Below are 911250 nucleotides of genomic sequence, written 5' to 3'. Positions count from 1 at the left end.
GCCGGGGCGGGCGTCGGTCACCAGGATGACCATCTTCGTCGCGTTGCTGCGCCAGACGCCGGCGAAGTTGCCGACCTGCGGCCGCCCGGTGGCGGGCAGGTTGTTGACGGCGGTGTTGACCGCCTCGTCGGAGGCTTCGGGTTCGTTGTTTCCGCCGGTCGCGGTCAGGGCGTTGATCTGCGGGGTGACCGTGGCCAGGTTGAGCGCGGTGAGGTCGCTGTGCACGGTGATGTTGTCCTTGAACGTCACCAGGCCCAGCTTGTAGTCGTTGCCGGAGTTGGACTGCACCGCGGTGGCGATGTTGCCCAGCTCGTTCTTGATGTTGGTCAGGGCCGGGCCCATGCTGCCGGTGTCGTCGATGACGAAGGTGACGTCGAGCGGCCCGCACGGCGAAGTGGGGGCCGGGGCCACGGCCGGGGTGGCGGCGGCGGTGAACACGGGCAGGAACGTGGCCGCGACGGCGACCGCGAGCGCGGCGGCGAACGGTCTGCGGCGCCGGTGGCGCAGAGTGGTGCTCATCGGGGTTTCCTCACGGGAGTGGGGGCTGGACTGCCACCGAGCGTCGCCCCGCGTGGTTGTGAACCGGTTGTCGCTCGCGCGCAGATCAGCTGGTTGGCTGTTTTCGCACCGCATCCGCGTGGTTACGCTCGCTGAGCCGTTTCGGCGCGGGAAGGAGCTGGGGGGTGTCCCAACCCGGGGAACTGCGCGTGCTGGGCCCGGTCGAAGCCGTGGGCCCGGCCGGGCTCGCCACGCTGCACGGAACGCGGCAGCGGGTCGTGCTCGGGGTGCTGGCGCTGCACGCGGGCACGGTGCTGCCGATCCCGCGGCTCGTCGACGTCCTGTGGGGCGAGGACCCGCCGCGCACGGCCGTCAAGACGCTGCACAGCCACGTCGCGCGCCTGCGCCAGGCCCTGGACGTCTGCGGCTTCCCGGCCGTCCTGGTCACCCGCGGGCCGGGCTACCTGCTCACCGTCCCGCCCGCCACGGTCGACGCGCACCGGTTCGAGCAGCAGGTGCGCGCGGCCGCGGCGGACCTCGCGGCGGGCGCCGTCGAGCGGGCGGCGACGACCCTGCGGGCCGCCGTGACGCTCTGGCGCGGGGACGCCTTCGCCGACGCGGCGCTGTCCGGCTGGGGCCTGCGCGAGGTGGACCGCCTGCACGAGCTGCGGCTCTCGGCGGTGGAGGACCTCTGGGACGCCGAGCTGCGGCTGGGCCACCACGAGGACGCCGTCCGCGAGCTGCCGCGCCTGCTCGCCGCGGCCCCGACCCGGGAACGGCTGACCGGGCTGCACATGCTCGCGCTGTACCGCTGCGGCCGGCACACGGACGCGCTCGACGCCTTCCAGCGGCTGCGGCGGCGGCTGGCCGACGAGTTCGGCGTCGACCCCGGTCCCGAGCTGCTCACCCTGCACACGGCGATCCTGCGCCGCGACCACGAGCTGGAGCCGCGGGCCGCCGCGGCCGGGCCGTCGCAGCTGCCCGCCGGCGTCGGCCACTTCACCGGCCGCGACGACGAACTCGCGTCGCTGGACGCGGCCCTCGAGGACGGCGATCGCCCGGTCGTGGTGATCTCGGGTGCCGCGGGCATGGGGAAGACCGCCCTGGCGCTGCACTGGGCGCACCGCGTCGCGGCCCGCTTCCCGGACGGGCAGCTGTTCCTCGACCTGCGCGGCCAGGACGCGGCCGAGGCGATGCCGGGGTCCCGGGCGCTCGCGCACCTGCTGCGCGGCCTGGACGTGCCGGAGGAGAACATCCCCGGCGACCCGGCCGAGCGCGCCGCGCTGTACCGCTCGCTGCTGCACGGGCGCCGGTGCCTGGTCGTGGTGGACAACGCCCGCGGCCTCGACGACGTCCTCCCGCTGATCCCCGGCACCGGCCCGGCGCTGCTGGTGATCACCAGCAGGCAGACCCTCGCCGCGCTGAGCACCCGCCACGCGGTGCACCCGGTCGCCCTGGACGCCTTCGCGCACGCCGAATCCCTCGCGCTGCTGAACCGCGTCCTCGGTGCCGACCGGGTGAAGCGCGAGCCGGGGCCGGCCGCCCGGGTCGCGCGGCTGTGCGGCGGGATGCCGCTGGCGCTGCGCATCGCGGCCGCCCGGCTGGTGGGCACGCCGAAGCGGCCGCTGGCCGAGCTCGCCGCCGAGCTGGCCGGGGCCGGCCGGCTCGACACCCTTGCGGTGGAAGGGGATTCACGCACGGTCCGCGCTGTGCTCGCCACCGCGTACCTCCCGCTGGGCGACGCGCAGGCCCGGTTGTTCCGCCGGGTCGCGCTGAGCCCGGGCGCCACGTTCACCACCGCGCTCGGGGCGGCGTTGTGCGGGATGACGGCCGGCGACGGCGACCGCGCGACCGCCGGGCTGGCGACCGCGCACCTCGTCACGGCCGCGGGGGCGGACCGCTTCCGCTTCCACGACCTGATCCGCGAGTTCGCCCGGCAGCGCGCCCGGGCCGACGAACCCGCGTCCGCCCGCGAAGAAACCGGCGACCGGCTCGTCGACTGGTACCTGCTGGCCGCGGCCGCGGCGAACCGGGCGCTCGACCCGAACCGCGACCTCGTGACGCCGGTGCCGCGCCACGCCGCGCCCGCCGTGCCGGTCGGGCCGGACCGGCACGCCGCGCTGGCCTTCCTCACCGCCGAGCGCGACAACCTGCTGCCCGTGGTGCGGTTCGCCCGCGAACACGGCCGCCCGGAGGCCGCCTGGCAGCTCACGTACCTGCTGACCAGCTTCTACGACACCGCCGGGCACTGGCACACGCGCGTCGAGCTGTGCCGCCAGGGCGCGGCCGCCGCGACCGAGATCGGCGACCCGCTGGCCGAAGCCGAGATGCTGCGGGCGCTGGGCGTCGCGTACTTCATGACCCGGCGGCTGCAGGAGGCGCTCGACACCAACGCGGCCGCGCTGCGGACGGCCCGGGCCGCCGGCGACGTCCAGGGCGAGGGGCACATCCACAACAACACCGCCAACGCCTACGCGGAGCTGCGCCGCTTCGAGGAGGCCATCGCCTCGCACCGGCTCGCGGTGGCGCGCAACGCCGAGGCGGGCAACGACTTCGGCCACGCGCTGTCCCAGCGCAACCTCGGCCACACCTACGTCCGGATGGGCCGCGCGCGGGAAAGCCTCGACCCGCTGACGGAAGCGCTGGCGACGTTCCGCGACCTCGGCAACGCGCGTCTGGAGGCCGCCACGCTCGACACGCTGGGCGAGGCGCACCTGCAGCGCGGCGACCACGCGGCGGCGCTCGCCCACCTCGGCGAGGCGATCGCGGTGAGCCGGGCGATCGGCGACCGCTGGCTCGAATGGGAGTCGCTGCTCGACGCCGGCCGCGCCCACCTCGGCCAGGGCGACTTCGCCGTCGCGCTGGCGCACTTCGGGCAGGCGCTGGACCTCAGCCGCGACGTCGGCGACCGGCACGGGGAGGCGTCGGCGCTCGAACACCTCGCCCGCGCCCGGCTGGGCGCGGGCGACCTGGCCGCTGCGCGGGAGCACCTGGAACGCGGGCTGGCGCTGCGGGCCACGGTGCCCGACGGTTACGAGCAGGCACACCTGCACCGCGACCTCGGCGAGCTGGAGGCCCGGCTCGGCCGCCCGGCGGACGCGGCCCGGCAGTGGGCCACGGCCGCCGCGTTGTACACCCAGGCCAACGCGACGGCCGAAGCCCGTGAGGTGGCTAACCGCCGGGCTTGATGGTCACCTCCGTCCGCGCGTTGCCGAGCGTGCCCGCCGAAGGGGAGAACAACTCCAGCACGAAATGGGACTCGCTCTGGGTGTCCAGGAGCTTGACGACGGCGTCGCCACCGCTCGCGCCGACCGGGATGGTGAGGGTCGCGTCCTTCACCGGCACGTACGCCGGGACGCCGTCGCCGACCGGCAGGGTGCGGTAGTGCACGGTCACCGGCGCCCGCACCGGGGTGCTGACGCGCACGCCGATCGCGCAGACCTTCCAGCAGATCTTCCCGCCGTCGGTCGAGACGACCACGAGCGGCCCGCCGGCCCCGTCGTCGTCGAGCACCCCACCCGCGGCGAGGTCGTCGGCCAGGGTCACGCCCACGGGGTCGTAGAGGCGCAGCAGGAAGGGTTCGTTCGGCTCCGGGACGGCGTCCTTGACCACCTGGACGGAGACGGTCCGCGAGCTCGCCTCGCCGCTCCAGGTCAGGCGTCCGTTCACCGGGACGTAGTCGGCGGGGCTGGTCGCGCCGGGGGAGCCGTCCTCGGTCTTGTAGGAGACCGTGCCGGTGGGTACACAGCCCGCGGCCGAGGAGACCGACACGGTGAAGCTGAAGGTGGTGTAGCCGGGATTCAGGTCGGGAGTGCCCTCGTAGAGCGTCCGGTCGGCCACCGACACCGCCGCGGGACCACACCCCTGGGCGGCGTCCGCGGCCGGCACGGGCACCAGGCCGAGCAGGAGCACGACCGCCGCGAGCACCGCTGATCCCATGCGAGCCACCCTTGGGTCCGGGCGCACGGGAGCAGCGCGCCGCCGGGGTATGGCGTACCGCACCCCGGTTGTGGCCGGGTTGTGACACCGTGTGCGGTGTGGCGGAGGAGTTGGCGAGTCGCGCGGCGTCGGCCCGCTGGAAGTGGAAAGCCGAAAGGGCTCGGACCGCCATCACCGCCGCCTTCGAGAGCCGAGATCAGCACCTGGCCGGTGAGTGGTGCGGGTTCGAGGAGTCGACGGGGCTCGGCGAGAGGTTCGAACGGCTTGGTCCGTCGCCCGGCCGGATCATCCAACGGTGGCCGGCGAAACGGCAGTTCGTCGCCGCCCTGCAAGCATGCGGATCCGCGGCGTTCCCCTCGGTCGATGTCCACGTGGTCGTCATGGATGCCCCGGACGCGGGCTGGATCCGGGTCCGGGCCGACCTCGTGGCGGGCGACCTCGCGCGTGCCGTGGGGGAGTGGATGACCGACGGGTTCATCGCGTTCGACCCCGAGGTGGATTCGCTGCTGAGCGTCGATGTCGAAGAGAAGGGCGGCGTGTCCTTCATCGAAACGACGCTCATCGGTGCCGGGTTCGGCGAACTGCGTGCGTGGCTCGGGAAGCGCGGGCCGTCGCCGCTGTGACACCGTGGACCAGGCGCGCCGGCCGGGAGTGGTGTTCCCCGCCACCGGTGCGGGGAACACCACTCCCGGGTCACGTCAGCTCATGGCGACCGCGTTCTTCGCGCGGACCGTCGTCGACGCCAGCAGCTGGTTGTCCTCCGGGCGGGCGTCGCCGGAGTAGACGTTCTCGATGGTCGCCACCACCTTGAACGACGTCCGGCCCGCCGCGGCGTCCGCCGCCGTGTATGTGTAGGCGAAGGGGAAGACCACCTTGCGGCCCGCGGCCGCCGGTACCCACTGCTTGAGGTGGCCGATCTCCTGGTCGTAGCCCTGCTCGTCCAGCCGGTACAGGGTGACCGTCACCGTCTCGTCGTGGCGGGTGTTCGCGACCGACACCTTGATCGGCTTGGTCTGGTCCACCCGCGCGGTCGCCGGCACGGTGAAGTCCGACAGCGCCACGTCGTGCGTGTCGACCTTCAGCGTGTCGAAGCCGGTCCCGGTCCGGCCGTCGGCGGTCGTGCCGGTCACCTCGACCCGGTACTCGCCGTCCGCGGCGTACCGGTGCCGGATGTCGGCGCCGGTGATGGGGGCCGAGCCGCCGTCGCCGAAGCGCACCTCGCCGCTGACGAAGGGCCGGCCGAGGCTGTCGCCCGAGTACGGCGCCAGTGTGACGTCCGTGTACACCGACGGGTTGTTGGGGTAGAAGTTCAGGAACGGCGCCAGCGGCGGCGCCGTCTCGAGCCGGATGTCGAACAGGGACGCGGCATCGACGTCGTCGGCGACGCGGATCTGGTACGTCTCCCCGGCGACGGCGGTGAACACGGCGGCCCGGCGGTCGCCGGAGGCCACGCAGTCCACTTCGGACAGCGAGTCCGCCGACGTGCCCCGGTACACCGTGATGCCCGGGCCCCAGTCGAACATCGCCAGCGCGCTCACCGACCGCGTGCGGTCCGGGGTGAACCGGAACCACACGGACCGGTCGGCGTCCGGGTCGCAGCTCGGCGCGACCTCGCCGGGTTCGGCCGAGGCCACGGTCAGGTCGCCGGCGTACTCCCCGGGCACGGCGGCCGTCGCGGCCGCCGCGAAGTCGTCGTTCGGCGCCGGCGGCACGGTGGTGAAGCCCACCGTCAGGTCGCCCTGGTTGTACTGCTGGGCCAGCATGACGTGGTAGGTCGTGCCGGCGGTCGCGTGGAACGTCGCGGTCCCCGGGTAGCTCCACGTCGCGCAGGCGCCCGGCACCTGCGTCAGCGCACCGCGGTCACCGGTGTAGACCGCGACGAACGGCCGCGTGGAGCCGGTGCTGGACGGCGTCACGCGGACCAACGCGTCCGCGGCCGCGGTGTAGTCGTACCAGACGGTCCACGTCGTGTAGGTGCCGCACGGCGCCGGGTCGTCGGCCGCCTTGGTCGACTCGGTGACGTCCTGGCTCGCCGTGAACGGCAGGGCGGTGACGGCGGTGGCGGAGCCGAAGTCGTCGTTGGACGGCGGGGCCGCGTGGGCGACCCCGGGCGCCAGCAGCACGGCCGTGAGGGCCGCGACACCGGCGAGCAGTGGACGGGCGGACAGCTTCATCTTGTTCCCCCTGGAAGTGGTCAGACGGCGACGATGCGCGAGGCGGGCGGCTTGACGGTCGTGGCGATCGAGATCGCCTCGTTGTCCGCCGGGACGGCGTCGGTCACCGGGTACTGCAGCTGGACCTCGGCGCGGAACGCGACCTTCCCGGCGAGCGTGTCGTCGGGGGTGAAGGTGTAGGCGAACGGGAACCGGACCTTGCCGGTGGCCCGCGCGGGCACCTGCAGGGTCAGCCGGCCGACCTCGGCCCAGTAGTCCGTGGTGCGCTTGGACAGCACGACGGTCACCGACTCGGCGTACCGCGTGTTGCTCACGTCCACCGAGATCGGCTTGCTGACGCCCTGCCGCGCCGACGCCGGGGTGGTGAACTTCGCGATCCCGACGTCGTGCGTGGTCACCGTGACCGGCTGGGTCACCGTCGCGGTGCGCCCGTCCGGGGACGTCGCGTGGAGCGTGGCGGAGTAGACGCCGTCGGCCGCGTAGCGGTGGTACACCGTCTCCGTGCCGAGCGGAGCCGTCACGCCGTCGCCGAAGTCCCACGTCCCGGTCAGCGGTAGGTCGATCGAGTTCCACGACGACGCGGAGAAGCCGGCGTTGTCGAACACCGTCGGGTTCGAGGGGTACACGGACACGTTCGGCTGGAGCGGCGGCGCCTCGTCGACGACCAGCTGGACCGGCCCGTAGCCGCGGTGCACCGCGGTGACGCGCAGGAAGTAGCCGGTGCCGGGACTCGTACGGAACACGGCCGTGCCGGTGCCGCTCCGCCCGCAGGTGACCTGCGTCAGGTCCGGCAGCGAGTTCCCGGCGTACACGGTGACGGCGGCGTAGGACCCGTCGACCCGCGCGGTGACCGAGCGCGCCGTGTCCGAGGCCGGGTAGGAGTACCAGACCGACGGGATGCCCTCGTCTCCCACGCAGCTCGAGTCCGGCTCGCCGGCCTGGGCCGTAGCGGTCGAGAGGTCCGCCTGCCGGGTGAACGGCAGGGCGGTCACCGGCTCGGCGGCCGCGAACGCGTCGTTGGCCGCCGGCGCGACCGCGTCGAGCGCGAACGACAGCGCGCCACCGGGCGCGTCGAGGCCCCCGACCAGGAAGGAGTAGGTCGTCCCGGCCGTCACCTGGAGCGTGATGGCCGGGTCGGTCCCGTAGTCGCAGGCGTCGGCCACGCTCTGCAGCCGGCCGCGCGGGCCGGTGTTCGCGGACAGGATCGTCCGGTGGTCGCTGCCGGCCGTCGTGGCGCGCAGCAGCCCGTCCTGGGTCGCGGTGTAGCTGAACCAGACCGACCCGGCCGCGACGTACCCCGAGCACCAGCCCGGGTCGTCGCTCGTCTTGGTGGCCGCGCCGGTGTCCTCCTGCGTGGTGAACGGCAGGGAGGTGACGGCCACCGCGGTATCGAAGTCGTCGTTGGCCGGCGGTGCCGCCGCGTGCGCGACGCCCGGGGCCACCACGGCCACCGCCGCGATCAGCACCCCGACCACGGCGACACGGCCGCGTGATCGCAATGAATACAGCACGAAGTGCTCCCCCTCGTGAAACGCCCCCGCCCCCATGACGAAGATCCCCTGCCGGACGTATCGACGGCACCCCGTCCGGCGTGACCGACTTCGCGCGAATTACGCCGGATGCCGTAACGGCGCGCCCCGCCGTTCGCCGGGCGGTGTATTTCCCCGGCCGTTCCGGCATCCGATCGGTACCACTCGCCGATGGGGAAGGAACGATCATGCCGGAACACGGGATCCACCACGCCAGGGCCGACGCCGAGCGCGCGTTGCTGCTGGCCGGGACCACGTCGCCGTTCACCGTCACCGTCCGGTTCGCCGGTGGGCTGACGCAGTCGCAGGTGGACGCTTTCGCCGCGGCCGCGGACCGGTGGGCCGAGGTGATCGTCGGCGACCTGCCTTCGGTCGTGGTCGACGGCGAGGCGATCGACGACGTGCTGATCGTCGCCAAGGGCGCCGACATCGACGGCGCGGGCCACATCCTCGGTCAGGCGCACATCACCCACGTGCGGCCGGCCGGTCCCGAGCCCTCGGCGTTGCTGCCGGCCCGCGGCGAGATGACTTTCGACAAGGTCGACCTGGCCAAGATGGAAGCCGAGGGCATCCTCGGCGACGTGATCACCCACGAGATGGGCCACGTCATCGGCGTCGGCTCGCTCTGGGCGGCCAAGGGCCTGCTGGTCGGCAAGGGCACCACCGACCCGACGTTCGCCGGGCCCGGCGCGATGGCCGAGTACCACAAGCTGCGCGGCGGCTCGGGCGACCCGGTGCGGGTGCCCGTGGAGAACACCGGCGGGCCCGGCACCGCGGACGTCCACTGGCGGGAGGAGACCTTCGGCGACGAGCTGATGACCGGCTTCGTCAACCCGGCGCCGAACCCGCTGAGCCGGGTCACCGTCGCCGCCCTCGGCGACCTCGGCTACCAGGTCGACGTCGACGCGGCCGACGGTTACGAGCTGCCCGTGGCCGTCGGCCCCGCGGCCCGCTTCGCGGTGCACGCGTTCGCGGTGACGCCGGTGCCGGCCGAGCTGCCGCGGACCGCGCTGCAGGCCTGAATCCACAGTGGCCGGTTCCCGGACCGGGGAACCGGCCACCGCTTCAACAGCTCGAATACATCTTCAGGTGGGCGATGTCGTTCCACAGCCCGGTTTCGAAGCTCGCCCAGGCGCGGAACCGGTAGCGTTCCGCGCTGCTCGGCATGTTCTGCACGAACTTGCGCCAGTCGCCCCCGATCGGGTGCTCGGTGGCCAGCGAACCCAGGACAGCCCAGTCGGCGTCCAGCAGGTCGACGTGCCAGATCACCCACGCGTCGTCATCGTCCCCGCTGGTCACGGTGCCGTCGAAGGTGGCGGTGCCGTTGGGGAACAGGGTCCACTTGGCCCCTTCGAACATCGTGCAGTCGCCCTTCTTGATCAACCCCCAGGTGAACTCCCACGGTGTCCAGCCGGTAAGCCGTTCCGCGGCGGCGTTCGCCGCCGCCACGATGGTCGAGGGATCCATGACACTGCCTTCCGCTCGATGCACTGCTGCCGCTGGACAGAGGCGCGGAACGCGACCTTGATACGCGTCACCGGCCCCGCGTGGCGGGCACCGCCAAGGCCAGGGCCAGGTTCTCGTCGAGGAACATGAGCCCGCGCGCGGCGAACTCGCGGAACACGGCCTCGACCTCGGCGACCGGCGCGGTGAGACCGAGCTCGCGGTGCACGGCCGCGGCGGTGCGCGGGCGGTCGACGCAGGCGAGGTAGATGCCGGCGAGGGCGTCGTGGAAGGTGTGGGTGCCGGTGCGGTCCGGCCGGCCGTCGTAGATCTGCAGGAAGCCGGGGGAGGTGCGGTAGACGAGGACCGGCCGCCGGTCCGCCTGCCACGCCGCCGTCCACGCCGACACCGCGTCCCCCAGCGGGGCGTAGACATCCGGGTCGAGCGCGGCTTCCGTTTCGTAGTCGAAGAAGTAGGCGACCCGGTCGAGGTCCACTGTGGACGGGTAGACGTGCCGGTAGCTGGGCTCGGGCTCGCGCCGCCGCAGCGGGAACCGGGCCGGCTGGGTGAACAGCGGGCTGAAGCGCTCCAGCCAGACCCGGTCCGCGCCGGCCGGCGGCTGGAGGTGGAGCAGGTCCGGGACGACCGCCGCCTGCGCCGCGTACGCCTCGGCCGTCTCGCCCGGGAACCCCCAGAGGATGTTCCAGCCGACGGCGATCCCGTAGTACCCGGCCCAGCGCAGCAGGTTGACGTTCTGCGCGGCCCGGACCCCCTTGTCCATCAGCCGCAGCACTTCCGAGCTCAGCGACTCCAGGCCCGGCTGCAGCCGGGTGACGCCCGCCGCGGCGAGGACCTTCAGCTGCGCCCGGGTCAGGTTGGCCTTGACCTCGTAGAAGATCTCGTAGTCCCGGGCCCCCTCGGTCATCGCCGGGAACAGCTCCTTGAGGTAGCTCGGTTCGAGGATGTTGTCGACGGCGTCGAACCGGAAGGTGCGGTACCGCCGGGCCTGCCGGTCGAGCTCGGCGAGCACCCGGGCCGGCGACTTGGCGCGGAACCGCATGGTGGTCCCGTTGAGCCCGCAGAACGTGCAGTGGTGCTTGGCGCCCCACCAGCAGCCGCGGGCCGACTCGAACGGGATCGTGACGTGCTCGGTGGGCAGCCCGAGCCGCGCCGCCCGGGCGAAGTACTCGCCGTAGTCCGGCACCGGCAGGTCGTCGAGCCGGTCGTGCGGTGGCTCGGGCGGGGTCGCGACGACGTCGTTCCCGGCGCGCCGGGCGACGCCGGGAACCGCGCCGGGGTCGGTGCCGTCCGCGAGCGCGGCCAGCAGCCGCGGGAACGCGACGTCACCCTCGCCGAGGACGGCGAAGTCGACGCAGTCCACCGACCGCACCAGCTCCCGGCCCATGTCGCCCTCGAAGTTGGCGCCGCCGAACACCGTGATGATGCCAGGGTGCCGCTCCTTCAGCCGCCGGGCGAGCGCGAACGACGCCGAGTTCTGCTGGAACGTCGAGCTGAAGCAGACCACCCGGACCCCGGCGAACTCCCCGGCGACGGCGTCGAGGTACGCGGGCACGTCGTGCTCGCGCGTGCTCAGCAGCCGGGCCGCCGCGGACTCCGCCGGACCGTCCAAGTAGGACAGTTCGGTGCCGAGTTCCGCGAGCAGCTTCCCGTCCGGATCGGGCGCGGCGTCGCCGAACGCCTCGACCGAGAACAGCCAGTCGCCGAGCTGCCGGCCCCGGTGCTCGGCCAGGGATCGGTAGTAGTCCAGGCCGATCCGGACGGCGAAGTCGAGGTTCAGGTGCAGGGTCCGCACCGGGAGCCCGTGCCGGTCCGCGATCGCCTTGAGCAGCCCGAGCTGGATGGACGGCCGCTCGACCTCCAGGAACGGCATCGACACGAGAACGGCCGGCACTGCGGTCATGGTCTTGCTCCCCTGCTCGCGGTGGTGGTCGACAGGCTCAGGATCTGATGAAGCTCCTGATCATCGGGGGGAGCATGTCGGCGAGCCCGACGCTGCCGGACGCGTAGCCGATGACCACCGAGGCCTGGTGCGGGGTGAACGACCCGACGAACCCGTCGGCGAGCGGCTCGTCGCCGCTGGTCGCCTTCGCGGCGAGCCACACGATGCTGTCCAGCAGGTCCTTCTGCCACTGTTCCGCCAGGCCCTGCTTGAAGGTTTCGAGGTCGGCGAAAAAGCTCTGCAGCTGTTCGGCGGTGAGATCGGACATGAACTCCTCCTGAGTGAATCATCCACTGTGTACTTCGGACAGTCGTATGCGCACTTCGTCCGCGTCGGGATGGGCGAGGTGCGTGAGGATGTCGTGGGCTCGCCGCCAACCGGCTCGGGCGGACTCGGTGTCGCCGAGTTCGCGGTGGAGGCTCGCGATGTCGATGTGCAACCGCGCCTCGACCATGAGGCTTCCGTTGCGGTGTACGAGGTCCAGGGCCGTCTCGTAGCAGGTGAGCGCGCGGGCGTGGTCGCCGAGCTGCTTGTGGGCGTAGCCGAGGCTGTGCCAGCTCTGCGCCGCACCCATGTGGTCGGCGAGTTGCGTCTGCAGATCCACGGCCTGGCGGCAGTGGTCGATGGCCACTGCGTGGTCGCCGAGCAGGGTGTGGAACCAGCCGACCGCGTTGAGCGCCGTCGCCTGCCCGGCCCGGTGCTCGGCCGCGCGGAACAGCTCCAGGGCCTGCTCGGCGTGCGCGAGCGCGTCGGCGACAGCTCCCTGTCGGTCCAGCAACCAGGCGAACTGGCGGTGCGCGTACGCCTGCCCGACGACGTCGCCGGCGGCGCGGGACAAGGTCAGCGCGGCTTCGAGATCGTCGTGGGCCTCGGTGTGCCGGCCGAACCGGACGTGCGTGCCCGCCAGGTGCAGGTGGCCGAACGCCTGCTTGCGCTCGTCGCCGAGCCGGTGCGCGGCGGCCGCCGCCACCGTGAGCACGTCGCGCTCGTCGTGCCAATGTCCTTGCATGGAAAGGAAACGCTGCAGCGACCGGGCGAGATCCCAGACGCGGGTGTCGAACGCGGCGCCCGCGTGGACGGCCAGCAGCAGTACGCGGTGCTCGGCCTCGAACCACGCTAGGGCCTGCCGGTGGTCGGTGATCCGGTCGGACTCGGCCCCGGCCGGGAGCGGGGTCAGCGCCGGTGGCACTTCGAGCCGCGGGTCGAGGAAGCCGTCGGCGTGGAAGGCCGTGTGGGCGTAGTGGCCCAGCAGGCGGTGGACGGCCGTCTCGCGGTCGGCGGGGGACTCGACCTCGTGCACGAGCTCGGTGGCGTAGGCGCGCAGCAGGTCGTGCACGGTGTAGCGGCCGGGGGCGTGCTCGGTGAGCAGGTGCGCGTGCGTGAGCTCGGACAGGATCGGGCGTGCTTTGCCGGCCGGGACGCCGGCCAGGCTCGCCGCCGCGCGGAGGCCGACGTCCGGCCCGGGGTGCAGCCCGAAGAGCCGGAACAGCCGGGCCGCGGCCGGATCGAGCCGCAGGTACGACCAGGAGAACACGGCGCGGGCGTCGGTCGCCGGGTCGGTGCCGGAGAACTCGTCGAGGAACCCGCGCGCGTCCCGCAGCTGCCCGGCCAGCGCGGCCAGGCTGAAGCCGGGGTGCGTCGCGGCGCGGGCCGCGGCCACCGCCAGGGCCAGCGGGAGCCGCGCGCACAGGCCGATGATCTCCTCGACGGCCGCGGGTTCCGCGGTGATCCGGCCGGCGCCGAGCCGGCCGCTCAGCAGCGCCCGGGCCTCGGCGTCGTCGAGCAGGTCGACGGTGACGGGGTGCGCGCCCGCGACGACCAGGCCGGCGAGGCGGTCCCGGCTGGTCACGACCACCACGCAGCCCGGCGCGCCGGGCAGCAGCAGCCGGACCTGCTCGGCGTCGCGGGCGTTGTCCAGCACGACCAGGACGCGCCGGTTCGCCAGCAGGCTCCGGTACAGGCCAACCTGGGCCTCGACGGTCGTCGGGATCCGGCCGCCCGGCACGTCGAGCGCTTCGAGGAACCCGCGCAGCGCACCGGCCGGGTCCACCGGGGCGCCGGTCGGGTCGAAGCCGCGCAGGTTCACGTACAGCTGGCCGTCGGGGAACCCGGGCGCGACCGTGTGGGCCCAGTGGACGGCCAGCACCGTCTTGCCCACCCCGGCGGTGCCCGACAGGACGACGATCCGGGTGGCCGGCACCTGCTCGTCGCGCACGTCGTCGAGCCGGCGCAGCGCGCTCTCGCGGCCCGCGAAACCGGGGGTGTCCGGGGGCAGCTGGGCCGGGGTGGTCACCGGCGTGGCCCGCGGCGCGGCCGGCAGCTCGTCCCGCAGGATCGCGCGGTGCAGCGCGCGCAGTTCGGGGCCGGGATCGGCGCCGAGCGCGTCGGCGAGCCGCTGCCGGACCGCGGCGTACCGGTCGAGGGCCTCGGCTTGACGTCCGGCGTTGTGCAGGGCCCGCATGAGGAGCGCTTCCAGCGGTTCCGCGAGCGGGTAGTCCCCGGCCAGGTCGGACAGCGCGCCGAACACGGCGTCCGGGTGGCCGAGGCGCAGCTCCAGCTCGCCCCAGCGCACGGCGGCGTCGAACCGGTGCCGCTGCCAGGTCGCGCGCACCTGCTCGGCCCAGCCGCCCGGGATGGCGGCCAGCGGGGTGCCGCGCGGTCCGAACACGGCTTCGGCGAGCGCCGCCGCCCGCTCGGCGTCGGTGCGGCTCCGGTCGTTTCCGCGCTCGACCAGGCGGCCGAAACGCAGTAGATCGACGTCGTCCGGATCGATTTCCAGCACGTAACCGGCCGTCCGTCGCGCAACGCTCACCGCCTCATCGGTGGAATCGGCGAGATCTTTGAACAGTCGACGGATTCGACTCAGGTGGGAATACAACACATTGCGCGCTTCGGCCGGTGGATCGTCACCCCAGACCCGGCCGATGATCGTTTCGAGCGAAACGGGACGCCCGGCGTCGGCCGCCAGCGCCGCGAGCACCGCCTGCTGCCGGGGCGTTCCGATGTCCAGGGACCGCCCCGCCACCCGGAGCTGCACCTCCCCGAACAGCACGAACTCCATGCGGCGGCCTTCCCGTTTCCGACGCGTCGCGAATGGCGGAACCGATACTGCTCCGTCCGCAAGATTCCCGCAAGGTCGCCGAGCAGGTCGTGGCGGAATCGTGAACCCGGGAACGGAAGAGTTCGAGGAGGGGCCATGTACCACGATTCGCCGGCACCATTGCTGGAAAACGCCGCCCGGGGTGCGGAATGGGCTTGGCGGGATATCGTCGAGCGTTATTCCGCGCTGGTTTCCGCCGTCTGCCGCCACTACCGGATCAGCGGCGCGGACGCCGAGGACGTCCGCGGCGCGGTGTGGCTGAACCTGGTGACGCACCGGGCGCAGATCCGCGACGCCGAGGCGCTGCCGGGCTGGCTGCGCACCACGACCCGGCACGAGTGCCTGCGGGTGCTGCGCCACCGCACCCGGCAGATCCCGACCGACGCCGCGCTGATCGACGACCCGGCCGAGCCGGACTTCGCCGCCGCGCTGATCGGCGAGGAACGCCGGGCCGCGGCCCGGCACGCCCTGGCCGTGCTGCCCCCGCGGGACCGGCGGCTGCTCTCGATGCTGATGTGCGATCCGCCGCGGTCCTACCGGGAGATCAGCGCGACGCTGGGCATCCCGGTCGGCTCGATCGGCCCGTCGCGGGCGCGCTGCCTCGCCCGGGCCCGCCGCACACCGGCGGTGGCGGCGCTGCTCGGCGGCGATCTGATCGACGTCCCTGGACACACCCCTCAGAGCGCGCGGGCGACGGCGTGATGCGCCGAACCGGCGGTATCACCGCCCGTGCTCGCGGCTCCGCAAGCCGAGGAGGAACCACGATGAACCTGTTCCGTACCACCCTGGCCGCCGCGGCCGCCGTGCTCGTCTTCGCGGCGGCCGGCTGCTCCGACTCCACCGATTCCGGGTCCGGCTCCGGCTCCGGTGCGCAGGACGCCACCACGGAGGCACCCCTGCCCACCGGCGCCCCGAGCGCCGAGCCGTCGGGCCCGGAGAGCCCGCGTACCGCCGACGACACCGGGGGCGCGATCACGATCCCGCAGCTGCCGGTCGGCGGCGTCCCCGACAACTCCGGCGCCGAGGACCAGTGCGTGACCGCCAGCTGGCTGCAGGCGGACCTGTTGGCGGACAACGATTTCACCGTCGTCAAGGTCGAGGTGGACCCGCCGGGGGCCTTCAGCCAGGGCGGTCAGTGCGGGGAATCGCCCGCGTGCGCCTCGTTCACGTTCAGTTCGGGGGCCCGCGCCTGTTCCGTCGCGGTGACCGCGCGCGGGACCGGCGACGACGCGACGCTGACGATCAAGGGCCAGGTGGTGTGCGCCGCCGGAAAGGACGCCTCATGCCGGGACCTCCCGACCCGGGTGAGCCCCGGGGTGATCGGGCTGACCCAGCCGGAGTCGCCGTCGACCGAGACCACGGCGACCGAGACCACGGCGACTCCCACCGGGTGAGCCCGGCGGCCGCCGGGGCGCTCGAGCGTTTCCTCGATGCGGGCAAGACCGCGATCCCGCCGCTGACGCTGCTGACCGCGATGCTGTTCTACTTCGGTTACGTCTCCGCGCGGGCGCGGTACGAGTACTTCGGCGTCGACGTCGACACGATCGGGCTCGGCACGCAGGAGTACATCATGCGCAGCCCGCAGCCCCTGTTGACGCCGTTGCTCGTGGTCACCGCGGCCGGGCTCGGCTCGGTCGCGGTGCGCGCCGCCGTCCGGAAGCAAATCCGGACGGCGACGGCGGTGCGCCGGCTGGGCCGGGTCGCGCAGGGGATCGGGCTCGCCACGCTGATCGCCGGTCTCGTGCTGGTGTCCGGTTACACCTTCCTGCGGGACTGGTGGTTGTTCGGCCTGGTGACGCCGTTGCTGATCGCCGTGGGCGCCACGCTCCTGCGGTACGGCGCGACCGTCCGGCGGCCACCGGACGGCGCGCCGTCGTTCCGGCGGAGCTCGGTCGTCCTCGGGTACCTGGTGCTCGCCGTCAGCGTGTTCTGGATGACGGCCACGATCGCGCAGTGGTCCGGCCGCGGGCTCGCGATGGCCGAGGCGAACCGCCTCGACAAACTGCCCAGCGTCATCCTCGACACCAAGGAGAGCCTGTACCTGCGCAGTCCCGGTCTCGAGGAGACGAAGCTGCCGCCGTCCGAAGGCCAGACGTTCCACTACCGCTACCGGCACCTCCGCCTGCTGATCCACGGCAAGGACCGGATGTTCCTCGTGCCGGACCGGTGGTCGGCGAGCGACTCGACGATCATCGTCCCGCTGGACGGCTCGGTGCGGGTCCAGTTCCAGTTCCAGAACCAGCGGCCTTGAGCCCGGTCAGGCCGGGCGGTAGGTGGTGATGGTGCCGCCGTGGCTGAACGTCCGGGTCTCCACCGGGGTGAACGGCCGCGGCCGGAACGGGCCGGTGAACGCCGGGAGGCCGTGGCCCGCAACGACCGGGTAGCGCTTGAACACCAGTTCGTCGATCTCCGGCAGCAGCTCGCCCGCGAGCCGCGCGCCGCCGCAGAGCCAGATGTCCGCGCCGGGCTCGCCCTTGAGCCGGCGGACGGTGGTCACCGGGTCGCCGGTCAGCTCGACGGCGGGGTCGGCGATCGCGCCGAGCGTCGTCGACGCCACGACCTGCCGGAGGTGGGCGTAGGGGCTGGTGACGCCGACGTCGAGCCCCGGCTGGTAGGCGCCGCGGCCCATGACCACCGTGTCGAACCGCTTGTTCGGCACGCCGTCGAGCCCGATGTGCGGCCGCACGTGGCTCGGCATGGTCTCCGGGAACTCCGCCCGGAGGTACTCGACCATGTCCGGCGCCTCCGGGTAGAAGTCGAACTCGCCGCCCGGCCCGGCGATGAACCCGTCGATCGAGACGGCGACGTAGTAGACGAGCTTGCGCATGCGACCCCCGGAACAACTCGATGTGTAGTACTTTGCCTGTAGTGGTTCGACCATAACACTACAGGCGGAGTGGTTACAAGCGATGGCGCGACGCAATCCGGAACGACGGGCGGCCCTGCTCGACGCGGCGATCGAGGTCCTGGCGGCGGACGGCGCCCGTGGGCTGACGTTCCGCGCGGTGGACCAGCGGGCCGCGGTGCCCACCGGCACCGCCTCCAACTACTTCGCCGGCCGCGAGGAGATCCTCACCGGCGCGGGCGAGCGCGTCTACGAACGGCTGGTCCCGGACGAGGCAACCCTGGCCGCCCCGTTCGACGGCCCGCGCGACCGCGCCCGCCTCGCCGAGCTGATGCACGCCCTGGTCGAGCGGGTGGCGGCCTTCCCGACGGGCTTTCTGGCCCTGCTGGAGCTGCGCCTGGAGGCGGCCCGCCGCCCGGAGCTGCGGGAGGTGCTGACCCAGCGGATCCGCGCGGACCTCGACTTCAACGTGGCGAACCACCTGAAGACGGGCCTGCCCGGCGACGCGACGACGGTCAAGCTGCTGTGGCTGGCCCTGAACTGGCTGATCATCGAGCGCCTGACCCTGCCGGACCTGCTGACCCCGCGGGAACGCGCCGGCCTCGTCGACGCCCTGGTCGAGCGCCTCACCCCGTGATCCCGGACGTGTCCGGCTGGTGACCTGAGTCGCCGGGCCGCGACTTCCTGGGGGCGTCCCGGCCCCAACGCCCGGCCCCCGTCAACGAACCTCAGACGCACGGCACTAGACCGGTTCCGCGGTCTCCTCGGCGGGGGCCTTGTGGGCGGCGGCGTAGTGCGCGGTGCCGATCGCGCCGGCGACGGCGAGCACGAAACCCGCGATGGCCGCGACCGTGAAGCCGTCGCGGACGCGGTCGTCCAGGATGGTCACGCCGATCAGCGAGGACACGGCGGTGTTGGTGGTGAACATCGTGGCCGTGACGGCGGTCGCGCGGCCGCGTTGCAGGGCCATCGCGAAGACCACCGCGGCGACCAGGCCGTTGGCGATCATCGCCCAGATCGCCGGGTCCAGCGCCACCCGCCAGGCCGGGCCCGACGTGTCGAGCGTCCGGGCGGAGATGCCGACGACGCTGAAGCCCAGGCCGCCGCAGAAGCCCAGCACGGGCGCCGACCAGCGGTGGTCGTGGCGCTGGACGGAGAAGCCGGTCGCCGCGATCGGCACCGCCGCGGCCAGCAGCAGGTACTTGGCGGCGGTGGGCAGCAGGTGCGCGGGACCCGGGTCCGCGGACAGGCCCAGCAGGACGAGGCCGGTCGCGCCGACGCCCAGCGCGACCCAGCCGGCGGAGGCCAGCCGGATGCCGAGGAACGCGGAGATCGTCGCGGTGACGCCGACGCTGAACGCCAGCACCGACTGGACGAGGAACAGCGGCAGCCGGTGCAGTGCCGCGGCGGCGAAGATGAAGCCCAGCAGGTCCACGCCCACGCCGAGGAAGTACAGCGGCTGGCCGCGCAGGGCGACGAGGTCCTGGGGCGCGCCGCCGTAGGCACCGGCCCGCCGGACGCCGGCGGACTCCAGGATCGAGCCGCTGCCCGACGCGACGGCGGCCAGCAGGGCGAGGACGTAACCGAGGATCACCGGTCGAGTCTGTCAGCCCGCCCGCCGCCGGGATCCGAAAGGCCGGTAAAACCGCTCGCGGCGAGGGCCGGCCGCACCCATAACACCTGGGATAACACCGAGGCGGCGGCGTCGGCCCCTCGTCGCGAACACCGCGTGCTGACCAGCGGATACGTAACGCGGGCCACCGTGCGGCGGGCCGGTCGTTTACTCATCGTTTACCGACTTGCGTCGGTTGTCGGTGATTTTCTCCTGTCGCACAGTGATGGGGCGAAGTTACCGCGGAATGGGTCCGGAACCGTTCCCCGTCGTCCCCCTTTCCCTTTTGTGCAAGGAGAAGCTCGTGGTCATCGCGCTGGACAAACGAATGATGGGCCTGGTTCTCACGTGTGGTGCGGTCGTGGTCACGGCCACGCTCGCGCTCACCCCGGCGGCCGGGGCCCAGCCGGTCGCGCCGCCGGCGCCGAACGGCGTGACGCTCACCCACCCGCTGAGCGACAACAGCGCGTTGCGGCTCCCGGCCGCCGCGAACGCGGCCCGGGACGCCAAGGCCGCGCGCAGCCTGAACTACAGCCAGCAGGTGCAGCAGAACGACGAGTGGTGCTGGGCCGCCGACGGCGCGAGCATCGAGCAGTTCCACGGCGCTTCGACGTCGCAGAACCAGTTCTGCGCCGCCGGCAAGGGCACCACCACGGGCAACTGCCCGAACCAGGCCGCGCAGATCGGCGAGATCGTCAACGGGTTCCGCGGCACCGGGTTCTCCGCGAGCAGCGCCGGCGGCGCGGTGTCGTTCTCGACGGTCACCCAGCAGATCGACGCCGGGAACCCGGCCCTCACCGGGATCTACTGGACCTCCGGCGGCGGCCACGCCGAGGTGATCTACGGCTACGACGCGAGCAACCAGTCGCTGAACGTCGGCGACCCGTGGCCGACCTACCAGCGCTACCGCACGCAGTCCTACAACGACTACCTGCGCAACAGCGAGTTCACCTGGGGCGACACCGTCGTCGGCATCACGGGCGGGCGGTGAGCTAGGCCATGACCAGGTCTGCGGTGAAGGTCCTGACGGCGGTGCTGCTGGCGCTCGCGGGTACGGCCGGGTCCGGTGCGGCGGCCTCGGCCGCACCACCCGCGTGGGTGGCGCTGCCGGCGGCGCAGGTCGCCGCGGCGGTGACCGCGGCCCACTCGGCCGAGGCGATCAGCTTCGCTCGGACCAACTTCCGCAGACCTGGTCAGCCCGACCCGGGCGTCATCACCGTGGCGGACACGGGTGTCCCGGCCTACACGCTCGACCCGGCGTTCGTGCGGGGTGACGGCGCCGGCCGGGTCGCGGTCCTCGAGTACGTCGCGGTCGTCGCGCACGCCCAGGACGGCCGCACCGCCACCATCCAGGCCGCCCCCGGCGCGGCGGGGTGGCGGGTCGGCAGCGTCCTGTCCGGCGACGACGAAACCCGGCTCGCCACCCGGCTGCCGGCCGGCGCCGTCCTGCTCGACGAGCCGCAGATCAACGGCTGGTACGCGCTGGGCGCTGACGGCGTCCGGTTGCTGCAGGCCAGCCTGCCGCAGACGCCGGTCGGGGAGTTCGTCCCGCTGGCGGACTACCAGCGCCAGGTCCACGACCGGTACGCGGACAAGCAGCCCGGCTCCCAGTACCAGCGAGACGGCGGGCTCGGCTTCGCCCAGCACCCCGAAACGACCGCGGCCGGGACGTCGGGGTGGTGGTGGCTCGCGCTCGCCGGGCTGCCGGTGATCGTCCTCATTGCCTGGTTCGTTCGCCGAAAGTCACCGGCCAGGCCCGAAGACGTCAAGATCACGGCCGGAAACCCGTGACGGCGGGGCCCGGGGTCAGGGCGTCCGCAGCCGGTCGCGCAGGCCCGCGGCGAGACCGGCGACTGTCAGCAGGTCGACGAGCCCGCCGCCGTACTCGACCAGCCGCGGGCGGCGCGCGCCGCTGAGCCGGAACCGGAGGTGGACCCGGGTGGTGCCGGGGCCGTCGCCGGTGAGGCGGATCGCCCAGCTGATCTCGAGGCGGCCGCGGGTGGAGCGGTGGACGAGGGTGTGCGGCGGGTCGTGGGTGACGATCTCGAAGGTCGCGTCGCGGCCGCCCCAGTCGTCGATGACGTCGCCCGGGCGCAGGTGCTGCAGCGCGGGGTCGAGGTGGCGCAGGGCGCGGCGGCGCCGGGGGAGGAGCGCCTCGATCCCGGTGGGCAGGTACCAGCCCGCGCGGTTCTTGCCGAGCTGGGCGAACCAGGGCCAGACCCGCTCGGGCGGCGCGTTCAGGGTGAACCCGCGGTCCAGCACGACGTCCGGGTGGGGGACGAGGTCGTCGCCGGGTGCGGGCGCGGCGACTTCGTCCGCGCGGGGTGCCACTCCGAAGCCGATCACCTCGACCACCACCGTTCCGTATCGAATGAAACCGTATCACTCGACGCCCGTTGGGGTAGGGTGCTCGCATGACCGCCAAGCCCAGGACGCGCGCCACCGACCGCCCGGGGGACGTCTCCCCGTTCGCGTTGGGGCTGCTGCTGCGCCGGGCGCACGCCCGCGCGGCGGGGGCGATGGCCGCCGCGATGCGCCCGCACGGGTTGGAGCTGCGGCACTTCGCCGTGTTGATCATCCTGGTGGACCGCGGGCCGACGACGCAGCGGGACCTGGTCGAGGCGACCGGATCGGACAAGGCCGGGATCATGCGGGTCGTCGACGACCTGGAGGCGAAGGGGTTCGCGGTCCGCAATGCCGTGCCGGGGGACCGGCGGGTGCGCGAGGTCGAGATCACCCCGGACGGCGTCAAGGCCTTCGACGCCGCGCACGAGGACGCGCTCGCCCCGGCCGAAGCGCTGCTCTCGCACCTGCGTGCCGGCGAGCCGGCGAAGCTGATGGACCTGCTGACCCGGTTCACCTATCCGCCCGGGGACGAGGCGTAGGCCTCACGCCGCGGCGAGCCCGTACCGCAGGGCCGCGGCCCTGCGAGCGGGCCGCCGTCAACGCCGTTTCGCCGACGGCGATCGAGCCGTCGTCGCCGGTGACATGGCCGGCGCCGGGGTGCCGAACACGACCGCGTCGGTCCAGGGCAGGTCGTCGTGGGTGGCCACCGGGATGTGCCCGGTGCCGGCCAGGTGCTCGACCCAGGCGCCGTTGCGGGCGATCGCCTGGACGGGCGCGATCTCCTCGACGCGCTGTAGCCGCACCGCCGCCCCGGCTCGGACATGACCGCTCTCCTCGCTGATTCACCACTCGGTGAATCCTTCACGGCTGAACGTATCACATGATACCGTCGCGAACGCAACCGAATGACTGCGTCGAGAGGAGGCGTATGGACCTGGACGGGATCGACGCGATCGGGCGGACCGCGTTCGAGGTGGCGCTGCTGCGCGCGGCCGAGGACCGCCGCCCGGACCGGCTGGCCGCCGACCCGTGCGCGCGGCTGTTCCTGGAGGCCGCCGGGATCACCGAAGAGAAGCCCGACTTCGCCGCAGTGATGGGACCGCAGGTCGCCGTGCGGACGCGGTTCCTGGACGACGCGCTGCTGGCCGCCGGGGCTCGGCAGGTCGTGCTCGTCGCGTCCGGAATGGACGGTCGCCCGTGGCGGCTCGACTGGCCCGCCGGCACCGAGGTCTTCGAAGTCGACCAAGCCCCCGTGCTGCGGTTCAAGGAAGCCGCCGCGGCGTCCCTGATGGCTCGGTGCGTCCGGCGTCCCGTCGTCGCCGACCTGCGTGACGACTGGGCGGAGCCGTTGCGGGAGGCCGGGTTCCGGCCCGGCCGGCCCACGGCGTGGCTGACCGAAGGACTGCTCTACGCGCTGGACGAAGCCGCCGCGGACGGGCTCTTGGCGACGATCACCGGGCTCAGCGCGGCGGGCAGCATGCTCGCCTTCGACCACGTCGAAACCAGTGCCGCCCTGCGCGCGGCGATCGGCCCCGACCTCGCCCGGTTGTGGCGGTCGGGGCCGGTCGAGCCGGCGCGGTGGCTGACCCGGCACGGCTGGGAGCCGGACGTGGGCGAACTCGCCGACGTCGCCGCGAAGTACGGGCGGCGGATCCACCCGGCCTACGACCCGGCGGCCGGTGGCACAGCGCGGGCGTGGCTGGGCCGAGCCGTCTTCCCCGGACAAGAAAGGTGATCATGAGCGCACCGAAGTTTCGCCCCCACCGCCCGGCGAGCACCCTGCACGCGGTGAAGGCGTTCGCGATGCCGGGGCTGTTGTTCGAGGTGGACGCGGTCGCGGTGCTGCCGCGCTGAGCGGGGCGGTGCCGGGGAACCCGCCCCGGCACCGCTCACTCCGCTGCTACGTGGCTCGACGCCACCGTGAACTGCCGCACCACCGGGCGGGTGATCGCCCAAGCGGGCGCCATCCGCGCCCGCACCACCGGATCGGCCGTCATCGCGCGGACGGCCGCCGCGTCGGTCCAGCGGGCGTGGTTGACGACCGTGGTGCCGTCGGGTGCGGCGAGCAAGTCCGCCGCCACGAAGCCGGGCTGGTGGCGCAGCACCTCTTCGGCGTTGGCGCGCAACAGGTCCAGGAGCTCCCGCTGCCGTTCGGGCGCGACCGTGAAGGTCGAGATCACCACGAGCACGGCTCAGCGCACCGGGAACATACGCTGCTTGACCGGCGGCAGCGCTTCGGCGAGCCGCAGCACGGTCCGGAAGGCGTGCCGCGGCAGCCGGGACGTCGTCGCCGCGCCGCGGGCGTTGCGGGTGGACAGCGCGAGCGCCGCGTTGGCGTAGGCGCGCATCTCGTCTTCGTAACCCCGCACGCCGCCGTCGCCGGCCAGGTGCCGGCGCAGCGTGTCGGCGTCGCGCAACGCCGTGTTGGCGCCGATCCCGGCCATCGGGGTCATGTTGTGGATCGCGTCGCCCAGCAGGGTGACGGCCGTGGGCGCCCAGCGCGGCAGTTCCGGCATCGTCTTGAGCGGGATCGCCGCGACGGTCGCGGGATCGGTCTCGGCGATCATCCGCCGGAGCGGGGGCGCCCAGCCCGCGGTGCGGTCCTGGACCAGCTCGCGCAGGCGGGCGGGCTCGGCGGTGTCGAGGTCGTCCGGGTAGGTCGAGCGGTCCGCGGCCCACGCCCACACCACGTACCGCGCGTCGGCGCCGGCGTCCCAAGTGGACAGGAACAGCCAGCCGGGCCGCGCGGGCACGACGTTGTTGACGGCGCCGTCGACGAGCGTCGCCGGCAGGGTGCTCGCGAGGCCGGGCGTGAGCCGGACGCGGCCGGCGATGTTGACGATGCCGAGGTCCTGACGGCGCAGGTCCGGCAGCCGCTGCTCGCGGACGCGGGAGTTCGCGCCGTCGGCCCCGACGAGCAGGTCCGCGTCGATCGCGCGGTCGTCGGCGGTGTGCACGCGGACGCCGTCGCCGGTGTACTCGAAGCGCTCGAACGCGGTGCCCCAGCGGATGAAGCCGTCGCAGCCCAGGAGCAGGGCGTCCCGCAGGGCGTCGCGGTTCACCGCCCGCCGGCGCGTGACGGGATCGGCGTTGGCCGGGGTGCCGGTGTGGTCGCGTTCGGCGAGCACCCGCAGGTCCTGGTCGTGGAAGCGGACGACGTCCGGGGCCGGGGCCGACGTCGCGACCAGCCGTGCCCAGTTCTCCCCGGGCAGGCACGCGTGCAGGGCGCGCAGGCCGTCGGCGTTGAGGTGGATGCCGTAGCTGGCGGGCCGGGCGTCCGGGGTCGGGTGGCGTTCGAGCACGACGACGTCCACGCCGCCGCGGCGCAGTCCGTGGGCCAGGCACAGGCCGCCGAGCCCGGCGCCGGCGATGACGACTCGCATGAAGGTTCTCCCTTGTCGGTGGGTCAGGCTTCGCCGGGAAAGGCGAGCCGGGTGAGCAGGTCCAGCAGGAGCCGGACGTCGCCGAGGCCGCCCCGCAGGTGTGCGGCGACGGGCTCGGCGTGGCGGTGGGCGGTGCCGAACACGGCCGTCCCGGCGGGGGTCGGGGTGATCGTGTGCACGCGGCGGTCGCCGGGGCGCGGATCGCGGGTGACGAGCCCGGCGCGTTCGAGGTCGTCGACGACGCGGACCATCGTGGCCTTGTCGCTGCCGACGGCGCCGACGAGCGCCCGCTGGCTCATCGGCCCGCGGTGGTGGAGCGCGACGAGCACGATGAAGTGCCGGAACTCCAGCCCCAGCGGCCGCAGGACGCCCAGCAGCTCCGCGGCGACGCGGTCGTGGGCGCGGCGCAGCAGCAGGCCGAGGGCGAACGGCGACTCGTCGCCCGGTCCGTCCGTCGCCCACGCCGTGTCCAGCTGCATCGTCATGACCGAGAACGTATCAGTCGATACGACCTTGCGCAAGAAGGTTTCATATGAGACGTTCTCTGGTGTGAACACGAACCAGGAAGTCCGCGTCCCGTCCGAACCCGCCGCCCCGCCGCGCAAGAACCGCTGGGAGGCAGTCGTGGTGACCGCCGCGCCGACGGTGGCTTTCGTGGCGGCCAACGCCGTCGGCGACCTCACCGCCGGCCTCGTGACCGCCGCGGTCACCGCGATCGCCGCGTTCGCCTGGCGGCTGTACCGACGTCAGCCGCTGCGCCAGGCCGTGCTGGGCCTGCTGCTGGTCGCGGCGTGCGCGGCGGTGGCCGCCGTCACCGGTGAGGCACGCGGGTTCTTCCTCATCCCCGCACTGATCCCGTTCGCGGTCATCGCCGTCTGCGTGACGACCGTCCTCATCGGACGCCCACTGACGGGCCTCATCCTCAACCGCGTCGCCGGCGGCCCCGCGGACTGGCGCTCGGTGCCCCGGCTACGCCGCATCTACACCGTTTCGACGCTCACCTGCGCGGCGGTCAACGTCGTCAACGGCGCGCTGCAGGTGATCTACTACCGGGGCAACCAGCCCCTGGTCCTGGGCGCGGTCCACATCGCGACGGGCCCGGTGTTCGCCGTCATCGTGGCGGTGACGATCACCTGCGTCCGCCGGGCCCGGCGTGGCTAGGCGTGCCGGATCGCGAGGACTTCCGGCCCGGCTCCGGGTCAGGTCCGCTTGCGGCTCGCGATCTCGTCGGAGAGCTGCTGCACGTGGGCGGGGTCCGCGTCCCGGGCAAGGGCGACGTAGTGGTCCATGACGGCCGGCCGGTAGCGCACGGGCAACGTCTGTCCCGGGGCGAGCCGGGTGAGCTCGGTGATCGTGAGGTCTTCGTCTGCGATTCCGCGGAACGAGAGGCCGCCGGCGGTCTCCACGTCGAACACCAGGACCACGCGTGGATTGCTGTTGACCTCCCGCCAGTCGACGAGAACGCCGAGCGCGAGCGCCCCCGTACGCAGTTCCGCGTTGCGCTTCCGTGCATCACCGCTCAGGAGCGGGTTCGGGGCGACGCCCGGGAAGCCGGGCCCGACGCCGAGCGCTTCCCGGCTCAGGTCGGGCCTGAGCTGCGCCATCAGATCGTCGAGCTTCTTCTTCCGGCCGAACATCCTGCCCCCTCCCGCACGCCGGTGCCGGAATCTCGGCCTGGCGCTTCACCCTCACCGCGATTGTACGTAGCGGCCATCCGGACCCGTACCGCAGCGTGCGTAGGGCGGCTTCACGCGTACGGCGGCGGGCGTAGCCGCGAAGCCGCCTCTCGACCGGCGACGGCTGTGCGTTCATCCCGGGACACTGTGCGGGTCAACACATCCGCGGTGGATCAGAGGTGGCGCTCATGACCGGAACACAGCTCGGTGAACAGCGGACGACGGCGGGCTGGGCGCGGGCGTTGCGGGTCGTCGCGACGGCGGAGGTGCTTTTCCTCCTGGTGCAGGCGGCCACCGCGGGGCAGCTGCTCGAAGGGGTGGCGTCGGCGCGGACGTTGCACGGGGCCGGGGCGATCCCGGTGGCCGTGTTCGCGGTGGCGGAGCTGGTCGTCGCCGCGGTGGTGCGGCGGCGGGGGCGTGGGCCCGCGTGGCCGGTGGGGGCGAGCGGGGGCCTGGTCGTGCTGGTCCTCGTGCAGGCGATGCTCGGCGGGATGGGCAACCGGGCGGTGCACGTGCCGCTCGGTGTCGGGGTGGTCGTGCTCTCGTCGGTGCTCGCCGCGTGGGCGTGGCGGGCGTCTACTGTGGACACATCCGCGCGGTGAAGGTGTGCTTTCCCGGGCCTTCGGTCGTGGTGCCGCCGGGGAGCCGGATCTCGGCGCGGGTGCCGGGCGGGACGTCGACCGTGAGCCGCAGTTCGTCGCCGTCGAGGTGCCACGCGCTGCGGATCGGGCCGTACGGGCTGAGGTGTTCCGCCTCGGCCCGGCGCAGGCCGCCGCCCGGGCGCGGCTGGACGACGAACCGGCGGTACCCGGCCTCGTCCGGGCCGGGGTCCGCCGGGAGCCGGATGCCCGCGATGTGGGTGTACAGGAACGACATCGCGGCTCCCTTGCTGTAGTGGTTCAGCGAACCCCGGACCTCACCGCCGTCGACGGCGTCCCAGCGCTCCCAGAACGTCGTCGCGCCGCGGTCGAGCATCGCCAGCCACGACGGGATTCCCGTCGACAGGAGCACTCGGTAGGCGACATCGAGGTAGCCGTGGTCGGCCAGCGTGGGCAGCAGCAGGCCCGTGGTGAGGAAGCCCGTGCCGACGTGGTCGCCGGCCTCGGCGACCAGCGAGGCGAGCCGCCCCGCCACGGCGTCGCGCAGCCGCGAAGGCACCAAGCCGAACGCGAGCGCCCGGACGTGGTTGCCTTGCGTGGACTCGCCGAGCGTGCCGAGGTACTCGCGCTGCCACGCGTCCCGGGCGCCGTCCGCGAGCCGCCCGAACCGGACGGCGTCCGCCGCGTGCCCGAGCAGCGCGGCGACGCGGCTCAGCACCCGCGCCGAGCGGGCGAGGTAGGCCGTGGCGACGATGCCGTGGTCGGCCGTGGGGTCGGGGTGGGGCGGGACGCCAGGCTCGAGCCACTCGCCGAAGTGCCCGCCGGTGTCCCACAGGAACTCGTCGTGCGGGGCCGTGCGCACGCGGTCCGGGTGCCGGCGTTCGCGGGCGGCCGTGGCTGCGTACTCGACCCAGCGGACCATCGATTCGTACTGCCCGGCCAGGATTTCCCGGTCGCCGTACGCGCGCCAGAGCTCCCACGGGACGAGCACCGCCGCGTCGCCCCAGCCCGCGGACCCGGCCATCGCGTCCGGGAAGGCGTTGCCGGACGGGCCGTCACCCGCGGGGTCGGGTGTGATCGTCGGGACGCGGCCGTCGGGCCACTGGTCGGCGGCCAGGTCGCGCAGCCACTTCCGGGAGAACCCGGCGACGTCGTGGGTGAGCGCGGCGGTGGCGACGTAGACCTGCCAGTCGCCGGTGAAGCCGGAGCGTTCCCGCTGCGGGCAGTCGGTCGGGACGTCGCAGGCGTTGCCGCGCAGGCTCCACACCGCGGCCCGGTGCAGGGCTTCGAGCCGCGCGTCGCCGCACGCGAACGTCCCCGTCTCGGGCAGGTCCGTGTGGACGACCACGGCGGTCACGTCGGACGCGGCGAGCCCGCCGGGGAGCCCGTCGACCTGGACGTACCGGAAGCCGTGGGTGGTGTGCCGCGGCTCGAAGACGTCGTGGCCCGCGGACACGACCGTGTCGACCTGCCCGGCGGGCAGGAGTTCTCCACTCGCGAAGTCGAACGCCCGCAGGTGGTCGGTGGTGACGCGGCCGTCCGGGCCCAGGTGCTCGCCGTGGGTCAGCCGCAGCCGGGTGCCCGCCGGGCCTAGGTCGGCCAGCCGGACGCGGCCGGTGAGGTTCTGCCCGAAGTCCACGACCACGCCGCCGGGGAACCGGGTGATCGACACCGGCGGGATCTCCTCGATCCGGCGGACCGGCGGCGCTTCCGTGAGCACCAGCCGTTCGGGGCCGCCCTCGCGCACCCGTGCCGGGTCCCAGCCGGGCGCGTCCAGACCGACGGAACCCGGTGCGGGGAGCCGGAAGTCGGTCGTCTGGCCGTCCATCAGGTCCGCGGTGATCCGGCTCGGCCGTGACCACCAGCCCGGGCCGGTGGTGACCGCGGTGGTGCCGTCGATCGTCAAGGTCAGCCACGCGGCGACGCGGTCGCCGAAGCCGTCGGCCGCGCGCTCGAAGCCGTGGCGGCCGCGGAACCAGCCGTCGGACACCAGGAACTCGATCGCGTTCACCCCCGGCCGCAGCAGGGCGCCGACGTCGAACGGCTCCACCTGGAGCCGCTTGCGGTAGGCGGTGAAGCCCGGCGTCAGTTCGAGGTCGCCGACGCGGGTGCCGTTGACGAACAGCTCGTAGATCCCGTGCGCGGTCGCCCAGGCCGTCGCGGTGGCGACCGGTCCGGCGAGCGTGAACTCGTGACGCAGCTGGTAAGCCGGGCGCTCGCCGGGGGGCGCGACGACCGGCTCGTGCGGCTCGACCCACGGCGCCGACGTCGTGGGCAGCGTGACGGCGGTCCACGGCGCGGGCTCCGACCAGTCGCTCTCCCCGAGGTCGGTCCAGACGCGGACCTGCCACGCCGTCGCCGGCCGCTCCGGCAGCTCGACGAGCACCGACCGGTCGCTCTCGCACCGGCCGGACGTCCAGCCCGGGCCGGTCAGCCGGACCTCGTACGCGTGCTGGACGGCCGCGCCGGCGGGCAGCCACCACGACAGCCGCGGTCGCGGCCCCGACGGCCGGCCCGGCGTGAGGTGGTCGAGCCGCAGCCGGGTGGGGGCGGTGCTCACGTGAACCGGTAGAGGTCGTAGCGGACGGTGCCGGGCGTGCGTTCCGCCGACGCCACCAGGATCCCGGCGGACAGCCGTCGTTCGACCGCGCCGGAAAGCGTTACGGTGAGCCGGAACTCGTACCGGAACCGCTCGACGTGCTCGCCGCGGGCGAGCGCGGCCAGCACCTCGGGCGGCCCGCTCCGCACCCCGGTCGAAGTGATCGAAACGAGCCCGTCGGTGGTCTCGACGAGGTAGCGCGCCTCGACCAGCGTGGTGCCGTCGGGCAGGAGCCGCTGCCAGTCCGCACCGACCGCCTGGATGCGGCCGGTGAGCCCGGGACCGGTGAAGCTCCCGCCCGTGATCGGGACGACCCGGCGGTGCCCTTCCAGCGTCTCGCCGACGTCGAGGACGTCGCCGAGCTCGACGACCGCGCTGCTGACGTACTCGAGAGCGGGTGGTTCGAACAGTGGCACTCAGCGGACCTTCCGGATCGGCAGGATCAGCACCGCGCCCAGCAGGCCGGCGATCGCGCCCGCGATGAACAGGGCGGGGAAGTTCTGCGGCACCGCGGCGGTCGCGCCGATGGCGAGGATCGCGGGCGCCAGCGCCGGCACGACCGACGTCGGCAGGTTGCCGGCCAGGTTCATCAGCCCGAGGTCCTTGGCCGTGTCGTCGGGGTTGGGGAGCACCTGCGTGATGAGCGCGATGTCGACGGCGAAGTAGACGCCCTGGCCCAGGCCGATCACGCCCATCGCGACCAGGAACAGGGGATAGGTGCTGGTGAACGTCGCGAGCAGCAGCCCGATCCCGAAGATCACGGCCGCGGTGACGACGAACGGCTTGCGGCGCCCGACGCGGTCGGAGACCTTGCCGGCCAAGGGGGCGAACAGCAGCGCCGCGCCGGTGAGCACGAGCGTGGACAGGAAGACCGCGTTCGCGATGCCGGCCGGCGGGATGTGGAAGACGTTCATCAGGTAGAAGGCCTGGTACGCCTGGATCGCGGCGACGCCGAAGAAGATCAGCAGCCGGCTCAGCCAGGTGAAGCCGAAGTTGGGGTGGCGCACGGGGTTCACCCAGAACGTGCGGGGCAGGTCGCGCCACGCGAACGCGGGCCGCTCCTCCGGGGAGAGCCGCCGGTCGCGCATCGTGAAGGTGAGCAGCAGCGTCCCGAGGACGGCGAGCCCGGCCGGCAGCAGGATCATCGCGGGCAGGTTCGGCGCGACCAGCTGGGCGATGAACAGGCCGATGACCGCGCCGACCGGGAGGCTCAGCCCGACCACGGCCGACGCCGGGCCGCGGCGGTCCGGGGGCAGCTGGTCCGGGATGACCGAGGTGAACGCGACGGTGGCCGCGCTCGCGCCGACCGTCGTGCAGCTCGCCGCCAGCGTCAGCGCGAACGTCGTCGAGCCCAGCTGCAGGCCGATCGCGCCGAACGTGAACAGGACGGCGCCGAGCAGGAGGAACGGCCGGCGCCGGCCGAACCGGCCCGTCGTCCGGTCGCTGAGCCGGCCGAAGACCGGGAACGCGATGAGCGAACACAACGCGCTGATGCTGGTCACGATGGAGACCATCGTCGTGGCGCCCGCAGGGTCGAGCAACGTCGCCTTGACCGACAGCGTCAGCACGGCCGGGACCAGGACCGCCATCCCCGCACCGACCGCGGCGAAGGCGAAGAAGAAGAGGAACCCGCGTCGTGGCCCGGGAAACGTCGTTGCGGTGGTGGACTCTTGGCGGAAAGAAGTACTCATCGTTGGGCACCTTTCGCGTCTCGGTCGGCTGACCTGCGGGGAAGGATGGGCGCCTGGCGCGGTGTACCGTGAGGGGGATGCCAACCAATGGAACGTCGATGTCGACATGACCGAGTCCGCGCGGGTGCGGGGCCGCCGTCCGGCCCACGGCGAACCGGTTGTCGACCGCGCGCTTTCCCTGCTCGCGTCGTTCGACGCCGAGCACCGCACCCTCACGCTGGCCGAGCTGAGCCGGCGGGCCGAGATCCCGCCGAGCTCGGCGTTGCGGCTCGCGAACCGCTTGGTGGACTGGGGCGCGCTGGAGCGCGACGACGCCGGCCGGTTCTGCGTCGGCCTGCGGTTGCTGGAGGTCGCGACGCTCGCCCCGCGCGGCCACGGGCTGCGGCAGGTGGCGCTGCCGTTCATGAACGACCTCGCCGAGGTGACGCACCAGCACGTCCAGCTGGCGGTGCGCGACGGGATGCAGGCGATGCTCGTCGAACGCCTGTCGGCCCACCAGGCGACCCCGGTGGACTACCGCATCGGCGGCCGGCTTCCCTTGCACTCCACCGGTGTTGGCCTCGCGTTGCTGGCGTTCGCGCCGAAGGAAGTCCAGGAGGAGCTGCTGTCGAAGCCGGTCTACAGCGAGCCCGACAACCGCCTGATCCTCCCGGACGTCCTGCGCCGCACCCTGGCCGACGTCCGCCGCGAGCGCCTGGCCATCTTCCGGCGGGAGGACGAGCACGAGTCGATCGTCTCGGTGGCCGCGCCGGTGTTCGACCGGGAAGACGCCGTGGTGGGCGTGGTGGGCGTACTGGTGCCGAAACGCGTCGCGCAGCCGCGGCGCCTGGGTCTGGCGGTGCAGACGACGGCGCGGGGCATTTCCCGCGAGCTGGGTGCGGCCCGGGTGCGCCTCTGAGGCTGCCGGGTTCTTTCGCAGCGCTGTGACGGAGGCAGTTCGGGGTTTCCGGCGCGGAGCGTCTCGCGCGCGATCCGGATGCGGCGTGGCGGGTGTTGGTGTCGAAGCGTGCAGCCGCGTCGGCCGGGTCTGACGGTGCAGACGAGGGCGCGGGGGCATCTCCCGTGAGCTGGGTGCCGCCTGGGTGCGCCTCTGAGGCTTGCCATTGAATGGCAGGGCCGTAGGTGCGCCCGACCGCGCGCGGTCATCCTCGGCGCCATGCTCCTTCTCCACGACGACAACGGTGTCGCCTTCCGCGATCTCGACGGCGACGGGGTGATGGCCCCGTACGAAGACCCGCGCCGGCCGGCGGAAGAGCGCGTGCGGGATCTGCTCACGAGGATGACCGTCGCGGAGAAGGCCGGGCTGTTGTGTCACGCGCCGGTGTCCGTGGCGCCGGACGGCGGCCTGGTCGACGCGCCCGCCGGGCTGTTGCCGACCGCGCCCACGACGTCGGTGCTGCGTGACGGGCACGTGCGCTGCCTGAGCCTGATGGCCCCGGTCGCCGCCGGGCCGCTCGCCCGCTGGCACAACCGCGTCCAGGACCTCGCGGCGGGCAGCAGGCTCGGGATCCCGGTGCTGCTGTCGTCCGACCCGCGGCATTCGGCGAACGAGAACCCGCTGACGTCGGTGCCCTCCGGTGGCTGTTCGCGCTGGCCGGAGCCGCTCGGGTTCGGCGCCCTCGACGACGAGGACCTGGTGCGCGGGTTCGCCGGGATCGTGCGGGCGGAGTACGCCGCGGTCGGGATCCGGCTGGCCCTGCACCCGATGGCCGACGTGGCCAGCGAGCCGCGCTGGGCCCGGATCTCCGGCACCTTCGGCGCCGACCCGGACGTGGTCGCGCGCCTGGCCGCGGCCTACGTCGAAGGCCTGCAGGGCCCGGTGCTCGGCCCGGGCTCGGTGGCCGCGATGGTCAAGCACTGGCCCGGCGCGGGGCCGCAGGCGGGCGGGCTCGACGCGCACTTCGCGTCCGGGCCGGACCAGGTCTACCCGGCCGGGCGGTACGAGCTGCACCGCGACCGGTTCCGCCCGGCGCTGCGGGCCGGCGCCGCCGCGGTGATGCCGTACTACGGCCGTCCGGTCGGCGTGCCGGGGCTGCGTGAGGTCGGGTTCGCGTTCGACCCCGAGGTGGTGGCCGGCCAGCTGCGCCGCGACGAGGGCTTCGACGGCCTGGTGTGCACGGACTTCGGCCTGCTGACCGACAGCGTCCTGGCCGACGGGACCGTGTGGCCGGCCCGCGCCTGGGGTGTCGAGCACCTCGACCGGACCGAGCGCGCCCTGCTGCTGCTCGACGCCGGGGTCGACCAGTTCGGCGGCGAGTGGTGCCCCGAGGTGATCACCGGCCTGGTCGCGGCAGGCCGGGTGAGCGAAGCGCGGCTCGACGAGTCCGCGGCCCGGGTGCTGACGCTGATGGTCCACTTGGGACTGTTCGAAAACCCTTACGTGTCCGAAGAAGCCGCGGTCACCACGGTCGGCCGTGCGGACTTCGCCGCGGCCGGTGCGGCGGCCCAGCGGCGGTCGATGGTGCTGCTCGACGAGGGGATCCTGCCGCTCGCCGAGGGCGTCCGGCTCTACGTCGAAGGCGTCGACCCGGCGGTCGCGGCGCGCTATGGGTCCCTTGTGGACACGCCGGCGGCCGCCGAGGTGGCGCTGGTCCGCATCGACGCGCCGTACGAGCCCGCGCGGCAGCTGCCCGAGGCGTTCTTCCACCAGGGCCGGCTCGACCTGCCGGACGACCGCCGCGACCAGCTGACCGCGCTCGCCGCGGCGGTGCCGACCGTCGTGGACGTCTTCCTCGAGCGCCCGGCGATCCTGCCGGAGGTCGCGTCGGCCGCGGCGGCGCTGCTCGGCGACTTCGGCGCCTCCGACGAGGCCGTGCTGGACGTCGTGTTCGGCCGGGCGCGGGCGGAGGGCCGGTTGCCGTTCGAGCTGCCCCGGTCGATGGCCGCGGTCGAGGCGCACCCCGAAGACCTGCCCGGCGGGACGGCTGACCCGCTCTTCGCACTCGGACACCCCCAGAAAGGCTGACCCGCATGCCGATCCACCCCGCCGTGGCCGCGAAACTCCCGCTGCTCGACGGCGTCCCGTCCTTCGAGGCGCTGGTCACCGATCCCGCGTTCCGCGACCGGATGATCCGGTTCATGACGCCGTCGGTGGGTGGCCCGCCACCGGTCGTCGAGACCCGCGACGAGAAGGTGCCCGGTCCGCACGGCCCGGTGCCGGTCCGCGTCTACGCACCCGGTGACGGGCGGCCGTGCCTGGTGTGGCTGCACGGTGGCGCGTTCAAGATGGGCGACCTCGACATGCCGGAGGCGGACTGGGTGGCGCGCGAGATCGCCGTCCGCGCGGGCGCGACGGTGGTCAGCGTCGACTACCGGCTGGCCGTCCCGTACCCGGTGCCGCACGACGACGTCGTGGCCGCGGTCCGCTGGGCCCGCGACACGCTCGCGCCGGAGCGGATCGTGCTGGGCGGCGCCAGCGCGGGCGGCAACCTCGCGGCGGGCGCGGCCCTGCGCCTGCGCGACGCCGACGCCTGGCAGCCCGCGGCCCTCGCGCTGGTGTACCCGGTGCTGCACCCGGAACTCCCGCCGCCCACGGCGTCGCTCACCCAGCTGATGACCGAAGTGCCGCCGCTGCTGCACTTCCCGCCGGCCGAGGTCCGCTCGATCACCGAGGCCTACCTCGGCGGCCCGGTGACCAGCGCGGACGGCTACGCGATGCCGGGCCTGGCGGTGCTGGCGGACCTCAGTCCGACCCTGCTGCTGACCGCGGAGTACGACGACCTGCGCCCCTCGGGGGAGCGCTTCGCGGGCGCGCTGGCCGCGGCCGGAGTGGACGTGCACCACGTCCAGATCCGCGCGATGCTGCACGGCTTCCTGGGCCTGCCCTCGGCGATCGAGCCGGTGGACCGCGCGCTGACGCTCATCGCGGGCACGCTCGCATAGCCCACCCCCCACGCGACCCGCGATCGCGCCGCCGCCCCCAGCGCCTCGAAAGCCGTGAAGGCCTCCTTACCGGCCGTAAGAGCCGGTAAGGAGGCCTTCACGGACGAACCACGGCGGCGGCGCGGGCTGGGGCTCAGCCGAGTGCGCGGAGGAACTGCACCGAGCGGTCGACGATCGCGCCGACGTCCCGGGCGTCCGTCCACATGTGCCGCGCGCCCGGGACCAGGTCCAGCTCCACCGGGGCACCCACCGCCCGCAACGCCGACGCCAGCCGCTCGCTTTGGGCCGGCGGGACGAGGTCGTCGGCATCGCCGTGCATCAGCAGGATTGGCGGGGCGTTCCGGTGCGCGAAGGTGAGCGGGCTCGCCGCCCGTGCTCGGTCGGGGTCGGCCGACGGCGCCACGCCGAGCAGCTCGGCCTCCCGGGAGTCGTCGACCGCGCCGGGGAAGCCGTCGGCCAGGCCCAGCAGGTCGGTCGGCGGGTACCAGGCGACGACGCCGTCGACGTCACCGCCGTCGAGCGCGGCCAGCAGGGCGAGGTGGGCGCCCGCCGACTCGCCCCACAGGAACGTCGCGGCACAGTCCACTTCGGACCGCAGCCAGGTGATCGCCGCGCGGACGTCTTCCAGCTGCGCGGGAAAGCGCGCCTCCCCGCTGAGCCGGTAGTCCGCCGCGGCGACCGCGAAACCCCGCTCCGCCAAGGTCGGGCACAGCGACGCGGGGATCGTCGTCCGCCGCGATCCGCGTCGCCAGCCGCCGCCGTGCAGGTACACGATCGCCGGGTGCGGGCCGGGGCCGGCGGGCAGGTGCAGATCCAGTTCGAGGGGCCGGAAGCCCAGGACTTCGCGGTACACCGTCACGCGGGCGCCTTGTGGAACCGGCCGCCTTGCATGATCGCCAAGAGATTGTCCTTGTCCTGCAACAATGTCACGTCCGACGTCGGATCGCCGCGCACCACCAGGATGTCGGCGAAGTAGTCCTCCGTCACCACGCCGACCGGCATGTCCAGCACCTGGCCGCCGAACTGCGTCGTGGCGCGCAGCGCCTCGGCGGGGGAGTAGCCGAACAGGCGCACGAACAGGTCCAGGTCCCGCGCGTTGCGCCCGATCGGGTTGTTCGGGAAGCCGTAGTCGCCGCCGGGCAGCACACGCAGGCCGCGTTTGCGCAGCTCCGGGTAGAGCTGCTCCATCGCGGCGAGCGACTTCACCGAGCCCATCTTCGCCGCCAGGCCTGGGTCGATGCCGAACTCGGCGCCCTCGTGGACGTTCGCCCACATGATGCCGACGGCGGGGGACAGGAAGATCTCGTCCTTGTGCTCCTCCAGGAGATCGATCGCCTCCTGGTCGGCGTACGAGCAGTGGTACACCGAGCGGAACCCGCTGCGCACCGCCAGCTTGATCGACTCGGGCGACTGCGCGTGGCAGTTGAGCCAGACGCCGGACTCGCGCGCCTGCTCGCCGGCCGCGGCGGCCTCTTCCGCGCTGTACTGGGTGACCATCGAGCCGCCTTCGAAGAAGACGTCGTCGTTGCTCATCAGCAGCTTGACGCTGTCGAAGCCGAGCGCGGCCTGCTCGCGGATGAACGCGCGGACCGCCTCGGGGCCGATCTCCTTGGGCGTCGGGCCGTTCGGCCCCATCTGCACGGGGTTGTTGTCCCGTTCGAACGACGCCGCGCGCATCCGCGGGCCAGGGACCAGCCCGGCGGCGATCCGGTCGCGCAGCCGGACCTCAGTCGGCACCGGCGTCAGCGAGCCGGCGGAGTACGCGCTGGTGAAGCCGTGGTCCAGGAGGATCCGCGCGTTGCGCTCGGCGAGCGCGAGGTGCTCGTCGGGCGTCGGCATGTGGTGGAAGAACGACACGTCCAGCGGCGGGTTGAACGACGGGTCGACGTGGCCGACGGCGGACGGGAACGTCAGGTGCGCGTGCGACTCCACCAGGCCCGGCATGACCGTCGCGCCGCGGCAGTCGACGACCCGGTCACCCGGCTCGGGTTCGACGCCGGTGCGCACGGCTTCGATCTTCTCGCCGCGCACCACGACGTCACCCGGTACCGCCGGAGCGCCGGTCCCGTCGAACACCCGGCCACCGGTGAACACCACTCTGGGTTCGCTCATCTGCTCGTCCTCACTGACGAAGTCATGCACCGATCATGTTGTAGCCGCCGTCGGCGACCATGAAGCTGCCGGTCATGTGGCTCGCGTCCGCGGTGGCCAGGAACAGCGCGGTCCCCGCGAGTTCTTCCGGCCGCGGGATGCGGCCGAGCGGGGTGTCGCCCCGCAGCTGCTCGCCGCGCCCGGACTTCCAGTCCTCGCGGCCCAGCGTCGCCTCGGTCTCGATGAAGCCCGGCGCGAACACGTTCACCCGCACGGTGGGCGCGAAGGCGCGCGCGTAGGACTTGGTCAGGCCGATGATCCCGTACTTGGCCGCCGCGTACTGCGGGGCGCGGGCGCTGCCCCGGGCGACGACCGTGGAGCCGATGTTGACGATCGCGCCGCCGCCCTGGGTGAGCATCCGGTCGCCGAACTCGTGGGTGCACAGCAGCGTGCCCTTGATGTCGACGGCCAGGACGTGGTCGATCGACTCTTCGGTGATGTCCCGCCACGACATCTGCTCGCGCGCGACGTCGCCGACGTTGTTGATCGCGACGTCGAGCCGGCCGAAGTGGCTCCAGACCTCGTCGGCCAGCCGGACGATCTGCGCGCGCTCGGCGATGTCCGCCTGCACGATGAACGCTTTGCGCCCGGCCTCTTCGACGCGCTCGGCGGTGCGCTCGGCCCCGGCGCGGGAGCCGCGGTAGTGCACGGCGACGTCGGCGCCCTCCTGCGCGGCGCGGACGGCGATCTCCGCGCCGAACCCGGTGCCCGCGCCGGTGACCAGGACGGTCTTGCCGGTGAACCGCTGGGGGAAGGTCACGAAATCTCTCCTTAGACGAGGGTGCGGCCGCCGTCGGCGTACAGGATGTGTCCCGTGACGAACGCCGAGCGGTCGGAGCAGAGGAACAGGACGGGGCCGACGAGGTCATCGACGGTACCGAGGCGCCCGGCCGGGACCAGCGACGTCAGGCCTTCGCGGACGCCGGGCTTCTCGAGGTGGTGGCGGGTCAGCCCGGTCTCGGTGTAGCCGGGCGCGACGGCGTTCACCGTGACGCCACTGGCCGCCCACTCCCGGGCCATCACCCGGGCGAGCTGGTTGACCCCGCCCTTCGTGGCGGCGTACGGCGCGTGGTGCGGGTGCGCGAGCAGCCCGGACACCGATGAGAGGTAGACGATCCGGCCGTGCCCGGCCGCCACCATCACCTCGCCCGCGGCCTTGCCGGTCCAGAACGCGCTGCCCAGGTTGAGCGTGACGATGTCGTCCCAGACCTCGTCCGGGGTCTCGAGCACCGGGCGCCGGTCGTTGACTCCGACGGCGTGCACGAAGACGTCGAGCCCGCCCAGCAGCTCGGTGGCGCGGGCGACGCAGTCGCGGCTGCCCTCGGCCGTGGTCAGGTCCGCCCGCAGCGTCTTGGTCCCGACGGCGGCCAGCCGCTCCTCGTCGACGTCGGCGACCACGACGTCGGTCCCCGCCTCGGCGAGCGCGGCGGCGACCCCGCCGCCGATCCCGCCGGCGCCCGCCACCAGGGCCTTCCGCCCGCCCAGCCCGAGCCAGTCCACCCGCACGCTCCTTCACCGTTCTTGGTCCGCCCGACGCTAGGTTCCGGCCGCGAGCCGGGGAACGGCTGTGCCATTGGTTGGCAGATCCGGGCACGCCGGCCGGGGGCGCTGGTGGGATGGCGGCATGAGCAGGCTGCCGCACCTCACGCCCGACGACCTGGACCCCGAGCAACGGGCGCTGTACGACGAGATCACCGGCGGTCCCCGCGCGGCCGGGCCGCAGCGGTTCTCCCTGAAGGACGACGAAGGACGGCTCGCCGGCCCGTTCAACGCGATGCTCGTCGCGCCCCCGGCCGGGCAGGCGCTGCAGGCGCTCGGCGCCGCGATCCGGTACGAAACGACGTTGAGCGATCGCGTCCGGGAGCTGGCGATCCTCGCCGTCGCGGCCCGCTGGGCCAGCGCGTTCGAGCAGCACGCCCACGAGCCGCACGCGCTCGCCGCCGGGCTCACCGGGGCGCAGGTCGAGGCCGTCCGCACGGGCGCGATCCCGGACCTCGCCGACGAGACCGAGCGGGCCGCGCTGCGGTTCGTGTCCGCGCTGCTGCGCGAAGAGGACGTCGACGACGTGACCTACGCCGAGGTTGTGCCAATCATTGGCAACCGGATGGCCGTCGAGCTGACGACTCTGGTCGGCTACTACGCGACGCTGGCCCTCCAGCTGCGTGTGTTCCGCGTGGCCGACCCCGCAGGAAGTGGACTCCGATGAAGCTCGTCACCTTCAACGACAACCAGGTCGGGCGCATCGCCGACGACCAGGTGCTGGAACTCGACACCGCGTCGACGCGCGAGTTCTTCGAACGCGACCGGGACGTGCCCGAGACCGGCCGCCGCTACCCGCTGGCCGACGTGCGCCTGCGCGCGCCGATCGTGCCGAAGAAGTTCTTCCACACCGCCGGGAACTTCCGCGAGCACCACGAGGACCTCGTCCGGGTGAACTGGTCGCACCCGGTCAACAAGGGCATCGTCTTCTTCCAGAACGTCGACGCGATCATCGGCCCGGAGGAGCCGATCGTCTACCCGTCGCACCTGACGTCGGAGCTGGACTACGAGCTGGAACTGGCGATCGTGCTCGGCAAGCCGGGCAAGTTCTTCACCGCCGAGCAGGCGGCCGAGCACATCGGCGGCTACCTGGTCTTCAACGACATCACCGCGCGCGACATCCAGCGCCGCGAGATGGAGTCCGGCGTCTTCTCCTTCTCCAAGGCCATCGAGACGTTCTGCCCGATCGGCCCGTACATCGTGACGGCCGACGAGATCGAGGACCCGCACAACCTGGACATGGAGCTGCGCGTCAACGGCCAGGTCCGGCAGAAGTCCAACACCGGCCGGATGTCCGTGTCGATCCCGCAGCTGATCGCCTACCACTCGCCGCAGACCTACAGCGCGGGTGACCTCATCACCACCGGCACGGTCGCCGGCGTCGCCGCGAGCACCGAGGACCCGTTCGCGAACTACCTCAAGCCCGGCGACGTCGTCGAGGCCGAGATCGAGGGCATCGGCGTGCTGCGCAACCCGGTCGTGTCCTGGCAGGACGCCCACGGCACCCCGCCGCCGGCCGCGGACCAGTGGGTCTGATGCGCCTGTCCACAGTGGACGACCGCGCGGTCCTGGTGGCCGATGACGGCGTCATCGACGTCGCCGGCGCCAGCGACGGCCGGTTCGGTCCCGACCCGATGGCCGTCCTCGAGGAGTGGACGGCGTTCCGGGTGTGGGCGGCGAACGCGGCGCTGCCCGCGGCGGAGCCCCTGGCCGGCCGCGCGCTCGACGCGCCCGTGCCGCGGCCGCGCCAGGTCTTCGCGATCGCCCTCAACTACCCGCCGCACGCCGCCGAAGCGGGCTACCAGCCGCCCGCGGATCCGCTGGTGTTCACCAAGTTCCCGAGCTGCATCACGGGCCCGGACACCACGGTGGAGCTGCCCGGCGACCGCGTCGACTGGGAGGTCGAGCTGGTCGCGGTGATCGGCGTCGGCGGCCACCGGATCCCCGCCGGGGACGCGTGGCACCACGTCGCCGGGCTGACCGTGGGGCAGGACCTGTCCGAGCGTGGCGTCCAGCTGCTCGGCACGCCGCCGCAGTTCTCGCTCGGCAAGTCGTTCCCGGGCTTCGGCCCGACCGGCCCGGCGCTGGTGACGCCGGACGAGTTCGCCGACCCCGGCGACCTCCGGCTGGTCACCGAGCTGAACGGCACGGTCGTCCAGAAGGCGCGGACCGGCGAGATGATCTTCGACGTCCCGGAGCTGATCGCGCGGCTGTCGGCGATCTGCCCGCTGCTGCCGGGCGACCTCGTCTTCACCGGAACCCCGGCGGGCGTGGGCAACCGGATGAGCCCGCCGCGCTACCTCGGGCCGGACGACGTGCTCGTCAGCCGGATCGAGGGGATCGGGGAGCTGCGCACCCGCTTCCGGGCCGCCTGACGCCACGCGGTCCGGGGTCGTCGACGATGTCGCGATCCCGGTCCGCGGGGCCGCTAGTCCCGGTCGCCGGCCGCCTTGGCGCGGTCGTGGGCCCAGCCCGTCAGGACGACGCCGATCGCCGTCACGACCAGGTAGCAGACCAGCGTCCCCGCGAACCCCGCGTCGAGCCAGCCGAGCAGGCCGAGGTTCCCGTGGTCGATCAGCAGCCGGATCGCGCCCTGCGCGCCGGCCACCAGCAGCACCATTCCCAGCACCTGCAGCACGCCGAACTTCATGCTGTCCCCCTCCCGTTGTTGATACGACCGCATCATAACCAGGAGTGACCAGCGCGCTCAACCCCCGCGGGCGCGGTAGCGTGTCCGGCGTGGCGGGGAGCCGGATCACGGTGCGGGTGGGCGAGCGGCAGCTGACGCTCTCGAACCTCGAAAAGGTGCTCTACCCGAAGACCGGGTTCACCAAGGGCGAGGTGCTCGACTACTACACGCGGATCGCCCCCGTGCTGCTGCCGCACATCCACGACCGGGCGATGACCTTCGTGCGCTTCCCCGACGGCGTCACCGGCGGTTCGTTCTTCGAGAAGAACGGCTCCCGGCACGCCCCGGAGTGGGTCCGCACCGCGAGCCTCACCGTCGCCGGCCACGGCAAGGAACCCGAGATCGTCAACTACCCGCTGATCAACGACCTGCCCGAGCTCGTGTGGGCGGCCAACCTCGCCGCGCTCGAACTGCACGTCCACCAGTGGACCGTCGTGGACGGCGACGAGCGGAGCCTGCCGGACCGGCTGGTGTTCGACCTCGACCCGGGCCCCGGCGCGACCGTCGTCGACTGCTGCCGGGTCGCCGAGCGGCTCTACGACGTGCTGACCGACGACGGCTTGACCCCGGTCGCGAAGACCAGCGGCTCCAAGGGCATGCAGCTCTACGCGGGCGTGGTGACCTCCGACGCCGGCGAGACGTCGCAGTACGCGAAGGCGCTGGCCGAGCGGCTGGCCGCCGAGACCCCGGACCTGGTCGTCGCGCGGATGACGAAGACCCTGCGCCCGGGCAAGATCTTCATCGACTGGAGCCAGAACAACCCGTTCAAGACCACGGTGGCGCCGTACTCGCTGCGCGGGCGCGACGAGCCGACGGTGTCCACTCCGGTCACCTGGGACGAGGTCCGCGCCTGCCGGCACGTCGCGCACCTGCGGTTCACCGCGGACGAGGTCCTGGAGCGCGTCGACGAACTCGGCGACCTCTTCGCGGACGTCGAGCGGACGCGCGTGCCGATTCCGGCATTCGGCTGAATTTCGGAAAACGCAATTCCCCGCCGATTCGCCTCCGGTTCTCGCGGTGGCCGCCGGGATACCGCGAAGAATTGCCGGACACCAGCCTGACCAGCGCTATTTGATCGTCCACAACGGACCTGTGCACGTGCAGACGGGCGTGTCGGTGCACGACCCATCGGCCGGGCGGTTCCCGTTGTGCGCCAAGGTGGACGGAGTCGGTACGGTCTACGCGTAAACCGTCAGCATGAGCCGCCGGAGCCGGTCATGAGAATCCAGAAACCACCGCGGCTTTCGCGGGCATTCGGCCGCAGTTCGCCGGGCGCGTTGTGCGAGCCGTTCGCGGTCACCACGGTGCTCGAAGGTGCTCGGAGCACGGTCGTCACCGTGGCCGGTGACATTGATCTCGCCACCGTCGGAATTCTTGTCGAATGTGGGGAAACCGCGATTCGCGCGGGTGGCGTGCTCGTGCTCGACCTCGGCCAGGTGCGGTTCTGCTCCGGGGTCGGCCTGCGCGCGCTGCACCGGCTGCAGGGCGCGGCCGAGGAAGCGGCCGTCCCGGTCGCCTGGGTGGTGCGGACCCCGCGGCTGTGGCGGTTGCTGCGAGGAGCCGGTGCCACCGGCTTCTCCTGCTACCGGGACCGCGCCGACGCGCTCGCCGCCGTCGGCTGATCCCGGCACGACCGGCCGGGCAGGGCGCCCGGGCGGCTTCGGAGGAGGGAAAGGAAACGGGTGTCCGGCCTGATCGACGCCGATCTCGAGTTCTGGTTCCAGCGCGGCTTGCGCGCCTACCTCGGCGAGGTGGCCCGGGCACTGGGCTTCGGCCTCGAGTCGTGCACCGTGGACGTCGACGTCCCGGTGTCGGCCTACCTCGCCGTCGACTGGCGGCTGCGGCGCTTCCCCGAGCGCGACGTCGCCCTGCTGTGGGACGAGGTGCACGGCTGGGCGGTCGCGGTCGAGGCGGCCTGCGGGGAGGAGATGATCGTGCTGGCCTACCTGGGCGGGGCCGACATCCTGCCGGACCCCCGGGTGATCGTCCGGTTTCTGGCCGCGCTGCGCGCCGGTGACCTGGCCCCGGACGGGCTGGGTTCCCCGGTGCTGCGCCGCGCCGGGAGCCACCAGGACTTGCTGCCGCTGCTGCCGACGGGCTAGGCATGCAGGGCGCCATCCTCCACACTGGACGGCATGGCGGGGACGAGCACGGTGCCGGACGCGGTGGCGCCGATGCTGGCCGTCGACGGGCCGCTCCCGGACGACGACCAGCACGGCTACGAGTGGAAGTGGGACGGGTTCCGCGGGTGCGTGCGCGTCGCGGGCACCGGCGAAACCCGGATCACCAGCCGCAGCGGCAGCGACCACACGGCCCGGTACCCGGAGCTGGGCGACGTCTTCGGACCCGCGCTCGGCGGCCGGGCCGCCGTGCTGGACGGCGAGGTCGTCGCGCTGAACCCGGCCGGGCGGCCGGAGTTCGAGCTGATGCAGCGGCGCGCCATGTACGAGCCGACGCCGAAGCTGCGCGCGGAGGTCCCGGTCGTCTACTTCGCCTTCGACCTGCTGTGGCTCGACGGCGAGCCGCTGCTGAACCTGCCGTACGCGCAGCGGCGCGAGCTGCTCGCCGGACTGCTCCAGCCGGCGGACGGCCGGATCGTCGTGCCGCCCTGGTACACCCGCGCCGACATCGCGCCGGCGCAGCTGCTGGCGACCGCGGCCGAGCACGGCATCGAGGGCGTCGTCGCGAAGCGCCTGGACGCGCCGTACCTGCCCGGTGCGCGGTCGCCGGTGTGGACCAAGCGTGCGCTGACCCACACGGCCGAGGTGGTCGTCGGCGGCTGGCGGCCCGGCGCCGGCCGCCGCGCGGGCACCCTGGGCGCGCTCCTGCTGGGCGCCTACGACGACGAAGGCGCGCTGGTCTACCTCGGCGACGTCGGCACCGGCTTCTCCGACGACGCGCTCGACCACCTCAGCGGCGTGCTCGCGTCGCTGGCCCGCCCGGCGAGCCCGTTCGACACGGAGGTCCCGCGCGACCGCGCCCGCGGCGCCCGCTGGGTCGAGCCGTCGCTGGTCGGCGAGGTCGTCTACCGGCGGTTCACCCCGGACCGGCGGCTGCGGCACACGTCGTGGCGCGGCCTGCGCCCGGACCGGACGCCGGCCGAGATCGGGCTGCCCCCGTTGTGAAGCAGCGGAAACTGTCGGTGCCGCGTGGTTGCATGGACACCATGACGACCTCGGTCCTGCACGCCCCACCCACGCGCATCCACCGCCCGGACGTCCCGGTCATGGAGCAGACCACCGCCGACGAACTGCCGAGCATCCAGGAACTCTGGCCGGCGTTCGAGCGGCTCGTCGGGCTGCGCGGCCGCAAGATGTACGGGCGGGCCGACGTCAAAGCGGGCACCTACACGGCGTGCACGCCGATCAAGGAGGAAGACCGGCCGGCGGAACTCGGGCTGGCGACCGGGATCCTGCCCGGTGGCTGGTACCTGCGCGGGAACCTGACCGGTGAGCCGCCGGGCATCTTCGAGAAGATCGGCGCCGGGATGGCGGAGCTCGAGGGCGCCGGGCCGATCGACGACAGCCGCCCGCTCGTCGAGTTCTACCGCCGGTACGACGCCATCGAGCTGTGGGTCCCGGTGTTCCCGGCATGAGCTCGCCGGTGCGGCTGGTCGAGATCACCGACGCCAACCGGGATGCCGTGTGCGCGTTGCACGTGCACCCCGGTCAGCAGCGGTTCGTCGCGTCGGTGGCGCGGTCCCTGGAGGACGCGGCGACGACACCGGAGGGCGAGCCCTGGTACCGGGCCGTCTACGCGGGCGACGAGCCGGTCGGGTTCGTCATGCTCAGCTGGGACGTGCCGCCCGGGCGCCCGGGTGTCCTCGGCCCGTACTTCCTGTGGCGGCTGCTGATCGACGCGCGGCACCAAGGGCACGGCTACGGCCGTGCGGTGCTCACGCTCGTCGCCGGCCTCGTGCGCGCGGACGGCGGCACCGAGCTGCTCACCAGTCACCAGCCGGACGAGGACGGGCCCGGGCCGTTCTACCGGAAGTTCGGGTTCCGGCCGACCGGCGAGATCGACGACGGGGAGGTGGTCCTGCGGCTCACACTGTGACACTCGAAAACTGTGACACTCGAAAGCTGATTCACATCAGCAGGAAGGCCACGTACACCCCGCCGCCGGCGGCGGCCAGGCCGATGAGGAAACCCACCCACCGCGGGATGTCGTAGTCCTCCAGCAGGAATTCGCGCACGAGCGCGACGAGCAGGCCGATCGAGGCGAACACGATGATGCCGATGTCGTTGCCGACGGTGTTGCGCAGGTCCACGACCGTGCCGTTCTTGCGCACGGACACGATGTCGTCCGTCGTCCGCGACACCTGCACCACGACCAGCGTGCCCGGTTCGGTGTCGAGGGCCTGCTGTTCGTCGCCGAACTCGAAGTCCCCGGTCGCGCTGCGGACGGTGATGAAGTAGGTCGTGTACCCGGTCGAGTCCTGGGACGACTGGTGGTACTCGTCCCGGTGCCCGACGACCGTGCCTTCGATGCTGTAGGTCGGCGCGTCGCGCACGTCGAGGTCGTGCACGGCGTAGGTCATGAACCCGGCCGGGAGGCCGAACCAGAGGAGGGTGCCGAACAGGCGCAGCACGAGCATCGTTCAAGCGTGCTCGCGCACGGCGTCCGGCGGGAGGGGACAACGGCCCTCACGGGGGTGACCACGGTCACGTCGATCGCTGTCACACGGACGCGACGGCGGGGGTCGAGCAGGTGACGGACCCGAAGCGCGGGGCCGGAAACCCTTGAGGAGCCCCGATGTCCACCGCTCACCTGATCGTCAGCATCGCCGGTGCCGCCATGGCCGGGTTCTCGGCCTTCTCGGTCTTCACCCACGCGAAGTGGGTCGTGGAGCCGCTCGCCGAGTACGGCGTGCCCCGCTCGTGGTGGCCGTGGCTCGGCGTGGCCAAGGCCGCCGGCGCGGCCGGGCTGATCGCGGGCCTGGCCGTCCCGGCGATCGGCGTCGCCGCCGGGATCGGCCTGGTGCTCTACTTCACCGGCGCCCTCGTCACGGTCGCGCGGGCGAAGTCGTACGCGCACCTGGCTTTCCCGCTGGTGTACGTGGCGCCCGTCGTCGCTTCGCTGGCGCTGGCGTCCTGATCAGCGGCGCGCGAGCCACGCGAGGGCGTCGGCGGCGTGGTCGAGCACCGAGAGGTGCCCGTCGGCCGGGTGCGGCCGGAACTGCGCGGTGGGGCAGTGCGCGGCGAGCCACGCGCCGTGCGACGCGGGGATCAGCCGATCGCGGCCGCCGTGCACCAGCAGCAGGGGAGCGGTGATCAGCGCCGGGTCGCAGCCCCACGGGGTGACGTAGGCGAGATCGTCGTCGATCAGGGCGCCCGGCCCGGCCGCCAGCGCCGGCCCGACGACGTCGTTCAGCCACGCTTGCGAACCGTTGAGCGCGGCCAAGTCCGCGTCGGTGAAGACGCCGGGATCGAACTCGGCGGCGGCCTCGTACTTCTCCTTGGCCACACGACCTTCGGTCGCCGCACGCAGGGAAGCCGCGCCGGCCGGGGCCATGCCGCCGAACCAGTCGAGCCCCGCGGCGTCGAAGGGCGCCATCGCGGAGATGCTCACGACGGCGAGGACCCGCGCCGGCAGCAGCGCCCCGCAGGCGAGGGCGTGCGCCCCGCCACCGGAGTGCCCCACGACGGCGAATTCGTCGATACCGAGCGCGTCGACGACGGCGGCGGTGCACGCGGCGGCGTTCGCGACGTCCCGCCCGGGAAGGGACGTGGAACTGCCGTAACCGGGCCGGTCGTAGGACACCCACCGGACGTCGTGGCGCGCCCGGACGAGCGGCGGGGGCGGCATACCGACGTTGGGCGTCCCGTGGTGCCAGACGACGGTGAGCCGCGCGGGCGTCCCCGTGTCGTAGACGTGCAGGGTCCGCCCATCGGACAGCGCCAGGTCGGCTTCGGTCACCATCCCCGGAGCCTAGCGCCGGCCCTCTCGCTGTAACGAAACCCCGGCGCCGGCCGTCGGAGGACCACGACACCACCACGAAGGGAGCCGGCATGAGCGACGGGAACTACGCGGTCCTGGGTGACGACCGAAACCCGGTCCACGTCTGGTTCGACGAGAAAGGCGGGGAGATCCACCTCACCTGCAACGACCCGCGGCTGACCGACGAGAACGGGGAGAAACCCGGGTTCCGCACGGTGTTCAACGCCAACCCGCGGTCGGCCGACTACAGCCCGGCCAACTTCAACCGCCTCGCCCGCTACCTGCGACAGCAGGGCAAGTCCGCGCCGGCGGAGGCCGAGCTGCACCCGCGGCAGCTCGCCCAGCGCGACCAGGTGATCAAGCAGGCGGGCGGCTGAACCTCCGTCAGCGGGCCAGCCGTTCCGCCAGCCAGGCCAGCGAAAGCGGGTAGCGGTAGTCGATCGCGGCGTGGCCGGCGTCGAACAGCTCGAAGTGCACCCGCTCGTCCGGGACGCCCGCCTTCGCGAGCTGGTCCCGGAACGCCTGGGCGCCGACGTCGAGGTAGTACTCGTCGCGCGTGCCCGCGTCGATCCAGACCGCACGCAGGGACCGGAGTGCCTCGGCGTGGCCGGGTGCCATCCGGACCGGGTCCCAGTCCAGCCAGCGTTGCCACGTTTCCGGGCGCAGCACACCCGTCGCGGGGTCGAACGGCAGCTCCGGGCGGCCATCTTCGCCCGGTGAGAAGCAGGCGGAGACGCCGATCAGCTGCAGCAGGTTCGCGTCCTCCGGCTTGGTGAACGCCGGACGGGCGCGGAAGTCCGCCCACCACCGCTGGATGTCCTGGTCGTAGCCGCGCAGGGCGCGGACGGCGTCGCCGAAGTCCGGGACGTAGCAGAGTTCGTACAGCGTGTCGCCCGCGTGGGTGGCCAGCGCGCCGAACAGGTCCGGGCGCAGCATCGGCGTGATCATCGCGCCGAAGCCGCCCGACGACTTGCCCGTGATCGCGCGGGATTCGCGGTCCGGGATGGTGCGGTAGTGCTCGTCGACCCACGGCACGATCTCGTCGCACAGGTACGAGTGGTACTGCCCGGTGCCGGGCGAGTCGACGAACTGCGAGCCCCCGTAAGCGGTCCAGGCGTCGACGTACACCACGACGCAGCCCGGCGCCCCGCCGGCGAAGACCGCGTCGGCCGTCTCGGGGAACGGCTGCCGGAACGCCGTGCGGTTGGCCCACATCGCCAGGTGCCCGGTGTAACCCTGGATCACGTAGACCGCCGGGTAGCGTTCGGCGGAGTCGTCGTAGCCCGGTGGGACGTACACCCACAGCGGCCGCTCGTGCGGGTCGCCGAGCGGATTGCCGCGCAGCAGCGCGGAGTTCACGGTGTGCCGGTCGAGCCGGCCGGCGAGGTCGCCGTCCCAGGGCAGCATGGCGCCAGTCAACCACGCGCGCCGACCACTTGCAGGGGCTAAGCGATAGCTCTTTTCCTCGCGTAGCGTTGAGCCGCTCCGCTCCGACGTCCGTGTCAAGGGCACGGTGGTGGAGAGGGAATGCGGGGACGATCAGGAAACATCCGGGACCGTTGTTCACCCTGCTCGCGGGCGTCGCGCTCGCCGGTGGGATCGGGATGGCCAACTTGGCGACGGGGACCGGCGCGCCGCCGGTGGCCGGCGCCGCGAACGCCGCGGGCGCACCGCCCACGACGCAACAGACACAGTCACCCACGACCCAGCCGGCCAAGACGGTCGACGCGCCCGCGCGGGCCGACTACGCCGGGCGCGTCGACGGCGGGGGCGCGTCGGTCGCGGTGTCGGTCCGCGACGGCCACGCGATCGCCTACGTCTGCGACGGCAAGAAGATCGAGGCCTGGCTGCAGGGCGTGACCGTCGGCGGGAAGCTGGACCTCAAGGGCACCAAGGGCGCGAACCTCGCCGGCAGCTACGACGCCGCCGCGGTGACCGGCTCGGTCACGGCGGGCGGCAAGACGTGGCGGTTCACCGCGGGCCCGGCCAAGAAACCCGCCGGGCTCTACCGCGCGACGCCGAAGGTGAAGGGCAAGGGCGCGAAGGTCGGCTGGATCGTCCAGGCCGACGGCAGCCAGGTCGGCATCCTCACCACGGATGACGACCAGTCGGCGGCCGCACCCGCCCTCGACCCGGCGGCCGGGATCGCGACGGTCGACGGCGCCCCGGTGACCGCCGAGGCGATCAGCGGGATCGCGGGTGGGTTCTGATGACCGCGCCCGCGAGGAACAACCGCGCCGGGGCCGCGCTCCTCGTGCCGCTGGCGATCGGCGCCGTCGTCGCGGTGGCGCTCGGCGTCTACGGCAACCTGCACACACCCACCGGCGTGGCGATCAACGTCGCGGGCTTCTCGAGCCCGCAGTCGGTGAAGGCGTGGCTCGCCACGGTCGTCGTCGTGCTGGCCATCGTGCAGCTGGTGACGGCGCTCGTGCTGTACGGCAAGCTCGGGAGCGGCGCGCCCGCGTGGGCCGGGCCGGTGCACCGCTGGTCGGGGCGCCTGGCGTTCCTCGTGTCGATCCCGGTGGCGCTGCACTGCCTGTACGCGCTCGGGTTCCAGTCGTTCGACACCCGCGTGCTGCTGCACTCCCTGCTGGGCTGCTTCTTCTACGGCATCTTCGTCGTGAAGATGTTGCTGCTGCGCAAGGACGGCGTGCCCGGCTGGTCGCTCCCGGTCGTCGGCGGGCTGGTCTTCACCGCGCTGGTCGGGCTCTGGCTGAGCGCGTCGCTGTGGTTCTTCACCCAATCCGGCTTGACCTTCTAGGGGGACGATCGTGCGCGAAGAGGAAACGCTGGCCCGCCGGACGGCGCTCGCGGTGCTGGGCGCCGGCTTGGTGGCCGGCTGCAGCACCTACGGCCGCGGCACAAACGGGACGTCCGCACCGTCGCCCGCCGCGGGCAGCGGCACCGAGCTCGGCGCGGCGGACGACGTCCCGGTCGGCGGCGGCAAGGTGTTCGCCGACAAGCAGGTGGTGGTGACGCAGCCCGCGGCGGGGACGTTCGCCGCGTTCTCGGCGATCTGCACCCACCAGGGCTGCGCGGTCGACGCCGTCGCGGACGGCACCATCAACTGCCCCTGCCACGGAAGCAAGTTCAAGATCGCCGACGGCTCGGTGGCGGCCGGCCCGGCGAACCAGCCCCTGGAGAAGAAGACGGTGACGGTCACCGGCGGCAAGATCACGCTGGCCTAGGCGGTGTCCTGTGAGTCTGCTCGATGGGCTTCGTGATCCAGGTGGTTCCTGGCGGTGCGGGCGGAGCGCCCTCGTACCGGGTTGTACTCGGGTGATCCGCCCGTGCCGTCAGGGGCCGCCTGGGCGCGAAGACCGCGAGCTTGACTCGCAGGACACCGCCTAGGCGTAGGCCTTCGCGATCGTCATCGGCCGCAGCGGCGGGGCCTGGTCCGCGGCCTGGACCGTCCACAAGGGATTCGCCGGGTCCGGGTCGCCGTAGAGGAACGTCTTGGCGCTGCAGGCGAACCGGGCGTTGAGGCCGGCCACCGGGGGCGCGCCGCCGGTGACGCCGAGGCACTGCAGGCCGCCGTCCAGGGTGAGGAGGAACGGGTTCGCCGTGCCGTCGCTCTGGGGCGGCGACGGCAAGGTCCCGGTGTAGCTCAGCAGCACGGCTTTCGTCGCCGTCGAGGGGCAGACGACCTGGTGCCGCGCGTTCGGTGCGGTGGCGGCGAAACACGGGTCGTACACCTTGTCCTTGACCGCGCAGCGGTAGGCGTCGTGCCGGCCGGACACCGTCGACGCCGCCGAGCAGGCGCCGGTCGCGGCCGTCGTGCGGATGCCCGTGGCGACGCGCGTGCCGGTCCACGGCCGGTACGCGACGGTCTGGGTGAACCGCTCGGTGCCGCTGCCCACGGTCAGCGGCACTGCGAAGGCAGGGCCTTTCGCGGCGTCGGCGAGCCAGCCGGTCACCGGGCCGATGCCGGCGGCCAGGAAGCTGTGCAACGCGCCCGCGTCCGCCGTGCCGCACGGCGTCAACGCGGCCCAGACCTCGGCCGCGACCTGGGCGAACGGCCGGTCGGCGGCGTAGTGCGCGGCGCCGGCGTCCGCCGCGCAGGCCAGCACCCCGGGGTCCTGCTCGAGCTCGCCCGGCCGGGCGAGCGCCATGCCGAACAGCGCCGCCGCGCGGTGGGCCGTCCACGCCAGCGCCAGCCCGAGGTACGGGCCGGGGTCGGCCTGGCCGCGGATGCTCGCGGGCAGCCGCTCGACCGGGACGTCGTAGGTGACGCCGGCGCCGGGCCAGAGCAGGTCGCGCAGCCGGGGCTGCGGGAACAGCTGGACGGTCGCGGTGCTCGGCGCGGCGGTGCGGGAGCTCGGTGCCGGCCAGCCCGGCGGCGGGACGATCCGGTAGGGCACCCGCGCGTTCGACGTCAGGGTGACGCTCGCGCCGCTGCCGTCCTCGGTCACGCACGCCCCGACCGGTGCCCGCGCGTCGGCCGGCCCGCCCAGTTCCACCGTGACGCCGGCCGTGCTCGCTGCTCGCCCGAGGCACGTCGGCGGCGGATCGGCCGCCGCCTGGGCGACGTCGCGGCCCAGCGCGGCGAAGTCGAGCAGGCCGCCCCAGAACGCGCCCTCGGGGGCCAGGTCGGCGACGATCCGGCGGGTCGACGCGTCGTAGGAGGCGAGCGCGAGGCGCGTCCCGTTCGCGGTGACGACGACCGGTGCGAACCCGGGCGGCGGCGCGGCGGGCACCGCGATCCGCACCTGGACCGGGAGCCGCGGCGGCGCGCCGGCGTCGAAGGTCAGTTCGGCGCCGCCGCCGGTCCGGCGGGCCACCGGCGTCAGCGCGCCCGGCTCCGGCGCGGCGCGCGCGGCCAGCCGGGTGCCGGCCAGCACGGCGTCCGGGGGCACGACGACCTCGACGTCGCCGACGGTCAGCGTCGCGCCGGCCGCCCCGGACACCGCGGCCGCGTCCCCGGTGCCGGCCAGCCGTTGCTGCACCAGCACCCCGGCGGCCCCCAGCAGCAGCGCGACCACGGCCACCGCCAAGGCGAGCCGGGCCGGCCCGTGGTCCGTGCTCATCCGCACCTCCCAGCACCTGCTCGTCGAGTCTCCGGACGGCGCTCGCTCGTTAGCCGTCGTCGCCCAACCGTGACCGGGTCGCATTATGGGCCCCCGGGTGGCGCGCACGCGAGGCTTCGGCCGGGATCACCGCAGGTAAGAACTCGCCGCCGCCCGGTTCGTCTGGCACCATCGGGCGGGTGAACCCGGTCGAGATCGCCTGCGACGAGTCGGGTTCGGAGGGGGAGAACCTCGTCGGCGGCGAGACGGACGTCTTCGTCCACGCCGGGATCCGGATGTCGCCGGCGGCGGCCGAGGCCTGCGTGCGGGAGATCCGCCGCCGCATCGGGTCGCCCGCCGAGGAGTACAAGGCGAACCACCTGCTGCGCGCCAAGCACCGGCCGGTGCTCGAATGGCTGCTCGACCCGGCGGGCCCGCTGGCCGGCCGCGGGCACGTGCACCTGACCGACAAGACGTTCTTCGCCGTGCGTGCCGCGGTCACGCTGCTGGCCGAGCAGGGCACCGCCGCCATGGCGCGCACCCTCCACCGCGAGGGCCCGGCCGCGTTCGGCGCCGACTGGGACTTCTTCCTCGCGGCCTTCACCAGCGTGCTTCGCCTCCGGCCACGCCGTGGCGTGCCGACGTCGCCCGCCGAGTTCTTCGCGCTGGTCGCGAAGCTCGCCGGGACGCCGGGCGAAGCCGGCGAGATCATGGGCCGGTTCGCGGGCGGCGGCGACCGCGTGGCCGCCTACCGGGCCCGGCTGGCCACCGACGCGAGCGTCGTGCCCGTGCTGGATCCGCTGGTGCCCGCGGTGCTGCACACCATCCGGCACTGGAGCGCCGACGGCACCCCGGTCGCCCTGGTCCACGACGAGCAGCTCGCGCTGACGGCCGAGCGCGTGCTGCAGCTCAAGGCCACGCTCGGGTCCCGGCTGGCCGGCGTGCGGTTCGTCGACTCGCGGTCCGACGCCCGCGTCCAGATCGCCGACTTCCTCGCCGGCGTCGCCCGGCGGATCGCCTCCGAGGAGCTGAACGCCCGCGGTGACGCCACCCTGACCGCGCTCCTTCAGTCCTTTGTGGACGCCGACTCGGTCTGGGCCGGCCCGTTCGTCAGCAGGTGACGACCGCGACCGGCGACGACGTCGTGTCGAGCCGCTTGACGTAGGCGGCCCCGGTACGCCGCGCGCACGCGCCTTCCTTGCCGGTGAACGGCCCGTCGAAGACGGCGTACACGTCGGCGCCGTCCACCTGCTGCCGCAGCGAACCGCAGCCGGTGCTCGGCGTGTGCAGGTAGCGCGCGCCGGGGTGGGCGTTCAGCAGCTGCTGGACGTCGGCGCGGTAGCGGGTGGGCGTGACGGCGGAGCCGAGCACGACGACGTAGGAGCCGTCGCACGCGGGCGTGCTCAGCGGCGTCGTCAGCCCGAGGTCGGCGGCGGGGACGACCGACGTCCGCACGGTCACCTGCGTGGTCGTCACCGGTGGCACGCTCGCCGGCGAGGACGTCGCCGGCGGCGGTGCCGTCGTCGAGGAGGTGGGTGCCGCCCCGGCCCGCGACGACGCCCGGTCGACCAGGAACCACGCGGCCACGGCCACCAAGGCCACCAGCGCGACCCCGGCGACCAGCCACGGTGCTTTCGAACTCCGCGGGGCAGTGGGCGCTGCCGTCCGCGTCGCCTGCCGGGTCGGGGGCGCGGAGGCGGGGACCGGGCTCGGGCCGCCGAGCGCGGCCCGCGCGGCGGCGGCCAGCTCCGTCACGCTCGCGAAGCGCTCGGCCGGGTCCTTCGCCATGCCGCGCGCGACGACGTCGTCGAACGCCGCGGGCAGGCCGGGCCGCAGCGCGCCGGGCCGGGGCGGCGGCTGGTGCAGGTGGGCGCCGATCAGCGCCGCGGCCGTGGTCGCCGCGAACGGCTTGCTGCCGGTCAGGCACTGGTGCAGCACGCAGGCCAGGGCGTAGACGTCGACGCGGTGGTCGGCGGGCGCGTCGGTGAACCGCTCCGGCGCCATGTAGTCGAGCGTGCCGACCGCACCGCCGGTCGCGGTGAGCCCGGTGGCGGGCCCGGCCGCGCGGGCGATGCCGAAGTCCACGAGGTAGGCGAAGCCGGTCGGGCCGACGAGCACGTTCGACGGCTTGACGTCCCGGTGCACCAGGCCTTCGGCGTGCGCGGCGGCCAGCGCCTGCGCGACCTGGCCCACGACGTCGACGGCGTCGGCGGGGGCGAGCGGCCCGCCGGCCGTGAGCCGGGTGCCGAGGTCGTCGCCCTCGACCAGGCGCATGTCGAGGTAGAGCCGCCCGTCGATCTCGCCGTAGGCGTGGATCGGGATGACGTGCGGCTCCCGCAGCCGCGCGACGGCGTGCGCCTCGCGCCGGAACCGCTCCTGGAAGTCGTGGTCGGCGGCGAACTCCGGGGCGAGCAGCTTCAGCGCCACGACGCGGTCGTGCCGCGTGTCGTAGGCGCGCAGCACCTCGCCCATCCCGCCGCGGGCGATCAGCGACTCCACCCGGTACGGCCCGAACTGCCAGCTCACGCGTCTTCCTCCACCACTCGCCACCAGGCGTGAGGAGACTACGCGATCCGGACGGCGACCGAGCGCGACCGGGGCACCGGGCGCCGCAGTCCACTGTGGATCATGGCGCCCGGTCCGGCCGGGCTAGGTCCGGGGCGTCCCGAAGTCCTGCGTCCAGTACGCCTTCTTCGCCGAGTCGACGCTGTAGCCGATGCCGATCTCGCGCAGCGAGCAGTCGAGGATGTTGGCCCGGTGCACCGGGCTGTGCATCCACGCGTCGACGACCGCGGTGGGGGTGCGCTGCCCGGCCGCGATGTTCTCGGCCCACTGCGCCCAGCGGTACCCGGCGTCGGTGATCCGCACCGCGGGTCCCTCGCCCTTGCGGCCGGTGTGGCTGAAGTAGCGGTACTTCGCCATCTCGTCGTTGTGCGCCTGGGCGGCCACGGCCAGCTGCGGGTCGCTGGTGAGCGGCCGGCACCCGTTCTGGACCCGGTTGCTGTTGGTCAGCTGGAGGACCTGGGCGGGGTAGAGGTCCGCGGCGGACGCGGGCGCGGACCACCCCGGGGCGAGCGCCGCCACCACCGCGGTCGCGCCGCAGGCCACCATTTTCCGGAACATCACAACCTCCTCGATGGACGGTTTTGCCGACATCAGAGGACTGCGCCTCGGCACCGGGTGGCGAAACCCGCTCATGGGACGGTTCCCGCCGGTACGGGCCGTGCCCGCGGAAGGCGGATTTCACCGGAACCGGAGACCGGCGGCACCGGCTGGGTGGATCTCCGGGAGACCTCGCCGACGAACAGTCGCGGCACGTGCAGGCTCACGTGCGGCGGAATCCCTGACCACCGTCGGCGAACGAAGCGGAATCCGACGGCGAGCGCCGGTCCGGGAAGTCCACGTAGGCTGGTCCGGTGCGGACACGGCCCACCCTGACCTGGACCTCGACGGACGCGCCGCTGCCGCGGACGGCCGGCCTCGACGAGCTGACCGCCGTCGTCGCGCGGCGGCGGGTCGCGGTGCTGAGCGGCGCCGGCCTGTCCACGGAGTCCGGGATCCCCGACTACCGCGGCGAGAGCGGCAGCCTGCGCCGGCACACGCCGATGACCTACGACGAGTTCGTCTCCAGCGACGCGGGCCGGCAGCGGTACTGGGCGCGCAGCCACCTCGGCTGGCGCACGATCGCCCGCGCCGACCCCAACGACGGCCACCGCGCGGTGACCGCTCTGCGTGACGGCGGGTACGTCGCCGGCGTGATCACCCAGAACGTCGACGGCCTGCACCAGGCGGCGGGCACCGCGGACGCCGTCGAGCTGCACGGCAGCCTCGACCGCGTGATCTGCCTGGACTGCCGGCGCACCAGCCCGCGCGCCGAGCTGGACCGGCGGCTGCGCGCGGCCAACCCGGACTTCGAGGGCACGGCGACCCGGATCAACCCGGACGGCGACGTCGAGCTGCCCGAGGACGTCGTGCGCCGGTTCGGCCTGGTGCCGTGCGCGGACTGCGTGTCCGGCGTGCTCAAGCCCGACGTGGTGTTCTTCGGCGAGAACGTGCCGCGCCCGCGCGTCGAGCAGTGCTTCCGGCTGGTCGACGAGGCCGACGCGCTGGTGGTCCTCGGCTCGTCCCTGACGGTGATGTCCGGCCTGCGGTTCGTCCGGCACGCGGCGAACGCGGGCAAGCCGGTGGTGATCGTCAACCACGGCGAGACCCGCGGCGACCGCTACGCGACGGTCCGGGTGGACCGGCCGCTGGGCCAGGCCCTGACCGAGCTGGCGGCCCGGCTGGGCTGCCCGGTCAGCGGGGGTCGCGGCCGAACCGCGTGAGCAGCCGGTCCTGCCGCGACGCCGGGGGCGCGCCGGCCGGCGGGTCCGCGAAGAACCGGTCGACCGCGAGCCCGGCGAAGATGTCCTCGTAACCGTCGTCGACCCAGGCGACGAGGTCCGCGTCGAGCCTGTCGCCGGCGCCGAGGGCGCGCGCCAGGTCCCAGGTGTGCACGACGCTGTCGGCGGTCCGCACGGCCAGGGCCCGCCGCCCGGTCAGCGCGCCCATCGGGTAGTCGACGACGCGGTCGAGCGCGCCGCTCCCGGCGAACGCGGCCGCGCAGGCCTCGGCCGACGCGCTGAACGCCGTGACCGGGTCGTCGCCGAGCGCGTCGGCGTCCCGCTGGGCCAGGAACTCGTCGCGGGTGGCGCCGCGAAGGAGGCCGACGTAGTTGAGGTTGCCGCGCGTCATGTGGTTGGCCAGCTGCCGGACGTCCCACTCGGGGCACGGCGTCGGCGCGCCCCAGCCGTCGGGCGGCACCGCGCGCAGGTGGTGTTCGAAACCCTTGGCCGCGCGGCGGAACCGGTCGAGAACGTCGTCGAAGGTGTCGGCCATACCGCCGAGTCTGCCCACCGCGCGAAGCCCGGGCCGGCGGAAATCGGTCACGGCGTCCGGTGGACGAACCGGCCCGGGCGGGTTGGGGGGAAACGCGCCCGGGCCGGCTCTGCGACGGACCTCCACAGCCAGTCGTTGCCCACAAGACGCCGCGGCCGCCCCGGGCGTTACACCGGCTGCAACCCGTTCCACGACCAGTGCGGCACGGCCAGGCCGGCGGGCACTTCGCCGGCCGGACCCGGGTAGGTGAGCACCTCGGCCACCGCCCACTCCATGTAGGTCCGCAGCGCGGCCCGGAACCCGGGATCGGCGGGCAGTCCCGCGTCGTCGGCGGCGAGCACGAAGCAGTCGACGAACCGGCGGCCGAGGTCGGTCATGTCGCCGTTCCCCGCGTGCATCCGGAGCATCGCCGAGTGGTCCGCGCACTCGGTGGAGAACCGCGGCGGGCCGCCCATCACCTCCGCCCAGTACCAGGCCAGCCGCTCTACGTGCTTCGGGTGCTGTCCCGGGTGGGAGAACGGGTGGTTCAGCTCGGGATCGGCCAGGCAGCGTTCGTGGTGGGCGGCGGCCAGCGCGAGGAACGCGGGGTCGCCGCCGGCGAAGTCGTACAGCGTCGGGCGCACGGGCCGAGCCTGGCACGCGCGGCCCGGCAACACCAGCGCGTCAGCGCATCGCCGCACGTTCCGCCGCGGGCGTGAAGCCGCCGTAGGAGTCGATCGCGGTGCGGACGTCCTCGGTGACGAGGTCGTGGTTGAGCGCTCCGGCGGCGGCCGCGCCCTGCGCTGCGGCGATGATCACGGTGGCCCGCGCGTCGACGACGTTGCCGGCGGCCCACACGCCCGGCACGCTGGTCCGCCCGCTCGGGTCGACCTTGACGACGTCGTTCTCCACCGCGCAGCCGAGCTCGCGCAGGTGCGCGTCGTGCGGGACGGTCCGGGTGCGGATGAACAGCGCCGCCCGCGGCACGAACCGGTTGCCCAGCTCGACGCCGGTGAGCTTGCCGTCCTCGCGCCGCACCGCGGTCACAGTGCCCTCGACGACCCGGATGCCCCGCGCGTCGAGCCGCGTCCGGTCCTCTTCGGACGGCGGCGCGGTGTGGGCGAAGTAGACGACGTCCGGTGACCACTGGCGCACGAGCAGGGCGTGCTCGACGCTCGCGGCTTCGGTGCCGAGCACGCCGAGCGGCCGGTCGCGGACCTCGTAGCCGTGGCAGTAGGGGCAGGTCACCGCGTCGGTGCCCCAGCTCTCGCGCAGGCCGGGGAGGTCCGGGAGGTCGTCGTGGACGCCGGTGGCGTACAGGACGCGCCGCGCGGTCAGCACGCGGCCGTCGGCCAGGCGCAGCGTGAAGCCGGGCTCGAGGCCGGTGACGTCGTCGTCGACGAGGTCGACGCCGTACCCCGCGAGCTCTTCGCGGCCGATCTTGCGGAGCTCGTCCGGCGGCAGCCCGTCGCGGGAGAGGAAGCCGTGCATGTGGGCGGCGGGGGCGTTGCGCGGCGCGCCGCCGTCGACGACCGCGACGCGCCGCCGCGCCCGGCCGAGCATCAGGGCGGCGTTGAGACCCGCGGCCCCGCCACCCACCACCACTACGTCGTAACTGCTGTTCTCGGTCATGCGGCCACCATGACCCCGGCGTCACGAATCCGACAACTTATGTTGCCGTTTCCGGGACGAAGGAGTTTCCTGGGGGCATGACGGACGCAATCAACCAGGCACTGGCCGAGGTGGGCCCGCGGCTCAAGCGGGTCCGCACGCAGCGGCGGGTCACCCTCGCCGACCTCTCGGAGGCGACGGGCATCTCGAAGAGCACGCTGTCGCGCCTGGAGGCCGGCCAGCGCAAGCCGAGCCTGGAGCTGCTGCTGCCGATCGCCCAGGCCCACCAGGTCCCGCTGGACGAGCTGGTCGGCGCCCCGGAGGTCGGCGACCCGCGCGTCCGCCTGACGGCGCGGCGCATCCCGCGCCACAACGGCGCGACGATGACGGTGCTCCCGCTGACCCGCCAGCCGGGCGCGCCCCAGGCGTTCAAGATGATCCTCGAGCCGGAGACGGGCGAGCCGGACCCGCAGGTCCACGAGGGTTACGAGTGGCTGTACGTGCTGTCGGGACGGCTGCGGCTGGTCTTGGCGGACCGCGACATGACGCTGGGCCCGGGCGAGGCGGCGGAGTTCGACACGCGCCTGCCGCACTGGTTCGGCGCGGTCGACGGCCGGCCGGCGGAGATCCTGAGCCTGTTCGGCAAGCAGGGGGAGCGGCTCCACCTGCGCGCGAAGTCCCGCTGACGTTCTGGACTTGCGGGTCCATTTTGGGCTGCCATGCCTCATGGACACCGGGGTCCGGCGGATGCCGGTGCGCACCTGGTCGATGCCCACGGTGCCGGGCGTCGAGGGCGTGGGTACCGTGACGGCGCTGGGCGCGGACGTGACCGACTGATCAAGGCCCGCGGCGGTGCGGTGATCGGGCTGGTGTCCCGCGAGGACAAGGTCCCGATGGCCGCCGGCGCCGACCACGTCCCCACCCTTGAAGCCCTGCTCCGGCGGACGAACGAGATCTTCGGGTTCGTCCGAAGTGGACAGCTGACGCCGCGGATCGGAAAGCGCTGCGCCCCGGCCGGCGCCGCCCGGGCCCACCGCGACCTCGAATCCCGTCGCACGACGGGGAAACTGCTGCTCGTCCCCTGAGCTTGGTGCACCGCGTCAGGCCGGCAGCGGGGCCTGAGCCTCCAGAAGCGGCGCGAGCAGGTCCCCGTGCGTCTCGACGCGGTCCAGGACGTCGTCGGCGGTGAAACTCAGGTGGCTGACGTGCCGGCACGCGCGGACCTCGGCCCACGTGAGCGGCGTCGAGACCGTGGGGTGCTCGCGCCCGCGCAGGCTGTAGGGCGCGACCGTCGTCTTGGCCGGGTTGTTCTGGCTCCAGTCGATGAACACCCGGCCGGCGCGCTGGGCCTTGACCATGACAGCGGTGACCGTCGCCGGGGTCTCCCGCGCGAGCCGTTGCGCCAGCCGCTTGGCGTAGGCCGACGGCGCGGCCGGGTCGTCCGTGCGGATGCCGCAGTAGAGCTGCATCCCTTTGGAGCCGGACGTCTTCGCGAACGGCGTCAGCCCGTCGGCGAGCAGGACGTCGTGGAGGCGTTCGACGACCCGGCAGCAGTCGACGATCGACGTCCCCGGGCCGGGGTCGAGGTCGAACACCAGCCGGTCCGGTGGCCGGCGGGTCGCGCCGGGGCCGACCGTCCACTGGGGAACGTGCAGCTCCAGCGCGGCCAGGTTCGCGGCCCACACCAGCGCGGGCAGCTCGTCGAGCAGCGCGTAGTCGATGGTGCCTTCGCCGCGGCCGGACCGGGAGCCGGTGCTGGGCAGCGTGACGGTCGGCAGCCAGTCCGGGGCGCCGCGCGGGGTGTTCTTCTCGAAGAACTGCTGGCCGCCGACGCCGTCGGGGAAGCGGATGAACGTCACCGGCCGGCCCGCGAGGTGCGGCAGCAGCACGGGCGCGACGCGGGAGTAGTAGTTGATGACCTCGCCCTTGGTGAAGCCGTCGGGGAACAGCGGTTTGTCCAGATTGGACAGTGTCAGCCGCCGGTTTCCGGCCTGCACGGTGATCTTCGGCCCCAGCGGCGGCGCCGCCTCCGAGGGCGCGGGCTCCGGCGCGGCTGGGCCGGTCGAGCGAGGGGCGAGGACGTCGTCGGGGCTCTTGTCGGCCCGCAGGCCCCGCCAGGCGGTGTGGCGGACGCGGCCGGCGCGGGTGAACTGCCGGTAGACGACCTCGCCGACGAGGTGCGGTTCGACCCAGCGGGCGCGGGTGGTGTCCTCGCGCGGCGGCGTCGTGGCGAAGGGGTGGGTCCGGCGTTCGAGCGGCGTCAGCGTGGTGACGAGGTCGGCGCGGGCGGCCTGGGAGAAGCCGGTGCCGACGTCGCCGATGTAGACGAGGTCGCCGGTGGCGGGGTCGTGGGCGCCGAGCAGGAGGCCGCCGAGGGTGCCGGTGAAGCTGCGCCGGCCGGGGCGCCAGCCGCAGACGATGACCTCCGCCGTCTGGATGAACGGGTGCTTGAGCCAGGAGTCGGGCCGGTGGCCGGGTTGGTAGGTCGAGCTGCGGAGCTTCGCGACGACGCCTTCGTACCCGGCGTCGGCGGCGTGGGCCAGGAAGTCGGCGGGGGAGCGGTGGTCGGCGTCGAGTTCGGCGAAGGTGACCGCGCGGACGACGGAAACCTTGTGGAGGTCGGGCATCGGCAGCGTGGTGAGCAGGCGGCGGCGTTCGTCGTAGGGCTCGGCGAGCAGGCTGCGCTCGCCCAGCTGCAGCAGGTCGAAGGCGAGGAACCGGACCGGGAGGTCGTCGAAGGGCTCGTCACGGCGCAGGGAGCTTTGGTGCTTGACGTAGCGGCCGCGGCGTTCCTGCATCAGCTCGAAGTCGATCCGGCCGTCCTCGTTGTAGACGACGACTTCGCCGTCGAGCAGGGCGGCTTGGCCGTCGAGATCGAGGACGCCGGTGACGCCGCGGAACTCGGCGGTGAAGTCGATGTTGTTGCGGCTGGTGAGCACCGTGGTGCCGTCGGGCGCGATCCGCATGGCGGCGCGGTAGCCGTCCAGTTTGTACTCGTAGGCCCATTCGGGGCCGCTGCGCAGGCGCCCGCCGTCGGCCTTGGCCAGCATCGGCTCGACCCAGGCGGGGACGCGGGTGGTGTCGCGCGCTGCCATGCCGGCCTCCGTTCCCCACTCGGTGCTCCGACCGTAACCCGTTCGGCCTAGCTTCGCTGGGTTTGTGCAGGTGAAAGCCGTACTGGCAGCGCGCGGGACCGGGCGTCAGGTCGCTGCCAGCGCCGTGTGCGGCCCGTGCCAGTGGCCCGCGGCAATCTTGGAATGTAATTCCAACGGCGGCCGCGCCTGGGCTCACCGGGCGGCCGCGATCGGCGAAGGAGCCACCATGAACACCCCAGTCACGATCATCGGTGCCGGACTCGGCGGCCTCACCCTCGCCCGCGTCCTGCACGTCCACGGCATCCCGTCCGCGGTGTACGAGGCCGAGCCGTCCCCGATGGCCCGCATGCAGGGCGGGATGCTCGACATCCACGACTACAACGGGCTGCTCGCCGTCGAGGCGGCCGGCCTGACCGAGGCGTTCCAGGACCTGGTGCTGGAGGGCCGGCAGGCGATGCGGATCCTCGACCACCAGGGGAAACTCCTGTTCGAGAAGGTCGACGACGGCACCGGTGGCCGGCCCGAGGTGCAGCGCGGCGAACTGCGCCGGCTGCTGCTCGACGGGCTCCCGGACGGCACCGTCCGGTGGGGCTGCAAGGTCAGCGCCACCCGCGCGTGCGACGGAGGCGGCTACGAGGTGACCTTCGCCGACGGCTCCACCGTCGTCACGAACCTGCTGGTCGGCGCGGACGGCACCTGGTCGCGGGTGCGGTCGCTGGTCACCGACGCCGTGCCGGCGTACGACGGCACGGCGTTCATCGAGACCTACCTCTACGACGCCGACACCCGGCACCCCGCCACGGCGAAGGCGGTCGGCGGCGGCTCGATGGCGTCGAACGGCCCCACCCCGGACCGGGCGATCAACGCCCACCGGGAAAGCGGCGACACCCTGCACGCCTACATCGCCCTGACGGAGTCCCTGGAGTGGTTCGAGGCCCTCGACTTCGCCGATCCGGCCGCGGTCACCGCGCGGATCGCGCGGGAGTTCGCCGGCTGGGCCCCGGAGCTCACCGCGCTGATCACCGACGCCGACACCGCGCCGGTCTTCCGCCCGCACTACGCCCTGCCGATCGGGCACCGCTGGGACCGCCTGCCGGGCGTCACCCTCGTCGGCGACGCCGCCCACGTGACGGCCCCGAACGGCGAGGGCGCCAACCTGGCCATGCTGGACGGCGCCGAACTCGGCCAGGCCCTGGCGGCCCACCCGGGCGACGTCGAAGCCGCGCTCGCCGACTACGAGGAGGCCATGTTCACCCGCACCGCCACCCCCCTCGACGACGCCGCCCTGATGGAAAGCCTCTTCGACGGCGAACTCCCGGAGAGCCTGCGGGAGATGTTCAGCGGAGACCAGCAGAAGTCCTGAGCCCCGACACCCGCGTGTCGACCCGCTGATCACGGGAGCCGGCTCCCGGATCACACGGCCGGGAGCGAAGCCGTGGGCCCAGCACCTTCGGCGCGTGTGCCGGAGAGGTCGGCTCGCGTGATCGGGAGGTTGACACGCGTGATCCCGGGGTCGACACGCGTGATTGCCGGGACGACACGGCGCATCCGGACGACCGGGCGCGGCGGCGTCGGCCTAAAGCCGCCCGTAGGCCGGGGTGGTGTGCCGGGGGACGTCGGGGCCGCGCCAGGTGGCGGCCAGTTCGTGCAGTGGCGTGTCCAGCACCTCGCCGAGGCGGACGATCGTGCCGAAGCCGGGGGAGGGCAGGCGGCCGGTCTCGATCTTGCGGAGGGTCTCCGGCGAGATGCCGGCCGCCTGCGCGACTTCCGCGAGGTCGCGGCCCGCCCGCGCGCGGCGCAGCAGGACGCCGAGCCGCCGGCCGGCTTCGACCTGGGCGGGCGTGAGCGGTTGACGGACCATGCTCCGAGGGTAGGACTGGTATTACTATACCGGCAAGTGCTACGGTCCCGGTATAACTATACCAACCCTGTGACGTGAGGTTTTCGTGATCGAACTGAAGACGCCCGCCGAGATCGAGCGCATGCACGTGGCCGGGCGTTTTGTCGCCGAGGTGCTGACCGAGGTGGGCCGGCTCGCCGACGTCGGCGTCAACCTCATGGACCTGGAGCACCACGTGCGCGGCATGATCGAGCGCCGCGGCGCGGAGTCGTGCTACTGGGACTACGCGCCGTCCTTCGGCAAGGGCCCGTTCCGCAACGTCATCTGCCTCTCGGTCAACGACGCCGTCCTGCACGGCCTGCCCCGCGACTACGTCCTGCGGGACGGCGACGTGCTCAGCGCCGACATCGCGGTCGGCATCGACGGCTGGGTGGCGGACTCGGCGCGCACGGTCATCGTCGGCACCCCGGCCGAGGAGGACCTGCGGATCATCCGCGCCACCGAGGAAGCGCTGGAGGCGGCGATCGAGGTGGCGCGGCCGGGCAACCGCCTCGGCGACATCTCGGCGGCGATCTACGCGGTGGCGTGCGACTACGGCTACCCGGTCAACACCGAGTTCGGCGGGCACGGCATCGGCCGCACCATGCACGAGGACCTGCACGTGTCCAACAAAGGCCAGGCGGGCCGCGGGATGAAGCTCCGGCCGGGCCTGACCCTCGCGCTCGAACCGTGGTTCGCGGCCACGACCGACAAGATCGTCTACGACCCCGACGGCTGGACCATCCGCTCGGCGGACGGCTCCCGCACGGCCCACTCCGAGCACACGGTGGCCGTCACCGACGACGTCCCGCTGGTGCTGACCCGGCGTGCCCCGGAGACCCCGGCGACGCGGGACGACGCCGGCCGGCTGTCCACAAAGGACGCCTGACGCGGCGCGGGCCGCCGCCGAGGTGCGCACGGGCCGGTGGGTGTCGCCGGCCCAGCCGATCACGCCGAACGACGCCGGGGATTCCGGCCGCATGGGCCCGGAGATCGCCGCCACCCACTTCGGCGTGCTGACCGACGTCGTCGGGTTCGGCCTCGGCGACCTGAACCCCGATCAGGTGGCGGACGTCGTCGCCGTGCACCCGCGGGGCGAGTTCGAGGAAGACTTCCTGAGCACCTGCCTCGACGGCCTGAAGAACCGCCCGGAGACGACCAGCGGAACCGTGAACTCCGACGTCCTGGCGCACTTCGTCCCCGGATTCCGGCGGACGACGACCGTCGAGCGGATCATGGGCTCGGGCTGGCCGAGCTGACGCGAAAGGAACCGCCATGCGCGCCATCACCGTACGAGACCGCGACGCCGGCATCAGCGGACTCACCCTGACCGACCTGCCCCACCCGCACGCCGCGGAGAACGACGTCATCGTGCGCGTCCACGCCGCCGGCTTCACCCCCGGCGAGCTGGACTGGCCCGGCACCTGGACCGACCGCGCCGGCCGTGACCGCACCCCGAGCGTCCCCGGGCACGAGGTGGCCGGGGTCGTCGCCGAGCTGGGCTACGGCACCACCGGCCTCACCGTCGGCCAGCGGGTGTTCGGCCTCACGGACTGGACGCGCGACGGCGCCCTCGCCGAGTACACGGCGGTGGAGGCGCGCAACCTCGCGCCGCTCGCCGCCGACATCGACTACACCGTCGCCGCGGCGCTGCCGGTCTCCGGACTGACGGCGTGGCAGGGACTGTTCGACCACGCCGGCCTCACCACCGGCCAGACCGTCCTGATCCACGGCGCGGCGGGCGGCGTCGGGTCGATCGCCGTCCAGCTCGCCCGCGAGGTCGGTGCCCGGGTGATCGGCACCGGCCGGGCCGCCGACCGCGACGTCGTCCGGGACCTCGGCGCGCACGCGTTCCTGGACCTGGCCGCGGATCCGCTGACCGGCGACGTCGACGTGGTCTTCGACGTCATCGGCGGCGACGTCCTCGAGCGGTCGGCCGCGCTGGTCCGCCCGGGCGGCACGCTCGTGACGATCGCGGCGCCACCCACGGTGCGGCCGAAGGACGGGCGAGCCGTCTTCTTCGTGGTCGAGCCCGACCGCGCCCGGCTGGCGGACCTGGCGCAGCGTGTCCGCGACGGCCGCCTGCGCCCCCGCGTCGGCGACGTCCGCCCGCTGGCCGAAACGGCCGAGGCGTTCGCCCGCCGCCGGCGCACCCCCGGCAAGACGATCATCCAGGTGGCGCCGGACCGTCCGTGATCGGTGCCGGGTGCGTCAGCGGCTTGCGGCAACAGGCCGGGTGACCTCCCAGGCGGCCTCGATCATCCCGAAGATCTCGTCGACGGCCGCCGGTGGATCGGCCGCCTCGCGGGACAGCGAGTAGGCGTCGATCACGAACCTGGCGATCGTGCGGCAGGCCGTGGGGGTCCGTGCCAGGCCGGGGTCGGCGGCGATGGCCGCGGCCAGGGATTCCGCGTGGCGCAGCCGCATCGACTCCTCGTATTCGCGCAACGCGGGTGACCCGTCGATCATGCGCCAGATCGGGGCGGCGCCTTCCGCCGTGCAGTGGCGCACCAGGGCGTGAACCTCGCGGCGCAGCGCGGGCATGAGCGGCTCGTGCGGCGCCCGGCCGGTGACCGCCTGGGTGAGGCGTTGCTCGAAGTCGTCGTCGCGCTCGAACACCAGGGCTTCTTTCGCGGCGAAATGGGAGAAGAGCGTGGTCACGGCGACGTCGGCCTCGGCGGCGACGTCGCGGATGCCGACCGCGTCGTATCCGCGCTCCAGGAAGAGCCGCAGGGCGGTGTCGGCGATTTTCTGGCGGGTCGCGGCCTTCTTGCGCTCACGGCGTCCCGGCTCGGTCATGTGATGATGCTATCAGCTACGAAAGCGTAGTCAGTGCAAAACACTAACCGTTAGTGCTAACGTCGGGGCATGAAAAGAGTGAGCTTCGCCGAGTTCGGCGGTCCGGACGTCCTGCGCCTCGAAGACGCCGAGGAGCCGCACGCGGGCGCCGGCCAGGTCCGCGTCGCCGTGCGGGCCGCGGGGGTGAACCCCGTCGACTGGCGGGTCCGGGAAGGCCAGTTCCTGAAGGCCCATCCGCTGCGGCTGCCCGCCGGAGTCGGGATCGACGCTTCCGGGGTGGTGGACGAAGTCGGTGACGGCGTCGGCGGCGTCGAGGTGGGCGACCGCGTGTTCGGGGAAGGTTCGGACACCTACGCCGAGTTCGCGGTGCTGTCGGCCTGGGCCCGGATGCCCGAGGGCCTGACGTTCGCGGAGGCCGCCGGGTACCCCTCGGTCGTCGAGACGGCGTTGCGCGTCATCCGCCAGGTCGGCGTGCGGTCCGGCCAGACGCTGCTGGTCAGTGGCGCCTCCGGTGGGGTCGGGTCCGCGGTGCTGCAGATCGCCCGTGACCGCGGCATCACGGTGATCGGCACGGCCGGGGCCGCGAGCCAGGACTACGTGCGCGGCCTGGGCGCCGTCGCCACGACCTACGGCGAGGGCTGGGTCGAGCGGGTGCGGCAGCTCGGCCGGGTCGACGCCGCGCTCGACCTGGCCGGTTCGGGCGTGATCCGCGAGCTCGTCGCGCTGACCGGCGATCCGGGCAAGGTGGTCTCGATCGCCGATCTCGGTGCGCCCGCGCTCGGGGTCCGGTTCTCGGACACGGCCGGGAGCGTGCCGGACGCGCTCGTCGAGGCGGCCGATCTCATCGCGCGGGGAAAGCTGCACATCCCGGTCGAGAAGTCGTACAGCCTCGCCGAGGCCGCGGACGCGCACATCGACAGCCACGCCGGGCACACGCGAGGGCGTCGGGTCATCCTGATCTGAGCGCGCTGGGAACGTCCAGCGGGCGCGGCGCAAGGGGCCGCTTGCGGACCTTGCCGGCGACACCCTGGCGGCCGCCGGGGCTCAGGTGATCGCCAGGTCCGTCCGAAGTGGACGGCCCTGCATCGCGCACCAGACCGCCGCCGGTGTCAGCGGCATGTCCGCGTGCCGCACGCCGTACGGCCGCAGTGCGTCGACGACGGCGTTGACCACCGCGGCGGGGGAGCCGACCGTCGCGGACTCGCCGATGCCCTTGGCGCCGATCGGGTGGTGCGGGGACGGCGTGCACGTCTCGCCCAGCTCCCACGACGGGCACTCCAGGGCCGTCGGCAGCAGGTAGTCCATGAAGGATCCGCCGAGGTGGTTGCCGTCGTCGTCGAACGCGATCAGCTCCATCAGCGCCATCCCGATCCCGTCGGCGAGGCCGCGGTGCACCTGCCCGGCCACGATCGCCGGGTTGATCCGGACGCCGCAGTCGTCGACCGCGACGAACCGGCGCACCCGGACCTGGCCGGTGCCGGGATCGACGTCCACGACGCAGATGTAGGCGCCGAACGGGTAGGTCAGGCTCGGCGGGTTGTAGACGCAGGACGCGTCGAGCTGCCCTTCGACGCCTTCGGGCAGCGCCAGGTCGGAGTGCGCGGCGCGGGCGATCTCGCGCATCGACCGGCCCTGGTCCGGCACCCCGCGGACGAACCAGCGGCCCGGCTCCCACTCCAGGTCGTCCGGGCTGACCTCGAGCATCGCCGAGGCGACGAGCCGCGCCCGCGCGCGCACCTTCCGCGCCACCAGCACGGTGGCCGCGCCGGACACCGGCGTCGAACGCGAGCCGTAGGTGCCGAGGCCGAACGGCGTGCGGTCGGTGTCGCCCTGCACCACCTCGACCTCGTCCGTCGGGATGCCCAGTTCGTGCGCGACGATCTGGGCGAACGTCGTTTCGTGCCCCTGGCCCTGGGACATGCACGAGAGCCGCAGCACGGCCGAACCGCTCGGGTGCACGCGCAGCTCGGCGCCGTCGGCCATGCCGAGGCCCATGATGTCCATGTGCTCGCGCGGGCCGGCGCCGACGGCTTCGGTGAAGAAGCTCAGGCCGATGCCCATCAGCTCACCGCGTTCGCGCTTCTCCTTCTGCTCGCGGCGGAGGTCGTCGTAGCCGGCGATCTCCTTGGCCAGCGCCAGCGCCCTGGGGTAGTCGCCGGAGTCGTACTCCCAGCCGGTCGCGCAGGTGTACGGGAACTGCCCGGGCCGCAACAGGTTCCGCTCCCGCAGCTCCGCCGGGTCGACGCCGAGGTCGTAGGCGAGCACGTCCATCATCCGCTCGACCAGGTACACGGCTTCGGTGATGCGGAAGGAACACGCGTACGCCACGCCGCCCGGCGCCTTGTTCGTGTGGACGCCGGTGACCGCGCAGTGCGCCACGGGCAGGTCGTAGGAACCGGTGAAGACCTGGAAGAACCCGGCCGGGAACTTCGACGGCTGCGCGGTGCCGTTGAACGCGCCGTGGTCGGCCAGCACCCGCACGCGCAGGCCGAGCAGCTTCCCGTCGCGCGTCGCCGCGATCTCGCCGTGCATGTGGTAATCGCGGGCGAACGACGTGCTCATCAGGTTTTCCGAGCGGTCCTCGACCCACTTGACCGGCCGGCCGGTGAGCATCGTGGCCGCGACCGCGCACAGGTAACCGGGGTACATCCCGACCTTGTTGCCGAACCCGCCGCCGATGTCCTGCGCGACGATCCGGATCTTGTGCTCGGGCAGCCCGGTGATCATCGAGTAGAGCAGCCGGTGCGCGTGCGGCGCCTGCGCGGTGGCCCAGACGGTCAGCTTGCCGGTGACCGGGTCCAGCTCGGCGACCGCGCCGCAGGTCTCCATCGGCGCCGGGTGCACCCGCGGGTAGAGCATGTCCTGCGTCGCGACGACGTCCGCGCGGGCGAAGGCGTCGGCGGTCGCCTCGGCGTCACCGGACTCCCAGTCGAAGATCCGGTTGTCCGTACGGCCTTCGACGTCGTCGCGGATCAACACGGCGTCGGCGTCGAGGGCGGTCCGCGCGTCGGCGATCACCGGCAGCGGCTCGTACTCGACGTCGATCAGCTCGAGCGCGTCTCGCGCGGCGTAGCGGTCTTCGGCGACGACGAACGCGACCTCCTGGCCCTGGAACCGGACCTTGTCGGTGGCCAGCACGGCCTGGACGTCGTGGGACAGCGTCGGCATCCACGCCATGCCGCGTTCGGCCAGCATCGCGCCGGTGATGACGGCCCGGACCTTCGGGTGCGCTTCGGCGGCGCTGGTGTCGATCGCGACGACGCGGGCGTGCGCGTGCGGGCTGCGCAGGATCGCGCCGTGCAGCATGCCGGGCCGGGTCACGTCGTCGAGGAACGTGCCGCGGCCGCGGACGAACCGGCCGTCTTCCTTGCGGGGCAAGGAACCGTGGCCGTTCGCCGTCACGGCTCACCGTCCGGGTGCCCGGCGGCCCAGCGGACCGCGCGGACGATGTTCTCGTAACCGGTGCAGCGGCACAGCTGCCCGGAAATGGCCTCGCGGATGGTGTCCTCGTCCGGGTCGGGGTCGCGGTCGAGCAGCCAGCGCGCGGTCATCAGCATCGCCGGGGTGCAGAACCCGCACTGGACGCCGTGGCAGGCGACGAACCCCTGCTGCACCGGGTCGAGCCGCGGGCCGTCGGCGAGGTCCTCGACGGTCCGGACGCGCTTGCCGTCGGCCATCGCCGCGAGCACCGTGCACGACTTGACCGGCAGCCCGTCGAGCCAGACCACGCAGGTGCCGCAGTTGGACGTGTCGCAGCCCCAGTGCGTGCCGGTGAGGCCGAGGTCGTCGCGCAGGAAGTGGACCAGCAGGAGCCGCGGCTCGACGCTGCGCCGGTACGCCTCGTCGTTGACGGTCACGGTGATCTCCACGTCACCCCGCCCGCCGCGCGTGCGCCTGGTGCAGCGCCCTGGCGGTCAGCTGCGCGACGAGGTGGCGCTTGTAATCGGCGGGCCCGCGCTGGTCGGCGGCGGGGGAGCAGTGCGCGGCGGCGATCGTCCCGGCCTCGGTGAACCGCTCCGGCGTCGCCGGGCCGCCACGCAGGAAGTCCTCCGCTTCGGCGGCGACGAAGTGCGGGGCGCCGACGGCGGTGAGGCCGAGCCCGGCTTCGACGATGACGTCGCCGTCCAGCCGCAGTGACGCGCCCGCCGCGGCGATGGCCCAGTCCCCGGCCCGCCGGCCGACCTTGGCGTACGCGCTCCCGGTGCCGTCGCGGATCGGCAGCCGCAGCTGCACCAGCAGCTCACCCGGCCCGACGGCGGTCTCGTACGGCCCGGTGAAGAACTCGCGCACGGGTACGACCCGCGTCCCGGTGCCGCCCTCGACGACGGCGTCGGCCCGGACGGCGGTGAACGCGGCCGCCAGGTCCTCCGACGGATCGGCCTGGCACAACGAGCCCCCGACGGTCCCGCGGTTGCGCACGATCGGGTCCGCGACCACGCGTTCGGCGTCGTGCAGGATCGGGAACAGCCGCCCGGCTTCGGCCGAATCGAGCAGTTCGGCGTGCCGCACGAGGGCCCCGATCCGCAGCTCCCCGCCGACGACCTCGATCCGGGACAGCTCGCCGAGCTCGTTGATGTCGACCAGGGCTTCGGGCCGCGCCAGCCGCAGCTTCATCATCGGGATGAGACTGTGCCCGCCGGCGATCACCCGGCCCTCGGGGCCGTACTTGGCCAGCAGTTCGAGGGCGTGCCCGACACTGGTGGCCCGCTCGTACTCGAACTGCGCCGGCACCTGCATGACCGCCGATCGTCCCCGCCGGGTGCGCGGTCCGCAATAGTGGATTAAGGGAACTCTGAATCCGGGTGTGCCGACCAGCGCCCCGAGGCGAGGGTCAGACGTCGGCGGGGGCGTGGGTCCATTGCAGTGCCTCGTGCCACTCCGCGATCAGGGCTTCGTCGTCCGCGAACGTCGGTGTCGTTCCCACCGGGACCCACGCCTGGCCGACCAGGTCGCCGTCTTCGACGCGCTGGACCGTGATTCCGGCGTACTTGACCACCTCGCGGCCGAATTCGGCCGGGGCCGAGACCTCTCGGGTGCCCAGCCGCAGCCGCACCTGTCGTTCGCCCGTCACCCGACCACCCTCCCCTTCATTCTCGACAGTGCTGTCGCGAATGAGCCCGGATCTGTAACAGCCCGGGCGGGTGGACTGCGGTGAGCGGCCGGAATCGGCCGGTGGACGGCAGATAAATTAGCTCTCGTGAATCGCACCGAACGGCTGTACGCCCTCGTGGAAGAACTTCGCGCCGTCTCGCCGCGGCCGCGCAGTGCGACCTGGCTGGCGCGGCGGTTCGAGGTCAGCGTCCGCACCGTCGAACGGGACCTCGACGCGCTGCGGGAGTCCGGCGTCGCCATCCGGAGCGACACCGGGCGCAACGGCGGCTACCGCCTGGACCGCGAGCGCACCCTCCCGCCCGTGACGCTCACCGCGCGCGAGGCGCTGGCGATCAGCGTCGCGCTGCGGGCCGCGTCGGCCACGCCCTTCGCGGACGCCGCGCGGCGAGCGGCCCAGAAGGTGCTGGCCGTGCTGCCGCCCGACGTGCGCCGCCGGGAGGACGCGCTGGCCGCGCGGGTGCACCGCGTCGGCCCGCACCCCGACCTGCCGGTGATCCGCGGTGCGGTCGCGGACGCGGTCGAGGACGCCGTGGTGTCGAGCCGGGTGCTGCACGTGACCTACACCGACCGGGCGGGTGCGGCCTCCGAGCGCGACGTCGAGCCGCTGGGCCTGCTCTGGGGGCCGCACGGCTGGTACCTCGTCGCGTGGTGCCGCCTGCGCGACGGCGTCCGCGGGTTCCAGCTGCACCGCATCACCGCCACCGCGCCGACCGGCGAGCGGTTCCGCCCGCGCGAGGCCGAGTGGGCCGCGGAACTCGACCGGCTGGACGCGGAATCCCTGCGGTGAAGTGCCGGGAAATGTGACGCCGAACACCGACAGGACGGTGTCGCGAACCGCTGGAACCGTGGCGGACATGGAAACCAACGAAGAGCGGATGCGGCAGTGGTGCCGCATGTGGAACGAGGACCCCGCGCTGGCGCACGAGCTGATGAGCCCCGCCTGCGTGCAGTGGTCCGGGCAGACCCCGGGCCTCGACAGCGTGGTCGGGCCGGCGGAGCAGGTGCGGTTCCTCGACGGGTACCGCGGCAAGCACGTCAACATCTTCCGCCCGCGGGTGCTCGCCGACGGCGGTGACCACTTCGCCTACCTGTGGGACGTCGACAAGGCGGACGGCCAGAAGCTGACCGGCTTCGACGTCAACATCCGGCACGGCGGCGGAATCGCGGAGAACTGGACGTTCGTGGGGGAGCGGCGCGACACCGCACCCGACCCGGCGTACACCGCCGGCGACGACCTGGACAAGGTTCTCGACGGCTGGCTCCGGTGGCGCGCCGGCGAGCCGGTGGACGTCATCGCCGGGGACTTCGGGTTCTTCTCCGGCGCGGCGGGCCCGCTCGCGCGTCCGGATCCCGCGGTCCTGACGCCGCACCGCGCGCCGATCGTCGATCCGGTCCGGGGCACCGTCGCGTTCCTGTGGACCGGACCCGCGGCCAGCGGCGCCGACCTGCTGTCCGTGCGCGACGGCCGGGTCGCCCGCGCCTGGTCGCTGACCGGGACGCGGTCCTTCCGCTACTGACCCTCGGGTGCGACAGCGCGCCGGACGCTCTCCCGCAGGAGCGTCCGGCGTTGCTCGTGCAGCTCCGGCGCTTCCTCACCGGTGGCGGCGTAGACGTTGCTGACCGGCGACCACGCCATCGACATCGCGATCACCATGGCCATCAAGTCGAACGGGTCGCCGGCCCGGACGAGCCCCGCGGCCTGCGCGTCGGCGATGGCGCCGAGCTTGGCGGCGTCGAGGCGGTCGGCGTCGGCGACGAGGTGCCCGGCGGGGCGCCGCTCCAGGCGGACCCAGGTGGCCAGCCGGATCAGGTCGGGCCGGCGGAGGTACTCGTCGTACAGGCGGACGGCCCAGTCCGCGAGGTCGCCGGCGTCGATCGGGACGCCGTCGCGGATCGAGCCCATCGAGTCCAGAAAGATCGTGTCGAACAGCTCTTCCTTGCTGCCGAAGTAGCCGTAGAGCTGCGCCTTGTTGGTGCGGGCCGCGGCCACGATCCGCTCGACGCGCGCCCCGGCCAGGCCGTACCGCGCGAACTCCTGGGTCGCCACGTCGATGATGCGCTGCTTCGTCGCGGCGCCCCGCGAGGTCAGGGGCTTGTCGGCCATGCGGCCCACGATAACAACAGACCGGTCTGTTTGCCGGATCGCCGATGCTCGGCTACGGTCAAATAGACCGAACAGTCTGTTTGTTTGAGGAGTGAGCCATGAGGACGACCGTGGGCTGGCAGGCCGACCACGCCGGGGACGCGCTGCGGCAGGTGCCGCTCGAACGCCGTGACCTGCGGGCGGATGACGTCGCCGTGCGCGTGGACTACTGCGGGGTCTGCCACAGCGACCTCCACGCGCTGGGCCGGCCCGGCCGGGACACGCCCCTGGTGCCCGGCCACGAGTTCACCGGCGTGGTGACCGAGGTGGGGAGCGGCGTCACGCGGTTCGCCGCCGGGGACGCCGTCGCCGTGGGCAACATCGTGGACTCGTGCGGGGAGTGCCCGATGTGCCGGCGGGGGCAGGAGAACTTCTGCCACCAGTTCCCGACCCTGACCTACGGCGGCACCGACCGCCACGACGGCACCCCCACGCTGGGCGGCTACTCCCGCGAGTACGTCGTCCGCGAGGGCTTCACCTACCCGCTGCCCGCGGGACTCGACCCGGCGGCCGCGGCGCCGTTGCTGTGCGCGGGGATCACCGTCTGGGAGCCGCTGCGGGCGCTGGACGTCGGCCCGGGCACGCGCGTCGCCGTGGCCGGGCTCGGCGGTCTCGGGCACCTCGCGGTCAAGCTCGCCGTCGCACTCGGGGCCGAGACGACGGTCATCAGCCGGAGCGACGGCAAGGCCGAGGACGCCCGCCGCCTCGGCGCCCACGACCTGGTCGTGTCCACCGACGAGCGGCAGCTGGCCGCGGCGCGGGACCGGTTCGACGTCGTCGTCGACACCATCGCGGTGCCCCACGACCTCGCCCCGTACCTGAAGCTGGTCGCGCTGGACGGCACCCTGAGCGTCGTCGGCCACCTGGGCCCGGTCACCGTGCCGATGATGGACTTGCTCGTCGGCCGCAAGAAGCTGGGCTCCGCGGGCAGCGGCGGCCGCCCGGCGACGGCGGAGATGCTGGAGTTCTGCGCCGGACACGGCGTCGCCGCCGACGTCGAGGTGCTCCCGTCGAAGCAGGTGAACGAAGCCCTCGAGCGGCTCGGCCGCAACGACGTCCGGTACCGCTTCGTGCTCGACCTGGCCGACCTTTCGTAGCCCGGACACTGCGGCATTCGGGTCATTCTTTGCGTTTCCGGTGAGAAAGATCGAGGGTTTCCCGCTTCCCGTCGAGCACGCATTGTGCAAATACCCCGGTCCGGCGTCGCTCTGAAGCGTGACGTTTCCCGATCGGCTTTCGACGGCCCGGCCCGGTCAGTACCTGGTTGAGTAGCCCGATTTCCCGGTGATCGCCCATTGAGCGCCTTGACACAGGGCACTCCGGGTGAACCGCGGGCGAAGTGCTAACGAAGCAGGCCATTTTCCGTCTTCCTCAGGCCAGCCACCGGAAATTCTCGAAAGGCAAGTCATGTCCCGAAGATCAGTGTTCGTCGCCTTGACGGCCGTCACGGCGTTGCTCGCACCGACGGCCGTCGCCGCGGCGGCGCCGCCCGGGGTCGATCCGGCCACCGTCGACCTCACCCTCAACGCGGGCCAGAGCACCACCGTGACCAAGCACGTCACGACGTCGGCCGTGCCGCCGAACCCCGACCTCGTGCTGCTCGCCGACACCACGGGCAGCATGGGCGCCGCGATCGGCAACGTGCGCGCGAACGCCAACACCATCACCGGTGACGTGCTCGCCGCGCAGCCGACCGCGCAGTTCGGGGTGGCCGAGTACAAGGACTTCGGCGACCCCTTCGCGTTCCGCGTCAACACGGGCATCACCGGTGACCAGGCGGCGGTCCAGGCCGGCACGAACCAGTGGGTCGCCTCCGGTGGCGGCGACGGCCCGGAAGCCGACCTCAACGCCCTGTACGAGCTGGCCACCGGCGCGGTCACCTTCCGCCCGGACGGCACGCGCATCGTCGCCTGGTTCGGCGACGCGCCGTCGCACGACCCGAGCGGCGGGCACGACCTGGCCCAGACCATCGCCGCGCTGAAGGCGGCGAACATCCGCGTCGTCGCGGTCAACGTGGGCGCGCTCGACCTCGACGGGCAGGCCAGCGCGATCACGTCGGCCACGGGTGGCGTGCTGCTCAACAACGTGCCCTCGAGCGCGGTGTCGCAGGCCATCCTCGACGGCATCAAGTCCATCCAGGTCACGGTGGCCCCGCAGGTCACGACGTGCGACCCGCAGCTCACGGTCACCAACGCGCCCACGAGCGTCAAGGTGGCCAGCGGTGACGTCGCCACCTTCACCGAGACGGTGGCCGCCGCGGCCACCGCCGCGCCGGGGACGTACCACTGCACCGTCGACTACCTGGTCGACGGCGTCTCGCGGGGCTACGTCGAGACGACGACCGTGCGGGTGCTCGGCTTGAGCATCAACGACGTCACGGTGGCCGAAGGATCCGGCGGTGCCCCGGTGCCGGCGACCTTCACCGTGTCGCTGCTGGGCGGAGCCAGCCCGAACCCGGTGACGGTCCACTACGCCACCGCGAACGGCACGGCGACCGCGCCGGCGGACTACGCGGCTGCGAGCGGTGACGTCACCTTCGCGCCCGGTGAGACGACCAAGCCGGTGACCGTGCTGGTCAACCCGGACACGGTCGACGAGCCGGACGAGACGTTCACGGTGACGCTGTCGGCGCCGGTCGGCGCGGGCCTGGTCGACCCGACCGGGATCGGCACGATCACCGACGACGACCGGGACGGCGCGTTCTCCTGCACCGGCACGGCCGCCAACGTCATCGGCATCACGGCCGGCGTCGCCAACCCGGCGAACCTGCCCTGCGCCGACGACAGCCAGACGGTGCTGGGCGCGACGCTCAACGCCGGCCTGATCAAGGTCGAGACCAAGGCGCTGACCGCGTCGACGGACGTCACGCCGGACAACCAGTCGGCGGCCCCGGCCGCCGGTGACCGCGCGCAGGCCACCGCCAAGATCGACAAGACGGTGATCAGCACGCTCGGGCTGACCATCGAGCTGGGCGTGATCCAGTCGCAGGCGTCGGCGACCTGCCAGCCGGCCACGGGCGGTCTCGCCCCGGTGCTGGCGGGCAGTTCGAACATCGCCTCGCTGAAGATCAACGGCCTCGCGGTCACGGTCGGCTCGGCTCCGCTGACCATCCCGCTGGTCATCGGATCGCTGAAGCTGAACGGCCAGACCGTGGTGAACGGCGTCGTGAAGCAGCAGGCGGTCGCGCTGGACACGGCGCTCGCCAAGATCGTGCTCGCGGAGTCCCAGGCCGACGTGCACGGAACCAACGCCCACCCCGCCGGCAACCCCTGCCGGCGCTGACCAGGTGAAGTGAGCGGGGGCGGCCGGTGCATCCGGCCGCCCCCGCCTTTTCAGCCGAGCAGCCGGGGATCCGGTTCGCCGCCGGCCTCGCCCAACGCGCCGAAAACCGCGCGCACCAACGTGGCCAGGTCCTTCGGGTTCTTCTTGTCCAGCCCGCCCAGCAATTGCTTCAGCACGGTCAGCTGGTCGAAGTAGACGCGCTCGGTGACCAGGTTCTCCTGCTCGTCGAAGACGAAGTACGCCGTCATCCGGGTGCGGTGCGTGCTGCCCGTCGGCGGGATCCTGCCCAGCGGGCCGAGGTGGGTGCCCTTCAGCCAGAACTCGACGACCACGGCGTCGGCCGTGTGGCGCAGGGCGATGATCTCGTGGTCCTGGTCGGGGAACGCGACGCGGGTGTCGTGGTAGTAGCCGCGGACCTCGCTGGTGCCGTCGTGGACCGTCATCGACGCGATCAGCTCGTAGTGCGGGTGCGGGAACGTCTCCAGCACGTCGTCCCAGGCCTGGCGCACCTCGTCGTGGAAGTGGTCGAGGACGAGCTTCTCGCGAGCGCGCAGCACGTCTTCCGGCGGCAGGGTGTAGGCGGTCGTCATCCGGGGTCCTCAGTCTTGGTGGGATAAAACCTACGCCGTAGGTATGGGCGACCGTAGACCTACGCTGTAGGTTTTGTCCAGGAGGTGCGGGATGGACACCGAGACAGACCCGCCGCGGCGCGGACGGCCCCGGCGCGGGCAGGAACCCTTGTCGCGCACGCGGATCGTCGACGCCGCGATGGCGCTCGCCGAAGCCGAGGGCGTCGAACGGCTGACCATGCGCGGTGTCGCCAAGCGGCTGGGCGTCGACGCGATGAGCCTCTACAACCACGTCGCGAGCCGGGACGCGCTGCTCGACGCGATCACCGAGGCGGTGCTGGCCGGCCTGCGCCTGCCGGCACCGAGCGGCGACCTCGCCGCCGACGTCCGGGCGGTCGCCCACGCCTTCCGGCGTTCCGCGCTCCGGCACCCGCGCTGCGTGCCGCTGGTGCTGACCCGCCAGCTCGACGCGCCCGCCGCGCTCGGGCCGACCGAGGCGGTGCTGGCCGTCCTCGACCGGGCCGGGTTCCCGCCGGAGCGCGCCGTGCACGCGCTGCGGACGTCGCTCGCCTTCCTGGTCGGCTCGCTGCTGCGCGAGGTGTCCGCGGGGCCGGCGTTCAGCGGCGCCGACGTCGAAGGCGCCGGGCGGCGCGAAACCGAGCTGGCGGCGTCCGGCCTGCCGCACGTCGTGGCGGCCGCCCCACACCTGGCCGTCTGCGACCACGACGCCGAGTTCGCGTTCGGCGTCGACGCTCTGGTCGCCGCGCTGGAGGCCGCCCGCCGCTGAGCATCACCGTGTGTGCCGGGGCGTGCCCCGGCCGGGGTGAACCGGTGGTGCGCCCCGGTGAAAACGCGGCGAAACGGTGATTCCACACCTTGGGGTGAAACGGATTCACGGCCTGGCCCGCCGGGCGCAAACTGCTCGGGGAACAATCCCGACGCGAAAGGTCAAAAATCGATGGGTGCCACCGCGGTCGACCGGATCAAGCTCGTTTTCACCCTCTTCGACGTCGACCGGAACGGCTATCTCGAAGAACGGGACTTCTCGACGATGGCGGACCGCGTGCTGCGGGCGGCCCAGGGCTCCGGCGCCGCCGCGAAGCAGGCGATGGAGGCGGCCTTCCACCGGTACTGGACCACCCTGGAGCGGGAGCTCGACGCCAACCACGACGGCAAGGTGAGCTACGACGAGTACGCGGCCTGCGTGCTGTCGCCGGAACGGTTCGACGCCACGGTGACCGAGTTCGCGGAATCCCTTGCCGCGCTGGGGGATCCGGACGGTGACGGGATGATCGAACGCCCGCTGTTCGTCGCCCTGATGACGGCGATCGGGTTCGACCGCGACAACATCGACGCGCTGTTCGAGGCCTTCGGGCCGTCGGCGGGCGACCGCGTCCGGGTGCCGGTCTGGACCGCGGCGATCAAGGACTACTACAGCCCGGACAAGGTCGGCATCGCCGGCGATCACCTGGTCGCGAACGTGGCCGGCTGAGTGGGCGCGCACCGCGCGCGGCCGGTCGTCGGGCTGGCGGTCGGCCGGGGTACGGGTCCGGAACTGGCGGACGTCTTCGAAAACGTGCTGACCCGAATCGGCCTCCGGCACTCGACTGAAATCGAAATCGTGCGCTCGCCCCGGTTGTACCATTCCTATTTCTCACTGAAGGGTGAAGGGGAAACCGAGCGGATCCGCCGGCTCACCCAGGAGGACGCCGAGCACTACGAGCGGTTCTGCCGGGAGCAGGCGCGGGCCGACGTCCCGGCGATCTTCCGCACGGCGATCAACGCGCAGTCGCTCTACCTGGTCCGGGAGCGGCTGCAGGCGGTCAAGGTCGACCCGATCACGCCGGGCCTGCTGCTGGTCCGGGACCAGGCCCAGGGCTTCTACACCGGCGAAAACCGGCACACGCCGGGTGTGCTGACCCGCACGACGGTGTTCAGCAAGGAGATCACCGAAAAGGTGATCGTGTTCGCGCTGCGCCGGGCCTGGGCGCAGTGGCCCGACGACGGACCCGCCCGGATCGTCCTGGCGTACAAGTTCCACCTGCTCGACGGCGCGCTCGGCGAGTGGGTCGCCGAGATCGCCGGCCGGCTCGGGGTGACCGTCGAGCTCTGCCAGCCGGACACGGTGAACCGCAACCTGATCGAGCACGGCCTCACCCCGCGCACGCTGGTCGTCGCCGGCAACGAGTGGGCCGACATCATGCACGTCGTCCTGCTCGACGCGTTCGGCGGTGAACGTCAGGAGCGCCGTTACACCGAGAACGTCCTCCTCCACCCGGACGTCGCCGGGCTCGTCGAGTACCAGACCGTGCACGGCTCGGCCGACGACCTCGCGGGGACCGGCCGGGTCAACCCGACGGCGACCATCCGGGCCGCCGCGGCCATCGCCGAGCGGCACGCGGGCTGCCCGGGCGCCGTCGCGGCGACCGAACAGGCGCTGAACGCCGCGCGCGACCGCGGCGTCGGCACCCCGGACGTCGGCGGCCGGCAGTCGACCGCCGAGGTCGTGGCCGAAGTCCTGGCCACGCTGGACCCCGCGCCCGGCCGGGTGCCGGTGGCGGGCGCGTGAAGACGGCCCTGGTCGTCGTGGACCTGCAGAACGACTTCTGCGCCGGGCCCGTCGTCACGGCCCGGTACCGCGGCGCACCGGGGACGTTGCAGCGGGCCACGACGAACGCCGCGCGCGCCGTCGACCTCGCCCGGCTGGCCGGCACGGAGGTCGTCTTCGTGCGGTTCCTCGGCGACGTCGAGCACCAGCGGCCGAGCTGGCGGCGGCGCGACCGGGTGCTGGGCAAGCAGCCGAAGTGCCGGACCGGGTCGTGGGGCGCGGAGTTCCACAAGGTCGCGCCCGCGGCCGGCGAGCGCGTCTTCACCAAGTACGCCTGCTTCGACGCGTTCCTGGCGCACGGCTTCGGGCAGTACCTGCGCCGGCGCCGGATCGGGCACCTCGTCCTCGCCGGGGTCTACGCCGACGTCTGCGTGGACTCCACGGCGAGAACGGCGTTCCAGAAGGGATTCCACCTCACGGTCCTGACCGACTGCACGACCGCCCTGCACCGGTCCGACGAGGAAACCCTGCGGTTCATGGAAACCGTCTACGGGGCGCGGACGACCACGCACGACCGGCCCGCGTCGTGGACCCGATTCGCGGAGGAGGACGAGTGGTCACCACCCGAGGCGTCGAAGGCGGCGTCGGCCGGACCGCGCTGATGGTCGCCGCGGCCAGGGCGATCGAGGCGACCCGGCCGGATTCCCTGGCGCACGACGGGTTCGCGCGGCACTTCGTCCGGGCGGCGCGGGCGTCGGGGGAGTGGCCGGTGCACTGGCACGACGTCCCCGGCGGGGCGGCGAACCCGTTGTGGGGCCGGCTCGGGCGCTACTTCGGCCTGCGCACCCGGGTCCTGGACGACTTCCTGCTCGGCGCGGTGCGCGCCGGCGCCGGGCAGGTCGTCCTGCTGGGCGCCGGGCTGGACTCGCGGGCCTTCCGGCTCGCCTGGCCGGCCGGCTGCCCGGTGTTCGAGCTCGACCGGCCGGACGTGCTGGCGTTCAAGCAGGAAGTCCTGGACGACCTGGGCGCGACGGCGAGCGCGGCCCGCAAGTCGGTCGCGGTGGACCTGTGCGAAGACTGGGTCAGGCCGTTGCGCGAGGCGGGGTTCGACCCGCGCGTCCCGACGGCGTGGCTGGCCGAGGGCCTGCTGCTCTACCTGCCCGCGGACGCGGAACGCCGCCTCATCACGACGGTGGACCGCCTGGCGGCGCCCGGCAGTTGCTTGGCGTACGAGGTCAAGCTCGGCGTGGAGTACCGCACCAGCGCGATCTACCGCAGCACGAAGGAGCAGATCGGCGTGGACCTGACGGCGTTGTTCGACGCCGAACCCCGCCCGGACTCGGCGGCCGCACTGCGGGCCTGCGCCTGGGAGACATCGGTCCGCACCCCGTTCGACCTCGCGGTGGAGCACGGCGCGAGCCTGGTTCCGGAGCGCCGTGACGCTTTGGCGAGCAACCGCTGGGTCTTCGCGGCCAAACCGGCGCGGTGAGCCGGGGCGCTGGTGTGGTGAGTCGTTCGGGCGGCCACGCGGCGATTGTCCGGATCCGCGGCGGGTCGGAGCCTGCCGCCGGACCTTTGTAGGTCGGTCGGGGTGGTGAGCCGGGGCCGTGCTCTGGTGAGGAGTAGTGGTGTGCGCCGGTGCCGCGGCGATCGTCTGGATCCGGGGCCGGTTCGGGCCTGCCGCCGGACCTTTGTAGGTCGGTCGGGGTGGTGAGCTGGGGCGGGTTCTCCTGGGTGAACCGGTGGTGAGCCCGGTCCGTGCTCTGGTGAGGGAGTAGTGGTGTGCACCGGCGACGGCGAGGTCGTCCGGGCTCGCTGCCGGCCGGAGCCCGCCGCCCGGGTTTCGTCGGTCTGCCGGAGTGGATCCGGTGCGCAAACCCCTGGCCTTCACCGGCAAACCCGCGCGGTGAGCCCGGCCCGGGCCCTGTCGTAGACTTCCCGCGGGTGGTGAGGGCTGGGAGGCTTTCGGTTGGTCGTGCGTGAACCGGCGTTGCCGGTCGATCCGAGGCTGCCCGGCGAACCGTCGTTCGCCGAGGTGACCGCCACGCGGATGTGGCTTGCGCGGCACGGGGTCGAGGTCGGGTTGCCGACCCGGTTGCTCGCGCTGCGCGTCGGCACCCGGGAATGGCTGCGGCGGCCGACCGTGTTCGCCGTGCTGGTCGTCTGCCTCGTCTTCTGGCCCGGTTTCCGCGCGCCGCGGGAGCTGGAGCTGCTCCGGCCGTTGCTGGTCGGCGTGGTGCTGGCCGCGTTGCTCGTGATGTGGTGGCGCCAGGTGCAGACGCGCGAAGAGCTCGCCGAGAGCCTGACCGGCTCCGGCACCCCGCCGCCGTGGCGTGCGGCGGCGCGGCAGGTCGGCTGGTGGCACCTGGCCGCGACAGCGATCACGTTCGGCGGGGGAGCCGTCCTGTGCGCCCTGCAGTTCCTCACCGAACCGGCCGCGCCCCTGGACGCCGGGGCCCGCACGCTCGGGCTCGCCGCCGGGGCCGGGGCGATCGCGCTGGTCCTCGGCCGGGTGCTGCGTGCGCCGATCATCGCCGAGGACGCCGCGTCCCGCGCCGTCGACGGCGTGCTGCGTGCCCAGGACGCCCACCGCTTCGCCCCGTCCGCCCTGTTCTTCGTCGCGGTGTGGCCCGCCGGGATGGACCTGGACCACCTCGGCGCGCAGGGGTGGTTCGCCGTGTCCTACCTCGTGCTCGCGGCCGGCACGCAGCTGGTCGGCTGGCTGCGCTTCCGCCGCCGGTTCCGGCAGCTGCCCGCGGGCTACTACGGCGACGCGGACCGCGCGGTCAGTCCGCCGCGACACCGCGGGAGCGAAGGACCTCCCGCAACCGCGGGCCGAGGAACTCCGAGCCCACGACACGCCGCAAGTTCGGCAGCAGGGCGAGATCGTCGAGCGAGCTGACGTCGAACAGCTCGTCCTCGCTCGACGACGATCAGCTTGAGGTTGAAGTCGGTGAAGTCGGCCATGGGGGCAATTCATGGGTTAACGTAAACGCGCGAGAAGCTTGAAACGTTTCATGTTCGGCGAGGAGGCCGGCACGATGACAGGCACCCGCAGGCTCCGGTCCGCGTTCACCCTCGTGCTGGCGGCGGTACTGGCGGTGACGCTGTCCACCCCCGCCGAAGCGCGCGCGTTCACCACGACCGTCACCAACTTCGACGCGCAGGGCAACCAGGTCGTCCGCTTCGACACGCGGGGTGACGCGGTCGACGCGCACGACGGCGAGATCGCCCTCTTCGGCGGCACCTACTACCTCTACGGCACCAGCTACGACTGCGGTTTCGCCTGGCAGGCGACGAGTTCGCCGTTCTGCGGGTTCAAGGTGTACACCTCGCCCGACCTCGTGCACTGGACCGACCGGGGACAGCTGCTCGACGCCACGGGCGTCTGGCAGACCCGCTGCAACGGCGCCACCTACGGCTGCTTCCGGCCGCACGTCGGCTACGACGCGGCCACCCGCAAGTACGTGCTCTGGGTCAACGTCTACGACAACAGCGTCGGCTTCCGGGTCCTCACCAGCGCGAACCCGGCCGGGCCGTTCACCGAAGCCCCGGTACCGACGCTCGCGGTGAACGACAACGCCCCGGCGGGCGGGGTCAACAACGGCGACCACGACGTCTTCGTCGACACCGACGGCACCGCCTACCTCGCCTACACCGACTGGCGGGCAGGCGGCGACATCGTCGTCGAGCGCCTCGCCGCGAACTACCTGACCGGCACCGGCGCCTACGCGCGGCTCGGCCAGAGCCAGACCGAAGCGCCCGCCCTGTTCAAGCGGAACGGCGTCTACTACCTGACCTACTCCGACCCGAACTGCGGCTACTGCGCGGGCACCGGCACGTCGTACCGGACGGCGGCGAACCCGCTGGGGCCGTGGTCGGCGCCGGTGAAGATCAGCCAGGACTCGTGCGGCGGGCAGCCGGCGTTCGTCTCGGCGCTCCCGACGACGTCGGGCACCGCCTACGTCTACGCCAGCGACCTCTGGAACAACGGGCAGCGCAACGAAGCCCTCGCCAACTACTACTGGGCGCCGCTCGAGTTCACCGCCACGGGCGCGATCGCGCCGATGACCTGCCGGAACTCCTTCTCGCTGGACCTCGCCACCGGCTCGGCCGGGCACCAGGACCCGCCCCCCGGCGTGGATCAGGCCGACGGCGTCACCGGCTTCCGGACCTACTGCGACGTCGGCGCCGGCGTCGCCCGGTTCCAGACGTTCGTCCCGAGCCGCGGCGGCACGCTGTCCGCCGTCTCGTACACGAGCTTCCAGGCCGGAAACCCCGGCGCGGGCCTCGAAATCGGCGTCTACGCCGCGACGGAGGAGTTCCAGCCGACCGGCGCCGCGCTGAGCACGGCCGTCGTGCCGGCGACGTCGATCGGGTGGTCCCCGCGCGCGGTCACGGTGACGCCGGGCATCGCCGTGACGGCCGGGAAACGCTACGGGCTGCTGGTCCGCTCGGCGACCACCACCGGCTGCTACGGCCTGGAGTACAACGACTCCGGCCCCTACCCGGGCGGCGGCGAGGCCTACAGCAACGACCACGGCGCGACGTTCCGCGCGGAGCCGGGCCGGTCGCTCAAGTTCTCCACCAGCGTCGGCTGAGCGTGAGAGGGCACGGCGGGAGAACGATGATCGCCTATGCTCGGGGACGACCACGCTGCCGGTCCCGCACAGGAGAGAACCGCATGCCGATCCACGACCTCGTCTTCCGGGGACGGCGCCTCACCAGCGACAACGCGCTGGTGATGGCGATCGTCAACCGGACCCCGGACTCGTTCTACGACAACGGGGTGACGTTCGAGGAGGAGCGGGCGCAGGCGGCGATCGGCCGGGTGCTCGACGACGGCGCCGCCGTGATCGACATCGGCGGCGTGCCGGCCAGCCCGGGCCCCGAGGTCACCGTCAAGGAGGAGATCGCCCGGGTCGTGCCGACCGTGGCGTGGGCCCGCGAGCACTTCCCGGACGTCGTGATCAGCGTCGACACCTACCGCGCCGAGGTCGCCGACGCCGTCTGCCGCGCCGGCGCGGACCTGATCAACGACAACTGGGCCGCCTACGACGCCGAGATCCTGGACGTCGCCGCGGAGCACGGCGCGGGCTACATCTGCGCCCACACCGACGGTCTCGACCCGCGCACCGACCCGGTGAAGCCGGTCTACGACGACGTCGTCGCGTCGGTGATCGCCGACACGACCGCACTGGCCGAGCGCGCGGTCGAACGCGGCGTCCCGCGCGAGGGCATCATGATCGACCCCTGCATCGACTTCTCGAAGAACACCCACCAGTCGCTGGCCGTGCTGCGCAACGTCGACAAGCTCGTGGCCACCGGGTGGCCGGTGCTGATGGCGCTGTCCAACAAGGGCGTCGTCGGCGAGACGCTCGACGTCGGCATGGACGACCGGGTCACCGGGACTCTGGCCGCCACCGCGCTCGCGGCCGCGCACGGCGCCGCGATGTTCCGGGCGCACCAGGTCCGCGAGACGCGGCACGCGGTCGAGATGATCGCGAGCATCGTGGGCACCCGCCCGCCGAAGAACGCGGTGCGGTGGCTGTGAAACTCCAGCAGATCTGGCCGCCCGAGAGCGTCCGCGAAATCGGGCGGGACGACCTCGAAGCGCTCTACCGCTTCCCCGACGTCGCGAAGTGGCTGGTCGTCAACTTCGTGTCGAGCACGGACGGCGCGATCACCGTCGCCGGCCGCTCGCGCCCGCTGTCGACCGAACCCGACCGGGTCGTGTTCAAGCTGGGCAGCGACCTCGCCGACGTCGTCCTGCTCGGCGCCGGGACCGCGGTGGTCGAGGAGTTCGACGGCGTCCACCCGGACGAGGAGACCGCGGACCGCCGCCGGCGCCACGGCCTCGAGCCGGTCCCGCCGATCGCCGTCGTCACCACCGGCCGCAGCCTGCCGCCCGACGCGCCCGTGATCACCGGCGCCGCCGTGCCGACCATCGTCATCACCAGCGAGCGGACGCCGGAGGACCAGCGTGACGCCTGGGTCGCGGCGGGGGCCGAGGTGATCGTCGCGGGGGAGGAGCACGTCGCGCTCGACCGCGCTGTCGCCGCCCTGACCGAGCGTGGTCTCCGCCGGATCGACTGCGAAGGCGGGCCCCGGCTGTTCGCGTCGCTGGCCGAGGCGGGCCTGGTCGACGAGTTCCGGCTGACGGTCGCGCCGTTCCTGGTGGCCGGAACGGCGGACCGCGCGGCTGTCGGCGGTGCCTTCGACCCGCTGAAGCTGGACCTCGGCACCGTGCTCACCGACGGGTCGAGCCTCCTGACGCGCTACCTGGTGCCGTAACGCCGATCCGCGGGCCCGCGACGTCTCGGACGGCCCCGGCGACCGCGCCGAAGTCCTTGCGCAGGATCGCGCCGTGGTTGCTGGTGACCTTCGCGCTCACCTCGATGTGCGGGTTCCGGGCGACCGCGGCGTCGAGGCCGGCGCGGATCCGCTCCTGCTCGTCGCCGCGGCTGCCCAGCGACGTCCCCGACGCGACCACGAACCGCGTCGGGACCGTGATCGCGTCGAGCACCGGGCCCAGCTCGCGTTCGCGGGAGAGCACGCCGACCTCGATGTTGCTCTCGGCCTGCTGCTCGGCGCTCATCCGCGGGGCCAGGCCGGTGGGGCGCAGCAGCGGCAGGAACCAGCTCATCCGCTTGAACAGCTTGCGGATCCGCTGCTCCATGGCGTCGTCGAGCCAGTCGTACGGGAAGGCGCCGTCGACCAGGACCGCGCCGATCGCGCGCTGCGGGTTCCGGGCGGCCCAGTGCGCGCCGACCAGCGCGCCGTAGGACCAGCCGACCACCAGCGCCCGGTCCACGCCCCGCGCGGCGAGCACGGCGTCGACGTCCCGGACGGCGACCTCGAAGGAGTAGTCGCCCGAGCGCTTCGACTTGCCGCGCGCCCGCTCGTCGTAGGTGATGTGCCGGAAGCCGGCACCGAGCTCGGCGACGACCCGGCGCCAGTAGCCCTGGGTGGCGAACTGGCCGTTGAGGTAGACCACGGGGATGCCGGGGCCGCCGGTGTCGGTGACCGCCAGGGCCGTGTCGTCGATCGCCACCATGCCGGACCAGGTCGTGCTGTTCGTTGTCATGAGGCGACTGTCGGCGGCTCGCCTGACACGCCCCTGACGCCGTCCTGACACGGCCGCCGGACCGCGGTCCCTCCGGTGACCCAGCAGCTGAGTCAGATCCGGGTGGCGATCAGCTGACGCAGCTCGCCCTCGCCGAGCCCGCCCCAGATGCCGTGCGTCTCCCGCACCGCGACGGCGTGGTCGAGGCACTGCAGGCGCACCGGGCAGCTCGCGCAGATCTGCTTGGCGAGGTCTTCGCGGCGCTTGCGCGCCATCCCGCGTTCGTTGTCGCTGTGGAAGAACACACCGGCGTCCATCCCCCGGCACGCCCCGCGCATCTGCCAATCCCAGTTCTCGCTGACGACCACCGGAAGCCGGGACACTTCGGACACCGGGACCACATCCCCTCGATTTTCGGGCCGCGAACCGGCCACCAAGCGGCGGTTACCCGGTATCCGCGCTGATCACCCACGCCACCGCGAAGATCACCCACGTGTGGTACGCCACGGCCTGCCTCGACGGTTAAGCGAAGGGTTATTCGCTCGTTGCCCTGCGTGTCCTCCAGGTGGACCATCCGATCACCTGATCGACGGCGGAAGCGGGTACGCGTCATGCGGATCGAGTCCGACGGGCACAGCCGGGGCAACCCGCGGCTGTACGAACTCGTCGAGAACGCGCCGAAGGACGGGCCGGGCCCGACCGTCTGGGCGTGGCCCCAGCTGATCGGGTTCCTCAAGGTGGCCGGGCAGCCCGTCGCCGGGCCGTGGCCGCCGCACCAGCGGCCGCGGCCGGAGCCCGAGGAGGACACCCTGCCGGTCGCCGTCCCGGACGAGGACTGAGGACGGAGGACTGACGCCCATGTACCCGACCCGGTTCTCCTACGAGGCCCCGCGCGACCTCGACGAGGCGCTCGGCCTGCTGCGCGACCACGGCGACGAGGCGAAGGTCCTCGCCGGCGGGCAGAGCCTGGTGCCGCTGATGAAGCTCCGCTTCGCCGCGCCCGCGCTGCTCGTCGACATCAACAACCTCCCGGGGCTCGACCACCACGAGGTCGACGACGCCGGGAACCTGCACGTCGGCGCGCTCTGCCGGCACGTGACGCTGGAACGGTCGGACCTGCTGCGCGACACCCAGCCGACCATGGCCGCCGCCGCGCCGCTCATCGCCGACCCGATCGTCCGCAACCGCGGCACGCTCGTCGGGTCGCTGTGCCACGCCGACCCGCAGGGCGACTGGGCGTCGGTGGTGCTGGCCCTCGACGGCTCGATCGTCGCGGCCGGGCTGGACGGACGGCGGAGCATCCCGGCGCGCGAGTTCGTGCTCGGCCCGTTCCAGAACGCCCTCGCCCCGGACGAGATCGCCGTCGAGGCCGTCATCCCCGCGCCGCGCGGGACGCCGTCGGGTGGCTACCTCAAGCTGGAACGCCGGGTCGGCGACTTCGCGACGGTCGGCGTCGCGGTCGCCGTCGACACCACCACCGACGGCCGGGTCAGCCGGGCCGGGATCGCGCTCACCGGCGTCGGCGGCGCCACCATCGAGTGCGCCGACGCGGCCGCGGCGCTCGTCGGCGGCCCGCTGACCGCCGAGACGATCGAAGAGGCGGCGACGCTCGCCGCGGCGGCCGCCCGGCCGAAGAGCGACCACCGCGGCAGCGCCGCGTACAAGCGGCACGTGGTGCACACCTTCGTGGTGCGTGCCCTGGAAGGGACCACCCGATGAGCCTCGTGCACGAAGTCCGCGACGAACCTTCCGCGGGCGTCCCCGAACGCCGGATCACGGTGACCGTGAACGGCCGCCGCAGGGTCATCGAGTGCGAGCCGCGGCTGCTGCTGTCGCACCTGTTGCGGCAGGGGCTGCGCCTCACCGGCACGCACATGGGCTGCGACACGACCAGCTGCGGCGCGTGCACCGTGCTCGTCGACGGCACGCCGGTGAAGTCCTGCACGATGCTCGCCGTGCAGGCCGACGGCCACGAGGTGACCACCGTCGAAGGCCTGGCGACGGCCAGCGAGCTGCACCCGGTGCAGGAGGGCTTCCGCGAGGAGCACGGCCTGCAGTGCGGGTTCTGCACGCCCGGCATGATGCTCGCCGCGAAAGCGTTGCTGGACCGCGAACCCGATCCGTCCGAAGAGGACGTCCGCTGGGCCCTGTCGGGCAACCTCTGCCGGTGCACCGGGTACCAGAACATCGTCAAGTCGGTGCTCTGGGCCGCCGCGAAACTGCGGAAGGAAGACCAGTGACGAAGGCACTCGACGAGGTCGGGATCGGCGGCATCGGCGCGAGCCGCAAGCGCGTCGAGGACAGCCGGTTCATCCGCGGTCAGGGCCGCTACACCGACGACATCGTGCTGCCGGGCATGCTGCACATGGAGATCCTCCGCAGCCCGATGGCGCACGCGCGGATCAAGTCGATCGACACCAGCAAGGCGTGGGAGATCCCCGGCGTCCACCTCGTGCTCACCGGCGAGATGGCCGCGACGCGCAACCTCGCGTGGATGCCGACGCTGTCGTACGACACCCAGGCCGTGCTGGCCACCGACAAGGTCCGGTTCCAGGGCCAGGAGGTCGCCTGCGTCGTCGCCGACGACCCGTACATCGCCAAGGACGCCTGCGACGCGATCGACGTCGAGTACGAGCCGCTGCCGGTGGTCGTCAACCCGGAGCAGGCGCTCGCCGCGGACGCCCCGGTGATCCGCGACGACAAGGCCGGCCAGGACGGCAACGTCGTCTACCACTGGGAAGTCGGCGACAAGACCGGCACCGACCGCGCGTTCGCGAGCGCCGACCGGATCTCCAAGCTGCGCCTGCACTACCCGCGCTCGCACCCGTCGCCGATCGAGTGCTGCGCCTCGGTCGCCGACTACGACCGGGCGACGCAGAAGCTGACCGTCTACATGACCACGCAGGCGCCGCACATCGTCCGGGCCGCCGTCGCGATGATCGCCGAGCTGCCCGAGCACATGATCCGGATCGTGTCGCCGGACATCGGCGGCGGCTTCGGCAACAAGGTGCCGGTGTACCCGGGGTACGTCTGCTCGATCCTGTGCTCGATCCTGCTGGAACGCCCCGTCAAGTGGATCGAGGACAAGTCCGGCAACCTCATCTCCACCGGGTTCGCCCGCGACATGTACCTCGACAGCGAACTGGCGTTGCGCGAGGACGGCAAGATCCTCGGCGTCCGCATCCACGCCGACGCCGACCACGGCGCGTTCTTCGCCGACGCCCAGCCGAGCAAGTTCAAGATCGGCCTGCTGCACTCGGCGTTCGCCTGTTACGACATCCCGGCCGCGCACCTCACCGCGCGCGGCGTCTACACGAACAAGGCGCCCGGCGGCGTCGCCTACCGGTGCTCGTTCCGCGTCACCGAGGCGATGTTCTTCCAGGAACGCATGGTGCACCAGGCCGCGAAGGACCTCGGCATCGACCCGGCGGAGTTCCGGCGCCGCAACTTCGTGCGCGCGGACCAGTTCCCGTACCGGACGCCGTTCGGCTTCCTCGTCGACTCCGGCCAGCCGGAGAAGTGCCTCGACGTCGGCCTGAAGGCGATCGGCTACGAGGACTTCCTCAAGCAGAAGGAAGAAGCACGGTCCCGGGGAAGGCTGCTGGGCATCGGTATTTCGACGATGACCGAGCCGCTGGGCGCCGGCAACAGCCGCGAGTACGACATCCTCGGCATCAAGATGTTCGATTCCGCCGAGCTGCGCGTGCACCTCACCGGCAAGGCGCTGCTGCGCGTCGGCACGAAGAGCCAGGGCCAGGGCCACGAGACGACGTGGGCGCAGATCGTCAGCCACGAGCTGGGCATCCCGGCCGAGGACGTCACGGTGGAGGAGGGCGACACCGACACCGCGCCGTTCGGGATGGGCACCTACGCCTCCCGCAGCACGCCGGTCGGTGGCGCGGCGATCTCGATGGTGTCGCGCAAGATCCGCGCCAAGGCGCGGAAACTCGCGGCGCACCTGCTCGAAGTGTCCGAAGAGGACGTCGAGTGGGAGCTGGGCCGGTTCTACGTCCGCGGGGTGCCCGACCGCGGCGTCACCATCCAGGAGTGCGCGATGGCCGCGTACTCGAACATGCCCGACGGGATGGAACCCGGGCTGGAGAACCACGCCTACTACGACCCGCCCAACCTGACCTGGCCGTTCGCCGTCTACATCGCGACCGTCGAGGTCGACCCGGAGAGCGGCGTGTGGGACGTGCTGAACCTCGTCGCGGTCGACGACTGCGGGGTCCGCATCAACCCGATGATCGTCGAGGGGCAGATCATGGGCGGTCTCACCGAGGCGTACGCGATGGCGAACATGCAGTTCATCACCTTCGACGAGGAAGGCAACTGCGTCGGCTCGAACTACATGGACTACCTGCTCCCCACCGCGTGGGAGACGCCGGGGTTCGAGCTGCACAGCGAGGTCGTCACGCCGTCACCGCACCACCCGATCGGCGCCAAGGGCATCGGCGAGTGCGCGGCGGTCGGCGGGCCGGCGGCGTTCGTCAACGCCGTCATGGACGCGCTCGACGGCACCGGCGTCCGCAACATCGACATGCCCCTGCTGCCGGACCGCGTGTGGCAGGCGCTGCGGACCGGCCGGGACGTCTCGGGCGTGCCGCCGGTCCGGACGGACGACTGATGGACGGCTGGGACGTGCTGGCGGAGGCGGGCGACCGGGCCCGCCGCGGTGAGGCGTTCGCGCTCGCCACGGTGGTGTGGCGCGAAGGCCCGTCGTCGGGCAAGGAGGGCTGCCGCGCGATCGTCACCGAGGACGGCGAGCTGCACGGCTGGATCGGCGGCGCCTGTGCGGAACCCGTGGTGCTGCGCGAGGCTCGGCAGGCGCTGGCCGAGGGCACCCCGCGGTTGCTGCTGCTCGGCACCCCGGACCGGTTCGGGTCGGTGCCCGACGGGATGACCGTCGTGCCGATCTCGTGCCAGAGCGAGGGCGCGCTGGAGATCTACGTCGAGCCGGTCGTCCCGGCCCCGCACCTCGTGGTGGCCGGCCGCTCGCCGCTGGCGCACACGCTGGTCGCGCTGGCGACGGCGCTGGGCTGGCGGGCGGAGCTGAGCGAAGACCTGGCTTCGGTGACCGAACGGTCCTACGTGGTCGTCGCGACCCAGGGCCACCACGACGAGGAGACGCTGGAACGCGCGCTGACGCGGAACCCGGCGTACGTCGGGCTGGTGGGTTCGCGCAAGCGGGGCGAGGCGGTGCTCGGTTACCTCGCCGACCGCGGGGTGCCCGCCGAGCGGCTCGCTCGCGTCCAGGTGCCCGCCGGCGTCGACCTCGGCGCGGTCGAGCACCGGGAGATCGCGGTCGCCGTGCTCGCCGAACTGGTCCGGTTGCGCGCGGCGGCGCGTCCGGTGCGGGTCGTCGAGCGCGTCGCCGAGGAGGCCCTCGACCCGGTGTGCGGGATGACCGTGGCCCGGCGCGATCCGGTCGAGTGCGACGGCGTCGCGTACTACTTCTGCTGCGCCGGGTGCCGCGACGCGTTCCGGCGGGACCCGGCCGCGTACGCGAAGAAGGAGAGCCGATGCTGATCGAGAACGAGTTCGCGGTCGGGCAGCCGATCGACAAGGTCTGGCGGTTCTTCGACGACGTCCCGAAGGTGGCCGCGTGCCTGCCCGGCGCCGAGCTGACCGAGGACCTGGGCGACGAGGCGTACGAGGGCCGCGTGAGTGTCCGGATGGGCCCGGTGGCGCTGAAGTTCGGTGGCACGGCGAAGATCGCGTCCCGGGATGACGCCGCGAAGCGCATCGTCGTCGACGCGGCGGGCGCCGACGAGAAGGGCCGCGGCCAGGCGAGCATGACCGTCACCGCCCGGCTGACGTCGGCCGGCGGCGTGACACGCGTGCACGTCACCCAGGACCTGCAGGTCTCCGGCGCGGCGGCGCAGTACGGGCGCGGCATGATCGCCGACGTCACCTCCGTGCTGATGCGCGACTTCGCGGCCAACCTGCAGCGCGGCATCGACCGCGCCGAACGCGGCGAGGAGGTCGCCGGCGCGGCCCCGGCGCGCGGGTTCAGCATCGGCCTGCAGGCGACGCTCATGGCGTTGAGACGCGTGTTCCGCCGATTCTTCCTGCCCTATACCGCTTGAGGAGGTGCCATGACCATGTGGTGGATCGGCAACGCCGTGCTGCTGTTCGTGGTGCTGCCGGTGGTGATCGCGCTGCTGAACCGCGTCCTGGCCGCGTGCGAACGGATCCGCGCGGCCACCGACGACGTTCTCGAGGGCGGTGTCGAGCTGGCCGGGCAGCTGGAGCCGGTGCCGGCGGCGCTCGCCCAGACCGACCGGACCATCGGCGAAGTCGCCGTCGGCGCGACCCGGTACGCGGGCAGCGTCGCGAAACTGCTGGGCTGAAAGGAGTTCCGTGATGCCGGTCGTCGCCTGGTCCACCCTGGTCATCGCCGCGCTGATCATCCTGTTCGCCGCGGTCGGGCTGCTGCGGGTGATCCTCCACTTGCGACACATCCGCGACACGCTCCGCGCCGTCACCGGCGGCGTGCGGGTGGTCGCCGACCGGACCGCGCCGGTGCCGGGCGCGCTCGCCTCGGTCAACGCGAACCTCAAGCCCGTCCGCGACTTCTGCGAGTCGGTGTGAGCACCGGCTGGGTGGTGGGGTTCGCGATCGGAATCGTGGTCGTGCTGGTCGTCGTCGCGCTGGTGGTGCCGATCCTGCTGCTGGCCCGCGCGATCGGGCGCGAGGCCCCGCTGATCGACGGCGCCCTGCGTGACGCCGTTCGTAACACGGCGCCGCTCGCGGAGCTGAGCACGACCATCGAGCACGCCGAAGCGATCGTCGCCGGGCTGCGGCGCGGCCGGACCAGGCTGGGAGGCTGACATGACGTCGTGGTGGGTGGCGGTGATCGCCGGGTTCGTGGTGGTGCTCGCGGTGGCGGCGCTGCTGAGCGTGCTGATCGTGCTGGTCCGGGTGATCGACCGCCGGGTGGTGGCGGTGCGGGACACCCTGGCCGCGGCGGCGTCGAACACGGCGTCGACGTCGCTGATCCCGGAGACGGCGTCGCGAGTGGACGCGGTGCTCGCGGAAGGCCTGGAGCACCACCTGTTCCTGGGGAGGGCCCGGACATGACGCTGCTGGTCGTCTTGACGGTGCTGGACATCGTGCTGCTGATCGCGGGCCTGGCGTTCTACCTGTTCTGGGTGGGCTCGCTGCTGGCCCGGATCGCGACGAACCTGGAGGAGTGCGCGGAGACGGTGCGCACGATCAACGGCCACGCGGCGCTGATCGTCCCGGGCGTCACGCACATCAACCGGACCGGGGCCGTGGTGGCGGGCGCGCTGCCGCTGCTGTACGGAATGGCGGAGGACATCGTCCGGGCCGCCCCGGCACCGGCCGCCGCGGTGGCCCGCCCGGCCTCGGGCACCCGCCGCTCCCGCCTGCACGACGCCGTCGGCTTCGCACCGCGTTGAGCCGTTTCGCCCCTTTCGCACGGGACGCGCTGGTAGCGTCCGGGCGATGCGAGTGTGGTGGTGCGGCCTGGTGCTGACGGCGGGAGTGGTCCTCGCCGCGTGCAGCGGGGGCCGGTCGGGAAGCGGCCAGGTGGTGCAACAGCCGACGACGCCGGTTCCGTCCACAACGGAATCGACGGTGACTCAGTCGGTCTCGACGACAACGCCTCAGGTGACCACGACGACGGCCCCGGACGACCGGACAACCCGAGCCCACACGACAACGGTGACCCCGAGAAAGACGACCACACACCGCCGAACGACCACCCGCCGGCGGCCGGGCTAGCGCTCGCCGAGTGTGCCCGGCCGCGACCAGGCACACTCGGAACGTTCCTCAGTCCGTGTCCGCTGCCTCTTCGGCGTCCCCTTCGCCACCGTCCTCCACGGCTTCCACCTTGTCCGGCGTGGCGTCGGCGATGCCGGTGTGTTCCGCCTGCTCGGCGGCCTCCTTGGCTTCCTTGATGCTTTCCCGGACCTCGGCGAGCTGTGCTTCGCCTGCGGGCTGATCGGTCACGGCGACTCCTCGATCGACAACAACACTCAACGGCCCCTGAGCTGCGGTTTCGCCAGCCCCAGCGCGGCGCAGACGATCAGGACCACCGCCAGCACCGCCACGATGATCTCCAGGGCCGGCATCCGCGCGGCGGACGTCGACAGCGTGACGATGCTCGACACCAGCAGCAGGACGCCGGCCGCCATGCTGAGCCAGCAGAGCGGCGTGGTCCGCGGGATGACGTGCCAGCGTGTGGCCATCGAACCTCCTCGGTCGGGTCTGCCCGCTGAACTGCCCCGAACCCCCGGTGATCAAACCGGCGGGAATCCGACGTCACCCGAGTTGTCGCGAAACCGCCAGCGGCCGCGGTCCCCGGGCCCGTCTACTGGCGATCATGACCGAACGCCACCCCCGCGCCGTCGCCGCCGTGACGCTCGGGATCTTCGCCATCGTCACCACCGAGATCCTCCCGATCGGTCTGCTGACGCCGATCGCGGACGGCTTCGGCGTCTCGCCCGGGGTCGCCGGCTGGACGATGACCATGCCCGGGTTCGTCGCGGCCGTCGCGGCGCCCGTCGTCACCGTCGCGACACAACGGCTCGACCGGCGGCCGGTGCTCGCCGCGCTGATGCTCCTGCTCACCCTCGCCGGGTTCCTCACCGCCGCCGCGCCCGCGTTCTGGGTGCTGCTGGTCGCGCGGTTCCTCGTCGGCCTGGTCATCGGCGGGTTCTGGTCGATCAGCGCCGGCCTCGCGCCGCGGCTCGCCCCCGCGAACACCGCCCGCGCGACGTCCGTGATCTTCGCCGCCGTCCCGCTCGGCTCGGTGCTCGGCGTGCCGCTCGGCACGCTCGTGGGGCAGCTCGTCGGCTGGCGGACGGCGTTCCTCCTGCTCGCCGTGCTCAGCCTGGCCGCCTTCGCCGCGCTGCTGGCGTTCGTGCCGCCGCTGCCACCCGGCACGGTGACCCGGGCCACCGTCCTCGAGAACCTGCTCCGCCGCCCGGGTGTCCGAAGTGGACTCGCGGTGACGTTCCTCGTCGTCCTGGCGCACTTCGGCACCTACACCTACGTGACGGCCTTGCTCAGTCCCGGCCTGACCAGCGCGTACCTGCTGGTCTACGGCGCGGCCGGGATCGCCGGGACGTTCCTCGCGGGCACCCGCCGTCTCCCGGTCACCTTCACCGCGGCGGCGCTCCTCATCGCCGTGGCCGCCGCGGCGCTGCCGTTCGCCGGCCCGATCGGCGCGTTCCCGCTGCTCGTCGTGTGGGGACTCGGCTACGGCGCGGTGCCGGTCTGCTCGCAGACGTGGTTCGCCCGCGCGGCGCCGGACGCCCCGGAGGCGGCGACCGTCGTGTTCACGGCGTCCTTCCAGGCGACGCTCTCGGCGGGCGCCCTGGCCGGCGGGTTCGTGGTGGACGTGCTGTCGGTCCCGGCCGTGATGGCGGGCGGCGCCCTGGTCGCGGCGGTCGCGGCCGGGACGGTTCAGGGCACGCGGCGCACCGTCGCCCCGGCCCGCAGCGCGCGGGGGATCTCGGCGACGGCGTCGACCGCCGCCAGCAGCCGGTCCAGCTCCTCGGCCGACGCGGGGGAGTCCAGCTCGACCCGGTAGCTGATCCCGGTGGACGCCCAGGTCTCGGTGTCGAAGCCGCCGCCGGCCGTCACGCGGACGCCGGTCAGCTCGACGCCCAGGGGTTCCGCCTCGCGGTACAGGTCGTTGAGGACGCACCCCGCGGCGGCGAGGTTGAGCAGGTGACCGCCGGTGAAGTCGGTCTCGACGCTCACCCCCGCGGGCGTCCACCGGTGGGGGAACGTCACCCCGCTGACGCTGCGCAGCGAACCCGCCCCGGCCACGACCTCGAACGCCGGTGTCACCGGCTGTGCCCGATCCATTCGTCCTCCCAGGCGTGTTCGTACCGTTCGCGGTTGCAGCGCGGCCGGTACACCGCCGCCAGCTCGCGCACGATCTGCTCGCGGTGCGACCGCAGCCCGCCCGGCGGATCGTACGTGCAGATGTGCACTTTCCACCGCGAACCCGCCCGGGCGATCCAGCACGGCGCCCGCGGGTGCCGGAACGGCAGGCCCGCGGCGGCGAGGTCGTCGGCCTGCCCGGCGTAGATCACGGCGTAGCGGCCGGGGTGCGCCTCGGCGTCGGGGCGGCAGAGGATCGCGTAGACGGCGGGTGCGGCGGGCGGGGTCCAGCCGCCGAGCAGCCGGGGGCCGTCGAACGGGTAGCCCGCCGCGATGCCCAGGCGGATCACGAGCGCTCCAGCGCCGGCAGCAGCGCGGCCAGCTCCTCGAGACCGCGCAGGTCCTGGCCGGACACGAGGACGTCGACGTGCGGGCGCACCACGCTCAGGCCGAGCGAGTCACCGCCGGGGTGCGGGTTCGTCCACACGAGACGGTGGCACAGCCGGGCCAGCCGCTCGACCGCGCGGGCCAGGACGTCCGGGTCGCCGCGGTCGAGGCCGTCGGAGCAGACGACGACGATGCCGCCGCGGCACCGGCCCCGCCGGCCCCACGTGCGGACGAACTCGGCCAGCGACGCGCCGATCCGCGTGCCGCCGTCCCAGTCGAAGACGGCTTTCGCGGCGCGGTCGAGGGCCTCGTCGACGTCACGGGTGCGCAGCTCGTCGGTGATCCGCGAGAGCCGGGTGCCGAAGCAGAACACCTCGACGTGCGTGGTGGCCCGGCCCGCCGAGTACGCGAACTGCAGCAGGGCGCGCGAGTAGTCCGCCATCGACCCGGAGACGTCGAGGACGAGGGTCAGCGGCCGGGGCCGGACGCGGCGGCGGCGCCGGTGCAGCCGGGCCGGTTCGCCGGACAGCCGCAGTGACTCGCGCACGGTGGCGCGCAGATCGGCGATCGGCCCGGTGCGGGCGGGGCGGCTCCGGCGGGTCCGCCGGCGCGGGGGCGTCAGCCCCAGGCGGACGGTCATGCGCCGGATCGCCGCCAGCTCGTCGGGCGTGCAGGCGCCGAACGCCTTGTACCGCAGGCTGTCCACAGTGGACGCGGCGAGTCCGGCGGCATGCGGGGTCTCCTGTTCTTCCCCGGGGTTCCCGGACTCCGGCAGGGAGAGCACGGCGTCGGACTCCAGGGTGGCGGTGACGGTGGCGAACTCGGGCGACGCGTCGTCGGCGTCGAGGAAACAGCGGCGGAAGACGACGTCGTAGCGCGCGATGTCCTCGCGGCGGCGCACCAGCGTCATCCGGCCCGCCCAGTAGACGTCGACCAGATCGGCGGGGTCGAGCCGGGCCGCCGCCCGGCAAAAGGTGAGGACGTCGCCGGTGCCGACCGCGAGGCCCTCGGCCCGCAGCGCGCGCCCGAACCCCACGAGGACCCGCGCCAGGTCAGGCACCGGAGGTGAGTTCCGCCAGGTGCTCGCGCACGACGTCGAGGTCGTCGCGGTCCTTGACGACGGCGCCGAGGGTGTCGGTGGCCGAAGCGTGGTCGAGGTCCGCCGCGCCGAGGAAGGTGAGCATCCGCGCCCAGTCGACGGTCTCTGCGACGCCCGGCGGCTTCGCCAGGTCCAGCTCCCGGAGCCGGTGCACGGCCGCGACCACCTTGCGCGTCAACGCTTCCCCGGCGCCGGGCTCGCGGATCCGCACGATCTCGGCCTCGCGCTCGGCGTCGGGATAGTCGATCCAGTGGTACAGGCAGCGCCGTTTCAGCGCGTCGTGCAGCTCGCGGGTGCGGTTGGACGTCAGCAGCACGACCGGGGGCGTGGCCGCGGTGATCGTGCCGATCTCCGGGATCGTCACCTGGAAGTCGGCCAGCAGCTCCAGCAGGAACGCCTCGAACTCGTCGTCGGCGCGGTCGATTTCGTCGATCAGCAGCACCGCCCCGGCGCCGGCCCGGACGGCGGCCAGCAGCGGGCGCTCCACCAGGAACTTCGGACCGAAGAGCTGGTCGACGGCCGTCTCGCCGGCGGCCTCGCGCTCCGGCAGGGCCCGGATCTGCAGCAGCTGGCGCGCGTAGTCCCATTCGTAGAGCGCCTGCGCGGTGTCGATGCCTTCGTAGCACTGGAGCCGGATCAGCCGCTTGCCGAAGACCGCGGCGAGGGTGCGCGCCAGCTCGGTCTTGCCGACGCCGACCTCGCCCTCCAGCAGCAGCGGCCGGTGCAGCGACACCGCCACCAGCAGCGCGGTGGCGAGGCCGCGGTCGGCGAGGTAACCGCCGCCGCGCAACGCCCCGGTGAGCTCCGCGACGGTGTCCGGGTAGTCCATCTACCGGTCCGGGCCGAGCACGAGGTCGCGGACCGTCGAGCCGCCGAGCTTGCCCTCGCGGGCGAGCCGGGCGCGCCACGCGGCGGCCGGGTCGTCGTCTTCGGCGAACCGGTCGAAACCGACGTTCGCCATGTTCTTGCAGGATTTCTGGGGCCCGCGGTCGAGGTCGTCGCCGGCCTGGCCGGTGGCACGCCAGACCGCGCGGAACACCTTCAGCGCGTCGCCGGGCTCGTCCATGGGCGGACGATAACTCGGTCGGACGCTGGGCCGGGGCGCGGATTAATGGTTCGCTTATCCGCGGTTGTGGCGGAACCGGGGTCACGGAGAGCATCTGCGCATGACGTTGGGCCAGCTGAACGCGTTCGTGCTGGTGGCCAGGCTGGGGTCGGTCACCGACGCGGCGAAGGCGCTCGGGGTGAGCGAGCCCGCGGTGTCCCAGGCGCTGGCCGCACTGCGCCAGCACCACGGCGACAAACTGCTGATCAAGCGCTCCGGCGGGATGACGCTGACCGCGGGCGGCAGCAGGCTGCTGCCGATCGCGTCGCAGATGGTCGCGCTCGGCGCGGAGGCCGACGCCGCCGTCCGGCAGGCCAACGGCGTCGCCGCGCGGCTGCGGCTCGCGGTGACCAGCGAGATCGCCGAGTTCGTCGCGAACCCGCTGCTGGAGGCGTTCCGCAGACGGGCGGGCAACACGATCGACGCGAACGCCGGCGTGGCGCGCACGGCCGAGCTGCCGGTCCTGGTCGCCAACCGGCTCGCCGACGTCGCGCTCGGCCCGCAGCCGGGCGCCGAAGGCGGGCAGGGCCTCGACAGCGTGCCGATCTTTCGCGGCTCGCTGGTGGTGGTGGGGTCGCCGCACGGGCGGCACCAGGGCGGCCCGGCGCACTGGCGCTGGCTGCTCGACCCGGCGGGCGCCGACCCGGGCAGCGACACCGGCCGGCTGCTGCGCGCGCTCGGGGTCGCGGACGACGCGATCCAGGTGTTCCCCAACCAGACGGCGGCCTGGTCGGCCGCGGCGAGCGGCGGGGGCGTGTCGGTCGCGCTGGAACACCTGGTTGCGCCGCAGCTGCGGCGCAAGGAGCTGACGGTGGTCCCGACCCGCGCGACCCCGGTGTCGGCGTGCTGGTTCGTGACGACGTTGCCCACGGACCGCCGCACCGGTGCGGCCAACTCGCTACGGCACTTCCTGGGCACGCCGGGCGCGATGCACGTGATGCGGGCGCCGGGCAGCGGGGTGCCGCCGTCCCGCTTCCGGCCGCCGGTCTACGTGACGATCTGGAGCTGACGGCGTTCCACTGGTCGGAACACCGGGCTGTCGCGCGGGCCGGGCCCGGTGCGACGGTCGGGGCATGGCTCCCGTGATGGCGGCGATCGTCGGCCCCGGCAACATCGGCACCGATTTGCTGGCGAAGCTGCGACGCAGTGAAGTGATCGAAGTCGGTTACGTCGTCGGCGTGGTCGAGTCCGACGGGCTCGAACGCGCTCGCGCGCAAGGGATCGCGGCGTCCGCCGAGGGCGTCGACTGGCTGCTGCGCCAGGACCCGTTGCCGCAGCTGGTGTTCGAGGCGACGTCGGCGAAGGCGCACGCCGCGAACGCGCCGCGCTACGAGGCCGCCGGCATCCAGGCGATCGACCTGACCCCGGCGCACCTCGGCCCGATGGTGTGCCCGCCGGTGAACCTCGGCGCGCACCTGGACGCCCCGAACGTCTCGATGATCACCTGCGGCGGTCAGGCCACGATCCCCATGGTGCACGCGGTTTCCCGGGTGACGCCGGTGCCGTACGCGGAGATCGTCGCGTCGGTCGCCTCGCGCGGTGCGGGCCCCGGGACGCGGGCGAACATCGACGAATTCACCCGCACGACGTCCGGCGCGGTGGCCGAGATCGGCGGCGCCGGACGCGGCAAGGCCATCATCATCCTCAACCCGGTCGAGCCGCCGATGATCATGCGGGACACGGTGTTCTGCGCGATCGGGATCGACGCCGACCGCGACGCGATCACCGCGTCCATCCACGAGATGGCCGACGAGGTCCGCGAGTACGTCCCGGGTTACTCGTTGCGCGCCGACCCGCAGTTCGACGACGCGCGGGAAGAGTGGGACGGCAACGCGCGCGTCGGGATCTTCCTGGAGGTCCGCGGCAACGGCGACTACCTGCCGGAGTACGCCGGCAACCTCGACATCATGACCGCCGCGGCCGCCCGGGTGGGCGAGCTGATGGCCCGCGCGAAGCAGGAGGTGCCCGCGTGAGCAGGCCCGAGTTGAAGCACGACGTCCGGATCGTCGACACCACGCTGCGCGACGGCAGTCACGCCATGGCGCACCGCTTCACCGAGCAGCAGGTCCGTGACACGGTCCGCGCGCTGGACCGCGCCGGCGTCGAGGTGATCGAGGTGACCCACGGCGACGGCCTCGGCGGATCGTCGTTCACGTACGGGTTTTCCGCCGTCGACGAGCTGAAGCTGATCGCGGCGGCGCGCGAAGAGGCGAAGCAGGCGAAGATCGCGGTGCTGCTGGTGCCCGGCATCGGCACGGCCGAAGACCTGCAGCAGGCGTTCGACGCGGGCGCGGAGATGGTCCGCGTGGCAACGCACTGCACCGAGGCGGACGTCTCGCCGCAGCACTTCGGCCTGGCGCGCGAGCTGGGCATGGAGACGGCGGGGTTCCTGATGATGGCGCACCGCACGCCACCCGAGGACCTGGCGAAGCAGGCCCGGATCATGGTGGACGCGGGCTGCCAGGCGGCCTACGTCACCGACTCGGCCGGCGCGCTGCTGATGCACGAAGCCCGCGCCCGCTTCGAAGCCCTGGTCGCCGAGGTCGGCGACGAAGCCTGGGTCGGTTACCACGGGCACCAGAACATCTCGCTCGGCGTCGCGAACTCCGTGCTGGCCTACGAAGCCGGGGTCCGCTACATCGACGGGTCGCTCTGCGCCCTCGGCGCCGGGGCGGGCAACTCGCCGACGGAGGTCCTCGCGGCGGTGTTCGACCGCCTGGAGGTCGACACCGGCCTGGACGTCGGCGGCCTGCTGGACGCGGCCGAGGAGGTCGTCCGGCCGTACCTGCGGCGCTGGCCGAAGATGGACCGCAACGCGATCGTCCAGGGCTGGGCCGGGGTGTACTCGAGCTTCCTGCTGCACGCCGAGCGCGCCGCCGAACGCTATGGGGTACCTGCGCAGGCGATCCTGCGGCGGTGCGGGGAACTCGCGCTGGTCGGTGGGCAGGAGGACATGATCATCGACGTCGCGGTGCAATTGGCCGCGGAGGGGTAGCAACCGGATCCGGGATTCGCGCGTGGTGGAGGTATGAAGACCGACTCGACGCGCGCCGACCAGGACTGGACGGACACCCTGCCGGAGCCCGTACGCCGCCGCGACCTGCGCGAGCCCGGCGCGGCGCCGCCCTACCCGAAGGTGCCGTTCTGGCAGTGGGGCGGGGCGTGCACGGTCGACATCCTGCTCCACCTGGCGATCGCGCTCGTCGTCGCCCTGCGCGTGGACCTGCCGTTCGCGGTCACGGCGATCACGGTGTACACCGTGGTGTCGTTCGGCCACCGGTGCCTGCTGCAGTGGTGGTGGGGAGGCACGATCGGGCGAGTGCTCTTCGGCCTTCGCTGTGTGGTCACGGCCACCGGCGCGAAAGCGACCTTCGGCGGGCTGCTCAAGTTCTGGCTGCTGGCGGGATACATCCTCGTACTCACGGTCGTGATCCCCGTGCTCGCGGCCATCCCGTAGCGAACCGGTCCAGGGCGCCGAGCGTCCAGGCCCGCTTCACCGGGCTGCCGCGGTGCCCGGAGTGGTCGTCGATCAGCAGTTCCGCGCCCGGCCACGCCCGCGCCAGCTCCCACGCCGTCGTGACCGGGCAGCTCAGGTCGAGGCGGCCGTGGACCAGCACGCCCGGGATGCCGGCCAAGAGCCCGGCGTCGCGGATCACCGCGCCTTCCTCGAGCCAGCCCGCGTTCGCGTAGTAGTGGGCCGTCAGCCGGACGAACGCCATCATCGCGGCGTCCGGCGGTCCACTGTGGACACGCGGCGTCGCCCCCGGCTCCAGCGACAGGACGGTGTCCTCCCATTCGCGCCAGGCGAGTGCCGCACGATCCCGCTTCGCCGGGTCCTCCAGGAGCCGGACGTAGTCGGCGACGACGTCGTCGGACCCGCCGCTGAACCGCTGCCACGCTTCCGGGAAGAACCGGCCGACGCCGCGGTAGAGCCAGTCGATCTCCGAGCGCCGCGTCGTGCTGATCGCGCTGAGCACGATCTCCGACACCCGGTGCGGGTACCGCTGCGCGTACACCAGCGCGAGCGTCGTGCCCCACGAACCGCCCGTCAGCAGCCAGCGTTCGATGCCGAGGTGCTCGCGCAGCCGTTCCAGGTCGGCGACCAGGTGGTCGGTCGTGTTGTGCGCCAGCGACGTCGCCGGGTCGGCGGCGTGGGGCAGGCTGCGGCCGCAGCCGCGCTGGTCGACCAGCACCGCGCGGTAGCGGGCCGGGTCGAACACCCGCCGCATCCCCGGCGCGCACCCCTGGCCGGGCCCGCCGTGCAGCATGACCGCCGGCTTGCCGTCGGGGTTGCCGCAGGTCTCCCAGTACACGCGGTGCCCGTCGCCGACGTCGAGCAGCCCGTGGTCGTACGGCTCGATCGGCGGGTACAGCTCGGTCATGAACGCGCCCCCGTGTTTCTTGCGGTCACTGTCCGGATCCGACCCGTGATCATTCCGGATCGTCGCCGTCCACACGAGGGGATTTCCCGGCCGGCGGCTCGCCCGACGCGTTGCTCAGTCCGGCGCGACCGGAGAGGTGCAGCGGGCGTCGGGTCTGCTGCACCTCTCCGGTCGAGCACCTCGCCGCGATGAGCCACGCTTCGCTTACCGATGCGGCGGGGGGCGCGCCGGTATCCCGGCGCGCCCCCGTGCGAGGTCAGGCGGGTTCGCCGAACCACCGGCGCAGCGCGGCGTCCAGGCCCGCGGTGCCGCCGTCTTCCCGGGCCCAGGCGATGTGCCCGTCCGGCCGGATCAGGACGCCGGTCAGGGCGGGTTCGGTCTTCGCGGTGAGCACCCCGACCCGATCGGCCCACCCGCTCGCCGTCTCGCGCAGTTCGGCGGACTCGGCGAGGTCCAGCAGCAGCCCCCGGCCGTCCTGGAGGTGCTCGCCGAGGCGGGTGCCGTCGGCGAACGCGAAGTCGGGAGCGGCGCGGCCGGTGAGGTCGTGCTCGCCCTCGATCGGGTAGCGGTGCAGCACGCCGGAGAGCTTCTTGGCCAGGTAGGTCGCGCCGTCGCCGGTGTTCAGCAGGTCGGTGACGACGTGGCGCAGCGCCTGCGCCCGCGGGTCGGTGCGCATCAGCGCGATCTGCGCCCGCGTCCACTCGAGCACCCACTCACCGATCGGGTGCCGCTCGGTGGTGTAGCTGTCGAGCAGCCCGTCGGGTGCCGACCCGCGGATCGTCGCGGCCAGCTTCCAGCCGAGGTTGACCGCGTCGCCGACGCCGAGGTTGAGCCCCTGCCCGCCGAACGGCGAGTGCACGTGAGCCGCGTCGCCGGCCAGCAGGACCTGGCCGCGACGGTAGGTGCTCGCCTGGCGCGCGTTGTCGGTGAAGCGCGTCGCGGTGTGCACCTTCGTGACGCGAACGTCCACACCGGACACCCGTCGCAGGCTGTCTTCCAGCTCCTGCGCGGTGATCGGCGCGTCGCGGTCCTCGGGCGGCCCGTCGAACTCGACGGTCAGGATCCGGCCCGGCACCGGCCCGTGGACGTAGACGCCGTGGTCGGTGTGGTTCCAGCCGGTGCGGAGCGCGTCGGCGCCGGTCAGCTCGACCAGCGCCTGCCGCCCGGTGACGGCGGGGTCGGTGCCGGGGAAGTCGAACCCGGCCCCCTTGCGCACCAGGCTGCGGCCGCCGTCGCAGCCGACGAGCCAGCCCGCGCGGATCTCGTCGTCGCCGAGGTGGACGGTCACGCCGTCGTCGTCCGCCTCGAACCCGGTCACCGCGACGCCGCGGCGCACCTCGACGCCCAGGCCGGCGGCGCGCTCGGCGAGCAGCGCCTCGACCGCCTGCTGCCGGACGACGACCACCCCGGCCGCCGGGCCGACGTCGCGGAACGCCGGATCGTCGAAGTCGACCCCCGCCGAGCTCACCATGATCCCGGCGAAGTGCCCCACGGGCGGCACCGGCCTCGCGCCGCCGGCGCCGCGGCTCTTCAGGAACTCCTGCATCCGCGCGATGTCCTCCTGCACCAGCGCCTGGAGCGCGGGCAGCATGCCGCGGCGGTAGAACGCCTCGGCCGTCGGCAGGTTGATCGACCCCGCCTTGATCGTCTGGTCCGGTTCGGGCAGCCGTTCGGCGACGAGCACGTCGACGCCCGCCAGCCGCAGTTCGCAGGCGAGCATCAAGCCCACCGGTCCGCCCCCGGAGATCACCACATCCCTGTTCATGCTTTCGATGATGCCGACAAATTTGTACCGAGTCAAACTTTGTGCTCGGTCTATACTCTCGGTCCATGGCGGATCACGGACTGCGCGAGCGCAAGAAGCGGGCGACCCGGCAGCTCATCGCGGACATCGCGAGCGGCCTGTTCATCCAGCGCGGCTTCGAAGAGGTGACGGTCGCCGAGATCGCCGAGGCGGCCGGCGTCTCGAAGATGACGGTCTTCAACTACTTCCCGCGCAAGGAGGACCTGTTCCTCGACCGCCACGCCGACCGCATGGCCGACCTGGTCGCAGCGGTGCGCGCCCGGCCGTCGGGCACATCGGCGGCCGCCGCCTTGAGACATCACCAGCACGAACTGCTCGCAGCCGGCCACCCCCTGTCGGGCGCGATCCAGGGCGCGTCGGGCTTCTGGTGGGTCCTGCGCTCGAGCCCGGCGCTGATGACGAGGTTCCACGAGCAGGAGCGCGAGATCGCGGAAGCGCTGGCGGAGGTGCTGTCGGAGGAAACGGGCGAGCCCCTGCGAGCCCGCACGGTGGCAGCGCTGCTGACAACGGCGATCAGCACGATCTTCGCGAACGCGGTAAGCCGCCTGGTAGCGGGCGACGAGGAAGCCGAAGTCCGCCGCGACCAGGTGATGGTGATCGACCAGGCCTTCGACCTGGTGGAACACGGAGTAGGCGACTACCCGGGCTGAGTTTCTCTGCCGCCGCCATGCTGGAGCCTTTACCCGCCACACGGCCCACGACCCGCGCCGCCGCCATCGACCCGGCGGCGGTTGGCGAGCACACGGGGTCGAGCGCTCAAGCTGCGGCGGCACGGTTCACCCGGCTGTCCGGACCAAGCGATCGAGCCGCGCGCTCGACGGCGACGGGTGCGATCGGCGGCCGACCGAGCCCTGGCCCCGGTTGCCGCCCTCCGGTTGCCGTAGCGGCTCTGCCGCAATCGTGTTGGCCGCTCCGGTCAGTGTGTTGGCCGTCGCGGTCGGCATGGTGGCCGCTCTGGGCAGCCCGGCCACTCGCGAACGGCCAACACAGCGACCGAAGTGGCCAACGTGGCGACGGGAGTGGTCGACACAGCGACCGGAAGGGTCAACGTGGCAACCGGAATTCAGCGCAACGCGGCCCTCGCGCCCTTAGTGACCGCGTCCGCCACCGTGGCCAGGCCGGGTGAGTCGAGCTTCCACTGCTGCCAGTGCAGCGGGACGTCGAGTGGGCGGTCCGGCGCCAGGTCCACCAGTGCCTCGCCGCGTGGGGCCGCCTGGATCTCCGGCACCATGCCCCAGCCCAGGCCCGCCGCGACTGCGTCCACAAAGGACTCCGATGCCGGGATGTGGTGGCGTACCAGCGTGAAGTTCCGGCGGCGGGTCAATCCGCGGAGGAAGCGGTCCTGCAGGTCGTCCTTGCGGTCGAACACGATCACCGGGGCCGTCGGGAGCAGCTGGGGGAGCGGGCCGCCGGTCAGGCGGCGCTCGATGAACTCCGGGGACGCCATCGCGCGGTAGCGCATCCGGCCCAGCCGGCGGGACGTGCAGCCCTGCACCGGCTGCGGCGCCGCCGTGACCGCGGCCATCACCAGGCCCTCGCGCAGCAGCGCGGCCGTGTGGTCCTGGTCCTCGCGCTGGAGGTCGAAGCAGATCCCGAGGTTCTCGGGCACGTCGGCGAGCGCGGGCAGGAACCACGTGGCCAGGGAATCGGCGTTCACCGCGATCGTCAGCGTCCGCGTGCCCTCCTCGCCGAACCCCAGTTCGCCGAGCGCGTCCTGCTCCAGCTGGGCCAGCGACCGCGCGAACCGGACCACCACCTGGCCCGACTCGGTGAGCCGCACCGGTTTCGTCCGCAGCAGCAGGACGCGGCCGGTGCGCTGCTCCAGGGCCTTCACCCGCTGGCTCACCGCGGACGGCGTCACGTGCAGCACCGCCGCGGCGGCGTCGAAACTCTGCTCGTCGACGACGGCGAGCAGCGTCCTGACCTGGTCGAGCGGCAGATCCGACATCACGAGCGCTAATGTTACGTAAGAATCTTTAGCTGGAGTAATGCGGCCCTCGGCCCTTAACGTCGGCGACGTGCTCGCTCTCCTCCTGGCCGGGTTCGGCACCGGCCTGTCCCTCATCGTCGCGATCGGCTCCCAGAACGCCTTCCTGCTGCAGCAGGGGCTGCGCGGCGGCACCGTCGCGCCGCTGGTCGCCATCTGCGCGGTGTCCGACCTGGTCCTGATCGCCCTCGGGGTCAGCGGGATCGGCGTCGTCCTCGGCCGGTGGCCGACGGCGATCGGCGTGATCGCCGTCGGCGGTGGCCTGTTCCTGCTCGGGTACGGCGCCCTCGCCGCGCGACGGGCGTTCCGGCCGTCGGTGCTCAGTGTCGGCGACGGACGCACACCGCTGCGCAAGGCGGTCCTCGCGTGCCTCGGCTTCACCTGGCTCAACCCGCACGTGTACCTCGACACCGTGCTCCTGCTGGGCTCGGTCGCCGTCGCCCACGGCGACGGCCGCTGGCTGTTCGGCCTCGGGGCCTGCGTCGCGAGCGCCGTCTGGTTCAGCGCCCTGGGGTTCGGCGCCCGCCGCCTGGCCGGGGTGTTCGCCCGGCCGGCGGCGTGGCGGGTGCTGGACGTGCTCATCGCGGTGACGATGGCCGGTCTCGGTGTGTCGATGGTGCTCAGTCGCGTCTGATCATCCCGCGCCGATCACCACAGCTGGCCGCGGTCTTCGGCCGGTGGACGTTCCAGCTCCAGCAGGAACGCCTTGCGCTTCAGACCGCCCGCGTACCCGGTGAGCTTGCCGTTCTTGCCGACGACGCGGTGGCACGCCACCAGGATGCTCAGCGGGTTGCGCCCGACCGCCGCGCCGACCTCGTGCGGCAGCCCGCCGACGGCCTTCGCGAGGTCGCCGTAGGTGGCTGTCCCGCCGTACGGGACCTGGTCGATCGCGGCCCAGACGTCCCGCTGGAACTGGTCACCCTCGGCGCGCGTCGGGACGTCGAACTCCGTGCGCTGCCCGGCGAAGTACTCCTTCAGCTGCCGGGCGGCCTCCGGGAACGCCGTGTCGTCGCGCTCGCCGAACGCCGTGCGGTCCGGGCGCGTCCAGTGGTGCGGGAAGTACAGGCCGGTGACGACGGTGCCGTCGTCGTCGCCGACCAGAGTCAGCTCGCCGATCGGCGAGTCGATGATCGCGTGTTTCACCAGTTCTCCCAACTGCTGCCGTCCGCCCGCGTGCCACGCAGGCCGGGCAGCGGACTCTCTCCGACGGCGGCCGTGACCACCGTCCGATGTGGACTCCACGACGTCGACGCCGCCAGCCGCCGGGCCATCCCGGCCCAACCGGCCGGGGTCGCGCTGACGACCCAGACGTCCGGTTCGGGGGCCGCGAACCGCCGGGCTTGCCGCAGCCACGACGCCGCTGTTTCCGGCCACGTCACCGTCGCCAGGACCAGGCCGCCCCACGCCGCGGCGATTCGTGCGCCGTCGGCCCGCGACACGGCGTCGGCCGCCGTGCCGAGCACGATGTGCCGCGCCTGCCCCACGAGACGCAGCACCGCGTCGAGTTCCGCGTCGGTCATGTCGCGTCGTGGAACACGAGACCGAGCGTGTGCCGCTGCCCCGAGCGGACCGCCGACACGCCGTGGCGCACCGGTGCCGCCGACCAGCCGCGGGCCGAGCGGACCGGCCGGTCGCGCGTGGTGAACACCAGGCCGTGGCCCTGCGGGATGAGTGTCGCCGTGCCGCGGGACTGCGCCCGCGGCCGTTGCTCGACCAGCAGGAACTCGCCGCCGGTGTGGTCGGTGCCCGGCTCGTTGAGGTTGATCACGACCTGCAGCGGGAACACTTTGTCCCCGTAGAGGTCCCGGTGCAACGCGTTCCAGCCGCCCTCCTGGTAGCGCAACAGGATCGGTGTCGGCCGGGCCTGGCCCGCGTCGTGGCAGATCGCCAGCCACTCCTCGAGGGTGTCCGGCCACTCGGCGTCCCGGCCGAGCCGGGCGGCCCAGTCACGCGCGATCGGCAGCAGCCGCGGGTACAACGCCTGACGCAGCGCCCGAATCGGTTCCGGGAACGGCTCGGCGAAGTAGTGGTAGTCGCCGTGGTCCCCGAAGCGGTACCGCCGCAGGTTCACCGTCGCCCGGAAGTGCTCCGGCTCGCCCCAGAGCGCGACGAGCTGCGCGCATTCCGCGGGCGTGAGCAGCCGCGGCAGCAACGCGCAGCCGTAGTCGTCGACCTCGGTGGCCACCGAGGCCCAGTCGGCCGAGGCGACGCGCTTCTCGAAAGTGCTCATATCTTATAGACGCGCGGGCCGGGTGAAACGTGAGATCGGGTGATCGGCTGTTGTGCGCTTGGGTGCCACCGGTATCGCGGCACTGGTGGCCGCCGCGGGCGACGCCGGCTGCTGTTCTGCCTTACGCCGCCGTGGTGGCTGTTCCGGTCGCCACCGCGGCTGACGAGGCGGCCCGGGACCCCCCGATAGCCAACGCGGTGCGGGGAGCGGCCGACACCGCGATGAGTGTCGCGCATTCCGGAGGGGTGAGCAGCTGCGGCGGCAACGGGCAGCGGTAGTAGTCGATCTCGGTGGCCACCGAGGCCCAGCCGACCGAGGTGACGCGCTTCTCGAAGGTGCTCATATCTGGTAGGCGCGTGGGCCGGGTGAAACGTGAGGTCGGGTGATCGGCTGTTTTGCGCTTGGGGCGCCACCGGTATCGCGCCGACGGGGCGTCCGGTCGACACCCCGCAATAACCAACGCGGTGCCGGGAGCGGCCGACACCGCGACGAGCTTCGCGCATTCCGGAGGGCCGAGCAGCCGCGGCCGCGACGCGCAGCCGAAGTCGTCGGCCTCGGTGGCCACCGAGGCCGAGCCGGCCGAGGCGTTTGCACTTGGGCACTACCGGTCCTGGCGTGGTGCCCGGGTTTCGACGAGCGCGGGTCGCTACGATCGGGTTTCACTACGTCTCACCGCGGGCGATGCTGGCTGCTGTTCTGCCTTACGTCGCGTGATGGCTGTTCCGGTCGCCACCGCGGTCGCCACCGCGACGAGCTTCGCGCATTCCGGAGGGCTGAGCAGCAGCCGCAGCGGCAACGCGCAGCCGTAGTCGTCGACCTCGGTGGCCACCGAGGTCGAGTCGGCCGAGGTGACGCGTTCAGGGACGGAACTCGCAAGCTCAGACCGCGGCTTCCAGGTCGAGCAGGACCCGCTTGGCCTCCTCGCCGCCGGCGTACTGGCCGTACGAGCCGTCGGAGCGGACGACGCGGTGGCAGGGGACCACCACCGGCAGCGGGTTGCGGGCGCACGCCGTGCCCACCGCGCGGACCGCCTTCGGGCTGCCCGCGGCCGTGGCGACCTGGGCGTAGCTCTCGGTGTGGCCGTAGCCGATCTCGGGCAGGTGCTCCAGGACCGAGAGCCGGAACCCGTGGGCCAGCCGGAAGTCCAGGGCCACGTCGAAGGTTTGCCGGCCACCGGTGAAGTACTCGTCGAGCTGGCGGGTGACGGCGTCGAGACGGGCGGGGGCACGCAGGATCCGCGGGCTCACGATCTCGGCCAGCTCGGCCAGCACGGCGTCGTGGTCCTGGCGGTCGAAGGCCACCTTGACCAGACCCCGCTCGGTCGCGGCCAGCAGCAACGGGCCGACCGGGGAGTCGAGGGTGCGGTAGGCGAGGTCCAGCAGGCCCTCGCGCTCGGCGGCGGCGGACAGCCGCTCGTGCATGTGGTGCGGCACGACTTCGTAGCCCGCCCCGGGGTACGTCATGAAGATGTCACTCATGAGTGCGCTCCTTCCAAGCTCGCCGGATAGGTGACCCGCAGGGCCTTGACGCCGTCGGCGGCCGCCCGCCGGGCGGCGTCCGTGCTGCCCCCGATGATCTCCGCGATGTCGCGGTAGGGCAGCCCGGCCAGGTAGTGGTAGGCGACGGCGGCGCGCTGCTTATCCGGCAGCTTCGCCAGCGCGTTCCACAGGTCGCCGTCCCACTCCGCGGCACGGCCGGGCCGATCCGGGACGTCGCCGACCGGGACCGGGCCGCGCGCCTGGGCCCGGGTGACGTCGACGGCCTTGCGGTGCGCGATCGTGACGAGCCACGCCTGGACGTTGGCGTCAGGCGGCAGGTCCGGGTACGCCTTGAGCGCCGAGAGGAAGGTTTCCGACCAGGCGTCTTCGGCGTCCGCCGGCCCGAGCACGGCCCGGCAGACCCGGAGGACCATCGGCCCGTGCTCGGCCACGACTTGCTCGAACGGTTTCACGATCACACCTAGTAGACGCGCCGGACGCGGGAAACGTGAGACCCGATCTTGTCACGCGTACGGGTAGACCCAGTACCCGTCCCCGTCGAGGAGGTGGTTCGCGACGACGAACTGCCGGACGCTCGCCAGCAGCGCCTGGTAGTCCGTGTCCAGCACCGGCTGGACCGCGTAGGACGGCCCCCGCTCGACGCCCGGCGCAGGCAGCGTCGCGCCGTCGTAGGTGGTGTCGAACGGGTAGACCGCACACGTGTTGACCAGCCCGTCCGGCCGGTTCGCGTAACCCGGGCCCCAGCGCTGGGCGCAGGCCTGCTCGGCGGTCGCGCGATGGGCGGCCTGGGCCGCGGTGTCGTGGTGCAGCCGCGTGATCGGGTACGTCCGGCTCGCGCCGGTGCCCTGGTAGCCGGGGTTGCCCGGGACGAAGTGGCCCTGCCGGAGACCCGGGTAGGTGGTCGGGAAGCCGGTCATCGCGGTCCGGACCAGCGCGGCCGACGCCGGGAAGCCGGACGTCGCCGCGTTGTCCAGGACGTAGAGCGGCTGGAAGCCGAACGCGCAGTCGCTGCCGGCCGCGTACGCCGGGTCCAGCAGGCGGGCGACGTCGCAGCGGAGGTACGCGCTGTGCGCGCCGGTCACCAGCGTGGTGCGGCCGCCGGTGTCCTCGGCGACCAGGTGCCGCTCGCCGACGTACCAGGTGCGCTGCTCCGCCCGCACCGGCGGCGAGTCGGCGGGGGACGCGGGATCGGTGCCCTCCAAGGTGAACACACGCGTCTCGTCGGACTGCGCGCGCCAGTCGGCGACGCTCTTGAGCACCTGCGCGCTCGCGGTGTCGCAGTGCGCGGTGCCGGTGGTGTAGCGCGGTCCGCAGCTCATCGAGACGCCGAACTTCATCGCGTCGGTGACCACGCCGGACAGCGACCAGCCGACCATCCGCGTCGCGACTTCGAGGCGCCGTTGCGCGGGCAGCAGGTTGCTGGTCGAGATGACCCGGGCCCACGCCGCGCCGATGACGGCGCAGCCCGCTTCCGGGCAGGCGTAACGCTGGTAGGCCATGTCCGTGATGGTGCAGCCGGCGAACCGGTTCTTCGTCCAGTAGCCGTTCTTGATGTCCTTGCGGCACTCGTCGAACGTCACGGGCGCCGGGGTGTTCTGGTCGGGACCGGACAGCTGCCGGGGTGCTTCCGCGGCGGCCACCGGGATCGCGCGGAAGACGCCGACCGCCCGATCGGGTGCCGCGGAGGCGGTCGCCGAAATGCTCGAGAAAAGGATGGTGGCAATTCCCAGTGAACCGAAGAGCCGTGTTCTGAAAGGCATTACTCCCCCTTCCGCGGATCCGGGCTGCCACGCTAGCGCGGCCCGATCAGCGGGGTCACTCCGACGAAGGAGTGAACGGAAAGTGTTGCCTCACCAGCCACTCACACGATCGAGGCGGTTCCGCTCACGACGGTGGCACCGAGTTCCGCGGAATTGTGTACCCGCGGTGACAGTCCGGCCGCGGCGAAGATTTCCCCGGCGACCGGGGCCTGCCGCTCGCTCGATTCGATCAGCAGCACGCCGCCCGGAGCGAGCCAGCCCGGAGCGCCCGCGGCGACCCGGCGGGCGAGGTCGAGCCCGTCCGCGCCGCCGTCGAGCGCGGTCAGCGGTTCGTGCAGCCGCGCCTCCGGCGGCATGGTCGCGACGGCGTCCGACGGCACGTACGGCACGTTCGCCAGGAGCACGTCGACGCGGCCGCGCAGGGAATCCGGCAGGGCGTCGTAGAGGTCGCCCAGGTACACCGCGCCGGGCACGTTGACGCGGGCGCACTCGACGGCCGCCGGTTCGACGTCGGCCGCGTGCAGCTCACCGGGGGAGAGCAGCGAGGCGAACGCGGTCCCGAGCGCGCCGGACCCGCAGCACAGGTCGAGCACGACCGGGTCCGGCGGGGCCAGCGAGACGGCGACGTCGACCAGGAACTCCGTGCGGTGCCGCGGCACGAACACCCCGGGCGCCACGGTGATCCGCAGGCCGTGGAACTCCGCCCAGCCGAGCAGGTGCTCCAGCGGCAGGCCGGCGACCCGGCGTTCGACCAGCGACTCGAGCTCGGCGGACGTCGTCGCGGCGGCGAGGAGCAGGTCCGCTTCGTCCTCGGCGAACACGCACCCGGCGGCGCGCAGCTTCGAGACGACGTCGGCGTGGGAGGCGTGGGAGGTGTCGGGCACGGATCACCGTACCCGGGGATCAGGCCCGGACCTGCACCGCGTCGCCGACGCCGAGGCCGTCGAAGAACGCCGCCGAGTCGGCGTCGGACAGGTGCACGCAGCCGTGCGACGGCGCGTCCAGCGGCCCGGCGTGGAACGCGATGCCGCCGGCGGCGAAGAACACCGAGTTGGGCATGTTCGTCCCGTAGATGCTGCTGTGGTGGTCCCGGTCCTTCCAGACGACGTGGAACGACCCGGCCGGCGTCGCCTGGTCGGGCGGCCCGAACCCGGCCGGGACCGGGCCGCGCACCACCTGGCCGTCACGCAGCAGCCACGCCAGGTGCTGCGACAGGCTCACGCACGCGCCGGTCTTGACGTCGCACGGCGGCGCGGGCGGCGGTGCCGGAGTGGGTGTGGGGGTCGGCGTCGCCGACGTGGTCGGCGGGAGCGTCGACGGCTCCGCGATCAGGCTGGGCGTCGTCTCCCGCGGCGCGGCACAAGCCGCCGTGACCAGCAGGAACCCCAGGAGGGCCACCGCCCGCGTGCTGCGCATCCATCGTCTCCTCGTGTCGTGCGTCCGCAGTTCAGTACGTCCGAGCGGGCCGAAAGGTTGAGCCGGGCGTGCAACGGGCGTGTCCCTGCGTGCAGCGCGGCTACCGCGACGGGTACCCGGACGGTCAAGGTCGAACCATGACGAAGCTGAGCGCCGAGCAGATCGCCCGGCACGCCTACGACGCCGGGTTCCGCGGCCAGGGCCTGACCACCGCGGTCGCCGTCGCGCTGGCCGAGTCCGGCGGCCGCACGACCGCGCACAACGGCACCCCGCCGGACAACTCCTACGGCCTCTGGCAGATCAACATGCTGGGCGCGCTCGGCCCGGACCGGCGCCACCAGTACCACCTGAAGTCGAACGACGCGCTGTTCGACCCGGACACCAACGCCCGGGTCGCGAAGGACATCTCCGGCGACGGCAAGGACTTCACGCCCTGGTCGACGTACACGAACGGCGCCTACAAGGACCACCTGACCGCGGCGCGCAAGGCCGCCCAGGACGTCACGAAGCACCACGGCAAGCCGTCGCCCGGGAAGTCCGGGAGCACGCCGAGCGGTGCGCTCCGGGTCGACGACACCGTGCTGCACGCCTACGTCAAGCGCACCCACAGCGTCTCCGACGCCCTCGGCGGCGCGGCGGGGCACCTGGGCGACGTCCGCGACATCGCCGGGGACAGCTTCGGCAAGATCGGCAAGGAGTCCGGCTTCGCCGACGCGCTCGCCGGCTTCGGGCTGGCGCTGCAGAAGCAGGTCAAGGGCGTCGGCACGCACGCCACCGGGCTGGCCACCGCCGCGCAGAAGGCCGCCAAGTCCTACCGCGACCACGAGACGGCCACCGCCGCCGCCCTCGACGAACACGCCCGACGGAGCTGACATGGACACGACCGCGCTCGCGCACTCGTTCGCGAAAGACCTCATCGCGCACCGCAACAAGCTCGCCGGGAAGGCGGAGGACGCCGTCCGCGCCGAGTACGCGCTCAACCGGGTGGCCTCGTCGCTGGACGAGCAGCACGCCGCCTACCACAAGGAAAGCACCACCGTCCTGGGTCACTGGGACGGCCACGGTTCCGACGGCTTCAAGCACAACAGCGCGAAGCTGACGAAGGAGCTGAAGGTGACCGGCACCGCGGGGGCGGCGGCCGAGAAGATCGTCGCGCACATCGCGTCCACAGTGGACAGCGGGCACACGGCCGTGCAGCGGCTCGTCGACGAGTACACCGCCAAGGCCAAGCAGCTCCTCGACGCCGGCACCACCGCCGGGACGCAGGCCGCGCTGATGCGGGCCGTCGGGCACGCCGCCGACCTCGCGCCGCACTACACGCGGCAGTCGGCGTCGACCCTGCGGCACGTCGACGCCGAGCTCAAGGCGGCGGCGAAGAAGCTGCACACGTTGCAGAAGGACCTGACGCACGACGGCGTCATGGACAAGGCCGTGGCCAAAACCGAGGCCACGCACGCCAAGAAGCCCCACGGTGGCGGCACGAGCAAGGCGTCCGCCAAGGGCAAGGATGTCGTGCACGCGGCGCGCACGCAGCTGGGCGTCCGGGAGAACCCGCCGGGCAGCAACAAGAACCCGTACGGGCCGACCGCCGCGTGGTGCTCGTCGTTCGCGACGGCGATGTGGCGCAAGGCCGGGGTGAAGATCCCGATCCTGCCCTTCAGCGGCGACGTCTACCACTGGGGCCAGGAGAACGGGCACGCGTACGGCAAGAACTCGCTGCACGACGCGCGCCCGGGTGACGTGCTGATCTTCGGCACCGGCCCGCAGAACACCACGACGAGCACGCACATCGGCATCGTCGAGAAGGTCGAGGGCGACAAGGTCACGATGATCGAGGGCAACTCCGGGGACGCGGTCCGCCGCAACACGCACACGCTCTCGTCGTCGACGTTCTACGGAGGGGTCCACCCGTGATTACCGGAAAAGCCGCCGACCGGACGGTCGCCGTCGAGGTGGCGCCCGGCGGCGCGCTGCAGGAGCTGACGCTGGAGGCGTCGGCGCTCCGCCTCGAGCCGGACGAGCTGGCCCGCCGCATCCTGCTGCTCACGGCGGCGGCGTCCGCTCGCGCCACGGCGTCGCTCCTGCACACCCTGCCGGACGGCGACCTGGACGCGCTCGGCCTGAGCGCGCCCGGGGAGCCGGCGGAAGAGACGACGCCCGAGAGCTGGCGAGCCCAGTGAGCGCCGAGCGCACGGCCGTGGAGCTGGCCGGCGACGCCTTCGCGGCGCCCGACCCGGGCTACGGCGCCCGGCTGGCCCTGATCCGCGCGGCCGCGGCCGCCGACGGCGTCTCGCTGGCAGTGGACCTGCACGGGTCCCTGGTGGACCTGCGGTTCGACCGGTGGGCCCTGAACCGCTCACCAGGGGAGCTGGCGGCCGTGGTGAAGCGCCTGGCGGCCGAGGCCGCGACCGACGCGCTGCGGCAGGGGCGGGAGGTGCTGGGCGAGCTGCTGCCCGAGTCCTCGCCTGCCGAGCGCGTGTGGGGCCCGGAAACGCGCCCCGTCCGGCTGGCGCGGCTGGACCGGGACGACGACGCGTTCGCCCCGGCGACCTGGGCCACCTGACAAGCCGCTAGCGGGCGTCGTCGGTCAGGCGGGTGACGCGGTCGGCGAACCAGGCGTCGTCCGCGGGGGTCACCATCACCCACGGCTCGCCGCCGACGTTCTCCGGTGTGACGGCGTAGCGGCCCGCCGCCGTGTCGAACCAGGCCAGCACCGGCGTGCGGCCGGCCGGGCCGGTCGCGGCGAGCTGGCCCGCGGCGTAGCGCTCCGCCGTCACGAGTGTCGCGAGTGGACGGATCGACCGGCCGGTGATCCCGGCGGCGCCCAGGGCTCGTTCGAACGCGTCGTATCCGGACTGCGCGTACGCGTTCATCGCCGTCGCGTACGCCGCGCGCGGCAACCGGAGCTGCTCGCCGGGGCCCGGGGGCAGCGAACCGAGCATGCGCGTCACCGCCGGCACCAGGTCGGCGGCACGCATCGGTTCCAGCACCAGGTCCCGCTCGTCCAGCACGGCCAGTACCCCGGCCGGGCCCCGGACGGCGGCCAGCAGCCGCCACGGCGCCTCGCCGAGCACCAGCGCGTCCACGCTCAGCGCGGGCGCCCCGAGCAGCACGAACAGGTCCGCCAGCCCCGGGTCGACGGCGTCGCCGTCGGTGAGACCGGCCTCGGTGAGCCCGGCGAAGACGCGCACGCCCAGGTCGTCGCGCTCGGCGTGGGTGGCGCCGTGCGCCGGCACGTCGAACGGGTACGGCGGCGGCCCGCCCGGCCCCAGGTCCTCCCAGAGGAGATCGAACTCCAGATGCGACAGGATCACTCCCGCCGCCGTCGCGGTGCGCCGCGCCATGGTCCCCCTTCCCGTGGGATGCGGCCGCCGTCGGGCACGATGGTGCCGATGGCCGAGCCGCACTCAGTCGACGTACCCGCGACCGGGTACCTCGTCGTCCGCGCTTCGGGCGCCGCGGCCGCCCGCGCGGCCATCCTCGGCGGCCCGGCCGCGCCCGAGAGCGTCCAGCTGCTGCTGCGCTGCCCGGTCCCGCGTGCCGTCGCCGAGTCCGGCGCGAAGCTGACGTTCGCCGACGCGACGCTGCACCTGCAGCCGTCCGGCGTCGTGATGCTGACCGTCGCGGCGGCGAAGCTGTCCATCTCGTTCGCCGAGCTGCGGCCGCTGATGTTCCGGCCCGTCGAGGTGGCCGCGCCGCTGCGGTCGCTGTTCGCCGGCGCGGTCGCGCACGTCCTGGCGGCGGGCCCGCGGCTGGACCCGCACGGCCTGGCCCACCACCTGCTCGGTCTCGCCGAGCTGGTGCTGCGAAGCGCGCTTCGCGTCGAATTGGACCGCGTCGACGCGCTCGCCGCGCGAAGGCGCGAAGCGGTGGAGTACATGCGCGCCCACCTGGGCGAACAGTCGTTGAGTGCGGACCGGATCGCCGAAGCGCTGTACATCTCGCGACGGCGGCTGTACCAGCTGTTCGACGACGGCCAAGGCGTCTCGGAACGGCTGAAGGGGCTGCGGATCGAGCGGGCCAAGGTGCTGCTGGCGGACCCGGCGAAGGCGGGCCGCGGGATCGCGGAGGTCGCGCGCGACTGCGGGTTCATCAGCGCCCCGCACTTCTCGCGGACGTTCCGCCGCGCCACCGGGCGGACGCCGCGCGAGTTCCGGGAGCAGGCGCTGCGGGGCTGACGCATCAGCGTCTCGCACTTCTGGCGGCGCCCGCGCGGGGTTCGGCCGGGGTCAGGTCGACGCCCGCGACCAGCGTCCCGGCCAGGCCCGCGACCTCCAGCCAGCCGCGGCCGCCGGGGGAATGCAGGGTGAACACGGCCGCGCGAGGGCGGTCCGGGTCGAGCACGACGGCCTGCAGCTGCGCACCCGACAGGCCGATCCGCTCGACGATCACCACCGGGTAGCCGCGGCCGGTGCGGGCGCTGCTGACCTCGCGGATGCCCGGCGTCTTGTCGGCGACGAAGTGGCCGAGGTCCGCGGCGGCGGTCTCGTCGAGCAGGCCGTCGACCGTGACGACCCCGGCGATGAGCAGCGCGGGATCGGCGTCGCGGCGCTCGACCAGCGCCAGCAGGCCCGCCCGCTGCTCGTGGGCGATCTCGGCGGACTGCACGGCCGCGGCTTCCAGGCCCAGGTCGCGGGCGGCGTCGGGGCCGCGCAGCCGCACCATCAGCGCGTGCAGCTCGGCGGTCGTGCGCTCGACCGAGGCCAGGCTCACCGGGCTGATCCCCGGCACGGCGGGCAGTTTCACCGGCCACCCAGTGCCGCGGTGAACGCGCCGACGGCGCCGGCGGGCGGCGTGACCGGCGCGACGGGCGCGACGGGCGTCCGCGCGACGGTGACGCCCAGATCGCGACCGGCTTGGGAGAACGTGTCGAGATGGGTTGCCAGGCCACGGAAATCCGGTGCGCTGGGCAGCGGGGCGCCGTCGCCGAGGGACCGCAGCCGTTCGGCGACGCGGGCCGCTTCGGTGCTGTGGACGCGTTCGAGGTCGCGAGCCTGGTCCAGCAGGCGGTCGAGGTCCCGTTGCGCGGCCGCGAGCCGGCTGCGAGCCGCGGTCAGTTCGCCTTCCGCGCCAGGGGAGAACTGGACGGTCGTCTCGGCGCGCTCGACGTCGTCCTGGGCGTCGACGACCGCGCGCCGGGCGGTGCCGGCCCGGTGGTCGAGGTCTTCGGCCTGACGGCGGTGGGCCGCGAGGACACCGGCCCAGTCGTCGAGGACGGCGGCGGCCTTGCGGAGCGCTCCGGGCACGGCGTCGAGGCCCGCGCGGGTGCGCCCGGCGCGGTCGGCGAGGGCCTGCGCGGACCGGCCGGCCCACTCGGGGATCTCGCCGGGCGTGGGAGCGTCGCCGAGCTTCGCGGCGGCCGCGACGCAGCGACGGGCCGCTTCGGCGACGGCGTCCGCGCTGCCGGGGACGGGGTCGAAGCCGAGACCCCGGAACTCAGCCATCGGCACGGCCGGAATCGCCGAAAACGGCCGGGCCGAACCGGTGGGTGTTGCCGGGGTCGGTGCGCCGGGTGGGGGTTCGGCCGAGGTTGTCGCCGAGGGGCTGGCCGGCGTCGGCGGGCTGGTGGGGTTGCGCCGCGGTCTGGCCTGGGGCGGTGGCAGGGGCGTGGTCGAGTTGAGCGGGCCAGCGCGGTTGTGTCGTGGTCTGGCCTGGGGCGGTGGCGGGGGCCTGATCGGCGTCGGCGGGCCGGAGGGGTTGCGCCGCGGTCTGGCCGGGGGCGATGCCGAGGGTCTGGCCGGTGTCGGCGGGCTGGTGGGGTTGCGTCGTGGTCTGGCTGGGGTCGGTTGCGGGGGCCTGGTTGGGTTCGGCGGGCCAGTGCGGTTGTGTCGTGGTCTGGCCTGGGGCGGTGGCCGGGGCCTGGTCGGCATCGGCGGGCTGGAGGGGCTGCGCTGCGGTCTGGCTTGGGGCGGTGGCGGGGGTCTGGTCGGCGTCGGCGGGCCGGAGGGGTTGCGCCGCGGTCTGGCCGGGGTCGTCCGAGCCAGGCTGTGCGGTGATGCGGCCCAGTGCTTCCGCCGCGCTCGCGTCCGCGCCGCGGAACGCTTTCGCCGCCGCGTGGACGCTGTCCGCCGTTGCCGCGTAGTCCGTTCGCACGGCTCGTATCTTTCCCGACCACTCGCCGGTCAGCGCGGTGAGTGCGGCCGCGACCGTCGGGGGGCCGAGGTCGCCGCTTGCCGTCGCCTCGACGTCGGCCGACGCCGCCGCGAACTCGTCGGCCGTGTCCACCAGGCGCACCGCCAAGGCGTCCAGGGCGGCCGGGTCGGCGTGGAACCCGGTCATTCGCCGAACACCGGGGGGTAGGCCGGGGGCAGGTCGTCCAGCAGGTCGTAACCGTTGGCGTACTTGTCGCGGTGCTCGGTGTCGTCCTCGCCCCGCGCGCCGCCTTGGCCGGGCGGGTACATGCCGTAGCCGCCCGCCGAGCCGCGACCGCCGGTCGCGCCCGGGCCGAAGCCGGACGTTCCGGCGCCGAACCGGCCCGTGCCCGCCCGCTCGCCCTCGCCGAGCCCGCCCGTGCCCGCACCAGCACCGGCGCTGGCGCCGCTGCCCGTCAAGCCCGGCATGCCCGCGAAGCCGGGGACCGAGCCGGAACCGGGGCCGCCCGCGCCGATCACGCCGTCGAGACCGGAAAGCCCGGGCAGTCCGCCGACCCCGCCGGGCACGGACCCGGTGAGCGTGCCCGGCAGCACGCCCGCGGTCGTCGTCGAGTCGTCCGGCAGGCCGCCGGAGCCGTGGTCCGGGCCGGGCGAAGGCGTAGGAGACGGCGACGGCGTGGGTGAAGGCAAAGGCGAAGGCGCGGGAGGCACGCGGGGCACCACCGGGTCCTCACCGTTCGCGCTCACCTGCGGCGCGGCGTCGAACGCCGGCGGGAGGCGGTGCCGGACCTCGTGGCTCGCCCCTTCGTACTGCTCCATCACGCGCACGGCTTCGGCCTTCGCGTCGTCGGCCTGCTTCTTCGTGGGGAGCTTGTCGTCGAGCAGGTCGTTCAGCATGTAGGTGCCCTCGGGGCCGTCCAGCCGCTTGACGGCGTAGCCCTCCTGGAACCACCGCTCGGCCCAGTAGTGCACCGGCTCCGGCATCTTCCGCCGGGCCTCGCCGATCGCCGAGGTGTAGGTGTCGAGGCCGTCGCCGATGCTCCGGGCGTTCTCACCCGCCGTCGCGGCCCAGCCCGTCAGCTTCTGGATCGAGTCCGCGGCCTGCGCGGCCGACGGCCCCCGCCACGACAGCAGCAGCTTCTGCACCGTCGCGTGGACGTCGCCGGTGGCCGTGTCGACGCCCTTGGCGAGCTCGGCCCACCGGTGCGCCTGCTCGCCGAGCTTCGGCGGGTCGGCCGACTGGACCATGTCCCACATCTCGCGGTGGTCGTAGCTGTCCCAGTTGATCCGCCCGAAGGCGTCCTCTTGCCGGTTCGCGATCTTCTCCCGGCGGACGCGCCGCGCCTTCGCCTTCTCGCGCTTCGTCGGCTCGTGGTTCGTGGAGTGGTAGTCAGGCATCCTGCGCCCCCGCGCTCGCCGCCAGCGTGGCTGCGGCTTCTTCGTCGTTGCGGCGGTGCGAAGCGGCGACGGTGTCGAGCGCCTGTCGCAGCGAAGCCAGTTCGGTCAGGTAGGACTGCAACGCCGTCTGCACGCCACCGGCCTCGGCGCCCCCGCGCAGCCCGAACGACGCGCGCATCCAGTGCGAGACCGGCCCCTTGCCGTCGGCGAGCGGGACGCCCAGGTCCTGGGCGTTGCCGAGGTAGCGGGCGACCTCCTGGTACCGCTCGTCGAGCGCCTTCTGCGCGGCGGCGATCTCGGCGTAGTCCAGCGCGAGCACGTCACCGCCGTCGGCGACGAGCGTGGCCGAGCCGGCGCCTTCCGGCTTCGCGACGGTCGAGGCCTTCTCCCGCGGTTCGTGCTGGTCCTGCTGCTCCTGCCGCTGCTGCGCGCGCAGCTGCCGCCGCGCGTCGGCCTCGTCGCGCACTGTCGCCATGGAGGTCCTTCCCTACGCCACCCAGGCGTCCATCTTGACCAATGGGCCGCCCGGAGACCAGCGACACCCCCACCGCTGCACAGGTGGACACGAACAGTGCACGAACCGGATAGGGCAGGATGTCCGAATGATCCGCCGCGCCCTGACCGCTGTGCTCGCCTCCGCCGCCGTGCTCCTGCTGCTCACGCCGCCGGCGTCGGCCCACACCGAGCTGACGTCGAGCTCGCCCGCGGAAGGCGCGTCGCTGGCCGAGGCGCCGTCGCAGGTCCAGCTCACGTTCGAGGAGCCGGTCACGCTGCCCCCGGACGCCGTGAAGATCACCGGCCGCGACGGCACCGCCTGGCCGGTCAGCACCCCGGTGGCGGCCGGCAACGTCGTGACCGCGCCGGTGACGCCGGCCGGGCCCGCCCAGGCCTACACGCTGACCTGGAAGGTCATCGCGAAGGACGGCGACAACGTCACCGGCACTCTCCACTTCACCCTCACGGCCGCGGCTTCTGCGGCGCCGGCGACGCGCGCGGCGATCACCGAGGCCGCGCCCACCTCGCCGGCCCCCGTCGTCGGTGTGGACACCAGCAGCTTCCCCGGCTGGGTCTGGATCGTGGTCGCCGTCGTCGGCCTGCTCGCCGTGATCGTCGTCGGGCTGCGCTTCCTGCGCGGCGGCGGCGGCCCGAAGGCCTAGTCCCGCGGCACCGTCACAACCCACCGCTCCGGACGCCGGCGCAGGTAACCCCACCAGTACAGCGCCGCCACCAGCAGCACCCCGGTCGTGATGCCCAGGTCGAGGGCGCTCTGCTCGACCAGGATGTAGACCAGCGCGGCGACGGCGAGCACCGGCACGACCGGCCACGCCGGCATCCGCCAGACGTGCGGCTTCCGGTGCGCGGCCCGGCGGGCGCCGAGCGCGGCGGCCGCGACGCTGAGGTAGAGCGCGACGACGGCGACCCCGGTGACGCCGTTGAGCGTGTCCACCGGCACGAAGCACAGGACGGCCTCGGACAGCCCCGTCACCAGCGTGGCCACCCACGGCGAGCCGTACCGGCGCCCGACCACGCTCATCGCGCGGTTCACCGGCTCCGGCCAGGCCCGGTCGCGGGCCGAGGCGAACAGCACCCGCGAGTTCTGGATGACCATGACGATCACGGCGTTCACGATCGCCGCCGCGATGCACAGGCTGATCGCGACGCCGACGCCCGAGTTGCTCCAGCTCGTGACGAGCGCGCTCAGGTCGAGCCCGGCGAGCGACGCGGCGTCCGGCACGGCGAGGGTGATCGCGACGACCGGGACCAGGATGACCAGCGCGCTGACGCCGAGCGTCCAGAACACCGTCCGGACGACGGTCCGGCGCGGTTCCCGCATCTCCTCGGCGAGGTAGACGGCCGTGCTGAAGCCCTGCACGACGAACAGCGCGACGGCGAGCCCGGCGATCACCGCGATCGGCCCGATCCCACCGGTGCCGAGGCTCGGCTCGACCAGCACGGCCGGGCTCTGTGAGGTGTGCGTGAAGCCGAGCAGCGCAACGACGAAGATGGCGACCAGTTCGATGACCAGGAAGATCCCGGTGATCCAGGCGTTGGAGCGCAGGTTGAGCAAGCCCATCACGGTCGCCGCCAGCATCACGATCGCGCCGGCCACCGACGGGTCGATGGCGACGGCCGCGGCGAGGTAGTCCGCGACGCCGATGGCGATGATCGGCGGCACGACGAGGATGACGATCACCGACAGCATGAACGTCAGCCAGCCGGCGAACCGGTTCGCGACGGTGGTCACCATGGCGTATTCGCCGCCCGCGCTCGGGACCAGGGTGCCCAGCTCGGAGTAGCAAAAGGCGACGCCGACGCAGAGCAGCACGGCGAGGGTGATGGTGAGCGCGGTGCCGGTGCCGAGGTCGCCGAACAGCGGGGGCACCAGGACGAACAGGGACGACGCCGGCGTCACGCAGCTGAGCGTGAGCAGCGTGCCGCCGCCGACGCCGATGGAGCGGGTGAGCGTGCGGGGTCCGGCGGGGGTGGTGGCCGTCGCGGTGCTGGGCGGGACAGGGGTGCGGGGCATGGGCGTTCCCTCCGGCCGGGGCAAGGTGCGACGGATGGAACAGCACTGATTCGGTGTTGTCAACGCCACGAATTCGACTAAATCCGTTGTCTGTGATCGTCAGTGCTTTCGTATTCGGTGACCATCCGTGATCGAATCGCCGGGTTTGCCTCGCGTCGCCCGCGTCAGGGATGATCCCGGGCGTGAGCAGCCAGGACATCCCCAGCCGGCCGGCGCCGCCGGTGCTCGACGACATCTCGCGGCAGATCATCGCGCAACTGCAGGAGGACGGCCGGCGCGCGTACGCGACCATCGGCAAGGCCGTCGGCCTGTCCGAGGCCGCGGTGCGCCAGCGGGTGCAGCGGCTGTCGGACTCCGGTGTCATCCAGATCGTCGCCGTCTCGGATCCGTTGCAGGTCGGGCTGTTCCGGCAGGCGATGATCGCGATCACGGTGGACGGTCCGCTCGAACCGGTCGGCGACGCACTGGCCGAGATGGACGAGATCGCCTACGTGATCCTCTGTGCCGGGCGCTACGACGTGCTCTGCGAAGCCGTCTGCGCCGACGATGAGGCCCTGCTCGAGCTGATCTCGACGCGCATCCGCGCGCTGCCGGGCGTCCGGCACGCGGAGGCGATGGTCTACCTCAAGCTGCGGAAACAGACTTACCAGTGGGGCACTCGCTGACCGTGACGACTAAATCCGAAGGCAAGATCGCTCCTTTGGTCGATAATTAGTTGTTGATGATGGTGACGGCGACCGGATCGCTTGCGTAACGTCGATGGCGCGTGCGATAACCGAGCCATGACCACAACTGCCGACCCGGCCGCCACCGTCGACGCCGCGGCTCTCGCCCAGTCCGCCCGCAGCAACCTCTGGATGCACTTCACCCGCCATTCCGCTTACGACACCACCGACGTCCCGGTGATCGTGCGCGGCGAAGGCGCCTACATCTGGGACGCCCGCGGGAAGCGGTACCTGGACGGGCTCGCCGGCTTGTTCGCGGTCCAGGTCGGCCACGGCCGCGAGGAGCTCGCCGAAGCCGCCGCGCGTCAGACGAAACAGCTCGCGTACTTCCCGCTGTGGGGTCACGCGCACCCGTCGGCGATCGAGCTGGCCGAGCGGCTGGCCGCCGCGTCGCCCGGCGACCTGAACCGCGTGTTCTTCACCGTGAGCGGCGGCGAGTCGGTCGAAACGGCGTGGAAGCTCGCCAAGCAGTACTTCAAGCTCGTCGGGAAACCGACCAAGCACAAGGTGATCAGCCGCGCGCTGGCCTACCACGGCACCTCGCAGGGTGCGCTGTCGATCACCGGCATCCCCGGCGCGAAGGCCGACTTCGAGCCGCTGGTGCCGAGCACGATGCGCGTGCCCAACACGAACTTCTACCGCGCCACCGAGCACGCCGACGACTACGCCGCCTACGGCCGCTGGGCCGCCGACCAGATCGAGCAGGCCATCGAGTTCGAGGGCGCGGACACCGTCGCCGCCGTCTTCCTCGAGCCGGTGCAGAACACCGGCGGCTGCTTCGTCCCGCCGCCCGGTTATTTCGAGCGCGTCCGCGAGATCTGCGACAAGCACGACGTCCTGCTGGTGTCGGACGAGGTGATCTGCGCGTTCGGCCGGGTCGGATACGACTTCGCCGCCAAGCGCTACGGCTACCAGCCGGACATCATCACGACGGCGAAGGGCCTGACGTCCGGGTACGCGCCGCTGGGCGCGGTGCTCGCGAGCGAGCGGCTGATGGACCCGTTCACCCGCGGCGCCACGACGTTCATGCACGGCTCGACCTACGGCGGGCACCCGGTGTCGTGCGCGGTGGCGCTGGCCAACCTCGACCTGATGGAGCGCGAAGACCTCTACGGCCACGTGCTGGCGAACGAGTCCGCGTTCCGGTCCACTTTGGACAAGCTGACCGACCTGCCGATCGTGGGCGACGTCCGCGGCGCGGGGTTCTTCTACGGCATCGAGCTGGTCAAGGACAAGGCGACCAAAGAGACGTTCAGCGCGGCGGAATCCGAGCGCGTGCTGCGCGGTTTCCTGTCGGACGCGCTGTTCGAGGCCGGCCTGTACTGCCGCGCCGACGACCGCGCCGAGCCGGTCGTGCAGCTGTCGCCGCCGCTGATCTGCGACCAGCGCCAGTTCGACGAGATGGAGCAGATCCTGCGCGACACCCTGACCCAGGCCTGGAAACTGCTCTAGCCGCTGCGGCCGATCAGGTGACAGCCGGAGGCGCGGCTAAACCGGGCACCGGTTTCGCGGGTTGCCGTCGTGCCCGGCCACCGAGCCGGGTTCGGGCACGTGTGCAGCGGCGTACCAGTACGCTCCCGGAAACAGCGCGCTGTACTGGCAGTCCTGTTCGTGGGCCGACAACAACGAGGCGTACTTCACCCCCCATCTCGGCAATGCCTCCGACTGCAACTGGATTCCGTCCCGGGTCACCCGTGTGCCTCCATCACCAACTTCGCCGTTCCGGCTCGTTCGGTCCGGCAGACGCCGAGCGACACGTGCGTCCTGCACCGCACGCGGGCGGCTTACGCCTCCGTCGGCTACCCCAACGGCGGCGATGCCGCGATCAGTGACACGCTCCAGGTCCAGTAGCCGGGTGCCTGCCGGGAAAGTCGTGTTCGTGCGGGTCGGTTAGCCCGGACGGGCAACGAATCTGCGGGGCGCCCGCCCGGCTGGGTACCGTGGATCTTGGGACCGGGGGAGCGGCCGTCGCCGGCCCGACTGCGACGTCGGCCGCGCACCCGGGAGGACTCTCGATGACCGCGACCACGGACACCCCGCGCCTGCCGTTCGCGCGGCCGAACGTCCTGGAGATCGCTCCGCTCTACGAAGTGCTGCGGCGCGAGGGGCCGGTGGTGCGCGTGACGACGCCGGTGGGTGATCCGGCGTGGCTCGTCACCGGCTTCGACCAGGTGCGGACCGTGCTGTCGGACCCGCGGTTCGGCCGCTCGCACCCCGCGCCGGAAGAGGCGTCGTCGCTGTCGGACGCGGCGATCCTCAGCCGGCCGCAGGGTGACCACGACACCGAGCACGCCGAGCACGCGCGGATGCGGAAGATGCTGGTCCCGTCGTTCTCCGCCAACCGGATGCGGCGGCTGGCCGGCCACGTCCAGGAGCTGGCCGACGGCTGCTTCGACGCGATGGACCGGGCCCGCGCCGAGCACCCTGGGGAGCCGGTCGACCTGCACGAAGTCCTCTCGTTCCCGCTGCCCGTGCTGGTGATCTGCGAGCTGCTCGGCGTCCCGTACGAGGACCGCGACACGTTCCGGGTGCTCTCGGAGCGGATGGGCCGCACGGACATCGGGACCGGCGCCGACGCCGCGCTCGACGAGTTCGCCGAGTACATGGGCCGGCTCGCCGCGGCGAAGCGGCGCCACTCGACCCAGGACGTCGTCTCCGACATGGTCCGCGCCCAAGCCGACGACCCGTCGTTCAGCGACGACGACCTCGCCCGGCTCGCCGCCGGCCTGCTGTTCGCCGGCCACGAGACGACGTCCAACCGGATCGACCTCGGCGTGTTGTTCCTGCTCACCGACCTCGCCCAGCGTGACGCGCTCGCCGCCGACCCCGAGGGCCGCGTCCACGGCGTCGTCGAGGAGATCCTCCGGATGTCGGCGCCGGGTGGCCTCGGCCTCCTGCGGTACGCGCACGACGACGTCGACCTCGGCGGCGCGGCGATCGCCCGCGGCGACGCCGTGGTCCTGTCGATCAGTGCCGCCAACCGCGACGAGTCCGTGTTCCCCGGCGCCGCGACGTTCGACCCGGAGCGCAAGCCGAACGGGCACGTCGCCTTCGCCTACGGCGGCTGGTTCTGCATCGGCGCCAGCCTCGCCCGCACCGAGCTGCGGGTGGTGTTCGGCTCGCTGTTCCGCCGGTTCCCGGGGCTGCAGCTGGCCGTTGGGGTGGATGAACTGGAGGTCCGGACGAATCGTGTCACCGGGGGAGTGGACCGCGTGCCGGTCCTCTGGTAGACCGAAGCGGCTTCGACGCCGTTATCACCGGAAAGTCAGGACAGCATGGCCCTGTGGGACAAGCTCGGAATGGACGACAAGCTCGTCAAGGTGCTGAAGGAGATCCCACCGGGCCCGGAGGCCGAGGACTTCGGCCCCGCCTTCGTCACGATCCACCAGCTGGCCGTCGAGCTCGACCAGCGGTTTCCCGAGGTGCGCCGGCAGCTGGACGTGCCGTTCGGCGGTGGCGCGAGCCGGCACGCCGGGCTCGTCGAGCTGCTCGGCAAGGAGCTGGTCGACAAGATCAAGCGCTACGGCGACGTCTACCCGATCGAAGCCGCGCAGCTCTCGTCGGTGCGGTTCCGGGAGCTGCGGCTGCGCGGTCCGGGCGGGCGTGACCTGGTCGGCGCGTCGCGGACCGACCTGCCGCTGATCCGCCTGCGGGCCAAAGACAAGCCCGAGGACTGAGCGATGCTCCCACCGCCGCCGGTCCGGGTGATGGTCGCCGAGCGCGACCCCGGCGTGCGGGACCGCCTGAGCGGGATCCTCGGCGAGGCGGACGGCATCGAGGTCGTCGGCTCGGTCGGTGACGCGACGGCGACCCGCGCCACCCTCCGGCGGCGGCTGCCCGACGTGGTGCTGCTGGACCCGCGCCTGGCGCCGCTGGAGCCGGTTTCCCGGCGCCCCGCGGTGGTCGTGCTGGCCACGTTCGACTCCGAGGCGGGGATCCTGCGCGCGCTGCGGGACGGCGCGGCGGGGTTCCTGCTGCGGTCCGCCCGGCGCAACGAGCTGATCAAGGTGGTCCGGCTGGCGGCCGACGGGCACGTGGTCCTCTCGCCGGACGCCTCCCGCCGCCTGGTCTCCGCGGCGACGCGCCTGTCCGGCCCCCGCGACGAGCGGCTGGCGCGGGTCGACCTGCTGTCGGAGCGCGAGCGGGAGGTGCTGGTCGGCATCGGCTCGGCCCTGACGAACGCCGAGATCGCGACGCGGCTCGAACAGCCGGAACCGGTGGTGCGGACCCTCGTCACGCAGGTCGTGAAGAAGCTCGGGTGCGCGCACCGGACGGAGGCCGGGCTGCTGGCCATCGAACGCGGCCTCTGCCGCTGACGCCCCTGCCACTGACGACTCTGCCGCTGACGGAGGCGCCGTGAAGGGCACCCTCAGGGACATAAGAGCCCTGAAGGTGCCCCTCACGACCTTCGTCAGAACCCGCCGAGGCCGTTCGGGACGCCGACGCCCGTGGGGGCGTCGTAACCCGGGGCGGCCACGCACAGGTAGTCGCCGCCGCACTTCGTGCCGCCGCCGACGGGATCGTTGTTCCCGGCCGTGATGTCGACGAACTGCGACGCCCGCGCGTAGAGGTCGGCCGGCTGCGCGACCCCCGCGCGGCCGGACCGGCCGTACAGCCCGGCGACGAACGGCGCCGACGCGCTGGTGCCGTTCACCGGGAGCCAGCCGCCCACGTCGGTGTTGTAGATCGCCAGGCTGTCGGCGACCGCCGCGACGTCCGCGACCGTCCGCTTGCCGCAGTGGGTGTCCTTCTGCCACTTCGGTTTCGCGATGTAGGCCGAGCAGCCGCTGCCGCCGTAGGCCCACGCCTGCTCCGCCCAGCCGCGCGCGGAGTCCGGGTCCCGCGCCAGCGACGTCCCGCCGACCGCGACCGTCGTCGCCAGCGCGGCGGGGTAGCTCGCCGCGGTGAACCCGGAGTCGCCCGAGGAGGCCACCACCGTCACGCCCGGGTGCCGGTAGTGGCTCGCGAACGCCAGCTGCGCGCCGCCTTCGCGCGAACCGTAGCTGTTCGACACCACCTTCGCGCCCAGCCGGACGGCGGTGTCCTCGGTCTCGGCGAGGTCGGCGAACCCGGGGGTGGTGCCCTCCACGACGACGATCCGGCACGACGGGCACGCCGCGGACACCATCGAGACGTCCAAAGTGGACTCGATGGCCCAGCCGAAGTCGGCCGCCGGCAACGGCGTCGCGGCGCCCTGCTGGTTGACCTTCCGGAAGCAGCCGTTCGCCGTGGTGCACGGCGGCAGGCCGTACTGCGCCCGGTAGGTGGCCAGGTCGGCCTCCAGGTCGGGTGCGTCGTAGGCGATCGAGATGCCGACGACCGTGTCGGGCCCGGTGCTCGCAGGCAGCCGGTAGGCCGAGGCCAGGTCGTCGGCACCCCAGCCGACCGGGCCGTCGGCCAGGGCGCGGGTGGCCCCCGGCGTGAACGTGGTGAGGCAGCGCAGGACGCCCGGCCCCGCGTCGGGACAGGCCGCGCGCGGCCCGGGTGCGCCGGCCGCCGCCGGAGCCAGTGCGATCGCCGCCGCGCACACGGCGGTCAGTGTTCCTGCCAAACGGATGTACACAGTGGACACTCCCTTTAGGACGCGTAGACGTGGTAGGCGGCGGTGATCGTCTCCGCGACGGTCGCCCCGGTGGCGTCGGACGCGGTGACCCGCAGCGAGACGTCCGTGCCGCGGAAGGTGTCCGTGGTCGAGGCGAAATCCGCGTGGTAGACGCCGTTGCCGCGGGCCGTGACGGCCGCGTCCTGCCAGGTGGTGCCGTCGGTCGAGTACTGCACGGTCGCCCCCGTGATCGCACTCGCGGTGGCCGACTGCAGGTGCCCGGCCGTGAGGTCGAGGCCCTGCGGCCCGGACGCGGTGGAGCCGTCCGGCCGGAGCCCGCCGACCGCGTACCCCAGCGTCAGCAACGGCTCGACCGCGCAGGACCGGTCCGGCCCGTCGGCCCCGCGCGCGCAGTACAGCGCCTGCGGGAGGGTGCCGCCGTCGACGTGTTGCGACTTCCACGTCCACTCGGTGTGGCCGGCCGTGCTCTGGTGGTACATCGGGCCGGTGCGGCCCGCGTCGAGCGTCAGCCCCAGCGTTGACGGCCCGGCGCCGACCTCCTGTTCCAGGTTGAGCGCGAAGCCGCCGACCGGGTCGCCCTCGGCGACCGTCGTGCCGTCCTGGGTCAGCGTGTAGTGCCCCGTGATCGTGTCGCGCGACTCGCCGTAGTAGCCGAAGCCGGTGTGGCCGGGTTCGTTGTCGCTGAACGGCGTGATGGCGAACCGCAGCAGGTCGCCGGCCCGCGTCGCGGCCGGCTGGGTGTACACGGTGGCGTCGTCCAGTGGCTCGAGGGCGACGGCACCGGCCGGGTGCAGCGGGAACCGGTTCCAGCCTTCGGTGACGGCGGTGCCGCCCCGGTAGCCGTGGAACGCCTCGTACTGGCCGCCGGCCCAGCCGGGGAACGGCCCGGGCAGGACGTACTTCGAGAACCCGCCGAACCAGACGAGGTCCGGGGCGGCCGAGGCGTACTCGGTCTGCCGCCGCGGCAGGTCGATCGGGTGCGACGGCCGCCCGCTGGTGTCCTCGAAGGCGAACATGCCGCTGCGCTGCCGCAGGCCGGCCGAGGCGTACTCGCTGTAGTAGGTGGCGTCGACCGCGGCGACGTCCTTCGCCGTGATCACGTACCGCTGCTGCGGGATCGTGCCGGCGCTCGCCTTCTGCAGCACGTATTCGTACGGCGTGCCAGGTCCGGGCGGGGACACGAGCCGGCTGTACGGGTAGGTCTGCAGCGCCCCGGTGGTGACGGGTTTCGCCGTCGGCGACACCGAGATCGGCACACCGGGACCGGCGTCGAAGTCGACGAGCAGCGCGGGCCCGGTCTTCGCGGCCCGGCGGAACAGGAACCCGGTGTCGTCGAGCAGCGCCGGCCGCGGGGTCACCCAGGTCAGCTTGCTGGTGGCGCGTTTCGCGTCGACCCGGACGGTGGTGTCGGCCTTCACCGCGAACTCGGGCTGCGCGCTGAAGCGCAGTTCGGTCGGGTTGCCGTCGGCGTCGGCGGTCCAGAAGACGCCGAGCGCGCTGTAGTTCCCGTCCGGCGCGCTGAACTTCGCGGTTCCCCCGGCGAAGTAGTTGTAGTTCTCGTTCGGGTCCAGGGTGTTGCCGTCGTCGGTGTTGTAGAGGAACGCGATCCCGGTGTCGGCGGGTTTCCCGCCGATGTCCTTGGCGTCCACCGAAACCGTGCGCATCACCGACCGTGGCTGCGCTTTCGGCTGCTTCGCGCCCTTGAGCGCGAAGCTCGCGCCGTCGGCGAAGAGCCCTTGCCCGCCGAAGTGGCCGCGGGCGTTGTCCTCCTTGAACTGCTTCGCCAGCGCCGCACCGAAATCGGGCTTCGGGGTGTCGACCTGCCCGCCGGCCAGCAGCGCCTTGACGTCGAACAGGCTCAGGTCGAGCCCGCGCCCGAGGTAGGGGAGCGCGGTGCCGGGAACCTCGTAGTCCCGCCCGCCGAGGCGCAGGTGCACGAGCGCGCGGGCCATCCCCTTGGCCGCGGCGGGCTGGACGTCGAAGGTGTCCCGGCCGTCCGGAGCGGTCCGGACGGTGACCCGGTCACCGGTGATGAGCGTGGCGGTGGCCGCCGCGGTCGTCGCGCTCGCGGGTGGCGGGGCGAGCCCGGTCAGCCCCGCCTGGCCGGCGAGCAGGACCGCGAACACCGAAAGAGTTCTTCGCACTGGCGCCTCCGTGTGGTGGTTGATCACCACTACGACGAGCCAGTCGCCGGGACCGTTGAGCCCGGTTCCCGAACCTGCCGGAAGTTACCTCGAACGGCTCAACCACCCAGAGTCAGGAAGAGTGGACCGCCGGCACCGGCCGGGCGACGCCGAAACCGCCGTACGGTCCGGCTTTCGCGCGCTTGCGGACCTCGTCGAAGTGCCGGTGCACCGCCTCCGCCGCGGCGTCCGGGTCGCGCAGCAGGAGGGCGTCCACGATCACCTGGTGCCGTTTCGCGGTGGCCGTCGGCGAGGCGGCCGGGCCGCCCAGCTCGCCCTCCGCGATCCGGTAGACGTCCCAGAACAACCCCGTCAGCTCGCGCGCCAGGTCGAAGCCGGCTTCCGCGCAGATCAGGTCGTGGAACTCGCGGTCGGCCTCCGCCGCGTCCGGGCCCTTGCGGCGCATCCGGGCGACGCACGCCTGCAGGTCCTCGATCAGCTCCGGCCGGTGCTCGACGGCGACGCGGCGGGTCAGCTCCGTCTCCAGCATCTCGCGGACTTCGAGCAGGTCGCGCAGGCGGCCGACGTCGGTGGCGCCGCGGGCGCGGGTGCGGAACAGCAGCCACGTCTGCAGCGACTCCGAGCCCGCCGACCCGACGAACGTGCCGTAGCCGTGGCGGATCTCGACGATGCCCAGGGCCTGCAGGGCCTTGATCGCCTCGCGGATCGAGTTGCGGCTGACGCCGATGTCCTCCATGAGGCTCAGCTCGGTCGGCATCGGCGCGCCCGGCGGGAGCTCCCGTTCGACGATCAGGTCGATGATGCGCTTGGTGATCTCTTCGCTGCGCTGCGGACGGGCCACTGCTGTCCTCCCCGGATGCGTCGTGAGAGGACATCCTACGTCATACGTCCCGGGACTCTTGACCGGCACACGCCCCCGTCCTAAGCTCACGCCGGTCATAGGACGTCCCATGTCCTACCGTTCGAGGCCCGCAGGAGACAGCGATGTCCCAGAGCCCGTCGCTCAGCCGCCGCCAGGTGCTGCGCTACACCACCTTCGCCGGCGCGGCCCTGGCGTTCCCCACCGTGCTCGCCGCGTGCGGCGGTCCGGCGTCCACCAACAAGACCGGCAGCTCGACCGGGTCGCTGACCGCCGTGATCGGTTACGGCAACAACCAGACGTGGGACCCGCTGCAGACGGCGTCCGCCTTCTCGATGGCCGCGATCCTGCACTGCTACGAGTCCCTGGTGGAGGGTGACCCGATCACCCGCGCGCCGTTCCCCGGCCTGGCGAAGGCCCTGCCCGCCGACGCGAGCGGCACCAGCCTGAAGTTCGAGCTGCGTGACGGCGCGAAGTGGCACGACGGGCAGCCGGTGACCGCCGACGACGTCGTCTTCACCTACGCGCGGGCGCTCGATGACCAGGAGAACGTGCTGATCCACAGCTTCTTCGCCACTTGGCTGCGGGAAGTGCGCAAGACCGGCGACCGCGCGGTCGAGTTCGTCCTCAAGTTCCCGTTCCCGTACGCGCTGCAGCGGATCCAGTGCTGCAAGATCGTCCCCAAGCACGTCTACGACGGCAAGTGGGCCGACGCCGCGGCGGGCAAGGTCGTCGGTTCCGGGCCCTACAAGATCGTCGAGCAGGCCCCGCTGTCGCACACGAGCTTCGAGAAGTTCGCCGACTACAACGGCCCGCGCCCGGGCGCCTACGACAAGATGCTGTGGAAGTCCATCGTGGACTCCGCACCGCGCGTCGCCGCGATCTCCGGGGCGGCACCGGACGCGCAGATCGCCGAGAACATCCCGCCCGCCAACGCCGACCAGCTGCGCAAGGCCGGCCGGACCGTCGAGTTCGCCGACGGCGGCAACAACCTCTTCCTGCTGTTCAACACCGCACACGCGCCGTTCGACGACAAGCTCGTGCGCCAAGCGCTGCACTACGCGATCGACAAGAAGAAGATGGTCGAGATCGGCCTGAAGGGCGCCGGCTCGCCCGGGACGTCGTTCATCAACCCGAAGCTCCCGTCCTCGCAGCCCGCGGCGCAGGACTTCGCCTACAACCCCGACAAAGCGAAGTCGCTGCTGCAGCAGGCGGGCGCGACCGGGCTGAAGATCACGCTGTCCACGACCAACACCTCGCTGGTCGCCGACTGCGTCAAGGTGATCAAGGAGGGCTGGGACGCGATCGGCGTCCAGACCACTTTGGACGCCCAGGACACCAAAGCGCTCTTCTCGAAGCTGGACGCGGGTACCGACTTCCAGGTCGTGGCCTCGACCAACAACCCGCTGCAGTTCGGCAACGACCCCGACCTGATGATCCGCTACTACTACGACGCGAAGTCCATCCTGACGGCGAAGTACGCGCGCTGGACCGGCGCCGACGCCCAGGCGCTGCTGGGCCTGCAGGACCAGGCCGCGGCGGAGACGGACGAGGCGAAACGCACGAGCCTGAACAAGCAGCTGCTCGACGAGATCTCGGAGCAGGCCGTCATCTACCCCGTGGTGTTCACCCAGCTCGGGACCGCGTGGGACCCGAAGGCGATCACCGGCGTGCACGCCCAGGGCTACCCGGGCATCTACCTGAACCAGGCCAAGCCCGCCTGAGCGAGGAGAGCCCCCGTGGTCGTCGTCGTGCGGATGCTGCTGAGCCGCGTCCTCGCCCTGATCCCGCTGCTGCTGGGCGTGATCCTGTTCGTCTTCGTCGTGATGCGGTTCGCGCCGACCGACCCGGCGCTCGCCGCGTTCGACGGCGCGAACGCCACCGCCGAGCAGCTGCAGCGGTTCCGGCTGGACAACGGCCTGCTCGACCCGCTGCCGCTGCAGTACGCGCACTTCGTCTGGCACCTGATCCAGGGTGACTTCGGCACCAGCGTCATCACCAAGCAGCCGGTCGGCGAGACGATCGCCACCGCGTTGCCGCTGACCGTGCAGCTCACCCTGCTCGGCCTGGTCATCGCGCTGGTCGTCTCGCTCGTGCTCGGCGTGACGTCGGCGCTGTACCGCGACCGCTGGCCGGACAAGGTGATCCGGGTGGTCACGCTGGCCGGCGTCGCGGCCCCGGCGTTCTGGGTGGCGCTGCTGCTGGTGCAGTGGCTGGCCGTCGACCGCGGCCTCTTTCCGACCAGCGGGTACGTCAGCCCGGCCGACTCGCTCGGCGGCTGGCTGAACTCGCTGACGCTGCCCGCGGTGTCCCTCGCGCTGCCGGTCGCGGCGCAGCTCACCCGGGTGATCCGGACGTCGATGGTCGAGGAGCTGGACAAGGACTACGTCCGCACCGCCCGCGGCGGCGGGCTGCCGCCGGTCGTCGTGGTCGGCCGCAACGTGCTGCGCAACGCGCTGGTCACGCCGCTGACCGTGCTCGGCCTGCGGGTCGGCTACCTGCTGGGCGGCGCGGTCGTCATCGAGACGATGTTCGCGCTGCCGGGAATGGGGCAGAACATGATCCAGGCCGTCAAGGACGGCGACACCGCCAAGGTGCAGGGCTTCGTGATCACCATCGCGATCGGATTCGTGCTGGTCAACCTGATCGTCGACGTCCTCTACCTGATGGCGAACCCGCGGCTGCGGAGCCACTCGTGAAGCGGCTGCGCGGGGGTTGGCCCGCACTCGCGGTGCTCGGCATCCTGGTGCTCGTCGCGGTCGTCGGCACGCTCGTCGCGACGCACAACCCGGACGCGCTGAGCACCGACACCGGCGGCCCGAGCGCCGCGCACTGGTTCGGGACCGACCAGTCGGGCCGGGACATCTTCTCCCGGCTGGTCGCGGGGACACGCTGGTCGCTCGCCATCGGCCTGGGGGCTGTGGCGCTCGCACTCGTGTCCGGCGCGACGATCGGGGCGTTCGCCGCGACGTCGGGCGCCCGGGTGGACGCCGTGGTGATGCGCGTGCTCGACATCATCATGGCGTTCCCCGGCATCGCCTTGGCCGCGGTCCTGGTGGCCGTGTTCGGCCACGGGATCCTGGTGCTGATCCTGGCCATCGGGTTCCTCAACACGCCCCCGGTGGCGCGGGTCGTCCGGGCGAACGTGCTCGCGCAGTACGGCGAGGACTACGTCGCGGCCGAAAGCGTCATCGGGGCGCGCCGGTTCTACGTGCTGACCCGGCACGTCGCGGTCAACTGCGCGGCGCCGGTCCTGGTGTTCGGCACGGTGACGGTGGCCGACGCGATCGTCTTCGAGGCGTCGCTGTCGTTCATCGGCGCCGGCATCCAGCCGCCGGACCCGTCGTGGGGCTCGGTGCTGGCCGACGGCAAGGACCTGGTGCTGACCGGCGGCTGGTGGGCGACGTTGTTCCCCGGCCTGCTGATCCTGGTCACGGTGCTGGCGCTGAACGTCCTGTCCGAGCGCGTCTCGGACGCGTGGGCCGCGCCGTCGGCCCGCGCGGCCCGGGCCGGTGCGGTCGCGAAAGCCGTCGCCGCCCGCGAGGACGCCGACACCGCGCCGGTCCTGCCGATCGCCGGGCTGCGGGAAGCGGGGGAGCGGCTCGCCCGCACCGCCCGCTCGCTGGACCACCGCGAGACAGTCCTCGAGGTGGACCGGCTGGCGATCGCGTTCCCCGGCCGCCACGACGGCGTGAACGTCGTCGACGGCGTCTCGTTCAGCGTCCGCGCGGGCGAGGTGCTCGGCCTGATCGGCGAGTCCGGCTGCGGCAAGTCGCTGACGTCGCTGTCGATCCTCGGCCTCCAGCCGCCGACGGCCACGGTGAGCGGCCAGATCCGGTTCGCCCAGCGCGACCTGCTCGCGCTGCGCCCCGGCGAGCGCCGCCGGCACCTCGGCCACGACATCGCGATGATCTACCAGGACGCGCTCAGCTCGCTCAACCCGGCGATGACGATCCGCGCCCAGCTCAAGCAGTTCACCCGCCGCGGCGGCACCCGCACCCCGGCCGAGCTGCTCGACCTGGTCAACCTCGACCCGGGGCGGACGCTGCGCGCGTACCCGCACGAGCTGTCCGGCGGGCAACGGCAGCGCGTGCTGATCGCGATGGCGCTCTCCCGCGACCCGAAGCTGATCGTCGCCGACGAGCCGACCACCGCACTCGACGTCACCGTGCAGGCCCAGATCATGGCGCTGCTGCTGCGGCTGCAGGAAGAACTCGGCTTCGCGCTCATCCTGGTGTCGCACGACCTCGCGCTGGTCTCCGAGATCGCCGACCGCGTCGTCGTCATGTACGGCGGCCAGGTCGCCGAGCTGGGCGGTACCGCGCAGGTCATCGGATCGCCGCGGCACCACTACACGCGCGGCCTGCTCAGCGCGGTGCTGTCGCTGGAGGAGAACGAGGCCCGGCTGACCCAGATCAAGGGCGTCGTCCCGGCCCCGGCCGAGTTCCCGGCCGGCTGCCGGTTCGCCGGCCGCTGCCCGGCGGCCCGCGACAAGTGCCACGACGAGCCGCCGGTCCGCTTCGGCGAGCCGGTCGACCACCTGGTCGCCTGCCACTTCCCGGCGGTCGACCTCGCCCGCGAGAAGGAGGCGACGGCGTGAACCTGCTCGAACTCGACGGCGTCCACGTCGTCCACCAGATCCGCGGTGCGAACCTGTTCGGCCACGACAGCGTCTACGCGCTGACTGACGCCCACCTCGTCGTGAACCCGGGCGAGACCGTCGGCGTCGTCGGCGAGTCCGGCTGCGGCAAGTCGACGCTGGCGAAGGTGATCGTCGGCCTGCAGCGCCCCACCGCGGGCACCGTGCGGTTCCGCGGCAAGCCCCTGGACCGCGGCTTCGGCCGCGAGGTCGGCATGGTCTTCCAGGACCCGTCGACCGCGCTCAACCGCCGGCTGGCCGTCGCCAAGATCATCCGCGACCCCCTCGACGTCCACCGCGTGGGCACGCCGGACGAGCGCGACGACCGCGTCCGCGAGCTGATGACGCTGGTCGGGCTGCCCGACAGCGTCGCCGACGCGGTGCCCGGCCAGCTCTCCGGTGGGCAGCGCCAGCGCGTCGCCATCGCCCGTGCCCTGGCGTTGGGACCGGCTTTGCTGGTCGCCGACGAGCCGACGTCCGCCCTCGACGTCTCGGTGCGGGCGCAGATCCTCAACCTGCTGCTCGACCTGCGTGAACAGCTCGGGCCGGCGATGGTGTTCGTCTCCCACGACATCCAGACGGTCAAGAAGATGAGCGACCGGATCGTCACGATGTACCTCGGCCGGATCGTCGAAGAAGCCCCGGCTGCGGACCTCCCGCAAGCCGCTCGGCACCCCTACACGCGGGCCCTGTTCTCGGCGACGCCCAGCCTGCTGCACCAGGTCGAGCCGATCGTGCTCACCGGCCCGGTGCCGTCGGCGACGCACCCGCCGAGCGGCTGCCCGTTCCGCACCCGCTGCCCGAAGGCCACCGGCGAGTGCGCGGCCGAGCTGCCGCCGCTCGCCGCGGCCGACGGTGGCCACACCTACCGCTGCATCCATCCCGAGACCCCTGCCGGAGTGAGCGCCTGATGCCGAAGTTCGCCGGAATCGTCCCCCCGCTGTGCACGCCGTTGACCGACGACTTCGGCGTGGACACCGACTCGCTGCGGCGCCACGTCGAGTTCCAGCTCGACGCCGGCGTGCACGGCATCTTCGTCCTCGGCTCGTCCAGCGAGGTCGCCTTCCTCCCCGACGCCCAGCGCCGGGTCGTCGTCGAGACGACGGTCGAGCAGGTCGCCGGGCGCGTCCCCGTGCTGGCCGGCTGTATCGACATGACGACGTTGCGGGTCGCCGAGCACATCCGGGCCGCCGAGGCCGCCGGGGCCGACGCCGTCGTCGTCACCGCGCCGTACTACACGCGCACGCACCCCGCCGAGATCGACCGGCACTTCCGGCTGCTGCACGAACGCACGTCGCTGCCGATCGTCGCCTACGACATCCCGGTGGCGGTCCACACGAAGCTGGACGGCGGCATGGTGCTGGACCTCGCCGCCGACGGCGTCCTCGCCGGCCTGAAGGACTCCAGCGGCGACGAAGCGGCCTTCCGCGCGGTGCTGCTGGGCAAACGCGAACGCGGCCTCGACGCCTTCGCCGTGTTCACCGGCTCCGAACTCGTCGTCGACGCAGCTCTCGCGATGGGCGCGGACGGCGCCGTCCCGGGCCTCGGCAACGTCGACCCGGTCGGGTACGTCCTCATCCACGACCACTTCAAGGCCGGCAACCTCGCCGCGGCCCGCCGCGAACAGGAGCGTCTGCTGAAGCTGTTCTCCATCACGTCCGTGGCCCCGCCGAGCCGGATGGGCCGCGGCTCGGCCGGCCTCGGCGCGTTCAAGGCCGCGATGAAGATGCGCGGTTTCATCGACAACGCCGTCATGGCGCCGCCGCAGCTGCCCCTGGACGACGAGGAACTGCTGCGCATCAAGGAGAAACTCGTCGAAGCGGGCTTGCTCTGACGGTCCCGGCCGTCCGCCGGAGGGAAATCAGGACCACGCCGGCGATGCTGAGCGCGCCGCCGGCGACGTCCACCCAGGTCGGCGTCTCGCCCAGCCACACGAACGCCACCGCCAGCGCGACGGCCGGGACGAGGTAGAGCGCGCCGGTCGCGACGGCGATCGTGTGGCGGGCCACCGCGTACCCCCAGGCGACGAACCCGGCCGCCGAGGGCAGCACGCCCAGGAACACCACGGACAGCGTCGCGCTCAGCGGCGCCGTCTCGACGCCGCGAAGGGCCGCGGGCGCGAGCGGTAGCAGGAACAGCGTCCCGGCCCACATCGCGTAGCAGGCGACCTCGAGCCCGGTGTAGCGCTTCAGCAGAGGCTTGCTGCCGAAGTGGTAGACGGCCTGGACCGCGGCGGCGGCCAGCACGACCCACGCGGCCCCCGAGTAGCCCAGGCCGCCGCCGAGCGCGATGAGCGCGCTGCCGCCGAACGCGACCGCGCTGCCCAGCACCTTCGTCGTCGTCAGGCGCTCGCCCAGGAACGCCGTCGCGAGCAGCACGCTGAACACCGGCGCCACCGAGACGAGCAGGCTCGCCGTGCCCGCCGGCACGCGCACCTCACCCCAGTTGAGCAGCAGCTGGTACGCGCTCATCCCGGCCAGCCCGCACCCCGCGATCAGCGGCAGGTCGGCCGCGCGCGGCCGCCGCACGCCCAGCACCGGCGCGATCAGCAGCAACCCGGCCGACGCCACCGCGAGCCGGGCGAACGACAGCCCGGCGACGCCGTAGCCGCCGAGCCCCACCTTGATCGCCGGGAACGCCGACGCCCACAGCACGACGGTGACGGCCAGGGCGAGGGGTGCCTTGAGAGTGCGCTTCACGACGGCTATCGTCGGCCGGAAGATGCAGAAGTACCAGTTACGGTTTCTTCGCTGAAGAGAAAGTCTGACTTCATGTTGGAGCTGCGCCGCCTGCGCATCCTGCACGGTCTCGCCCAGCACCGGACCGTGGCCGCGACCGCCGCGGCGCTGCACCTGACCGGCCCGGCCGTCTCGCAGCACCTGGCCGCCCTCGAACGCGAAGCGGGCACGCCGCTGCTCGAGAAGCAGGGCCGCACCCTGGCCTTCACCTCGGCCGGGCGGCTGCTGGTCTCGCACGCCGAGGTGATCCTCGACGACCTCGCCGCCGCGGAGTCGGCGATGGCGGCGGTGTCCGAGAACGGCGGCACCGGCACGGTCCGGCTGGCCGCGTTCGCCTCGGCGGCGCGGCAGCTGCTGCCGGCGGCGTGGGCCGGGCTCAGGGAGGCCGGCACGGTCTCGCTGCGCCTGGTCCAGGAGGAGCCGGACGACGCGCTGGAGTCGTTGCGCCGCCAGGACGTCGACATCGCGCTGGTGCACAGCTATTCGCTGCTCCCGCGCAGCATCCCGCCGCGCTGCGAGACCGGCGGCTGCTGGAGGACCCGGTGCTGGTGGCGCTCGACCCGGCTCGCGCCGCCGGCCTGACGCCCGGCGAACCCGTGCGGCTGGAGCGGTTCGCCGGCCACCCGTGGCTCGTCCCCGCCGCCGACCTCTCGTGCCGCGAGATGATCCACCGGGCGTGCGGCGCGGCGGGGTTCGTGCCGCCGGTGGCGGCGGAGGCGAGCGACTTCGCGGTCCTCGTCGCGCTGGCCGCGTCCGGCGCGGGCGTGGCGTTGGTGCCCGCCATGGCGTTGCCGGCCGGGCCGCCGGGGGTCAGCCTCCACCCGCTCGAAGAACCGTTGACGCGCAAGGTGTTCGCGCTGACCCGGACGGGCACCGCGCGGCGCCCGGACATCCGGGTCGTGCTCGACGAGCTGGAGCGGTCGGCCCGCGACTGGGCGGACCGCTACCGCTGAGGCCGCGCCTTCTCCACGGCCTCCAGGAACTTCGCGACCTTCGCGCGCATCCCGTACGGGTAGAGGAACGTGTTCCCGGCCAGCTTGTCGGCGAACAGGGGCACGTTCGCGACGACGTCCGCCGCCGAATCCGGGACCACGAAGACGATCTTGCCCGGTTTCCAGGCCGTCGGCGGCGTGTGCTGGATCTTGCTGATCTTCTCGACCGGGAACCTGTTCTTGGTGTCGCCGGGGATGATGAACCAGCTTTTCGTCGCGACGCTGAGCGTGACGGTGTGCCCGTCGAAACGGATCGACCTGCGCCTGGCCCTCAGATGCACGCGTCCGACTATGGCAGAGCGCGCTGCCTGTGGGACAGGTGCTTCCGGGTGCTCAGAGCGTCTTGCAGGTCAGGGCCGGGCGCGCGGTGCCGTTGCCCTGACCCGTCAACGCGGTCAGGCCGAACGACGTCGAGCCGTTCGCGTCGAGCTTCGCGTTCCAGTCCGCGTTGTCGACCGTGACCGTCGAGCCGTCGACGGTGAAGGTGCCGTTCCACAGACCGGTGATGTGGTGGCCGTCGGGCAGGGTCCAGTAGACGCGCCAGCCGAGCAGCTTGACGGCGCGGTCGTTGTGCACGGTCACCTCGACCTGGTAGCCGCCGGGCCACGAGTTCGTCACCCGGTAGTCGGCCGCGCAGCCCAGATCCGCGGGGGCCGGGGAGCTGGTGGCGGGCGTCGACGGCGGGGGAGTGGTGGCGAACGGCACGGGTGCGGGCGCGGCCACCGTCGCGCTGCTGTCGGGCACCAGCGCCGTGCCGATGAGCACGCCCAGGGCCAGCAGCACCGCACCGGCCGCGCCGGCGAGGACGAGCTTCCGGCGGGGCCGGCGGACCTGCAGCAGGCGCGTCCCGACCTGGGGGACCACCCGCGGCGGCGGCAGCGGGCGGCCACCGGTGACCGCCTCGAACAGCTCCTGCACCTCGGTCATGGCCGGCCGCTGCGCGGGATCTCGCTGCAGGAGCCGGCTGAGCACCTCGGCCAGCGGGCCGCTGTGCTTCGGCGGGATGACGTCGTCCTGGGCGATCCGCCGCAACAGGACGATGGTGTTGTCCTCGTTGCCGAACGGCGGCGAGCCCTCCAGCGCGCGGTAGAGCGTCGCGCCGAGGGAGAAGACGTCCGCCGGGAACCCGGCTTCGGCGCCCCCGGCGACTTCGGGTGCCAGGTAGGCGGGTGTGCCGGCGATGAACCCGCCGCCGGTCACGGTCCCTTCGCCGGTCGCGCGGGAGATGCCGAAGTCGGCGATCTTCGTGACGCCGTCGGGCGCCATCAGGACGTTGCCGGGCGTGACGTCGCGGTGCACGATGCCTTCGGCGTGCGCGGCGGCGAGCGCCGACGCGACCTGCTCGCCGACGCGCGCGACCTGGTCGGCCGGCAGGGTTTCCCGCTCCAGCAGGACTTCGGCCAGGCTCTGCGACGGCAGGTACTCCATGACCAGGTACGGGTCGCCGGCGTGCTCGACGACGTCGTGCACGGTGATGGCGTGCGGGTGCCGCAGCCGTGCGGTGAGCCGCGCCTCGCGCAGGGCCCGCGGGCCGCCCTGCCCGCCGCCGGACGGGTCGTAGCCCAGCTGCTTCACCGCGACGACCCGGTCGAGCCGCTCGTCGCGGGCACGCCAGACGACGCCCATCGCTCCCTGGCCGATCCGGTCGACCAGCCGGTAGCGCTCGGCGATCAGCTGTCCTGCCTCGGTCACGACGATCCTCCGGTACCGGTGCTCGCCCAGGCCTTCCCCGGTGACACGGATCCGGGGACCGATCGGTTCGAGCTTAACGGCCTGCTCGTCGCCTCGCCGACGAGCAGGCCGCCGCCACCCTCACGCGCTGAGCGGGTGCAGCTGGTCCCACGACGGGACGCGCGGGGTGATCCGCAGCTTCATCCCGGCTTCGGCGGGCAGCTTGTCCGCCTTGCGGGCGTTGCAGCTGCGCGCCGTCCCGCCGCACGCGGCGACCGTGTTGAGCCAGTCGGTCCGCGCGCCGCCGCGGCTCAGCGGCACCACGTGGTCGATCGTCGTCGCGCGCTGCCCGCAGTAGGCGCAGCGGTGCCCGTCACGTGCCAGCACACCACGCCGGGACCAGCGTGGCGGCTGCGTATATCGCCACTTCATGACGACGTACCGCAGCAACCGCACGATCTTCGGGCGCGGGAACAGCCCGTAGGCGAGACCGTCTTCGGCCTCGTGGACCACGGCGACGTCGCGCACGAGCATCCGGATGGCGTGCGGGACGGACACGGTGTGCAGCGGCTCGTAGCCGGCGTTGAGGACGAGAACCCCCATGGCGCAACCTCTTTCGGTGAAACGGATGCGAAAAGCCGCCCGGATCGCGGTGATCCGGGCGGCTTTCCGCGAAGCGACGTGTTCATGGTCGCCGAGCTTCGCGAGAGGCGTCAATCGTGTTTCAGTGCAACGGGTGATTCCGGAAGAACCGCCAGATCACCGGGGTCGCGTCGATGACCGTCGGCGTGGCCGAGTCGAGGTTCGGTTTCGTGCTCGGCCAGACGTGCCCCGCGCCTTCGACGCGGTAGTGCTCGACCGTGCCGCGCCGGTCGCAGGCGAGCCACTTCTGCGCGACGACGCCCTTCACCGGCGTCCACGACAGCGGCCCGAACCGGCAACCGTCCCTTGTGGACCACGCGGCCAGCCAGTCGGGGATCGGCGGCAGGCCCTTCTCCGGGACGCCGGTGTAGGGGATGGTCGTGTCGGCGGTGCCGTGGAAGTCGAGGATCGGCACCGGCCGGCTCGGGTGGCAGGCGCCGCCCTGCGGGTAGAAGGCGCCGGACACCGGGGCGAACGCCGCGATCCGGCTCGCCAGGCGGCAGGCCAGCACGCCGACGAACCCGCCGCCGTTGGACTTCCCGGCGGCGAAGACGCGGTTCGCGTCGACGCACAGCGTCCGCTGCAGCTTCGTGATCAGGTCGCTGGTGAGCAGGACGTCGTCCGCGGCGGCCGAGTAGGGCGCGCCGGTCCAGGCGGTCTCGCCGTCGGTCCCGACGAGGCCCTGCGGGTAGACCGAGATCGCGTCCAGCGCGGAGAAACCGGACAGCTCCTCCTGGTACTGGGACGTGCGCTTGTGCCCGTGGAACGACAGGAGCACCGGGTACGGCTTGCGCGGGTTGTAGCGCGCCGGCAGGTGCACGGTGTAGGTGCGGTCGAGGCCGCCCGAGGTGAGGTGCTGCGTCGTCGTCACGCCGGCCGGGACGGGCGCCGGGCGGCCGCAGCCGGTGGTGCGGACGGGGTGGTCGACGACGTGCGACGGGGTCGAGGGGGTCGAGGGGGTCGACGGGGTCACAGCCGCGGCGGGTGCGGCGAAGCCGGTGGTCAGCGCGCAGGCCGCGGCGAACGCGGCCGCCCACCGGGGCCGGGGGAAGCGTCCGGGCACTCGATCCTCCTTGATCGGCAGCAGGGCGTGGCCAGCATCACACCGGCTGTCGCGGCCCGCCTACATTGCGTTCATAAAGTGCGCGGCCGGGTGACGGCCCGGACTGTCGGACCCCCTCGGTACGATCGCACCCGTTCGCCGTGACACCCGGAAGGAAGCCCGTGACCACCCCGATCGAGACGCTCGAGTTCCAGTCCGAGGCGCGTCAGCTGCTCCAGCTGATGATCCATTCGATCTATTCGAACAAGGACACGTTCCTGCGAGAACTGGTGTCGAACGCTTCGGACGCCCTCGACAAGCTGCGGCTGGAGTCGTACCGCGACAAGGACCTCGTCGCCGACACCGCCGACCTGCACATCACGATCGAGTCGGACCCGGCCGAGCGCACGCTGACGGTGCGGGACAACGGCATCGGCATGACCCGCGACGACGTCGTCGGCCTCATCGGCACGATCGCGAAGTCCGGCACCGCCGACTTCCTCGCCAAGCTCAAGGAAGCGAAGGACGCCGCGGCGTCGCAGGACCTGATCGGCCAGTTCGGCGTCGGCTTCTACGCGAGCTTCATGGTCGCCGACAAGGTCACCCTCGTGACGCGCCACGCGGGCAGCGCCGAAGGCGTCCGCTGGGAGTCCGCGGGCGAAGGCACCTACACGATCGAGCCGGTCGAGGACGCGCCGCAGGGCACCGCGGTCACGCTGCACCTCAAGCCGGAGGACACCGAAGACGCGCTGTACGACTACACGTCCCCGGCGAAGATCCGGGAGATCGTGAAGAAGTACTCCGACTTCATCACCTGGCCGATCCGGATGACCGCCGACGCGGTGCCGGCCGCCGAGGGCGAAGAGCCCGCCGAGCCGGCGGTGGAGACGGTCAACTCGATGAAGGCGCTGTGGGCGCGGTCGTCGAGCGAGGTCTCCGAGACCGAGTACAGCGAGTTCTACAAGCACGTCAGCCACGACTGGCAGGACCCGCTCGAAACGATCCGGCTGCAGGCCGAGGGCACGTTCGAGTACCAGGCGCTGCTGTTCCTGCCCTCGCACGCGCCGATGGACCTGTTCCTGCGGGAGCGCAAGCGCGGCGTGCAGCTCTACGTCAAGCGCGTGTTCATCATGGACGACTGCGAGTCGCTCGTCCCCGAGTACCTGCGGTTCGTCAAGGGCGTCGTCGACGCGCAGGACCTCTCGCTCAACGTGTCGCGGGAGATCCTGCAGCAGGACCGCCAGATCCAGCTGATCCGCCGTCGCCTGGTCAAGAAGGTCCTCTCGACGGTCAAGTCGATGATGTCTTCCGACGCCGAGAAGTACGCCACGTTCTGGCGCGAGTTCGGCCGCGCGGTCAAGGAAGGCCTGCTCGACGACTTCGAGAACCGCGAGGCGATCCTCGAGATCTCGTCGTTCCCCTCGACGCACGACGCCGAGAAGCCGACCTCGCTGCGCGAGTACGTCGAGCGGATGAAGGAGGGCCAGGAGCACGTCTACTACATGACCGGCGACTCCCGGTCGGCCGTCGAGAACTCGCCGCACATGGAGGCGTTCGCGGCCAAGGGCTACGAGGTGCTCGTGCTCACCGACCCGATCGACGAGATGTGGGTCGACGCGGTGCCGGGCTTCGACGGCAAGCAGTTCCAGTCCATCGCCAAGGGCCAGGTCGACCTGGACTCGGACGAGGACAAGAAGGCCACCGAGGTCGCGCGCGAACAGCAGCAGAAGGACTTCGAGGGCCTGCTGTCGTGGATGGGGACGTCGCTGGGCGAGGACGTCAAGGAGGTCAGGCTCTCGTCGCGGCTGACGACGTCACCCGCCTGCATCGTCGGCGACACCCACGACCTGACCCCGACGCTCGAGAAGATGTACCGCGCGATGGGGCAGGAGCTGCCGCCGATCAAGCGGATCCTGGAGCTCAACCCGGAGCACGCCCTGGTCACCGGCCTGCGCGAGGCACACGCTTCGCGCCCGGAAGATGCCGGCCTGGCCGAGACAGCGGAGCTGCTCTACGGAATGGCCCTCCTGGCCGAAGGCGGCGAACTGGGCGACCCGGCCCGCTTCATCAAGCTACTGGCGAACCGCCTGGAGAAGACCCTCTGAGGCAGCGGCCCGGGCGGATCGTCTCCGCCCGGGCCCGCTCCTGGCCAGGGCTCTCGTCCGTGGCGTGCACCTGTCCGGCCTGCCGATGGCTCCACGTCTCGGCGTTGCCCGCGCAAGCCGAGACTCCTCCCCAGACCCGCCTGAGGAGGACACTCACCCGAGAGGTCGTCGGGTGAGAGGAGTTCTCGTGTCCTCGTCGCAGGTTTTCGCCAACCGCGAGGACGGCGGCCGCCGGCTGGCGCGGGTGCTCGCGCGGCAGACCTGGGCCGATCCGCTCGTGCTCGGGCTCGCGCGGGGCGGGATGCCCGTGGCGGCCGTCGTCGCGCGGTGGCTCGGGGCCGAGCTGGACGTCGCGGTCGCGTGGAAGATCGGCGCGCCCGGGCGGCGGGAGTACGGCGTCGGCGCGGTCACGCCCCACGGCCCGGCCCTCTACTCCGACGCGAGCCTCCGGGCGCTGCACCTCACCGCCGGTGAGCTGGCGCGGACGGAAGACCGCGAGCGGGCCGAGGCGCGCCGCCGGCTCGCGCGCTACCGCGGGGACCGGGCGCCGGTCGGCTGCGCCGGCCGGGACGTCATCCTCGTCGACGACGGGCTCGCCACCGGCGTCACCGCCCGGGCGGCGCTGCGTGACCTGCGCGCCGGCGAGCCGCTGACCTTGGTCTTCGCCGCTCCCGTGTGCGCTCCGGACGCCGTCGCGCTGCTGCCCGAGGCCGACGACGTCGTCAGCGTCGTCGAGCCGCCGGAGTTCCGCGCCGTCGGCCAGTGGTACGCCGATTTCCGCCAGACGCGCGACGAGGAGGTGCTCGCGCTGCTCGCCCGGTGACCCTCGGCGGTTCCACAGAGGACGCACCGTGACGTGCTGCTCCACCCGGGGAACACCCGATTGAGCGGCTGGGCGGCGGGGTATCACCGGGCGGGGGTACCGACTGATGGGGCAGGTGTCATGGCGGAACGGGACGGACTCGGCGCGCCGGCGCTCGGACTGCGGCAGTACCTGCTGGCCGTCGCGAGCAAGCTCGACGCGCCCGCGTGGTTCTGCGAGGTCGAGGTGCCCGCCACCGCCTACCTCGCGCTCGAACTGCGTCTCGAGCGGTTCCCGGACCACGAGACGGCGCTGCTGTGGGACGAGCAGGACGGCTGGGCCGCGGCCGTCGAGTCGGCGACCGGCGAGGACGTGGTGGTGCTGGCCTACCTCGGTGAGGACCTGCTGCCCGCGCCGTGCGCCGTCGAGGAGTTCGTCCGCGACCTCTACGGGGACGGCTACCCGGGCCGGCCGGACCCGCCGGACTTCCGCAGACCCGGTGCGGCGGACGGCTTCGACGAGCGTCTCGCCGCCTACGCCGGGAAGAGCGTCTGCCTGCCGGAAGGCCAGGCCTGAGGACACCCGTTCGTCTGTCCACATCGGACACAGTGCGCCCGCCGGGTGACGGCTGGACCCGATCGCACTACCCTGGGACGACCAGGAGTGACCAGCGGGAGGCCCAGTGAGCACGGAAGCCGCCGACGCGGTGGTGATCGGCGCCGGGCACAACGGCCTGGTCGCGGCCAACATGCTGGCCGACGCCGGTTGGTCGGTGCTGGTCCTGGAGGCGACGGACCGGCCGGGCGGCGCGGTCCAGACCGCCGAAGTCACCGAACCCGGCTTCCACGTCGACCTGTTCAGCTCGTTCTACCCGCTGGGCGCGGTGTCGCCGGCGATCCGCGGCCTCGGGCTCGAAGAGCACGGCCTGCGGTGGCGGCACGCCCCGGACGTGCTCGCGCACGTGCTGCCCGACGACCGGTGCGCGGTGCTCTCGCGGGACCTCGACCGCACCGCGGCGTCGGCCGACGAGTTCGCGCCGGGCGACGGTGACGCGTGGCGGGCGTTGGCCGCGCAGTGGCAGGAGCTCCGGGAACCGTTGCTGGCGGCGCTGTTCGCGCCGTTCCCGCCGGTCCGCCCGGCGCTGAAGCTGTTGCGGAGCATCGGAACCGCCGACGCGTTGCGCCTGGCGCGGATGCTGACGCTGCCGGCGCGCCGGTTCGGCGAGGAGGTGTTCGCGGGGGAGGGTGCGCGGCTGCTGCTGGCCGGAAACGCCGCGCACAGCGACGTTTCCGTGGACAACGCGGGCAGCGCGGTGTTCGGCTGGCTGCTGGCGATGATCGGGCAGGACACCGGGTTCCCGGCGCCCGCGGGCGGCGCGGGGGAGCTGACGGCGGCTTTGGTGCGCCGGCTGGAGTCCCGCGGCGGGCAAGTCCACTGTGGACGTCCGGTGCGCGAGGTCATCGTCGCCGGCGGGCGGGCGCTGGGCGTCCGCGACGCCGCGGGCGACCCGGTCCGGGCGCACCGCGCGGTGCTCGCCGACGTCCCGGCGCCGATCCTGTACGGCGAGCTGGTCGGCGCGGAGTGGCTGCCGTCCCGGCTGGTCGACGACCTGCGCCGGTTCGAGTGGGACAGCGCGACGGTGAAGGTGAACTGGGCGCTGTCGGGCCCGGTGCCGTGGACGGCCGAGGGCGCGCGCGGCGCGGGCACGGTCCACCTCGGTACGGACCTGGACGGCCTTTCGGCGTTCGGCAACGAGCTGGCCCGCGGCCGGATGCCGCGCCGCCCGTTCTTGCTGTTCGGCCAGATGACGACGACCGACCCGGACCGTTCACCGGCGGGCACCGAGGCGGCGTGGGCGTACACGCACGTCCCGCGCGGCTCGATGGCCGGCCGCGGCGCGCTGGAGCGGCGGGTCAAGCGGATCGAGGAGACGGTCGAGGCCCACGCGCCGGGGTTCGCGGGCCTGATCAAGAACCGCTACGTCCAGGGCCCGGCGGAGCTGGCGGAGCACAACCCGGGCCTGGTGGGCGGAGCGATCAACGGCGGCACGACGGCGATCCACCAGCAGCTGTTCTTCCGCCCGGTCCCGGGCACGGGCCGCGCGGACACCCCGGTGGACCACCTGTACCTGGCGGGCGCATCGGCCCACCCGGGCGGAGCAGTCCACGGCGGCCCCGGAGCCAACGCAGCCCGCGCGGCCCTGACCCGAGCGGGCAAACTGGGCGGCGGCTACGCGGCCCTGATCCGAGCGGCTCACCGAGCGATCTACGACTGAGGCGACGACCGGCGGGCCTGCTAGGTCCCCGTGTTGGCCGTTCCGGTCGCCGTGCTGGCCACTCCGGTCATCATGGTGGCCTTTCACGAACGGCCGAGCTGCCCGCCAACGGCCGACACCGCGACGGGGGCGGCCAACACGTCATCGGCCCGGCGGACATGGCGACGGGAGCGGGCCAACACGACATCGGACCGGCTGACATTGCGACGGGACCGGCCGACAGCGCGACGGGGGACCGAGCCGGCCAACATGGCGATAGGAGTGGCCGGCGCGGCACCGGGAGCGGCCAACCGCTGACAGGAATGGCCGACACGGGTAGGAACGGTCGACGTGGTGCCGGGCACGGCCAACATGGCGCTCGGAATGGCTAACACGGTGACCCGAGTGGCCGACGTGGTGCCGGGCACGGCCAGCATGGCGCTCGAAGTGGCAAACGCGGCGCCAGGATCGGCCAACACGGGGTCGGGAGCGGCCAGCAGCGCCCGGAGTGGCCAACATGGCGACCGGAAGGGCCGACACGGCGCCCCGAGTGGTCGACACGGTGCCGGGATCGGCCAACGCGGCGCCCGGCGTGGCACCGGCCCAGCCGACACGGCGACCGGAGTGGCCAACTCAGTGTCGGCAATGGCCAACACGGTGCCGGGAGCGGCCAATGTGGTGACCGGAGCGGCCAACACGGCGCTCGGGGGTGGCCAACGCGGACGGGAGCGGCCGACACGGTGCCGGGAGCGGCCAACACAGTGTCGGCAATGGCCGACACGGTGCCGGGAGCGGCCAATGTGGTGACCGGAGCGGCCAACACGGCGCTCGGGGGTGGCCAACGCGGGCGGGAGCGGCCGACATGGTGACCGGAGTGACCAACTCAGTGTCGGCAATGGCCAACACGGTGCCGGGAGCGGCCAACACGGCATCGGGACCGGCCGACATGGCGACCCGAGCGGCCGACGTGGCGCCGGGGGAGCGCTAGTTCTCCTCTGCCGCCGGGGTTGCGCAACGGCGCCACTGGACCTGGTCGCCCGTGCGGTCCGCGTGCCAGATTTCGGTGGCCGTGTCCGATTCCCACGTCGGCAGCAGGCGGCCCGTCACCACCTGGCCGCGGGCTACCCGGCCGAACAGTTCGACGCCGTCCGCGCGGCGGGCTGCCGGGATCCATGCCGGGAAGCGGGTCCGGGGGAGCTTTCGTTCGATCCACTCGCGGGCGGAGCCTTCGCTGCCGTGGTCGGACTCGACGATGCTCGACACCGGGCCGTCGGCGCCGACGGTCAAGCCTATCGACGCGCGCCAGCGCACGGTGGGGGCGGTGCTCCGCCGGTCGGGTCCTGATCCGTCTGACATCCCATCCAGGCTCCCGGAAGAACGGGTACGGGGACCACTACACTTTCGGATGGATCGGCGTTCACTCACGGTGCCCCCTGGCGTTTCCGGGACCTCGGTCCCTCAAGATCTTCCCCGCCCGGGTGATGTTTAATCACGGCCCGCGCCGGGGAACCTCCGGGGCCGACCGCCGCGAGCGACCGTGCCAGTACCGTCCACAGTGGACGCGGGAGCCGGACCGCGGCTCAGCGCCCGGTCACGAACCAGCCGGTCTCGGTTACCCGAAGGGGACGATACGGCTACCGTGACGGGGTGAGGAGGTGGTCGCCGTGCCCTTCCGGCGTGACGTCGTGGTGATCGGCGCCTCCGCGGGCGGCGTCGAGGCCCTCCGAACCCTGGTCCAGGCCCTGCCGGCGGACTTCCCCGCGGCGATCCTGGCCGTCATGCACCTGTCGCCCGGCGCGTCGAGCGCCCTGCCCCAGATCCTGAGCCGCGCCGGCGCCCTGTCCGCCGTGCCCGCGCGCCACGCCGGGCCGCTGACCAAGGGTGTCATCCACGTCGCCCCGCCCGACCGGCACCTGCTCATCGCCGACGACGCCCTGATGCTCAGCCGCGGCCCGACCGAGAACGGCCACCGGCCCGCCATCAACGCCACGCTCCGGTCCGCGGCGGTCGCCGCCGGTCCCGCGGCGATCGGCGTCGTGCTCTCCGGCGCGCTCGACGACGGCTCCGCCGGTCTCTGCTCGGTGGTGGAGCGCGGCGGCCTCGCGATGGTCCAGGACCCGGAGGAGGCGCTCTACCCGGGCATGCCCGGGAACGCGCTGGCCCGGACGCCGACCGACCACGTCTACCCGGCCGGAGTGCTCGGCAAGGTGCTGGACAAGCTGGTGCGCGTCCCGCTGGACGCGGTCGCGGTGGACCCGCCGTCGCCGACCCTGCTGCTGGAGGACCGGATCGCGCGCGACGGCGTCCGGCTGGACGCGGTCGTGCCCGGCGATGGGACCCCGCCCTCGGGCTACAGTTGCCCGGACTGCCAGGGCACGTTGCTGGAAATCAGCCGGCCGCACGGGCAGTACCGCTGCCGCATCGGGCACGCGTGGTCGGCCGAAGCTCTGCTCAGCGCCCACGACGCCGAGTTCGAGCGGGCGTTGTGGACGGCGTTGCGTTCCCTGGACGAAAAGGCCGCGCTGGCCCGGCGCATGCAGCGCGACACCAGCCACCGCGGCCTCGCCGGCCTGACCGGCCGCTACGACACCACCGTGCACGAGTGCACGACGGCCGCCGAAACCCTCCGGAGGTTCCTCATCGCCCGTCACCCGGAGACCGGGTCCACGCCGTGACCGCCGACCGCGCGGCCGTGACCCTGGTGCCGGACGTCCGCGCGGGCTCGACCGTCGTGACGGTGACCGGGGTGCTCAGCCTCGACACCTACCCCGACCTGCGCGACGGCCTGCTCAAGATCGCCACGGACGCCCCCGACAGCGTGGTCGCCGACATCCAGGGCCTCCGCGTCGACGACGACAGCCTGGCGAGCGTCTTCTCCGTCGTGGCCATGCGGATCGGCGACTGGCCCGGCGTCCCGTTCGCGCTCGTCTCCACGCGGCCGGAGCACCTGGCCCTGCTGGCCGACCGGTCGATCGACCGGTTCGTCGCGGTCCACGCCGACGTCGGCACGGCCGAGCGGGAACGGGACAACCCGCCGCGCCGCCGCGCGGTGCAACTGCTCGCGCCCATGACGGGCGCGTCGGCACTGGCCCGGCAGTTCGTCGCCCGCGTCTGCGCGGAGTGGGGCGTGCCGGAGCACCGGGAAGACGCCCAGCTCATCGCGACCGAGTTCGTCGAGAACACGATCCGGCACACGATCTCCGCGCCGCGGCTGCGCCTGGAACTGCGGCGCGGCATCTTCACCGTCGCGGTCGGCGACGACGACCCGCGTCCGGCCGTGCGCCACGAGCGGCTCGGTCCCGGGGAAGCCGGTCTCGGGCTGCAGCTGGTCGCGCAGGTCGCCCGGGTGTGGGGCTGCAGCCGGTCCTGGTCGGGCGGCAAGGTGGTCTGGGCGGTGCTGACCAGGCGCGGCCGCCCGGTGAACCGGGCCGGGTAGCGTATCCCCGGTGACGGATCCCGGGCCGGCGGCCGACCGCGAGTTCGAGTCGGTGCTCACCTACCTGAAGGAGTCCCGCGGGTTCGACTTCACCGGCTACAAGCGCACCAGCCTGATGCGGCGCGTCCAGCGGCGGATGAGCCAGGTCGGGGCCGGGAGCTTCGCCGACTACATCGACCAGCTGCAGGTCAACGCGGACGAGTTCGTCTCGCTGTTCAACACCATCCTCATCAACGTCACCGGGTTCTTCCGCGACCCGGACGCCTGGGACTACCTGCGCGAGCAGGTGATCCCCGCGCTGCTGGCCGAACGCAGCCCGGAGGAGCCGATCCGCGTCTGGAGCGCCGGTTGCGCGGCCGGCCAGGAGGCCTACAGCCTGGCGATCGCGTTCGCCGAGGCGATCGGGGTCGACGCCTTCCGGCAGCGGGTCAAGATCTACGCCACCGACGTCGACGAAGAGGCGCTCGCCCAGGCGCGGCAGGCGACCTACACCGCGGCGGAGCTCGAAGGGGTGCCCGAGGACAAGGTCGAGGAGTACTTCGAGCAGTACGGCAGCCGGTACAGCTTCCGCAAGGATCTGCGCCGCTCGGTCATCTTCGGCCGCAACGACCTCGTGCAGGACGCCCCGATCTCGCGGATCGACCTGCTCGTGTGCCGCAACACGCTGATGTACTTCAACGTGGACACCCAGACGAAGATCCTCGAGCGGTTCCACTTCGCGCTCGCCCCGCGGGGCATGATGTTCCTGGGCAAGGCCGAGATGCTGCTCAGCCACGGCCGCATCTTCGAGCCGCTCGACCTCAAGCGGCGGGTGTTCCGCAAGGTGGCCAACTCACCCGTCGGCTACAACCGCTTCGTCACCTACGGCTACCCGGCGCGGCGCCCGGCCGACGTCTCGGGCCTGGACCAGCTGCGTGAACACGCTTTCTCGGCCAGCCCCGTCGCCCAGATCGTGGTGACCGGCGACGAGGTCACGGCGCTGATCAACCAGCAGGCGGAGCTGGCGTTCGGACTGTCCGAACGCGACATCGGCCGCAAGCTGTGGGACCTCGACGTCTCCTACCGCCCGGTCGCGCTGCGCCCGTACGTCGAGCAGGCCCGCCTCGAGCGCCGGTCGCTGCGCATCAAGGACGTCGAATGGCGCCGCGCCGGCGATGTCGTGTGGTACGAGGTGCACATCAACCCCTTGCTGGGCAAGGAGAAGAGCCTGCTCGGCGTGTCGGTGGTGTTCCACGACGTCAGCTGGGCGCGGTTGCTGCTCACCGAGCTCGAGCACTCGAACCGGCAGCTCGAGTCGGCCTACGAGGAGCTGCAGTCGACCAACGAGGAGCTGGAGACCACGAACGAGGAGCTCCAGTCCACAGTGGAGGAACTGGAGACGACCAACGAGGAGCTCCAGTCCACCAACGAAGAGCTCGAAACCATGAACGAGGAACTGCACTCCACCAACGACGAGCTGCAGACGATCAACGACGCCCTGCGTGACCGCGGCGTCGAGCTCGACGACCTCAACGACTTCCTGGAGTCGGTGCTGACCTCGATCCAGGCCGGGATCGTCGTGATCGACACCGAGATGCGGATCAAGGCCTGGAACCGCGGCGCCGAGGAGCTCTGGGGTGTCCGCCGGGAAGAAGCCGAGGGCACCCACCTGCTCAACCTCGACATCGGCCTGCCGCTCGCCGAGCTGCGCCCGGTGGTCCGCGACGCGCTGGCCGACGCCGAATCGCAGGCCGAGCTGACCCTGGACGCGATCAACCGCCGCGGCCGCGCGGTCGTCGTCCGGCTGATGTGCAGCTCCTTGCTCGGGGCCGACGGCCGCAGCCACGGCGCGTTGCTGATGATGGAGGAAACCCGCCCGGGCGCCGGCGGCTCCGCCTAGGCTGGGGCCATGAACGAGTCGCGACGCGCCGGTGGTTCGGAAGAGCTGGCCCGCACGCTGCTGGCCACGGCCCGCAGCGCCGCGACCGCGGCGGTGCGGGCGGGGCTCGAGGACATCGAGGAGCGGCACGGGCAGCACGTCGCCGACGAGGTCGCCGGCCTGATCGACGTCGCCGACGTGTACGCCGGGCTGGCCGACCACGACGTCCGGCCCCGCGGCCGGGCCGACCGGCGCGACCGGGATGACGACGGGCCCTGGGAGTTCAAGCCGGTTTCCGCGGTGTGAGCGGCGCCGGTCACTTCCGCCAGTCGTAGCTGAGGACCGGCGGGTCGTCGGACCCCTTCGTGACGGTCAGGTGCTCTTCGGGGTGCGCGGTGGCGTAGCGGGTCATCTCGTCGTACATCCGGTCGCGCATCCCGACGTCGTGCACCTCGATCGTGGCGCGCTGGCCCAGCCGGCCGGGGTCCACGTCCGGGTCGGTGCGGATCGCCAGGTTCCAGAAGTGCCGTTTGTCGGTGCCGTCGGCGCCTTGGCCGTCGTTGGTGAAGTAGACCTCGCCGCTTTCCTTGTCGTAGATCTGCTGGGTCACCTTGATCTGGTCGTCGCCTTGGGCGGCGGAGAAGTAGCCGGAGTCGTCCCCGGCGTCGCTGGTGTAGAAGCCGACTTCGCCGCCGAACGCGCTGCCGAAGCCGTAGCCGCCCTTCCACAGTTCCAGCCGGTACTGCTTCCCGGTCTCGGGGTCGGTGAACTCCATGTTGTCGCCCTGGGCGTTGGTGCGGTCGAGGTCCGCGCCGATGAGCTGTTCCAGCTTGTCGTAGATGTCGTGCCAGCCCAGGTAGCTCTGCACGGAATGCTCGCCGGTGGTGTAGAAGCCGCCGTCCTCGACGTACTCGAAGCCGAAGTAGTCGTAGATCTTCCGGGCGACCGCGGGGTCCTGCATGATCGTGTCCCAGTCGCCCCTCAGCAGGGCGAGGTCGAGCTTCGGGTTCTTCGCCACCAGCGCGGCGAGGCCGGGGATCTCGGCGAGGATGATCGCGGCGATCTCGGCCGGGTTCCGCTTCTCCGAGCCCGCGAGCTCCCACACCCGGCCCGTTTTGTTGCGGATCTTCAGGCCTTCGACGAGCAGCACCGCGTCGTAGGTGGTCACCACCCGCTGCATGTCGGCCAGCAGGACGAGGGCCCGCCCCTTGATGATCTTGTCCTCCGCCCAGGCGAGCACGACGGTGCCCGTGCCGCTCCCGAGGCCGTGCCACACGTTGTCGAGCTTCGTCTGCAGGGCGTCGGCGTCCGCGCGGTTGCTCCGCGCTTCCAGTTGCGCCTTCGCCAGCGCGTCGCGGACCACCTCGAACGACTTCGCCGACTCCTCGAGATCCTCGGCCTGTTCGTCGCGGTTCTTCTTGAAGTCCTCGAGCGAGGAGAGCGCCGCCTCGCCGGCGCCGCCGTGCCAGCCCTGGCCCAGCTCCACGCGGACGCTCTCGACCAGGGCCTTGGCGTCCTTGACGGCTTCCTTGGTGCTCCGGCAGGCGCGGGCCCGGTCGTCCAGCTCGGTCGTGCTGCCCTTCTCGACCTGGTCGGCGAGCCCGCGGATCCGGTCGAACACCGAGGTCATCGGTCGATCCGTTCGAAGCCGCTGTCGAGGGCCTTCAGGAAGGCGCCACGTGCGTCGGCGTCGGTGTTGTCGTAGCTCTTCGCGGCGCTCTTGATGCTTTCGACGAGACTTTCCACCTGCTGCTGTGCGGCCTGCAGGTCTTCCTGCCGGGTCAGCAGCCAGACGTCGTAGTCGCCCGCGTAACCGGCGGCCCGGTCCGTGCCGCCGACGTTCGGCGACCCGCCGGCCGCGAGCGACGGCGGAGTGCCCGCGCCGAGCTTGGCCGCCGCTTTGCTGATGTCCGCGACATCGACCTCGAACCCCACCGACCATCCTCCCGCGTGACGTTTCGCGCGGGAAACGTAACACCCACGCCGCGGTCAGACGTCCGGTTCGGCCATTTGGTTCCTAGCGGTCCCGCCGCAGGTCCAGCCGCTCGGGGTGCGGCCGGAAGCCGGCCGACGCGTAGGTGGCGACGGCGGCGGCGTTGGCGCTCGCGGTGCAGACGATCGCGCTCGACGAACCCAGCTCCCGGAGCGCGGCGGCCGCGGCGACGGTGATCGCCCGGCCGTGGCCGTGACCCCGGTGGTCGCGGTGCACGCCCATCGGCTCGATCAGCCCGGGCCGGCCGGGACCCGCCGACCACACCGTCACGATCGCCACCGCGTTGTCTTCGCCGTCGTACCCGATCAGGCTCCGGGCGTCGGCGTACGGCGACCCGGCCGCCATCGTGTGCCAGCGGTCCTCGGTGGCCGTCGACCGGTCGAACGACGCCCGCAAGACCGTGGTCCAGACCGCCGCTTCCGCCGGCCCGGTCACCTCGATCCGCAGGTCCACCTCCGGCACGGGCTCCGCGAGATCGCGGTGCAGCGGCGTCCACGGCTCGTCGGCCCGCCAGCCGGCCTCGGCCAGCACGTCCCGCAGCAGCACGCCGTCCGGTGCCTCGACCGACACCGGACCCGCGGGCAGGACGTCGCGCTCCGGGGTGGACACGTCTTCGGCCAGCTGCCGCGCCAGCTCCTCGTCGTGGCGCACGTCCGGCGCGATCGTCAGCCGCACGAGGCCGGGGCCGTCGAGCAGCCCGACGGCGACGATCCGGCCGTCGCGGGTCCAGGTCCGGACCACCGCGGCCGTCGCCGCCGCCCCGAACCGGTAGTTCCAGCCGAGGTCTCCCGGGTGCAGCTGCAGCGGCGCGTCGTCGCTCTGCCACCGCCGCAGCGCGGCCACGGCCTCGGTCAGGCCTTCGGTTCCCGGGGTCTCCACGACGATCGCCATACCCGTGATCACACACCAGCACGCGGCGGTCCGCACCCGGTTTTCGGGTCGGTCCTACGGCGTCACCGACATGAGGTCGACGACGTCCGCGGCGCGTTGCCGCTTCGCGAAGGACTCGCGCTGCCGATCGGCGCCGCCTTCGCCGGCGATCAGGCGTGCCGTTCCCTCCCAGGCGAACTCGCGGTCGCCCGCCGCTTCGAGCGCGGGACCCGTCAGCGTGATCAGGTCGTCGAGCACCACCGAGGCGGGCACGAGGTCGCCGGTGCGCGGGTGCGGGCAGCGGCCGGTGACGCCGTCGCGCGAGGCCCGCCAGAGCTGGCCGCGCAGCACCTCGTTGGGCAGGTCCGGCGGGGGCGCGCTGTCGTCCAGTGCGGTGGCGACCAGGCCGCGCGCCAGCACGGCCAGCAGCACCGCCTCTTCCGGCGTCGCGGCGACGTCGGCGATGCGGAACTCCAGCGTCGGCTGGTTTTCCGAGAGCCGGACGTCCCAGTAGACCATCCCGCGGTCGAGGATCGAGCCCGCGCGCAGCCACGCGTCGACGACGCTCTCGTACTCGTCGAGCGAGGCGAACTTCGGCGGCGGGCCGGCCGAGGGCCAGCGGCTCCACTGCTGGTAGCGCCAGCTGTGGTAACCGGTGTCGTAGCCGTCGGTGATCGGCGAGTTGGCGGTCAGGGTGAGCAGCGCCGGCAGCCACGGCCGCACCCGGTTCAGCACCTGGATCCCGGTTTCCTTGTCCGGGATCGCGACGTGCACGTGGCAGCCGCAGGTGAGCGCGGTCCGCGCGGTGGCGCCGAAGTGCTCGGCCATCTGCTCGTAGCGCGGGGTGGGCGTGATGATCGGTGCTTCCACTTCGGACAGTGGTGCGCAGCCGCTGGGCAGCACCCGCAGCCCGCGCTTGGCCGCCGCGCCGGCGAGATCGGCCCGGAGCCCGCGCAGCTGGCTCAGGGCACCGGAATGGGTGCGGCAGATGTCGGTGGCGGCCTCGGCCTGGGTCCGGGTGAGCTCGTGCTGCAGCTCGCCCTGGTCGCCGCCGGCCGCTTCCGCGGCGTCGACGACGTCGTCGCCGGCGTGCGAAAGCATTCCTCGGCGGTCGACGACGAAGAACTCCTCTTCGACGCCGAAGGTCAGTACCTGGTCTGTCACCGGGGTTCTCCTGGGGGGTTGGGGAACCAGCGGGATACCCGGACGCGGTATGCCGCAAACCGGGTGACGGCGCGACTACGCTTGTGTGACCGCGCGCACCCGGGGTATTCCGGTGGCATGGAGTGGCACGAAGAGCTTCACGAGCAGGCGGACGAACGGGTCGAGCGTCTGGACGAACGGTTGTGGCGGGTGGCGACCGCGTTGCACGCGCGCCCCGAACCGTCCTTCGAGGAGCATGCCGCGGCCGAGCTGCTGACCGGCGAGCTGGCCGCGGACGGCTTCGAGGTCGAGACCGGCACCGCCGGGATGCCCACGGCGTTCGTCGCGCGCGCCGGCACCGGGCACCCGTGTGTGGCGCTGCTGCTGGAGTACGACGCGGTGCCCGGTCTCGGGCACGCCTCCGGGCACAACCTGGTCGCCGCGGCCGGGCTCGGGGCCGCGCTGGCCGCCAAGGACGTGCTCGGCGACAGCCGCGGCTCGCTGCTCGCGGTCGGCGCGCCGGCCGAGGAGAGCGGCGGTGGCAAGCAGGCGCTCGCCGAGGCCGGGATCTTCGACGACGTCGACGCCGTCCTGATGGTCCACCCCGGAGTGCACTCCTGGTCGTGGGCGCCGCTGACCGCGCGGGTCGAGCTGAAGCTGACCTTCCACGGCCGCGCCGCGCACCCGACCGCCGACCCGGAACACGGCGTCGACGCGCTGGCCGCGCTGATCCAGGCGTTCGGCGCGCTGGCGGCCCTGCGCCAGCGGCTGCCCGCGGGCTCGCACGTCCAGGGCATCATCACCGACGGCGGCGAAACGACCACCGTCGTGCCCGACCGCGCCGAAGGCCGCTTCGCCCTCCGCGCGCTCACCGCGGCGGCCCTCGACCAGCTGGCCGAGGACGTCTCGACGTGCGCGCAGGGCGCGGCCCTGGCGACCGGGGCGAAGGTGGACGTCGAACGCCTCGGCCGCGGCTACGCCCACTTCCGTGACAACCCGGTGCTGTCCGAGCGGTTCACCGAGCACCTCGCCGCGTGCGGCATCCACGCCGGGCCGCCCGAGCCGGGGGTGTACCTCGGGTCGTCGGACATCGGCGACGTCAGCCTCCGCGTCCCGGCGATCCACCCGTTCGTGGCGATCGCGGCGGCGGAGTACCCGGACCACACCCGCGAGTTCGCAGAAGCAGCGGCGAGCCCGCGTGGCCGCTCGGCGATGCTGGCGTCGGCGGCCGCGCTGGCCCGCACGGCGATCGACCTGCGGACGCACCCGTCGCTTGTCAGCCGGGCGTGGGACTACTTCCGGGCCCAGGAGCGGAACGGGTCCTGAAAGCCGTGAAGGACTCCTTCCCGGCTCTTAGGGCCGGTAAGGAGTCCTTCACGGACGACCGCAGCGGCACGGTTCGCCGCGCGCGTCCGTCCTCTGTGGACCTTCGGCCGACGTGCCCGGGATGCCGGACTTGACGCATACCCATATGGGCATATGATGGCCGCGTGGCACGAGCAGCGACGACGGCGGACACCTTCAACGCGGTCGCCGAACCCCGGCGGCGGCAGATCCTCGACGAGCTCATGGCCGGCGAACGGTCGGTCGGCGACCTCGTCGGCGTGCTCGGCCTGGCGCAGCCGCAGGTGTCCAAGCACCTGAGGGTCCTGCGCGAGGTCGGGGCGGTGGACGTCCGGGAAGAGGGCCGGCAGCGCGTCTACCGGCTCAACGGCGCCGCGCTCAAACCCATCCACGACTGGGTCAAGCGGTACGAACAGACGTGGTCGGAACGCTTCGAGCTGCTGGACGACGTCCTGGAAGAACTGAAACAACAGGAGAAGTGACATGGTGGAAACGGCGAGCAGCGCGAAGATCACCCTGCCGAGCGACGAACAGATCCTCATCACGCGGGAGTTCAACGCGCCGAGGCACCTGGTCTACCGCGCGTGGACCACGCCCGAGCTGGTGAGCCGCTGGTGGGCCGGGCACCGCGGGACGACCACCGAGGTCGAGATGGACCTGCGCCCCGGCGGCCGCTGGCGGTACGTGATGAAGGCGGACGTGGGCTTCGAGGTCGCCTTCCACGGCGAGTACCGCGAGATCGTGCCGGACGAGAAGATCGTCTTCACCGAGGTCTTCGAGAGCGGCCCGCCGTTGGCGGAGCCGGACGTGCCCGTCAACACCGTCACCTTCGACGCCCTCGACGGCGACCGCACGGTGGTGCGCCTGCTGACCCAGACGACTTCGAAGGCCCTGCGTGACGTCATCCTCGAGTCCGGAATGGAAGCCGGGGTGCAGGAACAGCTGAACATCATCGAGGAGCTGGCGAACTCCCTGCGCTAGCCCGCAGGAACCGCTCGCCCGCCTTCGCCAGCTCCCGGGCGAGCTCCGGCGCGTCGAGCACCTCGAAGTCCACCTCGAGCAGGCCCAGGTACAGCGCGAGCATCGGCGCGTGGTCGGACCCGACCTCCGCGACACACCGGTCCGGCCCCTCGGCCGTGACGTCGACGGCGAGCGGCAGCCGGGCTCGCACGTGCCCGGCCGAAGCGTGCAGCCGGACTTTCGCGTGGTAGCGCCAGGTCGCCGCGCCCGCACTGCGCTGCACGAACCGCACGACGTCACCCTCCGGCGGCTCGCGCGGGGTGAACCGCGGCCCGTTCGGCGTCCGCGGGGTCAGTCGGTCGACGCGGAACGTGCGCCAGTCTTCGCGGCCGGTGTCCCACGCGACCAGGTACCAGCGCCGGCCCCAGCTGACCAGGCGGTGCGGCTCGACGTCGCGGCGGCTGTCCGCGCCCTCGTGGCTGGTGTAATCGAACCGCAGCCGCTCGCCGGCCCGGATCGCCGACGCGATGACGCTCAGCACGTCGGCGTCGACGGCCGGGCCGGTGCCGGGCACCGCGACCGTCGCGGCCTGCAGCGCGTGCACCCGGTGCCGCAGTCGCGACGGCAGCACCTGCTCGAGCTTCGCGAGCGCGCGCACCGACGTCTCCTCGATGCCGGCGACCCCCGCGGCGGTCCGCAGCCCGACCGCGACCGCCACGGCCTCGTCGTCGTCCAGCAGCAACGGCGGCAGCTGCGCGCCCGCGCCGAGCCGGTACCCGCCCTGGACGCCGGGGGAGGCCTCGACCGGGTAGCCGAGGTCGCGCAGCTTGCCGACGTCGGCGCGGACGGTGCGCGTGGTGACACCGAGCCGGCCGGCCAGGTCGGCGCCGGTCCAGTCGCGCCGCGTTTCGAGCAGCGACAGCAACCGCAGGAGCCGTGCGGAGGTCTGCAACATCCTTCGAGGATGCCAGGAATCGCGGAAGGAACCCTTCCGCAATGGCTTCTAGCGTCCTGCTCATGACGAACGACATCCGCCCCTTCCGCGTCGAGATCCCGCAGGCCGAGCTGGACGAGCTGCACCGGCGCCTGGACGCCGCCCGGTACCCCGAGCCGGTGCCCGGCGACGAGCCGGACTGGTCCCGCGGCATCCCGCCCGAGCGCGTCCGCGAGCTGGCCGACTATTGGCGGACCGGCTACGACTGGCGGGCACAGGAGGCCGCGCTCAACGCCTTCCCGCAGTTCACGACCGAGATCGACGGCCAGACCATCCACTTCCTGCACGTCCGCTCACCCCGCGCCGACGCGATGCCGCTGCTGCTCACCCACGGTTATCCCAGTTCCTTCGCCGAGTTCCTCGACGTGCTCGGCCCGCTGACCGAGCCCGGCCCGGACGCCTTCCACGTCGTCGTCCCGTCGCTGCCGGGCTTCGGGTTCTCGACGCCGTTGAGCGGGCCCGGGTGGGAGCTGGCGCGCACGACCGACGCCTTCGCCGTGCTGATGACGCGCCTCGGGTACGACCGCTTCGCCGCGCAGGGCGGCGACATCGGCGCGGGCGTCACCGGCCGGCTCGCGGCGCTCTACCCGGAGCGCGTCCTCGGCACGCACGTGAACAGCGACCGCGGGACCATCGCCCTCGCCGGCGAGCAGCTCCCGATGCCCGAGAACCTGACCGAGGCCGAGCAGGCCGAGCTGGACGCGGCCCGGGAAGCCTGGAAGGCCCGGCGAGGCTACCTGGATCTGCAGTCCCACACGCCCGAGACGATCGCCGCCGGGCTCACCGACTCGCCGGTCGGGCAGCTGGCGTGGATCGCCGAGAAGTTCGAGGCGTGGACGAACTCCGCCGGCGGGATCGGCCGCGACCGGCTGCTGACGACGGTCGGCCTGTACTGGTTCACCCGCAGCGGCGCGACGGCGGCCCGGTTCCTCTACGAGGCCGCCCACTCCGGCCACGGCTGGCTGGCGCCGGCCGACGTCCCGGCGGGCTGGGCCGTGTTCGACAGCTCGCCCGTGGTCCGGCGGATCATGGACCCCGAGGGGAAGATCGAGCACTGGTCGGACTTCGCCGAGGGCGGCCACTTCGCGGCGATGGAGGCGGGTGAGCTGCTCGTGGCCGACATCCGCGCGTTCTTCCGCCAGCTGCGCCTGTGAGTGGCCATACTCGGCGGCGTGCAGTTCGCCATCCTCGGGCCGGTCGAAGCCCACGGTCCCGACGGGACGCCGGTCGCCCTCGGCGGGCCGCAGCTGCGGGGGCTGCTCGCGTTGCTGGCCCTCGACGCCGGGCGCGTCATCAGCGCCGAGCGGCTCATCGACGGCCTGCACGGCGAGCAGCCGCCGGAGGGCGCCGCCGAAGCCCTGCAGTCCCAGGTCTCCCGGCTGCGACGGCGGTTGCGGGACGGCGGCGCGCCTGACGGCCTGGTCGAGTTCACCCCCGCCGGGTACCGGCTGGCCGTCGACCCCCAGGACGTCGACGTCCACCGCTTCGAACGACTCACCGCGCAGGCCCGGGAGACAGCGGATCCGGCGGCCAAGCTGGCGCTGTTCGGTGAAGCGCTCGCGCTGTGGCGCGGTCCGGCGCTCGACGGGCTCGCGGACCCGCCGCGCGCGGCCCGGCTGGCGGAGCTGCGCGCGGCCGCGACCGAGGACCGGATCGAGGCCGGGCTGGCCCTCGGTCAGCACGAACGGCTCGTCGCGGAACTGCGGGAGCTCACCCGCGAACACCCGCTGCGGGAACGGCTCGCGGCCCAGCTGATGCGCGCGCTGCACGGCGGCGGCCGCTCCGCCGAGGCCCTGGCCGTGTTCGCCGAGACCCGGGACCGGCTGGCCGACGAGCTGGGCGCCGACCCGTCGCCGGAGCTGGCGGACGCGCACGTCGCGGTCCTGCGGGCCGCCGCGCCCGCCCCGGCGCGCCGGGTTCCGGTGCCGCTCAGCGGGTTCGTCGAGCGCGCCGAACTGGATCGGCTGCGCACGACCCTGCGGGCCGCGCGGCTCGTCACGCTCACCGGGCCGGGCGGCGCGGGCAAGACCCGGCTTGCCGTCGAAGCCGCGTCGCGCGAGCCCGGCGAGGTGTGTTTCGTCGAACTGGCGACGACGACCGAAGTCCCGCAGGCCGTGCTCGCCGCGTTGGGCCTGCGCGAACAGGGCGTGCTGTCCGCGGCCGCGGCGGCCGGCCCGGCCGACCGGCTGGCCGCCGGCCTCGCCGACCGGCCGCTGCTGCTGGTCCTCGACAACTGCGAGCACGTCGTCGCCGAGGCCGCGCGGCTGGTCCGGCGGCTGCTCGGCGCGTGCCCCGGCCTGCGCGTGCTGGCCACCAGCCGGGAGGCCCTCGGCCTGACCGGCGAGACGCTGGTGCCGGTCGGCGCGCTGGCCGCCGGCGCCGCCGAGCGGCTCTTCGGTGACCGGGCGGCAGCCGTGGTCCCCGGCGTGGTCCTCGATCCCGCCACGGTGTCCCGGATCTGCGCCGCGCTGGACGGCCTGCCCCTGGCGATCGAACTGGCCGCCGCGCGGCTGCGGTCGCTGACCGCCGAAGACGTCGCCGCCCGCCTCGACGACCGCTTCCGGCTGCTGTCGCGCGGCGAGCGCACCGCCGAACCGCGGCACCGCACGCTGCGCGGCGTCGTCGAGTGGAGCTGGGACCTCCTGGAACCCGACGAGCAGCGGCTCGCCGGGCGGTTCGCGGTGTTCGCCGGCGGCGCGCACCTCGACGCCGTCGAGCGCGTCTGCGCCGTCCCGGACGCCGACGACCTGCTCACCGGGCTCGTCGAGAAGTCGCTCGTCGAGTACGACGGCGGCCGCTACCGGATGCTGGAGACGATCCGGGCGTTCTGCGCGGAGCAGGGCACCGGCGACCACGCGGCGCACGCGAAGTACTTCCTCGACCTCGCCCGCACGGCCGAGCCGAAACTGCGGGGCGCGGACCAGCTCACGGTCCTGGCGGAGCTGACCGCCGAGCACGCCGACCTGCACGCGGCGCTGCGCTGGAGCGTCGCCGAAGCGCCGGACGTCGCGTTGCGGCTGGTCGCGGCCCTGACGTGGTACTGGTGGCTGCGCGGGTTGCGCAGTGAGGCCCGGCCGTTCGCGGACGCCGTGCTCGCCGCCGTCGGCCCCGAACCGCCGCCGGAGCTCGACGAGGAGTACGTCGTCTGCCTGATCCACGCGTCGGCCACCGATGTCGGGATCGAGCCGATCCTGCGCCGGCTCACGGGATCGCTGCGGTACCCGTACCTGTTCCTGCTGTGGGCGTTTTCCCCGCGCACCAAGGCATCGGACGGCGAACGCCTCGCCGCGCTGATCGGCCCGGACACCTGGTCGCGGGCGTTCGCGCGGATCGGCGACGGCCTCGGCGCGCAGTACCGCGGCCGGATCGACGAGGCCGAAGCACACTTTTCGGCGTCCCTGCAAGGGTTTCGCGACCTCGGCGACCGCTGGGGGCAGGCGAGCGCGCTGGAGAAGCTCGCGGAGTTCGCCGACTGGCGCGGCGACCACGCGCGGTTCCGCGAGCTGATGGACGAGTCCGTCCGGCTGGCCGGCGAACTGGGAGCGGGCGAGGACGCCGCCGACCTGCTGTGCCGCCGCGCCGACGGGATGCTGCGGGCCGGGGACACCGCGGCCGCGCGGGCCGACTACGAAGCCGCCGCCGAGCAGGCGCGAGCGGTGGGCACGACGTTGACGCTCGCCCGGGCCCGCGGCGGGCTCGGCGAGATCGCGCGGCACGCGGGCGACCTGGCCGCGGCCCGGCGCTGGTACGCCTCGGCCGTCGGCCTGGCCGTCGACCCGGTGACCGGCGGCGAGACGCGGATCGGGCTGTACACCGGCTTCGGCTGGACCGCCGCGGCCGAAGGGCACCTCGACGAGGCGACCGAACTGCACCAGGAAGCGCTGGCGACGGCGTTGGAGCACGCGAACCTGCCGGGCGCGGCGCAGGCCGTCGAAGGGCTGGCCGGCGTGCTCGCCGCCCGGGCCGAGGACGAGCGGGCGGCGTTCCTGCTCGGCGTCGCCGTCGGGCTGCGCGGCACGGAGGTCACCGGAGACGCCGACGTCGCGGCGGTGGCCGGGGCCGTGCGGGTCCGCATCGGCGGCGATGCCTACGTCAAGGCGTTCGAGCAGGGCCGGGAAATGCCGCCTGACCAGGCGCTTCAGGACTTCGGTCAGCCGCGGTTCGCGCTCGGTTCGTGAGCGGTCAGCGGCCGCGCCCACGCTGCTGAGCATGACGAACAACCGAGAAATCCTGATCTCCGGCGCCAGCGTCGCCGGCCCCGCCCTCGCCTGGTGGCTGCACCACCACGGCTTCCGCCCGACGATCGTCGAGCGCGCTCCGAGCCTGCGCGAAGGCGGCTACAAGGTCGACATCCGCGGCACCGCCGTCGACGTCGTCCGCCGGATGGGCCTGCTGGAGCAGGTGCACGCGGTCGCCACCGACATGCGCGGCGCGGGGTTCGTGAACAAGCGCGGCAAGCAGGTCGCGAAGCTGGACGCCGACACGTTCGGCTTCCGCGACGGCGACGACACCGAGATCCTGCGCGGCGACCTGGCGAAGATCCTCTACGAGCACACCCGCGACGACGTCGAGTACGTCTTCGGCGACTGGATCACCGGGCTCGACGAGCGCGCGGACGGCGTCCACGTCACCTTCGCCCACGGCGCGCCCCGCCGCTTCGACCTGGTCGTCGGCGCCGACGGCCTGCACTCCGGCGTCCGCGCGCTGGCGTTCGGCCCGGAGGAGCGGTTCTTGAAGCGGTTCGACGCCTACATCTCGATCTCGACCGTGCCCAACAGCTTCGACCTGGACCGCTGGGAGCTGCTGCACTCGGCGGCGCCGGGCAAGATGGTCAACGTCTACAGCACGGCCCGCGCCGCCGACGCGAAGGCCGCGTTCTGGTTCAGCGGCACGGATCTGCCGTATGACCGGCGTGACGTCGGCGGCCAGAAGAACCTCGTCGCGGACCAGTTCGCCGGCCTCGGCTGGCAGGTCCCGGAGCTGCTGGAGTCGATGCGCGCGGCCGACGACTTCTACTTCGACCCGGTGTGCCAGATCCTGATGGACCGGGTGTCGGCCGGGCGCGTGACCCTCGTCGGCGACGCGGGCTACTGCCCGTCCCCGGCCTCGGGCCAGGGAACGAGCCTGGCCTTGGCGGGCGCGTACGTCCTGGCGGGCGAACTGGCCGCGGCCGCGGGCGACTTCACGGTGGCGTTCGAGCGGTACGAAACCGAGATGCGGCCGTACATCGAGAAGAACCAGGCCCTGGCGAAGTCCGCACTGCGCGGCATCATCCCGCAGTCCCGCGCGTTCGCGTGGTTCAACACCCGGATGATCAAGCTGATGCCCTACATGCCGGGCCGCAACCGCATCCTGGAGCAGATCGCCGGCCCCATCCGCGAGGCCGCGAACGCGTTGGTGCTGAAGGACTACGCGGTCGCGGCCTGACTTCGGAGTGCCGCGCGGACCTGCTCGCCGACCTCCTCCAGCTCGGCCCGCTCCCGGACCCGCCAGTCCGCGCTCAGGACGAAGCCGTCGTCCGCGTGGCGGGGGATCACGTGCAGGTGGACGTGGGGGATCTCCTGGCCCGCGGCGGTGCCGTCGGCCAGGAACAGGTTGATCCCCTCGGTCCGGATCTCCGTGCGGCGCAACGCGGCCGCGAGCGTCTGCGCGATCGTGAACATCCGGGCCCCCGCCGCCGCGGGGAGGTCGGCCAGGCCCTCGTGGTGGGCCCGGGGGAGCACCAGCAGGTGGCCCGTCGACACCGGGCGCAGGTCGACGACGGCGACGAACTCGTCGTCCTCGTGCACGAGGGTCGCTGGGGCTTGCCCGGTGGCGATCGCGCAGAAGACGCACTTGCCGCCGGGCGTGGTCGCGGGGAGGTGGGGAGGCTTGGCCATGCCGCCGACCGTAGCGGGAAGATCAGCCCGCTGTCAGGTGCGCGTCCGCCCAGTCAGCGAAGGACGTCAGCGGGATGCCGAGGGCCCGCGCGAACTCCGGGCGCGCGGGGTGGCCGATCTCGTTCGTCCACTCGTGCCGCACGGTGAACGCGGGCGCGCCGGCCGCCACGGCTTCCGCCGAGGTCATGTCGGGCGCGGTGATCTCCACGCCGTGGACGCGGGAGAGCACCTCCGCGACGCCCGCCATCGTCCGGCGCTCACTGGCGAGTTCCAGCTCGACGCCGTCGAAGCGCGCCGGGTCGGCGAAGGCCGCCGCGGCCGCGGCACCGATGTCGGCGACGGCGACGAGCGAGAGTTCGGTGCCCGGCTTGATGGACGTCACCAGCCCGCCGCCGACGCCGTGGGGGAGCAGGAACGACGGCGGCAGGAAGTTCTCCATGAAGAACCCGGGCTTGAGCAACGTCCAGTGCGCGAAACCGGCTTCGCGGACGCGATCCTGGATCGCGGTCTTCGTCTCCAGGTAGTGCTCCATCGACTTCCAGCGGCCCTCGGCCCAGCCCGGCGCCGAGCGGTGCTGCCCGGCCCCGGAGACCGACGCGTGCACGAACTGCGCCACGCCCGCGTCCCGGGCGGCGTCGACCAGGTTGCGGGCCTGGACCCATTCGGAGTCGCCGTCGAGGTCGGTCAGGTCGGGCAGCTGCACGGAGAACACGCCCCGCACGCCCTTGAGCGCCGGGCCGAGCGAACCGGCGTCGTAGAGGTCGCCGGTGACGAGCTCGGCGCCGAGCGCCCGGACGGCGTCGGCCCGTGCGGTGCCGGGGTCGCGGACGAGGGCGCGGACTTCGGTGCCCGCGGCGAGCAGCGCGCGGGCGGTGGCGCCACCCTGCTTGCCGGTGGCGCCGGTGACGAGGACGGGGGACATGGGAAACTCCTTCGGACGACTAAATGGCGGGGCCCGCCACTTCGTGTCCGCTACGATAGCCATCAAGTGGCGGCCCCCGCCACTTAAACTTCCGGAGGTTCCATGCGGCGGTCCGACGCCCAGCGCAACTACGCGCTGATCCTCGCCGTCGCCGAACGGGAGGTCGCCGAGCACGGCGCGGAGGCGTCCCTCGAGCAGATCGCCCGCACGGCCGGCGTCGGCTCGGCCACCGTGCGCCGGCACTTCCCGAGCCGCCGCGCCCTGCTGGACGCCGTGTTCCGCGAACGCGTCGACGCGCTGGACGGCCGGGCCCTCACTCTCGCCGATGCCGCGGACCCGCGGGCCGCGCTGCTCGACTGGCTCACGGCGTTGACGGAGTACGCCGCCTCCGCACGGGGCATGGCCGCGGCGCTGATCCCGGACGAGGATTCCGGCGGCGACCACGTCTGCGGCCGCCTCACCGACGCCGGCGAACCGGTGCTGCGCCGCGCGATCGAGGCGGGCGCGGTGCCGGCCGGGGTGACGTCGGCGGACCTGGTCGCGGTGGTGACGGGCATCGTGCTGGCGACCGAGCACGGCCGTGACCCGGCGGGGGAAGCGTTGCGGTTGCTGGGGTTGGCGGTGCGGGGGATCAGCCCGTCATGAGAAGTCGTAGGCCGCGGTCAGCCAGCCGCGGACCTCGTCGTCCACATCGGACACTTCCCGCAGGCTCACCCGGTGCCCGACCCGCGGCCCGGCGGTGCCCCACGCCGGGCGGATCCGCGCCGTCTCGACCGGGCTCGGCAGGAACAGGTACAGCAGGACGTCGCGCGAGCGCGGCCGCACCTCGGCGAGCTTGCGCTCCCGCTTGAGGAACACGCCGATCTTGACCGCGTCCTCGTGGAAGCCGCCGAGGGTGCGCAGGTGGGCGGCGATCGCGTCGTACACCGCGCGCTGCGCCGGGGAACGCGCGGCGAACGTCTCGTCGACCGTGCAGCCCGGCACGCACGTGTGCCCCTGACCGGCGCGCGCGAACTCGCGGTCGCACTGCGGGCACGTCCAGCGGGTCGGCACGCCGTCCAGGATGGCACTCGCCGCGCGCCGGGACGAGTTCATGACGCGTTGCGCTGGTGCGCCGACCCGCCGGCCAGGTACCGCTGGACCGTCGGGGAGATCTCTTCGACGAGGTCTTCCTGGCTCAGCGCGACGACCGGCGGCAGGCGCAGGACGTACCGGGTCAGCGCCAGGCCGAACAGCTGCGTGACGACCAGCCCGGCGCGGCGGGGCGCGTCAGCCGGGTCGCCGAAGCGCAGCACCGCCGGGGTGACCTGGCCGGCGAACACCTCCCGGATCTTCTCGACCACGGCGTCGTCGGCCACCGCCGACCGCAGCAGCGTCAGCAGGATCTCGTCGGTCGGCGGCTGCTCCCAGAGCGCGAGGAACTGCCGCGTCAGCAGCTCGCCGACGGTGTCCGGATCGGCCTCGGCGAGGTCCGGCAGGTCCAGTTCGACGTCCACCGCCGCCGCGAACAGGCCGTCCTTGCTGCCGTAGTAGCGCATCACCATCGACGGGTCGATGTCCGCGTCGGCGGCGATCGAGCGGATGGTCGCCCGGCGGAAGCCGTCGGCGGCGAACCGGCGGCGCGCGGCGTCGAGGATGGCCGCGCGGGTGGCGTCCGACCGGCGGGGGGAGGGCTCGTCAACCATGTCAACAAGTGTAGGCCAACACTTGTTGACAAGCCAGTCGGACAGTGCTTACGTGGATGCCAACAGTTGTTGGCAAACTTTGAGGAGACCGCCGTGAACCTGCCGAGCCGTACCGATGTGGTCATCGCCGGAGCCGGCCCCGCCGGCCTCGCCGCCGCGATCGCGCTGGCCGAGGCCGGCGTCGACCACGTGCTGCTGGACCGCCAGGCCGAGGGCGCGAACACGTCCCGGGCCTGCGTGATCCACGCCCGGACGCTGGAAGTGCTCGCCGAGCTGGGCGTCACCGAGCGGCTGAAGGAGCTGGGCGTCGTGGTGCCGACGTTCACGGTCCGCGACGGCGCCGCGGTGCTCGCGCGGGTGCCGTTCGGCGGGCTGCCGACGGCGTACCCGTACACGCTGATGGTGCCGCAGGACGTGACCGAAGCGGTGCTGCTGGCGCGGCTGCGCGAGGCCGGCGGCGACGTCCACCGGCCGTACGAGGTCACCGCGGTCGCGGGCGACGACACCGGTGTCACGGTCACGGCCGGGACCCAGGCGATCCGGGCGCGGTACGTCATCGGCGCCGACGGCATGCACAGCGTGGTGCGCGAGCAGGCCGGGATCGGGTTCACCGGCGCCAGCTACCCCGAGTCGTTCGTGCTCGCCGACGTCCGGATGAGCTGGCCGTTGGCCCGCGAGGAGGTCAGCCTGCACCTGTCACCGGAAGGGGTGACGGTGGTCGCCCCGCTGCCGGGCGCCGCCGACCGCTACCGGGTGGTCGCGACCGTCGCCTCCGCTGCCGAGAAGCCGGGCATCGAGGACATCCAGTCCATTGTGGACAAGCGCGGGCCGGAGGGGGCGCGGTCGCGGGTGACCGAGGTGCTGTGGAGCTCGCGGTTCCGGGTGCACCACCGGGTGGCCGACCACTACCGCGCGGGCCGGATCCTGCTGGCCGGCGACGCGGCCCACGTGCACAGCCCGGCCGGCGGCCAGGGCATGAACACGGGCATCCAGGACGCGGTGGCGCTGGGCGGTCTGCTGGCCCGGGTGCTCGCCGGCGAGCCGGACGCGCTCCTGGACACCTACGAGCAGACCCGCCGCCCGGTCGCCACCGGCATGGTCGCGTTCACGGACCGCATGACCCGCATGGCCACGCTCCGCCCCCGCCCGGCGCGCCTGCTGCGCAACACGGTGCTCAAGCTGGCCTTCGGCCTCCCGCCGGTCCGCGCGAAGATGGCGTACCAGCTGGCAGAACTGGCGGCCCGCTGACCCGCTCCGCCCCCGATACCCCGCCAGACACGCGAGATGCCCCGGCAATCACGCGAGATCCGCCGGGGGTCACGCGAGTTCCGCCTTTAGTCACGCGAGGTCCGTCCCGAATCACGCGAGATCCGTCCCGAGTCACGCGATGCCCCGCCGGTCACGTGAGATGCCCCGGCAGTCACGCGAGATGCCCCGCCGGTTACGCAAGTTCCGCCGGGGGTCACGCGAATTCCGGCTTCAGCCACGCGAGATCCGTCCCGAATCACGTGGGATCCGGCCCGAGTCACGCGAGAACCGTCCCGAATCACGCGCGATCCGGCTCAGCGGGTCGGGGGAACGATCCCGTACTCGTGGATCTTCCGGTAAATCGTCGCCCTCGAAATTCCGAGCAGCTTGGCCGCGCGGACCTTGTTGCCGTCCGCGTCCTCCAGGCAGCGGACGATCGCGTCGCGCTCTATCGACTCGAAGCGGTTCAACGGCCTGCGCGTCACCGCGTGGAACTCGGCCGGGAGGTCGCCCGGGCGGATGGTGCCCGCTCGGCGGCGCTGGGCCACCGTGCGCAGCACCTGGTACAGCTGGCCCGTGTTGCCCGGCCACTCCGCCCGCATCAGCAGATGGAGTGCCGCCGCCGAGCAGGTGAGGCGGCCGCCGTAACCGAGTTTGCTCAGGACCAGCGGGACCAGCTCCGCCAGGTCCTCGACGTGGTGGCGCAGCGGGGGCACGCGCACCGTGCGCGGGAAGAACTTCAGCAGCTCCGCGAGCGCCGGCTTGGTCTCGGCGCCCGGTGCGAGCGTGGCCACCACCCACGGCGCGTCGTCGCGCTCGCGCAGTTCGCGCAGGGCCCCCGCCAACGCCGTCGCGGCGGAGACCGACAGGCGGTCGGCGTGGCAGATCACCAGCGTGCGGATCGGTGTCTGGGCGTGCTCGCGCAGCAACGCGGCCGTCCAGTCCGGGCCGGTCGCGACCGCCGCGTCCACCGTGAGCAGCCGGGCCGCCGGGTGGTGGCGCTGGTGCAGGCCCTTGGCCAGGGTCAGCTTGCCCGTGCCGGGCTCGCCTTCGAGGGCGACCCACTCGCCGCGCTCGTGGCCGGCGTCGAGTTCGTGCCCGCAGCGCAGCCACAGAGGCGCCGAGCCGACGACGCCCGGCAGGTACATCGGCAGCATCGGGATCGACGCGGCGAGCGTCTCCTCGGCCTCGATCAGCTTCACCGACAGCACACCGCCCGCGGTGTCGGTCTCGCGCTGGCCCGGCACGCGGCGGCAGTACACGCGCACGCGCAGGCCGCTCGACAGCGCGAGCATCGCCGACGTCCGGTCGCCGTCGGTCAGCGCCTCGGTGGCGTAGCCCAGCAGCAGCGACTGGTCGGCCGGGTCGAGCAGCTGGCGCGCCCGGTCGTTCATCATCACGATGTCCTCGTTGAACGCCAGCACGATGCCGGTCCAGCGGCGGCACGTCTGCAGGTAGGCCTGGAAGAGGATCATCTCGCGCAGGTCGCTGTGGCGCAGCAGGGCCTGGCGGATCTGCTCGGCGGTCGAGCGGGCCAGCGCGATGAGCAGGCCGCCCGCGTCCTTGTACCAGCAGGTCAGGTCGACGGCGCCGATCTTCTTGCCGGAGATCGGGTGGTGGATCGGGACGCCGGCGCAGGCGAGGTTCTCGAGGTGCTCGGCGTAGTGCTCGTGGCCGAACACGGTCGTCGCGCGGCCGTCCTCCAGGGCGGTGCCGATGCCGTTGGTGCCGACGGACTGCTCGCCGTAGCTGAACCCGGGCACCAGCTCGACGCGCTCCAGGTGCCGGCGCAGGTCGGCGTCGCCGGTGCGCTGCGTGAGGACGACGCCGCTGGCGTCGGTCAGGATCAGGCTGATGGGCTGGCCGTCGAACTGCTCGGTGAGCTTGCCCAGCACCGGTTCCGCGCCGCGCATCAGCGGGATGTCGAGGTTCTGGTCGCCGAGGAAGAGCGGGTCGATCCGGTCGGCTTCGACCTGGAAGTCCCGTGAACGCCGCCACGAGGCGAGGATGGTCTGCCGGACGGTGCCGGCCGGGACCTGTTCGGCGGTGAGGAACCGCACCCGCGTCCGGGCGAGCTCGTCGTCGGCGAGCAGCATGCCGGGCACCTTGTCGTCCACGTGACCTCCTGAATCCCGCGGCCCACGTGGGTGCGGGCACACCCATGTGCCGCCCGTCCAGCCTAAGCGCGTTAGGCCTTTCACGGTGTCTCAAATTGAGACGCTCCGGCCTGTCCGGCGGCGGTGCGATGAGGGGGCCGGGGACTTCGTGTCCGCCCATCCACCAGGAGGTGTGCCAGTGGCCGCCGATTCCGGGGAGACCTACAACCCGTGGACGATCGTGAACCTGGTTTTCACGCATCTGGCCGAACAGGGCCTGCACCCCGTGTTCGGCGGTGAGGGCCACCCCGGCGATCCGGCGGCGGCCCTGCTGCGCGCGCTCGGCATCACGCCGACCGTCGAGGGAGACGCGCGCGTGCGGAACGGTGTCCAGACCGAGCTCGCCGAACTGCGCGCCCGGATGTTCAGCGAGCGTGAAGCGCCCTGAGCAGCGGTTCTGTCTCAGATTGAGACCCGCGTCACGACGGGGCGCCCCTTGAATGGTGAACGCAGGACGTGCGCCCCGACACCCGGCCGGGAAGGGAGCCGCTCGGCCGCCGTAGGCAGGAGCCACGGATAAGGAGTGATCTATGAGCCGCCAGAGTGTGGCGAAAGCCCACCAAAAGATCCAGGAACTGTCGTGGGAACCGGCGTACCACACCCCGGTTTCGCACTACGGGACCGACTACACCTTCCAGAAGGCCAAGAAGAAGGACCCGCTGAAGCAGGTCCTCCGTTCGTACTTCCCGATGCAGGAAGAAAAGGACCACCGGGTCTACGGTGCCGAAGACGGCGCGATCCGCGGCAACATGTTCCGCCAGGTGCAGGAACGCTGGCTGGAATGGCAGAAGCTGTTCCTGAGCATCATCCCGCTGCCGGAGATCTCCGCGGCGCGGGCGATGCCGCTGCTGTTCCGCACGGTTCCGAACCCGGAACTGCACAACGGCCAGGCGATCCAGATGATCGACGAGGTCCGGCACTCGACGATCCAGCAGAACCTCAAGCGCCTGTACATGCAGAACTACATCGACCCGGCGGGCTTCAACTCGAGCCTGCGCAACTTCCAGAACGACTACTGCGGCACCATCGGCCGTCAGTTCGCCGAAGGCTTCATCACCGGTGACGCGATCACCGCGGCCAGCATCTACCTCACCATCGTGGCGGAGACGGCGTTCACCAACACGCTGTTCGTCGCGATGCCGGCCGAGGCCGCAGCCAACGGCGACTACCTGCTGCCGACGGTGTTCCACTCGGTGCAGTCGGACGAGTCCCGGCACATCAGCAACGGGTACGCGACGCTGCTGATGGCGTTGTCGGACGAGAGCAACCACCAGCTGCTCGAGCGCGACCTGCGCTACGCGTGGTGGAACAACCACGCCGTGGTCGACGCCGCGATCGGCACGTTCATCGAGTACGGCACCAAGGACCGCCGCAAGGACCGGGAAAGCTACGCGGAGATGTGGCGTCGCTGGATCTACGACGACTACTACCGCAGCTACCTGGTCCCGCTCGAGAAGTACGGGCTGGTCATCCCGCACGACCTCATCGAGGAGGCGTGGAACCGGATCTGGAACAAGGGCTACGTCCACGAGGTCGCGCAGTTCTTCGCCACCGGGTGGCTCGCCAACTACTGGCGCATCGACCCGATGACCGACGAAGACTTCGAGTGGTTCGAGTACAAGTACCCCGGGTGGTACGACAAGTACGGCGCGTGGTGGGAGAACTACAGCCGGCTCGCGACGCCGAACGGGCACCACCCGATCGTCGCCGAGGACGTCAACTACGTGTACCCGCACCGCTGCTGGACGTGCATGGTGCCGTGCCTCATCCGCGAGGACATGGTGGTCGACGAGGTCGACGGCCAGCACCGCACGTACTGCTCGGAGACGTGCCGCTGGACCGACGCCGAGGCGTTCCGGCCCACCTACCAGGGCCGCAACACCCCGAACATGGGCAAGCTGGTCGGCGCACGCGAGTGGGAGACGCTCTACCACGGCTGGAACTGGGCCGACGTCGTCACCGACATGGGCTTCGTGCGCGACGACGGCAAAACCATGGTCGCGCAGCCGCACCTCGACCTGGACCCGAAGAAGATGTGGACGCTCGACCACCTGCGCCGGATGCCCGAGGTGCAGTCGCCGAACGTGCTGCTGAACCAGATGTCCGGCGAGGAGCGCACCGCGTTCGTGGCCGACTACAACCGCCAGGGCCCGGCCGGGCGCCCGGCGCCGCAGAAGGCCTGACGCGCGACCACAAGGGGCGGCACTTTCACGTGAAAGTGCCGCCCCCAGGTGGGCACTTTCACGTGAAAGTGCCGGAACGGGACGGGGCTGGCATGGCAGAGAAACACCGCGTGCGGTTCGAGCCCGTCGGGATCGAGATCGACGTCGCCGAGGAGCAGACGATCCTGCGCGCCGCCGCCGAGCAGGGCGTGATGCTCATGCACGGCTGCAAGGAAGGGCAGTGCGCGGCCTGCAAGTCGTTCATCCTCGACGGCGAGGACGTCGAACACGACAAGTACTCGACCTTCGCGTTGCCCGACTACGAAAAGGAGGAGGGTTTCACCCTGCTGTGCCGGGCCCACGCCTATGAGGACCTCACGATCGAGCTGCTCAACTACGACGAGGAGATGATCCAGTCGGGGCTGCCGATCCAGGAGGCGGAGGTCGAGGTCGTGTCGAACGACAACGTCACCCACGACCTGCGCCACCTCGTCGTCAAGCTGACGGATCCGGAGCAGCCGCTGAAGTTCTTCCCGGGCCAGTACATGGACTTCGCGATCCCGGACACCGAGGAGTCGCGGTCGTTCTCGATGGCCAACACCTCGGCGCGGGACGGGCTGCTCGAGTTCGTCGTCAAGATCTACCCCGACGGGCTGTTCTCCACGTTCCTGGACACCCGGGTCGCGGTCGGGGACCGGCTGCGGATCACCGGCCCGTTCGGGGTGTTCACGTTGCGGGACAACCCGAGCGCGGACCTGGTCTTCGTCGGCGGCGGGGCCGGGATGGCACCGATCCTGTCGCTGCTGCGGACCATGGCCGAACGCGGCATCGAGCGGAAGGCGACCTTCTACTACGGTGCCCGGCGGCGGCAGGACCTCTGCTTCGAGGCGGAACTGCGGGAGCTGGAGGAGAAACTCCCGGACTTCCGGTACGTGCCGGCGCTTTCGGAGCCGGGTGACGACGACTGGGACGGCGAAACCGGCTTCGTCACCGACGTCCTGCGCGCGGCCGGACTCGACCTGAAGGGCGCCGACGCCTACGTCTGCGGCCCGCCGCCGATGGTCGAAGCCGCGCTGGAACTGCTGCCCGCGCTCGGCGTCGCCGACAAGCGCGTCTTCTACGACAAGTTCACCACCACGGGCGAATCCGACGCCTGACACCCGAGGACGGATCCCATGACAGCCACTTCCGAACGCAGTGTGCCGAAGCCGACGTTCACCGACGCCGAAGCGGGCGCCAAGGTCTTCCCGGACTCCAGCGCCCGCCAGTACAACTACTTCACCCCGGCCAAGCGCAAGCAGAGCCACTACGAAGACGTCACCGTCGAGGTCCAGCCCGACCCGCGGCACTACCTCTCGCAGGGCTGGCTCTACGCCTTCGCCGACGGCAAGGCGGGCTACCCGCTGGAGTGGACCGCGATGAAGGCGTGGGGGTCCGACCGGCCGGTACCCGAGCGCAGCCCCGGCTCCGGCGGCAAGGGCTACGACTGGCCCGCCCACGGCTGGCACGAGTTCCGCGACCCCAACGAGGAGTGGGAGCTCACCCTCTACCGGTACAACGCGAACGTCGTGCGCCAGCTCAACCAGAACATCGACGCGGCGCGCCAGGCCAAGGCGTTCGAGCAGTGGAACCCCAACTGGGTCGACTTCGTCGCCAAGCACGTCGGCGCGTGGATGCACGTCGACCACGGCCTCGGCCTGTACCTGTACGCCAACGCCAACCGCCGCGCCCCGACGAACATGCACAACAACGCGATCTCGGTGAACAGCATGCACCGGATCCGCGCGGCGCAGGACCTGGCGCTGTACACGCTGACGCTCACCGAAGAGGTCCCCGGCTTCGACGGCGGCGCCCACCTGACGACGTGGAACGAGGACCCGGCCTGGCAGGGCGTGCGGGAGACCGCCGAGCAGCTGACCGGGATCTGGGACTGGTGCGAGGCGATCTTCGCCTCGAACATCGTCTTCGAGCCGCTCGTCGGCGAGCTGTTCCGCAGCAACCTGGTGCAGCAGGCCGCGCCGGCGAACGGCGACTTCGTCACCCCGACGCTGATCGGCGCCGAGGAGTTCGACTTCTCCGAACGCGACCTGCGCTACACCAAGGCGATGTTCGACCTGCTGATCAACGACAAGGAGTTCGGCGACCAGAACAAGGCGCTGGCGCAGAAGTGGCTCGAGGACTGGGTCCCGCGGTGCATCTCCGCCGCGCGCGCCCTGCAGCCGTTGTGGTCGCAGCCCGACGCCAAGCCGATCCGGTTCGAGGACGGCCTCGACCGCGTCAAGAGCCGGTTCGCCGGCATCCTGTCCGATTTGGGTCTCAAAGCACCGGAGGAGCTGGGCCAGTGACCGTCTTCAAAACCTCGGAAAGCCCGTACAAGGTCAACAACACGGCCTCGAACATGTGCGGCTTCACCCTGATGAACAACCAGGTCGGCGCGATCATCGCGGAAGTCATGTCCACCAAGGACAACGTGACCGTGACGCCGCTGCCGTCGATGATCCGCGTCGACGCGAAGGGCCGGACCGACCTGGTCTACGCCGAGGTCGACGAGGCCGCCGGCGAGGAAGAGGGCTGGTTCAACGCGGCCGAGTTCGAGGAGAGCATGTCCACCCACTACGGGCGGATGATCCACGAGGACGACCGCACGATCATGTTCGCCAACCCCGAGGACGCGGCCGAGTACCTCGACTTCGACCTCAAAGTGATCAACAAGTAATTCAGGCAAGAAGCACTCGATCCGCTCAGGAGGGTCACCCGTGTACGAAAAAGATGGCGAAAAGTATTTCGTAGTTGACGCCCACACCCATTTCTGGGACGCCAGCCCGGACAACTGGGTCAAGGGGCAGGAGGAATACGCCAAGGGGTGGATCGAGTGCTTCCACGCCTACCAGGGCCTCGGCCCGAAGGAGACGCACTGGCCGATCGACCGCTTCCAGAAGTACTCGGAAGAGCTGATGATGCACGACCTGTTCGAGGTCGGGCACGTCGACACGGCCATCTTCCAGCCGACGAACCTGCGGCAGTGGTACAAGAACGGCTTCAACACGACCGAGGCCGACGGCGCGATGGCCGAACGGCACCCGGGTCAGTTCCTGGTGAACACGACCTTCGACCCGCGTGAAGGCGACGAGGGCATGAAGGCGTTCGAGGAACGCGTCAAGCGGTACGGCTGCAAGGGCGTCAAGCTCTACACGGCCGAGTGGCGCGGGGACTCCCGCGGCTGGAGCCTCAAGGACCCGGAAGCGGCGAAGTACCTCGAGAAGTGCGAGGAACTGGGCGTCAAGAACGTCCACATCCACAAGGGCCCGACGATCTGGCCGCTCGACAAGGACGCCTTCGACGTGTCCGATGTGGACCACGTGGCGACCAACTTCCAGGGCCTCAACTTCATCGTCGAGCACGTCGGCCTGCCGCGCATCGAGGACTTCTGCTTCATGGCCACCCAGGAGCGCAACGTCTACGCGGGGCTCGCCGTCGTCATCGGCGGCCTGATGCACGCCCGGCCGAAGTTCTTCGCGAAGGTCATGGGCGAGCTGATGTTCTGGATCGGCGAGGACAAGCTGATCTTCGGCGCGGACTACGCCATCTGGGAACCCAAGTGGCAGGTCGAGGGCTTCGTCGACTGGAACATGCCGGGCGACGAGGAACTGTCGGACTTCGCGCCGCTGACGGTCGACCAGAAGCGGAAGATCCTCGGGCTCAACGCGGCCCGGCTGTACGGCATCGACGTGCCGGAGGAACTGCGGATCAAGGACCCGGAGAACGTCGAGCCCGTCGGTGTGCCGAACTCATGACGGCACTGGACGAACGGGGTGTGCGGGCCGGCCACGCCGAGGTGTGGTCGGCCCTGGGCACCGTCCGGGATCCCGAACTGGACGAACCCCTCACCGACCTGGGTTTCGTGGCCCGTTGTGAGGTGAGCGCGGCGGGCCACGCCGTCATCCGGCTGCGGCTGCCGACCTACTTCTGCGCGCCCAACTTCGCGTTCCTGATGGTCGCGGACGCCTACGACGCCGTCGCCGGGGTGCCGGGCCTGACCGGGCTCGACATCCGGCTCGACGACCACTTCGCCTCCGACGTCATCAACCGCGGGGTGGCGGCGCGGCAGGGGTTCGTCGCGTCGTTCGAGGGCGAGGCCGTCGACGAGCTCGACACGCTGCGCTACGACTTCGTGCGCAAGGCCGTGCTGGCCGGCACCGACCGGGTCTGCCGGACCCTGTCGGGCACCGGGCTGAACCCGGCGGAGCTGACGCTCGGGCAGGTCCCGCCCGGACCGGACCTCGACCGGCTGCGCGCTCGCCGTCGCGAGCTCGGCCTGCCCGCCGGTGACGGCGACCCGTTGCTGCTCGACCCGGCGACCGGCCGGCGGGTCGACCCGGGCGACGCCAAGCGGCACCTGGCCTTCGCCCGGTTGACCCGCACGAGCATGGAGGCCAACTCCGGCGTCTGCCGGGGCATGCTGCGTGCCCGGTATTCGCTGACCGCAGAAGAGGAGGGCACGGGATGAAGGCCGTGCGGCTGCAGAAGTACCACCAGCAACCGGTGATCGAAGAGGTGCCGGAGCCGCGCGCCACCGGGCCCTTCGACGTCGTGGTGAAGATCGGCGGCGCCGGCGTGTGCCGCACCGATCTGCACATCATCGAAGAGCAGTGGCGGGACAAGTCGGGCGTCACCCTGCCCTACACGATCGGCCACGAAAACGCGGGCTGGGTCCACGAAGTCGGTCCCGCGGTGACGAACGTCGAAGTCGGGGACACGGTCATCCTGCACCCGACGCCGACGTGCGGGCTGTGCCACGCCTGCCGCGCGGGCGACGACATGCACTGCCCGAACGGGAGCTTCCCGGGCATCGACAGCGACGGCGGCATGGCCGAGTACCTGCTGACGTCGGCGCGGGCGTGCATCAAGCTCGACCCGGCGACCCAACCGGAGGACGTCGCGGCGCTGGCCGACGCGGGCATCACCGCCTACCACGCGGTGCGCAAGGCCGTCCCGCTGCTGTACCCGGGCACCACCTGCGTCGTCAACGGCGCCGGCGGCCTCGGGCACATCGGCATCCAGTCGCTGAAGGCGCTGACCGCGACCCGGGTGGTCGTGGTCGACCGCAACGCCGACGCGCTGAAGCTGGCGGCCGATCTGGGCGCCGACGAGACGGTGCTGGGCGACGGCAAGCAGGTCGACGCCGTGCTCGACCTGACCGGCGGCAACGGCGCGGAGGTCGTGCTCGACTTCGTCGCCGAGCAGGGTGCGCAGCAGGACGCGTTCGCGATGACCCGGCGCGCCGGGTCGCACTTCGTCATCGGCTACGGCAGCAACATCGACATCCCGACCATCGACATCATCTCCACCGAGCGCAGCGTCATCGGCAACCTGGTCGGCACGTACAACGACCTGGTGGAGCTGATGGTCCTCGCGCAGGCCGGGAAGGTCACCCTCCACACGAAGAAGTACCCGCTGGACGCGGCTCTCGACGCACTGGCCGACCTCGATGCCGGACGCGTGCGCGGTCGGGCCATCCTCACACCCTAGGAGCAGGAAACATGGCGAAGGAACTTCGGTTCGGCTCGGACGCCCGCGACCTGCTTCTCGCGGGCGTCGACAAGCTGGCGGAAGCGGTCAAGTCCACCCTCGGTCCCAAGGGCCGCAACGTGATCATCGAGAAGATCACCGGTTCGCCGGTGGTCACCAACGACGGCGTCACCATCGCCCGCGAGATCCACCTGAAGAACCAGTTCGAGAACATGGGCGCGCAGCTGGTCAAGGAAGCGGCGATCAAGACCAACGACGTCGTCGGCGACGGCACCACCACCGCCACCGTGCTCGCCCAGGCCATCGTCCACGAAGGCATGCGGGCGATCACCGCCGGTGGCAACCCGGTGCTCGTCAAGCGCGGCATCGACCACGCCGTCGGGTTGCTGGTGGCGTACCTGGAGAAGCAGGCGCACCCGGTGGTGTCCGAAGCGGACTACGCGCGGGTCGCGGCGATCTCGGCGAACGACGACGACACGGTCGGCGCCGTCATCGCGAAAGCCCTGCACACCGTCGGCGACGGCGGCGTCGTGACGGTCGAGGAGTCACCGGCGATCGGGATGAGCGTCGACTTCGTGGAGGGCTTCGAGTTCGACAACGGCTACCTCTCGCCGTACCTGGTCACCGACCCCGGCCGGCTCGAGGCGGTGCTCGACGACCCGTACATCCTGATGTCGGCGGAGAAGATCACCAAGGTGCAGCAGCTGATGCCGTTGCTGGATAAGGTGATGCGGGCCCCGCGGCCGCTGGTGATCATCGCCGAGTCGATCGAGGGCACGGCGCTGTCCATGCTGGTGCACAACCACGTGAACGGCACGTTCCAGTCGGTGGCCGTCCGCGCGCCCGGCTTCGGCGACCGGCGGCTGCACAAGCTGGAGGACCTCGCCGCGATCGTCGGCGGCGCGGTGCTCTCGCGGACGTCCGGCTTCAGCATGGAGACGATGACGCTGGAGCACCTCGGCCGGGCCAAGCAGGTCAGGGTCACCGCGAACAACACCACGATCGTCGGCGGCGGCGGTACCTCCGACGCCGTCGAGTTCCGGGTCGGGCAGCTGCGGGCGGAGCTGGAGCGCGCGCAGTTCGGCATCGACGAGGACGTACTGACCGAGCGGATCGGCGCGCTGACCGGCAAGGTCGCGGTGGTGCGCGTCGGGGCGGCGACCCCGGCCGAGCTGAAGGAGCTGCAGCACCGGGTCGAGGACGCGCTGTCCGCGACGCGGGCGGCGATGGCCGAGGGCATCGTGGCCGGCGGGGGAGCGGCGCTCCTGCACGCCGAGAAGGCCCTGGAAGGTCTGGGGCTGGAAGGCGACCAGGCGATCGGGGTGGAGATCGTCCGGCGAGCGCTGGCGGAACCGGCGTACCTCATCGCCCACAACGCCGGGCACCCGGCGCACGAGATCGTCGCGCGCACCCGGGAGCTCGGCAGCGACGAGGGTTTCGACGCCCTGAACGACCAGTTCGGCGACATGATCGCCTTGGGCGTCGTCGACCCGCTGCGGGTGTGCCGCTCGGCCATCCAGAACGGCGCATCGGTGGCCGGGCTGCTGCTGACGACGAACTCGCTGATCGCCGAGGAGCAGACGCCGTGGGGTGGTAGCGCGGCGCTGATGACCGAGTTCGGCCCGCTGGACGAGGGCTTGCACCAGCCCTCGCCCGACGCGAGCACGCCGCAGTCCCTCGGGATGGGCCCCTCCGTCGGCTGATCTCGGGCCTGCGGAGTGTCGGGGGTCTCCCCGTCGGTGTCCTGAGCACCGGCGGGGGACCTTCGCGTTGTGCAGGGTGCGCCCGGTGCTGTCACCCTGGTGATCATGACGCACTACACGCTCGTCCAGACCCTCGCGACGGTCCAGGAGTTCGAGGCGAAGGGCTTCCTCGGCACGGTGGGCAAGATCGCCGCGGCGACGGTCATCTTCTTCATCGTGATCGGCCTGATCGTGGGGCTGCTGCTGGGCTTCTTCATCGGCCGTTCGGTGGGCCGCAGGCAGGGACCGCGGTGAGCGCTACCGGACCAGGCCGTGCCGCGCGAGTTCGTGGCCGGCCAGGACCGCGATGACGTCCTTGTCCCGCGCTCGCCAGCCCGTGGCGATCTCGCCGGACTTCGCGAGGCGGCGCAGGGGCTGCGTGGTCAGCGCCCGCAGCGCCAGCAGGTCCAGGCCCTCCTCGCCCATCGCTCGGAGCTGGGCGGCCGCGGAGGCGCGGCGGGCGAAGTGCCAGCGCATCGGGAGCCACGTCGCGAGCAGCGTCAGCACCGGCAGCGCGATGATGATCGCCGCCATCCACCACGCCAGGTTCTCGACGGCTTCGATCTGCCAGCGGCCGGCGTCGGCGAACTGGGTGCCGACGTTCGAACCGCCGTGCAGCGCCTTGGCGAGCGCGTCGCCGATGAGCGGGATGCCGTCGGCGGAGTTCGCTGCCGAGTCGAACGTCCCGGTCAGCCCGGTGCCGGCGCTCACGAGCCCGTCACCCGGCGCTCGCAGCTTCATGACCTCGTCGTACACCGTCGTTCCCAGCCACACCGCGACGACGACGAGCAGCAACGCCAGCAGGTCGCTGACGAGCTGGGCGGTACGGCGGATCGGCCGTTCGGCGTAGAGCTGCATCGGGGACGCCTTTCGCGGTGGGGGAGCGCGGCCACGGCAACGTACCCGCGCGCCCCCGGAGCGAACCGCGGGCTAGCTCCGGACGACCTCCGCGAGCCCGGTCAAGGCCTGCGGCAACGGCTCCCGGTGCAGCACGCCGAGCCGTTGCGTCGCGCGGGTGAGTGCGACGTAGAGATCGGCCGCGCTGTCGGCGAGGATCTTCGCCGGCTCCACGACCAGGACGGCGTCGAACTCCAGGCCCTTGGTCTCCGACGCCGGCACCGTGCCCGGCACGCCCGGCGGCCCGATGACGACGCTGGTGCCTTCGCGGCCCGCTTCGTCCCGGGCGAACTCTTCGATCGCCGCAGCCAGTTCGTCGTCGGTGACCTGCCTCGACCACGGCCGGACGCCGCACGCGCGGACCGACTCCGGGGGCCGGACGCCGGGTGCGAAGTCCGCGAGCACCGCGGCGGCGACCTCCATGATTTCCGCCGGGGTGCGGTAGTTCACCGTCAGCGAACGGTAGACCCAGCGGCCCGGCACGTACGGCGCCAGCACCGCGTCCCACGACCGCGCCCCGGCCACCGAGCGGCGCTGCGCGAGGTCGCCGACGACCGTGAACGACCGGCCCGGGCACCGCCGCATCAGCACCCGCCAGTCCATTTCGGACAGTTCCTGGGCCTCGTCGACGACGACGTGGCGGTAGGTCCAGTCCCGGTCCGCCGACGCCCGCTCGACGAGGCTGCGCGTGTCCACCTCGACGAACCGGTCGGCCAGGTCCTCGGCGAACAGCAGGTTCTCGGCGGACAGCATGACGTCCTCGTCCATCTCCTCGCGATCGAGCTTCATCGTCTCGAAGACGCCTTCGGCGTACTCGGCCTCGGCCTTCCGCTCCCGGGTCACGACCGCGGCGGCCGCCTTCTCGGCCGTCTTGTCGCGGCCCAGCAGGTCGGCCAGCTCGTCGAGCAGCGGCACGTCCGACACCGTCCAGGCGTCACCCCGGGCCCGGAACAGCGCCGAATCGGCCGGGGCGGTCTCGTACAGCCGCGCCAGCAGCGTTTCCGGCGTCAGGACCGGCCAGAGCCGCTCCACCGCCGCGGTGAACGTCTCGTCGGCCGCCAGCTCGGCGATCAGGTCCTTCCGCAGCGACTCCCACTCGGCCTTGTCGTCGCGGGACAGCCAGCCGCGGCCGATCCGGCCCATCGCGCGTTCGGTCAGCACGTACGTGACGATGTCGGTGAACACCGCGCGGGCTTCGTTGTGCGGCTGCCCGCTGTCGCGCGCTTCCTGCCGGGCCCACTCCGCCGTCTCGGCGTCGATCCGGACCGTGACGTCGCGCAGTTCGATCGGCAGCGGCTCCTCCGGCAGCCGCTGCCGGTCGGCGACCGCCGCGGCGAGGACGTCGAGGATCTTCAGGGATCCCTTGAGCCGCACGGCTTCCGGCGTGTCCTCAGCGGTGACGTCCAGGCCCGGCACAAAACCGCCGGTGGTCGTGAAGACGACGTCGGTCTCGCCCAGCGACGGCAGGACGCGGCCGATGTGGCTCAGGAACGCCGGGTTGGGTCCGACGACGAGCGCGCCGTGGCGTTCCATCCGTTCCCGCTGGGTGTAGAGCAGGTAGGCGACGCGGTGCAGCGCCACCACCGTCTTCCCGGTGCCCGGGCCGCCTTCGATCACCAGCACGCCCGGGTGGTCGAGGCGGATGATCTCGTCCTGCTCGGCCTGGATCGTCGCGACGATGTCGCGCATCCCCTCGCCGCGCGGCGCGTTGATCGCCGCGAGCAGCGCCGCGTCCCCCTCGTCACCCTCGGCCGGGCGCCCGAGCACCTCGTCGGTGTACCCGAGCACGTGCCGCCCGCGCGTGCGGAACTGCCGGCGCCGGCGCATGTCCTCCGGGTTCGCGCCGGTGGCCGTGTAGAACGCGCGCGCCGCCGGCGCCCGCCAGTCGAGCAGCACCGGGCGGTAGTCGTCCTCCTCGTCGAACAGGCCGATCCGGCCGATGTAGGAGCGCTCGCCCGCGACGGCGTCCATCCGGCCGAAGCACAGGCCGTTGTCCACCACCTCCAGGCGTTTCGCCTCCCGGCCCAGCGCGCGCACGCCGACGTCGCGCTCCATGGCGCCGAGGCCCTTGCCGCCCAGCGCCGCGTCGTACTCGCCCTTCACCCGCGCGCGCTCGGCGTCGAGCCGCGTGTAGAGATCGGCCACGTACGCGCGTTCGGACCGCAGTTCTTCTTCGTACCCCTGTGCAGCCACGTTCCCTCTTCGTTCCGAAACGTCCCCCGGCGGTCAGGCCGCAGGCCTGCCGAACCACTTCCGCAACGCGCCGGGCAGCGCCGCCGCGTCCTCCCCGGCCCAGACCACGTGCCCGTCCGGGCGCAGCAGCACCGCGGGCACGTCCAGCTCCTCGCTGACGTCGACGACGTGATCGACCCGGTCTTCCCAGCCCGCGGCGGAAAGCCCGCCGGTCTGGTCGAGCAGCAGCCCGCGACCGTCGTGCATCAGGTCGTAGAGCCGCCCGCTCTTCAGCTGCACGTCACGCAGCCGCCGGCCGAGCAGGTCGGGCCCGTCGCCGAAGTCGTAGCGGATGTCGACGGCGATGAGCTGCTCGGTCAGGTAGCGGCTCACGTCCTCGAAGTCCATCAGCTTCGCCAGGAGCTGACGCACGGCCTGGGGACCGGGCTCGAGGGACGTCAGCTGCATCTGCGCGCGGGTGTTGACCAGCACCTGCGCGGCGACCGGGTGCCGCTCGGCCTCGTAGCTGTCCAGCAGGTCCGCCGGCGCCCAGCCGTCGACCTCGGCCGCCAGTTTCCAGCCGAGGTTGAACGCGTCCTGGAGGCCGAGGTTGAGGCCCTGCCCGCCCATCGGCGGGTGGATGTGCGCGGCGTCGCCGGCCAGCAGCACCCGGCCGACCCGGTACCGCTCGGCCTGCCGGGTGGCGTCGCCGAAGCGGGACAACCAGCGCGGCGAGTGCACCCCGAAGTCGGTGCCGGCGGTGGAGCGCAGCTGCCGCTTGAACTCCTCGAAGTCCGGCGGCGTCGAGCGGTCCTCGGCGACGCGGTCGGCGGGGACGACCAGGCGGTACAGGCCGTCGCCGATGGGCCCGACCCCGAACCGCTTCTGGGTCTTGCGGACTTCGGTCATCACGGCGGTCAGCGTCTCGGGGTCCTCGGTCAGCTCCATCTCGCCGAGCAGCGTGTCGACGCGGGTGGGCTCGCCGGGGAAGCCGACGCCGAGCAGCTTGCGCACCGTGCTGCGGCCGCCGTCGCAGCCGACGAGGTACCGCGCCCGCAGCTGCGTCCCGTCGGCCAGGTCGACGGTCACGCCGTGGTCGTCCTGGGCCAGCGCGGTCACTTCGGTGCCACGCCGGATCGCGACGTCGAGTTCGCCGGCGTGCTCGGTCAGCAGGCGTTCGGTGACGGGCTGCAGGATGCTGAGGACGTACGGGTGCGAGGTGTCCAGGTGGGCGGGCTGCGGCTTGCTGATGCCGGCGAAGAACCCGTTGAGCGGGTACTTCTTGCCGGCCGCGAGGAATCGCTCCAGCAGCCCTCGTTGGTCCAGCACCTCGATGGTGCGCGCGTGGATGCCGAGCGCGCGCACGACGGGCGAGGGCTGCGGCTCCTTCTCCAGCACGAGCACGTCCACGCCCTGCAGCCGCAGTTCGCTGGCCAGCATGACGCCGGTCGGTCCGCCGCCGGCCACGATCACGTCGAGCACAAAATCCCCTGTCCGTTCGAAGAAAGTCCTGGTCAGTACAGCGCCGGGAAACGTCCCCGGCACGAAGATCACCGGTGGTTCACACGGTCGTGGGCCTCGCGGCCCGGGTGAAGAGCAGGTCGGCGGCCACCGCCGTCCCGTCGGCGCGGATCGTGACGGCTTCCGCGCGCGCCCGGGTTTCGGGCGCCAGCGCGCTCCCGAGCGCGGCCGAGAGGGACGCGACGGTCGGCGCCGGGCCGTCGTGCGCCACCCCGATGCCCAGTGCGGCGACCCGGCTCGCCCAGTACGGCTGGTCCGTCGCCTGCGGGACGACGACCTGGGGCACGCCGGCACGGGCGGCGGTCGTGGTGGTGCCCGCGCCGCCGTGGTGCACGACGGCGGCGCACCGGCCGAACAGCGCCTGGTGGTTGACCTCGCCGAGCACGAAGCAGTCGTCCCGGTCGTCGGCCAGGCCCAGGTCGGCCCAGCCCTGGAGGACGAGGACCCGGCGCCCGTGCGCGCGGACGGCGTCGACGGCGACCTGCGCGACGTCCGCCGCCGCGTGCATGGGCATGCTGCCGAAGCCGACGTAGACGGGCGGCGGGCCCGCGGCCAGGAACGCGTCCAGCTCGGCCGGGAGCGGGCGGTCGTCCGGCACGACCCACGCGCCGGTCTGCACGACGTCGAGGTCCGTGGCCCGCCACGGATCGAGGACCGGGTCCGTCGCCAGCCACGGCCGGGTGCCGATGACGTAGTCCCGGACGTGGTCCACCGCGGGCAGGCCGTGCGCCACCCGGCTGGTGTTGAGCGCCGCCCCGAACAGCGTGTTCACGCTCTCGGCGTCGAGGTCCCACAACGCCCGGTTGCCGGTCACCTCCGGCGGGAACGGCCGGCCCGCGTACGCCAGCGGCGCGTGGTGCGGGGACGGCAGCGTGGAACTCTGGAAGGCCACGAACACCGAGCGGACGCCCAGCAGCTCGGCGATGGACAGCGCACCGGCCGCGGTCGGCAGCATGCCGGTCGCCACCAGGACGTCACAGCCTTCGGCCGCTTCGGTCACCACGTCGAACTGGGCGGCGATCAGCTGCGCCGCCCGCTCGGGCAGCGACGACGGCACCGGTGCCGCCTGGGTCAGCTCCTTCGCCGACGGCCCGACCGGCACGTACGCCACCCCGACACCGGCCAGCCGGCGCGCGAAGTCCTCGTCCGCGGGCGCGCACACCCGCACCTCCGCGCCGCGGGCGCGCAGCGTCAGCGCGAGCCCGACCAGCGGTTCGACGTCCCCTCGTGACCCGTACGTCGACAACAACACACGCACTCGCGAACCCCCGTTTTGGTCGAATCCAGCCGCAGATCCCGGCTGAGGCCGATGATTCTGCGGCACGACCTGGGTCTTGCGGCAAGCCCCGGGGTGCGCTATAAGTTGGTAGTGGAAGGAAGTGGTCACTCCTCCTTCCGGTTTCGCGGGCGTCTCCGCAGCTCCAGCTTGTCTCCCTCCGTGGTCGTTCGTCGAGAGCCGTTCGCGCGAACCTGATCTATGACGGCCGTCATAGTGTGGGCTCGGCCGTTTCGTGCTCTCATGGCACTATGACAGCCGTCATAGAAATCCGGGAGCTGGGCGCCCGCCCGGCCGACCGGGAGTGCGTGGCCGCGCTGGTCGCGGCCTGTTCGCCGGGCAGTCTCCGGCGGCGCTTCATGATGGGCGGCCCGGCCGAGCCGGGCGAGATCTTCCGGCGCTACCACCGGTTCCTGCTCGCCGGCCCGCCCGGCGGCGTCGCGCTGCTGGCGACGTCCGGCGGGGTTCCGGTGGGGCTGCTCAACTTCGTCGCGGAGACCCCCGGGACGGCCGAGCTCGGCATCCTGGTCGCCGACGCGTGGCAGCGGCGGGGGGTCGGGAGTGCGCTGAGCCGGTGGCTGCAGGCGTCCGGGCGGTGGCCGGGGTGGACGGTGCGGGCGACCGTGCAGGCCGGGAACGCCGGCGCCGAGACGCTGCTGCTGCGCCAGGGCTTCCGCCCGGTACCCGCCTACGAACGCGGCGAGCGCGACTTCGCGCTGGTCGTGCCCGGCTGGGCTACCATGACGAGTGTCATGAAGGAGGTCGTCGATGACGAGGACACCACGCGAGCGGATCGTGCTGAGCGCCGCGCAGCTGGTGCGGATCCAGGGCGTCGGGGCGACGGGCATGCGGGACGTGGTCGCGCACGCCGAGGCGCCGCGGGGGTCCCTGCAGCACTACTTCCCGGGCGGTAAGGACCAGCTGATGGCCGAAGCCGTCGCCTGGGCGGGCGGGTACGCCGCCCGCCGCGTGGCCCGGCTCGCGGCCAAGCTCGAGGACCCCACGCCGGGCAAGCTGTTCGCGGCCATGGCCGCGCAGTGGCGCGACGAGTTCACGACGACGGGCTTCGACGCGGGCTGCCCGCTGGTGGCGACGGTCGCCGACGCGGCGGCCACGAGCGAGAGCCTGCGCGACGCCGTCGGCAAGGCTTTCGAGGGCTGGCAACGACCTTTGGCGGAGACGCTGTCGGAGTTCGGCGTTCCCGCGGCTCGCAGCGTCTCGCTGGCGGTGCTCATGCTGAGCACGTTGGAGGGCGCGATCATCCTGGCGCGGGCCCACCAGGACGTCGCCCCGCTGGACACGGTGGTGGAGGAACTGGGCCCCCTGCTCGACGGCGCGGTGGCTGACCGCCGCCACTGAGTTCTCTGACGTGCCGACGCATTCAGGCCACTCCTCCTGACAAATCGGTGACAAACCGGTGCGGGGCGCGGCATTCACTCGTTCGAGTAGCAACGCCCGGCGGCAATCTTGCGCGTGGACCGTCGGGCACGACGAGAGCACGCGGGCGACGCCGGCCCCGACGCCGCCTTGCTGCCCGTCGCCGACTCCGACGAGCAGCGCTCCTTCTCCTGTGGAGCACATTCTCCGGGGAACGGCGGTGCTGACGGACCCCAAGGGGCTGGACCTCGACACGGGCGCCGTTGTGGATGATGAGAGGTCCGGCAACATCGAGGTCAGTCCCGGTCCGAAGAGTGATTGGCTGTATGAGGTCCCCAGCTCCGCGCCGGGAGCGGAAAACCTCGCCGTCGGCTATGCCACCTACTCGTGACGACGCCGGTGAGGATCCAATGTCCTCGGCGCCGCCGTGTCCACTGTGGACTAGAGGTCGCGGAAGAACTCGCGGATGTCCTGCACCAGCAGCTCCGGCGCCTGCAGGGAGGCGAAGTGGCCGCCGGTGTCGTGCTCCGTCCAGCGGGTGATGTTGTTCGACAGTGCGGCCAGGCCGCGGATCGCGTGGTCGCCGCGGAAGTTGACCACCGCCGTCGGGACGCCCGATGGCTGCGGGCGCTCGCCCCAGCCGTCCTGGCCGGCCTCCAGGTAGAGGCGCGCGGCCGAACCCGCGGTGCCGGTGAGCCAGAAGGTCGTGACGTTCGTCAGGATCGCGTCGCGCGACACCGGCGTCTGCTGCGTCGCCGTCGGGTCCCAGTCGACGAACCACTCGAGGTTCCACGCGAGCTGGCCGGCGGGGGAGTCGTTGAGCGCGTACGCCAGCGTTTGCGGCCGGGTCGCCATCTGTGTGGCGTAGCCGGAATGCGCGTACCACCAGACCTGGTTCTCCTGCGCCCGCTTGCGGTCCTCTTCGGACAGTCGCTCGAGGTCGCCGGGCGCGGTCGGGACACCGGCGTTCGCGACGGCGTTGACGTGCACGCCGAGGACTTGCGAGGGGGCCGTCCGGCCGAGTTCGGGGGAGACGATGCTGCCGAAGTCGCCGCCCTGGGCGCCGTAACGGTCGTACCCCAGCCGCCGCATCAGCTCGGCCCACGCCCGCGCGATGCGGCGGGTGTTCCAGCCCGGCTCGGTCGTCGGCCCGGAGAACGCGAAGCCGGGCACCGACGGCGCGACGACGTGGAACGCGTCCGCCGGGTCGGCGCCGTGGGCGCGCGGGTCGGTGAGCGGGCCGAGGACGTCCAGGAAGTCGGCCACCGTGCTCGGCCAGCCGTGGGTGAGGATCAGCGGCGTCGCGTCCGGCTCGGGCGAGCGGACGTGCAGGAAGTGCACGCGCTGGCCGTCGATCGTGGTCGTGAACTGCGGGAACGCGTTGAGCCGGGCCTCCTGCGCGCGCCAGTCGAAGCCCGTCTGCCAGTACTCCGCCAGCTCGGCCAGGTAGGGCTCGCTCACGCCGTAGGCCCAGCCGGCGCCGGGCAGCTCGCCGGGCCAGCGGGTGCGGGCGAGCCGGTGGTGCAGCTCGTCGAGGTCGGCCTGCGGGACGTCGATGCGGAAGGGTTCCATGGCCGTAGCCTTTCGCGCGTGTAGGACAGGATCGGTCCTAGTCGTCTGGCATTCTCGGACGCATGCGGGAAACCCCTGGCCGGCTCCTCCGGCTGCTGTCGCTGCTGCAGATGCACCGGGACTGGTCCGGCACCGAGCTGGCGCAGCGCCTGAGCGTGACGACGCGGACCATCCGCCGCGACGTCGACCGCCTGCGCGAGCTGGGCTACCCGGTGCACGCGGCGATGGGCCCGGTCGGCGGCTACCGCCTCGGCGCCGGCGCCGAGCTGCCGCCGCTGCTGCTGGACGACGACGAGGCCGTCGCGGTCGCGGTCGGCCTGCACGGCGCCACGTCCGGGGGTGTCGCCGGGCTGGAGGAGGCGTCGCTGCGAGCGCTGAACAAGCTGGAGCAGGTGCTGCCGTCCCGGCTGCGGCACCGCGTCGAAGCTTTCGACGCGGCTTCGCTGGCTCTCCCGGTGCGCGGCCCGGTGGTCGAGGCGGCCGTGCTGACCGCCGTGTCGGCGGCGATCCGCGCGGCGGAGACGCTGCGCTTCGACTACGTCAGCCACGACCGCACGGAGTCCCGCCGCGACGTCGAACCGCACCGGCTCGTCTCGTGGGGCCGCCGCTGGTACCTGGTCGGCTGGGACACCGGCCGCGCGGCCTGGCGCACGTTCCGCGCCGACCGGCTGACCCTGCGCACCCCGAACGGCCCGCGCTTCACCCACCGCGACCCGCCGGACGGCGACCTCACGGCGTACCTGACCCGCACGATGGGCCGCGAGCTGTGGCCCTACCGCGCCCGGCTTCGCGTGGCGGCTCCGGCCGAAGAGATCCGCGGCCGGGTCGACGGCGACGTCACACCGATCGACGACCGGAGCTGCCGGTTGGAGCTGGCTTCGGACTCCTTCGACCTCATCGCGTTCGTGGTGTCCACCTTGGACGTACCGTTCACGGTGGAGTCGCCACCCGAGCTGGTGGAACGCCTGCGGACGCTGTCGGCGCGGTACGCCGACGCCGTCACACCAGGCTAGGCACCTGCTCCGCCTCCAGCGGCGGTCCCGGCGGTGTGCCGTCCCCGAAGGGGTGGCCGCCCAGCTGCTCGCGGCCGTGCGGGGTCAGGAAGCCCGACAGGTCCGGGCCCAGCGGGACGATGCCGCTCGGGTTGATGGTGCGGTGCACCACGTAGTAGTGCTCCTTCGTCTGCGCGAAGTCGATCGTGTCGCCGAAGCCCGGCGTCTGGAACAGGTCGCGGGTGTAGGCCCACAGCACCGGCAGCTCGGTCAGCTTCTGGCGGTTGCACTTGAAGTGGCCGTGGTAGACCGCGTCGAAGCGGACCAGCGTAGTGAACAGGCGGACGTCGGCCTCGGTGATCGTGTCGCCGACCAGGTAGCGCTGGTCCGCGAGGCGCTCGGACAGCCAGTCCAGCCGGGCGAACAGCTTGTTGTACGAATGCTCGTACGCTTCCTGCGAGCCGGCGAACCCGCACTGGTACACCGCGTTGTTGACGTCGGTGAACACCTTCTGCGCCACGTCGTCGATCTCGTCGCGCAGCTTGTCCGGGTACAGCTCGGGCGCGCCGTCGCGGTGGTACGCCGTCCACTCGGTGGACATGTCGAGCGTCATCTGCGCGAAGTCGTTCGTGACGACCCGGCCGGTCGGGACGTCGACGAACGCGGGCACCGTGATGCCGCGCGGGTACTCCGGGTCGCGCTTGAAGAACGCCTCCTGCAGGCGCTCGATGCCGAGCACCGGGTCGCGCCCGCCCGGGTCGAGGTCGAAGCTCCAGCTCCGCTCGTCGTGGACCGGCCCGGCCATGCCCATGGACAGCGCGGGTTCCAGGCCGAGCAGGCGCCGCACGATCACCGCGCGGTTCGCCCACGGGCACGCCCGCGCCACGACCAGCCGGTAGCGGCCGGCCTCGACCGGCCAGCCGTCGCGGCCGTCGGCGGTGATCCGGTCGGGGATGTAGTTGAGGTCGCGCTTGAACTCGCCGTCTGTCATCGGTTCCTCAGCAGTCGTCGGTCGGGGGAGTGACGTCCAGCGCCGCGGCCAGCCGGGCCAGTACCGGCCCGGCCGTCCGGATGTCTTCGGCGCTCAGGTGGTCGAACACCGACGCCCGGGCGCGGGCGAGGTGGGTCGGGTAGGCCGCCTCCAGTCTGGCCAGTCCCGCGTCGGTCAGCACGGCGTTGGACGCGCGGCCGTCCTCCGCGCACTTGCGCTTCTCGACCAGGCCGCGGCGGGTGAGGTCGTCGACGACCCGGCTGATCCGGCTGAGCGAAAGGCCGGTGGCCGCGGCCAGCGCGGAGATGCGGAGCAGGCGGTGCGGTGCCTCGGACAGCGCGACCAGCACGCCGTAGTCGGTGATCGCGAGGCCGGTCTCGGGCAGGAACTGGTCTTCGAGCGCCCGCGGCAGCGCGGTCGTGATGCGCATCAGGGACCGCCAGAACGGGGCCTCGTCGTGGTCGAGCGCGGACTGTTCACCCATACCGGCGAGTCTAGCGAAAGCTTGCTTGCGCAACCAGTAAAAATGAGTACAGTGTCGTTGAGCCCTCAATCACTGGGGGGCGCCACCACGAGGAGAGAAGACAGCATGACCAGCGCGACCACCTATCCCCAGCTGACCGGTGAGTACACCCTGGACGCCGCCCACTCGCGGATCGGGTTCAACGCCCGGCACGCCATGGTGACCAAGGTGCGCGGCAGCTTCAACGAGTTCACCGGCACCGCCACGATCGACGGTGACGCCCCGGAGAAGTCGTCCGCCCAGGTGATCATCCAGGCGACCAGCATCGACACCCGCAACGCGGACCGCGACGGGCACCTGAAGAGCAACGACTTCCTGTCGATGGACGAGTACCCGACCATCACCTTCACCACCACCGAGATCAAGCAGACCGGTGAGACCGAGTTCGACGTGACCGGCGACCTGACCGTCAAGGACGTCACCCGTTCGGTGACCATCCCGTTCTCGTTCGAGGGCTCCGCCAAGGACCCGTTCGGCAACGACCGCGTCGGCTTCGAGGGCTCCACCACGATCAGCCGCAAGGACTACGGCATCACCTGGAACGCCGCCCTCGAGACCGGTGGCGTGCTGGTGAGCGACAAGGTCACCCTCGAGTTCGAGATCTCGGCGATCAAGAACGTCTGACCTGTGCTTTGAGCCGTGAACGGCCCATCGGGGGACTCCCTCGACGGGCCGTTTTCGGCTAGCTGGGGACCTTCGTCGCGCGCAGGTTCTCGATGCCGACGTCGAGCGCCGCTTCGAGGTGGTCGATGCGGCCGGTCGACAGCATCACCACCACGCCGCCCTGGATACCGGCCAGCAGGGCGGCCGCCGTGCGTTCCGCGTCGACGTCCGGCGCCACCTCGCCCGCGTCACGCAGGTGACGGATGCCGGCCGCGATCTCGTCCTGCCACTGGCGCAGCATCTCGCCGACCACCGCCTGCGCCCCCGGCGTGGCGCGGCCCAGCTGCGAGATCAGCACGTTGAGCGGGCAGTGCTGCCCCCGGCCGCGGTAGTGCGAGACGACCGTGTCGCGCCAGCGCCGCCACGCCGCCCACGACGTCAGCCGGCCCAGCTGCGGCTGCTGCACGGACAGCACCTGGTCCGCTTCGAACCGGGCCACGGCCAGCAGCAGCTCGTCCTTGCCGCCGGAGAAGTAGTGGAACAGCTGGCTCTTGCTGGTGCCCGTCCGCGCCCGGACGTCGTCGAGGGTCGTGGCGGCGACCCCGCGCTCGCGGATCTCGGCCGCCGCGCCTTCGATGATCCGCTGCCGCGTCGCGGCGCCCTTCGCGGTCAGGGGCTTCACCTGGGTTGGACTCACGGGTCCACTTTAATCCGCTGTCGCCGCCGCGGCCCGGCGGTCACACTGGCGGAATGTCCACCATCGTCCCCTTGCCGGTGCTCGTCACCGTCGCGCTCGTCGCCGGCGTGGTCGTGGCCTGGGTGCTGTCGCGCCGGGACAGCGGCTGGGCCGAGGTCGTCGAGGCGCCGCCGGGATCGGTGCTGGTGCTGGACGAACTGGGTACGCTGCGTGACTTCGCGGAGCGGGCCCAGGTGGATCCCGCACTGCGCCAGGACTGGGTCGACGAGGTGTTCTCGCAGCTGCGCGACACCTCGCACTGGGCCGAGCTGTGGCAGCTCCTGACGTCGCACCTGCGGCCGGGCACGCCGGGGTTCTGGCCGGGCCTGGACCTGCGCGCGGAGTCCCAGGTCCTGGCCGGGACGGATCTGCGAGGGTGCGAGGTGCGCGCCGCGGTGTTCCGGGAGGTGCGCTTCTGGGGCGGCGCGCGGTTCGACGGCCTGGTCTGCACCGGGCCCGTCGGCTTCGAGCGGTCCGCCTTCACCTACCACGCCTCGTTCCGCGGCACGGAGTTCCGCGCGGGCGCGGACTTCGCGGGAACCACGTTCATGGCCAACACGTCGTTCGCGGGCGTGACCGCCGGCGACCGGGTGCGGTTCGACGAGGTCCGGTTCTCGGGCCGCACGGACTTCACCGGCGCGGAGTTCGCGGCCGGCGTTTCCTTCGTGGCCACGGGGTTCGCCGGCCCGGCGACGTTCCGCGACGCGCGGTTCGCGGCGGAGGCGCGGTTCCCGGGCACCCGCTTCAGCAGCCACGCCGACTTCACCGGCGCGACGGCGGGTGCGTTCCACTTCGCCGGGGCGAGCGCTCGCACCGAGGTCCGCGCGGTCCGGACGTGGCCCGACGGCGTGAGCCTGGAGGAGCCGCAGCGGACCGGGCACTGGGCCGAGGTGCGCGAGGTCTAGGACGGGTCGGAGCCGCGCAGGGCGGCCCACCAGAAGCCGAACGCCGCGACCAGGACGGTCACCGCCAGCCAGCCCGCCACCCCGGTGCCGTCGACCAGGGCCCAGAACACGCCGACCACCGGGGCGACGGCCAGCACCGGCAGGTCCGTCCGCAGCTGGTGGCGCAGGGTGACCGGGCGACGGGCCGCCGCCGCTCGTTCGGCGTCCGGCTCGGCCGGGTTGTCGAGGCGACGGCCGCGGGGCTCGGTGGTGCGCAGGCCGCCCGCGGGGTGGAACGTCGTGCCGCCCACGCGCACCAGTACCCGGCGGTCGCCGGTCAGTTCGGCGACGGACGGGGTGGCCAGGCCGATCAGCGCGGGGGAGAAGTACACCGGGAGCCAGGACGGCGTGGGCGTCTCCAGCTCCAGCCACGAGCGGGTCAGCAGCCCGCGCTGCACCTTCACCCGCCGGATCGGCACGGTCCGCCGGGTGCCGCTGCCCACCCGGCCGAACCGGGTCAGCAGCACCAGGACGTCCACCACGAGCACGCCTGCCGCGGCGACGACGGTCGCCGTCGCGTACGTGGTCGTCCGGTCGGTCGTCACCAGCGGGGTCGCGCCGCGGATCGCCGCGCGGCCCGGGTCGGCGGGGTCGTAGAACACCGGGAGGGTGCTGCCGGGGGCGGGCCGGACGTCCACCGCGACGGCGGCCGTCGCGGTGGACCCGCCAGGCAGGGCGAAGCGGATGACCGCCGAATCGCCGTCCAGGTGGACGACGGTCGCGGTCGAGCGGGCCGTCATCCCGCGCAGCTCGCCGGCCGCGGTGGCGTACCCGGCCAGCTGCACCGCGAACACGAGCGCGCAGGCCAGCAGGGCCAGCGCGCTCGTCAGGAGGATGTGCCGGACCGGCCGGAGCGTCAGGAGAGTCTTCACCACTGCCTCGGATACGGCGGGCGGGCGGTACCGGAGCACCGCCCGCCCGCGAAGAGAACCGCTACTTCACGAAACTGATCTTCGCGAAGTCGTACGGGGTGTTCGCGAAGCCGGGCGAACCGTAGTTCGCGACCGTCTTGCGGACCGCGAACGCGCCGACCGACTGGAAGATCGGCAGCTGGTGGCCGACCGCCCAGATTTCCTTGTCGACCTCGTTCAGGTCCGCCGCCCGCTTGCTCTCGTCCAGCTCCTGGGCCGCGGTGTCGTAGAGCTGGTTGATCTTGTCGTCGCCGATGTGGCCGTAGTTCTGGCCGATGTTCTTCGGGTCGTTGTAGTAGATGCCCTGGCCGCCGGCGATCGGGAACGCCGTCGAGATCCAGCGGAACAGCGTCACGTCGAAGTTGCCGACGTTGACGTAGTTCTTGAAGAACTCGGTGCTCGGCACGGCCTGGATGTCCAGGTTCACGCCGATGGCCTTGAGCTGCGACTGCAGGATCTGCCCGGTCTGCTGGCTGATCGGCGTGCCGGTCGGGATGATCAGCCGGACCTTCAGCTGCTTGCCGTCCTTGGCCCGGAAGTCACCGGCCGCCTGCCAGCCGAGCTGGTCGAGCTGCTTCTTCGCGGCCTCGACGTCGAACTTGTACGGCCCCGAGTTGTCGACGTACTCCTTGGCGCCCTTGAGGAAGATGTGGTTGCCGAGGGGCTGGGTGTCCTTCTGCATCTGCCCGAGGATCGCCTTCGAGATGGCGACCGTGTCGATGCCCCGGAAGATCGCCAGCCGCAGGTCCTTGTCGGCCAGGATCGACGAGCTCGCGCCGTTGAAGGTCAGGTGCGTGTAGTCCGGGTAGGTGGACTGCCGGATCACCGTGTTCGGGTCGCCCTGTGCGCGCTTGAACGCGTTGACGTCGTTGTTGAGGTTGTAGAAGTCGATCTGGCCGTTGGCGAACGCGTCCGCCAGCGCCGGGCGCTCGACCTTCTTGAACGTGACCGTGTCGAGCTTCGCCGGGGTGCCCCACCAGTTCGGGTCGCGCTCGAGGACCACGGTCTTCGCGGTCTGGTCGATCTTCTGCACCTTGAACACGCCCGCGGTGATCTTCGGCTCGGTCGCGAACGACTTGTTGAAGGTCTCCGCGTCGGCGTTGAGCTCCTTCGGGTACAGCGGGATGAACAGGGACTTCCACTCCGCGAACTTCTTCGCGAAGGTGACCTTCACGTCGAGGTCGTCGGTGCCCTTCTCGACCTTCGCGATGTCCTGGTAGCCGGTGGTCTGCGACACCTCGTACGCCGGGTCCTTGCCGTTGAGCACCTTGGCCTGCGCGGCGAAGTCCTCCCAGGAGAACGCGCGGCCGTTGCTCCACTTGGCCTTCGGGTTGAGCTTGTACTCGATGACCTGCGGGTCGCTGCTCACCAGCTTGACCGACGTGACGTAGTTCGGGTTCTCACTGACCGTCGCGTCGGCGTTCTGCGTGAAGACGTACGGGAAGACCGCGCCGAACATGCTCTGGCCGTCGAGCGGCGTGCCGTCGACCTGGTTGACGTTCCAGTTGTCCGGCAGCTGGTCGACCGGCCACTTGAAGTCGCCGCCGTCCTTGACCTGGTCGAGCGGCTTCTCGTTGATGTCGGCCGTCTTCACGCCCTGGGCGCCCTGGTCCTGGAGCGCGTTGTTCCCGCCACCAGAGTTGCCACTGCAGGCGGTGAGGGCGAGGGTCAGCGCCACCACCGGGGCGATGACGGCGGCCATCCTCCGTCGGTTCATCGGGTACCTCTCTTTTCCTGTGTGCCAACGGATGCGTGGCTACACGACTTCGCGGGTCTGGGCGTGGTGACAGGCGACGTCGTGGTCGGCGGCGCGCGGCTCGCGCGGCGGCTCGACCTCGACGCACTGCGTGCGGTCCTCTTCGGACAATTGGGCGAACACGAAGCAGCGGGTCCGGAACCGGCAGCCGGACGGCGGGTCCGCCGGGCTGGGCAGGTCGCCGGTGAGGATGATCCGGGTCCGCTCGCGTTCCTTGACCGGGTCCGGGATCGGGATGGCCGACAACAGCGCCTGGGTGTACGGGTGCTGCGGCTGCTCGAAGACGGTCCGGACGTCGCCGATCTCGACGATCTTGCCCAGGTACATCACCGCCACCCGGTCCGCGATGTGGCGCACCACCGACAGGTCGTGCGCGACGAACAGGTACGACAGGCCGAGTTTCGCCTTCAGCTCGTCGAGCAGGTTGATCACGCCCGCCTGGATGGAGACGTCCAGCGCCGAGACCGGCTCGTCCAGCACGATCAGCTTCGGCTCCAGGGCGAGCGCCCGGGCGATCCCGATGCGCTGGCGCTGCCCGCCGGAGAACTCCGCGGGGTAGCGCTCGGCGTGCTCGGCCCGCAGTCCCACCAGGCTCAGCAGCTCCGGGATCCGCTGGTCGATCGCGGCCCGGTCGTAGCCGTGCACCCGCATCGGCTCGGCGATGATGTCGCCGATCGGCAGCCGCGGGTCCAGCGCGGCCATCGGGTCCTGGAAGACCACCTGCAGGTCCCGCCGGATCGCCTTGCGGGCCTTGGCGTCGAGTTTCGCGACGTCCTTGCCGAGCACGGCGACCGAGCCCGCGGCCGGGCTCACCAGCTCGAGGATCTCCATCAGCGTGGTGGACTTCCCGCAGCCGGATTCGCCGACCAGGCCGAGGGTCTCGCCCTCGACGATGTCGAAGCTGATCCCGTCGACGGCCTGCACGCTGCCGACCCGCCGTTTGAGGATCTGGCCCTTGGTCACCGGGTAGTGCTTGACCAGGTCCCGGACGTCGAGCACGGTGGTCCGCTCGGCCCGCGGCAGCGCCGCCAGCGGCGGTTCGCCGACCAGTTCGGCGCCGTAGACCTCGGCCGCGCCGGCGTCCGGCCGGTCGAGGAGGTCGGTGTGGATGCAGGCCGCGCGGTGTGCGGTGTCGACGCCGGCGTCCGGGCGCCCGGCGGTGATGGTGAGCAGCTCCGGTTCCGCCGCGGTGCAGGCGTCGGTCACCAGCGGGCAGCGCGGTGAGAACGGGCAGCCCGGCGGCAGGCTGACCAGCGACGGCGGCTGGCCCTCGATCGGCACCAGCGGCTGCTTCTCGTGCGCGTCCACCCGGGGGATCGAGCCCAGCAGCCCGAGGGTGTAGGGCATCCGCGGCCGGGCGTAGATCGTCTCCACCGGGCCCTGCTCGACCGCGCGCCCGGCGTACATCACCATCAGCCGGTCGGCGAACCCGGCGACCACGCCGAGGTCGTGGGTGATGATCACGATGCCGGCGCCGGTGACCTCCTGCGCGGTCTTGAGCACCTCCAGCACCTGGGCCTGCACGGTGACGTCCAGCGCGGTCGTCGGCTCGTCGGCGATGATCAGGTCCGGGTCGTTGGCGATCGCGATGGCGATCACCGCGCGCTGCCGCATGCCGCCGGAGAACTCGTGGGGGAACGCCTTCGCGCGCTGCGCGGCGTTCGGGATCCCGACCAGGTCCAGCAGCTCGACCGCGCGGGCGTTCGCCTGCGCCTTGGTGACCACACCCTTGCCGTGCACCAGCAGGGCCTCGGCGATCTGCGCGCCGACCGGGTAGACCGGGGTGAGCGCGGACAGCGGGTCCTGGAAGACCATCGAGATCTTCTTGCCGCGCAGCCGGGACAGCTCGGTGTCGGAGCGGCCGATGATCTCGCTGCCCTGGAACCGGATCGACCCGGAGATCCGCGCCTGCGGTGGCAGCAGGCCCATCACCGCCAGCGAGGACACGGACTTGCCCGAGCCGGACTCGCCGACGATGCCGAGCACCTCGCCCGCCGCGACCTGGTAGGACAGCCCGCGCACGGCGTGCACCCGGCCCGACTCGGACGGGAACGACACGTCGAGGCCGGCCACCTCCAGCACGGTCCCGGTCGGCTTGTCGGTCTCCGCGCCCAGGGCGAGTGCGGTGCTGCTCATGAAACGGCTCCAGCGGAAACGGTCTCGGTGGGGGACTTCGTGGCGGCCTCGACGCGCTTGCGCTCCTTGCGCCGCGACCGGCTCGACGCCGGGTCCAGCGCGTCGCGCAGGCCGTCCCCGGCGAAGTTCACCGCGAGCACGGTGACGACGAGGAAGCCCGCCGGGATGTAGAACAGCCACGGGAACGTGCGGACGGCGTCGGACCCGGCCGCGATCAGCGTGCCGAGCGAGACGTCCGGGGCCTGCACCCCGAAGCCGAAGAACGACAGCGACGTCTCGGTGATGATCGCGACGCCGACGTTGATCGTGGCGTCGATGATGAGCAGGGAGGCCATGTTCGGCACGATGTGCTTGGCGATGATCCGCCGCGCCGGCTGGCCCATGAACCGGGCGGCCTTGACGAACTCCCGCTCGCGCAGGGTCAGCGTCATGCCGCGGACGATCCGGGCGGTGATCATCCACTGGAACAACGCGATCAGCCCGACCAGGATCAGCCAGGTCTTGCCGCGGAAGGCCGGCGAGAGGATCGAGATGATCAGGAACGGCGGCAGGATCAGCAGCAGGTCGACGACCCACATGGAGATCCGGTCGGTCCAGCCGCCGAAGTAGCCCGCCGCGGCCCCGACGACCGAGGCGACGCCGGTGGAGAACAGCGCGGCCAGCAGCCCGATGGTCAGCGACTTCTGCAGCCCGCGCATGGTCTGCGCGAACATGTCGCCGCCGATCTGGTTGGTGCCGAACCAGTGCGAGCCGTCCGGCGGCAGCAGGTACGACGTCGGGTCCAGCTCGTCGTAGGCCCACGGCGAGTACCAGGTGTAGGTGAACGCCAGCAGGTAGAACAGCACGATCAGGGCCAGCGCGGCGACGGCCGCGCGGTTGCGCAGGAAGCGGCGCAGCACGAGCTTGCCGCGCCCGGCGCCCGCGGCGGCCGGGCCGGCCGTCAGGTCGACGGGGGCGCCCGCGGGGGTGGCGGTCGCCTCGGCTTCGTTCACGGAGGCGGACATCAGATCCTCACCCTCGGGTCCAGCACGGCGTACAGCACGTCCGACAGCCAGCCGGCGAACAGCACGCAGACGGCGATGAACAGCGTCACCGTCGCCACGATGTTGGTGTCCTGCTGCTGGATCCCGGTGACCAGCCAGTCGCCCATGCCGTACCAGCCGAAGATCTTCTCGGTGAAGATGCCGCCGGTGATGAGCAGGCCGAACCCGAACGCGAACAGCGTCGCCATCGGGATCAGCGCGGTGCGCAGGCCGTGCTTGAACAGCGCGCGGCGCCGGGTCAGGCCCTTGGCCTGCGCGGTCCGCAGGAAGTCCGAGCCGAGCACGTCCAGCATCGCCGAGCGCTGGTACCGGCTGTAGTAGGCGACCTGGGTGAGCACGATCGCCAGCGTCGGCACGATCAGGTGCTGCACGCGGTCGAGCAGCGCCTCCCCGAAGCCGCCGCTCAGCCCGCTGGAGTTCTCGCCCTGGACGATGAAGAACTGGTAGCCGTCGAGCAGGTTGTCGTTCACCGACTGGGCGCCGGCCTTGAGGATCGTCGCGATCACGAACACCGGCGTGGAGAGCACCACGAAGGAGAACGTCGTCGCGAGGTAGTCGCTGATCTTGTACTGGCGGATGGCGCTGACCACGCCGACCAGCACGCCGATCACGATGCCGATGGTGATGCCCAGGACGAACAACCGCAGGCTGACGCCCATCCGGCGCAGCAGTTCGTCGGTGATCGGCTGGTCGGTGATGGTCCGCCCGAAGTTGCCCTGCAGGACCCCGCCGAGCCAGGTGAAGAACCGCTCGGGGATCGGCTGGTTGAGGTAGAGCTCCGCGGCCTTGGCGTCGATCGTCGCCTGCGGGGGCGGCGGGTTGCGCAGCTTCAGCCCGTCGAGCGGGCTGAAAGCCAGCGAGGCCAGGGAGAACGCCGCGAACGTGGCGACCAGGCAGAGTGCGATGTAGTTGACGAGCCGGCGCAGGAGGAATCCGATCACCGTGGTCCCGCCTCGCCCGGGGTGGGGAGCCGCCGGTTCCGCGGGCCGCTCGCCCGCCGCTCGCTCGCTGGAGTTCTCGTCGAAACCACTTGCCGCTACTGCCCTTCATGAGTCATTACGCCCGTCGTCGGCGCAGCATAAAGGGAGCGGACGGTTCATTTCGCGCCCGGCGAACAATCCGATAGTTACGATCCGGCCCTGAATGTGAGCGTCTCGTTATCTTTAGCCGGATACCCGACGTAGGTATGTAGCGCGCGTCGCGCGCGGGGTGTAGCGGCCCGATCGGCAATCGGACGAACGGCCCGTAAAGGACAGTGTCCTCAAGGCTTCCCGACGGGCAGCCACGCGTTGTCGCGCAGGAACAGCGGGATGCGCTCCGCCGGGGCGGGCGCCTCGACGCTCGTCCCGCCCGGGTGCCGGTCACCGGTGACCGCGTCCGTCCACAGTGCACCTTCGGGCAGGTACACCGGCCGGCCGGTGGCGCCGGCTTCGAGCACCGGCGCCACCAGCAGGTCCGGGCCCAGCAGGAACTGGTCGTCGGCGTCCCACGCGCCGGCGTCGGCGGGGAAGTCCACGAACAGCGGCCGCATCGGCGGCACGCCCTGCTCGTGCGCCACCCGCATCTGCGCCATCAGGTACGGCCGCAGCCGTTCCCGCAGCCGCAGCGCGTCCTCGATGGCGGCCAGCGCCTCGGGACCGTACGACCAGACCTCGTTGGGGCCGCCGGTCATCTCCGGCCCGAACGGCGGGCGCGGGTCGCGGAAGCCGTGCAGCCGCAGCAGCGGGCAGCAGACGCCGTACTGGAACCAGCGGACGAGGAGTTCGCGGTACGCCGGCGCGTCCGGGTCGCCGCCGTGGAAGCCGCCGATGTCCGTGGTCCACCACGGGATCCCGGACAGCGCGACGTTCAGGCCGGCCCGCACCTGCGCCCGCAGCGACGCCCAGGTGGCCGGGACGTCACCGGACCACAGCGCGGCGCCGAAGCGCTGGCTGCCGGCCCACGCCGAGCGGCTGAGCAGCACGACCTCGTCGTCGCCCTCGCCGCGGATGCCGTCGTGGAACGCCTGCGCGTGGACCTGCGGGTAGAGGTTGACGACCTCCGAGCCGGGCCCGGCGTGGAAGGCGAGGTTGTGCGGGTGGCCGGGCCGGATCTCCGGCTCGTCGCCGTCCAGCCACCACGCGCGCACGCCCAGGTCGTAGTAGTTCTCCTTGACCTTCTCCCACAGGAACCACCGGGCCGCCGGGTTCGTCGAGTCGTAGAACGCCACCGGCAGCTCGACGTCGAAGCCCTTGTCCTTCCACGGCGCGTGGGCCGCGACCCCGCTCTCGGTGGCGACGAGCAGGCCGTTCTCGTGCATCTCGGCGTGGTTCTCCGAGAGCGGGCTGACCGACGGCCAGACCGACACCATCAGCTTGACGCCCAGTTCGTCCAGCTCCCGCACCAGCCCGGCCGGGTCGGGCCACTCGGCCGGGTCGAACTTCCAGTCCCCGAGGTGCGTCCAGTGGAAGAAGTCCGCGACGATCACCGACAGGGGCAGGCCGCGCTCGTGGTACTCGCGGGCCACGGCCAGCAGCTCGTCCTGGGTGCGGTAGCGCAGCTTCGACTGCCAGAACCCGGCCGCCCACTCCGGCAGCATCGGCGCGTGCCCGGTCGCGTCGGCGTAGTGGCCGAGGATCTGCCGCGGGTGGTCGCCGGTGGTGACCCAGTAGTCGAGCTGGCGGGCGTCGTCGGCGACCCAGCGGGTGCCGTTGCCGGCCAGCTCGACCCGGCCCACGGCGGGGCTGTTCCAGAGGAACCCGTAACCGCGGCTGGACAGCAGGAACGGCACCGACACCTCGCCGTTGCGCTGCACCAGGTCCAGGACCAGGCCCTTCTGGTCGAGCCGGCCGTGCGGGTGCTGGCCGAGGCCGTAGAGCCGCTCGTCGTCGTAGGCGGTGAAGCGCTGTTCGAGCCGGCCGTAGCCGTTGCCCGACGGCGTGAAGACCCGGGCGCCGGGCCACCAGAAGTGCGCGCGCTGCTCGGACAGCAGCTCCGCGCCGGTGTCCGTGCGGACGAACCGCAGCTGCGCGTCGACCCCGGTGTCGGTCTCGGCGATCTCGACGAGCGCGGTGAGCGCGCCGTTCACCACCCAGGCGGACCGCCCGTCCGCGCCCGCGGTGCCGGCGGAGGGCTTCGCGGGCAGGAGCGCGCCGGGGACGTCGTCGAGGATCCGGTGCCGGCCCACCCGGACGCGCAGGCTGTCGGCGCCCCACGGTTCGATGAGCAGCACCTCGTGCCGCACGCGGACTTCGAGCGAGCGGCCGTCTTCGGTCGTGGCGATCACGGGGGCCTCCTCAATCCTTGACGGCGCCGCTGGTCAGGCCGGCGACGACGTACCGCTGGGCGACGACGAGCAGGACGGCCGCCGGGATCGCGGCGAGGACGGCGGTGGCCATGACGCCGTTCCAGTCGGCGGACTGGTTGCCGACGAACCGGTAGATGCCCACGGTGATCGGCTCGAACGCCTGCCCGGTGGTGAGGGTGACGGCGAACAGGAAGTCCGCCCAGGCGAACAGGAACGCGAACAGCCCGGCGGTGACCAGCGCGTTGCGGCTGACCGGGAGGATGATCGAGAAGAACGTCCGCCAGTACCCGGCACCGTCCACCCGGGACGCTTCGGTCAGCTCCCTCGGCACCGAGATCATGAAGGCGCGCAACAGGAGTACCGCGAACGGGATGGTCGCCGTGGCGTCCGCCAGCACCAGCCCGAGGTAGCTGTCGATGAGCCCGAGGTTGCCGAACACCGTGTACAGCGCGTTCGCCATCACGATGCCCGGGATCAGCTGCACGATGAGCAGCACGAACACCAGCACCGGCCCGCCGCGGACCTTCAGCCGCGCCAGCGCGTACGCCGCGGGTGCCGCCACCACCAGCGACACGGCCACGGTGCCGAGGGCGACGACGACGCTGGAGACGAGGTTCGGCCCCTGCGTCGCGAGGGCCTTGCGGTAGCCGTCGAGCGTGCCGCCGACCGGGAAGAACGCCGGGTCCGGCCGCAGGAGCGCGCCGCTGGGCTGCAGGGACGCGTTGAGCATCCAGTACAGCGGGAACAGCAGCACCGCGACGATCACCACGCCGGCCGCGGTCTTCACGCCGCCGCCTCGGCCAGTGACGCCTTCGCCGAGCGCAGGTAGAGCAGGCCGAACGCGGTCGCCACCAGGATCAGCAGGTTGCCGACGGCGGCACCCTGCCCGAACGCGAAGTCGTGGAAGGACAGCCGGTAGGACCACGTGGTGAGCGTCTGGGTCGCGTTCGCCGGGCCACCGCCGGTGACCACCATGATGACGTCGAACACCTTGATCGTGTAGACCAGCCCGAGCATCAGCACGATCCCGGTGACCGGGCGCAGCAGCGGCCAGGTGACGTACCGGAACCGCTGCCACGCGCCGGCGCCGTCGAGCGCGGCGGCCTCGTGCAGCGACGCCGGAATCGCGCGCAGCCCGCCGTGCAGGATGACCAGGTTGAACGGGATGCCGATCCAGATGTTGGTGAGGATCACCGCGGGCAGCGCCCAGGTCGTGCTGCTCAGCCACGGCACCGCGCCGGCGCCGATCAGCCGCAGCCCGGCGTTGAGCACGCCGTGGTCCTGGTCGAACATCCACCGCCACACCGCGCCGCTGACCACGAGCGGCAGCAGCCAGGGCAGCAGGAGCAGTGACCGCAGCAGCGCGCTGCCGAGGAACCGGCCGGCGAAGAACACGGCCAGCGCGAGGCCGATGCCGAACTGGAAGACGAGCGAGCCGGCCGTGAACAGGACCGTGTTCAGCACCGCCGTCGAGAAGAGCGGGGCGGTCAGCACGGCGGCGTAGTTGGCCAGGCCGACGAAGGGCGCTTCGCCGGTGTAGAACGACTTCACCGTGTAGTCCTGCGTGCTCATCACCAGGTTCGCGACCAGCGGGTACCCGAAGAACACCACGACGTAGGCCACGGCGGGCAGCAGGAACGCCCACGCGGTGAACGGGTTCTCCCGCCGCGGTCTTCGCCGCGGCACCGGGGCCGCGAGCGTCACGACCCGGCCGCCTGCTGCGCGGTCTTCAGCGCCTGGTCGGCGGGCAGCTTCCCGGTCAGCGACGCCTGGATCGCGTCGGCCAGCGCCTGCGAGACCTTCGGGTACTTCTCGCCGAGCTCCGCGGTGCGGGAGCGGGCCGAGCCGACCTCGTCGACGAACGCCCGCATCGCCGGCTGCTCCGCGCCGAACTTCGCGGCCACGGCCGTCTTCGACGGGACGTAGGCGTGGGCCTTGCTCCACTGCAGCATGGCCGGCTCGGCGAGGATGCAGGTCAGCACCTTCCCGGCGGCCTGCTGGGTCGGCCCGCCCGTCACCGGCACCGCGCCGACCTCGCCGCCGAGGGCGACCACCGGCCGGATGCCCGCCTGCGGCACCGGGATCGGCACGACGCCGTAGTGCAGCGACTTTTCGCCGTCGAGCCGGGCGAGGTTCCACGAGCCGTTGACCATCATCGCCGCGTTGCCCGCGACGAACTGGTCGGCGACGTCGTTCTGGTTCCACGTCACCACGGACTTCGACGCCGACCCGCTCGTCACGAGGCCGGTGACGTAGGCCAGCGCCTGCGTGCTCTGCGGCGAGTCCAGCCGGGACAGTTCGGCGCCGTTGCTCCAGAAGAACGGGAGGAACTGCCAAGTGCCCTCCTCCGACGGGATCGCGGAGAAGGCGAGGCCGTACTTGCCGTCCCTGGTCAGCTTCGCCGCGGCGGTCTTCAGCTCGTCCCAGGTGGACGGCGGGCGCACCCCGGCCGCGTCGAGGAGGTCCTTGTTGTAGATCAGGGCCAGGCCGTTGACGCCGGGCGCGGCGCCGTAGATCTTGCCCTGGTAGGTGCCGGCCTTGACGATGCCCGGGTAGTAGCCGTCCGCCGAGATGCCGTAGTCCGACAGCGGGGTCAGCGCGCCGGTGGCGGCGACCTGCTGCAGCGTCGGGTTGTCCGTGAAGAGCAGGTCCGGCAGCGTCTTCGAGCTCGCGCCCTGCAGGATCTTCGGCAGCATCTGCGCGGTCGGCACCGTCTGCCGCTCGATCCTGATCCCGGTCCGCGCGGCACAGGCGTCGAGGACCTGCTGCCACGCCGCGGATCCCTGCTCGTCGGCGTAGTAGTCGAGCTCGGTGACCGACGTCGCGGCCGGGGCGTCCGACGGCCGCGGAGCGGGGCTGGGGCTGCAGGCGGCGAGGAGCGCGGCGCTCGCGACCAGGAAAAGGGCGCGACGGGCTACGGACATGGTGATTCTCCTTCGACGGCGGAGCAGAGCCGGGTCAGGTGCGCGGCGCGCCCGTGCTCTCGCGCCGGGTCAGCCGCGGGTCGAGCAGCCGGATCTCCGGCGCGGTGTGACCGCCGAGCCGGCGCATGGTCATCTCCACGGCCTGGGCGCCGACCTCGTCGGCCGGGATGGCGACGGAGGTCAGCGTGACCGGGTGCTGCTCGGCCATGCTGTCCGGGCAGACGGCGATCACCGAAATGTCCTGCGGGACACGGAGACCGCGCTGGCGCAGGTGCGTGAGGAGTCCCGGCAGGACGGCTTCGTTGTGCACGACGAGGCCGGTCAGGCCGGGGTCGGCGGCGAGCAGGTCGTCCACGCAGGCGCTCACGGCTTCGTAGGAGTGCGCGCACGGCCGGTTCGTCGCGCGGACGCCCCGGCTCCGCGCGGTTTCGTCGAAGCCCTGCAGGAACCGCGTCGCGTAGCTGGTGCCACGCCGGTAGACGGCGGGGGAGGGGCCGATCAGCGCGACCGAGCGGTGGCCGAGGTCGGCCAGGTGCGCGACGCACGCCGACCCGGCGGCGGTGAAGTCGAGGTCGACGCAGCTCAGCCCGGCCGGGTGGTCGGGCACGCCGATGAGCACCACCGGCAGGTCGAGCGCGATGAGCATCGGCACCCGCGGGTCGGCGGCCTCGACGTCCATCACCATCAGCGCGTCCGCGATCGCCGACGACGCGACCCGCTGCAGCGCGGCGGGTCCCTCGTCCTTGGTGAGCAGCAACAGGTCCTGGTCGTGGGCGCGGGCCGCGGTGACCGCCGCGGCGACGAACTCCATCACGACGGCGACGTTGAGGTCCGTGCGCAGCGGCACGACCAGGGCCAGCACGTTCGTCTTGCTGCTCGCGAGCGCGCGGGCACCCGCGTGCGGGTGGTAGCCGAGCTTGCGGATGCTTTCTTCGACCAGCCGCCGGGTCTTCGGCGAGATCGAGCGCTTGCCGCTGATCACGTACGACACCGTGCTGGGGGCCACCCCCGCGGCATTGGCGACGTCGTTGATCGTGACCACGGGCGGCCTCCTGGAGACATGGGGCAGGGGAAGTGCGAGTCGAAGCGCATCGACGATGGCACGAAGGTAGGGGAGACCCGGCCGGAACACAAGGACTATTGCCAGTCGGCCAACAATTCGATTCACCTTCGACGTAAGTGTCACACGTCGAATTCGTCGAACACTCTTGCTGCCCGATGTTTCAGCAGGTCGGGGTGGGGTTCTTTGGGAAATCGAGATTACCTGGGAGCGTGCCCAGGAAGACTTGACCTTGCCCGGATCGGGTGCTTATGGCGGCCGCCGATCGAATCGTTTCGACGAATCCTCGCGCGGGTCCGCCTTACAGCGAATCCGGTTTCCGGCCTACTCCCGCGTAAGGCAGGACGTTGATCGCCGGGTCGTCGGACATGTCGCCCGCCCCCTCGGGGTGCCACATCGCGCAGCCGACCAAGCCCGGTTCGACCAGGTCGAAGCCGTCGAAGAAGCGCAGGACCTGGTCGTGGGTGCGCGGGAACGGCTGGTTCTGCTGGTTCTGCCGGGTGGTGTAGACCTGCACCGCCTCGTCGAGCCCGGTCGACTCGGTGTCCGCCGCGACGTGCGTCAGGGCCAGGAAGCTGCCGGGCGCCAGCCGTTCGCGGTAGCGGGCGAGGATGCTCACCGGGTCCCACTCGTCGGGCACGAAGTGCAGCAGCAGCAACATGAACAGGCCGGTCGGCTGGTCCGGGTCGAGCAGCCCGCCCGCGCCCGCGAAGATGTCGTCGACGTCGCGCAGGTCCGCCTGGAGCACCGCGCAGCGGTCGTTGTCCTGCAGCAGCAGCTCGCTGTGGGCCACCGCGACCGACTCCCGGTCGACGTAGACCACGCGGCACGACGGGTCGGCCTGCTGGACGATCTCGTGCAGGTTCCCCACGGTCGGGATGCCCGCGCCGACGTCGAGGAACTGCCGGATCCCGGCGTCGACCATGAACTTCGCCGCGCGCCGCAGGAACGCGCGGTTGAGACGCGCCGCGTCGCGGATGCCGGGCATGATCTCGAGGATCTGCTCCCCGAGCGCGCGGTCGGCGGCGAAGTTGTGGTCGCCGTCGAGCCAGAAGTCGTACACCCGCGCGGGGTTCGGCACCGTGGTGTCGACCTCCGACGGTACCCAGCCCAGTTCCCCGGTCACCCTGACCTCCACCCCTCGCGGATCCGTTGGCGGCATTCGGTTTGCCGGCATTTCAATGACGGCACTCGGTTGACGGCACTCAGTTGACGGCGGAGTGTAGACCCGCTCAGCCGTTCGTGTGGCGGCACTGCCGGTGTTCCGCCCGCCGGTCCTAGGGTGTGCCCGGTGACGAACGACCCGCGCGCCGTCCCCGGTCGCTGGCCGGTGCTCGGGCACACCGTGCCGCTGCTCCGCGACCCGTTGAAGCTCCTCACTTCCCTGCCCGCGTACGGGGACGTCGTCGAACTGCGGCTCGGGCCGCTGCCCGTGCACGTCGTCACCACGCCCGAACTGGCCTGGCAGGTGCTGGCCACCGACGCCGACAAGTTCGACAAGGGCCTGGTCTTCGACAAGATGCGCCCGCTCTTCGGCGACGGCCTGGCCACGTCGAACGGCGAGCACAACCGCCGGCAGCGCCGGATGGTCATGCCCGCCTTCGGCCGGACGCGGATCGCGGGCTACGCCGAGAACACGATGACCGCGCTGGCCGGCGACCTGGCCGGGTCCTGGCGGCCGGGCGAAGTCGTCGAGTTCGACCAGCGGATGCAGGACCTGGTGCTGACCATCGCCGGGCAGACGCTGTTCTCGACGGCCCTCGGCGACGACGTGCTCGCCGAGATCCGCCGCTCGATCCCGGTCATGCTGAAGTACGTGCTGGTCCGGGCGTTCTCGCCGAAGTTCGTGGAGCGGCTGCCGATCCCGGCCAACCGCCGGTTCGACGCCGCCGCGGCCCGGCTGCGCGCGGTGATCGGCGCGACCGTCGTCGCCGCGCGGAAGGAGGGTGCCGACCACGGCGACCTGCTGTCGATGCTGCTGGCGGCGCGGGACGAGGACACCGGCGAGGCCATGTCCGACCGGCAGGTGCACGACGAGGTCATCACGATCCTCACCACCGGCGCCGAGACGACCGCCGTGGCGCTGGCCTGGTTCTTCCACGAGCTCGGGCAGCACCCGGACGTCGAGCGCCGGTTCCACGCGGAGGTCGACGAGGTCCTCGGCGGCCGTCCCGCGCGCTTCGACGACCTGCCGGAACTGGTCTACACGCACCAGATCGTCAACGAGATCGTCCGCCGCACCCCGCCGCTGATCCTCATGCGCCGGGCCCGCGAAGACGTCGACCTCGGCGGTGTCGTCGTCCGTGCGGGCAGCGAGGTCGCGGTCAGCCAGCACACGCTGCACCGGGATCCGCGCTGGTTCCCCGATCCCGGCCGGTTCGACCCCGATCGGTGGACGCCCGGAGAGACTGCGGAACTGCCGAAGGGCGCGTACATCCCGTTCGGCGCCGGCGCGCGGCTGTGCCCCGGGCACGTGTTCGCGCCGACCGAGATCGGCATCGTCGCCGCGACCATCGGCGCCCGCTGGCGGCTGGTCCCGGTGCCGGGCAAGAAGGTCCACGCGCAGCTCAAGGCCACGATGCAGCCCAACCGGCTGCCGATGACGGTCGTGCCCCGGCGGACCTGACGGTGCCCGATCGGCTACCAGGTGTAGTGTGCCGGGGTCCTCAGCTCGTCACCCGTCCGGAGGGAAGAACGGCGTGAGACTGCCGGTCAAGCTGACGTCGGCGTTGGTCGCCGGCGTCGTCCTGCTCGGGTCCCTAACCGCCGCGGTACCCGCCGAAGCGGCCGCGATCTCCTGCGCCGACGCGGATCTGCCGGTCACCGGGCCCGGGCTGCCGCCGCTCGTGCCGGGCGCGCCCGCGTCGGTGCACGGCCGGTTGTGCCTGCCCGCCGGCGCCGTGCCGGACGCCGTCCAGCTGCTCGTGCACGGCGGCACGTACAACAGCGCGTACTGGGACCTGCCCTACCAGCCGGAGCGCTACTCCTACCAGCGCGACATGGCCTCGCACGGTTACGCGACGTTCGCCGCGGACCAGCTCGGCGCCGGCGGCAGCAGCCGTCCGCTCAGCCTGCCGCTGACGGTACAGGCCGAGGCCGAGGCGCTGCACGAGGTGGTCGGCCACCTGCGCGCCGGGCACGTCGGCGGCGCCGCGTTCGCGAAGGTCGTCATCGTCGGGCACTCGGTCGGGTCCGGGGTCGTCGCCGTGGAGGCGGGGACCTACCACGACGTCGACGGCGTGGTCCTGACCGGCATCACGCACCTGCCCGCGCTGCCGGTGCTGGCGCTGGGCGCCGCGCTCGGGCTGCAGCCGGCGCTGCTCGACGGTCAGCTGGCGCACCTGGGCAGCGACCCGCTGTACTTCACGACGCGGCCGGGCGCGCGGGCCGGGCTGTTCTACGCGGCCGGCGACGCCGACCCGGGCGTGATCGCGGCCGACGAAGCCACGAAGGACCAGGTCTCGGTGCCGGGGATGGGCACGGTGGCGTTGTTCGGCATCGTGCTGCCCGCCACGTGGGGCATCACCGTGCCGGTTTTCCAGGTGGTCGGCGAAAAGGACGCGCTTTTCTGCGGGCTGCTCGCGCTTCGCGACTGTTCGAGCGCGGCGACACTGCGGCCCCAGGAGGCGCCGTACTACCGGGATCCGTCGAAACTGTCGATGTTCGTGCTCCCGGGCGCGGGGCATTCCGTTGCCCTGCACCAGAACGCCGGACTGTACCGGGACGCCACCCGGTCGTGGCTGCGTGACCGGATCGGCGTAACCGCACAGGGTTATCACTCGATTGGATGAACACTGATCAGTGCGCGTGACGCCTTTTCGCGCCAAGATATGTCGGTTCCCCGAGCCGGAGTGCGCACTAGACCCCTGGACAGGCTGAAGTGACTGCTCCCCATCCCCACGGTGGCGCCCCGCGCGCGAAGCCGTCCGCCGAACGAGCGGCCGGCCGGCTCCGCACCCTCGCGCGCAAGTGGGGCTACCTGGTCAGCACCACGGCGTACCTGCCGTACACGCCCGACGAGATCGAGCAGGAGCTGTCGATCCTCACCGGCTGGCTCTTCGAGGCGGTCGCGAGCGACCCGCCGGGTGCCGGCGAAGCCGCGGCGGCGGGCGGGCGGCTGGTCGAGCTGCGCTGCGTCGGCCCGGAAAGCCTGCGCCGCAGCATGGAGGTGCTCGGCAAGGGCCTGCTGCGCGAGCCGGAGCTGCACGGTCTCGGCAAGCTGCCGGAGCGGGTCGTGCTGGTGCTCGGCGCGCTGAGCTCCGGCTACAGCGAGGCGCTGCGCGAGGACATCCAGAAGCGGCAGGAAGGCCTGAGCCGCGCGTTGCTGAAGGTGGAGCAGGAGACCCGGCGCAAGCAGGTCGTCACGCGCGCGCAGTTCGAGGAGGTCTTCGCCGGCTCGGCCAGCGGCGTCGCGGTCAGCGACCTGGACGGCCGGGTGCTGCGCGTCAACCCGGCGCTCGCCAAGACGCTCGGCCGCACGCCGGCCGAGCTCGCCGGGCGGACCCTGTTCGAGTTCGTCCACCCCGACGACGTCGAGGTGCTGCGCGAGGGCTACGCGGACCTGCTGTCCGGCCGGCTGCACCGGCTGCGGGCCGGTCGCCGGCTGGTCGGGCGGGACGGCGAGCCGATGTGGGCCACGTTCGTGGCGGCGGTGGTCCGCGACGCCGTCGGCGACGCCCAGCAGCTGCTCACCCTCGTCGACGACGACACCGAAGTGGCGCTGCTGCAACGGCGGCTCAGCCACCAGGCCCTGCACGACGTCCTCACCGGGCTGCCGAACCGGCAGTTCTTCGGCACCCGCCTGGAGAACGCGCTGCGCGAGGCCGACCAGGCCCGCGGCGTGACGCTGTTCCACCTCGACCTCGACGGCTTCTCGCTGATCACCGGCGGGCTCGGCCAGGACCTCGGCGACAAGCTCCTGCGCGGCGTCGCGGCGAAGCTGAAAGTGGTGTTCGAGGGCGAGGACGCGCTCATCGCGCGGATCGGCGGCGACGAGTTCGGCGTGGTGGTGCGCAACGGCGAGGACACCCCGGACGTCGGGACCACGGTCCGCCGGATCAACCGCGAGCTCGCCGAACCCGACTACGTCGACGGCCGCCACGGCGTCGCCCTCTCGGCCAGCATCGGCGTCGTGCACCGGCCGCCGCGCGACATCGCGCCGGCCGAGCTGCTCCGCGCGTCGGACCTGACGCTGCGCCGCGCCCAGCGCGCGGGCAACCAGTGGGGCCTGTTCGACCGCGAGCTGGATCACCGTGACCGCCACGAGTTCGGCCTCGCGGCGTCGATGGCGGGCGCCTGGGAGAACGGCGACGTCGAGATCGCCTACCGCGCGCTGGTGAAGCTGGCCGACGAGGACGAGCCGGCCGCGATCGAGGCGCGGCTGCGCTGGACCCACCCGGTCGAGGGTGAGCTGTCGCACGAGACGTGCGTGCGACTGGCCGGCGAGACCGGGCTGGCGCTGCCGCTGGGCACGTGGCTCCTGCGCACGGCGGCCGAGCATTTGACGGCGGCGGGCATCGAGGTGCCGCTGGTCGTCGAGCTCGGCCCGCACCAGGCCGCGGACCCCGACCTGGTCGGCGAGGTCCGCGGCGTGCTGGCCGACACGGGCATGCCGGCGGAGCGCCTCCGCCCCGGCTTCCCGGCGTCGAGCTTGCTCGCCGAGACGGGCGACGCGGTCGACAACCTGAAGGTGCTCGCGGAGATCGGCATCCCGGCCGAGATCCACGCCTTCGGCGCGGCGGGCGACGTCACGATCCTGGCGGACCTCCCGATCCGCACGGTCCGCGTCGCACCGTCGCTGGTGGCGCGCCGCAGTCACCCGCTGGTGGAGCGGTCGCTGGCTTCCCTGATCGAGGTGGCCCACCTGACGGGCGCGAAGGTGACGGTGGCGGGGGTGGAGACGCGCGAGCAGGCGGCGTGGTGGCGGGAGCGGGGCGTGGACTACGCGTCGGGCCCGGCGTTCGCGGACCTGCCGGACGGCCTGCGTCCTTAGATCCGCACCAGCACCTCGTCCAGGGACTTGCGCCGCAGGTCCGGGACCACGCAGTCGTCCGCCGGGTAGCCGACCGGGATCACCGCGAACGCCCGTTCGTTGCGGGGGCGGCCCAGCAGGTCGCCCAGGAAGCGCATCGGGGACGGCGTGTGCGTGAGCGCGGCCAGCCCGGCCACCTGCAACGCCGTCAGCAGCATGCCGACCGCGATGCCCACCGACTCGTCGACGTAGTAGTGCTTGTGGGTGCCGCCGTCCTCGTCGACGGCGAAGCGCTGCTGGAACACGACGATCAGGTACGGCGCGTCGGTCAGGTGCGGCTTCACCGCGTCCGTGCCCAGCGGCCGCAACGCGTCCAGCCACGCCTCGCCGAGCCGGCCGTCGTAGGAGATCTTCTCTTCGGCTTCCGCCGCCTCGCGGATCCGCCGGCGCACCGAAGGGTCCGACACCAGGACGAACGTCCACGGCTGCTGGTGCGCGCCGCTGGGGGCGGTGGAGGCCACGGCGATCGCGTCGAGCACGGCGTCCTCGGGGACCGGGTCGGGGGAGAACATCCGGACCGAGCGGCGCTGCTCCATGCGCTGCCGGAGTTCGGCGACGTTCGACGTGGCTTCGGCGGCGGGCAGGCGGGCGGGCCGGTAGGGGACCGGGTGATAGGTCATGCCCGGAATTGTGGCGGGGAACACCCTGGGTGCAGCAGGGCCGAACGTACGATTTCCGGCGCAGCGGCGTTCGGCCAGCGGACAGTTAGGGCTACCTTGCCTCCGATATTGCGCCGAAGGGCGCAACGCAAGTGGGCCGTTCGGTCCTGTCGCGTGAAGTGACCCCGTCATTACTCTCCAGTAGAACGAAGTGGTGCCGATCACAGCCGTTCACAGTCGCCGGAGGAGGCCCCATGGCGTCGCGCGTCCGACAACCGGTCTCCGAAGACCGGCGCGATCCGCGGCTCAGGCACATCACCGGCTGTCTCACCTGCACCCTCAAATGCGCGTACTGCGGCCTCCCGGTCCGGCTCGCCGGGCCGGGCGACCACCCCGGCTACGGCGTCGTCGAACAGATCGCCGGCGACGGGCCCACCCCGGACCTGGTGCTGCTGCACCGGTTCTGCCGCAGCGCACTCGGCCGCTGCCGGACGCGGGGGTGCGTGCTGCGGCGCGCCCACCTCGGCCGCGCGACGGAGCAGTACGAAACCGGCCGCCGCCGTCCCGGGCGCTACCAGCGCCTCGGCGTCCGCCGGTCGCCCGACCTCGATCTGTACCGGAAACACTGGCGGGTCGCGAAGATGCGGTACGCGTGCAAAGCGTGCCGCTACTACACCGGCTCGCACTGAGCCGGTTCCCCCAGCGCCTTCCCGCCACGCACGTCACGGAGGACTTGTGCTCGTTCGCCTCATCCTCGGTCTGCTCATGACCGTCGTCGGTCTCGCCGTCGCCGGCAAGCGGGTGGTCTTCCTGTACCACCTGATCAAGGCGGGCCAGCCCGACACCAAACGCTCCGACGACCTGGGGGCCCGCGTCTTCGCGCAGGTGCGCGAGGTGTTCGGCCAGCGCAAGCTCCTGAAGTGGTCCGTGCCCGGCCTGGCGCACCTGTTCACGTTCTGGGGCTTCGTGATCCTCGCTTCGGTGTACCTCGAGGCGTACGGCGCGCTGTTCGACGAGCGGTTCGCCATCCCGTGGATCGGCCACTGGGCGGTGCTCGGCTTCCTGCAGGACTTCATCGCCGTGATGGTGGCCGTCTCGCTGGGCGCGTTCACGGTGATCCGGATCCGGAACGCCCCCGCGCGCAAGGACCGGGCGTCGCGCTTCTACGGCTCGCACACCGGCGGTGCCTGGCTGATCCTCTTCATGATCTTCAACGTCGTCTGGACGATGTTCTTCTTCCGCGGCGCGTCTTCGGCGTCCGGCAACTTCCCGTACGACAACGGCGCGTACGTCTCGCTCGGCGTCGGGAACCTCCTCGAGCCGCTCGGGCACGCGACGACCGAGGTGCTCGAGACGGTCGGGCTGATGCTGCACATCGGCGTCATGCTGGTGTTCCTGTCGATCGTGCTCTACTCCAAGCACCTGCACATCTTCGTGGCGCCGATCAACGTCTCGGCCAAGCGGCTCCCGGACGCGCTCGGCCCGCTGCTGCCGATGGAGTCCGCCGGCAAGCCGATCGACTTCGAGGACCCGGGCGAGGACGACACGTTCGGCCGCGGCAAGATCGGCGACTTCACGTGGAAGGGCCTGCTGGACTTCTCGACGTGCACCGAGTGCGGCCGCTGCCAGTCGCAGTGCCCGGCGTGGAACACCGGGAAGCCGTTGTCCCCCAAGCTGCTCATCATGGGCCTGCGCGACAACATGTTCGAGGAGGCGCCCTACATCCTCAGCGGCGAGGAGCACGCGGACGCGCGCCCGCTCGTCGGGACCGAAGCCGACAACGGCGTCATCGACCCGGACGTCCTCTGGTCCTGCACCACCTGCGGCGCGTGCGTCGAGCAGTGCCCGGTGGACATCGAGCACGTCGACCACATCGTCGACATGCGCCGCTACCAGGTGATGATCGAGTCGGCGTTCCCGACCGAGCTCGGCGGCCTCTTCAAGAACCTGGAGACCAAGGGCAACCCCTGGGGCCAGAACAACTCCGAGCGGCTGGCCTGGACGAAGGACCTCCCGTTCGACGTCCCGGTGTTCGACGGCGAGCTGGCCGACGACGTCGAGTACGTCTACTGGGTCGGCTGCGCGGGCGCGTTCGACGACAACGCCCGCAAGACCGTCCGCGCCACGGCGGAGCTGCTGCACATCGCCGGCGTGAAGTACACCGTGCTGGGCAAGGAGGAGTCCTGCACCGGCGACCCGGCGCGGCGCGCGGGCAACGAGTTCCTGTTCCAGATGATGGCCCAGCAGACGGCGGAGACGCTCAACGCCGTGTTCGAGGGCCGGGAGCCGCGGCTGCGCAAGATCGTCACGACGTGCCCGCACTGCCTCAACACGCTCAGCCGCGAGTACCCGGACCTGGACGGGCACTACGAGGTCGTCCACCACACGCAGCTGCTCAACCGCCTGGTGCGCGGCGGCCAGCTGACGCCGGTCAAGGCCGCTGAGGACGGCCCCAAGGTGACCTACCACGACCCGTGTTACCTCGGGCGGCACAACAAGGTCTACACACCGCCGCGCGAGCTGGTCGGCGCGACGGGGGCCAAGCTCGAGGAGATGCCCCGCCACGCCGACCGTGCCCTCTGCTGCGGCGCGGGCGGCGCGCGGATGTGGATGGAAGAGCAGATCGGCAAGCGCATCAACCTGGAGCGCGTCGACGAGGCCATCGCCACGGACGCCGAGACGATCGTGACCGGCTGCCCCTTCTGCCGCTCCATGCTCACCGACGGGCTGGTCCAGCGCCAGAGCGAGCAGAAAGCGGAGAACGTCGACGTCCGCGACGTCGCCCAGCTGCTGCTGGAACGGGTCAAGGCCCCGGAGGCCGCGCCGAAACCCTGACCTTCGCGTATCTTCCGCCCGTTTCCCGGCTCTGTCCGGAGTCGGGAAACGGTGGGAGGGGCGATGGGACAACGGGAAGCGGCGACGGTCGAGACGGTCGGCGGCGCCGTGGCGAGACTGGCGGTGCGCCGCGGCTCGTGGCTGGTCGGGCGCGGGCCGGACGCGCACCTGAGGCTGTATTCGGACCGGGTGAGCCCGCGGCACGCCTGGCTCCGCCGCGACGCGCGCGGCACGTGGGTGGCCGACGCGGGATCGCGGGCCGGGACCCGGGTCAACGGGGACGCGCTCGCCCCGGGCCGGGCCCGGCTGCTGCGCGACGGCGACCGGCTGGAGTTCGGGCCGATCACCGCCGTCTACCGCGACACCGCGCCGGCGGACGAGGCCGCGCCGCCGGTGTTCTCGAAGGTGGCCCGGACCAGGGGGACCGGCCGGGTGGCGCTGGTGCTCGGGCCGGTCCTCGTGGTGACCGGGTTCGGGCTGGGTGCTTCCAGGCTGCTCCGGTACTTCGCTGCCGGACCGGAGGTGGGCCTGGGCGGCACCCTGCTGACCGTGGGCGTCGTGGTGACGGTGCTGGGGCTGGTGCTGGCTAACCGTCCACAGTGGAAGTGACCACGGCGGGCTTCGTGGTGTCCGCCGGGGTCTTGCTCCCGAGTTCCGCGGTCGGCACCCGGTAGGTCTCGCGGGCCGTCGCGGCGGCTGTCGCGGCCACCACGCAGACCGCCGCCGTGAAGATGGAGACGCCCAGCCAGTCCGACTTCCCGGAGCCGATCGCCGCGACCACGCTCGGGGCGAAACCCGCGACCGCGAAGCCGATCTGCGTGCCGATCGCCATGCCCGAGAGGCGGACGCGGGCGCTGAACATCTCGCCGTACAGCGACGGCCAGACGCCGTTGACGCCCGAGTAGGCGACGCCGAATAGGACGATGCCGAGCACGAACAGCAGCGCGTACGAGCCGATCGAGATCGACCACAGGTAGGGGAAGATCAGCACGCCGCAGGCGAGGCAGCCGGTGATGAACACCGGCTTGCGCCCGACCCGGTCGGCGAGCCGCGCCAGCAGCGGGATCGCCGCCAAGGCCACGATGTTGGCCAGCACGCCCACCCAGAGCATGGGGGTGCGCGCCAGGCCGATCGTGTTGACCGCGTAGCTCAGCGCGAAGACGGTGAAGATCGTGCTGACCGAGGCGATCGTCGCCGCGACGATCACGCGCAGGACGTCGGCCCAGTGCGTGCGGAAGAGGACCGCCACCGGCAGCTTCGCGACGTCGGTGCGGGCGAACACCGGGGTCTCGTCGAGCTTGCGGCGGATGACGAACCCGACGACCACGACGGCCGCGCTGCACCAGAACGGGATCCGCCAGCCCCACGTCAGCAGGTCGGCCTGGGGGAGCGCCGCGACCGGCAGGAAGATCGCGGTGGCCAGGATCTGCCCGGCCTGCGTGCCGCTCAGGGTGAAGCTGGTGAAGTACGCGCGCTGTCGCTCCGGGGCGTGCTCGAGCGACATCGAGTTCGCGCCGGCCTGCTCGCCGGCCGCGGAAAGTCCCTGCATCAGCCGGAGAACGACCAGCAGGATCGGCGCGAGCACGCCGACGGTGGCGTAGGTGGGCAGGCAGCCGACGGCGAACGTCGAGAAGCCCATCAGGAGCAGGGTGAACACCAGGACGCGCTTGCGGCCGAAGCGGTCGCCGACGTGCCCGAGGATGAACGCGCCGACCGGGCGGGCGGCGTAGCCGACGCCGAACGTGGCCAGCGCGAGCAGGGTGCCGGTGGCGGGGGAGGAGGCGGGGAAGAAGACCTTGTTGAACACCAGTGCGGCGGCGGTGCCGTAGATGAAGAAGTCGTAGTACTCGAGCGCACTGCCGATCCAGGCGGCCAGCGCCGCCTTGCGGGGCATCGATGCGGTCACGGGGTGCTCCTGACGTCCGTGCTTCATTGCTCAGAGTCGGCGGGGAAGCGGTGCCAATGTACGATCTGGTTAGTTAACACAGAGTGCGAGAAGGTGCCCTGAGTGTCAAGAGATCCTTTTCGGGCGGCTCGTCGCCCGGGAGGCTTGCCGGTGCGCGGGGTGGGCCCGGGAGTGTCGGCGAGCGGTCGAGTAGTCGATCGCCGGGTCGCTCGGCATCGAGGCGCGCGAGCCGACCCTGCGCTGCCAGTGAACTCACTGGTTCGTACTCTCATCCGAAGGGGTGCACTGCCCACCGCCCGGAATGCCGCGTTGCGCGCGAACTCGGTGCCGCACGCCCGTGACGAACACGGCCAGTTCCCGCATTTCTTCCACGCTCGCGGGCGCGCACGTGTTCTGTGACGTGGTCCGGCGACTCGGCGGCCGGCGCGGTTTCGGCGTCGTCGACGTGCCGGTGCGGGCGGCCGCGCACCGCGCCCGCCGGCACCCGGTCCCACCAGTCGAAACGCTCGCCGAACCGCCGCCCGGGGACGCTCCCGGGGCGGCTTTCTTTCGCTCGTGCCGCGGTATTCCGGCGTGTCGGAATACCCGTTCGGGCCGGTGAAAAACGTCCGGGACGCCATCCTATTCGGACGACTTCCGCCACCTTTCTCCCCGGCACGGGTAACGGTGCGACTACTCCCCGTCAGAGTGCCTGGAGCGATTACAACGTCTTGGCAACCGCCTTGACAGGGCCTGTGGTACGTACCACTCTAACCCCAACATTGGTCTACACCATTTGGGGCGCCTGGCCACCGTGGCCGGGCATCGAAAGGACGGCAACGAGTGAAACGCTGGCTCAAGCTGGCGGCGGGCGCCGCCGCACTGACCCTCGTGACCGCGGGCTGCGCGGGTTCCAGCGGCACCGACACCGCCGCTTCGTCGAGCGGTGCTCCCGCGCAGATCACCGGGGACGTCACGGTCTGGCTGATGACGGGTTCCGCGCCGACCACGCTGACCGACGCGCTCAACAAGGAGTTCGAGGCCGCCCACCCGGGCGCCAAGGTCAAGTACGAAATCCAGCAGTGGGACGGCATCCAGCAGAAGCTGACCACCGCGCTGGCCAGCGGTGCGCCGCCGGACGTGATCGAGATCGGCAACACCCAGACGGCGGCGTTCGCCTCGCAGGACGGCGTGCTGACCGACCTGACCGCCGACAAGGACAGCTTCAACGGTGCGCAGTGGCTGAAGGGCCTCGCGGACTCGGGTGCCTACGACGGCAAGACCTACGGCGTGCCGTTCTACGCGGCCAACCGTGAGGTCATCTACCGCAAGGACATGTTCGAGCAGGCCGGCATCACCAAGACGCCGACGTCGAACGACGAGTGGATCGACGCGATCACCAAGCTGAAGACGAAGTTCGGGTCCGACCCCGACTTCCAGCCCTTGTACATGCCGGGCCAGAACTGGTACGCGCTGCTCTCGTTCATCTGGGACAACGGTGGCGACATCGCCCAGGCCGACGGCAAGAACTTCAAGGCGACGCTGGACAGCGCCGGCGCGAAGGCGGGCCTGGACTTCTACAAGAAGCTCGTCGACACCTCCGGCACCAAGGCACCGAAGGACGCCGACGAGGCCAAGCCGCAGCAGGCGACCGTCTACGGTGCCGGCAAGGTGGCCATGATGATCGGTCTTCCGTGGGAGCTGCCGACCGCGGCCAAGACGGACCCGAGCCTGACCGCCAAGACCGGCGCGTTCGCGATCCCGAGCAAGACCGCCGGCCAGAGCGCCCCGGTCTTCCTGGGCGGCTCCAACCTGGCGATCCCGGCCAACAGCAAGAACGTGGCCGCCGCCAAGGAGTACATCAAGCTGCTCTCCAGCCCGAAGTACCAGAGCCAGCTGGCCGCCGCGGGCGTCGTGCCCGGTACGTCGACCGACCTGACCGGCCTGGACAAGGACCCGCTGGGCACCGTGATGGCGAAGGCCTCCACCAACGGCAAGGCCGTGCCGGCCAGCCCGAAGTGGGGTGACGTGGAGTCCGGCCAGAACCCGGTCAAGGACATGCTGACCGCGTACCTGACCGGCAAGAAGACGCTCGACCAGGCGACCGCCGACGCCAACGCAGCGCTGAACAAGCTCATCGGCGGATGACAGCGACCGCCAATGTGACGATGCCGGCGGGGGCGACCCCGCCGGCATCGCCGCGCGCCACGCGGGCCAAGAAGCGCAGGAAGGGCCGGTTCGGCGACCGGATCCTCCCGTACCTGCTGCTCCTGCCCGCGCTCGCCGCGATCCTCGTGCTGCTCGCCTGGCCGCTGGTCCAGGTGCTCGCGATCAGTTTCCGCAAGCTCGACATCGGCCAGCTGATCTCCGGCAAGACCGTGTGGATCGGCTTCGACAACTACACCAACACGCTGTCGGACCCGGAGTTCTGGACCATCACGGTCCGGACGCTGGTGTTCACCGCGTCCATCGTGGCCGCCACCATCGTCGGTGGCCTGCTGCTGGCCGTGCTGATGCGCCACCTCGACCCGGTCGTGCGGATCATCGTGCAGGTGACGCTCGTGCTGGCCTGGGCGACCCCGGTGATCGCGACGACCACGGTGTTCCAGTGGATCTTCGACGAGCAGTACGGCATCCTCAACAAGACCCTCGACCGGCTCGGGTTCCACAGCTTCATCGGGTTCTCCTGGTTCTCCAGCGGCCCGAGCACGCTGTCGGTGATCGGGCTGCTCATCGTCTGGCAGGCCGTGCCGTTCGTGACGTTCTCGCTCTACGCGGGGCTCATCGGCGTCCCGCGCGAGCAGTACGAGGCCGCCGGCATCGACGGCGCCGGGCCGTGGCAGACGTTCCGCGCGGTCACCTGGCCCGCCATCCGGCCGATCACCACCATGGTGACCTTCCTGTCGGTGTTGTGGGACTTCAACGCCTTCGCCCAGATCTGGGCGATCCGCGAGGGCGGCCCGGACGGCGGGAGCACCACGCTGGCCGTCGTGCTGTACCTCAAGGGCATCGCGGGCAACCACTTCGGCGCGGCGGGCGCGATCGCGACCCTGATGCTGATCGTGCTGGCCCTCATCACCGGCCGGTACATCCAGCTGCTCACCCGGACCAAGGAAGGTGATCTGGCGTGAAGAAGTCGCTGTCACAGCGAATCGTGCTCTCGGTCGTCGGCCTCCTCGTGGCGCTGGCGGTCGTCTTCCCGACGTACTGGATGTTCGTCACGTCGCTGCGCACGCCCGGTGAGATCCTCTCGCCGAAGTACGACCTGATCCCGACGTCGTTCTCCTTCGGCAACTTCGCCACCGCGCTGACCAAGGACAACTTCCCGACCTACCTGCTCAACAGCCTGATCGTCACGGTCGGGTCGGTGCTGTGCGCGCTGGTCGCGGGGACGCTGGCGGCCATCCCGCTCTCGCGGCTGCGGTTCACCGGCCGCAAGGGCTTCCTGGTCCTGGTCATGGTGGCGCAGCTGGCGCCGGTGTCGGCGCTGTTCATCCCGCTGTTCCTGCTGATGCGGGACGCCGGGCTGCTCAACACGCTGCCGTCGCTGCTGCTGATCTACTTCGCCACCACGCTGCCGTTCACGGTCTGGATGCTCTACGGCTTCGTCAACGGGATCCCGTACGAGCTGGAAGAGGCCGCGATGATCGACGGCTGCAGCCAGACCGGCGCGTTCCGCCGGGTGACGCTGCCGCTGCTCGGGCCGGGGCTGGTCACGACGTCGGTGTTCAGCTTCATCACGGCGTGGAACGAGTACCTGTTCGCCCTGGTGTTCATCAGGGACAAGCAGAAGGAGACGCTGCCGGTGTGGCTGGCGTCGTTCCGCACGGCGTTCGCCACCGACTGGGGCGGCGTGATGGCCGCGTCGGTGATCTACGCGATCCCGGCGCTGGTGTTCTTCCTGATCGTGCAGCGCAAGCTCGTGTCCGGCGTGACCGCCGGCGCCGTGAAGGGGTAGCTGTTGTCTTCACCCGAGAAACTCGCCGAGGCCGTCCTCCTGCCCGGGTTCGCCGGGACCACCGCACCCGCCTGGCTGCGCGGCCGCGTCGCCGACGGGCTCGGCGGGGTGATCCTGTTCGGCCGCAACGTCGTCGACGACGAGCAGGTCGCCGCGCTCACCGCCCAGCTGCGGGGTGAGCGTGACGGCGTCGTCGTCGGCATCGACGAGGAGGGTGGCGACGTCACCCGCCTCGACGTGAACACCGGGTCGTTCGTGCCGGGGCCGCTGGCCCTCGGCGCGGCCGACGACCCGGAGCTGACCACGGCGGTCGCCGCCGCGCTGGGCGAACGGCTCGCGGCCTGCGGCGTCACGATCAACCTGGCGCCGTGCGCGGACCTGACCCTGGCGGCCGAGGACCCGATCATCGGCGTCCGGGCGTTCGGGTCCGACCCGGTGAAGGCGTCGCCGCACGTCGCGGCGTACGTCACCGGCCTGCAGAAGTACGGCGTCGCGGCGTGCGCCAAGCACTTCCCGGGCCACGGCGCGGCGACGGAGGACTCGCACGTCGCGCTGCCGGTGCTGCCGCGGACGCCGGAAGAGCTGCGTGAGATCGAGCTGGTCCCGTTCGCCGCGGCGATCCGGGCCGGCGTGCGCGCGGTGATGACCGGTCACCTGGTCGTGCGGGCCTGGGGCGACGAACCGGCCACGCTCAACCGGGTGGCGCTCACCGACGTCCTGCGCGGCGAGCTGGGCTTCACCGGCGCGATCATCACCGACGCGCTGGAGATGGGCGCGGTGTCCGGCGCGTACGGCCGCCACGACGGTCTCGGCCACTCGGCGGTCCGGGCGCTGATCGCCGGCGCGGACGCGCTCTGCATCGGCGGTGCGGCCTTCGAGGCCGACGCCCTGGACGCCATCAACGCGGCGATCGTGGCCGCGGTGGCGTCGGGGGAGCTGCCCCTCGAACGGCTGGCGGACGCGGCCGAGCGGACGGCGTCGCTGGGCACCGACCCGGCCCCGGCGACGGTCGGCCCGGTCGACCGCCGGCTCGGGCTGGAAGCGGCCCGCAAGGCCCTGCGCGTCACCGGCGAGCCGCGGCTGGACGGCCCGCCCCTGGTGGTGGACGTCCAGACCGAGCCGACCATCGCGGCCGGCCCGATGCCGTGGGGCCTCGGCGCGCACCTGGCCGAGCTGGTGCCGGGGACGCGGGCGATCACCGCCGGCCCGGCCGACCTCGACGTGATCCTCGAAGCGGCGCAAGGGTTCTCGAGCGTCGTCGTCGTGACGCGCGAGGCGCACCGGCACCCGGGGGTGCGTGACCTGCTGGCGGCGCTGTCCACTGTGGACTTCATCCGCGTCGAGACGGGCGCGCCGGGACCGGTCACCGGGGACGGCCCGCGGCTGGACACGTTCAGCGGCTCGTACGTCAGCCTGCGCGCGGCGGCCGAGTACCTGGCCTGAGTTCGCTTCACCGGACAGGCCCCGCCTTCCCCGGCGGGGCCTGTCCTTTTTGCCGTATCTCCACGAGCCGCCCGGGCGTTTGTACGGGGCTTGTACCGGCGCTCGTCACTCTGTCGGCACCACGCAAACGACGGAGGACGGACTCATGAGGATTCGCATCGGCAAGCGGGCGGCCGGGGTGGTCGGCATCGCCGCGGCGATCGTGCTGGCCGGCGCCACCCCGGCGCTCGCGGCCACCGGCACGGTGCACACCGACTCGGGCGCGCCGCTGACCGTGCGCTCGGCGCCGAGCACGGGCGCGAGCTCGACCGGCACGGTCGCCGACGGCACCGCCGTCGACATCGACTGCCAGACCACCGGCGAGTCGGTCACCGGCAAGTACGGCACCAGCACCGTCTGGGACCACGTCCCGGGCGGCTACATCACCGACACCTACGTCTACACCGGCTCCGACGGCCGCATCGCGCCGGACTGCACCGGCGTCCCGACGCCGCCGGCGGCGACCTGCTCGACGTCCGGGCTGGGCGACGCGAACACGTGCGCCCAGGCCGTGGCCAAGGCGAAGTCGCGCGTGCACACGAACAACGACCCGGCCTACGACGGCTGGTGCGACCGCATCAACGCGCAGAACTACGGCTTCTCCGCGAGCGGCTCGACCACGGCGTACGTGCACTGGACGCAGATCCCGGCCCAGTACAAGCACGCGGGCAGCACCGACGTCCCGGCCGGCGGCCTCGCGTTCTTCTCCAACGGCGGCGCGGGCCACACGATGATCTCCATCGGCGGCGGCAAGTTCCTGTCGAACGACATCAACGGCGCGGGCACCTACACCGAGACCACGATCGCGCAGATCAAGAGCAAGTGGGGCCAGACCTACCTCGGCTGGTCGCAGCCGTGGTTCAAGGTGAACCACTGACCTCCTGACGCACACCGCGGCAAAGCCGTGAATGCCACATTGAGGGACACTAGGTCCCTCAATGTGGCATTCACGGCTTTCGGGGGGAAGCGGGTCAGCTGCCGGGGTTCATGTGGTGCAGCACGAAGATCCCGCCCAGGGCCGGGCGGTCCAGGCGTTCGTGGTCGGTGGCCACGTACTCGTCCAGGACCGCCAGGATGCGCCGGTCCAGCTCCTTGACCTCGTCGGGGGACAGGTGCAGCAGGAACTTCTCGTGCACCGCCACCGACTCCGGGCCCGAGGCCCGCAGCTCCTCCTGGAAGATCTCGATCGGCGCGAACCGCGTCTCGGGGTCGGCGCCGGCCAGCGGGCCGTCGAGCCACCACGTCTCGTTGTTCGACCGGTACGGCTTCTCCAGCGCGCCGCTGGTCCCCGTGCGGACCGGGGCCGGCTCCAGCAGCCCGGCGGCGACCAGCTGGCGCACGTGGTGCAGGACCGTGCCGGGATCGCGGTCGAGGCGGTCGGCGAGCTGCTTGTTCGTCAGCTCCTCGACCAGGCACATCCGCATGATCCGCAGGCGCAGCGGGTGGCCGAGGGCCTTCGCCTCCCGCGGGGTCGCCGGCCGCCGCCGGCGGGGTTCGGTCATGAACGCAGCGTAGTCCATCGATCGAGTTCCGACACATCGATGGAGAATTCCCCATCGATGTGTCATCCTCCATCACATGGAGACGAAGGGCCTGGGCAGCACCTATTGGCGGCTGTGGACGGCGGCGGGGCTGTCGAGCCTCGCCGACGGCGTCCTGAAGGTCGCGTTGCCGCTGGTGGCCGTCGGCTACACGCGGTCGCCGGCCCTGATCGCCGGGCTGGCCTTCGCCTTCACCCTGCCGTGGCTGCTCTTCGCGCTGCCCGCCGGCGCGCTGGTCGACCGGCTCGACCGCCGGCGGGCGATGCTCGGCGCGAACCTGGTCCGCGGCGGGCTGCTCGCCGTCGTCACGCTCATGACCGTCTTCGGCGGCGGTTCGATCTGGGCCCTGTACGTCGTCGCCGCGGGGGTCGGGTTCGCCGAGACCGTCTACGACACCGCCGCGCAGTCGATCGTCCCGCAGGTCGTCGGGCGGGAGCGGCTCTCGGCCGCCAACGGCCGGATGTACGCCGCCGAGCAGACGGCCAACGAGTTCGCCGGCCCGCCGCTGGCCGGGCTCCTCGTCGCGGCCGGGGTGCTCGCCGCGTTCGTGACGCCGATGGCGTTGTGGGCGGTGGCCGTGGCCGCGCTGCTGCTGGTGCGCGGGACCCACCGGATCGAGCGGACCGGCCACACCACCCTGCGCGCGGACATCGCCGAAGGTCTCCGGTTCCTGGTGCGGCACAAGGTGTTGCGGACGTTCTCGGTCATGGTCGGCACGTTCAACTTCGCCACCGGCGCGACCTTCGCGGTGTTCGTGCTCTACGCGGTCGGCCCGGGCTCGGCGATGGGCCTGTCCGAGCCGGCCTTCGGCCTGGTGATGGCCACCAACGCGGCGGGCGGCCTCGCCGGGTCGTTCCTCGCCGAACCGGTGGAGCGCCGGCTCGGCCGGATCGGCACGCTCTGGGTGTCCTGGCTCGCCGGCGGCCTCACGATCGGCGTGCTCGCGGTGACGACGAACGCCGTCGCCGTCGCCGCCGGGTTCTTCCTCGGCGGCCTGGGGATCGTGATGTCGAACGTCGTCATGGTGTCGCTGCGCCAGCGCCTCACGCCCGACCGCCTGCTCGGCCGGCTCAACAGCAGCTACCGCCTGGTGGCGTGGGGCACCAAGTCCCTCGGCGCCCTCGCGGCCGGTGTGCTTTCCCAGACCCTCGGCCTGCACGTGGTGTTCGCCGTGATGGCCGTGCTGGCTTTCGCCGTCGTGGCCGGGCTCTTCGTGGTGACGGAGAACGCGCTCACGGCCGCGGAACGCGAAGCCGTGCGCGCGTGAGTCGTCACGCGTGCGGGAACGGGAAGACGTTCAGCCGCTCCTCGGGCAGCGGTGCCGGCCGCCAGCCGAGGTCGACGGCGGCGCGCCGGATCCGCCCGTCGCCCCAGAACGGCGCGCCGGCCGGGAAGCGGGGCACCAGTCCCGGCACGATCGTGTGCGCGGCGTGGAACCCGGCGCTCGCGACGTCCCGCGTGGTCAGGTCGACGCTGATCACCTCGAAACCCCGCTCCTCGACGCGTTCCCGGTAGGCCTTGAGCCCCCGTTCGCTCACCGACGGAAGCCCTTCCCACGGACGCACCGGCAGGTCGAGCACCCACGGCGCCACCCGGGTCACGGCCCGCGGGTCGAGGGCCGCGTCGGCGTGCTGCCGCGCGAACCCGTCGGCGAGCGCCTGCTTGGCCGCCTCGAACGCGCCGGGCCGCGTGGCGGTGCCGATGGACAGCCGGCGCCGGGCCCGGTCGAGCACGGCCGCCGCGACGACCGGGACGCCGAACTCGTTGTCCAGCGGGATCAGCGTGACGTCGTGGGTATCGGCGGTGTCGGCGATCAGCGCGCGGAGCTCGGCCGGGACCGGCAGCCGGCGCAACCGCGGCGTGTTGGCCCACCAGAGCATCGTCGTGTCCTGCTCGAGCACGGCTTCCAGGCCCGCGGTCACGGCGTGTTCTCCGCTCGTCCCACCGGCGAGGCCGGCGAGCAGGGGATCGGTGAACCGGGCGCCGTCGGGCTCGGGCCGGTCGGAGACGAGGCACGCGGGGACCCACAGCGCTTCCCGCGTCGTGTGGGAGAAGGCTTCGATCCACGCGCATTCCGTGTCGGGCGTCAGCGGCGCGAAGGGGAACCCGGGGATGGCGTACTGCCGCGGCGAGTAGAGGTTCAGGCGACGCGGGTCGAGCGCGGGCACGCCCTGGCGGCACAGCCGCAGGTAGCTGGCGTGCCGGAGCTCGCGGTCCGCGGGCAGCCAGCTGCCGCAGTAGCGTTCGACGGCCTTGCCGATCGCGGCGTCGCGGGCGACGTCGAAGTCGTGCCACGACGTGCCGACCGCCCGGCGGTCGTTGGCCCAGTCGGCGACCCGGTGCATGTCGGCGACGTCCACGGCGCACACCTTCAGGCGTGCGGGCAGGCCGGGAGCGGGCGGGATCTCGTGGACGGCGGTCACGATGCCGGTCCGGTCGTCGACGAGCAGGTCCGGGCGCGGGCCGCGCGCCTCGATCGCGCGGGTGCGATCCGGGAACGGCAGGACGGGCCGGGGGAGCACGCTCAGCCGGACGGGGTCGAGCTCGAGCTCGCCGGTGGTCGTCTCGGCGGGTTCGCCGGCGAGCCAGCGCTCCAGCTGGACGGCGAGCACGGTCAGCATCCAGCGGGCGTCGATCGGGCGGAACCGCCGGCCGGGCGGCGGGTCGGCGGTGGCGAAGGCGTCGATCACGCGCGGGTCGGGGGCCGCGGACCGCCGCCGGTCGAGCACGTCGGCGAAGTCGGGGCCGGGGCCGCCGGGGGTGATCGCGGGCCCGGCGATGCCCTGGCCGCGTTCGCAGCGGAAGGGCAGCAGCCGTACCCCGCGGTCGGCGCAGAACGCGTCGAGGGCGGTGAGCTCGGAGTACGCCGGGTGGGTGAACGCGGCGACGACGACGGCGTCGGCCGGGTTGACCGGGAAGGGACCGTCGACGTCGGAGAGCGTCTGGACCCGCGCGTACCCCGCCGGGGCGAGGATCTGCGCGAGCGGCGCGGTCAGCTCGGGCGTCCCGGCGATGAGGACGGTGGTCGCGGCGACGCGGCTCGCGCCGTCCGTCGCGGGACGGAGGCCGCCTTCGCCGGTGAGGACGTCGAGCAGTTCCGCGTAACCGGGGTTCACCCCGGCGAGCAGCTCGGCCCGGGTGCGGGTGCCGTCGCAGCGCGCGATCCACGCGCGGACCTCCGCGGCCGGCACCGGGATCGGGTACTGGCCGCCGTTCGGTGTGATGAGCAGGCACAGGGCCGGCTCGAGGTCGTGGACCTCGACCCCGGTCAGTTCCGGGCGGACGTCGTCGGAAGGCATGGCGGATCCCTTGTCGGAACGGAGCGTGCCGCGGCCCCGGGGGCGGGGGCCGCGGCACCGGGGGAGCTGGGGCTGCGACTGCGTTCCCTTCTGTGCGGTTGTGCTGTTGGTGCCAGTTTCGGCCGCGGGCGTGCGCGGTGACGTCTCCTGGAGTGCGATCCGCACGGCCCGGCCCGTGCGGAATCCACGGCCGCCGCATGCGGGGCGCACGCGAAAGCGCCCCGCCGCCCGGAGTGGACGGCGGGGCGCTGCGGACTGCCCGCGGTGGTCAGGCCCGGCAGGTCCGGCCGCGGTTGACGCAGTTGACCAGGCCGCTCATGATCCGCTGCGACATCACGTTCGCGAAGTCGTCGTGGTCGGAGAGCGGGTTGTGGTGCTCCTGCGGGAAGGAGTCCACTTTGTACTGCTTCTTGACCTGGATGTCGTGCGGGATGTCGTAGGTCAGCGTGATCTGCAGCTGCGGCACGGCCTTGAAGCCCTTCGGGCACCAGCCGGCCTGGTCCGGGAACACGATGTGCGTGCGGTGGTTGGCACTGTCGATGTTCTGCCCGTCCCAGCAGCTCGGGAACGTGTGGATGCGCTTGACCTTGCTGTTCTGCGGGCAGATCGGGTACTTGTCGGTGACGCGGTTCTCGAAGCCGCTGCACGTCCAGCTCGCGCGGGCGTTGGCCGGCCCGTTGGTCGACACCTTCGCGTCGCCGTAGAGCACGCGCAGGAACTTCGGCATGGCCACGACCTTGCCCGTCGGGCTGCCCCGGAACGTGAGCTGGACCTTCTGCGGCCGCTGGATGACGCCGTCGTTCTCGGGCAGCTCGTTGTTCTCGTCCTGGCCCGGCAGCGCGCCACCCGCGGTGGTGCTCGGCGGGGGAGTCGCGCCGGTGCCCGGGTCCTTGCCCGGCTTCGGCGCGCAGGGCGCGAGCCCGCCCAGGTCGCGCGGCTTCTGCGTGAAGCGGCCGATCGCGATGGCGATGCGCTCCAGGATCGCGGCGCGCCGGTCCTTGAGCGGCGTCAGGATCGCGTTGCGCACGAAGTCCGCGCCACCCTGGCCCTGCGTCGAGGCGACGCGCTGGTTGGCCTCGTCGGTCTGGCCGTCGAGCTGGTCCAGGTTGCTCTCGACCTCGGCCATCGCCTGGTCGGGCACGTCCGGCAGCTTGCTGGCGACGTCGGGGCAGGCGACCTGGACGGTCTTCGCCTCCTGGTCGGCCTGGGCCCGGTCGCCGTCCGGCGCCTTCGCGGGCTCGTTCTTCGCCTCTTCCTCGCCGGTGTCGATGCGCACGACCGGCCAGTAGTAGGCGGACTTGTCGCCGTTGCGGCAGGTGGTGCCGGCCTTGACGAGGCTCTTGTTGTTCGAGTCGGCGTTCGTCGAGAGGTTGCCGACGTAGTCGTGCAGGTGCTGCGCGCCGTTGCGGACGCCGGGCTGGGCGATGAAGTTGTCGGGGTTGAAGTGGCCGTTCTCGTTGCGGCCGCAGTCGACGGTGAACGTGCCCGTCGCTGCGCCGCTGACCGGCCGCGGGTCGAACTGGTTCGGCGCCACCTTCAGGATGTCGACGAAGAGCGCGGGATCGACCTCGTCGGCGCTGGCCTGTCCGGTGTTGCCGGTCGTGGTGGCGACGACGATGCCGCCGACGGCGATCGCGAGGGCGAGACCGCCGGTGGCGATCTTCGTTCTGCGCGAAAGACGATGCCGTCCTTGGGTGCGGGACATGGATCCTCCGGGTGTCGGGCTGGCGGGAAACGCGACACTGACCGGTACGAGCCCAGGGGCGTACCGATCAGGAAAGGCGTCTGCAGGGGAGGAACGACGCCCGGCCGCCCACTGACCCGACATCAGTGGGACGTGTGGTCACCTGCCCGTGACCACGCCGTCGACCGGGTGGTTATCGTTCCGTTATGGACGCTACACCGGGGTTTGACACCGGGCAAGAAGGTGTTTCCGACCATCACGAACCGTCAGGTCCGGTTTCCGTTTCCGTAGTCGGACGTGGTCGTGAATGGTCCCCGGAAATGCGCGAAGAATGGCGTGCGCGAATAGCGCCGTGCGCGGGACGCGCTCGCGGCGGCCCGCGGGTGCGTCACGCTGGGTAGCCGTTCGTGTACGCTGGTTGCGCTCTCAAGTAGTTGGTGACGGCGGTCATCCTGGGGCCTGGACCGGGTGGTTGTCCAGCTTCCGGGGGTGTGGCGAAACCCGCGGAAATTCTTTGAACCGATCCGAACCGGCAGCCGTATCCCTCAGTGAAGCACCTCGAATGCCCACCGGCGGTATCGCCCGGCGACCCGGGAGAACTGTGTCCGCGGCACGGCCGTCGTATTCTTCGGCGCCCGATCGGTGCGATTCAGCCCCTGTCACATCTGTCAGGCGAAATCTTCCCGGCGACGCCGCTCGACGACGTCAAGGCCGTGCGGCCGCTTCGATGAGCGCGGCCGCCTCGGCGGCCGACCGCTCGGCGGTGTCGACGACGAGGCGGTCACGCGTCCACGGCTCGTACTCGCGGGCCACGATCTGCGGCCACGTCGGCGGCACGTGGCCGGGGATGCCGGTGTCGCGGGTTTCCGCGCGGCGCCGGTGTTCCACCGGGTCCGAGCAGACGATCTCGGTCTCCAGCACCCGCGCCCCGTGCGCCGTTCCGGTGTCGCGCCAGGCGTTCCGGGTGATCTCGACGGAGTTCACGCACTCGGCGATCACGCTGACGCCGGTCCGCAGCAGGTCCGCGGCGACGTCGTAGGCGACGACGTACCCGACCGGCCCGAGCGGGTTGCCCAGCGGCGTGCTGCGGACGATCGCCTGCTCGATCGTGTCGATGCGCAGGTAGGAGAACCCGGTGCGGCGGGCCAGTTCGGTCGCCACGGTGGTCTTCCCGGACGCCGGCAGCCCGCCGACGACGATCAGCACTGGAGGCACCCGGGCATGATCGCACGGGGCGGCCGGTCAGTCCGGGTACCGCCCGCCGAGCCGTCGCCAGTGCTCGGCCAGCGCCGGCCGCACGGGGGCGGCCAGCACCTCGGCGAGCTGCGCTTCGGCTTCCCGGGCGGTGTTTTCGGCCGCCTTCCGCAGTTTCTCGTCGAGCTGGGCGGCCAGCTCGCCCGATCCCGGGTAGGCCTGCTCGATCAGCCGCATCGCGACGCTCTCCCGCAGGCCCGCCTGGGCGTCGTCGATGGCGAGCTGGTCGCTGCGCAGGCCGTCGGCCCGGCCCAGGTCGACGGTGTGCCGGGCGTCGAGGACCAGCCCGGCGGGCGACGCCACCCCGTGGCGGACGGCGATCCGCAGCAGGTCGGCCCCGAAGGCCCGTTCCGCCGGAGCCCAGGGCAACGCGTCCAGCTCGGCCGGGGCGCGCGAGACCGCGTCGCCGGGCGCGGCGCACCAGGACACGGTGCCCGGCGGGCTCAAGCGGTAGAGCATCCGGGGTCCCGTCACGAGGTGGATTCGGCGCTCTTCTTCGCCTGCAGGTTCCGCCGCAGGGTCGTGAGCGCCCGGTGCTGGGCCACGCGGACCGCGCCCGCGCTGCTCAGCCCCACCGCCACCGCCGTCTCCTCCGCGGTCATGCCCAGGATGATGCGCAGCACCAGGATCTCGCGCTGGCGCGGCGGGAGCGTGTCGAGCAGGCCGGACGACCAGTCGAGCGCGGCCGAGCGCTGGACCTCCTCGCCCGTCGGGTCGGTGCCTTCCGCGCCCTCCGAGCGGCCGGTGGGCGGTTCCGCGACCGGGCTGGTGCGGTCGCGGGAGCGGCGGCGGTGGAAGTCGGCGATCTTGTGCGCGGCGATGCCGAAGACGAACGGCAGGAACCCGTCGAGCTCGTACCGGTAGCCGGGCAGCGCGCGCACCACCGCGAGCAGCACGTCCTGGGCGCAGTCCTCGGCGTCGGACGAGCCGTCCTGCCACGACCCGAGCCGGCCGAGGCAGTAGCGGAACACGATCGGCCGCAGCTCGCGCAGCAGCCCCGCCACCGCGGCCCGGTTGCCGGCGACGGCCTGCCGGACGAGCGCGGTGTCGAGCGAGAACGTCGCCGCGGGTGGGGAGTCACCCCCGGCGGAATGCGGCGGCATCGGCCTCACCTCTTCCTTCGGACGCACGCCGGCAACGGACGGTCACGACGGTAGGTCGCGCCGCGTGTCCGCCACACCGGCCGGGCGCCCGTGCGGACCCGGGTCTTTCGGCACTGGCGGACGGCGCCGCCGTGTGGGTTCCGTAGCCGGGCCGGGCCTGGCCGGGTCGAACGGCCCTACCGGCGACCCTCGGCCACGGATCACGCTGGTGGCCGGGAATATTTCACAGGAGAAGCACAGGGACGAGATGGCTGACGATGTGGGCTTCGGGCTCTTGCTCGACCGGGCGCAGTGCCTCGCGCTGCTCCGGACGGCGAGCCTCGGCCGGGTGATCTTCACCCACCGGGCGATGCCGGCCGTCCGCCCGGTGCGGTTCACCGTCGTCGGGGAGAGCGTCGTGTTCGCCGTGCCCGAAGGCAGCTCTCTCTACGCCGGCGCGCGCGACGCCGTCGTCGCCTTCGAGGCCGACGACTTCGCCGCCGACCTCGGCGCGGGCTGGTTCGTCAGCCTGCTCGGCCGGGCCGGCGAGTTCCGGGACTCCTCGGCGGCCGAGATCGCCTGCCTGTGCCCGTGTCCGTCCCAGGCCGGGCGGCGGTTCCTGCAGATCCCGGTCGAGGCGATAACCGGTCACCGAATGGCCTGCCCGGCCGAGTAACAACGCCGTGGCACCGAACGACCCACCGGATGGACGAACCGGCTCGGGCCGACACGGGCAGTGACCTGTGGCACCCTTGACGGCCCGGGGAGACCCCCGGGAGTGGGCGACGCCAGCGGAGTCGACAGGAAAGTGGCGGACGAAATCGGCATGCCGGCGATCCTCGCCGCGGTGGCCGGGATCGCGCGGGAGCTGGAGATGCCGGCGTTGCTCGAACGCGCGGTGACGACGGTGTGCGAGCTGGTCGGGGCGCGCCACGGCCGCGTCGAGGTGACCGGACCCGAGGGCGGTGTGGCCGAGTACGGCCGGCCCGGCACGAGCGACGGCGCGGTCGAGATCCCCGTGCGCGCCGGGCCCAAGACCTTCGGCACGTTCCGGATCGAGCCCGGCGAAGGCGGCTTCGCCGGCCGTCGGCGCGAAGTGCTGGGCGCGCTCACCGCGGCGACCGGGATGGCCGTCGACAAAGCGCTGCTCGTCGACGGGATGCGCCGCCGCGAACGCTGGCTCGAAGCCTCCTACGACGTCACCAAGGCCCTGCTCAGCGCGCAGAGCCTGCGCGCCACCCTGCGGCTGATCGCCGAACGCGCCCGCGTCGTGGCCGGCGGCACCGGCGGCGCGATCGCGCTGCCCGCGGGGCCGGGGTTGCTGGTGTTCGACGTCGTCGAGCCGCCGGGGGAGGACTCCGACCGCCTCACCGGGCTGACCATCCCGACCGAGGGCACCGCGACCGGGATCGCGTTCACCACGCGCCGGCCGATCGTCGTGCGGGACTACGGCGAGCACGTCCAGAACGAGCAGCGCGACCGCGCCGGGCCGATGCCCGCCATGATCAAGGGCCTGGACTCGGCGATCTCGGTGCCGCTGATCGTCGGCGAGGAGACCCTCGGGGTGCTGCTCGTGGCGAAGTTCCGCGACCGCTCGCCCTTCACCGACTCCGACGTCCAGCTGGCCGAGACGTTCGCCGGGCACGCCGCGCTCGCCGTCGAGTTCTCCCGGGCGCAGGAGGCCCGCCAGCAGCTCGCCGTCTTCGAGGACCGCGACCGGATCGCGCGCGACCTGCACGACCTGGTGATCCAGCGGCTGTTCGCGACCGGGCTCGGGCTCGAAGGCGTCAGCAGGCTGATCTCGGACCCGGGGGTCGGCGCGCGCGTCGCCGGGTTCGCCCACGACCTCGACGGCACGATCCGCGAGATCCGCAACAGCATCTTCTCCTTGCAGGCGCCCGCGCAGGCGCAGGGCAGCCTCCGGGCCGAGCTGCTGCGGGTGGCGGTCGACGCCCGGGACACGCTGGGCTTCGAGCCGCGCGTCGGCTTCGACGGGCCGCTCGACGCCGCCGTGCCGGACGCGGTCCGCTCCGACCTGATCGCGTCGCTGCGGGAAGCCCTGACGAACGTCGCCCGCCACGCCGGCGCGACGTCGTGCTCGGTCGAGGTCACCGTGGACGGGCTCGGCACCCGGCTGAGCCTGGTGGTGCGCGACGACGGGACCGGGCCGCCCCAGGGCCCCGGGCGGGCCAGCGGGCTCGCCAACCTGGCGGCCCGGGCCGCGCGGTGGGGCGGGACGTGTGCGCTGGTGGCCGCCGCCGACGGCGGCTCCCGGCTGGAGTGGACGGCCGGGCTGCCGGCCCGGACGGCCGGCGAACAAGGGACTGCGCGATGACGATTTCGGTGTTCCTGCTCGACGACCACGAGCTGGTCCGCACCGGGCTGAAGACCGTCTTCGAGTCCGAGCCGGACATCGAAGTGGTCGGCGAGGCCGGCACGGCCGCCGAGGCCCTGGTCCGGATCCCGCAGGTCCGGCCGGACGTGGCCATCCTGGACGTCCGGCTGCCCGACGGCCAGGGCGTCGAGGTCTGCCGCGAGATCCGCTCGACGCTCGAGCCGCCGCCCGCCTGCCTGATGCTCACGTCCTATTCGGACGACGACGCCCTGTTCGGCGCCATCATGGCCGGTGCGGCCGGGTACATGCTCAAGCAGGTCTCCGGCCGGTCCCTGATCGACGCCGTCCGCACGGTGGCCGTCGGCGGCTCGCTGCTGGACGCCACGCTCACCGCGTCCGTCATGAACAGGTTGCGGGGGGAGACGGCCTCGGCCCCGGATCCGCGGTACGAGCAGCTCAGCCCGCAGGAGCGGCGGGTGCTCGACCTGGTCGCCGAAGGCCTGACCAACCGGCAGATCGCGGAACGGCTTTTCCTGGCGGAAAAGACCGTCAAGAACTACGTTTCTTCCGTGCTGCACAAACTCGGCGTCGAGCGGCGGACGTCGGCCGCGGTCTACGTGTCCCAACGGCGCAACGAACCGGGACGATCGGGCTGATCTCACGACCGATCGGACGAAACCGGTGGGGCGTCCGACGTATCTGGGCGCGAATGGAGTACACCTGTCGGGGTGACCGCACGGGCCGCACGGGACTCGTCGCGGGGTGGAGGGGACGGCATGTCGGGGTTTTCGAGCGGGGACTACGTCACACAGCAGATCCACGCGCTCGCGAAAGCGGTGCGCGAGGAAGGGGCCGGCGGCGTCGGCACCCACAGCTTCCAGCTGGCCGAGCACCTGGCCGCGGAGGGCGGCGTCCACCGCGGCGACATCCTGACCGCGACGGCGACGCTGCTGGCCATGACGGCGTGGTGCGACGGCGCGGCCGACGCGGCGCTGCGGTTCGCGGAACTGGCGGGCGAGTGCGACGACGACTCCCGCGAGCTGGTGACGCACCTGCTGACGCTGGAGATCGGCGCCGACCAGGGCTGGCTGCCGGAGGCCCAGGTGGAGGCGCTGCTGGAGTACGCCCGCCGCAACCGGCGGCGCGACCTCGTGACGCGGGTGCAGGCGCTGGCCACGGGCCCGGGAGGCCGGCACCGCCGGGACTAGGCGATCCGAAGAGCCGCCGGTCGCCGTCGAGCGTGAGGGAGTCCAGCGGAGAAGGTGGACAGGAACTCCTCGGCCCCGTCGAGGAAGCCGGCACCCGCCGCTAGGCGACGACGCCGGTCAGCGCGAAGAACTCCTGCCGCGTCTTGGGTTCTTCGCGCACCAAGCCGTGCAGCGACGAGGTGACGGTGAGCGCGCCGCTCGCCCGGACCCCGCGCAGGGACATGCAGAGGTGCTCGGCCTCGATCACCACGCCGACGCCCTTCGGCGCGAGGTGCTCCTGGAGCCAGTCGGCGACCTGCTTGGTCAGCCGCTCCTGCACCTGCAGGTCGCGGGCGAACAGCTCGACGACCCGGGCGAGCTTCGAGAGGCCGAGGATGCGCTCGCCCGGCAGGTAGCCCACGTGCGCGACGCCGCGGAAGGGCAGCATGTGGTGCTCGCACAGGGACTGCACCGGGATGCTCTTGGCGAGCACGAGCTCGTCGTAGCCCTCGTCGTTGGGGAACGTCGTCAGCTTGAAGTCGCGGGGCCGCAGCATCTCCGCGTAGGCGTTCGCCACCCGCCGCGGGGTGTCGCCGAGGTGCTCCGAGGTCGGGTCCTTGCCCAGCGCCCGCAGCAGGTCGGCCACCGCGCGTTCGGCCGCGTGGAGGTCGAAGGCGTCGCGGTCGGGGACGACACCGAGGTGCCGGAGGGGAACCGGTTCGCTCATGGGTTCGGCTGTCACGGGGAGCCCCTTCGTTCTAAAACCAAGTCGTGCCGACGTTAGAAGGCCGGCCGGGTTTTCGTCAACGGTTATTTGTTTTAGAATGCGGTGATGCACGAACCCCAGGCCGGTGCGCTGGCCGCGGTCGCCGCGCTCGACGAGCCCACCCGGCGCCGGCTGTACGACTACGTCGTCCGCCAGCCCGGGCCGGTGAGCCGCGACGACGTCGCCGCCGCCCTGAGTGTGCCCCGGCCGACCGTCGCGTTCCACCTCGACCGCCTGGTGGACGCCCAGCTCCTCGCCGTCGGGCACGAACGCCGCACCGGCCGCACCGGGCCGGGGGCCGGGCGCCCGGCGAAGCTGTACCGCCGCTCGGACCGGCAGGTGACGGTCTCGCTGCCGGAACGCGACTACGAGCTGGCCGGGCACCTCCTGGCGACGGCGGTCGAGGAGGCCGGCGAGACCGGTGGCTCGGCCCGGGAGATCCTGGCGTTGCGGGCCCGGGAGCTGGGGGAGCAGCGGGGGGCCGCCGCAGCCGATCTCACAGCGGCACTCGAGGCGCACGGGTTCGAGCCCCGGGCCGAGGAGGGTGAGGTGGCGCTGGGGAACTGCCCGTTCCACCGGCTGGCCCGGGCGCACCCGGAACTGGTCTGCGAGATGAACCTCGCGCTGGTGGCGGGCCTGCTGACCGGCGTGGGGGCGCCGGAGCTGACCGCGCGCCCCGACCCGCGGCCGGGCCGGTGCTGCGTGCGGCTGACGGCGTCCTGGGCGCCGTCCTAGCTGCGTGCGGCCAGGACGAACAGGAACGCGCCGAAGACGACCAGTGCCGCCGACACGACGCGGTGGAGGTGCTGCTGCCGCAGCCGCTTCGCCAGCCGCGTGCCGACGAGCGCGCCGGCTCCGGCGATGCCGCCGAGCAGCGTGCCGAGTCCGAAGTGGACGGAGCCGTGTGCGGCGTAGCCGAGCGTCGCGAAGCCGACGAGCGGCAGCTGGATCAGCTGCCCGGCCGCGACGGTCGTCAACGCCGGGACGCCCAGCGCCAGTAGCGCCGGCACGAGCAGCACTGGCCCGCCGGTCCCGGTCAGCGCCGAGCCGAACCCGACGACCACGCCGATCGCGACGGTCGCGGCGACGGGCAGGTCGTCGCGCACCCGGGACGTCTTCGCGCGGAACCACAGGTTGTACGCGCCGGACCCGGCCGTCACGACGGCGAGCACCAGCCACAGCACGGCGGCCGGGAGCAGCCCGTTCACCAGCGCGCCGGCGGCCGCGGCGGGCGCGGCGCCGAGGGTGAGCAGGCCGCCGAACCGCCACGGCATGGCCTGCTGGCGGGCGTACCCGAGGGTGCCGACGAGCCCGGTGAACAGGAAGGCCCAGCTGCTGGTCCCGGCCGCGGCGTGGACGTCGAGCCCGCCGAGCCAGGTGAGCGCGGGCGGCAGCAGCACCCCGCCGACGCCGACGGTCCCGATCAGCACCCCGACGGGCACCGCGACCAGCAGGACGACCCACACACCCCCGACGGTAGTACGGCCCCCGGGACCTGCCTCGCCGAGCCGGTCCGCGACCCCTCAGCCGGAGTCGGCGTCGAACCGCAGCTTCGAGGTGATCCGGTAGCGGTCACCGCGGTACACCGAGCGGGTCAGCTCGACGATCCGGCCGGCGGTGTCGCGGGTGACCCGCTCGACCTGCAGGATCGGCGCGTACACCGGGACGTCCAGCAGCTCGGCCTGCTCGGGGTTGGTCACGGCCGGTTCCATCGTCTGCTCGGCCTCGGCCACGGTGATCCCGAACCGCTCCCGCAGCAGCCGGTAGAAGTTCCCGGCCTCCATGTCGGCCGGCGCCAGCCCGGGCACGAGCTCGGCGGGCAGGTCGAGGCGCTCGATGGCGATCGGCTCGTCGTCGACGTAGCGCACGCGCGTCACCCGCAGGACCGGCGCGCCACCGGCGACCTCCAGCCGTGCGGCGCGCGGGGCGCTCGCCGGCGCCGTCGTGAACGCGACGACCTCGCTGGTCCAGTTCCCCTCCGCCGGCGGCACGCCCAGGCCCGCGGCGCTGCCGGCGAGCTCCTGGGTGACCTTGTGCGGGCTGGTGAACGTGCCGCGGCCGCGCTGGCGGACCAGCAGACCGGTGCGGGTCAGCTCGTCGATGGCCGCGCGGACGGTCGGGCGGGAGACACCCAGCTCCTGCGCCAGGTCGCGTTCCGAGGCCAGCCCGGTGCCCGGCCCCGCCTTCTCGATCACGTTCAGCAGGTGGCGGCGGACCCGGTCCCGTTTCGCGGTGGGCGGCCGGTCGGGTCCGAGCGCGTCTGCGGTCAAGTTCTCGGCTTTCGGAGTGCGGGGAGCCCGCCCGGGAACCGGACGCGCTCCTTCGGCAGGGCGTTCAGCGCGCGCAGCAGATCCAGGTGACCGGCCAAGCGGGCTTCGAAGTCAGCATAGTCGCGCGGGCCCGGGGACCAGGCCGACTCGGCGAGCGCGCACAGCCGCGGGAAGGCCAGCTGCCGCACGTGGTCGGGGGTCGGCGCGTGCTCGGTCCACAGCTGCGCCTGCGTGCCGATGACGCCGGGCCGGCCGCCGTTGTCCGGGTCGGCGGCGGGCAGGTTCCCTTCGAGCGGGTCGTAGGCGTGGACGTCGGCCAGGGTGGTGACGAGCTCGCGCGGCGGCTCGCCCGGCCCGTCGGTCTGCGGGTAGTCGAAGTAGGTCGACGTGTGCGGCGCCATGATCACCTGATGGCCGCGGGCGACGGCCTGCGCGCCGTGGGCGGCGTCGCGCCAGCTGGCCACGGTCATCGCCGGCGGCAGGGTGCCCGGCGAGCGGCCCGTTTCGTCCCAGCAGACCGACTGCCGGCCCAGCTCGCCGAGGAACCCGTGCAGCTCGCCGAGGAACCAGGCGTGCAGCTCGGCGGTGTCCCGCAACCCGAGCGCCTGCGCGCGGGCGAGGGCGGCGGGCGCGGTCTCCCACTGCGTCGTCGGGCATTCGTCCCCGCCGATGTGCAGGTGCCGCGAGGGGAAGATCTCCGCGGTCTGCGCCAGGACGTCGCGGCAGAAGTCCAGAGCCTCGTCGTGCATGCCGAGGATGTCGGGGCTGATGCCCCACTCGGTCCACACCGGCAGCCGCCGCCGCGGGTCGTTGCCGAGCTCCGGGTAGGCGGCCAGCGCCGCCCGGACGTGCCCGGGCAGGTCGACCTCCGGCACGACCCGCACGCCGCGGGCGGCCGCGTGGCCGACCAGCCCGCGCAGCTCGGCGCGGGTGTAGAACCCGCCGTGCGGGACGCCGTCGAAGACCGTGCTGCCGGCCGCGCCGACCATCGACTCGCTGCGCCACGCGCCGACGTCGGTCAGCTTGGGGCGGCCGTCGATCTCGAGCCGCCAGCCCTGGTCGTCGGTGAGGTGCAGGTGCAGCACGTTGTACTTGTGCAGGGCGATGAGGTCGACGAACTCGTGCAGGAAGCCCAGGGGCATGAAGTGCCGGGCGACGTCGAGCAGCACCCCGCGCCAGGCAAGCCGCGGCCGGTCGCGGATCCGCAGGCACGGCCAGCGGTCCGGGCCGAGCTGCCGCAGCGTCTGGACGCCGTGGAACAGCCCGGCTTCCGCACTCGCCACGAGCGTCACGAGGTCCTCGGTGACGTCCAGCTCGTACTCTTCCGGCCCGAGCCCGGGCCGCAGCGACAGCCGGATCTCCGCGCCGTGGCCTACGCCGACGAAGCCGGTCAGGAGGTCGGCCGCGCGTCCGGCACCGGGACCGGCGACGACGCGCACGCCGCCGTCGAGCGCGAAGAAACCGCTGTGCCGCACCAGTTCCACGGGCCGGGGGATCAACGAGAGCACTAGCCCTTCACCGCGCCCGCGGTCATGCCCTCGACGAGGTGGCGCTGGACGAGCGCGAAGAACACGACCACCGGCAGCGCGAACAGCGTCGACGCGGCGATCAGGCCGCCGTAGTCAGTCCCGGTGCTGGTGCTGAACGAGACCAGCCACACCGGCAGCGTGTAGCCGGACTGGTCCTTCATGATCACGTAGGCGAACAGGAAGTCGTTCCAGGCCGTGATGAACGCGAACACGCTGGTCGCGATGAGCCCCGGCAGCACGAGCGGCAGCAGCACCGAGCCCATGATGCGCCCGCGCGTCGCCCCGTCGACCATGGCCGCCTCCTCGAGCTCGACCGGGATGCCGTGCAGGAAGCCCCGCAACGTCCAGATCGTGAACGGCAGCACCAGCGCCACGTAGGTGAGGGTGAGCCCGAACAGGTTGTTGAGCAGGTGCGCGCTCTTGAGGCCGAGGAACAGCGGGATGACCAGGGCGGGCACCGGCACCATCTGCAGGATCAGCACGCCGATGAGGAAGCTGCGGCGGCCGAAGAACCGGAACCGCGTCAACGCCGTCGCCGCGAGGAACGCCACGACGATCGCCAGCAGGACCACCGACACCGTCACGACGACGCTGTTGAGGAGGTCACGGGTGAAGCCCGGTTTCGCGAGCGCGTCGGCGAAGTTGCCGAGGGTGAAGTGCACCGGGAGGAACTGCGGCGTCGGGCTCAGGATGTCGCCGCGCGGCTTGAAGGCCGTGTTCACCATCCAGTAGACCGGGAACACCCACACCAGGCAGAACAGCGTCGCCATGGCGTTGGTCCCGATCCGGCGTCCCCGCATCACAGGTCCTCTCCCGTTCGCACCAGCCGGCGCACGTACACGATGGTCATGGCCAGCAGCAGCAGGACCGAGACGACGGCGATCGCCGCGCCCTGGCCGAAGGAGTTGGTGCTGAAGGCCCGGGTGAACGTCCAGATCCCGAGCGTCGTCGTGCCCTGGCTGGGGCCGCCCTGGGTGAGGATCCAGATCTGGTTGAACACGGTGAAGTCCCAGATCACCGAGAGGATCGTGACCAGGCCGAAGATCGGCTGCAGGAACGGCCAGGTGATCGTCAGGTGCACCCGCCACGGCCCGGCACCGTCCAATGTGGCCGCTTCGTAGTACGAGCGGGGGATCTGCGTCAGCCCGGCGTGCAGGGTGAGCGCCACGAACGGCACCGACTGCCACACCACCAGCAGCCAGACGAGCGTGAACGCCGACGCCGGGGTCGTCGTCCAGTCGTGCTGGGTGAAGTCGCCGAGGCCCAGCTGCGACAGCAGCCAGTTCACCACGCCGTAGCCCGGCTGGAAGAGCCACTGCCAGACCAGGGTGGACGCCACGTTCGGCAACGCCCACGCCGCGATCAGGCTCATCGTGACGGCGACCCGCATCCGGGGCCCGAGCCGCCGTAGCATCAGCGCGACGCCGGTGCCGATCACGAGCGTCCCGGCGACGAGCGCCACGCAGAACCCGACCGTGCGCAGCAGCACCGGGACCAGCTGGTCGTCGCCGAGCACCGCGGCGTAGTTGTCCCAGCCCGCCCACCCGGCCGTGCCGGTGAACAGGGCGCGCAGGCCGTACTCCTGGAACGAGATCAGCAGCAGCCGGACCAGCGGGTACCCCAGCACCAGCCCGAGGACGACGACCGCGGGCAGGAGCAGGCCGTAGGGCAGCAGCGGACGTCGTCGCTTCCGCCGCGGCGCGGGCCGCGGTGCCACGACCGGCGCGGGTCGCTTCAGGACCTTCACGGCGTTCCTCCATCAAGGTGGGTGGGACGCCCGCGGTCAGGGGACGGCAGTCCACCGCGGACGTCCCACCCGGTCACGGGGCGGCGTTGAGCGCTTGGCCCAAGTGGGCGTCGAAGTCCCGCGCCGCGTCGGCCACGGACTTGCGGCCGGTCGCGATGTCGGCGAAGAAGGTGTTGACGGACTTGTCGCTCTCGATGGTCGCCCAGCCCGGGGTGGCCGGCGTGGCGCCGCTCGACTTCGCGGCGGCGTAGAACGCGGCCCGGATCGGCGGCAGCGTCGGCGTCACCTGGTCGATGATCTGCGGTGACACCGGCGTCCAGCCGTCGATGCCGACGATGGCGTCCCGCTGGACGGCCGGGCTCGCCGCGGCCTTCAGGTAGGCGAGCGCGAGGTCCTGGTTCTTGCTCTTCGCCGCGATCCCGAGGTCGGACCCGCCGAGGAACACCGGCTGGCTCTTGCCCGGCGTCGCGCTGGGGAAGGGGAACGTGCCGAGCCGGTCCTTCAGCTCGGGCTTGTTCTTCAGCACGGTGTTCACGCTGGTGTCGAGGATGGCCCCGGCGCCACCGGCGGCGAACATCGCGGCCTGGTCGGGCGCCTTGGTGTCGACGTTGCGCGACGCGGGCGTCGAGTAGGCGGCCTGGAAGTCCTTCCACGCCTGGAGCCCGCGCTGCGCGGCCGGCGATTCGAGCGCGCCGGCCCACTTGCCGCCGGACTCGGTGGCCAGCTCGCCGCCCGCGTCCCAGACGAACTGCAGCGCGCCGTACCAGTACTGCCCGGGGAAGTGGAACGCGGAGAAGCCCGGCTCCGGGTGCTTGGCCTTGATCTTGTCGAGGTCGGCGGTGAGCTCGGCGAACGTCGTGGGCGGCGCGGCGACCCCGGCGTCGGCCCAGAGCTGCTTGTCGTAGATCACCGCGCGGTTGCCGGCGAACAGCGGCGCGGCGTAGATCTTTCCGTCCACAGTGGCCGGTGCCGCCAGGCCGGGCAGCCAGGTCTGGCCGGCGGCGAGGTCGTCGCGGTGCCCGGTGAGGTCGGCCAGCGCGCCGTTGGCGGCGAACAGCGAGACGTCGGTGTTGCCGATCTCGATCACGTCCGGCGTGGTGTCCTGCGCCAGCGCCGTGCTGATCTTGGTGTTGATGTTGTCCCACTCTTGGATCTGCACGGTCACCTTCGCGCCGGTGGCCTTCTCGAACGCGGCGTTGATCGCGGCGGTGGCCTGGTCGCTCAGGTCACCGTTCATCAGCCACACGGTGAGCTGCCCGCCACCCGGCGCGGCGGCCGGTCCGGCCGAGGTGCCGCAGGCGGTCAGGGCGAGAGCGAAGGTGAGCGAGCCGGCCACGGCGGCCAGGGAGCGTCTGTTCACGGGGGCAACCTCCTCGGGTGGTGAGGAGCTTGCAGGTGACCATTGGTAAAGTCAACGAAGTTAGGTCGTTTGGTCTAGACCTTGCTGTTTCTTGACGTGCAGGTCCCGGCGTTGCGTCGGCTGGTGACCATTGGTCACTTCTGGGGATGTTGCGGCCAGGCACCGCGGCCGATGAGGTGCAGGACGAGCGCCGAGACGTTCCACGCGTCGTCGTCCCCGCGGTGGTGCCGGCCCTCCAGGGGCAGCCCGGCCATGGCCAGCGCGCGGTCCATGCCGACGGGCCGGGCCAGGCGGTAGGCGCGCGCGAAGCGGGCCTTCGCGTTGAGGTGACGCAGGCCGAAGGGGTAGGTCGCCGGGTCGGCCGCGCACTGGCGCTCGAACTGACGGCGGTCGTAGTCGCCCCAGCTGGCCCAGCCGCGCCGGGTCGTGGCGTGCTCGGCCGCGAGGATCCGGCACGCCTCGGCGAAGCTGACGCCGGCGTCGACGTCGGCCTGGGTGAGCCCGGTCAGCTCGGTGCAGAAAGCGCCGACGGCCGAGCGCTCCGGACGCACCAGGATCCGGTGCCGGTCGAGCCGAGCCCGCCGCGCGGGGTCGACGACGGTGAGGCCGATCTCGATGATCTCGGAGGCCTCCCCGGCCGGCGGCTCGCCGGCCCAGCACGTCGCCTCGACATCGACGACGTTGAGCAGGGAAGCCACTCCCGCAGCGTATCGGGCGGCCGGCAGGGACGGCTCGGGGTTCCGGGACCGGGCCGCATGGTCTGGGGACAGGCCGGCTGCCCGCCCGGTGGAGTCGCCGGCCGGGGCCATGAGGTCGGAATCGCCTGGCGGATTACCGGGTCACCGCTTGCGCCGTCGTGGTCCGAGGCGAGCCGCCGCGGCTTGCGTCAGACCGCCGGTACCCCACGAGCAGCCGCCCGGGCGGCCGCGGCGTCGCGGCGTTCCTCGAAGCGGGATGCCTGGGCGTTGAGCGTCTTGAGGAAGTCCGCCAGTTCCTGGCGCGCGGTCTCGCCGACCTCGCCGAGGCCCGTCAGGTCGAAGATCTTCCAGTAGCGCAGCAGCGGCATCACGACGTCGTCGTGGTGGATGCGCAGGTCGTAGATGCCCGCCTTGGCGATCAGGGCCGCCTTGCGGACGAAGCTGGGGATGACCGCGCCGGGCATCGCGAAGTCGAGGACCTCGTCGGTGATGGCGCGGACCATGGCGTCGGGGGAGATCTCCAGCGCGGCCTTGACCAGGTTGCGGTAGAAGACCATGTGCAGGTTCTCGTCCGTGGACACCCGGGCGAGCAGCTTCTCGGCCAGCGGGTCCTGCGTGTAGCGGCCGGTGTTGCGGTGCGACAGGCGCGTCGCGAGCTCCTGGAACGACACGTACGCGCAGACGTGCAGCAGCGGCTTGTCGCCGGTCTCGTAGCCGGCCTGCATGGTCTCCATGCGCATCCGCTCGAGCTCGACCGGGTCGACCGCGCGCGTCACGAGCAGGTAGTCGCGGATGGCGATGCCGTGGCGGCCCTCTTCGGCGGTCCAGCGGTGGACCCAGGTGCCCCAGGCGCCGTCGCGGCCGAAGGCGCGCTCGATCTCGCGGTGGTAGCTGGGGAGGTTGTCCTCGGTGAGGAGGTTCACCTCGAGCGCGGTCCGGGCGATCGGCGTGACCCGCGACTGCTCCGGGTCCCACGCCTCCCCGCCGAGGTCGGCGAAGTCACGCCCCTGGCTCCAGGGGACGTACTCGTGCGGCATCCACTCCTGGGCGGCCGTGAGGTGGCGGTTGAGGTTTTCCTCGACCGTGCCCTCCAGCTCGAACATCAGGCGCGTGCTTTCGGGGACCGGCATCACGAACGTCCTTCCGTCACCTACGCGACCGTAACTTACGGTGCCGTAGGTAATGGCAACGTACGCGGGCCCCGGACGGTTCCCGGCACTGGATATCGTGAACGCGGCGGGGGGACGAACGGGAGGGGGCCAGGTGGCGGAACGGACGCGGCCGGGGGAGCGCCAGCCGAGCCTGGCCGATGTCGCGGGCCTGGCCGGCGTGTCGCACATGACCGTCTCCCGGGTGGTCAACGAGAGCGGGCCGGTGCACCCGGACACCCGCGCGCGCGTGCTGGCCGCCGTCCAGAAGCTCGGCTACCGGCCCAACTCGGCCGCCCGGACGCTGGTCACGGGCCGGTCCGGCACGCTCGGCGTCGTCGCGCTGGAGTCCAACCTCTACGGCCCGGCGAGCACCCTCTACGGCATCGAGAACGCCGCCCGCGAGGCCGGTTACGGCGTCGCGATCTGCAGCGTCAGCCGTCCGGGAAGGTCGTCGATCGGCGACGCGGTGGAGAACCTGCGGCGCCAGGCCGTCGAGGGGATCGTCGTCATCGCCCCGCACGTGACGGCGGGGCGTGCCCTGGCGGCGGCGCCCGCGGACATCCCGGTCGTCGCGGTCGGTGGCGGCGAGGGCGCGCCGGTCCCGGTGATCTCCGTCGACCAGTACGACGGCGCCCGTCGCGCGACCGAGCACCTGCTGGCCCTGGGGCACACGACGGTCTGGCACCTGGCCGGACCCGAGGACTGGCTGGAGGCGCGCGACCGCGAACGCGGCTGGCGCGAGACCCTCGAACGCCACGACCTGCGGGTCCCCGACGTCGTCCGCGGCGACTGGAGCCCGCGCTCGGGTTACGACGCCGGCCGCGCGCTCGCCGGGGTGCGCGGGCTCGGCGCCGTCTTCTCGGCCAACGACCAGATGGCGCTGGGCCTGCTGCGGGCGTTCACCGAGGCGGGCCTGCGGGTCCCGGCGGACGTCCAGGTCGCGGGCTTCGACGACGTCCCCGAGGCGGCGTACTTCTCCCCGCCGCTGACCACGGTCCGCCAGGACTTCATCGAGGTCGGCCGCCGCACGTTCGGGCTCCTGGAGACCCGCATGGCCGGCGGCGAGATCGGTGCGCGCCACCTCGTGCCCGCGGAGCTGATCGTGCGCGAGAGCACCGGCCCCCGCTGACCCCGGCCCTCACGACCTGCGTCCGTCCGCACTACCGACCGACCTCCGGCTTGATCCATCCTGGTGTCGTATCTTGACCGCTTCTGTTGAGGTTCCCTAGCGTTCGTGTTCGATTCTGCGTGAATCCGACATTCTGGTTCACCGTCGATCCAGGAGGACCTCGCCATGCGCACCGCCCGGACGCTGTTCGCCGCCCTGCTTTCGGTCGTCTTCGCGCTGGCCGGGGTGCTCGTCCCGCAGCAGGCGTCGGCCGCGCCGCCACCGAAGGCCGCCCACACCGTCACCTACGACGGCTACTCCTTCCTGGTCGACGGGACCCGCACCTACCTGTGGTCCGGCGAGTTCCACTCCTACCGGCTGCCCAGCCCCGACCTGTGGCTCGACATCTTCCAGAAAATGAAGGCCGCCGGCTTCAACGCGACGTCGCTCTACTTCGACTGGGGCTACCACTCGCCGCGCCAGGGCGTCTACGACTTCAGCGGTGTCCGCGACCTCGACAAGCTCCTCGACATGGCCCAGCAGGCCGGGCTCTACGTCATCGCGCGGCCCGGCCCCTACATCAACGCCGAGGTCGACGGCGGTGGCTTCCCGACCTGGCTGTCCACCACCCCCGGGCACACCCGCAGCGCCGACCCCGTCTACCTGAAGTACTCCGACGAGTGGCAGACCCAGATCGACCGGATCATCGCGCGGCACCAGCTGACCAACGGCACCGGCAGCGTGCTCGCCTACCAGGTCGAGAACGAGTACTACAACGGCGACGCCGACGGCCGCGCCTACATGAAGCACCTGGAGGACAAGGCCCGCGCCGACGGCATCACGGTTCCGTTGGTGGGCAACAACAACGGCACCTTCAACGCCGGTGAGGCCGCCCTCGACGTCGACGCCGCCGACTCCTACCCGCAGGGCTTCGACTGCTCGAACCCGGAGAAGTGGAACGGCGTCCCGGACATCAGCTACGACCACGTCCCCGGGAAACCGCTGATCACGGCGGAGTTCCAGGGCGGCGCGTTCGACCCGTGGGGCGGGCCCGGCTACGCGAAGTGCGCCCAGCTGATCAACGACAAGTTCGCGAACGTCTTCTACAAGCAGAACATCGCCGTCGGCGCCACCGGCCAGAGCTTCTACATGCTGCACGGCGGCACGTCCTGGGGCTGGAGCGCGATCCCGCAGAACTACACGTCCTACGACTACGGCGCGGCGATCACCGAAGCCCGGCAGTTCGACCCGAAGTACACCGAGGACAAGCTGATCGGCTACTTCACCCAGTCCGTCGCGCCGCTGACGAAGACCGAGGGCCTCGCCGCGGCGCCGCTGACCGACCCGGCGCTCACCGACACCGCCCGGATCAACCCGGACACCCGCACCCAGTTCCACACCCTGCGGCACACCGACTCGACGTCGAACGCGAAGAACACCACGAGCCTCTCCCTCGACCTCGCCGCGCGCGCCGGTTACAGCTACGACGACCGCGCGACCGAGGTCGGCTACACCGGCACCTGGACGCACGCCGGGCCCGAGGTCGACTACACCGGCGGCGACTACCAGCACACGGAGTCGTTCTCCGAGGTCACCGGCGACAGCGTCAGCATTCCGTTCACCGGCACCGGGATCCGCTGGGTCACCTCGAAGGACCCGAGCCACGGCATCGCCGACGTCTACCTCGACGACGTCAAGGTCAGCACCGTCGACCTCTACGCGGCGAGCAAGCAGAACCAGGTCACCGGCTACGAGGTGCGCGGCCTGCCCGCCGGGGCGCACACGCTCAGGATCGCCGTGACCGGGCAGAAGAACGCGCAGGCGACCGGGCCGTTCGTCGTCGTGGACGCCGTCGACCTGCTCTCGGCGAGCACCGACTACTACCCGGTCGTCCCGCAGCAGCCCGGCACCGGCCTCACGCTCGACGGGCGCCAGTCCAAGATCGTCGTCGCCGGCTACGACCTCGGGCAGACGCGGATGCAGTACTCGACGTCCGAGATCATGACGTCCGCGACGATCGGCGGCCGCGACCTCGCGGTGCTCTACGGCGACCACGGCGGGCCGGGTGAGACCGTCCTGCGGTTCGCCCAGCAGCCCAAGGTCCAGGTCCTCGACGGCGCGGCCACCTCCACCTGGGACGCCGCCCGCGGCGACCTGCGGCTGAACTACACCCACGACGGCCTGACCCGGGTGCTCGTCAGCGCCCCGGGCAAGCGGCCGCTGCTCCTGCTGCTCGCGGACAAGGCGACGGCCGGGACGTTCTGGCGCCAGGACACCGCGGCCGGGCCGGTGCTCGTGCGCGGCACCGACCTGCTGCGCACGGCGACCGCCCGGCCGGGCTCGCTCGACCTGACCGGCGACACCGGCACCGACGGCGCGTTCGAGGTCTTCGGCGCCGGGAACGTCACTTGGAACGGGCAGCCGGTGAACACCCGGCCGACGGCCGGTGGCGGCCGCACGGGCCTTCTGCCGACGGCGAAACCGGTGACCCTGCCCGCCCTGACCGGCTGGAAGCACCAGCAGGAGTCGCCGGAGAGCGCGCCGGGCTTCGACGACTCGGCGTGGCCGGTCGCCGACAAGACGACCAGCAACAGCAGCACCGCCGTCGGCACGAAACCGGTGCTCTTCGCCGACGACTACGGCTTCCACACCGGCAACACCTGGTACCGCGGCCGCTTCACCGGCGACGGCAAGCAGACCGGCATTACCCTGAACAGCCAGAGCGGGGGACCGGCGGGCGCCTTCTCGGCGTGGCTGAACGGCGTCTTCCTCGGCAGTTCGACGACCCAGCAGCACACGTTCCCCTTCCCGGCCGGTGCCTTGCGGCCGGGGGACAACGAGATCTCGGTCCTCACCGTGAACATGGGGCACGAAGAGGACTACGGCGCGGCCAACGGCAGCAAGGCCGCGCGCGGCCTGACGTCGGCGCGGCTGACCGGGTCCGCGCTGACGTCGGTGACCTGGCGGCTGCAGGGCGTCCGGGGCGGGGAGCAGGGCCTCGACACCGTCCGCGGCCCGCTCAACACCGGCGGCCTGTACGGCGAGCGGGCGGGCTGGTCGCTGCCCGGATTCCCGGACGCGGCGTGGAAACCGGCCACCCTGCCGGCGACGGACAGCACGCCGGGCGTCTCGTGGTACCGGACCACCGCGAACCTCGACCTGCCGCGCGGCCAGGACACCTCGCTCGGCCTGACGATCACCGACGACCCGGGGCGGCAGTACCGGGCGCTGCTGTTCGTCAACGGCTGGCAGCTCGGTCAGTACGTCAACTACCTGGGGCCGCAGCACAGCTTCCCGATCCCGAACGGGATCCTGAATCCCAACGGCCGCAACACGATCGCCGTCGCGGTGTGGAACCTGGACGGCAGCACGGACGGTCTTGGTGCGGTGACGTGGACGAACTACGGGTCGCACCGCTCGCCGTTGGTCGTGCGGCAGAACGCGTCGCCGGGTTACGACGGCCGGTACGCGATGCCTGCGGCGCCGACGGCCGCGGTCTCGCTGTCGGTGCCGGACACCGCGACGGCGGGGCAGTCGTTCACGGCGTCGGCCACCGTCCGGGTCCCGGCGGGCGCACCCCCGGCGTCGGACGTCCGGCCGGTCCTGACCGCGCCGGCCGGGTGGACGGTGGGCGCGGCGTCCCCGCCGTCGGTCGCGCGGATCGACGGCGGCGCCTCGGCGACGTTCACCTGGCCCGTCACCGCACCCTCCACAGTGGACACGGCGGCGCTGGCGGTGCGCGTCGGCTACCGGCAGGCCGGGCGACCGGGGAGCGTGACGGACGAGCGGATCGTCGGCGCGGTCCCGGCCGCGCCGCCCGCAGGGCAGGACGCCGTGAGCGACCTGCCGTTCCTGACCGCGGCCAACGGCTGGGGCCCGGTGGAGCGCGACACGAGCAACGGCGAGGCGAACGCGGGCGACGGCAAGCCGATGACGATCGCCGGGACCGCGTACGCGAAGGGCCTGGGCGTCCACGCGCCGGGCGACGTCCAGCTCTACCTGGCCGGCGCCTGCACCCGCTTGACCGCCTCGGTCGGCGTCGACGGCGAAGTCGGCACCGCGGGCAGCGTCAGCTTCAGCGTCTCGGTGGACGGCACCACGCGGGTGACCACGCCGGTCGTGCGCGGCGGCCAGGCGGCGGTCCCGATCGACGTCGACGTCACCGGCGCGCAGGTCCTGGACCTGCAGGTGACCGACGGCGGCGACGGCAACGGCAACGACCACGCGGACTGGGCGCAGCCGGTGCTGACCTGCGTCACGCCGCCTGTTCGGTGAGGACGGGCGCCTGGCGCAGCGAGTACGTCGCGCGGACCGCCCGGCGCTCCTTCCATAGGTGGTACAGCGCCAGCCCGAAGATCACCGTGCCGATGACGTTCGCGATGAAGTGCCACCAGACGCGGTAGGTGGTCAGGCCCGGGCCCGGGTCGATCAGGCCGAAGAACGTCGACAGGCCGATCGCGCGCGAACCGAACGCGACCGACACCGTCAGCGCGAGGTGCTCCAGCCCGTGGATGCCCTGCATCCAGACGCCCATCTTGCCCCAGCGGTGCGCCTGGGTCTTCGTGGCGCGGCGGGTGATCACCATGACGCCGGCCAGCCCGGCGAGGAAGATGAAGTTCCCGGTCAGGTGCAGCAGTTCCATCCCGAACGTCGGCCGGTTCGGCAGCACCATCTGCAGGCCGTTGGCCAGGCCGGTGCCCCACGGCGTCATCCAGGACGGCGAGTTCGGGTGGCCGAGCCAGTACCCGACCTGGGCGACGTGCTCCTGGAGGTGCCCGAGCTGCCCGATCACCCCGACGCCGATCAGCGCGACCGAGCCGCGGTAGACCCACGGGCGCACCGGCCCGCGGTTGGCGTAGGCCAGGACACCGACGGCCGCCCACATGGCGAGCGCCCACAGCACGATCAGTATCGCGCCGGCGGTGTCCCACCCCGACATCGACGACATGGGCATGGTCATGACGGCCTCCAGTTCCCCCGGTCTGGATCAGAGACTAGCCGGACGGCGGCAGCCGAACTTCTTCCACCGTGCCCCCGCGAATCGGGCAAACCGTTACAGGGCAACGCTTTCCGGGTCACGACAGGACAAGCCGGACGGCGAGCGCGGTGATCACCGCACTCGACGCGAGCGCCGTCACGAGCCGGCCGCGCGGCCCGGTCAGAACCCGCCCGAGCAACGCCCCGCCCCCGGCGAGGAGCGCTTGCCAGCTCGCCGACGCGGCGAACGCGGCCAGCACGAACACCGCCTGGTCGAGGGCGGTGACGGCGGTGCCGGCCCGGTCGCCGACGACCAGCGCGGTGAAGTAGACGACCGTGGTCGGGTTGACCAGGGTGATCCCGAGCAGGCTGACGTACGCGCGCCCAGCGCCGAGTTCCTTCACCGGCCGGTTCGCCGCCGGCCCGCGACGCAGGGCGTGCACCGCGCCGCGAATGGCGAGCACGATCAGGATCGCCGCCGAGACCAGCTTGAGCGGCTGCGCGATCGGCGTGATCACCCCGGCGACGGCGGCGCCGCCGAGGACCGCCACCAGCGCGTACACGCCGTCGGCGGTCGCGACGCCGAGCGCGGCGGCGAGGCCGGTGGTGAGCGACGTCCGGGCGGTGAGCGCGACGAGGTAGGTCGCCACGGCACCGACGGGGATGGCGATGCCGTAGCCGGCCAGCAGCCCGGCGACCAGCGCGCCCGTCACGACGCGAGCGGGTCGGACCTCCGCGGCCGGCACGGCTGCTGCTGAACCGGCGCGGCGATCGCGGCGACGGTCGGCAGAAGCGGCATGCGGTGCGTGGTCATGGCGCAGATGGTGCCGCCGATCCGCCGACGACGGCAACCGCTTTTCGCAACTGCCACCCACAGCGGCCACCCGCTGCCCGCAACGGCCAACGCGCCACCCACAACGGCCAACACGGCAGTGTGTTGGCCGCTCCGGAGGCTGGTTCGGCTTCAGCCGGTGGGCGCGCGGAGGCTGTGCTTCAATCGGCCGGAAGCACGGTGACGCGAGAAAGGGCTTTCACGCATGCGGGTCGACCTCAGTGGGAAGACAGCACTGGTCACCGGGTCCACCCAGGGCATCGGGTCGGCGATCGCGAAGGGGCTGGCCGCCGCGGGGGCGCGGGTCGCGATCAACGGCCGCGGCTCCGACAGCGTCCAGGCCGCCATCACGCGGCTGAAGCAGGAGCTGCCCGACGCCGACCTGGTCGCCGCCCACGGGGACGTCTCGGAGGAGGCCGGCGCGGCCCAGGTCGTCGAGGCCGTGCCCGACGCCGACATCCTCGTCAACAACCTCGGCATCTTCGGCGCCCAGGAGCCCCTCGAGATCACCGACGCCGACTGGCGGCGCTACTTCGAGGTCAACGTCCTCGCCGCTGTCCGGCTCACGCGCGCCTACCTGCCCGGGATGACCGAGCGCGGCTGGGGCCGGATCCAGTACATCGCCAGCGACTCCGCGATCGTGATCCCGGCCGAGATGATCCACTATGGAGTGTCGAAGACGGCGCTGCTCGGCGTCTCCCGCGGGTTCGCCAAGCACGCGGCCGGCACCGGCGTCACCGTCAACGCGGTCATCGCGGGCCCGACGCACACCGGCGGCGTGGAGGACTTCGTCCACGAACTGGTCGGCAAGGACCTGCCGTGGGACGAGGCCCAGCGCGAGTTCATGAAGAAGCACCGGCCGCAGTCGTTGCTGCAGCGGCTGATCGAGCCCGAGGAGATCGCGAACCTGGTGGTGTACCTGAGTTCGACGTTCGCGTCGGCGACCACCGGCGCGGCGGTCCGCGTCGACGGCGGGTACGTGGACTCGATCGTGCCGTGAGTGGGTTGCCGGGGTACCCCGCGCGGGGGTCGCCCGGTCGAGCGCGCCGCCTGTCGGGATCCGGTCGAGTGGTTCATGATCATCGGTATGGAGCAGACCAGGACACCAGTGGCCGTACGGCGGGTGCTCTTCGGAGCGGTGATGGTCGCGGCCTTGGTGGCCGCCGCCTGGATAGCGCTCTGGCTGGCCATGCACCTCTGACGGGGCCGCCGCCGGGAGGCACCCGGCGACGGCGGACCGCTACGGGGTGACGGTGATGTTCGTCAGGCCGGACGTCGCGTTCGTGACCGTGTTCGACGCGTACACCACGTTCGGGTTGGCCGCGCACTTCGAGACCGAGCTGATCTTGATCGCGTAGGCGCCGACCCCGCCGAGGTCGGACTTGTTGTTGCGCCAGACGTTGCCGCAGCCGTTGTCGAACGACGGTGACGTGCTGGTGTTGTGGTTCTCGTAGCCGTTGGCGAACACGCCCGGCGGGGCGAACGTGCCCGTGTTGTTCTCGATCGTGTAGCCGATGCCCTTGACGTCGATCCACGAGTCCGCCGAGTTCTCGCCGGAGATGCCGCGGCCGTCGAAGGTGTTGCCGCGGATCAGCCCGCCCGTGGTGCCTTCCTTGACGTCGATCGGCTCGGCCGCGATGAACGGGCCGATGTGGTTGTCCAGCACCTGGATCCGGTCGCCGCGGTCGACGCCGCCGGAGTTGCCGTGGCAGGCCCAGTTCGAGTTGGCCGAGCCGAGGTAGACGCCCTCGCCGTAACCCGGCTGCACCAGGCCCGTGTAGGTGATGGTCGAGTTCTTCAGCACGCTGTCGGCCGACGAACGCCGGAAGTGCACCGCCTCCTCGTCGACGTGGTTGACGTTCACGCCGTCGATCGTCGTGTGCGGCGAGTTGTCGACGACGATGCCCTTCTTCGCCTCCTGCACGGTGAAGCCGGTCAGGTTCCAGTACGGCGCGCCCGACAGCCACAGGCCGTAGCCGGAGTCCCAGCCCGCGGTCGGCACCGGGCAGTCCGGCGCGTCCCCGCTCGGGCCGTCGTTGATCAGGATGGCGCCGGCCGGGCCGGACAGCGTGATCGGCTTCGCCGCCGTGCCCGCCTTCGTCGTGACGAACGAGCCGCGGTACGTGCCGGCCGCGAGCTTGATCGCCTGCCCCGGCGCCGCGTTCGCCAGCGCGGCCTGCAGCTGGGCGGCCGTCGAGACGTTCACGGTGTCACCGCTCGGCGGCGCAGTGGTCGTCGTGGTCGGCGGTGGCGTGGTGGTCGTCGTCGGGGTCGTCGGCGTGGTCGTGACCGGGCCGCCGCCGGCGCACGACGCGCCGTTGATCGTGCACGCGGCGGGCACGCCGGCGCCGGCGACGTTGAAGCCGAAGTTCGCGGTGGCGCCGGGCTTGACCGTGCCGTTGAACCCGGCGTTGGTGAACTTGTAGTGCTGCCCGCTCTGCGTCTTCACCGAGCTCCACGAGCTGCTCACCGACGACCCGGCGGGCAGGTCGAACTCGACGGTCCAGCCGGTGGAAGCCGCGTCGCCGCGGTTGGCGATCGTGTACTCGCCGCCGTATCCGCCGGTCCAGACCGAGGTCTGCGCGAAGGTGGCGGACAGGTTCGCCGCGGCGGCCTGCGCGGGGCCGCCGCCGCTGAGCGCGACGGCGGCGACAGTGGCGGCAACGGTTGCGGCGCCGAGGAAAGCGGCACGGCGGAGCGGACTTCGTCGGGACACCCGTGACCTCCGGGAGAGGGGTTACAGCGGAGGTGTTGCGGCGTACACCCGGACTGTCCCTTTATAGGTCACGGATGTGACATGCGTCAACAAACTGAACGCTCATCACGGATGTGAACGACTACCCCGTGACGCTCGGCGAGCCGGTCTCGATGTGCCCGCTGAACCGGCGCAGGAACTTCGGGTCGGCGTCGAGCGTGGCCGAGAGGTCGTACCAGCCGGACCCGTAGCTGACGGCGTTCCAGTCGTCGGTCACCGTCTGGCCCGCGGCCAGCGCGTACGTCCACGGCCCGTCGGTGCGGTAGTGGTTCGCGGTCACCGTGACCTTGACGGCCGTCGTGCCGCCGTTGCGCAGGGTCAGCCGCAGCTTGTGCTCGGCGGTGTAGCCCGCGGTGACGTCGACCCCGGCGCCCGCGCTGTTCGCGTCCCCGGCGAAGACCCAGCGGAACCGGTTCGGCCCGTGCACCGCGACGCCGTACTTGCCGCCGCCGTAGGCCTGGATCCGCCAGGTGTCGCTGACCTGCTTGCCGGCGGCGACGTCGTAGCCCCACGGGCCGTCGGTCTGCCCGTCGTTGCGGTACGCGGTGAGCTGGACGGCCGCGGTGCCCTGGTTGGCGAACGTCGTGGTCAGGATCTGGTGGTCGGCGCTCAGCGACGTCGTCACGAGCGGCTGGTAGGGGAGCGCGCGGGCCGGGCGGGTGCCCGCTTCCTGCACCGGCGCCTGCTGCTTCCCGGTCGCCGGCGGCGCGGGTTTCGGCAGCTTGCGCTGGGTGTCGTCGGCCTGCTTGCGCAGTGCCGCGGTGTCGGGTAGCAGCGGGATCCGGACGTCGGCGGTGCCGAAGTCGAAGCAGCTCGTCAGGTCACCGCACAGCGCCCGGCGCCACGCGCTGATGTTCGGCTCGGCGACGCCGGTCCAGCGCTCCAGGAAGCGGATCACGGACGTGTGGTCGGCGACCTCCGAGCTGACCCAGCCGCCGCGGCTCCACGGCGAGATCACCGTCATCGGCACCCGGGCGCCGAGCCCGATCGGCTGGCCGCCGACGTACTCGCCCGCGGTGCCCGACGGCGCGATCGGCGGGGCGACGTGGTCGAAGAAGCCGTCGTTCTCGTCGTAGTTGATCAGGACCACTGTGGACTCCCACAGCTTCGGGTTGGCCCACAAGGCGTTCAGCACGGTCTGGGTGTACGCGGCGCCGTCGACCGGCCGCGCCTCGGGGTGTTCGCAATAACCGTAGGGCGCCACGATCCACGAGACGCGGGGGAGGGACCCGCTCGCGCAGTCGGCGGTGAACTCCGACAGGACGTGGTTGACGTCCTTGCCCTTCCCGGAATCCGGGCCCCAGGTCTTGAAGACACTGCCCCGTTTGGACAGTTCGCTGGCGTAGTCCTGGTGGTAGGCCTTGAACAGCCAGAGCGGGTTGTCGCCGTAGTCGCCGACGAACGAGCCGCCCGCGTCGCCGACCTCCTTGCTGGCGTACACCTTCCACGAAACCCCGTGCTGCTGCAGGCGTTCCGGGTAGGTCGTCCAGCTGAACACCGGCTTGTAGTCGGCCGGGTTGTAGTTCGCCGGGCCGCCGGCCTTGCCATCGGCGTCGATCGTGCCGGTGAACAGGTAGAGCCGGTTGGGAGTGGTCGGGCCCTGCACCGAACAGTGGTAGTGGTCGCAGACGGTGAACGCGTCGGCCAGCGCCCGGTGGAACGGGATGTCGCCCTGGCCGAAGTACCCCATGGTCATCTCGCCCTTGGCGGGGACCCAAGCGTTGTTCGCGCCGCCGGCGATGGCCTGGTGCTGATCGGCCCAGCCGTGGCCGAGGTCGCCGAGGTCCTGACCGTCCACCTTGGACGTGTCGACGCGGAAGGGCAGCAGGTACTTGCCGTCGGTGCGGCCGGAGTCGGGCTGGTGGAAGACGTCCTGGCCGTTCGGCTGCACGATCGCCGAGCGGTCGCCGAAGCCGCGGACGCCCTTCATGGTGCCGTAGTAGTGGTCGAACGAGCGGTTCTCCTGCATCAGGACCACGACGTGCTCGACGTCGGACAGGCTGCCGCTCGCGCGCGGTTCGGCGAGCGCCTCAGCCATGCCCGGCGGCAGGGCGCCGAGGGCGCCGGCGGCGGCGACACCGCCGAGGAAGCTGCGGCGGGTGAGTCCGGAACGGTGCGGGTCGGCCATCACAGGAGCCTCCAGGGGGACCTCGGCAGGGCAGCGGGGGTCAGCCTAAGTGATCGAAGCTGCTCGTAACTACCTACGTTCGGACGTAATCGTGCATCCAGTGTTCATGTTCTGTTCGGTTCGCGGTGCCGTCCCGTGACACTTTCCGGTGACCCGGAGGTGAAGCGGTGTGGCGCGGGGAATCCCTCCCAGCACAAACCCCTGGCGTGCAGGGGAATTCCGGGAGGAGAGCACCATGAGGAATCGTATCGCCGCCATCGCGGCCGCGGCCGCGCTCACCGTTTCCGCGGCCGTCGGGCTGGCGGCACCGGCGTCGGCGGACCCTGTACCGGGCAATCCGGACCAGTTCTACGCCTACTGCGCGGTCGACCTGCTCGGCACGCCGCTGAACTGCGCGGCGACCGACGCCGAGCACGCGTCGCACGTCTGCCGGTACGTGGCCACTGTGGCCGGCCTCGGACTGGACTGCATCCAGCGCTGAGCCGCTCCGACCGGCACCGATTGCCCGAAAGTACCCGATGGTCCGGACCATCGGGTACTCGTCGGAAAATGTCCGACCGGTTAGCCTTGTTCTTCGCCAGACACCCGTGGATACTTTGTTGCCATCCACAACAAATAGGGTGCCGGTGAGCCGCCAGCCGTCGCCCGCGGACCGAGAGGGGCGACAACGATGTCGACCGAGAACTCCGCCCGATGGCGGCGGACCGCCCGCCTGCTGGTGGCGCCCGCGGCGCTGCTCGTGGCCGGCGCACTGGTGGCCGCACCGCAGAGCCAGGCCGCTTCGGCCGTCCCCGCCAACCTGCTCGCCAGCTTCAGCGACGACTTCGACGGCCCGGCCGGTGCCGGCGTCGACGGGTCGAAGTGGGGCCACGAGACCGGGGACAACGTCAACAACCACGAACGGCAGTGGTACACCGACGGCACCGCCAACGCGGCGCTCGACGGCCAAGGCCACCTCGTGATCACCGCGAAGAAGGAAAGCAGCGGGAACAACTGCTGGTACGGGCCCTGCGAGTACACCTCGGCGCGGCTCAACAGCTCCGGCAAGTTCGCCGCGTCCTCCGGGCACATCGAAGCCCGGATGAAGCTGCCGCGCGGGCAGGGCATGTGGCCCGCGTTCTGGATGCTCGGCACCGACATCGGCAGCGCCGGCTGGCCCAACTGCGGTGAGATCGACATCATGGAGAACGTCGGGTTCGAGCCGAACACCGTGCACGGCACGATCCACGGCCCCGGCTACTCCGGTTCGGCCGGGATCGGCGCGCCCTACAGCGGGCCGAACTTCTCCGACGACTTCCACACCTACGCGATCGACTGGTCCACGGACAAGATCGTCTGGTCCGTCGACGGGAACGCCTACCAGACCCGCACGCCCGCCGACGTCGGCGGCAACCAGTGGGCGTTCAACCACGAGTTCTTCCTCATCCTCAACCTGGCGGTCGGCGGCTACTGGCCCGGCGACCCCGACGGCAGCACCCAGTTCCCGCAGCAGCTCGTCGTGGACTACGTCCACGTGAGCTGATCGCGCGGTGCGGGGCGGGCCCTCTGCCGTGCGCGCGGCAGAGGGCCTCCCGCGCCACTTTTGGTACAGAACCGGGACACTTCTGGTTCAGACCTGTCGAACAACCCCGACGGGACGGCGATCTTCTCCGGACAGGGTGATCGGTGTGCGCTCGACCAGTGCACCCCGGCACCCGGAGGAGATCCATGGCCCGCTTTCGCATCCCGCCGGTCGCCGGCGGCCTCGCCGCCGCGGCGGCGGTGGCGCTCGCCGCGACCTGCTGGGTGGTCTTCCCGCCGTCGGTGGCGGGGCAGGCGAAACCGGCCCGCCCGGCCGTCGACCTGCCGCTGCCGTGGCCCGCGGAAGGCCAGGCGAGCGCCGAGGTCCAGGGCCTGGGCACCCTCGGCAGCCGCGGCGAGCGGACGCCGGTGCCGATCGCCAGCGTCACGAAGGTGATGACCGCCTACGTCGTGCTCAAGGACCACCCGCTCGCCCCGGGTGACGCGGGCCCGCGGATCACCGTCGACCAGCAGGCCGAGACCGAGTCGACGTCGGCCGAGGAGTCGTCCGCGCCGGTTCGCGCGGGCCGCACCCTCAGCGAACGCGACCTGCTGGCCCTGATGCTCATCCCGTCCGGCAACAACGTCGCCCGCCTGCTGGCCCGGTGGGACGCCGGGAGCCAGGACGCGTTCGTCGCGAAGATGAACCGCGAAGCCGCGGCGCTCGGCATGGGCAACACCACGTACACCGGCGCCAGCGGCGTCGAAGACTCCACGACGAGCACCGCCGAGGACCAGCTGCGGCTCGCTCGCGAGGTGATGAAGGACGACACCGTCCGTTCGATCGTCGCGACGCCGAATCTCAGGGTCGACGGCGTGCCGGGCGCGGTCGTCAACACGAACACGCTGCTCGGCCGCTCCGGCGTGATCGGGCTGAAGACGGGCTCGTCGACCGCGGCCGGCGGGGCGCTGATGTGGGCGGCCCGGGCGTCGAGCGGCGCGCTGATCCTCGGGGTGGTGCTGCACCAGAACCCCGGTGGGACGCCGTCGGCCGGGCTGCAGGCCGCGCTGGCCACCAGCGAGACGCTCATCGCCGCGATCCAGCGGGAGCTCCCGGCGGCGACCCGGTGACCGCGGTGACCGAACCGACCATCGTGCCGCCCGCGCCGGAGCGTCTTCCGGGACCCTGGCGACGCGGCCGCGTCATCGCGGTGTTCGCCGTCCTGACGGCGGTGCTGCTGCTCGCGCACCCGCTGGTGCCGAACTGGGCGGGCAACGCCGGTTCGCTGCTGGAGACCGTCCTGCCGTGGGTCGGGTTGCTCGTGGTCCCGCTGCTCGTGGCGGCGCTGATCCGGCGTTCGGCGCTGGCGTTGGTGGCGCTGCTGCTGCCCGCGCTCGTCTGGGGCGCGTCGTTCGGCGGCCGCGTCTTCGACAAGCGGGGGAGCGGCGGGAACTTCACGATCGTCTCGCACAACGTCAACGACGAGAACCCGGACCCGGCGGGCACCGCGCGTGCCCTGGCGGCGTCCGGTGCGCAGGTGATCGCGCTGGAGGAGCTGAAGCGGTCCGAGGTGCCGAAGTACGAGGACGCGCTCGCCGCCGCGTACCCGCACCACTCGGTGCAGGGGACGGTCGGGATCTGGAGCACCTACCCGATCCACGACACGGAACCGGTGGCGATCATGCCCTGGACCCGGGCCCTGCGGACCACAGTGGACAGTCCACAAGGGCCGGTCGCGGTGTACGTGGCGCACCTGCCGTCGGTGCGGGTGCGGCTCGACTCGGGCTTCACGGCGAACGGCCGCGACACCGCATTGGGCCTGCTTTCCGACGCTGTTGCTTCCGACCCCGCCCCGCGCAAGGTCCTGGTCGGCGACTTCAACGGCACGACCGACGACCGCGCCCTCACCCCGATCACGAGCCGCATGCAGTCGGCCCAGGATGAAGTGGGCGACGGCTTCGGCTTCAGCTGGCCGGCTTCGCTGCCGCTGGCCCGGATCGACCAGATCTTCGTGACGGGCGTCCGCCCGGTGGCGGCCTGGACCCTCCCTTCGACCGGTTCCGACCACCTCCCGGTAGCCGCCACCCTGACCCTGTAACCGTCGTGAGCGGGAAACAGTGTTAGAACACTGTTTCCCCGCGTGATCAGGCCCGGAACTCGCGTGATCAGGCCCGTCACCCGCGTGATCGGGCCCGGAACTCGCGTGATTGGAGCCGTAACTCGCGAGTTCCGGCTCCAATCACGTGAGTTCCGGCCTTGATCACGTGGGTTACGGGTCTGAACACGGCGGTTCCGGCTTTGAACACGGCGGTCGTGGCCGGTGGTGGTCAGTCTTTCACCGAAACTGCTGGTCGAACGCGTCGAAATCGCCGGTGGACCGGCGGGGCACGTGACGAGACCGTTACGCGGGCCGGGCTTGACCCGATCGGTGTTATCGCTAACACTGACTCCTCGCCGTCACCTGAACGAGTGACGGGGACCACGCCGATGTGGACGAAAGGGGCAGTCGGTGGCCGAACGATCCCGCCCTGGCGGCTCCCTCAACGGGACTCGGCAGCCGAGCCTGACCGACGTCGCCGGCCGCGCCGGGGTGTCGCACATGACCGTGTCGCGCGTCATCAACGGGACCGGCCCGGTGCGGCCCGCGACCCGCGCCCGGGTGCTCGCCGCGATCGAGGAACTGGGCTACCGCCCGAACTCCGCGGCCCGCGCGCTGGTCACCGGGCGCACCGGCACCCTCGGCGTCCTCGCGCTCGAGTCCAATCTGTACGGTCCGGCCAGTACGCTCTACGGCATCGAGAACGCCGCCCGCGAAGCCGGGTTCGCGATCACGATCTCCAGCGTCAGCCGCCCCGGCCGGTCGTCCATCGCGGACGCCGTCGAGAACCTGCGCGGCCAGGCGGTCGAAGGCATCATCGTCATCGCGCCGCACGTCACCGCCGGGCGGGCCCTGGAGGCCGCGCCCGAGGACATCCCGGTCGTCGCCGTCGGCGGCGGGGACGACGCGCCGGTCCCGGTGATCGCCGTCGACCAGCGCGACGGCGCCCGCCGCGCCACCGAACACCTCCTCGCCCTGGGGCACCGCACGGTCTGGCACATCGCCGGACCGGAGGACTGGCTGGAGGCCCGCGACCGCGAGGCCGGCTGGCGCGAGACCCTCGAACGCCACGGCGCCCCGGTGCCCAAGGTCGTCCGCGGCGACTGGAGCTCGCGCTCCGGCTACGACGCGGGACGGGTGCTGGCCGGGGAAAAGGACCTGGACGCCGTCTTCGCCGGCAACGACCACATGGCCCTCGGCCTGCTGCGCGCGTTCGCCGAAGCCGGGATCTCGGTGCCACGCGACGTCCGCGTCGCGGGCTTCGACGACGTGCCCGAGGCGGCGTACTTCACCCCGCCGCTGACCACGGTCCGGCAGGACTTCATCGAACTCGGCCGGCGCACGTTCGGCCTGCTCGCCGCGCGGATGAGCGGCGGCGAACGGCACGACCGCGCGCTGGTCGCGCCCGAGCTGATCGTGCGCGAGAGCACCGGACCGCGATAGCGGGCCCCGGCCGATCCCGGTGTGTCCCCTGCGACTGTTAGCGCTAACAAAGGAAGTGAACCGGCAGTGTCAGCAGAACCCCTCGTCGTCGGCGTCGACTACGGCACGCTCTCCGGGCGCGCGGTCGTCGTGCGCGTGCGGGACGGTGCCGAGCTGGGCAGCGCCGTGACGGAGTACCGCCACGGCGTCGTCGACCGCGAGCTCCCGGCGACCGGGCGGGCGCTGCCGCCGGAGTGGGCGCTGCAGGTGCCCTCGGACTACGTCGACGTCCTGCGCACCGCCGTCCCCGCCGCGCTGGCCGACGCCGGTGCGAACCCCGCCGACGTCGTCGGCGTCGCCACCGACTTCACCGCCTGCACGATGGTTCCGGCCACAGTGGACGGAACGCCGCTGTGCGAGCTGCCCGCGTTCGCGGAGAACCCGCACGCCTACGTGAAGCTGTGGCGCCACCACGCCGCCCAGCCGCAGGCCGACCGGATCAACGAGCTGGCCCGGGCGCGCGGCGAGAAGTGGCTGCCGCGCTACGGCGGGCTGATCTCGTCGGAGTGGGAGTTCGCCAAGGGCCTCGAGGTGTTCGAGGAGGCGCCGGACGTCTACGCGGCGATGCGCCACTGGGTCGAGGCGGCCGACTGGATCGTCTGGCAGCTGACCGGCACCTACGTCCGCAACGCCTGCACGGCCGGCTACAAGGGCATCCTGCAGGACGGCCAGTACCCCAGCCGCGACTTCCTCCGCGAGCTCGCGCCGGGCTTCGAGTCCTTCGTGGCCGACAAGCTCGACCACCCGCTCGGGCAGCTGGGCTCGCGCGCCGGGTCCCTCACCGCCGAGGCCGCCGCCTGGACCGGCCTGCCCAAGGGGATCGCGGTCGCCGTCGGGAACGTCGACGCGCACGTCACCGCGCCCGCCGCGCGGGCCGTCGAACCCGGGCAGCTCGTCGCGATCATGGGCACCTCGACGTGCCACGTCCTCAACGGCGCCGACCTGCGCGAGGTCCCCGGCATGTGCGGCGTCGTCGACGGCGGGATCGTGCCCGGGCTGTGGGGGTACGAAGCCGGCCAGAGCGGCGTCGGCGACATCTTCGGCTGGTTCGCCGAGCACTTCGCCCGGGAAAGCCACGACGAGCTCACCCGGCTCGCGGCTCGGCAGGAGGTCGGCGAACACGGCCTGCTCGCGCTGGACTGGCACAGCGGCAACCGCTCGGTGCTGGTCGACCACGACCTCTCCGGCGCGCTCGTCGGGCAGACCCTGGCCACCCGCGCCGAAGACGTCTACCGCGCGCTGCTGGAGGCCACCGCGTTCGGCACCCGCAAGATCGTCGAGACGTTCACCGAGGCCGGCATCCCGATCACCGAGCTGATCGTCGCGGGCGGGCTGACGAAGAACGCCCTGCTGATGCAGATCTACGCCGACGTCACCAACCTCCCGCTGTCGGTCGTCGGCTCGGCGCAGGCACCCGCGCTCGGGTCCGCGATCCACGCCGCCGTCGCGGCCGGGGCCTACCCGGACATCCGCGCGGCGGCCGAGGCGATGGGCTCGGCCCGCTCCGCCGTGTACCAGCCGGTGCCCGCGCACGTCACCGCCTACGACGAGCTGTACGCCGAGTACACGACCCTGCACGACTACTTCGGCCGCGGCGCCAACGACGTCATGCACCGCCTGGCGGCCCGTCGGCGAGCGGTCGCGAAAGGACGGTCCTGATGTCCCTGACCGGCGAAGTCCTCGACACCGTCGCGCAACTGCGGGCGACCGTAGCGAGCCTGCACGGCGAGCTGACCCGCAACGCGCTGGTCATCTGGACCGCGGGCAACGTCTCGGCGCGGGTGCCCGGCCGGGACCTGATGGTCATCAAGCCCTCCGGGGTGTCCTACGACGACCTGTCGGCCGACACCATGGTGGTCACCGACCTGCACGGCGAGCTGGTGCACGGTGACTTGGCGCCGTCGTCCGACACCGCCGCGCACGCCTACGTCTACCGCGAGATGCCGGAGATCGGCGGGGTCGTCCACACGCACTCGACCTACGCGACGGCGTGGGCCGCGCGTGGCGAGCCGATCCCGTGCGTGCTCACGATGATCGCCGACGAGTTCGGCGGCGACGTCCCGGTCGGGCCGTTCGCGCTGATCGGCGACGACTCGATCGGCCGCGGCATCGTCGAGACGCTGCGCACCAGCCGCTCCAGAGCGGTCCTGATGCGCAGCCACGGCCCGTTCACCGTCGGCCGCACCGCCCGCGACGCCGTCAAGGCGGCCGTGATGGTCGAGGACGTCGCCCGCACCGTGCACAAGGCCTTCGAGCTGGGCACGCCCGAACCCCTGCCGCCCGAGGACGTCGACCGGCTCTACGCCCGGTACCAGAACGTCTACGGCCAGCAATGATCTCGATGAGGAGAACGATGACTTCCGCGGCCAAACCGCAGCTCTGGTTCCTGACCGGGAGCCAGGCCCTCTACGGCGAGGAGACCCTCGAGCAGGTCGCCGGCCAGTCCCTGCGCATCCAGCAGCTGCTGGCGGGCGCCGGCGGGCTGCCGGCCGAGATCGTCGGCAAGCCGGTGCTGACCGAGGCGTCGTCGATCCGCCGGGTGCTGCAGGAGGCCAACGCCGACGCCGCGTGCGTCGGCGTGATCGCCTGGATGCACACGTTCTCGCCGGCGAAGATGTGGATCACCGGGCTGGACGCGCTGCGCAAGCCGCTGCTGCACCTGCACACCCAGCTCAACGAGGCGCTCCCGTGGTCCACGATCGACATGGACTTCATGAACCTCAACCAGGCCGCGCACGGCGACCGCGAGTTCGGGTACGTCCAGACGCGGCTCGGCATCCCGCGCAAGACCGTGGCCGGGCACGTCACCGACCCGGTCGTCGTCGCCCGGATCGACGCGTGGGCCCGCGCGGCCATCGGTGCCGACCACCTCCGGAACCTCCGGCTGGCGCGGTTCGGCGACAACATGCGCGACGTCGCGGTCACCGAGGGGGACAAGGTCGAGGCCGAGCTGCGGTTCGGCGTCTCGGTGAACACCTACGGCGTCAACGAGCTGGTCGACATCGTGGACTCCGTGTCCGATGTGGACGATCTGCTCGAGCGGTACGCCGAGGACTACGCCATTGTTCCGGAGCTGGCCGCCGGGGGAGCGCGGCACGAGTCGCTGCGGTACGCGGCGAAGATCGAGGCCGGGCTGCGGAAGTTCCTCGACGACGGCGGGTTCGGCGCGTTCACGACGAACTTCGAGGACCTCGGCGGCCTCCGGCAGCTGCCGGGCCTGGCGGTCCAGCGGCTGATGGCCGACGGTTACGGCTTCGGCGGCGAAGGCGACTGGAAGACGTCCGCGCTGCTCGCCGCGGTCAAGGCGATGGGCACCGGCACCGGGCGCGGGACGTCGTTCATGGAGGACTACACCTACCACTTCGGGCCGGGCACGCCGAAGATCCTCGGCGCGCACATGCTGGAAGTCTGCCCCAGCATCGCCGCCGCGACGCCGTCGTGCGAGATCCACCCGCTGGGCATCGGTGGCCGCGAAGACCCGGTGCGGCTGGTGTTCGACGCCGCCCCCGGGCCCGGCGTCACCCTCGGCCTGGTCGACGTCGGCGACCGGTTCCGCCTGGTGGCCAACGAGATCGACGTCGTCCCGCCCGACGAGCCGCTGCCGAACCTGCCGGTCGCGCGGGCGGTGTGGCAGCCCGCGCCGACCCTGGCGACGTCCGCGGAGTCGTGGATCACCGCGGGCGGCCCGCACCACACCGTGCTCACCCAGGCGGTGGGCACCGAGACGCTGCGGGACTTCGCGAACCTGCTCGGCGTCGAGCTGCTCGTGATCGACAAGGACACCACTCCGCACGGCTTCGCGGACCGCATTCGCTGGAACCAGGCGTACTACCGGCTGGCTCAAGGCTTCTGAGAAAGGAAGAGGAACAATGAAGTTCACCAGAACAATGGCGGGGATCGCCGCCGCGGGGCTCGTGCTCACGCTCTCGGCGTGCGGTTCCAGCCAGAAGACCGCCGACCAGGCACCGGCCGCCAACGCCGGTGCCGCGGCGGGCAGCCTGGTCGGCGTCACCATGCCGACCAAGTCGTCGGAACGCTGGATCCACGACGGTGACAACATCAAGGCCGCGCTGGAGAAGCTCGGCTACAAGGTCGACCTGCAGTACGCCGAGAACGACATCCCGACGCAGGTCAACCAGATCGAGAACCAGATCACCAAGGGCGCCAAGCTCCTGGTCATCGCCTCGATCGACGGCACCGCGATCACCACGCAGCTGCAGGAGGCCGCCGACAAGAAGATCCCGGTGATCGCCTACGACCGGCTGATCCGCAACTCGCCGAACGTCGACTACTACGCCACCTTCGACAACTTCAAGGTCGGCGTCGACCAGGCGAACTCGCTGGTCAAGGGCCTCGGCACCGGCGCCGGTCCGTTCAACGTCGAGCTGTTCGCCGGCTCGCCCGACGACAACAACGCGACGTTCTTCTTCAACGGCGCGATGTCCGTGCTCAAGCCGCTGATCGACAGCGGCAAGCTCGTCGTCAAGAGCGGCCAGACCGACTTCGCCCGCGCGGCGATCCTGCGCTGGGACCCGGCCACCGCGCAGCAGCGCATGGAGAACCTGCTCACCTCGACCTACACCGGCGGCGCCAAGGTTTCCGGTGTCCTCTCGCCGTACGACGGCCTGTCGATCGGCATCCTCTCGGCGCTGAAGAGCAACGGCTACGGCTCCGCCGGCCAGCCGTACCCGGTGGTCACCGGGCAGGACGCCGAGGTCGCGTCGGTCAAGTCCATCATCGCCGGCGAGCAGTACTCGACGATCTTCAAGGACACCCGCATCCTCGCCGACACCACGGTGAAGATGGCCGACGCCGCGCTCAAGGGCGGCAAGCCCGAGGTCAACAACACCACCGACTACGACAACGGCAAGAAGGTCGTGCCGTCGTTCCTGCTGCAGCCGGTGACCGTGGACAAGGCGAACTACCAGAAGGAGCTCGTCGACTCCGGCTACTACACGGCAGGTCAGCTGAAATGACCGAACTGCTCGGCATGCGCGGGATCACCAAGACCTTCCCCGGGGTGAAGGCGCTGTCGGACGTCACGCTGTCGGTGAACAGCGGCGAGATCCACGCGATCTGCGGGGAGAACGGGGCCGGGAAGTCCACCTTGATGAAGGTGCTTTCCGGCGTCCACCCGCACGGGACGTACGACGGCGAGATCCACTTCGACGGGCAGCGGTGTGAGTTCGGTTCGGTGCGCGACAGTGAGCGGCGCGGAATCGTGATCATCCACCAGGAGCTCGCGCTGTGCGGGCAGCTTTCGATCGCGGAGAACATCTTTCTCGGCAACGAACGGAACAAGCGGGGCTGGATCGACTGGAACCGCACCAACCACGAGGCCGACGCGCTCCTGAAGCGCGTCGGCCTCGTGGAGGCCCCCGTGACGCCGGTGCGGGACCTCGGCGTCGGCAAGCAGCAGCTCGTCGAGATCGCCAAGGCACTGTCCAAAGAGGTCCGGTTGCTGATCCTCGACGAGCCGACCGCGGCCCTCAACGACGAGGACTCGGCGCACCTGCTCGAACTGCTGCGCGAGCTGCGGGCCGACGGCGTCACGTGCGTGATCATCTCGCACAAGCTCGGCGAGGTGACCGCGATCGCCGACACCGTCACGATCCTGCGGGACGGGCGCACCATCGACACCCTCGACGCGGCCGGCCTGACCGAGGAACGCATCATCACCGGCATGGTCGGGCGCGATCTCGAGCACCGGTTCCCGCCCCGGGAGCCGGACATCGGCGACGAGGTGCTGCGGATCGAGGACTGGACGGTGCACAGCCCGACGCAGGCGGGCCGGGTGGTCGTCGACCACGCGAACCTCAGCCTGCGCCGCGGCGAGGTCGTCGGGCTGGCCGGGCTGATGGGCGCCGGCCGCACCGAGCTCGCGATGAGCGTGTTCGGCCGGTCCTACGGCAAGGACATCTCCGGGCGGGTGTTCAAGCACGGCCAGGAGATCGACGTCCGGACGGTGCGCGACGCCGTCCGCCACGGCATCGCCTACGCCACCGAGGACCGGAAGCGCTACGGGCTCAACCTCATCGAGGACGTCCAGCGCAACGTGTCCGCGGCGGGGCTGGGCAAGCTGGCCAAGCGGGGCTGGGTCAACGAGCACGCCGAGCACGACACGGCCAACGGGTTCCGCCGGGACCTGCGGATCAAGGCGCCGACCGTGCAGAGCGTGACCGGGAAGCTCTCCGGCGGAAACCAGCAGAAGGTCGTGCTGGCCAAGTGGATCTTCACCGACCCGGACGTGCTGATCCTCGACGAGCCTACCCGCGGCATCGACGTCGGCGCGAAGTTCGAGATCTACTCGATCATCAACGAACTGGCCGCGCAGGGGAAGGCCGTGCTGGTCATCTCCTCCGAGCTGCCGGAGCTGCTCGGGCTCTGCGACCGGATCTACGCGCTGTCGGCCGGGCGGATCACCGGCCAGGCGACCCGTGAACAAGCCACCCAGGAACTGCTCATGCACTACATGACGAAGGAACGGGAATGACCACGACCGAAGCGCGGCCCGACGCGCCACCGGTCGAGCACTCCGCCCGGCGGATCTCGATCAACCCGCGCCAGAGCGGCATCTACGTCGCGTTCGCGCTGATCGTGGTGCTGTTCGAGGTGCTCACCGGTGGTGCGCTGCTGGAGCCGCAGAACATCTCCAACATCATCGTGCAGAACTCCTACGTGCTGATCCTCGCGATCGGGATGATCCTGGTGATCATCTCCGGGCACATCGACCTGTCGGCCGGGTCGGCGGTCGCGATGACCGGCGCGGTGTCGGCGGTGCTGATGGTGAACTGGCACCTGCCGTGGTTCCTCGCGGTGCTGATCACACTCGTCGTCGGCGCCGTGATCGGCGCCTGGCAGGGCTACTGGGTCGCCTACTTCGGGATCCCGGCGTTCATCGTGACGCTGGCGGGGATGCTCGTGTTCCGCGCGCTGACCCTGACGGTGCTGGGCAACCAGGGCATCGGCCCGTTCCCGGACGCGATCCGCACGTTGTCGAACGGCTTCACCGACGGCTACCTGGGCAACATCGCCCTCGGCCCGCTCGGCGGCGCCGACCTGGTGTCGCTGCTCGCCGGGGTCGCGGCCGTCGCCGGGATCGCGTTCACCCAGTGGCGCAAGCGCTCGGCCCGGCTGGGGTACGGCCAGGACGTCGACCCGTTCGCGATCTTCGTGCTGAAGATCGCCGGCGTGGCGGTGGTGGTGCTCGCGCTGGTGGTGCAGCTGGCCCGGTTCAAGAACCTGCCATGGGTGCTGATCCTGCTGGCGGCGCTGGTGCTCGGCTACTCGCTGGTGGCAGGCAAGTCGGTGTTCGGCCGGCACATCTACGCCATCGGTGGCAACCTGCAGGCCGCGACGCTCTCGGGCGTCAAGGTCAAGTCGGTGACGTTCTGGATCTTCGTCAACATGGGCGTGCTGGCGGCCCTGGCCGGGATCATCTTCGCCGGCCGCCTCAACCAGGCGGGCCCGACGGCGGGCGTCAACTTCGAGCTGGACGCGATCGCGGCGGCGTTCATCGGCGGCGCGGCGGTCCAGGGCGGCGTCGGCAAGGTGGTCGGCGCGATCACCGGCGGCCTGATCATGGCGGTCATCAACAACGGCATGTCGTTGATCGGTGCCCCGAGCGAGCGGGTGATGCTGGTGAAGGGCGTCGTCCTGCTGGCCGCGGTGGCCTACGACATCTGGACGAAGCGCCGCGCGGCCTCGTAGCCCCGAAAAGCCGTGAATGCCACATTGAGGGACACTACGTCCCTCAATGTGGCATTCACGGACAGTCGTTACTGCGAGCAGCGGTGGCCGCTGTTGATGCACTTGACGACCTGGTTCATCAGGCACTGGCCCATGACGTTGGCGAAGTCGTCGTGGTCCGAGCGGGGGTTGTGGCTCTCCTGCGGGAAAGCGTCCACTTTGTACTGACCCTTGACCTGGATGTCGTGCGGGATGTTGTAGACGAGCTTGATCACCAGCTGCGGCACGTTCTTGAAGCCCTGCGGGCACTTGCCCTGCTGGTCGGCGAACACGATGTGCGTGCGGTGGTTCGTGCTGTCGATGTTCTTGCCGTCCCAGCAGTTCGGGAAGGCGTGGATCCGCTCGACCTTGCTGTTGGCCGGGCAGATCGGGTAGTGGTCGGTCAGCCGGTCCTCGAACCCGGTGCAGGTCCAGCTCGGCCGGGCGTTGGCCGGGCCGTTGGTGCTCTGCTTCGCGTCCCCGTAGAGGATGCGCAGGAACTGCGGCATCGCGACGACCTTCCGCGCGCCACCGCTGGTGAACGTGATGGTCGCGGACTGGACGCGCTGGATCTCGCCGTCGTTGCCGGCGACCTCGTTCTGGTCGTTCACGCCGGGCAGTTCCGCGGCCGCGCCGTCGGTCTGCTTCTGCTGCTTCTGACCGGCCGACGCGTTCTTGTCGCCGTTGCTGGCCTGGCCGCCGTTGTCGAGACCGCCCTGGCCGCCCTGCTTGAGCGCGCACGCGGCGAGCCCGCCGAGGTTCGTCGGCTTGGCCGCGTTGCGCCCGATCGCCGTGGCGATCCGGTTCAGCACCGCGGTCCGCTTGTCCTTGAGCGGGCCGACGACGGCGTTCTGGACGTCCTGCGGCGTCTTGAGGTCACCCTTGGCGATCCGCTTGTTCGCCTCGTCGATCTGCTGGTCGATCTGGGTGAGGTTGTTGTTGACCTCGTCCATCGCCTGGTCGGGGACGTCTTCGGGCAGCTGGCTCGCGACGTCCGGGCAGTCGACCTGCGTGGACGCGTTGTCCTTGGCCGCACCGGCGCGATCGCTCGCCGGCACACTGGCCGGCGGGTTCGCCTCGGCTTCCTCGTCCTCACCGGTGTCGATGCGCACGACCGGCCAGTAGTAGGCGGACTTGTCGCCGTTGCGGCAGGTGGTGCCGGCCTTCGACAGGCTCTTGTTGTTCGAGTCGGCGTTCGTGGAGAGGTTGCCGACGTAGTCGTGCAGGTGCTGGGCGCCGTTGCGGACGCCCGGCTGGGCGATGAAGTTGTCGGGGTTGAAGTGGCCGTTCTCGTTGCGGCCGCAGTTCACCGTGAACGTGCCGCGCGCGCCTTTCTGCTGCAGCGCTTTGTTCACGAAGTTGCCGGCGGGGACCTTCGCGATGTCCAGGAAGAACGACGGGTCGGCGGGGTCGGCGCTGGCTTCGCCGGTCTTGCCGGCGGTGGTCGCGACGACGATGCCGCCGACGGCGATCGCGAGAGCGAGACCGCCGGTGGCGATCTTCGTTCTGCGGGAGACGCGGTGCCGGCCCGTGGCGGGGGATCGGGACATGGAGTTGTTCACCTCGTTAGGTTTTCCGGGCACGGCGAAGAAAGCTGCGTGCCCGGCTGGGAGAACGCGCGGAACCCGGGGGAGTGGCACCGCGCGCGGTTGTCGGGGACCGCGCCCGGTGTCACTGGTTCCGGCATTGGCTGAAACGGCCAGAAGTCGGGGGCGGTTCAAACCGCGATTCCGCCGTTATCAGTTCGTTATATTGGATTCGGTCGCTGCTGGTGAGGTGACGCGAGCCGGAGGACGGATGACTGCTGTGTGGTCGTTGACCGAGCTGGAGGTCGTGTTCCGGCTGTGCTGGGACGAACGGACGTGCGATCCGTCGGACACGTGGGACGCGGCGAACCCCGCGGGCGGGCACTGCGGCGTCACCGCGATGGCGGTGGCGGAACTCCTCGGCGGCGAGGAGTCCGGCCCGGTGTCGGAGCACGAGCCGATCCGCTGTCCGACCGCCCGGATGGCGACGCGCTACGACCTCTTCGCGTCCCGCGTGCGTGCCCGGCTGGGCGGCTCGGTGCCGGCGGGAATCCCGGCCTGACGGCGTCGATCCGTTCCGCGGCCACCCTCTGAACGAGTCGTGCCACGATGGGCCGCATGGCTCAGGAAACGAGTGAATACGACGGTTTCGCCGAGGCCTACACGGCCGAGAACGAGACCAGCCTGATGAACGCCTACTACGAACGCCCGGCGGCCCTGGCGCTCGCCGGCGACGTGACCGGCCGGCGGATCCTCGACGCCGGCTGCGGCTCAGGTCCGCTCTTCGCGGCGCTGCGGGACCGCGGCGCCGTCGTGTCCGGCTTCGACCAGAGCGCCGCGATGCTGGACCACGCGCGGAAGCGGCTCGGTACGGACGCGGACCTGCGGGTCGCCGACCTGGCCGACCCGCTGCCATTCCCCGACGCCGCGTTCGACGACGTCGTGGCGTCCCTGGTGCTGCACTACCTGGAGGACTGGACACCGACGCTGGCCGAACTGCGGCGCGTGCTGCGGCCCGGCGGCCGGCTCATCGCGTCGGTCAACCACCCGATGATGGTCAACCTCACGCACCGCGCGGAAGGTCCCCGGCCCGACTACTTCGAGCGCTACACCTGGACCGACACGTTCGAGCTGCAGGGCCGACCCTGCCGGATGACGTTCTGGAACAAGCCACTGCACGCGATGACCGACGCCTTCACCGAAGCCGGTTTCCGCATCGCCGTCATCCACGAGCCGCACCCGACGCCGGAGGCGCGGGAGGTGTACCCGGACGACTTCCCGATCCTCGACACGTTCCCGAGTTTCCTGTTCTTCGTCCTGGAAGCGGGCTAGAGCCGCAGGCGGTCGCCCAGCTCGCGGATGTAGGCCGGGTCGCCGCTGCCCAGGTCCAGCTGGCGGTGGCGTTCCGCGGCGAACGCCCGGCCCAGTGCCGTCCGGTCCGATGTGGACATCGTGGTGCGCAGGTCGTTCAGCAGCCCGCGTTCTTCGCCGCGGACGTGGGTGTCGACGAGGTTCTCCAAGCGCTGCAACGCCTTCTCGACGTCGTCCGGGTCGAGGGCGGCCAGGAGGTCGTCGGCGAACAGCTCGCCAGGTGCTTCCGGGCGGACGATGCGCTCGGTCGCCGTCGCGTGGGCGACCAGCAGTGCCGCCAGCTCGGCGACCAGGGCCGGGCGGTCGGCCTCGGTGTTGCGCAGGTCGCGGAACAGCTGCTCGAACCGGCGGTGGTCGGCCAGCAGGACCTCGACCAGGTCCGAACCGGGCGCGACGGCGGCCGGGCCGGGGCGCATCCAGCCGAACGTCAGCTCGACGGCCTGGCGCCAGTGCCCGTACTCGGTGGCGCGCCGCGCCGGGTCCATCGCCGGCAGCCACTGCCCGGCCCGGTGCCAGTTGCGCCGCAGGCCCTCCAGGTCCGGCCAGTACCCGACCGACAGCCCGGCCGCGTAGGCCGCGCCGAGCGACACCGTCTCGGCCACCATCGGCCGGACGACCGGCACGTCGAGGACGTCGGCGACGAACTGCATGAGCAGGTTGTCCGCGGTCATCCCGCCGTCGACCTTGAGCGTCTTCAACGCCAGGCCGGAGTCGGCGTTCATCGCGTCGACGACCTCGCGGGTCTGCCAGCCGGTCGCCTCCAGCACCGCCCGCGCGAGGTGGCCCTTGGTGATGTACGACGTCAGCCCGGCGATCACGCCGCGCGCCTCGCTGTGCCAGTGCGGCGCGAAGAGCCCGGAGAACGCGGGGACGATGTAGCAGCCGCCGTTGTCCTCGACCGTGCGGGCCAGGGTCTCGATCTCCGGCGCGCTGCCGATCAGCTCCAGGCCGTCGCGGAACCACTGCACCAGCGACCCGGTGACGGCGATCGAGCCTTCCAGGGCGTAGACGGCGGGCTCGTCGCCGATCTTGAAGCCGACGGTGGTGAGCATGCCGTGGGTGGACAGCACCGGCGTCGGGCCGGTGTTGAGCAGCAGGAAGCTGCCGGTGCCGTAGGTGCACTTCGCCTCGCCGGGCGCGAAGCAGGTCTGGCCGAACAGCGCGGCCTGCTGGTCACCGAGCGCGGCGGCGATCCGGATGCCGGGCACGACGCGGCTGGTGGTGCCGTACACCTCGGTCGAGGAGCGGATCTCCGGCAGCATCGCGCGCGGGACGTCGAAGAAGTCGAGCAGCTCGACGTCCCAGTTCAGCGTGCGCAGGTTCATCAGCATGGTGCGCGAGGCGTTGGTGACGTCGGTGACGTGCACGCCGCCCTCGGCGCCGCCGGTGAGGTTCCAGATGAGCCAGCTCTCGATGGTGCCGAAGAGGACGTCGCCGCGCTCGGCGCGCTCGCGCAGGCCGGGGGTGCGGTCCAGGAGCCAGCGGATGCGGGGCGCCGAGAAGTAGGTGGCCAGGGGGAGGCCGCACAGCTGCCGGACGCGGTCCGCGCCGGGCTCGCGGGCGAGCTGGTCGAGCATCGCGTCGGTGCGGGTGTCCTGCCAGACGATCGCGCGGCCGACGGGGTTGCCGGTGCGCCGGTCCCACACGACGGTGGTCTCGCGCTGGTTGGCGATGCCCAGGCCGACGACCTGGTCCGCGGTCGCCCCGGCGTCGGCGAGGGCCTGCGGGACGATCCGGGACACGTTGCGCCAGATCTCGGTGGCGTCGTGCTCGACCCAGCCGGGCCGCGGGAAGTGCTGCTGGTGCTCCCGCTGCACGACGGACACGAGCCGGCCGCGGGCGTCGAACAGGATGCACCGGGTGGAGGTGGTGCCCTGGTCGATGGACATCACGTACCGCTGGACCACGGACGCACCTCCTGCACGATCGAGTGGCCGCACGGGCCCGCAGGTAAAGCCGTGAAGGCCTCCTTACCGGCGGTAAGAGCCGGTAAGGAGGCCTTCACGGCTTTCGGCGGGGCGTGTGGGGCGTGGCGGTCCCGGGCGCTGGTGCGGCGTGGTGGCCGGGTCACCATCGGGACGCGCCCAGGTCGCGGGACACCGCGCGGGCCGCGTCGCGGACGTGGCCCAGCAGGCGGGGGGCGGGGCTGCCGTCGGGCTCGCAGATGCGGTCCGCGGCGCCCGACACGCCGATCGCGCCGACCACGATGCCGCCGTGGCCGCGGATCGGGGCGGCGATGCCCGCCTCGTCCGAGATCATCTCGCCGTTCTCCGCCGCCCAGCCCGCTTCGCGGACCTTCGCGCACTCGCGCTTGATCGCCGTCTGGGTGACCAGCGTGCGGCGCGTGTACGCCTCCGTGGTGGCCTTCAGCGTCGTGTCGTAGGCCAGCAGCACCTTGCCGAGCGACGTCGCGTGCAGCGGCAGCAGCGTGCCGACGTCCAGGGTCTGCAGGCTGTCGTCCGGGCGGAACACGTGGTGCACGACCAGGACCCGGCCCTCCAGCGGCGCGCCGATCCGGACCGCCTCGCCGCTGCGGGACGCCAGCGCGTCGGCCCAGTTGATCGCGCGGGAGCGCAGCTCGTTGACGTCCAGGTAGCTCGTGCCCAGGTGCAGCAGCGTGGCGCCGAGCTGGTACTTGCCCGTGTCGCGGTCCTGCTCGACGAACCCGACACCCTGCAGCGTCCGCAGGATGCCGTGCGCCGTGCCCTTGGCCAGTTCGAGGGATTCGGCGATCTCGCCGACGCCGAGACGGCCCGAGCCCCGCGCCAGCAGCCGCAGGATCGCGGCCGCGCGCTCGATGGACTGGATCGGACCCGGCACGTCCGCGACCCTAGCCCGACCGGCCCCGATTCGACAATGTCGAACATCGTCTTCGCCCGTTCGACAATGCCGACCGGCCGCCGTTGACCCGCTGTGACGGGCGGGCTTGGCTGGACGAACCAGGGGGAACTGGTCCTTTGTGGAGGAAGCAATGGTGCGAAACCTCAAGGCCCACGGACTCGGTGGCGAGATGGCCGCGGAGTTCGTGGGGACGATGATCCTCATCCTGTTCGGGTGCGGGGTGGTGGCGCAGGTCGCCGCCGCGGGCATCGGGGACCACGACAGCATCGCCTGGGCGTGGGGTCTCGGCGTCACGCTCGGTGTCTACGTCGCTTCACGGGTGAGTGGCGCGCACCTCAACCCGGCGATCACCGTCGCCCTCGCCGTGTTCAAGGGGTTCTCCTGGCGCAAGGTCGCCCCCTACGCCCTCGCGCAGACCGCCGGCGCGTTCGTCGCCGCCATGCTGGTGCGCTGGAACTACACCGAGGTCCTCAACGCGAAGGACCCCGGCCTGACGATCAAGACCCAAGGGGTGTTCTCCACCCTGCCGGGCAACGGCACGCTCCCGGTGGGTGACTGGGGCGCCTTCCGCGACCAGATCATCGGCACCGCGATCCTCGCGCTGGTCATCTTCGCCATCACCGACCTGCGCAACACCTCGCCCGGCGCCAACCTGGCCCCGGTCGTCGTCGGCTTCCTGGTCGTCGCGATCGGGATGGCCTGGGGCACCAACGCCGGCTACGCGATCAACCCCGCCCGCGACTTCGGCCCGCGACTCGCGTCCTGGCTCACCGGCTACGACACGGCGTTCACCGACCAGTACGGCTTCCCCTATTGGTGGATCCCGATCGTGGCACCCGTGCTCGGCGCGATCATCGGCGGCGCGATCTACAAGTACCTGATCGAGCGGTTCCTGCCCGCCGGGGACCCGCTGGACGCCATGCCCGCCAAGGACTTCGAGCCCGCGAACTGAGAAGGGAACCACCATGCCTGACTTCGTCGGCGCCGTAGACCAGGGCACCACCAGCACCCGGTTCATGATCTTCGACCACGGCGGCAACGAGATCGCCCGCCACCAGCTGGAGCACGAGCAGATCCTGCCGAAGCCCGGCTGGGTCGAGCACGACGCCACCGAGATCTGGGAACGCACCCGCTCGGTCATCGCCACCGCGCTCAACAAGGCCAACCTCACCGCGGGCGACCTGGCCTCGCTCGGCATCACCAACCAGCGCGAGACCACCGTCGTGTGGAACCGCCGCACCGGCCGCCCGTACGGCCACGCCATCGTCTGGCAGGACACCCGCACCGACCGGATCGCCTCGGCGCTGGAACGCTCCGGCAAGGGCGACGTCATCCGCCGCAAGGCCGGCCTCCCGCCCGCGACGTACTTCTCCGGCGGCAAGCTGCAGTGGATCCTCGAAAACGTCGACGGCGTCCGCGAAGCCGCCGAAGCGGGCGACGCGCTGTTCGGCACCACCGACTCGTGGCTCATCTGGAACCTCACCGGCGGCCCGGACGGCGGCGTCCACGTCACCGACCCGACCAACGCGTCGCGCACCATGCTGATGGACCTCGAGACCCTCGACTGGGACGACGAACTGCTGTCGTTCTTCACCGTCCCGCGCCGGATGCTGCCGAAGATCCGGCCGTCGTCGAACCCGGGCTTCTTCGGCACGACCCGCGCGGACGGCCCGTTCGGCGGCGAGGTCCCGATCGCCGGCGTGCTCGGCGACCAGCAGGCGGCCACCGTCGGACAGGTCTGCTTCCGGCCCGGCGAGGCCAAGAACACCTACGGCACCGGCAACTTCCTGCTGCTCAACACCGGGCACGAGCTGGTCCGCTCGAAGCACGGCCTGCTCACGACGCTGTGCTACCAGTTCGGCGACGAGAAGCCGGTGTACGCGCTGGAGGGCTCGATCGCCGTCACCGGCTCGGCCGTGCAGTGGCTGCGCGACCAGCTGGGCATCATCAGCGGCGCAGCGCAGAGCGAAAGCCTGGCGCGCCAGGTCGAGGACAACGGCGGCGTCTACTTCGTCCCGGCGTTCTCCGGCCTCTTCGCGCCCTACTGGCGGTCCGACGCGCGGGGCGCGATCGTCGGCCTGACCCGCGCGACGACCAACGCGCACATCGCCCGGGCGACGCTGGAAGCGATCTGCTACCAGACCCGCGACGTCGTCGACGCGATGCAGAACGACTCCGGCGTCACGCTCGACGTGTTGCGTGTGGACGGTGGCGTCACCGCGAACGAGCTGTGCATGCAGCTGCAGGCGGACATCCTCGGCGTGCCGGTGTCGAAGCCGGTCGTCGCCGAGACCACCGCGCTCGGCGCCGCCTACGCGGCCGGGCTGGCCGTCGGCTTCTGGCGGTCGACCGACGAGCTGGAACAGAACTGGAACGAGGACAAGCGCTGGGAGCCGTCGTGGACGGACGAACAGCGCGCGGAGGGCTACGCGGGCTGGCAGAAGGCCGTCGGCCGGACGCTCGACTGGGTAGATGTGGAGTGAGGACAAGATGAAGAGGAACACCACGACACCGCTTTCCCCGGTGTACCGCGCGGAGACGCTGCGCAAGCTCGCCCGCGAAGAGGTCGACGTGCTCGTCGTCGGCGGGGGCGTGACCGGCGCGGGTGTCGCGCTCGACGCGGCGTCGCGCGGGCTGTCCGTCGCGCTCGTCGAGGCGCGGGACTTCGCCGCCGGGACGTCCAGCCGGTCGTCCAAGCTGATCCACGGCGGGCTGCGCTACCTGGAACAGCTGGACTTCAAGCTGGTGCGCGAGGCGCTCAAGGAACGCGGGCTGCTGCTGCAGACCCTGGCGCCGCACCTGGTCCGGCCGGTGAAGTTCCTGGTGCCGCTGACGCACCGGGTGTGGGAGCGCGGGTACATCGGCGCCGGCGTCACGCTGTACGACACGCTCGGCGGGGCTCGCGCGCTGCCGCGGCACCGGCACCTGTCCAAGCGCGGCGCGTTCAAGGTGGCGCCGGCCCTGGCCGACGACGCGCTGATCGGCGCGATCCAGTACTACGACGCCCAGGTCGACGACGCGCGCCACACGATGACCATCGCGCGGACCGCCGCCGAGCAGGGCGCCTCGGTGCTGACGCGGGCGCGGATGACGTCGTTGCTGCGCGACGGCGAGCGGGTTGTCGGCGCGAAGGTCGTGGACCGCGAGAGCGGCGTCGAGTTCGAAGTCCGGGCTCGCACGGTGATCGCGGCGACGGGCGTGTGGAGCGACGACATGTCCGAAGCGGCCGGGATCCCCGCGCCGTTCACCGTGCGCGCGTCGAAGGGCGTCCACCTCGTGGTGCCGCGGGAGAAGATCGACCTCGACACCGGGTTGATCCTGCGCACCGAGAAGAGCGTGCTGTTCGTGATCCCGTGGGGCAAGCACTGGCTCGTCGGCACCACCGACACCGAGTGGGACCTCGACCGCGAGCACCCGGCGGCGAGCCGCGCGGACGTCGACTACGTGCTGGAGCACCTCAACGCGGTGCTGCGCACGCCGGTCACGCACGACGACATCGAAGGCGTCTACGCCGGTCTTCGGCCGCTGCTGGCGGCGAAGGCGGCCGTGACGACGAAGCTGTCGCGGGAACACGCGGTCGCGCACCCGGTGCCGGGCCTGGTGATCGTGGCCGGCGGCAAGTACACGACCTACCGGGTGATGGCCGCCGACGCCGTCGACGTCGCGGTCGAAGAGGTCGGCCGCCCGACGCCGCCGTCGTGGACCGACCGGCTGCCGATCGTCGGCGCGGCGGGCTACCACGAGCTGTGGGACGGCCGGTTCGCGCTGGCGTCGCGGGCGGGTCTGCCGGTGGCGCGGATCGAGCACCTGCTGGGGCGGTACGGCTCGGCGATCGAGGACGTCCTGACGTCGATCGCGGAGCGCCCGGAGCTGGGCGCGCCCTTGCCGGGCGCGTCCGAGTACCTGAAGGCGGAGGTGGTGTACGCGGTCTCGCACGAGGGCGCGCTGCACCTGGAGGACGTCCTCACCCGCCGGACGCGGATCTCCATCGAGGAACGCGATCGCGGTGTCACGGCGGCCCCGTGGGTCGCGGAGCTGATGGCCCCGCTGCTGGGCTGGGACGCGCACCGCCAGTCCCGCGAGGTGACGAACTACCTCGCCCGCGTCGAGGCGGAGCGCACGGCGCAGGAGGCCCCGGACGACGAGGCCGCGAACGCCAGCCGCCTGACGGCCCCGGCCCTCCTCCCGAGCTGACCTGCTGCGCCCCCGCACCCCCGCAAGCCCCGGAAAGCCGTGAAGGCCTCCTTACCGGCTCTTATGGCCGGTAAGGAGGCCTTCACGGCTTTGGACCGCAGCCGAGTTCGGCGAGGACGTAGCGGGCGTTGGCGGAGATGACGGCGTTCGTGCGGCGGTAGTAGGGGAGCTGGATCACGGCCATCGACAGCGCCCGGCCGCGGCCGCGTGCCCAGGCCGCGTCGTCGGCGCCGACGGCGTCGCGGAAGGCCGGGCGGGTGGCCTCGGTGAGGAGGTTCCACGCCGGGATCAGGTCGCAGGCCGGGTCGCCGATGCCCGCGGTGGCCCAGTCGAGGACGGCCGTGAGGTGTCCATTGTGGACCAGCAGGTTGCTCGGCATGAGGTCTCCGTGGACCCAGCCGTCTGCTGAGACCGGGGCTTCCAGGGCCTCGGACCAGACTGCGAGGGCGGCTGAGGCGTCGAACGGCTCGTCGGTCCCGCGTAGTTCCTCCACGGCGTCGCGGGTCGCGCGGTCGAGGAGCGCCAAGGGGCCGCCGCGGTAGGCCGGGGGACCGTCGGCCTTCGTGCGCCGCACCGCGAGGACGAACTCCGCCAGTCCGTCCGCGGAGCGGCCTTCGAGCGCGGGCTCGCCGTCGAGCCACCGATGCACTGCCCACGGCCACGGGTAGCCCTCGCCGGGTTCGCCGATCCCGGCGACGACCGGGACCGCCACCGGCAGGCCGTCGAGCGTCGCCAGCAGCCGCTCCTCCTTCGCGACGTCCGCGGCGCCTCCGGCGGTCCGGGGGAGGCGGACGGTGAGGTCGTCGCCGAGGCGGTGGACGGCGTTGACCGTGCCGCCCGACGCGAGCGGCACGACCGGGAGTGAAGCCCAGCGCGGGAACTGCGTGCGGACCAGCCGCCGGACGAGCGCGGTGGTGATGGCGTGCATGCCGCTACCGAATCACCAGGTCAAGCCGGGGTCAACGGGTTTCCGTGACCCCGAATTGCACGATGATGCATCGCCGTGCATAATCATTCGCATGTCCAAGGTGCTCACTTCCCTGCCCGTCGGCGAACGTGTCGGTATCGCCTTCTCCGGTGGCCTCGACACTTCCGTGGCCGTCGCGTGGATGCGCGACAAAGGCGCTGTCCCCTGCACCTACACCGCCGACATCGGCCAGGCCGACGAGCCCGACATCGGGTCGGTGCCCGGGCGGGCCCACGCCTACGGCGCGGAGGTCGCGCGGCTGGTCGACTGCCGGGAAGCCCTCGTCGAAGAGGGGCTCGCGGCGCTGACGTGCGGCGCGTTCCACATCCGCTCCGGCGGCCGCAGCTACTTCAACACCACCCCGCTGGGGCGCGCCGTCACCGGCACCCTGCTGGTGCGCGCCATGCTCGAGGACGACGTCCAGATCTGGGGCGACGGCTCCACCTTCAAGGGCAACGACATCGAGCGGTTCTACCGCTACGGCCTGCTCGCCAACCCCTCCCTGCGGATCTACAAGCCGTGGCTGGACGCCGCCTTCGTCACCGAGCTCGGTGGCCGCAAGGAGATGTCGGAGTGGCTGCTGGCGCACGACCTGCCCTACCGCGACAGCACGGAGAAGGCGTACTCGACCGACGCCAACATCTGGGGCGCCACGCACGAGGCGAAGTCGCTGGAGCACCTCGACACCGGTCTCGAGATCGTCCAGCCCATCATGGGCGTGAAGTTCTGGGACCCCGAGGTCGAGATCGCGGCCGAAGACGTCACGATCGGCTTCGAGCAGGGCCGGCCGGTGACGATCAACGGCAAGGAGTTCGCCTCCGCCGTCGACCTGGTGCTGGAGGCCAACGCCGTCGGCGGCCGGCACGGCCTGGGCATGTCGGACCAGATCGAGAACCGGATCATCGAGGCCAAGAGCCGCGGCATCTACGAGGCGCCGGGCATGGCGCTGCTGCACGCGGCCTACGAGCGGCTGGTCAACGCCGTCCACAACGAGGACACCGTCGCCAGCTACCACAACGAGGGCCGCCGCCTCGGCCGGCTGATGTACGAAGGCCGCTGGCTCGACCCGCAGGCGATGATGCTGCGCGAGTCGCTGCAGCGCTGGGTCGGCACCGCGATCACCGGCGAGGTGACGCTCCGGCTGCGCCGCGGCGAGGACTACTCGATCGTCGACACGACGGGCCCGGCGTTCAGCTACCACCCCGACAAGCTGTCGATGGAGCGGACCACGGACTCGGCGTTCGGCCCGGTGGACCGCATCGGCCAGCTGACCATGCGCAACCTCGACATCGCCGACTCCCGCGCCAAGCTGGAGCAGTACGCCAGCCTGGGCATGGTCGGCGGCACCGCGCACACCCACCCGAAGCTGATCGGCGCCGCCCAGGCGGCCTCGACGGGCCTGATCGGCGCGATGGCCGAGGGTGGCGCGGAGGTGATCGCCTCCCGCGGCAAGGCCTCGGGCGGCGACGAGCTGCTGGACCAGGCCGCCATGGAGTCCGGCACCGACTGACCCACTGACCCACTGACCCACTGACCTGCTGGCGAGAGAAGAGACCCGGCCGCATCGGTCGGGTCTCTTTTCGTCCGCGGAATGCGTGACTGGTCACTCACTCGATGGTACGAGGACGACCTTGCCGGTGATCGTGCCCGACTCCGCGAGGGTCAGCGCCTTCGCGACGTCCGTCAGCGGGAACCTCGCCGCCACCTGGGCCTTCACGGCACCCGTCGCCGCCAGGTCGAACACCGCCGTGAGGTCCTCCGCCAGGCGGGCGCGGAACTTCGGGAGGTTTCGCTTGCCGCCCCAGACGTTGTAGAAGTGGGTGCGGCGGCGGTTCGGCAGGGCGTTCCACCACAGCAGGCGGCCGACCAGCTTGAGCACCGCCGGGCGCGGGTTGCCGCCCGTGTCCTTCGTCGACGCGCTGCCGTACGCCACCAGCGTGCCGCCCGGGGCCAGCAGGCGGAACGAGTCCACGATGCCGGGGCCGCCGACGTGGTCGAAGACGGCGTCGACGCCGCCGGGTGCCAGCGCGCGGACCTGGGCCGGGACGTCGCCGCGGTAGTCGATCGCCGTGGCGCCCAGCGCCGTCACGACGTCGGCGTTGCGGGCGGACGCCGTCCCGATCACGTGGATCCCGGCCGCGCGGGCGAGCTGCACCAGCGTGGTGCCGACGCCGCCGCTGGCGCCGTGGACCAGGATCGTGCCGCCGGACCGGACGCGGGCCTTGCGGTGCAGCATCTGCCAGGCCGTGATCCCGTTGACCACGAACGTCTCGGCGTCGGCCGCGTCCAGCCCGGCCGGCACCGGGACGAGGTCGGCCGCGGCCACGACGAGGTGGCTGCTCCAGCCGCCGATCTTGGTCATCGCGGCCACCCGGCGGCCGACGAGCGCCGGGTCGGCCGCCTCGAGCACCGTGCCGACGACGTCGTAGCCCGGCACGAACGGGAACGGCGGCTGGTCGTAGTACTTGCCGCGCCGCATCTGCTGCTCGGCGAACGAGATCCCGCTGGCCTCGACGCGCAGGAGCGCCTGGCCCGGGCCCGGTGCCGGCAGCTCGCGGGTGGTGACGCGCAGGCCGTCCGGCTCGACGAGGCCGGGGAGGACGATTTCGGTGGTCGTGGTCATGAAAATGTCCTTTCAAGGGCGGTGTGTGACTGGTCAATCACTCGTGGGTCGTGCAGAAACTCCCCAGGTGGGGAGTGGATTCAGTGGTGGCGGATGCCGGCGGACAGGACGGCTGCCCAGTCGCCGGGGTGCTCGTCCAGGTCGAGGGTCGTGATGAGGTGGCAGAGCTGGCCGTAGGCGATGAAGCGCTGGACCTGCTCGTCCGGCGCGCCCGAGCGGGAGCGCGCGAACTCGGTCACCTTGGCGAGGCCGCGGCGCACGGCGTCGGCGATCTCGGGGGTATCCGTGGCCGACTGGGCGTGCACCTGCAGCATCAGCAGGTTCCGGTCGGCGATCAGTTCGGCGTAGGCGCCGCCCATCTCGTACAGGACGGCTTCCGGTTCGGCGTCCCCGGCGCGGGCGGCGCCGTTCGAGAGCGCGTGCACGACCTGCTCGTAACACCGGTCGAGCGCCGCCACGAACAGGGAAACCTTGCCGGGGAACAACTTGAACACGTAGGCGGGGGAGATGGCCGCCCGGGTCGCCACCGTGCTGATCGGCGTGCTGTGGAACCCGCTCCGGGCGAACTCGGCGATGGCCGCGTCGACCACGGCGTCCCGCCGGGCGTCCGAGGTGGAGAGGGTGGCACCGCGCTTCGTCATGTGAGTGACCGTACACTCACTCTTCTCGGCAGGCAAGCCGGGTGCCCGGGAACACAGCGACGCGGAGTGCGTGGCGTCCGCCGGCACGGCAGGATCGAGGCCATGACGACCACTGACGGGAGCGCGACCGTCCCGGAACCGCGGCGGGCCTGACCCAGTGTCTACTGTGGACACCGAAGGGGCTTGGCCGGAGCGGGTGGTGAGCGAACTGTTCGACGGCGGCCTTTCCGTCGTCCACCACTGGTACGGGCACACGGTCTGGCCGCTGCTGGGGCACGCCGACGTCGCCGCGCTCCACCTGCGCGGGACGCCGGTGCCGGCGGAGATCTGGCGCACGACACTGGAACCCGCGTTGCGTGACGTCTACCGCCGCGCCTACCCCTACGAAGCCGCGTACACGACGGCGGCCGCGGCGGCCGGCGGGTTCGCCCTGGCCCACGGCTACCGCGAAGCCGAGGCCGCCGAGTACGGCGAGACCTACGCCGCGACGAACACCGACGCCAACGTGGCCGCGCACGCCGACGCCAACGCGGCGGCGAACGCGGCCGCGCTGGCCGCCGCGTTCGCCGCGGCCGACGTCACGGCCTACGCCGCGACCTACCCGGCCGCGTTCGTGCGGGCGTGCGTGCTCGCGGGCGGTCCCGGAGCCCGGCAGCGGCTGGCCGACGGGCTCCGGGCGAGCCTCACCCCTTGAGCGGGCCGCCGTTGATCGCGATGCGCTGCCCGTAGCGGGTGTGCGGGAAGTAGTCGTACACCGCGTGGTGCTGGGCGCAGCGGTTGTCCCAGAACACCAGCGTGTTCGGCTCCCAGCGCACCCGGCAGGCCAGCATCGGCCGGTTCGGCACGAGCGCGAACAGCATGTCGAGCACCGCGCGGCTCTCGTCGGCCGACAACTGCGGGATGTGCGAGGTGTAGGCCGGGTTGACGTAGAGCAGCTTGCGGTCGGTCTCCGGGTGCCGCACGACCAGCGGGTGCTCGCTGCACGGCGGCTCGTAGCCCGGCGGGATCGGGTGGCCGCGGAAGGCGAGCGCGCCGTCGTGGACCGCGGTGAGCCCGTCCAGCAGTGACTTCATCGCCGGCGACAGCATGTCGTAGGCCAGGTACATGTTGGCGAAGAGCGTGTCGCCGCCGCTGCCGGGCTCCGGGATCTCCGTGATGTGCAGCATCGACCCGAGTGACGGCTCGGCGTCCGCGGTGCCGTCGGCGTGCCAGCCGTTGCCGAACACGTTCGCCGCCTCGGGGCTGGTCGCGACCTCGAGGATGTACGGGTCGCCGTGCTCCGGCGGCGGGTTCACCGGGCGCAGCTCGCCGAAGCTCGCGGCCAGCCGCTTGTGGTCCTCGGCGGTGATGACCTGGTCGCGGAACACCAGCACGTGGTGGTCCAGGAACGCGGTCTTCAGCTCGGCGAGCTGCTCGTCGGTCAGCTCCGTGCCGAGGTCGAGGCCGGTGACCTCGGCTCCGATCACGGGGGTCAGCCCCCGCACCGCCAGCGTCCGGTACTCCCGCGCCGGGCGCGTCGTGATCGCCTTGACGGCGTCGAGTTCGTACTGCTCCATGGTTTCCTTTCCTCCCGGGTCTCAGAGTCCCAGATCGAGCAGTTCGGCCAGGACGATCCGTCCCCAGGCCAGGTTTCCGTGGATTTCGTCGTCCGCTTCGCACAGCTCGGGCCGCTGGAACCCGTTCGTGCCGGTGATCCTCCCGCGCAGGTCGGCCACCTCGACGCCGAGGCCCTCGACCGCGCGGCGGACGGTCTCCTGCGCGGCCAGGAACACCGCGGCGTCCGACTGGCCGGGCACCCGCTGCGGCGGCGGCACGGCGATCACCCGCACGCCGAGGTCGCGCGCGTGGCGGTAGAAGGCGAGCGCGTCCCGAACCGTCGCGAGGACGATCGCGTCGAACAGCGCGCTGCCCAGGAACCCGGGCGGGAAGCCGTCGCCGGTCCGGTAGAGGTGCCAGTTCTCCTTGGTGGCCACGAAGTGCGCGGCGAACCCGAACGTCGTCACCAGCGGGACGCCCAGCTCGCCGAGCCCGGCGACGCCGAGTTCGCCGAGGAAGCCGCGGTAGTGCTTCTCGGCTTCGGGCCGGTGGAACTCGACGTCGGCGTCGCGCGCGGTGAAGAAGCGGTCGGTGAACTCGCGGCCGGCGCCGATCGGGCCGCCCAGGAACGGCAACCCGGCCGCCCGCGCCGCGCGGCCGATCGGGCCCGCGTGGGAGTCGCCGAGCAGCAGGAACCTAGCGGGGGCCGTAATAGTCGAGGACGGCGTCGTCACAGACATCTCCTCCCTTCACCCGTGGCTCGCGGCGCTCCTGGACCGGCGCGGTCGCCGTGCCCCGCAGCGCGGACGTGAAGTGCCCCATCACGAACTCGACGCCCTCGGCGGTGACCTCGCGCAGGTTGGGCTCGTAGAAGCCGCTGCGGAACGGCTGCCCGGTGATCAGCTCGTACGCCGGGAAGTAGTCGACGTGGTCGTGCTCCTGGGCCAGCTGCCCGGCGACGCCGCGGAGCACGGACTTCGCGTGGGTGTTCGCGACGAGCGCGTGCTGCGTGCCCGCGGTGGCGGTGAGCGGCACGGGGGAGACCGTGAGCACGAACCGGAGGTCCGGGTTCGCCGCGCGGGCCAGGGCGAAGACGTCGAGCAGGTCCCGGTGCACGTCGGCGAAGGTGAAGGTGCGCAGGGTGTGGCGGGTGCCGTCGAACGTGCCGCGGACCGTACCCGGGCAGGACGGGTGGACGGTGCCGTCGGCGTCGGCCCAGGCCTCGGTCAGGCCGAGGGTGAAGATCAGGCAGCGGGCCCGGGCGACCCCGCGGCGGATCGCGGCGAGGGTTTCCTCGCGGGCGCCGAACACGTCGTCGGCGGAGGCGTACCCGGCGGGCTCGACGGACGGGCGGTACGGGTCGAAGAACCGGCCGTCCCCGGTCCACACCGCGTCCGGCGCCTTCTCGTGGCCGAAGGCCCAGGCGAGCCACTGCCGCAGCACCGCGGCTGTGTAGATGTTGCCGGTGCGGAAGGAGAACTCGCCGAAGTGCCGGGCGCGGCGCTCCTCGCGGGTCAGGCCCGGCGGCGGCGGTTCGGCGTCGAAGAAGTTCATCCCGTGGTCGATCAGCGCGCGCCCGAGCCGCGCGGCGAAGCAGGAGCCCGCGGTGAGCACCGGGTCGTCCTGGCCGATCGCGAACTTGGGCGTCCAGACACCGCCGATCGCGGCGGGCTCCGGTTCGGCGACGGCGGCCCGCCAGAACGCGCGGGCCGGCTGGGACTCGTACGGGTTCACTCGGCTCCGATCGTGATCGCGCCGGCCACCGCGCTGACGTGCGGGGCCCGCACGATGCCGTAGTGGGTGGCGGGCAGCTGCCGCCAGTCGCTCGGTTCGGGCAGGATCGTGTGCCAGCCGTCCGGGTCGGCGGCGGGCGGCAGGCCGGGCTCGACGTCGGCGGCGATCCAGACGTGGCTGGGGGTCGCCGCGAGCTTCGGCAGTTCGTGGCCCGTCATGCTCCGCAGGTTCGCACGGCAGGCGCGGGCGAGGCGTCGCGCGTGCTCGCCCGCCGTGCCACCGGACGCGCCGAGCTCACGCTCGAACACCGCTTCCAGGCGGGATTCGTCGTAGTCCGCGAAGCTCGCGCCCGGGGCGGGCGGGTCGATCAGGTGCAGCGCCCGCACCGGCCGTCCGCCCAGCTCGGCCTCGGCGGCCATACCGGTCGCGACCCACGCGCCGAACGACCAGCCCGCCAGCTGCCAGCGCCACTCGTCGTCGGGAAAGCGCGCCTGCAGCGCGGCGTGGTAGCGGCGGGCGCGCTCGGCGACCGGCCAGCCCGGCGGCTCGGGCCGGCTCAGCGCCGGGTCGGCGATGACGCAGACCGTCAGCTCCGGCCCGAGTTCCCGCACCAGCGGGCGGTACGCGTGGACGTCCCCGCCGACCGGGTGGACCAGGCACACGACGTCACGGCCGGTGCCCTCCTGCCACACCTGGACGGCGACGTCCTCGGGGCCGGCGGCCTCCGCCAGCCGGGCCAGCAGGCCGGTGAGCGTCACTTCCGGGCCGAGCCAGGCCAGCTCGAGGTCGACGCCGAAGAGCCGTTTCACCGAGTCGACGACGTCCAGCAGCATCAGCGAATCGGCGCCGAGGTCGTAGAGCGGGACGTTCGGGTCCAGCGCGTCGACGCCGAGCAGCACGCGCACCTCCTCGGCCAGTTCCGCGGCGGGGTCTTCCTGCGGCGCGGTGACGGCGACCGGTTCGCGCTCGTGGAAGCCGCGGGCGTCGGCGAGGTCGGTCGTCGACACCAGGAGCTGCGGGAGCCCGGCGTCGAGGGCACTGGCGAAGACGCGTTTGCCCTCTTCGGCGGTCAGGCCGACGGCGAGGTGGGCCTGGTGGCGGGCGTCGGTCCGCAGGGCGGTGACGGCCATGCCGGTGTCGCGCCAGACGTCCCAGCCGAGGCTCAGCCGGACGGTCGCCGCGTCCGGGGCGTGGTGGGCGAGGGCGTCGAGGAAGCCGTTGGCGGCGGCGTAGTCGAGCTGGCCGGTGCCGCCGAACTGCGCGGAGAGCGACGAGCAGTAGACGACGAGGGCGGGCCGGTGGCGTTCGATGAGCCGCTCCACCAGCAGCGCGCCGGCGAGCTTGGCGTCTTGGCCGGTCGTGTCCCCCCGGGTCGCGATGAGGCCGCCCGCCGCGACCCCGGCGGCGTGGACGATCCCGGCCAGCGGCGTGTCGATCCGGATGTCGTCGGTGGTGAGGTCGGCTTCGAGGAGGTCGACGCGATCGGCCCACGGCTCGAGCGGTGCGGGCAGCCGCGGGTTGCGGGCGGCCAGCACGACCCGGCCGGTGGTCCTGGTCAGCAGGACCTCGGCGACGGCGGTGCCGATGCCGCCGGTGCCGCCGAGGACGAGATACGTGCCGTCCGCGGTCCGGCCGCCGCCGGGCGTGACCGGGGAGGTGCCTTGTTCCCACCAGAAGCCGTGCCGGAGGGCGACCCGCGCGGGCGGGGTGGGGCCGGTGAGGAGACCCGCGACCGCGGCGTCCCACTGGCCCGCGACGTCGATCCAGTGCCCGGGCACGCCGGTTTCCTGCGGCCCGACGGCGGTGACCCCGGCGAGCAGCCCGGCTTCGGGGCGGGTGACGTCGGTGTTCGCCGGGGCGGCGCCGGCGGAGAGCCACCAGGTGCGCAGCTTGCGGGTCCCGGCGGCGCGCAGGAGGGCGGCGGGGGCGTCGACGCAGGCCCAGCGCGCGTGGGCGAGGGCGGTTTCGCCGACCGGGCCGCTGATGCCGAGGGGGAGGGTGTGCAGCCAGTCGACGTCCCCGTCGAGGGCGGCGAGCACCTGGCCGAGCTGGTCCGCGTCGGCCGGATCGGCTTCGAAGAGGTCCGGCCCCGGGTGGGCGAACGACGTGGCGGCGTGCACGCGAACGACCCGGGTGTAGGCGGTGTCGAGGGCCGGGGCCGGCAGGGGGCCGTTGCTGGAGATGACGAGCACGCGGTCGACGGGGGCCTGGGCAGGGGTGGCCCGCCGGAGCCGCACCCAGGTGGGCTGGTGGAGCCACTCGGCTTCGGGCCGCCGCTGGACGGCGGGCTTGCGCGGGAAGTCGAAGTCCTCGCGGGCGAAGGAGGGCGGCGGGAAGTCCCACGGAGCCGGGGAAGCGGGGACGCCCCAGTCGACGGGCTCGCCGCGCAGCCAGGCCGCCGCGAGTTCCGCCGGATCATCGCGCGGTGTGCTCGTGCCCGTGGGCTCTGCTTCGCGTGGCTCGGCCGTGCGCAGCCACTTCACCGCCGCCGACGCGTCGTTGCATGCCGCGGCCAAGCGCCAGCGGTACTCCTTGCGGCCCGTCTGCAGGTGGCGCACCACGTCCACAAAGGACTCCGGGTGCGCCTCCAGGTACTCGGCCACCCGCAGGGCGTCTTCGCGCAGAGCCGACGCGCTGCTCGCCGACAGCACGACCACCGGCGCGGGAGCCGGACGCGACACGACGGCCGGGTCCGCCTCCAGGACCACGTGGGCGTTCGTGCCGCCGATGCCGAAGCTGCTCACCCCCGCCACCCGCGGACCGGACGGCCACGGCTCCGCGGCCGTCGGCACCCGGAACGGGCCCAGCTCCAGCGCCGGGTTCGGCGCGTGGAAGTCCGCCGTCGGCGGGATCAGTCCGTGGTGGACGGACAGCGCCGCCCGGATCAGGCCGACGACCCCCGCCGCCGCGCCCAGGTGGCCGATCTGGCTCTTCACCGACGACAACGCGCACTCCGCCGACGGATCCAGCGCCTGCCGCAGCGCCGCGACCTCGATCGGGTCGCCCAGCCGGGTGCCCGTCCCGTGGGTTTCGACGTAGCCGAGCGACGTCCGCCCGGCGCGGCGCAGGGCCGCGCGGATCACCTCGCGCTGCCCGGCCGGCGACGGGGCGGTGTAACCCTGCTTCACCGCGCCGTCGTTGTTGATCGCCGAGCCCGTGATCACCGCGTACACCGCGTCGCCGTCGCGACGCGCGTGGCTCAGCGGCTTCAGCACCACGACGCCGACGCCGCTCGCGCCGACCGTGCCGCCCGCGTCGTCGCTGAACGGGCGGCAGTGGCCGTCCGCCGAGAAGATGTGCTGCGGGCGGTACCGGTAGCCCTCGGAAAGGGTGACGTCGACCAGGACGCCGCCCGCCAGCATGACGTCCGCCTCGCCGGTGCGCAGCAGCCCGGCCGCCTGGTGGACCGCGACCAGCGAACTCGAACACGCCGTCTGCGTGGTCAGCGCCGGCCCGGTCAGGTTCAGGTGGTACGCGGCCTTCGTCGCGAGGAAGTCCTTCTCGTGGTGCAGCGCCAGCTGGAAGCCGTCCGGCAGCGCGGCCGGGTCGCCCTCGCGCAGCAGCGACTGGAAGTACGTGTCCTCGCCGCACCCGGCGACCAGCCCGACGCCCTCGCCGGACGTGATCCCCGCGTGGGCCAGCGCCTCGACGCAGCTCATCAGCAGGTGCCGCTGCTGCGGGTCCATCAGCGCGGCGTCGCGGCGGCTGATCCCGAAGTGCTCCGGGTCGAACGCCAAGGGCCTGTCGAGGATGCTGCGCGCGCCGACCAGGCCGTCGCCGGCGGTGAAGTGCTCGATGCCGCGCCCGCCGGACCGCACCAGGTCCCAGAACGCGGCCAGATCCGGCGCGCCCGGCACCCGGAGCGCCATGCCGATCACCGCGATCGGCTCGTCGATGGCGACCTCGCCGGAAGCCGCGGAAACCGAATCGGCCGCACCGGACAGCAGCCGCGCCAGGTCGCGGACCGTGACGTGCTCGAACAGGTCGGCCGCGGTGAACCGCAGCCCCTCCTCGGCGCAGCGCAGGTGGAACCGCATCAGCCCGAGGCTGGACGCGCCCGCCGCGAAGAACGTCTCGTCCGCGCCGATCGACGCGCCCGTCACCTCCTCGAACAGCTCGGCCAGCTGCCGCGAGACGCCCGACAGCCCGGACCGGCGGCCGCGGTGCAGCTCTTCGCCGGGCGTCCGCAGCGCGGCTTCCCGGTCGAGCTTCCCGCTCGGTGTCCGCGGCAGGGCCGGGACGACGAGGAAGCGGTCGACGCGCGCGTGCGGCGGCAGCAACGGCTCGAGGTGCGCGGACAGCTCCGCGGCCGTCGGCGTCCGGTGGCATTCGAGGCAGGCCAGCAGGCTTTCGCCGTCGTGCGCCACGACCGCGTTGACGACGTCGGGGTGGCGCAGCAGCGCGGCCTCGACCTGCCCCAGTTCGAGGCGGTACCCGCTGACCTTGAGCTGGTGGTCGGCCCGGCCGTCGAAGTGCAGGAGCCCGTCGCGGCCGAAGTGCGCGAGGTCGCCGCTGCGGTAGAACAGCTCCGGCGTCTCGACGAACTTCCCGGGGACGTCCCCGAGGTAGCAGCGGGTCGTCATCAGCCCGCCGATGAGCAGCTCGCCGATCCGGCCGGGCGCGCCCGCCGTGCCGGCGACCCGCAGCACCGCGCCCGCCACCGGCCGGCCGATCGCCGGCCGCTCGGGCCAGGTCGTCGGGTCGCCGTCGAGCGTCAGCGCGCTGACCACGTGCGTCTCGGTCGGGCCGTAGTGGTTGTGCAGCCGCGCGCCGGGCAGGCCGGCGAACCAGCGGCGGATCGCGCCGGTGCACACGAGCTGCTCGCCCGCCGTGATCACGTCCCGCAGCCGTGACGGGTAGCTCCCGAGCCGCACGCCGTGCTCGGCCAGCAGCTGCAACGCGACGTACGGCAGGAAGATCCGCTCGATGCCCGCGGACTCCAGCTGCGCCAGCAGCGCCGGGACGTCGTGGCGCCACCCCGGGCGGACCAGGTGCAGGCACCCGCCGCCGCACAGGGTCGTGAAGATCTCCTGGAACGACACGTCGAACGACAGCATCGAGAACTGCTGGGTCACCGCGGGCGGCGCCGCCTGCCACTGCACGAGGTTCGCCAGGGTGCGGTCCGGGACGCGCACGCCCTTGGGCACGCCGGTCGAGCCGGACGTGAACAGCGTGTAGAGCGGCCGGCCGGCGTGCCGGGGCGGGACGTCCGGCGCCGGGCCGTCGGAGAGCGTGACGAACTGCCGTTCGATCCCGGTGTCGATCTCGTCGAACGCGGTACCCGGGGCGAGCAGCACGCAACGCGGCCGGACCTGGTCGAGGACCTGGCGCAGCAACGCCGGCGGGTAGGCCGGGTCCAGCGGCACGGCGGTGATGTTGAGCCGGGCCAGCGCGAGCAGCGCCACGACGTGCTCGGCGGACGGCTCGAAGTACAGCGCGACGTCGGTGGCGTCCCCGGGCAGCACGGCGGCGAGCCGGGCCGCGTGCGCGTCCAGCTCGGCGTAGGTCATCGTGCCCAGCGCCGGGGCATCCGGGGTCCGCGCGACCTGCCGCGCGAAGCCCTCGGCCATCGTTTCCCAGTCCAGCTGCGCCGGTTCGCCGCGGCCGTGGTCGGGCCGGCTCCGCCGGTACGGCTCGGCCAGCTCGGCCGGGGTCGCCGGGCCCGCGTCGAGCAGGTCGAACGCGCGCGAGAACAGCTCGCCGAGCGCCTTGGCCTCCGCCTCGGTGAAGTGGCCTTCGGCGTACTCCCAGAGGCAGTCGAAGCCGTCCGGCCGCTCGAGGACCGACATCGTCAGCGCGCACTTCGCCTCGGCCGCCTCGATCCACTGTGGACTCACCGTGCAGCCCGGCAGGCTCAGCGCGCCGAAGTCGGTGTTCTCCAGCACGAACAGGTAGTCGAACGCCGTGGCGACGTCGGCGAAGGCGACGTCCTGCCGGTCGAGCACCGCGCCCGACGCCGTGCCGAGCCGCCGCAGCTGGGCGCGCAGGTCCTCGTCCGGGGCGACGGAAAGCGGGAGCAGCACGGTGTTGGCGAACATCCCGACGCTGTCCTCGAACTCCCGCACCGGCCGGTTCGCCACCGGCGCGGCGATCCGCGGGCCGGTCTGCCCGGTGACGCCGTAGAGGCTCCAGGCGAAGACGCCGAGCAGCAGCTGGAACCGCGTCAGGCCCAGCTCGGCGCACCACCGGTCGACGCGCTCGGTGTCGAGGGTCGTCCGCCGCAGCCGGCCGGCCATCGACGCGGTCAGCGACGGCTGGTCGTCGAGTCCACTGTGGAGCGACAGCAGCTCGTCGCGCTGGGCGAGGTAGGCGGGGGAGGAGAACCACTCCGTCTGCCAAAGCGCGAAATCCAACGTCGTGCGGGAATCGACCGGCACCGCACCGGACAGCTCGCGGAACAGGACGTTCAACGACCAGCCGTCGACCGCGATGTGGTGCAGGGAAAGCAGGAGCCGCTCACCGTCCCAGGCGGCCCGGAACAGCCGGGGCACGGCCAGGTCGAAGGGCTCGGTGAAGAAGCCGTCCCCGGCTTCGGTCCACGGGTCGTACGCCGGGCCGACCACCTGACGCAGGCCCTCGGGCGTCGCCTCGAACGCCGTCCGCAGCGCGACGTGCCGCTCGACCAGGCCGCGCAAACCCCGGCGAAGCGCCTCGACGTCGACCGGTCCGGTGATCCGGAACGCCAGCGGCACGTGGTACGCCGTGGACGCCGGATTCCGCTGCTGCAGCAGCCAGAGCCGTTGCTGCTCGCTCGTCGCGGGGGCGGACGTCAAGCCCGCGGGCGGCGCGGGCACCGGGTACTGCGCCGTCCCGGCCCCGGCGATCGCCGCCGCGAGGTCGGCGAACGTCCCTTGCCGCACCGCGGAGTGCGGGAGTTCGGTGCCCCACCGCTCCTGGACGGCGAACCGCAGCCGCAACGCCTTGAGCGAGTCGCCGCCGGAGGTGAGCCACGTGTCGCCGGGCCGCGGGTCGCGGGTGCCGAGGACGTCCGCCACGACGTCGAGGACCTCTTGCTGCCACGGCGTCGCGGGTTCGCCGGTACCCGGCCGCCGCCACGGCGCGAGGCCGAGCGCCAGCAGCGCGGTCTCGTCGACCTTGTCGTTCGCGGTGCGGGGCAGGGCGTCGACGCGGAAGACGTGGTGCGGGCGCATGTAGGCCGGCACCGACGCGGTCAGGTGCGCGTCGAAGTCCGCGTACGCCAGGTCCCCGGCCACGACGAACGCGAACAGCTCGACCGGCCCGGCCCCGCGGTGCGCGGCGACGTGAGCCTGCCGGACCGCCGGGTGGGCGAGGATCCGGCGTTCCAGCTCGCCCGGCTCGATCCGGAAGCCGCGCACCTTCACCTGCCGGTCCGTGCGTCCGACGTAGGCGAAGGTGCCGTCCGGCAGTGCGCGGACGAGGTCACCGGTGCGGTAGAACCGCTCGCCGTCGCGCTCGACGAACCGCTGCGCGGTTTCGTCCGGCAGGTTGCGGTAGCCCGCGGCGACCCCGGCGCCCGAGAGGTACAGCTCGCCGTCGACCACGAGCGCGCCGGTGTCCGGCAGCGGCCGGCCGATCGGCACGACGTCGCCGTCGAAGCCGCGCGGGATCGGGTGGCTCAGCGCGAACGTCGTCGTCTCGGTCGGCCCGTAGCCGTTGTGCAGCCGCGTGGCCGAGTCCGGGTTGGCGGCGTACCAGCGGCGGATCAGCGGCGCGTTGAGCTGCTCGCCGCCGATCAGCACCCGGGCCACGGTGGCGAAGCAGGCCGGCACCGTCTCCGCGACGGCGTTGAACAGCGACGCCGTGACGAACATCGTGTCGACGCGCTCGCGGACCAGCGCGGCGGCGAACGCGCGGGGGTCGCGGACGGTCTCGTCGTCGAGCACCACGCAGGTGCCGCCGGTCAGCAGCGGCGGCCAGACCTCGAAGCTGATCGCGTCGAAGGCCGGGTTGGCCAGGCTCGCGTACCGGGCACCGGGTTCGAGCCAGGCCGGGTCGGCCAGCCGCAGGATCCCGGCGTCGCGGACCTCGACGCCCTTGGGGCGCCCGGTCGTGCCGGAGGTGTAGAAGAGGAACGACGTCGCGGCGGCCTCGGCCGGTTCGCCCGCGACGGCGGGAGCGGCCAGCAGCTCGGCCGGGGTGAGCGGCGGCAGGCCGGGCAGGCCGTCGTGGATGACGGCGACCGCGCCCGAGTCGGCGATCATGTGGTCCCGGCGCTCCGGCGGGCTCTGCCGGTCGAGGGGCACGACCTGCCCGCCGAGGCGCAGCACGCCGAGCATCACGAGGATCAGGTCCGCCGAGCGCGGCAGGCCCACCGCGACGGCGTCGCCGGGGCGGACACCGCGGCGGGACAACGACTCCGCGACGGCCGCGGCGCCGGCGTCCAGCTCGGCGTAGGTCAGCGCGCGGGCGCCGTCGGACACCGCGACGGCGTCCGGCGTGCGCAGGGCCTGGTCGTGGACGCGCCGGGCGATCATCGGGCCGCCAGCTCGGTCAGTTCGGCCGTGATCACGTCGGCGACCTGCGGGAGCGCATCGCTCTCCAGCATGTTCCAGTGCCCGCAGTCGGCCGGCTCGATGCGGTACTCGCCGGTCGCGCGGCGGCGCCAGAACTCGTCCGAACCCGGGATCGTGTCCTCGCCCACGGCCTGGACGAACACCAGCCGCGCGCCCGACTCGCCGGGCTCGTGGTCGCGCGCGGTCAGCCGGTTGTGGTTGTACGTGCGGTGGTAGCGGTCGATCTGGGCGTCGTCGATGCCGGGGTACATCCCGTTGAAGCGCACCAGTTTCTCCCGGAACTCGGACGCGGGCACGGGCTCGATCGCGGCTCGCGCGGCCGCGTCGTCGGTGGCGTTGGTGTCGAGCAGCACGACGCTCACCCGCGGGTGGCCCGCCAGCTGCCGGCCCATCTCGTGCGCGATCAGGCCGCCGTAGGAAAGTCCACAAAGGACCAGTGACTCGTCCGGCCGGGGATCGACGAGCCGCAGGTACTCCGCGGCCATCGCCTCGACGCTCGGCAGCGCCTCTTCACCGGGGTTGAGCCCGGGGGACTGGATGCCGAGGACGCCGGCGTCGTCCGGGAGCAAGGCGCTCAGCGGCAGGTAGCAGAACGCCGTCCCGCCGGCGGGGTGCACGCAGACGACGCGTTGCCGCCCGGCGCCGCGGCGGAACTCGATCAGGCTGCCGCCGCCGGGCGGGCTGTCCGCCCGCAGCAGGGCGGCCTGGGCCTCGATGGTCGGGTGCACGATGACGTCGCGGATCGGCAGCTCGCGGCCGAACTCCTCGCCGACCGCGTGGGCCAGCTTGATGGCCGAGATCGATGTGCCGCCGACGTCGAAGAAGTCGTCGGAGATCCCGATCGCCGGGTGCAGCAGCAGCGAACGCCAGATCCGGAGCAGCGCGAGTTCGACGTGGTCGCGTGGGGCGGCCGTGTTGACGACCGCGGGAGCCATCGAGCGGGCGTGCGCGAGCAGGGCGTCGCGGTCCAGCTTTCCGCTGCGGCCCAGCGGAAGCCGGTCGAACTCGGCGAAGACGGACGGGATCATGTAGTCCGGCAGCCGGTCGGCCAGCGCGGCCCGCCACTCGTGCGGGGTCCGGCCGCCGCCGCCCGCGATCCCCGCGACCAGGCGGGGTTCGCCGGTGCGGTCGACCAGGACCGCGGCTTCGCGGACGCCGGGGACGGCCAGCAGCGCGGCCGTCACCTCGCCCGGTTCGATGCGGAACCCGCGCAGCTTGATCTGGTCGTCGCGGCGGCCCGCGTACTCGGCTTCGCCGCCGGGCAGCCAGCGGGCCAGGTCGCCGGTCCGGTACATCCGCTCGCCGGGCACGAACGGGTCGGGCACGAACTGCGCCGCCGTCAGGCCGGGCCGGTTCAGGTAGCCGCGTGCGAGGCAGTCGCCGGCGAGGAAGACCTCGCCCGCGACACCCGGCGGGACCGGCCGCAGCCGCTCGTCCAGCAGGTACAGCCGCGAACCGGGCAGCGGCCGGCCGATCGGGGCCGGCCGGTCCAGGGGGCGCGGGTCGAAGTGGGCGGTGGCGTACAGCGTCGCTTCGGTCGGCCCGTACCCGAAACAGATCCGCAGGCCGGGCAGGGTTTCCTCGAAGCGGGCCAGCGCCGCCTCCGACAGCGACTCGACACCGGTCAGCAGCTGCCGCAGCGCGAGCCCGGCGAGCCGTGAGAGGTCCTCGTCGATCCAGCGGACGTAGGCGGGCGGCAGGAACGCCTGGACGACGTGGTGTTCACGCAACCACCCCAGCAACGCCGCCGGGTCGGGCCGGACCTCTTCGGGCACCACGTGCAGCACGGCGCCGGTGGTCAGCGGGAGCAGCAGCTCGTGCACGGACGCGTCGAAGCCGATGCTGGACCACGCCGACGTCGGCTCGCCCGGCGTCGCGCCGAACCGGCCGAGCCACTGGTCGAACAGGGCCAGCACGCTGCCGTGGGTGACGGCGACGCCCTTCGGCCGGCCGGTCGAGCCGGACGTGTAGATGACGTAGGCCAGGTCCGCGCGCCCGGTCCGGACGACGGGCCGGGTGGTGGCGTGGCCTTCGGCCTCGACGGCGGTGACGGACAGCCAGCCGTCGGGCCGGTCGAGCGCGTCACTGAGCACGAACGCCGGGCGCGCGTCCTCGACCATCGCCGCCAGCCGCGCGGCCGGCTGGGCGGGGTCGAGGGGCAGGTAGGCCGCGCCGGCTTCGAGGATCCCCAGCACGGCCACCACCAGCTCGGCCGAACGTCCACTGTGGACGCCGACCACCTGGCCGGGCCGCACGCCGCGGGCGTGCAGCGCGTTCGCCAGCCGGGTGGCCCGCCGGTCCAGCTCGGCGTAGCTGACCGTCTTCCCGTCGCAGACCAGGGCGGGCGTGTCCGGGTGGGCGTCGGCCTCGGTCGTGAACCGCTCGACGAGCCCGCCGGGCCGGTGTTCGGGGGCCGGGCCGGTGCTCCAGTTCGCCAGGATCTCGTGGCGCTCGGCGTCGTCGAGCAGTTCGTAGCTCGCGACCTCGTCGCCGGGCCGCTCGGCCAGCTGCGTCAGCAGCCGGACGAGGTAGCGGGCGTACCGCTCGGCCGTCTCGTGGTCGTACAGGGCGACGGCGTAGTCGAGCTGCCCGGCGACGCCGCCGGCCTCGTCGGCCAGGGCCAGGGTCAGGTCGAACTTCGCCGGGGCGTACCGGTCGTCGATGGGGTCGACGTCGACGCCGGGCAGCGCCAGGACGCCGTGCTGCGTCGGCACCCAGGCGAACCCGTTCTGGAACAACGGCGTGTGCGCCGGGCTGCGCGGCGGGTTCACCAGCTCGACCACCCGCTCCAGCGGCAGCTCGGCGTGGTCGAGCGCGCCCCGCAGCGTCGCGCGGACCTGCGTGAGCAGGCCGGCGCCGGTGGGGGAGCCGGCGAAGCCGGTCCGCACCGGGAGGGTGTTGACGAAGAAGCCGAGCACACCGGCGTTGACGCCGCCCTTGCCGCGGTTCAGTGCCGGCACACCGACAACGATGTCAGCCTGGGCGGAAAGCCGCGAGAGCAGCAGCGACCAGCCGGTCAGGATGGTCGAGAAGAGGGTCGTGCTGTGGGCGCGGGCCACCGCTTTCAACGCCGTCGTCAGGTCCTCGCCGAGGCTGATCGGCACCCGTGCCCCGCGGTGGTCCTGCACGGCCGGGCGCGGCCGGTCGGTGGGCAGCTCCAGCAGGGGCGGCACACCGTCGAGCCGGTCGCGCCAGTACGTCTCGTGCGGCGCCGGTCCCGGTCCGGCCAGCCAATCTTGCTGCTCGCGGGCGTAGTCGCGGTACTGGCGCGGCTCGGGCAGCTCGGCGGGTTCGCCGCGCAGGAGCGCGGTGTAGAGCACACCCAGCTCCCGCAACAGGATCGTGCGCGACGCGCCGTCGAAGACGACGTGGTGGACGGTCATCAGCAGGACGTGGTGCTCGGGTCCCGCGACGAGCAGCCGGGCCCGGGCCAGCGGGGCGCGGCCCAGGTCGAACGGCGTGAGCGGGTCGGTGCGCCGCAGCTCGTCGAGGTCCTCCGGCCGGCCGGTGACGTCGGTCACGGTGAGCGGCAGCCCGGCCTCGACGGGCTCGATCACCTGTCCGGGGCGGCCCGCGTCGACGACGATCCGGGTCCGCAGCGACTCGTGCCGGGCGGCGAGCGCGGCGAGGGCCCGGGCCAGCACGTCGCGGTCGAGCGGTCCCCGCAGGGCGAACGCCATGGCCTCGTTGTAGGCCGGGCCGGCGCCGTCCAGCTGGGACAACGTCCAGATCCGCTGCTGCGCGGACGACAGCGGGGCGGGAACCTGCATGTAGGTGCGGCCTTTCCGGACGGGACGGTGCGCACCGGGCCCGCGCGTGCGCCGCTGCATCCGTGGCCGGAAAACGCTGTCTGCCTGTCCGGATAGTTAACACCACACCATCGGGTGAACACGAGTTGTGTAGCAGGTTTGCCCGAACTTCCTCGTGTACCGGTGTGTTCGCCGGCCGAACCACGCAAAAGCGGCACCTCCCCGGAGAGGTGCCGCTTTGTGGCGGTGGCTCAGACGCCCGCGGTCGCGGAGATCCAGTCGCGGTACTTCGTGATGTTGATGTAGGCGGTGTACGACTGGCGGTCACTGGTCGAGGCGACGCCGACCTGCTTGCCGCCGGCGTACATCGGGCCGCCCGAGTCGCCGCCCGCGGTGATGCCGTCGCCGCGGTTCGCGCAGACCGAGACGCCGGCCGCGCCGTCCGGGCAGTCGATCGAGGTCACGCTGACCTTCGCCACCTTCAGCAGCTGCGACTGGCACTCGATCTCGGGCTTGTCGGTGCAGGTCGCGCCCCAGCCGTAGACCTCGGCCTGGTCGCCGACGTTGACGTCGCCTTCGGAGCCGAGCGGCGCGTAGTCCGTCTGCACCTGCTGGTCGATCTGCACCAGCGCGATGTCGGAGTCCGGCGCCTCGTGCACCGACGTCGCGTTGACGGTGGTGCCCTTCGTCTGGTCCAGGTCCCCGACGTGGAAGCTGATCTGCTGGCCGTTCGCGCCCTGGGTGCAGTGGCGCGCGGTCAGGATCCAGTCCGGCGCGATGATCGTCGCGGAGCAGATCTCCTGGCCACCCGCGAACATCCGGGCCGCCGCGTGGAGCGAGTCGGCGTTGCCGCCGTCGATGATGGCCGGCTGGGCGGCCAGGGACGGGGCGGCGGTCGCCAGGGCCGACAGCAGGATGCCGGAGACGAGTACGCCGGTTCGCGCAATACGCACTTTGGGATCAACCTCCATCCGCGGGCGGAGACCTCGCGGTGACGGGTGGTCAAGGACGCACCTACCGTCACCGCTGTGAGTGAATCTCGGAACCCGACGATGGTCGGTAAAGGAAATGCGCGACTTTCGTCGTGGTCCGGACGGCTCAGCCCAAGATCGGCAATCGAGTGACATCCGCGCGGTGTGCCCGCGATGTCGGCGATTCGCCCACCGGCCCCGCATCGCCTGGCTAAAGTCCGCCGTCGTGGGGGCGGTCGTCGTGATGGGGTACGACATGGGCGCTGAAGTGCGGTTCCACCTGCTCGGGCCGCTCACCGTGACGGTCGGCGGCCGCGCGCTGCCGCTCGGCGGGGCGAAGCAACGGGCCCTGCTGGCCCACCTGCTGCTCAACGCGAACCGGCTGGTCCCGCCCGGCCAGCTCATCGACACCATCTGGCCGAGCGACCCGCCGACGTCGGCCACGGCCAACCTGCAGACCTACGTCTGGCGGCTGCGCCGGCTGCTGCCGGAGACCACCCTGCGCACCCACGGCCCGGGTTACTCGCTGGCCGTCGAGCCCGGCGACGTCGACGCGCACGACTTCGCCCGGCTCGTCGCCGACGCCGCCCGCGCGGCCAAGGACGGCGCCCCCGAGACGGCGCTGACGCTGCTGGCCGAGGCGGAAGCGCTGTGGCGGGGCGATCCGCTGTCCGACCTGCCGACCGCGCCCGCCTGGGACGCCGAGCTCGGCCGGCTCACCGAGAACCGCTTCGCCGCCGTCGAGGAACGGCTTTCGCTGCAGGTGCTGCTGGGCCGCTACGACCCGGCGATCGCCGAGCTGACCGTGCTGCTCGCCGAGCACCCGTACCGGGAACGCCTGTGGCAGCAGTACCTGCTCGCGTTGACGGGCGTCGGCCGCCGCGCCGACGCGCTGCGGGCGTACACGACGGCGCGGGAGCGGCTGGTCACCGAGCTCGGTGTCGAACCGGGGCCGGAACTGCGGGCCCTGCAGGCCGCGATCCTGGCCGGCCGGCCCGTGGTGGCGGCCGGCGCCGACGGCTCGGCCCCCTTGCGCCAGCTCCCGGCGGACCTGCCCGACTTCACCGGCCGCGACGACTACGTCCGCGACCTGGAAGCCGCGCTGGGCGCGGGGCCGGCGCCGGTGGTGCTGACCGGCGCGCCCGGCACCGGCAAGACGGCGCTGGCCATGCACGTCGCCCACCGCCTCGCGGACCGGTTCCCCGACGGCCAGCTCTACGTCGACCTCGCCGGCACCGGCGCGCCGCGCGACCCGGCCGAGGTCCTCGCCGACTTCCTGCACGCCCTGGGCGTCACCGGCACCGCCGTCCCGGCCGGGCTCGGCCAGCGGGCCGCGTTGTTCCGCTCCCGGCTGGCCGGACGCCGGGTGCTGCTGGTGCTCGACGACACCGCCACCGCCGCCCAGGTCCGCCCGCTGCTGCCCGGCGACGCCGGCTGCGCCGTGCTCGTCACGACCCGCGGCCGGCTGCCGGAGCTGGCCGGCGCGAAGCACGTCGAGCTGAGCGTGTTCGGCGAGCGGGAGGCGCAGCGGCTGCTGGCCGGGGTCGCCGGCGTCGACCGGATCGACGGCGAACCCGCCGAAGCCGCGGCCATCGTGGCCTGCTGCGGGTACCTGCCGCTGGCCATCCGGATCGCCGGCGCGCGGCTGGCCGGGCGGCAGGCGTGGAGCCTGCGGACCCTGCACGACCGGCTGGCCGGCGAAGCGGGCCGGCTCAGCGAGCTGCGCGTCGGCGACCTCGGCGTCCGGTCCAGCTTCGAGCTGAGCCTGCGCCAGCTCGGCCCGGCCGCGCGGACGGCGTTCTGCCGCACGGCCGTGCTGGGCGCGCAGGACTTCCCGAGCTGGGTGTTCGACGCGCTCCTGGACCGGCGCGGCACGCACGAGGTGCTCGACGTGCTCGTCGACGCCAACCTCGTCTCGCTGGTCGGGCTGGACGCGAGCGGGCAGCCGCGCTACCGGCTGCACGACCTGCTTCGCTGCTACGCGGCGGAATTGCTGGACGCCGAGCCCGCCGCGGTGCGCCGGGACGCGCTCGCCCGCGTCCTGTGTGGACTGCTGGCGCTGGCGAAGACCGCGGCGGCGGCGCTGCCACCCGCGTTCGGCGCGATGACCGGGCGCTCGCTCGGCCCGCTGCCCCCGGACGCGGCCCGGCTGGTGGCCGACCCGCTGGCCTGGTTCACCGCCGAGCGCAAGCTGCTGGCCGCCGCGGTCCAGCTCGCCGCCGACGCCGGGCTGGACGAGCTCGCGTGGCAGCTGACCGCGACCGCCGTCCCGTTCTACGACCTGCGCGGCGCCTACGACGACTGGCGGCGCAGCCACCTGACCGCGCAGGCCGCGGCGCGGGCCGCCGGCAACCGGGCGGGCGAGGCGGTGCTGGCCCGCGGGCTCGGCCAGATCGGCGTCTACAACGACGAATACCCCGCCGCCGTCCGGAACCTGGAGCGGTCCGCGGCCCTGTTCGCCGAGCTCGGCGACGTCCGCGGCGAGGCGCTGGCGGTGGCCGGGCTCGGCACCGTGGCGCGCATCCGGGACCGGCCGCGGGACGCGCTGGACTGCTACGGCCGGGCGCTGGCCGGCCTGGAGCGGGCGGGCGACCGCAGCGGCGTGGCCCAGCTGCGCAACTCGATCGGCGCGGCCCACGCGCGCCTGGCCGAGTTCACCGAAGCGGCCGACTGGCTGGGCCGCGCCCGCGACCTGGCCCGCGAGATGGGCGACGCGCACCGCGAGGCCAGGGTCCTCACCGAGTTCGGCACCCTGCACCGCGACACCGGGCGGCTGCCGGAGTCGCTGGCCTGCCTGCGGCTCGCGCTGGGCATCTTCGAGGACCTCGACGACGAACGCTGCGTCGCGTACGCGCTCCTCGGCATCGCCCAGACGCTCCTCGCGGTGGGCGAGCCGGTCCAGGCGCGCGGGGTGTGCGACCGCGCGCTGCGCGTCTTCCGCGAGTCCGGCAACCGCCAGGGCGAGACGACGGGCCTGGCCCTGCTGGACCAGGCCCGGCACCGGCGCAGCCCGGTCGTGAGCGGCAACGCGGGTTAGCACCCTCACGACCCGCGACGGCGCTCGGGTGGGCTCCCCGGCTCGCTGGGCTAGCCTCGGGCGACCGCCGACCCGGGGAGCACCATGAGCCTGCGCGAGATCCTGCAGCGGCACGTCGACGACGGCGCGCTGCCCGGCGCGGTCGGCGTCGTGGCCCGGCCCGGCCGCGTCGAGGTCGCGGCCGTCGGCTCGGTCGACGTCGAGGGCAGCACGCCGATGGCCGAGGACAGCCTGTTCCGGTTCGCCTCGCTCACCAAGCCCGTCACCGCCGCCGCCGTCCTCGCCCTGGTCGACGACGGCCGGCTCGCCCTCGACGACCCGATCGGCCGGTGGCTGCCCGAGCTGGCCGACCCGAAGGTGGTGCGCACGCCGGCGGGACCCGTCGACGACCTCGTCCCGGCGAACCGGCCGATCACCGTGTTCGACGTGCTCACCAGCCAGGCCGGCTGGGGGTTCGCGTCCGACTTCTCGCTGCCGGCGGTGCAGGCGCTGTTCCCCGTCCAGCTCGACGGCCGGGAGGTCCAGCACTTCCCCGAGGCCGACGTCTGGCTCGCGCGGCTGGCCGGCGTCCCGCTGCTCTACCAGCCCGGCGAGTCCTGGCTCTACGACACGTGCTCGGCCATCCAGGGCGTGCTCGTCGCGCGCGTGGCCGGCTCGTCGCTGCCCGAGTTCCTCGACGAGCGGATCCTCGCCCCGCTGGGCATGGCCGACACCGGGTTCGTCGTCGGCGCGGACCGCCGCGACCGGTTCACCAGCTTCTACAAGGCCGGCCCGGACGGCCTCGCGCTCGCCGACGCGCCGGACGGCCAGTGGAGCACGATGCCCGCGATGCCGCTCGGCTCCGGCGGCCTGGCCGGGACGGCGGGGGACTGGCTGGCGTTCGGCCGGATGCTGCTCGCCGACGGCGCCGCGACCGGCGGCAAGCAGGTCCTGAGCCCCGAGTCGGTCCGGCTGATGACCACCGACCACACCACCGCGGCGCACCGCGAGATCGGCGCGCTCTTCCTGGAGGGCCAGGGCTGGGGGATGGGCGGCGCGGTCGACGTCGCCGTCCTCGACCCGTGGAACGTCCCGGGCCGCTACGGCTGGGTCGGCGGCACCGGCACCACCGCCTACGTCGTCCCGGCCACCGGCACCGTCAGCGTGCTGCTCACCCAGGTCGGCGAGGACAACCCGGTCCCGCCGCGGTGGATGCGGGACTTCTGGCGGTACGCGTCGGCCGGCTGAGTACTGTCGGAAACATGGGCGAGTCGAACTGGGCCGGCAACCATCAGTACGCCGCCGAAACCGTGGTGACGCCGCGCACGCGCGACGAAGTGCGCGAGGCGGTCGCGGACGCGTCGAGCGTCAAGGCGCTCGGCAGCCGGCACTGCTTCAACGACATCGCCGACGCGCCCGGCGGGGTGCTCCTCGACCTGAGCGAGTTCGAGAGCCCGGTCGAGATCGACGCCGACGCCGCCACGGTGACCGTCGGCGGCTCGGCCCGGTACGGCGACTTCGCCCAGCAGCTGCACGACGCCGGGTTCGCGCTGGCCAACCTCGCCTCGCTGCCGCACATCACGGTCGCCGGCAGCGTCGCGACCGGCACCCACGGCTCCGGCCGGCGTCGGCAGGGGCTCGCCGCGGCCGTCTCGGCGCTGGAGCTGGTCACCGCGGGCGGCGAGGTCCGCACCTTCTCGCGGGCCGCAGACCCGGACGTGTTCCCCGGGCTCGTCGTGAACCTCGGCGCACTCGGCGTCGTCACCCGGCTCACCCTCGACGTCGTGCCCGCGTTCGACGTCCGGCAGGACGTCTTCGAGGGCCTGCCGTGGGAGGCCGCCTACGAGCACTTCGACGAGATCGAGGACGCCGGGTACAGCGTCAGCCTGTTCACGAACTGGGTGAACGACGCCGTCGACCTGGCCTGGGTCAAGAGCCGGGTGGACGCCTTCACCGAGCGCGCCGGGCTGTTCGGCGCCCTCCCGGCCGGCGCCCCGCGGCACCCGGCGCACGCGGCCGGTGTCCCGGCCGGCAACGTCACCCCGCAGCTGGGCGTGCCCGGGCCGTGGCACCAGCGGCTCCCGCACTTCGCCCTCGAGTTCACCCCGAGTGTCGGGGACGAGCTGCAGACGGAGTACTTCGTGCCCTACCGGGACGCCGCGGCCGCGATGGAGGCCGTGCGCGGGATCGGCGACCGGCTGGCGCCGGTGCTGCTGGTGTCCGAGATCCGCACGGTCGCGGGCGACGACCTGTGGCTGAGCCCGGCCCACGGCGGCGACCGCGTCGCGCTGCACTTCACGTGGCAGCCGCGCCAATCCGAGGTCGAAACGCTGCTGCCGCTGATCGAGGAACGCCTCGCCCCGTTCGGTGCCCGGCCGCACTGGGGCAAGCTCTTCTACGGCGGCGAGCTGGACACCGTGTACCCGCGGCTGGGTGATTTCCGTTCCCTGGCGGGAACTCTCGATCCCGGCGGCGTGTTCCGCACCCCGTTCATCCGGCGGAACGTCTTCGGCGAAACCGGCGTGTGAATGCTTTCGGAGTAACCATTCTTCGATGATTTCGAAAGCGCGATCCGCGTATTGACACCTTTGTCACGCACGTCCTACGGTGGACCGCCGAGTTCCTGTAAGCGCTTTCTCGCTGGGTCGTGGGAGCGCTCACAGATCATTCCGACCGGACGGAGATGTCGATGCGTCGGACGCGTGTGCGCGGGTTCGGGGCGGTCGCCGCGATCGCCCTGCTGCTGTCCGGTTCGGCCGCGTGCGGGTCGGACCCGGGTGGCGGCGGTGACGTGAGCATCACCTTCGCCTGGTGGGGCAGTGACGGCCGGGCGAACCTGACCAAGCAGGCCGTCGAGCTGTTCCAGAAGAAGAACCCCACGATCAAGGTGCAGACGTCGTTCGCGGCGTACGCGGCCTACTGGGAGAAACTGGCGACGCAGACGGCCGGGGGCAAGCCGCCGGACGTGCTCAACGTCGACACCCGCTACCTCGCCGAGTACGGCGGGCGCAATGTACTGGCCGACCTGAACCAGGGCGCGGGCAAGGCGGTCTCGCTGGCCGACGTCAACCCGGAGCTGGCCGCCACCGGCGTCTACCAGGGCAAGCGGTACGCCGTGCCGTGGGCGCAGAACACCCCGGCGATGCTGTACGACCCCGCCGCCTTCACCGCCGCCGGTGCGGACCCGGCGAAGGGCCTGACCTGGGACCAGTACGCCGAAGCGACCGCGAAAGTCGGCGCCGCCAGCGGGTTCGCCGCGCGCGGCGTGACCGACTTCGGGATTCTGGACACGCCGCTGGAGATCTGGCTGCGCCAGCAGGGCAAGCAGTTCTACACCCCCGACGGCAAGCTCGGCTTCACCGCCGCCGACCTCCGCGGCTACTGGCAGCTCGCGAGCCGCTTCCGCGACACCAAGGCCGCGTCGCCCGCCGACGTCACCGCGTCCTACAACACCTCGCCCGAGCAGTCGCCGCTCGGCAAGAAGCTGACCAGCTCCGAGTTCGCCTACGACAACCTGCTGCCCGCCTACCGCAAGGCGAACGGCAAGAACCTCAACGTGGCGCCGTACCCGACCGGCGCGAACGGTGACCTCGGGCAGTACCGGCGGCCGTCGATGTTCCTGTCGGTCTCGGCGCGCAGCCAGCAGCAGGAGGCCGCCGCGAAGCTCGTCGACTTCTTCGTCAACGACGCCGACGCGGCCAAGATCCTCGGCACGGACCGCGGGCTCGCGCCCAACCTGAAGATCCGCGCGCAGCTCGCGGCCGGCGCGACCGGCGACGACAAGACGCTCTACGCCTACGAAGCCGCGCTCGAACCGAAGCTCGGGGCCGCGCCGACGGTCCCGCCGAAGGGTGCCGGCGCGATCCAGAAGCTCCTCCAGCGCACCTACGAGGAGATCGCGTTCGGGCGGCTGGGCATCGACGACGCCGTCACCCGGTTCATGTCCGAAGCCGACAAGACCCTGGCGTAGCCGATGACGTCGCTGCGCACCCCGGCGCCGCCCCGGCCGGTGGCGCCGGGGCCGCGCGCCCCCGGCCGCGGGTACCGCCGCGAGAACCAGCCGGAGGCGTTCGCGTTCCTCACGCCGTGGCTGCTCGGGGCGGTGGCGCTGACCGTCGGCCCGATGGTCGTCTCGCTCTACCTGTCCTTCACCGACTACGACCTGTTCACCACGCCGCACTGGGTCGGCTTCGGCAACTTCACGCACATGTTCACCGACGACGACCGCTACCTGCGCTCGGTCGAGGTCACGCTGATCTACGTCCTGGTGTCGGTGCCGGTCAAGCTCGCCGTCTCGCTCGGGGTGGCGTTGCTGCTCAACACCCGCCGCGGCACGAACGGTTTCTACCGCGCCGCGTTCTACGCGCCGTCGCTGCTCGGCGCGAGCGTCGCGGCCGCGCTGGTCTGGCGGGCGCTGTTCACCGGCGGCGGCCCGGTGAACGACGTCCTCGCCCGGTTCGGCTGGCACACGCCGAGCTGGGTCGACGACCCGAACTTCAGCCTCGCCTCGATCGTGCTGCTCGGGGTGTGGCAGTTCGGCGCGCCGATGGTGATCTTCCTGGCCGGCCTCAAGCAGGTCCCGGCCGAGCTGCACGAAGCGGCGGCGATCGACGGCGCGGGCGCGTGGCGCCGGTTCCGGCACATCACGCTGCCGATGCTGTCCCCGGTGATCTTCTTCAACCTCGTGATGGAGGCCATCCACGCGTTCCAGGCGTTCACCCCGGCGTTCGTCATCGGCGGCGGCCGCGGCGGACCCGCCGACGCGGATCTGTTCTACACGCTCTACCTCTTCGAGGTCGGCTTCCAGGACTTCCGCATGGGGTACGCGTCCGCGATGGCGTGGGTGCTGCTGGTGGTGATCGCGATCGTGACGGCGATCGTGTTCCGCACCGCGAAGCTCTGGGTGTTCTACGAGGACCGCCCGTGACCGCGCTCCGGGTGCCCCGCACCGCGCGGTCGATCGGCTGGCACGTGCTGTGCCTGTGCGGGGTGGCCGTGGTGCTGTACCCGCTGGCGTGGCTGGCGTTCGCGTCGGTCAAGCCACCGGACGAGATCCTCTCGCGGCTCGCGCTGCTGCCCAGCCGGTTCGTCTTCGACGGCTACTCGAAGGGCTGGGAAGGCGCGGCGGGCGTCGGCTTCGGCCGGTTCTTCCTCAACTCGTTCCTCGTCGCCGGGCTTTCGGTGGTGGCCAACGTCGTCTCGTGCGCACTGGCCGCGTTCGCCTTCGCCCGGCTGCGGTTCCGGTTCCGCGGCGCGCTGTTCGCGTTCATGATCACGACGTTGATGCTGCCCTACCACGTCACCCTGATCCCGCAGTACGTGATCTTCCAGCAGGCCGGGCTGGTCAACACGTTCGTTCCGCTGATCCTGCCGAAGCTGCTGGCCACCGAGGCGTTCTTCGTGTTCCTCATCGTCCAGTTCATGCGCGGCATCCCGCGTGAGCTCGACGAGGCCGCGACGATCGACGGCTGCAGCGTCTACCGGACGTTCTGGCACGTCGTGCTGCCGCTGTCGAAACCGGCGCTGGTCACGACGTCGATCTTCACGTTCATCTGGACGTGGAACGACTTCTTCACGCAGATGGTGTACCTGAACGACACGGAGAAGTTCACCGTGCCGCTCGGCCTGCGGCTGTTCGTGGACACCAGCAGCCAGTCCGACTTCGGCGCGATGTTCGCGATGTCGGCGCTCGCGCTGGTCCCGATCGTGCTGTTCTTCCTCGCCTTCCAGCGGCTGCTGGTCGAAGGCGTCAGCACCAGCGGTTTGAAGGGATGACCTCGTGTCGAAAGCGGCCGTGCGGCGGGTGGACTGGCGCACCGGGTTGGGCGAGTTCGCCGACTGCCTGCTGGTGGGGTTGCTGATCGCGCTGGCTTCGGTGCCGGTCGTGACCGCGCCGCCCGCGTTCGCCGCCGGGTGCCGGGCCCTGGACCGGGCCCGGCACGGCATCGGACGTCCACTGTGGACGACGTTCTGGGCGGACTTCCGCCGCACCGCTCGTGGTGGGGTGGCGTTCGCGGTGGCTTGTGGTGCCGCCGTCGTGCTGGCCGCGGTCGACCTCGAAGTGGCGGCGTCGATGCCGGGTGCCGGTGTGCTCCGGCCGGTGTTGTTCGTCCTCGCCGCGGCAGGGGTGGTGGTCGCGGTGCGGACGTGCGCGGTGGTCGGGTCCTCCGAGCCGACCTGGCGCCGGGCGGTGGTGACGGCCGCTCGTGAGACCGTGGGGGCGCCGGGGAAAGCGCTGCTCGTCGCGGTGGCGGTGGCGCTGTCGGCGGTGCTGGTGTGGATGCTGCCGGTGCTGGCCCTCGTGGTGGCGGGCCCGCTGGGCCTGGCCGCGGTCGCGACCGGCGCGCGTCGATGAACCAGCTGCCCAGCGTGGTCGTCTTCGGCACCGCCGGGTACGCCCTCACCCACCTGCGCCGGGCCCGGGAGCTGCACGACCGCGGCGAGATCGTGCTCGCCGGCGCGTGCGACGTCCGGGATCCGCCGGCGGAAGCCCTCGACCTGCTGCCGGACGACGCGCTCGTCACCTACGACCCCGCCGAGCTGCTCTCCCGCACCGGCGCCGGGATCGCGGTGGTGGCCACCCCGCCCCGCACGCACCTGCTGCTCGCACGCCGCGCCCTCGACGCCGGCTGCGACGTGCTCGTCGAGAAGCCGCCGGTGCTCGACCTGGCCGCCTTCGACGAACTCGCGCGACGGGGCCGGGCCGTCCAGACCGGGTTCCAGAGCTTCGGGTCCGCCGCGATCCCGGTGATCCGCGCGGCGATCGCCCGCGGCGAGATCGGCGCGGTCACCGGCGTCAGCGGGGCCGGGGCGTGGATCCGGCGGGACGAGTACTACCGGCGGGCCGCGTGGGCCGGCCGCCGCGACCTCGGCGACGGGGCGCTGACCAACCCGTTCGCCCACGCCGTCGCCTCCGCGCTGCTGCTCAACGGCACCGCCGGCGTCGACCCGGCGGGCATCACCGTCGAGCTGTACCGGGCGCGCGACATCGAGTGCGACGACACGGCCTGCGCCCGGCTGAGCTTCGCGAACGCGCCGGACGTCGTCGTCGCGGCCACCCTCGCCGCCGAAGCCGACCACGACCCGTACGTGCTCGTCCACGGGACCGCGGGCCGGATCCGCTGGCACTACAAGACCGATCGCGTCCTCCTCGGCGACCGGCCGATCGAGGTGGGGCCGCCGGAGGACCTGCTCACCAACCTCGTCCGGCACGTCCGCGACCGGGTCCCGCTGCTCGCGCCGCTGTCGGAGACTCGCGCCTTCACCGCGTTCGTCGAGGCCGTGCGCGGCGCCCCCGAACCGCGTCCGCTGTCCGCCGAGCGGGACGGGGACCGGTTCGTCGTAGCGGGTGTCGACGCCGCCGTCGACGACGCGGCCGGCCGGCTCGCCCTGTTCTCGGAACTCGACCTGCCCTGGGGGTGCCCGGCATGACGCGGTACGCGATCGTCGGACTCGGCTCGCGCGCCGAGCTGTTCGCCCGGGCCCTCGCGAACTCACCCCGAGCGGAGCTGGTCGCGTTCTGCGACCGCAACGAGACGCGGATGCGCGTCCACAACGGCTGGCTCGGCACGTCCGTGCCGTGCTACCGGCCGGACGACTTCGCCGTCATGCTCGTCAAGGAGCGGGTGGACGTCGTCGTGGTGTGCACGCCGGACCACACGCACGCCCACTACGTCGCGGGCGCGCTCGGCGGGGGCTGCGACGTCGTCACCGAGAAGCCCATGACGACCGACGTCGACGGCGCCCGGCTCATCCTGGCGGCGCGGCGGGTGACCGGGCGGTCGGTGCGCGTGGCCTTCAACTACCGCTACAACCCGGTGCACCGCCGGGTGCGCGAGCTGCTCGCCGCGGGCGCGATCGGCGAAGTCGGGTCGGTCGAGTTCAGCTGGTTGCTCGACACCGCGCACGGCGCCGACTACTTCCGCCGCTGGCACCGCGACAAGGACCGCTCCGGCGGGCTGCTCGTGCACAAGTCCGGGCACCACTTCGACCTGGTCAACTGGTGGCTCGGCAGCGGCCCGGAGACGGTGTTCGCGCTGGGCGGGCTCGTCTTCTACGGGGAGGAGAACGGCCGACGGCACGGCCACGCCACCGGGTACGCCCGCGGCACCGGCGAGCCGGCGGCGCGCGACGACCCCTTCGCCCTCGACCTCGATCGCTCGCCCCGGCTGCGCGCGCTGTACCGGGACGCCGAGGCCGAAGACGGTTATCTCCGCGACCGCAACGTGTTCTCCCCGGGCGTCACGATCGAGGACGACCTCTCGGTGCTCGTCCGCCACCGCAACGGCGTGGTGCTGAACTACCACCTGCACGCCTACTCGCCGCGCGAGGGCTACCGCGTCGCGTTCGCCGGCAGCGAGGGCCGGCTCGAACTCGACGTCCGGGAGAACGTCCACGCGGGCGCGGCGGACCGGCCCGCCCGGGCACGGCTGACCGTGCAGCGGCACTGGGCGGCGCCCGAGGTCGTGCTCGACGTCCGGCTGGGGGAGGGCCACGGCGGCGGCGACGAACGGATGCTCGCCGAACTGCTCGGCGACGCGGACCCGGACCCGCTCGGCTGCGCGGCCGACCACGACGACGGCCTGCGCGCCCTGCTCACCGGGCTGGCCGCGAACCGGTCGCTGATCACCGGCGAGTCCGTCGGGATCCGCGGCCTGCTCGACGAAATCGGCGCGACCGGACACCGGCCCGGGGACCGGTGAGGGCGGGTGCGCGTCCGGGCCGGGTGTGCCGGCCCGGTTCGAGGTTTCGGACCCCCGGCGACCGGGTAGGCGGTGATCATCCGCAGCCGGAGGGAGCCCCACCTTGACCGAGACGCCCGCCCCAGACCCGACGGGCCTGATGCTGACCGTGGCGAGGTCCGGGCGCGCGCCCGGGGTCCTGCGCGTCACCGTGACGGGTGAGGTCGACATGTCCACCCGGCCGATGCTCGAAGCCGAGCTGGAGCGGGCCGTGGCCGAGGGGCCGTACCGGCTGGTCGCCGACCTGACCGGCGTGGGGTTCTGCGGAGTGACGGGGATGGCGACGTTCTCCCGGCTGCGGACCCGGTGCGCCGACGCCGGGATCGAGCTGGTGGTCCGGCCTTCGAGCGTGGTGCGGCGGGCGCTCGATCTCGCGGCGCTGAGTTCGCTGTTCCGGCTGGAGGGCCCCTGGGCGAACGGCGACCGGGAGATCGCACAGGCCGCCGAGCGGTGAGTCACCTTCGGCGCGGCCCGGCCGTCGTGGGGGCGTAACCGCTGCCCAGGCAAGGACTCCGCCGATGACCACCCTTCATCTCGTCATCACCCTCGCGACCATCGCCGCGAACGCCGGAATGGGCGTCGCCGACGTGCTCCGCGCGCGTTTCGTGCTGGCCAGCTCCGCCGCGGTCGACGTCCCGGTCGGCTGGGTACCGGCACTGGGGATCCTGAAGCTGGCCGGCGCGGCCGGGCTCGCCGCGGGCCTGGCCGGGTTCCCGGCAGTGGGCACGGCCGCGGCGATCGGCTTGGTGCTGTTCTTCGTCGGCGCGATCGGGGCGCATGTCCGAGCCCACGCCGTGAGCACCCTCGGCGCGCCGGGTGCCTACCTGGTGTTGGCGGTCGCGTCGCTGGTCACCGGCATGGCGAGGTGAGCTGTTCGTCCAGGGCCCGGGCTTCCTCCTCGGCCGCGGCCAGTTCGCGGTCGGCGGCTGCCGCGTCGCCCGGGCAGCCGCGGCGGGTCAGGGCCTCCGCGTGCCGGCGGCGGGAGAAGACCACCGCGGGCCAGTGGGCCAGGGCGAGGTTGTGGCGGACCGCCGCACGCAGGTGCGTTACGGCCAGGTCGGCGTCCCCCATGGCCAGCGCCGCGGTGCCCAGCGGGGAGTGGGCCGAGCCGAAGCAGGCGACCGCGAGGCTCGCCATCACCGGCAGGTGCCCGAACGGGCGGAGCAGGTCGTAGACCCGCGCCGCCGTCTCGGCGTCGTCCACCAGGTACGCCGTTTCCGCCACGCCGCACAGGGAAAGCAGCCAGGTGCTGGAGCGGGGCAGCGCGCCCAGGTCGTCGCCGGACAGCCGGGCCAGTGCGCCCACCGCCGTCCGGCGGTCGCCCGCGTACGCGGCGGCCACGGCCAGCGCCGCGTAGTACGAGTTGTCGATCGGGCTGAGCGTGGGGGAGTGCATCAGCCGGTCCAGCACCGGCACCAGCTCCGCCAGCCGGCCCTGGAACCAGCGGATCGCGACCAGCTGCGCGCCGTACCAGCCGAGCGCGTCGGGGTCGCCGGCCACCTGCCCGAGCTCGGCGCAGGCCTGCGCGCCGGCTTCGGCCTCGGCGAACCGGCCGGCCCGGATCGCCAGCATGACCTTCAGCGACGCGGCCACGAACCCGGCCGCCAGGTGCTTCCGCGCGGCCAGGAGGTCTTCGAGCTCGCCGAGGCGCCGTTCGGCGTGCGGGTCCGCGGCCAGGAACCGGTCGACGGTGTCCCACACCACGCCCATGACCAGGTCGGTGCGCCGCCCGGACGGCCCGCTGACGCCGATCAGCTCGGTGGCGAGCGTCTGGCGCAGCGCGACGTGGTCCGGGCCGAGCAGGCAGTGGTGGGCCAGGCTCAGGGCCTCGGCGTGCGCGACGGGATCGCCGCCCGCCCGGGTTTCCGCGGCGAGGGCGAGGATCCGCTCGTGCGCGCCGTCCTCGTAGTCCTGTTCGCCGGCCAGCCGGATCCGCAGCCGCAGGCCCAGCCGCGACGCCGGGTCGACGCGGTCCAGCACCTGCCGCAGCCGGGTCAGCAGCGTCGTCGACGCGGCCGACGTCCGGTGCTCGTGCACCCACACCCCGCCCAGCCCGAGCACGGCACGCCCGAGCGCGTCGACGTCGCCGTCGAGCTCGGCCCGGCGGTAGGCGTCCTCGAAGTGCGTCCGGCTCGTCCGCAGGTCGCCTTCTTCGAGCAGCGCGTGCTCCCCGGCGCCGAGCGAGCCGGCGTCCGGGACGGTGATCACCTCCCGCGGCCGCACCGCGAGCAGGCCCGGGTCGTGGGCGAGGACACGCCGGTGCACCTCGGTGAGGACGGGTGACGGCTCCAGGCCGGACGCGCTGACGAGGTCGTGGCGCGCGCGGCGGAAGACCTCCAGGGCGTCGCCCTGGCGCCCGGCCCGGTAGAGGGCGGTCATCAGCTGCCCCCAGAGCCGTTCGTGGCCGGGGAACGCGGCGGTCAGCACCTCGAGCTCGCCGATCAGCCCGGTGTCCTCGCCCGCGGCCAGGTCGGCGTCGATCCGGTCCTGCACGGTGTTGTGCCGCACCCGCTCCAGCCGCACCCCCTCGGCGGCCAGCACTTCGACGCCGTCGAACTCGCCGTACGCGGCTCCGCGCCACAGGTCGAGCGCGGTGGTCAGCTGCGTGCGGGCGGTGCCGTGGTCGCCAGCGGCGAGCGCCCGCCTGCCCTCCCCGGCGAGCTGCTCGAAGCGCACCGCGTCGATGGCCTGCGGGGCCACGTGCAGGACGTACCCCGGTGGCCTCGTCAGGAGCAGTGGCGGCGCGAAGGTCCGGCGCAGCCGCGAAAGGTAGGTCCGCACGGTCCGGTCGACCTGGTCGGGCGGCCGGTCACCCCACAGCGCCCGCCCGAGCGCACCGACGCTGACGACCCGGCCGGCGTCCGCGGCCAGCACGGCCAGCAGCGTGCGCAGCCGCGGCCCGCCGACGTCCACCGGTTCCCCGCCTATCCCGGCCTCGAACGGCCCCAGGACCCCGAGATCCACCCCACGCGTGCTCATTCCCGCCCCTCCAAGCACGGACGCGTCCGCGCTTGGTCTACAGGAGCAGGACGCGGCGCGCGGGATACGTCGCAGGCGCCAGGTCGTCGTCGACGGGCTGTCGGCGGATTGTCGATGGACTGTCGATGGGCGCTGTGAAGCTCGGCCACGTCCCGCCGAACAGCGGGAATCACCACACAGGAGGGAATTCGATGAGGCACCCGCCGCCGTGCTCGACGTGAAGAGCGCGACCTGGCACTCCAGCTTCGACTTCAAGACGACGGCCGGGACGAACCTACCCGTCGAGGCCGGTGGCTTCGAGGCAGTAGGCCAGCAGCTTCCGCACTCGTGCGTCGTCGGGGCGGGTGTGGGGGAACAGGTGCTCCGGACGCGGGCGGCGGTCGTGCCAGAAGCGGCCCGCGTCCGGGGCCGGCTCGGTCGCGGCGAGCCAGACGGCGGTGTCGGCGCCCTGCGCGGCCGTGCGCAGGAACGGCCGCGTGACGCGCCGGAACAGCGGGAGCGACCCGGTCAGGCCGGGGGTGTCGGCCCAGCCCGGGTGACAGCTGTGCACGGCCAGGTCCCAGCGCCGCGCCAGCAGCGGCGTCAGCTCGACCTGCATCCGTTTCGTGCGGGCGTAGGCGACCGCGCCGCGGTAGGTGCCGGCGCGGTACTCGGGGTCGTCCGCGGCGAGCGGCTGCGTGTACATCCCACCCGACGACATGAAGATCACCCGGCCGTCCCGCAGCGCCGGGCGCAGCAGCTCGGTGAGCAGCAGCGGGCCGAGGACGTGGGTGGCGAGGGTGAGTTCGTGCCCGTCCTCGGTCTCCGAGCGCTCGCGCGGGAGCGTGCCCGCGTTGTGGACCAGGACGTCGGCGCGCGGGTGTTCGGCGGCGCAGGCGCGGACGGAGGCCAGGCTCGACAGGTCGCAGTGCGCGAGCCGGACGTCCGCGCCGGGCACCTGGGCGAGGACGTCGTCGCGCGCGGGGGCACCGCGGTCGAGGTCGCGCACGAGCATGACCACGGACGCGCCGAGCCGGGCCAGCTCGGTCGCGCACGCCTGGCCCAGCCCGGAGCCCGCGCCGGTCACCAGGGCTGACTTCCCTTGCATCGCACCGGGTGCGGGGTCGCCGGGCCGCCAGTGCGGCCGGCGCAGCAGGTAGCCGAACCGGGTGTAGCCGGCCGCCGTCCGGTCGAGGACGACGTCGGTCAGGTCGGCGAGAGGAGCGATCACCTGCCCAAGCTACGGCCGGACCGGCGGTCGCGCCGTGCGGACCACGCGGACCGGGCAGCCCGCGTGGTGCAGCAGCGCCTGGGCCGTCGAGCCCAGCAGCAGCCCCGGGAAGCCGCCGCGCCCGCGGTCGCCCAGCACGACCAGCTGGGCCGTCGCGCTGCGCTCGACCAGCTCGCGCCGCGGGTGCGCCGGGACCACCACCTGTTCCACCTCGACGTCCTCGACGTCGCCGGGCCGGACCTGCGCCGCCAGCACCCGGCGGCCCGCTTCGACGACGGCTTCGGCGGCCGGCTCCGCGGGTGGCTCGTCGGCCCACGCGTGCAGCACCACCAGCGGCACCTGCCGGGCCCGGGCTTCGGCCAGCGCCGTCGCGAGGACGGCCGTCCCGGCGTTGCCGCCGTCGATGCCCGTGACGACCGGGCCGCCGCTGCCCGGCTCGTCCCACCGGTCGCCGCGGACCACCACCGTGTCGCAGTGCCCGTGGGTGCCGACCGCCGCGGCGACCGATCCGGCGAGTGGCCCGGCGCACCGGCCGCGTCCGGACGCGCCGACCACCAGCAACGCGGCGGTCCACGACACCTCGATCAAGGCTTGTGCGGCGCGGTCGGGGTCGAGCCGGGTGACCGCGTCCGGCACGCCCTGCGCGGCCGCGAGCTCCCGCGCGGTCCGCAGGGCGCGGCGGCCGCGGGCGCGCAGCGCGTCCAGCATCTCCTCGGGCGGCGGTACTTCGCCGCCGGCGAGCAGGGCCGGGAAGTCGAGTGCGTGCCGGATTTCCAGGGGCGTGCCGTGCAGCCGGGCCGCCCGCGCCGCCCACCGGACGGCGTCGAGCGACTCCGCCGAGCCGTCGGCTCCCGTGACGATCGGCGGGGTGGTCATCGGCGGCTCCTGACGCGGCTGGCGTCCCCCGACTCTAGGCCCGCCTCAGCCGAGCGTGCGCCGCGCGGACCAGCCGATCAATCCCAGCTCCAGCACCGCGAACCCGGCCAGCACGACCGAGCCGGGCAGCCAGAGCATCGCCAGCCCGGTCGTCAGCACCGGCAGGACCAGGCCCGCGTAGGCGGCGAGGAACAGCGCGGCCAGGACTTCGCCGCGGGTGAGCGGGTCGGCGAGCGCGGCGACGGTGCCGACGCCCGCCCGGAAGCCCAGGCCGAACCCGGACCCGCCGAGCACGGCCGCGACGAAGAACAGCGGGAGCGACGCGGTGAACGCCGACACCGCCAGCAGCACCAGGCCGGCGCCCATCAGCACGTACCCGGACCGCAGCTGGGGCCGGGTGCCGACGCGGGCGAACACGATCTGGACGAGCGCGGCGCTGCCGAGCATCACGAAGGGCGCGATCCCGGCGAGCAGCCGCGACGTCTGGTGCAGTTCCTGCGCCAGCAGCGCGGGGGCGAGCGCCATGAACAGGCCGCTGATGGCGAACGCGCCGAACACGCCGATCGCGGCGCCGGTGAACTCGGACCGGGCGGCCGGCGGCAGGGACAGCCGTTGCGGCCGGTAGGCGGGCCGCTCTTCCCGGCGTTCCACGGTTTCCGGCACCAGGCTCACCGCGAGCGCCTCGACGAGCAGCACCACCAGGAAGACGGTGAACGGCGTGCGCAGCGGCTGGTCGGCGAACCGGGCGAAGAAACCGCCGACGAGCGGGCCGATGGCGAGGCCGCCGGCGTTCACCACGGTCGTGATCAGGCCCGAGCGGCCGGGGTCGGCGTCCGGGTTCGCCTGGGCGCGCAGCTCGGACAGGTGCGCGGTGGCGGTCGCGGTGAGCGCGCCGATCCCGGCGCCGCTGATCAGCCGGGCGACGATCAGGCCCGGCACGTCCGGCCAGAGCAGGAACAGGGCCGCGGCGACGGCTTCGGCCAGCAGCCCGGCGAGGATGACGCGGCGGCGGCCCAGCCAGTCGCTGACGTGCCCGGCCAGGTAGAGGCTCAGCATCACCCCGACCGCGTAGGCGGCGAACACGACGGTGACGACGAAGGTGGGGAAGCCATCCCGCTGCTGGTAGAGCGCGTACAGCGGGGTCGGGACGGTCGAGAACGCGAGCGCGGTCGCGAAGGCGACGGCGATGATGCGGAACCCCAGGCCGTGGCTCACCCGCAGGCGCGCGGCGGGCCGGGCCGGGGTGACGGTGGCGGACATGCTGACCTCCTGGTCTACGGATCTTCCGCCTTCCACCATGACCCTGTCGACTCACCAAGTCCAACGAAGAGTCGTGGTGCCAGTTATCGTTTCGAGCGATAAGTTGGCTCGTATGGAGACGCGTCAGCTGGAGTACTTCGTCGCCGTCGCCGAGGAGCTCAGCTTCACCCGGGCCGCCCAGCGCCTGTACGCGGTGCAGTCCACCGTGTCGGCCGCGGTCCGGGCCCTGGAGACCGAGCTCGGCGCCCGGCTGTTCGACCGGTCCACCCGCAAGGTCGCGCTGTCGGCGGCCGGCGTCGTGTTCCTGCCCGAGGCGAAGGCTGCGATCGAAGCGGTGGAGCGGGCCCGCGCGACGGTCCAGGAGGCGTCGGCGGGCTTGCGCGGCAGCCTTCGGATCGGCACGCTGACGGCGATCGGGAGCGTCGACCTGCCCGCGCTGCTCGGCGCGTTCCACCGCCGCTACCCGCTGGTGGACATCCAGGTCACGGTGTCGATCACCGGGTCGACCGGCCTGGCCGAGGACGTCCGCCAGGGCCGGCTCGACGCCGCGCTGGTCGGGTTGCCCGGCGTCGACCTGCCCGGGCTGGACGTCCGCGCCCTCGAATCCCGGCCGTTCGTCGCGCTGCTGCCGCACGGCCACCCGCTGGCGCGCGAGCGGGAGATCCGGCTCGAGAGCCTCGCGCGGGAGTCGTTCGTCGACATGCCGCGCGGCTTCGGCAACCGGGTCCTCGTCGACCGCGCCTACGACGCGCTGGGTTCGCCCCGGCGCGTCACCGTCGAGGTCGCCGACCTGCGGACCGTGCCCGGGTACGTCCGGGCCGGCCTGGGGATCGCGGTCATCCCGGAGGTGCCCGAATCCGGCGAGGTGGACGTCGTCGCGCTGCCGCTGGCCGGCGCGGGCCTGGACTGGCCGCTGAACCTCGTCTCCGCGAGCGCCAAGCCGCCGAGCCGGGCGCTGCGCACGCTCCTCGATCTCGTCACTGCTCAAGACCATATTTGAACGCGTTCAACTCTTCCGGTACGGTCGGTGATGGGGGACGACCGTGAAGGGGGACCGTCATGAAGGTGGTGCTGCCCGGCGGCTCCGGCCACCTGGGCCGGGTGCTGAGCCGGGCGCTGACCGAGCGGGGGCACGAGGTCGTGGTGCTGAGCCGGGCGGGCGGGCCCGGGCCGTGGACGCGGAGCGTGCGGTGGGACGGGCGCACGCCCGGCGCCTGGACCGGCGAGATCGACGGCAGCGACGTCGTCGTCAACCTCGCCGGCCGGTCGATGAACTGCCGCTACACGGCGGCGAACCTGCGGGAGATGATGACGTCCCGGACCGACTCGGCCCGCGTCGTCGGCGGGGCGATCGAACGCGCCGGGGCGCCGCCGCGGGTCTGGCTGCAGATGAGCACGGCGACGATCTACGCCCACCGCTTCGACGCGCCGAACGACGAAACCACCGGCGTGCTCGGCGGCGGCGAGCCGGACGCGCCCGCCTACTGGGGCTACAGCGTCGACATCGCGCGGGCGTGGGAACGGGAGCAGGACCGGGCGGAGACGCCGCGGACCCGCAAGGTCGCGCTCCGGACGTCGATGGTGATGAGCCCGGAGCCCGGCGGCGCGTTCGAGGCGCTGCTGCGCCTGACCCGGCTGGGTCTGGGCGGCCCGGTCGCGGGCGGTGCGCAGTACCTGTCGTGGATCCACGAGGACGACCTGCTCCGCGCGATCGACCTGCTGATCGTGCGGGACGACCTGAGCGGCCCGGTGAACCTCGCGGCGCCGGAACCGTTGCCGTACCGCGATTTCCTGCGTGCCCTGCGCGCGGCGGCGGGCGTCCCGTTCGGGCTGCCCGCCACCCGCTGGATGGCCGAAATCGGCGCGTTCGTCCTGCGCAGCGACACCGAACTGCTCCTGAAGAGCCGCCGGGTGGTGCCGGGCCGGCTGCTGGACGCGGGCTTCGAGTTCGAGTTCCCGCAGTGGGCCGCGGCGGCCGAAGACCTGGTGCGGCGGACTAGAACCAGGCGTCCAGCGCGGCTTTCGGAGAGCCTTCGCCCGCCCAGGCGATGACGCCGTCGGGGCGCAGCAACAGGGGACCGGCGTTGGTCACCGGCACGACGTCGACGCGCTCGTCGGCGAGGTGGCGGGTGTCCGGGGTGAGCAGCAGCAGGCCCCGGCCGGTGCGGGTGTGCTCGTGCAGCCGGGTGACGGTTCCCGCGTCGTCGATCAGCTCGAGGTCCGGGGTGTACGTCCCCGCCGGTTCCTCGGTGGCGTAGGGGAGTTCGCAGCGCTGGTGGACGCCGGAGAGCAGGTCGGCGAAGTACCGGTTCGCCGCCGGCAGGTCCATCAGCTCCGCGACGATCTCGCGCAGCGCGTCGACGTGCGGGCCCGGAGCCAGCAGCGCGGACTGGGCCCGCGTGTTGCGCAGCACCGCTTCGCCCGCCGGGTGGCGTTCGCGCGTGTAGCTGTCGAGCAGACCTCCGGGTGCGCGGCCACCGGCGGCGGCGGCGGCGAGTTTCCAGCCGAGGTTCGCCGCGTCGAGCAGGCCGAGGTTCAGTCCTTGCCCGCCGCTCGGCGAGTGCACGTGGGCCGCGTCGCCGGCGAGGAAGACGTGGCCGTCGCGGTAGGTCGAGGCCTGCCGGGCCTGGTCGCCGAAGCGCCGTCCGTCGGTGAGTTCTTCGACGACGACCGTGGCGCCGGTGACGCGGCGGATGCCGTCGGCGAGTTCGGCGGCCGTCACCGGACCGGCCGGCTCGGCGTCCCCGGCGGGTTCGGTGACGCCGGCCATGCTCCCGCCGTGCAGGAAGGCGCCGGCCGGGTACCGGCCGCCGGGCGGGACGTCGCCGCCGAACCGCACCCGGCCCGCGGTGGTCCGGAGCAGGGCAGGCGTGCCGGGGAAGGCGAAGCCGGCGAGCTTCCGGACCGTGCTGCGGCCGCCGTCGCAGCCGACGAGGTAGCGGGCGCGCCACCGCTGGTCGACGGTGACGCCGTCGTCGTCGCTCTCGATCCCGGTGACCTCGTGGCCGCGCAGGATCCGCACGCCCAGCGCGAGTGCGTGCTCGGTGAGCAGCCGTTCGAGCTGGGGCTGCCAGATGGTGGCACGCGGGCGGTCCGGGTCGGGGACGAGCTTGTGGATGTTCGCGAAGTGCCCGAGCGTGGTGCCGTGGTCGCGGGCGAGGTCCCGGGTGCCCGCCGCGTCCGCCTCGGCGAGCTGGTCGCCGAGGCCGCGGCGCCAGAGCAGCTCGGTCGCCAGGACGCCGAGCCCGCGCGCCTTCGTCTCCTCGGACGGGGTGGGCCGGCGTTCCAGGACCAGGGGTTCGGCGCCGGCCAGCTTGAGTTCGGCGGCGAGGAGCAACCCGACCGGCCCGGCTCCGGCGACGATCACGTCGGCGTCCATGTAGTCTCCTTAACTAGTTAAGGGCCAGGATGTCCTTAACTAGTTAAGGAGTCAAGGGTGCCGATCGAGAGGGCCGACGCGGTCCGCGTCGCGCTGGGGCTGCTGGAAGACGAGGGCCTCGACAAGCTGACGGTGCGCCGCCTGGCGACCGAACTGGGCGTAAAAGCACCCGCGTTGTACTGGCACTTCAGCGGCAAGCGGGCGCTGCTGGACCACCTGACCGACGTGCTGGTGGCCCCGGTCGTCGCGGCCCTCCCGGACGGCGGCCCGTGGCTGAAGTGGCTGGAAGAAGCGGCTTTCGCCCTCCACGCGGCGCTGCTCGCCCACCGCGACGGCGCCCGCGTGGCCCTCGGCGCGGACCTCCGCACGGCCCGCGCCCTGGGCGACTTCGCCGAGCGCGCGGTGGGCGTCCTGCACGAGGCGGGCTTCCCCCTCGGCGACGCGACCCGCGCGGCGGGCGTCCTGGTGCACTTCGTACTGGGCCGGGCGGTGGAAGACCAGACACGCCCGACCCCGGAGGAGGAAGCCGCGGCGATCGCGGACGAGAGCTTCCCGTTCCCCCTGATGGCCGCGGGCCTGCGCGAGCGAGCGGGCGCCACGGTCGAGGACGACTTCCGCTACGCACTCGGCATCATGCTGGCCGGACTCCGGGCGACGCTGGGTTAGAGGTTCGCCCGGCCGGTGCGGAAGAACTCCGTGATGGCGCCGTCCAGCTCGCCCAGGGGCCGGGCCGCGCCGAAGGGGGCGGTCCAGAACTCGCCTTCCCTCGGCTCGAACGGGCCGACGTACGCGTACGGCTCGCCCAGGTAGCCGTCGCCGGGGGAGACGCCGTAGTTGACCTCGTCGACGGTGATCGCGACGTCGAAGTGCTCGGGCCACAGCACCGGCGTCGCGTCCGGCGCGAACTCCCGCAGCGCCCGGTCGCCGTCGGCGAAGCCCTGCAGCAACGTCGTCAGCGCCGAGGCGTCGAGGGTGATCGTCTCGTCGAGCCGGACGCCGGGGCCGCCCGAGTAGACGCCCGCGGGCTCGCCCGCCGTGAACCCGGCCGCCGCCGCGACGTCGAGGTACGTGCGGCCGGCCAGCGGGACGCGCACCGAGTTCGTCACGAGCTCGTCGCCGTCGAGCCGCAGCGCCGGCGCGACGACCGTGGCGAACCCGCCGTCGACCACCCGCAGCTCGATCCGGTCCGCCGCCCGGTGCTGTGGTCCGGCCAGCAGCAGTTCGGCGACGCCGTGCAGGGATCGTCTGGTCGTGGCGAGTTCGGTCACGTCACCGAGTCTAGGGGAGCGGGAAGTGCTCGGCGGCCCACTGCTCGAACCCGAGCCCCGGCCGGCCGAGCACGCGTTCGACGGTGTCGGTCGCCGGTGAGCCGCCCCGGGCCGCGTTGGCGATGAACGCGAGGATCGCGTCGACGACCTCCGGCTTCTCGAACTGCCCGAACTGCTGGCACGCTTCGGTTTCCGACAGCTCCTCGATCCGCACCGGCACTCCGGCGGCGGCGGCGATCAGCTCGACCTGCTCCCGCTGGGACAGCAGCCGCGGGCCCGTGAGCATCCCGTCCGCGGCGTCGTGCCCCAGCAACGCCGCGACGGCGACCGCCGCGACGTCGCGTTCGTGGATCGGCGCCGTCTTCGCCTCCGGGTGCACCAGCTGCACCACGCCCTCGTCCCGGATGGCGTCGGCCCAGTTCAGCGCGTTGGTCGCCAGCACCAGCGGACGGATCGGCGTCCAGCGCAGGCCCGAAGCCGCCATCGTCGCCTCGACCGCGCGGTGCTCTTCCGCGATCAGGTTGCCGGCCGCGGCGGGGAGCAGCACGCTGCCCGACGACAGCAGCACGACGTGCTCGACGTCCGCTTCCCTTGCGGCGGCGGCGAAATCGTCCGCGCCGTCCGTCGGCGCGTAGACGAAGACCCTCCGCACGCCGCGCAGGGCCTCGGTCAGGGTGGCGGGCCGGGTCAGGTCGGCCGCGACGACCGGGACGCCGGCGGGCAGGTCCGCGGTCGCGGGGTTGCGCACCGACGCGCTCACGGGTTCCCCGGCGGCGAGCAGCTGGTCGACGACGTGCCGCCCGACGTTCCCGCGGGCGCCGATCACCAAAGTGGTCATGATGGTCCTCCTGCTCAGCTGCCGCGGGAGGAAGCGAACGACGGCTCACCTCGCGCGGCAGGCAACTGGTACCTGGCGCGCCAAGGGAGTCACAGTCGTGACAGGCGAAGCGTTCCGACGCTTCACTTCGCCTGTCACCAAGCTACCACGGTCAGGTTTTCGGCAGCTTCGCGACCAGGGCCTTGCCGAACGCGACGGCCGCGTCGCAGGAGCCGCCCGGTTTCGACGTGAAGATCCGGACGTGCTCGACCTGGTCCGCGTCGTAGGGCCGGTGGTCCCAGGTCAGGAAACAGCTGTCGCCGAGCGCCCGCTGGGTGGCCGTCCGGCCGCCGAGGTCGACCGGCGTCCCGGCGTCGGGCACGCCGGCGGTCAGCTTCTCGAACGACAGCTTCAGCGACGTCGTCGCGGTCCACTCGCACTCGCGGAGCCCGGTCTGCGCGACCTGGCGGACCGGCCCCACCGCCTGCACCACTGCGGGTTTGTCCAGCACCGCGCACGGGTCCAGCGCCAGGAACGTCCCGGGCGCGAGGTCGTAGCGGTCGTTGCCCGCGCTGATCCGCTTCACCGCCTCGCCGAGCGCGGTCTTCGCCAGGTCGCAGGTGTCGGCGATGGCCGTCACGCCCAGTTCGGCCTGCGCCGGGAGCTGGACGGTCGCGTCGCAGGTGCTGCCCCCGACCTTGCTGAGCAGCACCGGCCGGCCGTCGAGGTCCCCGGCCGGGCTCCCGCCCGCCAAGGTGAACTGGTCGCCCAGCTTCAGCGTGACCTTCCCGCCGGTGCGCGGCCGGTAGTCGCAGCGGTCGAAGTACAGCGTGTCCTGGGCCTGCAGCTTGCCGACGCCGGTGATCGAGACGCCGTCGAGCACCTTGCAGGGATCCGTGCGGCGCAAGGTGTCCAGGCTCGTCGGGTCGAGGTTCGCCGACGGCGGCGGCGGGTCCGCGCGGAAGAGGCTCACCGCGATCAGGCTGCCCGCGGCGAGCGCGCACGCGGACGCCAGCACGGCGGTGACCGGCACCCAGCGCCGTTTCGGCGGCCGTGGGACCGGCGGGGCCACGGGTTCGGGGACCGGCCAGGACAGCGCCGTGCGGACCGCGGCTTCCTGGTCTTCGATCAGCCGGTGCACCGCCGGCGGCCACGGCCGCGTACCCGGCGCCACCGGGCCCAGGTGATCCAGGATCCGTTGCGGCGTCGGCCGGCCGGCCGGATCCTTCGCCAGGCAGGGCTCGACGAGCGCGCGGATCTCCGGCGTCAGCCCGGTCAGGTCGGGCGCGGCGTGCACGACGTTGTAGAGCATCTGCGCGGTCGTCGTGCCGGTGAACGGCCCGCGTCCCGTCGCCGCCATCACCAGCAGGCCGCCGAGGGAGAAGACGTCGCTCGCCGGCGTCAGCGGCCGGCTTTCCGCCTGCTCGGGTGACATGAACGCGGGCGAGCCGATGATGCCGCCGGTGCCGGTGAGGTCGGAGCCGCCCTCGGCCGCGCGGGCGATGCCGAAGTCGATCACCCGCGGGCCGTCGCCGGTGAGCAACACGTTGCCCGGCTTGAGGTCCCGGTGGATCAGGCCGACCCGGTGGATCTCGGTCAGTGCGGACGCGAGCCCCACGGCGAGCCGGCGCACGGCGTCGTCCGGCAGCGGGCCGGTGGCGTCGATGGCCTCCTTGAGCGACGGCCCGGTGACGTACACCGACGCCAGCCACGGCGTCTCGGCGTCGGGATCGGCGTCCATGACGGCCGCGGTGAAGGCGCCCGAAACCCGTTGCGACGCCTGCACTTCGTGCCGGAACCGGTCGCGGAAGCGGGCGTTGTGCGCGAACTCCGGGTGCACCTGCTTGAGCGCGACGAGCCGGCCGTCCGGCGCCACGCCGAGCAGCACGCGGCCCATGCCGCCCTCGCCGAGCGCGGCGACCAGGCGGTACCGGCCGGCGGTCCGGGGTTCGCCCGGCTCCAGCGGCCTCACGGCTTCGGCAGCCCGGACTTGACCGTCTTGGCGAAGTCCTGTGCCTGGCGGCACGTGTCTTCGACGGTGAGCGAGCTGGCGGACGTCGTGTAGTCGACGATGACGTTCTCCGAGGTTCTGTCGTCGTAGGGCCGGTGCCGCCAGGTGTAGGTGCAGCTGACCCGCGCGGCGTTGGCCCGTTTCGTGGTGACGAACGCGGTGACGCCGTCGAGGTCGGCGGTCGTGCTCGTGTCGTAGTACGAGTCGGTCGTGCGGAACGGCGGCACGCCGCGTTCGAGCGTCACCGTGACGTCGCCCGCGACGTGCCACTGGCACTCGTGCAGCCCGCGCGGTTCGACCTTGGTGACCGGCCCGACGATCCGCTGGGCGGTGGCGGCCGGCACGAGCGGGCAGGGATCGATCGCGGCGAGGCTGCCGGCCGGCGGGGCCGGCGTGGTGTCGCGAAGGCGTTTCAGCGCTTCGCCGAGCGCGGCTTTCGCGACGTCGCAGGGTTTGTCGAACTTCTCGGCCGAGCCCTCGGCTTCGACGCCGATGGTGGTGTCCGCGCGGTCTGCCACCGGCACGGCGGCGGTGCAGCCACCGGCCTTCTCCTCGACGCTCAGCGGCAGGCCGTCCAGATCCCCGGCCGGCGTGCCCTTCGCGGCGACCGGGCCGCCGATCGTCAGGTCCAGCCACTGACGCCGCGCGGTCTCGTAGGTGCAGCTGAAGAGGTGGACGTCGATCTTGGGGGTGAGCGGGCCGACGCCGGGTGCCGACGGCAGGACCTTGCAGAGATCGACGCCGCGGAGGCGGTCCGGGCCGAGGGGATCCGGGTTCGGCGCGGACGTCGTCGTCGCGGTCACCGGAGTGGTGGGTGGGCTCGCGGTCGTCGCCGGGGCGTTCCTCGTCAGCGCGACGGTGGTGATCGTGCCACCGATCACGACGACCGCGGCCACGGCGGCGAGGGCGATCCGCAGACCGCGCCGTCGCGGTTTCGGCGGTTTCGCGAGGGCGTCCCGGACCTCAGTCTGGCGGTGCGCGATGAGGGCGTGGACGGCGGGCGGCCACGGGCGGGGGACCGGCGGCAGCGGGCCGAGGAACTCGAGGATCTGCGCCGGCGACGGCCGCTGCGCGGGGTCCTTGGCGAGGCACGGCTCGGCGAGGGCGCGGACGTCCGGCGGGAGGATGCGCAGGTCGGGGTGGGTGTGGACGACGTTGTAGAGCGACTGCGGCGCCGACGCCCCGGCGAAGGGACTCCGCCCGGTCGCGGCGAGGACGAGCAGCGCGCCGAGGGAGAAGACGTCGCTCGCCGGCGTCAGCGGCCGTCCCTCGGCCTGTTCCGGCGACATGAACGCGGGCGAGCCGAGGATCGCGCCGGTGTGGGTGAGGTCGGTGCCGCCCTCCGCGGCGCGGGCGATGCCGAAGTCGATGACGCGCGGGCCGTCTTCGGCGAGCAGGACGTTGCTGGGCTTGAGGTCCCGGTGCACCAGCCCGGCCCGGTGGATCCCGGCGAGCGCCGACGCCAGCCCGGCGGCGAGCTGCCGCACGGCGTCCACCGGCAGCGGCCCGGTCGCGTCGACGGCGTCTTGCAGCGACGGCCCGGCGACGAACACCGACGCGAGCCACGGCGCGGCCGCGTCGGGATCGGCGTCCATCACGGCGGCGGTATAAGCACCGGAGACAAGCCGCGAGACGTCGACCTCGCGCCGGAACCGCTCCCGGAACCCGGCGTCGTGCGCGAACTGCCGGTGCACCCGCTTCACGGCGGCCAGCCGCCCATCGGGCGCCACGCCGAGCAGCACACGCCCCATGGCACCCTCGCCGACGGTGGCGAGCAGCCGGTACCGCCCGGCTTGCGCCGGTTCACCCGGACCCAACGGCTCCACACCCCACCTCCGCGGGCGATGGTAGAGCGAACGAGTGACGCGATGGCCACGAATGTCCACTTCGGTGGCGCCGATCACCCGGCCCGGGCCGCCCACCCCGGGGTCGGTCCGCGTTTCCGGGCGCCGCGCCGGCGAATCCGTCCGGCCCGAGGTCGTGAGGGGCACCTTCAGGGATCTATGCGCCGTGAGGGTGCCCCTCAGGGACCTGAGCGCCGTGAGGGGCACCTTCACGACTTTCGGCCGACCACCTGCTTGAGCCGGTTGGGGTTTCCGGGCGCCGCGCCGCGAGTCCGCCCGGCTCGAGGTCGTGAGGGGCACCCTCGGGGACCTGAGCGCGGTGAGGGGCACCCTCACGATCTTCGGCCGGTCACCTGCTGGAGCCGGGGCGCTGTTTCCGGGCGCCGCACAGCGGGGTCCTGTCGGCCCATGGTCGTGAGGGGCACCCTCGGGGACCTGAGCGCCGTGAGGGGCACCTTCACGACTTTGTCCGACCACCTGCTGGAGCCGGGTCGGGGTTTCTGGGCGCCGCGCCGGCGAGTCTGTCGGCCCGAGGTCGTGAGGGGCACCCTCAGGGATCTAAGCGTCGTGAGGGTGCCCCTCATGGACCTTGAAGCCGTGAGGGGCACCTTCAGGGCATTCGGCTGGGAGTCACGGGTGCAGGAGGATCTTGCCCACCGCTCGGCGTTTCTCGAAGTCCGTGTGGGCCGCCGCGGCTTCCGTCAGGGGGTACGTCCGGCCGATCAGCGGGATCAGGCGGCCCGCCGCCGCCTCGGACAGGGCCTGGCGCACCCTTCGGGGCGTCTCCGGCCAGAACTCCGGGAGCTGGGACATGTCCGCCACCGATGCCAGCCGGCGGTGGTCGGCCGACGGGACCGTCGTCGGGGTTCCGCTGCTCATGCCGTAGCCGGAGAACCGGCCGCCGTCGCGCAGGAGGGACAGGGCCGCCGCTCCCAGGGCGCCTCCGACGCCGTCGAAGACGACGTCGACGCCGGGCACCTCCGAAGCCCAGTCCGGTGAGCCGTAGTCGACCGCCCGGACGCCCAGGTCGTGGGCCAGCTTCACCTTCTCCGGGCCGCGGACCGCCGCGATCACCACGGCGTCGCGGGGCAGCTGCACCAGGAGGCTGCCGAGCCCGCCCAGGCCCGGCAGCACCAGGACGTCGTCGCCCGCCGTGACCGGCGTCTTTTCCAGCAGGGCCAGCGCCGTGCTGCCGTCGTCCAGGACCGCCAAGGCCTCCGGCAGCCCGAGGCCGTCCGGGACGCGGAAGGCGAATCCGGTGTCCGCGATGGCCGTGTCCGCGTAGCCGCCGGCCACCGCCCGGGTGACGACGCGTGCGCCCAGCCAGTCCGCGGTCACGCCCGGCCCGAGCGCGGTGACCGTGCCCGCGACGGCTCCACCCGGCACGTACGGCGGCGTCACCGCGAACCCCGGCGGGGCGTCGCCGCGCCGGATGAGTGTGTCGAGCCAGCCCACGCCGGCGTACGCGACGTCGACGCGCAGATGACCCTCGGCGGGCTCGGGCGTGGGTAGCGTGACAGGGGTCAGGACCTCGGGTCCGCCGAACCGGGTGGCCATGATCGCTTCCATGTCCCGAGTGTCGAACTTCAAGGACCCTTGAAGTCAAGGTGAGAGGAACACGCGTGAAGACTTCCGTCGGGCTGCTGCACCCCGGGGCGATGGGCGCCGCGGTCGGCAAGCTCCTCGTGGACCAGGGCCTCCCCACGCGCTGGCTCCCGGCCGGGCGCGGCCCCGCCACCCGACGGCGGGCCGCGGACGCCGGCCTCACCGAGGCGGCCGACCTGGCCGGCTGCGACGTCGTGCTGAGCATCTGCCCGCCGGCGTCCGCGGTCGACGTCGCCCGGGAGGTCGCCGCGAGCGGGTTCACGGGCGTCTACCTCGACGCGAACGCCATCAGCCCCGGCCACGCGCGGGAGATCGAGGAACTGTTCGACGGCCGGGCGTCCGTGGTCGACGGCGGGATCGTCGGGACGCCGCCGCGCCACGACGGCTCGACGCGCCTCTACCTGTCCGGCAAGGACGCCGCGCGCGTCGAAAGCCTCTTCGCCGGGACCTTCCTGACGCCGATCGTGCTCGACGGCCCGGTCGGGCGGGCCTCGGCGCTCAAACTCGCGTTCGCCTCGTACAACAAGCTCACCTACGCGCTCGCGGCGCAGGCCCACGCCCTCGCGGCCCACCACGGCGTCGGCGACGTCTTCCGGGAGCTGGCCGGCGTGGTCCGCCGGGACACCCCGCTCGGCGCGGCGGGTGCCCTCGAATCGGCGGGGCAGCGGGCCTGGCGCTGGGAGGGCGAGATGGCCGAGATCGCCGCCGCCTGCACCGAAGCCGGCTTGTCGCCGGCGCTGCTCACCGCCGCGCAGGAGCTGTTCGGCCGCTGGCGTGAGCACCGCGACGACGACCGGGTGACGGCCGGCGAGCTGCTCGCCGCGCTGACCGTCACCCCGGAAGTCACCGGAAGCGTCACCCAGCCGGAGTGACGTCGATCAGCACCTTCCCGGTGGCGCCTTCCTCCGACGCGATGTGCGCCTTCGCCGTGTCGGCCAGCGCGAACCGGTGGACCGGCACGCCGCGGTCCTCGCCGAGGCGGAGCGCGCCGTCGGCGAAGGCCGCGTTGACGTCCTCGGCGCCGGCCCGCAGCTTGTCCGCCCCGACCGTGTAGAGCACCAGGAACTGGTAGCGCGTGTTCAGCCACAGGTTCGCGCCGAACTCCAGGCTGATCGTGCCGGTGCCGCGGTCGTCGCCGTAGGCCGCGACCGTGCCGCGCGTGCGCAGCACCTGCGCGTGCAGCGGGGCGTTGACGCCCAGAGCGACCTCCACGACCAGGTCGACGCCGTCGGGCGCGATCTCGCGGATCTTGGCGGCGAGGTCGGTGTCGGGGTAACGCAGCACGTGCTGGGCGCCGGCCGCGCGGGCGAGGGCGGCCTTCGCATCGCTGCTGACCGTTGCGATCACCGTCGCGCCGGCCCAGCGGCCGAGCTGGATCGTGGCGTTGCCGACCGCGCCGGCACCGCCGCTGACCAGCACCGTCCGGCCGGCGAGGGAGCCGGGGGACAGGCGGGCCGGGCCGTCTTCGGCGACGGTGAGCGCGCGGTGGGCGGTCAGCGCCGGGACGCCGAACCCGGCGCCCTCGTCGAAGCCGGCGCCATCGGGCAGCGCGGCGAGCTTTTCGGCGGGCAAGACGGTGTACTCCTGGGCGGTGCCGGACTCCGGCGCGTGGGTCCCCGCGAGGAGCGTCCACACGCGATCGCCGGGGGCGAAGCCGGTGACGTCCGGGCCGACCGCGTCGACGACGCCGGCGCCGTCCTGGTTGGGGACGGTGTCGGGTACTTCGGTCCCGGCTTCGGCGCCGCGGCCTTGGCGCGCCTTCCAGTCGGTGGGGTTGACGGCGGACACCACGAGCCGGACGCGGACCTCGCCGGGCCCGGGCGCCACGAGGTCCCGCTCGGACAGCGTCAGCTCTTCAGGCCCGCCGTGGCGGCGGTAGACGACAGCTTTCATGACCCGTGCAATCCCGCCGGGCCCCCGGGTTATTCCCGGGCCGCCGGAATTGGATGACGTGCGGAAATGCCCGGCGTTTCCGGGCCGGACCGGAAATGGCGGGTAAACGCGCGCGGTATGGGTGATCCCCCGGCCGGGCGATTTTCCGGTTTGCCCGAGCGAAATCGGCCGGCGCCCCGGAAACTGGGCGCGTGGGAGAGGAATTGCGCACATCGCGCGAACAGCGGTCGAAGCGTGACGAAGGTGAGCCGACGCCCATCTTCGACGCCGTGGCCAGCGCGGCCCGCGCGGGCTCGGCGGACAAGGCGAATACCGGGAATCCGGCGGGCGAGGGCAAAGCGGGGCGGTGACCGGCGGGAACCGCCCGCTCGTGAATCGGTTCCGGCGGCCTTGGCGGGGTGGGGAGGGGGCCGATGCGTGCCTGGCGCGGCCTGGCGGTGACGTACGCGGTGGTCGCGGCGGCGCAGGCCTACCTCGCCGTGACGACCGGGGTCGCCTGGGCGGTGGCGCTCGCCGCCGTCTTCCTGCTGGTAGCGGTGGCGTGCGGCCGCGCGGCGTGGCGGCCGCGCGGCGGGCCCCGCGGAACCTGAGGCAGATTGTTCAACGTCCGCGCGGAAGCTGTAGCATCTTGGCTGCACGTGCATCTGCGGATGAGGAGTAGGACGTTGGCCGGGGTCGTGAACAGCATGATCGCCGCGGAGTACGCGGCCGGGGCCTCGATCTCGGAGCTGGCCGAGCGCTGGGGCATCGACCCGCGCCAGGTGGTCGAGCGGATCTCCGCGGCCGACCGGTCCTGACCCGCCGAGCGGCCGCCCGGTTCCCGAGGCCGCCGCGCAGTTCTCCTTCGCCGCTCCGCCACCCTGCCGCGACGCGTAGCGGACGCGGCCGGTCGGGCAGCATCCCCGCGAGGTGCGGGAGCCGGCTCCTCCCGCGCGGCGGACCCTGTTGTCGAACGGATCTCCGCGGCCGATCAGTCCTGACTGCGGTCGCCCAGCACGACGTGGCGGCGAACGCCGACCGGTCCTGACCCGCCGGACGCCGTCACCTCGGTGACGCCCGCCCGGCGAGCCCGCGCTCAGATGGCGCGTTCGCCCTTGCCCAGCACCACGATGCCGCCTTCGCTCACGTGGTAGTGCCCGCGGTCGCGAGCCAGGTCCACGCCGATGTGCGCGCCCGGCGGGACCACGACGTTCTTGTCCAGGATCGCCCGCCGCACCACCGCGCCGCGGCCGACCCGGGCGCCGTCGAGCAGCACCGAGCCCTGGACGACCGCGCCTTGCTCCACGATGACGTCGGGGGAGAGCACCGAGTCGACGACCTGCGCGCCGGAGATGATGCAGCCGGGGCTCACGATCGATTGGTTCGCCGAGCCGCCTTCGACGAACTTCGCCGCCGCGCGCTGGCCGGGGTGGGCCAGGATCGGCCACTTGCGGTTGTAGAGGTTGAAGATCGGATGCGTGGAGATCAGGTCGGTGTGCGCGTCGTAGTAGCTGTCGATCGTCCCGACGTCGCGCCAGTAGCCGTGGTCGCGCGCGGTCTCGCCCGGCACGACGTTGCCGCTGAAGTCGTAGACCGCCGCCTCGCCGGACTTCACCAGGGCCGGGATGATGTCGCGGCCCATGTCGTGGTGCGACGCGGCGTTCTCGGCGTCGGCGTGCAGCGCCTCCAGCATCACCTTCGTCGTGAAGATGTAGTTGCCCATCGACACGTACGACTCGTCGGGGGAGCCGGGCAGGCCCGGCGGGTCGGCCGGCTTCTCCAGGAACGCGTCGATCATCAGGCCGTCGGTGGTGCGGATGACGCCGAACGAGCTCGCCTCGGCGCGCGGCACCCGGATCCCGGCGACGGTGACGCCGGCGCCCGAGGAGATGTGGGTCTCCAGCATCTGCCGGGGGTCCATCCGGTAGATGTTGTCCGCGCCGAACACCGCGATGTACTCGGGGTCCTCGTCGTAGACCAGGTTGAGGCTCTGGTGGATGGCGTCGGCGCTGCCCTGGTACCAGCGCGGGCCCAGCCGCTGCTGCGCCGGCACCGGCGTGACGTACTCGCCGGTGAGCGCCGAGAGCCGCCACGTCGTCGAGATGTGCCGGTCGAGCGAGTGCGACTTGTACTGCGTGAGCACGCACAGCCGCCGGATCCCGCCGTGCACCAGGTTCGACAGCACGAAGTCGACCAGCCGGTGCACACCCCCGAAGGGCACGGCGGGTTTGGCGCGGTCGGCGGTGAGCGGCATCAGGCGCTTGCCCTCGCCGCCCGCGAGCACGATGCCCAGAACGTCGGCTCCACTGTTCACGAGGACCTCCCGCACGCTTCGTAAAGGGCGACCGTCTGCTCGGCGATCGCCTTCCAGCCGAACTCGCCGACCGCGCGCTCGCGGCCGGCGGTACCCATCGCGGCGGCCCGGTCCGGGTCGCCCACCAGCTCGTTGAGGGCCGCGCCCAGCCGCGCCTCGTACCCGGCGGTGTCCGCCTCGTCGTAGTGGACCAGCAGGCCGGTCCGGCCGTCGTCGACGACCTCCGGGATCCCGCCGACGTCGCTGGCGACCACGGCCGTGCCGCACGCCGCCGCCTCCAGGTTCACGATGCCGAGCGGCTCGTAGACCGACGGGCAGGCGAACACCGCGGCGTGGGTGAGCAGCTGGACGACCTCGGGCCGCGGCAGCATGTCCGGGATCCAGCGGACGCCGGTGCGCGTCTTCTCCAGGTCGGCGACCAGGCCGCGGAACTCGGCGTCCAGCTCGGGGGTGTCCGCGCCGCCCGCGCACAGCACCAGCTGCGTGTCCGGGTCGAGCGCGGCGCCGGCCCGGACCAGGTGCGGGACGCCCTTCTGCCGGGTGATCCGGCCGACGAACAGCACGTAGGGCCGGTCCGGGTCGACGCCGTGCTTCTCGAGGACGTCGGTGCCCGGGTCGGGCCGGTAGAGCGTGGTGTCGATGCCGTTGTGGATCACGTGGACGCGCTCGGGCGGCACGGCCGGGTACGCGCTGAGCACGTCCTGGCGCATGCCGCCGCTGACCGCGACGATCGCGTCGGCCGACTCGTAGGCCTCGCGCTCGATCCAGGACGAGACGCGGTAGCCGCCGCCGAGCTGCTCGGCCTTCCACGGCCGCAGCGGCTCCAGCGAGTGCGCGGTGACGACGTGGGGGATGCCGTAGGTCATCTTGGCCAGGTGCCCGGCGAGGTTCGCGTACCAGGTGTGGCTGTGCGCGAGGTCGTGGCCGTCGAGGGCGTTCGCCATCGAGACGGCGATGTCCATGGTCGTGAACGCCGGCTGGCGGTAGCCGTGCGGGTCGGTGTGCCCGGTGGCGTCCGGCCGGTCCGGGCCCCAGCAGTGCACGTCGAGGTCGACGAGCGACCGCAACTCCCGGGCGAGGAACTCCACGTGAACCCCGGCTCCGCCGTAGACCTCCGGCGGGTACTCCCGGGTGAGCAGGCCGACCTTCATGAGGAGAACCCTATGGCCTCACCACCCCGCGGCGCAGTCTGGCGTCCCGGCGAATCTCCAGGAGTTTCCGGTGACCGATGCGGTAGGGGCGCTCAGAGGTCGTAGAGCCGGGTCCAGTTCTCCCGAGAGGTCAGCTCGGGCATCGCGCCCTGGTACCGCGCCTGCGCCCCCGCTCCCTCCCTGCGCAGCCGCTGGATCACCTTGACGCCGCGTTTGGCCAGGTCGAAGGTCTTGGCACGGTCGTAGGAGCGGACGCGGACGCCGTCCTGGTTCGCGTCGGTGACGACCACGGTCGAGAACAGCGACGTGTGCCACCAGTGGGCCTCGTCGGCCGGGACGGCGCCCAGCCCGAAGCGGTGCCGGCCCCGGGTCTGGTCGAGCAGGCGCTTGAGCAAGATCACGACGGTCCGGCTCGGCGGCGGCGCGCTGTTGATGATGCCGATGTCGTTCGAGGCGATCCCGGGGACGTCGGTGGCCTTGTGGCGTTTGGTCTCCGGGTACTGGTCGCGGATCCGGCGGATCTCCTTCATCGCCTCCACACCACCGTCGCGCAGGACCTCAGGGCCTTCGAGGAAGTCCTCCACCGCCTTGATCAACGTCGCCGACAACCCGTACTGCATCCCCAGCAGGTACCGCACCAGCTGCGCGAGCAGCACCCGGGAGAGCAGGTTCAGGTTGAACGGGGAGTGCAGGGCGGCGGTGATGATGGAGTTGCGCAGGTTGAAGTAGCGGTGCCACTCGTCCCAGTCCTTCATGTGGAAGTCCGCGTGCCACACCCCCGCACCCGGCAACGTCACCGTCGGGAAACCGTGCGCGCGGGCCCGGTAGGAGTACTCGGCGTCGTCCCACTGGAAGAAGAACGGCATCGGATACCCGGTGGCCTGCACGACCTCATACGGGATCAGGCAGGACCACCAGCCGTTGTAGCCGGCGTCGAGACGGCGTTCCTGCCGGTTCGGCTTCAACGTCTCCTCGTCCACCCCGAGCAGGTCGGCGGTGGTCAGCGAGTGCTCGACCGGCTGACCGGGTTCGAGGGTGTTCAACCTCGCGTATTCGGCGCCGACGTGGAGCTGGTTGGGGTGGAACAGGTTCAGCATCTGCCCGCCGACGATGATCGGGTTGGCGGCGCGGTTGGAGAACGCCGTCATCCGGATCACCAGGTCCGGCTCCAAAAGGACGTCGTCGTCCATGAACAGGACGTTGGCGTGGGCGGTGGCGGTGTGCCCGGCGACCTCGTAGAGCCCGCGGGTGAACCCGCCGGCGCCCCCGAGGTTGGGCTGCTTGATGTAGTGCAGCTTCTCCCCGAGGTCCTTCACGACCTGGTCGAACCCGTCGCGGGATTCGACCAGGTCGGTGCCCTGGTCGGCGACGTAGATCGCGTCGAGGGTGTCCAGCGACGACACGTCGGCGGCGAGGGCCTGCAGGTTCTTCAGGCAGTCATCCGCGCGGTTCATGGTGCAGATGGTGACCGCGGTCGGGCGGATCGTGTCGGGGGCTTCGACGGTCCAGCGGACCTGCTCCACGCGCAGGGTCTGGCCGCCTTCGGTTTCCAGGTCCAGCCACAGCGCGCCACCGTCGTAGAACTTGTCCAGCTTCCCGGTGAGGGCGATTTTGTGCTGGGTGACGTCGGTGACCTGCTCGGCCTCGATGACCCGCGGTTCACCTTCGACGTCGGAAGCACCCATCGACAGCAGCCCGGTGCCGGTGACGACCGCCTCGACCGAGACTTCGGTGACGGTGGTCCAGCGCTGCCAGTAGGAGGCCGGGAACCGCCCGAAGTACGTGTTGCCCGACACCTTCGTGCCCGGGTCCAGCCGGATCGAGCCGCGGTCCCGGGTGGCCGAGCCGGTGCGGACCTCGGCGTAGAGGTCCTTGCTGACGATCGGCGCCGGGCCCGCGTACAGGCCGCGCTGCGCGGTGAGGTCGGTCATCTGGTTCAAGCTCCGCTTCCGTTGCCCCGGACGAGATACAGCTGCTGGGTGCCGGCCCACGGCGACGACAGTGTCCAGTGGGCCAGCGCACCCGGCGGCGGATCACCGCGCACCAGGGCGTAGTCGGTGACGATCGGCCGGTCGCCGTGGTCGAAGTACCGGAAGTTGACGTTCACGAGCGCGCGGCCGAGCGCGCCGAGGTCGGCTTTCCGTGCGGTGATGGCCGGGCCGACGGCGCCGCGGTCGTCGAAGAGGTCGACGATCGCGCAGCCGCAGCTGTAGGCGAGCACGCCGATCTCCCCGCCGCTGCGGACCGTGCCGCCGCCGACCAGCCGGCCCAGCTCCGGGCCGATCCGCTCGTAGTCCGCCGTCGAGTCGTGGTTGGACATCAGCGGCGCGAACCGCCGCGGCAGGCCGTCGGAGACGTAGAAGCCGACGCTCAGGACCAGCACCCCGGTGACGGCGACCGCGCCGGCCACCCGGGCGGGCAGCCGCACGCACGCGGCCGCGGCGGCGGCCAGGAAGAGCGTCACCGTGATCAGGCTCGGCCCGTAGTACCAGTGGTACGGCGGCACGTGCAGCCGCGTGTAGGCGAGGTAGTGCGCGAGCCCGGCGGGCACCAGCGGCGCGAACGGCAACACTTTCGTCCACAGTGGACTGCGACGGACGGAACCCGCCAGCCAGAGCGCGAAGGCGCCCAGCGCGAGGGCGGCGGGCAGGAACGACAACGCCGTCGCCCACGGGAAGACCCGGGCGTACAGGCCCACGCCGTTGCCGAAGTCCCAGGTGCCCCAGGACTTCTGCAGCGTCTTGATGATCACCGTGTCCGGCACGGCCGACCCGAGCACCACCCAGCTGAAGGCGAACCAGGGGAGCGCGACGGCCGCCGCGGCGAGCACCGTCTGCCAGGCCTTTTCCCAGAACCGGCGGCGCAGCAGGAAGAGCACGAGCGCGACCACGACCAGGTCGAGCCGGACCAGCGCGACCAGGCCGGTGAGCACGCCGAACGCGACCGGCCGCCGTTCACCGGCGCACACCAGCAGCGAGGCGATCCCGGCCGCGCCGAGCTCGACCTCCAGCCCGATCGACGACAGCAGCAGCGGGTTCACCGTGAGCAGTGCGACGGCGGCCGGCGCGAACCAGGCCGGCAGGCCCGCCCGCGTCCCGCTCCGGCGCAGCGCGAGCACCAGCGCCACCTGACCGAGCACGAACAGCACGCCGCAGGCGAGCACGGCGTCGCGCACCACGAACGTCAGGGCCGCGAGCAGCAGGACGTTGAGCGGTGACGTCGCGGTGTTCGACGTCTCCGCCGTGATCAGGCCCCAGTGCCCGTGGAAGGCGACGTTGCGGGCGTAGGACAGGGTGATGAACGTGTCGTCGATCAGGTGCGGGCGCACGGCGGCGAACACCAGCGCCGACCCCGCGGCGACGGCCACGGGCAGCACCCAGCGCCGTGGTGTGCGGGGCCGCGGTTCGGGAGCCGTGTCCACAACGGGCTCCCGATGGGCGACGCTCACGGCTCGCGGGTGAGGACGAAGTGCCCGACGCCCTTGGCCGCCGAGTACACCTGCCAGCTGTCCGGCCCGGTGGCCGGGCCCGAGGCGTACTGCAGCCGGTAGTCCGGCTTGCGCGGCCCGGCCGAGCGGTCCAGCCAGTGGTAGTTGACCCGCAGCGCCAGGCTCATCACCGGGCTCGCGTTCGCGATCCGTTGCTGCACCAGCGAAACGGCCTCCCCGCGGTCGGAGAAGACGTCGAGGATGGCGCACTGGCAGTAGTAGGCCAGGGTGCCGATCTCGCCGGGGCTGGCGACGCTCGCCCCGTCGAGCCGCCGGCCGAGCTCGGTGCCGACCCGCGCGTAGTCGTCCGCGCTGGCCCAGTTCCCGAAGACCACCGGCGACTTCCAGGGCAGGCCCTGCGCGGCGTCGACCGCGGCCCCGCTGAGCACCAGCACCCCGGTCAGGCCCAGCGCGAGCAGCGGGGGACCGGTCCGCAGGGCGGGGCGTTCGCGCGTCTGGGCGTACCAGGCGCCGAACGCGGCCACGGCGAACGCGCTCGTCGCGGTCACCGGCGCCACGTAGTACCAGTGGAACGGGCCCACTCCGAGGTAGGAATAGGCGATGTAGTAAAGGATCCCGCCCGCGGCCAGCGCGGCGAGCGGGCCCAGCGGCGGGAAGTCGGGCCAGCGGACGGCGAAGCGCGCCGCGGCCCAGCCGGCGAGCGCGACCACGCCGACCAGCGCCGGCAGGAACGACACGAGCACGGTGACCGGCCAGCCGAGGTAGTACATCATCGGCCCGGTGCTGTAGCTCCACGGCGCGAACAACCCCGCCTGCGACTGCTTGATCACCAGGGTGTCGGGCACGAACGAGCCGAACACGATCCAGCTGACCAGGAACCACGGCGCCGTCGTCAGGACCGCGAAACCCGCCGCGGGCAGCAGCCGCCGCCGGATCGCGGGGGTGGCCAGGGCGATCACCACGACGAACACGACGAGGTCGAGCCGGGTCAGGACGGCCAGCCCGCCCGCGACGCCGAACCAGACCGCCCGGCCTTCCAGCGCGAGCGCCGTCAGCACCAGCAGCACCGCGGGGATGAGCAGGACTTCCAAGCCGATCGCGGACAGCACGAACGGGTTCAGTAGCACCAGCGTGATGCCGAGGACCCCGGCCGCCGTCGGCAGCGACAGCACCCGGCCGATCCGCTGCCACGCCCAGCCGAGCGCGCCACCGCACACCACGGTCAGGATGCCCAGCGCCACCACCGGGTGCGAACCGCCCGCGATGCGCGTCACCAGCGTCAAAGCGCCGAGGAGCAGCACGTTCAGCGGCGACGTCGCGGAGTTCGCCGGGGAACCGGGGATGATGCCCCATTCGCCGTGTTCCGCGAGGTTCTTCGCATAGGCGAGGGTGATGTAGCTGTCGTCGGTCAGGCTGCCCCGCACCACGAGGAAGACCAGCGCGCCCAGCACCGCCCCGAAAACGGGCAGCACCCAGCCGCGCGACACTCTTGTTTTCTCGGTTTCTACCGCAAGCACCTGTTCACCTCGCGGAGCCGCCACCGGCGCGGGGCCCGCCATTTGCCCGATCGACATGCCCCGGGGACCGTAGTGACCCTTCATTACGAGAGTGCTACGCCCTTGTTAGGTCCACGGCCCGCGAGGTACTTCACCCGATGGTGACACGGACCCCGTGAGCCCGCAGTGTGAAAGATCGGTCCATTGTGGAGTTACGCCTGCCGGGTCACCGGGTGCGGCGGCGGACGGTCACGAGCACCAGCGCGGTACCCCCGGTGACCAGCAGGGCGCCGAGGCCGAGCAGCGGGCCGGCGTCGGTGCCGGTGTCCGGCAGGCGGCCGGAACCGCCGGTGCCGCCGGTGCCGGCGGGCACCGGAGCCGGGGTGGTGCCGGACGACGACGTGGTGTCCGTGGTGCTCGTGTCCGTCGTCGGTGCCGTGCTGGTGGTGGTCGGTTCGCTGGTGGTGGGCTCGGTGGTGCTGGTGGTCGGCTCGCTGGTGGTCGGTTCGGTGGTGCTGGTGGTCGGTTCCGTCGTGGTGGGAGCCGTGGTCGTGGTGGGCTCGCCGGTGGTCGTCGTGGCCGGGCCGGTGGTCGGGGTCGTCGATGTCGTCGACGTGGTCGTCGTCGTGCTGGTGGTGGGCGTCGTCGGCGTCGTCGTCGGCTCGGGCTTCGCGCACGACGGCAGGTCGCCGGTGAACGGGTACGCGTGGAACTCCTGGCCGCTGCCCACGCCCGCGCTCGAGCCGTGGACCAGGTTGCCCGCGGTGAAGAACCGGCCGTTGCTGCCCGGCAGGGTCATCGTCGTGGTGCCGTCCGGGTTGCCGGCCAGCACGCTGCCCTGGAACTGGCCGCTGCCGGTCAGGGTGACCGTCGCCGCGTCCGGGATGTTCCACAGCAGCCGCGACCGGAGCTGGTTCAGCGGGTCGTTGTCGTCGAGGGTGCCGCTGTAGGTGTTGATCGTGCGGGGCCCGCCGATGAGGTTGACCAGCACCGTGGCGCCGGCCGGGATGCCGGTGAACGTGATGCCCTGCGCGCCGCCGCCCGGCCCGGCGATGTCGGCGGTGAGGTTGAAGACCTGCAGCGCGGACTTGCCGTCGCCGGTGAACGTCGTCTCGTAGCCGTGGTTGACGACGGTCCCGGTGGCGGTCCGCAGCCCGCCGTCGACGCGGGCGTAGCACTGGCTCGCGGCCGTCAGCTTCTCGCGCAGGCCCGCGTACGGCTTCATCGCCGCCGGGTCGTGGACGACGGTGCCGATCACGGTGCCCGTCAGCGATCCGGCGTGGCGCACCACGCCGCCGCCCGAGTCGCCGACCGCGTCGAGCCGCTGGGTGTCGGCGACGGTGAGATCACCGCCCACGGTGAGGAAGTCGGCGCCGTCCGGTGGCGGCACGCGCGAGCCGACCCCGGCCACGCCGACGTTGTAGATCGACGAGCCCGACGTCTTGCGCAGCGTGAAGTCACCGCCGACGACCACCCGGCCCTCGGCCTCGGCCGCACTGCCGGTGACGCGCATGGTGCCGCCGACGAAGACGTTGACGCCGTTGTCGCGCCCGGCGAACGAGCCGTTGCCGACCGGGGGGAAGGTGCCGGGGCAGGTGCCCGGCACGCACGGGCCGAGGCCGCCGGGCAGCGGGTCGGCGTGCGCGGACCACGGCGCGGGGAGGGCGAGCAGCACGAGCCCGCAGGCCGCCAGCGCCGCCACAGCGGCATGGGTCACGCGCACGGGGTCCCCTCCCAGTCCAGCTTTGGTCCATTGTGGACGCTTCGACCGGACGATAACCGCCTGACCCGCGCCGATCCGCTCATCGAGCGGTTATCCACCCGTTGGGGGTCACCCACGCGTGACTGGCTGTGCCCGGCGTCACAGGCTCGGGTTGAGCGGTCCCGGAACAACTAAATTGAGTCGGTGGTTGTCAACTTTGCGAGGGCGTGGCCACCACCGCCCCCGGCCACGAACCCCTGGTGGGAAGGAGATCCGAAATGGTGCTGCGTACCGATCCGTTCCGCGACTTCGACCGGCTGAGCCGGCAGTTCTTCGGCGCCACCGGCACGGCGAGCCGTCCGGCGAGCGTGCCGATGGACGCTTACCGCGACGGCGACGACTTCGTCGTCCAGTTCGACCTGCCCGGCGTCACGCCCGGCTCGATCGACCTCGACGTCGAGCGCACCGTCCTGACCGTGCGCGCCGAGCGGCCCGCCAACCCGGCCGAAGGCGCTCAGTACCAGGTCAGCGAGCGCCCGCGCGGGGTGTTCACCCGCCGCCTGCTGCTCGGCGACGCCCTCGACACCGACCGCATCGAAGCGGACTACGACGCCGGTGTGCTGACCGTCCGGATCCCGGTGGCGCAGCGGGCCCAGTCCCGCCGCATCACCGTCGGTTCCGGTGCGGCCAAGGAGGAAGTCACCGCCTGACCACCCGCGAAGCCGGTCCCGGAACCCTCCGGGGCCGGCTTTCGCGCGTTCGGGGATTGACCACAGTGGACGGCGTTACGCTGGTCCGGTGAACGCGCCGCGGATCCTGGTCGTCGAGGACGCCGAGGCGATCCGCGTCGCCGTCGAGACGGCGCTGAGCACCGCCGGGTTCGACGTCCGGGCGCTGCCCGACGGTGCCGGGCTCGAAGCGGAACTGTCGCGCGCCCGGCCGGATCTCGTGGTGCTGGACGTCATGCTGCCGGGGCGTGACGGGTTCGAGCTGCTGCGTGTGATCCGCCGGCTGTCGGCCGCGGGGGTCGTGATGCTGACCGCGCGCGACGGCGTCGAGGACCGGCTGCGCGGGCTCGGCGAGGGCGCCGACGACTACGTGGTGAAGCCGTTCGTGCTGGCCGAGCTGGTCGCGCGGGTGACGGCCGTGCTGCGCCGGACGGGACGCGCGCCGGCGGCGGTGGAGGTCGGTGAGCTGGTGGTCGACGTCGAGGGCGGCCGCGTCCGGTACGGCGCGGCCGAGGTCGAGCTGACCTCGACGGAGTGGAAGCTGCTGGTCTACTTCGCGCGGCACCGCGAGCGGGTGGTGGGCAAGACGCAGATCCTGACCGCGGTGTGGGGCTACGGCGACTACGCGGCGAACCTCGTCGAGGTCAACGTGAGCACGTTGCGCCGCAAGCTGGAGGCGCACGGCCCGCGCGTGCTGCACACCGTGCGCGGCCAGGGGTACGTCCTGCGCGGCGAGCCGTGACCGGGCTGCGGACGGTGTCGCTGCGCCGCCGGGTCACCGTCACGGTGCTGGTGGTGCTCGCGGTGGTGCTGATCGCGGTCGGGTTCGTCGTCGACACGGTGTTCCGCGCCCAGGCCGAGAAGGACGTCAACGGCCTGCTCACCGCCCGCGTGCAGCTGGCCCAGCAGCTGGCGAAGCAGAACGCGGCGCCGCAGAACCTGTTGCGGCGCATGGAAACCCGGGGCGTGCAGGCGTCGCTGGCGCTGCCGGACGGCACCTTCCTCGGCGCGGCCGACCTGCCGCCCGCCGACCGGATCCGCCAGGTCCGCGCCACGCTGTCCGGCCCGCCCCGGATCAACGGCGCGAAGCTGACGCTGACCGCGGACGAGACCCTCGTGGCGGCCACGGAGCAGAGCCTGCGGTGGGTGCTGCTCGGCACCGGGCTGGCCGCGCTGCTCGTCGCCGCGGTCGCGTTGCTGCTGGCGGTCCGGTTCGCGCTCGCCCCGCTGGACGCGATGACCCGGCTGGCCCGCTCGATCGTCGCCGGCCGCCGCGGCGACCGCCTCGCGCCGGAGCGGCCGACGACGGAACTGGGCCGCGCGGCGGCCGCGTTCGACTCGGCGCTCGACGCCCTCGAAGGCGCGGAACGGGCGGCGCGGGCGTCGGAGGCGCGCACCCGGCGGTTCGTCGCGGACGCCGCGCACGAGCTGCGGACGCCGTTGGCCGGCGTCCAGGCGGCGGCCGAGGCGCTGCTGCAGCTGCCGCCGGACGCCGACCCGGCCCGGCTGCAGCTGCTGGTGGTCCGCGAGTCGCAGCGGGCCGGGAAGCTCGTCGCGGACCTGCTGGACCTGGCCCGGCTCGACGCGGGCGCGGACCTCGACCGCGCCCCGGTGGCGCTGCTGGCGCTGGCCCGGGCCCAGGCCGACCGCCTGGAGCTGACGGCGCCCGAGGTGACGGTGGTGGTCACCGGCCCGGACGCCCGCGTGCTCGGCGACAGCGCCCGGCTCACGCAGATCCTGGCCAACCTCGCGGACAACGCGGTCCGCGCGATGGCCGGGCCCGGCACGCTGACCCTCGAGGTCGCGCCGGACGGCGTGACGGTGACCGACACCGGCCCGGGCGTCCCGGGCGCGGACCGCGAGCGGATCTTCGACCGCCTGGTGCGCCTGGACGAGGCCCGCGGGCCGGGTGGTTCGGGCCTCGGGCTGCCGATCGCGCGCGGCTTCGCCCGGGCCCACGGCGGCGACCTGTGGTGCGAGGCGGCGCCGGACGGGGGAGCGCGGTTCCGGCTCGCCGGGCTGCCGCCCGCGTGAGGCAGCCGCGGCAGACCTAGGCGAACAATCCCGTCAGCCGGCCGCTGTGGCCCGGCAGGACCGGGCCCGCGTCGGAGCCCAGGACGTCCTCCACCATCGTCGCGTAGACGTCGCGGAAGTCCGTGGTGAGCTTGAGGTCGCCGTCGTCGAGGTCGGTCAGGCTCGGCTCGGCGCCGTGGAAGCCGCCGTGGACGTTCGCGCCCAGCACGAACATCGGGCCCGCCGTGCCGTGGTCGGTGCCCTGGCTCGCGTTGGCGATCACCCGCCGGCCGAACTCCGAGTAGACCATCACCACCGCCTGCTTGCCGCGATCGGTCTTCGCGAGGCGCTGCACGAACGGCGTCAGCGCGCCGTCCAGTTCGGTGAGCAGCCGCTGCTGGGTGCCGCGCTCGTCGGCGTGCGTGTCGAAGCCGCCCAGCGACACCGAATACGCCCGCGACGGCACGCCCGCCTCGATCAGCCCGGCGACGACGTCGAGCTGCGCGGCCAGCTCTCCCTTGCGCAGCTGGGTCTTTCCCTTGTCCTTTGTGGACGCATGTGGCCCGAGCGTCGCCACCGCGCGGTGCAGGTCGCCGACCGAGCGGGCCGCGCGGGCCTGCCAGTAGCCCTCGCCGGACTGGACCGCGCCGAGGCCCTGGAACGCCGTCCCGAGCGCGCCCTTCGGCAGGGTGAGCCCGCCGACCGGCAGCGACGCGGCCGCCGTGCGGGCGCCGGCCAGCAACGGCGGCAGCACCGGGTCGACCGACACCGCGCGCAGCGGGTCGTCGCCGGTCGCGTCGAGCCAGCGGCCGAGCCAGCCGGTCGGCACCGACGTCTCCGGCGACGCGGTCTGCCAGATCGCCATCGACCGGAAGTGGCTGTGGTCCGGTTTCGGGTAGCCGACCCCGCGCAGGATCGCCAGCTGCCCGCTGTCCCAGAGGCTCTTGAACCCCTTCAGCCCCGGGTTGAGACCGAGCCCCTCGCCGACGTCGAGCACCTCTTCGGGTTTGTAGGCCAGCTCGGACCGGGCGTTCTGGTACGCGCTGTCGCCCGCCGGGACGACGGTGTTGAGACCGTCGTTGCCGCCGTAGAGGGTCACCACCACGAGCACGCCGGCGTCCGGGTCCAGCGGGTCGTCCTGGGCGGCCGACATCAGCCGCGGCCAGTCGACCTGGGTCGCGCCGGCGGCGAGCGCCGCGGCGGCCGTCACCCCGGTCGCGGTGAGGAACCGGCGTCGGTTGACCTGCACGTTCATCACCTGCTCACTACGTATTCGGGAGCGCAGGCGGCCACGGTGGCCAGCTGCCGGACGTCGCCGGAGACCCCTGCGAGCGCGGCCCGCGTCCGGTCCGACCACGCGTCGACGCCGAGCAGCTCGCCGATCGCCGCGGCCTTGTCCGACGCCTTGGCGACGACGCCGAGGTCGGCGTGCCCGGCGACCAGCTGGGCCAGGTGCAGCCGGGCCACCCCGGCGGACGTCGTCAGCCAGGCACCGCCCGCCGCCCAGCCCCCGACGCTGGGCGGCAGGAACGGCACCTGACCGAGCCCGCGCAGCCCGGCCGGCAGCTGCGCGCGGGTCTTCTCGTCGAGCGAGCCGGGCCGCACGCCGAACGCGCGCAGCAGCCCGGCCAGCCACTCGACCGGCTGCTTGACCAGCGACGTCGCGCTGTCGCGGAACGCCGGTTCGGCGGTGATCGCCCGCAGCAGCGCCCGGATGTCGCGGCGGCTGCCGTAGGCCGCGACCAGCCGGTTCAGCACGTCGGGGGCGGGAGGCGCCGACGACACCAGCCGGAACCAGATCCGCCCGGCGACGAACGGCGCCGATTCCGGCCGGCCCAGCACCAGGTCCACAAAGGACTGAGCGGCGAAGTCGCCGGTGGCGCCGAGGATGTGCTTCTCGCCGTCGTCGTGCCGCTTCGGCACCAGCTTCGCGGTGGTCGTGTCCCGCTGCGCCGTCCAGCCGGTGAGCGCCCGCGCGGCTTCGCGGACGTCGTCCTCGGTGTAGTGGCCCACGCCGAGGGTGAACAGCTCCATGAACTCGCGGGCGAGGTTCTCGTTGGGCTTGCCCGCTTTGTTGCTGTTGCCGTCGAGCCACAGCAGCAGGGCCGGGTCGACGACCATCGCGCGCGCCAGGTCGGTGAAGCTGCCGAGCGCGTGGTCCCGCTGGGCCTGGTTCTGCGCCAGCATCAGCTCCGGGCTGCGGACCTTCTGCTCACTCGTGGCGAAGTGCCCGTGCCAGAACCAGGTCAGCCGCTCCACCGACGCGACGTCGGCGGCGGTCATCCGGTCCAGCCACCAGAGGGTGGCCTGGGCGGCCTGCGCCTGCAACTGCTTGCCGGCCGCTTGCTTCGCGGCCTTGTCCTGCTTGTCCTGCTTGCCCGGCCGCTCGGGCGGCGCACCGGGGGACGGCATCGGCGTCGCGGCTGCGCCGGCGTCGGGACCGGTGCCCAGCAGCCGATCGCGCGTCTCGGCGAACCCGCGGTCGAGGTCGCCGGGCCGCGGGCCGAAGCCGAGCCGGTCGTGCAGCCGCCGCACCGCCGCTCGTTCGGAGAGGACCACCATGCCCTCGATCCTGGGGTGCCCGCCCCCGGTGCCGCGACCGTGCGGCCGGTTTCTTCAGCCGATCCACAGGGGCGTCAGGAGACGCGGGTCTGCGGGCACCGGCTGACGGCCGCGCGGGCCGCGTCGAGGTCCGCGTAGAGCGGCAGCAGCGTGTCCAGCCCGAGGATCTCGAGCGGCCGCATGACCGAGGCCCGGTCGGCGGTGACGGCGAACGGGACGCGGCCGGCGAGGGCCTCCCGGTGCGCGTCGACGAGCACGGTCAAGATGGTGGAGTCGCAGAAGGTGACGGCGCTCAGGTCCGCGACCACGCCGCGGGCCGCCTCCTGGACGGCGGTGAGCAGCAGCCGGCGCAGCCGGGGCGCGCAGCCGAGATCGAGGTCGCCGGAACCGCGGACGGTCACCAGCCCGGCTTCGGAGGTCCGGCCGACGGCGGCCGCGGTGCGATGGTCGTCCATGGGGTGTCTTCCGTGCTCGGCGATGGGAACCGCCCCTCCCCGACGGGGTGGTACCCCGGCGACCGGGAAACCACACGGCGGTCATCCGCGCGGGGGATCTTCCGCCGGGTACCGCATCCGGGCGGCAACGATGCCCGACCGTTGCGGGCCGGGTGTAGCTTGGCCGGGACGGGACAGCGCTTCCCCGGTTCGTCACCGGCCGTCGCGGGTGTCGGCTGCCCGTGACCGGCCGGTCGTCGCTCCGGCGCCGTGCCGCGCCGGCCCGTCGCTATGCTTCCGCCAGCTCACCGGGCCGGTGGGTGCCAACAGGACGGTGGATCCGGATGGACGTCGGCGCGATACCCGTCCCGGCCGCGGGATCGTGGGCGCCGGGCAAGGTCGCCGAGCTGCTCGGCGTGTCGCCCGTGACGCTGCGCAGCTGGAGCGCGCGGTACGGGATCGGGCCCTCGGCCCGCAGCGAGGGCCGGCACCGCCGCTACTCCGACGCCGATGTCCGCCGCCTGCAGCACATGCAGCGGCTGATCGGGCGCGGCATGCCGGTGCGCGAGGCGGCCGCCGCGGCCTTCACCACCGCGCCGCGGCCGCGCGTCCCGGCCACCCGCCGGGTGCGGGAGCTCGCGGAAGCGGCCGAGGACCTGGAGTTCGAGGCCGTCGCCGCGCTGATCGACGAAACGCTGGCCACGCTGGGCGCGGCCGCGGCCTGGACCGACGTCCTGGTCCCGGTGCTGCGGGAGCTGGGCGACCGCTGGCAGCGCGGCGACGTCTGCTTCGCGTCGGAATGGGCCCTCACGACGGAAGCTTCCTTCGCCCTCGAGCGCTTCGGCCGCCGGTTCCCGGAGACGGTGCCGGGCCGCCCGGTGCTGCTGGCGTGCTGTCCGGCCGAACGGCATTCGCTGCCGATGGAGGCGCTGCGGGCGACCCTGGCCGAGTCCGGCGTGCCGGTGCGCTACCTCGGCCAGCTCGTGCCGGCCGAGACGCTCGCCGAGCTCGCCGAGCGCCTCGACCCGGTGCTGGTCGTGCTGTGGTCGATGGCCGCCCCGACCGCCGACGACCGCCTGGTGCTCCGGCTGCGCGACCTCGGCCTCGACGTCATGACGGCGGGACCGGGCTGGGCGCACCTGGGGGAGCGCGGCTTCACGGTGGTGGACGACCTCGGGACGGCGGCCGACGTGGCCGCCGGGCGCATCAGCGCGTCTTGAGCCGCTCCAGCGCGGTGGTCAGCTTCGGGACCACGGCGTCGCCGAGCCCCTCGAACACCCGCTTGAGCAGCGGGCTCGCGAGCTTCGCCAGGCCGTGGAAGACGATCGTGGCCTGGTAGTGGACCGTCGTGCCGTCCGGTCCCGGCGTCAAGGTGAAGTCGTCGGTCGAGGTGGCCGTCTTGTTCTGCCCGACGAAGGTGACGCGGCCCGGCTCGAGCCGGGTCAGCTCGTAGTCGAGCTCGGTCTGCTTGCCGCGGAACTCCGAGACGTTGTGCCACCGCGCGCCGAGGGCCACCGGCCCGGCGTCGGTGCGGGTGCACCGGACCGTGCCCGGGTCCCATTCCTCGGTGTGCGCGAAATCCGCGAGGTAGCCCGCGACCTGGTCGACCGGCGTGCGGACGGTGACGGTGCGTTCGACCTGGACCATGGCGTGCTGCCTCCTCGGGTGAACCCGCGCCGGAGCTTCGGTGCGGAGTCGATGCAACCGTACCGAGCGCGACCCCGTCCGGCAGGACGACGTCACCGCTGAACGGGACGCCGCACACCATCGCAGACATCGATGTCATTATTCCTAATTTTTGTCTTCCTTGTCTTCTTGACCGTCCCCGCGAGCGCGGCGGATGCTCACTGGCAACGTTGTCAGTCACCGGCGCCGACACCCCGCGAGGGCCCGCGTCGTGCGTGACTGCCGCTTCGAGAACGGAGTTCGCATGGCGGAGGAGTACGGCATCGGGGCCGGCGTCGAACCGGAGGTGGCTTCGGTGTCCCGGCGGAACCTCCTGGCCGTGGGTGGCGGGCTGCTGGCCGGGTTCGGCCTCGCGGCCGTCCTGCCGGGCGGGGTCGCCTCGGCCGCGCCCGCGGCGGCCGACGGCCGGGCCGCCCGGACCGACCTGGCGTTGTTCCGGCCGGTCCAGGTGTCCTCGACCGACTACGCCGCCACCCCGGCCGAGTTCGCCGTCGACGGCCTCGCCCAGGTCGGCGTCCGCGGCTCCGGCTGGCGCGCCACCTCCGGTGACGGCCAGTGGATCGTCGTCGACCTGCAGGGCCAGTGCACGATCGAGTCGGTCGTGCTGACCTTCGAGGCCAAGCCGGGCGACCCGGCCCTCGACCTCGGCGCGTCCCGCACCCACACCGTCGGCGACGAGGTCTTCTCCAGCTACGCGGTGGCCTTCGACCTCGACGTCTCCGGCGACGGCAAGGCCTGGCGCACGGTCCACCACACCGACGCCGGCACCGGCGGCGTGGTGACGATCCCGGTGTCGGCCACGGCCCGCTGGGTGCGGTTCACCGCGGCGAGCCGCTCGACCACGAACCCGCTGGGCCTCAACGGTTTCCAGGTGTTCGGCACCAGTCGCGACCACCGGCCCGCCGTCCGCGGCTGGACCAGCTTCCCGGTGCGCCCGCACGACGACCCGCCCGCGCTGGCGCTCGCCCCCGACGGCACCGTGCCGCTCGAGTCCGGCTGGGTGCTCACGATGGACGACTGGACGCCCACCGGGGACGGCGCCGCGCTGTCCGGCGCGTCGGTCGACACCCGCGGCTGGCTCCCGGCGACCGTGCCCGGCACGGTCCTCGCGTCGCTGGTCGAGCAGGGCCAGCTGCCCGACCCGGTGTCGGGGATGCACACCATGCACGTCCCGGAAGCGCTTTCCCGGCACGCCTGGTGGTACCGCCGCCGGTTCTCGCTCCCGCGTGGCCTCGACACCTCGCCGGGCCGGCACGTGTGGCTGGAACTCGACGGCGTGAACCACGAGGCCGCGATCTGGCTCAACGGCGCGAACATCGGCACGCAGAGCCACCCGTTCGGCCGTGGCGTCTTCGACGTCACCGCGGCCCTGCGCCGCTCCGGCGACCAGGCCCTCGCCGTCAAGATCTCGCCGATGCCGCGGCCCGGCAGTCCCGGCGACAAGGGGCCGGCCGGGCAGTCGTTCGTCGACGCCGGCAGCACGATGTTCGACAACTCGCCGACCTACCTCGCGGTGTCCGGCTGGGACTGGATGCCGGCGGTGCGCGACCGCGCGTCGGGCATCTGGGACCACGTCCGGCTGCGCTCGACCGGCGCCGCCGTGCTGGGTGACGTGCGCGTCGACACCAAGCTGCCCGCCGCCGGTACCGCGCTCGTGATGCTGACCGTGCCGGTGCGCAACGCCGCCGCCACCGCGCAGCGGATCAAGGTCACCGCCGCCTTCGGCCCGGTGAAGGTGTCGAGCACGGTCACCGTCCCGGCCGGGCAGAGCACCGACGTCGTCTTCCCGGCGCAGCAGGTGAAGAACCCGAAACTGTGGTGGCCCAACGGGTACGGCGACCCGAACCTCTACGACCTGACGCTCACCGCGGCGATCGGCGCGTCGACCAGCGACCGCCGGACGGTGAAGATCGGCCTGCGCCAGATCGGCTACCGCTACGACCTGCCGATCGTCATCGCCGACGGCCGGGCCACCCAGACCGTCGACCTCGCCTCGCAGAACGCGCGGTACGTCCGGATGCAGGGTCTCAAACGCGCCACCGGCTGGGGCTTCTCGCTGTGGACGATGTCCGTTGTGGACAGTGCCGCCCCGGACGCCGACCTGGCGAAGGGCAAGACCGCGACGTCGTCGTCGGTCGCGGACGGCAACCCGCCGGAGAACGCCGTCGACGGCGACCCGAACACGCGCTGGACGTCGGCCTACGACGACAACCAGTGGCTGCAGGTCGACCTCGGCGCCGCGACGGCGTTTGATCGCGTGGTCTTGACCTGGGAAACGGCCTACGCGGCGACGTTCACCATCCAGGTCTCGGCCGACGGCCAGACCTGGACCGACGCGGTGTCGGTGGACAACAGCCCGAAGCCGCTGACCTTCCTCGTCAACGGCGTCAAGGTCTTCGCCCGCGGCGGCAGCTGGGGCTGGGACGAGCTGCTGCGCCGGATGCCGCAGGAGCGGACCGACGCCGTCGTGGCGATGCACCGCGACATGAACTTCACCCTGATCCGAAACTGGGTCGGCTCGTCCTACCGCCAAGAGCTGTTCGACGCGTGCGACAAGTACGGCATTCTGCTGTGGAACGAGTTCTGGGACGGCTGGTCGACCGACCCGGCCAACCACGACATCTTCCTCGCCCAGGCGAAGGACACCGTGCTGCGCTACCGCCACCACGCGTGCGCGACGGTCTGGTTCGGCTGCAACGAAGGCACCCCGCCGGCGGTGATCGACTCCGCGCTGCGCGAGATCGTCACGACCAGCACCGACCTGCTCTACCAGGGCAACTCCGCGGGCGGCGTGATCACCGGCGACGGCCCGTACCGCTGGCTCGACCCGAAGCAGTACTTCACCGGCGAGGCGACCGGCGGCAAGCACGGGTTCTGGAGCGAGATCGGCCTGCCGACCGTGTCGGTCGTCGAGAGCATGCGCACCCTCGTCGGCGAAGGTGACGCGGGCTGGCCGATCGGCGCGCCGTGGTTCCTGCACGACTGGTCCACCAACGGGAACCAGTCGCCCCAGACCTACCTGGCGGCGATCGACGCGCGCCTGGCGCCGTCGACGAGCCTCGCGGAGTTCTGCCGCAAGGCCCAGTTCGTCAACTACGAGAGCATGCGCGCGATCTTCGAGGCGTGGAACACGAAGCTGTGGGCCGACGCCACGGGGGTGCTGCTGTGGATGTCGCACCCGGCGTGGCACAGCACGGTCTGGCAGACCTACGACTACGACCTCGACGTCAACGGCAGTTACTACGGCGCGCGCAAGGGGTGCGAGGCGCACCACGTCCAGGCCGACCTCTCGACGTGGCAGGTCCGGGTGGTCAACCACACGCCGGCCGCGCTCAGCGGCGTCACGGCGTCCGCGCGGCTGTACGGGCTGGACGGCGCCCCGCTGGGAGAGGCGCGGCAGCAGAAGGTCGACGTCGCCCCGATCGAGGCCGCGGACACCTTCGTGGTGCCGTTCGACGCCGGGCTGCCGGACCTGCACCTGCTGCGGCTCACGCTGACCGACGCCCACGGCGCGGTGCTGTCGGAGAACACGTACTGGCGGTACCGGACCGACGCCGCGATGCGGGCGCTCAACCAGCTCCCGGGCGCGCAGCTGACGACGTCGCTGCGGCCGGACGGCGCCGGCTACGTCGCGACGGTGCGCAACACCGGCCGGACCGTCGCGGCGATGATCCGGCTGTCGCTGCGGGAGCGCAACGGGAAGGATCGGGTGCTGCCGACGCGTTACGACGACAATTACTTCTGGCTGCTGCCGGGGGAGAGCCGCACGATCCGCGTCGACCCGACGCGCCGGGTGCCGCAGGCCCGGCTGCAGGTGGAGGCGTACAACGTCGCGGCGAAGCTGATCTGACGTCCGGCCCCTGGGTTCGTCGGTGTCGACGAACTCGGGGGCTGATTTCGTCCATGCCGACGAACTAGGCTGGCAGCGACACGCCTAGCTTCGGGAGGTGCTCGTTTCCGTGAACCTGCGCCCGCACGCCAGCCTCGGCCGCGTCCTCGACGACCTGGGCGGCACCCTCCTGGACCTGGTGCTCGGCGACGGCGACCGGACCGGCGGCATCGGCGGCGTCGCCATCCACGACCCCCTCGACGAACCGGCGCTGCCGCAGCACGCCCTGGTGCTCGGCGTCGGCCTCGGCGACCCGGACGAGGTCGTCCGGCAGCTGCGGATCCTGGCCCGCCACGACGCCGCGGGGCTCGTCCTGCGCGCGCCGGTCACGGTGACCGACGCGGTCCGGGCCACCGTCGAGGAGACCGGCGTCGCGCTGCTGTCCCTGACGCGCGGCGCGTCCTGGACCCAGCTCGCGGCGATGCTGCGGTCGCTGCTGGCCGAGGGCGACGTCGGCGACGCCGAGCCGGAGACCCTCGCCGGGCTGCCGTCGGGCGACCTGTTCGCCGTGGCCAACGCGATCGGGGCGCTCATCGACGCGCCCGTCACCATCGAGGACCGCCGCTCCCGCGTGCTGGCCTTCTCCGGGCGGCAGGACGAAGCCGACCCCTCGCGCGTCGAGACCATCCTCGGCCGCCAGGTCCCCGAACGGTTCGCGCGCATGCTGTCCGACCGCGGCGTGTTCCGCGAGCTCTACCGCACCGACAAGCCGGTGTACGTCGACCTGCCCGTCGAACGCCTCGACGGGCTGACGATGCCGCGCGTGGCCGTCGCCGTCCGGGCCGGCGACGAGATCCTCGGCTCCATCTGGGCCGCGGTGTCCGAGCCGCTGACCGCCGATCGCACCCAGGCCCTCTGCGACGCCGCCCGCCTGGTGGCGCTGCACATGCTGCGCGTCCGGGCGGGCGCCGACGTCGAACGACGGCTGCGCGCGGACCTGCTCAGCACGGCGCTGGAAGGCGGGGCCGCCGCCCGCGAGGCGCTGAGCCGGCTCGGCCTGGCCGACCAGCCCGTCGTCGTGCTGGCGCTGGCCGTGCTCGACAGCGGCGAGGCCGCCGACGCCGGCCTCGCCACCGAGCGGCAACGCCTCAGCGACGGCCTGGCCATGCACCTGAGCGCCGTCCACCCGCGCTGCGCGGCGGCCCTCGTCGGCGACACGGCCTACGGCCTGGTCCCGGTGAGCCGCGACGCCGACGGCGAACAACGCGCGATGCGCATCGCGCGGGACTTCCTGGACCGGGTGGGCGACCGCGTCCGCGCGGTCGTCGGCATCGGCCCGGTGGCCCGCAGCGCGGCCGAGCTGCCGGAAGCGCGTGACAGCGCCGACCGCGCGTTGCGGGTGCTGCGCACGGGCAGCGGCGCGGGCCGCCGCGCCGCGCTGCTGGCCGACGTGCACGTCGAGGCGTTGCTGCTGGAGCTGCAGGACCTGGTCGCCGCCCGGGGTGACCGCCCGACCGGGACGGTCGCCCGCCTCCTGGAGTACGACGAGCTGCACCACGCCCACCTCGTCGAGACGCTCCGGGCCTGGCTCGACGCCTTCGGCGACGTCATCGCCGCGTCGGCCGCGGTCCACGTCCACGCGAACACCTTCCGGTACCGCCTCCGTCGCCTGGCCGAGGTGGGCGGCTTCGACATGACGGACCCGGAAGCCCGCTTCGCGGCGATGCTCCAGCTCCGAGTGGTCGCCCCACCCCCGACTTCCTGAGCGCCGCGGGGCATCACGCGTGTCCCCAGGGGCATCACGCGTGCGCGAAAAGGCATCACTCGTGTTTCCCGGGGCATCGCAGTGATGCCCCCGGCAATCACGCGAGATGCCTCTCTGATCACGCGTGATGCCCGACGGAGTCCGAAATGTCGGTGATTTAGCAACCGTTACCTGACATCAAATGGTCAGTTACCTACTTTCAGCCGGTGTGCTCACCCTTCGGGGCATGTGAACCTGCACGGACTTCACGTCAGGTGATCAAACCTTCCACGGAGGTGTACCGGGTGTCACGCAAACGGGTCATCGTTGGGACAGCGACAGCGAGCGCTGCCCTCGTCGCGGTATCGCTGGTCGTGACCGGCTCGCCGGCGTCCGCGACCATCGCGCAGCCGTCGATGCACGCGATGAACGCCCAGGCGATGCCGTTCGGCAGCGTGCTGCGGTCGCAGCAGGAGATCGGCGGGGTGCCGGTCTTCGGCGGGCAGACCGTCCAGGTCCGCGACAAGGCGGGCGCGGTGCTCACCACGCACGGCCGGACCACGAAGAAGACCGAGGGGATGTTCCCGGCGAGCGACGCGGGTGCCGCCGACGCGGCCATCACCGACGTCGCCAAGCGCACCGGGCTCGCCAAGACCGCGCTGACGGCCGACGCGCCGCGCGCCTACTGGTTCGACCCCACGCTCGGCGGGGCGAAGGGCGACAGCGTCGCCGTGCCGACCTACCAGGTCACGGTGCACGGCCGGAAGTTCCAGGACAAGTGGACCGAGGTCGTCAAGGCCGGCACGCCGCAGGTCCTGACCTCGTGGTCCGAGGTCCGCGAGGCGAACCGCGACGTCTGCGACGCCAACCGCAAGGTCGTCAGCGGCACCACCGACTCGGTCCGCTGCGGCACCGCGTTCGACGTCGCCCGGAAGGAAGGGGCCGCCGAGTCGAGCGTCGAGGACGTCAACCACGTCTACGACTTCTTCGGCCAGGCCTCGGACTTCTACTCGAAGTACGTCAACGTCGACCTGACCGGCCTGATCGGGGCCGACTACAGCGACGGGACCGGCAAGGCCCTGCGCGGCACCGTCCGGATCTGCGTCGACGGCGAATGCCCGTTCGCCAACGCCTTCTGGGACGGCGAGCAGATGGCCTTCGGCGAGGGCGTCACCACCGACGACATCACCGGCCACGAGCTGACCCACGGCGTCACCCAGCACACCTCCGGGCTCAGCGGCGGCCAGGCCGACTCGATCAACGAGGGCCTCTCGGACGTCTTCGGGAAGTTCATCGGCATCACCTCGAACGACCCCAACGACACCGGCGGCAACCGCTGGCTGCTCGGCGCGGGCTCGTCGCTCGGCGCGATCCGGAACATGCAGGACCCGCGCTCGTCGCTGTCCCCGCAGCCGGACATGGTCAACGGCCCCGGCTGGGAGACGAACAACCCGGACGAGCACATCAACGACGGCGTCGTGAACAAGGCCGACTACCTGATCACCGACGGCGACACGTTCAACAACCAGACCGTGCGCGGCCTCGGCCTCGACAAGTCGGTCCAGGTCTGGTGGGGCGTCGAGAACACGCTGACCCCGAGCGCGACGTTCAAGGACGTCGGCGAGGCCCTCAACTCCTCCTGCGCCGCGCTGGCGAAGGCGGGCACCGCGGGCATCACCGACGACGACTGCACCCAGGTCGCCAACGCGGTGAAGGCGACGCAGCTCGACCAGGACCCCAGCTGATCCCGAGCTGACCCTCCGAAAGGCCACCCCGGCAACCGTCCGGGGTGGCCTTTCGGCTGTCACGGCCGGAAAACCGGTTGGTGCCCGGCGGGGCCGTCGCTACGCTGCCCCGGAACCGCACACCCGCGCCGAACGAGAGGAGACCGCCATGCGTCCGCGCATCGCCGTCTCCCGTTCGCGCTTCGAGGTGATCCTGGTGTCTTCGGGCCCGCGGTGCCGGCCGCGCGGCTGACACCGGACCCGTGACACACCTTTGTGGACAGTCACGCGGAATCGCGCTGCCCTGAACCGGATCTTCCGCAAAAGGACCGCACCGTGCGCACCTCGAACTTGAACAACGTCCGCAACCTCGGCATCCTCGCCCACGTCGACGCCGGCAAGACCACCGTCACCGAACGGATCCTGCACCGCACCGGCGTCATCCACCGGACGGGCGAGGTCCACGACGGCACCACCGTCACCGACTTCGACCCGCAGGAACGCGACCGCGGCATCACCATCTTCGCCGCGGCCGTGAGCTGCGCGTGGGCCGGCCACCGCCTCACCCTCATCGACACGCCCGGCCACGTCGACTTCACCGACGAGGTCGAGCGCTCGCTGCGGGTGCTCGACGGCGCCATCGCCGTGTTCGACGCCGTCGCGGGCGTCGAGCCGCAGAGCGAAACCGTGTGGCGCCAAGCGGATCGGCACGGCGTGCCGCGGATCGCGTTCGTCAACAAGCTGGACCGCGCGGGCGCCGACCTCGACGCCGCCGTCGAGTCGATCCGGCGTCGCCTGCACCCGGCGCCGCTGGTCGTGCAGCTGCCGATCGGGCGCGAGGACGGCTTCACCGGCGTCGTCGATCTCGTGCACCTGCCGGCGGGCGCCTCGGCCGAGGCACGACGACGGCGCCGGGAGCTGGAGGAGGCCGTCGCCGAGCTGCACCCGTTGGCACTGGACGAGTTCTGCGCCACCGGGACCGTCTCGGCGGAGACCCTCGAGAAGGCCCTGCGCGACCTGACCCGCACCGGCGACGGTCTCGTGGTGCTGTGCGGCTCGGCCTACCGCGACCGCGGGATCGAGCCGCTGCTCGACGCCGTCGTGGCCTACCTGCCGTCACCGGCGGACGTCACGCCGGTGCGTGGTGACCGGCCGGCCGACCCGGCGGCGCCGCTGGCCGCGCTGGTGTTCAAGGTCGTCGCGACGGCCACCGGCCGGCTGACGTCGGTCCGGGTCTACTCGGGAACGCTGCGGAAGGGGGAGCAGGTGCTGGACGCCGGAACCGGGCGCACGGAACGGATCGCGCGCATCCTGCGCGTCCAGGCCGATCGGCACGCCGAAGTGGAGACCGCGGTGGCCGGCGACATCGTCGCGCTGGCCGGGCCGAAGGCGGCCCGCGTCGGCGCCACGCTGTGCGTGCCGGGCGACCCCGTGCTGCTGGAACCGCCGGTGGCGGCGGACCCGGTGGTCTCGGTGGCCGTCGAGGCGCGCCGGTCGGCCGACGGCGAGCGGCTGGCCTCGGCGTTGGCGCGGCTGGCCGAGGAGGACCCGTCGCTGGTCGTGCGGACCGACCCGGAGACCGCCCAGACGCTGTTGTCGGGGCTGGGCGAGCTGCACCTGGAGGTCGCGGTGGAGAAGCTGCGGCTGACGCGCGGCCTCGAAGTCGCGGTCGGGCGCCCGGAGGTCGCCTACCGGGAGACCGTCGTGCGCGGGGTGTCGGGGCTGGTCTACCGGCACGTCAAGCAGGACGGCGGCGCCGGGCAGTTCGCCCACGTCGTGCTGGACGTCGAACCGCTCGACGAGGGGTTCGAGTTCGCGTCGGCGATCGTCGGCGGGCGGGTGCCGCGCGAGTACGTGCGCGCGGTCGAAGCCGGCTGCCGCGACGCCCTGGCCGAGGGTCCGCTGGGCGGGCACCCGGTGACCGGCGTGCGCGTCACGCTGGTCGACGGCGCCACGCACGTGAAGGACTCGTCGGAGCTGGCGTTCCGCGCGGCGGGCCGGTTCGGGCTGCGGGAAGCGTTGCGTGCCAGCGAGATGCGGCTGCTGGAGCCGGTCGCGTCAGTGGTCGTGACGGTGCCGGACGACGTCGTCGGCGGCGTGCTCGGCGACCTCGCGGCGCGCCGGGGCCGGGTGGCCGGCTCGGCCGTGCGGTCCGGCACCGCGGTGGTCACGGCCACCGTGCCGCTCGCGGAGCTGTTCGGCTACGCGAACCGGCTGCGCAGCCGGACGCAAGGCCGTGGCACCTTCACGGCCCGCCCGTCCGGTTACGCCCCGGCGCCGTAACGGTCGTGAGTGCGTAACAGTGTTAAACCGCTGTTACGCACTCACGACCTCAGCCGACGGCGAGGGCGGCGACCCCCGCCACGAGGCGGTCGACGTCGGTTTCCGTGGTGTACGGGGCGATCCCGGCCCGGACCGCGCCGACGTCGTCGATCCCGAGGTGCCGGGCGGTCTCGATCGCGTAGAAGGTGCCCGCGGGTGCGTTGACGCCTTGTTCCGCCAGGAAGCCGTACGCCGCCGTCGGGGCGACGCCCTCGACCGTGAACAGCACGGTCGGCGTGCGGTTCCGGTCCGGCGCGCCGTACCGGGTGACGCCGGGAATGGCGGCCAGGCCTGTTTCCAGGCGCGTGAGCAGCAGGTTTTCGTGCTCCTCCAACGCCTTCAGCGACCGGGCGAGCCGATCGCGGCGCAGGCCGGGGCCCTCGACGAGGTTCGAGAGGAAGTCGATGGCCGCCGTCGTCCCGGCCAGCAGCTCGTACGGGAGGGTGCCCAGCTCGAAGCGCTCCGGGACGACGTTCGTCGAAGGCAGCAGCTTGTCCGGGTGCAGCGTCTCCAGCAACGCCGGCGCGGCGGCGACCACCCCGAGGTGCGGGCCCAGGAACTTGTACGGCGAGCAGGCGTAGAAGTCCGCGCCCAGCGCGGCGACGTCGACGATCGCGTGCGGGGTCAGGTGGACGCCGTCGAGGTAGAGCAACGCGCCGGCGTCGTGCACGGCCGCCGCGATCGCGGGCACGTCCGGCCGGGTGCCGAGCAGGTTGGACGCGGCGGTGACCGCGACGAGCCGGGTCCGCTCCGACAGCAGCCCGGCGACGGCGTCCGTCGCGAGCACCCCGGTCGCGGGGTCGAAGTCCGCCCAGCGCACGGTCGCGCCGACGGCCTCGGCGGCCTGCACCCAGGGGCGGATGTTCGCGTCGTGGTCGAGCCGGGTGACGACGACTTCGTCGCCGGGGCCCCAGTTCTTGGCCAGCGTGCGGGCGAAGTCGTAGGTCAGCTGCGTCATGCTCCGGCCGAAGACGACGCCGTCGGAGGACGCGGCGAGCAGGTCGGCCACGGCCTGGCGGGCCCGGGCGACGACGTCGGAGGCGCGCCGTTCGGCGGGGGTGACGAAGCCGCGGTTGGCGATCGCCGAACACAGCGTCCCGGCCACCGCCTCGCCGACGACGTCGGGGACCTGGGACCCGCCCGGTCCGTCGAAGTGGGCGGCGCCTTCGGTCAGCGCGGGGAAGTGCTCGCGGATCTTCTGCACGTCGTAGGCCACGCAGCCAGCATGCCGGGTATCAGTGGAGCTGGCGAGCCCTCGTGGGCACCGGCGGCGGGACCGCGGGCCGCTTGGGCGCGGGCGCGCGCAGGTGCCGCCGCAGTCGTTGGGTCGGTTTCTCGACGTAGCTCCAGGACAGCTGCCCGACGACGTAGGCGCTCGGCAGCGCCAGCAGGATCAGCAGCCACACCTCCCGCACCCCGGCGAAGATGAACAGCTGCTGGATCGGGAAGCCCCAGATGTAGGTGCCGTAGCTGCCGTAGACCCACGGCCCGGCCGCCTCCAGCCGCTTCGGCCAGTGCATCGCCAGGGTGATCGCGCCGTAGGCCGCGCTGAGCGCCAGCGCGTACCGGCTCGCCGGCGTCTGGCTCAGGCCGAGGTAGGCGGCGAACAGGATCCACGCGTACAGCGGCCGGAACGGGATCTTGCCGCGGTAGCTGTGCAGGATCACGCCGATCACGAACGGGACCAGGAACGACACCGTCGACCCGATCGGCACGACCAGCAGCGAGCCGCCCAGGCCGTGCTGCTCGAACGTCGCGTGCAGCACCGTGTCCGTGTAGACCATGCCGCCGAGGACGAGGAACAGGAACCAGCGCGGCATCCCGATCAGGATGATGATGCCCACGACGAGGACCAGCGCGTACCCGAGCAGCTCCATCGGCAGCGTCCAGAGCGCGCCGTTGACGGAGAACGGGTACGGGTTGCCGCTGAACACCCCGGGCAGCTCGTGCTGCATGTAGAACAGGACGGTCGTGCCGACGAGGTAGCGCCAGGTCTGGATGTGCGTCCAGTAGTCGTGCGCCGGCCAGGTCGTCACCAGCGGACCGATGACGAACACGGTCACCAGCAGCACCACGACCAGCGGCGGCATGATCCGCAGCAGCCGCCGCGCGGAGAAGCGCCACCACGACGGGTCGCGCGCCCAGCTGTCCTGGATCTGGTAGCCGCTCATCGCGAAGAACCCCATCAGCGCGATGTAGCCCGGCGACATGTGCCAGGACGCGGGGAAGATCGTCAGCCGGTCCGGGTGCAGCAGCGGCATGCTGTGATCGACGATCACGGTGATCGCGCCGATCATCCTCAGCCAAGCGAAACCGATGTTCGGGTCGGCGTGAATCTTTGGCGAGGTCTTCGGCACGGTGGCCGATGTTAGCCCATCCGTCTGGTGGGGTTACGCCGAACGGGGCGGAAATCCCGGTGACCCGTCAACGGCCCCGGTTGCGTGCGTGGTTGCGGGCCTGCCGCTGGTTGTGACGGCGCTTCGGACAGCTCGGCGCAGCGCCTCCAGGCCAGTGGCCTTGGCGTCGCCGCGGCGGAAGATCCGCCGGCGAGGAGGCCGTCCACCGCCACGAACACGGGAGCACATCCCCGGAACCGCGTTCTCGCACGGCCCGGACGAGGAGGTAGTTCACCTCCGCGGACACTGCGTCACATCAGCGGCCTGTCCGGCCCGGCGGCCGGATCAACGGCCCCGGTTGCGCGCGTGGTTGCGGGCCTGCCGTTCGTTGCCGTGCTTGTAGTTGCCCGTCGCTTTCGCCATGACCAGCTGCGGGTCGTCCTTCTCGACCGCCGCCAGGAAACGCGCCGCGGCGCCGCCGCGGAGGGTGCCGGCGGGACGGCCGTGGTGGGTGATCGTCACGGTGCCGCGCTCGTCGACGTCGTAGGCGAAGCCGCCCGGAATGCCCATCGGCCCAGGTTGGCCGGTTCGCTCACGCTCGGCAACCGGATTTCCCCGGGGTGCATCCGGGGGATACCCGGATGGCGCAGTCCCGGGGAACCGCCAGAATGCGGGGAGAGACGAAGGGGGAGCGGGGTGCGGCGGTGGCTGGGGAACAAGTACGTGCTGCTGGGGGCGCAGCTGCTCCTGCTGGTGCCACTGCTGGTGTCGGTCACCGGCGGCCGGTTGCGGTTCCCCGCGTACCGCGTCGACCTGGACGTCTACCGGCTGGGCTCGGCGGCGCTGCTGCACGGCGACGCCCTCTACGGCACGCTGCCGCGGACCCAGGACGGGCAGTTCCTGCTGTTCACCTACCCGCCGTTCGCGGCGATCGTGCTGACGCCGCTCACGGTCCTGCCGTACTGGCTCGCCTGCCTCCTGCTGACGCTGCTCACGCTCGGCCTGCTGGCCGTGGTCCTCTCGACGGTGCTGGGCGCGCTCGGCGTGCTGCCACCGGGGCTGCGCGGCTGGCGCCGGATCACGGCCGTGCTGCTGCTCGCCGAGGTGCTCGAACCGGTCCTGCGCACGGTCTACGCGGGCCAGATCGACCTGCTGCTGCTCGCCCTCGTCGTGCTCGACGTCCTGGTGGACACCCCGAAGTGGCCGCGCGGCCTGCTGATCGGCATCGCCGCCGCGGTGAAGCTGACCCCGGCGGTGTTCCTGCTGTACTTCCTGCTGCGCCGCGACACCCGCGCCGCGGTGACCGCCGTCGTGACGTTCCTGGCCGCGACGGCGCTGGGCTTCCTGCTCGCCGGCGCCGACTCGGTCCGGTACTGGACGGGCGCGCTCTGGGACACCGGCCGCGTCGGCGAGCCGACCTACGCCGGCAACCAGTCGCTGCTGGGGCTGCTGGCCCGGCTCGGCGTGCCGGCCGACGCGCGGACCGGGTGGTGGCTGGTCCTGGTGGCGGTGGTGCTCGTGCTGACGGCGTGGGGCGTGCGACGCGCGCTGGCCGCGGGGGAGCGCACCATCGCGCTCGGTGTCAACGCCGTCGGCGGCCTGCTCGTCTCGCCGATCTCCTGGACGCACCACTGGGTGTGGGCCGTGGTCGTGCTGCTCGGCTGGGCGGAGCTGGCGCGCCGCACCCGGCGCCGTGGCTTCGCGGTGTTCGCCGGGGTGGGCGCGGTCCTGTTCGTCGCGGGCCCGCAGTGGTGGTGGCCCCGCGGGGAGCAGGTCGAGCGCCACTGGACCTTCGTCCAGCAGCTGACCGGGAACGGCTATGTCCTCTTCGGACTTTCGCTGCTGCTCGCCGCGGTGCTGATGCGGTTCCCGGGCCCGGAGTTCCTCACCGCTCGCCCGGCGGTGCGTACCGGAGCCAGCCCGCTCCGAGGATGACCATCGCCGTGCCGAACCCCAGTGCGAGGCAGACGCCGGCGCCGTTCATCGGCATGACGTCGGTGACGGCGTCGGGCAGCGGGAACAGGCCGGCGATCCCCAGTACGACGTAACAGATCCCGCCCACGAGCAGGAACCGGCTCGCCAGCCCGGCGGACCGGGTGCAGAACACGGCGGCGGCGCCGGTCAGCAGGTGCACGAGCGTCCACACCCCGGACACGGCGAACACGCCGAACAGCTGGTTGTCGGCGGTGACCCCCGGGATCAGCTCGCACGCGCCGAGCACGAGGAACAGCAGGCCGATCAGCATGCCGATGCCCTGCACGGGGGCCGGTCCGGGTTTCGGCACCGGGGCCGCGGGTTCGATGGGCGTCATGTGATCCGGGTTCCCCGCCGGTGGCCGTGTCAATCGCGCCACGGGGTGTGGACGCACCGCGCGCGGGTAACCCGCCCGGGACCGCGAACGCCCCCGAGGAGCCCCGATGACCGAGTACCGGTACACCGCGACCGCCGACCTGCCCGCCGACGAGCTGTTCTCCTTCCTCAGCCACCCGGAGAACCTGCCGCGCTACTTCCCGGCGATGAAGGTCGCCCAGCCGACCGGTGGCGAGAGCGTGCACGTCGAAGCCGAGGTGCACGGTCACCGCGTCGAGAGCGAGGCGTGGCTGCACACGGACGCGGCCACGCGCACGCTGACCTGGGGTGCCGAGGGCCCGGACGACTACCACGGCGAACTGCGCGTCGCGGACGCCGGAGCGGCGTCGGCCGAGATCACCGTCACGCTGCACAGCGTCCGCGAAGCCGACGGCGGTGAGGTCCAGAAGGGGCTCGAGCAGACGGTCGCGGCGATGACCCACGCGGCGTCGGCGGACGCCGACGTCGACGCGGCCGAGAGCCAGGGCGGCTGGGCGTCCTACGACGAGAGCCGCTGAGCCAGGACGGACTCGTCGAGTTCCGGCGGGTGCGGGCCGTAGGCGTTGCTGCGCGCGCCGCGGGTGCGCAGCGCCGGGATCGCGAACAGCGCCCGCAGGAATCCCGGCGGTGCCGCGCTCTTGCCGCGGGCGCGGGCCGCGGCGGACCGCTGTTCGACGCGCACCTGGTCGGCCTGGACGCGTTCGATCGCCCGGATCCGGTCGGCCTGCACGGCGGCCAGGTCCGGGGTCTCGCCCCGGCGCAACGCCGGGACCAGCCGGTTCGCCGCCGCGACGGCGTCCTGGATCGCCATCAGGATCCCGTTGCCGCCGACCGGGGAGATGACGTGCGCCGCGTCGCCGAGCAGCAGCAGGCCCGGCCGGTGCCAGCGGTCGACGCGGGAGATGTCGACCGACAGCAGCGTGGTCTGCGTGAAGCCGGTGAGCAGGTGCGCCCGGTCGGCGAGCCACGGCACCCGCTCGCGCAGGAACGCGCGGATCGGCTCGACACCGCCTTCGCGCAGCGCGGCGTAGGAGCCCTTCTCGATGCTGTAACCGACCTGCCAGTCGTGGACGCCGCCGAGGACGCCGACGTAGGCGTCGCGCCCGAAGTACAGGTCGAGGTCGGCGTCGCCCGGGTCGGCGGGGGAGCGCGGCAGCCGGAACCAGAGCAGGTCCGTCGTGGCGCCCAGCGGCTTCGCCGGCAGCCCGGCCAGGCGGCGCACCGTGGAGAACCGGCCGTCGGCGCCGACGACGAGCGACGCCGTCAGCTCGCCGCCCCGGTAGCGGACGCCGGTCACGGTCCCGGCGTCGTCCTCCAGGAGCCCGGTGACCTTGGCGCTCGTCCGCAGGGTGAACGTCGGCAGCGCGGCCGCGCGTTCGGCGAGGAAGTCGAGGAACCGCACCTGCGGCATCAGCGCGACGTAGCCGAACGGCGTCGGGAGGCGGTCGTAGTCGGCGCAGCTGTACACCCCGCCCGGGGTGTGGAAGCGGAACGAACGCGCCTTGAAGTGGTCGAGTTCGAGGAGATCTGCGGCCAGGCCGAGCCGGTCGAGCAGTTCGAGGGTGTACGGGTGCAGGGAGTCGCCGCGGAAGTCGCGGTCGAAGCCGGCGTGGGACTCGAGGACGGTGACCTCGACGCCGGCCCGGGCGAGCAGGTAGCCCAGCACCAGCCCGCCGGGACCGCCGCCGACGACGGCGACGCTCATCGATTGTCCTTGTCCGACAAGCGGAAGACCGCCATGGCCGGCAGGTGCTCGCGAATCTGGGCGGGGGTCGCGTCCTGCGCGACGGGGAACGCCTTGATCGCCCACGGCACCGACATGGCCGCCAGGTACGTCCCGACGACGTCGGCCGCCTCCGCGCCGCTCGCCTCCTCGGCGTGGCACTCCTGACGTCCGTCGGCCGACAGCAGGGCGCACTCCGGCGTCCCGACGAGGTTGGCCACCCAGTCGCGGTCGCGGACGGGGGAGACGAGGTAGTGCTTCCCGGACCGGGCGACCACTGCGAGCGGGACCTGGCGCGGCGTGCCGGTGCTGCGGCCGCGCGTCTCGACCACGCGCAGCGCGTACCCGCCTTCGGGCGGCGTCTCGGCGGGGGCGTCGCTCAGCTTCGCCGCCATTTCGGCGTTCATCGCACGGATGTCCACGGAGGTGCCTCTCGTCGGGGTCGCTAGACAATCTAGCAACATTCGCTAGATTGTCTAGCGACCCTAGGATGGCCGGGTGGAAGACAGCTCCGTCGCGTTGCGGGTGAACCTCGCCCTGCGGGAACTCCTGGCGCTCGCGCACGACGTGCAGCAGGCCCTCGCCCGGCGGCTCGCGCTCGGCCCGACCGATGTGCAGGCCCTGCAGCACCTGGCGGGCGGCGGGCCGATGGGTACCGTCGACCTCGCGCACGCGCTCCGGATCCGCTCGGCGTCGGCCACCGTGCTCGTCGACCGCCTCGAAGCCGCCGGGCACGTCCGCCGCGGCCCGCACCCGAGCGACCGGCGCCGGATCACGCTCACCGTCACCGACCCGGCGCGCGCGGAAGTCCGGGCCGCGCTGGCACCGCTCGTCGACGCGATCACCGCGCTCACCGACGGCCTCGAACCGGACCACGCCGAGAGCGTCGCGCGTTTTCTGGGCGCCACCACGGAAATCCTGCGTTCCTACGCCGCCGGGCCCGGCTGACGTTCACTCCATTGTGTGGCTAGCCGGTCACGGCGAGTTCTTCTACGGTGGTTGTCTCCCTTCCCCCGGCGAGAGCGATCCCCGATGCCCGACGTGTCCTCGGCCCGCGCCGGCGTGCTGTCCAAACGCGCGCTGGTGACCGCGTCCCACGCGGTCGAACGCGCGGCGCTGGCCGAAGGCACCGGCGCGGACACCGTGGTGTTCGCGCTCTTCCAGCGGCTGCCGTACTTCGAGCGGGAGCGCGAGGTGTACGCGCGGATCGCGCGGACGGCGGCGGTCACGGTCGTCGGCATGGTCGACTCGGGCCGCCCGGACCTGCCCCACGGCGTCACCCCGGTGCTGCTGCGCCCGGACGAGCCCATGGCGCGCGAGTGGTCGGTCGCCGTCCTGTCGCCGACGTTCGGCGCGTCCGTGGTGGCGCAGGACCTCGACGACGTCGACCCGCAGGCGACGTCGGTCGAGTCGGCGCGGCTGTTCCGCGGCCGCTGGGGCCTGCGCCGCGACGAGGCGTACGCCGAGATCGTCCGGCTGCGCGACGCACTGGGCGACCGCCTGCCGCCCGCGGTGCGGCACAAGGTCGGCGAAGTCCTCGCGTCGGTGGCCGCGCCGGCGGCGGTCGACGTCGAAAGCCGGGCGGAGGCCGCACTGCGGCACGTGGCGTCGCGGCTGGAGGCGCTGTCGCCGGCGGCCGCGGGACCGGTCGACGCGGAGACGGGGCTGGCGACGCTGGCGGGCATCACGCCGTGGCTCGGCGACGCGACGGACACGGTGCCCCTGGGTTTGGTGCTGGTGACGGTCGACGACCTGACCGCGGTGGAACGCCGCCACGGTAACCGGATCCGCATGCACACCGAGCAGAACATCGCGGACCTCCTGCGTGACGGCCTGCGCCCGCTGGACCGCGCGGTGCGCCTCGGCCCGGGCGAGTTCCTGGTGGTGCAGCCGGTGGTGGGCCCGGACGAGCTGACCGACCGCAGCCTCCGCCTGGAACGCCGGCTGGCGGCCCTGCACGCGACGTACCCGTTCGTCGACCTGCACCCCCGCACGACGACGATGCTGACCCGCCGCCGCCCGCTGCCGTTGAACACGCTGCGAAGCCGGCTGCGCCACATCCCGGCGACGACGCTGTGGCCCCCGAGCCAGGGATCACTGCCGATAGCACCCCGCAGCCCAGCCACCCGCGGCGGCGGCTGGTTCCGCTGAGGCAACCCGGACCAACCGGCGCCTCCGGATTCGGGCTGAGTAACTTGCGTTGCTGCCAGCTTTCCCCTGCGGATGTGCCGCTCACCCCCTGACGGTGCCACTTGCCGTCGACGGTGCTGGTACCCGGCATTGCCAGGCCGCGACCGTTTCCGTGGTCCGGAAATGACTGACCACGCCCGGGTCGGAAAGCACCGATCGGTCGAGAGCCAGGCCGGCGGCGAACCGGTAACGTCGGTGACCGGTTCGCCGTCGAGGGAGGGGCTTGTCTCGTGCCGTACACCCATTTCCGGTACATCGCCTACGAAGTGCCGACGGCGACCAACCGCACCGACATCGCCGGGCCGACGCTCGCCGGACTGCCGCCCGGCGGCCTGTGCGACGCGATCCCCGACATTCCGGTGGCGGGCCCGCGCGGGACGACGGCCGACTGGTTCGTGCGGCTCCGCCGGCTGGCCGCGGTGGTGCACATCGCGCAGATGAACGTCCGCGACACCGACGACCCGTCGACGCTGAAGGTGTTCGTGGCACCGGAGTTCTACTTCCGGCCGGCCAACCCGGCCACCCACCACACCTACTCCACCGAGGAGTACCTGGCCACGTGGGACGCCCTGGACCGGATGTTCCACGCCGTGCGCCTCAAGAACTGGCTGATCGTGCCGGGTTCGGTGCTGTGGCACTCCGACACGATGGTCCAGGGCAAGCGCACCTTCTACAACTCCGTGTGGCACATGCGTGGCGGCGTCGGCACCGGCGAGGCGCGGCGCATCGAGAAGCGGTTGCCGTCGGGGCTCGACGGCATCCCGATGGCCTTCGCGGTGGGGAAGACCGCCGAGCTGCAGGCGGCCTACGCCGAGAAGGAGCTGGTCCGGGAGCGGTTGTTCGAGGTCGACGCCAACACCAGCGTCGGCGTCGAGATCTGCCTCGACCACGCGGGCTCGGTCCAGGTGCTCAAGAAGACGCTGGCCGAGCGCCAGGGCGACCCCACCGACAGCTGGAAGCGCGGCGGCCCGTCGCTGCACGTGCTCACCGCGGGCGGCATGCCGATCGTGCTGGGCTCGGTCGTCGCCCGTCCCGGCGGTTATCTCCTGCGCAACGACGGTTACGCCGACCCGCCGCTGTCGGAGCTGCGCAAGGTGACCGGCTACCGGCTCGCGAGCGGCGCGCCGGCCCAGGCCTGGACGGACAAGTCGATCGCCACCCTGGAGCCCGATCCCGCCGACGCCTTCGAACTCCCGCTGCGGGGCGACGCGCTGCTGGTCCCCGGCCTGCCGGGGCCGGGGACGTACGACATGCCGGCCCAGCGGCTGCGGATCTACCCCGCGAAGCCGTTGCCCTGAGCCCGGAGGGGCGGGTCAGCCGAGCAGCCGGATGTCCGACCGTCCGTAGTGGAACTCGCGGACGGCGATGACGAGTTCGCCGACGGTGAGGCGGCCGTCGCCGTCGAGGTCGATGCGGTCGAACGTGGCGTCGGAGTCGGCGTCGCTCAACCCGACCGCCGGGCCGAGCCAGCGGCGCAGCTCCACTTTGCTCACGTACCCGTCGCGGTCGGTGTCGCACAGGTCGGCGATGGCGGCGATGGTCGGGCGGAGCAGGTCTTCGAACCCGTTGTCGCCGCGTTCGTACATCAGTTCGCGGTTGGCGGAGAGGTACTGTTCCTGGTTCATGGCGCCGTTCGGGCCGACGCCCGCGGCTTCGGCCTGGCGTTGGTACATCGCGAGCAGGGCGTCGCGGACGGCCCGGCCGCGGTCGCTGGTCGTGGTCTCGCCGAAGGCCTCGACGATGCGGCGGGCTTCCGCGTCGTAGTCGGTGCGATCGATGACGCCGTCTCCGTTGGCGTCCCACTTCTCGAATCGCTGGACTTCGTGCTCGGTCCTCAGGGCGGTGGTCATGGTTCAGAACTCTAGGACCGGTGGCCGGTATCGGGCAGTCGCACGAAAGGTGGACCGGATCGCCGACGGTGTTTCCCTGGCGTGTCGGCACTTCACGGACGGTGAGCCGGCCCGGAAAGCCCGACGGCTCAACGGGGATTTCCCACGGCCCGCACCGCGCGGTCGTACAGCTCGGCGAGGTCGGCGGCGCCGTCGGACTTCGCCCAGATCTGGCCGGCGACGTCCAGGCAGGCGATGGCGCTGGCGACGATCGCGTCGGCCGCCGGATCGGACGCGTCGTCGGCGTCGACGCCCAGCCGTAGCCGGATGTTCGGGACGAGCTGCTCCTGCCACTGAAGGTGCTTCTCGATGCTTCGCGCCCTCAGCGATGGAGTGTCGTACATCATCTTGGCGATCTTGAGCCCCACCTCGGACTGCAGCCCTTCGCCGTCGACGCGCCAGAGTGCTTCCCGCAACGCCTCCCAGGGCGGCACCGACACGGGAATGCTCTCCAGGATGTCGCGCACGAGCGCGCCCTGGTTCGCCAGATCGCCGAGGACGATGTCCTCCTTCGTCCCGAAGTAGCGGAAGAACGAGCGCCGCGAGATGCCCGCGGTCGCCGCGATCTGATCGATCGTCGTCCCGTCGAACCCCTGCTCGAGGAACAACGTCATGGCGACGCGCGTGATCTCCGCGTACGCCGCCTGGCGCGATCGGGTCCAGAGGTCGTCCTGCTTGGCCATGGACGCGATCATACACCGAGCGCCAGTTTGACACTGAGTGTCAGACGGGCATACGGTGAAATGGCCAGCCGGCCGATCAACCCCTGGGAGAACCTGATGCCGCGACCGGACTACCGCCGCCAGACCGTCATCGTCACGGGAGCCAGTTCCGGCATCGGCGCCGCGTTCGCACACGCGCTGGCCGCCCGGGGCGCGAACCTGATCCTGGTGGCGCGCCGGCTGGACCGCCTTCGGCAGCTGGCCGCCGAACTGGAGCGGAAGCACCAGGTCACCGCGACGGCGATCGCGCTCGACCTCACCTCGCCCACGGTCGGCCCGGACCTGAAAGCGGCGGTGGCCGACGCCGGCGTCACGGCGACCAGCCTGATCAACAACGCCGGGTTCGGCACGTTCGGCGAGTTCGCGGGCGAAGACCCGGCCCGCCTGACCCAGGAGATCGCGGTCGACGTCTCCGCCCCGGTGCAGCTGAGCTCCGCGTTCCTGCCGGACATCGTTGCGGCGCAAGGCTTCCTGATCAACGTCGCCAGCATGGCCGCCTACACGCCGACGCCGCGGATGGCCGTCTACGGCGCCACGAAGGCGTTCGTCCTCAGCTTCACCGAGTCGCTCTGGGCCGAGCTGCGCGGCAGCGGAGTCATCGCGTTCGCCCTGTCCCCGGGCGCGACGAGCACCGAGTTCAACGCCGTGGTCGGCACCGACGACGCCACCGCGGGAGCCAAGGCGCGCACCCCCGAGAACGTCGTCGCCACCGCGTTGTCCCACCTGGAGAGCCGCAACCCCGGCCCAAGCACCATCGACGGCCGATCGAACCGCATGGGCGCGACCTTCAGCCGCCTGATGCCCCGCCGGGCGGGCGTCACCATGATGCACCGGCTGACGGATCCGTCGCGCCGAGCGGACACGAACGGCCCTCAGAGAGTGGCCGGCTGCTCGTAGAGGCGGCGGAACGTCCGCGACGTCGTCCACTGCGCCACCCCGGCCACGGCGCCGGCGATGATCGTCAGGTTGACCAGGTAGTGCACCCCGGCGAAGAAGACGACGAACACCCGGCCGCGCTGCCGCCGGACGAATCCGTACATCCCGCGGTCGCCGGCGATCGAGGCGGCGATGAGCAGGCCGGGTGCGAGCAGTCCCCACGGGCCGGCGAACGCCGCCGCCAGCGCCGGGACCGAGGCCGCGGCGGCCAGGCTCGCCCACGCCCGCTCCCGCGTTTCGAAGCCGGTGGCGAAGTGCCGGGACCGGGCGTACAGCGGGATGCGCAGGCGGGCCCGGTGGAAGAGCTTGCGCAGCAGCACCCGCAGGCGCCGGTCGTGCGCGTGCTTGCCGCGCACCTCGGGGGTGAGCCGCAGCCGGTAGTGCCGCGACAACCGGTGCCCGAAGTCGACCTCCTCGGTCTGCTTGAGCCGCGGGTTGAACCCGCCGATCTCGTCGTGGACCTTCGCCGGGATCGCGCACAGCGACGGGAACAGGAACGACACGGTGCCCTGGGAGCTGAGTGACCAGTAGTGGTACTGCAGCCCGCGGTACTGCGCGATCAGGGTGGGTTCGACGAGCGGCTCGGGATCCTGGATGCCGCACACCGCACCCGTGCCCGGCTCGGCTTCGAGGATGCGGACGGCGGTGGCGACCGCGTCCGGGGCGAGGGCGACGTCGGAGTCGACGTAGAAGATGACGTCGCCGCGGGCGCGGGCCCGGCCGGCGTTGCGTGCGACGCCACAGCCACCGTTGACGCCGGTGGCGACGACGTGCGCGCCGTGCGCGCGGGCCACCGCGACCGAGTCGTCGGTGCTGCCGTCGTCCGAGACGATCACCTCGAGGTCCGGGTGGGTCTGGGCCGACAGCGCCGAGAGGCACTGAGGCAGCGTGCGGGCGCCGTTGTGGTTCGGCACGACGATCGAGACCAGCTGCCCCATGGCAGACCTCCAGCTGCTCGGTGAAGAGTGGCTCCACCAGTGCAGCCGAGGCGCCTGCCACAACCCTCTCACCGGGATCCCGCACCGCCACCCGGGCCGTGAGAGGTCCGCGAAAGCGGCCGAAGAGAGCCCCCGCCCAGTGTCGGAACTCCTGACGCAATCCGACTGGGAGGGATCGATGCCGCACCTGATCACCCTGGAGCAGGCCGAACGGCTCGACGTCGGCGAGGTCCACGAGCTCTATCGCAAGTACGTCAACAAGTCGCAGGTCAAGCTGATGACGTCGTTCGGTTTCGGCCGCGAGCTGGTCGACCGCGCCGAGGGCGCCCACCTGCACACCCGGGACGGGCGCACCGTCCTCGACTTCACCGGCGGGGTGGGCGTGCTCAACCACGGGCACAACCACCCCCGGATCGTGGCCGCGCGGAAGCGCTTCCAGGACCAGTCCCGGATGGAGGTGCACAAAACCTACTTCTCGCCGTACCTGGCGGCGCTCGGCCACAACATCGCCCAGGTCCTGCCGGCCGACCTGAGCATGTCGTTCTTCCCCAACTCCGGCGCCGAGGCGGTGGAAGGCGCGGTGAAGCTCGCCTACAAGTACCACCGCGGCAAGCGGGGCCGCGTGCTGCGCGCGGACATCGCCTTCCACGGCAAGCTGCTCGGCTCGGGCGGGCTCACCGGCGGCGCGCCGGACCAGTTCGCCTTCCCGACCATCCCCGGCATCGGCACGTTCCGCTACGGCGACCTCGACTCCGTGCGCGACGCGATCGCCGCGGCGCGGCGGCCCGGTGGTGGCTGCGACGTCTACGCGCTCCTCATCGAGCCGTTCAGCGCGTCGACGATGAACCACTGTTCCGCGGAGTTCCTCTACGGGCTTCGGGAGCTGTGCACAGCCGAGGACATCATCCTGATCTTCGACGAGATCTACACCGGCTGGGGCAAGACCGGCTCGATGTTCTACTTCATGCGCCACCCCGGGCTCGTGCCGGACGTCGTGACGACGTCGAAGTCGTTCGGCGGCGGCAAGTCCTCGATCTCGGCGTTCGTGGCGCGCGAACCGGTGTTCCGCAAGGCCTACGACAGCATGCGGGACGCCCTGCTGCAGAGCACGAGCACGACCTACTACGGCTTCGGCGAAGAGGCCGTGACCGCGCTGGAAGCCGTCGAGATCGCGGTGACCGACGACTTCCCGGCCCGCGCGCGCCACCTCGGGGACCTGCTCGGTCCCGGGCTCGAGCGGATCCGGAAGGCGCACCCGGACGAGGTCGCCGACGTCCGCGGCGCCGGCGCGCTGCACGGCGTGTTCCTCGCCGGCGGGCCGAAGCTGCTCGACCTGATCGGCAAGCTGGCGCCCGTTTCCCTGGCGAAGGACCCGTTGCTGCGGACCAAGCTCATCACGTGCGCGGTGATCGACGCGCTCTACCGCGACCACGACATCTACACCTACTACACGCTCAACGGCCGGAGCCCGCTCGTGGTGAGCCCGCCGCTCGTGACCGCCGACGCCGACGTCGAGCGCTTCCTCGACGCCCTCGACGCCGTGCTGGACCAAGGCATGTCCCGTTTGCTGACCCGTTTCGTCCAGGAGAAGGTGAGCCGGCTGTGGTGACTTCCAACCTGCCCGCGACCGTCGTCGTCACCGGCGCCGCCGGAGTGCTGGGCTCGCGCCTGGTCCAGCGGCTGCTCGACGAGGGCTGCCGTGTGCACAGCGTCGACCTGCGTGACATCCCGGCCGCGCCCGGGCTGCGCCACCACATCGGCGACGTCCGGGATCCCCGGGTGATCGCCGACGCGATGACCGGCGCCGACGCCGTGGTGCACTGCGCCGCGGCGCTGCCGAGCTACCCGGCCGACGAGATCCGCTCGATCATCGTCGGCGGCGCGCGGAACGTGCTGGGGACGGCGGTTTCCGCGGGCGTCACGCGGGCCGTGCACATCTCGTCGACGTCGGTCTACGGCCTGCCCAAGACGGTGCCGACGCCCGAAAGCCACCCGTGCGAGCCGGTCGACACCTACGGCGCGGCGAAGGCCGAGGCCGAGGAGCTCGCCGGGCGGCTGCGCGCCGACGGGCTGTGCCTGACCGTCCTGCGGCCCAAGACGTTCGTGGGCACGGGCCGGATGGGCCTGTTCGCGATGCTGTTCGAATGGGCGGCGGAAGGGCGGCACTTCCCGGTGCTCGGCCGCGGTGACGTCCGCATCCAGATGCTGGGTCTGGACGACCTCGTCACGGCCGTGGTCACCGCGCTGGTGGCACCGCGCGAGATCGCCGACGACACCTACAACATCGCGGCGGACCGCTTCGGCACGATCCGGCAGGACTTCCAGGCCGTGCTCGACGCGGCCGGGCACGGCAAGCACGTCGTGCCGATCCCGGCGCGGCCCGCGGTCGCGGTGCTCGGGCTGCTCGAACGCTGGAAGCTGTCGCCGGTCTACGGCCGGCTGCTGCACAAGCTGCTCGACGACTCGTTCGTCAGCACCGAGAAGGCCGCGCGCCGCCTCGGGTTCGTGCCGCGGCTGTCGAACTCCGAGGCCCTGCTCGAAGCCTTCACGTGGTGGCGGTCCAACCGCGTCCAGACGCCGGTGGCGCAGGGCGTGACCAGCCGTGAGCCCTGGCGTCAGGGCGCGCTGAAACTCGCCAAGGTCTTCTTCTGACGGGGGAGGCGCCGGATGTACTCCCTGCAATCGCGCGCGGTGGCGGTTCGTTCGCGAACCGCCCTGCGGGATCTCTTCACACTGGTCCGGCCGGGGCAGTGGCCCAAGAGCCTGCTCGTCGTCCCGCTGGTCCTGCTGCACCCGGCGGCGTGGACGTGGCCCCGGCCGGCGGCGCTGGCCGGGGCGGTGGGGCTGTTCGTCCTCGCCTCCGCGGTCGTCTACGTCGGCAACGACGTCGCCGACGCCGGGTACGACCGGGCTCACCCGGCGAAACGGCACCGGCCGATCGCCGCGGGGCGGGTTCCGGTGCGGACGGCGGTGGCCCTCGGGGCCGCGTTGTTCGTGGTTCTCGTGGTGGCCACCGCGGTCACGCTGCCGGTGCTGTTCGCGCCGCTCGGCGCGTACGTCGCGTTGAACGCCGCCTACAGCCGGTGGCTCAAGCACGTGCCGGTGGCCGAGGTGTTCGCGGTCGCCGCCGGCTTCGCGCTGCGTGTGCTGGCCGGGTACCTGGCCACGGGCGTGCGGCCGTCGGGCTGGTTGCTGCTGTGCGTGTTCCTGCTCTGCTTCCTGCCCGTGCTGGGCAAGCGGCGGCGCGAGCTGGACCTGCCCGAAGCGCTGCGCCGCCCGGTGCTGCGCGGTTATTCGGCCGCTTTCCTCGACCAGCTGCTCGTGCTCGCCGCCGGGCTCACCGTCGTGGTGTTCCTGTTCTTCGCCCACGAACGCTGGGGTGCGCGGGCCGACCTGGTGCTGGCCGCGGTCCTGCTGCCGGTGCTGTTCGGGCTGTGCCGCTACCTGCACGTGGTGCTCGTGCAGGGCGGCGGCGCGGATCCGGCCCGCGGGCTGCTGCGCGACCGGGTGCTGCTCGGCAGCGGCGCGCTGAGCGTGGTGGCGCTGGCCGCCGCCGGTCTCCTGTCCCCGTAACGACTCACGCGAGGTGCCGACATGACCGAAGTCGTGTCCCCTGTGGACACCGAAACCCCCGCACCGCCACGGCGGCGGCTGAGCCGGACGCTCCGGGCCGCCACCGCGGCGTGGGTGCTGTTCTTCGCCGCGCACGTGCTGCTCACCGGGCGCTGGTGGCTGTGGATGTTCGTCGAACCCGTTCCGCCGCTGCTGTTGTTCGCCGTCCCGCTGCTGTTGCTGCTCCTCGCCGCGGCCGTCCGGCCGCGGCCGCGGTGGACGGCGCTGGTGCTCGTCGCCGTGCTGGTGGCGGGCACCCCGCTGGCCGGGTTCGGCGGGGCCGGCCCGGGCACCGCGCCGCGGCCGGGTGCGCCGGTGCTGCGGATCTTCAGCTGGAACACCGGCTACTGGGAATCCGGGACCGGGTACAAGGACTTCCGCGGCGACGACGGCACGGACGCGTTCTACGCGTACCTGAAGCAGCAGAACGCCGACGTCTACCTGCTCGGCGAGCACCTGCACTGGAACAACGGGCCCGTCCGGCTCGACGACGAACCCACGCTGCGCGCCCGGTTCCCGGGTTACCAGGTGAACGTCGAAGGCGAGCTGGTCACGCTGTCGCGGCTGCCGGTCGTGGGGACGCACCCGCGCCCGGACGGCCCGGAGCCCGACTCCTGGTACTGGCACGGCAACAAGGCGCAGCGCACCGACGTCCGGGTCGGCGGGTGCGTGTTCTCGCTCTACAACGTGCACCTGCCGCAGCCGGTGGACACCCGGCTCAGCCCGTTCACCGGCCGGTTCTACTCGTTCGCGCACGGGCAGTACGACCGCGTCCAGACCGAGCTGGGCGCCCTGCGCGCGGACCTGGCGGGCAACCGCAACCCCCTGCTCGTGGCGGGTGACTTCAACTCGCCGTGGATGGGCAGCCTCATCCCGCTCGGCGACGGCGTCGAAGCCCGGGACCTCACCGAGGGCGCCCCGCTGCCGTCGTCGTTCCCGCTGGCGGACACGGGCTGGGGGATGCCCCGGCTGTGGCGGCTCGACTGGGTGTTCACCCGGGGCGAGGTGGACGTCGCGCGGTACGCGTTCCGGCCGAACCCGCGGCTGTCCGACCACCAGGCCCAGGACCTGACCGTGTCCCTGCCGTGCGGGTCCGCGCGATGACCGGCCCGGTCCGCGCGGTGCTGCGCAAGGTCCTGGTGGCGGTGTTCCTCGCGGCCGTCGCGGTGGGCGCGGCCACCGTCGTCGCCGGGCACGGCGCGGAGATCGCCGGGCTGCTCGCCCGGCCCGCCGCCAAGTGGTGCCTGGTGCTGGCGCTGCTCGCGCTCGCCGCGTGGCTGCTGCTGGGGGTGCAGACCTGGCGGCGGGTGCTGGCGTCCCTCGGCAGCCCGCTGGGGTTCGCCACCGGGGCCCGGATCTGCTTCGCGGCGATCGCCGGCACGTACCTGCCCGGGCCGTGGTGGCAGGCACTGGCCGCGGCCCACACCGGCCGCCGGACCGGCGTCGACGCGGGCCGGGTCGTCGCCGCCTACCTGCTGGTCGCCGTGATCAACCTGCTCTCGGCGACGGCGGTCGGCCTGCTGGCCGCACCGCTGGTGCTGGGCGCGTCCTGGCCCTGGCTGGTGGTGCCGCTGCTGCTCGGCGCGTACGTGCTGTGGCGGCCGGAAACCGTGCTGCGGCTGACCGATCGGGCGGCCCGGCTGCTCCGGCGCGCTCCGCTGGCGGACCGGCCGGAGCCGCGCCTGTTGCGCCAAGCGGTGCTGGTGCAGACCGCCGCGTGGCTCGTGGGCGGCCTGCACCTGTGGCTGCTCGCGTTCGCGCTGGGCGCGCCGGCCGGACCGGCGCTGGCGGCCGCGGTCGGGGGTTACGCCTTCGCCTCGGCCGCCGGGGCGCTGACCCTGGTGCTCCCCGACGGCGCGGGCGTGCGGGAGCTGGTGATCATCGCCGCGCTGGGGTCGGTGCTGCCGGTGCCCGCGGCGACCGTCGCGGCGATCGGGAGCCGGGTCTGCCTGGTCGTCGCGGAGCTGCTGTGCGCGGGCGGCCTGCTGCTCAGCGCGTGGCACGCCCGCCGAGCAGCGGCTCCGACCCGACCCGGCTGAGGAACGCGACACCGCGCAGGCACAGCGTCCGTCCCTTGTCGTCGCCGATTTCCTCGAAGGCGCGCAAGGCCAGGGCGAGCCGCCCGGACGCCTCGTCGTAGCGGTGCTCGACCATGTCGAGCGTCCCCAGGGAGTACAGGATGACGGCCTCGCCGCGGCGGTCGCCGGCTTGGCGGCAGGCGGCGAGCGCGGTGGTGTGCGTCTCGCGCCAGTCCTCCAGGTGATCGCGGGCCTGCATCAGCCCGGCCAGCGTGACCGCGAGGTCCCAGCACAGCTCGGCGGAGCCGAGGTCGGCGGCCTGCCCGACGGCGCGGACCACGCCGGCGCGCTCCGTCTCGAACCATTCCAGCGGGTGGCGGAGCAGCTGGTCGGCGAGCGGCACCGGCAGCGGCCACCGCTCGGCGTCGCCGTGCAGCACGGGGACCGAGTGGCCCACCGCGCGGCTGTGCGCCTGTTCGGCCAGGTGCAGCCAGGCCCCGAGCAGCCGGCTCGAGGCGGCCGCCCGGGTCGCCGGGGTTTCCTTGCGGACGAGCAGTTCGCGGGCGTAGCTGCGCAGCAGCTTCGGGATCCGGTAGTGGGTACCGGGCCCGGAGCGGCGGTCGACGGCGACGAGCTGGGCGTCGACCAGCGCCTCCAGGTCGTCGCCCGCCGCCCGGCCCGGGTCGCCGAGCAGCGGCCCGGCGACCCACGTCGGGAAGTGCTCCCCGTCGACCAGGGTGAGCAGGCGGAACAGCCGCTGCGCGGACGGGCCCACCCGGGCGCAGGCGGTGGCGATGCCGGGACGGACGTCGAGTGGCCCGTGGCTCAGCTCGTCGAGGTGCCGCTGCCCGTCGCCGAGGCGCTCGGTCAGCTCCGCGATGCTCCAGTGCGGCCGCGCGGCCAGCCGCTCACCGGCGATGCGCAACGCGAGGGGCAGCCCGCCGCACAGTTCGATCAGGTCGAACGTGGCGGCGGGTTCGGCGGAGACGCGGGCGATGCCCAGCAGGTGGATGAGCAGTTCGGTGGCGTGCTGGATGGTGAGCTCCGCCAGCTCGACCACTTTCGCGCCGGACAGCCCGGTGAGCCGGTGCCGGCTGGTCACGAGCACGCCGCAGGTCGCGGAGCCGGGCAGCAGGGACAGCACCTGCGCTTCGTCGACGGCGCCGTCGAGCACCACGAGGATCCGCCGTCCCGCGAGCGCGCTGCGCAACCGCGCGGCCAGCTCGTCGCGGCTCCCGGCCGCCGCGGGCACGCCGAGCACCCGCAGCAGCCGTTCGAGCACGGCCTCGGGCCGGACCGGCTCGCCGTGCTCGTCGTCCAGCCGCGCGTAGAGCTGGCCGTCGGGGAACGCGGGCGCGACCCGGTGCGCGATGTGCACGGCCAGCGCGGTCTTCCCGACCCCGGCGCGGCCGGCGAGCACCGCCGTGGCCACCCCGCCCGTCCCGCTGCCGCAGAGCAGACCGGCGACCGTGGTGACGACGTCGTCGCGGCCGGTCAGGTACGGGTTGCCGGCCGGCAGCATGCGGGGGACCATCGGCGCCGCGGCCGCGGCCGCGGGGACGGCGGCGGCCCGCGGCGCGGGCGGGGGATCCAGGGCGGTGTCGTTGCGCAGGATCGAGTCGTGCAGGTCGCGCAGCGCGCCGCTCGGCTCGATGCCGAGCTCGGCGACGAACCTCCGGCGGATGGCCCGGTAGGCGGCGAGCGCGTCCCCGGGCCGCCGGCAGCGGTGCAGCGCCAGCATCAGCTGGTGGTGCAGCTGTTCGCGCAGGGGATGGCGTTCGGCCAGTGGCAGCAGCTGATCGACCAGTTCGTGGTGGCGGCCCTGGGCGAGTTCGACAGTGTGGCACTCCTCGATGACGCTCAGCCGGCGCTCGGTCAGGCTCGTGACGGCCGCGCGCAGGAGGTCGCTTTCGATGCCGCTCAACGGGGCGTCGCCGCGCCAGAGCCCGAGCGCGCTCCGGAACCGTTGCGCCGCCTCGGCCGGCCGCCCGGCGGAGGCGGCCGTGCGTCCCTCGGCGACGAGCCGGTCGAACCGGTGCAGGTCGAGTTCGTCGTCGGAGACCCGCAGCAGGTAACCCGGCCGCCGCGTGCCGATGCGCCCGCCCAGCCCCGCCGTCTCGAACCGGCGGCGCAACCCGGACACGCAGGTGTGGATCTGCCCGCGCGCGGTGGACGGCGGCGCGTCCGACCACACGGCGTCGACCAGCCGGTGCACCGGGACCAGACGGTTGGCCTCCAGCAGCAGGACGGCGAGGACGACCTGCTGCCGGCCGGCGCTCAGGCTCACCGGCTTCGGCGAGCCGGAGACTTCGAGCGGGCCCAAGACGTGGAAGAGCATGACAAATTCCCCCATTCCGGTGGCCGGCCGAAACGACGAATGAGATCACGGGCATGCTCGGGCAACCACCCCAGTCAAGCGATCGTAGCCCGCGGTGGCTGCTTTGTGAATTTCTGTCCGGCAGGACACCGGGGCCGCCCGGACGTGCGCATTCGCCGGGAAGTCGAGGATTTCGACGGCGATCGCCGGGGCGTCGCGGAAGGACGTAAAATTGTTCACCGAAAAGGAGCAGTTTGACCCGAGGCGATTCCGGACAGCGCTGTCACGGTCGCGGGAATGTGTTGGTACGACTGCCGATGCGGCGCATCCGGCAGCCGGGCTGATCATCGACGGCGAGTACCGGACGTGTGACTGCGTGAATCGCATTCCGCGTTCGACGACGGGTGCCGCGGAATGCGCTTTCGGCGGTACCGACGTGACGGTAGAGCTGTTCGGAATCGAAGCGCCGGGGTCGCGCACGTGCCGACGTGGGATTAGGTCGCCTCCGCCGGCGGGAGTCGTCGATCGGCAACCGTCCACAGGAGACACCGCGGCCAGATTCAACGCCGCCACCCGGGCGACCGCATCGGGGAGACCGAGCTGACTCTCCACAGAGGACAAGACAGTGAGCGGTCGCTCGCAGTGCCGCCGCAGCGGCGGATCGGCCCAGCGCGGTCGCGGCGGTGGCTCGGACGCGTGGTCCGGGGTCGCGGAGTGCCTCGGTCAGCAGCGGGTCGGGGTCGTGGCCGGGCAGGTGGTACCCCGTGTCGATGCGGGCGAGGATTCGTCCGGCGAGCTTGCGGACACGCCGCTCGCCGGTGGCCGGCAAGACCTGTACCACGGTGGGCGCGAGCGAGTCGTCGGCCAGGACGTCGAGCCGTCTCGGGTCGCTGGTCTCGGCGATGCGCTGGGCGGCGTGGCGGCTGATCCAGGCCCGATCGATGTTCAGCAGCGTGACCAGCCGGTCGAACACCTCGTCCGACGAGTGTGCGGTGAGGCCTTCCAGGGCGGCCAGTACGACGGTGGCGGCGGGGTCGGACAGAACCGTGTGCGCGTCAATGCGTGCCGTCGGCCATTCTTCCGGCTTGCATGACTTTCAGCATGACCGGCCGCTCATGACGCCCCCACCGTGAGCTCGTCGGTCTCGAGGCGGCGGAACCGGCTGCCGTGGAAGACCAGTGGTGGGACGTCGGGGTCCGCGTGCAGTCCGTGGACCTCCAGGAACACGACCGTGTGGTCGCCGGCCGGCACCTCGGCCTGGATCGAACAGTCGAACCAGGCCGAGGCGCCGAGGACGAACAGGGCGCCGTCGTCGCTCGCCTGCCAGTCCACGCCGGCGAACCGGTCGCCGGTCTTCGCGGCGAGCCTGCGGCCCGCCGCGGCCTGGTGCTCGCCCAGGACGCTGAGACCGAGGCGTGGGGAGGCTCGCAGGGCCGGCCAGGTGGCCGAGGCGTTCCGCACGCACACCGACAACAGCGCGGGATCCAAGGACACCGAGGTGAACGAGCTGACGGCCATCCCGGCCGGTTCGCCGCCGGACAACGCGCACAGGGCCGTCACGCCGCTGGGAAAGCACGCGAATGCCTTGCGCAGAACCGTTGCACGGTCGTCGATCGATTGGACGGTGATCACGGAAGCCTCCCCAGGACTCGGCTGCGCGGCAGGTCGCCGGCAGCTCCGCGCTAGACGTCGATCGCCTTCTCGATGGGGGTCCCGCCGCCGACCACCACGTAGATCCGCCCGGCGGTGCCGGGCCGGTCGATGAGCTCCACGAGCACGGCGGCGACGTCTTCCCGGGCGACCTGGTCGAACCGGGCGCGCTTCGGCGCGATCGGGTTCCCGGCGGTGAGTTCGACGGTGCCGTCACCGTCGCCGTCGGCGAGCACGCCGGGCCGCAGCACCGTCCAGTCGAGCTTGTCGCGATCGAAGATGTGCTGTTCGGCGGCGCGCTTGGCCTGCAGGTAGACGGCGTACCCCTCACCGATGCCGGGGTCGTCGGCACAGCCCACGTTGATCGAGCTGACGTGCAGGAACCGCCGCACACCAGCCTGTTCCGCCGCGTCCATGACCAGCACCACGGCGGCCCGGTCCATCCGGTCGCGGCGCGCGGCGGTGGCGGCGTTGCCCGAGCCGGCCGAGAAGACGGCGACGTCCGCGCCGGCCAAGGTGGCGGCCACCTCGTCCACGCTGGCGTGCTCGAGGTCGAGCACGACGGCTTCCCCGCCGGCCCGTTCGACGTCGGCGACGTGCCGGGGATTGCGCACGATGCCCAGGACCGAGTCGCCGCGGCCGGCGAGCTGCCGAGTCAATCGCAGGGCGATCTTGCCGTGGCCGCCGGCGATGACAATCTTCATTCCATGCCCTTTCTTGCGGAAGGTCTGCCGGGAAACGAACCCGGAAGATCTTCCTGCAATTCTTCCCATTGTCGTCGTCTTCGGGCGGAGGGCTGCCGAAATGCTCGGCGACCCACGCCATCGGATCCTGCGGTGTGGGTGTCAGCCGCAGAACCTGTGCTGTGCCAAGTGAGAGTGGACGCGACCGGCAGTCGTCGTCGTCCGGTGGCGGAACGAAATCAGTCAACCATCGGTCACGCCGATCGGTCAATCGGCGTTGTCGTCACTCTTCCGTGGGGCGTGGTCGAGCTGGGCCTGGGCGGCGAGCGACCACAGGTAGCTCAGCGGTTCGCCATCGGGTTCGTCGGTGTACTCGGCGATCAGTTCCTGCATCCGGCGGCGGAGCGAGTCGACGGACTCCGGTCGCAACCGGAGGACGCCCCGTTTGGCGCCCCGGCCGGAGTCCTTCCCCGCGGCGATCAGTTCGGCGCGGTGGGCGCCGAGCACGGCCAGGTCCACCTGCTGGCCCAGGCCGGCGTCGTCGGGCATGATCGTCAGCCCCCAGGTGCGCGCGGTCGCGCGGTAGGGCCGCTGCAGTGCGCCGTTCTCCCCGGTGCACACCGGTTCGGCGGCCAGGAAGTTCGTCTTCACCAGGGCGCGGATGTGCCGCAGCGTGGTCGCGGGAGCGAGGTCGAGCTCGACCGACAGCTGCTTGTTGGTCAGCGCGCGGTTCAGGCACAGCCGCAGGATGCGCCAGCGGACCGGGTGTCCGAGCGCCTTGAGTTCTTCGACAGTCGCTTCCACGGACTGCACTGTACCTTGCCAAGCCGTCACCAGTTTGCTTGACTAACATCGATATCATTTCCTGCAATCAGTTGGAGGTCCGGTGATCGAGCAGCTCAGGGCGTGGGTGGACGACCGGGACCTGGTCGCCGAGCTGGCGGACTGGATCTCCCGGCCGAGCGTGAGCCGGACCGGCGAGGGCATGGCCGAGGCCGCGACGCACGGTCTCGGGCTGCTCCGCGCGTCGGGCCTGGAGGCGCGCGAAGCCGAGACCGGTGGCTGGCCCGCGCTGATCGGGACGGCGGACGGACCCGGGCCGCACGTGCTGATCTACGGCCACTACGACGTGCAGCCGCCCGGCCCGCTCGAACTGTGGACGACACCGCCGTTCGTGCCGTCGATCCGTGACGGCCGGATGTACGGGCGCGGCACCGGCGACAACAAGGGACAGAACCTCGCGCAGCTGCTGGGGTTGCGTGCCCTGCGCGACCTCACCGGCGGATACCCCTGCCGGGTCACGGTGCTGCTCGACGGCGAGGAGGAGATCGGCAGCCCCAACCTCGCCGCGGCCGTCCGCCAGGTCGGCCGGCCCGATCTGGTGATCTGGAGCGACGGGCCGGTGCACGACTCGGGCCGGGCCTGCGTGGTCCTCGGCATGCGCGGGATCCTCATGTTCGAGCTGCGTGCGCGGGGCGCGAACCGGCCGTTGCACTCGGGGCACTGGGGCGGGGTCGCGCCGAACCCGGCGTGGGCACTGGTGCAGCTGCTGGCCACCATGCGTACGGCGGACGGGGTCGTGACCGTGGCCGGATTCGCCGACGACGTCGCGCCGTTGAGCGACGGCCAGCGTGCCGCGCTGACCGATCTCCCGGTGGACGTGGCCGGAACACTCGAAGCGATCGGGGCGACGGGTATGGAGCCGCCGGCCGGCTTGGGCTTCCACGAACGCCTGGCGGTGCCGACGCTGACCGTGAACTCGTTGAGCTGCGAAGACTCCGGAGACCACCGCGCGGTGATCCCGGACGTCGCCGTCGCCCGCTGCGAGGCCCGGCTGGTCGGTGGCCAGACGCCGGCCCAGGTCGCGGAGGCCATCCGGCAGCACGTCGCGAAGTACGCTCCCGACGTCGAATTCGTGCCCGACGCGGCCGTGGCCCCGTCCACCACGTTGCCCGAAACCCCTTACACCGGAACGATTGTCCAGGCCGTCGAGGACGCGCACGGGCAGCGGCCGCTGCTGCTTCCGTCGATCGGGGGAAGCCTGCCGATCGCGGTGCTCGGCGACGGGCTCGCCGTTCCCTGTTACGGCGTGCCCATGGCCAACGCCGACGAGGCCAACCACGCCCCCGACGAGAACCTCGACCTCGACCTTTTCCACCGGGGGATCGTCACCGCGGCGACGATCCAGCTCGCGCTGGCGGCGCACTCATGACCGTCTGGGGCGCGTGGCCGGCGAAAGACGGCTTCGCTTACGTCGGCGACGAATCCGGCCGGCCGCAGCCGTGGTTCCAGACCTGGGCGGGGGAGCGGCGGATGCTCCCGATCGACGGCGCGGTCACCCGGCTGGCGTGGCGGCCGGACGAGTCGCGCCTGCTGGTCGTGACGGACGTGACCGGCGGCCAGGACTACCGGCTGGCCGAGCTCGATCCCGGCACCGGCGAGGTGGAGTGGCTGGCCGCGGAACCCGGTGTCCGGCGCGAGATCGGCGTGCCGTATTCGAGCACGAGCAATCCGTACAGCCCGGACGGCCGGCTGCTCGCCTACGCGACCAGTGCGCGTGACGTCACCTGCCTGGACGTCTACGTGCGGGACCTGAAGACCGGCGAGACCAGGATGGTCCTCGAGGGCGACGACCGCTACGTGCCGATGTTCTTCTCGCCGGACTCCCGGTACCTGCTCGTCCTGCGGTTCCACCAGAACACCGACCACGACCTGTTCACCTGCGATCTCGAGACCGGCCGGATCCGGCACCTCACCCCGCACGAGGGCCCGGCGAAGTACCAGCCGGGTGGGTGGAACGAGGACGGCATCTACCTCTGCACCACGGAGGGCCGCGACTTCCTCGGGGTCGCCCTGCTCGTCCCGGGCCGGGAACTGGAGTGGATCGCCACGCCGGACGCCGACGTGGAGAACGTGATCGTGGGCTCGCAGGTCGTCTGGGCCCTGCCGCAGGACCAGTGCACGATCCTGTGCACGTCGGAGACCGCGGTCGAACTGCCCGGATTCGCCTCCCAGCCGTTCGGCTACGACGGTTACGTGCCGCGGTTCGCCGGAGACCGGCTGCTCGCCCAGGTCGGTGCCGGCGACCGGGCGACCGAATTCCTGCTGGTGGACCCGACCTCCGGCGAGACGCGCCCGCTCACCGGCTTCGGCGACGGGCTGCCGGACGACCTCGTCGCGCCGGAAACGGTCCGGTTCACCGGAACCGGCGGGCTCGAGATATCCGGGCTGCTGTACCGCCCGCGTCCGGCGGCCGGTCCCGTTCCCGCGGTGCTCAGCATCCACGGCGGTCCGGAATGGGCCGCGCTGCCGGTCCACGACCCGCTGATCCAGCGGCTGGTGCGCGCCGGAATCGCCGTGCTGACGCCGAACGTGCGGGGCTCGACCGGGCGGGGGCTGGCCTACCAGCGGCTGATCTACCGCGACTGGGGCGGCGGTGACCTGGCCGATTTCGAAGCCGCCGCGGGTTTTCTCCGGAGCCTCGACGGGGTGGACGGCGACCGGCTCGGTGTCCACGGGATCTCCTACGGCGGGTTCGCGGCGCTCAGCTGCCTGACCAGGCTGCCGGAGTACTGGCGGGCCGGTGTCGCGATCTGCGGGCCGGCCGACCTCGAAGAGGACGTCCGGTCCCTGCCGCCGACGTGGAGCCGGCGGGTCGTGGAGTGGATCGGGGACGTCGGTGATCCGGCGGATCTGGCGAGGCTGAGGACGGCGAGCCCGCTGACCCACGCGGCCGAAGTCCGGGCGCCGCTGCTGCTGGCCCACGCGGTGAACGACACCACTGTCGGCATCAACGGCACCGAGCGGCTGTACGAGACGCTGACCGGGCTGGGCAAGACCGTGCGATTCATCCGCCTTTCCCGCGGTCATCTCCCGGACGACCGGGCGGAACGGGACGAGCTCGACGCCGCGGTCGTGCAATGGTTCCGCGACCACCTCGAGCCGCACCCGGCCGAGGTGAAAACGACGGCCGGACACCGATAGCCGGCACCGAATACGACCGAGGGGGTCAAGCGAACACCGAAAACACCTGGCGCCTGTGACCGCCGGAGTGCGAGAATGGAACGCGGCACTGTGTTGCCCTTGGCCCGCCGGATGCCGGCGGGCCCGTGATCCGCAACGGCGCGGGTTCTCTTTCCCATTGTAGCGGCACTGTCCACTTGGGACAAATCTTGACCTCACGCTTTCCGAAAATTTCGTCGACCAGCTCGGCCCGAAGAACCCACCCCCAGAAAGGATAGGCACAGAAAATGCCTCCTGCTGTCGCCGGCGCCGAGACGCCGTCCCGCCGACGCCTCGGCTGGATCCTGGCCCTGCTGGCTTTCGCCCAGTGCATTTACGCCATCGACTACAGCATCGTTTTCGTGGCGCTGCCCGACATCGGTTCCGGTGTCGGCTTCTCCGCGCACACCCTCCAGTGGGTCGTCAGCGCCTACGCCGTCGCCTTCGGCGGCTTCCTGCTGCTCGGCGGCCGTGCGGCCGACCTGTTCGGCCGCCGCCGGGTGTTCGCCTTCGGGCTGTTCCTCTACGCGGTTTCCTCGCTCGCCGGCGGGCTCGCGAGCGACCCGACGGTCCTGATCGTGGCGCGTGCTGTGCAGGGGATCGGTGGCGCTTTCCTCGCCCCGGCAACGCTTTCCCTGGTCACCACCACCTTTGCCGAAGGACCGGAGCGCAACCGGGCGCTGGCGATCTGGGGTGGTGCCGGCGGCAGCGGCATGATCCTCGGTTCGCTGCTCGGCGGCGTGCTGACCGGCGCCTTCGGCTGGGCGTCGATCTTCTTCGCCAACGTCCCGCTCGCCGGTGGTGCCATGCTGCTCACCTTCTTCATCATCCCGAAGGACGCCGACCGGCGGGGCGCCCGGCGCAAGTTCGACCTGCCCGGCGCGCTGACCGCGACCGTGGGGGCGACGCTGCTGGTGTTCACCCTCGTCCAGGGACCGGTGTCGGGCTGGACCTCGCCGCCGATCCTGATCGGCGGGGCCATTGCGGTGATCGTGCTCGCCGGGTTCCTCGTCATCGAGGGTCGCGGCCGCGACCCGCTGCTGCCGCTTCGCCTGTTGCGCAACCGGAACCTGAGTACGGGTACCGTCGTCGTCTTCGTGTTCATGGGGACGTTCGGTGCGCTGCCCTACTTCTACACCGTCTACTTCCAGTCGGTGCTCGGTTACAACGCGACGCTGAGCGGGATCGCCTTCCTCACGCCGTGTGTGGGCGTGCTGATCGGCAACCTGTCCGGCGGGAAGCTGGTCACCCGGCTCGGGGCGCGCACCACGCTGATCATCGCGCTGATCACCGGGGCCATCGGCACCGCGGCCTTCGCGGTCACCATTTCGGCGACCGGGTCGTACCTGGCGCTGGTGCCCGGGGTGTTCGTCCTGAGCATCGGCCAGGGCACCATCTTCACCGCGATGTACGCGGCGGCGACCACCGGTGTCGCGGAAGAGAACCAGGGCATCGCCTCGGGGATCGCCTCGACCGGTCAGCAGGTCGGCGCCGCGGTCGGGCTCGCCGTTCTGGTGGCGGTCCTGAACGCCGGGCACGAGGGGCTGACCGGTGAGGCGTTGCGCGTCGCCACCGCCGACGGGCTGCGCACCACCATGTGGGTCACCGTGGTGGGCATTCTGCTCATCGTGCTGGTCACGCTGAACTTCCGGCGGGTTCCGGCGGCTCCGGTGGCCGAACCCGAGAAACAGGTTGACATGAATCCGGCCGTCTGACCTCACGGCTCGAACCGAAAAGGTGATTCCGCCTCGTGCTCCCACGAGGTGGAATCACCTTTTTGCTTGTGCATGAGCGTGAGCAGCGGAATCCGATCGTTTGATCGAAACGATCCGGACGCCGTCCGGTGCCGGCCGTTTAACGGCGGCACAATTGGTTGACATTGCATATATTCCCTGTTTATGCTGGAAATCTGTTCGAAGGTGGCGGAGCCATGGGGGGTTCGTTGATCGAATATCGAAAGATCAATTCCGGACGCTGTCCCTTGCGGACCCTTTGAGTGGCACGCTCGGTGCGAATGTTCTTCAGCTGACGACCCTGGGGGGTTCTTTGCTCTGCCGTCGATTTCCAAGACATATTTTTCCGGCGAATGAATCGGCCGAATGTCGTATCTCCGAAACGCATTCTTCCGTAGCGGCCGGTGCGCGCTTTCCGGCACTCGCCCGCGGTACGGGAGAAAAGCGCACCGGCGGAGACCCCGCCGACAGGCCCGCACCGGCCGGACGGGCCTCGTGACGGCGGGTCCGGAGTACGGCGACGTCCTGGAGCCCTCCACGGCCGCGGTCCTGCCGGCAGGTTCGCTCGACACGGTGCCGCGGCGGAGCCGGTTGCTCCCCGAAGGACAGCGAGTGCTGGTCAAGGTGCACCTCGACCTGGCCAAGGCGGCGGCGACCTCGGCGAACCACCGCCTGGGCGGCAGCACCCCGGTCGGCCAGCTCATGGCCGAGGTGCTGGTGCGGCAAGGGCTGTACGAGTACGCCGAGGAGGTGCTGCCCCGCCAGCCTGCCGGCGATGCCCCGCTGGCCCGCCGCACCCGCTGGGCCGTGACCGCGGCGGCGATCAAGTACTGGGGAGCGGGTGACGTCGAGGCCGCGCACCGCGTGCTGCGCGACGTCGGCAGCCCGGTGACCGCGGCTCACCGGGCCGGCTTGCTGCTGCTGGACGGCCGCACCCGCGCGGCACTGGCCGCGGGGGAGAACGTACTGGCCGACCGGCCGGTACCCGACGAGGCGATCCCGCCGGCGGTGATCACCGTGGTCGTCGCGGCCGGCCTGGCCGGCCGGTTCGGCCAAGCGCTCGCGGCCGCCACCCGGCCCGGCCGGGACCGGCCCCGGTCCGCCGAGATCGGGTACGCGCACTGCTTCGTGTTGCTGCTCGCCGGCCAGGTGCGGCAGGCGCACCGGATGGCCGACGACGGGTACCGGGACGCGGTGGCCGCCGGAAGCGTCGCGGTGGCCGCCGGCTGGCTGGCTCTGCGCGGCGCGGCCGCCAAGACCCGGGGCGACCTGACGGCCGCCATCGCCGATCTCGAGACCGCCTCGCACCTGTTCGACAGCGGCAGCTCGGGTCCGATGCTGGCGCCGTGCCTGGCCGAGCTCGCCGTGGCCCGCGCCGTGTCCGGTGACCTGGCCGGCGCCGAGCAGACCCGGCTGCTCGCCGACCGGGCACCCGGGTGCCGCATGTTCGTCCCGTGGCTGACCCTGAGCCGGGCGTGGATCACCGCGGCGGGCGGCGACACCACGCTCGCCGCCCGGCAGGCGCGCACGGCAGCCGACGTCGCCATGGCTTCGGGGCAGTACGCCGTCGAAGCCATGGCCCGCTACGACGTGTCCCGGCTCGGCGATCCGAACGCCGTACGGCATCGCCTCGCCGAGCTCGCCGACGTGGTGCAGGGGCCGCTCGTGCCGGCGATGGCGAGTGCCGCGGCCGCGCTGGCCCGGTCCGATCCCGGGGCCCTGGACGTCGCCACGGCGAAGTTCACCGAACTCGGGATGGATCTGTTCGCCGCGGAGACCGCCACCGCCGCGGCCGCCCTGCGGCAGGCCGCCACGCCCGCCCCAGGCGTCGCGCGCCCGGACGCGGCCACCCCGCTGCTGCGGCTCACGGCCCGGCTGGCCGGGCTCACCCGGCGCGAACGGGACGTCGCGCTGCTGGCCGCCGGCGGGTTCACCAGCCCCGCCATCGGGCACCGGCTGGGACTGTCCGCCCGCACCGTCGACAACTACCTGGGCCGGGCCTACCAGAAGCTGGGGGTGACCAGCCGTCGGGAGCTGGCCCCACTGGTGGCCGGCGACCGTCCACACCGACCCGTCCACGCCGAAGGGAACCACCGATGACCACGATGAGCGACCTCGACAAGATCTCGGCCAACCAGGAGGGCTTCAACCTGCGCGCGCGGGCGCACCTGCAGTCGTCGTACTACGACGTGGAAAAGTTCAAGCAGGGCCACAACATGCTGCGCAAGCTGGAACGGGAGGAGCTGGGCGACGTCCGCGGCCGGTCTCTGCTGGAACTGCAGTGCCACATCGGCGTCAACTCGCTCTCGCTCGCCCGGCTGGGTGCGCAGGTGACCGGCACCGACATCTCGGACGAGGCGATCGACATCGCGAACGGCCTCGCCGGCGAGCTGGACCTCGACGCGAAGTTCGTCCAGGCGAACCTCTACGACCTGCCCCAAGTGCTCGACGGGCAGTTCGACATGGTGTTCACCGGGTACGGCACCCTCTCGTTCCTGCCCGACATCCCCCGTTGGGCCGAGGTGGCGGCGAGCTTCGTCAAGCCGGGCGGCACCCTCACGATCGTGGAGATCCACCCGATCCTCAACCTCTTCGACGACGTCGACGGCGAACTCCGGGTGGCCCGCTCGCTCTTCCGGTCCCGGCAGGTGCACCACGAGATGTCCAAGAGCTACGCCGACAAGATCGACGACGCGGTGGAAGTGGAGAAGCACTCCATCTACGGCTGGCGGTGGACCGTGGAGGAGGTGGTGAACGCCCTCATCGGCGCCGGTCTGACCATCGAGCACCTCCGCGAGGTCCCCTACGACGCGCGGCAGCGGCTCCCGCTGATGGAGTCCGACGGGGACCACAACTGGCGGATTTCGGGTGACCCGATCCCGCTGTCGTTCGCCTGCGTCGCGAGGAAGTGAGCCGCGCCATGGCAGATCAGATCGTGGCGACACCGGAAATCCACGAGTACGTCCGCGCGGTGTCCCTGCGGGATGACCCGCTGCTGGCCGAGCTCCGGGCGGTGACCGCGGGCCTGCCGGGCGGCACGGCCATGCAGGTGATGGCCGAGGAGGGTCAGCTGCTGGCGCTGCTGGTCGGCTTGTCCGGGGCCAGGTCGGTGCTGGAGATCGGGACCTTCACCGGCTACAGCACGTTGTGCATGGCGCGGGCGCTGCCTCCGGGCGGCGTCGTCGTCACCCTCGACCTCGACGGCCGGTGGCCCGCGATCGGCGCCGACTACTGGCAGCGCGCCGGAGTCGCCGAGCGCATCGAGGTCCGCATCGGCGACGCGGCGAAGACGCTGGTCACCCTCGCGGAAGAGGGCGGTGACGAGCGGTTCGACCTCGTGTTCATCGACGCGGACAAAGCCGGCTACGGGACGTACTACGAGGCGGCGCTCGGCCTGGTGCGGCGGGAAGGGCTGATCGTCATCGACAACACGCTCTTCTTCGGCCGGGTGGTCGACCCGGCCGTCCGGGACCCGGACACCGTCGCGGTCCGGGCGCTCAACTCGGCTCTGCGCGACGATCCGCGGGTGGACATCGCGATGCTCACGATGGCCGACGGGATCACCCTCGCCCGCAAGAGGTGACAGCTCGATCGCCTGCGGCCGGCGCCCTCGACGGGGCGCCGGCCGCAGTGCGTTGTTCCCTCGGACTCGCGGGTCGCGGCGGCTCGCTCGCCCGCCCGGCCGAAACGAACCGGCCGCTGCCCCCAGGGGGACAGCGGCCGGTTCGGTGCTGACGGGCCGGGGATCAGGCCGTGGCCAGCCGCAACGCGGTCAGGTGCAGGGTGGTGGGTGCCGGACGCGGGCCGGGGGTGAGGTGCAGGCGTCGCGTCTCCGCGCTGTCCGGGGCCGGCAGTCCGGCAAGGCAGGCGCAGGGCTCGTCGGTGAACCCGGCGAACCGGTACGCGACGTCCATGATCCGGTTCCGGGCCGTCGGCCGGAAGTCCGCGACGAGGTGCGCGCCGGCCGTCGCCGCCTCGCCCACCAGCCAGTTCAGCACGGTCGCCCCCGCGCCGAAGGACACCACCCGGCACGAGGTGGCCAGGAGCTTCAGGTGCCACACCGCCGGGTCCTTCTCCAGCAGCGCGACACCGACCGCGCCGTGCGAGCCGAAGCGGTCGCTCATCGTCACCGCCAGGACCTCGTGGCGCGAATCGTCAAGGAGAGCACGCAGATCGGCGTCGGAGTAGTGGACGCCGGTCGCGTTCATCTGGCTCGTCCGCAGGGTCAGCTCCTCCATCCGGGACAGGTCGTCCGCCGTGGCGCGGCCGATCTCCATCACCAGCTCCAGCGAGCGCAGGAACGCCTCCGACGGCCCGTCGAACGACTCCTGCTCGGCCTGGCGGCGCACGTTCGACTGGTACATCTCGCGACGCCGGCGCGAGTCGGTCGTCACCGTGGCCGGCGTGTACTCGGGCAGGTCCAGCAGATCGGGAATCGACTCGGCCGGGTAGCAGCGCACCTCCGGCAGGTGGAACCCGACCTCCGCGCGCTCCGCCGGCTGGTCGTCGACGAAGGCGATCGTGTGGTGGGCGAACTTCAGCTCGTCGGCGATCGTGCGCACCGACGACGACTTCGGGCCCCAGCCGATCTTGGCGAGCACGAAGTACTCGGCGACGCCGAGGGCTTCGAGGCGCTCCCAGGCCGGGCCGTGGTCGTTCTTGCTGGCGACGGCCTGCAGGATGCCGCGGGAGTCGAGACCGGTGATGGTTTCGCGGACGTGGTCGGCGATGACCACGTCGTCGTCCTCGAGCAGGGTGCCCTTCCACAGCGTGTTGTCCAGGTCCCAGACGACACACTTGACCGTGGTGATCGGTTCGCTCACTGCGCCTCCCGCCGTACCGGACCGGTCCCGGCCGCGAGGGCGTGCCTGGCGAGCTCGAGCCGGCAGATCTCACTGCTTCCCTCGATGATTTCCATCAACTTGGCGTCCCGGTAACCGCGGGCGACCACGTGGCCGTCCGACGCGCCCGCCGAGGCCATGATCTGCACGGCCGACGCGGTTCCGCGCACGGCCTCGGTCGCGCTCACGTGCTTCGCGAGGACGGTGGCGATCACCTGGTCGGGCGAGCCCGACTCCCAGCACTCGGCGGCGTGCCGGCACACGGCGGTGGCGACCTGCTCCGCGGCGTAGAGGTCGGCGACCATCCGGGACACCAGCTGGTGCTCCGCGATGGGCTTGCCGAACTGCCGCCGGGCTTTCGCGTGCCCGGTCACCGCGCGGAGGCAGCCGCGCAGGATGCCGGCGCAGCCCCACGCCACCGACATCCGGCCGTAGGACAGTGCCGTCGTGATCAGGAACGGCAGCGACAGCCCGGTGCCGCCGAGGACGTTCGCGGCCGGCACCCGGACGCCGTCCAGCCGGACGTGCGCGTGCCCGGCCGCGCGACAGCCGAGGGGGTGCGGGACCTTCTCGATCCGGACCCCCTCGGCGTCCGCCGGCACGACGACCGCCGCCGCGTCGCCACCGGCCTTCGCGACGACGACGATCAGGTCGGCGTACACCGCGGCGGTGATCCACGTCTTGTGGCCGTCGACGACCACGGTGTCGCCGGTGAACCGCAGCTCGGCGGTCATCGCCCCGAGGTCGCTGCCGGCCTCGGGTTCGCTGAAGGCGACGGCCGCGAGCCGGCCGCCGGTCAGCTGCGGCAGGAACCGGGCCCGTTGTTCGCGGGTGCCCAGGCGCTGCACCATCCACGCCGCCATTCCCTGCGACGTCATCACGCTGCGCACGGAACTGCACAGGCTCCCGGCGTACGCGGTCAGCTCCCCGCTCTGCTGGCCGAGCATGCCGAGGCCGCCGTGTTCCTTCGCCACCTCCGCGCAGAGGAAGCCGGCCGCACCGAGTCCACTCAGGACGGTGCGCGGGATCTCGCCCGCGATGTCCCAGGCGCCGGCGTTGTCCTCGACGAAGCGCCAGGTGTCCGCGTGGCCGGGGGGAAGCCCGTCAGACATCGCAGCCTGCGGCGGACTCCGCCCGGAGCCGGGCGGTCAGCGCGGCCATGCTCTTGACCGTGAGGAAGTTGAACAGCTGCAGGTCCGGTCCGGCCACCGTCACGGAGTAGGCCTGTTCCAGGAACACCACCAGCTGCATGGCGAACATGGAGTTGGCCACCCCGGTGGCGAAGAGGTCCTGGTCCGCTTCGGGCCGGGTCCCGGTCTGCTCGGCCACGAACCTGCTGATCTCGTCGATGACGGCGTCCGTGTCGAAGGTCGCCTTTTCGGTTTGCTGTTCCGAATTCATGACTTTGCCTCACTGTAGACGTAGAAGCCACGGCCGCTTTTCCGGCCGAGCTCACCCAGCCGGACTTTGTCCAGGAGAACCTTGCTGGGGCGGCACCGCTCGTCCCCGGTCCGGGCGTGCAGCGCGTTCAGGGCGTCGACGAGGTTGTCGATGCCGATCAGGTCCGCGGTGCGCAGGGGACCCGTCGGATGACCGAGACAGCCCTGCATCAGGGTGTCCACCTCCTCGACGGTGGCGGTACCGGCCCCGATCACCTGCGCGGCGTCGTTGATCATCGGGTGCAGGAGCCGGCTCGTCACGAACCCGGGTGCGTCGTTGACCACCACCGCCCGCCGCCCGATCCGGGTCAGCAGCGCCAGCACCGACTCGACGGTCCGGTCCGCGGTCTTCGGGCCGCGGATCACCTCGACCATCGCGATGAGGTACGCGGGGTTCATGAAGTGCGTCCCGATGAGGTCTTCCGGGCGGGGCACCCACGCCGCCATCTCGTCGATGGGGATGCCGGAGGTGTTGGAGATCAGGGGAGTCCCGGGCCGGACCAGGGCCGCGAGGCCGGCGAGCACCTCCGCCTTCTTCTCGGGCAGCTCGGTGACCGCTTCGATGATCACCGTCGCCTCCGCGGCGTCGCCCAGCGAAAGTGTCGTGCGCAGCTTCCCCGGGGCGCGCCCGGCCGGCAGCGCCCCCGTCAGCTGGGCGTGCCGCAGCCCGGTGGCGGACGCCGCGCGGGCGCGCTCCAGCACGCCCTCGTCGACGTCCACCAGCACCACGGGCAAGCCGTGCCCGACGACGAGCGTCGAGATCCCGGTGCCCATGACCCCCGCTCCTACGATGGCAACGAGCGGCTCGTCCATGACGCCTCCTCCAGTCCCAGGGGCTCGTAGCTGCCGGTGTCGGGCCCGATCCAGTAGCGGCGCCGCTGGAACGGGTAGCCCGGCAGCGACACCCGCCGCGGTCGCGCCGGGCCGTGCACGGCGTCCCAGTTGATGTCCACAGTGGACTGCCACAGCCTGCCGGCGGTGTCGAGCAGGTGGGCCGGGCCGGACCGGCCCGCGTCCGCGGGTGGCAGTGCGGACAGGGCCACCAGCTCCGTGATCCCCTGCCGCGCGACGGCTTCGGTCAGCACGCTGCCCGTTCCGAGTTCGAGCAGGATTCGGCCGCGCTCGCCGGCCAGCTCCCGCAGGCCGTCGGTGAACCGGTCCGGTCCGCGGAGGTGGCGGGCCCAGTAGGAGGGCTCCACGGCCTCCTCCGGGCCGATCCAGGTTCCGGTCACGCCGGAGGTGTAGGGCACCTGCGGCGGTTTGAGCTCGTAACCCGCCACCTCGCCGGCGAACTCGGCCGCGGGCAGGTCGGGCACCCCGCCGCCGCCGGCGCGGGAGCGGATCCCGGCACCGGCGATGGTGACGTCGACGGCGTCCGCCAGGTCCAGCACTCCGGCCAGGCAGGCCGCCACGTACTCGCCGTCACCCACGCCGATCATCGCGGCGGGCTCGACGCCCCACGACTGCCACAGCCGCGCGAGGGACCACTGCAGGGCGAAGGCCGCCGCCGGCCCGCCGCCCGGGTCGTCCCGGCCGGCCTCCAGACCGTCCACTGTGGACGGGAAGAGCAGCCGGCGCAGGTCGTACCCGAGCCGTGGCCGCGCCAGTTCGGCGCAACGGTCCACCTGCTCGGCGAACACCGGCTCATCGCGGTAGACCGCCGCGGCGGCGTCCGGGTGGCAGGAACCGCTGCCCGGGAACCCGAAGACGACCTGCCGGGCGGGCACCACGCCGGTGGCGGACGCGGACCCGGCCAGCGCCCGGAGGGCGGCGACGGCTTCGGTCCGGTCGCGGCACACCAGGTGCCGGCGGACCGGGAACCCGGACCGGCCGGCCTGCAGGGTGTAGGCGACGTCCGCGATGTCCACGTCGTCGTGGCGGTCCAGGTGGCCGGCGAGATTGCCGGCCGCGGCCGCCAGGGCCTTCCCGGTGCGCGCGGACAGCACGAGCACCTGCGTCCCGCGTGCGGGCACGGCGTCCGGCCGCGCCGGCGCCTCCTCGAGCACCACGTGCGCGTTGGTGCCGCCGACACCGAACGCGCTGACGCCGGCCCGTCGCGGTGTCGCGCCCCGGGTCCAGGGACGGGCGGTGGTCGGCACGTAGAACGGAGTGCGGTCCAGCACCAGCGCCGGGTTGGGCGTCTCGAAGTTGATGCTGGGCGGGATCTCGCCGTGTTCGAGGGCCAGCACGGCCCGGGCGAACCCCACCGCTCCGGCGGCCGCGTCCAGGTGACCGACGTTGGCCTTCACCGAGCCGAGCGCGCAGAACCCGCGTTCGCGGGTGTCGAAGGCCTTGGTCAGCCCGGCCACCTCGATCGGGTCGCCGAGCGGGGTGCCGGTGCCGTGCGCCTCGACGTAGCCGATAGTCTCCGACGGGACGCCGGCGACCGCGTGCGCGGTGGCGATCACCTCGGCCTGCGCCTGCATGTTCGGCGCGCTGAAGCCGAACTTCGTCGAGCCGTCGTTGTTGACCGCCGTACCCCGGATCACCGCGCGGATGTGGTCGCCGTCCGCGAGCGCGTCGCTCAGCCGGCGCAGCGCCACGACCGTGACGCCGTACCCGGGAATGGTCCCGCCGGCGGCGGCGTCGAAGGGCCGGCAGTGGCCGTCGCGGGCGAAGATCCCGCCCGCGACCAGCGGATAACCGCCGATCAGCGGAATGGGCAGTGCCACCGCACCCGCCAGCGCCATGTCGCATTCGTGCCCCAGCAGCGCTTGGCAGGCGAGGTGGATGGCGACGAGCGACGTGGAACACGCCGTCTGGACGGTCATCGCGGGGCCACGCAGGTTGCACAGGTAGGCCGCCCGCGTCGCGAGGAAGTCCTTGTCGTTGTACGGCCGCGCGGAGAACGCCGCCAGCGACCGCCGGAACCGCGCGTTCGCGAGGAGGTTCAGCGGCAGGTACTTGTTGGCGAAGCACCCGGCGTAGACACCGACGGCGCCGTCGAAGCGCGACGGGTCGTGTCCGGTGTCCTCGAGCGCGTGCCAGACGCACTCGACGAAGAGCCGCTGCTGTGGATCGCTGAGCTCCGCCTGTTGCGCGGTGTACCCGAAGAACTCCGCGTCGAACTCGTCGGCGTCGTCGACGACCGCCGCGGCGGGCACGTAGTCGGGGTGGGTCACCATTTCGGCCGGCCACCCGGCGTCGACCAGCTGCCGGGTGCTGAACCGGGTGACCGACTCGACGCCGTCCCGCTGGTTGCGCCAGAACTCCGCCATGGTGGCCGCTCCGGGCACCCGCCCGGCCAGCCCGACGACCGCGATCGGCTCCATCCCGTCTTCCGGTTCGGTGGTCACCGCAGGCCCCCCGTGGCTCGATGCCGGGTCGAACAGCTCGCAGGCACGCTCACGTTCCCGCCTTTCCGTTGCGCCGCTTGGCGGTCTGGCCGGCGGCGCGGCGCGCGGCGGCCCGGGCGGCCCCGGCGCCGACCGCCTCGTCGGCCCCTCCGGCGGGCTTGCGGTCGATGGCCTCAGCCAGTGCCCGCGCGGACGGGTACCGGAACATGTCCACGAGTGAGAGATCGCTTTCCCGGTGTTCGAGCAACCGGGCCCGGGCCACCACCACGAGCAGCGAGTTGCCGCCGAGCTCGAAGAAGCTGTCGTCCACGCCCACCCGGTCGACGCCGAGCACTTCCCGCCACACGTCGGCGACCAGCCGCTCGGTCGCGTTCGCCGGCGGCGCGTACGCCGTGGGTCCGTCGGGCCGCGCGGCCGACAGCTCGGGCAGCGCCCGGCGATCGACCTTGCCGTTCGGGGTCAACGGCACCGCGTCGATCGGGTGGAACGCGCTGGGCACCATGTAGCCGGGCAACCGCGTGGCGAGGAAGGCCCGCAACTCGGCCGCGGTGGTCGGCCGGCCGGTGGCCGGGACGTAGTAGCCGACGATCCGTTGCTCCGCGCCGACGCCCCGGATGACCGCGACCGCCGAAGCGACGCCGGCGTGCCCGGCGAGCGCGGTCTCGATCTCGCCGAGCTCGATCCGGTGACCGTGCAGCTTCACCTGGTCGTCGACCCGGCCCAGGAACTCGAGCTCGCCGCCCGGAGCCCAGCGGGCCAGGTCGCCCGTCCGGTAGACCCGGGCGCCCGGCTCGGTGGCGAACGGATCGGGCTGGAAGCGTTCGGCGGTCACCTCCGTGCGGCCGAGGTACCCCCGCACCACACCGCTGCCGCCGAGCAGCAGCTCTCCGGGGACGCCCGCCGGGCACGGCCGCGTCTCGCGGTCGACCACGTAGGCCTGGACGTTCGCCAGCGGCCGCCCGATGCGCACCGGGCCGGCCCCGGGCCGGATCCGGGACGTCGTCGCCCAGACCGCGGCCTCGGTCGGTCCGTACATGTTGTGCACCGTGCCGCCGACGGCGCCGGCGAGCTCGCCGGCCAGGTCGGTGGGCAGCGCCTCGCCGCCGACCAGCAGCCGGCTGAGCCGGGGCAGCTCGGCTCGCGCGTCCTGGTCCGCGAGCAAGGCACGGGCCAGGGACGGTGTGCACTGCAGGTGCGTCACCGCGTGCTCGCGCAGCTGGTCGGCGATCGGCGCTTCGGGTTCGGCGAGCGCGGCTTCCCGGCGCTCGCCGGTGATCTCCCGGACCGTCGTCAGGTGCGCCAGGGCGTCGAGCGTCGCCTGCTCGTCGACGCCGAAGTCGATCAGGCAGGCGACCTCGTCGACGCCGGCGGCCTTCATCCGGTCCACCGTGTCGGCGCAGACCTGCGGGGTGCCGAGCAGGCTGGCGGTGGCGAAGAACCGGTCGAAGGCCCGGTCGACCAGCTCCCGCAGGTCCTCGGGGGGCAACGCCTTGAACTCCTCGGCGCTGCCGGTGGTGGCGCCGAGCGAGGCGATCAGGTCGAAGGAGGTCTCCAGGTACCGGCTCATCGGCTCCCGGACCAGCTCCCGCACCTCGTCGAGGTCCTGGCCGACGAAGGTGTGGACCATGACCGCCACGTGGCCGTCGCCGGGGCCGTGCCCGTGCTCGCGCCAGCTCTTGCGGTACAGCGCGATCTTTTCGCTCAGCTCCTCCAGGCTGTGCCCGAGGAGGTGGGTGAGCACCCCGGTGCCGGCCTCGCCGGCCATCCGGAAGGTCTCCGGATGACGGGCGCTGGTCAGCCACACCGGCAGCTCCGGCTGGACGGGCCGGGGGAACACCCCGACCTCGATCTCGGCGCCGGCGCCGTTGCGCCGCGGCACCTTCCCGCCACTCCACAGCTGCCGGACCTCCGCGAGCCCGTCGATCATCAGCTGCTTGCGCTTCTCGAACCGGTCCGGGGCGAGCGCGAAGTCGTTGGCGTGCCAGCCAGAAGCGAGCGAAACCCCCACCCGGCCGGCCGAAAGGTTGTCCACGACGGACCATTCCTCGGCCACCCGCACCGGGTCGTGCAACGGCAGCACCACGCTGCCCGCGCGGACCTGCACCCGCTCGGTGATCGCGGCGACGGCCGCGGCCATCACCGAGGGGTTCGGGTACAGCCCGCCGAACTGGTGGAAGTGGCGTTCGGGGGTCCAGACCGCCGTGAAGCCGTTGCGGTCGGCGAACTTCGCGCCCTCCAGGAGCAGGCGGTAGCGATCACCGGCGTTGGCCTCCGAGTCGCTGCCGAAGTAGAACAGGCTGAAGTCGATGTGGCGCGCGCGGGCCGTGGCGGCCGTGGCCGATTCCGCCGCGGCCGAGGGGAGGGGTGGCTCGCCGCGCAGCACGACGCGGTGGCCGCGCGTCAGCGCCCACAGCAGCTCGACGACGGAGATGTCGAAGGAAACGCTCGTCACCGCGAGCCAGGTGCCGGGTTCGTCGGCCCCGAAGACCTCGTTCATCCCGGCGAAGAGGTTGACCACGTTGCGGTGGGTGACCATGACGCCCTTGGGCCGCCCGGTGGAGCCGGACGTGTAGATCACGTACGCCAGGTTGTCGGGGGTGGTCACCGGCGGAGCGGCCGGCTCGGTGTCCGGTGCCCCGGTCAGGTCGGGCACCAGCACCTGCTCGGCGCCGAGCCGCCGGGCGGAGGCGGCCGTCCCCGGGTCCGCCACGACCAGCCGCACGCCGGCGTCGCCGATCATGAACGCCAGCCGGTCCCGCGGGTAGCCGGGATCCAGCGGCAGGTACGCCGCGCCCGCCTTGAGGATCCCCAGCAGGGTGACCACCAGCGTGGAGGTCCGGCCGAGGTGGACGCCGACCGGCTCGTCCGGCGCCACGCCGAGCCGGCGCAGGTCCGCGGCGACCCGCTCGGCGAGCCGGTCGAGCTCGCGGTGGGTCAGGGTGGCGTCGGCGGCGACCACGGCGACGTCGTCGGGCGTCGCGGCCGCCTGCTCCGCCAGCACCTGGTGCACGAGGACGTCGTCGATCCCGGTCCGGGTCCCGGCCTGCCAGCCGGCCAGGGTGGCCAGCTCGGCCGGCGGCAGCACCGCCAGCTCGTCGACGGGCCGGTCCGGGGCCTGCGCGGCGGCGGTCACGACGCTGACGTACCGCTCGGCGATCCGCTCGGCCGTCGCGGCCTCGAACAGGTCCGTGTTGTACTCCAGCCGGCCGGTCAGGCCGGCGGGAGTGCGCGCGAGGCTCAGCGTGAGGTCGAACCGCGCCGTGCCGGTGTCGCCCAGCACCGGGCTCACCTCGCAGCCGTCCAGGCGCAGTCCCGCCCCCTCTTCTTCGTACCGGTAGCTGAACAGCACCTGGAACAACGGGTTCTGGGCGAGGTCGCGGTCGGGGTGCAGCTGTTCGACGAGCCTCTCGAACGGCAGGTCCTGATGGGCCAGCGCGCCCTTGACCTCGGTCCACAGCCGCTGGACCAGCTCCCGGAACGTCGGGCGCGACGCGACGTCGCAGCGGAGCACCAGGGTGTTGGTGAAGAACCCGATCAGCCCGGCCAGTTCGGGCCGTTCCCGCCCGGAGACCGGGGTGCCGACCACGACCTCGTCCTCGCCGGACTGGGCCCGCAGCAGCACCGCGAAGGCCGCGAGCAGGACGCTGAAGAGCGTGGCGCCTTCCGCCTGGCCCAGCTCCTCCAGCCGCCGGACCGCGTCGGCCGGCAGCTCGAACGAGAGCGCGGAGCCACGGAAGGTCTGCACCGGCGGGCGGGGGTGGTCGGTGGGCAGGTGCCGCGTGGGCATGCCGGCGAGCCGGTCCGTCCAGTAGCCCAGCAGCCGGTCGAGCTCGGGCCCGGCCAGCGTGCTCTGCTGCCATTCGGCGAAATCGGCGTACTGCGCGGGCAGGTCGGCCGCCGGCCGGTCGTGGCCGGCCAGCGCGGCCCGGTACCGCGCTTCGATCTCCCGGCCCAGCACGCCGACCGACGGGGCGTCGCAGGCGAGGTGGTGCACGGTGATCAGCAGCCGGTGCCGCTCGTCGGCCAGACGCAGCAGGCGGGCCCGGAGGACCCGGCCGGCCACCAGGTCGAACGGCGTGCCGGCCTCCTCGTCCGCGAGCCGCGTCACCTCGCCGGCCGACCGGCCGGGCGCGGTCAGGTCGACGACGGGGACGGACACCGGGCCGGGCGGCAGGACCACCTGGTGGGGTGTCCCGCCGGCCGACCGGAAGGCGGTGCGCAGGATTTCGTGCCGCCGCACGACTTCGGTCAGCGCCTGTTCGAGCGCTGCGACGTGCACCGGACCGGTGATGTCGTAACCGAGCGGGACGTTGTACACCGCACTGCCCGGCTGCAGCTGGTCGAGGAACCACAACCGCCGTTGCGCGTAGGAGAGCGGCGTCCGGCTGTCCTCTTCGGACCGTTGCTGGAGCAGGGCGGCGAGCCGGGCCCGCCGGTCCCCGGTCTCCGGTTCGATGGTCGTGCTCACTGCTGCACCCCGGTCCCCTCGGCAGTTCCTTCCGCGTCGAGCAGGAGCGACGCGACCTCCTCGTCGGTGAGCCGGTCGAGCTCGGACAGCAGCCGCGTGGCCGAGCGGCGGGTGACCGGCCGGATCGGGCCGGAACCCGGCGCCGGTCCGGCCGCCGCCACCGCGACGGCGTCCGCCAGGCTCGCCACGGTGGGGCGCTGGAGGAACCGCGCGATCGGCACCTCGACCCCGAACGCGTCGTTGACCTGGGTCACCAGCCGGGCCGCCAGCATCGAGTGGCCGCCCACGCGGAAGAAGTCGTCCTCGCGGCCCACCGGCCGGTCGCGGAGCAACGCCGACGCGAGCTGCGCGACGCGTTCTTCCGTCGGCGTCCGCGGGACCTGCTCCGCCTCGGGGACGGCCGGAGTGCTCGGCGCGAGCTCGGCCAGCGCCCCGTGGTCCACCTTGCCGTGTTCGGTGAGCGGCAGGGCGGGGAGCACCACGACGTCGGCCGGCACCATGTACGCGGGCAGCCGGTCTCGCAGGAAGGCCAGCAGTTCTTCGTCGGACGCGGTTCCGGACCGGCCGTCGCGGCAGGCGTAGGCCACGAGCGAGGCGTCGGCCCCCTCGGTGAGCGCTCGGACGACGACCGCGGCGTCCCGCACGTCCGGGTGCTCCCGGAGCGTGGCCGCCACCTCTTCGGGCTCGATCCGGAACCCCCGGATCTTCACCTGCTCGTCGACCCGGCCGAGGAACTCCAGCTGCCCGTCGGGCAGCCAGCGGACCAGGTCGCCGGTGCGGTACAGGCGGGCGCCCGGCCGGGAGGCGAACGGATCGGCGGGGAAGCTCGCCGCGGTCAGCTCCGGGCGGTTGACGTAGCCGCGGGCCACCGCCGTGCCGCCGAGGTGGAGCTCGCCCCGGACCCCGGTCGGCACCGGCCGGCCCTCGGCGTCCAGCACGTGGGCCTCGACGCCGGCGATGGGCCGCCCGATCGGCGGCCGCGGTCCGGCCGGCCCCGGCGGGACCAGGCCCGCCGTGGCCACCACGGTGTTCTCGGTCGGCCCGTAGTGGTTGTACAGCCGGAAGGGCAGGCCTTCCGGAGGCGCGGCGGGCAACGCGTCGCCACCGGTCAGCAGGGCCCGCAACGCGGTGCCGGCGGGCCACGGCTCGGTGAGCACGGCCGCGGCGACCGGTGTGGGCAGGAACGCCACGGTGATCCGCTCTTCGGCGAGCCAGCGCACCAGTTCCGCCGGCGCCGCCCGCAGCTTCGGCGGGACGACGCAGAGCATGGCCCCCACCGCCAGGGTGGGCCAGATCTCCCACGTCGACGCGTCGAACCCGGGGCTCGCGAACAGCGCGGTCCGGTCCGCCGGACCCAGGTCGTACTCGCGCTTGTGCCAGCCGACCAGGTTCGCCAGTCCCCGGTGGGGGAGGGCCACGCCCTTGGGCCGGCCGGTCGATCCCGACGTGTAGATGAGGTAGGCCAGCCGGTCCGGGGTCACCGGGCCGGCGGCCGGGGCGCTGCCGGCCGGGGTCGGGCCGGTGCGAGCGCTCAGGTCGAAGACCCGGAAGCTGCCGGAGGACGACGGCAGCCGCCCGTGCATGTCCGGCGTGGCAACGGCTTTCCGCACGCCGGCGTCCTGCAGCATGAAGGTGATCCGCTCCGCCGGGTAGCCCGGGTCGACGGGCAGGTAGCACCCGCCGGCCAGGAGCACCGCGAGCTCGCCGATCACCAGCTCGACCGAGCGGTCGGCGCACACCGCCACCGGTTCCTCGGCGGCGAGGCCGGCTTCCCGGAGCTCGCCGGCCAGCGTGCCGGCGCGCCGCCACAGTTCGCCGTAGGTGAGCTGCCCCTCCGGCCAGCTCACCGCCGCCGCACCCGGCCGCGTCCGCACCTGCCGCTCGATCAGCTCGGTGACCGGCAAGGTGCCGGCCGGCACCGGCCCGCGGGCCCAGCCGTCGAGCTGCCCGGCCTCCGCCTCCTCGAGCAGGCGCAGCGCGCCCACCCGGGTGTCCGGCCTGGCCACCGCGTCGGCGAGCAGGGTCAGATAGTGCGAGATCATCCGCGTCATGGTGGACTCGTCGAACAGGTCCGACGAGTGCTCCCAGATGATCGAGATGTCGTCGTCCTCGGGGCTGGGCGCCCGGCCGAGGCGCTGCTCGGCGCGGGGGATCACGATCACGTTGAGGTCGGACTTGGCCGTGCGGTTCGAGCGTTCGGTGACCCGGCCGGTGAGCCCGCCGAAGTCGATGTCCGGCACCGCGGAGTCGTGGAAGCTGAACATGACCTGGAACAGCGGGGTGCGGGACGGGTCGCGGGCCGGGTCGATCGCGTCGATCACCGCGTCGACCGGGGTGTCCGACCACGCCAGCGTCTCGGCCACACCCCGGCGCACCTGCTCGAGCAGGTCGGCGAACGGCTGGTCGGGCGCCACCTTCGTGCGCAGGACCAGGGTGTTGACGAGCATGCCGAGCAACGGCTCCAGTTCGGGCACGTTCCGGTTCGCGGCGCCGGTCCCGACGAGCATGTCCCGCTGTCCGGTGTAGTGGTACAGCAACGCCGCGAAGCCCGCGTACATGGTGGCGAACAGCGAAACCCGGTGCTGCCGGCTGAAGGCGCGCAACGACCGCGACAGCTCGGCCGGGAGCAGGATCCGCGGCGCCCGGCCGCGGAAGCTCATCACCGGCGGCCGCGGGTGGTCGGTGGGCAGCTCGAGGGTGTCCGGCGCGCCGGCCAGCCGGGCGGTCCAGTGGTCGACGTGCGCGCGGAGCACGTCGCCGCGCATCCAGTTCCGTTGCCAGTGCGCGTAGTCCGCGTACTGGACGGCCAGTTCGGGCAGCGGCGAGGGCTCTCCGGCCGCGAAGGCCGGGTAGAGGACACGCAGCTCGGACAGGAACATCGAGAGTGACCAGCCGTCGTGGACGAAGTGGTGTTCCACGTGCAGGAAGGTGTTCTGCTCGTTCTCGTGACGCAGCAGCACCCAGCGAGCGGGCGGTGGCCGGGTGAGGTCGAACGGCCGGCGCAGTTCCGCGGCGACGACGTCGTCGGCCTCCGCGGCCGGGACGTCGAGCACCTTGAACGGCGCCTCGGCCGCCGCCACGGGACGCTGGTGGCCGACGCCGTCGATCGAGACGAACGCCGTCCGCAGGATCTCGTGCCGCCGCACGATCTCGTTCAGCGCGGCGCGCAGGGCGTCGACGTTCACCGTGCCCTGCATCGACACCGTCGACTGGAAGTTGTAGGCCAGGTTGCCGGGGGAGAGCTGCTCGAAGAACCAGACCCGTTCCTGCGGCAGGGAAAGCGGAATGGGCTGATCCCGGGGGACGCGGCGCAGCGGCGGCGGGATCGGCGCGATCAGCGGGGAGACGGGTTCCTGCCCGTCGGCCGCGGCCGCCCGCTCGTCGACGATGGCGGCGAGGCCGGCCACGGTCCGGGCTTCGAACAGCTCCGCCACGCTCACCGCGGCGTTCAGCTCGGTCGCGAGCGGGACCGCCAGCTTGCCGACGAGCAGCGAGTTCCCGCCCAGTGCGAAGAAGTCGTCGTCCACACCGATCTCGGTGATGCCGAGCAACCCGGCCACGATCCCGGCCACCGCGATCTCGGTCGCGGTGCGGGGCGCCACGACGTCGTCGGCCAAGCCGGCCGCGGCGCGGTCGGGCGCCGGCAGCGCTTGCCGGTCGACCTTGCCGTTGGGGGTCAGGGGCAGCGAGGGCAGCGCAACGATCGCGGCGGGCACCATGTACGCGGGCAGCCGGTCCGCGACGAACCCGACCAGCTCGGCGGGCGCGACGGGGGAGACGACGTAGGCGACCAGGCGCGCGTCCGGGCGGCCGGAGCGTTCGACGGCCACGAAGGCGTCCCGGACGCCCGGGTGCTGCTTGAGCACCGTGGCGATCTCGCCGGGTTCGATCCGGAACCCGCGGATCTTGGCCTGGTCGTCGTACCGGCCGATGTACTCGAACACCCCGTCCGGCCGGCGGCGGACCTTGTCGCCGGTGCGGTACATCCGCTGCCCGGGAACGGTGATGTCCGGCACGAACACGGCTGCCGTGGCCGCCGGGTCGCCCAGGTAGCCGCGCGCCACGCAGTCGCCGGCCAGGCACATCTCGCCGGCCTCGCCGTCGGGCACCGGGTCGAGCCCGTCGAGCACGTAGCAGCGCACGCCGTCGACGGGCACGCCGATCGGCGGCGGCACGGGCCCGCCGGGAAGCACCTCGCAGGCCGTCACCTTCACCGTGGCCTCGGTGGGCCCGTAGAGGTTGACGACGGGGAACGGCAATCCGGCCGGCACCCCGCGCTGCATCGCCGAGCCGCCGGTGTGCAGGAACCGGAGCGCGGTGTGCGCGGGCCAGGTCTCGTCGAGGATGGCCTCGGCCAGCGGCGTGGGCAGGAAGGTCACCGTGATCTGTTCGTCGGCGAGCCAGGCGGCGAGGTCGGGCGGCGACGTGCGGACCTCGGCGGGCGGTATCACCAGCGCGGCGCCGGCGGTCAGGGTGAACCAGATGTCCTGGACCGAGACGTCGAACCCGGGACTGGCCAGCAGGGTGGACCGGTCGCTCCGCCGCGTCCGGTACGTGCGGTGGTGCCAGCGCATCAGGGTGGCCAGGCCCGCGTGGGTCACCGCGACGCCCTTCGGCTCGCCGGTGGAGCCCGACGTGTAGATCACGTACGCCAGTGCGGCGCCGGGCAGCCGGGGTGGTGCCGGGATGGCCGCGCCGGACGGTTCCCCGGTCAGGTCGACCACCAGGACGTCGTCGCCGAGCGGTGCGCCACCGGCCACCAACGGCTCGGTGCTGAGGACCGCGGCGGCGTGGGAGAGCGCCAGTACCTGGCGGATCCGCGCGGCCGGGTGGGCCGGGTCCAGCGGCAGGAAGGCCGCGCCCGCCAGCAGCACGGCCAGCTCGGCGACCACCAGTTCCGCCGACCGGTCGGCGTAGACGGCCACGACGCTGTCCTGGCCCACTCCTCGTTCGGTGAGCCGGGCCGCCAGAGCGGACGCGTGCGCGGCCAGGGTCCGGTAGGTCAGCCGCCGGTCCCCGTCCTGCACCGCGACCGCGTCCGGCGCTTCGACCACCTGGGCGTGGAATTCATCAAGCACCATCTCGCACGCTGTCCTTCACTGGTGGGTGGCCGGAGCGGCTTGGTCCACGGCCCGGCGCAGGCTCAGCGGCCGCATGTCGGTCCAGGCTTCGCCGATGTGGGCCAGGCAGTCCGCCTGGGAACCGCGGACGCCGGCACCGCGCCAGCCGGCCGGCAGGTCGCGGCCGGCGGGCCAGATCGAGTACTGCTCCTCGTCGTTGAGCACGACCACATAGGACTGGATGTCGCCGTCCAAGGGGTTCCTCCGATTCGGCGGGGTACGGTTTGACCGCTGCGGGAGAACTGCCATCCCCAGCGCGTTCCACTCCGCCAGCATGAGCCGAATCGGTAACCGAAAATAGAGTATGGCAGTTACTCTAGTGCTCAGGGGTGCGCCGGTACGTCGGTTCAGGTCGTCGCTCACGCGCAATGTGATGTCAGTTCTCGACGGCGAAGATCCGGATACTCCGCGATTCTTCCTCGTCGTTTCACCCGGGCCCGGCCGGCCCGGTGACCCGCGGCGAACAGGCACGGACCGGCTGTCGTCGTCCGAATGACGCAATTTCTCCGTCGGCGGCAGTGATGTGCATCACCGTTCCCGAGGTGCGTCTAGGCGAAATGGCGGCGTCGATGCGGCCGAAAGCTGCGTGGGCGCGGACGCGATTGACCGCCGATCCCTCTCGCGTTTACCGTGTGGCTCCGGCCCCTTTCGCGTGCCGGATCAATCGGCGAGCCGGCGCTCGTTTCCGCGCTCGGGCCGCCGGGCCTGCCGCGTGTGTCCACTGTGTACTTCCGAGCCGCCGGCAGCGAGTCCGGGGCCGCGCTCCACGACGACCTGCCCACCCGAGCACGCTGGAGACCTGCCATGCCGCAACGGCTGTTCACGTCCGAGTCGGTCACCGAAGGCCACCCGGACAAGATGTGCGACGCGATCAGCGATGCCGTCCTCGACAGTCTCCTGACCGAGGACCCGCGCTCCCGCGTGGCCGTCGAAACCCTCGTCACCACCGGCCAGGTGCACGTGGTGGGCGAGGTGACCACCGAGGCCTACGCCGACATCCCGGCCCTCGTCCGCGACGTGATCCTCGAGATCGGCTACGACTCCTCGGCCAAGGGTTTCGACGGGAACTCCTGCGGCGTCAACGTCGCGATCGGCGCGCAGTCGCCCGACATCGCCCAGGGCGTCGACACCGCGTACGAGTCGCGGGCCGGGACCGGGTCCCCGGCCGAGGACGAGATCGGCCGCCAGGGCGCCGGCGACCAGGGCCTGATGTTCGGCTACGCCTGCTCGGACACCCCCGAGCTGATGCCGCTGCCGATCGCGCTGGCCCACCGGCTCGCCCGCCGGCTGACCGACGTCCGCAAGTCCGGGCTCATGCCCTACCTGCGCCCCGACGGCAAGACCCAGGTCACCATCGGTTACGCGGGGGACCGGCCGCTCACCCTGGACACCGTCGTCGTCTCCGCCCAGCACGCCGAAGGCATCGATCCGGACCGGATGCTGGCCGCGGACGTCCGCGAGCACGTCATCGGCCCGGTGACGGGGAACCTCGGCCTCGACGACGCCGGCCTGCGGGTCCTGGTCAACCCCACGGGACGGTTCGTCGTCGGGGGCCCGATGGGGGACGCCGGCCTGACCGGCCGCAAGATCATCGTCGACACCTACGGCGGCTTCGCCCGCCACGGTGGCGGCGCGTTCTCCGGGAAGGACCCGTCCAAGGTCGACCGCTCCGCGGCGTACGCCATGCGGTGGGTGGCCAAGAACGCCGTCGCCGCCGGCCTCGCCACCCGGATGGAGGTGCAGGTCGCCTACGCCATCGGCAAAGCCGCGCCGGTGGGGCTGTTCGTCGAGACGTTCGGCACCGAGACGGTCGACCCGGCGAAGATCCAGCAGACCATCGCGGAGGTGTTCGACCTGCGTCCCGCGGCGATCATCCGCGAGCTGGACCTGCTGCGGCCGCTGTACGCCCAGACCGCCGCCTACGGCCACTTCGGCCGTCCGGACCTCGACCTGCCCTGGGAACGCACGGACCGCATCGAGGACCTGCGCCGGGCGACGGGACTGTGACCGTGCGCATCGCCGTGACCGGCTCCATCGCCACCGACCACCTGATGGTGTTCCCGGGCCGGTTCACCGACCAGCTCGTCCCGGACCGGCTCGACCGGGTGTCCCTGTCGTTCCTGGTCGACGACCTGCGCATCCACCGCGGCGGCGTCGCCGCGAACATCGCCTTCGGCCTCGCCCAGCTGGACCTGACCCCGATCCTGGTGGGCGCGGTCGGCCCCGACTTCGCCGACTACCGCGCCTGGCTGGAGAGCCACGGCGTCGACACCACCTCCGTGCACGTGTCGGCGACCCGGCACACTTCGCGGTTCCTCTGCACCACCGACGAGTCCCAGAACCAGATCGCCTCGTTCTACGCCGGGGCGATGAGCGAGGCCCGCGACATCGATCTCGCCGGCGTCGCCGCCCACCACGGCGGCCTCGACCTGGTCCTGATCGCCCCCAACGACCCCGACGCGATGCTCCGGCACACCCGCGACTGCCGCACGCGCGGCTACCGCTTCGCGGCCGACCCGTCCCAGCAGCTGGCCCGCCTGACCGGTCCGCAGATCCGCGACCTCGTCGACGGCGCCGAACTGCTGTTCACCAACGAGTACGAACACGACCTGCTGTTGTCGGCCACCGGCTGGACCCGCGACGACGTTCTCCGCCGGGTCGGCCGCTGGATCACCACGCTCGGCGAAAACGGCGTCCGGATCGAGTCGGGAACGGAGCCGCTCCAGGCGATCCCCGCCGTACCGGCCGACACCGTCGTCGACCCGACGGGCGTCGGCGACGCCTTCCGGGCCGGGTTCCTGGCCGGGCTGAGCCGGCAGACCGGGATCGCGCAGGCAGCCCGGATCGGTGCGGCGTTGGCCAGTTTCGCCCTGGAAGCGGCGGGAGGACAGGAGTACGTGTTCGTCCCCGAGGAATTCCTCGCCCGGCTGCGCACGACGTACGGCACCGACGCGGCCGCCGACATCGAGCGGCGGCTTCTCGCCGGAGCGGTGCGTTCCCGGCCCTGACCGGCGCCGGCGGTTACCGCCAGGTGAAGGTGGATGTGCTCGACGGGGCGAGAGTGGCGGTGAAGGTTCGCCGGCCGGCGGTCACCGTGAAGACCTGGGGTTCGGTGGTGCTGGTGTTGTCGACCACCAGGGCGGTGCTGCCGTCGGGGTTGTGGAACGCCGCCGACTGCACCGCGAGGGGCTGACCCTCGATCGTGTCGAGGCCGGTGCTGCCGATCCGGACGGCGCCGGGCTTGACGAACTTCGCGAACTGGCCGATGAGGTAGTAGCGGGGGTTGTAGGTGACGGCGCCGGTCTTGGAGTCGATGGTGATCAAGCCGGTGCACGTCTTGCAGCCGCCGATGTAGGGGCCGTGGTTCTCGTCGAGGCGATGTTCCACGCGACGACGCTGTTCGCCCAGTTGCGCAGCGATCCGATGGCGCGGTCGATGTCGAGGCCTTCGCATTCGGTCATGAAGATCTGTTTGCCGGGGTAGGACGCCTTCAGCGCGGTCTGCGCGGCGGGGTCTCCGTAGTAGCAGTGGTAGGCGGTGCCGTAGAGCGACCGGGCGGCGTCGGTGCTCAGGAGCTTGAAGGGGTAGTCGGCCTCGGGGTCGCCGTTGGCGGCCTGCAGTGCCGCGGCGTCGTACCAGTGCAGCGCCCAGTTGTGGTCGAAGCCGAGGATCCTGGTGGGCAGGCCGGCGCGCTTGATCGCGGGGGCGAGTTCGTCGACGACCTTGGCGGCCTGCCCGACGCCCAGGTCGGTGCCCGGGTAGTCGAGACGCAGCAGGGCTTGGGGTTCGTTCTGGATGGTCAGGTAGGAGACGTCGACACCGGCGGCCCGGTAGGCCTGCAGGAACTTGACGAGGTAATCGGCGTAGGCCCGGTAGATCGCCGGGTCGTCCTTGAGCTTGCCGTCGATCATGGAACCGGAGGTCTTCATCCAGCCCGGCGGGCTCCATGGTGACGCCATGACGGTCAGCTGCGGGTTGAGCGCCTTGGCTTGTTTCAGCAGGGGGATGATCTGCTTTTCGTCGTGGGCGATGGAGAAGTGCTCGAGGTGCGGGTCGGTCTGACCCGGGGGCATGTCGTCGTAGCTGTACGCGGAGCCGACCGCGAAGTCGGAGGCGCCGATGGGTTGCCGCAGGAAGCTGATGCCCGCGCCCGCGGCGGGGTCGAACAGGCGCTTCAGCACGGCCGCGCGCTGGGTTTCGTCGAGCCGGTACAGGTTGGCGGCGGCGGAGTCCGTGATCGACGCGCCGAACCCGCTGACGGTCTGGAACTTCTGGGTGGGGTCGACGTAGACGGTGGTACCCGGGGTAGGTGGCGTTCCTGCCGTTGCCCGTTGCACGGAGGGGATGACGGTGCTGACGGGCTCGGTGCGCTGGTCGGCGCGCGTCGTCCACTGCGTGACGTCTCCCGCGCGTACTCCGGCCGGGAGAGCGGCGGCGAGGGGAGTGGCGGCCGGTGCGGCGCTCGTCAACGACGTCGCCGCGACCAGTGTCGTCGACGCGATCACCCCGGCGGCCCGGAAACACCTCGTGCGGTTGTGGTTGCTGGTCACGGTTGGTCCTTACGCCGGGAGGTGCCAGGTCTGCCAGGGGTTGGTGTTGCCGTCCCAGATCTGCAGGCGGGTGCCGTTGGCGGTGCTGCCGCCGGGGACGTCGAGGTCGCGGCCGGACTGCGGGTTGCGCAGGTGACCATCGGCCTGTGCGGCCCACTGCTGGGCGCCGGAGCCGTTGCAGTCCCACAGCTGGACGGTGGCGCCGTTGACGGTGCCCTGTCCGGTGACGTCGAGGCACTTGCCCAGGGCGCGGATGGTGCCGTCGGTGCCGACGGTCCACTGCTGGGCGGTCGAGCCGTTGCAGTCGTAGAGCTGCACCGCTGTCCCGTTGGCCGTGCCGGCCGCGGCCACGTCGACGCACTTGCCGCCCACCCCGGTGATCGCCCCGGTGCGCGACGCGGGCGGCGGAGTCGTCGTCGGCTGACCGCCACCGGACGGGATGTGGATCTCCCCCTGGTTGTAGGTGCGCGCGTTGAAGTAGCCGGCCTGGACGGAGGCGGTGGAGTTGTAGTCCGGGTTGGTCAGCCAGTCCAGCCACACGCTCCAGTACGTCCACTTGGGCTGAGCGGCCATCTGCGCCGGCTGGGGCACGCTGCCGACTTCGGCCAGGGCCAGGGGTTTGGCGGTCCCGGCGATGGCCGACAGCGCGTTGTACCAGTCGGTGGCGGGGAACTTCTGCACCCAGACGTCGAGGCCGATGACGTCGACGTAGTTGTCACCGGGGTAGTAGCTGCGGGCTTGGGACGCGCCGTTGGCCACGTCCTTGAGCGCCCACACCCAGATGATGTTGTCCAGGCCCCGCGATTCGAGGTAGTCGTGGGTGATCTGGTAGAGCCGGGCGCTGCCGTTGGCGCCGGCCTGTCCGCCCCACCACGCCCAGCCCTCGTTCATCTCGTGCAGGGGCCGGAACATGACCGGGACGCCGGCGTCCTCGAGCTGCTGGAAGTACGGCACGAGCTGGTCGAGCTTGCGCTTGTAGGCGGCGTTCAGCGACGTCCCGTCCTGGACGATCTGAGTCCACTCCGAGGCCGAGAGCTTGCTGCCCTTGACCGGGCCTGAGCCACCTTCGAAGCTGCAGGTCGCCACATCCGGGCGGCACGCGTGCATGGTCAACGAGGCGAGCGTGCCGTTGTTCCACTCGGTCTTCGCCTGGTTGATCACGGTCTGCCGGTTGTCGATGTCGTTCTGGCTGAAGCCGAAGTCGCCACCCCAGAGGCCGGTGTACTGGCCGGTGATGTCGTGCACCTTCTGCACCCACTGGCCGGGGTTGCTGTTCGCGCCGCCCTGCTGGCCGGACAGGACGTGGTTGCCGGTGAGGCTCTTCAGGTAGCCGATGACATCGGCTTTGGTGACGCCGGCGGGCGCCGGCGGTGCCGCGGCGGCGGGACCCTGGGCGATGACGAAGCTCGCGCCGACGATCGCGGCCAAGGCGGCGACGATCGAGGCGCCGTTGCCTCTGCGGATGGACATGACGGATTCCTTTCACGGGACTGCGTTGAATCAACCGCTTAAGTACCGGTTCGCCCAGTACAACAGCGTCGCACGTACCGGTCAAGAATTGTCAACGAGCAGGACAAGCTGGTCGGTTCGGCGCCAGACCCCTTGACATGCGGCTGCAGCCGGGAGACGCGTGTGCTTAAACGCTTAACTAGGTCGGCGGCCGGGTGACCCGGGGGTTGTGCGCGGTGCCGGTGCGCGGGGTGAGCGCGCGCACCGGCTCGGCCGAGGTCGCGGCAGGCGACTGCGCACGACGATTTCCTTGCGGTGAAGGGGTTCGTCGGCAACTGTCCTATCGGGACGAGGTGGTTACGCGGTGGCGGCTCGCGCCCGGTAGGCGATCTCCGCGGCGTCCGGGGGTGCGGTCGGGTAGACGTCGGCGTCGAAGAACCGGGCGAAAGGCAAGGTTGCCAGCGTTTCCGCGACTTGCTTCTCGTCGTCGGCGATGACCTCGACGAACGTGGCCCGCCGGGCGGGGGAGATGTAGTGGGCGCCGATCCTGCCGGCCGAGCGCAGCAGTTCGAGCTGTTTCTCTTCGTCGTTCCGGAGCGCGGCGAATTCCGCGAGGTCCGTGTCGTCGCGCAGGACGGCGACCACCATGAACGTCTGGGTCGGTGGCATGGTTTCCTCCGTAGTGATGTCAGCTGATGACATGACTCTAGCACGGCGATGTCATCGAGTGACATCGATGCGCGAATCGGGACGCGGCGGTACTACGCTGGGCGCCATGGGACGATGGGAGCCGGGGGCCAGTGGCCGGTTGCGTGAGGCCGCGCTGGCGCTGTACCTCGAACGCGGCTTCGAGCAGACCACGGTGGCCGACATCGCCGAACGGGCCGGCGTGACGGCCCGCACCTTCTTCCGCTACTTCGCCGACAAGCGCGAAGTCCTCTTCGACGCCGCGGCCGAGCTGGAGGAGAAGGCGCTGGCCGCGCTGGAGGCGGCGCCCGCCACGGCTTCGCCGCTGGACCTCGTCGTGGCCGCGCTGGAAACCACGGCCGACGTCATCGGTTACGACCGCGAGCTCGTCCGGAAGCGGCACGCGGTGATCACGGCGAACGCCGAACTCCAGGAGCGGGAGCTGATCAAACTCGCCCGCATGTCGGCCGCGCTCGCCGACGGGCTTCGCCGCCGGGGTGTCGGCGACATCGAGGCCGGCCTGGCCGCCGAAACCGGCGCGGCGGTGTACCGGGTCGCGTTCCAGCGCTGGGTCGACGCCGCGGAAGACCTGGACCTCCGCGACGCCCTCCGCCAGACGTTCACCCAGCTGCGATCCCTGACTGCACCCCGGTAAGCACGCTGCGGGCTCAGCGCGCGGAGGCCGCCGGGTCCTGACCGCGCGCAGGTGTCCGGTTCGCGGTGACGATCGCGCCGGCGAACCGGAGCTTCGCCTGCACCGCCGGCGAGAGCGCGAACGGGTAGAGGTCGTCCTTGCCCATGCTGCGGTTGAGCTGGTTGAGCGCGCGCGACAGCGGGATCCAGGTCGCGATCAGCTCGTCGACGTCGTCGGTCCGGTCTTCGGGGACGGCGTCGACCTGGCTGCCGGGGTGGGGCGCGATCGGCGTGCCGGCGACGAGGACGCCGAGCGCCGCGGCGGTCTGCACGGTGTCGCGGATGTGCAGCAGGTGCGCGAAGGTTTCGGCCCAGTCCTCCCACGGGTGCGCGGCCGCGTAGTGGCTGACGTGGTCCTCCGCCCAGCCGGTCCCGGGAGCAGTTCCGTAGTGCTGCTCCAGGGCCTGCTGGTAGTCGGCCCGCTCGTCGCCGAACAGGTTCCGGAACGCGGCGGGCGCGTCGGCGATGAGCAGATCCCAGTACCAGTGGCCGATTTCGTGCCGGAAGTGGCCCAGGAGGGTGCGGTAGGGCTCGGCCAGCCGCGCGCGCAGACCTTCGCGGAACCCGTCGTCGCCTTCGGCGAGGTCGATGGTGATCACGCCGCCGGCGTGCCCGGTGGTGACCGGTTGGTCGGTGCTGGAAAGCAGGTCGAACGCCAGGCCGTGCCCGGGATCGGCGCTTCGCGGTGTCACGGGCAGGCCGAGGTCGTCCAGCTGGTAGACCAGCCGTCGCTTGGCGGCTTCGGCGGCGCGGAAGGCGTCGAGGGCGTCGACGTCCTCGTCGGCGGGGCGGGTCCGGGTCAGCTCGCAGCAGCCGCACAGGGGACCGCCCTCGGCGAGCCAGTTGCAGCCGGCGAGTTCGGTGTTGGCGCAGCGATCGCGTCCGGTCGTGCGGAGCATCGACGCGGTCGCGCGGTCGTAGCCGACGTCGGTGCCGCACACCACGCAGGCCGAGTTCTCGAAGAACAGCAGGTTCGCGCAGTGTGGGCAGGTGAACGTGCGCACGCGGGAGGTCCTTCCGGTCAGGTGCGGTCGAGCCGCGGGTAGAGGACTTCCCGGACGAGGAGCAGGAGCGCCGCCGCGACCGGGATCGCGACGAGGGCGCCGACGACGCCGAGCAGCGCCCCACCGAGGATAACGGCGACGACCGTGATGAGCGCGGGCACCTTGACGGCGCCGCCGATGATCCGCGGCACCAGGACGTAGTCCTCGACGAGCCGGTAGCCGATGAAGAAGCCGATCGTGCCCAGGCAGACGGGCAGGGACACGGTGAGCGCGACCAGGCTGACGAGCACACCGCCGACGACCGACCCGACGACCGGGATGAGGTCGAGGATCGCGACGGCGATCGCCAGCAGGGCGGCGTAGGGGACGCCGAAGATCAGCAGCCAGACCAGCGTCAGCACTCCGGCGATGATCGAGATGGCCAGGTTGCCGAGGACGTAGCCGCCGACCTTGGTGAAGATCTCGTCGCCGATGAGGATGGCCCGCGGCCGCCGGGAGTGCGGGATCAGCCGGTAGCCGCCGGCGCGGATGCGGGGGAGATCGACCAGGAAGTAGACGGTCAGCACGACCAGCAGCAGCACATTGGTCAGGGCGCTGAACACGGCTTGACCGGCACCGAGCAGCCCGCTGCCGATGCCCGGGCCGCTGACCAGGCTCTCCAGCTGCTGCTGCAGGTGGAAGCGTTCGTTGAGCCGGCCGAGGGCGGTGTTGTGGTTCTGGGCGTCGTGGAGGTAGCCGGGCGCCTTGGTGACGAACTGGGTGGCTTGCTCGACCAGGACGGGGATCGCGGCGGTGAGGAACCCGCCGATGGCGAGCAGGCCGACCACGAAGACCGTGGTGACGGCGAGCCAGCGGGGGAAGCGGTGCCGGGTCAGCCAGGCGACGGCGGGTTCGAGGCCGATGGCGAGGAACAGGGCGAGCCCGATGAGGACGAGGACGTCCTGGAGCCCGGCGATGATCTGCACGAGCGCGTAGATCACGGCGACACCGGCGGCGCCGGCCATGCCGATCAGGAACGGGGACCGGCGGTTGAGCGGTTCCCCGGTCGCGCCCAGCGGCTGAGCCGTGGTGCTGAGCTCGGCCGCGGCGGCTTCCGCGTCGGCGAAGGAACCCCCGTCGTGCGGGGCCTCGTCGGGAAGGCGGTCTTCGGGTTCGGGCATGCGGCGGACTCCCTGCGCTCACTGGAGTTCGCCTGGTTACCCACTGCGGCGGTCGTTACTCGGTCATCGGCGAGAAGGTTCGCAGGGAACGGCGGGCCGTCGGCACTTGATTACGGCGGACCGGGTGGTTACCCCAGCTGCGACGAGTTAACCGTGGCACGGGACATCGGACGGTCCCTTGTGGACTCGGCCGGCTCGGGGCAGGCCATTCGGCACTTGATCGGGTCATCGCCGGTTATCCGGCGGATTCGCGGGTACCTGATCCCTCAGCTTTCCACCACGAGGAGGACGCAAGTGGCCCGCAAGACCCCCGGCAAGCTCGTCAAGACCGCACTCGAGAAGGCGGTCGAGAAGGTCACCGAGCTGACGAACCCCCCGATTCCCGGTACACCCGGCAGCGGAACGCCGTCCCTCGGAGAACCGGTCGACCCGCGTGAGCCGCTGCCGCCCAAGCCGGACCAGGACGCGCCGGAGACCGTGACCCCGACGGGCGCGCCGACCGGCGCCCCGAAATCGTCGATGGGGCAGCAGGGCGAATACCTCACCACGACGGCCGGTGCCCGGCTGGCCGACACCGACCATTCCCTGAAGGCGGGCGAGCGCGGCCCGACGCTGCTGCAGGATCACCACCTGCGCGAGAAGGTCATGCACTTCGACCACGAGCGCATCCCGGAGCGGGTCGTGCACGCGCGTGGTTACGGCGCGCACGGGGTGTTCGTCGGCTACGGCACGGCCTCGCACGTCTGCCAGGCCGGTTTCCTGGGCGACGGGGTCGAGACGCCGGTGTTCGTGCGGTTCTCCACGGTCGTCGGCTCGCGCGGCTCGGCCGACGCCGTGCGCGACACCCGCGGGTTCGCGACGAAGTTCTACACCCAGGAGGGCAACTTCGACCTGGTGGGCAACAACATCCCGGTCTTCTTCATCCAGGACGGGATCAAGTTCCCCGACATCATCCACGCGGCCAAACCGCACCCGGACCGGGAGATCCCGCAGGCGCAGAGCGCGCACGACTCGTTCTGGGACTTCGTCTCGACCCACACCGAGGCCACCCACCACGTGCTGTGGCAGATGTCCGACCGCGCGATTCCCCGCTCCTACCGGACGATGGAGGGCTTCGGGGTCCACACCTTCCGGCTCGTCAACGCCGACGGGGAGTCCGCGCTCGCGAAGTTCCACTGGAAGCCGAAGCTGGGCGTGCACTCCCTGGTCTGGGAGGAGGCGCAGCTGCTCAACGGCGTCGACCCGGACTTCCACCGCCGCGACCTCGCCGACGCCATCGAGTCCGGCGCGTTCCCCCAGTGGGAGCTGGGCGTGCAGATCTTCCCGGACACCCCGAGGCAGACGTTCGAGGGCATCGACCTGCTGGACCCGACCAAGCTGGTCCCGGAGGAGCTCGCCCCGGTGCAGCCGGTGGGGATGCTGACGCTCAACCGCAACACGACGAACTACTTCGCCGAGACCGAGCAGGCCGCGTTCCACGTCGGGAACCTGGTGCCCGGCATCGACGTCACCGACGACCCGCTGCTGCACGCGCGGCTGTTCTCCTACCTGGACACCCAGCTGACCAGGCTGGCGGGCCCGAACTTCAACCAGATCCCCGTCAACCGCCCGCACGTGCCAGTCAACGACATGACGCGCGACGGCTTCCACCAGCAGGCGATCCACGGCGGGGTCGCCCCGTACAAGCCGAACTCCCTCGACGGCGGTAACCCGTTCGAGGCCGGCTCCGAGGCCAAGCCGTTCATCGAGGTCGCCCAGCCGCTGCCGAAGGCGGCGAAGGTCCGGCAGTCGCCGGTGTCGTTCGCCGACCACTACACGCAGGCGAGGCTGTTCTGGCTGAGCCTTACACCGATCGAGAAGCAGCACGTCGTGCTGGCGTTCACCTTCGAGCTCGGCAAGTGCTACGAGCAGGCGATCAAGGAACGCGAGCTGCTCGTACTGGCCAATGTGGACCGTGAGCTGTGCCAGAAGGTGGCGCTGGGCCTCGGTCTTCCCGCCCCGACCACCGGCGGACGGCCGAAGAAGGTCACGCCGAGCCCCGCGCTGTCCCAGATCGGCGGGACGTGGCCGACCGACGGGCGCATCATCGGGATCGTGGTCGACCCCGCCGACCTCGACGGGGTGCGCACGGTCCGCGAGACCATCCTGGCCGGGGGCATGGTGCCGTTGCTGATCGCGCCCACCGGCGGACCGCTCGACGCCGACAGCGGCCTGGTCGCCCAGCGCACCCTCCTCACCGCGCGTTCGGTCGAATTCGACGCCCTGCTGCTCGCGGGGAGCCCGCCGCCGGGTGCGGACGCGCTGCCCGCCGGGGACGACGCCGTCGATCCCCGCGTCGTCCTGATCGTCCAGGAGTGCTTCCGCCACGCGAAGGCGATCGGGGCCTGGGGCAGCGGGCAGGCCGCGCTCGAGGCCGCCGGCTGCGCCACGGGAGCGGGGATCGTCCTGGACGACGACCCGGCGACGGTGCTGGCGAAGACGACGAAACTGCTCGGGGCCCACCGCGTGTGGGAGCGGTTCCCCGCGTCGATCTCCTGAGAGGGGCCGGTCGTGACCGAAGCACTCACCGATGAGGAACTCGGCTACCTCCGCTCGCTGTTCGACCTCGCCCGCACCGGCGACACCGGACGGCTGGCGGCGGCGATCGCGGCCGGGGTACCGGTGAACCTCACCAACGAGGCCGGCGACTCCCTGCTCGTGCTGGCCGCGTACCACGACCACCCGGACACGGTGCGTGCGCTGCTCGACGCGGGTGCCGACACGGCGCGGGTCAACGACCGGGGCCAGACCGCGCTCGGAGCGGCGGTGTTCCGCCGCTCCGAGCGCGGCGTCACCTATTTGCTGGCCGCGGGCGCCGATCCCGCACTCGGCCCGCGGTCCGCGCTCGACATCGCCCGCTTCTTCGACCTGCCGGAGATGCTGGCCCTGCTCGTCCCGCACCCCGGGTAGCGGTCAACGCTGCCGGTCGGCCGCGGGTCGGTGGATGGCCAGGAGCACGGTGTCGTCGGCGTAGATGACGACGTCGTGCATCCGGGCGACGACCTCGCGTGGCAGGACCGTCGCCGGGCGGCCGGCGTGCGCGCGGGCGACGTCCAGCAGGCGGGCTTGGCCTTCGTCGATGTCCTTGCGGGATTCGACGAGCCCGTCGGTGTAGAGCAGCAGCGTGGCGCCCGGCGTCAGGTTCAGGTCGACGAGGCGCGGGCTGCCGGGGTCGGGGAAGCCGACGCCGCGGCCGACGACCGGTGGGCGGAGGAACCGTGTGTCGCCTGTGGTGTCGAGGAGGACGGGTTCGGGGTGGCCGCCGTTGGCGAGCTGGGTGTCGCCGGTGGCGGGGTCGATCCGGGCCAGCAGCACGGTCGCCATGAGGGTGGGGGCGATCGGGGCGAGGGTCTGGGAGGCGTGGGCGATCAGGTCCCGGAAGGGGTGGCCTTCCAGAGCGAGGGTGCGGATGGCGTGGGTGACGGTGAGGGCGTCGCGGGTCGAGGTGACGCCGTGGCCGACGGCGTCGACCAGTGTCACGTGCAGGTGGCCGTCGGGTAGGACGAACCAGTCGTAGAGGTCGCCGCCGGTGGGGGAGTCCGGTTCGGTCGGGGAGTAGCAGACGCCCAATTCCAGTCCCGGGACAGCGGGGGGCGGGGGCCGCAGGGCGTCTTCCAGTTCTTGGAAGATCCGGGCGTGGGCGTGGCGGAGCTGTTCGTCGCGTTGTTCCAGTTCGACGTACATGGCGAGCACGCCGCTGTTGGTCTCGGCCAGCTCGTGCCTGAGCGCGCGTTCCTCCCGGGCGAGCGTGTCCGCGCGGGTGGTCAGCGCGAGCATCTCCTGCCGGGTCGCCAGCTCGTCGTCGGCCGGCGCCGGGACCGGGCGATCGCCGGCGATCAGGCGCCAGGTGACGCGGCCGCCGTCCGACGCGGCGGCCGGCTGCGGCAGGTCGTCGAGACGCGGCAGCGGCTCCGGCAGCCGGACGCCGACGGTGAGCACGCCATCGGCCACCACGGCTTCGAAGCCGACCGTTCCGCCGGTGCCGAGGACGGGTTCGGCGAGGAGGGTGACCGCCAGGACCAGCCGGGCCCGGTCTTCGACGGGGATCCCGGCTTCCGCACACGCGGCGCGGACGCGATGGCGCAGTGACGCGACGATTCCGGGCTGTGCCAGGTCGGGTACGGCGGGTGTCCCGTCCGGAGCTGGTTTCGTGCGAGACACAGTCACACCCTCCACTTTGGCATCCCGCCGCCGAACCGGCAGAACGGTCCGGACCACGTTTGCGTGCCGGCTCCGCGGGTACCAGAACGCGGATGGTGGCTCGGCCGTGTTCGAGCTGAGGCATCGTGGGCTCCCCGTCCGCTGCCGTCAGGGCCGGGCCGCCATCGACTCGTTCACACCTCCGGTGGGGGAGTGCTCGGCGGGCCGGCTTCGTGGCCGGGCCGGCCACGGGTGCGGCGGGCGTCCTTCATCTGCTGTTCCTGCAGGTGACGGCGCCCTCCGGTGAACTCGGCCAGCAGTGAACGCTCCAGGTCGCGGCACGTCCGGTAGTAGCCGTCGTCGTAGTCCTCGACGACCTGGAACGTCCACCGGTCGGGGAGCACGTTCAGCCCGATCAGCTCCTCGCGGATCCGCTCCGCCCACGCCGGGTGACCGGCCTTCTCGAGCCGCTCCACCGCGTCGCCGAAGAGGAGGTCGGCCCAGCCCGTCTGCTGGTGGAACGCGTAGAGGTGCCCCCGCGCGCGTTCGATCGTCTCGAGGGCCTCGGTCACCTTGCCCACGGCGTCGAGGGTGGCTTCATCGGGTACGGAGTTGTCGGCCATCATCGGGATTTCCCCGGAAGCCGTGGCCGGAAACCAGCCGTTCGAGCAAGGGGATCCGCCCGCGGTTCGGGACCGACCGCAGCGGGTGCCCCAGCAGGCCCCAGCCCCGCAGCAGGGTGTTCGCGGCGCTCCAGCCGGTGGTGGCCGCCCGTTCCATGAGCGCCACGGGCAGGTCGACGCGGATCGCGTCGCCGGCGAGGACCAGGCCGGGCTCGGGTGTTCCGACGGTGGGCCGGCGCGCGAAGCCGCCGACGGGGAACAGCGGGCAGTCCTGCCGGACGAGGGTGACTTCGCCGATCAGGCCGGCGTCGGCGGTCTCGGGGTAGATCCGGTGCAGGCGCTCGTCCATCTCCCGCGTGACGCGGCCGGTGTCGGCACCGGCCGCGTAGGCGTGCAGTTCGACGACGGAACCGCGGTGGCGCCGGGCCCACCGGCGCGCTTCACCTTCGTACCGCTCGAGGACGCTGATGTTGTCCAGTGGCGGAAGGCCGCCCGTGCCGAGGAAAGCCGGGCGATCGGCCCGGACCGGCCGATCGAGCCAGAGGCGCCGCACGAGGAACGGTGGTGCCGTGCGCAGGTCTTCGACGGTGGCGCGCCACCCCGGGGTGCCCAGGTCCGGAGAGCCGGCGAGGACGCGCTGCAGCCCCGGCACGTCACAGGCCAGCACCACGGCGTCGTAGGCCTCGCCGCCGACGCGGAACCCGGCGGCCTCCCGCCGGATGCCGCTCACCGCGACGCCGGTGCGGATCTCGGCGCGCAGGCCGGTGAGGTAGCCGGCCAGGGGATCCCACAGGGCCTGGGGGAACGGCTCGGCAGGGACGTCGAACAGGAGTCCTTCGGCGGAGCCGAGGAAGTAGAGGTGGAACATCGTCGCGAGCTCGGCGGCCGAAAGCTCGCCGGGGTCGGCGAAGAAGCTGCGGGAGAACACTTCGAAGGCCAGGTGCCGGGCGGCGGCGGGGAAGTTGATGGCCGTGAGGAAGGTCGCGGCGTCGACGTGGTCGAGCTGCTCGTAGATCCGCGGCACGCTGACGGTGGCGAGGGGGAGCGCACGCGGTCCGTTGAGGCGCACCAGGTCTCGCGCGGTGAAGGTGGGACTGCGCAGAGCGAACGCGAGCGCGTTGAACGGCGGTGTCAGCGGCAGGCCGGCGAAGGTGTCGGTGCGGCCGCGGCGGTCGACGAGCGGGTAGTCCGGCACCTCGGTGAGCCGATCGAGGCCGGGGTCGGTGCGGGCGAGCAACGCGCGCAGGTTGTAGTACTGGCGGAAGAAGGCGTGGAACCCGCGGCTCATGGTCACCGCGGTGCCGTCCGGCAGGCGCTCGTCCCAGCCGCCGGCCCGGCCGCCGAGGTGCCGCTCGCGTTCGAACACGGTGACCTCGACGCCGCGCTCGGCGAGCCCGGTCGCCGCGGTGAGCCCGGCGATGCCACCGCCGACGACCGCGGCCCGGGGGCGCCGGCCGAGGAGACCGGCGTCGGGGAGCCCGCCGTGGGCCGGGTACGTCTCCAGCCGGCGGTCGCGGCCCGGGATCACGCGCGGGTCCCCAGCACGGTGTGGACGATCCCGCGCTGCCAGCCCGGCATCGTGCCGGTGCGGACGTCGGTGAACCCGGCGCCGGCGAGGCGGGCGCAGAGCTCCCCCACGCCGTCGAAGGCCAGCACGCTGCGGCGCAGGTGCCGGTACAGCGTGGCGTCGCCGGTCGCGAGCCGGCCCGCGGGGATCACGATCGCGCCGCACACCGCGTTCCAGACCCAGCGGGCGCGCCGGGAGTCCCGCACCGAGTACTCGTGCACCGCGATGCGGCCGCCCGGGCGCAGCAGGCCGTGCAGGGTCTTCAGCTGCGTGTCGGGATCGGCGAGGTTGCGCAGGAGGTACGCCGCGAAGACCGCGTCGAACGGGCCGTGGACCCCCGCCAGCTCCTCGACGGGGGTGTGGTGGAACCCGACCGTTTCCGGCCACGTCTTCGCGCGGGCCCGGGCGAGCATCGCGGCGGACGCGTCGATGGCGGTGACGCGCGCGTGCGGCGCGACGGCGAGCAGCGCCGCGGTCGACGCGCCGGTGCCGCAGCCCGCGTCGAGCACGCGTGCCCCGGCGCCGCGGCCGGGCAGCCCGAGCCGCCGCGCGGAGATGCGCAGGTGGCGATGATAGCCGGGGTTGGCGCCGACGAGCCGGTCGTAGGCGGCGGCCCCGGCGTCGAACGCGGCGGGCACCTCGGCGCGGGGAAGACCGTTGCCCGGCAGCGGGTTCATGCAGTGTCCTTTCGCGGCTTCCCGCGTTCCCACAGCAGCAGGACCGCGGTGACCATGGCGTAGCCGAAGAGGAAGTCTTCGACGGGGATGTCCCAGGGGAACCGCCAGCCGGTGATTTCGCCGGGGGCGTACCGGACGATCGGTGCGGACAGCTTGGTGAGCCAGCCGTCGACCGGGACCTGGAAGCCGGTCACGATGGCCATCGTGACCCAGTAGGCGGGCCGCCGGAGCAGCCCGGTGCGCAGCACCAGCAGCTCCAGCACGACCACGGCGAGCACGGCGGCGACCGCGGGAACCGTGTAGCCCCACGGCATCAGCGGGACACCCGGTGCCGGTTGCGCAGGAGCCGGCCGAGCAGGCTTCCGGTCAGCTGCACCGCTTCGTAGGTCAGCAGCCCGCAGACCGGGACGACGACGAAGAACAGCACCTCTTCCAGCGGGATGCCCAGCGGGGCCCGGAGACCGGTGACGAAGGCCGGGTCGAAGTCCCACACACCCGTGGCGATCGCGATCGCGTCCCAGACCAGGAACACCGCGGCGACCGGCAGCACCGCCCGCGCCAGCCGCCGCGGCCTCCGGTAGACCCGGGCTCCGGCCAGTTCCAGCGGCAGCGTCGCGACGACGCAGGCGCCGAGGACGAGCAGGTACTCCACCTTGCCCACCTCAGCCCACCGCCACCGGGTGCCGGTGCCGCGCCCACCGGGCTCGCACGAGCGCGTCGCAGGCGGCGAACAGGCGCTGGTGCCGCGGCACCCGGGCGCGGCCGGCGAAGACGTTGTACCCGGCGGCCTCGATGCGGTCGAGGATGCCGCCGTAGAGCGTGAACGCGGTCCACACGCAGGGCCTGGACGCCGGGTGCAGCATGCCGATGCCGGGCCGCGCGGCGGCGTAGATCCGGTGGGTTCGCGCGACCTGGTCGGCGAGCGCCCGCCGGACCGGCGGATCGATCCGCCGGGTGGCGGCGCACCAGGCCAGGCGGTCGCGGTCGACGCCGGCCGCGGCGAGTTCGTCCGCCGGAAGGTAGACCCGGCCCCGATCGAGGTCCTCGGCGACGTCGCGCAGGAAGTTCGTCAGCTGGAACGCCTTGCCGAGCGCGGCGGCGTGCGGCGCCGCTTCCGCCGCGGCGACCACGGTGCCGAGGACGGGCAGCATCTGCAGGCCGATGACCTCGGCCGAACCGTGCACGTACTCGTCGAGGGCGGCCCGGGTCGGGTAGCCGGTGACGGTGAGGTCCATCCGCATGGAGGCGAAGAAGGCGCGGAAGTACGAGTCCGCGATGTCGTAGCGGGTCGCGGTGTCGATCACGGCGGTGTGCAGCGTGTCCTCGCTGTGCCCGGCGGCGAGGTCGGCGAGGAACTTCCGCTCGACGTCGTGCAGCGTGGCCGCGAGACCGTCCGGGGTGGCGCCGGGCCGCGGTTCGTCGACCAGGTCGTCGACGCGGCGGGCGAACCCGTAGAGCGCGTGGACGGCCGGTCGCTGGGCGGGGGAGAGCATGCGGGTGGCGAGGAAGTAGGTCCGGCCGTGCCGGGCGTTGATCTCGCGGCAGCGCCCGTAGGCGCGGCGCAGGTCCGGCTCGGTGATGCCGGCGGCGTCGAGTTCGCGGCGCGTCACCGGGCCGCCTTCGCGGCGAGATCGACGGTGCCGGTGGTGGCCCGTGGAGTCCCGGTGATCCGGTCGGCGGCCAGCCTGCCGGAGATGAGCACCGTGGGAACACCGACCCCCGGCACGGTCCCGCCGCCGGCGAGCACGACGTTTTCCGTTCCCGGTGGCAGGTTCCGCGGGCGGAACGGTCCGGTTTGGACGAACGAGTGCGCGTAGCTGAACGGCGTGCCGGCCACCATGTCGCGACGCCGCCAGTCGGCCGGGCTCAGGGTGTACGACATCTCGGGTGCGAAACCGGGCAGCAGGCGGGCGCGGACGTGGTCGAGGATCTCCTCGGCGTACGGGCCGGCGTCGCTGTCCCAGTCCCGCGGCAGCCGCCGGAGGTTCGGTACCGGCGCCAGGATCGAGAACAGCTGCCGCCCGGCCGGGGCGAGCGCGGGGTCGGTGGCGCTCGGGCGGGTGATCAGCAGAGACGGGTCGCTCATCGTGCGCCCGTCCGTGATCAGCTCGCGGAACGTCGATGCCCAGCCCGCACCGAAGGAGATCGTGTGGTGCCCGACCGGCCAGTCGCCGGGGCCACCGGCGTGCAGCACCACGGCCGACGGCGCGGCACGCAGCGGAACCGGCCGGCGCGGCACGCGGCCGAGCAGCTCGTAGCTCCGGTGGGGTTCGGTGGTCAGGACGAGCGCGTCGCAGCCGATCCGGTCCCCGTCGGCGGTGCGGACGCCGGTGATCCGGGCCCCCCGGCGCTCCAGCGACGTCACGGACACGCCGAACCGGAACTCCACCCCGGCGTCGGCGGCGGCGTTCGCCATCGCCCGGGGCACGGCGGCCATGCCGCCTTCGGGGAAGTACACGCCACCCACGGTGTCCATGTAGGAGATGACCGCGTACAGCGCGAGCGCCCGCATCGGCGACTCTCCCGCGTAGAGCGCCTGGAAGGTGAAGACCCGCTTGAGGCGTTCGTCGCGCAGGAAGGAGCCGATCCGGGAGTCCAGCCGCCGGAACCCGCCCAGGGCCACCAGCCGCGCGAGGTCGGGGGAGAGCAGGCCGAGTGGCGAGTCGGTGTTGCCGGCGACGAACCGGTCGAACTCCGTGCGGTACAACCGGGTCAGCCAGCTCCGCAACCTGAGGTACCCCGCCGCCTCCGCCGGCCCGGCGAAAGCCCGGACGGCCTCGGTCATCCGGTCCGCGTCGGAGTGCACAGGCAGGACCGAGCCGTCGGCGAACCGCGCGGTGTAGGCCGGGTCGAGCCGGGTCAGCCGCAGGTGTGCGGTCAGGTCGGCGCCCACCGCCGCGAAGGTGTCGGCGAGGATCGACGGCATGGTCAGCACCGTCGGCCCCGTGTCGAGGTGGTAGCCGTCGCGGACCACGCGCCCGGCGCGCCCGCCCGGGCCGGGATCGCGTTCGACCACGACGACCGAGCGTCCCCGCCCAGCGAGGTGCAGGGCGGCGGACAGTCCGGCCAGCCCGGCGCCGACGACCACGATCCGGTCGGTGCGCCCGGTCACCGTCCTCATCGGACCCGCTCGGTGCAGCGGACCGCCAGTGCGGTCAGCGCGGCGGCCGGCCGGTCCGGCAGGCCGGCGAGGTCGATCGCTTCGAGCGCGCGGTGGACCCGGTCGTCGATGAGCTTCTCCAGCTGATCACGCGCGCCGGTGGCGGTGATCAGGTGCTGCCAGCGGGCGACGGCGGCCGCGTCGACGGCGTCGGTGGCGAGCAGGTCGTCCAGTTCCCGGCGCTGCCGGTCGCCGGCCAGTTCCGCGGCGAGCACGACGACGCTGGACGCCTTGCGCTCGCGCAGGTCATCGCCCGCGGGCTTGCCGGTGACGGCCGGGTCGCCGAAGACGCCCAGCAGGTCGTCGCGGAACTGGAAGGCCTCGCCGATCAGCTCGCCGTAGGTGCCGAGGACGCCGATGACGCGGGTGTCGCAGCCGGCCAGGGCGGCGCCGAACTCGAGCGGGCGGCGGACGGTGTAGTTGCCGGACTTGCGGCGGATCACGTCGAGCACATCGGACCACGACGGCAGGGCGCGGGCGTCGTTGATCAGGTCGCCGAGCTGGCCCACGGCCAGCTCCGACCGCAGGTGGTCGTGCACCGGCCAGCCGCGGGCCAGCACGTCGGCCCCCAAGCCGCTCTCCCGCAGCATCTGTTCGGACCAGACGAGGAACAGGTCACCGGCCAGGATCGCCGCCGATTCGCCGAACCGCGCGGCGGAACCGCCGAGACCGGCGGATTCGTGCCACCGGGCGAAGCAGACGTGCAGCGCGGGCCGGCCGCGCCGCCGCGCCGAGCCGTCCATGACGTCGTCTTGGGCCAACGCGAAGCAGTGCAGCAGTTCGAGGCTCGCCACGGCGCGCAGTGCGGCGTCGTTCTCGCCTTCTCCGCAGCGCCAGCCGGCGTAGGCGAACAGGGGCCGGAGGAACTTGCCGTCCGCCACGAACTCCGGCAACGCGGTGGCGGCCGGCGTCTCGGCGGCCCAGCCGGTGAAGTGTTCCCCGACCCTTTCGGTGACGAAGCGGTGGACGTCGGCCGCGCAGCGGTGGCGCAGGGCGTCCAGCCAGGCCGCGGGCGCGGTGGCGGCGTGGGGGATCACGGTCATCCGGGTTCCTTCTTCCGCCGGGCGCAGCAGAGGCGTGATCGATGCCGGCACTGCCACCGTCCACAGGGGTTCTCGCTGGCTTTACCCTGACAGGGAGCGGATAAACCCGCGACTCGTGGCGAAGCGCGCGAATCGCCGGCGCGTTGCGGGATCGATGTGCGTGGGTCACGATGGCCTGGTGAGCGTCACCCAGCGAATCATCCGGCGGTGGCCGAGCCGGTGGCCCGTCCAACCCTTCCGTGAACCATCTTGGGCGCGACAGGAACCGACCTACCGCGACTGCCCGCCCGCGGTGATCGAGGCGGCGGGCAAGCGCGCGTCCGCGCGGCCGTCCGGCAACTGGTTCGTCGTGGGGGCGAGCCGATCGGTGCGGACCGACCGGCCCTTCGGCGTGACGATCGCCGGGCGGGAACTCGTCGCCTGGCGCAAGGAGGACGGCAGCGTCCGCATCGGGCCCGGCGCCTGCCCGCACCTGGGCGCGCCGCTGGCCGAGGCCCGCGTCGACCGGGGCGGGCTGGTCTGCCGGTGGCACGGTCTCCGGCTCGACGGCGATCGCGGCGGCGCCTGGGCGCCCGTCCCGGCGCACGACGACGGTGTGCTCGTGTGGGCCCGGCTCGACTCGGCCGGGCGGGAACCGCCGTCCGACCGGCCGGTGGTTCCCGTCCGGCCGACCGGCGCCGCCCGCATCGACGCCGTCGCCACCGTGACCGGGATCTGCGAGCCCGAGGACGTCGTGGCCAACCGGCTCGATCCCTGGCACGGCGCGTGGTTCCACCCCTACTCGTTCACCCGGCTGCGCGTGCTCGAGGCGCCCCAGGGCACCGACGTCCCCGACGACGAGGACCGGTTCCTGGTCGAGGTCACCTTCCGCCTCGCCGGCCACTGGGGGGTCCCGGTGCTCGCGGAGTTCACCTGCCCCGAGCCGCGGACGGTCGTGATGCGCATCGTGGCGGGCGAAGGCGCCGGGAGCGTCGTCGAGACCCACGCGACACCGCTCGGCCCCGGCCTCGACGGCCGTCCGCGAACGGCGGTGATCGAGGCGACGATCGCCGCGTCCGAGCGCCCCGGTTTCACCGTGGCCACGAAACTGGCCCCGGCGATCCGCCCGCTCATGCGCCACACGGCGAAACGGCTGTGGCGCGACGACCTCGCCTACGCCGAGCGCCGGTACGCACTGCGCACCGCCGCCGAACGACCGAGCTGACCGGGATTTCTCGCCCCGACCACCGAAACGCGACACCGTCGAGAGAGCTCGACCGCGCGCCCGAGCAGGCTGGTCATCTCGAACGCGGGCACCCGCTGGTGCAGACTTGGGCCATGTCCTTGTCCGATCTGGGCGCCGCCGTCCGCTGGTTGCGCGAACACACCGAGCCCGCGGCCGCCGGGCTGCCGGTCGGCGGACTGCGGGCCACCGGGCGGCGGGTCCGCGGGCTGCGCCGCGAGGAGCTGGCCGAGCTGGCCGGGGTGTCCGCCGACTACATCCGGCGGCTGGAGCAGGGCCGGCGGCACCCGTCGGCCGGCGTGGTGACCGCCATCGCCCGCGCGCTGCGGGTCGGCCGGGCGGACTACGAGCGGCTCTGCGCACTCGCCGGGTACGCCGCGGTCGACGGGCAGGTGCCGCGCGAAGCCGGGGCGGCGGCGGTGCGGCTCCTGGAGCGGTTCGCCGGCACCCCCGCGTTCCTGGCCGACGCGGCGTGGAACGTCGTCGCCGTCAACGGTGCGTGGATGGCGCTGGGCGGCGGGGCGGCGGCCGGGTCCGCCCGGGACTGGAACGTCGCGTGGCGCACGTTCCGCAACGCGCGCGAGGAGATCGCTCGCGCCGAGGAGCACCAGGCCGGTTTCCAGGCCGTGCTCGCCGCCCGGCTGCGTGACACGTACCTGCGGTACCCGGCCGACGCGGCGCTCGCCGAGCTCGTCGACGAGCTGCGGAGCACCAGCCGTCCGTTCGACACCCTGTGGCGCACGCCGAAGACCGTGTCCGCCTACGAGAACCGGGCGGTGTTCCGGCACCCGGACGGCGGCGGCATTACGCTCGACGGCGCCCTGCTCGAGGTGCCCGGCGACGGTCTGATGGCGGTGGTCCTCACCGCGGCACCGGGTTCGGCCGACGCGGCCCGGCTCGACGAGGTCGTCCGCACCTCGGGCGGGCCGGCCGTGGTCAAGGTGGGCCAAACCGGCCCAGGCCGACCGGTCCCGTTGCCGCGATCCTGAGGTCCGTGTGGATCAAGGAACACCGGACCCGGCAAAGGTGAGAACTCCGATGAAGGCAGTGCGTTTCCACGAGTACGGCGCTCCCGACGTCCTGCGCTACGAAGACGCGGAGCGGCCGGTTCCCGGAGCCGGGCAGGTCCGGATCCGGGTCGCCGCGACGTCGTTCAACTCCGTCGACGGCAATATCCGCGGCGGCTTCATGCAGGGCCCCATCCCGGTGGAGCTGCCCCACACGCCCGGCATCGACGTCGCCGGCACGGTCGACGCGCTGGGCGAGGGCGTGACCGCCGTCCGGGCCGGCGCCGAGGTCGTCGGGTTCCTGCCGATGGACGGCGACGGCGCCGCCGCGGAGTACGTCCTCGCGCCGGCCGGGGTCCTCACGCCCGCACCGAAGGGCGTCCGGCTCGCCGACGCGGCCGCGCTGCCGCTGGTGGGGCTGACCGCGTGGCAGGCGCTGTTCGACCACGGCGAGCTGAAGTCCGGGCAGCGCGTGCTGGTCAACGGCGCCGGTGGCGCGGTCGGGGTTACGCCGTGCAGCTGGCCAAGGGGGCCGGAGCCCACGTCATCGCGACGGCGAGCCCGCGCAGCGGCGACGCGGTCAAGGCGGCCGGCGCCGACGAGGTCGTCGACCACACCACCACCGGGGTGACCGCGGCGGTGACCGGGCCGGTCGACGTCGTGCTCAACCTCGCACCGGTCGACCCGGCCGAACTGGCCGCGCTCGTCACGCTGGTCAAGCCGGGCGGGGTCGTGGTGAACACGACAGTGTGGATGCCCGCTCCCGCCGACGAGGAACGCGGTGTGCGCGGCATCGACCTGTTCGTCCGCAGCGACGCCGGACAGCTGGCGAAGCTGGTGGCGCTGGTCGACCGCGGCGAGCTGCGTGTCGACGTCGCCGAGCGGGTGCCGCTGTCCGAGCTGCCGGCGCTGCACGCACGGGCCGCCGAGGGCGCGGTGCACGGCAAGGTCGTCGTCATCCCGGCCACCGCCTGACACCCTCCCCCGATCCGGACCGGCCGGGACCGGCCCCTGCTCTCCCGGGGAGACGAGCGGCACCCGCGGCAACCGTCGCCAGGTCTTCGCTCGAGAAGCCGGCACGGCTCAGCACGGCCAGGGACTTGTTCGTCGCCAGCGCGCACAACGCCAGCTCCGCCGCCTCCTGCTCGTCGGCCCCCGCCGCCCGCATCGCCTGCTCCAGCATCGTCCGCAGACCGTCGATCATGGCGCGGACCATCGCCTGGCTCTCCGCGTCGAGGGCCGGGAACTGCGCTGCCGACATCGTGATCAGGCAGCCGTCCGGGACCGCCGGGTCGGCGATGCGGTTCAGGGTGACCTGCAGGTAGGCGGCCACGACGGCGCTCGGGCTCGGGTGGGGGCCGGCCAGGGCCCGGCCGTACAGCGGGTGGTAGGTCTGCGCGTACCGCTCGAGGCCCTTCCGGAAGAGGGTGCTCTTGTCGCCGAAGGTGCTGTAGAGCGAACTCCGGCCCAGGCCCGTGCCCTCGGTCAGGCGGTCGATCGAGGCCTCCGAATAGCCCCAGCGCCAGAAGACGTGCATCGCGCGTCGCAACGCCTCGTCCACGTCGAACTGCTTGCGGCCCGCCATGGTTCGCAGTCTACGCATCTTGCACCGATCGGTTCAAGATGCGTATGGTCACCGGCATGACAAGTTGCACCGATCGTTCCAAGATGAGCCCGGCCGCCGGCACGACACACTTGAACTCGCTGCGGCTGCCCGAGGGATTCACCGACGTCTTCACCAGCCGGCTCGTGGAGCTGGACGGGCTGCGGCTGCACGCGGTCACCGGCGGGGACGGCCCGCCGCTGCTGCTGGTCGGCGGCTGGCCCCAGACCTGGTACGCCTGGCGGGAAGTGATGCCCGCGCTCGCCCGCGAGCACACCGTCGTCGCCGTCGACTCGCGCGGGGCCGGGCTCTCCGGCAAGCCCGACGACGGTTACGACACCGGCACGCTGGCCGCCGATCTGGTCGCGCTGATGGCCGCGCTCGGGCACGACCGGTTCGACGTCGCCGGCCACGACGTCGGCATGTGGACCGGGTACGCCCTCGCCGCCGACCACCCCGAGCGGGTGGGCCGCCTCACCGTCGTCGACGCGATCATCCCCGGCCTCTCACCGGCCCCGCCGGTCTTCGGCACGGCCGCGGCCAACCAGCGGCTCTGGCACTTCGGCTTCAACCGGCTCACCGACCTCAACGAGGAACTGGTCCGGGGACGGGAACCGCTCTTCTTCGGCCACCAGTTCGCCACGAAGGGCGCCACCCCGGCCACGATCCCCGCCTACGCGGTCGACGTCTACGTCGACGCGATCGTCGCGGACCCGCGCGGCCTGCGGGCGAGTTTCGGGTACTACCGGGCGTTGGACGAGACGATCGCCCAGAACGAGCAGCGCAAGAAGACCCGGCTGACAACGCCGGTGCTGGCCATCGGCGGCGCACAGTACTGCGGCGCACTGGTAGCCGAGACGATGCGACTGGCAGCCGACGACGTCACCGAGGCAGTCCTCGACGACTGCGGACACTACGTCGCCGAGGAACAGCCGGCACGGTTCACCGAGATCCTGGAGAACTTCCTCGCCCGCGAACCGAAGGCAGTCGCGTCGCACGGCTGACAGGCGTCGATGCAGCCGGCTGCGGGAAGCTACGCTCGGACTGGTGCGGTGCCGCTGCCGGAAGCAAGCCCGTGTTTCCCGGCAGCGGCATCCGCGTCGATGGGGCGCAGCTCATCCGCGTTTCGAGCTCGGCGTCATCCTCCGGGGGAAGGAGTGGATCACGTCAAGCAGTCGGCACCGGGGACGCACTTCACGCTGTCGAGAAGCTTTCCCTTCTCGTCGACGAGATCGAGCCGGATGATCTTGGCGCCGCCGGGGACGTTGACAAGCACGTTCCTGGTGCCGGAGTCCGTGGCATTGCACACCACAGGTGATTTCGGATGCCCCCACTCGACGCCGTCCTGGTCGAAGCCGAAGGCCTGCAACTGGCGGCAGTAGCTGGCTTTGATCGAGTAGTCGACGTCGACGGACCGCTGGTGCCACCGCAGGGTGCCGACGGCGTAACTGGCGCCGTACTCGAGCCTGAACTTGGTGGTGGGGTCCGCCGCGTTCGCGGACGGGGCGGTGCAGACCGCCGCCGCCACGATCGCCGTGACGGCGGTGGCGACCTTGACGCTCTGCTTCGTCGTGCGGCGAGTGAGGTTCTTGAGCACGGTCGTTGTTCTCCTCGTCGATGGGGTGTCGCGATAGGACGGAGTGCCTGCTTTGTGCAGCAGCAGTTCGACGTCCGTTCAGCGGTAGATGTCTCCTGTGCGAGCGTTGTGCCCGTTCTGGTCGGTCAAGCTGAGTTTGACGTGGTTGGCTCCACCCGGGACATCGGCTTTGAGCGGGATGTCTTCCCCGGTAGTGGAGTTGCAGTGGGTACTCGTGCTCCTGGCGTCCAGCTGAGTGGTGCCGGCGAGTGCGTAAACGTAGAGCCGCCGGCACCCGGCAGCGTGAAAGGTCGCGTCGACGCTCGCCGAACGGTTCGAGAAGAAGACGGAGCCGACGATGTAGCTGTTTCCGTCCGCACCGTAGACGAGGAAATCATGGGATATTCCGGCCGGTTCGGCGGTGGCCGCGGGCGCTTCCGTCAGAACCAGCCCGGCGGCGGCCGCGGCTACTGCCAGGGCGACGCGGCTTTTCCGCCTGTGGCCCTTGGCCGTCGTCGGCTCTTGCGGCTGGGACCCGGAACTCCACGTCATCGATTTGCCCCCTTGTCGTCCCCTGGAAAGCTCTAATCCGTCCTACCACACGAGCTTGCTCCGTGAGCGAAAAGCATCGTTCACCTGGGCGCACCAGCCGACCTGGAGCGGGGCGCGGAATGTCACTACACAGGCGTCCTGCGGCCGATCGGGTGAATCGATCGTTTGCGCCTCAACCAGGAAAGCCACAAGGGCGTTGACGTTCGGAGCGACCTGGACCGACCGGGTGCGGCCGGCGAGAGGAATACCGGATGATGTTCGCGGCACGAGCGGCGCGAAGCTGGTCGATGGCAGCAGGAATCGTGTTCGCCGCAGTGTTCGCCGCCGCCACTCCGGCAGCGGCGAACGCGGCCCCAAAGGTCGGTTCGATCGCACAGGAGGCGGCCGCGGCCACCGGCACGTCGTTCCACTTCACCGCGGTACCCGCCGGTGGCAGGGTCTCCTGCTACGGCTACTACGGAACGTTCAAAGCGGGCACTTACGTCATGGTCGTCGACTGGATTCACACGAGCGACGAATGCTTCGGCATCTCCACCGACCGCACGATCTGGCACGCATGGCCCAACTCCGGCGGCTGGAAGAAGATGGGCGGCAACGGGCTCGCCGACACCATCGCCTACGCCGAGGACGAAGGCACCAACGGGTCCAAGGGCGTCGTGGTGCGGGTGGCGGCCAGCAACAAGTACTGGGTTCAGCGTTACGCCCCGCCGCTGGGCTGGACCGAAGAGTGGACGCAGGCGTAGCGGCAACACCGTGCGCGGCGGCCGCCCCGCCGCGACAGCCCGCTTCGGCGCGCAGCTCGTCGAAGACTCCGCTCACCGCGACCTCAGCCGGCGGGGACGGTCTCCGGCCGGTGGCCCTTCTTGGCCCGCTGGACCAGTTCGTAGACGCGGGTGCGGGTGTCGGCGAACTGCGGCGACGACCGGGTGCGCAGCTGGTCGCGGTCGTCGGGCAGCTCGACCCGGACGTCCTCGAGCACGACGGTGGGCCGGTTGGACAGCACCAGCACCCGCTGTCCCAAGTAGACGGACTCGTCGATGTCGTGGGTGACGAACAGGACGGTCACGCCGAGCTGCCGCCACAGGGACCGCACCAGGTCTTCCAGGTCCGCGCGCGTCTGGGCGTCGACGGCGGCGAACGGTTCGTCCATCAGCAGCACGGTCGGCTCGTAGGCCACCGCGCGGGCGATGGCGACCCGCTGCTGCATGCCGCCGGAGAGCTGCCACGGGTGGGCGTCCGCGTTCTCCGTCAGCCCGACGGCCGCCAGCGCCGCGTCGACCTTCGTGGTCCGCTCGGCGCGCGCGAGCCCCTTCTCCTTCAACGGAAGCTCGATGTTCTTGCGCACCGTGAGCCACGGGAAGAGGCTGCGGCCGTACTCCTGGAACACCACAGCCATGCCGGGCGGCGGACCGGTGACCGGCGTCCCGGCCAGGGTGACGTGACCGCTCGAGGAGTCCAGGAGGCCGGCGATGCAGCGCAGCAGCGTCGTCTTGCCCGCGCCGGACGGGCCGACGATGCAGACGAACTCGCCCCGGCCGACCCGGAAGGTGAGCTCGCGGATGGCTTCGACGTCGCGGCCGTGCCCGCGGTAGGTCTTGGCGAGCCCGGTGACCTCGAGCGCCGCGGTGGTGTGAGCCATGTGTCAGCCTTCCAGTTCGGCCTGGCGGACCCCGCGGTACCAGGCCATGGTCCGGTGTTCGACGAGGCGGAAGAGCCCCGACAGCGCGACGCCGATGAGGCCGAGCAAGATGATCCCGGTCCACATCTGCGGGATGGCGAAGCCGCGCTGGAACTGCACGATCGCCGCGCCCAGCCCGCGGTCGGCGCCGAACAGCTCGCTGATCACCATGAGGATCACGCCGAGGGACAGCGCCTGCCGCGCGCCGGTGACGATCCGCGGGCTCGCCCCGCGCAGCACCACGTGCCGCAGGGTGGCCATCCGCCCGAACCGGTAGGAGCGGGCCGTGTCGCGCAGGACTTCGTCGACCGACCGGACGCCTTCGACGGTGTTCAGCAGGATCGGCCACAGACAGCCCAAGGCGATGGTGACGACCTTGGTGGTCGACGCGGTGTACCCGGCGAACAGCGCGATGACCGGGATGAGCACCGGCGGCGGGATCGCCCGGAAGAACTCCAGCACCGGCTCGCAGAGCGCGCGCAAGGTGCGCGACGAGCCGATCGCGGTGCCCGCCGCGACCCCGGCGACGACGGCGATGAGGTAGCCGGCGGCGAGCCGCGCCAGGCTGGGCAGCACGTCGTGCCGGATCGGGTCCGCCGTCCACGTCTGCGGGAACGCCTCCACGATGGTCTGCAGCGGCGGCCAGAAGAAGTCGGTGCTGCCGGCGGACAGCAGCCACCACAGCGCGACGAGGACGACGGGCAGTCCCAGCGTGAACAGGATGCGCCGTAACAGGTTCACGGCTTTCACCGGTCTCCCCGGATCGAGGGGTGCCAGTGCAGGACGCGGCGTTCGACGGCCCGCGCCGAGGCGTTGACCGCGACGCCGATGACGCCGACGACGATCACGAGGGCGTAGGTGTCCGCGACGGCGCCGGAGCTCTGCGCGACGCCGATGGAGCGGCCGAGGCCCGGCACGCCGATGATCAGCTCCGCCGTGACCTCCAGGATGAGCGCGACGGCGGCGGCGAGGCGGAAACCGGTGACGACGTAGGGCAAGGCGGTCGGCCACACGACGTTCCGCACCGTCGCCCACCGCGAGAACCGGTAGGAGCGGGCCGTGTCGCGCACGACCGGGTCGACGTCGGCGACGCCGTACACGACCTGGACGAGCACCTGCCACAGCGCGGCGTAGACGACCAGCACGAGCGCGGACTCGGGCCGGCTGCCGTAGAGCAGCACGACGAGCGGGATCAAGGCGACCGAGGGGATGGGGCGCAGGAACTCGATCGTGGAGGAGGTGACCTTGCGCAGCAACGGGATGCTGCCGATCAGCACTCCGAAGACGATGCCCGCGGCCATGGCGATCAGCAACCCGAGCGCCCAGCCCCGCAACGTCTGGCCCAGCGCCTGCCAGAACCCGCTCTCGGTCACCTGCGTGGCCAGGCCGCGGACCATGGCGCTGAACGGCGGCAGGAACCGCGGGTCGACGATGGTCAAGCGGGGCAACGCTTCCGCGACGCCGATGACCACCACCAGCCCCAGCACGCCGAGTGCGGGCTGCCGCCACCGATCCCGCCCGGGGACGGCGGTCGTCACGGCAGCAGGGTGTCGAGGTCGAGCGGCTTGGTGATCAAGCCGTCCTGGGTGGCGAGGGTGCCGAGCAGCTGCACGGAGTCGCGGTCGACCGCGCCGGGCCAGCGCGGCAGCACCATCGCCTTCTGCACCGCCGGGTCGAGCTTGGTGTAGCCGCTCAGCACCGCGCGGGCCTCGTCCGGGTGCGCCGAGGCGTAGTCCATGGACTTCTTCATCGCGGTGGTGAACCCGGTGACGGTTTTCGCGTTCTGCGCCGCGTACTGCCGGGAGGTGAAGTACATCCCGATGGTCAGGTCGGGATCGGTGCCGGCGTAGTTGGACGCCACCTGCCGGTCGCCCTGCCCGGCGGCGATGGTGAGGAACGGTTCGACGAGCTGCCCGGCGTCGACGTCGCCCTTGGCCACCGCGGCGGCGATGTCCGGGAACGGCAGTTCGACGTAGTCGACGGCCGCCGGGTCGCCGCCGGCCTTGCGGACCACGTTGCCGACCGTCGTGGTGTTGATGTTCTTCAACGTGTTCACCGCGACGCGCTTGCCCGCGAGGTCCTTCGCGGTCTTGATCGGGCTGTCCGCCTTCACGATGACCGCGCCGAAGTCCTTGCCGTCCGTGCCGGTGGAGGCGACCCCCGAGCTGACCACCTTCACCGGCAGGCCCTGGGAATGGGCCAGCAGCAACGAAGTCGTGTTGCTGAACCCGAACTGGTACTGCCCGCTGACCACCGCGGGCACGATCGCCGCACCGCCCTGGGCGGTCTGCAGGGTGACGTCGAGTCCCTCCGCGGTGAAGAAGCCTTTCTCGACCCCGAGGTAGATCGGCGCCACGTCCACGATCGGGATGACCCCGACGGTGATCTTCGCCGGCCCGCCCGAGGAGGACGAGTCGCCCGACGACCCGCCGCACCCCGACGCCACGAGGGCGACGGCGGCGAGCCCGGCGACCGCGGTGAGCAGGCGGCGGGTGTGGCGGTGGACGCGGGCCGTGCCGACGTTGGCGCGTCGCATGAGTCCTCCTGCTGGAGAGAGCCTGGAGAGAGCGCTGACGGCGCTCGTGGGGGAACGATGGGCGAACGTTACCGATATTGTCAACAATTGTGAAGCCAATCTTGACTGCGAAGTTGTGACCGCGTACATCTCTTAACCCAAGGTGTCCGACGGCCTCGTGGGGCCCGCAGCGGAAGGCAGCCGGATGAGCTCGCTGGCGCACGACCCCGACCGCCGCCGGGACATCGCCCACGTCGGGCCGGTCGAGCTGTACACCCCGGTCCTCGGGCAGTCCCGTGACTTCTTCGTCGAGCAGATGGGCCTGCGCGAGGTGCACCGCACCGGCGACTCGGTCTACCTGCACGCCTGGGACGACTACCAATCCTGGACGCTGCGCCTGATCCAGCGCGCCACCGCGGGCATCGGCCGCACCTACCTGCGCGCCGCGAGCCCGGAAGCGGTGGAGCGGCTCACCTCCGCCGTGGACGCGGCCGGCCTCGGGCGCGGTGTCGTGACCGACGTCCACCACCTCGGCGACGTCCACGTCTTCACCGACCCCGACGGGCACGAATACGGCCTGTACTGGGACGTCGAGTGGTACCGGGCCGACGACGCCGACCGGCCGGCGCTGAAGAACCAGGCGGCCGCCTACCCCGGCCGGGGCGCGAACCTGCGGCGGCTCGATCACGTGAACCACCTCGCCGCCGGCATCCCGGAGACCGCCGCGTTCCTGCGCGACGTGCTCGGCGCGCGGTGCACCGAGCAGATCGTCAAGGACGACGGCAGCCCGCAGGCGATCTGGTTCTCGCTGGGGAACAAGACCTACGACCTCGTCTACACCGAGGACTGGACCGGCAGCCGCGGCCGCCTGCACCACATCGCGTTCGCCACCGACACCCGCGAGGAGATCCTGCGTGCCGCCGACGTCTGCCTCGACGCGGGCGTGCACATCGAGACCGGCCCGCACAAACACGCCATCCAGCAGACGTTCTTCCTCTACGTGTGGGAGCCCGGCGGCAACCGGATCGAGCTCTGCAACGCGGGCGCGCGGCTGATCCTCGCGCCCGACTGGCAGACGATCAGCTGGACCCGTGAGGAACGGGCGAAGGGGCAGGCGTGGGGGCTCAAGACGATCGAGACCTTCCACACCCACGGCACCCCCGTGCCGGACTGATGTCCTGAGACCGAGGCTGACCCTCGCGGACATCGCGACCGCGGCCGGCGTGCTCGGCCGCGCCCCGGCCTGGCACTCCACTCGGAGACCGGGCAGAGCCGGATCCGGTGGTTCACAGGCCGTGGGGGTCAACCCGGGTCGTGTCGGACGGCCTTCCGGCCGTCACCCCGGTAACCGGGCGGCCGGGGCCGGAATCAGATCTTCAGGTCGAAGTTCGTGACGTACCAGGCTTCCTCGAGCTTCCGCAGGCTGAAGGTGATGTTCGTCTGGCCCGGTTGCACGCCGGTGGAGTGGGACAGGACGATGTCGTCGAGGGTCTTCCCTTCGACCGATATCCTGTCGGCGGCGATCTTCGCCGAGTCGCCGGTGGCGGCCGGGCCCGCGATCTCGACCTCGGGCGGGTTCGCCGCGTTGTCCGGGGTGAAGGCCGTGCGCAACCCGTCGAGCACCTTGTGCACCGATTTCATCGTTTCGTCTTGGCCGGCGCACGTTTCGGGGGAGAAGACCTTCGGTGGGGTTTGCTCGGCATCGGCCATGACGGAGCACGCCTGGTCGAAGTTGCCGGAGACGACCGCGCCGATCCACCGAGCGAGCGCCTGTTCCGCGGTCGGCGCACCGGACTTCGCATTGGCAGCAGCCGTGTTCGCGCTGCTGACCGATGCCGAAGTGGTGGTCGCGGGAATGGGCTGCCCGGCGACGTTCGACGATTTCGCGGCGCAGGAAACGGTCAGCGCGGCGGCCATCACTGTGACAGCAATCGCCTGAACAGTCACATTTCTGGGGGTTTTCGTCACCATGCCGGAGATCATGGCGACGATCCGGGGCAATGTCCACAACGGTGGGCGGCGCCGGTGGTTCACCTGTCCCGCTCCGGTCTCCGCGCCCGGTACGCTGCTGTCGAGTGAGCGTCCGGCCCGCTCAGCCGAGGAGACCGCGTGGATCAGCAGGGTTTGGTGACCGTCGCGAGCAAGTGGCCGGTGGACACGACCATCGACCGGCTCGAGCGGGCCGTCGCCACCGCCGGGCTCGTCGTGTTCGCCCGGGTCGACCACGCCCGCAACGCCCGCGAGGTCGACCTGGACCTCCGTCCGACCTTCCTGCTCATCTTCGGCAACCCGCGCGGTGGCACCCAGCTCATGCAGGAGAACCAGGTCGCCGGCATCGACCTGCCGCTGAAGTTCCTCGTCTGGGAGGACGAGCACGGTCGGACCCGGGTGACCTACAACGACGTCGCCTGGATCGCTCGGCGCCACGGCCTGTCCCCGGAGACGGCCGGCGTCGTCACGGCGACCGCGTCCGCCGTCGACAACCTCGCGCGCCGGGCGACCCAGGACTGACCTTCAGGCCGTCGCGCGCCGGAGCACCAGCCACGCCGCGCCGCCGAGGGCCAGCGCGAACACCAGCGGGTAGGCCGTGTACAGCGCGAACGACGGCTGCCCGCCGAGGAAGTCGCCGATCGCGGGCCACCAGCTCCGCTGCGACGCCAGGAGCTTGATCCCGGCGAGCAGCGCGGCGGCCCCGGCGAGGCCGAGGTAGATCCCCGTCTGCCGCCAGCGCTGGAACACCACGCCCGCCAGCACCCCGATCGCGGACACCGCGACCAGCGGTCCACTGTAGACGAACCACAGCGCGAACGGGCCGTGCCGGCCGAGCACGGCCGGCCCGAAGATCCGCGCCTCCCGGCCCCAGCCGCCGGTGGACCGCTCGACGACGTCGAGCACCACCATCACGAGCCCGACGAGCAGCGCCTGGCCGAGGACGACCAGTGCGGTGGCCGCGGCGAACGTCCGGCGGGTCACGCCGTGCCCCAGCGCGAACGGGAACACCTGCGTCATCGACTGCAGGTGCGCGGGGGCGACCACGCCCCACAGGGCCGGCAGCAGGTAGATCTCGTGCGCGCCGAACGCGCCTTCGCCGTTGGAGACGTCGATGCCCCAGCCCAGCAGCGGCAGCACGGCCAGCAGGCCCAGCGGGTAGGCGAGCAGGACCGGCCAGTTGACCAGCTGGATCCGCGCGACGTCGAGCACGCGTGTCATCAGGATTCCTTCCCGGCGGCGACCGGCCCGCCGTGGCCTTGGGTGGTGCGGACGACCAGCTGCTGCAACGAAACCGGCTCGAAGTCCAGCCCGGGCTCGTACCGGTCCCGGGCTCCGGTGAGGGTGACGCGCAGGGAACCGCCGAACCGTTCGCGGTGCAGTTCCCGGTGGCCGGCGGCGAAGCGCTCGACGGCCTCGGCGGGCCCGGTCACCGCGACGGCCTCGCCGCGCAGCGTCTCCGCGTCGGTGTCGATGAGCACCCGGCCCCGGTCGAGCAGCACGACGTGTTCGATCAGGTCGCTGACTTCGTCGATCAGGTGCGTGGAGAGCACGATCGTGCGCGGGTGCTCGGCGAAGTCGGCGAGCAGCCGGTCGTAGAACAGCTGCCGCGCGACGGCGTCGAGGCCGAGGTAGGGCTCGTCGAACAGGGTCAGCGGGGCCCGCGAAGCCAGCCCGATGATCACCCCGACCGCCGACAGCTGCCCGCGTGAGAGCTTCCCGATCCGCCCGCCGGCGGGGACGGCGAAGTCCGCCAGCAGCGCCGCGGCGTAGGCGTCGTCCCAGTTCGGGTAGAGCAGCCGCGCGGCCCACAGCGCGTGCTTGACGCGGAACTTCTCCGGGTAGTGCTGGCTTTCCTTGATGAAGCAGACCTGCGCAAGCACGTCGGCGTTCTCGGATGGGTGCTGCCCGAAGACCTCCACCGTGCCGCCGGTTTCGAAGGCCTGCCCGGTGAGGATCCGCATCAGCGTGGTCTTGCCGGCGCCGTTGCGGCCCAGCAGGCCGTGGATCGTGTTCCACGCTCACCCCGTCGAGCGCGGCGAGCGGGCCGTAGCGCTTGCTCACCCCGGTTGTGCGCACCACGTTCATCGCTGCGGCTCCCAGACGTCGATCAGCTTCTTGATCTCCTCGGCGTCCATGCCGAGCTTGCCCGCCTCCGCCATCAGCGGGGCGAGGAACTGCCGCGTGAAGTCCCGGCGGCGCCGCTCCAGCAGCTGCGCGCGGGCGTCCGGCGCGACGAACATGCCGATGCCTCGTCTCTTGTAGAGGATCCCGTCGGCGACGAGCTGGTTGACGCCTTTGCCCGCGGTCGCCGGGTTGATCCGGTGGAAGGCCGCGAGCTCGTTGGTGGAGGGCACCTGCGTGTCCGCGGGCAGGCTGCCGTCGACGATCGAGTTCTCGATCCGCTCGGCGATCTGCAGGAACAGCGGCCGTCCGTCGTCCTTCACGCCGACCACCGCACACGACGGTTCGTCGGTTCATTACTCATGTAGCTAACCATGGAGGCTTGGGCCGGGCTTTGTCAAGCCGGGATCCGCTGAACGCGGCAAGGACGGGCGCCCAGGAGTGAGTCGGTTCTTCCTTCAGCTGACGATGAGGACCAGCCGGCCGCGGACGTGGCCCGTTTCGCTTGCTCGGTGGGCTTCGGCGATGTCGGCCAGGGGGAAGGTCCGCTCGACCGGCAGCCAGAACTGGCCGGCTTCGATCAGCTCGCCGATGGTGGCGAGGGCGTGGAAGGCGTTGCCGTCGGCGAATCCGTTGCTGAAGTGGACGCCGTGCTGATCGGCGCCGGCGAAGTCGGCGAGGGTGATCACGTTCTTCGCGTCGCCGCCGGCGAGAGTGATGAGCTCGGGGAGCACACCGTTGCCGGCCACGTCCAGGGCGACGTCGACGCCGTCAGGGGCCAGCGCGCGGACGCGGTCGGTCATGCCGTCGCCGTAGGTCACCGGTTCGGCGCCCAGCATGCTCAGGAAGCCGCTGTTGCGGGCACCGGCGGCGCCGATCACCCGGGCGCCGCGGGCGAGGGCGAGCTGGACGGTCGCGGTACCGATCCCGCCGGAGGCGCCGTTGACGAACAGGGTGGTTCCGGCGGTGACGTGGAGCTGGTCGAGGCCGCGGGTGGCGGTTTCGAGGGCGACCGGGATGCCGGCCGCGTCGACGAACCCGAGCGACGGCGGGATGACAGCGCGGAAGCTCAGCAAGGCGAACTCGGCGGCGGCCGCTTGGTCGTCGGAGATGCCGAAGACCCGGTCGCCGACGGCGACGTCGGTGACGCCGTCGCCGATCTCGTCGACGACACCCGCGACGTCGGCGCCGGTGGTCTGGGGGAGCGTGGCGCCGAAGCTGAGTTCGCCGCGGCGGATCTTGGTGTCGCTGGCGCTGATCCCGGCCGCGTGGACCCTGATCCGGACTTGGCCCGGGCCCGGGTGGGGGTCGGGCAGGTCCACGATCTGCAGGACCTCGGGGCCGCCGTACTGCTGGAACTGCACTGCTTTCATGGTGATCGTCTCCTGTCAGACGTTGCGGCTGTGGGGGGTCTGCTGGGTGTAGTCGACGTCCCAGTCCTCGACGCCGATGGCGATGACGCGTTGGGGGTGGACGCGGATCATCGCGTCGTCGTGGTGGCCGGGCGTTTCGACGTCGGTGAGCGCCTCGGCGTGACCGCGGATCTCCAGGGACCGGACTCGCCACGGGTTGGTGCTGGGGACGTCGTCGATCACCAGCGCGATGCGGCCGTTGTCGGCGACGTTGCGGAACCGGCGGCTCTTGCGGAGGTTGAGCCCCATCAGGTCGATCGTCTGCGTGTCGGGGTTGTAGGTGAAACCGACCGGGCTGACCTGGAGGGTGCCGTCGGGCTGGGCGGTGGCCACCCGGCACAGCGGCTGGTCGGCCAGGTACTGGACTTCCTTTTCCGTGAACACGTGTCTCCTCGGATCTGTCAGTGGGCGAGGGCGGGTTCGGCGTCGGGGTCGACGGCCAGCGGACCGCTGCGGAAGAGCCCGGCCGAGAGCAGCGCACCGGCGAGGAACAACGCGGCGGCGATCCAGAACACGAAGTGGTAGCCGGCGAACGTCGCCTGCGCGATCGCGGCGGGGTCGCTCGCGGTCGCGGCGTGGGTGGTGAGGTAGCTCGTGGTGGCGGTCGCGCCGAGGGAGCTGAACACGGCCAGCCCGATCGAGCCGCCGACCTGCTGGGTGATGTTGGCCATCGCGGACGCCACGCCGGTTTCGTGGGCCCGGACGCCGCTGGTGGCGGCGTTCTGGCCCGGGCCGAAGACCATGCCGAGGCCGAGACCGATGACGAGCAGGCCCGGCAGTACGCCCCCGGTGTAGGTCGAGCCGGCGTCGATGCCGGTGAGCAGGACCATGCCCACCGCGGCGAGGAGGCTGCCGAGCGGCACGATCGGGCGGGGGCCGACGCGGGGGAGCAGCACCGCGCCGGAGAACACCGCGCCGGCCATCACCAGGACGACCATGGGCAGGAACGCCAGGCCGCTCTGCACCGGGGTGAACTTCAGGGTGTCGGCCAGGTAGTAGGTGACGAAGAGGAACACGGCGAAGCCGCCGGTGCCGGAGATGCCGATCGTGAGGTAGGACGCGCCGCGGTCGCGGTCCAAGACCACCGACAGCGGCAGCAGGGGGTCCCGGACCCGGCGTTCGACCACGACGAACGCGACGACGAGGAGTACGCCGAACACAGCCGGGCCGAGCGTCCACGGGTTGGTCCAGCCGCGGGTGGCGGCGTTGCCGAGGCCGTGGACGATGCCGAACAGCCCGAGCAGAGCCAGGACGGTGCCCGCGAGATCGAGCCGGGTCCGTTCCGGCCGGGCGCGGTCGACGAGGAACACCAACGCACCGGCGATCGCGATCGCGGCGATGACGACGTTGACGTAGAGGCACCAGCGCCAGGACAGGTTCTGGGTGAGCACACCGCCCAGGAGCAGGCCGAGGGCGCCGCCGGCGCCGGAGATGGCGCCGAAGACACCGAAGGCGCGGCCGCGTTCGCCGGCGTTGCCGGCGAAGGTCACCGAGACCATGGCCAGTGCGGCGGGGGCGAGGATCGCGGCGAAGGCGCCTTGGGCGATGCGGGCGATCAGCAGGAGGGTGAACCCGTCCGCGGCGCCGCCGAGGGCGGAGGCGGCCGCGAAGCCGAGCATCCCGATGACGAACAGCCGTTTGCGGCCGTAGAGGTCGCCGAGGCGGCCGCCGAGGAGCAGGAGGCTGCCGAAGGCGAGGGCGTAGCCGGTGACGACCCATTGCCGGTTGTCATCGGAGAACCCCAGGTCGTGCTGGGCGGTGGGCAGGGCGATGTTGACGATGGTGGAGTCCAGGATGACCGTCAGCTGCGCCAGGCTCAAGACGACGAGCGCGAGCCACCGGTTCGGGACGGCTTCGGATTTCATGGATGACCTTCGATCGCTCACGGGCTTGACTTACCGATGTTATATTAACTTACCGACGATAAGTCAAGTGTTGACGGGTAAGGTGATCGGCCATGACCGACGACGTCCTCTGGCTGCGGGATGAGCCGCCGCGACCGCCGAGGCGGAACACGCCGCTCACCCTGGAGCGGATCGTTACTGCGGCGATCGCCGAACTCGACGCGGTGGGAGCGGAACGGCTGACGATGCGCAAGCTCGCCGAACGGCTCGAGGTGACTTCCACCGCGCTCTACTGGCACGTCGCGACCAAGGAAGACCTGCTCGACCTCGCGCTCGACCACGTCGTCGGCGAAGTACCGGTACCCCCGCCCGGCTCGGAGCCCCGGGCCGGGCTCCGGACGCTGCTCGTCGGCTGGCGCGCCGCGATGCTCGCCCATCCGTGGTCGCCCGCTCTGCTCGGCCGCCCGCTGCTCGGGCCCAACGTGCTGGCGCGTACCGAGTTCATCCAGGCGAAGCTCGTCCAGGCCGGGCTGACCGGGCTGGAACTCGCGGCCGCGACCCGCACACTTGCCGGCTTCGTGCTCGGCGCGTCACTGGCGGACGCCACCTGGCGCCGGCTGGACGACCCGGCCGCGATCGCCAAGGTCCGCGCGTACATCCTCGATTCCGCCGAGCGCTATCCGACCCTCAGCACGTCGGGGTTCGTCGATGCCGGGTGGCCGGACGACGAGCTGTTCGTCTTCGGTCTCGACCGGGTGCTCGACCGGCTTCTCGCCAGGACCTGATCGCGGATCTCCGCGGATCGCCGTCCTGCGCGGCGTTGAACCCGTTGCCGGACTGGATTCGCGCCAACGCGGTGGCGATCACGGCGCGCCGCGAAGGCTGACGCGTACTTCCGAGCGCCCGGACGCCGGAACCGTCCACTATGGAGGGAGGCCGGTCACCGGCCGCGACCTCACCTGGCTCCGGCGCGACGTCCAGGTCGTGCTCCAGGACCCCTACAGCTCGCTGAACCCGCGGACCGTGGTCCGCGACATCGTCGCCGAACCCCTCGAATGCCTGCGCGTGCCGGGCGACCACGACGCACGCGTCGAGGAGATCGCCGGCCTGACCACGGCGTTCGGGCTGTCGCTGGTGCTCGTCTCGCACGACATCGGCGTGGTGCAGCAGCTGTGCGACCGGCTGCTGGTGCTCAAGGACGGCGTCCTCGCCGCGCCGAGCCACCCCTACACCCGCGCCCTGCCGGCCGCGGTGCCCCAGCTGCCGGAGGAGGTCTGAAACCGGAGGGAAACAGCGTTGTCAGGACTGGGTGGACGTCGCGGTGTTCGTGTGGAGGGTGAGGTAGACGGCGCGCACGGCGAGGGTGCGTTCGATCTCGTCGATGATCGGGGCGAAGAACTGTTTGCGGTGCTCGGTGTCGCTCATCGAGGTGACCGCGAAGTACATGCTGCCGAATCCGGCGAGCAGGGTGGCGTTGCGCAGCAGCGCGACCGGGACGCCGGGCAGCAGCGGCGAGATGGCCGGCGCCGCGCCGATCCACTGTTCGGCCGTGGCGGGGGTCACGATGATCACGCCGAGCAGCACGAAGAAGGCGAACGAGGCGAGGCCGATGACCGCGGCCTGGACGAGCTGGCGGGTCGCGAGCATCAGCAGCAGGTTGCGTTTCTGACGTCCGTTGAGGCTGACCGCGCGGATGGGGCCGTCGATGGTGACGGCGGCGAGCGGGGTGCCGGCGCAGGCGGCGGTCAGCATGGGCGGGCTGAAGTCCTGTTCGACCCGGCCGATCTCCTCGCGGAGGCGGGCGGCCGCGGCGAGGACGGTGACCGCGCCGAAGAGGGCGACGACGAGGGCGAGGCGCCACCAGGCGAGCTGGTTCATCAGCTGCCACAGCTCGCCGGTGAAGAAGAGGAACAGGGTGACGAAGAGCAGGACCGGCAGGGCCCGGCCGAGGACCTGCACGCTGTTGCGGAGGTCGGTGACCGCCTGCTTGACGCCTTGGCGCACGAGGGTGCCGAAGCCGTAGGTGGTGGCGAGGTAGGTGGCCGCGAAGACGGCGGCGAAGAACACGAGGAACGCGAGGACGCCCAGCGCGCGGGCGCCCGGGAGGGTGATGGCGCCGTCGAAGGCGAGCTGCAGCAGTGGGACAGCGACCGGCATCGCGGCGTAGGTGATCAGGATGGCGGTGGTCGCGGCGCGGGAGAAGCGGGGGAGGTGCCGGACGAACCGCGAGATCGTCACCCAGGCCGCGAGGGTCACGGCGACGACGACGCCGAGCAGAATCCAGCGGCCGGAGCCGGCGGTCTTGAGCGGGACGAGCCAGGCGAGGCTCGCGAGCGTGACGAATACCAGCGCGGGCAGCATCCGGGGCAGGACGTGCTCGGTGAAGCCGTACCCGGCGATCATCGTCGGGGTCCCGCGCTCGAGGAACCAGCGTTCGGTCCGCTGGACTCGCGCCCGAGGTGATGAGGTCGGCATGAGGAGATGATTCCCGGCGGCCTTGGCGCGGGCCCGCTCGGCCCGGGCTACTTCATGTGCCGCGGGGGATCGAGGTAGACGTCGGGGACCGCGGCCTCAGGCCGGGCAGCGACGAACTTGTCCACTACGGTGCCGAGGCGGCCCCGCTGTTCCGGCTCGTGCGTCAAGCAGCGGGTTCAGTCGTGCAGGCTGCCGCCGCCGTCGATGGACCAGGTCTGCCCGTTGACCCATTCGGCGTCGTCGCTGAGGAGGAACGCCGCGGCCGCGGCGAGATCGGCGGGCCGGCCGAGGCGGGTGCTGCGGTTGCCGGCGAGCCCGGCCGCCCGGAATTCTTCGCTCATCGTGGCCAGCGCCGTCTCGGAAAGCACCATCCCGGGCGACACGCCGTTGCAGCGGATCCCTTCCTTGCCCCACCGGGACGCGACGTGGCGGGTCAGCGCGTTCACACCCGCTTTGGACGCCGCGTAGGCCGGACGCACGGCCTCGCCGACGAAGGCCGCGGCGGACGAGGTGTTGACGATCGCGCCGCCGCCCGCGGCGAGCAGGTGCGGGATGGCCAGCCGGCAACTGTGGGCGAAGCCGATCAGGTTCACTTCGAACGTGCGGCGCCAGATCGCCGCGTCCATGCCGTCGAGCGCGACGTCGTTGCCCAGCGTGGCGGGGGTGAGGTCGGCGCCGACGTTGAAGACGCCGTCGAGGCGGCCGGTCCGGTCGAGGGCGCTCCGGAGCAGCCGCTCGATCGACGCCTCGTCGGCGAGGTCGAACTCGACCGCGACGGCGTCGCCACCCGACGCCGTGATCGACTCGACGGTGGTTCGCGCGCCGTCGACGTTGATGTCTCCGACGACGACGCGGGCGCCTTCCTCGGCGAGCCGGACGGCCGTGGCCGCGCCGATCCCGCCGGCACCACCGGCGATGACGATGCTCTTGCCGGGCAGTCCACGCATGAGCCCTCCGATCCGAGGCGCCGGCCGACCGAGATTAAGACAGCCGTCTTGATTGAGTCAACCGCCTTACCTAGGCTGCCGACATGCCCGACGATCGAGCGCACGCAGGCAACGACCCGGCCGCGGTCCTGGAGGGACTGCCGCCCTACCCGTTCCCCAACCCCACCGCGCTGGAGCCACCGCCGGAGTGGGCACAGCTGCGGGCGCGGTGCCCGGTGGCGCGCATCGAACTGGCCAGCGGCGACGAAGCGCTGCTGCTGACCCGCTACGACGACGTCCGGGCGATGCTGTCGGACCCCCGGTTCAGCCGCCAGCTCGACGCCGACGACGCGTCCCGCGTCTCCGACAGCGACGACGGCGGGGTGTTCAGCCGGCCTTCGGCGTCGACCGGCGGCGAGCCGGCCGCGGACGAGCCGGAGGCGTCGATGCTCGGCGGTCCCGGGCACCGGCGCTGGCGGCGGCTGGTCGGGAAAGCGTTCACCGTCAAGCGGGTGCAGGCACTGCGGCCGGGCATGACGGAACTCGCCGAGCAGCTGATCACCGACATGGTCGAGGCCGGCGCGCCCGCCAGCATCGGGCCCGCGCTGGGGTTTCCGCTGCCCGTGTTCGTGATCTGCGACCTGCTCGGGGTGCCGCGGGACGACCGCGGCCGGTTCGCGCACTGGTCGGACACGATGCTCAACATGACCCGGTTCGGCCAGGACGAGATCGACCGGTCGGGCCGGGAGTTCTACCAGTACATGACGGAGCTGGTCGCCGCCAAGCGATCCGCGCCCGGTGACGACCTGCTGAGCGCTCTCGCCGCCGACATGACCGCGACCGAGCTCGTCATGACCGGGCAGGGCCTGCTCATCGCCGGGCACGAGACCACCGCCAACATGATCGGCAAGATGGTCGCGATGCTGCTGGCGGACCGCGAGCACCGCTGGGAGCGGCTGCTGGCCGACCCGGCGCTGGTGCCCTCGGCTGTCGAGGAGGCGCTGCGGTTCGACGCCAACCCCGGGTTCGGGATGCCGCGCTACGTCTCGGAAGAGACCGTGGTCGGCGGCGCCACCCTGCCGCGCGGCACGACCGTGGTGTGCAGCATGGCCTCGGGCAACCGCGACACCGACGCGTTCGACGGCGCCGGCGACATGGACCTCGCCCGCCGGCCCAACCCGCACCTGGCCTTCGGCGTCGGCCCGCACTCGTGCGTCGGCCAGCAGCTCGCGCGCGTCGAGCTGCAGACCGTCCTCGAAGTGCTGCTGCGGCGGCTGCCCACGCTGGAACTCGTCGGGCACGCCGCGGACCTGCGCGCCCGGCAGGGCCTGATCGTCGGCGGGATCGACCAGGTCCTGGTGCGGTGGTGACGGGCCCGCGGCCGCCGGGCGGCGGGAGGTCGGCGGCCACCCGAGCTCGCCTGCTGGAGACGGCGGAGCGGCTGATCGCCGAGGACGGCGTCGCGCAGGTGTCGAGCCGCCGGCTCGCCCAGGAATCCGGACAGGCCAACAACTCCGCGGTCGCCTACCACGTCGGCACGATGGAGGACGTGATCCTCGCCGTGCTGCGCGAGCACGGCGAGGCGATGGACCGTATCCGGGCCGCGATGGTGGCCGCGGCGGAGGGTTCGGCGCGGCTGCGCGACCACGTGGCCGCGTTGGTGCTGCCGACGACGCTGCACCTCGCGGAGCTCGGCGTCCCCAGCTACTACGCCCGCTTCGCCGCTCACGTCGTCAGCGACCCGGTCCTGCGCGCGCCGGCGCTGTCGGTCACCACGTCGACGCCCGTGATGCACCGGGCCTTGCAGGCGGTGGCCGCGCACGCCGGTGATCCCGCCGACCCCGCGATCCTCACCCGCTCGGCGATGGCCCGGCACGCCATCGTCCACACGTGCGCCGAACGAGAAGCGGAACTGGCCGAGGCGGGGGACCGTTCCGGCATTCCCGGCTGGGCCGAAACCGGCGAAATCCTGGTCGACGGCATCACAGCTCTGCTGACCACACCACCGCGGCGAACGCCGGACCGGTGAATAGGTCCCTGCCGCGTCAGGCGTCGTTCCATCTTCGCCCCATCCGGCTGCGACCGTTCAACGGCTCAGCCCTATGGCCCATTCAGAACGAGCTGAGCGGCCGGCGTGTTGACTTCACCGGCGGGCATGGCCTGTAATCGGTGCATGCGCATTTTTCTCGGATTGGGCATCATGGGCATGATATGCGTCGGTGGCTGCGCCACCGGCAATCCATCCACAAGTGCATCCGCCTCCACTGCGGTGTCGTCGTTCACCGCTACGGACCGCGCGTGGATCGAGATCACCACAGCCATGGACGAGCAGCTTGTTCCGATGCTGAACCTGGTCGACGGCCACACCGGATCCGCGGCTGTCCGCGACCTCGGCAAAAAAGTCGGCGCTTCGACGAATTCGGAGCTGTCGGATCTGCGGCGGCTTCACGATCAGGCCGGCCTCCCCGCGGAAAACCCCCACAAGGGGATGGAGATGCCGGGGATGGTTTCCTCGAACCAGATCACGCACGCCGGCGCTTTGCGCGAGGCGGATTTCGACGACTACTTCAAGAAGTGCCTGCGCGATCACCTGGACCAAACGGGACGTTTGGCGCTCGGCGAGAAGTCGTCCGGCAAAGAACCGCAGACGGTGAGCCTGGCTTCGCGATTCCTGCAAGAACAGGGCCGGCTCGCCGCGCTGGTTCAGTAGCGGCACCCGGCGGGGTGCCACGCCGGCGCGATCAGGCCGGACGTCGAGCCGTCACCATTCGACGTTCGGCCGCGCCGGGTGCACCGTGAAGTACGCGTGGGCCATCATTTCTGCCTGAAGCCCGGGACGAAGGCCGCCGTGCCGGCCGATCGGACGACTCGGCACGGCGGCCACCTGCCGTCGCTCTCAGCCGCCGGTGAAGCTCGGCGTGGTCCCGCACTTCGCGTTCTGGTTCAGGCAGGTCTTGACCAGTGCGGCCAGTTTGATGTGGTCCCAGCCGTTCATGAAGTCACCGTGCATCGACGACGCCATTCCGGACGACAGCGCGAGGCCGTCGCCGCCCAGGATGTCGTAGTTGACCATGTACGACAGGTTCGGCACCGCGACCGGGTAGGCTCCCTGGCACTTGCCGGCGACCGGGTCCCCCATGTGCGACTTGTGGTCGGGCGAGTCGATGTGCTTGCCGTCCCAGCAATCCTTGAACGGGAGTTGGAAGATCAGGTTCCCGCCGGGGGCGCACACCGGCCAGTTCCCGTCGGCGCTCCGCCCGACCTCGGCACTGCCCGCGCACCAGAACTGGTTTCCCTGCCCCTTCGGGGTGGGTACCTGCAGCTTGGCGTCACCCTGCACCATCACCAGCCCGGGCGGGAACGGCCGGACGGCCGACGGGTCGGTGACCCGGGAACCGTAGTAGATGCGCATGCTCTTGAACGGAACGGCCACACCGTTCCTCTGCAGCTGCGGTACCCAGTAAGCGGCGTTGTCACCCAGGGAGTTGCACGTCGTCGACCCGGCGGCGAGAAGCGTTTCCGTGGTCATGAAGGCGTCGTTCCTCGGCCCGAAGAACGTGTGCATATGAGAGGCGCCGGACAGGCCGGGGAAGATGATCGCGTCGTCCTTGGCTTCGTTCGCGATCGTGCAGTCGGTGTGGAACTCGGGGACCCTCGTCGTCCCGGCCGGCACCGGCGGCGGCACGATGCCCTGGTAGTCGGCCAGTTCGCGTTGGTACCGGGCCTGGTCCACATCCACCCAGCCGGCATCCGCCGCGATGGAGTTGCCCGAAGCTCCGGCCGCAGCGGACCCCGGTCCGCCGGTTTCGCTCGCACCGGCCACGAAGGCCGTACTCCCGGCGAGCGCCAGAGCGAGGGCCGCGGTGAGGACGGCCCGGGTCCGAAGCCGGGACTGCCGAGGTCGGCAACCAGCCCGATTCAACATACTTCGCATGTGAACATCCCTGCTTTCGCTGTCGAAACTCTGTCAGCTCAATTAGGTCAGGCTCAAGCGGCACTTCTTCGAAACATTCGAACAGAAGATCAGACGCACCGAACAGTCACGTCTGACAAAGGTCCGGATCAAGGCAATGCGCTTCACGCATCCGTGGCCGCCGATCTCGCGATCGTCGCAGTGGCACCGGATCGTCTCGGGTGCCTAGGCTCCGTGGTGCCGCCGCTCGCGTCGGCGAACGCGATCAACCGTGAAACGGAACCGGGGGGTGCGTCCTGCGGCAACGACTCGTTCTTGCGGACACGGGGTAAACACGCAGGCGACGGGAACACCCGCGGCTGCGCTCGAGGGTGCTGTGGCGCGTCGTGGTCGGGAGAACGTCTTTGATCTCATCGAGCCCACCTGGTCAGTCGTGATCCATCGTGCCGCGCGCTACGCGCGTCACGATGCCGAGGCGAGCGCACCGCTCGCATCGGCATTCGGGTGATGTAGCAGACCTGCCACTGAAGCTTGGTCATGCCCCGTGAGTGACCTGACGGGTATGACGTTCGAGGCAGTGGAGCATCAACCAACCCGAGATGCTGGAGTGGTCCAGGTGGCGGCCGCGGAACCGGTTCCATCGAGGCAACTGACAGTAAACCGCGTCGGTTGGGGAGCGTCAAGACGCTCGACGGCAAATTTCCCACCAAGTCCGGCCTCGGAGCCGCTCTCGCCCGGGCCCTCCACAGGGAAGGCTTCGAACCGTCGTCCTCGAGCGTTCACCGCGCCGTCGCGCTGCCGATCACGCCACCGGACCCGTGCGCAGGGTCGCCGAAAGGTGCTGATCACCAACCAGAAAACGTTCCGGTACTGCGTGCATGATCCGCCGGGCACCCGGCCTGGTCGGTGCCTCTGCCGGTCGTGCTCGACTTCGCGGCGGGCTTTGCCTTCGTCAAGCACCGGTACCCGGCTTCGGCCGGCGGCCGGCGAGAAACCCGGTGATCGGCCGCCACCAAGAGCGTCCGGGATGACGGCCGGACGCATCCTGACGACGCTCTTCCCGGGTGTTGCAGGGAGACTCCAGCAAGTCGAGGGCCCAGCGATCCGCCCAGCCGGACGGCTGCGCCGATCGTTGCGCGCTCACACGTGATGTCCGTCGCCGGCCCAAGCCTCGTTCGATGCCGGCTTCTTTCCCCGGCGGAAGAGCTTGCGCGAGATGATTTTCCGAGGTGGAACGAGTTTTCACAGCGGACTCCAGCATTCCCATGGGGGCCGCTGGGGTCTGGAGCGGCAACTCGAACGGATCGTTCAGTGGTGATTCGGTGACCAAGCCGCTTCGGTTTGGCGCGCAGCACGTCGTAAGCCGCGGAGGGACAGCCGTGGAACACGAAGATCACGAGCAGGTCCTCGCCGAACCGCTCGGCGAACGTTTCGGCGGGCAGGCCGTTCGGATGCTCCTCGGGCCGGTGGATGACGCCGGGGCACCGGGGACGGGCCGGTCACCAGCACCTCACCGATCGGCTGATCTTCAGCCTTCGAACCGGGAAGTCGGCGGCCGGCCGTTTGTCGGCGGCGGGCGAGGGTAAGCGGTCCGGAACCGGTTGATCAGCCAAGACCGGCCACACCCGGGCTTGGAGGTGCCAGTGCCGGCCGCTCGTCTCGTTCCGACCCGGATCCCACGGTCTCCCGCCGCGGCGGTGCTGGTGCTGCACGGCGGGGGCAGCCGCGGCGGCGGTGTGCCGGTGAGCCCGGCGCAGCTGTCGGTGGTGCGCCTGATCCCGACCGCGCGTCGCGTCGCGCACGCCGGCCGCGGGCGGCTGGCGGTGTGGCGGCTGCTGAACTCCGTGCGCGGCTGGGACGGCATCCCCAGCCCGGTCGACGACGTCCGCTGGGCACTGGGACAGCTCCGGGAACAGCTCCCGCCCGGGACGCCGATCGGCCTGATCGGACACTCGCTCGGCGGGCGGGCGGCGATCCTGAGCGCCGGCCACGACGACGTCCGCTGCGTCGTGGCCCTCGCTCCGTGGGTCCACCCCGGCGACGGTGACGTCGACGCGTCCGGCCGCCGGATCCTCTTCGTGCACGGCGCGGCCGATCGTGTCGCCAACTCGCAGCGAGCGCGCGCCGCGGCCGGGCGGCTCGCCCGCACCGCGCGGGTCGGCGTGATCGAAGTGCGCGACGGCGGGCACGCGATGCTGCGCCGGCACCGGACCTTCGACGGATTAGCCGCCGAATTCGCCGTCGCGACCCTGCTGTCCCGTCCTCCGGCGGACCCGCGGACCCCACTGGGCCGCGTCCTGACCGGCGAGTCCTTCGCCGTCGTCTGAATCCCACCACCGAGGAGCCGTCATCAAAGCACTGACCTGGCAAGGCAACGAAAAAGTCGAGATCGCCGACGTACCGGACCCGCGCATCGAGGAGCCGACCGACGCGATCATCAAAGTCACCTCGACCGCGATCTGCGGCTCCGACCTGCACCTCTACGGCGTGCTCGGCCCGTACCTCAAGCCGGGTGACGTCCTCGGGCACGAGGCGATGGGGGTCGTGGAAGAAGTCGGCTCCGGCGCCGCCGGGCACCTGTCCGTGGGAGACCGGGTCGTGGTGCCGTTCAACATCTCCTGCGGGCACTGCTGGATGTGCGGCCGGGGCCTGTTCGCGCAGTGCGAGACGACCCAGGTCCGCGAACACGGCAAAGGCGCGAGCCTCTTCGGCTACACGGATCTCTACGGTTCCGTGCCCGGCGGCCAGGCCGAGTACCTGCGCGTGCCGCAAGCCCAGTTCGGGCCGATCGTCGTCCCCGAGGGCACCCCGGACGAGCAGTTCCTGTTCCTGTCCGACATCCTGCCGACGGCGTGGCAGGCCGTCCGCTACGCCGACGTGCCACCCGGCGGCACGGTCGCGGTGCTCGGCCTCGGCCCGGTCGGGCAGTTCGCCGTCCGCATCGCCGCGCACCTCGGCGCCGGCCGGATCATCGGCGTCGACCGGGTCCCCGAACGCCTCGCGCTCGCCGCGCGGTACGGCGCCGAGCCCGTGAACCTCGACGACGTCGACGACGTCGCCGCCACGCTGATCGACATGGTCGACGGCCGCGGCCCGGACGCCACGATCGACGCCGTCGGGATGGAAGCCCACGGCGGCCGGCTCGTCGCCGCGGCCCAGAAGGCCACCGGGCTGCTCCCCGACGCGGTCGCGCGGAAGGTGACCGACAGACTGGCCGTCGACCGGCTCGACGCGCTGCACGCGGCCCTGAAGGGGGTGCGGCGCGGCGGGACGGCGTCGGTGTCCGGCGTGTACGGCGGCGAGGTCGACGCGATGCCGATGATGGAGATGTTCGACCGCGGCATCCAGCTGCGCATGGGCCAGGCCCACGTGCGCCGGTGGACCGACGAGATCCTCCCGCTCGTGCTCGACCCGGCCGACCCGCTCGGCACGCTGGACCTCACCACGCACCACCTGCCGCTCGCCGAGGCCGCGCACGGCTACGAGATGTTCCGCGACAAGCACGACGGCTGCGTCAAGGTGGTGCTCCACCCGTGACCGGGCGGGTCGTGGCCGTCATCGGCGCCAGCAGCGGGATCGGGCTGGCCACCGCGATCGCGTTCGCCGGCCGCGGCGAGCACCTGGTTCTGGTCTCGCGCAGCGCCGAAGCGCTCGAGAGCGCGGAAGCCGCGTGCCGCGTCGCGGGAGCCGGGGCGGTGGACACCGTGGCCGAGGACATCGCGGACCCGGCCGCGGCGGGCCGGATCGTCGCGCGGGTCCTGGACCGCCACGGCCGGATCGACGTCGTCGTGCACACGGCCACGGTGATGGGGTACGGCACCATCGAGGCGATGCCGGCGGACGTGTTCACGGCCGTCGTCGACACCGCCGTGCACGGCACGCTCCACTTGGCCCGGGCGGTGCTCCCGGTCCTGCGCCGGCAGCACGCGGGCGCGTTCATCGGCGTCAACTCGCTGCTGGGCTCGGTCACCGTCCCGCAGATGGGCGCCTACGCGGTCGCGAAGTGGGGCCAGCGGGCCGTCCTGCGCACCCTGCAGCAGGAGACCCGCGACGAACCGGGTGTGCACGTCTGCGTCGTGAGCCCCGGCAGCATCAACACGCCCGTCTACTACCAGGCCGCCAACTACTCCGGCCGGGCCGCGCGGCCGCCGTGGCCGGTCCTGGCTCCCGAACGGGTGGCCGCGGCGATCGTGCGGCTGGCCGACCGGCCCCGCCGGCACGTGTCCGTGCCGGTCGGCCCGGGAAACCCGCTCATCATCGCCGGATTCCGGCTCCTGCCGCGGATCTACGACCGGCTGGTCGGCCCGCTGTTCCGGCTGGCCGCCCTCACGCGTACGCGCGTGCGACCGACACCGGGCACCGTGCACCAGCCGGTGCCCGGCCGGGAAAGGGTGCACGGCCATTGGCCGTCGCCTTCACCAGAACAGGTGGTACCGATGCAGCAGCCCGCTCGGACGATCGACGGATCCCGGAGAAGCTCGTGACGGCGCCGGGGCCGGAGCCCGACGACGTGCCGGGTCTGGAGCCGGGCGGCTCGGTGCAGCCGGGAGACACCCCACCCGACGCCGGGCAGACGTCGGGGCTGTCGCATCCGCAGCCGATGCCGTCGCGGACGATCCCCGTGCTCGCGCTCGTGATCATCGGCCTGATGGTGGCCGGGGCGGCCGCGTTCTTCCTGCTGCGGGCCTTCGACCTGTTCGGCTGACGCGCGCGTGGCCTGAGAACAGAGCCGAAGGGGCGGCCGGCTGCCTATGGCCTGGTCAAGGCCGTGCGCCGGGCGATGAGCGCCTCGGTCCCGGGCTGCCGGCGAAGCGGTTGTTCGAGTGGATGGCGAAGGCTATGGTGGCCTTACGTGGTTGAGCAGACAGTCACATCACGGTTTCGCCTGGCCTAGCCCCCGCCTGCCGGTAGCCTCGGATTTCGAGCATGGGGAGCCACGATGGCTCGTTCTTTCACCATCAACAACACCGACGGTCGTTCGTTGCTGGACGTGACGTCCCGTCATCCGCGTCCCGGTGCGGCGGTCGTGACCGTCCGCGGGGACATCGACCTGGTCACCGCGCCCCGGTTGGCCGACGAGCTGAACGCACTCTGCCGGACACCGCTGTACCTGGTGCTCGTCGATCTGAGCGGGGTGGGTTTCCTGTCCGCGTGCGGCATCACGGTGTTGCTCACCTTGGAGCGGCACTGCCGGGAGGCGTCGATCGAGCTGACCCTGGTTTCCTCACCGGCGGTCCGGCGGGTCCTCGAGCGGCTGGACTTGACCGAGCTGTTCGGGATGACGGAGGTGGTCCGGCTCATCCCGGCGCAGCATTCACGTTCCTAGGACCGGGAAGTGGCGCGCCGGCCGACCGCGATGTCGGCCAGCCGGGCCAGCGATTCCTTGTTGCGCGGGCGAAGCAGCCATCCTTGCACTCTCTCCGGCAGCAGCTTACCCGGCCCGCGGACGGCGTGCTCACGCATCCTGACCAGGGTCCGCGTCCCGCCGTCTCGCGGGAGGAGCGCGATCTCGACCGCCGCGGTGCCGAACAGCCACGCCTTGGCGTGCAACAAAAGCAGCTGGTCCGGCTCCATCACGACCACCGTCGATTCGTCCTCGATCTGGAGCGGCCACAGCCCGACACTGTGGTGGATCCGGGCGCCGACGGCGGGCCAGTCCTCGTCGACGACCCGGATGTGCGAGCTGCCGACGACCCACCCGCCGTAGGACCACCCGTCGGCGAGCACGGCGAAAACGGATTCCGGTGGTGCGTCGACCATCCGGCTGACTTCGGTCACGGCGTTCTCCGCTCGTTCGCTGGAACGCGTCGGGTACCCCGCGCGCGTTCGTTCACTCCTGACGCCGGTTCTCACCGAGAGGCCAGCGGGATACTGCCGGCGAGGCAGCCGATCCGCTCGGACGCCAGGTTCAGCCTGCTGACGTCGTCGACGATCAGCTCGTCCTCTTGCGCGTGCGGCCGCGGCGGGAGGAGCAGGAACAGCACCTGACGCTGCCGCCGGGCGGCCCGCAGCCAGTCCGCCGGCGGCCGGACGGAGCGGAGCCTCACGGTGAGGACGTATCCCCGCGCGTGCAAGGCGACCGTCCGGTCACCGGACACGTCGACGCTGCAGCCGGCGGTCAGGGGCCACAGCCCGCGTGCCCATTCCCACTCGGTCAGGGCGGCCAAGCCGGCTCCGGCGAGCAGTTCGCGCAGCAGCCGGTGGTCGCCGGACCGGGTCGGCTGCAGGAGCAGCACGGGATAGGGGTTCACATCCTCGTAGACCACGACGTCGATCTGCCAGCGGGACGGCATCGGGCCCGGGTTCACCCGTCGGCCCGCCCGGTGCCGCCGGCCGCCTGGCCGGGTTCGCCGCCGAGGCCTTGCCGCATCGTCCCGCGGCGGACGGCCGCCGCCAGTGCGGCGGTCTCCTCCGGCGGGTCGGGGCGCAGCAGGCTGCCGGGCAGCGCGTGGCCGGCGGCCCCGAGCTTGTTCGGTTTCTTCGGCACCGGCGCGCCCTGGTAGGTCAGCGCCGCCGGGTGGCCGTTGCCGCGGGCGGGTGCGAGCGGCTGGTGGATCTCGAGGTAGGTGCCACCCGGGGACCGGGTGATGATGCCGGTCTCGACGCCGTGCTCGAGGACTTCGCGGTCGGATCGCTGCAATGCCAGGCAGACGCGGTAGGTGATCGAGTAGGCCAGGGGCGGCCCCACCAGCAGGCCGATGCGCCCCGCCCAGGTCGTGGCGTTGAGCGAGAGGGCGAACTGCAGCGCGATGATGTCGTTGAACGACGAGAGCGTCAGCACGCCGTAGAAGGCCAGGGCCATCATCCCGATGCTCGTGCGGACGGGGACGTCGCGGGGTCGCTGCAGGAGGTTGTGGTGGGCGGCGTCGCGAGAGAGGCGGCGTTCCAGCCACGGGTAGGTGATCAGCGCGCCGATGAGCACGGCGATGCCGATGGCGCCGGCGAAGAACACCGGCGGGACCGTGTGGTTCCCGAGGTAGAGCTCCCACGGCGGGAAGACGCGCAGCAGGCCGTCGGCCCAGCCCATGTACCAGTCCGGCTGGGAGCCGGCGGACACCTTCGACGGGTCGTAAGGACCGAACAGCCACACGGGGTTGATCTGGAACAGGCCCGACATCAGCGCCAGGACGCCGGTGACGACGGCGAAGAACGCACCGCCCTTGAGCGCGAACACCGGCAGGATCCGGACGCCCACGACGTTGCGCTCGGTGCGGGCGACCCCGGGGAACTGGGTGTGTTTCTGGTACCACACCAGGGCCAGGTGGGCGCCGACGAGCGCGAGCATGATCCCCGGCAGCAACAGGATGTGGATGGTGTAGAGCCGGGGGATGATCACGTCGCCGGGGAACTCGCCGCCGAAGAGCGCCCAGTGGATCCAGGTGCCGATCACGGGCACCGACAGCACGATCCCGGAGAGCGTCGCCCGGATTCCGGTGCCGGACAACAGGTCGTCGGGCAGCGAGTAACCGAAGAACCCCTCGAACATGCCCAGGACGAGCAGCAGGACGCCGATCACCCAGTTCGCCTCGCGGGGACGGCGGAACGCTCCGGTGAAGAAGATCCGGAACATGTGCACCATCATCGCCCCGACGAAGATGAGCGCGGCCCAGTGGTGCAGCTGCCGCACGAACAGGCCGCCGCGGACCTCGAACGACAGGTCCAGGGTGGTGGCCATGGCCCGTGACATCGGAACGCCGCGAAGGTCCGCGTAGGCGCCCTGGTAGGTCGTTTCCTGCATGGACGGGTCGAAGAACAGCGTCAGGTACACCCCGGTGAGGAGCAGGATGATGAAGCTGTAGAGCGCGACCTCGCCCAGGAGGAACGACCAGTGCGTCGGGAAGACCTTGTCGAACTGGCGGCGAAGCCCGCCCGCCATGTGCAGCCGTCGGTCACCGCCGTCCGCGGCTCCCGCGGCGGCGCGTCCCGCGCGTCCGGTGCCCCGGGTCGGGGCCGGGAAGTACCGGGGGCTCACGGGGCCTCCGCGCGGGATCGTGGCTTCGCGTCCGGCACGTCTTCGGGAGCGGTCACGGGGTACGCCCGGATCATGTCCGCGGCGATCCGGTCCCACGAGTAGCGCGCGGTCGCCCGGTCCTGGCCCGCGGCACCGTAGGTGTCCCGCAGGGCCGGGTTGGCGAGCAGCCGGCGGATCGCGGTCACCACGCCGTCCGGCTGCCCGGGCCGGACGAGCAGCCCGGTGAAGCCGTCGACGACGGCGTCGCTCAGCCCGCCGACCGCGGCCGCGACCACCGGTACCGCGCAGGCCATGGCCTGGAGGGCCACGACCCCGTCCGGCTCGTACCGCGGCGTGCACACCACGACGTCCGCCGAGCGCAGCAGCGCGGGTAAGCCGGCCCGGGGGATCCGTCCCGGCCAGCGGACGCGCTCGGCGACCCCCAGCCGGGCCGCGAGCTGCCGCAACCGGCGGGCTTCGGTGTCGTGGGCTGTCCGCCCGTGTTCCGGACCGCCGGCGATGACCAGTTCGGCGTCGGGTAGCTGGGGGAGGGCGGCGATCGCGACGTCGAAGCCGGTGCGCGGCACGAGGGGCCCGACGCTGACGATCCGGTGTTTCGCCGTCCGCGGCGCCCATGGGCCTCGGGCGGAGAACCGGTCGAGGTCGACCCCGGCGGGGACCACGGCGATCCGGTCGCGGGGCACGCCGAGGCGGCACAACTCGAGCACGTCGGCCGCGCAGCCGGCGATGACCCGGCCGGCGCGCCGGCCGAGCATCCGCTCGAACCGGATCCGCTCGGCGCAGCCGGTGGTGTGCTCGTGTCGTTGCTCCGCACTCCCGAGCGTGGGGAAGCTCTGCGTGAACGGGATTCCGAGTTCGCCCGCCGCGAGAGCGGTGGCGATCCCGGAGACCCAGGAATGGGCGTGGACGAGATCGGGCGGTTCCGTCACCCAGTGGTCCCGCAGGAAGTCGCTGAACTCGCCGGTGAACGGGAGCAGGTCGTCCTGTGGGGCCCGCTTGGGCGGCCCGGCCGGCACGTGCACCACGCGGTACCCGGCCGGCGTGTCCACTCTGGACCGGACGCTCCGGGACGCGCGCCGGGTGTGGACGGTGACTTCGTGTCCGGCTCCGGCCATCGCCGAGGCCAGCTCGGCGAGGTGGGCGCCTTGGCCGTCGGCGGCGGTCAGCGGACTGGCGTGCGCCGACACCATCGCGATCTTCATGGTCAGCGCGTGCCGAGGTCGGTGCGGTCGACCTTGCGGTGGAACCGCATCCCGGCCAGGCCGCCGAGGATCGCTCCGACGAGGGCGACGACGAGCGCGACGACCGCGCCGAGGATCACGGTGATGGTGGCGGCGTCGTCGCTGACCGGCAGCTTCGGCAGCCCGCCGACGTCGCTGATGACGTCGAACCGGTCGCCGGCGACGGCCGCGAGGATCGCGACGACGACGGTGATGACGATCGTCCAGACCCAGACGGCGAGGCCTTGCTTGACACCGTTGAACCGGGCCATCCGGCCGGCGACGTAGCCGCCGCAGTAGTAGGCGATCAGCAGGACCGCCGCGGCGACGATGGCGCCGGCGATGCCCGCGGTCCGTGTCACGTCGGTGTTCTGCGCGGCTTGGCCTGCCGCTTGCCGGGTGCCGTCGGTGAGGGACACGCCGATCACGGCGCCGATGGCGGTGAGCAGGGCGAACAGCAGCACGGCGGTGCCGATCGCGGTGAGCCAGCCGAAGAAGGCCGAGCCCCACTTGATGCCGCCGAAGCGCTCTTTCTGCCGGTGGAGGACGTCCCCGCGGGAAGGTTCGACGTCCTGGCCGGGCCGGCCGTGGTGATAGCGCTCGAGGAGGTCGTCTGCCGAGTCCTGGTCGGGACCGGGCCGGTAGGCCGCCTGCCGCCGTGCGGCCGGCTCCTGGGGGCTGGGGTCCTGGGTGGGCGGCGACGAGGCGGCGGTGCTGCCGCGGTGGTCGTCGCCCTCGTGTCCGGTGGTCATGGCTGTCTCCTTCGGTGGTCCGGTGGCCGGACGCGATCTCGAAGGGACACCTGACCACCGGATGCGCGCCGCGCCGCGGGACACCGGGGTCTGGGGTGTGGGTACCGAGCCGGTTGTGGCTCTTCGTCGCGGGTGCCCTCGACGTGCCGGCTCAAACATCCGCGCACCCGCGGCGTGAGCCCGGACTCGTTGCCGTTTCCGGGGTCCGGCCCCGGGTAACCGCGTAACCCGGCAGAACGGAGGGCACCATGCCCACCCCCACCCACACCGATCGGTCTTCCGCCGCACGGCGACGTCAAGGCACGCCGGTGCGGCTCGCCGCGCTGGTCGTCGGCGTGGTCTACCTCGTGCTCGGGGTGGTCGGGTTCTTCGTCCCCGGCAACGCCGGGTCGACGTCCGCCGGTCCGTTCGGGACGCACGCGACGCAGTACTCGGTGCTGATCTTCAGCGTCAGCCCGCTCCTGAACGCCTTGCACACGCTCATCGGCGTGCTGGGCGTCGTGGCCGCGCGCAAGGTCTCCAGCACCGCGATCTACGCACTCGCCGTCGCGATCGGGTTCGCGGGGTTCAGCGCCTACAGCGTCCTCGTGGTCTCCGTCGGCACCGGCGACCGGTTCAACCTCAACTGGGCCGACGTGATCCTGCACCTGGTGACGATGGTCGGTGCCGCGGTGGTGTCCGCCAGGTCGTTCCGCACGGTGCGAGCTCAGCGAGACGCGGTCGCCGGATCCTGACCGGGCGCGGCGGTCCGGTTCGCCGCCGCGAGGATGGGTAGTCCCGGACGACCGGTACCCGACGTGGGGCCGGCGACGGGAGGTGCTCGTGAGCACGGAGATCGACCGCGAGCCGATGGTCCGGCCGCCGGCCCTGCGCACCGGCCAGGAGGCGTCGACGAGCAACCTCGAGCTGTTCTTCGACCTCGCCTACGTGCTGGTCGTGAACGAACTCGCGGTCGCGTTCCTCAAGCACCTGACGTGGTCCGGACTCGGTACGTTCGTCGCGCTGTTCGTCGCGATCTGGATGTCCTGGGTCGGGTACACGCTCTACGCCAACCGGTTCGACACCGACGACGTCCTGTTCCGGATCGGCAAGCTCGCCGCGACGCTGTCCATCGCCGGGTGCGCCGCGAGCGCCGCGTCCGCGACGTCGTCGTTCTCCACGCCGTTCGCGGCGTGCTTCCTCGCCGGCCGGGTGATCCTGCTGGTGCTCCACGTCCGGGCGTGGCGGCACGTCCCCGACGCCCGGAGCACCATCGGCGTCTACCTCGCCACCCTCGCCGTGAGTTCCCTGTTGTGGGCCGTGTCGCTGGCCGTCGAGGGACCGGTCCGGTACTGGCTGTGGGGCGTGGCGGTCGCCGTCGACGCCGTCGGCCCGGTCGTCGCGACCTGGCGCGACAACCACCTCCCGCTGCACCTGGAGCACCTGCCGGAGCGGTTCGGGCTCTTCGTGATCCTCGTCCTGGGGGAGGCCGTGGGCGGTGCGGCCATCGGCGTGCACGACGCCGAATGGACTCCGGCCGCGGTCGCCGTCGGTGTCGCCGGGTTCGTCATCGCCGCCGCGATGTGGTGGATCTACTTCGACACCGCCGCCGCCGTCGGGGCGGCCGCGCTGCGCCGGCGCGACGACGAAACCCGGGACGGCGCGCCCGCCGACGAACGGCACGACCTGTTCGTCTACGGCCACCTGCCGCTCGCCCTGGGCGTCGTGCTGACCGGCGTCGGTGTCGAAGAACTCGTGCTGCACCCGGAGGCGGCGCTCCCGTCGGGCGCCGGCTGGATCCTGGCCACCGGGGTCGCCCTGTTCCTGGTCGGATCGGCTCTCGTTCTCGGCGGCAGCAGTCATTCCTGGCGGGCGATCTGGCCGTGGCCCGTCGCCGCCGTCCCGATCGTGTTGGTCGCGGCCGCGTTCGGGCACCACTACGCACTGCTGCTCGTGGCGGGACTGGCGCTGCTGTGCCTGGTCTTGGCCGTGCGGGGAACGGTGGGCCGCCGCCACGGCGGGCCCGGTCCGACGCCGTCGGCGGTGCGGAAGACACCTCGGACGACGGAGTGACCGCACGCTCGGCTGCTTTGCCGACGGCCGAGCGGAGGTCAGAGGGTGGGGAGCAGGGTGTCCTGGTCGGTGGTCGTCCACTCCAGCATCAGCAGGGTGGCGTCGTCCTGGAGCCGGCCGTCCTGGTGGTCCAGCACCGCTCGGACCACCCGGCGCAGGGTCTCCGGGGCGGGCAGGCCCGCCGCTTCGTGGCGTTCGGTGAGGTCGGCCAGCCGTCCCAAGCCGAACTGCTCACCCTCCGGGCTGCGAGCCTCCGTGACGCCGTCGGTGTAGAACAGCACCCGGTCGCCGGGCTGGAGCTGTTCGCGCTCGACGACGGGCTCGCGGCGCTGGAAGTCCCCGAGGCCCAGCGGGGTGCGGCTCACGGTGTCCAGCAGCCGCACCACCCGTCCGTCGCGCAGCACGGCCGGCGGCGGGTGCCCGGCGTTGAGGTAGTGCAGTTCGCCGGTGCCCAGGTCCAGGTGGGCGAGGAACGCCGTCGCGTACGACATCGAGTCGGCCGGGCGGTGGCCGGCGATGGTGTGGTCCGCCAGCTCGGCCGCCTCGATCAGGCCGGCGCCGCCGCGGCGGGCGTTGCGCGTGGCCGCCAGCGCCATCGAGGTGATCAGCCCGGCGTGCAGGTCGTGGCCCACCGAGTCGAAGATCGCCACCGAGGCGCGGTCGCCGTCCACGGCGTAGTCGAAACCGTCGCCCCCGACCTCGTCGTAGGGCTCCATCGCGGCGGCGATCACCACCCGGTCGGTGGCGAACACCTTCGGCGGCAGCAGCTGCCAGAGCAGCTCCGCGGCCACCGACAGCGGCTTGCCGCGACGCACCCGGTGGAACAGGTCGCTGTAGAGCTGCTTGCTCAGCACCAGGTGCGCGATCTGCCCGGCCAGCGTCCAGCAGTTGCCGCGCAGGACCTTGTCCCGCGGGTCGGTCCCGTAGGGGAGGGTGAGCCGCAGCGCGCCGAGGCGTTCGGTGCCGTCGAGCACCGGCAGCCACAGGTGCGACGGCTCCCCGGCGGCGGCCGCGATGACGATCTCGAGCCGGCCGAACGCCCGCCCCGCCAGGGTGGCGTCGACCGACAACGCCGGGCCGTCCGCCGGCCGGACCGGGTGCAGCTCCCGCTGCCCGAGGTCGACCAGGTACAACCGCGCCGACAGCCCGACCAGGGCGGTCACGTCGTCGAGGATGGCGGGCAGGTCACCGGCGGTCGCCAGGTGCGACCGGTTGACGATCTCCGCGAAGACCGTGTGCCATGAACGATCCTCAGCTACCACCCCCGCAGGGTAGAGGACCGGTCAACGGGACGCCCAGGCGCCGACTGGGCGCGGGGCTCGGCGCCTTCGCACGGCATGGTGCGTTCTCAGGCCTGCGGTTTCCGGAGCACAGCTGACACCGGAACGGCCTTGGCGGCCGGGGGGGCGTATTGCTGTTCGCCTGGTCCGAACCCGGGTCACGGGGTTGACGGTGGTGACCAGCTCCCGTGCAGCCACCTTCCCGGCTGGGCTGTTCAGCGCTTGACCTGATCGGACGCGTGTCCCGGCGGGCCGGTCGGGCTTGATCGCCCGCATCCGGCGGAGCTTCAGCTGAGCAGCGGCGGTTGCCGGCGGTTCGCTCAGAAGTGGTCGCGCTCGGCTTCCCGGGCGACGACCTCGTCGAGGTCGGCCAGCCGGCGCAGGCCGTTCAACGGCTGCCGCATCCGGTGGTTCCCGCGCAGCCGCTCGGCGTTGCGGTCGAGGAACGCCCAGTAGCCCGCGGTGAACGGGCACGCGCGCGGCCCCGTCCGCTGCTTGGGGTCGTAGACGCAGCCGCCGCAGTGGTCGCTCATCCGGTGGATGTACGCGCCGCCGGCGGCGTACGGCTTGGTCCCGACGATGCCGCCGTCGGCGTACTGGCTCATGCCGATCACGTTGGCGGGCATCACCCACGGGAAGCCGTCGACGAACGCCGTGGCGAACCAGGCGTTCAGCTCGGCCGGGTCGTAGCCGCGCTGCAGCGCGTGGTTCCCGAGCACCATCAGCCGTTCGATGTGGTGGGCGTAGCCCCGGTCGCGGACACCGGCCAGCGCGGTCCGCAGACAGGCCGCTTCGACGGCGTCCGCGTCCAGCTGCCACCACCAGTCCGGCAGTTCGCGGCGGGCCTGCAACGCGTTGCGGCGCAAGTAATCCGGGCCCAGGTGCCAGTACAGGTGCCACACCCACTCGCGCCAGCCGAGCACCTGGCGGACGAAGCCCTCGACGCTTTCCAGGGACGCGGCCCCGTCGCGCCACCGCTGCTCGGCCTGGCGCACGACGTCCAGCGGGTCCAGCAGCCCGAGGTTGAGCGGGACCGACAACAGGGCGTGCGCCATCGCCCAGTCGTGGGTCAGCATCGCGTCCTGGTGCGGGCCGAACGCGGCCAGGCGGTGGTCGAGGAAACGGCGGAGCGCGCGCTGCGCCTCGTCGTGCCCGACGGCGAACCGGCGCGGGCCGTCGACGCCGACGGGGTGGATCGTCCCGGCGCGCTCGGCCTGGTCGAGTTCGGCGCGGACCCGCTCGTCGATCGGGTTCTCCCGGGGCTGCCACGGCGCGGGGACGTCGAGGCGGGTGGTCTTCGGCGGCGGCTCGCGGTTGTCGCGGTCGTAGTTCCAGTGGCCGCCCGCGGGCGAGCCGTCCGGTTCCAGGAGTACCTCGAACCGGCTGCGCTGGTCGCGGTAGAAGTCCTCCATGACGAACCGCTTCCGCCCGGACGCCCACTCCGCGAAGTCCTCTTTGGACCGGACGAACCCCGGTGTGGGCAGGATCTCTTCGACGACGCCTTCGTCGCGCAATCGGCGGACGAGGGCGTCCGCGGCGTGGGAGTTCGGCTCGTGCACCACCACCGGCCGCCCGAAGCGGCGCAGCCCGGTCCGGTAGTCCGCGGCGTCGAGCAGGGTGACGCGGTCGCCGAGGTCCTCGGCCAGCCGGTACAGGGCGGCCTGGACCAGGTGCAGCTTCTGCCGGTGGAACGGTTTCGCGGCGAACGCGGCGGCCGACCGGATCAGCAGCACCTCCCGGTCCCGGTGGGCCGGTGTGCTGTGGAAGTGGGGCCCGAGCTGATCGGCGAACAGCCACAAGGCCGCCTGTCCTCGCATATGGCGAACCCTAACGCGCACCGCTCGGCCGCGCGCTCCAACCGGTTCACGCGAGCCCTCGTCGGCGGTCGAGCCGGCGCCGTCGTGTCAGGCAGGCTCGGGAGTGGTGTCCGTCGCCGGGTCGACGGCGGCGACCAAGGGCTGGGTGAGCCGGCGCACAGCTGTCTCGACGTCCGGCACGATCTTGATGTCGCGGTCCAGTCCCAGCAGGGTCAACGGTCGCAGCACCACGTACTGGCTGGTGGCCACCAGCATCTGCCGGCCGTCGCCGGTGATCCGCCGCCCGGCGGCCAGCAACTGCCCGAGGACGCACGAGCCGCAGAACGTCACCTCGGTCAGGTCGACCACGACCGGTTTGGCCGCGGCATCGGCCAGGGCCAGGGTCGCGCCGAGCAGCGGGTCCGCGGCCAGGTCCAGCTCGCCGCGTGCGTGGATGATCACCACTTCGCCGCGGTCGACGGTGTCGATGCTGAACGCGGGACTGCCGGGGACAAGTGGTGCGGACGAGAAGGTCATGAGAGGGTCAGCTCCAGAACAGCAGGTCACTTCCGTGCAGCCGGGCCGTGAGGCAAGGCCGGCGCCGCATACGGCGGACTGAGAAGCTGTCTGTTGAACCTCTCCACGACGAACCTTACGCGCCGGTACCGACATTTCCGTGATCGTGTCCCGACTCGTCGCTGCCGCGCACCTGATTGTGACCTCGTGCTTCCGGAGCGTGGCACTTCGGCGCGGGACAAGGCGTCGGTGCGGCCGGCCGCGGGAAGCGATGCCTCCGGCCGGCTCGACCCGCACGCCGAGCCGTATTCCACAGTGGACTCCTCGACGCTGAGGCACGTGGTGCGATCCGGGCGCGGCCGTCGTCACCGTTGCGGGTGCTTCAGGATCGCGGCCAGATCGACGTTGCCGCCGGCGACCGCGCGAGCGAGGTCGGTCAGGCGCAGGTGCCGCGCGCGGGCGAAGCCACGCAGCCGCGTGAACGCCTCGTCCACCGACACCGCGCCGTGCTCGGCGAGTATTCCCTTGGCCTGCTCGATCACCACGCGGCTGGTGAGCGCGGTCTGCAGCTGTTCGGTGAGCTGGTCGCCGCGTTCGATGTTGCGCTGCTGGAGGATGCCGATCGTGGCGACGTCCGCCAGCGCCTGCCCGAGCTCGATCTCCTCCGGGCCCGCGCCCACGGCTTCGGTGTTCAGCAGGGTCAGAGCCCCGACGACCTGGTCGCGCAGCCGCATCGGCAGGGCCTGCACGGCGCGGAACCCGCATTCGGCGGCCGCCGCGGTGAACCTCGGCCAGCGGCGCGCCTCGGCCGGCAGGTCGGTGCAGGACACCGGAGCCCCGCTGCGGACGCAGTCGAGGCAGGGACCGTCGTCGGTCTGCACGGCGAACAGCTCCAGCAGCTCGGCCCGCTGCGAGGAGGTCGCCGCGACGCGCAGGCTCCCGTCGGCGTCGCGCAGGATCACCCCGGCCGCCGACACGTCGAGCAGGTCGGTGCACTGTTCGGTGAGCATGTTCAGGAAGTCGGCGACGTCGAAATCGGCCACGAGGGTGTCGGCGAGGCTGACGAACGTGCGTGACACCGTCCGCAGCCGGCTTTGCAGCGTCTCGAGCGATTCAGTGGTGTCGGCCATGAGCGGCGGTTTCCGTCCTTCCCTGGGTCACGACCGGGGTACGCCGGTCGTGTCGGTCAGCAGCGCACCGGGATCGAGATTCGCCGTCGCGACGTCGCGGGCGACGTCGGAGAGCCGCCGGTGGTGCGTGTGGGCGTAGCCGCGCAAGGCGAGGTACGCCTGGTGCATGTCGAGTCCGCCGGCTTCGGCGAGCACACCTTTGGCCTGCTCCACGACCGTGCGGTGGTGGAGGGTGGCCTGCAGCTGTTCGGACACGACCTCGTCGTGGCGGATCGCGCGCTGCTGCAGGATCCCGATGGTGGCGACGTCGGCCAGGGCTTGGCCGAGGGCGACGCTCGCGTCGTCGATGGCTCCCGGGGTGGAGCCCAGCAGGGTCAGCGCGCCGATGACGTCGTCGCGCAGCCGCATCGGGACCGCGCACGCGGCGCGGAACCCCGCGTTCACGGCCGCCGGCGCGAACTGCGGCCACCGGTCGGTCTCGGTCGCCAGGTCCGCGCTGGCCACCGCCACTCCGGTGGCGACGCAGTCCAGGCACGGCCCTTGGAGGGTTTGCGCGGAGAACACCTCGATCAGCTCGGCCTGTTCCGAGGACCCGGCCGTCGTGCGCCACCCGCCGCGTTGGTCCGACAGGATGACCGCGGCGGCGTCGACGTCGAGCAGTTCCGCGGCCCGTTCGGTGAGCATGGCGAGGAAGTCGAGGACGTCGAAGTCGGCGACCAGGGTGTCGGCGAGTGACACGAACGTGGTCGCGAGCCGCTGGTCCCGGGCATCGCTCATCTTGTCGGCCCTTCCGTCACTGCGTGTCATTGCCCGTCCTCGGTATCGGTGAAGCGCAGCGACCGCTCGACAACCCGCCGGGCGACGTCCGCCAGCGGCATGTTGTGGGTGAAGGCGTAGCCGCGCAGCCGCATCAGCGCCACGTCGGTCGTCGAATCCAGCTGGACCTGCACCATGCCGGTGGCCTGGTGCACCTGCGCGTGCGGATCGGCCAGCCAGCTCACGTCCTCGGTGCGGTGCCCGTCGAGGTCGGCCACGACGCCTTGGGTGGCCAGGTCGCTCAGGATCAGCGCGTCGGCCAGCTCGACCCGGGTGAGCGGGCCGGTGGTGTCGCGGTAGAGGTCCAGTGATCCCAGCCGGACCACCCCGACCTGCAGGGGGAAGGAGAACACCGCCGCCGCGCCCAGCTCGCACGCGGCGGGGGTGAACGCGGGCCACCGCGCGGTCGCGGCGGACAGATCGGAGATCAGCACGGGACCGCCGGTGGCGAAGGCGTCCAGGCACGGTCCTTCGCCGACGGTGAGCTGCAGGTCTTCCAGCCCGGCGCTGACCGGGTTGGTCGCGTGCACCAGACCGCGGCTCGGTGACAACCCGTTGCCGTTGCCGTTGCCGCCGGGCGTCTTGCTCAGCACGGTGGCCCCGGCCCCGGACACGGACAGCTCCAGCACACACCGCTCGCACGCCAAGCTCACGGCCGACGCACGGCGGTCGGCACCGTCGGCGGCCAGCAACGCCTGCATCCGGTGACGCCGGTTCTCCACCATCGGTCCTCCAGCGCTCGACCCTCGTGCGACTACCCACAGCGTACGACCGCGACACATACGGAGAGCGATGGACAGCCTCGACCACGCCGAACGGCCTGATACGGCGCTCGGGCGCCGGCGACAGCCTGGTGGACGCGGCGTTCGCCGAGCTGTACAACCGCACCGCGCCGGCCGTGGCGTGAGCGCGCCGAGCTGATCGACCTGCCTTCACAGGTGATCGCCTGCGGCGTCGCGGCGGGCCTGGCACCGGTCGAGCGCTGCGTGGCGCCGCCGGCCCGACTCGCCGACAGGAGCGCAGGTGAGTCGGCGAAGTAAGAGATGCCGTTGCGGGTGACGTGACATGCACGCCCGGAATCAGTGAGACGCCGGTGTCGAGCCGGTGAGGACGTGGTTTTCGGGGCCCTGCGTGTCAGCCGGAGCCCAGCTGGGCTCGAACGCGGGAAGCGTTGCCCCATGAGGCTCGGGGCTCGTGTTGCTCGTCGGCCGGCCCAATCCTGTCCAGCTGAAGCCGGCCTTCGCGATCGTCGACGGGTCCAGGAGGTTACGGGTGTCGATCACGGCCGGGGTCCGCACCGAAGCGGCCAGTCGTCGCCAGTCCAGCCGCCGGAATTCGGGCCACTCCGTGAGCACGACGATCGCGTCGGCGCCATTCGCGGCCTGGTATGCGTCGTTCGCTACGGCGAGCTGCAGACCGCCCGCCCGGTTGTCGGACGGCGGCACCGCCGGGTCGAACGCCACCAGCTCGGCCCCCGCTTGACGCAACAACGAGGCCACGGCCAACGCGGGGGAGTCGCGCAGGTCATCGGTGCCCGCTTTGAAGGTCAGGCCCAGCAGCGCGAGTTTGACTCTGCTGAGTGATCCGGTGCGGCTGCCCGTCACGGCTTCGCGGATCTTGTCGACCATGCGCTTGTGCTGCCGGATGTTGGTGTCGATCGCGGCGCGGACGAGCCGGAACTCGAAGTCGGCCGAGTCCGCCAGCTGCAGGAGAGCCGAGGTGTCCTTGGGCAGACACGAACCGCCCCAGCCCGGCCCGGGTGACAGGAACTTCCGGCCGATGCGGCTGTCGTGACCGAGGCCCTCGGTGACGTCGACGATGTCGGCTCCGACGCGGTCGCAGAGTTCCGCGACGGCGTTGACGTACGACAGCTTGACCGCCAGGAAGCAGTTGGCCGCGTACTTGATCAGCTCGGCGGAGGGCGCGTCGGTCAGCACCGTCGGCGCGTCCAGCCGTGAGTAAAGCGCTGCTACCAGTTCGGCGGCGTCCTGGGACGCCGAGCCGACCACGATCCGGTCCGGATGCAGGAAGTCGCGAACAGCCGTGCCTTCCCGCAGGAATTCCGGATTGGACACCACTGACACGTCTTGGCGTTGCAGCAGCTGGGTGAGCCGGTCCGCGGTGCCGACGGGGACAGTGGACTTGGTCACCACGACGCATTCCGGTGGGAGAGCCTCGCGCAGCTGTTCCACGGCTGCCTCGAGGATGCTGAGATCAGCCTGCCCGCCTGAGCCCATGGGCGTCGGCACGCAGAGGATCACGATCTCGGCCCGCTGCGGGAAGGAGCCGAGGGCCGCGGCCGCGGTGGTCGCCCAGGCCAGCCTGCCGGCCGAGGTGCCGTCGGCGACCAGCTCGGCCAGTCCGGGTTCGAGGATGTCGACCTGGCCGTTGCGCAACCGGTCCACTTTGGCGCGGTCCGTGTCGGCGCACACCACCGTGTGGCCCAGCGAGGCCAGGCACGCGCCGGTGGTGAGCCCGACGTAACCGGTTCCGATCACGATGATGCGCCGAGCGGTCATGCTGGTTCCTCACTGCGGTTGGAGGGTCTGGAGCTGGTCGCCGAATCCGGGAAGCAGCCGGAGCGTGTCGTGGACGCGGTCGAACCGGACGACGCCGGCCCGGTCGAGTTCGGACAGCCAGCCGTCCATCGGCCAGAAGCCGTGACGACGGTGGAAGACGTGGGCATTGGCCACGAGCTCGCGCACATGGCCGGGTTCGTGCCTGCTGGGCGGGTGGTACTGGTGGTGGGCGATGGCTCCGCCGATCCAGGCCAGCCGGGCGCCGCTCTTCGCCGCTCGCAACGCGAAGTCGGTGTCTTCCGCGCCGTAGCCGGTGAACTGCTCGCAGAAGCCGCCGAACCGGTGCCAGTCGTCCCGGGTGGTCGCGAAGGACAGGGACCAGAACAGCTCGAAGTGTTCGTCGTCCAGGGTGATGCGTCCCGGCGGGGGAGCCGGCCGGCCCGGGTGCGGTTCGGCCAGGGGCGCCAGCTCCCGCGGTGCCGGATACCCCTCGGGCGGGGGCGGGGGCAGGTAGGCCACCGGCCCGCACATCAGCGTCGCGGGGGGCACCCGGCGGGCCGCGTCGGTGTAGCGGGCCAGTGAACCCGGACCGGGGATGCAGTCGACGTCCAGGAACACCAGCAGTTCGGCGCCGTGGTCGAGCGCGGCGCGCGCCCCCGCGTTGCGGGCGGCGGCCAGGGGCAGTCCCCGCTCCCGCGCTGCCAGGGAAAGCAGCACGACAGGTGGTGCTTCGAGCGCGAAGGGCAGCCGGAGCGAGCCGGTCATGTCGACGACGACGTGCACGTCGACGTCACCGGGGTCGAGGGCCTCGCGCTGGCGTCGGAGATGGCCGTCGCGTCCGGCCGTGATGGTGACGACGGCGGTGCGCGGTCGCCGGGTCCGGCCGGTCACCTGGGCCGCGCCAGGTCGTGCAGCACGGCCGCGGCGCGGACCGCGCCGTCACCCCGTGACCAGGTCGCCCAGTTGCCGCCGCGGGAGTGCGCCCGGGTGAGCACCGCCGGCCAGCGGGACGCGTCGGGCCACGACGGGAGGACCACGCCCAGTTCGGCGTGGACCAGCGCTTCGGCGGTGGCTTCCTGCTCGTCGAACGGACGGGGCTGGGGGATGACAACGGCGGGGCGCCGGGCCGCCGCGACCTCGGCGAGCGCGTTCTGCCCGGCGTGGGTGACCACGACACCGGCCTCGCCCAGCAGCGGCCACGGGTCCGCTACCCAGCCGTGGTGGTGCAGGTTGGGCAGCGGACCCGCCGGCGAGTCGCCTGGCCGTGCCGGACCGGCGATGTCCCAGCGCCACTCCGGGGTGGCCGCCGCGGCCGCGTGCAGCTGGGCCGCGGACACCGCGAGGCCGCCTCCTCCCCACAGCACCAGCGCGCGCTGCTGCGCACTCGCCGGCGGTGCGCCCCGGCCGTCGAAGCGCGAGAGCGCTCCGACGTGCACGGTCTTGGCCGGCCAGGTCGATGGCCAGTCCGGGGCGGGCCGCGAGGGCCACGGCGCGATGATGGCTTCGGCGAGGTCGTAGGCGGTGCGGTGGGCCCGATCGGTGCGGCGGCCGGGCTGGGCGACGACCACCACCGGTACGCCGTGCAGCCGGGCCAGCAGCGCGACCTCGACCGACACGTCGGCGACCAGCAGGCACACGGCGTCATCGCGCAGCGTCGCACTCAGCATCGCCATGCGTTCGCGCAGGCCCGGGTGGTGCCTCGGCGCCCAGTGCAACGTGGAGCCGGCGGTGACGTCGTCGCGGCGCGGATCGGTCCCGTCGGCGTCGCCGGGCAGCGTGACCCACCGACCCGGCCAGCCGGCCGGGGCCGGCAGGCTGGAGAGCCCGATCACCTCGTCTCGCAGCGCGCGAGCGATCGCGGTGGCGCGGTGGACGTGCCCGGAGCCGTGGTGGTGCACGTAGTAGGCGATCACGACGACAGTTCCCGGTAGAGCCGGACGTACTCGTCCACCATGCGGTCCACCGAACAGGTGGTCTCCGCGCGGTGCCGCGCCGCGCCGCGGTCCAAGGAAGCGGCCCGGATGATGGCCGCGGCGAGACCGGGGACGTCGTCGGGCGGCGCCAGTACTCCGCAGTGCGCGTCGAGGACCTCGGGCAGAGCTCCGCGAGCGAACCCGGCGACCGGCGTGCCGCAGGCCAGCGCTTCGGCGACGACGAGCCCGTAAGGCTCTTCCCAACGCGGCGATACGACGGCGACCCGGGCCGACCCGACCAGGTGAACCAGCTCGCGGTGGGAGAGGTGGCCCAGGTATTCGACGTCGCCGCCCAGCAGCGGTTCGATTTCGCGCCGGAAGTACTCGGCGTCCGGCCGGGGGCCGGCCAGCCGCAGCCCGGTGCCGGCCGCGCGGGCGGCGTGGATGGCCAGTTCGGGTCCCTTCTCGGGTACCAGCCGGCCGAACCACACCGGGGATCCGCCGCCGGCGCCGGGCACCCACTGGTCCAGCTCGACTCCGTTGCGCACCACCGTGATCGCGGGCACCAGTGACGACCACTGCTGAGCGGTGTGCGCGCTGACGGCCGCGAAGCGCGTGTGCCCGGGGGAGCGCAGCCGAACCGCGGACTCCAGCCACGGCGTGGGCGGGGTGTGCAACGTGGTCAGGACCGGCGCGCTCAGCGTCGAAGCCATGGCGACGGGCAGGTAGTGGAGGGAATTGTTGTGCACCACGTCGCAGACTCCGGTGGCGCCGAGGTCGAGCATCAGGCCGAGGTACGCGTGGTGTTCGGCGATGAAGTAGTCGGCGGGCATGCTGACGTCGCGCCGGGCCTGCGCCGACAAGGCCGGCAGCACCGGCATCGCCCGGACCCGCAGCGCCGGATCGGAGCCGGTCCCGCCGAACACCGTGACGTCGTGACCGCGCTTGCGCAGCCCGGTGGCCAGCTGCCAGGTGTGCGCCTCGAGCCCGCCGGCGAAGGGCTCCCGAAGCGGGTAGCGCGCGGAGGCGACCAAGCCGATCGACAGCGCGGGACCGGCGTGCTCGGCGGATGCGGGCGAATCCGGGACGGCCACCGGCCGAATGCGTTCACCTGCTCCCGGTTCCGGGTGGTGTCTGTTCCGGTCCACCGTGGTTGTTGCTCGAACCACCGCATGTGCTCCTTCCGCGGAGATACCCGTCGATCGCCCACGGGAATGTGCTGTCCGGCGTCACAGAGTCCATTGCGCCGGTGACCGGTGAATCCGAGTGATGATCTTGAGCTCGTGGTCGGCGGGTACCCCCGCGGGCGGCAGGGAAACGAGGAGAAATGCGCGGAGCCTGTGGTGTTTAGGTCGCGCGCGAATGGACACCCACTGCCCGTGGAAACGCCGTTGATCATCGCCTCGGTGCCGGCCGGTCACCCTTACGTGCGCACTATCTCGGATCTGCGGGGGAAACCGGGATTTCGCGTCCTCCCCGATCCGCCGGTGCCCGGCGCGCCCGAGGGGCAGTGGTGGCCCCACCGGATGCTGGAGCCGGCGTGGCTGCACGCGCACCACCGCCGTTTCGACCTGCTGCACCTGCACTTCGGCTACGAGCACCTCGCCCTCGAAGAGCTGCGGGCGGTGGTCGAAGCCCTCCGCGCGCACGCGAAACCACTCGTGCTGACCGTGCACGACCTGCGCAATCCCCACCAGGTCGACCCGGGTCCGCACCGTGCCGCGCTCGACCTCCTGGTGCCCGCGGCCGACGCCGTGATCACCCTGACCCCGGGAGCCGCCGAGCGGATCGGCGCCGTGTGGGGACGCACGGCGACCGTCATCCCGCACCCGTACGTGGTCGGTCCGACGCGCGCGGGCCGGCCGGACACCCGCGACCACCGCGACGAGTTCGTGGTGGGGGTGCACGCGAAGAGCATGCGCGCCAATTGCGACGCGGTCGCCGTCGCGGAGCGGCTCGCGCGCACGGTGTCCACTTTGCCCGGTGCGCGGCTGGTGGTGCACGCCCACGACGACGAAGGCGGCCGAAGTGCCGCCGAAGACCTGCGAGAACGTGGCGTACCGGTCACGGTGCGGCCGCCGTTCTCCGACGACGAACTGTTCGGCTACCTCGAAGACCTCGACGTATCCGTGCTCCCGCACAAGTTCGGCACCCACTCGGGCTGGCTGGAAGCGTGCCACGACCTGGGCACGACCGTGCTGGCCCCGGACTGCGGGTTCTACCAGGAGCAGGCTCCGTGCCTGCTCTACCACCGCACCGAGACGGCGCTGGACCACGGGAGCCTGGACGACGCCCTGCGTCAGGCCTTCGCGCAACGGCCCCGGTGGCGTGCGGATCCCCGGCGAAGAGCGGCCGACCGGGTCGCCATCGCCGACGCACACGATCTCCTGTACCGCGCGGTGGCCCGCGCGCGCGAACCGGCGGCCGTGGTCCCGTGGTGAAGGTGCACACCTATGCGCCGGGGCCTCCCGGGCACGGCGTCGTCCGGCACGCGCGATCGGTCGCCCGGTTGTGCGTGTCCCGCGGTGTGATCGAGGGCGCCCAGGAGCCGGACCTGACGCACGCCCACTTCACGGACGCCCTGTTCGGCTCGACCATCGAGGAGGCCGTGCGGGCGTACCTGAACTGGGTCGCGCTCACCCCGCACCCGGTGGTCGTCACGGTGCACGACGTTCCCGATCCCCTCGGCCGCAGCCGCCGGGACCGGGCCCGTAGTGCCGGTTACGCAGCAGTAGCGGCAGCCAGTGACACCGTCGTGGTCTCCGCCGAGCACGAAGCGCACAAGGTCGCTCTCCTCACCGGCAAGCCGCTGCATCACATCGACCTGCCCTTGCCGCCGGAACCGCTCGCGGCCTCGTGCGCGACGCCGGCGGGTGTGACGTCGTCGCTGGTCGTGCTCGGCTACGTCTACCCCGGGAAGGGACACCGTGAGGCGATCGACCTGGCTGCGGCCGTCGGCCGTGATCGCCTTGGCGGTCCCCCCGCGGTGATGGCCGCGGGCGCTCCGAGCGCCGGGCACCGCGAGCTGGCGGATCAGCTGCGCAGGCACGCCGACCTCCGCCGGGTGGCGCTGACCGTCACCGGGGACCTGACCGACAGCCGGTTCGCCGCCGTGGCCAGAGCGGCCGGGGTGCCGCTGGTGCTCAACCGCACCGTGAGCGCCAGTGGTTCGCTGTTGTCCTGGTTGTCGTGCCGGCGACGGCCGGTCACCTGGACGGGCCCGTACAGCACCGAAATCGACCGCCGCTACCCGGGCAACCTGCTCCTGGGAGCGACCTGGTCCGACCTGACCGACCACGTGCGCCGGGCGTTGGCGGACCCGGTGACGACGCGGCTGCCGGACTATCCGCGATGGCGGGACATCGGCGCCGAGCACGTCGCGCTCTACCGGACGGTGCTGGCGCGCCAGGCGCGACGGGCGGTGCCGGCGTGCTGACCGACGTGCTGACTCCCCACAACCGGTGGGATCTGCTGAGCGGCTACCCGCGACAACGGCCCACCGTCACCGTCATCGTCACGCACTTCGAACAACACCACTTGCTGGCGCGGATGGCCAAGGCCCTGCGCAACCAGACCTTGCCGCCCTCTCAGGTGGTCCTGGCCGACGACGGTTCGGCGGTCACACCGGTGTTCGCCGTACCGGACGTCGAAACCCTCGTGGTGGCCCAACCCGACCAAGGCTTCCGCGCCGGGACGGTCCGGAACCTGGCGGCACGTCACAGCACCGGTGAGGTACTGGTCTTCCTCGACGCCGACACCGTGCCCGAGCCCGGCTACCTCGAAGAGGCCGTGCGTCACATAGTGCTCTGTCCCGACGTGCTGGCCGTGGGCCGTCGCCGGCATGCCTCGTTCACCGGACTGGCGGACGACGCGCAGCCCGACGCGGCGAACGCGTTGACCGAACCGGCCTGGCTGCAAGATGGCTACGCCGCCTCCGAAAACCTTCTTCATTCCGACGGTCGCAGCTTCCGGTTCGTGATCGGGGCGGTGCTGTCGTGCCGGCGGGACCTGTTCTTCGACCTCGCCGGGTTCGACGAGCGGTTCGTCGGCTACGGCGGTGAGGACTGGGACTTCGCCTACCGGGCGTGGAACGCGGGCGCGGTCCTCGTCCACGAGCGCGCCGCGGTCGCGTGGCACGACGGTCCGGACTGGGGTGCGCGGGGAGAAGGGACCGAGGTGATGGACCTGCAGAGCGCGCGGCTGGCCGCGGTGATCCCCGAACCGGCCACCCGGGGCGCCCCCATGCCCGGAGGCATCTTCGACGTGCTTGCCACCGTGTCCGCCGGTGGCGACTTCGGCCGCGTCGTGCGCACCGTCCATTCGCTGCTCCGTCAGAGCCACCGCGATCTGGGCGTCCGGCTCCCCGTTGACGACGAGCGGCTGCTGGAGGCCTACGCGGGAATCGTGCGCACGGATCAGTGGACGGAGGACCAGCTTCGCCGGGCGCGGGTCCGCATCGACGTGCACGGACCGCTGCCGGCGTCGGCCGTCCACCAGGCCGTGGAGCTGATCGCCGGGGCCGACCTCGGCCGCGTCGATCTGGTCCGGGAAGGCGAACTGCTGGGCGTGGCGTGGTCGACCCGCGTCGTCGGCCGCGCACGCCGCTGGGCGAGCCGCTTCGGGTTCGACGAGGTTCTCGGCAGTGCTTTCGGCCGGGAGCGGCTGTCCCTCTGTGCGGACCGTGATCACCACCGGACTCTGGCCGGGTTCTTCGCGTCGTGGCCGTGATCCCACGGCGGCGGCCCGGTCACGCCCGTTGCGCGGTCACGATGTGGTGGCGCAGGTCCGGGGACATCATCGCCGGAACCCGTACCGTGCAGGAAAACCCGTGCCGCAGGAGCAGCCGCTCGATCGCCGGAAGGCGGTCGTCGACGTCGTGCACTTCGACGACGATCGCGTCGATCCGTGGCCAGTCGGGCTCGTCGATGCCTTGCAGCACTTCCAGTTCGGCGCCTTCCACGTCGATCTTCACCAGATCTATCCGTGCCGGGGTCGACGGCAGCACGGTGGACAACCGCACCACGTCGACCTCGACCAAGGTGGTGCTCAGCATTTCGTCGGCCAGGCGCGGATTTTCCTGTGTCTTCCGCATGTCTGCCACCCACTGAGACGGTTTCTCCTGCGGTCGCCCCGTCGAATTCGCCGTCAGGTGCTCGTAGGCGGTCAGCACGGTACGGCCGCGGTGTTCGCCGAGTGCCGTCTCGAAGACGCGCAGACCTTCCGCGTCGATGTCGGCGGTGTTGGCACGCAGCAGGCAGCACGTCGCGGGAACGGGTTCGACCAGAGTGAGCTGGGCCGCCGGGCACGCTCGGATGATGCGGAGCGCGAACATGCCGATGTTCGCGCCCGCGTCCACGACAACCGCGTCCGGCCGCAGTTCCGGCAGATCGAGCAGGTAGTCGTCGTGCGTGAAGATCTCGTGGTAGAGGTAGTGGGCCTCACCCGCGGCCCACCGGCTGTCTCTCGTGACCACTCGGAGATCTTCGGCGACCTGGACCGACATCGTCCCCTGCGGCTTGGTCGTGTTCCGGGGCATTCGACTAGGCCTTCCGTCAGGCAACACTGCAATGGGTGTTGCCGGTCACGAGAAACCACTTGTCCAAGTCGAGCACTTCGAGGATGTGGCGAACGACGGGCGAAGCGACCACGGAAAGGTCGACGGTGGCGTCGCGGCAATGACGTTCCAGTTCCAGCAGTGCGGTGATGCCGGACAGTGACACGAACTCGACGTCACTCAGGTCGACGATCAGGTGCGACGGTGCGGTCCGGCAGACGGCGCCGAGTGCGTCGCCGAAGATCGGCGCTGTCATCATGTCGATCTCGCCGCGCGCCATGACGATCGCCGTACCGGGCCGGGCCGAGTTGATCTTCAGGTGCAACGCGGAACTTGCAGGAGTGTCAAAGTTGACCGACCGAGTCATCAGGCGTCCCGACGTTCGAGCTCGAAGCTGCCGACGGCGGGGGCTGGGCCGGACGAAAGCATGACAGAGGCTTTCAGCTCAGCCACGTGAGGCCACGGTAGCCGGGCGAGTGGTCACAATCAACCGCGTCGGTAGTGCGTCGGCCGTCGACGCGCTCGACACCGAAGTCCGCGGCGGCCCCGAGCCCGAGGCCGTGACGTGGGAAACGTTCGGCCGGGACATCCCGAAGCCGACCGGGCTCCGCGGCTGCCGGGCTACCGCGTCGCGGCAGCGGAGGCCTCGGCGCGGTGTCGGCGGCAGGCGGTGCACACCATGGTCTGGCCGATCGTGGCGCCGTCGTTCGTCACCAGGCGGGCCACGTACAGGGCGCGTTGGCCGCACGCCTCGCACGGGATCGGTTCGGTGTCTTGGGCGATGAGTACGCGGTTCGGCATGATTTCCTCTTGACGGTTGTGGGACTGCTAGCCACTTCGCGCAACGATGCGAAACGTCTTCGCCGATTCGACGGGTCCGTCCGGGGCGTGGATGAGGTGGTCGACCCGCCGCTTCCGGGCCATCGATCGCCCGGCGAGAACGGCGTCGGTCCGGCGGCGCACCACGTTGGACGCTCTGACGCCGCCTTCGATGCGGTTCTTCCAGGTGCCGTTCTCGTAGTAGGTGTGCACATCTCCATCGGCCACGGCAGTCCTTCTTTCCCCGCCAGGATTCGATGCTCGCCTTGCGGGCACGTCACGATCGCCGGGGTCCAGGGCGAGGGTGTCAGGCTAGAACATCCGGCGACGCGTCGCTTTCGGCCAGGCGAGTGATCCCTTCGGCTATCGCAGCGCGTCTTGCAGGTCGTCGTGCACGCTGAGGAGCCGATCGACGCCCGTCAGGCGAAGGGGGCGCCAAGTCGCCCGCGACGAAGCGACGACGACCAGGCGCGTCTCGTCGCTCGTCAGGTGATGAGCGGCGACGAGGACTGAGATTCCGCCACAGGACAGGAACCGGGCCGGGGTGAGGTCCACGACGAGCAGTGGCGATTCCTGCAGGATCGCCTCGGCAAGAGCCGTGCTGAGCGCACCGATGCCCGACAGATCGATGTCACCGCCGACGGTGAGCACTACTGCGCAGGGCAGGTGTTCGGTCTGGAGCCGGAGCGACGAAGCGCCTTCGGGCGGGGCGTTCGCCGAACAGAGATGACGATTTCCGGAACGATCCACGAGCAGCTCCTGAAGCGCTGACTACGCGTGCGGAACGCGTCAGCTGTCGACGATGATCGTCGCGAGTGCAGGGGCTGGGCCCTCCCGGCGTGGGTAGAACCCAGAATAACGTCCTTCGCCCGGTTCGGCATCCGATGCGGGATGACGCTGAGTGGTCAGCCTGTACGGCCTTGCCGGGCAGGTCGTCTGCCGTGACAGGAGACACGAGGACGGGCGACGCGTCGTTCCGATGGCGCGCCGTTGCGCGGGGTACTCAGGCACACGAGCCCTGTCACCCGAGGAAGCCAAGACACGAGTTGCTCTTGTGCTTGGTACAGCGCGCTTCTGGCGACCAGGCCGCCCATGGAATGTCCGATGAGGACGATGCCGGTGACGGGCACCGGCCAGGCCGTGCAAGGGGACGACCAGTCGACCGGTCATCTCATCGCCCGGCCCTCGACCGGCCGCAGGCAGGCGTGCGCCGAACATCCCGTGGGTGACGCCGGTGACGTAGTGCCCGGGGGTCGATTCGAGAACCGGTCCGGCCCAGAAGTCTCGCGCGAGCACTGCGGGCAGCCGTGAGGTCGCCGGCGCCGGCGTGCCCAGTCCGCTCATCGTCCCACCGAGGGATGAGCTGGTCGTTCTCGTCATGGTCTTCTTCCGCGCCGTGTCGCCGCCGGTCCCGACGATCCTGAGCGGTGGCTACCCGGCGCGAAGCCCGTTACGCGGAACGCCCCGGCCTGGTTGTGAGGTCCACGACACGGGTGTGCTCAACGCCGGTGGTGCGCGACGTGCGTCCGGATGGCGGCGGCGATGTCGGCGAGGTCGAGGACGTCGTGGACGAGGTCGGTGTCGATGGCGGCGCCGGGCATGCCGAAGTGCGCGGACGAAGCGTGGTCCTGCGCGAAGACGGTGCCACCGCAGTGGCTGACGGCTCGGATTCCGGCCTGGGCGTCGGTACCCCGGCCGGTGAGGACGACGGCGAGAGCCCGGGGGCCGCAGGTGACGGCGAGGGTGGCGAGCAGGAGGTCGAGGGAGGGGCGGGCCGGTGGCAGCCGCCCGACGTCGAGCAGGCCGATACGGGCGTGCGGAGTGACCAGCACGTGGTGCGCGGCGGGAGCGACGAGCACGGTACCGGGGGTGAGCTCGTCGTTGTCGCGGCCTTGGCGGACGGGAAGCGCGGTTCGTCGGCGCAGGATTTCGGTGAGCTCGCTGGCGCGGTCGGGGCTTTGGTGCTGGGCGACGATCACCGCGGCGGGCAGGTCGGCGGGCAGCGGGGCGAGCACCTGGGTGAGGGCGTCCAGGCCTCCTGCGGACGTGACCAAGGCGACCACCGGGAATCGCAGCGCGAACGGGTCGGGGCCGGAACCGGGCACTGGCGTGCCGGGCGATCCGCGCGGCCCGGCAACGGGGTTTCGGGTCGGCTCGGCCGGGCTCATGACGTGAATTCTGGCAAGGTCGTCCGCCGTTCGCCAGTGCGGGCACCGTTCTTGGTGGAGAAGCGGAACTCGACGGTCACCGGCAGGGCCTCGAGATCGAGGGCCTGCCGCAACCGGGGGAGACCCTCGATCTCGAGCCGGTGGCGGATCGTCGTGAGGTCGCCGTCGTGCTCGGCGCTGATGACCAGCGCCAACGCCGGGGTGTCGCGCGTTCCGGCGAGGGTGGCGTGGGCGGCGTGCACACCTGGGTAGGACTTGACCTCGTCGACGAACGGCTCGGCCGCGGCGCTCGCGGCCAGTTCGGTGCGGCCGGACTCCGAGGCGGCTTCCCAGCGCCACGAATGGGTCTTGGGCTTGCGGACCAGCTGCGCGGCGAGCCAGCGCAGCAGCGCGAAGCCGAGGACGACAGCGACCGCGGTGATCACGTACAGGGCCCAGGTCGGCGGGTTCGCGGGGCCGGGTACGAGCGCGGAACCCCGATCGGGCGCCGGGAGCGTGCCGAAGTGCGTCAACACGGCGAACGCGCCGGCTGCGAGGAGCACTGAGCCGACGAACGCGAGCAGAGCGCGGTTGAGGGCCGCGGGACGGTTGGTCATGACGTGCTCCTGGCGGCGTGCACCCGGACCCTGACGGCCGGGCGGGCGACGGGGGTGAGCTGGTCGAGCCGGCGCTCGATCGCGCGGCTGACGGCGTCGGCGAGGCCGTCGGTGTTCGTACGCCCCGTGGTCACCTCGGCGGAGATGCTGCGACGACGCAGCTTCACCCTCGCTCTGGACACACCATCCACTGTGGACGCCGCGCTGCGCAGGGTCGAGCGGTAGCTGCGCCGCGAGGCACCGGAGTCCACTTCACCCTCCAGCGGCAGCACGGTGAGCCTGCCCGGCAGCATCGCCGCCAGCAGCAGGATCACGCCCAGCAACGCGGAAACTCCGCCCGCGACGGCGGGAACCGGGTCGTTCCAGTGGGCGTCGTGCAGGGTGCGGGCGACGGACGGGTAACTCAGCCAGGGGGTCGCACCGGCGATCATCTGGATGGCGACCACGGCGACCACCACGCACGCGGCGAGCAGGACGACCGCGGTGAGGGTCGCGGGAACACCGCGGCGGGTCCGGCGTTTCATCGAACCCTCCTCGTCTCGGTGGTCGCGGAACGCAGTGCGGTGACGGTGATGTCCACTCGGGACACCGAGAGGCCGGTGAACTCGCCGACGCGGCGCATCAGGTGCCGGCGGGCGTTGCCGGTGGTCTCACCGACCGAGGCGGGGTAGGCGACGGACAACCGGACGTCGAGCGCGGCGGTGCCGCCGCTGACCTTCGCGGTGACCTTGGCGGTGGTGCCCGGGTTTTCACCGCCCACGGCTACGCCGAGCACGCGGCTCGCGGCGCCGCCGACGCCCTCGACCTCGGTCACGGCGTGCGCCGCGATCCGTTCGACGGTGGTGTCGGAGATGGTGAGCCGGCCCCGCTCTTCCAGGCCGTCCGTTCGCGGTGTGGCTCTCGGCACGGTGGTCGTCATCGTGGCTCAGCCCCGGTCGCGGCCGCTGAGCTGCGACAGGTCGAGCTTGCCGTCGAGCACGCGCCCGGCGATCAGCCCGAGGGCGCCGAGGACCAGGACGACCAGGAAGACGCCGAGGCCGCCGAACGCGGCGGCGAACCCGAGCGCGAGGCCGGTGAGCAGGCCCAGCTGGGTGTGGGTCATGGGTTTCTCCTTGCTGTGGTGAAGGGATCGCCGAGGGGGAGCGGGGACGTGACGCCGGGCGCGTCGATGGTCACCACGACCGTGGCGGGTGGCGCCATGTCGCCGATCCGGACGTGCACCGGCCGGTCGGCCGGTCCGACGGCGGCCCGGACGGCCGCGCCGATCTCGGCGACGGTGGCCGGGTAACGGCCGGTGACGCCGATGGTGATCTCGTCGGGCCGGGCCCGGACCCCGGGGACGCGCCGGCCGGGGAGCAGGGTGGCGATCTCGCCGAACCGGCCGCTGTGCAGGCCCGCTACGGACGGGAGGGCCGTCACGGCGGCGGCGATGCGGTCGGCGTCGATCTCGACGCCCGCGGTCACAGCACTCGGCCGGTCTCGGCCGGGGTGGTGTCGTCCTCGTCCTGCCCGGGGATGTGGACGTCGGAGACGTTGATGTTCACCTCGACGACGTCCAGGCCGGTGGTCTGCTCGATGGCCGAGATGACGTTGGTGCGGACCGAGCGGGAGAGGTCGGCGATGGACACGCCGTACTCGACGAGGATCTGCAGGTCCACGGCGGCCTGGGTGTCGCCGACCTCGACCGAGACGCCTTGGGAGACCGAGGCGGACGCGCCGGCGATGCGCTCGCGGATCGCGCCGAACGCGCGGGCCGCGCCGCCGCCGAGGGCGTGGACGCCGGAAACCTCGCGAGCGGCCAGACCGGCGACCTTCGCCACGACGGTGTCGGCGATGGTGGTGGTGCCCTGCGTGGACGACAGCCTGCCGGCGGTGGCCTTCTCGATCTCGACGGCCTGGGCGGGCGTGGTGATGGTGGCGGGGATGGTCATGATTTGTCCTTCGAAGTGATGTCGGAGTGGAACTTCGGGGTAGCGCGTCGTGTCGTTGTGGTGTCAGGACCCGCCTGCCGGGATTTCGTCACGCCGGGACGCTGTGTCGCCGGTCTCCCGCGGCGGAAAGAGTGTGGGCGGGCACCCCGCCCCGGGGCGCAGGACTTCCGACAGCAGCCGGGTGAGGCTTGCCGGGGCCGGTTCAGGCCGCGGCGCGGAGCCATCGCGCCGGCTTGGTGATCGCCCCGGCCAGCTGCCGGCCGGGGCGCTGCTGCTCACCGGCCAGCGCCGTGAGCACCGAGACGCCGCCGGTCAAAGCCGGGATCAGCCACTGGCACGTGTCCAGCCGGCGCTGGGCGTGCGCGATTTCCGGCGGTGTGGACTCGGCCGGTGTAGTGCCGCCTTCGACCGTGGTACCCTCGGCGCCCTCGAGCTTCTTGCCGAGCGCCCTGCTGTAGGCGGTGACGACCAGCGCGGCGCCGGTCAGGGTGAGCTTGGCGACGGTCTGGGCCGCTACGCCGCTCTGCCCGGCGACCCGGCCGCGGTTCGCCCGCAGCAGCGCGGCGCCTCCGACGAGGTGGGCGCCGATGGCGGCGGCGTTCACCGGTGTCCAGCGCGCCCAGCCGGCGTTGGCGACCTTCAGGCGCATCTTGGCGTCGGGCAGGTCCGCGGCGGCGCCGTTGACGGCGACCGCGCCGGCGAGGGAGCCGCCGAACCAGGCCGCGAGACCGATGTCGTGCATAGCTCGGACGAGAGTGTTGCGCTGGGACATGGTTTCCTTCGGTTCAGGTTCGCGCGCGACGGTGCGCACGCAGGAGGACAAGGAATCGGCACCGTTCGGGCTGCTCAGCAGCAGCGTCGAGCAGGCCGCGGTCAGCGGCCGAGCTTGTTGCCCAGGCCGCCGATGAGGTCGCCCTGGTTGATACCGAACTGGGCCGGCAGGCTCTGGTGCGCATCGGTGTCGACCTGGCCGGGCAGTTCGGTCTCGGCTTTCGCGGTCTGATCGCCGTCACCGCGACCCCTGATCATTTCGAGGACCTTGTCCTTCGGGATCTGCACAGAGTTCTCCTGGGGCGCGTTCGTGAGGAGGTCACCGGATCTCAGGGTGACGTGACACTCGATGGGGCACCTGGGTCCCGGGCGCGATCCGAGCCGATCGTGGCTCTTCGTGAGGCGGATGCCCCTGTGGTACCGCCACAAACATTCGAATCAGCCGGCGCTCGTGGTCACCTGGCGAGCAGTGGCTCGTCGCGCCCGGGACGACGACAAGGGCACCGAACTCGGCACCGCGCCGGCGGAGGTCGCCGACGCGATCGCCGGTCACCCGCGGCGGTCGCACCGCGCGAGCGCGACACACTGTACCCGCCCTGGTGGCGGCCGAACTGGCCGAAGCGGCAGCCCTCGGCGAGGTCGTCACGGTGGCCGGCGCCCACACCTTCCCAGCCCGGCGCGGCGACCGGACGGCGTCGCTCATCACGGACTTCGCGGATCGCTGCCGGCCCGGGAGCGTTTAGCGCCGCGACTTCGGGCTATCCCCGCCAGAAGCAACCGTGGCCGCCCGGACTTCGCGACCCCGTCGATCCGGAGGCCTCACCTCATGACACGTTCGGCTACGACCGTTCCGCGGCGCGACCCGTCGCTGCTCCCGCCCGTGGCGGACGCCGCCGGCTGGACCGAGGTCGACGTCCGCGCCGTGGACACCGTCCGGGTGCTCGCCGCGGACGCCGTCCAGCAGGCCGGCAGCGGACACCCGGGGACCGCGATGAGCCTGGCACCGCTGGCCTACCTGCTGTTCCAGCAGGTGATGCGCCACGATCCCGCCGACGACCAGTGGCTCGGCCGCGACCGGTTCGTCCTGTCCTGCGGTCACACCAGCCTGACGCTCTACCTGCAGCTCTACCTGAGTGGCTACGGACTGGAGCTGGCCGACCTGCAGCAGCTGCGCACCTGGAACTCCGCCACGCCCGGGCACCCGGAGCACCGGCACACCCGCGGCGTGGAGATCACCACCGGCCCGCTCGGGCAGGGTTTCGCCAGTGCGGTGGGCATGGCCATCGCCGCGCGACGGGAACGCGGCCTCCTCGACCCGGACGCCGAGGCCGGCCGGAGCCCGTTCGACCACCACGTGTACGTCCTCGCCTCCGACGGCGACATGATGGAAGGCATCACCGCCGAGGCGGCGTCCCTGGCCGGCCACCAAGAGCTCGGCAACCTCGTCGCCTTCTACGACGCGAACCACATCTCCATCGAAGACGACACCGACATCTCCTTCAGCGAAGACGTCGCTGCCCGTTACGCGGCCTACGGCTGGCATGTCCAAACCGTCGACTGGACCAGCACGGGCCGCTACGTCGAAGACGTGGAAGCCGTCCTCGCGGCCACCGAAGCGGCCAAGGCCGAAACCGGCCGACCGTCACTCATCGTGCTGCGCACCATCATCGGCTGGCCCGCACCCACGAAGCAGAACACCGGCGCGGCCCACGGCTCCGCGCTCGGCGACGACGAAGTCGCCGCCGTCAAGACGCTGCTCGGCTTCGACCCGGGCCAGAGCTTCGTGGTGGAGGACGAGGTGCTCGCGCACGCCCGGAAGGCCGCGGACCGCGGTCGGGCTGCCCACGAGCGCTGGGATCGCGGCTACGCGCGCTGGCGCGAGAGCAATCCCGATCGGGCCGCGCTGCTCGACCGGTTGCAGGCCCAGCGGTTCCCGGAAGGGTGGACCGACGCGCTTCCGGTGTTCCCCGCCGGCACCAAGGGAATGGCCACCCGCAAGGCTTCCGGTCAGATCCTCACCGCGTTGGCGCCGGTCCTGCCGGAGCTGTGGGGCGGCTCGGCGGACCTGGCCGTCAGCAACAACACCACGATGGAAGGCGAACCGTCGTTCACCCCGGCGGGCAAGCAGACCGCGCAGTGGCGCGGCGGTCCTTACGGCCGCACACTGCACTTCGGGATCCGCGAACACGCCATGGCCGCCATCCTCAACGGCATCGCGTTGCAGAGCCTGACCCGTCCCTACGGCGGCACCTTCCTGGTCTTCAGCGACTACCAGCGGCCCGCGATCCGGCTGGCCGCGCTGATGCAGCTGCCCGCCACCTTCGTCTGGACGCACGACTCGATCGGTCTCGGCGAAGACGGGCCGACCCACCAGCCCGTCGAGCACCTCGCCGCGCTGCGCGCGATCCCGGGCCTGGACGTCGTGCGCCCGGGTGACGCGAACGAGACCGCCGCCTGCTGGCGCCGCATCCTGGAAAACCGGGACCGTCCCGCCGGTCTGGCCTTGACACGCCAGGACGTCCCGGTGCTGGATCGCGGTCTCGGGGGTGTCGCATCCGCAGATGGTGCTGCCCGCGGAGGTTACGTCCTCGTCGGCTCCGACACCCCCGAGGTCATCCTGGTCGCGACCGGCTCGGAAGTTCAGATCGCTCTCGACGCCCGTGCACTGCTGGCCGAAGACGGCGTCACCGCCCGCGTGGTGTCGATGCCGTGCCGGGAGTGGTTCGCGGAGCAGGACCTGTCCTATCAGGACGACGTGCTGCCGCCTGCGGTGCGAGCCCGGGTGAGCGTCGAAGCCGCGGTCGCGCAGGGCTGGCGTGATGTGGTCGGCGACGCCGGCCGGATCGTGTCGCTGGAGCACTTCGGCGCATCCGCCGACTACCGGCGGCTCTACGACGAATTCGGCATCACCGCCGCCGCTGTCGCCGCCGCGGCGCACGACAGCCTGCGTGACGCAGCCGGTACCCCGCGCCTCGGCGGAGCGCAGCAGGCGGCCGCGCCCACCACCGGCGGAACCGGCGACCGGCCCGCTTGAGCGATCTCACCGACGCAGGTTCTCCTTCGCTGGAGGAGAACCTGCGTCCTGGCGTCCATGACGTCAAAGTGCCCGGGTGCGGACCTCAGGAGGCCGGTGCGGTTCCGGTGGGGAGTTCGCCGGAGACGGTGCGGCCGAGTTCGTCCCAGCTGCGGGCGAACTTGCGCAGCCCGTCCCGTTCGAGGGTCCCGTGGTCGGCGAACGCGGCCAGCGTGGTGCCGGGCATGGTGTTCACCGTTCCCGCCACGACGAGCTCGGACACGTACATCGTGTCGGGGTACGCGGGATCCTTGACGCCGGTGGACGCCCACAGCGGTCGTTGCGGACGTGCGCCGGCGGCGGCCAACCGGTGCCGGCGCTCGCTGTCGAGGGTCTGTTCGTGGATCTGGTAAGCCAGCCGGGCGTTCGCGATCGCGGCCTTGCCCCGGGGTGCGCTCTCCTCGTACATGGCTGTTCGTTGTCAGCTGCGTTCTCGTCAGTGCGCTCGACGCATCCCGAATTCACGAATCGGCCGACTGGTGCGTTGCGGGGCCGGCCTGGAACCAGGCGTCGCCGACGACCTGCTCTCCGGTCTGCGGCTCCGTCGCTGCACGGACCTCGGCGGCTTCGCCGTCCGGCCTGGTGGATGCCTGCTCGCGCCGGTCACCCGGATCGCCCGGAAAGACCTGGCGCGAACGGAGGCCGGGCAGGGCCGAGCGGCCTGATCGCTCCAGGAACGCCGCGCGCTCGGCAGCCGTCAGACCACCCCACACGCCGTAGGGTTCCCGCACGATCAGCGCGTGACGACGGCATGCCTCGATGACCGGGCAGCCGGAGCAGATCGCTTTGGCGAGCTGGTCGCGATCGTCTTTGGCCAGGCCGCGTTCGTGGTCAGGGTGGAAGAACGTCGTGCTGTCGATGTCGCGACACGCGGCATCCCTTTGCCAGTCCCAGTTGGCAGTCAGCGGGGCCGGCAGCCGGCTCACGTCGACCATGGCAGACCACCGTCCGCTTCAGACCCGGCAACGTGAACCGGGACGGGGACGGCATGGTTTCGAGGTGGCCGGCGGTCGGGTCGCGCCGAGTCAGGCGCCTTCCGAACGGCCGCTTGTCGTACGCAAGAAATGGTGATCACCCACGTCTCTGGTGCACTGCGGTATCTGTGCGAGTGCCGCCAAGGACTGGGGCGGTGGTGCGGACTGAACGATGTCCGCACCTCAAGATGACCATATCGTTGCATGAACGATGCGGCCGCGGCAAGGGGTGTCTTCGACGTCGAGCGGGTGCACTCGGCGACCGGCTTGCCGGTTCGGCAGTCCCGTTCCTGGGACCGGGCGATCGTGTGCCGGCCGACTGCGATGTCGGCCAGCCGTAGGCGAGACCCTGCCCGACAGTCCAGTTGAGTGGTATGGGTGAAGCCCTCCGAGCCGAACTCGGAGGGCTTTTTGGGCCTGTCCTCGATTGCACGTCGTGTCCGTGATCGCGGGCCCATGATCGGATAGTACGGCCAGTTCGTCGTGCAGGAGATCCCGATGATCCGCAACGCGCTGGACTTCGCCGTCCCGGACGGTGACTGGCTGGCCGTCGGCGGTCCTGGCGGACTGCTGCTGCACAGCGCCGGTACCGACCACTACCCAGCCGTGCGACTCGAGCTTTGGGATTCCGAACCCCTTCCGGGACTCGGTGACCGGGATCAGTTCATCGAGGTCGCGTGCGACCTTAGCGACCTGGTGCGGCTGCAATCGGTTACCGCTACCCAGTCACCGCACGTCTTGACCATTACCCGCCCTGGCCCGCACCGTGCTCGGGTCCACTCCGGCCATCGCGCCGAGACCGCGGAGCTGGAAGAGGGGTCCTTCGCTGAAGGCGTCGAGGGCTGGCTCGTTCAGCTCTGGCCTGGCTGATCCGTCACGCTCGCCGCCGCAGCAGCAGGTCGACGAGCGCCACCGTCGCGAGCGCGGCGCCTATGACGGCCAACGCGATGATCACCACGATCGTCGCGGTCGAGAGCTCTGGTGGATCGCAGCTGGTCAGGCCCGGGCGATACCCGCAGCTGGAGAGCGCGCCCTTGGTGGAGGACTGTGTCGCCGGAGCGGTCCCCAGGGCCTGCTCAGCCGACCACCAGGTCAGACCCGCGCAGACGAGCAGGACGACGCCAAGCACTCCGAGCAGCAGTTGACTCCATTGACGCACCTTGCGATCACCTCCGTCCGGCTTCCAGTGTCCGGCATGACTGTGCTGACCAGCGCGGGGTGCGTCCACTGCGACGTTGCTTGGTCGAGTTCCGCGGCCGTGACACACCGTTCTCGGTGTCTCCGCCTGCCCAGCAGCAACGTCCGCCCGGCTCGACCGCGAAATGGAGCCGCGGTCCGATGTGCTTCGCACTCTTCGGCGGCGTGCCGCGAGACCTCACTCGGGTTGTGCGCCTCGTGATCGATGCGCATGATCCCGAATGCCCGCCCCCTGTCGCGGCTCGCGGCAAAGCTCGTCACGCAGGAAATCGCGCGGAAGGCGCGAGCGGTTGGTGTCGCTGTCCGCCGGACGGGCCTCTGTTCTTCGTGGGAGATGTGATTGCCGGCACTGAGATCCTCCGCCGGCTCCGGGCATGTCCGGCGGAAGGGGCGGCTACCCGGGCTGGGAAGTGTCCTGAGCGGCGTCGAGCCATTCGAGTGTCTCGTCGTAGAACGCTTGTACGCGCTCGGGACGATCGTCGCCGAGCAGATCGTCTCCGATGCTGTATCCCTTGCTGCGCAGGTAGTACGTCAAGAGTGCGTAGCTGGTGCGGAACCCGGCGGTGTCGGAGCTTGTGACGTTCACGGTGTCGCCGGGGAAGGCGGGGGTCAGGGTGTCACGTTCGTAGATCGCGTCCATTTCCCGGACTTGCCAGCGACCGTCACTTTTGGTGAGCCGGTAGTTCAGCCGGGTGTAGGAGACCAGGTGAGCGGGCACGTCGCCGATCCGGATCTGGAACTCCACCCCGCAGGACACTTCGGCGATGGCACGGTCTCCCCGGGTGTGGACGACGGGCGGGGAAAGCCGGTGCACGGCATAGTCGCCCTGCGCGCTCATGCGTTCCGAGCCCGTGACGAAGCCGGGGCCGTCCCCGGTGTACCAGGACAGGTTCACCCGCGAATCGGGGGCGAAAGCCGCGCGCATCTGGGCCCACCGGCCGCGATCCCGGCCCTGCCGTTCGTGGAGGATGACCTGTTCGATCCGGGTGACGTCTTCGCTCGTGCTCATCGGATCCGCTCTCCGGCGATCCAGACGCCGGTGATGGCGCGGGTCGCGGAGATGTCCTGGGTCGGGTCACCGTCGATCAGGAGCAGATCGGCGCGTTTGCCCGGTTCGATCACGCCCCGGTCGTCGAGGCCGAACGTCCGCGCGGTGAGGGTGGTGGCGCCGCGGAGCACTTCGACGGGGGTCAGCCCGGCCTCGACCATGAGGCCGAGCTCGTCGTGCATCGATTCGCCGTGCTCGGGCCCGAAAGGAGCACCGGGCGCGGAGTTGGCGTCGGTGCCGACCAGGAGCCGGATGCCGGCCTCGTGGAACTTCGTGACGGTGTCGCGGGCGTACTCGTACTTGAGCCCCGCCGCGCCTCGCAGGTCGGCGACGCCCCGCATCATCGTCAGCGTCGGCGAACACACCATGCCGAAGTCCCGCATGCGCCGCACGGTCTCGTCGTCCAGGACCGCGTCCAGAGGTGCGTGCGTGCTGATGTCCACGCCGGCCTCGACCGCGACGTGGAAGGCGCCGGTGGTGATCGAGTGCGCCACGACCAAGAGGTCGTGCTCGTGTGCCGCGGCGACGATGGCGTTCACGGTCGCCTGGTCCATGCCCTCCGGCGGGGCGGCCTCGGTGACGATCTTGATGTAGTCGGCGCCGTCGGCTACACGGCGCTCCACGAACGCGTGCGCTTCCCGCGGAGTCGTGACGATGCCCTCGGCCGGGAAGCCGGGCATCTTGGCGTGGTTGCCGCCGGGGCCCACGGCCGGGGTGGTCGCGCTGAAGATCTGCGCCACCCCCGGTTGCCGGCGCATCTCGGCGACGAAAGAGTCCGGCCACGCCGCCATGTCCATGCCGGTCGTGACGCCCCACGTCGCCAGGTTCTGCAAGTCCGGCCGGCCGAGCACGGTGTGCACATGCGAGTCGATCAGCCCGGGCAGCAGAACCTGGCCCGCGCCGTCGACGACCACGTCGGGGGTTTCCTCGACGCTGATCTCCGTTCCTTTGAGGTACACCCGCCGGGGTTCCGTGAGGCCTTCGCCCGTGAACACGCGGACCCCGTCGATCGCGGTTACCGTTCCCATGACAGCTCCTTTCAAAAAAGCTTTCTTGAAAGCTATCACAGAAGCTTTGTCGGGTACACTGACACCGTGACCCACGATCGCGTGAACGTGTCTGCAGACGAGCGCCTGGCGTTGACGTTCTCCCAGCACGTCGTGCGTCTGCAGGCCGTCCTCGAGCAGACCATCGCCCCCGCTCTGACGGCGCAGGGTCTGACACCTTCGGAACTCGACGTGCTCGCGACACTGCTGTCGGCCGGCACTCCCTACCGGCGGCGGCCGAAGGAGCTGGCGGCGCACTTGCTGCTGACGACGGGTGGGCTGAGCAACGTCCTGCGCCGTCTCGACGCACGCGGGCTCGTGTCCCGCGTTCCCGACCTCTCGGACCGGCGAAGCCACAACGTCCAGCTGACACCGGACGGCGTCACCACCGCGCGGGCCGCGACCGCGGCGGCGACCGTGGTGCTCCAGCGCGTGCTCGCCGTGGTTCCGGCTGCGGATCTGGAGGTCGCGTTGCATCAGCTGCAAGCCATCCTCGGTGCGGTCGACGACGCCTGGCTCGGGCTGGCTGCGAAGTAGCCGGCCGGCACGGCGCCGGTGCCCCCGGCGCACTTTGCGCGGTGCTCGGCTACGGCAGTGGTGTGGCCTGGAAGGCGACGAGTCGAGGCGGGTCACGCTCCGGTACACGACGATCACCATCGGGCCGGACCACTGTGACCGACCGATCGGAGACGTCGATTTCGTGGTGGACGAACGTGCCGTCGCGCAGCTCAGCGGGCTGCGCTGGACCGCCGTCCGCCCCGCCCGGATCGTCGACGCATCGATGGCGAGGGTGGCCGATGGGGATCACGGCGGCGACCTCGACGTCGCCGTGGGGTAGCGCGGATAGGGCGATCATCCGCGCGGGCGGTTCGGTCACCGGGCCGAGGACGGCGCGGTAGACCTCGTCGAACGCGGCGGTCTGGGTGCCCGGGTCGCGGAGGAACACCGTGACGAACGCGGCGTCGGCGAGGCGGGCGCCGCCGGCGTCCGCGATCGCGGCGAGGTTGGTGAGCGCGAGGTGCGCTTGCACGCGGAACGGGGCGTCACCCCGGCGGGTGCCGTCCGGGTCGCGCGAGGTCTGCCCGGAGACGCCCCGAGTCGCTGCGCGCGGTGTGGCCGGCCATGCGGCTTGCCGCCGCAATGACGGTTCGTGACCTCCGGGAACGTACTTTCCGGCCGCCGCCCCGCGACGATCCCGGCATGCACGATCAAGACCGCAGCCGGGTCCGATCGCCGCGGTTGCGCAGCGCCAGCTGTGCCGCGGTCGAGGCGTTGTCGATGAGTTTCGCCGCAGGGGCATGCGGGGCCGTGGGCTGGGATGTGGCCGGGATGGCTTGTGGGTCAACGGTTTCGAGGTTTTCGGCGGCGCGGCGCAGGTGTTCGGCCGATGCCGTGAGAACGTCCCCGGCCAAGGCCGGCGTAGTCCCGGTCAGTGCCGCTTGTGCTGACGTGCGCAGTTCGGTGGCGCTGTCCGCGACCTGCCTCAGCGACTCCAGGAGGTCCTGCGGCGGGCGACGTTGCAGTGACAGGCGCTTGCGAGCCGCGTCGAGTTCGCGCGTGGTGGCGTCCGCGGCGGCTCGGGTGTGCAGGCGTTCGCCGGGGAGGGCGGGCGGGGTGAGCAGCACGGCGACGCGGTCGAGCAGGCGTGCGTGGGCTTCGAGGACGGCCGCGAGGCGGTCCGGGATGCGGTCCTGCTCGCGTGCGGGCCAGATCAGCACGGTGGCCAGCGCGGCCAGCAGCGCGCCGGCGGCGTTGTAGGTGCTGCGTTCGAGCGCGTCGGTCCAGCCGATGGTGCCGCCGGTGTCGGTCAGCAGCAACGCGACCGGGGCGGAGAAGACGGGCCAGAAGCCGTAGTTGATCCGCCGCAGCGGCTGGCCGAGTCCACTGAGGACGGCCACGGCGACCATGAGGACGTACGGGGAGAACCCGGCGGCGACCACGAGAAGGGCGGCGGCGAGGGCGGAGCCCAGCACGGTGCCGCCGACGCGTTTGACGATCCGGTTGGTGGTCTGGCCCCAGCTCGGGCGCAGCGTCGTGACGATGCCGATGATCACCAGCTGGCCGCCGGGCAGCCCGGTGGCGGTGATCAGCACGTAGGCCGCGGTGACGCAGACGCCGAGCCGGACCGCGTGCCGGAACCGGGGCTCGCCCTCGCGGGCGGCGGTGCGCAGGGCGGCGAGGGCCGTCCGGACGCGCTCGGCGACGGGTTCGCGCGGGGGTCGGATTCGCGGTGGGTCGTGCCGGCCACCGAGGTACGGGATGAGCAGCAGGGCGGTCGCCCACAGCCCGCCGGCCAGGAACAGCGCCGTGCTCGGCCACACGTCGGCGTGCGCCTGCTGGGCGCCGACCACGACGCACAGCGCGGGGAAGGGGCCGAGGACGTGCAGCGGGGAGCTGAACGCGGCCAGTGCCAGCACGGGGAGTGCGGCCCAGCCGCCGGTGAGCATCCCGAGCGCGATGCCCGCGGCCATGAGAACGCTGCGCCGCACGAGCGAGACGACGCGATCGCGGGTGTCGCCTCGGGGAGTGGAGCGCATCACCAGCCACGCGGCCATCGCGGTCAGGATGCCGGCGTCCGGCCGGCCGAGTGCGACTCCGAGACAGGCGGGCAAGCCCACGGCCAGGGCGGCGGCCGCACCGATCCGCCAGTCGTAGGCGACGCCGGGTTCACGGGAGAGGTACGTGCGCACGATCCCGCGCGCGGTAGTCGTCAGCGTCATCGGAACCTCCTTGATTATGTCGCATAGTTATGTACTATAACAGTATGCGGGATGACGAGATCGAGCGCTTGCGCACCCAGCTCAAACTGCTCCAGCGCCGGCTGCGCCAGGAGGCGCTGCCGGTCACCGGGTTGTCGCTCTCGGCCGCCCGTGTCCTCGGCGCGGTCGCCCGGTCGCCCGAGGACGCTCAGCCGGGCAACCTGGCCGAACAATTGACGATGAGTGCCCCGAACGTGTCCGCGGCCCTGCGTGAGCTGGACGCGGCGGACATGATCGCCCGCACCAAGGATCCGGGCGACGCCCGCAAAGTGCGCATCGTCCTGACCACTCACGGTCGGGAGATGGTTGCACGCAGTCGCCACGAGCGCGACTCCTGGCTGGGCCAGGCCATCACGTCCCTGCTCGACGAGCAGGAGCAGCAGCTGCTCCTGCTCGCCGGCAACCTGATGGAGCGCCTCGCCGGCCACCAGCCGTCCACAGCGTGAACCACGTGCCCGAGACGGCACACACCACGAGGAGACCTTCCATGCCACTGAGCACCATCGACCCGGCCTGCGCCCTCGTCGTCGTCGACCTCCAGAAAGGCGTCACCGCCCGCCCGGAGATCAAGGACGTCCTCGACAACGCCGTCGCGCTGGCCGCCGAGTTCCGCCGGCGTGGCCTGCCGGTCGTCCTGGTCACCGTCGACGGCGGCGCCCCCGGCCGCACGGACGCCCACCAGAGCGCCACGGGCAACCGGGCGCCGCGACCGGACGGCTGGGCCGAACTCGCCCCCGAACTCGACCCTCAGCCCGGCGACATCCGCATCACGAAACAGCGGTGGGGCGCCTTCACCGGCACCGACCTGCACCGGCTCCTGCACGAGCGGGGCGTCACCCAGGCGGTGATCACCGGTGTCGCCACCAGCATCGGCGTGGAGTCCACCGCCCGCGCCGCCCACGAGCACGGCTACCACGTCGTGCTCGCCACCGATGCCGTGGCCGACCTCGATCCCGAGGCGCACCGCAACAGCCTCGAGCGGATCTTCCCCCGCCTCGGCGAAACCGCCACCACCACCGAAATCCTGACCACGCTGGGCAATCACCCGAACGACTGACCACGAAGGACAGTGCCATGCAGACCGTCATCGCCGCGGACGTCCCCGTCCGCGCCCAAGACCCCCAGGTCCGCCCGTCCCGGATCGATCCTGCGCCAGAACCTGCTGGCCGCCACGGCGGCGGACACCCTGAGCTTCCGGCTGATCCGCAGCCAGTACCAGGACGGTGAAGCCGCCTTCGAAAGCCCTCGCCACCACCACGCCTTCGCCGCGCACCCCGAAGTGGCCTTCGCTGCCGCCGTGACGGGTACGACCAATCTGTATGCCAGCATCGACGTCGCAACCGCCCAACATTTTACTGCTACCTCACCGAGGCGGTGGCCGCTTTGCCTGGACTGCGCCACACAGCGACAGCGCCGATTCACCGCACCCTGAAAGGGCCTGGCCCGTATCCTTTCGGCCTGTCGTGAAGCTTCGCACCATGGACCGCGCCATCTGGCAGCAATGTGCCCGATCAGGCTCCCCGACGATTTCGTCCACCCCGTCTACACGCCCGTGCTCGACACCGGGCTTCACCTGCGGCCGATCCGCGAGGCGGACACCGCTCTCGATTACCCTGCTGTGATGGGCTCGCGGGAGCGCTTGTGGAGGATCTTCGGTCCGGCCTGGTCTTGGCCCAAGGAGACGATGACCTATGAAGAGGATCGCCTCGACCTGTTGCGGCACGAGAAGGAGATAGCCGCGCATCAGTCGTTCAACTATGCGCTGCTGGACGAAGAGGAGACCGCGATCCTCGGCTGTGTGTACATCGACCCGCCCGAGCGCACCGGTTCCGACGGCGAGGTGGCGTGGTGGGTGGTGGACGACCTGGTCGGCAGCGAGGTGGAGCATGCGCTCGACGCGCTGGTGCCGCAGTGGATCGCCGCGGACTGGCCCTTCCGCCGGCCCCGCTTTCTGGGTCGCGACATCACCTGGCAGGACTGGCTCGCGTTGCCGCCCATCTCGTGACACCTCCGAGTCAGTAGCTGGATCGTGCCCCTTTTGGAGTTCCTCTCGTCGTTGTGGTCGTGCCGCCGCAGACCTCACCAAGCAGTCGACCTCCGGCGGCAGTGACGAAAATCGCCGCGCTCATCGCCGGCGACTGGGCATGCGGAAGTTTTGCGGTTGTGGACTCAGTGACGCTGCACGTGGCGGCTCGCTCGGGCTCCGCTTCGGCCGCGGCGGGATGGGCGACGAGCAAGCCACGCTCGGCCTCGACGTCATCCGGGGAATTCGCCGAAGGGCAACTCGGGGAGAGCTGTAGTAAAAGGTTGTTCTGCTGGCTTCGTGTCACGCCGGTGTCGAACAGTGAGCGGTATAGGCAAGCCCGAGCAGGCTGCCCTTTGCAAGCAGGCGGGAACGCATCCGTTGAAGGGTCTGGCTACCGGAAGTCGCCGACTGATGAGACCTTCGAGCATCAACTCTACGGCTTTGCCGGCCAAGCGCGGTGACACCGTAATCTCCGTCCCAATCGGAGCGAAGTCGTCTTGCCGAGCCTGGTGGCCGCCTCGACGGCGACGACCCCGCCACCGCCGGCCACCAGCGTACGCAGCGACGAATCCAGCACGCCGATTTCGGCGTCGCGCTCCGACACCGCACCCCCGGCGCCGGCGTTCCCACCACCGAGGGCGCAGGTGCCGTTCCGGTGGCCCGGGATATCGGGCGTCACACGAAGGGCGTAGTGGCCCGGTTGGTACACGCCCGAACCGGCTTCCCGGTTGCCGTTGCCGGTGCCCGGAATGTTCCGAGCTGCCGGAGTCCTCCGCACCGGCCGTAAGTTGGCCGGGACAGTCCGAAGAGGGGGAAGTGCATGATCACGGGCAGATTCGCCCGGTTGGCTCGCGCTGGCAGCGCGCTGACCGCGGCACTCACGATCGCCGGCGCGGCCACTGCGGCGCCCGCCTTCGCGGAAACCGGGCCGGACCTCAAGATCACGGCGACCGTCGAGCAGGGGCGCTGGCTGCCGGGGGACGCCGTCCCGGTCGAGGTGACCGTCACCAACACCGGTGACGCGACGGCGACCAAGGTGCACGGCGCCGCCTACACGCAGTCCGGGCCGTTCTTCTACGTCCCGTCGCAACCTTGGGGCGATCTGGAGTTCCAGGGCCCGGGCGGGACCTTCGCGCCGGGGGAGAGCCGGACCTACCACCTGCACGGCAGCGTCGGCACCCTCGAGCAGGGCAACCCGGTCGTGGAGTTCACCGCGTCCGGCGAACTGGACGTCGACTACGCCGACAACTCGACCCTGGTCACCGTGCCCTTGCTGCCGAAGGAGACCGCCGACCGCATCGCCGGGCACCTCTTCGGCGACCGCGACCGCGACGGCAAGCCGTCCGCGGGCGAAGAGAACCTCGCCGGCGCCGAGGCGCACGTGATCGCGAACGGGATGTCCCACGACCTGGTCGCGATCACCGACGCGGCCGGCCGGTTCGCCTTCGACGCGCTCCCGGTGTCGTCGAGCTACTCCCTGCACTTCGAGAAGGTGCCCGGCGGCTGGGTGACCCCGCCGTCCCTGCCCCAGCTGCGGCTGGACGGCAGCGGCGCGAACACCGCGCTCGAGGTCGCGACGATCCGGCCGCTGAGCGACGTCCTGACCGAAACCATCACCCTCGACAAGCAGAGCTACGCCGTCGGGCAGACCGGGACGGCGACGGTCACGCTGCAGAACACCGGCGACCAGCCGCTGACCGACCTCTACGCCGGCTGCGACCCGGGCGGGTTCGGGCAGGAACTGGACGTGCCGCACGAGCAGTGGGGCGCCTTCGACCCCTGGCACCCGGCGGGCAAGCTGGCGCCGGGGGAGCGCGTGGTGCTGAAAGTTTCGGGCAAGGTGCCGGAGCGGGCCGCCTACTTCGGCCGCACCGGGCTCGGCTGCTACATCGACGACGGCAAGACCTACAACTCCGGCCCGTACACCTTCGCCGGGGCCAAGGTGCCGGGGAAGAAGGCCGACGCCAAGGGCCGCGTGTGGATCGACAAGAACGGCAACGGGCAGCCGGACGCCGACGAAGGCCTGGCGAAGACGACCGTGGCCCTGACGGAGGACGGCGGTCACGTCGTTTCACTGGCCCGGACCGACGCCGCGGGTTTCGCGACCTTCACCGATGCCCCGGTGGGGAGTTACCAGGCACGCCCTCTCGGCCCCTGGACGACGATCGGCGACACGGTCGTGGACGTCACGGCCCCGCCGTTCAGCCTGGGTGACTGGAGCGTGCAGGTGGCCCGGCGCTGACGGCGTCAGGACCGGCGTCCTCGAGAGGGGGCGTCGGTCCACGCCGCGCGGCGCTTCGGTGTTTCCGTCGGGGAGAGCGGCCGGCTGCCGCAGGTCTCCCGCTGATCTACCTGCTTCTCGCGATCCCGACGGCCGCGCCGGCCGGCGGGACGCTCTTCGGCGCCGCCGCGGAGATCTCGGCCGGGGCGAGGACGTGCTCGGCGATAGCACGGGGCTCGTCCATCGGCAGGAAGCAGACGACATGGTCGCTGACCGGGAGGCCTTCGAATCCCGTGCCCAGCGCGTCGATCGTGGGGGCCACGCCCAGGCCGGGAGTGTGCGGCAGCTCCACCGGGATGAGGGCTGCATGAAACCGCCGCCGATGTTGGCCGTCGACGGAGGTGAATGACGTTCCGGCGACCCGGATCCGGACCGGGGAACCCTGCGCTACAACGAGCGCATGATCTCCCCAAACGCGGGAGATATCCCACATGTGGGGGTTCAAGTCCTGCTTTTAACACGCAGACGTGGGAAATCTCCCGTGCTGACGCGGCTCACTTAAGCTGCAGGTCGGTCGCGAATTGCAGTGTGGGGTTATAGTTCAACTCGGTCCTCTGACTGGGACCGAGGCCCCACCAGGGCAGGGGAGTACCGGTTAGTCGCTGTACCTGTGTCGAGACGGTGTCAGGCCCTCATCGACGTGACGAGTCGTTGCGAGCATGTCATCGGTGCCGGCAGTACGGTCGAGCGTTCGGGCTGATATGGGCGAGAACCTCCGGAAAAGTCAGCGTCTCAACGAGTCCGGTCAGCTCTGTGAAGCACGTCGGTTGGAATGGCGTGGGTCGTTGGGGTGGCCCGGTTGCGTCGGTAGGTCGCCACGAGAGTGTCGTTGTCCTGTTGGGGACGTCAGTGGTGCCGACCCAGACCGCCGGTCGATCGGCGAACGGTGCTTCTGCGGCACCGAAGATGCGTCCGCCCAGATCTGTGAGCGCGAGAGGTATCTCTGCTTGTTTCCAGGCGAAGGAACCCCATACCTCGATGGCCTTGATCAGGTGGAAGGCGCCCGATTCGGTGTTCAGGAGCCGGTAGCCGAGCGTTTCCAACCCGATGCCGAGTGAGAAACCTGTCAGGTCTTCGCGCTCTGGATGGTTGTGGGCGGACCTACTGAGATGATCTGCTACCAGCTGGAGATGGATCAGCTCGTGAGCTAGAACTCCCAGGGAGCCGAGGAGCTCGCGATCCGCGGAGTAGACGTCGATGTCGGTCTGTCCTTCGACGGTGATCAGGCCGCTGTCCTCGCACACGTGGACACGGCAACCCCTGGCGGCGTACGTCACGTAGTCCATGTAGAAGGTCGTGATCACGGTCTCGCCGTCAGTCTCGACCAACTTGGGTGTCAATGCTTGGACCCGGTCGCCCGCGCGGTCGACGGCGACGGTGGCTGACCGGCTGAACCCTGACTTCGAGACGAGCAGTAGCCGGTTGGTCGGCAGGTTGAGGTGCTTTTGCAGCATGCTCTGAACCCAGGTCACGTCGGCGGGTCGGCCGCGCTCGATCACCTCGATGCTGATGACGATGGGTTCCCCGTCGAGGTCGCCTTCGATGACGACGTCGACCTCGCGCTCGATGCCCAGCACCGTGTCGACGAGGAGTTTGGACTCTGTCACCGTCACTCCCGGCGTCGCGAGCTGCTGTCGCACCAGGTGCACGATCGCCTGGAAAGGGGTTGACCGCTTCGGCATGTGATGAGCATAAGCAGGGTGGCGTCGACGCGACCGGAGGCGCGTGGTCGACGCTGGAGCCGGACGCATGTGTCATCTCTTGTCTCCAACGGGGCCGACTGACGGAGTTAGGGGCGTCAGTGTGCCTGAGTTGCAACCATGAAAGGTTATGTTCGTTCCTGTTCTAGTCTCATTTGCTCCGCCGGGTTCGTCGCTTCGGCTTCGTTGTGATTCGAGGCTCTCGGGTGGCCTCCGGGTTGCTGTCCTGACGAGATGAGTGGAATGCCTCGACGACCGACTTGGAGATACGTCCTTGATCGGCCACCTCGTAGCCGTTCCTTTGCGCCCACGCCCGGATGTCGTGAGCCGCCGTGTAGTCCGTGCTGGTCTTCGGTTCTTGCTTGGTGCTGTCGGTCGGCTGGCCGGCAGCAACCTTGATACGGCGTCCTCCGGTGCGGCGGCCGGCTGTCACATACGGCTCCATCGCTGCGCGTAGCGCTCCGGCGTTCGCGTTGGAGAGGTCGATCTCGTAGGACACGCCGTCGAGTCCGAAGGGGACAGTCTGGTCGGCGCGGCTGCCGTCCGTGTCGTCGGATATCTCGATGGTGACTTTCTTGGCCATCTGGAAACCTTTCTTTGTGGTCGTGTTTTTTTTTACTGCTGGTCTGACGAATAGTAGCGTCGCCGGAATCTTGCGGCGTTGGTGGTACCTGCGTTGACGAGGTTCTTTTGTATTTCTTTTCGAGTTACTATTGACTGCTCATGAGTTCGTCGGCATGGATGGCTATGTGCTGTGGCGAACACTTCCCTGAATCTGCCTCTGGTCGCCTAAGGAAAAAGGAGGAGTACGTGATGAAACCGAACACGCCGAGGAGCATGTCGTAGCCGCCGTGATCCGGGAGCTCGCGGCCGCGGTCCGCGCGACCGTGCCGGAGCCGCAGGCGGATCCGGACGCGCTGCTGACCGCAGAGGAGGCCGGGGAACTGCTGCACCTGTCGCCCAGGACCTTGAAGGACCAGGCCGCTGCCGGGGTGATGCCGCATCACCGATTCGGGAAGCACTACCGGTTCACCCGTGCCGATGTCGCCGAGATCGTGCGGCTGAATGCGGCGCCGGTGAAGCCGCCGCGCAGGCGGGCGTCCGTTGCGGACATTGCCCAGGACTTCCGCGCCGCGTGATGCGGACGGATCAACAGAGAAGAGGAGTGAAGGATGGCCCACGGCCAGCAAGAGCCCAGTACGGGTGAGTGGCGTGCCCGGTACAAGCGTCCCGATGGGACGTGGGGGAGCAAGTCAGGGTTCCCCAGCAAGGACGCGGCTGAGAACTGGGGGGTCGAGCAGGAGGCGCTGATCCGGCGGAACCTGTGGCTGGACCCGCGAGACGGGGAGACCCGGTTTGACGACTTCGCCGAGGAGTGGTTGGACGCGGTGTCGCCGCGGTTGGAGCTGAACACGGTCGCGAAGTACCGCTCGTTCCTCGACAACCAGCTGCTGCCGCAGTGGCGGGCGTGGCCGTTGATCGCGATCTTCAACGGGTACGTCGAGATCGAGCGGTGGCTCTCGGAGCTGCACGATGAGTTCGCCGAGTCGTCGGTGTCGTCGTACTTCGCGTTGTTCTCCACGATCATGAACGGCGCGGTGCGGGCCCGGATGATCCCGGCCAATCCCTGCAATGGCGTTCGGGTGACGAGCGGGGAGTTCGACACCGAGCGACTGGTGGCCACGCCCGCCCAGGCGCTGCGGGCCGCGATGCGGCTCTATGAGTTGGGGCTGGGGATGTCGGGCTTCGTGTTGTGCCTGATGGACGTTATACCGGCGCCCGATGGGGTGAACTTGTCGGGCAGCAACGGCACGAGTACGACGCTGAACGTCGTGGCATCGAGATCCGGTCGCCCCTGAAAGAGATCGGCGGGAAGGTCTACAAAGGAGGCCGAAAGAGTGATGATCATCACGCGGATGGCCGCCAGCGTCCGCCGACACGGCGTGGGAACTCCCGGCCGAAGAAGGGGCGGACGAAAACCCCTGCGGGGACTCGGTTCGTGGCGCTCCCGCCGGGCATCGCGGTGCTCTATGAGGAGTTGATGGACAGCCATCGGGATCCATTCGTGATGTCGACGCCGGAGGGGCATCCGTGGCGGCGGTCGAACTTCCGGATCCGGTTCTGGCGACCGGCCTGGGACGGTGTCGAGCTGGATGACGCCCGGGCGGGGGAGCGGCGGCCACCGATCCTGCCGACGTTCACCTTCCACGAAGGCCGGCACACGCACGCCACGTGGCTGACCGAGGACGGGATTCCGGAGGTCGCCCGGCGGGCGCGGCTGGGACAGAAGATGAAGGGCATCGCCCGCGTTTACGACCACGTGACGCCAGCGATGGTGAACCAGATCCAGGACGTCCTGGAGGAACGCTGGCTGCGATCGCTGGCGTCCCTGTACCCGGGCGAACGGGCGAAGCTGGTTTCCTGGTTCCCGCATCTGCGGTCCGGGAGGGCCATCCCGGCGCTGGGTGCCGTCGCCGGATTGTCGCCGACTGACGAGTAGAAGCCCTGCCCCTCCGGGGAGGGACAGGGCTTCTGACCTGCAGTTTCAGGTGGTGCGCGATACTGGGATTGAACCAGTGACCTCTTCCGTGTCAGGGAAGCGCTCTCCCGCTGAGCTAATCGCGCGAGGTGGAGACGGGATTCGAACCCGTGTACACGGCTTTGCAGGCCGTTGCCTTGCCTCTCGGCCACTCCACCGTGCCAGGCCTCGAGAAGCCTACCGAGCGGATGACGGGATTCGAACCCGCGACCCTCACCTTGGCAAGGTGATGCGCTACCAGCTGCGCTACATCCGCACTCCGCAGCTTCGGGGCCTTGAGGCTGTGTGCCTCACCCCGTCGCCGTGGTGTGGAAAAACCATATCGAACCCCGCGAACGGCTTTGACACCGGGGTGTCACTTGGCCGTTGCGGCGCCGTGATCAGGCCAGATCGTGCGGGATGAGGTGGGTCAGGGCGTCGTCGACGTCGACCCACAGGTGCTCGTTGCCCGGCAGCACCACGTCGTAGGTGCGGTCGAGGAAGTCGGCCAGCTCTTGGGCGGACGCCTCGAACATGGCGTGCCCGGACGGCGAGTTCAGCTCGATGAGCACCGATTCCGGGTCCTCGACCGACGGGCGGATGCGGACGTCGCCGTCGCCCGCGTCGGCCAGGAGGCCGTCCGCGAGGAGGTCGCGGGCGTACACCCACTCGACCCAGCCGGCGCGGCCGGTGCGGAAGGCGGCGACGACCGCGTACGGGTCGCGTGTGTCGTAGCGCAGCTCCACCTTCACCGGAACCGCGGGCGTCCGCGGCGCCAGCAGGTCGAAGACCGCCGTCGAGCGGAGCGTCACGTGATCGTTGCGCATCGTCCTACCCCTCGTCTCCCTTCCCGGCCCGGCCTGGCCGAGGGCGTCACCACTGGGACGCACCGGGAGGCCGATTCCGTCGCGGGTAAGCCGCAGATCACCCGTCCGGGCGCATCGGCCCCTGTCTGTCGTCCGTGGTTCACCCGCGGCACGCAGTACGACGGACGCGCCCGCGAGGGTCCCACCTGTCCATACTGCGCGGTTTGATCGCCGCGTGGTAGCACCGTCGCACGGATGTCGAACGTCGTGTCGGGCGGCCCCCGGGCCCCGCAACCCCGGTTAGCTCGGGGTTGTTCGTTCCGTACTCGCCGGTAAGCGGAGTGTGGTCGCTCAGGACCACCCGTTTGCAGGCGTTCTGAAGTCGTGCGCTACAGTTACCCCCAACACCCCGAGCGGGCGATTAGCTCAGGGGGAGAGCGCTTCGTTCACACCGAAGAGGTCACTGGTTCGATCCCAGTATCGCCCACACTCGAATCTGGAAGAGCCCTGCTTGCGGACTGCGCAAGCAGGGCTCTTCTCGTTGTGTCCTGTGGGGGCCGAGCCCCCACGCCCCCGCCGGGGGCAAGCCCCCGGACCCCCAGCGTGCGGTCACTTTCCGCGGGCGCTTTCGGCCGGCGCGATCATGGCTTTCATCCCCCGCGCGGGTAGGCGTGCGATCCGGAGTGAACTGTCTCCTTGAATCCGCCGTATGAGCTGTCAACAGAGCTTCGGGTCGGTGTCGCGGGCCCGGTGGGAGTTTCTTCCGGAAGCTGCCGTGTCGGTGGCTTTCTGTCGAACCGGGCCATGCTGGGAGGTGGTGGTGTGATCCTCGGCACGCGACGGCGACGCGCTCGCGCCGGGCCGTCCCGCCGTGACCGCGTGGTCACGGTGCGCAGCCGGTGGATCACCGGCTCGGCCGCGTCCGGGCCGTGGTCCGCTCGCGCAGGGTGATCCGTGACGGAAACCGGCACGAGTGACGACTTGGCGGCGAACGTCACCGCGTGATCACCCGGGCCCGGCACGGCGCCGTTCGATCCATTGTGGACCGCCGGTCCCTCGCGATGTCCACAGTGGATTCCGCCGGCCGCTCGGCCGTTCGGACCGGCAGCGTCCACCCGGGTGCGGGTATCGCGATTTTGGCTACATTGCGTAGTTTTCCTCGGGATACGCGCTATTACCCATCGTCATCATCTTGTTATCTTGCGGCCATTTTCTGGCGGGGAAGACGCACAGCATGTGGCTCGAAATCGTTGTAACGATGCTGAGAGAGTCGCCGATACCTTGCCTTGTGAAGCTTCCGCGGCCCCAGCGCGACCACCGAGTTTGCGATCACTCTCCGAAATCACTCTCGGTGACGCAGTGTGCCCGCGGTTACAACTCCGATTCCTGTTTCCGGGAGGTCTGATGGAAGAGTCGGTGCGGCCTTCGTACACGGTGGCCCAGCCACCGCCGCACATCGACCTCCAAGCCATCCCGCGACCCGCCAAGCGGGACGGGGTCCCGGCCGGAGAACCGGCCGGCACCCCGTCGCCCAAGGCGCTACCGGCGGCCTGGGAGGCCAGATACAGAGCCTGGGTCATCGGCAGTGACGTCTTCGTGACGCTGCTGGTGATCGCGATCAGCGCGTTCGTCATCGACCGCGTGGCTCCGCACGACATGCACGCGTTCGGCACGATCCTGGCGATCTTCGTCTCCCTGCCGGTGAGCCGGGCGTGGAGCCCGCGCGTGCTCGGCGAGGGGGCGGAGGAGTACCGCACCCTGGGCCGGGGCTTCATCACCGCGGCCGTCCTCGTGGCGCTGGGCGGGCTGCTGTTCGGCGCGCTCGAGGTCCAGGTCTGGGTGTTCGTCGTCGTCCCGGCGATCGCGCTCGTCGCGTTCCCGCAGCGCTACCTGCTGCGCCAGGTGCTGCACCGCAAGCGCGCCAAGGGACTCTGCCTGCTGCCGGTGATGGCCGCGGGCAGCCCGGAGACCGTCGCGGACCTCATCGCCCGCACGCGTTCCGAGGTCCACGTCGGGTGGCGCGTCGAGGCGGCCTGCACGTTCACCGGGCACGGCGCCGACCGCGACAGCGGGGAGATCGACGGCGTCCCGGTGGTCGGGCGGCTGGAAGAGCTGTCCCGGCACGTGCGCCGCGGCGGCTACCGCGTCGTCGCGATCACCGCGGACCAGTACTGGAGCCCGAAGCGCCTGCAGCGCCTGGCCTGGGACATGGAGGGCACCGGCGCCGAGATGGTCGTGGCACCCGTGCTGATGGAGGTGGCCGGGCCCCGGCTGAACGTCACCGGGGTGCTGGGGATGCCGCTGCTGCGGGTCACCGCGCCGATGTTCACCGGCGGGCGCCGCGTGGTGAAGGAGATCGTGGACCGCGCCGGCTCGGCGTTCCTGCTCACGATGATGTCCCCGCTGCTGCTCGCGATCGCGGTCGCGATCAAGCTGAACGACCGCGGCCCGGTGATCTACCGCCAGCACCGCGTCGGCCGTGACGGCGCCGTTTTCACCATGCTGAAGTTCCGGACGATGGTGACGAACGCCGACGAGATCCGCAAAAAGCTCCAGGCCGAGAACGAGGGCGCGGGCCCGTTGTTCAAGATGAAACGGGATCCGCGTATCACCCGTGTGGGTGGTTTGCTGCGCCGGTATTCGCTCGACGAGCTGCCCCAGCTGTTCAACGTCGTCTCCGGGAAGATGTCGCTCGTCGGGCCCCGCCCGCCGCTGCCGGAGGAGACCGCGCAGTACGCGCCGGACGCGCGCCGCCGGCTGCTCGTGAAGCCGGGCCTGACCGGGCTCTGGCAGGTGAGCGGGCGCTCCGACCTCACCTGGGCCGAGAGCATCCGGCTCGACTTGCGTTACGTCGAGGACTGGTCCCTCGCGCTGGACCTGGTGATCCTCTGGAAGACGTTCCGCGCGGTGATGGGCGGTCAGGGCGCCTACTGACCCGTCCGGTTTCCCACTGCGCTTTCCGCGCCACGGCCGCCGATCCCCGCCGCGGGGGATCGGCGGCCGTGCCTGTTCCCGGGGCTGGTGATCCACTTCACCGGCGCGGGACGGCCGGGAGTGAAATAGTTCAACGCTCAATCAGGTTGGACGGGGTGACCGACCCACGGAAGGAACCCCGCGCATGACCACCTTTGCCGAGCAGGACCAGGCCCTCGAGCTGCCCGCGGACGTCCAGAACCTGCTGTTCCGCGAGGCGCGCACGGCGAACAGCTTCAGCTCCGAGCCGGTGACCGACGAGCAGGTCCGCGCGATCTACGACCTCGTCAAGTGGGCCCCGACGTCGAAGAACACCCAGCCGCTGCGCGTGCTCGTGCTCCGGAGCGCCGAGGCGAGGGCCCGCCTGCTGCCGCACATGGCCCCGGGCAACCGCGGCAAGACCGAGGCCGCGCCGCTGACCGTCGTGCTCGCCGCCGACGTCGACTTCCACGAAAACCTGCCGCAGGTCTTCCCGCACGCCCCGGGAGCGAAGGACGCCTTCTCCGACGAGGCCGGCCGCGTCGAGTTCGCCAAGCTGAACTCGCTGCTGCAGGTCGGCTACTTCATCATCGGCGTCCGCGCCGCCGGGCTGGCCGCCGGCCCGATGACCGGTTTCGACGCCGCTGGTGTCGACAAGGAGTTCTTCGACGGCAAGCCGCTGCGCTCGCTGGTCGTCGTCAACGTCGGCAAGCCCGGCGAGAACCCGTGGTTCGACCGGTTGCCGCGGCTGGACTTCGACCAGGTCGTCGAGACCCTCTGAACTGACTACCCCGATCGGGCGGCCCGTCTCCGTTCCGGGAGGCGGGCCGCCCGGCATTCCCGGACGCGCGTGAGGCGCGAACCGGCCGCCGACTAGCATCGTCGGAGTCGTCTTTGTCACTCCAGTTCGAGGAGCCGATCGTGTCGCAGCCGTCCCCCGTTTCCCCCGTGGCCGCCTCCCGCGTGGTGGTACCGGCGGGCACTACGGCGGGGTCGGCGGTCCGCGAAGCGGGCCTGCCGACCAAGGGCGCGGACACGGTCGTCGTCGTGCGCGACGCCGAGGGCAAGCTGCGCGACCTCGCCTGGGCCCCGGAAGTCGACGCCGAGGTCGAACCGGTCGCCGCGAACACCGAGGACGGCCGCAGCGTCATCCGCCATTCGGCGGCGCACGTGCTCGCCCAGGCCGTGCAGCAGCAGTTCCCGCAGGCCAAGCTCGGTATCGGCCCGCCGGTGAAGGACGGTTTCTACTACGACTTCGCCGTCGACACCCCGTTCACCCCGGAAGACCTGCAGGCGCTCGAAAAGCGCATGAAGCAGATCGTGAAGGGCGCCCAGCAGTTCTCGCGGCGCGTTTTCGACTCCGTGGACGAGGCGAAGAAGGAACTGGCGGACGAGCCGTTCAAGCTCGAGCTGGTCGACCTCAAGTCCGAAGTGGACACCTCCGAGGTGATGGAGGTCGGCGAGGGCGAGCTCACCATCTACGACAACCTCGACCCGCGCACCAAGGAACGTGTCTGGAGTGACCTCTGCCGTGGTCCGCACGTGCCGACCACCAAGTTCATCCCCGCGTTCAAGCTGACCCGCGTCGCCGCCGCGTACTGGCGGGGGAGTGAGAAGAACCCGCAGCTGCAGCGGATCTACGGCACGGCGTGGGAGTCGGCCGAGGCGCAGGACGCCCACCTCGAGCGCATCGCCGAGGCCGAGCGCCGCGACCACCGCAAGCTCGGCGCCGAGCTGGACCTGTTCTCCTTCCCGGAGGAGATCGGCTCCGGCCTGCCGGTGTTCCACCCCAAGGGCGGCATCATCCGCCGGGAGCTGGAGAACTACTCGCGCCGCCGCCACGAGGAGGCCGGCTACGAGTTCGTGAACACCCCGCACATCAGCAAGGGCGAGCTGTTCCACACCTCCGGCCACCTGCCCTACTACGCGGACACCATGTTCCCGCCGGTGCAGTTCGACGAGGAGAACTACTACCTCAAGGCCATGAACTGCCCGATGCACAACCTGATCTTCCGCTCGCGCGGGCGGTCCTACCGCGAGCTGCCGCTGCGGCTGTTCGAGTTCGGCACGGTCTACCGCTACGAGAAGTCGGGCGTGGTGCACGGCCTGACCCGCGTACGCGGCCTGACGATGGACGACTCGCACATCTACTGCACCAAGGAGCAGATGCCGGGCGAGCTCCGGTCGCTGCTGAAGTTCGTGCTCGACCTGCTGGCCGACTACGGCCTCTCCGACTTCTACCTCGAGCTGTCCACCCGCGGCGACTCGGCGAAGTTCATCGGCGAGGACTGGGAGTGGGAGGAGGCCACCGAGACACTGCGGCAGGCCGCCGTCGACTCCGGCCTCGAGCTGGTCCCGGACCCGGGCGGCGCGGCCTTCTACGGCCCGAAGATCTCGGTGCAGGCCAAGGACGCCATCGGGCGCACCTGGCAGATGTCGACCATCCAGCTGGACTTCAACCAGAACAAGCGCTTCGAGCTGGAGTACACGGCGCCGGATGGCACCCGGCAGACGCCGGTGATGATCCACCGCGCGCTGTTCGGCTCGATCGAGCGCTTCTTCGGCGTGCTGACCGAGCACTACGCGGGCGCGTTCCCGGCGTGGCTGGCGCCGGTGCAGGTGGTCGGCATCCCGATCACCGCCGACCAGGTCGGCTTCCTGCGTGACGTCGAGAAGGCGTTGCGCGCCAAGGGGATCCGCGCCGAGGTCGACGCCAGCGACGACCGGATGCAGAAGAAGATCCGCACGCACACCACGCAGAAGGTGCCCTTCATGCTGCTGGCCGGCGCGAAGGACGTCGAGGCGGGCGCGGTGTCGTTCCGCTTCCGCGACGGCGGGCAGATCAACGGGGTGCCGGTGGCCGACGCCGTCGCCGCCATCGCCGGCTGGATCGAGGGCCGCGAGAACGCGTCGCCCTCGGCCGACGCGCTGGCGGTGGTCGTCCGGTGAGCGACGGTCCCGAAGCCGGTCCCGACCTCGTAGAGCAGCAGGGCGTCGGGGTCCAGGACACGTTCCACCGCCTCTGGACCCCGCACCGGATGGCCTACATCAAGGGCCACGACAAGCCGGACGGCGACGAGGAGCCCGGCTGCCCGTTCTGCCGGATCCCGGCGATGGACGACAAGACCGGCTTGATCGTCGCCCGCGGCGAGGTCGTGTACGCGGTGCTGAACCTCTACCCGTACAACCCGGGGCACCTGATGGTGGTGCCCTACCGGCACGTCGCGGACTACACCGACCTGACGCCGGAGGAGACGCGCGAGGTCGCGGAGTACACCCAGCACGCGATGAAGGTGATCCGCGTGGTGTCGGGTGCGCACGGGTTCAACATCGGGCTGAACCAGGGTGTCATCGCGGGCGCCGGGATCGCCGCGCACCTGCACCAGCACCTGGTGCCGCGCTGGGGCGGCGACGCGAACTTCATGCCGGTGATCGGCCAGACGAAGGTGCTCCCGCAGCTGCTGGGCGAGACGCGCGACCTGCTGGCCGACGCCTGGTGAACCCGTAACCGGCAACCCCTGGTTGAGGGTTCAACCAGGGGTATGCTGGGGGTATGTCCGATACTCGATGGCTCAGTGACGACGAACAGCGCGTCTGGCGTGAATTCAACCTGGCCACGCGCATGCTCAGCGCGCACCTCGAGGCTCAGCTCCAGCACGACTCGGGCATGCCCCACACCTACTACGAGGTGCTCGTCTCGCTGTCGGAGGCGCCCGGCCGCCGGCTGCGGATGAGTGAGCTCGCCGACGCGCGCCAGGCGTCGCGCAGCCGGCTCTCGCACGCCGTCGCGCGCCTGGAGGCCAACGGCTGGGTCCGCCGCGAGGCCTGCCCGACCGACAAGCGCGGCGCGTGGGCTGTCCTGACGAAGGAAGGCTTCGCCGCCCTCGAAGCGGCGGCCCCCGGACACGTCGAGGCCGTCCGCGAGAGCCTGTTCGACCCGCTGACGCCGGAGCAGGTGGCCGCGCTGGGCGAGATCAGCGCCGCGATCCGCAACGGGCTGTCGCCGAAATGCGCCGCGGCGCAGGCCGCCGAAGAAGCTCGCGAGTACCCGGGCGAGGTCGTCCGGCTGCCGAAATCGGGCTGACGCGGGGCGGCGCGTCGGGTTCACCGGGGCGGGTCGATAGGCTGCCATCGCCCACCCGACCCTCGTAGCCAGGTGCCTCAGACGAACCGATGCTCAATATCTTCGCGCGTGCCTCCGTTTCCCGCGTCACCGATCCGATCGGCCAGGCGCTGGTCCGCGCCGGGCTGACCCCGAACGCGATGACCGTGCTCGGCACCGCCGGCGCGATCGCCTGTGCCCTCGTCTTCTTCCCGAACGGCTTCCTGCTGTGGGGCACGTTCACGGTGTGGGGCTTCGCCATGCTCGACCTGCTCGACGGCGCCATGGCCCGGGCCCGCGGCTACGGCACCCCGTTCGGCGCGGTGCTCGACGCCACCTGCGACAGGCTGGTCGACGGCGCGCTGTTCGCCGCCATCGCCTGGTGGTGCTTCGTGGTCGACGACAACCACCCCGCCGCCGCGGCGGCCCTGCTGTGCCTGGTGCTGGCCCAGGTCATCTCCTACGTCAAGGCCCGCGCCGACGCGTCCGGCCTGCCGGTCGACGGCGGTCTCGTCGAACGCGCCGAGCGGCTCATCATCGCGCTGGTCGGCACCGGGTTGCACGGCCTCGGCGTGCCGTGGACCGTGGACATCTCGCTCTGGCTGCTGGCCGTGCTCTCGGTCATCACGCTGCTGCAGCGCTTCGCCGGCGTGGCGAAAGCGGCCCGTGAGGCCGCCGCCGGGGAGCAGCCGGTATGAGCAAGCTCTCCGGCAGGCTCAGCGAGTTCGGGTACGCCGCCGCGTGGCGGCTGGCCGGCTGGCTGCCCGCCGGGTTCGGCGGCACCGTGTTCTCGCTGGGGGCTGACCTCGCCGTCCGCCGCGACGCCGGGGGCGTGCGGCAGCTGCGCACGAACCTCGCCCGCGTGGTGCCGCAGGCCGACCCGGCCGAGCTGGACGAGCTGACCCGGCGCGCGATGCGCTCGTACGCCCGCTACTGGCACGAGACGTTCCGGCTGCCGTCGATGGACCAGAAGCAGGTCAGCGGCAAGGTCGCGGCCTCGATCACCGGCGTCGAGAACCTCGACGCGGCCCTCGCCGAGGGCAACGGCGCCGTGATGGCGCTGCCGCACAGCGGCAACTGGGACATCGCCGGCGTCTGGCTGGCCGACTACCTCGGCGGGTTCACGACCGTCGCCGAGCGCCTGAAGCCCGAGTCGCTCTACCGCCGGTTCGCCTCCTACCGCGAGTCGCTCGGGTTCGAGATCGTCCCGCTGACCGGCGACAGCTCCGCGATGCGCGTGCTGCTCAAGCGGCTGCGCGAGAACAAGGCCGTCTGCCTGGTGGGCGACCGCGACCTGACCGACAACGGCATCCCCGTGAAGTTCTTCGGCGAGCCGGCCCGGATGCCCGGCGGCCCAGCGCGGCTGGCCGCGACGACCGGGGCCGCGCTGATCCCGGCGGGCTGCTGGTTCACCGAGGACGGCTGGCAGGTCCGGCTGCACCCGCGCATCCGCGTCACCGCGCGGGCCGAGGTCCCGGCCGCGACGCAGGCGCTGGCCGACATCTTCGCCGGCGACATCGCCGCGCACCCCGCCGACTGGCACATGGTGCAGAAGTTCTGGCCCGCGGACATGGAGGCCGCCGAGCCGGGCAGCCTCGAAGAAGCGAGCTGAGCCGTGACCGCGCGACCGATGCGGATCGGGATCGTGTGCCCGTACTCCTTCGACGTGCCCGGCGGCGTCCAGGGGCACGTGATCGACCTGACGAAGGCGCTGATCTCCCGCGGGCACCAGGTGTCCGTGCTCGCGCCCGCCGACGACGACGCGGACCTGCCCGGGTTCGTGCACCCGGCCGGCAAGGCCCTCGGGATCCGGTACAACGGCTCGGTCGCCCGGCTCCAGTTCGGCCCGGTGTCCTACGCCCGCGTGCGGCGCTGGATCCGCGAAGGCGACTTCGACGTCCTGCACCTGCACGAGCCCGCCGCGCCGAGCCTGTCGCTGCTGGCGCTGCTCATCGCCGACGGCCCGATCGTCGCGACCTTCCACACCGCGACGACCCGGTCGCGCACGCTCTCGGCGTTCCAGCCCGTGCTGCGGCCGCTGCTGGAGAAGATCACCGCGCGGATCGCGGTGTCCGCGCTGGCCCGCCGGGTCCAGGTGGAGCACGCGGGCGGTGACGCCGTCGAGGTTCCCAATGGCGTCGACGTCGAGTTCTTCTCCTCAGCGACGCCGTTGCCGGGCTACCCGCGGGCCGGCGGCACGGTCGGGTTCGTCGGCCGGTTCGGCGAGCCCCGCAAGGGCATGGGCGTGCTGCTGGAGGCGCTGCGGCGGATCCTGCCGGAGTTCGAGGACCTGCGGCTGGTGGTCGTCGGCCGCGGCGACGATGACCAGCTGCGCCGCGACGCCGGTCCCGAGCTGGCGCCGCACCTGGAGCTGCTCGGCCAGGCCACCGACGCGGTCAAGGCCCAGGCCCTGCGCAGCGTCGACGTCTACTGCGCGCCCAACACCGGCGGCGAGAGCTTCGGGATGATCCTCACCGAGGCGATGGCCGCGGGCACGCCGGTGCTGGCGAGCGGCCTCGACTCGTTCCGCCGGGTGCTCGACGACGGCCGGGCCGGGATGCTCGTCGAGACCGGCGACCCGGGCGCGCTGGCCGACGGGCTGCGCGAGCTGCTCGGCGACCCCGCGCGCCGGGCGTCGCTGGCCGCGGCGGCGGGGGAGCGCGTCACCATGTTCGACTGGTCCGTGGTGGCCACGCAGGTGCTGCGGGTCTACGAGACGGCCGTCGCCGCCGACCCGCGGCGCGTCGCGGCGCCGGAGCGGGAGTTCGCCCGGTGAGCGTGCTCGGCTGGCTGCTGCCGGTGCTCGCGGTGATCGTCGTGCTCGGCGGGCTGTTCCTGGTGGCGACGGCGAACCGGCTCGACCGGCTGCACGTCCGGATGGACGCGGGCTGGGCGGCCCTCGACGCGGCGCTGGCCCGCCGCGCGGTGGTGGCCCGGGCGGTCGCCGTGGTGCTGGGCGACGCCGAGCTGCGGACGTCGGCCGAACGCGCCGAAGCGGCGCCCCGGCCCGACCGCGAGACCGAGGAGAACGAGCTGACCCGGGAGCTGAGCCGCGTCGACCGGGCGGGCCTGCTGCCCGAGCTGGCCGAGGAGCTGACCGACGCCGAGCACCGGGTGATCATCGCGCGGCGCGTCCACAACGACGCCGTCCGCGACACCCTGCGGCTGCGGCGCCGGAGGAAGGTCCGGTACTTCCGGCTGGCCGGGACCGCGCCGGTGCCGGAGTACTTCGAGTTCGCCGAGCCGGAGGTCTGACGCCGTGAGCTGGTGGGTCGTCGTCGAGGAGCAGCGCGGGTCGGGTGACGGCCGGAGCTGGTCGCTGTCGGACACTTTCCCGTACACCGACCGGGAGACCGCGGAAGCCGAGGCCCTGCGGCTCGCGCGTGAGTACCAGCCGGTCTACCCGTGGTCGGAGAAGTCGCGGTGGGTGCTGCGGGTCGCGGGCGGCTACCTGGTGATCGTCGACGGCCGCACCTCGACGTTCCACTTCCGGCTGACCGTGGGCGAAGAGATCTGAAACCTTCGCGCGCCCAGGCGCGTCGGAAGGGCATGAGTTCCATTTGGTGGGTCGTCATCGAAGAGCAGGGTGGCGCCGGGGACGCCCGGGGCTGGTCGGTCGCGGAGGCGGAGCGCTACCCCGACCGCGAGAGCGCGGAGGACGAGGCGTACCTGCTGGCCAAGCAGCACCGGCCGGCGCGCCCGTGGTCGCCGCAGGGCCGGACGGTGCTGCGCGTGGCCGGCGGGTACCTGGTGCTGATCAAGGGCAAGACGGACACGTACCAGTTCCGCGTCTCGCTGGGCGAGGAAGTGCGCTGAGCGGGGGCACAATGGCGGGATGAGTGAACCCGAGGCCTGCGAAGTCGCCCACGGCGCCGCCGAACCGGACTCCGGCGTGCGGACGCTCGTCGCCGTCTTCGCCTCGCCCGTGTCCCGGTACCTGCTGAAGTTCGCGCGGGACCTCGGGTTCCACGTCGCGCTGGTCGACCCGGACGCGGCGCGCGCGACCGACGTCCCGGACGGGTTCGAGGCCGCGACGACGTTCCCGCCGCTCGACTCCTCCGCCGACGTCGTCGTCACCGACCACCACCGGCCAGAGCTCGGCGCGGTGCTCAAGGCGGCGCTGGAGGAGAAGCCGCGGTGGATCGGCGTGCTCGGCAACCCGCGCCACCCCGGCCCGCACCTGGCCGCGCTGCGCGGCCTCGGCGTGCCGGACGCCGAGATCGCCCGGGTGCACCGCCCGGTCGGACTGAACATCGGCTCGCGCACGCCTCCGGAGATCGCGATCGCCACGCTCGCCGGCCTGCTGGCCGACCGCAACAACCGCCCGGGCGGCTTCGACTTCACCCGCTAACCCCGCGACCCGGCCTGCTTTCCGTACCTCGCGTGATCAGAGCCGTAACTCGCGTGATCGGAGCCGTACCGCGCCGGATCACGCGAGTTACGGGCCTGTTCACGCGAGATACGGCTCTGATCACGCGAGACCCGGCTAGTGGACCGCCATGCCTTCCGGCATCGGCTCGAAGCGGGCGTGGTGGCGGCTGAACGTCGCCGTGCCCGAGGTCATCGAGCGCAGGTCGATGAGGTAGCGCAGCAGCTCGGTCGCCGGGACCTCGGCCTTGATCATCGTCCGGCCGCCGTCGCCGGCTTCCGTGCCCAGCACCCGGCCCCGGCGGGACGACAGGTCGCCGAGCACCGTGCCGAGGTGCTCGTCCGGCAGCCGGATCGCCACCTCCTCCAGGGGCTCGAGCATCGTGATGTGCCCGTTCGCCGCGGCCTCCCGCAGGGCCAGCGCCCCGGCCGTCTGGAACGCCGCATCGGATGAGTCGACGCTGTGCGCCTTCCCGTCGACGAGCGTCACCTTGATGTCGACCACCGGGTGCCCGTCGCCGAGCCCGCGCTGCAGCTGGGCCCGCACGCCCTTCTCCACGCTCGGGATGAACTGGTGCGGCACCGAGCCGCCGACGACCTTGTCGACGAACTGGAACCCGCCGCCGCGCGGCAGCGGCTCGACCTCGATGTCGCAGACGGCGAACTGGCCGTGGCCGCCGGACTGCTTCACGTGCCGGCCGTGGCCCTTGGCGAGCTTGCCGAACGTCGAGCGCAGGCTGACCTTCACCGGCTCGGTGCCGACGTCCGCGCCGCCCGCGCGCAGCCGGGACAGCACGACGTCGGAGTGCGCCTCGCCCATGCACCACAGCACCAGCTGGGCGGTCTCGGCGTTGCGGTCCAGCCGCAGTGTCGGGTCGCCGGCGACGAGCCGGGACAGGTTGCGGGCGAGGGTGTCCTCGTCGCTGCGGGTCTTGGCGACGACGGCCACCGGCAGCAACGGCTCCGGCATCGTCCAGGGTTCCATCAGCAACGGCTCTTCGGGGGACGACACGGTGTCGCCGGTCTCCGCCGAACCGACCTTCGTCAGCGCGCAGAGGTCGCCCGCGACGCAGTAGGGCACCTCGCGCAGGTTCGCGCCGAGCGGGGAGTAGAGGTGCGCGACGCGCTCGTCGGCGTCGTGGTCCTCGTGCCCGCGCTCGGCGAGGCCGTGCCCGGACACGTGCACCGGCCGCTCGGGCCGCAGCGTCCCGGAGAACACCCGGACGAGGGAGACGCGGCCGACGTAGGAGTCGACGGCCGTCCGGACGACCTCCGCGGCGAGGGGGCCCGCGGGGTCGGCGGTCAGCCCGGCGTGCGGGTCGCCGCCGGGCGTGGTGACGTCGGGCGGGGCGTGCTCGAGCGGGGAGGGGAACGCCCGGACGATCCCGTCCAGCACCTCGGCCAGGCCGGTGCCGGTGGTCGAGCAGACCGGGATGACCGGGTGGAAGGTGCCGCGCGCGACGGCCGTCTCGAGGTCGGCGATCAGCGTCTCCTCGGCGATCTCCTCGCCGCCGAGGTAGCGCTCCATCAGGGTTTCGTCTTCGCTCTCGGCGATGATCCCTTCGATGAGCTCGTTGCGGGCCTCGGCCAGCCGTTCGAGGTCGGCCGGGTCGGGTTCGCCGAGCTTCGGCGGATGCCCGCCGGAGTAGTCGAAGTACCGCTGGGTGATGAGCCCGACGAGGCCGTCGGCCGCGGGCAGGTAGAGCGGCAGCACGCCGGCGCCGAAGGCGGCCTGGCAGGCGGCGATCTCGGCCATCGGGTCGGCCCGGTGGTGGTCGAGGCGGGAGACGACGACCGCGCGCGGCATGCCGACGGCGGCGCACTCCTCCCACACCGCGACGGTCGCCGCGTCGACCCCTTCGGCCGCGCAGACGACGAACAGCGCCGCGTCGGCCGCGCGCAGCCCGGCCCGCAATTCGCCCACGAAGTCCGCGTACCCGGGGGTGTCGATCAGGTTGATCTTGTGGCCCTGGTGCAGCACCGGGGCCACCGAAAGCCCGACCGAACGCTGCTGGCGGACTGCCGCCGGGTCGTGGTCGCACACCGTCGTCCCGTCGACCACCGAGCCGGCGCGCGACACCGTGCCGGACGCGGCCAGCAGAGCCTCGGTGAGGGTCGTCTTCCCCGAGCCCGACGGGCCGACGAGCACCACGTTGCGGACCTTGGCGGGGTCGTTCACAGCGACGGCGGCCCCGGTGTCGGCGTTCTTGGCTTGTCGGTCGGCCATGACGGCTCCTCGGCGAACGGCGAGTGTACGAGATGTGTCCTCGATCACACACCCGCTACCCTGGTCACGGCAAGGCGCGGGTCCCGGGACCAGCCGAATGCCCGGGGGAGCGGGGCAGGGGGAGTTTCGATGACGGTGAACAGGCGGACTTTTCTGCGGATTTCGGGGGCGGTTCCGGTGGCCGGTCTGGCCGGCGGGCTGCCAGGAGACGAATGGGACCGGCTCCGGCGGAAACTGGCCGGACCGCTGTTCCGGCCGGGCGATCCGGGCTACCCGGAGGCGAAGCAGGGCTACTTCACGATGTACGACCACCGCGTCCCGGCGGCCGTCGTCGGCGCGACGCGGATCGAGGACGTCCAGGCCGCGGTGGGCTTCGCGGCCGGGCACGACCTGCCGATCGCGGCGCGCAGCGGCGGCCACAGCTATCCCGGCTATTCCACTGTGGACGGCGGGATCGTGGTCGACCTGAGCCGGTTGGCGGGCATCGAGGTCCGCCCCGGCGGCCGCGCGGTGATCGGCGCCGGGGCGCGGCTGGGGCCGATCGCCACGACGCTCGCCGCGGCCGGCCGGGTGCTGCCCGCGGGCAGCTGCGACACGGTCGGCATCGCCGGGCTCGCCCTCGGCGGCGGCGTCGGGGTGCTGGACCGGAGGTACGGCCTGACGTGCGATCACCTGGAGGCCGCGCGGATCGTCACGGCGGACGGCCGGGCCCGCACGGTCTCGGCGGCGTCGGAGCCGGACCTGTTCTGGGCGCTGCGCGGCGGAGGCGGCGGCAACTTCGGGATCGTCACCGCGTTCACGTTCCGGACCGTGCCGATCACCGACGTCGCCACCTTCCAGCTGTCCTTCCCGGTGGGCACGCAGGCCGCGCTGTTCGCCGCCTGGCAGGAGTGGCAGCCGGCGGTGCCGGACGAGCTGTGGTCCGGGATGGGCCTCGGCGACGACCACGCGAACCTCGGTGGCACGTTCCTCGGCCCCGAGACCCGGTTGAAGGAGCTGCTCGACGACCTGATCCGCCGGGTCGGCACGCCACCGGCCGAGCAGCGGCGGCGGACCGCGGACCACCTGTCCGCGATGCGCTCGTTCGACGACCGGGAGGCCCGGCCCGGCGCGGTCGCCGCCCGGGCGGCCTACGTCGGGACGTCGCGGATGCTCACGCGGCCGGCCGCCGACCCGGCCGCGGTCGTCGACGTGCTGATCCGGGACCCGGGCGTCGACACCATCATCGACGCCGGCGGCGGCGCCATCGCGCGCGTCGGCGTCCGGGACACGGCGTTCCCGCACCGGCACGCGCTGGCGAGCCTGCAGTTCCTGCACAGCGCCGAACCGGGCGAGGGCGGCGAGGCCGGGGCCCGGCGGTCGCTGGCGGCCGTGCGGGACGGGCTGGGGCCGGAGTTCGGCACCACCGGGTACGTCAACTACCTCGACCCGGAGCTGCCGGACTGGCCGGTGGCGTACTACGGGCCGAACCTGCCGCGGCTGCGCGCGGTCGCCCGGAAGTATGACCCGCGAGGAATTTTCGCTTTCCCGCAAGGACTTTCCGAGCCCCGCTCGACTGTCCACAAGGGAGCGCTCTAACCTGGAGCCGTTCCGGCGGCAGGAGGCAGCGTGCTCGACCTGGCATTCTCCACAGAGGACCTGGCCCACACCCGGTTCGCGTTCTCGCCCGCGTGGGAGATCGTGGCGAGCGTCCGCGTCCTGAACCAGCCGGGGGAGCACGCCCTGCACCTGCCGTGGGTCAAGCGGGCCACCGCGGCTCTCGGCGAGGCCGGGCTGGACATCTCGCTCCTGCGCGAGCTGGTGCCGCTCCGGCACCTCCCGGGCTTCCTGGCGGGCACGCCCTCGACGCCGGTGCCGGAGCTGGCCGACGAGCTCGCCGACCTGCGCGACGTGCCCGCCCGCTTCGTCCGGCGGGAGCTGGACGCGATGGCCGGGCCGCGCTCGCTCGCGTTGAACCGCTTCCACCGCGACCCGGAGGCGGGCCTCGACCGGCTCGCGACGCTGATGGAGCGGTACTGGGACCTCGTGCTGGCCCCGGAGTGGCCGCGGATCCGCGCCCTGCTCGAGGCGGACGTGCTGCACCGGTCCCGGCTGCTGGCCCGCGGCGGCGCGGCCGAGCTGTTCAACGACCTCACGCCGATGGTCCGCTGGCAGGGCGGCACGCTCACGGTGGCGCACCGGCACCTGCACGCCGCCGTCCCGCTCGACGGGCGCGGCCTGGTGCTGGTGCCCTCGGCGTTCGTCTGGCCGCGGGTGTTCTCCAAGACCGACCCGCGCTGGCAGCCGGTGCTGCGGTACCCGCCGCGCGGGATCGCGACGCTGTGGGAGACCGGCACCGCCGTCGCGCCGGGCGCGCTGGCCGCCGTGGTGGGCCGCGGCCGGGCGATGCTGCTGGCCGAGCTGGCCGCGCCGGCGTCCACTTCGGAGCTGGCCCGCCGCACCCGGCTGAGCGCCGGGGCGGTGTCGCAGCACCTCGGTGTCCTCAAGGCCGCGGGCCTGGTCAGCGGGCACCGTGCCGGACGTCACGTGCTCTACACCCGCACCCGGGCGGCCGAGGTCCTGGTCGCGGGCGCGGGCGAAGTGGACTGCTGAGATACCCGTGTACTGGCCTGCCTGAAGAGGCCACCGCCGACCTACGCTCGGACTGGCAACCACCCGATCTCGTGTCGAAAGGCCTCGTCGTGCCCGAGCAGCAGACCACCCCCCAGAACGGCTCCGTCCAGTCGGTCACCGGCACCGCCAAGGTGAAGCGCGGCATGGCCGAGATGCTCAAGGGCGGCGTGATCATGGACGTGGTCACCGCCGAGCAGGCGAAGATCGCCGAAGACGCCGGCGCGGTCGCGGTGATGGCGCTCGAGCGCGTGCCCGCCGACATCCGCGCCCAGGGCGGCGTCGCGCGGATGAGCGACCCGGACCTGATCGACGCCATCATCGAGACCGTCTCGATCCCGGTCATGGCGAAGGCCCGCATCGGCCACTTCGTCGAGGCGCAGGTGCTGCAGTCCCTGGGCGTCGACTACGTGGACGAGTCCGAGGTGCTGACCCCGGCCGACTACGCCAACCACATCGACAAGTGGGCGTTCACCGTCCCCTTCGTCTGCGGCGCGACCAACCTCGGCGAGGCCCTGCGCCGGATCACCGAGGGCGCGGCGATGATCCGCTCCAAGGGTGAGGCCGGCACCGGCGACGTCTCGAACGCCACCACGCACATGCGCAAGATCCGCGGCGAGATCCGCAAGCTGACGTCGCTGCCGGAGGACGAGCTGTTCGTCGCGGCGAAGGAGCTGCAGGCGCCGTACGAGCTGGTCAAGGAGGTCGCCGCGAACGGCAACCTGCCGGTGGTGCTCTTCACCGCGGGCGGCATCGCCACCCCGGCCGACGCCGCGATGATGATGCAGCTCGGCGCCGAGGGCGTGTTCGTCGGCTCCGGCATCTTCAAGTCCGGCAACCCGGCCCAGCGCGCCGAGGCGATCGTCAAGGCCACGACGTTCCACGACGACCCCGACGTGCTGGCGAAGGTCTCGCGCGGGCTGGGCGAGGCCATGGTCGGCATCAACGTGGAAGAGATCCCGGAGCCCCACCGCCTCGCCGACCGCGGCTGGTGACCTCCTAGAGGTATTCGGAGATCTCGACGCCGTAAGTACCCGGCTCGAGGGCTTCGAACAGGTGCGGGACGTCGCCGGGGTAGGAGATGTAGTCGCCGGGGAGCAGTTCCTCCGGCTCCTCCTGCGGGCCCACCCTGGCGCGTCCCGCGCACAGCACGATGTGCTCCATCACGCCGGTCATGTGCGGGTCGGACCGCCGCGGCGTGCCCGGCTCGCCGCGGATCACGTAGATGTCCCGGCGGGCCGACGGGGGACACGCGGACAGCAGCGTGCACGCGTAGTCGGCGTGTTCGGCGAACACCGTGGGCCCGTTGCCGGCCCGGATCACCCGGACCTTCGGCCGTTCCGGCTCCACCAGCCGTGAGAACGGCACGTCGAGCGCGACGCCGAGCGCCCACAGCGTCTCGACGCTCGGGTTGCCGGTGCCGGACTCCAGCTGTGAGAGCGTCGACTTGGCCAGGCCGGCGCGGCGCGCCACCTCGGTCAGGGACAGGCCCGCTCGGTTCCGTTCGCGGCGCAGCGACGCCGCGATGATCTCCAGCGGCGCGCCGGTGGTTTCCTGCGACATGCCGTTCGCTCCATCGGTCTGTCTGTTCGCCTTGACGAACACGGGTGCGTCTGTTCACTATAGAACACATGCGTTCGATATGGCGAACACTCGATCGGGCCCTCGCCCGGGACATCGGCCTGGTCTGCCTGGCCGATTGTCTCGTGGGGGTGTCCTACGGCGCGATCGCGGTGGGTTCCGGCTTCCCGGTCTGGGCGCCGATGGTGATGTCCCTGCTGGTCTTCGCGGGGGCGTCGCAGTTCATGTTCGTCGGCATCGTGGCCGCCGGCGGCAACCCGTTCGCCGCCGTGCTGGCCGGGCTGCTCGTCAACACGCGGCACCTGCCGTTCGGGTTCGCGATCGGCGACGTCTTCGGAAAGCGGTGGGGCGCGCGGCTGGCCGGCAGCCACCTGATGAGCGACGAGACGGTGGCGTTCGCGCTGGCTCAGGACGAGGTCCGGCGCCGCCGCGCGGCCTACTGGGCCTGCGGGCTGGGGATCTTCGTCTGCTGGAACGCCGGCGTGCTGGTCGGTGCGTTCGCCGGGTCGGCGATCAGCGACACCGACGTCTTCGGGCTGGACGCGGCGTTCCCCGCCGTGCTGCTGGCGCTCGTCCTGCCGTCCCTGCGTGACAAGGCGGCCCGGCTGCCGGTGCTGCTCGGCGTGGTCGCCGCCCTGGTCGCGACGCCGTTCCTGCCCGCGGGCCTGCCGGTGCTGCTCGCCCTGGTCGGCGTGCTCGCCGGGGCCGCGGCGCGCGAGCCCAAGCCCCAGCCCGAGCCGGAACCCGAGCCGCAGGAGGCCTGCTGATGGACGGCACCGAACTGCTCATCGGCACGATCGTGCTGGCCGTGGGCACCTACGCCTTCCGGCTCGCCGGACCGCTGCTGCGCGAGCGGGTGAAACTGTCGCCGCGCGCCGAACGGCTGATGGTGCTCGGCGCGGTCGTGCTGCTCGCGGCGCTGGTCGCGGTGAGCGCCCTGACCGAGGGGCACTCGTTCGCGGGCTTCGCCCGGCCGGCCGGGGTGCTGGTCGGGGGAGTGCTGGCCTGGCGCAAGGCCCCGTTCGTGGTGGTCGTCATCGCGGCCGCCGCGACGGCCGCGCTGCTGCGCCTCGCCGGCGTCCCCTGACCACCGATCGTGCGGCGCTGTTGCCGGGTCGCCGGCGCCCCAATGTGGCGTTGGGTGCGTCAGACGCACCCAATGTGGCGTTCGGTGCGTTGAGCGCACCCAACGCCACATCGGGGCGTTCCGGGTCTGCGTGCGGGCTGACCTGCCGCTCCGCCGCGGCGGGTCTGCGTCTAGGCTGGCGGGAAGGGTCTTTCGGGAGGTTGGGTGTCGTCGAAGCCGGTCGTCGGTGTGCTCGCCCTGCAGGGCGCCGTGCGCGAGCACGTCGCGATGCTGGAAGAAGCGGGCGCGCGGGCGGTGCCGGTGCGCCGGGCCGCTGAATTGTCCGAAGTGGACGGTTTGGTGCTGCCCGGCGGCGAGTCGACCACGATGTCGCGGCTGCTCGAGACGTTCGAGCTGCTGGAACCGCTGCGCGCGCGGATCGCCGGCGGGCTGCCCGCGTTCGGGTCGTGCGCCGGGATGATCCTGCTCGCGCGGCAGACCCTCGACGGGCGGCCGGACCAGCAGCAGCTCGGCGGCCTCGACGTGGTCGTCCGGCGCAACGCCTTCGGCAGGCAGGTCGACTCCTTCGAAGCCGACCTGGACTTCGCCGGGGTCGACGGCGGCGGCGTGCACGCGGTGTTCATCCGGGCCCCGTGGGTCGAGAAGGCCGGTGACGGCGTCGAGGTGCTGGCCACGGTCAGCGGCGTGCCCGGTCTGGGAGACGAGGCCGCTAGGATCGTCGCGGTCCGGCAAGGGGCGGTGCTGGCGACCGCGTTCCACCCGGAACTGACGCCCGACGTGCGGGTGCACCGGTTGTTCGTCGACCTCGTGCGCAAGGCTGCTTGAGACGCGGTGCCCGGCCGGGGTACGGAACAGATGGAGGAGAGATGAGCGGCCACTCCAAGTGGGCCACCACGAAACACAAGAAGGCCAACCTGGACGCGAAGCGCGGCAAGCTCTTCGCTCGGTTGATCAAGAACATCGAGGTGGCCGCGCGGACCGGCACCGGTGGTGGCGACCCGGACGGCAACCCCACGCTCTACGACGCCATCCAGAAGGCGAAGAAGAACTCGGTTCCGCAGGACAACATCGAGCGCGCCCGCAAGCGCGGTGGTGGTGAAGAGGCCGGCGGCGCCGACTGGCAGAACATCACGTACGAGGGTTACGGCCCCAACGGCGTGGCGGTGCTGATCGAGTGCCTCACCGACAACAAGAACCGCGCCGCGATGGAGGTCCGCACCGCGCTCACGCGCAACGGCGGCTCCCTCGCCGACCCGGGCTCGGTCGCGTACATGTTCACCCGCAAGGGTGTCGTGATCATGCCGAAGGCCGACGCCACGGAGGACGACGTCCTCATGGCGGTCCTCGACGCGGGTGCCGAGGAGGTCAACGACCTCGACGAGACCTTCGAGATCGTCTCCGAGGGCGGCGACCTGGTCCCGGTGCGCAAGTCGCTGCAGGAGGCCGGGTTCGAGTACGAGTCGGCGGAGCTGACGTTCCTCCCGTCGGTCAGCGTCCCCCTGGACGTGGAAGGCGCGAAGAAGGTCTTCCGGCTGATCGACGCGCTCGAGGACTGCGACGACGTCCAGAACGTCTACGCGAACTTCGATGTTTCGGACGAGGTGCTGGCCGAGGTCGACTGACCGGCGACAGCGAAAGAAATGCGCCGCGGGTGATACTCGCGGCGCATTTCTTTTCCCTTGCCCCGCAACGCATCCCGGCCCGATCCGGCGACATTCGGGGCCCGGGTGCTGGGCTGCGGCGGGCTCGTCGGGCACAATGTGGGCCGTGACCTCGACGACGCCCGCCGCCTCCGCCGAAATCGCCGCCGACCTGACGGCGGACGAACAGCGCCTGGTCGAATGGATCGAGACGCAGGCCAAGGAACGCGGCAACGCCGTCGTCACGGTCGCGGGGGACGACGAGGGCGCCGGCTACTGCTTCACCGCCTGCGCGTGGGCGCTGCACAACGTGCCCGAGGCCGTCGTCGTCGGGCTGCCCGACCAGATGGGCCAGGTCCTGCTCGACGCGTACGTCGACCGGGCCGCCAACGGCGAGATCTTCGAGGTCGGCCAGCGCTACGACAACTTCTTCGACGGCGTCCCGGTGGTCCTCGAGCGGGTCGCCAAGGGCCACTACCCCGAGTACTTCGGCACGGCGTTCCTCATCTACCCGGACGGCGACTTCCCGGCCCTGCAGCTGATCGTCGCCACACCGGAGGGCAAGTTCCCGTGGCACCCCGACGCGCCCGAGGGCTTCGCGAAGTGGCAGCTCGTGCTCACCGAGAGCGGCGACCCGGAGAGCTGGACCCCGGGCGTCGACGGCCCCTGAGTCAGAACTTCCGCAGGTCGGCGGCCGCGGCCGGGTACTCCACCGCGAGATCGGCCGCCGCGGCGAACTCCACGCAGTCGTCCGTGTAGGGCGGCACCACGACCGTGCCCAGCAGGCTCCACGCGCCGCTCGTGACCGTCGCCTGCCACGTCCCCGCGGGCACCACGACCTGCGGGCGTTCCCCGGCCGCGACGTCGGTGCCGAGCACCGGCCGCTCGACCGTGCCGTCCGGGTGGAGCAGCAGCATCGCCGCCGGCGCGCCCGCGTGGTGCGCGTAGACCTCCACCCGGTCCAGCCGGTGCGGCGCGGAGAACTCCGGCGCGACGAGCAGGTAGTAGATCGCCGAGCCGGCGGCGGAGCGCCAGCTCTGCGCCCACCGCCCGCCTTCGACGGGCAGCGGCCGCAGGCCCAGGTGGGTGACGAAATCCGATGGCTCCGGCATGTCAGCCATCCTGCCGCAGCCGTGCCCAGTAGCCTCAGGCTCGAACTGATGTTCGCGGCGGGAGGGAAACGGCGTGCGGGTGCTCGGGGTCGACCCCGGATTGACCAGGTGCGGGCTGGGCGTGGTCGACGGCGGCAAGGGCCGGGCCGTCCGGTGCGTGGCCGTGGACGTCGTGCGGACGCCGCCCGACGCGGATCTGGCGCACCGCCTGCTCGGCATCTCCGACGAGGTCGAGCGCTGGCTGGACAAGTACAAGCCGGCCGCGGTCGCCGTCGAACGGGTCTTCGCGCAGCACAACGTCCGGACCGCGATGGGCACCGCCCAGGCCGGCGGTGTCGTCGCGCTGGCCGCCGCGCGCCGGGGCCTGCCGGTCGTGTTCCACACCCCCAGCGAGGTCAAGGCGGCCGTCAGCGGCTCGGGCCGGGCGGACAAGGCCCAGGTCACGGCCATGGTCATGCGGCTGCTGAACCTCGAGGTCGCGCCGCACCCCGCCGACGCCGCGGACGCGCTCGCGCTCGCCATCTGCCACCTGTGGCGGGAGCCGATGCGGGCCCGCCTCGCCGAGGCCGAAGCCCGCGCGGCCGAGATGGCCCGCACGCACAAACTGCGGCTGGCCGCGGCCGCGAAACAAGCCACCGTCAAGAAGCCGGCGGTGCAGCCCGCCGTGAAGAAGCCTGGAGCAGCACGATGATCTCGTCGGTACGCGGAGAAGTCCTGTCGGTCGCCCTGGACCACGTCGTGGTCGAGGTCGGCGGGGTCGGCTTCGCCGTGCAGGCCACCCCGGCGACCCTGGCCACCCTGCGCCGCGGCGAGGAAACCCGGCTGCACACCGCCCTGGTCGTGCGCGAGGACTCGCTGACGCTGTTCGGGTTCGCCGACGTCGACGCGCGGGAGCTGTTCGGGCTGCTGCAGACGGTGTCCGGGATCGGGCCGCGGCTCGCGCTGGCCACCCTCGCCGTACTCGACCCCGGCAAGCTGCGCGGCGCGCTGGTCGAAGGCAACATCACCGTGCTCACCTCGGTGCCCGGCATCGGCCGCAAGGGCGCCGAGCGGCTCACCCTGGAGCTGCGCGACAAGGTCACCGCGCTCGGCTCCGGCGACGCGCCGGCCGTGACGGCACCCGGCGCGTTGCGCGCGGAGGTCGTCGAGGCGCTGGCCGGGCTCGGGTTCCCGGCGAAGCAGGCCGAGCTGGCCGTGGACAAGGTGCTCGCCGACGGCGACGACCACACGACGGCCAGCGTGCTGCGCGCTTCGCTGACCACCCTCGGCCGGAAGCGGTAGGACGCCTTGATGGACCATGACGCCGTGACCGAGGAAGAGGACGACGCCCTCTCGGCGTGGGCCCAGACCGGCGAGGAGAACGTCGAGGGCACGCTGCGGCCCCGGCGGCTCGACGAGTTCGTCGGCCAGCCGCGCGTGCGCGAGCAGCTGGAACTGGTGCTGGAGAGCGCGCGGCGCCGCGGGGTGCCGCCCGACCACGTCCTGCTGTCCGGCCCGCCCGGGCTGGGCAAGACGTCGATGGCGATGATCGTCGCGGCCGAGCTGGGCGCGGCGCTCAGGATCACCTCCGGGCCGGCCCTGGAACGGGCCGGCGACCTCGCCGCGATGCTGTCCAACCTCGCGCCCGGCGACGTCCTGTTCATCGACGAGATCCACCGGATCGCCCGCCCCGCCGAGGAGATGCTCTACCTGGCGATGGAGGACTTCCGGGTCGACGTCGTGGTCGGCAAGGGCCCGGGCGCCACGAGCATCCCGCTGGAGATCGCACCGTTCACGCTGGTCGGGGCGACCACCCGGTCCGGCTCGCTGACCGGCCCGCTGCGCGACCGGTTCGGCTTCACCGGCCAGATGGAGTTCTACAGCGACACCGAGCTGGAGCTGATTGTCCGGCGGGCCGCGACGATCCTCGACATCCCGATCGACCGCGACGGCTGCCAGGAGATCGCCGGCCGCTCGCGGGGCACGCCCCGGATCGCCAACCGGCTGCTCCGGCGCGTCCGCGACTACGCCGAGGTCCGCGCCGACGGCAAGGTGACGGTCGGGATCGCCCGGGCCGCGCTGGCCGTCTACGACGTCGACGAGCTGGGCCTCGACCGGCTCGACCGGGCGGTGCTCACCGCGCTGACCAAGTCGTTCGGCGGCGGTCCGGTCGGCATCTCGACCCTGGCGGTCGCCGTGGGGGAGGAGGCGACCACCGTGGAAGAGGTGTGTGAGCCCTACCTCGTGCGCGCCGGTATGCTCGCCCGCACCCCGCGTGGCCGGGTCGCCACCGCGACCGCGTGGGAACACCTCGGTCTGGTGCCCCCCGCCGACCACCCGGGGCGCCCCGACCAGGGCGGATCGGCGCCGTTCGCGCAGGACTGAGCGGCCCGTACCGGCGGGTGGGTGCTGGCGTCCGCGCCGGTACCTGGCACACTTGGCAGGAGCACACCACCCAAAAACCGGACATTTCGGCTGGGCCCGGAGTCCGTCGAACGGAGAATCATGCAAAACCTTTTGCTGCCACTGCTGCTCGTGCTCGTCCTCGCCGTGCCGCTGGTGATGAGCTCGCGCAAGCAGAAGAAGCAGCAGGCGGCGCAGCAGGACCTGCAGAGCAGCCTGGCGCCCGGTGACCGCGTGATGACCACTTCCGGTCTTTACGGCACCGTCGCCGACACCTCGGGCGACAACACCATCGACATCGAGATCGCCCCCGGCGTCGTCACCACCTGGCTGCGCCTCGCGGTCCGCGAGAAGGTCGAGCCGGTCGTCGAGACCGACGAGACCCCGGCCGACGAGCTGTCGTCGGACGCGCCGGCCGAAGAGTCGATCATCGAGTCGGGCTCCGGCATCAAGGACGACGAGCCGGCCACGACCGCGCAGGTCGCGCCCCCGCTGGAGCACGGCAAGAAGTAAGGCCCCGCGGCAACCCCGGGCAGGGCGCGAAACCCCCGACGAAAGTCGGTGTGGCCGCAACGCCGGGCTCACGCAGCACCGAGTAGTGTCTCGGTGCTGCGTGCGTGTCCGCCGTCATACCCGTGCCCGGGAGTGAATCGCACACAGTCCCGGCCCGGAAACCCTCCGGGCGGGCACCGCAACGTCGGGGTTCCCACCCAGTCCGAGGAGACCGAAGCACCGTGGCAGCATCGGCCGGGCATCTCCGCCCGGGACGCTATCTCGCCCTGTTCGCCTTGATCGTGATCGTGCTGTACGCGCTGGTGTTCCTCACCGGCAACCACAAGCCGACCCCGAAGCTGGGCATCGACCTGCAGGGCGGCACCCGGGTCACGCTCACCGCCCGCACCCCGGACGGTGGCCAGCCGACCCGGGAGTCCCTGAACCAGGCGCGCCAGATCATCGAGCGCCGCGTCAACGGGATCGGCGTCGGTGGCACCGAGGTCCTCCTCGACGGCAACAACGTCGTGATCACGGTCCCCGGCGAGCAGGGTGACCAGGCGAAGAACCTGGGCAAGACGGCCAAGCTGGGCTTCCGGAAGGTCGTCGCCAACGCGACGCAGCCGGTCGTGCCCCCGCAGACCACGCCGCCGACCGGCGTCCCGACCGGGACGCAGGCCCCGACGTCGGGCGCCCCGAGCACGCCCCCGGCGTCCTCCGGCGCGCCGACGGCCGGTTCGAGCGTCCCGCCATCCAGCCCGGCCGCCGGTGGTGGCGGTGCCCCCGCCGCCGCGCCCGCGCAGGCCCCGAGCACCACGCCGGCCCCGCCGAGCAGCAGCACCCCGCCGCCCGCGACGAGCCAGGCGCCGGCCCCGGTGGACGGTTCGGTCGACGCCGACACCGCGAAGCAGATCCAGGCCGCGAAGGCCGTCCGGCAGAACCCGCAGATGATCGGCGCCGACGGCACCCCGAACCAGGAGCTCGTCGCCCAGGCGATGGCGGCGATCACCTGCGCGCCGAACGCCAAGGACCCCCTCGAGGGCAACGACGACCCCAAGCTGCCGCTGGTCGCCTGCGGTGACCACGACACGTACAAGTACCTGCTGGAGCCGGAGTTCCTGCCGGGCACCGAGATCGCCGACTCGAGCTCGGGCTACGACCAGCAGCGCGGCCAGTGGGTGGTGAACCTCAGCTTCAAGAGCGAGGGCACCAAGATCTGGGCGGACTTCACCTCGAAGAACACCAACCAGCAGGCCGCGTTCGTGCTCGACACGCAGGTCGTGTCCGCGCCGAACATCCAGGTCGCGATCCTGGACGGCAACACCCAGATCACCGGCAAGTTCACGCAGACCGAGGCGAAGGACCTCTCGGACATCCTGAAGTACGGCTCGCTGCCGCTGTCGTTCGCTTCCTCGGACGCGACCACGGTGTCGGCCACGCTGGGCCTCGCGTCGCTGCAGGCCGGCCTGATCGCCGGCGGCATCGGCCTGCTGGTCGTCTTCATCTACTGCCTGTTCTACTACCGGCTGCTCGGTGTGCTCACCATCCTGTCGCTGGGGCTGTCGTTCTCGCTGGTGTTCGCGGTGCTGGTGCTGCTCGGGCGCTGGATCGGCTACACGCTGGACCTGGCGGGCATCGCCGGCCTGATCATCGCCATCGGCATCACGGCGGACTCGTTCGTCATCTACTTCGAACGAATAAAGGACGAGATCCGGGAGGGCCGGACGTTCCGGTCCGCGGTGCCGCGCGGCTGGACCCGCGCCCAGCGCACCATCCTGGCCTCGGACGCGGTGAGCTTCCTGGCCGCGGCGATCCTGTACATCATCGCGGTCGGCGACGTCCAGGGCTTCGCGTTCACCCTGGGCATGTCCACGGTGCTCGACCTGGTGATCGTCTACCTGGTGACGCACCCGCTGGTCGCGATCGCGTCCACGTCGAAGTCGAAGTTCCTGTCCAATCCCAAGTACCTGGGCCTGGGTGCCGTGCAGCAAGTGGGTTCGCAGCGCAAGTCGACCTCGGTCGGCCGCGCGAACGTGAAGGAGGCCTGACGTGGGCGTCGAAGAACTGGGCAGGGACGCCGACGGCGACATGAAGGTCGCGGCGAAACCCGGCAAGAAGGACAGCATCTTCCGTCGTCTCTACGTCGGCAGCGGTGCGTTCGACGTCGTCGGCAAGCGCAAGCGCTGGTACATCTTCTTCTCCGCGCTGGTGCTCGTGTGCCTCGCGTCGATGATCTTCCGCGGCTTCAACTACGGCATCGAGTTCGAGGGCGGCACGCAGCTGCAGATGCCGGCCAACGGCGTCCACGGCGTGATCACCGAGGACCAGGCCAAGGTCTCGTTCGAGAAGGCCCTCGGCCACCCGGCCGCGGAGACGCAGAAGGTCGGCACGGGTGACGCGTCGACCATCCAGATCCGCACCGAGACGCTGGACGCGGCGGACGTCGCCAAGCTCAAGCAGACCCTGTTCCAGGACCTGGGGCCGATCGGCAGCAACAAGCAGCCGAGCGTGCAGGCGATCAGTGACAGCGCGGTCAGCGCGTCCTGGGGCGGGGAGATCTCGCAGAAGGCGCTGATCGCCCTCATCGTGTTCCTCGTCGCGGTGGTCATCTTCCTGGCGATCTACTTCGACCTGCGGATGGCGTCGGCGGCCCTCGTTTCGCTGCTGCACGACATCTTCGTCACCGCGGGTGTGTATTCGCTGATCGGTTTCGAGGTCACGCCGGCGACGGTGATCGGCCTGCTGACGATCCTCGGGTTCTCGCTCTACGACACGGTGGTGGTGTTCGACAAGGTCCGCGAGAACACGCGCGGCCTGCTCGGGCTGACCCGCCGCACGTTCGGCGAAGCCGCGAACCTGGCGCTGAACCAGACCCTGATGCGGTCGTTCAACACCGCGTTCATCGCGCTGCTGCCGATCCTCGGCCTGCTGATCGTCGGGTACGTGCTGCTGGGCTCGGGCACGCTGCAGGACCTGGCGCTCGTGCAGCTCACCGGCACGATCGTCGGCGTCCTGTCGTCGGTCGCACTGGCGACGCCGCTGCTGGTCGACTTCAAGATGCGCGACCCGAAGTACCGGCAGCAGGCCGAGCGGGTCCAGCAGCGCCGGGCCAACCAGGAGCGCAAGGCCGCGAGCGGCAACTTCGACGCCTCGGACGACGACGCCCTGGCGGCGGAGCTGCGCAAGGAGAAGGCGTACGCCGCCGCGTCGAGCGTGCCCGCCCGGATCCAGAAGCAGCGTCCCGCGGGCAAGCCGGCCGGGAAGCGGAAGCGCTGACGTGGAGCTGGAGAAGGCCCTCGGCCTGATCGCCGAGGTGCCGGACTTTCCCGAACCCGGCGTGCTGTTCCGCGACCTGAGCCCGATGTTCGCGGACGCCGGCGCCTTCAAGGCCGTGACCGACGCGCTGGCGAGCACCATCGACCCTGGGGTCGAGGCGCTCGCCGGCGTGGAGGCCCGCGGATTCCTGCTCGCCGCGGCCGTCGGGTACGCCCACGGCCTCGGCGTGGTGCTGATCCGCAAGCCGGGCAAGCTCCCGCTGGTCGCGGGCCGGGTGGACTACGCGCTGGAGTACGGCACGGCCACGGTCGAGCTGCCGGCGGGCGTGGTGCACCCCGGCCAGCGCGTCGCCATCCTGGACGACGTCCTGGCCACGGGCGGCACGGTCGCGGCGACCGGCAAGCTCCTGGAAGACGCGGGCGCGGTCGTCGACAGCGTCTCGGTGGTCCTGGAACTGGCGGCCCTCGGCGGCCGTCAGGTGCTGGGGGACCGGAAGATCCACGCACTGCGGGTCTGCTGAACCCGTAACCCGCGTGATCCCGGACGGATTTCACGTGATCGAGGCCGGAACTCACGAGTTCCGGCCTCGATCACGTTGATGACGGGTCCGGTCACGCGAGTCACGGCTTTGATCACGCGAGCCACGGCTTCGGCCGGTTGCGGTGAGCGACACGCCCGCGTCGATCCGGCGATCGGGTGAATCCGCAGGTCAGCGGGCTCTACGGCCGTCCGGATCACCCGGAACGGGCGCACCCGGCGGGGTCGCAGGACCGAGCGGCTACCCTGGGGGTTCGAAGGCCGCACGAGCAGCAGGAGGTGCGGGTGAGCCAGGAGCTCGACGCCGCGGTGCCCGCTCAAGAGGGCGCCCCGCAGAACGGGCAGGCGGCGGCACAGCCCGCGTCGCCGAAGCCGAACGGCGCGGCCCCGAACCCGTCCGCCACCCGGCGGGTGCGCGCCCGTCTCGCGCGGCGGATCACCGCCCAGCGCGCCGCCCCGGTCAAGCAGGTCCTGGAACCCCTCGCGGTCATCCACCGCGAGCTGCACCCCAACGGCGACCTCGGGCTGCTGCAGCGCGCCTACGACGTCGCCGAGGAGCTGCACCGGAGCCAGCGGCGCAAGTCCGGCGACCCGTACATCACGCACCCCCTGGCCGTCGCCACGATCCTCGCCGAGCTGGGCATGGACACCACGACGCTGGTCGCGGCGCTGCTGCACGACACGGTCGAGGACACCGGCTACGCCGTCGAGAGCCTGAAGGCCGACTTCGGCGAGAAGGTCGCCGAGCTGGTCGACGGCGTCACGAAGCTGGACAAGGTCAAGCTCGGCACGTCCGCCGAGGCCGAGACCATCCGCAAGATGGTCATCGCGATGGCCAAGGACCCGCGGGTGCTGGTCATCAAGCTCGCCGACCGGCTGCACAACATGCGCACGATGCGCTTCCTGCCGCCGGAGAAGCAGGCCCGCAAGGCGCGCGAGACCCTCGAGGTCCTCGCCCCGCTGGCCCACCGTCTCGGCATGGCCACCGTGAAGTGGGAGCTGGAGGACCTCGCGTTCGCGATCCTGCAGCCGAAGAAGTACGACGAGATCGTGCGCCTGGTCGCCGACCGGGCGCCCTCGCGCGACATCTACCTGCGCTCGGTCATCACCGACCTGACCAGCAACCTCGTGTCGTCGCGGATCACCGCGAAGGTCGAGGGCCGGCCGAAGCACTACTACTCGATCCACCAGAAGATGATCGTCCGCGGCCGCGACCTGGACGACATCCACGACCTGGTCGGCGTGCGGATCCTGGTCGAGGACGTCCGCGACTGCTACGCGGCGATGGGCGTCGTCCACGCGCTGTGGCAGCCGGTTCCCGGGCGCTTCAAGGACTACATCGCGCAGCCGCGCTTCAGCGTCTACCAGTCGCTGCACACCACGGTGATCGGCCCGGACGGCAAGCCCCTCGAGGTGCAGATCCGCACCTACGAGATGCACCGCACCGCCGAGTACGGCATCGCCGCGCACTGGCGGTACAAGGAAACCAAGGGCACGCACAACGGCAACGCCGTGGACGTCGACGAGATGGCGTGGATGCGCCAGCTCCTCGACTGGCAGCGGGAAGCGGCGGACCCGGGCGACTTCCTCGAGTCGCTGCGCTACGAGCTGGCCGCGCGCGAGATCTTCGTGTTCACGCCGAAGGGCGACGTGATCACGCTGCCCGTCGAGTCGACGCCGGTCGACTTCGCCTACGCCGTGCACACCGAGGTCGGGCACCGCTGCATCGGCGCCCGCGTCAACGGCCGCCTGGTCGCGCTGGAACGCAAGCTGGAAAACGGCGAAGTCGTCGAGATCTTCACCTCGAAGGCGGAGAACGCCGGCCCGAGCCGCGACTGGCTGCAGTTCGCGGGTTCGCCGAAGGCGCGCGCGAAGATCCGGCAGTGGTTCGCCAAGGAACGCCGCGACGAGGCGATCGAAGGCGGCAAGGAAGCGATCACCAAGGAGATCCGCAAGGTCGGCCTGCCGATCCAGCGGCTGGTCTCCGCGGAGTCGATGGGCTCGATCGCCACCGAGCTGCGCCACGCCGACATCTCGTCGCTGTACGCGGCGGTGGGGGAGGGCCACACCAGCGCCAAGCACGTCGTGCAGCGCCTGGTCGCGCTCATCGGCGGCGTCGACGCGGCGGAGGAGGAGCTCGCCGAGCGCGCGACGCCGTCCACCGTCACCCGGCGCCGCGGCTCCAACGACGTCGGCGTCGTGGTCAAGGGCGCGAGCGACGTCTGGGCGAAGCTGGCCCGCTGCTGCACCCCGGTGCCGGGCGACGAGATCCTCGGCTTCGTGACCCGCGGCGGCGGCGTTTCGGTGCACCGCACCGACTGCACCAACGCCGGCGACCTGCAGTCCCAGCCCGAGCGGCTGGTCGAGGTCGAGTGGGCGCCGTCGGCGTCGTCGGTGTTCCTGGTGGCCATCCAGGTCGAGGCCCTCGACCGGCACCGCCTGCTCTCGGACGTGACGAAGGTGCTGGCCGACGAGAAGGTCAACATCCTGTCGGCCTCGGTGACGACGTCCCGCGACCGGGTCGCGGTCAGCCGCTTCTCGTTCGAGATGGGCGACCCGAAGCACCTGGGCCACGTCCTCAAGGTGGTCCGCGGCGTGGAAGGCGTCTACGACGTCTACCGCGTGACGTCGGCGTCCTAGCGCGCGCTCACGACCGGAGCGGCAGGGGCCGCCGACTCGCCTGGACTGTCCACAATGGACATACCGTGATCTTTTCGGCCGGGCGCGAAGAAATTGTCGAATGCCGGTCCGGCCCATTCCCGGAATCCGCGACCGCGCCCATTTCCGGCGGGTTTCCGGAACCGGCCCGGGAAATACGGTGCCGCGTTCTTCGAGTGCATGCTACGGTCGGCAAATTGCAGGTGAGGGAGCCGTCCGGAAGCGGTGCGCCCGGCCTCGACCCTCCGGAAACGCGAGGGAGCAGCAATGTCCTCAGGCACGGCCGACGACACCACGCGCTACCTGTGCGCGGCGTCCTACCTCGACCCCGGCTACAGCAAACGGGCGATCACCGAGTTCCTCGTCGAGCCCACCCGTCCGGTGCCGCCGTCGACGGGGCTCGACGCGGGCCGCGTGCTCACGGAGGCGGTGCGGGCGCGGGCCCGCCGGAAGAACTACGACGGCCTGCTGGTGCTGCTGATGGCCATCGTCGTCGGGCTGTCGTGGGACAACCCGCTGCTCTACGGCTGGATCGTGCTGTCGGTCGTCCTGGTGGTCGCGCGTTCGGGGAAAGCCGGGTACGCGCCGCAGCGGTCGATCAACCCGAAGATCGTGATCGGCTTCGGCCTCGCCGTCCTGGCCGTGGCGGTGCTGCTGCCCTACGCGGGCGAGTTCTTCGATTCCGGGAGCCGGTCCTCCTCCCGGTACTACGACGACTACGAGCCGTCGTCGACGGGCGGTGACACCGCCCGGACCGTCATCGGTGTCGTGCTGGCCCTGGTCGTGCTGGTGATCGTCACGCTCGAGCGCTGGTCCCTGTGGAACCTGCTGACGACGCGCTTCAAGCGCCACGCCGCCCCCGCGGCCGACAGCGGCAGCCTCACCGGGCTGTTCACCGAAGACTTCCGCGACCAGCTCGCCCGGTACCAGCGCGGTGACGAGTTCGCCGGCGTGCCCGGCGCGCCGCTGGTGGTCTACCGGGGCTACAACCCGTTCGTGGGGGCCGGTTTCCGGCGCGACGCCTGGTCGATGGCGATCCCGCTGGAGCGGTTGGAGGACGACGAGAGTGATCCGGCGACGCGGCGGGAGCTCACCACCGAAACGCTGTACGAAGGGATCCGCGAGGCGATCGGGAACCTCCGCCGGTCGGGCTCGCTGTCGCCGGATCGGCGGCTGGGCGGGCTGACCGTGACCGAGGCGGTGTTCACCCCGGCCGCCGAGCTCGTCGACCACCTGGCCGAGCCGGAGGCCGCGGCGTACCTGCCCGACATCGAGTACCCGCCGCACACCCGGCTCACCGAGGCCGACGTCGACCGGCTCCGGATGGAGCCGAAGGAGTGGGCGCGCTACTACCTGTGCTTCCAGGTCGAGACCTGGGACCGGGATCTCGTGCTCACGACGTTCCTGCACGTCGCGGTGGACGAGACGACGTTGTACGTCGAGTGGACGCCGTTCATGCTGCCGCCGATCCGGGCCGAGTACCGCGTGGTGGACAAGATGCGGCCGGACTCGCTGCGCCCGCTCGGGCAGGGTTTCCTGGCGTGGCTGGAGATGCCCGCGAGCCTGCCCGGCCGGATCGCGAACCTCGCGTCCTGGATCCGGCGGCCGAAGCGCGAGCCCGGCGTCCTCGACCCGGACCGCTACGGCGCCTCGAGCACCCTGCGCGAGCTCGCGTCGGTCAACCTGTTCACCGACTACTTCCAGCTCGTCGACATCGAACGGTACGAGAAGATCATCGAAAGCCGGCTCCTGCCGGCGATCGGCGGCCTGCTCGGCGACGCCGGGTTCTCGACGGCGAAGTTCGAGGAGCAGGCGGCCGTCGTGATCAACAACGACATCACCATCGGCGGCGACAACCGCGCCCCGATCACCCAGACCGGGCAGCGCGGCCCGCGGCCGCGCCCGCCCCGCGCACCCGGCCGCCTGGCCCGGACGGAGGCCTGATGGAACCCCGTATCACGAACAAGGTCAGCATCGGCCGGGACAACTCCGGGCCGATCACCCAGACCGGGATCGACGGCGGTGGCGTGGACACCGCCCTGCCCGCGCTGCTCGGCCTGGTCGAGCGGCTCGCCGCCGACGTGCGCGGTCAGGACCTGGCCAAGCAGGAGGTCCTGGAGGACACGCTGGACGACCTGGCGGCCGACCTGCGCGCGGGCGACGCCGCGGAACCGGCCGTGGTGCGCAGCCGCTGGGAGAAGGTCAAGGGCCTGCTGGGCGGAGTGGTGCAGTTCTCCGAGCTGGTGGCGAAGATCTCCGACCAGGTGCAGAAGATCTTCACCTGAGTCGCCGAGTCAGAGCACCTTCCGCAGCAACGCGGTGACGTCGTCGGGGCGCTCGAGCATGGGGAGGTGCCCGGTGTCGGGGATCTCCACCAGCTCGGCGTTGGGCAAGGACTTCGCGATGTGCCGGGAAAGCTCGATCAGCCCGAGCGCGTCCGACAGGCCGATCACCACCTGGGCCGGGGTGGTGATCCCGGCCAGCCGGTGCCGGGTGTCCGGGACCCGCTCCGTCCACTGTGGAGCGGTCGACAGGCGGTGGTACACCTGCTCGCACATCTCCCGGACCCGCGCGAGCATCTCCGGCGGCAGGACGGACACCTCGCGCGCGGGCCCGGCGACCAGGTACCGGACGTTGGCCTCGGACATGGCCTTCGCGTCCGCCGGGTCGACTTCGCGGGTCAGCTCGGCGATGTCGGCCTGCATGTGGTCCGGCCAGGTGTGCCCGCTGAGCCCGGAGCCCAGCAGCACCAGCCGGGTGACCCGCTCCGGCGCGGCGAGCGCGGTGTCCAGCGAGACCGCGCCGCCCATCGACGCCCCGACCAGCGCGGCCTGCTCGATCCCCCGGGCATCGAGCAGGGCCAGCAGGTCCTCGTGGTGGGCGAACTCGCCGAGGCCGTCGGCGGACTCGCCGAAGCCGCGGCGGTCGTAGCGGATCACCCGGTGCGTGGCGGCGAGCGCGGTGAACTGGGCGTCCCACATCCGGCGGTCGCCGATGGCCGCGTGCAGCAGCACGACCGCGGGCCCCTCGCCCGCTTCGTCGTACCCGAACGTGGTCCCGTTCAACTCGATCGTCGCCATGGGCCCAAGCTAGCGCCGCGACCGCGTCACACACCCGGGGTTTCGCTCAGGGCGAGAAGCTAGGGTGCCGAGCATGACCGACGGATTCGACTTCACGCGCGACGGCGAGGTGGCACGGCTGACCTTCGCCCGGCCGGCGAAGATGAACGCGATCACCTACGGCATGTGGTCGGCGATCCCGGACGTCGTCGCCGACGTCGAGGCCGACGCCACGCTCAAGGTGCTCGTGCTCGCGGGCGGCGGCAAGCACTTCTCGGCGGGCGCGGACATCAGCGAGTTCGGCGAGCTGCGCACCACCGCCGAGGGCGCGGCGAGCTACGACAAGGCCGTCGAAGGCGCGGTGGCCGCGCTGACGTCGATGCGGAAGCCGTCGGTCGCGATGATCCAGGGCAACTGCATCGGCGGCGGCTGCCAGGTGTCGGTCGCCTGCGACTTCCGCTTCGCCGCCGAGGGGTCGCGCTTCGGCATCACGCCGGCGAAGCTCGGCATCGTCTACCACTTCGACTCGACCCGCCAGCTCGTGTCGCTGGTCGGGCCGGCGCACGCGAAGTACTTCCTGCTCTCCGGCGAGCTGATCACGGCGGCCCGGGCGCGCGAGATCGGCCTGCTCAACGACGTCTTCCCGGCCGACGAGCTGGAGGCCTCGACGCTGGAGTTCGTGCGGACGCTGTGCTCGCGCTCGCAGGCGTCGGTTCGCGGGATGAACCGGATCATCGAGAAGATCGTCGCCGGCCAGGAGAGCCCGGACGCGGAGGTCGAGGAGCTGCGGTCCGAGGCCCTGCACGGCGAGGACTACGCGGAGGGCGTCGCGGCCTTCCTGGACCGGCGCCCGCCGAACTTCACCTTCCGCTGAGCAGCACGACCTCGGCGAACCGCGGGTAGAAGCGTCCCTGGTTCACCACGGTGCCCGAGAGGAACAACGGCTCGCCCGAGCGCTCGTGGCTCGCGAGCAACGCGTCGATCCGGTCTTCGCGCCACCGCCGTTCGCCCTCGGGGTTCTCGATCCAGCCGCCGTAGTCGGTGTCGACGGCCCGGTGGCCGCGCCGGATCAGCTCGGCCAGGGTTGTCGACTTCCCGATACCGGACATGCCGGTCACGAAGACCACCGTCACGGTGCCGCGCAGGTGAGCTTCGCGTCCGCCCAGTCGCCGTGGTCGGAGTCCTTGTCGTCGCCGCCGTCGGTGACCTGCAGGGTCAGGCGCCGGACGCCGGTGACGTCGGCCGTCAGCGGGTGGGCGCCGTCGGCCGGGCGCAGTACGGGTGTCTCCGCCAAGACACGGCCGTCGTCGCCGAGGACGCGGAACGCGACCGAAGCGGGCGCCTTCACCTCGTCGTCGACGCCGGTGACCGCCGAGAACGCCGTGCACGCGCCGCCGAGCCACACGGTCACGGAGCTGGGCGCGTTCGTGCCGAGGCCGTGCGCGTAGACCGTGCCGCCGATGGTCAGCGGGTGGCCGTCGCCCTCGGCGGTGTCGCCGTTGGACTGGTCGCGCTCCACCGGGCCCCAGCCGTTCGACGACGCCAGGAACGGCAGCGCGCTGACCTGCGCGGTCCCGGCCGGTACCGGCGGCGGGACGAACACGCTGGTCGCACCCTCGACGTGGACGGCCCGGCCGCGGAAGCGGTAGGTGGCCGCGACCGGCAGGTCGGTCGTGCCCGGGGCGGCCGCGGCGGTCGCCGTGAACCGCCAGGTGCCCGACACGGGCTGCCCGGCGAACAGCACCGGCCGGAAGACCGGGCGTCCGGTCACCGTCCAGCCCGCCGGGGCGGCGGGCCCGAGTTCGACGTCGAGCAGCGGTGCTCCCGCGGGTAGCCGGAAGGTCGCCTTGACCTCGACGATCGTGCCGGGGTGTGCCTCCGCCGTCGCCGGGGTGACGCTGAGGCTGGTCGCCGGCACCTGCCGGACCTCCTCGTCGCAGGTCGTGCGGCCCGGCCACGCGGGGCAGAGGACCGTGACGAACCCGCCGTTCTTCGCGACCGGCACGCTCAGCCGGCCGCCCGCGGTGACCGCCGACTTCTCGCGCAGCAGGCCGGCCGGGCCGTCGCGCAGGGTGTCGGCGAGCCAGCGCCCGTGGCCGAGGAAGTCCAGTGGCGCGTCGACGGTCTTCGCCGGGCCCGCCTCGATGCCGCCGACGAACCAGCGGTCGCCGGAGCGCTTGGCGAACACCGCCTCCTGGCCGGGGCGGCCGGACAGCAGCCGCGTCTCGTCCCACACCGTCGGCAGCTGGTCGAGCGTGTGCAGGGCTTCGGGGCGGGCCTCGTAGTTCTCCGGCTTGTCCGCGCCGTGCTGCCAGCCGGACTCGTAGACGAAGAACGTCGCCACCTCGTGCGCGTCCGTGGTGTCCCGATCGGCCACGACGAACGCCGTCGGCGTGTAGTCCATGCTGCCGACCACGTTGCGGGTGAAGGGGAACATCGTGTTGGTCGACGCCCGCGTCTTGAACTGCTCCGCGCCGCGCACAGCCTCGAAGCTCATCACGTGCGGCCAGGTCCGCTGCAGGCCGCGGGGGATGGTCGCGCCGTGGAAGTTGATCATCAGCCGCTGCTGCGCGGTGGCCGCCGCGATGTCGTCGTAGAACCGGAACCGCGCCTGGGTGTCGGAGTCCATGAAGTCGACCTTGATCCCGGCCGCGCCCCACGACTTGACCAGCGGGAGCCACTTCGCGCGCTCGGCCGCCGTGTCGAGGGTGGTCCAGCGGAACCACAGGATCACCTCGACGCCGCGGGCCCGCGCGTACCGCACGACGTCCGGGACCCAGGACGCGTCCCAGCCCTCGTCGATGAGCAGGTACGGCCAGCCGTTGCGGGCGGCGAAGTCCGCGTACTGCTTCTGCCGCGCGGGATCGCTCGGACTGTCGTGTTCGGACAGCCACGACCACGCCACCTTGCCGGGCCGGATCCACGACGTGTCGGTGAGCTTCGACGGCGGCGCGAGGTCGTCGACCAACGTGGACGCGGTCACCGTCGCGAGGTCGCCGGTGATCGCGACCCGCCACGGCGTCGCGAACGGCCCGGCGGCGGTGACCGAGGCGTCGGCCAGCTTGATCGCGTAGTCCGCGGTGCCCGCCGCGTGCGTCAGCCGGGCGCCGGAATACCGACCGTCCACATCGGACTCCGTGAGCAGCGTGTAGCTCCCGGCGCCGGTGTCGAACAGCGAGGGGAAGCCGTAGTCGCCCGCCTTCGCGCCGCTCGCGGTGGTTTCGACGCGGACGTTCTCGTAGTTGGGGGAGTAGGGCAGCAGCCAGGCGGGCGCGGTCGCGGGCAGGGTGAACGCCGACGCCTCACCGGTGATCGTCACCGGCCCGGCGCCGGGCAGCGCGTACCGGTAGGCGACGCCGTCGGCGGCCGCGCGCACGACGACGTCGAGCCGGGTTTCGCCCGCGCCGGCGAAGGACAACGTCGTCTCCGCCGCCCGTGCGTGCCGGCGCAGCTGCTTGCCGGTCGTCATCGTGTAGCGCTCGTCGACGATCCGGTCGGTGCGGCGCACGAACCGCAGGTCGCGGGTCAGGTCGGCGGTCTTCGTCCGGACGCCCAGCGGCGCGGGCGCCAGCACCGTGGTGGCGCCCCGGGTGGCCGCGAAGGTCAGCCCGCCGTCGCCGGTGCGGGCGACCGCGGCGGTCACCGCACCGGTCAGGCTGACCGTCCAGCGGTCGGCGGCGTCGGCGGGCATCGTGGTGACCAGGGTAGCCGTCACGGCCAGGACCAGGCCCGCGGCGGCGCGCCTCATCGCGCGGCCCCGGCCAGCTGCTCGTTGAGGTAGAGGAACGCGCCGAGGCCGTGGAAGTCGTTGGTGGCCCGCGGCCGGTCGAGGTAGTAGCGGCCGTTGCCGACGTTGGTGCCGACGCTGATGTCCGTGATGGCGGTGGTCCCGTCGGCGGCCTGGGAGACCTTCGCGAGCACACCGGCGTACCCGCGGGCGATCACCGGCCGGTACTCCGGGCCGACGTACCCGCGCTGCACCGCGCGGGACAGCGTGTAGGTGTACAGGCTGGAGCACGACGTCTCGGTCCAGTTGTCGGCGGCGGTGGGCTTGACGGTCAGCTGGAACCACCGGCCGGTCGCCGGGTCCTGCCAGCGGCGGAAACCCTGGGCGAGGTACCGGACGATGCCGACGAGGGCGCCGCGCTGCGGGGCCGCCGCGGGCAGCGCGTCGAGGACGTCGACCGTGGCCGCGCCGAACCAGCCGACCGCGCGGCACCACACGTCCGGGGACAACCCGGTCACCGGATCGGCCCAGCTCTGCTTCCGGCGCTCGTCGTACGCGTGGTACAGCAATCCGCTCGGATGCCGCAGATGAGTGAAATAGGTGACGAGTTGTTCGGCCGATTCGGTGGTGCTCGCGGCGTCGCCGACGGCCTTTCCGTACCGGGCCAGGAACGGGTCGAGCATGAATGCGCCGTCGGCCCACAGCTGGCCGGTCAATCCCGTGTTGTGAATGAATCCGCCGTCGGTGGTCCGCGGGTACGTCGCCAGCCGGTCGTGGATCCGCCGCGCGGCCAGCGAGTAGCGCGCGTCGCCCGTTTTGGTGGCCAGCACGAGGAAGACGTTGCCCGCCAGCATGCTGTCCAGGTCGTTGTACGGGTTGCCGGTGCCGCCGTCCGGCTGCACCTTCGCCGCACCCCAGGTTTCGAGGTAGTTCAGGTAGCGGACGTCGTGCGTGCGCTGGTAAACGCGGTACAGGCCCAGCAGGAACAGGGCGTCGGTGTAGCCGAGCCCCAGCGACGCGGCGGGGTGCGCGGCGATCGTGGAGTCGGCGACGGCGCGCGACCAGTCGGGTGGTGCGGCTTCGGCGGGGTGCCCGAGCAGGGTCAGTCCGAGAACGGCGGCGAGGACGACGCGAAGTGTTTTCCGGAACGCCAAAGAACCCAGCCCCTTTGCTGCGCGGAAAGAGCGGCGGCGGTGTCGGTCATCGATCTTGCGCGACCGTTCCGGAGCCGGTCAACCGCCCGCGGGGGGAAACGGCCGGACAACGCGGGACTAATAATATCGTCAAGCGTCCAGGTAGCCGCGGAAATGCTCGGCGACGACGTCGGTGACGCCGGCGGGACCGAGCCGGCCGTCGATCTCGATGACCCGGATGCCCAGCTCCCGCGCGGACCGCACGGCCTGCGCGGCGAGCATCCGGTCCCGCGTCAGCACACTGCGCTGCTCCGGGATCGCGGGCTCCTCCGGCCGGTGCCGCAGCTGGTGCTGGCGGAACAGCTCGGTCGGCACGAGCACCACCATCCGGCCCGGCGAGTCCACCAGCGGCGCGACCAGCTCCGGGCGCAGCCCCCAGCCCTCGGCGACGATCGGCCGCGGCGACGTCAGCACCCGCAGATCGGCCAGCGCGCAGTCGAACCCGTGCCGCACCTCGGTCATCAGCTGCTCGCCGGCGGAGACGTCGCCGCCCGGGGCGGGCCGGGTCCGGTGGTCGTGGTGGTAGGTCGTCAGGCCGTGCCGCTCGGCGAGCAGCCGGGCGACGGTGGACTTCCCGGTCCACGGGGCGCCGCCGATCCACAGCGCCTTCCGCAGCGTGCCGAAGGGATCCCAGGTCATCAGACGACTATCGCGGGCGCGGCGGGCCGATGGCCAGTGTTCCGGCGCCGGTTGATCCGTTCAGCGCAGAGTGACGCGGCCCGCACGCACGCGCCGGCGTCAGTCGCTTTCGTCGTCCACGACGAGCACGGTGGCGCCGTCCGGCTCGCGGGCGGGGCCGATCCGGAACCGGAACTGCGAGCCGGGCCGGATCGCGGCGATCACCTGGGTGTCGGCCGTGTCGAAGAAGATGATCGAGTGCTCGGCGGTGATCGGCTCCTGCCGCAGCACCACCGGCAGCCGGTCGGACGACTGGTCCGGCCGCGGCAGCGGGACGACCACGGGGATCGGGAGCGTGCCGCTGACCGAGCCGGACCCGTCGTCGTGGTCGTGGTCGTCCGGCTCGGGCCAGCGCGGCTCGAACCGCTCGACCGGTTCGAACGACTCGCGAGGCTCGGCCGGCTCGAACGGCACCGGCGGGACGACCCGCGGCCGCCGTCGCCACCAGAGCCCGGCGATCAGCCCGGTGAGCAGGCCGCCGGTGCCGCTGACCGCGGACGCGAGCCCGGCCCCCAGCCCCGGTTCGGCCGGCTGGGGTGCCGCTGCCCGGGCGGGCGGGGCGGCCACCGGGGTGGCCGGGAGCGGCCCGAACTTCACCGCGGGGTCGCGGGCGTCGTCGGGCAGCTGGAGGACCTGGCCCGGCTCGATCGCCGTGGGGTCGTCGAACGGCGTGCCGTCGGGGCGTGGCCGGCCCCGGTTGAGCGTGAAGATCTCCTGGAACCGGTTGCCGTCGCCCAGCGCCTGTTCGGCGATCTTGAACAGCGTGATGTCGTCGGGGTTTGCGGCATGGGGGACGACGAAGTACTTCACCGACGGCGGGGGCGGCGGCGCGGACTGGGCCAGCGCGGGCCCGCCGGCCAGCACCGCGAACAGGGCACCGGCGCAGGCGGCCTGGCCGGTGCGCCCGAGGACGCGGCGCACCGCGGGAACCCGGTTTTCGGCCATCGTCGCCCACCCTCTCCCCAGTGGCACAACCGGCCCCGGTGTTCCCCTCTACACGGGGCGGGTGGTGGCGTGGTTCAGATTTCGTCCCAGGGCACGGTTTCGTAGGCCTCGGCGAGGAGCCGCACGGCGCGGTCCGCAGGCGGCAGCACGAAGTCGTCGACGGCGGTGACCGGGCGGCCCGGGGTCTCGGAGTTGGTGACGAACATCGCGTCGAACCCGGGCAGGTCGGCGGGCCGGACCTCGCGCGTCTCCTGCGGGACGCCGAGCCGGGCCAGCGCTTCCCGCTGCACGAGCATCGTGATCCCCGGCAGCACGGCCGCGTCCGGCCAGACGACCGTGTCGCCGGCCAGGAAACCCGCGTTCCAGATGGACGCCTCGCTGATCCGGCCCTGGTGGTCGACGAACAGCGCGTCGTCGTAGCCCGCGAGCTCGGCCTGGCGGGCGTGGTGGATGAGGCCGAAGGTGCCGAGGTGCTTGACCTGCGGCAGGTCCCGCTCGTACCGGACCGTCCCCAGGCGCAGCGGCGCCGGGTCGACCGGGTGCGGCGGCAGCGTCCGGACCAGGATCTCCGGCTTCAGCGGCTCGTCGAAGGACCGCGTGAGGACCACCACCCGCACGGACAGCGCGGCTTCGTCCGCGATCGCCCGCCGGACGTAGGAGCGCACCAGATCGGTGTCGAGCTCCGCGCCGAACAGCAGGCGGGTGCTCGAGGTCAGCCGGTCCAGGTGGTGGGAAAGACCGCGGACCCGCCCGTCCCGGACCTGCATCGCGGTGAAATGACCGTAGGAGGTCATCCCCGCGACGAAGGCGCCCGGGCCGAGCGGGTCCCCGTTGAGCTCGATGCGGTGCGGCACTACTGGACGGTGACGCCCGTGAACTTCACCTGCTTGGTCGGCGCACCCGTGCCGTCCTGCGGGTTCGGGTTCGCGATGCCGGCCTTGGCCACCGCGTCCAGCACCTTCAGGCCGTCGTCGCTGATGCTGCCGAACACCGAGTAGTCGGCCGGCAGGCCCTCGGCGTCGCCGTAGACCATGAAGAACTGGCTGCCGCCGGAGTTCGGGGCCTGCGTCTTCGCCATCGCGAGGATGCCGCGGCCGTACTTGATCTCCGGGAACGCCTCGTCCGGCATCGTGTAGCCCGGGCCGCCCTGACCGTCGTTCGTCGGGTCGCCGGTGGCCGAGGGGTCACCGCACTGCAGCATCTGCAGGCCCTCGGTGCCGAGCCGGTGGCACATGGTGTCGTTGTAGAAGTTCTGCTTCGCGAGGCTGATGAAGCTCTGCACCGCGCAGGGTGCGAGCGCCCGGTCGAGCGTCAGCGGGATGTCGCCCGCGGTGCTCTTCAGCGTCACGTTCACCGTGCCGGTCGACGGGACGTTCTTGCCGTCGGGCAGGTTCACCTTCTTCGGCGTCTTGCCCGTCGTGTCCGCTTTGAAGTCGCACGTCGTCGGGTTCGGCAGCGCCGTCGTCCGCTTCGGTGTCGCCGCGCGCTGCGTCGGGATCTGGACTTCGGTCGGCGGCGGGGCGGCCGAGGACGACGCGGCCGGATCGGCGGTGCTGTCACCGCCGTTGGCGCTCACGATCCACACCACCACGCCCGCGACGACGAGAACAGCTACGCCGACGACACCAGCGCCGATTCTCCTGCGTCGCTTCTGCTGCTCCAATCGGCGCTCGAGTTGCCTCTCGAGCTTGCGCTTCGCAGCTTCGCGGCGCTGCTGGTTGGTCGCCACCCCGTACCCTCCCAGGTTTCCGCTCGTGTCACACGTCTGAGGTAGCGGCAGTGTATGGGCACAGCCTGTGAGGACCATGTACAGGGCCCGCTAGTCTCAACCTGATCGTGATCGGCGCCATCCGGCGCGGATGTCCGGGAGGCGTTCGGTGCTCGTCGTCGGCTTCGGCAGCGGCCCGCTGCAGGCCAACTGCTACCTGCTGGCGGCGGCCGCCGGCGGGCCGTGTCTGGTCGTGGATCCGGGGCAGGAGGTGGCCGCGCCGCTGGCCGCCGCGCTCGCCGGGCACCGGCTGGTCCCCGCGGCGCTCGTCGCCACCCACGGCCACCCCGACCACGTGGCTTCGGCCGCGTCGCTCTCGGCCGCCCACGGCGTCCCGCTGCACCTGCACCCCGCCGACGCCCCGCTCTACGACGGCGAGAGCGTGCCGCTGGAGGCGGGCACCCACCGCCTCGCCGGGCTCGACGTCGACGTCCGGTCCGCGCCGGGGCACACGCCGGGTTCGGTCGTTCTCGCCCTGGAGACGGCAGAAGGCGGTCGGCTCGCCCTGACCGGCGACACCCTGTTCGCCGGGTCGGTCGGCCGCGGGGACGTCGAGGCGTCGCTGCGGGACCTGCTGGCGGGCTTCCCGGACGACACGGTGGTGCTGCCGGGCCACGGCCCGGCGACGACGATCGGGCGGGAACGCGCGGGCAACCCGTTCCTGGCCGGGACGGGGGCGTGAGCATGGCGGAAGAGACGCCGGAACGGCTGCCGCTGTTCGAGGAGGACGCGCGCGGACGCCGTCGCCGCGGGATTTCCGGGCTGATCGGCGTGGTGATCGTCGCCGCCGCGTTCGGCGGGGTCGCGGGGCTGATCGGCGGCACGGTGATCGGCCTGGTCGTCGCGCTCGTGATCGCCCTGCCGCTGGCCTACGTGATGGCGGTCAGCATCCGGCGCCGCGTCTGGCTCGAGGGCTCGACGCTGATCGTGCGCACGTGGGGGCTGCGTCGCGTCGACCTCGTCACCGCGACCCGCCTCGACCTCGTGATCGGCGACGTCCGCGGCACCCGCACGGTCAGCCTGCTGGTCAACGCGGGCAACCGGCGGCAGGTGGCGAAGGTCGACCTCGCCGTGTTCTCCGGCACGGGCGGGCGCGAGCTGGGCGTCCTGCAGCTGCGGAAGCTGGCCAACGCGCTGATGAACAACACCGAGGCGAACGGTCTCGTCTTCGGGGAGCTGCTGGTCTCCGAGCTGAAGGCCGAGGCCCGCGGCGGCGGCGTCGCGGACCGCCCGCTCTACCGGCTGGCGTCGGTGGCGCCGTCGGGCAAGTACGTGCAGCGGTTCACGATGGAGGCCGTCAGCCGGTTCGTGGCGACTCTCGACTGACGTCGCCGTCCGGCTCACGAAGCTGTTCCAGCTGGTAGACGAGCTCCGGGACCTCCTGCGCGATGTAGGCGGTGAGACGTTCGACCTGGTGCAGCGTCGCCCGGACGTCGTCGAGGGCGGTGGCGATGCGCGGGATCGACTCGACGGCCTGGACGGTGGCCGTGACCAGCCGCAGCACGCCGCGCACGAGCTGGCGGGGGCAGGCGAGCACGGACATGGCGGCTCCCGGGTCGGGTACCGCCTTCCTACCGCGTGCGGGCGCCGCTGTCGCGCCCGGGGCTCGCCGGTGTTACGGGTGGGACGGAACGGTTTTCGTGGTGCTGCTGAGGTACGTCGCGGGCTCGCGGGAGGCGATCAGCGCGGCCAGGACCGTCGTCACCGGGACGGCCGCCACGATGCCGACGCTGCCCGCGAGGGTGCGGATGATCTCCTGCGCGATCTCCTCGCTGCCGAGCAGCGCGCCCAGGCCGACCCCGGAGATCGACGAGTACAGCAGCACCGGCAGCGCGGCGCCGGCGTAGGCCATGACCAGGGTGTTGACCGCCGAGCCGACGTGGTCGCGGCCGATCCGCAGGCCCGAGCTGTACAGCTCCCGCCAGCTCAGGCCGGGGTTGGCGCGGCGCAGCTCCCAGACGGCGCTGGTCTGGGTGACGGTGACGTCGTCGAGCACGCCGAGGGCGCCGATCACGACGCCGGCGAGCAGCAGCCCGCGCGCGTCGATGCCGTGGCCGAGCGAGCCGATGAGCGTCGAGGTGCTGTCGTCGAGCCCGGTCAGCGACGCCGCGGCCGAGAAGATCGCCGAGAGCACGCCGATCAGCGCGAGGCTGACGAGCGTGCCGAGCACGGCAGCGGACGTTCTCGCCGTCAGCCCGTGGGTCAGGTACAACGCGATGAACATGATCGCGCCCGCGCCGACGATCGCCACCAGCAGCGGGTTTTCACCCGAAAGGACGGCCGGCAGGATGAACAGCGCGATCACCGCGAAGGACAGGCCGAGCGCGACGAGCGCGGCGAGGCCCTGCCAGCGGCCGAGCACCAGCACGGCGACGGCGAACAGCGCGGCCAGCACGAGCAGCGGGGTGCCGCGCTGGAAGTCGACCAGCTGGAAGCTCGACGGGTCGGCCGCGTTCCCGCCGTTGTAGGCGAGCACGACCGCGTCACCGGCGGCGAACCGCGGGGTGCTGGGCTCGATCGGCACGGTCAGCTGCAACGGTTTCCCGGTGGCCGGCCCGTCGGTCATGGTGAGCGCGACGGTCAGGCACGGCTTCGCGTTCGGATCGGTCTGGTCCCCGACCTGGACCTGGCCCTGAGCGAGGCACGGCCCGGTGGCGGTGGTGGTGATGGACGCTTTCACCGGCGTCCCCTGCGGAACGACACTCGTCGGCGACGGCTTGCCCCACGGGTACAGCACGAGCATCCCGACCACGGTGGCGAGCGCCAGGGGAGCGAGCATCCAGATCAGCAGCAGCCGGACCCGCCGTGACGCCGGGGCGGCGGGCCCGTGGCCGTGCCCATGACCGTGGCCGTGCCCGGCGTCGGATTCGGGTTTCGGTGCCGCGGCCCGACTCCCGGGACGCACGCGGCCATCGGCGACCCGCTGTGGCCCGGTGTCGCCCCGGTTCGCCGCTCGCTGTGGCCCGGTGTCGCCACGCTGGGCCGCTCGTTGGGGCCCCGTGTCGCCTCGTTTCGCCGCTCCCCGCGGGGAGTCGGCGTCGGCCGGAGTCGCCGGAATCCGCTGGGCTCCCGTGTCGGCCGGCCTGCGGGGGATTCGCTGGGCGCCGGTGTCCGTCGGCTTCCCGGGAATCCGCTGGGCGCCGGTGTCGGTCAGGTTCCCGGAGGTCCGCTGGGATCCCGTGTCGGCAGGCTTTCGTGGCACCCGCTGGGTTCCCGTGTCGGTCGGCTTCCCGGGGACCCGCTGCGCTCCGGTGTCGGTGCGTCGGCGCGGGGCCGCGGGCGTTCCTTCCGGGGGCGTCCGGCGGGCCGGTTTCCGGGGCGTACCCGGCGTTCCGGAGGTCCCGCGGGCCGGGGAAACGGGCACCTCGTCGGTGACCCGGCGAATCGGGCCGGTTTCGTCGTCGAGGTCGGGGCGGTCCACTCGCACATCCTGACAGCGGGAGCCGCCGGCCCACGCAACGGGCCGCCGACGGCCCGGTTCGTCCGGATCCGCCGTGTCGACCCTTCAATCACGCGTGTCGACCTGCTGATCACGCGTGCCGACCCTTCGATCACGGCCGCCGACCGCCCCGGCCCGCGCGATCCGGAGCCGACTCGCGTGATTGAAGGGTCGACACACGTACACAGGCGGACAACTCACGTGTCTGGAGGGTCCGCCGGCGTTAGCTGTAGGCCTGGCGGACGTGGACCCGGCGGTACGCCGACGGTGGGGTGTCGAAGTGGTCCAGGAAGGCCTGCCGCAGGGTTTCCGTCGAGCCGAAGCCGCAGCGGCGGGCGATCGTGGCCAGCGGGAGGTCCGTGCCCGACAGCAGGCGCGCGGCGTGCTCGGTGCGGATGGTGCGGACGTAACGGCCGGGGGTGGTGCCCAGGTGGGCGTCGAAGAGACGGGTCAGCTGGCGGGTGCTGATCCCGGCGCGGGCGGCCAGGGCCGGGGTGCCGAGGTCGTCGTCGAGGTGCTCGGCGATGTACGCCGTGAGGTCGCGGACCTCGCGGTGCTCCGGCGGCGGCCCGGCCAGGAACAGGCTCACCTGCGCCTGGTTGCCCGGCCGCTGCAGGTACGTCACCAGCGCGCGGGCGGCTTCGCGGGCCAGCGTCGGGCCGTGGTCGGCCTCCACCAGCGACAGCGTCAGGTCCAGTCCGCTGGTGACGCCGGCCGCGGTGTAGACGTTGCCGTGGCGGACGTACAGCGGCACCGGGTCGACCGTCACGCTCGGGTAGTCCGCGGCCAGCTTCGCGGCGTACCGCCAGTGCGTGGTCGCGCGCCGGCCGTTGAGCAGCCCGGCCGCGGCGAGCACCTCGGCGCCGGTGCACACCGACGCGACGCGGCGGCTCGTCCGGGCGAGCCGCCGGATGTGGGCTAGCACGCGCTCGTCGGCCGCGGCGGCCGTGCTGCCCCAGCCGCCGGCGACGACGAGGGTGTCCAGGTCCGCGGCGACCTGGTCGAGCCGCAGGTGCGGCTGCAGGATCAGGCCGGAGGCGGTGTGGATGGCCTGGCCGTCGAGGTTGGCCAGGCGGATTTCGTACGGTGGCCGGGCGCCGAGCCGGTTGGCGGCGTCGAACACATCGGCGGGGCAGGCGATGTCCAGCAGTTCGGCGTCGGGAAAACCGACGATCACGACCCGTCTGGGTGACCCTGGCATGGTCGGACGCTAGCACCCCGGCTGGCGCTCGGACGCGGTTCGCAGGATTCCGGACATCACGACTCCGGCAGGACGGCGTCCCCGCCAGGGTGGGGGTCATGACCGATGAGCAGAAGACCCTCGCTTTCGTCGTCTACCCGGGGCTGACGCCGCTGGACCTGGTGGGCCCGCTGCAGGTGCTGAGCGCGCTGGCCCAGCTCGACCCCACCTACCGGACGGTGGCCGTCGGCGCCACCACGGAGCCCGTCGCCACGGACACCCCGCTGCGGATCGCGCCCAGCCACACGTTCGACGAGGTGCCGGCGCCGTTCGCGGTGCTGGTGCCCGGCGGCGGCGTGCCGACGATTCACGCGATGGCCGACGAGCAGCTGCTGGCCTGGTTGCGCACCGCGGCCGCCGGAGCGGAGCTGATGACGTCGGTCTGCACCGGCTCGCTCGTCCTCGGCGCGGCGGGGCTGCTGGAGGGGAAGCGGGCGACGACGCACTGGATGTTCCGCGACCTGCTGCCCGGTCTGGGCGCGACGCCGGTCGCGCAGCGGTGGGTCGAAGACGGCGACGTGATCACCGCGGCGGGTGTGTCGGCCGGTATCGACCTCGCCCTGCACCTGGTGGAACGGCTGGCCGGGCGCGAGGTCGCGAAGACCGTCCAGTTCGGCATCGAGTACGACCCGGAGCCGCCGCAGGGGGCGCTGGACTGGGACAACCCGCCCTACGGCGACCTGAAGCCGCTTCGCGAGCACACGCTGCGCGAAGGCCTCGCCGAGCACCCGCGGCTCCTGGAACGGCTGCTCGCGCACGCCTGAGGCGAACGGCGTCGGCCATCCGGGTGAGTGGTCTTCCCGGATGGCCCCGGACGGCTAGGGTCAGCTCGCTCGATCAGGTGATCTCGCGGGTGGGGTGTTAAGCCGTGCGGTTCCAGGTCCTCGGCCCTCTGACGGCCGCCGTCCCGCTGCCTTCGGCGGCCCAGCCCCGGCGGCTGCTCGCCGTGCTCCTCGCGCGGGCCGGCCAGTACGTCGGCCGCGACACGCTGGTCGACGAGCTGTGGCCGGACGGCGCGCCGTCGAGCGCCGCGGCGATCGTCCAGGTCACCGTGTCCAAGCTGCGCAAGACGCTCTCACCCGGCCTCGGCGCCGCCGAGGCCGGGCAGCGCCTGCGCTCGGGTCCGCGCGGCTACGCGCTGGTCGTCGAGCCCGGCGAGCTGGACGCCGACGACTTCCTGACGCTGCTGGCCGCGGGCGCGGACGACCGGGCGCAGCGCCGCCGCGCGCTCGAACGGGCGCTGGCGTGCTGGCGGGGTGACGCCTTCGCCGACGTCGCCGGCGGCCCGCTGCTGGAGGCCCACAAGCTGTGGCTGGAGGACCGGCGCTCGGCGGCCCTGCTGCAGCTGGTCGAGCTGGAACTCGCCGACGGCGACGGCGGGGCCGTGGTCGAACGCCTGGATCCGGTCGTCGCGGCCCGGCCCGCCGACGAACGCTTCGCCGGGCGGCTCGCGGACGCGCTCGGCGCCGTCGGCCGCCGCGAGTCGGCCCTGGAGGTGCTCCGGCGGACGCGCCGCGCGCTCTGGGAAGAGGCCGGTGTCTGGCCGAGCGCGGACCTCGTCGACGTCTACCGCCGGATCGCCGGCACCGAGTGGACGACGCCGGGGCCGCCCGCGCAGCTGCCGCCCGCCGTGCCCGACTTCACCGGCCGGACCGCCGAACTCGCCGACGTCGCCCGGGCTCTGCGCGGGCCGGCCCCGGTGGTGCTGCACGGCGCGGCCGGCGCCGGGAAGTCCGCGCTCGCCGTCCAGGCCGCCTGGCGGGCCCGCCGCCGCTTCCCCGACGGGCAGCTGGTCGCCTCGCTCGGCGGCCCGGCCGACCCGGCGACCGTGCTGACCGGGTTCCTGCGCCTGCTCGGCGCGACGCCGGCGGAGCTGGCCGACCGGGCGGGGCTGCCCGGGCTCTGGCGGTGCTACACCGCCGACCGGCGGCTGCTGGTGCTGCTCGAGGACGCCGCGTCGGAGGCCCAGGTCCGGGCCCTGTTGCCGAGCGGGCCGGGCTGCGCCACCGTCGTGACGTCGCGCCGGGCGCTGCCCGGGTTGTGCGGGGCCCACGCGGTCCCGGTCGCCGGACTGTCCACACTGGACGCTCGGACGCTGCTCGCGGCGATCGCAGGGGAGCCGCGGCTGCACGGGGAACCCGAAGCGACCCAACGGCTTCTCGGCCACTGCGCGGGCCTGGCCCTCGCCGTCCGGATCGCCGGTGCCAAGCTCGCCGGCCGGCCGCGGCAGCGCGTCGCGGAGCTCGCCGCGCGGCTGGCCGACGACCGCCGGCGCCTCGACGAGCTGACCGTCGGGGACCTGAGTGTCCGGACGGCCGTGACGGCGGCCCTGCGGGAGCGGCCCGCGGCCGACCGGTACCTCCTGCGGCTGCTGAACGCCTTCGACGGTCCCGTCCCGGACTGGTGCGTGGCCGCGTTGCTGGACAAGCCGATCGGCGAGGCGCGCGACCGGCTCGACGCGCTGGCCGCCGGGCACCTGCTGGTCCCGGCCGGCGCCCGCTGGGCGGTGGCGCCGTTCGTCCGGCTCGTGCTGGCCGAGGGCACCCCGCCGGAGACCGACCAGGTCGCGTTGCGCCGCGCGTGCGAGGTGACGCTGACGCTCGCCGAGCGGGCCCGCGGCCGGCCGGCACCCGGTGGGGCGAAGCCGGATCCGGCGACGGCGCGCCGCGTCACGGCCGACCCGGCGGGCTGGGCGGGCGAGGAGTCCGGCCACATCGCCGCTGCCGTCCGGCTGGCCGGCGCGCACGGCTGGCACGAGCTGACCGGCGGGCTCGCCGACGCCTGCACCGACCTGGCGGCCACGCCGTGGCTCGACCACTCCGCCCGCGCCGTGTCGGTGCTCGGGCTGGCCGCGGCGCGACGGCGCAAGGACCCGCACGCGGAGGCCGAAAAGCTCTTCACCCTGGGTTCCGTGCACTGGCAGCAGGGCCGGTGGCGGCAGGCGCGCACCTACTTCGTGATGGCCGAGAACCGCTTCCGGGTGCTCGACGACCCGAGCGGCACCGCCGCGGTGCTGGCCGCGCTCGCCGACGTCCACCTCGACAACGGCAACGCCCGGGCCGCGGAGACGGAGCTGCGGGAGGCCCTCGGCCTGCTGCGCGACTGCGGCGACCGCCGCGGTCAGGCGGCCGCGGCGGCGCAGCTGGGCTCGCTGGCCGAGGACGTCGGCGACGTCCGGGGCGCGGTCGAGAGCTTCGAGGTGAGCATGCTGCTCGCCCGCGAGTGCGGCGACGGGCGCTGGCACGACCAGGCCGCGAAGCGCTACGCCGACGTCCTGCGCCGCCACGGCGGCAGCGACCAGGCGGCCGACCTGCTCACCGGGGCCCTCGGCGGCGCCGTCCGCACCCGCGAGCGGCACTGGGAGGCGCACGTCCTGCGCAGCCTGGGCGACCTGCACGCCGAGGCGGGGGAGCTGGCCGACGGCGAACGCTGCCTGACGCGCTCGCTGGACCTGTTCGAGCAGATCGGGCACCGGCACGCCGCCGCCTACACCCACCGCAGCCTGGCCGACGCCCGCCGCCGGGCCGGTGACGCCGCCGGCTCGCGGCGGCACCTGCGGCTGGCGATGGGCGTGTTCCGCGAGCTGCGCGACCGCCGCGGCGCCGGGTACGCCCTGCTCAGCCTCGGCCGGACCCAGGCCGCCGACGACGCCGGGCCGCAGGCGGTCCGGCTGCTGCGGACCTCGGCCGACGTGTTCCGCGACCTCGGTTTCCCGCTGTGGGAGCTGCGCGCGCTGCACGAGCTCAACGCCGTCACCAGCACGTCACCGGAGCGGGAGCGAACTCGTGAAGTCTTGACGAAGATCAGGACCTGACCCGCCCGCGCCCGCCGCGCGCCCGCCCGCGTTTGGCGAAGTTATGGTCGGGACCTTTTGGCTGCCGCCGTCGGAACGACGTACCGAGGAGGCAAGTCATGTCGGGACAACGGATGCTCGTGCGGGCGGCGGTGGGGCTGACCGCTTCGGCCGCGGTGGTGTTCGCCACCATCGGGACCGCTTCGGCGGCGGTCGAGGTCACCAAGCTCAGCCAGTCGGCGGCCGCGTCACAGCTGTCCGCGGCCGGGGTGACCCACTCGTCCAGCGGCGGCTGCACCACCAGGTCGAACTCGACCTGCACGTCCTACGAGCAGATCAACCAGACCACGGTCACCGGCGTGATCACGCTGAAGCGGGCGAGCGGCTGCGCCGTCAACATCACCGGCGGCACCGAGGTCGGGCACGCGTCGGGCACCTACAGCCACTACAACGGCTACAAGGTGGACATCGCGCACAACAGCTGCATCGACAGCTACATCAAGAACACCTTCAGCTACGACGGCCTCCGCGGCGACGGCTACCCGCAGTGGAAAGCCGGCTCCGGCAACCTCTACTGCGACGAAGGCAACCACTGGGACATCACGTACTACACCTGCGGCTGCTGAACTTTCCCGGCCGGCGCCTGCCCGTGCTGAGGGCTGCGGGCAGGTCCCGGCCGGGCACGGTTACCGGGTGCGACGCCCGGGTACCTCTCCGGAAGGAGGTGCCTGATGACGTCGCATCGCATCGCCCCCGCGCCGGGCGTGGCCGCGGGAGTCGTGCTGCTGGCCGGGGTGTACCTGGTCCTGGCGCCGTGGCTCGCCCACTTCGGCGGGGCCGGGGTGCTGGCCCTGAGCAACACCGTCACCGGGCTGGTCCTGGTGGCCCTGGCGATCGCCCGCACGGCGACGCCGCGGGTGCGCCGGCTGACCTGGGTCGTCCCGGTGCTGGGCGTGTGGGCCGGGATCTCGCTCGTGGCGCTGCGGCCGACGTGGGTGACCTGGCCGTCGGCGGCCGCGATCGTCGGCAACGTCGTCGCCGCCGTGGTCGCGGTGCTGGCCGGAGTGGCGCTGACCCGGGTCTGAGCATGCTCCGAGTGGACGGTCCCGGCCCCGAAGGGCAGGCTCGACGCCGGAACGCGCGGGTGGACCGCCCGCCGCCGACCGGCCGAGGGAGGCCCGGTGGACCCCGACGAGATCACCACGTCGAACCCGGACAAGATCTTCTACCCCGAGGCCGGGCTGACCAAGGGCGACGTGGTCGCGCACTACCGGACCGTCGCCGAGGTGATGGTGCCGCACCTGCGCGGGCGGCCGCTCACCCTGCGCCGCTACCCGAACGGCATCGCCGGCCAGACCTGGTACCAGAAGGAAGCCAGCCCGAAGCTGCCCTCCTGGATCCGCGTCGAGGCCATCCCGCAGCGTGCGACGAGCGACGTCCGGCACGTCATCTGCGACGACCCTGAGACGCTGGTCTACCTGGCCAACCAGGCCGCGATCGAGTTCCACGTCTGGTCGTCCACTGTGGACGATCTGGAGCACCCGGACACGGTGCTGATCGACATCGACCCGCCCGGCGACGTCACCGTCGCCGACCTGCGCGCCATCGCACGGCTGGTCAAGAAGGTGTACGAGGCCGCCGGGCTCACCGCGTACCTGCAGGCCACCGGCGGGCGCGGGTTCCACGTCGTCGCGCCGATCGAGCCCAGCGGGACCTACGACGAGGTCCGCGAACTGGCGAAGGCGGCCGCCGAGGTGCTGGTGCGGCTCGACCCCGACCGGCTGACCACGGCGGTGCGGAAGGCCCAGCGCGGCGACCGCGTGTACCTCGACATCCTGCGCAACGGCTACACGTCGACGTTCGTGGCGCCCTACTCCCTGCGGGCCCGGCCCTCGGCCGGCGTCGCCACCCCGATCGACTGGCGCGAGCTGGGCAAGGCGGAGCCGGCCGGCTGGACGCCCAAGCGCATCAAGGACCGCTTGGCGCGCAAGGGGGATCCCTGGGCCGGGATGGCCGACCACGCGGCGTCGCCGGTCAAGGCGTTGAAGCTGCTGGAAAAGCTGTAGGTCGCGGTCACGTCCCGATGTGGCGCCAGGTCCCGTCCGCCTCGCCGGGGGCGTACTCGCTGTCCGCGCGCTTGGCGTAGATGCCGCCCAGCCCGTGCTCGCGCGCCGCGCCCAGGACGGCCTCGCCGTTGCCCTGGAAGTACTGGGGCACCTGCCACGTGCCACCCGAGAGCCCGAGGTCCGAGAGCAGCGACCGGCGCTCGACGTAGGGCAGGTCGAGCGTCGACCGGCCGTCGTGGTGCAGCACGTCGTAGGCGAAGAAGAACGCCGGCTTGTGCTTCATGATCCGCTTCGCGTCGTAGCCTTCGAAGCGACTGCGTTCCTTCAAGCCTTCGGGGTCCGGGCGGCCGTCGCGGACGACCACGATCTCGCCGTCCAGCAGGACTTCCGTCGAACCCAGGCTCTCGCCCAGCTTGTGCAGCTCCGGGTACCGGCCGGTGACGTCGGCGCCGGAACCGTCGTGCGCGGTGATGCGCCCGCCCGACACGCAGAGCATCGTGCGGTCGCCGCCCCAGGCGAACTCGTACGCCCAGTCCGCGTCGTCTTCGGGCTCGGGCAGCTCGCCCGGGACCGCCGTCATCGGCTCCAGGAACTCGGGGGCGTCCTCGTGGCCGTCCTCGGCCGGGTCGAGGCGGCGCAGGGTCCAGTCGCCCTCGTCGTCCGGGTTGTGGCGGTTCTGGAACAGGTACTTGCCGCTCGCCCGCGCGCCGTGGAAGACGACCTCGACCTTGTGGTTGTTCCAGTGCAGCGTCTCGTAGCGGCCGGTGTCCCAGATCGCCATCCAGCCGCCGCCGTACTCGCCCGCCGGGATCTCGCCCTCGAAGGAGAGGTAGTCCATCGGGTGGTCTTCGGTGTGCACCGCGAGCCGGTTGACGCCGGGGGAGAGCGGCAGGCCCTTCGGCACCGCCCACGACACGAGCACGCCGTCGCGCTCCAGCCGGAAGTCCCAGTGCAGGCGGCTGGCGTGGTGCTCCTGGATCACGAACAGGTCGTCGCCGCCCGGCTCCGGGGCGCCGTCCGGCCACGGCTCGGGCGTCCGGGAACGGTCGCGCTTGCGCCGGTACTCGTCGAGTCGGTCGGCCATCGCGGGACCGGCACCCCCACTTCGCTCGGAGGGCACCAGGTTACCGTCCGCCACACCGGGTCCCGCCTCCGGTCGTGCCCTCCCGGAGCGCGCCGGCTCCGGGAGGGCACGCGCGTCACTCCGTCTCGGCCATGGCCTCGGCGAACTGCGCCGCGTACAGCCGGGCGTAGGCGCCACCGCTGCCCAGGAGCGTTTCGTGGTCACCGTGCTCGACGATCTGCCCGTGCTCCATCACCAGGATGACGTCGGCGTCGCGGATCGTGGAGAGCCGGTGCGCGATGACGAAGCTGGTGCGGCCGGAGCGCAGCTCGTTCATCGCCCGCTGGATGAGCACCTCGGTGCGGGTGTCGACCGAGCTGGTCGCCTCGTCGAGGATGAGGATGACCGGCTTGGCCAGGAACGCCCGCGCCACCGTGATCAGCTGCTTCTCGCCCGCGCTGACCGTGCCGCCCTCGTCGTCGAGGATCGTCTCGTAGCCGTCCGGCAGGGTGCGCACGAACCGGTCGACGTAGGTCGCCGTCGCCGCCTCGATGACCTCCTCGCGGGTCGGGTCGTCCGCGCCGTAGGCGATGTTCTCCGCGATCGTGCCGCCGAAGAGCCAGGCGTCCTGCAGCACCATGCCGGTCTGGTCGCGCAGCACTTCGCGGTTCATCTTCGCGATGTCGACGCCGTCGAGCGTGATCCGCCCGCTGTCGAGCTCGTAGAACCGCATGAGCAGGTTGACCAGCGTCGTCTTGCCGGCGCCGGTCGGGCCGACGATCGCCACCGTCTGGCCGGGTTCGACCGTCAGCGACAGGTCGTCGATGAGCGGCTTCTCCGGCAGGTACCGGAACGAGACGTCCTGGAACTCGACGCGGCCGCGCACGACGTCCGGGCGTTCCGGGTTCGCCGGCTCCGGGCCCTGCTCCTCGGCGTCGAGCAGCGCGAACACCCGCTCGGCCGAGGCGACGCCGGACTGCAGCAGGTTCGCCATGCTGGCGATCTGCGTCACCGGCTGGCTGAACTGGCGCGAGTACTGGATGAACGCCTGCACCTCGCCGAGCGTCAGGCTGCCGGACGCGACGCGCAGCGCGCCGATCACGGCGACCAGCACGTAGCTCAGGTTGCCGATGAACATCATCGCCGGCTGGATCATCCCCGAGATGAACTGCGCCCGGAAGCTCGCCTGGTACAGCGTCTCGTTCTGCTGGTCGAAGATCGCCGCGGACTCGTCGCGCCTGCCGAACACCTTGACCAGCGAGTGGCCGGTGTACATCTCCTCGACGTGCGCGTTGAGCTTGCCGGTGGTCGCCCACTGCTTGATGAAGTTGGGCTGGGCCCGCTTCCCGACCTTGCCCGCCACGACCGCCGACAGCGGCACCGTGATCAACGCGATCAGCGCGAGCAGCGGCGAGATCAGGAACATCATGATCAGCACGCCGATCACGGTCAGCAGCGACGAGACGATCTGGGACAGCGTCTGCTGCAGCGACTGCGCCAGGTTGTCGATGTCGTTGGTGACCCGCGACAGCACCTCACCGCGCGGCTGGCGGTCGAAGTACTTCAGCGGCAGCCGCGCGAACTTCTCCTCGACCTGCTCGCGCAGGCGGTACACCGCGTGCTGCACCAGCGTCGTGGTCAGCCGGGCCTGGATCAGCCCGAAGAACGACGCGATGACGAACAGCGCCAGCACGGTCAGCAGGATCTGGCCGACCTTGTCGAAGTCGATCCCCACCCCGGGCACGAGGTCGACGCGGCCGTAGATGTCGGCGAGCGTGCCGTTGCCCTGAGCGCGCAGCCCGGCGACGACCTGTTCCTTGGTGACGCCCGGGGGCACCGCCTTGCCGAGCACGCCGGCGAGGATCGCGTCGGTGGCCTGGCCGAGGATCTTCGGCCCGATCACGGTCAGCGCGACGCTCGCCGCGCCCAGCACGAGCACGCCGATGAGGGCGGCCCGCTGCGGCGCCAGCAGGCGCAGCAGCCGTTTCAGCGACCCCTTGAAGTCCAGGGCCTTCTCCGGCGGCGCGCCGCCGGCCATCATGCGTCCCGGCCCCGCGGTCGCGGCGCCGGTGTTGCGGTGCCGCTCGGCGGTGGGCCGTTCCCCGGCCTCGGTGACGGCGGGTTTGGCCGACTCTTCCGTGGTACTCATGCCGCTTCCTGTTCGGTCAGCTGGGACAGCACGATCTCCCGGTAGGTCTCGTTGCCGTCCATGAGTTCGTGGTGGGTGCCGGTGCCGACGACGCGGCCCTCGTCGAGGACGATGATCCGGTCGGCGCCGCGGATCGTGCTGACCCGCTGGGCGACGATGACCACGGTGGCCTCGGCGACCTCCGGGACCAGCGCGCGACGCAGGGCCGCGTCGGTCGCGTAGTCGAGCGCGGAGAACGAGTCGTCGAACAGGTAGATCTCCGGCTTGTGCACCAGCATCCGGGCGATCGCGATCCGCTGCCGCTGCCCGCCCGAGACGTTCGTGCCGCCCTGGGCGATCGGCGCGTCGAGGCCCTCGGCCATCGCCGCGACGAAGTCCTTGCCCTGCGCCACTTCCAGCGCGTGCCACAGCTCTTCGTCGGTGGCGTCGGGGTTGCCGTAACGCAGGTTGCTCGCCACCGTGCCGGCGAACAGGTACGGCTTCTGCGGCACCAGCCCGACCGTGCGGGCGAGCAGGGCCGGGTCGAGGTCGCGGACGTCGACGCCGTCGACCTTCACCGTGCCCTGGGTGGCGTCCATCAGCCGGGGGATCAGGTTGAGCAGCGTGGTCTTGCCGGTACCCGTGGAGCCGATCACCGCTGTGGTCTCACCCGGCCGCCCGACCAGCGAAATGTCGCACAGCACCGGCTTTTCCGCGCCGGGGTAGCGGAACTCGACCCCGGACAGCTCCAGGTGCCCGTGCACCTTCCCGGGCCGGATCGGCGTCACCGGCGGGCGGACGCTGGACTCGGTGTCGAGCACCTCGCTGATCCGCTCGGCGCTGACCTCCGCGCGCGGCACCATCATGAACATGAAGGTGGCCATCATGACCGCCATCAGGATCTGCAGCAGGTAGGACAGGAACGCCGTCAGGGCCCCGATCTGCATGCTGCCGGAGTCGATGCGCTGCCCGCCGAACCACAGCACCGCGACGCTGGAGGCGTTCATCACCAGCATCACGATCGGGAACATCAGGGCCATCAGCCGGCCGACCCGCAGCGAGACGGTCAGCAGCTCGTCGTTGGCGACGTCGAACCGCGCGCGCTCGTGGGAGTCGCGGACGAACGCGCGGATGACGCGGATGCCCATGATCTGCTCGCGCAGCACCTTGTTGATCCGGTCGAGGCGGACCTGCATCAGCCGGAACGCCGGGCGCATCCGGGCGATGATCAGCCCGACCGAGACGGCCAGCACCGGCACGATGACCAGCAGCAGCGAGGAGAGCGGCACGTCGAGGTTGAGCGCCAGCACGATGCCGCCGATGCACATGATCGGCGCGGACACCATCAGCGTCAGCGTCATCAGCACCAGCATCTGGACCTGCTGGACGTCGTTGGTGGTGCGGGTGATCAGCGACGGCGTGCCGAACTGGCCGACCTCACGGGCCGAGAAGTCCTGCACCTGGTGGAAGATCCCGCCGCGGATGTCCCGGCCGACCGCCATCGCGGTGCGGGCGCCGAAGTAGACCGCGCCGATCGAGCCGGCGATCTGGGCCAGGGTCACCGCGAGCATCACGCCGCCGATGCCCAGGATGTAGTCCACGTCGCCCTTGATCAGCCCGTTGTCGACGATGTCGGCGTTGAGCGTGGGCAGGTAGAGCATGGCGATCGTCTGCACCAGCTGGAGGACGACGATCACCCACAACGTCTTCTTGTACGGGCGCAGGTAGGCGCGCAGGAGCTTGACTAGCACAACGGTTCCCCCAGTGTGGTGGTGTTCGGTTCGGGATTCGGTGCGGTGCCGGCGCCGGTCAGGGCCGGCATGCCGGTGGCGAGCTCGTCCAGCAGCCGTTCCAGGGTCGGCAGGAACGGTTCGCCCTCGCTCATGAACCAGTGGACGAAGGCGACCCGGACCGCGCTTTCCACCGACGAGGCCATCAGCCGGCACAACAGGAGGTCCGCGCCGCCCGCCCGCTTCGCGATGGTCTCGGCGAGGACGCGCTCGACCGCCGCGTGGGCGTTGAGGAACTCCCCGCGCAGCATCAGCTGCCCCATCAGCTCCCGGAGACGCACAACATACGCGCGATCCGGCTCGCCCTCACGTGAATATTGCTCGACCACGGCCTGCTTGACGGCCTCCCACAGCGGCTCGCCCTCGGGCCGCCCGAGCAGCGCCTCGTGCATCCCCTCGTGGCGGTCGACGACCATCGAGCAGACCGCTTGCTCCTTGCTGGAGAAGTAGTTGTTGAATGTCCGCGGGGACACCCCGACCTCGGTCGCGATGTCCTCCACCTTGACGTTCTCCAGTCCCCGATCCAGGGCGAGCCGCAGCGCGGCCTGGGCCAGGGCCCGGCGGGCTTCGCGCTTCTTGCGCTCCCGCAGGGTCAGCTTGGGTGGGTCGTGCGACGGCATGGGCGGAGTGTAGCGAAAAAGTTGCGTGCCCCGCAAAAAAGTGCGGGCTACGCAAAATCCGGACGAACCGGACGGCCGCCTCGACGTCGGCCGGGCGGTCACCGCGCGGACCGGAGCGCCGGGGTGGCCAATGCGCCGACGACCGGGGTGGGCTCCGGAATCCGTTGTGTGAGCCCTTCACGTCCGCGTTATGAGCGGCCGTGTGCGGAGTGTCGCATCGTGCAACTTGCAAAATTGCACCGAATGGCCTAGTCCACTGCCCTCACCAGGACCAACGCCGCCGATCCGTGCTCACTGGACGCGATCGCGCGGGTACGGCTTGTGGACACATAACGAGACTTTCTGCTTGCATGTCCGTCGTCGCCGCCGGGGGTCGGCCACCGTCGCACCGAGACCAGACCTGAGCAGGAAGAGTGGGACCACATGGCGAGCCGGGCCCGGGAAATCCTGGATCGATCACGCGTCCTGCTGGACCGCTCGCGGGTCGCCGCCGCGCAGTACCTCACGGCGCCGCCGAAGCACCCCCAGGCCGACGCGCCCGGGTACGTCCCGGACGAGTACGCGGCCGGTCCGGCGATCGCCGCGCTGTCGCGGCCCGAGCCGCAGTCCGGGACGGGGCAGCCCGCGCTGGCCGAGATCTGCGCCAGCGTCGCCCTGCGTGACCTGAACCTGGTCGACCAGCTGCTCGCGCGGCTGGAGGAGCTGGAGGCGGGGGAGGAGGACCACCACCGCCTCGCCGAGCTCTACCAGCTCGACCACCTCGCCACCCGGCTGCGCCGCAACGCCGAGAACCTGCGCGTGCTGTCCGGGAACGACACCGGCGACGAGGCCGCGCGCGCCACGTCGCTGCTCGACCTCATGCGCGAGGCGATGTCCTCGATCGACCACTACGCCCGGATCACCATCGGCCGGGTCGTCGACCTCGGGGTCGTCGGCTTCGCCGCGGAGGACCTGGGCCGGGTGTTCGCGGAATTGTTCGACAACGCCGCCAACCAGTCGTCGCCGAGCTCCCCGGTGCACGTCAGCGCCCACCTGACCGAGCAGGGCAGCGTGCTCGTCCGGATCGAGGACGAGGGCATCGGCATCCCGCCCGAGCGCGTCTCGGGCCTCAACACCCGCCTGGCCGCGGGCGGCGACCTCGACGACGGCGCCGCGCGGCACATGGGCCTCGCCGTCGTGGCCCGGCTCTCGGCCCGCCACGACGTCACCGTCCGCCTCGACCGGCGCAGCCCGCACGGCACGGTCGCCACCGTGCTGCTGCCCACCGGCATCGTCACCGAGCTCGCCGAACGCGCGTGGTCGGGCACCCGCACCGTCACCGCCGAGCCGGTCGAGCCCGAGGGCACCGGCGAGCCGGTCGCCGCGGGCGGGCTGCCGCGCCGGCGTCCGGGCGCCTTCCCGCGGGAGGAGCCCGCCGCGCCGCTGCCGCGCAAGCCCGCGCCCCGGCCCCGGCCGGTCGAGCACGACGGCGGCACCACGACCAACGGCCTGCCGCGTCGCGTGCCCGGCAGCATCCGCGGCGCCGCGCCCGAACCGCCGCCGCCGGTCACGGAGCCCGCGTCCGCCGGTCACGACAAGCTGCTCGCGGACCTCGGCGCGTTCGCCGACGGCGAGCGGGCCGCGCTGAGCGAGCGCCACCGCGATCGCACCCCGCACGACGAAACGCCCGGAGGATCCACCTCGTGAGCGCACCGCACCCGGCCCCGGCGGACTTCGCCTGGCTGCTCGACGACTTCGTGCGCAAGGTCCACGGCGTCAGCCACGCGCTCATCATGAGCGTCGACGGCTTCCCGCTCACCGCGTCCGACTCCGTCGGCGAGGCCGAGGCCGAGCAGCTCGCGGCCATCGCCAGCGGGCTGCTCTCGCTGGCCGGCAACAGCGCGGCGCTGTTCGGCAAGGGCGCCTGCGAGCAGATCATCATCCGGCTCACCCACGGCTACTTCCTGTTCATGGGCATCGGTTCCGGTGCCGGGCTGGCGGTGCTGACCGCGGGGGAGGCCGACATGAAGGTGGTCGCCTACGAGATGACCCAGTTCATCACCAACGCCGGCCACGCGCTCACCCCCGAGGTGCGCGCCGAGCTGCGCCAGGTGCTGTCCGCGCGCCGGCCTCGGGTGTGATGCGGTCGTGCCACACAAGGATGTGAAGCCAGTGTCCACACGGGACAGTCCCGCCGACGCCCCGCTACCGCGCCGCAGCCGCCGGATCCGCGCGTACGCGCTCACCGGCGGCCGGACCAGCACCCGCCACCAGCTGCTGGTCGAGACGCTGGTTTCGGTGCCCCGCTACGACCCGTCGCTCGGCGACACGCTCATGCCGGAGTCGCGCGCGCTCTACGAACGCGCCCGGGTGCGGTGCTCGATCGCCGAGCTGTCGGTCGGGCTGGACCTGCCGCTGGGCGTGGTGCGCGTGCTGATCGGCGACCTCGCGTCGCAGGGCGCGGTCTTCGTCCACCCCACGGCGCACGCCTACCACCACGACACGAACGTGCTCGAGAGGATCCTTGATGGGCTCAAGCGGCTCCCCGTCTGAGGGCGGACTGCTGACGATCTCCGCGAAGATCGTCGTCGCCGGGGGCTTCGGTGTCGGCAAGACCACCTTCGTCGGCGCGGTGTCGGAGATCCCGCCGATGAGCAACGAGGCGTGGATGACCGAGGCCGGCGAGGGGATCGACGACGTCCCGCCCGGCGGCAAGTCGACCACGACCGTCGCGATGGACTTCGGCCGCATCACGCTGCGCCCGGACCTGCTGCTGTACCTGTTCGGCACGCCGGGGCAGGCGCGGTTCTGGTTCCTCTGGGACGACCTCAGCCGCGGCGCGCTCGGCGCCGTCGTGCTGGTCGACACCAGCCGGATCGACGAGTCGTTCGCGGCGATCGACTACTTCGAGAACGACTCGGAGCTGCCGTTCGTCGTCGCGGTCAACCAGTTCGAGGGCATGCCGGTGCACGACCTCGACGAGGTGCGCGACGCGCTGGCCCTCGACCCGAGCGTCCCGCTGATCACCTGCGACGCCCGCGACCGCGCCTCGACGATCGCCGCCCTGACCGACCTGGTCGGCCACACGCTGTCGCTGGCCGTCCTGTCGGGCCCGCGCGAGCTGGCCGGCAGCACCCCGCACGCCTGACCCGAGACCGACTGGAGGAGAAGAGCCGCATGCGCAAGGTCCTGATCGTGGGCGCCGGGCAGTCCGGGCTGCAGCTGGCCCTCGGCCTGTTGGGCAAGGACTACGACGTCACGGTGATGTCCGCGCGGACCCCGGACGAGATCCGGTCCGGGCGCGTGATGTCGACCCAGTGCATGTTCCACGACGCGCTGCGGCACGAGCGCGAACTCGGCGTGAACCTCTGGGAAGCCGAGGCGGTGGACGTCGAGGGCCTCGGCGTCTCGGTGGCCACGCCGGACGGCGACCGCGCGCTCGACTGGTTCGCCGAGCTGGACGACGTCGCCCAGTCGGTCGACCAGCGGGTGAAGATGGCCGGCTGGCTCGAGCTGTTCGAGGAGCGCGGCGGCAAGCTCGTCATCCACGGCGTGATGACGTCCGAGCTGGACGCCCTGGCGCGGCTCTACGACCTGGTCATCATCTCGGCCGGCAAGGGCGAGCTGGTGCAGCTGTTCGACCGGGTGCCCGAGCGCTCGCCCTACACCCAGCCGCAGCGCGCGCTCTCGCTGGCCTACGCCCACGGCGTGCACCGGCGCCCGGAGCACCCGGAGAAGGCGGCGGTGCGGTTCAACATCGTCCCCGGCGTCGGCGAGCTGTTCATGATCCCGGCGTACACGCTGAGCGGGAACTGCGACATCCTCTTCTTCGAGGGCGTCCCCGGCGGCCCGCTGGACTGCTTCGACGACCGGCCGGACCCGGCCGCCCACTTCGCGCGCATCCTCGACCTGGTGAAGCGGTTCGTGCCGTGGGAGTACGAGCGCTGCCGGGACGCCGAGCTGACCGACTCCAAGGCGACGCTGGCCGGCGGCTACACGCCCGTCGTGCGCAACCCGGTCGGCACGCTGCCCGGTGGCGCGACCGTGCTGGGCATGGCCGACGTCGTCGTGGCGAACGACCCGATCACCGGCCAGGGTTCGAACAACGCGAGCCACTGCGCGGCGACCTACCTGGACGCGATCGTGGCGCACGGCGACCGGGCGTTCGACGCGGCGTGGATGGACGCCACGTTCGAGCGCTACTGGGAGTACGCCCGGTACGTCACCGAATGGACCAACGCGCTGCTCCAGCCGCCGCCCCCGCACGTGCTCCAGATCCTCGGCGTCGCGGGGCAGAATCCGGCCGTGGCCCGGCGGTTCGCCAACGGATTCACCGATCCGACGGACTTCCGGCACTGGTTCATGGACCCAGCACTTTGGGAGAAATACCTGGCAGAGGTCTAGATCGTCGCCGCCCCGGGCTGTCGCCGCCGGGCATTTCGGGCTACGGTTGTTACGTAGCGTGAGTGCGATCGGGAGGTGCGTGGCATGCGGGCGATGTGGAAGGGCTCGGTCTCGTTCGGGCTGGTGTCCATCCCGATCCAGATGTACGCGGCCACGGAGAACAAGAACGTCGCGCTCCGGCAGGTGCACGAGGCCGACGGCGGCCGCATCCAGTACAAGCGGTTCTGCACCGTCGACGGCGCGGAGGTGCCCTACGCCGAGATCGCCAAGGGCTACGAATTGCCCGACGGCGAGATGGTCGTGATCACCGACGCCGAGATGGCCGAGCTGCCGCTGTCGTCGCAGCGCACGATCGACGTGCTCGAGTTCGTCCCGCTGGAGTCGATCGACCCGATCCAGTACGACCGGACGTACTACCTGGAGCCGCAGAAGAACGCGGTGAAGCCCTACATCGTGCTGCGTGACGCGCTGCACAAGTCGAGCCAGGTCGCCGTCGCGAAGGTCGCCGTGCGGCAGCGGGAGAGCATGGCGGTGCTGCGGGTGCACGCCGACGTCCTGGTGATGACGACGATGCTGTGGCCCGACGAGGTCCGCGAGCCCGACTTCCCGTTCCTGCGCGACGACCCGCCGCAGATCCGGCCGCAGGAGCTGTCCATGGCCGGCTCGCTGATCGACTCGCTGGGCGAGCCGGTGTTCGAGCCGGAGAAGTACCGTGACCACTACCGCGAGGCCCTCGAGGAGATGATCGAGGCCAAGGTCGCGGGGGAGCAGACGACCAAGCCCGCGGCGGTGACCGCCAAGGCCGACGTCGTCGACCTGATGGCGGCGCTGCAGGCCAGTGTGGACGCGGCGAAGAAGTCCCGCGAACCCGCGAAGCCCGCGAAAGCGGCCAAGACGGCGGTGTCCGAGGCGGCAGTGTCCGAAGAAGACACCGCGGACGAGAAGCCGGCCAAGAAACCGGCCGCGCGCAAACGTGCCCCGAAGAAGACCGCCTGACCCGACGGAGAGGCTGGCCCGACCGTCCGAACGGGATTCTTCCCGCGTGCGGAGACACGCCGCGAGGTAACCCGATCGTGTATGCATCTGTGTACACGGCCGGGGCGATGTGCTAACACTAACGAGGTCCTTCGGCTCTCCCTCCCCCTCGGAGCCGGAGGACCCTTTTCGTTCCCGTGGCAGTCCGTTGTGGATACGCCGGCTACGTCACGGCGCAAGCAGAGCTGTTGCCGCAGCGTAGCGGCCCCGGACGGCCGAACGGCCCGGCGCGGTCAGCATCGCTGCTGACGCGCGCCAGGCCGTTGGCGGGGGTCATGGGATCAGTACCAGTGCGCGCGGCCGCCGATCTTGCGGCCCGTGCCACCGAGGATGGCCAGCGCCACGCCGGCCACGGCCAGCACGATGCCGATCGTGTACAGCACCGGAATACCGACAATGAACCCGATGACCAGCAAAATAACACCGAGGACGATCACTTGACACACTCCTTCGCACGAGACCCGGCCCGGCTCCGTGCCGTCCGGGCGGATGCGCTCTCGAGGAGAGAATGGCCAGTTTCCGGGTGTCCCAAACTGCGGCAAATGGAGCAACTCTGAGAAAGGTCAGTATCGGTAGTGGTCGAGCTTGTACGGGCCCTCCACATCCACGCCGATGTACTCGGCCTGAGCCTTGGTCAGCTGGGTCAGCCGCACCCCGAGGGCGTCCAGGTGCAGCCGGGCGACCTTCTCGTCGAGGTGCTTCGGCAGCCGGTAGACCTCGACGGGGTACTCGCCGGGCTTGGTGAACAGCTCGATCTGGGCGATCGCCTGGTTGGTGAAGGAGTTCGACATCACGAACGAGGGGTGCCCGGTCGCGTTGCCGAGGTTCATCAGGCGGCCCTCGGAGAGCACGATGATCGCGTGGCCGTCGGCGAAGGTCCACTCGTGCACCTGCGGCTTGATCTCGTTCTTGACGACGCCGGGCAGCTTCGCCAGGCCCGCCATGTCGATCTCGTTGTCGAAGTGCCCGACGTTCGCCACGATCGCGTTGTGCTTCATCCGGCTCATCTGCGCGGCGGAGATGATGCCGAAGTTGCCGGTGGTCGTGATGAAGATGTCGGCGGTCTCGATGACGTCGTCCAGCTCGACCACGTCGAGCCCGTCCATCGCCGCCTGCAGCGCGCAGATGGGGTCGATCTCGGTGACCGAGACCCGGGCGCCCTGGCCGCGCAGCGCCTCGACCGCGCCCTTGCCGACGTCGCCGTACCCGCAGACGAGGACGCGCTTGCCGCCGATCATCACGTCGGTGGCGCGGTTGATCCCGTCCACCAGCGAGTGCCGGATGCCGTACTTGTTGTCGAACTTGGACTTCGTCACGGAGTCGTTGACGTTCATCGCCGGGAAGAGCAGCTCGCCGTCCTTGGCGAGCTTGTAGAGCCGCTTGACGCCGTTGGTCGTCTCCTCGGTGACGCCGCGGATCTCCTTGGCGATCCGGGTGAACCGGTCGCCGTCCTTGGCTACGCTGGCGCGCAGCGTCTCCAGGACGATCCGGTACTCCTCGGGGTCCTCTTCGGACGGTTGCGGGACGGCGCCGGCCCCCTCGAACTCGACTCCCTTGTGGACGAGCATGGTGGCGTCACCGCCGTCGTCGAGGATCATGTTCGGCGCCTTGCCGCCGGCGAAGGCGAAGAGCTGGTCGGTGCACCACCAGTACTCCTCCAGCGACTCGCCCTTCCACGCGAACACGGCGGTGCCCGACGGCGCGTCGACCGTGCCCTCGGGGCCGACGACGACCGCGGCGGCCGCCTCGTCCTGCGTGGAGAAGATGTTGCAGGACACCCAGCGCACCTCGGCACCGAGGGCGACCAGGGTCTCGATCAGCACGGCGGTCTGCACGGTCATGTGCAGCGAGCCGGCGACGCGGGCGCCCTTCAGCGGCTGCGCGGCGGCGAACTCGCGGCGGATCGCCATCAGGCCGGGCATCTCGTGCTCGGCCAGCCGCAGCTGCGTCCGGCCGGCGTCGGCCAGCGCGAGGTCGGCGACGGCGAAGTCGAGTCCGTTGCGGCTCTGCAGTTTCTCGCTCATTCTTGCGTTCTCTCCGGAATCGGTGTGTTTCGACAAAAGGGCAGCACAAAATACGGCACGGCGAGTGCCGGGAGGCAGGGTGGCGTCGAGCTAGCCGCGGCCGCGCGGGGCCGGGTTTGCTTGCCGGGTATACAAAAAAGGCACCTCCCACAGTGGGAGGCGCCCTTGGGTCCGTGATCCCCGGGCCGAGCGTGGCGGAAGAAGATCCGTCGCAGCGCCTCTCGGCCCGGAAACGCGCCGAAGGCCGGCGCACGCGGTTTCCGTCGTCCAGGATGGCAAAGGCGCCGGGAACCTGTCAAGCGAGCGCGCAGGCCATGAGAAGGTCGTCGACGTACTCGCCGCCGAGCAGGAATTCGTCCTGGAGCACGCCTTCCACCGCGAACCCGCAGCTCGCGTAGAGCCGCCGGGCGCCGGTGTTGTGACCGAGCACGCGCAGGCTCAGCTTGCGCGCCCCGCGGCGGCGGGCCTCGGCGACGGCGGCGTCGACCAGGAGCCGGCCGATGCCGAGGCGGCGGCGGTCCGGGTCGACGGCGAGCCCGCCGATCACCAGCACGTGCCGGTGGGCGGCGATGCCGAACCCCTCGTCCAGCCGGACGTACCCGGCGACCACGCCGTCGTGCTCGGCCACCAGGACGTCTTCGGGCCGGGTGCCGTCGTCGAAGAACGGCGTGCCGGGCGGGGGAGCGGGCGCCGGGGAGGTCTCCGGGCTCCAGGTCCGCTCGTCGAGCTTCGCCAGCGCGCCGTCGTCGGCGGTGGTGGCCGCGCGGGTCTCGATCACCGGCTCAGCGCCGTCCACGCCTCTTGGACGATCGCGGCGAACCGCGCCGGGTCCTGCGCGTTGTGGGTGGTGGTGTTCTGCAGCTGGACGGTCAGGCCGCCGCCGGTGCGCTGGCAGTTCGTGACGACGGACTGCTCGGGGTCGACCGGCTGGCCCAGCGGGGTGGTGCCGTTGCGGACCAGGCACTGGACGGCGCCGATCCGCTTCAGCTCGGTCATGGGCACCGCCAGGCCGAGCGCGGCCGTGTCCTCGTACTGGACGAGCAGCTCGGGCGAGTCCGCGCGGACCGCGGCCACCTGGAACATGCTTTCCAGGCCCTCGTCGCTGTAGGACCGGAACACGGCGGCCGCGCCGTGGTAGGCCGCCGAGATCCGCGAGGCGTTCTCGCTCTCGGCCTTGTCGGACCGCTCGATCTGCGACTTCCCGGCTTCGCGGCCGTCGGCGATCTTCGTGACCGCGGCCTGTGTGGTCGTGAACCCGCCGAGGGTGTCCGGCAGCTTCAGCGGCTGGGCGCTCGGCCCGCCGAGCAGGCCGATCACCAGCCACGGCACGCCGACCACGACGGCACCCACCACGAAGCCGACCAAGGCCGTGAGGGCCGGTCGCGCGAACAGCGGACGACGCCGAGGTGCCTGAGGTGCGGCCGGCGGCATCGGCTGGTGCCACGGCTCCTGCGGCGCGGGTGGCTGCGGCTCGGGTCCGGGCGGGAACTCTGTGGTCACCCGGAGAATCCTGGCGGAACCGGGCGTCCGGCGTGAAGGGAATTCCGCGGACAGGGACTCAGATGAGATGCGCGCGCCGCCAGATGCCCTCGGAACGGCCGCCGATCAGCCCCGCGTCGCGCAGGAACGGCACGATCTTCTCCGCCATCCACCGGCGCGTCTCGTGGAAGTGCGGGTTCGCCAGCGCCGCGGCGCGCCCCTCGCGCGGGGCGATCCCGACGCTGCGGTAGATCCGCGGGTCGACCATGCTGTCGACGACGCCGAAGGCCACCAGCGCCGTCCGCAGCCGGTGGCGCTGCAGGCCCGCCTTCGACAGGTTCGGCGTCTCCCGCAGCACTTCCTCCTTGGCGAAGCGGACGTGCCGGGCCTCCTCGACGACGTGGATCCGGTTGACCGAGCGGATCAGCGGCTGGATGCCGTCGTCGTCCATCATCGAGCGCTGCAGCCGGTCGGTGGTCTCCTCGGCGACGAGCACGCTGGCGAACATCGACGGCCCGGCCGCGGTCGCGCCGAAGATCTTCGCCGCCCGGTGCACGGCCTTCGGCACGCCGTAGCGCGGCACGCCGAGCCGCTCGGCGGTGCGGGCGAACATCACCGAGTGCCGCGTCTCGTCGCCGATCTCGGTCATCGCGTACTGCGCGTGCTCGGTGCGCGCGTCGAGGTCGAAGACGTAGCGGGCGAGCAGCTGCATCAGCACGATCTCGAACCACAGCCCGACGCTCATGATGCTGGCGATCTCGTGCTTGGACAGCTCGATCCGCTGCTCCGGCGTCAGCTTCGCCCACAGGTCGGTGCCGTAGAGGGAGACGCGCTCGAGCGGCATGTACGCCTTGCCCTCGGCGAGCGGCGCGGCCCAGTCGATGTCCACGTACGGGTCGTAGGAGTTCTTCGCGGAGCTCTTGAGCAGGCGAGCCGCGGTGACGTCCCGGTTCTGGGCCTCGACGCCCATAGCGGCCTCCGGAAAGTAGGGGGTACGCGATGTACTAGGTATTTCGGCAGCGTACACGGGCGGGTGGGTCCTGAGTAGGCTTTCGCCGTGACCAAGGTCGACGGGCGGGCGGCGCGCTGGGCGGGCCAGCAGGAACGGCGGCGCGCCGAGTTCGTCGACGCCGCGCTGGAGGCCATCGCCGAGCACGGCCCGGACGTCTCGACCGAGCAGATCGCCGAACGCGCCGGCGTCGCGCGCACCCGGCTGTACCGGCACTTCGACGGCGCCCCCGACCTCCAGCGCGCGATCGCGCAGCGCGCGGCCGAGCTCGTCACCGCCGACCTGCAGCCGCTCTGGCACCCGTCGGGGTCACCGCGCGAGATGATCGACGCGGCCATTTCGACGCACCTGCACTGGCTGACCGAGCACGCCCAGCTGCACCGCTACCTGGTCCGCACGCTGCCGAGCCTGCCGGAGGCGGGCCGCACCGACGTCCGCGGCGCGATCGCCCGGCACCTCAGCCGCCTGTTCACCGGCTACCTGGCCGCGTTCGGCCTGGACCCGGCCCCGGCGGACACGATCGCGTTCGGCCTGGTCGGCTACGTCGAATCGGCGACGACCCGCTGGCTCGACCACCCGGGCTCGCTGAGCCTGCCGCAGCTGACCGCCCAGCTGACGGGCACGATCTGGGCGATGCTGGACCACACGCTCCGGGCGGGCGGAGTGGAACTGGACGCGGACAGCCCGCTGCCCCTGCCGGACGGGATCTAGTCCTCGCGCGGGAACTCCGCGCGGACGCCGAGCAGGCGCACCGCCCGGGTCAGCTCGAACATCCCCAGCACCTCGTGCGCCGCCCGGTCCAGCTCCGCTGGGTCGGACGTCGGCTCGGGCAGCGTCACGCTGTGGGTGTGGGTCGTGAACGGAACGAACCGGACCTTCACCGCGACCCGCGCCGCCGGGCGGCCCTCCTCCAGGACGTCCTGGGCCACGCGTTTCGCGAGCGCCGACACCTCCGCCGCCATCGCCGCGGGGTCGGTGAGGTCGTGCTGGAACGTCGTCTCGCGGCTGCGGGAGCGCGCCACGTACGGTGTCGCGCTCACCTCGGCGTCGCCGATGCCGCCACCGAGCAGGCGCAGCCACGGGCCCGTCTTCGGGCCGAACCGCGCCGCCAGCACCGCGACGTCCGCGCCGGCCAGGTCCAGGACGGTTTCGACGCCCAGCTCGGCGAGCTTCCTGGTCGTCTTGCCGCCGATGCCCCACAGCGCGTCGGTCGGCCGGGAAGCCATGACCTCCCACCAGTTCTCCTGCGTCAGCCGGAAGATCCCGCCCGGCTTGCCGAAGCCGGTGGCGAGCTTGGCGCGCAGCTTGTTGTCGCCGATCCCGACGGCGCACGACAACCCCGTGTCGCGCCGGACCGCCGCGCGCAGGTCCGCGGCCAGGGCCTCCGGGTCGTCGGCCGTCGCGCCGACGAACGCCTCGTCCCAGCCCAGCACCTCGACGACCACCGGGAACTCTCGCAGCGTGGTCATCACGTGCTCGGAGACCTCGAGGTAGGCCGGGGGATCGGAGGGCAGGAAGACCGCGTCGGGGCAGCGTTTCGCCGCGATCCGCAGCGGCATGCCGGAGTGGACGCCGAACTCGCGGGCCTCGTAGGACGCGGTCGCCACCACGGCGCGCTCGGTCGGATCGCCGGAGCCGCCGACGACCACCGGCTTCCCGCGCAGCTCCGGGCGCCGGGCGATCTCGACCGCGGCGATGAACTGGTCGAGGTCGACGTGCAGGACCCACTTCACGGGCCCAGTCTGCCTCAGGGACGTCAGACGCGGTGGCGCGCCACGTGGGTCCAGACGGCGCCGGTCAGGGCGAGGATCCCGCAGAGGGTGACCCCCGGGTCGGGCAGCACCAGCCCGACGACCAGGAGCAGCACGGCGGCGACGTCGAGGGCGAGCAGCAGCGCGGTCTTGAGCGCGCGCGGTTTCCGGCGCCGGCCTTCGCGCAACGTGATGGCCAGGCCGGGGTCACTGAGCTCGAGGCTGCGCTCGATCTTCTCGAGCTCGGTTCGTTCGTGGTGACTGAGCATCGGGGTACTCCTTCGGCGCCGAACCCGCCGTTCCGGAGAGCAGATACCCAATCGTCCTCCGGGCGAACCGCCGAACGACGTCTTATTTCGTGCTCTTGGTTGCGCCGACCGGGTGATCTCCGATCCGTGACGGCTCATGGTCACGTTAGGTTTCCTTCGAACGTGGCCGGTCACGGCCCGGACGACGGACTGGGGGCGCCCGGCAAACGGGCGGTGACCGCTGCGTGCTGTCGTGCGGACGGGACCGGCCGGCATCTCAAGCAGCTGGAGGCCTTGATGACCCTGCCCACCGAACCGATCGGCAGCATTCCCCGTCCCGACTACCTCATCGCGGGGTTCGGGGAGTTCGCCGCCGGCCGGATCGACGCCGCCGCGCTCGCCGACCTGGAGAGCCGCGCGCTGGCCGACACGATCAGCCGGTTCGAGGAGACCGGCTCGCCCGTGCTGACCGACGGCGAACAGGGCAAGCCGAGCTTCGCGACGTACCCGCTGGCCGGCCTCACCGACCTGGCGCCGGACGGCGTCGTCATCCCGTTCGCCGACGGGCACACCCGGCAGCTGCCGCGGCTGACCGCCGGGCCGTTCCGCTACGCGACCCACGCGGACGAGTACCTGACGCGGGCCAAGGCGCTGACGGACAAGCCGATCAAGCAGGCCGTGATCGCCGCGTCCGCGGTCTCGCTCGTCTACCCGGGCGACGGCATCGAGGGCTACTCGCAGGAGCAGTTCGTCGCGGACCTGGTGAACGAGGCCGAGGCGGACATCCGCCGCAGCTTCGACGCGGGCGCGGCCAGCGTCCAGATCGACTTCACCGAGGGGCGGCTCTCGCTGAAGCTCGACCCGTCCGGCGGGCTGCTGCGGCAGTTCATCGACCTGAACAACGCCGTCCTCGACCGGTTCACCGCCGAGGAGCGCGCGAAGATCGGCGTCCACACCTGCCCGGGTGGCGACCAGGACTCGGTGCACAGCCTCGACGTCGACTACGCGGGCCTGCTGCCGGCGCTGTTCGACCTCAAGGCGGGCAACTTCTTCGTCCAGCTCGCCAGCGAGGCCGACCCGTCGCACGCGCTCGAGGTGATCAAGGGCGTCCGCAAGGCCGAGCAGCGGGTGTTCGTCGGCGTGATCGACCCGATCGACCCGCGGGTCGAGACGGCCGAAGAGGTCCGCGACCGGGTGCTCGCCGCCGCGCAGTACATCCCGGCCGACCGGCTCGGCACCTGCGACGACTGCGGGTTCTCGCCGTTCGCCGACGACACGTCGACTTCGCGCGACATCGCGTTCGCGAAGATCACCGCCCGCGTCGAAGGCACGAAGCTGGCCGCCGAGAAGCTGGGCTGACCGCGGTGCCGGGGGCTGCCGTGCCGGCGGCCCCCGGCGTCACGCGGTGCCGGCGGCGACCCGGACCCCGAGCGCGACGAGCACGGTGCCCATCACGGCGTCCAGCCCGCGGCGCACCCGGCCGGAGGAGAAGAACCGCCGCAGCGCGCCGACCACGACGGCCAGGGTGACGAACCACAGAACGGTGCCGGCGGTGGCGATCGCGGCCAGTTCGAGCGTCTGCAGGGTGGAGCCGTCCGCGGGCAGGAACTGCGGGAGCAACGCGAGGAAGTACACGGCGACCTTCGGGTTGAGCAGGTTGGTGAACAGCCCCTGCCGGAACGCCGCCCGGGCCCCCTTCGGCTTCACGGCGGGCGTCTCGCCGAGGTCGCGGTACTCCCCGCGCCGCACGGCCAGCCACGCCCGGATCCCGAGGAAAATGAGATAGGCCGCCCCGACCAGCTTGACGACGGTGAAGGCCACCGCGGACGCGGTGAGTACGGCCGCCACGCCGAGCGCGATGGCGACGACCCAGGCGAACACCCCGAGCGCGATCCCGGCCCCGGCGGCGATCCCGGCCCGCCGCCCACTGGTGAGCGAAGACCGCGTGACGACGACGAAGTCGGGCCCGGGCGACATCGCCCCGAGGATCACGACGAGCAGGAACGAAGCGGCGGTGGCACCGGGGATCATGAACCCGAGGATAGGACCGGGCGCCAGCGGGTTTTAGCCGGTCGGAAAGCAGCCGAACCGGCTCGACGGCTTGTTTCGCAGCGAACGTGCCTGGGTCCCGGCAAATTCGCGCTCACAATTTGATAACTGTCGGTGACATTCTGACCGCGGCCGCGACTGAGCTTAAGCGTCGGAGCTGTGGAGGCTCCGCGCTCGTTGGCTGGCGGATTCGGAACAGGGCAGGTGGAATGAGTACGTCGTTGGTGGACCGTGCGCGTCGATTGTTCGAATTTCTTCGCGGAGCGCAGCAGCTCAAGGCCAGCCCGGTCCGTTCGGTCGACGTCTACCAGCGCGAAGGCGACGTGGTCTGGGTCGCCGACGTACCGGTACATCCGGCGGTCAGGACGTTCCGGAGGGACGCGGCGGGAGTGGACACGCCGATGCTTTCGGTCGAGCGAGTGCTGGTGGTCGAGCCACCCGAGCCGGAGGCCGAGCTCGGCCGGTGGTTGACGGAGCCGCTGGACGACCCGGAGCAGCCGCCGTCACTCCGGACACGCATCGTCGAAGTGAAGCCCGAGGCAGAAGACGATCGAGACGCGGACCGAGACTCCGTCGAAGAGCCGGCGTACCTGGAGCTGGAGGCGTTCCCCGAAGTACGGAAGCGATTCTCCGCTTGGCTACCCGGCTGGCACCGGTGGGCCGGACAAGAACGGGTCGACCGCCCGGCACGGAACCTCTACGCCAGGCTGTACTCGATCTACGTCTCCGCCACCGAAAGTCCCGAGGAGCTCGAACTGGTCGCGGGTACCGGATGCCTGAGCTGGCAGCCCGTCGACGGTCTGAGGATCAAACGGCATCTGCTGACCAGCGCCGTCTCGATCGACTTCGACGACCGGACCGGTCTGCTGCAGGTCCGGCCGGTCGAGTCCGCCGAGCCGCTCCGGCTGGAACTGGACATGGTCGATCCCGGGCTGGTCACGACGCCGGACAAGGTCAACGAAGTGCGTGCGGACATCAAGGCGTATGACGGCCTCGCACTGGACCCGGCAGCCACAGAGGACTTCGCGCGCCGGCTCGTGCACAGCTTGGACCCGGACGGTGAATACCGGGAGCAGGACGAATCCCCGGCTCCGGGCAAACACGGGGTCGTGGCGTTCGCACCCGCCCTGATCCTGCGAAGGCGTAGTCATCAGGGCCTGATCGAAATCTTCGACACCATTCTCGGTCAGCTCGACGAGGCAGGCGAGGTGCCGGACGGGCTGATTCCCCTGCTGGATCCGGATCACGTCCCGACCGCGCCGGAACTCGCGGGTGACGGGGCCATCCTGACCGTGGACGACGAGCCGTTCCTGCCACTGCCCGTCAACGACCGCCAGCTGGAGGTGATCCGACGGGTCGACACCTCCGCACAGACCCTGGTCCAGGGGCCGCCCGGCACCGGAAAGACGCACACGGCCGCCGCACTGATCTCCCACCTGCTCGCACAAGGCAAACGAGTTCTTGTCACCGCGCACACCGACCGGGCGCTGCGAGAGGTCCGGGACAAGCTCCCGGACGAGATCAAGCCACTTTCGGTCGCGGTCGTCGGTACCTCTCGAGAGGACATGGCCGACCTGAAACTCGCTGTCCAGGAGATCGCGGCCGCGGCGAGTGATCACGACGGCGACGAGAACGCTCGAGCTGTGCGTCAGCATCTCGAGGTGGTGGACCGGCTCAGCCGTGATCGCGCCGGCGCGCACAGCCGGCTGCTCCAGGCTCGCGAACGCGAAGTTCGCGCATGGGAGCACGGCGGCTACCGCGGCACCCTGTCGGCCATCGCTCAACGGCTCGACGCCGAGCGGGAGAAACTGAGCTGGTTGCTCGACCTGACCACCGTCGGTCCACAGGATCCGGCGCCGGTGACCAGCCGTGAAGCCCAGGAATGGCACGGATACCTGCTCGACGAGCGTCTACGGGCCGACGAACCCCAGTCCCGGTCGCGTTTGCTCGCGGTGGGAGCGGTGCCCGACGCTGCTGAATTCGCTCGGTTGATCGCCGTCGAGCACGGTGCTGCGGCCGCGGACCAGCACAACGCCACGCTCAAAGAACACGCCGCGTTCGCAGCTGTCCGGCAACTGGCACCCGAGCAGCGCGGCGAACTCCAGGGCCGCTTGCACAAGCTGGCCGGCGAGGCTGACTACCTTCTGAGCCGTCGTGAACAGTGGCTCGACGACGCGTTGCGTGACATCCGCTCCGGAAGATCCGAGCAATGGCGTGCCAGGGGCAGCACGATTGCGATGTTGATCGAGACCTGTACCGGCTGGGTCGCGCGGGTCGGCCCGCTGGCCGATGTTGCGCTTCGGGGCGGCGACGCGGGTGCGCTCGTCGCCCTTGCTCGCGAACTCGGCAAATTCCTCGCCGCCGGCGGGAGCATCAAGACGTCGGCGGACGGAAGCCCGAAGATCGGTGCGTTCGCCCACAAGACGATCAAGCAGGCTCAACCGCTGTTCGACAGCGTGCGTGTCGACGGCTTGCCGCCTGCTTCCGTGCCCCAGCTCGAGACGTTCATTGCTTGGGCTGAGGGGAGCAGGGTGCTGACCGCACTCGACCGGGCGTGGCCGGAGAACGTCGTGATTCCGGCCGAGGACACTCTGCAGGAGCGGCTGCAGTGGCATGTCATGGAGCTCACGCAGCTGAGGCGGGTTCTCGTACTCGCGGACGACCTTGCCGCGGAGGAACAGCGGCTGAGGTGGCTGAAGCTTCCTTCTCCTGACTGGAACGATCTCAACGACGTCCGGCGGTACGCGAGCTTGGCCGGCGCCGCGACCACCGAGGAGGCTTTGGTTTCGGCGAACAAGCCGTTGGTCGCACTCGAGCGGCTCGTCGGTGAGTCAGCGCAGTGGTCAGACGCTGCCCACTGCGTCTTGGACTTGTTCGACGCCGCCAAGAGCCGCGATCGCGAGGGCTATTCCGGTGCGCTCCGGACGCTGACGCGCCTGGGGCAGGTACGGGAGCAGGTCAACCGCCGCGAGCAACTCGCTGCCAAGCTGCAGACTGCCGCTCCTGAGCTGTACCAGGCCATCGAGGCCGATCCTCACGACGCGGCCTGGCCGGAAAAGCTGGCGAGCTTTCGGGAGGCTTGGAACTGGAGCGCCACTCGCGCATGGGTAGCCCAGCAGGAAGCGATCGACGTCAACTCGGTCCAGCTGGAGATCTCGGCCATCGAACAGCGGATCCGGGACGAGGTCGAGTCGGTCGCCGCCCGTCGCGCCTGGGACTACGCAGCCTCTCCGGAACGGCTCAGCGGCACCGCCCGCGCGGACCTGACCCAGTACGCGCAGCTGGTCCAGAGGGCCGGTAAGAACACCGGTCTCTATCGCAATCAGCGCCGTGCCGAGATCCGGAAGGCGATGGACCGTTGCCGCCCGTCCGTGCCCGTGTGGATCATGCCGATCTACCGGATCGCCGAGCAACTTCGCGTGCGACCGGACATGTTCGACGTGGTCGTGGTCGACGAGGCGTCGCAGGCCGGTACCGAGGCCGTCTTCTTGCAGTACCTGGCACGCAAGATCGTGGTCATCGGAGACGACAAGCAGGTCTCCCCATCGGCGGTCGGCGTCGACCAGCAGCAGTTGCGGGATCTCGCCCGGCAGTACCTCGCCGCTGATCGGTACCGCGACTCCTGGCACGATCCCCGGCGCAGTCTCTTCGACGAGGCCAAGATGCGCTACGGCAAGCTGATCACCCTGATCGAGCACCGCCGATGCGTACCCGAGATCATCGGCTTCTCCAACCGCATCGCGTACGAGCCCGACGGCATCCGGCTCATCCCGGTCCGCCAGTACGGCGCCGATCGTCTCGAACCGGTGAAAGCCGTCTACCTCGAAGACGGCTACGAGCGAGGAGTGACGAACAAGAGCAACCCGGTCGAGGTGGACGCGATCGTCGAGCAGATCGAGAAGTGCTTCGCCGACCCCGCCTACGACGGGAAGACATTCGGTGTGGTGTCGCTTCTCGGTCCGACGCAGGCGAAGGAGATCCAGAACAAGCTGCTGGGCCGCATTCCGAAGGAGGAATGGCAGAGCCGCGATCTCCGTTGCGGAGACGCCGCGGACTTCCAGGGTTCGGAACGGGATGTGATCTTCCTGTCGATGGTGGCCGCGCCTGCTCCGGGCAAGCGCATGATGGCGCTGACGCAGGAGCAGTACGTTCAGCGGTTCAACGTCGCCGTTTCACGTGCGAAGGACCAGGTCTGGGTCTTTCACTCGGTGCGGCAGGACGAGTTGCCGAATCAGGAGTGCATGCGATTCCAGTTGCTCGACTACAGCTATGGCGTGACCGGCAGGCGGCAGAACGCGGGCACCGGGACATCAAGCGAAGTGGTGCCGGAGGATCGGCGGGTCGAGCCCTTCGACTCATTGTTCGAACAGCGTGTGTACAACCGGATCGTGGATCGCGGCTACACTGTTTTCCCGCAGTACGAGGCGCTGGGGTATCGGATCGACCTTGTCGTGCTGGGCGCGCATGGACGACTGGCAGTCGAGTGCGACGGCGACCAGTGGCATGGGCCCGACGCGTACGAGCGGGATCTCGCACGTCAGCGTGACCTCGAGCGATGCGGTTGGCGCTTCTTCCGCATCCCCGGCTCCGCGTTCGACGTGGACCGGGCCCACGCGCTCTCCGGGCTGTGGGAGATGCTGCGTGACGAAGAGATTCACCCATCGGGGTGGGTGCCGCTCGTCGAAGGGGCCGGGACCTTCGTGGAGGCCGAGCCCGCGCCGCCGGAGGCGGTTGAACCAGATGTCGTTTCTGCGCAAGCCTGGGAGTGGCCCGCCGAGGAAGCCCCCGATGGCATCGTGGTCGACGTCGAGACGGTCGTACCGGTCGAGGAGCATCTTCCTGTTCGGTCGACCGAACAGGGCTTGGACGAGCCGCCTGCGGCCGTCGCTCAGCAGTCGGTGTCAGGGGTCTACTCCGCGTTCTCGGGCCGATTGACGGCGGTCGCCGAAGCCTCACGCGATCAGTTGATCGAGGGCATCCGAGAGATCGTGGCTGTCGAGGGGCCGGTGCTGGGCGAGCGCATCCACCGTCTCTACGTGCAGTCGTCGGGCGGCATCCGGGTGGGTCCTCAGCTGGCCCGGGCCCTCAACTCCGCGGTGAGTCTCGCGATTCGGCGTGGTGTCCTCCTGGCCGACGACCCGCTCCAGCGGTCCGGCGTTCGGCCCCGTACGTACCGGCTCCCGGACCAGCCCTTGGTTCGGGTGCGCGATCTCGGGCCTCGCGATCTGGACGACGTGCCGCCCCGCGAACTCGCCACGATCATGGCCGAACTCGCTGGCCGGCAGGGCTGGGATGATGAAGAGGCGCTTTTCCGGGCGGTCCTGGCACGACTGGGACTCAAGAAGCCGACCAAGCACGTGCGAGACGTGCTTTCGGCCGTTCTCCGCTTGGCACGGACCCTCGACAGTAAGGCGCGGGTCCTTTCGACAGATTCGTGATCGGTGGTGCCGTGCGCCCGCACGACCTGGCGGGCGTACGGCTAGAGGGAGACCGGTGTCGCCGGCGTCCTCGGATCGTGATCAGCTGGCTTCGACGCAGGGTTCCCCGGTGCAGAGGTGGCCGCACAGGGCGTCGACGCCGTCGGCCAGTGCCGTGAACTGCTCCGGGGCCAAGCCGTCGACGAACAGTGATCGGACCAGCTCCGCGTGGCCCTCGGCGGCCGCGCGGAGGCGGGCGTGGCCCTCGTCGGTGAGGTAGGCGATGACGCCGCGGTCGTCCGAGGGGCAGGAGCGGCGGCCCACCAGGCCGGCCTTCTCCAGCTGGGCCACCTGGTAGCTCAGGCCGCTCTTCGACGTCAGCGCGGCGCCGGCCAGTTCGGTCATGCGCAGCTCGCCGTCCGCGGCGGACAGGCGGGCGAGGACCTCGTACTGCGGGTGTGACAGCCCGGCGTCGTCACGCAGCTGCTGCTCGACCTTGCGGGTCAGCAGCGTGCCCGCCATCAGGAATCCCTGCCACGTCTTCAGCTCGCGCTCGGTCAGCCACCGGGGATCGCCCATGCGTCCATGGTATCAAGATTGTTCGAATTTGAACTTCGTGTAGGGTCGATCTTGTGGGCGACTCCAGGGGAGACAGCATGACGGCTGAGGTGCGGACGCGGGTGCGGATCCCGCTCCGGCTGGTCGGCGACGTCACGGTGGACGCCGAGGCCGTCACGTTCCGCGGCCTGGCCGACGACGGCGAGCACCTGGCGTTCGTCCTGGGCACGCCGGGCGAGGTCCCGCTGGTGCGGCCGCATTCCGAGTGCCTCACCGGCGACGTCTTCGGGTCGGCGCGCTGCGACTGCGGGCCGCAGCTGGCCGAAGCCGTCGCGCGGATCGCCGAGGCCGGCGGGTACCTGCTGTACCTGCGTCAGGAGGGCCGGGGGATCGGGCTGTACAACAAGCTCGACGCGTACGCGCTGCAGGACGGCGGCCTCGACACCTACGCCGCGAACGCCGCGCTGGGCCTGCCCGAGGACGCCCGTGACTACACCGTCGCCGCCCAGATGCTGGGCGCGCTGGGCGTGGACCGGGTGGACCTGCTGTCGAACAACCCGGACAAGGCCGCCCAGCTGCGCGCGGCCGGCATCGCGGTACGCGACCAGGTTGCGACCGGGGTGTACGCGACGGAGAGCAACGTCCGGTACCTGCGCGCGAAAGCCGAGCAGACCGGCCACACGCTCAGCCTCCCCGGCATCGCCAGCTGACCCGGCGCATCCGGTTGCCGAAGTCCGTGAATGCCACATTCACGGACACTATGTCCCTCGATGTGGCATTCACGGACTTCGGCTAGGTCAGGCGGGGGGCGTTGGCCGCGGCGGGGCCGGTGGTGAGCTTCTCCAGGAGTCCGATGAGGACGGTGCGTTCCTCCGCCGTCAGCGAGGCGGCCCAGGCCTGCTCGCGTTCGTTGTGGGCCTGGTAGGCGTCGGTGACGGCCGCGTGGCCCTTCGCCGTGATCGCCACGCTGACCGCGCGGCGGTCGTGCGGGACCTGGGTGCGCGTCACCAGGCCGTCCCGCTCCAGGGTCTTGACCAGCGCCGACACCGCCGCGCGGCTCATCCCGGCCAATCGGGCGACGTGGCGTGACTCCAGCGGGCCGGCCAGCCAGAGCACGAACAGCACCCGGAACCCCGCCCAGCTGAAGCCGCGGGGGCGGTGGACCGTCGACTCCCAGTCGTAGACCAGCGCGCCCGTCAGGCGGTGCAGGGTCAGGCCAAGGCGCATCGCGACCGGGTCCGTCGAGGGCAGCTCGGCCTGCGTCCTGCCGATCGCGTAGTCGACGAACGAGAGGTAGTCGAGGTCGGCGGGCTGGTCGGTCATGCGGGTCAGGTTAGGCGACGAGGGGTTCCGCGCGGGCGTCCGCCGGGTTAGCCTGGCCGCGGCCGATGGTCAAACCTTTGATCACAGGAGCGCTCGTCGTGACGAAGAAAGCCTTTGCCTCCTCGGCGGACCTGGCCGAGAAAGCGCAGACCCTGGAGGTCCTCGCGGACGGCGTCTACGCGCTGACCGCGGAGGGCGACCCGAACATCGGCGCGATCGAGGGCGAGGACTTCCTCGTCTGCTTCGAGGCGCTGGCGACGCCCGTCGCGGCACGCGAATGGCTCGCGAAACTGCGTGAGCACACCGGCAAACCCGTGCGGTACCTGGTGTTGAGCCACTACCACGCCGTCCGCGTGCTCGGCGCGTCCGCGTTCGACGCCGAGGTGATCGTCGCGCACGAGAACACCCGCGCCCTGGTCGCCGAGCGCGGCAAGGAGGACTGGGCGAGCGAGTTCGGCCGGATGCCGCGGCTGGCGAAGAACGCGGAATCGGTGCCCGGGCTGACCTGGCCGACCCTCACCTTCTCTGACCGCCTCACCATCGACCTCGGCGGCGATCGCGGCGACCTCGTGCTCCAGTACTGCGGCCGCGGCCACACCGAGGGCGACCTCGTGGCCTGGCTGCCGCGGCAGAAGATCCTCTACGCCGGCGACCTGGTCGAGGCCGAAGCCGCGCTGTACACCGGGGACGCGTTCCACCGCGACTGGTCGTCGTCCACTTTGGACCGCGTCGCCGAGTTCGGGGCCGAGACGCTGATCGGCGGCCGCGGCGGGGTGAGCCGCGGCGCGGACGCCGTCGACGCCGCGATCGCGCAGACCCGGCACTTCCTGACGACGATGCTGCGCGAGGTCGGCGCGGTCCGCGACGCCGGCGGCACGCTCAAGCAGGCCTTCGAGCGCACCCACGCGGCGCTCGTGGACCAGTACGGCCACTGGCCGATCTTCGAGCACTGCCTGCCCTTCGACGTCTCCCGCCTGTGGGACGAGCTGGGCGGGATCGAGCGGCCGGTGGTGTGGACCGCCGAACGCGACCGCGAAGTCTGGGACCAGCTGCAGGACTGACGATGACCGTCGCCGTCCTCGGCAGCGGCCCGGTCGGGCAGACGGCCGCGCTGCTGCTCGCGCGCTGGGGCGTGCCGGTCGTGCTCCTCGACGAGCACCCGGTGCGCGATCCCGCCGGGTCCAAGGCGATCTGCCAGCAACGGGACACCCTCGACGTCTGGGCGTCGCTCGGCGCCGGCTGTCTCGTCGAGGAAGGCCTGACCTGGACGACCGCGCGGACGTTCCACCGCGAGAGCGAACTGTTCGCGCTGAAGCTGCCGGACGGCGGGTCCGCGCTGCCGCCGTTCGTCAACCTCTCGCAGGCCCGCGTCGAGGAGGTCCTCGACGGGCTGATCGCCGAGCAGCCGCTGATCGACGTCCGCCGCGGCCACCGCGTCACCGGCCTGACCCAGGGGACCGGCGTGGAAGTCCGCTGCGAGACGGCCGACGGGCCACGCACGATCGAGGCCGACTACGCGATCGCGTGCACCGGCGCTCGTGGCGACGCGGTGCGGCGAGCCCTCGGGCAGCGCCTCGACGGCGTGTCCTTCCGGGACCTGTTCCTGATCTGCGACATCCGGGCCGACCTGCCCGGCTGGGCGGCGGAACGGCGGTTCTACTTCGACCCGCCGTGGAACCCGGGCCGCCAGGTGCTGATCCACCCGTGCCCCGGCTCGCGGTTCCGCATCGACTGGCAGGTCCCCGCCGACTACGACCTCGCCACTGAGGAAACCGGTGGCGCCCTGGACAAGCGGATCCGGGCGATCCTCGGCGACCGGCCGTACGAAGTGGTGTGGCGCTCGGTCTACCGGTTCCACACGCGGCTGGTCGAGCGGATGCGCGTCGGGCGCGTCCTGCTGGCGGGGGACTGCGCGCACCTGGTCGCGCCCTTCGGCGCCCGCGGGCTCAACTCGGGGGTCGCGGACGCGGAGAACGCCGCGTGGAAGCTGGCCTGGGTCCTGCGCGGGCACGCGGGGGAGGAGCTGCTGGAGAGCTACCACACCGAGCGGCACGCGGCCGCCGTGGAGAACGCCGAGGTGACGACGGCGACGATGGACTTCCTGGTGCCCCAGGACGAAGCCCGGCGCGAACACCGCGCCCGGGTCCTGGCCGGGGGTGTCCACGCCGACGTCGACTCGGGACGGCTCGCCGAACCGTTCTGGTACCCGGACTCGCCGTTGACGACGCCGGATCCGCGACGTCCGTTCGCCGGACGCCCGCCGCGCGGCACGCTGCCGCCACCCGGGCCCGGGGTGTTGCTGCCGGACATCGAGGTCCCCGCCGGCCGGGTCAGAGACCTGGCGCGGCAAGGGTTCCTGCTGCTGACAACACCGGGCGTCGACCCCGCGGGACTGCGGTCGGTGGAGATCCCCGTCGGCGGAGCGCTGGGTGCGCGCCCGGGCGAGGCCTGGCTGGTCCGCCCGGACGCCTACGTCGCCGCGGTGCTGCCCGACCCGACCGCGCCGGAGGTCGCCATTGCCCTCCGGCGCGGCTCAGGCGGCACTTTCACGTGAAAGTGCCGGTCCGGGTCACGGGTAGTTGTTCAGCGGGCTCACCTGGTTGGCCTGGTTCGCCGCCGCGCCCGTGTCGTTGATGACGTGGGCGATCGTGCCCACGCCGCCGAGCGAGACCGAGACCAGGTTGTGGAACCGGACCCCGGCGTTGTTCGGCACCTCGAACGAATGACTGGCCACAATGGACGGGTTGGTCTGGAAGAAGCAGTAGCTGCCCACCCCCCAGGCCTCGTGGCTGGTCACCGAGTCGGCCACCTTGTACGCCGCCCAGCCCTGCCTGCCGCCACCGCTGGACCAGGACGCCTGGTCCGGCGGGTCGTACGGCATCTCGTTCTGGAAGAAGTACGTGCGCCCGCCGTTGCCGTTCCAGAGCACCTCGTACTGCTGGTAGTGCTCGACGAACAGGCCGTACATCGTGACGTTCGCGCCGTTGACGACCAGGCCGTTCGCCGCGGTGTTGACGTTCCAGCCGACGCCGTTCGAGTGATCACCGCGCCACAGCCACATGTGGTCGCCGATGACGTTGTTCGAGTTGATCACCAGCGTCTGCGTCGCCCGGCCGACGGCGGCGCCGCCGATCCGGAAGAACACGTCGTGCAGCGACGTCGGGTCGGCCGCGTGGTTCGCGGCCGAGCCCGGCTGCCCGATCTGCATGAGCACCGGCGAGTTGACCGCGCCGGCGTCGATCAGCAGGCCGCCGATCTTCACACCGTCCACATCGGACACCGTGATGGCTGCGGTGCCGTTGGTGGGCTGCAGGGTCGCCAGGCCGAGGCCGAGCACCACGGTGTCCGGGCGCGTGACGTTCAGCGCCTGGTCGAGGTGGTACACGCCCGGGGTGACGAGCAGGTTCTTGCCCGCCGCCAGCGCCGCGTTGATCGTCGCGGCCGAGTCGGACGGCTTGGCCACGTAGAACTCGCTGAGCGAGATCGACGAGCCGGCGGGAGCACCGTGGCCCCAGCTGGTGCCGACGGAGTTCTGCCGCAGCGCGGGCACGAACACGTTGTAGCTGCCCGAGCCGTCGACGTAGAGGAACGGCTTCTCGCGGCTGACCGGCGTCTGGTTGACGACGGTCTCCGGCGGGTTCGGGAACGACGCCGCCGGCGTGCCGGTCGAGCCCACGAACACCATGTTCCAGACGCCGCCCGCCCAGCTGCCGAGCTCGCTGTTGCGGGTCAGGAACTGCTGCTGCGACCCGGAGACGGCCTGCCCGTCGATCTTGCTGTCGGCGATCAGGCCGCCACTGGCCCAGCCGTCACCGCCGTTCCACAGCTGGATCTGGCTGCCCTTCAGGTGCATCCGGCGGTACGGCGCGGCCTGCGCGACCGCCCACCGCTCGACCTGCCCGGCCGGCAGCGTCACCGACAGGTTCTCCGCGGAGCGCCAGAAGTTCTGCGTCGCGTTGCCCTTGTTGGCCGGGTTGTCGCCCTGCTGCAGCCAGTCCGCCTCGACGCGGACGTGCCCGTTGAGGTTGACGTCGTCGGGGGAGAGGCCGAGCCCGGCGACCTGCTCGTAGAACCCGAGGTTGACGTCGGCGTTGTAGCTGCCCGGCTTGAACAGCACGGCGTAGCGCTGGTCGCCGAACTGGTTGGTGTGCTGCTGGTTCGCGATCTGCGTCAGCCGGTCCTGGATCGTCGACGCCGGGGTCGACGGGTCGAACACCGACACGTTCGGCCCGAGGTCCGGGTTGCGCGGGTCGGTCGGCGGGATCGTGGTGCCGCCGCCGGTGCCGTGGGCCGCGACCTCCCACAGTGAATACCCGTACCCGGTGGCCCGCTGGGTGCCGTTGACCCGCAGGTAGCGGGCCGTGCCGGTGACGGGCACGGTCTGCGTGCCGCCGGTGCCGGTGGTGGTCGAGTAGGCGTCGGTCCAGCTCGTGCCGTTGCTCGAGAGCTGGACGGTGAACGCCTTGGCGTACGCGGCTTCCCACGTCAGCACCACGTCACAGAGCTGCTGCGACGAGCCCAGGTCGACCTGGAGCCACTGCGGGTCGCTGAACGCGCTGGACCAGCGGGTGCCCGTGTTCCCGTCGACCGCGTTCGACGCGGGGGTGCCGCCGTTTTCGGTGGACGACGCGGTCGCGGCGCGGCCCTGGGCGAGGTTCGTGGTCCCGCACGCGGCGGCCTGCGCCGGCGTGGAACCGAGGACGGTCGCCGTGGCGAACGCGGTGAGGAGGGTGGTGGAGACGGCGAGGAACCGCCGTCCCCGGGAGAACGTCGTTGATCTCATCTGCCTGCCTGATCGGTCGGAGAAACTCCGGCGGGCCGCGCCCGGGGCGCGGCGGCGTGCCGGGCGGGCCCCACTGCCCGCGCCGGCGTCCGGGTGGTGCGACGGGTCCGCGGCCGGGGCGTCCGCCAGGCCCCGTGAGCCGGGGAGCGGGGCGAAGCGGGCGGCGAGACGGCGAACCAGTCAGCCCGAAGGGGTGGAATCGATCCAGGTGGCGGCCGCGGAACCGGTTCCGTCGAAGCGAGGAGCAGTTAACATCCCGCGCCGGGCAAGCGTCAAGGTTCCGGGCGGGATTCCTTCTCCCGGCCCAGTGTTCCGGCCGTTCCGGGACCACCCGGCGCACCGCCGTTGACATTTTCACGCTCTTTATTTATATCTTGAACTAAGAGCGTACCGAAGAGCGGCCCCACACCCGCGCCGAGGCCACGTGAGCCGATCCGCGCCGGGGCAAGGACGTCCCGGCGCCGGTCCCCGTGGAGGTTCCCATGCACCGACGCATGAAGCGACCCCGAGCCCGCTCGGGTGTGCTCGCCGTCCTCACCCTGGTCCTGGCCGCGCTGCTCAGCGCGCCCGCCGCCCAGGCCGCGCCCGTCCTGCTCTCCCAAGGCCGTCCCGTGACGGCGTCGTCCACCGAAAACGTCGGCACTCCGGCGTCGAACGCGGTCGACGGCGACGGCGGCACCCGCTGGTCGAGCGCGTTCAGCGATCCGCAGTGGCTGCAGGTCGACCTCGGCTCCACCCAGCAGCTGTCCCAGGTCGTGGTGAACTGGGAAGCCGCCTACGCCAAGGCGTTCACGATCCAGGCGTCCACCGACGGCGCCACCTGGACGTCGCTGTACTCGACGACCACCGCCACGGGCGGGAACCAGACGCTGAGTGTCACCGGCAGCGGCCGGTACGTCCGGCTCACCGGCACCCAGCGGGCCACCCAGTACGGCTACTCGCTGTGGGAGTTCCAGGTCTTCGGCGGGGGCGGCACCACGCAGCCGGGCGACGTCCTGCTGTCGTACGGCAAGTCCGGCTCGGCCTCGTCGTTCCAGGACGACGGCGCGTGCCCCGGCTGCCTCCCGGCCAAGGCGTTCGACCACGACCCGGCGACCCGCTGGGCGACCAGCGCGACCACCGGCTGGGTCGACCCCGGCTGGATCACCGTCGACCTCGGCGCCACCGCGAACGTGCACCAGGTCGTCCTGCAGTGGGACCCGGCCTTCGCGGTCGCGTACCAGATCCAGGTGTCGAACGACAACGCGAACTGGACGTCGCTCTACTCGACGACCACGGGCAAGGGCTTCAAGGAGACCCTGACCGTCAACGGCAGCGGCCGGTACGTCCGGATGTACGGCACCGCGCGGTCCAACGGCTACGGCTACTCGCTGTGGGGCTTCGACGTCTACGGCACCGGCGGCAACCCGACCACCGTGCCGCCCGCGCCGCCGGCCCCGCACTTCCCGGGCACGCTCGTCTGGAGCGACGAGTTCAACGGCGCTTCGGGCGCCGGCCCGGACGCGAGCAAGTGGACGGCCGAGACGGGCGCCGGCGTCAACAACGAGCTCGAGTACTACACGAACAACAACAACGCCAAGCAGGACGGCCGGGGCAACCTGGTCATCCAGGTCCGCCGCGAGGCGACGCCGGGGTCGGCGTGCCCGGTCGACCCGATCAGCGGCAGCGGCACCTGCCAGTACACCTCGGGCCGGATCAACACCGCGGGCAAGTTCAGCTTCACCTACGGCCACGTCGAGGCGAACATCAAGGTGTCCGGCACGCAGGGCTTGTGGCCCGCGTTCTGGCTGCTGGGCGCCAACTTCTTCAGCGGCACGCCGTGGCCCAACTGCGGTGAGATCGACATCATGGAGCACGTCGGGAAGTCGCCGAACCTGGCCTACTCGACCATCCACGCCCCGGCCTACAACGGCGCCGGCGGCATCGGCGCACCGCTGGACCTCGGTCAGGACGTCGCCGCCGGGTTCCACAGGTTCGGCCTCGACTGGGACGCCTCGCACATGACGTTCTACGTCGACGGCACCGCGTTCGAGACGATCAACCGCGACACCGTGGAGAGCACGCGCGGGCCGTGGGTCTACGACCACCCGTTCTTCCTGATCCTCAACAACGCCATCGGCGGTGACTTCCCCGGCCCGCCGGGAGCGGGCACCGTGCTGCCGCAGGACATGGTGATCGACTACGTGCGGGTCTACCAGTGAGAGCCGGGTCCCGGCGGCGGCTGGCGCTCGTCGCCGGGGCCGCGGTCGCCGCCGGGCTGCTGACCGCGCCCTTGTTCACCGCCCAGGCGGCACCGGCCCTGCTCTCGCAGGGCCACGCGGTGACCGCGTCGTCCACCGAGAACGCCGCCTTCCCGGCCGGTGCCGCGGTGGACGGCGACCCCGGCACCCGGTGGTCCAGCCTGGCCGCCGACCCGCAGACGCTGCAGGTCGACCTCGGCGGCTCGCACACGCTCAACCAGGTCGTCGTCCAGTGGGAGGCGGCCTACGCGAAGGCGTTCACCATCCAGGCGTCGGCCGACGGCAGCCAGTGGGCCACGCTCTATTCGACGACGACGGGCACCGGCGGCACCCAGACGCTGCCGGTGTCCGGCAGCGGCCGGTACGTCCGCCTGACCACGACCCAGCGCGCGACCCAGTGGGGTGTGTCGCTGTGGGAGTTCCAGGTGTTCGGCGACGGCACGGCGCAGGCGTGCGGGAGTGCGAACGCAGGCCTGCGGCAGCCGTCGTCGGCCTCCAGCGTCCAGTCCGACGCGTTCCCGGTCAGCGCGGCCTTCGACGGCGACCCCGGCACCCGCTGGTCCAGCCTGGCCGCGGACCCGCAGTGGATCCAGGTCGACCTCGGCAGCTCGCGCCCGGTCTGCGGCGTCGACCTGACGTGGGAGGCCGCGTACGCGAGCGCGTACACGATCCAGCTGTCTGCCAACGGGACGTCCTGGACGACGGCGGCCACCGTGACCGGCGCGGGTGGCACCGAGCACCCCGCGGTGAGCGGCACGGCGAGGTACGTCCGGCTCAACGCGACGGCGAGGGCGACGCAGTGGGGCATCTCGCTGTGGGAGTTCGCGGTGCGCACCAGTGACAGCGCACCGCCGACGACCACGCCGACCAACCCCGGTGGCTGCCCGTGGGTCGGGTCGACCGCGCCGGTCGCCGACCGCGTGAACCAGCTGATGGCGGCCATGACGGCGCAGCAGAAGATCAAGGTGCTGCACGGCAACGGCGCGACCGGGCCCTACATCGGCAACACCGACGCCGTGCCCGAGCTGTGCATCCCGGCGCTCGGCCTGCAGGACGGCCCGGCCGGGGTCGGCGACGGCCTCGACGGTGTCACCCAGTTCCCGGCGCCGGTGACGGCCGCCGCGACCTGGGACACCGGGCTGATCAACCGGTACGGCTCCGCGATGGGCGCGGAGTTCGCCGGGAAGGGCGTCGACATCGCCCTCGGCCCGACGATCAACCTGGTCCGCGACCCCCGCTGGGGCCGCAACTTCGAGACCTACGCCGAGGACCCCTACCTCGCCGGGGCGGCCGGGACCGCCACGATCCAGGGCATCCAGAGCCAGGGGGTGATGGCGCAGGCCAAGCACGCGGCGGCCTACAACGTCGAGGCCGGGGCGTCGCGCGGGACGCCGTCGGACAACGTCATCGTCGACGATCGCACCCTGCACGAGCTGTACCTGCCGGCGTTCCAGCAGGTCGCGAGCCAGGGCCAGGTCGCGTCGATGATGTGCGCCTACAACCAGATCAACGGCGTCCCGGCGTGCCAGAGCAGCGGTGTGCTCACCACCGCGATCAAGCAGGACGCCGGCTGGGGCGGCTTCGTCGGCTCCGACTGGGGCTCGGCGACCGGCGGCCCGCGGCAGCTGGCCAACGGCGGGCTCGACATGGAGATGCCCGGCGGCGCGTTCTTCGGCCAGGGCCTGCTCGACGCCGTCTCCCGCGGCGAGGTCACGCAGGCGCGGGTCGACGACATGGTCCGGCGCGTGCTGACCCAGATGGTCAAGTTCGGCGTCTTCGACCGGGCCCGGCGCGGCACACCTGCTTCCGTGGTCACCAACGCGGCGAACGTGACGACCGCCCGGGACGTCGCGGCGGCCGGGTCGGTGCTGCTGAAGAACAACGGCGTCCTGCCACTGACGGCGGCGACCAAGTCGATCGCGCTGTCCGGCGGCGACGGGATCGACCCGCAGAACATCGGCGGCGGCAGCGCCAAGGTCAACCCGTCCCCGGCGTCGGTGAACCCGATCAACGGGATCAAGGCGCGGGCCGGGTCCGGCGTCACGGTGTCCTATGTGGACGGCGCGGGCGAGCACGTGCAGACGCCGAACATCGCGGGCGCGGTGACGGCGGCGAAGGCCGCGGACGTTGCGGTCGTGTTCGCCAGCTACGGCGAGTCCGAGACGCAAGACCTCGACACGATCGACCTGCAGAACCAGCAGAACGACCTGATCGACGCGGTCGCCACGGCCAACCCGCGCACGATCGTCGTGCTGAACACGGGGTCGGCGGTGACGATGCCGTGGCTGTCGAAGGCGGCGGCGGTCATCGAGGGCTGGTACCCGGGGCAGGAGAACGGCAACGCGATCGCGTCGCTGCTCTACGGCGACGTCAACCCGTCGGGCAAGCTGCCGGTCAGCTTCCCGAAGCAGATCGCCGACCTGCCGACGGCGAACGTCCAGCAGTTCCCGGGCGCGAACGACCGGATCGAGTACTCGGAGAGCCTGAACGTCGGGTACCGCTGGTACGACGCGCGGAACATCGAGCCGCTGTTCCCGTTCGGTTTCGGCCTGTCGTACACGACGTTCGGGTTCTCGAACCTGGTCGTCACCCCGCAGGGCACCAACGGCACGGCGACCGTGACGGCGACGGTCACCAACACCGGCACCCGCGCGGGTGCCGACGTCGTCCAGCTCTACGTCGGGCAGCCCGCCGCCAACGGCGAGCCGCCCAAGCAGCTGAAGGGGTTCAAGAAGGTGCAGCTCAACGCCGGCCAGAGCCAGCAGGTGTCGTTCCCGCTCACCCCGCGGGACCTCGCCCACTGGACGGGCTCCTGGACGACCAACGCGGGCCAGTACCGCGTGTCGGTCGGGGACTCGTCGCGCAACGTGCCGCTGTCCGGCGTGGTCAACGTGTCCTAAACACTCACGACGGCCGTCGACTCCCGGATCACCAGGGTCGTCGGCACGACCAAAGGGGCACTCGGAGACGGCGCCCCGGCGAGCTGCGCGAGCAGCTGCCGGGCCGCCGTCTCGCCCATCTGCCGCAATGGCTGGCGGACCGTCGTCAGCGGGGGCTGGGTGTGCGCGGCGAGGGGGATGTCGTCGAACCCGATCACCGCGACGTCGGCCGGGACCGTCTTCCCGGCTTTGCGCAGCCCGGACAGCACGCCGGCGGCGGTGAGGTCGTTGTGCGCGAACACCGCGTCGAACTCCGGCCCGGTCTCGAGCAGTTGCAGGATCGCGGCCTCGCCGCTTTCGCTCGTGAAGTCGCCTTCGATGATCAACCGCGGGTCGAGGTTCCGGCCGGTTTCGAGGATCGCGTCGCGGAAGCCGTTGAGCCGGTCGCTGGTGCAGCCGAAGTCGCGGGGCCCGGTCACGGTGGCGAGCCGGGTGCGGCCGGTTTCGAGGAGGTGGCGGGCCGCGTCCACGCTGCCCTGGCGGTTGCTCGTGCCCACCGACGGGAACGCGGGACGCCGGCCGCGGTCGTCGATCACCACGACCGGCAGCCCGGAGTCGTGCAGCACCCGCAGGTGCCGCACCGCGTCCGGGGGTTCGACCAGGAGCAGCCCGTCGAACGCCTTCGCCGACACCTGCCGCGAGAACTCCTCCAGGGAGTCCGCGCCGCGGTTCGCGGTCGACAGCAGCAGGCCGTAGCCCTTCGACTCCACGACGTCGGCGACGCCTTGGAGCACCTCGCCCATCCACGGCCAGGTCAGCCCGGGCACCAGCATCCCGACCGTGCGGGTCACCCCGCGCGCCAGCCCGACCGCGCCGGCACTGGGGATGTAGCCGGTCGCGGCGATCACCTCGCGCACCCGGATCGCGGTCGCGGCGTCCACGTCGGCCTTGTTGTTGAGCACCCTCGACACGGTCGTCTTGCTCACCCGCGCGCGGCGGGCGACCTCGGCGATCGTGACGCGCATGCGACCTCCCGGCGGTGCCTCGTGTGGTGCCAAGGTACTCGCCCCGGCCACCGTAGGAAATCGATCAGGTCCGGACGGACAACCGCGTGAGGCTCGCGTCGCCGCTTCGCCAGTCGAGCGTGCGTACCGCGAGGTAGCGCACCTGACCGGTGACGGCGACGGTCGTCGTGCGGTTCCGGGCCGGCTTCGCGGCGGTCGTGTAGGTGACGCCGTCGGTGCTGGTTTCGACGGCGCAGGCCGGGACGCGACCGGACGTCCAGGCGAGGTCGGCCGCGGAAACCGGCCGTACCGCACCGAGATCCACGACCAGCCGGCCGTCCGGGCCCGGCCGCCACGCCGTGGCCGGGTCGTCGTCGACCGCCGCGGCGGGGCTCGACATGCCCGGGGGCAGGGGTTCCGCCGGGAACGTGACGGCGCCGAGCGCGAGGTCGCCCAGCGGGTACGGCCGGACCTCCGGGACGAGGACGGGCACGGTCCGGCCCGGGATCAGCAGGACGGGCCGCGGGAGGCCGCCGTCCGGTTCGACCGTGATCATGACCGGGAGGCCGGGTGCCGCCGTGAGGTCGACGCGCCCGGCGTCGCGCACCACCGCCTTCAAGCCCGTCGGGATCGCCCGGCCGAACGTGCCGCGCAGGGTGAACCGCGGCGGTTCGATCCGGCCTTCGGCGGCCGCGAGCGTGAAGGTGACCGCGGTGCCCGCCGCGGTGACGACCTGCTCGCCGCGGTACAGCCCGAGCGCCGAACGGTCCTGCGGGAGGTTCGCCGTCCCGGTCGCCGCGGCGGCGGAAAGGTTGGCCAGCACGAGGAATCCGTCGGTGACGCTCGCGCGGACGGCGGCCGCGGTGGTGCTCGCGCGGGCGCGTCCGGCCAGCTTCGCCAAGCCCGCGGTGCGGGGGTACAGCTCGGCCAGCAGCGGCGCGGCCGGGCCGTCCGAGAGCGTCACGCTGGTGCCGACGACGGTGAGCGGGTTCGGCCCGGACACGACCAGCCCGGCCCGGCCGTCGACGTCGAGCCAGCCGCGGGTGCTGCTCAGCGCGGGCTTCGGGTAGCTCGCCACCGGCGTCCAGGCCGAGCCGTCGGCGGACGTCTCGATCCGGTAGCCGCGTCCGGCGGCGGCTTCCCAGCTCAGGACGACGCGGTCGAACGCCTTCGCCGCGCCGAGGTCGACCGCGAGCCAGCTGTCCGCGCGTGGCCGGTCCGATGTGGACACCGCCCAGCGCGTGGTCGCGTTGCCGTCGATGGCGTATTTCGCCTCTTTGCCCGCGGTGGCCGAAGACGCTGACGCGGTGCCGGCGAGCGCGAGGTCCGGGCCGGTGCCGTCGTGGACCTCGAAGGCGTACAGCGAATAGCCGTACGCCGGATCCGGGCGGACGCCGAGCATCCGGACGAACCGGGCGGTGGCGGGCGCGAAGCTCACGTCGTCGGTCCGGGGGCCGCCGGCCGGCGCGTCCTGGGCTGACACCGTCACCTTGCCCTCGGCCGCGGTGTAGGTGCGGTCGCCGTCGAGCCCGGGAACGCCGGGCATGGCGAGGTTGTAGACGGTGAACGCGCCTTCGCCGCCCCCGAAGCCGGTGCTCGCGTACACCGCGGCGCCGGTCGGCAGGGTGGCGAACGCGGCGTAGCCGGTGTCGAAGCGCAGCACGCCGAACGTGCCGTCGAAGCCGTCCCGGACCCGCGTCCACGTCGTGGCGTGGCGCTCGCGGACAGCGAGGTTCGACGCGGGCAGCAGCATCGGCGTCGCACCGCCGAGCGCGAACAGCCAGTCGTCGTGGTGGGGCTGCCAGGCGAACTTGACGAAGCCCGCTTTGCTGACCGTCGCGGCCCAGGCGGCGGGGGAGCGGTGGGCGAGCAGCCCCGGCCCGGCGCCGAAGTCGGCGACGCCGGCGGCGTGCGCGTCGAACTCCGTCCCGCTCACCGGGACGACCGGGCCGCCGTGCGCGGCGCGCCACTCGTGCAGCAGGTAGCTGATGGCGACCTCGGCCCGCGCCTCCGGCTCGTACTTCGGTTCGCCGGAGAACTTCGTGATCCGGTCGGCGGGCGCGTAGGCCTGGTACGGCTCGAGCCGGGTGGCCAGGTCGGCCTCGGCGCGGGCGGCGTACCGGTCGCCGAGCACCTGCGCGCGGAAGGCCAGCGGGATGACGTCGCGGCCGTAGAGGTGCTCGCGGTCGGCGACCATCGGCATCAGCGGCTCGCCGGCGTCGCTGGTCATCAGCAGCATGGTGCGCCAGAGCAGCTCGCCGTTCGGCTGCGCGGTGAGCACCTCGGGCAGCGGCTTCCCGGCGAGCAGGAAGTGCATCGAGTTGCGGCCGGACGTGCGCCACAGCTCCTCCTGGTAGTGCGGGCCGAAGGAGCCGTGGTTCTCGACGAGGAACGTGTCGTAAAGGTTGGTCGCGGTGTTCGCGTTGATCGGGTGACCGTCGATGAGCCGCGGGTTGGCCAGGTCGGCGGCCGGCAACCCGCCCTCGTTGCGGCTCCACGACCCGAAGGCGTCCCGCCAAGCGGCGGCGCGGGCGTCGCCGGGGGCCCAGGCGAGGGCGGGGGCGAGGGACTGGGCGTAGACGCCCATCTCTTCCAGCTTGGTGTCGCCGACGTGCCCGCCGAGCAGGCCGTCGGGCGTCCAGCCGCCGGACGCCGGGTCGTCCTTGGTGCCCAGCGCCGTGGTGTAGGCGGCCTGTTCGGTGGTGATGCGCTCGACGTTCGCCCGCGTGGCCGCGTCCAGGTCCGTCCACAGCAGACGCGAGGCGAGCAGGAAGTACGACTGGAAGGTGGTGTCGAAGAACAGCCGACGGCCCCACTCGGTCCCGCCGGTGAGCAGGTTCGACGCGGCGAAGTGCTTGATCGTGTCGAGGGTGTGCGTCTTCAGCGTGGCCTGGTCAACCCCGGCGACGGCCGCGTCGTAGCCGTCGCGGGTCAGCAGCAGGGCGTTGCCGAGGACGACGGCGAAGGTGAAGTCCGTGGCCGGGTAGATCCCGGCCGTCTTGTCGAACTGGGCCTCGGCCCAGCGCGTGTGCCGGAGCAGGACCCGCAGGTAGGTCGCCGCCACGGCGTCCGGCGGGCCGCTCTTCGGTGCCCCGCCCGCCGGGCCCGCCTCGGCGACACCCGGCAGCAGCCCGGAGGCCAGCATCGCCGCCGCACTGCCCGCACCCAGCAGGCCGAGGGCCCGTCGCCGGTTCAGCTCGCCCATGGTCCGGCCTCCGCTCTCTGACAACCTTGTCATCGCGGCGATTCTGGGACGACCCGGCCGTCGCGGCAACCCCGGCGGCGGATCTCGTCCGGTTTCGGACAAGGCCTGGGTAATTCGTATAACGGCCTATACCCGCGCCGCCCGGTCGCAGGTGACCAGGGAAAGCCGTGAATGCCCCATCGAGGGACCAAGTGTCCGTGAAGGGGGCATTCACGGACGTGAACGGTGGGAGCAAGCTCACCGCCGGGCGCGGGCCGGGGCGTGTTGAGATGACAACGTGATCACGGACCCCGGGGTGCTGCTCCTGCTCGTTCTCGCCGGGGTCGGTGCCGGGCTGACCGGGGCCACCGCCGGGCTGGCGTCGCTCGTGTCCTACCCCGCGCTGCTCGCCGCCGGGCTGCCGCCCGTCGTCGCGAACGTGACCAACACCGTGGCCATGCTCGGGACCACCGCCGGTGGGGCCGCCGGGGCGCGGCCCGAGCTCGCCGGGCAGCGCGAGCGGATCCTCCCGCTCTGCGTCATCACCACGATCGGCGGCGCGGTCGGCGGCGTCGTGCTGCTGGTGACGCCGGCCGACGCCTTCACCGTGATCGTGCCGTGGCTGATCGGCGGGGCGTCGGTGGTGCTCATGGTGGGACCGCGGTTGCGCCGGCTGGCCGAAGGCGCCGAGCACCACGGCCTCAGGCCGGTGACCGGCGCGTTCGCCTTCGTCATCGGCATCTACGGCGGCTACTTCGGCGCCGCCGCGGGCGTGCTCATGCTCGCGCTGCTGGTGTCGGTGTGGAGCCAGCCGCTGGCCCGGACCAACGCGGCGAAGAACCTGGTCACCGGGTCGGCGAACCTGCTCGCCGCGCTCGTGTTCGCGGTGACCGGCAAGGTCGACTGGACGGCGGCGCTCGCCGTCTGCCTCGGCTCCCTCGGCGGGGCGTGGCTCGGCGCGACTATCGTGCGGCACCTGCCCGCGACGCCGTTGCGGATCGGGATCGGCGTCGCCGGGCTCGCGCTGGCGGTCGTCCTCGGCTGGCAGGCCTTCGGTTAGATCCATGCTGCCGCCGGGCCGCCGGAGAGGGCATGATCGGGCGGGTATCGGCGAGCAGGAGACCAGATGAGCATTGTCGGGACCAGGGTGGTCCGCCAAGAAGATCAGAACCTGATCACCGCGGGCGGGACCTACGTCGACGATCTGCGGGAGGAAGCGCTTTCCGGCGCCGCACACGCGGTGTTCGTGCGCAGTCCCATCGCGCACGCGCGGATCGGCGGCATCGATGTCAGCGAGGCGCTCGCGGCGCCCGGGGTGCTCGGCGTGTTCACCGCCGCCGACCTCGGGCTCGCGCCGCACGACGCCGGGCCGGTGAAGGAGCCGTGGCTGGCCGACGGAATCGTCCGTTATGTCGGCGAACCCGTCGCGCTCGTCCTCACCGAGGAGCGCTACCAGCTGGCCGACGCGGCCGAGCTGGTCGACATCGACTACGACCCGCTCGGCGCCGTCGCGACCATCGACGCCGCGCTGGCCGGGGAAACGCTGCTGCACCCGGAAACGGGCAGCAACGTCATGCAGGTCCACGGCGCCGAGGAGTTCGACGACGCGCTCTTCGACGGCTGCGACGCGGTCGTCACGCAGACGATCGTCAACCAGCGTGTCGCCCCGGCGCCGCTCGAGGTCCGCGGCGCGTCGTGCGTGTGGGGCGAGGACGGCAGGCTCACCGCGTGGCTGTCCACGCAGAACGCCCAGATCGCGCGGTCGCAGCTGGCCGGCGGCCTCGGCGTCGGCGAGGAGGCGGTGCGCGTCATCGCCCCGGACGTCGGCGGCGGCTTCGGCGCGAAGATCGGCGCGGACCCCGAGGCGACCGTCCTCGGCTGGGCCGCCAAGCGGATCGGCCGCGCGGTGCGCTGGATCGAGACGCGCAGCGAGAACCTCACGTCGATGACGCACGGGCGCGCCCAGCAGAACACCGTCACCATCGGCGGGAAGCGCGACGGCACGGTGCTCGCGTACCGCCTCGACGTCGTCCAGGACGCCGGCGCCTACCCGCGGACGCTGTTCCTGCCGACGCTCACCGAGCTGATGGCCGTCGGCGTCTACCGGTTCCCCGCGGTCGAGACGCGCAGCCGCGGCGTCGTCACCAACACCACCCCGATCGCCGCCTACCGCGGCGCGGGCCGCCCGGAGGCGACGGCCGCGCTCGAGCGCGCGATGGACGTCTTCGCCGCCGAGATCGGGCTGGACCCGGCCGAGGTCCGCCGGGTCAACTTCATCCGGCCCGAGGAGTTCCCGTACCAGACGCCGACCGGCGCGTCCTACGACTCGGGCGAGTACGCGACGGCGCTGGACAAGGTGCTCGAAGCGGGCGGCTACGCCGGGCTCCGCGCCGAGCAGCAGCGACGGCGGGACGCCGGTGACCCGATCGAGCTGGGCCTCGGGATCGCCGCGTACGTCGAGATCACCGGCGGTGACGCGGGCGGCGAGAGCGGCCGCGTCGACATCCACCCGGACGGCTCGGTCGTCGCCTGGACCGGCAGCTCGCCGCACGGGCAGGGCCTCGGCACGTCGCTGGCGATGCTGCTGTCGGACCGCCTGGGCGTGCCGCTGGAGAAGATCACGGTCCGCCACGGCGACACCGACGAGGTGCCCAAGGCGATCGGCACCTTCGGCTCCCGCTCGCTGCAGCTCGGCGGGTCGGCCATCCGGCAGGCGGCTGACGAGGTGATCGCCGAGGCCCGCGAACTGGCGGCCGACCTGCTGGAAGCGTCGGCCGACGACCTGGAGCTGGACGTCGAGCGCGGCGTCTGGCAGGTCCGCGGCGCGCCGTCGAGCGCGGTGCTCAGCTGGGCGCAGGTCGCCGAAACCGCCGGGGACGGCAAGCTCACCGCGGACGTCTGGTTCGGCGGCGGCAAGCCGACGTTCCCGTTCGGCGCGCACCTCGCCGTCGTCGAGGTCGACACCGAGACCGGCAAGGTCGTGCTGCGGCGGATCATCGCCGTCGACGACGCCGGCCCGATCGTCAACCCGCTGACCTTCCGCGGCCAGCGCCACGGCGGGCTCGGCCAGGGCGCCGCGCAGGCGCTCATGGAGGTCGTCACCTACGACGAGGACGCCAACCCGACCACCGCGACGCTGGCGGACTACTCGTTCATCACGGCCGTCGAGCTGCCGGACTTCGAGCTCGTCGACATGGCCACCCCGACCGACCGGAACCTGCTGGGCGTCAAGGGGATCGGCGAGGCGGCGACGATCGGCTCGACGCCGGCGGTGCACAACGCCGTGGTCGACGCGCTGGCCACGCGCGGCGTCCGGCACCTGGACATGCCCACGACCCCGATCCGGGTCTGGGCTGCACTCGAAGACGCGGCGTTTCGGGGGTTCCGGGTGGCGGAGCCCCCGGCCCGGGGCGAAGCCACGGTTGTCACAGCGCGCAAGGAGAACGAACGGTGAAGGTCTCGATCGAGGTCAACGGACGGCCGGTGGCCGAGGAGGTGCCGGACCGGACGCTGCTGGTGCACTTCCTGCGCGACACGGCCGGGTTCACCGGCACGAACATCGGCTGCGACACGACGTCGTGCGGCGCCTGCACGGTGCTGCTGGACGGCGAGTCGGTCAAGTCGTGCACGGTGCTGGCCGCGCAGGCCGACGGCCACGTCGTCACCACCGTCGAAGGGCTGTCCGGTGCCGGCGGTGAGCTGCACCCGGTGCAGCGGGCGTTCCGGGAGCAGCACGGCCTGCAGTGCGGGTTCTGCACCCCGGGGATGATCATGGCGTCGGTGTCGCTGCTCGCGGACAACCCGAAGCCGACGCGCGACGAGGTGCGCGTCGGGCTGGAAGGGAACCTGTGCCGCTGCACGGGTTACCACAACATCGTCAGCTCCGTGATGGACGCTTCGGGGCAGGAGGTGGACCGGTGATCCCCGCCGAGTTCCGCTACGAGCGCGTGTCCACAGTGGACGAAGCGCTGGCCCGGCTGGCCGAGCACGGCGACGACGCCAAGGTCCTGGCCGGCGGGCATTCCCTGCTGCCGCTGATGAAGCTGCGGCTGGCCGCGCCGGAGTACCTGGTGGACATCGGGCCGGTCGACGAGCTGCGCTACGTCCGGCTGGACGGCGACGACGTCGTCATCGGCGCCCTCACCCGCTACAGCGACCTGGAGCAGGATCCGGTGCTGCGGGAGCACGCACCGCTGCTGGCGCACGCGTCGGGGGAGGTGGGCGACCGCCAGGTCCGCCACCGCGGCACCCTCGGCGGTTCCCTGGTGCACGCCGACTCCGCGGCCGACCTCCCGGCGGCGATCCTGGCGTCGGACGCCGTGCTGGTCGCGCGCGGCCCGGCGGGCGAGCGCCGCATCCCGGCGTCGGAGTTCTTCCTCGGCCCGTTCACGACGCCGCTGGAGCCGGACGAGCTGCTGACGGAGATCCGGCTGCCGAGCCAGACCGGCCTCGGCTGGGGCTTCGAGAAGTTCACCCGCCGCGCGCTCGACTGGGCGATGGTCGGCGTGGCCGTGGTCGGCGGCCAGGTGGGCCTGGTCAACATGGCCGGCGTCCCGCTGCGCGCGTCGGCGACCGAAGCGGCGTTGGCGTCCGGCGCGTCCATCGAGGACGCGGCGGCCCTGGCGGCCGAGGACACGAACCCGCCGGACGAGCCCCACGCGACGGCGGAGTACCGCCGTCACCTCGCGCGCGTCCTCACCCGCCGCGCCCTCACCCAGGCCGCCGGTTCCTGAAGCGCGTGAGGGGCACCCTCAGAGCTTATAAGTCCCTCAGGGTGCCCCTCACGGCTTTGATCGCGACGGCCGATTCCCGCCAGCGAGAAGGGTGGCCGGGGCGGGACGATGGACGGCGTGAAGACGGAAACCCTTGCGCATTCGGCCATCGAGCCCGGGATCCTCTACTTCGGCACCCCCGTGGTGCTGATTTCGAGCGCCAATGAGGACGGTTCGGCCAACCTCGCCCCGATGTCGTCGGCGTTCTGGCTCGGCTGGCGCGCGATGCTCGGGCTCAGCGCGCGCTCGCACACCACCCACAACCTGCTGCGCACCCGCGAATGCGTGCTCAACCTGCCCTCCGACGCGCTCGCGGCGCACGTCGACCGGCTCGCCATGACCACCGGCTCGGACCCCGTGCCGCCCGGGAAGCAGCAGCGCGGCTACTTCCACCTCGCGGAGAAGTTCGAGCGGGCCGGGCTGACGCCGGTGGCGTCGGAGACCGTGGCGCCGCCGCGCGTCGCCGAATGCCCGGTGGCGATGGAGGCGGTCGTCGAGGCCGTGCACCCGGTCGCGGACGCCGACGAGCGGCAGCGCGGCGGGATCGTCGCGATCGAGGTGCGCGTGCAGCGCGTGTTCGTGCACGACGACATCCGCCTGCCCGGCAGCGACGACCGCATCGACCCGGACGCCTGGCGGCCGCTCATCATGAGCTTCCAGAAGCTCTACGGCCTCGGCCCGCAGGTCCACCCGTCGACGCTGGCCCGGATCCCGGAACGGCTCTACCGGGGCCCCGACATCGACCGCGCCCGTGGCGTCACCGGCGTCACGTCGCGCTCAGCTGCTTCAGCAGGGGAGCGAGCGTCGTGATCCCCGCGGTCACGGCGGCGCGGCCCTTCGCCGAGCCGACCGGCGGCTGCTGGGTCAGCAGCACGACGACGTAGCGGTCGTTGACGACACCCGTGGTGTTCAGGACCAGGGCGGTGCGCAGGATCATCCAGCCCTGCTTGACCTGCCACGACGTCCCCGGCAGCCCGTCCGGGATGCCGAAGTACTGGTCCCAGCCGTCGTCGGCGGGGTTGCGGGCGTCACCGAGCGCGGTGAGCAGCGGCTGCGCGACGTCGTCGGGCACGGTGTCCTCGAGGAACTCGTAGGTCGCGACGACGTCGGCGGCGCTCGTCTTCGCCATGCCCCACTGGGTCGGGTCGGCCGGCGGGGTCGTGTGCGTGAGGCCGATCAGGCCCGCGGTGCGGGTGACGATCTCGTTGCCGCCGTTGCGTTCCCAGAGTTCCGACGCGATCGCGTCGTCGCTGCCGGCGAGCATGTCGGTCAGGTCGTCGACCGTATCGGCGTCGGGGAGCGCCCAGCCGCCGTCGGTGCCGCGCACCTCGTCGATGGCGATCAGCAGCTTCACCACCGAAGCCGTGTAGTACGGCGTGTCGCGGTTCAGCGAGGCCAGTTCCTTTCCGGACTCCCGGTCGAAGAGGACGAACCCGACATCGGTTCCGCGCGAGGCGGCGGCGACGGCGTCCGCGACCCCGCCGGCGACGCCGGAGAGGTCGGGGTAGGGGACCGCGGTGGTGCTCGGAGCCGGTGGCCCGACCTCGGTGTCCTGCGGCGGATCCGGGGCCGTCGTGGTGCTCTGCGCGGCGGGCGTGACCGCCTGCCCGCAGGCCGCCACGAGCAGGGTCGCGGCGAGCGCGGCGGCGAGGCCCAGGTCCCGGATCGGTCTTCCCATGCCTGGTCAACGCCTCGCGGTGCCCGTTCGGCAGCCGATTCCACCTGTCCGTTCGCTGTGTCTTGCTGTGCGGACGCTGTGGTCGCGGCGCCGGCGGGTTGCGTGGTGACAGCGGGTCACGGTCGCGGAATCCGGGCTCGGCCGGGTTCGTGACTGCGGTTTACGGTGACCGGCTGGGCCGCTGCGACGCTGTGGCGAGTCCCACCGCCGGCCACCCAGCGGGACGGCGGCGGATCGGGACCCGCCCGGCGTAGCGTCGTGGTCGTGGACGACGTGCGGATCCTGGTGGTGGGTGCCGGTGCGACCGGCGGGTACTTCGGCGGCCGGCTGCTGCAGGCGGGGCGGGACGTGACGTTCCTCGTCCGGCCCGGGCGGGCGAAGCTGCTGCGGCAGCGCGGGCTGCGGATCGTCGGGCTCGGCGAAGAGACCGTGCTCGACCCGCCGCTGGTGGAAACCGGGGCCCTGGACGAAACCTACGACCTCGTGCTGCTCGCGGTGAAGGCCACCGCGCTGACGAGCGCCATCGACGATTTCGCGCCCGCGGTCGGCCCGGGAACGCTGATTCTGCCGTTCCTCAACGGGATGGCGCACATCGACGCCCTCGCCGCGCGCTTCGGTGACGCGGCGGTTCTGGGCGGTGTCGCGAAAGTCGTCACCACGGTGGACGACGACGGCGACATCCGGCGGCTCGGGCCGCTGCAGAACCTGACCTACGGCGCGCGCGTCGAACCCGTCCCGCCGCGATTGTCCGACGTGGACGCGGCGCTGACCGGCGCGGGCTTCCCGGCGGCCCGCGACGACGCGATCACCGGGGCCATGTGGGCGAAGTGGGTGTTCATCGCGTCGATCGGCGGGGTGAACAGCCTGATGCGCGGCACGACCGGCGACGTCGTCGCGGTGCCCGGCGGCGCGGCGTTCGCCGAGGCCGTCGTGGCGGAGGCCGCGGCCGTCGCCGAAGCCGCCGGATATCCCGTGCCCGCCGCGGATCTGGAGGCGACACGCCGAACGGTGACCGACCCCGGAACGGGTGGTTCTTCGCTGTATCGCGACCTTCTCGGCGGTCACTCGGTCGAGGGAGACCAGATCTTCGGCGACCTCACCACGCGTGCCCGTGAGCTGGGCGTTTCCGTGCCCCTGCTGGATCTCATCACTCTGCAGCTCCGCGTGCACAACCACCGCATCGGGTGATACGGCCACTGTGGGCCCCTTGCCCGCCCAGGACAGGGATCGTGGTCTTTCGGGCATCCGGGTGGCGGTGCCGAACCCCGATCATGCGGCACTGCTACTCTTCGTAAGGGAACTTGCTTGAAGGTTTGACGTCTTGGATGTCCGGCGTTTGCGGTTGACTTGAGTGGAATCAGGCGAGGGGAAATGGCGGACAGATTCGAGTTCGTCCTCGAGGTCGTCGAAGCCCTGGTTGTCGGGCAGGCGACCGGTGGCGATGTCCGGCGGTACCCACTGCGGGCCGGGTACCTCCCGGCCGATCCGGTGCGGTTCGTCCACGTCGCCCGGCAGGTCTACGACGCGCTCGAGGAGCGGCGTCTTTCGGTGTCGGGTGAGCTGCACCCGGGTGTGCGCACGGCTTTCGAGCTGCTGGCCAGCCCGCGCGTGTCGGTCGCGGTGAGCGGGATCGACGGCCTCGGCGCCGACGTCGCCGTCCTCGTGGTCACCGACGGCGCGCAGGCGCTCGGCATCACCCAGGCCCCGGACACCGACGAGCTGCTGTTCTCGCTCTTCGCGGACGAGGACCTGGTCGAGGTCGTCACCGGCGTGCTGCCCCCGGCGCCCGCCGCGACGACCGGCAGGCACGTCGTGCACCGCGCCGCCGGCCGCGAGGTCTCGGCGATGACGGCCAAGCGGCGCGCCGACGCGGAGTTCGACGAAGAAGAGACCGACGCCTTCGGCATGATCGAGGTCAAGGCCGTGGTGCGGCCGGGCCGCCGCCCACCGGCCCGGCCGACGTCCGACGTCGCCGTGCTGGAGCGCGTGCTCGCCGAACCGCGCCTCGGTGGCGGTCACATCGCCGTCACCGCGCAGAGCCGCCGCGGCGAGCGGCTCGCGGGCGACCCGCTGAGCTGGCTCGACACCGCCGACGGCCGCTACCTCGTGCGCACCAAGAGCGGCGACGCCGGCGAGCTGACGGCCGAGTACGTGCCCGCGGGCCGCGCCGAGCTGGCCCGCGCCATCCGCGACGCGATCGCTGCGGTCTACTGACCCGGGAAGGAACCCTCCTGATGACCGACGAAGTGACGGCGGCGACCACCGACGCGCTGCAAGCGACCCAGCAGTTCCAGGCCGCGGAGACCCCGCAGCTGCAGGCGATGTCCGCGATCCGCGTCGGCCTCGCCGGCGCCCAGCTGAAGCGGCTCGCCGAGAGCGGCAGCTTCGCGGTCGACGACACCACCGGCAACCGGCTGATCGAGTCGCTCGAAGGCGTGCTCGAGTCGCTTGAAGCACGCTGGTCGGCGCTGCAGCGCCTGCACGACAAGCCGGCGCTCAGCCGGACCGCGGTCGGCCTGTGGGTCTCCGGCCACATGGTGAACACCGCGGCCGACGACCACGGCCTGGTCACCCAGCTGCAGGCCGCGCGGCAGGAGTTCCCGACCTACATCGAAGCGATCAAGCTGGCGAAGCAGAACTACAAGACGCGGGAAGAGGAGACACGGGCCACGCTCGTCGCACTCCCGTCCGCCGACCAGAGCTGAGGGAGACCGTGGCACCCACCGCCGAGTCCGTGTCGGACCCGTCGTCCCCGGACTACAACCGGCGCAGCCCGCTGTACGACCCGACGGCGGACTCGTCGTCGAAGTACTACGTCGGGCCGCTGAAGACCGACGACACGCCCTCGGGCGACGAGATCCGCGAGATGGCCACCCAGCAGATCGACGACGAGATCCGGGCCGGCTGGCTCGGCCCGGCCGTCGACCCGGTGCTGCGCGACCAGAAGATCCAGGAGCTGTACCAGCAGCACCTGGACAACTCGAAGAACGGGCTCGACGAGGGCCTGTCCATGCGCGAGACCGGCGAGCCACCGCACATGCTGTGGAGCAACGCCAGCCACGAGCAGATGAACGACGCCATCACGCTGGACGCCAACCCGGCGACCGTCGCGGAGACGTCGGAGGAGTGGGTGCAGGTCGGCAACGACCTCGGCACCCACCAGAAGAACCTGGCCGACTCGATCACCGCGAGCACGAGCAACTGGCAGGGCGACGCGGGTGACGCCGTCCGCGAGCACCTCGCCGGCGTCGGCAAGTGGCTGGGCGCGACCGCGCAGGGCGCGACGCTCGCCGGCCGCCAGCAGGAGATCCACTCCCAGGCGCTCAACGAGACGCAGCGGCAGATGGGCGCGAACCCGCCGGTGCAGTTCGACCTGCAGGCCACCAACCAGAAGCTGCAGTCGATGACCGACCCGGTGCAGTACGCGTCGGCGGCCGGCGAGGCGATCCAGACCTACCGGGCGCAGCAGGTCGCGCGCGAGCACGCGGCGCAGATCATGACCCAGTACGACCAGACCATCGCCGGCGCGATCGCGACGCCGAAGTTCCCGGCTCCGCCGAAGCTGCCGACCGCGACGGCGAGCGCGCGCACCATGGGCACCCGCCAGTCGGCCGACGGGACGTCGCAGGGCCTGATGGGCCGCACGCTCCCCAACGGGCAGCTGGACCCGAACGGCAGCACCGACCCGTCGCTGGCGCGCCTGCCGGCCGCTTCGGCCAACGGCGCGCCCGCCATCGACCCGGCCACCGGCTTCCCGATCGACCCGGCCACCGGCCTGCCCATCGACCCGGCCACCGGCCGGCCCGTCGGCGGCGGAGCGGGCGGCAGCGGCGGGTACGGCGGCGCGGGCATCCCGGGCGGCGGCTCCGGCTCGGGGGGTTCCGGCTTCTCCGGCAGCGGCATCCCGGGCGACGGCACCGGCGGTTCGGGCTTCTCCGGCAGCGGTATCCCGGGCAGCGGCGCGGGCGGGTCGGGCGGCGGTGGCGGGAGCTTCACCCCGCCGAACTTCGACATGCCGGAGACCCCCGGCGGCGGCAGCTTCAGCGGCGCGGGCATCCCCGGCTCCTCGATCCCCGGCGGCGGCGACTCGACGTCGTCGTCCGGCTTCACCCCCTCGGGCATCGGCGGTGGCGGCGGCACCGGCGGCGGCAGCGGGTACACCCCGCCGTCGTTCTCCGTGCCCGACATCCCGGGCGGCGGCAGCGGTGGCATCCGCGGCGGCGGCCTGGGCGGCGGCTTCACCCCGCCCGGCATCGACCCGATCACCGGCCTGCCCACGGGCGGCGGGCTCGGCGGCAACGGCATCCCGGGCGGCGGCTCCGGCGGCAGCGGCGGGCTCGGCAAGATGCCGACCATCGGCCGCGGCGGCGGGATCAACGGCGAGAGCATCGCGAGCCGCCTCGGTGGCCTTGGTGGCATCGGCGGCGGCTCCGGCGCCGGGGGCGGGTCCCTCGGCGGGATCGGCGGCTCGGGCACCGGCGGTGCCGGGGCCGGCGGCGCGGGCCTGCGCGGCACCGGGGCGGGCAACCTCAGCGGCGGCGCCGCGTCGGGTGCGGCCGCCGAGGCCGAGGCGATGGCGGCGCGCAACGCGGCGGCCGGAGGCAAGGCCGGGGCGCCGGGCTCCCCGGGCATGGGCGGCATGGGCGCCGGTGCCAAGGGCGGCAAGAAGGAAGACGACAAGGAACACAAGTCGGCCGACTACGTCGAGAACGACGACCCGAACTTCTTCGACGGCGAGCAGGTCGTGGCGCCGCCGGTGATCGGTGACTGGAAGAACCAGGATTGGAAGTGAGCACATGACGGCGGGTGGCTTCGAGGTCGAACCGGACGACCTGGTCGCGCACGCGAGTCACGTCGACGGCCTGGTGGACCGGCTGAACACGGCGGTCTCCGCGTCCGACTCGGCGATGTCGGACCACGCGTACGGGCTGCTGTGCGCGTTCCTGCCGCCGATCATCCGTCCCACGGGTGAGCAGGCGCAGGACACGCTGAAGGCGTCGGTGGAGGGCGTGCAGGGCCTTTCGGACAACGTCCGGACGGCCGCGCAGTCCTACCGCGACGGTGAAGAGGGCAACAAGCAGCCGTTCGAGCGTCAGCTCACGGCCGCGCCGCGACAGGCTGAAGCGAGGGTGAACTCATGACGAGCCCGAACGGCTCGAACGGGCTCGGGGACCTGATGCGGGACCCCGACGAGACGATCCGCCGGATGGACGACTGGGCGGCCGGGTTCGCGGCCAAGGCCGAGCGCTACCAGGCGGCCCAGGCGGAGACCGAGCGGCTGCGGCTGACCGCCACGAGCGGCGACGGCGCGGTCAGCGTCACCGTCGGCGCGGACGGCACCGTCACCGACCTGACGTTCTCGAACAAGGTCAAGTCGTTCCCCCTCGAAGAGCTGTCGCGGGCGATCCTCACCACGATGCGCCGCGCGCAGTCCGGCATCGCCGAGCGCGTGGCCGGCGTGATGGCCGAGAACCTCGGCGACGAGGACCGCGACACCCGCACACTCATGCTCGACTCGCTCCGCGGCCGGTTCCCCGACCCGGACGAGCCCGACGACCCGGCCGCGCCGCCGGCTCCGGCCCCGCCGCCCGTGCCGCCCGCCCCGGCGGCCGGCGGCACCGGCACCCTGCCGGGCCCGCAGGCCGCGCCGCCGCCGGGCCGCCGGCCGGGCGCCGACCCGGACGAGCAGGACAACAACCCGTGGTGAACTGATTCGCCCCTGGACACGAGGAAGGTCACTCAGTGGCGAACCCGCTGGTCGCGGAAACGAAGGACTCGACCAAGGCCTATTCGGGGGTGTCGCTGCTGGAGTCGGCGGCCGACCTGAAGTCCGCGATCGAGTCGGGCGACTGGGCTTCGGTCGCGATGGGCGCGGTCGGGACCGCGCTGGACGCGTTGTCGATGGCGATGGACCCGTTCGGGGCGGTCCTCGCCGCGGGCGTCGGCTGGCTGATGGAGCACGTCGGGCCGCTCAAGGAAGCACTCAACGGCTTGACCGGCAACGCCGATGAGATCGCGGCGCAGTCGGAGACGTGGAAGAACATCGCGACCGAGCTGGGCAGTATCGGTGAGGACTTGACCGGGATGGTCAAGGCCGACACCGCGTCGTGGACCGGACCTGCTGGTGACAGCTACCGCCAGCGTGCCGATGACACTGTGACGTTGCTGAACACGGCGCAGAAGGGCTGTGAAGGCGCTTCCAGCGGTGTGAAGACCGCCGGTGAAGTGGTCGCCGCGGTCCGGGCGTTGGTGCGGGACATCATCGCGGAGCTGATCGGGCACCTGATCAGCTGGGCGCTGCAGGTGGTGTTCACCCTGGGTATCGGGCTGACCTGGGTCGTCCCGCAGGTGATCGGTGCGGTCGCGAAGACGGCGTCGAAGATCGCGAACCTGGTGAAGCGGCTGGTGACGGCGTTGAAGGCGCTGGTTCCGTTGCTGAAGCGGGCCGGGGATCTGTTCTCGGATGCGGCGAAGGCGTTGCGGAAGATCAAGCCGGGTAAGGCTTCTCCGCCGCCGAACAAGATCGACATCAAGGGCAACCCCAAGGACCTGGGCGGACCCAAGGGCAAGGGTGGGCCGGACGCGCCGCCGGCGAAGACGGATCCGCCGCCGAAGGGCGACGGCGACGGCACCCACTCCTCGGGTGCGGACGCGCCGCCGGCCAAGACCGATCCGCCGCCCGCGTCCAAGGGCCCGGACAACACCCCGAAGAGCCCGGACCCCACGCCCGACGGCCCGACGGGTTCGCGCGGGCTGGACGGCCCCGGCTCGGGCGGCAAGGGCGGCGGCAAGGGCACCGACAGCCCGCCGCCGCTGAAGGACGAGAAGCCCAACCCCCGGCCGCCGGACAAGCTGCGCTGCGAGAACGACCCGATCGACGTCTCCACCGGCCAGATGGTGATGAGCGAGGTCGACGCGGAGTTCCTGGGCGTGCTGCCGCTGCTGGTCGAGCGGGCGCACTTCTCGGCCCGCCGGGCCGGGCGCTGGTTCGGCGCGAGCTGGGTGTCCACAGTGGACCAGCGGCTCGCCGTCGACGACACCGGGCTCACCTTCGCCGCCGCCGACGGCACGATCCAGAAGTACCCGCACCCGACGGTCGGCACGTGGACCACCGCCACCGAGGGACCCGAGCGGCGGCTGACCCGCGCCGACGACGGCGGCTACCTGCTGGAGGACTACGGGCAGGAGCTCGTGCTCTACTTCGCGCCGGGTGCGGCGGAACTGCCCCTGCGGTCGGTCACCGACCGGGGCGGGAACCGGATCGAGTTCGTCCACGACGAGCACGGCGTGCCCGCGGAGATCCGGCACAGCGGCGGGCACACCGTCCGGCTGGAGACCGCCGACGGCCGGGTCACGGCGCTGCACGCCGTCGCCGCGGACGGCACCGAAGTCGAGCTGATGCGCTACGCCTACACCGACGGCCGGCTGACGGCGGTGACCAACGCCTCCGGGCGGGCGTTCCAGTACACCTACGACGGGGCCGGGCGGATCACCTCCTGGACCGACCGCAACGGCGAGTGGTACCGCTACACCTACGACCAGCACGGACGCTGCGTCCGCACCGAAGGGGCCGGCGGGTTCTTCACCGGCACGATGGAGTACGACACCGCGAACCGCGTCACCTACTCGACGGACTCGCTGGGGCACCGCACCGCGTTCCACCTGAACGACGCCGGCCAGGTGGTCAAGGAGGTCGACCCCCTCGGCGGCACGATCGTCAACGAGTGGGACGCCCGCGACCGCCTGTTGCGCCAGACCGATGCGCTGGGCCGCACCACCGCCTACACCTACGACGACGCCGGCAACCTCGCCACCATCACCCGGCCGGACGGCGCCGAGACGGGCTTCGAGCGCAACCGGTTCGGCCTGCCGCTGACGATGTCCGAAGCCCCCGGGGTGATCACGCGCTGGGAGTACGACGAGCGCGGCAACGTCACCGCGGTGACCGACCCGACCGGCGCCGTCCGCCGCTACGCCTACGACGACCGGGGCAACACCGCCGCCGTCACCGACGCGCTGGGCAACACCCTGCGCGTCGAGACGGACTCCAGCGGCCTGCCCGTCGCGACCACGGACCCGCTCGGCGGCGTGACGCGCTACGAGCGTGACCTCTTCGGCCGCGTCAGCGCCATCACCGACCCGCTCGGCGGCGTCGAGCGCTTCGGGTACACCGTCGACGGCCGGCTCGCCTGGCACCGGCACGCGACCGGCGCCGTCGAGCGCTGGGTCTTCGACGGCGAGGGCAACAACCTCGTGCACACCGACGCGGCCGGGGCGGTCACCCGCGGCGAGTCCACGCACTTCGACCTGCCCGCGGCCGAGATCCGCCCGGACGGCACCCGGATGGAGTTCGCCTACGACACGCGGCTGCGGCTCACCGCCGTCACCAACGAGCAGGGGCTCGTCTGGCGCTACGAGTACGACGCGGCCGGGAACCTGGTGCGGGAGACGGACTTCACCGGGTCCACAGTGGACTACCGCTACGACGCCGCCGGCCAGCTGGCCGCCCGGACGCACGCGGGGGAGACGACGACCTTCCGCTACGACCTCGTGGGCAACCTCGTCGAGCACACCTGCGGCCCGGTCACCACGCGGTACACCTACAGCACCCTCGGGCACCTGCTGGAGGCCGACGACGGCCGCGGCCGGGTGACCTACCAGCGCGACCCCGCCGGCCGGATCACCGCCGAGACCGTCGGCGGCCGCACCGTGGAATCGGCCTACGACGCGCAGGGCCGCCGGGTCCGGCGCCGGACCCCCTCCGGCGCGGAGAGCGTCTGGGAGTACACCGCGCTCGACCGGCCGCTCGCCGTGCACACGCCCGGCCGGACACTGCGCTTCGACCACGACGCCGCCGGCCGCGAGGTCCGGCGCGCGCTCGACTCGGGCGCGGCGATCGGCCAGACGTGGACGCCGGACGGGCGGCTGCAGTCCCAGACGATCACCGGCGCGGCGGGGCAGCTCGGCCAGCAGCGCACCTACGCCTACCGGCCCGACGGCGCGCTGACCGGCGTCCAGGACCGGCTCACCGGCCCGCGCGGCTTCACCCTCGACCAGCGCGCCCGCGTCGTCGGCGTGCAGGCGCCGCGCTGGTCCGAGCGCTACGCCTACGACGTCGCGGGCAACGTCACCGACGCGGTGTGGCCGACCACGGCCGACCAGGACGCGCTCGGCCCGCGGTCGTTCACCGGCTCGGTGGTCCAGTCGGCCGGGCGGACCCGCTTCACCCACGACGAGCGGGGCCGGCTCGTGCTCCGGGAGAGCGCCGCCGGGACCTGGCAGTACACCTGGGGCCCGCAGGACCGGCTCGCCGGGGTGCGCACCCCGGACGGCGTCCGGTGGCGCTACGCCTACGACGCGCTCGGCAGGCGGACCGCCAAGGAACGGCTCGAGGCGGACGGCACCACGGTGGCCGAACGCGTCGAGTTCACCTGGGACGACCAGGTGCTCGTCGAGCAGTCCCACTCGGACGCCGCCGGCACCCGGGTCACCGTGTGGGACTACGAACCGGGCACCCACCAGCCGCTCATCCAGCGGGACCGGCTGCTGCGCTCGCCGCAGGAGCTCGCCGGCGAGCAGTTCCACCTGGTCGTGGCCGATCCGTCGGGCGCGCCCACCGAGCTCGTCGACGACAGCGGCGCCGTCGCCTGGTTCGCGCGGCTGAGCCTGTGGGGCAAGACCGTCGAGGAGACCCGCACGGCGGCGGGCACGCCGTTGCGGTTCGCCGGGCAGTACGCCGACGCCGAGAGCGGGCTGCACTACAACTTCTTCCGCTACTACGACCCGGCCACCGGGCGGTACGCCAGCCCCGACCCGGTCGGCATCGGCGCCGGGCCCAACCCGCACGCCTACGTCGGGAACCCGCACGCCTGGGTCGACCCGCTCGGCCTCGCCCCGCAGAGCTGCACGGGCAACGGCGGCACCAGCACGCAGGGCGCGAGCGGCTCGGGGTCCGGCGGGAAGCCGAACCTGAAGATCAACACGAACGTGCCGGGCAACGTCGTCACCGAGCACTCCCCGGGCGGCCGGCTCTACCAGCAGATGTCGCCGGCCGGGAAGTACGGCGAGAAGAACGCCGGCGGCAAAGGGCAGAAGTACGACCGGCGGACCGCGGCCGGGTACGAGAACCCCAAGCACGAGCACGGCAAGATGCTCCCGCTGTGGCAGGATGCGGCGTTGTCGCCGGTCCCCGCCGGGAAGAAGCCGGACAAGAAGTGGCTGATGGACCCGAACCGGCGCTTCGACACGAAGCAGCCCGGCGAGACGTACAACGGCACGTCCGGGAACGAGATCAAGGGGCACAAGAACGGCGTCCTCGGGCACGACGAGGCCGCGGGCTCGAACTGGAACCGGGAGGGGATGGGGCGGACCCGCAAGGAGAACCTGGAGCACAACCGCGAGACCAGCACCTACCACGGCATCGAATCCAAGGAGCGGTCCAACGCGAGCGGGGCCAGCGAGGACCGCTACAAGAGCCCGCACCCCAGTGACAACGCGAACCGCGCCTACTGGGACCGCAACGACCCCGGGTTCGCGAAGCAGGGCGGTCCGTGGCACTCCTGGGAAGAGGTCAAGCCGGCTCCCGGTGGCCCGCAGGCCGGGCCGTCCGGTCCGCCCGTGGCGGGCCCGTCCGGCTCGAAACCGGTGCACTCGCCGCTGGACTCCCCGGACGGCGCCCCGCCCGGCAAGCGGCCGCGCCGGGATGATTCCGACGTCGACATGGACGACTGACGGCGGTACCGCCCGGCGGCCAGCCGGGCGGTGTTGCTCGACAGTGGGCGCCCGGGGGTCGACACTGGGCCGATGACCGGCCTGATCACCGGAAGCCGTGTCCGGCTGCGGCCCGCCGCAGTCACGGACGCCGCCCGGTTCGAGGAGATCCTGTCGCATCCCGATGTCGCCCGCTGGTGGGCCGACGCCGAGGAGCCGGTGGCCGCCCAGGTGTCCTATCTGCTGGACCCCGACGAGGGCACCACGACCTACGCGATCGAACACGACGACGTCGTCGTGGGTATCGAACTCGCCTTCGAGGAGGCCGATCCGCAGTACCGGCACGCCGGGATCGACATCGCCGTGCACCCGGACTTCCAGGGCCACGGCCTCGGCTCGGACGCCATCCGGGCGCTGGCCGAGCACCTGTTCACGGTGCGCGGCCACCACCGGGTCGTGATCGACCCGGCCGCGGACAACGAGTCCGCGATCAAGCTCTACCAGGCACTCGGCTTCCGGCCGGTCGGCACGATGCGCTCCTACGAGCGCGGGCCGGACGGCAGCTGGCACGACGGCCTGCTGATGGACCTGCTCGCCGAGGACCTGGTGCCGGTCGCCGCGATGGCCGGCTCGTGAGCACGCAGGCGGTGCCCGCCGCGCCCGGGCAGCTGCGGCGGGTCGCCGTGGCCAGCGCCATCGGGACCACGATCGAGTGGTACGACTACTTCATCTACAGCACCGCGACCGCGCTGGTCTTCGGCAAGCTCTTCTTCACGACGCTCTCGCCGGCGTCCGGCACGCTGGCCGCGTTCGCGACGCTCGGGGTGGGCTTCCTGGCCCGCCCGGTCGGCGGGATCCTGTGGGGTCACTTCGGCGACCGCGTCGGCCGCAAGGCGATGCTCGTGCTGTCGCTGGTCCTGATGGGCGTGGCGACCGTCGGCGTCGGCCTGCTCCCGACCTACAGCGCGATCGGCGTGTGGGCCCCGATCCTGCTCCTCGTGCTGCGGCTGCTGCAGGGCCTGAGCGCGGGCGGCGAATGGGGCGGCGCGGCGCTGATGGCCGTCGAGCACGCGCCGGAGGGCCGGCGGGGCCGCTACGGCGCGTTCTCGCAGATCGGCGTCCCGGCCGGGCTGATCCTCGCGCAGCTGGTGTTCTTCGTCCTCGGCAAATCGCTGACCGACGCGCAGTTCGCGGCGTGGGGCTGGCGGGTGCCGTTCCTGCTGAGCATCGTGCTCGTCGGCGTCGGCCTGGTGATCCGGCTGCGGATCGAGGAAAGCCCGGTGTTCGCTCAGCTACGGGACTCGGCGGCACGCAGCCGGCGGCCGATGGTCGACGTCTTTCGCGAACGGCCGCGAGCGCTGCTGGTGGCGTCGGGGAGTTTCATCGCCAACACCGCGATCGGCTACATCTTCCTCGCGTACCTGTTGTCCTACGGCACTTCCGTGCTGAAGATCGACCGCACCACGTTGCTGGTGGTGGTGATCGCCGGCAGCGTCACGTGGCTGGTGAGCATCCTGGTGACGGCGGCGTGGTCGGACCGCGTCGGCCGCAAACCGGTGTACCTCTGGGGTTCGGTGCTGCTCGTGGTGTGGCCGATCCCGTTCTTCCTGCTGGTCGACACCCGCCAGACGGTGTGGCTGATCGTCGCCGTGGTGGTGCTGAACATCGGCCTCGGCGCGACGTACGGCCCGCAGTCGGCGTTGTTCGCGGAGTTGTTCGAACCGCGCTTCCGCTACAGCGGCGCGTCGTTCTCGTACGCCGTGGGCGCGGTACTGGGCGGCGGTTTCGCCCCGTTGATCGCGACGGCACTGCAGACCGCGACGGGGACGTCGTTGTCGGTGTCGCTCTACCTGGTGGGAGTGGCGGTGCTGAGCTTGATCGCGGTGGCCTTCATCCCGCGTGAGTGATCACAGCCGGTCGAGGCGGACCGCGGCGGCCATTCGCTCGTAGCCGGCGTCGCCGGGGTGGAGGTGGTCGCCGGAGTCGTAGGCGGGCAGCATCCGGAGCGGGTCGGCCGGGTCGCGGACCGCCGCGTCGAAGTCGACCACGGCGTCGAAGACGTTGCTGGTGCGGATGAACCGGTTCACCGCCGTGCGGGTGGCTTCCAGGGTCTCGTCGTAGACGCCCCAGCCCTTGAACGGCGTGAGCGTGCCGCCGAGGACCCGGATGCCGCGGGCGTGGGCCTGCGCGACCAGCTGGCGGTAGGCCGAGGTGATCGCGTCCGGGTCGGTCTGGTGCGGGTCCTGCTGGATGTCGTTGATGCCTTCCAGCACGATCAGCGTCCGCACGCCGCCGACGCCGAGCACGTCGCGGTCGAACCGGGAGAGCGCGTTCTGGCCCGCGCCGCTGCCCGGGACGTCGAGCAGCAGCCGGTTGGCGCTGATACCGGCGTTCTGCACGCCGAACCGGCCGTGCAGCCGGTCGGCCAGGTAGTCCGGCCAGCGGTGGTTGGCCCCGGTGGTGGAGCCGACGCCGTCGGTGATCGAGTCGCCGAGCGTCACCACAGTGGCTTCGGCGCCACCCTGGACGTCGACGCCGGACACGTAGTGCCACACGGACGTCTGCTCGGTGTAGGGCGCGCCCGACTCGCTGGCGGTGAAGTCGCCGGCGCGGGTGAAGTACGACGTCTGCGCCGCGGCCGGGTGGTAGGTCACCGGCCCGGACTTCGTCGGCACGTAGGTCGTCACGAGCAGGTTGGCGTCCGCCGGGACCCGCAGGCCGACCGGGTCGCTCAGCACCTCGGCACCGTTCGGGACGACGACACTGGGCGCGCCGCCGAACGTCAGCGACCGCAGCGTGCCGGGGACGGCGTCGGCCCCGGTCGCCTCGACCGCGACGGTGACGTGCCCGAAGGTGACGGCGCTGGTGCCGAAGGCGTTCGAGAGGTGGATCCGGGCCCGCCCGCCGCCGACGCTGGTGTGCACGACGTTGCGGATCGAGTAACCGGGGTAGCCGTCCGGGGTGTTCGGCACGCCGGACGCGGGAGCCGCGGCCCAGGTGCCGGCCCAGCCGCCGACGGACTGTTGAGCGAGGGCCGGGACAGCGCTTTCCGGGTTCGCACCACCGGACGTCGTGAGGATGGCCAACCCCGCCAAGACGGCCGTGCCCACGGCCAGAAAGCGTCGCATGCCCCACACGGTCGCGCCTGTCACTCGAACCAGCGACCGCTGATCAGGTGAGCGGACCGGACAAGATCCCGGACAGTAACGGCAAGTTGCTGTTTCGCCGGCAGTTTCCCTAGGGTTCCCCCTGGGCGGACCCGCCCGGGATTCTGGGGATGCCGGGCGGGCCCGCGCGAGGTGGCCGTTGCCGCGACGGCCGCTCGCCGGAGTGCCCCGGTCCCGATCCGAAGCGGAGGCTGGCCCGGATCGTTGCGTCGGGGCAACCCCGGAGGGCGTGTGCGAGAACGCCCTCACCCCCAAGCACGGCCGCCACCCTGACCCGGTTCACCCAGACCACTGGCTTTTTGCCCGCAAGCGCCAACCCACCGCCCGCGGGTGGCCAACCCGCCCGCCGGAGTGGCCAACACGTCGTTCGCGACGGCTAACTCGCCGCCCGGAGCGGCCAACACGCTCGCCAGAGTGGCCAACACACTGCCCGGAATGGCCAACACACTGCCCGGAATGGCCAACACGGCCGCTGGAGCGGCCGACATGCCCGTGGAGTGGCCAACACGTCGCTCGCGACGGCTAACTCGCCGTCCGGAGTGGCCAACACGCTCGCCGGAGTGGCCAACACACTGCCCGGAATGGCCAACACGGCCGCAGGGTCTATCCCGGAATCCCGGGCGTGTTGGTCGTTCCGGGCGCTGTGTCGGCCATTCCGGGCGCCGTGTTGGCTGCTCCGGGCGCTGAGTTGGCCGTTCCGGCGGAGGCGTCGGCCCGTTGAGGGGCGCGCGTGCCGGGATTCTCGTCACCGGCGAGTAACCCCCGAAAGCCGTGAATGGCACATCGAGAGACTTCAAGGCCCTCGATGTGCCATCCACGGCTGGGGAACAGCAAGCTCAAGCGGCGGCGGGGACCACGTCCAGTGCGCGGTGCCCGGCGTCGGTCAGTTCGGCCGGTGTCCACTGGCCGGGCGCCGCCAGGACCGCGGCGCGGATCAGGCCGGCGCGGGCCAGGTCGTGGGCGGCGTTCTGGTCGCAGCACGACAATCCGTCGACGCGGAGGTCGGGTTCGCAGCTGCAGCGGAGTTCGGCACGGCCCTCGCCGACCGCTTTGAGCATGGCGATCGCGCGGCGGCTCAGCGCGCTCGGGTGGGTGGACATGGTCTGGCCTCTCGGTCCGGCTGGGTCTGGTGCGAGTGCTGCAGCTCGTCACTGAGAACCACGCGCCGGACGTGAGCCCGGTTCACTTTGATCGTCCCTCTTGACACGGCGAACCCGGACGAGCAGGGTCAGTCATCGGATGAATCAGCTTCAGTAACCACAGATCGGCCCACTGGGGGGCCAGTCTGCCCGTACTCATCCGATCCCTGGAGGTTCAGTGACGACCTTCCCTCGCCGTCAAGCACTCGGCATGGCCGCCGGCGCCGCCGTGGCGCTGAGTGCGGCCGGCCTGACGCCCGCCGCGGCTTCGGACGCCGCCGGCGACACGCCCGACACCCCGATCGTGCCGCCACCGCCGCCCGTCCCGGTGGCGCTCGACGCCTGGTTCTCCAACGACGGCATCGACAGCGCGGCCGCCACCGGCGGCGACTTCGACGGGTCCGGCTACACCTTCCCGGCCGAGCAGCTGCCGGTCGGGCGGACGGCGACCGTCGGCGGCGTCCCGTTCCTGCTCGGCTCCGCGGCCGCCGGGGCGAAGAACAACGTCGTCGCCACCGGCCAGACGCTCGACCTGCCGAAGGGCCGCTACTTCGTCGCGTACTTCCTGGTCGCCGCCAGCTACGGCACCACCGGCGGCACGGCGACCGTGCACTACGCCGACGGCAGCACCAGCACCGGCTCGCTCTCCGGCCCGGACTGGTACACCGGCAGCGGCGCGCTGGTCTCGTCGTTCCGCTACGCGCCGGGCGGCGTCGTCGACGCCAACCCGGTTTCCCTGGCCACCGGCCAGGTCTGGGTCGACCCGGCCCGCGACGCCGTCGCGCTGACCCTGCCGACGACCGCGGCACCCGCGCCGAACGTCTCCAGCCTGCACGTCTTCGCGCTCACCCTGCAGCCCGTCGCCGTCGGCCGGTCCGCGCTGGTGCTGGACGGCCGCTCGACGGCGAACCTGCTCACCGACGGCGGGCCGCAGGCCGCCGAGGCGACCGTGGTGAACGCCGGCACCGTCTGGCTCGGGGCCCGCGACCGCGTCACGGTGACCCTCGACGTCCCCGGCGGCCGCACCACGGTCCCGGCGACCATCCGTGCGCTCGCGCCGGGGGAGCAGGCGACCGTCCGGCTCGGCCTGGCGCCGAACGCGTCCGTCCCGCCCGGCACGACCACGAACGGCCAGCTGCGCGTGACGGCCGGGCGCGGCACGCTCGCCACCCAGCAGGTGCCGATCACCCTCGGCGTCCCGGACTTCCGGCCGACCGACGCGTCGCTCTCGACGCACCGCGCGCCTTATTGGTTCACCGACAGCAAGTTCGGCATCTTCATCCACTGGGGCGTCTACGCCGTGCCCGCGTGGGCGCCGGTCGGGCAGCAGTACGCCGAGTGGTACTGGCAGAACCAGCAGGACCCCAACGGCGCGACCTACGCCTACCACGCCCAGAAGTACGGCGAGAACTTCGGCTACGACGACTTCATCCCGATGTTCACGGCGAAGAAGTTCGACCCGCGCGCCTGGCTGAAGCTGATCGCGGACGCGGGCGCCGAGTACTACGTCCTGACGTCCAAGCACCACGACGGCTTCGCGTTGTGGGACACCAAGGTCAGCGACCGCAACTCGGTCAAGCTCGGCCCGAAGCGGAACGTCATCGCCGAGCTGTTCGCGGCGTCCCGCAAGTACACGCCGCAGCTGCGCAACGGCCTGTACTTCTCGCTGCCGGAGTGGTTCAACCCGGACAACCCGTGGATGGGCCACGCGCCGCGCAACCCGTACACCGGCGCGCCGGTGCCCTACACCGGCTACACCGCGGGCAAGGACTTCGTCCGCGACTACCAGGCGCCGCAGGTGCTCGAGCTGATCCGCGAGTTCGACCCGGACGTCCTGTGGTTCGACATCGGCGGCGACAACGACAGCCGCGACGTGCTCACGGAGTACTTCAACCGCGCGAAGAACCGACGGCACCCCAAGGACGTCACCTACAACGATCGCGGCGGCATCCCGGACCACGACTTCACCACGCCGGAGTACACGACGTACCCGAACACGGTGGTGGCGAAGTGGGAGGCGAGCCGCGGCCTGGACCCGTTCTCCTACGGCTACAACCGCGCGACCCCGGACGACGAGTACATGACGGCCGAGGAGGTCGTCCGCACGCTCGTCGACATCGTGTCGAAGAACGGCAATTTCCTGCTCGACATCGGCCCGGACTACGACGGCACCATCCCGGCGGTGATGCAGCAGCACTTGCGCGACGCGGGTGCCTGGCTGAAGGTCAACGGCGAGGCGATCTACGGCACGACGTACTGGTCGCGGATGGCCCAGCTCGGCGACCTGCGGTTCACGGTCAAGCAGAACGAGGCGTTCTACGTGCATTCGCTCGCCGCGCCGGGCAGCCGCTTGGTGGTCGACGCGCCGGTCCCGGTCCGCTCCGGCGACCGCGTGACGCTGCTGGGTTACCGCGGAAACCTGCACTGGAGCGTCGAAAACGGCGCCCTGGTGATCGACGTCCCGGACGCGGCCCGGCAGGCGGGCCGCTTTGCCTGGGTGTTCAAGATCGCCTGGAGCTAGAAGTCGGCGTTCTTGCCGATGTACAGCTCCGCGAACGCCGCCACCGCGGCGGGCGATCCCAGCAGGCGGCGCATCCGGGCTTCCGCGATGCGCGCCAGGAACGGGTTGTCCGTCGCGGCGGCGGTGTTGTGGAAGATCTCCGACAGCCACAGCGAGAACTCCTGGTACTGCCAGACCAGCGGCAGGCACGCGGCGGAGTACCCGGCCAGCCGCGTCGGATCGCCGGCGTAGTGCGCCTGCAGCGCCTCCGTGAGCAGGAAAGCGTCGTGCAGGGCCAGGTTCATGCCCTTCGCGGCGATCGGTGCGACCAGGTGCGCTGACTCGCCCGCCAGGTGCAGCCGGCCGTGGGACATCGGCTCGACGACGTAGTTGTGCATGTCGAGGATCCGCTTCTCGATCAGCTCGCCTTCGACGATGTCGCCGCCCGGCACGGTGAGGCGCGCGTGCAGCTCTTCCCAGACGCGCTCGTGCGGCCAGTCCGCCTCGGTCTCGCCCGGTGCGGTCTGCAGGTAGAACCGGGTCACCGTCGGGGTGCGGGCCATGTGTGCGGCGAACCCGCGCGGGTGGATGCCGAACAGGACGCCGTCGGCGGACGGCGGCGCTTCCGCGAGCAGCGCCAGCCAGCCGATTCCGTAGTCGTGGTGGGCTTTCACCGTGGTTTCCGGCGGCAGGTGGCCTTGTGACACCCCGCGCGCGCCGTCGCAGCCCGCTACGAAGTCGCAGTCGACGCGGTGCTCGCCGTCGGCGGTCCGAAATGTCACCGCCGGCGAGTCCGACGTCAGGTCGTGCAGCCGGACGTCGCGCGCCCCGAACACCGCTTCGCCGCCCGCGTCGGTGTACTGCGCGACCAGGTCGGTCACCAGAAGCTGTTGCGGGTACACGAAATGCCGCTGGCCGGTGACGTCGCCGTAGCGCACGACGTGCCGTTGCCCGGCGAAGCGGAACTCGAACTCCTCGTGCCGCGGGGCCGTCGCGACGAGCTTGTCGCCCAGGCCGCGCGCTTCGAGCCCGCGGACCGCCCACTCCTCGATGAACCCGGCGCGCGGCCGCTGTTCGATGAACCCCCGGCTCCGCTCTTCCAGCAGCACGCAGGCGATCCCCGCGCGCCGCAGGAGGTTCGCCACCGTCAACCCGGCCGGACCCGCCCCCACCACGACCACCGCCGTGCGCGTCGCCACCATGCGCCCGAGGGTAGCGAACCGGGCAATTCAGTAAAAGCGCCGCAGCTGCGGCCACGCCGCCGACCACGGCCGGGTCAGCGTGTCGCACAGCGAGATCGTGACGCCGTCCTCGTCGTTGTCGACGCCTTCGGCGTTGTGGTGCGTCGCCACGGCGTGGCAGCCGGTGATCAGCCGCGACGCGGGGGAGCCGCGCTCGATCCGGCCGATGACCAGCACCGGCCCGACCATGCGATCCGGCGGCGGTCCCCAGTCGGCGTAGGACATGTGCGGCGAATACGGCTGCGGCAGTCCGCGTTCGGGCCCGTAGTACTCGAGCGCGCCGGCCTCGCCGTAGTTGTCGGTGAGGATGACGGCGGTGTCCTTGTCCGGAACCTGAGCCCACGCCGTCGCGACCGTGTCGGCGAACCCCGGCCAGCCGACCTGCTCGCCGGGTTCCTTGTTCACCGCCAGCAGCACGCCGTTCAGTGCGGTGGCCGGCACCACCGGGAGTCCGATGAGGACGGACACGACCACGCACACCGCCGTCACCACGCCGATCGACGCCCGCAGCACCGTCCCGGTCCGCGTCAGCCACCGCAACGCGGGTTCGGCGCCGAGCGCCACCAGCGGCAGCAGCAACGGCACCGAGTAGTACGGCTTCCCGCCCAGCGCCAGGAGTTCCACGCAGACCACGGGGTAGGCGATCACGAGCGCGCGGGCCCAGCGCACGCCGGCGTCACGCCACGGCCGGACGAGCCCGGCGATCCACACCGGCACCAGCACCGGCGACAGGTAGACCAGCTGCATCGGCACGAACAGCACGCGGTTCTCGCCGCCGTCGTCGTCGCTGATCCCGCCCGCGACGGTGAGCATCGGCCAGCCGTGCGACGCCTGCCAGAGCACCACCGGCGCGGTCAGCACGGCGGCGACGCCGATGCCCGCCGCGAGCCACCACGTCCGGAAGACCCGGCGCGGCCCGGCGACGGCCACGCCGATGCCGAGCCCGGACAGCACGAGCAGCACCAGCCACTTGTTCATCATGCCGAGCCCGGCCGCTGCGCCGACGGCGAGCCACCAGCGGCCGTCGCCGGTGCGCAGCAGCCGCAGGCCGGTGAACGCGATCAGCGACCACAGCAGCGTGTCGGCCGAGTTCGTCGCGAGCATGTGCGACACGACCAGCACGTACGTCGAGAGCGCCGTCGCCACCGCGGTGAACACCTGGACACCGCGGCCGCCGCCGAACTCGCGGGCGATCAGCACGACGACCACGACCGTCGCCATGCCCAGCAGGGTCGCGGCGACCCGCAGACTCATCGGGGTCTCGCCGAACAACGCCGTCGACGCCCGCGCGAGCCACGGCGTGATCGGCGGCTGGTCGACGTAGCCCCAGGCCGGTCGCTTGCCCGCGGCGAGGAAGTACAGCTCGTCGCGGTGGAAGCCGTACCGGCCGGACAACAGCGTCAGCACCACGGCCTGGACAGCGACGACGAGACCGACCGGCAATGCGGCAAAACGTGACAATGACCCGGATTCGCGACCGGCCCCCATGGCAGTCTCCCCTCGGCGTCCGAGGATCGTACGCTCTTGATCACCCGATCGGGAGCGCTCCGACGTATTCGCCGCCGGCGTCCGCGACCAGCTCTTCGAGGGACTGCGCCCGGCGGATCGGGGTGAACCGGACGTCGCCGGCCACGCCGATGTCGAAGCCGTGGACGGCCGGGCGCGGCAGCGTGTTGTACGCGTAGTGCGCGCCGAAGTAGTACGCGCCGGTGTCGTGGGCGACGACGAGGTCGCCGGGCTCCAGCAGCGGCAGCGGCCGTTCCCTGGCGAGCAGGTCGCCCGCGAAGCACAGCGGCCCGGCGACGTCCTGCGGCACGTCGGGGCCGGTCTTCGGCACGCCTGCGGCGTCGTACGCGCTGAGCCGCAACGGCCAGTGCTCCGGCTGCAGCACCGTGCGCGCGGCCACCTGGGCCCCCGCGTGCGTCACGGCGATGTGCCGCCCGCCCGCGACCTTCGTGTACTCGACGGCGCTGACGAGGAAACCGTTCTTCGCCAGCAGGGACCGGCCGAACTCGGTGACGTAGGTGTAGCGCCCGTCGCCGAGCGCCGGGACCCGCGCGAGCAGCGTCTCGACGTAGTCGGCGTAGGTCGGTCCGGGTTCGTCGGAGTCGAAGTTCACCGGCAGGCCGCCGCCGAGGTCGATGCTGGTGACCTGCCGGTACCCGGCTTCGGCGTTGATCTCCTCGGCGAGCGCGTGCACGGCGGCGACGCCGTCGGCCATCAGCCCGGGCGGGCAGCCCTGCGACCCGACGTGGACGTGCAGCCGGCTCAGCCACGGCCGGTGCGCGAACGCCTCGAGCAGCAGCGCGCGATACCCGTGGTCCCGCAACGGGATACCGAACTTCGACGCCGCCGTCGCCGTGCTCGTGTCACCGATCCGGCCGGCCCCGACCTGCGGGTTGATCCGCAGGCCCAGCACCGAGCGGGGCGGCGCCGCGCCGACGAGCCGGTCGAGCCGGGCCAGCTCCTGGAAGTTGTCGGCGTTGATCGCGGTGCCCTCGGCCAGGGCGTGGGCGAGCTCGCCGACGGTCTTGGCGGGGGAGTCGAGCACCAGCCGGGGCCCGCGGAGCCCGGCGGCCTCCGCGACCGCCGTCTCGCCGGGGCTGGCGACCTCGGCGTCGATCCCGAGGTCGCCGAGGAACCGCAGCAGCGGCGCGAGGCCGCACGCCTTGGCGGCGACGGTGTGCTGGACGTGCCCGAGCGGGGCGAAGGCCTCGGTCAGCTCCTCGACGGCCGCGCGGAGGCCGGCGAGGTCGACGAACCCGGCCATCGGGTCGACGAGCCGCCGGTCCGCCGCGGCGGTGAGGGCGAGCAGCCGGCGGTCGGTGCGGGCCGGGGAGGCGCTGGTCGTGGTCATGTTCCCAGGACAGCAGCGGACGGCCGTACCGGTCCAAGACGCAGACCCGATGAGACCATAGGACGCGCCTATAATGGCGGGGTGGACCTGCGCCGCTGGCACTACTTCGCCGTGCTCGTCGAAGAGATGCACTTCACCAGGGCGGCCGCCCGGCTGTTCGTGTCGCAGCCGTCGCTGAGCCAGCAGATTCGCGCCTTCGAGGCCGAGCTGGGCGTCGCGCTGCTGGACCGGTCGGGCCCGCGGTTCGCGTTGACGGACGCGGGCCGCGTCGCCGCGACGGAGGCCCGGGAGCTGCTGGACCGGTTGGACCGGGCGCGGGGCGTGATCACCGCGGCCGGGCGCGGCGACTCGGGACGGCTCCGGATCGCGTACACGCGCTCGGCACCCGGCCCGCTGGCCGGTGACCTGGTCGCGGCCTACCGCGCCCGCTTCCCGGGTGTCGAGCTGGCCCTGGAGACGGGCTGGACGAGCTTCAACCTGGCCCGCCTGGCCGCGGGCGAGATCGACCTCGGCTTCGTGCGCCCGCCGGTCACCCACCCGGGTGTCGCGGTGGCGGCGGTCGGGTCGGAGGAGGTGCTGATCGCGCTGCCGTCCGGCCACGACCTCGCCCGCCGCCGCGGCCGCCTGCGGCGGGCCTGGATCGCGGCCGAGCCGGTGGTCTTCTGGCCGCGCGAGAACGGCCCGGGCCAGTACGACGCGATCAGCGCCCAGGTCTGGCCGGCCGGCGTCCCGCCGATCGTGCGCGAGGAGCCGGAGGACGAGCAGCTGATGCGCGCGGTCGCCGAGGGCGCGGGCATCGCCGCGGTGCCGGAACACCGGGCCCGCGCGTTGCGCCGCAAGGGCGTGGTGCTGCGCCGGCTGGAGGAACCGGTGCCGCGCATCGACCTGGGCCTGGCCTGGCGCGCGGGGTCGGTGTCCTCGGTGGTGCGGGCGTTCGTGGACCTCGCGGCGGGAACGCCGTGAAGATCCGCCCACCGGCCGGCCGGGCTATGCTCTCGGAGGCTCCCGTCGAAGGGTATTCCATGGCAGGCCACGAGATCACCGACCGCATCGCCGACCTGATCGACGAAGAACACCGGCTGCGCACCGGCGCCCTCCACCACGGTGGGCTCACCGCGGACGACCGCGTCCGGCTCAAGGACCTCGAGCGCCAGCTGGACTCGGCCCTCGAGCTGCTGCACCGCCGCCAGGCCCTGTCCGTGTTCGACGACGAATAGCGCGGCTCAGCGCCGGGGCAGCTCGGGGGAGTCCGTGTCCAGCGGCACCGAGCGCGCGCGCACCAGTCCGAGCTGGACGGTCTGGCGGCCGGTCAGCGACTCCAGGACCCAGTCGGCGACTGTGCGCACGCGGTTCCCCGGCATCGCGCTCAGGTGGTAGCCGCGCGTCACGGCTTTGGCCAGGCGGCCGGAGAGCGGGATGTGCAGCGGGTTCGCCGCCGCGGCCCCGGCGCCGAGGTCGACGACGAACCCGAGGTCGTGGTGGCGGTAGCTGCGGGTGCGGCCCTGGCCGAGTGACGCCGCGACGTTGCGCCCGGCGAGCGTGCCCTGGCGTTCGGCGTGCTGCGCGGTCATCGCCGTGTAGCGGCCCGGCCGGGTGAGGTCGGGCACCGCGGCCGCGTCACCGCAGGCGAACACGTCGTCGCGGCCCGGCACGGTCAGCTGGGCCGTGACGACGACCCGGCCCTTCGCGGTCTCCAGGCCGAGGTCCGAGACCAGCGGGTCGGGCCGGACGCCGACGCACCACACGAGGGTGCGGGTCGGTACCAGGTCGCCGGTGGTGAGGGTGACGCCCTTGGCGTCCGCGTGGTCGACCGACGTCTTCGTCAGCACCTCGACCCCGCGCGAGCGCAGCACCTCGTCGGCCGTCTTCCCGAGCCGCCGGTCGAGCTCGGGCAGGACGCGCTCGGCGACGTCCACCAGCAGCCAGCGGATCCGCTGCCCGGCGAGCTCGGGGTGCCGCGCGGCCAGCGCGTCGGTGAAGGCCGGGCCCTGCGCGGCCACCTCGGTGCCGGTGTACCCCGCGCCGACGACCACGAACGTGCAGCGCGCGTCGCGTTCGGCCGGGTCCTCGGCCGCCGCGGCCAGCTCGATCTGCCGGGTGACGTGGTCCCGCAGGTACAACGCCTCGGGCACGCCGCGGAAGCCGTGCGCGTACTCCGGCACCCCCGGGATCGGCAACAGCTTGTTGACACTGCCCGCGGCCAGCACCAGCCGGTCGTACCCGATCCGGTGCTCTTCGTCCTCGGGATCGGTGTACGTGACGGCCCGCGCGTCGAAGTCGACCGCCGTCGCTTTGCCGAGCAGCAACCGGACCCCCGGCAGCGTCTCCGGGATCGACACGGTCACCCGCCGCGGGTCGAGGATCCCGGCCGCCACCTCCGGCAGCAACGGCAGGTAGAGGAAGTAGTCCGTCGGGTTGAGCACGACGATCTCGACGTCCTCGGCTTCCTTCCGCAGGCTCTTCGCCGCGTGGTACCCGGCGAACCCGCCGCCGACGATCACGACACGCATGGATCTCCTTCCGGGGCACCGATCTTGGTCCTGGCGGATTCCCCCAGGTCGGGGGAAGAAAACCCGCGGGGTTGACCTGTCGGCGCAGGGGCGTACGGTCGGGTGGTTGGCTGTTGTTCAGACACGTGCTCCGGTCAGCGCCCCTGAAAGCCGCGAAGGGAGCGCCATGTACCACTTGTTCCGCACGATCGACGAAGCCGGCGGGTTGACCGTCACGACCACCGAACGCCCTGGTGGTGTCCGCGTCCTCACCCTGGTGGGGGACATCGACGCCGCCACCGTCGGCGTCCTCGACGAGGCCCTCGCCACCGGTGACCGCCTGGTCGCCGACCTGTCGCGGGTCGGCTTCCTCAGCTGCGCCGGCGTCCGGTCCCTGCTCGAGGCGGACGACCGCACCGAACTGGCCGTCGTCGCCGGCGGGCACGCGGTCACCCGGTCGCTGGAAGTGACCGGTGCCGACCTGCTGCTGAAGCTGCACCGCCGCACGGGCGACGCGCTCGCCGCGCTGGCGGCCGTGGGCCTGCCCGCCGCGGAAGCCGGTCCGGACGCGTGAGCGCACCGGCCCGGCCGTCCACTGTGGCCGGTCGGCTCGGGTTCAGTCGTCCGGCCAGTCGCCGGTCGCCTTGCGGTAACCGACCGCGCCGGCTCGTTCGGTAGCGGCCTTGACGGCACCGAAGATCGCGCCCTGGACGGCGGCCGCGATGATCACCTGGGTCCAGGTGTAGTCGCGGTCGATCGCGTCCGGGGCGTCTTCTTCGCCGGCCGCGCGCTTCCAGACCTGCTTGAAGACCTGGCCCGCGAGGAGCCCGCCGAGGGCACCGACACCCCAGCTGAGCGGTTTGTAGACGACCTTGTTCACGAGTTCCTCCGTCGCGCGATCAGCCGGATCACGATCACCAGGCCCAGCACGCCCGCGAAGACCGGCAGCGGGTTGCTGCGCACGGCGTCGGCGCCTTGGCGGAACTTCACCGCGGTCGGCTCGTTCGTGACGTCGGCGACCTTCAGCGTGGCCTGGTCGAGCTTGCCGTCGATGTTCTCGGTGACCCGGGTCTTCACGTCGAGCTTCTGCCCGAGCGCGTCCAGGGTCTCGGTCAGCTCTTCACGGGTGGCGTCGCGGTCGAGCCGCGCCTCTTCCGCGTTCTTCGGGAAGTCCCCGCTCATGAGTGCACTCCCTGTTTCACGGTGTCCACGTCTTCGCGGACACCGGCGATGGCTTCCTCCGGCACCGGCGGCACCGCCTGCGTGACTTCCTTCTTGCCGACCAGGGCGGCGACCCCGGCGATCAGGAACAGTGCCACGGCGACGATCAGCGCCGCCAGCCAGGCGGGGACCACGAGCGCCAGTGCGAGGATCGCGGTGGCGACCAGCGCCCCGACGCCGAACAGCGCGAACAGCCCGGCGGCGCCGAACAACCCGGCGCCGAAGCCCATTTTCTTGCCCTTGTGCTGCAGCTCGATGACCCCGAGCCGGATCTCGTCCCGGACGAGGCGCTTGACCTCGTCGGACAGGTCCGACACCAGCTCGCCGACCGAGCGTTCGGCCGCGGGCTTCTTGTTCACTTCTTCGATCACGGAATACCTCCTGGGGCCGGGCTACCCGCGTTCCGGCGTGGATAACCACGCCGGATTTGCCCGGGTAACCGCGCTGTCCTGCGGAAGGTCACTCGGAAGAGTGAAACCGTGGGGTGGGTACCGGCCCGTGGCGTTTCGCGTCCGGACGCCTCGGGTAGGCCGGACGCATGACCACCACGACAGCCAATGTCCCCTCTGTGGAACTGAACAACGGCGTCCGGATCCCGCAGTTCGGGTTCGGGGTGTTCCAGATCCCGGCCGACGCCACGGCGAACGCCGTGCGGACGGCGCTGGACGCGGGCTACCGGCACATCGACACCGCGCAGATGTACCGGAACGAGGCGGGGGTCGGCGCGGCCATCGCGGAGTCCGGCCTGGCGCGCGAGGACGTCTTCGTCACCACGAAGCTCGCCAACGACGCCCAGGGTTACGACAACGCGATCACCGCGCTGGAGGGCAGCCTGCGGCGGCTCGGGCTCGACCACGTCGACCTGTACCTGATCCACTGGCCGCTGCCGAAGACCGGCAAGTACGTCAAGACGTGGCAGGGCTTCGAGGACATCCTGCGGGCCGGGAAGGCCCGCGCGATCGGCGTCTCGAACTTCCAGCCCGAGCACCTCGACCGGCTCGCCGAGGAGACCGGCACGGTGCCCGCAGTCAACCAGATCGAGCTGCACCCGGCGCTGCAGCAGGCGGAACTGCGCGAATACCACCGCGCCCACGGCATCGCGACCGAGGCGTGGAGCCCGCTGGCCCGGGCCGAGGTGCTCGAGGACCCGGTGCTGACCGGGCTCGCCGAGAAGTACGACCGCACCGCCGCGCAGGTCGTCCTCCGCTGGCACATCCAGCTCGGGAACATCGTGTTCCCCAAGTCGTCGACGCCGGAGCGGATCCGGCAGAACATCGACGTCTTCGGCTTCGAACTCGGCGAAGAGGACATGGCGGCGATCGGCGGGCTCGACGACGGCCACCGCACGGGGCCCGACCCCGACACCTTCACCGGGTGACGGACGCGTTTCCCTGCGCTACCCGCCGGGTACCTCTTCCGGAGAGGTCCCCCAGGAAGGAGCGTCCGGCATGAGCACGAACGCATACCTCGCGTTTCTCTTGATCGGCGCGCTGCTGGTCGTCGCGGACGGCCAGATCATCTACCGCAGCGGCCGCCGTTACCTCGAAAACTCCTACGGCGACCCGGCGGCCGGGGCGTCGATGGCCCGGCTGGTCACGGTGCTGTTCCACCTGGCGACGCTGGGTGTGCTGGCGCTCGTCTCGACCATCAACATCGGCGGTGACCTGCCCAGCATCATCGCCCGGATCGGCGTGCTGCTGCTGATCCTGGCGCTGGCCCACGCGATCACGCTCGGCGCGCTGGCCCGCATCCGCGGCGAGCAGGAGGTCGAAGCCGTCGTCCAGCGGGGCGGTCGGCAGCGGATCGAACCGGAGCAGCAGGGCCCCACGGTCACGCCGGTGACGGGCCAGGACGGCCGGTACCCGGACGTCAGCCCGTCGCTGGACCAGCGGCCGCCTTACACGGCGCCGTAAGCTCACGCCCGCACCGAAAGCGTCACTTCCACGTGGAAGTGACGCTTTCGGCGTGTCAGGGCCCGGGGACCGGCAGGTCCACCTCGGTGTGGCGAGTCGCCAGGGTTCTGGCCAGGTCGGCCAGCTTGACGTTCAGGTCCTGCGAGGCCTTGCGTAGGACGTCGAAGGCCTCGTCGGCCGTGATGCCGCGGCGCTGCATCAGGATGCCCTTCGCCTGCCCGATCACGTCGCGGCTGTCGACCGCCGTGCGCAGGTGGGTCGCCTCGAGCTCGGCGGACACGACGGACTCGGTGTGGGCCAGGGCCAGGGACGCGTGCGTCGCGAGCAGCAGCGCGGCGTCGATGGCGGCGGCGTCGAACGCGCCGGGCTTGCGCGAGTAGATGTTCAGCGCGCCGGACAGCCGGGGCGGCCGGGCGTCGGGGATCAGCGTGGTCGCCAGCACCGAGTGGAAGCCGTGCGCCGCGGTGCCGGGGCCGAACGACGGCCACCGCGGGTCCCGGCCGACGTCCTGCGACCAGCCGATCGCCGGCCCGTCCGGGCAGGCGGACTCGACGCAGGGGCCCTCACCGTGCTGGTACTGCAGCTCGTCGAGCGTCAGGGCGATCGGGTCGGTCTCGACCGGGGTGTGGAACCGGCCGTCCGGGTCGCGCAGGGTGATGCTCACCAGGTCGGCGTCCGGGATGATCTCGACGGCCGCGCCGACGACCAGCTTGAGCACGCCACCGACCGTCGGGGTCGCGTCGAGCAGCGTGCGCGTCAGGTCGGCGAACTGCCGCGCCAGCGGACCGGCCTCCGGGCGCGGGTCGTCCAGACCGGTCCAGGTGCGCTCTCCGGCCCGTTCGTCTTCGCCGACGCTCATTTCCCTCGCTGCCTTCGTCCCTCGTGATGCGGTCCTTCCCATTCAACCCGATCCCAGTGTGCACCCCGGCCGGGCCGGGCGTGATCCCCGTCGCGGGTGGCGTCAACCGGCGGTGGTGGTTCCCCCGGACGCCGGGTCGAGCGCGCCGCGGACCCGGTCGACGAACCCGGGGCCCGGCCGGAGCTGGTCGGCCTGGGGCATCCGGTCGGACAGGCCGGGGTGCGGCAGGGTCGCCGCGGCATCGCGGGCCTCGACCAGCTCCCGGCCGAGCTCGCCGCGGCGGTCCGGGGACCAGTCCCGCCGGATCCGCGCCACCGCTTCGGCGCCTTCGTCACGCACGTGCCGCCGGACGGTGCGGATCAGCCCGCCCAGCAGCCGCTCGAAGCGCGTCTCCTGCGGCCCGGCCCCCTCCAGCTGCCGCATCAGCCCGTCCGCCTCGGCGAGGTCCCAGGCGCCGTCGAGGTAGGGCTCCTCGGCGACGGTGTGGCGGACCAGCGCCCCGATGAGGTGATCGGCGAGGTCCTTGCGGTTCTCCGGGCTGCCTTGGCCGAGCTCCAGCTCGGTACACAGCCGCTCGAGCTCCCGGTGGTCGCCGTCGAGGACGGTGGTGAGGTCGGTTGCGGGCCGGCGGTGGTTCATGCACGCTCCTGTTCCGGATTCGATTTCTTCCGGGTTACCCGCTGCCCGTGCGCCGAATCCCGTGTCGGCACCGGGCCCACCGGGTAGCCGGTGAGGAAACCCACCGCCACCAGGAAGGACGTCCATGGCTGCGCCGTCGATGGTGATCGAGCGCGAACGCAAGTACGAGATCGTCCCGGGCAGCGGGGTGCCGCGGCTGCTCGGTGTCGCCGGCGTCGCGACGCAGGACGATCCCGTGGAGCAGGTCCTCGACGCGTCGTACTACGACACCCGGACCTTCCGGCTGGCCCAGGCCGGTATCACCCTGCGCCGCCGGGTCGGCGGACACGACGCGGGCTGGCACGTCAAGCTGCCCGTCTCGGCCGACGAGCGCCGGGAGATCCAGCTGCCGCTCGGCGGGGACGCCCACCAGGTGCCCGGCCGGCTCAAGCGCCTGGTCCGGGCCTACACGCTGGGGGAGAAGCTGGTGCCGATCGCGCACCTGCGCACCGACCGCTTCGCCCACCGCCTCGCCGACGCCGAGGGCCGGACCGTCGCCGTCCTGACCGACGACCACGTGACCGGCGAGGCCGGCGGCGAGTCCGCGCGGCTCGACGAGTGGCGGGAGCTGGAACTGGAGCTCGACCCCGGCACGGAGCCGGGCCTGCTGGCCGAGTTCGACCGGGCGCTGGCCGGGGCCGGCGCGACCGCGTCGCCGTGGCCGTCGAAGCTGCGGCGCCTGATCGGCGACCGCGTGCCCGCACCGCGCCGCGCCCGCAAGAAGCCCGCCGCCGCGGACGTCGTGCTGGCGTCCCTGCGCGCGCACTTCGACGACCTGCGCCGCGCCGACGTCGGCGTCCGGCTGGACGTCGCGGACTCGGTGCACCAGATGCGCGTGGCGAGCCGGAAGCTCCGCAGCGCCCTGCGCACCTTCGGGTCCATTGTGGACGAAGAGGCGACGGCGCCGGTCGCCGCCGAGCTGAAGTGGCTCGGCCACGAGCTGGCGCCGGCCCGCGACACCGAGGTCACGCAGGACCGGCTGGGCGAGCAGCTGGACGGCTTGCCGCCGGAGCTGGTGCTCGGACCGCTGCGCCAGTACCTGACGCGCTACTTCGCGCGCGAGGAGGAGCAGGGCCGGACCCGGGCGCTGGAGGCGCTGACCGGCAAGCGGTACCGGAACCTGCTGCGGGCGCTCGACGCCGTGCTGGCGGAGCCGGCGCTGACCGACGGCGGGCGCAAGCCCGCGAAGTCCGCGCTGCGCAAGTCCGTCCGCAAGGCCGCGAAGAAGCTGCGCCGCGCCCAGGCCGCGACCCGCGGGCTGAAGGGCGCAGACCTCGAGACGGCCCTGCACGACGTCCGCAAGAAGGCCAAGCGGGCCCGCTACGCCGCCGACACCGTGAAGCCGGTGTACGGGAAGAAGCTGCGCGCGTGGCGCAAGAACGTCAAGGCCGTGCAGCAGACGCTGGGCGCGCACCAGGACACCGTGGTCGGCCGGGAGGTGCTGCACCACCTCGCCGTCGACGGGCACGGCGAGGGCCAGAACACGTTCACGTTCGGGATCCTGCACGGCCAGGACGCCGCGAAGGCGGCGCGGCTGCGGGAGGAGTTCGCGGGACAGTGGCGGCGGCTCCGGAAGGGCGACCGCCCCGGCTGGCTCGGCTAGCCGTTCGCGCCGGTACCGGCGGCGGCTCGGAAGGGCCGCCGCCCGGGACGGCGTCAGGCGTCGCCGGTGAGCTTGCCGCGCAGCTGCTCCAGCGTCTGCGACAGCAGGCGGGAGACGTGCATCTGGGAGATGCCGACGCGGTCGGCGATCTGGGTCTGCGTCAGGCCGCCGAAGAAGCGCATCACGAGGATCGCGCGCTCGCGGGGCGGCAGCTCCTGCAGCAGCGGCTGGAGGGCTTCGTGGTTCTCCACCATGGCCATCTCGTGGTCCGGCTCGCCCATGGTGTCGGCCAGTGAGAGCGCCTCGGCGTCGTCGTGCACCGGCTTGTCCACCGACAGCGCCTGGTAGGCGTTCCCGGCGAGCAGGCCCTCGCGGACCTCGTCGACGTCCAGGCTCAGGTGCTCGGCCAGCTCCGACGGCGTCGGCGCGCGGCCGAGGCGCTGCGACAGCGTGGCGGACCCCTGGCTGAGCGAGAGGTGCAGTTCCTTGAGCCGGCGCGGCACGCGGACGGACCAGCCGGTGTCGCGGAAGTGGCGCCGGACCTCACCCATGATCGTCGGCACCGCGAAGGACAGGAAGTCGTGCCCGCGCGCCGGGTCGAAGCGGTCGACGGCGTTGATCAGCCCGATCCGGGCCACCTGGACCAGGTCTTCCCGCGGTTCCCCGCGCCCGGAGAACCGGGTCGCGATGTGCTCGGCCAGCGGCAGCAGCTCGGTCACGAGCCGGCCCCGGACCACGTCACGCCGCAGGTCGTCCGCCGCGAGCTCGCCCAGCTCCTCGAACAGCGGCTCGCAGTGGGCGTATTCGTCGGGGCGGTGGAGGAGGGTTTTGCGCTCGGCGCTCACGCGCTCGTTCCCGGGTTGAGCACCAGCTCGATCGTGATGATGCCCGCGCCCCCGCCCGGCAGGACGTCGCAGTGCGCGGTCACCGACCGGCTCAGGGTGGTCAGCACGTGCCAGCCGAACGTCCGGTCGCTGGGCGGCCGGGGGTCGGTCGACCGGGCCGAGACCACGACGTGCAGCGCGTCGGGCGTCTGCCGGAAGCGGCAGTGCAGCTGGGTGCCGAGCTCCGCGAGCTGGACCAGCTGCGCGCAGGCCTCGTCGACCGCCATCTTGGCGTCGGCGATGGCGTCCAGGCCGAAGTCCGCGCGGGACACCATGCCGTGGGTGAGCATCCGGACCAGGGGGATCTGCTCGGCCATGGCGGGCAACCGCAGCTCCACCACCTCGTCGAGCAGGCCGTCGGCCGACGGCTGCCCGCCGGACGGGCCACTTCGTGTTTCTTCCATACCGGACTGTCTACCCATCTGGGGGAACCCTGACACTTCGCGATCCGGACTCGAGGACGCCGTCACCGGCCGAGGGCCCGTTCGAGCTCTTTCTTGGTCATCTTGGAGCGACCGTCGATGTTCCGCTTCTTGGCTTCGTTGTAGAGCTGGTCCCTGGTCGGGCCGCCCGGGCCCTTGCCGTTCCCGGAGCGCTCACCGCCGCGCTCCTGCGGGGACTTGTCGTTGAGAGAGGACGGGCTCGCCTCACGCGATTCACCCGACTGGGCCCGGTTCTTGTTCACCGTGCGGGCCGCGATCTCCTTGGCCCGCTTGGTGCTCGCGCCGCGGTCTTCCTGCGCGTCCTTGATGTGCTCGTACTGACGTTCGCGCTTGCCGCTCCAGGCCTGAGGCATGACCGCTCCCTTCGATGATCGACGGATACCCGGTCCGCGACCGGGCAAACGTCGCGGTTGATCATTATCGGGGCCGGGTAAGCGGCGCGGGACGAAAGGAGTTCCGATGCGGATCGGCTACACCCTGATGACCGAGCAGACGGGTCCGAACGACCTGGTGCGCTACGCCGCCGGCGCGGAACGAGCGGGTTTCGCGTTCGAGGTCATGAGCGACCACTACTCGCCGTGGCTGGCCGAACAGGGCCACTCGCCGTACGCCTGGAGCGTGCTGGGCGCGGTCACGCAGGTCACCGAACGCGCCGAGCTGATGACGTTCGTGACCTGCCCGACCATGCGCTACCACCCCGCGGTGGTGGCGCAGAAGGCGGCGACGATCCAGGCGCTGTCCGGCGGGCGGTTCACCCTCGGGCTCGGCGCGGGCGAGAACCTCAACGAGCACGTCGTCGGGCGCGGCTGGCCGGGGGCGAACGTCCGCCACGACATGCTCGCCGAGGCCGTCCAGATCATCGGCGGCCTCTTCGACGGCGGCTACTTCAGCTACGAGGGCAAGCACTTCCGCGTCGACTCCGCGAAGCTGTGGGACCTGCCGGAGACGCGCACGCCGATCGGCGTCGCGGTGTCCGGCGCGCAGTCGGTGCGCCGGTTCGCCCCGGTCGCCGACGCGATGATCGCCGTCGAGCCGAAGGCGGACCTGGCGCGGGAGTGGGACGCCGCCCGGCCCGGTCCGGCGTCCCGCAAGATCGCCCAGCTGCCGGTGTCGTGGGGCACCGACCGCGACGCCGCGGTGAAGCGCGCCCACGAGCAGTTCCGCTGGTTCGCCGGCGGCTGGAAGGTCAACGCCGAGCTGCCGGGCCCGGCCGGGTTCGCCGGCGCCACCCGGTTCGTCCGCGAGGACGACGTCGCCGGGTCGATCCCGTGCGGCCCGGACGTCGAGCCGATCGTCGAGGGCGTGCGCGAGTTCGCGAAGGCGGGCTTCACCGACGTCGCGCTGATCCAGATCGGCGGCGACCAGCAGGACGGCTTCCTCGACTTCGCCGAGAAGGAGCTGCTGCCGGCCCTGGCCGCCGAACTGGACTAGGCGGTGTCCTGTAAGTCTGCTCGATGGGCCGCCTGGGCGCGAAGACCGCGAGCTTGACTTGCAGGACACCGCCTAGCACCCGGCCTGCCCGGCTTCCAGCACGGCGTGGACCGGCGCCCGGGCAGTCCACTTCGGACAGAGCGACGTCGGCGCGGTCGCGCCGCCGAGGTCGCCCCGCACGGGCCACCGGTCGTCGGGCCGCGGCCGGACGACCGCGCGGGCCCCGCGACCGCCGTTGCTCCGAACGGACGTGCGGCGCGCGGAGGTGGTGACCGCTTGTGCCCGCCGCCGCGGGGATGCAGTAATCTCGCGCTGGACCCGTTAAAGCGCTAGCGGCCCACTGTGGCGCGCGCCCGGGTCCTCCCTGGTCTTAGAGCGCCCTTAGCACAAGAAAGTAAGGGGCGTCACCAGGATGACGGGCGGGCATGAACAGCTCACCGCGCGGCTCGACGATGTGACGGTCGCGATGGAGTCGCTGACCGCGATGCTCGACACGAAGCTGGATCTCGGCCAGATGTTGCAGGCCGTCTGCGACCACGCCGTGCAGGTGGTGCCGGGGGCCGACATGGCGAGCATCACCCTGGTCCGGGACGGGGAACCGGAGACGGTCGCCAGCACCGACCAGCGGGCGGTCAACTTCGACCGCGAGCAGTATCGCATCGGGGACGGACCGTGCCTGCGCGCCGCCGAAACCGGGCAGCCGGTGCGGGTCGGCGTCGGCGCGGTCGGGGACCTGTGGCCGCAGTTCGTGACGAAGGCCGAGCAGCTGGGCGTCGCGAGTTTCCTCGCCGCGCCGCTGACGGTGGACGACGACATGTCCGGCGCGGTCAACCTGTTCGGGTTCGGCGAGCACGGGTTCAGCGAGCTGGGCACGAAGATCCTCGAGCTGTACACCGCGACGGTGGTGCTGGGGCTGCGCAGCGCGCGCCGCTACTTCGCGGCGCAGGAGCTGATCGAACAGCTCAACCGCGCGCTGGAGACGCGCGCGGTGATCGAGCAGGCCAAGGGGATCCTGATGGCGGCACACCGGATCACGGCGGAGGACGCGTTCCAGCGCCTGGTCAAGCGCTCCCAGGACGGCAACCGCAAGCTCCACGAGGTGGCCGCCGAGTTCGTCGCGGCGGTGGCGACGACGAGCAACTGAGGCTTCGAACGTCCGTGAAGGCCTCCTTACCGGCTCTTAAGGCCGGTAAGGAGGCCTTCACGGACAGTTAGTTCGCGGGGACCTCGTCCGGGGGCGCGTCGGCCTGGGGCACCGGGTCCGGCTGCCGGCTGCGCGTGCACGTCGTGCAGACCAGGGTGCGGCCGAGCACCCGGCCGTCGTCGGCGACGACCTGCGCGACGTGCATCGTGGGGAAGCCGCAGACCTCGCAGGGCAGCGAGCCGTCCTCGCGGCTGATGCGGATCTGTGTGCCCATGCGGCCTCCTGGTGTGACGTGGGTCTCACCTACCTTGCCGGGTCCGGCGCCGGAACCGGGCGATTTCACTCGTTCGGCCCAATGATCGGTGTCTCCGGCGTCCGGTCCGGTGACTCCTGTGTTCCGTCCGGTGATGCGGGGTAGCCGGGCTGGGGAAGGAACCGGGAAAAGGGGAGCACGGGATGAGGGACAAGCGGAATGATCTGCGACCGGTCGTCGACCTGCTGGTCGACGGCGAGGACACGCCGGAGCGGCAGCGGCTGCGCCGGAAGGCGGCACTGGCCGTCGCGGCGGGGGCCAAGGACGCCGACGACTGCGCGTTGCTGCTCGAGATGCTGGGCCTGCACCGCGGCGACAGCAAGAGCACCGAAGTGGCCTGAGCGGTTTCGGGACGACCGTGCGCGGGTATCGGAGGCGCTGAGGAGGTCGTCATGGCCAGACCGGTATGGAGTGGTGCGCTGAGCCTGGGGCTGGTCACCGTTCCGGTGGAGCTGTACCCCGCGGTGGCGGACCACACGATCCACTTCCACCAGTTCGAACGCGAGACGTCCGACCGGATCCGCAACCGCAAGGTCAACGAGCGGACCGGCGACGAGGTCACCCAGGACGAGATCGTCAAGGGCTACGACGTCGGCGGCGGCGACCACGTGCTCGTCGAGCCGGACGAGCTGGACGAGATCGCGCCCGAGCGGTCGCGGCGGATCGACATCGAGCAGTTCGTCGAGCTCGACGAGATCGACCCGTGGTTCTACGACCGGACGTACTGGCTGAAGCCGGCGAAGGAGGACTTCGCCAAGGCGTACGGGCTGCTGCTGCAGGCGATGGACCGCAGCGAGAAGGCCGGCGTGGCGAAGTTCGTGCTGCGCGGCAAGGAGTACCTCTGCGCGATCCGCGCGGGCGAGGACGTGATGGTCCTCAACACGCTGCACTTCGTCGCGGACCTCCGGAAGCCGAAGGACGTCATGGGCGGGCTGCCCAAGGTGCCCAAGGCCCGGCCGAAGGAGCTCGACATGGCCCTGTCGCTGGTCGACGAGATGACCGCGCCGTGGCGCCCGGAGGACTTCCGCGACGAGTACTCCGAGCGCGTCGAGGAGCTGATCAAGGCCAAGGAGTCCGGCAAGGAGATCGCCCACGAGGAGGAGCCGGCGCAGTCGGCCGACGTCGTCGACCTGTTCGAGGCCCTTTCGCGCAGCGTGAAGAGCCGCAAGGGTGGCGGCAAGCCGGCGGCGAAGGGCAAGAAGAAGGCCGCGAAGAAGCAGGCCGATCTGGGGGAGCTGTCCAAGACCGAGCTGGACAAGCTGGCGCGGGAGAAGAACGTCAAGGGCCGGTCGAAGATGTCGCGGACCCAGCTGGAGAAGGCGCTCAAGGCGTCCTGACGAGAACCGCCTCGGTGGTCCGGGACCACCGAGGCGGGGGAAACGCGCTCAGTGGGCGGCGGGCTCGGCGTCGCCGGTGGTGGCCTTGCGGGTCGTCTCCGAGCGGGCGATGTGCCACGCCACCAGCGCGCCCGCGCTGACCGTGCCCCAGAGCACCAGCGAGGCGTCCCGGGCGAACAGGCCGACGACGAGCATCACCACCGCCGTGATGTCGCACAGGATGAGCAGGAGGCTCCAGCGCCGGGCTTGCCGCATGTCGCGACCGCTGAACACGTCGGCGAGCGTGGGGTCGCTCGCCAGCAGTTCCGCCTCGATCTCGCGAAGGGCATGGCGTTCACGGTCCGGCAGCATCGGGGGTCCTCCTCGGCCTCGGCTTATCCCACAGGTACCCCCGCGACGCTGCTTCCAAGCAGCGCTTTCGGGGAACGTGCCGCGTTCGGGCACTACCGTCAGTGGTTGTCACGGGGGATCCCTTTCGTCGCGGCCACCCGTTGGTAGGCCACCGCCGGGCGCAGCACCATGCCGTCGCAGAGCTGGTCGACCATCGAGCGCTGGATCTCCTGCCACGGCGTCTGCGATTCGGGCACCCGGTACCCGCCCGCCTCTTCGAGCTCCTTGTGCCGCAGCGCGAGCTCGTCGTCGGTGATCAGGACGTCCGCGGTGCCCGCCGTGAGGTCGATGCGCACCCGGTCGCCCGTCCGCAGCACGGCGAGCCCGCCGCCCGCCGCGGCCTCGGGGGAGGCGTTGAGGATCGACGGCGAGCCGGAGGTGCCCGACTGGCGGCCGTCGCCGAGGCACGGCAGCTCGTGCACCCCGCGCTTGATCAGCTCGGCCGGCGGGCGCATGTTGACCACCTCGGCCGAGCCCGGGTAGCCGAGCGGGCCGGTCCCGCGCATGACGAGCAGCGACTCCTCGTCGACGCCGAGGTCCGGGTCGTCGATGCGGGCGTGGTAGTCCTCCGGGCCGTCGAACACGACCGCGGTGCCCTCGTACACCCCGCCGGCCAGGTAGCGGCGCCGGAACTCCGGCGAGATCACGCTGGACTTCATGATCGCGGCGTCGAACAGGTTGCCGTGCAGCACGAGGAACCCGGCGTCGGCCACCAGCGCGGTGTCGAACGTCCGGATGACGTCGCGGTCGCCCGCCTCGGCGTCGCGGCAGTTGTCGCCGAGCGTGCGGCCGTTGACCGTGGGCGCGTCCTCGTGGATCAGCCCGTGCCGCATCAGCTCGTGCACCACGGCCGGCACCCCGCCGGCGCGGTGGAACTCCTCGCCGAGGTACTTGCCGGCCGGCTGCAGGTCGACCAGCAGCGGCACGGCGTGCCCGAGCCGCTGCCAGTCGGTCAGCGGCAGGTCGACGCCGATGTGCCGGGCGATCGCGGAGAGGTGGATCGGCGCGTTGGTGGACCCGCCGATGGCCGAGCTGACGACGATGGCGTTCTCGAACGCCGCCCGCGTCAGGATGTCCGAGGGTTTCAGGTCTTCCCGCACCAGCTCGACGATCCGCAGCCCGGTGCGGTAGGCCATCCGCGCCCGGTCGCGGTGCGGCGCCGGGATGGCCGCGCAGCCGGGCAGGCTCATCCCGAGCGCCTCGGCGAGCGCGTTCATCGTCGAGGCCGTGCCCATCGTGTTGCAGTGCCCGGGCGACGGCGCCGACGACGCGACCAGCTCCATGAACCCGGCGTCGTCGATCTCCCCGGCGGCGAGCAGCTCACGCGCTTTCCAGACGATGGTGCCCGACCCGGTGCGCTCGCCGTTGTGCCAGCCGTTGAGCATCGGCCCGCCGGACAGCACGATGGCGGGGATGTCCACGGTCGCGGCGGCCATCAGGCACGCCGGCGTCGTCTTGTCACAGCCGGTGGTCAGCACGACGCCGTCGATGGGGTAGCCGTAGAGCGTCTCGACGAGCCCGAGGTAGGCGAGGTTCCGATCCAGCGCGGCGGTCGGGCGCTTGCCGGTCTCCTGGATGGGGTGCACCGGGAACTCGATCGCGATCCCGCCGGCCTCGCGGATCCCTTCGCGCGTCCGGTCGGCCAGCTGCAGGTGGTGCCGGTTGCACGGGGTGAGGTCCGAGCCGGTCTGCGCGATCCCGATGATCGGCTTCCCGGACTGCAGCTCTTCCCTGGTCAGACCCCAGTTCATGTACCGCTCGAGGTAGAGCGCGGTCATCCCGGGGTCGGCGGGGTTGTTGAACCAAGCTTCACTGCGCAGTCCCATACCGGCCAGTCTGTCACTCGCGCGCCCCGACGCGGTCGCGTGAACGCCGTGAGGGGCACCTTCAGGGACGTGGTGTCCCTGAAGGTGCCCCTCACGGCGTGCCTCCTCGTGGTGCGGCCCGGAGGTGTCAGCCCAGGCCGTTGAGGCCGATCACCCGCGAGTACCAGTGCGCGCTGCGCTTCGGTGTCCGCGTCTGCGTCTCGTAGTCGACGTGGACCAGGCCGAACCGCTTGGCGTAGCCCTCCGCCCACTCGAAGTTGTCCAGCAGCGACCAGTAGAAGTAGCCCCGCAGGTCGACGCCCGCCGCCAGGGCCTCGTGGGCCGCGCGCAGGTGGGAGTCCAGGAACGCGATGCGGTCGGTGTCGACGATCTCGCCGCCGTCGGAGACGACGTCCGGGTAGGCCGCGCCGTTCTCCGTGATGTACAGCGGGATCTGGCGGTAGCCCCGGTGGACCTGCAGCAGCGACTCCGTCAGCCCGGCCGGCTGGACCTCCCAGCCGGAGTCCGTGCGGGGCGCGGCCGGGTCCGGCACGAAGTGGACGTCGCCCGCGCCGACCCACTCCGGGCCCGCCGGCTCGCTGCCCGGCACCGGGCGGCCCGCGACGCGGTAGTCGCGGTAGTAGTTCACGCCGAGCCAGTCGACGTGCGCCGCGATGACCGCGCTGTCCTCGGGCCGCACGACCTCGCCGAGCCCGAACGGCGCGAGGTCCTCGACCAGGTCGTCCGGGTAGCCGCCGCGCAGCACCGGGTCGAGGAACAGCCGGTTCTGCAGGCCGTCGATCCGCCGGGCCGCCGAGACGTCGCTCGCGTTCGCCGGGTCGTGCGGGGCGACCGGGTACAGGTTGAGCGTGATCCCGGCCGGGACGCCCGGCGCGTGCCGCCGGATGAGGTCCATCGCCAGCCCGTGCCCCAGCAGCAGGTGGTGCGTGGCGGCGACGGCGGCGGTGTGGTCGGTGCGGCCCGGCGCGTGGATGCCGCCCGCGTAGCCGAGCATCGCCGCGCACCACGGCTCGTTGAGCGTCGACCAGCTGGCGACGCGGTCGCCGAGGCGGGCCAGCACGGTCTCGGCGTACTCGGCGAAGCGGTACGCGGTGTCCCGGGACGTCCAGCCGCCTTGGGCTTCCAGCGCCTGCGGCAGGTCCCAGTGGTAGAGCGTCGCCCACGGCTCGATCCCGGCCTCGAGGAGCCGGTCGACGAGCCGGTCGTAGAAGGCGAGCCCGGCGGCGTTGGCGGCGCCGCCGTCGGGCCGCACCCGCGGCCAGGCCAGCGAGAACCGGTAGGCGCCCAGGCCCAGGCGGCGCATCAGGTCGACGTCCTCGCCGTAGCGGCGGTAGTGGTCGGCCGCCGGGTCCCCGGTGTCGCCGCCCACGACCGCACCCGGACGGCGCGCGAAGACGTCCCAGACCGAGTCGGTGCGCCCGTCGGCCGTGGTCGCCCCTTCCACCTGGAAGGCCGCGGTGGCGGCGCCCCAGACGAAGGCGGGCGGGAACATCAACGCGGTCTCCGCCCGAACGTTTTCCGCCCGAACGCTGTCGGGATGTACGGACATGTTCACCCTTTCACGGCACCTTGCATGATCCCGGCCACGATCTGGCGGCCGAGGAGGAGGAAGACGATGAGGATCGGGATGGTGGCCAGGGTCGTGCCGGCCAGCACCAGCGAGTAGTCGACGTAGTAACCGCTCTGCAGCTTCTCCAGCGCCACCTGGACGGTCGGGTTGCCCGCGTCCAGGACCACCAGCGGCCACAGGAAGTCGTTCCAGGACGTCATGAACGTGAACATCGCCAGGATCGCCGCCGCCGGGCGCACCGCGGGCAGGCAGACGTTCCAGAAGATGCGGATCATGCTGCAGCCGTCGACGCGCGCGGCCTCGATCAGCTCGTACGGCAACGCGTCCACGGTGTACTGGCGCATCCAGAACACGCCGAACGCGGTGACCAGGTTGGGCACGATCACCGACTGCAGCCCGCCGGCCCAGCCGAGCTTCGACATGGCGATGAACAGCGGGATGATGCCGAGCTGGGTGGGCACGGCGAGGGTGATGACGATGAACACGAACAGCCCGTTGCGGCCGCGGAACCGGAGTTTCGCGAAGGCGAACCCGGCCAGCGAGGAGAACAGCACCGTGGTGAGCGTGACCGTGCCGGACACGATGACGCTGTTGGCCAGCGCCTTCCAGAACGGCACGGTGTCGAACACCCGGGCCGCGTTGGCGAAGAAGTTGCCGCCGGGGAAGAACGGCGGGATGCGCTCGGTGAGCATCCCGTTGTCGCGGCTGGCGACCAGGAACGACCAGTAGAACGGGAACAGCGAGCCGAGCACGAAGACGGCGAGCACCCAGTAGGTCGCCCTGCGCGGCTTGCCGAGCGTCGCGACGCTCTTGCGGAGTCCACTGTGGATGGTGGTCATCTCTTCTTCACCGCCGGGGTGCGGGCCAGCCGGCCGGTGAGGAAGAAGTTCACCAGCGCGATGAGCACGATGATCAGGAACAGCACCCAGGCGATCGCCGAGGCGTACCCGAGGTTGAAGTTCTCGAACGCGGATTGGTACAGGTACAGCGTCACGGTCTGGAACTGGTTGGTGGAACCGCCGTTGTTCGACCCGGGCATGGCGTCGAACAGCTTGGGCTCGGTGAAGATCTGCAGCCCGCCGATCGTGGAGGTGATGGTGACGAAGATCAGCGTCGGCTTCAGCAGCGGCAGCGTGACGGCGGTGAACCGCCGCCACATCCCCGCGCCGTCGATCAGCGCGGCCTCGTGCAGTTCCTTCGGGATGGCCTGCATCGCGGCCAGCACGATCAGCGCGTTGTAGCCGGTCCAGCGCCAGTTCACCATGATCGCGATCGCGACGTGGCTGCCGAAGCGGCTGGCCTGCCAGTCGACCGGGTCGAGGCCGATCGTCTGCAGCACGCCGTTGATCAGCCCGTACTTCGGGCCGAACAGGTTGGCGAAGATGATGCCGATCGCGACGAGGCTGGCCGCGTACGGCAGCAGGATGCCGACGCGCCAGCCGGTCGCGCCGCGCAGCCGGCCGCCGAGCAGCGCCGCGAGCGCCATCGCGATGATGAGCTGCGGGATGCTGGAGAGCAGGAAGATGCTGACGGTGTTGGCCAGCGCGTTCCAGAACTGCCCGTCGGCGAACAGCTCCTTGTAGTTGTCGATGCCGATGAAGTCGGGGTTGTCGTCCCCGGCCTTCCACTTGAACAGCGACACGTACGCGGTGTAGAGCAGCGGGAACAGCCCGACGACACCGAAGACGATGAAGAACGGTGCGACGTAGAGGTACGGCGATGCCTTGACGTCCCACCGGCTCAGCTTGTGCCGGAAGGTGGGCCGGGGAGACGTGCGCTCCCCGGCCGTGCCCTCTTCCGGGCTCCCTTCCGGCGCGATCTTGTCGATGACGGTCATGAGGTCAGCGCGTGATCTTCTTCGCCGCGTCGACCAGTTGCTGCCAGCCGTCCGCCGCCGGCTTGCCCTGCTCGACCGCCTGCAGCGCGGGGCTCGACGCGTTCTCCTGGATCTGGCCGTCGCCGGGGCCCTTGTACTGCGGCTTCTGGACCTTCTTGGCCTGCTCGGCGAACAGCTCGCCGACCTTGGCGTCACCGAAGTAGGCGTCGGTCTGGCTCAGCAGCGCGGGGTCCGAGAGCGCCTTGACCTGGCTCGGGAAAGTGCCCTTGGCCTGGAACGCCTTGATCTGCTGCTCCGGGGCGGTCAGCCAGGACGCGAGCTCGGCGGCCTCCTTCGGGTGCTTCGACTGCGTCGGCACGGTCAGGTACGACCCGCCCCAGTTGCCGCCGCCACCGGGGAAGGCCGCGGTGACCGCCCACTTGCCGGCGTTCTCCGGGCCGGCCTGCTCCTTGATCACGCCGAGCATCCACGCCGGGCAGACCTTCGTGGCGAACGCGCCCTGCTTGAAGCCGGAGTTCCACTCGTTGCTGAACGCGGTGAGCTTGGCCGACTCGCCCTTGGCGACGGCGTCGGTGACCTTCGTCCAGGCGTCCTTGATGCCCTGGTTGCCCTCGACGGCGAGCTTGTCGTCGCTGCCGATGTAGCCCTGCGGGAGCTGGTTGACCATCGCGTTGAAGTTCTGCGCGGCGGAGTCGAACCAGGCCTTGCCCTTGCTCTTGCCCACGTAGTCGGCGCCGGCGGCGAAGTAGCTGTCCCAGGTGGCGAACAGCGGCTTGACCTGCTCGGGGTCGGTCGGCAGGCCGGCCGCGGCGAACATGTCCTTGCGGTAGCACATGGCGAGCGGCCCGATGTCCGTGCCGTAGCCGATGACCTTGCCGTCCTTGGTCTTCGCGGCGTCGTACTTCCAGCCGAGCCAGCGGTCGGGGGAGGCGTCGGCGGGGCCGATCTTGGTCAGGTCGTTGAACTTCGAGCCCTTGTCGAGGACGTCGGACAGGTGACCCTCCTCGACCGCCGTGACGTCGGCGAGGCCCGAGCCCGCGGCCAGCTTGGTGATCAGGTCCTGGTGGTAGGGCCCGCCCTGGCCGGTCTTGCGGTGGGTGATCTTGATGTTGGGGTGCAGCCGCTCGTACTCCGGGATGAGTGCCTCGTAGCCGAACTCGGTGAACGTCGCCAGCGTCAGGTCGACGTGTTCGTTCGGGCCCGCCGCGGCCGGCGTCTCGTCACCGCCGCCACCGCAGGCCGTGGCGCCGAGCGCCGTCATCGTGATGCCCAGTGCGAGGACCAGGCCGTTCCGGATCGTTCTCACGTGTTCAACCACCTTGTTGACGGGAATGAGCGCTCTCACTGCTGGGAGCCGTTCTGGGAGCGCTCCCAGGTGTCGCAGAGTCTGCTTGCGGCCTCCGGCGGTGTCAAGGGGCCGTAACCGGAGCGTTTCCTGCGAGGAGCGCTCCCGGACCCTGGGACGCGCGGGCGATAAGCTGGGGGCGTCCGGGTGGATGTGGTGAGCGAGGGCGGTGCCGTGGGGCCTCGAGCAGGGGATGAAGAGCGGCCGACGCTGGAGGACGTCGCGGCGTTCGCCGGCGTGTCGCGGTCGACGGCGTCGCGGGCGCTGAACGACGACGCGTACGTCAGCGCGGCGGCGCGGGAGAAGGTCCAGGCCGCGGCCCGTGACCTGGGCTATTCCCCGAACCAGGCGGCCCGTTCGCTGGTCACCCGGCGGACCGGGGCGATCGCGGTGGTGCTCTCGGAGCCGGAGGCCCGGCTGCTCGACGACCCGTACCGCACGGCCGTCATGCGCGCCGGTTACCGCGAGCTCGCCGACATCGGCCGGCAGATGGTGCTGATCTTCAGCGACACCCGTGAGGACCTCAGCCGCACGGTCCGCTTCCTCGAAGGCGGCCACGTCGACGGCGCGCTGGTGTTCGCGCCGCACCGCTCCGACCCGCTGCCCAAGGCGTTGCGGCTGCTGCGCATCCCGGTCGTGTTCGGCGGCCAGGCGGCGGGCATCCGCCGCGGCGTCCACGTCGTCGACTTCGACAACGAGGGCGGCGCGCGCTTGGCCGTGGAACACCTGGTCGCGGCCGGTCGGCGGAGGATCGGCACGATCGCCGGCCCCCAGGACCAGAGCGCCGCGATCGACCGGCTCGCCGGCTGGCGCAAGACCCTGCTCGATGCGGGCCTCGACCCCGTCGACCTGGCCGCGGAGGCCGACTTCACCCTCTCGGGCGGCGCGAACGCGATGTCCGCGCTGCTAGCCCGCCACCCGGACCTCGACGCAGTCTTCGTCGCGAGCGACATGATGGCGGTGGGCGCGTTGCGCACGCTGGACGCGGCCGGCCGCCGCATCCCGGCCGACATCGCGGTGGTCAGCTTCGACGACAACGCCACCCTCGCCCCGGCCATGGACCCACCCCTGACGTCCGTGCACCAGGACCCCCGCGAGCAGGTCCACGCCATGGTCGAGACCATGCTGCAGCTCCTCGACGACCAGGCCTTGAAGCCCCGCCAGCAGGTCCTCCCGGTCTCCCTGGCCATCCGCGGCTCCAGCTGACCCCGGCCTTGTCGTCTCCCGGATCACGCGTGTCGACCTCCTGATCACGGGTGATGCCCGGCTGATCACGGGTGATGCCCCTTCCCGCGCGGCCGGAAGGGTCGGTTCGCGTACCCGGAGGGTCGACACGCGTGATCCGGGAGACGACACGGCGCACCGGGACCGACGACACGCGCACCGGGGAGGACGACACGGTGGCGGGTAGTGGGCTGTGGAGCCTGGGAGCGCTCCTAGTCCAGGTGTACGCCTTTGGCGCAAACCGGCGTCCGAAACGCACGGCGGGTGACCGGGCGGCTGGGCCGGTCGGGTGACGGGGTGACGAACGGGTGGGGCCGTTCAGGAGTGTTCAGCGGGCTGACTACTCGCGGGTCGGCAACGTCGAGGCCGTCGATGACGGTGTGCTTCTGACTCGATTCTTTACAGGGGTGTTTCCCGCTGGCTACCGTCTGCGCCTGGAAGCGCTCCCAGATCGCTGGCTCCCTACGGACAAAGGAGTTCCGCAGCCATGCGTTCCCCTCATCCCATCCAGGCCGGCGTACTGCCGCTGGTCGCGAGTTCGGTGGTCTTGGCCGCCTTGCTCGTCCCCGTGCCACCGGCGCTCGCCGCCGACGTGGCCTGCTCCGTCACCTACACCACCAACGACTGGGACACCGGGTTCACGGCCAGCGTTTCGCTGCGGAACGACGGCGCCGCCCTCGACAGCTGGCAGGTCGGCTGGACGTTCCCCGACGGCCAGAAGGTCCAACAAGGCTGGAGCGCCACCTTCGCCCAGACCGGCGCCGCGGTCACGGCGACGAACCTCTCCTACAACGGCCACCTCGGGACGGGGGCCAGCACCTCCTTCGGCTTCAACGGCACCAAGGGGTCCGCCAACCGGCCGCCGACGGACTTTTCCGTCAACGGCTCCGCGTGCACCGGCGCCAACAAGGCCCCGACCGTCAGCCTGACGTCGCCGACGTCGACCGGCACCTACTACGCCCCGGCCACGATCCCGCTCGCCGCGACCGCGGCCGACACCGACGGCACCGTGGGCAAGGTCGAGTTCTACGCCGGGGACACGCTGCTGGCCACCGACACGGCCGCGCCGTTCGAGGGCAGCTGGGGCAACGTCCCCGCCGGCACCTACTCGATCACGGCCAAGGCCTACGACAACAAGAACGCGTCCACCACGTCGAACCCGGTCAGCGTCAAGGTGCTCTCCGGTCCGACGATCGTCGCCACCCCGGCGACCGCGCAGGTCAAGCAGGGCGGCACGACGACCTTCGGCGTCACCCTCGCCGGCGCCCCGACGAGCCCCGTGACCGTCGCGATCGCCAAGACCACGGGCAGCGCCGACCTGACGGCCACCCCCACCAGCCTCACCTTCACGACGGCGAACTGGAGCACCGCCCAGAACGTCACCGTGAAGAGCGCCGACAACGGGGGAGCGCTCGGCAGCGCGACCTTCACCGCGAGCGGCACCGGCTACGCCGCGGCCAGCGTCACGGTGACCGAGATCTCGGCGTCCACATCGGACTACCAGGTCGAGTTCCTCAAGCAGTACAACAAGATCAAGGACCCGAACAACGGCTACTTCCGCAAGTTCGGGACCATCCTGGTGCCCTACCACTCCATCGAGACGCTGATGGTGGAAGCGCCGGACTACGGCCACGAGACGACGTCGGAGGCGTTCAGCTACTACCTCTGGCTCGAGGCCTCCTACGGGCAGATCACCGGGGACTGGACGCCGTTCAACGCGGCGTGGACGTCGATCGAGACCTACGCGATCCCGTCCGCGGCCGACCAGAGCGGCAACTCCGGGTACAACGCGAGCAAGCCCGCGACCTACGCGGCGGAGTACCCGAGCCCGAAGTCCTACCCCTCGCCGCTGCAGACCGGCGTGGCCGTCGGCAGTGACCCGATCGCGGCCGAGCTGAAGGCCGCCTACGGCTCACCGGACGTCTACGGCATGCACTGGCTGCTCGACGTGGACAACATCTACAAGTTCGGCCACTGCGAGGACGGCACGAACACCGCGCCCGCGTTCATCAACACCTTCCAGCGCGGCTCGCAGGAGTCGGTCTGGGAGACCATCACGCAGCCGAGCTGCGACACGATGAAGTTCGGCGGCAAGAACGGCTACCTCGACCTGTTCACCGGCGACTCGTCCTACGCCAAGCAGTGGAAGTACACCGACGCGCCGGACGCGGACGCCCGCGCGGTGCAGGTGGCCTTCCAGGCCGAGAAGTGGGCGCAGGCGCAAGGAAAGAGCGCCGACGTCGCGGCCGTCGTCAAGAAGGCGTCGAAGATGGGCGACTACCTGCGGTACTCGTTGTTCGACAAGTACTTCAAGAAGATCGGCAACTGCGTCGGCGCGTCCACCTGCGCGGCGGGCAGCGGCAAGGACAGCGAGCACTACCTCATCTCCTGGTACTACGCCTGGGGCGGTTCGCTCGACCAGAACGCCTGGGCGTGGCGCATCGGTGACGGCGCGGCCCACCAGGGCTACCAGAACCCGCTGGCCGCGTACGCGCTGTCGGCCGACGCCGGCCTGAAGGTGACGTCGGCGACCGGCGCGAGCGACTGGGCGACCAGCCTCGGCCGGCAGATGGAGTTCCTGCAGTGGCTCCAGTCGTCCGAAGGCGGCCTCGCCGGCGGCGCGACGAACAGCTGGGAAGGCCAGTACGGCACGCCGCCCTCGGGCACGCCGACGTTCTACGGCATGTTCTACGACCAGCAGCCGGTCTGGCACGACCCGCCGAGCAACCAGTGGTTCGGCTTCCAGACCTGGGGCATGGAACGCATCGCCGAGTACTACCAGGCCACCAAGGACGCCCGGGCCAAGAAGATCCTCGACAAGTGGGTCCCGTGGGCCATCGCGGGCACCACGGTCGGCGCCGGCGGGAGCTTCCAGGTCCCGTCCGACCTGACCTGGAGCGGCGCGCCGGACACCTGGAACGCCACCAGCCCGGGCGGCAACACCGGCCTGCACGTCACGGTGAAGAACTACAGCACCGACGTCGGTGTCGCGGCTTCGCTGTCGAAGACGTTGCTCTACTACGCGTCCGGCTCGGGCAACGCCCAGGCCAAGACGGTGGGGGAGCAGCTGCTGACGGCGCTGTCGGCGAACGCGGACACCCAGGGCATCGCGGTGCCGGAGACCCGGACGGACTACAACCGGTTCGACGACGCCTACAACGCCACCACGGACCAGGGGCCCTACGTCCCGACAGGCTGGACCGGGACCATGCCGAACGGCGACCCGATCAACGGCTCCTCGACGTTCACCTCGATGCGGTCCTTCTACAAGAGCGACCCGCAGTGGCCGAAGGTCCAGTCCTACCTGGACGGTGGCGCCGCGCCGACGTTCACCTACCACCGGTTCTGGGCGCAGTCGGAGATCGCCACGGCGTTCGCCGCCCACGTCGCCCTGTTCGGCTGAAAGGCACTCGATGAAGCGACTGCTCGCACTCGCGGTCGCCGCACTGGTCGGGGGCGCCGTTCTCACGGCGCCCCCGGCCACCGCGGCCCCGCAAGCCACCACCCAAGCGGCGGCACAGGGAACCAGCACCGGGTACTGGCACGCGTCCGGTTCCCAGCTGGTCGACGCCACCGGTGCGCCGGTCCGGATGACCGGTGTCAACTGGTTCGGTGCCGAGACCGGCAACTACTCGCCGCACGGCCTGTGGAGCCGCAACTACAAGGACATGCTCGACCAGATGGCGAGCCTCGGCTACAACACGCTGCGGCTGCCGTACTCCAACCAGCTCTTCGACCCGGGCGTCAAGCCCACCAGCATCGACGCCGTCCAGAACCCGGACCTGCAAGGGCTTTCCGGGCTGCAGGTGCTCGACAAGATCATCGGTTACGCGGGCACCAAGGGCATGCGCGTGATCCTCGACCAGCACCGGCCGGACTCCGGCGCGCAGTCCGCGCTCTGGTACACCAGCGCCTACCCCGAAAGCCGCTGGCTGGCCGACTGGACGATGCTCGCCCAGCACTACAAGGGCAACACCACGGTGATCGGCGCCGACCTGCACAACGAGCCGCACTCGATCCAGGGTGGCGGCGGCGCGTGCTGGGGGTGCGGGGACACCGCGACCGACTGGCGCCTCGCCGCCGAACGCGGCGGCAACGCCGTCCTCGCGGCGAACCCGGACTGGCTGGTCATCGTCGAGGGTGTCGACTGCGTCAGCGGCACCGGCGACCCGCAGTGCGGCTGGTGGGGCGGCAACCTCTCCGGCGCGCGGCAGTTCCCGGTGCGACTGTCCAAAGCGGACAAGCTGGTCTACTCGGCGCACGAGTACGCGACGTCGGTGTTCGCCCAGCCGTGGTTCTCCGACCCGGCGTTCCCGGCGAACCTGCCCGCGCTGTGGGACCACTTCTTCGGCTACCTGCAGAAGCAGAACATCGCGCCGGTGCTGCTCGGCGAGTTCGGCACCACGCTCGCCGACCCGCGCGACAAGGTCTGGCTGCAGGAGCTGATGAAGTACGCCGGCACCGGCGTGACCGGGATGAGCTTCACGTACTGGTCGTGGAACCCGAACTCCGGGGACACCGGCGGCATCCTCAACGACGACTGGACGACCGTCAACCAGGCCAAGCAGGCGATCCTGCAGCCGTACCTGATCCCGCCGGTCGGGGGCGGCGGTGGCACGACGGATCCGCCGCCCGCGGTGAGCTGCGCCGTCACCTACCACGTCGACAACACGTGGCAAGGCGGCTTCGTCGCCTCGGTGACGCTGAAGAACACCGGCACCACCCCGCTGAAGACCTGGGCGCTCGGCTGGACCGCGGCGTCCGGGACGCAGATCACCGGCGGCTGGGGCGCCACCGTCACCCAGTCCGGCGCGCAGGCGACGGCGAAGGCGCCCACCTGGGCGCCCGACCTGGCCGGCGGCGCCTCGACGTCGATCGGTTTCCAGGCGACCGGCGCCTCGAACGGGACGCCGACCGGGTTCGCCGTCGGCGCCACCCCTTGCACCTCCTGATCCCACAACACGAAGGAGCACTCGATGAAGAGTGGTTTCTGGTCCGCCAAGAGGAAGTCGCGGCTCGCCGTGGCGTCCTCGGTGACGGCCGCGGCCGTCGTGGCCGGTCTGGTGGTGGCGGGCGGCAGCCCGGCGGCCGCCGCCACCGGCTGCAAGGTCACCTACAGCGTCAACCAGTACGAGCCCGGGTTCACCGCGAACATCACGGTGACCAACCTCGGGGACACCATCACGTCCGGCTGGAACCTCGAATGGGACTTCGGCGGCAACCAGCAGGTCACGCAGGGCTGGAGCGCGACGTTCAGCCAGTCCGGCAAGCACGTCAGCGCGAAAAGCCCCAGCTGGGGTCCCACGCTGGCCACCAACGCGACCGCGAGCCTGGGCTTCAACGGCACGTACAACGGCAGCAACGCCGTCCCGGGCTCGTTCTCCCTCAACGGCGTCCACTGTGACGGCAGCACCGGCACCCCGACCACCACGCCCACGACCCCGACGACACCGACGACGCCCACCACCCCGACCACGACGACCACACCGCCCCCGGCGGGCTCGCACGTGGACAACCCGTACGCCGGGGCCAAGGGGTACGTGAACCCGGACTGGTCGGCGTCGGTGACCGCGGCGGCCGCGGCCAAGGGCGGCACGCTCGGCACCCAGATGGCCAAGGTGGCCAACACGTCCACCGCCGTCTGGCTGGACCGGATCGCGGCGATCGAGGGCACGTCGAGCGCCCGCGGGCTGCGCGGGCACCTCGACGCGGCGCTCGCCCAGAGCGGCGGCGGGACGCCGGTGACGATCCAGATCGTCGTCTACGACCTGCCCAACCGCGACTGCGCGGCGCTGGCGTCCAACGGTGAGCTGCAGGCGGGCTCGGGCGGTCTGGCCCGGTACAAGAGCGAGTACATCGACCCGATCGCCTCGATCCTGTCGGACTCGAAGTACGCGCCGCTGCGGGTCGTGGCGGTCGTCGAGCCGGACTCGCTGCCCAACCTGATCACCAACACCGCGACGGCCAAGTGCGCCGAAGCGCAGTCGACCGGGGCCTACACCCAGGGCATCCAGTACGCGCTGAACAAGCTGCACGCGATCTCGAACGTCTACAACTACCTCGACATCGCGCACTCGGCGTGGCTGGGCTGGGACAGCAACTTCGGCCCGTTCGTCAACCTGGTCAAGCAGACGCTCCAGGGGACGACCGCCGGGGTGAACAGCATCGACGGCTTCATCAGCGACACGGCGAACTACACCCCGCTCACCGAGCCGAACCTGCCGGACCCGAACCTGACCGTCGGCGGCCAGCAGATCAAGTCGGCGACGTTCTACCAGTGGAACCCGTACTTCGCCGAGGTGCCGTTCGCCACGGCGATGTACACCGCGTTCGTCGCCGCGGGCCTGCCGAGCGGCATCGGCATGCTGATCGACACCTCCCGCAACGGCTGGGGCGGCTCGGCCCGGCCCACCGGCGCGTCGGGGTCCACTGTGGACAGCTACGTGAACTCCGGCCGGATCGACCGGCGGCTGCACCGCGGCAACTGGTGCAACCAGAGCGGGGCCGGCCTGGGCGTGCGGCCCACCGCGTCGCCCGCGGCGCACTTCGACGCCTACGTCTGGATCAAGCCGCCGGGTGAGTCCGACGGCGCGAGCCAGCAGATCCCGAACGACGAGGGCAAGGGCTTCGACGGGATGTGCGACCCGGCCTACCACGGCAGCGACCAGGCCAACGGCGGCAACCTGACCGGCGCCCTGCCGAACTCGCCGCTGTCGGGCAAGTGGTTCGAGGCCCAGTTCGAGCAGCTGGTCCAGAACGCCTACCCGGCCGTTCAGTAACCCGATCTCCCGGGCCGGGCGGTGCCTGCGCAGCCGCCGTCCGGCCCGGGTTTCCACCTGTCCGCAACCGGAAGGAGTCTCCATGAAGAACCGGCTACGAGCCACAATGGCGTCGTTCGGAGCCACGGCCGTGCTGCTGTCCGGCGGTGCCGTGCTCACCGCCCCACCGGCGGCCGCGGACACGCAGCTGTGCGACAAGTACGGCTCGCTGCGCATCCAAGGTGGCCGCTACATCGTGCAGAACAACAACTGGGGTGACGACACGACCCAGTGCCTCTCGGTGTCGGGCACCGGCTTCAGCGTGACGACGGCGTCGCACAACCGGCCGACGAACGGCGCGCCCGGCAGCTACCCGTCGGTCTACGCCGGCTGCCACTACGGCAACTGCAGCACCGGCAGCGGCCTGCCCCGCCAGGTCCGCTCGCTCGGCTCGCTGACGTCCCGGGTGGACTACACGACCGTCCAAGCCGGACAGTGGGACGCCTCCTACGACGTCTGGTACGACCCGGCGCCGAATCCGGCCGGGCAGAACACCGGCGCCGAGGTGATGATCTGGGGCAACCACCGCGGGGCCCCGCAGCCGGTCGGCAGCGTCATCGGCACCGCGCAGCTCGCGGGCGCGACGTGGAACGTCTGGTTCGGCACCATCGGCTGGAACGTCATCTCCTACGTCCGGACGTCCGGCACCGACAGCCTCGGCGTCAACCTCACCGACTTCACCCGCGACGCGGTGAACCGGGGCAAGATCAGCGACGCCTGGTACCTGACGAGTGTCCAGTTCGGCTTCGAGCCGTGGCAGGGCCAGACCGGGCTGGGTGTGAAGACGTTCAGCCTGTCGGGCTGAGGTCCTTCCGGAACGTCATCCGGTCCAGCCCGGGCCCGTCGTAGTCGGGCTGGACCGGCCGCCCTTCGTACTCCGCCGGCCCGGGTTCGGTGACGAACCCCATCCTGGTGTGGAACGCGTGCGAACCACTGTTCTGCGGCGACGTGATCGCCCGCACCACCGTGCGCCCGTGCGCCCGGCTGTGGGCGAAGAACCGCTCGTAGAGCTCCGCGCCCAGCCCGCTCCCGCGCTCCGCGGGGTCGACGCCGACGAAGTGGATGTAGCTCTCGTCCGGCCGCGACTGCGACAGGAACCCGATCAGGAACGCGACGATCCGCTCGTCGGCCGTCACCAGGAAACTGCTGTCGCCGAAGTGCTGGAACATCAGCTTCGGCAGGAGGAGGGCCCGTTGCCGCATGCCCTCCTCGCCACCGAGGCCGCCCCACCAGTCGTCGAGGACGGCCAGCACGGGCAGGTGGTCGGCCGGGCCGGGACGCCGGATCCCGAGGTGCGGCCAGGGCGCGGGCAGGGGAGTCGTCATACCCGGCACCCTGCCCGCTCCGGTGCGTCCGTTCCACCGGATTTCCGGTCAGGGCACGACCCCGGCCGCGCCCAGCTTCACCTGCTGCCAGACCGCGGCGGGGTCGGCGCCCCGCTCGACGGCCTTGAGCGCCGGCGCGACGACCGTCTCCTGGATCTTCCCGTCGCCGGGGCCCTTGTACTGCGGTTTCCCGACCTTGCGGGCCTGCGCGACGAAGACCTGCCCGCTCAGCGCGCCGCCGAAGTAGCCGTTCATCTCGCTGAGCAGGTCCGGCGAGGTGAAGGCGTCGACCTGGCTGGGGAAGTTCCCGCTGGCCCGGAACGCGTGCAGCTGCTGCTCCGGCGCGGTGAGCCAGGCGGCCAGCGCGGCGGCCTCCCGCTGGTGCGGGCTGGTCGCCGGCACGGTCAGGTAGGAGCCGCCCCAGTTGCCGCCGCCGTCCGGGAAGGCGTCGGTGATCGCCCACTTGCCCGCGTTGGCCAGCCCGGCCTGCTGCTCGATGGCGCCGAGCATCCACGAAGGACAGACCTTCGTCGCGAACGTCCCGGCGCGCAGGCCGGCGTTCCCGTCGTCGGCGAAGGCCGTCAGCCCGGCCGACTGGCCCTGCCGGACGGCGGTGGTGACCTGGTTCCAGGCGGCCGCGAGCGCGGTGTTCGTCTCGAACGTGGGGCGGTCCTGCCGGTCGAGGTAGCCGACCGGGAGCTGGTTGACCATGGCGTTGAAGTTCTGGGCGGCGGAGTCGAACCACGCCTTGCCCTTCGTGCGCTTGACGTACCGCTCGCCCGCCTGGAAGTAGCTGTCCCAGGTCGCGAACATCGTCTTCACCGAGCCGGGGTCGGTCGGCAGCCCGGCGGCTTCGAGGAGGTCCTTGCGGTAGCACATGGCGAGCGGGCCGATGTCGGTCCCGTAGCCGACGAGCTTGCCGTCCTTGGCGAGCCCGGCTTCGTACTTCCACTCCAGCCAGCGGCCGGGCTTGACGTCGGGCGGGCCGATCGCGGCCAGGTCGGCGAACTTCGCCGACTGCGCGAGCACGTCGGCGAGGTGGCCTTCCTCGACGGCCTGGACGTCGGCGAGGCCCTGTCCGCTCCGCAGCTCGGCCAGCAGGTCCTGGTGGTACGGGCCGCCCTGCTCGGTCCGGACCTGGCGGATGGTGAGCCCGGGGTGGGTGAACTCGTACCCCGGGATCAGGTCGTCGTAGCCGAACTGCCCGAACGTCGCCAGCGTGAGCGTGAAGCGCTCGGGCGTGGCGGGGCCGCAGCCCCCGGTCAGGACCAGCAGGACGGCGGCCGTGGCGGCCGCCAGTGTTCTTCGGATCTTCCGCACGTCTGCGCACTCCCGGTTCGCGACTCGCGCTCGCACACGAGTATGGGAGCGCTCCCGGGACGGGAGTCTTGTTTCCGCGGCCGACGGGTGTCAAGGTGGGCGACTGCGGGTGTCCGGACGGACACGGGCACGCGATGAATCGGTCAAGCCCTGGGGTCGAGTTCTTGTGGCGCAACGGGTCCAGTGGAGGAGCGCGATGAAGCGTCCGACGATCACCGACATCGCCCGCGAGGCCGGGGTGTCCAAAGGGGCCGTTTCCTACGCCCTCAACGGCCGTCCCGGCGTCTCGGAGGCGACCCGGCACCGGATCACCGCGATCGCCCGGGAGCTGGGCTGGGCGCCGAACGAGTCCGCGCGGGCCTTGTCCGGCGGCCGGGCCGGGGCGGTCGGGATGGTGCTGGACCGGCCCGCGGACGTCCTCGGCGTCGAACCGCTCTTCCTGGCCCTGCTCACCGGGATCCAGCGCGAGCTCGGGTCGGCGTCGCTGATCCTGCAGGTCGCGCCGGACCACGCCGCCGAGCTGGAGGTCTACCGCCGCTGGCACGGCGAGCGCCGGGCCGACGGCGTGCTGCTGACCGGCCCGCGCCGTGACGACGACCGGATCGCCGAGCTGCTGCGGATCGGCCTGCCGGCGGTGGCGCTGGGCGGCCCGCTCGGCCGCCCGGGCGTCCCGTCGGTGCGGGTGGACGACACCGCCGCGGTCGGTGAGGTCCTCGGCTACCTCGCCGCGCTCGGGCACCGCCGGGTCGCGTGGGTCACCGGGCCGGCGGTGCTGGTGCAGACGCGGGTGCGGGCCGAGGCGTTCGCCGCGGCGGCGGAGCGGCTGGGCCTGCCCGCCGCCCGGACCGTCCACACGGACCACTCGGCCGAGGCCGGCGCGGCTGCCACCGCCCGGCTGCTGGCCGCGGCCCGGCCGCCGACCGCGCTGCTGTTCGACACCGACGTCCTCGCCGTCGCCGGGCTCGCCGCGCTGCGCGAACGGGGCCTGGCCGTGCCGGGCGACGTCTCGGTGGTGGCGTGGGACGACTCGGTGCTCTGCCGCCTGGTCCGCCCGGCGCTGACGGCGGTGCGGCGCCCGGTCGCGGAGTTCGGCGCGCTCGCGGTGTCGGTGCTGCGGGACCTGCTGACGGGCGGCGACGCGGGCGACGTCCGCACGGCCCCGTCGGCGCTGATCACCCGCGGCAGCACCGGCCCGGCCCCGTCGAGTCCGTGAATGCCACATCGAGGGACGTGATGTCCCTCGATGTGGCATGCACGGACTTCGGCGTCAGGTGCCCTGGCAGGTGGGCGACGGCTGGGCCGGGTTGGTGCCGGTGGTGTTGACGACCAGGCCGAAGGTCGTCTCGCCGTCCGGCGGGATCCGGCCGTTCCAGTCCGCGCTGCGGACCGTGACCACCGAGCCGGACTGGCTCAGCGTGCCGTTCCAGACGCTGCCGACCGTCTGGCCCGCGGGCAGCGTCCAGCCCGCCTGCCAGCCGGAGTACGCCGTGGTGCTGTGGTTCATGATCGTCACCGTGGCCTGGTAGCCGCCGCTCCAGGTGTTGGTGATCTCGTACATCGCCATGCACGAGCCGCCGGTGGGCGGGGGAGACGTCGGGGTCGTCGGCGTGGTGGTCGGGGTGCCCGGGGCGTGCACCCCGGTGACCTCGCCGTGCCCGCCGTCGAAGGTGACGTCCGAACAGCCGTAGAACGTCTCGGCGCTGTCGGAGCGCTTCCAGACCGAGTAGACGATGTGCCGCCCCGACTTGTTCGAGGGGAGCGCGCCGGTCCACTTGTACTGGCCGTCGACGGTCCCGACGGTGCCGGTCACCGGCGGGTGGTCGATGGTCAGGAACGGCTGGTCCTCCAGCGAGTCCCAGGTCAGCGGCTGCGACGGGTCCCAGCCGTCCTTCGTCACGTAGGTGTAGAACCAGCCCGGGTGGGCGGCCCACGCGTTGTAGGAGAAGTCGAACGCCGCCCCGGCGGTGAGGTGGGTCAGCGGCCAGTCGCCGACCTGGTCGAACCCGGCGTAGCCCGGGTTCCCGCCGGAGCACAGCTTCCCGTCCGGGATGAAGCCGCGGGTGCGGCCGGCGCCGTCGGAGCGCAGCACGGCGAACCAGTTGTACAGCGAGTTGGCCCCGCTGGTGGTCACCGCGGCCGAGCAGGCGGGGTTCTGCGGGATGATCTGGCCGGTCGAGCTCAGCCCGTCCTGCCAGCACAGGAACGTCCGGCTGCCCGGTTTCATCAGCGCGCCGTGCGCTTCGGCGGTGCCCGTGGTCAGCAGCACGGCGGTCAGGCTCGCCAGCAACACGGTGACGGCGGCGAGGATCGTACTTCGTCTCCTGGTCACGTCGGTCCCTTCGTCGGGTACGTGCGTCGAAGACTGGGAGCGCTCCCATTACAGGGTACGCGGTGGCGGCGGCTCGCGGAACATCCGGCGAGGGGGCGGGTGACCCGCGCCCGAGCTTTGGCATACCTTGGGAAAGGCGGCCGATCACCCGGGCCGTTCGGTCGAGAAAGGCAAGGTTGTCGGAAAGTGGACATTCCGTCTTCGGTTCCCGCCTGGGTGCGGGCCGAACCCGCCCGGCTGCTCGGTTTCGCCGCTCCGGCGGCCCACCCCGCCGGTGGCTTCGCCTGGCTCGACGACACCGGGCACCCGGTCCTCGACCGGCCCGTCGAAACGTGGATCACCTGCCGGATGACGCACGTCTTCGCGCTCGCCGCGTTGCAGGGCGTGCCGGGGGCGGCCGCGCAGGTCGCGCACGGCGTCGCGGCGCTGACCGGCCTGCTGCGAGACCCGGAGCACGGCGGCTGGTTCGCCACGGCGACCGCGGCCGGCCCGGTGGACGCCGAGAAACGCGCCTACGAGCACGCGTTCGTCGTGCTGGCGGCCACGAGCGCGGTGGCCGCCGGAGCCGACGGCGCGGACGCGCTGCTGGCCGAAGCCCTCGACGTCGTCGACCGCCGGTTCTGGGAGGCGGGGCCGGGCCGGGTCGCCGACGTCTGGGACCGCGGCTGGACGCGCCTGGAGACCTACCGCGGCGCCAACGCCAACATGCACACCGTCGAAGCGCTGCTCGCTGTCAACGATGTCACCGGCGACCCGGTCTGGGCCGCCCGCGCGTTGTCCATTGTGGAGCACCTGGTGCACGGTGAGGCCCGCGCGCACGGCTGGCGCCTGCCGGAGCACTATGACGCGGACTGGCACGTGCGGCTGGAGTTCAACCGCGACGAGCCCGCGCACCCGTTCCGCCCGTTCGGGGTCACCATCGGGCACCTGCTCGAGTGGTCCCGGCTGGCGGTACACCTGAAGCGCGCGCTCGGCGCCGCGGCACCCGGGTGGCTGCTGCCGGACGCGGAGGCGTTGTTCGCCACGGCGGTGCGGGACGGCTGGGCCGTCGATGGTCACCCGGGCTTCGTCTACACGACCGACTTCGACGGCGTCCCGGTGGTGCGCAACCGCCTCCACTGGGTGGTGGCCGAGGCGATCGCCGCCGCCTGGACGCTGCACCAGGAGACCGGCGACCCGGAGTACCTGGCCCGGTTCGAAGAGTGGTGCGAGCACGCCGAAGCGTGCTTCGTCGACCGCGAACGCGGGTCCTGGCACCACGAGCTGGACCCGCGCAACCGCCCCGCCGCGACGGTCTGGGCGGGGAAGCCGGACGTCTACCACGCCTACCAGGCGACGCTGCTGCCCGTGCTGGCGCCGGGGGTGTCGTTCGCCGGGGCACTGTCCCTCGACCGGGGCGCGGTCGCCGAAGGAAGCTGATCACGCCCGTAGACTGCGGGGGCCTTTTCCCTCCCGACAAGGAGAACCATGTCGCCTTTCGCCGCCGCCGGAGACCGCTATGCGGACATGCCGTACCGGCGGGCCGGGCGCAGCGGGCTCAAGCTGCCCGCCGTGTCGCTCGGCCTGTGGCACAACTTCGGGGACGACAAGCCCCTCGACGTCCAGCGGGCGGTGCTGCGGCGGGCGTTCGACCTCGGGGTGACGCACTTCGACCTGGCCAACAACTACGGCCCGCCGCCGGGCGCGGCCGAGGCGAACTTCGGCAGGCACTACGCGGCCGACTTCCGGCCGTACCGCGACGAGATCCTGGTCTCGTCCAAGGCGGGCTACCTGATGTGGGACGGCCCGTACGGCGAGTGGGGTTCGCGCAAGAGCGTGCTCGCGAGCCTGGATCGGAGCCTCGCCCGCACCGGTCTGGACCACTTCGACATCTTCTACTCGCACCGGCCGGACCCGGACACCCCGATCGAGGAGACCATGGGGGCCCTGGACACGGCGGTCCGGTCGGGGAAAGCGCTCTACGCGGGCATCTCCAACTACTCGCCCGAGCAGACGGAAGCCGCGCTGCGGGCGTTGCGCGAGCTCGGCACGCCGCTGCTGATCCACCAGCCGTCGTACTCGATCCTGAACCGCTGGGTCGAGGACGGCCTGCTGGACACCCTGGCCGAGCACGGCGTCGGCTCGATCGCGTACTCGCCGTTGAGCCAGGGCCTGCTGACCGACCGCTACCTGGACGGCATCCCGGCCGGCTCCCGCGCCGCGGGCGCCAGCCCGTTCCTGACCGAGGACCGGATCACCGAGGAGACCCTGGGCCGGATCCGCGCGCTGAACGACGTCGCCCAGCGGCGTGACCAGTCGCTGGCGCAGCTGGCGATCGCCTGGATCCTGCGGGGCGGCCGGGTGACGTCGGCGCTGATCGGGGCGAGCAGCGTCGCGCAGCTGGAGAACACGGTCGCGGCGGTGGCGAACCTGGACTTCACGGACGAGGAGCTGGCGGAGATCGACCGCATCGTGGCCTAGCAGCCGATCCGGGCGGGGCCGGTCGCGACGTCGTCGAACCACAGCGTGTCGGGGTCGGTGCCGTAGCTCTCCCAGCCCAGGCGCAGGTCGGTGAGCGACGGGTGCCACGTCCGGGCGAGCCACTGCTGGTCGACGTCGGGGGTCGGCACGCCGTCGACGACCAGGCCGGGCACCTCGGCGCCGTTGAGCCAGGTCCGCAGCTGCCCGCCGGGGCCGTCGATCTCGAACTCGAAGCACGACCAAGTCCCGGTGGCCAGCGGCACGCTCTGGGCGACGCCGGCCGGGCTCTGCGCGGGCAGGGTCGCGTCGTCGGACTCGCGGTTCCACTGCAGCGCCCGGTTCTGGCCGCCGGCCCGCAGGTCGCGGCCGCCGTCGGCGGTGTCCCGCAGCGCCAGGAACGCGACGTGCCCGGCCGGCAGCGGCGTCGTGTGGCGGACCCAGAACCGGCCGTACCGCACGCTCCCGGCGGCCAGGGTCGTGCCGAGGAAGGCGTGGTTGCAGTAGCCGCCCTGCCCGGTGACCTTGACCGAGCGGGTGCCCGAGTGCGCGACCGTGCTGTCGACGGTGACCGTGCCGGTGCCCTGGCAGTTCGCCGCGCCGACGGTCCACCGGCCGCCCGGTGTCGTGCCGGTCTGCTGCTCGAAGTCGTCGCAGACGTCGGCGCACCCCGCGGGCGGCGGCGAAGAAGAAGTGGTGGTGGTGGTCGAGGTGGGCGGGGCGTCGCCACCGCACGAGACGCCGTCGAGCGCGAAGTCGGTGGGCACCGGGTTGGTGCCGGAGTAGGTGCCCTGGAGGCCGAACGTCACGGTGCCGCCGGCGGGCAGGGACGCGTTGTAGGGCAGGCTCTCCGCGGTCACCGCCGTGCCGGACTGGCGGACGGTGGCGTTCCAGGCCGACGTCACGGCCTGGGTGCCCGCGTAGTGCCAGGAGAGGGTCCACGACGAGAGCGCGGTGGCGCCGTTGGTGACGGTGACCTGGGCGGTGAACCCGGTCGCCCACTGGTCGACGCGGTAGTCGACGCCGCAGGCGGGGGCGGCGGCGGCCGGACCCGCGGCGAGGACCGCGGTGGTGCCCGCCGCGGCGAGGCAGAGCCCGGCCAGGGCGCCGGCGAACCTCTTCATCGGGTTTCCTTTCCCGGTGACCGGGACAGCGGACACGAGCAGGGGCGCCGTAGCGGGAGCCACGGCGCCCCTGGTGTTTCGTGGTCACGGTCTGGTGATCGTGACCTGGCATGGGAGCGCTTCCAGCCGACGAGAAGGTAACCCCGCCGTATCGTCGTTGTAAAGCGCGACCCGGACGTGGCCCGATCCGGTGGACGGCTTTCCGGGGCCGTTTCCCCGGGATCGGCCACTGAACACTCCTGAACGGCCGAACCCGTTGGCGGCAAAGAAATGTCTCCGTCGCGCTGCGCCACCGGCGGAAGCGGGCGGATGCCGCCGTTGGAGTGGATTCCGGGTTGTTCGCGGGCGTTCGCCACGAGGTTTACAGCCGCCGGGCCGCGCGGTAGCGTCCACCAGTGCTGGGAGCGCTCTCATATCCAGGTCGTGCACAAAGGAGTGATCGATGCGTTCCGGACCAGCACTGCTCGGCGCCCTCAGCGCGCTCGCCGTCGTCGGCGCGACGACGGCCTTCACCCTCGGCACGCCTTCGCCCGCTTCGGCGGCGACGGCCTGCGAAGTCGGCTACACCGTGAACGACTGGGGGAGCGGCTTCACCGCCAACCTCACCCTCAAGAACCTCGGGACGGCGCCGCTGTCCGGCTGGCAGATCAGCTACGCCTACGCCGGGAACCAGCAGCTCCAGCAGGGCTGGAACGCCACGTGGGCCCAGACGGGCCGGACGGTCACCGTCACCCCGGCGGGCTGGAACGGCACCATCGCCCCCGGCTCGTCGATCACCGCCGGGGCGAACTTCGGCTACAGCGGCACCAACACCGCGCCGGCGTCGATCAGCGTCGACGGCGCGCCGTGCGGCGGCACGCCACCCCCGACGACGACCCCGCCGCCGACGACCGTCACCACGACCCCGCCACCGGCCGGGGGCGCGCCCGCGCTGCACGTCGCCGGCAACCGGCTGGCCGACTCCGCGGGCGCGCCGGTCACCCTGCGCGGGGTGAACCGCTCCGGCGGCGAGTTCGCCTGCGTGCAGGGCAACGGCATCTTCGACGGCCCGATGGACGCCGCCTCCGTGGCCGCCATCAAGAGCTGGCACGCGAACGTCGTGCGCGTGCCGTTCAACGAGGACTGCTGGCTCGGCCTGCCGAACGTCGAGCCCGCCTACGCCGGCGCGACCTACCGCGCCGCGCTCAAGTCCTATGTGGACCTGCTGCACCGGAACGGACTCGTCGCGATCCTCGACCTCCACTGGACCCAGGGTGTCTACACCGGAAACTCCTCGGCGTGCGCCGACGTCACCTCGACGTGCCAGAAGCCGATGACCGACGCCGCGCACGCGGTGGACCTGTGGACGTCGGTCGCGACCGCGTTCAAGGGTGACGACGCCACGATCCTGGACCTGTTCAACGAGCCCTACCTCGACCGCGCGGTCGCCGGCTCGGCCGCGGCCTGGACGTGCTGGCGCGACGGCGGGTCCGCGTGCACCGGCATCGGCTACGCGGTGGCGGGCATGCAGACGCTGGTGAACGCCGTCCGCGCGACCGGCGCCACCAACGTGCTCATGCTCGGCGGCCTGGCCTACTCGAACGACCTCACGCAGTGGCTGCAGTACAAGCCGAGCGACCCGGCGGGCAACCTGGTCGCGTCGTGGCACTCGTACAACTTCAACACCTGCAGCTCGTCCTCCTGCTGGGACGCCCAGCTCGCCCCGGTCGCGGCGGCGGTGCCCCTGGTGGCCGGCGAAATCGGCGAGAACGACTGCGGGAGCGGGTACGTGACCGGCCTGATGGACTGGCTCGACCGCCACCAGGCGTCCTACCTCGGCTGGACCTGGAACACCTGGAACTGCTCGACCGGGCCCGCGCTGATCTCGGCCTACGACGGCACGCCGACGGCGTTCGGCGCCGGTGTCCGGCAGCACTTCCTCGCCGCGGGCTGACCCGCGTCCACCGAAGTGTGAGAAGTTCGTCCGGCGCTGCGCGCGGACGTCCGCACATGCATAATGGCGGAGGCGGGTTCGCCCGCCCCGTGGTGCCGGCCGATGACCCCCAGGTCGGCCGGCACCACCCTTTTCCTGCCTCGTTCCGCCCGTGGCGGCGATTTCAGGACGTGAGCCGCACCTTTGTCACATCGTGGGCCGTAACGGTCACGCTGCGGTACTGTCGACCGGTGCACCAGTACTCCGGAAATCGTTGGATGAACGATGAGTCGACAGGTCAAGCCAGGGAGTAAGCCCTACCGTGCACAGCTGCGCGATCGCTTGGCCGCCCTGGGGTTTCCCGACGAGGTGATCCCGGCGCGCGTGGCGGAGAACCTGATCGTCGAATGCCGGGTCCCGCCCCGCACGGCGTGGCGGCTGGCGTCCGAGTTGTCGCTCGACGTGGCGGCGCACCAGTACAACACCCTTACGGGTGACCCCCGCGCGGGTATGCGCGGGACCCGTATCTGGGAGTACGAGCAGTGGCCCGACCGCGGCGTCCGGCCCACGTTCGCGGCGCTGCGGGTGCTGGCCCAGGTCTACGGCACGAGCTGGAAGTCCCTGCTCGGGCTGCGTGACCTCGAGCAGCTCCCGCCGAAGGACCTCGCCGAGTACCACGCCGACGTCGAGCTGGTGGCGCCGGCAGAGCCGGTCGCGCCCGTGGCCGTCGTCCCGGTCGCCGCCAAGGCCCCGGCACCCGTGCTGAGCTACCCGATCCGCTCGATCGTCCACGTCGACCCCGGCGCGGACACCGAGGTCGGGGTGACCTCGCTCGACGACGCCATCCTGCTCACCACGACCAACGTGGACGAGGTCCAGCTCGACGACCTGTGGTCGGACCTCAACTTCCTGGGCAGCGCGTACACGCGGACCGCCCCGGACTCGGTGCTGGGCCAGCTCGCCGTGGTCGAGGAACGCACGGCCGCGCTGCTGAAGGGCCGGCAGCGGCCGAAGCAGACCCAGGACCTGCTCATGGTCGGGGCGAAGTGCGCCGCGATGATGGCGTGGATCGCGGGGGACCTCGGGCGGTACCGGCTTTCGCGCGAGCTGAACTCCGCCGCCTGGCTCTACACGCAGTACGCCGACGACTTCCTCGCCCGGCGCTGGGTCCGCACGTCGCAGGCGCGCGTGGCGTTCTGGGCCGGCAACGGCGTGGAGTCCGCGAAGCTCGCCGCCGACGGGCTCAACTACCAGGTCGGCGGGCGGCTCACCGACGCGCCGCTGATCCTCGCCGAGGCGCGCGGGTGGTCGTCCGTGCGGGCCGAGCCGCAGGTGCTGGACGCGATCGCGCGCTGGACCAGCATCGAGGACCCGGAGCTCGGGGCCGGCGGTGAGGACCGGTTCTTCAACATCACGAAGGACCGCCGGCACTACATGGCCGGCACGTCGCTGCTCTCGGTCGGGCAGGCGTCGGCGGCGTTGCGCGAGTTCGGGACCGCCCGCGAGGCCTACGAGCGGCTGTCGCTCGAGAACCGCTGGGAAGCGATGGACCCGATGATCCGGATCGACATGGGCCGCGCGCACCTGCTGCTCGACGACCTCGAGGGCGCCGCCGCGCAAGTGGAACCGCTCTTGATCGCGGATGTGAGCAGACAGCCGGACATGGTGCGTGCCATGCTCAAGGTCCTCGCCGCCGAGCTGTCCGGTCCGCGCTGGCGCTCGGTCCCGACGGCCCGGAACCTCGCGGAGGCCGTTGTGGACGCGCAGGCGTCCACGCGGGAGTGACGCTCGACCCGATCCCGGATGGAGGTGCCGATGGCAGGACCTGATGGTTCTGCGTGCCGGGCACCCCACGACAGTCCTGCCGAACCGGCCGACGCCGCCCCCGACTGGGCGTTGCACGGCCGGACACGCCGGCAGGTCGTGGTGGTCGCCGACCGCTTCGCCAGGTTCGCCCGCGGTGACCAGGTGTTCACGGTGTCGGGGCTGCTGGCCCTGATGACGTCCGACGGCCCGGACGTGGCCGGCTGCAGCTGGGTCGTCCACCCCGGCCAGGGCATCGACGGGACGGACTGCGACCTGCTGGAAGCCGCCGCCGAGAAGAGCGGCGCCACCGTGTTCCTGGCGGACCCGGACGCGTTCCGGCCGCTGCCGGTGGCCCCGGCGATCGTCCACAAGCACCGCGCCGAGAACGTCCTGCTCGCCGGCGTGCACAGCCCGGAGGTCACGCTCTGCCAGGCCGACCTGCGCGTCCACCGGGACAACGAGCTCGTCCTCGACCACCACACCGGCGAACACGTGCAGGGCATCGTGATCATCGAGGCGATGCGCCAGATCTGCATCGCGCAGTTCGAGACCGCGGTCCGCCCGGCCCTGACCTCGGCCGGCTACGCGGGGGTGTGGAAGCGGATCGACATGTCCTTCGAGGACTTCCTGTTCCCGCTCCCGGCCACGGTCGAGTCGCGCATCGAGGAGTCCGACCTCGAGCGGGCGCACCACCTGAAGTTCCGGGCCACCGCGGTGGTGCGCCAGCACGGGCGCACCGTCGCCACCGCCGGCATCGACTACGCGATGATCCGGCTGGAACGCATCGACACCCTGGAACGCCGCAAGGCCGACCAGGCCACCCGGGCCTACCTGGGCTGAGTCAGGCACCACCACCACTGCGGAAGGAACCCCACGACGATGTCCGACGTGCCGGAGCAGGACCGCGCTGCCGCGTCCTTCGCCCAGGGATTGGAACTGATCCAGCAGCTCGGCGGGGTGGACCGCCCGGCCGTGCTGGACCTGTTCGAGAGCATCGGCGAGGCGGAGTTCGGCGAACAGTGCGTCGGGTTCATCTACGGCGACGTCTACCACCGGCCCGGCCTCCCGCTCCCGGACCGGCAGCTGGCCACGGTCGCCGCGCTCATCGCGCTGGGCTACGCGGGCTCGCAGCTGCAGTTCCACGCCAAGGCCGCGCTGAACGTCGGCTGCACCCGCCGTCAGCTGGTCGAGACGGCCATCCAGATCAGCTCGTTCGCCGGGTTCCCGGCGACGCTGAACGCGCTGGGGGAGCTGAAGACCGTGTTCGCCGCCCTGCCGGCGGAACAACCGCCGACGGGCGAGGCGGCCGACGTGCCGTGGGCCGGCATCGAGGACCGCTACGAGCGCGGCCTGGCCGCGATGAAGGCCGTCGACGGCGACGCGGGGGAGAAGGTCGCCCAGGCGCTCGAAGACATCGCGCCCGACCTGGCCCGGTACATCGTCGAGTTCACCTTCGGTGAGATCTACACCCGGCCGCACCTGACCCTGCGGCTGCGCGAGATCGTCACGATCGCCGCGTGCGTGGCGCTCGGCACCGCGACCCCGCAGCTGAAGGTGCACCTGCACGCCACGCTCAACGTCGGCGGCACCGAGAAGGAGATCGTCGAGACGATCCTGCACCTGGCCTTCTACTGCGGCTTCCCGGCCGCGCTCAACGCGATCGCGGCCGCGCGGGAAGTGTTCGCGCAGCGGTGAGCGCCCTGCGCAAGCTCCGCGTGGTCGCCCTCGACTGCGACGGCGTGCTCATCGACGACACCTACCTGGACATGATCGCCCGGTTCGTCACCGGCCACGGCGGGGTGTACGACGCCGAAGCCGAGCGGGACGTGATCGGGCTGCGCGACCTCGTCGTCGCCGAGAAGGTCACCCGGCTCTGCGCTCTGGACCAACCGGCCGAAGAGACGCTGAAGCAACTCTGGGCCGCGCGGCAGGAGTACCTGCGGGAGCACCCGATCCGGGTGGCCGAGGGCGTCCAGGACTGCCTGACGGCGTTGAGCGGCCTGCCCGTGCGGCTGGTCTGCTACGGCGGGCGCACCCGGGAGCACACGTTCGACCGGTACCTCGGCGGCTTCACCGCGCTGCTCGACGCCGAAGTGCCGTACGTGAGCATCAACGAGCACCGGCCGGGTGTCGAGCACATCGCCCGCACGGTGTTCGACGTCGCGTTCGACGAGATCGTGTTCGTCGACGACGTCAGCCGGGTGGCCGCCGACGCCCGCGAGCACGGCGCCGGCTTCCTCGGGTTCCCGTCGAGCCCGGCGCACGCGCGGCAGCGGGAGTTCATGGCCGGGCTCGGCGTCCGGCACCTCCCGGCGTCGCTCGCCGAACTGACCCCGGATCTTCTCGTGATGGTCGACGAAGAGCTGGCGACTTCGACACACTGGCCCTGTTGATGGGTTTCCCACCTCCTTGGAGCCGCTGTGAAGTACTTTTCCCTGCCGCGTCCCGGCGCCGGACTCGTCCTCGGCGAGCGTGACGCCCCCGAACCCGGCCCCGGCCAGGTCCTGGTCCGGCTGCACGGCTGGGCGGTCAACGCCCGCGACCTGATGATCCTCAAGGGCTTCTACCCGAAGCCGGTCAAGCCGGACGTCGTCGCGCTGTCCGACGGCGCGGGCGAGGTCGTCGGGGTCGGCGACGGCGTGCGCGCGTGGTCGGCGGGCGACCGGGTGGCGGCGACGTACTTCCCGAACTGGCTCGCGGGCCCCGGCACCCCGGAGAAGACCGCGGACGACCTGTTCGGCTCGCTCGACGGGACGCTGGCCGAGTACGCCGTCTTCCCGGAGGACGCGCTGGTGGCCGTCCCCGCGCACCTGGACTATGCCGAGGCCGCGACGCTGCCGAGCGCCGGTGTGACGGCGTGGCGCGCGGTCGTCGAGGAGGGCGGGGTCTTCCCCGGCCAGACGGTGCTCACCCTGGGCAGCGGCGGCCTGTCGACGTTCGCCCTGCAGTTCGCCGCCCTCGCCGGCGCCCGCGTCATCGCGACGTCGAGCTCCGACGAGAAGCTGGCGCGGCTGCGTGAGCTCGGCGCGGCCGAGACGATCAACTACACGACCACGCCGGAGTGGGGCCTCGCCGCGGCGGAGCTGGCCGGCGGCGGCGTCGACCACGTCGTCGACGTCGGCGGGGGCGGCACGATCGGCCAGTCGATGCTCGCCGCGCGCGTCGGCGGGCACGTCAGCGTCGCCGGCGTCCTCACCCACGAAGGCGCGGCCGACCCGGTGCTCGTGCTGGTCAAGCAGCTGACCCTGCGCGGGCTCACCAACGCCTCCCGCGAGACGTTCCAGACCATGAACCGCGCGATCGAGCGCACCGGCCTGCGGCCCGTCATCGACCGCCGGTTCGCCTTCGACGACGTCGCGGCCGCCGTCAAGCACCTGGAGTCCGGCGCCCACGTCGGCAAGGTCGTGCTGGAAAGCGCGTGACCGGGTAATTTTTGCCGGCCCGGCTGGGTAGTTCTGCACCTCGATCTACGATTTCCGCAGCTCAAGCGGGGTGCGTTGGGCCGAAAAACTGCCCTCCGGGCAGGAATGGCGGCGGATGCCGGTACCGAGGAAAGTGGTACCCGACAGACATCGGACATCGCCCGAGCAGGCTGCGGCTGCTCGGCCCGACGGTCCGGTCTGGGGGCGCGGAGGGGGTTCAACCACCTGGGGGTGGGTTGAACCCCCTCCTGCTGCGTCCGGACCCCTTCTTCCCCCGCCCGGCGTATAACGCCGAATACGTCCGGTCGCCGTCCGCCGGTTCCGGGAGCGCTTTCACAACACGCGTCCCGCGTTTGTCCACTGTGGATCTTTGCACCGTCTTCCGGGTCGATCCGTGTCCACTGTGCACTCATTCGAGGTTGTGAATGGCGAGTCGGCGTACGGAGCAATGCTGTGCGCCTTGTGCTGTCACATATGTGAATGGCGATCACGTTTCTGAATCGTTATCAAGGACTGTCTTGCCCGGTTTTTTCCGGCGTGTGAGTGTGGTGGCCGCTGGCTGGACTGGACCTATGAAAGAGGCGACCCGGCAATGACGCAGACGGCCCCGCCACGGCAAATCAGCCGAACAACTCTGTACTTCTTCGGCGCACTCGGCGGAATCCTGTTCGGATACGACCTCGGGGTGATCTCCGGGGTGCTCCCGTTCATCGGGAAAGCGTGGTCGCTGACCGCCTGGGACAAGGGCGTGATCACCGCCAGTCTCTCGATCGGTGCCATCGTGGGCGCGCTGTTCTCCAGCCGCATCAACGAAGCACTCGGCCGGCGGCGCACCATCATGGTCGCCGCGGCGATCGTCATCGTGGGCACGCTGGCGGCGACCTTCTCGCCGACGTTCGCGCTCCTGGTGATTTCGCGGCTGATCATCGGGCTCGGGATCGGGCTGTCGTCCTCGACCGTCCCGACCTACCTCTCCGAGCTGGCGCCGGCGCGGCTGCGCGGCGCGATGGGCGCGCTGAACCAGATCTTCATCGTGCTCGGCATCCTGATCGCGTTCCTGACCAGCTACTTCCTCGGCCCGATCTCGGCCTGGCGCTGGATGTTCGCCGGCGCGATCGTGCCCGCGGCGATCCTGCTCGTCGGGCTCGCGTTCCTGCCGGAGACGCCGCGCTGGCTGGTCAAGAACGGCCAGGAGGAAGAGGCGCGGCGGGTCCTGGCGAGTGCGCACGGCAACACCGTGAACCTCGACGAGGAGATCGCGACCATCCGCGACGTCATCCAGATGGACACCGAGGGCAAGCCGCGGTTCCGCGACCTGTTCTCCGGTTTCGTGCGGCCGATGATGATCGTCGCCGCCCTGCTCGCGATCGGGCAGCAGTTCAGCGGGGTCAACGCGATCAACGCGTACTTCCCGACGATGCTGATCGGCCTCGGGTTCGCCACGCAGGCCGCGCTGCTGTCCGGCGTGCTGCTGGGCGTCACGAAGTTCCTGTTCACCGCGTGGGTCGTGTTCGTGGTGGACCGCTGGGGCCGCAAGCCGCTGCTGCTCATCGGCAACGTGATCATGGTGATCACGCTGGTGGCGGCCGGGCTCGTGGTGCTGAACGTCCACGACACCGGCACCCGCGGCATCCTGATGCTGGTCATGATGGTGCTGTACCTGGTCGGTTACGAGCTCGGCTGGGGCGCGGTCGTCTGGGTGATGATGGCCGAGGTGTTCCCGCTCAAGTACCGGGCGGCGGGCATGGGCGTCAGCAGCGTCATCCTCTGGGCGGCGACGGGCATCGTGAGCGCGGTGTTCCCGCTCATCTCCGCCGTGGGCTCGCTCGGCATCGGCGGTTCGATGTTCCTGTTCGCCGGGATCAACGTGGTGCTGTTCGTGCTCACCAAGTGGATCGTCCCGGAGACGAAGGGCCGTACGCTGGAGCAGATCGAGCTGGACCTGCGAGCGCGCCAGGGCGTGGCCGTCAAGAGCTGATCTCGGTGGTGTGAACGGCGGGGGTGCGGGAGGACCGCACCCCCGCCGTTTCGCGTCTAGAGAGCGGGGGCCGTGGCGAGGCCGAGCTTTCCCGCCAGCCGGCCGATCCAGGCCGAGACCTCGCCGGGGGAGCGGTCCGGGAGGCCGAAGATCACCTCGGTGACGCCGAGCGCGTCCAGGTGCGCCAGCCGCGGTCGGTCCGGGCGCTCGCCCAGCGCGTGGATCGACGGTGCTCCGGAACGGCCCTCGTCGCGCCAGATCTCCTTCAGCAGTGCGACGTGGCCGTCGAGGTCGGTGTCCGCCGGTGTGGTGATCCAGCCGTCCGCGTGGCGGGCGATCCAGCGGAACGTCTTCTCCGTCGGGCCCGCGCCGAGCAGGACCGGGATGTGCGCCTGGACCGGTTTCGGCCACGCCCAGCTGGGGCCGAACGAGACGAACTCCCCGTCGTAGGAAGCTTCTTCCTCCGTCCACAGTGCACTCATCGCCTCGAGGTACTCGCGCAGGGCGCTGCGGCGGCGGTTGCCGGGCACACCGTGGTCGGTCAGCTCGTCGACGTTCCAGCCGAACCCGGTGCCGAGCGTGACGCGCCCGCCCGAGAGGTGGTCGAGGCTGGCGATCGTCTTGGCGAGCGTGATCGGGTCGCTCTCGACCGGCAGGGCCACCGCCGTCGAGAGGCGGATCCGCTCGGTGACCGTCGCGGCCGTCGCCAGGGCCACCCACGGGTCGAGCGTGCGGCTGTACCGGTCGTCGGGCAGGGACGCGTCCCCGGTGCGCGGGTGCGGTGACTCGCGTTTCACCGGGATGTGCGTGTGCTCGGGCACGTAGAAGGTGGCGAACCCCGCGGCTTCCGCGGCCTGCGCCGCGGCCGCCGGGGTGATGCCTCGGTCGCTGGTGAACAGCACGATTCCGTAGTCCACGCGAGGGACTGTATTAGAACGTGTTTCAGTTTTCAAGCGGCCTTCGTCCCGCATCGCGGGACCGGCGGGGACGGCAGATCTCGCGTTCGGTATACCTGTGCGCACGGTGCGTGACCGGATTGAGCGTCGATCGAGTGTTGATGGACGCCGCCCGGGTAAGCAGACGGGGAGCAGAGCGCCGACGTTCGCCGGGTCATAGTGGGTGAGCCCGGGAACGGCCGGTCGGAACGGGGTGGTGGCGAGTGGAGCCGACGATCCATTGTGGACGCGCGTGGGTGGCGTCCCAGCCAGTGGACGGACCCGTGGGGCGGGATGGTGTGCCGGGCCGGGGTTCCAGTACCCTGGATCGAAGGCCGAGAGGCGCTGCAACGGGCCAGGGGGCCCGCCACGCTCGGCCGGGACCAACCACCCAAGGGCGCCTCCCGATTGAGGGAGGCTGCCGGTGAACCCGATCACCCCGCACGAATCCGAGGCCACCGCGCGGCTGCGCGAGCTGCTCAGCCAGCGGGTGGCGGTTCTCGACGGCGCTTGGGGCACGATGCTGCAGGGCGCCGGGCTCACCCCGGCCGACTACACCGGTGACCGCTTCGGCGACCACACCCACGACGTCACCGGCGACCCGGACCTGCTCAACATCACCCGGCCGGACGTCATCCTGGACGTGCACCGCCAGTACCTCGCGGCCGGCGCGGACATCACCACGACCAACACCTTCACGGCCACCAGCATCGGCCAGGCGGACTACGGCCTGCAGGCCCACGTCCACGAGATGAACGTGCGCGGCGCGCAGCTGGCCCGCCAGGCCGCCGACGAGTTCGGCGGCCGGTTCGTCGCCGGGTCGATCGGCCCGCTCAACGTCACCCTCAGCCTGTCGCCGAAGGTCGACGACCCGGCGTACCGCGCCGTCACGTTCGAGCAGGTCAAGGCCGCCTACGCGGAGCAGATCGCCGGTCTCGTCGAAGGCGGCGTCGACCTGCTGATGATCGAGACCATCTTCGACACGCTCAACTGCAAGGCCGCCATCGCCGCCGCGCGCGACGTCGCGCCGGAGCTGCCGCTGTGGATCTCGGTCACCATCGTCGACCTGAGCGGGCGGACGCTCTCGGGGCAGACGGTCGAGGCGTTCTGGAGCTCGGTCGAGCACGCGAAGCCGCTGGTCGTCGGCGTCAACTGCTCGCTGGGTGCCGAAGAGATGCGCCCGCACGTCGAGGAACTGTCGCGGATCGCCGACGCCTACGTCGCCTGTCACCCGAACGCCGGGCTTCCGAACGCGTTCGGCGGGTACGACCAGACGCCGGACGAGACCGCCGGGCTGATCGGCGGCTTCGCCCGCGACGGCCTGGTCAACCTGGTCGGCGGCTGCTGCGGCACCAGCCCGGCGCACATCGAGAAGATCGCCGCCGCCGCGAAGGGCGTCACCCCGCGCGAGGTCCCCGCGCCGCCCGCGTTCACCCGGTTCAGCGGCCTCGAGCCGTTCGGCATCAACGCCGACACCGGGTTCGTGATGATCGGCGAGCGCACCAACGTCACCGGCTCCAAGCGGTTCCGCCGGCTCATCGAGTCCGACGACCACCAGGCCGCCGTCGACGTCGCGCTGGAGCAGGTCCGCGGCGGGGCGAACCTGCTGGACGTCAACATGGACGCCGACCTGCTCGACAGCGAGGAGGCGATGACGACGTTCCTCAACCTCATCGCCACCGAGCCCGAGGTCGCCCGCATCCCGGTGATGGTCGACAGCTCGAAGTGGACCGTGCTCGAAGCCGGCCTGCGCTGCATCCAGGGCAAGGGCGTCGTCAACTCGATCAGCCTGAAGGAGGGCGAGGAGCCGTTCCTCGCCCAAGCTCGGATCATCCGCAACTACGGCGCCGGCGTCGTCGTGATGGCCTTCGACGAGCAGGGCCAGGCCGACACCGCCGACCGCAAGGTCTCGATCTGCGGCCGCGCGTACGACCTGCTGACGCAGAAGGCCGGGTTCGCGGGCGAGGACATCATCTTCGACCCGAACGTGCTGGCCGTGGCCACCGGCATCAGCGAGCACAACGGCTACGCCAAGGCGTTCATCGACGCGCTGCCCCGGATCAAGGAGCGCTGCCCGGGCGTCCACATCAGCGGCGGCATCTCGAACCTGTCGTTCTCCTTCCGCGGCAACGACATCGTCCGCGAGGCGATGCACTCGGCGTTCCTGTTTCACGCCGTCCAGGTCGGCCTCGACATGGGCATCGTCAACGCCGGCCAGCTCGCGGTCTACCAGGACATCCCGCCCGACCTGCTCGAACTGGTCGAGGACGTGCTGTTCGACCGCCGCGAGGACGCCACCGACCGGCTGGTGAGCTTCGCCGAGAACGTCAAGGGCAGCGGCACCAAGCGCGTCGTCGACCTGTCCTGGCGCGAAGGCACCGTCGAAGAGCGGCTGTCGCACGCGCTCGTGCACGGCATCGTCGACTACATCGAGGACGACACCGAAGAGGCGCGTCAGCTCAAGGCCCGGCCCCTCGAGGTGATCGAGGGCCCGTTGATGGACGGCATGAAGATCGTCGGCGACCTGTTCGGCGCGGGCAAGATGTTCCTGCCGCAGGTGGTCAAGAGCGCGCGCGTGATGAAGCGCTCGGTCGCCTACCTCGAGCCGTTCATGGAGGCCGAGAAGGAAGCGGCCCGGCTGGCGGGCAAGGCGGCCGTGTCGAACGGCCAGGGCAAGGTCGTGCTCGCCACGGTCAAGGGCGACGTCCACGACATCGGCAAGAACATCGTCGGCGTCGTGCTCGGCTGCAACAACTACGAGGTGATCGACCTCGGTGTGATGGTGCCGGCGGCGAAGATCCTCGACATCGCGGTCACCGAGGGCGCCGACGCGGTCGGGCTGTCCGGGCTGATCACGCCGTCGCTCGACGAGATGGTCAACGTCGCCACGGAGATGCAGCGCCGGGGGCTGAAGATGCCGCTGCTGATCGGCGGCGCGACGACGTCACGCCAGCACACCGCGGTCCGCATCGCCCCCGTCTACGACAACGCGACGGTGCACGTGCTCGACGCGTCGCGCGTGGTCGGCGTGGTGTCCGACCTGCTCGACCCCGACCGCTCGATCGTGCTGGCCGAGAAGAACCGGGCCGACCAGGAGGTGCTGCGCGAGCAGCACGCCAACAAGCAGCGCCGGCCGATGCTCAGCCTCGAGCAGGCGCGCGCGAACCCGGAGACGGTGTCGTTCGCCGACCTGCCGACCCCGGAGTTCACCGGCGTCCGGGTCGTGGAGCCGAGCATCACCGAGCTGCGCGAGATGGTCGACTGGCAGTTCCTGTTCCTGGCCTGGGAGCTCAAGGGCAAGTACCCGGCGATCCTGGACCAGCCGGTCGCGCGTGAGCTGTTCGACGACGCGAACACCCTGCTCGACCAGATCATCGCCGAGGGCGGCTTCACCGCGAAGGGCGCGTACGCGTACTGGCCGGCACACACCGAGGGCGACGACATCCTGCTCGACGGCGAGTTCTCGCACATCGGGTTCCCGATGCTGCGGCAGCAGACGTCGAAGCCGGAGGGCCGCGCGAACCGCTCGCTCGCCGACTACATCGCCCCGGAGGGCGACCACCTCGGCGGCTTCGCGGTCGCCATCCACGGGGCCGAAAAGCTCGCGGCCAAGTACGAGGCCGAGCAGGACGACTACCGCGCGATCATGGTCAAGGCGCTGGCCGACCGGCTCGCCGAGGCCTTCGCCGAGTACATCCACCTCAAGGCGCGGCGCGGCTGGTTCGAGCCGGACGCCGACCCGTTGCTGGAGGACCTGCACGCGGAGCGCTTCCGCGGCATCCGCCCGGCGCTCGGCTACCCGGCGAGCCCCGACCACAGCCAGAAGCGCGAGCTGTTCGAGCTCCTGGGGGCCGACGAGCTGGGCATGGCCCTGACCGAGTCGTTCGCGATGACACCGGCGGCGAGCGTGTCCGGGCTGATCTTCGCCCACCCGGACTCGAAGTACTTCACCATCGGGCGGCTCAACCGCGACCAGATCGAGGACTACGCGCGCCGCAAGGGCGTCGAGGTCGCCGAGGTCGAGCAGTGGCTGCGGCCGAACCTGGCCTACGAGCCCCAGGCGTAGCCGGTCAGCTCGGGTAGTCCTTCAGCTCGATGTCGGTGGCGAACTTGTCGGTGGCCTTGAGCATCATGCGGAGCAGGAAGCGGGACTTGAACGTCCAGTCCCGCATCCTGATCCGCAGCGGGGACGGCGGCGCGAGGAACGGGCCCGCGCTGCCGCGCTGCGAGATCTTGGCGTAGCCCCGGAACTGCTCCTCGTAGCGGGCGAAGGCGGCGCGGTGGTCGCCGCCGGCCGCGAGCAGCTCGCCCGCCAGCACGTACGCGCCGACGATCGCCAGCCCGGTGCCGAAACCGCCGAGGGTGTTGCCGTAGGCGGAGTCGCCGAGCAGCACGACCCGGCCGCGCGAATAGTGGTCGATCGTGACCCGGGCGAGCGAGTCGAGGTAGAACTCGCGCGCCCGCGGCACCTTCGTCAGCAGGTCGGGCACCCGCCAGCCGACGCCGCGGTAGGCGTCGATCAGCAGTGCGCGCTGCCGCTCGACGTCCGTGCGGTCGAAGTCGAGCTCCGGTGAGGCGAAGACGAAGAACGCCGACGCCTTCGGCCCGCCGACCGCGGCCATCCGGCCGGGCTCGTTGTACATCACGGCCTCGCCGCCGCCGACCTGCTCGCCGAGTTCCGCGAGGGCGTAGTAGTGGCCGAGGAACTTGACGTAGTCGTGCTCCGGGCCGAAGGCCAGCCGCCGGACGTTCGAGTGGATGCCGTCCGCGCCGACGACGAGGTCGAAGCGACGCGGCGCGGCGTGCGCGAAGGTGACGTCGACGCCGTCGGCCGTCTCGGTCAGCGACGTGATCATGTCGCCGAAGACGTACTCGCAGTCCGCGGCCGTGCGCTCGTAGAGCAGCTCGGCCAGGTCGCCGCGGCGGATCTCGATCTCGCCGCCGGTGAACTCGCCCGGGATCACCGCCCGGGGCTTCCCGGCGGCGTCGACGACCGTCTGGTCCTGCCCGCCGGTCGCCCGCTTCCGGACCTCCTCCAGGATCCCCATCCGTTCCAGCACGGTCCGGTGGGTGGGGCCCTTGAAGTCGACGGCCTGGCCGCCGGGGCGCACCGAAGCCGCGCGTTCGACGAGGGTGACGGCGCAGCCGTAGCGCGTCAGCCAATGGGCGAGGGCCGGGCCGGCGATGCTCGCACCGGAGATCAGGACCTTGAGGTTCTTCATGGCGTCGTCGGTCATGGGGCAGAGCTTCGCCGCCGGGCCTTACCGGTCGCTGGCGAAGCGCTGACGGCCACCGTCAGCACCCGGTGCGTCACCGTCGAGAGTGGACGGTGACGACGGAAAATTCCCGGCGGGGCGGCCGGTTTGCGCGGTGGTTTTCGCTTGTTGACCTGCTTCGGCTCCGGGAGGACCATTCTCGCGGGGGAGAGGGGGCGCACGGTGCTGGGGATGGAAACGCCGCTGGTGACGACGGGGGTCGGCGAGCTGCTGAGCCGCGGTGAACACGCGCTGGAAGCCGACGGGGACCTGCGTGCGGGGCGGGAGTGGTTCGACCGGGCCTACCGCGCGGCGGATCAGGAGTGCGACGGCGCCGGGATGGCCCGCGCGGCGCTGGGGCTGGCCGGGTTGTGGGTGCACGAGCACCGCGGCGCGCCCGCGGCGGCGTTGCTGCAGGCGCGGTTGCGCAGCGCGCGGTCCGCCGTCGACCCGGGTTCTTCGCTCGCGTTGCGGCTGAAGGCGCGGCTGGCGGGTGAAGCGGACTACGTGGCGGGGGAGAGCAACCAGATCCTTGCCGTGCTGGAGGAAGCCAAGCGCGCGGGCGACCCGGTCGCCTGGGCCGAAGCCGCCAGCCTGGCCCACCACTGCCTGCTCGGGCCGGACCACGGCGGGCAGCGCCGGGCGCTGGCCCAGGAGCTGATCACCGAGGGCTTCCGGACGTCGCGGCGCAGCGACCTGCTGATGGGCCTGCTCTGGCGGACCGTCGACCTGTTCCTCGACGGCGACGCGCACGCCCAGCGCGGGCTCGCCGACCTGCGGAGCCTGCTGGCCGAGCAGGACCACCTCGCCGTCGGGTTCGTGCTCGACGCGATCGACGTCATGCTCTGCATCCGGGCCGGCCGGTTCGCCGAGGCCGAGCAGCGGGCCGCGGCCTGCGCCCGGCGCGGTGAGCTGGCGGGCGACGCCGACGCGACCGGCTGGTACACCGCGCAGCTCGGCGCCATCCGCTGGTACCAGGGCCGCGTCGCCGAGCTGCTGCCGGTGCTGCGCGAGACGGTGCATTCGCCGACGCTCAGCGCGGTCGACAACGCGCTCGTCGCCGGACTGGCCGTCGCCGCCGCCTCGGCCGGGGACGAGCGCGAGGCCGCCGGGGCGCTGGCGCGGCTGCGTGGCCGCGACCTGGCGCTGCTGCCGCGGTCGAGCAGCTGGCTGGTGTCGATGTACGGCATCGTCGAGTCCGCGTGCCTGGTCTCGGACGTCGAATCCGCGCTCGCCGCGTACGCGCTGCTGACGCCGTTCGCGCGGCTGCCGATGACGGCCAGCCTCGCCGTCGCGTGCTTCGGCTCGGTGCAGCACGCGCTGGGCGTCGCGATGCTGACCGCGGGCGAACCCGAGCGGGCCGTCACGCACTTCCGGGCGGCCGTGCGGGACAACCTGGCGCTGGCGCACTGGCCGGCCGTCGCGCTCTCGCGGGCCCGGCTCGCGCAGGCGCTGGCGGTGCTCGGTGCCCCGGATGCCGCCCGGGAACTGGCGACGGCGACCCGGGAGGCGACGGAGCTCGGCATGACGCTGCCCGCCGCACCGGCCCGTCCGGCCGGGCGGGTCACCTGCCGCCGGCAGGGCCGGCAGTGGCTGTTCGCCATGGGCGGCCGGTCGGTGCTGGTCGAGCACAGCGTCGGCATGGGCTACCTCGCGACGCTGCTGGACAACCCGGGCTACGAACTGTCGGCCGTCGACCTCGCCGCCGGTCCCGGCGTGACCGCCGCGACGACGTCTTCGCAGCCGGTGCTGGACCCGGCGGCGACCAGCCACTACCGCAAGTGGCTGGCCACCCTGGAGGCCGAGCTCGACGAGCACGAGGCCAACCACGACGACGGCCGCGCCGAGCGGGTGCGCTCCGAGCGCGACTGGCTCGTCGGCGAACTCTCCGCGGCGGCCGGGCTGGGCGGGCGCGTCCGCGAGTTCGCCGGCGCCGAGGAGAAGGCGCGGATCGCGGTGGGCAAGGCGATCCGCCGCGCCCTGACCCGCATCGCGACGGCCGACGCGGTGATCGGCGACGTCCTGCGCGACGGCGTCCGAACGGGCAACCGCTGCTGCTACCGCCCCTGAAGCCCGCCCCGGAAAGCCGTGAAGGCCTCCTTACCGGCTCTTATGGCCGGTAAGGAGGCCTTCACGGCTTTCCTACTGGACCGCGCCGTTCTGGGTGAGCAGGGTGTCGTACCAGGCGTCGTACGGGTGGTTGGACGCCGGGTAGCTCGCCAGGGGCGTCGTCGCGTCGCCCGCCGAGTCGAAGTCCCAGCCGCGCACCAGCTTGCCCGACTGACGCGCCGCGGTGATGAACGCCGACTCCGTCGCGGGCGCGCCGTAGAACAGCGCGCCGTCCTGCAGCTCCGCGCTGTCGCCCTTCTGGAACTCGTCGAAGGCGACCTGGCGGTAGCGGATCCGGTCGCCGGTCACGCCGGGCGTGTCCGCCCGCAGCGTCTGCGCCGGGGTCGGGCCGTCGGCCGCGGTCCGGACCGTCACCGTCCGGCCGCCACTGGTGGCCGTCGCGATCGGGAACCGCGCGTCGGACGTCTTGGCGTTGCCGGTCCACGCGACCGTCGTGCCCGAGAGCGTGCCGTTCCACGCCCAGTTCTGGCTGCTGCCCTGGCTCCGGTGGATCTCCCGCAGCTGCGTGCCACTGGTGAACGAGACGCTCGGCAGCACGCCGTTGTCGTACTGGTGGCTGGCCTGCCAGGTGATCTCGCCGTCCGCGCCCAGCTTGCCGACGCGGTACCAGAGCGTGGTCGCGGTCTGCGACTGGTGGACCTCGACGAGGTCGCCGTTGTCGTTCAGCGCGACCGCCGGGGTCTGCCCGTTGTCGTACTTCCCGTGCCGCAGCCAGGTGATCCGCCCGTCGGCGCCGTAGGTCCCGGTCCAGTACCAGAGCCCGCCGGCCCCGGAGTCGTGCACCTCGACGACCTGGCCGCGGCCGTTCAGCGCGACCGCCGGGTGGTAGCCGACGTCGCGCTTGTACTCCGCGCGCGTCCCGGCGTCGCCGGAGAGCAGCGGCAGGACGCGGCCGCGCAGCGCGTCCACGGTCGGCTGGCCCGCGGGGTAGTCCTTCGCCTGCAGCAGGCGGCTGCCGAAGACCGACTCCAGCTCCTGGTTCAGCGCGGTCAGGTTGCCCGCTGCGAAGTTCGCGTTGTCGGTCAGGTCGTCCTTCAGGTCGAGCATGACGACGATCGGCGCGGCGGCCGGGTGCGCCGCCGACCACGTGTTGACCGTGGCCAGCCAGTCGCGCAGGTTGTTCGACGCCGGGTTGCCGCCGCTGTGGTCGACGAGGTTGCCGGGCGAGTCGTGCCCGACGCCGTAGTCGTGCGTGGTGGCGTAGCCGTTGTCGTGGATGTCGAGCTCGATGAACCGGACGCCGTGGTCGAGCTGGTAGGCCAGGGCGTTCTTGGCGCCGTCGACGTTGCCCGAGTAGCTGTTGTGCGTGGCCCGGAAGACCGAGCCGGTGAACGGCGGGCTCGCGGCGTGCGCCGTGCCGCCGGTCAGGAGCGCGGAAGCCGTCAGAACGGAGACGGCCAGAGCGGGCAGACGGGTCATCCTCGGGTCCTCACGTCGGGAACGGGGAGCCGTCCCATCCTGGCGGGCCGGTGCGGCCGCTGTCTCGAACTCCGGGTGGAACGTGGTGGAACGGAATGGAACGCCCAGGAGGTGACAGCAGGTTCGGCGAGGGAGGAAACGTCATGACCCAGGCAAACGGACCCCAGTACCCGGAGCCGACCGGGCCGGTGCCGCCGCAGGCCGGGATGCCCGGCCCGCCGCCGCCCGGTGGTGCGCCCCAGCCCAAGGCGAAGAACCCGAAGCGGCGCCAGAAGATCGTGCTCACCGTCTTCTTGATCGTGGTCGCCGCGATCTTCGCGCTGGTCTGGGTGGCCACCCGGTCGAACGGCGAGAACGCGCAGGTCGGCAACTGCGTCACCGAAAGCGGCGAGAACTACGTGAAGATCGTCGACTGCGGCGACAGCACCGCGACGCTGAAGGTCGTCGCGCGCGTCGAGGACAAGACGCAGACCGAGGCGCAGGTCAGCGCGTGCAGCGCCTACCCCGACGCCGACCAGGTGTTCTGGGAGGGCAAGGAGGGCGAGACCGGGGTCGTGCTGTGCCTGGCGAAGACCGGTAAGTAACGCGATGGCGGCCGGGAAGTTCGCGTTCACCGGCTCCGGCGAACTGCGGGTCTCCAGCGGCGGGCGCACGCTCGCCGCCGCGGGCGACGTGATCGCCATCGGCGACCGGGTCTTCCGGCTGGGCGAGGTGGACCGGGTCGCCTACCACGCGGCGGCCCGGCTGCACCGGGCCAGCTACTCACTCGGCCTGGCCAGCGGCCTCGTGCGGTGCCGCTTCGGGTTCGACGCCGCGCCGGGTGAGCTGGACGACGCGCGCGAGACCTGGCGGCGGCTGGTCGAGCTGGTGGAGTCGGCGGCCTGCCCGCGGATCGCGTCGACCATGGCCGAGGCCATCGCGGCCGGCGGGACGGCCAGCTTCGGGGGACGCGGGCAGCCGCGGATCGACGCCGACGCCGGCGGGCTGCGCGGGCACCGGTTCTTCGCCGGGAAGGTGCCGTGGGGCCGGGTGCTGGGCAGTGACCTGCGGGCGGGGCAGGTGCGCGTGTGGACCGGTGGCCCGGAACCCGGGCTCGTCACGGGGATGGCGGGCTGGAACGCCGTCGTCCTGCCACGGGTCGTCGGGATCATGGTGTGCCGGGAAAAAGAATCACCGGGAAACCATTGATCACGACGTCGGGAGAATGACTGGTAAATGCTCACGGAATAGCGAATCGGTTGTCCGTTGTGTCGCTTTTGTCGGGCCGTTCGGCGAATTTTGCGAAATTGTCGTGCGAATCCGGTACTTGGGCGGCCCCGGCGTCGTCATTATCCGGAGAAGAGGTGTGCGCGGACGCCGGAAAGCCGCGCGAGGGGTTGGGGAGGCAGCACGCGTGGGGATGGACTGGCCGCTGGTCGGCCGAGAACGGGAGCTGGCGTTCGCGCGCCGGGCGCTGGGGGACGCCGAGGTGTGCGGGCTGCTGCTGACCGGGCGGGCCGGCGCCGGGAAGACCCGGCTGGCCAAGGCTTTGCTGGCCGAGCTGGAGGCCGGGGGCGCCCGCACGCACTGGGTGCGGGCGATGTCGTCGGCCTCGACGATCCCCTTCGGGGCGTTCGCCCACCTGCTGCCCGGCGGCGCGACCGGCACCGCCGACCGGGCGCACCGGCTCAACCAGGTCGCCGCACACCTCACCCGCGGTGCGGAAGGCAGGCGGCTGGTGCTCTGCGTCGACGACGCGCACCTGCTCGACGATTTGTCCGCGACGCTCATCCACCAATTGGCGGCGACCTCGTCGGCATTCGTGCTGGTGATCGCGCCGCACGGGGTGAGCGTGCCCGATCCGGTGTTCGCGATGTGGAAGGACCGTGTCGCGGAACGGCTCGACATCGGGGAGCTCACCCGCCAGGAAACGCGGGAACTGTTCACCGCGGCGCTGGGCGGGCGGCTCGACGACGGCGCGGAGCACCGGCTGTGGCACCTCACCCTCGGCAACCCGCTCTTCCTGCGCGAGCTCGTGCAGGGCGGGCTCGACAGCGGTTCGCTGTCGGCCGAGGACGGCGTCTGGCGCTGGAGCGGGGCGCTGCGCGCCACCCCGCGCCTGGTCGAGCTGATCGAGACCCGCACCGACCGCGTCGACGCCGACGAGCGGCGGCTGCTGGAACTGCTGGCCTTCGGCGAGACGCTGGGCAGCGACCCGCTGGTGCGGCTCGGCGCCGGGCGCGTCCTCGCGTCGACCGAGCAGGCCGGGCTGGTCGTGTCCGAACGCACCGGGCGGCGCCTCGAGGTCCGGCTCGCGCACCCGCTCTACGCCGAGGTGATCCGGCGGCGGACGTCACCGCTGCGCCAGCGGGAGACGTTCCGGATCCTCGCCCAGACCCTCGACATGACCGGCGCGCGCCGGGCCGAGGACAAGCCGAGGCTGGTCCGGTGGCGGCTCGCGGCCGGGCTGCCGACCGACCCGCAGCTGGTCCGCGCGGCGGCGGAGACGTTGCTGCGTAAGGACTTCCCGCAAGCCGAGCAGCTGGCGAAGGAGGCCGTCCGGCTGGGCGGCGGGTTCGCCGCGAAGTTCCTGCTGGCCCAGGTGCGGATCGCCGGCGGCAGGCACGCCGACGCCGACACTCTCCTGGCCGAGCTGGCGGGCGAGACGGTGTCGGACGTGCAGCACGCCCGCGTCGCCGCGACCCGCGCCCGGAACCTGGCGTTCGGCCTGGGCCGCGCCGAGCAGGCCGAAGCGGTGCTGGACACGGCGGAGACGGCCGTGTCGTCCGGAGTGGACGAGCTGGCGACGGCCCGGGCGGCCTTGCGGGCGGCGTCCGGTGCGGCCGGCGCCGCGCTCGACCTGCTCGGGCCGGTGCTGGACCGCAACCGCCGCGGCGACCCGCTCCGGCTCGCGGCGCTGGTCGTCGCGGCCGGGGCCCTGGCGGAGAGCGGGCGCGTCGAGGCGTGCCTCGGCGTCGTCGACGAGGGACTGGCGCTCGCCGGGCGGATCTCCGACGCCGACGCGCCCGGCGCGCGGGCCCGGCTGGAGCACGCGCGGATCGTCGCGCTGTGCGGGGCGGGGCGCGTCGATGAGGCCGAGGACCTGGCCGGTGACGGCTACCGCGACGCGATCCGCGACCGCTGGGGCCCGGCGCTGGCCGGCGCGTCGGCGTCGCTGGGCACGGTCGCGCTCGCCTACGGCAACCTCCGCGGCGCGATCCGCTGGCTGCGCGAGGCCCTCGCGACGGAGGCGCACGACCAGCCGCACGCGTTCCGCCCCGCCGTGGTCGCGGCGCTGGCCCGGGCGACGGCGATGACCGGCAAGGTCGCGACCGCGCCCGACGTTCCGGGACCGCTCGGCACGTGGGCCCACGCCTGGGTCGCGGCCGCGCGGGGCGAGCTGACGCGGGCGGCCGAACTCGCTGCTTCGGCGGCCGCCTCGGCCGTTGCCGAAGGCCGGCTCGCGCTCGCGGCGGAGATGCGCCACGACGTGCTCCGGTTCGGCACCGAGGTGGATCCGGTGGATCTGGAGGGGCGCCTTCCGTCGTTGTACGCGGAGCACGCGCGCGCGTCGGACGCGGCTTCCCTGGACGAGGTCGCGACCGGCTTCGCCGACGCCGGGGCCCGGTTGCTCGCCGCGGAGGCCGCGGCGCAGGCGGCGCGGGTGTACCGGGCGGAGGGGAAGCTCGGCAGCGCGGGGACGTCGGCGCAGCGGGCGCGGTCGTGGCTGGCGTCCTGTGAGGACGCCGCGACGCCGGCGTTGGCGGCGCTGGAGACGCCGCTGGACCTGACGGACCGGGAGCTGGAGATCGCGCGCCTGGTGGCGACGGGCTTGACGAGCCGCGCCGTCGCCGACCGGCTCGTGGTGTCGGTGCGGACGGTCGACAACGTGCTGCACGGCGTCTACGCGAAGCTGGGTATCTCCGGGCGCCGCGAGCTGGCTTCGGTGGTGGGCCGGCCCGAGGTGGGGAGTAGTCCCGCCGACGCCCCGTAGGTAGTCCGCGCGGTCCCCGGCGGGGAAGCCGAGTAGCCCGCTACTCATGACCGGCGGCCGCTTCGCCCCAAGACTGGTGACAACGGAGGGGCACGGGCTTCACCGATCCGAATGTCAGGAGTGCACGAGATGACGACTTCGTCGGGCGACGTTTTCCAGAACGAGCAGGGTTCCGGTGGCGGCAACCAGTTCAACGAGCAGGCCTCGGCCGGTGGCTCGGGCAGCATCTTCCAGAACGAGCAGGGCTCGGGTGGTTCCGGGGGCGACCAGTTCAACGAGCAGGCCTCGAATGGCGGTCGTGGGGACATCTTCCAGAACGAGCAGGGTTCGGGCGGTTCCGGTGGGAACCAGTTCAACGAGCAGGCGTCCAACGGTGGCTCGGGCGGCATCTTCCAGAACGAGCAGGGCTCGGGTGGTTCCGGGGGCGGCCAGTTCAACGAGCAGGCCTCGAATGGCGGTCGTGGGGACATCTTCCAGAACGAACAAGGTGCCGGGCGTGGCAACCAGTTCAACGAGCAGGCTTCGGCCGGCCACGGCGGGGACGTGTTCCAGAACGAGCAGAGTTCCGGTGGTCACGGCGGGAACCAGTTCAACGAGCAGGCCTCCACCGGCGGCGGCATCGGCGGCGCGATCTTCCAGAACGAGCAGGGTTCCGGCGGTTCCGGAGACAACCAGTTCAACGAGCAGGCCTCCACCGGCGGCGGCATCGGCGGCGCGATCTTCCAGAACGAGCAGGGTTCCGGCGGGCACGGTGGGAACCAGTTCAACGAGCAGGCTTCCACCGGCGGGCATGGCGGTGACGTGTTCCAGAACGAGCAGGGCTCGGGCGGTCACGGCGGGAACCAGTTCAACGAGCAGGCGTCGACGGGCGGCTCGGGCAGCATTTTCCAGAACGAGCAGGGCTCGGGCGGTCACGGCGGGAACCAGTTCAACGAGCAGGCCTCGACCGGCGGCTCGGGCAGCATTTTCCAGAACGAGCAGGGTTCCGGTGGCCACGGTGGGAACCAGTTCAACGAGCAGGCGTCGACGGGCGGCTCGGGCAGCATCTTCCAGAACCAGCAGGGTTCAGGCCACGGGGGCAATCAGTTCAACGAGCAGGCCTCGACCGGTGGTCACGGCGGGAGCATTTTCCAGAACGAGCAGGGTTCCGGTGGCCACGGTGGGAACCAGTTCAACGAGCAGGCCTCCACGGGCGGCCACGGCGGCGGCGACATCTTCCAGAACCAGCAGGGTTCCGGCCACGGCGGGAACCAGTTCAACGAGCAGGCCTCGACCGGCGGCCACGGCAACATCTTCCAGAACGAGCAGGGCTCGGGCGGTCACGGTGGGAACCAGTTCAACGAGCAGGCGGCCACCGAGCACCACAGCCACGAACACGAGCACCACCACGACGCCGCGCAGCACGATCACCACGTCGACCACCACCACGACGTCGACCACCACATCTGAGCCGGCTTGAGGGAAAGGGAGCGGTCATGCAGGAGCCGAGCGGCGGGGGGCGCATCGCCCTCGACACCCTCGACCTCGCGGTCAAGGGCGCCAAGGCCTACGGACGGGAAGACCTCGTCCAGCGCCTCACCGACGCCCGGCGCCTGCTGTCCGAGCCCGACATCACCGTCTACGTCGTCGGGGAGTTCAAGCAGGGCAAGAGTTCTCTCATCAACGCCCTGCTCACCGCCAAGATCTGCCCGGTCGACGACGACATCGCGACCGCGGTGCCGACGGCCGTCCGGTTCGCGCCGGAGTCCGGGGCCCTGGCGACCTACGAGCCGGCCGATCCGTCGTCGCCGCCGTGGACCGAGCGGATCTCGCTCGAAGACCTGCCGTCCCACGTGAGTGAAGCCGGGAACCCCGGCAACGTCCGCAAGCTCAAGTCCGTCACGGCGTCGATCAGCCGCCAGCTGCTCTCCGGCGGGCTGGTGCTGGTCGACACCCCTGGCGTCGGCGGCCTCGGCTCGCTGCACAACGCCGTCACCGTCAGCTCGCTGCCGCGGGCACACGCCGTCCTGTTCCTCTCCGACGCCTCGCAGGAGCTGACCGCGGCCGAGCTGCGGTTTCTCCGGACGGTGAAAGAACTCTGCCCGTCGGTGTTCTTCGTCCTCACCAAAACCGACCTCTACCCGCACTGGCGCCGGATCCTCGAGCTCAACGCCGGCCACCTCGACGCCTGTGGCATCACCATCGACACCATCGCCGTCTCGTCGGAGCTGCGGACCGTCGCGGCCCGCTCGGCCGACCAGGAGATGAACGTCGAGTCCGGCTTCCCGCAGCTGGTCAAGCACCTCCAAGGCGTGGTCGGTGACGCCGAACGCTCGGCGCTCAACGCCGTCGGCCTGCACGTCGGGTCCGCTGTCGGCCAGTTGCACGCGGCTCTGCGGTCGCGTCGCACCTCGCTGGCGCACCCCGAGCAGTCCGCCGCGCTCATCGCGGAGCTGACCCGCGTCAACGACCGCGTCGACGCGCTGCGCAGCCAGTCTTCCAAGTGGCAGCAGCTGCTCTTCGACGGGTTCGCCGACATCTCGTCCGATGTGGACTACGACCTGCGCGCCCGGTCACGCGGTGTGCTGCACGAGGCCGAAGAGGCCATCGAAGAGGGCGATCCGGCCAAGAACTGGCCCGAGTTCGAGAAGTGGCTGCGGCAGCGGCTGGCCAACGAGACTCTGGAGAACTACGCGACGTTCATCAAGCAGGCCCGCGGCCTGGCCGGCCGGGTCGCCGAGCACTTCGAGCTCGCCGAGTCGCAGGCCGTGCTGCCCCGCGAGGTGCAGGCGCCCGTGACCGTGGTCGAGGAAATCGACATCGACTCGTCGTTCACCGGCGTCAAGACCCGCGGCACCACCGGGATGGCCGCCTTCCAGAAGGCCTACAGCGGGTTCCTGATGTTCTCGATGCTCACGAAGATGGCCGCGCTGGCCATCCCGACGCCGTTCGGCATCGCGGCCGGCTTGCTGATGGGCCGCTCCGGGTTCCTCGACGAGCGCAAGCGGCAGCTCGAGAAGCGCCGCGGCCTGGCCAAGACCGCGGTCCGCCGGTTCGTCGACGAGTTCAACCTCCAGGTGGGCAAGGACTCCCGCGACGCGATGCGGACCGTCCAGCGAGAACTCCGCGACGCCTACAGCGCGCGCGTCGAAGAACTGCAGCGCTCCCTGACCGAGGCGCTGGCCGCGGCGAAGAAGGCCGTGGTCGAAGACGAATCGGAGACCGGCGAGCTGAACCGGCTGGAGGCCGACATCGAAGCCCTCGAGGTGCTCGGCCGCCGCGCCGACGAACTCACCCTGCGCAGTGCCCCCAAAGCAGACCTCAAACCAGTAGCGGCGGTGACACGATGACCACGCTCTACGTCCAGGTCCGCGGCTTCGTCGCCCGCGCGTGCGCCGGGTACGCCGGCACCCCCGCCGAGCCGGCGCTGCGCCAGATCGCCGGCCGGCTGGCCGAGCCGCTGCGCGTCGCCATCGCCGGGCGCGTCAAAGCCGGGAAGTCCACGTTGCTCAACGCGCTGGTCGGGCAGGAACTGGCCGCGACGGACGCGGGGGAGTGCACCCGCGTCGTCACCTGGTACCGCAACGGCCCGACCTACCGGATCATGCTGCACCCGGTCCGCGGGATGCCGCGCCAGCTGCCGTTCGGCCGGCTCAGCGGCACCCTCGGCCTCGAGCTCGGCATGGCGCCGGACGACGTCGACCGCCTGGTCGTCGACTGGCCGTCCGCCGCGCTGCGGGCCATGACGCTGATCGACACGCCCGGGCTGGGCTCGGCGCGGCCGTCGGTCTCCGAGCGCACCGAGGTCGCGCTGGTCCCGGACCGCGACGGCGTCGGCACCGCGGACGCCGTCATCTACCTGATGCGGCACGTGCACGGCGACGACGTCCGGTTCCTCGAGGCCTTCCACGACGACCCCGCCGAACGGCGCCCGGTCAACACGATCGGCGTGCTGTCGCGGGCCGACGAGGTCGGGCACGCCCGCACGGACGCGCTGGACTCCGCGGCGAAGGTCGCCGCCCGCTACGCCCGGGACCCCCGCGTCCGCGGGCTCTGCCAGACCGTCGTGCCGGTGGCCGGCCTGCTGGCCGGCTCCGCCGCGTCGCTGAAGGAGGCCGAGTACCGCGCGTTCGGGCTGCTGGCCGCCGCGCCGCCGGCCGAGCTGGCGCGGCTGCTGACGTCGGCCGACCGGTTCGCCCGCGCGGAGTCCACAGTGGACGTTCCGGCGATGCAGCGCGCGGACCTGCTCAACCGCTACGGCCTCTTCGGAGTCCGGCTGGCCGTCGAGCTGACCGGCGGCGGCCTGGTGACCGGCGCGCGAGCGCTGTCGGGGGAGCTGCTGGCCCGCAGCGGCCTGCACCGTCTCCGGTCGCTGCTGACCACCCAGTTCGCCGCGCGCGCCGACGTCCTCAAGGCGCGCTCGGCCCTGCAGGCGGTGGAACTGGTGCTGCGGGCCTACCCGGACCGCACCGGCGGGCTGCTGCACGAATGGGAGCGCATCGTCGCCGGCGCGCACGAGTTCGCCGAGATCCAGCTGATCGACTCGATCCGGCTCGGCGTCGTGCTGTTCACCACCGACGAGGCCAGCGACGCGGAACGGCTGCTCGGCGCGGCCGGGGTGGACGTGCCGAGCCGGCTGGGCCTGCCGGCCGGCGCCGGCCGCGCGGCGATCCGGCAGGCGCTCGGCGCGCAGCTGCTGAGGTGGCAGCGGCGCGCCGAGCACCCGGCCTCGCCCCGCGACGTCCGCGACGCGGCCCGCGTCCTCGTGCGGACCTGTGAAGGAATCCTGCTCAGCGAAGCCCGGGCGGAGGTCTTGTCGTGAGCGAGCACGTGCCGGGGAAGATCAAGAAGGCGGTCACGGCCGTCGCCGGCGCCACCGTCTCCGAGGTGCTGGGCAACGCGCTCACACCGGGGTCGCCGAGCGCGCCGCCACCGCAGCCGGTCTCGGCCGCGGCCGAGACCGCGCAAGACGCGTCCGGCCACGAGTACGTGCCGCACGTGGAGACGACCAGCGTCACCCGCGGCGAAGACGGTTCCGTCGAGGCGCAGACCGGCACGACCTGGCACCCGGAGACCACCGACGGCACCCCGCTGGCGGACCTGCCCACGGTCGAGGAGTTCGAGCAGATCGACGTCCACGAGGACGCGTTCGGCAACTTCGTCATCGACGCCACCGAACGGTTCGTCGTCCACAACCACGGCCACGACGAGGTCTACGTCGACCACCAGCACCTCGTCGTGCCCGGCGACGGCACCCCCGGTGACACGGACATCGACATCTTCCAGGACGCCGAGATCGTGGTGCACGAGAACCCGGACGGCACGATCAGCGTCGAGCACCAGGGTTCGCTGAGCTACGCGCTGACGCCCGACGCGCCGGGGCACGGCGACATCGAGGTCTTCCAGGAGGAGACGGTCGTGCTCGACGCGGCCGAGACCGGCCCGCCGGGCATCGAGGTCGGGATCACCGCCGACGAGAAGGCGACCGCCGAGGATCCCTTCGGCGAACCGGCCGGGCCGACCATCCACCAGACCGAGACGGTCGGCGACCGGGCCCGCGGCACGTCCGTGACGACGTCGGTCACCGCTCCCGCGCCGTCGGTGCCCGGGCCGCCGTCGGCGCCGGTCGTCACCTTCGGCCGTCAGCCGTCCACAGTGGACGCTCCGCAGGCCGCGCCGGTGGCGGTCGAGACGACGACGCTGGCGACGTCGTCCGCGCTCGCCGACCACCCGGCGTCGAAGCCGCTGAGCTTCGCGACGGAGAAGCCGAGCTTCGCGACCGAGCCCGAGCGGGCGCACCACGACGCCGGGGAAGTGACCGGTTCGCGGCCCGAACCCCGGGAAGAGCACCCGTTCGAACCGCCGAAGGACCACCACCACGAGCCGGAGCCGGCGGACACGGACGGCGAGCCGCCGGAACCACCCGGCGAGCACGACCGGCACGACCCGCGGTCGCTGGAGCCACCCGGCCCGCCGGACCACGAACAACCGCCCGAGGAACCGCAGCCGGTTCCGGACGCGGACGAGCACCACCACTTCGATCACCATGCGCACGCGGACGGCGGAGGCTGACAACAATGGGCTACGGACTGGGCATCGACCTCGGCACGACCTTCACGGCCGCCGCCGTCGACGGTGCCGGCCACGTCGAGATGGTGTCACTCGGCGACCGCACGGCGGCCATCCCGTCGGTGGTGCTGCTGCGGGCGGACGGCAGCGTGCTGGTCGGCGACGCGGCGAACCGGCGGGCGGCCGTCGAGCCGGACCGGGTGGCGCGGGAGTTCAAGCGGCGCCTCGGCGACCCGACGCCGGTGCTGCTCGGCGGCGCGCCGCACTCGGTGGCGTCGCTGATGGCGCACCTGCTCGGCCACGTCGTGCGGACGGTCGCCGGGCAGCAGGGCGGCCGGCCGGACCGGATCACGCTGACGCACCCGGCGAACTGGGGCCCGTACAAGCGGGAGCTGTTCGAGCAGGTGCCCCAGCTGACCGGGATCGACCGCGTCGGCCTGATCACCGAACCCGAGGCCGCGGCCGCGCACTACGCGGCGCAGGAGCGGCTGGAGGACGGCGCCGTCGTCGCGGTGTACGACCTCGGCGGCGGTACGTTCGACGCGACCGTGCTGCGCAAGCGCGGCGGCGGCTTCGAGATCCTCGGCACCCCCGAGGGCATCGAAGGCCTCGGCGGTGTCGACTTCGACGAGGCCGTGTTCGCCCACGTCGACCGCGCGCTCGACGGCAAGCTGTCGCAGATCGACCCGGACGACCCCGGCGCGGTGGCCGCGGTGGTGCGGCTGCGCCAGGAGTGCGTGCTGGCCAAGGAAGCCCTCTCCGCCGACACCGAGACGGCCGTGCCGGTGCTGCTGCCGTCGGTGCAGACCGAGGTGCGGCTCACGCGCGGCGAGTTCGAGGAGATGATCCGCCCGTCGATCACCGCGACGATCGGTTCGCTGCACCGCGCGCTGCGCTCGGCGAACCTCCGGCCCGCCGACCTCGGCGCGGTGCTGCTCGTCGGTGGGTCGTCACGGATCCCGCTGGTGTCGCAGCTGGTGTCGGCCGAGCTGGGCCGCCCGACCGCGGTCGACATCCACCCGAAGTACGGCGTCGCGCTCGGCGCCGCGGCGCTGGCGTCCGGCCGGTCCGGGCTGGTGCAGGCGACGCAGGCCCAGCTGCCGCTCCCCGGAGTGCCCCGGCCACCGGCACCGAACGGCCTCGCGGTGCCGCGGACGCCGCCGAACGGGCTCGAGGTGCCGCGGACGCCGCCTGCCGGTGTCCCGGCGCGACCCGACGCCCGGCGGGCGCCCGCACCGCGTGAGGAGACGCGCGCGATGGCCACCCCTGGTGTGGGCGCGCCCCCGCCGGCGCTCGGCCGCGGCAAGGGCGAAGGCGCGAGCCCGGGACGCCGCGCGTCGCGCCGCGGGGTCGTGATCGGGCTGTGCGCGGTCGCGGTGGTGGCGATCGGCGGGGTGGCCGTGGCGGTGAGCAGCTCGGGCGGTGGCGGCTCGACCGGCGACCTGACGTCGGCGCCGGCATCGACGAGCGACACGCCGACGCCGGTCAGCATCCCCTCGCCGTCGGACACACCGGAGACGACCCACGCGACGGTGGCCCCACCGCACACGAACCCGCCGGCCACAACGCACCGCAAGACCCCGCCGCGGACCACAACGCCGACGCACACCACCACCACCCCGACGACGACCACCAGCTGGACCACCACCACGAGCGCCAAGCCCACGCCCTGAGCCAGGGGGAGTCAGGAGGGGCGCGGGCCGTGCACCGTCGGGGGGCACGGCCCGCGCCCAGGCCCCGCGCCGGGCGGCGTGTCGTCCCTCCAATCACGCGAGTCGACCCCGCAATCACGCGTGTCGGCGTGCTGATCACATGAGCCGGAAGCCCAGGCCCGATCGGTCGGCGCGCCGCGCTCCCGGTGCTGGCTGCTCGGTGCACTGGCGACGAGCCGGCGCCGGTAGCCTCGCGGGCATGGTGGCAGAGCACGTGATCGTGACGACCACGACCGACTCCGAGGCCGCGGCCCGTGAGCTGGCCGCGCAGGCGATCGAGGCGCGGCTGGGCGCGTGTGCGCAGATCGTCGGGCCGGTGACCAGCGTCTACCGCTGGGAGGGCGCGGTCCAGACCGACCAGGAGTGGCGTGTCGAGATCAAGACGACCACCGATCGGGTGGCCGCGCTCGCCGCGCGGATCGCGCAGCTGCACCGCTACGACCTGCCCGAGGTGATCGCCACGCCGATCGAGGGCGGCAGCGCGGCCTACCTGGCCTGGCTGACCGCGGAAACCCGTGGCTGAGCGCGGCTTTCGCTGACTAGGGTCAGGGAATGGACGATCTCAAGCAGCGCTTCGCGACGCTGACCACCGCCCACCTCGCGGACGCCTGCGTCCGCGCCGGGCTGCCCGTGCGCTGCGCCCCCGCGCCCACCCGCGCGGTGGTGCCGGGCAGCCGCCTGCTCGGGCCGGCGGTCCCGGCCCGGCACGTCGGCAGCGTCGACGTCTTCCTGGAGGCGTTCGAGCAGGCCGTCCCCGGTGGCGTGCTGGTCGTCGACAACGGCGGCCGCGTCGACGAAAGCTGCGTCGGCGACCTCGTGGTCCTCGAAGCGCGCGCCGCCGGGCTCGCCGGGGTGGTGATCTGGGGCCTGCACCGCGACACCGCCGACATCCGCGAGATCGGCCTGCCCGTGTTCAGCCTCGGCTCGCTCCCGACCGGGCCGCTGAGCGTCGGGCCCCGCGTGGACGGCGGGCTGGCCGAGGCGATCGTCGGTGTGTGGCGGATCGGGCCGTCGGACCTGGTGCTGGGCGACGACGACGGCGTCCTGTTCGTCCCGGCGGAGCGGGCGGAGGAGCTGTTCACCCTCGCCGAAGGGATCCGCGACACCGAACGCCGTCAGGCCGACCGGATCCGGGCGGGGGAGTCGCTGCGGGAGCAGGTCCGGTTCGCGGACTTCCTCGCCGCGCGGGCAACGGACCCGGCGCTGTCCTTCCGCGCGCACCTGCGCGCCGTCGGCGGTGCGATCGAGGAGTGACTCACCGGGCTGACGAGAGGCTTTCCGTCGGCAGCAGGGCGAACAGCCGCCGGACGGCGTGCGAGCCCTCGGCGTCGATCGTGAGGCGAGCGCCCGCGGTGTCGGCGAGGAGCTGGGCCCGCATGAGCGAGTTCAGCCCGGCGATCGAGAAGAACGTGATGTCGCCTAGGTCGACGATCACCTCGTCGATCTCCGGGGCCACGCGGGACTGCAGCACCTCGTCGAGCTTGCGCGCGGTGCTCAGGTCGATCTCGCCGGCCACCCGCACGAGCACGGTGCGCGGCCGGGGGTGGTGGACGTCGATCGAGAGCCTGCCGTGGGCGTCCACCCAGGCGGTGGCGAGTTCGTGGTCGGCCGATCGTGGTTCGGGAACCATCGCGGCACACCTTTCCTCGGGGCTGCGGAGAGCCGCGGACGAGCCCGGCTCAGCCGTTAATCGTCATCGTACTGCACTCGATCTTCGTGAACCACTGCCGCCAAATTCGCTGGACAGGGCGCACGGGTACCCGCTGTGATCGGCCGTGCCCGCCATACCCCGGCCGGGCTTGCCGAATGGGGGACGTCCTTAGTGGTCACCGGTGATCTTTCCTCGGCTGAAGCGACGATCACGGCCGCCGTGGTCCGCCGCCTCGTCGAGACGCAGTTCCCGCGCTGGGCGGGACTCGCGGTGGAGCCGGCGCCGGCCCAGGGCGTCGACAACGCGACCTACCGCCTCGGGCCGGACATGTCGGTGCGGCTGCCGCGGTTCGCGCGGTGGACCGGGCAGGTGACGCGCGAACAGGAGTGGCTGCCGAAACTGGCGCCGCAGCTGCCTTTCCCGGTCCCGGTCCCGCTGGCCGAGGGGAAACCGGGCGCGGGCTACCCGTTCCCGTGGTCGGTCTACCGCTGGCTGCCGGGCGAAGCCGTCGACCCGGACCGCGTCGACGGCGTCGCGGCCGACCTCGCCGCGTTCTTCACGGCGTTGCGCGGCGCGGACGCCACCGGCGGCCCGCCGCCGCAGTGGAGCAACGGCTTCCGCGGCGTCTCGACGACCGACGAACGCGACTCGGCGATCGCGCCGGCCCGGCTGGCCCCGCGCATCGAAGCCCTGGCGGGCCTGGTCGACCTCGACGCGGTGGCCGCGGTCTGGGAAACGGCCCGCGCGGTGGCGCCGTGGGCGGGCGCGCCGGTCTGGGTCCACGGCGACCCGGCCCCGGCGAACCTGCTGTCCCGCAACGGCCGCCTGAGCGCGGTGATCGACTTCGGCACCCTGGCGGTGGGCGACCCGGCGTGCGACCTGATCGCCGCGTGGTCGGTCCTGTCCGCCGACGGCCGCGCCGAGTTCCGCGAGGCCCTCGACGTCGACGACGCGACGTGGGCCCGCGGCCGCGCCTGGGGCCTGACCGCGGTGTTGCCGTCGCGGGCGGAGCTGACCGGCCCGGATCCGGCGCGGGTGGCCGCGGCGCGCCGGCGGCTGGACGAGCTGGTGGCCGACCACGCGTCGGCGTCCCGATGAGACGGTGCCACGCCGCGGTCATCGTGGAAATCGCAGATCACGGGCCGTAACGAAACGCACCCCCTGGGCGAGTAATCTGACACGAGGGGGTGGTCGACGGGTGGCCGGGCAACGACACGGCGGGTTCGATCAAGCGGAACTTCCGGAAGCACACCGGATCAGGTGGTGGCTCGCGGCGGTGGCGGCGGGCCTCGTCGCGGCCGGTTTCGCGATCGTGCCGTACCTCCCCTTCTTCCAGGAGCTGACGTTCATCCGCGACCCGAAGGTCGCGAGCGTCATCACCTGGACCGTCCTGCAGACGTCGGTGGTCGTCATCTCGGCCGTCCTGACGCTGTACTTCACCGGCAAGGCCCGGCTCGAAGCCGCGGCGTTCCGGGCCAACCAGATCGACATCCGCCTCTTCGCCGACGAGCGGCCGGACGCCAGCCACGACCGGGAGATCGACTCCGCCGTCGAGCTGACCGCCGCCTTCAAGCGGATCCTGAACGATTCCCGGCTCTACACCCCGACTTCCGTGCCCGGCGTCGGCGGTTCTTACGACTTCATCCAGATCGTCGAGAACGCCGGCGAGTCCGCGGACGGCTGGTGGAAGGCCGCGACCAAGCTGATCCGGCTCGCGCAGCCGCCCGCCGCGTTCACCGTCACCGGCACCGTCCGGCCCGGCAACACCTCCGGCCGCTACCAGCTGATCCTGGAGCTCGTGCGGTGCCCGCGCTTCGCCGCCAGCCCGCTGGTGATCGAGGACGAGAGCTGGCCGCGCGTGCTGCACCGGGCGGCCAACGCCGTCGCCGCGCTGGTCATCCCGCGCAGCGCCTACGTCCGCACGAACATCCACTGGGCCGCCTGGCGCGACGCGAAGATCCCGTACGAGCTGTTCGACGCCTACCAGCGCGCCAACCACTTCATCACCTACCGCCGCTACGACGAGGCCCTCGCCGAGTACTACCGCGCGCTCAGCCTCGACCCGTCGAACGTCTACATCAGACTCGAGATCGCCGCCCTGCAGGAGCAGCTGGACCTGCACCTCGACGCGCTCGCCACCTACGACGACGTGATCACCCTGTGCAGCAGGGGAAAGCCGAAGCTGGCCCGGTGGTGGATCGGCGAGGACTTCGCCCGCCAGCCGCGTCACGCCGGCCGCAGCCGCGACGTCGCGCTGCTGATCGCCCGCTACCGGCACGCACTGGTCCTCGGCCACGGCGACTCGGTCGCCGGCTCGTGGTGGGTCCGCCGGACCACCGCGGGAGTCCCCGGTGACGCCCGGGCGCTGCGCCGCGCGGAACTGCGGGCCGCGCTGGAGCTGCGGTTCCGCCGCTACGTCGAGCTCGACGTCCGGACCCGGCCGTACGCGATCCCGCGGGAGAAGCGGCTCGAACTGCACCGGCGCGTGATGCGCGTGTCGGTGCCGGAGCTGGTCGTCCAGGACGCGACGCTCGAGCAGCTCGCGGAGTACAACCAGCGCGCCGCCGAGATGCGGTCGTACTTCTGCGCGCTGTCGCAGTACGAGATCGAGCGGCTCGTCGCGGACTACCGCAACTTCGGCAGGCGCTGGCGCCGCAGCTGGGAGCAGCTCACCAACCGCGCGCTCGACCTCTCGCTGGTCTGGGCGGTGCTGCGGCGGGCGATGGCGGACGTCGAGCCGATGTCCGGCGCCGTCCCCGAACCCCGCCCGGCCTACCCCGGCAGCCGCGTCAAGCTGGCCGACGTCTGCCCGGACCGGCGCTGGCCGCCGGACCCGCAGGCGCTCGACGACACCGTCGAAGCGGCGGGGCCGCGCAAGTCGTGGGAAGAGTGCTACAACGCGGCGAGCGTGTACGCCGTCGCGATGCTCGAAGTCGGCCCGCGCGGCGAGCGCGACCTGCGTGACCGCGCCCGGAACCCGCGCCTGACCGGGGAAACGCGCGACGAGGTGGCCCGCCGCGCCGTCCGCGAGCTCTACCACGCCGCCACGATCAGCCACAGTGGACGGTTGCCCGAGCGCCGGTCCTGGGTGATGGGGGAGGACCCCGACCTCGCCGCGTTGCGCGGGCACGAGCTGTTCCGCGTGTTCGAGATGGTCACCTTCTCGCCGGACCGCGCGGCGCCGCTGCGCCCGCAGCGCGCGCACGTCTGGGAACAGGTCAGCTACGTCCGCCGGCTCGTCTGCGAGATCGCCAGCTGCCGCGCGCACTTCTGGCGGCTGCGGGCCCTCGACCCGGCCCCGGTCCAGGACGGCCGGGTGCTCGACCGCTGGCGGTCCACCGACCGCGACGCCTGGCGCCGGCTGGCGGACCTGGCCACCGGGAAGCAGGACTGGTACACGCGCTACCAGGCGATCAGCGCGTTCCGCGAGTGGTCGGCCGACTGCGCGTACCCGGGCGCCATCAGCGGTTTCCCGCTGTACAACGAGGAACGCCTGCACGCCCAGCTGCGCGGCGCGGCGGGCGCGAAGGGCCGGACGGGGATGGACGCGAACATCGTCGTCCGCGAGTACGTCCGCCTCTGCGACCTGCGCCTCGACCAGCTGGTGGCCGACATCGCCGAAGTCGAGCAGACCCAGGACGACTTCGCGGCCCGCGCGGACCTCTGGGGCGCCCTGTGTTCGTGGTTCGACGACGACATCGCCGACGGCTCGTCGTCCGACGAGCGCCGCGAACGGTTCCGCAAGCTCGTCAAACCCTAGGACGGCCGCGTGTAGCGGTGCTTCACCCCGGCCGGGAAGTACTCCGGGTCGCCTGCCGGGCGCAGGACGACGTCCGGCAGCTGCCGCTCGGCCGGGACGTAGTGCGCGTACTCGCTGTTGAGCCGCAATAGCTGCTCGCGCACCGACTCCGCGATGCGGCTCGCGTCCGCCGTTGCGCCCGGGGCCGTCTCGACGGTGATGCGCAGCCGGCGGTCGCGGTCTTCGTCCTCCACCGACTCGATGACGAACTTGCCGGTCACCGTGGCGCTGATGCCCGGCTGCTCCAGCCCGACCGTGACGTTCTCCGGGTAGACGTTCGCGCCGAAGAACGACACCGTGAACAGCGACCGGCCGAAGACGTACACGAACGGCAGCTCCGGGCCCGCGGGCGGGGTGAAGCCGTGGCGGGCGCAGTAGGCGAGCAGGTCGGCGTGCGGCAGGACCCCGCCGTCGTCGGCGATGTGGTAGCGGATCAGCGGGATCCCGCCGTCCGCGGTGAAGACCAGCGTGCCCTCGTGCACCTCGAAGAACCGGCTCGCCGGGTCGTACTGCACCAGTGTCGGGAGCCGCGCGTCGCCGAAGACCTCGCGCGCCAGCTCGGGCCGGTCCGCGAAGAACCGGCGGATGCCCACCGAGACCGGGGTTTCGGTACCGAGCACGCCGGCGTCGGCGGTGCCGTAGAGCGACGCGATGTCCCGGACCGGGTCGGCGACCCCGGCCCGCTGCGCGACGAGGTCACGCCACTGCTCGCTGAACACCTCGCCCGCCAGCACGAGCTTGATCGCGTACGCGGGCCAGTCGACGCCCTCGGCCACGCCGGTGTCGACGACGTCCTTGACGAACGGCGGGTAGCCGAGCAGCACGACCTGCTCGAAGTGCGGCGCCAGCTCGGGCAGCACCCGCAGGATCTCGGCCTTGTTGTTGCCCGGCGCCACGACGGTGATCGGGCTGCCCTTGGCCGCGAGGTGGCGCACGCACGCCGTCGTGAACAGGCCGCCGACCCAGGTGCCGAGCGGGAAGCAGACGACGGCGAGCGTGCTGCGCTCGTCGGCGTGGAAGCCGTCGACCATGACCTGCTCGAACCGGCGGGCGACGTGCAGCTCGTCTTCCAGCGCGCGCGGCCAGATGGTCGGGTGCCCGCTGGAGCCGGAGGAGACGGCGATCATGTCGAGGCCGGCGAACGTGCCGTCGCGGCACAGCTCGGGCAGCGGGTACTTCCGGTGGTAACCCGCCTTGTCGACCAGCGGCAACCGCCGGAAGTCCTCGAGCGTCGTCACCGACTCCGGCGTGATCTCGTGGTCCCCCAGGAACTTCCGGTACGCGGGCACGGTCTCCGCCGTCCGGCGGAACAGGTCGAGGAGCCGGTCCGCGGGCGCCGGCCCGGGTGCCGCGAAGAAGGTGTCGAACGCCTGGCGCACGCGGGCCTGCCGACCGTGGTCCATGATCGCAGCATAGCGTCCGGCCGGCACCGCCCCGAGGTGCCATGATGGGCGCGTGAGCACCTCCGCGGAGCAGCCCGCCACCGGCGCGCCGTTGACCCTGTACCTGGTCAAGCGGCTGGAGCTGGCCATCCGGGCGCTGCTGGACGACGCTCTGCGGGAGCTCGGGCTCACCACGCTGCAGTACACCGCGCTCACCGTGCTCGAGGTGAGCGGCCCGCTGTCGTCGGCGCAGCTCGCGCGCCGGTCGTTCCTGCGACCGCAGACGATGCACGAGATGGTGCTGGCGCTGGAGAAGCGCGGCCTGATCGAGCGGACGCCCAAGCCGGACAACAAGCGCGTCCTGCTGGCCAGCCTCACCGGCACCGGGCGGGCCCTGCTCGCCGGCTGCGCGCCCGCGGTGGGGGAGGTCGAGCGGGAGCTGCTCGCCGACCTGAGCCCGGGCCAGCGCGCGACGTTCCGTGAAGGACTCCAGCACGGCGTCCTGGCCCTCGGTTCACTGGCGGAGTCGCGGCGTCAGGACCCCTGACGGATGGTGGATCGGGCTCGGCCGACTGGCGGGTCAACCCGTGCTGCGGGCCCGAAAGAACTAGGCCGGACGAGTGGAAGCGGCTTGCGGCGCGTGGCGTACGGCGTGGCTGGGTACGTCCAGATTCGGTCCCGCGTCCGGAGGTTCGCCGACCGTGACCTGGGCACGCAACGTTGCGCCACCAGGCAGTGCGGACATGGCCGCACGCCGCACACGCGTCGAAGAGGGACGGAATGCAACCGAAGGTGTTCGACCTGGGGAAGGTACGAAGAGACGCGGTGGTCACCATCCGGCTGGCCGCGATGGCCAACGTCAGGCTCCTGACGGCGGTCAACTTCGAGGCCTACCGGCGCCGGCAGTACTACCGGATGCACGGCGGGGTGGCCACCGCACCGATGTTCAAGATCCACATCCCGGCCAACGCGCACTGGTTCCTGGTGCTCGACGTCGAGGGGCTGGAAAGCCTGCCCCTGCACCCGCGGGTGAGCGTCGTGCCCTGAGCCCGCACACAGTGCCACCGGGTCGACGAAGCTCAGTCCACTGTGGTCACCGCCCGGGTAGGGCCGCAGCATCGCCGCCGTCCCGCATGGTATCGACGCTCTCCGCGCGGAAATCCCTGCCGCACAATGACTCCCGGCGGTCCGGGAGCTGCTCGGCGCCGCGCGTCCGGTCCACCAGGGTGCGCTGATGACGCGCGCGGTCGCGGTGGCGTACGCGCGGGCCGGGTCGGGCATCCCGCCGTACGCGCCGCCCGCGCAGGTCGACGACCTCGGTCCGCGGGCCGATCAGCGTGCGCGGATCGCCGCCGACCGCCGTGATCGGCCACCGGTGCCGGCCACCGACCCGGCCGCGAGCCGCAGCCGCGGTGTGCACCGGCCCGCCGGTGAAGGCGAGGTCGGTGGGGCGGCCGGGCATGATCCGATCATGCCCGGAGTGGACAGGAACCGGCCAGACACCGACCCGCGCCGAACGGCCCGAGGCGGGCTGTCCGGCGTGCGGTCCGCGGCGGCCCCGAACCACTGTCCGGCCAGGTCAGCGCCGCCCGGGCGGCGGGCGCGGGTGGCACCGGACCTGAGCGCAGCGTGGTCCGTCCGGCACCCGGCGCAACGGCGGACGCCGACCATCGGCGGATTTACAACGTTGTATCAACGATGTAAAAGTGTCCCTGCGCTGTTCGTCGCTCCGGTCACACGCCGTAGAAGGGGCCATCGATGTCCTCCCGTGCACGCGATCACCTGACCCGCCGCGACCTCCTGCGGCTCGCCGGCGGGACGGCCGCCGCGGTCGCCGCCGCCTTGTGGCTGCCCGGTGTGGCGGCCGCCGCCGGCACCTTCAGCCCGCTCCGGCCGCCGGCCACGCCGCTGATCGTCCGCTCGCCGTACCTGTCCGCCTGGCAGCCGTCCGACAACCTGCCCGGCACCTGGGCGAGCTTCTGGAACGGGCACACCACCGCGTTGTGCGGCCTCGCCCGCATCGACGGCGCGGCCTACGTCTTCGCCGGCTCGCCCGCCCTGCCGTCCGGGCCCGCGCTGACCCCGATGACGCAGGTGAGCCTGCAGGTCACCGGCACCCGCTCGACCTACGTCCTCGGCGGCGGCGGGGTGAACCTGATCGTCACGTTCTTCTCGCCCGTCGACCCGGCGAACCTGCAACGCCAGTCCGTGCCGTTCGGCTACGTGACCATCCAGGCCACCAGCACCGACGGCCGCGCGCACGCCGTCGACCTGCACTTCGACACCTCCGCCGAGTGGGTGCACGGCAACACCGCGACCCCGGTAACCTGGACGCAGCAGCAGTCCGGCGGCCAGACCCTGCTGAGCTGCACCCCGGCGAGCCCGGGCGTGCTCCAGGAGAACGGCGAGCAGGCCAGCTGGGGCTCTCTCGTGGTGGCGGCGCCGACCGCCGGGACGACGTGGCAGATCGGGCAGGACACCGTCGTGCGCGCCGCGTCCGCCGGGCAGGGCACCTTGCCGAACACCAGCGACACCGCGCAGCCGCGCGCGATCAACGACCGCTGGCCGGTGCTGGCGTTCAACAAGAACCTCGGCACGATCGCGGCCGGCGGGACGTCGGCGCCGTTCACACTCTCGATCGGCCACGTCCGGACCCCGGCGGTGCGTTACCTCGGCGCGGAGCTGAAGCCCTGGTGGACGCACTACTGGGGCAGCTGGCAGGACATGGCCGTGTGGTTCGCCGGCGACTACGCGAGCGCGTTGTCGGCGGCGACGGCGATCGACCAGCGGCTGCACGATGACGCCGTGGCCGCGGCCGGCGGCGGCACCACCGGCGAGCACTACGCCGGGATCTGCGCGCTCGCCCTGCGCCAGGCGTTCGGCGGCACCGAGCTGGTCGACCGCGGCGGCGCGCCGTGGGCCTTCCTCAAGGAGATCTCCTCCAGCGGCAACATGTCCACAGTGGACGTCACCTACCCGGCGTTCCCGGCCTACCTCTACCTGTCCCCGGCCTACCTGCGGCTCATCCTGGAGCCGCTGCTCGACTACCCCGAGCACGGCGGCTGGCCGATGCAGTTCGCCGAGCACGACGTCGGCACGCACTACCCGGACGCGACCGGGCACAACGACGGCAACGAGGAGAGCATGCCGGTCGAGGAGTCGGCCAACATGCTGATCATGGCCGCCGCGCTGGTGCAGCGGCTGCCGGCGGCGGAGGCGAGCGCCTTCGCCACCACGCACTACCGGATCCTGCGGCAGTGGGCCGAGTACCTCGTCGGCAACACCCTCGACCCGGGCTTCCAGAACCAGACCGACGACTTCACCGGGTTCATCGCCCACAGCGCCAACCTCGCGCTCAAGGGCATCGTCGGCGTCGGCGCGATGGGCGTCATCGCGAGCGCCACCGGCAACACCGCCGACGCCCAGCGCTACCGGTCGGTCTCGCGCAGCTACGTCAGCCAGTGGGTGACGCTCGCGCAGGACACGTCCGGCCAGCACCTGAAGCTCGCCTACGACCAGCCCGGCACGTGGAGCCTCAAGTACAACGGCTTCGCCGACCGCGTGCTCGGCCTCGACCTGGTCCCGCTGGGCGTCGCCGCGCAGGAGGCGGCCTGGTACCAGGCCCGCGCGGGCGCCCACGGCGTACTGCTCGACCCGCGCAACAACTACACGAAGGCCGACTGGGAGCTGTGGACCGCGGCCTGGCTCACCGACCAGCCGAACATCCGGAACACCATGGTCGAGGGCGTCTACAGCTTCGCGAACAGCACGCCGCAGCGCGTGCCGTTCACCGACTGGTACGTCGTCGCCGACGCCACCCAGCGCGGCTTCCAGGCCCGCCCGGTCGCCGGCGGCTACCTGGCGCTGCTGACCCGGCCCGCCGCCTCGGCGACGGTCTGGCGCAAGCTCCAGAACCAGCGGTCGGGCAAGGTCCTCGCCGTGTCGAACATGTCACTGGCCGACACCGCCGAGGTCACCCAGTGGAGCGACAACGGCAGCGCCGACCACCTCTGGGCGGTGGTCGACAACGGCGACGGCACGGTCCGGATCGTCAACCGCAACAGCGGCAAGATCCTGGCCGTGCACGACCAGAGCCTCGACAACGGCGCGCACGTGCAGCAGTACCAGGACAACGGCACCCCGGACCACAACTGGCGGATCGTCGACGCCGGCGGCGGCTGGTCGAAGGTCGTCAACGTCCGCAGCGGCAAGGTCATGGCGGTCGACCAGCAGTCCACCGCCGACGGCGCGCAGGTGACGCAGTGGGACGACAACGGCTCCCCGGACCACCTGTGGCGGTTCGTCTGACGCCGTTTGCAAGACTGGCGGCGTGTGCGCCGACTTCAGCCGGATCCGCCGGTTCCTCGACGAGCGGGATCCGCCGACCCCGTGTCTCGTCGTCGACACCGACGTCGTCGCGGCCCGGGCGGCGGAGGTCCGCGCGGCGTTCCCCGGCGCGCTGATCCGTTACGCGGTCAAGGCCAACCCGGCCCCACCAGTGCTCGACGCGCTGGTGGCGGCCGGGATCGGCTTCGACGTCGCCGGGCCCGCCGAGGTCGCGCGGTGCCTCGAGCGCGGCGCCGACCCGGCGGACCTCGCCTACGGCAACCCGATCAAGAAGGCCCGCGACATCGCCTTCGCGTACGAGCGCGGGGTCCGCGAGTTCACCTCGGACGCGCCGGCCGACGTCGACAACCTGGGCCGGCACGCGCCGGGTTCGGCCGTGTCGATCCGCGTGGTCCTCGACGCGCCCGACTCGGTGACGCCGTTCGGCCGCAAGTTCGGCTGCGACCCGGCCGAGGCCCTCGACCTGGTGCTGCGGGCCGCTGAGCTGGGCCTGCGACCTGGCATCGCGTTCCACGTCGGCTCGCAGCAGCCCGACCCGCTCGCCTGGGAGATCGGCATCGCCACGGCGGCGAAGCTGGCCGCCGAGGCCGCGGCCCAGGGCGTGCCGGTGACGCGGCTCAACCTGGGCGGCGGCTTCGCGACGGCCCACCGCACCGGCGTCCCGCCGCTGGCCACCTACGCGGCGACGATCGCGTCGGCGCTCGACACGCACTTCCCCGACGGCCGGCCCGAGCTGCTGCTCGAGCCGGGCCGGGCGCTCGTCGCCGACGCCGGCCTGCTGCGCACCGAGGTCGTGCTGGTCGCGGACCGGGGCGAGCGGCGCTGGGTGTACCTCGACATCGGCCGCTACAACGGCCTCGCCGAGGCCGAGAACGAGGCGATCGCCTACCGGTTCGAGCCGGTCGGGCGGCCCGCCGGGCCCGCCGGGCCGGTGGTGCTCGCCGGGCCGACCTGCGACGGCGACGACGTGCTCTACCAGCGGACGCCGTACGAGCTGCCGCTGTCGCTGTGCGCGGGTGACCGCCTCGACCTGCCCGGGACCGGCGCCTACACGGCGTCCTACGCCTCGGTGGAGTTCAACGGGATCGAGCCGCTGCGCACCTACTGCCTGGGGAAGTGGGGAGATGCCTGAATTCGGCCGGTTCACCGGACGGCACGTCCTGGCCGAGCTGCACGGCGTCGACCCGGGCCTGCTCGACGACGCCGCGAAGCTGGGGGAGCTGCTCCGCGCCGCGGTGACGGAGGCGGGCGCGACGGTCGTCGACGTCGTCGCCAAGAGCTTCGCGCCGCAGGGCGCCACCGTGATCGCGCTGCTCGCCGAGTCCCACGCGTCCGTGCACACGTATCCCGAGCACGGGTCGCTGTTCGCGGACGTGTTCACCTGCGGCGAGCGTGCCGACCCCGAGCACGCCGTGCGGCTGCTGGCCAAGTCGCTCGACGCCGCTTCGGTCCACCTGTCCGTCCTCCGCCGGGGAGAAGCCTGATGCCCGCGATCCACGAACCACTCGGCCCCGGCCTGACCCGCGTCTGGGAGGTCGACGACGTCGTGTTCAGCGCGCGCACGGCCTACCAGGAGGTGCTGATCGGGCGCACCGCGCAGGGCGTTTCGCTGTTCTGCGACAACGAGCGCCAGAGCACCGAGGCGAGCCAGCTGCTGTACCACGAGGCGCTGATGGTCCCCGCACTCTTGCTCGCCGACCAGGTGCGCCGGGTGCTCGTGATCGGTTCCAGCGAAGGCGTCGCCTGCGAGCTGGCACTGGCCGCCGGCGCCGTGCTCGTCGACCACGTCGACATCGACGAGCAGGCCGTCCGCGCCTGCGCCGAGCACCTGCCCTACGGCTACACGACGGCCGACCTCGCCGAAGCCGAGCGCGGGTCCGGCCCGGTCCGGCTGTCTTTTGCGGACGGCTGGGCGTTCCTGGCCGCCGCGGAGGAGCGCGGTGACACCTACGACGTGGTCGTGATCGACCTGCCGGACGAGAACACCGACCCGGACGCGCAGCACAACCGCTTGTACGGCACGGACTTCCTCGGCCGCTGCGCCCGGCTGCTGGCCCCCGGCGGCGTGGTGACCTGCCAGGCGGGCTGCCCGACGCTGTGGCGCAACGAGACGCTGCTCGCATCGTGGCGACGGTTTCGCGAGGTGTTCGGCACCGTGCTGTACTTCGGTTCCGACGAGCACGAATGGGCATTCCTTTCCGGGCGTGCGGACGTCGTCGACGAGCCGGGTGCCGTGGTGGCGCGGCGGTTCGGTGAGCGGGGGAGCAAGGCCGTGACGGTGGACGCGGAAGCGTTGCTGGCGGGCGCGACACCCCCGTTTTCGCTGCGGCGCGACGACCGCCACTGATTGCTGGAGAAGGACCCGCCCACCGGCAGCACCGGCGGGCGGGCCGTTCACTCAGACGTGCGTGACCAGCAACGTCACGCCTGCTTCGCCGCCGCAGTCGACGAAAACCGGGCCTACGCCGTTGCCGATGTGTTCGGACAGTGTGGCTTTCGCCTCGAATTCGTCCGGTCCGGATTTCAGGATCCGGATGTTCTCCAGGACCGGGTGCTCGGGGAAGCCGCCGAGTACGGACTTCAAGCCCGTGCCGCCGCCGCAGTTTCCGGTGATCGTCACTTCTTCGCCGCGCCTGGTCGTGGGGTTCGGGCTCACCTGAACGGTGGCGCGCGCCCCCTTCGGCGGCCGCTGGTGTGCTTCGGTCATGGCTTTCCCCTCCGTGGTCCCGGAATCGGCCGACGCCCCGCCGGCGATCCCGATGCTCGTGGCCGTGATCAGGCCGGCCGCGAGGGCCAGGCCGAGCAGTGTCCGCTTCGGCTTCGTGGTGCCGCGCATGGTGATCTCCTCCCTTGACCCGGTGTCGCCGGATCTACCCCGTGAGTCGCGAGGGGAGGAGCGGAGGTTCTCGAAGAGGTGTGGATCACTCGAAAGGGTGAACGCGAAAGGCCTGGCACTTTCGCGGGAAAGTGCCAGGCCGCAAAGAAATCCAGGTCAGTTGCCGACCGGTGGTCGGTCGGCTTTCGCGGTGGGCACGAGGGTGCATCGTCGCTCGAACCGCTCCATCAGCACGGTTGCGATCAACAGGGCGACTGGGGTGCTCACCGCGATCCACATGCCTGCTCAGTTACCCAGCCCCGGTTGATCTCAATCGCCCGCCGACAGACCACCGATCAAAGAGAGCAACCGCGCGCGGAAGGCGTCGTCGTCGCCGAGTCCGCCGAGCAGGGCGGGGTCTTCGCGTTCGGCGCGCACCGCGCGTTCGTGGACCGTGCGGCCGCGCGTGGTCAGCCGCGTCAGGTGGCGGCGGGCGTCGGCCGGGTCCGGCGTGCGGGTGACGAAGCCGGCCTTGGCGAGCCGGTCCAGCGTGCGGCTCATCGTCTGGTCGGTCACCTGGCAGCGCTGGGCCAGCGCCCGCTGGGGGAGCGGGCCCTCGCGCAGGGTGTGCAACGCGATCAGCCCCGCGTGGGTGAGGCCCATGCCGGCCAGCACGGCGACCCAGCGCTGCTCGACCAGCCGCGCGGCCACGGCCAGGAGCCGGCCGGTCGGCCACGTGCTCAGGTCCGGTTCGGGGGCTGTGCTCACCGTCACTCCCGGTCGTCGTGCAGAATGTTCAGCCTGCTGAACAATTGGGCGTGTTCGCGCTCGAAGGGACTTTAGCGACCATGAACAAGACCGCCCCACGCCGTCTTCGCTGGCTGATCCCGGCCCTCCTGGTGATCGGCTGGCTCGCGATCGGCGGGTTCGGCGGGCCGTTCGCCGGGAAGCTCAGCGAAGTCGCGAAGAACGACAACGCCGCCTTCCTGCCCCGGTCGGCCGAAGCCACCGAGGTGTCCGACGAGCAGAAGGCGTTCACCCCGCGCCAGGTGCTGCCCGCCACCGTCGTCGCCGAACGCACGAGCGGCCTGACCAGCGAGGACCGGCGGTTCCTCGCGGACAAGGCCCGGCAGCTGAGCACCGTGCCCGGCGTCGTCGGCCCGCTCGGCCAGCCGCAGCCCGCGCCGCGGGACGACCAGGCCGTGCAGCTGGCCGTGCCGATCCTCGCCGACGGCAACCCCGCCGACGTCGTCAAGGAGGTCCGCGCCCAGCTCGCCGGTGCGCCGGACGGCCTGACCGTGCTGGTCACCGGCCCGGCCGGGCAGATCGCCGACCTGGTCACGGCGTTCGGTGGCATCGACGGCATCCTGCTGCTCGTCGCCGGCGGTGTGGTCGCACTGATCCTGATCGTCGTCTACCGCAGCCCGCTGCTGCCGTTCCTGGTGCTGCTCTCGGCGGTGTTCGCGCTCGGGCTCGCGAGCCTCGTCGTCTACCTGCTGGCGAAGAACGACATCCTCGCGCTCAACGGCCAGAGCCAGGGCATCCTCTCGATCCTCGTGTTCGGCGCGGCGACCGACTACGCCCTGCTGACGGTCGCGCGGTTCCGCGAGCAGCTGCGCGACACCCCGAGCCGCTTCGACGCGCTGCGGATCGCCTGGCGCGCCACGCTCGAACCGATCGCCGCGTCGGCGGGCACCGTCGTGCTCGGGGTGCTGTGCCTGCTGTTCAGCGACCTGAACTCCAACAAGGGTCTCGGCCCGGTCGCCGCGATCGGCATCGGCGCCGCGCTGCTGGCGTCGACGACGTTCCTGCCCGCGGTGCTCGCGCTGTGCGGCCGCGGCGCGTTCTGGCCGTTCAAGCCCGCGCTCGGCTCGCCGCACCCGGAGACCGCCGGGATCTGGGGCCGGGTGGCCGGCCTGGTCGGCAAGCGGCCGCGCACGGTCTGGGTGGTGACGGCGCTCGTGCTCGGCATCGGCGTCGCGTTCCTGCCGCAGCTCAAGGCGTCCGGCACCGCGCAGTCGGACGTCTTCCTCACCCAGGTCGAGTCCGGAACCGGCCAGGACATCCTCGGCCGGCACTTCCCGGGCGGCCTCGGCGCGCCCGCGATCACGATCGCCGACGCCGCCGCGCTGCCCGCCGTGCTCGCCGCGTCCAAAGTGGACGGTGTGGCCCAGTCGCTCCCGCTGCCCGGCCCCGACGGGCAGCCGAAGGTCGTCGGCGGCCGGGTGCAGATCCTGTCCGTGCTGAACGACCCGGCGGACTCCGAAGCCGCCGTCGCGACCGTCGGCCGGCTGCGCGACGCCGTGCACGCGGTGCCCGGCGCGGCCGCCAAGGTCGGCGGCCCGACGGCGATCCAGCTCGACACGCAGCAGACGTCCGTGCACGACCGGGAGCTGATCATCCCGATCGTGCTGCTGGTGATCTTCCTCGTGCTGGCCCTGCTGCTGCGGTCCCTGCTCGCGCCGCTGCTGCTGGTCGCGACGGTGGTGCTGTCGTTCGCCGCGACGATGGGCGTGTCGGCGCTGGTGTTCAACCACATCTTCGGTTTCCCGGGCGCGGACCCGGTGGTGCCGTTGTTCGGGTTCGTGTTCCTGGTGGCGCTGGGGATCGACTACAACATCTTCCTGATGACGCGCGTCCGCGAGGAAGCACTGACCCGGGGCACCCGCGCCGGCACGCTACGCGGGTTGTCGCTGACCGGCGGCGTGATCACGTCGGCCGGCGTCGTGCTGGCCGCGACGTTCTCCGCGCTGTCGGTGATCCCGATCCTGTTCCTGGCCCAGATCGCGTTCATCGTCGCGTTCGGCGTCCTGCTGGACACGTTCCTGGTGCGGTCGCTGCTGGTCCCGGCGCTGACCGTGGACGTCGGCCGCCGCATCTGGTGGCCGTCGAAGCTGGCCCGAAGCGAGAGCTAGGAGTCGGCCCGGGCGCGGGAGATCGGGGCCTCGCCGGTCAGGTGGGCGAAGGTGCCGGTCAGCGCGAGCAGCCGGTCGAGGGCCGGCCGGCGGTTGTCCAGGTGCAGCCGACGGCCCGCGTCCGTGACGACGGTGTGGACGCGCAGCAGCGCCGAGAGCCCGGAGGAGTCGCAGAAGCCGATGCCCTCGCAGTCGAGCCGCACGTCCCGGACGCCGGGTGCGGCCGCCAGCCGGTCGCCGATCAGCTTCGGCAGCAGCGCGGCCGTCGTGTACTCCAGGTCGCCGATGACCACGACGCGGGCCGTGTCCGGCCGTGGCGAGGTCCAGGTGCAGGTCAACGCGTTGTTCATGCGGACGGCCCCGATCCGGCGGCTCGGGCCGCCAAGTGCTTGTGCGCGGTGCCGAGCAGCTCGGTGGCCCGGGGGAAGTCGCGGAGCTCCGCCTCGAGCAGGTCGAGGGCGGGTACCAGCGAGAGGGCCGGGACGCCGCGCGCGGTGAGGATGTCCGCCGTCCAGGTCAGGAACCCGGTGAACAGCTCGCTGTCGCCGACGTAGAGGGCGGTCGCGAGGAAGTCGACGATGTGCGCGATGTCCTCGGCGGTGTGCTGACGCTGCAGGTCCGTGTAGGACCGCATGGCCGGGATCCGCTCTTCCAGCCCGGCGATCACCGCCCTCACGAGGTTGCCCGAGCTGCGCGTGACCAGCGTGTACTCCTGGTCGGCCAGGTGCGGCAGGTCGTCGAGGGGCTGGTGGCCGATCTGCGGCCGGGGGAGCGGCTCGGCCAGTTTGTCGGCGGCCGTGCGCGCGTCCGGGGCCCACGCCTCGGCGCCGAGCAGCCGCGCGTACCGGCCGTCCGGGCCGAACGCGGCGCCCCCGGCGATCACCGGGGTCGCCGCCGCCTGGCACGCCGTGATCGTCGCGTGCGCCGTCGGCAGCCGGGTGGCGATGGAGCTGGACAGGGCGACCGCGTCCGGCCCGGTGCGGTGCAGGTGGGCGACCAGGTGCGGTGCCGGGACCTGCGCGCCCAGGTAGTCGACGTGGAACCCGCGCAGCCGCAGGACCTCGGCGAGCAGCCGGGCGGGCATCGCGTGCCACTCGCCGTCCACGCAGGCGACGGTGACGCGGCCGAGGTGCGGCTCGGGGCGTTGCAGGACGTACCCGAAGCTCGCGATGACACGATCGTTGATCGCCGTCGCCGCGTGTTCCTGGGCCACGGTCAGCCGGTTGGCCGCCCACTCCCGGCCGACCTTGCGCTGGACCGCGCCGATCACGTCGAGCAGCACGCTCTCCGGCTCCAGGCCCTGGCCCAGCGCCTGGACCACGACGTCGCCCGCGGTGTACTCGTCGCCGGTGGTGACGGCGGCCCAGAGCAGCTCGGCGTGCTCGGCGATCCCGGCCGGGCCGGTCCGGGTCGAGGTGCTCACGCGGTGTACCTCCCGCGGCCGTGCCCGCCGACCGCGGCGAGGTGCTGCCCGCGCGGGGCGGTGATCGCGAGGACCGCCATGTCGTCGTGGTTGCCGCGGCCGATCCACTGCGCCGCGAGCATGTGCACCCGCTCGACGACCGCGTCGGCCGGCATGTTCGCGCACTCGGTCAGCACCTGCCGGAGCCGGTCCTCGCCGAACATCGCGTCCCCGAGCGGCCCGCCCTTGGCCTCGACGATGCCGTCGGTGAACATCAGGCAGGTCTCGCCGGGGTCGAGCGTGATGTCCGCGCTCGTCGACTCGATCTCGGGCAGGACGCCGATCAGGCTGCCGTGGGTCTCGGCCTCCTCGACCCGCCCGTCCGCCCGGACGATCAGGGGCGGCGGGTGGCCGGCGCAGGTGACGCGCAGCCGGACCGTGTTGCCCTCGCGCCGCGCGGACGCCAGCACCAGCGTGACGAAGCGGGCGTCGCGGCGGTCGGCGAGCGTGGCGTTCAGCTGCCCGAGCAGCCGCTGGTGGTCGCCCGCCATCGGCAGCAGCGCCCGCAGCGTCGTGCGGATCTTGCCGGTCAGCACGGCGGCGTCGAGGCCCTTGCCGCAGACGTCGCCGAGCACGGCCAGCGACGCGTCGCCGTCGACCGCCGGGTGCACGTCGTAGAAGTCGCCGCCGATCCGCTCGCCGTCGAGCGCCGGGCGGTAGCGGCCGGCGAACTCGACCCCGCCGGCCTGCTCGAGGGTCGGCGGGAGCAGCTCCCGCATCAGCGTGTCGGTGATGGACGCCTGCAGCGCGAACACCCGCGCCGCCGACATCGCCGCCCCCGCGCGCGCCGCGAAGAGGCGGGCGAAGAGCTCTTCCTGCTCGCTGAACGACGCCCGGTCGCCGCTGCGCAGCAGGACCAGCGCGCCGGCGGGCACGCCGTGGCCGGGCAGCGGCGTCACGACGATCGAGCCGACCGGCCCGAAGTCGGCCGGCAGCACCCAGCGGGGCGCGGCGTCCGGGTCGAGCCAGCGCGAGGGCACCGGCGGGAAGCCCTGGAGGGCCTCGCCGAGCCCGGGCAGCTCGTCCGGGTCGACCTCCAGCCGGCCACGCGACGGCTCGCCGCCGCGCACGCAGGTGACGGCGGGGAACGCGCCGGTCGTCGCGGGCGCCAGCACGAGCGCGGCGTCGGCCAGGTGCTCCGCGGCGAGCCGGGCGGCGACCTCCATGCAGCGTTCGAGGTTCAGCGAGCCCAGCAGCGCGGCGGAGGCCTCGCTGAGGAACGCCGTGCGCTCCTGCTCGTGGGCCAGCGCGTCCTGGGCGGTGCGGATGTCGGTCTCGTCGACCAGCCACCACGTCACGGCGTCGCCGTGCGGGACCGGGTGCGCGGCCAGGAACCGGGCACCGGCTTCGCCGCGGGTGATCTCGCTCGTGCGCCGGTCGTGGGCCTCGGCCAGCCAGCCGGCGACCGTGCCGGCCAGGGGACGGCCGGCGGCGACGCCGGGGAAGAGCAGCCGGGCGGCCTCGTTCAGGGCCCGGACCACGCCGGCGCGGTCCGCGACGATGGCCGCGGCGGGCGCGGCGTCCCAGCCCCGGTCGCCGGTGAGCGGGGTGACGGGGGCCGTGTCCACGCGTTCAGCCATGGGTCCCCGGGTCCGTCGCCAGCTCGGCCCACAGGGTCTTGCCGGTGGGCCGGCCGAGCTGGCCCCACGCGGCCGCACAGCGTTCGACCAGCAGCAGCCCGCGGCCGCCCTGGTCGGACGGCGTCCGGCGCCGGGCCGTCTCGCCGCTGCCGTCGTCGACCTCGATGCGCACCTTGGCCGCGCTGGGCAGCAGGCGCACGTGGTAGGGCGCGTGGCCGTGGCGCAGGGCGTTGGAGGCCAGCTCGTCCACCACCATGACCGCGGTGGTGACCACGCTCGCCGGGAAGCCGCCGAGCACGGTTCGGACCCAGCTGCGGACCTTCGCCAGCTCGGACAGGTCGGCCGTGATGCCGATTTCGTGCCTGTCGAAGCGCAGGTTCACGTCCGCCTCCTTCACCGTGCCGGGCCCCGAGGGGATGTCATCCCCTTCTTCATGCCCCGAACCGGGCTCGCCCACACGGGTGCCGGATGTCGTCATGCGCCCTCACCCCAGGAAGCGCGCGCCGCGTCGACGGTCGGGTGCAGCGGCATGACCGCGCCGAGGCCCAGCAGCTCGACCGGCCGGACGACGGCGGGGACGGTGGTCGCGATGGCGAAGCGGCCGCCCGCGTCGCGCAGCCGGTTGCCCAGCCGCAGCAGCACCTGCAGGCAGCTGGAGTCGCAGTAGGTGACCTCGGTCATGTCCAGCACGATCCGGCCGGTGCCGGGGTCGGCGGGCAGCAGGTCCTCGAGTTTCACCGAGACGGCCAGGTCGAACTCGCCGCGCAGGACGTAGACGGTCGCGTCTCCGGCGTCGTGCTTGGCCAGCGACCAGCCCTCACCGGAGGAGCGCTGCCGAGGCCGCGTTGCGTCGGTGCTCATGGGTTGTAGCTCCTGGAGGGGACGGGCTTCGTCTGACAGCGGGCTGTCGGTTCAACCCGTTCACGCAAATCTACCAGCGGCGCCTGACGCGGGCAGCGCAGTGGGTTGTGCCGTCCTCAAAGGACTTCCTTGGCACGGGCGGGCGCGGGCGCCGGTTCGGCCGGGGTGATCGCAGGTGGGGGCACGATCGCGACGTTCACGGTCCGGGTCAGCCGTTCGTAGGGTGCGCGGTGCTCGTCGTCGAGCAGGACGGCCAGTGGTGTCCACACCAGCACGACGAAGGCCGACGCCGCCAGGGCGAGGGGCAGCAGCAGCTGTTCGGGGTGTTCGCCGAGGTCCCAGTGGTCCAGGTCCAGCAGCAGCCAGGTGAGCCAGAGCGGGGACAGCAGGACGCCGTTGCGGACCAGCAGCGAGATCGGTCCGGCCCGGCGGCCGCTGCGCCGCGCGACCTTCAGCAGCATCGCCCGCTTGCCCGGCGTCGACCCGGTCACCGCGGGCAGCACCACGAACCACACGAGCGCGAGGATGACGACCGGCGTGTCGCGGTGGCGCATGTCCTCGCCGAACAGGGTGAGCAGGCCGAACAGGAACCCGAGCAGCACGGCGAACCCGAGCAGGTCGGTGGCCAGCGCGAACAGCCGCCGGGTGAAGGTGACCTTCGTGGCGTAGCGGCGGCGGTCGTGGTCCGGCTCCAGCGCGGGCAGCACCCGGCCGAGCGGGCCGGCGATCAGCCAGCCGAGCGCGGCGCCGGCGGTGTTGAGGATGAGGTCGTCGACGCTGAACAAGCGGTACGGGCACGGGTAGACGAACCACAGCCCGGTGAGCTGCGTCAGCTCGAACAGGAGGGAGAGGCCGAACCCGGCCAGGATCGTCGGCACCGCGCGCATGCGCTGGGCGTAGCGCAGGAAGAGGCCGAACGGGACCAGCATCGCGACGTTGAGCGCGGTGGTCCAGACAGCGGGGTTGTGCAGGATCGCGCTCGGGCTCCAGTGGCCGCGGGCGCGTTGCGACACGACTTCGACGAAGTAGAACGGCCGCAACTGGGGCGAGCTGGCGTAGCTGCTGCCGGCGCAGAAGTTCGCGTTGTCGGGCAGCGGCAGGATCGTCTGCGTCGCGATCGCCAAGAGGTAGAAGACGAAGGTGTAGAACACGACCGTCGTCCACCCGCCCGCGCGGCCGCGGCGGCGGTAGCTGACGAACGCCGCCGGCAGCATGACGACCAGCGCGATGAGCGGGAACAGGTAGAGGGCGGTCCGGACGGGGACGAGGTAGGTGGCGACCACGGAGCCGGTGGTACCCAGCCGGGGCCCGGTCGAAGCGTGCTTCGCCCGGTCGGCTGGGCAGTCACCGGCGTCGCGTCACTGCGGCGGTGCGTCCTGCTGGCCGCCGCCCTGCTTGTGCAGGAAGTCCTTCACCTTGTCCGAGCCCTGGTCGATCTTGTCGGCGTGCTCGCCGAACCGGCCCTTGGCGGCTTCGGCGGCCTTGTCGACACCCTGGTCGGCCTTGTCGGGGTTGTTGCCCAGGGCCTCTTTCGCCTTGTCGAAAAGACTCATCGGTAGGGCTCCATTCGGAATAGCGGGGCTTCGGTCTTCCCGAGCAAAACACCCGGCCGACCGGCCCGCAACCGAACGGCCGCATTCCTTCCCCGGTAGGGGGGATCGCGGCTCTTTCGTGGGTGAAAGAAGCAGGACGGGGTTTGAGACCACGGACATCGGGTATCGGCGTTTCCTTTCGGATCCGCCCGATCGACGGGAATCCGGAAAGGTGCCGCTGCGCGAAAGGGACGACCGGGACCCGGGTGGGCGGACGCCGCCCCGAACCGGCGCCGATCGTCCGGATCGTCCCGGAACGGGGGACCTCCGGGCGCCGCGGCTCGACGGCGTGAACCGCGCGCCGTCGTTGTCCGTATATGCGGTGAGGATCGCCGTCCCCGCCGCACGGGCCCGGCGATCGCCCCGTGAACTGTGATGTGAGGCCGCGCCATGATGGGAACCACCGGTCTGCCGCTGTCGCGGCGAGCCCGCCGCCGCACTCGGGACGGAGTGACGGCAGGGATGGCGCTGCCCGACTTCGGGCTGCCCCGGCCCGCCCGGCGGCACGCCGTCGCGGGCGTGGTGCTCACCGTCCTGGCCGCGCTGCTGGTGCTGTTCGCGCTCCTCGCGCCGGACGACCTCAACTCGTTCGCGCCGGAAGCGCTGGTCCGGGTGCCGGTGGAAGGCCTGATCGTGGCCGCGTTCGTGCTGGTCCTGCCGCCGCGGGCGCGCCGGGTCGTCGCGGTGCTGGTCGGGCTGGTGCTGGGCCTGCTCGTCGTGATGAAGGCGCTCGACACCGGCTTCTACGCGACGCTCGAGAAGCCGTTCGACCCGGTCTACGACTGGAGCTTCTTCAACGCCGGTCTCGAGTTCCTCGCCGGGGAGATCGGTGACGCCGCCGCCTACGCCGTGCTGGCCGGCGCCGTCGTGCTCGCGATCGCCGTCGTCGTGTTCATGGTGCTCGCGATGCTGCGGCTCACCCGGATCGCGGCCGGCAGGCGGACCGGCGCGACGCGTGCGGTGGCCGTGCTCGGCGTGATCTGGATCGGCTGCTCGGTGTTCGGCGTCGAGATCGCGCCGGGCCAGCCGATCGCGGCCCAGAGCGCCGCCGCCCTGGCCTACGACGACCTGCGCCAGGTCGGCACGGACCTGCGGGAACAGCAGCCGTTCAGCGAATTGGCCGCCGACGACGCGTACCGGAACACCCCCGGTGACCAGCTGCTGGCCGGGCTGCGCGGCAAGAACGTGGTGCTCACGTTCGTGGAGAGCTACGGCCGCGTCGCGCTCGACGACCCGGAGTTCGCGCCGAAGATCGGCGCGACGCTCGACGCCGGCACGGCGCAGCTGCGGGCGGCCGGCATCGGCGCGAAGAGCGCGTTCCTGTCGTCCTCGACGTTCGGCGGCGGCAGCTGGCTCGCGCACTCGACCGTCGAGTCCGGCATGTGGATCGACAACCAGCAGCGCTACAACAACCTCCTCGACAGCGACCGGCTGACCCTCGGCGGCGCGTTCCAGAAGGCGGGCTGGAAGACCGTCTGGGACGTGCCCGCGCACACGAAGGACTGGCCGGAGGGCCAGCGGTTCTACCACCCGGACGCCTACTACGACTTCCGCAACATCGGCTACCAGGGCCCCGGGTTCGCCTACGCCACGATGCCGGACCAGTACACGTTCTCGATGCTGCAGCGCAACGAGCTGGCGAAGTCGGCCCAGAAGCCGGTGATGGCGGAGGTGGACCTCGTCTCCAGCCACGCGCCCTGGTCGCCGCGGCCCTGGCTGGTCGACTGGAACCAGGTCGGCGACGGCTCGGTCTTCGCGCCGCAGCCGGGCGCGGGGGAGGCACCCGAGTCGGTCTGGAAGGACCCGGCGAAGATCCGCGACGCCTACCGCGACGCCACCGACTACTCGCTGAAGACGCTGATCTCGTTCGTGCAGCACTACGGCGACGACAACCTGGTGCTGGTGTTCCTCGGTGACCACCAGCCGCCGGTCGTCACCCCGCAGGGCGCGGTCCACGACGTGCCGATCACGATCGTGGCCAAGGACCCGAAGGTGCTGGACCGGATCTCCGGCTGGGGCTGGACCGACGGCCTGCACCCGGCGGCGCAGGCGCCGGTCTGGAAGATGGACTCCTTCCGCGACCGCTTCCTGACCGCGTTCGCCCACTGACCATCCACTGAGGACGCTCCCGTCGCGGTCGTCGTGGTGGGCGACGGCTACGCGGCGAAGAGGGCGGGTCGCGGCCGGGTTTGTCTCGGTGGTCGGAGAAACGCCCGCGGCGTCACCCCTCCGCGAGCCGCCCGGGGGTCCGCGCTCGCCCGGATGGAGCAGTGTCGTGACTTTCCGCTGCGCGGAGTTCACTTGCCCGATGAATTGCCGGTAATTCTCCCGCACTTCTACGCTTCGTCAGGTCGGGATTCTCCGCGCTAGGGAGTGGTCATGCGAAGGAAATTGGCGGTTCTCGCCGTCGCGCTTTTTTCCCTGTTCGGTCTGACGGTCGGTACCGCGGCCGCGGTCGGCAGTGATTTCGCGCCACCCGGTTGCTTCGGGGAGCGGTACGGCGTGCTTTTCGGTCAAGGCGTCTCGGTCACCTGCTTCCCCGGTGAGGGTTACGGTTACCGGGTGATCGCGCACTGCGCGAGCGGCAACGCCTTCTGGTACGTGGCCGGCGACTTCGTGCCGTACGGCTTCGGCCCGGCCGTCGCGGAATGCGCCGGCGCGTTGCTGGTGCCGGCCAGGGTGGTCGCCTACCAGGTCGACGAAATCTGATTCCGGCGTCTTTCCGCCCGGCCGCCCTTTCGGGTGGCCGGGCGGAAGTGCGCGCTCAGGAAACGCGGCGGTCGTCCATCGCGTCGCGGTCCCAGTCGATTCCGAGGCCGGCCGTTTCCGGTGGCACCGCGCGGCCGTTTTCCACGGTCATTTCCGTGCGCGTGATCGCCCGCAGCTGCGGGATGTGCTCGACGTAACGGCCGTTCGGGACGGCCGCCACGAGGCTCACGTGCAGTTCCATCAGGAAGTGCGGGCAGACGTCGACGTTGAAGGCCTCGGCCAGGTGGGCGACCTTGAGCCAGGGCGTGATGCCGCCGATCCGGGCGACGTCGGGCTGCACGATCGAGGCCGCGCCGCGGTGCAGGTAGTCGCGGAACTGCGCGATCGAGTACAGCGACTCGCCGACGGCGATCGGCACCGGCGTCGCGGCGGCGAGCCGGGCGTGCCCGGACACGTCGTCGGCCGGCAGCGGCTCTTCCAGCCAGCACAGGTCCAGTGCGGCGAACGCGGCCGCCCGCCGGATCGCCTCGGCGGCCGTCATCGACTGGTTGGCGTCCACCATCAGGTCGAACCGCGGGCCGACGGCCGCGCGGACCGCGGCGAGCCGCTCGACGTCTTCGGCGGCGGCGGGCTTGCCGATCTTGACCTTGACGCCGCCCCAGCCGGCGGCTTCGGCGGCCTTCGCCCCTGCGACGAGCTCCTCGGTGCCGAGGTGCAGCCAGCCGCCTTCGGTGTCGTAGAGCGGAACCCGCGCGCCGAACCCGCCGGCGACGCGCCACAGCGGCTCGCCGGCCCGGCGGCACTTGAGGTCCCACAGCGCGGTGTCGACGGCGGCGAGCGCGAGCGAGGTGATGGCGCCGACGCTCGTCGCCCGGGTGGCGGCGAACAGGTCCCGCCAGATCGCTTCGACCAGCCGCGAGTCCTGCCCGACGAGCCGGGGGAGCAGGTGGTCCCGCAGCAGCGCGACGACGGAGCTGCCCCCGGTGCCGATCGTGTAGGAGTAGCCGAGCCCGGTCCCGCCGTCGTCGGTGCCCAGCTCGACGAAGACGGTCTCCTGGGACAGGAACGCCTGCACGGCGTCGGTGCGGGCCTGCTCGACCGCGACGTCGACGAGAAAAGCTCCGGCCCGCGTGACGACAGCCACCGATCCCCCTGACGCAGAATCCTATAGGAAATAGGATTCTGTCGCGGTGGTGGCCGGTCTGTCAACGAGCCGGGGGTAAAGGCCCGCGGGGCGGCCGGTTCCGGATGCGCCCCGGGTCAGGGGGACGGTCATGCACGTCTGGTGCCCTGTCGTCCCTGGTTCCTGGCCCCGGGTGCGGGGGCGTGCTGTACTTGGTTCAGACCTTTTACAACGTTGTAATGGAGGTTGGCGAGCACGCGCCGCGGACGGCTGGGAGCCGGGTCGCGCTTCTTTGACGCGTGCGGAACATGGTGCGGCACAACATATCGAAGCGTTAAGTCTGTTGTGGACAGTCATTCGCTCCCGCTAATTCCAGACAGAAAACCGGACAATTCTGGACCTGCCGCGGACCCGCCCGCACACTCGGCCCACAGTGTGTTTCTTTCCCCCGGCCTCGGAGGAGTTCCCCATGCGTCGAAGAATCGCCCTGGCTCTCGGCGGCGCCGCCGTCCTCACCGCCAGTCTCGCCAGCAGTGCCCTCGCCCCCGCCGTCGCGCAGGCCTCACCCGGCCTGATCTCCGCCATGCAACGGGACTTCGGGCTGACCGCCGCCCAGGCCGAAACCCGGCTGGGGCAGGAGATGACCGCCTCGCGGGTGCTGCCGGACGCGCAGCGCGCCGCCGGCGCCGCGTTCGGCGGGGCCTGGTTCGACCCCGCGCTCGGCAAGCTCGTCGTCGGCGTGACCGACCCCGCCGCGGCCGCCGCCGTCCGCCAAGCGGGGGCCGAGCCGGCGACCGCCGCCGTCAGCGCGGCGAAGTTGGACGCCGCGAAGGCCGCCATCGACTCGGCGGCCAAGGCGCACCCCGCCCCGGCCGGCGTCAGCGGCTGGCGGACCGACGTCCGCACCGGCAGCGTCGTGGTCACGCTGCGGCCCGGCGCGCAGGGCGCCGACGTCGACGCTTTCGTCGCGCAGGCCCGGAAAGCCGGCCCCGTCACCGTGACGTCGACGCCGAAGGCCGAGACGCTCTCCGCCGGCACCGTCGGCGGCGACCCGTACTACATCAACGGCAACACCCGCTGCTCGATCGGCTTCTCGGTGAACGGCGGGTTCGTCAGCGCCGGGCACTGCGGCGGCGCCGGCAGCTCGGTCGTCGGCTGGGACGGCTCGGCGATGGGCACGTTCGCCGGTTCTTCCTTCCCCGGCAACGACTACTCCTTCATCCGCATCGGCAACGGCTGGTGGACCGCGCCGGTCGTGCTCGGCTGGGGCACGGTCAGCGACGCGATCGTGCGCGGCTCCTGGGTCGCGCCGGTCGGCACCTCGGTGTGCCGGTCGGGCTCGACGACGCACTGGCACTGCGGTGTCGTGGAGGGGCTGAACGAAACCGTCAACTACTCCCAGGGCGCCGTCTACCAGGTGACCCGCACCAACGTCTGCGCCGAACCCGGCGACTCGGGCGGCTCCTTCATCACCGGTGACCAGGCGCAGGGCGTCACCTCCGGTGGCTGGGGCAACTGCAGCTCCGGCGGCGAGACGTGGTTCCAGCCGGTGAACGAGATCCTGCAGACCTTCGGCGTCGGCCTCGTCACGGGCTGACGGCCGGACGCGACGCCGGTCGCGGGCACCTAGGCTGGGCCGATGACCCCGCCACCGCTGCCCGCGATCGGCGTCGTGCGCACCGCCCGGACGGAGCTCGAGCACACCCCCGTCCAGTCGGCCGCGAACCGCGCCGAAGAAGGCACCATCGAACTCGACGACCGCTTCGCCGAAGGGCTGGCCGGGCTCGCCGGGTTCGACTACGCGTGGCTGCTCAGCTGGCTGGACCGGCCCGACCGGCCGGGCGGGCTCACGCAGGTGCCGTACCTGCTGCGCCGCGAAGGCCGCCGGATGGGCATCTTCGCCACCCGCGGCCCGCGCCGGCCGAACCCGATCGGGCTGAGTCTCATCCGGCTGCTCGACGTCTCCGGCAGCACGATCCGGTTCGCCGGCGTCGACTTGCTGGACGGCACGCCGGTGCTCGACGTGAAGCCGTACGTCACCCGGTTCGACCGGCCGCCCGGCGACCCCGCCTGCGGGTGGTTCGACGCCGTGGACGTGCCCGAAGGCGTCACGCCGGCCCGGCTCGCGGAGGAGCCCGGTTAGGTCCGCAGCAGGCTGACCAGCCACGCGCCGAGCACCTGCTGGACGTCGATGCGGGTCTGCGCCGGGTCGTCCGCCGCGGCGATCATCCGGGCCGCCTCCATCACCGCGCTCAGCACGAGCTGCGCCAGCGCGGGCACCGGCAGCTCGACGATCAGGCCGTCCACTTTGGCCTGCTCCAGCACGCTGACGATCAGCCCGAGCCCGTACTCCGCCTCGATCTCGCGCCAGACCTCCCAGCCGAGCACGGCGGGCGCGTCGGTGAGGGAGATCCGGCGGACGTCCTCGCGCAGGCACGCGTCGAGGAACACGCCGAGGCCGAGCGTCATGCCGGTCAGCGGGTCCGCGGCCTGGGTGACCGCGGCCGCGACCTCTTCGGTCAGCTCGCGTTCCAGTTCCTCGACGACCGCCCGGAACAAACCCTGCTTGTCGGCGTAGTGGTGGTACAGCGCGCCGCGGGTGACGCCCGCCGCGCGGGTGATCTCGTCCGCCGGCACGGCCTGGTAGCCGCGGGTGGCGAACAGCTCGCGCGCGGCGGCGACCAGGGCGGCCTTCGTGCCGGCGGAACGGTCCTGCTGGGTACGTCGCACCCGCCTAATCTGCCATGACGCCCGCGAACTCGACGACGTGGCGGGCCAGCACGGCGGGCTGGTCCTCGGAGACGAACGTGTAGGAGTCCGCGATCTCGACGAGCTTCGCGTCCGGCAGCAATGCGGCGAGCCGGTGGGCGAGGGCGATCGGGAACAGCTTGTCCTCGCTCGCCCAGGCGAGCAGCACCGGCCGGTCGAACGTCCGCAGCGCCGCCGCGGCGGCCAGGGTGTGCCGCGGGTGCACGTCCCGCAGGAGCTTGCGCAGGTCGCGCCGCACCCCGGCGGACTTGCGCAGCGGCGCGAGGTAGGCCTGTGCGACGGCGTCGGGCAGCGGCCGCTTGACCACCCAGCCGAACAGCATCGGCAACGGGTAGAGCGCGCGGATCCGCAGCAGCCGGCCGAGCACGGCCATCGACCCCGGGATCCGCGCGATCACCGGCAGCGGCTTGAAGATCGGCGGGAAGAAGTACTCGAAGCAGTCGGACGGCGTGAGCACGACCCGCCCGACCCGCTCCGGGCGCCGGCTGAGCAGGATCTGCGTCAGCGCGCCGCCGGTGTCGTTCGCGACCAGCGTGACGTCGCGCAGGTCCAGCGCGTCCAGGAAGTCCGCGAGCACGTCGGCGGCGCCCGCGGGGGAGAGGTCGGCGTCGGCCCGCATCGGGAGGTCGTGCGAGCCCAGCGGCAGATCCGGGGCCACACAACGGAATCCGGCCGCCGCGACGTCCGGCACCACCTTCCGCCACAGCTCGGCGTTCGTCAGCACGCCGTGGACGAACACCACCGGCGCGCCGCTGCCCCGCTCGAAGTACCGCACCTCGCCCGCCGGCAACCGGACCCGGCGTTCCCGGCCCAGGGATTCGCTTCTCGTCATGCGGCTCATTTTTACATACATACGCCATGTATGTAAATGGATCGGCTCAGTACACCGTGACCGAGCGTGAGACCGGGTGATCGTCAAGGATTCACGGGCCGCGTGCCGGTCCTGGCGGATCCCGGCGCCGGGCCGCCGGGGTGTTGGCGGATGTTTGGCCACCCGGTGTCTCCTGCGGGCCCGTCCGCCGAGCACCCCGGAGGCCTCGATGAGCCCGTTCCGCCCGTCCGCCGGTTTCGACCGCCGCACCCTGCTCAAGGCCGCGGCCGGGACCGGGGTCGCCCTGGCCGGCGGCCTCGCCGCGATGACGGCGTTCCCCGGGGTCGCGGCGGCCTACACGTGGCCGTCGTCGCTGCGGTCCGGCTCGACCGGCGCCGCGGTGACGGAACTGCAGATCCGCGTCGCGGGCTGGGCCGCGGACGGCCCGAAGCAGACCTACGTCGCCGTCGACGGCGACTTCGGTCCCGGCACCGAGGCGGCGCTGAAGCGGTTCCAGGCCGCGAACCACCTGAGCGCCGACGGCGTCGCCGGCGCGGACGACTTCGCGGCCCTCAACGCACTGGAATCCGCCGACGGCTCGACCGCGCACTTCGAATTCAGCGAGTTCACGTCCAACGACGGTACGGGTTTCGGGGGCGGCAAGGTCGGCTCGGCGACGGTCAAGGAGAACGTCCGGCGGCTGATGTACAAGCTCGAAGCCCTGCGGACGAAGGTGGGCAACCGGGCGATCACGATCTCGTCGGGCTTTCGCAGTGTCGCGCACAACCAGGCCATCGGCGGCGCGTCGAACAGCATGCACGTGTACGGCACGGCGGCCGACTGCTACGTCAGCGGCCTGAGCACGCGCCAGGTCTACGTCCTCGCCGAGGCCTGCGGGTTCTCCGGGCTGGAGCGCTACACGCTCTCGGACGCCCACCAGCACGTCGACAGTCGTGTCGAGTACGCCTACGGCTCGCAGAGCTGGTGGTGGGAGAGCGGCACGGTCAGCTGAGGTGAAGGGTGATTGAGCTTGAGGGTGATGCCCCCGGGCGAGGCTTCGGGGAAAGGTCGGATCCAGGGGCATCACCGCCCGCGGGACAGCTGACACGATGTCCCGCGGTGCAACCACCCTACGAACTCCCGAGCCGTCCGACCAGGGCCTCGATACGGTGTCGAAGGTTTGTCGCCCGGTCGGTCGCGAGACCCACGGAGAGTGGTTCTTCCGGGTGATCGAGGGCTGCTTGTGCTCGCTTGACCGTTTGCTTGTTCGCGCCTAGCCTCAAGTTGAAACTTCAACCTATTCGCGCGCGCAGCAGCACGGGCCAGGAGAGCCGATGTCGATCTTTCGCCTGAACCACGCCGTGCTGTACGTCCGGAACGTGGCCGAGAGCGTCGCGTTCTACCGGGACCTGCTGGGCTTCGACTACATCGAAGGCGGCGACGCGCACCGCGGCGCGGCCTTCCTGCGGGCGCCCGGCTCGACCAACGACCACGACCTCGGCCTGTTCGAGCTCGGCGCGCACGCCGAGGACTCGGGCGCCGGGAAGACGTCGGTCGGTCTGTACCACCTCGCGTGGGAGGTCGACACCCTCGGCGACCTGGACCGCCTCGCCGGCCGCCTCGAAGCGGCCGGCGCACTCGTCGGCTCGTCCGACCACGGCACCACGAAGTCGTTGTACGCCAAGGATCCCAGCGGGATCGAGTTCGAGGTCGTCTGGATCATCCCGCGCGAGCTGCTGACCGACGCCGACCGTGACCCGAGCAAGGCCACGGGCCGGCTGGACCTGGCGCGCGAACTGGCGAAGTACGGTGCCGACGCCCGCAGCGGCGTCGGCATCTCGCGCCCCTAGGACGCGAGCTCGGTCGTCCGGAGGTGATCCGGTGCCGAAACCGCTTGCCGGGCAAGGAGGTTGCTCAGCGCGAAGCGGCCAGGGCCGATGAACGCGACGGCCAGCAGCGTCCAGCAGAACAGGGCCGCGTCCTCGCCGCCGTTCTGGATCGGGAGCAGGGCGACCGGCAGGTGCACGGTGAAGTAGGCGAACGCCATCGAGCCGGAGCCGAGCACGGCGGCGACCCGGGTGCCGATCCCGACGCAGACCAGTGCGCCGCAGCCGAGCTGGATGATCGCGGCCCACCACTGCGGCCAGACGCCGACGGCGACGGCGGACTTCGCGCCGAAGAGGCCGAACAGCGCCTTGACGCCGTGGCAGGCGAAGAGGAAGCCGATGACGATGCGGAAGAGCCCGATGACGTGTTCGCGGGCCGGGGCCAGGCGGTGCATGGTTCCTCCGGGAGGCGGGGTGCGGGCGGCATCCGGCCGGCCGGTGCGCGGGGCCGGCCATTGCGGATTCGGTAGCACCAGATATACCGGCCCGCCGTGATGCGGCACACCGCCGAAAGTCGCATGCGGAAAACTTCCAGGGAAAACACCGAACCTGGTTCCGCTGGGTTCGCGTTACCGCAGGTCGCCTTGCCAGGCAAGAGAAAGCCCGGAAGTCTGGGGTATTTCTCCGGTCTGGTCCAGACCAGTTAGCGCACTGGTCCGCGCTGGGTTTCGGGAATGTTTCCGGTTCTTTTCGGAAACGGCGCGGACTGGGCCTGCCGGATCAACGCGGCGACCCGTTCGGCGTCCGGGATCGCCCACAGCTCCGGCACGAACGGCGCCGGTCTTCACCTGAGCCGGTCCCGGCGGTTGGCCGGCCGCCGGACCGGGAGATGCCGAACCCGCGAAGCCAACGTCGGCGCCGCGGTCGGTTGCACTGCCGCGCGATGGCCCCTTTGCGCGGTCCCGGCCGGGGACTACCGTGATGGCCATGGATCCGAGGGCGCGGTCGCGCCGTTCAGCCGGTGCCCGTGCCTGAGGGGATCGGGCTCGAGCTGCGGAACCGGGAGGCGAGCGCCCTGGTCCGCGTGACCGGGCGGCTCGACATCACCGGCTACCCCTTCCTGCGCGACGGTCTCCTCAAGATCGCCGCGGACAGCCCGCCGGGGGTGATCGCCGACATCGACGGGCTCGTCCTCGAACGGCATTCACCGAGCCTGTTCCCGTTCGTCGCCACCCGGCTCGAGCGCTGGCCGGGCATCCCGTTCGCGCTGGTGACGCGGCAGCCCACGCACATCGAGGCGTTCGACGCGTTCGGTCTGGACCGGTTCGTGCCGGTGCACGCCGACGTCGAAGCCGCCGAGAAAGCGCTGCCCCACCCGATCCGCCGCCGTGCCGAGCGGACGCTCGCGCGCGGGGACGACGGCATCGCCCAGGCTCGCGCGTTCGTCCGCGCGCGGACCTGTGAGTGGGGGGTGCCCGCCCTGGAGTACGACGGCACGCTCATCGCGGCGGAGCTGGCCGACAACGCGTCCCGGCACACGACGTCGCTCCCGCGGCTGCGGCTGGAGCTGCGGCGGGAGCTGCTGACGATCGCCGTGAGCGACGACGATCCGCGGCCCGCGGTGCTGCTGGACCGGCCCGACCTGCTCGAGCCCGGCCTGGGCCTGCGGATCGTGGCGCAGACCGCCCGGGCCTGGGGGAGCAGCAAGCGCTGGACGGGCGGCAAGGTGGTCTGGGCGGTCCTGGCCACGCCCGAACGACGCCGGTCGCGGACCCTCGGCCCCTGATTTCTCGTGTCACCGCCTCCACGGCCGTGACCGGCGTCATACGAACATGTTCGTTCCGAACGTGATCGTAACGAACATGTTCGCTACAGTGCACGCATGGACCGGAACAGCACCCCCAGTCGCCGCGAACGCCCGGCGAAGCCGGCGCTGACCCGCGCGGGCATCGTGGCGACGGCCGTCGACGTCATGCGCGCCGAAGGCGTCGAGCGCGTCACCATGCGCCGGCTGGCCAAGGAGCTCGACACCGGCCCCGCCTCGCTCTACGTGTACGTCAAGGACACCGAGGAACTGCACGCCGCGATGCTCGACGAGCTGCTCGCCGAGGTCGACCTCGGCGAGGGCGGCACGGGGGAGTGGCGCGACCGGCTCTGGGCGGTGCTGGGCTCCTACCGCTCGGTGCTGTTCGCCCAGCCGAGCCTGGCCCGGGTCGCGCTGGTGACCCGGCTGAGCGGGCCGAACTACCTGGCCGTCGTCGAAGCGGTGCTCGCGCTGCTCGACGCAGGCGGGATGCCGCCGGGCCAGGCCGCGTGGGCCGTCGACGTCCTGCTGCTGATCGCCACCGCGACCGCCGCCGAAACCGGCGGCCGCCGGGAGAAACCCGGCGCCGAGCGCGAGCACGACGTGCTGGTGGAGTCGCTCGCCGGCCTCTCCGCCGAGACCCACCCGAACATCGCCGCGCTGGGGCCGGACCTCGTGTCCGGCCCGGGCCCGTCCCGCGCGCGGTGGGCGTTCGACGTCCTGCTGAACGGCGCGCTGAGCACCGCACGCCCCCCGACCGAGGAGCAACCATGACCACTACCCCCGTCACGATCGTCGGCGGCGGCCTGGGCGGCCTCACGCTGGCCCGCGTCCTGCACACCCGCGGGATCGCCGCGACCGTCTACGAACTCGACGCGTCCCCGGCCGCCCGCGACCAGGGCGGCACGCTGGACCTGCACGAGGAGTCCGGTCAGCACGCGCTGGCCGAAGCCGGCCTGACCGGCGCATTCCGCGAGATCGCCCGTGAAGAGGGCGAGGCGCTGCGCATCCTGGACCGGCACGGCGTCGTCCGGTTCGAAGAGACCGCGGACGCGAGCGGCGGCACCCGGCCCGAGGTCGACCGCGGCGCGCTCAAGCGGATCCTCGTCGGCTCCCTGCCGGACGGTGTCGTCCGCTGGGGGACGAAGGTGACCGCGGTGGCGCCCGGCCGGATCACCCTGGACACCGGTGAGGTCGTCGAGTCCGGCCTGGTCGTCGGCGCGGACGGCGCCTGGTCGAAGGTCCGGCCGCTGCTGTCGGATGCTGTCCCGGTCTACTCGGGACTGTCCTTCGTGGAGGTTCACCTGTCCGATGTGGACACCGCGCACCCGGCGGTGGCCGCGCTGGTCGGCCCCGGCTCGATGTTCGCGCTGGCCGACGGGAAAGGCCTGATCGCCCAGCGCAACGGCGGCGGCCGGGTCCGCGTCTACGCCGCGGTGCGGGCCCCGGCCGAGACGGTGACCGGTCTCGTCGACCCGGCCGACCCGGCCGGGACCCGCGCGCGGCTCCTCGACGTGTTCGCCGGTTTCGACGCCGGGCTGCGCGCGCTCATCGCCGAGAGCGACGACACCCTGATCGCCCGGCCGATCCACGCCCTGCCGGTCGGGCACCGGTGGGCACGGGTCCCGGGCGTGACGCTGCTCGGCGACGCCGCGCACGTCATGTCGCCCTTCGCCGGCGAGGGCGCCAACCTCGCGATGCTCGACGCCGCCGAACTGGCTGTCGCGCTGGCGGACCACGACGACGTCGAAAGCGCTCTCTCGGCCTACGAAACCGCGTTGTTCCCGCGAGCGGAAGAAGCCGCGCGCGGGTCGGCGGACAACCTCGTCGAGAGCTTCCGGCCGGACGCGCCCGCCGCGATGGTCGACCTGATGCTCTCGCACTCGAACCACTGAATCCCTGCACCCGAAAGGCACCACCATGACCGAGAAGATCCTCCGGCCCGACCCGGAGCTGGAACTGCACCTCACCGACACCGGCGGCGCCGGCCGGCCCGTGCTCGCCCTGCACGGCGGCGCCGGCCCCCGGGGCGTCGCGCCGGTCGTCGAGCACTTCGCGCCGGAGAACCGCGTGCTCGCGCCGACCCACCCGGGCTGGGGCGGCACGCCGCGCCCGGAGTGGTTCACCGGCGTCGACAGCCTCGCCGTCACCTACCTCGACCTGCTCGAGGACGAAGACCTCACCGACGTCGTCGTCGTGGCCAGCTCGTTCGGCGGGTGGGTCGCGGCCGAGATGGCCGTGCGCGACCGCGGCCACCGGATCGGCGCGCTGGTCGTGCTCGACGGCATCGGCCCGGAGATCGCGGGGCTGCCGGTGTCGCTGCCGCAGCCGCCGCCCGGCGCGCCCGGGCCCGGGCGTGGGCCCGCGCCCGCCGACCTGGCGGCGATGCAGGTCTACACCGGCACGACGATGGGCGATCCGAAGCTGCTGCGCCGGCTGGCCCGGGTCCGGATCCCGGCCCTGCTGATCTGGGGCGAGGACGACACGGTCGTCACGCCGGCGTTCGGCGCGGCCTACGCCGCGGGGTTCGCGGACGCCCGGTTCGAGGTCGTCGCCGGCGCGGGGCACGTGCCCGCGGTGCAGAACCCGGCCGCGACGTTCGAACTCATCGACGAGTTCCTGGTGAAAGCATGATCGTTCCCCTCTAGAGTGGCTCCATGGTGGACGAAGAAGCCGTCTCGGAGCGGATCCGGCAGGTCGCCGCCTCGCTGGCCGACCGGGCGGGCGATCTCACCGGTGAGCTGGTGCAGCTCTACGCCGCCGAACTGCCGCAGCTGGTCCACGACGACGAGCGCATGGTCAGCCTGCTGACGGCGAGCGTCTACCAGAACATCGAGACCGGCCTGCAGATCCTCCAGCACAGCATCGACCCGGCCCACGTCGAGGCGCCGGCCGCCGCGCTGGAGTACGCGCGGCGGCTGGCCCAGCGCGGCACCCCGGTGTTCGACCTGATCCGGGCCTACGACGTCGGGCAGGCCGCGATGCTCGACTTCGGGTTCCAGGAGTGCACCCGCCAGGTCGGCGACGCCGAGCTGCTCGGGGAGATGATGCGGCGGCTGCTGAAGGTCGTGTTCGGGTTCGTCACCCGGGTGACCCGCCAGCTGATCGCCGTCTACCAGGACGAACGCGACCGCTGGCTGCTCAACCGGAGCGCCGCGCGGGCGGCCAAGGTGCAGGACCTGCTGGCGGAGACCCGCGGCCCGCTCGACGCCGCGTCCGTCGACGCGGCCGAGGCCGTGATCGGCTACCGGCTGCGCGGCACGCACGCCGGGATGATCCTCTGGCACACGGCCGAGGCCTCCGCGGGCGACGTGCTGTCGGTGCTGGAGTCGGTCGCGGCCGCGGTGCTCGGCCGCGTCCAGGACCACGGCCGGCCGCTGTTCGTGCCGCGCGACGAGGCCAGCGCGTGGGTGTGGCTGCCGCTCGGCCCGGACGTCACGATCGGCCGCGCCCTGCTCGACGACGTCCTCGCGACGGCCGAACCCGGCGTCCGGGTGACCGTCGGCGACCCCGCGACCGGCGTCGACGGCTTCCGCGACACCCACCACCAGGCCCTGCGGGTGCACGCGCTGGCCCTCGCGGCCGGCGAGCACTGCGACCGCGTGCTGACCTTCCGCGAGGTCGGCACGATGGCGCTGATGACGTCCGACCTCAACGCGGCGCGGCTGTGGGTCACGAGCACCCTCGGGCCGCTGGCCGCCGACGAGGAGAACTGCGAGCGCCTGCGCGAGACCCTGCACGTCTTCCTCGCCTCCGGCGGCAGCTACACCGGGGCGGCGGCCGAGCTGACGATGCACAAGAACTCCGTGCAGTACCGCGTCCGCAAGGCCCAGGAGCTGCTGCCGCGCGAGCTCGGGACGAACCGGCTGGACGTCGAGCTCGCGCTGAGCCTCTGCCACCGGCTCGGCCGGGCGGTCCTCTGAGGCTTTGGTGTCGTGGACCACACCCGGCGAAGATCGTTGGGTCCCGGACACGAAGTCTTCCCGCGGTTTCCGGCCTACCTTTCGATCATGGGTGAAAACGGTGGGATGCTCGCACTGGTGCGGCTACGCCGAGGCGTCGTCGGCGAGAGCAGACGCGTCTGCCACCTGATCCCCGTCCCCGAAGCCGGCGCGGTCCTCGAGTACCTGACGGCCCTGTGCGGCGAGTCGATCTTCCCCGGCGAGGCCGAGGTGCTCGACGGCCTGCGCGGGATGCCGTGCCACGCGTGCCTGATGGCGAACACGCCCGCGGGCGGCGGGCTCCTGGCGAACGCGGGTTAGCGGGTTCTGGATCGATTTCGTGAAATTGCCACTTCGCGCCGTGCGGGAACTCGTTTTCCGCGGCCGGAGTCGGTGAATATCCGACCACGTGAATGACGTTCCGCCATTGTTGCGGGGAGTAGTCGATCAGATGTCCACTGTGGCCGGCAGCGCGACACAATCCGACGTTCCGGACGCGCCGCGCTGACGATCACGTGGGAAAACCCCATGTCGGAACCCGGATCGATAGTCCATTCGGACCAACTCTGCGGATTACGTACCCCCAGGCGACGTCCTGAGCTTTAACCTTGCGTGATTCTTCGCCATGAATCGCACTGGGGAGTGAGATGAAGTCGACGTCACCGCTGTGGTTGCCGCGCGCCCATTCACGGCCGGAACGGGCTCACCTACAGCGATGACGCAAGCCGGCTGCATCAGACGCTTCGAAGGAGTCGTCCGGCGCTCGCCCGATCGGATCGCCGTCGTCGAGCACGACGCGGTGGTGAGCTACGCCCAGCTGGCCGGGCTCGCCGGCGGGCACGCCGCGCGGCTGCTCGACGCGGGCGTCCGGCCGGGTGAGAGGGTCGGGCTCGTCACCGGGCACGGCACCCGGGCGATCGCCGCGATCCTGGGCACGCTCGCCGCCGGGTGCGCGTACGTCCCGCTGGACCCGACGTTCCCGCGCGAGCGGCTCGCGCACCAGGTCGACGCCGCGCGCGTGTCGGCCGTGCTGGCCGACGCCGAGCACGTCGACCTCGCGGAAGCCTTGTGCCACAACGGGTCCGCCCGGGTCGTGCCGGTCGGGTCGGAGACCGCGCCGCTGCCGGTGCCCGATCCGGACCCGGGCAGCCCGGCCTACGTGCTGTTCACGTCGGGCTCCACCGGCACGCCGAAGGCGTTCGCGCAGACCCACCGCAACCTGCTGCACGTGGTGGACAACCAGATCGCGAGCCTCGGAGTCACCGCGGCGGACCGGCTGAGCCTGCTGGCCTCCTTCGGTTTCGACGCCGCGATCCCGGATCTGTACCCGGCGCTGCTCACCGGCGCCGCCGTCGTGCCGGTCGACCTGCGCGTCCACGGCGTCGCGCACGCCGCGCGGGAGCTGGCGCGGCACGAGGTGACCGTCTACCACTCGACGCCGACGGTCTACCGCTACCTGCTGGACAGCTTCGACGGCGACCTGCCGTCGGTGCGGACCGTGCTCCTGGGTGGCGAGCCGGCGACCTACGCCGACGTCCGCCGCGGCCGGTTCGCGCCGGACACGGTGTTCGTCAACGGCTACGGCGCGACCGAAGTGACCTTCGCCGCGCACCACCGGCTGACCGGCGCCGACGTCGGCCCGGACGCCACCGGCCCGCTGCCGATCGGCACCGCGCTCCCGGGTTACGAGCTGACCGTCCTGGACGGCGGTGAGCTGCAGGTCCGGAGCGAGTTCCTGGCCGCGGGCTACCTCGACCGGCCGAGCCCGGCGTTCGGCACCACGACGGCCGGGCTGCGCACCTACCGCACCGGCGACCTCGGCGAAGTGCTGCCGGACGGCACCCTCGTCTGCCTCGGCCGGCTGGACCGCCAGGTCAAGGTGCGTGGTTTCCGCGTCGAGCTGACCGAGATCGAGGCGAAGCTCGCCGAGCACGCCGAGGTGGCGGAAGCGCGAGCCGTCGTCCGCGACGGAGAGCTGCTGGCCTACGTGGTCCCGGCGCTCGGCCCCGGGCCGGACCCGGCCGCGCTGCGGGCCGTCTTGGCCAACACCTTGCCCGACTATGCGGTGCCGTCGGCGGTGGTCGTCGTGGCGGCGTTCCCGCTGACCGTCACCGGCAAGCTCGACGAGGCAGCGCTGCCGGGCCCGCGTCCCGCCGCGCCGGCTGAAGTCCCGCCGATGAGCGAGGCCGAACAGCGGGTCCACGCGATCTGGCGCGAAGTCCTGGGTCACGTGAGCTTCGGCGTCACCGACGCGTTCTTCGACGTCGGCGGGCATTCGCTGCTGCTGGGGCGCGTCCAGCAGCGGCTCGCCGCTGAGTTCGACACGGACGTTCCGCTGCTCGGCCTGCTGGAACACCCCACCGTCGCGGCCCAGGCGGGGTACCTCGGCGAGTCCGTTTCGGACCGTCCGCGGGCCGTCGAGCCGCTGCCGGACGAGGGTGGCAGCGACCTGATCGCCGTCGTCGGGCTCGCCTGCCGCTTCCCGGGCGCGCCCGACGCGCCGGCGTTCTGGTGGAACCTGTGCGCCGGGGTCGACTCGATCCACGACCACACCGACGACGAGCTGGCCGCGCTCGGCATCGGCCCCGGCCTGCGCGGCGACCCGGCGCACGTCCGCGCCGGCGGGCGCCTCGACGGCGTCGAGGACTTCGACGCCGAGTTCTTCGGCTTCACCGCCGACGAGGCCGCCCGCACCGACCCGCAGCACCGCCTCTTCCTGGAGACGGCGTGGCGGGCCCTGGAGGACGCGGGCCGCGACCCGGCGCGGGAAACCGGCCCGGTCGGCGTCTTCACCTCCGCCGGGGTGAACCGCTACTTCCTGTTTCACCTGTTCGGGAACCCGGCCGTGACCGGCGACGTCGACCCGGACGACTGGGAGGGCCGGCTGCTCGGCCGCCAGCTCACCGACCACCTGCCCGGCCAGGTCGCCTACCGGCTCGGCCTGACCGGACCCGCGATCGCCGTCCAGAGCGCCTGCTCCAGCTCTCTCGCCGCGGTCGGACTCGCGGCGCAGAGCCTCGCCGAATACCGCTGTGACCTGGCGCTCGCCGGCGGCGTGAGCGTCACGTGGCCGCGGTACCGCAGCGGCGGTCTCGCCTCGCCGGACGGCCGCTGCCGCGCGTTCGACGTCGCGGCCGAGGGCGCCGGGTTCGGCTCGGGCGCCGGGGTCGTCGTGCTGCGGCGGCTGGCCGACGCGCTCGCCGACCACGACCACATCCACGCCGTGCTGCCCGGCTGGGCGATGACCAACGACGGCCCCGACCGCGCGGGGTACGCCGTGCCGGGGCCGGCCGGGCAGGCCGCCGCCGTCGCCGAGGCGCTGGCCGTCGCCGAGGTCCACCCGGCCGAGGTCCGGCTGGTCGAGGCGCACGGCAGCGGCACGCCCCTGGGCGACGCGATCGAGGTGGCGGCGCTCAACCGGGTGTACGGCGACCTGCCGCCGGGCACCTGCGCGCTCGGTTCGGTCAAGACGAACATCGGGCACCTCGACGCCGCCGCCGGGGTGGCCGGGCTGATCAAGACCGTGCTTTCCGTGCGTCACGGCGTGATCCCGCCCAACCTGCACTTCACCGCGCCGCACCCGGAGGCCGACCTGGCCGGCGGCCCCTGGTATGTCCCGGTGAAGGCCGCCGGCTGGCCGGACCCGGACCGCCGGGTGGCCGGGGTCAGCTCGTTCGGCATGGGCGGCACCAACGTCCACGTCGTCGTCGAGGAGGCGCCGGCCGCCGGGCCGCGGGTCACCGCCGACGGCCCGTACGTGCTCCCGGTGTCCGCGCGGGACGCGAAAGCCTTGCGCGAAGCGCTTTCCCGGCTGCGCGACCGGCTCGCCGACGACCCGCCACCGCTGGCCGACGTCGCCTACACCCTCGCCGTCGGACGCCGGGAGTTCGCGGCCCGCGCCGCCGTGGTCGCGTCGACCACCGCGGAGGCCGTCGAAGCCCTCGACGTTCTGCTCGCCGACGACGTCGACGTGGCCGGGCCGGCCGGCGCGGCTCACGAACTGGCCGTCCGCTGGGTCGGCGGCGGCGACGTCGACTGGGCCGCCCGGCACGACGGCGCGGACCCGGGCCGGGTGCCGTTGCCCGGGTATCCGTTCCAGCGCAGCAGGTTCTGGATCGACCCGCCGGTCCCGGGTGACCACCCGTGACCCGCACCAGCCCGGCCGCCACCGCGGCCCCGGGCAGCACACCGAACTGGGGAGTTCACCGTGACCGACACGCTGCCCGTCGCGGGCACGCACGGCCCGCCACTGTCCTACCCGGACACCACGGTCGCCGGACTGGTCCTGGAGCAGGCCCGGCGGACGCCGGACGCGCTCGCCGTGCGGCAAGGCGCCGAGCGGCTCACCTACGCTGAGCTGGTCGCCGCCGCCTGGGGCGTCGCGGCCCTGCTGCGTGAACGCGGCGCGGGCGTCGAAACCCGGGTCGGCGTGTGCGCCCACCGGCGTCCCGCCCTGGTGGCGACGGTCCTCGGCGTCCTGCTGGCGGGCGGCTGTTACGTGCCGCTGGAGCCGGGCGGGCCGCGGGCGCGGCTGACCGGGATCGCCGCCGACGCCGGTGTCACGCTCGTCATCGGCGACGCCGCCGTCGCGGAATTCGGCGCGGTGGAAGGGATCGAGGCCCTCGACGTCCCGCCGCCGGGTTCGCCGGGAAGCTGCCCGGCCACCCCGGACAGCACCGCGCACGTGCTCTACACGTCCGGCTCGACCGGCCGGCCGAAGGGCGTGCTCACCAGCCACCGCAACGTCGTCGCGTTCGTCACCGGCTTCGCCGCCCGCCTCGGCGTCGGCCCGGGCACCCGCGCGCTCGGCATCTCCTCGCCCGGCTTCGACGCGTTCACCATGGACGTCTTCGTGCCGCTGGCCCACGGCGGCTCGGTGCAGCTGGCCGGCTCGGCCGACCGGGCCGACCCCGAACGGCTGCGCCGGTTCGTGGTCGAGCACGACGTCGACTGGGGTTTCAGCACGCCGACGCTGCTCGCCATGCTGGACCCGGCGGACGTGCCGGGCTGGCGGACCGTGGCCTGCGGCGGGGAGCCGGTGCCCGCCGGACTGGCCGCCCGCTGGCTGCCCGGCCGCCGCTTCTTCACCGTCTACGGCCCGACCGAGACGACCGTCGTCGTGGTCACCGACGAGGTGACCGGCCGGCCCGCGGACCCGCTGCCACTGGGCACGCCGACACCGAACCACCGCGCGTACGTCGTGGACGCCGACCTGCGCCCGGTCCCGCCGGGCGAGGTCGGCGAGCTGCTGATCGGCGGCCCGGGGGTGGCCGCGGGGTACCTCGGCCGCCCGGAGCTGACCGAGCGGACGTTCGTCGCCGACCCGTTCACGCCGGGGGAGCGCGCCTACCGCACCGGCGACCTCGCGCGGGTCCTGCCGGACGGCCGGCTGGAGTTCGCCGGCCGCGCCGACCGGCAGGTCAAGGTGCGCGGGCAGCGCATCGAGCTGGGCGAAGTCGAGGCCGCGCTGGCCACGCACCCGCAGGTGGGCGCGGTCGCGGTGGAAGCAGTCCCGGGCCCGGGCGGCACGCGGCTGGTCGCGTTCCTCACCCCGGCTTCGATGCCGCCGGGTGGGGCGGTCATCGGTTCGAGCGGCGCCCGGGTGCCGTCCGGCGAGGTCGCGACCGGTCCTACGGCCTCGCTGCCGTCCGACGAGGATGTTCAGGCGTACGCGGGCGACCGGCTCACCGAGGCGATGCGGCCGGCCGTCATCCGGCGGCTCGACGTGCTGCCGGTGAACCCGGTGACCGGCAAGATCGACCGGCCCGCCTTGCGCGCGCTGGCCGAAAGCGAAGCACCGGCCGACCTCGGGGAGCCGGACACGCCAGTGGCCCGGGCGGTCGCGCAGGTGTGGCGGAAGGTGCTCGGCGCCGGTGCGGGCACCGACTTCTTCGCCTCCGGCGGGGACTCGATCACGGCGATGCGGCTGGTCGCGGCCCTGCGCGCGGACCTGGCCGCCGACGTCGCCACCGAGGACGTCCTGGCCGGGCGGACCCTCGACGGCGTCGCCCGGCGGGTGGCCGCGGCCGCCCCGCTGACCGGGCCGGGCCTCACCACCGGGCACGCACCCACGCTGTCGCCGCCGCAGCGGCGGCTGTGGTTCCTGGACCAGCTCGCCCCGGCCGCGGCGCCGTACAACATCGCGATGGCCTTCCGGCTGACCGGCCCGCTGGACGTGGAAAAACTGCGTGCCGCCCTGCGTGCGGTGGCCGAACGGCACGACATCCTGCGCTGGCGGATCCGCCCGGTCGACGGCGTCCCGCAGGCCGAATGCCTTCCCGTGGACGACATTTCGCTGCCGATGACCAGCCTGACCGAGCCGTTCCTCGAAGACCGGCTTGCCGTCGACGCGGCAACCCCGGTGCACCTCGACCGCGAGCCGCCGTGGCGGGTCCGGCTCTACGAACTCGGGCCGGACGAGCACGTGCTCGGCTTCACGCTGCACCACGCCGTGTTCGACGGCTGGTCCCAGGACCTGCTGTGCGCCGACCTCTCCGCGGCCTACGCCGGGGTGTCGCTGCCGCCGCTCGCCGCGTCCTACGCGGACTACGCGGCGTGGCGCGCGGACCGCGACCGCCGTCGCGAAGCCGTCGACCTCGCCTGGTGGACCGAGCACCTGGCCGGGGCTCCGTCCACAGTGGACTTACCTCGCGATCGACCACGCCCCGCCGTGCAGACCTACCACGGCGCGAGCGTGCACCAGGTGTTCCCGGACGGCGCCCCCGACGCCGTCCGGGAGCTGGCCGCGCGGACCGGCACCACCCAGGCCGGGGTGCTGCTGGCCGCGTTCGGGCAGCTGCTGCACCGGCTCACCGGCGCGGACGACCACCTGGTCGCCACCGTCGTCGCCGACCGGCAGCTGCCCGAGACCCAGGACGTCACCGGGTTCTTCGTGGACATCGTGCCGGTGCGGCTGCGCGCCGGCGACGACGTGGACTTCGCGACGCACGCCCGCCGCGGCGGGGCCGAGCTGCTGGCCGCGACCGCACACCCGGCGGCGTCGATCGAGCAGCTCGTGACGGCCCTCGGCGTCGACCGCGATCCCGCGCGGGCGCCGCTGGTGCAGGTGATGGTGAACGTCCTGAACTTCACCGAGCCGCGCCTCGAGCTGGCCGGCGTGCGGGCGGGCTGGCTGCCGGTCGCCAAGCCGGGGTCGCCGTTCGACCTGACCGTCTACGTCCTCGGCCACGGCGTCGAGCTGCTCTACAACCCGGACCTGTTCGACGCCGCCCGGATGAGCGCGCTCGCCGCGGACTACGCGGACCTGCTCGCCGGCCTGGCCGCCACACCCGACCGGCCGGTCGGGACGCTCGTCCCCGAGACCCCGCGGCCTTCGGTGCGCACCGCCGCGCCGGGTGCGATGACCCGCGCCCGGCCGGCACCCGCTCCGGTCGTCACCGACGTCGCCGCGCTCGCCGCGACCGAGGCGGTGATCGCGCAGGCCTGGCGGGACGTGCTCGGCGTCGAAAGCGTGGGCGTCACCGACAACTTCTTCGACGTCGGCGGTCACTCGCTCGCCCTGATGCAGGTGCACGCCCAGGTCACCGCCCGGCTCGGCCGCCGCATCCCGGTCGTCGAGCTGTTCAGCCACCCCACCGTCCGCGCCCTCGCCGCCCACCTGCACGCGGCCGCCGGCGCCAAGCCCGACACCGCGCTGGCCCGCGCCGCCGAGCGGGTCGCCGCCCGCCGCGGGCGCACCCCGTCCGGAAGACCCCGCCGCCCGGCCGCCACGACCGGCCACGAACAGGAGCGCCACCAGTGACCCACTTCGAGACCGGCGAACCCGGCACCGAACCGATCGCGATCGTCGGGATGGCCGCCCGCGTCCCCGGCGCCGGCGACCTCCGGCAGTTCTGGCGCAACCTCGTCGACGGCGTCGAGTCGATCAAGCCCGCCACCCCCGAGGAACTGCTGACCCGCGGCGCCGACCCGGAAACGCTGGAGGATCCCAGCTGGGTCAACGCCACCACGGTCGTCGACGGCTTCGACGAGTTCGACGCCGAGCTGTTCGGCATGACCAGCCGCGAAGCGGAGATCACCGACCCGCAGCACCGCGTGTTCCTCGAGGCCTGCCACTCCGCGCTGACCGACGGCGGCTACGACCCGGCCCGCTACCGCGGCGCGATCGGCGTCTACGGCGGGTCCGGCCGGACCGGTTACCTCATCGAGAACCTCCTGCGCAACGAGCGGATCATGGCCTCGCAGCACGGCGGCATCGGGATGTCGACCGGCAACCAGCCCAGCTACCTGACGACGTCGGTGTCCTACAAGCTGAACCTGCGCGGCCCGAGCCTGGCGCTGCACACGGCGTGCTCGACGTCGCTGGTCGCCGTGCACCTCGCCTGCGAGGCGCTGCGCAACGGCGAGTGCGAGATGGCGCTGGCCGGCGGCGTGAACCTGGAGATGCCGCACGGCATCGGCTACATGGGCGTCGAGGGCTTCACCTCGCCCGACGGGCACGTCCGCGCGTTCGACGCCGAGGCCAACGGCACGGTGTGGAGCAGCGGCGTCGGCGTCGTGCTCGTCAAGCGGCTGGCCCAGGCCATCGAGGACGGCGACCACATCCGCGCGGTCGTGCTCGGCAACGCGATCAACAACGACGGCGCCACCAAGGTCGGCTTCTCGGCGCCCAGCGTCGCCGGCCAGACCGAGGCGATCGCCCAGGCCGTCGGCATGGCCGGGGTCGACCCGCGCACGATCGGCTACGTCGAGGCGCACGGCACCGGCACCGCGCTGGGCGACCCGATCGAGGTCACCTCACTGTCCACTGTGTACGGCCACGGCGTGCCGGACACCGCCTGGTGCGCGATCGGCTCGGTCAAGTCGAACATCGGCCACCTGTCCCAGGCCGCCGGCGTGGTGGCGCTGATCAAGACCGTCCTGGCCATGGAACACGGGCTCATCCCGCCGACCATCAACTACGCCGAGCCCAACCCGGGCATCGACTTCCCGAGCAGTCCGTTCTACCCGGCCCGCACGGTGACGAAGTGGGAGGCGGGCGACGCCCCGCGCCGCGCGGGTGTCAGCTCGTTCGGCGTCGGCGGCACCAACGCCCACGTCGTGCTGGAGGAGGCGCCGGTACCGCAGCGCCGTCGCCTGCCGCGTCCCGCGCACCTGCTGCGGGTCTCGGCGAACACGCCGGACGCCCTCGCCGTCGCCGTCGACCGGCTGGCCGACCGGCTCGCCGGGGACATCGACCTCGACCTCGCCGACGTCGCGCACACCCTCGCGGCCGGGCGCACCGAGTACGCCCACCGCGCGGCCGTCGTCGCCCGCGACCCCGAGGACGCCGTCGACGGTCTCCGTGACACGCGTCGCCTGGTCACGGCGAAAGCCGGCGATCTCAAGGCGGCGTTCTTGTTCTCCGGCCAGGGTTCCCAGTACGCCGGGATGGGCGCCGAGCTGTACCGCAGTGAGCCGGTGTTCGCCGCGGCCGTCGACGAGTGCTGCGCCCTCGCTGGCATCCCCGGCCTCAAGGAGCTGATCCTCGACCGCGGCGGTGACGCGAAGCTGCGCGAGACGCGGCACACGCAGCCCGCGCTGTTCGTCGTCGAATACGCGCTGGCCACGCTGTGGCGCAGCTGGGGTGTCCGGCCCGGCGCGATGATCGGTCACTCGATCGGCGAGTACGTCGCCGCGACCGTGGCCGGGGTCTTCACCCTGGCCGACGCGCTGAAGCTGGTCGTCCGGCGCGGTGAGCTGATGCAGTCGATGCCGTCCGGCGCGATGCTCGCGATCCAGCTCGACGAGGAGGCCGTGGCCCAGCGGCTGCCCGAGGGACTCTCGATCGCCGGGGTCAACGGGCCGGGGACCTGCGTCGTCGCGGGCCCGTCCGACGTGGTGGCCGACTTCGCCGCGCGGCTCAAGTCCAGTGACGTGCAGTGCCGCGAGCTGGTGACGTCGCACGCGTTCCACTCGCCGATGATGGACCCGATCCTGGCGGAGTTCACCGAAGCCGTCGCCGCGGTGCCGCGCTCGGCGCCGTTGCTGCCGTTCCTGTCGAACCTGACCGGTGACTGGATCACCGACGCCCAGGCCACCGACCCCGGCTACTGGGCCGCGCACCTGCGTCAAGCCGTCCGCTTCGGCGACTGCGTGCGGACGCTGTTCGCCGGCGGCGAGCGGTGGGCCCTGGTCGAGTGCGGCCCGGGCCACCAGTTGTCCGGGCTCGCTCGCGGCCAGGTGCCGAAGGGCCTGCCCGCGCCGCAGCCGAGCCTGCCGGGCCTCACCGACCGCGAGGGCGACGTCGAAACGCTGTACGCGGCCGCCGGTCTCCTGTGGACACACGGGCTGACGCTGGAAGCGGTGACGTCCGGACAGCGCGTGCCGCTGCCCGGCTATCCCTACGCGCGCAAGCGGTACTGGGTCGATCCGGATCCCGCCGGGACGACCACGGAGCCGGTGAAGCCGAGCGGGCCGTTGCCGCTCGAAGAGTGGTTCGCCGTGCCGTCGTGGCGGCAGGCCGGGCCGGAAGTGCGGCGCGAGGCGTTCGCGTCCTGCCTGGCGTTCGTCGACGACGACGTCGTGCCCGGGCTGCTGCGCGACGCCGGTGTCGCGGTCACCGAGGTCCGGCCGGGTGCGCGGTTCGCCGCCGTCGACGGCGGGTTCACGGTCCGGCCGGGGGAGCGCGCCGACTACGACGACCTGGTCGCCGCGCTCGGCACCCGGCCCGAGCGGGTCGTGCACGCGTGGGCGCTGGGCGGCACCGAGACCGGGATGGCGGCCCAGGAGCGCGGGTTCTTCAGCGTGCTCAGCCTCGTCCAGGCGTGGGCCGAGCCGCTGCGGATCGACGTGCTCAGCACCGGCACCGCCGACGTCACCGGCACCGACCTGACCCGCCCCGACCACGCGACGCTCGCCGGGATCGCCCGCGTGCTGCCCCTGGAACAGCCCGGCACGGTCGTGCGCCGGATCGACGTCGAGACGCTGTCGCCCGAGATCGTCGCCGAGTTGTCCGCGCCGGCGGACGCCCACGCCGAGGTCGCGCTGCGCCGCGGCCGCCGCTGGGTGCTCGACCACACGCAGCTCACGCTGCCCGAAGCCGAGACGCCGGTCCTGCGGGCCGGCGGCCGCTACCTGATCACCGGCGGCACCGGTGGCATCGGCATCACCCTCGCCGAGGACTTCGCCCTGCGCGTCCGGGCAAAGCTCATCCTGCTGTCCCGCAACGGCTTGCCGCCGCGTGAGGAGTGGGACGCGCACCTGGCCGCTCAGGGCGGCACCGACCGGCTCGGACGCGCGATGCTCGCCGTCCGGCGGATGGAGGCGGCCGGCGCGGTGGTGCACGTGCTCGCCGCCGACGTCACCGACCCGGCACGGCTGCGGGAGGTCCGGGAGCTGGCCGAGCGCGAGTTCGGCGGCCTCGACGGCATCGTCCACGCGGCGGGGCTGCCCGGCGGTGGCGTCGCCGAGGTGAAGGAGCGTTCGGCCGCCGAAGCCGTGCTCGCGCCGAAGATCGGCGGCACCCTCGCGCTGGCCGAGGCGTTCTCGGACCTGCCGATGGACTTCGTCGCGCTGTGCTCGTCGGTCACCTCGGTGTCCGGGGACTTCGGGCAGGTCGACTATTGCGCGGCCAACAACTTCCTCGACGCCTACGCCCGTGGCGACCACGGCTGGCAGGCCCGGGTCGTCGCGCACGACTGGGGCGGCTGGGACGAGGTCGGCATGGCCGCCGAAGTCGAAGCACCGTCCTCGATCCGGTCGACGCGCGAGCGTGCGGACGGCCCGGTCGCGCACCCGGTCCTGACCACGCGCTCCGCGGGCGGCGTTCACGGGCTCGTCTCGGCGACCGGGCACTGGCTGCTCGACGAGCACCGGATCGCCGGTGTGCCGGTGGTGCCCGGGACCGGGCACCTGGAGACCGTCCGGGCCGCGGTCGAAGCGGCGCTGCCGAAGCCCGCCGACGGTCACGTCGTCGAACTGCGGGACGTCGCGTTCCTGGAACCGTTCTCGGTGCCGGAAGGTTCGGTCGCCGAGTACCGCGTCGGCTTCGACGGTGACGGGTTCACCGTGACCAGCCGCCTGGCGGGCGTGACCAAGACGCACGTCCGCGGCTCCGCGGGCTGGGTCCCGGCGCCGAAGGTGTCCACTGTGGACCTCGACGCCGTCCGGAGCCGGACCGAGGTGCTCGACGACGGCAAGGGCTTCGGCACCGGCCGGACCAGCATGGTCACCTTCGGTCCACGCTGGGCCGCACTGCGGACCCACCACCTCGGCGACCACGAGGAACTCGCGTCGATCGTCGCGCCGGACGCGGCGGCGGGCGACACCGGCTGGGGCCTGCACCCGGCGCTGCTCGACATCGCGACGGCGTTCGGCCGCGGCCGGGGCAGCGGCACCTACCTGCCGATGAGCTACGGCCGGGTGGTCGTGCACGACGTCCTCCCGGCGAGCTTCCACAGCCACCTGCGCTACCGCGACGCCGGTGGAGACCAGGTGATCGCCGCCGACCTGACGCTGTGCGCGGACGACGGCCGCGTGGTGGCCGAGATCGAGGACTTCGTGCTGCGCCAGGTCGACGAGAACGCCGTCAGCGGCGGGCTCGCCAAGAAGCCTTCCGCGGTCGCGGCGACGTCGTCCGGGATCCGGCCGGTCGACGGCGCCGAGGCGTTCCTGCGGGCGCTGACGCCGGGGCTGGGTGGTCAGGTCGTCATCAGCACCCGCCCGGTGCGGGACCTCTTCGACCGCCGGGTCACCGCCGAAGCGCTGGTGGAGACCGACGACGTCGTGGAAGCCGCCACGCCGCCGGCCCAGGACGACTACGTCGCTCCGCGCACCGACCTCGAAGCGGAGATCGCCCGGCAGTGGGCCGAAGTCCTCGGCGTCGAGCGCATCGGCGTCCACGACGACTTCTTCGCCCTCGGCGGCAACTCACTGGTCGCCATTCAGCTCATCGCCCAGGTCCGCAAGACCACCGGCGCCCGGCTGGCGATGAAGACGCTGTTCGAATCCTCCACGGTGGCCACCCTCGTCGAGCGGATCGAGGAACTGCGTGCCGACGCTGTTCCGGCCGAAGAACCCGCCGCCACCACCATCCCCAAGCTCGAGCGCTGAAGCAGGAGACATGACCGACACGAAGGAATGGACGTTCCCGGCCTCGTTCGGGCAGGAGCGGATCTGGCTGTCGAACCAGCTCGACCCCGCCTCGCCGGTGTACAACCTGCCGTGCCAGGTGCGGCAGGACCTGCCGCTCACCGAGTCGCAGTGGCGGGCCGCGATCGGCGTGATCGTCGGCCGGCACGAGGCACTGCGCACCGCGTTCCGGATGGCAGACGGCGCGCTCGTCCAGGTCGTGCACGAGCACGTGCCGATCGAGCCGGAGGTGCACGACCTGCGTGACCTCCCGGCCGACGCGCGGGAGGCGCGTGCGGCCGAGCTGGCCCAGGCGATCGCCCGCCGCCCGATCCCCCTGGACGCCGCGCCGCCGTGGCGGGCCCAGCTGTGCCGCCTGGCCGACACCGACTGGCTGCTCACCTTCGTCGTGCACCACACGGTGTTCGATGCCGGATCCGTGCCGGTGCTGTCGAGCGAGCTGAACGAGGCCTGCGACGCCGTCGCCGAGGGGCGGCTGCCGAAGCTGCCCGACCTCGCCATCCAGTACCCGGACTACTCGGCGTGGCAGCGCGGCCAGCTGCCGCTGGTGCGCGCCCAGCTGGAGTACTGGCGCGAGCGGCTGGCCGGGCTCCCGCCCGTGCACAGCCTGCCCACCGACCGGCCGCGGCCCGCCGAGTTCGGGTTCGCCGGCGACCAGGTCGACTTCGACCTGCCCGACGGCCTGCTCGAGAAGGCCGGCATGGTCGGCCGCGAGCTGTCGGCGTCACCGTTCATGGTGCTGCTGGCCGGGTACACCGCGCTGCTGTCCCGGCTGTCCGGCCAGGACGACGTCGTCGTCGGGGTGCCGGTCGCCGGGCGCGACCTGCCGGAGCTGGCGCCGCTGATCGGGATGTTCGTCAACCAGCTGGCCATCCGCGTCGACCTCGGTGGTGACCCGTCGTTCGCCGACCTGGTCGGCCGGGTCCGTACGGCGGTGCTGGACGCGATCGAGCACGGCCGGGTGCCGTTCCAGCTGGTCGCGGACGCGGTCCGCCCGGAGCGTGACCCGGCGGTACAGGCGCTCTACCAGATCGGCTTCAACTTCATCCCCGACTCGGGCATCGAGCCGGTCCGCTACGCCACGGCCAAGGACGACGTCGCGATCGACCTCACCGCGGTCGACGGCCGCCTGCTCTACCGCACCGACCTGTTCGACCGGGCCACGGCCGAGTCCATGGTGGCCCGGTTCCTGGGCCTGCTCTCGGCAGCGGTCGAGGACCCCGCGACGCCGGTGGCGGATCTCCCGCTGCTTTCGGACGCCGAGCGCGCCCAGGTGCTGGAGTGGAGTGGAACGTCCACTTCGGACGCTCCGCTGGTCGTCACCCGCTTCGAGGAGCAGGTGACGCAGACCCCGGACGCGGTGGCGGTCGACCTGGGCGGCGTGCGCCTGACGTACGCCGAGCTGAACGAGCGGGCCAACCGCGTCGCGCACCGCCTCGGCGCCGGTGGTGTGGTCGGCGTGTGCGCGCCGAACTCGGCCGACCTGGTCGTGGGCATCGTGGGTGCGCTGAAGAGCGGCGCCGCCTACGTCCCGCTCGACCCGGCCAACCCGGCCCCGCGGCAGGCTCTGGTCCTGGCCGACGCCGGGGCCCGCGTGGTGCTCACCAGCGGCGTCACCCTCGACGCCGAGACCCTGGACCTGAGCGACCCGGCGGTGTGGGCGGACTCGTCCACGGAGAACCCACCCGCGCCGGACGGCATCGCCTACGTCATCTACACGTCCGGCTCGACCGGCCGTCCCAAGGGCGTCGAGGTCGGGCACCGCGCCCTGGCCACCTACCTGGCCTGGGCACGCGAGGCGTACCCGAGCCTGAGCGGCCGGGCGCTGCTGCACACGTCGGCGTCGTTCGACCTGACCGTGACGACGCTGCTCGGCCCGCTCACCGCCGGTGGGTCCATTGTGGACTCCGGGCGGCCGGACTTCGTCAAGGCGACGCCGACGCACCTCGCCGTGCTGCCGGAGGAGTCGTACCCCACCGGTGACCTGGTCCTCGGCGGCGAGGCGCTGATGGGCGAGGTCGTGCGGCAGTTCGCCGCGACCGTCACCAACGAGTACGGGCCGACCGAGGCCACTGTCGGCTGCGTCGCCCACCGGCTCGACGGTCCGGTCGACGGCCCGGTGCCGATCGGCCGCCCGATCCCCGGCACCCGCGTCTACGTCCTCGACGACCGGCTGCGGCCGGTCCCGCCGGGTGTCGCGGGCCGGCTCCACCTGGCTGGTGCCCAGCTCGCCGACGGCTACCTCGGCCTGCCCGAGCTGACCGCGGAACGCTTCCCCGACGGCCCGTTCGGCCGGATGTACAACACCGGCGACCTCGCCCGCTGGCGCCGCGACGGCACCCTCGAGTACCTCGGCCGCACCGACGACCAGGTCAAGCTGCGCGGCTACCGCATCGAGCCCGGCGAAGTCGAAACCGCGCTCCGGGAACTGCCGGACGTCCGGGACGCGGCCGTCGCCGTCCGCGAAGGCACCCTCGTCGGGTACGTCGTCGGCACTGCCGAAGGCGCAGCGGACACACTCCGCAAGAGCCTGCCGGAGTACCTGGTGCCCACGCTGTTCGTCACGCTGGACGCCCTGCCGGTCGCGGCCAGCGGCAAGCTCGACCGCGCCGCGCTGCCCGATCCCCAGCTCGGCGCGGAGACGGAGTACGTCGCCCCGAGCACCGCGGCCGAGGAACTGGTCGCCGAGGTGCTCGGTGAACTCCTGGGCGTCGAGAAGCTCGGTGTGCACGACGACTTCTTCGCCCACGGCGGTAACTCCCTCCTGGCCATCCGCGCGATGGCCCGGATCCGCAAGCAGGTCGGCGTCGAACTGCCGGTGCGCGGGCTCTTCTCGTTCACCACGGTGGCGGGGCTCGCGGCCGAGGTCCAGCGGCGGCTGGAAGAAGACCTCGACCAGCTCAGCGACGAAGAGGTCCAGGCCCAGCTGGCCGAAAGCGAGCAGGCGTGACGACGATCGACGAGACCGGCAGCGCCGCCGCGCGCCGGGCCCTGCTGGAACGACGGCTGCGCCGGCGCGCCGAACCGGCCGCGACCATCACCCCGCGCCCGGACGGCGACCCCGTCCCGCTGTCCTACCAGCAGGAACGCGTCTGGTTCATGGAGCAGTTCGCGCCCGGGACCACGTCGTACAACATCCCGGTCCCGATCCGCCTCACCGGCCGCGTCGATCAGCGGCAGCTGCAGGCCGCCCTCGACGCCCTCCCGGTCCGGCACGAGTCGCTGCGGATGCGGTTCCCGGCGGGGGAGGACGGGCAGCCATCCGTCCGCCTCGAACCGGTCGCCACCGTGCCGCTGTCCTTGGTGGACGCCGGTGACGAGGAAGCCGCGCGGGCCGCAGTCGACGCCGCCGCGGCCGAGCCGTTCGACCTGGTCGACGGCCCGCTGCTGCGCGCCACCCTCGTCCGGATCGCCGACGACGAGCACCTCCTCGCCGTCTGCACGCACCACATCGTCGGCGACGGCTGGTCGGTCGACCTGCTGCTGCGCGACCTCGCCGCGCACTACCACGGCACCGCCGCCGGCCTGCCCGCGCTGACCATCGGCTACGGCGACTTCGCGCACTGGCAACGCCGGACGCTCACCGGCACCGAACTCGACCGGCAGCTGGACCACTGGCAGGACACCCTCCGCGGCGTCGAACCCCTGGAGCTGCCGACGGACCGGCCGCGCCCGGCGACCCAGACGTTCGACGGTGCCATCCACGAGTTCTTCGTCGAGCAGGACCTCGCCCGGGCGCTCGGCGAGCTGAGCCGCGAACACGGCGTCACGCTCTTCATGACGCTCCTCGCGGCTTACCAGCTGCTGCTGTCGCGGTACTCCGGGCAAGAGGACTTCGCCGTCGGGTCGTCGTCGGCCGGGCGCGGGCTGCCCGAGCTGGAAGGTGTCGTCGGCATGTTCATCAACATGCTGCCGCTGCGCGCCCAGCTGGCCGGCGACCCGAGCTTCACCGAGCTGCTGGACCGGACCCGACGGCACGTGCTCGACGCGTTCGACCACGCCGACGTCCCCTTCGAACGCCTGGTCAACGCCCTGGGCGTACCCCGGGACGTCAGCCGCTCGCCGGTGTTCCAGGCGATGTTCGCGCTGCAGAACTACGAGATGGGCCGGATGGCCGCGGCGGGTGAGTCCGAAGTGGACTTCCGCTGGCTGCCGATGGACCTGCCCGCCACCCGGTTCGACTTCGAGTTCCACGCGATCGAGATCGAGTCCGGCCTGATCGGCAAGTTCATCCACAACACCGCGCTGTTCGACGCGGTGACCGTCGCCGGGATGGCCGACCGCCTGGTGACGCTGCTGCGCTCGATCGTCGCCGACCCGACGCGGGCGGTGTCCGAACTGGACCTCCTGGGCGACCAGCGGGACCTGGTGCTGAACCGCTGGAACGACACGGCGGGGGAGATCCCGCCGGGCACGCTCCACGGCCTGGTCGAGGCCCAGGTCGCCCGCACCCCGGACGCGCCCGCGCTGACGTTCCGCGGCGAGTCCCTGTCCTACCGGGAACTGGACGCCCGCGCCAACCGCGTCGCGCACCGCCTGCGTGAGCTGAGTGTCGGCCCGGGCACGCTGGTCGGCGTCTTCGCGAACCGATCGTTCGAACTGGTCACCGGCCTGCTGGGGGTGCTGAAGGCGGGCGGCGCGTACGTCCCGCTGGATCCGGAGTACCCGGCCGACCGGCTCGCGTTCATGCTCGACGACGCGGCCGCGCCGGTGGTCCTCACCCAGGCCGCGCTGCGCGACACCCTGCCGCCGGGCGACGCGACCGTCGTCGTCCTCGACGACCTGACCGGGCCCGAGTCCACACTGGACACCCCGGCCGGGCCGGACGATCCGGCGTACGTCATCTACACCTCGGGCTCCACCGGACGGCCGAAGGGCGTGCCGAACGGCCACCGCGGCATCGTCAACCGCCTCGACTGGATGCACCGCGCCTACGGCCTCGACGGCACGGACGCGGTCCTGCAGAAGACCCCGGCGAGCTTCGACGTCTCCGTGTGGGAGTTCTTCTGGCCGCTCAGCACCGGCGCCCGGCTGGTGCTGGCCGAGCCGGGCGGCCACAAGGACGCGGCCTACCTGCGTGACCTGCTGGTCTCCGAGCGGATCACCACGGCCCACTTCGTACCGTCGATGCTGACCCTGTTCCTCGCGGAGCCGGAGATCGACTCGGTGACGTCGTTGCGCCGCGTGGTCTGCAGCGGTGAGGAACTGCCCCTGGTCACGGCCCGGGAGTTCACCACCCGGCTGCCGCACTGCGAACTCCACAACCTCTACGGCCCGACCGAGGCCGCGATCGACGTCACGGCGTGGCACTGCACGCCCGAGGCGCTGGCCGACGTCGCGTCGGTGCCCATCGGCGCACCGATCCGCAACCTGCGGATCTACGTCCTGGACCAGCGCGGAAACCCGTGCCCGGTCGGCGTCCCCGGCGAGCTGCACATCGCGGGTGTCGGCTTGGCGCTCGGCTACCACAACCGGCCCGAGCTGACGGCCGAGAAGTTCGTCCCGGACCCGTTCCACAGTGGACGGATGTACCGCACCGGCGACCTAGCCCACTGGCGCCCGGACGGCACGATCGCCTTCCTCGGCCGCATCGACCACCAGGTCAAGCTCCGCGGCCTGCGCATCGAACTGGGCGAGATCGAGACGGCGTTGCGTGAGCAGGACGGCGTCCGCGACGCGGTGGTGCTCGTCCGCGAGGACACCCCGGGCGACAAGCGCCTGGTCGGGTACGTCGTCGGTGACGCGGACGCCGGGGCGCTGCGGACGGCGTTGAAGCTCACCCTGCCGGACTACATGGTCCCACCGTCGTTCGTCACCCTCGACGAACTTCCGTTGACCCCCAACGGGAAGCTCGACCGCAAGGCCCTGCCCGCACCGGTCGCGAGCCGCGACGCGAGCACGGAACTCGTCGCCCCGTCGACGCCCCTGGAGATCCTCCTCGCGGACATCTGGCGCGACGTCCTCAAGGTGGACGAGCTGGGCGTCGACGACGACTTCTTCGACCTCGGCGGCCACTCGATGCTCGCCACCCAGGTGGTCGCGCGGATCGCGAAGGCCGGGCACCAAGCGGGTGTGATGGACCTGTTCCAGCACCGGACCATCCGGGAGCTGGCGGCGTTCCTCGACGGCGATCGCGACGACTCCGGGCACCTGCTCTACGAGCTGACCAAGCCGGTGAAACAGCGGACGCTCACCTACGTGTGCTTCCCGTACGGCGGCGGCAGCGCGATCGTCTACCAGCCCCTCGCCGACGCGCTGCCCGCCGGCTATTCGCTGTACTCGGTGGCGATCCCGGGTCACGACGTCGGCCTGGCCGAGGAAGCCGTGCCATTCGACGAACTGGTCGAGCGGCTGGCCGACGAGGTCCTCGAGCGCATCGACGGCCCGCTGGCCATCTACGGCCACTGCGGCGTCGGCAACGCGCTCGCCGTCGGCGTCGCCCGCCGGCTGGAGGAACGCGGCCGCGAGCTTGAAGTAGTCCACATCGGCGCGATCTTCCCGTTCGCGCGGATCAAGGGCGCGGTCGGCACCCTGCGCACGAAGCTGGAGAAGCTGCGCAGCAACCGGTACTACGCGGACTGGCTCAAGGGCATGGGCGTCGACACCGAGGAGCTCGACCCGGACCAGGCCGACCGGATCATCAGCAACATGCGCGCCGACAGCCGCGCCGCCGAGGAGTACTTCAGCGGCCTGCTCGACGCCCGCGTCGCCAAGCTGCGCGCCCCGATCATCGCGGTCGTCGGCTCGGAGGACCCGGTCACCGACTACTACGCCGAGCGCTACCGCGAGTGGGAGTTCCTCACCGACCGCACCGCGCTGGTCGTGCTGGACCAGGCCGGGCACTTCTTCCTCCGCTACCGCGCGGACGAGCTGGCCGAGATCATCACCCGCGTCCACCCCGCGCTGGACGACCCGGGCGAGCTGCACGTCGCGAAGCGGGGCGAGGACGCGGGCTGGGCGGTGCACGACACGCACACGGCCGACGTGGACGAGAAGCCCGTGGTGCCACCGAGCATGGCCCGGTTCGTCACGGTCACCATCGGCCAGCTGGTCTCCTCGACCGGTTCGGCGCTGACGTCGTTCGCGGTGCCGATCTGGCTCTACACCCGCACCGGCTCGGTCACCGACCTCGGCCTCCTCTGGGCGCTGGCCCTGATGTGCGGGGTGCTGATCCTGCCGGTGGCCGGCGCCCTGGTCGACCGCGGCGACCGCCGGAAGATCATGATCGCGGCCAGCGCGATCGCCGGGCTCATCCAGCTCGCGCTCGCCTTGTTGCTGGTCGCGGACAACCTGCAGCTCTGGTTCATCTACGTGCTGATCCCGCTCGGGTCGGTCGCGGGGTCGCTGCAGCGGATCGCCTACCAGTCGTCGGTCGCCCAGCTCGTGCCCAAGCAGTACCTCGGGCACGCGATGGGCCTCGCGCAGCTGTCCAACGGCTTCGCCCAGCTGCTCATGCCGGTGATCGCCGCCGGCCTGCTGGCCGCGATCCAGCTGTCCGGAATTCTGGTCCTCGACATGGTGAGCTACGCCTTCGCCATCGTCAGCCTGCTGTTCGTCCGGTTCCCCGACCTGCTCGGCTGGCGCCCGCGCGAACCGCTGCTGACGGCGATCGCCGGCGGGCTGAAGTACTCGTGGAACCACCGCGGCTTCCGCACCATGCTGCTGTACTTCGCGCTGGCCAACGTCTTCCTGGCGCCCGCGCTGGTGCTCGTCTCGCCGCTGGTGCTCTCGTTCGGCACGGTCACCGACGTCGCCCAGGTCGCGCTGGCCGAGGCGGTCGGCGCCGTGGCCGGCGGCATCGGGATGGCGCTGTGGGGCGGGCCCCGCAAGCGGCGGATGGTCGGCGTGCTCGTCGGCAACGTCGGCATCGCGCTCGGCTGCCTGGTGATGGGCCTGCGCCCGTCGCTGATCGTCGTCGCCGCCGGGGTGTTCCTGCTGGCCGCGGCGATGGCCGTGTCGCAGGGCATCTACGCGACGCTCGTGCAGGTCAAGGTGCCGCAGCGCTACCACGGCCGGGTGTTCGCGATCAACCAGACGATCACCTGGTCCACCCTGCCGATCGGCTTCGCCGTGCTGGCGCCGCTGGCCGTCGGCTGGTTCTCGCCGCTGCTGGCTCCCGGCGGCGCTCTCACCGGGTCGGTCGGCTCGATCCTCGGCACCGGGGAAGGCCGCGGGGTCGGGCTCGTCTACGTCGTCTACGCGCTGATCCTGCTGCTGATCAACGTCGGCGGGTTCGCCGTCAAGCTGCTGCGCCGGTTCGACACCGAGGTGCCGGACTCGCTGCCGGACGACCTGGTCGGCGCGCAGGTGCGCGAGCGGAAGCTCGCGGGGAAGGAGGCGGCGTGAGCGTCGTGGTGCTGATCAGGGAGGCGCGCGGGCACTGGGTCGGCGAGGTCGCCGCCGCGGTGCACGCGGCCGGCCACCGCGCGGTCCTGCTCGCCCCGCCGGTGGACGCGGCGGAGCGGACGTCGCTCGCCGCGCTGGTGGACGACGTCGTGGCCGTGGACGACGTCTACGACGCCGAAGCCGTCGCCGCGAAGATCCGCGAGATCACGTCCGCGCCCGCGGCGGTGCTCACCGGTTCCGACGGTGCCATCGAGAGCACCGCCCGGGTCGCCGAGCTGCTCGGCGTCGCACGCGGCCCGGCGTCGGCGTTCACCCGGTGCGCCAGCAAGTACGCCGTCCGGGAAGCCCTCGCGGCGGCCGGGCTGCCCGGACCGGGGTTCGCGCTGATCTCGTCGGCCACGGAGGCCGCTGACGTGGCCTCGCAGGTGGGCCTTCCGGCGATCGTCAAGCCGGTCAACGGCGCGGGCAGCAACCTCGTGCGCACGGTGTCCACAGTGGACGAACTGGCGGCGGCGTACGAGCTGCTGGCGTTGCGGCTGCCCGAGTCCGCCGATCCGCGCTACCACCGCCCGCTGGGCGCGCTGGACCCGGCGAAGACGTTCCTCGTGGAAGGGTTCCTGCGCGGCCCCGAGTACGCGGTCGACGTGCTGATCCGCGACGGCGTCCCCGAGCCGGTCGAGATCCTCGACAAGCCGCTGATCGACGAGCGCAAGTTCGAGCTGGTCCTGTCCTGCCCGCCCGCCGGGCTCACCGACGAGCGGGCCGCGCTGGTCACGTCGGCCGCCTCGGCCGCGGTGACAGCGCTGGGCCTGGACAACACGGTCGCGCACGTCGAGATCATCGACGACGAGCGGCGCGGCCCGACGATCGTCGAGGTCAACGCCGGCCGCCCGGCGGGCTCGATCATGCCGCTGCTGGCCAAGCTGCGGACCGGGATCGACGTCTTCGCCGAGCTGACCGCCCTGGCGCTGGGTGCGCCGCCGCCCGCGCGGGAACCGGCGAAACTGCCGATCCCGCTGGGGATGCTGATCCTCTACGCCACCGGTTCCGGCACGCTGACCGGCATCGGCGGGCTCGACGAGGTCGCCGCGCTGCCCGAGGTCGTCGACGTCGTCACCACGGTCTCACCCGGCCAGGTGCTGACCGACGAGCAGGAGACGTACGCGGTGAACCTGGTCGTCGCCGGGTTCGCCGACCACGAAGACCTCGTCGCCCTGCACGCCGAGGCGAGCGAGCTGATCCGGCTGGAGGTCTCGTGAAGACCGCGTTCGTCGTCCGCGAGACCCGCGGGCACTGGATCCAGGACGTCGTCGCGGCCGTGCGCCGGGAGGGCTTCCGGGCCGAGCTGGTCACCGAGGCCCTGGATGACGCCGAGCGCGCCGAGCTGACGGCGATCGTCGACGGTTTCGTGGTCGTCGACGACGTCCGGGACGCGGCGGCGGTCGCCGACGCGATCCGGGCGCGCGACCCCGAACCCGGGGGAGTGCTCACCGCCGCGGAAGGGATCATCGCGAGCACCGCCCGGGTGGCCGAGCTGCTCGGCGTCGCCCGCTGCCCGGCCGACGTCTTCGTCGTGGCGCACAACAAGTTCGCCGTCCGGAAGGCCCTGGCCGAAGCGGGGTTGCCCGGCCCGCCGTGCGCGTTGTTCGCCGACCCGGCCGACGCCGCGAAGATCGCCGAAACGGTCGGGCTCCCGGCGATCGTCAAGCCGGTCAACGGCGCGGCCAGCACCCTGGTCCGCACGGTGTCCACAGTGGACGAGCTGGCCGCGGCCCACGACCTGCTCGCGACCCGGCTCCCGCGGTCGCCGGACGCGCGTTACCACCGGACCCTGCCCGGCTCGATCGACCCGCTGCGGGTGTTCCTGGTCGAAGGCCTGCTCGAAGGCCCCGAATACGCGGTGGACGTGCTGATCCGCGACGGCGTCGCGGAGGCCGTCGGGATCGTGGGCAAGCCGCTGATCGACGAGCGCAAGTTCGAGCTGGGCATGGTCTGCCCGCCGCTCGACCTGCCCGAAGAGCGCGCGGCGGCGATCCGGTCGGCGGTGCTCGACGCCGTCCGCGCGCTGGGCCTCGACAACACCTGCGCGCACGTCGAGATCATCGACGACGAGCGGCGCGGCCCGACCGTCGTCGAGGTGAACGCCGGCCGCCCGGCCGGCGGCGCGCAACCCGCCCTGCTCAAGCTGGCCACCGGCATCGACGTCACCGCCGAGGCCGTCTCGCTCGCCCTCGGCACCCCGCCGCCCCCGCGCGGGCGCGGCCTGCCGGTGCCGGTGGGCTACCTGGTCGTCTACGCCGACGGCGCCGGTCGGCTGGTGCGCGTCACCGGCACCGACGACGTCGCCGCCCTGCCCGAGGTCCTCGAGGTCGTCACCATCGTCTCGCCCGGCCAGGTGCTCAGCGGCGACCAGGAGGTCTACGCCGTCAACATCATCGCCGCCGGGTTCGCCGACGCTGCGGACCTGGCCGCGCTGCACGCCGAGGCCACCAAGCTGATCCGCATCGAACTGGAGGAGTCATGACCGCCGATCTCGCGGCGCCGCTGGGGCAGCTCGAAGGCAACGAGCACACCCGCATCGCCGTCCACCAGGTCCCCGACCTCGCGTGGGTCGAAGCGCACCTGCCGCAGTTGCAGGCCCACCTGCGGGACCACGGCGCGATCCTGCTGCGCGGCCTGCCGGTCGACCTCGACCTGTTCAACCGGGTCACCGAGACGATCGGCGGCGCGCTGCTCACCTACACCGAGCGCTCGACGCCGCGTTCGGCGGTCGCCGGGAACATCTACACCTCGACGGAGTACCCGCCCGCCGAGTCGATTCCGATGCACAACGAGAACTCCTACTCGGCGCACTGGCCGGCCCGGCTGTTCTTCCTGTGCGACACCCCGGCCGCGACCGGCGGCGCGACGCCGATCGCGGACAGCCGGGCGATGTTCCGCTTGCTGCCCCAGGACCTCCGCGACCGGTTCTCCGGCGGCGTGGCCTACACCCGGGCGTTCCGCGAGGGCCTCGGGCTCACCTGGCAGGAGGCGTTCCAGACCGACGACCGCGCGGTCGTCGAGGAGTACTGCGCCCGCAACGGCCAGACCCTCGAATGGACCGACGAAGGCCTGCGCACCCGGCACGTCCGGCCGTCCTTTGTGGACGAGCCGCACACGGGTGAGACCGTGTGGTTCAACCAGGCCAACCTCTTCCACGTCTCCAGCCTCGGCGAGGAGGTCAGCGAGGCGCTGCTGGAGCTGTACCCGGAGGCCGACCTGCCGCGCAACGCCTACTTCGCCGACGGCAGCCCGATCCCGATCACCGACCTGGAGAAGATCCGCGAGGTCTACGCCGAGGTGAGCTACGCGTTCCCGTGGCAGGCCGGCGACGTGATGGTGGTCAACAACATGCTGGCGGCCCACGGCCGCGAGCCGTTCACCGGCAAGCGCCGCATCCTCGTCGCGATGACCGGATGACCGAGGCGGTGGTGGTCCTGCTCGCCCACCCCCGGCCGGGCAGCTTCAACCACGCGCTCGCCGACCGGGTGCGGGCCGCGCTGGCCGCGGCCGGGCGGCCGGTGCGGTTCCACGACCTGTACGCCGAAGGCTTCAACCCCGTGCTCACCGCGGAGGAGGCCTACACCAGCGGCACCCACGCCGAGGACTTCCTCGCCTCGGAGCCGGATCCGCTGGTCCGGCGGCACCGCGAGGAACTGCGCGACGCCGCCGGGCTCGTCGCGATTCACCCGAACTGGTGGGGTAAACCACCGGCGATCCTGAGCGGCTGGCTCGACCGGATCCTGGTCCCCGGCGTGGCCTACCGGCTCGACGACGCGGGCGGCGCCCCCGAGTCGTTGCTCGCCTTGGAGCACCTGTTCGTCGTCAACACCTCCGACACCCCCGAGGACCGCGAGCGGACCCTGTTCGGCGACCCGCTCGACGCCATCTGGCGCCGCTGCCTCGCGCCCTACCTCGGCGCACCGGCGGTCACCCGGCTGGTGCTGCGGGTGGTCGCGGACGCCGGCGCGGACCGGCGAACCGGGTGGCTGGACGACGTCGAAGGCGAAGTCACGCGGCTGTTCGGTGGTCGCTGACCGGTTCCGGCCAATTCCGGTGAAGACCTTGAGCGGCTTTCGCGCGGCGTGCGACTCTCGGGCCGTCCGGCAACCGGATTCACCGAGGGGGAACCGTGAGCAAGCTCGAGCGCATGGCCGAAGAACGTCGTCGTCGTCAGGGGAGCACGCCGGAAGCGCCGGCCGGCCGGCAGTGGGGCACCTGCGTCAGCGTCCGGGAAACCGGTGACCGGCGCCGCCGGGTCGCCCGCGTGCTGCTGGCGAGCGGGCTGGTGATCACCGCCTACCTGCCGCTGAGCGTGGTCACGCCCGCGGTCGACGCACCGGTGCTGGTCCAGACCAACGCCATCGGCGACGGGCCCAAGGGCGACTCGGTCGTCGTGTCGGCCGCCGGCGACCAGCCGGGCCACGGCGACATCGTCGTGTCCTGACGGTGGCGGACGTGCGCACCGTCTCGATGGTCACCTTGGGCTGCGCGCGCAACGAGGTCGACTCCGACGAGCTGGCCGCGCGCCTGGACGCGTCGGGGTGGCGCCTCGCCGAACCGGGCGCCGAAGCCGACGTCGTCGTCGTGAACACCTGCGGCTTCATCGAAGCCGCGAAGAAGGAGTCCATCGACACGGTCCTGGCCGCGTCCGGCAAGGGCGCGAAGGTGGTCGCCGTCGGCTGCATGGCCGAGCGCTACGGCCGTGAACTCGCCGACGCGCTGCCCGAAGCCGACGCCGTGCTCTCCTTCGACGACTACCCGGAGATCGGCGCCCGCATCGAGGACGTCGTCAACGGGCGCGCGCACCCCGCGCACACCCCGCAGGACCGCCGGCTGCTGCTGCCGATCACGCCGGTGCAGCGGCCCGCCGCGGTGACCGCGCCGGTTCCCGGCCACGGCCCGGCCAGCGGGCCGAGGCCGTTGCGGTACCGGCTCGGCGGCGGGCCGGTCGCCCCGCTCAAGCTGGCGTCGGGCTGCGACCGCCGCTGCACCTTCTGCGCCATTCCCAGTTTCCGCGGCGCGTTCGTGTCCCGGCCGCCGACCGAGATCCTCGCCGAGGCCGAATGGCTGGCCGGCCACGGCGTCCGCGAACTGGTGCTGGTGAGCGAGAACTCCACGTCGTACGGGAAGGACCTCGGCGACCTGCAGGCCTTGGAGAAACTGCTGCCGCGGCTCACCGCCGTCGTCGACCGGGTGCGGGTGAACTACCTGCAGCCCGCCGAACTGCGCCCGAGCCTGCTCGAAACGATCGCCGGGACACCCGGTGTCGCGCCGTACTTCGACCTGTCGTTCCAGCACGCCAGCGGGTCGGTGCTGCGCCGGATGCGCCGCTTCGGCGACCGCGATCGGTTCCTGCAGCTGCTGGAGAAGATCCGCGCGGTGGCGCCGGGGGCCGGCGTGCGGTCCAACTTCATCGCGGGCTTCCCCGGTGAGACCGACGCCGAGTTCGCCGAGGCCAAGCGCTTCCTCGATGAAGCCAGGCTGGACGTCGCCGGCGTGTTCGGCTACTCGGACGAGGACGGCACCGAAGCCGTCGACCTGCCGGGCAAGGTGCCCGCCGACGTGCTCGCGGAGCGCGTCGAGGAGCTGTCGCTCCTGGCGGAGGAAACCGGGAGCCGGCGCGCGGCCGAGCGGATCGGCTCGGTCGTCGAGGTGCTGGTCGGACCCGCCGGGCACGGCTGGGCCGCGCACCAGGGACCCGAAGTCGACGGGACCGTCACGTTCACCGGGACGGCCCCGGCGGCGGGTGAGCTGGTCCGGGCCGAAGTCGTCGGCGCCGACGGCCCCGACCTCGAAGCGCGGCTCCAGCCGGCGTAGGGCTTCAGACCGGCTCGCCGCGCTCGCGGTGCCGGGCCGAGGTGAGGACCGCCCAGACGACCTTGCCGCCGGACCACCGGCGGCTGCTGCCCCAGACCGTCGCCGCGTGCGCGACGATGGCGAGGCCGACACCCGGGCTGCGCACGTCCGGCCGCTCCAGCAGCACCGCCGGCCGCGGGTCGTCGTCGGCGACCGCCACGGTCAGCAACCCCCGGCGCAGGTCCAGCCGCACCTCCGGGATCGACGACGTGTGCCGGACGGCGTTGTCGGCCAGCTCGCCGGCGATCAGGGTGCCGTCGTAGACCAGCTCGGGCACGTTCCACCGCCCGGCCAGCTCACGGACGAACGAGCGGGCCAGCGGGGCGGCGCCGCCCGTGCGGGGCAGGGTCCGGGCCACCCGGCGCCGGATCGGCGTGCTCTGGTGGTGCTCGGCCGTCTCCACGTCCGGGTGCACCGCGACGAACCGGTCGATCCCCGAGGCGCGCAACAGCCGCACGTGCGCGTGCCGGTTCGTGACCAGGGACAGCGGGATGCCCGGCCAGCCGTCGATGCGCCGGGCGACCAGCGGGAAGACGCTGGCCGGCGCGAGCTCGTCCATGGTCAGCGCGCTGACGTCGGCGACGATGCCCGGCGGCGTGTCGGCCGCGACCTTGAGCAGGCCGTCCCGCAGGGACGCGTAGCCGGGCAGGTCCAGGTCTCCGCTCACGGTCACCAGGGCACTGCCGGGCCGGGACGTCAGGCGCAGCGTCAGTCCGGAGGGCACGAAGTCCGTCAAGCCCGCCCGGCGTGTCGTCGCACTGCGCTCGCCCCGGAAGACCCCACGGAAGACTCCATGGATCCACGCTAGTCGTGATCGCGGTGCCCGGTTTACTCCGTAATGACGAACTCGGGTTGCCCCTCACCGCGGTCGGCTTGCGGCACAAGGGAACCGTGTCCGCCGGATTGGGTGTCCTCGCCGCGGAACTGGTCAGACCGCGGCGTACCGGATCACCCGGCGCAGCCGGCGGATCGCACGGAACTGGGTCACCCGCACCGCTTCGGGGCTCGGCATGCCGAGCAGCTCCGCCGTTTCCCCGGCGGAATAGCCCAGCAGCACCCGCAACGTCACCACTTGGCGGTAGTGCCGCGGCAGCCGGTTCAGTACGCGCCGCACCTGGAGGCGCTCTTCGACCTCCGCGAAGTCGTCGGCCGCGGCCGGAAGGCGCCAGGCCGGGTCGGTCGCCGCTTCGGGGTCGGGGAGCGGGGTGAAGCGTTCGTGGCTGCGGTTGCGGTCGCGGTGCACGTCGGCGGTCTTGTGCGCCGCGATGCCGAACACCCACGACAGGAACTTGTCGGACCGGTAGGGGTAGCGCGGCAGGGCCACGAGCACGGCGAAGAGCACCTCCTGGGTGCAGTCCTCGGCCGTCGTCGTGGCGTTCTCGCGGCCGAGCCGCTTGCGGCAGTAGGCGAGCACGATCGGCCGCAGCAGCCGGAAGAGCTGCTGCACCGCCTCGTGGTCGCCGCCGAGCGCGTCCCGGACCAGCACGATGTCCGGCGGCGGAGCTGATCCCACGGTGGTCTCCCGGGTCGGCGCCGGGACGGCAGACTCCGGCGCGCTCGGCCATCGGGGTCCGGGACGGCTCGCGTGGTCCCGTTCAGCGTAACGGAAGATCGACCTTCGAGTCCTTTGTGGACTGTTCAGCGCAGGGCGTCGAGCGCGAGCTTGGCGGCGGCCGCGATCAGCCGGTCGTCGGGCTTCGCGTCCGGCGTCTTCCGGTCCGACAGGACCACGAGCACGATCGGCGCCCGCCCGGGCGGCCAGACGACGGCGATGTCGTTGCGCGTCGCGTAGGAGCCGGTGCCGGTCTTGTCGGCGACGGCCCAGTCCGCCGGCGCGCCCGCCCGGATCAGCGCCCCGCCGGTGGTGTTGGCCCGCATCATGCCGGTCAGCACGGTCCGCTTCTCCGGCGGCAGTGCCGTGCCGAGGGTGAACGCGCGCAGACTGGCGGCCATCGCGCGCGGGGTGCTGGTGTCGCGGATGTCGCCGGGCGCGAGGTCGTTGAGCCCGGGCTCGGTCCGGTCGACGTGGGTGGTCGTGTCGCCGATCCCGCGCAGCGCGGCGCCGAGCCCGGCCGGCCCGCCGAGCTCGCGGAACAGCAGGTTGGCGGCGGTGTTGTCGCTGTAGCGCAGGGCGGCGTCCATCGCGTCGCGCAGGGAGATGCCGGTGTCGACGTGCTTCTCGGTGACCGGCGAGTTCTCCTGCAGGTCGGCCCGGGTGTACTTCAGCACCTTCTCGAGCCCCGGCAGGCTGGTGCGCTGCAGGACCGCGCCCGCGGAGAACGCCTTGTGCGTCGAGGCGTACCCGAAGCGGTCGTCGGCGTGGCGCGTGACTTCGCGGCCGGTGCCGGTGTCCACCGCGTAGACGCCGAGCCGGGCGTCGAACTGGGCTTCGAGCGGCGCGAAGTCCGGTTGCGGCGTGACCTGCGGTGAAGCCGGCCGGGACGACGGCGTGGGGGCCGCGGGTGCGGCTTCCGGAGCGGCGCAGGCGGTCAGCGCGGCGAGCGCCATCGCGGCGAGCGCGGCCCTCCTGACGTGGGGGAACGACACGGCACTTCCTTTCGGTCTTGATCGGCTACCGCAGTCTCGCCGCGTCCGTCCATGCTGTCCAAGACGGAAATGAAGAGTTCGATGCCACATTCGCATAGAGTGTGGTCGTGGACCTGGTCGGCGGCTGCAGAGCGTTCGTGAGCGTGAGCGAAGCGGGGAGCTTCACCGCGGGCGCGGCGCTCGCGCGCATCCCGCAGCCGGTCGCCAGCCGCCGCATCGCCGCGCTCGAACGCCACCTCGGCGAGCGGCTCTTCGACCGGTCGACCCGCCGGGCCACGCTCACCCCGTTCGGCCGCGACATGCTGCCCCCGGCGAAACGCCTGGTCCGGCTGGCCGAGGCGATGGAACACGACGCCCGGCGCGCCCGGCTGCGGCCGATGCGGGTGGCCGTCCCGGACACCTGCGGCGTCCGGGACCTCGCCGAACTCGCCGCCGAAGCCCGCGCGCTGGAGGTCCACCTGGAGTTCCGCGCGGCGATGCCGGGGGAGCGGGCCGAGCTCGTCCGCACCCAGGAGGTGCGCGCCGCGCTCGTCGCGGTCCCGGCCGAGGAGGGCGCGTGGGCCGTCCCGCTGGGCCTGGCCGGTGTGGCGACGCCGCCGGCGACGGTCGTGCACCTGGAGACCTTGCGCGCCGGCCGCTCGGGCGGCACGCGGCGGCGCGTCTGGCTGCAGCCCGAGGACGACGTCCCGCACGTGCGCGACCGCGTGCTGCGGATCCGCGACGCGGTGGGCCTGCAACCCGCCCAGGTCGCCGTGGCCGCGTCGCTGACCTCGGCCGCGGCCGACGTCTTCGGCTCGGCGGACCTGCTGTTGTGCTCGGCCGCGCAGGCCGCCGACCTCGGGCTACAGTGGCGGCCGATCGGGGAGATCGACCTCGCGCGCGGCTTCGACGTCACCGCCGCGCTGGGGGCGGACGCCGACCGGCTGCGCACCGGGTTGTGGGCGGCGGTCGGGCGATGTCTCGGCGCCGCCGGGACCTGAGGGGGCGGGGTTGAGCACCGAAACGCTGGTCCGGGAGCTGCGGGCCGACCTGGCCGACGGTGGGCTCCGCGGCTCGTTCCTGGTCCGCGACCTGGCGTCCGGGCGGGAGCTGGGGATCGACCCGGACCGGGTGTTCCCGATCGCGTCGCTGGTCAAGGTCCCGCTCGCGGCGGTGACCCTGGAGCGGATCCGCCGGGGCGAGCTCGACGGCGCGACCCAGGTGGAGGTCGAGCCCAGCGGTGTCACCACCCCCGGCCCGATCGGCCTGACGCGGTTCCGCCACCCGGCCCGCGTCGCCGTCGACGACCTGGTCTACCTGAGCACCTCCCTGAGCGACGGCGCCGCGGCCGACGTCCTGTTCGAGCTGACCCCGCCGGCCGAGGTCACCCGGGTGCTGGACGAGTGGGGTGTGCCCGGCATCGCCGTGCGCCACCTGATGCGCGACCTCATCGACACCCCGGCCGAGCGCTTCGAGTCCGGCGACGTCGACCTGGCCCACGCACTGGCCATCGGCGCGGTCACGGCGGGCCAGGGCCACCGGCTCGCGCAGCTCGACGTCACCCGCGCGAACTCCGCATCGGCGCGGGCGCTGCTCGACCTGCTGCAGGCCCTGTGGACGCCGTCGAAGATCGACCCCGCGGTGGCGGCCGGCGTCCGGGAGCTGATGGGCCTCAACGTCCTGCGGCACCGCCTGACCCCCGACTTCGCCTCGGACGCGTCGAAGTGGTCGTCGAAGACCGGCACCCTGCTGAACCTGCGGCACGAAGCGGGCGTCGTCGAGCACGCCGACGGCCGCGCGTTCGGCGTCGTCGCCCTCACCGAGTCCCGGGTCCCGGCCGTGCTCCAGCCCGAGGCGGAGGTCGTGATGTCCCGGGTGGCGCGAGCCCTGCGGGACCACCTGCGCGCGGCCGGAAAACCGGTTGGGCGCGGGATTTCCGGCGCCTAGGCTCCGCGGGTGTCCTCCTTCACGAGACCCGAACCGCCGTACTACGCCGTGATCGTCAGCAGCAAGCTGGACGCCGACCACCTCGGCGGTTACGCGGCGATGGACGACCGCATGACCGAGCTGGGGCGCGCCCAGCCGGGCTACCTGGGCCGCGAGTCCACGACCGACGCCGACGGCCGCGAGCTGACGGTGCTGTACTACCGCGACGCGGAGTCGATCGCGGCGTGGAAACAGCACCCGGAGCACCTCGAAGCCCAACGGCGGGGCCGGGAGCAGTGGTACGCGGACTACCGCATCGAGGTCGCCAAGGTGGAACGCGCCTACGGCTTCGAGCGCGAGTGAGGGCAAGCCGCCGCGCGCGTCATACCGAGCCGCGTCAGACCGCGGCCTTCACCCCGAAGTCCACCTCCTCGGTCTTCAGCGTGCCCGCGGTCCGGCCCGGCGCCGTCTGGTACTGCCAGTACAGGTTCGTGTGCGCGATGACCTGCCCGGGCACCGGCGCGCCGTAGGCCGACAGGTCTTCGGTGGTGTGCGCGTCGGCGACCAGCGTCGCGTCGTAGCCGCGGACGATCGCGCCGTGCAGGGTCGAGCGGATGCACGCGTCCGTCTGCGCACCCGCGACCACCAGCCTGCCGATACCGCGTGACGCCAGTACGGCCTCGAGGTCCGTGGCCTCGAACGAGTCGCCGTACGTCTTGTGCACCAGCGGCTCCGCGTCGCGGCGGACGAGTTCCGGGATGTACTGCCACGTCTCGCTGTCGCGCGGCAGCTCGTCGCTGGTGTGCTGCACCCACACGACGTCGACGCCGGCCGAGCGCGCTTTGTCCACCAGCGCCGCGATGTTGGCGACGACGGCCTCCCGGTCGTGGGCTTCCCGCATCACGCCGTTCTGCACGTCGACGACGAGCAGCGCGGTGTTCGGACGGTCGGTGAGTGTGGTCATGGTCCCTCCCGGAGCTTGGTCGCGACCACTCTAAGCGGGACCACCGACATTTTCGCGCGCTTTCCGCTCGGTGTGCGAAGTCCGGGGGAGTGGCCACGGAGACGACGGTTCGAGCTCCTGCTCCAGTCCGGTCAGCACAGCCCCGATCAGCCGCTCGGCCTGGCGGTCGATCGCCCGCGGGCCGTCGAACCGGACGAGGCCGTCGACCATGAGCGTGGCCAGGCCGTGCATCGCCGACCAGACGACGATCTCCGCCCCGGGCCGCGCCGACGCGGGCAAACCGCCTTCTTCGGCCAGCCGGTCGAGTTCGGCCGCGAAGACGTCGTGCGGGTGCGGCGAAACCGGCTCGCCGGGTTCGGCGCGGTGCGCCGCGAAGATCAGCCCGGCGACCGCGGGATCCTCGATCGCCCAGCGGACGTAGTCGCGCGCGGCCGCGACGAGCCGGTGCCGCGGACCGCCCCGGGCGCGGGCGGCGGCCCGGCCCATGCGTTCACCCAGCCGGGCGACCAGCCGGTCCGACAACGCGCGGACCAGCGCGTCCCGCGACGCGAAGTGGTGGTAGGCGGCGCTCGGGCTGACCCCGATCCGCACCGTCGCCTCCCGCAGGCTCCAGCCGTCGGCCCCGCGCTCGCGGACCAGCGCCTCGGCGCCGTCGAGCAGCGCGCCGCGCAGGTCTCCGTGGTGGTATCGCTCCCGCGTCATGACGCCGATCTTAACACCGCTCAGAATCTGTACTATGTTCAGATCAGGAACTGAACACTGATCAGATGGGATCCCGGACATGACCGCAAACCTGCCCGACGTGACGGAGGCGGCGCCGCCGATCGTGGGCGGTGAGCCGGTCGAGGTGGCCGACGGCGTCTTCGTCCTGCGCGACAACCGGGTGCCGCTCGTGCCCAACATCGGCTTCGTCGTCGGCGACCGGGCGACGCTGGTCGTCGACACCGGCCTCGGCCGGCGCAACGGCGAATACGTGCTGGCGCAAGCGAAACGGCTCGCCGGCGGGCGGCCGCTGTACCTGACGACGACGCACTTCCACCCGGAGCACGGCTTCGGCGCGGAGGTGTTCGCGGGCGCGGCGACGATCGTCGCCAACCGCGCCCAGCGCGACGAGCTGGCCCGCAAGGGCGCCGGGTACGTCCGGATGTTCAGCGGCCTCGGCCCCGCCATCGCCGCCGAGCTGGACGGCGTCACCTTCGTCGACCCGGACGTCGTCTACGAGGGCCGGGCGGAGCTCGACCTCGGCGGCCACCGGGTGGTGCTGCAGGAGCAGGGCCCGGCGCACAGCGCGGGCGACCAGACGGTGCTCGTCGACGGCCGCGTGCTGTTCACCGGCGACCTGGCGGAGACGCGGATGTTCCCGATCGCGCCGTACTTCCCGCCGCACGACACCGATTTCGACGGCGCCCGCTGGATCGCCGCGCTCGACGGCATGGCGGAGCTGAACCCGGAGGTGGTGGTCCCCGGTCACGGCGAAATCGCCGACGTCACGCTGCTGCACGAGATCCGCGGTTACCTCGAGCACGTCCAGGCCGAGGTGACGCGGCTGAAGACCGCCGGCGCGTCCGCGGCGGAGACGGCGGCGAAGGTCGACGAGGACGCACGGGCCCGCTGGCCGGAGTGGGACAATCCCGAGTGGATCGCCCTGGCGGCCACGGCCTTCCACTCGGCGGGCTGAAAGCTCCACGCGGCGCGGCGCGGCTCCGTACGATGTCCACCATGGACTACACGCTGCTGGCCGTCGTCGTGCTCGTCGCGGCCGTCGCCCTGGGCGCCTCGGCCAACGACCGCCGGGTCAACCGCCTCGAGCGCCGCCTCGCCCGGATGGAACTGAAGCTGGACGCCATCGCCGGGCACCTCGGCGTCGCCGTCGCGGAGCCGGCTCAGCCGAAGCCGGCCGACCTGCCCGAGGTACGGCAGTTCCTGCTGGAGGGCAAAAAGATCCAGGCGATCAAGGCCTACCGCGAGCACACGGGCGTGGGGCTCAAGGACGCGAAGGACGCCGTGGAGCGGATGGCCTAGCCGGCCAGGGCCGGGGCGGCGTGGCGGACGCGCAGGACGTCCGCGATCACCGTGTCGGCCACCAGGCGCTGCTCCTCGTCGAGCGGCACGTCGGGGGCGGTGATCGGCGCGCCGCCCAGCGCGAGGGCGGCCGTCGAGGTGAACCCGGCCATCGGCGTCGGGCCCCCGCGCAGCAGCAACGCCCCCGCCGACGCCGCGAGCCCGCGCAGGCCTTCCGCGGCCGCGTCCAGCGCGGCCTGCTGACCGGGCTCGGGCGGCTTGCTCCCCGGTTCCGGCGCCCGCAGGTCCTGCTGGGCGCGGGCCGCGGCCCGGAACCGCGGTGCGAGCCGCCCGCGCGGTGCGCCGTCCAGCGCCCCCGCGACCTCGGTGAGCAAGGCCCGGGTCGTGTCCACGGCCTCGGCGAACCGTTCGGCCAGGGACGGCTTGCGCACCCCCGGCACGGCGGCGAAGCCGAACAGCAGCGCGATCACGACGGCCAGCACCATCAGCAGCACGTACTCCACCAGCAGCGTCCGCGCGTCGAGGTGCTTCGTCGCCGAGTTCACCCCGACGCTCATGAGCACCATGCACCCGTTGAACACCGTCGGCCGGCTCCGCATCAGCGGGAACCCGGCCAGCAGCGCCACCAGCGCGAGCGGCAGCAACACGCCGGGCGGCAGCAGCCACAGCACCAGCGCCAGCACGACCGCGCCACCCAGGGCACCGCCGACGCGCTGCCACGCTTTGCTCAGCGTGTCCCGCCACTCCGGCTGCAGCACGGCGAACGTCGTCATCAGGAACGACACGGTGAGCGGGTCGCCCGGCCGGAACCGCGCGACGACCAGGGCGAGCAGCATCCCGATCGCGCAGCGGACCGCGTGCCGCAGCTGCGCGGAACGCCAGGAGAGCGCACCTTCGGCCTCGTGGCGCAGCGCCGCCCGCACGGCCGCGCGCGGGATGTCCACAACGGACTCGTCGCGGGTGAGCACGGCGTCGCGGACCGCGTCGACGCCGGACCACAGCTCGTCGACGAGCCGCCGCGTTTCGCCGGGCAGGCCGGCGCCGGGATCCGGCCGCTCGGCCGCGGGCAAGTGGTCCGGGGCGTCCTTGGCGCGGACGGCGTCGGCGAGGACGGCGAGTTCCGCGTCCGCCGCGTCGAGGATCGTGCGCAGCGCGCCCGCCTGGTCTTCGCCGAGGGCCCGCCGCCGGTCGTCGAGGATCGCGGCCGTGGCGCGGGCTCGCACACCCGCGCCGAGCAGGCGGGTCTGCCACTTCCGCGGCCGGTCGGCCAGCCAGAGCCGCACCGCGCGTTCGGCGGTGTCCTGGCCACCGCCCGCGAGCGCGTCGGCCAGCGCCTCCCGCGTGGGCTTGCCGGGGTCGCCGACGCCGAGCAGGAGCCGCAGCACGATCGCCACGCCGACGGCGAGCGCGGGCGCGCCGATGATCTGCCCGGCGCTCGCGGTGCCGGTCAGCTGGAAGCCGTACCCGAACACCGACGCCATCCCCAGGCCGAGCCCGACCGTCACGAACCGCGACCCGAGCGCGGGCAGCAGGGCGGCGACGAACACGACGACGGTGAGCAGCGCGATCGCGGCGACGTCCGACACCGCGCCCAGCAACCGCGGACCGGCCACGCCGGCGACCACGAGGGGCGCGTAGCAGGCGAGCAGCACGAGGTCGGACCGCAGCGGCCCGCCCGTGGCGGCGATGAAGCAGAACAACGCCGTGAGCCCGGCCAGGACCACGGTGTTCCCGAGGCCGACCGCCACGCCGATGCCCGCCGTCGCGCCGACGACGACCACGACGAACCCGAGCATCCCGACGCCCTTGATCAGGCCTTTCACCACACCAACCCCTCGCCGCGCGCTGTCTTGATCATCCTGGCGCACCGGATCCGGACAGCAAAACCGCCGCACCCCGGAAGCCGGGGTGCGGCGGTCGCGAAAACCTCAGGTCAGTCCTTGACGCCCTTGATGGCGTCCTTGATCTTCTCTCCGGCCTGCTTCAGGGAGCCCTTGGCCTGGTCGGCCTTGCCTTCGGCCTGCCACTGCTCGTTGCCGGTGGCGTCGCCGACGGCCTCCTTGGCCCGGCCCTTCAGCTCTTCACCCTTGTTCTCGATCTTGTCGTTCACGGGCTGCACCTTTCGTCAGGCGACATTTCCGGATCGGCCTGTCGCCACGAGGGCCTTGCCATAGGGCTACCCGCTCAGCGCCGACATACACCTTTGCTGAGCCATCCGGGTGACGTGAGGGCCGTCACGCCACCCGGACGTGTGCCGGGTCCGAACAGGACGGCCGGCTCCGGAAGCCGGGTAGCGTGGGCCGGGCAACCGCCGAGGAGGCTGTGTGACGACGAACGGGGCCGGACGGCTGACCGCACCCTGCCGGTTCTGCGGGCGGCCGCCGCGACCGCGGGACACCCGCGTGCCCGGTCCGTCGGGCCCGATCTGCGTGGACTGCGTGCAGGCCGGCCTGTGGGTGATCCGCGACCGTGAGGAACGCCCGAACGAGGCCGGTGAGACCTTCGAAGCGGTCAGTTCACCGCAGGCGCCGGTCTGCGAGTTCTGCAGCCGCCGCGAGCGCCGCACGTTCCTCGGCTTCCGCCGACCGCTGGTCCGCGTGCGCTGCGTGCCCCGCGACGCGGTGATCTGCGGGGACTGCCTCGACCACGCCGGCGACGCCCTGAACCTGGCCCTGCGGCAGTAGCCCGGTCACGACGCCCTTCGCCGCCCACGCGCGCACAGCCGTTGCAGCCGGGCAGGTCCACGCACCCGGCCCCAACGGGCCGGTGCCGCCGCGGACAGCGACGGCACCGGCCCGCGGGCTCACGCGGGTGCGGTGAACACGTACGACCCGGCGGGCACGAAGTACGTCCCCGCCGCCGAGGGGACCGCCTCGGCCGGCGCGTTCACGGCGCCGGTCTGCGACGTCGGGACCCGGACGGTCGCCGACGCGCCCGCCGGGACCGTCACCCGCAGGGTGAGCGTGCCGCCGCTGATCGACCAGTCGCTGACCGCGCCGCCGAACGGCGTCTCGTACGTGGCCTTCGCCGACGTCAGGCCACCGCCCGGACGAGGCGCGATGTCCAGCGCCGCGTACCCCGGCGCCGCCGGCGACAGGCCGCCGACCGAGCGGTACAGGAAGTCGCCGACCGAGCCGAGACCGTAGTGGTTGAACGAGTTCATCCCGGGATCGTTGAACGAACCGTCGGTCTTGATGCCGTCCCAGCGTTCCCAGATCGTCGTGGCCCCACGGCCGATCATGTAGCCCCAGCCGGGGAACCCGGGCTGCAGCAGCACCTGGTACGCGACGTCGGCGTGCCCGTGGGCGGCCAGCACCGGCAGCAGGTTCTCGACGCCGAGGAAGCCGACGCTGAGGTGGCCACCGCTCGCCGCGACCTTCGCCGCGAGCTTGTCGGCCGCGGGCTGCACCCGTGCCGCCGGCAGCAGCCCGAACGCCAGCGCCAGGACGTACCCGGTCTGCGTGTTCGCGCCGACGGTGCCGTCCGCCGCCGAGAACTTGGTCGTGAACGCCGCGGCGATCTGGTCGGCGAGCGTCCCGTACTTCGTCGCCTCCGCGGTGTGCCCGGTGGCCGCCGCCATCCGCGAGACCAGCCGCGACGAGTACGCGAAGAACGCCGTCGAGATCAGGTCCTGCGCGGTGTTGTCGTTGACGTTGAGCCAGTCCCCGAACGTCTGGTGGTCGCGGATCAGGTCCGCGCCGGACGTCGAGCGCAGGTACTCGACCCACTTGACCATGGCGGCGAAGTGCTCGTTGATCACGCCGGTGTCGCCGTAGCGCTGCCACAGGGTGTAGGGCACGATGACGCCCGCGTCGCCCCAGCCCGCCGTGCCCGAACCGTCGAGCACACCCGGCGCGACGTCGGTGAACGAGCCGTCGGCGTGCTGGGCGTCGGTCAGGTCGTCGCTGAACTTGCCGAGAAAGTTCGCGACGTCCAGGTTGAACGTCGACGTCCCGGCGAAGATCCCGATGTCACCGGTCCAGCCCAGCCGCTCGTCGCGCTGCGGGCAGTCGCTCGGCACCGACAGCATGTTGGAGCGCTCACCCCAGAGGATGTTGTGCTGCAACTGGTTCACCATCGTGTTCGACGACGTGAACGTGCCGGTCTGCGCCCCGGTCGTCCACATCGCCCGCCCGGTGACCGTGGTCGCGGTCGGCGCGGACGGCAGCCCGGTCAGCTCGACGTACCGGTAGCCGTGCACGGTGAAGCGCGGTTCGTACGTCTCGACACCGCCCGTGCCCGCGAGGGTGAACCGGTCGGTCGCCTGCGCGGCCCGGAGGTTGTCGGTGTAGATCGTGCCGTCGGGGTTGAGCACCTCGGCGTGCCGCAGCGTCACCGTGGTCCCCGCCGGTCCGGTCACCGAAAGCCGGTCGACGCCGCCGAAGTTCTGGCCCATGTCGGCGACCCACACACCCGGCTTGGGCTGGGTGATGGCGACCGGGTGGAATTCCTGCTGCACGGTGACGCCGTTGTCCACCTGGGCCACCAGGTTCGGCTTGGCGTCGGTGCGCACGCCGGGCGCCTGCCACGCGCTGTCGTTGAAGCCGGGCTGGTCCCAGCCGGTGACGGCGAGCCGCGCGTCGTAGTTTTCGCCCTGGTAGAGGTCGTCGGCGCGGATCGGGCCGTCGCCGGTCTTCCAGGTGCCGTCGGTGGCGACGGTCGAGCTGGTGCCGTCGGTGTAGGTCAGCCGCAGCTGCGCCGAGTACCACGGCTTGGTGCCGTAGCGCTGGCTGCCGGCGATGCCGATGCTGCCGGAGTACCAGCCGTTGCCCAGCATCGCGCCGATCGCGTTGTCACCTTGGCGGATCTGGCCGGTGACGTCGGAAACCCGGTACTGCAGCCGTTTCGTGTAGTCGGTCCAGCCGGGTTCGAGGACCTCGCCGCCGACCTTGGTCCCGTTGAGCCGGGTCTCCTGCAGGCCGAGCGCGGTGGTGAGCAGCCGGGCGCTCGCCACCGGCTTGCTGACCGTGAAGCTCTTGCGCAGCAGGGGAGCGGGCGACGCGACGACGACGTTCGACGCCCACGGCCCGGTGCCGTACGCGGTCAGCGCCCGCGCCGCGGTCCAGGCGCTGTCGTCGAACGTGCGCTGCTGCCAGCCGGACGGCCCGGTCTGGTTGGCCTTCCAGGACCCGTCGGTGACGACGGTCGGCCCACCGGTGACGGTGAGCTTGGCGATCATCCCGGCCGGGCTCTGCGTGGTGTTCTCGCTGCTGATCGCGATGACGTTCGCGCCGGTCGTGAGCAGGGAGCCGACGTCGACGACGGCGGCCTGCTTCCACGAGTCGGTTGAGCGCGGCGAGGAACTGACCTGGGTGCCGTTGACCCACACGGTCGCGGTGTCGTCGCCGGTCACGACGAGGGTGGCCTTCGACGGCGCCGCGCTCAGCTGCACGGTCTTGCGGAAGTACCGGGTCGCCGGCGGGATCCCGCCGGCCGGGTCGCCCTCCGGGTACCAGACCCAGCTCGCGCCGGCGAGGTCCGGACCGGCCGCCGAGCGCCCGATGAACGCGCCGGTCCACTCGGTGGCCGGGGCGCGCAACGCCGTTTCGAACCGCTGCACCGGGCTCCAGCCGCTCGCGCGGCCCTGGGCGTCCCAGACCCGGACGCGCCAGGTGTAGGCCGTCAGCGAGCCGAGCGCGGGACCGCCGTACGCGACGTCGGCCTGCTGCCCGGACGCGACCTGCCCGCTGTCCCAGACGTCGGATCCGTTGGCGGACACCACGATCTGGTAGGCCGACTGCCGCTGCTGCGACGTCGACGAGGTCAGCTTCCAGCCGAACCGCGCCTGCGCCGGGTCGACGCCGATCGGGTTGACCCGGGTGCCGACCGTCGCGATCGCCACGGAAAGGGGGGCCGCGGCGGTGGAGTCCGGCGTGGTGACGCCGGCGCCCCAGGGTGCGGCGCCGTAGCCGCCGAGATCCGCGGCCGCGGGCCAGGACCCGTCGGCGAAGCCCGGTTGCTCCCAGCCTTCCGGCGCGGTCTGCGCGCTCTTCCAGCCGGCGCCGGTGGTCAGGTCGGTGGTGCCCGACGCGGTCGCGACGTGCAGCCGCCCGAGCAGCCCGGCCGGGCCGCCGGCGTTGCGGACGGCGACGGCGAGGGTGTTGACGCCGGGGACGAGCGCGGGCCGCAGGTCCACCGGCAGCCCCGTCTTCCAGGAGTCGGTGACGCGGGCCGAGGACGCGAGGGGCTTGCCGTTGAGCCAGACGTCGGCGGTGTCGTCGCCGGTCACGGTGAACCGGGCGTCGCTGACCGCGCCGCCGGCCACGGTGAACGTGGTGCGGAAGTACCGGGTCGCGGCCGGGGCGGACACCCGCGCGTCACCCTCGGGGTACCAGATCCAGTGCGCCCCGGAGATGTCCGGTGGGGGCGCGGCGCCCGCCGGGGGAGCGGCGGCGCCGGAGAGCACCAGGGTCGCGGCGAGGGCGGTGGTGGTGGTCGCGCGCCAGAGCTGGGATCGCGGCATTGCGGCTCCTGGATGACGGGGACGGGGCTGCGGATCGTTAAAACGTTTCAATCCAGTGTGATATGTGACTGTAATCAGAGGATCACGCAACCGCAATACTCCACCGGGTGCAGCGGCGATCGTCCGTGCTTGTCCGGTGGCCAATGTGTAAATCGTTTTAGGTCAGTTCATCCGACGCCTTCGCCGCACCATGAGCACGACCCCGGCCACTCCCAGGAGAACGAGCCCCACGGGGACGGCCGTGGGCCACCACGGCCACGCCGGGCCGTCGAAGACGACGTCGCCGGTGGGCAGCTCCAAGGTTTTCGCCGTCCACCGCGCGGTCGCGACGTCGGTGTCGCGCGCGAGCCCGCTCACCGCGACGTCGTAGGCGAAGCCGGGCCGGTCGTGCACGTACTCGGGAGCAGGCCCGCCCGGCGGCGTCGGCACTCCGCGCGTCGCACCGGGCACGAGGAGACGGTCGAGATCGGCGTCGGCGAGTTTCGCGCGGGGCAGGAAGGTCAGCCCGTGCCGGGACCGGACGGCGCCGCCGTCGGCGCTCACCGCGAGGGTCCGCGACGACAGCGACTGGCCCTGGGTGTCGAACACCGACGCCAGCTCGATCTCGCCGACGCCGTCGGGCACCAGCACCCCGATCTCGGCCGGGTTCCAGCGGAAACCCGCGTTGACGATCGCGACCGCGTCCGGCATCGCGGCCGGGGTCGTCACCGGCACGGGTGTGCCGTAGTGCCGCCAGCCGATCGCCTTCGCGGCGTCGGCGGCCACTCCCGCGCCTGCCATCCGCTCGACCAGGTGCAGGGTCCCGTCGATGCCGGACAGGATCCCGGCGGTGGTGACGACGTTCCCGTCGTCGACGTACCGCTTGCCGCGCTGCCACTGCACAGCCGGGTAGTCGCTCGCGTAGGTCTCGAGCTTCAGCCAGTGCGCGGTCGCCGGGCGGCCGTCGAGCAGACCGGCCGAGGCCAGCACCCCGGCGCCGTTGCAGACGCTCAGCAGCTGCGTGCCGCGGGCGGCCTGCCCACGCAACCACGTGGTTACCGGCTCGTTCGTGGCCTCACCGGTGTCCGGCATCGCCGGGACGACGACGAGGTCCGGCGCGGCCCCGCCCAGCCGGGCGGTGAGATCGGCGAAACTCAGGTCGGGCACCAGGTCGAGGCCACCGGTCAACGGCTTCGGCGCCCGGTCCGGGGCGACGGTGTAGACGTTGAACCGGCCGGTCGCGGCGAGGATCTCGTACGGCGCGAGCGTGTCCGAGACGACGGCGCCGGCGTTCCCGACGACGACCACCGCGGTCGGCTTGGCCGGGTCGTGGGGGAGCGGCGGGGTGGCGGGCACGGCCCGCTGCGGACCGGGCGCGTTGAGGGCGCGGAAGGTCGCCAGTGCCGAGACGGTCGCCCCGACGCCGGGAACCAGCAGCACGGCGAGCACGGCGGCGAGGACGAAAGCGCTGCGGCGCAAGAGGGTTCTCATGTCAGTGCCAGTACTCGGCGCGGCGCCACACCATGACCGCCAGCATCAGCGGGAACATGACGACGTGCCCGGCGATCATCAGGCCGTCGCCGGACAGCGCGCCCAGCCAGTACGGCGCCAGCAGGACGACGAACGGCAGGTACATCGCCGCGGTCATCTCGGCGATCCGCGGCCAGGAGTGCCGCCGCAGCAGCATCGCGGCGGCCATCGCGACGCTCATGTCGGTGGCCATCACGAGCGCGCCGGCGTCCGGGCGGGCCGTCCAGGCGTCCGGCCAGAGCGGGCCGAGCGCGACCATGCCGATGATCATCGCGGCGACCATCTCGGCGTAGTGCCCGGCGAACCGGGCGAGTTTGCGGCCGGTGGTCCGGCCGGTTTCGGTGGTGGTCATGGGGTTCCCTCCAGGTTTCTCCTGGACGAGAATCCCGGCCGGCGGGCGTGCTGCCAGGTGCCGGAAGTCACGACCGGGGGTCATGACCCCCTCAGAGCAGGCCCAGGTCCCGCGCGCGCAACGCGGCTTGGGTGCGGTCGCGGGCGCCGAGCTTGCCCAGCACGTTCGTGACGTGGTTCTTCACGGTGCCTTCGGCGAGGAACACCGTGGCGGCGATCTCGCGGTTGCTGCGGCCGTCGGCGACGAGCCGCAGCACTTCCAGCTCCCGCTCCGACAGCGGCACGACCAGCGGCTGCGGGCGAGGAGCGGTCGTTTCGGGCAGCTGCGCGAACCGGGCGACGACCTTCGCCGCGACGGACGGCTGGAGAACCGACTCACCGCGTGCGGCGGCCAGCACGGCCTCGACCAGCCGCGCCGAGGAGACGTCCTTGAGCAGGTACCCGACCGCGCCCGCGCGCAAGGCCGCGAAGACGTCCTCGTCGTCGTCGAACGTCGTGAGCGCGATGACCCGGACGCCGGGCTGCTCCGCACGCAGCCGCCGGGTGGCGGCGACGCCGTCGAGGACCGGCATCCGCAGGTCCATCAGGACGACGTCGGGGGTCAGCTCGGCGGCCCGCGTCAGCGCTTCGTCGCCGTTGCCCGCTTCGCCGACGACGTCGATGTCGTCGTGGGTGGCCAGCAGCGTCGCCAGGGCTTCGCGGAAGAGCGCCTGGTCGTCGACCAGCAGGACCCGGACGCGGCTCACGCCGGTACCTCCATGCTCAGCGTGCACCCCTGTCCCGGTGCCGATTCGAGCGCCAGCTTCCCACCCAGGTGCGCGGCCCGTTCCCGCAGCCCCAGCAGGCCGAAGCCGGTCGCGGGCGTGCCGCCGGTACCGGCGCCGTCGTCGCGGACCTCGACGCGGACGCCCGCGTCGCCGTAGTCCAGGAGCACCTCGACGCGGCTCGCCCGGGCGTGCTTGCGGACGTTGGTCAGGCCTTCCTGCGCGGCCCGGTAGAGCGCTTCGCCGGCCTCGTCCGGCACCGGCCGTTCGACACCGGAGACGGTCAGCGTCGCCGGGACACCCGTCGCCGACGTCTCCTCGGCCAGCGCCTTCAGGGCTTCCGGCAACGGCGGCACCGCGCGGGGCTCCCGCAGGGTCCGCACGGACCGGCGAACGTCGGCCAGCGCCGCCTCGGCCTGGTCCTGCGCCTTCGCGAGGACGTCGTCGGCCTTGCCCGGGTCGGTCGGCAGGACCGCCCGCGCGGCCTTGACCTGCATCTGGACGACGGTGAGCGCGTGCCCGAGCCCGTCGTGGATGTCCCGGGCGACCCGGTTGCGCTCCTGCGCCGTCGCGAGCCGCTCCGCCTGCGCCGCGTAGTCCTGCAGCTTCGCGTGCGCTTCGGCGAGTTCACCGCGAGACCGCTTCTCCCGCTGAAGCAGCTCCGTGACGACGGCCGCGAAGACCACGGACACGAGCGTGCCGAGACCTTCCTGCAGGCCGGCGCCCAGCGACATCCCGAGGTGCACGAGCGGCACCACGGCGATCACGACGGCGAGGGCGGGCAGCGGCAGCTTCAGCAGCACGCACTGGCTGACCAGCACCACGAGGAAGAGCGTCGCGCCGACACCGGCGTTGATCGTGAAGATCACGAAGGCCAGCGGCAGCTGGACGACGACGTACGCGGCGGCCCAGCCGAGGTTCTCGCGCCGGCGTACCCAGCCGAAGCCGGCGGTGCCGAGCGCGGCGAAGACCGCACCCAGCACGAGGGAGGCCACGGGCTCCCCGGACGCGAGGACCCCGAGCACCACGGAGAGGAAGGCGCCGCCGGTCAGCACCGCCAGAGCCCGGTTCACGGTGCCACTCTGCGGGGTCCGGCGGGCCCGGTCAACCGCCCCGCCGCCGGGAAAGCGCTGTCTGTTCGCGCGGCGTTGCGGTGACCGGGCCACGTAGGGTGGAGCGGACACCGCAGTCGAGAACGGGAGCCCGTCATCGATGTCAGTGCTCTGGGGCGTGTCCTTCGACGGAACTCCGCTGTCCGGGGTGGTGGTCGAGTTCCTCAAGACGGCGGCCCGGCTCTCCGCCCGGGGCCACCGCGTCCACCTCGATCTCGGCTACGACATCAAGGCCGACAAGGGCGCGTTCTTCCGGCCCTACCGTGACGAGGCCGGGCTGCTGCCGGACTGGGTCGTCCTCGACCGGATCGACGGCGTCGAGCAGGTCCGCGGCTACGACCGGCCGTTCGTCGAGCGGGTGCTCACCGAGGTCGTCCAGCGGGAGGCCGGTGCGGCGCTGCGGCCGGAGATCGACCGGATCGCGGGCGAGCTGGCCGACCGGATCACCGCCACCTGGGAACGCCTCGGCGTCACGATGGTGATGGTCGAGAACGGCACACTGCCGGAGAACCCCACTTACACCGAGGCCCTCTACCGCGCGATCGACCGCTACGGCGCGCGGCACCGGCTCGGCCGGTTCGTGTTCTGGCGCGACCACGACCTGATGTGGCAGAGCGAACCGGGCATCGCCAAGTACGGCCGGTTCCCGTACCGCGCGACCCCGGCGCCGCGGAACTCGCCGTACGTCCACTACTTCGCGCTGCACGAACAAGCGCGGGCGCGGACCCTCGAATGGGTGCCGGGCCTGCGTTACCTCGACGTCCTGCCGAACACGTTCCCGATCGCCACGGCGGAGATCGACGCGCGCAACGCGGGCTTCAAGCGCGACCACGGGATCCCCGAGGACGCCCCGCTGCTGGCCCGCATCACGCGGATCATCCCGCAGAAGCGCGTCGACCGGGACCTGCACCTGCTGGCGCTGCTGCCGGACGCGTGGCTCTTCGTGGCCGGCGACGTCGAAGAAGCACCCGCGGAATACGTCCACCTCACCCGGCTGGCCGAACGGCTCGGGGTGCGCGACCGCGTCGTCTTCGGCGGCTGGCTGACGCCGTACGACACCGTCGCGCCCGGCCGCTACTCCGTCCGGGACCTCCTGGCGCACGCCAGCGTCGTGTCCTTCCTGACCTCCTACGACTACGAGAGCTACGGCAACCCGGTCAGCGAGGCGATCGCCTCCGGGACGCCGTACGTGACCAGCGGCTACGAGCTGTACAACGCCGTTTACGGCAGCGCCGGGTTCCAGGCGCCGGTGCTGGACATCCGGGCCCGCGACCTGCCGGACGCGGCGTTCGCCCGCGAAGTGGCCGAACTGATCACCGACGAGGGGAAACGAGCGGAAGTGGTGCGGGTGAACCAGGATCTCGGGCGGGCGCGCTTCGGCACCCAGGTCGTCGACGACCTGGTCGACCGGCTGTACCCGCCGCCGATGGGCGCCGGGACGCGGCTGAGCGTCGTGCTGCCGGTGTACAACGAGGCCGCGAACCTGCGGTCGGTCCTGCGGACGCTGTACGACCAGCAGGCGCTGGACAAGGACAGCTACGAGGTCGTCCTGGTCGACAACAACTCGACCGACGACACCGTCGCGCTCGCCCGCGAGTTCGCGGCCGCGCACCCGGACCTAGCGGTCCACGTGATCCACGAGCCCGAGCAGGGCGTCTCGTGCGCGCGCCGCGCGGGCATGGACTTTGCCGCCGTGCGCAGCCGGAACCGGCCCGACACCGATCCGGCGCAGCGGTTCTACCTGGTCTCCGCCGACGCCGACTGCCAGGTCGACGCGCACTGGCTGAGCGAGCTCCTGGACGCGATGGAGACGACCAAGGCCTCGATCGGCGTCTGCGACTACTACTACAACGCGGACCACTTCACGCACCGGCCGCGGCTCTGGGACGCGATCCAGCGGACACTGCGCTGCCGCGCCGTCACGTTCTCGCTGTTCGGCGGCTTCCCCGACGGCAAGGGCTTCGCCGTGGAACGCGACGCCTACGAGCGCGCCGGCGGCATCGAGATCTTCTACCAGCTGCAGGACGGCAAGTTCGTCAACCACCTCTCCGACGACTGGGACTTCGGGATCAAGGTCGCCGGCGGGGGCGACGCGATCACGTACGCGCCACGCTCGCGCGTCGAGATCAATCCGCGGCGCGTCGACCACGCCATCGACGAGGTCATCGCCGGCCGCGCCTACGGCTCCGGCGGCACCATCGTCATGCGCGACATCCGCCCCTCCGCGCCGGCCGTGGAAACCGACCTGACCGAGGCGGAAGCCTTGCAGGCGTGGGAGTTCTCCATCAAGGACTTCACACCGAAGAACACCATCCTGCCGGTGCTGCTGACCCCGGCGCTGCTGGAGGACGACGCCGTCATCGGGTTCTTCGGCGCGGACCTGGCCGCGCGGCTGGGCGAGCGGATCGCCGAGATCCGCGCCGGGATGCGCGTCGTCGACTTCACGCCGATCCACGCGTACAAGACGCCGTCCTACCGGCTGTACCTCGAGTTCGCCGACGAGCTGTTCGCGTGCCTGCGCAAGCACGTCGGCGAGGACATCGGCTACCCACCGCCGCTGCCACCGTGTTTCGCGGACGTTCCGAAGGAGCGGTTCGCGGAGTTCGTCCACTACTACTGCGAAGACCGGGAATCCGGAGAAGCCCACAACTACTTCGGCAACGGAGGGGTGTTCTGATGACACTCGCCTACGAAGAGGCGATCGGCTCACTGCACGGTCTCGACCCCGCGTGGCCGCGCCCCGCGGTGCTCGACGTCCTGGAGGCGCCGGAAAACCGGCACCTGCTCGACTACGTGCAGGAGGACCCGTTCGGGGCGCACGTGTTCCCGGGCAACGTCCCCGGCTACGCGCCCGCGGACTTCCTGCGTGACCTGGACGCGCAACTGGCGTCGAGTGCCCCGATCCACCTGTGGTCCTACATCCCGACCTGCGCGTACCGGTGCCGGTTCTGCCAGTACCCGGTGGTGCTGGTGAAGGGCAAACCCGAGGTCACGTACGAGAAGGCGAAGCACTGGGTCGACCTGAACATCCGCGAAGCGCGCATGTGGCTGGACGCCGTCCCGAACCTGGCGGGCGCCGAGGTCGGCGAGTTCAACGTCTTCGGCGGGACGCCGTCGCTGCTGCCCGAGCCGGAGATCCGGCGGCTGCTGGACTTCTACCGGGAGGAGTTCGGGTTCACCGCGGACACGACCATCCGCTTCGAGGGCGACCCCAGCACGTTCACGCCGGCGAAGCTCGAGCTGCTGCGGGACCTGGGCTGCACCAAGCTGTCCAGCGGCGTCCAGTCGTTCGACGACCACGTGCTCGAGCTGTGCGGGCGCGAGCATTCGGCACGGATGTGCGTCGACTTCGTCCGCAACGCGCAGCGCCTCGGCTTCGAGTGGGTCAGCATCGACCTGATGTACGGCCTGCTCGACCAGACCCTCGACAGCGTTCGCCGGGACCTGGACGTCGTGCTGGAGAACGAGATCACCGCCGTCGTGTGCACCAAGCTGCACCTGGCCTCCTACAGCGACACCCGCACCGGCGTCACCGGCGAGAAGCCCGCCGCGTGGCAGCTGCCGTCCTACCGGGACAAGCTGGTGCGCGACGGCCACCGCTGGCCGACGCTCGGCGAGCAGTACCAGATGCGGGAGCTGCTCACCGACGGCCTGCGCGCGGCGAACTACACCGAGCACCCGACGATGTACTTCGCGCGCGACGGCCTCGGGCCGGAGAAGTGGAAGTCCATCATGGTCGACCAGGAGAAGCAGGAGGCCGAGGTCGCGATCGGGCTCGGCGGCAGTTCGAGCTGCCGCGCGTCGGAGGCGATCACCGACGTGAACTCCCGGCGCTACATCGAAACCGTCGAAGCAGGCCGGATCCCGCTGGGCTCGGCGACGCGATTCACGCCCGACGGGCAGGAGGCGCGGGCGGTGAAGATGGCGCTGACGACGTTGCAGCCGTTGCAGGATGCCGTGCACGCTTCCCGGTTCCCCGGGCGGTCGCTGTTCGCCGAACCGTGGCTCGGGAAGTTCCGCTCCCTGGCCGATCGCGGCCTCGTCCGGCTGGATTCCGAGGCGGGGAAAGTGGAATTGACCCGGACGGGAGAAGTCCTGGTCGAGGCCATCATCACGACCGAGCTCTGAGGACCAAGATCACTCCGACGGGTGACAGAAGTCTCGCGGGGACCGGTACGGGCGTGCAGCATGGGTCCAGCACCGTACGGCCGTACCGAGATCGGAGCCCAGATGAGCCGAACCGTTCCCGGACCCCTGGCGAAACTGGCCGGGGCGGGCGCGCTCGCGGCGTTCGCGTCGGTGGTCGTCGTGCCACCGGCGCAGGCCGCTCCCGACTACTCGCACGCGGACACGAACTTCGCGGGCACGCAGATCGAAGCGCACGAAGGTGTCCACGGGAGCCCGCTCACCTCCCGCGCCGACGTCGCCGACCAGACGCTCGGGCACGACGTGAGCGGGCACACGGGTCCGGTCGACTGGGGCGCCGCGGCCGCCGGCGGGGCGAAGTTCACCTACGTCAAGGCGACCGAGGGCACCGGGTTCGTCAACCCGCAGTACGCCCAGCAGTACAACGGCGCGCACGCGGCGGGCCTGATCCGCGGCGCGTACCACTTCGCCCGCCCCGACGTCTCCAGCGGTGCCCAGCAGGCGGAGTACTTCATCGCGAACGGCGGCGGCTGGCGCGGCGACGGCACGACGCTGCCGGGCGCCCTGGACATCGAGTACAACCCGTACGGCGACGTCTGTTACGGCAAGAGCCCGGCCGACATGACGGCCTGGATCGCCGACTTCACCCGCACCTACCTGGCGAAAGCGCACCGCAGCGCGCTCATCTACACCAGCACGGCGTGGTGGAAGACCTGCACCGGCAACGCGAACGGGTTCGGGAACACGAACCCGCTCTGGCTGGCCCGGTACGGCGCGGACGTCGGCGAGCTCCCGGCCGGTTGGGACAAGCAGAGCATCTGGCAGTTCGCCCGCGGCGGCGGCCTGCCGGGCGACCAGAACTACTACAACGGCCCGATCGGCCGCGTCGAAGCACTGGCGAAGGGCCAGGCGGCCTAGCGCGTCCTCCGGATGACGACGTCCGGCCACGGCGGCTTGCGCAGCACGGCGAGGGTGCCGAGCGTCGCGGCCATCAGGCCGGTCATGGCGCCGATCAGGAGGACACGGGTCGTGTCGACCGCGGCTTCCCACTTGACGCGGCCGTCGTGGATCACGAACACGCCGACCGGGTCGCTCACCGGGATGACCGTCGTCCCGTCCGGCGTCTCGTAGGGTTCGCCGAAGAGGGCGCCGTCCGGCTTCACGGTGTCACGCACGGCCCGCAGTTTCACCTTGCTCATCGGTCCATCGAACCGGAACCGGCGGCGCCGCGCCAGGCCCGGGGTGAACTCCCGTACGCGCGGGAGAAGGCCCGGCTGAACGCGGCCTCCGAGGCGTAGCCGACGCGGGCCGCGATCCGCCCCACCGGCTCGCCCGTCGAGCGCAGCAGGCGCGCCGCGTGGTCCAGCCGTCGCCGCTGGACGTACGCCCCGGGCGGTTCCCCGACCGACTCGGCGAACCGGGCGGCGAAGGCCGAGCGTGACAGCGACGTCAGCCGGGCCAGCTCGTCGACCGGCCAATCACGCCCGGGGTCGCGGTGGATCGCGGTGAGGGCGGGCCCGAGCGCCGGGTCCATCGCCGCGGTCAGCCAGCCGGGGTGCGCCGCGTCGCCGGAGGCCGCCCACGTCCGCAGCGCGCGGATGAAGAGCAGGTCGAGCAGCCGCGACACCATCACGCGGGCGCCGGGCTCGGGCCGGGTGACCTCGGACAGGAGCAGGTCCCGGCTCAGCGGGAGCCACGCCGCCGTCCCGGCGTCGCCGCGGATCACGATCGCCGCGGGGAGGACGCCGAGCAGCGGCGCGGCGACCACGGTTTCGACGAGGAACTCGCCGGTCACCCAGTCCGCGGCCGGGAGCGGGCGGACGACGTGCGCGTCCCCGCGGGCGAGCAGCGCCATGTCGCCGTGGTCCAGCTCGACGGGCGCCTCGCCCTCGACCTCGAGGCGGACCCGCCCCGCCCCCACGAGGTGCAGTGACCGCGTCCCGGCGGGGTAGCGCTCGACGACGTCGGTGTGCCGGCGCACGTCGCCACCCTGCAGGTGGATGGCCTGCAGGACGTCGGAGAGCGCGTCCTGCTCGCCGTACGCGGGCAGCGGCGGTGAATCGGCAAAGTTTTCCGGTCTCTGGGCCATGGTTCTTGCTCGAACCTCCTCATAGGCTGCGAAGGCAGTATGCGCGAGCGAGTCCGCACGAGCGGACCCGGCGCGCCTGATCGAGGAGGAAACCCCATCATGTCTGCCAAGCCGACGGTGGTGCTGGTCCACGGCTTCTGGGGTGGCGCCGCGCACTGGGCGAAGGTCATCGGAGAGCTGGACAAGCGCGGTTTCGGGTCGCTGCACGCGGTCGAGAACCCGCTGACGTCGCTGGCCGCCGACGCGGCCCGCACCCGGCAGATGGTCGCGCAGGTCGACGGTCCGGTGCTGCTGGTCGGCCACTCGTACGGCGGCGCCGTCATCACCGAGGCCGGGACGCTGCCGAACGTGACGGGCCTGGTGTACGTCGCGGCGTTCGCACCCGACGCGGGGGAGAGCCTGGCGACGGTCAGCGAGGGCCACGACGCCCCGGGCGGCGCGAACATCGCGCCGGACTCCGACGGCTACCTGTGGATCGCGCAGGACAAGTTCCACGAGAGCTTCTGCCAGGACCTGCCCGAGGACGAGGCCCGGGTCATGGCCGTCACGCAGAAGGCACCGGTCGGCTCGACGTTCGGCGACCCGGTGACCGATCCGGCGTGGAAGCAGAAGCCGTCCTGGTACCAGGTTTCGGCCCAGGACCGGATGATCGCCCCGGACAACCAGCGCCGCATGGCCGCCCGCATCGGCGCCCGCGAGACGATCGAGCTCGAGTCCGGGCACGCGTCGCTGGCGTCCCAGCCCGTCGCGATCGCCGACCTGATCGAGCGCGCCGCCGGCTGACAAGATCGGACAGGACCGCCCCCGCGCTGTTGTCCGCGCGGGGGCGGCTCCCTATTCTCGGTACTGTCACGGTTTTCGTTTCGTCCTTTGTGGACTACGGAGGTGCCTGTGCGCGGCAAGGTGGCGGTTCTGGCGGCGGTCTCGGCCCTGGCGTTCGCGGCGGCACCGGTCGCCGCGGGAGCCGCGCAGGCGTGGTTCACCTCGTGGGCCCAGTCGCAGGACGGCCGCGCGGACACCCCGCTGAACGCGCAGTCCCTGCGGATGATCACGCACCTGAGCCAGGGCGGCGACGCGATCCGCGTCCGCCTGCAGAACACGTTCGGCACGGGCCCGCTGTCGGTGGGCCACGCCACGGCGGGCGTGAGCGCCGGTGGAGCGGCGGTGACCGCGCCCCGCGACCTCACGTTCGCGGGCGCCCGGGATGTCACCATCCCAGCCGGGGGAGAGGCCTGGAGCGACGAGCTGCGCCTGACCACCAAGCCGGACACGAACCTAGCCGTGAGCATGTCGGTACCGGGCACGGCGGTGGTCGGCCGCCACGGCGCGGCCCTGCGCGACAACTACCTGGCGGCCACCGGCGCGGGGGACCACGCTGGTGACGCCGACGGTTCGGCATTCGCGCAGACGGTGGGCTCCACGTACGTCGTCAGCGCGGTGGACGTGCACAACACGGCGCTGAAGGGCACGGTGGTCCCGTTCGGCAGCTCGGTGGTCGACGGAATAGGCAGCACGAACTGCGGCCCCGGCTGCACCCAGCTGGGCGCCGACCGCCGCTGGACGGACGACCTGGCGCGTCGAGCCGCTTCTTCGGGCCTGGCCGTCGCCAACGCCGGAGTCTCGGGCACGACAAGCGCTCCTACGTGCCCGAGCATCCCGCCGGGTGTAGTCGGCCTGGACGCAGCGAGCCGCCTGGACCGAGACGTCCTGGCCCTGCACGGCGTCAAGTCGGTGATCTACTACTACGGAACGAACGACCTGGCGTACGGCTGCGACGCGACGGCGGTCCTGGACAGCTACCGAGCGGTCTTCGCCCGCCTCCGCGCGGCGGGCATCGCCATCTACGTCACCCCGAGCACCCCACGTCCGGGCTACAGCGACAAGAACAACCTGGATCGGCACGAGATAGCGCTGTTCGTGGAACGCTGGAACACCTGCGGCGGCCTGTGCACGGGCATCCTCGACTTCGACGAGGTCCTGAAGGATCCCCTGAAGCCGAACAGCATCAACCCGGCGTACGACAACGGCGACGGAATCCACGCGAACGCGGCAGGCCAGCAAGCACTGGCGGACTTCATCTCGATCCCGATGCTCACGGCCGGGTCAACTTCCCACACGATGGGGTGAAAGGGCCGAGTCGAACGCCTTTCACGTGCGGACCGCTGAGCAAAGTACGTCGCGTGATGAACAACTCGATGGACGACGCGGGGTGCTGCCTGCTGTCGGTGGCCTGGAACATAGCCCCGCTGCTGGAACCATCGCCGACATCCCGCCGCTCCACCCTGCGCGCGACGATCGAGGAGACCTGCCGCCTCACCGGCCACGCCGCCCGCTCGTGGGCGTCCTGCCACGGCACGGGGACGGAGCCGGAGTACCGCCCGTTCCTGCAGCTGGCGGACGTGGCGTACGAGACAGCCACGCTACTGCTGTTGGTAGGCGACTCCCTGGTCCCGGACCTGGAGCGCGAACACCGCCGCTGGGCGGAGATCGAGGGCTTGATGTCCCGCCTGGAGGAACTCTCGGGCTGGACATCGTCGTTCCTGGGTTCACTGACCTTGTCAGGCCACCCCTGACGCGCGTAAGGTCCAGCCTGACAGGTTCTATTCTGGGAGGCTCCATGACAGCTGCGGTCCTGGCCCACTGTTCGTTCTGCGCCCGCCCGAACACCGAGGTGGAGACGCTGGTGAGCGGCCCCGGAGTCTTCATCTGCGACGGCTGTGTCGCCCTGTGCGCGGCAGTGATCGCGGGAAAGCCGGCGTCGATGCCGAAGGTGGCCCCGTGGGACCAAGAGCTGACACTGGAGGAGGTCCTGTCCCGCCTGGCCCCGGTTGCGTCGTCAGGCGCCCAGGTGCAGCAGAACCTGACGGCGTGGGTCCGCAAAGCGCGTGCCCTGGGCGGCACGTGGACCCAGATAGGTGCTGCTTTAGGAATGACCCGCCAATCGGCATGGGAACGTTTCTCCGGCGAGGAATGATCGACAGGCTCAGCCGAGGTCACTTCGCTGGCAGCATCTGGCGGGCCGGACGCTCAGATCTGGTTGCGTGAGGTCACGATGATCACAACTGTCGCCACCGCCACCAGAAGTGGCACCACGACGAGCACGATGAACAGCATTCGTTTCAGCTTGTAGATCGCCAGGAGCGTCTCGAGCTTGAGTTGCATGTCGGCTTCGTCGGCGTCATCGGCCTGAAGAATCCGGTCGACGACCGGCCCCAACTCGGGCCCGCGCATCTCGAATGGCGTGACCATACCGAGTTCGATCAAGCTGTCCGCCATGAGTCGCTCCCTCGAAGCCGTGTAAAGGCGCGGTCGCACGGAGCGGGAGACCTGTTACACGGCGGAAGACCGGCTCGGGACTCTGCAGGGCGAGACGCCATCGCGGTCGGCTCAGGTGACGGCGAGCGAATGTGCGCGGTTGTCGAAGTAGGGGCCGAAGCACCTGGCCATGTCGTCGCAGTTCTGATTCCAGGTGACACCGGTGCCGTTGAAGCCCGTCTGGTCCCAAAACGTGACGAAACATCCGGAGCCGGCCTTGATGACGTACGAACTGATGCGGCCGGCTGCGCTCAGGCCGGTGGAGAACTGCCGTACGCCGAGGTTGCCCTCAGACGCTTCGTTCTTGTCCTTGGCGGCGTCGCAGTAGGTACGACCGTAAGCGCTGACGAAGTTCAGGTAACCACCCGCGCCGCTCCAGCCGGTGTTGTCGAACACTGTGAGCAGCGGGCTCAGCGACAGTTTCGCCTGGTAGGACTCGAGTGCCCGCTCGGTCGTGAAGCACGCCTTCGGGCCACCCGCGAGGTCCTGAACACAGTACGAGCCGGTGCCCGCACTCGCCACGGCCGCAGTCGGCATGACGAAGACGGTGGCCGCTGCAACAGCCACGCTGACGATGGTTGTCCGTAGTTTCATCTTGTGCGCCCCTCTGAGCTCAGTTTCCATCGGATCTGCACGCCGGCCCAGGACGAACCGACGAAGCGACGTCCAATCTCCACACGCCTCACCCCGTGAGTGGTTTAGCCCGCGGGCGTGAAGTGGTCCATTCGGAGCCGAGCTGCGCCAATGATGCGCGGTAAAGCTGGCAACGCGACCCCTTGCTCTAATCTGGCGACGACTGGACGTGCGCTTGATCCCTCGAAACGGCTGTTGACCTGGGTAAGCTCGGGTTAACCTTGATAGTCATCAGTCGTCGCTCAGTACTGGAGTGTGGCATGCCGCTGCGGCTCAGCAGGTGCTCGGGTGGTCGCTTCGCAGCCCGCGCGAATCCCGTTGCACGGTCGGCAGTTACACAGTGTAGTAGACGTGGGTCCTTGGCGGTTCTCATCGTAGAAGCATGAGAGGATGTTTGAGGAACGTCAGTAGTATTGAACGCAGAGGCGGAAAAGGGGTGTGCGGCTTCAGTGAAGACGATAAGTGGTCTGGATGGACTCTAGTCTTTGTTGGCAAACCAGATGGTCTGAGCTGAATGCGGCACGGTCGCGGTGTTAGGAGTCTCTAATTGGGTAATATATTTACCTTGTCGGGCCCTTCTGGAGTGGGAAAGACCACATTCCTTCAAGAGCTTTTCTCGGATTCTGGCGAGTCTGAAGGCGTGCTGTTGATTCCTCGATACACGGATCGCCCGATTCGTTCAGATGAACGGGAAGGATTCGAGTACCATTTCACAACTCACAGAGGCTTGTTGCATAAAGTCTTTGCATCTGACTTTATTCACTTTGAGAAATGGGGAGACTATTACCAGGCGATCGAAACTCGTTCGATTGAAGACGTTCTCGAGTCAGACAATGATGGCATAGTTCTTGCGTCAGTATTTGGATCCGCAAGGCTTGCTGCGACGTATGGTATTCGAATTGTGCCGTTGTATCTCTGGACGGGAGACCGCTTAAGTTTGATGGATCCTCGTTGCCTCGACCCGGACTTCCCAGAGGTTGCCGAGCTTACGTGGAGAATAAACAAGAAGCTGGGCGATGACGGATTTTCGGAGTATGAGAAAGATAGCCTGGGCGATGTCTCTTTTATTCGTAAGCGAATGGTCGACAATTTTGTCGATATAGCAGCTGCGAATGCAAGGTTACGTAGTGCTGAAACCTTGCACGTGATACCTGATTTCCACAATCAGACCGCTACGGCAATCGATAGGTTTCAAAAGGTAAGGCGTACTAGTGCTCACTTGAGCATGAGGCAGTCGGTGCGAAAGGGGGGCGGCTGCTTCGTATTGATGCCATTCAGCGATCGCATGCTCCCGGTGTATGAAGATCATCTGGTGCCGGTATTCAAAAAGCTTGGAATCTCCTTAGCTCGATCAGATCAAATCTTTTTCGACTGGTCGTGTGGCCGATGACATTCTCGAGGCTGTGACTTCTGCTCGCTATATCGTTGCGGATCTGACTGAAGGGAATCCCAATGTACTGTACGAGGTAGGAATATGTCATGCGCTCAATAAGGATGTAATCATAATAACTCAGGATAAGTCAGTGCCGTTTGACTTGCAGCATGTGCGACATATTCGGTATGAGTACACTCCTAAGGGCATGTTGGTGCTTGAGCAAGTTATACAAAACACAATCCGACGTCTTCAGCAAATATGAAGACTCTATGAGGTTCCCTAAGTGGGGCCTTTGCTAGCGCGTGTTCGATTGGGGTGGAGTTATTAGTCAAGGACGGATGTTGAGTGACTGTATGGAAAACTGTCCATTCTGTCGGGTAGCGGCAGGTGTAGGGCTTGCAAGAGTTGTTAAGCGTTGGAATGGCGCGACTGCGTTCTTTCCGCTTTCTCCTGCAACTCTTGGGCACACGTTGTTGATACCAAATATGCATATCCCTGATATTTGGTCGCTTGACGTTGAAACTGCGCGCCAGCTTAGCGTATATAGTTTAGAGTTGGCGAATGTTGTAAATGCAACCCTTAGTCCTGATGGCATGAATATCATTAACTCGAATGGTGGCGCAGCCTCTCAAACTGTAGGTCACCTTCACATTCACTTCGTCCCTCGCTGGCAAGATGATCGAATGGGCGAGATTTGGCCAAAAGATAGAGATTGGCCAGAAAATGAACTCGATGGCTTGGCTGCTAAACTTTCAAGGGAGCTACGTTTATAGATTGATGTCGAAATAAATTGCGGCCAGAGCTAGTCCGACTGCAATTGCGGGCAAGTAGAAAGATGTCAGGGTTGTCGAGAAAACGCCCCTCTTCGAGTAATCTTCGTATGATATTTACGTGTATTAAGTGAAAACTTTGGGACAGAGCTGTCTTTAGATCGTACTTCGTCGTATAGACCACGGAACATGCGCTCCTGGCGCAGGTAGTAGCTATCTAGAAACTAAAAGGTTACGCCAGTGGCTGATCCCATGGCGCCGAGTCTCCAGTCGGACTTGTTGACCGTGAACCCGTAGAAGGCCGATGAGATAGTCAGTGTTCAACCCTTGATCAAGAATGAGTTCGAGGCTAGGCGCGTGACGACGGCCTGGATCATCTCGAGATGTTTGATCATGTCGGTCGGGGTCTGCTCGGTCGACTTCCGGCTGTGCCACGTCATGGTGGATTGTATCTTGTTGCTCTGGCAGGTCTTGTTCGGTCTCTCACTCTATCTCGCCAATGATCAATTGGATGCCTGTGACGCCGGTCACGACTGTACTGAGGGCTGTGCTAGCCTTCTTGGATGTTTGCGCGACTTGGAGAGGGTAAGTGACAAGGAAGACGTTCTTTAGCTTTCACTTCAAGCCGGATAGCTGGCGAGCCGGCACGGTGCGAAGTATTGGAGCCTTGGATGGCAATGAGCCGGTATCAGACAATACTTGGGAGCAGGTAAAAAGGGCTGGCGACGGGTCCATTAGAGCGTGGATTGCCAAGGAGATGAGTGGCAAGACTTGCACTGTTGTCCTTATTGGTTCGGAAACCTCGACTCGCAAATGGGTGCTGTATGAGCTCTCTAAGGCGTGGAATGATGGCCTCGGTGTATTTGGTGTCTATATCCATAATCTCAAAGATTCCAACGGCTTCCAGTCCTGGCAGGGTGCTAGCCCACTTGACAAGGTGACATTTAATAAAGATAGCCAGTATTCTGGTAAGCCACTTTCGACGGTGGCTAAGGTGTACAAACCGCCGTTTACAAATAGTCAACAGACTTATGGTTATATTGCTCAGAATATTGCGAATTGGGCGGAAGAGGCGATAGCTATCCGGAAAAGCACTCGCTAAGCGCCACCTCGTCCTCTACTTGTAGTGGGATGCCGTTTGGCCGCACACGGACGCAACCGCCGCGCTCAACTCGGCCATCTCGGAGACCTGCCCGTCCGGCGAGTACATACTCTTCTTCTTGAGCTGCGGTCCCCGGTCAGCTGCCGGCCGGTCGCGTGGGTGCCGGAGGCGGGCCCCGCGCGTGCCGGCCGATAGCGGCGCGGCCCCGGAGGGGCCGCCTTGGGCAAGTGGGGCGACCAGCCGCTGACCGCCCTCCGGCGCGAAGACGCCGCGCTGTGGGTGGCCGAGCTGATCCGCTCCAAAAGCGACGGTGGCAGCGGCCTCGGGCCTTCGCAGGCCCGCCACGCCTACCGCGTTCTGGCCATGGTGCTTGAGTGGTGCGTGCCGACGCGGATCCTGACCAACCCGGCTCGCGGCGTGACGTTGCCGATTCGTCCGGAGGCTGAGCACGTCTACCTCACGTACGAACAGGTCGAAAGGCTGGCTGAGGCGTCCGGGACGCTCCGGACGAAGTACGACCGGCCGACGGCTTCGGCTGCGGTGAACAAGGCGCTGATCCTGCTTCTCGCGTACACAGGCCTCCGATGGGGCGAGGCTGCCTCGCTCCGGGTGGGACGGGTTGATCTCGGCAAGCGACGCATCCGGGTGGTGTCGACGTTCTTCGAGGTCGGGGGAGTGCAGCACGAGGGCCTGCCGAAGAACGGCAAACGCCGCACGGTCTCCATCCCGGCGTCCCTGGTGCCCGAGCTGCGCCGCGTGATCGGTGGCCGGCCGGATGACGCGCTCGTCTTCACCACGGTTCGGGGTGGCTCGCTACGCTCGCACAACTGGCGTACGCGGGAGTTCAACCCTGCAGTGCAGGCGGCCGAACTCGGCATCGCCGGGCTGACTCCGCACAAGCTCCGGCACACCGCAGCGTCCCTCGCGATCGCGGCGGGCGCCGACGTGAAGGTCATTCAGCAGATGCTCGGCCACTCCGACGCGGCCATGACGCTCAACATCTACGGGCACCTGTTCCCCGACCGCCTCGATGAGGTCGCGGACGTGCTCGACGCCCGGCGTACCGCCGCGCTGGCAGGGATGGCCGCTTGATCCGGGAGCCCCGGGGCTATGTGACACGTATGTGGCATGCCCCGGGGTTCTTGCCGTCCAGGGCAGCTGCTGGACATGAAAAAGGCCACCTCTACCTGCGTAAAGGTGGCCGATCCGGTCGGGCTGACAGGATTCGAACCTGCGACCCCTTGCACTTACTCGCCGGGTCGATGACCTGTACGGTTGTTCGGAACTAGCTACCATGCAGGGAAGAGCTGGGTTCTTGGTTGTCGTCATTCGTTGTCGTTCGCTGATGTCATGTGGGCAAAATGTGGGTTGCCACTCTCGTGTGCATCATGTGTTCCGGCGGCCAGCTGTGCTGCGTCGATCTCCTTGGCGCCTCGCGTCGGGTGGGCTTGTTTGAGGTGTCCGTAACTATGAGCTGATCTGGTCGGCTGCAAGTGTTGGGGAGTCCGGGGGTAAGTCGGGTCCGGTCGTCAGGCCCATGTTGTCAGAGTCTGGTTGCACCACTTCGGCACTGGCGGTAATGCTCGCTTTGATTTCGGCGTTAGCTGAGGCGGATTTGACCTCGGCCCAGAGTCGGAGGATATCTCCGATCAGAAGGTAAGCGCCGGTTATAAACCGAGATGCCTCGTATTTGGTGACCTCCGCATGGGCACCTTTGTGGCCAGCGTCATCGAATGCATCGATACGTTTTCCAAAATCTTCCAGGTCGGACGTAACTACGTCTTTTAGGGTATCTCCGACCGCGTGTTGACTGACTATCCAGTCAATTAGGCGATTGATGTACTTATCGTCGGTCATTGGCCGTCCATCCACCGGTTCTCCGGGATGGCGCAGCTCGTCTGCGATCGCCTTTAGGAGTCGGCGACAAGCAGAAGCGGCGTTTGCCCAATGCTCGGGGTTTCCTGAAGCCGCGTTCTCGAACGCGGCAGAAAGCTTGGTAGCCGCGCTTGGAGCTAACTGTGCAATTCGTCCATCAACTTCGTTTCGCACCGTGGTAAAAGCATCCTCTATAGCTGCTCCAAATCGGAGTTCTATCTCTTTCTTGCTGACGTATATGTAGACGGACCCGACTATTCTGCCGAGCAGTTCTTCGCTGCGTCGAATTGTGTTGGAAATTGCTACTCTTTCTTTCGCATTTCCAGGTGGCGATACTACGACTTGCTTGGGGTTTGCGGACGAGATGCTTAAGTCTCGATCGATGGCGGCTTGTAAATGAATCTTGCCTGCATCGATGTCGGCTTGAAGGCGATTTAGGTTACTTGACCAGTAGGTTGGCCCACCCTCTTCTGAGCTAGTTTTTGCCTCGCGTCGCGAACGTTTTGCCGCGCGAATTCCGGAAGCCGTCAGTTTGTCGTTTACTAAGTCGAACCCGGACACTTCCTGCGATAGCCAGTCGACTGCATCGACGTCGTCTGATAGACGTGCTAACCTGCTCGCCTTTCGAACAATCTGTGGTGCGGGAAGCCGTGAAAGTTCGATGTCAGACAGGATCTCTTCCGCCAGAGTCAGTGCGGCTTCACGCCGGGATAATGTCATCTTCAGCCCTCGTCGTCATCGCTAGTGTCTTTATGTCGCTTGGCTGCTGCTCGGTGTTACTGAATACATACAAGTGGGTGGCCTTTCGGCATCTCGTCGACCTGGCGCAGCCCGATCACGTCGGGTCAAGGGGGCGCCTTCCGTCAATCCGGCGCGTGCCTCGACAACTGTCCCCTTGACGCGGCGTGATAGCCCTCCGGGAGGTCGGCGAGATGCCGTTTGGCCGCACACGGACGCAACCGTCGCACCCGACCCGGCCATCTCGGAGACCTGCCCGTCCGGCGAGGACATTCTCTTCTTCTTGAGCTGCGGCCCTCGGTACAGCCGCCGGCCGGTCGCGTGGGTGCCGGAGGCGGGCCCCGCGCGATCCGGCCGATAGCGGCGCGGCCCCGGAGGGGCCGCCTTGAACAAGAAAAGAAACTCTGAACACACCGATGCTGGAGGTCCGGGGAGTTGTCACGAAGACGGCGGTGGCTGAGAGCGGATTTGAGTGGCACGGCCTTTGGAGATGCCCAGAGCTGCAGCTATGTCGGTGTAACTCATCCCGTTGTCGTGGGCTTGCTCGATCGCGTCCTTGCGCAGGTGCGACAGCTCGGCCATGCGGCCCATGTAGACCTCGATCATTGCCGTTGAACGCTTCGCCCGGCGGATCGGGTCCGGGTCCTGGCGAATGCGCGCGAACTCGTCGTTATCCACTGTGGCCATTCCCTAGCTGGTCGGGATCAGGCGGCTGTCGTACCCGGCGGTGATCAACCGGTCGTAGGCAGCCTCAACGTCGCCGGGGATCTCCTGGGGGATGGCGTACCCAGCGTCGGCGTAGACGGTCAATCGCTGGGTGTCGCCGACAAGCATGTCGATCACGCGCTTGGGGTCCCCGATGCTCTCGACGTAGTCGGTCAAGGGCTGCTGGATCGCCGAACACAGGAAGTCGACTTCGGGCCACAGCTTCATCGCCGTGGTGTAGGCCCTGCGCTGCTGGTAAGGGCGGCTGAGGATCAGGGCCCTGGTAACCGGGGTGCCGCGTTCCCGGAGCAGCTCGCGAGTGCGCTCGAAGTTCTCGGCCGTGTTCGTTGCATTCGGCTCGACCACGATGGCACTGTCCGGTACTCCTGCTTCCATCGCGATCTCCCGGTAGTGCACGGCCTCGCCTCGGGGGAACTGCTCGACGGTAGTCGGGGCGTTGGCGCCCGTGAACACGACGACGGGGAAGAGGTCCTTGGCGAAGAGCTCAGCCGCGTAGACGGCAACGCTCGGGTCGTGGCTTCCAAGTCCGATTGCGACGTCGACAGGTGCGAGCGGATCGTCGATGCGATGAAAGTTCCACAGGGTCTCGACGTCGTCGCGTAGGTCGTCGGGGATGGCTGGTGCCGGCACGGCGTCTCCTCGGCCTGTCTACTCGGGAATCTCGAAGGTGTACGACCAGGCGAAGCGGGACGCGGCGTGTACCCCGCGTGCGAATTCGATCGGCGTGCCGTCCGCGGTTCGCGTCGTGCGTTCGAGGATCATCACCGGCTCGCCGGCCGGCAGTTCGAGTTCGTCGATCTCGTCCGGCGTCGGCATCCGGGAGTGGAACGTCTCGGTCATGCTGTCGGGCTCCAGGCCTTGCAGCGTGAGCACTGCGAAGCCGCCGCCCGGCGTGGCCGTCCCGGGCTTGGGGTCGACGATCGGAGTGTTCTCAACGTGCTCCGGGCGGTAGTAGCTCGTGAGCGTGTGGGTCGGGTTCCCGTCCTGCTTCACCAGCCGTGCACGTTCGTAGACGGGGCTGCCCGGCTCAATGCCAAGAGCCTGCGCGACATCACTGTCAGCATCGACCTTGTGCACCTGGTTGGTCTGGTCGTTCCGGTTCCAGGTCTGCCCTGAAGCTTCACGGTCGGCGGCGAACGCGACCAGGCCGAACTTCCACTTGCTCTTCGCGTAGCGCTCGACACCAAGCCGCTTCATCGGCGGTCGTGCCCGGACCACCGTGCCGCGCCGGCGTACGGACGTCACGAGGCCTTCGGCTTCGAGGACGCTGATCGCCTTGCGCACCGTGTTGACGTTGATGTCGTACTGCTCGGCGAGGTCATCTTGCTTCGGCAGGGTGCTGCCCGGCGAGTAGTCGCCATCCTTGATCGCGTCCCTGAGCCGTGAGGCCAAGTCGCGGTAACCGATCGTCACACCGCCTCCTTTCGATGGTCGATAACTCTATCTCTACCTGCAGTCTAACGTCCAAACGGTGCGATAGAGATAGTTCTATTGACGGCTGGTGTCAGCCAGTGTCTAATAGAGATAGTTCTAACGATGACTTAGGAGGCGACATGCAGGACATCCCGTTCGTCAGCTCGGGCTACAAGTTCATGGTCACCGAGTCCCCGATCATGAAGATGCGCGAGGTCAAAGGGGAGATGGTCCCGGCCGTGGACCGCGAGGGCAATCAGGCGTTCGTGGTGATGCTGTTCGCGAAGCCGCGTCAGGTGGAGGGGCGCCGGCCGGGCAAGGGCGAAGAGATCAAGGTGACGCTCGCGGTGGACCCGGGGGAGGGGTTCGAGGAAGGCTCCTACGTCGAGTTGATCGACCCGGTCCTCAACACGTGGCAGACCACCGGGGACGACGGTCGGATCAGCGGCTCGGGTCTGTGGTTCAAGGCTTTCGGTTTGAAGCCTGTCGGGATGGGTGCTGCGCAGCGCGCCGCCTGAGCCTGACCTTATGACCGGTGGGTGACCGGTTCGCGCGGCTACCTCCCCGGCTGTCGCGTCTTCACCACCCTGGAGCCCTTCCCAAGTCGGTTGGCTGCCCGTTTCGAGTCGGGCGAGGGCACTTCTTGTTCTTTGACAAATACAGAGTGGGCCGATCCATGCCTAAATTCGCGCTGTTTGTGGTGGCGCGCCTCGATTCCCGGCCGGGCAAGCCGTCCGGGGGTCCTGGGGTTTCACCACGAAGTTCACGAGTGGAGAGGAGAGGCGAATGGGTGGGATGAACGCGGTTCGGGGTGGGTTGTCGTCGTATGACCCGCACGGCCCGAAGCGGGGCTAGCGATGGCTGATCACGTCTGTTCGGCAAGTTTCTGGCTGTCACCGACACGGATTGCCACGTGCACCGTGTGCGGGACTCAGTGGCACATGTAGGAGGAGACAACGGTGTTCACGTACTTGGTGTGGCTCGTGCTGGTCGGCATGTTGATCGTCGCGGCCCCGGTGTTCGGGGTGCTCGCGCTGGTCTCGGGGCTGTTGCTGGCGTGGAAGGCCGGACGGTGAGCCGCCCGGTGAAGGTCGGCACGGTGATCCGGATGCTGGCCGCCCGGTTGGAGCGGGAACGGGCCGCCGCGCTCACGGAGGCGACCGAGGACTTGGGGTGGCAGGCCGGTTTCTGTGAGGGATTGAAGCACGCGCAGCACGTGATCCGGAACGGAGACTGACATGCCGGAGATTCTGGCGATCATCACGGCGGCCAACGACGCGTACCGCGCGTTCGTCGCCTCCGAACCGGATCGGGAGATCAAGGTCGCGGTCGGGAACGCGGTGCGCTTCCTGGCGGCAGACCTCACTTCGGCGGCCGGCCTGGTCGCTGCGACACGCGAAGGGTAAAGGCGAATGCAGCAGGAGATCCGCGAGATCACCGACGTGGTGAGCGTCGCGTTCGAGAAGTTCCGGGCGACGGACGCGCCGGAAGAGGCGAAGGTGCAGGCCGGTCGCTCGGTCCGCGGGCTGGTCGGCGAACTGTCCGGCCTGGCCTGGTCGCTGGAGCACAACCCGGAGAGGTGGAGCTGACATGCAGTTCGCGGCACTCAACCGGCGGGCGCAGCAGCGTTACGCCACGTTCGTGACCAACTTGGACATGATCGCCGAAGTCCTCGGCGAGGTCGACAAGCTGATCGCGAAGTACGACGACAAGGCCATGTCCGACTCGTGGACCATCGCGTCCAAAGACGAGCTGAAGGCGTTCCGTACCAAGGCGTTCGACGAACTGGACCGCCTGCGGACGCTGGGCAAGAAGCACGAGGCCGAACTCATCTCGCGGGACTGGAGGTTCTGACCATGTCGCACCAGGTCGACCGGGTGGTCGATGACCTCGGCACCGCGCTCGTGCAGCTCAAGGAGTCGATGCACGGAATGCCGATCAACCGCAACGGCTTCCGCGCCGCGCACGACCGGATGGGCCGCGCGATGGGCACGCTGATCACCGAGCTGACCGACGCCCGGACCGCCATCAAGTCCTGACACCAACCGCACATGATCCGTTTCGCACGAGAGGACCACCAACCGATGAACACCCCCAAGTCGTCCCGCAAGGTCGGGACCGAAATCAAGGCGCTGAAGTGGCTGCTGCGCCACCCCGGCGCCACCGTAGGACCGGGCGCCCTCGTCGGGACCGGGCTCGAGCTCGGCTGGAGCGCCACCGGCGGGATCACGGGCGGAACGGCCAGCGCCTTGCTCTGCTGGTACCGGGCGCATCCGGACACCTTCGACCACTACGCGGCCCCGCGGCTTCGGGCCTGGCGCCGCCGCTGGTCGGCCTACTTCGGGCCGCGCTTCACCCGGGCACTGCGGGCCTGCGACATGTACGTCACCGACCGCAAGACCGGCGAGGACCTGTTCCCGCGCATCACCCGGCTGCGGTCGTTCTCCCCGTCGGTGGACGTCGTCACGCTGGCTCTGGCTCGTGGGCAGGCTCGCCGCTCGATCGAGGAGAGCCTGGAGCGGCTCGCGGACACGCTGAAGGTGCAGCGGATCGCGTTCGAGCACCCGAAGCCCGGCTACGTCGCGCTGATCATCGAACGGTCCGAGCCGTTCACCGAGACCATCCCGGCCCCGGAGATGCCCGACACCGTGGACGCGGTCGACGTGAACGACATCTACGTCGGCGACACCGAGTACGGCACCGACTGGCGCCTCAAGGTCGCCGGCACGCACGTGTTCGTGGCCGGCGCGACCGGGGCGGGCAAGAACTCGATCGTGATGTCGATGCTGCGGGGCTTGGCGCCGCTGATCCGGGACGGGCTGGTCCGGTTGTGGGTCTGCGACCCGAAGCAACTGGAGTTCCGCAAGTTCGCCGACGGCGGTGTCGCCCACCGCTACGCCGACAACGAGCAGGACTGTGCCGAGCTGGTCGACGACTACGTCAACGATCTCCGCTGCGTGCAGCAGCAGTTCGCCGCGACAGGCACCCGCAAGATCACGATCTCGCGGGAGACGCCGCTCAACCTGCTGATCATCGACGAGATCGGCGCGTTGCTGGCCTACGGCGACGGCTCGATCGCCCGGAACCTGCGTAAGCAGCTCGCCATTGTGGGTTCGCAGGGCCGCGCGACCGGGCACGGGATGACGGCGCTGGTGCAGGAGCCGACCAAGGACACGGTTCCGGTCCGGGAGCTGTTCCCGACCCGGATTTGCCTGCGGGTCACCGCGCAGTCGCACGTGGACATGGTGCTCGGTGACGGGGCCCGGCTGCGGGGGGCGTTGGCGGATGAGATCCCGAACGTCCCGGACACCGCCGGCATCGGCTACGTCGTGCGGCAGCGCACCCGCGTCCCGCAGCGCGTCCGCGCCGCCTACGTCGACGACCGCGAGATCGACGAGCTGATCACGTTCATCCGTTCCGGCCGGCCTGTGACCGGGCTGTCGGTGGTGGCGTGATGATCACGGTCACCTACCCGGCGAGGCTGCACCAGCGGCACTACCACGTCGTGGTGTCCGCGAACGGGTCTTACCCCCGGCCACTCAGCGGCCGGATTCACCGCGAGAAGTCCCGTGCTGTGTGGGAGATGCGCGTAGCGGTGGACGAGTTCACGGCTCGCGGCATCGACTTGTACGAAGTGGACGTCGCCGCGCTGGACGAGGTGTTTCTCGCGCGCTGTGGGGTGTGTGCCGAACTGCCCGGGGACAAGCCGGACCTGTTCGAGGACTGGGACGCCCTGCGCGAGGCGTTGCGGACCTGGTGCCCGACCTGGGTCACCACCGATCACCTGACCGTCTTCTGCCCCCGTCACCAACCGTCCGGAGAGGAATGACCATGTGGCGTCTCGGATTCTTCGTGTGGCGAGCCTGGATCTACGCCAAGTACGGCGTCCCGGCCGCGCTCACGCTCTGGCTGATCTACCTCGCCCAGGGCTGGTCCCCGCTGTTCTGGATCGCGGCCGTGGTCCTCGGCTGCGTCGGGCTCGGCCTGGTGCTCGGGATCACCGAGTTCCGCAACCGCGAGTTCGGCGACATCGGACGGGAGCACATCCGATGAGCCGCCGCGCCGACCCCGGACAGCTCGGCCTGTTCGGCACCCCCGGCCCCGCGCCGGCACCGACCCCCGGCCGCGCGTGCCCTCCGGCCCGGGGCCGCCGCAAGCCACTGGGCTCGCCCGGCAACCCGCTGGTCGCCAAGGACGTGCTCGCCGAAGTCCGCGACGGCCGGTACGGGCTGCTGGATGACACCGACCGCGTGATGGTCCTCGACGGCGAAGGCCATTGCCGGGCCGCCCAGGACGACGACGTGGTGATGCACCTGGTGTCCGTCGGCTACGTCGAACGCAGCCCGGCCCGTGAGACGGTCTCGTGCCTGCACGGTGTCGTCCGCAAACCCGTCCTGCCGCTGCGACTGACCCGACGCGGCCGGGACATGCTCCAGCGCTGGTCCAACCTCGCACCGTTCGGAGGCACGCCGTGACCGACACCCACGCGAACATGCGCAAGCTCCACGAGTTGCAGGAGGAGTTCCTCGACACCTGCCGCAAGGGTCACGACGCGGACGACCACGGGCACACGGCCTTCGTGCGGCTGTCCGAGCTGGCCGACGAGATCGCCGGCATCCACGAAGAGGAGGCGGCCGAGTTCCGGCGCCTCGCCGGCATCGCCCTCGACTGCGGGATGTTCCCGCAACGGGGAGACCGGTGAAGTTCGGAACCGTTGAGCAGTAAGGGGAACGACATGGACAGGATGCCGATGCGGTACCTGACCCACATCGACCGACTCATCTACGAGTACTACACGACCGATCTGAGCATCGGCGCCACGGACCGCGAAAGCCCGACCTTCCGCAGTGCCCGGTTGGCCGAACTCGCGGACGACATCGTCGTGCAGCTCGAACAGGAAGCCGACCACTACCGCGCCTACGCCCGCCGCTGGCGCGGGGAGAACTGACCTGAAAGGAGATTCATCATGTCCACTGCGGACAGTTCGAACAAGACTCGTCGGCTGGTGGACGTCGTCCGTGTCCTGGTCGCCGTGGTCCTCGGGAGCATCGGCGCGGCGGCCGGGTTCACCCACACCCACGACTGGGCTGTCTACCACGGACAGCTCGGCTGGATCGCGTGGGCCGACGCGGTGGTGATCGAGGGCATCGTCATCGTCGCCGGGTTCGAGATCCAGCGCGACCACCGCGCCGGCGCAGGTTCCCGCAAGGTCACGTTCCCGCTGGCCGTGCTGGTGGCCGGGTTCGGCGTGCAGATGGCCGCACAGGTCGCGCTCGCCGAACCCACCCCGGCCGGGTGGCTGGTGGCCGCGATGCCGGCACTCGGGTTCCTCGTGGTCGTCAAGCTCCTCATGCGCCGCACCCCCGCTCCCGAGACCTCGGCGCCCCCGGAGCCTGCTGCGGATCCTGAGCCGGTCACCGTGACCGCGTCCCGGACCGACGTCGTCACGCACCCGGCCCCGGCACCGGCCGCCGTGGCCGCTCCGGCTCGGCCTCGGCTCAAGCTCCCGGCCGAGCTGACCAGCCGGATCAACACCGTGGCCGAGACCGCCCGCAGCGAAGGCCGCGAGCTGACCATCGAGGAGATCCGCCGCGTCGTCCGCGTCCCGGAACCGATGGCCGCGCAGATCCTGCACGACCTCACCGCCTGACCACATCGGAAGGACCTACCCATGACGAAATCGACGTCCAATCTGGACAAGCTCGCCCGCCTCCAGGAGGAGTTCGACACCGCGAACGGGTCGGTGATCAACGCGACCGGTGGCCGTAACCGCGAGGCCCTGCTCCGCCTGTCGGAGGTGGCCGGCGAGATGGCCCGCATCCACGAGGAGGAAGCGGCGGAAATGCGGCGCGTGGCCGACGCGGCCTACGACCTGCACATCACCAAGTAGCCGCCTCCGTACACGGCGCACCCGCTCACGGCGCGGGAGCCCGGCCACCCATCCGGCCTGGGTTCCCGAGCCGTTTCTCTTGCCCGCCAACCGAAAGGCTCCGACATGCTGACGTTGGAAGACCGCCTCGCCGCCCGCGTGAAAGCCCTGGACTACCAGGACTGGCGCAACAAGGTCCGCGCCGTCAACGGCTGCGCCCGCCCCATCCGCCTGTCCGGGGCGCACCAGCTCCAGGACGCCACCACCGGCGCCGTCCTGCACCACCACGGCGGGGACATCTTCGCCCCGTGCGGCAACCGCCGGTCCGGGGTCTGCCCCGCCTGCTCCGACCGCTACGCCGCCGACGCCTTCCACCTCATCCGCGCCGGCCTCATCGGCGGCCACAAGGGCATCCCCACCACGGTCGGGGACCGGCCCCGCGCGTTCGTCACCCTCACCGCCCCGTCCTTCGGCCCCGTCCACACCGCCCGCACCACGCGCAACGGGAAGCGGCGGCCGTGCGGCTGCGGGGAGTACCACCACGACGACGACACCCGCACCGGCGCCCCGCTGGACCCGGAGACCTACGACTACGTCGGGTCGGTGATCTGGCAGGCCCACGCCGGCGTCCTGTGGCAGCGCTTCACCACGCGGCTCCGCCGGGAGATCGCCAAACGCGCCGGCCTCAAGGCTCGCGAGTTCACCGAACAAGCCCGCCTGTCCTACGGGAAGGTCGCGGAGTACCAGCGTCGCGGGCTCGTGCACTTCCACGCCGTCGTGCGCCTGGACGGCCCCGACGGCGCCGTGTCGCCCGCTCCCCGGTGGGCGCACCCGGATCTGCTGGAAGACGCCGTGTACGCGGCTGCTGGGGCCGTGCTAGTGCCTGCGGCGTACCCGGACGGGACGGAGCTGCCGCTCACCTGGGGCACGCAGGTCGACGTCCGCCGCATCGAACCGGCCGCCTCGGCCGAGCTGGAAGACGACAACGGGCAGATCTCCGAGGCCCGGCTCGCCGCGTACATCGCGAAGTACGCCACCAAGGGCACCGGCAAGAGCGAAGCCGCGGACCGGCCGATCCGCTCGCAGCTCGACATCGATCACCTGAAGGTGACCGCGCACCACCGCCGCATCATCCAGACCGCCTGGGACCTCGGGGACCTGCCGGCGTTCGAGGACCTGAAGCTTCGCCGGTGGGCGCACATGCTCGCCTTCCGGGGCCACTTCCTGACCAAGTCACTGGCGTACTCCACGACGTTCAAGGCCATCCGAGGCGACCGCCGGGCTTTCCGGCTCGCCGAAACCCTTGAACGGCTGGGCCTGGACGACCGGGTCGACTCGATCGCCGTGGTCAACGACTGGGCCTTCGACGGCACTGGCTACCGCGACGACGCGGAACGCGAACTCGCCGCCGGCATCGCCGAACGCATCCGAGACGACCGCAAACTCAAATACAACAAGGAAAACGACCATGAATGACCGTCTACTCAGCATTGAAGACCTGTCCTCATACCTCCAGGTTCCGGTGAACACGCTCTACCAGTGGCGCAAGACCGGCAAAGGCCCGGCCGGGTTCCGCGTCGGCAAGTACGTCCGCTATCGACCGTCCGACGTCGACACCTGGATCGACGGACAGGCGGCCTGCTGATGGCTCGTGCGTGGGTTTACGACCGGCTGAAGAAGGCAGCACATCGCGAGGCCGTCACGAAGGCAAAGGCGTCTGGGCGTCGACCACCGGCCCGCTGGGAGGTTCGCTACTACGACGTGACCGGCAAGCTCCGATCGGAGACGGCGCCGAACAAAGACAAGGCAGAGGCGCGCCGGACGGAGCTCGAAGACAGCCTTCGTGGTGGGTCCTATGTGGATCCTAAGTCGTCGAAGGTGACCTTCGCCGAGATGGGGGAGAAGTGGCTCGACAGCCGTCACGACCTGCGTCCGTCGACGTGGTGGAAGTACCGAGGTCTCCTCGACAACCACGTCAACGTCAAGTGGGGCGGCCGGCCGCTTAACGCGATCCACCGCGAAGACGTCGCGCTGTGGGTGGCGGACCTCCTGAAGTCGAAGGACAAGGGCGGGAGCGGTCTCGGACCCTCGCAGGCCCGGCACGCGTACCGGGTGTTCTCGATGGTGCTCGACTGGTGCGTGCCGCGTCGCATCCTGGCCAACCTGGCGCGCGGGGTCAAACTGCCGGTGCGCCCGGATGCGGAGCACGTGTACCTCACCTACGAACAGGTGGAGACGCTCGCCGACGCTGCTGCCGTCCTTCGGACGAAGTACGACCGGCCGACAGCGGGAGCCGAGATCAACCGCGCGCTCATCCTGCTGCTGGCCTACACCGGTCTCCGGTGGGGTGAGGCTGCCGCGCTGCGGGTCGGGCGCGTGGATCTCGCAAAGCGGCGCATCCGAGTCGTCGTGACGTTCTTCGAGGTTGGCGGAGTGCAGCACGAGGGGCCGCCCAAGACGGGGAAGAAGCGGACCGTCTCGTTCCCGGCGTCGCTCGTGGCGGTGCTGCATCCGCTGGTGACCGGCCGGCAGGCTGACGACCTGCTGTTCATCACTGGCCGGGGTCAGTCGCTGAGGGCGAACAACTGGCGCGTCCGAGAGTTCAATGCAGCGCTCAAGGCTGCTGATCTCGGTGTCGCCGGGCTCACCCCGCACAAGCTGCGGCATACGGCGGCCTCCCTCGCCATCGCGGCCGGCGCCGACGTGAAGGTGGTTCAGCAGATGCTCGGGCACGCCGACGCGGCCATGACCCTCAACGTGTACGGCCACCTGTTCCCGGACCGCCTCGATGAGGTCGCGGACGTGCTCGATGCCCGGCGCACTCAGGCGCTGGCGAGCATGGCGGCGTGATGGTCAGCCCCGGGGCATGTGGGCAAAATGTGGGCAGCCTCGGGGCTGAGTCGCGTCCGGAGCTACCTCAGGAATGAAAAAAGCCACGTCCACCTGCGTGAACGTGGCTGATCCGGTCGGGCTGACAGGATTCGAACCTGCGACCCCTTGACCCCCAGTCAAGTGCGCTACCAAACTGCGCCACAGCCCGGACCCGCACTTCTCAGTGCGTGTGAGTACTCTAGCGCGCCCTCGAAACGGCTCTGTAACCAGGGTGCCTTGCCCGCCTGACCTGCGGAAACCCAAAGAACCAGGGCTAAGCAGAGGCAGGCGGGCAAGGGTCAGGTCACGCTGGGTTGTTCGCGTGGGTCAGCGTCTGCCACGCCACGAACAACGAGTTCGTGCCCGCTGGGCGCTTGCTCTCCGTCAGCGTCTGCGTGTTGGCCATCGCGATGCCCAGGCGGCCGTGCAACGCGTTGAAGCCCACCTCTGTCACCGGGCCCAGGCCTCGCTTCACGCTGCCGCCGCAGAGCCAGGACGGGACCGCCGTGCCCAGTTCGTACTTCGACTGGAAGCCCAAGGCCTGGCGCAGGCGCTCGCCGACGTCCGTTCCGTAGACGTCCTGGCCCTGGATGCGCAGCGTCTCCGCCACGTCGGCGATCGCCGCTATGCCATAGCCCGTGTGGACGAAGTCGCGGCACGTCTCCTGGGTCAGGCCGTCCACGAACGTGCCCTGGCCCTGCCAGTAGCCCACGATCTGGTCGCGTGTGGACAGGCCGCTGCCCGGCACCGTCTTCGGCAAGGCGCCGTCCGAAGTGAGGTAGACGTACGCCGCGACGCGGTTGCGGTAGCGGGTTACCGCCTTGTCGTAGTTCGTCTTGTCCTCCAGGAAGACCGAGATGCCCACCGCGGCCTCCATCATGGACAGTTCCCAGTTGCCGTTGCTGTTGCTGCCGTTGATGATTTTGTTCAGGTAGACGTTGCGCAGCATCGTGCCGAAACGGCCCGAGTTCGGCCAGCTCGTGTACGTGTACTTGATGATCTCCGCCGCGCGGGGCCACGACGAGCCCGCCCAGCCCGTCTGCAGGGGCGCGTTGCTGTTGGTGTGGTTGGTGATCGTCGCCGACCACGCGTCCATCAGGGCGATCGCCTTCTGCGCGTACCGGGCGTCGCCCGAGATGTACCAGATCAGCGCGTCCGTGTACGCCGCGATCGCGTCTTCCCGCTCATCGGTGCAGCCGAGGTTCGGGTCCGAGTACGGGCCGCATTCGACGACCGAACGCGGTTTCGGCGTGCGCGAAAGCGATGCGTACGCACTCGCTTTGGCTTGGTCGTAAGCGGCTTTCCACGGCTGGGCGCCGGCGTTCACCTGCGCCTTCACGAAGTCCAGCTGCGGGCGGCTGACCAGCACACCCGGGTGGGTGAACGTGGCCGGCGCCGCGGGTGCCGGGGTGGCGATCAGGCCCAGTGCGAGCGGGACGGCGGCGGCGAGCGTGACGACTTTCCTCCAGCGGGATGCGGACATGGTTCTCCTCGGGACGACGATGTGAGGTGGATCACCAGCGCGCTGTCCCGACAGTTTTATGGTCCAGACCACCGTCAGTCAAGAGCGGGCAATGCCTTTCTTCGTGTCGTGAAGGAAAGAAAGAGCGAAATGTTCAGCCCGCTGAACGGAAGACGATTTCCGTTCAGCGGGCTGAATAGCCGTTCCGTTAACCGAGACCCGCGCTGACCGCGTTCATCAGCGTCCCGGTGTCACCCGACATCTCCCACGCCATCACGCCGAGCAGGCCGCGGGACTTGAGCCAGGTGGTCTTCAGCCCGATCGACCACGCGTCGTCGAACGTCCACCACTGGCCGCCGTTGCCCGTGTAGCAGGACGTCGCGACGGCCGCTGTGTCGTGGTAGACCGTGCACCCGGAGACGCTCGCGAGGAGGTTCGAGTACCCGCGCGTGCCGGCCTCCTCGGGGAACTGCCCCGGCGCCGCGCCGGTCGCCGGCTGCCACTCGCCGTTCTTCCCGCCCGCGGCGACGCCCTGCCAGCCGCGGCCGTAGAAGGCCAGGCCGAGCGTCAGCCGCCGTGGATCGACGCCCGCGTTCGTGTACGCGTTGATCGCCGCCTCGGCGCTGAAGTGGAAGTTGTACGGGTCGTCCGCGTCGGCGTACAGGTTGCCCTGGTGGCCGGTGCGGTTCGGCTCCCACGAGTTGTCGCTGCCCGACCCGTGGAAGTCGTACCCCTGCACGTTCGCGACGTCGAGGTAGCCGAAGATCTTCGACAGGTCCCACCCGGCCGCGACCTTGGCCGGGTCCGCCGGGGTGAAGGCCTGCAGCTGGTACCGCTTGCCGGTGGTCGCGCCGTACGCGTCGAGCTGCGTGCGGAACTCGGCCATCAGCGCGGTCAGGTTGTTCTTGTCGTTCGGGCTCCAGTGGTTGCCGGGGTGGCCGTCGGCGCTGGCGGGCCACTCCCAGTCGATGTCTATGCCGTCGAAGAGCCCGGCCGCGGTGCCCGGGCCGCCGGCGCCGCCGTAGGACGCCAGGTTGCCCTTGATCCAGGTGTCGACGCACGACGCGACGAACTTCTTGCGCGACGCGTCGGTGGCCGCGACGTCGGAGAAGTACTTCGAGTACGTCCAGCCGCCCAGCGAGACCAGCACCTTCAGGTTCGGGTGCTTCGCCTTGAGCTTCTTGAGCTGGTTGAAGTTGCCGCGCAACGCTTCCCAGCCCGTGTCGGCCACGCCGTCGACCGACTGGGCCGCCGCGAACGGGCGCGAGTAGTCGGCCTCGGCGTCACCGGCGCCGTCACCCTGGCTCGGGTCCTGCGGGTTCGCCGTGGTGCCCTTCGTGACGCCGGAGAGGCAGGTCAGGTTCACCGGGTCGATGTTCTCGAACGCGTACAGCAGGTGCGTCAGCTTCGCGGCCGCGCCGGTCGTCTCGAGGTTCTTGACGAAGTACTGGCGGCCGTAGATGCCCCACTGCACGAAGTAGCCGACCTTCGCGTAGCCCGAGACGATGTCGCCGGTCTTCGCGGTGACGGCGGCGCTCGGCGCCGACACGTTGTCGTAGCCGTCCCGGGCGCGCACCGTGAACGTGTATGAAGTGGATGGTGACAGGCCGGTGACGACGGCGGCGGTCGTGGTGACCGTCGTCGCCAGGGTGCTCCCGCGGTAGACGTCGTAGCTGACGACGCCGGTGTTGTCGGTGGACGCGGTCCACGCGAGCGACACCGAAGCCGCGTCGGCCGACGTCGACCGCAGACCGCCGGGCACTGTGGGTGCCTGCGTGTCGTTGGCCGGGTTGTTGGTCGTGACGGCCAGCGCCGCGCTCGCCGGCGACGCCGTGCCCTTGGAGTCCTTGGCCTTCACGGTGAACGAGTACGCCGTGTTCGGCGTCAGCCCGCTGATCGTGGCGCTGGTGCCGGTGACGGACGTGGTGAGCGTCCCGTCCCGGTAGACGTCGTAGCCGGTGACCGGCAGCGAGCCGGCCGTCGACGCGTTCCAGGCCAGCGCGGCCGTGGTCGTCGTCTTCGCGACCAGCCGCAGGCTCGCGGGCGCGCCGGGTGGCGTGTCGGGTGAACCGTCGCAGTTGGCGTTGTCGACGCGGCACTGCGCCGGCGTCGCGGCCGCGCTGAGCCGGAACGTCGGGTTGTACGGGTAGGTGGTGCGGCCCGGCGCCAGCGTCGCGATGTAGTAAGCCGGGGTCAGCGTGACCTGGGTGCCGTTCTGGGTCACCGTCGCGTTGTCGCCGGTACTGGCCGTGACGCCGGCGGGCAGCGTGAAGGTGATCGCCCAGTTGCTGACCGAGGCGGTTCCGGCGTTGGTCACGGTGTAGGTGCCGGTCGTGCCGCTCAGGGCGAGTGCGGCGGTCAGCGAACCGGCCGCGGCGGCGGGCGGGGCCAGTGCCGCGACGCCGCCTGCTGCTATCAGCAGTGCGGCGAGCGCGGAGCGTAGTCGTGCGGGCGTGCGTCTCATGGCGGTTCTCCAAGCGACACGAAGCAGACGAATGTGGTGGTCTAGACCACATCCGAATGTAGCCCGGTGCCCGGAGATCCGCGCACGCCCGAACGGCGGAAACCGTTGTCCGAACGGACTGTTAACGCCCCGAGAACGTCGCCTTGCCCGGGCCGTCCGCGAGGAACGACTTCACGGCGCCCCGGAGGTCCTCGGTCTCGAACAGCGCCGCCGCGATCGTCGTGATGTGCGCGTTGGCCTCCGGGACGCCGCCCGCGGCGAAGTGGTCCAGCACGCGCTTGGTCGCCGCGTGGGCGCGGGTCGGGCCGTCCGCAAGCCGCTGGGCGAACGCGCGGGCCGCGGCGTCGAAGCCCTCGTCCGGCAGGACGCGGTTGACGACGTTCCAGCGCTCCATCGTCGCCGCGTCGTAGGTGTCGCCGGTCATCACGAACTCCTTGGCGCGCCCGACGCCCGCCCGCGCGGCGAGCCGCTGGGTGCCGCCCATGGTCGGCGTCAGCCCGACGACCTTCTCGACCAGCCCGAACTTCGCGCGCGAGGCGGCCAGGATGAGGTCGCAGGCCACCGCGACCTCGAACGCCCAGGTCAGGCACAGGCCGTGAGCGGCGAACACGGTGGGGAACGGCAGCGCGGCGATCCGGTCCGGCACCGCGAGCATCTCGTCGAACAGCACCTTCGCCTCGGCGGGCGAGCCCTGGGCGTCGAACAGGGAGACGTCCACGCCGCCGCTGACGATCTTGCCCTCGGCGCGGATCAGCAGCGCCCGCGCGGGGGTGTCCTCCAGCGAACCGATGGCGGCGGCGAGGTCGGCCTGCAGGGAAGCCGTGTAGAGGTTCAACGGCGGCGCGTCGATGGTCAGGACGGCGAGCCCGCCGTCACGGTCGAGGCGGACCTGGTCAGTCATGCTCACCCTGCTTCTTCGGCTTCGACGATGTCGTCCCAATACTGCTGGGCGTCGGGGCGCCAGTCGACGTGTATGTGATGGAACAGCTCCCCGGCTTTCGTCCCGCTCCACTTCGCCGGCAGGAGCTCGGCGGGCAGCTGCGGATCGAGGAACGGGAACCGCCGCCACTCGTGGACGAGCTCGGTCTGCGCCCGCAGCACCGCGCGGCCGCCGGTCGGGTTCAGGCCGGTGAAGCGGTCGATGAAGTCCTCGTAGCGGTCCTTCAGCTCGGTGAGGTCCCACGATCGGGCGACCATCGTCTCCTGCTCGCCGACCTCGCCGTAGGTCGACGTGAACGACATGGCCTGCGCTTCGAGACCCAGGTCGGTGACGATCTGCTGGGCCTCGCGCTGGCGGCTCAGGTCCGGGCTGACCCAGACGCCGGCCACCGGCGAGCCGAAGCCCGCCCAGGTCAGGCGGGTGCGCAGCCGGTGGCGCAGGTCGCGCTTGGCCTCCGGCACGGACACGATCAGCATCAGCCACTGCCCGTTCCACGGGCGGGCCTCGCGGCCGAACGCGTAGATCCGGTCGGCGCCCTCGGTCAGGAGACGGCGCCCCGGCGGCGTCAGCGACCAGCGCACCCGGCGCCCGACGCGCTCGGAGACGACCCAGCCTTCGGCGGCGGAGCGGGCCAGCGCCTGCCGCGCCGACTTCTCCTCGATGTCGAGGATCCCGAGGACCTCGACCAGCATCGACGTCCAGACCGGCTTGTCGCGGGGGAGCGCGTACTCGCCGAGCACGGTCATCAGGAGCGAACGCGCGCTCGCGTGGCTCACCTCGCGACGGCGGCTGACCGTCGGCCGTGGCGCCGACGCGCGGCCTTCCCTCGCCTTCGGCCTTCGGCCGAGGGTGACCGGGGAAGCGGGCTCGCCCATTCTGTGTTCACCGACCTCACTGCTGCGGGGTATCGACAACCGAACAGGTTACCCACACTGAGTGATCAAAGCGCCACCGGACACACACAGGCGGTGTCATTGACCTTGATCTGACAGTTCACCACGTGCCCGTAGACTCGGCTACCTCATGAGCGCAACTCTCGTCGCGAAGGACCTGGCCGCGGGCCACGGCGATCGCCTCCTCTTCTCCGGTCTGGACCTGGTCGTCGCGCCCGGCGACGTCGTCGGCCTGGTCGGCGTCAACGGCGCCGGCAAGTCGACGCTGCTGCGGACCCTGGCCGGCCTGGCCCGCCCGGACGACGGCGAGGTGCGGCTGAACCCGCCGACCGCCACCGTCGGGCACCTGCCGCAGGAGCCCGAACGCCGCGAAGGCGAGTCCGTGCGGGCGTTCCTGGCGCGCCGCACCGGCGTCTCGGCGGCGCAGACGGACCTCGACGTGGCCACCGAGGCGCTCACCGCGGGCGAGGACGGCTCGGACGACCAGTACGCGACCGCGCTCGACCGGTGGCTCGCCCTCGGCGGCGCCGACCTCGACGACCGCGCCGCGGAGGTGGCCGCCGACCTCGGGCTGGCCATCGACCTGGACCAGCTGATGACGTCGCTCTCCGGTGGCCAGGCCGCGCGCGCCGGGCTGGCGTCGCTGCTGCTGAGCCGCTACGACGTCTTCCTGCTCGACGAGCCGACCAACGACCTCGACCTGGACGGCCTCGCCCGGCTGGAGCGGTTCGTCACCGGCCTGCGCTCGGCCACGGTGCTGGTCAGCCACGACCGCGAGTTCCTGGCCCGCACGGTCGACCGCGTCGTCGAGCTGGACCTGGCGCAGCAGCAGGTCAACACCTACGGCGGCGGGTACGACGCCTACCTGGAGGAGCGCGAGGTCGCGCGGCGGCACGCCCGCGAGGACTACGACGAGTTCGCCGGCACGAAGGCCGCGCTCGAGGCCCGCGGGCGGATGCAGCGGGGCTGGATGGAGAAGGGCGTCAAGAACGCCCGCCGGAAGGCGCCCGACAACGACAAGATCGGCCGCAAGTTCCGCAGTGAGGCCACCGAGAAGCAGGCGTCGAAGGCGCGGCAGACCGAGCGGATGATCGAGCGCCTGGACGTCGTCGAGGAGCCCCGCAAGGAGTGGGAGCTGCGGATGGAGATCGCCGCGGCCCCGCGGGCGGGCGCGGTGGTCGCGACCCTGCGCGGCGCGGTCGTCCGCCGGGGCGGGTTCACGCTCGGGCCGGTCGACCTGCAGGTGGACTGGGCGGACAAGGTCGCCATCACCGGCGCGAACGGCGCCGGGAAGTCGACGCTGCTGGCGCTGATGCTCGGCCGGCTGTCCCCGGACGAAGGCGGTGCGGCGCTCGGCTCGGGCGTCGTGGTCGGCGAGGTAGACCAGGCGCGCAAGCTGTTCCTCGGCGACGGCCCGCTCGCGGACGCCTTCGCGCGTGAAGTGCCGGAGCTGCCCGACGCCGACGTCCGGACGTTGCTGGCGAAGTTCGGGCTCAAGGCCGCGCACGTGCTGCGGTCCGCCGTGACGCTGTCGCCGGGGGAGCGCACCCGCGCGGCGCTGGCGCTGCTGCAGGCCCGCGGCGTCAACCTGCTGGTGCTCGACGAGCCGACCAACCACCTCGACCTGCCCGCGATCGAGCAGCTCGAGGCGGCGCTGGACCGCTACCCGGGCACGCTGCTGCTGGTGACGCACGACCGCCGGATGCTCGACGCCGTGCACGTCACCCGCCGCTTCGAGGTGACCGGCGGCAAGGTCCGCGAGCTGTGAACCTGCGCGAAGCGACTCGCGACGACGGCAACTTCCTGACCGACATGCTCGTGGCGGCCGTCAACTGGTCGCCGGAGTGGAAGAAGAAGAGCCGCCGCCGGGTGCTGCTGGCGCCGGACACCGCGCACTACGTCGCCGGGTGGCCGCGGCCGGACGACCTGGGCGTGGTCGCCGAAGCGGACGGCGAACGCGTCGGCGCGGCGTGGCTGCGTTTCTTCACGGCTGACGACCCGGGGTACGGGTTCGTCGCCGCCGACGTCCCGGAGTTGTCGATCGGCGTGGTGGCCGCCTGGCGCGGCCGGGGTGTCGGCCGCGCGCTCCTGCGGGCCGTCGAGGGCGGGGCGGTCGAGGCGGGGATCGAGCGGATCAGCCTGAGCGTCGAACGGAAGAACTTCGCGCAGCGGCTGTACCTCGCGGAGGGCTACGAGGTCGTGGGAGCGGGTTCCGCGGACGCCGACACCATGGTGAAGGTGCTCTGACCTTCACCCGGTTCCGCCGAAAGGGTGCTCCTCGTCGCGAAATCGGCGGTGGGAGCCGTCTTCCGTAACAAAGCCCGACCGGCGGCTGATCCTGCGGGATATCGGACGGGGAGGTCGGGAAATGGACGAGAACAACGTCGAGCCGGTCGTGAATTCACCTTCGGTGCACGACTTGATCGTCGCCCATCAAGAAGGCGGCCGTCCGCGGTTCGAAAAGCTTCGTTCGGCTTTCGTGGAGAACCAGGGAAAGATCCACGAGGAGTACTACGCACTCGAATTCCCCGCCGCCTTGCTGCTGGTGGCCAATTCCCGCGGCCGGTGGTCTCCGGGGTCGGTCTACAAGACCCGGCTGTTCTACAACCCGAGCTACAGCACCACCGAGTTCGACGACGCCTTCCGATCCGCCCGGCGGGTCGAACGGAAGTACGCGGTGCTGTTGCGCGGCCGCGTCCAGGAGATTCTGACCCAGGGCATCTACACCACCGGGGTGCACATGCTGGCCTTGCTCGACGCGATGCCGCCGCCCGGGAACCGGAGTGCCGCCGACGCGGAACGCATCGCGACCGCCGCCAATTCGGCGAAGAAGGAAACCAAGCAGATCGAGCAGTATGCCTACGTCGCCGCGATGAAGTCCGCGCTGATCCGGTACCTCGCCGGAATCTTCGTCGGCGCGGTGGTCGTCGCGCTCTGCGTTTACGCGACCGTCGCCCGGTCGCCGGCGCTGGAGGTGGGCTCGCCGGTCGCGGTGTGCCTGGCTTGCGGTGGGATCGGGGCGATGGTGAGTGTGATGGTGCGCATCACGAACCGCCGCAAGGTTCAGGTCGGCATCGATCAGGGGAGGTTCGTCACCGTGCTGTCGGGCGCTTTCCGGGCGATCATCGGCGCGGTTTTCGGTGCGGTCCTGTTCACCCTCGTCGCCGGTGGGCTGCTGCCCATCGCGACCCCTCCGGCGGGCGAGAAGCTGTCGTTGTTCTTCGCCGGGCTCGCATTCTTGGCCGGGTTCAGCGAGCGGTGGGCGCAGGACACGATCGTCCGGACCCTCCCCGGGCTGCCGGACGCCGCGGAGCCGCGGGGTCCGGAGCCCGGGCCGGGCAAGGACAGCTGATGCGTCACGGCCGGTCGGTCAGGTACCCGCCCATGGTCGTGAAGTACTCGCCCGCCGGGAGTTCCGTGCCGTCCGCCGTGCGGACTCGCTCCACCAGCAGGCCGGGGGACCGGCCGCGGCGGGCTTCCGGGCCCGCCACGATCACGACGCCGTCGGCCTCCTTGATGAAGATGCGGCCCGGCGTGCCGCCGTAGTGGCCCTGCGAGACCGACGCCTTCGTGATGCGCAGCTCCTGGCCGCGGTGGTAGGCGAACGCGTTCGGGTACGGGTCGGACTGGGCGCGCACCAGGCGTTCGATGTCCTCGACCGGCCACGTCCAGTCGATGAGGCTGTCGCGCGCGGCACGCTTGTGGAAGAAGCTGGCCTTCGACCGGTCCTGCGGCACCGGCGTGTAGCCGGTCTCGATGAGCCGGATCGCCTCGGCCGTGATCGGCGCGATGAGGTCGACCGTGCGGTGGAACAGGTCCGTCGTCGTGTCGGCCGGGCCGACCGGGATCGCGCGCTGCAGGACGATGTCGCCCGCGTCCAGCTCGCCGTCCATCATGTGGGCGGTGACGCCGACCTCGGGCTCGCCGTTGACCAGCGCCCAGATCAGCGGGGAGAACCCGGCGTAGGACGGCAGCAGCGAGTCGTGGATGTTGAGGGTGCCGTGGCGCGGCAGGTCGAAGATCTCCGGCGGCAGCCACGTGCGCCAGTTGTTCGCCACGATCAGGTCGAGCTCGGCCGTCTTCAGCTCGGCCAGCAGCTCGTCGTCGTCCGGGCGGTTGCGCAGCAGGACGCGGATGCCGTTCGCCTCGGCGAGATCCGCGACGGAGTCGGCCCAGATCCGCTCGTACGCGTGGTCGCTCTTCGGGTGGGTGACCACCAGCGCGACCTCGTGGCCCGCGTCGATGAGCGCTTGGAGGGTCCGGTGCCCCCAGGTCTGGTAGCCGAACATCGCCACGCGCATTCGAGAATGCCTTTCCGTAGTCGGGGGACGAACATCACCACGAACGTACTAGGCGAGGCTCGCCTAAGTTAGGTTAGGGTTCCCTGAACGTTACCGGAGTGCGCGAGGGAGCGACATGACTGCAGAGGCCGGCGAACAGGTCCCGATCTACGACGTCGTCGGGGTGGGTTTCGGACCTTCGAACCTGGCCCTCGCGATCGCGCTGGCCGAGCACAACGCCGGCGCGGGGAAGCCGGTGACCGCGCACTTCCTGGAGCGGCAACCCCGGTTCGGCTGGCACCGCGGGATGCTGATCGACACCGCGACGATGCAGGTCTCCTTCCTCAAGGACCTGGTCACGATGCGGAACCCGACCAGCGAGTTCACCTTCCTCAACTACCTGCACGCCGCCGGGCGGCTGGTGGACTTCATCAACCACAAGAACCTCTTCCCGCTGCGGGTCGAGTTCCACGACTACTTCGAGTGGGCGGCGGCGAAGGTCGACGACGTCGTCTCGTACGGCACCGAAGTCGTGTCCGTGAAGCCGGTCCACGACGGTGCGGAGGTCGAGTTCTTCGACGTCCAGATCTCCGACGGCACCTCGCTGCGGGCCCGGAACCTGGTCATGGGCACCGGGTTGCGGGCGCAGCTGCCCGACGGCGTCACCGCGGGCGAGCGGATCTGGCACAACAGCGAGCTGCTCTTCCGCGTCGAACGCCTGCGCGGCACCGAGCCGAAGCGGTTCGTCGTGGTCGGCGCCGGGCAGAGCGCCGCCGAAGTGGCCGCCCTGCTGCACGACGAGTTCCCGCACACCGAGATCTGCGCGGTGTTCGCGCGCTACGGCTACAGCCCGGCCGACGACAGCTCGTTCGCCAACCGGATCTTCGACCCGGAGGCCGTCGACCAGTTCTACGGCGCGGGTGAACCGGTCAAGGACCGCCTGATGCGCTACCACGGCGCGACGAACTACTCCGCGGTCGACGTCGAGCTGATCGACGAGCTCTACCGCCGCGTCTACCGCGAGAAGGTGCTGGGCGTGGAGCGGCTGCGGCTGTTCAACGTCTCCCGCCCGGTCGAGGTGACCGACACCGGCGCGGCCGTCTCGGCGACGGTCGAGTCGCTCACGACGGGCGAGCGCACGGTCCTGGAAGCCGACGCCGTCGTCTACGCGACCGGCTACCGCCCCGCCGACCCGACGCCGCTGCTCGGCGAGCTGGGTCCGCGGTGCGCGCGTGACGACGAGGGCCGGCTGCGCGTCGAGCGCGACTACCGCATCACGACGGAACCCGCCCTGCGCGGCGGCATCTACCTGCAGGGCGGGACCGAGCACACGCACGGCATCACGTCGTCGCTGCTGTCCAACACCGCGGTGCGGGTGGGCGAGATCCTGCAGTCCATTGTGGACCGCCGGGTGGTCGCGGCGCCGGAGGGGGAGTACGCGGTCAGCGCGCGGTGAGCTGCTCTCGGAGGATGTCGCCGTGCCCGGCGTGGCGGGCGAAGTCCTCGATCAGCAGCAGGTAGACGAACCGGAGGTTGACCTCGCCGAGGACGTCGTGGGTCCAGGTGTCGTCGAGGTCGAAGCGGGCCGCGATCTCGCGTGAGCGTGCGGCGGCCCGCTCGAACTCGGCGATCACGTCGTCGAGGGTTTCACTGTCGGCGACGACGAAACTGGCGTCGCCCGGGGTCGTGGGCCCGTCGCACTCGGCCTCGTCGAGGCCCAGCAGCAGGAGCTGGAACCAGCGGCGTTCGGCCATCGCGGCGTGCTTGACGAGGCCGATCGGCGTGGTCAGGGACGCGACGAGCCGCGTCCGGACGTCGGTGTCGGACAGGCCGCGCGCGGTGTCGGCGACGGCGCGGCGTTGGCGGTCCATCGTCGCCTCCAGCAGGAGACGCTCGGATCCGGTGGTGATTTCGGGCAGCACGAACACAAGGCAGCCTTCCGGGTGAGAGGGAGTTGCGGCCGGACGTTCCTCGGGGACCGAGTCCAGAACCGAGGAGGGGCCAGAACACGCCGAGGCTAGCGCGCCGGCCGCCACCCTGTCACCCGCATAACGCCCACCTCGCCACGCACGCCCGCCGTGGCTTGAAAGCCGTGAAGGCCTCCTTACCGGCCGTAAGAGCCGGGAAGGAGGCCTTCACGGCATTTCAGGAGAGCGGCGCCGGGTGGTGGCGGCTGATCGGGATCACCATCGGCGTGCCGCTGATCGGGTCCGGGGTCACCTGGCAGCGGACGTCGAAGACCTCCTCGACCAGCTCTTCGGTGATCACCTCGACGGGCTTGCCCGCCGCCGCGATCCGGCCGGCCTTCATCGCGATGACGTGGTCGGCGTAGCGGCACGCCTGGGGGAGGTCGTGCAGCACCATCACCACCGTGCGGCCCTCGTCGCGGTTGAGGTCGACGACCAGGTCGAGCACGTCGATCTGGTGCGCCAGGTCGAGGTAGGTCGTCGGCTCGTCCAGCAGCAGCACCGGCGTGCCCTGCGCGACGGCCATCGCGATCCACGCGCGCTGGCGCTGTCCGCCGGACAGCTCGCCGACCGGCCGGTCGGCCAGGTCGGTCATCCCGGTCGCCGCCAGCGCGTCGTGCACCGCGCCTTCGTCCGAAGTGGACCACTGCCGCCACCAGCTCTGGTGCGGGGCGCGGCCGCGGCCGACGAGGTCGGCCACCGTCATGCCCTCCGGCGCCACCGGGGCCTGCGGGAGGATGCCGAGGCGCTGGGCGACCTCGCGAGTCGGCAGGTCGTGGATCGACCGGCCGTCGAGGTAGACCCCGCCCGCTTTCGGCGTCAGCAGCCGGGCCAGGGTGCGCAGCAGCGTCGACTTCCCGCAGGCGTTGGCGCCGATGATCGCGGTGATCTCACCCGGCGGGATGTCGAGGTCGAGGCCGTCGATGACCACCCGGTCGTCGTAGGCGACCCGGAGCTGCTCCACCCGCAGCGAGGGGGCGTCGGATGTCATGTGTCAGCCTCCGGAGCCGGATCGGTTGGCCCTGGCCAGCAGCCAGAGCAGGAGCGGGGCGCCGAGGATGCCGGTGACGATGCCGACCGGCAGCGCGGACGCGGTGATCTCGCGGGCGATGATGTCGCTGCCCAGCACCACGACCGCGCCGGTGAGCGCGGACGCCGTGATCGGCGGCGACGAGAGCCGCGCGAGCCGTTGCGCGATCTGCGGTGCCGTCAGGGCGACGAACGAGATCGGGCCCGCGGACGCCGTCGCGAACGCGACCAGGCCGGCGCCGGAGAGCAGCAGGCCCAGCCGCACCGGCTGCACCGGCGTGCCGAGCCCGGCCGCCACCTCGTCGCCGAGCAGCAGCGTGCTCATCCACCGCGACAGCGCCAGCACCACCGGCAGCAGCACGCAGAGCGCGCCCAGCAGCGGGATGACGTGCTCCCAGCCGCGGTTGGCGAGGTTGCCGACCATCCAGCCGATCGCCGCCTGCGCCTCGGTGATCTGCGCGCGGCTGAGCAGGTAGTCGGTCAGGCTGGTGCACATCGCGAAGATCCCGATGCCCACCAGCAGGATCCGGTAGCCGGTGGTGCCGCGCCGCCAAGCGAGCGCGTACACCAGCACCGCCGTGAACAGCCCGCCGAACAGGCCGAGCGTCGTCGTGCCGAGGCCGCCGCCGAAGCCGAACGCGATCCCGGCGACGACGGCGGTGGCCGCGCCGGCGTTGATGCCGATCATGTCCGGGCTGGCCAGCGGGTTGCGCGTGATGGTCTGGAACACCGCGCCGGACGCGCCGAACGCGATCCCGGCCAGCAGCCCGGTGAGCGCCCGGGGCAGGCGCAGTTCCTGCACGATGTAGCCGTTTCCGCTGTCGCTGCCGCCGAAGAGGCCGGACAGGACGTCGGACACGCTCATCGGGACGTCGCCGATCGTCATGCCGACGCAGAACAGCACGAACGTCAGCACGGCGAGCACGAGGCAGACGATCAGCAGCCGCGGCCGGAAACGGCCCGACACCGGTGGTGTCGTGAGCCGGAAGGTGCGTCGCGCTGGGAGCAAGGCCATGTCAGGACTCCACGAGCTTGCGCCGGCGAACCAGGTAGATGAAGAACGGCGCGCCGAGGAACGCGACGATCACGCCGGCCCGGATCTCGCTGGGCCGCGCCAGGATCCGGCCGAGGATGTCGGCGGCCAGCAGCAGGCACGGCGCGAGCACCGCGGTGTAGGGCAGCAGCCAGCGGTGGTCCGGGCCGATGACGAACCGCACCGCGTGCGGGACGATCAGGCCGAGGAACACGATCGGCCCGGCGACGGCGACGGCCGCGCCGGTCAGCAGGGTGATCGCCAGTGCGCCGCGCAGCCGCAGCGGGCCGAGCTTGCGGCCCAGCGCGATCGCGACGTCGTCCCCGAGGGCGAGGCTGTTCAGCGCCGGGCCGCTCGCGATCGCCAGCACCACGCCGATCACGAGGAACGGCAGGACCTGCAGCAGCGCGCTGCTGTCGACGCCGGCGAGCGAGCCCGCCGACCAGAAGCGGTAGCGGTTGAGCGCCACCGGGTCCGACAGCACCATCGCGCTGGTGAACGAGGCGAGCAACGCCGTGACGGCGGCCCCGGCGAGCGCGAGCTTGACCGGGCTCGACCCGGCGCGGCCGCGGGTGCCGAGGAAGTAGACGACGGTCGTCGCGGCCAGCGCACCGGCGAAGGCGAACCAGATGTAACCGTAGGCCGAGCTGACGCCGAGCACGGTGATCGAGAACACGATGGCGAACGCGGCCCCGGCGCTGACGCCGAGCAGGCCCGGGTCGGCCAGCGGGTTGCGGGTCAGCGCCTGCATCACGCAGCCGGCGAGCCCGAGACCGGCGCCCACCAGCACCGCGAGGAGCGTCCGCGGCAGCCGGACACTGTGGATGATCACGGCGTCGGCGGAGCCGTCGTTGTGCCACAGCACCTGCCAGACGGCGCCGAACGAGATCTCCTTGGAACCCAGCCAGACGCTCAGCAGGCACAGCAGAACGAGGACCGCGAGGGCGGCGAGGAATCCGATCGCGCGGCCCGTGTGTGGCGGGCGTCGCGTGAGAGCGATACCTCCGGGGTCTGTTCGCACCGCACCTCCGACTGGTACCAATTTTAGGTAAGGCTAACCGATGGTACAGGAGTGCATTCTCACCCTCGGTTTGTTAGGTTCACCTAAGTTCGCGCCCCGTTCGGGGTGCCGCAAGCAGCGGGAGGCTGGTCTACCGGTGAGCAACGGTGACGCTGTGCAGCAGGTCGCGGACCTCGGGTTCTGGCGTGATCGCCTCGCGTCGGCGCCGAAGGAACTGCCGCTGCCGGTCGACCGCCCGTACCCGGCCGAGCCCGTTCCGGCTCGGCTGCCCTGGTCGTCCCCGCCGGTCGACGAGTTGACGTTGCTCGCGGCGTTCACGGTGCTGCTGTCCCGGTACGCGGGCACCTCGGACGTGGTCGTCGGGATCGGCGCGCTGGTGCCGGTGCGGGTCGACCTGGGCGGTTCGCCCGGGTTCGCCGAGGTGGTCGAGCGTGTGCGCGCGGCGCGTGAAGCAGCGTTGGCGCACCGGGTTCCGTTCGGTGACCTCGTCGCCGAGCTGCAGCCCGAGCCCGGTCGTGGGGGATCGGTGCTCGTCAACGTCGGCTTCGGCGCCGAGACGGACCTGCCGCTCGACCTGAACCTGACCACCGGTGGTGTGCACTACCGCGCCGACGTCCTCGACGAGTCCACTGTGGACCGGATGCTCGGCCACCTCGAGCACCTCCTCGTCGCCGCGCTGGAACGTCCACAGTGGCCGGTCGCGCGACTCGACCTGGTGCCGGATCCGGAACTGCGCCGGATGCTCGACGAGTGGAACGACACCGACCTCGACACGCCGCTGGCGACGCTGCCGGAGCTGTTCGCCGCCCGCGTCCGCGAAGCGCCGGACTCGGTCGCGCTGGTCTTGGAGGACGTCGAGATCACCTACGCCGAACTCGACGCGCGGGCGAACCGGCTCGCGCACGTCCTCATTGGCCGTGGCGCCGGGCCGGAGCGGGTGATCGCGCTGGCCGTGCCGCGGTCGGTCGAGATGATCGTGGCGGAGCTGGCCGTGCTCAAGGCCGGCGCCGCCTACCTGCCGCTGGACCAGGACTACCCGGTCGACCGGATCACGTTCATGGTCGCCGACGCCGGCCCGGTGTGCGTGGTGACCACGAGCGAGCTGGCCGACCGCTTCGACGGCGACGTCCTCCTGCTCGACGAGACGTTCCTGGCCGACGCGCCGGCGACGGACCCGGGCGCGGCGATCGTCCCGGCCAACGCGGCCTACGTCATCTACACGTCCGGCTCCACCGGGCGCCCCAAGGGCGTCGTCGTGTCCCACGCGGGTGTCGCGAAGCTGGTCGCGACCCAGACCCAGCGGTTCGGGATCGGTCCGCGGAGCCGGGTGCTGCAGTTCGCGTCGCCGAGTTTCGACGTCGCCTTCTGGGACCTGTGCCTCGGGCTGCTGTCGGGCGGACGCCTGGTGGTCGTCCCGGCCGAGCGGCGCGTCCCCGGCCCGGAGCTGGCCGACTACGCGAACGCGCACGGCGTCGACTTCATGATCCTGCCGCCCGCGCTGCTCGCCGAGTTCCCCGAGGACTGCGACCTGCCGCGCGACAGCGTCCTGCTCGCCGGCACCGAGCGCGTTTCACCCGAGCTGGTCCGGCGGTGGGCGCCGGGCCGGCGGATGTTCAACGCCTACGGCCCGACCGAGGCCACGACCAACTCGACGCTCGGCCTCTGCGACCCGGAGATCACGCCGGGCTCGGCCGTCCCGATCGGCGTCCCGGACCCCGGCACCCGCGCGTACGTGCTCGACGCGTTCCTCGCGCCGGTCCCGGTCGGCGTCGTGGGGGAGCTGTACCTCGCCGGCTCCGGCCTGGCGCGTGGCTACCTCGGGCGGGCCGGGCTGACGTCGGAGCGGTTCGTGGCCGACCCGTTCGGCTCGGGTGGACGGCTCTACCGCACCGGTGACCTGGTGAAATGGCTCCCGGACGGCCGGCTCGTGTTCCTGGGCCGCGCCGACGACCAGGTCAAGATCCGTGGCTACCGCATCGAACTCGGCGAGATCGAATCCGTGCTGGCCGAGCATCCCCGCGTCGCCCAGTCCGTCGTCGTCGCGCAGGACGGACACCTGTACGCCTACGCCGTGCCGGTCCCGGACCGCGCGGCCGAGCAGGGCCACGTCGCCGAGTGGCACGACGTCCACGAGGAGATGCTCGCCGGCTCCACCGGCATCGAGGAGAACTTCGCCGGCTGGAACTCCAGCTACGACGGCTCCGACATCCCCCTCGACGAGATGCGCGAGTGGCACGCGGCGACCGTCGAGCGCATCCGCGCGCTGTGGCCGAAGCGGGTTCTCGAGATCGGCGTCGGCAGCGGGCTCATCCTCTCCCGGATCGCCCCGGACGCCGAAACCTACTGGGGCGTCGACCTTTCCGAGAGCGCCGTCGAGAACGTGCGGCGCGAGGTCGCCGCGATGCCGGAGCTGGCGGGCAAGGTCCACCTCGCCGCGCGGCCCGCGCACGACCTCGGCGAGCTGCCGGACGAGCCGTTCGACACCGTGATCGTCAACTCGGTCGCCCAGTACTTCCCGAGCGCCGACTACCTCGCCGAGGTCGTCCGGACCGCCGCCGGGCTCCTCGCCCCGGGTGGCACGATCTTCCTCGGCGACATCCGCAACCTCCGCTCCCTGCGCGCGTTCCGGACCGCTGTCGAGCTGCGCCACGACCGTGGTGACGTCGCCGCCGTCGACCAGGCGATCGCCCGCGAAGGCGAACTCGTCCTCGATCCCGACTTCTTCCCGGCCCTCGCCCGGAGCCTTGACGGCTTCGACGTCGACCTGTGGGTCAAGCGCGGCGACGCGCACAACGAGCTGACCCGGCACCGCTACGACGTCGTCCTGCGCAAGGCACCACGGCCGTCGCCCGCCGACGAGCAGGTCATCGCGTTCGGCGATCTCGCCGCGGTGGAAGGGTTCCTGTCCGCCGAGACGCCGGAGCGGCTGCGCGTCACCGGCGTGCCGGACGCGCGGTTGTCCGGCGAACTCGCTGCGGTTCGCGCGCTCGACGAAGGTGACCCGGCGGCGGTGTGGGCCCTGGACGTGCGTGACGGCGTCGACCCGGAGGACCTGCACCGGCTCGCCGACCGGGCCGGCTACTGCGTCGCGGTCACGCCTGCCGCGGCCGGGGAGCTGGAGGCCGTCTTCAGCCGGTCGGCGCCGGACGCGGCCTACCGCCCGGTGCGGAGCACGGGTGCCCCGGCGTCGTACGCCAACAACCCGGCCGCCCGGCGCGAGACCGGCGCGCTGGTCGCGTCGCTGCGGTCGCACGTGCGGGACCGGCTGCCGCAGTACATGGTGCCCACGGCGTTCGTCGTGCTCGACAAGCTGCCCGTGCTGGCCTCGGGCAAGCTCGACCGCAAGGCCCTCCCGGCGCCGGAGCGGTTCACCGCCGGGCCGGGCCGTGCGCCCCGCAACCCCGTCGAGCAGCTGCTGTGCGAGCTGTTCGCCGACGTCCTCGGCGTGCCGCGGGTCGGTCCGGACGACGACTTCTTCGCCCTCGGCGGGCATTCCCTGATGGCCACGCGGCTGATCCAGCGCATCCGCGCGGCCGTCGGCGCCGACATCCCGGTGCGCGCGGTCTTCGACGCGCCGACCGTGGCCGCCCTCGCGGACCTCCTGGCCGGTGCCGCGTCGGGCACCGAACGGCGTCCGCTCGAACGCTTCCAGGAACGGCCGGAGCGGCTCCCGCTGTCGTTCGCGCAGCAGCGGCTGTGGTTCCTGCACGGCCTCGAAGGCGGGTCGGCGACCTACAACGTCCCGCTTGTCATGCGGCTGTCCGGTGAGCTGGACGTCGAGGCGCTGCGGACCGCGTTGCACGACGTCCTCGGCCGCCACGAAGCGCTGCGGACGGTGTTCCCCGTCGCGGACGGCGTGGCCTACCAGCACGTTCTGCCCGACGGCGAGGTCGACCTGGTAGTGCGGACGGTCGCCGAGCCCGCGGTGGACTCCACTGTGGACGCTCTCGTGCGCGAGGTCTTCGACCTCGGCGCCGGGGTGCCCGTCCGCGCCGAGTTGCTGACGATCGACCCGCGCCGGCACGTCCTCGTGCTCGTCATCCACCACATCGCCGCCGACGGCTGGTCGTTGTCGCCGCTGTGGCGCGACATCGCCACGGCGTACGGCGCCCGCCGGCAGGGCGAAGATCCACAGTGGACGCCGCTGCCGGTCCAGTACGCCGACTACACCCTCTGGCAACGCGAACTCCTCGCCACCGAGGAGACCGCCCAGCTCGGCTACTGGCGCGCGACCCTGCGCGACCTGCCCGAGCGGATCAGCCTCCCGCTCGACCGGCCGCACCCGGCGGTGTCCGCCTACCGCGGCGGGTTCTTCACCTTCGCCTGGGACGCCGGCCTCCAGGCCGGGCTCGGCGACCTCGCGCGCGCGTGCGGCGCCAGCCCGTTCATGGTCGTTCACGCGGGCCTGACCGCGCTGCTGTCCCGGCTCGGCGGCGGCACCGACATCCCGATCGGCACGCCCATCGCCGGCCGGTCCGACCAGGCCCTCGACGACCTCGTCGGCTTCTTCGTCAACACCCTCGTCCTGCGCGTCGACACCGGCGGCGACCCGACGTTCCGCGACCTCGTCGCGCGCGTCCGGGAGCGCAGCCTCGACGCGTACGCCCACCAGGACGTCCCCTTCGAACGGCTCGTCGAAGCGCTGAACCCGGCACGGTCGCTGGCGCACCACCCGCTGTTCCAGACCATGCTGGCCTGGCAGAACACCCCCGGCTCCGGCGTCGAGCTGCCCGGGCTGACGGTGACCGAGCAGCCCGTCGGCACCGGCACCGCGAAGTTCGACCTCTGGTTCTCCCTGACCGAGCACGCCGACGGCATCACCGGCCAGGCCGAGTTCAACGCCGAGGTCTTCGACCGCTCCACTGTGGACGCGCTCCTGGCGCGTCTGGAAGTCCTGCTGCGCCAGGTGGTCTCGGCCCCGGACCGCCGCCTCGGCTCCCTCGACGTGCTCACCGAGGCCGAGCGTGACGGCCTGGATGCCGTCTGGTCCGGCGCCGTCGAGGACGTCCCCGCGGTCACCGTGCCCGAGTTGTTCGCCGCGCAGGTCGCGCGGACGCCGGACCACCCGGCCCTGGTCTTCGAGGACGACCGGCTCACCTACGCCGAGCTGGACGCCGCGTCGAACCGCCTCGCCCAGGCCCTCGTCGCGCGCGGTGCGGGACCCGAGAAGGTGGTCGCCCTCGCACTCCCGCGGTCGACGCACCTGGTCACGGCCATCCTCGCCGTGCTCAAGGCGGGCGCCGCCTACCTGCCGCTCGACCCCGGCTACCCGGCCGAGCGGATCGCCTTCATGCTCGAAGACGCCCAGCCGACCCTGGTGCTGGCCACGACGGAGACCGCTGTCCCCGGCGCGCTGCTGCTGGACGAGCCCGTGACGGCCGCCGGGTTCCCGGCCAAGGCGCCGGACGTGGTGCTCCGGCCGGAAAACCCGGCCTACGTCATCTACACCTCCGGCTCGACGGGCCGGCCCAAGGGTGTTGTCGTGCCGCACGCGGGCATCGTCAACCGCCTGCTGTGGATGCAGCACGAATACGGCCTGACCGGCGACGACCGGGTGCTGCAGAAGACGCCGTCCAGCTTCGACGTCTCGGTCTGGGAGTTCCTCTGGCCGCTGCTCACCGGCGCCACCGAGGTCGTGGCCCGGCCCGACGGCCACAAGGACCCGGCCTACCTCGCGCGGCTGATCCGCGAGCACGACGTCACGACCGTCCACTTCGTCCCGTCGATGCTGCAGGTGTTTCTCCAGGAGCCCACCGCGGCGGAGTGCACGAGCCTGCGCCGGGTCCTGTGCAGTGGTGAGGCGCTGCCGCCCGAGGCCGTCGCGCGGTTCGGGCAGGTGCTGGACGCCGAGCTGCACAACCTCTACGGCCCCACCGAAGCCTCGGTCGACGTCACGTCCTGGCACACCTCGCCCGGCGAAGCGACCGTCCCGATCGGACGTCCGGTGTGGAACACCCGCACGTACGTCCTCGACGCCGCGCTGCGACCGGTCCCGCCGGGTACGCCCGGTGAGCTGTACCTCGCCGGAGTCCAGCTCGCCCGCGGTTACCTCGGGCGGCCGGGGTTGAGCGCGGAGCGGTTCGTCGCCTCGCCGTTCGAGCCGGGGGAGCGGATGTACCGCACCGGTGACGTCGCCCGGTTCCGCGCCGACGGTGTCCTTGAGTTCCTCGGCCGCGGCGACGAGCAGATCAAGATCCGCGGCTTCCGCGTCGAACCGGGCGAGATCGCCGCGACGCTCGCCGCGCACGACGACGTCGCCCACGCCGTCGTCGTCGCCCGCGAGGACCGGCCGGGCGACGTCCGCCTGGTCGGGTACGTCGTGCCCGCCGAAACCCCCGCGTCGGCCACGGACGAGACCGAGCAGGTCGGCGAGTGGCGCGAGCTGTACGACTCGATGTACTCCGGCGCGACCGACGACTTCGAAGGCTGGAACTCCAGCTACACCGGCGAGCCGATCCCGCGGGACGAGATGCGGGAGTGGCGCGACGCCATCGTCACGCGGATCCGCGAGACGCGGCCGCGGCGCGTGCTGGAACTCGGCGTCGGCACCGGCCTGCTGCTCACCGAGCTGGCCCCGCACTGCGAGTCCTACTGGGGCACGGACTTCTCCGCCGAGGTCATCGCGTCCCTCGGTCACCGGGTCGCGGCCGACCCCGCGCTCGCGGACTACGTCGAGCTGCGCACCGGTGACGCCGCCGACGTCTCCGGCCTGCCTTCCGGCTACTTCGACACGATCGTGCTCAACTCGGTCGTCCAGTACTTCCCCAGCGGGACGTATCTCCTGGATGTTCTGGAGAAGGCCGTCAGCCTCCTCGCTCCGGGCGGGACCGTGTTCGTCGGCGACGTCCGCGACCTGCGGCAGGTCCGGGCGTTCCACACCGAGGTCGCCCGGCAGCGCGGGGGAGACGTCGAGCAGGCCTTGTTGCGGGAGAAGGAACTCCTTGTCGCACCGGAGTTCTTCGCCGGGCTGGAGGGCGTCACGGCGGACATCCGCGTCAAGCGTGGGCGTGGGGTCAACGAACTCACCCAGTTCCGCTACGACGTCGTCCTCCACACGTCACCCGTCGAAGCGCCGACGGTTGAGGTCCTGACCTGGGGCACCGATGTGTCCTCAGCGGACGAGGTCGTGCTCGATGGTGGTGTCCGGATCAACGGCGTGCCGAACGGGCGCACCATCGACGGCGTCAACCCGCAGGACTGGTACGACCTGGGTGACGCCCACGGCTACACCACGGCCGTCACCTGGTCGGCCGAAGGCGACGGCTCGGTCGACGTCGTGTTCACGACCGGCTCGGCCGCCGGTGCCTTCCGGCCCGGACCGGAACCGCTGCTGGCCTACACCGGCAACCCCGGCCGCTTCCGCCGGATCAGCACGCTGTCCGCCGACCTCCGCGCGCTGGCCGCCGAGAGCCTGCCGGAGCACATGGTGCCGTCGGCGATCGTCGTGCTCGACGCGCTCCCGGTGACGGCCAACGGCAAGCTCGACCGCCGCGCCCTGCCCTCACCCGACCCGGTCGCACCGACGTCCGACCGCGCGCCGCGCACGCCCGTCGAGCGACAGCTGTGTGAGCTGTTCGCCGACGTCCTCGGCCTGCCGCGCGTCGGCCCGGACGACAGCTTCTTCACCCTCGGCGGCCACTCGCTGCTGGCCACCCGGCTCATCGCGCGCATCCGCACGACCCTGAACGCCGAACTGGAAGTCCGGTCGGTGTTCGAGACGCCGACCGCCGCGGGCCTGGCCGAGCTGATCTCCGCCGGCAGCGGACCCGCCCGGCCACCGCTGGTCCCGGTGCAGCGGCCGGCCCTGGTGCCGCTGTCGGGTGCCCAGCAGCGGCTGTGGTTCCTGCACCACCTCGAAGGCCCGTCGGCCACCTACAACGTGCCGCTGATCATGCGCCTCGACGGCGACCTGGACGTCGACGCTCTGCGGGAGGCACTGTCCGACGTGGTCGAGCGCCACGAGGCGCTGCGGACCCGCTTCCCGCAGCATGACGGCGTGCCCTACCAGGACATCCTCCCGCCGTCCGCGGTCGACCTGCCGGTCCGTCAGGTCACCGACCTCGACAGCGCCCTGACCGGCCTCGTCCGGGGCTCGTTCGACCTCGAACAGCACGCGCCGATGCGCGCGGAACTGCTGCGCCTGGCCGAAGGCGAGCACGTGCTCGCGCTCGTGTTCCACCACATCGCCTCCGACGGCTGGTCGATGGCCCCCCTGTGGCGTGACCTCGCCACGGCCTACACCGCCCGCCGCGCCGGCGGGCGTCCCCAATGGACGCCGCTGCCGGTGCAGTACGCGGACTACACGCTGTGGCAACAGAACCTGCTCGGCCGCGAGGACGACCCGGACAGCGTCCTCACCGCCCAGCTCGACTACTGGCGCGAGGCCCTCGACGGCCTGCCCGACCGCATCGAGCTGCCCCTCGACCGGCCGCACCCGTCCACCGCGACCTTCCGCGGTGAACTGCACACCTTCACCTGGGACGCCGACCTCCACACCGGACTGTCCACTGTGGCCCGCGAGTGCGGCGCCAGCGTGTTCATGGTCGTGCACGCGGCCCTCGCCGCGTTGCTGACACGGCTGGGCGCGGGCCCGGACGTCCCGATCGGCTCACCCATCGCCGGGCGCACCGACCAGGCCCTCGACGACCTCGTGGGGTTCTTCGTCAACACGCTGGTGCTGCGCGTCGACACCGCGGGCGAGCCGACGTTCCGCGACCTGGTCGGCCGCGTCCGCGAGCGCAACCTCGACGCGTACGCTCACCAGGACGTCCCGTTCGAGCGCCTGGTCGAGATCCTCAACCCGGCGCGGTCGCTGTCGTACCACCCGCTGTTCCAGGTGATGATCGCCGGGCAGAACAACACCCGCGCCGAAGTCACCCTGCCCGGGCTGACCGTCACCGAGATCCCGGTGACCACCGGGACGTCGAAGTTCGACCTCTCGATTTCGCTGACCGAGCGCGAAGCCGGGATCGACGGCGTCCTGGAGTTCAACGCCGACGTCTTCGACCACCCGGGTGCCGACGCGATCCTGCGCCGTCTCGAAGTCCTCCTGCGCGCGGCCCTGGCCGAGCCCGACCGCGCGGTCGGCGCCCTGGACCTCCTCGAAGGTGACGAACGCGATCTGGTGCTGACCCGCTGGGCCGGGTCCCTTGAACCGGCGGGAACGGAGACGTTCCCCGGTCTCTTCGCCCAGCGTGTAGACGAGGCTCCGGACGCCGTGGCGCTCGTCTTCGAGGACGTCGAGCTGACCTACGCCGAACTCGACGCGCGAGCCAACCAGCTCGCCCACCTGCTGATCGAGCGCGGGGCCGGGCTCGAGAAGGTCGTCGCGCTGGCCGTGCCACGGTCGGTCGAGATGATCGTCGCCGAGCTGGCCGTGCTCAAGGCCGGCGCCGCCTACCTGCCGGTCGACGTCGACTACCCGGGCGACCGGATCGCGTTCATGGTCTCCGACGCCAAGCCGGTGTGCGTGGTGACCACGCGGGAGATCGACGGCAAGCTGCCCGCCGACGTGCCGCGCGTGCTCTTGGAAGACCTGCCCACGATGTCCACAGTGGACCCGGCCGTGCCGGTCAAGCCGGAGAACGCGGCGTACGTGATCTACACGTCCGGCTCGTCCGGCCGTCCCAAGGGCGTGGTGCTGCAGCACTCCGGCGTCGCGAAGCTCGTCGCGACCCAGAAGGAGCGGTTCGGGATCGGGCCGCACAGCCGCGTCCTGCAGTTCGCGTCGCCGAGCTTCGACGTCGCGTTCTGGGACCTCTGCCTCGGCCTGCTCTCCGGCGGCCGGCTGATCGTGGTCCCGGCCGAGCGCCGGGTCGCCGGGCCCGCGCTGACCGAATACGCCCACGAGCACGGCGCGGACTTCATGATCCTCCCGCCCGCGCTGCTCGACGCGATGCCGGCGGACTGCGACCTGCCGCGTGACAGCGTCCTGCTCGCGGGCACCGAGCGCGTGTCGCCGGAGCTGATCCGGCGCTGGGCGCCGGGACGGCGGATGTTCAACGCCTACGGCCCGACGGAGGCGACCACGAACTCGACGCTCGGCGAGAGCGACCCGGTCGAACTCGCCGACGCGACCGTCGTGCCCATCGGCATCCCCGACCCCGGGACCCGCGCGTACGTCCTCGACGCCGGACTGCGGCCGGTCCCGCCGGGCGTGGTGGGGGAGCTGTACCTCGCCGGCTCCGGCCTGGCCCGTGGCTACCTCGGGCGGGCCGGGCTGACGTCGGAGCGGTTCGTCGCCGACCCGTTCGGGTCCGGCGGACGGCTCTACCGCACCGGTGACCTGGTGAAATGGCTGCCGGACGGCCGTCTCGTCTTCCTGGGCCGGGCCGACGACCAGGTCAAGATCCGCGGCTACCGCATCGAACCGGGCGAGATCGAAGCCGTCATCACCGAGCACCCGGCCGTCGCGCAGTCCGTCGTGCTCGCCCAGGACGGGCGGCTCATCGCCTACGCCGTCCCGGCCGCGAGCCGCGACGAAGAAGCGGAGCTGGACCACGTCGGCGAGTGGCGTGAACTGCACGAGAACGTCTTCGACGACGCCGCGTCCGGTGGTTTCGAGGAGAACTTCACGGGGTGGAACTCCAGCTACGACGGCTCGGAGATCCCCCTCGGCGAGATGCGCGAGTGGCACGCGGCGACGATCGAGCGCATCCAGGCGCTGCGGCCGAAGCGGGTCCTCGAGATCGGCGTCGGGTCCGGGCTCATCCTGTCCCGGATCGCGCCGGACGCCGAGGCGTACTGGGGCGTCGACCTGTCCGAGAAGGCGATCGCCAACCTGCGCCGCGAGCTGGCCGGACGCCCCGACCTGGCGGGCAAGGTGCACGTCGCGGCCCGGCCCGCGCACGACCTCGGCGAGCTGCCGGACGAGCCGTTCGACACCGTGATCGTCAACTCCGTCGCGCAGTACTTCCCGAGCGTCGACTACCTCGCCGAGGTCATCCGGACCGCCGCCGCGCGCGTCCGGCCCGGCGGCGTGCTCTTCCTCGGCGACATCCGGAACCTGCGCTCGCTGCGGGCGTTCCGCACGGCGACCGAGCTGCGGCACGGCCGCCGGAGTGCCGCCGCGGTCGACCAGGCCGTCGCTCGTGACGGCGAACTCGTCCTCGACCCCGACTTCTTCACCGCGGTGGCCCGCGAGCTGGCCGGCTTCGACGACGTCGACCTGTGGTTCAAGCGCGGCCACGCGCACAACGAGCTGACCCGGCACCGCTACGACGTCGTCCTGCGGAAGGCGCCGAAGCCGGCTCCGGTCGACGAGCAGGTCGTCACGTTCGAGTCCGTCGCCGAGCTGGAGCGGCTGCTGGCCGAGCACCCCGCGCGGCTGCGCGTCACCGGCGTGCCGAACGCGCGCCTGTCCGGCGAACTGGCTGCCGTCGCCGCGCTGGCCGCAGGCGACGCGGACGCGGCGTTGTCCGCTTTGGACGGTGAGCCGTCCGGAGTGGACCCCGAGACGTTGCAGGAACTGGGCTCGCGCCTGGGCTACCGGGTGTACTCGACGGTCACGGCGCAGGAGGGCGCGCTGGAGGTCGTGTTCACCACCGGCGACCCGGTCCGGATCCACCGCGCCCGCTCGGTGCGGGCCGCGCTCGGCACCCTGGGCAACCACCCGGCGGGCCGGCGCGACACGAGTGCGCTGGTGACGGCGTTGCGGGCGCACGTCCGCGACCGGCTGCCGCAGTACATGGTGCCCTCGGCGTTCGTCGTGCTGGACCGGCTGCCGCTGCTCGCCTCCGGCAAGCTCGACCGCCGTGCCCTGCCGAGCCCGGACAAGCAGGAAGCCACGACCGGACGCGCCCCGCGCACCCCGGCCGAAGAAGTCCTCTGCGGCCTCTTCGCCGAAGTCCTCGACGCTGCGTCGATCGGCGTCGACGACGACTTCTTCGCCCTCGGCGGCCATTCGCTGATGGCGACGCGCCTGGTCGCGCGGCTGCGCGCGGTGTTCGGCGTCGAGCTGCAGGTGCGGTCGGTGTTCGAGACGCCGACCGTGGCCGGGCTCGCCGCGCTGCTGTCCACACTGGACTCGTCGGTCGCCCGGCCCGCCCTCGTGCGCGCCGACCCGCGGCCCGACGCGTTGCCGCTGTCGTTCGCCCAGCAGCGGCTGTGGTTCCTGCACCGGCTGGAAGGCCCGTCGGCGACGTACAACATGCCGACCGCGGTCCGCCTCACCGGCGACCTCGACGTCACCGCACTGCGGGCCGCGCTGTCCGACGTCGTCGAGCGGCACGAAGCCCTGCGGACCGTCTTCCCGGAGATCGACGGCGAAGCCCGCCAGCTGATCCTCGACGACGTCGAGATCCCGCTGCACACCCGCGACGTCACCGAGGCGACGCTCGCCGACGCGGTGTCCGACGTGGCCCGCACGGTGTTCGAGCTGGAGTCGGAAGTCCCGTTGCGCGCGGAGCTGCTGCGCCTGGGCGCCCGTGAACACGTCCTGGCGCTGGTGTTCCACCACATCGCCTCGGACGGCTGGTCGACCGCGCCGCTGTGGCGCGACCTCGCCACGGCCTACACCGCCCGCCGCGCCGGCGAACGTCCCGAGCAGACGCCGTTGCCGGTGCAGTACGCGGACTACACGCTGTGGCAGCGCGACGTCCTCGGCGAGCAGGTCATCGAACCGCAGCTGGCCTACTGGCGCGAGACCCTCGCGGACCTGCCGGAACGCATCGAGCTGCCGACCGACCGGCCGCACCCGGCGGAAACGTCCTACCAGGGCGAACAGTTCTCGTTCGGCTGGGACGCCGACCTCCACGGTGGACTCGTCGAGCTCGCCCGTTCGTGCGGCGCCAGCGTGTTCATGGTCGTGCACGCCGGCCTCACCGCCGTCCTGACCCGGCTCGGCGCGGGCACCGACGTCCCGATCGGCACGTCCATCGCCGGGCGCACCGACCAGGCCCTCGACGACCTCGTCGGGTTCTTCGTCAACACCCTGGTCCTGCGCGTCGGCACCGACGGCGACCCGTCGTTTCGCGATCTGGTCGCCCGGGTGCGCGACCGCAGCTTGGACGCGTACGCGCACCAGGACGTCCCGTTCGAACGCCTGGTGGAGGCGCTCAACCCGGTCCGTTCGCTGGCGTACGCGCCGCTGTTCCAGACGATGCTGGCCTGGCAGAACAACGCCGTCGCCGACCTCGGCCTGCCGGGCCTGACCGTCGAGGAGGAGCCGGTCCGCACCGGCACCGCTCGCGCCGACCTGACGCTCTTCGTCGGCGAGCGGCCCGGCAACCGGACCGGCATCCGCGGCACCGCCGAGTACAACAGCGACGTCTTCGACCGCGCGAGCGTCGAAGCGATCCTGGGGCGGCTCCGCGCGTTGCTGTGCGCGGCCGTCGCCGACCCGGACACCCGGATCGGCGCGGTCGACCTCCTCACCGACGCCGAGCACGAGCAGCTCGCTGCCGATCCCGCGACTCCGCTGCCCGCGGAGACGGTCGCGGAGCTGTTCGCCGCGCAGGTGGCTCGCACCCCGGACGCCACGGCGCTGGTGTTCGGCCCGGACCGCTTGACGTACGCGGAACTGGACGGTCGGGCGACGACGCTGGCTCGCGCGCTCCTCGCTCGGGGCGCGGGCCCGGAGAAGGTGGTCGCGGTGGCGCTGCCGCGGTCGGTCGAGCTGGTGACCGCGCTCGTCGCGGTGCTCAAGACCGGTGCCGCCTACCTCCCGCTGGACCTGAACCACCCGGCCGAACGCGTCGACCTGATGCTCACCGACGCCGCGCCGCACCTGGTCGTCGCGCACGAAAGCTTCGGCGATCGCCTGGTGCGGCCCGACGAGACTGCGGCGGAACCGGCCGCGTGGCCGGAGATCAGCCCGGAGAACCCGGCGTACGTGATCTTCACGTCCGGCTCGACCGGCCGGCCGAAGGCGGTCGCGGGCACCCAGCTGGCGCTGGCCAACCGGCTGCACTGGGGCCGGGATCTCGCTCCGGGCGTGCGCGTGGCCAAGAGCGCGTTGACGTTCATCGACGGATCGACCGAGCTGCTCGGCGGGCTCGTCGCGGGCGACCCGGTGGTCCTCGCCGACGACGCGACGGCCACCGACCCGCACGCCCTCGCCGACCTGGTGCGCAGCAGCGGCGCCCAGGTGCTGACCGTCGTGCCCAGCCTGCTCGACACCTTCGTGGAAGACGTGGAAGACACCGCAGTCGACTCGGTGACGACGTGGATCACCAGTGGTGAGCCGCTTTCCGCGGCGCTGGCCGAGAAGGTGGCCCGGCGGTGGCCGTCGGCGAAGCTGGTGAACCTGTACGGCTGCTCGGAAGTCGCGGGGGACAGCCTGGCGCAGGTCTGCGGGCCCGTGGCGATCGGACGGCCCGTCGCGAACACCCGCGCGTACGTCCTCGACGCCGCGCTGCGCCCGGTGCCGCCGGGCGTGCGGGGCGAGCTGTACCTGGCCGGGGCCGGGCTCGCCCGGGGCTACCTCGGCCGGCCGGCGCTCACCGCCGAGCGGTTCGTGGCTTCGCCGTTCGAGCCGGGGGAGCGGATGTACCGCACCGGCGACCTGGTCCGGCGCCGTCCGGACGGCGCGCTGGAGTTCCTCGGCCGCGCCGACCAGCAGATCAAGATCCGCGGCTTCCGCGTCGAACCGGGTGAGGTCGAAGCCGTGCTGACGGCCGACCCGTCGGTCGCTCGCGCGGTCGTGATCGCGCGTGAGAACCGGTTGATCGCCTATGTCGCACCGGCCGGTGACCCGGCCGCGCTGCGCGCATCGTTGACCGCGCGGCTGCCGGAGTACCTGGTGCCGTCGGCGATCGTCGTGCTGCCGGAGCTGCCCGTGAACGCCAACGGCAAGCTCGACCGTGCCGCGCTGCCCGACCCCGAGGTCCGGACCTCGGGCCGGGTCGCGCGGACCCCGGCCGAGCAGGCGCTGGGCGATCTCTTCGCCGACGTCCTCGGCGTCCCGGCCGTCGGCCCGGACGACGGGTTCTTCACCCTCGGCGGCCACTCCCTGCTGGCGACACGGCTGGTCAGCCGGATCCGTGCGCTGCTGGGCGTCGAGGTCCCGATCCGGGCGGTGTTCGACGCGCCGACCCCGGCCCGCCTGGCTCAGCTCCTCGACCCCGGCCGGCAGAGCCGTCCCGCGCTGATCCCGGCGGACCGGCCCGAGGTGCTGCCGCTGTCGTTCGCCCAGCAGCGTCTGTGGTTCCTCGACCGCCTGGACGGCCTGTCCGCGACGTACAACATCCCGTGGGCGTGGGAGCTGACCGGTCCGGTCGACGCCGACGCGCTGCGGGCGGCCCTCGGCGACGTCGTCGCCCGGCATGAAGTCCTCCGGACGATCCTGGTCGAGGACCACGGCACGCCCAGCCAGGTCGTCCTCGCCGTCGGCGACGACCGCGCTCGGCCGGTGCTGGTCACGGAAACGGCAGGCGACCTCGACGAACGCGTCGTCGCGGCGGCGTCGTACTGCTTCACCCTCGACGCCGAGATCCCGGTGCGGGCCACGCTCGTTTCCGCCGGCCCGGAGCGGCACGTGTTCGTGCTGCTGGTGCACCACATCGCGGGCGACGGCTGGTCACTCCCGCCGCTGAAGCGCGACCTCGACACCGCCTACGCCGCCCGCCGGCGCGGTGAGCGTCCACAGTGGACGCCGTTGCCGGTGCAGTACGCCGACTACACGCTGTGGCAGCGGGAGATGTTCGGCCGCGCCGACGACCCGGACAGCCTGCTCGGCCGGCAAGCGGCGTTCTGGCGCGACACCCTTGCCGGCATCCCGGACGAGCTGGCCCTCCCGGCGGACCGGCCCCGCCCGGCGCGCTCGACCAACCGCGGCGCGGCGGTGCCGTTCACCGTGTCCGGCGAGGTGCACCGCGGCCTGCGCGACCTCGCCCGCGGCAGCGACACCAGCACGTTCATGGTCCTGCAGGCGGCGCTGGCCGCGTTGCTGACCCGGCTCGGCGCGGGCACCGACATCCCGCTCGGCACCCCGGTGGCCGGCCGGATGGACCACGCCCTGGAGGACCTGGCCGGGTTCTTCGTCAACACGCTCGTGCTGCGCACGGACACCGAGGGCGACCCGACGTTCCGCGAGCTGCTCGCCCGGGTCCGCGAGGCCGACCTGGCCGCGTACGCCCACCAGGACCTGCCGTTCGAGCACCTCGTCGAGCTGCTCAACCCGGCCCGGTCCCTGGCCCGGCACCCGCTGTTCCAGGTCATGCTCGCGGTCTACCATTCGGGTTCCGAGCCGGAAAAGCTGCTCGGGCTCGACGCGGCCTACCGCGACACCGGGCTGCGACAGGCGAAGTTCGACCTGTCCTTCGACCTGGTCGAGACGCCCGACGGCATCGAGGGTGACCTCGAGTTCAGCCTCGACCTGTTCGACGAGCCGACCGCCCGGACGCTCACCGAGCGCCTGGTGCGGCTGATGAGCGCCGTCGTCGCCGACCCGGACCGGCCGCTGAGCCGCATCGACGTCCTGGAACCGCTTGAGCGGCAACGGATCCTCGGCGAGTGGGGCACCGGCGCGCCGGTGACCACGGCGGCGCCGACGGTCGTCGACCGGCTGGCCGCGCAGGTGGCGGCGACCCCGGACGCGACCGCGCTGAGCGACGCGCGGTCGAGCAGCACCTTCGCGGAGTTCGCCGCGCGGACCGACCGGCTGGCTCGCTGGCTGACGGCGCACGGCGCCGGGCCCGAGCGGGTGGTGGCCCTGGTGCTGCCGCGCTCGGCGGCGGTCGTCGAGGCGATCTTCGGCGTGTTCAAGTCGGGCGCGGCGTACCTGCCGGTGGACCCGGACCAGCCGGCGGACCGGATCGCGGCAGTCCTCGCCGACTCGGGTGCGGCGCTGGTCCTGACCAGCCGTGCGCTGGCCGCGCCGGTGCCGGGGGCGTTGTTCGTCGAGGACTTGCTTGAGGACACTGTGGACAGTGCGGCTCAGCTGATCCCGCCGGCACCGGCGAACCCGGCGTACGTGCTCTACACCTCCGGCTCGACCGGCAAGCCCAAGGGCGTCGTCATCCCGCACTCCGGGCTGGTGAACCTGTTCCACAGCCACCGCGAGACGCTCTACCGCCCGGCGGTCGCCGCGGCGGGCGGACGGCGGTTGCGGGTCGGGCACGCGTGGGCGTTCTTCTTCGACGCGTCCTGGCAGCCGCAGCTGTGGATGCTGGACGGCCACGAGGTGCACGTCGTCGACGACGACACCCGCCGCGACCCGGACCGGCTCGCCGCAGTGGTGCGCGAGCGCGGGCTCGACTTCCTCGAGCTGACGCCGTCGCACTTCGCGCAGCTCGCGGCGGCCGGGGTGGTCGAGGACGGTTCGTGCGCCCTGGGCGTCGTCGGCGTCGGTGGTGAAGCCGTTTCCCAGTCGCTGTGGGAGGAGCTGCGGTCGTTCCCGGGCACCGAGGCCTACAACCTGTACGGCCCGACGGAAGCCACCGTGGACGCCCTGGTCGGCCGGGTCGCGGACAGCGAGCGGCCGGTGGTCGGCCGTCCGGTGCACAACGCCCGGGCCTACGTCCTCGACGGCGGGCTCACCCCGGTCCCGGCCGGCGTGCCCGGCGAGCTGTACCTGGCCGGCGCCGGGCTCGCCCGCGGCTACCACGACCGGCCCGCGCTCACCGCGGACCGGTTCGTCGCGGACCCGTTCGGGCCACCGGGGGAGCGGATGTACCGCACCGGCGACCTGGTGCGCTGGCGCCCGGACGGCCAGCTCGAGTACCTCGGCCGCACCGACGACCAGGTGAAGGTCCGAGGCTTCCGGATCGAGCCGGGCGAGATCGAGACGGCGCTGACCCGGCACGACGACGTCGACCAGGCCCTGGTCATCGTCCGCGAGGACCGGGAGAAGCAGCTGGTCGCCTACACCACCCCGGGCCACGCCGATCCGGCGCGGCTGCGGGAGTTCGTGGCCCGCTCGCTACCGGCGTACATGGTGCCCGCGGCGATCGTGCCGCTCGACGCGTTTCCGGTGACCGCCAACGGGAAGCTCGACAAGGCCGCACTGCCGGCGCCGGCGTTCGAGCAGCGCGGCCGGGCTCCCGAGACACCGTTGGAGAAGACCCTCTGCGAGGTGTTCGCGGAGGTCCTGGACGTCGGCACGGTCGGTGCCGACGACGACCTGTTCGCCCTCGGCGGCCATTCGATGCTGCTGGTGGTCCTGCGCAACCGGATCACCGAACGGACCGGGACCGAGCTCCCGATCGCCGAGTTCTTCCGCACCCCCACCGTGGCCGGGCTAGCCGCCCTGCTGACCGAAACACGAGGAAACCGATGCACCGCACCCTGATGAACGCCAAGATCCACCGCGCCACGGTGACCCAGGCCGACCTGCACTACGTCGGCTCCCTGACCATCGACGCGGACCTGATGGCCGCCGCGGACATCGTCGAAGGCGAGCAGGTCCAGATCGTCGACATCACCAACGGCGCCCGCCTGGAGACCTACGCGATCACCGGCGAGCCCGGCACCGGCGTGATCGGGATCAACGGCGCGGCCGCGCACCTGGTGCACCCGGGTGACCTGGTCATCATCATCACCTACGCCCAGGTCCACGAGACCGAGCGCGCCGGGCACCGGCCGCGGGTGGTGCACGTCGACGCCGGCAACCGGCAGGTCCACCTGGGACACGACCCGGCCGAGCCGGTCCCTGGCGCGGAAGCCCAGCTGTCCGGTCGGAAGTGACACAGGTGGGCGTGGACACAGGTAGGCCACGGCGGTTGCGTTAGACAGGCTCGCCTAAATAAGGTGTGCCTACCCTAAAGGTTTGGCGAGAGGTTCTCATGTCGGTGTTTCAAGGCGGTGCCGGTCTTACCCGGCGTGGATTCCTGATCGGGACCGGCGGTCTCGCCGCGGCCGCGGCGCTCACCGCCTGCGGCAGCGGTGACGACAAGCCGGCGGCCGCCGCCTCCGGGCCGTGGGAGTTCACCGACGACCGCAACCAGAAGGCGGCGCGCGACCAGCGCCCGTCGCGCGTCGTGGCCTACGCCAGCTCGGCCGCCGCGCTCTGGGACTACGGCGTCCGCCCGATCGGCGTCTTCGGCCCGCAGAAGACGGCCGACGGCGCCAAGGAGATCCAGGCCGGCAACATCGACCTGAACGCCGTCACCTCGATCGGCAACGCGTGGGACGACTTCAGCATGGAGAAGTTCGCCGCGCTGAAGCCGGACCTGGTCGTCACCGGCCTCACCGGTACCAAGCCGACCGACCTGTGGGTGCTGAAGGACGACCTCGGCCCCAAGGTCCAGGCGATCGCGCCGATCGTCGCGCTGTCGGAGTACAAGGTCACGCTGCCGAAGGTGATCGAACGCTACGAGCAGCTCGCCGTGGCCCTCGGCGGCGACGCGAACTCCGACGCGATCAAGAAGGGCAAGGACGACTTCCAGAAGGCGTCCGACGACCTGAAGGCCGCGATCAAGTCGAAGCCCGGCCTGAAGGTGCTCGTGGTGTCCAGCGACAAGGACAACCTGTACGTCTGCAAGCCGGAGTTCTTCGCCGACCTCGCGTACTACCGCGACCTGGGCCTGGACATCATCAACGGCGCCGGCGCGGACGACTACTTCGAGACGCTCAGCTGGGAGCAGGCCGGCAAGTACCCGGCCGACCTGATCCTCAGCGACAGCCGCACCTTCGCCCTGTCCCGCCAGCAGCTGGCGGCGATCCCGACGTGGGCGCAGCTGCCCGCGGTCAAGGCGAGCCAGCTCGCCGACTGGTCGACCGAGCCGCGGTTCAACCCGGTGCTCGCGGCCCCGGTCATCCAGAAGCTGGCCGAAGTCGTGAAGGGCGCCCGCACCGACATCACCGCCTGAGGAGGCGCACCGTGACCAACCCGTTCGAAGACCCCGAAGGCACGTACCTGGTCCTCGTCAACGCCGAGAACCAGCACAGCCTGTGGCCCGAGTCCGTCGACGTCCCGGCCGGCTGGAACGTCACTTTCGGCCCGGCCGCCCGCCAAGCGTGCCTGGACCACGTGGAAGCGAACTGGACGGACATGCGCCCGAAGTCCCTGGCCGACGCCATGGACAACTGACCCTTCTCCAGCACAACACGCCGGGAGCCACGAGGCTCCCGGCGTGTCGTCTTTCCGTCAGCGCAGCACGCGGTAGGTCAGGTGCGTGACGGAGCCCGCCGCGCGCACCTCCACCTGCTCGAGGTTCAGCGGCGGGACGCCGTCGAACAGCCGGGTGCCGGCGCCGAGCGTGAACGGCGCGATGTGGATCCGCAGCTCGTCGATCAGGCCCGCGGCGAGGTACTGGTTGACGGTGGTCGCGCCACCGTGGATGGAGATGCCCCCGTCCCCGGCCGCTTCGCGGGCGCGCTCGAACGCGGCGTCGATGCCGTCGGTGACGAAGTGGAACGTGGTCCCGCCCGCCATCGGCTGCGGATCGCGCGGGTGGTGGGTGAGCACGAAGACCGGGCCGTGGTACGGCGGGTCGTCACCCCACCAGCCCGGCCACGGCCGGTCCCACTCGCCGCGCACCGGGCCGAACATGTTGCGCCCCATGATGAACGCCTTCGCCGTCAGCATCCTGGCGAACTCGGCCGGGTGCGCTTCGGGGCCTTCGGAGTACCAGGCGTGCAGCTTGTCGCCCCAGCCGTCGCCGCCGTCGTCGCCGAACGGGCGCTCCTCCGTCTGGTTGAGCCCGGCCGCGAACCCGTCGACCGAGATCGTGAGGTCGCACGTCACCTTGCCGTCCGCTGTGGTCATCGCTCTCTCTTCCGTTGCGTGACCACCAGCATGGGAGAGCGGACGCATGACGTCCAATGCCAGAATCGCGCCGGACCCATTGATATCCTTGATGGATGCTCAACCTGGTCCACCTCAAGGTCCTGGCCGCGGTGGCCCGGCACGGGTCGGTCACCGAAGCCGCACGGGAGCTGCACTATTCGCAGCCGTCGGTGAGCCACCACCTGGCCCGGCTGGAGGTGACCACCGGCGTCAAGCTCGTCCAGCGGGTCGGGCGGGGAATCCGGCTGACGCCGGAAGGGCGGCTGCTGGCCGACCGGGCCGCCGAGATCGTCGGGCGGGTCGACGCGGCGACCACCGAGCTGGCCGCCCAGGCCGGGCTGCAGGCCGGAAAGGTCCGGTTGGCCGCCAACGCCTCCGCGCTCGGCACCATCGTGCCGGCGGCGGCCTGCTTGCTGGCCCGGGCCCACCCGGGAGTCGAGCTGTGCCTGTTCGACCGGCACCCGGTCGAAGCGCGGCAACTGCTGAGGCACGGCGAGATCGACGTCGCCCTCGTCTTCGGCCACGGCGATGTTCCGGTGCCGGAGGAGGGGTTCCGGCTCCGGCACCTCGGTGACGACGCGATCCACCTCGTCAGCCGCCACCCCGGCGACAGTCTCGCGAACCACCGCGACTCCGCCTGGATCGGCGGGTGTGACCAGTGCCGAGCCGAGCTGGACGCCGTGTGCCGCCGGGCGGACTTCACCCCGCGGATCGGCTCGTTCAGCGACGACATGGTCGTCGTGCAGTCCCTGGTCGCCGCCGGGATCGGGGTCGCCATCCTGCCCGGCCTCGCGCTACGGGCGCACCGCCGGGCGGACGTCCACACGACCGAGCTCACCGGGTTCCGCCGCCGGATCCACGCCGCGACCTACGGCGACCCGCCCGACCCGCCGGCGATCGCCGCGGTCCTGGACGCGCTGACCGAAGCCGCCGTGACAACCGCCTGACAAGCGCCTGACGGGCGTCGTCAGACGCGCTGGCCGGACCAGGCCGCCCAGAGCTTGGCGTACTGGCCGTCCGCGGCCACCAGTTCGTCGTGGGTGCCCGACTCCACCACCGCGCCCGCGTCCAGGACCACGATGCGGTCGGACGCCGCCGCCTGGGTGAGGCGGTGGGCGACCACCAGCGCCGTGCGGCCTTCCAGGGCCGCGGCGGCCGCCGACTCCAGGACGCGGGAGCCCGCGCTGCCCGCCTCCGCCGTGGCCTCGTCGAGGATCGCGATCGGCGGGTCCGCCAGCACCAGCCGGACCAGAGCGAGCTGCTGCGCCTGCGTCACCGTCAGCTGGTGGCCGCCTTCGCCGACGACCGTCGCGAGGCCCTCCGGCAGCGCCTCCGCCCAGGTCAGCGCCCCCACCTTCGCCAGTGCCGCCCGCAGGTCGTCGTCGGACGCCGACGGCCGCGCCAGGCGCAGGTCTTCCGCCAGCGGGCCGGCGAAGACGTGGACCTCCTGGCTGATCAAGGCCACTGTGCGGCGCGTGGTCTCCGGGCCCAATTCGTCCAAGGGGACGCCGCCGAGCGTGACCGAACCCGAGCCCGGCCGGTGGATCCCGGCGATCAGCTTGGCCAGCGTCGTCTTCCCGGCGCCGCTCGCGCCGACCAGCGCCACCCGCTCGCCGGGGGCGACACCGAGGTCGATCTCGCGCAGGACCGGGTGACCGTCCACATAGGAGTAACCCGCGCCCGCGGTCTTCACCGACGCGTCGAGCGGCCGCCCCGGCCGCGCGGGCTGGGCCTCGGCGGGCAGGTCGGCGACGCCGATCAGGCGCGCGAGGCTGGCCGCGGCCGCCTGCGCGTCGTCGACCAGCGCCAGCGCCGTCGTGATCGGGCCGAACAGGCTGTGGAAGTACAGGGCCGCCGCCGTCGCCACGCCGACCGTGACCGCGTCCGCGCCGACCAGCAGGAAGCCCATCGCCAGGATCGCGGACAGGCCGACGAACTCGGCGAGGTTGAGCCGCGCGTAGAACCGCGTCACCAGGCGGATCCCGCGCAGCGCCAGCTCGACGGCGCTGTCGGAGCGCTTGCGCACCCGCTCGATGTGCGCGTCGCCCATGCTGAACGCGCGGACGGTCTTCGCGCCGCCGATGGTGTCGAGCAGCTGCTGCTGTTGCGCGCCGACGGCTTCGCGTTGGCTGGCGTACAACGGCTTCGCGCGCGGCACGTACCAGCGCACCGTCCACAGCTGGATCGGCACGGCGATCAGCGCGGCCAGGAAGAACCGCCAGTCGAGCACGGCCAGCGCGCCGAGGGTGAGGACCACCGTCAGGACCGAACGGCCCAGCTCGGGCAGCGCTTCCCGGACGCCCTCCGCGACCACGGAGACGTCGTTCGTCACGCGCGCGGTGAGGTCGCCCGAGCCGGCGCGTTCCAGCTGTTCGAGCGGCAGGCCGAGGGCCCGCTCGACGAAGCGTTCCCGCAGCTCGGCCAGGATCGTCTCGCCGAGGCGCGACACCATCGACACACCGAGCGCGGTCGCGACCGCCTGCGCCAGCGCGACGAGCACCAGCGCGACCACCGGCGTGACGAGCTCGGTCGCCGGCTGCTTCGACGCGACGAGGTCGACGACCCGGCCGAGCAGGGGAGCGGTGAGCAGGCCGATCGCGGTGGCCGCCACCAGCGTGGTGAACGCGGCCGCGGCGCGGCCCTTGGAGCGGCCGATCAGCTCGCCGACGACGGCGCGGATGCGCCGCCCGTCGGCCACGGGGAGGAGTTCACGGGTCATGACAGCACCGCCGCCCGGTAGTCGGCCCGGCCGGCCAGCTCGGCATGACTGCCCTGGCAGGCGATGCGCCCGTCGTCGAGCAGCACGACCCGGTCGGTCGCGGCGAGCAGGGCCGGGCTGGTGGTCACGAGGATGGTCGTGCGGCCGCGGCGCAGCTGCGCCAGGCCCGCGGCGATGCGGGCCTCGGTGACGGTGTCGACGGCGGTCGTCGGGTCGTGCAGCACGAGCACCGGCGCGTCGACGGCCAGCGCCCGCGCGAGGGCGACGCGCTGGCGTTGCCCGCCGGAAAGCGATCTCCCGCGTTCGCTGACGGCGGTCGCGACGCCGTCGGGCAGCGCGCTGGCCACTTCGTCGACGGCGGCCGCGGTCATCGCTTCGGCGACGCGGGGGCCGGGCTCGAGGTTCTCGGCCACGGTGCCCGCGAACAGGTCCGCGTCGTGCGCGGCGACCAGCACGACCTCCCGGATCCGCCGCGGGTCCACAGTGGACAGGTCGACCGAGTCGACCGACACCGACCCGGTGGCCGGGTCCGCGGCGCGGCCGAGGCAGTCGAGCAGGTCGGTCGCGGCGGCCGGGTCGGTGGCGACCACGCCGAGCAGTTCCCCCGGCCGGGCCTCGAAATCGACGTCGCGCAGCGCGCCGCGGCTCAGCGCGGACAGCCGCACGTGCCCGGCCGCCGGCTCCGGCAGCGTCGCGGTGCCCTCGCCGACCGCGGGCGGCGCGTTGAGGACGTCGGCGATCCGCCCGGCCGACGCCCGGCCCTGGGCGAGCTCGCCGTTGACCCACGCGAAGATCGAGAACGGCGTGATCAAGTACTGGGCGAGCCCGACCGCGGCGACGAGGTCGCCGATGGTGATGTCGCCCGCCGCGGCGAGGGTGCCGCCGACGAGCGCGACCAGCGCGATGAAGATGCCGGTGAGCGCGAGCAGCGCGCCGTTGTGCCAGGCCTGGGCGCGGGCCGCGCGCAGGGTCGCCTTCAGCGAGTCCTGGCTGGTCCGGCGGTAGCGGTCGACGGCCGCGCGCTCGGCGCCGACGCCCTTGAGCACGCGCAGACCGGCGACGAGGTCCGTCGCGATCCCGGAGGCGAAGGCGGAGCGTTCCTGCTCGGCCTCGCTGCGGCGTTCGAGCGGCTTTCCGATGAGGTGCGCGAGGTACAGCATCGGCGGCGTGCCGAGCAGCACCAGCAGCCCGAGCGGGATCGACATGGTGAGCAGCACGACGGCGCTGACCAGCAGCCCGGCCAGCCCGGCGACACCGAAGGGCAGCACGCCGTTGAGCTGGCCGACGCGCTTCGCGTCCGACGTCCCGATGCTCACCAGCTCGCCCGCGAGGTTGCCGGCTTCGGCACCGCCGCCGGGGTGCAGCACGCGGCGGCCGAGGTCGAGGCGCAGGTCGTGGGCGGCGCGCTCCGCGGCGCGCTCGCCGGAGCGGGCGCCGAGCCGGTAGCTGGTCGACAGGCCGGCGAAGAGCACGCCCAGCACCGCCAGCCACAGCAGCAGGGTCCAGACCGAGCCGCCCGCTACGGCCTGGTCGATCACGACGCCGATCACCACCGGGACCAGCGCCTCACCGCCCTGGTGGCACGCGGTCAGCGCTGACGCGAGCGCCACCGACCTGCGTTGCCCGGCGATCGAACGGCGGAGGACTTCCCGTCCGGTCGTGCTCACCCGCGCCTCCCTGTCCTGTCGTGGGATAGGTAAGGCTAGTCTAAGTAAATCACTTGCGGGGAAACGGTCGGCTTCGTCTCAGTTCAGTTCGTGGCTGCTACGGGATCGGTCGCCGGTTCTCCGAACCGGGCCAGCGCGAGCGCGGCGGCGACGGCCAGGACGAACCCGGCGAGCGCGACCACCACGAACCCGGGCCGGGTGCGGTCGCCGAGCACCAGTACGCCGACCAGTGACGGGAACACCGTCTCGCCCAGCACCATCATCGCGGTCGACGTCGTGACGCTGCCGCGCTGCAACGCCGTGGCGTAGAACAGCATCGCCATCCCGCCCGCGACCGCGACCGTGTAGGTGGCCGGGTCCTTGAGCAGGTCGAGCGGCGCGAGGCTCGGGATGATCCGCCCGGCGATCGCGACGACGCCGAAGCACAGCCCGGCGACCAGCCCGAGCGCCGGCGTCCGCACCCGGCGGTTCGCCTTCCCGGCGACGATCCCGGCGCCGGCCAGCACGACGACCGCGCCGATCAGCACCAGCCGGAACCCGAGCCCGACCGGATCGGAGCCCTCGCTTTCGGCGGCCGCGCCGAGCAGGCCCAGGCCGGCGCACACGACGACGATCGCGCCCCACTCCCGTTTGCCCAGCCGGACGCCGAGGAACCGCGCGGCGACGGCGGTCACGGCGAGGCTGGCCGCGAGCGCGGCCTGCACGACGAACAGCGGCAGCACGTGCAGCGCGACGATCTGCGCGACGAACCCCAGGACGTCCAGCGAGAGGCCGAGCACGAACTTCCACTGGCCGAGGACGCGCACGAGCAGTTTCGGGTCGAGGCCGTCGGCCCCGGTGTCGGTCGCGCGCGCGGCGACCGACTGCATCACCGAAGCGACGCCGTACGCGCACGCCGCGCCCAAGGCGCACAGGAGTCCCCACCACATGTCGCCCACCCTATGACCGCCGCGGGCGGAAGCGCTGTGCGTGCGGTGCGTCGGGGCTCATGATCACGAGTCTGGCACGGTCCCCGGAAATTGTCGGACCCTCGCGCTAGGTTGCGTTCATGTCGAACACGAGTTCGAAGACCCGCCGGTCCTGGCCCGCTCGCCTGGCTTGGGAGGAGCTGCGCCTGCAGCTGGACTTCCTGCAGTTCCTGCGCGCCACGGCGGTGAACAAGGTCGCCGGGCTGAGCCGCGCGACCGCCGCCGCGACGCCGCTGCCGACGTCACCCCGGCTGAGCGTGCTGGGCGTGGTGAAGCACCTGACCGCGGTCGAACGCTGGTGGCTGGCCATCGAGGCGGGCGGCGCGGACCTGCCGTCGTTGTGGGCGGGCTCCCCGGACCCGAGCTGGGACCTGACCGAGGACGACACGCCGGCGTCGGTGGTCGCGGCGTACAAGGCGGAGTGGGCACGGGTGGAGAAGGCGCTGAGCGGCCTCGGCCCGGACGACCGCACCCGGCGTCGCTCGGAGTTCACCGTGCGGTGGGTGGTGGCGCACGTCGTGCAGGAGACGGCGCGGCACGTCGGGCACCTGGACGTCCTGCGCGAGCTGGCCGACGGGGAGGTGGGCGAATGAAGGCAGGGTGACACGCGGGTTGGTGCCGGGGTGTTGCCGTTTGTCGCGGAGTGCCGTGGCCTTTCGCCGATGCCAGTGGGTTCCGGCGCCCGCCTTGGTCGGCTGAGCTGCGTCTTGATGTTCGCTTGATCGGCTTCGGCAGGGCCGCGGACCGACCCCGTAGGGTGGGCGCATGACGGATCGGCTCTACTTCCGGCAGCTCCTGGCCGGCCGCGACTTCGCGGTCGGGGACCCGGTGGCCACGCAGATGGTGAACTTCGCCTACCTGATCGGCGACCGCGAGACCGGTGACGCGGTGATCGTCGACCCGGCCTACGCCGTGCGGGATCTGCTGGATGTGCTCGCCGCCGACGGGATGCGGCTCACCGGCGTGCTCGCGACGCACCACCACCCGGACCACGTCGGTGGCGAGATGATGGGGTTCTCACTGCCCGGGATCGCCGAGCTGCTCGCCGTCGAGCCGGTGCCGATCCACGTCAACGGCGCCGAGACCGAGTGGGTGCGGCGGGTCACCGGCGTGTCGGCGACCGATCTGCGCGCGCACGACCACGACGACGTCCTCGAGGTCGGGTCCATCCCGATCCGGCTGCTGCACACCCCCGGGCACACGCCGGGCAGCCAGTGCTTCCTCGTCGAGGACAAGCTCGTCTCCGGCGACACGCTGTTCCTCGAAGGCTGCGGCCGCACCGACTTCCCGGGCGGGGACGCCGAGGAGATCTACCGCAGCCTGCAGGCCCTTGCCGGGCTGGCGGGCGACCCCGTCGTCTACCCGGGCCACCAGTATTCGGCCGAACCGTCGGCCGCGCTGTCGGAAGTGAAGCGCACCAACTTCGTCTACCGGCCGCGCTCGCTCGACGAGTGGAAGGTCATGTTCGGCGGCTGACGCCGTCGTTCCACGCACTGGAACGCCCGGATTTCACTCACTGAGACCGGGCGTCCACGGATTGACTTCACCCGTTCGTGGCTCGAAGCTCGGGACCATGCAACAGGACGCGCTTCTCGTGCGCCGCCGGCACGTCGATCTCCGGCGGCAGGCGAGCGCGGCGTGTCCGTTCGCCTGATTCCGCGCTGAAGCCCGAATACCGAAGTTCCCGGGAGAAATCCGTGTCGATTTCCACCACGGGCGTGCTGGCGCGCGCCGAACCGGCCGCCGAAGGGCCGCCCCGCAAGACGCCCACCCGGCGCCGCCCCGACCTGCGGCGCTGGATCAGCCCGGTGGTGCTGGTCGCCGTCTGGCAGATCGCCAGCGGCACCGGCCTGCTGCCGCCCGACAAGCTCAGTTCACCGTGGACGGTCCTGCAGGCCGGCGTGGAAGTGGCGCGCAGCGGCGAACTCGGCGACGCGTTCGTCGTGTCGCTCGGCCGCGTCGGGGCCGGGTTCGCGATCGGCGCGATCGTCGGGGTCGTCCTCGGCATCGTCTCCGGGCTGTCGCGGTGGGGCGAAGCGCTGGTCGACCCGCCGGTGCAGATGCTGCGCACGTTGCCGTTCCTCGGCCTGATCCCGCTGTTCATCCTGTGGTTCGGGATCGGCGAGGAGACGAAGATCGTGCTGGTCGCGCTCGGCGTGGCCTTCCCGCTCTACCTGAACGTCCACTCGGGAATCCGCGGCGCCGACCCGAACCTCGTCGAAGCCTCACGGGCGCTCGGGTTCAGCCGCGCGGAACGGCTCTGGCACGTCGTGCTGCCCGGCGCGCTGCCGCAGGCGCTCGTCGGGCTGCGGCAGTCGCTCGGCCTGGCGTGGCTCGCGCTGATCGTCGGCGAGACGGTCAACGCCGACGCCGGCGTCGGCTACCTCATCAACAACGCGCGGGAATTCCTGCGCACCGACGTCGTGGTCGTCGGCCTGATCCTCTACGCCCTGCTCGGCCTGGTCACCGACGCGCTGGTCCGGCTGCTGGAACGGAAGGTGCTGCGGTGGCGAACCCGGTAGCGGACGTCGCGAACCTGACCAAGCGGTTCGGCGACCGGACCGTCCTCAGTGGACTCGACCTGACCATCGGCCGCGGCGAGTTCGTCGCGCTGCTGGGCCGCAGCGGCTCTGGCAAGTCGACGCTCCTGCGGGTGCTGGCCGGCCTCGACGGCGCCGTCGAAGGACAGGCCGACGTCCACGGCACTGTCTCGGTCGCCTTCCAGCAACCGCGGCTGCTGCCGTGGCGGAAGGTCTGGCGCAACGTCGTCCTCGGCCTGCGCCAGGACGGCGTCTCGAAGTCCCGCAACCGGGCGCTGGCCGACAAAGCGCTGGCCGAGGTCCACCTCGCCGAGCACGCCGACGACTGGCCGCTGACGCTCTCCGGTGGCGAGGCCCAGCGCGTGTCGCTGGCCCGCGCGCTGGTGCGCGAGCCGGACCTGCTGCTGCTCGACGAGCCGTTCGGCGCCCTCGACGCGCTCACCCGGATCGCCATGCACCGGCTGGTCGAGGACCTCTGGCGCCGGCACCTGCCGGGTGTGCTGCTGGTGACCCACGACGTCGACGAAGCCCTGCTGCTCGCCGACCGGGTGCTCGTCCTCGACGGTGGCCGCATCATCGCCGAACACCGGCCGGGCGGCTCCCGGCCGCGCAACCCCGCCGACCACATCGACGTCCGCCGCCGCGTGCTGGCGGACCTGGGAGTGACCGAAGATGCGCCTGTATAAGGGAATTGCCGTCGTCGCGGCGGCGCTGGTCCTGGCCGGGTGCGGCTCGGCCACCGGCACGAACCCCGGGCCGGCCGCGGTGCCGCAGGCGGTGAGCGCGGCCGACCTGGCCAAGGTGACGCTCAAGGTGGGCGACCAGAAGGGCGGCGTGAAGTCGCTGCTCACCGCGGCGAAGGGGCTCGACAACCTGCCGTACAAGATCGAGTGGTCGACGTTCACCTCCGGGCCGCCGCTGCTCGAGGCGGCGTCGGCGGGCGCGATCGACATCGGCCGCGTCGGCAACACGCCGCCGATCTTCGCCGCCGCCGCGAAGGCGAAGATTGCCGTCGTGAGCGTCTCGAAGAGCAACGTCGAACGCGAGGCGATCCTCGTCCCGGACGACTCGCCGCTGAAGGACGTCGCGTCGCTGAAGGGCAAGACGGTCGGCGTCGCGAAAGGCAGTTCCGCCCACGGCCAGCTGCTGAACACGCTGCACAACGCCGGGTTGACCACCAAGGACATCAAGGTGAGCTTCCTGCAGCCGGCCGAGGCCTACGCCGCCTTCACCCAGCACACGATCGACGCGTGGGCGATCTGGGACCCGTACACCGCGCAGGCCCAGATCGAGGCCAAGGCGCGGGTGCTCGCCGACGGCCGGGGTGCGTCCAACGGCCTGAGCTTCCAGACCGCGAGCACCGCGGCGCTGGCCGACCCCGGCAAGAACTCGGCCATCCGCGACTTCGTGGTCCGCGTGGTCAAGGCGCAGAAGTGGGCCGACGCGCACCGTCCGGAGTGGGCGGCGGCGTGGGCGAAGGAGACCGGGCTGAAGCTCGAGGTGGCGCAGAAGGCCGTCGACGCCGGCCGGGACCTGCCGGCTCCGCTGGACGACTCGATCGTGAAATCGGAGCAACAGCTCGCGGACGCGTTCACCGACGACAAGACTCTGCCGGGGAAGGTGGACTTCGCCGCGTACGCCGACCGGCGGTTCGGTCCCGACCTCGAAACGGCTAGGAGCAACGGATGAGCATCAGGCTGCACTGGTTCCTGCCCACCAGCGGCGACGGCCGCACGATCGTGGAACGCTTCCACGCCAACCGGTCCGCCGGTCCGGCGGCGCAGCGCGACCCCGATCTCGACTACCTCGCCCAGGTGGCCCGCGCGGCCGAGCGGCAGGGCTTCGAGGGTGTGCTGACGCCGACCGGCACGTGGTGCGAGGACGCCTGGCTGACCACGGCCGCGCTGATCCGCGAGACGACCAAGCTGAAGTTCCTGGTCGCCTTCCGGCCCGGTGTCATCTCGCCGACGCTGGTCGCGCAGATGGCGGGGACGTTCCAGCGGCTGTCGGAAGGCCGCGTGCTGCTGAACATCGTCACCGGCGGCGACGCGGTCGAGCAGCGCCGGTTCGGCGACTGGCACGACCACGACGCCCGGTACGCGCGCACCGACGAGTTCCTGACGATCGTCCGCGGCGTGTGGTCGGGGAAGCCGTTCACCTTCGAAGGCGAGCACCTGAGGGTCGAAGGCGCGACGACGCTGGCCGCGCCGGACCCGGCGCCGCCGATCTACTTCGGCGGCTCGTCCCCGGCCGCGCTGCCGGTCGCCGCGAAGCACGCCGACGTCTACCTGACCTGGGGCGAGCCGCCCGCGCAGGTGGCCGAGAAGATCGCCAAGGTCAAGGCGCTGGCGGGGGACCGGGACATCCGGTTCGGCGTCCGGCTGCACACGATCTCGCGCGACACGTCGGCCGAGGCGTGGGCGGAGGCGCAGAAGCTGCTGGACGCGCTGAGCCCGGAGCAGGTCGCGAAGGCGCAGGCGCAGCTGGCCGCCAGCGAGTCCGTCGGGCAGCAGCGGATGGTCGCGCTGCACGGCGGCCGCACCGACGGCGGTGTCCGCGGCCTGGAGATCCACCCGAACCTGTGGGCCGGCGTCGGCCTGGTCCGCGGCGGCGCGGGCACGGCGCTGGTGGGCAGCCACAGCGAGGTCGCCGACCTGATCGAGGAGTACCACTCGGTCGGCGTCACCGAGTTCGTGCTGTCCGGCTACCCGCACCTGGAGGAGGCGTACTGGTTCGGCGACGGCGTCCGGCCGGAACTGGCCCGGCGCGGCCTGCTGGCCGGCGTCCCGGCGTTGCACCGGCCGTCCCACCCCGAACGCAACGTGGCCGCCCTTTAGCTCCAGCTGGTGGAGGCGTAAACGACGATGTTGTCGCGGTAGGAGCGTTTGGCCGCGTCGAAGCTGCCGCCGCAGGTGATGAGCCGCAACGCGCTGCCCGGCGCCGGCCCGTAGACGGCGTCGGTGGGGAAGGCGTTCTTCGGGTAGCGCTGGACGCGGTCCACGACGAACCGCGTCTCCTGGCCGTCGGAGCGGGTGACGAACACTTCGTCGCCGCCCTTGAGGTCACGCAGCCGGAAGAACGGTGCCGGGCCGGCCCGCGAGTCGACGTGCGCGGCGATCACCGCGGGACCGGGGTCGCCCGGCACCGGGCCGGCGGCGTACCAGCCGACGTCCTCGAACTTCGCGGGCGCCTCGAGCTGGTGGTCGGGGCCGAGCCCGAGCGGGACGAGCGCGGGCGCGTCGACGGCGATCGCCGGGATCCGCAGGTGCACCGGGCGGACTTCGGGGGCCGTCGGCAGCGGCTGCGGGCCGGCCGCGGCCGCCGGGGTGGCGGACGACGTCACCGTCGGCGGCGGGGTGGCCGGGGCCGCCGTGGAGCAGCCCGCGACCACCAGCGCCGCGACGAGCAGCGCGCCGAGCTCAGCGCGCACGAGCCGCCCGGCGCCGCCGCAGCACCGGCCACGCCGCGAGCGCGGCCAGGAGCGCGACCACCGACGCCGCCGGCCAGAACGGCGAGCCGGTGGACATCGGCGCCGTGCCGCCACCGCCGGTCTCGACGCCGAACTTCGGCGGGTCGGGCAGCGACGCGCCGTCGGAGATCGGGTTCGCCTTGAGCGCCCCGGCGTCCTCGGTGACCAGCAGCGTCGTGGACGTCCCGGCCTTGACGTCGACGTCGGCGGTCGACTTCACCGAGCCGCCGCTCAGCTGCAGCGGCCAGCGCCCCTGCGGGACGTCGACGTAGTTGGACGTCATGCCGTAGGCCGCGTCCTTGGCGATCGCCATGCCCTGCGGGCCGTCGACGGTGACCGGCGCGATGGCCGCCGACCCCTCGACGACGCGGACCCGGCCCTGGCCCGGCCCGGGCGGGGTCAGGTCGTCGGTGACGAGCTGGCCGTGCAGCGTGCCGTCCGGGCCGTTCGCGAAGACCAGCAGGGAGTAGGCGTTGCGCTCGGCGACGTCGATGGTGGCCGTCAGCGCGGGCGGGGTGGTCGAGGCGGCGTCGGCCGCGCGCATCGAGAGGGTGTACTTGCCGGGGGTGAGCGAGGAGTACGGGGTGACCGCGCCGTAGCCGGCCTTGCGGATGACGACCTTCTCGGCCTGCCCGAACGGCGCGAAGTAGATGTCGACGGGCGGCACCTTCGGGGACAGGTGCCCGACCCGGATCCAGCCGACGCCCGGACCGGGCGTGGTGGCGGCGGCCGACGCGGGCAGGGGCGTCAGCGCGCCGATCAGCAGGGCCGCGGCGATCAGCCCGGCGGGTCTGAGCAGGAGCCTGGTGCGCATGACAGGACCTTTCGAGGGGATTCAGGGAGAGGAGAACGGGACGAGCAGTCCCGAGGGCGCGAACAACGGGTAGGTGACGAGCACGCCGTCGCGGGTCCGGGCGACGGACGAGGGGCGGAACAGGTCGCGCTGGCCGGTGTAGAAAGCGGCCACGCCGTCCTCGCCGCCGGCGAACTGCACGCGGCGGCGGGGCTGTCCGGCGGGTTCTTCGCCGGGGACTTCGGGGAACGCCGTGATCCGCACCGGCTGCAGGGCGGCCAGCGCGGCGATCGTGGCGATGAGCCGGGGGTCGACGCGGCCCGCGCGCAGCACGGCGGCGGCGTCCGGGCTGACGGCGAGCCGGGTGGACGCGGCCAGCGCGGCCCCGGCGTGGGCCCGGGCCGAGTCCTCCGACGACGCGCCGGGGTCGGCCGGGGGCAGGTCGAGGCGGGACACCGTGACGCGCTGGTCGCCGGAGCCGAACACGGCCACCGTCCCGGCGTCGGTCAGTGCGCCGTCGAGGGCGGGGTAGCGCTGCCGGAGCTCGGCGCCGTCCCCGGCGAAGACCGCCCACTCGGCGGTCGGGCAGACGGCCGCGCACGCGGCGGGCGCGGCCATCATCCCGGTAGGCCAGCCCGCGTTCGCGAGCTCGGCCCAGGCCGCGTCGTCGACGAGCAGCCGGGCGCCGGAAGCGTTGTCCCGCAACCATCCCTGCGCGTCGGTCAGTGGTCCGCTGCGGTCGGGGGCCGGCTTCAGCTCGGTGAACCCGTACGCCCAGCCGACGCCGACCACCAGGACGAAGGCGGTCGCGGCCACCACGAGCCCGGTCCGGCTGCCGCCCGAGGCGTGGTGCGCGGCCCGGCGCTGCCGGGTGACGGCCTGGGCGATCCCGGCCACCAGCAGCGGGGTCACCGGCAGCAGCAACGCGAGCACCGCCGTGTCGGGCACGCCCGGGACGAGCAGCATCGCGACGAGCAGCAGGCCGGACACGGCGAACGGCCGCAGCGCGGCGACCGCCAGCGCGGCGACGAGCGCGAAGGCCGACAGCACCGCCCACGCCGGGTCCAGCGCGACCCAGTCGGCGACGGACGGGCGGCTGGCGGCGGCGAGGTGGGGCCGCAGCACGGCGGCGGCCGGGCCGAACGCGACACCCAGCCCGAGGTTGAGCAGCACGCCCACCAGCGCCGCCCGGACCGGCGACCGGCGGATGAGCAGCCAGCCGGCGGCGGGCAGCAGGAACAGGGCCAGCGGTGAGGTGAGCACGGCCGCGAGCAGGCACACCGCGGCCATCACGTCGTGGCGGACCTTGGCCTCGGGGGTGGTGATCAGCACCAGCGCACCCAGCGCCCACACGGCCGCCAGGTGCTCGACGACGACCAGCCGCTGCAGGCCCAGGGCCAGCGGCGACACGGCGACCAGCAGCACCGCGGCGGTGGCCGCCCAGCGCGTCAGGCCGAGACGGCGCGCGAGGAACCAGAGCAGGACCGTGCCGATGACGGCCGCCACGAGCATCGTCTCGCGGACCGCCGCCAGCGCCGTGGCCGAGCGGCCGAACGCGTCGGAGACCATCGTGTAGGCGGACAGCTGCAGCCAGCCGAACCGGCTGAGCCCGGCGCCGCCCGCGTCGGTGAACGGCGTGAGGTGGCCGAGCGCGTACGCGTGGGCAACGGTCGCGGCCTCGGACGGCAGGGCCGGTGCGGTGGCGGCCAGGTAGAGCACGCGGAGGCCGCCGGCCAGGGCCAGCAGCGCCAGCACGATGTCGAGGGACAGCAGGCGGTGCGCGGCCGAGGCACGCGTGCCGGGCTGCTCGGAAAGGGTCGCGGGGGAGCGGCCCGAGAACGTCGTCCCCCAGCTGTGCTGGGCCATTGGACGGATCGTAGTCGCCGCGGATGGCCCGTACAGCTCGGGGAGGTCACGTCATCCGGACGGCCTAGAGATCTTCGCGGAGATCAAAAAGCCTTGTCCTGCAAGATTATTTCCGACTGTCCGCGGTGGCGGCCGACAGCGTCCGGGTCAACGCCAGTGCGACCGTGCGGACGGCGGGAGCAACCCGTTCGGTCCGCATCCGGTTGGCCCAGCCCGAAATCGACACGGCCGCGACCGCGACGCCGCGCGCGTCGAGCAGCGGGCTGGCCGCGCACACCACGCCGACACCCGATTCCTCGCGTTCCAACGCGATCCCGTCTTCGCGGATCCGGGTGAGCTGACGGCGCAGCAGCCCGGGCGCGGTGATCGTCTTCGGGCTCATCCGGGGCAATCCGGCGTCGATGACCTTGTTCACGACGGATTCCGCGGAAAACGCGAGGATCGCCTTGCCGACGCCGGTGGCGTGCGCGGGGAACCGGCCGCCGATGCGCGAGGGCAGCGTCGGCGCGTCCGGCCCGCGCAGGACGTCGAGGTAGACGACTTCGGTGCCCTCCAGGATCGCGAGGTGGACGGTGTTGCGCGTCGCCTCCCGGAGATCGGCGAGGTACGGCCGGGCGGCTTCGACGAGTCCTCTCCGGGGCGAGGCCAGTTGGCCGATTTCGAACAGCCGCAGCCCGAGCCGCACGGCGCCGTCCTCGCGCGTCAGCAGGCCGGTGTCGGCGAGGTGACCGACGAGGCGGTGGACGGTCGTCTTCGCCAGCCCGGTCCGCCGGGCCAGTTCGGACACGCCGAGTGACTCGTCGCCCGGCCGGAAAGCTTCGAGGAGCGCGGCGAGCCGGGCGGCGACGAGGCCGTCGCCGCTCGCGCCGTCGTTCCGCCCAGCGGTACGCATGGGTTGAGTGTGCCCGATCTTCGCGGGACTGTCAGCGGGCGGAGGTGAGGCCGGTGGCGTCAGCGGGCCAGGTCGTCGGCGCCGAGCACGAGTTTCACGCAGTGCGCGACCAGCCGCTCGCGCGAGACCTTCAGCGAGCCGTCGAGGTAGGCGATGAAGACGTTGCTCAGCGCGCCCACCAGCCCGACGGCGACCAGCTGCCGTTCGGTCTCGTCGCCGCGGGAGAGCTGCTCGCCGACGACGGCGGTGAACACCGGCAGCAGGTGCAGGCCGCGCCGGGTGAGCGCGGGGTCGGTCAGCGGGGCCAGCAGCAGGACCCGGCCCTTGCGGGGGTCGTCGACGATCAGCTCGACGAACGCGCGCACGGCGTTCTCGGCGCGCGAGGTCGGGCTCGGCGCGTCCCGCACCGCGTCGACCAGAGCTTGGCGCGCCTGCTCCCCGACGTGCTCGTAGACCGCGGCGACGAGCTCCTCGCGGTCGGCGAAGCTCTCGTAGAAGTAACGCTCGGTGAGCTTCGCGTGCCGGCAGACCGCGCGGACGCTGGTGGCGGCCGAGCCCTCGGTGCCCAGCAGCGCGAGGGCCGCGGCGACGAGCTGCTCGCGCCGGAGCGCCTTCCGGTCGTCCAGCGTCGTGCCCGCCCAGGTCCGGCCCGGCATATCCGCTCCTCGGTTGACTACGTGTGTTGTCAGATCCTAGCCTGACAACAGCCGTAGTCAGTTCTGGACTCGACGAGGAGCCGCCGATGACCCCGCAACCGCTCGGGCCCGAGTCGCTGACCTGGAAGTACTTCGGCGACTGGCGTGGCCTGCTGATCGCGCTGTGGGCCGGGTCGATGCAGAACATGCACCCGGGCCTCGGCGCCGGCGTCGAGCAGCACTCGCGGTTCTTCGAGGAGCGCTGGCAGCGCCTCTTCCGCTCGCTCTACCCGATCGGCGGGGTCGTCTACGACGGCCCGCGCGCGCACCGGACCGCCCTGGAAGTCCGTGGTTACCACGACCGGATCAAGGGGATCGACGCGCTGGGCCGTCGTTACCACGCGCTCGACCCGGACACCTACTACTGGGCGCACTCGACGTTCTTCGTCAGCACGATCCTCATCGCCGACCACTTCATGGGCGGGATCGGTGAGGCCGAAAAGCGGCGGTTGTTCGACGAGCACGTCACGTGGTGGCGGATGTACGACATGACGATGCGGCCGGTGCCGGAGAGCTGGGCGGACTTCCAGCGCTACTGGAAGCACATGTGCGCCGACGTCCTGGAGGACAACAAGGCCACCCGGGACGTGCTCGACCTCGCCGGGATCGCGAAGCCGCCGTTCCTGCCGTGGCTGCCGGACGCGCTCTGGCGGCCGGTGAGCGTGCTGGTCGCGCGGAACTTCGTCTGGCTGACGACCGGGCTGTACGACCGCGAGATCCGCGACCGGCTCGGCCTGCGCTGGTCCGAGCGTGACGCGCGCCGCCACCGCCGGGTGGGGAAGCTGATCAACGCCGTGTTCAAGCTCGTCCCGCACGACCGCCGTTACCACCCGCGGGCCCGGGCCGGCTGGCGCCGCGTCCGCGGCGAGGTGGCTCCGGACGCCGCCGTGGTCGAGACTCCACCCAGGAACCTGCCGCCGCTGTCCGAGCGCGGCAAACCCGAGCACTACGCGCCGAACATCTAGGAGGATTCGTGAAGCTGGGATTCCACGTCGGGTACTGGGGCAGCGGGCCGACCCCGGGTGCGCTGGAGGCGGTCCTCAAAGCCGAGGAGCTCGGCTTCGACTCGGTGTGGACGGCGGAGGCCTACGGCTCGGACGCGTTCACGCCGCTGGCCTGGTGGGGCTCCTCGACCAGCCGGATCCGGCTCGGCACCAACATCGTCCAGATGGCCGCGCGCACCCCGACGGCGACGGCGATGAGCGCGCTGACCCTGGACCACCTGTCGGGCGGCCGGTTCGTGCTCGGGCTCGGCGCGTCCGGCCCGCAGGTCGTCGAGGGCTGGTACGGCCAGCCGTACCCGAAACCCCTGGCGCGCACGCGCGAGTACATCGACATCGTGCGGCAGGTGCTGGCCCGCGAGGCGCCGGTGACCCTGGACGGGCAGCACTTCCAGCTCCCGCTGAAGGGCGGCGCCGGGCTCGGCAAGGCGCTCAAGCCGACCGTGCACCCGCTGCGTGCCGACGTCCCGATCCACCTGGCCGCGGAGGGCCCGAAGAACGTCGCGCTCTCCGCCGAGATCTGCGACGGCTGGCTCCCGCTGTTCTTTTCGCCCAAGAGCAACGACTTCTACAAGGCCGCGCTCGAAGAGGGCTTCGCGCGCCCGGGCGCCCGGCACACGCTGGAGACGTTCGAGGTGCCCGCGTCGGTCCCGGTGATCGTGCACGACGACGTCGAGGAAGCGGCGAGCTGGATCAAGCCGTCGCTGGCGCTCTACATCGGCGGCATGGGCGCGAAGAGCGTGAACTTCCACCACGACGTCTTCGCGCGGCTGGGCTACGAGGACGTCGCGGACAAGGTCCAGGAGCTGTACCTCGCCGGGCGCAAGGAGGAGGCCGTCGCGGCGATCCCGACGTCGCTCGTCGAGGACACGTCGCTCATCGGGCCGGCGGCGAAGATCCGCGAAGAGCTGAAGGCGTGGGAAGACACCGTCGTCACGCAGCTGCTGCTGCGCGGCGACGCGGCGACCCTGGAGAAGATCGCCGACGCCCTGGGCTGAAAGCCGTGAAGGCCTCCTTCCCGGCTCTTACGGCCGGGAAGGAGGCCTTCACGGCATTTCCGTGGCGGCACTTCTGCCGGGTTGCCGAGGTGGCGGGGGTCACGTACGGTCCCGAACTAACGCGAATCACGTTCACGTTAGTCGGGAGATCGTATGCGGGTGAGTCGTCGTCACGTCCTGGCCGGAGCCGCCGCGCTGCCCTTCGCCGCCGCCGCGGCCAGACCGGCCGCAGCCGCAGGGGCCACGCTCCGGGTCGGCGTCGGGCTCGGCGACGTCACCGGGCCCGCCGCCGAGAACGGCATGATGGGCTACTCGATGCCGCAGCAGCAGACGGCCGGTATCCACCTGCGGACCCGGGCCCGCGCGTACGTCGTCGACGACGGGACGAACCGGATCGTCTTCGTCACCGCCGAGCTGGGTGCACTGTTCCAGTCCGTCCACCAGGGCGTCCTGCGTGAGCTGGCGCGGAAGTACGGGAGCACCTACACCGAGCAGAACGTGCTGCTCAACGCCACCCACACGCATTCGGCGTGCGGCGGCGACTCGCACTACGCGGCCTACGACCTGTCGATCCTCGGGTTCCAGCAGCAGACCTACGACGCCGTCGTCGCCGGGATCGTCGAAGCGATCGGCCACGCGCACGACACCCTCGCGCCCGGCGAACTGACACTCGGCCGGACCGAGCTGACCGAGGCGAGTGCCAACCGATCGAGGGTCGCCTTCGAGCTGAACCCGGACAAGGACCACTTCCCGCTCTCGATCGACCCGGCCGTCACCGTGCTGCGGTTCCGCCAAGGCGGCAAGGACGTTGGCGCGATCACCTGGTTCGCCACGCACGGCACGTCGATGAGCAACGGCAACCACCTGATCAGCAGCGACAACAAGGGTTACGCGGCCTACACGTGGGAGCACGACCACGCCGGCGTCCGCTACCTCGACGGCCCGCCCGGGTTCGTCGCCGCGTTCGCCCAGACCAACTCCGGCGACATGACGCCGAACCTCAACCTCCAGCCGGGCACGCCCGAGACGGAGTTCCAGAACACCCAGCGCATCGGCGAACTCCAGTTCCAGGCGGCGAAACGCGCGTTCGACGCGGCGAGCGAGGCCGTGACCGGCGGCGTCGACCACCGGATGACCTACGTGGACATGTCCGCCGTCGACGTCGACCCGAGGTTCACCCCGGACGGCCGTCCGCACCGGACGTGCACCGCGGCCATCGGCGTCTCGATGCTGGCCGGCAGCACCGAAGACGGCCCGGGACTGCCGCTGCCCGAGGGCGTCAAGAACCCGTTCATCGACTGGCTCGGCGGCATCGACGCGCCGATCCCGCAGGCCCTGGCCGACGCGCAGGCACCGAAGGTCGTCGCCGTGCCGTTCGGTGCGATGAAGCCGTACCCGTGGGCGCCCGAGGTGCTGCCGCTGCAGATCGTCCGGATCGGGCAGCTGCACCTGGTCGCCGGGCCCGCCGAGTACACGATCGTGGCCGGGCTGCGGATCCGGCAGACGGTCGCCGCGGAACTCGGCGTCCCGCTGGAGAACGTCCTCATGCAGGGCTACTCCAACGCCTACAGCCAGTACGTGACGACGCCGGAGGAGTACGACTCGCAGCAGTACGAAGGCGCGTCGACGCTCTTCGGCCGCTACACGCTACCCGCGTACCAGCAGGAGTTCGGGAGGCTCGCCGCGGCGATGAAGGCGGGCGCTTCGGTCCCGCACGGGCCGGTCCCGCGCGACCTGCGCGGCAAGCTCGTCAACTTCCAGCCGGGCGTCGTCTTCGACAGCGCGCCGCTGCTGAAGAGCTTCGGCGACGTCGTCACCGACGCCAAGAGCAGCTACCGGCGCGGCGACCAGGTAGCGGTCGCGTTCGTGACCGGCCACCCGAAGAACGATCTGCGTCGCGACGGCACGTTCCTGGAGATCCAGCAGTACGTGGACGGCCGCTGGGTCCGCTACGCCGACGACGGCGACTGGGCGACGAAGTTCCGCTGGACCCGGACGTTCGTGTCCGAGTCGCGTGCCGAGGTCACCTGGGACATCCCGGCGAACGCGCCGGTCGGCAAGTTTCGCGTCGTCCACTTCGGAGCCTGGAAGCACGGCCTGACCGGCGCCATCGCCCAGCTCAGCGGGACCTCCCGCGCCTTCGTCGTCTCCTGAACCTCCTGAAAGGACCGCTGTCGTGCGGAGAACCGCCATTCTCGCCGCCGTCGTCTGCACTGCTCTCGCTCTGCTGACCGCGCCCGCTCAGGCCGCGCCCGCGAGCGTGTCCGTCCTGAGCTTCAACCTGTGGCAGCTGCCGTGGATCGCCAACCCGAACACGTCGGACAAAGAAGCCAGGGCCCAGGCCGCCGAACGCGTCATCCGGGCCAAGGCCGCCGACGTCGTCGTGCTCGAAGAAGCCTTCAGCTCCCAGGCCGAGGCGCTGCGCGACCGGCTCGTCGACGCCTACCCGTTCCAGACGCCGCTGGTCGGGCAGTCCTGCTCGACGTCGCCGGGCTGGACGTCCGTGAGCGGCAACTGCTCGAACTCGCCGATCGTCGTCAACGGCGGCGTCACGGTGCTGAGCAGGTACCCGATCACCGAGAAGCACCAGCTCGTCTACCGCAACTCCTACTCCGGCACCGCCGACTACCTGTCCAACAAGGGCGCGGCGCTGGTCCGGATCTTCGCCCACGGCAAGGCGCTCTGGGTGGCCGGCACGCACCTGCAGGCCGACGAAGCCCCCGACACCCTGCCGAAGGCGCACCAGATCCGGCTGGCGCAGCTCGGCGAGCTGCGCGACCTCGCCGCCGCGCACGTCCCGGCGGCCGACCCGGTCGCGATCGCCGGTGACCTCAACATCGAGTACTGGGCCGGGCAGGGCCGCCGTGACACCCTGGGCCGCTCCCAGTCCGAGCAGGGCGAGGCGGTGCTCGGCGGGACACTGCGCACCGCGGGAGCGGGGGAGTACAGCTTCGACGCCGTCACCAACCCGGACGCGGCGAAGTCCGTCCCGGCCACCTACCGCGATTCGCTGGACTACGTCGGCTCGCTGCGACGCGCCGAGGTCGGGCCGGTACAGCTGGTGCATTACGACGGTGGCACGATTCCCTCCGACCACTACCCGGTGCTGGCCGAGATCCACTACTGATCGCCTCATCGGAATCCGCTTTTCGAGGAGGACCATGACGACGCTGTCCGGCCGGACGCGGTTCAGGTATTCGCTCGGCTCGTTCGTCACCGGGTCCTTCGGCACGGTCCCCGGCCTGATCCTGGTCAAGTACCTCACCGACACGATGGCCGTGCCCGCCGCCGCGGCGGGTGTCATCGTGTTCGTCCCGAAGGCCTGGGACGTGCTGTTCAACCCGATCGCCGGGCGGATGTCCGACGCGAACCTGCTGAAGACCGGCAGCCGGCGCCGGTTCCTGCTGATCGGCGGCATCGGCGTCGCGATCCTCTTCGCGCTGATGTTCGCCCACCCGGGCTTCGGGGCGCCGTTGCCGGACGCGCTGTACGTGGCGATCCTGTTCACCGCCTGCGCGACCGCGTACGCGGTGTTCCAGGTGCCGTTCAACGCGCTGCCGGCCGAGCTGACCGAGTCCGCCGACGAGCGGACGAAGCTCACCAGCGTGCGCATCGGCGTCCTGGCCGTGACGATCCTGATCTGCGGCGGTGGCGCCCCGGCGATCACCTCCGGCATCGGCGGGGTCGCCGGGTACCGCGTGATGGCCATCGTGATCGGGCTGATCGTGCTGGCCGCGACGCTGCTGGTGTACTTCGGGCTCAAGGGCGCGCCGGTCGGGTCGCTGCGGCCGAACACGGTGAGCTTCAAGGATCTCTCGCGGACCATCGCGCGGTGGCGGCCGTTCCGCTGGCTGCTGGGCACGTACTTCATCCAGGCGCTCGGCATCGGCACGGTGCTGGCGGCCATCCCGTTCTTCGCCCAGCGCATCCTCGGCAGCGAGGGCTACGGCACGGTGATCTTCGTGATCTTCGTCGGCCCGGCGCTGCTGACGATGCCGCTGTGGCCGCGTCTCGGCGCCCGCGTCGGCAAGCTCAACGGCTTCCGCATCGCCACGGCGGCGTTCGCGATCGGCCTGCTGGGCCTGATCCTGGCCCAGTCGCTGCCGCTCGTGGTCATCCTGGTGTTCGTCGCGCTCTGCGGCGTCGGCTACGCGGGGATCTCGGTGTTCCCGCTCGCCATCCTGCCGGACCTGATCACGGCCGAGGAGGAGCGCACCGGCGAGACCCGCGCGGGGATCGCGGCCGGCGTGTGGACCGCGGGGGAGACGCTCGGCCTCGCGCTGGGCGCCGGGCTGTGGAGCGCGATCCTGGCGTTCGGCGGGTACGTCTCGAGCACCGACGCGACGACCGACCAGCCGCACAGCGCGATCGTCGCGATCCTGCTCGGCTCGTCGATCATCCCCGGCGTGCTGATCGCGCTGGCCCTGCCGCTGCTGCGGCGCTCGGTGCTGGAGCCGCGGGAACCGCTGGAGCCGCGTCATGAACCCGCCTGAGGACGTCCTCGCGGCGCTGCGGGAGCTGCGCGCCGGTGACCTGCCGACGCACGGCGGCCGCACGCTGGCCTACGTCTACGACAGCGGACTGTCCGAAGTGGATTCCCTGGGGGCCGCCGCGCACGCGCTGGCGTCGTCGGCCAACGGCCTCGACCCGACGGCGTTCCCCAGCCTGCTGCGCATGGAGAACGACCTCGTCGGCGCGGCGTCCCGGCTGCTCGGCGACGTCCCGGGCGTCGTCGGTTCGGTGACGTCCGGGGGCACGGAGTCGTGCCTGCTCTCGGTGCTCGCCGCGCGCGACGCGCACCCGGAGATCGCCGCGCCGTCGATCGTGCTGCCGACCACCGCGCACGCGGCGTTCCACAAGGCCGCGCACCTGTTCGGGCTGCGCCGGATCGACGTCCCGGTCGACCCGGTGACGTTCCGCGCCGATCCGGCCGCGATGGCCGCGGCGATCGAGGACTCGACGGTACTGGTGGTGGCGAGTGCGCCGTCGTACGCGCACGGCGTCCTCGACCCGGTTCCCGAGATCGCGGCCGCGGCTGCTGCCCGGGGCGTCCGGATGCACGTCGACGCCTGCATCGGCGGCTGGGTCCTGCCGTACTTCGCCCGCCTCGGCGCCGACGTCGCGCCGTTCGACTTCCGCGTCCCGGGCGTCACGAGCATTTCGGTGGACCTGCACAAGTACGCGTACTGCCCGAAGGGGACGTCGGTGCTGCTGCACGCGTCGGCGGAGCTGCGGCGGACGCACTACTTCGCGAGCGCGGGCTGGCCGGGCTACACGATGCTGAACACGACGATCCAGAGCACCCGCTCGGGCGGCCCCCTGGCGGCGGCGTGGGCGGTGGTCCGCCACCTCGGCGACGACGGCTACCTTCAGCTGGCTTCCTCGACGCGCGAAGCGGTGTCGCGGATCCGGGCGGGCGTCGCGGAAATCGCGGGCCTGCGGATCCTCGGTGACCCGGTGTCGACGCTGATCGCGTTCACCGGCGACGACGGTTTCGACCTGTTCACGGTGGCGGACGAGATGAAGACGCGCGGCTGGTACGTCCAGCCGCAGTTCGCGCATCTGTCGTCCCCGGCGAACCTGCACCTCACGGTCACGGCGGCCAACAACGGCAGCGAGAAGGAAGTCCTCACGGACCTCGCGGCCTCCGTCGACGCGGCCCGCGAGTCGGGCCCGGTGCTGATCGACCCGGCGGTGGCGGAGTTCGTCGCCGCCCTCGACCCGGCAACCCTGACGTCGGAACAGTTCGCCGGCCTGCTAGCCGCGGCCGGACTCGGGGGCGCGTCCGGCCTCCCGGACCGCATGGCCCCGATCAACGCGCTCCTCGCCACCGCGCCCGCACCGCTGCGCGAGCGCCTCCTCCTGGAGTTCCTGGGCGCCCTCTACACGCCGTGAAAGCCGTGAAGGCCTCCTTACCGGCCATAAGAGCCGGTAAGGAGGCCTTCACGGCTTTGGGCTACTGGTTGCGGGAGGCCAGGCCTGCGGGGGCGGATTTGACCGCGGCGATGATCGCGTCGGCCAGGGCCAGGGCGTCTTCTTCCGTCAGCTCCAGGGCGACGCGGGCCGAGGCGCCCAGGTCCGGGTTGCGGAAGTCGATGTTGACCGTGTGCGCGTACGGCGCGTGGACCGGGTGGTCGACGTAGACCGTGCCCTCGTTCAGGCGGAACCAGCCGCGGGCGCCCTTGCCGCTGCCTTCGAGGGCGAACTTCTCGGTGAGGTAGGTGCACATGGCGGGTCCTCTCAGGCGCTGAGCGTGCGGGCGTAGAAGTCGAGGATGCGTTCCCAGCCGTCCTTCGCGGCTTCCGGCCGGTAGCTCGGCCGGTCGACGGCGAAGAACGCGTGGCCGGCGTCGGCGTACGTGTGGAACTCGTGCTCTTTGCCGAGCTTCTCCAGCTCCGCCGCCAGCACGGCGACCTCGTCCGGGCTCGGGAACTTGTCGTCGGCGCCGAAGATGCCCAGCAGCGGGCAGGACAGCTCCGATGCCTTGCCCAGCAACGGCTTCATGAACTTCATGGCCTCCGGCGGATCGTTGACGACGAACGCGCCGTAGCAGTCCACCGCCGCGTCGACGTCGATCGAGCAGCCGACGAGGAACGCCTGACGGCCGCCCGAGCAGTGCCCGATGACTCCGACCCGGCCGTTCGCGTTCTCCAGGGCCTTCAGGTAGTCGGCCGCGCCGGAGACGTCGCCGACCAGGCGGTCGTCCGGGACGCCGCCGGCCGCGCGGACGGTGGCGGCCGCGTCGTCGGGGTCCGCGCCCGGGGCCTCGCGGGTGTAGAGGTTGGGGCAGATCGCGTTGTAGCCCTCGGCGGCGAAGCGGCGCACCATCTCCTTCGTCGACGCGTCGTAGCCGGGCATGTGGTGGATCACCACGACCCCGCCGCGCGTCGCGGCGTCGGTGGGCCTGGCCGCGTAGGCCTCGATCTCGTCGCCGCCGTTCCCGGTGATGGTGACGGTTCCGGCGATGAGTTCGTCGGTCATCGGTTCTCCTTCGTTCCCTCGGGGATCTGGTGGAAGTAGCGGGCGCCGCGCGAGGCGGACGCGATCGCGGCGACGACGGCCATCACCGCGGCGGCGGTGAACACGATCACGAGGCCGTGGTGGAACGGCCCGGAGATCAGCTGCGGGAAGAAGTCCCCGCCGGTCAGCGTCGCGCGGTCGGCCGGCGCCAGTCCGGCGAGGACGTCCGGGCCGAGCAGGTGCCCCACCGGGTTGCTGCCGAGGAACGCCGCGAAGAGCGTGCTCACCGGCGGCAGCTGGGCGACGCCGTCGGCGACGTTGGCCGCGACGCCGTGGGCCTGCAGGCCGCTGGTCAGCGTCTGCGGCAGCGACCCGGCGAGCCCGGCGATCATCAGTGAGAAGAACACGCCGATCGAGAGCGACGTCCCGGAGTTCTGGAACGTCGCCCGCATGCCGGAGGCGACGCCGCGTTGCTCGGTGGGGACGCTGCTCATGATCGCCGAGGTGTTGGGCGCGGAGAACATGCCCTGGCCGATTCCGCTGACCACGAGCAGCGCGGCGAACGCCGGGTACGGGAAGTTCACCGGCAGCGCCAGCAGGCCCAGGAACGCCGCCGCGACCAGCAACAGCCCGCCGGTGGAGAACAGCCGGGCGCCGAACCGGTCGGACAGGTACCCGGACACCGGGCCGGCGAGGAGGAACCCGACCGTCAGCGGCAGCATGTAGATCCCCGCCCACAACGGCGTCCGCTCGTAGTCGTAGCCGTGCAGCGGCAACCAGATGCCCTGCAGCCAGATGATGAGCATGAACTGCATGCCACCACGCGCCACCGACGTCAGCAACGCGGCGATGTTGCCCGCGGCGAACGCGCGGATCCGGAACAGCCCGAGGTGGAACATCGGCGCGGCGACGCGGGTCTCGATGAGGCCGAACGCCACGAGCAGCAGCACCCCGGCGCCGATGCCGCCCAGCACCAGCGGGTTGCCCCAGCCGGTCGCGGCGCCGCCGTAGGGCTGGATGCCGTAGGTGATCGCGGCGAGCAGGATCGCGGTGCCGGCGGCGAAGGTGATGTTGCCGCCCCAGTCGACCTTCGCGCGCTTCGGCGTGCCGACCTCGCGGAGGCTGCGGATCGACCAGATCGTGCCGAGCAGCCCGAACGGCACGCTCACCCAGAACACCGCGCGCCAGTCGATCTCGGCCAGCAGCCCGCCGACGACCAGGCCGAGGAACTGCCCGGCCAGCGCGGTGATCTGGTTGACGCCCAGCGCCATGCCGCGTTGTTCGGCAGGGAAGGCGTCGGTGAGGATGGCCGCGGAGTTGGCCGTCAGCATCGACCCGCCGACGGCCTGCACCACCCGCCAGCCGATCAGCCACAACGCGCCGCCGCCGGCGTGGAACGGGTCGAACGACAACGCCACCGAGGCGACGCTGAAGACGACGAAGCCGAGGTTGTACATCTTGACCCGGCCGAACATGTCGCCGAGCCGGCCGAGCGTCACCACCAGCACGGCCTGCACGAGCAGGTAACCGAGGATCATCCAGAGCAGGTAGCCGATGTTGCCCGGGGCGAGGGGATCGAGGCCGATGCCGCGGAAGATCGCGGGCAGCGAGATGATCACGATCGAGCCGTCGAGCGCCGACATCAGCACGCCGAGCGTCGTGTTCGACAGCGCGACCCACTTGTAGCGGTCCGCCTGGGTTCCGGTGCCGGTCACAGGGCGTCCGCCAGCCGCTCGACCAGCGGGATCGCGGCGATCAGCTCGCGCTGCTCGGCCGCGGTGAACCGCTCGGCCAGCGCGGTGGCCATCCGCTCGGTGGTCACCGACCGCCGGTCGGTGAGCAGCTGGACCCCGGCGTCGGTCACCGACATGAGGACCTTGCGGCCGTCGCTGTCGTCCTTGCGGCGCGCGACGAGCCCGCGGTCGACGAGCCCGGCGAGCGTGACGCCCATGGCTTGCGGCTTGACCCGTTCGAGGTCGGCGAGGCACCCCGGCGTGGCCGGGCCTTCCCGGTCGAGCCGCGAGAGCACCGAGCGTTCGGGCAGGGTCAGTTCGCCGACGACGTAGCCCTGACGCAGCCGCCGGACCAGCCGGCCCAGGGCGACGCGCAGGTCGGTGCTCGCCTGGAGCAGCTCCTCGTCCGTCACATTCGTCAACCTAGACTGATAAACCTGGGTTGATCAACTCGGACCTATCGGGTGAGCCGGGAGCTTTCGCCCGGTAGTCGTCGTCACCCGGTGTTAGCGTCCGAAGTGGACATATGCAGCCGAACGCATTCCCGGAGGAACCGCCGATGACGATCCCGCACGTCGAGCACGCAGGCCACGACCACGTCCACGCCGAAGGCTGCGGGCACGCCGCGGTCCCGCACGGCGACCACGTCGACTACGCGCACGAGGGGCACCTGCACCGCGCGCACGACGGGCACTTCGACGAGTGCGAGATCGCCGGCCACGTGCCGCACACCGGCCACGACCACACCCACGGCGAAGGCTGCGGCCACGTGGCGGTCCCGCACGGCGAGCACGTCGACTACCTCCACGACGGCCACCGCCACGCCCCACATGAAGACCACTACGACGACCACTGAACGCCCCGGCCGCCGTCTCGCCCGCCTCGTCGTGGGTGTTCAGGAGGGTTGGAACCCTGCCTGCCACTCACGACAAGCCGCGGCAGAGGGCTCAGTGGACGTGGACCGGTTCCCACTCCGGGAACGGGTCCGGGCCGCTCGCGACGTCACCCAGGCACTCCCGCAGCGCGCCCAGCAGCGCGTCGCCCGCCAGGTCGACGCCGATGAACACCAGCTCCTGCCGTGGCTCCGCCGCGACGCCTTGGGGTTCGAACCGCGCCACCGTCCCGGCCTGGGACCAGAGCCCGGTCACCCCAGGCCGGGACGCCAGCGCGAAGAACCCCTTGGAGCGCAACACCGTCCCGAACTCGCCGGAGTCGAGCCGCCGGGCGACGAAGTCCCACAGCGCCGCCGGGTCGAAGGCCCCGGACGCGCGGAACACCACGCTCGAGATGCCGTACTCCTCGGTCTCCGGCACGTGGTCGCCGTTCAGCTCGGCGACCCAGCCCGGCGCCTCCTGTGCGCGCAGGACGTCGTAGCGGCCGGTGCCGAAGACGCGGTCCAGCGGCACCTTCCCGAAGCTGCTGGTCACGACGTCGGCCGCCGGGTTGAGCCGCCGGAGCACCGCCACCAGCAGTGCGGCCTCGTCCGGTGACACGAGGTCGGTTTTGTTCAGCAGCAACACATCCGCGAACTCGACCTGGTCCATCAGCAGGTCACTGACGGTCCGCTCGTCGCCGGCGTACTGGTCCAGCCGGCGCTCCACGAGGGAGTCGCCGGCGGCCAGTTCCCGGGCGAAGTTGGCCGCGTCGACCACCGTCACCATGGTGTCGAGGCGGGCCACCTCGTCCAGGAAGGTGAACGTCGCGGCCACCGGCATCGGCTCGGAGATCCCGCTCGACTCGATGAGCACGTGGTCGAACCGGTCGTCCGCGCAGAGCGCCGCCACCTCCTCCAGGAGGTCCTCCCGCAGGGTGCAGCAGATGCACCCGTTGGTCAGCTCGACGAGGCGTTCCTGGGAGCGCACGAGCGCGGCGTCGATGTTGACCTCGCTCATGTCGTTGACGATCACCGCCACCCGCAGGCCGTCGCGGTTGGCGAGGATGTGGTTGAGCAGTGTCGTCTTGCCCGCGCCGAGGAAGCCCGACAGCACGGTGACCGGGACGCTCACGCGTGGAAGTGGCGGATCAGCCGGCGGGGGACGAGCTTCGTCTCGCCGTCGACCTTGATCGGGACCAGGTCCACCGCGGCGGCCTTCCACTGGGACCGCCGGGTGCGGGTGTTGCTGCGGGACTTCTTGCGCTTGGGGACGGCCATCAGCGCGTACCCCGCTTCCCGTAGCGGCGGTGGAACTTCTCGACCTGGCCGGCGCTGTCCATGATCCGCTGGGTGCCGGTCCAGAACGGGTGCGACCACGCGCTGATGTCGACCGTCACCAGGGGGTAGGTCTGCCCGTCGGACCACTCGATCGTCTTGTCCGACGTGGCGGTGGAGCGGGTCAGGAACGCGTCGCCGGTGGACGAGTCCTTGAAGACCACGGGGTGGTAGTCGGGGTGGATGCCTGGTTTCACTGGTCTTCCTTTCGGTTCGCCGCGGTCGCGTCGTGCCGCGCCGGGTCGGGTTCGGTGTCCTCGCAAGGTTCTTCGTGCCAGTCCCCGAACGGGTCGGGATAGCGTTCCCACACCTCCGGGCCGGCTCTCAGTTCCTCGTCGGTCAGTAGAGCGCCGCGCAGGGCCGCGTCGATCTCGTCGGGCGTTGTCTGGTCCGTCACCACGACGAGCTCCTGCGCGCGGTCGCCGTGCACCGGGTGCCAGCGCAGGGACGCCAGGGTGCGGCGCTCGGGGGAGACGTCCGTCCACTCCGGACCGTCCGGCGAGGCGAGCCAAGGCCCGGCGTGCCCGATGCCCAGCCCGCCGCCGGCCGACTCGATCCAGAACGCGACGTCCGGCTGGCTGGCCACCCAGGCCCGGCCGCGGGTGCGGACGACGCCGTCGAGCAGGACGTCGAGCGCGTCGTGCAGCCGCTGCGGGTGGAACGGCCGCTCGGCGGTGAAGGTGACCAGCCCGATGCCGCAGTCGGCGTGCAGCGGCGGCTGGCCGCGCAGCAGGGCGCCGTGCATGTCGGTGACCTCGCCGCGGCGGGCGTCGGCCGGGACGGCGTCGAGCACGCTGTGCCCGTCCACCCGGCTCAGCTCGACCCGCGGGGTCGACGGTGCGACGCGGTCGAGCACGGCGGACGCCTTGGCCGCGCCCCACGCGTCGGTGGCCGCGCCGGCCAGCACGAGGACGTCGGCGAACTCGACCTGGGAGAGCGCCACCTGGGCGACGGTCCGGTCGTCCTCCGGGCTGGCCTGCAGGTTCCGCTCGGCCAGGGCGTCGTCCTCGGTCGCGTCGGCGAGCCAGGTCGCGCAGTCGACGACCGTGAGCACCGCGCGCAGGTCGACGTCGTCGTGCACCGGGTGGTCGCCGACCAGGACGTTGCGGATCGCCCAGCTCACCGGCTCGGGCTCCATCGCCTCGTCGAGCCGGACGACGATCCGGCGCACCTGCGGCATCCGGGCCAGCCGCCGCAGCAGCGGGAGCAGGTCCTCGCGCAGGGTGCAGGACACGCAGCCGTGCGCCAGTTCGAGGACGGTCAGCTGGTCGCGCTGCTCCAGGCGCAAGCGGCGGCGGACGACGCCGGAGTGGATGTCGCGCAGGTCGTGGTGGACGACGGCGGTGCCGGGCTCGGCGACGCGCAGCAACTCGGCGAGCGTGGCGTTCGCGCCCGGGGCGAGGCCGCTGACGAGCACGAGCGGGACGCGGGGTGGGTGGGTCACATGGGCTCCAGGAATACGGGCGGGGTACGGTGCGTAGAGTAGATGAAAACGACAACCACTATCAACTCGGGAGGGTCCGTGTCCGCCGTGTGCCAGGTCACCGGCCGCAAGCCGGGGTACGGCAAGCAGGTCTCGCACTCGCACCGCCGTACGTCCCGGCGGTGGGAGCCGAACCTGCAGAACCGCCGCTACTTCGTGCCCAGCGAGCGCCGCTGGGTGCGGCTGCGCGTCTCCGTCAAGGGGATGAAGACGATCGACAAGCGCGGGATCGAGGCCGTCGTGGCCGAACTGAAGGCGAAGGGGATGAAGTTCTGATGGCGAAGAGCACCGACATCCGGCCGGTCATCAAGCTGCGGTCGACCGCGGGGACCGGCTACACGTACGTCACGAAGAAGAACCGCCGCAACAACCCGGACCGGATGGTCCTGCGCAAGTACGACCCGGTCGCGCGCAAGCACGTCGAGTTCAAGGAAGAGCGCTGATGGCGAAGAAGTCGAAGATCGCGAAGAACGAGCAGCGGAAGGTGATCGCGGCCCGGTACGTCGAACGCCGTCGCGCGCTCAAGGCCGTCATCGCGTCGCCGTCGTCGTCCGCCGAGGACAAGGGAGCGGCGGTCGTCGCGCTGCAGAAGCTGCCGCGTGACGCGAGCCCGACGCGGATCCGCAACCGGGACGCGGCCGACGGCCGCCCGCGCGGGTACCTGCGCAAGTTCGGGCTGTCCCGGGTGAAGATGCGCCAGGCCGCCCACCACGGCGAGCTGCCCGGCGTCACGAAGTCGAGCTGGTGAGCCGGATGCCGAAGCCGACCCGGGACCGCCCGGGCAAGCGCAAGGTGAACCTGCTGCACGCGCACCGGATCACCCACGTCGACTGGAAGGACGTCGACCTGCTGCGGAAGTTCATCTCCGACCGCGGCAAGATCCGGGCCCGCCGGGTGACGGGGTTGACGCCGCAGCAACAGAAACAGGTCGCCACGGCGATCAAGAACGCGCGGGAGATGGCCCTGTTGCCCTACCCGGGCTCGGGCCGCGCGGGCGGATAATTCAGGTGCGGCCGCTGGGCGGGCGCGCGATCATGAGCCCGCGAAAGGGGGCGTCACCCGGGATGTCCTGACATCAGGAGGTCCACGTAGTGCACGCCCAGCTCACGGTCACGCCCGCCCAGCTGCCCGAAGTCCTGCTCGCCGCCGCCGTCGTGCGGCCGGTGTTCCTGTGGGGCGCGCCGGGCATCGGGAAGTCTTCCCTGGTCTGGGAATTCGCGGCGTCGCTGGGCCTCGACTGCGTCTCGCTGCTCGGCACCCAGCTCGCGCCGGAGGACCTGATCGGCGTCCCGCAGATCGTCGACGGCCGCAGCCGCTTCTGCCCGCCCGAGCAGATCGCCCGCGACGAGCCGTACTGCCTGTTCCTCGACGAGCTGAACGCCGCCGCGCCCGACGTCCAGAAGGCGTTCTACTCGCTCATCCTCGACCGCCGCATCGGCTCGTACGAGCTGCCGGCGGGCTCGGTCGTGATCGGCGCCGGCAACCGCGCCACCGACCAGGCCCTCGCACGCCCGATGGCGTCCGCGCTCGTCAACCGGCTCGTCCACGTGCACCTGCGCGCCTCGCCCGCCGACTGGCTGACCTGGGCGACGGGCCACGACATCCACCCGTCGGTCGTCGACTACCTGACCCAGCGCCCGGACCACCTGTGGAGCCCGCCGCCGAAGACCGAAGAGCCGTTCTCGACGCCGCGCTCGTGGCACATGCTGTCGGACCTGCTGCACTCCTACGGCGACGCCGTCGGCGACGAGACGATCGCGCTGCTGGCCTACGCGACGCTCACGCCGCAGCACGCCGGCTCGTTCCGCGCGTACCTCAAGGTGGCCCGGCACGCCTTCGACCTCGAAGCCATCCTCAAGGGCGACGCCCGCTGGCCCGCCGAGCCGGGCGATCGTGACCTGCTGTACTTCCTGGCCGAGACGTTCCGCGCCCGGCTGGTCAAGGACCTGCCCGCCGACAAGCGGCACGCGTCGGCCGCGGTGCGCCAGTTCGCGTTCCGCGCGAAGAGCCTGCTCGTCGAGCTGGCCGAGATCTCCCTGGAGATGGCCCAGCTGGTCATCGCCGACGACGAGGCGGGCCACCCGCGGCTGCCGTCGTGGTTCCTGGTCGAGGCCGCCCGCGACCTGCCGCGGCTCGTGGACGCGCGCGCGTGAGCACCGCGCAGGCCGAGGCCAAGCGCCGTGAACGCCGGGCCAAGGCGATCGACGCCGGCTGGGCGCTGGCCCGCGAGCACGCCGTGCTCGACCACCTGACGCGCGGCGCGAGCCTCGACGCGCAGAGCCTGACCGGCGTCGGCAGCTGGGCCGTCGTCAGCGAGCGCGGGGTGATCACGGCCAACCGCGCCCGCGACGCCGAGCCCGCGGAGTGGGCGTGGGTCTTCGCGCACCTGCTGCTGCACCTCGGCCTCGGCCACCTCGACGACGAGACGCTGACCGACGCCGAGGCCGTCACGCCCGGCCGGGAGATCGACGCGTCCTACGGCGCCGCCTGCTGCGTGGCCGTCCACCGGTTCGCCGAGGCGGTCCACGTCGGCGAACCCACCGTGCTGCTCCCGGAACTCCCGGGCGGCGACGAGCTCTCGTTGACCCGCGCGTGGCACGAAACCGGCGTCCCCGGCGCGTTCACGAGGCTTGGCACCGGCGGCGCGCGGCCGTGCCTGCGGCTCGGCCCGCCCCAGAGCCGCTGGCACCTCCAGCACAACGGCAAGCCGGAGCCGTGGACCGAGCGGTTCGCCCGCGGGCTGATCGCGGCGGCCACCGGCGCCATGGAACGCGCCGCGGACGCGCGTGGCCAGACCCGCCACCGGCGGGCGCTGGGGGAGTGGGACCGTGCGCTCGCCTGGTTCACCTCGTCGTTCCCGCTGCTCGGCGCGATGGCCGCGGGCTTCACCCTGATCGCCGACGCCGAGGTCGTCCGCGCCTGGGGTATCGCCGTGGCCGCGGTCGACGCCGAGCACGGCGAGATCTACGTCAACCCGCACGCGCCGTTGACCGCCGGGGAATGGCGGTTCGTGCTGGCGCACGAGATGCTGCACGCCGCGCTGCGCCACGACCGCCGCGCGCTCGGCCGCGACCCGTACCTGTGGAACGTCGCCTGCGACTACGTGATCAACGGCTGGCTCGTCGCGATGGCCGTCGGCGAACTGCCCGAGGACGCCCTGCACGACCCGCAGCTGACCGGCCTGTCCGCCGAGTCGGTGTACGACACGCTCACCACGGACCTCCGGCGCGCCCGCAAGCTGCAGACCCTCGGCAGCCGCGAGGCCGGTGACGTCCTGGGCGACTGGCTCACGCAGCCCGAAGCGACGCAGCGCCGGTCGTCGCGCCGGGCCGAGCCGCGGCCGATGCCGTGGACGGACCGCGTGCAGGGCGTCGACCTCGACGAGTTCTACCGCCGCGCGCTCACCCAGGGCCTGACCTACCACCACAACCAGGGCCGCGGCCTGCTGCCGGCCGGGCTGGAGCAGGAGATCCGGGCCCTGGAGCACCCGCCGCTGCCCTGGGACGCGCAGCTCGCCCGCTGGTTCGACGAGCACGTCCGTGTCGAGCTGCCGGTGCGCAGCTACGCGCGGGCGTCGCGCCGTCAGTCGTCGACGCCGGACATCCCGCGTCCGGGCAAGGTGCGGCCCGAGCGGCTCGACCGGCGCGTGACCTTCGGCGTCGTCCTCGACACGTCCGGCTCGATGGACGTCGAGCTGCTCGGCAAGGCGCTGGGCGCGATCGCGTCGTACGCCGCCGCGCGCGACGTCCCGGCGGCGCGGGTGGTGTTCTGCGACGCCGTCGCCTACGACGCCGGCTACCTCGCCGTCGAGGACATCGCGGGCCGCGTGAAGGTGCGCGGGCGCGGCGGCACGATCCTGCAGCCCGGCGTCGACCTGCTGCAGCGCGCGCCGGACTTCCCGCCGGACGGGCCGATCCTGATCATCACCGACGCGCTGTGCGACCACGTCCGGCCGCGGCGCGAGCACGCGTACCTGGTGCCCCGGGGCGCCCGGCTCCCGTTCGTCGCGCGCGGGCCGGTGTTCCGGGTTTCGTGAGAACCTCGAAGCATGAGTGACGACGAGATCACCCCGGAGATGCTGGCGCTGTGGGCCAAGATCTTCAGGTTCGCACGCGAGGGCCGGACCGCGGAGCTGGCCGCGTACGTCGACCGGGGAATCCCGGCCAACCTCAGCAACGACAGCGGCGACTCGCTGGTCATGCTGGCCGCCTACCACGGCCACGCCGAGACGGTCGCCGCGCTGATCGAGCGCGGCGCCGACCCGAACCGCGAGAACGACCGCGGCCAGAGCCCCCTGGCGGGCGCCGTCTTCAAGAACGAGCCGGCCGTCGTGCGCGCCCTGCTCGACGGCGGTGCCGACCCGCGCGCCGGGCAGCCGTCCGCACTCGACACGGCGAAGATGTTCGGCAACACCGACCTGCTGGGCCTGCTCGAACGGTGACTCTTCGCACGCCCGGCTGGTGCTGACCCACACCGTCAATAAACTCCCGCGAATGGACGACCCGCACTACCTTTCCGGCCTCCAGCTGACCGGCCGCCGCGTCGTGATGTTCGGCGGCGGTTCCGTGGCCCAGCGCCGGCTGCCCCGGCTCATCCGCGCGGGCGCGCGCGTGGAACTGGTGTCCCCGCACACGACGCCGTCGGTGCAGGGCATGGTGGACGCGGGCGAGCTGGTCTGGCACGAACGCCGCTACTCCGAAGGCGACCTGAAAGACGCCTGGTACGCCCTGGCCTGCACGGACGACGCCGAGGTCAACGCGGCGATCTGCGCCGAAGCCGAGCGCGAGCGCGTGTTCTGCGTCCGCGCCGACGAGGGCGAGTCCGGCAGCGCCGTGACCCCGGCGTCCGGGCGCCACGGCGGGCTGCTGGTCGGCGTCCTCTCCGGCGGTGAGCCCTTGCGCTCGGCCGCGGTCCGCGACTCGATCCTGGACGGCCTGCACGCGGGCACGGTCGAAGACGGCCGCCGCCCGCACCCGGACGGCACCCTGCCCGGCGTCGCGCTGGTCGGCGGCGGCCCGGGCGACCCGGAGCTGATCACGGTCCGCGGCCGCCGGCTGCTCGCGCGCGCCGACGTCGTGGTCGTCGACCGGCTGGCGCCCCGCGAGCTGCTCGACGAACTCGCGCCCGAGGTGGAGATCGTCGACGCGGCGAAGATCCCGTACGGCCGCGCGGCCAGCCAGGACGTCATCAACAGCACGCTCATCGACCGCGCGAAGGAGGGCAAGTTCGTCGTCCGCCTCAAGGGCGGCGACCCGTACCTGTTCGGCCGCGGCTTCGAGGAGGTGCTGGCCTGCGCCGAGGCCGGCGTCCCGGTGACGATGGTCCCGGGCATCACCAGCGCGTTCGCGGTCCCGGCGGTCGCCGACGTCCCGGTGACCCACCGCGGCGTCGCCCACGAGGTGGTGGTCGTCTCGGGCCACGTCGCCCCGGGCGACGACCGCTCGCTGGTCGACTGGGACCTGCTGGCCCGCATGCGCGGCACGATCGTCCTGATGATGGGCGTCGAGCGGCTCCCGCAGTTCGCCAAGGCCCTGCTCGACGGCGGCCGCCCGGCCGACACCCCGGTGGCGATCGTCGAAGACGGCACGATGCGCACCCAGCGCGCCCTGCGGTCCACATTGGACACGGTGGTCACCGACGCGGCGGCGTCGGGAGTCCGCCCTCCCGCGGTGATCGTGATCGGCCCGGTGGCGGGCCTGGCCCAGCCTCAGTCCTCGTAGCAGCTCGCGGCGAAGTCGCGGATCGCGTCCGAGAGCCGGGTCGGGTCGAACCTCAGCTCGACCGGGCTGCGGGCCTGGACGAACTCCGCGTCCGGCATGTCGACGGCCAGGCTGTCCGCGTCACCGAACGGGTGGATCGGGTCGCCCTGGTGGCCGATCACGAGGGCGCGGGTCGTGATCTTGCGGCGCACCGACTTCGGCGGGGCGATCCGGCCGAACAGGACCCCGTGCAGCAGGGCCGCCATCGGGGCCGGGCGCTGCGAGAGCGTGTCGGTGATGACGTCGACCCACTGGTTGCCGTGCGGGACCAGCGAGGCCCCGAAGGCCACTGCCTGCACCGTCACCGGCAGGAACCGGGCCGCCATCAGCAGCGGCGCGAACGTGAACAGACCCGCCACGATCGCGTTGTCCAGCACCGGCATCTCGACGATCAGCCCACGCGCCCGCTCGGGGGCCGACACCGCGACCTCCAGGGAGACGTTCGCGCCCAGCGACGTCCCGCCGATCACGGCGGCGGAGACCTCGAGGTGGTCCAGCAGCGCCAGGGTCTGCTCGGCGAACGACGGCATCGAGTACAGCCACGACTCGGTCGGGCGGTCCGAGTCGCCGTGGCCGAGCAGGTCGAGCGTGACCACCCGGAACCCGGCGCGGGCCAGCCGCCGCGCGAGGGGCGCGTGCATCCGGCGGGTGAGCATGATGCCGTGGGTCAGCACGACGACCTTGTCGCCGCTGCCGAACTCGGTGTACCAGAGCCGGTGCCCCTCGTGGTCGAACGAGCCGGTCAGCTCGATCGGGCGCGACGAACGCCGGGCGGGCGGGGCCGGGGGCTCCGGCTCGATCAGGGTCGCGCTGCTGGCCGGGCTCATGTCCCACCGTCCTCCCCGCGTCGTGGTCATCTCTGTTCAGGAAAGCATCCCCGGGTCACATCAGCACAGTGACTCGCACGTCAGTTGACAACGTGCCAATGGCGGGTGGTCGCGGGGATGGGTCAAGATGACCTCATGACCGCTACTGCTGACAGTCTGCCCGACCTCGTCTCCCTCGAGGTCGACATCGAAGGCCACGTCGCCGAAGTGACGCTCCTCGGCCCTTCGAAGGGCAACGCGATGGGCCCGGACTTCTGGCGCGAGCTGCCGCTGGTGATGGGGGCCCTCGACGCGGACCCGCAGGTCAGGGCCGTGGTGCTGACCGGCAGCGGCGCGCACTTCTCCTACGGCCTCGACCTGCCCGCGATGATGGGCGGCTGGGCGCCGCTGCTGGCCGGCGACGCGCTGGCCGGCCCGCGCAGCGAGTTCCACACCGAGGTCCGGCGGCTGCAGGCCGCCGTCAGCTCGATCGCCGAATGCCGCAAACCGGTCATCGCGGCCGTCTCCGGCTGGTGCATCGGCGGCGGCGTCGACGTCGTCACGGCGGCCGACATCCGCCTGGCCAGTGCGGACGCGAAGTTCAGCGTCCGCGAGGTGCGCGTCGCGATCGTCGCCGACATCGGCAGCCTCCAGCGGCTCGCCCCGATCATCGGCGAGGGCCACGTCCGCGAGCTGGCGCTGACCGGCAAGGACATCGACGCCGCCCGCGCCGAGAAGATCGGCCTCGTGAACGACGTCTACCCGGACCAGGACGCGCTGCTGAAGGCCGCGCGCGAACTGGCCGGTGAGATAGCTGCGAACCCGCCGCTCGTGGTGCAGGGTACGAAGCAGGTACTGGCGGCGAACACCGAGCGCCAGGTCGCCGACGGCCTCCGGTACGTCGCGGCGTGGAACTCGGCGTTCCTGCCCAGCAAGGACCTCGGCGAGGCGGTGCAGGCCTTCATGGAGCGTCGCAAGCCGGAGTTCACGGGCGAGTAGAGGAGGCAGGGTGAGCAACGGCGCTCGAGGCGATTCCGGGGTCCACCACGCGTTCCGCGTGGCGCGCGACTACCTGCAGCAGCACCGCGAGGACTACGACACGGCGTACCGCGACTTCGCCTGGCCGGAGTTCGACCACTTCAACTGGGCGATCGACTGGTTCGACGTCGTCGCGCACGATCCGGACAACGCCGAGCGGCTGGCGTTGTGGATCGTCGAGGAGGACGGCACCGAGAACCGCTGGACCTACCCGGAGATGTCGGGCCGGTCCAACCAGGTGGCGAACTGGCTGCGCGGCCTCGGCGTGCGCCGCGGTGACCGGCTGATCCTCATGCTGGGCAACCAGGGTGAGCTGTGGGAGACGATCCTCGCCGCGATCAAGCTCGGCGCGGTGATCATCCCGGCGTCCACCCTGCTCGGCCCGGCCGACCTGACCGACCGCGTCGAGCGCGGCGCCGCCAAGCACGTCGTGATCCGCTCGGCCGACACGGAGAAGTTCGCGGACGTCGCCGGCGACTACACCCGGATCGCGGTGGGGGAGCCGGTCGAGGGCTGGCACTCGTACGCGACAGCGTTCGCCGAGTCGCCCGAGTTCGCCCCGGACGGTCCGACGAAGGCCGCCGACCCGCTGCTGCTGTACTTCACCTCCGGCACCACGGCGAAGCCGAAACTGGTGCAGCACACGCAGGTGTCGTACCCGGTCGGGCACCTGTCCACGATGTACTGGATCGGCCTGGAACCGGGCGACGTCCACCTCAACATCTCCTCGCCGGGCTGGGCGAAACACGCGTGGAGCAACGTCTTCGCGCCGTGGAACGCCGAGGCGACGGTGTTCCTCTACAACTACACCCGGTTCGACGCGGGCGCGCTGATGGCCCAGATGGACCGCTGCGGCATCACGAGCTTCTGCGCGCCGCCGACGGTCTGGCGGATGCTCATCCAGGCCGACCTGACGGCGCTGAAGACGCCGCCGAAGAAGGTCGTCGGGGCGGGCGAGCCGCTGAACCCCGAGGTGATCGACCAGGTCGAGAAGGCCTGGGGCATCACGATCCGGGACGGCTTCGGCCAGACCGAGAGCAGCGTCCAGATCGCCAACACGCCGGGCCAGGACGTCGTGCCGGGCTCGATGGGCCGCCCGCTGCCCGGGTTCGTCGTGGCGCTGGTCGACCCGGTCAGCGGTGAACGCGCGCAGGAGGGCGAGATCTGCCTCGACCTCGACCACCGCCCGGTGGGCCTGATGACGGGCTACGCCGGCGACGACGAGCGCACCTCGACGGCGTTTTCGAACGGCTTCTACCACACCGGGGACGTCGGTTCGATCGACGAACGCGGCTACATCACCTACGTCGGGCGCACCGACGACGTCTTCAAGGCGTCGGACTACCGGATCTCGCCGTTCGAGCTGGAGAGCGTGCTCATCGAGCACGAGGCGGTCGCCGAAGCGGCGGTCGTCCCGGCCCCCGACCCGATCCGGCTCGCCGTGCCGAAGGCCTACGTCGTGCTGGCCGCCGGCCACGAGCCGACGGCCGACACGGCGAAGGCGATCCTGGCGTACTGCCGCGAGCACCTGGCGCCGTACAAGCGGATCCGGCGGCTCGAGTTCGCCGACCTGCCGAAGACGATCTCGGGCAAGATCCGCCGCGTCGAGCTGCGCGGCCGCGAGAGCGACCCGGCGCGCGGCGCGGGCACGGAGTTCCGCGAGGAGGACTTCCCGGACCTCAAGGGCTGAGCCCGGTTGCTCGGGGGAGCCGTCAGCTGCGGGTGCCCTCGATCTGGCGGCCGTCCTCGGTCGAGCACACCGTCACCGGGTCGTTCGCGCCGCTGCCGCACGTCCACTCGTCGAGCACGACGGGGTCCGGGCCGTCGGCGGAGGCCGCCTCGGCCGGGGTCAGCTTCGTGAAGTAGTCCTTCAGCAGCGTCGTCGCCGCGGCGCAGTCGACCTTGCCGTGCGCGACGACCGCCGTCTTGGCGCCGCCCGATCCGGTGACGTCGCCGCACGGCACGCCCGGTGCCGTGGACGCCGCCGCGGCCGCCTCGGCCGGGATCGCGCTCGAGGCGGACGGCGCCGCGGGCGCCGGGTCGGCGCCGCCGCACCCCGCCAGAGCGGCGGTCGCGGCGACGAGCAGCAGGGGGTAGGCGAGTGTCTTCATGGGCCCTTCAGAAGCGGACGGGACGGGAACTCATTCGGCCGGGACGACGGCGGCGAACACCGTCTGCTCGCCCTTGGTGCAGGTGGTGCCGCCCTGCGCGGCGGGCGGCCCGGAGGTGCACAGCCAGCCGTCGACCGTCTCGTTCACCGCGTCGTTCGAGCCGGCGCCCTGGCGCCCGGCGATCTTGCGGTGGAAGTCGGTGACCAGCTGGGTCGCCGCGACGCAGCTGACGCCGGACGAACCGCTGTCGAACACGTAGAGGGTCAGCCCGCTGGCCGCGGTGATGGTGCCGCACGCGCCGGGAACGGTCGGCGGCACGGCGGCCGGCTTCGACGCCGGGCCGGGCGCGGACGAGCCGCTCGTGGCGGGCGGCGGTGGCGGCGTCCCGGCCGTCGTGGACGCCGGCGCGGCGGACGTCGAAGCCTGCGGCGGGGGAGCGGCGGACGGGGCCGGGTCGCCGGAACAGGCGGCGAGCGCGGGCACGGCGAGGCAGGCCGCGAGCAACGGCCGCCACATCCTCGTGGTGGTCGGGTGGGGCACCGCGATCCTTCCTCCCCGGTCGGGCCGGCCAGGTCGTTCTGGCCCATCCGGGCCGGGGCCCCGTGGATCGATGCGCCCAGGGGTGTGCCGGAGATTACTCCAGCCGGGTGGCGGGCGTGTCCGGTGGCTCCCGTTTGTGTGTCCACAATGGACGGTTAACCTCCTGTTCACGCTCCGATACACAAGGCTGCCATCAAGAATCGATCGGTCTAATTCCCGCCGCGGCCGTTAACAACCCGGCCCGGACTGCCGACGATCGAGGTGGAAGCCAGCGAGCTTCCCGTCCCCGACAACCGCGCCCCGACCCCGTGAGAGCGATGAACGCCGTCACCAGCACCGAAGAACCGTCCCGCCCGCCGACCGTCCCCAACACCGTCATCTGGTGCTGCGGCCGCCCCTACGTCCTCGAGTCCCGGCCCGGCCGGGCCCGCTGGGTGGGCACCGACGGCCGCGGCCGTCCCGAGGCGCTGAGCAGCGCCGAACTGCAGCGACGCGGCTGGAGCCACCGCCGCGCGTGCTGAGCCGTGAGCTCTAGGGTGGGCGAGTGAGCACAGCCGCACCCGAACCAGCTCAAGCGAACACCCCGAGCGCCGAGCCGTCGCTGCTGCGACAGGCCTTCAACGTCCCCAACATGCTGTCGCTGCTGCGGCTGGCCGGTGTGCCGGTCTTCCTCTGGCTGCTGCTCGGCCCGAAGGAGGACGGCTGGGCGCTCGCGGTGCTGATGTTCGGCGCGCTCACCGACTGGCTCGACGGCAAGCTGGCCCGCTGGCTCAACCAGATGTCGCGGCTCGGCTCGCTGCTCGACCCGGCCGCCGACCGGCTCTACATCCTGGCGACGCTCGTCGCGTTCCTGCTCCGCGAGATCATCCCGTGGTGGGTCGTGGTGCCGCTGCTGGTCCGCGAGGCCGTGCTCGGCGTGTGCGTCCTGACGCTGCGCCGCCGCGGCTTCGCCCCGCCCGAGGTCACCTACATCGGCAAGGGCGCGACCTTCGTCCTGATGTACGCCTTCCCGTTCCTGCTGCTCACCCAGGGTGGCTCGGACATCGCCGCGATCGCCCGGCCGATCGGCTACGCCTTCACGATCTGGGGCGGGGTCCTCTACGTCTGGTCCGGCGTCCTCTACGTCGTGCAGGCGCGCACCGCGCTGCGCGGGGCCGGCGACGACTGAGCGCGACCGTTCCGCCGGGTCGTTCCGGGCGGCTGCGCCGTGTGGGTGTAAGACTTCGCCCAGCACATTTCGCCAGTGAGGGCATGAAAGGGGACCGGCGGTGTCCGTTCCTGAAGAGCTTCGCTACACCGAGGAACACGAGTGGGTCGCGACCCGCGGCGAGGACACCCTCGTCCGGATCGGCATCACCGAGTACGCGCAGGACCAGCTCGGCGACGTCGTGTTCGTCGACCTGCCCGAGGCCGGCCGCCACGTCGGCGCAGGCGACGTCTTCGGCGAGGTCGAGTCGACCAAGAGCGTCTCGGAGCTGTTCGCGCCGGTCGACGGCGAGATCGTCGCCGTCAACAACGCCGTCGCCGACTCGCCCGAGCTGATCAACAGCGACCCCTACGGCGAGGGCTGGCTGATCGAGATCCGGCTCGAGGACCCCTCGGCGCTCGAAGCGCTGCTCGAAGCCGAGGCGTACGGCGCTTTGATCAAGGGCTGAAACCCCGTCCGACCTCGGAATCCGGCCGATGGGAGCGATCTGCTCACGGTTCGCCGGTACCGGGGCCCGGAGAAGCGATCAGGCACGGTACGTTGGCAGCTACACGTTCTTGAAGTACTGGTAACACAGCATGTGTGGAGGAGAGCTCAGGTGAGCACGAACGACGGGCCGGGCGGCGTTCCCCCGGAGCAGTCTCCGGAGCGGACCTCTGTCTTCCGGGCCGACTTCCTGGCCGAAGCCGAAGGCCACGAGCCCGCCCCGGCCGCCGAAGCCCCGGTCCAGGGCGTCGACGCCCTGCCCGCGGGTTCGGCGCTACTGGTCGTGAAGCGGGGCCCGAACGCGGGCTCGCGCTTCCTGCTCGACCGCGACACCACCAGCGCCGGGCGTCACCCGGACAGCGACATCTTCCTGGACGACGTCACGGTCTCGCGGCGGCACGCCGAGTTCCGCCGTGAGGGCGGGGAGTTCGTCGTCATCGACGTCGGCAGCCTCAACGGCACCTACGTCAACCGCGAGCCGGTCGACCAGGCCGTTCTCGCCGGCGGCGACGAGGTCCAGATCGGGAAGTTCCGCCTGGTCTTCCTGACCGGCCCGGGGCACGGGGGCCAGGGGGCGCAGTGACGGCGGCCGGGCGGCCACAACGGGACGGGTTGAGCATCGGGGCGGTTCTGGCGCAGCTGCGCCACGACTTCCCCGACGTCACCATCTCCAAGATCCGGTTCCTCGAGGCGGAAGGCCTGGTCCAACCGGGCCGGACGCCCTCGGGTTACCGGCAGTTCGCCGCGGCGGACGTGGAGCGGCTCAAGTTCGTCCTGGCCGCCCAGCGGGATCACTACCTCCCGTTGAAGGTCATCAAGGAGCAGCTGGACGCGGCGGACTCGGGTGCCGAGCCCGCCGCGGCCATGCCGCGACCACCGCGCCGTCTGGTGCCGATCGACGGGGTCGCCGACAACGTGGGCCTGCCGGTGGCGGAGGACTTCGCCGCCGGCCGGGAGCTGCGCCTGACCCAGGAGGAGCTCCTGGAACAGGCCGGCATCGACGCGGCGGAGCTGGCCGAGCTGCTGCAGTACGGCCTGGTGCGGTCCGGTCCCGCGGGGTTCTTCGACCCCGACGCGGTGCTGGTCGCGCGCACGGTGAAGGCGATGACCGAATTCGGTATCGAGCCGAGACACCTGCGTGCCTTCCGCGCCGCGGCCGACCGCGAGGTCGGCCTGCTGGAGCAGATCGTGACCCCGGTGTACCGGCATCGTGACCCGGAGGCCAAAGCACGGGCCGACGAGGTGGTGCGAGAGCTCGCGGCACTGTCGGTGACCCTGCACACGCTCCTCGTGAAGGCCGGAATCCGTGGCGCCACGGGTTGTTGAGGCGTAACGGGACGGTGAGATCCTCTTTGCGGTCCCATGTCAATGACTGAATGTTCGGCACCTCATGCCGTACCGTGAGAACAACGGTTTGCGGTAGGCGAGCCGAGAGTGTCCGACAGCGAGCACAGCGCACAGATGACGGGTAGCGTCGGTGGTGAACGGCGCGAGGCGGTTCCAGCGCTGAAGCCCGTGTGCACGAGAGGGAGGCGAAGCCCGATGAGCGAAATGCGCGTCGTCGGTGTGCGGGTCGAGCTGCCCGCGAATCAGCCGATCTTGTTGCTGCGGGAGACCGAGGGCGAACGGTACCTGCCGATCTGGATCGGCTCGGTCGAAGCGACCGCCATCGCGTTGGAGCAGCAAGGGGTCCGCCCCGCCCGCCCGCTCACCCATGACCTGCTCAAAGAGGTCATCGGGGCGTTGGGCCGCGAGCTGGAGCAGGTCGTGATCACCGACCTCAAGGAAGGCACGTTCTTCGCCGAGCTCGTGTTCGACGGTGACATCCGGGTGTCCGCCCGGCCGAGCGACTCGGTCGCGCTGGCCCTGCGGATCGGCGTCCCCATCCACGCCGTGGACGCGGTGCTGGAAGAGGCCGGCCTGATCATCCCGGACGAGCAGGAGGACGAGGTCGAGAAGTTCCGCGAGTTCCTCGACTCGGTCTCCCCGGAAGACTTCCGCGGCGCCGACACGTAACGGGTGCCACGGCTTGCCTTGACGCCGACGTCAACGTCTACCGTCGGGGCATGCGGATCGGAGAGCTGGCCAAGCGCACGGGTACCACTACCCGTGCGCTTCGCTTTTACGAGGACCAGGGCCTCCTCGCGGCCCGTCGCGCGGCCAACGGCTACCGCGAGTACGACGAGGACGACCTCCAGCTGGTCACGGAGATCCTGAAGCTGCAGACCGTCGGGCTGTCCCTCGACGAGACCCGGCCGTTCGTCGACTGCCTGCGCAGCGGCCACGAGACCGGCGACGCCTGCCCGAGCTCGATCGAGATGTACCGGCGCAAGCTCGCGGAGGCCGACGCCGTCCTCGCCCGCCTCGGCGCGATCCGCGCCGACCTCGCCGGGAAGCTCGCCGACGCGCTGGCCAGGCAGGACCCCGCCTGCGCCCCCGATCCGTGCGTCGTCCCCGAACGTCTCTGAAGGAGCTCAGTCATGTCCGAAATCCCCGAAGTCACGGATACGACGTTCGCCGCCGAGGTGCTCGGCGGCGACGTCCCGGTGCTGGTCGAGTTCTGGGCCACCTGGTGCCCGCCGTGCCGGATGATCGCGCCGGTCGTGGCCGAGCTGGCCCGCGAGCGCGTCGGCACGCTGTCGGTGCGCAAGATCAACTCCGACGAGAACCCGGAGACGACCCGGGCGTACCAGGTCATGTCGCTGCCGACGATGATCCTGTTCCGCGCCGAGGAGCCCGTCCTGACCGTCGTGGGCGCGCAGCCGAAGGCCCGGCTCGAAGAGCGCCTCGACCGGGCCCTCGCCGATCAGGGTGCGGTGGCCCTGACGAACGTGTCCGCGACCTCGCGGCCGTAGAGCTCCAGGTCCAGCGCGGGGTCGGCCGCGTAGGCCGCCGCCACGCCGTCGATCGCCTGGGCGATCGACATCGCCATCACCTCGGGCGTGAACGCGCCGAACGTGCCCTCGGCCTGGCCCTGCTTGAGCTGACGGGCCAGGCCGTGCACCCGCAGGTCGTCGACCAGGACCTTCGTCATCACCCAGCCCTCGGCGTCGTCGGTGTTGGCGGCCATCTCCGTCAGCACCCGCACGCAGTCCGGGTAGGCCCGCAGGAACGCGATCGACGTCTCGATGTGCGCCCGCAGGTAGCCGGCGCGGTCGGCCGGGTCCAGGTCGCCGCCGGTGCGCTCCTTGAGGAACTCGTTCTTCGTCTCGACGACCGTGCTGAGCACCGCCTGCATCAGCCCGGCCTTGTTGGTGAAGTGGTAGGAGATCATCCGGGTGCTGCTCAGCCCGGCGCGTTCGCGGATCTTGGCGAACGTGGCCTTGCGGTAGCCGAGGTCGTTGATGACGCCGATCGTCGCGCCGAGGATCTGCGCGCGGCGGGCGGCCTCGGTCACGCTGAGGCCCATCTCGGCCATGAGTTCGGTTTTTACTTGCATGAGTAAAAATTAACACGACTGAGTAAAAGTGTCCAGGAGGTTTGAACCACTGCCTCCGGGGTACGGCGAACGGCTCAAACGCTCATCCGACCGTTGAGGCTTGCCGCGCGTCGCGTTGACCGGCCTTGCCTGGGCGCTTACCGTCGGAGGAGGTAAATCGCCACGATGTGATTCACGGTCTGGGGCCGGATCGTGGCGGTTGATCTCCGGTGGGTCCCGCTCTGGGTCCTGTCCGGCTGTCATTCGCCGGCCGCCTGGTCGGGCGAGGGGAGGCTTGCGTGGTCGAGGCTGGTTCCGAGAAGCAGCCTGTTCGGTTCGCGGCTGGCGAGCAGGGTGAACTGTTCCCCGACGACTCGCTGCCCGACGAGCTCGTCGGCTACCGGGGTCCGGCCGCGTGCCAGATCGCCGGGATCACCTACCGTCAGCTCGACTACTGGGCTCGCACGAAACTGATCGCGCCCAGCATTCGCACCGCGCACGGCTCCGGCTCCCAGCGGCTGTACTCGTTCAAGGACATCCTGGTCCTGAAGGTGGTCAAGCGGCTGCTGGACACCGGGGTCTCGCTGCAGAACATCCGGGTCGCGGTCGACCACCTGTCCGTCCGCGGGGTCCGTGACCTCGCCAAGGTCACGCTGTTCTCCGACGGCACCACGGTCTACGAGTGCACCTCGCCGGAGGAGATCGTCGATCTGCTCCAGGGCGGCCAGGGCGTGTTCGGCATCGCGGTCAGCGGCGCGATGCAGGAAATCAGCGGCACCATCCACGAGTTCCCGGCCGAACGCGCCGACGGCGGCATCGTCGAAGCGCACGAGCCGGACGAGCTGACCCAGCGCCGCAACGCCCGCCGTACCGGGTGATCATCTCCGCGGCAGGCGGAGTAAAGTGATCCACGCAGTCGACGAAACCGCGCGGGAGAGTCCGGACCACAACCTCGAGTCCGGCGCCGAAGGAGCAAGTCCTCCCCGGAACCTCTCAGGCACCCTGGACCGCGCGGTCTAGACGCCTCTGGAAAGCGGGTCGTCAGGACACCACCTGATGGCCCCGCCGACGGTGCAAGCCCGGCTCAACCTCGGGCGAAACTCTCAGGCGCCCAGAAATGGGTACGGACAGAGTGGGGAGGGTTCCTCGACAGCGTTTCGCGGATGCTGTCCAGGCCCGCCGTTCGCAGGAGGCCATCGTGCAGCCGTCACTCGCCTCCCTGGAACAGGGCTTTCCCTTCGCCGACCGGCACATCGGGCCCGGCCCGGCGGAACTCCGCACGATTCTCGACGTCATCGGCGTCGCCTCGCTCGACGAACTCGCCGAACGGGCGGTGCCCGGGTCGCTGCGCGCGTCCGCCGCGCCCCTCGACCTGCCGCCGCCCGCCACCGAAGCCCAGGCGCTCGCCGAACTGCGGGCGCTGGCCGCGCGGAACCGGCCGATGGCCCAGATGATCGGCCTCGGTTACCACGACACCGTGACCCCGCCGGTGATCCGCCGGAACATCCTCGAGAACCCGGCCTGGTACACCGCGTACACGCCCTACCAGCCGGAGATCTCGCAAGGCCGGCTCGAAGCGCTCCTCAACTTCCAGACCATGGTCGCCGACCTGACCGGCCTGCCCGTCGCGAACGCGTCCCTGCTCGACGAGGCCACCGCGGCCGCCGAAGCGATGACGCTCGTGCGTCGCGCCGGCAAGTCGGCGTCCAACCGGTTCGTCGTCGACGAAGACACCCTGCCGCAGACCCTGGCCGTGCTCCGGACCCGCGCCGGACCGCTCGGCATCGAACTGGTCGTCGAAGACCTGTCCCAGGGGCTGACCGGGCTCGGCCTCGGCGGCGACTTCTTCGGCGTCCTGCTGTCCTGCCCGGGCGCGTCCGGCGCCGTCCGCGAGTTCGACTTCACCATCGCCGACGCGAAGAAGCACGGCGCGGCGGTGATCGTCGCCGCGGACCCCCTGTCCCTGACGCTGCTGCGGCCGCCCGGTGAGCTCGGCGCCGACGTCGCGATCGGCTCGACCCAGCGGTTCGGCGTCCCGCTGGGCTTCGGCGGTCCGCACGCGGCCTACCTGGCGGTCCGCCAAGGCTTGGAGCGGCAGCTGCCCGGCCGGCTGGTCGGTGTCTCGAAGGACGAAGACGGCGCCCCGGCGTACCGGCTGGCGCTGCAGACCCGGGAACAGCACATCCGCCGCGAGAAGGCGACGTCGAATATCTGCACCGCGCAGGTCCTGCTCGCCGTGATGGCCTCGATGTACGCGGTCCACCACGGCCCCGACGGCCTGCGCGCGATCGCGCTGCGCGCCCACCGGATGGCGACCGTGCTCGCGGCCGGCCTCTGCGAAGGTGGCGTCGAGGTCGTGCACGGCGAGTTCTTCGACACCATCACCGCGGCGGTACCGGGCCGCGCGGCCGCGGTCGTCGCGGCGGCCCGCGACCTCGGCGTGAACCTGCGGCGGATCGACGACGACCACGTCGGCGTCGCCTGCGACGAGACGACCACCCGCGAACGGCTTTCCCTGGTGTGGAAGGCCTTCGGCGTCTCGGTGTCCGATGTGGACGGCCTGGACGAGGACACGGCCGACGCGCTCCCGGCGCCGCTGCGGCGCACGAGCGGCTTCCTCACCCACCCGGTGTTCCACGCCCACCGCTCCGAAACCGCGTTGCTGCGCTACCTGCGGCAGCTGTCCGACAAGGACGTCGCGCTCGACCGCAGCATGATCCCGCTCGGCTCCTGCACGATGAAGCTCAACGCCGCGGCGGAGATGGAGCCGGTCACCTGGCCGGAGTTCGCCGGGCTGCACCCGTTCGCCCCGGCCGAGGACGCGGCCGGCCTGCTCACGGTCATCGCGGACCTCGAAGCCTGGCTGGCCCGGATCACCGGCTACGACAAGGTTTCCCTGCAGCCCAACGCCGGCAGCCAGGGCGAGTTCGCCGGGCTGCTGGCCATCCGCGCGTACCACCGCTCGCGCGGCGAGGGTGAGCGCGACGTCTGCCTGATCCCGGCCAGCGCGCACGGCACCAACGCCGCCAGCGCCGTGATGGCGGGCATGCGCGTGGTCGTCGTCCGGTGCGACGACGGCGGCGACATCGACCTCGCGCACCTGCGGTCCACAGTGGACGAGCACCGGGCCGACCTCGCGGCGATCATGATCACCTACCCGTCGACGCACGGCGTCTACGAGGACACCGTCGGCGAGGTCTGCGCGCTGGTGCACGACGCGGGCGGCCAGGTGTACGTCGACGGCGCCAACCTCAACGCCCTGATCGGCGTGGCGCAGTACGGCCGGTTCGGCGCCGACGTCTCGCACCTCAACCTGCACAAGACGTTCTGCGTCCCGCACGGTGGCGGCGGGCCGGGGGTCGGCCCGATCGGCGTCCGCGCGCACCTCGCGCCGTTCCTGCCGAACCACCCGCTGCAGCCCGCGGCCGGCCCGGCGACCGGCGTCGGCCCGGTCAGCGCGGCGCCGTGGGGCAGCGCGTCGATCCTGCCGATCTCGTGGGCCTACGTCCGGATGATGGGCGCCGAAGGCCTGCGCCGGGCGACGCTGGTGGCCGTGGCGAACGCCAACTACGTCGCGCGCCGCCTGAGCGAGCACTACCCGGTGCTCTACGCCGGCCACGAAGGCCTCGTCGCCCACGAGTGCGTCCTCGACCTGCGGCCGCTGACGAAGGCCACCGGCGTCACGGTCGACGACGTCGCCAAGCGGCTGGCGGACTACGGGCTGCACGCGCCGACGATGTCGTTCCCCGTCCCGGGCACGCTCATGGTGGAGCCGACCGAGAGCGAGAACCTGGCCGAGCTGGACCGCTTCTGCGCGGCGATGATCGCGATCCGCGGCGAGATCGACCGCGTCACGGCGGGGGAGTGGGCCCTGGCGGACTCGCCGCTGCGGCACGCGCCGCACACCGCGCGCTGCGTCACGGGCGAGTGGGACCGGCCCTACAGTCGTGAGACGGCGGTGTTCCCCGCCGGCACCGGCGGCGCGAAGATCTGGCCGCCGGTCCGCCGCGTCGACGGCGCCGCGGGCGACCGGAACCTGGTCTGCTCGTGCCCGCCGCCGGAGGCGTTCGCCTAGGTCCGGGCTTGCGCCGGCCTCACAGGAGCGGGAGGTAGGTTGGCGCCATGGCGAGTGGCAGTGGTCCGGATCGGACGTCCGTGGTCGTGACCGGGGGCAGCGGCTTCATCGGCCGCGCCGTCGTGCGCGCCTTCCGCGAGCGGGGCGTCCCGGTGACCGTCGTCGACCGGGTCCCGTTCCCGGACGAGCTGCCCGGCGTCCGCGTCGTCACCGGTGAGCTGCTCGACGCCGCCGTCCGCGAAGAGGCCGTCACGCCGGAGACCGCGGCCATCGTGCACCTCGCCGCACTGACTTCAGTGCTGCGCTCGGTCGAACTGCCGGAGCAGACCTTCGCCGACAACGTCCTCGTGACGCAGGAACTGCTGGAACTGGCCCGCCGCCTCGAAGTGCCGGGCTTCGTGCTCGCGTCGACGAACGCGGTGATCGGCAACGTCGGTGGCGCGACCATCACGCCGGACCTGCCGCCGCGGCCGCTGACGCCCTACGGCGCCACCAAGGCGGCGTGCGAAATGCTGCTGTCCGGCTACGCGGGCGCGTACGGGATGAAGACGTGTGCCTTGCGGTTCACCAACGTCTACGGACCGGGAATGTCCCACAAGGACAGTTTCGTGCCGCGGATGATGCGCGCGGCGCTGACCGGCACCGGCGTCCGCGTCTACGGCGACGGGCAGCAGCGGCGCGACCTCGTGCACGTCGACGACGTCGTCAACGCCATCACCCTCGCCGTCGGCAGCGGCTACTCCGGCACCGCGATCGTCGGCGCCGGGCAGTCGGTTTCGGTGCTGGAGATGGTCGAAGCCGTGCGCGAGGTGACCGGCGCCGAGCTGCCGGTGGAGCACGTCGAGGCGCCGGCGGGGGAGATGCCCGCGGTGGTCGTCGACGTCTCGGGGAGCGCGGAGACGATCGGCTACCGGCCGTCGACGTCGCTGACCGACGGGCTCGCCACGGCGTGGAAGTACTTCTCCGGTCTCGAGCGTCCGAACGCGACGGAGTGACCGCGGGCGTGTCCGGTTTCCTCCGCCGCCACTGGCTCCTGCTCCTGCTGCTGCTCCCCGCGATCGCCCTGCGGGTGCTCACCTGGCTCGCCTACCGGCCGGCCCTGCTCTACATCGACTCGTTCCGCTACATCGACAACCTGCACGCGCTGCGCGCCGACCAGCTCGACCCGATCGGCTACGACCTGGTGCTGCGGCCGCTGCTGGCGGTCGGCGGCCTGGCGTGGGTCGCGGCGGTGCAGCACGCCGGCGGCCTGCTGATCGCGATCGGCGTCTACGCGCTCGTGCTGCGCCTCGGCGGCCGCCCGTGGGTCGCCGCGCTCGCCGCGGCTCCCGTGCTGCTCGACGCCTACCAGCTGCAGATCGAGCAGAACATCATGTCCGAGGTGGTCTTCGAGGCGGTGCTGCTCGGGCTGCTGTGGGTGCTGCTCGGCCGCGGGGCCCCCGGCTGGAAGCGCGCCGGGATCGCGGGCCTGCTCGTCGGGTTCGCCGTGCTGGTGCGGCTGATCGGGATCTCGCTGGCCCTGCCGCTGCTGGTCTACCTGGTCGCCGCCGGGGGCGCGTGGCGGCACTGGGCGGGCTGGCGCCGCGCCGGCGTGGGCGTGCTGGGCATCCTCGTCGTGATCCTGCCGTACGCCGCGCGGGTGCATTCCGAGACCGGCAAGTGGGGCCTGACCGGGCCGTCGGGGAACATGCTCTACGGCCGTGCCGCCGCCGTCGCCGACTGCGCGAACCTGCACCTGGCGCCCGAACTGCAGGTGTTCTGCCCGGCCGAACCGCGCGAGACGCGGCTCGTGGACAACTACGCGCATGCCGACCTCGACCCGAACTGGCCCGGCCCGCTGCCGCCCGGCGCGGACAAGGCGGCGCTCGCGCACCAGTTCGCGATCGAGGTGCTGAAAGCCCAGCCCGGCGACGTCGCGGGCGCGGTGCTGGACGACTTCGCCAAGAGCTTCGCCTGGGCCCGCGAGCAGGACCCGACCGACGTCCCGCTGGACCGCTGGCAGTTCCAGCTCACCTATCCGCAGTGGGCCGACCAGTCCCTGATCGACCTGGTCACGCAGCAGAACGACGGCGTCGTCGCGAGCGTCGACGAGCCACTGGCCGCCTTCCTGCGCGACTACCAGCTCAACGGCGGCTACGTCCCGGGCGCGGTGCTCGGCGTCGGCGCGTTGCTGGGGCTGCTGACGGTCGTCCGGCGGAAACGGCCGGTGGACGCGGCGCGGGCGGGCGCGCTGCTGGCGTCGACGAGCGGGCTGGTCCTGCTGTTCGCCTCGGCCGTGTTCCAGTTCTCGTGGCGCTACCAGATCCCGGCGCTCGTGCTGCTGCCCGTCGCGGGCGCGCTCGGCTTCACGACGTTGACCTCGGCCAGCCGCAAGCGCCTGGCCGCCTTCCCCGACGACGTCGACACCGGTGCGCTCGCCGACTTCCGCGGCCGCCACCCCGACCTGCGGCTGTCGCCGTTGGTCGTGGTCATCGCCGCCTACAACGAGGCCGGCGGCATCGGCGGGGTGCTGGAGAAGATGCCGGGCGAGTGCCTGGGCCGGCCGGTGGACGTGCTCGTCGTCGTCGACGGCGGCACGGATGACACGGCCGCCATCGCCGAGGACCACGGCGCGTACGTCTGCGTCGCACCGCGCAACCGCGGCCAGGGCGCCGCGCTGCGCCTCGGCTACCACCTCGCGGCGGCGTCCGGCGCCGAGTACATCGTGACCACCGACGCGGACGGCCAGTACGACAACAGCGAGCTCGAAGCCCTGGTCGGCCCGGTGGTCGACGGCACGGCGGACTTCGTCACCGGCTCCCGCCGGCTGGGCCACGAGGAGGCGGACAGCCGCGTCCGCTGGCTCGGCGTCCGGGTGTTCGCGGTGCTGGCGTCGGTGCTGACCCGCCGTCGGATCACGGACACGTCGTTCGGCTTCCGGGCGATGCGCGCCGACCTGGCCTGTTCGGTCCCGCTCAACGAGCCGCAGTACCAGTCGTCGGAACTGCTGCTGGGCGTGACCGCGCGCGGCTCACGGGTCGTGGAGCTGCCGATGAGCATGCGGCTGCGCAAGGCGGGCAAGAGCAAGAAGGGCGGCAGCGTCGTCTACGGCGCCAACTACGCGAGGGTCATGACGGGGACGTGGTGGCGGGGCTACGTCCTGCGTCGCGGCCGAACACGAGGCGGTCGAGCAGGGTGAACTTGACGACGAACACCAGCGCGTAGCTGGCGACGTACGCGCCGTCGACCAGCACGACCCACCACACGTGCGGCAGGTTCAGCGGGCTCAGCAGCGAGCCGGCCAGGGTCGTCAGGCCGACCGAGGCGAGGCCGCCCAGGCCGATCACACCGAGGTAGGGCAGCAGCTCGCGGCGCACGCGGGGGCGGCCGGTACGGCCCCACACCCAGCGGCGGGTGACGACGAAGTTCAGCACCGCGCCGGCGGCCCAGGCGAGCGCGCTGGCCAGCACCGGGACGCCGCCACCGGCGAGCACGGTGAGCAGGACGACCTGGCTGAGGACCGTGGCGGCGACCGACGTCACCGCGGCGCGGCCCAGCCGGGCCCAGCCCCGGCGTCGCGTCGGGGTCTCCGCTGTGCGCCGGCGCACATCGCCGGTTACGGTCGTCATGCCCCCATCCTCCCCGCGGGTCGCGCGCGCCGCCGTCCGACCCCCCTATGCATAGGAGATTCACAGCTCATTGCCAGGTGCTCATCAGCACGTGATAGATAACGTCGGGTTCTTGCAAGCCTCTGCTACTGAGTGGAATCAGCACGCTTGCCGCGTAAACGAGCAGGAAAGGCGGCACAATGCGAGTGCTGGTTCTCGGCGGTGACGGTTATCTGGGCTGGCCCACCGCGTTGCACTTATCGGACAAAGGCCACGAGGTGGCCGTTCTCGACAATATGGCCCGCCGTGGCTACGACGTCGAGCTCGGTGTCGAAAGCCTGGTCCCGATCGAGACGCTCCCGGACCGGATCGCCGCGTGGGAGGAGGTGTCCGGACGGCGCATCACCAGCTACGAAGGTGACCTGCTCGACGCGGACTTCCTCTTCGACGCCGTCCGCGACTTCGCGCCCGACGCCGTCGTCCACTACGCCGAGCAGCGGTCCGCGCCCTATTCGATGATCGACCGCGAACACGCGGTGTACACGCAGCACAACAATGTGGTCGGCAACCTGAACCTGCTGTACGCGATCGCCGAAATCGACCCCTCGATCCACTTGGTCAAACTGGGCACGATGGGTGAATACGGCACGCCGAACGTCGACATCGAAGAAGGCTGGCTCGACCTCGAGCACAACGGCCGCAAGGACCGCGTGCTGTTCCCGAAACGGCCCGGTTCGTTCTACCACCTGACGAAGGTCCACGACTCGCACAACATCGAGTTCACGTGCCGCGCCTGGGGGCTGCGGGCCACGGACCTCAACCAGGGCGTCGTGTACGGCCAGCGGACCCCGCAGACCGCGCTGGACCCGCGCCTGGCCACCCGCTTCGACTACGACGCCGTGTTCGGCACGGTGCTCAACCGGTTCGTCATCCAGGCGGTGCTGGGGCAGCCGCTGACGGTGTACGGCAAGGGCGCCCAGACCCGCGGCCTGATCGACATCCGCGACACCGTGGAGTGCATCCGGCTCGCCGTGGAGAACCCGGCCGAGGCGGGCGAGTTCCGCGTCTTCAACCAGATGACCGAGAGCATGTCGGTCGCCGCCATCGCCGACCTGGTCGCCGAGCGCTTCCCCGGCCCGGTGCAGATCGAGCAGCTGGAGAACCCGCGGACCGAGGCCCCGGAGCACTACTACAACGTGAAGCACACCGGCCTGGTCGGCCTCGGCCTGGAGCCGCACCTGCTGTCGGACACGCTCATCGAGTCGATGTTCGACATCGTCGGGGCGAACAAGCACCGCGTGAACATGGACAAGCTGCGCCCGACCGTCCGCTGGCGGGGCGCGCTCAAGAGCTGAGCCGTGCCGGGGCGGGCTCCTCCTCGCGGGGGAGCCCGCCTTTTGCGCGCGTTCAGCCGGGCAGCTTGTCGAGGAAGCCGTGGACGGCGGTGATCTTGCCGTCTTCGAGTTCCACGACGTCGAACCCGATCGCGACCGGCTCGGCGCCGGGGGTGCCGAGGTACCACTGGAACCGCGCGAGGTCGTGGTGGGCGTCGGGCTCGGCGGGCAGGCTGAAGGTGAGCCCGCCGAACTGCGCCTGCGCCCCGGCCACGAACCGGTCGATCCCGTCGTGCCCCCGGACGGCGCCGAGCGGGTCGGTGTAGCCGGCGCCCTCGGTGAAGACGTCGGCGATGAGGGCCCGCCGCTTGCCGGAGTCGGTCTCGTTCCACACGGCGATGTACTGCTCCACAATGGTCCGCACGTCGGTCATGGGATCCTCCCTTTCGTTGGGGGACAACGGGTTGTCGTCGTCCGTCGCTGAGATCCACTGTGGCGCCCCGGGCGGCGGCGCGTCGATTACGCGCGAGGTAATGCCGCGACGGCCACGAAATCCGCTGGCGCATCCACGTCGGCGCTCGGCACACTCGACACGTGCCAACCGAAGAAGAGCCGGAGCTGGTCGCGGACATCGTCGTCGCGGCCCGCGCCGACGAGCCGTCGGCCGCGCTCGAAGCGGTCGCCGTCGCCGGCTACGCGGCCGGTGTCACGCAGGCAGCACTGCTGTCGGCCTGCGATTCCGCCCTGGACATCGTCCTCGCCGGCGTGCCGGAAGGAACCGATGTCCCGGCCGACGACGCCATCCGCGACCTCATGGACCGGCTCGAAGGGTGGTGTCCGCCCGGAGCGCACATCGAGCCATTACCCCCGAAGTAATGGCAGCGCCCCGGTGATCGTCGTAGCGTCGCTTCCGTGACGACTTCGGTGCAGGCGGCCGCGCGGCAGCGGCCGGTGGGTGAGCTTCTGCGGGAATGGCGCGACCGGCGGCGGATCAGCCAGCTCGACCTGGCGATCTCCGCCGACATCTCCACCCGCCACCTCAGCTTCGTGGAGACCGGGCGGTCGCGGCCGAGCCGGGACATGGTGCTGCGGCTCGGGGAGCACCTCGACGTGCCGCTGCGGGACCGCAACCGGCTGCTGCTCGCCGCCGGGTTCGCGCCCGCCTACACCGAGAGCGCGCTGGGGGATCCCGAGATGACCGCCGTCCGCCAAGCCGTGCGGCAGCTGCTCACCGGGCACGAGCCGTACCCGGCCGCCGTCGTGGACCGGAACTGGAACCTCGTCGACGCCAACGCCGCCACCGGCCTGTTCGTCGCCGGGCTGGCACCCGAGCTGACGGCCAACGTGCTGCGCGCGACCCTGCACCCGCAGGGCATGGCGCCGCACATCCGGAACCTGGGGGAGTGGCGCGCACACCTGCTCGGCCGGCTGCGGCGCCAGGTCGGCCAAACCGCGGACACCGGCCTCGCCGACCTGCTCGCCGAGCTGCTGGGCTACCCCTGCGACCAGCCGGTGCCCGAGGTGGAGGTCCCCGGACCGGGTGACATCTTCGTGCCGCTGATCTTCCGCCACGAGGGCACCGACCTGACGTTCTTCAGCACGGTCGCCACGTTCGGCACCCCGCTGGACGTCACCGTGGCGGAGCTGGTGATCGAGTCGTTCTTCCCGGCCGACCCGGCGACGGCCGCGTACCTGCGCGAGCGGTCGGCCCGGGTGGGATGATGGAGATCCCCGCGCAGCACCCGAAGTGAGGATCACCGGTTGATGGCCGTTCCGCCTTCGCTAGCCCTGTCCGACGGAGTCCGCATCCCCCAGCTGCTGTTCGGCGTCACCGGCCTGAGCGCCTCCGAGACCGGCCGCGCCGTCCGCATCGCCCTCGACACCGGCCACCGCGGCATCGACACCGCACCGGGCACCGAGGAGGCCGTGGGCGCGGTCCTCGCCGCGTCGGACGTGCCGCGCGAGGACGTGTTCGTCAGCGTCAAGGTGCCCGTGCAGGGGTACGACGCCGCCCGCCGCGCGGCCGACCAGGTGCTCGCTGGCCTGCAGGCCGACCGCGTCGACCTGATCCTGGTGGCCGGCACGAACGGCGCGTTCACCGACACCTGGCGCGCGCTGACGCGGGTGCGCGCCGACGGCCGGGCCCGCGCGATCGGCGTGGCGGGGTTCAGCGCGGCCGAGCTGCGCCGGTTGATCGACGCCACCGGCACCGTCCCCGCGGTCAACCTGGTCGAGCTGCACCCGTGGCTGCAGCAGCTGCCGCTGCGGGAGTTCCACGCCGCGCACGGCATCCTGACCGGCGCGTCGAGCCCGGCCGCGAACAGCGCGCTGCTGTCCGACGAGACGGTCACCGCGCTGGCGGCGAAGTACGGCAAGACCCCGGCCCAGATCGTCCTGCGGTGGCACCTGCAGGGCGGCACCGTCGCCGTGGCGGCTTCGGCCACCACGACCCGGACCCGGGAGCACTTCGGGGTGTTCGACTTCGAGCTGGCCGACGACGACGTGGCCGTGCTGGCCGAGCTCGACAACGGCACGCGCGTCGGCCCGGCCTGAGGCTCAGGCGGTCTTGATCCCGGCGGCGGTGAAGTCGGCCTGCTGGGCGGGCTGCTCGAGGTACTCGCGGAACGTCTGGGCCGCGCGCAGCAGGGTGTCGTCGATGCCCGGCCCGGTCAGCCCGACGAACGGGTAGTCCGCTGACCGCGCGGTGGCGACCGACTGGGCGGGCGAGCCGATCATCTCGGGCTTCTTGGTGGTCAGCTCGCTGATCCAGTACGTCGACTCGGGCAGCCACGCGGTGGGCAGCCCGCCGATCGAGTCCAGGTTGGCCCGGCCGACCAGCGCGTCGAGCACCTGCGCCGACGGCTTGGCCTCGATCGTCACGTTCACGCACTGGCCGTGGACGACGGTGGCGGCCTGGTTCCAGCGGTCGGCCGCGGCGGCCAGCGGCTTCTGCACGCTCGGGGTGACGATCACGCGCATGTGCGACGTGCCGCTGGAGCAGCTGGCGGCCTGGGCCTCGGCGCGGCTGTTGAGCTCGCTGTCGGCCCAGTTCCAGCCGACGATGCCGAGCCCGATGAGGGCGGCGAGCACGAGACAGGCGATCGGCCAGCCCGCGATCTTGCGACGCGGGGCCTTCTTGCCGACGATGCGGTGCGAGCCGGTCGCCTCGGCGACCTTGCCGAGGGTCCGCTGGGCGCCGGTGTCCTCGCTCCGGGCGGCGGTCCGGTGGGAGCCGGTGTCGTCACTCCGGTGCGGCCCGGTGCTCTCGCTCCGGCCGGGGACGCGGGAGGTGCCGGTGGTCTCGGACCGGCCGGCGGCGCGGAAGGAACCGGTGTTCTCTCCACGGCGGGCGGCGCGGAAGGTCCCGGTGTTCTCACCGCGACGGGCCGCGCGAAAGGTCCCGGAGTCCTCGCCGTGGCGGCTGTCGCCAACGGGGTCGGGCGTCGCGGCTTCGGGGGCCGAGTTCTGGCCGCGGCGGGTGGCGGCGCGGAACATGCCGGAGTCTTCGCCTCGGCGGGTGCCGCCGTGGATCTCGGGCGTTTCCGTTCCGTCGGGGGCCGGGAAGGTGCCGCTGTTCTTGCCACCGCGAGTGGCGGCGCGGAACATGCCGGAGTCTTCGCCTCGGCGCGTGGCACCGGGAGTCTCGGGTGCTTCCGTTCCATCGGGAGCGGGGGCGTTGTTCTTGCCGCGGCGGCCGGCGGCGCGGAACCGGCCCGAATCCTCGCCGCGACGGGTGGCGCCGGGAGTCCCAGGCGCATTCGTTTCGTCGTTGTCCGGGAAGGTGTCGGCGTTCCTGCCGCGGCGGGCGGCGCGAAACATGCCTGAATCTTCGCCTCGGCGGGCGACGCCGGGAGCCTCTGGTGCTTCCGTTCCATCGGGAGCGGGGGCGTTGTTCTTGCCACGGCGGCCGGCAGCGCGGAACCGGCCCGAATCCTCGCCGCGGCCGGGGGGACGCGGCGGCTCGGGGGTCTCACTGCGGAAGGTGCCGGTGTTCTCGCCGCGGCGGGGGGCGCGCGGGGCTCCGGGGGCCTCGGTCCGCCCGGCGGTCCGGAACGCCCCGGAATCCTCGGTCGGCTTGCGGAACCACCCGGAATCCTCGCTCTGGCCGGAGGCCGGGGAAGGGGCCGGGGTGGCGCCGGTGGCCGGGATGACGGTGGTGGTCTCGGTGGGGCCGGCAGCTCGAGGAGCGCTCGTGCCGCGTCGGCCGGTACCGGCCGACCCGCCGCGGCCGGTCCGTCGGGACGTGGGGGGCTCGGCCTGGTTCGGACGCTGCGGGACGGCACCCGGACCCTCGGCGGGGGGACGCTTCGCCCCGGCGCGGTCCAGCGGGTGTGGCACCGGCTCGTCGGGCCGGGCGTGTCGCCCCATCGTCATCCTTTCGGCCTAAAGAGCACGTCAAGCACGCGCTGCTATGCAATCAAACCGTTATCACCCTAACAGGTGAGCAACGGGCCGGGAATAATCTAACTCACAGTTGTGTCACGCTCGCGGAGGCCGCCCGGCTGGGCTGACCAGGCTATGGCAGTGCGCGATCAGGCGAGCACGCAAGGGTGCCGAGCGGCGGGCGAACCCGGCCTGCGCGCGAGCGTACTCGGCCCGCCCCTCGGCGGTCTCGATCCGCACGGGCGGGTAGCCGAGAGCCGCGAGGTCGTACGGGCTCGCCCGCATGTCCAGCTCCCGGATCTCGGCCGCGAGCTCGAAACAGTCGGCGACGAGCTCCGCGGGCACGTACGGGTCGAGCTTGTACGCCCATTTGAACAAGTCCATGTTCGCGTGCAGGCAGCCCGGCTGCTCGAGGGTGACCTGCGTCGCCCGCGTCGGCTCCAGCTCGTTGCGGGGCCGCGCCGGCGGGGTGAAGAACCGGAACGCGTCGAAGTGCCCGCAGCGGATGTCCAGCGACTCGACGACCGCGTCGGTGCCCGTCGACCCGAGCCGCAGCGGGACCTGGTCGTGGCGCACGGAATCCGCCGGCTCGCGGTAGACCATCGCCCACTCGTGCAGCCCGAAGCAGCTCAGCCGGGGCGCGCGCGACGCCGTCGCGCTGAGCAGGCCGAGCACGAACTCGGCCGTCTGCGCCTTGCGCTCGGTGAACCCGGCCGGGTCGAGTACGACGCCGTCGCTCGTCTCGACGTAGCCCTTCCGGTCGAGGAAGCGCCGCGCCGCGGGCCCGGCGAGCGCGACGCCGGGGCCCGGCTGCCAGCGTTCGAGGTGGCCCGGCCGGTGCGAGTAGTAGGTGAACAGGAAGTCCAGCACCGGGTGCTTCTCGCCCCGGGACTTGCGGTCCTGGTGCGGGACCGTCCACCGGCGCACCCGGTCGGCGTGCGCCGCCTCCCGGGCCAGCCAGTCCGGTTCGGCGAGCACGTCGACCGCGGTCATGCGCCCACGTGGGTGCCGTCGCGCACGGTGCCCACGTACTCCTCGACGAGGTCTTCGAGCGCGACGACGCCCACCGCGTTGCCGGTGGTGTCGAGCGCCCGCGCCAGGTGGCTGCCCTCCTTGCGCATCGCCGAGAGCGCGACGTCCAGCCGGGCGTCGGCCCGCAGCTCGGTCAGCGGCCGCGTCTTCGACGCCGGCACCATCGTCGCCGGGTCTTCGCCGGCCAGGTCCAGGACGTCCTTGACGTGGATGTAGCCCGTCAGCCGCCCGTCGTCGGTGCACACCGGGAAGCGCGAGAAGCCGGTCGAGGACACCACCCGCTCGACGTCACCGAGGGTCGGCGCGCACGGCAGGGTCGTCAGGTCGGCCGTCGGCACCAGCACGTCGGACACCGTCTTCTGCACCGAGGACAGCGTCTGGGTGAGCCGCCGGTGCTCGGACTGGTCGATCAGGCCCTCCCGGCGCGACTCGCTGAGCAGCTCGGCCAGCTCGTCGGAGGTGTAGGCCGTCTCCAGCTCGTCCTTCGGCTCGACCTTCACCGCGCGCAGCAGCGAGTTCGCCACGAAGTTCAGCAGCCAGATGAACGGGTTCGCGATCTTGACCCAGCCGACGTGCACCGGCACCAGCCACAACGCGAGCTTCTCCGGTTCGGCGATGGCGAGGTTCTTCGGCACCATCTCGCCGATCAGCACGTGCAGCACCGTGATGAAGGCCAGCGCGATCGCGAACGAGATCGGGTGCAGCAGGCCTTCGGGCAGGCCCAGCAGGTCGAAGAACGCCGAGAGCCGGTGCGCGACAGCGGGTTCGCCGAGCCGGCCGAGCAGCAGCGAGCAGATGGTGATGCCCAGCTGCGCGCCGGCCAGCATCAGCGACACGTGCTTGCTCGCGTTGATCACGATCTTCGCGCGCGTCTTGCCCTGCTCCAGCAGCGCTTCGAGCCGGTCACGCCGCGAGGAGATGAGCGTGAACTCCGCGCCCACGAAGAAGGCGTTGAGCAGCAGCAGGAACACCACGAGGGCGATGTTCAGCCAGTCGCTCACGAGGCCACCTCGCTTTCGGAGGCCTCTTCGGCCGGCTCGGCTTCGCGGACCGGGGCCACTTCGACCTCGGCGACGCGGTGCCGGTCCATCGTGGTCACGGTGAGCCGCCAGCCGTCGACCTCGGCGGCGTCCCCTTCGGCGGGAATCTTGCCCAGCCGTTCGAGGATCAGCCCGGCGATGGTCTCGTAGTCGCCGTCCGGCATCCGGAACCCGGTGACGTCGGTGACCTCGTCCGGCCGCAGCTGCCCGGACACCAGCCAGCTGTCGGTGCCGACCTGCTGCGACGCGGGGGCTTCGCGGTCGTCGTGCTCGTCGCGGACGTCGCCGATGATCTCCTCGACGACGTCTTCCAGCGTCACGAGCCCGGCCGTGCCGCCGTACTCGTCGACGACGATCGCCAGCTGGAACCGCGAGTCGCGCAGGCGGTCGAGCAGGTCGTCACCCGGCAGGGACTCCGGCACGGTCGGCACCGGCCGCATGACCGAGCCGATCGGCACCTTCTTGCGCTCGGCGGCGGGCACGGCGAAGGCCTGCTTCACGTGCACCGCGCCGCGGACGTCGTCGAGGTCCTCGGCGTGCACCGGGAACCGCGAGAACCCGGTGCGGCTGGAGATGGCGATGAGGTCCTCGATGGTGTCGTCCACGGTGAGCGCCTCCAGCTGCACGCGCGGGGTCATCAGCTCCTCCGCGGTGCGCTCGCCGAACCGCAGCGACCGGTCCAGCAGCTCCGCGGTCGACGTGTCGAGCGTGCCGCTCTCGGCGCTCGACCGCACGATCGAGCCCAGCTCCTGGGGTGACCGCGCGGACCGCAGTTCCTCCTGCGGCTCGACGCCGAACTTGCGCACCAGGAAGTTCGCGCTGTTGTTCATCAGCGTGATGAGCCAGCGGAACAGCGCGGAGAAGCGCGAGTGGTAGCCGGTGACCGCGCGGGCGGTCGGCAGCGGCCGGGCGATCGCCAGGTTCTTCGGCACCATCTCGCCGAGGATCATCGACAGCGAGGTGGCGATGACCAGGGCGAGCACGATCGACGCGCCCGCGGCGAACGCCGTGGGCAGCCCGACGCCGGTCAGCAGCGGCCGGACGAGCTCGCCGATCAGCGGCTCGGCCAGGTAACCGGTGATGAGCGTGGTCAGGGTGATCGCGACCTGGGCGCCGGACAGCTGGAACGACAGCGTCCGGTGGGCCTTCTGCACGGTCAGCGCGCGGCGGTCGCCGACCTGGCGGACGTTGGCGTCGACCGTGCTGCGCTCCAGCGCGGTCAGGGAGAACTCGGCCGCGACGGCGAGTCCGGTGCCGACCGTCAGCAGGACGAAGACGAGGACGCCGAGGACGGCGAAGAGGATCTGCATCATTCCGCACCCGCCGAGGTGGCGGTGGGCGAACCTATCGGACAGCCGGGTCGGTCACCCGGCCCGGTACTGTCACCGGGTGACTGCGCTGCGCGCACGAAACGGTCACTCCTAGCGGGAAATCGGCGTGTACTGCGATTATCTGGACAATCTTAACGTGTCCTTGCCGCGCGGCGCGGGCATATCGGTGTGTCGGCGCGCTCACCTCGGCCGGCGCCCCAGCAGACCGACGAGCCGGGCGGTGGAGCCGGCGCTGCGGCGGACCGCGACGGGCGGGTCGAACAGGCCGAGCCCCTGCCACTCGTCCACCCACGGGCGCACGACGTCGATCAGCCGCTCGGCCAGCGGCTCGGTGACCGGGCTGGGCAGGCCCAGCGCAGTGGCGAGGTCCCAGCTGTGCACGGCGGCGTCGATCGTCATCTGCCAGCCGTACTCGCGAGCGGGGACCAGGCCGTAGGACAGGTGGACGGTGCGTTCGAGGACGCCGTCGTCGAGGAAGGCCTCCCGCGCGCCGTCGGCGGCCGCGTCCCAGGCACCGGCCGGGTCTTCGCCGAGGACGTCGCCGTCGAAGCGGTCGCCGACGTCGTCGAGCGTGGCGCCCGCGAGCAGCGACGGCGCCCAGAGCTGCTCGGCGACGAGGTGGTTCACGAGGTCGCGGACCGTCCACGCGGTGCACGGCGTCCGGCGGCCCCAGGCGTCGTCGCCGGCGGCGTGCACGGCGTCGCCGAACGCCCGAATGGCCTGGCCGTGTGCCTCGAGGAGATCCACGCGGGCCATTGGAACACGGCTGCTCAGGTGGTGCCGGGCCGGTGCCGCCGCACCGTCTCCTCGACGAGGTCGAGCACCGGGCCGAGCCCGGCGCCGGGCAGGCCCATCGCCAGGTGCGAGACGAGTCCTTCGAGGACGAGCTCGAGGAAGGCGGTGAGGACGTCGACGTCGACGTCGTCACGCAGGTTCCCGGCCTCGCGCTGGCGCAGCAGCCGCAGCCGGGTCGCGGTGGTGAGCTGTTCGGAGCGCTCGGCCCAGCGGGCACGGAACTCCGGGTCGGTGCGCAGCCGCCGGGACACTTCCAGGCGGGTGCCGAGCCAGTCGGCGGGGTGCTCGCCGTCGCCGGCCAGCAGGTCACGCATGACCTGGACGAGCCCCTGCTCGGCGACGACGTCGGCCATCCGGATGGCGTCGTCCTCGGCGAGGGCGAGGAAGAGCGACTCCTTGTCGCGGAAGTGGTGGAAGATGGCGCCGCGGGACAGTCCGGTGGCTTCCTCGAGCCGTCGGACTGTGGCACCTTCGTAGCCGTAGCGCGCGAAGCACACCCGCGAGCCGTCGAGGATCTGGCGCCGTCTTGCGTCGAGGTGATCCTGGCTTACGCGTGGCATCCTCGAATCCTGGCACCGCGGACCGGGATCTCGCAATCCGTACGTACGTCTTGTGACCCGGAGTGCCCGGGAACCACCCGAAGGCTCCCGACGTCGGAAGGTTGCGGCGATTCGCTGACACGGAATGAGACGGTTGGCTAGTCTTTGCACCATCACGGTGGGTGAGCTGAGGGGAAGGTGCGGGGCGTGATCATCGGCGAAGCCGGACAGGCGGCGCAGGCGGTCTGGGGTGGCGACATCCTGGGCGAGGGCGGTCGCGTCTACGGCGGTGGGGGCGGCGGTGGCGGTCAGTTCAAGATGGAACCGGAAGAGCTCGCCTCGGTGATCAGCCTCTGGGAAGACGAGCTGGACAAGATCATCGACGACGGTCGCACGATCGACACGCTGGTGAACGCCTCGGTGGCGCCCGGCCAGGACCCCGCCAGCGGCAGCTACGAGACGACCACCTTCGAGTCGGTCACCTCGCTGCAGACGCAGAACGATTCCATGCGCAAGTACGTGCAGGGGTACATCAAGAAGCTGAAGGAAGCGCAGACGAAGACCGTCGCGACGGACCAGGGCATGTCCGGAACGTTCGGGCAGGCGACGTGAGGCTGCCGAAGTTCGCCGAAGTGAGTGTCCTCGGCGTGGTCGCCCTGTGCTTGTGCGCGTTCGCTTCGGCTTGCACGTCGACAACCGGTGGCACCGCCAACCCCGCGGACACGTCGTCCTCTCCGGCGTCGTCCGGGGAGCAGAGCCCGACCGCGGACGCCCCGAAAGTCACCACTCCGCTGGACGCGACCAAGTACGTGGGCAACCCGTGCGGCCTCGTCCCGGCCGACGTCCTGACGCAGCTGCGGTATACGGAACCGGGCGAGCCGCGGCCGGGCGATGCCACTCCCGAAGGGCAGTCAGGCCCCAGCTGTGGGTGGAAGATCAGGGGCGACGGACTCAGCGTGCTGGTCATCCTCGGGACGGGCAACCGCGACCAGGGGGCCGGCGGATTGGCCGGCATCCAGGCTGCCCACGACCGTTCCGGAGCTTTGATCAAGTTCCTCGAACCGGCCCCGGAAGTCGACGGTTACCCCGCGCTGTACTTCGACACCCGCGACCGCAGGGCGGCCGGAAACTGCACCATGGCGGTCGGAATAGCAGACGACCTGGCGGTCTCCGTTTTCGCGGAAGGCTACGAGGGACAACAGGATTCTTGCGACGCAGCGCAACGCGTCGCGGCCGGAACGGTCAAAACACTCAAGGGGGCTTGACGAGTGGAC

The 911250-nt window shown here is 72.0% G+C and carries 842 protein-coding genes, 5 tRNA genes, 10 pseudogenes and 3 riboswitches (2 of these 860 cut by a window edge); of the genes and pseudogenes, 462 read left to right on the top strand and 395 right to left on the bottom strand.

Going from position 1 to position 911250, the window contains the following annotated elements:
• Positions 1 to 519: the 5' end (the start) of a vWA domain-containing protein gene (locus MUY22_RS41980; protein WP_247052856.1), read on the bottom strand. Its footprint begins 1119 nt before the window's first position; 519 of the gene's 1638 nt are visible here — the first part of the coding sequence; its start codon is at positions 517 to 519; its stop codon lies off the left edge, out of view.
• A gap of 164 nt (positions 520 to 683) precedes the next feature.
• Between MUY22_RS41980 and MUY22_RS41975 the strand changes: the two genes are divergently transcribed.
• A complete protein-coding gene (locus MUY22_RS41975; RefSeq protein WP_247052854.1) occupies positions 684 to 3686 on the top strand; it encodes a BTAD domain-containing putative transcriptional regulator in 3003 nt (1000 codons plus the stop codon).
• Here MUY22_RS41975 and MUY22_RS41970 read toward each other — a convergent pair.
• Positions 3670 to 4437: a Calx-beta domain-containing protein gene (locus tag MUY22_RS41970; protein WP_247052852.1), complete on the bottom strand. Its 768-nt coding sequence runs from the start codon at positions 4435 to 4437 to the stop codon at positions 3670 to 3672. The two genes, MUY22_RS41975 and MUY22_RS41970, sit on opposite strands and share 17 nt — an antisense overlap.
• Positions 4438 to 4535: 98 nt before the next feature.
• Here MUY22_RS41970 and MUY22_RS41965 point away from each other — a divergent pair, with 98 nt between their 5' ends.
• Positions 4536 to 5060: a hypothetical protein gene (locus MUY22_RS41965; protein ID WP_247052850.1), complete on the top strand. Its 525-nt coding sequence runs from the start codon at positions 4536 to 4538 to the stop codon at positions 5058 to 5060.
• A 75-nt stretch (positions 5061 to 5135) separates the two neighbouring features.
• Here MUY22_RS41965 and MUY22_RS41960 read toward each other — a convergent pair whose 3' ends face one another.
• Both MUY22_RS41960 and MUY22_RS41955 read right to left on the bottom strand, forming a co-directional pair.
• Positions 5136 to 6611, bottom strand: a complete 1476-nt coding sequence (locus MUY22_RS41960; protein WP_247052848.1) for a PKD domain-containing protein — start codon at positions 6609 to 6611, stop codon at positions 5136 to 5138.
• Positions 6612 to 6631: 20 nt separating this feature from the next.
• Positions 6632 to 8122: a PKD domain-containing protein gene (locus tag MUY22_RS41955; protein ID WP_247052846.1), complete on the bottom strand. Its 1491-nt coding sequence runs from the start codon at positions 8120 to 8122 to the stop codon at positions 6632 to 6634.
• A gap of 206 nt (positions 8123 to 8328) precedes the next feature.
• Here MUY22_RS41955 and MUY22_RS41950 point away from each other — a divergent pair, with 206 nt between their 5' ends.
• Positions 8329 to 9162, top strand: a complete 834-nt coding sequence (locus MUY22_RS41950; RefSeq protein WP_247052844.1) for a leishmanolysin — start codon at positions 8329 to 8331, stop codon at positions 9160 to 9162.
• A gap of 43 nt (positions 9163 to 9205) precedes the next feature.
• On the opposite strand, the gene MUY22_RS41945 is transcribed toward MUY22_RS41950, so the two are convergent.
• The 4 genes from MUY22_RS41945 to MUY22_RS41930 all read right to left on the bottom strand — a co-directional run bounded on the left by MUY22_RS41945 (position 9206) and on the right by MUY22_RS41930 (position 14604).
• Complete coding sequence (locus MUY22_RS41945) at positions 9206 to 9607, bottom strand: DUF6294 family protein (protein ID WP_247052842.1); 402 nt, start codon at positions 9605 to 9607, stop codon at positions 9206 to 9208.
• A 67-nt stretch (positions 9608 to 9674) separates the two neighbouring features.
• The gene (locus MUY22_RS41940) at positions 9675 to 11504 is read right to left on the bottom strand and encodes a RiPP maturation radical SAM C-methyltransferase (protein ID WP_247052840.1); all 1830 of its coding nucleotides are present in this window, start codon (positions 11502 to 11504) and stop codon (positions 9675 to 9677) included.
• Positions 11505 to 11541: 37 nt separating this feature from the next.
• Positions 11542 to 11811 (bottom strand): hypothetical protein, encoded by a 270-nt coding sequence (locus MUY22_RS41935; protein WP_247052838.1) that lies wholly within the window; start codon positions 11809 to 11811, stop codon positions 11542 to 11544.
• An 18-nt stretch (positions 11812 to 11829) separates the two neighbouring features.
• A complete protein-coding gene (locus tag MUY22_RS41930; RefSeq protein WP_247052836.1) occupies positions 11830 to 14604 on the bottom strand; it encodes a BTAD domain-containing putative transcriptional regulator in 2775 nt (924 codons plus the stop codon).
• 135 nt (positions 14605 to 14739) lie between these two features.
• Here MUY22_RS41930 and MUY22_RS41925 point away from each other — a divergent pair, with 135 nt between their 5' ends.
• The 3 genes from MUY22_RS41925 (at position 14740) to MUY22_RS41915 (ending at position 16894) form a co-directional block, all read left to right on the top strand.
• A complete protein-coding gene (locus tag MUY22_RS41925; protein WP_247052835.1) occupies positions 14740 to 15345 on the top strand; it encodes an RNA polymerase sigma factor in 606 nt (201 codons plus the stop codon).
• A 62-nt stretch (positions 15346 to 15407) separates the two neighbouring features.
• Complete coding sequence (locus tag MUY22_RS41920; RefSeq protein ID WP_247052834.1) at positions 15408 to 16037, top strand: hypothetical protein; 630 nt, start codon at positions 15408 to 15410, stop codon at positions 16035 to 16037.
• Positions 16034 to 16894 carry a hypothetical protein gene (locus tag MUY22_RS41915; RefSeq protein WP_247052833.1) on the top strand — a complete coding sequence of 287 codons (861 nt, stop codon included), beginning with the start codon at positions 16034 to 16036 and terminating at the stop codon, positions 16892 to 16894. The genes MUY22_RS41920 and MUY22_RS41915 overlap by 4 nt, the downstream gene beginning before the upstream one ends.
• A gap of 6 nt (positions 16895 to 16900) precedes the next feature.
• Here the strand turns inward: MUY22_RS41915 and MUY22_RS41910 are convergent, their stop codons facing one another.
• A complete protein-coding gene (locus tag MUY22_RS41910; protein ID WP_247052832.1) occupies positions 16901 to 17470 on the bottom strand; it encodes a dihydrofolate reductase family protein in 570 nt (189 codons plus the stop codon).
• An 82-nt stretch (positions 17471 to 17552) separates the two neighbouring features.
• On the opposite strand from MUY22_RS41910, the gene MUY22_RS41905 reads away from it, so the two are divergent.
• Positions 17553 to 18125 carry a TetR/AcrR family transcriptional regulator gene (locus tag MUY22_RS41905; RefSeq protein WP_247052831.1) on the top strand — a complete coding sequence of 191 codons (573 nt, stop codon included), beginning with the start codon at positions 17553 to 17555 and terminating at the stop codon, positions 18123 to 18125.
• A 105-nt stretch (positions 18126 to 18230) separates the two neighbouring features.
• Here MUY22_RS41905 and MUY22_RS41900 read toward each other — a convergent pair whose 3' ends face one another.
• Positions 18231 to 19082: a hypothetical protein gene (locus MUY22_RS41900; protein WP_247052830.1), complete on the bottom strand. Its 852-nt coding sequence runs from the start codon at positions 19080 to 19082 to the stop codon at positions 18231 to 18233.
• Between the two features lie 322 nt (positions 19083 to 19404).
• On the opposite strand from MUY22_RS41900, the gene MUY22_RS41895 reads away from it, so the two are divergent.
• Entirely contained in the window at positions 19405 to 20091 is a 687-nt protein-coding gene (locus MUY22_RS41895) for a papain-like cysteine protease family protein (protein ID WP_247052829.1), read from the top strand.
• A gap of 8 nt (positions 20092 to 20099) precedes the next feature.
• Positions 20100 to 20891 (top strand): hypothetical protein, encoded by a 792-nt coding sequence (locus MUY22_RS41890; RefSeq protein WP_247052827.1) that lies wholly within the window; start codon positions 20100 to 20102, stop codon positions 20889 to 20891.
• Positions 20892 to 20906: 15 nt separating this feature from the next.
• On the opposite strand, the gene MUY22_RS41885 is transcribed toward MUY22_RS41890, so the two are convergent.
• Positions 20907 to 21455: a hypothetical protein gene (locus tag MUY22_RS41885; protein WP_247052825.1), complete on the bottom strand. Its 549-nt coding sequence runs from the start codon at positions 21453 to 21455 to the stop codon at positions 20907 to 20909.
• A gap of 59 nt (positions 21456 to 21514) precedes the next feature.
• On the opposite strand from MUY22_RS41885, the gene MUY22_RS41880 reads away from it, so the two are divergent.
• Complete coding sequence (locus tag MUY22_RS41880; RefSeq protein ID WP_247052823.1) at positions 21515 to 21985, top strand: MarR family winged helix-turn-helix transcriptional regulator; 471 nt, start codon at positions 21515 to 21517, stop codon at positions 21983 to 21985.
• Between the two features lie 57 nt (positions 21986 to 22042).
• Here the strand turns inward: MUY22_RS41880 and MUY22_RS41875 are convergent, their stop codons facing one another.
• On the bottom strand, positions 22043 to 22249 hold the full coding sequence (locus tag MUY22_RS41875; RefSeq protein WP_247052822.1) for a hypothetical protein: 207 nt from the start codon (positions 22247 to 22249) through the stop codon (positions 22043 to 22045).
• A gap of 125 nt (positions 22250 to 22374) precedes the next feature.
• Between MUY22_RS41875 and MUY22_RS41870 the strand changes: the two genes are divergently transcribed.
• Positions 22375 to 23181, top strand: coding sequence for an SAM-dependent methyltransferase (locus tag MUY22_RS41870; protein ID WP_247052820.1), 807 nt, complete (start codon positions 22375 to 22377; stop codon positions 23179 to 23181).
• 154 nt (positions 23182 to 23335) lie between these two features.
• Here MUY22_RS41870 and MUY22_RS41865 read toward each other — a convergent pair whose 3' ends face one another.
• Genes MUY22_RS41865 through MUY22_RS41855 form a run of 3 tightly spaced genes read right to left on the bottom strand, consistent with a single transcriptional unit; the run spans position 23336 to position 25314 of the window.
• Positions 23336 to 23635 (bottom strand): antibiotic biosynthesis monooxygenase, encoded by a 300-nt coding sequence (locus MUY22_RS41865; RefSeq protein WP_247052818.1) that lies wholly within the window; start codon positions 23633 to 23635, stop codon positions 23336 to 23338.
• A 3-nt stretch (positions 23636 to 23638) separates the two neighbouring features.
• The gene (locus tag MUY22_RS41860) at positions 23639 to 24829 is read right to left on the bottom strand and encodes an NAD(P)/FAD-dependent oxidoreductase (protein WP_247052816.1); all 1191 of its coding nucleotides are present in this window, start codon (positions 24827 to 24829) and stop codon (positions 23639 to 23641) included.
• Positions 24830 to 24852: 23 nt separating this feature from the next.
• A complete protein-coding gene (locus MUY22_RS41855) occupies positions 24853 to 25314 on the bottom strand; it encodes a MarR family winged helix-turn-helix transcriptional regulator (protein WP_247052814.1) in 462 nt (153 codons plus the stop codon).
• A gap of 64 nt (positions 25315 to 25378) precedes the next feature.
• Here MUY22_RS41855 and MUY22_RS41850 point away from each other — a divergent pair, with 64 nt between their 5' ends.
• Positions 25379 to 25990, top strand: coding sequence for a DUF3159 domain-containing protein (locus MUY22_RS41850; RefSeq protein WP_247052812.1), 612 nt, complete (start codon positions 25379 to 25381; stop codon positions 25988 to 25990).
• 38 nt (positions 25991 to 26028) lie between these two features.
• Here the strand turns inward: MUY22_RS41850 and MUY22_RS41845 are convergent, their stop codons facing one another.
• The gene (locus tag MUY22_RS41845) at positions 26029 to 26466 is read right to left on the bottom strand and encodes a hypothetical protein (RefSeq protein WP_247052810.1); all 438 of its coding nucleotides are present in this window, start codon (positions 26464 to 26466) and stop codon (positions 26029 to 26031) included.
• Between the two features lie 227 nt (positions 26467 to 26693).
• On the opposite strand from MUY22_RS41845, the gene MUY22_RS41840 reads away from it, so the two are divergent.
• Complete coding sequence (locus tag MUY22_RS41840; protein WP_247052808.1) at positions 26694 to 27107, top strand: hypothetical protein; 414 nt, start codon at positions 26694 to 26696, stop codon at positions 27105 to 27107.
• Here the strand turns inward: MUY22_RS41840 and MUY22_RS41830 are convergent.
• The 3 genes from MUY22_RS41830 to MUY22_RS41820 are packed head-to-tail and all read right to left on the bottom strand — an operon-like array spanning position 27082 to position 31394.
• Complete coding sequence (locus MUY22_RS41830; protein WP_305879343.1) at positions 27082 to 29664, bottom strand: family 78 glycoside hydrolase catalytic domain; 2583 nt, start codon at positions 29662 to 29664, stop codon at positions 27082 to 27084. The two genes, MUY22_RS41840 and MUY22_RS41830, sit on opposite strands and share 26 nt — an antisense overlap.
• Positions 29661 to 30119, bottom strand: coding sequence for a DUF3237 family protein (locus MUY22_RS41825; protein ID WP_247052807.1), 459 nt, complete (start codon positions 30117 to 30119; stop codon positions 29661 to 29663). Before MUY22_RS41825 ends, MUY22_RS41830 begins: the two co-directional genes overlap by 4 nt.
• A complete protein-coding gene (locus MUY22_RS41820; protein WP_247052806.1) occupies positions 30120 to 31394 on the bottom strand; it encodes an MFS transporter in 1275 nt (424 codons plus the stop codon).
• Positions 31395 to 31500: 106 nt separating this feature from the next.
• Here MUY22_RS41820 and MUY22_RS41815 point away from each other — a divergent pair, with 106 nt between their 5' ends.
• The 3 genes from MUY22_RS41815 (at position 31501) to MUY22_RS41805 (ending at position 35276) form a co-directional block, all read left to right on the top strand.
• On the top strand, positions 31501 to 32292 hold the full coding sequence (locus MUY22_RS41815) for an IclR family transcriptional regulator (RefSeq protein WP_247052805.1): 792 nt from the start codon (positions 31501 to 31503) through the stop codon (positions 32290 to 32292).
• A gap of 258 nt (positions 32293 to 32550) precedes the next feature.
• Positions 32551 to 34359, top strand: coding sequence for a glycoside hydrolase family 3 protein (locus MUY22_RS41810; RefSeq protein ID WP_247052803.1), 1809 nt, complete (start codon positions 32551 to 32553; stop codon positions 34357 to 34359).
• A 5-nt stretch (positions 34360 to 34364) separates the two neighbouring features.
• Positions 34365 to 35276, top strand: coding sequence for an alpha/beta hydrolase fold domain-containing protein (locus tag MUY22_RS41805; protein WP_247052802.1), 912 nt, complete (start codon positions 34365 to 34367; stop codon positions 35274 to 35276).
• Between the two features lie 133 nt (positions 35277 to 35409).
• Here MUY22_RS41805 and MUY22_RS41800 read toward each other — a convergent pair whose 3' ends face one another.
• From MUY22_RS41800 to MUY22_RS41785, 4 genes are read right to left on the bottom strand one after another with little or no spacing between them, the layout of a single operon-like run.
• Entirely contained in the window at positions 35410 to 36135 is a 726-nt protein-coding gene (locus MUY22_RS41800) for an alpha/beta hydrolase fold domain-containing protein (protein ID WP_247052801.1), read from the bottom strand.
• A complete protein-coding gene (locus MUY22_RS41795; protein ID WP_247052799.1) occupies positions 36132 to 37388 on the bottom strand; it encodes an amidohydrolase family protein in 1257 nt (418 codons plus the stop codon). Before MUY22_RS41795 ends, MUY22_RS41800 begins: the two co-directional genes overlap by 4 nt.
• A gap of 22 nt (positions 37389 to 37410) precedes the next feature.
• Complete coding sequence (locus tag MUY22_RS41790; RefSeq protein WP_247052797.1) at positions 37411 to 38187, bottom strand: SDR family NAD(P)-dependent oxidoreductase; 777 nt, start codon at positions 38185 to 38187, stop codon at positions 37411 to 37413.
• An 11-nt stretch (positions 38188 to 38198) separates the two neighbouring features.
• Positions 38199 to 38927, bottom strand: a complete 729-nt coding sequence (locus MUY22_RS41785) for an SDR family NAD(P)-dependent oxidoreductase (protein WP_247052795.1) — start codon at positions 38925 to 38927, stop codon at positions 38199 to 38201.
• Between the two features lie 124 nt (positions 38928 to 39051).
• Between MUY22_RS41785 and MUY22_RS41780 the strand changes: the two genes are divergently transcribed.
• Genes MUY22_RS41780 through MUY22_RS41770 form a run of 3 tightly spaced genes read left to right on the top strand, consistent with a single transcriptional unit; the run spans position 39052 to position 41341 of the window.
• Positions 39052 to 39633 (top strand): carboxymuconolactone decarboxylase family protein, encoded by a 582-nt coding sequence (locus MUY22_RS41780; protein WP_247052793.1) that lies wholly within the window; start codon positions 39052 to 39054, stop codon positions 39631 to 39633.
• On the top strand, positions 39630 to 40502 hold the full coding sequence (locus MUY22_RS41775; RefSeq protein WP_247052791.1) for a fumarylacetoacetate hydrolase family protein: 873 nt from the start codon (positions 39630 to 39632) through the stop codon (positions 40500 to 40502). The genes MUY22_RS41780 and MUY22_RS41775 overlap by 4 nt, the downstream gene beginning before the upstream one ends.
• On the top strand, positions 40502 to 41341 hold the full coding sequence (locus tag MUY22_RS41770) for a fumarylacetoacetate hydrolase family protein (protein WP_247064380.1): 840 nt from the start codon (positions 40502 to 40504) through the stop codon (positions 41339 to 41341). The genes MUY22_RS41775 and MUY22_RS41770 overlap by 1 nt, the downstream gene beginning before the upstream one ends.
• A gap of 53 nt (positions 41342 to 41394) precedes the next feature.
• On the opposite strand, the gene MUY22_RS41765 is transcribed toward MUY22_RS41770, so the two are convergent.
• A complete protein-coding gene (locus tag MUY22_RS41765) occupies positions 41395 to 41616 on the bottom strand; it encodes a hypothetical protein (protein ID WP_247052789.1) in 222 nt (73 codons plus the stop codon).
• 89 nt (positions 41617 to 41705) lie between these two features.
• Between MUY22_RS41765 and ligD (MUY22_RS41760) the strand changes: the two genes are divergently transcribed.
• From ligD (MUY22_RS41760) to MUY22_RS41735, 6 genes are all read left to right on the top strand, one after another.
• Positions 41706 to 42626 (top strand): non-homologous end-joining DNA ligase, encoded by a 921-nt coding sequence (gene ligD / locus MUY22_RS41760; protein ID WP_247052787.1) that lies wholly within the window; start codon positions 41706 to 41708, stop codon positions 42624 to 42626.
• 246 nt (positions 42627 to 42872) lie between these two features.
• Positions 42873 to 43277 (top strand): STAS domain-containing protein, encoded by a 405-nt coding sequence (locus tag MUY22_RS41755; protein WP_247052785.1) that lies wholly within the window; start codon positions 42873 to 42875, stop codon positions 43275 to 43277.
• 60 nt (positions 43278 to 43337) lie between these two features.
• Positions 43338 to 43757 carry a DUF6292 family protein gene (locus MUY22_RS41750; protein ID WP_247052783.1) on the top strand — a complete coding sequence of 140 codons (420 nt, stop codon included), beginning with the start codon at positions 43338 to 43340 and terminating at the stop codon, positions 43755 to 43757.
• Positions 43758 to 43790: 33 nt separating this feature from the next.
• The gene (gene ligD / locus MUY22_RS41745; protein ID WP_247052782.1) at positions 43791 to 44780 is read left to right on the top strand and encodes a non-homologous end-joining DNA ligase; all 990 of its coding nucleotides are present in this window, start codon (positions 43791 to 43793) and stop codon (positions 44778 to 44780) included.
• Between the two features lie 41 nt (positions 44781 to 44821).
• Positions 44822 to 45250 (top strand): GyrI-like domain-containing protein, encoded by a 429-nt coding sequence (locus tag MUY22_RS41740; RefSeq protein WP_247052781.1) that lies wholly within the window; start codon positions 44822 to 44824, stop codon positions 45248 to 45250.
• Positions 45247 to 45711 (top strand): GNAT family N-acetyltransferase, encoded by a 465-nt coding sequence (locus tag MUY22_RS41735; protein WP_247052780.1) that lies wholly within the window; start codon positions 45247 to 45249, stop codon positions 45709 to 45711. Before MUY22_RS41740 ends, MUY22_RS41735 begins: the two co-directional genes overlap by 4 nt.
• Positions 45712 to 45742: 31 nt before the next feature.
• On the opposite strand, the gene MUY22_RS41730 is transcribed toward MUY22_RS41735, so the two are convergent.
• On the bottom strand, positions 45743 to 46252 hold the full coding sequence (locus tag MUY22_RS41730) for a hypothetical protein (RefSeq protein ID WP_247052779.1): 510 nt from the start codon (positions 46250 to 46252) through the stop codon (positions 45743 to 45745).
• 158 nt (positions 46253 to 46410) lie between these two features.
• On the opposite strand from MUY22_RS41730, the gene MUY22_RS41725 reads away from it, so the two are divergent.
• Entirely contained in the window at positions 46411 to 46752 is a 342-nt protein-coding gene (locus MUY22_RS41725) for a DoxX family protein (protein ID WP_247052778.1), read from the top strand.
• Here the strand turns inward: MUY22_RS41725 and MUY22_RS41720 are convergent, their stop codons facing one another.
• Positions 46753 to 47577, bottom strand: a complete 825-nt coding sequence (locus MUY22_RS41720) for an alpha/beta fold hydrolase (RefSeq protein WP_247052777.1) — start codon at positions 47575 to 47577, stop codon at positions 46753 to 46755. It abuts the gene before it with no gap.
• Positions 47578 to 47666: 89 nt separating this feature from the next.
• Between MUY22_RS41720 and MUY22_RS41715 the strand changes: the two genes are divergently transcribed.
• Positions 47667 to 47972 carry a hypothetical protein gene (locus MUY22_RS41715; RefSeq protein ID WP_247052776.1) on the top strand — a complete coding sequence of 102 codons (306 nt, stop codon included), beginning with the start codon at positions 47667 to 47669 and terminating at the stop codon, positions 47970 to 47972.
• 7 nt (positions 47973 to 47979) lie between these two features.
• On the opposite strand, the gene MUY22_RS41710 is transcribed toward MUY22_RS41715, so the two are convergent.
• Positions 47980 to 49002, bottom strand: coding sequence for an alpha/beta hydrolase family protein (locus MUY22_RS41710; protein ID WP_247052774.1), 1023 nt, complete (start codon positions 49000 to 49002; stop codon positions 47980 to 47982).
• Between the two features lie 152 nt (positions 49003 to 49154).
• On the opposite strand from MUY22_RS41710, the gene MUY22_RS41705 reads away from it, so the two are divergent.
• The 3 genes from MUY22_RS41705 to MUY22_RS41695 are packed head-to-tail and all read left to right on the top strand — an operon-like array spanning position 49155 to position 50783.
• The gene (locus MUY22_RS41705) at positions 49155 to 49805 is read left to right on the top strand and encodes a hypothetical protein (protein ID WP_247052773.1); all 651 of its coding nucleotides are present in this window, start codon (positions 49155 to 49157) and stop codon (positions 49803 to 49805) included.
• Positions 49805 to 50356: a DUF6529 family protein gene (locus MUY22_RS41700; protein WP_247052772.1), complete on the top strand. Its 552-nt coding sequence runs from the start codon at positions 49805 to 49807 to the stop codon at positions 50354 to 50356. Before MUY22_RS41705 ends, MUY22_RS41700 begins: the two co-directional genes overlap by 1 nt.
• 10 nt (positions 50357 to 50366) lie before the next feature.
• The gene (locus tag MUY22_RS41695; RefSeq protein WP_247052771.1) at positions 50367 to 50783 is read left to right on the top strand and encodes a Rieske (2Fe-2S) protein; all 417 of its coding nucleotides are present in this window, start codon (positions 50367 to 50369) and stop codon (positions 50781 to 50783) included.
• A gap of 159 nt (positions 50784 to 50942) precedes the next feature.
• Here the strand turns inward: MUY22_RS41695 and MUY22_RS41690 are convergent, their stop codons facing one another.
• Positions 50943 to 52622, bottom strand: coding sequence for a hypothetical protein (locus MUY22_RS41690; RefSeq protein WP_247052770.1), 1680 nt, complete (start codon positions 52620 to 52622; stop codon positions 50943 to 50945).
• A 179-nt stretch (positions 52623 to 52801) separates the two neighbouring features.
• Here MUY22_RS41690 and MUY22_RS41685 point away from each other — a divergent pair, with 179 nt between their 5' ends.
• Positions 52802 to 53722, top strand: coding sequence for a DUF3800 domain-containing protein (locus MUY22_RS41685; RefSeq protein WP_247052769.1), 921 nt, complete (start codon positions 52802 to 52804; stop codon positions 53720 to 53722).
• Here the strand turns inward: MUY22_RS41685 and MUY22_RS41680 are convergent.
• Together MUY22_RS41680 and MUY22_RS41675 are read right to left on the bottom strand one after the other, a co-directional pair.
• Positions 53712 to 55127: a serine/threonine-protein kinase gene (locus tag MUY22_RS41680; RefSeq protein ID WP_247052767.1), complete on the bottom strand. Its 1416-nt coding sequence runs from the start codon at positions 55125 to 55127 to the stop codon at positions 53712 to 53714. The genes MUY22_RS41685 and MUY22_RS41680 overlap by 11 nt on opposite strands.
• A gap of 123 nt (positions 55128 to 55250) precedes the next feature.
• Positions 55251 to 55724 (bottom strand): CAP domain-containing protein, encoded by a 474-nt coding sequence (locus MUY22_RS41675; protein ID WP_247052765.1) that lies wholly within the window; start codon positions 55722 to 55724, stop codon positions 55251 to 55253.
• 293 nt (positions 55725 to 56017) lie between these two features.
• On the opposite strand from MUY22_RS41675, the gene MUY22_RS41670 reads away from it, so the two are divergent.
• Entirely contained in the window at positions 56018 to 56926 is a 909-nt protein-coding gene (locus MUY22_RS41670) for an NAD-dependent protein deacetylase (RefSeq protein WP_247052763.1), read from the top strand.
• Here the strand turns inward: MUY22_RS41670 and MUY22_RS41665 are convergent.
• From MUY22_RS41665 to MUY22_RS41655, 3 genes are all read right to left on the bottom strand, one after another.
• Positions 56898 to 57479, bottom strand: coding sequence for a TIGR03086 family metal-binding protein (locus tag MUY22_RS41665; protein ID WP_247052761.1), 582 nt, complete (start codon positions 57477 to 57479; stop codon positions 56898 to 56900). The genes MUY22_RS41670 and MUY22_RS41665 overlap by 29 nt on opposite strands.
• Before the next feature lie 167 nt (positions 57480 to 57646).
• Positions 57647 to 58102, bottom strand: coding sequence for a group II truncated hemoglobin (locus MUY22_RS41660; protein WP_247052759.1), 456 nt, complete (start codon positions 58100 to 58102; stop codon positions 57647 to 57649).
• Positions 58103 to 58142: 40 nt separating this feature from the next.
• The gene (locus tag MUY22_RS41655; RefSeq protein ID WP_247052757.1) at positions 58143 to 59090 is read right to left on the bottom strand and encodes an NAD(P)/FAD-dependent oxidoreductase; all 948 of its coding nucleotides are present in this window, start codon (positions 59088 to 59090) and stop codon (positions 58143 to 58145) included.
• A gap of 77 nt (positions 59091 to 59167) precedes the next feature.
• Between MUY22_RS41655 and MUY22_RS41650 the strand changes: the two genes are divergently transcribed.
• Positions 59168 to 59755: a helix-turn-helix domain-containing protein gene (locus MUY22_RS41650; RefSeq protein ID WP_247052756.1), complete on the top strand. Its 588-nt coding sequence runs from the start codon at positions 59168 to 59170 to the stop codon at positions 59753 to 59755.
• 171 nt (positions 59756 to 59926) lie between these two features.
• A complete protein-coding gene (locus MUY22_RS41645; protein ID WP_247052754.1) occupies positions 59927 to 60154 on the top strand; it encodes a zinc-binding dehydrogenase in 228 nt (75 codons plus the stop codon).
• 15 nt (positions 60155 to 60169) lie between these two features.
• On the opposite strand, the gene ligD (MUY22_RS41640) is transcribed toward MUY22_RS41645, so the two are convergent.
• Positions 60170 to 62164 (bottom strand): DNA ligase D, encoded by a 1995-nt coding sequence (ligD, locus tag MUY22_RS41640; protein WP_247052752.1) that lies wholly within the window; start codon positions 62162 to 62164, stop codon positions 60170 to 60172.
• Positions 62165 to 62390: 226 nt separating this feature from the next.
• On the opposite strand from ligD (MUY22_RS41640), the gene MUY22_RS41635 reads away from it, so the two are divergent.
• Entirely contained in the window at positions 62391 to 63527 is a 1137-nt protein-coding gene (locus MUY22_RS41635) for an NAD(P)/FAD-dependent oxidoreductase (RefSeq protein ID WP_247052749.1), read from the top strand.
• A 213-nt stretch (positions 63528 to 63740) separates the two neighbouring features.
• Here the strand turns inward: MUY22_RS41635 and MUY22_RS41630 are convergent, their stop codons facing one another.
• Positions 63741 to 64025 (bottom strand): helix-turn-helix transcriptional regulator, encoded by a 285-nt coding sequence (locus tag MUY22_RS41630; protein WP_247052747.1) that lies wholly within the window; start codon positions 64023 to 64025, stop codon positions 63741 to 63743.
• An 85-nt stretch (positions 64026 to 64110) separates the two neighbouring features.
• On the opposite strand from MUY22_RS41630, the gene map reads away from it, so the two are divergent.
• The 3 genes from map to MUY22_RS41615 are packed head-to-tail and all read left to right on the top strand — an operon-like array spanning position 64111 to position 66239.
• Positions 64111 to 64932, top strand: coding sequence for a type I methionyl aminopeptidase (map, locus tag MUY22_RS41625; RefSeq protein ID WP_247052745.1), 822 nt, complete (start codon positions 64111 to 64113; stop codon positions 64930 to 64932).
• Positions 64933 to 64972: 40 nt separating this feature from the next.
• On the top strand, positions 64973 to 65302 hold the full coding sequence (locus MUY22_RS41620) for a hypothetical protein (RefSeq protein WP_247052743.1): 330 nt from the start codon (positions 64973 to 64975) through the stop codon (positions 65300 to 65302).
• 16 nt (positions 65303 to 65318) lie between these two features.
• Positions 65319 to 66239, top strand: a complete 921-nt coding sequence (locus tag MUY22_RS41615) for an NADP-dependent oxidoreductase (protein WP_247052741.1) — start codon at positions 65319 to 65321, stop codon at positions 66237 to 66239.
• A gap of 15 nt (positions 66240 to 66254) precedes the next feature.
• On the opposite strand, the gene MUY22_RS41610 is transcribed toward MUY22_RS41615, so the two are convergent.
• The gene (locus MUY22_RS41610) at positions 66255 to 66842 is read right to left on the bottom strand and encodes a TetR/AcrR family transcriptional regulator (protein WP_247052739.1); all 588 of its coding nucleotides are present in this window, start codon (positions 66840 to 66842) and stop codon (positions 66255 to 66257) included.
• 69 nt (positions 66843 to 66911) lie between these two features.
• Between MUY22_RS41610 and MUY22_RS41605 the strand changes: the two genes are divergently transcribed.
• Complete coding sequence (locus MUY22_RS41605; RefSeq protein WP_247052736.1) at positions 66912 to 67805, top strand: NADP-dependent oxidoreductase; 894 nt, start codon at positions 66912 to 66914, stop codon at positions 67803 to 67805.
• Positions 67806 to 67886: 81 nt separating this feature from the next.
• Here the strand turns inward: MUY22_RS41605 and MUY22_RS41600 are convergent, their stop codons facing one another.
• The 4 genes from MUY22_RS41600 to MUY22_RS41585 all read right to left on the bottom strand — a co-directional run bounded on the left by MUY22_RS41600 (position 67887) and on the right by MUY22_RS41585 (position 71913).
• Positions 67887 to 70244 (bottom strand): aerobic carbon-monoxide dehydrogenase large subunit, encoded by a 2358-nt coding sequence (locus tag MUY22_RS41600; RefSeq protein ID WP_247052735.1) that lies wholly within the window; start codon positions 70242 to 70244, stop codon positions 67887 to 67889.
• A complete protein-coding gene (locus MUY22_RS41595; protein ID WP_247052734.1) occupies positions 70241 to 70711 on the bottom strand; it encodes a (2Fe-2S)-binding protein in 471 nt (156 codons plus the stop codon). Before MUY22_RS41595 ends, MUY22_RS41600 begins: the two co-directional genes overlap by 4 nt.
• A 1-nt stretch (position 70712) precedes the next feature.
• Positions 70713 to 71579 carry a xanthine dehydrogenase family protein subunit M gene (locus tag MUY22_RS41590; RefSeq protein WP_247052731.1) on the bottom strand — a complete coding sequence of 289 codons (867 nt, stop codon included), beginning with the start codon at positions 71577 to 71579 and terminating at the stop codon, positions 70713 to 70715.
• A 94-nt stretch (positions 71580 to 71673) separates the two neighbouring features.
• Complete coding sequence (locus MUY22_RS41585; RefSeq protein WP_247052729.1) at positions 71674 to 71913, bottom strand: hypothetical protein; 240 nt, start codon at positions 71911 to 71913, stop codon at positions 71674 to 71676.
• A gap of 126 nt (positions 71914 to 72039) precedes the next feature.
• On the opposite strand from MUY22_RS41585, the gene MUY22_RS41580 reads away from it, so the two are divergent.
• Together MUY22_RS41580 and MUY22_RS41575 are read left to right on the top strand one after the other, a co-directional pair.
• A complete protein-coding gene (locus tag MUY22_RS41580) occupies positions 72040 to 72741 on the top strand; it encodes a YafY family protein (protein ID WP_247052727.1) in 702 nt (233 codons plus the stop codon).
• 67 nt (positions 72742 to 72808) lie between these two features.
• Positions 72809 to 73471: a hypothetical protein gene (locus tag MUY22_RS41575; protein WP_247052725.1), complete on the top strand. Its 663-nt coding sequence runs from the start codon at positions 72809 to 72811 to the stop codon at positions 73469 to 73471.
• Here MUY22_RS41575 and MUY22_RS41570 read toward each other — a convergent pair.
• Entirely contained in the window at positions 73465 to 74058 is a 594-nt protein-coding gene (locus MUY22_RS41570) for a TetR family transcriptional regulator (RefSeq protein WP_247052723.1), read from the bottom strand. The genes MUY22_RS41575 and MUY22_RS41570 overlap by 7 nt on opposite strands.
• 98 nt (positions 74059 to 74156) lie before the next feature.
• Between MUY22_RS41570 and MUY22_RS41565 the strand changes: the two genes are divergently transcribed.
• Positions 74157 to 75194, top strand: a complete 1038-nt coding sequence (locus MUY22_RS41565) for an NAD(P)-dependent alcohol dehydrogenase (RefSeq protein WP_247052721.1) — start codon at positions 74157 to 74159, stop codon at positions 75192 to 75194.
• Between the two features lie 310 nt (positions 75195 to 75504).
• A complete protein-coding gene (locus MUY22_RS41560) occupies positions 75505 to 77379 on the top strand; it encodes a Calx-beta domain-containing protein (protein WP_247052719.1) in 1875 nt (624 codons plus the stop codon).
• Positions 77380 to 77429: 50 nt separating this feature from the next.
• Here MUY22_RS41560 and MUY22_RS41555 read toward each other — a convergent pair whose 3' ends face one another.
• Entirely contained in the window at positions 77430 to 77969 is a 540-nt protein-coding gene (locus MUY22_RS41555) for an ester cyclase (RefSeq protein ID WP_247052717.1), read from the bottom strand.
• A 91-nt stretch (positions 77970 to 78060) separates the two neighbouring features.
• Between MUY22_RS41555 and MUY22_RS41550 the strand changes: the two genes are divergently transcribed.
• From MUY22_RS41550 to MUY22_RS41530, 5 genes are all read left to right on the top strand, one after another.
• A complete protein-coding gene (locus tag MUY22_RS41550; RefSeq protein WP_247052715.1) occupies positions 78061 to 78735 on the top strand; it encodes a TetR/AcrR family transcriptional regulator C-terminal domain-containing protein in 675 nt (224 codons plus the stop codon).
• Between the two features lie 171 nt (positions 78736 to 78906).
• Positions 78907 to 79440, top strand: a complete 534-nt coding sequence (locus tag MUY22_RS41545; protein WP_247052713.1) for an EF-hand domain-containing protein — start codon at positions 78907 to 78909, stop codon at positions 79438 to 79440.
• A 129-nt stretch (positions 79441 to 79569) separates the two neighbouring features.
• Positions 79570 to 80517 (top strand): isocitrate/isopropylmalate family dehydrogenase, encoded by a 948-nt coding sequence (locus MUY22_RS41540; protein WP_247052710.1) that lies wholly within the window; start codon positions 79570 to 79572, stop codon positions 80515 to 80517.
• Positions 80514 to 81158 carry a cysteine hydrolase gene (locus MUY22_RS41535; protein ID WP_247052708.1) on the top strand — a complete coding sequence of 215 codons (645 nt, stop codon included), beginning with the start codon at positions 80514 to 80516 and terminating at the stop codon, positions 81156 to 81158. Before MUY22_RS41540 ends, MUY22_RS41535 begins: the two co-directional genes overlap by 4 nt.
• Positions 81110 to 81985, top strand: coding sequence for an SAM-dependent methyltransferase (locus tag MUY22_RS41530; RefSeq protein WP_247052706.1), 876 nt, complete (start codon positions 81110 to 81112; stop codon positions 81983 to 81985). The genes MUY22_RS41535 and MUY22_RS41530 overlap by 49 nt, the downstream gene beginning before the upstream one ends.
• 1297 nt (positions 81986 to 83282) lie before the next feature.
• Here MUY22_RS41530 and MUY22_RS49865 read toward each other — a convergent pair.
• On the bottom strand, positions 83283 to 83363 hold the full coding sequence (locus MUY22_RS49865) for a hypothetical protein (protein WP_371827710.1): 81 nt from the start codon (positions 83361 to 83363) through the stop codon (positions 83283 to 83285).
• A gap of 174 nt (positions 83364 to 83537) precedes the next feature.
• Here MUY22_RS49865 and MUY22_RS41520 point away from each other — a divergent pair, with 174 nt between their 5' ends.
• The 3 genes from MUY22_RS41520 (at position 83538) to MUY22_RS41510 (ending at position 86790) form a co-directional block, all read left to right on the top strand.
• Entirely contained in the window at positions 83538 to 85097 is a 1560-nt protein-coding gene (locus MUY22_RS41520) for a family 43 glycosylhydrolase (RefSeq protein ID WP_247052702.1), read from the top strand.
• 83 nt (positions 85098 to 85180) lie between these two features.
• Positions 85181 to 86050, top strand: coding sequence for a dihydropteroate synthase (folP, locus tag MUY22_RS41515; RefSeq protein WP_247052700.1), 870 nt, complete (start codon positions 85181 to 85183; stop codon positions 86048 to 86050).
• Positions 86047 to 86790 carry a pyrimidine reductase family protein gene (locus tag MUY22_RS41510; protein WP_247064377.1) on the top strand — a complete coding sequence of 248 codons (744 nt, stop codon included), beginning with the start codon at positions 86047 to 86049 and terminating at the stop codon, positions 86788 to 86790. Before folP ends, MUY22_RS41510 begins: the two co-directional genes overlap by 4 nt.
• Here the strand turns inward: MUY22_RS41510 and MUY22_RS41505 are convergent.
• Both MUY22_RS41505 and MUY22_RS41500 read right to left on the bottom strand, forming a co-directional pair.
• Positions 86747 to 87583, bottom strand: coding sequence for an alpha/beta fold hydrolase (locus MUY22_RS41505; RefSeq protein WP_247052698.1), 837 nt, complete (start codon positions 87581 to 87583; stop codon positions 86747 to 86749). The two genes, MUY22_RS41510 and MUY22_RS41505, sit on opposite strands and share 44 nt — an antisense overlap.
• Positions 87584 to 87675: 92 nt before the next feature.
• Positions 87676 to 87954: a WhiB family transcriptional regulator gene (locus MUY22_RS41500; RefSeq protein ID WP_247052696.1), complete on the bottom strand. Its 279-nt coding sequence runs from the start codon at positions 87952 to 87954 to the stop codon at positions 87676 to 87678.
• 219 nt (positions 87955 to 88173) lie between these two features.
• Between MUY22_RS41500 and MUY22_RS41495 the strand changes: the two genes are divergently transcribed.
• The 11 genes from MUY22_RS41495 to MUY22_RS41445 are packed head-to-tail and all read left to right on the top strand — an operon-like array spanning position 88174 to position 94986.
• A complete protein-coding gene (locus tag MUY22_RS41495; protein ID WP_247052694.1) occupies positions 88174 to 88401 on the top strand; it encodes a hypothetical protein in 228 nt (75 codons plus the stop codon).
• A 19-nt stretch (positions 88402 to 88420) separates the two neighbouring features.
• Complete coding sequence (locus tag MUY22_RS41490) at positions 88421 to 89281, top strand: xanthine dehydrogenase family protein subunit M (protein ID WP_247052691.1); 861 nt, start codon at positions 88421 to 88423, stop codon at positions 89279 to 89281.
• Complete coding sequence (locus MUY22_RS41485; protein WP_247052689.1) at positions 89278 to 89802, top strand: (2Fe-2S)-binding protein; 525 nt, start codon at positions 89278 to 89280, stop codon at positions 89800 to 89802. The genes MUY22_RS41490 and MUY22_RS41485 overlap by 4 nt, the downstream gene beginning before the upstream one ends.
• Positions 89799 to 92189: an aerobic carbon-monoxide dehydrogenase large subunit gene (locus MUY22_RS41480; RefSeq protein ID WP_247052687.1), complete on the top strand. Its 2391-nt coding sequence runs from the start codon at positions 89799 to 89801 to the stop codon at positions 92187 to 92189. The genes MUY22_RS41485 and MUY22_RS41480 overlap by 4 nt, the downstream gene beginning before the upstream one ends.
• Entirely contained in the window at positions 92189 to 93091 is a 903-nt protein-coding gene (locus MUY22_RS41475; protein WP_247052685.1) for an XdhC family protein, read from the top strand. Before MUY22_RS41480 ends, MUY22_RS41475 begins: the two co-directional genes overlap by 1 nt.
• The gene (locus MUY22_RS41470) at positions 93085 to 93651 is read left to right on the top strand and encodes an SRPBCC family protein (protein WP_247052683.1); all 567 of its coding nucleotides are present in this window, start codon (positions 93085 to 93087) and stop codon (positions 93649 to 93651) included. The genes MUY22_RS41475 and MUY22_RS41470 overlap by 7 nt, the downstream gene beginning before the upstream one ends.
• Positions 93652 to 93660: 9 nt before the next feature.
• Positions 93661 to 93915 carry a hypothetical protein gene (locus tag MUY22_RS41465; protein ID WP_247052680.1) on the top strand — a complete coding sequence of 85 codons (255 nt, stop codon included), beginning with the start codon at positions 93661 to 93663 and terminating at the stop codon, positions 93913 to 93915.
• 13 nt (positions 93916 to 93928) lie between these two features.
• Positions 93929 to 94156 (top strand): hypothetical protein, encoded by a 228-nt coding sequence (locus MUY22_RS41460; protein ID WP_247052679.1) that lies wholly within the window; start codon positions 93929 to 93931, stop codon positions 94154 to 94156.
• Entirely contained in the window at positions 94153 to 94395 is a 243-nt protein-coding gene (locus tag MUY22_RS41455; protein ID WP_247052677.1) for a hypothetical protein, read from the top strand. Before MUY22_RS41460 ends, MUY22_RS41455 begins: the two co-directional genes overlap by 4 nt.
• Position 94396: 1 nt before the next feature.
• Positions 94397 to 94645, top strand: a complete 249-nt coding sequence (locus tag MUY22_RS41450) for a hypothetical protein (protein WP_247052674.1) — start codon at positions 94397 to 94399, stop codon at positions 94643 to 94645.
• Positions 94642 to 94986, top strand: coding sequence for a hypothetical protein (locus MUY22_RS41445; protein WP_247052672.1), 345 nt, complete (start codon positions 94642 to 94644; stop codon positions 94984 to 94986). The genes MUY22_RS41450 and MUY22_RS41445 overlap by 4 nt, the downstream gene beginning before the upstream one ends.
• 373 nt (positions 94987 to 95359) lie before the next feature.
• Here the strand turns inward: MUY22_RS41445 and MUY22_RS41440 are convergent, their stop codons facing one another.
• Positions 95360 to 95539, bottom strand: coding sequence for a hypothetical protein (locus MUY22_RS41440; RefSeq protein WP_247052670.1), 180 nt, complete (start codon positions 95537 to 95539; stop codon positions 95360 to 95362).
• Positions 95540 to 95565: 26 nt separating this feature from the next.
• The gene (locus MUY22_RS41435) at positions 95566 to 95778 is read right to left on the bottom strand and encodes a hypothetical protein (protein ID WP_247052668.1); all 213 of its coding nucleotides are present in this window, start codon (positions 95776 to 95778) and stop codon (positions 95566 to 95568) included.
• Between the two features lie 134 nt (positions 95779 to 95912).
• Here MUY22_RS41435 and MUY22_RS41430 point away from each other — a divergent pair, with 134 nt between their 5' ends.
• Positions 95913 to 97124: an MFS transporter gene (locus MUY22_RS41430; protein ID WP_247052666.1), complete on the top strand. Its 1212-nt coding sequence runs from the start codon at positions 95913 to 95915 to the stop codon at positions 97122 to 97124.
• Here the strand turns inward: MUY22_RS41430 and MUY22_RS41425 are convergent.
• From MUY22_RS41425 to MUY22_RS41405, 5 genes and pseudogenes are all read right to left on the bottom strand, one after another.
• Positions 97073 to 97405 (bottom strand): annotated as a pseudogene (locus MUY22_RS41425) (OsmC family protein); the annotation flags it as partial. The gene MUY22_RS41430 and the pseudogene MUY22_RS41425 sit on opposite strands and share 52 nt — an antisense overlap.
• Positions 97384 to 97773 carry a hypothetical protein gene (locus tag MUY22_RS41420; RefSeq protein WP_247052664.1) on the bottom strand — a complete coding sequence of 130 codons (390 nt, stop codon included), beginning with the start codon at positions 97771 to 97773 and terminating at the stop codon, positions 97384 to 97386. The gene MUY22_RS41420 and the pseudogene MUY22_RS41425, both read right to left, overlap by 22 nt.
• Positions 97770 to 98870 (bottom strand): VWA domain-containing protein, encoded by a 1101-nt coding sequence (locus tag MUY22_RS41415; protein ID WP_247052662.1) that lies wholly within the window; start codon positions 98868 to 98870, stop codon positions 97770 to 97772. Before MUY22_RS41415 ends, MUY22_RS41420 begins: the two co-directional genes overlap by 4 nt.
• The gene (locus MUY22_RS41410; protein WP_247052659.1) at positions 98863 to 99738 is read right to left on the bottom strand and encodes a MoxR family ATPase; all 876 of its coding nucleotides are present in this window, start codon (positions 99736 to 99738) and stop codon (positions 98863 to 98865) included. Before MUY22_RS41410 ends, MUY22_RS41415 begins: the two co-directional genes overlap by 8 nt.
• Positions 99739 to 99975, bottom strand: a complete 237-nt coding sequence (locus MUY22_RS41405; protein WP_247052658.1) for a hypothetical protein — start codon at positions 99973 to 99975, stop codon at positions 99739 to 99741.
• A gap of 100 nt (positions 99976 to 100075) precedes the next feature.
• Between MUY22_RS41405 and MUY22_RS41400 the strand changes: the two genes are divergently transcribed.
• The 4 genes from MUY22_RS41400 to MUY22_RS41385 all read left to right on the top strand — a co-directional run bounded on the left by MUY22_RS41400 (position 100076) and on the right by MUY22_RS41385 (position 103471).
• Entirely contained in the window at positions 100076 to 101023 is a 948-nt protein-coding gene (locus tag MUY22_RS41400; RefSeq protein ID WP_247052656.1) for a LysR family transcriptional regulator, read from the top strand.
• A 64-nt stretch (positions 101024 to 101087) separates the two neighbouring features.
• A complete protein-coding gene (locus tag MUY22_RS41395) occupies positions 101088 to 101987 on the top strand; it encodes an acetaldehyde dehydrogenase (acetylating) (protein WP_247052654.1) in 900 nt (299 codons plus the stop codon).
• Positions 101984 to 103009, top strand: a complete 1026-nt coding sequence (gene dmpG, locus MUY22_RS41390) for a 4-hydroxy-2-oxovalerate aldolase (protein ID WP_247052652.1) — start codon at positions 101984 to 101986, stop codon at positions 103007 to 103009. Before MUY22_RS41395 ends, dmpG begins: the two co-directional genes overlap by 4 nt.
• A gap of 33 nt (positions 103010 to 103042) precedes the next feature.
• Positions 103043 to 103471, top strand: a complete 429-nt coding sequence (locus MUY22_RS41385) for a hypothetical protein (RefSeq protein WP_247052650.1) — start codon at positions 103043 to 103045, stop codon at positions 103469 to 103471.
• Here the strand turns inward: MUY22_RS41385 and pip are convergent.
• Positions 103434 to 104396: a prolyl aminopeptidase gene (gene pip / locus MUY22_RS41380; RefSeq protein WP_247052649.1), complete on the bottom strand. Its 963-nt coding sequence runs from the start codon at positions 104394 to 104396 to the stop codon at positions 103434 to 103436. The two genes, MUY22_RS41385 and pip, sit on opposite strands and share 38 nt — an antisense overlap.
• 256 nt (positions 104397 to 104652) lie before the next feature.
• Positions 104653 to 106161 carry an FAD-dependent monooxygenase gene (locus tag MUY22_RS41375; RefSeq protein ID WP_247052646.1) on the bottom strand — a complete coding sequence of 503 codons (1509 nt, stop codon included), beginning with the start codon at positions 106159 to 106161 and terminating at the stop codon, positions 104653 to 104655.
• 65 nt (positions 106162 to 106226) lie between these two features.
• Here MUY22_RS41375 and MUY22_RS41370 point away from each other — a divergent pair, with 65 nt between their 5' ends.
• Positions 106227 to 106850 carry a TetR/AcrR family transcriptional regulator gene (locus MUY22_RS41370; protein WP_247052644.1) on the top strand — a complete coding sequence of 208 codons (624 nt, stop codon included), beginning with the start codon at positions 106227 to 106229 and terminating at the stop codon, positions 106848 to 106850.
• A 413-nt stretch (positions 106851 to 107263) separates the two neighbouring features.
• Here the strand turns inward: MUY22_RS41370 and MUY22_RS41365 are convergent, their stop codons facing one another.
• The gene (locus MUY22_RS41365) at positions 107264 to 108151 is read right to left on the bottom strand and encodes a LysR family transcriptional regulator ArgP (protein ID WP_247052642.1); all 888 of its coding nucleotides are present in this window, start codon (positions 108149 to 108151) and stop codon (positions 107264 to 107266) included.
• Between the two features lie 67 nt (positions 108152 to 108218).
• Between MUY22_RS41365 and MUY22_RS41360 the strand changes: the two genes are divergently transcribed.
• Positions 108219 to 108821: a LysE/ArgO family amino acid transporter gene (locus tag MUY22_RS41360; protein WP_247052640.1), complete on the top strand. Its 603-nt coding sequence runs from the start codon at positions 108219 to 108221 to the stop codon at positions 108819 to 108821.
• 14 nt (positions 108822 to 108835) lie between these two features.
• Here MUY22_RS41360 and MUY22_RS41355 read toward each other — a convergent pair whose 3' ends face one another.
• The 9 genes from MUY22_RS41355 to MUY22_RS41315 form a co-directional block, all read right to left on the bottom strand.
• The gene (locus MUY22_RS41355) at positions 108836 to 109315 is read right to left on the bottom strand and encodes a methylated-DNA--[protein]-cysteine S-methyltransferase (RefSeq protein WP_371827709.1); all 480 of its coding nucleotides are present in this window, start codon (positions 109313 to 109315) and stop codon (positions 108836 to 108838) included.
• An 11-nt stretch (positions 109316 to 109326) separates the two neighbouring features.
• The gene (locus MUY22_RS41350) at positions 109327 to 109707 is read right to left on the bottom strand and encodes a hypothetical protein (protein WP_247052638.1); all 381 of its coding nucleotides are present in this window, start codon (positions 109705 to 109707) and stop codon (positions 109327 to 109329) included.
• Positions 109704 to 110417, bottom strand: a complete 714-nt coding sequence (locus MUY22_RS41345) for a 2OG-Fe(II) oxygenase (protein WP_247052636.1) — start codon at positions 110415 to 110417, stop codon at positions 109704 to 109706. Before MUY22_RS41345 ends, MUY22_RS41350 begins: the two co-directional genes overlap by 4 nt.
• A 121-nt stretch (positions 110418 to 110538) precedes the next feature.
• A complete protein-coding gene (locus MUY22_RS41340; RefSeq protein WP_247052634.1) occupies positions 110539 to 110760 on the bottom strand; it encodes a hypothetical protein in 222 nt (73 codons plus the stop codon).
• A 535-nt stretch (positions 110761 to 111295) separates the two neighbouring features.
• Entirely contained in the window at positions 111296 to 111895 is a 600-nt protein-coding gene (locus MUY22_RS41335) for a methylated-DNA--[protein]-cysteine S-methyltransferase (RefSeq protein WP_247052632.1), read from the bottom strand.
• Complete coding sequence (locus tag MUY22_RS41330) at positions 111892 to 112374, bottom strand: RNA polymerase sigma factor (RefSeq protein ID WP_247052631.1); 483 nt, start codon at positions 112372 to 112374, stop codon at positions 111892 to 111894. Before MUY22_RS41330 ends, MUY22_RS41335 begins: the two co-directional genes overlap by 4 nt.
• Before the next feature lie 45 nt (positions 112375 to 112419).
• The gene (locus MUY22_RS41325; RefSeq protein WP_247052630.1) at positions 112420 to 113676 is read right to left on the bottom strand and encodes a transporter; all 1257 of its coding nucleotides are present in this window, start codon (positions 113674 to 113676) and stop codon (positions 112420 to 112422) included.
• Between the two features lie 101 nt (positions 113677 to 113777).
• Complete coding sequence (locus MUY22_RS41320) at positions 113778 to 114560, bottom strand: putative protein N(5)-glutamine methyltransferase (RefSeq protein WP_247052629.1); 783 nt, start codon at positions 114558 to 114560, stop codon at positions 113778 to 113780.
• 19 nt (positions 114561 to 114579) lie between these two features.
• Positions 114580 to 115092, bottom strand: coding sequence for a L,D-transpeptidase (locus tag MUY22_RS41315; RefSeq protein WP_247052628.1), 513 nt, complete (start codon positions 115090 to 115092; stop codon positions 114580 to 114582).
• Positions 115093 to 115229: 137 nt separating this feature from the next.
• Here MUY22_RS41315 and MUY22_RS41310 point away from each other — a divergent pair, with 137 nt between their 5' ends.
• From MUY22_RS41310 to MUY22_RS41295, 4 genes are read left to right on the top strand one after another with little or no spacing between them, the layout of a single operon-like run.
• Positions 115230 to 115964, top strand: a complete 735-nt coding sequence (locus tag MUY22_RS41310; RefSeq protein WP_247052627.1) for a transglycosylase SLT domain-containing protein — start codon at positions 115230 to 115232, stop codon at positions 115962 to 115964.
• 1 nt (position 115965) lies between these two features.
• The gene (locus MUY22_RS41305) at positions 115966 to 117006 is read left to right on the top strand and encodes a CHAP domain-containing protein (RefSeq protein WP_247052626.1); all 1041 of its coding nucleotides are present in this window, start codon (positions 115966 to 115968) and stop codon (positions 117004 to 117006) included.
• Positions 117003 to 117272: a YbaB/EbfC family DNA-binding protein gene (locus MUY22_RS41300; protein ID WP_247052625.1), complete on the top strand. Its 270-nt coding sequence runs from the start codon at positions 117003 to 117005 to the stop codon at positions 117270 to 117272. The genes MUY22_RS41305 and MUY22_RS41300 overlap by 4 nt, the downstream gene beginning before the upstream one ends.
• Entirely contained in the window at positions 117269 to 117655 is a 387-nt protein-coding gene (locus MUY22_RS41295; RefSeq protein WP_247052624.1) for a hypothetical protein, read from the top strand. The genes MUY22_RS41300 and MUY22_RS41295 overlap by 4 nt, the downstream gene beginning before the upstream one ends.
• Before the next feature lie 7 nt (positions 117656 to 117662).
• Here the strand turns inward: MUY22_RS41295 and MUY22_RS41290 are convergent, their stop codons facing one another.
• Positions 117663 to 118436, bottom strand: a complete 774-nt coding sequence (locus MUY22_RS41290) for an ESX secretion-associated protein EspG (protein ID WP_247052623.1) — start codon at positions 118434 to 118436, stop codon at positions 117663 to 117665.
• A gap of 48 nt (positions 118437 to 118484) precedes the next feature.
• On the opposite strand from MUY22_RS41290, the gene MUY22_RS41285 reads away from it, so the two are divergent.
• Positions 118485 to 119270 (top strand): helix-turn-helix transcriptional regulator, encoded by a 786-nt coding sequence (locus tag MUY22_RS41285; RefSeq protein WP_247052622.1) that lies wholly within the window; start codon positions 118485 to 118487, stop codon positions 119268 to 119270.
• A gap of 4 nt (positions 119271 to 119274) precedes the next feature.
• Here the strand turns inward: MUY22_RS41285 and MUY22_RS41280 are convergent, their stop codons facing one another.
• Genes MUY22_RS41280 through MUY22_RS41260 form a run of 5 tightly spaced genes read right to left on the bottom strand, consistent with a single transcriptional unit; the run spans position 119275 to position 123057 of the window.
• Positions 119275 to 119838, bottom strand: a complete 564-nt coding sequence (locus MUY22_RS41280) for a hypothetical protein (RefSeq protein ID WP_247052621.1) — start codon at positions 119836 to 119838, stop codon at positions 119275 to 119277.
• The gene (locus tag MUY22_RS41275; protein WP_247052620.1) at positions 119835 to 120536 is read right to left on the bottom strand and encodes a hypothetical protein; all 702 of its coding nucleotides are present in this window, start codon (positions 120534 to 120536) and stop codon (positions 119835 to 119837) included. The genes MUY22_RS41280 and MUY22_RS41275 overlap by 4 nt, the downstream gene beginning before the upstream one ends.
• Complete coding sequence (locus tag MUY22_RS41270) at positions 120529 to 121371, bottom strand: hypothetical protein (RefSeq protein WP_247052619.1); 843 nt, start codon at positions 121369 to 121371, stop codon at positions 120529 to 120531. Before MUY22_RS41270 ends, MUY22_RS41275 begins: the two co-directional genes overlap by 8 nt.
• Positions 121368 to 122582 carry a WXG100 family type VII secretion target gene (locus tag MUY22_RS41265; protein ID WP_247052618.1) on the bottom strand — a complete coding sequence of 405 codons (1215 nt, stop codon included), beginning with the start codon at positions 122580 to 122582 and terminating at the stop codon, positions 121368 to 121370. The genes MUY22_RS41270 and MUY22_RS41265 overlap by 4 nt, the downstream gene beginning before the upstream one ends.
• Entirely contained in the window at positions 122575 to 123057 is a 483-nt protein-coding gene (locus MUY22_RS41260; protein ID WP_247052617.1) for a hypothetical protein, read from the bottom strand. Before MUY22_RS41260 ends, MUY22_RS41265 begins: the two co-directional genes overlap by 8 nt.
• Positions 123058 to 123184: 127 nt before the next feature.
• Between MUY22_RS41260 and MUY22_RS41255 the strand changes: the two genes are divergently transcribed.
• Positions 123185 to 123739, top strand: coding sequence for a copper resistance CopC family protein (locus tag MUY22_RS41255; protein WP_247052616.1), 555 nt, complete (start codon positions 123185 to 123187; stop codon positions 123737 to 123739).
• Here the strand turns inward: MUY22_RS41255 and MUY22_RS41250 are convergent.
• Positions 123736 to 125109, bottom strand: a complete 1374-nt coding sequence (locus MUY22_RS41250; protein WP_247052615.1) for an APC family permease — start codon at positions 125107 to 125109, stop codon at positions 123736 to 123738. The genes MUY22_RS41255 and MUY22_RS41250 overlap by 4 nt on opposite strands.
• 182 nt (positions 125110 to 125291) lie before the next feature.
• On the opposite strand from MUY22_RS41250, the gene MUY22_RS41245 reads away from it, so the two are divergent.
• From MUY22_RS41245 to MUY22_RS41225, 5 genes are all read left to right on the top strand, one after another.
• A complete protein-coding gene (locus MUY22_RS41245) occupies positions 125292 to 125774 on the top strand; it encodes an Lrp/AsnC family transcriptional regulator (RefSeq protein WP_371827538.1) in 483 nt (160 codons plus the stop codon).
• Positions 125775 to 125891: 117 nt separating this feature from the next.
• Positions 125892 to 127286 carry an aspartate aminotransferase family protein gene (locus MUY22_RS41240; RefSeq protein WP_247052613.1) on the top strand — a complete coding sequence of 465 codons (1395 nt, stop codon included), beginning with the start codon at positions 125892 to 125894 and terminating at the stop codon, positions 127284 to 127286.
• 563 nt (positions 127287 to 127849) lie between these two features.
• On the top strand, positions 127850 to 129064 hold the full coding sequence (locus tag MUY22_RS41235) for a cytochrome P450 (protein ID WP_247052612.1): 1215 nt from the start codon (positions 127850 to 127852) through the stop codon (positions 129062 to 129064).
• Between the two features lie 45 nt (positions 129065 to 129109).
• On the top strand, positions 129110 to 129511 hold the full coding sequence (locus MUY22_RS41230) for a hypothetical protein (protein ID WP_247052611.1): 402 nt from the start codon (positions 129110 to 129112) through the stop codon (positions 129509 to 129511).
• A 3-nt stretch (positions 129512 to 129514) separates the two neighbouring features.
• Complete coding sequence (locus MUY22_RS41225; protein WP_247052610.1) at positions 129515 to 130150, top strand: response regulator transcription factor; 636 nt, start codon at positions 129515 to 129517, stop codon at positions 130148 to 130150.
• 95 nt (positions 130151 to 130245) lie between these two features.
• Here the strand turns inward: MUY22_RS41225 and MUY22_RS41220 are convergent, their stop codons facing one another.
• From MUY22_RS41220 to MUY22_RS41210, 3 genes are all read right to left on the bottom strand, one after another.
• The gene (locus tag MUY22_RS41220; RefSeq protein ID WP_247052609.1) at positions 130246 to 131397 is read right to left on the bottom strand and encodes a S8 family serine peptidase; all 1152 of its coding nucleotides are present in this window, start codon (positions 131395 to 131397) and stop codon (positions 130246 to 130248) included.
• Between the two features lie 14 nt (positions 131398 to 131411).
• Positions 131412 to 133541: a hypothetical protein gene (locus tag MUY22_RS41215; RefSeq protein ID WP_247052608.1), complete on the bottom strand. Its 2130-nt coding sequence runs from the start codon at positions 133539 to 133541 to the stop codon at positions 131412 to 131414.
• Between the two features lie 112 nt (positions 133542 to 133653).
• Positions 133654 to 134382 carry a FadR/GntR family transcriptional regulator gene (locus MUY22_RS41210; RefSeq protein ID WP_247052607.1) on the bottom strand — a complete coding sequence of 243 codons (729 nt, stop codon included), beginning with the start codon at positions 134380 to 134382 and terminating at the stop codon, positions 133654 to 133656.
• 143 nt (positions 134383 to 134525) lie between these two features.
• Between MUY22_RS41210 and MUY22_RS41205 the strand changes: the two genes are divergently transcribed.
• From MUY22_RS41205 to MUY22_RS41185, 5 genes are read left to right on the top strand one after another with little or no spacing between them, the layout of a single operon-like run.
• Entirely contained in the window at positions 134526 to 136124 is a 1599-nt protein-coding gene (locus MUY22_RS41205; RefSeq protein WP_247052606.1) for an ABC transporter substrate-binding protein, read from the top strand.
• Between the two features lie 15 nt (positions 136125 to 136139).
• Entirely contained in the window at positions 136140 to 137099 is a 960-nt protein-coding gene (locus tag MUY22_RS41200) for an ABC transporter permease (protein WP_247052605.1), read from the top strand.
• The gene (locus MUY22_RS41195) at positions 137096 to 139000 is read left to right on the top strand and encodes a dipeptide/oligopeptide/nickel ABC transporter permease/ATP-binding protein (protein WP_247052604.1); all 1905 of its coding nucleotides are present in this window, start codon (positions 137096 to 137098) and stop codon (positions 138998 to 139000) included. Before MUY22_RS41200 ends, MUY22_RS41195 begins: the two co-directional genes overlap by 4 nt.
• The gene (locus MUY22_RS41190; protein ID WP_247052603.1) at positions 138997 to 139950 is read left to right on the top strand and encodes an ABC transporter ATP-binding protein; all 954 of its coding nucleotides are present in this window, start codon (positions 138997 to 138999) and stop codon (positions 139948 to 139950) included. The genes MUY22_RS41195 and MUY22_RS41190 overlap by 4 nt, the downstream gene beginning before the upstream one ends.
• Entirely contained in the window at positions 139950 to 140873 is a 924-nt protein-coding gene (locus MUY22_RS41185; protein WP_247052602.1) for a dihydrodipicolinate synthase family protein, read from the top strand. Before MUY22_RS41190 ends, MUY22_RS41185 begins: the two co-directional genes overlap by 1 nt.
• On the opposite strand, the gene MUY22_RS41180 is transcribed toward MUY22_RS41185, so the two are convergent.
• Complete coding sequence (locus tag MUY22_RS41180; protein ID WP_247052601.1) at positions 140839 to 141738, bottom strand: DMT family transporter; 900 nt, start codon at positions 141736 to 141738, stop codon at positions 140839 to 140841. The genes MUY22_RS41185 and MUY22_RS41180 overlap by 35 nt on opposite strands.
• 72 nt (positions 141739 to 141810) lie before the next feature.
• On the opposite strand from MUY22_RS41180, the gene MUY22_RS41175 reads away from it, so the two are divergent.
• Both MUY22_RS41175 and MUY22_RS41170 read left to right on the top strand, forming a co-directional pair.
• The gene (locus MUY22_RS41175; RefSeq protein WP_247052600.1) at positions 141811 to 142359 is read left to right on the top strand and encodes a LysR family transcriptional regulator; all 549 of its coding nucleotides are present in this window, start codon (positions 141811 to 141813) and stop codon (positions 142357 to 142359) included.
• A complete protein-coding gene (locus tag MUY22_RS41170; RefSeq protein WP_247052599.1) occupies positions 142320 to 142730 on the top strand; it encodes a LysR substrate-binding domain-containing protein in 411 nt (136 codons plus the stop codon). Before MUY22_RS41175 ends, MUY22_RS41170 begins: the two co-directional genes overlap by 40 nt.
• Here the strand turns inward: MUY22_RS41170 and MUY22_RS41165 are convergent.
• The 4 genes from MUY22_RS41165 to MUY22_RS41150 all read right to left on the bottom strand — a co-directional run bounded on the left by MUY22_RS41165 (position 142721) and on the right by MUY22_RS41150 (position 146145).
• Positions 142721 to 143050: a hypothetical protein gene (locus MUY22_RS41165; protein ID WP_247052598.1), complete on the bottom strand. Its 330-nt coding sequence runs from the start codon at positions 143048 to 143050 to the stop codon at positions 142721 to 142723. The genes MUY22_RS41170 and MUY22_RS41165 overlap by 10 nt on opposite strands.
• Before the next feature lie 52 nt (positions 143051 to 143102).
• The gene (locus MUY22_RS41160; protein ID WP_247052597.1) at positions 143103 to 144461 is read right to left on the bottom strand and encodes a protein kinase; all 1359 of its coding nucleotides are present in this window, start codon (positions 144459 to 144461) and stop codon (positions 143103 to 143105) included.
• A gap of 120 nt (positions 144462 to 144581) precedes the next feature.
• Positions 144582 to 145157 carry an HNH endonuclease gene (locus MUY22_RS41155; RefSeq protein ID WP_247052596.1) on the bottom strand — a complete coding sequence of 192 codons (576 nt, stop codon included), beginning with the start codon at positions 145155 to 145157 and terminating at the stop codon, positions 144582 to 144584.
• 7 nt (positions 145158 to 145164) lie between these two features.
• Positions 145165 to 146145, bottom strand: a complete 981-nt coding sequence (locus tag MUY22_RS41150) for a PHB depolymerase family esterase (RefSeq protein ID WP_247052595.1) — start codon at positions 146143 to 146145, stop codon at positions 145165 to 145167.
• 161 nt (positions 146146 to 146306) lie between these two features.
• Between MUY22_RS41150 and htpG the strand changes: the two genes are divergently transcribed.
• The 4 genes from htpG to MUY22_RS41130 all read left to right on the top strand — a co-directional run bounded on the left by htpG (position 146307) and on the right by MUY22_RS41130 (position 151306).
• Positions 146307 to 148229 (top strand): molecular chaperone HtpG, encoded by a 1923-nt coding sequence (gene htpG / locus MUY22_RS41145; RefSeq protein WP_247052594.1) that lies wholly within the window; start codon positions 146307 to 146309, stop codon positions 148227 to 148229.
• A gap of 187 nt (positions 148230 to 148416) precedes the next feature.
• Positions 148417 to 149052 carry a phosphoribosyltransferase gene (locus tag MUY22_RS41140; RefSeq protein WP_247052593.1) on the top strand — a complete coding sequence of 212 codons (636 nt, stop codon included), beginning with the start codon at positions 148417 to 148419 and terminating at the stop codon, positions 149050 to 149052.
• 120 nt (positions 149053 to 149172) lie between these two features.
• The gene (locus tag MUY22_RS41135) at positions 149173 to 149607 is read left to right on the top strand and encodes a DUF6292 family protein (RefSeq protein ID WP_247052592.1); all 435 of its coding nucleotides are present in this window, start codon (positions 149173 to 149175) and stop codon (positions 149605 to 149607) included.
• Between the two features lie 106 nt (positions 149608 to 149713).
• Positions 149714 to 151306 (top strand): NAD(P)/FAD-dependent oxidoreductase, encoded by a 1593-nt coding sequence (locus MUY22_RS41130; protein WP_247052591.1) that lies wholly within the window; start codon positions 149714 to 149716, stop codon positions 151304 to 151306.
• A 963-nt stretch (positions 151307 to 152269) separates the two neighbouring features.
• Here the strand turns inward: MUY22_RS41130 and MUY22_RS41125 are convergent.
• Positions 152270 to 152641 (bottom strand): hypothetical protein, encoded by a 372-nt coding sequence (locus MUY22_RS41125; RefSeq protein ID WP_247052590.1) that lies wholly within the window; start codon positions 152639 to 152641, stop codon positions 152270 to 152272.
• A 308-nt stretch (positions 152642 to 152949) separates the two neighbouring features.
• Here MUY22_RS41125 and MUY22_RS41120 point away from each other — a divergent pair, with 308 nt between their 5' ends.
• From MUY22_RS41120 to MUY22_RS41105, 4 genes are read left to right on the top strand one after another with little or no spacing between them, the layout of a single operon-like run.
• Positions 152950 to 153960 (top strand): chemotaxis protein CheB, encoded by a 1011-nt coding sequence (locus MUY22_RS41120; RefSeq protein WP_247052589.1) that lies wholly within the window; start codon positions 152950 to 152952, stop codon positions 153958 to 153960.
• Complete coding sequence (locus MUY22_RS41115; RefSeq protein WP_247052588.1) at positions 153957 to 154721, top strand: ATP-binding protein; 765 nt, start codon at positions 153957 to 153959, stop codon at positions 154719 to 154721. The genes MUY22_RS41120 and MUY22_RS41115 overlap by 4 nt, the downstream gene beginning before the upstream one ends.
• Positions 154722 to 154731: 10 nt before the next feature.
• Positions 154732 to 156600 carry a CheR family methyltransferase gene (locus MUY22_RS41110; RefSeq protein WP_247052587.1) on the top strand — a complete coding sequence of 623 codons (1869 nt, stop codon included), beginning with the start codon at positions 154732 to 154734 and terminating at the stop codon, positions 156598 to 156600.
• A gap of 9 nt (positions 156601 to 156609) precedes the next feature.
• Entirely contained in the window at positions 156610 to 156885 is a 276-nt protein-coding gene (locus MUY22_RS41105) for a hypothetical protein (protein ID WP_247052586.1), read from the top strand.
• 10 nt (positions 156886 to 156895) lie between these two features.
• On the opposite strand, the gene MUY22_RS41100 is transcribed toward MUY22_RS41105, so the two are convergent.
• The 4 genes from MUY22_RS41100 to MUY22_RS41085 form a co-directional block, all read right to left on the bottom strand.
• The gene (locus MUY22_RS41100) at positions 156896 to 158209 is read right to left on the bottom strand and encodes a DUF4474 domain-containing protein (RefSeq protein ID WP_247052585.1); all 1314 of its coding nucleotides are present in this window, start codon (positions 158207 to 158209) and stop codon (positions 156896 to 156898) included.
• A complete protein-coding gene (locus tag MUY22_RS41095; protein ID WP_247052584.1) occupies positions 158206 to 158514 on the bottom strand; it encodes a hypothetical protein in 309 nt (102 codons plus the stop codon). The genes MUY22_RS41100 and MUY22_RS41095 overlap by 4 nt, the downstream gene beginning before the upstream one ends.
• Positions 158515 to 158596: 82 nt before the next feature.
• On the bottom strand, positions 158597 to 159463 hold the full coding sequence (locus MUY22_RS41090) for a GNAT family N-acetyltransferase (RefSeq protein ID WP_247052583.1): 867 nt from the start codon (positions 159461 to 159463) through the stop codon (positions 158597 to 158599).
• Positions 159464 to 159517: 54 nt separating this feature from the next.
• The gene (locus MUY22_RS41085) at positions 159518 to 160606 is read right to left on the bottom strand and encodes a glutamate--cysteine ligase (RefSeq protein WP_247052582.1); all 1089 of its coding nucleotides are present in this window, start codon (positions 160604 to 160606) and stop codon (positions 159518 to 159520) included.
• Between the two features lie 117 nt (positions 160607 to 160723).
• Here MUY22_RS41085 and MUY22_RS41080 point away from each other — a divergent pair, with 117 nt between their 5' ends.
• The 3 genes from MUY22_RS41080 to MUY22_RS41070 all read left to right on the top strand — a co-directional run bounded on the left by MUY22_RS41080 (position 160724) and on the right by MUY22_RS41070 (position 162910).
• The gene (locus tag MUY22_RS41080; protein ID WP_247052581.1) at positions 160724 to 161911 is read left to right on the top strand and encodes an amidohydrolase; all 1188 of its coding nucleotides are present in this window, start codon (positions 160724 to 160726) and stop codon (positions 161909 to 161911) included.
• 164 nt (positions 161912 to 162075) lie between these two features.
• Complete coding sequence (locus MUY22_RS41075; protein WP_247052580.1) at positions 162076 to 162411, top strand: helix-turn-helix transcriptional regulator; 336 nt, start codon at positions 162076 to 162078, stop codon at positions 162409 to 162411.
• A 1-nt stretch (position 162412) separates the two neighbouring features.
• Positions 162413 to 162910 carry an SRPBCC family protein gene (locus MUY22_RS41070; RefSeq protein WP_247052579.1) on the top strand — a complete coding sequence of 166 codons (498 nt, stop codon included), beginning with the start codon at positions 162413 to 162415 and terminating at the stop codon, positions 162908 to 162910.
• Here the strand turns inward: MUY22_RS41070 and MUY22_RS41065 are convergent.
• Entirely contained in the window at positions 162879 to 163844 is a 966-nt protein-coding gene (locus tag MUY22_RS41065; protein ID WP_247052578.1) for a YafY family protein, read from the bottom strand. The two genes, MUY22_RS41070 and MUY22_RS41065, sit on opposite strands and share 32 nt — an antisense overlap.
• Before the next feature lie 62 nt (positions 163845 to 163906).
• On the opposite strand from MUY22_RS41065, the gene MUY22_RS41060 reads away from it, so the two are divergent.
• The 3 genes from MUY22_RS41060 to MUY22_RS41050 are packed head-to-tail and all read left to right on the top strand — an operon-like array spanning position 163907 to position 169310.
• A complete protein-coding gene (locus MUY22_RS41060; RefSeq protein ID WP_247052577.1) occupies positions 163907 to 165037 on the top strand; it encodes an epoxide hydrolase family protein in 1131 nt (376 codons plus the stop codon).
• Positions 165038 to 165055: 18 nt separating this feature from the next.
• Positions 165056 to 168061, top strand: a complete 3006-nt coding sequence (locus MUY22_RS41055) for a BTAD domain-containing putative transcriptional regulator (protein WP_247052576.1) — start codon at positions 165056 to 165058, stop codon at positions 168059 to 168061.
• A 31-nt stretch (positions 168062 to 168092) separates the two neighbouring features.
• Positions 168093 to 169310, top strand: a complete 1218-nt coding sequence (locus tag MUY22_RS41050; protein WP_247052575.1) for an FAD-dependent monooxygenase — start codon at positions 168093 to 168095, stop codon at positions 169308 to 169310.
• Here the strand turns inward: MUY22_RS41050 and MUY22_RS41045 are convergent.
• Together MUY22_RS41045 and MUY22_RS41040 are read right to left on the bottom strand one after the other, a co-directional pair.
• Entirely contained in the window at positions 169292 to 169762 is a 471-nt protein-coding gene (locus MUY22_RS41045; RefSeq protein WP_247052574.1) for an HIT family protein, read from the bottom strand. The genes MUY22_RS41050 and MUY22_RS41045 overlap by 19 nt on opposite strands.
• A 22-nt stretch (positions 169763 to 169784) precedes the next feature.
• Complete coding sequence (locus MUY22_RS41040; protein WP_247052573.1) at positions 169785 to 170684, bottom strand: NmrA family NAD(P)-binding protein; 900 nt, start codon at positions 170682 to 170684, stop codon at positions 169785 to 169787.
• A 102-nt stretch (positions 170685 to 170786) separates the two neighbouring features.
• Here MUY22_RS41040 and MUY22_RS41035 point away from each other — a divergent pair, with 102 nt between their 5' ends.
• Positions 170787 to 171329 carry a TetR/AcrR family transcriptional regulator gene (locus MUY22_RS41035; protein WP_247052572.1) on the top strand — a complete coding sequence of 181 codons (543 nt, stop codon included), beginning with the start codon at positions 170787 to 170789 and terminating at the stop codon, positions 171327 to 171329.
• Here the strand turns inward: MUY22_RS41035 and MUY22_RS41030 are convergent.
• Positions 171324 to 171779 carry a DUF5655 domain-containing protein gene (locus MUY22_RS41030; protein WP_247052571.1) on the bottom strand — a complete coding sequence of 152 codons (456 nt, stop codon included), beginning with the start codon at positions 171777 to 171779 and terminating at the stop codon, positions 171324 to 171326. The two genes, MUY22_RS41035 and MUY22_RS41030, sit on opposite strands and share 6 nt — an antisense overlap.
• Entirely contained in the window at positions 171776 to 172369 is a 594-nt protein-coding gene (locus MUY22_RS41025) for a TetR/AcrR family transcriptional regulator (RefSeq protein ID WP_247052570.1), read from the bottom strand. The genes MUY22_RS41030 and MUY22_RS41025 overlap by 4 nt, the downstream gene beginning before the upstream one ends.
• A 93-nt stretch (positions 172370 to 172462) precedes the next feature.
• Between MUY22_RS41025 and MUY22_RS41020 the strand changes: the two genes are divergently transcribed.
• Positions 172463 to 173617, top strand: coding sequence for an FAD-dependent monooxygenase (locus MUY22_RS41020; protein WP_247052569.1), 1155 nt, complete (start codon positions 172463 to 172465; stop codon positions 173615 to 173617).
• A gap of 314 nt (positions 173618 to 173931) precedes the next feature.
• Here MUY22_RS41020 and MUY22_RS41015 read toward each other — a convergent pair whose 3' ends face one another.
• Entirely contained in the window at positions 173932 to 175713 is a 1782-nt protein-coding gene (locus MUY22_RS41015; RefSeq protein WP_247064373.1) for a sigma-54-dependent Fis family transcriptional regulator, read from the bottom strand.
• A gap of 199 nt (positions 175714 to 175912) precedes the next feature.
• Between MUY22_RS41015 and MUY22_RS41010 the strand changes: the two genes are divergently transcribed.
• The 10 genes from MUY22_RS41010 (at position 175913) to MUY22_RS40965 (ending at position 185461) form a co-directional block, all read left to right on the top strand.
• Positions 175913 to 176161 carry a hypothetical protein gene (locus MUY22_RS41010; protein WP_247052568.1) on the top strand — a complete coding sequence of 83 codons (249 nt, stop codon included), beginning with the start codon at positions 175913 to 175915 and terminating at the stop codon, positions 176159 to 176161.
• 142 nt (positions 176162 to 176303) lie between these two features.
• Positions 176304 to 177956, top strand: a complete 1653-nt coding sequence (locus tag MUY22_RS41005; RefSeq protein WP_247052567.1) for a methane monooxygenase — start codon at positions 176304 to 176306, stop codon at positions 177954 to 177956.
• Between the two features lie 92 nt (positions 177957 to 178048).
• On the top strand, positions 178049 to 179092 hold the full coding sequence (locus tag MUY22_RS41000; RefSeq protein ID WP_247052566.1) for an NADH:ubiquinone reductase (Na(+)-transporting) subunit F: 1044 nt from the start codon (positions 178049 to 178051) through the stop codon (positions 179090 to 179092).
• A gap of 18 nt (positions 179093 to 179110) precedes the next feature.
• A complete protein-coding gene (locus MUY22_RS40995) occupies positions 179111 to 180280 on the top strand; it encodes a toluene hydroxylase (RefSeq protein WP_247052565.1) in 1170 nt (389 codons plus the stop codon).
• The gene (gene mimD, locus MUY22_RS40990; protein WP_247052564.1) at positions 180277 to 180651 is read left to right on the top strand and encodes a propane 2-monooxygenase effector subunit MimD; all 375 of its coding nucleotides are present in this window, start codon (positions 180277 to 180279) and stop codon (positions 180649 to 180651) included. Before MUY22_RS40995 ends, mimD begins: the two co-directional genes overlap by 4 nt.
• A gap of 40 nt (positions 180652 to 180691) precedes the next feature.
• On the top strand, positions 180692 to 181729 hold the full coding sequence (locus MUY22_RS40985) for an amidohydrolase family protein (protein ID WP_247052563.1): 1038 nt from the start codon (positions 180692 to 180694) through the stop codon (positions 181727 to 181729).
• Entirely contained in the window at positions 181726 to 182442 is a 717-nt protein-coding gene (locus tag MUY22_RS40980; RefSeq protein ID WP_247052562.1) for an iron-sulfur cluster assembly protein, read from the top strand. The genes MUY22_RS40985 and MUY22_RS40980 overlap by 4 nt, the downstream gene beginning before the upstream one ends.
• Positions 182439 to 183464 carry an NAD(P)-dependent alcohol dehydrogenase gene (locus MUY22_RS40975; RefSeq protein ID WP_247052561.1) on the top strand — a complete coding sequence of 342 codons (1026 nt, stop codon included), beginning with the start codon at positions 182439 to 182441 and terminating at the stop codon, positions 183462 to 183464. The genes MUY22_RS40980 and MUY22_RS40975 overlap by 4 nt, the downstream gene beginning before the upstream one ends.
• Before the next feature lie 11 nt (positions 183465 to 183475).
• Positions 183476 to 185167 (top strand): chaperonin GroEL, encoded by a 1692-nt coding sequence (gene groL / locus MUY22_RS40970; protein ID WP_247052560.1) that lies wholly within the window; start codon positions 183476 to 183478, stop codon positions 185165 to 185167.
• Positions 185168 to 185272: 105 nt separating this feature from the next.
• Positions 185273 to 185461 carry a hypothetical protein gene (locus MUY22_RS40965; RefSeq protein WP_247052559.1) on the top strand — a complete coding sequence of 63 codons (189 nt, stop codon included), beginning with the start codon at positions 185273 to 185275 and terminating at the stop codon, positions 185459 to 185461.
• Positions 185462 to 185464: 3 nt separating this feature from the next.
• Here MUY22_RS40965 and MUY22_RS40960 read toward each other — a convergent pair whose 3' ends face one another.
• The 4 genes from MUY22_RS40960 to MUY22_RS40945 all read right to left on the bottom strand — a co-directional run bounded on the left by MUY22_RS40960 (position 185465) and on the right by MUY22_RS40945 (position 191054).
• Complete coding sequence (locus MUY22_RS40960; protein WP_247052558.1) at positions 185465 to 186064, bottom strand: hypothetical protein; 600 nt, start codon at positions 186062 to 186064, stop codon at positions 185465 to 185467.
• A gap of 72 nt (positions 186065 to 186136) precedes the next feature.
• A complete protein-coding gene (gene helR, locus MUY22_RS40955) occupies positions 186137 to 188296 on the bottom strand; it encodes an RNA polymerase recycling motor ATPase HelR (protein WP_247052557.1) in 2160 nt (719 codons plus the stop codon).
• A gap of 33 nt (positions 188297 to 188329) precedes the next feature.
• Entirely contained in the window at positions 188330 to 189757 is a 1428-nt protein-coding gene (rox, locus tag MUY22_RS40950; protein WP_247052556.1) for a rifampin monooxygenase, read from the bottom strand.
• Between the two features lie 79 nt (positions 189758 to 189836).
• On the bottom strand, positions 189837 to 191054 hold the full coding sequence (locus tag MUY22_RS40945) for a glycosyltransferase (RefSeq protein WP_247052555.1): 1218 nt from the start codon (positions 191052 to 191054) through the stop codon (positions 189837 to 189839).
• A 269-nt stretch (positions 191055 to 191323) separates the two neighbouring features.
• Here MUY22_RS40945 and MUY22_RS40940 point away from each other — a divergent pair, with 269 nt between their 5' ends.
• The 3 genes from MUY22_RS40940 (at position 191324) to MUY22_RS40930 (ending at position 192840) form a co-directional block, all read left to right on the top strand.
• Positions 191324 to 191986: a GNAT family N-acetyltransferase gene (locus MUY22_RS40940; protein WP_247052554.1), complete on the top strand. Its 663-nt coding sequence runs from the start codon at positions 191324 to 191326 to the stop codon at positions 191984 to 191986.
• The gene (locus tag MUY22_RS40935) at positions 191928 to 192431 is read left to right on the top strand and encodes a TetR family transcriptional regulator C-terminal domain-containing protein (protein ID WP_247064371.1); all 504 of its coding nucleotides are present in this window, start codon (positions 191928 to 191930) and stop codon (positions 192429 to 192431) included. The genes MUY22_RS40940 and MUY22_RS40935 overlap by 59 nt, the downstream gene beginning before the upstream one ends.
• A gap of 238 nt (positions 192432 to 192669) precedes the next feature.
• Positions 192670 to 192840: a hypothetical protein gene (locus tag MUY22_RS40930; protein ID WP_247052553.1), complete on the top strand. Its 171-nt coding sequence runs from the start codon at positions 192670 to 192672 to the stop codon at positions 192838 to 192840.
• A gap of 50 nt (positions 192841 to 192890) precedes the next feature.
• Here MUY22_RS40930 and MUY22_RS40925 read toward each other — a convergent pair whose 3' ends face one another.
• Positions 192891 to 194021 (bottom strand): epoxide hydrolase family protein, encoded by a 1131-nt coding sequence (locus MUY22_RS40925; protein ID WP_247052552.1) that lies wholly within the window; start codon positions 194019 to 194021, stop codon positions 192891 to 192893.
• Positions 194022 to 194083: 62 nt separating this feature from the next.
• Between MUY22_RS40925 and MUY22_RS40920 the strand changes: the two genes are divergently transcribed.
• The gene (locus MUY22_RS40920) at positions 194084 to 195034 is read left to right on the top strand and encodes a YafY family protein (RefSeq protein ID WP_247052551.1); all 951 of its coding nucleotides are present in this window, start codon (positions 194084 to 194086) and stop codon (positions 195032 to 195034) included.
• Here the strand turns inward: MUY22_RS40920 and MUY22_RS40915 are convergent.
• On the bottom strand, positions 195021 to 196004 hold the full coding sequence (locus MUY22_RS40915; RefSeq protein ID WP_247052550.1) for a glutathione S-transferase family protein: 984 nt from the start codon (positions 196002 to 196004) through the stop codon (positions 195021 to 195023). The genes MUY22_RS40920 and MUY22_RS40915 overlap by 14 nt on opposite strands.
• Positions 196005 to 196011: 7 nt before the next feature.
• The gene (locus tag MUY22_RS40910) at positions 196012 to 196488 is read right to left on the bottom strand and encodes a MarR family winged helix-turn-helix transcriptional regulator (RefSeq protein WP_247052549.1); all 477 of its coding nucleotides are present in this window, start codon (positions 196486 to 196488) and stop codon (positions 196012 to 196014) included.
• A gap of 105 nt (positions 196489 to 196593) precedes the next feature.
• Here MUY22_RS40910 and MUY22_RS40905 point away from each other — a divergent pair, with 105 nt between their 5' ends.
• On the top strand, positions 196594 to 197151 hold the full coding sequence (locus MUY22_RS40905) for a YceI family protein (protein ID WP_247052548.1): 558 nt from the start codon (positions 196594 to 196596) through the stop codon (positions 197149 to 197151).
• Between the two features lie 58 nt (positions 197152 to 197209).
• Here MUY22_RS40905 and MUY22_RS40900 read toward each other — a convergent pair whose 3' ends face one another.
• Complete coding sequence (locus MUY22_RS40900; protein ID WP_247052547.1) at positions 197210 to 197827, bottom strand: TetR/AcrR family transcriptional regulator; 618 nt, start codon at positions 197825 to 197827, stop codon at positions 197210 to 197212.
• Positions 197828 to 197880: 53 nt separating this feature from the next.
• Between MUY22_RS40900 and MUY22_RS40895 the strand changes: the two genes are divergently transcribed.
• The gene (locus MUY22_RS40895) at positions 197881 to 198771 is read left to right on the top strand and encodes a pentapeptide repeat-containing protein (protein WP_247052546.1); all 891 of its coding nucleotides are present in this window, start codon (positions 197881 to 197883) and stop codon (positions 198769 to 198771) included.
• On the opposite strand, the gene MUY22_RS40890 is transcribed toward MUY22_RS40895, so the two are convergent.
• The 11 genes from MUY22_RS40890 to MUY22_RS40840 form a co-directional block, all read right to left on the bottom strand.
• Positions 198768 to 199682: a hypothetical protein gene (locus MUY22_RS40890; protein WP_247052545.1), complete on the bottom strand. Its 915-nt coding sequence runs from the start codon at positions 199680 to 199682 to the stop codon at positions 198768 to 198770. The genes MUY22_RS40895 and MUY22_RS40890 overlap by 4 nt on opposite strands.
• Before the next feature lie 61 nt (positions 199683 to 199743).
• Complete coding sequence (locus tag MUY22_RS40885; protein WP_247052544.1) at positions 199744 to 201438, bottom strand: ABC transporter family substrate-binding protein; 1695 nt, start codon at positions 201436 to 201438, stop codon at positions 199744 to 199746.
• Positions 201439 to 201477: 39 nt separating this feature from the next.
• Entirely contained in the window at positions 201478 to 203613 is a 2136-nt protein-coding gene (locus MUY22_RS40880) for an ABC transporter ATP-binding protein (RefSeq protein WP_247052543.1), read from the bottom strand.
• The gene (locus MUY22_RS40875) at positions 203610 to 204617 is read right to left on the bottom strand and encodes an ABC transporter permease (protein WP_247052542.1); all 1008 of its coding nucleotides are present in this window, start codon (positions 204615 to 204617) and stop codon (positions 203610 to 203612) included. The genes MUY22_RS40880 and MUY22_RS40875 overlap by 4 nt, the downstream gene beginning before the upstream one ends.
• A complete protein-coding gene (locus MUY22_RS40870; RefSeq protein WP_247052541.1) occupies positions 204617 to 205597 on the bottom strand; it encodes an ABC transporter permease in 981 nt (326 codons plus the stop codon). Before MUY22_RS40870 ends, MUY22_RS40875 begins: the two co-directional genes overlap by 1 nt.
• Positions 205598 to 205917: 320 nt before the next feature.
• A complete protein-coding gene (locus MUY22_RS40865; protein ID WP_247052540.1) occupies positions 205918 to 207921 on the bottom strand; it encodes a TIM-barrel domain-containing protein in 2004 nt (667 codons plus the stop codon).
• A gap of 10 nt (positions 207922 to 207931) precedes the next feature.
• Positions 207932 to 208672 (bottom strand): carbohydrate ABC transporter permease, encoded by a 741-nt coding sequence (locus tag MUY22_RS40860; RefSeq protein WP_247064369.1) that lies wholly within the window; start codon positions 208670 to 208672, stop codon positions 207932 to 207934.
• A 53-nt stretch (positions 208673 to 208725) separates the two neighbouring features.
• Positions 208726 to 209646, bottom strand: coding sequence for a carbohydrate ABC transporter permease (locus MUY22_RS40855; RefSeq protein WP_247052539.1), 921 nt, complete (start codon positions 209644 to 209646; stop codon positions 208726 to 208728).
• Positions 209643 to 210866 (bottom strand): sugar ABC transporter substrate-binding protein, encoded by a 1224-nt coding sequence (locus MUY22_RS40850; protein WP_247052538.1) that lies wholly within the window; start codon positions 210864 to 210866, stop codon positions 209643 to 209645. Before MUY22_RS40850 ends, MUY22_RS40855 begins: the two co-directional genes overlap by 4 nt.
• Before the next feature lie 34 nt (positions 210867 to 210900).
• Positions 210901 to 211908 (bottom strand): LacI family DNA-binding transcriptional regulator, encoded by a 1008-nt coding sequence (locus MUY22_RS40845; protein ID WP_247052537.1) that lies wholly within the window; start codon positions 211906 to 211908, stop codon positions 210901 to 210903.
• A 319-nt stretch (positions 211909 to 212227) separates the two neighbouring features.
• A complete protein-coding gene (locus MUY22_RS40840) occupies positions 212228 to 213052 on the bottom strand; it encodes an SAM-dependent methyltransferase (protein ID WP_247052536.1) in 825 nt (274 codons plus the stop codon).
• A 165-nt stretch (positions 213053 to 213217) separates the two neighbouring features.
• Between MUY22_RS40840 and MUY22_RS40835 the strand changes: the two genes are divergently transcribed.
• From MUY22_RS40835 to MUY22_RS40825, 3 genes are all read left to right on the top strand, one after another.
• On the top strand, positions 213218 to 214552 hold the full coding sequence (locus MUY22_RS40835) for a cytochrome P450 (protein WP_247052535.1): 1335 nt from the start codon (positions 213218 to 213220) through the stop codon (positions 214550 to 214552).
• A 73-nt stretch (positions 214553 to 214625) separates the two neighbouring features.
• Positions 214626 to 215717, top strand: coding sequence for an alpha/beta fold hydrolase (locus tag MUY22_RS40830; protein ID WP_247052534.1), 1092 nt, complete (start codon positions 214626 to 214628; stop codon positions 215715 to 215717).
• A gap of 89 nt (positions 215718 to 215806) precedes the next feature.
• The gene (locus MUY22_RS40825; protein ID WP_247052533.1) at positions 215807 to 217918 is read left to right on the top strand and encodes a bifunctional diguanylate cyclase/phosphodiesterase; all 2112 of its coding nucleotides are present in this window, start codon (positions 215807 to 215809) and stop codon (positions 217916 to 217918) included.
• On the opposite strand, the gene MUY22_RS40820 is transcribed toward MUY22_RS40825, so the two are convergent.
• Positions 217915 to 218577 (bottom strand): nitroreductase family protein, encoded by a 663-nt coding sequence (locus tag MUY22_RS40820; protein WP_247052532.1) that lies wholly within the window; start codon positions 218575 to 218577, stop codon positions 217915 to 217917. The genes MUY22_RS40825 and MUY22_RS40820 overlap by 4 nt on opposite strands.
• 233 nt (positions 218578 to 218810) lie before the next feature.
• On the opposite strand from MUY22_RS40820, the gene MUY22_RS40815 reads away from it, so the two are divergent.
• From MUY22_RS40815 to MUY22_RS40805, 3 genes are all read left to right on the top strand, one after another.
• Entirely contained in the window at positions 218811 to 219245 is a 435-nt protein-coding gene (locus MUY22_RS40815) for a hypothetical protein (RefSeq protein ID WP_247052531.1), read from the top strand.
• A gap of 46 nt (positions 219246 to 219291) precedes the next feature.
• Positions 219292 to 221391, top strand: a complete 2100-nt coding sequence (locus MUY22_RS40810) for a (Fe-S)-binding protein (RefSeq protein WP_247052530.1) — start codon at positions 219292 to 219294, stop codon at positions 221389 to 221391.
• 63 nt (positions 221392 to 221454) lie between these two features.
• A complete protein-coding gene (locus MUY22_RS40805) occupies positions 221455 to 222000 on the top strand; it encodes an FHA domain-containing protein (protein WP_247052529.1) in 546 nt (181 codons plus the stop codon).
• Here MUY22_RS40805 and MUY22_RS40800 read toward each other — a convergent pair.
• Positions 221978 to 223297: an MFS transporter gene (locus MUY22_RS40800; protein WP_247052528.1), complete on the bottom strand. Its 1320-nt coding sequence runs from the start codon at positions 223295 to 223297 to the stop codon at positions 221978 to 221980. The genes MUY22_RS40805 and MUY22_RS40800 overlap by 23 nt on opposite strands.
• 822 nt (positions 223298 to 224119) lie before the next feature.
• On the opposite strand from MUY22_RS40800, the gene MUY22_RS40795 reads away from it, so the two are divergent.
• The 5 genes from MUY22_RS40795 (at position 224120) to MUY22_RS40775 (ending at position 229593) form a co-directional block, all read left to right on the top strand.
• Positions 224120 to 225424: a sugar ABC transporter substrate-binding protein gene (locus tag MUY22_RS40795; RefSeq protein ID WP_247052527.1), complete on the top strand. Its 1305-nt coding sequence runs from the start codon at positions 224120 to 224122 to the stop codon at positions 225422 to 225424.
• Positions 225421 to 226407 carry a carbohydrate ABC transporter permease gene (locus MUY22_RS40790; protein ID WP_247052526.1) on the top strand — a complete coding sequence of 329 codons (987 nt, stop codon included), beginning with the start codon at positions 225421 to 225423 and terminating at the stop codon, positions 226405 to 226407. The genes MUY22_RS40795 and MUY22_RS40790 overlap by 4 nt, the downstream gene beginning before the upstream one ends.
• Positions 226404 to 227234 carry a carbohydrate ABC transporter permease gene (locus MUY22_RS40785; RefSeq protein WP_247052525.1) on the top strand — a complete coding sequence of 277 codons (831 nt, stop codon included), beginning with the start codon at positions 226404 to 226406 and terminating at the stop codon, positions 227232 to 227234. The genes MUY22_RS40790 and MUY22_RS40785 overlap by 4 nt, the downstream gene beginning before the upstream one ends.
• A gap of 3 nt (positions 227235 to 227237) precedes the next feature.
• The gene (locus MUY22_RS40780) at positions 227238 to 228677 is read left to right on the top strand and encodes a glycoside hydrolase family 3 protein (protein WP_247052524.1); all 1440 of its coding nucleotides are present in this window, start codon (positions 227238 to 227240) and stop codon (positions 228675 to 228677) included.
• 145 nt (positions 228678 to 228822) lie between these two features.
• Positions 228823 to 229593, top strand: a complete 771-nt coding sequence (locus MUY22_RS40775) for a hypothetical protein (RefSeq protein WP_247052523.1) — start codon at positions 228823 to 228825, stop codon at positions 229591 to 229593.
• Positions 229594 to 229687: 94 nt separating this feature from the next.
• Here MUY22_RS40775 and MUY22_RS40770 read toward each other — a convergent pair whose 3' ends face one another.
• Positions 229688 to 230218 (bottom strand): transcriptional regulator, encoded by a 531-nt coding sequence (locus MUY22_RS40770; RefSeq protein ID WP_247052522.1) that lies wholly within the window; start codon positions 230216 to 230218, stop codon positions 229688 to 229690.
• A gap of 76 nt (positions 230219 to 230294) precedes the next feature.
• Between MUY22_RS40770 and MUY22_RS40765 the strand changes: the two genes are divergently transcribed.
• Complete coding sequence (locus MUY22_RS40765; protein WP_247052521.1) at positions 230295 to 231524, top strand: MFS transporter; 1230 nt, start codon at positions 230295 to 230297, stop codon at positions 231522 to 231524.
• A gap of 4 nt (positions 231525 to 231528) precedes the next feature.
• Here the strand turns inward: MUY22_RS40765 and MUY22_RS40760 are convergent, their stop codons facing one another.
• The 5 genes from MUY22_RS40760 to MUY22_RS40740 form a co-directional block, all read right to left on the bottom strand.
• Positions 231529 to 233556: a YcaO-like family protein gene (locus MUY22_RS40760; protein ID WP_247052520.1), complete on the bottom strand. Its 2028-nt coding sequence runs from the start codon at positions 233554 to 233556 to the stop codon at positions 231529 to 231531.
• Between the two features lie 268 nt (positions 233557 to 233824).
• A complete protein-coding gene (locus tag MUY22_RS40755) occupies positions 233825 to 235261 on the bottom strand; it encodes a DUF1996 domain-containing protein (RefSeq protein ID WP_247052519.1) in 1437 nt (478 codons plus the stop codon).
• 684 nt (positions 235262 to 235945) lie between these two features.
• On the bottom strand, positions 235946 to 236455 hold the full coding sequence (locus MUY22_RS40750) for an AAA family ATPase (RefSeq protein WP_247052518.1): 510 nt from the start codon (positions 236453 to 236455) through the stop codon (positions 235946 to 235948).
• A 27-nt stretch (positions 236456 to 236482) separates the two neighbouring features.
• Complete coding sequence (locus MUY22_RS40745; RefSeq protein WP_247052517.1) at positions 236483 to 236968, bottom strand: hypothetical protein; 486 nt, start codon at positions 236966 to 236968, stop codon at positions 236483 to 236485.
• On the bottom strand, positions 236965 to 237597 hold the full coding sequence (locus MUY22_RS40740; RefSeq protein WP_247052516.1) for a sigma-70 family RNA polymerase sigma factor: 633 nt from the start codon (positions 237595 to 237597) through the stop codon (positions 236965 to 236967). The genes MUY22_RS40745 and MUY22_RS40740 overlap by 4 nt, the downstream gene beginning before the upstream one ends.
• Positions 237598 to 237844: 247 nt before the next feature.
• Here MUY22_RS40740 and MUY22_RS40735 point away from each other — a divergent pair, with 247 nt between their 5' ends.
• The 4 genes from MUY22_RS40735 to MUY22_RS40720 all read left to right on the top strand — a co-directional run bounded on the left by MUY22_RS40735 (position 237845) and on the right by MUY22_RS40720 (position 241119).
• Positions 237845 to 238252 (top strand): pyridoxamine 5'-phosphate oxidase family protein, encoded by a 408-nt coding sequence (locus tag MUY22_RS40735; protein ID WP_247052515.1) that lies wholly within the window; start codon positions 237845 to 237847, stop codon positions 238250 to 238252.
• A gap of 150 nt (positions 238253 to 238402) precedes the next feature.
• A complete protein-coding gene (locus MUY22_RS40730; protein ID WP_247064367.1) occupies positions 238403 to 239911 on the top strand; it encodes a GAF domain-containing sensor histidine kinase in 1509 nt (502 codons plus the stop codon).
• Positions 239908 to 240567 carry a response regulator transcription factor gene (locus tag MUY22_RS40725; protein ID WP_247052514.1) on the top strand — a complete coding sequence of 220 codons (660 nt, stop codon included), beginning with the start codon at positions 239908 to 239910 and terminating at the stop codon, positions 240565 to 240567. Before MUY22_RS40730 ends, MUY22_RS40725 begins: the two co-directional genes overlap by 4 nt.
• 120 nt (positions 240568 to 240687) lie before the next feature.
• A complete protein-coding gene (locus MUY22_RS40720; protein WP_247052513.1) occupies positions 240688 to 241119 on the top strand; it encodes a hypothetical protein in 432 nt (143 codons plus the stop codon).
• 100 nt (positions 241120 to 241219) lie between these two features.
• Here MUY22_RS40720 and folE read toward each other — a convergent pair whose 3' ends face one another.
• Positions 241220 to 241825 (bottom strand): GTP cyclohydrolase I FolE, encoded by a 606-nt coding sequence (folE, locus tag MUY22_RS40715; RefSeq protein WP_247064365.1) that lies wholly within the window; start codon positions 241823 to 241825, stop codon positions 241220 to 241222.
• A gap of 105 nt (positions 241826 to 241930) precedes the next feature.
• Here folE and MUY22_RS40710 point away from each other — a divergent pair, with 105 nt between their 5' ends.
• Positions 241931 to 242599 (top strand): metalloregulator ArsR/SmtB family transcription factor, encoded by a 669-nt coding sequence (locus tag MUY22_RS40710; RefSeq protein ID WP_247052512.1) that lies wholly within the window; start codon positions 241931 to 241933, stop codon positions 242597 to 242599.
• Here MUY22_RS40710 and MUY22_RS40705 read toward each other — a convergent pair.
• From MUY22_RS40705 to MUY22_RS40670, 8 genes and pseudogenes are all read right to left on the bottom strand, one after another.
• Positions 242596 to 243336: pseudogene (locus tag MUY22_RS40705) on the bottom strand (sulfite exporter TauE/SafE family protein); the annotation flags it as partial. The gene MUY22_RS40710 and the pseudogene MUY22_RS40705 overlap by 4 nt on opposite strands.
• Before the next feature lie 51 nt (positions 243337 to 243387).
• A complete protein-coding gene (locus MUY22_RS40700; protein ID WP_247052510.1) occupies positions 243388 to 244134 on the bottom strand; it encodes a GntR family transcriptional regulator in 747 nt (248 codons plus the stop codon).
• Positions 244131 to 245642 (bottom strand): beta-N-acetylhexosaminidase, encoded by a 1512-nt coding sequence (locus MUY22_RS40695; protein WP_256474936.1) that lies wholly within the window; start codon positions 245640 to 245642, stop codon positions 244131 to 244133. The genes MUY22_RS40700 and MUY22_RS40695 overlap by 4 nt, the downstream gene beginning before the upstream one ends.
• Positions 245642 to 246463, bottom strand: coding sequence for a carbohydrate ABC transporter permease (locus MUY22_RS40690; protein ID WP_247052508.1), 822 nt, complete (start codon positions 246461 to 246463; stop codon positions 245642 to 245644). The genes MUY22_RS40695 and MUY22_RS40690 overlap by 1 nt, the downstream gene beginning before the upstream one ends.
• Positions 246463 to 247410: a carbohydrate ABC transporter permease gene (locus MUY22_RS40685; RefSeq protein WP_247052507.1), complete on the bottom strand. Its 948-nt coding sequence runs from the start codon at positions 247408 to 247410 to the stop codon at positions 246463 to 246465. The genes MUY22_RS40690 and MUY22_RS40685 overlap by 1 nt, the downstream gene beginning before the upstream one ends.
• Before the next feature lie 73 nt (positions 247411 to 247483).
• Positions 247484 to 248770: an extracellular solute-binding protein gene (locus tag MUY22_RS40680; protein WP_247052506.1), complete on the bottom strand. Its 1287-nt coding sequence runs from the start codon at positions 248768 to 248770 to the stop codon at positions 247484 to 247486.
• A gap of 134 nt (positions 248771 to 248904) precedes the next feature.
• Positions 248905 to 249468, bottom strand: a complete 564-nt coding sequence (locus tag MUY22_RS40675; RefSeq protein ID WP_247052505.1) for a 3'-5' exonuclease — start codon at positions 249466 to 249468, stop codon at positions 248905 to 248907.
• A 188-nt stretch (positions 249469 to 249656) separates the two neighbouring features.
• Positions 249657 to 250598 carry an acyl-ACP desaturase gene (locus MUY22_RS40670; protein ID WP_247052504.1) on the bottom strand — a complete coding sequence of 314 codons (942 nt, stop codon included), beginning with the start codon at positions 250596 to 250598 and terminating at the stop codon, positions 249657 to 249659.
• A gap of 133 nt (positions 250599 to 250731) precedes the next feature.
• Between MUY22_RS40670 and MUY22_RS40665 the strand changes: the two genes are divergently transcribed.
• Together MUY22_RS40665 and MUY22_RS40660 are read left to right on the top strand one after the other, a co-directional pair.
• Positions 250732 to 251748 (top strand): LacI family DNA-binding transcriptional regulator, encoded by a 1017-nt coding sequence (locus MUY22_RS40665; RefSeq protein ID WP_247052503.1) that lies wholly within the window; start codon positions 250732 to 250734, stop codon positions 251746 to 251748.
• Positions 251749 to 251913: 165 nt separating this feature from the next.
• Positions 251914 to 256002, top strand: a complete 4089-nt coding sequence (locus MUY22_RS40660) for a beta-galactosidase (RefSeq protein ID WP_247052502.1) — start codon at positions 251914 to 251916, stop codon at positions 256000 to 256002.
• On the opposite strand, the gene MUY22_RS40655 is transcribed toward MUY22_RS40660, so the two are convergent.
• Together MUY22_RS40655 and MUY22_RS40650 are read right to left on the bottom strand one after the other, a co-directional pair.
• Positions 255983 to 256687 carry a DUF6008 family protein gene (locus MUY22_RS40655; RefSeq protein WP_247052501.1) on the bottom strand — a complete coding sequence of 235 codons (705 nt, stop codon included), beginning with the start codon at positions 256685 to 256687 and terminating at the stop codon, positions 255983 to 255985. The two genes, MUY22_RS40660 and MUY22_RS40655, sit on opposite strands and share 20 nt — an antisense overlap.
• Positions 256688 to 256802: 115 nt before the next feature.
• Positions 256803 to 257417, bottom strand: coding sequence for a LysE family transporter (locus tag MUY22_RS40650; protein ID WP_247052500.1), 615 nt, complete (start codon positions 257415 to 257417; stop codon positions 256803 to 256805).
• A gap of 324 nt (positions 257418 to 257741) precedes the next feature.
• Here MUY22_RS40650 and MUY22_RS40645 point away from each other — a divergent pair, with 324 nt between their 5' ends.
• Together MUY22_RS40645 and MUY22_RS49575 are read left to right on the top strand one after the other, a co-directional pair.
• Positions 257742 to 258536 carry an SDR family NAD(P)-dependent oxidoreductase gene (locus MUY22_RS40645; protein WP_247052499.1) on the top strand — a complete coding sequence of 265 codons (795 nt, stop codon included), beginning with the start codon at positions 257742 to 257744 and terminating at the stop codon, positions 258534 to 258536.
• Positions 258537 to 258611: 75 nt separating this feature from the next.
• Positions 258612 to 258737 (top strand): hypothetical protein, encoded by a 126-nt coding sequence (locus tag MUY22_RS49575; RefSeq protein WP_256474935.1) that lies wholly within the window; start codon positions 258612 to 258614, stop codon positions 258735 to 258737.
• Positions 258738 to 258776: 39 nt separating this feature from the next.
• On the opposite strand, the gene MUY22_RS40640 is transcribed toward MUY22_RS49575, so the two are convergent.
• Both MUY22_RS40640 and MUY22_RS40635 read right to left on the bottom strand, forming a co-directional pair.
• On the bottom strand, positions 258777 to 260252 hold the full coding sequence (locus MUY22_RS40640) for a cellulose binding domain-containing protein (RefSeq protein ID WP_247052498.1): 1476 nt from the start codon (positions 260250 to 260252) through the stop codon (positions 258777 to 258779).
• A 121-nt stretch (positions 260253 to 260373) separates the two neighbouring features.
• Positions 260374 to 262419: a phosphocholine-specific phospholipase C gene (locus tag MUY22_RS40635; protein ID WP_247052497.1), complete on the bottom strand. Its 2046-nt coding sequence runs from the start codon at positions 262417 to 262419 to the stop codon at positions 260374 to 260376.
• Between the two features lie 235 nt (positions 262420 to 262654).
• Between MUY22_RS40635 and MUY22_RS40630 the strand changes: the two genes are divergently transcribed.
• The 11 genes and pseudogenes from MUY22_RS40630 to mmsB all read left to right on the top strand — a co-directional run bounded on the left by MUY22_RS40630 (position 262655) and on the right by mmsB (position 275210).
• Entirely contained in the window at positions 262655 to 262900 is a 246-nt protein-coding gene (locus MUY22_RS40630; protein WP_247052496.1) for a hypothetical protein, read from the top strand.
• A 189-nt stretch (positions 262901 to 263089) separates the two neighbouring features.
• Positions 263090 to 263938, top strand: a pseudogene (locus MUY22_RS40625) (family 16 glycosylhydrolase); the annotation flags it as partial.
• 188 nt (positions 263939 to 264126) lie between these two features.
• Entirely contained in the window at positions 264127 to 265050 is a 924-nt protein-coding gene (locus tag MUY22_RS40620; RefSeq protein ID WP_247052495.1) for a D-alanyl-D-alanine carboxypeptidase family protein, read from the top strand.
• Between the two features lie 23 nt (positions 265051 to 265073).
• Complete coding sequence (locus MUY22_RS40615; protein WP_371827708.1) at positions 265074 to 266018, top strand: endonuclease/exonuclease/phosphatase family protein; 945 nt, start codon at positions 265074 to 265076, stop codon at positions 266016 to 266018.
• Positions 266019 to 266429: 411 nt separating this feature from the next.
• The gene (locus MUY22_RS40610) at positions 266430 to 267461 is read left to right on the top strand and encodes a LacI family DNA-binding transcriptional regulator (protein WP_247052493.1); all 1032 of its coding nucleotides are present in this window, start codon (positions 266430 to 266432) and stop codon (positions 267459 to 267461) included.
• A 66-nt stretch (positions 267462 to 267527) separates the two neighbouring features.
• Positions 267528 to 269159: a ribulokinase gene (gene araB, locus MUY22_RS40605; RefSeq protein ID WP_247052492.1), complete on the top strand. Its 1632-nt coding sequence runs from the start codon at positions 267528 to 267530 to the stop codon at positions 269157 to 269159.
• On the top strand, positions 269159 to 269836 hold the full coding sequence (locus MUY22_RS40600; protein ID WP_247052491.1) for an L-ribulose-5-phosphate 4-epimerase: 678 nt from the start codon (positions 269159 to 269161) through the stop codon (positions 269834 to 269836). Before araB ends, MUY22_RS40600 begins: the two co-directional genes overlap by 1 nt.
• A 17-nt stretch (positions 269837 to 269853) precedes the next feature.
• Complete coding sequence (gene araA / locus MUY22_RS40595; protein WP_247052490.1) at positions 269854 to 271353, top strand: L-arabinose isomerase; 1500 nt, start codon at positions 269854 to 269856, stop codon at positions 271351 to 271353.
• 16 nt (positions 271354 to 271369) lie between these two features.
• Positions 271370 to 272476 (top strand): multiple monosaccharide ABC transporter substrate-binding protein, encoded by a 1107-nt coding sequence (chvE, locus tag MUY22_RS40590; RefSeq protein WP_247052489.1) that lies wholly within the window; start codon positions 271370 to 271372, stop codon positions 272474 to 272476.
• A complete protein-coding gene (gene mmsA / locus MUY22_RS40585) occupies positions 272473 to 273993 on the top strand; it encodes a multiple monosaccharide ABC transporter ATP-binding protein (protein WP_247052488.1) in 1521 nt (506 codons plus the stop codon). Before chvE ends, mmsA begins: the two co-directional genes overlap by 4 nt.
• The gene (gene mmsB / locus MUY22_RS40580) at positions 273990 to 275210 is read left to right on the top strand and encodes a multiple monosaccharide ABC transporter permease (protein ID WP_247052487.1); all 1221 of its coding nucleotides are present in this window, start codon (positions 273990 to 273992) and stop codon (positions 275208 to 275210) included. The genes mmsA and mmsB overlap by 4 nt, the downstream gene beginning before the upstream one ends.
• A gap of 68 nt (positions 275211 to 275278) precedes the next feature.
• Here mmsB and MUY22_RS40575 read toward each other — a convergent pair whose 3' ends face one another.
• On the bottom strand, positions 275279 to 276778 hold the full coding sequence (locus MUY22_RS40575; RefSeq protein WP_247052486.1) for a DUF1996 domain-containing protein: 1500 nt from the start codon (positions 276776 to 276778) through the stop codon (positions 275279 to 275281).
• A 247-nt stretch (positions 276779 to 277025) separates the two neighbouring features.
• Here MUY22_RS40575 and MUY22_RS40570 point away from each other — a divergent pair, with 247 nt between their 5' ends.
• Entirely contained in the window at positions 277026 to 277316 is a 291-nt protein-coding gene (locus MUY22_RS40570) for a hypothetical protein (protein ID WP_247052485.1), read from the top strand.
• 56 nt (positions 277317 to 277372) lie between these two features.
• The gene (locus MUY22_RS40565) at positions 277373 to 278086 is read left to right on the top strand and encodes a class I SAM-dependent methyltransferase (RefSeq protein ID WP_247052484.1); all 714 of its coding nucleotides are present in this window, start codon (positions 277373 to 277375) and stop codon (positions 278084 to 278086) included.
• Here MUY22_RS40565 and glpK (MUY22_RS40560) read toward each other — a convergent pair.
• Together glpK (MUY22_RS40560) and MUY22_RS40555 are read right to left on the bottom strand one after the other, a co-directional pair.
• Complete coding sequence (gene glpK, locus MUY22_RS40560) at positions 278083 to 280032, bottom strand: glycerol kinase GlpK (protein ID WP_247052483.1); 1950 nt, start codon at positions 280030 to 280032, stop codon at positions 278083 to 278085. The genes MUY22_RS40565 and glpK (MUY22_RS40560) overlap by 4 nt on opposite strands.
• A 160-nt stretch (positions 280033 to 280192) precedes the next feature.
• A complete protein-coding gene (locus MUY22_RS40555) occupies positions 280193 to 280945 on the bottom strand; it encodes an IclR family transcriptional regulator (protein ID WP_247052482.1) in 753 nt (250 codons plus the stop codon).
• A gap of 151 nt (positions 280946 to 281096) precedes the next feature.
• Between MUY22_RS40555 and MUY22_RS40550 the strand changes: the two genes are divergently transcribed.
• From MUY22_RS40550 to glpD, 3 genes are read left to right on the top strand one after another with little or no spacing between them, the layout of a single operon-like run.
• Complete coding sequence (locus MUY22_RS40550) at positions 281097 to 281918, top strand: MIP/aquaporin family protein (protein WP_247052481.1); 822 nt, start codon at positions 281097 to 281099, stop codon at positions 281916 to 281918.
• A 13-nt stretch (positions 281919 to 281931) separates the two neighbouring features.
• A complete protein-coding gene (gene glpK / locus MUY22_RS40545) occupies positions 281932 to 283449 on the top strand; it encodes a glycerol kinase GlpK (RefSeq protein WP_247052480.1) in 1518 nt (505 codons plus the stop codon).
• 7 nt (positions 283450 to 283456) lie between these two features.
• On the top strand, positions 283457 to 285160 hold the full coding sequence (gene glpD / locus MUY22_RS40540) for a glycerol-3-phosphate dehydrogenase (RefSeq protein ID WP_247052479.1): 1704 nt from the start codon (positions 283457 to 283459) through the stop codon (positions 285158 to 285160).
• 82 nt (positions 285161 to 285242) lie between these two features.
• Here the strand turns inward: glpD and MUY22_RS40535 are convergent, their stop codons facing one another.
• Positions 285243 to 286088: an aminoglycoside phosphotransferase family protein gene (locus tag MUY22_RS40535; RefSeq protein ID WP_247052478.1), complete on the bottom strand. Its 846-nt coding sequence runs from the start codon at positions 286086 to 286088 to the stop codon at positions 285243 to 285245.
• Positions 286089 to 286179: 91 nt separating this feature from the next.
• Here MUY22_RS40535 and argG point away from each other — a divergent pair, with 91 nt between their 5' ends.
• The gene (argG, locus tag MUY22_RS40530) at positions 286180 to 287637 is read left to right on the top strand and encodes an argininosuccinate synthase (RefSeq protein WP_247052477.1); all 1458 of its coding nucleotides are present in this window, start codon (positions 286180 to 286182) and stop codon (positions 287635 to 287637) included.
• A gap of 93 nt (positions 287638 to 287730) precedes the next feature.
• On the opposite strand, the gene MUY22_RS40525 is transcribed toward argG, so the two are convergent.
• Positions 287731 to 288750, bottom strand: coding sequence for a medium chain dehydrogenase/reductase family protein (locus MUY22_RS40525; RefSeq protein ID WP_247052476.1), 1020 nt, complete (start codon positions 288748 to 288750; stop codon positions 287731 to 287733).
• A gap of 80 nt (positions 288751 to 288830) precedes the next feature.
• Positions 288831 to 289391, bottom strand: coding sequence for a TetR/AcrR family transcriptional regulator (locus MUY22_RS40520; RefSeq protein WP_247052475.1), 561 nt, complete (start codon positions 289389 to 289391; stop codon positions 288831 to 288833).
• Between the two features lie 199 nt (positions 289392 to 289590).
• Here MUY22_RS40520 and MUY22_RS40515 point away from each other — a divergent pair, with 199 nt between their 5' ends.
• Positions 289591 to 290085, top strand: coding sequence for a hypothetical protein (locus MUY22_RS40515; protein WP_247052474.1), 495 nt, complete (start codon positions 289591 to 289593; stop codon positions 290083 to 290085).
• Here the strand turns inward: MUY22_RS40515 and MUY22_RS40510 are convergent.
• The 6 genes from MUY22_RS40510 to MUY22_RS40485 all read right to left on the bottom strand — a co-directional run bounded on the left by MUY22_RS40510 (position 290075) and on the right by MUY22_RS40485 (position 305858).
• Complete coding sequence (locus MUY22_RS40510; RefSeq protein WP_247052473.1) at positions 290075 to 290947, bottom strand: TauD/TfdA family dioxygenase; 873 nt, start codon at positions 290945 to 290947, stop codon at positions 290075 to 290077. The two genes, MUY22_RS40515 and MUY22_RS40510, sit on opposite strands and share 11 nt — an antisense overlap.
• Positions 290948 to 290968: 21 nt before the next feature.
• Complete coding sequence (locus MUY22_RS40505) at positions 290969 to 291562, bottom strand: hypothetical protein (RefSeq protein ID WP_247052472.1); 594 nt, start codon at positions 291560 to 291562, stop codon at positions 290969 to 290971.
• A 61-nt stretch (positions 291563 to 291623) separates the two neighbouring features.
• The gene (locus MUY22_RS40500; RefSeq protein WP_247052471.1) at positions 291624 to 292661 is read right to left on the bottom strand and encodes a GSCFA domain-containing protein; all 1038 of its coding nucleotides are present in this window, start codon (positions 292659 to 292661) and stop codon (positions 291624 to 291626) included.
• Positions 292658 to 301117 carry a non-ribosomal peptide synthetase gene (locus MUY22_RS40495; protein WP_247052470.1) on the bottom strand — a complete coding sequence of 2820 codons (8460 nt, stop codon included), beginning with the start codon at positions 301115 to 301117 and terminating at the stop codon, positions 292658 to 292660. The genes MUY22_RS40500 and MUY22_RS40495 overlap by 4 nt, the downstream gene beginning before the upstream one ends.
• Positions 301114 to 304926: an amino acid adenylation domain-containing protein gene (locus tag MUY22_RS40490; RefSeq protein ID WP_247052469.1), complete on the bottom strand. Its 3813-nt coding sequence runs from the start codon at positions 304924 to 304926 to the stop codon at positions 301114 to 301116. Before MUY22_RS40490 ends, MUY22_RS40495 begins: the two co-directional genes overlap by 4 nt.
• Positions 304927 to 305156: 230 nt before the next feature.
• Complete coding sequence (locus MUY22_RS40485) at positions 305157 to 305858, bottom strand: trypsin-like serine protease (protein WP_247052468.1); 702 nt, start codon at positions 305856 to 305858, stop codon at positions 305157 to 305159.
• Positions 305859 to 306102: 244 nt separating this feature from the next.
• On the opposite strand from MUY22_RS40485, the gene MUY22_RS40480 reads away from it, so the two are divergent.
• The 11 genes from MUY22_RS40480 to MUY22_RS40430 all read left to right on the top strand — a co-directional run bounded on the left by MUY22_RS40480 (position 306103) and on the right by MUY22_RS40430 (position 318502).
• The gene (locus tag MUY22_RS40480) at positions 306103 to 308913 is read left to right on the top strand and encodes a BTAD domain-containing putative transcriptional regulator (protein WP_247052467.1); all 2811 of its coding nucleotides are present in this window, start codon (positions 306103 to 306105) and stop codon (positions 308911 to 308913) included.
• Positions 308914 to 308997: 84 nt separating this feature from the next.
• Complete coding sequence (locus tag MUY22_RS40475; protein WP_247052466.1) at positions 308998 to 310140, top strand: serine hydrolase; 1143 nt, start codon at positions 308998 to 309000, stop codon at positions 310138 to 310140.
• 14 nt (positions 310141 to 310154) lie between these two features.
• Positions 310155 to 311420, top strand: coding sequence for an FAD-binding protein (locus tag MUY22_RS40470; RefSeq protein WP_247052465.1), 1266 nt, complete (start codon positions 310155 to 310157; stop codon positions 311418 to 311420).
• A gap of 161 nt (positions 311421 to 311581) precedes the next feature.
• Positions 311582 to 312862 carry an ABC transporter substrate-binding protein gene (locus MUY22_RS40465; protein WP_247052464.1) on the top strand — a complete coding sequence of 427 codons (1281 nt, stop codon included), beginning with the start codon at positions 311582 to 311584 and terminating at the stop codon, positions 312860 to 312862.
• A gap of 3 nt (positions 312863 to 312865) precedes the next feature.
• A complete protein-coding gene (locus tag MUY22_RS40460) occupies positions 312866 to 313819 on the top strand; it encodes a carbohydrate ABC transporter permease (protein ID WP_247052463.1) in 954 nt (317 codons plus the stop codon).
• Positions 313816 to 314667, top strand: a complete 852-nt coding sequence (locus tag MUY22_RS40455) for a carbohydrate ABC transporter permease (RefSeq protein ID WP_247052462.1) — start codon at positions 313816 to 313818, stop codon at positions 314665 to 314667. The genes MUY22_RS40460 and MUY22_RS40455 overlap by 4 nt, the downstream gene beginning before the upstream one ends.
• Before the next feature lie 4 nt (positions 314668 to 314671).
• Positions 314672 to 315247 (top strand): hypothetical protein, encoded by a 576-nt coding sequence (locus tag MUY22_RS40450; protein ID WP_247052461.1) that lies wholly within the window; start codon positions 314672 to 314674, stop codon positions 315245 to 315247.
• Positions 315244 to 316323 (top strand): Gfo/Idh/MocA family protein, encoded by a 1080-nt coding sequence (locus tag MUY22_RS40445; protein WP_247052460.1) that lies wholly within the window; start codon positions 315244 to 315246, stop codon positions 316321 to 316323. Before MUY22_RS40450 ends, MUY22_RS40445 begins: the two co-directional genes overlap by 4 nt.
• Complete coding sequence (locus MUY22_RS40440) at positions 316320 to 317594, top strand: Gfo/Idh/MocA family protein (RefSeq protein ID WP_247052459.1); 1275 nt, start codon at positions 316320 to 316322, stop codon at positions 317592 to 317594. The genes MUY22_RS40445 and MUY22_RS40440 overlap by 4 nt, the downstream gene beginning before the upstream one ends.
• 103 nt (positions 317595 to 317697) lie before the next feature.
• A complete protein-coding gene (locus MUY22_RS40435; protein WP_247052458.1) occupies positions 317698 to 318087 on the top strand; it encodes an STAS domain-containing protein in 390 nt (129 codons plus the stop codon).
• A 64-nt stretch (positions 318088 to 318151) separates the two neighbouring features.
• The gene (locus MUY22_RS40430; protein ID WP_247052457.1) at positions 318152 to 318502 is read left to right on the top strand and encodes a DoxX family protein; all 351 of its coding nucleotides are present in this window, start codon (positions 318152 to 318154) and stop codon (positions 318500 to 318502) included.
• Here MUY22_RS40430 and MUY22_RS40425 read toward each other — a convergent pair.
• The 4 genes from MUY22_RS40425 to MUY22_RS40410 form a co-directional block, all read right to left on the bottom strand.
• Entirely contained in the window at positions 318483 to 320612 is a 2130-nt protein-coding gene (locus MUY22_RS40425) for an AfsR/SARP family transcriptional regulator (RefSeq protein WP_247052456.1), read from the bottom strand. The genes MUY22_RS40430 and MUY22_RS40425 overlap by 20 nt on opposite strands.
• 274 nt (positions 320613 to 320886) lie before the next feature.
• Positions 320887 to 321822: an SDR family NAD(P)-dependent oxidoreductase gene (locus MUY22_RS40420; RefSeq protein ID WP_247052455.1), complete on the bottom strand. Its 936-nt coding sequence runs from the start codon at positions 321820 to 321822 to the stop codon at positions 320887 to 320889.
• Positions 321823 to 321831: 9 nt separating this feature from the next.
• Positions 321832 to 322698 (bottom strand): universal stress protein, encoded by an 867-nt coding sequence (locus MUY22_RS40415; RefSeq protein WP_247052454.1) that lies wholly within the window; start codon positions 322696 to 322698, stop codon positions 321832 to 321834.
• 45 nt (positions 322699 to 322743) lie between these two features.
• Positions 322744 to 323958: an MFS transporter gene (locus MUY22_RS40410; protein ID WP_247052453.1), complete on the bottom strand. Its 1215-nt coding sequence runs from the start codon at positions 323956 to 323958 to the stop codon at positions 322744 to 322746.
• Positions 323959 to 324070: 112 nt separating this feature from the next.
• Between MUY22_RS40410 and MUY22_RS40405 the strand changes: the two genes are divergently transcribed.
• Positions 324071 to 324958 (top strand): LysR family transcriptional regulator, encoded by an 888-nt coding sequence (locus MUY22_RS40405; protein ID WP_247052452.1) that lies wholly within the window; start codon positions 324071 to 324073, stop codon positions 324956 to 324958.
• A gap of 59 nt (positions 324959 to 325017) precedes the next feature.
• Positions 325018 to 326010 carry a TIGR01777 family oxidoreductase gene (locus tag MUY22_RS40400; RefSeq protein ID WP_247052451.1) on the top strand — a complete coding sequence of 331 codons (993 nt, stop codon included), beginning with the start codon at positions 325018 to 325020 and terminating at the stop codon, positions 326008 to 326010.
• On the opposite strand, the gene MUY22_RS40395 is transcribed toward MUY22_RS40400, so the two are convergent.
• Entirely contained in the window at positions 325955 to 327337 is a 1383-nt protein-coding gene (locus MUY22_RS40395) for an FAD-dependent monooxygenase (RefSeq protein ID WP_247052450.1), read from the bottom strand. The genes MUY22_RS40400 and MUY22_RS40395 overlap by 56 nt on opposite strands.
• A 57-nt stretch (positions 327338 to 327394) precedes the next feature.
• Here MUY22_RS40395 and MUY22_RS40390 point away from each other — a divergent pair, with 57 nt between their 5' ends.
• Positions 327395 to 328003 (top strand): TetR/AcrR family transcriptional regulator C-terminal domain-containing protein, encoded by a 609-nt coding sequence (locus MUY22_RS40390; protein ID WP_247052449.1) that lies wholly within the window; start codon positions 327395 to 327397, stop codon positions 328001 to 328003.
• Here the strand turns inward: MUY22_RS40390 and MUY22_RS40385 are convergent.
• The 5 genes from MUY22_RS40385 to MUY22_RS40365 form a co-directional block, all read right to left on the bottom strand.
• Positions 328000 to 328605, bottom strand: coding sequence for a hypothetical protein (locus tag MUY22_RS40385; RefSeq protein ID WP_247052448.1), 606 nt, complete (start codon positions 328603 to 328605; stop codon positions 328000 to 328002). The two genes, MUY22_RS40390 and MUY22_RS40385, sit on opposite strands and share 4 nt — an antisense overlap.
• Before the next feature lie 10 nt (positions 328606 to 328615).
• On the bottom strand, positions 328616 to 329443 hold the full coding sequence (locus tag MUY22_RS40380) for an NAD(P)H-binding protein (protein ID WP_247052447.1): 828 nt from the start codon (positions 329441 to 329443) through the stop codon (positions 328616 to 328618).
• Positions 329444 to 329594: 151 nt separating this feature from the next.
• On the bottom strand, positions 329595 to 331394 hold the full coding sequence (locus MUY22_RS40375) for a serine/threonine-protein kinase (RefSeq protein ID WP_247052446.1): 1800 nt from the start codon (positions 331392 to 331394) through the stop codon (positions 329595 to 329597).
• Positions 331391 to 333259, bottom strand: coding sequence for a serine/threonine-protein kinase (locus MUY22_RS40370; RefSeq protein WP_247052445.1), 1869 nt, complete (start codon positions 333257 to 333259; stop codon positions 331391 to 331393). Before MUY22_RS40370 ends, MUY22_RS40375 begins: the two co-directional genes overlap by 4 nt.
• Positions 333260 to 333907: 648 nt before the next feature.
• A complete protein-coding gene (locus MUY22_RS40365; protein ID WP_247052444.1) occupies positions 333908 to 334846 on the bottom strand; it encodes a zinc-binding dehydrogenase in 939 nt (312 codons plus the stop codon).
• A gap of 53 nt (positions 334847 to 334899) precedes the next feature.
• Here MUY22_RS40365 and MUY22_RS40360 point away from each other — a divergent pair, with 53 nt between their 5' ends.
• Positions 334900 to 335754 carry an NAD(P)-dependent oxidoreductase gene (locus tag MUY22_RS40360; protein ID WP_247052443.1) on the top strand — a complete coding sequence of 285 codons (855 nt, stop codon included), beginning with the start codon at positions 334900 to 334902 and terminating at the stop codon, positions 335752 to 335754.
• Here the strand turns inward: MUY22_RS40360 and MUY22_RS40355 are convergent.
• Complete coding sequence (locus tag MUY22_RS40355; RefSeq protein WP_247052442.1) at positions 335738 to 336775, bottom strand: NADPH:quinone reductase; 1038 nt, start codon at positions 336773 to 336775, stop codon at positions 335738 to 335740. The two genes, MUY22_RS40360 and MUY22_RS40355, sit on opposite strands and share 17 nt — an antisense overlap.
• A 191-nt stretch (positions 336776 to 336966) precedes the next feature.
• Between MUY22_RS40355 and MUY22_RS40350 the strand changes: the two genes are divergently transcribed.
• The 3 genes from MUY22_RS40350 (at position 336967) to MUY22_RS49570 (ending at position 337572) form a co-directional block, all read left to right on the top strand.
• Entirely contained in the window at positions 336967 to 337125 is a 159-nt protein-coding gene (locus MUY22_RS40350; protein ID WP_247052441.1) for a hypothetical protein, read from the top strand.
• A 63-nt stretch (positions 337126 to 337188) separates the two neighbouring features.
• Complete coding sequence (locus MUY22_RS40345) at positions 337189 to 337365, top strand: hypothetical protein (protein WP_247052440.1); 177 nt, start codon at positions 337189 to 337191, stop codon at positions 337363 to 337365.
• A gap of 75 nt (positions 337366 to 337440) precedes the next feature.
• Complete coding sequence (locus tag MUY22_RS49570; RefSeq protein WP_256474923.1) at positions 337441 to 337572, top strand: hypothetical protein; 132 nt, start codon at positions 337441 to 337443, stop codon at positions 337570 to 337572.
• A gap of 278 nt (positions 337573 to 337850) precedes the next feature.
• Here MUY22_RS49570 and glgC read toward each other — a convergent pair whose 3' ends face one another.
• From glgC to MUY22_RS40315, 6 genes are all read right to left on the bottom strand, one after another.
• Positions 337851 to 339068, bottom strand: a complete 1218-nt coding sequence (gene glgC / locus MUY22_RS40340) for a glucose-1-phosphate adenylyltransferase (RefSeq protein ID WP_247052439.1) — start codon at positions 339066 to 339068, stop codon at positions 337851 to 337853.
• Entirely contained in the window at positions 339065 to 340219 is a 1155-nt protein-coding gene (glgA, locus tag MUY22_RS40335) for a glycogen synthase (RefSeq protein ID WP_247052438.1), read from the bottom strand. Before glgA ends, glgC begins: the two co-directional genes overlap by 4 nt.
• Before the next feature lie 92 nt (positions 340220 to 340311).
• Entirely contained in the window at positions 340312 to 342150 is a 1839-nt protein-coding gene (locus MUY22_RS40330; protein WP_247052437.1) for a glycosyltransferase, read from the bottom strand.
• A gap of 5 nt (positions 342151 to 342155) precedes the next feature.
• A complete protein-coding gene (locus MUY22_RS40325; protein ID WP_247052436.1) occupies positions 342156 to 343640 on the bottom strand; it encodes a hypothetical protein in 1485 nt (494 codons plus the stop codon).
• Positions 343641 to 343663: 23 nt separating this feature from the next.
• Positions 343664 to 345154: a hypothetical protein gene (locus MUY22_RS40320; RefSeq protein ID WP_247052435.1), complete on the bottom strand. Its 1491-nt coding sequence runs from the start codon at positions 345152 to 345154 to the stop codon at positions 343664 to 343666.
• A gap of 235 nt (positions 345155 to 345389) precedes the next feature.
• A complete protein-coding gene (locus MUY22_RS40315) occupies positions 345390 to 346886 on the bottom strand; it encodes a choice-of-anchor A family protein (RefSeq protein WP_247052434.1) in 1497 nt (498 codons plus the stop codon).
• 257 nt (positions 346887 to 347143) lie between these two features.
• On the opposite strand from MUY22_RS40315, the gene MUY22_RS40310 reads away from it, so the two are divergent.
• From MUY22_RS40310 to MUY22_RS40300, 3 genes are all read left to right on the top strand, one after another.
• Positions 347144 to 347575, top strand: a complete 432-nt coding sequence (locus MUY22_RS40310; protein WP_247052433.1) for an Hsp20/alpha crystallin family protein — start codon at positions 347144 to 347146, stop codon at positions 347573 to 347575.
• Positions 347576 to 347663: 88 nt separating this feature from the next.
• On the top strand, positions 347664 to 348335 hold the full coding sequence (locus MUY22_RS40305; RefSeq protein WP_247052432.1) for a response regulator transcription factor: 672 nt from the start codon (positions 347664 to 347666) through the stop codon (positions 348333 to 348335).
• Positions 348332 to 349627, top strand: coding sequence for a sensor histidine kinase KdpD (locus tag MUY22_RS40300; RefSeq protein ID WP_247052431.1), 1296 nt, complete (start codon positions 348332 to 348334; stop codon positions 349625 to 349627). The genes MUY22_RS40305 and MUY22_RS40300 overlap by 4 nt, the downstream gene beginning before the upstream one ends.
• A 16-nt stretch (positions 349628 to 349643) precedes the next feature.
• On the opposite strand, the gene MUY22_RS40295 is transcribed toward MUY22_RS40300, so the two are convergent.
• The 3 genes from MUY22_RS40295 to MUY22_RS40285 form a co-directional block, all read right to left on the bottom strand.
• A complete protein-coding gene (locus MUY22_RS40295; protein ID WP_371827537.1) occupies positions 349644 to 350855 on the bottom strand; it encodes a DUF1501 domain-containing protein in 1212 nt (403 codons plus the stop codon).
• Between the two features lie 5 nt (positions 350856 to 350860).
• The gene (locus MUY22_RS40290; protein ID WP_247052429.1) at positions 350861 to 352168 is read right to left on the bottom strand and encodes a DUF1800 family protein; all 1308 of its coding nucleotides are present in this window, start codon (positions 352166 to 352168) and stop codon (positions 350861 to 350863) included.
• Positions 352169 to 352242: 74 nt separating this feature from the next.
• A complete protein-coding gene (locus tag MUY22_RS40285) occupies positions 352243 to 352623 on the bottom strand; it encodes an STAS domain-containing protein (RefSeq protein ID WP_247052428.1) in 381 nt (126 codons plus the stop codon).
• Between the two features lie 323 nt (positions 352624 to 352946).
• Here MUY22_RS40285 and MUY22_RS40280 point away from each other — a divergent pair, with 323 nt between their 5' ends.
• On the top strand, positions 352947 to 353822 hold the full coding sequence (locus MUY22_RS40280; protein ID WP_247052427.1) for a MerR family transcriptional regulator: 876 nt from the start codon (positions 352947 to 352949) through the stop codon (positions 353820 to 353822).
• Here the strand turns inward: MUY22_RS40280 and MUY22_RS40275 are convergent.
• Complete coding sequence (locus MUY22_RS40275) at positions 353809 to 354249, bottom strand: SRPBCC family protein (protein WP_247052426.1); 441 nt, start codon at positions 354247 to 354249, stop codon at positions 353809 to 353811. The genes MUY22_RS40280 and MUY22_RS40275 overlap by 14 nt on opposite strands.
• A gap of 283 nt (positions 354250 to 354532) precedes the next feature.
• Here MUY22_RS40275 and MUY22_RS40270 point away from each other — a divergent pair, with 283 nt between their 5' ends.
• From MUY22_RS40270 to fusA, 4 genes are all read left to right on the top strand, one after another.
• Positions 354533 to 358138, top strand: a complete 3606-nt coding sequence (locus MUY22_RS40270; protein WP_247052425.1) for a discoidin domain-containing protein — start codon at positions 354533 to 354535, stop codon at positions 358136 to 358138.
• A gap of 97 nt (positions 358139 to 358235) precedes the next feature.
• Positions 358236 to 359882, top strand: coding sequence for a CdaR family transcriptional regulator (locus MUY22_RS40265; RefSeq protein WP_247052424.1), 1647 nt, complete (start codon positions 358236 to 358238; stop codon positions 359880 to 359882).
• A gap of 284 nt (positions 359883 to 360166) precedes the next feature.
• Entirely contained in the window at positions 360167 to 361606 is a 1440-nt protein-coding gene (locus MUY22_RS40260) for a M4 family metallopeptidase (RefSeq protein WP_247052423.1), read from the top strand.
• A gap of 315 nt (positions 361607 to 361921) precedes the next feature.
• A complete protein-coding gene (fusA, locus tag MUY22_RS40255; protein ID WP_247052422.1) occupies positions 361922 to 363868 on the top strand; it encodes an elongation factor G in 1947 nt (648 codons plus the stop codon).
• Positions 363869 to 363917: 49 nt separating this feature from the next.
• Here fusA and MUY22_RS40250 read toward each other — a convergent pair whose 3' ends face one another.
• The 3 genes from MUY22_RS40250 to MUY22_RS40240 form a co-directional block, all read right to left on the bottom strand.
• Positions 363918 to 365123 (bottom strand): cysteine desulfurase-like protein, encoded by a 1206-nt coding sequence (locus MUY22_RS40250; protein ID WP_247052421.1) that lies wholly within the window; start codon positions 365121 to 365123, stop codon positions 363918 to 363920.
• A gap of 19 nt (positions 365124 to 365142) precedes the next feature.
• A complete protein-coding gene (locus tag MUY22_RS40245; protein WP_247052420.1) occupies positions 365143 to 366264 on the bottom strand; it encodes an acyltransferase in 1122 nt (373 codons plus the stop codon).
• Positions 366265 to 366588: 324 nt separating this feature from the next.
• Entirely contained in the window at positions 366589 to 366813 is a 225-nt protein-coding gene (locus MUY22_RS40240; RefSeq protein WP_247052419.1) for a hypothetical protein, read from the bottom strand.
• 126 nt (positions 366814 to 366939) lie between these two features.
• On the opposite strand from MUY22_RS40240, the gene MUY22_RS40235 reads away from it, so the two are divergent.
• Complete coding sequence (locus MUY22_RS40235) at positions 366940 to 368178, top strand: glycosyltransferase 87 family protein (protein ID WP_247052418.1); 1239 nt, start codon at positions 366940 to 366942, stop codon at positions 368176 to 368178.
• Here MUY22_RS40235 and MUY22_RS40230 read toward each other — a convergent pair.
• The gene (locus tag MUY22_RS40230; protein ID WP_247052417.1) at positions 368129 to 368554 is read right to left on the bottom strand and encodes a DUF4383 domain-containing protein; all 426 of its coding nucleotides are present in this window, start codon (positions 368552 to 368554) and stop codon (positions 368129 to 368131) included. The two genes, MUY22_RS40235 and MUY22_RS40230, sit on opposite strands and share 50 nt — an antisense overlap.
• 106 nt (positions 368555 to 368660) lie before the next feature.
• Between MUY22_RS40230 and MUY22_RS40225 the strand changes: the two genes are divergently transcribed.
• Positions 368661 to 369110 (top strand): SRPBCC family protein, encoded by a 450-nt coding sequence (locus MUY22_RS40225; protein WP_247052416.1) that lies wholly within the window; start codon positions 368661 to 368663, stop codon positions 369108 to 369110.
• On the opposite strand, the gene MUY22_RS40220 is transcribed toward MUY22_RS40225, so the two are convergent.
• Both MUY22_RS40220 and MUY22_RS40215 read right to left on the bottom strand, forming a co-directional pair.
• Positions 369092 to 370297, bottom strand: a complete 1206-nt coding sequence (locus MUY22_RS40220) for an FAD-dependent oxidoreductase (protein ID WP_247052415.1) — start codon at positions 370295 to 370297, stop codon at positions 369092 to 369094. The genes MUY22_RS40225 and MUY22_RS40220 overlap by 19 nt on opposite strands.
• Positions 370294 to 370722: a nitroreductase/quinone reductase family protein gene (locus MUY22_RS40215; RefSeq protein ID WP_247052414.1), complete on the bottom strand. Its 429-nt coding sequence runs from the start codon at positions 370720 to 370722 to the stop codon at positions 370294 to 370296. Before MUY22_RS40215 ends, MUY22_RS40220 begins: the two co-directional genes overlap by 4 nt.
• 91 nt (positions 370723 to 370813) lie before the next feature.
• On the opposite strand from MUY22_RS40215, the gene MUY22_RS40210 reads away from it, so the two are divergent.
• The 3 genes from MUY22_RS40210 (at position 370814) to MUY22_RS40200 (ending at position 373803) form a co-directional block, all read left to right on the top strand.
• The gene (locus MUY22_RS40210; RefSeq protein WP_247052413.1) at positions 370814 to 371263 is read left to right on the top strand and encodes a MarR family winged helix-turn-helix transcriptional regulator; all 450 of its coding nucleotides are present in this window, start codon (positions 370814 to 370816) and stop codon (positions 371261 to 371263) included.
• 84 nt (positions 371264 to 371347) lie between these two features.
• On the top strand, positions 371348 to 372466 hold the full coding sequence (locus MUY22_RS40205) for a DICT sensory domain-containing protein (protein WP_247052412.1): 1119 nt from the start codon (positions 371348 to 371350) through the stop codon (positions 372464 to 372466).
• 269 nt (positions 372467 to 372735) lie between these two features.
• A complete protein-coding gene (locus tag MUY22_RS40200) occupies positions 372736 to 373803 on the top strand; it encodes a hypothetical protein (RefSeq protein WP_247052411.1) in 1068 nt (355 codons plus the stop codon).
• Between the two features lie 15 nt (positions 373804 to 373818).
• On the opposite strand, the gene MUY22_RS40195 is transcribed toward MUY22_RS40200, so the two are convergent.
• Together MUY22_RS40195 and MUY22_RS40190 are read right to left on the bottom strand one after the other, a co-directional pair.
• A complete protein-coding gene (locus MUY22_RS40195) occupies positions 373819 to 374355 on the bottom strand; it encodes an EF-hand domain-containing protein (protein WP_247052410.1) in 537 nt (178 codons plus the stop codon).
• Between the two features lie 128 nt (positions 374356 to 374483).
• Positions 374484 to 375077 carry a TetR family transcriptional regulator gene (locus MUY22_RS40190; RefSeq protein ID WP_247052409.1) on the bottom strand — a complete coding sequence of 198 codons (594 nt, stop codon included), beginning with the start codon at positions 375075 to 375077 and terminating at the stop codon, positions 374484 to 374486.
• A gap of 60 nt (positions 375078 to 375137) precedes the next feature.
• Here MUY22_RS40190 and MUY22_RS40185 point away from each other — a divergent pair, with 60 nt between their 5' ends.
• Positions 375138 to 376013: an SDR family oxidoreductase gene (locus tag MUY22_RS40185; RefSeq protein ID WP_247052408.1), complete on the top strand. Its 876-nt coding sequence runs from the start codon at positions 375138 to 375140 to the stop codon at positions 376011 to 376013.
• Here MUY22_RS40185 and MUY22_RS40180 read toward each other — a convergent pair.
• A complete protein-coding gene (locus tag MUY22_RS40180) occupies positions 375989 to 376990 on the bottom strand; it encodes a glycosyltransferase family 2 protein (RefSeq protein WP_247052407.1) in 1002 nt (333 codons plus the stop codon). The two genes, MUY22_RS40185 and MUY22_RS40180, sit on opposite strands and share 25 nt — an antisense overlap.
• Positions 376991 to 377168: 178 nt before the next feature.
• On the opposite strand from MUY22_RS40180, the gene MUY22_RS40175 reads away from it, so the two are divergent.
• Genes MUY22_RS40175 through MUY22_RS40155 form a run of 5 tightly spaced genes read left to right on the top strand, consistent with a single transcriptional unit; the run spans position 377169 to position 382641 of the window.
• A complete protein-coding gene (locus MUY22_RS40175; protein WP_247052406.1) occupies positions 377169 to 378599 on the top strand; it encodes an aspartate aminotransferase family protein in 1431 nt (476 codons plus the stop codon).
• Entirely contained in the window at positions 378593 to 379642 is a 1050-nt protein-coding gene (locus MUY22_RS40170) for an NAD(P)-dependent oxidoreductase (protein WP_247052405.1), read from the top strand. Before MUY22_RS40175 ends, MUY22_RS40170 begins: the two co-directional genes overlap by 7 nt.
• 15 nt (positions 379643 to 379657) lie before the next feature.
• Entirely contained in the window at positions 379658 to 380563 is a 906-nt protein-coding gene (locus MUY22_RS40165) for a UbiA prenyltransferase family protein (RefSeq protein ID WP_247052404.1), read from the top strand.
• A 21-nt stretch (positions 380564 to 380584) separates the two neighbouring features.
• Complete coding sequence (locus MUY22_RS40160) at positions 380585 to 381706, top strand: endonuclease/exonuclease/phosphatase family protein (RefSeq protein ID WP_247052403.1); 1122 nt, start codon at positions 380585 to 380587, stop codon at positions 381704 to 381706.
• A complete protein-coding gene (locus MUY22_RS40155; protein ID WP_247052402.1) occupies positions 381703 to 382641 on the top strand; it encodes a lysylphosphatidylglycerol synthase domain-containing protein in 939 nt (312 codons plus the stop codon). Before MUY22_RS40160 ends, MUY22_RS40155 begins: the two co-directional genes overlap by 4 nt.
• On the opposite strand, the gene MUY22_RS40150 is transcribed toward MUY22_RS40155, so the two are convergent.
• The gene (locus tag MUY22_RS40150) at positions 382592 to 384958 is read right to left on the bottom strand and encodes a BTAD domain-containing putative transcriptional regulator (RefSeq protein WP_247052401.1); all 2367 of its coding nucleotides are present in this window, start codon (positions 384956 to 384958) and stop codon (positions 382592 to 382594) included. The genes MUY22_RS40155 and MUY22_RS40150 overlap by 50 nt on opposite strands.
• A 721-nt stretch (positions 384959 to 385679) precedes the next feature.
• Here MUY22_RS40150 and MUY22_RS40145 point away from each other — a divergent pair.
• Positions 385680 to 386030, top strand: coding sequence for a hypothetical protein (locus MUY22_RS40145; protein WP_247052400.1), 351 nt, complete (start codon positions 385680 to 385682; stop codon positions 386028 to 386030).
• A gap of 20 nt (positions 386031 to 386050) precedes the next feature.
• On the opposite strand, the gene MUY22_RS40140 is transcribed toward MUY22_RS40145, so the two are convergent.
• From MUY22_RS40140 to MUY22_RS40130, 3 genes are all read right to left on the bottom strand, one after another.
• Positions 386051 to 386569, bottom strand: a complete 519-nt coding sequence (locus MUY22_RS40140) for a flavin reductase family protein (RefSeq protein ID WP_247052399.1) — start codon at positions 386567 to 386569, stop codon at positions 386051 to 386053.
• 50 nt (positions 386570 to 386619) lie between these two features.
• Positions 386620 to 387291, bottom strand: a complete 672-nt coding sequence (locus MUY22_RS40135) for an NAD(P)H-binding protein (protein WP_247052398.1) — start codon at positions 387289 to 387291, stop codon at positions 386620 to 386622.
• A gap of 246 nt (positions 387292 to 387537) precedes the next feature.
• The gene (locus MUY22_RS40130) at positions 387538 to 388074 is read right to left on the bottom strand and encodes a transcriptional regulator (RefSeq protein WP_247052397.1); all 537 of its coding nucleotides are present in this window, start codon (positions 388072 to 388074) and stop codon (positions 387538 to 387540) included.
• 82 nt (positions 388075 to 388156) lie between these two features.
• Between MUY22_RS40130 and MUY22_RS40125 the strand changes: the two genes are divergently transcribed.
• The 6 genes from MUY22_RS40125 to MUY22_RS40100 all read left to right on the top strand — a co-directional run bounded on the left by MUY22_RS40125 (position 388157) and on the right by MUY22_RS40100 (position 396588).
• Positions 388157 to 389482 carry a M20/M25/M40 family metallo-hydrolase gene (locus MUY22_RS40125; protein ID WP_247052396.1) on the top strand — a complete coding sequence of 442 codons (1326 nt, stop codon included), beginning with the start codon at positions 388157 to 388159 and terminating at the stop codon, positions 389480 to 389482.
• Complete coding sequence (locus MUY22_RS40120) at positions 389479 to 391254, top strand: alpha/beta fold hydrolase (protein ID WP_247052395.1); 1776 nt, start codon at positions 389479 to 389481, stop codon at positions 391252 to 391254. The genes MUY22_RS40125 and MUY22_RS40120 overlap by 4 nt, the downstream gene beginning before the upstream one ends.
• Before the next feature lie 266 nt (positions 391255 to 391520).
• The gene (locus MUY22_RS40115; RefSeq protein ID WP_247052394.1) at positions 391521 to 392987 is read left to right on the top strand and encodes an MFS transporter; all 1467 of its coding nucleotides are present in this window, start codon (positions 391521 to 391523) and stop codon (positions 392985 to 392987) included.
• A gap of 513 nt (positions 392988 to 393500) precedes the next feature.
• Entirely contained in the window at positions 393501 to 395105 is a 1605-nt protein-coding gene (locus tag MUY22_RS40110; protein ID WP_247052393.1) for a helix-turn-helix transcriptional regulator, read from the top strand.
• The gene (locus MUY22_RS40105; protein ID WP_247052392.1) at positions 395102 to 395917 is read left to right on the top strand and encodes a class I SAM-dependent methyltransferase; all 816 of its coding nucleotides are present in this window, start codon (positions 395102 to 395104) and stop codon (positions 395915 to 395917) included. The genes MUY22_RS40110 and MUY22_RS40105 overlap by 4 nt, the downstream gene beginning before the upstream one ends.
• 8 nt (positions 395918 to 395925) lie before the next feature.
• Positions 395926 to 396588: an O-methyltransferase gene (locus tag MUY22_RS40100; RefSeq protein WP_247052391.1), complete on the top strand. Its 663-nt coding sequence runs from the start codon at positions 395926 to 395928 to the stop codon at positions 396586 to 396588.
• 163 nt (positions 396589 to 396751) lie between these two features.
• Here the strand turns inward: MUY22_RS40100 and MUY22_RS40095 are convergent, their stop codons facing one another.
• The 8 genes from MUY22_RS40095 to MUY22_RS40060 are packed head-to-tail and all read right to left on the bottom strand — an operon-like array spanning position 396752 to position 412364.
• Positions 396752 to 397828, bottom strand: coding sequence for an HAD family hydrolase (locus MUY22_RS40095; RefSeq protein WP_247052390.1), 1077 nt, complete (start codon positions 397826 to 397828; stop codon positions 396752 to 396754).
• A complete protein-coding gene (locus tag MUY22_RS40090) occupies positions 397825 to 398958 on the bottom strand; it encodes an acyl-CoA dehydrogenase family protein (RefSeq protein ID WP_247052389.1) in 1134 nt (377 codons plus the stop codon). Before MUY22_RS40090 ends, MUY22_RS40095 begins: the two co-directional genes overlap by 4 nt.
• Positions 398951 to 399247 carry an acyl carrier protein gene (locus MUY22_RS40085; RefSeq protein ID WP_247052388.1) on the bottom strand — a complete coding sequence of 99 codons (297 nt, stop codon included), beginning with the start codon at positions 399245 to 399247 and terminating at the stop codon, positions 398951 to 398953. The genes MUY22_RS40090 and MUY22_RS40085 overlap by 8 nt, the downstream gene beginning before the upstream one ends.
• Positions 399244 to 400059: a 3-hydroxyacyl-CoA dehydrogenase family protein gene (locus tag MUY22_RS40080; RefSeq protein WP_247052387.1), complete on the bottom strand. Its 816-nt coding sequence runs from the start codon at positions 400057 to 400059 to the stop codon at positions 399244 to 399246. Before MUY22_RS40080 ends, MUY22_RS40085 begins: the two co-directional genes overlap by 4 nt.
• 11 nt (positions 400060 to 400070) lie before the next feature.
• Complete coding sequence (locus MUY22_RS40075; protein WP_247052386.1) at positions 400071 to 402581, bottom strand: type I polyketide synthase; 2511 nt, start codon at positions 402579 to 402581, stop codon at positions 400071 to 400073.
• A gap of 49 nt (positions 402582 to 402630) precedes the next feature.
• On the bottom strand, positions 402631 to 407049 hold the full coding sequence (locus tag MUY22_RS40070; protein WP_247052385.1) for a MupA/Atu3671 family FMN-dependent luciferase-like monooxygenase: 4419 nt from the start codon (positions 407047 to 407049) through the stop codon (positions 402631 to 402633).
• Positions 407046 to 412130 (bottom strand): non-ribosomal peptide synthetase, encoded by a 5085-nt coding sequence (locus MUY22_RS40065; protein ID WP_247052384.1) that lies wholly within the window; start codon positions 412128 to 412130, stop codon positions 407046 to 407048. Before MUY22_RS40065 ends, MUY22_RS40070 begins: the two co-directional genes overlap by 4 nt.
• 15 nt (positions 412131 to 412145) lie before the next feature.
• Positions 412146 to 412364 carry an MbtH family NRPS accessory protein gene (locus tag MUY22_RS40060; RefSeq protein ID WP_247052383.1) on the bottom strand — a complete coding sequence of 73 codons (219 nt, stop codon included), beginning with the start codon at positions 412362 to 412364 and terminating at the stop codon, positions 412146 to 412148.
• 609 nt (positions 412365 to 412973) lie between these two features.
• On the opposite strand from MUY22_RS40060, the gene metK reads away from it, so the two are divergent.
• Together metK and MUY22_RS40050 are read left to right on the top strand one after the other, a co-directional pair.
• Positions 412974 to 414176 (top strand): methionine adenosyltransferase, encoded by a 1203-nt coding sequence (metK, locus tag MUY22_RS40055; protein ID WP_247052382.1) that lies wholly within the window; start codon positions 412974 to 412976, stop codon positions 414174 to 414176.
• Between the two features lie 2 nt (positions 414177 to 414178).
• Positions 414179 to 415177 (top strand): carbohydrate kinase family protein, encoded by a 999-nt coding sequence (locus MUY22_RS40050; RefSeq protein WP_247052381.1) that lies wholly within the window; start codon positions 414179 to 414181, stop codon positions 415175 to 415177.
• Positions 415178 to 415190: 13 nt separating this feature from the next.
• Here the strand turns inward: MUY22_RS40050 and MUY22_RS40045 are convergent, their stop codons facing one another.
• The 4 genes from MUY22_RS40045 to MUY22_RS40030 all read right to left on the bottom strand — a co-directional run bounded on the left by MUY22_RS40045 (position 415191) and on the right by MUY22_RS40030 (position 418837).
• Positions 415191 to 415556, bottom strand: a complete 366-nt coding sequence (locus tag MUY22_RS40045; RefSeq protein ID WP_247052380.1) for a glycoside hydrolase family 30 beta sandwich domain-containing protein — start codon at positions 415554 to 415556, stop codon at positions 415191 to 415193.
• Positions 415490 to 416719, bottom strand: coding sequence for a glycoside hydrolase (locus MUY22_RS40040; RefSeq protein WP_247052379.1), 1230 nt, complete (start codon positions 416717 to 416719; stop codon positions 415490 to 415492). The genes MUY22_RS40045 and MUY22_RS40040 overlap by 67 nt, the downstream gene beginning before the upstream one ends.
• A gap of 9 nt (positions 416720 to 416728) precedes the next feature.
• A complete protein-coding gene (locus MUY22_RS40035) occupies positions 416729 to 418189 on the bottom strand; it encodes a glycosyl hydrolase (RefSeq protein WP_247052378.1) in 1461 nt (486 codons plus the stop codon).
• Positions 418190 to 418525: 336 nt separating this feature from the next.
• On the bottom strand, positions 418526 to 418837 hold the full coding sequence (locus tag MUY22_RS40030; RefSeq protein ID WP_247052377.1) for a muconolactone Delta-isomerase family protein: 312 nt from the start codon (positions 418835 to 418837) through the stop codon (positions 418526 to 418528).
• A 106-nt stretch (positions 418838 to 418943) separates the two neighbouring features.
• Here MUY22_RS40030 and MUY22_RS40025 point away from each other — a divergent pair, with 106 nt between their 5' ends.
• Positions 418944 to 419510, top strand: a complete 567-nt coding sequence (locus tag MUY22_RS40025; RefSeq protein ID WP_247052376.1) for a TetR family transcriptional regulator — start codon at positions 418944 to 418946, stop codon at positions 419508 to 419510.
• A 13-nt stretch (positions 419511 to 419523) separates the two neighbouring features.
• Here the strand turns inward: MUY22_RS40025 and MUY22_RS40020 are convergent, their stop codons facing one another.
• Together MUY22_RS40020 and MUY22_RS40015 are read right to left on the bottom strand one after the other, a co-directional pair.
• A complete protein-coding gene (locus MUY22_RS40020) occupies positions 419524 to 420552 on the bottom strand; it encodes a putative zinc-binding metallopeptidase (RefSeq protein WP_247052375.1) in 1029 nt (342 codons plus the stop codon).
• Positions 420553 to 420569: 17 nt separating this feature from the next.
• Complete coding sequence (locus MUY22_RS40015) at positions 420570 to 421712, bottom strand: AI-2E family transporter (RefSeq protein WP_247052374.1); 1143 nt, start codon at positions 421710 to 421712, stop codon at positions 420570 to 420572.
• Positions 421713 to 422006: 294 nt separating this feature from the next.
• On the opposite strand from MUY22_RS40015, the gene MUY22_RS40010 reads away from it, so the two are divergent.
• The gene (locus tag MUY22_RS40010; protein ID WP_247052373.1) at positions 422007 to 424250 is read left to right on the top strand and encodes a catalase; all 2244 of its coding nucleotides are present in this window, start codon (positions 422007 to 422009) and stop codon (positions 424248 to 424250) included.
• 12 nt (positions 424251 to 424262) lie between these two features.
• A complete protein-coding gene (locus MUY22_RS40005; protein ID WP_247052372.1) occupies positions 424263 to 424661 on the top strand; it encodes an ankyrin repeat domain-containing protein in 399 nt (132 codons plus the stop codon).
• A gap of 3 nt (positions 424662 to 424664) precedes the next feature.
• Here the strand turns inward: MUY22_RS40005 and MUY22_RS40000 are convergent, their stop codons facing one another.
• The 9 genes from MUY22_RS40000 to MUY22_RS39960 all read right to left on the bottom strand — a co-directional run bounded on the left by MUY22_RS40000 (position 424665) and on the right by MUY22_RS39960 (position 432961).
• Positions 424665 to 425918 carry a PP2C family protein-serine/threonine phosphatase gene (locus tag MUY22_RS40000; RefSeq protein WP_247052371.1) on the bottom strand — a complete coding sequence of 418 codons (1254 nt, stop codon included), beginning with the start codon at positions 425916 to 425918 and terminating at the stop codon, positions 424665 to 424667.
• 167 nt (positions 425919 to 426085) lie between these two features.
• On the bottom strand, positions 426086 to 426517 hold the full coding sequence (locus MUY22_RS39995; RefSeq protein ID WP_371827536.1) for a hypothetical protein: 432 nt from the start codon (positions 426515 to 426517) through the stop codon (positions 426086 to 426088).
• Complete coding sequence (locus tag MUY22_RS39990) at positions 426489 to 428042, bottom strand: FAD-dependent oxidoreductase (protein WP_247052370.1); 1554 nt, start codon at positions 428040 to 428042, stop codon at positions 426489 to 426491. The genes MUY22_RS39995 and MUY22_RS39990 overlap by 29 nt, the downstream gene beginning before the upstream one ends.
• Entirely contained in the window at positions 428039 to 428758 is a 720-nt protein-coding gene (locus MUY22_RS39985; RefSeq protein WP_247052369.1) for a class I SAM-dependent methyltransferase, read from the bottom strand. The genes MUY22_RS39990 and MUY22_RS39985 overlap by 4 nt, the downstream gene beginning before the upstream one ends.
• Complete coding sequence (locus MUY22_RS39980; RefSeq protein ID WP_371827535.1) at positions 428755 to 429072, bottom strand: lycopene cyclase domain-containing protein; 318 nt, start codon at positions 429070 to 429072, stop codon at positions 428755 to 428757. The genes MUY22_RS39985 and MUY22_RS39980 overlap by 4 nt, the downstream gene beginning before the upstream one ends.
• The gene (locus MUY22_RS39975) at positions 429072 to 429419 is read right to left on the bottom strand and encodes a lycopene cyclase domain-containing protein (RefSeq protein ID WP_247052368.1); all 348 of its coding nucleotides are present in this window, start codon (positions 429417 to 429419) and stop codon (positions 429072 to 429074) included. The genes MUY22_RS39980 and MUY22_RS39975 overlap by 1 nt, the downstream gene beginning before the upstream one ends.
• 1 nt (position 429420) lies before the next feature.
• Positions 429421 to 430368 (bottom strand): phytoene/squalene synthase family protein, encoded by a 948-nt coding sequence (locus tag MUY22_RS39970; RefSeq protein WP_247052367.1) that lies wholly within the window; start codon positions 430366 to 430368, stop codon positions 429421 to 429423.
• Positions 430365 to 431879 (bottom strand): phytoene desaturase family protein, encoded by a 1515-nt coding sequence (gene crtI / locus MUY22_RS39965; protein WP_247052366.1) that lies wholly within the window; start codon positions 431877 to 431879, stop codon positions 430365 to 430367. The genes MUY22_RS39970 and crtI overlap by 4 nt, the downstream gene beginning before the upstream one ends.
• Entirely contained in the window at positions 431876 to 432961 is a 1086-nt protein-coding gene (locus MUY22_RS39960) for a polyprenyl synthetase family protein (protein WP_247052365.1), read from the bottom strand. The genes crtI and MUY22_RS39960 overlap by 4 nt, the downstream gene beginning before the upstream one ends.
• 178 nt (positions 432962 to 433139) lie before the next feature.
• Here MUY22_RS39960 and MUY22_RS39955 point away from each other — a divergent pair, with 178 nt between their 5' ends.
• The 3 genes and pseudogenes from MUY22_RS39955 (at position 433140) to MUY22_RS39945 (ending at position 436165) form a co-directional block, all read left to right on the top strand.
• Positions 433140 to 434165: a DUF5914 domain-containing protein gene (locus MUY22_RS39955; RefSeq protein ID WP_247052364.1), complete on the top strand. Its 1026-nt coding sequence runs from the start codon at positions 433140 to 433142 to the stop codon at positions 434163 to 434165.
• Between the two features lie 113 nt (positions 434166 to 434278).
• The gene (locus MUY22_RS39950) at positions 434279 to 435172 is read left to right on the top strand and encodes a helix-turn-helix domain-containing protein (protein ID WP_247052363.1); all 894 of its coding nucleotides are present in this window, start codon (positions 434279 to 434281) and stop codon (positions 435170 to 435172) included.
• A gap of 49 nt (positions 435173 to 435221) precedes the next feature.
• Positions 435222 to 436165: pseudogene (locus MUY22_RS39945) on the top strand (NADP-dependent oxidoreductase).
• On the opposite strand, the gene MUY22_RS39940 reads toward MUY22_RS39945, so the two are convergent.
• Complete coding sequence (locus MUY22_RS39940) at positions 436146 to 436775, bottom strand: TetR/AcrR family transcriptional regulator (protein ID WP_247052362.1); 630 nt, start codon at positions 436773 to 436775, stop codon at positions 436146 to 436148. The pseudogene MUY22_RS39945 and the gene MUY22_RS39940 sit on opposite strands and share 20 nt — an antisense overlap.
• Before the next feature lie 83 nt (positions 436776 to 436858).
• Between MUY22_RS39940 and MUY22_RS39935 the strand changes: the two genes are divergently transcribed.
• Positions 436859 to 437797: an alpha/beta fold hydrolase gene (locus MUY22_RS39935; protein WP_247052361.1), complete on the top strand. Its 939-nt coding sequence runs from the start codon at positions 436859 to 436861 to the stop codon at positions 437795 to 437797.
• A gap of 158 nt (positions 437798 to 437955) precedes the next feature.
• Here MUY22_RS39935 and MUY22_RS39930 read toward each other — a convergent pair whose 3' ends face one another.
• A complete protein-coding gene (locus MUY22_RS39930) occupies positions 437956 to 438390 on the bottom strand; it encodes a hypothetical protein (protein ID WP_247052360.1) in 435 nt (144 codons plus the stop codon).
• Positions 438391 to 438468: 78 nt separating this feature from the next.
• Positions 438469 to 438921, bottom strand: a complete 453-nt coding sequence (locus MUY22_RS39925) for a hypothetical protein (protein WP_247052359.1) — start codon at positions 438919 to 438921, stop codon at positions 438469 to 438471.
• Between the two features lie 251 nt (positions 438922 to 439172).
• Here MUY22_RS39925 and MUY22_RS39920 point away from each other — a divergent pair, with 251 nt between their 5' ends.
• Positions 439173 to 439664, top strand: a complete 492-nt coding sequence (locus MUY22_RS39920) for a hypothetical protein (protein ID WP_247052358.1) — start codon at positions 439173 to 439175, stop codon at positions 439662 to 439664.
• A gap of 83 nt (positions 439665 to 439747) precedes the next feature.
• On the opposite strand, the gene MUY22_RS39915 is transcribed toward MUY22_RS39920, so the two are convergent.
• From MUY22_RS39915 to MUY22_RS39900, 4 genes are read right to left on the bottom strand one after another with little or no spacing between them, the layout of a single operon-like run.
• On the bottom strand, positions 439748 to 440560 hold the full coding sequence (locus MUY22_RS39915; protein ID WP_247052357.1) for an ABC transporter ATP-binding protein: 813 nt from the start codon (positions 440558 to 440560) through the stop codon (positions 439748 to 439750).
• A gap of 3 nt (positions 440561 to 440563) precedes the next feature.
• The gene (locus MUY22_RS39910; RefSeq protein WP_247052356.1) at positions 440564 to 441340 is read right to left on the bottom strand and encodes an ABC transporter permease; all 777 of its coding nucleotides are present in this window, start codon (positions 441338 to 441340) and stop codon (positions 440564 to 440566) included.
• A gap of 5 nt (positions 441341 to 441345) precedes the next feature.
• Complete coding sequence (locus tag MUY22_RS39905) at positions 441346 to 442137, bottom strand: ABC transporter permease (RefSeq protein WP_247052355.1); 792 nt, start codon at positions 442135 to 442137, stop codon at positions 441346 to 441348.
• Positions 442134 to 443135 (bottom strand): ABC transporter substrate-binding protein, encoded by a 1002-nt coding sequence (locus MUY22_RS39900; protein ID WP_247052354.1) that lies wholly within the window; start codon positions 443133 to 443135, stop codon positions 442134 to 442136. Before MUY22_RS39900 ends, MUY22_RS39905 begins: the two co-directional genes overlap by 4 nt.
• A 184-nt stretch (positions 443136 to 443319) precedes the next feature.
• On the opposite strand from MUY22_RS39900, the gene MUY22_RS39895 reads away from it, so the two are divergent.
• On the top strand, positions 443320 to 444288 hold the full coding sequence (locus MUY22_RS39895; protein ID WP_247052353.1) for a VOC family protein: 969 nt from the start codon (positions 443320 to 443322) through the stop codon (positions 444286 to 444288).
• A 194-nt stretch (positions 444289 to 444482) separates the two neighbouring features.
• On the opposite strand, the gene MUY22_RS39890 is transcribed toward MUY22_RS39895, so the two are convergent.
• Complete coding sequence (locus MUY22_RS39890) at positions 444483 to 445085, bottom strand: hypothetical protein (protein WP_247052352.1); 603 nt, start codon at positions 445083 to 445085, stop codon at positions 444483 to 444485.
• Positions 445086 to 445223: 138 nt separating this feature from the next.
• Here MUY22_RS39890 and MUY22_RS39885 point away from each other — a divergent pair, with 138 nt between their 5' ends.
• Positions 445224 to 445625, top strand: a complete 402-nt coding sequence (locus tag MUY22_RS39885; RefSeq protein WP_247052351.1) for a DUF302 domain-containing protein — start codon at positions 445224 to 445226, stop codon at positions 445623 to 445625.
• A gap of 3 nt (positions 445626 to 445628) precedes the next feature.
• Here MUY22_RS39885 and MUY22_RS39880 read toward each other — a convergent pair whose 3' ends face one another.
• The 6 genes and pseudogenes from MUY22_RS39880 to MUY22_RS39855 form a co-directional block, all read right to left on the bottom strand.
• A complete protein-coding gene (locus tag MUY22_RS39880; RefSeq protein WP_247052350.1) occupies positions 445629 to 446324 on the bottom strand; it encodes a hypothetical protein in 696 nt (231 codons plus the stop codon).
• Positions 446324 to 447191, bottom strand: a pseudogene (locus MUY22_RS39875) (ATP-binding cassette domain-containing protein). The gene MUY22_RS39880 and the pseudogene MUY22_RS39875 overlap by 1 nt, the downstream one beginning before the upstream one ends.
• The gene (locus MUY22_RS39870; RefSeq protein ID WP_247052349.1) at positions 447188 to 447559 is read right to left on the bottom strand and encodes a GntR family transcriptional regulator; all 372 of its coding nucleotides are present in this window, start codon (positions 447557 to 447559) and stop codon (positions 447188 to 447190) included. The pseudogene MUY22_RS39875 and the gene MUY22_RS39870 overlap by 4 nt, the downstream one beginning before the upstream one ends.
• A 126-nt stretch (positions 447560 to 447685) precedes the next feature.
• Positions 447686 to 448600: an NADP-dependent oxidoreductase gene (locus tag MUY22_RS39865; protein WP_247052348.1), complete on the bottom strand. Its 915-nt coding sequence runs from the start codon at positions 448598 to 448600 to the stop codon at positions 447686 to 447688.
• 15 nt (positions 448601 to 448615) lie between these two features.
• The gene (locus MUY22_RS39860; RefSeq protein WP_247052347.1) at positions 448616 to 449023 is read right to left on the bottom strand and encodes a PPOX class F420-dependent oxidoreductase; all 408 of its coding nucleotides are present in this window, start codon (positions 449021 to 449023) and stop codon (positions 448616 to 448618) included.
• Between the two features lie 17 nt (positions 449024 to 449040).
• On the bottom strand, positions 449041 to 450504 hold the full coding sequence (locus tag MUY22_RS39855) for a DHA2 family efflux MFS transporter permease subunit (RefSeq protein ID WP_247052346.1): 1464 nt from the start codon (positions 450502 to 450504) through the stop codon (positions 449041 to 449043).
• 92 nt (positions 450505 to 450596) lie between these two features.
• Between MUY22_RS39855 and MUY22_RS39850 the strand changes: the two genes are divergently transcribed.
• Positions 450597 to 451268, top strand: coding sequence for a TetR/AcrR family transcriptional regulator (locus tag MUY22_RS39850; RefSeq protein WP_247052345.1), 672 nt, complete (start codon positions 450597 to 450599; stop codon positions 451266 to 451268).
• Positions 451269 to 451467: 199 nt separating this feature from the next.
• Entirely contained in the window at positions 451468 to 451761 is a 294-nt protein-coding gene (locus tag MUY22_RS39845) for a hypothetical protein (RefSeq protein ID WP_247052344.1), read from the top strand.
• Between the two features lie 21 nt (positions 451762 to 451782).
• Here the strand turns inward: MUY22_RS39845 and MUY22_RS39840 are convergent, their stop codons facing one another.
• Together MUY22_RS39840 and MUY22_RS39835 are read right to left on the bottom strand one after the other, a co-directional pair.
• Positions 451783 to 452958, bottom strand: a complete 1176-nt coding sequence (locus MUY22_RS39840) for a hypothetical protein (protein WP_247052343.1) — start codon at positions 452956 to 452958, stop codon at positions 451783 to 451785.
• 176 nt (positions 452959 to 453134) lie between these two features.
• Positions 453135 to 453905 (bottom strand): SDR family NAD(P)-dependent oxidoreductase, encoded by a 771-nt coding sequence (locus MUY22_RS39835; RefSeq protein WP_247052342.1) that lies wholly within the window; start codon positions 453903 to 453905, stop codon positions 453135 to 453137.
• An 83-nt stretch (positions 453906 to 453988) separates the two neighbouring features.
• On the opposite strand from MUY22_RS39835, the gene MUY22_RS39830 reads away from it, so the two are divergent.
• The 3 genes from MUY22_RS39830 (at position 453989) to MUY22_RS39820 (ending at position 456594) form a co-directional block, all read left to right on the top strand.
• Positions 453989 to 455254 carry a cytochrome P450 gene (locus MUY22_RS39830; RefSeq protein ID WP_247052341.1) on the top strand — a complete coding sequence of 422 codons (1266 nt, stop codon included), beginning with the start codon at positions 453989 to 453991 and terminating at the stop codon, positions 455252 to 455254.
• Entirely contained in the window at positions 455251 to 455913 is a 663-nt protein-coding gene (locus tag MUY22_RS39825) for a TetR/AcrR family transcriptional regulator (RefSeq protein WP_247052340.1), read from the top strand. Before MUY22_RS39830 ends, MUY22_RS39825 begins: the two co-directional genes overlap by 4 nt.
• 144 nt (positions 455914 to 456057) lie before the next feature.
• On the top strand, positions 456058 to 456594 hold the full coding sequence (locus MUY22_RS39820) for a DUF305 domain-containing protein (protein ID WP_247052339.1): 537 nt from the start codon (positions 456058 to 456060) through the stop codon (positions 456592 to 456594).
• Between the two features lie 186 nt (positions 456595 to 456780).
• On the opposite strand, the gene MUY22_RS39815 is transcribed toward MUY22_RS39820, so the two are convergent.
• The gene (locus MUY22_RS39815) at positions 456781 to 457707 is read right to left on the bottom strand and encodes a DUF1996 domain-containing protein (RefSeq protein WP_247052338.1); all 927 of its coding nucleotides are present in this window, start codon (positions 457705 to 457707) and stop codon (positions 456781 to 456783) included.
• Between the two features lie 1787 nt (positions 457708 to 459494).
• On the opposite strand from MUY22_RS39815, the gene MUY22_RS39810 reads away from it, so the two are divergent.
• From MUY22_RS39810 to MUY22_RS39790, 5 genes are all read left to right on the top strand, one after another.
• The gene (locus tag MUY22_RS39810) at positions 459495 to 460124 is read left to right on the top strand and encodes an alpha/beta hydrolase (RefSeq protein WP_247052337.1); all 630 of its coding nucleotides are present in this window, start codon (positions 459495 to 459497) and stop codon (positions 460122 to 460124) included.
• 22 nt (positions 460125 to 460146) lie between these two features.
• Positions 460147 to 461334, top strand: a complete 1188-nt coding sequence (locus MUY22_RS39805; protein WP_247064359.1) for a zinc-dependent alcohol dehydrogenase — start codon at positions 460147 to 460149, stop codon at positions 461332 to 461334.
• Positions 461331 to 462281, top strand: coding sequence for an SDR family oxidoreductase (locus MUY22_RS39800; protein ID WP_247052336.1), 951 nt, complete (start codon positions 461331 to 461333; stop codon positions 462279 to 462281). The genes MUY22_RS39805 and MUY22_RS39800 overlap by 4 nt, the downstream gene beginning before the upstream one ends.
• A complete protein-coding gene (locus MUY22_RS39795; RefSeq protein WP_247052335.1) occupies positions 462278 to 462502 on the top strand; it encodes a DUF6480 family protein in 225 nt (74 codons plus the stop codon). Before MUY22_RS39800 ends, MUY22_RS39795 begins: the two co-directional genes overlap by 4 nt.
• Before the next feature lie 234 nt (positions 462503 to 462736).
• Positions 462737 to 463123: an STAS domain-containing protein gene (locus MUY22_RS39790; protein ID WP_247052334.1), complete on the top strand. Its 387-nt coding sequence runs from the start codon at positions 462737 to 462739 to the stop codon at positions 463121 to 463123.
• Here MUY22_RS39790 and MUY22_RS39785 read toward each other — a convergent pair.
• From MUY22_RS39785 to MUY22_RS39765, 5 genes are all read right to left on the bottom strand, one after another.
• Entirely contained in the window at positions 463120 to 463575 is a 456-nt protein-coding gene (locus tag MUY22_RS39785; RefSeq protein WP_247052333.1) for an SRPBCC family protein, read from the bottom strand. The genes MUY22_RS39790 and MUY22_RS39785 overlap by 4 nt on opposite strands.
• Before the next feature lie 71 nt (positions 463576 to 463646).
• Positions 463647 to 464090: a hypothetical protein gene (locus tag MUY22_RS39780; protein WP_247052332.1), complete on the bottom strand. Its 444-nt coding sequence runs from the start codon at positions 464088 to 464090 to the stop codon at positions 463647 to 463649.
• An 11-nt stretch (positions 464091 to 464101) separates the two neighbouring features.
• Entirely contained in the window at positions 464102 to 465769 is a 1668-nt protein-coding gene (locus tag MUY22_RS39775) for a ubiquinol-cytochrome c reductase cytochrome b subunit (RefSeq protein WP_305879337.1), read from the bottom strand.
• Positions 465766 to 466971, bottom strand: coding sequence for a glycosyltransferase (locus MUY22_RS39770; protein ID WP_247052331.1), 1206 nt, complete (start codon positions 466969 to 466971; stop codon positions 465766 to 465768). Before MUY22_RS39770 ends, MUY22_RS39775 begins: the two co-directional genes overlap by 4 nt.
• A 2-nt stretch (positions 466972 to 466973) precedes the next feature.
• Positions 466974 to 467741 (bottom strand): hypothetical protein, encoded by a 768-nt coding sequence (locus MUY22_RS39765; RefSeq protein WP_247052330.1) that lies wholly within the window; start codon positions 467739 to 467741, stop codon positions 466974 to 466976.
• Positions 467742 to 467989: 248 nt separating this feature from the next.
• On the opposite strand from MUY22_RS39765, the gene MUY22_RS39760 reads away from it, so the two are divergent.
• Both MUY22_RS39760 and MUY22_RS39755 read left to right on the top strand, forming a co-directional pair.
• On the top strand, positions 467990 to 468475 hold the full coding sequence (locus MUY22_RS39760; RefSeq protein ID WP_247052329.1) for a DUF4383 domain-containing protein: 486 nt from the start codon (positions 467990 to 467992) through the stop codon (positions 468473 to 468475).
• Between the two features lie 88 nt (positions 468476 to 468563).
• Complete coding sequence (locus tag MUY22_RS39755) at positions 468564 to 469793, top strand: low temperature requirement protein A (protein WP_247052328.1); 1230 nt, start codon at positions 468564 to 468566, stop codon at positions 469791 to 469793.
• 38 nt (positions 469794 to 469831) lie between these two features.
• On the opposite strand, the gene MUY22_RS39750 is transcribed toward MUY22_RS39755, so the two are convergent.
• The 6 genes from MUY22_RS39750 to MUY22_RS39725 form a co-directional block, all read right to left on the bottom strand.
• Positions 469832 to 471055: a PP2C family protein-serine/threonine phosphatase gene (locus tag MUY22_RS39750; protein WP_247052327.1), complete on the bottom strand. Its 1224-nt coding sequence runs from the start codon at positions 471053 to 471055 to the stop codon at positions 469832 to 469834.
• A gap of 338 nt (positions 471056 to 471393) precedes the next feature.
• The gene (locus tag MUY22_RS39745) at positions 471394 to 472890 is read right to left on the bottom strand and encodes a cryptochrome/photolyase family protein (protein WP_247052326.1); all 1497 of its coding nucleotides are present in this window, start codon (positions 472888 to 472890) and stop codon (positions 471394 to 471396) included.
• A gap of 87 nt (positions 472891 to 472977) precedes the next feature.
• Positions 472978 to 473406 carry an STAS domain-containing protein gene (locus MUY22_RS39740; RefSeq protein ID WP_247052325.1) on the bottom strand — a complete coding sequence of 143 codons (429 nt, stop codon included), beginning with the start codon at positions 473404 to 473406 and terminating at the stop codon, positions 472978 to 472980.
• 344 nt (positions 473407 to 473750) lie between these two features.
• Positions 473751 to 474515, bottom strand: coding sequence for a GAF and ANTAR domain-containing protein (locus tag MUY22_RS39735; protein WP_247052324.1), 765 nt, complete (start codon positions 474513 to 474515; stop codon positions 473751 to 473753).
• A 27-nt stretch (positions 474516 to 474542) separates the two neighbouring features.
• Entirely contained in the window at positions 474543 to 475292 is a 750-nt protein-coding gene (locus MUY22_RS39730) for a GAF and ANTAR domain-containing protein (RefSeq protein WP_247052323.1), read from the bottom strand.
• A gap of 26 nt (positions 475293 to 475318) precedes the next feature.
• On the bottom strand, positions 475319 to 476056 hold the full coding sequence (locus MUY22_RS39725; protein WP_247052322.1) for a GAF and ANTAR domain-containing protein: 738 nt from the start codon (positions 476054 to 476056) through the stop codon (positions 475319 to 475321).
• Positions 476057 to 476224: 168 nt separating this feature from the next.
• Between MUY22_RS39725 and MUY22_RS39720 the strand changes: the two are divergent.
• A pseudogene (locus MUY22_RS39720) lies at positions 476225 to 476344 on the top strand (site-specific DNA-methyltransferase); the annotation flags it as partial.
• Positions 476345 to 476410: 66 nt separating this feature from the next.
• On the opposite strand, the gene MUY22_RS39715 reads toward MUY22_RS39720, so the two are convergent.
• From MUY22_RS39715 to MUY22_RS39700, 4 genes are read right to left on the bottom strand one after another with little or no spacing between them, the layout of a single operon-like run.
• Positions 476411 to 477850 (bottom strand): UDP-glucose/GDP-mannose dehydrogenase family protein, encoded by a 1440-nt coding sequence (locus MUY22_RS39715; RefSeq protein ID WP_247052321.1) that lies wholly within the window; start codon positions 477848 to 477850, stop codon positions 476411 to 476413.
• Positions 477851 to 477859: 9 nt separating this feature from the next.
• Positions 477860 to 478741, bottom strand: coding sequence for a glycosyltransferase family 2 protein (locus MUY22_RS39710; protein WP_247052320.1), 882 nt, complete (start codon positions 478739 to 478741; stop codon positions 477860 to 477862).
• Entirely contained in the window at positions 478738 to 479763 is a 1026-nt protein-coding gene (locus MUY22_RS39705; protein WP_247052319.1) for a glycosyltransferase, read from the bottom strand. Before MUY22_RS39705 ends, MUY22_RS39710 begins: the two co-directional genes overlap by 4 nt.
• Entirely contained in the window at positions 479760 to 480857 is a 1098-nt protein-coding gene (locus MUY22_RS39700; protein ID WP_247052318.1) for a glycosyltransferase, read from the bottom strand. Before MUY22_RS39700 ends, MUY22_RS39705 begins: the two co-directional genes overlap by 4 nt.
• Positions 480858 to 481250: 393 nt before the next feature.
• On the opposite strand from MUY22_RS39700, the gene MUY22_RS39695 reads away from it, so the two are divergent.
• From MUY22_RS39695 to MUY22_RS39685, 3 genes are read left to right on the top strand one after another with little or no spacing between them, the layout of a single operon-like run.
• Positions 481251 to 482204 (top strand): glycosyltransferase family 1 protein, encoded by a 954-nt coding sequence (locus tag MUY22_RS39695; RefSeq protein ID WP_247052317.1) that lies wholly within the window; start codon positions 481251 to 481253, stop codon positions 482202 to 482204.
• 2 nt (positions 482205 to 482206) lie between these two features.
• On the top strand, positions 482207 to 483199 hold the full coding sequence (locus tag MUY22_RS39690) for a hypothetical protein (RefSeq protein WP_247052316.1): 993 nt from the start codon (positions 482207 to 482209) through the stop codon (positions 483197 to 483199).
• Positions 483193 to 484491, top strand: a complete 1299-nt coding sequence (locus MUY22_RS39685; protein ID WP_247052315.1) for a glycosyltransferase — start codon at positions 483193 to 483195, stop codon at positions 484489 to 484491. The genes MUY22_RS39690 and MUY22_RS39685 overlap by 7 nt, the downstream gene beginning before the upstream one ends.
• A 19-nt stretch (positions 484492 to 484510) precedes the next feature.
• Here the strand turns inward: MUY22_RS39685 and MUY22_RS39680 are convergent, their stop codons facing one another.
• The 15 genes from MUY22_RS39680 to MUY22_RS39615 form a co-directional block, all read right to left on the bottom strand.
• A complete protein-coding gene (locus MUY22_RS39680; RefSeq protein WP_247052314.1) occupies positions 484511 to 485236 on the bottom strand; it encodes an FkbM family methyltransferase in 726 nt (241 codons plus the stop codon).
• 79 nt (positions 485237 to 485315) lie between these two features.
• Complete coding sequence (locus MUY22_RS39675; RefSeq protein WP_247052313.1) at positions 485316 to 485642, bottom strand: STAS domain-containing protein; 327 nt, start codon at positions 485640 to 485642, stop codon at positions 485316 to 485318.
• Between the two features lie 296 nt (positions 485643 to 485938).
• Positions 485939 to 486118, bottom strand: coding sequence for a hypothetical protein (locus tag MUY22_RS39670; RefSeq protein WP_247052312.1), 180 nt, complete (start codon positions 486116 to 486118; stop codon positions 485939 to 485941).
• Positions 486119 to 486145: 27 nt separating this feature from the next.
• The gene (locus tag MUY22_RS39665) at positions 486146 to 486349 is read right to left on the bottom strand and encodes a DUF2188 domain-containing protein (protein ID WP_371827534.1); all 204 of its coding nucleotides are present in this window, start codon (positions 486347 to 486349) and stop codon (positions 486146 to 486148) included.
• Positions 486350 to 486499: 150 nt separating this feature from the next.
• Positions 486500 to 486886 (bottom strand): STAS domain-containing protein, encoded by a 387-nt coding sequence (locus MUY22_RS39660; protein WP_247052310.1) that lies wholly within the window; start codon positions 486884 to 486886, stop codon positions 486500 to 486502.
• A 155-nt stretch (positions 486887 to 487041) separates the two neighbouring features.
• Positions 487042 to 487266, bottom strand: coding sequence for a hypothetical protein (locus MUY22_RS49860; RefSeq protein ID WP_371827533.1), 225 nt, complete (start codon positions 487264 to 487266; stop codon positions 487042 to 487044).
• 369 nt (positions 487267 to 487635) lie between these two features.
• Positions 487636 to 488304, bottom strand: coding sequence for a chemotaxis protein CheB (locus MUY22_RS39655; protein WP_247052309.1), 669 nt, complete (start codon positions 488302 to 488304; stop codon positions 487636 to 487638).
• Entirely contained in the window at positions 488301 to 488900 is a 600-nt protein-coding gene (locus MUY22_RS39650) for an alkaline shock response membrane anchor protein AmaP (RefSeq protein ID WP_247052308.1), read from the bottom strand. Before MUY22_RS39650 ends, MUY22_RS39655 begins: the two co-directional genes overlap by 4 nt.
• A complete protein-coding gene (locus tag MUY22_RS39645; protein WP_247052307.1) occupies positions 488897 to 489424 on the bottom strand; it encodes a DUF6286 domain-containing protein in 528 nt (175 codons plus the stop codon). Before MUY22_RS39645 ends, MUY22_RS39650 begins: the two co-directional genes overlap by 4 nt.
• Positions 489421 to 489819, bottom strand: a complete 399-nt coding sequence (locus tag MUY22_RS39640) for an Asp23/Gls24 family envelope stress response protein (protein WP_247052306.1) — start codon at positions 489817 to 489819, stop codon at positions 489421 to 489423. Before MUY22_RS39640 ends, MUY22_RS39645 begins: the two co-directional genes overlap by 4 nt.
• A 6-nt stretch (positions 489820 to 489825) precedes the next feature.
• A complete protein-coding gene (locus MUY22_RS39635; RefSeq protein ID WP_247052305.1) occupies positions 489826 to 490002 on the bottom strand; it encodes a hypothetical protein in 177 nt (58 codons plus the stop codon).
• Entirely contained in the window at positions 489999 to 490364 is a 366-nt protein-coding gene (locus tag MUY22_RS39630) for a hypothetical protein (RefSeq protein WP_247052304.1), read from the bottom strand. Before MUY22_RS39630 ends, MUY22_RS39635 begins: the two co-directional genes overlap by 4 nt.
• On the bottom strand, positions 490361 to 490831 hold the full coding sequence (locus tag MUY22_RS39625; RefSeq protein ID WP_247052303.1) for an Asp23/Gls24 family envelope stress response protein: 471 nt from the start codon (positions 490829 to 490831) through the stop codon (positions 490361 to 490363). The genes MUY22_RS39630 and MUY22_RS39625 overlap by 4 nt, the downstream gene beginning before the upstream one ends.
• 202 nt (positions 490832 to 491033) lie before the next feature.
• Positions 491034 to 491573, bottom strand: a complete 540-nt coding sequence (locus MUY22_RS39620; protein ID WP_247052302.1) for a hypothetical protein — start codon at positions 491571 to 491573, stop codon at positions 491034 to 491036.
• Between the two features lie 131 nt (positions 491574 to 491704).
• Entirely contained in the window at positions 491705 to 491890 is a 186-nt protein-coding gene (locus MUY22_RS39615; protein ID WP_247052301.1) for a hypothetical protein, read from the bottom strand.
• A gap of 538 nt (positions 491891 to 492428) precedes the next feature.
• On the opposite strand from MUY22_RS39615, the gene tkt reads away from it, so the two are divergent.
• Positions 492429 to 494636, top strand: a complete 2208-nt coding sequence (tkt, locus tag MUY22_RS39610) for a transketolase (RefSeq protein ID WP_247052300.1) — start codon at positions 492429 to 492431, stop codon at positions 494634 to 494636.
• 85 nt (positions 494637 to 494721) lie between these two features.
• On the opposite strand, the pseudogene MUY22_RS39605 reads toward tkt, so the two are convergent.
• Both MUY22_RS39605 and MUY22_RS39600 read right to left on the bottom strand, forming a co-directional pair.
• Positions 494722 to 495069 (bottom strand): annotated as a pseudogene (locus MUY22_RS39605) (transaldolase family protein); the annotation flags it as partial.
• Between the two features lie 259 nt (positions 495070 to 495328).
• Positions 495329 to 495610: pseudogene (locus MUY22_RS39600) on the bottom strand (WhiB family transcriptional regulator); the annotation flags it as partial.
• Positions 495611 to 496147: 537 nt separating this feature from the next.
• Between MUY22_RS39600 and MUY22_RS39595 the strand changes: the two are divergent.
• The gene (locus MUY22_RS39595) at positions 496148 to 496519 is read left to right on the top strand and encodes a hypothetical protein (protein ID WP_247052299.1); all 372 of its coding nucleotides are present in this window, start codon (positions 496148 to 496150) and stop codon (positions 496517 to 496519) included.
• A gap of 4 nt (positions 496520 to 496523) precedes the next feature.
• On the opposite strand, the gene MUY22_RS39590 is transcribed toward MUY22_RS39595, so the two are convergent.
• From MUY22_RS39590 to MUY22_RS39580, 3 genes are all read right to left on the bottom strand, one after another.
• Positions 496524 to 496877: a hypothetical protein gene (locus tag MUY22_RS39590; protein WP_247052298.1), complete on the bottom strand. Its 354-nt coding sequence runs from the start codon at positions 496875 to 496877 to the stop codon at positions 496524 to 496526.
• A gap of 363 nt (positions 496878 to 497240) precedes the next feature.
• On the bottom strand, positions 497241 to 497855 hold the full coding sequence (locus tag MUY22_RS39585) for a nuclear transport factor 2 family protein (RefSeq protein ID WP_247052297.1): 615 nt from the start codon (positions 497853 to 497855) through the stop codon (positions 497241 to 497243).
• The gene (locus tag MUY22_RS39580) at positions 497852 to 498922 is read right to left on the bottom strand and encodes an amidohydrolase family protein (RefSeq protein WP_247052296.1); all 1071 of its coding nucleotides are present in this window, start codon (positions 498920 to 498922) and stop codon (positions 497852 to 497854) included. Before MUY22_RS39580 ends, MUY22_RS39585 begins: the two co-directional genes overlap by 4 nt.
• A gap of 66 nt (positions 498923 to 498988) precedes the next feature.
• On the opposite strand from MUY22_RS39580, the gene MUY22_RS39575 reads away from it, so the two are divergent.
• Positions 498989 to 499477, top strand: a complete 489-nt coding sequence (locus MUY22_RS39575; protein WP_247052295.1) for a MarR family winged helix-turn-helix transcriptional regulator — start codon at positions 498989 to 498991, stop codon at positions 499475 to 499477.
• A gap of 49 nt (positions 499478 to 499526) precedes the next feature.
• On the opposite strand, the gene MUY22_RS49565 is transcribed toward MUY22_RS39575, so the two are convergent.
• Together MUY22_RS49565 and MUY22_RS39565 are read right to left on the bottom strand one after the other, a co-directional pair.
• Positions 499527 to 500240 (bottom strand): RidA family protein, encoded by a 714-nt coding sequence (locus MUY22_RS49565; RefSeq protein WP_256474879.1) that lies wholly within the window; start codon positions 500238 to 500240, stop codon positions 499527 to 499529.
• Positions 500149 to 501660 (bottom strand): FUSC family protein, encoded by a 1512-nt coding sequence (locus MUY22_RS39565; protein ID WP_247052293.1) that lies wholly within the window; start codon positions 501658 to 501660, stop codon positions 500149 to 500151. The genes MUY22_RS49565 and MUY22_RS39565 overlap by 92 nt, the downstream gene beginning before the upstream one ends.
• A gap of 44 nt (positions 501661 to 501704) precedes the next feature.
• On the opposite strand from MUY22_RS39565, the gene MUY22_RS39560 reads away from it, so the two are divergent.
• From MUY22_RS39560 to MUY22_RS39545, 4 genes are all read left to right on the top strand, one after another.
• Complete coding sequence (locus tag MUY22_RS39560; protein WP_247052292.1) at positions 501705 to 502145, top strand: MarR family winged helix-turn-helix transcriptional regulator; 441 nt, start codon at positions 501705 to 501707, stop codon at positions 502143 to 502145.
• A gap of 41 nt (positions 502146 to 502186) precedes the next feature.
• On the top strand, positions 502187 to 502756 hold the full coding sequence (locus MUY22_RS39555) for a cysteine hydrolase family protein (protein ID WP_247052291.1): 570 nt from the start codon (positions 502187 to 502189) through the stop codon (positions 502754 to 502756).
• A gap of 444 nt (positions 502757 to 503200) precedes the next feature.
• Positions 503201 to 503704 carry a GNAT family N-acetyltransferase gene (locus MUY22_RS39550; protein ID WP_247052290.1) on the top strand — a complete coding sequence of 168 codons (504 nt, stop codon included), beginning with the start codon at positions 503201 to 503203 and terminating at the stop codon, positions 503702 to 503704.
• A gap of 841 nt (positions 503705 to 504545) precedes the next feature.
• Complete coding sequence (locus MUY22_RS39545; protein ID WP_247052289.1) at positions 504546 to 505967, top strand: SdrD B-like domain-containing protein; 1422 nt, start codon at positions 504546 to 504548, stop codon at positions 505965 to 505967.
• Positions 505968 to 506073: 106 nt separating this feature from the next.
• Here MUY22_RS39545 and MUY22_RS39540 read toward each other — a convergent pair whose 3' ends face one another.
• The 3 genes from MUY22_RS39540 to MUY22_RS39530 all read right to left on the bottom strand — a co-directional run bounded on the left by MUY22_RS39540 (position 506074) and on the right by MUY22_RS39530 (position 508289).
• Complete coding sequence (locus tag MUY22_RS39540; RefSeq protein ID WP_247052288.1) at positions 506074 to 506298, bottom strand: hypothetical protein; 225 nt, start codon at positions 506296 to 506298, stop codon at positions 506074 to 506076.
• Positions 506299 to 506668: 370 nt separating this feature from the next.
• The gene (locus MUY22_RS39535) at positions 506669 to 507646 is read right to left on the bottom strand and encodes a hypothetical protein (protein WP_247052287.1); all 978 of its coding nucleotides are present in this window, start codon (positions 507644 to 507646) and stop codon (positions 506669 to 506671) included.
• A 211-nt stretch (positions 507647 to 507857) separates the two neighbouring features.
• Positions 507858 to 508289 (bottom strand): Lsr2 family protein, encoded by a 432-nt coding sequence (locus tag MUY22_RS39530; RefSeq protein WP_247052286.1) that lies wholly within the window; start codon positions 508287 to 508289, stop codon positions 507858 to 507860.
• A 268-nt stretch (positions 508290 to 508557) separates the two neighbouring features.
• Here MUY22_RS39530 and MUY22_RS39525 point away from each other — a divergent pair, with 268 nt between their 5' ends.
• Entirely contained in the window at positions 508558 to 508845 is a 288-nt protein-coding gene (locus MUY22_RS39525; RefSeq protein ID WP_247052285.1) for a helix-turn-helix domain-containing protein, read from the top strand.
• A gap of 189 nt (positions 508846 to 509034) precedes the next feature.
• A pseudogene (locus tag MUY22_RS39520) lies at positions 509035 to 510206 on the top strand (tyrosine-type recombinase/integrase).
• Positions 510207 to 510256: 50 nt separating this feature from the next.
• On the opposite strand, the gene MUY22_RS39515 reads toward MUY22_RS39520, so the two are convergent.
• The 4 genes from MUY22_RS39515 to MUY22_RS39500 all read right to left on the bottom strand — a co-directional run bounded on the left by MUY22_RS39515 (position 510257) and on the right by MUY22_RS39500 (position 511051).
• Positions 510257 to 510331 (bottom strand) — tRNA-Val (locus MUY22_RS39515).
• Position 510332: 1 nt separating this feature from the next.
• Positions 510333 to 510403 (bottom strand) — tRNA-Cys (locus MUY22_RS39510).
• 25 nt (positions 510404 to 510428) lie between these two features.
• Positions 510429 to 510501, bottom strand: a tRNA-Gly gene (locus tag MUY22_RS39505).
• A 124-nt stretch (positions 510502 to 510625) separates the two neighbouring features.
• On the bottom strand, positions 510626 to 511051 hold the full coding sequence (locus MUY22_RS39500) for an SsgA family sporulation/cell division regulator (protein ID WP_033293569.1): 426 nt from the start codon (positions 511049 to 511051) through the stop codon (positions 510626 to 510628).
• Between the two features lie 394 nt (positions 511052 to 511445).
• Between MUY22_RS39500 and MUY22_RS39495 the strand changes: the two genes are divergently transcribed.
• The 13 genes from MUY22_RS39495 to MUY22_RS39435 all read left to right on the top strand — a co-directional run bounded on the left by MUY22_RS39495 (position 511446) and on the right by MUY22_RS39435 (position 522435).
• Positions 511446 to 511517: transfer RNA gene (locus tag MUY22_RS39495), tRNA-Val, on the top strand.
• A 917-nt stretch (positions 511518 to 512434) separates the two neighbouring features.
• Positions 512435 to 513964 carry a sugar transferase gene (locus tag MUY22_RS39490; protein ID WP_247052284.1) on the top strand — a complete coding sequence of 510 codons (1530 nt, stop codon included), beginning with the start codon at positions 512435 to 512437 and terminating at the stop codon, positions 513962 to 513964.
• Positions 513965 to 514148: 184 nt separating this feature from the next.
• On the top strand, positions 514149 to 514763 hold the full coding sequence (locus tag MUY22_RS39485) for a malonic semialdehyde reductase (RefSeq protein ID WP_247052283.1): 615 nt from the start codon (positions 514149 to 514151) through the stop codon (positions 514761 to 514763).
• Positions 514764 to 514903: 140 nt separating this feature from the next.
• Positions 514904 to 516931 carry a threonine--tRNA ligase gene (gene thrS, locus MUY22_RS39480; protein ID WP_247052282.1) on the top strand — a complete coding sequence of 676 codons (2028 nt, stop codon included), beginning with the start codon at positions 514904 to 514906 and terminating at the stop codon, positions 516929 to 516931.
• On the top strand, positions 516928 to 517482 hold the full coding sequence (locus tag MUY22_RS39475; protein WP_247052281.1) for an HIT domain-containing protein: 555 nt from the start codon (positions 516928 to 516930) through the stop codon (positions 517480 to 517482). The genes thrS and MUY22_RS39475 overlap by 4 nt, the downstream gene beginning before the upstream one ends.
• Positions 517483 to 517535: 53 nt before the next feature.
• A complete protein-coding gene (locus tag MUY22_RS39470) occupies positions 517536 to 518066 on the top strand; it encodes a MarR family winged helix-turn-helix transcriptional regulator (protein ID WP_247052280.1) in 531 nt (176 codons plus the stop codon).
• 89 nt (positions 518067 to 518155) lie between these two features.
• Positions 518156 to 518782, top strand: a complete 627-nt coding sequence (gene pgsA, locus MUY22_RS39465; protein WP_247052279.1) for a phosphatidylinositol phosphate synthase — start codon at positions 518156 to 518158, stop codon at positions 518780 to 518782.
• Positions 518779 to 519696: a phosphatidylinositol mannoside acyltransferase gene (locus tag MUY22_RS39460; RefSeq protein WP_247052278.1), complete on the top strand. Its 918-nt coding sequence runs from the start codon at positions 518779 to 518781 to the stop codon at positions 519694 to 519696. Before pgsA ends, MUY22_RS39460 begins: the two co-directional genes overlap by 4 nt.
• Positions 519697 to 519714: 18 nt before the next feature.
• Positions 519715 to 520860, top strand: coding sequence for a glycosyltransferase family 4 protein (locus MUY22_RS39455; RefSeq protein ID WP_247064355.1), 1146 nt, complete (start codon positions 519715 to 519717; stop codon positions 520858 to 520860).
• Positions 520857 to 521339 carry an NUDIX hydrolase gene (locus tag MUY22_RS39450; protein WP_247052277.1) on the top strand — a complete coding sequence of 161 codons (483 nt, stop codon included), beginning with the start codon at positions 520857 to 520859 and terminating at the stop codon, positions 521337 to 521339. The genes MUY22_RS39455 and MUY22_RS39450 overlap by 4 nt, the downstream gene beginning before the upstream one ends.
• Before the next feature lie 4 nt (positions 521340 to 521343).
• A complete protein-coding gene (locus tag MUY22_RS39445; protein WP_247052276.1) occupies positions 521344 to 521601 on the top strand; it encodes a hypothetical protein in 258 nt (85 codons plus the stop codon).
• A gap of 32 nt (positions 521602 to 521633) precedes the next feature.
• Positions 521634 to 521900, top strand: a complete 267-nt coding sequence (locus tag MUY22_RS39440) for a hypothetical protein (protein ID WP_247052275.1) — start codon at positions 521634 to 521636, stop codon at positions 521898 to 521900.
• Positions 521901 to 521919: 19 nt separating this feature from the next.
• On the top strand, positions 521920 to 522435 hold the full coding sequence (locus tag MUY22_RS39435) for an XdhC family protein (protein ID WP_247052274.1): 516 nt from the start codon (positions 521920 to 521922) through the stop codon (positions 522433 to 522435).
• A gap of 135 nt (positions 522436 to 522570) precedes the next feature.
• Here the strand turns inward: MUY22_RS39435 and MUY22_RS39430 are convergent, their stop codons facing one another.
• Positions 522571 to 524679, bottom strand: coding sequence for an elongation factor G-like protein EF-G2 (locus tag MUY22_RS39430; RefSeq protein ID WP_247052273.1), 2109 nt, complete (start codon positions 524677 to 524679; stop codon positions 522571 to 522573).
• A 129-nt stretch (positions 524680 to 524808) separates the two neighbouring features.
• Here MUY22_RS39430 and MUY22_RS39425 point away from each other — a divergent pair, with 129 nt between their 5' ends.
• The 3 genes from MUY22_RS39425 to pdxS all read left to right on the top strand — a co-directional run bounded on the left by MUY22_RS39425 (position 524809) and on the right by pdxS (position 528284).
• Entirely contained in the window at positions 524809 to 526257 is a 1449-nt protein-coding gene (locus MUY22_RS39425) for an FAD-binding oxidoreductase (protein WP_247052272.1), read from the top strand.
• Positions 526258 to 526287: 30 nt separating this feature from the next.
• Positions 526288 to 527271 (top strand): DUF5937 family protein, encoded by a 984-nt coding sequence (locus MUY22_RS39420; RefSeq protein ID WP_247052271.1) that lies wholly within the window; start codon positions 526288 to 526290, stop codon positions 527269 to 527271.
• Positions 527272 to 527360: 89 nt separating this feature from the next.
• Entirely contained in the window at positions 527361 to 528284 is a 924-nt protein-coding gene (gene pdxS / locus MUY22_RS39415; protein WP_256474872.1) for a pyridoxal 5'-phosphate synthase lyase subunit PdxS, read from the top strand.
• Between the two features lie 4 nt (positions 528285 to 528288).
• Here the strand turns inward: pdxS and MUY22_RS39410 are convergent, their stop codons facing one another.
• Entirely contained in the window at positions 528289 to 528852 is a 564-nt protein-coding gene (locus MUY22_RS39410) for a helix-turn-helix domain-containing protein (protein ID WP_247052270.1), read from the bottom strand.
• 68 nt (positions 528853 to 528920) lie between these two features.
• Here MUY22_RS39410 and MUY22_RS39405 point away from each other — a divergent pair, with 68 nt between their 5' ends.
• The 5 genes from MUY22_RS39405 to MUY22_RS39385 all read left to right on the top strand — a co-directional run bounded on the left by MUY22_RS39405 (position 528921) and on the right by MUY22_RS39385 (position 532267).
• Positions 528921 to 529637: an AzlC family ABC transporter permease gene (locus MUY22_RS39405; protein ID WP_247052269.1), complete on the top strand. Its 717-nt coding sequence runs from the start codon at positions 528921 to 528923 to the stop codon at positions 529635 to 529637.
• Positions 529637 to 529957, top strand: coding sequence for an AzlD domain-containing protein (locus tag MUY22_RS39400; RefSeq protein WP_247052268.1), 321 nt, complete (start codon positions 529637 to 529639; stop codon positions 529955 to 529957). Before MUY22_RS39405 ends, MUY22_RS39400 begins: the two co-directional genes overlap by 1 nt.
• Positions 529958 to 530161: 204 nt before the next feature.
• A complete protein-coding gene (pdxT, locus tag MUY22_RS39395; protein WP_256474869.1) occupies positions 530162 to 530782 on the top strand; it encodes a pyridoxal 5'-phosphate synthase glutaminase subunit PdxT in 621 nt (206 codons plus the stop codon).
• Positions 530783 to 530823: 41 nt separating this feature from the next.
• The gene (locus tag MUY22_RS39390; protein WP_247052267.1) at positions 530824 to 531579 is read left to right on the top strand and encodes a YebC/PmpR family DNA-binding transcriptional regulator; all 756 of its coding nucleotides are present in this window, start codon (positions 530824 to 530826) and stop codon (positions 531577 to 531579) included.
• A gap of 136 nt (positions 531580 to 531715) precedes the next feature.
• On the top strand, positions 531716 to 532267 hold the full coding sequence (locus MUY22_RS39385) for a DUF4262 domain-containing protein (protein ID WP_247052266.1): 552 nt from the start codon (positions 531716 to 531718) through the stop codon (positions 532265 to 532267).
• Between the two features lies 1 nt (position 532268).
• Here MUY22_RS39385 and MUY22_RS39380 read toward each other — a convergent pair whose 3' ends face one another.
• On the bottom strand, positions 532269 to 532709 hold the full coding sequence (locus MUY22_RS39380; protein WP_247052265.1) for a cupin domain-containing protein: 441 nt from the start codon (positions 532707 to 532709) through the stop codon (positions 532269 to 532271).
• A 73-nt stretch (positions 532710 to 532782) separates the two neighbouring features.
• Between MUY22_RS39380 and ruvC the strand changes: the two genes are divergently transcribed.
• From ruvC to MUY22_RS39330, 10 genes are all read left to right on the top strand, one after another.
• On the top strand, positions 532783 to 533400 hold the full coding sequence (gene ruvC, locus MUY22_RS39375; RefSeq protein ID WP_247052264.1) for a crossover junction endodeoxyribonuclease RuvC: 618 nt from the start codon (positions 532783 to 532785) through the stop codon (positions 533398 to 533400).
• Positions 533397 to 533990: a Holliday junction branch migration protein RuvA gene (ruvA, locus tag MUY22_RS39370; RefSeq protein WP_247052263.1), complete on the top strand. Its 594-nt coding sequence runs from the start codon at positions 533397 to 533399 to the stop codon at positions 533988 to 533990. Before ruvC ends, ruvA begins: the two co-directional genes overlap by 4 nt.
• Positions 533991 to 533999: 9 nt before the next feature.
• Complete coding sequence (gene ruvB / locus MUY22_RS39365; protein WP_247052262.1) at positions 534000 to 535073, top strand: Holliday junction branch migration DNA helicase RuvB; 1074 nt, start codon at positions 534000 to 534002, stop codon at positions 535071 to 535073.
• A 120-nt stretch (positions 535074 to 535193) separates the two neighbouring features.
• Positions 535194 to 535604, top strand: a complete 411-nt coding sequence (gene yajC / locus MUY22_RS39360; protein WP_247052261.1) for a preprotein translocase subunit YajC — start codon at positions 535194 to 535196, stop codon at positions 535602 to 535604.
• A gap of 221 nt (positions 535605 to 535825) precedes the next feature.
• On the top strand, positions 535826 to 537631 hold the full coding sequence (gene secD, locus MUY22_RS39355) for a protein translocase subunit SecD (RefSeq protein WP_247052260.1): 1806 nt from the start codon (positions 535826 to 535828) through the stop codon (positions 537629 to 537631).
• Position 537632: 1 nt separating this feature from the next.
• Complete coding sequence (gene secF / locus MUY22_RS39350; RefSeq protein ID WP_247052259.1) at positions 537633 to 538859, top strand: protein translocase subunit SecF; 1227 nt, start codon at positions 537633 to 537635, stop codon at positions 538857 to 538859.
• 1 nt (position 538860) lies between these two features.
• Complete coding sequence (locus MUY22_RS39345; RefSeq protein WP_247052258.1) at positions 538861 to 539379, top strand: adenine phosphoribosyltransferase; 519 nt, start codon at positions 538861 to 538863, stop codon at positions 539377 to 539379.
• Between the two features lie 302 nt (positions 539380 to 539681).
• On the top strand, positions 539682 to 542036 hold the full coding sequence (locus tag MUY22_RS39340; protein ID WP_247052257.1) for a bifunctional (p)ppGpp synthetase/guanosine-3',5'-bis(diphosphate) 3'-pyrophosphohydrolase: 2355 nt from the start codon (positions 539682 to 539684) through the stop codon (positions 542034 to 542036).
• A 285-nt stretch (positions 542037 to 542321) separates the two neighbouring features.
• Entirely contained in the window at positions 542322 to 543998 is a 1677-nt protein-coding gene (locus MUY22_RS39335; RefSeq protein ID WP_247052256.1) for a hypothetical protein, read from the top strand.
• The gene (locus MUY22_RS39330) at positions 543998 to 544339 is read left to right on the top strand and encodes a type VII secretion protein EccE (RefSeq protein ID WP_247052255.1); all 342 of its coding nucleotides are present in this window, start codon (positions 543998 to 544000) and stop codon (positions 544337 to 544339) included. Before MUY22_RS39335 ends, MUY22_RS39330 begins: the two co-directional genes overlap by 1 nt.
• A gap of 9 nt (positions 544340 to 544348) precedes the next feature.
• Here the strand turns inward: MUY22_RS39330 and MUY22_RS39325 are convergent, their stop codons facing one another.
• Entirely contained in the window at positions 544349 to 545134 is a 786-nt protein-coding gene (locus MUY22_RS39325) for an alpha/beta fold hydrolase (protein ID WP_247052254.1), read from the bottom strand.
• A 73-nt stretch (positions 545135 to 545207) separates the two neighbouring features.
• Between MUY22_RS39325 and MUY22_RS39320 the strand changes: the two genes are divergently transcribed.
• A complete protein-coding gene (locus tag MUY22_RS39320) occupies positions 545208 to 545987 on the top strand; it encodes an enoyl-CoA hydratase-related protein (RefSeq protein WP_247052253.1) in 780 nt (259 codons plus the stop codon).
• Here the strand turns inward: MUY22_RS39320 and MUY22_RS39315 are convergent.
• The 7 genes from MUY22_RS39315 to MUY22_RS39285 form a co-directional block, all read right to left on the bottom strand.
• Positions 545974 to 546231, bottom strand: a complete 258-nt coding sequence (locus MUY22_RS39315) for a hypothetical protein (RefSeq protein WP_247052252.1) — start codon at positions 546229 to 546231, stop codon at positions 545974 to 545976. The genes MUY22_RS39320 and MUY22_RS39315 overlap by 14 nt on opposite strands.
• 11 nt (positions 546232 to 546242) lie before the next feature.
• Positions 546243 to 548861 carry a glycoside hydrolase family 97 catalytic domain-containing protein gene (locus MUY22_RS39310; protein WP_247052251.1) on the bottom strand — a complete coding sequence of 873 codons (2619 nt, stop codon included), beginning with the start codon at positions 548859 to 548861 and terminating at the stop codon, positions 546243 to 546245.
• Complete coding sequence (locus MUY22_RS39305) at positions 548858 to 549994, bottom strand: glycoside hydrolase family 105 protein (protein WP_247052250.1); 1137 nt, start codon at positions 549992 to 549994, stop codon at positions 548858 to 548860. The genes MUY22_RS39310 and MUY22_RS39305 overlap by 4 nt, the downstream gene beginning before the upstream one ends.
• Positions 549995 to 550123: 129 nt before the next feature.
• On the bottom strand, positions 550124 to 550672 hold the full coding sequence (locus MUY22_RS39300; protein WP_247052249.1) for a hypothetical protein: 549 nt from the start codon (positions 550670 to 550672) through the stop codon (positions 550124 to 550126).
• Between the two features lie 99 nt (positions 550673 to 550771).
• Complete coding sequence (locus tag MUY22_RS39295; RefSeq protein ID WP_247052248.1) at positions 550772 to 551656, bottom strand: LysM peptidoglycan-binding domain-containing protein; 885 nt, start codon at positions 551654 to 551656, stop codon at positions 550772 to 550774.
• Between the two features lie 74 nt (positions 551657 to 551730).
• Complete coding sequence (locus MUY22_RS39290; protein WP_247052247.1) at positions 551731 to 552510, bottom strand: aminotransferase class IV family protein; 780 nt, start codon at positions 552508 to 552510, stop codon at positions 551731 to 551733.
• Entirely contained in the window at positions 552510 to 553385 is an 876-nt protein-coding gene (locus tag MUY22_RS39285; protein WP_247052246.1) for a peptidylprolyl isomerase, read from the bottom strand. Before MUY22_RS39285 ends, MUY22_RS39290 begins: the two co-directional genes overlap by 1 nt.
• A gap of 148 nt (positions 553386 to 553533) precedes the next feature.
• Here MUY22_RS39285 and MUY22_RS39280 point away from each other — a divergent pair, with 148 nt between their 5' ends.
• Together MUY22_RS39280 and MUY22_RS39275 are read left to right on the top strand one after the other, a co-directional pair.
• A complete protein-coding gene (locus MUY22_RS39280; protein ID WP_247064349.1) occupies positions 553534 to 554106 on the top strand; it encodes an MBL fold metallo-hydrolase in 573 nt (190 codons plus the stop codon).
• 2 nt (positions 554107 to 554108) lie between these two features.
• Complete coding sequence (locus tag MUY22_RS39275; RefSeq protein ID WP_247064347.1) at positions 554109 to 554750, top strand: hypothetical protein; 642 nt, start codon at positions 554109 to 554111, stop codon at positions 554748 to 554750.
• Here MUY22_RS39275 and MUY22_RS39270 read toward each other — a convergent pair.
• The 3 genes from MUY22_RS39270 to MUY22_RS39260 form a co-directional block, all read right to left on the bottom strand.
• Positions 554722 to 554967: a hypothetical protein gene (locus tag MUY22_RS39270; RefSeq protein WP_247052245.1), complete on the bottom strand. Its 246-nt coding sequence runs from the start codon at positions 554965 to 554967 to the stop codon at positions 554722 to 554724. The genes MUY22_RS39275 and MUY22_RS39270 overlap by 29 nt on opposite strands.
• Positions 554968 to 555039: 72 nt before the next feature.
• Positions 555040 to 556845 (bottom strand): YibE/F family protein, encoded by a 1806-nt coding sequence (locus MUY22_RS39265; RefSeq protein WP_371827532.1) that lies wholly within the window; start codon positions 556843 to 556845, stop codon positions 555040 to 555042.
• Between the two features lie 241 nt (positions 556846 to 557086).
• On the bottom strand, positions 557087 to 558064 hold the full coding sequence (locus MUY22_RS39260; RefSeq protein ID WP_247052243.1) for a GlxA family transcriptional regulator: 978 nt from the start codon (positions 558062 to 558064) through the stop codon (positions 557087 to 557089).
• 98 nt (positions 558065 to 558162) lie between these two features.
• Here MUY22_RS39260 and MUY22_RS39255 point away from each other — a divergent pair, with 98 nt between their 5' ends.
• The 5 genes from MUY22_RS39255 (at position 558163) to ligD (MUY22_RS39235) (ending at position 563962) form a co-directional block, all read left to right on the top strand.
• Entirely contained in the window at positions 558163 to 558867 is a 705-nt protein-coding gene (locus MUY22_RS39255; protein ID WP_247052242.1) for a DJ-1/PfpI family protein, read from the top strand.
• Positions 558868 to 558971: 104 nt separating this feature from the next.
• Positions 558972 to 561917 (top strand): AfsR/SARP family transcriptional regulator, encoded by a 2946-nt coding sequence (locus MUY22_RS39250; RefSeq protein WP_247052241.1) that lies wholly within the window; start codon positions 558972 to 558974, stop codon positions 561915 to 561917.
• A gap of 98 nt (positions 561918 to 562015) precedes the next feature.
• Positions 562016 to 562522: a hypothetical protein gene (locus MUY22_RS39245; protein ID WP_247052240.1), complete on the top strand. Its 507-nt coding sequence runs from the start codon at positions 562016 to 562018 to the stop codon at positions 562520 to 562522.
• A gap of 105 nt (positions 562523 to 562627) precedes the next feature.
• Positions 562628 to 562981 (top strand): SPW repeat protein, encoded by a 354-nt coding sequence (locus MUY22_RS39240; RefSeq protein ID WP_247052239.1) that lies wholly within the window; start codon positions 562628 to 562630, stop codon positions 562979 to 562981.
• Positions 562982 to 563077: 96 nt separating this feature from the next.
• Positions 563078 to 563962 carry a non-homologous end-joining DNA ligase gene (ligD, locus tag MUY22_RS39235; RefSeq protein ID WP_247052238.1) on the top strand — a complete coding sequence of 295 codons (885 nt, stop codon included), beginning with the start codon at positions 563078 to 563080 and terminating at the stop codon, positions 563960 to 563962.
• 7 nt (positions 563963 to 563969) lie between these two features.
• Here ligD (MUY22_RS39235) and MUY22_RS39230 read toward each other — a convergent pair whose 3' ends face one another.
• The 4 genes from MUY22_RS39230 to MUY22_RS39215 all read right to left on the bottom strand — a co-directional run bounded on the left by MUY22_RS39230 (position 563970) and on the right by MUY22_RS39215 (position 569563).
• Positions 563970 to 565046 (bottom strand): DNA polymerase ligase N-terminal domain-containing protein, encoded by a 1077-nt coding sequence (locus MUY22_RS39230; protein WP_247052237.1) that lies wholly within the window; start codon positions 565044 to 565046, stop codon positions 563970 to 563972.
• 115 nt (positions 565047 to 565161) lie between these two features.
• Positions 565162 to 567174 carry an ABC transporter ATP-binding protein gene (locus MUY22_RS39225; protein WP_305879335.1) on the bottom strand — a complete coding sequence of 671 codons (2013 nt, stop codon included), beginning with the start codon at positions 567172 to 567174 and terminating at the stop codon, positions 565162 to 565164.
• Positions 567171 to 568904: an ABC transporter ATP-binding protein gene (locus MUY22_RS39220; protein ID WP_247052236.1), complete on the bottom strand. Its 1734-nt coding sequence runs from the start codon at positions 568902 to 568904 to the stop codon at positions 567171 to 567173. The genes MUY22_RS39225 and MUY22_RS39220 overlap by 4 nt, the downstream gene beginning before the upstream one ends.
• Positions 568898 to 569563: a TetR/AcrR family transcriptional regulator gene (locus MUY22_RS39215; protein WP_247052235.1), complete on the bottom strand. Its 666-nt coding sequence runs from the start codon at positions 569561 to 569563 to the stop codon at positions 568898 to 568900. Before MUY22_RS39215 ends, MUY22_RS39220 begins: the two co-directional genes overlap by 7 nt.
• A 423-nt stretch (positions 569564 to 569986) precedes the next feature.
• Between MUY22_RS39215 and MUY22_RS39210 the strand changes: the two genes are divergently transcribed.
• The 6 genes from MUY22_RS39210 to MUY22_RS39185 all read left to right on the top strand — a co-directional run bounded on the left by MUY22_RS39210 (position 569987) and on the right by MUY22_RS39185 (position 574942).
• Positions 569987 to 571249 carry a sensor histidine kinase KdpD gene (locus MUY22_RS39210; RefSeq protein WP_247052234.1) on the top strand — a complete coding sequence of 421 codons (1263 nt, stop codon included), beginning with the start codon at positions 569987 to 569989 and terminating at the stop codon, positions 571247 to 571249.
• Positions 571246 to 571683: a roadblock/LC7 domain-containing protein gene (locus MUY22_RS39205; RefSeq protein WP_247052233.1), complete on the top strand. Its 438-nt coding sequence runs from the start codon at positions 571246 to 571248 to the stop codon at positions 571681 to 571683. Before MUY22_RS39210 ends, MUY22_RS39205 begins: the two co-directional genes overlap by 4 nt.
• Positions 571684 to 571714: 31 nt before the next feature.
• Positions 571715 to 572095, top strand: a complete 381-nt coding sequence (locus MUY22_RS39200; RefSeq protein ID WP_247052232.1) for a DUF742 domain-containing protein — start codon at positions 571715 to 571717, stop codon at positions 572093 to 572095.
• Complete coding sequence (locus MUY22_RS39195) at positions 572070 to 572690, top strand: ATP/GTP-binding protein (protein ID WP_247052231.1); 621 nt, start codon at positions 572070 to 572072, stop codon at positions 572688 to 572690. The genes MUY22_RS39200 and MUY22_RS39195 overlap by 26 nt, the downstream gene beginning before the upstream one ends.
• A 29-nt stretch (positions 572691 to 572719) precedes the next feature.
• Positions 572720 to 573946: a styrene monooxygenase/indole monooxygenase family protein gene (locus tag MUY22_RS39190; RefSeq protein WP_247052230.1), complete on the top strand. Its 1227-nt coding sequence runs from the start codon at positions 572720 to 572722 to the stop codon at positions 573944 to 573946.
• An 84-nt stretch (positions 573947 to 574030) separates the two neighbouring features.
• Positions 574031 to 574942 carry a Ku protein gene (locus MUY22_RS39185; RefSeq protein ID WP_247052229.1) on the top strand — a complete coding sequence of 304 codons (912 nt, stop codon included), beginning with the start codon at positions 574031 to 574033 and terminating at the stop codon, positions 574940 to 574942.
• Between the two features lie 320 nt (positions 574943 to 575262).
• Here the strand turns inward: MUY22_RS39185 and MUY22_RS39180 are convergent, their stop codons facing one another.
• The 5 genes from MUY22_RS39180 to MUY22_RS39160 all read right to left on the bottom strand — a co-directional run bounded on the left by MUY22_RS39180 (position 575263) and on the right by MUY22_RS39160 (position 579454).
• Complete coding sequence (locus MUY22_RS39180; protein WP_247052228.1) at positions 575263 to 575418, bottom strand: hypothetical protein; 156 nt, start codon at positions 575416 to 575418, stop codon at positions 575263 to 575265.
• A gap of 126 nt (positions 575419 to 575544) precedes the next feature.
• Positions 575545 to 577005 (bottom strand): adenosylhomocysteinase, encoded by a 1461-nt coding sequence (ahcY, locus tag MUY22_RS39175; RefSeq protein WP_247052227.1) that lies wholly within the window; start codon positions 577003 to 577005, stop codon positions 575545 to 575547.
• Positions 577006 to 577156: 151 nt separating this feature from the next.
• A riboswitch (S-adenosyl-L-homocysteine riboswitch) is annotated at positions 577157 to 577234 on the bottom strand.
• Positions 577235 to 577300: 66 nt separating this feature from the next.
• On the bottom strand, positions 577301 to 577801 hold the full coding sequence (locus MUY22_RS39170) for a GNAT family N-acetyltransferase (RefSeq protein ID WP_247052226.1): 501 nt from the start codon (positions 577799 to 577801) through the stop codon (positions 577301 to 577303).
• Positions 577780 to 578505 carry a hypothetical protein gene (locus MUY22_RS39165; RefSeq protein ID WP_247052225.1) on the bottom strand — a complete coding sequence of 242 codons (726 nt, stop codon included), beginning with the start codon at positions 578503 to 578505 and terminating at the stop codon, positions 577780 to 577782. The genes MUY22_RS39170 and MUY22_RS39165 overlap by 22 nt, the downstream gene beginning before the upstream one ends.
• A 58-nt stretch (positions 578506 to 578563) precedes the next feature.
• Positions 578564 to 579454: a diiron oxygenase gene (locus tag MUY22_RS39160; protein WP_247052224.1), complete on the bottom strand. Its 891-nt coding sequence runs from the start codon at positions 579452 to 579454 to the stop codon at positions 578564 to 578566.
• An 87-nt stretch (positions 579455 to 579541) separates the two neighbouring features.
• Here MUY22_RS39160 and MUY22_RS39155 point away from each other — a divergent pair, with 87 nt between their 5' ends.
• Positions 579542 to 580204 carry a TetR/AcrR family transcriptional regulator gene (locus tag MUY22_RS39155; protein WP_247052223.1) on the top strand — a complete coding sequence of 221 codons (663 nt, stop codon included), beginning with the start codon at positions 579542 to 579544 and terminating at the stop codon, positions 580202 to 580204.
• Here MUY22_RS39155 and MUY22_RS39150 read toward each other — a convergent pair.
• Together MUY22_RS39150 and MUY22_RS39145 are read right to left on the bottom strand one after the other, a co-directional pair.
• Positions 580201 to 581226, bottom strand: coding sequence for a DNA polymerase IV (locus tag MUY22_RS39150; RefSeq protein ID WP_247052222.1), 1026 nt, complete (start codon positions 581224 to 581226; stop codon positions 580201 to 580203). The two genes, MUY22_RS39155 and MUY22_RS39150, sit on opposite strands and share 4 nt — an antisense overlap.
• 23 nt (positions 581227 to 581249) lie before the next feature.
• Positions 581250 to 581513, bottom strand: coding sequence for a DUF3040 domain-containing protein (locus tag MUY22_RS39145; protein ID WP_247052221.1), 264 nt, complete (start codon positions 581511 to 581513; stop codon positions 581250 to 581252).
• Between the two features lie 276 nt (positions 581514 to 581789).
• Here MUY22_RS39145 and MUY22_RS39140 point away from each other — a divergent pair, with 276 nt between their 5' ends.
• Positions 581790 to 582851 (top strand): cobalamin-independent methionine synthase II family protein, encoded by a 1062-nt coding sequence (locus tag MUY22_RS39140; protein WP_247052220.1) that lies wholly within the window; start codon positions 581790 to 581792, stop codon positions 582849 to 582851.
• Positions 582852 to 582890: 39 nt separating this feature from the next.
• Here MUY22_RS39140 and MUY22_RS39135 read toward each other — a convergent pair whose 3' ends face one another.
• On the bottom strand, positions 582891 to 583523 hold the full coding sequence (locus MUY22_RS39135; RefSeq protein WP_247052219.1) for a LysE family translocator: 633 nt from the start codon (positions 583521 to 583523) through the stop codon (positions 582891 to 582893).
• Between the two features lie 227 nt (positions 583524 to 583750).
• Here MUY22_RS39135 and MUY22_RS39130 point away from each other — a divergent pair, with 227 nt between their 5' ends.
• Positions 583751 to 588979: an AAA domain-containing protein gene (locus MUY22_RS39130; protein ID WP_247052218.1), complete on the top strand. Its 5229-nt coding sequence runs from the start codon at positions 583751 to 583753 to the stop codon at positions 588977 to 588979.
• Positions 588980 to 589060: 81 nt separating this feature from the next.
• Here the strand turns inward: MUY22_RS39130 and MUY22_RS39125 are convergent, their stop codons facing one another.
• Positions 589061 to 589537, bottom strand: coding sequence for a MarR family winged helix-turn-helix transcriptional regulator (locus MUY22_RS39125; protein WP_247052217.1), 477 nt, complete (start codon positions 589535 to 589537; stop codon positions 589061 to 589063).
• A 77-nt stretch (positions 589538 to 589614) separates the two neighbouring features.
• On the opposite strand from MUY22_RS39125, the gene ribA reads away from it, so the two are divergent.
• Positions 589615 to 590226, top strand: a complete 612-nt coding sequence (gene ribA, locus MUY22_RS39120) for a GTP cyclohydrolase II (protein ID WP_247052216.1) — start codon at positions 589615 to 589617, stop codon at positions 590224 to 590226.
• Positions 590227 to 590308: 82 nt separating this feature from the next.
• On the opposite strand, the gene MUY22_RS39115 is transcribed toward ribA, so the two are convergent.
• The gene (locus tag MUY22_RS39115) at positions 590309 to 590839 is read right to left on the bottom strand and encodes a MarR family winged helix-turn-helix transcriptional regulator (RefSeq protein ID WP_247052215.1); all 531 of its coding nucleotides are present in this window, start codon (positions 590837 to 590839) and stop codon (positions 590309 to 590311) included.
• Positions 590840 to 590937: 98 nt separating this feature from the next.
• Between MUY22_RS39115 and MUY22_RS39110 the strand changes: the two genes are divergently transcribed.
• Positions 590938 to 591900: an MBL fold metallo-hydrolase gene (locus tag MUY22_RS39110; RefSeq protein WP_247052214.1), complete on the top strand. Its 963-nt coding sequence runs from the start codon at positions 590938 to 590940 to the stop codon at positions 591898 to 591900.
• Positions 591901 to 591902: 2 nt separating this feature from the next.
• Positions 591903 to 593393 carry an FAD-dependent monooxygenase gene (locus tag MUY22_RS39105; RefSeq protein ID WP_247052213.1) on the top strand — a complete coding sequence of 497 codons (1491 nt, stop codon included), beginning with the start codon at positions 591903 to 591905 and terminating at the stop codon, positions 593391 to 593393.
• A gap of 15 nt (positions 593394 to 593408) precedes the next feature.
• Here the strand turns inward: MUY22_RS39105 and MUY22_RS39100 are convergent, their stop codons facing one another.
• Complete coding sequence (locus MUY22_RS39100) at positions 593409 to 595622, bottom strand: discoidin domain-containing protein (protein WP_247052212.1); 2214 nt, start codon at positions 595620 to 595622, stop codon at positions 593409 to 593411.
• A gap of 494 nt (positions 595623 to 596116) precedes the next feature.
• On the opposite strand from MUY22_RS39100, the gene MUY22_RS39095 reads away from it, so the two are divergent.
• Both MUY22_RS39095 and MUY22_RS39090 read left to right on the top strand, forming a co-directional pair.
• Complete coding sequence (locus tag MUY22_RS39095) at positions 596117 to 597823, top strand: discoidin domain-containing protein (RefSeq protein ID WP_371827531.1); 1707 nt, start codon at positions 596117 to 596119, stop codon at positions 597821 to 597823.
• Positions 597820 to 600762: a glycoside hydrolase family 3 C-terminal domain-containing protein gene (locus tag MUY22_RS39090; RefSeq protein WP_247052210.1), complete on the top strand. Its 2943-nt coding sequence runs from the start codon at positions 597820 to 597822 to the stop codon at positions 600760 to 600762. The genes MUY22_RS39095 and MUY22_RS39090 overlap by 4 nt, the downstream gene beginning before the upstream one ends.
• Here MUY22_RS39090 and MUY22_RS39085 read toward each other — a convergent pair.
• Both MUY22_RS39085 and MUY22_RS39080 read right to left on the bottom strand, forming a co-directional pair.
• Positions 600759 to 601766, bottom strand: coding sequence for a LacI family DNA-binding transcriptional regulator (locus MUY22_RS39085; RefSeq protein WP_247052209.1), 1008 nt, complete (start codon positions 601764 to 601766; stop codon positions 600759 to 600761). The genes MUY22_RS39090 and MUY22_RS39085 overlap by 4 nt on opposite strands.
• 64 nt (positions 601767 to 601830) lie before the next feature.
• Positions 601831 to 604983 carry a discoidin domain-containing protein gene (locus MUY22_RS39080; protein ID WP_247052208.1) on the bottom strand — a complete coding sequence of 1051 codons (3153 nt, stop codon included), beginning with the start codon at positions 604981 to 604983 and terminating at the stop codon, positions 601831 to 601833.
• A gap of 244 nt (positions 604984 to 605227) precedes the next feature.
• Here MUY22_RS39080 and MUY22_RS39075 point away from each other — a divergent pair, with 244 nt between their 5' ends.
• The 5 genes from MUY22_RS39075 to MUY22_RS39055 all read left to right on the top strand — a co-directional run bounded on the left by MUY22_RS39075 (position 605228) and on the right by MUY22_RS39055 (position 610511).
• Positions 605228 to 605989 (top strand): sulfite exporter TauE/SafE family protein, encoded by a 762-nt coding sequence (locus MUY22_RS39075; RefSeq protein WP_247052207.1) that lies wholly within the window; start codon positions 605228 to 605230, stop codon positions 605987 to 605989.
• 66 nt (positions 605990 to 606055) lie between these two features.
• Positions 606056 to 608383: a xanthine dehydrogenase family protein molybdopterin-binding subunit gene (locus MUY22_RS39070; protein WP_247052206.1), complete on the top strand. Its 2328-nt coding sequence runs from the start codon at positions 606056 to 606058 to the stop codon at positions 608381 to 608383.
• A complete protein-coding gene (locus MUY22_RS39065; RefSeq protein WP_247052205.1) occupies positions 608380 to 608850 on the top strand; it encodes a (2Fe-2S)-binding protein in 471 nt (156 codons plus the stop codon). Before MUY22_RS39070 ends, MUY22_RS39065 begins: the two co-directional genes overlap by 4 nt.
• A complete protein-coding gene (locus MUY22_RS39060; RefSeq protein WP_247052204.1) occupies positions 608847 to 609662 on the top strand; it encodes a xanthine dehydrogenase family protein subunit M in 816 nt (271 codons plus the stop codon). Before MUY22_RS39065 ends, MUY22_RS39060 begins: the two co-directional genes overlap by 4 nt.
• Before the next feature lie 117 nt (positions 609663 to 609779).
• Positions 609780 to 610511, top strand: a complete 732-nt coding sequence (locus MUY22_RS39055) for a flavin reductase family protein (RefSeq protein ID WP_247052203.1) — start codon at positions 609780 to 609782, stop codon at positions 610509 to 610511.
• On the opposite strand, the gene MUY22_RS39050 is transcribed toward MUY22_RS39055, so the two are convergent.
• A complete protein-coding gene (locus MUY22_RS39050) occupies positions 610468 to 611379 on the bottom strand; it encodes a hypothetical protein (protein ID WP_247052202.1) in 912 nt (303 codons plus the stop codon). The genes MUY22_RS39055 and MUY22_RS39050 overlap by 44 nt on opposite strands.
• Before the next feature lie 264 nt (positions 611380 to 611643).
• Between MUY22_RS39050 and MUY22_RS39045 the strand changes: the two genes are divergently transcribed.
• The 9 genes and pseudogenes from MUY22_RS39045 (at position 611644) to MUY22_RS39005 (ending at position 624039) form a co-directional block, all read left to right on the top strand.
• Positions 611644 to 612567 carry a ketopantoate reductase family protein gene (locus MUY22_RS39045; RefSeq protein ID WP_247052201.1) on the top strand — a complete coding sequence of 308 codons (924 nt, stop codon included), beginning with the start codon at positions 611644 to 611646 and terminating at the stop codon, positions 612565 to 612567.
• 183 nt (positions 612568 to 612750) lie between these two features.
• The gene (locus MUY22_RS39040; RefSeq protein ID WP_247052200.1) at positions 612751 to 613593 is read left to right on the top strand and encodes an ESX secretion-associated protein EspG; all 843 of its coding nucleotides are present in this window, start codon (positions 612751 to 612753) and stop codon (positions 613591 to 613593) included.
• 20 nt (positions 613594 to 613613) lie between these two features.
• The gene (locus MUY22_RS39035) at positions 613614 to 614084 is read left to right on the top strand and encodes a hypothetical protein (protein ID WP_247052199.1); all 471 of its coding nucleotides are present in this window, start codon (positions 613614 to 613616) and stop codon (positions 614082 to 614084) included.
• Positions 614085 to 614092: 8 nt separating this feature from the next.
• On the top strand, positions 614093 to 616171 hold the full coding sequence (locus MUY22_RS39030) for a hypothetical protein (protein ID WP_247052198.1): 2079 nt from the start codon (positions 614093 to 614095) through the stop codon (positions 616169 to 616171).
• Positions 616172 to 616175: 4 nt separating this feature from the next.
• Entirely contained in the window at positions 616176 to 616520 is a 345-nt protein-coding gene (locus tag MUY22_RS39025; RefSeq protein ID WP_247052197.1) for a type VII secretion target, read from the top strand.
• On the top strand, positions 616517 to 617086 hold the full coding sequence (locus MUY22_RS39020; RefSeq protein WP_247052196.1) for a YbaB/EbfC family nucleoid-associated protein: 570 nt from the start codon (positions 616517 to 616519) through the stop codon (positions 617084 to 617086). Before MUY22_RS39025 ends, MUY22_RS39020 begins: the two co-directional genes overlap by 4 nt.
• A 35-nt stretch (positions 617087 to 617121) precedes the next feature.
• On the top strand, positions 617122 to 622110 hold the full coding sequence (locus MUY22_RS39015; protein ID WP_247052195.1) for an RHS repeat-associated core domain-containing protein: 4989 nt from the start codon (positions 617122 to 617124) through the stop codon (positions 622108 to 622110).
• Between the two features lie 72 nt (positions 622111 to 622182).
• Positions 622183 to 622725 (top strand): GNAT family N-acetyltransferase, encoded by a 543-nt coding sequence (locus MUY22_RS39010; RefSeq protein ID WP_247052194.1) that lies wholly within the window; start codon positions 622183 to 622185, stop codon positions 622723 to 622725.
• Positions 622722 to 624039, top strand: a pseudogene (locus MUY22_RS39005) (MFS transporter). The gene MUY22_RS39010 and the pseudogene MUY22_RS39005 overlap by 4 nt, the downstream one beginning before the upstream one ends.
• Here the strand turns inward: MUY22_RS39005 and MUY22_RS39000 are convergent.
• Together MUY22_RS39000 and MUY22_RS38995 are read right to left on the bottom strand one after the other, a co-directional pair.
• Positions 623997 to 625217 (bottom strand): SGNH/GDSL hydrolase family protein, encoded by a 1221-nt coding sequence (locus MUY22_RS39000; RefSeq protein ID WP_247052193.1) that lies wholly within the window; start codon positions 625215 to 625217, stop codon positions 623997 to 623999. The pseudogene MUY22_RS39005 and the gene MUY22_RS39000 sit on opposite strands and share 43 nt — an antisense overlap.
• 875 nt (positions 625218 to 626092) lie before the next feature.
• Positions 626093 to 626356, bottom strand: a complete 264-nt coding sequence (locus MUY22_RS38995; RefSeq protein ID WP_247052192.1) for a hypothetical protein — start codon at positions 626354 to 626356, stop codon at positions 626093 to 626095.
• Between the two features lie 217 nt (positions 626357 to 626573).
• Between MUY22_RS38995 and MUY22_RS38990 the strand changes: the two genes are divergently transcribed.
• A complete protein-coding gene (locus MUY22_RS38990; RefSeq protein ID WP_247052191.1) occupies positions 626574 to 628916 on the top strand; it encodes an alpha-L-fucosidase in 2343 nt (780 codons plus the stop codon).
• Here MUY22_RS38990 and MUY22_RS38985 read toward each other — a convergent pair.
• The 3 genes from MUY22_RS38985 to MUY22_RS38975 all read right to left on the bottom strand — a co-directional run bounded on the left by MUY22_RS38985 (position 628913) and on the right by MUY22_RS38975 (position 632993).
• The gene (locus MUY22_RS38985) at positions 628913 to 630097 is read right to left on the bottom strand and encodes a 4-hydroxybenzoate 3-monooxygenase (protein ID WP_247052190.1); all 1185 of its coding nucleotides are present in this window, start codon (positions 630095 to 630097) and stop codon (positions 628913 to 628915) included. The two genes, MUY22_RS38990 and MUY22_RS38985, sit on opposite strands and share 4 nt — an antisense overlap.
• A gap of 27 nt (positions 630098 to 630124) precedes the next feature.
• Complete coding sequence (locus MUY22_RS38980; RefSeq protein ID WP_247052189.1) at positions 630125 to 631579, bottom strand: glycosyltransferase family 39 protein; 1455 nt, start codon at positions 631577 to 631579, stop codon at positions 630125 to 630127.
• Positions 631580 to 631664: 85 nt separating this feature from the next.
• On the bottom strand, positions 631665 to 632993 hold the full coding sequence (locus MUY22_RS38975) for a diaminopimelate decarboxylase (RefSeq protein ID WP_247052188.1): 1329 nt from the start codon (positions 632991 to 632993) through the stop codon (positions 631665 to 631667).
• Between the two features lie 81 nt (positions 632994 to 633074).
• Here MUY22_RS38975 and MUY22_RS38970 point away from each other — a divergent pair, with 81 nt between their 5' ends.
• Positions 633075 to 633956 (top strand): LysR family transcriptional regulator, encoded by an 882-nt coding sequence (locus MUY22_RS38970; RefSeq protein ID WP_247052187.1) that lies wholly within the window; start codon positions 633075 to 633077, stop codon positions 633954 to 633956.
• 59 nt (positions 633957 to 634015) lie between these two features.
• Positions 634016 to 634210 carry a DUF2630 family protein gene (locus tag MUY22_RS38965; protein ID WP_247052186.1) on the top strand — a complete coding sequence of 65 codons (195 nt, stop codon included), beginning with the start codon at positions 634016 to 634018 and terminating at the stop codon, positions 634208 to 634210.
• A gap of 6 nt (positions 634211 to 634216) precedes the next feature.
• Here MUY22_RS38965 and MUY22_RS38960 read toward each other — a convergent pair whose 3' ends face one another.
• The gene (locus MUY22_RS38960; protein WP_247052185.1) at positions 634217 to 635503 is read right to left on the bottom strand and encodes an NAD(P)/FAD-dependent oxidoreductase; all 1287 of its coding nucleotides are present in this window, start codon (positions 635501 to 635503) and stop codon (positions 634217 to 634219) included.
• Positions 635504 to 635669: 166 nt separating this feature from the next.
• Here MUY22_RS38960 and MUY22_RS38955 point away from each other — a divergent pair, with 166 nt between their 5' ends.
• Positions 635670 to 636056 (top strand): STAS domain-containing protein, encoded by a 387-nt coding sequence (locus tag MUY22_RS38955; protein WP_247052184.1) that lies wholly within the window; start codon positions 635670 to 635672, stop codon positions 636054 to 636056.
• Between the two features lie 42 nt (positions 636057 to 636098).
• On the opposite strand, the gene MUY22_RS38950 is transcribed toward MUY22_RS38955, so the two are convergent.
• From MUY22_RS38950 to MUY22_RS38940, 3 genes are read right to left on the bottom strand one after another with little or no spacing between them, the layout of a single operon-like run.
• A complete protein-coding gene (locus MUY22_RS38950) occupies positions 636099 to 636362 on the bottom strand; it encodes a DUF4235 domain-containing protein (protein ID WP_247052183.1) in 264 nt (87 codons plus the stop codon).
• Entirely contained in the window at positions 636359 to 636664 is a 306-nt protein-coding gene (locus MUY22_RS38945; protein WP_247052182.1) for a DUF3618 domain-containing protein, read from the bottom strand. Before MUY22_RS38945 ends, MUY22_RS38950 begins: the two co-directional genes overlap by 4 nt.
• Entirely contained in the window at positions 636661 to 637074 is a 414-nt protein-coding gene (locus MUY22_RS38940) for a phage holin family protein (RefSeq protein WP_247052181.1), read from the bottom strand. Before MUY22_RS38940 ends, MUY22_RS38945 begins: the two co-directional genes overlap by 4 nt.
• A 167-nt stretch (positions 637075 to 637241) precedes the next feature.
• Here MUY22_RS38940 and MUY22_RS38935 point away from each other — a divergent pair, with 167 nt between their 5' ends.
• Positions 637242 to 638081 (top strand): aldo/keto reductase, encoded by an 840-nt coding sequence (locus MUY22_RS38935; protein ID WP_247052180.1) that lies wholly within the window; start codon positions 637242 to 637244, stop codon positions 638079 to 638081.
• A 70-nt stretch (positions 638082 to 638151) separates the two neighbouring features.
• Entirely contained in the window at positions 638152 to 638616 is a 465-nt protein-coding gene (locus MUY22_RS38930; RefSeq protein WP_247052179.1) for a hypothetical protein, read from the top strand.
• 55 nt (positions 638617 to 638671) lie between these two features.
• Here the strand turns inward: MUY22_RS38930 and MUY22_RS38925 are convergent, their stop codons facing one another.
• Positions 638672 to 639475, bottom strand: a complete 804-nt coding sequence (locus tag MUY22_RS38925; RefSeq protein WP_247052178.1) for an ANTAR domain-containing protein — start codon at positions 639473 to 639475, stop codon at positions 638672 to 638674.
• A gap of 102 nt (positions 639476 to 639577) precedes the next feature.
• A complete protein-coding gene (locus MUY22_RS38920) occupies positions 639578 to 640114 on the bottom strand; it encodes a hemerythrin domain-containing protein (RefSeq protein WP_247052177.1) in 537 nt (178 codons plus the stop codon).
• Between the two features lie 124 nt (positions 640115 to 640238).
• Between MUY22_RS38920 and MUY22_RS38915 the strand changes: the two genes are divergently transcribed.
• Positions 640239 to 641756, top strand: coding sequence for a CYTH and CHAD domain-containing protein (locus MUY22_RS38915; protein WP_247052176.1), 1518 nt, complete (start codon positions 640239 to 640241; stop codon positions 641754 to 641756).
• A 53-nt stretch (positions 641757 to 641809) separates the two neighbouring features.
• Here MUY22_RS38915 and MUY22_RS38910 read toward each other — a convergent pair whose 3' ends face one another.
• The 3 genes from MUY22_RS38910 to MUY22_RS38900 all read right to left on the bottom strand — a co-directional run bounded on the left by MUY22_RS38910 (position 641810) and on the right by MUY22_RS38900 (position 643436).
• Positions 641810 to 642601, bottom strand: coding sequence for a SigB/SigF/SigG family RNA polymerase sigma factor (locus MUY22_RS38910; RefSeq protein WP_256474832.1), 792 nt, complete (start codon positions 642599 to 642601; stop codon positions 641810 to 641812).
• Positions 642598 to 643044, bottom strand: coding sequence for an ATP-binding protein (locus MUY22_RS38905; protein ID WP_247052175.1), 447 nt, complete (start codon positions 643042 to 643044; stop codon positions 642598 to 642600). The genes MUY22_RS38910 and MUY22_RS38905 overlap by 4 nt, the downstream gene beginning before the upstream one ends.
• Before the next feature lie 62 nt (positions 643045 to 643106).
• Positions 643107 to 643436, bottom strand: a complete 330-nt coding sequence (locus tag MUY22_RS38900; RefSeq protein WP_247052174.1) for a plasmid stabilization protein — start codon at positions 643434 to 643436, stop codon at positions 643107 to 643109.
• A 106-nt stretch (positions 643437 to 643542) separates the two neighbouring features.
• Here MUY22_RS38900 and MUY22_RS38895 point away from each other — a divergent pair, with 106 nt between their 5' ends.
• Both MUY22_RS38895 and MUY22_RS38890 read left to right on the top strand, forming a co-directional pair.
• Complete coding sequence (locus MUY22_RS38895) at positions 643543 to 644514, top strand: TIGR03557 family F420-dependent LLM class oxidoreductase (RefSeq protein WP_247052173.1); 972 nt, start codon at positions 643543 to 643545, stop codon at positions 644512 to 644514.
• Between the two features lie 412 nt (positions 644515 to 644926).
• A complete protein-coding gene (locus MUY22_RS38890) occupies positions 644927 to 645658 on the top strand; it encodes a GAF and ANTAR domain-containing protein (protein ID WP_247052172.1) in 732 nt (243 codons plus the stop codon).
• A gap of 67 nt (positions 645659 to 645725) precedes the next feature.
• On the opposite strand, the gene MUY22_RS38885 is transcribed toward MUY22_RS38890, so the two are convergent.
• The gene (locus MUY22_RS38885) at positions 645726 to 645932 is read right to left on the bottom strand and encodes a hypothetical protein (protein ID WP_247052171.1); all 207 of its coding nucleotides are present in this window, start codon (positions 645930 to 645932) and stop codon (positions 645726 to 645728) included.
• 182 nt (positions 645933 to 646114) lie between these two features.
• On the opposite strand from MUY22_RS38885, the gene MUY22_RS38880 reads away from it, so the two are divergent.
• Together MUY22_RS38880 and MUY22_RS38875 are read left to right on the top strand one after the other, a co-directional pair.
• Positions 646115 to 646312, top strand: coding sequence for a hypothetical protein (locus MUY22_RS38880; protein WP_247052170.1), 198 nt, complete (start codon positions 646115 to 646117; stop codon positions 646310 to 646312).
• Positions 646313 to 646363: 51 nt separating this feature from the next.
• Complete coding sequence (locus MUY22_RS38875) at positions 646364 to 647308, top strand: Ku protein (protein WP_247052169.1); 945 nt, start codon at positions 646364 to 646366, stop codon at positions 647306 to 647308.
• Between the two features lie 48 nt (positions 647309 to 647356).
• On the opposite strand, the gene MUY22_RS38870 is transcribed toward MUY22_RS38875, so the two are convergent.
• From MUY22_RS38870 to MUY22_RS38845, 6 genes are all read right to left on the bottom strand, one after another.
• A complete protein-coding gene (locus MUY22_RS38870) occupies positions 647357 to 647659 on the bottom strand; it encodes a DUF3040 domain-containing protein (protein WP_247052168.1) in 303 nt (100 codons plus the stop codon).
• 98 nt (positions 647660 to 647757) lie between these two features.
• Positions 647758 to 649524 (bottom strand): IlvD/Edd family dehydratase, encoded by a 1767-nt coding sequence (locus tag MUY22_RS38865; protein ID WP_247052167.1) that lies wholly within the window; start codon positions 649522 to 649524, stop codon positions 647758 to 647760.
• A gap of 127 nt (positions 649525 to 649651) precedes the next feature.
• On the bottom strand, positions 649652 to 651073 hold the full coding sequence (locus tag MUY22_RS38860; RefSeq protein ID WP_247052166.1) for a GH1 family beta-glucosidase: 1422 nt from the start codon (positions 651071 to 651073) through the stop codon (positions 649652 to 649654).
• Positions 651074 to 651075: 2 nt separating this feature from the next.
• Entirely contained in the window at positions 651076 to 651933 is an 858-nt protein-coding gene (locus tag MUY22_RS38855; RefSeq protein WP_247052165.1) for a carbohydrate ABC transporter permease, read from the bottom strand.
• Entirely contained in the window at positions 651930 to 652931 is a 1002-nt protein-coding gene (locus MUY22_RS38850) for a carbohydrate ABC transporter permease (RefSeq protein WP_247052164.1), read from the bottom strand. The genes MUY22_RS38855 and MUY22_RS38850 overlap by 4 nt, the downstream gene beginning before the upstream one ends.
• A gap of 4 nt (positions 652932 to 652935) precedes the next feature.
• Positions 652936 to 654237 (bottom strand): ABC transporter substrate-binding protein, encoded by a 1302-nt coding sequence (locus MUY22_RS38845; RefSeq protein WP_247052163.1) that lies wholly within the window; start codon positions 654235 to 654237, stop codon positions 652936 to 652938.
• A 249-nt stretch (positions 654238 to 654486) separates the two neighbouring features.
• Here MUY22_RS38845 and MUY22_RS38840 point away from each other — a divergent pair, with 249 nt between their 5' ends.
• From MUY22_RS38840 to MUY22_RS38820, 5 genes are all read left to right on the top strand, one after another.
• A complete protein-coding gene (locus tag MUY22_RS38840) occupies positions 654487 to 655482 on the top strand; it encodes a LacI family DNA-binding transcriptional regulator (protein ID WP_256476008.1) in 996 nt (331 codons plus the stop codon).
• Positions 655483 to 655987: 505 nt separating this feature from the next.
• Positions 655988 to 658903 (top strand): glycoside hydrolase family 48 protein, encoded by a 2916-nt coding sequence (locus MUY22_RS38835; protein WP_247052162.1) that lies wholly within the window; start codon positions 655988 to 655990, stop codon positions 658901 to 658903.
• A 10-nt stretch (positions 658904 to 658913) separates the two neighbouring features.
• On the top strand, positions 658914 to 660452 hold the full coding sequence (locus MUY22_RS38830) for a cellulase family glycosylhydrolase (RefSeq protein ID WP_247052161.1): 1539 nt from the start codon (positions 658914 to 658916) through the stop codon (positions 660450 to 660452).
• A gap of 24 nt (positions 660453 to 660476) precedes the next feature.
• Entirely contained in the window at positions 660477 to 662279 is a 1803-nt protein-coding gene (locus MUY22_RS38825; RefSeq protein ID WP_247052160.1) for a glycoside hydrolase family 6 protein, read from the top strand.
• Between the two features lie 82 nt (positions 662280 to 662361).
• Complete coding sequence (locus MUY22_RS38820; RefSeq protein WP_247052159.1) at positions 662362 to 663123, top strand: glycoside hydrolase; 762 nt, start codon at positions 662362 to 662364, stop codon at positions 663121 to 663123.
• Here the strand turns inward: MUY22_RS38820 and MUY22_RS38815 are convergent.
• Both MUY22_RS38815 and MUY22_RS38810 read right to left on the bottom strand, forming a co-directional pair.
• A complete protein-coding gene (locus MUY22_RS38815) occupies positions 663107 to 663643 on the bottom strand; it encodes a GNAT family N-acetyltransferase (protein ID WP_247052158.1) in 537 nt (178 codons plus the stop codon). The two genes, MUY22_RS38820 and MUY22_RS38815, sit on opposite strands and share 17 nt — an antisense overlap.
• Before the next feature lie 48 nt (positions 663644 to 663691).
• Complete coding sequence (locus tag MUY22_RS38810; RefSeq protein ID WP_247052157.1) at positions 663692 to 664963, bottom strand: ABC transporter substrate-binding protein; 1272 nt, start codon at positions 664961 to 664963, stop codon at positions 663692 to 663694.
• Positions 664964 to 665159: 196 nt separating this feature from the next.
• Here MUY22_RS38810 and MUY22_RS38805 point away from each other — a divergent pair, with 196 nt between their 5' ends.
• Positions 665160 to 666176 (top strand): LacI family DNA-binding transcriptional regulator, encoded by a 1017-nt coding sequence (locus tag MUY22_RS38805; protein WP_247052156.1) that lies wholly within the window; start codon positions 665160 to 665162, stop codon positions 666174 to 666176.
• Between the two features lie 54 nt (positions 666177 to 666230).
• Here the strand turns inward: MUY22_RS38805 and MUY22_RS38800 are convergent, their stop codons facing one another.
• A complete protein-coding gene (locus MUY22_RS38800; RefSeq protein WP_247052155.1) occupies positions 666231 to 667292 on the bottom strand; it encodes a lytic polysaccharide monooxygenase in 1062 nt (353 codons plus the stop codon).
• Between the two features lie 186 nt (positions 667293 to 667478).
• On the opposite strand from MUY22_RS38800, the gene MUY22_RS38795 reads away from it, so the two are divergent.
• Positions 667479 to 668711: an AGE family epimerase/isomerase gene (locus tag MUY22_RS38795; RefSeq protein WP_247052154.1), complete on the top strand. Its 1233-nt coding sequence runs from the start codon at positions 667479 to 667481 to the stop codon at positions 668709 to 668711.
• Between the two features lie 48 nt (positions 668712 to 668759).
• Positions 668760 to 669752, top strand: a complete 993-nt coding sequence (gene mgrA, locus MUY22_RS38790) for an L-glyceraldehyde 3-phosphate reductase (RefSeq protein WP_247052153.1) — start codon at positions 668760 to 668762, stop codon at positions 669750 to 669752.
• On the opposite strand, the gene MUY22_RS38785 is transcribed toward mgrA, so the two are convergent.
• Positions 669749 to 670873 (bottom strand): cellulose-binding domain-containing protein, encoded by a 1125-nt coding sequence (locus tag MUY22_RS38785; RefSeq protein ID WP_247052152.1) that lies wholly within the window; start codon positions 670871 to 670873, stop codon positions 669749 to 669751. The genes mgrA and MUY22_RS38785 overlap by 4 nt on opposite strands.
• Positions 670874 to 671315: 442 nt before the next feature.
• Between MUY22_RS38785 and MUY22_RS38780 the strand changes: the two genes are divergently transcribed.
• From MUY22_RS38780 to MUY22_RS38750, 7 genes are all read left to right on the top strand, one after another.
• Positions 671316 to 672806 (top strand): cellulase family glycosylhydrolase, encoded by a 1491-nt coding sequence (locus MUY22_RS38780; protein WP_247052151.1) that lies wholly within the window; start codon positions 671316 to 671318, stop codon positions 672804 to 672806.
• A gap of 321 nt (positions 672807 to 673127) precedes the next feature.
• Positions 673128 to 674570 carry a hypothetical protein gene (locus MUY22_RS38775; protein ID WP_247052150.1) on the top strand — a complete coding sequence of 481 codons (1443 nt, stop codon included), beginning with the start codon at positions 673128 to 673130 and terminating at the stop codon, positions 674568 to 674570.
• Between the two features lie 30 nt (positions 674571 to 674600).
• Positions 674601 to 675431, top strand: a complete 831-nt coding sequence (locus tag MUY22_RS38770) for an AfsA-related hotdog domain-containing protein (protein WP_247052149.1) — start codon at positions 674601 to 674603, stop codon at positions 675429 to 675431.
• A gap of 39 nt (positions 675432 to 675470) precedes the next feature.
• Positions 675471 to 676286, top strand: coding sequence for a carboxymuconolactone decarboxylase family protein (locus tag MUY22_RS38765; RefSeq protein WP_247052148.1), 816 nt, complete (start codon positions 675471 to 675473; stop codon positions 676284 to 676286).
• Positions 676283 to 676984 carry an HAD family hydrolase gene (locus tag MUY22_RS38760; protein ID WP_247052147.1) on the top strand — a complete coding sequence of 234 codons (702 nt, stop codon included), beginning with the start codon at positions 676283 to 676285 and terminating at the stop codon, positions 676982 to 676984. The genes MUY22_RS38765 and MUY22_RS38760 overlap by 4 nt, the downstream gene beginning before the upstream one ends.
• A gap of 27 nt (positions 676985 to 677011) precedes the next feature.
• On the top strand, positions 677012 to 678013 hold the full coding sequence (locus MUY22_RS38755; RefSeq protein WP_247052146.1) for an NAD(P)-dependent alcohol dehydrogenase: 1002 nt from the start codon (positions 677012 to 677014) through the stop codon (positions 678011 to 678013).
• Positions 678014 to 678605: 592 nt separating this feature from the next.
• Entirely contained in the window at positions 678606 to 679991 is a 1386-nt protein-coding gene (locus MUY22_RS38750; protein WP_247052145.1) for a sugar porter family MFS transporter, read from the top strand.
• Between the two features lie 56 nt (positions 679992 to 680047).
• On the opposite strand, the gene MUY22_RS38745 is transcribed toward MUY22_RS38750, so the two are convergent.
• Positions 680048 to 680908 carry an LLM class F420-dependent oxidoreductase gene (locus MUY22_RS38745; protein ID WP_247052144.1) on the bottom strand — a complete coding sequence of 287 codons (861 nt, stop codon included), beginning with the start codon at positions 680906 to 680908 and terminating at the stop codon, positions 680048 to 680050.
• Positions 680909 to 681257: 349 nt separating this feature from the next.
• Positions 681258 to 681336, top strand: a riboswitch (S-adenosyl-L-homocysteine riboswitch).
• 14 nt (positions 681337 to 681350) lie between these two features.
• Here MUY22_RS38745 and metH point away from each other — a divergent pair.
• Entirely contained in the window at positions 681351 to 684992 is a 3642-nt protein-coding gene (gene metH / locus MUY22_RS38740) for a methionine synthase (RefSeq protein WP_247052143.1), read from the top strand.
• 4 nt (positions 684993 to 684996) lie between these two features.
• Here metH and MUY22_RS38735 read toward each other — a convergent pair whose 3' ends face one another.
• Positions 684997 to 686148 carry an FAD-dependent monooxygenase gene (locus MUY22_RS38735; RefSeq protein ID WP_247064339.1) on the bottom strand — a complete coding sequence of 384 codons (1152 nt, stop codon included), beginning with the start codon at positions 686146 to 686148 and terminating at the stop codon, positions 684997 to 684999.
• A gap of 225 nt (positions 686149 to 686373) precedes the next feature.
• Here MUY22_RS38735 and MUY22_RS38730 point away from each other — a divergent pair, with 225 nt between their 5' ends.
• On the top strand, positions 686374 to 688251 hold the full coding sequence (locus tag MUY22_RS38730; RefSeq protein WP_247052142.1) for a hypothetical protein: 1878 nt from the start codon (positions 686374 to 686376) through the stop codon (positions 688249 to 688251).
• Between the two features lie 72 nt (positions 688252 to 688323).
• Here the strand turns inward: MUY22_RS38730 and MUY22_RS38725 are convergent, their stop codons facing one another.
• A complete protein-coding gene (locus MUY22_RS38725) occupies positions 688324 to 689730 on the bottom strand; it encodes a hypothetical protein (protein WP_247052141.1) in 1407 nt (468 codons plus the stop codon).
• 143 nt (positions 689731 to 689873) lie between these two features.
• Between MUY22_RS38725 and MUY22_RS38720 the strand changes: the two genes are divergently transcribed.
• The 10 genes from MUY22_RS38720 to MUY22_RS38675 all read left to right on the top strand — a co-directional run bounded on the left by MUY22_RS38720 (position 689874) and on the right by MUY22_RS38675 (position 702717).
• Complete coding sequence (locus tag MUY22_RS38720; RefSeq protein ID WP_247052140.1) at positions 689874 to 690314, top strand: hypothetical protein; 441 nt, start codon at positions 689874 to 689876, stop codon at positions 690312 to 690314.
• Between the two features lie 4 nt (positions 690315 to 690318).
• Entirely contained in the window at positions 690319 to 690918 is a 600-nt protein-coding gene (locus MUY22_RS38715) for a hypothetical protein (protein WP_247052139.1), read from the top strand.
• A 211-nt stretch (positions 690919 to 691129) separates the two neighbouring features.
• Complete coding sequence (locus tag MUY22_RS38710) at positions 691130 to 693703, top strand: AAA family ATPase (protein WP_247064337.1); 2574 nt, start codon at positions 691130 to 691132, stop codon at positions 693701 to 693703.
• Positions 693704 to 693832: 129 nt separating this feature from the next.
• Complete coding sequence (locus MUY22_RS38705; protein WP_247052138.1) at positions 693833 to 695152, top strand: glycoprotein; 1320 nt, start codon at positions 693833 to 693835, stop codon at positions 695150 to 695152.
• A gap of 26 nt (positions 695153 to 695178) precedes the next feature.
• Positions 695179 to 697032 carry a dynamin family protein gene (locus MUY22_RS38700; protein WP_247052137.1) on the top strand — a complete coding sequence of 618 codons (1854 nt, stop codon included), beginning with the start codon at positions 695179 to 695181 and terminating at the stop codon, positions 697030 to 697032.
• Positions 697029 to 698504: a dynamin family protein gene (locus MUY22_RS38695; RefSeq protein ID WP_247052136.1), complete on the top strand. Its 1476-nt coding sequence runs from the start codon at positions 697029 to 697031 to the stop codon at positions 698502 to 698504. The genes MUY22_RS38700 and MUY22_RS38695 overlap by 4 nt, the downstream gene beginning before the upstream one ends.
• The gene (locus MUY22_RS38690) at positions 698501 to 699754 is read left to right on the top strand and encodes a hypothetical protein (protein ID WP_247052135.1); all 1254 of its coding nucleotides are present in this window, start codon (positions 698501 to 698503) and stop codon (positions 699752 to 699754) included. Before MUY22_RS38695 ends, MUY22_RS38690 begins: the two co-directional genes overlap by 4 nt.
• 5 nt (positions 699755 to 699759) lie before the next feature.
• Positions 699760 to 701424 (top strand): Hsp70 family protein, encoded by a 1665-nt coding sequence (locus MUY22_RS38685; RefSeq protein ID WP_247052134.1) that lies wholly within the window; start codon positions 699760 to 699762, stop codon positions 701422 to 701424.
• 238 nt (positions 701425 to 701662) lie between these two features.
• The gene (gene cutA / locus MUY22_RS38680; RefSeq protein WP_247052133.1) at positions 701663 to 701986 is read left to right on the top strand and encodes a divalent-cation tolerance protein CutA; all 324 of its coding nucleotides are present in this window, start codon (positions 701663 to 701665) and stop codon (positions 701984 to 701986) included.
• Positions 701987 to 702015: 29 nt separating this feature from the next.
• Positions 702016 to 702717 (top strand): RraA family protein, encoded by a 702-nt coding sequence (locus tag MUY22_RS38675; protein WP_247052132.1) that lies wholly within the window; start codon positions 702016 to 702018, stop codon positions 702715 to 702717.
• 1 nt (position 702718) lies between these two features.
• Here the strand turns inward: MUY22_RS38675 and MUY22_RS38670 are convergent, their stop codons facing one another.
• Positions 702719 to 703093 carry an STAS domain-containing protein gene (locus MUY22_RS38670; RefSeq protein WP_247052131.1) on the bottom strand — a complete coding sequence of 125 codons (375 nt, stop codon included), beginning with the start codon at positions 703091 to 703093 and terminating at the stop codon, positions 702719 to 702721.
• A gap of 192 nt (positions 703094 to 703285) precedes the next feature.
• On the opposite strand from MUY22_RS38670, the gene MUY22_RS38665 reads away from it, so the two are divergent.
• Positions 703286 to 704212: an aminoglycoside phosphotransferase family protein gene (locus tag MUY22_RS38665; RefSeq protein ID WP_247052130.1), complete on the top strand. Its 927-nt coding sequence runs from the start codon at positions 703286 to 703288 to the stop codon at positions 704210 to 704212.
• A 100-nt stretch (positions 704213 to 704312) separates the two neighbouring features.
• Positions 704313 to 706874: a tetratricopeptide repeat protein gene (locus MUY22_RS38660; RefSeq protein WP_247052129.1), complete on the top strand. Its 2562-nt coding sequence runs from the start codon at positions 704313 to 704315 to the stop codon at positions 706872 to 706874.
• Here the strand turns inward: MUY22_RS38660 and MUY22_RS38655 are convergent.
• Positions 706871 to 708316: a phenylacetate--CoA ligase family protein gene (locus MUY22_RS38655; protein ID WP_247052128.1), complete on the bottom strand. Its 1446-nt coding sequence runs from the start codon at positions 708314 to 708316 to the stop codon at positions 706871 to 706873. The genes MUY22_RS38660 and MUY22_RS38655 overlap by 4 nt on opposite strands.
• Positions 708317 to 708368: 52 nt before the next feature.
• On the opposite strand from MUY22_RS38655, the gene MUY22_RS38650 reads away from it, so the two are divergent.
• Positions 708369 to 708842: a MarR family winged helix-turn-helix transcriptional regulator gene (locus tag MUY22_RS38650; protein ID WP_247052127.1), complete on the top strand. Its 474-nt coding sequence runs from the start codon at positions 708369 to 708371 to the stop codon at positions 708840 to 708842.
• Positions 708843 to 709075: 233 nt separating this feature from the next.
• On the top strand, positions 709076 to 709342 hold the full coding sequence (locus MUY22_RS38645) for a DUF1883 domain-containing protein (RefSeq protein ID WP_247052126.1): 267 nt from the start codon (positions 709076 to 709078) through the stop codon (positions 709340 to 709342).
• Positions 709343 to 709388: 46 nt separating this feature from the next.
• On the opposite strand, the gene MUY22_RS38640 is transcribed toward MUY22_RS38645, so the two are convergent.
• Positions 709389 to 709757, bottom strand: coding sequence for a hypothetical protein (locus MUY22_RS38640; protein ID WP_247052125.1), 369 nt, complete (start codon positions 709755 to 709757; stop codon positions 709389 to 709391).
• A 296-nt stretch (positions 709758 to 710053) separates the two neighbouring features.
• On the opposite strand from MUY22_RS38640, the gene MUY22_RS38635 reads away from it, so the two are divergent.
• The 4 genes from MUY22_RS38635 to MUY22_RS38620 are packed head-to-tail and all read left to right on the top strand — an operon-like array spanning position 710054 to position 714989.
• Positions 710054 to 712603 (top strand): glutaminase domain-containing protein, encoded by a 2550-nt coding sequence (locus MUY22_RS38635; protein WP_247052124.1) that lies wholly within the window; start codon positions 710054 to 710056, stop codon positions 712601 to 712603.
• A gap of 22 nt (positions 712604 to 712625) precedes the next feature.
• Positions 712626 to 713774: a type III PLP-dependent enzyme gene (locus MUY22_RS38630; protein ID WP_247052123.1), complete on the top strand. Its 1149-nt coding sequence runs from the start codon at positions 712626 to 712628 to the stop codon at positions 713772 to 713774.
• Complete coding sequence (gene speD, locus MUY22_RS38625; RefSeq protein ID WP_247052122.1) at positions 713767 to 714126, top strand: adenosylmethionine decarboxylase; 360 nt, start codon at positions 713767 to 713769, stop codon at positions 714124 to 714126. The genes MUY22_RS38630 and speD overlap by 8 nt, the downstream gene beginning before the upstream one ends.
• Positions 714126 to 714989 (top strand): spermidine synthase, encoded by an 864-nt coding sequence (locus tag MUY22_RS38620; RefSeq protein ID WP_247052121.1) that lies wholly within the window; start codon positions 714126 to 714128, stop codon positions 714987 to 714989. The genes speD and MUY22_RS38620 overlap by 1 nt, the downstream gene beginning before the upstream one ends.
• A gap of 51 nt (positions 714990 to 715040) precedes the next feature.
• On the opposite strand, the gene MUY22_RS38615 is transcribed toward MUY22_RS38620, so the two are convergent.
• Both MUY22_RS38615 and MUY22_RS38610 read right to left on the bottom strand, forming a co-directional pair.
• The gene (locus tag MUY22_RS38615; protein ID WP_247052120.1) at positions 715041 to 715478 is read right to left on the bottom strand and encodes a hypothetical protein; all 438 of its coding nucleotides are present in this window, start codon (positions 715476 to 715478) and stop codon (positions 715041 to 715043) included.
• A gap of 309 nt (positions 715479 to 715787) precedes the next feature.
• Entirely contained in the window at positions 715788 to 716231 is a 444-nt protein-coding gene (locus MUY22_RS38610) for a MarR family winged helix-turn-helix transcriptional regulator (protein ID WP_247052119.1), read from the bottom strand.
• A 74-nt stretch (positions 716232 to 716305) separates the two neighbouring features.
• On the opposite strand from MUY22_RS38610, the gene MUY22_RS38605 reads away from it, so the two are divergent.
• Positions 716306 to 718372, top strand: a complete 2067-nt coding sequence (locus MUY22_RS38605; protein WP_247052118.1) for an MMPL family transporter — start codon at positions 716306 to 716308, stop codon at positions 718370 to 718372.
• On the opposite strand, the gene MUY22_RS38600 is transcribed toward MUY22_RS38605, so the two are convergent.
• The 7 genes from MUY22_RS38600 to MUY22_RS38570 form a co-directional block, all read right to left on the bottom strand.
• Positions 718369 to 718722, bottom strand: coding sequence for an STAS domain-containing protein (locus MUY22_RS38600; RefSeq protein WP_247052117.1), 354 nt, complete (start codon positions 718720 to 718722; stop codon positions 718369 to 718371). The two genes, MUY22_RS38605 and MUY22_RS38600, sit on opposite strands and share 4 nt — an antisense overlap.
• Positions 718719 to 719795 carry a B12-binding domain-containing protein gene (locus MUY22_RS38595; protein ID WP_247052116.1) on the bottom strand — a complete coding sequence of 359 codons (1077 nt, stop codon included), beginning with the start codon at positions 719793 to 719795 and terminating at the stop codon, positions 718719 to 718721. Before MUY22_RS38595 ends, MUY22_RS38600 begins: the two co-directional genes overlap by 4 nt.
• Complete coding sequence (locus MUY22_RS38590; RefSeq protein ID WP_247052115.1) at positions 719792 to 721414, bottom strand: PP2C family protein-serine/threonine phosphatase; 1623 nt, start codon at positions 721412 to 721414, stop codon at positions 719792 to 719794. Before MUY22_RS38590 ends, MUY22_RS38595 begins: the two co-directional genes overlap by 4 nt.
• The gene (locus MUY22_RS38585) at positions 721407 to 721796 is read right to left on the bottom strand and encodes an ATP-binding protein (protein ID WP_247052114.1); all 390 of its coding nucleotides are present in this window, start codon (positions 721794 to 721796) and stop codon (positions 721407 to 721409) included. Before MUY22_RS38585 ends, MUY22_RS38590 begins: the two co-directional genes overlap by 8 nt.
• Positions 721797 to 721888: 92 nt before the next feature.
• Positions 721889 to 722275, bottom strand: coding sequence for an STAS domain-containing protein (locus MUY22_RS38580; RefSeq protein WP_247052113.1), 387 nt, complete (start codon positions 722273 to 722275; stop codon positions 721889 to 721891).
• 116 nt (positions 722276 to 722391) lie between these two features.
• A complete protein-coding gene (locus MUY22_RS38575; RefSeq protein WP_247052112.1) occupies positions 722392 to 723558 on the bottom strand; it encodes a VanZ family protein in 1167 nt (388 codons plus the stop codon).
• A gap of 75 nt (positions 723559 to 723633) precedes the next feature.
• The gene (locus MUY22_RS38570) at positions 723634 to 723828 is read right to left on the bottom strand and encodes an antitoxin (protein ID WP_247052111.1); all 195 of its coding nucleotides are present in this window, start codon (positions 723826 to 723828) and stop codon (positions 723634 to 723636) included.
• A gap of 429 nt (positions 723829 to 724257) precedes the next feature.
• On the opposite strand from MUY22_RS38570, the gene MUY22_RS38565 reads away from it, so the two are divergent.
• Positions 724258 to 725976 carry a sulfatase gene (locus MUY22_RS38565; RefSeq protein ID WP_247052110.1) on the top strand — a complete coding sequence of 573 codons (1719 nt, stop codon included), beginning with the start codon at positions 724258 to 724260 and terminating at the stop codon, positions 725974 to 725976.
• A 270-nt stretch (positions 725977 to 726246) separates the two neighbouring features.
• Positions 726247 to 726576 (top strand): hypothetical protein, encoded by a 330-nt coding sequence (locus tag MUY22_RS38560; RefSeq protein WP_247052109.1) that lies wholly within the window; start codon positions 726247 to 726249, stop codon positions 726574 to 726576.
• Between the two features lie 55 nt (positions 726577 to 726631).
• On the opposite strand, the gene MUY22_RS38555 is transcribed toward MUY22_RS38560, so the two are convergent.
• On the bottom strand, positions 726632 to 727720 hold the full coding sequence (locus tag MUY22_RS38555; protein WP_247052108.1) for a mandelate racemase/muconate lactonizing enzyme family protein: 1089 nt from the start codon (positions 727718 to 727720) through the stop codon (positions 726632 to 726634).
• A gap of 448 nt (positions 727721 to 728168) precedes the next feature.
• On the opposite strand from MUY22_RS38555, the gene MUY22_RS38550 reads away from it, so the two are divergent.
• Together MUY22_RS38550 and tsaA are read left to right on the top strand one after the other, a co-directional pair.
• Positions 728169 to 729296, top strand: coding sequence for a S1 family peptidase (locus MUY22_RS38550; RefSeq protein WP_247052107.1), 1128 nt, complete (start codon positions 728169 to 728171; stop codon positions 729294 to 729296).
• Positions 729297 to 729338: 42 nt separating this feature from the next.
• Positions 729339 to 729842 (top strand): tRNA (N6-threonylcarbamoyladenosine(37)-N6)-methyltransferase TrmO, encoded by a 504-nt coding sequence (gene tsaA, locus MUY22_RS38545; RefSeq protein ID WP_247052106.1) that lies wholly within the window; start codon positions 729339 to 729341, stop codon positions 729840 to 729842.
• Here tsaA and MUY22_RS38540 read toward each other — a convergent pair.
• Both MUY22_RS38540 and MUY22_RS38535 read right to left on the bottom strand, forming a co-directional pair.
• On the bottom strand, positions 729839 to 730429 hold the full coding sequence (locus tag MUY22_RS38540) for a TetR/AcrR family transcriptional regulator (RefSeq protein ID WP_247052105.1): 591 nt from the start codon (positions 730427 to 730429) through the stop codon (positions 729839 to 729841). The genes tsaA and MUY22_RS38540 overlap by 4 nt on opposite strands.
• Positions 730430 to 730433: 4 nt before the next feature.
• Entirely contained in the window at positions 730434 to 731300 is an 867-nt protein-coding gene (locus tag MUY22_RS38535; RefSeq protein WP_247052104.1) for an alpha/beta fold hydrolase, read from the bottom strand.
• Positions 731301 to 731508: 208 nt separating this feature from the next.
• On the opposite strand from MUY22_RS38535, the gene MUY22_RS38530 reads away from it, so the two are divergent.
• Positions 731509 to 732291, top strand: a complete 783-nt coding sequence (locus MUY22_RS38530; RefSeq protein WP_247052103.1) for a D-Ala-D-Ala carboxypeptidase family metallohydrolase — start codon at positions 731509 to 731511, stop codon at positions 732289 to 732291.
• A 322-nt stretch (positions 732292 to 732613) separates the two neighbouring features.
• Positions 732614 to 733129: a VOC family protein gene (locus MUY22_RS38525; protein ID WP_247052102.1), complete on the top strand. Its 516-nt coding sequence runs from the start codon at positions 732614 to 732616 to the stop codon at positions 733127 to 733129.
• Here the strand turns inward: MUY22_RS38525 and MUY22_RS38520 are convergent.
• Positions 733126 to 733560, bottom strand: coding sequence for a DoxX family protein (locus MUY22_RS38520; protein ID WP_247052101.1), 435 nt, complete (start codon positions 733558 to 733560; stop codon positions 733126 to 733128). The genes MUY22_RS38525 and MUY22_RS38520 overlap by 4 nt on opposite strands.
• A 566-nt stretch (positions 733561 to 734126) precedes the next feature.
• On the opposite strand from MUY22_RS38520, the gene MUY22_RS38515 reads away from it, so the two are divergent.
• The 17 genes from MUY22_RS38515 (at position 734127) to MUY22_RS38435 (ending at position 766147) form a co-directional block, all read left to right on the top strand.
• Entirely contained in the window at positions 734127 to 734891 is a 765-nt protein-coding gene (locus tag MUY22_RS38515) for an ATP-binding protein (protein ID WP_371827530.1), read from the top strand.
• Positions 734892 to 734987: 96 nt separating this feature from the next.
• Entirely contained in the window at positions 734988 to 735683 is a 696-nt protein-coding gene (locus MUY22_RS38510; RefSeq protein ID WP_247052100.1) for a TetR/AcrR family transcriptional regulator, read from the top strand.
• The gene (locus MUY22_RS38505; RefSeq protein WP_247052099.1) at positions 735680 to 736804 is read left to right on the top strand and encodes an NAD(P)/FAD-dependent oxidoreductase; all 1125 of its coding nucleotides are present in this window, start codon (positions 735680 to 735682) and stop codon (positions 736802 to 736804) included. The genes MUY22_RS38510 and MUY22_RS38505 overlap by 4 nt, the downstream gene beginning before the upstream one ends.
• Before the next feature lie 25 nt (positions 736805 to 736829).
• Positions 736830 to 737543: an alpha/beta fold hydrolase gene (locus MUY22_RS38500; protein WP_247052098.1), complete on the top strand. Its 714-nt coding sequence runs from the start codon at positions 736830 to 736832 to the stop codon at positions 737541 to 737543.
• Between the two features lie 23 nt (positions 737544 to 737566).
• Positions 737567 to 738832 (top strand): CdaR family transcriptional regulator, encoded by a 1266-nt coding sequence (locus MUY22_RS38495; RefSeq protein WP_247052097.1) that lies wholly within the window; start codon positions 737567 to 737569, stop codon positions 738830 to 738832.
• Positions 738833 to 738919: 87 nt separating this feature from the next.
• A complete protein-coding gene (locus MUY22_RS38490) occupies positions 738920 to 739171 on the top strand; it encodes a hypothetical protein (RefSeq protein WP_247052096.1) in 252 nt (83 codons plus the stop codon).
• 394 nt (positions 739172 to 739565) lie between these two features.
• Positions 739566 to 742997: an AMP-binding protein gene (locus MUY22_RS38485; protein ID WP_247052095.1), complete on the top strand. Its 3432-nt coding sequence runs from the start codon at positions 739566 to 739568 to the stop codon at positions 742995 to 742997.
• A gap of 60 nt (positions 742998 to 743057) precedes the next feature.
• Entirely contained in the window at positions 743058 to 746612 is a 3555-nt protein-coding gene (locus MUY22_RS38480; RefSeq protein ID WP_247052094.1) for an amino acid adenylation domain-containing protein, read from the top strand.
• Positions 746609 to 751903 carry a type I polyketide synthase gene (locus tag MUY22_RS38475; protein WP_247052093.1) on the top strand — a complete coding sequence of 1765 codons (5295 nt, stop codon included), beginning with the start codon at positions 746609 to 746611 and terminating at the stop codon, positions 751901 to 751903. Before MUY22_RS38480 ends, MUY22_RS38475 begins: the two co-directional genes overlap by 4 nt.
• A 10-nt stretch (positions 751904 to 751913) precedes the next feature.
• Complete coding sequence (locus tag MUY22_RS38470) at positions 751914 to 754892, top strand: amino acid adenylation domain-containing protein (protein WP_247052092.1); 2979 nt, start codon at positions 751914 to 751916, stop codon at positions 754890 to 754892.
• Positions 754889 to 760288 (top strand): non-ribosomal peptide synthetase/MFS transporter, encoded by a 5400-nt coding sequence (locus tag MUY22_RS38465; protein ID WP_247052091.1) that lies wholly within the window; start codon positions 754889 to 754891, stop codon positions 760286 to 760288. The genes MUY22_RS38470 and MUY22_RS38465 overlap by 4 nt, the downstream gene beginning before the upstream one ends.
• Complete coding sequence (locus MUY22_RS38460; protein WP_247052090.1) at positions 760285 to 761547, top strand: ATP-grasp domain-containing protein; 1263 nt, start codon at positions 760285 to 760287, stop codon at positions 761545 to 761547. The genes MUY22_RS38465 and MUY22_RS38460 overlap by 4 nt, the downstream gene beginning before the upstream one ends.
• Positions 761544 to 762812, top strand: coding sequence for an ATP-grasp domain-containing protein (locus MUY22_RS38455; RefSeq protein WP_247052089.1), 1269 nt, complete (start codon positions 761544 to 761546; stop codon positions 762810 to 762812). Before MUY22_RS38460 ends, MUY22_RS38455 begins: the two co-directional genes overlap by 4 nt.
• On the top strand, positions 762809 to 763747 hold the full coding sequence (locus MUY22_RS38450) for a TauD/TfdA family dioxygenase (RefSeq protein WP_247052088.1): 939 nt from the start codon (positions 762809 to 762811) through the stop codon (positions 763745 to 763747). Before MUY22_RS38455 ends, MUY22_RS38450 begins: the two co-directional genes overlap by 4 nt.
• Complete coding sequence (locus MUY22_RS38445; protein WP_247052087.1) at positions 763744 to 764364, top strand: NAD(P)H-dependent oxidoreductase; 621 nt, start codon at positions 763744 to 763746, stop codon at positions 764362 to 764364. Before MUY22_RS38450 ends, MUY22_RS38445 begins: the two co-directional genes overlap by 4 nt.
• 95 nt (positions 764365 to 764459) lie before the next feature.
• Positions 764460 to 764774, top strand: coding sequence for a hypothetical protein (locus tag MUY22_RS38440; RefSeq protein ID WP_247052086.1), 315 nt, complete (start codon positions 764460 to 764462; stop codon positions 764772 to 764774).
• 26 nt (positions 764775 to 764800) lie between these two features.
• Positions 764801 to 766147, top strand: coding sequence for a MiaB/RimO family radical SAM methylthiotransferase (locus MUY22_RS38435; RefSeq protein ID WP_247064333.1), 1347 nt, complete (start codon positions 764801 to 764803; stop codon positions 766145 to 766147).
• Between the two features lie 4 nt (positions 766148 to 766151).
• On the opposite strand, the gene MUY22_RS38430 is transcribed toward MUY22_RS38435, so the two are convergent.
• The 3 genes from MUY22_RS38430 to bla all read right to left on the bottom strand — a co-directional run bounded on the left by MUY22_RS38430 (position 766152) and on the right by bla (position 768733).
• Positions 766152 to 766910 (bottom strand): ATP-binding protein, encoded by a 759-nt coding sequence (locus MUY22_RS38430; RefSeq protein ID WP_247052085.1) that lies wholly within the window; start codon positions 766908 to 766910, stop codon positions 766152 to 766154.
• Between the two features lie 204 nt (positions 766911 to 767114).
• Entirely contained in the window at positions 767115 to 767699 is a 585-nt protein-coding gene (locus MUY22_RS38425; protein ID WP_247052084.1) for a sigma-70 family RNA polymerase sigma factor, read from the bottom strand.
• Positions 767700 to 767824: 125 nt separating this feature from the next.
• The gene (gene bla / locus MUY22_RS38420) at positions 767825 to 768733 is read right to left on the bottom strand and encodes a class A beta-lactamase (RefSeq protein ID WP_247052083.1); all 909 of its coding nucleotides are present in this window, start codon (positions 768731 to 768733) and stop codon (positions 767825 to 767827) included.
• Between the two features lie 101 nt (positions 768734 to 768834).
• Here bla and MUY22_RS38415 point away from each other — a divergent pair, with 101 nt between their 5' ends.
• The 3 genes from MUY22_RS38415 to MUY22_RS38405 are packed head-to-tail and all read left to right on the top strand — an operon-like array spanning position 768835 to position 771001.
• Positions 768835 to 769713 (top strand): LysR family transcriptional regulator, encoded by an 879-nt coding sequence (locus tag MUY22_RS38415; protein WP_247052082.1) that lies wholly within the window; start codon positions 768835 to 768837, stop codon positions 769711 to 769713.
• A gap of 10 nt (positions 769714 to 769723) precedes the next feature.
• Entirely contained in the window at positions 769724 to 770659 is a 936-nt protein-coding gene (locus MUY22_RS38410) for a serine hydrolase (RefSeq protein WP_247052081.1), read from the top strand.
• A gap of 9 nt (positions 770660 to 770668) precedes the next feature.
• On the top strand, positions 770669 to 771001 hold the full coding sequence (locus MUY22_RS38405) for an antibiotic biosynthesis monooxygenase (RefSeq protein ID WP_247052080.1): 333 nt from the start codon (positions 770669 to 770671) through the stop codon (positions 770999 to 771001).
• Between the two features lie 34 nt (positions 771002 to 771035).
• Here the strand turns inward: MUY22_RS38405 and MUY22_RS38400 are convergent, their stop codons facing one another.
• Positions 771036 to 771602 carry a cysteine hydrolase family protein gene (locus MUY22_RS38400; RefSeq protein WP_247052079.1) on the bottom strand — a complete coding sequence of 189 codons (567 nt, stop codon included), beginning with the start codon at positions 771600 to 771602 and terminating at the stop codon, positions 771036 to 771038.
• A gap of 30 nt (positions 771603 to 771632) precedes the next feature.
• On the bottom strand, positions 771633 to 772304 hold the full coding sequence (locus MUY22_RS38395) for a TetR/AcrR family transcriptional regulator (protein WP_247052078.1): 672 nt from the start codon (positions 772302 to 772304) through the stop codon (positions 771633 to 771635).
• A 79-nt stretch (positions 772305 to 772383) separates the two neighbouring features.
• On the opposite strand from MUY22_RS38395, the gene MUY22_RS38390 reads away from it, so the two are divergent.
• Together MUY22_RS38390 and MUY22_RS38385 are read left to right on the top strand one after the other, a co-directional pair.
• Positions 772384 to 773280, top strand: a complete 897-nt coding sequence (locus MUY22_RS38390) for an MBL fold metallo-hydrolase (protein ID WP_247052077.1) — start codon at positions 772384 to 772386, stop codon at positions 773278 to 773280.
• A 41-nt stretch (positions 773281 to 773321) separates the two neighbouring features.
• Positions 773322 to 773624, top strand: coding sequence for a ribosomal protein L7/L12 (locus MUY22_RS38385; protein ID WP_247052076.1), 303 nt, complete (start codon positions 773322 to 773324; stop codon positions 773622 to 773624).
• On the opposite strand, the gene MUY22_RS38380 is transcribed toward MUY22_RS38385, so the two are convergent.
• Together MUY22_RS38380 and MUY22_RS38375 are read right to left on the bottom strand one after the other, a co-directional pair.
• Positions 773621 to 775450: an FUSC family protein gene (locus MUY22_RS38380; protein WP_371827529.1), complete on the bottom strand. Its 1830-nt coding sequence runs from the start codon at positions 775448 to 775450 to the stop codon at positions 773621 to 773623. The genes MUY22_RS38385 and MUY22_RS38380 overlap by 4 nt on opposite strands.
• Positions 775451 to 775557: 107 nt before the next feature.
• Positions 775558 to 775734 (bottom strand): CsbD family protein, encoded by a 177-nt coding sequence (locus MUY22_RS38375; RefSeq protein ID WP_247052075.1) that lies wholly within the window; start codon positions 775732 to 775734, stop codon positions 775558 to 775560.
• 214 nt (positions 775735 to 775948) lie between these two features.
• Here MUY22_RS38375 and MUY22_RS38370 point away from each other — a divergent pair, with 214 nt between their 5' ends.
• A complete protein-coding gene (locus MUY22_RS38370) occupies positions 775949 to 776308 on the top strand; it encodes a hypothetical protein (RefSeq protein WP_247052074.1) in 360 nt (119 codons plus the stop codon).
• Positions 776309 to 776427: 119 nt separating this feature from the next.
• Here the strand turns inward: MUY22_RS38370 and MUY22_RS38365 are convergent, their stop codons facing one another.
• From MUY22_RS38365 to MUY22_RS38345, 5 genes are all read right to left on the bottom strand, one after another.
• Positions 776428 to 780087, bottom strand: a complete 3660-nt coding sequence (locus MUY22_RS38365; RefSeq protein WP_247052073.1) for a family 78 glycoside hydrolase catalytic domain — start codon at positions 780085 to 780087, stop codon at positions 776428 to 776430.
• A 162-nt stretch (positions 780088 to 780249) separates the two neighbouring features.
• Positions 780250 to 781557: a DJ-1/PfpI family protein gene (locus MUY22_RS38360; RefSeq protein ID WP_247052072.1), complete on the bottom strand. Its 1308-nt coding sequence runs from the start codon at positions 781555 to 781557 to the stop codon at positions 780250 to 780252.
• 1 nt (position 781558) lies between these two features.
• Entirely contained in the window at positions 781559 to 781948 is a 390-nt protein-coding gene (locus MUY22_RS38355; RefSeq protein ID WP_247052071.1) for a hypothetical protein, read from the bottom strand.
• A gap of 91 nt (positions 781949 to 782039) precedes the next feature.
• Complete coding sequence (locus tag MUY22_RS38350; RefSeq protein ID WP_247052070.1) at positions 782040 to 782693, bottom strand: response regulator transcription factor; 654 nt, start codon at positions 782691 to 782693, stop codon at positions 782040 to 782042.
• Positions 782690 to 783784, bottom strand: a complete 1095-nt coding sequence (locus MUY22_RS38345; protein WP_247052069.1) for a sensor histidine kinase — start codon at positions 783782 to 783784, stop codon at positions 782690 to 782692. The genes MUY22_RS38350 and MUY22_RS38345 overlap by 4 nt, the downstream gene beginning before the upstream one ends.
• A gap of 139 nt (positions 783785 to 783923) precedes the next feature.
• On the opposite strand from MUY22_RS38345, the gene MUY22_RS38340 reads away from it, so the two are divergent.
• From MUY22_RS38340 to MUY22_RS38330, 3 genes are all read left to right on the top strand, one after another.
• Positions 783924 to 786500, top strand: coding sequence for a glycosyltransferase (locus tag MUY22_RS38340; RefSeq protein WP_247052068.1), 2577 nt, complete (start codon positions 783924 to 783926; stop codon positions 786498 to 786500).
• Positions 786500 to 787951 (top strand): radical SAM protein, encoded by a 1452-nt coding sequence (locus tag MUY22_RS38335; RefSeq protein ID WP_247052067.1) that lies wholly within the window; start codon positions 786500 to 786502, stop codon positions 787949 to 787951. The genes MUY22_RS38340 and MUY22_RS38335 overlap by 1 nt, the downstream gene beginning before the upstream one ends.
• A 102-nt stretch (positions 787952 to 788053) precedes the next feature.
• The gene (locus tag MUY22_RS38330; RefSeq protein WP_247052066.1) at positions 788054 to 788887 is read left to right on the top strand and encodes a GH25 family lysozyme; all 834 of its coding nucleotides are present in this window, start codon (positions 788054 to 788056) and stop codon (positions 788885 to 788887) included.
• Here MUY22_RS38330 and MUY22_RS38325 read toward each other — a convergent pair.
• Together MUY22_RS38325 and MUY22_RS38320 are read right to left on the bottom strand one after the other, a co-directional pair.
• Positions 788884 to 789168 (bottom strand): hypothetical protein, encoded by a 285-nt coding sequence (locus tag MUY22_RS38325; RefSeq protein ID WP_247052065.1) that lies wholly within the window; start codon positions 789166 to 789168, stop codon positions 788884 to 788886. The two genes, MUY22_RS38330 and MUY22_RS38325, sit on opposite strands and share 4 nt — an antisense overlap.
• Positions 789165 to 790058 carry an AraC family transcriptional regulator gene (locus MUY22_RS38320; protein WP_247052064.1) on the bottom strand — a complete coding sequence of 298 codons (894 nt, stop codon included), beginning with the start codon at positions 790056 to 790058 and terminating at the stop codon, positions 789165 to 789167. The genes MUY22_RS38325 and MUY22_RS38320 overlap by 4 nt, the downstream gene beginning before the upstream one ends.
• Positions 790059 to 790157: 99 nt before the next feature.
• Between MUY22_RS38320 and MUY22_RS38315 the strand changes: the two genes are divergently transcribed.
• The 4 genes from MUY22_RS38315 (at position 790158) to MUY22_RS38300 (ending at position 793032) form a co-directional block, all read left to right on the top strand.
• On the top strand, positions 790158 to 790841 hold the full coding sequence (locus tag MUY22_RS38315; protein WP_247052063.1) for an alpha/beta hydrolase: 684 nt from the start codon (positions 790158 to 790160) through the stop codon (positions 790839 to 790841).
• Positions 790842 to 790949: 108 nt separating this feature from the next.
• Positions 790950 to 792185, top strand: coding sequence for a GDSL-type esterase/lipase family protein (locus tag MUY22_RS38310; RefSeq protein WP_247052062.1), 1236 nt, complete (start codon positions 790950 to 790952; stop codon positions 792183 to 792185).
• A gap of 56 nt (positions 792186 to 792241) precedes the next feature.
• Positions 792242 to 792631, top strand: a complete 390-nt coding sequence (locus MUY22_RS38305; RefSeq protein WP_247064329.1) for a hypothetical protein — start codon at positions 792242 to 792244, stop codon at positions 792629 to 792631.
• Positions 792632 to 792675: 44 nt separating this feature from the next.
• Positions 792676 to 793032, top strand: coding sequence for a ClpX C4-type zinc finger protein (locus MUY22_RS38300; protein WP_247052061.1), 357 nt, complete (start codon positions 792676 to 792678; stop codon positions 793030 to 793032).
• Between the two features lie 53 nt (positions 793033 to 793085).
• Here the strand turns inward: MUY22_RS38300 and MUY22_RS38295 are convergent, their stop codons facing one another.
• Positions 793086 to 793334 carry a hypothetical protein gene (locus MUY22_RS38295; RefSeq protein ID WP_247052060.1) on the bottom strand — a complete coding sequence of 83 codons (249 nt, stop codon included), beginning with the start codon at positions 793332 to 793334 and terminating at the stop codon, positions 793086 to 793088.
• A 111-nt stretch (positions 793335 to 793445) separates the two neighbouring features.
• Positions 793446 to 793997: a hypothetical protein gene (locus MUY22_RS38290; RefSeq protein WP_247052059.1), complete on the bottom strand. Its 552-nt coding sequence runs from the start codon at positions 793995 to 793997 to the stop codon at positions 793446 to 793448.
• Positions 793998 to 794553: 556 nt separating this feature from the next.
• On the opposite strand from MUY22_RS38290, the gene MUY22_RS38285 reads away from it, so the two are divergent.
• The 4 genes from MUY22_RS38285 (at position 794554) to MUY22_RS38270 (ending at position 798345) form a co-directional block, all read left to right on the top strand.
• A complete protein-coding gene (locus tag MUY22_RS38285; protein WP_371827528.1) occupies positions 794554 to 795396 on the top strand; it encodes a hypothetical protein in 843 nt (280 codons plus the stop codon).
• Positions 795397 to 795722: 326 nt separating this feature from the next.
• Entirely contained in the window at positions 795723 to 796154 is a 432-nt protein-coding gene (locus tag MUY22_RS38280; protein WP_371827527.1) for an HIT family protein, read from the top strand.
• Between the two features lie 586 nt (positions 796155 to 796740).
• Positions 796741 to 797253, top strand: a complete 513-nt coding sequence (locus tag MUY22_RS38275) for a TIR domain-containing protein (RefSeq protein WP_247052056.1) — start codon at positions 796741 to 796743, stop codon at positions 797251 to 797253.
• 219 nt (positions 797254 to 797472) lie between these two features.
• Positions 797473 to 798345: a site-specific integrase gene (locus MUY22_RS38270; RefSeq protein WP_247052055.1), complete on the top strand. Its 873-nt coding sequence runs from the start codon at positions 797473 to 797475 to the stop codon at positions 798343 to 798345.
• Positions 798346 to 798720: 375 nt separating this feature from the next.
• Here MUY22_RS38270 and MUY22_RS38265 read toward each other — a convergent pair whose 3' ends face one another.
• From MUY22_RS38265 to MUY22_RS38250, 4 genes are all read right to left on the bottom strand, one after another.
• The gene (locus MUY22_RS38265; protein WP_247052054.1) at positions 798721 to 799848 is read right to left on the bottom strand and encodes a hypothetical protein; all 1128 of its coding nucleotides are present in this window, start codon (positions 799846 to 799848) and stop codon (positions 798721 to 798723) included.
• Between the two features lie 456 nt (positions 799849 to 800304).
• On the bottom strand, positions 800305 to 800544 hold the full coding sequence (locus tag MUY22_RS38260) for a hypothetical protein (protein WP_247052053.1): 240 nt from the start codon (positions 800542 to 800544) through the stop codon (positions 800305 to 800307).
• Positions 800545 to 800556: 12 nt separating this feature from the next.
• The gene (locus tag MUY22_RS38255; protein WP_247052052.1) at positions 800557 to 801222 is read right to left on the bottom strand and encodes a YdcF family protein; all 666 of its coding nucleotides are present in this window, start codon (positions 801220 to 801222) and stop codon (positions 800557 to 800559) included.
• A gap of 18 nt (positions 801223 to 801240) precedes the next feature.
• On the bottom strand, positions 801241 to 802005 hold the full coding sequence (locus MUY22_RS38250; protein ID WP_247052051.1) for a GntR family transcriptional regulator: 765 nt from the start codon (positions 802003 to 802005) through the stop codon (positions 801241 to 801243).
• A gap of 140 nt (positions 802006 to 802145) precedes the next feature.
• Between MUY22_RS38250 and MUY22_RS38245 the strand changes: the two genes are divergently transcribed.
• The 17 genes from MUY22_RS38245 to MUY22_RS38165 all read left to right on the top strand — a co-directional run bounded on the left by MUY22_RS38245 (position 802146) and on the right by MUY22_RS38165 (position 810724).
• Entirely contained in the window at positions 802146 to 802523 is a 378-nt protein-coding gene (locus MUY22_RS38245; protein WP_247052050.1) for a hypothetical protein, read from the top strand.
• Between the two features lie 566 nt (positions 802524 to 803089).
• On the top strand, positions 803090 to 803242 hold the full coding sequence (locus tag MUY22_RS38240) for a hypothetical protein (protein WP_247052049.1): 153 nt from the start codon (positions 803090 to 803092) through the stop codon (positions 803240 to 803242).
• Position 803243: 1 nt separating this feature from the next.
• Positions 803244 to 803411, top strand: a complete 168-nt coding sequence (locus tag MUY22_RS38235; protein ID WP_247052048.1) for a hypothetical protein — start codon at positions 803244 to 803246, stop codon at positions 803409 to 803411.
• Positions 803412 to 803417: 6 nt separating this feature from the next.
• Positions 803418 to 803594 carry a hypothetical protein gene (locus MUY22_RS38230; RefSeq protein WP_247052047.1) on the top strand — a complete coding sequence of 59 codons (177 nt, stop codon included), beginning with the start codon at positions 803418 to 803420 and terminating at the stop codon, positions 803592 to 803594.
• Between the two features lies 1 nt (position 803595).
• Positions 803596 to 803859 (top strand): hypothetical protein, encoded by a 264-nt coding sequence (locus MUY22_RS38225; RefSeq protein WP_247052046.1) that lies wholly within the window; start codon positions 803596 to 803598, stop codon positions 803857 to 803859.
• A 2-nt stretch (positions 803860 to 803861) separates the two neighbouring features.
• The gene (locus tag MUY22_RS38220) at positions 803862 to 804044 is read left to right on the top strand and encodes a hypothetical protein (RefSeq protein ID WP_247052045.1); all 183 of its coding nucleotides are present in this window, start codon (positions 803862 to 803864) and stop codon (positions 804042 to 804044) included.
• Between the two features lie 45 nt (positions 804045 to 804089).
• Entirely contained in the window at positions 804090 to 805460 is a 1371-nt protein-coding gene (locus MUY22_RS38215) for an FtsK/SpoIIIE domain-containing protein (protein WP_247052044.1), read from the top strand.
• Positions 805460 to 805834: a hypothetical protein gene (locus MUY22_RS38210; RefSeq protein ID WP_247052043.1), complete on the top strand. Its 375-nt coding sequence runs from the start codon at positions 805460 to 805462 to the stop codon at positions 805832 to 805834. The genes MUY22_RS38215 and MUY22_RS38210 overlap by 1 nt, the downstream gene beginning before the upstream one ends.
• Before the next feature lie 2 nt (positions 805835 to 805836).
• The gene (locus MUY22_RS38205; protein ID WP_247052042.1) at positions 805837 to 806058 is read left to right on the top strand and encodes a hypothetical protein; all 222 of its coding nucleotides are present in this window, start codon (positions 805837 to 805839) and stop codon (positions 806056 to 806058) included.
• The gene (locus MUY22_RS38200; protein ID WP_247052041.1) at positions 806055 to 806480 is read left to right on the top strand and encodes a hypothetical protein; all 426 of its coding nucleotides are present in this window, start codon (positions 806055 to 806057) and stop codon (positions 806478 to 806480) included. Before MUY22_RS38205 ends, MUY22_RS38200 begins: the two co-directional genes overlap by 4 nt.
• On the top strand, positions 806477 to 806707 hold the full coding sequence (locus MUY22_RS38195; protein ID WP_247052040.1) for a hypothetical protein: 231 nt from the start codon (positions 806477 to 806479) through the stop codon (positions 806705 to 806707). Before MUY22_RS38200 ends, MUY22_RS38195 begins: the two co-directional genes overlap by 4 nt.
• 33 nt (positions 806708 to 806740) lie before the next feature.
• Positions 806741 to 806953, top strand: a complete 213-nt coding sequence (locus tag MUY22_RS38190) for a hypothetical protein (RefSeq protein WP_247052039.1) — start codon at positions 806741 to 806743, stop codon at positions 806951 to 806953.
• 18 nt (positions 806954 to 806971) lie between these two features.
• Positions 806972 to 807655 (top strand): DUF2637 domain-containing protein, encoded by a 684-nt coding sequence (locus MUY22_RS38185; RefSeq protein ID WP_247052038.1) that lies wholly within the window; start codon positions 806972 to 806974, stop codon positions 807653 to 807655.
• Positions 807656 to 807676: 21 nt separating this feature from the next.
• Entirely contained in the window at positions 807677 to 807895 is a 219-nt protein-coding gene (locus MUY22_RS38180; RefSeq protein ID WP_247052037.1) for a hypothetical protein, read from the top strand.
• A gap of 105 nt (positions 807896 to 808000) precedes the next feature.
• A complete protein-coding gene (locus tag MUY22_RS38175) occupies positions 808001 to 809350 on the top strand; it encodes a replication initiator (RefSeq protein ID WP_247052036.1) in 1350 nt (449 codons plus the stop codon).
• Positions 809343 to 809519, top strand: coding sequence for an AlpA family transcriptional regulator (locus tag MUY22_RS38170; protein WP_247052035.1), 177 nt, complete (start codon positions 809343 to 809345; stop codon positions 809517 to 809519). The genes MUY22_RS38175 and MUY22_RS38170 overlap by 8 nt, the downstream gene beginning before the upstream one ends.
• A gap of 116 nt (positions 809520 to 809635) precedes the next feature.
• Positions 809636 to 810724, top strand: coding sequence for a site-specific integrase (locus MUY22_RS38165; protein WP_247052034.1), 1089 nt, complete (start codon positions 809636 to 809638; stop codon positions 810722 to 810724).
• Positions 810725 to 810840: 116 nt separating this feature from the next.
• On the opposite strand, the gene MUY22_RS38160 is transcribed toward MUY22_RS38165, so the two are convergent.
• The 5 genes from MUY22_RS38160 to MUY22_RS38140 form a co-directional block, all read right to left on the bottom strand.
• Positions 810841 to 810914 (bottom strand) — tRNA-Pro (locus tag MUY22_RS38160).
• 135 nt (positions 810915 to 811049) lie between these two features.
• Positions 811050 to 812228: an alginate lyase family protein gene (locus tag MUY22_RS38155; protein ID WP_247052033.1), complete on the bottom strand. Its 1179-nt coding sequence runs from the start codon at positions 812226 to 812228 to the stop codon at positions 811050 to 811052.
• A 187-nt stretch (positions 812229 to 812415) separates the two neighbouring features.
• Complete coding sequence (locus tag MUY22_RS38150) at positions 812416 to 814671, bottom strand: glycosyl hydrolase family 18 protein (protein ID WP_247052032.1); 2256 nt, start codon at positions 814669 to 814671, stop codon at positions 812416 to 812418.
• Positions 814672 to 814792: 121 nt separating this feature from the next.
• The gene (locus tag MUY22_RS38145) at positions 814793 to 815572 is read right to left on the bottom strand and encodes an enoyl-CoA hydratase/isomerase family protein (RefSeq protein ID WP_247052031.1); all 780 of its coding nucleotides are present in this window, start codon (positions 815570 to 815572) and stop codon (positions 814793 to 814795) included.
• A 2-nt stretch (positions 815573 to 815574) separates the two neighbouring features.
• Entirely contained in the window at positions 815575 to 816486 is a 912-nt protein-coding gene (locus MUY22_RS38140) for a PaaX family transcriptional regulator C-terminal domain-containing protein (RefSeq protein ID WP_256474818.1), read from the bottom strand.
• A 148-nt stretch (positions 816487 to 816634) separates the two neighbouring features.
• Between MUY22_RS38140 and MUY22_RS38135 the strand changes: the two genes are divergently transcribed.
• The 3 genes from MUY22_RS38135 (at position 816635) to MUY22_RS38125 (ending at position 819856) form a co-directional block, all read left to right on the top strand.
• The gene (locus tag MUY22_RS38135) at positions 816635 to 818272 is read left to right on the top strand and encodes an ABC-F family ATP-binding cassette domain-containing protein (RefSeq protein ID WP_247052030.1); all 1638 of its coding nucleotides are present in this window, start codon (positions 816635 to 816637) and stop codon (positions 818270 to 818272) included.
• On the top strand, positions 818269 to 818751 hold the full coding sequence (locus MUY22_RS38130; RefSeq protein ID WP_247052029.1) for a GNAT family N-acetyltransferase: 483 nt from the start codon (positions 818269 to 818271) through the stop codon (positions 818749 to 818751). Before MUY22_RS38135 ends, MUY22_RS38130 begins: the two co-directional genes overlap by 4 nt.
• Before the next feature lie 121 nt (positions 818752 to 818872).
• Entirely contained in the window at positions 818873 to 819856 is a 984-nt protein-coding gene (locus MUY22_RS38125) for a hypothetical protein (RefSeq protein ID WP_247052028.1), read from the top strand.
• Positions 819857 to 819860: 4 nt separating this feature from the next.
• Here MUY22_RS38125 and MUY22_RS38120 read toward each other — a convergent pair whose 3' ends face one another.
• Positions 819861 to 820805 (bottom strand): methionyl-tRNA formyltransferase, encoded by a 945-nt coding sequence (locus tag MUY22_RS38120; RefSeq protein WP_247052027.1) that lies wholly within the window; start codon positions 820803 to 820805, stop codon positions 819861 to 819863.
• Positions 820806 to 820920: 115 nt separating this feature from the next.
• Between MUY22_RS38120 and MUY22_RS38115 the strand changes: the two genes are divergently transcribed.
• Positions 820921 to 822240: a lysine N(6)-hydroxylase/L-ornithine N(5)-oxygenase family protein gene (locus MUY22_RS38115; RefSeq protein WP_247052026.1), complete on the top strand. Its 1320-nt coding sequence runs from the start codon at positions 820921 to 820923 to the stop codon at positions 822238 to 822240.
• On the opposite strand, the gene MUY22_RS38110 is transcribed toward MUY22_RS38115, so the two are convergent.
• The 4 genes from MUY22_RS38110 to MUY22_RS38095 form a co-directional block, all read right to left on the bottom strand.
• Positions 822227 to 822712 (bottom strand): DinB family protein, encoded by a 486-nt coding sequence (locus MUY22_RS38110; protein ID WP_247052025.1) that lies wholly within the window; start codon positions 822710 to 822712, stop codon positions 822227 to 822229. The genes MUY22_RS38115 and MUY22_RS38110 overlap by 14 nt on opposite strands.
• 217 nt (positions 822713 to 822929) lie before the next feature.
• The gene (locus tag MUY22_RS38105) at positions 822930 to 823742 is read right to left on the bottom strand and encodes an ABC transporter ATP-binding protein (RefSeq protein WP_247052024.1); all 813 of its coding nucleotides are present in this window, start codon (positions 823740 to 823742) and stop codon (positions 822930 to 822932) included.
• A gap of 3 nt (positions 823743 to 823745) precedes the next feature.
• The gene (locus MUY22_RS38100) at positions 823746 to 824795 is read right to left on the bottom strand and encodes an iron chelate uptake ABC transporter family permease subunit (protein ID WP_247052023.1); all 1050 of its coding nucleotides are present in this window, start codon (positions 824793 to 824795) and stop codon (positions 823746 to 823748) included.
• Position 824796: 1 nt separating this feature from the next.
• Positions 824797 to 825834 (bottom strand): iron ABC transporter permease, encoded by a 1038-nt coding sequence (locus MUY22_RS38095; RefSeq protein ID WP_247052022.1) that lies wholly within the window; start codon positions 825832 to 825834, stop codon positions 824797 to 824799.
• Between the two features lie 136 nt (positions 825835 to 825970).
• Between MUY22_RS38095 and MUY22_RS38090 the strand changes: the two genes are divergently transcribed.
• From MUY22_RS38090 to MUY22_RS38075, 4 genes are all read left to right on the top strand, one after another.
• Positions 825971 to 844063, top strand: a complete 18093-nt coding sequence (locus tag MUY22_RS38090) for a non-ribosomal peptide synthetase (protein ID WP_247052021.1) — start codon at positions 825971 to 825973, stop codon at positions 844061 to 844063.
• Positions 844048 to 844458, top strand: coding sequence for an aspartate 1-decarboxylase (gene panD, locus MUY22_RS38085; RefSeq protein ID WP_247052020.1), 411 nt, complete (start codon positions 844048 to 844050; stop codon positions 844456 to 844458). The genes MUY22_RS38090 and panD overlap by 16 nt, the downstream gene beginning before the upstream one ends.
• Positions 844459 to 844751: 293 nt before the next feature.
• Positions 844752 to 845582 (top strand): ABC transporter substrate-binding protein, encoded by an 831-nt coding sequence (locus tag MUY22_RS38080; RefSeq protein WP_247052019.1) that lies wholly within the window; start codon positions 844752 to 844754, stop codon positions 845580 to 845582.
• Positions 845583 to 845593: 11 nt separating this feature from the next.
• Positions 845594 to 845803, top strand: a complete 210-nt coding sequence (locus MUY22_RS38075; protein WP_247052018.1) for an MbtH family protein — start codon at positions 845594 to 845596, stop codon at positions 845801 to 845803.
• Between the two features lie 57 nt (positions 845804 to 845860).
• Here MUY22_RS38075 and MUY22_RS38070 read toward each other — a convergent pair whose 3' ends face one another.
• Positions 845861 to 846481: a dihydrofolate reductase family protein gene (locus tag MUY22_RS38070; RefSeq protein ID WP_247052017.1), complete on the bottom strand. Its 621-nt coding sequence runs from the start codon at positions 846479 to 846481 to the stop codon at positions 845861 to 845863.
• A 95-nt stretch (positions 846482 to 846576) separates the two neighbouring features.
• Here MUY22_RS38070 and MUY22_RS38065 point away from each other — a divergent pair, with 95 nt between their 5' ends.
• On the top strand, positions 846577 to 847449 hold the full coding sequence (locus MUY22_RS38065) for a LysR family transcriptional regulator (protein WP_247052016.1): 873 nt from the start codon (positions 846577 to 846579) through the stop codon (positions 847447 to 847449).
• Positions 847450 to 847469: 20 nt separating this feature from the next.
• Here MUY22_RS38065 and MUY22_RS38060 read toward each other — a convergent pair whose 3' ends face one another.
• The 3 genes from MUY22_RS38060 to MUY22_RS38050 all read right to left on the bottom strand — a co-directional run bounded on the left by MUY22_RS38060 (position 847470) and on the right by MUY22_RS38050 (position 851817).
• On the bottom strand, positions 847470 to 849221 hold the full coding sequence (locus MUY22_RS38060) for an ABC transporter ATP-binding protein (protein WP_247052015.1): 1752 nt from the start codon (positions 849219 to 849221) through the stop codon (positions 847470 to 847472).
• Positions 849218 to 850888: an ABC transporter ATP-binding protein gene (locus MUY22_RS38055; RefSeq protein ID WP_247052014.1), complete on the bottom strand. Its 1671-nt coding sequence runs from the start codon at positions 850886 to 850888 to the stop codon at positions 849218 to 849220. Before MUY22_RS38055 ends, MUY22_RS38060 begins: the two co-directional genes overlap by 4 nt.
• An 83-nt stretch (positions 850889 to 850971) precedes the next feature.
• Positions 850972 to 851817, bottom strand: coding sequence for a hypothetical protein (locus tag MUY22_RS38050; protein WP_247052013.1), 846 nt, complete (start codon positions 851815 to 851817; stop codon positions 850972 to 850974).
• Between the two features lie 119 nt (positions 851818 to 851936).
• Here MUY22_RS38050 and MUY22_RS38045 point away from each other — a divergent pair, with 119 nt between their 5' ends.
• The 7 genes from MUY22_RS38045 (at position 851937) to MUY22_RS38020 (ending at position 857233) form a co-directional block, all read left to right on the top strand.
• On the top strand, positions 851937 to 852449 hold the full coding sequence (locus MUY22_RS38045) for a DinB family protein (RefSeq protein WP_247052012.1): 513 nt from the start codon (positions 851937 to 851939) through the stop codon (positions 852447 to 852449).
• Positions 852450 to 852621: 172 nt separating this feature from the next.
• Positions 852622 to 853332 (top strand): MBL fold metallo-hydrolase, encoded by a 711-nt coding sequence (locus MUY22_RS38040; protein WP_247052011.1) that lies wholly within the window; start codon positions 852622 to 852624, stop codon positions 853330 to 853332.
• Positions 853333 to 853429: 97 nt separating this feature from the next.
• The gene (locus MUY22_RS49855) at positions 853430 to 853510 is read left to right on the top strand and encodes a putative leader peptide (RefSeq protein WP_371827707.1); all 81 of its coding nucleotides are present in this window, start codon (positions 853430 to 853432) and stop codon (positions 853508 to 853510) included.
• A gap of 43 nt (positions 853511 to 853553) precedes the next feature.
• Positions 853554 to 854378, top strand: a complete 825-nt coding sequence (locus MUY22_RS38035) for an ABC transporter permease (RefSeq protein WP_247052010.1) — start codon at positions 853554 to 853556, stop codon at positions 854376 to 854378.
• Positions 854363 to 855082, top strand: a complete 720-nt coding sequence (locus MUY22_RS38030) for an ABC transporter ATP-binding protein (RefSeq protein WP_247052009.1) — start codon at positions 854363 to 854365, stop codon at positions 855080 to 855082. Before MUY22_RS38035 ends, MUY22_RS38030 begins: the two co-directional genes overlap by 16 nt.
• Positions 855069 to 856085, top strand: a complete 1017-nt coding sequence (locus MUY22_RS38025; RefSeq protein WP_247052008.1) for an ABC transporter substrate-binding protein — start codon at positions 855069 to 855071, stop codon at positions 856083 to 856085. The genes MUY22_RS38030 and MUY22_RS38025 overlap by 14 nt, the downstream gene beginning before the upstream one ends.
• On the top strand, positions 856082 to 857233 hold the full coding sequence (locus MUY22_RS38020; protein ID WP_247052007.1) for an LLM class flavin-dependent oxidoreductase: 1152 nt from the start codon (positions 856082 to 856084) through the stop codon (positions 857231 to 857233). Before MUY22_RS38025 ends, MUY22_RS38020 begins: the two co-directional genes overlap by 4 nt.
• Here MUY22_RS38020 and MUY22_RS38015 read toward each other — a convergent pair.
• The 5 genes from MUY22_RS38015 to MUY22_RS37995 form a co-directional block, all read right to left on the bottom strand.
• Positions 857230 to 857826, bottom strand: coding sequence for a class F sortase (locus MUY22_RS38015; protein ID WP_247052006.1), 597 nt, complete (start codon positions 857824 to 857826; stop codon positions 857230 to 857232). The two genes, MUY22_RS38020 and MUY22_RS38015, sit on opposite strands and share 4 nt — an antisense overlap.
• Positions 857816 to 858679: a DUF4397 domain-containing protein gene (locus MUY22_RS38010; protein ID WP_247052005.1), complete on the bottom strand. Its 864-nt coding sequence runs from the start codon at positions 858677 to 858679 to the stop codon at positions 857816 to 857818. The genes MUY22_RS38015 and MUY22_RS38010 overlap by 11 nt, the downstream gene beginning before the upstream one ends.
• 21 nt (positions 858680 to 858700) lie before the next feature.
• A complete protein-coding gene (locus MUY22_RS38005; RefSeq protein WP_247052004.1) occupies positions 858701 to 860524 on the bottom strand; it encodes a glycosyl transferase in 1824 nt (607 codons plus the stop codon).
• 106 nt (positions 860525 to 860630) lie between these two features.
• Entirely contained in the window at positions 860631 to 861416 is a 786-nt protein-coding gene (locus tag MUY22_RS38000; RefSeq protein ID WP_247052003.1) for an IclR family transcriptional regulator, read from the bottom strand.
• 59 nt (positions 861417 to 861475) lie between these two features.
• Entirely contained in the window at positions 861476 to 862072 is a 597-nt protein-coding gene (locus MUY22_RS37995; RefSeq protein ID WP_247052002.1) for a TetR/AcrR family transcriptional regulator, read from the bottom strand.
• Positions 862073 to 862158: 86 nt separating this feature from the next.
• On the opposite strand from MUY22_RS37995, the gene MUY22_RS37990 reads away from it, so the two are divergent.
• The 6 genes from MUY22_RS37990 (at position 862159) to MUY22_RS37965 (ending at position 870005) form a co-directional block, all read left to right on the top strand.
• Positions 862159 to 863076 carry an oxygenase MpaB family protein gene (locus MUY22_RS37990; protein ID WP_247052001.1) on the top strand — a complete coding sequence of 306 codons (918 nt, stop codon included), beginning with the start codon at positions 862159 to 862161 and terminating at the stop codon, positions 863074 to 863076.
• An 8-nt stretch (positions 863077 to 863084) separates the two neighbouring features.
• Positions 863085 to 864110: an LLM class F420-dependent oxidoreductase gene (locus MUY22_RS37985; protein WP_247052000.1), complete on the top strand. Its 1026-nt coding sequence runs from the start codon at positions 863085 to 863087 to the stop codon at positions 864108 to 864110.
• 153 nt (positions 864111 to 864263) lie between these two features.
• A complete protein-coding gene (locus MUY22_RS37980; protein ID WP_247051999.1) occupies positions 864264 to 866264 on the top strand; it encodes a neutral/alkaline ceramidase in 2001 nt (666 codons plus the stop codon).
• A gap of 22 nt (positions 866265 to 866286) precedes the next feature.
• Positions 866287 to 867237 carry a sphingomyelin phosphodiesterase gene (locus MUY22_RS37975; RefSeq protein WP_247051998.1) on the top strand — a complete coding sequence of 317 codons (951 nt, stop codon included), beginning with the start codon at positions 866287 to 866289 and terminating at the stop codon, positions 867235 to 867237.
• Positions 867238 to 867271: 34 nt separating this feature from the next.
• Positions 867272 to 868603, top strand: coding sequence for an MFS transporter (locus MUY22_RS37970; RefSeq protein WP_247051997.1), 1332 nt, complete (start codon positions 867272 to 867274; stop codon positions 868601 to 868603).
• Entirely contained in the window at positions 868590 to 870005 is a 1416-nt protein-coding gene (locus MUY22_RS37965; RefSeq protein WP_247051996.1) for an aminotransferase class V-fold PLP-dependent enzyme, read from the top strand. The genes MUY22_RS37970 and MUY22_RS37965 overlap by 14 nt, the downstream gene beginning before the upstream one ends.
• Positions 870006 to 870066: 61 nt before the next feature.
• Here the strand turns inward: MUY22_RS37965 and MUY22_RS37960 are convergent, their stop codons facing one another.
• Genes MUY22_RS37960 through MUY22_RS37945 form a run of 4 tightly spaced genes read right to left on the bottom strand, consistent with a single transcriptional unit; the run spans position 870067 to position 873216 of the window.
• Positions 870067 to 870339 carry a DUF6295 family protein gene (locus tag MUY22_RS37960; protein ID WP_247051995.1) on the bottom strand — a complete coding sequence of 91 codons (273 nt, stop codon included), beginning with the start codon at positions 870337 to 870339 and terminating at the stop codon, positions 870067 to 870069.
• 11 nt (positions 870340 to 870350) lie between these two features.
• A complete protein-coding gene (locus tag MUY22_RS37955) occupies positions 870351 to 871091 on the bottom strand; it encodes a dienelactone hydrolase family protein (RefSeq protein ID WP_247051994.1) in 741 nt (246 codons plus the stop codon).
• Positions 871088 to 872785 carry an MFS transporter gene (locus tag MUY22_RS37950; protein ID WP_256474795.1) on the bottom strand — a complete coding sequence of 566 codons (1698 nt, stop codon included), beginning with the start codon at positions 872783 to 872785 and terminating at the stop codon, positions 871088 to 871090. The genes MUY22_RS37955 and MUY22_RS37950 overlap by 4 nt, the downstream gene beginning before the upstream one ends.
• Positions 872782 to 873216 carry a MarR family winged helix-turn-helix transcriptional regulator gene (locus MUY22_RS37945; protein WP_247051993.1) on the bottom strand — a complete coding sequence of 145 codons (435 nt, stop codon included), beginning with the start codon at positions 873214 to 873216 and terminating at the stop codon, positions 872782 to 872784. Before MUY22_RS37945 ends, MUY22_RS37950 begins: the two co-directional genes overlap by 4 nt.
• Positions 873217 to 873362: 146 nt before the next feature.
• Here MUY22_RS37945 and MUY22_RS37940 point away from each other — a divergent pair, with 146 nt between their 5' ends.
• Complete coding sequence (locus MUY22_RS37940; protein ID WP_247051992.1) at positions 873363 to 873659, top strand: hypothetical protein; 297 nt, start codon at positions 873363 to 873365, stop codon at positions 873657 to 873659.
• A gap of 91 nt (positions 873660 to 873750) precedes the next feature.
• Here MUY22_RS37940 and MUY22_RS37935 read toward each other — a convergent pair whose 3' ends face one another.
• The 4 genes from MUY22_RS37935 to mrf are packed head-to-tail and all read right to left on the bottom strand — an operon-like array spanning position 873751 to position 876456.
• The gene (locus MUY22_RS37935; RefSeq protein WP_247051991.1) at positions 873751 to 874809 is read right to left on the bottom strand and encodes a GTP-binding protein; all 1059 of its coding nucleotides are present in this window, start codon (positions 874807 to 874809) and stop codon (positions 873751 to 873753) included.
• The gene (gene rpmF, locus MUY22_RS37930) at positions 874806 to 874955 is read right to left on the bottom strand and encodes a 50S ribosomal protein L32 (protein WP_247051990.1); all 150 of its coding nucleotides are present in this window, start codon (positions 874953 to 874955) and stop codon (positions 874806 to 874808) included. The genes MUY22_RS37935 and rpmF overlap by 4 nt, the downstream gene beginning before the upstream one ends.
• Positions 874955 to 875209, bottom strand: coding sequence for a type B 50S ribosomal protein L31 (locus MUY22_RS37925; protein WP_247051989.1), 255 nt, complete (start codon positions 875207 to 875209; stop codon positions 874955 to 874957). Before MUY22_RS37925 ends, rpmF begins: the two co-directional genes overlap by 1 nt.
• Positions 875206 to 876456: a ribosome hibernation factor-recruiting GTPase MRF gene (gene mrf / locus MUY22_RS37920; protein WP_247051988.1), complete on the bottom strand. Its 1251-nt coding sequence runs from the start codon at positions 876454 to 876456 to the stop codon at positions 875206 to 875208. The genes MUY22_RS37925 and mrf overlap by 4 nt, the downstream gene beginning before the upstream one ends.
• Before the next feature lie 78 nt (positions 876457 to 876534).
• On the opposite strand from mrf, the gene rpmB reads away from it, so the two are divergent.
• The 8 genes from rpmB to cobA all read left to right on the top strand — a co-directional run bounded on the left by rpmB (position 876535) and on the right by cobA (position 882215).
• A complete protein-coding gene (gene rpmB / locus MUY22_RS37915) occupies positions 876535 to 876771 on the top strand; it encodes a 50S ribosomal protein L28 (protein WP_247051987.1) in 237 nt (78 codons plus the stop codon).
• Positions 876771 to 876938: a 50S ribosomal protein L33 gene (gene rpmG / locus MUY22_RS37910; protein WP_009078884.1), complete on the top strand. Its 168-nt coding sequence runs from the start codon at positions 876771 to 876773 to the stop codon at positions 876936 to 876938. Before rpmB ends, rpmG begins: the two co-directional genes overlap by 1 nt.
• Positions 876938 to 877243 carry a 30S ribosomal protein S14 gene (gene rpsN, locus MUY22_RS37905; protein WP_247051986.1) on the top strand — a complete coding sequence of 102 codons (306 nt, stop codon included), beginning with the start codon at positions 876938 to 876940 and terminating at the stop codon, positions 877241 to 877243. The genes rpmG and rpsN overlap by 1 nt, the downstream gene beginning before the upstream one ends.
• Positions 877240 to 877497, top strand: a complete 258-nt coding sequence (rpsR, locus tag MUY22_RS37900) for a 30S ribosomal protein S18 (RefSeq protein WP_247051985.1) — start codon at positions 877240 to 877242, stop codon at positions 877495 to 877497. Before rpsN ends, rpsR begins: the two co-directional genes overlap by 4 nt.
• 89 nt (positions 877498 to 877586) lie before the next feature.
• On the top strand, positions 877587 to 878648 hold the full coding sequence (locus MUY22_RS37895; RefSeq protein ID WP_247051984.1) for an ATP-binding protein: 1062 nt from the start codon (positions 877587 to 877589) through the stop codon (positions 878646 to 878648).
• Positions 878645 to 880531 (top strand): hypothetical protein, encoded by a 1887-nt coding sequence (locus tag MUY22_RS37890; RefSeq protein WP_247051983.1) that lies wholly within the window; start codon positions 878645 to 878647, stop codon positions 880529 to 880531. Before MUY22_RS37895 ends, MUY22_RS37890 begins: the two co-directional genes overlap by 4 nt.
• Before the next feature lie 12 nt (positions 880532 to 880543).
• The gene (locus MUY22_RS37885; protein ID WP_247051982.1) at positions 880544 to 880936 is read left to right on the top strand and encodes an ankyrin repeat domain-containing protein; all 393 of its coding nucleotides are present in this window, start codon (positions 880544 to 880546) and stop codon (positions 880934 to 880936) included.
• Positions 880937 to 880988: 52 nt separating this feature from the next.
• Entirely contained in the window at positions 880989 to 882215 is a 1227-nt protein-coding gene (cobA, locus tag MUY22_RS37880) for a uroporphyrinogen-III C-methyltransferase (RefSeq protein WP_247051981.1), read from the top strand.
• Here the strand turns inward: cobA and MUY22_RS37875 are convergent.
• Positions 882203 to 883081: an alpha/beta fold hydrolase gene (locus MUY22_RS37875; RefSeq protein ID WP_247051980.1), complete on the bottom strand. Its 879-nt coding sequence runs from the start codon at positions 883079 to 883081 to the stop codon at positions 882203 to 882205. The two genes, cobA and MUY22_RS37875, sit on opposite strands and share 13 nt — an antisense overlap.
• Positions 883082 to 883216: 135 nt before the next feature.
• Between MUY22_RS37875 and MUY22_RS37870 the strand changes: the two genes are divergently transcribed.
• Both MUY22_RS37870 and MUY22_RS37865 read left to right on the top strand, forming a co-directional pair.
• Entirely contained in the window at positions 883217 to 884059 is an 843-nt protein-coding gene (locus MUY22_RS37870; protein WP_247051979.1) for a crotonase/enoyl-CoA hydratase family protein, read from the top strand.
• A 10-nt stretch (positions 884060 to 884069) separates the two neighbouring features.
• Positions 884070 to 885788 (top strand): AMP-binding protein, encoded by a 1719-nt coding sequence (locus tag MUY22_RS37865; protein WP_247051978.1) that lies wholly within the window; start codon positions 884070 to 884072, stop codon positions 885786 to 885788.
• Positions 885789 to 885810: 22 nt separating this feature from the next.
• Here the strand turns inward: MUY22_RS37865 and MUY22_RS37860 are convergent, their stop codons facing one another.
• Positions 885811 to 886209 (bottom strand): hypothetical protein, encoded by a 399-nt coding sequence (locus MUY22_RS37860; protein WP_247051977.1) that lies wholly within the window; start codon positions 886207 to 886209, stop codon positions 885811 to 885813.
• 30 nt (positions 886210 to 886239) lie between these two features.
• The gene (locus MUY22_RS37855; protein WP_247051976.1) at positions 886240 to 886749 is read right to left on the bottom strand and encodes a hypothetical protein; all 510 of its coding nucleotides are present in this window, start codon (positions 886747 to 886749) and stop codon (positions 886240 to 886242) included.
• Positions 886750 to 887066: 317 nt separating this feature from the next.
• Between MUY22_RS37855 and MUY22_RS37850 the strand changes: the two genes are divergently transcribed.
• From MUY22_RS37850 to trxA, 8 genes are all read left to right on the top strand, one after another.
• Entirely contained in the window at positions 887067 to 887270 is a 204-nt protein-coding gene (locus MUY22_RS37850; protein ID WP_247051975.1) for a hypothetical protein, read from the top strand.
• Between the two features lie 23 nt (positions 887271 to 887293).
• Positions 887294 to 887917, top strand: coding sequence for a CDP-alcohol phosphatidyltransferase family protein (locus MUY22_RS37845; RefSeq protein ID WP_247051974.1), 624 nt, complete (start codon positions 887294 to 887296; stop codon positions 887915 to 887917).
• Between the two features lie 100 nt (positions 887918 to 888017).
• Positions 888018 to 888404, top strand: coding sequence for a glycine cleavage system protein GcvH (gene gcvH, locus MUY22_RS37840; protein WP_247051973.1), 387 nt, complete (start codon positions 888018 to 888020; stop codon positions 888402 to 888404).
• Positions 888405 to 888554: 150 nt separating this feature from the next.
• A complete protein-coding gene (garA, locus tag MUY22_RS37835) occupies positions 888555 to 889025 on the top strand; it encodes a glycogen accumulation regulator GarA (protein ID WP_247051972.1) in 471 nt (156 codons plus the stop codon).
• Positions 889022 to 889768 (top strand): MerR family transcriptional regulator, encoded by a 747-nt coding sequence (locus MUY22_RS37830; RefSeq protein WP_247051971.1) that lies wholly within the window; start codon positions 889022 to 889024, stop codon positions 889766 to 889768. Before garA ends, MUY22_RS37830 begins: the two co-directional genes overlap by 4 nt.
• Before the next feature lie 216 nt (positions 889769 to 889984).
• On the top strand, positions 889985 to 890458 hold the full coding sequence (locus tag MUY22_RS37825; RefSeq protein ID WP_009078856.1) for a bifunctional nuclease family protein: 474 nt from the start codon (positions 889985 to 889987) through the stop codon (positions 890456 to 890458).
• A gap of 50 nt (positions 890459 to 890508) precedes the next feature.
• Positions 890509 to 890910: a MerR family transcriptional regulator gene (locus MUY22_RS37820; protein ID WP_247051970.1), complete on the top strand. Its 402-nt coding sequence runs from the start codon at positions 890509 to 890511 to the stop codon at positions 890908 to 890910.
• Positions 890911 to 890922: 12 nt separating this feature from the next.
• Complete coding sequence (trxA, locus tag MUY22_RS37815) at positions 890923 to 891297, top strand: thioredoxin (RefSeq protein ID WP_305879334.1); 375 nt, start codon at positions 890923 to 890925, stop codon at positions 891295 to 891297.
• Here trxA and MUY22_RS37810 read toward each other — a convergent pair.
• Positions 891249 to 891881: a TetR/AcrR family transcriptional regulator gene (locus tag MUY22_RS37810; RefSeq protein WP_247051969.1), complete on the bottom strand. Its 633-nt coding sequence runs from the start codon at positions 891879 to 891881 to the stop codon at positions 891249 to 891251. The genes trxA and MUY22_RS37810 overlap by 49 nt on opposite strands.
• A 278-nt stretch (positions 891882 to 892159) precedes the next feature.
• On the opposite strand from MUY22_RS37810, the gene MUY22_RS37805 reads away from it, so the two are divergent.
• The 4 genes from MUY22_RS37805 (at position 892160) to MUY22_RS37790 (ending at position 899113) form a co-directional block, all read left to right on the top strand.
• A complete protein-coding gene (locus MUY22_RS37805; RefSeq protein WP_305879333.1) occupies positions 892160 to 892738 on the top strand; it encodes a MerR family transcriptional regulator in 579 nt (192 codons plus the stop codon).
• Positions 892739 to 892780: 42 nt separating this feature from the next.
• A riboswitch (glycine riboswitch) is annotated at positions 892781 to 892880 on the top strand.
• 178 nt (positions 892881 to 893058) lie between these two features.
• Positions 893059 to 895935, top strand: a complete 2877-nt coding sequence (gene gcvP, locus MUY22_RS37800; protein ID WP_247051968.1) for an aminomethyl-transferring glycine dehydrogenase — start codon at positions 893059 to 893061, stop codon at positions 895933 to 895935.
• Positions 895936 to 895982: 47 nt separating this feature from the next.
• Positions 895983 to 896930 (top strand): NAD(P)-dependent oxidoreductase, encoded by a 948-nt coding sequence (locus tag MUY22_RS37795; protein ID WP_247051967.1) that lies wholly within the window; start codon positions 895983 to 895985, stop codon positions 896928 to 896930.
• Between the two features lie 8 nt (positions 896931 to 896938).
• The gene (locus tag MUY22_RS37790; RefSeq protein ID WP_247051966.1) at positions 896939 to 899113 is read left to right on the top strand and encodes a glycosyltransferase family 2 protein; all 2175 of its coding nucleotides are present in this window, start codon (positions 896939 to 896941) and stop codon (positions 899111 to 899113) included.
• Here the strand turns inward: MUY22_RS37790 and MUY22_RS37785 are convergent.
• The gene (locus MUY22_RS37785) at positions 899043 to 899543 is read right to left on the bottom strand and encodes a GtrA family protein (protein WP_247051965.1); all 501 of its coding nucleotides are present in this window, start codon (positions 899541 to 899543) and stop codon (positions 899043 to 899045) included. The genes MUY22_RS37790 and MUY22_RS37785 overlap by 71 nt on opposite strands.
• 179 nt (positions 899544 to 899722) lie before the next feature.
• On the opposite strand from MUY22_RS37785, the gene MUY22_RS37780 reads away from it, so the two are divergent.
• Entirely contained in the window at positions 899723 to 900877 is a 1155-nt protein-coding gene (locus tag MUY22_RS37780; protein ID WP_247051964.1) for an NAD-dependent epimerase/dehydratase family protein, read from the top strand.
• Positions 900878 to 900929: 52 nt separating this feature from the next.
• Here MUY22_RS37780 and MUY22_RS37775 read toward each other — a convergent pair whose 3' ends face one another.
• Complete coding sequence (locus MUY22_RS37775; protein WP_247051963.1) at positions 900930 to 901289, bottom strand: nuclear transport factor 2 family protein; 360 nt, start codon at positions 901287 to 901289, stop codon at positions 900930 to 900932.
• Positions 901290 to 901450: 161 nt separating this feature from the next.
• Here MUY22_RS37775 and MUY22_RS37770 point away from each other — a divergent pair, with 161 nt between their 5' ends.
• Genes MUY22_RS37770 through MUY22_RS37760 form a run of 3 tightly spaced genes read left to right on the top strand, consistent with a single transcriptional unit; the run spans position 901451 to position 903409 of the window.
• Positions 901451 to 901732: a hypothetical protein gene (locus tag MUY22_RS37770; protein ID WP_247051962.1), complete on the top strand. Its 282-nt coding sequence runs from the start codon at positions 901451 to 901453 to the stop codon at positions 901730 to 901732.
• Positions 901733 to 901768: 36 nt separating this feature from the next.
• Positions 901769 to 902578: a helix-turn-helix domain-containing protein gene (locus MUY22_RS37765; protein ID WP_247051961.1), complete on the top strand. Its 810-nt coding sequence runs from the start codon at positions 901769 to 901771 to the stop codon at positions 902576 to 902578.
• Positions 902579 to 902620: 42 nt separating this feature from the next.
• Positions 902621 to 903409, top strand: coding sequence for an aldo/keto reductase (locus MUY22_RS37760; RefSeq protein WP_247051960.1), 789 nt, complete (start codon positions 902621 to 902623; stop codon positions 903407 to 903409).
• 3 nt (positions 903410 to 903412) lie between these two features.
• Here the strand turns inward: MUY22_RS37760 and MUY22_RS49660 are convergent, their stop codons facing one another.
• From MUY22_RS49660 to MUY22_RS37725, 6 genes are all read right to left on the bottom strand, one after another.
• Positions 903413 to 904462: a substrate-binding domain-containing protein gene (locus MUY22_RS49660; protein ID WP_305879332.1), complete on the bottom strand. Its 1050-nt coding sequence runs from the start codon at positions 904460 to 904462 to the stop codon at positions 903413 to 903415.
• Between the two features lie 873 nt (positions 904463 to 905335).
• Positions 905336 to 906232, bottom strand: coding sequence for a 3-methyladenine DNA glycosylase (locus tag MUY22_RS37745; protein ID WP_247051959.1), 897 nt, complete (start codon positions 906230 to 906232; stop codon positions 905336 to 905338).
• Positions 906229 to 907272 (bottom strand): hemolysin family protein, encoded by a 1044-nt coding sequence (locus MUY22_RS37740; protein WP_247051958.1) that lies wholly within the window; start codon positions 907270 to 907272, stop codon positions 906229 to 906231. Before MUY22_RS37740 ends, MUY22_RS37745 begins: the two co-directional genes overlap by 4 nt.
• Positions 907269 to 908624 carry a hemolysin family protein gene (locus MUY22_RS37735; protein ID WP_247051957.1) on the bottom strand — a complete coding sequence of 452 codons (1356 nt, stop codon included), beginning with the start codon at positions 908622 to 908624 and terminating at the stop codon, positions 907269 to 907271. The genes MUY22_RS37740 and MUY22_RS37735 overlap by 4 nt, the downstream gene beginning before the upstream one ends.
• 198 nt (positions 908625 to 908822) lie before the next feature.
• Positions 908823 to 909389 (bottom strand): TIGR03086 family metal-binding protein, encoded by a 567-nt coding sequence (locus MUY22_RS37730; protein ID WP_247051956.1) that lies wholly within the window; start codon positions 909387 to 909389, stop codon positions 908823 to 908825.
• A 23-nt stretch (positions 909390 to 909412) separates the two neighbouring features.
• On the bottom strand, positions 909413 to 909997 hold the full coding sequence (locus MUY22_RS37725; protein ID WP_247051955.1) for a TetR/AcrR family transcriptional regulator: 585 nt from the start codon (positions 909995 to 909997) through the stop codon (positions 909413 to 909415).
• Positions 909998 to 910183: 186 nt separating this feature from the next.
• On the opposite strand from MUY22_RS37725, the gene MUY22_RS37720 reads away from it, so the two are divergent.
• The 3 genes in view from MUY22_RS37720 to MUY22_RS37710 are tightly spaced (at most 3 nt apart) and all read left to right on the top strand, a layout consistent with a single transcriptional unit that may run on beyond the window.
• A complete protein-coding gene (locus MUY22_RS37720; protein WP_247051954.1) occupies positions 910184 to 910588 on the top strand; it encodes a hypothetical protein in 405 nt (134 codons plus the stop codon).
• On the top strand, positions 910585 to 911241 hold the full coding sequence (locus MUY22_RS37715; protein WP_247051953.1) for a DUF3558 domain-containing protein: 657 nt from the start codon (positions 910585 to 910587) through the stop codon (positions 911239 to 911241). Before MUY22_RS37720 ends, MUY22_RS37715 begins: the two co-directional genes overlap by 4 nt.
• 3 nt (positions 911242 to 911244) lie before the next feature.
• A protein-coding gene (locus MUY22_RS37710) for a WXG100 family type VII secretion target (protein WP_247051952.1) crosses the window boundary here: on the top strand, positions 911245 to 911250 show its 5' end (the start). The gene runs 1389 nt beyond the window's last position; 6 of the gene's 1395 nt are visible here — the first part of the coding sequence; its start codon is at positions 911245 to 911247; the stop codon falls past the right edge of the window.

This window comes from Amycolatopsis sp. WQ 127309 (assembly GCF_023023025.1).
Lineage (GTDB): Bacteria > Actinomycetota > Actinomycetes > Mycobacteriales > Pseudonocardiaceae > Amycolatopsis.
Note: the sequence above shows the minus strand (reverse complement) of the source record. Positions and strands in the feature narration are given on the sequence as shown.

What these genes read in the sequence shown, in the direction of transcription:
- MUY22_RS39760 (WP_247052329.1), top strand. Translation starts at nt 467,990, where the DNA reads ATGCCCACCCCCACCCACACCGATCGGTCTTCCGCCGCACGGCGACGT.
- MUY22_RS38105 (WP_247052024.1), bottom strand. Translation starts at nt 823,742, where the DNA reads ATGACATCCGACGCCCCCTCGCTGCGGGTGGAGCAGCTCCGGGTCGCC.
- MUY22_RS49855 (WP_371827707.1), top strand. Translation starts at nt 853,430, where the DNA reads ATGCAACAGGACGCGCTTCTCGTGCGCCGCCGGCACGTCGATCTCCGG.
- MUY22_RS38930 (WP_247052179.1), top strand. Translation starts at nt 638,152, where the DNA reads ATGAGCACGAACGCATACCTCGCGTTTCTCTTGATCGGCGCGCTGCTG.
- ligD (WP_247052752.1), bottom strand. Translation starts at nt 62,164, where the DNA reads ATGGCAGCGCGCGACACCACCCGCGTCCCCGCCTGGGTCGAGCCGATG.
- MUY22_RS39095 (WP_371827531.1), top strand. Translation starts at nt 596,117, where the DNA reads ATGAAGCGACCCCGAGCCCGCTCGGGTGTGCTCGCCGTCCTCACCCTG.
- MUY22_RS41465 (WP_247052680.1), top strand. Translation starts at nt 93,661, where the DNA reads ATGACCATGTGGTGGATCGGCAACGCCGTGCTGCTGTTCGTGGTGCTG.
- MUY22_RS39130 (WP_247052218.1), top strand. Translation starts at nt 583,751, where the DNA reads ATGAGTACGTCGTTGGTGGACCGTGCGCGTCGATTGTTCGAATTTCTT.
- MUY22_RS41350 (WP_247052638.1), bottom strand. Translation starts at nt 109,707, where the DNA reads ATGACCGACGCGGAACTCGACGCGGTGCTGCGTCTCGTGGGGCAGGCG.
- MUY22_RS41235 (WP_247052612.1), top strand. Translation starts at nt 127,850, where the DNA reads ATGACCGCGACCACGGACACCCCGCGCCTGCCGTTCGCGCGGCCGAAC.
- MUY22_RS41230 (WP_247052611.1), top strand. Translation starts at nt 129,110, where the DNA reads ATGGCCCTGTGGGACAAGCTCGGAATGGACGACAAGCTCGTCAAGGTG.
- MUY22_RS39245 (WP_247052240.1), top strand. Translation starts at nt 562,016, where the DNA reads ATGTCGGGACAACGGATGCTCGTGCGGGCGGCGGTGGGGCTGACCGCT.
- MUY22_RS41090 (WP_247052583.1), bottom strand. Translation starts at nt 159,463, where the DNA reads ATGGCGATCGTCGTGGAGACCCCGGGAACCGAAGGCCTGACCGAGGCC.
- MUY22_RS40355 (WP_247052442.1), bottom strand. Translation starts at nt 336,775, where the DNA reads ATGAAAGCTGTCGTCTACCGCCGCCACGGCGGGCCTGAAGAGCTGACG.
- MUY22_RS38155 (WP_247052033.1), bottom strand. Translation starts at nt 812,228, where the DNA reads ATGTCCGCATCCCGCTGGAGGAAAGTCGTCACGCTCGCCGCCGCCGTC.
- MUY22_RS41000 (WP_247052566.1), top strand. Translation starts at nt 178,049, where the DNA reads ATGGCAGAGAAACACCGCGTGCGGTTCGAGCCCGTCGGGATCGAGATC.
- MUY22_RS41775 (WP_247052791.1), top strand. Translation starts at nt 39,630, where the DNA reads ATGAAGCTCGTCACCTTCAACGACAACCAGGTCGGGCGCATCGCCGAC.
- glpK (WP_247052480.1), top strand. Translation starts at nt 281,932, where the DNA reads ATGCCTGACTTCGTCGGCGCCGTAGACCAGGGCACCACCAGCACCCGG.
- MUY22_RS38900 (WP_247052174.1), bottom strand. Translation starts at nt 643,436, where the DNA reads ATGCCTCAGGCCTGGAGCGGCAAGCGCGAACGTCAGTACGAGCACATC.
- MUY22_RS39230 (WP_247052237.1), bottom strand. Translation starts at nt 565,046, where the DNA reads ATGGCCGACCGACTCGACGAGTACCGGCGCAAGCGCGACCGTTCCCGG.
- MUY22_RS39320 (WP_247052253.1), top strand. Translation starts at nt 545,208, where the DNA reads ATGACCGACGGATTCGACTTCACGCGCGACGGCGAGGTGGCACGGCTG.
- MUY22_RS40520 (WP_247052475.1), bottom strand. Translation starts at nt 289,391, where the DNA reads ATGACGAAGCGCGGTGCCACCCTCTCCACCTCGGACGCCCGGCGGGAC.
- MUY22_RS39330 (WP_247052255.1), top strand. Translation starts at nt 543,998, where the DNA reads ATGGAACCCCGTATCACGAACAAGGTCAGCATCGGCCGGGACAACTCC.
- MUY22_RS40510 (WP_247052473.1), bottom strand. Translation starts at nt 290,947, where the DNA reads ATGGAGCAGTACGAACTCGACGCCGTCAAGGCGATCACGACGCGCCCG.
- MUY22_RS38020 (WP_247052007.1), top strand. Translation starts at nt 856,082, where the DNA reads ATGAGCATCAGGCTGCACTGGTTCCTGCCCACCAGCGGCGACGGCCGC.
- MUY22_RS38320 (WP_247052064.1), bottom strand. Translation starts at nt 790,058, where the DNA reads ATGGCCCAGAGACCGGAAAACTTTGCCGATTCACCGCCGCTGCCCGCG.
- MUY22_RS40815 (WP_247052531.1), top strand. Translation starts at nt 218,811, where the DNA reads ATGGCGTCGCGCGTCCGACAACCGGTCTCCGAAGACCGGCGCGATCCG.
- MUY22_RS38620 (WP_247052121.1), top strand. Translation starts at nt 714,126, where the DNA reads ATGCCCGCGATCCACGAACCACTCGGCCCCGGCCTGACCCGCGTCTGG.
- MUY22_RS40410 (WP_247052453.1), bottom strand. Translation starts at nt 323,958, where the DNA reads ATGTCCGCCACCGTCACCCCGGCCCGGCCCGCCGCGCGCCTGCGGGTG.
- MUY22_RS38045 (WP_247052012.1), top strand. Translation starts at nt 851,937, where the DNA reads ATGTCGAACACGAGTTCGAAGACCCGCCGGTCCTGGCCCGCTCGCCTG.
- MUY22_RS41820 (WP_247052806.1), bottom strand. Translation starts at nt 31,394, where the DNA reads ATGAGTACTTCTTTCCGCCAAGAGTCCACCACCGCAACGACGTTTCCC.
- MUY22_RS40670 (WP_247052504.1), bottom strand. Translation starts at nt 250,598, where the DNA reads ATGCCGGTCCCCGAAAGCACGCGCCTGATGTTCGAGCTGGAGGGCACG.
- MUY22_RS40030 (WP_247052377.1), bottom strand. Translation starts at nt 418,837, where the DNA reads ATGCCACCGACCCAGACGTTCATGGTGGTCGCCGTCCTGCGCGACGAC.
- MUY22_RS40635 (WP_247052497.1), bottom strand. Translation starts at nt 262,419, where the DNA reads ATGGCCGACCCGCACCGTTCCGGACTCACCCGCCGCAGCTTCCTCGGC.
- MUY22_RS41715 (WP_247052776.1), top strand. Translation starts at nt 47,667, where the DNA reads ATGAGCGACGGGAACTACGCGGTCCTGGGTGACGACCGAAACCCGGTC.
- MUY22_RS39900 (WP_247052354.1), bottom strand. Translation starts at nt 443,135, where the DNA reads ATGCGACGCGCCAACGTCGGCACGGCCCGCGTCCACCGCCACACCCGC.
- MUY22_RS38915 (WP_247052176.1), top strand. Translation starts at nt 640,239, where the DNA reads ATGGCTGCGCCGTCGATGGTGATCGAGCGCGAACGCAAGTACGAGATC.
- ruvB (WP_247052262.1), top strand. Translation starts at nt 534,000, where the DNA reads ATGGACCATGACGCCGTGACCGAGGAAGAGGACGACGCCCTCTCGGCG.
- MUY22_RS40175 (WP_247052406.1), top strand. Translation starts at nt 377,169, where the DNA reads ATGCCGCACCTGATCACCCTGGAGCAGGCCGAACGGCTCGACGTCGGC.
- MUY22_RS40965 (WP_247052559.1), top strand. Translation starts at nt 185,273, where the DNA reads ATGACGCACTACACGCTCGTCCAGACCCTCGCGACGGTCCAGGAGTTC.
- MUY22_RS39925 (WP_247052359.1), bottom strand. Translation starts at nt 438,921, where the DNA reads ATGACGTGGAGTTCCGGGTCCCAGCCGCAAGAGCCGACGACGGCCAAG.
- MUY22_RS40710 (WP_247052512.1), top strand. Translation starts at nt 241,931, where the DNA reads ATGCACGAACCCCAGGCCGGTGCGCTGGCCGCGGTCGCCGCGCTCGAC.
- pgsA (WP_247052279.1), top strand. Translation starts at nt 518,156, where the DNA reads ATGCTCAATATCTTCGCGCGTGCCTCCGTTTCCCGCGTCACCGATCCG.
- MUY22_RS38215 (WP_247052044.1), top strand. Translation starts at nt 804,090, where the DNA reads ATGAACACCCCCAAGTCGTCCCGCAAGGTCGGGACCGAAATCAAGGCG.
- MUY22_RS38210 (WP_247052043.1), top strand. Translation starts at nt 805,460, where the DNA reads ATGATCACGGTCACCTACCCGGCGAGGCTGCACCAGCGGCACTACCAC.
- MUY22_RS39715 (WP_247052321.1), bottom strand. Translation starts at nt 477,850, where the DNA reads ATGACCGCTCGGCGCATCATCGTGATCGGAACCGGTTACGTCGGGCTC.
- MUY22_RS38820 (WP_247052159.1), top strand. Translation starts at nt 662,362, where the DNA reads ATGAAGAACCGGCTACGAGCCACAATGGCGTCGTTCGGAGCCACGGCC.
- MUY22_RS38305 (WP_247064329.1), top strand. Translation starts at nt 792,242, where the DNA reads ATGAACAACTCGATGGACGACGCGGGGTGCTGCCTGCTGTCGGTGGCC.
- MUY22_RS38010 (WP_247052005.1), bottom strand. Translation starts at nt 858,679, where the DNA reads ATGCGCACCAGGCTCCTGCTCAGACCCGCCGGGCTGATCGCCGCGGCC.
- MUY22_RS38500 (WP_247052098.1), top strand. Translation starts at nt 736,830, where the DNA reads ATGACCGAGAAGATCCTCCGGCCCGACCCGGAGCTGGAACTGCACCTC.
- MUY22_RS41315 (WP_247052628.1), bottom strand. Translation starts at nt 115,092, where the DNA reads ATGCGCAGCACGCGGGCGGTGGCCCTCCTGGGGTTCCTGCTGGTCACG.
- MUY22_RS41205 (WP_247052606.1), top strand. Translation starts at nt 134,526, where the DNA reads ATGTCCCAGAGCCCGTCGCTCAGCCGCCGCCAGGTGCTGCGCTACACC.
- MUY22_RS39995 (WP_371827536.1), bottom strand. Translation starts at nt 426,517, where the DNA reads ATGATGGCCGACAACTCCGTACCCGATGAAGCCACCCTCGACGCCGTG.
- MUY22_RS38905 (WP_247052175.1), bottom strand. Translation starts at nt 643,044, where the DNA reads ATGGAAGAAACACGAAGTGGCCCGTCCGGCGGGCAGCCGTCGGCCGAC.
- MUY22_RS41285 (WP_247052622.1), top strand. Translation starts at nt 118,485, where the DNA reads ATGGCCGAGCCGCACTCAGTCGACGTACCCGCGACCGGGTACCTCGTC.
- MUY22_RS40920 (WP_247052551.1), top strand. Translation starts at nt 194,084, where the DNA reads ATGCGGGAAACCCCTGGCCGGCTCCTCCGGCTGCTGTCGCTGCTGCAG.
- MUY22_RS38295 (WP_247052060.1), bottom strand. Translation starts at nt 793,334, where the DNA reads ATGGCGGACAGCTTGATCGAACTCGGTATGGTCACGCCATTCGAGATG.
- MUY22_RS37810 (WP_247051969.1), bottom strand. Translation starts at nt 891,881, where the DNA reads ATGCAAGTAAAAACCGAACTCATGGCCGAGATGGGCCTCAGCGTGACC.
- MUY22_RS39565 (WP_247052293.1), bottom strand. Translation starts at nt 501,660, where the DNA reads ATGACGCTGACGACTACCGCGCGCGGGATCGTGCGCACGTACCTCTCC.
- MUY22_RS38960 (WP_247052185.1), bottom strand. Translation starts at nt 635,503, where the DNA reads ATGCGTGTCGTGATCGTCGGCGGCGGGTTCGCCGGGTACCACGCGGCG.
- MUY22_RS39740 (WP_247052325.1), bottom strand. Translation starts at nt 473,406, where the DNA reads ATGACCTTCTCGTCCGCACCACTTGTCCCCGGCAGTCCCGCGTTCAGC.
- MUY22_RS38390 (WP_247052077.1), top strand. Translation starts at nt 772,384, where the DNA reads ATGACCGCAAACCTGCCCGACGTGACGGAGGCGGCGCCGCCGATCGTG.
- argG (WP_247052477.1), top strand. Translation starts at nt 286,180, where the DNA reads ATGTCCAAGGTGCTCACTTCCCTGCCCGTCGGCGAACGTGTCGGTATC.
- MUY22_RS41135 (WP_247052592.1), top strand. Translation starts at nt 149,173, where the DNA reads ATGGCGGAACGGGACGGACTCGGCGCGCCGGCGCTCGGACTGCGGCAG.
- MUY22_RS40910 (WP_247052549.1), bottom strand. Translation starts at nt 196,488, where the DNA reads ATGGGTGAACAGTCCGCGCTCGACCACGACGAGGCCCCGTTCTGGCGG.
- MUY22_RS41070 (WP_247052579.1), top strand. Translation starts at nt 162,413, where the DNA reads ATGGTGGAAACGGCGAGCAGCGCGAAGATCACCCTGCCGAGCGACGAA.
- MUY22_RS41810 (WP_247052803.1), top strand. Translation starts at nt 32,551, where the DNA reads ATGCTCCTTCTCCACGACGACAACGGTGTCGCCTTCCGCGATCTCGAC.
- MUY22_RS41290 (WP_247052623.1), bottom strand. Translation starts at nt 118,436, where the DNA reads ATGGCGCGGCGCACCGCGACGGCGGCGGGAGTGATCCTGTCGCATCTG.
- MUY22_RS39940 (WP_247052362.1), bottom strand. Translation starts at nt 436,775, where the DNA reads ATGGCGGGCCGCAAGCAGTTCGACGTGGACGAGGCGTTGCGACGCGCG.
- MUY22_RS38190 (WP_247052039.1), top strand. Translation starts at nt 806,741, where the DNA reads ATGGACAGGATGCCGATGCGGTACCTGACCCACATCGACCGACTCATC.
- MUY22_RS41375 (WP_247052646.1), bottom strand. Translation starts at nt 106,161, where the DNA reads ATGAACAGGGATGTGGTGATCTCCGGGGGCGGACCGGTGGGCTTGATG.
- MUY22_RS39830 (WP_247052341.1), top strand. Translation starts at nt 453,989, where the DNA reads ATGCCCGACGATCGAGCGCACGCAGGCAACGACCCGGCCGCGGTCCTG.
- crtI (WP_247052366.1), bottom strand. Translation starts at nt 431,879, where the DNA reads ATGAGGACGGTGACCGGGCGCACCGACCGGATCGTGGTCGTCGGCGCC.
- folE (WP_247064365.1), bottom strand. Translation starts at nt 241,825, where the DNA reads ATGAGCGAACCGGTTCCCCTCCGGCACCTCGGTGTCGTCCCCGACCGC.
- MUY22_RS39460 (WP_247052278.1), top strand. Translation starts at nt 518,779, where the DNA reads ATGAGCAAGCTCTCCGGCAGGCTCAGCGAGTTCGGGTACGCCGCCGCG.
- MUY22_RS39000 (WP_247052193.1), bottom strand. Translation starts at nt 625,217, where the DNA reads ATGCGACGCTTTCTGGCCGTGGGCACGGCCGTCTTGGCGGGGTTGGCC.
- mgrA (WP_247052153.1), top strand. Translation starts at nt 668,760, where the DNA reads ATGTCGCCTTTCGCCGCCGCCGGAGACCGCTATGCGGACATGCCGTAC.
- MUY22_RS41255 (WP_247052616.1), top strand. Translation starts at nt 123,185, where the DNA reads ATGATCCGCCGCGCCCTGACCGCTGTGCTCGCCTCCGCCGCCGTGCTC.
- MUY22_RS38360 (WP_247052072.1), bottom strand. Translation starts at nt 781,557, where the DNA reads ATGAGAACCCTCTTGCGCCGCAGCGCTTTCGTCCTCGCCGCCGTGCTC.
- MUY22_RS39455 (WP_247064355.1), top strand. Translation starts at nt 519,715, where the DNA reads ATGCGGATCGGGATCGTGTGCCCGTACTCCTTCGACGTGCCCGGCGGC.
- MUY22_RS39765 (WP_247052330.1), bottom strand. Translation starts at nt 467,741, where the DNA reads ATGACCACCGGACACGAGGGCGACGACCACCGCGGCAGCACCGCCGCC.
- MUY22_RS40270 (WP_247052425.1), top strand. Translation starts at nt 354,533, where the DNA reads ATGGCGGAGGAGTACGGCATCGGGGCCGGCGTCGAACCGGAGGTGGCT.
- MUY22_RS40380 (WP_247052447.1), bottom strand. Translation starts at nt 329,443, where the DNA reads ATGACCACTTTGGTGATCGGCGCCCGCGGGAACGTCGGGCGGCACGTC.
- MUY22_RS40220 (WP_247052415.1), bottom strand. Translation starts at nt 370,297, where the DNA reads ATGAGCGTCGCCGTCGTCGGCGGCGGTCCCGGCGGGCTGGTGCTGGGC.
- MUY22_RS38445 (WP_247052087.1), top strand. Translation starts at nt 763,744, where the DNA reads ATGACCGAGGCGGTGGTGGTCCTGCTCGCCCACCCCCGGCCGGGCAGC.
- MUY22_RS41325 (WP_247052630.1), bottom strand. Translation starts at nt 113,676, where the DNA reads ATGCCTTTCAGAACACGGCTCTTCGGTTCACTGGGAATTGCCACCATC.
- MUY22_RS38815 (WP_247052158.1), bottom strand. Translation starts at nt 663,643, where the DNA reads ATGACGACTCCCCTGCCCGCGCCCTGGCCGCACCTCGGGATCCGGCGT.
- MUY22_RS37995 (WP_247052002.1), bottom strand. Translation starts at nt 862,072, where the DNA reads ATGCCGGGCCGGACCTGGGCGGGCACGACGCTGGACGACCGGAAGGCG.
- MUY22_RS39730 (WP_247052323.1), bottom strand. Translation starts at nt 475,292, where the DNA reads ATGAGCGATGCCCGGGACCAGCGGCTCGCGACCACGTTCGTGTCACTC.
- MUY22_RS39790 (WP_247052334.1), top strand. Translation starts at nt 462,737, where the DNA reads ATGGCTCGTTCTTTCACCATCAACAACACCGACGGTCGTTCGTTGCTG.
- MUY22_RS37875 (WP_247051980.1), bottom strand. Translation starts at nt 883,081, where the DNA reads ATGAGCCCGGCCAGCAGCGCGACCCTGATCGAGCCGGAGCCCCCGGCC.
- MUY22_RS38975 (WP_247052188.1), bottom strand. Translation starts at nt 632,993, where the DNA reads ATGACCACGACCAGCGCCTCCCCGGCCCGCACCGACCGCCGGCTGCTC.
- MUY22_RS38505 (WP_247052099.1), top strand. Translation starts at nt 735,680, where the DNA reads ATGACCACTACCCCCGTCACGATCGTCGGCGGCGGCCTGGGCGGCCTC.
- MUY22_RS41845 (WP_247052810.1), bottom strand. Translation starts at nt 26,466, where the DNA reads ATGTTCGGCCGGAAGAAGAAGCTCGACGATCTGATGGCGCAGCTCAGG.
- MUY22_RS41905 (WP_247052831.1), top strand. Translation starts at nt 17,553, where the DNA reads ATGGCGCGACGCAATCCGGAACGACGGGCGGCCCTGCTCGACGCGGCG.
- MUY22_RS38355 (WP_247052071.1), bottom strand. Translation starts at nt 781,948, where the DNA reads ATGACCACCACCGAAACCGGCCGGACCACCGGCCGCAAACTCGCCCGG.
- MUY22_RS38400 (WP_247052079.1), bottom strand. Translation starts at nt 771,602, where the DNA reads ATGACCACACTCACCGACCGTCCGAACACCGCGCTGCTCGTCGTCGAC.
- MUY22_RS38470 (WP_247052092.1), top strand. Translation starts at nt 751,914, where the DNA reads ATGACCGACACGAAGGAATGGACGTTCCCGGCCTCGTTCGGGCAGGAG.
- MUY22_RS41485 (WP_247052689.1), top strand. Translation starts at nt 89,278, where the DNA reads ATGAGCCTCGTGCACGAAGTCCGCGACGAACCTTCCGCGGGCGTCCCC.
- MUY22_RS39435 (WP_247052274.1), top strand. Translation starts at nt 521,920, where the DNA reads ATGAGTGAACCCGAGGCCTGCGAAGTCGCCCACGGCGCCGCCGAACCG.
- MUY22_RS41550 (WP_247052715.1), top strand. Translation starts at nt 78,061, where the DNA reads ATGGACACCGAGACAGACCCGCCGCGGCGCGGACGGCCCCGGCGCGGG.
- MUY22_RS40230 (WP_247052417.1), bottom strand. Translation starts at nt 368,554, where the DNA reads ATGACGCCCATCGAACCCGCGGCCCCGGTGCCGAAACCCGGACCGGCC.
- MUY22_RS40190 (WP_247052409.1), bottom strand. Translation starts at nt 375,077, where the DNA reads ATGGCCAAGCAGGACGACCTCTGGACCCGATCGCGCCAGGCGGCGTAC.
- MUY22_RS41920 (WP_247052834.1), top strand. Translation starts at nt 15,408, where the DNA reads ATGAACCTGTTCCGTACCACCCTGGCCGCCGCGGCCGCCGTGCTCGTC.
- MUY22_RS41880 (WP_247052823.1), top strand. Translation starts at nt 21,515, where the DNA reads ATGACCGCCAAGCCCAGGACGCGCGCCACCGACCGCCCGGGGGACGTC.
- MUY22_RS39640 (WP_247052306.1), bottom strand. Translation starts at nt 489,819, where the DNA reads ATGACGACCACCGTGCCGAGAGCCACACCGCGAACGGACGGCCTGGAA.
- MUY22_RS40195 (WP_247052410.1), bottom strand. Translation starts at nt 374,355, where the DNA reads ATGACCACCGCCCTGAGGACCGAGCACGAAGTCCAGCGATTCGAGAAG.
- MUY22_RS40165 (WP_247052404.1), top strand. Translation starts at nt 379,658, where the DNA reads ATGTACTCCCTGCAATCGCGCGCGGTGGCGGTTCGTTCGCGAACCGCC.
- MUY22_RS39650 (WP_247052308.1), bottom strand. Translation starts at nt 488,900, where the DNA reads ATGACCAACCGTCCCGCGGCCCTCAACCGCGCTCTGCTCGCGTTCGTC.
- MUY22_RS40465 (WP_247052464.1), top strand. Translation starts at nt 311,582, where the DNA reads ATGCGTCGGACGCGTGTGCGCGGGTTCGGGGCGGTCGCCGCGATCGCC.
- MUY22_RS41555 (WP_247052717.1), bottom strand. Translation starts at nt 77,969, where the DNA reads ATGACGACCGCCTACACCCTGCCGCCGGAAGACGTGCTGCGCGCTCGC.
- MUY22_RS41080 (WP_247052581.1), top strand. Translation starts at nt 160,724, where the DNA reads ATGGAGTGGCACGAAGAGCTTCACGAGCAGGCGGACGAACGGGTCGAG.
- MUY22_RS39595 (WP_247052299.1), top strand. Translation starts at nt 496,148, where the DNA reads ATGATCCGCAACGCGCTGGACTTCGCCGTCCCGGACGGTGACTGGCTG.
- metK (WP_247052382.1), top strand. Translation starts at nt 412,974, where the DNA reads ATGCCGCAACGGCTGTTCACGTCCGAGTCGGTCACCGAAGGCCACCCG.
- MUY22_RS41710 (WP_247052774.1), bottom strand. Translation starts at nt 49,002, where the DNA reads ATGCTGCCCTGGGACGGCGACCTCGCCGGCCGGCTCGACCGGCACACC.
- MUY22_RS39440 (WP_247052275.1), top strand. Translation starts at nt 521,634, where the DNA reads ATGAGTTCCATTTGGTGGGTCGTCATCGAAGAGCAGGGTGGCGCCGGG.
- MUY22_RS39850 (WP_247052345.1), top strand. Translation starts at nt 450,597, where the DNA reads ATGACCGACGACGTCCTCTGGCTGCGGGATGAGCCGCCGCGACCGCCG.
- MUY22_RS38335 (WP_247052067.1), top strand. Translation starts at nt 786,500, where the DNA reads ATGACACTCGCCTACGAAGAGGCGATCGGCTCACTGCACGGTCTCGAC.
- MUY22_RS39490 (WP_247052284.1), top strand. Translation starts at nt 512,435, where the DNA reads ATGGAAGAGTCGGTGCGGCCTTCGTACACGGTGGCCCAGCCACCGCCG.
- MUY22_RS38325 (WP_247052065.1), bottom strand. Translation starts at nt 789,168, where the DNA reads ATGAGCAAGGTGAAACTGCGGGCCGTGCGTGACACCGTGAAGCCGGAC.
- MUY22_RS41730 (WP_247052779.1), bottom strand. Translation starts at nt 46,252, where the DNA reads ATGCTCGTGCTGCGCCTGTTCGGCACCCTCCTCTGGTTCGGCCTCCCG.
- MUY22_RS38655 (WP_247052128.1), bottom strand. Translation starts at nt 708,316, where the DNA reads ATGGACCACGGTCGGCAGGCCCGCGTGCGCCAGGCGTTCGACACCTTC.
- MUY22_RS38925 (WP_247052178.1), bottom strand. Translation starts at nt 639,475, where the DNA reads ATGAGCGTCGGCGAAGACGAACGGGCCGGAGAGCGCACCTGGACCGGT.
- MUY22_RS38525 (WP_247052102.1), top strand. Translation starts at nt 732,614, where the DNA reads ATGTCGATCTTTCGCCTGAACCACGCCGTGCTGTACGTCCGGAACGTG.
- MUY22_RS38890 (WP_247052172.1), top strand. Translation starts at nt 644,927, where the DNA reads ATGACGGGCGGGCATGAACAGCTCACCGCGCGGCTCGACGATGTGACG.
- panD (WP_247052020.1), top strand. Translation starts at nt 844,048, where the DNA reads ATGCACCGCACCCTGATGAACGCCAAGATCCACCGCGCCACGGTGACC.
- MUY22_RS39555 (WP_247052291.1), top strand. Translation starts at nt 502,187, where the DNA reads ATGCCACTGAGCACCATCGACCCGGCCTGCGCCCTCGTCGTCGTCGAC.
- MUY22_RS39635 (WP_247052305.1), bottom strand. Translation starts at nt 490,002, where the DNA reads ATGACCCACACCCAGCTGGGCCTGCTCACCGGCCTCGCGCTCGGGTTC.
- MUY22_RS41635 (WP_247052749.1), top strand. Translation starts at nt 62,391, where the DNA reads ATGAACACCCCAGTCACGATCATCGGTGCCGGACTCGGCGGCCTCACC.
- MUY22_RS38880 (WP_247052170.1), top strand. Translation starts at nt 646,115, where the DNA reads ATGAGGGACAAGCGGAATGATCTGCGACCGGTCGTCGACCTGCTGGTC.
- chvE (WP_247052489.1), top strand. Translation starts at nt 271,370, where the DNA reads ATGAAGTTCACCAGAACAATGGCGGGGATCGCCGCCGCGGGGCTCGTG.
- MUY22_RS41035 (WP_247052572.1), top strand. Translation starts at nt 170,787, where the DNA reads ATGCGGCGGTCCGACGCCCAGCGCAACTACGCGCTGATCCTCGCCGTC.
- MUY22_RS38175 (WP_247052036.1), top strand. Translation starts at nt 808,001, where the DNA reads ATGCTGACGTTGGAAGACCGCCTCGCCGCCCGCGTGAAAGCCCTGGAC.
- MUY22_RS41890 (WP_247052827.1), top strand. Translation starts at nt 20,100, where the DNA reads ATGACCAGGTCTGCGGTGAAGGTCCTGACGGCGGTGCTGCTGGCGCTC.
- trxA (WP_305879334.1), top strand. Translation starts at nt 890,923, where the DNA reads ATGTCCGAAATCCCCGAAGTCACGGATACGACGTTCGCCGCCGAGGTG.
- MUY22_RS41400 (WP_247052656.1), top strand. Translation starts at nt 100,076, where the DNA reads ATGACGTTGGGCCAGCTGAACGCGTTCGTGCTGGTGGCCAGGCTGGGG.
- MUY22_RS39410 (WP_247052270.1), bottom strand. Translation starts at nt 528,852, where the DNA reads ATGTCGCAGGAAACCACCGGCGCGCCGCTGGAGATCATCGCGGCGTCG.
- MUY22_RS38145 (WP_247052031.1), bottom strand. Translation starts at nt 815,572, where the DNA reads ATGACTGACCAGGTCCGCCTCGACCGTGACGGCGGGCTCGCCGTCCTG.
- MUY22_RS40620 (WP_247052495.1), top strand. Translation starts at nt 264,127, where the DNA reads ATGGCCCGCTTTCGCATCCCGCCGGTCGCCGGCGGCCTCGCCGCCGCG.
- MUY22_RS39835 (WP_247052342.1), bottom strand. Translation starts at nt 453,905, where the DNA reads ATGCGTGGACTGCCCGGCAAGAGCATCGTCATCGCCGGTGGTGCCGGC.
- MUY22_RS40100 (WP_247052391.1), top strand. Translation starts at nt 395,926, where the DNA reads ATGGCAGATCAGATCGTGGCGACACCGGAAATCCACGAGTACGTCCGC.
- MUY22_RS38340 (WP_247052068.1), top strand. Translation starts at nt 783,924, where the DNA reads ATGTCAGTGCTCTGGGGCGTGTCCTTCGACGGAACTCCGCTGTCCGGG.
- cutA (WP_247052133.1), top strand. Translation starts at nt 701,663, where the DNA reads ATGGTGGCAGAGCACGTGATCGTGACGACCACGACCGACTCCGAGGCC.
- MUY22_RS38185 (WP_247052038.1), top strand. Translation starts at nt 806,972, where the DNA reads ATGTCCACTGCGGACAGTTCGAACAAGACTCGTCGGCTGGTGGACGTC.
- MUY22_RS40760 (WP_247052520.1), bottom strand. Translation starts at nt 233,556, where the DNA reads ATGCCTTCCGACGACGTCCGCCCGGAACTGACCGGGGTCGAGGTCCAC.
- MUY22_RS39500 (WP_033293569.1), bottom strand. Translation starts at nt 511,051, where the DNA reads ATGCGCAACGATCACGTGACGCTCCGCTCGACGGCGGTCTTCGACCTG.
- MUY22_RS39335 (WP_247052256.1), top strand. Translation starts at nt 542,322, where the DNA reads ATGTCCTCAGGCACGGCCGACGACACCACGCGCTACCTGTGCGCGGCG.
- MUY22_RS39840 (WP_247052343.1), bottom strand. Translation starts at nt 452,958, where the DNA reads ATGCCGACCTCATCACCTCGGGCGCGAGTCCAGCGGACCGAACGCTGG.
- MUY22_RS41860 (WP_247052816.1), bottom strand. Translation starts at nt 24,829, where the DNA reads ATGCGAGTCGTCATCGCCGGCGCCGGGCTCGGCGGCCTGTGCCTGGCC.
- MUY22_RS40525 (WP_247052476.1), bottom strand. Translation starts at nt 288,750, where the DNA reads ATGACCACGACCACCGAAATCGTCCTCCCCGGCCTCGTCGAGCCGGAC.
- MUY22_RS40425 (WP_247052456.1), bottom strand. Translation starts at nt 320,612, where the DNA reads ATGAGCACGCGTGGGGTGGATCTCGGGGTCCTGGGGCCGTTCGAGGCC.
- MUY22_RS40155 (WP_247052402.1), top strand. Translation starts at nt 381,703, where the DNA reads ATGACCGGCCCGGTCCGCGCGGTGCTGCGCAAGGTCCTGGTGGCGGTG.
- MUY22_RS39125 (WP_247052217.1), bottom strand. Translation starts at nt 589,537, where the DNA reads ATGGGCGATCCCCGGTGGCTGACCGAGCGCGAGCTGAAGACGTGGCAG.
- MUY22_RS40185 (WP_247052408.1), top strand. Translation starts at nt 375,138, where the DNA reads ATGGCCAGCCGGCCGATCAACCCCTGGGAGAACCTGATGCCGCGACCG.
- MUY22_RS40400 (WP_247052451.1), top strand. Translation starts at nt 325,018, where the DNA reads ATGAAGGTGGTGCTGCCCGGCGGCTCCGGCCACCTGGGCCGGGTGCTG.
- MUY22_RS39780 (WP_247052332.1), bottom strand. Translation starts at nt 464,090, where the DNA reads ATGCCGTCCCGCTGGCAGATCGACGTCGTGGTCTACGAGGATGTGAAC.
- MUY22_RS40820 (WP_247052532.1), bottom strand. Translation starts at nt 218,577, where the DNA reads ATGACCTATCACCCGGTCCCCTACCGGCCCGCCCGCCTGCCCGCCGCC.
- MUY22_RS39655 (WP_247052309.1), bottom strand. Translation starts at nt 488,304, where the DNA reads ATGAGCCCGGCCGAGCCGACCCGAAACCCCGTTGCCGGGCCGCGCGGA.
- MUY22_RS38395 (WP_247052078.1), bottom strand. Translation starts at nt 772,304, where the DNA reads ATGACGCGGGAGCGATACCACCACGGAGACCTGCGCGGCGCGCTGCTC.
- ligD (WP_247052782.1), top strand. Translation starts at nt 43,791, where the DNA reads ATGGCGGGGACGAGCACGGTGCCGGACGCGGTGGCGCCGATGCTGGCC.
- MUY22_RS37850 (WP_247051975.1), top strand. Translation starts at nt 887,067, where the DNA reads ATGAACGCCGTCACCAGCACCGAAGAACCGTCCCGCCCGCCGACCGTC.
- MUY22_RS39485 (WP_247052283.1), top strand. Translation starts at nt 514,149, where the DNA reads ATGACCACCTTTGCCGAGCAGGACCAGGCCCTCGAGCTGCCCGCGGAC.
- MUY22_RS38560 (WP_247052109.1), top strand. Translation starts at nt 726,247, where the DNA reads ATGCGAAGGAAATTGGCGGTTCTCGCCGTCGCGCTTTTTTCCCTGTTC.
- MUY22_RS39895 (WP_247052353.1), top strand. Translation starts at nt 443,320, where the DNA reads ATGAGCTCGCTGGCGCACGACCCCGACCGCCGCCGGGACATCGCCCAC.
- MUY22_RS38490 (WP_247052096.1), top strand. Translation starts at nt 738,920, where the DNA reads ATGGGTGAAAACGGTGGGATGCTCGCACTGGTGCGGCTACGCCGAGGC.
- MUY22_RS40850 (WP_247052538.1), bottom strand. Translation starts at nt 210,866, where the DNA reads ATGTCCGTAGCCCGTCGCGCCCTTTTCCTGGTCGCGAGCGCCGCGCTC.
- MUY22_RS41430 (WP_247052666.1), top strand. Translation starts at nt 95,913, where the DNA reads ATGACCGAACGCCACCCCCGCGCCGTCGCCGCCGTGACGCTCGGGATC.
- rpmF (WP_247051990.1), bottom strand. Translation starts at nt 874,955, where the DNA reads ATGGCCGTCCCCAAGCGCAAGAAGTCCCGCAGCAACACCCGCACCCGG.
- MUY22_RS38265 (WP_247052054.1), bottom strand. Translation starts at nt 799,848, where the DNA reads ATGACATTATCCCGGCGTGAAGCCGCACTGACTCTGGCGGAAGAGATC.
- MUY22_RS39190 (WP_247052230.1), top strand. Translation starts at nt 572,720, where the DNA reads ATGCGCAAGGTCCTGATCGTGGGCGCCGGGCAGTCCGGGCTGCAGCTG.
- MUY22_RS38685 (WP_247052134.1), top strand. Translation starts at nt 699,760, where the DNA reads ATGGGCTACGGACTGGGCATCGACCTCGGCACGACCTTCACGGCCGCC.
- cobA (WP_247051981.1), top strand. Translation starts at nt 880,989, where the DNA reads ATGGACGACCCGCACTACCTTTCCGGCCTCCAGCTGACCGGCCGCCGC.
- MUY22_RS41470 (WP_247052683.1), top strand. Translation starts at nt 93,085, where the DNA reads ATGCTGATCGAGAACGAGTTCGCGGTCGGGCAGCCGATCGACAAGGTC.
- MUY22_RS39135 (WP_247052219.1), bottom strand. Translation starts at nt 583,523, where the DNA reads ATGATCCCCGGTGCCACCGCCGCTTCGTTCCTGCTCGTCGTGATCCTC.
- MUY22_RS38855 (WP_247052165.1), bottom strand. Translation starts at nt 651,933, where the DNA reads ATGACCACCATCCACAGTGGACTCCGCAAGAGCGTCGCGACGCTCGGC.
- MUY22_RS39050 (WP_247052202.1), bottom strand. Translation starts at nt 611,379, where the DNA reads ATGGGAAGACCGATCCGGGACCTGGGCCTCGCCGCCGCGCTCGCCGCG.
- MUY22_RS41040 (WP_247052573.1), bottom strand. Translation starts at nt 170,684, where the DNA reads ATGTCCCCCGTCCTCGTCACCGGCGCCACCGGCAAGCAGGGTGGCGCC.
- MUY22_RS40720 (WP_247052513.1), top strand. Translation starts at nt 240,688, where the DNA reads ATGTCGGGGTTTTCGAGCGGGGACTACGTCACACAGCAGATCCACGCG.
- MUY22_RS38750 (WP_247052145.1), top strand. Translation starts at nt 678,606, where the DNA reads ATGACGCAGACGGCCCCGCCACGGCAAATCAGCCGAACAACTCTGTAC.
- MUY22_RS40860 (WP_247064369.1), bottom strand. Translation starts at nt 208,672, where the DNA reads ATGCTCAACGCGTCCCTGCAGCCCAGCGGCGCGCTCCTGCGGCCGGAC.
- MUY22_RS38205 (WP_247052042.1), top strand. Translation starts at nt 805,837, where the DNA reads ATGTGGCGTCTCGGATTCTTCGTGTGGCGAGCCTGGATCTACGCCAAG.
- MUY22_RS38115 (WP_247052026.1), top strand. Translation starts at nt 820,921, where the DNA reads ATGACTGCAGAGGCCGGCGAACAGGTCCCGATCTACGACGTCGTCGGG.
- MUY22_RS38635 (WP_247052124.1), top strand. Translation starts at nt 710,054, where the DNA reads ATGTCCTCCCGTGCACGCGATCACCTGACCCGCCGCGACCTCCTGCGG.
- MUY22_RS38040 (WP_247052011.1), top strand. Translation starts at nt 852,622, where the DNA reads ATGACGGATCGGCTCTACTTCCGGCAGCTCCTGGCCGGCCGCGACTTC.
- MUY22_RS40395 (WP_247052450.1), bottom strand. Translation starts at nt 327,337, where the DNA reads ATGGACGCCGACGTGATCGTCGCCGGAGCCGGGCCGGTCGGGTTGCTC.
- MUY22_RS38565 (WP_247052110.1), top strand. Translation starts at nt 724,258, where the DNA reads ATGATGGGAACCACCGGTCTGCCGCTGTCGCGGCGAGCCCGCCGCCGC.
- MUY22_RS41935 (WP_247052838.1), bottom strand. Translation starts at nt 11,811, where the DNA reads ATGTCCGATCTCACCGCCGAACAGCTGCAGAGCTTTTTCGCCGACCTC.
- MUY22_RS38710 (WP_247064337.1), top strand. Translation starts at nt 691,130, where the DNA reads ATGGACTGGCCGCTGGTCGGCCGAGAACGGGAGCTGGCGTTCGCGCGC.
- MUY22_RS38580 (WP_247052113.1), bottom strand. Translation starts at nt 722,275, where the DNA reads ATGAGCACCGACGCAACGCGGCCTCGGCAGCGCTCCTCCGGTGAGGGC.
- MUY22_RS39545 (WP_247052289.1), top strand. Translation starts at nt 504,546, where the DNA reads ATGATCACGGGCAGATTCGCCCGGTTGGCTCGCGCTGGCAGCGCGCTG.
- MUY22_RS41605 (WP_247052736.1), top strand. Translation starts at nt 66,912, where the DNA reads ATGAAAAGAGTGAGCTTCGCCGAGTTCGGCGGTCCGGACGTCCTGCGC.
- MUY22_RS39735 (WP_247052324.1), bottom strand. Translation starts at nt 474,515, where the DNA reads ATGGCCGACACCACTGAATCGCTCGAGACGCTGCAAAGCCGGCTGCGG.
- MUY22_RS37725 (WP_247051955.1), bottom strand. Translation starts at nt 909,997, where the DNA reads ATGCCACGCGTAAGCCAGGATCACCTCGACGCAAGACGGCGCCAGATC.
- MUY22_RS40470 (WP_247052465.1), top strand. Translation starts at nt 310,155, where the DNA reads ATGGGCGAGTCGAACTGGGCCGGCAACCATCAGTACGCCGCCGAAACC.
- MUY22_RS37990 (WP_247052001.1), top strand. Translation starts at nt 862,159, where the DNA reads ATGACCCCGCAACCGCTCGGGCCCGAGTCGCTGACCTGGAAGTACTTC.
- MUY22_RS41460 (WP_247052679.1), top strand. Translation starts at nt 93,929, where the DNA reads ATGCCGGTCGTCGCCTGGTCCACCCTGGTCATCGCCGCGCTGATCATC.
- MUY22_RS41615 (WP_247052741.1), top strand. Translation starts at nt 65,319, where the DNA reads ATGCGCGCCATCACCGTACGAGACCGCGACGCCGGCATCAGCGGACTC.
- MUY22_RS39625 (WP_247052303.1), bottom strand. Translation starts at nt 490,831, where the DNA reads ATGACCATCCCCGCCACCATCACCACGCCCGCCCAGGCCGTCGAGATC.
- MUY22_RS41475 (WP_247052685.1), top strand. Translation starts at nt 92,189, where the DNA reads ATGGACGGCTGGGACGTGCTGGCGGAGGCGGGCGACCGGGCCCGCCGC.
- MUY22_RS40790 (WP_247052526.1), top strand. Translation starts at nt 225,421, where the DNA reads ATGACAGCGACCGCCAATGTGACGATGCCGGCGGGGGCGACCCCGCCG.
- MUY22_RS38785 (WP_247052152.1), bottom strand. Translation starts at nt 670,873, where the DNA reads ATGAAGAGGTTCGCCGGCGCCCTGGCCGGGCTCTGCCTCGCCGCGGCG.
- MUY22_RS41970 (WP_247052852.1), bottom strand. Translation starts at nt 4,437, where the DNA reads ATGGGATCAGCGGTGCTCGCGGCGGTCGTGCTCCTGCTCGGCCTGGTG.
- MUY22_RS41395 (WP_247052654.1), top strand. Translation starts at nt 101,088, where the DNA reads ATGGCTCCCGTGATGGCGGCGATCGTCGGCCCCGGCAACATCGGCACC.
- MUY22_RS39915 (WP_247052357.1), bottom strand. Translation starts at nt 440,560, where the DNA reads ATGGCTCACACCACCGCGGCGCTCGAGGTCACCGGGCTCGCCAAGACC.
- glpD (WP_247052479.1), top strand. Translation starts at nt 283,457, where the DNA reads ATGAAGAGGAACACCACGACACCGCTTTCCCCGGTGTACCGCGCGGAG.
- MUY22_RS49565 (WP_256474879.1), bottom strand. Translation starts at nt 500,240, where the DNA reads ATGCCCCTGCGGCGAAACTCATCGACAACGCCTCGACCGCGGCACAGC.
- MUY22_RS41015 (WP_247064373.1), bottom strand. Translation starts at nt 175,713, where the DNA reads ATGCTGCTCGCCGACGACGAGCTCGCCCGGACGCGGGTGCGGTTCCTC.
- MUY22_RS41805 (WP_247052802.1), top strand. Translation starts at nt 34,365, where the DNA reads ATGCCGATCCACCCCGCCGTGGCCGCGAAACTCCCGCTGCTCGACGGC.
- MUY22_RS38895 (WP_247052173.1), top strand. Translation starts at nt 643,543, where the DNA reads ATGCGGATCGGCTACACCCTGATGACCGAGCAGACGGGTCCGAACGAC.
- MUY22_RS38780 (WP_247052151.1), top strand. Translation starts at nt 671,316, where the DNA reads ATGCGTTCCGGACCAGCACTGCTCGGCGCCCTCAGCGCGCTCGCCGTC.
- MUY22_RS41450 (WP_247052674.1), top strand. Translation starts at nt 94,397, where the DNA reads ATGACGTCGTGGTGGGTGGCGGTGATCGCCGGGTTCGTGGTGGTGCTC.
- MUY22_RS38070 (WP_247052017.1), bottom strand. Translation starts at nt 846,481, where the DNA reads ATGACCACAGCGGACGGCAAGGTGACGTGCGACCTCACGATCTCGGTC.
- MUY22_RS40915 (WP_247052550.1), bottom strand. Translation starts at nt 196,004, where the DNA reads ATGACAGACGGCGAGTTCAAGCGCGACCTCAACTACATCCCCGACCGG.
- MUY22_RS38135 (WP_247052030.1), top strand. Translation starts at nt 816,635, where the DNA reads ATGAGCGCAACTCTCGTCGCGAAGGACCTGGCCGCGGGCCACGGCGAT.
- MUY22_RS38935 (WP_247052180.1), top strand. Translation starts at nt 637,242, where the DNA reads ATGACCACCACGACAGCCAATGTCCCCTCTGTGGAACTGAACAACGGC.
- MUY22_RS40290 (WP_247052429.1), bottom strand. Translation starts at nt 352,168, where the DNA reads ATGGTGGTCCTCTCCGAACGAGCGGCGGTGCGGCGGCTGCACGACCGG.
- MUY22_RS39620 (WP_247052302.1), bottom strand. Translation starts at nt 491,573, where the DNA reads ATGCACGACATCGGTCTCGCGGCCTGGTTCGGCGGCTCCCTCGCCGGC.
- MUY22_RS40285 (WP_247052428.1), bottom strand. Translation starts at nt 352,623, where the DNA reads ATGGACGACCATCGCACCGCGGCCGCCGTCGGCCGGACCTCCGAAGCC.
- MUY22_RS38200 (WP_247052041.1), top strand. Translation starts at nt 806,055, where the DNA reads ATGAGCCGCCGCGCCGACCCCGGACAGCTCGGCCTGTTCGGCACCCCC.
- MUY22_RS38720 (WP_247052140.1), top strand. Translation starts at nt 689,874, where the DNA reads ATGACCCAGGCAAACGGACCCCAGTACCCGGAGCCGACCGGGCCGGTG.
- MUY22_RS41065 (WP_247052578.1), bottom strand. Translation starts at nt 163,844, where the DNA reads ATGTTGCAGACCTCCGCACGGCTCCTGCGGTTGCTGTCGCTGCTCGAA.
- MUY22_RS40645 (WP_247052499.1), top strand. Translation starts at nt 257,742, where the DNA reads ATGCGGGTCGACCTCAGTGGGAAGACAGCACTGGTCACCGGGTCCACC.
- MUY22_RS40345 (WP_247052440.1), top strand. Translation starts at nt 337,189, where the DNA reads ATGCGTGCCTGGCGCGGCCTGGCGGTGACGTACGCGGTGGTCGCGGCG.
- MUY22_RS39275 (WP_247064347.1), top strand. Translation starts at nt 554,109, where the DNA reads ATGGCGGAAGAGACGCCGGAACGGCTGCCGCTGTTCGAGGAGGACGCG.
- MUY22_RS41590 (WP_247052731.1), bottom strand. Translation starts at nt 71,579, where the DNA reads ATGCAGGTGCCGGCGCAGTTCGAGTACGAGCGGGCCACCAGTGTCGGG.
- MUY22_RS40490 (WP_247052469.1), bottom strand. Translation starts at nt 304,926, where the DNA reads ATGCAGGTTCCCGCCCCGCTGTCGTCCGCGCAGCAGCGGATCTGGACG.
- MUY22_RS40105 (WP_247052392.1), top strand. Translation starts at nt 395,102, where the DNA reads ATGACCACGATGAGCGACCTCGACAAGATCTCGGCCAACCAGGAGGGC.
- MUY22_RS40925 (WP_247052552.1), bottom strand. Translation starts at nt 194,021, where the DNA reads ATGGAACCCTTCCGCATCGACGTCCCGCAGGCCGACCTCGACGAGCTG.
- MUY22_RS40275 (WP_247052426.1), bottom strand. Translation starts at nt 354,249, where the DNA reads ATGGTCCAGGTCGAACGCACCGTCACCGTCCGCACGCCGGTCGACCAG.
- MUY22_RS41030 (WP_247052571.1), bottom strand. Translation starts at nt 171,779, where the DNA reads ATGAACTCGTCCCGGCGCGCGGCGAGTGCCATCCTGGACGGCGTGCCG.
- MUY22_RS40205 (WP_247052412.1), top strand. Translation starts at nt 371,348, where the DNA reads ATGCCCGACGTGTCCTCGGCCCGCGCCGGCGTGCTGTCCAAACGCGCG.
- MUY22_RS40310 (WP_247052433.1), top strand. Translation starts at nt 347,144, where the DNA reads ATGGTGCTGCGTACCGATCCGTTCCGCGACTTCGACCGGCTGAGCCGG.
- MUY22_RS40775 (WP_247052523.1), top strand. Translation starts at nt 228,823, where the DNA reads ATGAGGATTCGCATCGGCAAGCGGGCGGCCGGGGTGGTCGGCATCGCC.
- MUY22_RS39145 (WP_247052221.1), bottom strand. Translation starts at nt 581,513, where the DNA reads ATGCTCAGTCACCACGAACGAACCGAGCTCGAGAAGATCGAGCGCAGC.
- MUY22_RS40225 (WP_247052416.1), top strand. Translation starts at nt 368,661, where the DNA reads ATGACCGAGTACCGGTACACCGCGACCGCCGACCTGCCCGCCGACGAG.
- glgA (WP_247052438.1), bottom strand. Translation starts at nt 340,219, where the DNA reads ATGAAGGTCGGCCTGCTCACCCGGGAGTACCCGCCGGAGGTCTACGGC.
- MUY22_RS39820 (WP_247052339.1), top strand. Translation starts at nt 456,058, where the DNA reads ATGCGCATTTTTCTCGGATTGGGCATCATGGGCATGATATGCGTCGGT.
- MUY22_RS40150 (WP_247052401.1), bottom strand. Translation starts at nt 384,958, where the DNA reads ATGCTCTTCCACGTCTTGGGCCCGCTCGAAGTCTCCGGCTCGCCGAAG.
- MUY22_RS41505 (WP_247052698.1), bottom strand. Translation starts at nt 87,583, where the DNA reads ATGACAACGAACAGCACGACCTGGTCCGGCATGGTGGCGATCGACGAC.
- MUY22_RS41495 (WP_247052694.1), top strand. Translation starts at nt 88,174, where the DNA reads ATGCGGATCGAGTCCGACGGGCACAGCCGGGGCAACCCGCGGCTGTAC.
- MUY22_RS41045 (WP_247052574.1), bottom strand. Translation starts at nt 169,762, where the DNA reads ATGGCCAAGCCTCCCCACCTCCCCGCGACCACGCCCGGCGGCAAGTGC.
- MUY22_RS40085 (WP_247052388.1), bottom strand. Translation starts at nt 399,247, where the DNA reads ATGAATTCGGAACAGCAAACCGAAAAGGCGACCTTCGACACGGACGCC.
- MUY22_RS40215 (WP_247052414.1), bottom strand. Translation starts at nt 370,722, where the DNA reads ATGAACGCCGAAATGGCGGCGAAGCTGAGCGACGCCCCCGCCGAGACG.
- MUY22_RS40035 (WP_247052378.1), bottom strand. Translation starts at nt 418,189, where the DNA reads ATGTCCATCCGCAGAGGCAACGGCGCCTCGATCGTCGCCGCCTTGGCC.
- MUY22_RS38050 (WP_247052013.1), bottom strand. Translation starts at nt 851,817, where the DNA reads ATGTGGTGGGGACTCCTGTGCGCCTTGGGCGCGGCGTGCGCGTACGGC.
- MUY22_RS39560 (WP_247052292.1), top strand. Translation starts at nt 501,705, where the DNA reads ATGCGGGATGACGAGATCGAGCGCTTGCGCACCCAGCTCAAACTGCTC.
- MUY22_RS37980 (WP_247051999.1), top strand. Translation starts at nt 864,264, where the DNA reads ATGCGGGTGAGTCGTCGTCACGTCCTGGCCGGAGCCGCCGCGCTGCCC.
- MUY22_RS41570 (WP_247052723.1), bottom strand. Translation starts at nt 74,058, where the DNA reads ATGGCCGACAAGCCCCTGACCTCGCGGGGCGCCGCGACGAAGCAGCGC.
- araA (WP_247052490.1), top strand. Translation starts at nt 269,854, where the DNA reads ATGACTTCCGCGGCCAAACCGCAGCTCTGGTTCCTGACCGGGAGCCAG.
- MUY22_RS41950 (WP_247052844.1), top strand. Translation starts at nt 8,329, where the DNA reads ATGCCGGAACACGGGATCCACCACGCCAGGGCCGACGCCGAGCGCGCG.
- MUY22_RS37960 (WP_247051995.1), bottom strand. Translation starts at nt 870,339, where the DNA reads ATGTGCACCTACCTCACCGAGAAGTTCGCCCTCGAAGGCAGCGGCAAG.
- MUY22_RS39960 (WP_247052365.1), bottom strand. Translation starts at nt 432,961, where the DNA reads ATGACCGTGATCCCCCACGCCGCCACCGCGCCCGCGGCCTGGCTGGAC.
- MUY22_RS40740 (WP_247052516.1), bottom strand. Translation starts at nt 237,597, where the DNA reads ATGCCGCCGCATTCCGCCGGGGGTGACTCCCCACCCGCGGCGACGTTC.
- MUY22_RS41405 (WP_247052658.1), bottom strand. Translation starts at nt 99,975, where the DNA reads ATGGACGAGCCCGGCGACGCGCTGAAGGTGTTCCGCGCGGTCTGGCGT.
- MUY22_RS41025 (WP_247052570.1), bottom strand. Translation starts at nt 172,369, where the DNA reads ATGGTTGACGAGCCCTCCCCCCGCCGGTCGGACGCCACCCGCGCGGCC.
- MUY22_RS39770 (WP_247052331.1), bottom strand. Translation starts at nt 466,971, where the DNA reads ATGAAGATCGCGATGGTGTCGGCGCACGCCAGTCCGCTGACCGCCGCC.
- MUY22_RS39950 (WP_247052363.1), top strand. Translation starts at nt 434,279, where the DNA reads ATGTCCTTGTCCGATCTGGGCGCCGCCGTCCGCTGGTTGCGCGAACAC.
- MUY22_RS39210 (WP_247052234.1), top strand. Translation starts at nt 569,987, where the DNA reads ATGGCGAGCCGGGCCCGGGAAATCCTGGATCGATCACGCGTCCTGCTG.
- MUY22_RS38315 (WP_247052063.1), top strand. Translation starts at nt 790,158, where the DNA reads ATGTCTGCCAAGCCGACGGTGGTGCTGGTCCACGGCTTCTGGGGTGGC.
- MUY22_RS38005 (WP_247052004.1), bottom strand. Translation starts at nt 860,524, where the DNA reads ATGGCCCAGCACAGCTGGGGGACGACGTTCTCGGGCCGCTCCCCCGCG.
- MUY22_RS38590 (WP_247052115.1), bottom strand. Translation starts at nt 721,414, where the DNA reads ATGGCTGAACGCGTGGACACGGCCCCCGTCACCCCGCTCACCGGCGAC.
- MUY22_RS41225 (WP_247052610.1), top strand. Translation starts at nt 129,515, where the DNA reads ATGCTCCCACCGCCGCCGGTCCGGGTGATGGTCGCCGAGCGCGACCCC.
- MUY22_RS38125 (WP_247052028.1), top strand. Translation starts at nt 818,873, where the DNA reads ATGGACGAGAACAACGTCGAGCCGGTCGTGAATTCACCTTCGGTGCAC.
- MUY22_RS41665 (WP_247052761.1), bottom strand. Translation starts at nt 57,479, where the DNA reads ATGGCCGACACCTTCGACGACGTTCTCGACCGGTTCCGCCGCGCGGCC.
- MUY22_RS38550 (WP_247052107.1), top strand. Translation starts at nt 728,169, where the DNA reads ATGCGTCGAAGAATCGCCCTGGCTCTCGGCGGCGCCGCCGTCCTCACC.
- MUY22_RS41335 (WP_247052632.1), bottom strand. Translation starts at nt 111,895, where the DNA reads ATGAGTGACATCTTCATGACGTACCCCGGGGCGGGCTACGAAGTCGTG.
- MUY22_RS38570 (WP_247052111.1), bottom strand. Translation starts at nt 723,828, where the DNA reads ATGAGTCTTTTCGACAAGGCGAAAGAGGCCCTGGGCAACAACCCCGAC.
- MUY22_RS40575 (WP_247052486.1), bottom strand. Translation starts at nt 276,778, where the DNA reads ATGTCCCGATCCCCCGCCACGGGCCGGCACCGCGTCTCCCGCAGAACG.
- MUY22_RS39270 (WP_247052245.1), bottom strand. Translation starts at nt 554,967, where the DNA reads ATGTCCGTGCTCGCCTGCCCCCGCCAGCTCGTGCGCGGCGTGCTGCGG.
- MUY22_RS38645 (WP_247052126.1), top strand. Translation starts at nt 709,076, where the DNA reads ATGCAACCGAAGGTGTTCGACCTGGGGAAGGTACGAAGAGACGCGGTG.
- MUY22_RS40550 (WP_247052481.1), top strand. Translation starts at nt 281,097, where the DNA reads ATGGTGCGAAACCTCAAGGCCCACGGACTCGGTGGCGAGATGGCCGCG.
- MUY22_RS38725 (WP_247052141.1), bottom strand. Translation starts at nt 689,730, where the DNA reads ATGACCCGTCTGCCCGCTCTGGCCGTCTCCGTTCTGACGGCTTCCGCG.
- MUY22_RS40805 (WP_247052529.1), top strand. Translation starts at nt 221,455, where the DNA reads ATGGGACAACGGGAAGCGGCGACGGTCGAGACGGTCGGCGGCGCCGTG.
- MUY22_RS41575 (WP_247052725.1), top strand. Translation starts at nt 72,809, where the DNA reads ATGGAAACCAACGAAGAGCGGATGCGGCAGTGGTGCCGCATGTGGAAC.
- MUY22_RS38770 (WP_247052149.1), top strand. Translation starts at nt 674,601, where the DNA reads ATGGCAGGACCTGATGGTTCTGCGTGCCGGGCACCCCACGACAGTCCT.
- MUY22_RS37785 (WP_247051965.1), bottom strand. Translation starts at nt 899,543, where the DNA reads ATGACGACCGTAACCGGCGATGTGCGCCGGCGCACAGCGGAGACCCCG.
- MUY22_RS38510 (WP_247052100.1), top strand. Translation starts at nt 734,988, where the DNA reads ATGGACCGGAACAGCACCCCCAGTCGCCGCGAACGCCCGGCGAAGCCG.
- MUY22_RS39670 (WP_247052312.1), bottom strand. Translation starts at nt 486,118, where the DNA reads ATGCCGAACCGCGTACTCATCGCCCAAGACACCGAACCGATCCCGTGC.
- MUY22_RS40535 (WP_247052478.1), bottom strand. Translation starts at nt 286,088, where the DNA reads ATGCACGCCATCACCACCGCGCTCGTCCGGCGGCTGGTCCGCACGCAG.
- MUY22_RS37970 (WP_247051997.1), top strand. Translation starts at nt 867,272, where the DNA reads ATGACGACGCTGTCCGGCCGGACGCGGTTCAGGTATTCGCTCGGCTCG.
- MUY22_RS38640 (WP_247052125.1), bottom strand. Translation starts at nt 709,757, where the DNA reads ATGCCCGGCCGCCCCACCGACCTCGCCTTCACCGGCGGGCCGGTGCAC.
- MUY22_RS39325 (WP_247052254.1), bottom strand. Translation starts at nt 545,134, where the DNA reads ATGGCGACGATCGAGTTGAACGGGACCACGTTCGGGTACGACGAAGCG.
- MUY22_RS39195 (WP_247052231.1), top strand. Translation starts at nt 572,070, where the DNA reads ATGGGCTCAAGCGGCTCCCCGTCTGAGGGCGGACTGCTGACGATCTCC.
- MUY22_RS41755 (WP_247052785.1), top strand. Translation starts at nt 42,873, where the DNA reads ATGAGAATCCAGAAACCACCGCGGCTTTCGCGGGCATTCGGCCGCAGT.
- MUY22_RS38385 (WP_247052076.1), top strand. Translation starts at nt 773,322, where the DNA reads ATGGACTACACGCTGCTGGCCGTCGTCGTGCTCGTCGCGGCCGTCGCC.
- MUY22_RS39225 (WP_305879335.1), bottom strand. Translation starts at nt 567,174, where the DNA reads ATGAGTACCACGGAAGAGTCGGCCAAACCCGCCGTCACCGAGGCCGGG.
- MUY22_RS40735 (WP_247052515.1), top strand. Translation starts at nt 237,845, where the DNA reads ATGGCTGACGATGTGGGCTTCGGGCTCTTGCTCGACCGGGCGCAGTGC.
- MUY22_RS38835 (WP_247052162.1), top strand. Translation starts at nt 655,988, where the DNA reads ATGCGTTCCCCTCATCCCATCCAGGCCGGCGTACTGCCGCTGGTCGCG.
- MUY22_RS41435 (WP_247052668.1), bottom strand. Translation starts at nt 95,778, where the DNA reads ATGGCCACACGCTGGCACGTCATCCCGCGGACCACGCCGCTCTGCTGG.
- MUY22_RS41565 (WP_247052721.1), top strand. Translation starts at nt 74,157, where the DNA reads ATGAGGACGACCGTGGGCTGGCAGGCCGACCACGCCGGGGACGCGCTG.
- MUY22_RS41345 (WP_247052636.1), bottom strand. Translation starts at nt 110,417, where the DNA reads ATGAGCACTTTCGAGAAGCGCGTCGCCTCGGCCGACTGGGCCTCGGTG.
- MUY22_RS39585 (WP_247052297.1), bottom strand. Translation starts at nt 497,855, where the DNA reads ATGAGCACGAGCGAAGACGTCACCCGGATCGAACAGGTCATCCTCCAC.
- MUY22_RS39100 (WP_247052212.1), bottom strand. Translation starts at nt 595,622, where the DNA reads ATGAGATCAACGACGTTCTCCCGGGGACGGCGGTTCCTCGCCGTCTCC.
- MUY22_RS39105 (WP_247052213.1), top strand. Translation starts at nt 591,903, where the DNA reads ATGACCGTCGCCGTCCTCGGCAGCGGCCCGGTCGGGCAGACGGCCGCG.
- MUY22_RS41655 (WP_247052757.1), bottom strand. Translation starts at nt 59,090, where the DNA reads ATGACCGAGAACAGCAGTTACGACGTAGTGGTGGTGGGTGGCGGGGCC.
- MUY22_RS39255 (WP_247052242.1), top strand. Translation starts at nt 558,163, where the DNA reads ATGACCGATGAGCAGAAGACCCTCGCTTTCGTCGTCTACCCGGGGCTG.
- MUY22_RS41630 (WP_247052747.1), bottom strand. Translation starts at nt 64,025, where the DNA reads ATGGTCCGTCAACCGCTCACGCCCGCCCAGGTCGAAGCCGGCCGGCGG.
- MUY22_RS40440 (WP_247052459.1), top strand. Translation starts at nt 316,320, where the DNA reads ATGACGCGGTACGCGATCGTCGGACTCGGCTCGCGCGCCGAGCTGTTC.
- pip (WP_247052649.1), bottom strand. Translation starts at nt 104,396, where the DNA reads ATGACCGAGCTGTACCCGCCGATCGAGCCGTACGACCACGGGCTGCTC.
- MUY22_RS39405 (WP_247052269.1), top strand. Translation starts at nt 528,921, where the DNA reads ATGCGTTCGATATGGCGAACACTCGATCGGGCCCTCGCCCGGGACATC.
- MUY22_RS37795 (WP_247051967.1), top strand. Translation starts at nt 895,983, where the DNA reads ATGGCGAGTGGCAGTGGTCCGGATCGGACGTCCGTGGTCGTGACCGGG.
- MUY22_RS38695 (WP_247052136.1), top strand. Translation starts at nt 697,029, where the DNA reads ATGACCACGCTCTACGTCCAGGTCCGCGGCTTCGTCGCCCGCGCGTGC.
- MUY22_RS37760 (WP_247051960.1), top strand. Translation starts at nt 902,621, where the DNA reads ATGGCCGTTCCGCCTTCGCTAGCCCTGTCCGACGGAGTCCGCATCCCC.
- MUY22_RS40565 (WP_247052484.1), top strand. Translation starts at nt 277,373, where the DNA reads ATGGCTCAGGAAACGAGTGAATACGACGGTTTCGCCGAGGCCTACACG.
- MUY22_RS41690 (WP_247052770.1), bottom strand. Translation starts at nt 52,622, where the DNA reads ATGAGCACGGACCACGGGCCGGCCCGGCTCGCCTTGGCGGTGGCCGTG.
- MUY22_RS38365 (WP_247052073.1), bottom strand. Translation starts at nt 780,087, where the DNA reads ATGCCGCGATCCCAGCTCTGGCGCGCGACCACCACCACCGCCCTCGCC.
- MUY22_RS49660 (WP_305879332.1), bottom strand. Translation starts at nt 904,462, where the DNA reads ATGTTCCGCGCCGCCACTCGCGGTGGCAAGAACAGCGGCACCTTCCCG.
- MUY22_RS41925 (WP_247052835.1), top strand. Translation starts at nt 14,740, where the DNA reads ATGTACCACGATTCGCCGGCACCATTGCTGGAAAACGCCGCCCGGGGT.
- MUY22_RS37820 (WP_247051970.1), top strand. Translation starts at nt 890,509, where the DNA reads ATGCGGATCGGAGAGCTGGCCAAGCGCACGGGTACCACTACCCGTGCG.
- MUY22_RS41270 (WP_247052619.1), bottom strand. Translation starts at nt 121,371, where the DNA reads ATGACCGGGTTCCACGCCGACCCGGCCGCCCTGGACGCCTTGGCGGTG.
- MUY22_RS40280 (WP_247052427.1), top strand. Translation starts at nt 352,947, where the DNA reads ATGGACGTCGGCGCGATACCCGTCCCGGCCGCGGGATCGTGGGCGCCG.
- MUY22_RS38150 (WP_247052032.1), bottom strand. Translation starts at nt 814,671, where the DNA reads ATGAGACGCACGCCCGCACGACTACGCTCCGCGCTCGCCGCACTGCTG.
- MUY22_RS41005 (WP_247052567.1), top strand. Translation starts at nt 176,304, where the DNA reads ATGAGCCGCCAGAGTGTGGCGAAAGCCCACCAAAAGATCCAGGAACTG.
- MUY22_RS41240 (WP_247052613.1), top strand. Translation starts at nt 125,892, where the DNA reads ATGACCACAACTGCCGACCCGGCCGCCACCGTCGACGCCGCGGCTCTC.
- MUY22_RS37780 (WP_247051964.1), top strand. Translation starts at nt 899,723, where the DNA reads ATGCGAGTGCTGGTTCTCGGCGGTGACGGTTATCTGGGCTGGCCCACC.
- MUY22_RS40460 (WP_247052463.1), top strand. Translation starts at nt 312,866, where the DNA reads ATGACGTCGCTGCGCACCCCGGCGCCGCCCCGGCCGGTGGCGCCGGGG.
- MUY22_RS39040 (WP_247052200.1), top strand. Translation starts at nt 612,751, where the DNA reads ATGGCGGACAGATTCGAGTTCGTCCTCGAGGTCGTCGAAGCCCTGGTT.
- MUY22_RS40365 (WP_247052444.1), bottom strand. Translation starts at nt 334,846, where the DNA reads ATGGAAGCGATCATGGCCACCCGGTTCGGCGGACCCGAGGTCCTGACC.
- MUY22_RS38675 (WP_247052132.1), top strand. Translation starts at nt 702,016, where the DNA reads ATGGACGATCTCAAGCAGCGCTTCGCGACGCTGACCACCGCCCACCTC.
- MUY22_RS41275 (WP_247052620.1), bottom strand. Translation starts at nt 120,536, where the DNA reads ATGGCTGAGTTCCGGGGTCTCGGCTTCGACCCCGTCCCCGGCAGCGCG.
- MUY22_RS41610 (WP_247052739.1), bottom strand. Translation starts at nt 66,842, where the DNA reads ATGACCGAGCCGGGACGCCGTGAGCGCAAGAAGGCCGCGACCCGCCAG.
- MUY22_RS39035 (WP_247052199.1), top strand. Translation starts at nt 613,614, where the DNA reads ATGACCGACGAAGTGACGGCGGCGACCACCGACGCGCTGCAAGCGACC.
- MUY22_RS41910 (WP_247052832.1), bottom strand. Translation starts at nt 17,470, where the DNA reads ATGCGCAAGCTCGTCTACTACGTCGCCGTCTCGATCGACGGGTTCATC.
- speD (WP_247052122.1), top strand. Translation starts at nt 713,767, where the DNA reads ATGCCTGAATTCGGCCGGTTCACCGGACGGCACGTCCTGGCCGAGCTG.
- MUY22_RS40895 (WP_247052546.1), top strand. Translation starts at nt 197,881, where the DNA reads ATGTCCACCATCGTCCCCTTGCCGGTGCTCGTCACCGTCGCGCTCGTC.
- MUY22_RS39240 (WP_247052239.1), top strand. Translation starts at nt 562,628, where the DNA reads ATGACGTCGCATCGCATCGCCCCCGCGCCGGGCGTGGCCGCGGGAGTC.
- MUY22_RS37965 (WP_247051996.1), top strand. Translation starts at nt 868,590, where the DNA reads ATGAACCCGCCTGAGGACGTCCTCGCGGCGCTGCGGGAGCTGCGCGCC.
- MUY22_RS40600 (WP_247052491.1), top strand. Translation starts at nt 269,159, where the DNA reads ATGTCCCTGACCGGCGAAGTCCTCGACACCGTCGCGCAACTGCGGGCG.
- MUY22_RS40730 (WP_247064367.1), top strand. Translation starts at nt 238,403, where the DNA reads ATGCCGGCGATCCTCGCCGCGGTGGCCGGGATCGCGCGGGAGCTGGAG.
- MUY22_RS38985 (WP_247052190.1), bottom strand. Translation starts at nt 630,097, where the DNA reads ATGGTGGCGACGCGCACGGCGGTGGTCGTGGTGGGGGCGGGTCCGGCC.
- MUY22_RS41780 (WP_247052793.1), top strand. Translation starts at nt 39,052, where the DNA reads ATGAGCAGGCTGCCGCACCTCACGCCCGACGACCTGGACCCCGAGCAA.
- MUY22_RS41675 (WP_247052765.1), bottom strand. Translation starts at nt 55,724, where the DNA reads ATGTTCCGGAAAATGGTGGCCTGCGGCGCGACCGCGGTGGTGGCGGCG.
- MUY22_RS38615 (WP_247052120.1), bottom strand. Translation starts at nt 715,478, where the DNA reads ATGCGCGGCACCACGAAGCCGAAGCGGACACTGCTCGGCCTGGCCCTC.
- tsaA (WP_247052106.1), top strand. Translation starts at nt 729,339, where the DNA reads ATGACCCCGCCACCGCTGCCCGCGATCGGCGTCGTGCGCACCGCCCGG.
- MUY22_RS37955 (WP_247051994.1), bottom strand. Translation starts at nt 871,091, where the DNA reads ATGACCGACGAACTCATCGCCGGAACCGTCACCATCACCGGGAACGGC.
- MUY22_RS38170 (WP_247052035.1), top strand. Translation starts at nt 809,343, where the DNA reads ATGAATGACCGTCTACTCAGCATTGAAGACCTGTCCTCATACCTCCAG.
- MUY22_RS38955 (WP_247052184.1), top strand. Translation starts at nt 635,670, where the DNA reads ATGTACCACTTGTTCCGCACGATCGACGAAGCCGGCGGGTTGACCGTC.
- MUY22_RS40065 (WP_247052384.1), bottom strand. Translation starts at nt 412,130, where the DNA reads ATGGTGCTTGATGAATTCCACGCCCAGGTGGTCGAAGCGCCGGACGCG.
- MUY22_RS38000 (WP_247052003.1), bottom strand. Translation starts at nt 861,416, where the DNA reads ATGCGTACCGCTGGGCGGAACGACGGCGCGAGCGGCGACGGCCTCGTC.
- ruvA (WP_247052263.1), top strand. Translation starts at nt 533,397, where the DNA reads ATGATCTCGTCGGTACGCGGAGAAGTCCTGTCGGTCGCCCTGGACCAC.
- MUY22_RS38535 (WP_247052104.1), bottom strand. Translation starts at nt 731,300, where the DNA reads ATGACGAGAAGCGAATCCCTGGGCCGGGAACGCCGGGTCCGGTTGCCG.
- MUY22_RS39985 (WP_247052369.1), bottom strand. Translation starts at nt 428,758, where the DNA reads ATGAACCCGCTGCCGGGCAACGGTCTTCCCCGCGCCGAGGTGCCCGCC.
- folP (WP_247052700.1), top strand. Translation starts at nt 85,181, where the DNA reads ATGCCGATCCACGACCTCGTCTTCCGGGGACGGCGCCTCACCAGCGAC.
- MUY22_RS40655 (WP_247052501.1), bottom strand. Translation starts at nt 256,687, where the DNA reads ATGACCATGCCCATGTCGTCGATGTCGGGGTGGGACACCGCCGGCGCG.
- MUY22_RS38830 (WP_247052161.1), top strand. Translation starts at nt 658,914, where the DNA reads ATGAAGCGACTGCTCGCACTCGCGGTCGCCGCACTGGTCGGGGGCGCC.
- MUY22_RS38060 (WP_247052015.1), bottom strand. Translation starts at nt 849,221, where the DNA reads ATGACCCGTGAACTCCTCCCCGTGGCCGACGGGCGGCGCATCCGCGCC.
- MUY22_RS39140 (WP_247052220.1), top strand. Translation starts at nt 581,790, where the DNA reads ATGACCCTGCCCACCGAACCGATCGGCAGCATTCCCCGTCCCGACTAC.
- MUY22_RS38065 (WP_247052016.1), top strand. Translation starts at nt 846,577, where the DNA reads ATGCTCAACCTGGTCCACCTCAAGGTCCTGGCCGCGGTGGCCCGGCAC.
- MUY22_RS38945 (WP_247052182.1), bottom strand. Translation starts at nt 636,664, where the DNA reads ATGAGCGGGGACTTCCCGAAGAACGCGGAAGAGGCGCGGCTCGACCGC.
- MUY22_RS38670 (WP_247052131.1), bottom strand. Translation starts at nt 703,093, where the DNA reads ATGGTTCCCGAACCACGATCGGCCGACCACGAACTCGCCACCGCCTGG.
- MUY22_RS38495 (WP_247052097.1), top strand. Translation starts at nt 737,567, where the DNA reads ATGGTGGACGAAGAAGCCGTCTCGGAGCGGATCCGGCAGGTCGCCGCC.
- MUY22_RS40475 (WP_247052466.1), top strand. Translation starts at nt 308,998, where the DNA reads ATGAGCCTGCGCGAGATCCTGCAGCGGCACGTCGACGACGGCGCGCTG.
- MUY22_RS38875 (WP_247052169.1), top strand. Translation starts at nt 646,364, where the DNA reads ATGGCCAGACCGGTATGGAGTGGTGCGCTGAGCCTGGGGCTGGTCACC.
- MUY22_RS40495 (WP_247052470.1), bottom strand. Translation starts at nt 301,117, where the DNA reads ATGATCGCCCGGCGCGTCCACGACCAGGCCCTGCGCACGCCGGACGCC.
- MUY22_RS38530 (WP_247052103.1), top strand. Translation starts at nt 731,509, where the DNA reads ATGAGCCCGTTCCGCCCGTCCGCCGGTTTCGACCGCCGCACCCTGCTC.
- MUY22_RS40430 (WP_247052457.1), top strand. Translation starts at nt 318,152, where the DNA reads ATGACCACCCTTCATCTCGTCATCACCCTCGCGACCATCGCCGCGAAC.
- MUY22_RS41560 (WP_247052719.1), top strand. Translation starts at nt 75,505, where the DNA reads ATGTCCCGAAGATCAGTGTTCGTCGCCTTGACGGCCGTCACGGCGTTG.
- MUY22_RS38025 (WP_247052008.1), top strand. Translation starts at nt 855,069, where the DNA reads ATGCGCCTGTATAAGGGAATTGCCGTCGTCGCGGCGGCGCTGGTCCTG.
- MUY22_RS39935 (WP_247052361.1), top strand. Translation starts at nt 436,859, where the DNA reads ATGAGCCCGGCCGCCGGCACGACACACTTGAACTCGCTGCGGCTGCCC.
- MUY22_RS40755 (WP_247052519.1), bottom strand. Translation starts at nt 235,261, where the DNA reads ATGTCCCGCACCCAAGGACGGCATCGTCTTTCGCGCAGAACGAAGATC.
- MUY22_RS39385 (WP_247052266.1), top strand. Translation starts at nt 531,716, where the DNA reads ATGTGGGCCGTGACCTCGACGACGCCCGCCGCCTCCGCCGAAATCGCC.
- MUY22_RS38605 (WP_247052118.1), top strand. Translation starts at nt 716,306, where the DNA reads ATGAACAAGACCGCCCCACGCCGTCTTCGCTGGCTGATCCCGGCCCTC.
- mmsB (WP_247052487.1), top strand. Translation starts at nt 273,990, where the DNA reads ATGACCACGACCGAAGCGCGGCCCGACGCGCCACCGGTCGAGCACTCC.
- MUY22_RS38300 (WP_247052061.1), top strand. Translation starts at nt 792,676, where the DNA reads ATGACAGCTGCGGTCCTGGCCCACTGTTCGTTCTGCGCCCGCCCGAAC.
- MUY22_RS41940 (WP_247052840.1), bottom strand. Translation starts at nt 11,504, where the DNA reads ATGACCGCAGTGCCGGCCGTTCTCGTGTCGATGCCGTTCCTGGAGGTC.
- MUY22_RS39980 (WP_371827535.1), bottom strand. Translation starts at nt 429,072, where the DNA reads ATGCCGTGGGGCTACACGGTTCCCGCGGTCGCCGCCGTGCTCGCCGTG.
- MUY22_RS38485 (WP_247052095.1), top strand. Translation starts at nt 739,566, where the DNA reads ATGACGCAAGCCGGCTGCATCAGACGCTTCGAAGGAGTCGTCCGGCGC.
- MUY22_RS40415 (WP_247052454.1), bottom strand. Translation starts at nt 322,698, where the DNA reads ATGACCACCCCGCCGATCGTCACGGGAGCCGACGGCTCGGCGGAGTCG.
- MUY22_RS39080 (WP_247052208.1), bottom strand. Translation starts at nt 604,983, where the DNA reads ATGACAAGGTTGTCAGAGAGCGGAGGCCGGACCATGGGCGAGCTGAAC.
- MUY22_RS39025 (WP_247052197.1), top strand. Translation starts at nt 616,176, where the DNA reads ATGACGGCGGGTGGCTTCGAGGTCGAACCGGACGACCTGGTCGCGCAC.
- MUY22_RS41260 (WP_247052617.1), bottom strand. Translation starts at nt 123,057, where the DNA reads ATGGCGACAGTGCGCGACGAGGCCGACGCGCGGCGGCAGCTGCGCGCG.
- MUY22_RS38120 (WP_247052027.1), bottom strand. Translation starts at nt 820,805, where the DNA reads ATGCGCGTGGCGATGTTCGGCTACCAGACCTGGGGGCACCGGACCCTC.
- MUY22_RS41840 (WP_247052808.1), top strand. Translation starts at nt 26,694, where the DNA reads ATGACCGGAACACAGCTCGGTGAACAGCGGACGACGGCGGGCTGGGCG.
- MUY22_RS39295 (WP_247052248.1), bottom strand. Translation starts at nt 551,656, where the DNA reads ATGGCCGAAAACCGGGTTCCCGCGGTGCGCCGCGTCCTCGGGCGCACC.
- MUY22_RS38235 (WP_247052048.1), top strand. Translation starts at nt 803,244, where the DNA reads ATGCCGGAGATTCTGGCGATCATCACGGCGGCCAACGACGCGTACCGC.
- MUY22_RS39070 (WP_247052206.1), top strand. Translation starts at nt 606,056, where the DNA reads ATGAGCATTGTCGGGACCAGGGTGGTCCGCCAAGAAGATCAGAACCTG.
- MUY22_RS39160 (WP_247052224.1), bottom strand. Translation starts at nt 579,454, where the DNA reads ATGGGCGTCGAGGCCCAGAACCGGGACGTCACCGCGGCTCGCCTGCTC.
- MUY22_RS38735 (WP_247064339.1), bottom strand. Translation starts at nt 686,148, where the DNA reads ATGAAGAACCTCAAGGTCCTGATCTCCGGTGCGAGCATCGCCGGCCCG.
- MUY22_RS38850 (WP_247052164.1), bottom strand. Translation starts at nt 652,931, where the DNA reads ATGACCGTCATCGACAAGATCGCGCCGGAAGGGAGCCCGGAAGAGGGC.
- MUY22_RS40330 (WP_247052437.1), bottom strand. Translation starts at nt 342,150, where the DNA reads ATGACCGACCTCACCGCGCAGCGCGGCCTGTACGCGGGCCCGGCGCCG.
- MUY22_RS40090 (WP_247052389.1), bottom strand. Translation starts at nt 398,958, where the DNA reads ATGTCTGACGGGCTTCCCCCCGGCCACGCGGACACCTGGCGCTTCGTC.
- MUY22_RS41930 (WP_247052836.1), bottom strand. Translation starts at nt 14,604, where the DNA reads ATGGAGTTCGTGCTGTTCGGGGAGGTGCAGCTCCGGGTGGCGGGGCGG.
- MUY22_RS37940 (WP_247051992.1), top strand. Translation starts at nt 873,363, where the DNA reads ATGACGATCCCGCACGTCGAGCACGCAGGCCACGACCACGTCCACGCC.
- MUY22_RS38885 (WP_247052171.1), bottom strand. Translation starts at nt 645,932, where the DNA reads ATGGGCACACAGATCCGCATCAGCCGCGAGGACGGCTCGCTGCCCTGC.
- MUY22_RS40880 (WP_247052543.1), bottom strand. Translation starts at nt 203,613, where the DNA reads ATGAGCAGCACCGCACTCGCCCTGGGCGCGGAGACCGACAAGCCGACC.
- MUY22_RS39890 (WP_247052352.1), bottom strand. Translation starts at nt 445,085, where the DNA reads ATGGTGACGAAAACCCCCAGAAATGTGACTGTTCAGGCGATTGCTGTC.
- MUY22_RS40025 (WP_247052376.1), top strand. Translation starts at nt 418,944, where the DNA reads ATGGGACGATGGGAGCCGGGGGCCAGTGGCCGGTTGCGTGAGGCCGCG.
- MUY22_RS38965 (WP_247052186.1), top strand. Translation starts at nt 634,016, where the DNA reads ATGGCAGGCCACGAGATCACCGACCGCATCGCCGACCTGATCGACGAA.
- MUY22_RS39185 (WP_247052229.1), top strand. Translation starts at nt 574,031, where the DNA reads ATGCGGGCGATGTGGAAGGGCTCGGTCTCGTTCGGGCTGGTGTCCATC.
- MUY22_RS38140 (WP_256474818.1), bottom strand. Translation starts at nt 816,486, where the DNA reads ATGGGCGAGCCCGCTTCCCCGGTCACCCTCGGCCGAAGGCCGAAGGCG.
- MUY22_RS41125 (WP_247052590.1), bottom strand. Translation starts at nt 152,641, where the DNA reads ATGTCAGACGGATCAGGACCCGACCGGCGGAGCACCGCCCCCACCGTG.
- MUY22_RS40015 (WP_247052374.1), bottom strand. Translation starts at nt 421,712, where the DNA reads ATGCCCGAACCCGAAGACCGCCTTCCCGACGAGGCCCCGCACGACGGG.
- MUY22_RS38700 (WP_247052137.1), top strand. Translation starts at nt 695,179, where the DNA reads ATGCAGGAGCCGAGCGGCGGGGGGCGCATCGCCCTCGACACCCTCGAC.
- MUY22_RS40975 (WP_247052561.1), top strand. Translation starts at nt 182,439, where the DNA reads ATGAAGGCCGTGCGGCTGCAGAAGTACCACCAGCAACCGGTGATCGAA.
- MUY22_RS38220 (WP_247052045.1), top strand. Translation starts at nt 803,862, where the DNA reads ATGTCGCACCAGGTCGACCGGGTGGTCGATGACCTCGGCACCGCGCTC.
- MUY22_RS41310 (WP_247052627.1), top strand. Translation starts at nt 115,230, where the DNA reads ATGACGAAGCTGAGCGCCGAGCAGATCGCCCGGCACGCCTACGACGCC.
- MUY22_RS41370 (WP_247052644.1), top strand. Translation starts at nt 106,227, where the DNA reads ATGGCGGATCACGGACTGCGCGAGCGCAAGAAGCGGGCGACCCGGCAG.
- MUY22_RS40660 (WP_247052502.1), top strand. Translation starts at nt 251,914, where the DNA reads ATGCGCACCGCCCGGACGCTGTTCGCCGCCCTGCTTTCGGTCGTCTTC.
- MUY22_RS39865 (WP_247052348.1), bottom strand. Translation starts at nt 448,600, where the DNA reads ATGAAAGCAGTGCAGTTCCAGCAGTACGGCGGCCCCGAGGTCCTGCAG.
- MUY22_RS39310 (WP_247052251.1), bottom strand. Translation starts at nt 548,861, where the DNA reads ATGAGGCGCGCCGCCGCGGGCCTGGTCCTGGCCGTGACGGCTACCCTG.
- MUY22_RS39020 (WP_247052196.1), top strand. Translation starts at nt 616,517, where the DNA reads ATGACGAGCCCGAACGGCTCGAACGGGCTCGGGGACCTGATGCGGGAC.
- MUY22_RS41265 (WP_247052618.1), bottom strand. Translation starts at nt 122,582, where the DNA reads ATGCCTGACTACCACTCCACGAACCACGAGCCGACGAAGCGCGAGAAG.
- MUY22_RS41185 (WP_247052602.1), top strand. Translation starts at nt 139,950, where the DNA reads ATGCCGAAGTTCGCCGGAATCGTCCCCCCGCTGTGCACGCCGTTGACC.
- MUY22_RS41720 (WP_247052777.1), bottom strand. Translation starts at nt 47,577, where the DNA reads ATGGTGACCGAAGCCGACCTGGCGCTGTCCGATGGGCGGACCCTGCAC.
- MUY22_RS40570 (WP_247052485.1), top strand. Translation starts at nt 277,026, where the DNA reads ATGACTGCTGTGTGGTCGTTGACCGAGCTGGAGGTCGTGTTCCGGCTG.
- MUY22_RS38805 (WP_247052156.1), top strand. Translation starts at nt 665,160, where the DNA reads ATGAAGCGTCCGACGATCACCGACATCGCCCGCGAGGCCGGGGTGTCC.
- MUY22_RS39645 (WP_247052307.1), bottom strand. Translation starts at nt 489,424, where the DNA reads ATGAAACGCCGGACCCGCCGCGGTGTTCCCGCGACCCTCACCGCGGTC.
- MUY22_RS38870 (WP_247052168.1), bottom strand. Translation starts at nt 647,659, where the DNA reads ATGCTGCCGGACCGTGAACGCCATGCCCTTCGCGAGATCGAGGCGGAA.
- MUY22_RS40690 (WP_247052508.1), bottom strand. Translation starts at nt 246,463, where the DNA reads ATGCGGGGACGCCGGATCGGGACCAACGCCATGGCGACGCTGTTCTGC.
- MUY22_RS40960 (WP_247052558.1), bottom strand. Translation starts at nt 186,064, where the DNA reads ATGCAGCTCTACGCCGAACGGCCGATCCGCCGTACCGCCCAGCTCGTC.
- MUY22_RS39725 (WP_247052322.1), bottom strand. Translation starts at nt 476,056, where the DNA reads ATGGTGGAGAACCGGCGTCACCGGATGCAGGCGTTGCTGGCCGCCGAC.
- MUY22_RS41105 (WP_247052586.1), top strand. Translation starts at nt 156,610, where the DNA reads ATGAACGAGTCGCGACGCGCCGGTGGTTCGGAAGAGCTGGCCCGCACG.
- MUY22_RS40885 (WP_247052544.1), bottom strand. Translation starts at nt 201,438, where the DNA reads ATGAACCGACGGAGGATGGCCGCCGTCATCGCCCCGGTGGTGGCGCTG.
- MUY22_RS41945 (WP_247052842.1), bottom strand. Translation starts at nt 9,607, where the DNA reads ATGGATCCCTCGACCATCGTGGCGGCGGCGAACGCCGCCGCGGAACGG.
- MUY22_RS39470 (WP_247052280.1), top strand. Translation starts at nt 517,536, where the DNA reads ATGTCCGATACTCGATGGCTCAGTGACGACGAACAGCGCGTCTGGCGT.
- MUY22_RS40180 (WP_247052407.1), bottom strand. Translation starts at nt 376,990, where the DNA reads ATGGGGCAGCTGGTCTCGATCGTCGTGCCGAACCACAACGGCGCCCGC.
- MUY22_RS40135 (WP_247052398.1), bottom strand. Translation starts at nt 387,291, where the DNA reads ATGAAGATTGTCATCGCCGGCGGCCACGGCAAGATCGCCCTGCGATTG.
- MUY22_RS41100 (WP_247052585.1), bottom strand. Translation starts at nt 158,209, where the DNA reads ATGACCTCGGTGTTCGACCGGATCCGCGGGCTCGCCGACCAGGTCGAG.
- MUY22_RS38995 (WP_247052192.1), bottom strand. Translation starts at nt 626,356, where the DNA reads ATGTCCACCCACCCGAGCGCGCTGAGCCGCCGCGCGATCGCCATGCTC.
- MUY22_RS40725 (WP_247052514.1), top strand. Translation starts at nt 239,908, where the DNA reads ATGACGATTTCGGTGTTCCTGCTCGACGACCACGAGCTGGTCCGCACC.
- MUY22_RS37860 (WP_247051977.1), bottom strand. Translation starts at nt 886,209, where the DNA reads ATGAAGACACTCGCCTACCCCCTGCTGCTCGTCGCCGCGACCGCCGCT.
- MUY22_RS41870 (WP_247052820.1), top strand. Translation starts at nt 22,375, where the DNA reads ATGGACCTGGACGGGATCGACGCGATCGGGCGGACCGCGTTCGAGGTG.
- MUY22_RS38245 (WP_247052050.1), top strand. Translation starts at nt 802,146, where the DNA reads ATGCAGGACATCCCGTTCGTCAGCTCGGGCTACAAGTTCATGGTCACC.
- MUY22_RS39880 (WP_247052350.1), bottom strand. Translation starts at nt 446,324, where the DNA reads ATGACACGCGTGCTCGACGTCGCGCGGATCCAGCTGGTCAACTGGCCG.
- MUY22_RS41340 (WP_247052634.1), bottom strand. Translation starts at nt 110,760, where the DNA reads ATGAGCACCTTCGAGAAGCGCGTCACCTCGGTCGGCTGGGCCTCGGTG.
- MUY22_RS38865 (WP_247052167.1), bottom strand. Translation starts at nt 649,524, where the DNA reads ATGGGACTGCGCAGTGAAGCTTGGTTCAACAACCCCGCCGACCCCGGG.
- MUY22_RS39300 (WP_247052249.1), bottom strand. Translation starts at nt 550,672, where the DNA reads ATGACCTGGGATCCCTTCGGCACGCTGCGGAAGGCGCTGTGGATCGGC.
- MUY22_RS41735 (WP_247052780.1), top strand. Translation starts at nt 45,247, where the DNA reads ATGAGCTCGCCGGTGCGGCTGGTCGAGATCACCGACGCCAACCGGGAT.
- MUY22_RS39115 (WP_247052215.1), bottom strand. Translation starts at nt 590,839, where the DNA reads ATGACCGACCAGCCCGCCGACCTCGACTACCTCTCGTTCGTCGACTAC.
- MUY22_RS41060 (WP_247052577.1), top strand. Translation starts at nt 163,907, where the DNA reads ATGACGAACGACATCCGCCCCTTCCGCGTCGAGATCCCGCAGGCCGAG.
- MUY22_RS40765 (WP_247052521.1), top strand. Translation starts at nt 230,295, where the DNA reads ATGGAGACGAAGGGCCTGGGCAGCACCTATTGGCGGCTGTGGACGGCG.
- MUY22_RS41250 (WP_247052615.1), bottom strand. Translation starts at nt 125,109, where the DNA reads ATGCCCCGCACCCCTGTCCCGCCCAGCACCGCGACGGCCACCACCCCC.
- MUY22_RS40980 (WP_247052562.1), top strand. Translation starts at nt 181,726, where the DNA reads ATGACGGCACTGGACGAACGGGGTGTGCGGGCCGGCCACGCCGAGGTG.
- MUY22_RS39745 (WP_247052326.1), bottom strand. Translation starts at nt 472,890, where the DNA reads ATGCGAGGACAGGCGGCCTTGTGGCTGTTCGCCGATCAGCTCGGGCCC.
- MUY22_RS38225 (WP_247052046.1), top strand. Translation starts at nt 803,596, where the DNA reads ATGCAGTTCGCGGCACTCAACCGGCGGGCGCAGCAGCGTTACGCCACG.
- MUY22_RS40940 (WP_247052554.1), top strand. Translation starts at nt 191,324, where the DNA reads ATGACAGCCGTCATAGAAATCCGGGAGCTGGGCGCCCGCCCGGCCGAC.
- MUY22_RS41795 (WP_247052799.1), bottom strand. Translation starts at nt 37,388, where the DNA reads ATGAGCGAACCCAGAGTGGTGTTCACCGGTGGCCGGGTGTTCGACGGG.
- MUY22_RS40240 (WP_247052419.1), bottom strand. Translation starts at nt 366,813, where the DNA reads ATGGGCATTCCGGGCGGCTTCGCCTACGACGTCGACGAGCGCGGCACC.
- MUY22_RS39430 (WP_247052273.1), bottom strand. Translation starts at nt 524,679, where the DNA reads ATGGCCGACCGACAAGCCAAGAACGCCGACACCGGGGCCGCCGTCGCT.
- MUY22_RS38290 (WP_247052059.1), bottom strand. Translation starts at nt 793,997, where the DNA reads ATGGAAACTGAGCTCAGAGGGGCGCACAAGATGAAACTACGGACAACC.
- rpmG (WP_009078884.1), top strand. Translation starts at nt 876,771, where the DNA reads ATGGCGAAGAGCACCGACATCCGGCCGGTCATCAAGCTGCGGTCGACC.
- MUY22_RS40120 (WP_247052395.1), top strand. Translation starts at nt 389,479, where the DNA reads ATGACCGTCTGGGGCGCGTGGCCGGCGAAAGACGGCTTCGCTTACGTC.
- rpsN (WP_247051986.1), top strand. Translation starts at nt 876,938, where the DNA reads ATGGCGAAGAAGTCGAAGATCGCGAAGAACGAGCAGCGGAAGGTGATC.
- MUY22_RS39550 (WP_247052290.1), top strand. Translation starts at nt 503,201, where the DNA reads ATGTGCCCGATCAGGCTCCCCGACGATTTCGTCCACCCCGTCTACACG.
- MUY22_RS40115 (WP_247052394.1), top strand. Translation starts at nt 391,521, where the DNA reads ATGCCTCCTGCTGTCGCCGGCGCCGAGACGCCGTCCCGCCGACGCCTC.
- MUY22_RS39085 (WP_247052209.1), bottom strand. Translation starts at nt 601,766, where the DNA reads ATGCGCGTCACGATCGCCGAGGTCGCCCGCCGCGCGCGGGTGAGCAAG.
- MUY22_RS40405 (WP_247052452.1), top strand. Translation starts at nt 324,071, where the DNA reads ATGGAGACGCGTCAGCTGGAGTACTTCGTCGCCGTCGCCGAGGAGCTC.
- MUY22_RS41855 (WP_247052814.1), bottom strand. Translation starts at nt 25,314, where the DNA reads ATGACGATGCAGCTGGACACGGCGTGGGCGACGGACGGACCGGGCGAC.
- MUY22_RS39390 (WP_247052267.1), top strand. Translation starts at nt 530,824, where the DNA reads ATGAGCGGCCACTCCAAGTGGGCCACCACGAAACACAAGAAGGCCAAC.
- MUY22_RS41305 (WP_247052626.1), top strand. Translation starts at nt 115,966, where the DNA reads ATGGACACGACCGCGCTCGCGCACTCGTTCGCGAAAGACCTCATCGCG.
- MUY22_RS39855 (WP_247052346.1), bottom strand. Translation starts at nt 450,504, where the DNA reads ATGAAATCCGAAGCCGTCCCGAACCGGTGGCTCGCGCTCGTCGTCTTG.
- MUY22_RS41385 (WP_247052650.1), top strand. Translation starts at nt 103,043, where the DNA reads ATGAAGACCGACTCGACGCGCGCCGACCAGGACTGGACGGACACCCTG.
- MUY22_RS38450 (WP_247052088.1), top strand. Translation starts at nt 762,809, where the DNA reads ATGACCGCCGATCTCGCGGCGCCGCTGGGGCAGCTCGAAGGCAACGAG.
- MUY22_RS41050 (WP_247052575.1), top strand. Translation starts at nt 168,093, where the DNA reads ATGACGAACAACCGAGAAATCCTGATCTCCGGCGCCAGCGTCGCCGGC.
- MUY22_RS38765 (WP_247052148.1), top strand. Translation starts at nt 675,471, where the DNA reads ATGTCCGACGTGCCGGAGCAGGACCGCGCTGCCGCGTCCTTCGCCCAG.
- tkt (WP_247052300.1), top strand. Translation starts at nt 492,429, where the DNA reads ATGACACGTTCGGCTACGACCGTTCCGCGGCGCGACCCGTCGCTGCTC.
- MUY22_RS38180 (WP_247052037.1), top strand. Translation starts at nt 807,677, where the DNA reads ATGACGAAATCGACGTCCAATCTGGACAAGCTCGCCCGCCTCCAGGAG.
- MUY22_RS41490 (WP_247052691.1), top strand. Translation starts at nt 88,421, where the DNA reads ATGTACCCGACCCGGTTCTCCTACGAGGCCCCGCGCGACCTCGACGAG.
- MUY22_RS38100 (WP_247052023.1), bottom strand. Translation starts at nt 824,795, where the DNA reads ATGGCCTTGCTCCCAGCGCGACGCACCTTCCGGCTCACGACACCACCG.
- MUY22_RS37745 (WP_247051959.1), bottom strand. Translation starts at nt 906,232, where the DNA reads ATGACCGCGGTCGACGTGCTCGCCGAACCGGACTGGCTGGCCCGGGAG.
- MUY22_RS39010 (WP_247052194.1), top strand. Translation starts at nt 622,183, where the DNA reads ATGACCGGCCTGATCACCGGAAGCCGTGTCCGGCTGCGGCCCGCCGCA.
- MUY22_RS40905 (WP_247052548.1), top strand. Translation starts at nt 196,594, where the DNA reads ATGACCAGCGCGACCACCTATCCCCAGCTGACCGGTGAGTACACCCTG.
- MUY22_RS41410 (WP_247052659.1), bottom strand. Translation starts at nt 99,738, where the DNA reads ATGGACTACCCGGACACCGTCGCGGAGCTCACCGGGGCGTTGCGCGGC.
- MUY22_RS40160 (WP_247052403.1), top strand. Translation starts at nt 380,585, where the DNA reads ATGACCGAAGTCGTGTCCCCTGTGGACACCGAAACCCCCGCACCGCCA.
- MUY22_RS41445 (WP_247052672.1), top strand. Translation starts at nt 94,642, where the DNA reads ATGACGCTGCTGGTCGTCTTGACGGTGCTGGACATCGTGCTGCTGATC.
- MUY22_RS40445 (WP_247052460.1), top strand. Translation starts at nt 315,244, where the DNA reads ATGAACCAGCTGCCCAGCGTGGTCGTCTTCGGCACCGCCGGGTACGCC.
- MUY22_RS38730 (WP_247052142.1), top strand. Translation starts at nt 686,374, where the DNA reads ATGGAAACGCCGCTGGTGACGACGGGGGTCGGCGAGCTGCTGAGCCGC.
- MUY22_RS38715 (WP_247052139.1), top strand. Translation starts at nt 690,319, where the DNA reads ATGGCGGCCGGGAAGTTCGCGTTCACCGGCTCCGGCGAACTGCGGGTC.
- MUY22_RS37775 (WP_247051963.1), bottom strand. Translation starts at nt 901,289, where the DNA reads ATGACCGACGTGCGGACCATTGTGGAGCAGTACATCGCCGTGTGGAAC.
- MUY22_RS39530 (WP_247052286.1), bottom strand. Translation starts at nt 508,289, where the DNA reads ATGGCCAAGAAAGTCACCATCGAGATATCCGACGACACGGACGGCAGC.
- MUY22_RS39380 (WP_247052265.1), bottom strand. Translation starts at nt 532,709, where the DNA reads ATGCCGGAGCCATCGGATTTCGTCACCCACCTGGGCCTGCGGCCGCTG.
- MUY22_RS37825 (WP_009078856.1), top strand. Translation starts at nt 889,985, where the DNA reads ATGAGCGAAATGCGCGTCGTCGGTGTGCGGGTCGAGCTGCCCGCGAAT.
- MUY22_RS41545 (WP_247052713.1), top strand. Translation starts at nt 78,907, where the DNA reads ATGGGTGCCACCGCGGTCGACCGGATCAAGCTCGTTTTCACCCTCTTC.
- MUY22_RS39920 (WP_247052358.1), top strand. Translation starts at nt 439,173, where the DNA reads ATGATGTTCGCGGCACGAGCGGCGCGAAGCTGGTCGATGGCAGCAGGA.
- MUY22_RS39425 (WP_247052272.1), top strand. Translation starts at nt 524,809, where the DNA reads ATGACGGTGAACAGGCGGACTTTTCTGCGGATTTCGGGGGCGGTTCCG.
- MUY22_RS38520 (WP_247052101.1), bottom strand. Translation starts at nt 733,560, where the DNA reads ATGCACCGCCTGGCCCCGGCCCGCGAACACGTCATCGGGCTCTTCCGC.
- MUY22_RS37885 (WP_247051982.1), top strand. Translation starts at nt 880,544, where the DNA reads ATGAGTGACGACGAGATCACCCCGGAGATGCTGGCGCTGTGGGCCAAG.
- MUY22_RS37735 (WP_247051957.1), bottom strand. Translation starts at nt 908,624, where the DNA reads ATGATGCAGATCCTCTTCGCCGTCCTCGGCGTCCTCGTCTTCGTCCTG.
- MUY22_RS41650 (WP_247052756.1), top strand. Translation starts at nt 59,168, where the DNA reads ATGACGGACGCAATCAACCAGGCACTGGCCGAGGTGGGCCCGCGGCTC.
- MUY22_RS37870 (WP_247051979.1), top strand. Translation starts at nt 883,217, where the DNA reads ATGACCGCTACTGCTGACAGTCTGCCCGACCTCGTCTCCCTCGAGGTC.
- MUY22_RS40630 (WP_247052496.1), top strand. Translation starts at nt 262,655, where the DNA reads ATGAGGAATCGTATCGCCGCCATCGCGGCCGCGGCCGCGCTCACCGTT.
- MUY22_RS40080 (WP_247052387.1), bottom strand. Translation starts at nt 400,059, where the DNA reads ATGGGCACCGGGATCTCGACGCTCGTCGTCGGGCACGGCTTGCCCGTG.
- yajC (WP_247052261.1), top strand. Translation starts at nt 535,194, where the DNA reads ATGCAAAACCTTTTGCTGCCACTGCTGCTCGTGCTCGTCCTCGCCGTG.
- MUY22_RS49575 (WP_256474935.1), top strand. Translation starts at nt 258,612, where the DNA reads ATGATCATCGGTATGGAGCAGACCAGGACACCAGTGGCCGTACGGCGG.
- MUY22_RS41520 (WP_247052702.1), top strand. Translation starts at nt 83,538, where the DNA reads ATGACAGGCACCCGCAGGCTCCGGTCCGCGTTCACCCTCGTGCTGGCG.
- MUY22_RS41740 (WP_247052781.1), top strand. Translation starts at nt 44,822, where the DNA reads ATGACGACCTCGGTCCTGCACGCCCCACCCACGCGCATCCACCGCCCG.
- MUY22_RS38825 (WP_247052160.1), top strand. Translation starts at nt 660,477, where the DNA reads ATGAAGAGTGGTTTCTGGTCCGCCAAGAGGAAGTCGCGGCTCGCCGTG.
- MUY22_RS40770 (WP_247052522.1), bottom strand. Translation starts at nt 230,218, where the DNA reads ATGACCGAACCCCGCCGGCGGCGGCCGGCGACCCCGCGGGAGGCGAAG.
- MUY22_RS38860 (WP_247052166.1), bottom strand. Translation starts at nt 651,073, where the DNA reads ATGTCCGTACATCCCGACAGCGTTCGGGCGGAAAACGTTCGGGCGGAG.
- MUY22_RS40995 (WP_247052565.1), top strand. Translation starts at nt 179,111, where the DNA reads ATGACAGCCACTTCCGAACGCAGTGTGCCGAAGCCGACGTTCACCGAC.
- MUY22_RS38230 (WP_247052047.1), top strand. Translation starts at nt 803,418, where the DNA reads ATGCAGCAGGAGATCCGCGAGATCACCGACGTGGTGAGCGTCGCGTTC.
- MUY22_RS41770 (WP_247064380.1), top strand. Translation starts at nt 40,502, where the DNA reads ATGCGCCTGTCCACAGTGGACGACCGCGCGGTCCTGGTGGCCGATGAC.
- MUY22_RS41700 (WP_247052772.1), top strand. Translation starts at nt 49,805, where the DNA reads ATGACCGCGCCCGCGAGGAACAACCGCGCCGGGGCCGCGCTCCTCGTG.
- MUY22_RS41960 (WP_247052848.1), bottom strand. Translation starts at nt 6,611, where the DNA reads ATGAAGCTGTCCGCCCGTCCACTGCTCGCCGGTGTCGCGGCCCTCACG.
- MUY22_RS39400 (WP_247052268.1), top strand. Translation starts at nt 529,637, where the DNA reads ATGGACGGCACCGAACTGCTCATCGGCACGATCGTGCTGGCCGTGGGC.
- MUY22_RS40875 (WP_247052542.1), bottom strand. Translation starts at nt 204,617, where the DNA reads ATGTCCGCCTCCGTGAACGAAGCCGAGGCGACCGCCACCCCCGCGGGC.
- MUY22_RS41815 (WP_247052805.1), top strand. Translation starts at nt 31,501, where the DNA reads ATGACCGAGTCCGCGCGGGTGCGGGGCCGCCGTCCGGCCCACGGCGAA.
- MUY22_RS38920 (WP_247052177.1), bottom strand. Translation starts at nt 640,114, where the DNA reads ATGAACCACCGCCGGCCCGCAACCGACCTCACCACCGTCCTCGACGGC.
- MUY22_RS39215 (WP_247052235.1), bottom strand. Translation starts at nt 569,563, where the DNA reads ATGCCGTCGCACGACCCACCCAAGCTGACCCTGCGGGAGCGCAAGAAG.
- MUY22_RS38705 (WP_247052138.1), top strand. Translation starts at nt 693,833, where the DNA reads ATGACGACTTCGTCGGGCGACGTTTTCCAGAACGAGCAGGGTTCCGGT.
- MUY22_RS38435 (WP_247064333.1), top strand. Translation starts at nt 764,801, where the DNA reads ATGGTCACCTTGGGCTGCGCGCGCAACGAGGTCGACTCCGACGAGCTG.
- MUY22_RS41725 (WP_247052778.1), top strand. Translation starts at nt 46,411, where the DNA reads ATGTCCACCGCTCACCTGATCGTCAGCATCGCCGGTGCCGCCATGGCC.
- MUY22_RS39580 (WP_247052296.1), bottom strand. Translation starts at nt 498,922, where the DNA reads ATGGGAACGGTAACCGCGATCGACGGGGTCCGCGTGTTCACGGGCGAA.
- ribA (WP_247052216.1), top strand. Translation starts at nt 589,615, where the DNA reads ATGACGGCTGAGGTGCGGACGCGGGTGCGGATCCCGCTCCGGCTGGTC.
- MUY22_RS41765 (WP_247052789.1), bottom strand. Translation starts at nt 41,616, where the DNA reads ATGAAGTTCGGCGTGCTGCAGGTGCTGGGAATGGTGCTGCTGGTGGCC.
- ahcY (WP_247052227.1), bottom strand. Translation starts at nt 577,005, where the DNA reads ATGAGCGAGAAACTGCAGAGCCGCAACGGACTCGACTTCGCCGTCGCC.
- MUY22_RS39260 (WP_247052243.1), bottom strand. Translation starts at nt 558,064, where the DNA reads ATGCCAGGGTCACCCAGACGGGTCGTGATCGTCGGTTTTCCCGACGCC.
- groL (WP_247052560.1), top strand. Translation starts at nt 183,476, where the DNA reads ATGGCGAAGGAACTTCGGTTCGGCTCGGACGCCCGCGACCTGCTTCTC.
- mmsA (WP_247052488.1), top strand. Translation starts at nt 272,473, where the DNA reads ATGACCGAACTGCTCGGCATGCGCGGGATCACCAAGACCTTCCCCGGG.
- MUY22_RS38330 (WP_247052066.1), top strand. Translation starts at nt 788,054, where the DNA reads ATGAGCCGAACCGTTCCCGGACCCCTGGCGAAACTGGCCGGGGCGGGC.
- MUY22_RS41175 (WP_247052600.1), top strand. Translation starts at nt 141,811, where the DNA reads ATGTTGGAGCTGCGCCGCCTGCGCATCCTGCACGGTCTCGCCCAGCAC.
- MUY22_RS38600 (WP_247052117.1), bottom strand. Translation starts at nt 718,722, where the DNA reads ATGAACAACGCGTTGACCTGCACCTGGACCTCGCCACGGCCGGACACG.